This is a genomic window from Pedobacter sp. Bi126 (assembly GCF_918698245.1).
GTDB lineage: Bacteria > Bacteroidota > Bacteroidia > Sphingobacteriales > Sphingobacteriaceae > Pedobacter.
In genome coordinates, this window is the sequence record NZ_CAKKMS010000002.1 from 288,358 (window position 1) to 1,178,549 (window position 890,192).

The 890,192-nt window shown below is 38.4% G+C and carries 725 protein-coding genes, 4 tRNA genes, 2 other RNA genes, 1 pseudogene and 3 riboswitches; of the genes and pseudogenes, 373 read left to right on the top strand and 359 right to left on the bottom strand.

Annotation, left to right across the window (positions count from 1 at the left end; translation table 11 throughout):
- The first annotated feature begins 234 nt into the window (after nucleotides 1–234).
- Together LQ201_RS06410 and LQ201_RS06415 are read left to right on the top strand one after the other, a co-directional pair.
- The gene (locus tag LQ201_RS06410) at nucleotides 235–696 is read left to right on the top strand and encodes a VOC family protein (protein ID WP_230140292.1); all 462 of its coding nucleotides are present in this window, start codon (nucleotides 235–237) and stop codon (nucleotides 694–696) included.
- 66 nt (nucleotides 697–762) lie between these two features.
- Entirely contained in the window at nucleotides 763–1,920 is a 1,158-nt protein-coding gene (locus LQ201_RS06415; RefSeq protein ID WP_230140294.1) for a serine hydrolase, read from the top strand.
- A 9-nt stretch (nucleotides 1,921–1,929) separates the two neighbouring features.
- Here LQ201_RS06415 and LQ201_RS06420 read toward each other — a convergent pair whose 3' ends face one another.
- Nucleotides 1,930–2,154, bottom strand: coding sequence for a DUF3606 domain-containing protein (locus tag LQ201_RS06420; protein ID WP_029280094.1), 225 nt, complete (start codon nucleotides 2,152–2,154; stop codon nucleotides 1,930–1,932).
- A gap of 298 nt (nucleotides 2,155–2,452) precedes the next feature.
- On the opposite strand from LQ201_RS06420, the gene LQ201_RS06425 reads away from it, so the two are divergent.
- The 5 genes from LQ201_RS06425 to LQ201_RS06445 all read left to right on the top strand — a co-directional run bounded on the left by LQ201_RS06425 (nucleotide 2,453) and on the right by LQ201_RS06445 (nucleotide 7,424).
- Nucleotides 2,453–3,661 carry a glycosyltransferase family 87 protein gene (locus LQ201_RS06425; protein ID WP_230140296.1) on the top strand — a complete coding sequence of 403 codons (1,209 nt, stop codon included), beginning with the start codon at nucleotides 2,453–2,455 and terminating at the stop codon, nucleotides 3,659–3,661.
- A gap of 107 nt (nucleotides 3,662–3,768) precedes the next feature.
- A complete protein-coding gene (locus LQ201_RS06430; RefSeq protein WP_215127755.1) occupies nucleotides 3,769–3,942 on the top strand; it encodes a DUF3606 domain-containing protein in 174 nt (57 codons plus the stop codon).
- A 10-nt stretch (nucleotides 3,943–3,952) separates the two neighbouring features.
- Nucleotides 3,953–6,649, top strand: a complete 2,697-nt coding sequence (gene ligD, locus LQ201_RS06435; protein ID WP_230140299.1) for a DNA ligase D — start codon at nucleotides 3,953–3,955, stop codon at nucleotides 6,647–6,649.
- A gap of 48 nt (nucleotides 6,650–6,697) precedes the next feature.
- The gene (locus LQ201_RS06440; protein ID WP_230140301.1) at nucleotides 6,698–6,994 is read left to right on the top strand and encodes a Dabb family protein; all 297 of its coding nucleotides are present in this window, start codon (nucleotides 6,698–6,700) and stop codon (nucleotides 6,992–6,994) included.
- 232 nt (nucleotides 6,995–7,226) lie between these two features.
- Nucleotides 7,227–7,424 carry a hypothetical protein gene (locus LQ201_RS06445; RefSeq protein WP_230140303.1) on the top strand — a complete coding sequence of 66 codons (198 nt, stop codon included), beginning with the start codon at nucleotides 7,227–7,229 and terminating at the stop codon, nucleotides 7,422–7,424.
- 198 nt (nucleotides 7,425–7,622) lie between these two features.
- Here the strand turns inward: LQ201_RS06445 and LQ201_RS06450 are convergent, their stop codons facing one another.
- Nucleotides 7,623–10,025, bottom strand: coding sequence for a TonB-dependent receptor (locus tag LQ201_RS06450; protein WP_230140304.1), 2,403 nt, complete (start codon nucleotides 10,023–10,025; stop codon nucleotides 7,623–7,625).
- Between the two features lie 160 nt (nucleotides 10,026–10,185).
- On the opposite strand from LQ201_RS06450, the gene LQ201_RS06455 reads away from it, so the two are divergent.
- Nucleotides 10,186–11,352: a DUF3095 family protein gene (locus tag LQ201_RS06455; protein ID WP_230146613.1), complete on the top strand. Its 1,167-nt coding sequence runs from the start codon at nucleotides 10,186–10,188 to the stop codon at nucleotides 11,350–11,352.
- Between the two features lie 111 nt (nucleotides 11,353–11,463).
- Nucleotides 11,464–12,609 carry a HAMP domain-containing sensor histidine kinase gene (locus LQ201_RS06460; protein WP_230140308.1) on the top strand — a complete coding sequence of 382 codons (1,146 nt, stop codon included), beginning with the start codon at nucleotides 11,464–11,466 and terminating at the stop codon, nucleotides 12,607–12,609.
- Between the two features lie 231 nt (nucleotides 12,610–12,840).
- Here LQ201_RS06460 and mgrA read toward each other — a convergent pair whose 3' ends face one another.
- Complete coding sequence (gene mgrA / locus LQ201_RS06465; RefSeq protein ID WP_230140310.1) at nucleotides 12,841–13,830, bottom strand: L-glyceraldehyde 3-phosphate reductase; 990 nt, start codon at nucleotides 13,828–13,830, stop codon at nucleotides 12,841–12,843.
- 407 nt (nucleotides 13,831–14,237) lie between these two features.
- Here mgrA and LQ201_RS06470 point away from each other — a divergent pair, with 407 nt between their 5' ends.
- On the top strand, nucleotides 14,238–15,410 hold the full coding sequence (locus LQ201_RS06470) for an aldose epimerase family protein (protein WP_230140312.1): 1,173 nt from the start codon (nucleotides 14,238–14,240) through the stop codon (nucleotides 15,408–15,410).
- A 66-nt stretch (nucleotides 15,411–15,476) separates the two neighbouring features.
- Here LQ201_RS06470 and LQ201_RS06475 read toward each other — a convergent pair whose 3' ends face one another.
- Nucleotides 15,477–16,172, bottom strand: coding sequence for an HAD family phosphatase (locus LQ201_RS06475; RefSeq protein WP_230140321.1), 696 nt, complete (start codon nucleotides 16,170–16,172; stop codon nucleotides 15,477–15,479).
- Nucleotides 16,173–16,363: 191 nt separating this feature from the next.
- Between LQ201_RS06475 and LQ201_RS06480 the strand changes: the two genes are divergently transcribed.
- On the top strand, nucleotides 16,364–16,972 hold the full coding sequence (locus LQ201_RS06480; RefSeq protein ID WP_230140323.1) for a Crp/Fnr family transcriptional regulator: 609 nt from the start codon (nucleotides 16,364–16,366) through the stop codon (nucleotides 16,970–16,972).
- Here the strand turns inward: LQ201_RS06480 and LQ201_RS06485 are convergent.
- Nucleotides 16,969–17,607: a phosphatase PAP2 family protein gene (locus tag LQ201_RS06485; protein WP_230140324.1), complete on the bottom strand. Its 639-nt coding sequence runs from the start codon at nucleotides 17,605–17,607 to the stop codon at nucleotides 16,969–16,971. The genes LQ201_RS06480 and LQ201_RS06485 overlap by 4 nt on opposite strands.
- Before the next feature lie 130 nt (nucleotides 17,608–17,737).
- Between LQ201_RS06485 and LQ201_RS06490 the strand changes: the two genes are divergently transcribed.
- The 3 genes from LQ201_RS06490 to LQ201_RS06500 all read left to right on the top strand — a co-directional run bounded on the left by LQ201_RS06490 (nucleotide 17,738) and on the right by LQ201_RS06500 (nucleotide 20,162).
- On the top strand, nucleotides 17,738–18,781 hold the full coding sequence (locus LQ201_RS06490) for a hypothetical protein (RefSeq protein WP_230140332.1): 1,044 nt from the start codon (nucleotides 17,738–17,740) through the stop codon (nucleotides 18,779–18,781).
- Between the two features lie 15 nt (nucleotides 18,782–18,796).
- Nucleotides 18,797–19,327 (top strand): metalloprotease family protein, encoded by a 531-nt coding sequence (locus LQ201_RS06495; RefSeq protein WP_199564454.1) that lies wholly within the window; start codon nucleotides 18,797–18,799, stop codon nucleotides 19,325–19,327.
- A gap of 334 nt (nucleotides 19,328–19,661) precedes the next feature.
- Nucleotides 19,662–20,162 (top strand): very short patch repair endonuclease, encoded by a 501-nt coding sequence (locus tag LQ201_RS06500; protein WP_230140334.1) that lies wholly within the window; start codon nucleotides 19,662–19,664, stop codon nucleotides 20,160–20,162.
- Nucleotides 20,163–20,167: 5 nt separating this feature from the next.
- On the opposite strand, the gene LQ201_RS06505 is transcribed toward LQ201_RS06500, so the two are convergent.
- On the bottom strand, nucleotides 20,168–20,518 hold the full coding sequence (locus LQ201_RS06505) for a hypothetical protein (protein WP_230140336.1): 351 nt from the start codon (nucleotides 20,516–20,518) through the stop codon (nucleotides 20,168–20,170).
- Between the two features lie 196 nt (nucleotides 20,519–20,714).
- On the opposite strand from LQ201_RS06505, the gene LQ201_RS06510 reads away from it, so the two are divergent.
- Together LQ201_RS06510 and LQ201_RS06515 are read left to right on the top strand one after the other, a co-directional pair.
- Nucleotides 20,715–21,932 (top strand): sterol desaturase family protein, encoded by a 1,218-nt coding sequence (locus LQ201_RS06510; RefSeq protein WP_230140337.1) that lies wholly within the window; start codon nucleotides 20,715–20,717, stop codon nucleotides 21,930–21,932.
- Entirely contained in the window at nucleotides 21,922–22,614 is a 693-nt protein-coding gene (locus LQ201_RS06515; protein WP_230140340.1) for a lysoplasmalogenase, read from the top strand. The genes LQ201_RS06510 and LQ201_RS06515 overlap by 11 nt, the downstream gene beginning before the upstream one ends.
- A 255-nt stretch (nucleotides 22,615–22,869) precedes the next feature.
- Here the strand turns inward: LQ201_RS06515 and pbpC are convergent, their stop codons facing one another.
- The 3 genes from pbpC to LQ201_RS06530 all read right to left on the bottom strand — a co-directional run bounded on the left by pbpC (nucleotide 22,870) and on the right by LQ201_RS06530 (nucleotide 31,811).
- Nucleotides 22,870–25,251 carry a penicillin-binding protein 1C gene (gene pbpC, locus LQ201_RS06520; protein ID WP_230140342.1) on the bottom strand — a complete coding sequence of 794 codons (2,382 nt, stop codon included), beginning with the start codon at nucleotides 25,249–25,251 and terminating at the stop codon, nucleotides 22,870–22,872.
- A gap of 214 nt (nucleotides 25,252–25,465) precedes the next feature.
- Entirely contained in the window at nucleotides 25,466–26,014 is a 549-nt protein-coding gene (locus tag LQ201_RS06525) for a transposase (protein ID WP_230140343.1), read from the bottom strand.
- A gap of 205 nt (nucleotides 26,015–26,219) precedes the next feature.
- The gene (locus LQ201_RS06530) at nucleotides 26,220–31,811 is read right to left on the bottom strand and encodes an alpha-2-macroglobulin (protein WP_230140345.1); all 5,592 of its coding nucleotides are present in this window, start codon (nucleotides 31,809–31,811) and stop codon (nucleotides 26,220–26,222) included.
- Between the two features lie 213 nt (nucleotides 31,812–32,024).
- Here LQ201_RS06530 and LQ201_RS06535 point away from each other — a divergent pair, with 213 nt between their 5' ends.
- Entirely contained in the window at nucleotides 32,025–32,462 is a 438-nt protein-coding gene (locus tag LQ201_RS06535) for a nuclear transport factor 2 family protein (RefSeq protein ID WP_230140349.1), read from the top strand.
- 122 nt (nucleotides 32,463–32,584) lie between these two features.
- Here LQ201_RS06535 and LQ201_RS06540 read toward each other — a convergent pair whose 3' ends face one another.
- Nucleotides 32,585–32,989, bottom strand: coding sequence for a hypothetical protein (locus LQ201_RS06540; RefSeq protein WP_029274671.1), 405 nt, complete (start codon nucleotides 32,987–32,989; stop codon nucleotides 32,585–32,587).
- A gap of 93 nt (nucleotides 32,990–33,082) precedes the next feature.
- Nucleotides 33,083–35,644, bottom strand: a complete 2,562-nt coding sequence (gene topA / locus LQ201_RS06545) for a type I DNA topoisomerase (RefSeq protein ID WP_230140350.1) — start codon at nucleotides 35,642–35,644, stop codon at nucleotides 33,083–33,085.
- Nucleotides 35,645–36,211: 567 nt separating this feature from the next.
- On the opposite strand from topA, the gene LQ201_RS06550 reads away from it, so the two are divergent.
- Nucleotides 36,212–36,724: a glutathione peroxidase gene (locus LQ201_RS06550; RefSeq protein ID WP_131031023.1), complete on the top strand. Its 513-nt coding sequence runs from the start codon at nucleotides 36,212–36,214 to the stop codon at nucleotides 36,722–36,724.
- A gap of 71 nt (nucleotides 36,725–36,795) precedes the next feature.
- Here LQ201_RS06550 and aqpZ read toward each other — a convergent pair whose 3' ends face one another.
- The 3 genes from aqpZ to LQ201_RS06565 all read right to left on the bottom strand — a co-directional run bounded on the left by aqpZ (nucleotide 36,796) and on the right by LQ201_RS06565 (nucleotide 39,183).
- On the bottom strand, nucleotides 36,796–37,503 hold the full coding sequence (gene aqpZ, locus LQ201_RS06555) for an aquaporin Z (RefSeq protein WP_230140352.1): 708 nt from the start codon (nucleotides 37,501–37,503) through the stop codon (nucleotides 36,796–36,798).
- 352 nt (nucleotides 37,504–37,855) lie between these two features.
- A complete protein-coding gene (locus LQ201_RS06560) occupies nucleotides 37,856–38,692 on the bottom strand; it encodes an MBL fold metallo-hydrolase (RefSeq protein WP_230140354.1) in 837 nt (278 codons plus the stop codon).
- 47 nt (nucleotides 38,693–38,739) lie between these two features.
- Nucleotides 38,740–39,183, bottom strand: coding sequence for a MarR family winged helix-turn-helix transcriptional regulator (locus LQ201_RS06565; protein ID WP_131031026.1), 444 nt, complete (start codon nucleotides 39,181–39,183; stop codon nucleotides 38,740–38,742).
- Nucleotides 39,184–39,353: 170 nt separating this feature from the next.
- On the opposite strand from LQ201_RS06565, the gene LQ201_RS06570 reads away from it, so the two are divergent.
- On the top strand, nucleotides 39,354–40,583 hold the full coding sequence (locus LQ201_RS06570) for an MFS transporter (protein ID WP_083505475.1): 1,230 nt from the start codon (nucleotides 39,354–39,356) through the stop codon (nucleotides 40,581–40,583).
- A gap of 439 nt (nucleotides 40,584–41,022) precedes the next feature.
- On the opposite strand, the gene LQ201_RS06575 is transcribed toward LQ201_RS06570, so the two are convergent.
- On the bottom strand, nucleotides 41,023–42,039 hold the full coding sequence (locus LQ201_RS06575) for a LacI family DNA-binding transcriptional regulator (RefSeq protein ID WP_256449156.1): 1,017 nt from the start codon (nucleotides 42,037–42,039) through the stop codon (nucleotides 41,023–41,025).
- Between the two features lie 349 nt (nucleotides 42,040–42,388).
- On the opposite strand from LQ201_RS06575, the gene LQ201_RS06580 reads away from it, so the two are divergent.
- The 5 genes from LQ201_RS06580 (at nucleotide 42,389) to LQ201_RS06600 (ending at nucleotide 47,475) form a co-directional block, all read left to right on the top strand.
- Complete coding sequence (locus LQ201_RS06580) at nucleotides 42,389–44,218, top strand: glycoside hydrolase family 2 protein (RefSeq protein ID WP_230140358.1); 1,830 nt, start codon at nucleotides 42,389–42,391, stop codon at nucleotides 44,216–44,218.
- An 89-nt stretch (nucleotides 44,219–44,307) separates the two neighbouring features.
- Complete coding sequence (locus tag LQ201_RS06585) at nucleotides 44,308–45,132, top strand: SDR family oxidoreductase (protein WP_230140359.1); 825 nt, start codon at nucleotides 44,308–44,310, stop codon at nucleotides 45,130–45,132.
- A gap of 56 nt (nucleotides 45,133–45,188) precedes the next feature.
- Nucleotides 45,189–46,352: a mannonate dehydratase gene (gene uxuA, locus LQ201_RS06590; RefSeq protein WP_230140361.1), complete on the top strand. Its 1,164-nt coding sequence runs from the start codon at nucleotides 45,189–45,191 to the stop codon at nucleotides 46,350–46,352.
- 584 nt (nucleotides 46,353–46,936) lie between these two features.
- Nucleotides 46,937–47,170 carry a hypothetical protein gene (locus tag LQ201_RS06595; protein ID WP_230140363.1) on the top strand — a complete coding sequence of 78 codons (234 nt, stop codon included), beginning with the start codon at nucleotides 46,937–46,939 and terminating at the stop codon, nucleotides 47,168–47,170.
- A 231-nt stretch (nucleotides 47,171–47,401) separates the two neighbouring features.
- Nucleotides 47,402–47,475: transfer RNA gene (locus tag LQ201_RS06600), tRNA-Arg, on the top strand.
- Nucleotides 47,476–47,798: 323 nt separating this feature from the next.
- Here LQ201_RS06600 and LQ201_RS06605 read toward each other — a convergent pair.
- The 5 genes from LQ201_RS06605 to LQ201_RS06625 all read right to left on the bottom strand — a co-directional run bounded on the left by LQ201_RS06605 (nucleotide 47,799) and on the right by LQ201_RS06625 (nucleotide 52,788).
- Nucleotides 47,799–48,440 carry a hypothetical protein gene (locus tag LQ201_RS06605; protein ID WP_230140365.1) on the bottom strand — a complete coding sequence of 214 codons (642 nt, stop codon included), beginning with the start codon at nucleotides 48,438–48,440 and terminating at the stop codon, nucleotides 47,799–47,801.
- The gene (locus LQ201_RS06610; RefSeq protein WP_230140367.1) at nucleotides 48,433–48,936 is read right to left on the bottom strand and encodes a hypothetical protein; all 504 of its coding nucleotides are present in this window, start codon (nucleotides 48,934–48,936) and stop codon (nucleotides 48,433–48,435) included. Before LQ201_RS06610 ends, LQ201_RS06605 begins: the two co-directional genes overlap by 8 nt.
- A 116-nt stretch (nucleotides 48,937–49,052) precedes the next feature.
- On the bottom strand, nucleotides 49,053–49,628 hold the full coding sequence (locus LQ201_RS06615; RefSeq protein WP_230140369.1) for a RusA family crossover junction endodeoxyribonuclease: 576 nt from the start codon (nucleotides 49,626–49,628) through the stop codon (nucleotides 49,053–49,055).
- A 25-nt stretch (nucleotides 49,629–49,653) separates the two neighbouring features.
- Entirely contained in the window at nucleotides 49,654–50,409 is a 756-nt protein-coding gene (locus tag LQ201_RS06620; protein WP_230140372.1) for an abortive infection family protein, read from the bottom strand.
- Between the two features lie 486 nt (nucleotides 50,410–50,895).
- Entirely contained in the window at nucleotides 50,896–52,788 is a 1,893-nt protein-coding gene (locus LQ201_RS06625; RefSeq protein ID WP_230140374.1) for an ATP-binding protein, read from the bottom strand.
- A gap of 361 nt (nucleotides 52,789–53,149) precedes the next feature.
- Between LQ201_RS06625 and LQ201_RS06630 the strand changes: the two genes are divergently transcribed.
- From LQ201_RS06630 to LQ201_RS06640, 3 genes are all read left to right on the top strand, one after another.
- Nucleotides 53,150–53,848 carry a DUF1826 domain-containing protein gene (locus LQ201_RS06630; RefSeq protein WP_230140376.1) on the top strand — a complete coding sequence of 233 codons (699 nt, stop codon included), beginning with the start codon at nucleotides 53,150–53,152 and terminating at the stop codon, nucleotides 53,846–53,848.
- 233 nt (nucleotides 53,849–54,081) lie between these two features.
- Entirely contained in the window at nucleotides 54,082–56,898 is a 2,817-nt protein-coding gene (locus LQ201_RS06635) for a TIM-barrel domain-containing protein (RefSeq protein WP_305800045.1), read from the top strand.
- Between the two features lie 450 nt (nucleotides 56,899–57,348).
- The gene (locus LQ201_RS06640; protein ID WP_230140377.1) at nucleotides 57,349–59,547 is read left to right on the top strand and encodes a beta-glucosidase; all 2,199 of its coding nucleotides are present in this window, start codon (nucleotides 57,349–57,351) and stop codon (nucleotides 59,545–59,547) included.
- A 113-nt stretch (nucleotides 59,548–59,660) separates the two neighbouring features.
- On the opposite strand, the gene LQ201_RS06645 is transcribed toward LQ201_RS06640, so the two are convergent.
- The 3 genes from LQ201_RS06645 to LQ201_RS06655 form a co-directional block, all read right to left on the bottom strand.
- On the bottom strand, nucleotides 59,661–60,239 hold the full coding sequence (locus tag LQ201_RS06645; protein WP_230140379.1) for a hypothetical protein: 579 nt from the start codon (nucleotides 60,237–60,239) through the stop codon (nucleotides 59,661–59,663).
- Between the two features lie 365 nt (nucleotides 60,240–60,604).
- Complete coding sequence (locus LQ201_RS06650) at nucleotides 60,605–61,504, bottom strand: phytanoyl-CoA dioxygenase family protein (RefSeq protein WP_230140381.1); 900 nt, start codon at nucleotides 61,502–61,504, stop codon at nucleotides 60,605–60,607.
- 295 nt (nucleotides 61,505–61,799) lie between these two features.
- Nucleotides 61,800–62,162: a nuclear transport factor 2 family protein gene (locus LQ201_RS06655; protein WP_230032655.1), complete on the bottom strand. Its 363-nt coding sequence runs from the start codon at nucleotides 62,160–62,162 to the stop codon at nucleotides 61,800–61,802.
- A gap of 268 nt (nucleotides 62,163–62,430) precedes the next feature.
- On the opposite strand from LQ201_RS06655, the gene LQ201_RS06660 reads away from it, so the two are divergent.
- The 4 genes from LQ201_RS06660 (at nucleotide 62,431) to LQ201_RS06675 (ending at nucleotide 69,139) form a co-directional block, all read left to right on the top strand.
- Complete coding sequence (locus LQ201_RS06660; RefSeq protein WP_230140383.1) at nucleotides 62,431–62,997, top strand: RNA polymerase sigma factor; 567 nt, start codon at nucleotides 62,431–62,433, stop codon at nucleotides 62,995–62,997.
- A gap of 90 nt (nucleotides 62,998–63,087) precedes the next feature.
- Nucleotides 63,088–64,170 carry a FecR family protein gene (locus LQ201_RS06665; RefSeq protein ID WP_230140385.1) on the top strand — a complete coding sequence of 361 codons (1,083 nt, stop codon included), beginning with the start codon at nucleotides 63,088–63,090 and terminating at the stop codon, nucleotides 64,168–64,170.
- A gap of 154 nt (nucleotides 64,171–64,324) precedes the next feature.
- The gene (locus LQ201_RS06670) at nucleotides 64,325–67,534 is read left to right on the top strand and encodes a TonB-dependent receptor (RefSeq protein WP_230140387.1); all 3,210 of its coding nucleotides are present in this window, start codon (nucleotides 64,325–64,327) and stop codon (nucleotides 67,532–67,534) included.
- A 12-nt stretch (nucleotides 67,535–67,546) separates the two neighbouring features.
- Nucleotides 67,547–69,139 (top strand): RagB/SusD family nutrient uptake outer membrane protein, encoded by a 1,593-nt coding sequence (locus tag LQ201_RS06675; protein ID WP_230140389.1) that lies wholly within the window; start codon nucleotides 67,547–67,549, stop codon nucleotides 69,137–69,139.
- 275 nt (nucleotides 69,140–69,414) lie between these two features.
- On the opposite strand, the gene LQ201_RS06680 is transcribed toward LQ201_RS06675, so the two are convergent.
- A complete protein-coding gene (locus LQ201_RS06680; protein ID WP_230140398.1) occupies nucleotides 69,415–70,104 on the bottom strand; it encodes a phosphonatase-like hydrolase in 690 nt (229 codons plus the stop codon).
- 986 nt (nucleotides 70,105–71,090) lie between these two features.
- Between LQ201_RS06680 and LQ201_RS06685 the strand changes: the two genes are divergently transcribed.
- On the top strand, nucleotides 71,091–71,720 hold the full coding sequence (locus LQ201_RS06685) for a hypothetical protein (RefSeq protein WP_230140400.1): 630 nt from the start codon (nucleotides 71,091–71,093) through the stop codon (nucleotides 71,718–71,720).
- A gap of 2 nt (nucleotides 71,721–71,722) precedes the next feature.
- Here LQ201_RS06685 and LQ201_RS06690 read toward each other — a convergent pair whose 3' ends face one another.
- On the bottom strand, nucleotides 71,723–72,181 hold the full coding sequence (locus LQ201_RS06690) for a MaoC family dehydratase (protein WP_029274701.1): 459 nt from the start codon (nucleotides 72,179–72,181) through the stop codon (nucleotides 71,723–71,725).
- 553 nt (nucleotides 72,182–72,734) lie between these two features.
- On the opposite strand from LQ201_RS06690, the gene LQ201_RS06695 reads away from it, so the two are divergent.
- The 3 genes from LQ201_RS06695 (at nucleotide 72,735) to LQ201_RS06705 (ending at nucleotide 76,298) form a co-directional block, all read left to right on the top strand.
- The gene (locus LQ201_RS06695; RefSeq protein ID WP_230140402.1) at nucleotides 72,735–75,191 is read left to right on the top strand and encodes a TonB-dependent receptor; all 2,457 of its coding nucleotides are present in this window, start codon (nucleotides 72,735–72,737) and stop codon (nucleotides 75,189–75,191) included.
- 323 nt (nucleotides 75,192–75,514) lie between these two features.
- The gene (locus LQ201_RS06700) at nucleotides 75,515–75,955 is read left to right on the top strand and encodes a PaaI family thioesterase (RefSeq protein WP_230140411.1); all 441 of its coding nucleotides are present in this window, start codon (nucleotides 75,515–75,517) and stop codon (nucleotides 75,953–75,955) included.
- Nucleotides 75,956–76,055: 100 nt separating this feature from the next.
- Nucleotides 76,056–76,298, top strand: a complete 243-nt coding sequence (locus LQ201_RS06705) for a hypothetical protein (RefSeq protein ID WP_029274704.1) — start codon at nucleotides 76,056–76,058, stop codon at nucleotides 76,296–76,298.
- Between the two features lie 97 nt (nucleotides 76,299–76,395).
- On the opposite strand, the gene LQ201_RS06710 is transcribed toward LQ201_RS06705, so the two are convergent.
- The 9 genes from LQ201_RS06710 to LQ201_RS06750 form a co-directional block, all read right to left on the bottom strand.
- Complete coding sequence (locus LQ201_RS06710) at nucleotides 76,396–77,667, bottom strand: nucleoside recognition domain-containing protein (RefSeq protein ID WP_230140412.1); 1,272 nt, start codon at nucleotides 77,665–77,667, stop codon at nucleotides 76,396–76,398.
- A 269-nt stretch (nucleotides 77,668–77,936) separates the two neighbouring features.
- Nucleotides 77,937–80,795 (bottom strand): prolyl oligopeptidase family serine peptidase, encoded by a 2,859-nt coding sequence (locus LQ201_RS06715; protein WP_230140414.1) that lies wholly within the window; start codon nucleotides 80,793–80,795, stop codon nucleotides 77,937–77,939.
- Between the two features lie 243 nt (nucleotides 80,796–81,038).
- Nucleotides 81,039–82,832 (bottom strand): membrane protein insertase YidC, encoded by a 1,794-nt coding sequence (gene yidC, locus LQ201_RS06720; RefSeq protein WP_230140416.1) that lies wholly within the window; start codon nucleotides 82,830–82,832, stop codon nucleotides 81,039–81,041.
- A gap of 20 nt (nucleotides 82,833–82,852) precedes the next feature.
- Nucleotides 82,853–84,469, bottom strand: a complete 1,617-nt coding sequence (locus LQ201_RS06725) for a CTP synthase (RefSeq protein WP_029274708.1) — start codon at nucleotides 84,467–84,469, stop codon at nucleotides 82,853–82,855.
- A gap of 161 nt (nucleotides 84,470–84,630) precedes the next feature.
- Complete coding sequence (locus tag LQ201_RS06730; protein WP_230140417.1) at nucleotides 84,631–85,392, bottom strand: GLPGLI family protein; 762 nt, start codon at nucleotides 85,390–85,392, stop codon at nucleotides 84,631–84,633.
- A gap of 6 nt (nucleotides 85,393–85,398) precedes the next feature.
- Nucleotides 85,399–88,176, bottom strand: a complete 2,778-nt coding sequence (locus tag LQ201_RS06735) for an outer membrane beta-barrel protein (RefSeq protein WP_230140419.1) — start codon at nucleotides 88,174–88,176, stop codon at nucleotides 85,399–85,401.
- 226 nt (nucleotides 88,177–88,402) lie between these two features.
- Nucleotides 88,403–88,879, bottom strand: coding sequence for a DinB family protein (locus LQ201_RS06740; protein WP_230140421.1), 477 nt, complete (start codon nucleotides 88,877–88,879; stop codon nucleotides 88,403–88,405).
- A gap of 30 nt (nucleotides 88,880–88,909) precedes the next feature.
- On the bottom strand, nucleotides 88,910–89,452 hold the full coding sequence (locus LQ201_RS06745; RefSeq protein WP_230140423.1) for a hypothetical protein: 543 nt from the start codon (nucleotides 89,450–89,452) through the stop codon (nucleotides 88,910–88,912).
- 59 nt (nucleotides 89,453–89,511) lie between these two features.
- The gene (locus LQ201_RS06750) at nucleotides 89,512–90,006 is read right to left on the bottom strand and encodes a hypothetical protein (RefSeq protein ID WP_230146614.1); all 495 of its coding nucleotides are present in this window, start codon (nucleotides 90,004–90,006) and stop codon (nucleotides 89,512–89,514) included.
- A 180-nt stretch (nucleotides 90,007–90,186) separates the two neighbouring features.
- Here LQ201_RS06750 and LQ201_RS06755 point away from each other — a divergent pair, with 180 nt between their 5' ends.
- The gene (locus tag LQ201_RS06755; RefSeq protein WP_230140428.1) at nucleotides 90,187–91,140 is read left to right on the top strand and encodes a GNAT family N-acetyltransferase; all 954 of its coding nucleotides are present in this window, start codon (nucleotides 90,187–90,189) and stop codon (nucleotides 91,138–91,140) included.
- A gap of 66 nt (nucleotides 91,141–91,206) precedes the next feature.
- On the opposite strand, the gene kdsB is transcribed toward LQ201_RS06755, so the two are convergent.
- The 4 genes from kdsB to trpS all read right to left on the bottom strand — a co-directional run bounded on the left by kdsB (nucleotide 91,207) and on the right by trpS (nucleotide 93,870).
- Nucleotides 91,207–91,962, bottom strand: a complete 756-nt coding sequence (gene kdsB, locus LQ201_RS06760; RefSeq protein WP_230140430.1) for a 3-deoxy-manno-octulosonate cytidylyltransferase — start codon at nucleotides 91,960–91,962, stop codon at nucleotides 91,207–91,209.
- Between the two features lies 1 nt (nucleotide 91,963).
- The gene (locus LQ201_RS06765) at nucleotides 91,964–92,164 is read right to left on the bottom strand and encodes a DUF5808 domain-containing protein (protein WP_230140431.1); all 201 of its coding nucleotides are present in this window, start codon (nucleotides 92,162–92,164) and stop codon (nucleotides 91,964–91,966) included.
- Nucleotides 92,165–92,178: 14 nt separating this feature from the next.
- Complete coding sequence (locus LQ201_RS06770; RefSeq protein ID WP_025144984.1) at nucleotides 92,179–92,793, bottom strand: deoxynucleoside kinase; 615 nt, start codon at nucleotides 92,791–92,793, stop codon at nucleotides 92,179–92,181.
- A 78-nt stretch (nucleotides 92,794–92,871) separates the two neighbouring features.
- The gene (gene trpS / locus LQ201_RS06775; protein WP_230140433.1) at nucleotides 92,872–93,870 is read right to left on the bottom strand and encodes a tryptophan--tRNA ligase; all 999 of its coding nucleotides are present in this window, start codon (nucleotides 93,868–93,870) and stop codon (nucleotides 92,872–92,874) included.
- A 425-nt stretch (nucleotides 93,871–94,295) separates the two neighbouring features.
- Here trpS and LQ201_RS06780 point away from each other — a divergent pair, with 425 nt between their 5' ends.
- The 6 genes from LQ201_RS06780 (at nucleotide 94,296) to LQ201_RS06805 (ending at nucleotide 97,438) form a co-directional block, all read left to right on the top strand.
- Nucleotides 94,296–95,021, top strand: coding sequence for a 1-acyl-sn-glycerol-3-phosphate acyltransferase (locus LQ201_RS06780; protein ID WP_230140435.1), 726 nt, complete (start codon nucleotides 94,296–94,298; stop codon nucleotides 95,019–95,021).
- A 2-nt stretch (nucleotides 95,022–95,023) separates the two neighbouring features.
- On the top strand, nucleotides 95,024–95,314 hold the full coding sequence (gene gatC, locus LQ201_RS06785) for an Asp-tRNA(Asn)/Glu-tRNA(Gln) amidotransferase subunit GatC (RefSeq protein WP_029278731.1): 291 nt from the start codon (nucleotides 95,024–95,026) through the stop codon (nucleotides 95,312–95,314).
- A 113-nt stretch (nucleotides 95,315–95,427) separates the two neighbouring features.
- On the top strand, nucleotides 95,428–96,186 hold the full coding sequence (locus LQ201_RS06790) for an ABC transporter ATP-binding protein (protein ID WP_057934548.1): 759 nt from the start codon (nucleotides 95,428–95,430) through the stop codon (nucleotides 96,184–96,186).
- 72 nt (nucleotides 96,187–96,258) lie between these two features.
- Nucleotides 96,259–96,807: a cob(I)yrinic acid a,c-diamide adenosyltransferase gene (locus LQ201_RS06795; protein ID WP_230140438.1), complete on the top strand. Its 549-nt coding sequence runs from the start codon at nucleotides 96,259–96,261 to the stop codon at nucleotides 96,805–96,807.
- A gap of 85 nt (nucleotides 96,808–96,892) precedes the next feature.
- On the top strand, nucleotides 96,893–97,114 hold the full coding sequence (locus LQ201_RS06800; protein WP_010603503.1) for a DUF2795 domain-containing protein: 222 nt from the start codon (nucleotides 96,893–96,895) through the stop codon (nucleotides 97,112–97,114).
- A 165-nt stretch (nucleotides 97,115–97,279) separates the two neighbouring features.
- Complete coding sequence (locus LQ201_RS06805) at nucleotides 97,280–97,438, top strand: lmo0937 family membrane protein (protein WP_109924584.1); 159 nt, start codon at nucleotides 97,280–97,282, stop codon at nucleotides 97,436–97,438.
- Nucleotides 97,439–97,539: 101 nt separating this feature from the next.
- Here LQ201_RS06805 and LQ201_RS06810 read toward each other — a convergent pair whose 3' ends face one another.
- Together LQ201_RS06810 and queA are read right to left on the bottom strand one after the other, a co-directional pair.
- Nucleotides 97,540–98,205, bottom strand: coding sequence for a 2-C-methyl-D-erythritol 4-phosphate cytidylyltransferase (locus LQ201_RS06810; protein ID WP_230140440.1), 666 nt, complete (start codon nucleotides 98,203–98,205; stop codon nucleotides 97,540–97,542).
- Nucleotides 98,206–98,263: 58 nt separating this feature from the next.
- A complete protein-coding gene (queA, locus tag LQ201_RS06815; protein ID WP_029278727.1) occupies nucleotides 98,264–99,313 on the bottom strand; it encodes a tRNA preQ1(34) S-adenosylmethionine ribosyltransferase-isomerase QueA in 1,050 nt (349 codons plus the stop codon).
- A 200-nt stretch (nucleotides 99,314–99,513) separates the two neighbouring features.
- Here queA and LQ201_RS06820 point away from each other — a divergent pair, with 200 nt between their 5' ends.
- The gene (locus tag LQ201_RS06820) at nucleotides 99,514–100,758 is read left to right on the top strand and encodes an ABC transporter permease (RefSeq protein ID WP_215127580.1); all 1,245 of its coding nucleotides are present in this window, start codon (nucleotides 99,514–99,516) and stop codon (nucleotides 100,756–100,758) included.
- 378 nt (nucleotides 100,759–101,136) lie between these two features.
- Here the strand turns inward: LQ201_RS06820 and LQ201_RS06825 are convergent, their stop codons facing one another.
- Entirely contained in the window at nucleotides 101,137–102,333 is a 1,197-nt protein-coding gene (locus LQ201_RS06825; protein ID WP_209435043.1) for a pyridoxal phosphate-dependent aminotransferase, read from the bottom strand.
- A 113-nt stretch (nucleotides 102,334–102,446) separates the two neighbouring features.
- On the opposite strand from LQ201_RS06825, the gene LQ201_RS06830 reads away from it, so the two are divergent.
- From LQ201_RS06830 to bioA, 3 genes are read left to right on the top strand one after another with little or no spacing between them, the layout of a single operon-like run.
- A complete protein-coding gene (locus LQ201_RS06830; RefSeq protein WP_131031170.1) occupies nucleotides 102,447–103,433 on the top strand; it encodes a cation diffusion facilitator family transporter in 987 nt (328 codons plus the stop codon).
- Complete coding sequence (locus LQ201_RS06835) at nucleotides 103,420–103,872, top strand: NUDIX domain-containing protein (RefSeq protein ID WP_230140442.1); 453 nt, start codon at nucleotides 103,420–103,422, stop codon at nucleotides 103,870–103,872. Before LQ201_RS06830 ends, LQ201_RS06835 begins: the two co-directional genes overlap by 14 nt.
- A gap of 2 nt (nucleotides 103,873–103,874) precedes the next feature.
- Nucleotides 103,875–105,179, top strand: coding sequence for an adenosylmethionine--8-amino-7-oxononanoate transaminase (gene bioA / locus LQ201_RS06840; protein WP_230140444.1), 1,305 nt, complete (start codon nucleotides 103,875–103,877; stop codon nucleotides 105,177–105,179).
- Between the two features lie 473 nt (nucleotides 105,180–105,652).
- On the opposite strand, the gene LQ201_RS06845 is transcribed toward bioA, so the two are convergent.
- The 10 genes from LQ201_RS06845 to LQ201_RS06890 all read right to left on the bottom strand — a co-directional run bounded on the left by LQ201_RS06845 (nucleotide 105,653) and on the right by LQ201_RS06890 (nucleotide 112,973).
- Complete coding sequence (locus tag LQ201_RS06845) at nucleotides 105,653–106,087, bottom strand: SRPBCC domain-containing protein (protein WP_230140452.1); 435 nt, start codon at nucleotides 106,085–106,087, stop codon at nucleotides 105,653–105,655.
- Between the two features lie 2 nt (nucleotides 106,088–106,089).
- Complete coding sequence (locus tag LQ201_RS06850) at nucleotides 106,090–106,407, bottom strand: helix-turn-helix transcriptional regulator (protein WP_029278720.1); 318 nt, start codon at nucleotides 106,405–106,407, stop codon at nucleotides 106,090–106,092.
- Nucleotides 106,408–106,490: 83 nt separating this feature from the next.
- Nucleotides 106,491–106,907, bottom strand: coding sequence for a VOC family protein (locus tag LQ201_RS06855; RefSeq protein WP_230140454.1), 417 nt, complete (start codon nucleotides 106,905–106,907; stop codon nucleotides 106,491–106,493).
- Nucleotides 106,908–107,172: 265 nt separating this feature from the next.
- Nucleotides 107,173–107,508 carry an MmcQ/YjbR family DNA-binding protein gene (locus LQ201_RS06860; protein WP_230140456.1) on the bottom strand — a complete coding sequence of 112 codons (336 nt, stop codon included), beginning with the start codon at nucleotides 107,506–107,508 and terminating at the stop codon, nucleotides 107,173–107,175.
- 16 nt (nucleotides 107,509–107,524) lie between these two features.
- Nucleotides 107,525–108,898, bottom strand: a complete 1,374-nt coding sequence (locus LQ201_RS06865) for an exonuclease domain-containing protein (RefSeq protein WP_230140465.1) — start codon at nucleotides 108,896–108,898, stop codon at nucleotides 107,525–107,527.
- Between the two features lie 126 nt (nucleotides 108,899–109,024).
- Complete coding sequence (locus tag LQ201_RS06870) at nucleotides 109,025–109,651, bottom strand: hypothetical protein (RefSeq protein WP_230140467.1); 627 nt, start codon at nucleotides 109,649–109,651, stop codon at nucleotides 109,025–109,027.
- A gap of 10 nt (nucleotides 109,652–109,661) precedes the next feature.
- Nucleotides 109,662–110,015: a two-component system response regulator gene (locus LQ201_RS06875; protein ID WP_230141996.1), complete on the bottom strand. Its 354-nt coding sequence runs from the start codon at nucleotides 110,013–110,015 to the stop codon at nucleotides 109,662–109,664.
- A 121-nt stretch (nucleotides 110,016–110,136) separates the two neighbouring features.
- The gene (locus tag LQ201_RS06880) at nucleotides 110,137–110,895 is read right to left on the bottom strand and encodes a LytTR family DNA-binding domain-containing protein (protein ID WP_230140469.1); all 759 of its coding nucleotides are present in this window, start codon (nucleotides 110,893–110,895) and stop codon (nucleotides 110,137–110,139) included.
- 163 nt (nucleotides 110,896–111,058) lie between these two features.
- The gene (locus tag LQ201_RS06885) at nucleotides 111,059–112,141 is read right to left on the bottom strand and encodes a sensor histidine kinase (RefSeq protein WP_230140471.1); all 1,083 of its coding nucleotides are present in this window, start codon (nucleotides 112,139–112,141) and stop codon (nucleotides 111,059–111,061) included.
- Between the two features lie 91 nt (nucleotides 112,142–112,232).
- Nucleotides 112,233–112,973, bottom strand: a complete 741-nt coding sequence (locus tag LQ201_RS06890) for a LytTR family DNA-binding domain-containing protein (protein WP_230140473.1) — start codon at nucleotides 112,971–112,973, stop codon at nucleotides 112,233–112,235.
- Nucleotides 112,974–113,261: 288 nt separating this feature from the next.
- Here LQ201_RS06890 and LQ201_RS06895 point away from each other — a divergent pair, with 288 nt between their 5' ends.
- The 4 genes from LQ201_RS06895 to idi all read left to right on the top strand — a co-directional run bounded on the left by LQ201_RS06895 (nucleotide 113,262) and on the right by idi (nucleotide 115,978).
- On the top strand, nucleotides 113,262–113,537 hold the full coding sequence (locus LQ201_RS06895; RefSeq protein WP_230140474.1) for a hypothetical protein: 276 nt from the start codon (nucleotides 113,262–113,264) through the stop codon (nucleotides 113,535–113,537).
- Between the two features lie 175 nt (nucleotides 113,538–113,712).
- The gene (locus LQ201_RS06900; protein WP_230140476.1) at nucleotides 113,713–114,615 is read left to right on the top strand and encodes a MerR family transcriptional regulator; all 903 of its coding nucleotides are present in this window, start codon (nucleotides 113,713–113,715) and stop codon (nucleotides 114,613–114,615) included.
- Entirely contained in the window at nucleotides 114,599–115,435 is an 837-nt protein-coding gene (locus tag LQ201_RS06905) for a phytoene/squalene synthase family protein (protein ID WP_230140478.1), read from the top strand. Before LQ201_RS06900 ends, LQ201_RS06905 begins: the two co-directional genes overlap by 17 nt.
- Entirely contained in the window at nucleotides 115,436–115,978 is a 543-nt protein-coding gene (idi, locus tag LQ201_RS06910; protein WP_230140479.1) for an isopentenyl-diphosphate Delta-isomerase, read from the top strand.
- Between the two features lie 194 nt (nucleotides 115,979–116,172).
- On the opposite strand, the gene LQ201_RS06915 is transcribed toward idi, so the two are convergent.
- From LQ201_RS06915 to LQ201_RS06925, 3 genes are read right to left on the bottom strand one after another with little or no spacing between them, the layout of a single operon-like run.
- Complete coding sequence (locus LQ201_RS06915; RefSeq protein WP_230140481.1) at nucleotides 116,173–116,910, bottom strand: endonuclease; 738 nt, start codon at nucleotides 116,908–116,910, stop codon at nucleotides 116,173–116,175.
- Between the two features lies 1 nt (nucleotide 116,911).
- Complete coding sequence (locus LQ201_RS06920; RefSeq protein ID WP_230140483.1) at nucleotides 116,912–117,115, bottom strand: KTSC domain-containing protein; 204 nt, start codon at nucleotides 117,113–117,115, stop codon at nucleotides 116,912–116,914.
- A gap of 44 nt (nucleotides 117,116–117,159) precedes the next feature.
- Complete coding sequence (locus tag LQ201_RS06925) at nucleotides 117,160–117,540, bottom strand: hypothetical protein (protein WP_230140485.1); 381 nt, start codon at nucleotides 117,538–117,540, stop codon at nucleotides 117,160–117,162.
- A 111-nt stretch (nucleotides 117,541–117,651) separates the two neighbouring features.
- Here LQ201_RS06925 and LQ201_RS06930 point away from each other — a divergent pair, with 111 nt between their 5' ends.
- The 4 genes from LQ201_RS06930 (at nucleotide 117,652) to LQ201_RS06945 (ending at nucleotide 121,620) form a co-directional block, all read left to right on the top strand.
- Nucleotides 117,652–117,840: a hypothetical protein gene (locus tag LQ201_RS06930; RefSeq protein WP_029277933.1), complete on the top strand. Its 189-nt coding sequence runs from the start codon at nucleotides 117,652–117,654 to the stop codon at nucleotides 117,838–117,840.
- Nucleotides 117,841–118,355: 515 nt separating this feature from the next.
- The gene (locus LQ201_RS06935; RefSeq protein WP_230140487.1) at nucleotides 118,356–119,147 is read left to right on the top strand and encodes a HipA family kinase; all 792 of its coding nucleotides are present in this window, start codon (nucleotides 118,356–118,358) and stop codon (nucleotides 119,145–119,147) included.
- On the top strand, nucleotides 119,125–119,508 hold the full coding sequence (locus LQ201_RS06940) for a DUF3037 domain-containing protein (protein ID WP_230140489.1): 384 nt from the start codon (nucleotides 119,125–119,127) through the stop codon (nucleotides 119,506–119,508). Before LQ201_RS06935 ends, LQ201_RS06940 begins: the two co-directional genes overlap by 23 nt.
- A gap of 198 nt (nucleotides 119,509–119,706) precedes the next feature.
- Complete coding sequence (locus LQ201_RS06945; RefSeq protein WP_230140498.1) at nucleotides 119,707–121,620, top strand: AAA domain-containing protein; 1,914 nt, start codon at nucleotides 119,707–119,709, stop codon at nucleotides 121,618–121,620.
- A 54-nt stretch (nucleotides 121,621–121,674) separates the two neighbouring features.
- Here LQ201_RS06945 and topB read toward each other — a convergent pair whose 3' ends face one another.
- The gene (gene topB, locus LQ201_RS06950; protein WP_230140499.1) at nucleotides 121,675–123,528 is read right to left on the bottom strand and encodes a DNA topoisomerase III; all 1,854 of its coding nucleotides are present in this window, start codon (nucleotides 123,526–123,528) and stop codon (nucleotides 121,675–121,677) included.
- 202 nt (nucleotides 123,529–123,730) lie between these two features.
- Between topB and LQ201_RS06955 the strand changes: the two genes are divergently transcribed.
- On the top strand, nucleotides 123,731–124,174 hold the full coding sequence (locus tag LQ201_RS06955) for a hypothetical protein (RefSeq protein WP_230140501.1): 444 nt from the start codon (nucleotides 123,731–123,733) through the stop codon (nucleotides 124,172–124,174).
- Here LQ201_RS06955 and LQ201_RS06960 read toward each other — a convergent pair.
- Nucleotides 124,171–124,956, bottom strand: coding sequence for a murein L,D-transpeptidase catalytic domain family protein (locus tag LQ201_RS06960; RefSeq protein WP_230140503.1), 786 nt, complete (start codon nucleotides 124,954–124,956; stop codon nucleotides 124,171–124,173). The genes LQ201_RS06955 and LQ201_RS06960 overlap by 4 nt on opposite strands.
- Nucleotides 124,957–125,292: 336 nt before the next feature.
- On the opposite strand from LQ201_RS06960, the gene LQ201_RS25660 reads away from it, so the two are divergent.
- On the top strand, nucleotides 125,293–125,415 hold the full coding sequence (locus LQ201_RS25660) for a hypothetical protein (protein ID WP_255512125.1): 123 nt from the start codon (nucleotides 125,293–125,295) through the stop codon (nucleotides 125,413–125,415).
- Here LQ201_RS25660 and LQ201_RS06965 read toward each other — a convergent pair.
- Both LQ201_RS06965 and LQ201_RS06970 read right to left on the bottom strand, forming a co-directional pair.
- Nucleotides 125,399–127,306, bottom strand: coding sequence for a DUF3857 domain-containing transglutaminase family protein (locus LQ201_RS06965; protein WP_230140504.1), 1,908 nt, complete (start codon nucleotides 127,304–127,306; stop codon nucleotides 125,399–125,401). The genes LQ201_RS25660 and LQ201_RS06965 overlap by 17 nt on opposite strands.
- Nucleotides 127,307–129,280 carry a DUF3857 domain-containing protein gene (locus LQ201_RS06970; RefSeq protein WP_230140506.1) on the bottom strand — a complete coding sequence of 658 codons (1,974 nt, stop codon included), beginning with the start codon at nucleotides 129,278–129,280 and terminating at the stop codon, nucleotides 127,307–127,309.
- A 184-nt stretch (nucleotides 129,281–129,464) separates the two neighbouring features.
- On the opposite strand from LQ201_RS06970, the gene LQ201_RS06975 reads away from it, so the two are divergent.
- Nucleotides 129,465–130,418: a 3'-5' exonuclease gene (locus LQ201_RS06975; RefSeq protein ID WP_230140508.1), complete on the top strand. Its 954-nt coding sequence runs from the start codon at nucleotides 129,465–129,467 to the stop codon at nucleotides 130,416–130,418.
- 103 nt (nucleotides 130,419–130,521) lie between these two features.
- Nucleotides 130,522–132,381, top strand: coding sequence for a M1 family metallopeptidase (locus LQ201_RS06980; protein WP_230140509.1), 1,860 nt, complete (start codon nucleotides 130,522–130,524; stop codon nucleotides 132,379–132,381).
- A 249-nt stretch (nucleotides 132,382–132,630) separates the two neighbouring features.
- Here the strand turns inward: LQ201_RS06980 and queG are convergent, their stop codons facing one another.
- On the bottom strand, nucleotides 132,631–133,566 hold the full coding sequence (gene queG, locus LQ201_RS06985; protein ID WP_230141998.1) for a tRNA epoxyqueuosine(34) reductase QueG: 936 nt from the start codon (nucleotides 133,564–133,566) through the stop codon (nucleotides 132,631–132,633).
- A 137-nt stretch (nucleotides 133,567–133,703) separates the two neighbouring features.
- Here queG and LQ201_RS06990 point away from each other — a divergent pair, with 137 nt between their 5' ends.
- Nucleotides 133,704–133,910, top strand: a complete 207-nt coding sequence (locus LQ201_RS06990) for a hypothetical protein (RefSeq protein WP_131031142.1) — start codon at nucleotides 133,704–133,706, stop codon at nucleotides 133,908–133,910.
- 62 nt (nucleotides 133,911–133,972) lie between these two features.
- On the opposite strand, the gene LQ201_RS06995 is transcribed toward LQ201_RS06990, so the two are convergent.
- From LQ201_RS06995 to pdxH, 4 genes are all read right to left on the bottom strand, one after another.
- Nucleotides 133,973–135,481 carry a bifunctional GNAT family N-acetyltransferase/carbon-nitrogen hydrolase family protein gene (locus LQ201_RS06995; protein ID WP_230140511.1) on the bottom strand — a complete coding sequence of 503 codons (1,509 nt, stop codon included), beginning with the start codon at nucleotides 135,479–135,481 and terminating at the stop codon, nucleotides 133,973–133,975.
- A gap of 266 nt (nucleotides 135,482–135,747) precedes the next feature.
- Nucleotides 135,748–136,770: a Holliday junction branch migration DNA helicase RuvB gene (ruvB, locus tag LQ201_RS07000; protein WP_029277907.1), complete on the bottom strand. Its 1,023-nt coding sequence runs from the start codon at nucleotides 136,768–136,770 to the stop codon at nucleotides 135,748–135,750.
- A gap of 31 nt (nucleotides 136,771–136,801) precedes the next feature.
- A complete protein-coding gene (locus LQ201_RS07005; RefSeq protein WP_230140513.1) occupies nucleotides 136,802–137,695 on the bottom strand; it encodes a 3-hydroxyacyl-CoA dehydrogenase family protein in 894 nt (297 codons plus the stop codon).
- 92 nt (nucleotides 137,696–137,787) lie between these two features.
- Nucleotides 137,788–138,438 (bottom strand): pyridoxamine 5'-phosphate oxidase, encoded by a 651-nt coding sequence (pdxH, locus tag LQ201_RS07010; RefSeq protein ID WP_230140514.1) that lies wholly within the window; start codon nucleotides 138,436–138,438, stop codon nucleotides 137,788–137,790.
- A gap of 46 nt (nucleotides 138,439–138,484) precedes the next feature.
- On the opposite strand from pdxH, the gene LQ201_RS07015 reads away from it, so the two are divergent.
- Entirely contained in the window at nucleotides 138,485–139,048 is a 564-nt protein-coding gene (locus LQ201_RS07015; RefSeq protein ID WP_230140516.1) for a YqgE/AlgH family protein, read from the top strand.
- 163 nt (nucleotides 139,049–139,211) lie between these two features.
- On the opposite strand, the gene purE is transcribed toward LQ201_RS07015, so the two are convergent.
- Complete coding sequence (purE, locus tag LQ201_RS07020) at nucleotides 139,212–139,718, bottom strand: 5-(carboxyamino)imidazole ribonucleotide mutase (protein WP_230140524.1); 507 nt, start codon at nucleotides 139,716–139,718, stop codon at nucleotides 139,212–139,214.
- A gap of 82 nt (nucleotides 139,719–139,800) precedes the next feature.
- Nucleotides 139,801–140,940: a 5-(carboxyamino)imidazole ribonucleotide synthase gene (locus LQ201_RS07025; RefSeq protein WP_230140526.1), complete on the bottom strand. Its 1,140-nt coding sequence runs from the start codon at nucleotides 140,938–140,940 to the stop codon at nucleotides 139,801–139,803.
- Nucleotides 140,941–140,994: 54 nt separating this feature from the next.
- On the opposite strand from LQ201_RS07025, the gene LQ201_RS07030 reads away from it, so the two are divergent.
- Nucleotides 140,995–142,185, top strand: coding sequence for an NAD(P)/FAD-dependent oxidoreductase (locus LQ201_RS07030; protein WP_230140528.1), 1,191 nt, complete (start codon nucleotides 140,995–140,997; stop codon nucleotides 142,183–142,185).
- A 248-nt stretch (nucleotides 142,186–142,433) separates the two neighbouring features.
- Here LQ201_RS07030 and LQ201_RS07035 read toward each other — a convergent pair whose 3' ends face one another.
- Nucleotides 142,434–143,150 carry a hypothetical protein gene (locus LQ201_RS07035; protein ID WP_230140530.1) on the bottom strand — a complete coding sequence of 239 codons (717 nt, stop codon included), beginning with the start codon at nucleotides 143,148–143,150 and terminating at the stop codon, nucleotides 142,434–142,436.
- 203 nt (nucleotides 143,151–143,353) lie between these two features.
- On the opposite strand from LQ201_RS07035, the gene LQ201_RS07040 reads away from it, so the two are divergent.
- A complete protein-coding gene (locus tag LQ201_RS07040; protein ID WP_230140532.1) occupies nucleotides 143,354–145,570 on the top strand; it encodes a radical SAM protein in 2,217 nt (738 codons plus the stop codon).
- A 100-nt stretch (nucleotides 145,571–145,670) separates the two neighbouring features.
- On the opposite strand, the gene LQ201_RS07045 is transcribed toward LQ201_RS07040, so the two are convergent.
- The 3 genes from LQ201_RS07045 to LQ201_RS07055 all read right to left on the bottom strand — a co-directional run bounded on the left by LQ201_RS07045 (nucleotide 145,671) and on the right by LQ201_RS07055 (nucleotide 150,210).
- Complete coding sequence (locus tag LQ201_RS07045) at nucleotides 145,671–145,934, bottom strand: hypothetical protein (protein ID WP_230140534.1); 264 nt, start codon at nucleotides 145,932–145,934, stop codon at nucleotides 145,671–145,673.
- Nucleotides 145,935–145,999: 65 nt separating this feature from the next.
- A complete protein-coding gene (locus LQ201_RS07050) occupies nucleotides 146,000–149,227 on the bottom strand; it encodes an amidohydrolase family protein (protein WP_230140541.1) in 3,228 nt (1,075 codons plus the stop codon).
- A gap of 14 nt (nucleotides 149,228–149,241) precedes the next feature.
- Nucleotides 149,242–150,210, bottom strand: a complete 969-nt coding sequence (locus LQ201_RS07055) for a YhcG family protein (RefSeq protein ID WP_230140543.1) — start codon at nucleotides 150,208–150,210, stop codon at nucleotides 149,242–149,244.
- A gap of 115 nt (nucleotides 150,211–150,325) precedes the next feature.
- On the opposite strand from LQ201_RS07055, the gene LQ201_RS07060 reads away from it, so the two are divergent.
- The 9 genes from LQ201_RS07060 (at nucleotide 150,326) to rplT (ending at nucleotide 160,523) form a co-directional block, all read left to right on the top strand.
- A complete protein-coding gene (locus LQ201_RS07060; RefSeq protein WP_230140545.1) occupies nucleotides 150,326–152,218 on the top strand; it encodes an ATP-dependent DNA helicase RecQ in 1,893 nt (630 codons plus the stop codon).
- Between the two features lie 145 nt (nucleotides 152,219–152,363).
- Nucleotides 152,364–153,671, top strand: coding sequence for an MFS transporter (locus LQ201_RS07065; RefSeq protein ID WP_230140547.1), 1,308 nt, complete (start codon nucleotides 152,364–152,366; stop codon nucleotides 153,669–153,671).
- A 22-nt stretch (nucleotides 153,672–153,693) separates the two neighbouring features.
- Nucleotides 153,694–154,431, top strand: coding sequence for a (Fe-S)-binding protein (locus tag LQ201_RS07070; RefSeq protein ID WP_029279118.1), 738 nt, complete (start codon nucleotides 153,694–153,696; stop codon nucleotides 154,429–154,431).
- A gap of 476 nt (nucleotides 154,432–154,907) precedes the next feature.
- A complete protein-coding gene (locus LQ201_RS07075) occupies nucleotides 154,908–155,804 on the top strand; it encodes a hypothetical protein (protein ID WP_230140548.1) in 897 nt (298 codons plus the stop codon).
- A 190-nt stretch (nucleotides 155,805–155,994) separates the two neighbouring features.
- On the top strand, nucleotides 155,995–157,080 hold the full coding sequence (locus LQ201_RS07080; RefSeq protein ID WP_230140550.1) for an acyltransferase: 1,086 nt from the start codon (nucleotides 155,995–155,997) through the stop codon (nucleotides 157,078–157,080).
- Nucleotides 157,081–157,361: 281 nt separating this feature from the next.
- Nucleotides 157,362–159,287 (top strand): threonine--tRNA ligase, encoded by a 1,926-nt coding sequence (thrS, locus tag LQ201_RS07085; protein WP_230140558.1) that lies wholly within the window; start codon nucleotides 157,362–157,364, stop codon nucleotides 159,285–159,287.
- Between the two features lie 16 nt (nucleotides 159,288–159,303).
- The gene (gene infC / locus LQ201_RS07090; protein ID WP_051691975.1) at nucleotides 159,304–159,873 is read left to right on the top strand and encodes a translation initiation factor IF-3; all 570 of its coding nucleotides are present in this window, start codon (nucleotides 159,304–159,306) and stop codon (nucleotides 159,871–159,873) included.
- A gap of 29 nt (nucleotides 159,874–159,902) precedes the next feature.
- A complete protein-coding gene (rpmI, locus tag LQ201_RS07095; protein ID WP_029279105.1) occupies nucleotides 159,903–160,103 on the top strand; it encodes a 50S ribosomal protein L35 in 201 nt (66 codons plus the stop codon).
- A 75-nt stretch (nucleotides 160,104–160,178) separates the two neighbouring features.
- Nucleotides 160,179–160,523, top strand: a complete 345-nt coding sequence (rplT, locus tag LQ201_RS07100) for a 50S ribosomal protein L20 (protein ID WP_025144714.1) — start codon at nucleotides 160,179–160,181, stop codon at nucleotides 160,521–160,523.
- 86 nt (nucleotides 160,524–160,609) lie between these two features.
- On the opposite strand, the gene LQ201_RS07105 is transcribed toward rplT, so the two are convergent.
- The 4 genes from LQ201_RS07105 to LQ201_RS07120 all read right to left on the bottom strand — a co-directional run bounded on the left by LQ201_RS07105 (nucleotide 160,610) and on the right by LQ201_RS07120 (nucleotide 165,372).
- Complete coding sequence (locus LQ201_RS07105; RefSeq protein WP_230140567.1) at nucleotides 160,610–162,223, bottom strand: discoidin domain-containing protein; 1,614 nt, start codon at nucleotides 162,221–162,223, stop codon at nucleotides 160,610–160,612.
- 578 nt (nucleotides 162,224–162,801) lie between these two features.
- The gene (locus LQ201_RS07110; protein WP_230140575.1) at nucleotides 162,802–163,131 is read right to left on the bottom strand and encodes a YegP family protein; all 330 of its coding nucleotides are present in this window, start codon (nucleotides 163,129–163,131) and stop codon (nucleotides 162,802–162,804) included.
- A gap of 122 nt (nucleotides 163,132–163,253) precedes the next feature.
- Nucleotides 163,254–164,705 carry a DUF294 nucleotidyltransferase-like domain-containing protein gene (locus tag LQ201_RS07115; RefSeq protein ID WP_230140578.1) on the bottom strand — a complete coding sequence of 484 codons (1,452 nt, stop codon included), beginning with the start codon at nucleotides 164,703–164,705 and terminating at the stop codon, nucleotides 163,254–163,256.
- The gene (locus LQ201_RS07120) at nucleotides 164,695–165,372 is read right to left on the bottom strand and encodes a 3'-5' exonuclease (protein ID WP_230140580.1); all 678 of its coding nucleotides are present in this window, start codon (nucleotides 165,370–165,372) and stop codon (nucleotides 164,695–164,697) included. The genes LQ201_RS07115 and LQ201_RS07120 overlap by 11 nt, the downstream gene beginning before the upstream one ends.
- Nucleotides 165,373–165,617: 245 nt before the next feature.
- Here LQ201_RS07120 and LQ201_RS07125 point away from each other — a divergent pair, with 245 nt between their 5' ends.
- On the top strand, nucleotides 165,618–166,907 hold the full coding sequence (locus LQ201_RS07125) for a pitrilysin family protein (RefSeq protein WP_230146615.1): 1,290 nt from the start codon (nucleotides 165,618–165,620) through the stop codon (nucleotides 166,905–166,907).
- Between the two features lie 11 nt (nucleotides 166,908–166,918).
- Nucleotides 166,919–168,202: a pitrilysin family protein gene (locus tag LQ201_RS07130; protein WP_230140584.1), complete on the top strand. Its 1,284-nt coding sequence runs from the start codon at nucleotides 166,919–166,921 to the stop codon at nucleotides 168,200–168,202.
- A 157-nt stretch (nucleotides 168,203–168,359) separates the two neighbouring features.
- On the opposite strand, the gene LQ201_RS07135 is transcribed toward LQ201_RS07130, so the two are convergent.
- The 3 genes from LQ201_RS07135 to LQ201_RS07145 are packed head-to-tail and all read right to left on the bottom strand — an operon-like array spanning nucleotide 168,360 to nucleotide 172,229.
- Nucleotides 168,360–169,097, bottom strand: a complete 738-nt coding sequence (locus LQ201_RS07135; RefSeq protein ID WP_230140586.1) for an MIP/aquaporin family protein — start codon at nucleotides 169,095–169,097, stop codon at nucleotides 168,360–168,362.
- A 34-nt stretch (nucleotides 169,098–169,131) separates the two neighbouring features.
- Nucleotides 169,132–170,622, bottom strand: coding sequence for a glycerol kinase GlpK (gene glpK / locus LQ201_RS07140; RefSeq protein ID WP_230140595.1), 1,491 nt, complete (start codon nucleotides 170,620–170,622; stop codon nucleotides 169,132–169,134).
- A gap of 14 nt (nucleotides 170,623–170,636) precedes the next feature.
- Entirely contained in the window at nucleotides 170,637–172,229 is a 1,593-nt protein-coding gene (locus LQ201_RS07145; RefSeq protein WP_230140597.1) for a glycerol-3-phosphate dehydrogenase/oxidase, read from the bottom strand.
- Between the two features lie 158 nt (nucleotides 172,230–172,387).
- Between LQ201_RS07145 and LQ201_RS07150 the strand changes: the two genes are divergently transcribed.
- Both LQ201_RS07150 and LQ201_RS07155 read left to right on the top strand, forming a co-directional pair.
- Nucleotides 172,388–173,152: a DeoR/GlpR family DNA-binding transcription regulator gene (locus LQ201_RS07150; RefSeq protein ID WP_131029794.1), complete on the top strand. Its 765-nt coding sequence runs from the start codon at nucleotides 172,388–172,390 to the stop codon at nucleotides 173,150–173,152.
- 44 nt (nucleotides 173,153–173,196) lie between these two features.
- The gene (locus LQ201_RS07155; RefSeq protein ID WP_215127449.1) at nucleotides 173,197–173,586 is read left to right on the top strand and encodes a response regulator transcription factor; all 390 of its coding nucleotides are present in this window, start codon (nucleotides 173,197–173,199) and stop codon (nucleotides 173,584–173,586) included.
- A 69-nt stretch (nucleotides 173,587–173,655) separates the two neighbouring features.
- On the opposite strand, the gene LQ201_RS07160 is transcribed toward LQ201_RS07155, so the two are convergent.
- A complete protein-coding gene (locus LQ201_RS07160; protein ID WP_230140599.1) occupies nucleotides 173,656–174,333 on the bottom strand; it encodes an acetyltransferase in 678 nt (225 codons plus the stop codon).
- 717 nt (nucleotides 174,334–175,050) lie between these two features.
- Here LQ201_RS07160 and LQ201_RS07165 point away from each other — a divergent pair.
- The 27 genes from LQ201_RS07165 (at nucleotide 175,051) to LQ201_RS07295 (ending at nucleotide 205,071) form a co-directional block, all read left to right on the top strand.
- On the top strand, nucleotides 175,051–175,809 hold the full coding sequence (locus tag LQ201_RS07165; protein ID WP_230140601.1) for a polysaccharide biosynthesis/export family protein: 759 nt from the start codon (nucleotides 175,051–175,053) through the stop codon (nucleotides 175,807–175,809).
- A 22-nt stretch (nucleotides 175,810–175,831) separates the two neighbouring features.
- A complete protein-coding gene (locus LQ201_RS07170) occupies nucleotides 175,832–178,120 on the top strand; it encodes a polysaccharide biosynthesis tyrosine autokinase (RefSeq protein ID WP_230140603.1) in 2,289 nt (762 codons plus the stop codon).
- Between the two features lie 338 nt (nucleotides 178,121–178,458).
- The gene (locus LQ201_RS07175; protein ID WP_230140605.1) at nucleotides 178,459–179,007 is read left to right on the top strand and encodes a UpxY family transcription antiterminator; all 549 of its coding nucleotides are present in this window, start codon (nucleotides 178,459–178,461) and stop codon (nucleotides 179,005–179,007) included.
- Nucleotides 179,000–180,298 (top strand): nucleotide sugar dehydrogenase, encoded by a 1,299-nt coding sequence (locus LQ201_RS07180; protein ID WP_230140606.1) that lies wholly within the window; start codon nucleotides 179,000–179,002, stop codon nucleotides 180,296–180,298. The genes LQ201_RS07175 and LQ201_RS07180 overlap by 8 nt, the downstream gene beginning before the upstream one ends.
- A 4-nt stretch (nucleotides 180,299–180,302) precedes the next feature.
- The gene (locus LQ201_RS07185; protein ID WP_230140608.1) at nucleotides 180,303–181,745 is read left to right on the top strand and encodes a lipopolysaccharide biosynthesis protein; all 1,443 of its coding nucleotides are present in this window, start codon (nucleotides 180,303–180,305) and stop codon (nucleotides 181,743–181,745) included.
- Nucleotides 181,742–182,899, top strand: coding sequence for a DegT/DnrJ/EryC1/StrS aminotransferase family protein (locus LQ201_RS07190; protein WP_230140617.1), 1,158 nt, complete (start codon nucleotides 181,742–181,744; stop codon nucleotides 182,897–182,899). Before LQ201_RS07185 ends, LQ201_RS07190 begins: the two co-directional genes overlap by 4 nt.
- 14 nt (nucleotides 182,900–182,913) lie before the next feature.
- Nucleotides 182,914–183,783, top strand: a complete 870-nt coding sequence (locus tag LQ201_RS07195) for a glycosyltransferase (RefSeq protein ID WP_230140618.1) — start codon at nucleotides 182,914–182,916, stop codon at nucleotides 183,781–183,783.
- Between the two features lie 6 nt (nucleotides 183,784–183,789).
- Entirely contained in the window at nucleotides 183,790–184,884 is a 1,095-nt protein-coding gene (locus LQ201_RS07200; protein ID WP_230140621.1) for a glycosyltransferase family 4 protein, read from the top strand.
- Nucleotides 184,881–186,098: an O-antigen ligase family protein gene (locus LQ201_RS07205; RefSeq protein WP_230146616.1), complete on the top strand. Its 1,218-nt coding sequence runs from the start codon at nucleotides 184,881–184,883 to the stop codon at nucleotides 186,096–186,098. Before LQ201_RS07200 ends, LQ201_RS07205 begins: the two co-directional genes overlap by 4 nt.
- 19 nt (nucleotides 186,099–186,117) lie before the next feature.
- Entirely contained in the window at nucleotides 186,118–187,392 is a 1,275-nt protein-coding gene (locus tag LQ201_RS07210; protein ID WP_230140625.1) for a DegT/DnrJ/EryC1/StrS aminotransferase family protein, read from the top strand.
- Nucleotides 187,389–187,991, top strand: a complete 603-nt coding sequence (locus tag LQ201_RS07215) for a sugar transferase (RefSeq protein WP_230140627.1) — start codon at nucleotides 187,389–187,391, stop codon at nucleotides 187,989–187,991. Before LQ201_RS07210 ends, LQ201_RS07215 begins: the two co-directional genes overlap by 4 nt.
- Before the next feature lie 6 nt (nucleotides 187,992–187,997).
- The gene (locus tag LQ201_RS07220; RefSeq protein ID WP_230140630.1) at nucleotides 187,998–189,098 is read left to right on the top strand and encodes a glycosyltransferase; all 1,101 of its coding nucleotides are present in this window, start codon (nucleotides 187,998–188,000) and stop codon (nucleotides 189,096–189,098) included.
- Nucleotides 189,099–189,118: 20 nt separating this feature from the next.
- Nucleotides 189,119–190,960: an asparagine synthase (glutamine-hydrolyzing) gene (gene asnB, locus LQ201_RS07225; protein ID WP_230140632.1), complete on the top strand. Its 1,842-nt coding sequence runs from the start codon at nucleotides 189,119–189,121 to the stop codon at nucleotides 190,958–190,960.
- 4 nt (nucleotides 190,961–190,964) lie between these two features.
- A complete protein-coding gene (locus tag LQ201_RS07230; RefSeq protein WP_230140640.1) occupies nucleotides 190,965–191,858 on the top strand; it encodes a hypothetical protein in 894 nt (297 codons plus the stop codon).
- Nucleotides 191,859–191,871: 13 nt separating this feature from the next.
- On the top strand, nucleotides 191,872–192,954 hold the full coding sequence (locus tag LQ201_RS07235) for a glycosyltransferase (protein WP_230140642.1): 1,083 nt from the start codon (nucleotides 191,872–191,874) through the stop codon (nucleotides 192,952–192,954).
- Between the two features lie 120 nt (nucleotides 192,955–193,074).
- Nucleotides 193,075–194,166, top strand: a complete 1,092-nt coding sequence (locus LQ201_RS07240; RefSeq protein ID WP_230140644.1) for an NAD-dependent epimerase — start codon at nucleotides 193,075–193,077, stop codon at nucleotides 194,164–194,166.
- Between the two features lie 211 nt (nucleotides 194,167–194,377).
- Nucleotides 194,378–195,778 carry a polysaccharide lyase family 1 protein gene (locus tag LQ201_RS07245; RefSeq protein ID WP_230140646.1) on the top strand — a complete coding sequence of 467 codons (1,401 nt, stop codon included), beginning with the start codon at nucleotides 194,378–194,380 and terminating at the stop codon, nucleotides 195,776–195,778.
- Between the two features lie 78 nt (nucleotides 195,779–195,856).
- Nucleotides 195,857–197,011 carry a glycosyltransferase family 4 protein gene (locus tag LQ201_RS07250; RefSeq protein WP_230140648.1) on the top strand — a complete coding sequence of 385 codons (1,155 nt, stop codon included), beginning with the start codon at nucleotides 195,857–195,859 and terminating at the stop codon, nucleotides 197,009–197,011.
- A gap of 53 nt (nucleotides 197,012–197,064) precedes the next feature.
- Nucleotides 197,065–197,868, top strand: coding sequence for a phytanoyl-CoA dioxygenase family protein (locus LQ201_RS07255; RefSeq protein WP_230140653.1), 804 nt, complete (start codon nucleotides 197,065–197,067; stop codon nucleotides 197,866–197,868).
- Nucleotides 197,869–197,879: 11 nt separating this feature from the next.
- Complete coding sequence (locus tag LQ201_RS07260) at nucleotides 197,880–198,851, top strand: hypothetical protein (protein WP_230140655.1); 972 nt, start codon at nucleotides 197,880–197,882, stop codon at nucleotides 198,849–198,851.
- Nucleotides 198,848–199,336: a GNAT family N-acetyltransferase gene (locus LQ201_RS07265; RefSeq protein WP_230140656.1), complete on the top strand. Its 489-nt coding sequence runs from the start codon at nucleotides 198,848–198,850 to the stop codon at nucleotides 199,334–199,336. Before LQ201_RS07260 ends, LQ201_RS07265 begins: the two co-directional genes overlap by 4 nt.
- A 46-nt stretch (nucleotides 199,337–199,382) precedes the next feature.
- Complete coding sequence (locus tag LQ201_RS07270; protein ID WP_230140658.1) at nucleotides 199,383–200,420, top strand: GNAT family N-acetyltransferase; 1,038 nt, start codon at nucleotides 199,383–199,385, stop codon at nucleotides 200,418–200,420.
- A 30-nt stretch (nucleotides 200,421–200,450) separates the two neighbouring features.
- Nucleotides 200,451–201,509, top strand: coding sequence for a GNAT family N-acetyltransferase (locus tag LQ201_RS07275; protein WP_230140660.1), 1,059 nt, complete (start codon nucleotides 200,451–200,453; stop codon nucleotides 201,507–201,509).
- Between the two features lie 31 nt (nucleotides 201,510–201,540).
- A complete protein-coding gene (locus LQ201_RS07280; protein WP_230140662.1) occupies nucleotides 201,541–203,469 on the top strand; it encodes a nucleoside-diphosphate sugar epimerase/dehydratase in 1,929 nt (642 codons plus the stop codon).
- A 134-nt stretch (nucleotides 203,470–203,603) separates the two neighbouring features.
- Nucleotides 203,604–204,020: a helix-turn-helix domain-containing protein gene (locus LQ201_RS07285; protein ID WP_230140664.1), complete on the top strand. Its 417-nt coding sequence runs from the start codon at nucleotides 203,604–203,606 to the stop codon at nucleotides 204,018–204,020.
- A 152-nt stretch (nucleotides 204,021–204,172) separates the two neighbouring features.
- The gene (locus LQ201_RS07290) at nucleotides 204,173–204,730 is read left to right on the top strand and encodes a hypothetical protein (RefSeq protein ID WP_230140666.1); all 558 of its coding nucleotides are present in this window, start codon (nucleotides 204,173–204,175) and stop codon (nucleotides 204,728–204,730) included.
- Nucleotides 204,731–204,771: 41 nt separating this feature from the next.
- Nucleotides 204,772–205,071 carry a hypothetical protein gene (locus tag LQ201_RS07295; RefSeq protein ID WP_230140675.1) on the top strand — a complete coding sequence of 100 codons (300 nt, stop codon included), beginning with the start codon at nucleotides 204,772–204,774 and terminating at the stop codon, nucleotides 205,069–205,071.
- 424 nt (nucleotides 205,072–205,495) lie between these two features.
- Here LQ201_RS07295 and LQ201_RS07300 read toward each other — a convergent pair whose 3' ends face one another.
- Nucleotides 205,496–206,509 (bottom strand): zinc-binding alcohol dehydrogenase family protein, encoded by a 1,014-nt coding sequence (locus LQ201_RS07300; RefSeq protein WP_230140677.1) that lies wholly within the window; start codon nucleotides 206,507–206,509, stop codon nucleotides 205,496–205,498.
- Between the two features lie 122 nt (nucleotides 206,510–206,631).
- Here LQ201_RS07300 and LQ201_RS07305 point away from each other — a divergent pair, with 122 nt between their 5' ends.
- Nucleotides 206,632–207,471, top strand: a complete 840-nt coding sequence (locus LQ201_RS07305) for an AraC family transcriptional regulator (RefSeq protein WP_230140679.1) — start codon at nucleotides 206,632–206,634, stop codon at nucleotides 207,469–207,471.
- A 131-nt stretch (nucleotides 207,472–207,602) separates the two neighbouring features.
- Nucleotides 207,603–208,517 carry a pentapeptide repeat-containing protein gene (locus LQ201_RS07310; RefSeq protein WP_230140680.1) on the top strand — a complete coding sequence of 305 codons (915 nt, stop codon included), beginning with the start codon at nucleotides 207,603–207,605 and terminating at the stop codon, nucleotides 208,515–208,517.
- A 653-nt stretch (nucleotides 208,518–209,170) separates the two neighbouring features.
- On the opposite strand, the gene LQ201_RS07315 is transcribed toward LQ201_RS07310, so the two are convergent.
- Nucleotides 209,171–209,485 (bottom strand): helix-turn-helix domain-containing protein, encoded by a 315-nt coding sequence (locus LQ201_RS07315; RefSeq protein WP_230140682.1) that lies wholly within the window; start codon nucleotides 209,483–209,485, stop codon nucleotides 209,171–209,173.
- A 124-nt stretch (nucleotides 209,486–209,609) separates the two neighbouring features.
- On the opposite strand from LQ201_RS07315, the gene LQ201_RS07320 reads away from it, so the two are divergent.
- From LQ201_RS07320 to LQ201_RS07340, 5 genes are all read left to right on the top strand, one after another.
- A complete protein-coding gene (locus LQ201_RS07320) occupies nucleotides 209,610–210,479 on the top strand; it encodes an SDR family oxidoreductase (RefSeq protein ID WP_230140684.1) in 870 nt (289 codons plus the stop codon).
- A 111-nt stretch (nucleotides 210,480–210,590) separates the two neighbouring features.
- The gene (locus LQ201_RS07325) at nucleotides 210,591–211,112 is read left to right on the top strand and encodes a Crp/Fnr family transcriptional regulator (RefSeq protein ID WP_230140686.1); all 522 of its coding nucleotides are present in this window, start codon (nucleotides 210,591–210,593) and stop codon (nucleotides 211,110–211,112) included.
- An 82-nt stretch (nucleotides 211,113–211,194) separates the two neighbouring features.
- A complete protein-coding gene (locus LQ201_RS07330) occupies nucleotides 211,195–211,785 on the top strand; it encodes an NAD(P)H-dependent oxidoreductase (protein WP_230140689.1) in 591 nt (196 codons plus the stop codon).
- A gap of 689 nt (nucleotides 211,786–212,474) precedes the next feature.
- The gene (locus LQ201_RS07335) at nucleotides 212,475–213,044 is read left to right on the top strand and encodes a Crp/Fnr family transcriptional regulator (RefSeq protein ID WP_230140690.1); all 570 of its coding nucleotides are present in this window, start codon (nucleotides 212,475–212,477) and stop codon (nucleotides 213,042–213,044) included.
- A gap of 77 nt (nucleotides 213,045–213,121) precedes the next feature.
- A complete protein-coding gene (locus LQ201_RS07340; RefSeq protein ID WP_230140692.1) occupies nucleotides 213,122–213,982 on the top strand; it encodes an SDR family oxidoreductase in 861 nt (286 codons plus the stop codon).
- A gap of 705 nt (nucleotides 213,983–214,687) precedes the next feature.
- Here LQ201_RS07340 and LQ201_RS07345 read toward each other — a convergent pair.
- The 5 genes from LQ201_RS07345 to LQ201_RS07365 form a co-directional block, all read right to left on the bottom strand.
- A tRNA-Ser gene (locus tag LQ201_RS07345) sits at nucleotides 214,688–214,772 on the bottom strand.
- Nucleotides 214,773–214,867: 95 nt separating this feature from the next.
- Nucleotides 214,868–215,857 (bottom strand): YihY/virulence factor BrkB family protein, encoded by a 990-nt coding sequence (locus LQ201_RS07350; RefSeq protein WP_131029826.1) that lies wholly within the window; start codon nucleotides 215,855–215,857, stop codon nucleotides 214,868–214,870.
- Between the two features lie 7 nt (nucleotides 215,858–215,864).
- Nucleotides 215,865–216,272: a thioesterase family protein gene (locus LQ201_RS07355; RefSeq protein ID WP_230140698.1), complete on the bottom strand. Its 408-nt coding sequence runs from the start codon at nucleotides 216,270–216,272 to the stop codon at nucleotides 215,865–215,867.
- On the bottom strand, nucleotides 216,272–217,327 hold the full coding sequence (gene mltG / locus LQ201_RS07360; protein WP_230140701.1) for an endolytic transglycosylase MltG: 1,056 nt from the start codon (nucleotides 217,325–217,327) through the stop codon (nucleotides 216,272–216,274). The genes LQ201_RS07355 and mltG overlap by 1 nt, the downstream gene beginning before the upstream one ends.
- A 19-nt stretch (nucleotides 217,328–217,346) precedes the next feature.
- Nucleotides 217,347–218,117, bottom strand: coding sequence for a PASTA domain-containing protein (locus LQ201_RS07365; RefSeq protein WP_230140703.1), 771 nt, complete (start codon nucleotides 218,115–218,117; stop codon nucleotides 217,347–217,349).
- 188 nt (nucleotides 218,118–218,305) lie between these two features.
- On the opposite strand from LQ201_RS07365, the gene LQ201_RS07370 reads away from it, so the two are divergent.
- The 3 genes from LQ201_RS07370 to LQ201_RS07380 all read left to right on the top strand — a co-directional run bounded on the left by LQ201_RS07370 (nucleotide 218,306) and on the right by LQ201_RS07380 (nucleotide 220,636).
- Nucleotides 218,306–219,292: a D-alanine--D-alanine ligase gene (locus tag LQ201_RS07370; protein ID WP_230140704.1), complete on the top strand. Its 987-nt coding sequence runs from the start codon at nucleotides 218,306–218,308 to the stop codon at nucleotides 219,290–219,292.
- Between the two features lie 218 nt (nucleotides 219,293–219,510).
- Nucleotides 219,511–220,095 (top strand): Crp/Fnr family transcriptional regulator, encoded by a 585-nt coding sequence (locus tag LQ201_RS07375; protein ID WP_230140706.1) that lies wholly within the window; start codon nucleotides 219,511–219,513, stop codon nucleotides 220,093–220,095.
- Between the two features lie 145 nt (nucleotides 220,096–220,240).
- The gene (locus LQ201_RS07380; RefSeq protein WP_230140709.1) at nucleotides 220,241–220,636 is read left to right on the top strand and encodes a DUF983 domain-containing protein; all 396 of its coding nucleotides are present in this window, start codon (nucleotides 220,241–220,243) and stop codon (nucleotides 220,634–220,636) included.
- Between the two features lie 578 nt (nucleotides 220,637–221,214).
- On the opposite strand, the gene LQ201_RS07385 is transcribed toward LQ201_RS07380, so the two are convergent.
- From LQ201_RS07385 to LQ201_RS07410, 6 genes are all read right to left on the bottom strand, one after another.
- Entirely contained in the window at nucleotides 221,215–221,742 is a 528-nt protein-coding gene (locus LQ201_RS07385; protein WP_230140711.1) for a hypothetical protein, read from the bottom strand.
- 524 nt (nucleotides 221,743–222,266) lie between these two features.
- A complete protein-coding gene (locus LQ201_RS07390) occupies nucleotides 222,267–223,028 on the bottom strand; it encodes a copper homeostasis protein CutC (RefSeq protein ID WP_230140713.1) in 762 nt (253 codons plus the stop codon).
- A gap of 23 nt (nucleotides 223,029–223,051) precedes the next feature.
- Nucleotides 223,052–223,930 (bottom strand): YegJ family protein, encoded by an 879-nt coding sequence (locus LQ201_RS07395; protein ID WP_230140714.1) that lies wholly within the window; start codon nucleotides 223,928–223,930, stop codon nucleotides 223,052–223,054.
- 43 nt (nucleotides 223,931–223,973) lie between these two features.
- Nucleotides 223,974–225,008, bottom strand: a complete 1,035-nt coding sequence (locus LQ201_RS07400; RefSeq protein WP_230140716.1) for a N(4)-(beta-N-acetylglucosaminyl)-L-asparaginase — start codon at nucleotides 225,006–225,008, stop codon at nucleotides 223,974–223,976.
- A 147-nt stretch (nucleotides 225,009–225,155) separates the two neighbouring features.
- Nucleotides 225,156–225,959: a nitrilase family protein gene (locus tag LQ201_RS07405; RefSeq protein ID WP_230140720.1), complete on the bottom strand. Its 804-nt coding sequence runs from the start codon at nucleotides 225,957–225,959 to the stop codon at nucleotides 225,156–225,158.
- Nucleotides 225,960–225,979: 20 nt separating this feature from the next.
- Nucleotides 225,980–227,125, bottom strand: coding sequence for a methionine aminotransferase (locus LQ201_RS07410; RefSeq protein ID WP_230140722.1), 1,146 nt, complete (start codon nucleotides 227,123–227,125; stop codon nucleotides 225,980–225,982).
- A 281-nt stretch (nucleotides 227,126–227,406) separates the two neighbouring features.
- On the opposite strand from LQ201_RS07410, the gene LQ201_RS07415 reads away from it, so the two are divergent.
- Both LQ201_RS07415 and LQ201_RS07420 read left to right on the top strand, forming a co-directional pair.
- A complete protein-coding gene (locus tag LQ201_RS07415; protein WP_230140724.1) occupies nucleotides 227,407–228,939 on the top strand; it encodes a DUF2271 domain-containing protein in 1,533 nt (510 codons plus the stop codon).
- Entirely contained in the window at nucleotides 228,905–229,594 is a 690-nt protein-coding gene (locus tag LQ201_RS07420) for a PepSY-associated TM helix domain-containing protein (protein WP_230140727.1), read from the top strand. The genes LQ201_RS07415 and LQ201_RS07420 overlap by 35 nt, the downstream gene beginning before the upstream one ends.
- A gap of 72 nt (nucleotides 229,595–229,666) precedes the next feature.
- Here LQ201_RS07420 and LQ201_RS07425 read toward each other — a convergent pair whose 3' ends face one another.
- Nucleotides 229,667–230,893: a multidrug effflux MFS transporter gene (locus LQ201_RS07425; protein WP_230140729.1), complete on the bottom strand. Its 1,227-nt coding sequence runs from the start codon at nucleotides 230,891–230,893 to the stop codon at nucleotides 229,667–229,669.
- Nucleotides 230,894–231,090: 197 nt separating this feature from the next.
- Here LQ201_RS07425 and LQ201_RS07430 point away from each other — a divergent pair, with 197 nt between their 5' ends.
- Together LQ201_RS07430 and LQ201_RS07435 are read left to right on the top strand one after the other, a co-directional pair.
- Entirely contained in the window at nucleotides 231,091–231,861 is a 771-nt protein-coding gene (locus LQ201_RS07430) for a queuosine precursor transporter (protein WP_230140731.1), read from the top strand.
- A 41-nt stretch (nucleotides 231,862–231,902) separates the two neighbouring features.
- Nucleotides 231,903–232,352, top strand: a complete 450-nt coding sequence (locus LQ201_RS07435) for a hypothetical protein (RefSeq protein ID WP_230140733.1) — start codon at nucleotides 231,903–231,905, stop codon at nucleotides 232,350–232,352.
- A gap of 78 nt (nucleotides 232,353–232,430) precedes the next feature.
- Here the strand turns inward: LQ201_RS07435 and LQ201_RS07440 are convergent, their stop codons facing one another.
- From LQ201_RS07440 to LQ201_RS07450, 3 genes are all read right to left on the bottom strand, one after another.
- Nucleotides 232,431–233,675, bottom strand: a complete 1,245-nt coding sequence (locus tag LQ201_RS07440) for a homoserine dehydrogenase (RefSeq protein ID WP_230140735.1) — start codon at nucleotides 233,673–233,675, stop codon at nucleotides 232,431–232,433.
- Between the two features lie 131 nt (nucleotides 233,676–233,806).
- Nucleotides 233,807–234,904: a homoserine O-acetyltransferase gene (gene metX, locus LQ201_RS07445; protein WP_230140737.1), complete on the bottom strand. Its 1,098-nt coding sequence runs from the start codon at nucleotides 234,902–234,904 to the stop codon at nucleotides 233,807–233,809.
- 38 nt (nucleotides 234,905–234,942) lie between these two features.
- Nucleotides 234,943–236,274: an O-acetylhomoserine aminocarboxypropyltransferase/cysteine synthase family protein gene (locus LQ201_RS07450; RefSeq protein ID WP_230140739.1), complete on the bottom strand. Its 1,332-nt coding sequence runs from the start codon at nucleotides 236,272–236,274 to the stop codon at nucleotides 234,943–234,945.
- A 261-nt stretch (nucleotides 236,275–236,535) separates the two neighbouring features.
- Nucleotides 236,536–236,646, bottom strand: a riboswitch (SAM riboswitch).
- 211 nt (nucleotides 236,647–236,857) lie between these two features.
- Between LQ201_RS07450 and LQ201_RS07455 the strand changes: the two genes are divergently transcribed.
- Nucleotides 236,858–237,871 carry a hypothetical protein gene (locus LQ201_RS07455; protein WP_230140748.1) on the top strand — a complete coding sequence of 338 codons (1,014 nt, stop codon included), beginning with the start codon at nucleotides 236,858–236,860 and terminating at the stop codon, nucleotides 237,869–237,871.
- A 124-nt stretch (nucleotides 237,872–237,995) separates the two neighbouring features.
- Here the strand turns inward: LQ201_RS07455 and LQ201_RS07460 are convergent, their stop codons facing one another.
- Nucleotides 237,996–239,111, bottom strand: coding sequence for a PLP-dependent aspartate aminotransferase family protein (locus LQ201_RS07460; protein WP_230140751.1), 1,116 nt, complete (start codon nucleotides 239,109–239,111; stop codon nucleotides 237,996–237,998).
- Nucleotides 239,112–239,233: 122 nt separating this feature from the next.
- On the opposite strand from LQ201_RS07460, the gene LQ201_RS07465 reads away from it, so the two are divergent.
- The 4 genes from LQ201_RS07465 (at nucleotide 239,234) to LQ201_RS07480 (ending at nucleotide 242,890) form a co-directional block, all read left to right on the top strand.
- Nucleotides 239,234–239,728, top strand: a complete 495-nt coding sequence (locus LQ201_RS07465) for a hypothetical protein (protein WP_055907819.1) — start codon at nucleotides 239,234–239,236, stop codon at nucleotides 239,726–239,728.
- A gap of 438 nt (nucleotides 239,729–240,166) precedes the next feature.
- Nucleotides 240,167–241,360 (top strand): aminofutalosine synthase MqnE, encoded by a 1,194-nt coding sequence (gene mqnE / locus LQ201_RS07470; RefSeq protein WP_230140753.1) that lies wholly within the window; start codon nucleotides 240,167–240,169, stop codon nucleotides 241,358–241,360.
- A 126-nt stretch (nucleotides 241,361–241,486) separates the two neighbouring features.
- Nucleotides 241,487–242,110: a histidine phosphatase family protein gene (locus LQ201_RS07475; protein WP_230140755.1), complete on the top strand. Its 624-nt coding sequence runs from the start codon at nucleotides 241,487–241,489 to the stop codon at nucleotides 242,108–242,110.
- A gap of 39 nt (nucleotides 242,111–242,149) precedes the next feature.
- Nucleotides 242,150–242,890: a menaquinone biosynthetic enzyme MqnA/MqnD family protein gene (locus LQ201_RS07480; protein ID WP_230140756.1), complete on the top strand. Its 741-nt coding sequence runs from the start codon at nucleotides 242,150–242,152 to the stop codon at nucleotides 242,888–242,890.
- Between the two features lie 124 nt (nucleotides 242,891–243,014).
- On the opposite strand, the gene LQ201_RS07485 is transcribed toward LQ201_RS07480, so the two are convergent.
- Complete coding sequence (locus LQ201_RS07485) at nucleotides 243,015–243,329, bottom strand: HPF/RaiA family ribosome-associated protein (protein ID WP_057935301.1); 315 nt, start codon at nucleotides 243,327–243,329, stop codon at nucleotides 243,015–243,017.
- A gap of 581 nt (nucleotides 243,330–243,910) precedes the next feature.
- Here LQ201_RS07485 and mutS point away from each other — a divergent pair.
- From mutS to LQ201_RS07505, 4 genes are all read left to right on the top strand, one after another.
- Nucleotides 243,911–246,523 carry a DNA mismatch repair protein MutS gene (mutS, locus tag LQ201_RS07490; protein ID WP_230146617.1) on the top strand — a complete coding sequence of 871 codons (2,613 nt, stop codon included), beginning with the start codon at nucleotides 243,911–243,913 and terminating at the stop codon, nucleotides 246,521–246,523.
- 86 nt (nucleotides 246,524–246,609) lie between these two features.
- A complete protein-coding gene (locus LQ201_RS07495; protein WP_230140760.1) occupies nucleotides 246,610–247,107 on the top strand; it encodes a C40 family peptidase in 498 nt (165 codons plus the stop codon).
- 123 nt (nucleotides 247,108–247,230) lie between these two features.
- Nucleotides 247,231–247,698: a TlpA disulfide reductase family protein gene (locus LQ201_RS07500; RefSeq protein WP_230140762.1), complete on the top strand. Its 468-nt coding sequence runs from the start codon at nucleotides 247,231–247,233 to the stop codon at nucleotides 247,696–247,698.
- 6 nt (nucleotides 247,699–247,704) lie between these two features.
- Nucleotides 247,705–248,310: a thioredoxin family protein gene (locus LQ201_RS07505; RefSeq protein ID WP_230140764.1), complete on the top strand. Its 606-nt coding sequence runs from the start codon at nucleotides 247,705–247,707 to the stop codon at nucleotides 248,308–248,310.
- An 865-nt stretch (nucleotides 248,311–249,175) separates the two neighbouring features.
- On the opposite strand, the gene LQ201_RS07510 is transcribed toward LQ201_RS07505, so the two are convergent.
- On the bottom strand, nucleotides 249,176–250,363 hold the full coding sequence (locus LQ201_RS07510) for a DUF1624 domain-containing protein (RefSeq protein WP_230140766.1): 1,188 nt from the start codon (nucleotides 250,361–250,363) through the stop codon (nucleotides 249,176–249,178).
- Between the two features lie 288 nt (nucleotides 250,364–250,651).
- Here LQ201_RS07510 and LQ201_RS07515 point away from each other — a divergent pair, with 288 nt between their 5' ends.
- Both LQ201_RS07515 and LQ201_RS07520 read left to right on the top strand, forming a co-directional pair.
- The gene (locus LQ201_RS07515) at nucleotides 250,652–252,076 is read left to right on the top strand and encodes a glycoside hydrolase family 125 protein (protein WP_230140767.1); all 1,425 of its coding nucleotides are present in this window, start codon (nucleotides 250,652–250,654) and stop codon (nucleotides 252,074–252,076) included.
- A 184-nt stretch (nucleotides 252,077–252,260) separates the two neighbouring features.
- Nucleotides 252,261–252,455, top strand: coding sequence for a hypothetical protein (locus tag LQ201_RS07520; RefSeq protein ID WP_230140769.1), 195 nt, complete (start codon nucleotides 252,261–252,263; stop codon nucleotides 252,453–252,455).
- On the opposite strand, the gene LQ201_RS07525 is transcribed toward LQ201_RS07520, so the two are convergent.
- On the bottom strand, nucleotides 252,456–252,809 hold the full coding sequence (locus tag LQ201_RS07525) for a nuclear transport factor 2 family protein (RefSeq protein WP_230140771.1): 354 nt from the start codon (nucleotides 252,807–252,809) through the stop codon (nucleotides 252,456–252,458).
- A gap of 146 nt (nucleotides 252,810–252,955) precedes the next feature.
- Nucleotides 252,956–255,223, bottom strand: a complete 2,268-nt coding sequence (locus LQ201_RS07530; protein ID WP_230140772.1) for a glycoside hydrolase N-terminal domain-containing protein — start codon at nucleotides 255,221–255,223, stop codon at nucleotides 252,956–252,958.
- A gap of 223 nt (nucleotides 255,224–255,446) precedes the next feature.
- Here LQ201_RS07530 and LQ201_RS07535 point away from each other — a divergent pair, with 223 nt between their 5' ends.
- A complete protein-coding gene (locus LQ201_RS07535; protein ID WP_230140781.1) occupies nucleotides 255,447–257,600 on the top strand; it encodes a GH92 family glycosyl hydrolase in 2,154 nt (717 codons plus the stop codon).
- A gap of 616 nt (nucleotides 257,601–258,216) precedes the next feature.
- Here LQ201_RS07535 and LQ201_RS07540 read toward each other — a convergent pair.
- Nucleotides 258,217–258,570, bottom strand: coding sequence for a helix-turn-helix domain-containing protein (locus tag LQ201_RS07540; RefSeq protein ID WP_230140783.1), 354 nt, complete (start codon nucleotides 258,568–258,570; stop codon nucleotides 258,217–258,219).
- A gap of 97 nt (nucleotides 258,571–258,667) precedes the next feature.
- Here LQ201_RS07540 and LQ201_RS07545 point away from each other — a divergent pair, with 97 nt between their 5' ends.
- Nucleotides 258,668–259,558, top strand: coding sequence for a PhzF family phenazine biosynthesis protein (locus LQ201_RS07545; protein WP_230140785.1), 891 nt, complete (start codon nucleotides 258,668–258,670; stop codon nucleotides 259,556–259,558).
- Between the two features lie 117 nt (nucleotides 259,559–259,675).
- On the opposite strand, the gene LQ201_RS07550 is transcribed toward LQ201_RS07545, so the two are convergent.
- The 3 genes from LQ201_RS07550 to LQ201_RS07560 form a co-directional block, all read right to left on the bottom strand.
- Nucleotides 259,676–259,748: transfer RNA gene (locus tag LQ201_RS07550), tRNA-Lys, on the bottom strand.
- A 191-nt stretch (nucleotides 259,749–259,939) separates the two neighbouring features.
- Nucleotides 259,940–260,638 carry an NUDIX domain-containing protein gene (locus LQ201_RS07555; protein WP_131029862.1) on the bottom strand — a complete coding sequence of 233 codons (699 nt, stop codon included), beginning with the start codon at nucleotides 260,636–260,638 and terminating at the stop codon, nucleotides 259,940–259,942.
- Nucleotide 260,639: 1 nt separating this feature from the next.
- Entirely contained in the window at nucleotides 260,640–261,311 is a 672-nt protein-coding gene (locus tag LQ201_RS07560; RefSeq protein WP_230140787.1) for an HAD family phosphatase, read from the bottom strand.
- Between the two features lie 188 nt (nucleotides 261,312–261,499).
- Here LQ201_RS07560 and LQ201_RS07565 point away from each other — a divergent pair, with 188 nt between their 5' ends.
- Complete coding sequence (locus tag LQ201_RS07565) at nucleotides 261,500–262,651, top strand: aldose epimerase family protein (RefSeq protein ID WP_230140789.1); 1,152 nt, start codon at nucleotides 261,500–261,502, stop codon at nucleotides 262,649–262,651.
- A 102-nt stretch (nucleotides 262,652–262,753) separates the two neighbouring features.
- Here LQ201_RS07565 and LQ201_RS07570 read toward each other — a convergent pair whose 3' ends face one another.
- From LQ201_RS07570 to LQ201_RS07590, 5 genes are all read right to left on the bottom strand, one after another.
- A complete protein-coding gene (locus LQ201_RS07570; protein WP_230140791.1) occupies nucleotides 262,754–263,923 on the bottom strand; it encodes an alpha-hydroxy acid oxidase in 1,170 nt (389 codons plus the stop codon).
- A gap of 223 nt (nucleotides 263,924–264,146) precedes the next feature.
- Entirely contained in the window at nucleotides 264,147–264,968 is an 822-nt protein-coding gene (locus tag LQ201_RS07575; protein ID WP_230140793.1) for an amidohydrolase, read from the bottom strand.
- A gap of 10 nt (nucleotides 264,969–264,978) precedes the next feature.
- Nucleotides 264,979–265,308, bottom strand: coding sequence for an L-rhamnose mutarotase (locus LQ201_RS07580; protein WP_230140796.1), 330 nt, complete (start codon nucleotides 265,306–265,308; stop codon nucleotides 264,979–264,981).
- 1 nt (nucleotide 265,309) lies between these two features.
- A complete protein-coding gene (locus LQ201_RS07585; RefSeq protein ID WP_230140798.1) occupies nucleotides 265,310–266,164 on the bottom strand; it encodes a fumarylacetoacetate hydrolase family protein in 855 nt (284 codons plus the stop codon).
- 33 nt (nucleotides 266,165–266,197) lie between these two features.
- A complete protein-coding gene (locus LQ201_RS07590) occupies nucleotides 266,198–266,962 on the bottom strand; it encodes an SDR family NAD(P)-dependent oxidoreductase (protein WP_230140800.1) in 765 nt (254 codons plus the stop codon).
- Between the two features lie 271 nt (nucleotides 266,963–267,233).
- Here LQ201_RS07590 and LQ201_RS07595 point away from each other — a divergent pair, with 271 nt between their 5' ends.
- From LQ201_RS07595 to LQ201_RS07625, 7 genes are all read left to right on the top strand, one after another.
- Nucleotides 267,234–269,969: a hypothetical protein gene (locus tag LQ201_RS07595; protein WP_230140801.1), complete on the top strand. Its 2,736-nt coding sequence runs from the start codon at nucleotides 267,234–267,236 to the stop codon at nucleotides 269,967–269,969.
- 2 nt (nucleotides 269,970–269,971) lie between these two features.
- Nucleotides 269,972–271,522 carry a glycosyl hydrolase family 65 protein gene (locus LQ201_RS07600; RefSeq protein WP_230146618.1) on the top strand — a complete coding sequence of 517 codons (1,551 nt, stop codon included), beginning with the start codon at nucleotides 269,972–269,974 and terminating at the stop codon, nucleotides 271,520–271,522.
- Between the two features lie 173 nt (nucleotides 271,523–271,695).
- The gene (locus LQ201_RS07605; protein WP_230140805.1) at nucleotides 271,696–273,282 is read left to right on the top strand and encodes a glycoside hydrolase family 28 protein; all 1,587 of its coding nucleotides are present in this window, start codon (nucleotides 271,696–271,698) and stop codon (nucleotides 273,280–273,282) included.
- Between the two features lies 1 nt (nucleotide 273,283).
- Nucleotides 273,284–276,100, top strand: a complete 2,817-nt coding sequence (locus tag LQ201_RS07610) for a glycoside hydrolase N-terminal domain-containing protein (protein ID WP_230140809.1) — start codon at nucleotides 273,284–273,286, stop codon at nucleotides 276,098–276,100.
- 197 nt (nucleotides 276,101–276,297) lie between these two features.
- Nucleotides 276,298–279,759, top strand: a complete 3,462-nt coding sequence (locus LQ201_RS07615; RefSeq protein ID WP_230140810.1) for a malectin domain-containing carbohydrate-binding protein — start codon at nucleotides 276,298–276,300, stop codon at nucleotides 279,757–279,759.
- 98 nt (nucleotides 279,760–279,857) lie between these two features.
- On the top strand, nucleotides 279,858–281,426 hold the full coding sequence (locus LQ201_RS07620) for a sodium:solute symporter (protein WP_230140812.1): 1,569 nt from the start codon (nucleotides 279,858–279,860) through the stop codon (nucleotides 281,424–281,426).
- 57 nt (nucleotides 281,427–281,483) lie between these two features.
- A complete protein-coding gene (locus tag LQ201_RS07625; protein ID WP_230140815.1) occupies nucleotides 281,484–282,416 on the top strand; it encodes a dihydrodipicolinate synthase family protein in 933 nt (310 codons plus the stop codon).
- Between the two features lie 274 nt (nucleotides 282,417–282,690).
- On the opposite strand, the gene LQ201_RS07630 is transcribed toward LQ201_RS07625, so the two are convergent.
- Nucleotides 282,691–283,560: an AraC family transcriptional regulator gene (locus LQ201_RS07630; protein WP_230140817.1), complete on the bottom strand. Its 870-nt coding sequence runs from the start codon at nucleotides 283,558–283,560 to the stop codon at nucleotides 282,691–282,693.
- Nucleotides 283,561–283,784: 224 nt separating this feature from the next.
- On the opposite strand from LQ201_RS07630, the gene LQ201_RS07635 reads away from it, so the two are divergent.
- The 24 genes from LQ201_RS07635 to LQ201_RS07750 all read left to right on the top strand — a co-directional run bounded on the left by LQ201_RS07635 (nucleotide 283,785) and on the right by LQ201_RS07750 (nucleotide 329,426).
- On the top strand, nucleotides 283,785–285,419 hold the full coding sequence (locus tag LQ201_RS07635; RefSeq protein ID WP_230140819.1) for a fucose isomerase: 1,635 nt from the start codon (nucleotides 283,785–283,787) through the stop codon (nucleotides 285,417–285,419).
- A gap of 10 nt (nucleotides 285,420–285,429) precedes the next feature.
- A complete protein-coding gene (locus tag LQ201_RS07640; protein ID WP_230140821.1) occupies nucleotides 285,430–286,098 on the top strand; it encodes a DUF3826 domain-containing protein in 669 nt (222 codons plus the stop codon).
- A 506-nt stretch (nucleotides 286,099–286,604) separates the two neighbouring features.
- Nucleotides 286,605–289,742, top strand: a complete 3,138-nt coding sequence (locus tag LQ201_RS07645; protein ID WP_230140823.1) for a TonB-dependent receptor — start codon at nucleotides 286,605–286,607, stop codon at nucleotides 289,740–289,742.
- Between the two features lie 24 nt (nucleotides 289,743–289,766).
- Nucleotides 289,767–291,605: a RagB/SusD family nutrient uptake outer membrane protein gene (locus LQ201_RS07650; protein WP_230140825.1), complete on the top strand. Its 1,839-nt coding sequence runs from the start codon at nucleotides 289,767–289,769 to the stop codon at nucleotides 291,603–291,605.
- A 23-nt stretch (nucleotides 291,606–291,628) separates the two neighbouring features.
- Nucleotides 291,629–292,558, top strand: coding sequence for a hypothetical protein (locus LQ201_RS07655; RefSeq protein ID WP_230140834.1), 930 nt, complete (start codon nucleotides 291,629–291,631; stop codon nucleotides 292,556–292,558).
- Nucleotides 292,559–293,106: 548 nt separating this feature from the next.
- Nucleotides 293,107–296,343 carry a TonB-dependent receptor gene (locus LQ201_RS07660; protein ID WP_230140836.1) on the top strand — a complete coding sequence of 1,079 codons (3,237 nt, stop codon included), beginning with the start codon at nucleotides 293,107–293,109 and terminating at the stop codon, nucleotides 296,341–296,343.
- Between the two features lie 37 nt (nucleotides 296,344–296,380).
- Nucleotides 296,381–298,396 (top strand): RagB/SusD family nutrient uptake outer membrane protein, encoded by a 2,016-nt coding sequence (locus LQ201_RS07665; protein WP_230140837.1) that lies wholly within the window; start codon nucleotides 296,381–296,383, stop codon nucleotides 298,394–298,396.
- 395 nt (nucleotides 298,397–298,791) lie between these two features.
- Entirely contained in the window at nucleotides 298,792–300,447 is a 1,656-nt protein-coding gene (locus LQ201_RS07670) for a polysaccharide lyase family 1 protein (protein WP_230140838.1), read from the top strand.
- Between the two features lies 1 nt (nucleotide 300,448).
- Complete coding sequence (locus tag LQ201_RS07675) at nucleotides 300,449–302,080, top strand: polysaccharide lyase family 1 protein (protein WP_230140840.1); 1,632 nt, start codon at nucleotides 300,449–300,451, stop codon at nucleotides 302,078–302,080.
- A gap of 188 nt (nucleotides 302,081–302,268) precedes the next feature.
- Nucleotides 302,269–305,430: a DUF6298 domain-containing protein gene (locus LQ201_RS07680; RefSeq protein ID WP_230146619.1), complete on the top strand. Its 3,162-nt coding sequence runs from the start codon at nucleotides 302,269–302,271 to the stop codon at nucleotides 305,428–305,430.
- A gap of 1 nt (nucleotide 305,431) precedes the next feature.
- Complete coding sequence (locus LQ201_RS07685; RefSeq protein WP_230140845.1) at nucleotides 305,432–306,832, top strand: glycoside hydrolase family 140 protein; 1,401 nt, start codon at nucleotides 305,432–305,434, stop codon at nucleotides 306,830–306,832.
- Between the two features lie 265 nt (nucleotides 306,833–307,097).
- A complete protein-coding gene (locus LQ201_RS07690; RefSeq protein WP_230140847.1) occupies nucleotides 307,098–308,024 on the top strand; it encodes a glycoside hydrolase family 43 protein in 927 nt (308 codons plus the stop codon).
- A gap of 100 nt (nucleotides 308,025–308,124) precedes the next feature.
- Nucleotides 308,125–309,957: an exo-alpha-sialidase gene (locus LQ201_RS07695; protein WP_230140850.1), complete on the top strand. Its 1,833-nt coding sequence runs from the start codon at nucleotides 308,125–308,127 to the stop codon at nucleotides 309,955–309,957.
- 194 nt (nucleotides 309,958–310,151) lie between these two features.
- Entirely contained in the window at nucleotides 310,152–311,486 is a 1,335-nt protein-coding gene (locus LQ201_RS07700; protein WP_230146621.1) for a sialate O-acetylesterase, read from the top strand.
- The gene (locus LQ201_RS07705) at nucleotides 311,486–314,260 is read left to right on the top strand and encodes a glycoside hydrolase family 2 TIM barrel-domain containing protein (protein ID WP_230140853.1); all 2,775 of its coding nucleotides are present in this window, start codon (nucleotides 311,486–311,488) and stop codon (nucleotides 314,258–314,260) included. The genes LQ201_RS07700 and LQ201_RS07705 overlap by 1 nt, the downstream gene beginning before the upstream one ends.
- A gap of 230 nt (nucleotides 314,261–314,490) precedes the next feature.
- On the top strand, nucleotides 314,491–317,229 hold the full coding sequence (locus tag LQ201_RS07710; protein WP_230140855.1) for an alpha-L-rhamnosidase: 2,739 nt from the start codon (nucleotides 314,491–314,493) through the stop codon (nucleotides 317,227–317,229).
- A gap of 101 nt (nucleotides 317,230–317,330) precedes the next feature.
- Nucleotides 317,331–317,996: a DUF3826 domain-containing protein gene (locus LQ201_RS07715; protein WP_230140858.1), complete on the top strand. Its 666-nt coding sequence runs from the start codon at nucleotides 317,331–317,333 to the stop codon at nucleotides 317,994–317,996.
- Nucleotides 317,997–318,091: 95 nt separating this feature from the next.
- Nucleotides 318,092–319,228: an exo-alpha-sialidase gene (locus LQ201_RS07720; RefSeq protein WP_230140860.1), complete on the top strand. Its 1,137-nt coding sequence runs from the start codon at nucleotides 318,092–318,094 to the stop codon at nucleotides 319,226–319,228.
- 235 nt (nucleotides 319,229–319,463) lie between these two features.
- Nucleotides 319,464–320,756 carry an acetylxylan esterase gene (locus LQ201_RS07725; RefSeq protein WP_230140868.1) on the top strand — a complete coding sequence of 431 codons (1,293 nt, stop codon included), beginning with the start codon at nucleotides 319,464–319,466 and terminating at the stop codon, nucleotides 320,754–320,756.
- Between the two features lie 5 nt (nucleotides 320,757–320,761).
- Entirely contained in the window at nucleotides 320,762–321,691 is a 930-nt protein-coding gene (locus LQ201_RS07730) for a sugar phosphate isomerase/epimerase (RefSeq protein WP_230140870.1), read from the top strand.
- Nucleotides 321,692–321,808: 117 nt separating this feature from the next.
- Nucleotides 321,809–324,277 (top strand): L-rhamnose mutarotase, encoded by a 2,469-nt coding sequence (locus tag LQ201_RS07735; RefSeq protein ID WP_230146622.1) that lies wholly within the window; start codon nucleotides 321,809–321,811, stop codon nucleotides 324,275–324,277.
- 66 nt (nucleotides 324,278–324,343) lie between these two features.
- Complete coding sequence (locus LQ201_RS07740) at nucleotides 324,344–325,429, top strand: Gfo/Idh/MocA family protein (protein ID WP_230140875.1); 1,086 nt, start codon at nucleotides 324,344–324,346, stop codon at nucleotides 325,427–325,429.
- 147 nt (nucleotides 325,430–325,576) lie between these two features.
- Nucleotides 325,577–327,163 (top strand): sodium/solute symporter, encoded by a 1,587-nt coding sequence (locus LQ201_RS07745; RefSeq protein ID WP_230140876.1) that lies wholly within the window; start codon nucleotides 325,577–325,579, stop codon nucleotides 327,161–327,163.
- Between the two features lie 97 nt (nucleotides 327,164–327,260).
- Nucleotides 327,261–329,426 (top strand): amylo-alpha-1,6-glucosidase, encoded by a 2,166-nt coding sequence (locus tag LQ201_RS07750; RefSeq protein ID WP_230140878.1) that lies wholly within the window; start codon nucleotides 327,261–327,263, stop codon nucleotides 329,424–329,426.
- An 837-nt stretch (nucleotides 329,427–330,263) separates the two neighbouring features.
- Here LQ201_RS07750 and LQ201_RS07755 read toward each other — a convergent pair.
- The gene (locus LQ201_RS07755) at nucleotides 330,264–331,037 is read right to left on the bottom strand and encodes an IclR family transcriptional regulator (RefSeq protein WP_230140880.1); all 774 of its coding nucleotides are present in this window, start codon (nucleotides 331,035–331,037) and stop codon (nucleotides 330,264–330,266) included.
- Nucleotides 331,038–331,312: 275 nt separating this feature from the next.
- On the opposite strand from LQ201_RS07755, the gene LQ201_RS07760 reads away from it, so the two are divergent.
- The 17 genes from LQ201_RS07760 (at nucleotide 331,313) to LQ201_RS07840 (ending at nucleotide 358,374) form a co-directional block, all read left to right on the top strand.
- The gene (locus tag LQ201_RS07760) at nucleotides 331,313–334,072 is read left to right on the top strand and encodes a family 78 glycoside hydrolase catalytic domain (protein ID WP_230140888.1); all 2,760 of its coding nucleotides are present in this window, start codon (nucleotides 331,313–331,315) and stop codon (nucleotides 334,070–334,072) included.
- A complete protein-coding gene (locus tag LQ201_RS07765) occupies nucleotides 334,069–335,181 on the top strand; it encodes a glycosylase (protein ID WP_230140891.1) in 1,113 nt (370 codons plus the stop codon). The genes LQ201_RS07760 and LQ201_RS07765 overlap by 4 nt, the downstream gene beginning before the upstream one ends.
- Nucleotide 335,182: 1 nt before the next feature.
- The gene (locus LQ201_RS07770) at nucleotides 335,183–337,744 is read left to right on the top strand and encodes a glycoside hydrolase family 2 TIM barrel-domain containing protein (protein WP_230140902.1); all 2,562 of its coding nucleotides are present in this window, start codon (nucleotides 335,183–335,185) and stop codon (nucleotides 337,742–337,744) included.
- A gap of 146 nt (nucleotides 337,745–337,890) precedes the next feature.
- Nucleotides 337,891–339,051: an ABC transporter substrate-binding protein gene (locus tag LQ201_RS07775; protein WP_230140917.1), complete on the top strand. Its 1,161-nt coding sequence runs from the start codon at nucleotides 337,891–337,893 to the stop codon at nucleotides 339,049–339,051.
- The gene (locus LQ201_RS07780) at nucleotides 339,048–340,199 is read left to right on the top strand and encodes a CaiB/BaiF CoA-transferase family protein (RefSeq protein WP_230140919.1); all 1,152 of its coding nucleotides are present in this window, start codon (nucleotides 339,048–339,050) and stop codon (nucleotides 340,197–340,199) included. The genes LQ201_RS07775 and LQ201_RS07780 overlap by 4 nt, the downstream gene beginning before the upstream one ends.
- A gap of 158 nt (nucleotides 340,200–340,357) precedes the next feature.
- The gene (locus tag LQ201_RS07785; RefSeq protein ID WP_230140921.1) at nucleotides 340,358–341,521 is read left to right on the top strand and encodes a CaiB/BaiF CoA-transferase family protein; all 1,164 of its coding nucleotides are present in this window, start codon (nucleotides 340,358–340,360) and stop codon (nucleotides 341,519–341,521) included.
- Nucleotides 341,514–342,752 (top strand): extracellular solute-binding protein, encoded by a 1,239-nt coding sequence (locus LQ201_RS07790; protein WP_230140923.1) that lies wholly within the window; start codon nucleotides 341,514–341,516, stop codon nucleotides 342,750–342,752. Before LQ201_RS07785 ends, LQ201_RS07790 begins: the two co-directional genes overlap by 8 nt.
- Nucleotides 342,749–343,831 carry a Gfo/Idh/MocA family protein gene (locus LQ201_RS07795; RefSeq protein WP_230140925.1) on the top strand — a complete coding sequence of 361 codons (1,083 nt, stop codon included), beginning with the start codon at nucleotides 342,749–342,751 and terminating at the stop codon, nucleotides 343,829–343,831. Before LQ201_RS07790 ends, LQ201_RS07795 begins: the two co-directional genes overlap by 4 nt.
- Nucleotides 343,832–343,955: 124 nt before the next feature.
- On the top strand, nucleotides 343,956–344,399 hold the full coding sequence (locus LQ201_RS07800) for a MaoC/PaaZ C-terminal domain-containing protein (RefSeq protein ID WP_230140927.1): 444 nt from the start codon (nucleotides 343,956–343,958) through the stop codon (nucleotides 344,397–344,399).
- A gap of 156 nt (nucleotides 344,400–344,555) precedes the next feature.
- Nucleotides 344,556–345,857, top strand: coding sequence for an L-fucose:H+ symporter permease (gene fucP, locus LQ201_RS07805; RefSeq protein ID WP_230140929.1), 1,302 nt, complete (start codon nucleotides 344,556–344,558; stop codon nucleotides 345,855–345,857).
- A gap of 120 nt (nucleotides 345,858–345,977) precedes the next feature.
- Entirely contained in the window at nucleotides 345,978–349,397 is a 3,420-nt protein-coding gene (locus LQ201_RS07810) for a glycosyl hydrolase (protein WP_230140932.1), read from the top strand.
- 25 nt (nucleotides 349,398–349,422) lie between these two features.
- Nucleotides 349,423–350,013 (top strand): hypothetical protein, encoded by a 591-nt coding sequence (locus LQ201_RS07815; protein ID WP_230140934.1) that lies wholly within the window; start codon nucleotides 349,423–349,425, stop codon nucleotides 350,011–350,013.
- A gap of 48 nt (nucleotides 350,014–350,061) precedes the next feature.
- The gene (locus LQ201_RS07820) at nucleotides 350,062–352,125 is read left to right on the top strand and encodes a glycoside hydrolase family 127 protein (RefSeq protein ID WP_230140936.1); all 2,064 of its coding nucleotides are present in this window, start codon (nucleotides 350,062–350,064) and stop codon (nucleotides 352,123–352,125) included.
- A 146-nt stretch (nucleotides 352,126–352,271) separates the two neighbouring features.
- Nucleotides 352,272–353,699 carry a sialate O-acetylesterase gene (locus LQ201_RS07825; RefSeq protein ID WP_230140939.1) on the top strand — a complete coding sequence of 476 codons (1,428 nt, stop codon included), beginning with the start codon at nucleotides 352,272–352,274 and terminating at the stop codon, nucleotides 353,697–353,699.
- A 400-nt stretch (nucleotides 353,700–354,099) separates the two neighbouring features.
- Complete coding sequence (locus LQ201_RS07830; RefSeq protein WP_230140942.1) at nucleotides 354,100–356,352, top strand: DUF5703 domain-containing protein; 2,253 nt, start codon at nucleotides 354,100–354,102, stop codon at nucleotides 356,350–356,352.
- Nucleotides 356,353–356,445: 93 nt separating this feature from the next.
- Complete coding sequence (locus LQ201_RS07835) at nucleotides 356,446–357,234, top strand: SDR family oxidoreductase (protein ID WP_230140945.1); 789 nt, start codon at nucleotides 356,446–356,448, stop codon at nucleotides 357,232–357,234.
- 120 nt (nucleotides 357,235–357,354) lie between these two features.
- Nucleotides 357,355–358,374 carry a zinc-binding alcohol dehydrogenase family protein gene (locus LQ201_RS07840; RefSeq protein ID WP_230140947.1) on the top strand — a complete coding sequence of 340 codons (1,020 nt, stop codon included), beginning with the start codon at nucleotides 357,355–357,357 and terminating at the stop codon, nucleotides 358,372–358,374.
- A gap of 390 nt (nucleotides 358,375–358,764) precedes the next feature.
- Here LQ201_RS07840 and araA read toward each other — a convergent pair whose 3' ends face one another.
- The 5 genes from araA to LQ201_RS07865 all read right to left on the bottom strand — a co-directional run bounded on the left by araA (nucleotide 358,765) and on the right by LQ201_RS07865 (nucleotide 364,674).
- Nucleotides 358,765–360,255 (bottom strand): L-arabinose isomerase, encoded by a 1,491-nt coding sequence (araA, locus tag LQ201_RS07845; RefSeq protein ID WP_230140955.1) that lies wholly within the window; start codon nucleotides 360,253–360,255, stop codon nucleotides 358,765–358,767.
- Between the two features lie 402 nt (nucleotides 360,256–360,657).
- Nucleotides 360,658–361,359 (bottom strand): L-ribulose-5-phosphate 4-epimerase, encoded by a 702-nt coding sequence (locus LQ201_RS07850; protein ID WP_230140964.1) that lies wholly within the window; start codon nucleotides 361,357–361,359, stop codon nucleotides 360,658–360,660.
- Complete coding sequence (locus tag LQ201_RS07855) at nucleotides 361,356–363,056, bottom strand: ribulokinase (RefSeq protein WP_230140966.1); 1,701 nt, start codon at nucleotides 363,054–363,056, stop codon at nucleotides 361,356–361,358. Before LQ201_RS07855 ends, LQ201_RS07850 begins: the two co-directional genes overlap by 4 nt.
- A 149-nt stretch (nucleotides 363,057–363,205) precedes the next feature.
- Nucleotides 363,206–364,078 carry an alpha/beta hydrolase gene (locus tag LQ201_RS07860; RefSeq protein ID WP_230140969.1) on the bottom strand — a complete coding sequence of 291 codons (873 nt, stop codon included), beginning with the start codon at nucleotides 364,076–364,078 and terminating at the stop codon, nucleotides 363,206–363,208.
- Between the two features lie 212 nt (nucleotides 364,079–364,290).
- Nucleotides 364,291–364,674 (bottom strand): helix-turn-helix domain-containing protein, encoded by a 384-nt coding sequence (locus LQ201_RS07865; protein ID WP_230140970.1) that lies wholly within the window; start codon nucleotides 364,672–364,674, stop codon nucleotides 364,291–364,293.
- Nucleotides 364,675–364,756: 82 nt separating this feature from the next.
- On the opposite strand from LQ201_RS07865, the gene LQ201_RS07870 reads away from it, so the two are divergent.
- On the top strand, nucleotides 364,757–365,503 hold the full coding sequence (locus LQ201_RS07870) for an SDR family oxidoreductase (RefSeq protein WP_230140972.1): 747 nt from the start codon (nucleotides 364,757–364,759) through the stop codon (nucleotides 365,501–365,503).
- Nucleotides 365,504–365,631: 128 nt separating this feature from the next.
- Complete coding sequence (locus LQ201_RS07875; protein ID WP_230140980.1) at nucleotides 365,632–365,988, top strand: VOC family protein; 357 nt, start codon at nucleotides 365,632–365,634, stop codon at nucleotides 365,986–365,988.
- A 52-nt stretch (nucleotides 365,989–366,040) separates the two neighbouring features.
- On the opposite strand, the gene LQ201_RS07880 is transcribed toward LQ201_RS07875, so the two are convergent.
- Nucleotides 366,041–366,493 carry a VOC family protein gene (locus LQ201_RS07880; RefSeq protein ID WP_230140982.1) on the bottom strand — a complete coding sequence of 151 codons (453 nt, stop codon included), beginning with the start codon at nucleotides 366,491–366,493 and terminating at the stop codon, nucleotides 366,041–366,043.
- A 205-nt stretch (nucleotides 366,494–366,698) separates the two neighbouring features.
- Here LQ201_RS07880 and LQ201_RS07885 point away from each other — a divergent pair, with 205 nt between their 5' ends.
- Nucleotides 366,699–367,049 carry a cupin domain-containing protein gene (locus LQ201_RS07885; RefSeq protein WP_230140984.1) on the top strand — a complete coding sequence of 117 codons (351 nt, stop codon included), beginning with the start codon at nucleotides 366,699–366,701 and terminating at the stop codon, nucleotides 367,047–367,049.
- Between the two features lie 398 nt (nucleotides 367,050–367,447).
- Here the strand turns inward: LQ201_RS07885 and LQ201_RS07890 are convergent, their stop codons facing one another.
- Nucleotides 367,448–370,339, bottom strand: coding sequence for a TIR domain-containing protein (locus tag LQ201_RS07890; protein ID WP_230140987.1), 2,892 nt, complete (start codon nucleotides 370,337–370,339; stop codon nucleotides 367,448–367,450).
- A 339-nt stretch (nucleotides 370,340–370,678) separates the two neighbouring features.
- Nucleotides 370,679–372,655, bottom strand: a complete 1,977-nt coding sequence (locus tag LQ201_RS07895; protein ID WP_230140989.1) for an HNH endonuclease — start codon at nucleotides 372,653–372,655, stop codon at nucleotides 370,679–370,681.
- A 585-nt stretch (nucleotides 372,656–373,240) separates the two neighbouring features.
- Between LQ201_RS07895 and LQ201_RS07900 the strand changes: the two genes are divergently transcribed.
- The 3 genes from LQ201_RS07900 to LQ201_RS07910 all read left to right on the top strand — a co-directional run bounded on the left by LQ201_RS07900 (nucleotide 373,241) and on the right by LQ201_RS07910 (nucleotide 382,156).
- Nucleotides 373,241–374,827 (top strand): hypothetical protein, encoded by a 1,587-nt coding sequence (locus LQ201_RS07900; RefSeq protein ID WP_230140992.1) that lies wholly within the window; start codon nucleotides 373,241–373,243, stop codon nucleotides 374,825–374,827.
- A complete protein-coding gene (locus LQ201_RS07905) occupies nucleotides 374,817–377,429 on the top strand; it encodes a hypothetical protein (protein WP_230140994.1) in 2,613 nt (870 codons plus the stop codon). Before LQ201_RS07900 ends, LQ201_RS07905 begins: the two co-directional genes overlap by 11 nt.
- 170 nt (nucleotides 377,430–377,599) lie before the next feature.
- The gene (locus tag LQ201_RS07910) at nucleotides 377,600–382,156 is read left to right on the top strand and encodes a DUF3883 domain-containing protein (RefSeq protein WP_230140996.1); all 4,557 of its coding nucleotides are present in this window, start codon (nucleotides 377,600–377,602) and stop codon (nucleotides 382,154–382,156) included.
- Nucleotides 382,157–382,278: 122 nt separating this feature from the next.
- Here LQ201_RS07910 and LQ201_RS07915 read toward each other — a convergent pair whose 3' ends face one another.
- From LQ201_RS07915 to LQ201_RS07940, 6 genes are all read right to left on the bottom strand, one after another.
- Nucleotides 382,279–383,439, bottom strand: coding sequence for a hypothetical protein (locus LQ201_RS07915; protein WP_230140998.1), 1,161 nt, complete (start codon nucleotides 383,437–383,439; stop codon nucleotides 382,279–382,281).
- The gene (locus LQ201_RS07920; RefSeq protein ID WP_230141000.1) at nucleotides 383,436–385,025 is read right to left on the bottom strand and encodes a hypothetical protein; all 1,590 of its coding nucleotides are present in this window, start codon (nucleotides 385,023–385,025) and stop codon (nucleotides 383,436–383,438) included. Before LQ201_RS07920 ends, LQ201_RS07915 begins: the two co-directional genes overlap by 4 nt.
- A gap of 836 nt (nucleotides 385,026–385,861) precedes the next feature.
- Nucleotides 385,862–387,448, bottom strand: a complete 1,587-nt coding sequence (locus LQ201_RS07925; RefSeq protein ID WP_230141008.1) for an ATP-binding protein — start codon at nucleotides 387,446–387,448, stop codon at nucleotides 385,862–385,864.
- Nucleotides 387,449–387,460: 12 nt separating this feature from the next.
- Nucleotides 387,461–387,907, bottom strand: a complete 447-nt coding sequence (locus LQ201_RS07930; RefSeq protein ID WP_230141009.1) for a response regulator — start codon at nucleotides 387,905–387,907, stop codon at nucleotides 387,461–387,463.
- Nucleotides 387,908–387,915: 8 nt separating this feature from the next.
- Entirely contained in the window at nucleotides 387,916–389,166 is a 1,251-nt protein-coding gene (locus LQ201_RS07935) for an ATP-binding protein (RefSeq protein WP_230141011.1), read from the bottom strand.
- Between the two features lie 176 nt (nucleotides 389,167–389,342).
- Complete coding sequence (locus tag LQ201_RS07940; RefSeq protein ID WP_230146623.1) at nucleotides 389,343–389,507, bottom strand: hypothetical protein; 165 nt, start codon at nucleotides 389,505–389,507, stop codon at nucleotides 389,343–389,345.
- Nucleotides 389,508–389,781: 274 nt separating this feature from the next.
- Here LQ201_RS07940 and LQ201_RS07945 point away from each other — a divergent pair, with 274 nt between their 5' ends.
- Genes LQ201_RS07945 through LQ201_RS07960 form a run of 4 tightly spaced genes read left to right on the top strand, consistent with a single transcriptional unit; the run spans nucleotide 389,782 to nucleotide 393,768 of the window.
- Complete coding sequence (locus LQ201_RS07945; protein WP_230141014.1) at nucleotides 389,782–391,098, top strand: gluconate:H+ symporter; 1,317 nt, start codon at nucleotides 389,782–389,784, stop codon at nucleotides 391,096–391,098.
- A gap of 17 nt (nucleotides 391,099–391,115) precedes the next feature.
- The gene (locus LQ201_RS07950) at nucleotides 391,116–391,586 is read left to right on the top strand and encodes a RidA family protein (RefSeq protein ID WP_230141016.1); all 471 of its coding nucleotides are present in this window, start codon (nucleotides 391,116–391,118) and stop codon (nucleotides 391,584–391,586) included.
- Complete coding sequence (locus tag LQ201_RS07955; protein ID WP_230141019.1) at nucleotides 391,586–392,689, top strand: D-TA family PLP-dependent enzyme; 1,104 nt, start codon at nucleotides 391,586–391,588, stop codon at nucleotides 392,687–392,689. The genes LQ201_RS07950 and LQ201_RS07955 overlap by 1 nt, the downstream gene beginning before the upstream one ends.
- A gap of 8 nt (nucleotides 392,690–392,697) precedes the next feature.
- Nucleotides 392,698–393,768, top strand: a complete 1,071-nt coding sequence (locus tag LQ201_RS07960) for a dipeptidase (RefSeq protein ID WP_230141021.1) — start codon at nucleotides 392,698–392,700, stop codon at nucleotides 393,766–393,768.
- A 678-nt stretch (nucleotides 393,769–394,446) separates the two neighbouring features.
- Here the strand turns inward: LQ201_RS07960 and LQ201_RS07965 are convergent.
- On the bottom strand, nucleotides 394,447–395,361 hold the full coding sequence (locus LQ201_RS07965; protein ID WP_230141023.1) for an AraC family transcriptional regulator: 915 nt from the start codon (nucleotides 395,359–395,361) through the stop codon (nucleotides 394,447–394,449).
- A 9-nt stretch (nucleotides 395,362–395,370) separates the two neighbouring features.
- Nucleotides 395,371–396,411, bottom strand: coding sequence for an alpha/beta fold hydrolase (locus LQ201_RS07970; protein ID WP_230146624.1), 1,041 nt, complete (start codon nucleotides 396,409–396,411; stop codon nucleotides 395,371–395,373).
- A gap of 277 nt (nucleotides 396,412–396,688) precedes the next feature.
- On the opposite strand from LQ201_RS07970, the gene LQ201_RS25715 reads away from it, so the two are divergent.
- From LQ201_RS25715 to LQ201_RS07995, 6 genes are all read left to right on the top strand, one after another.
- On the top strand, nucleotides 396,689–396,877 hold the full coding sequence (locus tag LQ201_RS25715) for a helix-turn-helix domain-containing protein (RefSeq protein WP_371823043.1): 189 nt from the start codon (nucleotides 396,689–396,691) through the stop codon (nucleotides 396,875–396,877).
- Entirely contained in the window at nucleotides 396,877–397,344 is a 468-nt protein-coding gene (locus tag LQ201_RS07975; protein ID WP_230141027.1) for a macro domain-containing protein, read from the top strand. The genes LQ201_RS25715 and LQ201_RS07975 overlap by 1 nt, the downstream gene beginning before the upstream one ends.
- Before the next feature lies 1 nt (nucleotide 397,345).
- Entirely contained in the window at nucleotides 397,346–397,681 is a 336-nt protein-coding gene (locus tag LQ201_RS07980; protein ID WP_230141028.1) for a hypothetical protein, read from the top strand.
- A gap of 22 nt (nucleotides 397,682–397,703) precedes the next feature.
- On the top strand, nucleotides 397,704–398,192 hold the full coding sequence (locus LQ201_RS07985) for a DUF695 domain-containing protein (protein WP_230141030.1): 489 nt from the start codon (nucleotides 397,704–397,706) through the stop codon (nucleotides 398,190–398,192).
- A gap of 126 nt (nucleotides 398,193–398,318) precedes the next feature.
- Nucleotides 398,319–399,029, top strand: a complete 711-nt coding sequence (locus LQ201_RS07990) for a hypothetical protein (RefSeq protein ID WP_230141032.1) — start codon at nucleotides 398,319–398,321, stop codon at nucleotides 399,027–399,029.
- A 195-nt stretch (nucleotides 399,030–399,224) separates the two neighbouring features.
- Entirely contained in the window at nucleotides 399,225–399,950 is a 726-nt protein-coding gene (locus LQ201_RS07995) for a hypothetical protein (RefSeq protein WP_230141034.1), read from the top strand.
- A gap of 137 nt (nucleotides 399,951–400,087) precedes the next feature.
- Here the strand turns inward: LQ201_RS07995 and LQ201_RS08000 are convergent, their stop codons facing one another.
- From LQ201_RS08000 to LQ201_RS08010, 3 genes are all read right to left on the bottom strand, one after another.
- Nucleotides 400,088–401,419, bottom strand: a complete 1,332-nt coding sequence (locus LQ201_RS08000; protein ID WP_230141036.1) for a Gfo/Idh/MocA family protein — start codon at nucleotides 401,417–401,419, stop codon at nucleotides 400,088–400,090.
- Between the two features lie 112 nt (nucleotides 401,420–401,531).
- Nucleotides 401,532–403,082 (bottom strand): SusD/RagB family nutrient-binding outer membrane lipoprotein, encoded by a 1,551-nt coding sequence (locus tag LQ201_RS08005; protein ID WP_230141039.1) that lies wholly within the window; start codon nucleotides 403,080–403,082, stop codon nucleotides 401,532–401,534.
- 13 nt (nucleotides 403,083–403,095) lie between these two features.
- Nucleotides 403,096–406,266 (bottom strand): SusC/RagA family TonB-linked outer membrane protein, encoded by a 3,171-nt coding sequence (locus LQ201_RS08010; RefSeq protein WP_230141041.1) that lies wholly within the window; start codon nucleotides 406,264–406,266, stop codon nucleotides 403,096–403,098.
- Between the two features lie 564 nt (nucleotides 406,267–406,830).
- Between LQ201_RS08010 and LQ201_RS08015 the strand changes: the two genes are divergently transcribed.
- From LQ201_RS08015 to LQ201_RS08040, 6 genes are all read left to right on the top strand, one after another.
- Nucleotides 406,831–407,718 carry an AraC family transcriptional regulator gene (locus tag LQ201_RS08015; protein WP_230141043.1) on the top strand — a complete coding sequence of 296 codons (888 nt, stop codon included), beginning with the start codon at nucleotides 406,831–406,833 and terminating at the stop codon, nucleotides 407,716–407,718.
- A 990-nt stretch (nucleotides 407,719–408,708) separates the two neighbouring features.
- Nucleotides 408,709–409,545 carry a fumarylacetoacetate hydrolase family protein gene (locus LQ201_RS08020; protein WP_230141053.1) on the top strand — a complete coding sequence of 279 codons (837 nt, stop codon included), beginning with the start codon at nucleotides 408,709–408,711 and terminating at the stop codon, nucleotides 409,543–409,545.
- Between the two features lie 132 nt (nucleotides 409,546–409,677).
- Nucleotides 409,678–411,393 (top strand): IlvD/Edd family dehydratase, encoded by a 1,716-nt coding sequence (locus LQ201_RS08025; RefSeq protein ID WP_230141055.1) that lies wholly within the window; start codon nucleotides 409,678–409,680, stop codon nucleotides 411,391–411,393.
- 9 nt (nucleotides 411,394–411,402) lie between these two features.
- Nucleotides 411,403–412,722: a gluconate:H+ symporter gene (locus LQ201_RS08030; protein ID WP_230141057.1), complete on the top strand. Its 1,320-nt coding sequence runs from the start codon at nucleotides 411,403–411,405 to the stop codon at nucleotides 412,720–412,722.
- A 343-nt stretch (nucleotides 412,723–413,065) separates the two neighbouring features.
- Nucleotides 413,066–413,800 carry a helix-turn-helix transcriptional regulator gene (locus LQ201_RS08035; protein WP_230141059.1) on the top strand — a complete coding sequence of 245 codons (735 nt, stop codon included), beginning with the start codon at nucleotides 413,066–413,068 and terminating at the stop codon, nucleotides 413,798–413,800.
- Between the two features lie 72 nt (nucleotides 413,801–413,872).
- Nucleotides 413,873–414,406, top strand: coding sequence for a dihydrofolate reductase family protein (locus LQ201_RS08040; protein WP_230141060.1), 534 nt, complete (start codon nucleotides 413,873–413,875; stop codon nucleotides 414,404–414,406).
- A gap of 384 nt (nucleotides 414,407–414,790) precedes the next feature.
- On the opposite strand, the gene LQ201_RS08045 is transcribed toward LQ201_RS08040, so the two are convergent.
- The 4 genes from LQ201_RS08045 to LQ201_RS08060 all read right to left on the bottom strand — a co-directional run bounded on the left by LQ201_RS08045 (nucleotide 414,791) and on the right by LQ201_RS08060 (nucleotide 419,223).
- A complete protein-coding gene (locus tag LQ201_RS08045; protein ID WP_230141062.1) occupies nucleotides 414,791–417,013 on the bottom strand; it encodes a S41 family peptidase in 2,223 nt (740 codons plus the stop codon).
- A gap of 817 nt (nucleotides 417,014–417,830) precedes the next feature.
- On the bottom strand, nucleotides 417,831–418,199 hold the full coding sequence (locus LQ201_RS08050; RefSeq protein WP_230141072.1) for a DoxX family protein: 369 nt from the start codon (nucleotides 418,197–418,199) through the stop codon (nucleotides 417,831–417,833).
- Between the two features lie 14 nt (nucleotides 418,200–418,213).
- Complete coding sequence (locus LQ201_RS08055; RefSeq protein WP_230141074.1) at nucleotides 418,214–418,654, bottom strand: nuclear transport factor 2 family protein; 441 nt, start codon at nucleotides 418,652–418,654, stop codon at nucleotides 418,214–418,216.
- Between the two features lie 68 nt (nucleotides 418,655–418,722).
- Nucleotides 418,723–419,223, bottom strand: a complete 501-nt coding sequence (locus tag LQ201_RS08060) for a hypothetical protein (RefSeq protein ID WP_230146625.1) — start codon at nucleotides 419,221–419,223, stop codon at nucleotides 418,723–418,725.
- 111 nt (nucleotides 419,224–419,334) lie between these two features.
- Here LQ201_RS08060 and LQ201_RS08065 point away from each other — a divergent pair, with 111 nt between their 5' ends.
- The gene (locus tag LQ201_RS08065) at nucleotides 419,335–419,751 is read left to right on the top strand and encodes a helix-turn-helix domain-containing protein (protein WP_230141077.1); all 417 of its coding nucleotides are present in this window, start codon (nucleotides 419,335–419,337) and stop codon (nucleotides 419,749–419,751) included.
- Nucleotides 419,752–420,322: 571 nt separating this feature from the next.
- On the opposite strand, the gene LQ201_RS08070 is transcribed toward LQ201_RS08065, so the two are convergent.
- The gene (locus LQ201_RS08070) at nucleotides 420,323–421,315 is read right to left on the bottom strand and encodes an NADP-dependent oxidoreductase (RefSeq protein WP_230141080.1); all 993 of its coding nucleotides are present in this window, start codon (nucleotides 421,313–421,315) and stop codon (nucleotides 420,323–420,325) included.
- 255 nt (nucleotides 421,316–421,570) lie between these two features.
- On the opposite strand from LQ201_RS08070, the gene LQ201_RS08075 reads away from it, so the two are divergent.
- A complete protein-coding gene (locus tag LQ201_RS08075; protein WP_230141082.1) occupies nucleotides 421,571–421,942 on the top strand; it encodes a hypothetical protein in 372 nt (123 codons plus the stop codon).
- A gap of 144 nt (nucleotides 421,943–422,086) precedes the next feature.
- Here the strand turns inward: LQ201_RS08075 and LQ201_RS08080 are convergent, their stop codons facing one another.
- The 6 genes from LQ201_RS08080 to LQ201_RS08105 form a co-directional block, all read right to left on the bottom strand.
- On the bottom strand, nucleotides 422,087–422,902 hold the full coding sequence (locus tag LQ201_RS08080; protein WP_230141084.1) for an AraC family transcriptional regulator: 816 nt from the start codon (nucleotides 422,900–422,902) through the stop codon (nucleotides 422,087–422,089).
- Nucleotides 422,903–422,961: 59 nt separating this feature from the next.
- A complete protein-coding gene (locus LQ201_RS08085; RefSeq protein WP_230141085.1) occupies nucleotides 422,962–423,966 on the bottom strand; it encodes a hypothetical protein in 1,005 nt (334 codons plus the stop codon).
- A 113-nt stretch (nucleotides 423,967–424,079) separates the two neighbouring features.
- A complete protein-coding gene (locus LQ201_RS08090) occupies nucleotides 424,080–425,054 on the bottom strand; it encodes an NADP-dependent oxidoreductase (protein ID WP_230141087.1) in 975 nt (324 codons plus the stop codon).
- A 503-nt stretch (nucleotides 425,055–425,557) separates the two neighbouring features.
- Nucleotides 425,558–426,394, bottom strand: a complete 837-nt coding sequence (locus LQ201_RS08095) for an alpha/beta hydrolase (RefSeq protein ID WP_230141089.1) — start codon at nucleotides 426,392–426,394, stop codon at nucleotides 425,558–425,560.
- A 679-nt stretch (nucleotides 426,395–427,073) separates the two neighbouring features.
- Nucleotides 427,074–427,637: an Arm DNA-binding domain-containing protein gene (locus tag LQ201_RS08100; protein ID WP_230141093.1), complete on the bottom strand. Its 564-nt coding sequence runs from the start codon at nucleotides 427,635–427,637 to the stop codon at nucleotides 427,074–427,076.
- A gap of 228 nt (nucleotides 427,638–427,865) precedes the next feature.
- Nucleotides 427,866–427,938 (bottom strand) — tRNA-Lys (locus tag LQ201_RS08105).
- 182 nt (nucleotides 427,939–428,120) lie between these two features.
- Here LQ201_RS08105 and LQ201_RS08110 point away from each other — a divergent pair.
- The 3 genes from LQ201_RS08110 to LQ201_RS08120 all read left to right on the top strand — a co-directional run bounded on the left by LQ201_RS08110 (nucleotide 428,121) and on the right by LQ201_RS08120 (nucleotide 431,288).
- Entirely contained in the window at nucleotides 428,121–429,242 is a 1,122-nt protein-coding gene (locus LQ201_RS08110; RefSeq protein ID WP_230141095.1) for a formylglycine-generating enzyme family protein, read from the top strand.
- Nucleotides 429,243–429,346: 104 nt separating this feature from the next.
- Nucleotides 429,347–430,633 (top strand): sugar MFS transporter, encoded by a 1,287-nt coding sequence (locus LQ201_RS08115; RefSeq protein ID WP_230141098.1) that lies wholly within the window; start codon nucleotides 429,347–429,349, stop codon nucleotides 430,631–430,633.
- Between the two features lie 148 nt (nucleotides 430,634–430,781).
- The gene (locus LQ201_RS08120; protein ID WP_230141100.1) at nucleotides 430,782–431,288 is read left to right on the top strand and encodes an HAD-IIIA family hydrolase; all 507 of its coding nucleotides are present in this window, start codon (nucleotides 430,782–430,784) and stop codon (nucleotides 431,286–431,288) included.
- 910 nt (nucleotides 431,289–432,198) lie between these two features.
- On the opposite strand, the gene fsa is transcribed toward LQ201_RS08120, so the two are convergent.
- Together fsa and ffs are read right to left on the bottom strand one after the other, a co-directional pair.
- Complete coding sequence (gene fsa / locus LQ201_RS08125) at nucleotides 432,199–432,858, bottom strand: fructose-6-phosphate aldolase (protein WP_131032427.1); 660 nt, start codon at nucleotides 432,856–432,858, stop codon at nucleotides 432,199–432,201.
- Nucleotides 432,859–432,945: 87 nt separating this feature from the next.
- An RNA gene (gene ffs, locus LQ201_RS08130) (signal recognition particle sRNA small type) lies at nucleotides 432,946–433,045 on the bottom strand.
- Between the two features lie 421 nt (nucleotides 433,046–433,466).
- Here ffs and gltB point away from each other — a divergent pair.
- On the top strand, nucleotides 433,467–437,966 hold the full coding sequence (gltB, locus tag LQ201_RS08135; protein WP_230141102.1) for a glutamate synthase large subunit: 4,500 nt from the start codon (nucleotides 433,467–433,469) through the stop codon (nucleotides 437,964–437,966).
- Nucleotides 437,967–437,969: 3 nt separating this feature from the next.
- Nucleotides 437,970–439,436, top strand: coding sequence for a glutamate synthase subunit beta (locus LQ201_RS08140; RefSeq protein ID WP_230141104.1), 1,467 nt, complete (start codon nucleotides 437,970–437,972; stop codon nucleotides 439,434–439,436).
- Nucleotides 439,437–439,868: 432 nt separating this feature from the next.
- On the opposite strand, the gene LQ201_RS08145 is transcribed toward LQ201_RS08140, so the two are convergent.
- The 4 genes from LQ201_RS08145 to LQ201_RS08160 form a co-directional block, all read right to left on the bottom strand.
- Nucleotides 439,869–441,146, bottom strand: a complete 1,278-nt coding sequence (locus tag LQ201_RS08145; RefSeq protein ID WP_230141106.1) for an OmpA family protein — start codon at nucleotides 441,144–441,146, stop codon at nucleotides 439,869–439,871.
- Between the two features lie 237 nt (nucleotides 441,147–441,383).
- On the bottom strand, nucleotides 441,384–442,046 hold the full coding sequence (locus LQ201_RS08150; RefSeq protein WP_230141108.1) for a YdeI/OmpD-associated family protein: 663 nt from the start codon (nucleotides 442,044–442,046) through the stop codon (nucleotides 441,384–441,386).
- A 73-nt stretch (nucleotides 442,047–442,119) separates the two neighbouring features.
- Complete coding sequence (locus LQ201_RS08155; protein ID WP_230141110.1) at nucleotides 442,120–442,650, bottom strand: RNA methyltransferase; 531 nt, start codon at nucleotides 442,648–442,650, stop codon at nucleotides 442,120–442,122.
- A 63-nt stretch (nucleotides 442,651–442,713) separates the two neighbouring features.
- Nucleotides 442,714–443,880, bottom strand: a complete 1,167-nt coding sequence (locus tag LQ201_RS08160; protein ID WP_230141112.1) for a galactokinase — start codon at nucleotides 443,878–443,880, stop codon at nucleotides 442,714–442,716.
- Between the two features lie 76 nt (nucleotides 443,881–443,956).
- On the opposite strand from LQ201_RS08160, the gene LQ201_RS08165 reads away from it, so the two are divergent.
- Nucleotides 443,957–445,006: an aldose epimerase family protein gene (locus LQ201_RS08165; protein WP_230141114.1), complete on the top strand. Its 1,050-nt coding sequence runs from the start codon at nucleotides 443,957–443,959 to the stop codon at nucleotides 445,004–445,006.
- A 2-nt stretch (nucleotides 445,007–445,008) separates the two neighbouring features.
- A complete protein-coding gene (locus LQ201_RS08170; protein WP_230141116.1) occupies nucleotides 445,009–445,404 on the top strand; it encodes a DUF1398 domain-containing protein in 396 nt (131 codons plus the stop codon).
- Nucleotides 445,405–445,592: 188 nt separating this feature from the next.
- Here LQ201_RS08170 and LQ201_RS08175 read toward each other — a convergent pair whose 3' ends face one another.
- The 4 genes from LQ201_RS08175 to ribD all read right to left on the bottom strand — a co-directional run bounded on the left by LQ201_RS08175 (nucleotide 445,593) and on the right by ribD (nucleotide 449,053).
- Nucleotides 445,593–446,453 carry a nucleoside phosphorylase gene (locus LQ201_RS08175; RefSeq protein WP_230141118.1) on the bottom strand — a complete coding sequence of 287 codons (861 nt, stop codon included), beginning with the start codon at nucleotides 446,451–446,453 and terminating at the stop codon, nucleotides 445,593–445,595.
- A 76-nt stretch (nucleotides 446,454–446,529) separates the two neighbouring features.
- On the bottom strand, nucleotides 446,530–447,144 hold the full coding sequence (locus LQ201_RS08180; protein ID WP_230141119.1) for a YigZ family protein: 615 nt from the start codon (nucleotides 447,142–447,144) through the stop codon (nucleotides 446,530–446,532).
- Entirely contained in the window at nucleotides 447,131–448,000 is an 870-nt protein-coding gene (locus LQ201_RS08185) for a DMT family transporter (RefSeq protein ID WP_230141121.1), read from the bottom strand. The genes LQ201_RS08180 and LQ201_RS08185 overlap by 14 nt, the downstream gene beginning before the upstream one ends.
- The gene (ribD, locus tag LQ201_RS08190; RefSeq protein ID WP_230141128.1) at nucleotides 448,001–449,053 is read right to left on the bottom strand and encodes a bifunctional diaminohydroxyphosphoribosylaminopyrimidine deaminase/5-amino-6-(5-phosphoribosylamino)uracil reductase RibD; all 1,053 of its coding nucleotides are present in this window, start codon (nucleotides 449,051–449,053) and stop codon (nucleotides 448,001–448,003) included.
- Nucleotides 449,054–449,133: 80 nt separating this feature from the next.
- On the opposite strand from ribD, the gene prmC reads away from it, so the two are divergent.
- Nucleotides 449,134–449,994, top strand: a complete 861-nt coding sequence (prmC, locus tag LQ201_RS08195; RefSeq protein ID WP_230141131.1) for a peptide chain release factor N(5)-glutamine methyltransferase — start codon at nucleotides 449,134–449,136, stop codon at nucleotides 449,992–449,994.
- Nucleotides 449,995–450,121: 127 nt separating this feature from the next.
- Here prmC and xerD read toward each other — a convergent pair whose 3' ends face one another.
- Nucleotides 450,122–451,021 (bottom strand): site-specific tyrosine recombinase XerD, encoded by a 900-nt coding sequence (xerD, locus tag LQ201_RS08200; RefSeq protein WP_230141133.1) that lies wholly within the window; start codon nucleotides 451,019–451,021, stop codon nucleotides 450,122–450,124.
- Between the two features lie 49 nt (nucleotides 451,022–451,070).
- On the opposite strand from xerD, the gene aroQ reads away from it, so the two are divergent.
- A complete protein-coding gene (aroQ, locus tag LQ201_RS08205) occupies nucleotides 451,071–451,487 on the top strand; it encodes a type II 3-dehydroquinate dehydratase (protein ID WP_230141135.1) in 417 nt (138 codons plus the stop codon).
- Nucleotides 451,488–451,674: 187 nt separating this feature from the next.
- On the opposite strand, the gene LQ201_RS08210 is transcribed toward aroQ, so the two are convergent.
- Complete coding sequence (locus LQ201_RS08210) at nucleotides 451,675–452,688, bottom strand: glycosyltransferase family 2 protein (RefSeq protein ID WP_230141137.1); 1,014 nt, start codon at nucleotides 452,686–452,688, stop codon at nucleotides 451,675–451,677.
- Nucleotides 452,689–452,693: 5 nt separating this feature from the next.
- Entirely contained in the window at nucleotides 452,694–453,566 is an 873-nt protein-coding gene (locus LQ201_RS08215; RefSeq protein WP_230141139.1) for a lysophospholipid acyltransferase family protein, read from the bottom strand.
- A gap of 39 nt (nucleotides 453,567–453,605) precedes the next feature.
- Here LQ201_RS08215 and LQ201_RS08220 point away from each other — a divergent pair, with 39 nt between their 5' ends.
- From LQ201_RS08220 to bioB, 6 genes are all read left to right on the top strand, one after another.
- Nucleotides 453,606–454,217 (top strand): WbqC family protein, encoded by a 612-nt coding sequence (locus tag LQ201_RS08220; protein WP_230141140.1) that lies wholly within the window; start codon nucleotides 453,606–453,608, stop codon nucleotides 454,215–454,217.
- Between the two features lie 3 nt (nucleotides 454,218–454,220).
- Nucleotides 454,221–455,342 (top strand): magnesium/cobalt transporter CorA, encoded by a 1,122-nt coding sequence (corA, locus tag LQ201_RS08225; protein WP_230141142.1) that lies wholly within the window; start codon nucleotides 454,221–454,223, stop codon nucleotides 455,340–455,342.
- A 52-nt stretch (nucleotides 455,343–455,394) separates the two neighbouring features.
- Nucleotides 455,395–455,637: a type II toxin-antitoxin system ParD family antitoxin gene (locus LQ201_RS08230; RefSeq protein WP_230141144.1), complete on the top strand. Its 243-nt coding sequence runs from the start codon at nucleotides 455,395–455,397 to the stop codon at nucleotides 455,635–455,637.
- Nucleotides 455,637–455,933, top strand: coding sequence for a type II toxin-antitoxin system RelE/ParE family toxin (locus LQ201_RS25720; protein ID WP_371823039.1), 297 nt, complete (start codon nucleotides 455,637–455,639; stop codon nucleotides 455,931–455,933). Before LQ201_RS08230 ends, LQ201_RS25720 begins: the two co-directional genes overlap by 1 nt.
- Nucleotides 455,934–455,984: 51 nt before the next feature.
- Complete coding sequence (mgtE, locus tag LQ201_RS08235; protein WP_230141146.1) at nucleotides 455,985–457,334, top strand: magnesium transporter; 1,350 nt, start codon at nucleotides 455,985–455,987, stop codon at nucleotides 457,332–457,334.
- Nucleotides 457,335–457,445: 111 nt separating this feature from the next.
- A complete protein-coding gene (gene bioB, locus LQ201_RS08240; RefSeq protein WP_230141149.1) occupies nucleotides 457,446–458,447 on the top strand; it encodes a biotin synthase BioB in 1,002 nt (333 codons plus the stop codon).
- 246 nt (nucleotides 458,448–458,693) lie between these two features.
- On the opposite strand, the gene LQ201_RS08245 is transcribed toward bioB, so the two are convergent.
- Both LQ201_RS08245 and LQ201_RS08250 read right to left on the bottom strand, forming a co-directional pair.
- Nucleotides 458,694–459,104 (bottom strand): organic hydroperoxide resistance protein, encoded by a 411-nt coding sequence (locus LQ201_RS08245; RefSeq protein WP_230141155.1) that lies wholly within the window; start codon nucleotides 459,102–459,104, stop codon nucleotides 458,694–458,696.
- 119 nt (nucleotides 459,105–459,223) lie between these two features.
- Nucleotides 459,224–461,383, bottom strand: coding sequence for an FUSC family membrane protein (locus tag LQ201_RS08250; protein WP_230141157.1), 2,160 nt, complete (start codon nucleotides 461,381–461,383; stop codon nucleotides 459,224–459,226).
- 755 nt (nucleotides 461,384–462,138) lie between these two features.
- Between LQ201_RS08250 and LQ201_RS08255 the strand changes: the two genes are divergently transcribed.
- A complete protein-coding gene (locus tag LQ201_RS08255) occupies nucleotides 462,139–463,491 on the top strand; it encodes a PhoH family protein (protein ID WP_230141164.1) in 1,353 nt (450 codons plus the stop codon).
- Between the two features lie 139 nt (nucleotides 463,492–463,630).
- On the opposite strand, the gene LQ201_RS08260 is transcribed toward LQ201_RS08255, so the two are convergent.
- Nucleotides 463,631–464,842, bottom strand: a complete 1,212-nt coding sequence (locus tag LQ201_RS08260; RefSeq protein ID WP_230141166.1) for a TCR/Tet family MFS transporter — start codon at nucleotides 464,840–464,842, stop codon at nucleotides 463,631–463,633.
- A gap of 448 nt (nucleotides 464,843–465,290) precedes the next feature.
- Between LQ201_RS08260 and gyrA the strand changes: the two genes are divergently transcribed.
- From gyrA to LQ201_RS25725, 5 genes are all read left to right on the top strand, one after another.
- Nucleotides 465,291–467,870, top strand: coding sequence for a DNA gyrase subunit A (gyrA, locus tag LQ201_RS08265; protein ID WP_230141169.1), 2,580 nt, complete (start codon nucleotides 465,291–465,293; stop codon nucleotides 467,868–467,870).
- 26 nt (nucleotides 467,871–467,896) lie between these two features.
- Complete coding sequence (locus tag LQ201_RS08270; RefSeq protein ID WP_230141171.1) at nucleotides 467,897–468,985, top strand: tetratricopeptide repeat protein; 1,089 nt, start codon at nucleotides 467,897–467,899, stop codon at nucleotides 468,983–468,985.
- A 99-nt stretch (nucleotides 468,986–469,084) separates the two neighbouring features.
- Nucleotides 469,085–470,230 carry a lipopolysaccharide assembly protein LapB gene (locus LQ201_RS08275; protein ID WP_230141173.1) on the top strand — a complete coding sequence of 382 codons (1,146 nt, stop codon included), beginning with the start codon at nucleotides 469,085–469,087 and terminating at the stop codon, nucleotides 470,228–470,230.
- A 158-nt stretch (nucleotides 470,231–470,388) separates the two neighbouring features.
- Nucleotides 470,389–471,090: an endonuclease V gene (locus tag LQ201_RS08280; protein WP_230141175.1), complete on the top strand. Its 702-nt coding sequence runs from the start codon at nucleotides 470,389–470,391 to the stop codon at nucleotides 471,088–471,090.
- A gap of 62 nt (nucleotides 471,091–471,152) precedes the next feature.
- Nucleotides 471,153–471,308 (top strand): PLD nuclease N-terminal domain-containing protein, encoded by a 156-nt coding sequence (locus LQ201_RS25725; RefSeq protein WP_167343635.1) that lies wholly within the window; start codon nucleotides 471,153–471,155, stop codon nucleotides 471,306–471,308.
- A 7-nt stretch (nucleotides 471,309–471,315) separates the two neighbouring features.
- Here LQ201_RS25725 and LQ201_RS08285 read toward each other — a convergent pair whose 3' ends face one another.
- From LQ201_RS08285 to LQ201_RS08305, 5 genes are all read right to left on the bottom strand, one after another.
- Nucleotides 471,316–471,660 carry a hypothetical protein gene (locus tag LQ201_RS08285; RefSeq protein ID WP_230141178.1) on the bottom strand — a complete coding sequence of 115 codons (345 nt, stop codon included), beginning with the start codon at nucleotides 471,658–471,660 and terminating at the stop codon, nucleotides 471,316–471,318.
- Nucleotides 471,661–472,554 carry an oxygen-dependent coproporphyrinogen oxidase gene (gene hemF, locus LQ201_RS08290; RefSeq protein ID WP_230141180.1) on the bottom strand — a complete coding sequence of 298 codons (894 nt, stop codon included), beginning with the start codon at nucleotides 472,552–472,554 and terminating at the stop codon, nucleotides 471,661–471,663.
- Between the two features lie 113 nt (nucleotides 472,555–472,667).
- A complete protein-coding gene (locus tag LQ201_RS08295; RefSeq protein WP_230141182.1) occupies nucleotides 472,668–473,900 on the bottom strand; it encodes an MFS transporter in 1,233 nt (410 codons plus the stop codon).
- A 102-nt stretch (nucleotides 473,901–474,002) separates the two neighbouring features.
- Nucleotides 474,003–474,224 carry a coproporphyrinogen III oxidase gene (locus tag LQ201_RS08300; RefSeq protein WP_215128697.1) on the bottom strand — a complete coding sequence of 74 codons (222 nt, stop codon included), beginning with the start codon at nucleotides 474,222–474,224 and terminating at the stop codon, nucleotides 474,003–474,005.
- A gap of 127 nt (nucleotides 474,225–474,351) precedes the next feature.
- A complete protein-coding gene (locus LQ201_RS08305) occupies nucleotides 474,352–474,498 on the bottom strand; it encodes a hypothetical protein (protein ID WP_230141184.1) in 147 nt (48 codons plus the stop codon).
- Between the two features lie 112 nt (nucleotides 474,499–474,610).
- Here LQ201_RS08305 and LQ201_RS08310 point away from each other — a divergent pair, with 112 nt between their 5' ends.
- The 3 genes from LQ201_RS08310 (at nucleotide 474,611) to LQ201_RS08320 (ending at nucleotide 477,345) form a co-directional block, all read left to right on the top strand.
- Nucleotides 474,611–475,096: a DUF4442 domain-containing protein gene (locus LQ201_RS08310; RefSeq protein WP_230141186.1), complete on the top strand. Its 486-nt coding sequence runs from the start codon at nucleotides 474,611–474,613 to the stop codon at nucleotides 475,094–475,096.
- Between the two features lie 11 nt (nucleotides 475,097–475,107).
- Entirely contained in the window at nucleotides 475,108–475,737 is a 630-nt protein-coding gene (locus LQ201_RS08315) for a helix-turn-helix domain-containing protein (RefSeq protein WP_230141197.1), read from the top strand.
- Nucleotides 475,738–475,974: 237 nt separating this feature from the next.
- On the top strand, nucleotides 475,975–477,345 hold the full coding sequence (locus LQ201_RS08320; protein WP_230141199.1) for an MATE family efflux transporter: 1,371 nt from the start codon (nucleotides 475,975–475,977) through the stop codon (nucleotides 477,343–477,345).
- 147 nt (nucleotides 477,346–477,492) lie between these two features.
- Here LQ201_RS08320 and LQ201_RS08325 read toward each other — a convergent pair whose 3' ends face one another.
- The 7 genes from LQ201_RS08325 to LQ201_RS08355 all read right to left on the bottom strand — a co-directional run bounded on the left by LQ201_RS08325 (nucleotide 477,493) and on the right by LQ201_RS08355 (nucleotide 483,243).
- On the bottom strand, nucleotides 477,493–478,227 hold the full coding sequence (locus LQ201_RS08325) for a hypothetical protein (RefSeq protein WP_057934679.1): 735 nt from the start codon (nucleotides 478,225–478,227) through the stop codon (nucleotides 477,493–477,495).
- Nucleotides 478,228–478,265: 38 nt separating this feature from the next.
- Complete coding sequence (locus LQ201_RS08330; protein WP_230141201.1) at nucleotides 478,266–478,949, bottom strand: pseudouridine synthase; 684 nt, start codon at nucleotides 478,947–478,949, stop codon at nucleotides 478,266–478,268.
- A gap of 41 nt (nucleotides 478,950–478,990) precedes the next feature.
- Nucleotides 478,991–479,893: a histone deacetylase gene (locus tag LQ201_RS08335; protein ID WP_230141203.1), complete on the bottom strand. Its 903-nt coding sequence runs from the start codon at nucleotides 479,891–479,893 to the stop codon at nucleotides 478,991–478,993.
- Nucleotides 479,893–480,753, bottom strand: coding sequence for a bestrophin family protein (locus LQ201_RS08340; RefSeq protein ID WP_230141205.1), 861 nt, complete (start codon nucleotides 480,751–480,753; stop codon nucleotides 479,893–479,895). The genes LQ201_RS08335 and LQ201_RS08340 overlap by 1 nt, the downstream gene beginning before the upstream one ends.
- Nucleotides 480,754–480,790: 37 nt before the next feature.
- On the bottom strand, nucleotides 480,791–482,080 hold the full coding sequence (gene kynU / locus LQ201_RS08345; protein WP_230141207.1) for a kynureninase: 1,290 nt from the start codon (nucleotides 482,078–482,080) through the stop codon (nucleotides 480,791–480,793).
- Between the two features lie 65 nt (nucleotides 482,081–482,145).
- A complete protein-coding gene (locus tag LQ201_RS08350; RefSeq protein ID WP_230141209.1) occupies nucleotides 482,146–482,751 on the bottom strand; it encodes a DNA-3-methyladenine glycosylase in 606 nt (201 codons plus the stop codon).
- A 12-nt stretch (nucleotides 482,752–482,763) separates the two neighbouring features.
- Nucleotides 482,764–483,243, bottom strand: coding sequence for a GAF domain-containing protein (locus LQ201_RS08355; protein ID WP_230141212.1), 480 nt, complete (start codon nucleotides 483,241–483,243; stop codon nucleotides 482,764–482,766).
- A 131-nt stretch (nucleotides 483,244–483,374) separates the two neighbouring features.
- Here LQ201_RS08355 and LQ201_RS08360 point away from each other — a divergent pair, with 131 nt between their 5' ends.
- Together LQ201_RS08360 and LQ201_RS08365 are read left to right on the top strand one after the other, a co-directional pair.
- Entirely contained in the window at nucleotides 483,375–484,064 is a 690-nt protein-coding gene (locus tag LQ201_RS08360) for a DUF3291 domain-containing protein (RefSeq protein ID WP_230141214.1), read from the top strand.
- 17 nt (nucleotides 484,065–484,081) lie between these two features.
- Nucleotides 484,082–484,333, top strand: a complete 252-nt coding sequence (locus LQ201_RS08365) for a hypothetical protein (protein ID WP_230141216.1) — start codon at nucleotides 484,082–484,084, stop codon at nucleotides 484,331–484,333.
- A gap of 511 nt (nucleotides 484,334–484,844) precedes the next feature.
- Here the strand turns inward: LQ201_RS08365 and LQ201_RS08370 are convergent.
- From LQ201_RS08370 to LQ201_RS08400, 7 genes are all read right to left on the bottom strand, one after another.
- The gene (locus LQ201_RS08370; RefSeq protein ID WP_230146626.1) at nucleotides 484,845–485,210 is read right to left on the bottom strand and encodes a Dabb family protein; all 366 of its coding nucleotides are present in this window, start codon (nucleotides 485,208–485,210) and stop codon (nucleotides 484,845–484,847) included.
- Between the two features lie 64 nt (nucleotides 485,211–485,274).
- Nucleotides 485,275–485,781: a YMGG-like glycine zipper-containing protein gene (locus tag LQ201_RS08375; RefSeq protein WP_230141221.1), complete on the bottom strand. Its 507-nt coding sequence runs from the start codon at nucleotides 485,779–485,781 to the stop codon at nucleotides 485,275–485,277.
- Between the two features lie 128 nt (nucleotides 485,782–485,909).
- Complete coding sequence (locus LQ201_RS08380; protein WP_230141228.1) at nucleotides 485,910–486,635, bottom strand: diphthine--ammonia ligase; 726 nt, start codon at nucleotides 486,633–486,635, stop codon at nucleotides 485,910–485,912.
- On the bottom strand, nucleotides 486,625–487,311 hold the full coding sequence (locus tag LQ201_RS08385) for a Sir2 family NAD-dependent protein deacetylase (protein ID WP_230141230.1): 687 nt from the start codon (nucleotides 487,309–487,311) through the stop codon (nucleotides 486,625–486,627). Before LQ201_RS08385 ends, LQ201_RS08380 begins: the two co-directional genes overlap by 11 nt.
- A 6-nt stretch (nucleotides 487,312–487,317) precedes the next feature.
- A complete protein-coding gene (locus LQ201_RS08390) occupies nucleotides 487,318–488,259 on the bottom strand; it encodes an ABC transporter substrate-binding protein (protein WP_230141232.1) in 942 nt (313 codons plus the stop codon).
- Nucleotides 488,260–488,385: 126 nt separating this feature from the next.
- On the bottom strand, nucleotides 488,386–488,973 hold the full coding sequence (locus LQ201_RS08395) for a DUF6580 family putative transport protein (protein WP_230141234.1): 588 nt from the start codon (nucleotides 488,971–488,973) through the stop codon (nucleotides 488,386–488,388).
- Nucleotides 488,974–489,012: 39 nt separating this feature from the next.
- Nucleotides 489,013–490,881 carry a TonB-dependent siderophore receptor gene (locus LQ201_RS08400; RefSeq protein ID WP_230141237.1) on the bottom strand — a complete coding sequence of 623 codons (1,869 nt, stop codon included), beginning with the start codon at nucleotides 490,879–490,881 and terminating at the stop codon, nucleotides 489,013–489,015.
- 96 nt (nucleotides 490,882–490,977) lie between these two features.
- A riboswitch (cobalamin riboswitch) is annotated at nucleotides 490,978–491,173 on the bottom strand.
- Nucleotides 491,174–491,257: 84 nt separating this feature from the next.
- Here LQ201_RS08400 and LQ201_RS08405 point away from each other — a divergent pair.
- Both LQ201_RS08405 and LQ201_RS08410 read left to right on the top strand, forming a co-directional pair.
- Nucleotides 491,258–492,505 (top strand): serine hydrolase, encoded by a 1,248-nt coding sequence (locus LQ201_RS08405; protein WP_230141239.1) that lies wholly within the window; start codon nucleotides 491,258–491,260, stop codon nucleotides 492,503–492,505.
- 106 nt (nucleotides 492,506–492,611) lie between these two features.
- On the top strand, nucleotides 492,612–494,015 hold the full coding sequence (locus tag LQ201_RS08410) for a sigma-54 dependent transcriptional regulator (RefSeq protein ID WP_230141241.1): 1,404 nt from the start codon (nucleotides 492,612–492,614) through the stop codon (nucleotides 494,013–494,015).
- Between the two features lie 162 nt (nucleotides 494,016–494,177).
- On the opposite strand, the gene LQ201_RS08415 is transcribed toward LQ201_RS08410, so the two are convergent.
- The 5 genes from LQ201_RS08415 to gatB all read right to left on the bottom strand — a co-directional run bounded on the left by LQ201_RS08415 (nucleotide 494,178) and on the right by gatB (nucleotide 500,357).
- The gene (locus LQ201_RS08415) at nucleotides 494,178–495,968 is read right to left on the bottom strand and encodes a chloride channel protein (protein WP_230141243.1); all 1,791 of its coding nucleotides are present in this window, start codon (nucleotides 495,966–495,968) and stop codon (nucleotides 494,178–494,180) included.
- A gap of 74 nt (nucleotides 495,969–496,042) precedes the next feature.
- Nucleotides 496,043–496,765: an RluA family pseudouridine synthase gene (locus tag LQ201_RS08420; protein WP_230141245.1), complete on the bottom strand. Its 723-nt coding sequence runs from the start codon at nucleotides 496,763–496,765 to the stop codon at nucleotides 496,043–496,045.
- A 229-nt stretch (nucleotides 496,766–496,994) separates the two neighbouring features.
- Nucleotides 496,995–497,684, bottom strand: coding sequence for a response regulator transcription factor (locus LQ201_RS08425; protein WP_029274338.1), 690 nt, complete (start codon nucleotides 497,682–497,684; stop codon nucleotides 496,995–496,997).
- 103 nt (nucleotides 497,685–497,787) lie between these two features.
- Entirely contained in the window at nucleotides 497,788–498,900 is a 1,113-nt protein-coding gene (locus LQ201_RS08430) for a TlpA disulfide reductase family protein (protein WP_230141247.1), read from the bottom strand.
- Complete coding sequence (gene gatB, locus LQ201_RS08435) at nucleotides 498,900–500,357, bottom strand: Asp-tRNA(Asn)/Glu-tRNA(Gln) amidotransferase subunit GatB (RefSeq protein WP_230141249.1); 1,458 nt, start codon at nucleotides 500,355–500,357, stop codon at nucleotides 498,900–498,902. The genes LQ201_RS08430 and gatB overlap by 1 nt, the downstream gene beginning before the upstream one ends.
- Nucleotides 500,358–500,498: 141 nt before the next feature.
- On the opposite strand from gatB, the gene LQ201_RS08440 reads away from it, so the two are divergent.
- From LQ201_RS08440 to LQ201_RS08450, 3 genes are all read left to right on the top strand, one after another.
- Entirely contained in the window at nucleotides 500,499–501,101 is a 603-nt protein-coding gene (locus LQ201_RS08440) for a hypothetical protein (RefSeq protein WP_230141250.1), read from the top strand.
- Between the two features lie 110 nt (nucleotides 501,102–501,211).
- Nucleotides 501,212–501,718 carry a hypothetical protein gene (locus tag LQ201_RS08445; RefSeq protein WP_230141253.1) on the top strand — a complete coding sequence of 169 codons (507 nt, stop codon included), beginning with the start codon at nucleotides 501,212–501,214 and terminating at the stop codon, nucleotides 501,716–501,718.
- 125 nt (nucleotides 501,719–501,843) lie between these two features.
- On the top strand, nucleotides 501,844–502,347 hold the full coding sequence (locus LQ201_RS08450) for a hypothetical protein (RefSeq protein ID WP_230141255.1): 504 nt from the start codon (nucleotides 501,844–501,846) through the stop codon (nucleotides 502,345–502,347).
- An 84-nt stretch (nucleotides 502,348–502,431) separates the two neighbouring features.
- Here LQ201_RS08450 and alaS read toward each other — a convergent pair whose 3' ends face one another.
- Nucleotides 502,432–505,050 carry an alanine--tRNA ligase gene (gene alaS / locus LQ201_RS08455; protein ID WP_230141257.1) on the bottom strand — a complete coding sequence of 873 codons (2,619 nt, stop codon included), beginning with the start codon at nucleotides 505,048–505,050 and terminating at the stop codon, nucleotides 502,432–502,434.
- A 116-nt stretch (nucleotides 505,051–505,166) separates the two neighbouring features.
- On the opposite strand from alaS, the gene LQ201_RS08460 reads away from it, so the two are divergent.
- From LQ201_RS08460 to LQ201_RS08485, 6 genes are all read left to right on the top strand, one after another.
- Complete coding sequence (locus LQ201_RS08460; protein ID WP_029274329.1) at nucleotides 505,167–505,502, top strand: MerR family transcriptional regulator; 336 nt, start codon at nucleotides 505,167–505,169, stop codon at nucleotides 505,500–505,502.
- Nucleotides 505,503–505,831: 329 nt separating this feature from the next.
- The gene (locus LQ201_RS08465) at nucleotides 505,832–507,862 is read left to right on the top strand and encodes a helix-hairpin-helix domain-containing protein (RefSeq protein WP_230141259.1); all 2,031 of its coding nucleotides are present in this window, start codon (nucleotides 505,832–505,834) and stop codon (nucleotides 507,860–507,862) included.
- Nucleotides 507,863–507,865: 3 nt separating this feature from the next.
- A complete protein-coding gene (locus LQ201_RS08470) occupies nucleotides 507,866–509,953 on the top strand; it encodes a ComEC/Rec2 family competence protein (RefSeq protein WP_230141260.1) in 2,088 nt (695 codons plus the stop codon).
- A 1-nt stretch (nucleotide 509,954) separates the two neighbouring features.
- Entirely contained in the window at nucleotides 509,955–510,731 is a 777-nt protein-coding gene (locus LQ201_RS08475; RefSeq protein WP_230141262.1) for an enoyl-CoA hydratase/isomerase family protein, read from the top strand.
- A gap of 22 nt (nucleotides 510,732–510,753) precedes the next feature.
- The gene (locus tag LQ201_RS08480; protein ID WP_215128762.1) at nucleotides 510,754–511,401 is read left to right on the top strand and encodes a DUF4412 domain-containing protein; all 648 of its coding nucleotides are present in this window, start codon (nucleotides 510,754–510,756) and stop codon (nucleotides 511,399–511,401) included.
- A 98-nt stretch (nucleotides 511,402–511,499) separates the two neighbouring features.
- Nucleotides 511,500–513,668: a S9 family peptidase gene (locus LQ201_RS08485; protein ID WP_230141263.1), complete on the top strand. Its 2,169-nt coding sequence runs from the start codon at nucleotides 511,500–511,502 to the stop codon at nucleotides 513,666–513,668.
- Nucleotides 513,669–513,701: 33 nt separating this feature from the next.
- On the opposite strand, the gene LQ201_RS08490 is transcribed toward LQ201_RS08485, so the two are convergent.
- Nucleotides 513,702–514,412, bottom strand: coding sequence for a DUF3307 domain-containing protein (locus LQ201_RS08490; RefSeq protein ID WP_230141264.1), 711 nt, complete (start codon nucleotides 514,410–514,412; stop codon nucleotides 513,702–513,704).
- Nucleotides 514,412–515,023, bottom strand: a complete 612-nt coding sequence (locus LQ201_RS08495) for a SatD family protein (protein WP_230141265.1) — start codon at nucleotides 515,021–515,023, stop codon at nucleotides 514,412–514,414. The genes LQ201_RS08490 and LQ201_RS08495 overlap by 1 nt, the downstream gene beginning before the upstream one ends.
- 155 nt (nucleotides 515,024–515,178) lie before the next feature.
- Between LQ201_RS08495 and LQ201_RS08500 the strand changes: the two genes are divergently transcribed.
- The 4 genes from LQ201_RS08500 to pdeM all read left to right on the top strand — a co-directional run bounded on the left by LQ201_RS08500 (nucleotide 515,179) and on the right by pdeM (nucleotide 521,266).
- Nucleotides 515,179–516,207, top strand: a complete 1,029-nt coding sequence (locus LQ201_RS08500; RefSeq protein ID WP_230141266.1) for a ligase-associated DNA damage response exonuclease — start codon at nucleotides 515,179–515,181, stop codon at nucleotides 516,205–516,207.
- Nucleotides 516,208–516,209: 2 nt separating this feature from the next.
- The gene (locus LQ201_RS08505) at nucleotides 516,210–517,799 is read left to right on the top strand and encodes an ATP-dependent DNA ligase (RefSeq protein ID WP_230141267.1); all 1,590 of its coding nucleotides are present in this window, start codon (nucleotides 516,210–516,212) and stop codon (nucleotides 517,797–517,799) included.
- A gap of 279 nt (nucleotides 517,800–518,078) precedes the next feature.
- On the top strand, nucleotides 518,079–520,556 hold the full coding sequence (locus LQ201_RS08510) for a ligase-associated DNA damage response DEXH box helicase (RefSeq protein WP_230141999.1): 2,478 nt from the start codon (nucleotides 518,079–518,081) through the stop codon (nucleotides 520,554–520,556).
- 71 nt (nucleotides 520,557–520,627) lie between these two features.
- Entirely contained in the window at nucleotides 520,628–521,266 is a 639-nt protein-coding gene (gene pdeM, locus LQ201_RS08515; RefSeq protein WP_230141268.1) for a ligase-associated DNA damage response endonuclease PdeM, read from the top strand.
- Here pdeM and trxA read toward each other — a convergent pair.
- The 5 genes from trxA to LQ201_RS08540 all read right to left on the bottom strand — a co-directional run bounded on the left by trxA (nucleotide 521,263) and on the right by LQ201_RS08540 (nucleotide 527,584).
- Entirely contained in the window at nucleotides 521,263–521,559 is a 297-nt protein-coding gene (trxA, locus tag LQ201_RS08520; RefSeq protein ID WP_230141269.1) for a thioredoxin, read from the bottom strand. The two genes, pdeM and trxA, sit on opposite strands and share 4 nt — an antisense overlap.
- Nucleotides 521,560–521,673: 114 nt before the next feature.
- Nucleotides 521,674–522,288: a hypothetical protein gene (locus tag LQ201_RS08525; protein WP_230141270.1), complete on the bottom strand. Its 615-nt coding sequence runs from the start codon at nucleotides 522,286–522,288 to the stop codon at nucleotides 521,674–521,676.
- A 71-nt stretch (nucleotides 522,289–522,359) separates the two neighbouring features.
- Nucleotides 522,360–523,709 (bottom strand): dihydrolipoamide acetyltransferase family protein, encoded by a 1,350-nt coding sequence (locus tag LQ201_RS08530; protein WP_230141272.1) that lies wholly within the window; start codon nucleotides 523,707–523,709, stop codon nucleotides 522,360–522,362.
- Nucleotides 523,710–523,765: 56 nt separating this feature from the next.
- On the bottom strand, nucleotides 523,766–525,010 hold the full coding sequence (locus LQ201_RS08535; RefSeq protein WP_230141273.1) for a competence/damage-inducible protein A: 1,245 nt from the start codon (nucleotides 525,008–525,010) through the stop codon (nucleotides 523,766–523,768).
- Nucleotides 525,011–525,013: 3 nt separating this feature from the next.
- The gene (locus LQ201_RS08540; RefSeq protein ID WP_230141275.1) at nucleotides 525,014–527,584 is read right to left on the bottom strand and encodes a putative LPS assembly protein LptD; all 2,571 of its coding nucleotides are present in this window, start codon (nucleotides 527,582–527,584) and stop codon (nucleotides 525,014–525,016) included.
- Nucleotides 527,585–527,748: 164 nt separating this feature from the next.
- Here LQ201_RS08540 and LQ201_RS08545 point away from each other — a divergent pair, with 164 nt between their 5' ends.
- The 3 genes from LQ201_RS08545 (at nucleotide 527,749) to LQ201_RS08555 (ending at nucleotide 530,523) form a co-directional block, all read left to right on the top strand.
- Nucleotides 527,749–528,612 (top strand): N-acetylmuramoyl-L-alanine amidase, encoded by an 864-nt coding sequence (locus LQ201_RS08545; RefSeq protein WP_230142000.1) that lies wholly within the window; start codon nucleotides 527,749–527,751, stop codon nucleotides 528,610–528,612.
- Nucleotides 528,613–528,624: 12 nt separating this feature from the next.
- Complete coding sequence (locus tag LQ201_RS08550) at nucleotides 528,625–529,401, top strand: N-acetylmuramoyl-L-alanine amidase (protein ID WP_230141276.1); 777 nt, start codon at nucleotides 528,625–528,627, stop codon at nucleotides 529,399–529,401.
- A gap of 168 nt (nucleotides 529,402–529,569) precedes the next feature.
- Complete coding sequence (locus tag LQ201_RS08555) at nucleotides 529,570–530,523, top strand: MlaD family protein (protein ID WP_230141278.1); 954 nt, start codon at nucleotides 529,570–529,572, stop codon at nucleotides 530,521–530,523.
- Nucleotides 530,524–531,220: 697 nt separating this feature from the next.
- Here the strand turns inward: LQ201_RS08555 and LQ201_RS08560 are convergent.
- The 4 genes from LQ201_RS08560 to LQ201_RS08575 all read right to left on the bottom strand — a co-directional run bounded on the left by LQ201_RS08560 (nucleotide 531,221) and on the right by LQ201_RS08575 (nucleotide 534,625).
- Nucleotides 531,221–532,126, bottom strand: a complete 906-nt coding sequence (locus tag LQ201_RS08560) for a ribonuclease Z (protein WP_230141280.1) — start codon at nucleotides 532,124–532,126, stop codon at nucleotides 531,221–531,223.
- A 69-nt stretch (nucleotides 532,127–532,195) separates the two neighbouring features.
- The gene (locus LQ201_RS08565; protein WP_131031946.1) at nucleotides 532,196–532,573 is read right to left on the bottom strand and encodes an STAS domain-containing protein; all 378 of its coding nucleotides are present in this window, start codon (nucleotides 532,571–532,573) and stop codon (nucleotides 532,196–532,198) included.
- 43 nt (nucleotides 532,574–532,616) lie between these two features.
- Nucleotides 532,617–533,561, bottom strand: coding sequence for a phosphoribosylaminoimidazolesuccinocarboxamide synthase (locus tag LQ201_RS08570; protein ID WP_230141282.1), 945 nt, complete (start codon nucleotides 533,559–533,561; stop codon nucleotides 532,617–532,619).
- 104 nt (nucleotides 533,562–533,665) lie between these two features.
- Entirely contained in the window at nucleotides 533,666–534,625 is a 960-nt protein-coding gene (locus tag LQ201_RS08575; protein ID WP_029275135.1) for a PhoH family protein, read from the bottom strand.
- 103 nt (nucleotides 534,626–534,728) lie between these two features.
- Here LQ201_RS08575 and LQ201_RS08580 point away from each other — a divergent pair, with 103 nt between their 5' ends.
- The 3 genes from LQ201_RS08580 to LQ201_RS08590 all read left to right on the top strand — a co-directional run bounded on the left by LQ201_RS08580 (nucleotide 534,729) and on the right by LQ201_RS08590 (nucleotide 536,417).
- Nucleotides 534,729–535,508: an S-adenosyl-l-methionine hydroxide adenosyltransferase family protein gene (locus LQ201_RS08580; protein WP_131031948.1), complete on the top strand. Its 780-nt coding sequence runs from the start codon at nucleotides 534,729–534,731 to the stop codon at nucleotides 535,506–535,508.
- A gap of 184 nt (nucleotides 535,509–535,692) precedes the next feature.
- Nucleotides 535,693–536,217, top strand: a complete 525-nt coding sequence (locus tag LQ201_RS08585; protein ID WP_230141284.1) for a hypothetical protein — start codon at nucleotides 535,693–535,695, stop codon at nucleotides 536,215–536,217.
- 53 nt (nucleotides 536,218–536,270) lie between these two features.
- Nucleotides 536,271–536,417, top strand: a complete 147-nt coding sequence (locus tag LQ201_RS08590; RefSeq protein ID WP_230141286.1) for a hypothetical protein — start codon at nucleotides 536,271–536,273, stop codon at nucleotides 536,415–536,417.
- A gap of 139 nt (nucleotides 536,418–536,556) precedes the next feature.
- On the opposite strand, the gene LQ201_RS08595 is transcribed toward LQ201_RS08590, so the two are convergent.
- The 6 genes from LQ201_RS08595 to rpsO form a co-directional block, all read right to left on the bottom strand.
- On the bottom strand, nucleotides 536,557–537,507 hold the full coding sequence (locus LQ201_RS08595) for a D-2-hydroxyacid dehydrogenase (protein ID WP_230141288.1): 951 nt from the start codon (nucleotides 537,505–537,507) through the stop codon (nucleotides 536,557–536,559).
- Between the two features lie 78 nt (nucleotides 537,508–537,585).
- Nucleotides 537,586–538,659 carry a 3-phosphoserine/phosphohydroxythreonine transaminase gene (gene serC, locus LQ201_RS08600; protein WP_230141290.1) on the bottom strand — a complete coding sequence of 358 codons (1,074 nt, stop codon included), beginning with the start codon at nucleotides 538,657–538,659 and terminating at the stop codon, nucleotides 537,586–537,588.
- 184 nt (nucleotides 538,660–538,843) lie between these two features.
- The gene (locus LQ201_RS08605; RefSeq protein WP_230141292.1) at nucleotides 538,844–541,270 is read right to left on the bottom strand and encodes a TonB-dependent receptor; all 2,427 of its coding nucleotides are present in this window, start codon (nucleotides 541,268–541,270) and stop codon (nucleotides 538,844–538,846) included.
- Between the two features lie 83 nt (nucleotides 541,271–541,353).
- On the bottom strand, nucleotides 541,354–542,025 hold the full coding sequence (rpe, locus tag LQ201_RS08610) for a ribulose-phosphate 3-epimerase (RefSeq protein WP_230141293.1): 672 nt from the start codon (nucleotides 542,023–542,025) through the stop codon (nucleotides 541,354–541,356).
- Nucleotides 542,026–542,321: 296 nt separating this feature from the next.
- Nucleotides 542,322–544,457 (bottom strand): polyribonucleotide nucleotidyltransferase, encoded by a 2,136-nt coding sequence (gene pnp / locus LQ201_RS08615; RefSeq protein WP_029275142.1) that lies wholly within the window; start codon nucleotides 544,455–544,457, stop codon nucleotides 542,322–542,324.
- A gap of 177 nt (nucleotides 544,458–544,634) precedes the next feature.
- Nucleotides 544,635–544,919, bottom strand: a complete 285-nt coding sequence (gene rpsO, locus LQ201_RS08620; protein ID WP_029275143.1) for a 30S ribosomal protein S15 — start codon at nucleotides 544,917–544,919, stop codon at nucleotides 544,635–544,637.
- 651 nt (nucleotides 544,920–545,570) lie between these two features.
- Here rpsO and LQ201_RS08625 point away from each other — a divergent pair.
- Nucleotides 545,571–545,990: a thioesterase family protein gene (locus tag LQ201_RS08625; protein WP_230141295.1), complete on the top strand. Its 420-nt coding sequence runs from the start codon at nucleotides 545,571–545,573 to the stop codon at nucleotides 545,988–545,990.
- A 330-nt stretch (nucleotides 545,991–546,320) separates the two neighbouring features.
- Nucleotides 546,321–547,745, top strand: coding sequence for an MATE family efflux transporter (locus LQ201_RS08630; protein ID WP_230141297.1), 1,425 nt, complete (start codon nucleotides 546,321–546,323; stop codon nucleotides 547,743–547,745).
- A 92-nt stretch (nucleotides 547,746–547,837) separates the two neighbouring features.
- Here LQ201_RS08630 and LQ201_RS08635 read toward each other — a convergent pair whose 3' ends face one another.
- Both LQ201_RS08635 and LQ201_RS08640 read right to left on the bottom strand, forming a co-directional pair.
- Nucleotides 547,838–548,935, bottom strand: a complete 1,098-nt coding sequence (locus LQ201_RS08635; RefSeq protein WP_230141300.1) for a hypothetical protein — start codon at nucleotides 548,933–548,935, stop codon at nucleotides 547,838–547,840.
- Nucleotides 548,935–549,561 carry an ABC transporter ATP-binding protein gene (locus tag LQ201_RS08640; protein ID WP_230141302.1) on the bottom strand — a complete coding sequence of 209 codons (627 nt, stop codon included), beginning with the start codon at nucleotides 549,559–549,561 and terminating at the stop codon, nucleotides 548,935–548,937. Before LQ201_RS08640 ends, LQ201_RS08635 begins: the two co-directional genes overlap by 1 nt.
- Before the next feature lie 260 nt (nucleotides 549,562–549,821).
- Here LQ201_RS08640 and lepA point away from each other — a divergent pair, with 260 nt between their 5' ends.
- Both lepA and LQ201_RS08650 read left to right on the top strand, forming a co-directional pair.
- Nucleotides 549,822–551,609, top strand: a complete 1,788-nt coding sequence (lepA, locus tag LQ201_RS08645; RefSeq protein WP_230141310.1) for a translation elongation factor 4 — start codon at nucleotides 549,822–549,824, stop codon at nucleotides 551,607–551,609.
- A 115-nt stretch (nucleotides 551,610–551,724) separates the two neighbouring features.
- Nucleotides 551,725–552,606, top strand: a complete 882-nt coding sequence (locus tag LQ201_RS08650; protein WP_230141312.1) for a bifunctional 5,10-methylenetetrahydrofolate dehydrogenase/5,10-methenyltetrahydrofolate cyclohydrolase — start codon at nucleotides 551,725–551,727, stop codon at nucleotides 552,604–552,606.
- Nucleotides 552,607–552,794: 188 nt separating this feature from the next.
- On the opposite strand, the gene LQ201_RS08655 is transcribed toward LQ201_RS08650, so the two are convergent.
- Nucleotides 552,795–553,130, bottom strand: a complete 336-nt coding sequence (locus tag LQ201_RS08655) for a Rieske 2Fe-2S domain-containing protein (RefSeq protein WP_230141314.1) — start codon at nucleotides 553,128–553,130, stop codon at nucleotides 552,795–552,797.
- Between the two features lie 107 nt (nucleotides 553,131–553,237).
- On the opposite strand from LQ201_RS08655, the gene LQ201_RS08660 reads away from it, so the two are divergent.
- Genes LQ201_RS08660 through LQ201_RS08675 form a run of 4 tightly spaced genes read left to right on the top strand, consistent with a single transcriptional unit; the run spans nucleotide 553,238 to nucleotide 556,527 of the window.
- Complete coding sequence (locus tag LQ201_RS08660) at nucleotides 553,238–553,861, top strand: 7-carboxy-7-deazaguanine synthase QueE (RefSeq protein WP_057934199.1); 624 nt, start codon at nucleotides 553,238–553,240, stop codon at nucleotides 553,859–553,861.
- 37 nt (nucleotides 553,862–553,898) lie between these two features.
- Nucleotides 553,899–555,785 (top strand): OmpA family protein, encoded by a 1,887-nt coding sequence (locus LQ201_RS08665; RefSeq protein WP_230141317.1) that lies wholly within the window; start codon nucleotides 553,899–553,901, stop codon nucleotides 555,783–555,785.
- 12 nt (nucleotides 555,786–555,797) lie between these two features.
- A complete protein-coding gene (locus LQ201_RS08670; protein WP_230141319.1) occupies nucleotides 555,798–556,088 on the top strand; it encodes a hypothetical protein in 291 nt (96 codons plus the stop codon).
- Between the two features lie 22 nt (nucleotides 556,089–556,110).
- Nucleotides 556,111–556,527: a DUF6526 family protein gene (locus LQ201_RS08675; RefSeq protein WP_230141321.1), complete on the top strand. Its 417-nt coding sequence runs from the start codon at nucleotides 556,111–556,113 to the stop codon at nucleotides 556,525–556,527.
- A gap of 179 nt (nucleotides 556,528–556,706) precedes the next feature.
- On the opposite strand, the gene LQ201_RS08680 is transcribed toward LQ201_RS08675, so the two are convergent.
- The 3 genes from LQ201_RS08680 to recQ all read right to left on the bottom strand — a co-directional run bounded on the left by LQ201_RS08680 (nucleotide 556,707) and on the right by recQ (nucleotide 560,496).
- On the bottom strand, nucleotides 556,707–557,423 hold the full coding sequence (locus LQ201_RS08680; RefSeq protein ID WP_230141323.1) for a YqjF family protein: 717 nt from the start codon (nucleotides 557,421–557,423) through the stop codon (nucleotides 556,707–556,709).
- Nucleotides 557,424–557,425: 2 nt separating this feature from the next.
- Complete coding sequence (gene kdsA, locus LQ201_RS08685) at nucleotides 557,426–558,238, bottom strand: 3-deoxy-8-phosphooctulonate synthase (RefSeq protein WP_029275158.1); 813 nt, start codon at nucleotides 558,236–558,238, stop codon at nucleotides 557,426–557,428.
- A gap of 68 nt (nucleotides 558,239–558,306) precedes the next feature.
- Nucleotides 558,307–560,496, bottom strand: coding sequence for a DNA helicase RecQ (gene recQ / locus LQ201_RS08690; RefSeq protein WP_230141326.1), 2,190 nt, complete (start codon nucleotides 560,494–560,496; stop codon nucleotides 558,307–558,309).
- 91 nt (nucleotides 560,497–560,587) lie between these two features.
- Between recQ and LQ201_RS08695 the strand changes: the two genes are divergently transcribed.
- The gene (locus tag LQ201_RS08695) at nucleotides 560,588–561,556 is read left to right on the top strand and encodes an SIS domain-containing protein (protein ID WP_230141328.1); all 969 of its coding nucleotides are present in this window, start codon (nucleotides 560,588–560,590) and stop codon (nucleotides 561,554–561,556) included.
- Nucleotides 561,557–561,570: 14 nt separating this feature from the next.
- Nucleotides 561,571–562,662 (top strand): mannose-1-phosphate guanylyltransferase, encoded by a 1,092-nt coding sequence (locus LQ201_RS08700; protein ID WP_230141329.1) that lies wholly within the window; start codon nucleotides 561,571–561,573, stop codon nucleotides 562,660–562,662.
- 162 nt (nucleotides 562,663–562,824) lie between these two features.
- Here LQ201_RS08700 and rlmB read toward each other — a convergent pair whose 3' ends face one another.
- A complete protein-coding gene (rlmB, locus tag LQ201_RS08705; protein WP_230141339.1) occupies nucleotides 562,825–563,592 on the bottom strand; it encodes a 23S rRNA (guanosine(2251)-2'-O)-methyltransferase RlmB in 768 nt (255 codons plus the stop codon).
- A gap of 200 nt (nucleotides 563,593–563,792) precedes the next feature.
- On the opposite strand from rlmB, the gene dnaB reads away from it, so the two are divergent.
- On the top strand, nucleotides 563,793–565,355 hold the full coding sequence (gene dnaB, locus LQ201_RS08710; protein ID WP_108198750.1) for a replicative DNA helicase: 1,563 nt from the start codon (nucleotides 563,793–563,795) through the stop codon (nucleotides 565,353–565,355).
- A gap of 513 nt (nucleotides 565,356–565,868) precedes the next feature.
- Here the strand turns inward: dnaB and chrA are convergent.
- Both chrA and LQ201_RS08720 read right to left on the bottom strand, forming a co-directional pair.
- Complete coding sequence (gene chrA, locus LQ201_RS08715; protein ID WP_230141342.1) at nucleotides 565,869–567,086, bottom strand: chromate efflux transporter; 1,218 nt, start codon at nucleotides 567,084–567,086, stop codon at nucleotides 565,869–565,871.
- A 36-nt stretch (nucleotides 567,087–567,122) separates the two neighbouring features.
- Nucleotides 567,123–567,458 (bottom strand): tetratricopeptide repeat protein, encoded by a 336-nt coding sequence (locus LQ201_RS08720; protein ID WP_108198752.1) that lies wholly within the window; start codon nucleotides 567,456–567,458, stop codon nucleotides 567,123–567,125.
- A 131-nt stretch (nucleotides 567,459–567,589) separates the two neighbouring features.
- Here LQ201_RS08720 and LQ201_RS08725 point away from each other — a divergent pair, with 131 nt between their 5' ends.
- The 5 genes from LQ201_RS08725 (at nucleotide 567,590) to LQ201_RS08745 (ending at nucleotide 572,727) form a co-directional block, all read left to right on the top strand.
- On the top strand, nucleotides 567,590–568,327 hold the full coding sequence (locus LQ201_RS08725) for an electron transfer flavoprotein subunit beta/FixA family protein (RefSeq protein WP_230141344.1): 738 nt from the start codon (nucleotides 567,590–567,592) through the stop codon (nucleotides 568,325–568,327).
- Between the two features lie 61 nt (nucleotides 568,328–568,388).
- The gene (locus tag LQ201_RS08730; RefSeq protein ID WP_230141345.1) at nucleotides 568,389–569,357 is read left to right on the top strand and encodes an electron transfer flavoprotein subunit alpha/FixB family protein; all 969 of its coding nucleotides are present in this window, start codon (nucleotides 568,389–568,391) and stop codon (nucleotides 569,355–569,357) included.
- Nucleotides 569,358–569,413: 56 nt separating this feature from the next.
- Nucleotides 569,414–570,028, top strand: coding sequence for a bifunctional nuclease family protein (locus LQ201_RS08735; protein WP_230141347.1), 615 nt, complete (start codon nucleotides 569,414–569,416; stop codon nucleotides 570,026–570,028).
- Between the two features lie 186 nt (nucleotides 570,029–570,214).
- Nucleotides 570,215–571,594 carry a nucleoside permease gene (locus LQ201_RS08740; RefSeq protein ID WP_131031974.1) on the top strand — a complete coding sequence of 460 codons (1,380 nt, stop codon included), beginning with the start codon at nucleotides 570,215–570,217 and terminating at the stop codon, nucleotides 571,592–571,594.
- Between the two features lie 14 nt (nucleotides 571,595–571,608).
- Nucleotides 571,609–572,727 carry a DUF3667 domain-containing protein gene (locus LQ201_RS08745; RefSeq protein ID WP_230141355.1) on the top strand — a complete coding sequence of 373 codons (1,119 nt, stop codon included), beginning with the start codon at nucleotides 571,609–571,611 and terminating at the stop codon, nucleotides 572,725–572,727.
- 198 nt (nucleotides 572,728–572,925) lie between these two features.
- On the opposite strand, the gene LQ201_RS08750 is transcribed toward LQ201_RS08745, so the two are convergent.
- From LQ201_RS08750 to LQ201_RS08785, 8 genes are all read right to left on the bottom strand, one after another.
- Nucleotides 572,926–574,215 carry a citrate synthase gene (locus LQ201_RS08750; RefSeq protein WP_057934373.1) on the bottom strand — a complete coding sequence of 430 codons (1,290 nt, stop codon included), beginning with the start codon at nucleotides 574,213–574,215 and terminating at the stop codon, nucleotides 572,926–572,928.
- A gap of 132 nt (nucleotides 574,216–574,347) precedes the next feature.
- Entirely contained in the window at nucleotides 574,348–574,878 is a 531-nt protein-coding gene (locus LQ201_RS08755; RefSeq protein ID WP_230141357.1) for a DUF3347 domain-containing protein, read from the bottom strand.
- Between the two features lie 95 nt (nucleotides 574,879–574,973).
- Entirely contained in the window at nucleotides 574,974–575,525 is a 552-nt protein-coding gene (locus LQ201_RS08760) for a hypothetical protein (protein ID WP_230141359.1), read from the bottom strand.
- Between the two features lie 148 nt (nucleotides 575,526–575,673).
- A complete protein-coding gene (locus tag LQ201_RS08765; protein WP_230141361.1) occupies nucleotides 575,674–576,291 on the bottom strand; it encodes a hypothetical protein in 618 nt (205 codons plus the stop codon).
- An 18-nt stretch (nucleotides 576,292–576,309) separates the two neighbouring features.
- Nucleotides 576,310–577,239 carry a tRNA (adenosine(37)-N6)-dimethylallyltransferase MiaA gene (gene miaA, locus LQ201_RS08770; protein WP_230141369.1) on the bottom strand — a complete coding sequence of 310 codons (930 nt, stop codon included), beginning with the start codon at nucleotides 577,237–577,239 and terminating at the stop codon, nucleotides 576,310–576,312.
- The gene (locus LQ201_RS08775; RefSeq protein ID WP_230141371.1) at nucleotides 577,239–578,021 is read right to left on the bottom strand and encodes a hypothetical protein; all 783 of its coding nucleotides are present in this window, start codon (nucleotides 578,019–578,021) and stop codon (nucleotides 577,239–577,241) included. The genes miaA and LQ201_RS08775 overlap by 1 nt, the downstream gene beginning before the upstream one ends.
- Before the next feature lie 54 nt (nucleotides 578,022–578,075).
- Nucleotides 578,076–578,438: a hypothetical protein gene (locus tag LQ201_RS08780; RefSeq protein ID WP_230141372.1), complete on the bottom strand. Its 363-nt coding sequence runs from the start codon at nucleotides 578,436–578,438 to the stop codon at nucleotides 578,076–578,078.
- Between the two features lie 52 nt (nucleotides 578,439–578,490).
- A complete protein-coding gene (locus LQ201_RS08785) occupies nucleotides 578,491–579,585 on the bottom strand; it encodes an MBL fold metallo-hydrolase (RefSeq protein WP_230141374.1) in 1,095 nt (364 codons plus the stop codon).
- Between the two features lie 560 nt (nucleotides 579,586–580,145).
- Between LQ201_RS08785 and LQ201_RS08790 the strand changes: the two genes are divergently transcribed.
- Nucleotides 580,146–581,162: a LacI family DNA-binding transcriptional regulator gene (locus tag LQ201_RS08790; RefSeq protein ID WP_029275179.1), complete on the top strand. Its 1,017-nt coding sequence runs from the start codon at nucleotides 580,146–580,148 to the stop codon at nucleotides 581,160–581,162.
- Nucleotides 581,163–581,183: 21 nt separating this feature from the next.
- On the opposite strand, the gene LQ201_RS08795 is transcribed toward LQ201_RS08790, so the two are convergent.
- Nucleotides 581,184–582,119 carry a helix-turn-helix transcriptional regulator gene (locus LQ201_RS08795; RefSeq protein WP_230141376.1) on the bottom strand — a complete coding sequence of 312 codons (936 nt, stop codon included), beginning with the start codon at nucleotides 582,117–582,119 and terminating at the stop codon, nucleotides 581,184–581,186.
- A 297-nt stretch (nucleotides 582,120–582,416) separates the two neighbouring features.
- Between LQ201_RS08795 and LQ201_RS08800 the strand changes: the two genes are divergently transcribed.
- Entirely contained in the window at nucleotides 582,417–584,489 is a 2,073-nt protein-coding gene (locus LQ201_RS08800) for a TonB-dependent siderophore receptor (RefSeq protein ID WP_230141377.1), read from the top strand.
- A 26-nt stretch (nucleotides 584,490–584,515) separates the two neighbouring features.
- Entirely contained in the window at nucleotides 584,516–585,583 is a 1,068-nt protein-coding gene (locus LQ201_RS08805) for an HmuY family protein (RefSeq protein WP_230141379.1), read from the top strand.
- Between the two features lie 197 nt (nucleotides 585,584–585,780).
- Here LQ201_RS08805 and LQ201_RS08810 read toward each other — a convergent pair whose 3' ends face one another.
- The 4 genes from LQ201_RS08810 to LQ201_RS08825 all read right to left on the bottom strand — a co-directional run bounded on the left by LQ201_RS08810 (nucleotide 585,781) and on the right by LQ201_RS08825 (nucleotide 589,432).
- Nucleotides 585,781–585,960 (bottom strand): hypothetical protein, encoded by a 180-nt coding sequence (locus LQ201_RS08810; RefSeq protein ID WP_010602585.1) that lies wholly within the window; start codon nucleotides 585,958–585,960, stop codon nucleotides 585,781–585,783.
- Nucleotides 585,961–586,142: 182 nt separating this feature from the next.
- On the bottom strand, nucleotides 586,143–586,727 hold the full coding sequence (locus LQ201_RS08815; protein ID WP_230141381.1) for a biliverdin-producing heme oxygenase: 585 nt from the start codon (nucleotides 586,725–586,727) through the stop codon (nucleotides 586,143–586,145).
- Nucleotides 586,728–586,797: 70 nt separating this feature from the next.
- Nucleotides 586,798–587,217, bottom strand: a complete 420-nt coding sequence (locus tag LQ201_RS08820) for a response regulator (RefSeq protein ID WP_230141383.1) — start codon at nucleotides 587,215–587,217, stop codon at nucleotides 586,798–586,800.
- 1 nt (nucleotide 587,218) lies between these two features.
- Nucleotides 587,219–589,432, bottom strand: coding sequence for an ATP-binding protein (locus LQ201_RS08825; RefSeq protein ID WP_230141385.1), 2,214 nt, complete (start codon nucleotides 589,430–589,432; stop codon nucleotides 587,219–587,221).
- Nucleotides 589,433–589,576: 144 nt separating this feature from the next.
- Between LQ201_RS08825 and LQ201_RS08830 the strand changes: the two genes are divergently transcribed.
- Nucleotides 589,577–589,945, top strand: a complete 369-nt coding sequence (locus LQ201_RS08830; RefSeq protein WP_029275186.1) for a response regulator transcription factor — start codon at nucleotides 589,577–589,579, stop codon at nucleotides 589,943–589,945.
- A gap of 5 nt (nucleotides 589,946–589,950) precedes the next feature.
- Here LQ201_RS08830 and LQ201_RS08835 read toward each other — a convergent pair whose 3' ends face one another.
- Genes LQ201_RS08835 through LQ201_RS08845 form a run of 3 tightly spaced genes read right to left on the bottom strand, consistent with a single transcriptional unit; the run spans nucleotide 589,951 to nucleotide 591,315 of the window.
- A complete protein-coding gene (locus LQ201_RS08835) occupies nucleotides 589,951–590,757 on the bottom strand; it encodes a mechanosensitive ion channel family protein (protein WP_230141387.1) in 807 nt (268 codons plus the stop codon).
- Nucleotides 590,758–590,781: 24 nt separating this feature from the next.
- Nucleotides 590,782–590,937: a hypothetical protein gene (locus LQ201_RS08840; RefSeq protein ID WP_230141390.1), complete on the bottom strand. Its 156-nt coding sequence runs from the start codon at nucleotides 590,935–590,937 to the stop codon at nucleotides 590,782–590,784.
- Nucleotides 590,938–590,946: 9 nt separating this feature from the next.
- The gene (locus LQ201_RS08845; protein ID WP_215128884.1) at nucleotides 590,947–591,315 is read right to left on the bottom strand and encodes an STAS/SEC14 domain-containing protein; all 369 of its coding nucleotides are present in this window, start codon (nucleotides 591,313–591,315) and stop codon (nucleotides 590,947–590,949) included.
- 140 nt (nucleotides 591,316–591,455) lie between these two features.
- Here LQ201_RS08845 and LQ201_RS08850 point away from each other — a divergent pair, with 140 nt between their 5' ends.
- A complete protein-coding gene (locus tag LQ201_RS08850) occupies nucleotides 591,456–592,574 on the top strand; it encodes an alpha/beta hydrolase (protein ID WP_230141393.1) in 1,119 nt (372 codons plus the stop codon).
- A gap of 173 nt (nucleotides 592,575–592,747) precedes the next feature.
- On the opposite strand, the gene LQ201_RS08855 is transcribed toward LQ201_RS08850, so the two are convergent.
- The gene (locus tag LQ201_RS08855; protein ID WP_230141395.1) at nucleotides 592,748–593,518 is read right to left on the bottom strand and encodes a Ku protein; all 771 of its coding nucleotides are present in this window, start codon (nucleotides 593,516–593,518) and stop codon (nucleotides 592,748–592,750) included.
- Nucleotides 593,519–593,647: 129 nt separating this feature from the next.
- Here LQ201_RS08855 and LQ201_RS08860 point away from each other — a divergent pair, with 129 nt between their 5' ends.
- Nucleotides 593,648–595,918 carry a glycosyltransferase gene (locus LQ201_RS08860; RefSeq protein WP_230141396.1) on the top strand — a complete coding sequence of 757 codons (2,271 nt, stop codon included), beginning with the start codon at nucleotides 593,648–593,650 and terminating at the stop codon, nucleotides 595,916–595,918.
- 351 nt (nucleotides 595,919–596,269) lie between these two features.
- Here the strand turns inward: LQ201_RS08860 and LQ201_RS08865 are convergent, their stop codons facing one another.
- Nucleotides 596,270–597,736: a glycoside hydrolase family 130 protein gene (locus LQ201_RS08865; RefSeq protein WP_230141398.1), complete on the bottom strand. Its 1,467-nt coding sequence runs from the start codon at nucleotides 597,734–597,736 to the stop codon at nucleotides 596,270–596,272.
- A gap of 155 nt (nucleotides 597,737–597,891) precedes the next feature.
- Here LQ201_RS08865 and LQ201_RS08870 point away from each other — a divergent pair, with 155 nt between their 5' ends.
- Nucleotides 597,892–598,983, top strand: coding sequence for a sensor histidine kinase KdpD (locus tag LQ201_RS08870; protein ID WP_230141400.1), 1,092 nt, complete (start codon nucleotides 597,892–597,894; stop codon nucleotides 598,981–598,983).
- Here LQ201_RS08870 and LQ201_RS08875 read toward each other — a convergent pair.
- Complete coding sequence (locus LQ201_RS08875; RefSeq protein WP_230141402.1) at nucleotides 598,969–600,072, bottom strand: metallophosphoesterase; 1,104 nt, start codon at nucleotides 600,070–600,072, stop codon at nucleotides 598,969–598,971. The genes LQ201_RS08870 and LQ201_RS08875 overlap by 15 nt on opposite strands.
- Nucleotides 600,073–600,332: 260 nt before the next feature.
- Here LQ201_RS08875 and LQ201_RS08880 point away from each other — a divergent pair, with 260 nt between their 5' ends.
- Nucleotides 600,333–601,535 carry a DUF763 domain-containing protein gene (locus LQ201_RS08880; RefSeq protein ID WP_230141419.1) on the top strand — a complete coding sequence of 401 codons (1,203 nt, stop codon included), beginning with the start codon at nucleotides 600,333–600,335 and terminating at the stop codon, nucleotides 601,533–601,535.
- A 181-nt stretch (nucleotides 601,536–601,716) separates the two neighbouring features.
- On the opposite strand, the gene LQ201_RS08885 is transcribed toward LQ201_RS08880, so the two are convergent.
- Complete coding sequence (locus LQ201_RS08885; protein WP_230141422.1) at nucleotides 601,717–603,012, bottom strand: DEAD/DEAH box helicase; 1,296 nt, start codon at nucleotides 603,010–603,012, stop codon at nucleotides 601,717–601,719.
- A gap of 348 nt (nucleotides 603,013–603,360) precedes the next feature.
- On the opposite strand from LQ201_RS08885, the gene LQ201_RS08890 reads away from it, so the two are divergent.
- Both LQ201_RS08890 and LQ201_RS08895 read left to right on the top strand, forming a co-directional pair.
- Nucleotides 603,361–603,522 carry a hypothetical protein gene (locus LQ201_RS08890; RefSeq protein ID WP_157280218.1) on the top strand — a complete coding sequence of 54 codons (162 nt, stop codon included), beginning with the start codon at nucleotides 603,361–603,363 and terminating at the stop codon, nucleotides 603,520–603,522.
- A 931-nt stretch (nucleotides 603,523–604,453) separates the two neighbouring features.
- The gene (locus LQ201_RS08895; RefSeq protein ID WP_230141427.1) at nucleotides 604,454–605,476 is read left to right on the top strand and encodes an LD-carboxypeptidase; all 1,023 of its coding nucleotides are present in this window, start codon (nucleotides 604,454–604,456) and stop codon (nucleotides 605,474–605,476) included.
- Nucleotides 605,477–605,640: 164 nt separating this feature from the next.
- On the opposite strand, the gene LQ201_RS08900 is transcribed toward LQ201_RS08895, so the two are convergent.
- Complete coding sequence (locus LQ201_RS08900) at nucleotides 605,641–606,957, bottom strand: nicotinamide mononucleotide adenylyltransferase (RefSeq protein WP_215128917.1); 1,317 nt, start codon at nucleotides 606,955–606,957, stop codon at nucleotides 605,641–605,643.
- 406 nt (nucleotides 606,958–607,363) lie between these two features.
- Nucleotides 607,364–607,798 (bottom strand): Hsp20/alpha crystallin family protein, encoded by a 435-nt coding sequence (locus LQ201_RS08905; protein WP_215128919.1) that lies wholly within the window; start codon nucleotides 607,796–607,798, stop codon nucleotides 607,364–607,366.
- A gap of 76 nt (nucleotides 607,799–607,874) precedes the next feature.
- On the opposite strand from LQ201_RS08905, the gene LQ201_RS08910 reads away from it, so the two are divergent.
- Nucleotides 607,875–608,357: a thioesterase family protein gene (locus tag LQ201_RS08910; RefSeq protein ID WP_230141429.1), complete on the top strand. Its 483-nt coding sequence runs from the start codon at nucleotides 607,875–607,877 to the stop codon at nucleotides 608,355–608,357.
- 150 nt (nucleotides 608,358–608,507) lie between these two features.
- On the opposite strand, the gene LQ201_RS08915 is transcribed toward LQ201_RS08910, so the two are convergent.
- Nucleotides 608,508–609,923 carry an FAD-binding oxidoreductase gene (locus LQ201_RS08915; RefSeq protein ID WP_230141440.1) on the bottom strand — a complete coding sequence of 472 codons (1,416 nt, stop codon included), beginning with the start codon at nucleotides 609,921–609,923 and terminating at the stop codon, nucleotides 608,508–608,510.
- Nucleotide 609,924: 1 nt separating this feature from the next.
- Nucleotides 609,925–610,293, bottom strand: a complete 369-nt coding sequence (folB, locus tag LQ201_RS08920; protein WP_230141442.1) for a dihydroneopterin aldolase — start codon at nucleotides 610,291–610,293, stop codon at nucleotides 609,925–609,927.
- A gap of 113 nt (nucleotides 610,294–610,406) precedes the next feature.
- On the opposite strand from folB, the gene LQ201_RS08925 reads away from it, so the two are divergent.
- The 4 genes from LQ201_RS08925 to LQ201_RS08940 all read left to right on the top strand — a co-directional run bounded on the left by LQ201_RS08925 (nucleotide 610,407) and on the right by LQ201_RS08940 (nucleotide 613,340).
- Nucleotides 610,407–611,597 (top strand): acyl-CoA dehydrogenase family protein, encoded by a 1,191-nt coding sequence (locus LQ201_RS08925; protein WP_230141445.1) that lies wholly within the window; start codon nucleotides 610,407–610,409, stop codon nucleotides 611,595–611,597.
- A 269-nt stretch (nucleotides 611,598–611,866) separates the two neighbouring features.
- The gene (locus tag LQ201_RS08930) at nucleotides 611,867–612,247 is read left to right on the top strand and encodes an SRPBCC domain-containing protein (protein ID WP_230141447.1); all 381 of its coding nucleotides are present in this window, start codon (nucleotides 611,867–611,869) and stop codon (nucleotides 612,245–612,247) included.
- A gap of 19 nt (nucleotides 612,248–612,266) precedes the next feature.
- Nucleotides 612,267–613,082 carry a hypothetical protein gene (locus LQ201_RS08935; RefSeq protein ID WP_230141449.1) on the top strand — a complete coding sequence of 272 codons (816 nt, stop codon included), beginning with the start codon at nucleotides 612,267–612,269 and terminating at the stop codon, nucleotides 613,080–613,082.
- Between the two features lie 45 nt (nucleotides 613,083–613,127).
- Entirely contained in the window at nucleotides 613,128–613,340 is a 213-nt protein-coding gene (locus LQ201_RS08940) for a hypothetical protein (protein ID WP_138821201.1), read from the top strand.
- 64 nt (nucleotides 613,341–613,404) lie between these two features.
- Here the strand turns inward: LQ201_RS08940 and lysA are convergent, their stop codons facing one another.
- Together lysA and LQ201_RS08950 are read right to left on the bottom strand one after the other, a co-directional pair.
- The gene (lysA, locus tag LQ201_RS08945) at nucleotides 613,405–614,574 is read right to left on the bottom strand and encodes a diaminopimelate decarboxylase (RefSeq protein ID WP_230141451.1); all 1,170 of its coding nucleotides are present in this window, start codon (nucleotides 614,572–614,574) and stop codon (nucleotides 613,405–613,407) included.
- 318 nt (nucleotides 614,575–614,892) lie between these two features.
- Nucleotides 614,893–616,206, bottom strand: coding sequence for an aspartate kinase (locus LQ201_RS08950; RefSeq protein ID WP_230141453.1), 1,314 nt, complete (start codon nucleotides 616,204–616,206; stop codon nucleotides 614,893–614,895).
- A gap of 269 nt (nucleotides 616,207–616,475) precedes the next feature.
- Between LQ201_RS08950 and LQ201_RS08955 the strand changes: the two genes are divergently transcribed.
- Nucleotides 616,476–618,212 carry a phospho-sugar mutase gene (locus LQ201_RS08955; RefSeq protein ID WP_230141454.1) on the top strand — a complete coding sequence of 579 codons (1,737 nt, stop codon included), beginning with the start codon at nucleotides 616,476–616,478 and terminating at the stop codon, nucleotides 618,210–618,212.
- 123 nt (nucleotides 618,213–618,335) lie between these two features.
- Here the strand turns inward: LQ201_RS08955 and LQ201_RS08960 are convergent, their stop codons facing one another.
- Nucleotides 618,336–619,067 (bottom strand): hypothetical protein, encoded by a 732-nt coding sequence (locus LQ201_RS08960; protein ID WP_230141456.1) that lies wholly within the window; start codon nucleotides 619,065–619,067, stop codon nucleotides 618,336–618,338.
- Between the two features lie 206 nt (nucleotides 619,068–619,273).
- On the opposite strand from LQ201_RS08960, the gene LQ201_RS08965 reads away from it, so the two are divergent.
- The 11 genes from LQ201_RS08965 to rnpB all read left to right on the top strand — a co-directional run bounded on the left by LQ201_RS08965 (nucleotide 619,274) and on the right by rnpB (nucleotide 626,032).
- Entirely contained in the window at nucleotides 619,274–619,483 is a 210-nt protein-coding gene (locus tag LQ201_RS08965; protein ID WP_230146627.1) for a hypothetical protein, read from the top strand.
- Complete coding sequence (locus LQ201_RS08970) at nucleotides 619,471–619,857, top strand: type II toxin-antitoxin system VapC family toxin (protein ID WP_230141460.1); 387 nt, start codon at nucleotides 619,471–619,473, stop codon at nucleotides 619,855–619,857. The genes LQ201_RS08965 and LQ201_RS08970 overlap by 13 nt, the downstream gene beginning before the upstream one ends.
- A gap of 86 nt (nucleotides 619,858–619,943) precedes the next feature.
- Complete coding sequence (locus LQ201_RS08975; RefSeq protein ID WP_230141463.1) at nucleotides 619,944–620,315, top strand: hypothetical protein; 372 nt, start codon at nucleotides 619,944–619,946, stop codon at nucleotides 620,313–620,315.
- Nucleotides 620,316–620,521: 206 nt separating this feature from the next.
- Nucleotides 620,522–621,292 carry an MbnP family protein gene (locus tag LQ201_RS08980; protein WP_230141465.1) on the top strand — a complete coding sequence of 257 codons (771 nt, stop codon included), beginning with the start codon at nucleotides 620,522–620,524 and terminating at the stop codon, nucleotides 621,290–621,292.
- A 27-nt stretch (nucleotides 621,293–621,319) separates the two neighbouring features.
- On the top strand, nucleotides 621,320–622,330 hold the full coding sequence (locus LQ201_RS08985) for a cytochrome-c peroxidase (RefSeq protein WP_230146628.1): 1,011 nt from the start codon (nucleotides 621,320–621,322) through the stop codon (nucleotides 622,328–622,330).
- A complete protein-coding gene (locus LQ201_RS08990) occupies nucleotides 622,293–623,270 on the top strand; it encodes a transporter (protein ID WP_230141468.1) in 978 nt (325 codons plus the stop codon). The genes LQ201_RS08985 and LQ201_RS08990 overlap by 38 nt, the downstream gene beginning before the upstream one ends.
- Before the next feature lie 10 nt (nucleotides 623,271–623,280).
- The gene (locus LQ201_RS08995) at nucleotides 623,281–623,712 is read left to right on the top strand and encodes a hypothetical protein (RefSeq protein WP_230141470.1); all 432 of its coding nucleotides are present in this window, start codon (nucleotides 623,281–623,283) and stop codon (nucleotides 623,710–623,712) included.
- Nucleotides 623,713–623,820: 108 nt separating this feature from the next.
- Nucleotides 623,821–624,093 carry a YHS domain-containing protein gene (locus LQ201_RS09000; RefSeq protein ID WP_230141472.1) on the top strand — a complete coding sequence of 91 codons (273 nt, stop codon included), beginning with the start codon at nucleotides 623,821–623,823 and terminating at the stop codon, nucleotides 624,091–624,093.
- Nucleotides 624,094–624,226: 133 nt separating this feature from the next.
- Entirely contained in the window at nucleotides 624,227–624,877 is a 651-nt protein-coding gene (locus LQ201_RS09005; RefSeq protein WP_230141475.1) for an SCO family protein, read from the top strand.
- A 169-nt stretch (nucleotides 624,878–625,046) separates the two neighbouring features.
- Complete coding sequence (locus LQ201_RS09010) at nucleotides 625,047–625,469, top strand: cytochrome c (protein ID WP_230141477.1); 423 nt, start codon at nucleotides 625,047–625,049, stop codon at nucleotides 625,467–625,469.
- A 181-nt stretch (nucleotides 625,470–625,650) separates the two neighbouring features.
- An RNA gene (gene rnpB, locus LQ201_RS09015) (RNase P RNA component class A) lies at nucleotides 625,651–626,032 on the top strand.
- Here the strand turns inward: rnpB and LQ201_RS09020 are convergent.
- Nucleotides 626,032–626,910, bottom strand: a complete 879-nt coding sequence (locus LQ201_RS09020) for a polyphosphate kinase 2 family protein (RefSeq protein ID WP_230141479.1) — start codon at nucleotides 626,908–626,910, stop codon at nucleotides 626,032–626,034. The genes rnpB and LQ201_RS09020 overlap by 1 nt on opposite strands.
- A gap of 144 nt (nucleotides 626,911–627,054) precedes the next feature.
- Between LQ201_RS09020 and LQ201_RS09025 the strand changes: the two genes are divergently transcribed.
- The 3 genes from LQ201_RS09025 to blaB3PEDO all read left to right on the top strand — a co-directional run bounded on the left by LQ201_RS09025 (nucleotide 627,055) and on the right by blaB3PEDO (nucleotide 633,740).
- Complete coding sequence (locus LQ201_RS09025) at nucleotides 627,055–629,511, top strand: transglycosylase domain-containing protein (protein ID WP_230141481.1); 2,457 nt, start codon at nucleotides 627,055–627,057, stop codon at nucleotides 629,509–629,511.
- Nucleotides 629,512–629,683: 172 nt separating this feature from the next.
- The gene (locus tag LQ201_RS09030) at nucleotides 629,684–632,857 is read left to right on the top strand and encodes a peptidase MA family metallohydrolase (protein ID WP_230141482.1); all 3,174 of its coding nucleotides are present in this window, start codon (nucleotides 629,684–629,686) and stop codon (nucleotides 632,855–632,857) included.
- Between the two features lie 25 nt (nucleotides 632,858–632,882).
- Complete coding sequence (blaB3PEDO, locus tag LQ201_RS09035; protein ID WP_230141490.1) at nucleotides 632,883–633,740, top strand: PEDO-2 family subclass B3 metallo-beta-lactamase; 858 nt, start codon at nucleotides 632,883–632,885, stop codon at nucleotides 633,738–633,740.
- A gap of 93 nt (nucleotides 633,741–633,833) precedes the next feature.
- Here blaB3PEDO and LQ201_RS09040 read toward each other — a convergent pair whose 3' ends face one another.
- A complete protein-coding gene (locus LQ201_RS09040; RefSeq protein ID WP_029275228.1) occupies nucleotides 633,834–634,184 on the bottom strand; it encodes a GIY-YIG nuclease family protein in 351 nt (116 codons plus the stop codon).
- Nucleotides 634,185–634,317: 133 nt separating this feature from the next.
- Between LQ201_RS09040 and LQ201_RS09045 the strand changes: the two genes are divergently transcribed.
- From LQ201_RS09045 to bioD, 4 genes are all read left to right on the top strand, one after another.
- Nucleotides 634,318–635,094, top strand: coding sequence for a LexA family transcriptional regulator (locus tag LQ201_RS09045; protein WP_230141492.1), 777 nt, complete (start codon nucleotides 634,318–634,320; stop codon nucleotides 635,092–635,094).
- Nucleotides 635,095–635,172: 78 nt separating this feature from the next.
- The gene (locus tag LQ201_RS09050) at nucleotides 635,173–635,625 is read left to right on the top strand and encodes a DUF4890 domain-containing protein (RefSeq protein ID WP_230141494.1); all 453 of its coding nucleotides are present in this window, start codon (nucleotides 635,173–635,175) and stop codon (nucleotides 635,623–635,625) included.
- Between the two features lie 74 nt (nucleotides 635,626–635,699).
- Nucleotides 635,700–636,821, top strand: a complete 1,122-nt coding sequence (locus LQ201_RS09055; RefSeq protein ID WP_230141496.1) for a pyridoxal phosphate-dependent aminotransferase family protein — start codon at nucleotides 635,700–635,702, stop codon at nucleotides 636,819–636,821.
- The gene (gene bioD, locus LQ201_RS09060) at nucleotides 636,822–637,430 is read left to right on the top strand and encodes a dethiobiotin synthase (RefSeq protein ID WP_230141497.1); all 609 of its coding nucleotides are present in this window, start codon (nucleotides 636,822–636,824) and stop codon (nucleotides 637,428–637,430) included. It begins immediately after the preceding gene.
- A gap of 377 nt (nucleotides 637,431–637,807) precedes the next feature.
- Here bioD and LQ201_RS09065 read toward each other — a convergent pair whose 3' ends face one another.
- The 7 genes from LQ201_RS09065 to LQ201_RS09095 all read right to left on the bottom strand — a co-directional run bounded on the left by LQ201_RS09065 (nucleotide 637,808) and on the right by LQ201_RS09095 (nucleotide 649,367).
- Complete coding sequence (locus LQ201_RS09065) at nucleotides 637,808–638,503, bottom strand: GDSL-type esterase/lipase family protein (protein WP_230141499.1); 696 nt, start codon at nucleotides 638,501–638,503, stop codon at nucleotides 637,808–637,810.
- 27 nt (nucleotides 638,504–638,530) lie between these two features.
- Nucleotides 638,531–639,430: a glycerophosphodiester phosphodiesterase family protein gene (locus LQ201_RS09070; RefSeq protein WP_230141501.1), complete on the bottom strand. Its 900-nt coding sequence runs from the start codon at nucleotides 639,428–639,430 to the stop codon at nucleotides 638,531–638,533.
- Between the two features lie 154 nt (nucleotides 639,431–639,584).
- Nucleotides 639,585–640,994, bottom strand: coding sequence for a calcineurin-like phosphoesterase family protein (locus LQ201_RS09075; protein ID WP_230141503.1), 1,410 nt, complete (start codon nucleotides 640,992–640,994; stop codon nucleotides 639,585–639,587).
- Between the two features lie 73 nt (nucleotides 640,995–641,067).
- Nucleotides 641,068–642,657: a DUF5689 domain-containing protein gene (locus LQ201_RS09080; protein WP_230141504.1), complete on the bottom strand. Its 1,590-nt coding sequence runs from the start codon at nucleotides 642,655–642,657 to the stop codon at nucleotides 641,068–641,070.
- Between the two features lie 103 nt (nucleotides 642,658–642,760).
- Nucleotides 642,761–644,332 carry a SusD/RagB family nutrient-binding outer membrane lipoprotein gene (locus tag LQ201_RS09085; protein ID WP_230141506.1) on the bottom strand — a complete coding sequence of 524 codons (1,572 nt, stop codon included), beginning with the start codon at nucleotides 644,330–644,332 and terminating at the stop codon, nucleotides 642,761–642,763.
- Between the two features lie 11 nt (nucleotides 644,333–644,343).
- Nucleotides 644,344–647,499, bottom strand: coding sequence for a SusC/RagA family TonB-linked outer membrane protein (locus tag LQ201_RS09090; RefSeq protein WP_230141509.1), 3,156 nt, complete (start codon nucleotides 647,497–647,499; stop codon nucleotides 644,344–644,346).
- 647 nt (nucleotides 647,500–648,146) lie between these two features.
- Nucleotides 648,147–649,367: a sterol desaturase family protein gene (locus LQ201_RS09095; protein WP_230141511.1), complete on the bottom strand. Its 1,221-nt coding sequence runs from the start codon at nucleotides 649,365–649,367 to the stop codon at nucleotides 648,147–648,149.
- Nucleotides 649,368–649,530: 163 nt separating this feature from the next.
- Between LQ201_RS09095 and LQ201_RS09100 the strand changes: the two genes are divergently transcribed.
- From LQ201_RS09100 to LQ201_RS09120, 5 genes are all read left to right on the top strand, one after another.
- Nucleotides 649,531–650,289 (top strand): ROK family protein, encoded by a 759-nt coding sequence (locus tag LQ201_RS09100; protein WP_230141513.1) that lies wholly within the window; start codon nucleotides 649,531–649,533, stop codon nucleotides 650,287–650,289.
- An 85-nt stretch (nucleotides 650,290–650,374) separates the two neighbouring features.
- Entirely contained in the window at nucleotides 650,375–651,790 is a 1,416-nt protein-coding gene (gndA, locus tag LQ201_RS09105) for an NADP-dependent phosphogluconate dehydrogenase (protein ID WP_230141514.1), read from the top strand.
- Between the two features lie 29 nt (nucleotides 651,791–651,819).
- Nucleotides 651,820–653,334, top strand: a complete 1,515-nt coding sequence (gene zwf, locus LQ201_RS09110; RefSeq protein WP_029275241.1) for a glucose-6-phosphate dehydrogenase — start codon at nucleotides 651,820–651,822, stop codon at nucleotides 653,332–653,334.
- Nucleotides 653,335–653,439: 105 nt separating this feature from the next.
- Complete coding sequence (gene pgl / locus LQ201_RS09115; protein WP_230141516.1) at nucleotides 653,440–654,165, top strand: 6-phosphogluconolactonase; 726 nt, start codon at nucleotides 653,440–653,442, stop codon at nucleotides 654,163–654,165.
- A gap of 9 nt (nucleotides 654,166–654,174) precedes the next feature.
- A complete protein-coding gene (locus LQ201_RS09120) occupies nucleotides 654,175–654,540 on the top strand; it encodes a DUF5655 domain-containing protein (RefSeq protein ID WP_230141518.1) in 366 nt (121 codons plus the stop codon).
- 225 nt (nucleotides 654,541–654,765) lie between these two features.
- On the opposite strand, the gene LQ201_RS09125 is transcribed toward LQ201_RS09120, so the two are convergent.
- The 3 genes from LQ201_RS09125 to LQ201_RS09135 form a co-directional block, all read right to left on the bottom strand.
- Nucleotides 654,766–655,647 (bottom strand): exopolyphosphatase, encoded by an 882-nt coding sequence (locus LQ201_RS09125; RefSeq protein ID WP_230141522.1) that lies wholly within the window; start codon nucleotides 655,645–655,647, stop codon nucleotides 654,766–654,768.
- Nucleotides 655,647–657,707, bottom strand: coding sequence for a polyphosphate kinase 1 (gene ppk1, locus LQ201_RS09130; protein WP_230141524.1), 2,061 nt, complete (start codon nucleotides 657,705–657,707; stop codon nucleotides 655,647–655,649). The genes LQ201_RS09125 and ppk1 overlap by 1 nt, the downstream gene beginning before the upstream one ends.
- Before the next feature lie 100 nt (nucleotides 657,708–657,807).
- Nucleotides 657,808–658,437, bottom strand: a complete 630-nt coding sequence (locus tag LQ201_RS09135; protein ID WP_230141526.1) for a hypothetical protein — start codon at nucleotides 658,435–658,437, stop codon at nucleotides 657,808–657,810.
- Between the two features lie 76 nt (nucleotides 658,438–658,513).
- Here LQ201_RS09135 and LQ201_RS09140 point away from each other — a divergent pair, with 76 nt between their 5' ends.
- From LQ201_RS09140 to LQ201_RS09155, 4 genes are all read left to right on the top strand, one after another.
- Nucleotides 658,514–659,005 (top strand): YajQ family cyclic di-GMP-binding protein, encoded by a 492-nt coding sequence (locus LQ201_RS09140; RefSeq protein WP_029275247.1) that lies wholly within the window; start codon nucleotides 658,514–658,516, stop codon nucleotides 659,003–659,005.
- A 127-nt stretch (nucleotides 659,006–659,132) separates the two neighbouring features.
- Nucleotides 659,133–659,573 carry a GNAT family N-acetyltransferase gene (locus tag LQ201_RS09145; RefSeq protein ID WP_230141528.1) on the top strand — a complete coding sequence of 147 codons (441 nt, stop codon included), beginning with the start codon at nucleotides 659,133–659,135 and terminating at the stop codon, nucleotides 659,571–659,573.
- Between the two features lie 69 nt (nucleotides 659,574–659,642).
- A complete protein-coding gene (locus LQ201_RS09150; RefSeq protein WP_230141538.1) occupies nucleotides 659,643–660,239 on the top strand; it encodes a DUF4142 domain-containing protein in 597 nt (198 codons plus the stop codon).
- Between the two features lie 156 nt (nucleotides 660,240–660,395).
- Complete coding sequence (locus tag LQ201_RS09155) at nucleotides 660,396–662,009, top strand: S8 family peptidase (RefSeq protein WP_230141540.1); 1,614 nt, start codon at nucleotides 660,396–660,398, stop codon at nucleotides 662,007–662,009.
- Nucleotides 662,010–662,153: 144 nt separating this feature from the next.
- Here LQ201_RS09155 and LQ201_RS09160 read toward each other — a convergent pair whose 3' ends face one another.
- The 3 genes from LQ201_RS09160 to LQ201_RS09170 are packed head-to-tail and all read right to left on the bottom strand — an operon-like array spanning nucleotide 662,154 to nucleotide 665,883.
- Nucleotides 662,154–664,277, bottom strand: a complete 2,124-nt coding sequence (locus tag LQ201_RS09160) for a xanthine dehydrogenase family protein molybdopterin-binding subunit (protein ID WP_230141542.1) — start codon at nucleotides 664,275–664,277, stop codon at nucleotides 662,154–662,156.
- A 2-nt stretch (nucleotides 664,278–664,279) separates the two neighbouring features.
- The gene (locus LQ201_RS09165; RefSeq protein WP_230141544.1) at nucleotides 664,280–665,263 is read right to left on the bottom strand and encodes a xanthine dehydrogenase family protein subunit M; all 984 of its coding nucleotides are present in this window, start codon (nucleotides 665,261–665,263) and stop codon (nucleotides 664,280–664,282) included.
- Complete coding sequence (locus tag LQ201_RS09170) at nucleotides 665,260–665,883, bottom strand: (2Fe-2S)-binding protein (RefSeq protein WP_230141553.1); 624 nt, start codon at nucleotides 665,881–665,883, stop codon at nucleotides 665,260–665,262. The genes LQ201_RS09165 and LQ201_RS09170 overlap by 4 nt, the downstream gene beginning before the upstream one ends.
- 173 nt (nucleotides 665,884–666,056) lie before the next feature.
- On the opposite strand from LQ201_RS09170, the gene LQ201_RS09175 reads away from it, so the two are divergent.
- On the top strand, nucleotides 666,057–666,707 hold the full coding sequence (locus LQ201_RS09175; RefSeq protein ID WP_230141555.1) for a YceH family protein: 651 nt from the start codon (nucleotides 666,057–666,059) through the stop codon (nucleotides 666,705–666,707).
- A gap of 423 nt (nucleotides 666,708–667,130) precedes the next feature.
- Here the strand turns inward: LQ201_RS09175 and fabF are convergent, their stop codons facing one another.
- Genes fabF through LQ201_RS09200 form a run of 5 tightly spaced genes read right to left on the bottom strand, consistent with a single transcriptional unit; the run spans nucleotide 667,131 to nucleotide 670,520 of the window.
- On the bottom strand, nucleotides 667,131–668,381 hold the full coding sequence (gene fabF, locus LQ201_RS09180; RefSeq protein ID WP_230141556.1) for a beta-ketoacyl-ACP synthase II: 1,251 nt from the start codon (nucleotides 668,379–668,381) through the stop codon (nucleotides 667,131–667,133).
- An 11-nt stretch (nucleotides 668,382–668,392) separates the two neighbouring features.
- Nucleotides 668,393–668,611 carry a DUF2798 domain-containing protein gene (locus LQ201_RS09185; protein WP_029275254.1) on the bottom strand — a complete coding sequence of 73 codons (219 nt, stop codon included), beginning with the start codon at nucleotides 668,609–668,611 and terminating at the stop codon, nucleotides 668,393–668,395.
- A 13-nt stretch (nucleotides 668,612–668,624) separates the two neighbouring features.
- Nucleotides 668,625–669,395, bottom strand: a complete 771-nt coding sequence (locus tag LQ201_RS09190; RefSeq protein WP_230141560.1) for an SDR family oxidoreductase — start codon at nucleotides 669,393–669,395, stop codon at nucleotides 668,625–668,627.
- Between the two features lie 13 nt (nucleotides 669,396–669,408).
- Nucleotides 669,409–669,894 (bottom strand): PaaI family thioesterase, encoded by a 486-nt coding sequence (locus tag LQ201_RS09195; protein ID WP_230141561.1) that lies wholly within the window; start codon nucleotides 669,892–669,894, stop codon nucleotides 669,409–669,411.
- A 38-nt stretch (nucleotides 669,895–669,932) separates the two neighbouring features.
- Entirely contained in the window at nucleotides 669,933–670,520 is a 588-nt protein-coding gene (locus LQ201_RS09200; RefSeq protein ID WP_230141563.1) for a TetR/AcrR family transcriptional regulator, read from the bottom strand.
- 125 nt (nucleotides 670,521–670,645) lie between these two features.
- Here LQ201_RS09200 and LQ201_RS09205 point away from each other — a divergent pair, with 125 nt between their 5' ends.
- The 3 genes from LQ201_RS09205 (at nucleotide 670,646) to LQ201_RS09215 (ending at nucleotide 673,350) form a co-directional block, all read left to right on the top strand.
- Nucleotides 670,646–671,557, top strand: a complete 912-nt coding sequence (locus LQ201_RS09205; RefSeq protein WP_230141565.1) for an AraC family transcriptional regulator — start codon at nucleotides 670,646–670,648, stop codon at nucleotides 671,555–671,557.
- Nucleotides 671,558–671,639: 82 nt separating this feature from the next.
- The gene (locus LQ201_RS09210) at nucleotides 671,640–672,482 is read left to right on the top strand and encodes an SDR family NAD(P)-dependent oxidoreductase (RefSeq protein ID WP_230141567.1); all 843 of its coding nucleotides are present in this window, start codon (nucleotides 671,640–671,642) and stop codon (nucleotides 672,480–672,482) included.
- A 16-nt stretch (nucleotides 672,483–672,498) separates the two neighbouring features.
- Nucleotides 672,499–673,350, top strand: coding sequence for an SDR family NAD(P)-dependent oxidoreductase (locus LQ201_RS09215; RefSeq protein WP_230141568.1), 852 nt, complete (start codon nucleotides 672,499–672,501; stop codon nucleotides 673,348–673,350).
- Between the two features lie 227 nt (nucleotides 673,351–673,577).
- Here LQ201_RS09215 and arsB read toward each other — a convergent pair whose 3' ends face one another.
- The 6 genes from arsB to LQ201_RS09245 form a co-directional block, all read right to left on the bottom strand.
- The gene (arsB, locus tag LQ201_RS09220; protein WP_230141570.1) at nucleotides 673,578–674,642 is read right to left on the bottom strand and encodes an ACR3 family arsenite efflux transporter; all 1,065 of its coding nucleotides are present in this window, start codon (nucleotides 674,640–674,642) and stop codon (nucleotides 673,578–673,580) included.
- A 1-nt stretch (nucleotide 674,643) separates the two neighbouring features.
- Nucleotides 674,644–675,063 (bottom strand): arsenate reductase ArsC, encoded by a 420-nt coding sequence (locus LQ201_RS09225; RefSeq protein WP_230141572.1) that lies wholly within the window; start codon nucleotides 675,061–675,063, stop codon nucleotides 674,644–674,646.
- Between the two features lie 19 nt (nucleotides 675,064–675,082).
- Nucleotides 675,083–675,649, bottom strand: coding sequence for a DUF6428 family protein (locus LQ201_RS09230; protein WP_230141574.1), 567 nt, complete (start codon nucleotides 675,647–675,649; stop codon nucleotides 675,083–675,085).
- Nucleotides 675,650–675,686: 37 nt separating this feature from the next.
- Nucleotides 675,687–676,016: a helix-turn-helix transcriptional regulator gene (locus tag LQ201_RS09235; protein ID WP_230141576.1), complete on the bottom strand. Its 330-nt coding sequence runs from the start codon at nucleotides 676,014–676,016 to the stop codon at nucleotides 675,687–675,689.
- Between the two features lie 222 nt (nucleotides 676,017–676,238).
- Nucleotides 676,239–677,645, bottom strand: a complete 1,407-nt coding sequence (locus LQ201_RS09240; RefSeq protein WP_230141578.1) for a DUF6794 domain-containing protein — start codon at nucleotides 677,643–677,645, stop codon at nucleotides 676,239–676,241.
- 151 nt (nucleotides 677,646–677,796) lie between these two features.
- Nucleotides 677,797–680,082 carry a GH92 family glycosyl hydrolase gene (locus LQ201_RS09245; protein ID WP_230141580.1) on the bottom strand — a complete coding sequence of 762 codons (2,286 nt, stop codon included), beginning with the start codon at nucleotides 680,080–680,082 and terminating at the stop codon, nucleotides 677,797–677,799.
- Between the two features lie 474 nt (nucleotides 680,083–680,556).
- Between LQ201_RS09245 and mnmA the strand changes: the two genes are divergently transcribed.
- Entirely contained in the window at nucleotides 680,557–681,648 is a 1,092-nt protein-coding gene (gene mnmA, locus LQ201_RS09250) for a tRNA 2-thiouridine(34) synthase MnmA (RefSeq protein ID WP_230141582.1), read from the top strand.
- A gap of 245 nt (nucleotides 681,649–681,893) precedes the next feature.
- On the opposite strand, the gene LQ201_RS09255 is transcribed toward mnmA, so the two are convergent.
- Entirely contained in the window at nucleotides 681,894–682,208 is a 315-nt protein-coding gene (locus tag LQ201_RS09255; protein ID WP_230141584.1) for a hypothetical protein, read from the bottom strand.
- 286 nt (nucleotides 682,209–682,494) lie between these two features.
- Between LQ201_RS09255 and LQ201_RS09260 the strand changes: the two genes are divergently transcribed.
- The gene (locus tag LQ201_RS09260; protein ID WP_230141595.1) at nucleotides 682,495–682,857 is read left to right on the top strand and encodes a response regulator transcription factor; all 363 of its coding nucleotides are present in this window, start codon (nucleotides 682,495–682,497) and stop codon (nucleotides 682,855–682,857) included.
- Between the two features lie 96 nt (nucleotides 682,858–682,953).
- On the opposite strand, the gene LQ201_RS09265 is transcribed toward LQ201_RS09260, so the two are convergent.
- From LQ201_RS09265 to LQ201_RS09325, 13 genes are all read right to left on the bottom strand, one after another.
- Nucleotides 682,954–683,550: an FMN-dependent NADH-azoreductase gene (locus tag LQ201_RS09265; protein ID WP_230141597.1), complete on the bottom strand. Its 597-nt coding sequence runs from the start codon at nucleotides 683,548–683,550 to the stop codon at nucleotides 682,954–682,956.
- Between the two features lie 163 nt (nucleotides 683,551–683,713).
- The gene (locus LQ201_RS09270; RefSeq protein ID WP_230141600.1) at nucleotides 683,714–685,663 is read right to left on the bottom strand and encodes a glycoside hydrolase family 97 protein; all 1,950 of its coding nucleotides are present in this window, start codon (nucleotides 685,661–685,663) and stop codon (nucleotides 683,714–683,716) included.
- Nucleotides 685,664–685,725: 62 nt separating this feature from the next.
- A complete protein-coding gene (locus LQ201_RS09275) occupies nucleotides 685,726–687,378 on the bottom strand; it encodes an FAD-dependent oxidoreductase (RefSeq protein ID WP_230141609.1) in 1,653 nt (550 codons plus the stop codon).
- 1 nt (nucleotide 687,379) lies between these two features.
- Nucleotides 687,380–688,129: an SGNH/GDSL hydrolase family protein gene (locus LQ201_RS09280; protein ID WP_230141612.1), complete on the bottom strand. Its 750-nt coding sequence runs from the start codon at nucleotides 688,127–688,129 to the stop codon at nucleotides 687,380–687,382.
- Between the two features lie 62 nt (nucleotides 688,130–688,191).
- Entirely contained in the window at nucleotides 688,192–689,316 is a 1,125-nt protein-coding gene (locus tag LQ201_RS09285; protein WP_230141614.1) for a glycoside hydrolase family 105 protein, read from the bottom strand.
- A gap of 20 nt (nucleotides 689,317–689,336) precedes the next feature.
- A complete protein-coding gene (locus LQ201_RS09290) occupies nucleotides 689,337–690,911 on the bottom strand; it encodes a glycoside hydrolase family 28 protein (protein WP_230141616.1) in 1,575 nt (524 codons plus the stop codon).
- A 7-nt stretch (nucleotides 690,912–690,918) separates the two neighbouring features.
- The gene (locus LQ201_RS09295) at nucleotides 690,919–692,070 is read right to left on the bottom strand and encodes a glycoside hydrolase family 76 protein (protein WP_230141618.1); all 1,152 of its coding nucleotides are present in this window, start codon (nucleotides 692,068–692,070) and stop codon (nucleotides 690,919–690,921) included.
- A 48-nt stretch (nucleotides 692,071–692,118) separates the two neighbouring features.
- Nucleotides 692,119–693,252 (bottom strand): SusE domain-containing protein, encoded by a 1,134-nt coding sequence (locus LQ201_RS09300; protein ID WP_230141620.1) that lies wholly within the window; start codon nucleotides 693,250–693,252, stop codon nucleotides 692,119–692,121.
- Between the two features lie 19 nt (nucleotides 693,253–693,271).
- Nucleotides 693,272–695,080 carry a RagB/SusD family nutrient uptake outer membrane protein gene (locus LQ201_RS09305; RefSeq protein ID WP_230141622.1) on the bottom strand — a complete coding sequence of 603 codons (1,809 nt, stop codon included), beginning with the start codon at nucleotides 695,078–695,080 and terminating at the stop codon, nucleotides 693,272–693,274.
- 18 nt (nucleotides 695,081–695,098) lie between these two features.
- Entirely contained in the window at nucleotides 695,099–698,404 is a 3,306-nt protein-coding gene (locus LQ201_RS09310) for a TonB-dependent receptor (protein WP_230141631.1), read from the bottom strand.
- A gap of 193 nt (nucleotides 698,405–698,597) precedes the next feature.
- Nucleotides 698,598–699,734, bottom strand: a complete 1,137-nt coding sequence (locus LQ201_RS09315; protein ID WP_230141634.1) for a FecR family protein — start codon at nucleotides 699,732–699,734, stop codon at nucleotides 698,598–698,600.
- A gap of 74 nt (nucleotides 699,735–699,808) precedes the next feature.
- Entirely contained in the window at nucleotides 699,809–700,387 is a 579-nt protein-coding gene (locus LQ201_RS09320; RefSeq protein WP_230141636.1) for an RNA polymerase sigma-70 factor, read from the bottom strand.
- Between the two features lie 113 nt (nucleotides 700,388–700,500).
- Entirely contained in the window at nucleotides 700,501–701,184 is a 684-nt protein-coding gene (locus tag LQ201_RS09325) for a DUF4142 domain-containing protein (RefSeq protein ID WP_230141638.1), read from the bottom strand.
- Between the two features lie 167 nt (nucleotides 701,185–701,351).
- Here LQ201_RS09325 and LQ201_RS09330 point away from each other — a divergent pair, with 167 nt between their 5' ends.
- Entirely contained in the window at nucleotides 701,352–701,663 is a 312-nt protein-coding gene (locus LQ201_RS09330) for a hypothetical protein (protein WP_230141640.1), read from the top strand.
- 51 nt (nucleotides 701,664–701,714) lie between these two features.
- Here the strand turns inward: LQ201_RS09330 and LQ201_RS09335 are convergent, their stop codons facing one another.
- Nucleotides 701,715–702,539, bottom strand: a complete 825-nt coding sequence (locus LQ201_RS09335; protein WP_230141642.1) for an ion transporter — start codon at nucleotides 702,537–702,539, stop codon at nucleotides 701,715–701,717.
- A gap of 34 nt (nucleotides 702,540–702,573) precedes the next feature.
- Nucleotides 702,574–703,425, bottom strand: a complete 852-nt coding sequence (locus LQ201_RS09340) for an SDR family oxidoreductase (protein WP_230141644.1) — start codon at nucleotides 703,423–703,425, stop codon at nucleotides 702,574–702,576.
- A 194-nt stretch (nucleotides 703,426–703,619) separates the two neighbouring features.
- On the opposite strand from LQ201_RS09340, the gene LQ201_RS09345 reads away from it, so the two are divergent.
- From LQ201_RS09345 to LQ201_RS09355, 3 genes are all read left to right on the top strand, one after another.
- Complete coding sequence (locus LQ201_RS09345) at nucleotides 703,620–704,969, top strand: alpha-L-fucosidase (RefSeq protein ID WP_230141646.1); 1,350 nt, start codon at nucleotides 703,620–703,622, stop codon at nucleotides 704,967–704,969.
- Between the two features lie 127 nt (nucleotides 704,970–705,096).
- The gene (locus tag LQ201_RS09350; protein ID WP_230141648.1) at nucleotides 705,097–705,348 is read left to right on the top strand and encodes a hypothetical protein; all 252 of its coding nucleotides are present in this window, start codon (nucleotides 705,097–705,099) and stop codon (nucleotides 705,346–705,348) included.
- A 42-nt stretch (nucleotides 705,349–705,390) separates the two neighbouring features.
- Complete coding sequence (locus LQ201_RS09355; protein WP_230141650.1) at nucleotides 705,391–706,110, top strand: DUF481 domain-containing protein; 720 nt, start codon at nucleotides 705,391–705,393, stop codon at nucleotides 706,108–706,110.
- 568 nt (nucleotides 706,111–706,678) lie between these two features.
- On the opposite strand, the gene cobA is transcribed toward LQ201_RS09355, so the two are convergent.
- Entirely contained in the window at nucleotides 706,679–707,443 is a 765-nt protein-coding gene (gene cobA, locus LQ201_RS09360; protein WP_230141651.1) for a uroporphyrinogen-III C-methyltransferase, read from the bottom strand.
- A gap of 251 nt (nucleotides 707,444–707,694) precedes the next feature.
- Here cobA and nirB point away from each other — a divergent pair, with 251 nt between their 5' ends.
- The 7 genes from nirB to LQ201_RS09395 all read left to right on the top strand — a co-directional run bounded on the left by nirB (nucleotide 707,695) and on the right by LQ201_RS09395 (nucleotide 718,241).
- A complete protein-coding gene (nirB, locus tag LQ201_RS09365; protein ID WP_230141660.1) occupies nucleotides 707,695–710,208 on the top strand; it encodes a nitrite reductase large subunit NirB in 2,514 nt (837 codons plus the stop codon).
- Between the two features lie 37 nt (nucleotides 710,209–710,245).
- Nucleotides 710,246–710,593 (top strand): nitrite reductase small subunit NirD, encoded by a 348-nt coding sequence (gene nirD, locus LQ201_RS09370; protein ID WP_029276048.1) that lies wholly within the window; start codon nucleotides 710,246–710,248, stop codon nucleotides 710,591–710,593.
- Nucleotides 710,594–710,652: 59 nt separating this feature from the next.
- Nucleotides 710,653–711,048, top strand: a complete 396-nt coding sequence (locus tag LQ201_RS09375; protein WP_230141663.1) for a hypothetical protein — start codon at nucleotides 710,653–710,655, stop codon at nucleotides 711,046–711,048.
- 38 nt (nucleotides 711,049–711,086) lie between these two features.
- Nucleotides 711,087–712,454 carry an MFS transporter gene (locus tag LQ201_RS09380; RefSeq protein ID WP_230141665.1) on the top strand — a complete coding sequence of 456 codons (1,368 nt, stop codon included), beginning with the start codon at nucleotides 711,087–711,089 and terminating at the stop codon, nucleotides 712,452–712,454.
- A 42-nt stretch (nucleotides 712,455–712,496) separates the two neighbouring features.
- Nucleotides 712,497–716,048 carry a nitrate reductase gene (locus LQ201_RS09385; protein WP_230141668.1) on the top strand — a complete coding sequence of 1,184 codons (3,552 nt, stop codon included), beginning with the start codon at nucleotides 712,497–712,499 and terminating at the stop codon, nucleotides 716,046–716,048.
- A 204-nt stretch (nucleotides 716,049–716,252) separates the two neighbouring features.
- Nucleotides 716,253–716,756 (top strand): nitrate reductase associated protein, encoded by a 504-nt coding sequence (locus tag LQ201_RS09390; protein WP_230141676.1) that lies wholly within the window; start codon nucleotides 716,253–716,255, stop codon nucleotides 716,754–716,756.
- Between the two features lie 3 nt (nucleotides 716,757–716,759).
- Nucleotides 716,760–718,241 carry a rubredoxin gene (locus tag LQ201_RS09395; protein ID WP_230141678.1) on the top strand — a complete coding sequence of 494 codons (1,482 nt, stop codon included), beginning with the start codon at nucleotides 716,760–716,762 and terminating at the stop codon, nucleotides 718,239–718,241.
- On the opposite strand, the gene LQ201_RS09400 is transcribed toward LQ201_RS09395, so the two are convergent.
- The gene (locus LQ201_RS09400) at nucleotides 718,236–718,820 is read right to left on the bottom strand and encodes a molybdenum cofactor guanylyltransferase (RefSeq protein WP_230141680.1); all 585 of its coding nucleotides are present in this window, start codon (nucleotides 718,818–718,820) and stop codon (nucleotides 718,236–718,238) included. The two genes, LQ201_RS09395 and LQ201_RS09400, sit on opposite strands and share 6 nt — an antisense overlap.
- Nucleotides 718,821–719,087: 267 nt before the next feature.
- Nucleotides 719,088–719,732 carry a Crp/Fnr family transcriptional regulator gene (locus tag LQ201_RS09405; RefSeq protein ID WP_230146629.1) on the bottom strand — a complete coding sequence of 215 codons (645 nt, stop codon included), beginning with the start codon at nucleotides 719,730–719,732 and terminating at the stop codon, nucleotides 719,088–719,090.
- A gap of 237 nt (nucleotides 719,733–719,969) precedes the next feature.
- On the opposite strand from LQ201_RS09405, the gene LQ201_RS09410 reads away from it, so the two are divergent.
- Complete coding sequence (locus LQ201_RS09410; RefSeq protein WP_029276036.1) at nucleotides 719,970–720,170, top strand: hypothetical protein; 201 nt, start codon at nucleotides 719,970–719,972, stop codon at nucleotides 720,168–720,170.
- Nucleotides 720,171–720,230: 60 nt separating this feature from the next.
- On the opposite strand, the gene LQ201_RS09415 is transcribed toward LQ201_RS09410, so the two are convergent.
- From LQ201_RS09415 to LQ201_RS09425, 3 genes are read right to left on the bottom strand one after another with little or no spacing between them, the layout of a single operon-like run.
- The gene (locus tag LQ201_RS09415; RefSeq protein ID WP_230141685.1) at nucleotides 720,231–721,538 is read right to left on the bottom strand and encodes a PepSY domain-containing protein; all 1,308 of its coding nucleotides are present in this window, start codon (nucleotides 721,536–721,538) and stop codon (nucleotides 720,231–720,233) included.
- Nucleotides 721,539–721,574: 36 nt separating this feature from the next.
- Nucleotides 721,575–722,822, bottom strand: a complete 1,248-nt coding sequence (locus tag LQ201_RS09420; RefSeq protein WP_230141688.1) for a DUF4374 domain-containing protein — start codon at nucleotides 722,820–722,822, stop codon at nucleotides 721,575–721,577.
- 30 nt (nucleotides 722,823–722,852) lie between these two features.
- The gene (locus tag LQ201_RS09425; protein WP_230141690.1) at nucleotides 722,853–725,210 is read right to left on the bottom strand and encodes a TonB-dependent receptor; all 2,358 of its coding nucleotides are present in this window, start codon (nucleotides 725,208–725,210) and stop codon (nucleotides 722,853–722,855) included.
- Nucleotides 725,211–725,481: 271 nt separating this feature from the next.
- Between LQ201_RS09425 and LQ201_RS09430 the strand changes: the two genes are divergently transcribed.
- Nucleotides 725,482–726,063, top strand: coding sequence for a DUF4142 domain-containing protein (locus tag LQ201_RS09430; RefSeq protein WP_230141692.1), 582 nt, complete (start codon nucleotides 725,482–725,484; stop codon nucleotides 726,061–726,063).
- Between the two features lie 115 nt (nucleotides 726,064–726,178).
- On the opposite strand, the gene LQ201_RS09435 is transcribed toward LQ201_RS09430, so the two are convergent.
- A complete protein-coding gene (locus LQ201_RS09435; RefSeq protein ID WP_230141695.1) occupies nucleotides 726,179–726,856 on the bottom strand; it encodes a competence protein in 678 nt (225 codons plus the stop codon).
- Between the two features lie 172 nt (nucleotides 726,857–727,028).
- Between LQ201_RS09435 and LQ201_RS09440 the strand changes: the two genes are divergently transcribed.
- The 3 genes from LQ201_RS09440 (at nucleotide 727,029) to LQ201_RS09450 (ending at nucleotide 730,818) form a co-directional block, all read left to right on the top strand.
- Nucleotides 727,029–727,247, top strand: coding sequence for a hypothetical protein (locus LQ201_RS09440; protein WP_029276033.1), 219 nt, complete (start codon nucleotides 727,029–727,031; stop codon nucleotides 727,245–727,247).
- A gap of 285 nt (nucleotides 727,248–727,532) precedes the next feature.
- Nucleotides 727,533–729,620, top strand: coding sequence for a phosphate acetyltransferase (gene pta, locus LQ201_RS09445; protein ID WP_230141702.1), 2,088 nt, complete (start codon nucleotides 727,533–727,535; stop codon nucleotides 729,618–729,620).
- Between the two features lies 1 nt (nucleotide 729,621).
- Nucleotides 729,622–730,818: an acetate/propionate family kinase gene (locus LQ201_RS09450; RefSeq protein ID WP_230141705.1), complete on the top strand. Its 1,197-nt coding sequence runs from the start codon at nucleotides 729,622–729,624 to the stop codon at nucleotides 730,816–730,818.
- Between the two features lie 145 nt (nucleotides 730,819–730,963).
- Here the strand turns inward: LQ201_RS09450 and LQ201_RS09455 are convergent, their stop codons facing one another.
- Entirely contained in the window at nucleotides 730,964–731,347 is a 384-nt protein-coding gene (locus tag LQ201_RS09455) for a VOC family protein (protein WP_230141713.1), read from the bottom strand.
- A 113-nt stretch (nucleotides 731,348–731,460) separates the two neighbouring features.
- Nucleotides 731,461–731,937, bottom strand: a complete 477-nt coding sequence (locus tag LQ201_RS09460; RefSeq protein WP_230141715.1) for a DinB family protein — start codon at nucleotides 731,935–731,937, stop codon at nucleotides 731,461–731,463.
- Between the two features lie 114 nt (nucleotides 731,938–732,051).
- Here LQ201_RS09460 and LQ201_RS09465 point away from each other — a divergent pair, with 114 nt between their 5' ends.
- A complete protein-coding gene (locus LQ201_RS09465) occupies nucleotides 732,052–733,125 on the top strand; it encodes an aminotransferase class V-fold PLP-dependent enzyme (RefSeq protein ID WP_230141717.1) in 1,074 nt (357 codons plus the stop codon).
- Here LQ201_RS09465 and LQ201_RS09470 read toward each other — a convergent pair.
- From LQ201_RS09470 to LQ201_RS09490, 5 genes are read right to left on the bottom strand one after another with little or no spacing between them, the layout of a single operon-like run.
- Entirely contained in the window at nucleotides 733,122–734,096 is a 975-nt protein-coding gene (locus LQ201_RS09470; RefSeq protein ID WP_230141720.1) for an L-histidine N(alpha)-methyltransferase, read from the bottom strand. The two genes, LQ201_RS09465 and LQ201_RS09470, sit on opposite strands and share 4 nt — an antisense overlap.
- Nucleotides 734,097–734,103: 7 nt before the next feature.
- Nucleotides 734,104–735,255 (bottom strand): ergothioneine biosynthesis protein EgtB, encoded by a 1,152-nt coding sequence (egtB, locus tag LQ201_RS09475; protein ID WP_230141722.1) that lies wholly within the window; start codon nucleotides 735,253–735,255, stop codon nucleotides 734,104–734,106.
- Nucleotides 735,255–736,826 (bottom strand): ABC transporter permease/substrate-binding protein, encoded by a 1,572-nt coding sequence (locus LQ201_RS09480; RefSeq protein ID WP_230141723.1) that lies wholly within the window; start codon nucleotides 736,824–736,826, stop codon nucleotides 735,255–735,257. Before LQ201_RS09480 ends, egtB begins: the two co-directional genes overlap by 1 nt.
- On the bottom strand, nucleotides 736,819–737,778 hold the full coding sequence (locus LQ201_RS09485; protein WP_230141725.1) for an ABC transporter ATP-binding protein: 960 nt from the start codon (nucleotides 737,776–737,778) through the stop codon (nucleotides 736,819–736,821). Before LQ201_RS09485 ends, LQ201_RS09480 begins: the two co-directional genes overlap by 8 nt.
- Nucleotides 737,775–739,163 (bottom strand): mercuric reductase, encoded by a 1,389-nt coding sequence (locus LQ201_RS09490; RefSeq protein WP_230146630.1) that lies wholly within the window; start codon nucleotides 739,161–739,163, stop codon nucleotides 737,775–737,777. Before LQ201_RS09490 ends, LQ201_RS09485 begins: the two co-directional genes overlap by 4 nt.
- 197 nt (nucleotides 739,164–739,360) lie before the next feature.
- Here LQ201_RS09490 and LQ201_RS25665 point away from each other — a divergent pair, with 197 nt between their 5' ends.
- Nucleotides 739,361–739,495 carry a hypothetical protein gene (locus LQ201_RS25665; RefSeq protein WP_256449172.1) on the top strand — a complete coding sequence of 45 codons (135 nt, stop codon included), beginning with the start codon at nucleotides 739,361–739,363 and terminating at the stop codon, nucleotides 739,493–739,495.
- Nucleotides 739,496–739,773: 278 nt separating this feature from the next.
- Here the strand turns inward: LQ201_RS25665 and LQ201_RS09495 are convergent, their stop codons facing one another.
- The 9 genes from LQ201_RS09495 to LQ201_RS09535 all read right to left on the bottom strand — a co-directional run bounded on the left by LQ201_RS09495 (nucleotide 739,774) and on the right by LQ201_RS09535 (nucleotide 751,086).
- Nucleotides 739,774–742,335, bottom strand: a complete 2,562-nt coding sequence (locus tag LQ201_RS09495) for a M1 family aminopeptidase (RefSeq protein WP_230141729.1) — start codon at nucleotides 742,333–742,335, stop codon at nucleotides 739,774–739,776.
- An 11-nt stretch (nucleotides 742,336–742,346) separates the two neighbouring features.
- Complete coding sequence (locus LQ201_RS09500; RefSeq protein ID WP_230141731.1) at nucleotides 742,347–743,531, bottom strand: NRAMP family divalent metal transporter; 1,185 nt, start codon at nucleotides 743,529–743,531, stop codon at nucleotides 742,347–742,349.
- Entirely contained in the window at nucleotides 743,528–744,289 is a 762-nt protein-coding gene (locus tag LQ201_RS09505; protein ID WP_230141732.1) for a 5-oxoprolinase subunit PxpA, read from the bottom strand. Before LQ201_RS09505 ends, LQ201_RS09500 begins: the two co-directional genes overlap by 4 nt.
- Entirely contained in the window at nucleotides 744,286–745,284 is a 999-nt protein-coding gene (locus tag LQ201_RS09510) for a biotin-dependent carboxyltransferase family protein (RefSeq protein ID WP_230141734.1), read from the bottom strand. Before LQ201_RS09510 ends, LQ201_RS09505 begins: the two co-directional genes overlap by 4 nt.
- A 2-nt stretch (nucleotides 745,285–745,286) precedes the next feature.
- Nucleotides 745,287–746,027, bottom strand: a complete 741-nt coding sequence (gene pxpB, locus LQ201_RS09515) for a 5-oxoprolinase subunit PxpB (protein WP_230141737.1) — start codon at nucleotides 746,025–746,027, stop codon at nucleotides 745,287–745,289.
- 191 nt (nucleotides 746,028–746,218) lie between these two features.
- Complete coding sequence (locus LQ201_RS09520) at nucleotides 746,219–746,992, bottom strand: GDSL-type esterase/lipase family protein (RefSeq protein WP_230141740.1); 774 nt, start codon at nucleotides 746,990–746,992, stop codon at nucleotides 746,219–746,221.
- Between the two features lie 50 nt (nucleotides 746,993–747,042).
- Entirely contained in the window at nucleotides 747,043–748,326 is a 1,284-nt protein-coding gene (locus LQ201_RS09525) for an ATP-binding protein (protein ID WP_230141742.1), read from the bottom strand.
- Between the two features lie 95 nt (nucleotides 748,327–748,421).
- Nucleotides 748,422–749,315, bottom strand: coding sequence for a FimB/Mfa2 family fimbrial subunit (locus LQ201_RS09530; RefSeq protein WP_230141744.1), 894 nt, complete (start codon nucleotides 749,313–749,315; stop codon nucleotides 748,422–748,424).
- Nucleotides 749,316–749,469: 154 nt separating this feature from the next.
- A complete protein-coding gene (locus tag LQ201_RS09535) occupies nucleotides 749,470–751,086 on the bottom strand; it encodes a Na+/H+ antiporter (RefSeq protein WP_230141746.1) in 1,617 nt (538 codons plus the stop codon).
- Nucleotides 751,087–751,241: 155 nt separating this feature from the next.
- On the opposite strand from LQ201_RS09535, the gene LQ201_RS09540 reads away from it, so the two are divergent.
- The 3 genes from LQ201_RS09540 to LQ201_RS09550 all read left to right on the top strand — a co-directional run bounded on the left by LQ201_RS09540 (nucleotide 751,242) and on the right by LQ201_RS09550 (nucleotide 754,103).
- Nucleotides 751,242–752,828, top strand: coding sequence for a 7TM diverse intracellular signaling domain-containing protein (locus LQ201_RS09540; protein WP_230141749.1), 1,587 nt, complete (start codon nucleotides 751,242–751,244; stop codon nucleotides 752,826–752,828).
- Between the two features lie 551 nt (nucleotides 752,829–753,379).
- Nucleotides 753,380–753,697 carry a hypothetical protein gene (locus LQ201_RS09545; protein ID WP_230141751.1) on the top strand — a complete coding sequence of 106 codons (318 nt, stop codon included), beginning with the start codon at nucleotides 753,380–753,382 and terminating at the stop codon, nucleotides 753,695–753,697.
- A gap of 16 nt (nucleotides 753,698–753,713) precedes the next feature.
- Nucleotides 753,714–754,103, top strand: coding sequence for a response regulator transcription factor (locus LQ201_RS09550; protein WP_230141752.1), 390 nt, complete (start codon nucleotides 753,714–753,716; stop codon nucleotides 754,101–754,103).
- Between the two features lie 10 nt (nucleotides 754,104–754,113).
- On the opposite strand, the gene cysM is transcribed toward LQ201_RS09550, so the two are convergent.
- From cysM to LQ201_RS09570, 4 genes are all read right to left on the bottom strand, one after another.
- Entirely contained in the window at nucleotides 754,114–754,986 is an 873-nt protein-coding gene (gene cysM, locus LQ201_RS09555) for a cysteine synthase CysM (RefSeq protein ID WP_230141760.1), read from the bottom strand.
- 11 nt (nucleotides 754,987–754,997) lie between these two features.
- Complete coding sequence (epsC, locus tag LQ201_RS09560; protein ID WP_230141762.1) at nucleotides 754,998–755,810, bottom strand: serine O-acetyltransferase EpsC; 813 nt, start codon at nucleotides 755,808–755,810, stop codon at nucleotides 754,998–755,000.
- A gap of 222 nt (nucleotides 755,811–756,032) precedes the next feature.
- On the bottom strand, nucleotides 756,033–757,913 hold the full coding sequence (locus LQ201_RS09565) for a heparinase II/III family protein (protein WP_230141765.1): 1,881 nt from the start codon (nucleotides 757,911–757,913) through the stop codon (nucleotides 756,033–756,035).
- A gap of 38 nt (nucleotides 757,914–757,951) precedes the next feature.
- Nucleotides 757,952–760,558, bottom strand: coding sequence for a c-type cytochrome (locus LQ201_RS09570; protein WP_230141766.1), 2,607 nt, complete (start codon nucleotides 760,556–760,558; stop codon nucleotides 757,952–757,954).
- A 428-nt stretch (nucleotides 760,559–760,986) separates the two neighbouring features.
- On the opposite strand from LQ201_RS09570, the gene LQ201_RS09575 reads away from it, so the two are divergent.
- From LQ201_RS09575 to LQ201_RS09590, 4 genes are all read left to right on the top strand, one after another.
- Complete coding sequence (locus LQ201_RS09575; protein ID WP_230141769.1) at nucleotides 760,987–761,157, top strand: hypothetical protein; 171 nt, start codon at nucleotides 760,987–760,989, stop codon at nucleotides 761,155–761,157.
- Nucleotides 761,158–761,492: 335 nt separating this feature from the next.
- On the top strand, nucleotides 761,493–762,578 hold the full coding sequence (locus LQ201_RS09580; RefSeq protein ID WP_230141771.1) for an acyl-CoA desaturase: 1,086 nt from the start codon (nucleotides 761,493–761,495) through the stop codon (nucleotides 762,576–762,578).
- 253 nt (nucleotides 762,579–762,831) lie between these two features.
- Entirely contained in the window at nucleotides 762,832–763,419 is a 588-nt protein-coding gene (locus LQ201_RS09585) for a GDSL-type esterase/lipase family protein (protein ID WP_230141773.1), read from the top strand.
- A gap of 66 nt (nucleotides 763,420–763,485) precedes the next feature.
- Complete coding sequence (locus LQ201_RS09590; protein ID WP_230141775.1) at nucleotides 763,486–764,214, top strand: esterase family protein; 729 nt, start codon at nucleotides 763,486–763,488, stop codon at nucleotides 764,212–764,214.
- Between the two features lie 21 nt (nucleotides 764,215–764,235).
- On the opposite strand, the gene LQ201_RS09595 is transcribed toward LQ201_RS09590, so the two are convergent.
- A complete protein-coding gene (locus tag LQ201_RS09595) occupies nucleotides 764,236–764,760 on the bottom strand; it encodes a hypothetical protein (protein WP_230141784.1) in 525 nt (174 codons plus the stop codon).
- A 211-nt stretch (nucleotides 764,761–764,971) separates the two neighbouring features.
- Between LQ201_RS09595 and LQ201_RS09600 the strand changes: the two genes are divergently transcribed.
- A complete protein-coding gene (locus tag LQ201_RS09600; protein WP_029280385.1) occupies nucleotides 764,972–765,754 on the top strand; it encodes an HAD-IIA family hydrolase in 783 nt (260 codons plus the stop codon).
- A gap of 224 nt (nucleotides 765,755–765,978) precedes the next feature.
- Here LQ201_RS09600 and LQ201_RS09605 read toward each other — a convergent pair whose 3' ends face one another.
- From LQ201_RS09605 to LQ201_RS09655, 11 genes are all read right to left on the bottom strand, one after another.
- Nucleotides 765,979–766,254, bottom strand: coding sequence for a hypothetical protein (locus LQ201_RS09605; protein WP_230141786.1), 276 nt, complete (start codon nucleotides 766,252–766,254; stop codon nucleotides 765,979–765,981).
- 688 nt (nucleotides 766,255–766,942) lie between these two features.
- Nucleotides 766,943–768,445, bottom strand: coding sequence for an alpha-L-fucosidase (locus tag LQ201_RS09610; protein ID WP_230141787.1), 1,503 nt, complete (start codon nucleotides 768,443–768,445; stop codon nucleotides 766,943–766,945).
- A gap of 24 nt (nucleotides 768,446–768,469) precedes the next feature.
- On the bottom strand, nucleotides 768,470–770,059 hold the full coding sequence (locus LQ201_RS09615; protein ID WP_230141789.1) for a beta-N-acetylhexosaminidase: 1,590 nt from the start codon (nucleotides 770,057–770,059) through the stop codon (nucleotides 768,470–768,472).
- The gene (locus LQ201_RS09620; protein ID WP_230141792.1) at nucleotides 770,059–771,456 is read right to left on the bottom strand and encodes an alpha-L-fucosidase; all 1,398 of its coding nucleotides are present in this window, start codon (nucleotides 771,454–771,456) and stop codon (nucleotides 770,059–770,061) included. The genes LQ201_RS09615 and LQ201_RS09620 overlap by 1 nt, the downstream gene beginning before the upstream one ends.
- A gap of 52 nt (nucleotides 771,457–771,508) precedes the next feature.
- Nucleotides 771,509–772,939 (bottom strand): beta/gamma crystallin family protein, encoded by a 1,431-nt coding sequence (locus tag LQ201_RS09625; RefSeq protein WP_230141794.1) that lies wholly within the window; start codon nucleotides 772,937–772,939, stop codon nucleotides 771,509–771,511.
- Between the two features lie 217 nt (nucleotides 772,940–773,156).
- A complete protein-coding gene (locus LQ201_RS09630) occupies nucleotides 773,157–773,471 on the bottom strand; it encodes a hypothetical protein (RefSeq protein WP_230141796.1) in 315 nt (104 codons plus the stop codon).
- Nucleotides 773,472–773,618: 147 nt separating this feature from the next.
- Nucleotides 773,619–775,409, bottom strand: coding sequence for a RagB/SusD family nutrient uptake outer membrane protein (locus LQ201_RS09635; RefSeq protein ID WP_230141798.1), 1,791 nt, complete (start codon nucleotides 775,407–775,409; stop codon nucleotides 773,619–773,621).
- 18 nt (nucleotides 775,410–775,427) lie between these two features.
- Complete coding sequence (locus tag LQ201_RS09640) at nucleotides 775,428–778,553, bottom strand: TonB-dependent receptor (RefSeq protein WP_230141801.1); 3,126 nt, start codon at nucleotides 778,551–778,553, stop codon at nucleotides 775,428–775,430.
- Between the two features lie 15 nt (nucleotides 778,554–778,568).
- A complete protein-coding gene (locus LQ201_RS09645; RefSeq protein WP_230141803.1) occupies nucleotides 778,569–780,317 on the bottom strand; it encodes a RagB/SusD family nutrient uptake outer membrane protein in 1,749 nt (582 codons plus the stop codon).
- 11 nt (nucleotides 780,318–780,328) lie between these two features.
- A complete protein-coding gene (locus tag LQ201_RS09650) occupies nucleotides 780,329–783,163 on the bottom strand; it encodes a SusC/RagA family TonB-linked outer membrane protein (protein ID WP_230141806.1) in 2,835 nt (944 codons plus the stop codon).
- Nucleotides 783,164–783,186: 23 nt separating this feature from the next.
- Nucleotides 783,187–783,654 (bottom strand): CHRD domain-containing protein, encoded by a 468-nt coding sequence (locus LQ201_RS09655; RefSeq protein ID WP_230141809.1) that lies wholly within the window; start codon nucleotides 783,652–783,654, stop codon nucleotides 783,187–783,189.
- A 559-nt stretch (nucleotides 783,655–784,213) separates the two neighbouring features.
- Here LQ201_RS09655 and LQ201_RS09660 point away from each other — a divergent pair.
- On the top strand, nucleotides 784,214–788,200 hold the full coding sequence (locus LQ201_RS09660) for a hybrid sensor histidine kinase/response regulator transcription factor (RefSeq protein ID WP_230141819.1): 3,987 nt from the start codon (nucleotides 784,214–784,216) through the stop codon (nucleotides 788,198–788,200).
- A gap of 229 nt (nucleotides 788,201–788,429) precedes the next feature.
- Here the strand turns inward: LQ201_RS09660 and LQ201_RS09665 are convergent, their stop codons facing one another.
- From LQ201_RS09665 to LQ201_RS09700, 8 genes are all read right to left on the bottom strand, one after another.
- Nucleotides 788,430–790,640, bottom strand: a complete 2,211-nt coding sequence (locus LQ201_RS09665) for an alpha-galactosidase (protein WP_230141827.1) — start codon at nucleotides 790,638–790,640, stop codon at nucleotides 788,430–788,432.
- 45 nt (nucleotides 790,641–790,685) lie between these two features.
- The gene (locus LQ201_RS09670; protein ID WP_230141830.1) at nucleotides 790,686–792,731 is read right to left on the bottom strand and encodes an alpha-galactosidase; all 2,046 of its coding nucleotides are present in this window, start codon (nucleotides 792,729–792,731) and stop codon (nucleotides 790,686–790,688) included.
- Nucleotides 792,732–795,071: a glycoside hydrolase N-terminal domain-containing protein gene (locus LQ201_RS09675; protein WP_230141831.1), complete on the bottom strand. Its 2,340-nt coding sequence runs from the start codon at nucleotides 795,069–795,071 to the stop codon at nucleotides 792,732–792,734.
- A gap of 285 nt (nucleotides 795,072–795,356) precedes the next feature.
- The gene (locus tag LQ201_RS09680) at nucleotides 795,357–796,565 is read right to left on the bottom strand and encodes a DUF4998 domain-containing protein (RefSeq protein ID WP_230141832.1); all 1,209 of its coding nucleotides are present in this window, start codon (nucleotides 796,563–796,565) and stop codon (nucleotides 795,357–795,359) included.
- A 116-nt stretch (nucleotides 796,566–796,681) separates the two neighbouring features.
- Nucleotides 796,682–797,905: a DUF4959 domain-containing protein gene (locus tag LQ201_RS09685; RefSeq protein WP_230141833.1), complete on the bottom strand. Its 1,224-nt coding sequence runs from the start codon at nucleotides 797,903–797,905 to the stop codon at nucleotides 796,682–796,684.
- A 20-nt stretch (nucleotides 797,906–797,925) separates the two neighbouring features.
- Nucleotides 797,926–799,863: a RagB/SusD family nutrient uptake outer membrane protein gene (locus LQ201_RS09690; protein ID WP_230141834.1), complete on the bottom strand. Its 1,938-nt coding sequence runs from the start codon at nucleotides 799,861–799,863 to the stop codon at nucleotides 797,926–797,928.
- Nucleotides 799,864–799,884: 21 nt separating this feature from the next.
- Entirely contained in the window at nucleotides 799,885–803,160 is a 3,276-nt protein-coding gene (locus tag LQ201_RS09695; RefSeq protein WP_230141836.1) for a TonB-dependent receptor, read from the bottom strand.
- Between the two features lie 816 nt (nucleotides 803,161–803,976).
- Nucleotides 803,977–804,999, bottom strand: a complete 1,023-nt coding sequence (locus LQ201_RS09700; RefSeq protein WP_230141843.1) for a GntR family transcriptional regulator — start codon at nucleotides 804,997–804,999, stop codon at nucleotides 803,977–803,979.
- Nucleotides 805,000–805,425: 426 nt separating this feature from the next.
- Here LQ201_RS09700 and LQ201_RS09705 point away from each other — a divergent pair, with 426 nt between their 5' ends.
- Nucleotides 805,426–805,626 (top strand): hypothetical protein, encoded by a 201-nt coding sequence (locus tag LQ201_RS09705; protein ID WP_036670470.1) that lies wholly within the window; start codon nucleotides 805,426–805,428, stop codon nucleotides 805,624–805,626.
- A gap of 192 nt (nucleotides 805,627–805,818) precedes the next feature.
- Here LQ201_RS09705 and LQ201_RS09710 read toward each other — a convergent pair whose 3' ends face one another.
- Complete coding sequence (locus tag LQ201_RS09710) at nucleotides 805,819–807,255, bottom strand: SusD/RagB family nutrient-binding outer membrane lipoprotein (RefSeq protein ID WP_230141845.1); 1,437 nt, start codon at nucleotides 807,253–807,255, stop codon at nucleotides 805,819–805,821.
- Nucleotides 807,256–807,266: 11 nt separating this feature from the next.
- A complete protein-coding gene (locus tag LQ201_RS09715; RefSeq protein WP_230141846.1) occupies nucleotides 807,267–810,434 on the bottom strand; it encodes a SusC/RagA family TonB-linked outer membrane protein in 3,168 nt (1,055 codons plus the stop codon).
- A 327-nt stretch (nucleotides 810,435–810,761) separates the two neighbouring features.
- A riboswitch (SAM riboswitch) is annotated at nucleotides 810,762–810,869 on the bottom strand.
- Between the two features lie 137 nt (nucleotides 810,870–811,006).
- On the opposite strand from LQ201_RS09715, the gene LQ201_RS09720 reads away from it, so the two are divergent.
- A complete protein-coding gene (locus LQ201_RS09720; protein ID WP_230141848.1) occupies nucleotides 811,007–812,278 on the top strand; it encodes a peroxiredoxin in 1,272 nt (423 codons plus the stop codon).
- 727 nt (nucleotides 812,279–813,005) lie between these two features.
- On the opposite strand, the gene LQ201_RS09725 is transcribed toward LQ201_RS09720, so the two are convergent.
- The 12 genes from LQ201_RS09725 to LQ201_RS09780 all read right to left on the bottom strand — a co-directional run bounded on the left by LQ201_RS09725 (nucleotide 813,006) and on the right by LQ201_RS09780 (nucleotide 829,001).
- Nucleotides 813,006–814,682 carry a trypsin-like peptidase domain-containing protein gene (locus tag LQ201_RS09725; protein WP_230141857.1) on the bottom strand — a complete coding sequence of 559 codons (1,677 nt, stop codon included), beginning with the start codon at nucleotides 814,680–814,682 and terminating at the stop codon, nucleotides 813,006–813,008.
- A gap of 3 nt (nucleotides 814,683–814,685) precedes the next feature.
- A complete protein-coding gene (locus LQ201_RS09730; protein WP_230141859.1) occupies nucleotides 814,686–815,273 on the bottom strand; it encodes a TlpA family protein disulfide reductase in 588 nt (195 codons plus the stop codon).
- A 67-nt stretch (nucleotides 815,274–815,340) separates the two neighbouring features.
- Nucleotides 815,341–817,209, bottom strand: coding sequence for a protein-disulfide reductase DsbD N-terminal domain-containing protein (locus tag LQ201_RS09735; protein ID WP_230141862.1), 1,869 nt, complete (start codon nucleotides 817,207–817,209; stop codon nucleotides 815,341–815,343).
- Nucleotides 817,210–817,233: 24 nt separating this feature from the next.
- Complete coding sequence (locus LQ201_RS09740) at nucleotides 817,234–818,367, bottom strand: TlpA disulfide reductase family protein (protein ID WP_230141865.1); 1,134 nt, start codon at nucleotides 818,365–818,367, stop codon at nucleotides 817,234–817,236.
- A gap of 64 nt (nucleotides 818,368–818,431) precedes the next feature.
- On the bottom strand, nucleotides 818,432–819,853 hold the full coding sequence (locus tag LQ201_RS09745; protein WP_230141867.1) for a PKD-like family lipoprotein: 1,422 nt from the start codon (nucleotides 819,851–819,853) through the stop codon (nucleotides 818,432–818,434).
- Between the two features lie 10 nt (nucleotides 819,854–819,863).
- Entirely contained in the window at nucleotides 819,864–820,673 is an 810-nt protein-coding gene (locus LQ201_RS09750; RefSeq protein WP_230141869.1) for a DUF4843 domain-containing protein, read from the bottom strand.
- A 30-nt stretch (nucleotides 820,674–820,703) separates the two neighbouring features.
- Nucleotides 820,704–822,194 carry a RagB/SusD family nutrient uptake outer membrane protein gene (locus tag LQ201_RS09755; RefSeq protein WP_230141877.1) on the bottom strand — a complete coding sequence of 497 codons (1,491 nt, stop codon included), beginning with the start codon at nucleotides 822,192–822,194 and terminating at the stop codon, nucleotides 820,704–820,706.
- Between the two features lie 32 nt (nucleotides 822,195–822,226).
- Nucleotides 822,227–825,559: a SusC/RagA family TonB-linked outer membrane protein gene (locus LQ201_RS09760; protein WP_230141879.1), complete on the bottom strand. Its 3,333-nt coding sequence runs from the start codon at nucleotides 825,557–825,559 to the stop codon at nucleotides 822,227–822,229.
- 276 nt (nucleotides 825,560–825,835) lie between these two features.
- On the bottom strand, nucleotides 825,836–826,954 hold the full coding sequence (locus LQ201_RS09765; RefSeq protein ID WP_230141887.1) for a FecR family protein: 1,119 nt from the start codon (nucleotides 826,952–826,954) through the stop codon (nucleotides 825,836–825,838).
- 145 nt (nucleotides 826,955–827,099) lie between these two features.
- Nucleotides 827,100–827,684, bottom strand: a complete 585-nt coding sequence (locus tag LQ201_RS09770; protein ID WP_230141890.1) for an RNA polymerase sigma factor — start codon at nucleotides 827,682–827,684, stop codon at nucleotides 827,100–827,102.
- 292 nt (nucleotides 827,685–827,976) lie between these two features.
- The gene (locus LQ201_RS09775) at nucleotides 827,977–828,468 is read right to left on the bottom strand and encodes a DUF1772 domain-containing protein (RefSeq protein WP_230141898.1); all 492 of its coding nucleotides are present in this window, start codon (nucleotides 828,466–828,468) and stop codon (nucleotides 827,977–827,979) included.
- Nucleotides 828,469–828,779: 311 nt separating this feature from the next.
- Nucleotides 828,780–829,001, bottom strand: a complete 222-nt coding sequence (locus LQ201_RS09780; protein WP_230141899.1) for a cold-shock protein — start codon at nucleotides 828,999–829,001, stop codon at nucleotides 828,780–828,782.
- A gap of 121 nt (nucleotides 829,002–829,122) precedes the next feature.
- On the opposite strand from LQ201_RS09780, the gene LQ201_RS09785 reads away from it, so the two are divergent.
- Entirely contained in the window at nucleotides 829,123–829,848 is a 726-nt protein-coding gene (locus tag LQ201_RS09785) for a LytTR family DNA-binding domain-containing protein (protein WP_230141901.1), read from the top strand.
- Nucleotides 829,849–829,942: 94 nt separating this feature from the next.
- On the opposite strand, the gene LQ201_RS09790 is transcribed toward LQ201_RS09785, so the two are convergent.
- On the bottom strand, nucleotides 829,943–830,122 hold the full coding sequence (locus tag LQ201_RS09790; RefSeq protein ID WP_230142001.1) for a histone H1: 180 nt from the start codon (nucleotides 830,120–830,122) through the stop codon (nucleotides 829,943–829,945).
- Between the two features lie 340 nt (nucleotides 830,123–830,462).
- On the opposite strand from LQ201_RS09790, the gene LQ201_RS09795 reads away from it, so the two are divergent.
- From LQ201_RS09795 to map, 3 genes are all read left to right on the top strand, one after another.
- Nucleotides 830,463–831,617, top strand: a complete 1,155-nt coding sequence (locus LQ201_RS09795; protein WP_230141903.1) for an AraC family transcriptional regulator — start codon at nucleotides 830,463–830,465, stop codon at nucleotides 831,615–831,617.
- 175 nt (nucleotides 831,618–831,792) lie between these two features.
- Nucleotides 831,793–832,404: a Crp/Fnr family transcriptional regulator gene (locus LQ201_RS09800; RefSeq protein WP_230141906.1), complete on the top strand. Its 612-nt coding sequence runs from the start codon at nucleotides 831,793–831,795 to the stop codon at nucleotides 832,402–832,404.
- 120 nt (nucleotides 832,405–832,524) lie between these two features.
- The gene (gene map / locus LQ201_RS09805) at nucleotides 832,525–833,325 is read left to right on the top strand and encodes a type I methionyl aminopeptidase (RefSeq protein WP_230141908.1); all 801 of its coding nucleotides are present in this window, start codon (nucleotides 832,525–832,527) and stop codon (nucleotides 833,323–833,325) included.
- A 78-nt stretch (nucleotides 833,326–833,403) separates the two neighbouring features.
- Here the strand turns inward: map and LQ201_RS09810 are convergent, their stop codons facing one another.
- Nucleotides 833,404–834,408: a 2-hydroxyacid dehydrogenase gene (locus LQ201_RS09810; RefSeq protein ID WP_230141909.1), complete on the bottom strand. Its 1,005-nt coding sequence runs from the start codon at nucleotides 834,406–834,408 to the stop codon at nucleotides 833,404–833,406.
- A 62-nt stretch (nucleotides 834,409–834,470) separates the two neighbouring features.
- Nucleotides 834,471–837,224: a glycoside hydrolase family 2 TIM barrel-domain containing protein gene (locus tag LQ201_RS09815; RefSeq protein ID WP_230141910.1), complete on the bottom strand. Its 2,754-nt coding sequence runs from the start codon at nucleotides 837,222–837,224 to the stop codon at nucleotides 834,471–834,473.
- 203 nt (nucleotides 837,225–837,427) lie between these two features.
- Between LQ201_RS09815 and LQ201_RS09820 the strand changes: the two genes are divergently transcribed.
- The 3 genes from LQ201_RS09820 to LQ201_RS09830 all read left to right on the top strand — a co-directional run bounded on the left by LQ201_RS09820 (nucleotide 837,428) and on the right by LQ201_RS09830 (nucleotide 840,734).
- Nucleotides 837,428–837,691 carry a hypothetical protein gene (locus tag LQ201_RS09820; protein WP_230141911.1) on the top strand — a complete coding sequence of 88 codons (264 nt, stop codon included), beginning with the start codon at nucleotides 837,428–837,430 and terminating at the stop codon, nucleotides 837,689–837,691.
- 8 nt (nucleotides 837,692–837,699) lie between these two features.
- Nucleotides 837,700–837,891, top strand: coding sequence for an RNA-binding protein (locus LQ201_RS09825; protein WP_230141912.1), 192 nt, complete (start codon nucleotides 837,700–837,702; stop codon nucleotides 837,889–837,891).
- A 134-nt stretch (nucleotides 837,892–838,025) separates the two neighbouring features.
- Entirely contained in the window at nucleotides 838,026–840,734 is a 2,709-nt protein-coding gene (locus tag LQ201_RS09830; RefSeq protein WP_230146631.1) for an outer membrane beta-barrel protein, read from the top strand.
- Between the two features lie 166 nt (nucleotides 840,735–840,900).
- Here LQ201_RS09830 and LQ201_RS09835 read toward each other — a convergent pair whose 3' ends face one another.
- Nucleotides 840,901–842,025: an AI-2E family transporter gene (locus LQ201_RS09835; protein WP_230141915.1), complete on the bottom strand. Its 1,125-nt coding sequence runs from the start codon at nucleotides 842,023–842,025 to the stop codon at nucleotides 840,901–840,903.
- A 714-nt stretch (nucleotides 842,026–842,739) separates the two neighbouring features.
- Here LQ201_RS09835 and mnmE point away from each other — a divergent pair.
- Both mnmE and LQ201_RS09845 read left to right on the top strand, forming a co-directional pair.
- Entirely contained in the window at nucleotides 842,740–844,098 is a 1,359-nt protein-coding gene (gene mnmE / locus LQ201_RS09840; protein ID WP_230141916.1) for a tRNA uridine-5-carboxymethylaminomethyl(34) synthesis GTPase MnmE, read from the top strand.
- Between the two features lie 655 nt (nucleotides 844,099–844,753).
- Nucleotides 844,754–845,248 carry a protease gene (locus LQ201_RS09845; protein ID WP_230141918.1) on the top strand — a complete coding sequence of 165 codons (495 nt, stop codon included), beginning with the start codon at nucleotides 844,754–844,756 and terminating at the stop codon, nucleotides 845,246–845,248.
- A gap of 316 nt (nucleotides 845,249–845,564) precedes the next feature.
- On the opposite strand, the gene LQ201_RS09850 is transcribed toward LQ201_RS09845, so the two are convergent.
- The 5 genes from LQ201_RS09850 to LQ201_RS09870 all read right to left on the bottom strand — a co-directional run bounded on the left by LQ201_RS09850 (nucleotide 845,565) and on the right by LQ201_RS09870 (nucleotide 849,429).
- On the bottom strand, nucleotides 845,565–845,744 hold the full coding sequence (locus LQ201_RS09850) for a histone H1 (protein ID WP_230141920.1): 180 nt from the start codon (nucleotides 845,742–845,744) through the stop codon (nucleotides 845,565–845,567).
- Nucleotides 845,745–845,844: 100 nt separating this feature from the next.
- A complete protein-coding gene (locus LQ201_RS09855) occupies nucleotides 845,845–846,174 on the bottom strand; it encodes a hypothetical protein (protein ID WP_230141922.1) in 330 nt (109 codons plus the stop codon).
- Nucleotides 846,175–846,620: 446 nt separating this feature from the next.
- Complete coding sequence (locus tag LQ201_RS09860; protein ID WP_230141925.1) at nucleotides 846,621–847,556, bottom strand: DUF6268 family outer membrane beta-barrel protein; 936 nt, start codon at nucleotides 847,554–847,556, stop codon at nucleotides 846,621–846,623.
- A gap of 74 nt (nucleotides 847,557–847,630) precedes the next feature.
- Entirely contained in the window at nucleotides 847,631–848,497 is an 867-nt protein-coding gene (locus tag LQ201_RS09865; RefSeq protein WP_230141926.1) for an SDR family NAD(P)-dependent oxidoreductase, read from the bottom strand.
- Between the two features lie 71 nt (nucleotides 848,498–848,568).
- Nucleotides 848,569–849,429 (bottom strand): AraC family transcriptional regulator, encoded by an 861-nt coding sequence (locus tag LQ201_RS09870; RefSeq protein WP_230141929.1) that lies wholly within the window; start codon nucleotides 849,427–849,429, stop codon nucleotides 848,569–848,571.
- A 221-nt stretch (nucleotides 849,430–849,650) separates the two neighbouring features.
- On the opposite strand from LQ201_RS09870, the gene LQ201_RS09875 reads away from it, so the two are divergent.
- The 4 genes from LQ201_RS09875 to LQ201_RS09890 all read left to right on the top strand — a co-directional run bounded on the left by LQ201_RS09875 (nucleotide 849,651) and on the right by LQ201_RS09890 (nucleotide 852,740).
- A complete protein-coding gene (locus LQ201_RS09875; RefSeq protein WP_230146632.1) occupies nucleotides 849,651–849,788 on the top strand; it encodes a hypothetical protein in 138 nt (45 codons plus the stop codon).
- A gap of 70 nt (nucleotides 849,789–849,858) precedes the next feature.
- Complete coding sequence (locus tag LQ201_RS09880; RefSeq protein ID WP_230141930.1) at nucleotides 849,859–850,710, top strand: helix-turn-helix domain-containing protein; 852 nt, start codon at nucleotides 849,859–849,861, stop codon at nucleotides 850,708–850,710.
- Nucleotides 850,711–850,917: 207 nt separating this feature from the next.
- Entirely contained in the window at nucleotides 850,918–851,514 is a 597-nt protein-coding gene (locus LQ201_RS09885) for a short chain dehydrogenase (RefSeq protein ID WP_230141931.1), read from the top strand.
- A gap of 317 nt (nucleotides 851,515–851,831) precedes the next feature.
- Nucleotides 851,832–852,740, top strand: coding sequence for an NAD(P)/FAD-dependent oxidoreductase (locus LQ201_RS09890; RefSeq protein ID WP_230141932.1), 909 nt, complete (start codon nucleotides 851,832–851,834; stop codon nucleotides 852,738–852,740).
- Nucleotides 852,741–853,469: 729 nt separating this feature from the next.
- Here LQ201_RS09890 and LQ201_RS09895 read toward each other — a convergent pair.
- The gene (locus LQ201_RS09895) at nucleotides 853,470–854,255 is read right to left on the bottom strand and encodes a DUF4272 domain-containing protein (RefSeq protein WP_230141936.1); all 786 of its coding nucleotides are present in this window, start codon (nucleotides 854,253–854,255) and stop codon (nucleotides 853,470–853,472) included.
- Between the two features lie 1,254 nt (nucleotides 854,256–855,509).
- On the opposite strand from LQ201_RS09895, the gene LQ201_RS09900 reads away from it, so the two are divergent.
- Nucleotides 855,510–855,773: a hypothetical protein gene (locus tag LQ201_RS09900; protein WP_230146633.1), complete on the top strand. Its 264-nt coding sequence runs from the start codon at nucleotides 855,510–855,512 to the stop codon at nucleotides 855,771–855,773.
- A 258-nt stretch (nucleotides 855,774–856,031) separates the two neighbouring features.
- Here the strand turns inward: LQ201_RS09900 and LQ201_RS09905 are convergent, their stop codons facing one another.
- Nucleotides 856,032–859,364 (bottom strand): MBG domain-containing protein, encoded by a 3,333-nt coding sequence (locus LQ201_RS09905; protein ID WP_230141939.1) that lies wholly within the window; start codon nucleotides 859,362–859,364, stop codon nucleotides 856,032–856,034.
- A 433-nt stretch (nucleotides 859,365–859,797) separates the two neighbouring features.
- Between LQ201_RS09905 and LQ201_RS09910 the strand changes: the two are divergent.
- A pseudogene (locus LQ201_RS09910) lies at nucleotides 859,798–859,956 on the top strand (Y-family DNA polymerase); the annotation flags it as partial.
- Nucleotides 859,957–860,338: 382 nt separating this feature from the next.
- Here the strand turns inward: LQ201_RS09910 and LQ201_RS09915 are convergent.
- The 8 genes from LQ201_RS09915 to LQ201_RS09950 form a co-directional block, all read right to left on the bottom strand.
- Complete coding sequence (locus LQ201_RS09915) at nucleotides 860,339–860,515, bottom strand: hypothetical protein (protein ID WP_230141941.1); 177 nt, start codon at nucleotides 860,513–860,515, stop codon at nucleotides 860,339–860,341.
- Between the two features lie 138 nt (nucleotides 860,516–860,653).
- Nucleotides 860,654–862,273 (bottom strand): DUF5689 domain-containing protein, encoded by a 1,620-nt coding sequence (locus tag LQ201_RS09920; protein ID WP_230141944.1) that lies wholly within the window; start codon nucleotides 862,271–862,273, stop codon nucleotides 860,654–860,656.
- A gap of 24 nt (nucleotides 862,274–862,297) precedes the next feature.
- The gene (locus LQ201_RS09925; RefSeq protein ID WP_230141946.1) at nucleotides 862,298–863,869 is read right to left on the bottom strand and encodes a SusD/RagB family nutrient-binding outer membrane lipoprotein; all 1,572 of its coding nucleotides are present in this window, start codon (nucleotides 863,867–863,869) and stop codon (nucleotides 862,298–862,300) included.
- A gap of 12 nt (nucleotides 863,870–863,881) precedes the next feature.
- A complete protein-coding gene (locus LQ201_RS09930) occupies nucleotides 863,882–867,379 on the bottom strand; it encodes a SusC/RagA family TonB-linked outer membrane protein (protein WP_230141947.1) in 3,498 nt (1,165 codons plus the stop codon).
- A gap of 118 nt (nucleotides 867,380–867,497) precedes the next feature.
- Nucleotides 867,498–868,502, bottom strand: coding sequence for a FecR family protein (locus tag LQ201_RS09935; RefSeq protein WP_230141950.1), 1,005 nt, complete (start codon nucleotides 868,500–868,502; stop codon nucleotides 867,498–867,500).
- Between the two features lie 121 nt (nucleotides 868,503–868,623).
- Nucleotides 868,624–869,190, bottom strand: coding sequence for an RNA polymerase sigma factor (locus tag LQ201_RS09940; RefSeq protein WP_230141952.1), 567 nt, complete (start codon nucleotides 869,188–869,190; stop codon nucleotides 868,624–868,626).
- A gap of 225 nt (nucleotides 869,191–869,415) precedes the next feature.
- A complete protein-coding gene (locus LQ201_RS09945; protein WP_371823042.1) occupies nucleotides 869,416–869,505 on the bottom strand; it encodes a JAB domain-containing protein in 90 nt (29 codons plus the stop codon).
- Nucleotides 869,474–869,872 carry a JAB domain-containing protein gene (locus LQ201_RS09950; RefSeq protein ID WP_230141954.1) on the bottom strand — a complete coding sequence of 133 codons (399 nt, stop codon included), beginning with the start codon at nucleotides 869,870–869,872 and terminating at the stop codon, nucleotides 869,474–869,476. The genes LQ201_RS09945 and LQ201_RS09950 overlap by 32 nt, the downstream gene beginning before the upstream one ends.
- 710 nt (nucleotides 869,873–870,582) lie before the next feature.
- Here LQ201_RS09950 and LQ201_RS09955 point away from each other — a divergent pair.
- The 7 genes from LQ201_RS09955 (at nucleotide 870,583) to LQ201_RS09985 (ending at nucleotide 877,905) form a co-directional block, all read left to right on the top strand.
- On the top strand, nucleotides 870,583–871,380 hold the full coding sequence (locus tag LQ201_RS09955) for an alpha/beta fold hydrolase (protein ID WP_230141956.1): 798 nt from the start codon (nucleotides 870,583–870,585) through the stop codon (nucleotides 871,378–871,380).
- Nucleotides 871,370–872,509, top strand: coding sequence for a PAS domain-containing sensor histidine kinase (locus LQ201_RS09960; RefSeq protein ID WP_230141958.1), 1,140 nt, complete (start codon nucleotides 871,370–871,372; stop codon nucleotides 872,507–872,509). The genes LQ201_RS09955 and LQ201_RS09960 overlap by 11 nt, the downstream gene beginning before the upstream one ends.
- A gap of 468 nt (nucleotides 872,510–872,977) precedes the next feature.
- Entirely contained in the window at nucleotides 872,978–874,504 is a 1,527-nt protein-coding gene (locus LQ201_RS09965; protein WP_230141960.1) for an FKBP-type peptidyl-prolyl cis-trans isomerase, read from the top strand.
- Nucleotides 874,505–874,910: 406 nt separating this feature from the next.
- A complete protein-coding gene (locus LQ201_RS09970) occupies nucleotides 874,911–876,038 on the top strand; it encodes a lactonase family protein (RefSeq protein ID WP_230141961.1) in 1,128 nt (375 codons plus the stop codon).
- A 670-nt stretch (nucleotides 876,039–876,708) separates the two neighbouring features.
- Nucleotides 876,709–876,876: a hypothetical protein gene (locus LQ201_RS09975; RefSeq protein ID WP_230141967.1), complete on the top strand. Its 168-nt coding sequence runs from the start codon at nucleotides 876,709–876,711 to the stop codon at nucleotides 876,874–876,876.
- A gap of 13 nt (nucleotides 876,877–876,889) precedes the next feature.
- The gene (locus LQ201_RS09980) at nucleotides 876,890–877,669 is read left to right on the top strand and encodes a type 1 glutamine amidotransferase domain-containing protein (RefSeq protein ID WP_230141970.1); all 780 of its coding nucleotides are present in this window, start codon (nucleotides 876,890–876,892) and stop codon (nucleotides 877,667–877,669) included.
- A gap of 11 nt (nucleotides 877,670–877,680) precedes the next feature.
- Entirely contained in the window at nucleotides 877,681–877,905 is a 225-nt protein-coding gene (locus LQ201_RS09985; RefSeq protein ID WP_230141971.1) for a hypothetical protein, read from the top strand.
- Between the two features lie 119 nt (nucleotides 877,906–878,024).
- Here the strand turns inward: LQ201_RS09985 and LQ201_RS09990 are convergent, their stop codons facing one another.
- Entirely contained in the window at nucleotides 878,025–878,726 is a 702-nt protein-coding gene (locus LQ201_RS09990; RefSeq protein ID WP_230141972.1) for a hypothetical protein, read from the bottom strand.
- A 932-nt stretch (nucleotides 878,727–879,658) separates the two neighbouring features.
- On the opposite strand from LQ201_RS09990, the gene LQ201_RS09995 reads away from it, so the two are divergent.
- The 4 genes from LQ201_RS09995 to LQ201_RS10010 all read left to right on the top strand — a co-directional run bounded on the left by LQ201_RS09995 (nucleotide 879,659) and on the right by LQ201_RS10010 (nucleotide 882,757).
- Complete coding sequence (locus LQ201_RS09995; protein WP_230146634.1) at nucleotides 879,659–881,008, top strand: phosphatase PAP2 family protein; 1,350 nt, start codon at nucleotides 879,659–879,661, stop codon at nucleotides 881,006–881,008.
- A 29-nt stretch (nucleotides 881,009–881,037) separates the two neighbouring features.
- On the top strand, nucleotides 881,038–881,604 hold the full coding sequence (locus tag LQ201_RS10000; protein WP_230141974.1) for a hypothetical protein: 567 nt from the start codon (nucleotides 881,038–881,040) through the stop codon (nucleotides 881,602–881,604).
- 173 nt (nucleotides 881,605–881,777) lie between these two features.
- Nucleotides 881,778–882,260 (top strand): hypothetical protein, encoded by a 483-nt coding sequence (locus LQ201_RS10005; RefSeq protein WP_230141975.1) that lies wholly within the window; start codon nucleotides 881,778–881,780, stop codon nucleotides 882,258–882,260.
- Between the two features lie 23 nt (nucleotides 882,261–882,283).
- On the top strand, nucleotides 882,284–882,757 hold the full coding sequence (locus LQ201_RS10010) for a hypothetical protein (protein WP_230141976.1): 474 nt from the start codon (nucleotides 882,284–882,286) through the stop codon (nucleotides 882,755–882,757).
- A 19-nt stretch (nucleotides 882,758–882,776) separates the two neighbouring features.
- Here the strand turns inward: LQ201_RS10010 and LQ201_RS10015 are convergent, their stop codons facing one another.
- Both LQ201_RS10015 and argS read right to left on the bottom strand, forming a co-directional pair.
- Complete coding sequence (locus LQ201_RS10015; protein WP_230141978.1) at nucleotides 882,777–883,550, bottom strand: TSUP family transporter; 774 nt, start codon at nucleotides 883,548–883,550, stop codon at nucleotides 882,777–882,779.
- A gap of 60 nt (nucleotides 883,551–883,610) precedes the next feature.
- The gene (argS, locus tag LQ201_RS10020; protein ID WP_230141981.1) at nucleotides 883,611–885,383 is read right to left on the bottom strand and encodes an arginine--tRNA ligase; all 1,773 of its coding nucleotides are present in this window, start codon (nucleotides 885,381–885,383) and stop codon (nucleotides 883,611–883,613) included.
- 283 nt (nucleotides 885,384–885,666) lie between these two features.
- On the opposite strand from argS, the gene LQ201_RS10025 reads away from it, so the two are divergent.
- From LQ201_RS10025 to LQ201_RS10040, 4 genes are all read left to right on the top strand, one after another.
- A complete protein-coding gene (locus LQ201_RS10025) occupies nucleotides 885,667–887,118 on the top strand; it encodes an arginine deiminase family protein (protein ID WP_230141982.1) in 1,452 nt (483 codons plus the stop codon).
- Nucleotides 887,119–887,293: 175 nt separating this feature from the next.
- Nucleotides 887,294–888,211, top strand: a complete 918-nt coding sequence (gene ctlX, locus LQ201_RS10030) for a citrulline utilization hydrolase CtlX (RefSeq protein ID WP_230141984.1) — start codon at nucleotides 887,294–887,296, stop codon at nucleotides 888,209–888,211.
- 64 nt (nucleotides 888,212–888,275) lie between these two features.
- On the top strand, nucleotides 888,276–888,545 hold the full coding sequence (locus tag LQ201_RS10035; protein WP_230141986.1) for a hypothetical protein: 270 nt from the start codon (nucleotides 888,276–888,278) through the stop codon (nucleotides 888,543–888,545).
- Between the two features lie 714 nt (nucleotides 888,546–889,259).
- Nucleotides 889,260–889,838: a PhnA domain-containing protein gene (locus tag LQ201_RS10040; RefSeq protein ID WP_230141988.1), complete on the top strand. Its 579-nt coding sequence runs from the start codon at nucleotides 889,260–889,262 to the stop codon at nucleotides 889,836–889,838.
- Nucleotides 889,839–890,192 lie beyond the last annotated feature (354 nt).

Consider the following 890,192-nt stretch of genomic DNA (forward strand, 5'->3'; position numbering starts at 1 on the left):
CCAGGAGATGAGGATCTCGCTTTGGGCTTTTACGCGCTTTGTCATGCTGAGCGGAGTCGAAGCATCTTCAAACAAAAAATGTCTACTAAGGTATATTATCTGTGTTTATCCTTTTATCTGTGGTTGATAAATCTGCTCAAGAAATACCCGCTCTGTTTTGCTGCCTTAAGCGGAGTCGAAGAATGTATTAAAAAATTTATTAAAATTATTCCTTTATAAGTTTGATATTTAAACATGAAAAAAATCTTCCTGTTTACCACTATTTTATTTTCTATCATTTTTCAAAAAGCCATGGCGCAAAATAAACCCGAAAATGTACCTGCTGTTTTAAATCATATCGCTGTTTATGTAGCTGATCTAAGCGTAGCAACAACTTTTTACGAAAGTGTGTTTAACCTTAAAATCATTCCGGAGCCTTTTAAAGATAACCGCCATACCTGGTTTACTTTAGGGCCAGCCGGACAGTTGCATTTAATCCAGGGAGCAAAAGGAAATGAGGTTTTTGATAAAAACGGGCATTTGTGTTTCAGTGTTCAATCAGTTGATGAATTTGTAAAGAAGCTGAATGCTAAAAATATCAGTTTCGAGGATTGGCCTGGAAAGAAAGGCGGAATTACCTTGCGCGTAGATGGTGTAAAACAAATTTATTTCAAAGATCCTGATGGACATTGGTTAGAAGTAAACGATGCTAAGTAAATTTTTCACTACGTGCAGATTTTGTTCTGCACCATCCCTTATATTTAGGTTTTACCTGCTAACCCTATGAAACTAAAATTCCTGAAGTATTTTTGTATTACCTTTTTAATAATCGGTGTAGTTGAGCAATTAAAAGCTCAAAATGCTAACGCCGAAGCACAATTTAAAGCTGTAATGGAGAAATATAATGCAGTTGGTGCTGCTGTGGCTGTGGTAAAAGAAGGTAAGATTGTTTATACTCACTCTTTTGGACTAAAAGATTTAGAAAATAAAAAGCCTTTAACTGATCAGGATATTTTCAGAATTGCATCTATTTCGAAGTCTTTTTCGGCAACATCCATTATGCAACTGGTAGAGGCCGGTAAAATTTCCTTAGATGATGATTTTGGCGATCTGGTGGGTTTTAAAATCAGGAATCCAAAATTTCCTGATCAGAGAATTACCTTAAAAATGGCTTTATCACATACTTCAAGTTTAAACGATTCTCAGGGGTATCTTAATCTGGATGTAATCAATCCGGATAAAAACCCAAACTGGGCCAAATGTTATAATGAATACGCCCCAGGAAGCAAATTCGATTATTGCAATCTTAATTTTAACCTGATCGGTACCATCATCGAGAAAAAATCAGGTGAGCGTTTCGATAATTATGTAAAAAATCATGTGTTGAAACCCTTAGGACTTTATGCAGGTTATTGTATCGACTCTTTAGATAGCACGCGTTTTGTTAATTTATACGAATATCATGCCGATACGAAGACTTATACACCGTCTCCAACAGCATATGCGCCACGAAGAACAGAAATTGCAAATTACATAATGGGTTATAGTACGCCTGTTTTTTCGCCGACAGGTGGGATGAAAATTTCGGCTACTGATTTAGCTAAATATATGATTATGCACATGAATTATGGCACATCAAATGGTGTTAAGATAATCACTAAAAAGAGCGCGAAAAAGATGCAGACTGCCTTGACCGATGATGAAGGGTATGGCTTGGCCATCAGGACTGCAGATCAGCTTATCCCGGGTGTAAAACTGAAAGGACATACCGGTTCAGCTTATGGTTTATTCAGTACCATGTTTTTTAGTCCGAAAGATAAATTTGGCTTCGTTATCATTACGAATGGTATAAACGCTACCTATACTGATGGCTTCCCTGATTTCAGTAGGGCAGCCATCAACAGCTTGTATCAGGCATTTATTAAATCAAACCTAAATTAATCTTTAAACCTATGAAGGATTAAGAAAGCGTTTATAAGCATTACCAGATTTAATTTTTTCCATTGTCAAATATTCTTTTACAATCGAAAATTCCATACTCTGGATGGCTTTAACCACCGATTTTAGTTTTTCACCTGTAACACCTAATCTGGCTGCCCAGTAATTACGATCTTGCTCATCCGCAATCTCAATAAACTCTTTCCGGGCATTCATCGAATTAATTTGATATTCCATCTTTTTACTGGTTTTTGGTTAGTTAATATGTAATATAAACACCGATAATTCTGATTTGGTTTTGGAGTTTTGCCAATAGATATTCAAATATAGCTACACAAAGGCTTTTTTGTTAATGATTACAAGGCGAAAGCCATTAGTTGCCCTAAACCGATTACGAAACTGGTCTTAAAAATCGATTTAGGTCTATTCTTTTATGGATGTTATTTTAGCTCAAAAAAGAGTAACATTTTCCTTACAAAACATTAGGAATTCTCAGTTAGCATTTTTATTATTGTATTGTAATGTAATTTTTACAATGCCAAATCATTTTCCAACCAACGCTACAAGTTTATCCCATTGCCCAAAATATTATCAGAACAATCGTTTTGTATTATTTCTTTGGGTATTAATTACACTCATTTTTGTAATCGACTCTTGGGCAACGCACAGGTATAATAACTACCTCATTTTTGAGAATACCTTCAGAAATCTTCTTCAACAAAAATCTCTTTATGCATGGTACCCGGCTTATCACGAAGATGCCAATCATTACGGTCCCATTTTTAGTGTTTTAATAGCTCCGTTTGCCTTAATGCATAATTGGATCGGCTTATTGTTTTGGAACCTGTTTAACTGTTTCCTGCTTTTTAAAGCTATTCAAACTTTACCTTTAAGTGAGGATAAAAAGGTGATTATCGGTTATATTGCCATTCCCTGTTTAATCGAATCGATGCTTAACCAGCAGTTTAATGCCGGTGCCGGCGCCTTAATGATATTGAGTTATACGCAAATAAATAAAGGTGGAGGGATATGGTCTGCGCTGTGTATTGTGCTGGGTACATTTATTAAGCTTTATGGTATTGTGGGATTAGTATTTTTCTTTTTTGCTAAGAAAAAACCAGTTTTTGTGTTGTGGTTAATCATGTGGTCTATCGTGATATTCTTATTGCCAATGCTGTTCGCCTCTCCTGATTTTGTTGCGCAAAGTTATATCGATTGGAAAAACTCACTGATCGGGAAAAATATGATTAATGTTTCGGGTGGAGAAGATATTTCGATTATGGGTTTCTTTAGGCAACTATTTAATATTCCTAAAGTATCAAACCTTTTTTTTCTTACACTTGGCACCCTATTGTTTATGTTGCCTTTTCTGTATATTACTTATTTTTCGAAAAGTAAATTCCAGCTCATGATCCTATCTTCAGTATTGTTGTTTCCTGTGCTGTTTAGTACTGGAGCAGAAGATTGTACGTTTATCATTTCAATAACTGGTGTTGGCATTTGGTATGTAAACGAAAATAATAAAGTGCTAAAAAATGTATTGTTGCCAATTTTACTTTTTATCACCTGCAATTTCCCTTTGCTGCTTTTTCCAACTTTTGCAAAAGCGCATCATTTATCATTATCCATCATTAGTTTTCCTTATTTTTTGGTGTGGTTGAGGGTTATCAATATGGCTATAAAGGATAAACTCGTCCATGAAGAAGAAACAGAACCAGAGATGGTAACAGCACTAGTCGATTAACTTTTAAATTTTATTTTTTTAAGGTTTTAATGTCCGTTTGTAAAAATGGCTGTTAAAACCTTTTTTATTATTCGGCTGTTTTATAGCTGTCTAATCAAAAAATAGTTATGGATGATAAACAAAAAAACGGTAGTGCTGATCGGGCTAGGATCAACATTAACGAAGGTTATGAACTAGATTATTGGTCTAACAAATTCGGAGTAAGCAAAGATAAGCTGAAAGCCGTAGTACAAACAGTTGGTACCTCTGCCCGCGCAGTTGAAGATTATTTAAAAAAGTAAAATAGTTATTATGAGTCTGAAAAAGTATGTTGCCAAGCGCGATTTCTCAAAAACCACCGAACCAAAGTCGGGTAAAAGCAGCGATAGGAACAAATTACATTTTGTAATCCAAAAACATGATGCTTCGCGTTTGCACTACGATTTCAGGCTCGAAATGGAAGGCGTTCTAAAAAGCTGGGCAGTACCGAAAGGGCCTTCAACCGATCCTAAGATCAAACGTTTGGCCATGATGGTAGAAGATCATCCATACGATTACAAAGATTTTGAAGGCATTATTCCGCAGGGCGAATATGGTGGCGGAACCGTTATTGTATGGGATGAAGGAACTTACGAGCCGATAGAACCGATTAAAGGCAAAAAAGCGCAGGAAAAACATCTGCTAGGTCAGTTAAAAGATGGTTCTTTAAAAATTAAACTAAACGGAGAAAAGCTTCGTGGAGAGTTTGCCCTTGTTAAAACGCATGGCATGGGCGAAAACGGTTGGCTGTTGATCAAACACAAAGACGATTACGCTTCTACAAAAGACATTACTAAGGAAGATAAATCTGTGCTTTCCGGAAAAACAATCGAAAAGATGGAAAAAACATCCGGTAAGGTCTGGAAAGAAGGAAAGGAGCAGGATTTAAAGACTGAAAAAAAAAGCCCCAAGCAAAAAGAAAAGAAAGAAACCACGCCCGTGGGTGATGACTTAGCGGTAGATGTAAAAAGCATATTAAAGAAAGCACCCAAAACAGCCATTCCGAAAGGGGTGAAACCTATGCTGGCTACCTTGGTTGACGAACCTTTCGACGATCCTGATTGGCAATATGAGGTGAAATGGGATGGTTACCGTGCCCTGGCTTTTGTTAATAAAGGAAAGGTTGATTTGCTTTCCAGAAATAACAAATCCTTTAACGAAAAATTTTATCCCATTTACGATCTGCTTTTGACCTGGAAAGTGAATGCGGTATTTGATGGTGAGATCTTGGTGCTCAATAACAAGGGTGTATCCAATTTTGGTTCCCTGCAGAATTGGAGAAGTGAAGCAGATGGAGAACTTGTTTTTTATGTGTTCGATATCCTCTGGTATGAGGGTAAGAACCTGATGGAGCTATCGCTTTACCAGCGACAAGCAATATTAAATGAAGTGATGCCAACTGATGATGACCGTGTGCGCCTTGGTAAGGTTTTTAAAGCCAGTGGTGTCGATTTTTTCGATGCGGCGAAGAAAATGGGTTTAGAAGGCATTATCGCTAAAAAAACAGATAGTACTTATGCAACAGACAGAAGATCAAAAGAGTGGCTGAAAATTAAGGTGCAGAAACGGCAAGAAGTGATCATCGCGGGTTTTACCAAAAATGCCGATACTTCTAAATCTTTTAGTTCTTTACTGTTGGGTGTTTATGAAAAAGGAAAATTGCAATATGTAGGCAAGGTTGGAACAGGGTTTTCGGATAAATTGCAGAAAACAATGATGGAGCAGTTTAAACCAATTATTATCGATAAAAGCCCTTTTGAAAATATACCTGATGTAAATAAGCCCTCACGCTTCAGGCCAAACCCGCCAAAAGCAAAAGCAACCTGGTTAAAGCCAGAACTGGTATGTGAGGTCGCTTTTACAGAAGTAACTGATGATGGTGTTTTTCGCCACCCGTCTTTTCAGGGTATGCGTGAAGATAAAAAAGCCAAAGAAGTGGTAAGAGAAATAGAAGTACCAACAGAAAAAATTGTTGATGAAACGAATGAAGAAAACCCACACGCACAGGCAATAAAAGCACCAAAAGGTAAAATGCCTAAAACTTTGTTAAACCCGAAAGATGAAACACAGGTAAGGAAAATTAAAGGTCACGAGCTTAAATTTACCAATCTGAGTAAAATTTATTGGCCCGAAGATAAAGTAAGCAAAAGAGATATGTTTAACTACTATTATCAGGTTGCTGAATACATTTTGCCTTACCTGAAAGACCGCCCACAATCGCTTAACCGCTTTCCGGGTGGAATACACGGCCCGAGTTTCTACCAAAAAGATGTTAAAGGGAAAGCACCAGACTGGGCCGAAACTTTTCCTTATGAAACTAGTGAAGGCGAAAAAAAGGAGTACCTCGTTGGAACAGATGAAGCTTCATTACTCTGGATGGCGAGTTTAGGCTGCATAGAAATGAATCCTTGGTTTAGCCGGGTGCAAAGCCCTGATAATCCCGATTACTGTGTAATTGATTTAGATCCAGATAAACATACCTTTGATCAGGTAGTTGAAGCAGCGCTGGAAACAAAAAAAGTATTGGATGCCATAAATGTACCCAGTTATTGTAAAACATCAGGTTCAACCGGCATGCATATTTACATTCCTTTAAATGCCAAATATAGTTATGAGCAAAGCCAGATGTTTGCCAAAATAGTGGTGAACCTCGTGCATGACCAGATACCAGAATATACGTCGCTCGAGCGCATGATAGCAGCCCGAAAAGGAAAAATGTACCTTGATTTTTTACAGAATAGACCAGGGGCAACCATAGCCGGGCCTTATTCTTTACGGCCAAAAATTGGTGCAACGGTATCAATGCCATTGCATTGGGACGAGGTCAGACCAGGTTTAAAAATGAAAGATTTTAATATTTTTAATACCATCGATCGTTTGAAAGTGGAAGGAGATCTGTTTAAAGGCGTACTGGGAAAAGGAATCGATTTAGTTAAGGCTATTGAGAAAGCTAAAAGTGTTTTTGGATAAAGCTTACGATCTTTTACTGCTTTCGTTATATTTGGAAAAAAATAAAAAATGATCGCACACCACGTTTTATTCTGGCTAAAAGCCGATACCACCGATGAGCAGAAAGTTGCTTTCCGCAATGGCTTACAAACATTAGAAAATATTGAAGTTGTTAAAACTTTTCACATTGGCGTACCAGCACCAATTGAGCGTGCTGTTGTAGATACTACTTACACATTTAGCCTCGTGCTGTTATTTGAAGATTTAGCTGCGCATGATGTTTATCAGGTTCATCCATTGCATAAAGCTTTTCTGGATGAATTCAGGGTTTACTTCGAAAAGGTTGTAATTTACGACGCAGCATAAAAGAAATACCTCCGACAAAAATCGGGGGTATTTTTTTGCTGTTTATTTAATAAATCGGGGTATGAATTTTTTGCCAAAATAAATGAAGCCTTGTACATGAAACGGATTTATGACATTATGTGTTGCTTATTAACGCTACAAATCTGTATGTTTGATGCTTATTGAAAAGTAATTTATGGAACTACAAAACCAAAGCGTTTTTGATTACGTAAATACTTCAAACTGCAATCTTATGGAAAAAACAGCTACATTAATTAAAAGAGGATCCCTCAACGTAAATCAGTTGGATAGCATTAAAATTGGTGATTTATTATCTGATGAATATGGTAAATCGGGTAAAGTGTATGAAATCGAAAAAGTAAACCGCCATGGTGAATTTCATTATTACTTTAAATTATTTAAATCAGGTACCATCCTAATTATTCTTTAATTTCTTTCTTGGCTTGACCAATTGATGTGTTGTTTATAAAGATATATCTTGTAAACATTTGCTTTGCATTGCCCATCAGTCACTTGGTTTTGGCGTAAAATACCAACGATGAACGATGTACAAACATTGCCTACTTTATAAAAACAAAAAGCTCCAGATCTGCTGATCTGGAGCTTTTTGTTTAGTCTATTCGTATAATTAGAATTTATAAGATAATGTGGTTACAAATTGGCGTGGAGCAATAGGGTTTACGCTGTAGTTTTCGTGAACGAAATAATTCAGCTCATTGGTAAGGTTCGAAACTTTAGCAAGAAGTGAGAATTTTTTCCAGTTGTATCCGGCAGAAAAATCTAAAGTAGTGAATGCACTTAGTGGAATCAGCCTCAAAGTTGGTGCATTTTTAGCATCGTTCCAGCCTCCATTGCGCTTGCCTGTATAAAATGCGGAGGCACCCAATTTTAAACCTTTTATTGCACCATCCTGGAAAGTGTAAAATAAAGTGGCGTTTGCCGTATTTTTGGTAGTACCTACTAAACGAACATCCTCAATCATGCCAGTAACATCAGCTGTATTGGTATAGCGCATAAAATTATAGCTATAGCCCATTAAAAAGTTAAGCCCTCTAGCAAGATTTCCGTTAATGTCAAGTTCTAACCCATCACTAGTAGTCTGCCCGTTTAGTTGTTTAAACACAGTGCTAGTGGTTCCATCTGGAAGTATAGCTGCCTGCGAAATATTGTCGTTGATGATTTTATAATAAGTTAAATTCGCTGATAACTTACCTCCGAAGAAATCGTTTTTAACACCCGCTTCATATTGGTTTACGGTTGATGGCGGAAGCGCATTACTGTTAATATCCACACCAGTATTAGGAATAAAGTTATTTGCATAACTTACATACATAGACATGGTTTTAAGGGGTTGATATATTAAGCCCAATTTAGGAGAAAAAGCATCATCAAACTTTGTTGCACCCGGCGCTGTTACGCCACTTTCTATGTTTAAAGCTCTTGAACTTGCATTTTTCTGATCTGTATAACGTAAACCTGCCAATACTTTAAATTGGTCAGTTACTCCGATTAAATCCTGAATAAAAGCACCATATCTATAAATTGGGGCAAGTGTTCTTGTTATCGCAAATGCTTCAGGCATTAATCCAGAACCGTAATAAGTAGATTCATCGAAAACATTAACATTTCCATAATTAAAAGTAGTAATGTAAGCACCTTTAGCATCTTTTCCATAAGCGAATGCATTGCTGGTTACTCTCGATTGATCTGCATCTACGCCAAACAAAACAGTATGTTTAATGCTTCCTGTACTAAAACTTCCATTAATATTAATTTGTTGGTTATAAGTATATTCTTTACTTAGTGCTCTCGAAAGATTTCTTGCAGAAATACCAGCTGTATTTGCTTGGATCCGATCCGATCCATAGTAATTACGATTGTAAGCCTGGAAAGATCCAATTGCATTTAATTTCCAGTTCTCGTTAAATTTATGCGTTAAATTGGCTTGGGCGGTACTGGTATTCGTTTTATTGTAAGCCCAAGGGGTATTGATGAATTTATCGCGACCGAAATCTACAATCTGACTATTCACTGATCCTACACCAAAGTCTGGAGTAAAATCACTTTTCAAATAATCTCCCTGCACCAAAACTTCTGTCTGCTCACTTATCTTATATAATAACGATGGGTTGATGTAAAAACGTTTTGATTTTACATAGTCTCTAAAACTCCCAGCATTTTCATAAGTACTAATTGCCCTAAAAGCAAGTTTTTTTGATATCGGTCCATAAAGATCAACCATAGGTTTATACTGATCGTAACTACCGGTTCTCATGCTTACCTCACCACCATTTTCAAATTTAGGTTTTTTCGTAACCATATTCACAACAGCTCCTCCGGTTACACCACCATAAAGTAAAGCAGCACTTCCTTTTAAAACCTCTACCGATTCTAATGTACTCGCCTCAGGACTGCCACCAATAGTTGTTCTTGCGCCATTTTTAAAAATGTTATTACTGCCCAGGCTATACCCCCTTGCAAAGAAATTTTCACCAACAGCGCCACGATTAGCCCCTAAAGCGACACCATTAATGTTTTTCATTACATCACCCAAGCTATTTACCTGTTGATCAGCGATTATTTGTCTTCCAATAACCTGCACAGCCTGTGGAAGATCCATTGGGGAAATAGCAATTTTACCTAAATTAGCTGGTTTTCTATTTGGCGTTTTGTAACCGTTAATGGCTACTTCATCCAATTGAGATGAAGATTCTGCAATGGTGAAATCAGCATTTACAGTTTGACCATCCGCTACAGTAATTGATTTTTCCTGAGCAGAAACACCAATAGCTGATGTTTTGATCGTATAGGTGCCGGGTATTACATTTTTAATCGTGAAATTACCTTTCTCATCAGTTTGGGTAGTTTTACCCGTATTTTTTAAACCAACACTTACATAACTGGCAGGATTGCCATCGCTCGTTTTAATTGTACCCGAAACAGATCCATTTTTACTTTGTGCCATGGTATTTCCTGCCAAAAACAGAAAAAAAGCTATAAAATTTAAAAGAAAAGTAAAATTTTTATTCATCTTTATTTAGATTAATTCTTAGTTGGCGCAAAGGAAGCACTTTTGCAGCGGAATTGCAAAATTATTTTTATTTGTTCTAAATAAGATTAGTTTTTGATTTGCTTTTTTTGAAGTACATAGCTTTTTTGAATGCGTATATTAGGATATGCCAAATCAAATTATGCAAAATAGCGAAGACCATTTCTATTCCAATTTGCCCATTCATAAAATACCATTGTATCAATTGTTGATTCAAAATCTACTATTTGAAAAAGTGGTTGCTAGCTGGTGTGTAATCATCACTGATATTAAGCGTTCAACCGCTGCTGTAAATTCGGGCCTGCATGAAAATGTTAACCTTATTGCTACTGGAAGTATCGTTGCGGTACTCAATATTGCATTTAAAGCAAACATTTCGGTTCCATTTTTCTTCGGTGGCGATGGGGCTTCTTTTATTGTTCCGCCTAGTATTGTAGATGATGTGATGAAAGCGCTGTTGAAATACAAAGATAACACCTTACGGAATTTTAACCTTGATTTAAGGACTGGGATTATGACTGTTGAAGAAATTTACAAACAAGGGCGTACGCTTAACATTTGTAGATTTAGTAGTGCTGAAACATTTTCTATCCCCATTGTTTTAGGCGATGGCCTGGCTTATGCTGAGCAAATTATCAAGGGAGAGAATTACCTGTTAACGGGCCATGATACTGCAAGTAATGAAATCGATTTAAGTGGTATGCAATGCCGCTGGGATAAGATAGAACCACCCGAAAACAGTGATGAGGTGGTTACATTAATCATTATAGCTTCAGAAATAACGCAACAGGCAGCCGTATTCAGCAAAGTGATCCATCATCTTGATCAAATTTACGGAACATCCGAAAAGCGCCAGCCGATTTCAGTTTCTAAGCTGATTTTTAAAACAAGCTTCAACAGTCTGGGGAAAGAAATGAAACACCGAATTGGAAAAATTAAACTTTTTGAACTGATTAAATCGTGGCTCATCAATATTTATGGCCATATCTATTTCCGAACGGAGCGTGGTAAAAAATACCTGAAACAGCTTGTAGAAATGTCGGATACGCTGGTGATAGATGGTAGAATAAATACGGTAATTACCGGAACTGCACAGCAGCGATTAACATTGGAGAAAGCGCTTAATCAGCTCGAAAAAAATAATGAAATTTTATACGGCCTCTATGTTAGCGGCGAATCGATCATGTCTTGTTATGTTAGGGATCTGGAAGATGATCACATTCATTTTGTCGATGGAGCAGATGGGGGATATACTCAGGCTGCAGGAATACTTAAACAGAAAATAAGCGATAAATTAAATGCCAGATGATAAAAGGTTAATAATAACCAAACATTTGTAAAGGTCGACTTGTATCATACTTAGTATGATTTGATTTCACCATACATGTCAGCATCGTCGGGTTTTAATTTTTAATTATAAATGGAAAAATATTCAAGGGTTTTAAATAATAATCAACTTTTAGAGGTTCTTTCCTTATCAAAAGATGCAACAGCCATATACACATCTGAGCATATAATAATCGAAATGGCCAATGATGCCATGATTGCTTTTTGGGGAAAAGACCGCTCTATTATTGGTAAACCTTTAGAAGATGCTGTGCCAGAGTTAAAGGGCCAACCTTTTATCAATATGCTGAAAAATGTGTTGCTAACGGGTATTACAGATAAAGGAGATGCAATTCCGGCTGAAACCCTAAGGGAGGGCAGGTTACAAACAGCTTATTATGCTTACGAATACCGCGCCATTAAGGATGAAGCTGGGATGCCTTATTGTATTCTTCATACCGCAAGCGATGTGACTGATATGGTTAATGCGAAAAAAGCCATTAAAGAGACTGAACTGCAACGGGAAGCACTAGATCAGGAACAGATGCTAATCAGTATAAAGGAAGAGCGGCAAAAGAATGATTTCATCAGTATGGTAAGCCATGAGCTAAAAACGCCTTTAACCTCTATTAGTGCTTATGTTCAATTGATGCAGAGTAGGAGTTTAACAGATCTTTTTGTCGTAAATACTTTAGATAAAGTTCAAAAACAGATCCGGAAAATGAGTGCTATGATCACTTCTTTTTTAAATGTATCACGTTTAGAATCAGGAGAAATTCACTTGAGCCTATCTCATTTTGATCTTGATAAACTGATTTGTGATCTTGTAGAAGATCTCAGGTTAATTCATCCCACTAATCAGATTAATTTTGTAGAGGGGGAACCTAAATTAATATACGCTGACAAAGATAAAATTGGCTCTGTAATTTCAAATTTGATTAGCAACGCTGTAAAATATTCAGATCAGGGCAGTATTGTTTATGTTCAATCAGAAGCCTTGGGAAATGAAGTACATGTTTCGGTAACAGATAACGGCATTGGTATCGAGGCTCATGATTTGGAGAAACTTTTTGATCGGTTTTATCGCGTAGAAAACCAGCAAACTAAAACCATTTCAGGTTTTGGGATTGGTTTATACCTAAGTGCAGAGATTATAAACTTACATCAAGGGAAAATTTGGGCAGAAAGTAATTATGGCGCCGGCTCTACATTTCACTTTTCGCTGCCTGTAAAGCGCTAATTCAAATCAAAGCCCTAATCTTGTATGATTAAACTGCAGTTAAAGTTTTGAATTAGTTAAGAAAAAGTAAATGATTGGATGACAGCTTAAAATAAATCGTCATTTCGACTGAAGCAAAGCTCCGAAGTCAATTCGGAAGAGAAATCTTTGGATTATGTCTTTCGGGTTGCTCAAAGACTTCCCGTCGAAGGATTCCTTTGGAACACTGCGGCGGGAATGACGATCGTTTTTTTAACTTAAAATTTCATCAATCAGTTTTACTTCAGTATCACTAAAAATTATATTATCTAAAGCTTTAATTGAATCCGTAATTTGCTCTGGTTTACTGGCACCTATTAATACTGTGGTAATTCTCTCGTCTTTTAGTATCCACGATAAAGCCATGTGTGCTAATTTTTGACCACGCGATTTGGCAACATCATTTAGTTTGGCAATCACGGCTAATTTCTCGGGCGTAATATTGCTTTCTTTCAGGAAAATACCACTGGTGGCCACTCGCGAATCGGAAGGGATGCCGTGTAAATATTTATCGGTAAGTAAACCTTGTGCTAATGGCGAAAATGGGATACAACCTACACCATTTTGTTGCAAAACATCGAGTAAGCCATCTTCTACCCAACGTTCGAACATCGAATATTTAGGCTGGTGGATTAAACATGGCGTACCGTTATCTTTTAAAATTTTGATAGCTTTTGCAGCTTCTTCTGCCTTATAATTCGAAATACCAACATACAAAGCTTTTCCCTGTTGAACCAAGAGACTTAAGGCGCCCATGGTTTCTTCAAGTGGAGTTTCAGGATCTGGACGGTGGTGATAAAAAATATCGACATAATCCAGTTTCATGCGTTTTAAGCTCTGGTCTAAACTAGAAACCAGGTATTTTTTCGAACCCCAGTCGCCATAAGGACCATCCCACATGGTATATCCGGCTTTGCTAGAAATAATCATTTCATCACGATAGCCCCTAAAATCCTCATGAAGGATTTTTCCGAAAACTTCTTCAGCCGAGCCTGGAGGCGGACCATAATTATTTGCTAAATCGAAATGGGTAATCCCATTGTTAAAGGCGGTGTAGATTAGGTTTTTGCTGTTTTCAAAAACGTTTACATGCCCGAAATTATGCCATAAACCCAACGATATTGCAGGCAATTTTATGCCACTGTTTCCACAACGGCGATATAGCATTTTGTCGTAACGGTCTGTTGAAATGATTTGATTCATATTTGGGATTTGATTGCCGCAATAATAATCAGTTTTACTGGATTTTAATTGATATTAGGTGAATATTATCTTCAAATGAGTAAAAATGCTGAAAGTTCAATTTTGCTGGATAATAACCGTTGCTGAATTCATTCAAGATCTTGCATTTAGTTCATCTTTTAAAAAAGACCCTGAAATAAATCCGATAGTCATTGGCTCAGGAAGACGATAAAATAAATCAAAGATTTTCCAATCGTTCAACATTTTGTTATCACCATTTCTACAAATCGTATCATTGCTGATGTTTAATTAAATTATTATTTAATATATGCATTTTTGATTATTCTAAATCGTTTTATTTGTAATGTTAAGTCATATATTTATATTTAAAAACTTAATTAAAAATTCTAAACCAAGTATTCCAATTTATGAAATTACAATCATTAACGAGCCTCGGTATGCTGGCTGTAATCGGCTTTGCATCTTGCCAGTCCGGATCCAAAAAATCTTCATCAGCTGATCGTTTAAAAGACGATTCAATAGCTGTTGTAAAACTTGTCGCCGATTCTTTTAAAAAGGAAATTGATGGTAAACAAACAGCATTATACACCTTAAAGAATAAGAATAATGCGGAGGCTATTTTTACCAATTATGGTGGTCGCCTGGTGAGTTTACTGGTGCCAAATAAAGATGGTAAGTTAGTTGATGTGGTAGTAGGTTTTAAAAGTATTCATGATTACGAAAAATCAACCGAGCCCTATTTTGGTGCAACTATTGGCCGATATGGCAACCGCATAGCAAAGGGTAAATTTACGCTTGAAGGCAAAACCTATTCGCTATTTACCAATAACGGACAGAATACCCTTCATGGCGGAAAAAAAGGCTATCAATATGTTGTTTGGGATGCTTCTCAGCCAAGTGCCAATACCTTAGTGCTTCATTACTTATCAAAAGATGGCGATGAAAATTTTCCTGGCAATTTAGATGTTAAAGTAACTTATACTTTAACGGATGATAATGAACTGAAAATGGACTACGAGGCTAAAACCGATAAAACCACTATCGTAAATTTAACAAACCACGCATTCTTTAATTTAAATGGTGATGGAAGCGGTGAGATTTTGAACCACGAGGTACAGATTTATGCTGATGAGTACACGCCTGTTGATTCTACCTTGATCCCAACAGGAAAGATTGAAAAGGTTAAGGGAACACCGTTCGATTTTACGAAAGCAACTACCATTGGTGCGCGTATAAACGATAAAAACGAACAGTTAACCTTTGGGAAGGGTTATGATCATAACTACGTGCTGAATAAAACCAAAGCTATGGGCATGTTCCACGCGGCTACGGTTAAAGGAGATAAGTCGGGTATAGTGATGGATATTTATACGCAGGAGCCAGGTTTGCAATTTTATAGCGGCAACTTTATGCAAAGTAAAAATACTTTTAAAACTGGTGCTAAAGATGATTTTAGAACAGCAATTGCATTAGAAACACAGCATTTTCCAGATTCACCAAATCAACCCGCTTTTCCATCAACGGTTTTAAAGCCTGGGCAGGTGTATAAAACAAGCTCGGTATATAAATTTACCAAATAATTGTTTTCAAGATCTCCCAACAATGATAAAATTACAACGGCCTGTAGAAATGCAGGTCGTTGTAATTTAGAAAAGTTCTTGTAAAACCGGATCTGTATAATCTTCTATAAAAGCAATAATGTTGTTGTAAGCTGCAAATTCTTCTTTAGTATGCATGGTTGTTAATACAACACATCTCATCCCGGCATTCTCTGCTGCTTCAACACCTTTTGGTGCATCTTCAAAAACTATGCATTGGCTGGCTTCAACGCCTAAAATTTCTGCCCCTTTGGTAAAAGTTTCCGGATCGGGCTTGCTATTTACCACATCTTCGGCACTTACTATGGCTTTAAAATAAGAACGGATATTTAAATTATCGAGTACAAAATTAATGTTGAAGGGAATAGCAGCAGAGCCAATTGCCATTTGAATGCCTGATTGTTTCGCTTTTTCTAAAAAATCGCCTAAACCTGCTATTAACGTTAAATGTTTTTTATAAGCAGCTTGATATCTATGCTCTTTTTCAATTGAAATCTGATCAATCTGTTCCTGAGAGAAATGACCAATACCAAAAACACGTTCTAACAGATCTTGGTTTTTACCGTACATCTGTTTTTTAACCGCATCGAAGCTAATACTTGCGCCTAAATCTTTTGTAAGTATGTTATGCCAGGCATGATTGTGGAAAGCCATATCGTTAATCATGGTTCCATTAAGATCGAAAAGAAATGCTTTGGGGGTATTATTCGTCATGGTGGCAAAATTATCAGATTTTTTTATCATTAAGTTAAAATATAGTTATCAAAGCGAAAATTTAACGAATAATTTATTCCTCAAAGTGGTGCCAAAAATGGGTAACGCTAAAAATAAATTATCCACAACTGTAATTTTTTGGCTGTTGCACTCGTTTTCATATTTGGAAATCCGGCATTCAAGCAATAGCTTGCATCGTTTTAAAACCCCAGATAAATATTATGACTGCTGCCCATCATGAAAGTGATCCTCTTATTAAGTATTTAAATGAGCTGCAGCCATTAAAGAAAGAAATAATTGAGCAGATAAAAACCGAAACATTCAAAATCTTTGTGCGTAAGAATGAGGTTTTGCCTAACCATAGTGAGATCAGTGGCGATTGTCTATTTTTTATTATTAAAGGCTTAGTGCGGGCTTTTGTAATGGATGAAGGAAAAGATATTACCGCCTGGTTAACAGATGAAAACCACTTTATTGGTAGTATTCGGAATCCGGGAACGCTTATTCCAACTTATCAGGAACAATATCAGGCACTGGAAGATTCAGAACTGCTTATACTCCCATATCGTTTAATTGACGACATATACGCACAGTTTCCTGAAACCAATATTTTGGCTAGAAAATTATTGGCCATACATTATCATATGTCGCAAGAGCGATCTATTTTATCACGAATCCCCTCAGCAGAAATAAGGTACAAACAGTTTAAAATCGGGTATCCTACTATAAAGTCTAGGGTTCCTCTAAAATTTTTAGCCAGTTACCTGGGGATGCGAATCGAAACTTTAAGCAGGATTAGAAAGAAAGAAAAGACAGAAGAAAAGGGTTAATTTGCTTTCTTTTTGAAGTAAAAATAGCAAAGCGGAAAAAGGCAGATTAAGCCTAACAGAAAACCACCAACTGTATCGGTAAACCAATGTGCACCCAGATAAATTCTGGATGGTGCAATGGTGATCATCAAAAATGCTGATAAATAAGTCACTATATTTCTAGTTAACTTCGGTACCCCTTTTAAAGTATTCATCAAAATAATCAAGAAGCCAAAAAAGAGGGTATAAGAAAGTACATGACCACTGGGATAGCTCTGAAAGCGGTTTATTTCCACCAGCCGTACGTAAAATGCGGTAGGACGCGGGCGGTTAATCACATTTTTTATACCCAGAATAACTAATCCAGACAAGAGCACCGTAGAAACGAATAGGCCTTCGCGTTTATATTTTTGCTGGTAAAATATGATTGCTACCACTATTACCGAAAGTAATGAATAGGGGAGTTCTCCAAAAAAACTGATGGCCAACATCAATTTATCTAACCAATCTGCATGATATTGCTGAATGAACAACGAAGTTTTAATGTCAAAATCAAGTATGGGATGCTGTGCAATGAAAAAACTTAAACAGGTAAATGCAGCAATCAGTAAAATAAGGATAAAAATTAGCGTATTTCGTTTTAAAAGAGTAGACATAGGCAGATCGAAAAATCAAAACTATGGATTTTCTGTTAATAGATACAAAATTTTCAATCATTTTAAAGGTGAATCTCTGAAATGCCGAAATTGATAAAAAATATTATCTTTATGGTTTAACGTGATCTCAATGCAAGAAAACCAATCTACAGGGGGTGCTCCTGAAAGCCAATTTAATGAAAGTCTGTGTGTAAACTGCCAGCTAAATGTATATCAACCAGGCCATGCCATTAATCTATGTTCTGATTGCAGGCAAAGCTTAATTAAATTTCCCGTTCCCAGATGGATCAAATTTTTCGCCATTGGGATTATTGCCGTTATGGTAATTAGTTTGATAAGGACGAAACGCTACATTTCTGCAGCTATCCACCTGGGTAAGGCCGAAAATGCCATAGACCAAAAACATTTTGTAACTGCGCAGCAAGAACTGGCCCTGGTGTTAAATAAGTTTCCTGATGATATGGCTGCAAATGGATATATGATGATAGCAAGCGCTTATAATCTTGATTTTGAATCGTATGGTGCGGCATACTCGCGTATTGCTGATAAAAAAACAGATGATGAATCTTTATTGAGCAGGGTAGATGCGGCATCAGCATATATTGATCAGAATTTCCCTAAAGACACCTTAATGTATAAAAGGATAATAGCTGCTGCAAACAATAAAGAAAAATTATTGGCCTTAACAGATAGCACTCAAGAAATTGCTTTGAAAACCCATATTGCAAATTTCTTATACGAACTGAAAGATTATGAACGGGTAGAAAGCATCATAAATAAAGTGTTGGCAGTAGATTCGAATTTTTATCAGGCAGTAAGCTTAATGTCTGCAGTAAAAAGAAATACAGCTAAATATGATGATGCGCTTGCGTATTGCGATCGTTTATTAAGTTTAAACGCAGAAGATGTTTATGCTTTATCTCAGAAAGCAAGGATAGAACTAAAACGGAAACACGATAAAGATGCTGCTATTTATGCAGCAAAGGCAATGGAATTAAGCCCTGATAACAATAGTGCTATTGAAGCAAAAGCAATGGTAGAGCATTTTGCTGGTAAGAAGAAAGAAAGTTTAGCCAGTTTAGCTAAAATTAAAGCTCATGAAGCAGAATCAGGTGATAGCACGATCTCAAAACGGTTAACACTTATTATTAACGGTTCAGAAATTTATAGGTAATTAAAAAATCAAATTATGTTTATTCCAGGTATTTTTATCAGTATAGCTACTTTTCCAGGTGTAATTGTTCATGAGCTTGCCCATCAGTTATTTTGCAGGTTATTTAAAGTTCCGGTTTTTGAAGTTTGTTATTTCAGGGTGGAAAATCCCGTTGGCTATGTGCTTCATGAACCTGCACCAAAGGTTTATCAAACAGTATTTATTTCTGTAGGTCCATTTATTATTAATACATTATTGTGCTTTATCATCGGCTTTTCTGCTTCATTACAGTTTAAATTCGATTCGGCCAATATTTTAGATTATCTATTGATGTATCTGGCCATTTCGATCGGGGCCCATGCTTTTCCAAGCACAGGTGATGCAAGCACCCTATGGAATGCTGTTGTGAAATCTGAAACAAGTTCGTGGTTATCTAAAGCTGTTGTAACGCCAATTGTTGGTTTTATTTATGCAGGAGCATTGGGGTCATTCTTTTGGCTCGATATTATTTATGGCGGTGCTGTAGCTTTAGGCTTGCCTTATTTAATCATTAAGTTTTTAGTATAAGAAAAGCTACAAGACCAAAAATATTCATCAAGGAAATAAAACGATTCATCAAGGAAATACGCCTATCTGTATAATCCGCTATGATATGTTGAAATGATTTTCAATCTTCGAATCAGATAATAAGGATATCTATGCTTACGAGGTTGGCAGGATTAATTTCCTGCCGACTGAAGGAGCACACCGTTCGACAATTTACTCATAAATTATACGTTTTGTATTAACGCTCCAGCCGAAGCCCCCTCCTTTAAATGAGGAGGTGCTTAGGTTGATCAATATCGCCCCTTTCTGTCGCCAATTTTTTAAACAATTTATAGCTATTAATGGTTTCTTTGTTATGGAGCCTAAGCCATATAAAGATGAGGATATTAAAGTCCCCCGCTTTGAAGAAAGTGCCGGTTTTTATACCACTGTACAGCGGAGTAAAAATATGTCTAAAATTAGGGCAAAAAATAGCCTGGCCGAGTTGAAACTACGCAAGGCGCTTTGGGGCAAACATGTTAGGTTTAGAATCCATCCTAAAAATTTTCCTGGCAAACCCGATCTGGTTATCAATAAGTACAGGCTCGCCATATTTGTAGATGGCGATTTTTGGCATGGTTACAAATGGGATGAAAAGAAATCAGCTTTAAAAACAAATTCGGGTTTTTGGATTCCGAAGATTGAACGAAATATGCAGCGCGATAAACATATTAACCAACAGCTGCATGCTAAAGGCTATACCGTAATGCGCTTTTGGGAACACGAGGTACAAGAAAGTTTAACAGCTTGTGTTAATCAGGTTTTACTTTATATCGAGGCGGCTAAAGCGGCAATAATACCGCAGTTTGATGATTAGGCTGTTTATTTTACGGTAATCTGCTTCGGATCGGTAACTAAAATCTGTTTTTTGCCCTTATATTCAGATATAATTCCGGTAACACAGATTTTATTTCCCATAAACATACTCGAAGGTTCTGAAGGGAATTTACGCTCATCTTCTTTATTGATGACTACGGTGATCAGCTCTTTTGGATAGGCACCGCCTAAATTAATTAAAATTAATTTGTCTAAAGCTTTTGCACTATATACCGAATCGCAAATGGTTACATTTTTACCGATATGTTGAGCGGCATCTTTGGCTAATACTAGCGTTTGGCTCTTTGTATAAAATGCCGAAGCAATGAGCAACAACAGGAGAGATAATTTTTTCATAGATGGGATGATTTAAATGAAAAGTTAATAACGCCAAAAGCATTAGTTTAGCCTTTCAAAGGTAAGCTGAATTTCATAAAAATCAATAAATAAGATCAAACAAGCACAAATATTACATGAATTAGATTTTATGTTGAGCCAAAAAATTTCTAAATTGTAGAGTAATATTGCTGGCCAAATATTTCTTCCCATTTATATGAAAGTAGATTACATTGCGTTATCTGTACCCGTGTTTTTTATTCTGATCGGAATAGAATTGGCTTATAATTTTTATAAAAAACTAAATTATTATCGGCTTAATGATAGTATTGCCAATTTAAGTCAGGGTATAGGGCAGCAGCTCACCGGGATATTTATGAAAACCGCATTGTTTTTTGGTTACAAGTATATTTTCGAGCACTGGCGTTTATTTGAATTGCCTAAAACAATATGGGTTTGGATACTGCTATTTATTGGTGTCGATTTTTTCTATTATTGGTTTCATCGGATGAGCCATGAGGTAAATGCTTTATGGGCCGCACATATTGTACATCACCAATCAGAAGAATATAATTTAACCGTGGCTTTGCGGCAAAGCTGGTTTCAGGGCTGGTTTAGCTGGGTATTTTATCTTCCATTGGCATTTGTTGGTTTTGATCCGATTATGTTTTTAACATTAAGTTCTTTCAATACTTTGTATCAGTTTTGGATTCACACCAGAGCCATAAAAAGCATGGGCTTTTTAGAGTATATTTTAAATACGCCTTCACATCATCGGGTACATCATGGCTCTAATCCAAAATATATTGATAAAAACCACGCAGGTACATTGATTATCTGGGACCGCTTTTTTGGTACTTTTCAGAAAGAAGAAGAAGAGGTTTATTATGGTATCACCAAACCTTTGGCCAGCTGGAATCCCGTTTGGGCTAATCTTCATTATTGGGATGACCTGGTTAAAACAGCAAAGCAATCACCTAAATTCAGCGATAAAATTAAAGTTTTTCTAAAACCACCTGGCTGGTTTCCAGCACACTTGGGCGGATTTCAATATGCGCCGGAAATAAATGTAGAAACCTATAAAAAGTATAATCCAGCATATCAGTCAAAGTTAACGGGTTACGTGCTAATCCAGTTTTTAATTGCTTTAACTGCCGGTTCTGCAATACTATTTTCCTATCATAAAATGGAAACCATTGTTTTAGTATCAGGAGCTATTTTTACCATATCCACATTAATTACCTGTGGTGCATTATTAGAACAAAAGGCATGGCAAATTAAGTTCGAGTATTTTAGGCTGCTGTTTGGTGTTTTGCTGGTTTTATTTTTGAAATTTCCGGTCGGATATCAAGTAATTTTTGTGGCTATCCAGTTAATATCCGTAATTTGGTTTTTTAATTTGCAAAAGGCAAATCCCAACCCTGATGAAGACTAAGCTATTTTCATTTATATTTTTCCTTGTATTTGTAATTCAGCTATATGCCGAATATGCCAATAATATTGAGCTCCGAAATTTCTCTAAGCCATTAATTGTGGTGGTACTTTTGATATGGCTTTATCTGAGCACAAACTTGAAAGGGCGTTTCCATAAGAGAATCTTCATCGGATTAATTTTTGCCTGGGCTGGTGATATTTTGCTGATGTTTCAAAGCGGTAAACCAAGTTTTTTTATCTTTGGGTTAATCGCCTTTGTAGCCTGCCATATTTTTTACATCAGGGCATTTACACTCGATCATAGATCGAATCCCAACCACAAAACGCCTTATTTTTTGTGGGCTGTAGGCGCATTTGCTATTTTTTGTTCGGGCTTGTTTTTCTACCTGCAGCCAAAACTAGGCGCAATGCAGTTCCCCGTTTTAATGTATGCCATTATTATCACGGTTATGGCTATTATGGCCGTTAACCGGTATGGGAAAGTGAATATTTTCAGCTTTAAACTCATTTTATATGGTGCGCTGTTTTTCTTATTGTCAGACAGTGTACTGGCCGTAAATAAATTCGCTCAGCCCATTCCACAAAGTGGGGCATTAATTATGGCAACCTACATGATTGCGCAGTATCTGATTGTTTATGGAACAATTTCGCGGCAGCTAGTGGTTACAAGAACCGAAGTATAATAGATTTACGTAAGCCATTTAATCTTTGAAGTTTTAGAAAAGTAGGTTTCTCTAGTAATCGGTTGCAGCAGCCCTGCTCTCGTTCTAATCTTTTTAATGCTGTGCTAAAAGTTAAGTTACTGGAAATTAAAAGATTTCCATTTGATCAGGTTTATAGAACTTTACAATATTGAAACATGCAAAATATAAAACGGTGTTAGTGGTTGACCCCTAAACCCTAAACCCTAAACCCTAAACCCTAAACCCTAAACCTTGCTACCTTCCACCTTTCTTGTCTTTGTCTAAAACCGTAAAAGTTTGCACCAGCCTTTCTCCATTTTCATCAACCAGGGTTAAAGTATGTCTACCAGGCGGTGGACTAATGGCCAATTGATGAAAATTAGTAGTGGTGCTAACATATTCATTATCAATATGCCAATATATTTTAGAGCCTGAATTTCTGTGAGCTGCATTAATCACAATTTTGCCTCTTGTTCCATCTAGCTCTAAAGGAATGTAAACTATTGCATTGTTTTTCGGGTAAATTACCTCCATTACGTTATTTCCACCTGAAAGGTCGCAACCATCTTTAAAAGGAGGGAGGGATTTATAGTCGCTATTCTTTATTTTGTAATAATACTCCATTGCTGGCGGTAAAATAAACCAGCTTTTGTGCTGCATATGGGTAATGCTTTCACATTGGTCGGTAACCCTAAATGTGCCTGTTCTGTCCAAATGAACCAATTTGTGGAAAGGACAAACGACAGTTTTCTCTCCTGCAACCGGCACTAATTCTTCTGTTACATTTGTACAGTACTCTCCGGCTTTATAACCGCTCTGCTTGCATATTTTTATCTTTTTAAGTTTGGTGGCCGGTGTTTCGAACCATTTTCCATTAGGCAGTAACCTAAAAATGTCAAATAGGACTGGAGCAGCTGTTTCAATTCCTACCAGGCCTGGTCTTCCTTCTCCATCGGCATTGCCCACCCAAACACAAACCACATAATTTGGTGTTAAACCAACAGCCCAGGCATCGCGAAAACCGAAACTCGTTCCAGTTTTCCAGGCGACTCTTTGCGATGAGGAAAACTGCTCCCATAAACCTTCATCACCTGGTCGCATTACCTCTTCCATTGCATTAAAAGTAGCCCAGATCGAGCCGTGGTCTAAAAAGGAGGTGCGCTGATAATCTTTTTCATCTTTATTTTCGTTATTGAAATAGCTTGCAGGTTTATAATCTTCAGGGTTATACAAACCTTTATAGGTATTAAAATGGTTTAGGGTACGTACCATGCCCATGTAGGTGTTGGCCAAATCCCACATCGTAACTTCGCTGCCGCCTAAAATTAACGACAAACCATAATGATCTGCTGGTTGGTTAAGTGTTCCAATTCCAAGTTTTTTTAGTTTATCGTAAAAACGTTCGTATTTATATTGTTGCAGCATTTTCACTGCAGGGATGTTTAAGGAGCGGCTCAGCGCTTTATCTGCAGCAATGGCACCATCATAGCCCAGATCATAATTTTGTGGTGAATAGCCCGCTATTTGAGTTGGAATATCGGGGACTAAGGTATGCGGCAATATAAAGCCATCATTCATCATACTGGCATAAAGCAAAGGTTTTAAGGTACTGCCAGGACTTCGCGGTGCTTTAATCATATCCACGTGGCTTTGCAGGTCGGCATTTTCTGGCTGATAAATATTACCCACATAACTTACTACCTGACCGGTTTTGGCATTGAGTACCAGCGCAGAAATATTATTGATGTCGTTTGCCCGGTAACGGTTATTGTACCGTTTTAATATGGCGTTAACCTTTAGCTGGATATTTTCATCCAGCGTAGAGGTAATTCTGGTAGAGGAAATTTTAAGACTTGCTCGTTCTATTTTAAAACGGTTCAACAGATGCGGCGCATTTTGGGGTAGAGGCATAGGCTTACCTGGAACGGGCTCTAGCTTAGCTAAATTAGCCGTTGCCTGATCGATGTATTTTAGTTTAGCCAGCTTATCTAATAAATCGTTTCTTTTTTTAATTAATCTCGCCGAGTTTTTACCCGGATGAACCAAAGAAGGACTATTGGGCAATACAGCCAATGTTGCCATTTCTCCCCATGAAAGGGTTTTGGCATTGCGACCATAATAGCGCCAACTTGCCGCTTCTAAACCTACTACATTACTGCCGAATGGCGCATTGGCAGCGTATAGGCCTATAATTTCCTCTTTTGAATATTTTATTTCTAAGCGAAAAGCTAAAATTACTTCCAATAATTTCTGCCAAATCGTTCGGTCTTGTTTTCGCGATAAACGAATTACCTGCATGCTTAATGTACTACCGCCACTAACCACACTTTTAGCCTTCCAATTCTGACGCATGGCCCTGCTCATGGCCAAAAAATCAATGCCAAAGTGATTATAAAACCGCTTATCTTCGAAAGCAATGATGCAATCTTTAAATTTTACGGGAACACTATCTGCAACAGGGAACCGCCATTGTCCATCGCTGGCAATTGCTGCACTTAATAAATTGCCATTGCTGGCCTCAATTACAAACGATGTAGGCGTTTTAAACAGTTTTGAGGGTAACGAAAAGAAAAAAGCCAAAAACAGTGCAAAGCAAATAACATCGGAAATGAGGAAAGCTTTTGGGATTTTGTTCATTTAATTTTTAAGAATAAATTTCGGTCCGTGGAGACACGGACCGAGGCTCGTTTTTAGCATTTGTGCGTCATGGTTCGTGTCTCCACAGACCAATTCGGGAGTAAAATTTACACTCGTAATTTAAACGAGTGTAAAATGTATTTAATTTTACTCTTGTTTTAGTCTTCATACGCCTTGGTTCGTGTCACCACGAACCAATCGATTAAGCATTTTGTTAAAATTCTAATCTCAAATCTTTTAAGAATGAATAATTAATTTCATTGTTCTCGTAAAAAGAAGCTGATGAGTATAAATAATCTTGAGGTTCTTTGACTAATTGCCAGTGCTCTGTACAGGGATTGTTGTGTAAATAATCTAGTTTTTGATAAGCAACTTCTGGAGAATATAGATGTATTGCCACTGGGTCTCTCTGCCAAAATTCATGATTTTTATTAACCGCATTTGTATAATAATTCATCAGCTCATTTCGATTTAATAATTTTTTGAACTCATGCGCTGTATATTTTAAAAATGAGCCTTGTGCTGTTTCTTTTCCATTTAATTCTTTTATTCGCCAAATTGTGTGAATATGATTAGGCATAATTACAAACGCAAAAACATCGATCTTCTTTAACCTGTTTAGATATTCAAATGAATCTAATATTACTTCTTTAAATTCTGCCTTTTGTAAAAGTTTTTGCCAATTGTTTATGGTTGCCGTCCAAAAATAAATTTGACCTATTTCAATATAATTCTTTCTTTTTTTTTGAAATAAATTATCCATTCTAGTTTAAATTTCGGTCCGTGAGGACACGGACCGAGGCTTCGATTTTATTTTACGCCGTGGTTCTCGTCTTCTTTTTTTAGATCCTAGTGCGATGCTATGACCAGTATTTTATTGTTTAAATTTCGGTCCGTGGAAGACACGGACCGAAGCTTCGATTTTTATTTTACGCCGTGGTTCGTGTCTCCACGAAACACTGAATGTTTTACTTCACCACCTGCACCCACTTGCCCGCCTCAGTAGTCGAAATATCATTATTGTACATTGCTTCACATTGAACGGCTGATAAGTAATATTTACCTAGATAAGAGGCATTAAGTAATACCTTGTAAACTAAACTTTCGCCTTCCCTTACATTAAAATAGGTGAAAACACGGTCATCTCTGATATCCTGATAAGTAAAAGGAGATGAGGCTAAAATGCTCTGATTATCGTTAACGCGGGTATTGATAATTTCCCAACCTGAAGGGAAAATTTGTGTTAGCGCCATTTGTTCATAATATCCCATTCTGCCTGGATTTTTTACGGTTACCTCCGCATAAAAATCTGTTCCCTGTTTTAAGGTAGTCGGATCCAGTACTTTACCATTTAAACGTTTATAGGTCACGTTCATATCCAATACCTCTGGTCGGTTTGGCAAGAAATTGTTCTGACCAGCAATTGGTTGTCCTTCTAAAACCAAACGGACAAACAATACATTATTGCCATTATTGGTAATAGAAGCCGTATTTCCTTTAAAGGTTACAGGCGTACTGTTAATGTATTGATTTGAACTTACGCGGGCCGATTTTCCGTCTAGTACATACTGATATTGCAGTTTATTCGCCGATTGATTTGAGCCACAGAATTTGGCAATAGCCAACAAACTATAAGCGGTTGTTTGTGTGCTGTACCAGGTGTTTTCGCCAAGTTTAGCAGCTAAAGGTTGTAGCAAACTCGCAGCCTTTGCTTTCTGACCGAGTAGGGTTAGGGTTTCTAAAATCATGGCCTCATCGCGTACGTCAGAGCCATAAGTTCCACCCAATTGTTTGTAAGCCTGAATAGATGTATCTAAACCTCTGATCATATTTTGAGCAACATCATTTTGTCCGGCCAGTTTATAAGCAGCTGCCAATCGCCATTTTGCAGCGATTGATAAATATTCAAAGGCTTTTAAACGGTTCATTGCTGCCATTTCAGGTTTTTTAGCTAAGGCAAGCATATACAAACGGTAGGCCTGAGACAAATCTCCTCCATAAAAATTATTACTGTTTGGCGCCCAGTTTGCCGCTTTTGATTTTTGAAAACGTAACAGTTCATCCAAAAGGCCAACAGGAAGGGTATAACCAGCATTTTGTGCTTCAACTAGGAAGTGTCCGGCATAATTGCTTCCCCATTCGTCAGAAGTACCTTCGCCAGGCCAGTACGACAATCCGCCATCTGTAGTTTGGAAACCTTTTAACCTGTTTATACCGGCTTTAATGTTTTTCTCTGTCGTGGCTTTTTGTTGTTCATTCAACGGACTCAATCTATCCAAAAAGAGTTGCGGAAATATACCCGAAGTAGTTTGCTCAATACAGCCATGCGGATATTGGATAAGGTAACTCAATCTTTTACCAAGGTTGATCGCAGGGATAGAAGAAACTTCCAGTGAACCAGAGTTTGTACCCGTCATACCAATTGGTAAATAGTTTACCGCCCATTTGGTATGCGGCTGAACCGTTGCAGACACCACATTGGTTACATATGGGTTTGGATTTCTGATATCCATTTCCACATCGTAAACTGTTTTTTCAGCTCCACTTTGTGCAATCACTTTTACTTTGGCAATGCCTACTGTGTTGGGCGCTTTTACCTCGAAATAGGTCATCTGCTCACCTGTTTGTTTGTAGTAAAGCTGCTGTTTGTTACTTCCCTGAACAATTAAATTATTTGCCTGGAGTTGTACTGATACATTTTTAAGGTTGTTCTCTGTAGTAAAAACGGTTACTGGTAAGGTGAAACTTTCTCCAGGACCGATAACTCTTGGCAAAGTAGCCAAAACCATTAACGGCTTTTTAACCTGAACTGATTTTTCGGTAAAACCATATGCAGCATCCTGTCCGGCAACTACCATAGCTCTTACCGCACCAATATATTGAGGCAATTTAAATTTGTGTGTTTTACTTTCGCTTTTGCCAACAGTAAATGGCCCCATAAATTTAACCACTGCTTTAAAACGGTTGGCTTTTGCTGGATTCAGGTTTTTGTTGATGCTACCATCACCACCAATGCTTAAAATGCGTTCTAAATTCCCTCCCCATGCGCCTAACACATAGTCGAATAAATCCCAGGTTTTTACGCCTAAACCTTCGCGGGCATAAAATGCACCATGTGGATCAGGTGTTTTAAAACGTGTTAAATCTAATAAACCTTCATCTACGAGGGCAATGGTATAGGTCATTGCTTTGCCGTTCTGCTCAGCAACAGTAATGGTGTTTTCGGTTTCAGGCTTGATTTTATCCAACATTTTTATGGTTGGTTTTAGGATGGTTTGCGGATCTTCAACTGAAAGCGGAATAGCACCATACATTCTAATTGGTAAATCGTTAACCGTTTGTGCATGCGGTTGCAATAAAGTAATATTGGCAAAAACATTGGGTGCCATTTCTTTCTCTGCTTTGAACTTAAATTGCGTTTGTCCGGCTTTGGTATCTACCCAAAAGGTTTTTAATACCCGGCTTCCATTTTCTATAGAAATTAATGCTCTTCCGTTTTTACCAGTTGGGATGGTTAAGGTAATATCCTCTCCAACAGTAAATTTTTCCTTATTGGCAGTAAAAGATAACATAGACGCTTCAGTTGGGTTGCTGCCCTGCTCGCGCTGTGCCCAGCCCGGCCAATCTACATAAACAGATTTTCCGGTAACATGTCCACCATTGGCATCACGCACCAAAATTAAATAACGGCCCCATTCTGGTTCATCAACACGTAAATTCCAGCTCCCCTTTCCGTTAGATAAGTTTACCTGATGACTTTCTACCAGTTTATTATACTGGTTTTGGGTAAAGTTGGCGTAGGTATATTGATCGTCCTGTTCCCACCACCAACGCCATTGTGTTTTATATAATTCTACCTGAACGGTTTTGGTACCGCTCAACAGTTTTCCATCGGTATTTACATTTACAATTTCTATTTTATGGTCTTTTCCGGTAACCAACATGCCACTCAAACGGTCGCCTTTTTCTGGTCGGATACCCAAATAACTGCTATATACATGATAAGGAATGCTGAAATTATCAATGCTGAAATTACCTCCTGGTTCGAAAACTTTGGTTGTAAAGTTTGCCCTTAACACGCCAGGAGCGGTATTGTTCTCATTGAGGTTGGTGTTAATCTGAGCTGTACCATTCTGGTTTAAAGTGCCTTCGAAAATAGTTTTAACCTGCGATTCGAAGTTAACCGTTGGGTTATCGAAACTAAAACCCTCAAAACCTTTAAATTTAGTCTCTGTAGTGTTTAAGTTTACATCAACCTTCGCTTTTAAGTTTTGCGCAACAGCACCGAATAGCCATTTGGCCGATAGGGTAGCGGCTGAGGTTCCTGAGCTCAAATATGTTCTGTTGCCAACGTTGAAATCAATCTTCAAACGGTTTGGCATTACGGTTTCGATTTTTAGGGTTTTGGTAAATGTAGCTCCACCTGCTTTAACTTTCGCCATCCAGTTACCAGTTGGCGCTGTGCTTTCAGTAGCGGTTTTAAAGGTGTAGAATCCATTTAAAGGTTTGCCATTGATCAATCTTCTGTATAGCTGACCTTTCGGGTTATAGAACTCCATGGTTACCGGATAATTGGCTGGCAGTTTTTTTAGTTTGTCTTCCAACACGAAAGAAACAAATAAACTGTCACCTGGCCGCCATACGCCGCGCTCGCCGTAAATAAAGCCTTTTAAGCCACTTTGAACTACATCGCCACCTACATCAAAGCGGCTTAACGGAAGTGAGCTTCCGTCGTCTAATTTAAGGTAGCCGCGTTCTGAACCATTTTTAGCGATCAATAAGAAAGGCTGACGTTTTAGGTCAAAACTTGCAAAGCCATCACCATCTGTTTTAGTAGTGAATATGATCTGTTTCTGGTAATCCATCAACTCCAGGTTTACACCACTTAATGGTTTTGCTGTCAATAAATCTGTTGCAACAATAAGCATACTGTTATCGTTACCCCGTTTGGCCACCAAACCAATATTTGAGGCAATTAAGTTTCTGCTGGCCCAGCGCTGGTTAGTGTAAAACGATGGCGTACATGGATTGTCTTTATCATTCCACCTGTAATTTGGCGGGTAATAGTTATTGTAACGCTGCCAAAAGTCATCGTCTTCGTCAATTTTTTCACCATAACCTTCATAATCTCCATATTCGGCTTCTTCATCACCACCATCGGCTTTTTCTTCCCCGGTTTTACAATTGTAAGCATTGTATTCCTGTCTGAAAGCAATGGTAACCCTGTACATGGCACCAGGCTCAGTACGGATCATTTTGTCAAGATCAAGGGTGAAACGGTTCTTTTTATGGAGGTTAAGTGCCTTATCTTCATCTAATCGCACGGTTTTTTGCAGAATAGGTTTTGCTACCCTACGCAACTCGTTACCATCTTTATAACTATTCGTTTGAAAAAACTGTGGTATATTGTTTTCGTAAATTTTGATCACGGTAACATCAACCGCCTTTAAATTAATCGCTTCGAAAGGTAAAACCAGCTTTCCGGAGTTAGGTAAAATGGTACCATTGCCTGCAATGGTAACGGCCGGTAATTTATCCTCGAAAACAAGATTGGCTACTTTACCGTTTGGAAGTGTTTTCGCATTGATGTTTTCTACTCCTGCATTCACACTTAAAGTATAATTGCCTTTAAGTTCTTCGCCAGCATAAACCTTAACCTGACTGGCATCAATGGTATACCTTAAATCGCTCAGATTGCCAAGCGTAATCATACCTGTTAAATCCTGTCCTACACCAATCGGTTCAGAAAATTGCACCAATGCATAATCTTCTTCGCCCTGGATGGCTTTCATATCCAAAATTTCGAACTTGTTTACTGCCGGAACACGGATTTCTACTTCTCCTTTTTGTTCCGCGTCGATGGCATCGCCATCCCAGTCTATTTTTAATGTTTGATCGTTTCCAGTCTTTTTTATACTATCGATAGTGAATTTTGAAGTGTTTTTTGCCGGATCGTGCTGCCATTTGATTTTTAGCTTTTGGTCAAAATCCAATGAAATCGTTTTCTCTATTTTATTGGTTTCTTCTACGTCAGCAGTAGCCACTTCACCGGTTAATTTCATGTAATCCATCGCAGTATTGTTCTGCGAAACCAATCCGTTTTGAGAAAGCATCATCCCTGGGGTAATTACTTTAAACTCAAAGTCGAAATCTTCAAGGCCTTTTTCTGTAGCAGAAACTTCCGAAAGTTTGAATGTAGCTTCGTAGTTTTTGCCAGGTTTGAGGTTTTCATCAGGTCTAAATTCAACCGTCTGCGGATCTATCCAATAGGTTTTGCCCGAGATAGAAGGGGAGAAGTCGAACAGTTCGCGTGAATCTGCTTTGCCCAGATCCTGCATCCCTGTTGCCGCATTGGCTAAATGAACTCTGATAAAACTTTTTTTGGAAATGGTTCCAGAAGTATAGGCTTCGATATATTTTGCATAAGCCTGATTTTCTTCATGATTTTTTTTCTTTCTGTTGAAATAGATAAATACAATTGCCGCTATAGAAACAGCAAGCAATCCGATGAAGATAAATTTCTTTTTAGAGGAAGATTGGTAGGTAGATGGTTGTTCCATGTTTGAAATTCGTTAAGATAAATGGAAATATAATGGTGCGGTAAAAGCAATAGATGTGCCGCAATTTATCCTTTGCGTCCGAAACCCTATATTCCATCCGAAAATAAACTAAAATTCACGTTAAAATAAATTATGTTGAAAATTAACACTTAGGGTTTGTTCCTTTGCATGGTTTTGGATAAGTTTACAACATTAACCCCAATACAACCAGATATGATAAAGAAACTCTTGATTTTTTCAAGCCTGTTAATTACAGCAAATTTTTGTTTTGCACAAAAGACAAATGCAGAAAAAGAAGTTAATGAAGCTGTAAACAAACTTATTGGTCTAATGATTAATCCTGATAGCTTAGGCTTAGACAAGTTGTTACTTAATAATTTAAGTTATGGTCACTCAAGTGGAAAAGTGCAAACTAAACAAGAGTTTATGCATTCATTATTATCAGGCGAATCAGATTTTTTAGATGATATTATTCTGGGTGATCCAAAAACAATTATTCAAGGGAATACTGCTCTAGTGAGACATAAACTAATGGCCCAAACAAATGATAAGGGTGTAAAGGGAAGTGTAAATTTATATATTCTTTTAATCTGGAGTAAAGAAAAGTCGGGCTGGAAATTAATTGGAAGACAGGCTGTTAAGGTGCCTTAGGTTAGTTTGGAGTTTACAGTTTGGAGTTTTCAGTTTTGGATGCAGAACTGGCGATAAGTACTAAGTTAAATACTTAAAACCTATAAAGAGTGACTCCAAACTCACCACCCTAAACTCCCAACTTACTTAATCATCACTCCAGGTCTGTTTACCAGCGGAATCTTGATCATATTGGAATCGATGATGCTTTCGGGCAAGAAAATGAATTTCTTATCATAAATAGTACTACCAATATAATAGCTTAGCCAATATTCGTTAGTTAAGCCGAAAACTTCGGGATCTATGGCTTCCACTCCTGCAAAAGAATTTGCTTCCATGTCGCCTACAAAATGCCTTAAAACAGAAGTTTTTACCTGTTTGCCGTCTTTTTCTCCATAACCTTTAGAGCTGATTAAAACATTGGTTATCGGTTCGTTTTTTAAATTAACGAGATAAACCGTCCAGCTTTTTACTTCAGGTGTTTCGCCCATCAATACAACGGCCATTGCGATATCTTCAACTGTATTTTCTGGTAAATCTGCTTTCAACTGGGTTAACTGTTTAAACTGCTTAATCGGTTAATTGTATAATTTATTTTAGGATGATAGAATCCTACCATCCTAAAATCATTTAATCCTGGCCTATTTTTTCTTCCCTACAGCCTTTTTAGCAGGAGCTTTTTTCTTTGCCGGTGCTTTTTTCTTCGTTTCGAAAGCATTAGGCACCTGCTCTACAATCATTTTCTTAACCACTTCCAAATCAATATCAACCAATTCTTCCGGCGTATATTTTTGTTTGGTGGCCTCGTTATTCCTCAATTTAAGCATCAGTTTGCCAAAACGGATAAACGGTCCCCAACGGCCGTTTTCGATAGATATTTTTTCAGCATCCCAGGTTTTAATGTATCTGTTAGCCTCTTTTTCTACTTTTTTGCCGATTAAGGTATTAATGTCTTCTTGTGTTAAATTGTCGAAATCGTATCCTTTTGCAGGAATATTGATAAAGAGATCGTTCCATTTGATAAACGGACCAAAGCGGCCTTTGCCCTTTGTTACACCTAAACCTTCGTAATAGGCAATAGGTGCATCATCATCCATTTTCTGGCGGATAATTTCAACTGCTCTTTCATAAGTAACCGATAAAGGCTCCTCGTTTTTAGGAAGTGAAATAAAACTTTCGCCCCATTTAACGTATGGTCCAAAACGGCCAACCCCGATCATTACCTCTTTACCTTCAAAATCAGGCAGGGAGAAAGGAAGTTTAAACAATTCTAAAGCATCATCTAAAGTAATGGTTGCAACAGATTGTGTGCGCATTAAGCTGGCATACCGAGGTTTTTCCTCTTCATCAAGCTCTCCAATTTGAACCAATGGTCCAAATTTACCTACTTTAGTGTATACATTTTTACCAGTAGCAGGGTCTAAACCCAATAAGCGCTCTCCTGTGGCACGCTCTGCAGTTTCAAGCGTTGTTTCTACTTCGGTATGAAATGGATTATAGAATGAGTGCAGCATTTTTGTCCACTCTTGTAAACCTTGGGCAATTTCATCAAATTCTTTCTCCACCTTTGCCGTGAAGTTAAAATCGACAATGCCTTTAAAATGTTCTACCAAGAAATCGTTTACTACTTCACCAATATCGGTAGGGAAGAGTTTTGATTTCTCCGCACCGGTAATTTCTGATTTTATTTCTTTTTTTACCTGTCCATCAGCTAAAATGATAGAAGTAAACTTGCGTTGTTTACCATCTCTATCTTCTTTAATCACATAACCACGGTTTTGTACCGTAGAAATGGTTGGTGCATAAGTAGACGGGCGGCCAATGCCCAGTTCTTCTAGTTTTTTAACTAAACTGGCCTCTGTATATCTTGCTGGCGGACGCGAATAACGCTCGGTTGCCTGCATTTCTTTTAAAAACAGTTCCTGTCCCTTGCTTAACGGAGGTAAAATTGCGCCACCTTCTTTTTCTTCGTTTTCTTCATCATCGGTAGATTCCAGATAAACTTTTAAGAAACCATCAAATTTTAATACCTCACCTTCAGCAACTAAATGTTCTTTTCGGGTTGAGGCGGTAATCTGAGCGGTTGTTTTTTCGAATAATGCTTCACTCATTTGTGAAGCAATAGCGCGTTTCCAGATTAAATCGTACAAGCGTTTTTCGGAAATATCGCCGTCTACACTGTGTCTGTCGAAATAAGTAGGGCGGATGGCTTCGTGAGCCTCCTGGGCACCAGCAGATTTTGTTTTATAAACACGGTGTTGGTGGTATTTATCGCCGTAAGCAGATTTAATTTCAGCAGCAGCTGCGTTTAACGCAGTTTCGGACAAGTTTACAGAGTCTGTTCTCATGTAGGTAATCTTACCTGCTTCGTACAGTCTTTGTGCAACCTGCATGGTTCTGGCTACCGAAAATCCTAATTTTCTGGAAGCTTCTTGTTGTAAGGTTGAAGTGGTAAATGGGGCTGCAGGATTACGTTTAGCCGGCCTTGTTTCCAGACTGGTAATATCGAACCTGGCATTTACACAGTCTTGAAGGAATTTTTCAGCATCAGCCTCATTTTCGAAGCGTTGTGGCAATTCTGCTTTTACTATTTCTTTTCCTTTGCCAGTAGCAAACTGGGCAGTAATTTTATAGGCAGCAGCTGCATTAAAGTTTAAAACTTCTCTTTCTCTATCAACAATTAAACGCACAGCAACTGATTGTACGCGACCTGCAGACAATGATGGCTTTACCTTTTTCCATAAAACAGGAGAAAGTTCAAAGCCCACCAAACGATCTAATACACGACGTGCCTGTTGCGCATTTACCAGGTTGTAATCTATTCCCCGCGGACTGTCGATTGCTTTTAAAATTGCTGGTTTGGTAATTTCATGAAAAACGATGCGTTTTGTTTTCTCCACTTTTAGGCCTAAAGTTTCGAATAAGTGCCACGAAATAGCTTCCCCTTCACGGTCCTCATCGGATGCTAGCCATACCATTTCGGCTTCCTTAGCTAGTTTTTTTAACTCGGCGACAATGTTTTTCTTGTCGGCGGGTACCTCGTATGTCTGCGCAAAATTATTTTTGATATCAATGGCCATGTCACCTTTAACTAAATCGCGGATGTGGCCATAGCTAGATTTTACAAGAAAATCTTTACCTAGGTAGCCTTCTATAGTTTTAGCTTTTGCGGGTGACTCGACGATTAATAAATTTTTGGCCATGAAATACGTTTTTGTGCAAATAAAGCTATAATTAAAGCATAAATCAAAACATGAATAGAATTAAATACAATTTTTTTATTAAATGCAGCGGAAATATGTTGGTTTATAGGGCGATTTTTGTAGGGTTTTAATCTTGTTTTGTTTTTGAAAAACACTACCCATGCTATTAGGCTAGGGTTGGTCCCGCCCCCGTTTCTGCCGATGAAAAATCGGCATCTCACTTCGGTCGGGTTTAGGTGGCTTGGCTAATGCTGCTATTTAGGTTTTAACGGCGTTGTGCCAAGCTGAAGGTACAAAATGGCATCAGGCCTTGTTAATTAAACCCGATAAAGCGGAATAGCCCACAGCGTAGCGAGGACTATAAGCGATAGCGGGGCTGTAAACCGCCAAGAACCACTGCCTTCAATTTTCTAATCAGAAAAGACGCTTATTTAAAGGACGAAATACATGCTTTCATTTTCAATCAAAACCTTAAGCTCTTTAATTATTCAAATCGCATAATTTACAACAACGTTACGTTGACACAACCTATTTGTGCCTATATTCGTATATAAAAATAAAACAACGATGATCAGCACAATTCTAATCCTATTAAACTTATTGGTATCTCCACCAAAAAATGTTTACGATTTCAGCTTTAAAACCATTGATGGTAAAGAAATTAAACTATCGAAATTTAAAGGCAAAAAAATCTTAATTGTTAACACCGCTTCTAAATGTGGTTTTACCCCACAGTACGAAGATTTAGAAAAACTTCAAAAGCAATATGGTAAAAAGGTAGTATTAATTGGTTTCCCTGCGGGTAACTTCGGCGGACAGGAGTTTTCTACCAATGCAGAGATTAAAGAATTTTGTACCGGAAAATACAATGTATCTTTTATGTTGGCAGAGAAAAGCAGTGTTAAAGGTGATGATATCAGTCCATTGTTCAAGTATTTAACTTCTCAAACGAATACGGAAGAGCAAGGTGATATTAAATGGAACTTTGAGAAATTCTTGATTAATGAAAAAGGAGAATTGGTACACCGTTTCCGTTCTAAAACAAAACCTACTGACGAAGCGATTGTTAAAAACTTATAAAGCTTAGCGTTTAGGGGTTAGTGTTTAGGCGCTAAACCCTAAACGCTAACCCTTTAACAATTCCATTTAAATTAGTTTTTCTCCAAAACTGTTTTCCAAACCAAGGCACTGAGCGCCGCACCAATAATGGGTGCTACAATAAATAGCCAAACCTGGCTTAAAGCTTCTCCACCAACCAAAAGTGCAGGGCCAATACTTCTTGCCGGATTTACTGATACACCCGTTACCGGAATGCCCACAATATGGATCAGTGTTAAACTTAAGCCAATTGCAAGTCCTGCAAAGCCGCCGTTGATATTTTTAGTAGAGGTTGAGCCGAAAATCACCAATAAGAAAATAAAGGTGAGTACAACTTCGGCAATAAAACCAGCTGCTAAACTGTAATGTTGTGGAGAAAGTGCTGCAAAACCGTTTTGCCCTAATCCATTTACTGTTAAAGAATATTCTGCTTTCCCTGATGCAATTTGTAGTAAAATAAATGCGCCTGCAATGCCGCCTAATACCTGAGCCACAATGTAATAAGCAGCTTCAGAAATTTTCATCCGGCCGGCAATTACCATTCCGATTGAAATTGCCGGATTAATGTGACAGCCTGAAATGTGCCCAATAGCATAAGCCATAGCCGTAACTGATAAGCCAAAGGCAAAAGATATGCCTAATAAGCCTACGCCGGTTGTGCCATTTGCGCCAGCTATAACCGCGCTGCCACAACCCATTAAAACCAATACGAGCGTGCCTAGAAATTCGGCACTGAATTTAGAAAGTTTACTTGTCTCCATATAATTTATTATTTAAAGGTTAGATGTTATCCGGATGATTGTCAATCGAATATAACTAAAAATTTAGAATATAAAATGGAATAAAATGCTTGTGATTTAGCCTGATTGAATTACGGAATTTTAGACAAGAGAAAGGGGCTTAAATCCATAAGCCCCATTTAAACCAAACAAACTATTTATGAAGTTTATATAAAACCCATATTAGAATAAAATGTTTTGACGAAAATTAAATTATTTACAATTTTTGCGGGTAATTATGCTTTTGCATATTCAATTGCCATTTTTTGCTCAAAATAAGTCCTACTGTAACTAAATTGATAGAAAACGGTAAGCTATTTTTGACTTTAATGTGTTAAAATAGGTTGAGTTGTTCTGGCTGGTACAGGCTAGGGTCGAAATTGTAAACTTCGGGTATGTTTTGAGTATTGCTTACGTAATACAACGCTGTTTCCTCATGCCTTGAAGCTACTTTAACAAAAGTATTGCCGGCAACATTTTTAAAGAGATTTTCAACCAGCTCCGGGTCGTTATTATCTTTTGATAAGTGGCTCAATAATAAATGACTCATGTATGGGGCTTTATGGTTGATGAAAAGCTCCAGCGCCTGTGTATTGCTTAAATGACCGTGGCCACTTGTAATCCTCCGCTTCAAAAAATAAGGATATCGGCCATTTTTCAGCATCTCTGCATCGTAATTGGCTTCTAAGAAAGCGGCATGACAGTTTTTGAAATGGGCAATTAAACGATCGCACACCGAGCCAATATCTGTAAAGACACCCACTCTTACCTCGTTGCATTCAACAGTAAAACTATAAGGATCAGCTGCATCATGAAATTTAGAAAAGGCGGAGATCTTTAAGTCGCCAATTTGAATATGTTGTAAATGGCTTAATGAAAAGGTATTGTTTGCATCCAAAACCAGCCGACTGCTTTTTAGGGTAGCTGTGCTAATGTAAACCGGGAGTTTATGTTTTTTAGCAAATACCGCCAGCCCTTTAATGTGGTCGCTATGTTCGTGTGAGATAAAAATGGCCTTTACTTTACTGATTGATAAACCTAAACGGTTCATCCGTGTTTCGACCTCTTTACAGGTTAGACCAACATCAACCAAAATTGCTTCATTATCGTTACCTACATAGTAACAATTGCCATTACTGCCCGAATTTATTGATGTAAAATATAGTGCCATTTTTCAGCCTGCAAGATAAGGCTTATTTGGCGAAGGAAAAAGGAAAACTATACTCTTGCGCCATTGTGTTCTACCAAACGCGAAAGGAGGGGTAGAAAAGCCTGAATCAAGTTGATTTCTTCTGAGGAGAAGATTTTTTCCATGGTTTGTGCCAGCCATTCTTCTTTTATTTTTCTGCTGGCAATAATGTGTTTTTCGCCAAGCTTGGTTAAGCCGATAAAAACCTTTCGTTTATCCTCTTTACTTGGAAATCGTTCCACACATTTGGCGTCGAACAAGCGGTTGATGATCTGTGAAATAGCTTGTTTTGATACCCTTTCCATGTCTGCCAGCTCTGTAGATAACATTTTGCCATGTTGTTCGAGCAGCGACATCGTTAACAGTTCGGCGTTGCTAAAGTCTGAACTTACGTTCTGTTTGCGTAGCTGCCTGGTTAAGCGGGTAACTGTGCTTCTTAGTTTTGCGGCTATATCTTGTGTTTGAGTAGGCATCTTAATGGTAAATAAACTTTACAAATATAAGCTTTTAATTTTGTAGGTAAACTAATGTGAGTCTTTGTTTTGTTTGAATTGTGATTCTGTAATGATAAAACTTTCTGTTTTTGGTTTTTTGATCCGAGTTTAGTTTTGTACTTTTGTAAAGTTACTTTACTATTTTAAACATGAGTATTTTTCGTTCACTAAGGCATTACAATTACAGGTTATTTTTTACAGGTCAGGCTATTTCACTAATCGGCACATGGATGCAGCGTGTAGCCATCAGCTGGTTGGTATATCGTTTAACAGGATCGGCCTTTTTACTTGGACTGATTACTTTTTTGAGTTTAATCCCTTCACTGGTACTCGCACCGTATGCTGGGAGCTATGTGGATAGACATAACAAGTATAAGATATTGGTGATTACCCAGGTGATCCTGATGCTGCAGGCTGGTGCCCTGGCTTTGATGATCTGGTTTAAAGTATATGATATGTTCTGGATTGCAGCACTTTCGCTGGTTCAGGGCCTGGTGAATGCTTTTGATGTTACTGCCCGTCAATCGTTAATGGTAAATTTAATTGATGATAAAGAAGATTTACCAAATGCCATTGCGCTCAATTCTTCCATGTTTAATGCAGCCAGGTTAATCGGCCCGGCACTGGCAGGGGTAATTTTGAGTACTTTGGGTGAAGATATCTGCTTCCTGATCAATTTTGTGAGCTTTATTGCTGTACTGGGCTGTATGGTGATGATGAAGCTTAAACTCACCGCACATCAAAAATCAAAAGAAAATATCTGGATCGACCTGAAAAAAGGTTACGATTATCTTAAATCATCGCCAGATTTGGCATCTATGGTATTAATGATGGCTGCATCGAGTTTATTGGTAATCCCTTTCACTACTTTATTGCCTGTTTTTGCCAAAGATATTTTTAACGGAAATGCCACAACATTTGGCTGGTTTGAAAGTGCAGCAGGATTTGGCGCATTCTTCGGCGCCATTTATATGGCTACATTAAAAGTGAAGCAAAACCTACAGAAAATTGTAATGATGTCGGGTATTTTGCTGGCCATTTCGGTTGTGGCGCTGGCTATATCACCATCGCTTGTTCTGGCTTTAATCTGTACCGGTTTAGCTGCTCTAGGTCTAATGGCTCAAACCTCATCCATCAATACTTATCTGCAGACCCATGCCGATGATGCAATGAGGGGAAGGACTTTAAGTTATTATATCATGGCTTATCAGGGGGTATTGCCAATCGGCAGCTTGCTGATGGGCTATTTGGCGCATCTTTTTGGTACTCAAACTGTAGTTGCTTTTGAAGGTGTTGCGGGCTTGCTGATTGTAGCTGCGTTTGTGTACAATGAAAAGCACAGGAATCAATTGAACAGTAGTGCAATGTCGTTAAATTAATAGGCGCATCTTTTTGGTACCCAAACTGTAGTTGCTTTTGAAGGTGTTGCGGGTTTGTTGATCGTTGCTGCGTTTGTGTACAATGAAAAACACAGGAATCAATTGAACAGTAGTGCAATGTCATTAAATTAATAGGCGCATCTTTTTGGTACCCAAACTGTAGTTGCTTTTGAAGGTGTTGCGGGTTTGTTGATTGTTGCTGCGTTTGTGTACAATGAAAAACACAGGAATCAATTGAACAGTAGTGCAATGTCATTAAATTAATATGCCATCTGGATTTTTTTAATTTGGGTACGAGTGGTCGTCACCCTGTCCCGAAACTTCGGGATCAGGGTCTTAATAGATAAATAAAGATGCTGATCCCGAACATTCGGGACAGCATGACGATCGAGTAGATACAACATTGCGCGCCAAACGCTAAACGCCATGCGCCAAACGCTTACCCATGCACGATCAGCTTACAATCCACCATTAATTTTTGGTAATCATGAAGATCAATTTCTTTGTTGATCAATTGTATCAATAGTTTAATTGCATTTTCACCTACTGATTCGGGGTTTTCTTCAATAGAGGCAATAGGTGGTGAATCGAGATAGCTGATGAAAGAAGTGTTCCCGAATCCTACGTATTCAATTTTGTCAAAGTCAGGGTGGTTTATCGATTTCAGGTATTTCATCGCATCGAACATAATAGGTTCTTTAAAAGCCACGAGCGCAGTAGGCATATTTTCTGGGTTGGCAAATAAGTTCTTAATTGCTGAGATCGTATTTTCTTTATCGAAATCGGTATAAGCAACCAATTCTGATGAAAAAGGAACCTGATTATCATTTAAAGCATTGATGTAGCCATTAAAGCGATCGTGCGTAAAATTAATCATTTTTGGACCGCCCAAATAAGCAATCTTTTTATGCCCCCTGTCTATTAAAAACTTTGTCGCCTGATAACAGCCCTGAAAAGTATTGCCCAAAACTTTATGGCAACTTAGGTTAAAACTCGGGTTTCGGGCATAATACACTACCGGTGTGCCCATGTTTTCGAACTGGTCTAAATGCGAAAAATCCTGTGTGTGTTTTGAAATAGCCACAATTAAACCATCAACCCGGCTCCGCAACAACATATTTGCAGATTGGATTTCTTTTTTCAGGTCATCGTGAGATTGGCTGATGATCACATTATATCCATTTTGTGTGGCAAATTGCTCTACGCCATAAATACTTCTGGTAAAATAGTGATCCAAAAGATTGGGTAAGATAATACCAATAATGTGCGATTTCTTTTCCTTTAAATTAATAGCCGATTTATTGGGTGTAAAATGCAAATCGCGGGCCATTTCCTGGACACGTTGTTTCGTGTACTCGTTTATGGTTGGATAGTTATTAAGGGCTTTTGATACTGTTGATACTGACATTTTTAACTTTTCAGCCAAGAATTTTAGTGTAACAGGGGTATTATTCATTATCTTTTCCAATCTCAGTGCATAGTTAAGAAAAAAACACAATTATTTCAAACGTTTGAAATGTTGTTTCAGTGGATTTTACTGCGTTTTGGCCTATTTTAAAACGTTTAATTTTTTAAGCTTTTCTAAATTCGTGATCACTAGCACAAACTATCCAAATAAACATGATGAAATCATTACCTGCTCCCAGCAAATGCTGTCAAAAACCTAACATAGGCTTTTGGGGCAAATTCTTCGTTATTAATGAAAAACTAAATTTTGCTCAAATTTAGGAGGGTAGTGGAAACACCGTCTGTTAATTAATTGTTAGTTTTGAAACGATCAATTAATTAATATTAAAACTTAAGTTATGCTAAAAACAACCTATAGCGTATTTTTAATCTGCTTTTCGCTCCTTTCATCAATCAGTTACGGTCAGGTTACCGCTATACAAAATATTCAGGGCCGAAAAATCCAGAGCCTTAATGGTAAATGGAATTATATTGTTGATCCTTACGAAAATGGTTATTACGATTATCGTCACGATCCGTTCGATCAGTCGAAAACCGGAACCGGAGGTTATTACGACGATAAAATTCAGAAAGACAAGTCAGAACTGATCGAGTATGATTTCGATCATTCGCCACAAATGAATGTTCCTGGCGATTGGAACTCGCAATCGGAAAAATTAGAACTTTACGAAGGCAATGTTTGGCTGCGCAAAAAGTTTGATGCAAAACCAGAAAAAGGGAAAAAATACTTCGTGTATTTCGGTGCAGTAAATTACGAAGCCCATGTTTACCTAAACGGTAAAAAACTGGGGGTACACAAGGGTGGTTTTACACCTTTCCAGTTCGACGTAACCAACAACTTAAAAGTTGGCGAAAATTCAATTGTGCTTAAAGTTGATAATATCCGTAAACAGGATGAAATTCCAACTGTAAATACCGATTGGTGGAATTATGGGGGCATTACACGTGATGTTTTTTTAGCCGAATTTCCTGAACATTTTATCAGTGATTATAAACTTCAGCTCGTTAAAGGAAACAATAACCTGTTAAATTTTTCGGTAAAACTTGCTGATGCGACTGCTGGACAGGAAATTACGCTTTCTATTCCAGAGCTGAAGCTGGAAAAGAAATACAAAACAGATAGCGAAGGTAAAATAGCAGATGAATTTACCTGGAATAATTTAAGCCTATGGTCGCCAGAAGCACCAAAACTATATGCCGTAAACATTAAAACCGATAAAGAAAATATCAACGATAAAATTGGTTTCAGAACCATTCAGGTTGATGGCGATAGCATCCTGTTAAATGGTAAATCTGTTTTTTTAAGAGGAATCTCACTACATGACGAAAACCCGCTTATAGCTGGTCGTTTACGCTCAGAAGGCGATATGCGCATGATGTTGCAGTGGGCAAAAGATATGAACTGTAACTACGTTCGCCTGGCGCATTACCCGCATAACGAAGAAATGATTCGCCTTGCCGATGAAATGGGACTATTGGTTTGGGCTGAAGTTCCTGTTTACTGGACCATCAGCTGGACAAATCCGGCAACCTATGCCAATGCAAAAAAGCAATTGACTGATTTAATCGTACGTGATAAAAACAGGGCAAGTGTGATTGTTTGGTCTATTGGTAACGAAACCCCGTTAAGTGATGCCCGTTTGAGTTTTATGAGCAATCTGGCAGAAACTGCCCGCTCGTTAGATGATACCCGTTTAGTGGCTGCTGCTTTAGAAGTACACCGCGAAGGAAACAATATCATTTTAAACGATCCCCTGGGCGAAAAAATCGATCTGGTAAGTTTTAATGAATATGCTGGCTGGTACTGGGGAGGTAATCCATCCGAAATTACCAAATACAATTTTGATATAAAATATAAAAAGCCTGTGGTAATTACTGAATTTGGAGGTGATGCTTTGGGCGGTTTCCACGCTGATGAAAATACACGTTGGAGCGAAGAATACCAAGAGGCGTTGTATAAAAATCAGATCGCTATGTTAAGTAAAATTGGCGCTTTGAGAGGCATGACACCATGGATTTTAACCGATTTCAGATCACCAAGAAGACAGCATCCAATTTATCAGAATTTCTGGAACCGTAAAGGCTTGATCAGCGAAACAGGTAAGAAAAAGAAAGCCTTCTTCGTGCTGAAAGATTTTTACGACCAGATGCAGGTCAAATACAAATAAAATATGAACAGCTTACAGAAAACTAGTTTTGATTTTAAAATTATGCTTTTGATAGCGCTGTTAAATAAACTTAAAAAAGAACTAAACAAATGGTAAAAGAAGTAGAAAGCCTGTTTTCGCTGAAAAACAAGGTTGTAGTAGTTACAGGTGCTACAGGTGTTTTGGGCGAGGCTTTTGTAAATGGATTATGCGCAGCTGGTGCTGTAATCGTTGTTATAGGAAGAAATGAAGCGGCTGCCAAACAAAGGGTTGCTGATGTAACAAACGCAGGAGGAAAAGCTATTTATATTATTGCCGATGTATTGGATGAGCAGAATCTGCTTAATGCGAATGAAATCATTATCAAAGAATTTGGTCGCATAGATGCGCTGATTAATGCAGCAGGTGGAAATGTGGCGGAAGCCGTTATTCAGCCCGGAAGTGACATTTTTGATCTTAATATTCCAGCCTTAAAACAAGCATTTGACCTCAATTTATTTGGAACTATTTTGCCTACACAGATTTTCGGTAAAGAAATTGCGAAAAATGGGGGCAGTATTGTGAATATTTCATCAGTTTCTGCTAGCCAGGCCATTACACGCGTATTGGGTTACTCATTGGCCAAAACATCTATTGATTGTTATACCAAATGGATGGCTGTTGAATTAGCTAATCGTTATCAGGATAAAATCAGGATAAATGCCATTGTACCCGGCTTTTTTATTACTAACCAGAACAGGGCATTATTAACCAACGAAGATGGTTCTTTAACCGCAAGAGGGCAGGCCATCATTGCTAAAACGCCCTTTAAACGGTTTGGAGCGCCAGAAGAATTGATTGGCGCTTTAGTATATTTGCTAAGTGATGCCTCTAAATTTGTAAATGGACAGAATGTTACAGTGGATGGGGGATTTACCGCATTTTCTGGCGTTTAGATATCAGTACAATCACATAATCAGTGTAATCTTAAAATCTGTGTAATCACACATATATGAAAAAATTAGAACAAACCTGGCGTTGGTATGGTCCGAACGATCCAGTTAGCCTACAAGATGTTAAACAAGCAGGCGCTACGGGCGTTGTAACTGCACTGCATCATATTCCACATGGTGAAGTTTGGCCATTACATGATATTCAGGAAAGAAAAGCCATTATCGAGGCAGCAGGTTTAACCTGGTCGGTGGTTGAGAGTGTTCCCGTACACGAAGCGATTAAAACGCGTAGGGCAGATGCCGGGCAGTATATCGAAAACTATAAAACCTCTTTGCGTAACCTATCGGCCTGCGGAATTAAGACTGTGTGCTATAACTTTATGCCAGTTTTAGATTGGACCCGTACACAATTGGATCTGGAAATGACCGATGGATCGAAAGCCCTTTATTTTAACTGGATCGATCTGGCCATTTTTGATCTTTATATTTTGAAAAGAGAAGGTGCAGAAGCAGATTATTCACAATCTATTTTAGATAGGGCTGCAGCTAAAAATGCAACTTTAACGGAGCAGGATTTAGTTGATCTTCGTATTAATGTATTAATGGGCATCCCGACCGAAAAAGAAATCGAGCTGGAAACTTTGCGCAATAGCATCAATGAATATAAAGTCATTGGAAGACAGGGCTTAAAAGAAAATTTGAAATTTTTCCTGTTATCTATTGCTGAGGTTTGTACAGAAGAAGGTATTAAAATGACCATTCATCCTGACGATCCTCCTTATGCTATTTTAGGTTTGCCAAGAATTGCGAGTACGCTCGAAGATTTTAATTATATTATTAAAGAAGTAGATCAGGCTTTTAACGGTGTTTGTTTCTGTACAGGCTCTTTAGGTGCCGGAATGGGGAATAATGCTTTAGAGATCTTCAATGCGGTTAAAGAGCGTGTTTACTTTGCACATTTGCGTAACGTTAAAAAAGATGAGGACGGTAGTTTTTACGAAGCAGATCATTTAGGTGGTGATGTGAACATGTACGAAATCATGAAAGCCTTATCAGAAGAAAATGCACTGCGCGATAAATCAATTCCTTTCCGCCCAGATCATGGCCACCAAATGTTGGATGATTTGGCTAAAGTAACTAATCCGGGTTATTCTGCAATTGGCAGATTAAGAGGGTTGGCCGAATTAAGAGGCTTAGAAATAGGCGTTACAGGGAATTACTAATTTGGATCGTCATTGCGAGAAGGAACGACGAAGCAATCTCATTAATTGTCTTTCTTCGTTTTGTCATCCTGAGTGGTAATTTGTTTTATGAAAATCAATTTGAGTGACGTACAATTGTTTTCTTTTTCCATACACCAGGGGCTTGCCTCGGCTCGCCGCCGCCGAAGGGCTCTTTCTTTTTGGCATCAAAAAGAAACAAAAAATGCCGGCTGAAAATTTTTCTTTTGAAGGCAGTTGTACGGCTAGAACAGTGCAGTCCGAAAAATTTGTTAGGCCGGATTTAAGTGGAACGGGGATATGGTGCTGTGGCCCAGCTGGGTGGAAATGTATAGTGTCGCAAATATCTTATCAGTAGGTAATTGCAAAATAACGTTGATGATAACGTAGTGAAAGGATCTTTTAGCGTTAATTTATCACAAATGCGCACAAATAAACATTGTTTTATTTGTGCGCATTTTTTGTAATAGCCGGGCTTGTATTCGCTTATCGCCTAACGCCAACCCTTATTCTTTACAAATACACACCAATTCCCGAAATTTTAACTCACCTTTGCTTGTGGCTTGAAATTTGAGTCTCTTAAAATTATGGAAAACAGCAATAACCCCAAGAAGAAGATCTTAACGCCTTCTGTTGTACATGATGATTTACCTGAGGTTAAGAAGCCTGAGCATTTACGGAAGGTGCCGCTAAATCACGACAGTGGATTGCCAGAAAATCCTGAAAGAAATTATCACCATGAAGAATTAAAGAGTGTAACCGCGGGTCACGACAAAATTCGGCATGCCGATGATGATATTTGGAACGGAGAAGACGCGTAATTTAGATTTGATCATGTTTTTTTGAGTGCTCGCTCTGTACTTTTGATATAGAATAGGGTGAAAAACAACTTTTTTTATGGGGTACAGTCAAATTTATTCCGTCCAAATTTAATTTTAATTGCTTCGTTCTTAAACACTTATTTGAAATAGAAAAAGCAGCTTCTAAATAGTTTAAAATATATTTTTACATATTAAATAGAACTTCTATATTTGCAGCTCATTAAAAAATGAGCCTCGGTAGCTCAGCTGGATAGAGCGTCGGTTTTCTAAACCGAGGGTCAGGGGTTCGAGTCCCTTCCGGGGTACATTTAAAGGTCTTTAGTTATGCTAAAGGCCTTTTTTTATGTCTATCTGATTTCCCTTTATCAAAAATTAAGTATTTCTAATATGATTTTGGCGCACTTTCTTAGCTTATCTAAACCTCGGCTACTTTGTAAATCTGTGTTTTCCTGTATCATAGTGGTATTTATTTAAATATGGCATAAATAGTCTGTGCGATGGCTATATGAGCGTTTATGCCGGAATTTCTTGAAAATGTGTTGAGGGGAGGAGGTTAATTGGTGCTAAAGTTAGATAGATACTCTCTTCCTTACTTCTTTATATCCAGTTCATAGTCTATTTCTCTCTTTTAAGGGGATGGTTTTAGTTTTGGATATCCGTCTTTGGGTTTTAAAGGTGAGCCGCCAACTCCATGCTTTATAAGCAAACACTTTTTATCAAAAGACGCTAAACTGATATTTGTCATTTCCGAGCTTTGTAACTGTAGATTAGCAAGTTCTACCAAGGCGTTAGCAGAAGGGATGCCTTTGAAACGTTGTTCAAAATATAATGAGTTTGTATGAGCCTGAGCAACTTCGAGTATGAGACTATCAAGATGGTTCTTCATTGATTGTTCAGCTTCAACTTTTGAAACTCTCTCAACAAGAGTGGAAGTAGCAGACATTAAAGCACCTTTAATAAAATCTGGAGTAGCAAGGACTTTATAGGCGATATCTACATCAGATCCAATTAGATCAAGGTTCTCGATTTGCTTTTTGTATTCGTCAATCAAGCCATTGAGATCTTGATTAGCAAACTGTATAGAATCAGCCTCGTTTGAAATTGCGTTAATTTCCTTAGCCTTAATCTCTTTTAATATCTTCCGGTTTGAGACTTGTAAGATAGCATTTGACTTCTCTATCGATGACTGAATCTGTTTATATGAATCTACAAATGGTGACCTGCATCCTACCATTAGAAAGATCAGTACAATTAACTTCTTATTATTCATTTGTATGTGATTTTAGTTTTAACCACTCGTTAAAGTACCTGATTACTGTCTCATCAATATTGATTCTGTCCACTCCATCAATATACCATTGTACTCCGTCACTTATTAAATCACTCTTGGCATAATACAGAAAGTAGAACTCCTGAAGTGATTTCTCATAATCAAGTTCAAGGTAAAGATCTCTAAGCTCAGTAAGAACTGTTACTGATTCTAGCGTACCATCAAGGCACATCTGTATAAGGTAATTGACATAATTCCATACAGTTTGGAGTTTATCAGAGAAGTCCAAGCCCAATTCATTAAGTGCTTTTATAGTCAAGATTTGCATTTCAAAGTAATCGAATGGCTCACCCATACCTGCCAAAATAATAAGGTGTTCAGTATCATAGCCATTCATTAGCATTTCAACTGCCCAATCAGACCAAGTTCTGTTAAAGTCACGATCTAATGCTTTATAAGCTAAAACCCTTATTGTAGAACTTGGTAATGGACGCATTCTAGAGATAGTAGTGTTTTACAATAGTTCCTTTAAACATATTGGGAGGAGAAGCCTAAATTAGTATAATAGTTATATAGATACACAATATAATCTTGCTCTATGATATTAAATTCTTATTCCCATTTGGATGTCCCATAAAGCTTTATATCGCCCAACAGACCCGCTCTCTCATCTGTAATTTTCGTTATAGCAATTAGAATACTATTAAGTTTCATCTCGTGTATAAACTTTTTAGATAGAAGAGTAGATACCTGCGAGTCGTCATCAAATGCTATCCCGTTCAATCCATCTAATACACATTTGGCTAGATTATCTACATCAACTTCTTTAAACCTGCGTTCTAATGTTGAGATAGTTATTATAACCTCCACTAAATTTGGTTTTTTTATTTTGTTTTCGTCATTAAAAACACTAGCAGCTACTTTCCTTATCTCCTCAGTAAATGTTTTTATTGATTGGCTATCTTCTTTTTTGGAATACAATCCTGTGACGGGTAATTCCACTCCATCCTCAAACACCTCTACAGCATCAACTGGTTTAAAAGCATCTTGCTTTGTTGGTACTTGGTTTCCACCATAAAGGCCAAATAAAGTATCCACCTTTGGATTTAAGTAAAATGTAACTATTCCGTTTTCGTCCGTAAGTTCCTTTATTTCATTTTCTATTTCAGACCTTCTCTTTTTATTCATATAGCAATAGCATTTTAAATGTTAATTAAAATGGTAAGTCATCATCAATAACACTTGTTATCATTCCAGCCTTACTTACACTTTGTAAAAATAACCCTACCGTTGCAACGCTATTCACAATAAAGTGAGCATAGACAGAATCAGTAATTAAAACTTCATCGTCTGTCTGCCCGTGAAAATTCGTTTTGGTACTTCTCAAGGTTTCAATTGCTTGGCAAATTGTAATCAATGAGTTGCCTATAGTTTTAATTTCTTTAGGCTGCTGTTCATTCATCAACTTAAGTTCTTTTACTACCATTATAGCCAAGTGATATAGAGTCTCCTTTCCGCTTAATTTAGCTTGAATACGAGGTGCCTGTAAGATCGTTTTGATCAAGCTCTCTAAAGTGGAATTGCAGAGGCCAATTGCAACACTGGGATCATCTTCAACTTGTTTAATCGCTTTACAGAAAGTGTCGTATGCGGTATTTGCAACTCCTTTTAATTCATTCTTGAATGTAGGGATTGAGGGAATGTAGTCAGGTGTTTCGACTCCCATATCTATGGCAACTTTAAGAAGAATGTCACCAGGCATATTATGCAAGGTTTGTAATAAGTCTATGTCCTTGCTCGGCTTAAATGCAATCTCAAAGTTCTGCCAGTTCCAATTTTCATCAGTTTGCTGCCACTTTTTTATATAGAAGTTCACTTCCCTGTAAGTTGGATAAACTTCCCATAGGGCATCACTAACTTGTTTAGCGAGCTTCATTTGATATCGAGGTGAGATAACAATTTCGTCCATCCTGAGGTTAATTTGAGGTAACAAAGGTATAAGAATCAACGATGATTGCAAGAGGGACGATCGATCTTATCCATATCCAAGATTTCGTTAGTTGCCTATTCCCAAAGAGGAAGAACCGTAACGTGGATATTAGAAAGGTCTAGTTGTCGATGTTGTGTTTACAAGATCAGGAGTACCGGTGCATTCCCCTATGTACCTTATAAAACAGGAGCATTAACTAGTAGCTGATGCCGCCTCTAACAAACTGCAAGTACAACCTAATCCTACCATTCGCACAATTTCCAATCATTGGGGTTAATAAAACAGGAAAGTGAGTAAAAATGTGCCTTCCAAAAAGTATTACACAATAGCTTAATTAAGCCTAACTAAACTTCAACACTAAGTATGCCAAGCACTAGAGAAAGTAAAATAGTAATAACAACAAAGTAGTGCATTTTAAGAACGCCTCCATTCAAACTAGCTTATTTAGTTAATAAACAAAAGTAATTAAACAGACTCCCTAGGCTTTGATTGTTGTATATAAAGCATTCTATTATGAAGTTCAACTTTGGATGAGCTATCGATTGCTGCTTTTGCACTTTCCATTTTATCAAATTCAATGTAAGCAAAACCTCTAATAAATTTACCTTTAAAATGGCGAGGGATTTTAACTGAAACCACATCCCCAAACTGGGTAAACAGATTACTCAATTCCTCTTCATTTGTGTCGAACGGAATGTTGGAAATATAAATTCTTGCATAATCAGAAGAGTCTAACAATTCTGGTTTCACACTTTCATCGTCCCTATCTTTGGTTTTTGGCGATTTAATGATGCTTTTTACCGAAGTTTTACTTGATGTTTTACTAAGTCCTTTAAACGAAGTCGGAATTACAATTTGAAATTGTTTAAGCTGTTTTTGACTAGTGTGAGATTTCCAAGCTAAGTTTTTAGCCTCCATTCGTTTAACTGTTCTTTTTAAAACACCTATCTGCATTAGCGATTCAATTAGCTGTCTGTACTTATCCGTATCAACAATTCCTACCGCCTCCCAAATCTCGTCAACCGAAAATAACTTCCCATTAGTACCTAAACGTACGACTGTTTTCTGTTCTCTGGTAAGGTTGACTTGATCAAAGTTATCAAGCCATAATTTCTCTTCTTTAGTGAAAATATGTTTTTGAGATAAGAGGACTTTGAATGATTTGTTTTTGGACTCTAATTTTGGCGCTTGAAGATCGTTAGTTTTCATCAAATCAAAAATTCTTCTTATCCCTTCACCTAGCTCTCTCATATATCCAATCTCCCTAAGGGCTTTGGCAATATTCGAGTTTCTTGATTGATGACTTCCATCTAGGCTTTCCAAATCAGATATTTTAACAGCTGATAACAACTCCCCTGGACTTTGAATTTCAAGTCTATCGTTAAAAACATAAACTTCTATCCCACGTCCTTCAATACTATAGTCTCTATGAGCAATAGCATTTATTAAAGCTTCTCGACATGCTAATTCAGGATATATAATCTGTGTTTTAAATAATGCTTGTTTTAGAAATCTTGTTTCGGTTAAATGTGGACGAATGATTTCCCAACTTGACTCAATCAGTTTAACAATATTATCAGTTATCTCTTCATCGAAAATAACATTGAAGTCTTCACCGCTTTTAAGAACATTGTCAGCTACTTTGATAACACGAACTTGGAGCCTAGGGTGCCACTTACTTGGGTTTTTTGCAAAAAGCAACAATGCAGCTCTTTTTAGCTTTAATTCTGTTCCGTTAAACTCAGCAATATCAATGTGTTGTAAAAATTTCTCTGGTGTTACTTTAATCGATAGCTGAGTGGTTATCTGCTGTATTAAATCTATATCGATATCTCCCATATCAGCACGATCAACAAATTGACGATCGTATTCTCTTGACGCAGCTTCTTCTCTCGTAAACAAAATTTCCTCAGCAGAGATTGGGACGGATTCCAAATCTTTCCGCTGAATACATCTACCATCCGAGGTCAGATAAACATATTCATTACCCTTAGGAATAGAAAAATATAGAATCTTCTTACCGTTAAATTCGGTAAAAGTCGCTTTATAATTCGGCAAAGGGGTGTCTTTGTGTACGTTGTTTTTTGGTGCATTGACTAATATATCTAATTTGTCATTTGAATAGCTTAATCCAGTAACAATACCAGTATCTTCAACACCAACTAGTAACTCTCCTCCGTCAGCATTCGCGAAAGCTACCATTGTTCTCGAAATATCATCACATATATCTTTTACAGGACGATTTTCTTTCTTATCTGGAGGGCCTTGTAATGCGCTCTTAAATTCTCTATAGTGACTTTCACCAAGCTCGAGAGCTATTTCTAATCTTTCTTGTAATCTTAAAATTGATACGTCCATAATGCAATTAATTTGTCTCACGAACTCAAAAGATCTTTGTGAGATAGTGTTAAATTTAGTTTGGCTAAAATATAGATTATTTTATATTTCACGATGTCAATCTCATTAAATTAGATGTATTCATCATTTGTCGCGCACCAACCGCAAACTGAGAAAATGTGTGAGAATCGACAGTTACAGAGCAACGGGTTTCGATCTACGTTTTAACACAAACGACTGGCCAGGTGTTGGGAGTATCCCTAACAAGCAAAAATGATACACTGATCAACCATGATTTTTGAAAATAGATTTCATTTTCAATTATCCACTCAGCTATTCCTTACTTTTGCAGGCAATAACGGCTAAATAGCTTAATTAAGAAATGGATAATAGATTTTCTAACAGCAAGCAGGTTGCGGTGGTTTCCACTTTTTCTCATCTTTTAAATACGAATTTTAAGGGAGATATAAACGCTGTTTGCTGGCAGAGAGACCTGGTTGGCGACTTTAAGGAAATTGTATCCAAACTTGAACTGAAAGCAGATCTCACGGAAGTTTCTATGGAAGAGCTCCATGCGCTTAAGCTATCGGAACAAGGTAGTATGGCAAGGGATATTATCTCAAGTGATTTTCAGTTATTGGCAGATTCCGGAGCATCGCCTTCGCTCAATTTAATCAAAAGTTATGAGCGGGATGAGGAACTCGGTTTCATTTCAACAGATGTATATTCATTCCATGTAGACCGTTCTCCCGTCGGTACAGATACTTTTTTATGTACCTATTATGGTGCGGCCAGTGAAATCTTAGCTAATCATCAGGCAGAACAAAAAATCCTGGTCCCTGAAATCCGACAAAAGCTCAAAGAACTACATAACGGTCCGGAATCGGAATTTGAAAACTTTTTGATGGAGCATTATTTTGACCTGCATTACCAGGCCAAAGCTGATGCAAGGCCCATTAATTTGGGATTGGGTCATTTATGGAGGTTGGCAGTAGATTATCCTGATAAACAGGTTTTACCATGCGTGCACCGGGCACCCAACGAAAAAGACGGTGAGTATAGATTGCTGCTGATCTGCTAATCTTAAATTTTTTAATATAAACCTATTAATCGGCTGTTAATCAGGTAGCTTATATCAATTTAATTATCTGTAGAGCAATCTTTCTGCTTAAAAAATACCCCTCAAAAAGTTTCGTAGTTAACATTTCTGCTTACTAATTTAACATTACTGCTCTGTGGTCATGATATGGCATTGTAGTTTTGCATCATAAAAACATACCACCATATTCTAACCAATTAATTCTTTGTTCCGTTATGAAACGATTCTCTTTCTTTATTATATTGTTATTTGCTGCTGGGAGACTGCTTGCCGCTGAAGCTGTTGAGACGCTGGAGAATGGGATGAAGGTCCACCCCAAGGGGGGAGCTGCCAAAACTATTGAAATAAATGTGATCAACAGCCGGATTGTTAGGGTACAGGCTTCACCCGAAAGCACTATTCCCCAGGTTACAAGCCTTTGTGTAGTAGCCGGATTGACTCCGACAGTACCTTTCAAAGTAACAGAGAATGTGGAATTTGCCCAACTCTCTACCCAGGAGCTTACCGTCAAGGTTTCCCTTGTTACAGGTAAGGTTTCATTTACTGATAAATTTGGGAAAGTAGTGCTGCAGGAGGCAAAAAGAAGTTTTAGCCCTATTAATGTCGAAAACGATAAAGGATATACCATGCAACAGGTCTTCTCGGGTACCCCGGGTGAGGCCATTTATGGGCTCGGGCAGCATCAGTCTGACGATTTTAACTATAAACATAAAAGCGAAGACCTCTTCCAGTACAATACGAAGGTGGCTGTGCCATTCATTATGTCTACAAACAACTATGGTGTATTGTGGGATAATTATTCGCAGAGCAAATACGGCGATCCCCGGGATTATAAAGACCTGAATCAGTTCACCCTCTTTAATAAACAAGGCAAAAAAGGTTTTCTTACCGCTACATATAATCAAAAAAATAACGCGCCTATTATCCGTCAGGAGTCGGCAATCGATTATGAAAACCTCACAACTGTGAAGAAATTTCCTGCAGATTTTGATTTTAACAACGGTTCTGTAGTCTGGGAAGGAGAAATTCTTGCCAACCAAACTGATATTTACAAGTTTAGTCTTTATTATGCAGGTTACACCAAAGTATGGCTTGATGGAAAATTGGTAGTACCGGAGCGTTGGAGAACTTCATGGAACCCGAATACTTATCGGTTTCCTTTCTCCTTAACAAAGGGAAAACGCACCAAAATAAGACTGGAGTGGAAACCTGATGGAGGTGTTTCCTATGTTGGTCTTAAAGCACTTTCATCGTCTCCGATAGAAAAAAATGGCAATATATCCTTTTGGTCAGAAATGGGCGATAAGATGGATTATTATTTCGTGGCCGGTAAAAACATGGACGAAGTAATCAGTGGTTACCGCACGCTGACCGGCAAGGCGAGCATTATGCCCAAATGGGCAATGGGTTTTTGGCAGAGCCGCGAGCGTTACAAAACCCAGGATGAGCTATTAAATGTGGTAAGTGAATACCGGAAACGTCAGATTCCGCTTGATAATATCGTGCTTGATTGGAATTATTGGCCCGAAAATGCCTGGGGAAGCCATCAGTTTGACCTGAAACGGTTTCCTGATGCCAAAGGAATGGTAGACTCGGTGCATAAAGAAAATGCAAATATCATGATATCGGTATGGCCAAAATTCTATGCTACAACAGATCATTTTAAACAATTTAAGCAAAAAGGATGGATGTATATGCAGGCGGTGCAGGATAGTGTACGCGATTGGATAGGCCCGGGTTATGTTGGATCTTTCTACGATGCCTATAGCCCCGATGCGCAAAAACTTTTTTGGAAACAGATGAAAGAAAACCTTTACGTAAAAGGATTCGATGCCTGGTGGATGGACGCTTCCGAGCCCAACATTCGCGATTGTACCGATATGGAGTACCGAAAGAAACTATGTGGGCCTACTGCGCTGGGTTCTTCTACAAAATACTTTAATGCATATGCACTGATGAACGCCAACGCTATTTATAATGGGCAGCGTGAAGCAGATAATAACAAACGGGTATTTTTGTTAACGCGATCTGGTTTTGCGGGTTTACAAAGGTATTCTACCGCTACCTGGAGTGGCGATATCGCATCAAGATGGGAAGACCTAAAAGCGCAGATTCCTGCCGGGCTTAATTTTGCGATGTCGGGTATTCCGTTCTGGACAATGGATATTGGTGGCTTCTGCGTGGAGAAACGTTATGGAGATGGCCAGCTTATTTTTGACGAGACAGGCAATGAGAATGCCGACCTGAAAGAATGGCGTGAATTAAATCTACGTTGGTTCCAGTTTGGGGCATTTTGCCCGCTGTTCCGCAGTCATGGCCAGTTTCCTTACCGCGAAATTTATAACCTTGCTCCAGAAGGCCATCCGGTTTACAAAAGCCTGGTTTATTACGATGAACTCCGCTACCGCTTAATGCCTTACATCTATTCGTTGGCAGGAATGGCGTATCATAAAGATTATACCCTGATGAGATCGCTCGCAATGGATTATACTGCTGATAAACAAACCTACGGTGTAAGTGACCAGTTTCTTTTGGGTTCAGGCTTGATGGTTTGCCCTGTTTATAGTTATAAAGCGCGTAGCCGCGAAGTTTATTTTCCGGCAGGAAACCGCTGGTATGATTTCTATACAGGTAAACAAATTGAAGGCGGCCAAAAGTTGAATATAGAAGCACCGCTTGAGCGTATTCCTCTTTTTGTTCCTGCAGGTACTATTTTGCCTGTTGGTGATGTGATGCAATATACTTCAGAAAAGAAAGCTGATGATATTGAGATCAGGGTTTATAAAGGAAAAGATGGCAAGTTCAGTTTATATGAAGACGAGGGCAATAACTATAATTACGAAAAGGGTGCATTTTCAACGATCAATTTTGAGTACAACCATGCTGCTGGTACGCTAACAATCAGCAATCTCGAGGGGGCTTACGAAGGGATGTTAACCAAAAGGATTTTTAGAGTGGTTGCCATCGGTAATTCAACTGCACCGGCTAAAGTTGTTCAATACAACGGTGCTAAAACGGTAGTGAAACTCTGAAGACTTGATTAATAAGCAAATGCGTTTCCATAATTTTTGTTTAAATCCATGTTCAAACCTAGCAGATTAGCAGCATTGGTACCTCATTTTGAGCTGAATTGAGCTAAATTGAGCTAATTAAGACCGCTATTGAGCTAAAATGAGCCGTTAAAGTCGTGGCAGGTAGTATAAGTGCTGGGCCGCTTGTGGCGCCCTGCTTAAGGGCAGCATAACCGTTGGCGGTGGTGCCATTCTGCGAAAGCAAGCTCTGGCTTTACCTTTTAGGTAAAGAAAAGGTAACGCCGGGGTAACCCTGGGGTAACCTTGGGGTTAGCTTGGTAGCAACAAAGGGTAAAGAACAGGTAATGCAGGGGTAATCAAAAACAGCCCTTTCGCTGGCTTTCCAGGTAGGCAGCCAGTAAATCTTTCAGGCAAAAACGATAAAAACTAAACACAAAAGAATATAATTAAATGAAATCGATATTTTTAACTGTAGTAGCAACAGGAGCCTGGTTAATGGTTAATGCACAACAAAAGCTGCCTGTTTACCTTGATATAAATAAACCCATTGAAGAGCGGGTTGAAAATGCACTTTCAGCAATGACCACCGAAGAAAAAGTGTCGCTTTGTTATGCCCAGTCTAAGTTTAGTTCAAAAGGTGTACCACGCTTAGGAATTCCTGAAGTTTGGACCGATGACGGCCCTCACGGCATCCGTGAGGAAGTTTTATGGGATGAATGGGGCGGTGCCGGCTGGACAAACGATTCTTGTACGGCCTTTCCGGCACTTACCTGTCTGTCAGCTTCTTTTAATCCTAAATTATCGCTGCTTTATGGTAAATCAATTGGAGAAGAAGCACGTTACCGCAATAAAACCGTGTTATTAGGCCCTGGAATAAACATTTACCGTACACCATTGAACGGGCGTAATTTTGAATATTTGGGCGAAGACCCTTATCTAAGTTCACGTATGGTGGTGCCTTACATTCAGGGTGTTCAATCCATCGGCGTAGCGGCATGCGTAAAACATTTTGCACTGAATAACCAGGAAGAATGGCGTGGGCACATCAATGTTGATCTGAGTGACCGTGCTTTGTATGAAATTTATTTACCTGCTTTTAAGGCTGCAGTGCAGGAAGGAAAAGCCTGGTCGATTATGGGTGCTTACAATCAATTTAGAGGCGAACATTGTTGCCACAATGACCTGCTTCTGAACAAAATCCTAAAAAAAGACTGGAAATTCGATGGTGTGGTGATTAGTGATTGGGGAGGTGTACATAGCACCGATCAGGCGGTTAACAACGGGCTCGATCTGGAAATGGGTACCTACACCGATGGTTTAACAACAAAGGGAAAGTTTCCTTACTCAGAATACTATCTGGCCAATCCGTTCCTTAAAGGCATTAAAGAGGGGAAATATGATATTGCTTTACTTAATGATAAAGCCCGCCGGATATTACGTTTGATTTTCCGTACCACCATGAGCGCCAACAGGCCCTTTGGCCGTTTCGTTTCTCCCGAACACAGTGAAGCTGCACGTAAAATTGCTCAGGAAGGCATTGTGCTTTTAAAGAATGATAAACAGTTTTTTCCTGTTACAAACGGTAAATTCAAAAAGATTGCTGTTATCGGTGAAAATGCCGATCGCAGTCTGGTCATCGGCGGGGGATCATCATCACTAAAGGTGGCTTATGAAAAATCGCCTTTGGATGGATTGATTGCTAAATATGGGAAAGACCATGTAGTATACAGTCTTGGATATGCTTCGGGGCCATCAATGTACGGACGTGAAGAACCGTCCAAGCTAAATGCTGATTCTTTGATGAATGCGGCGATCGAAGTTGCTAAAGATGCCGACGTTGTATTCTTTATCGGAGGACTGAATAAAAACCACTTTCAGGATTGTGAAGGTGGCGACCGCAAATCGTTAAGTCTTCCTTTTGGCCAGGATAAACTGATTGATGCTTTATTGAAAGCAAATAAAAATACAGCTGTAGTACTGCTTAGTGGTAATGCAGTATCGATGCCTTGGGTAGATAAGGTGCCAGCCATTATTCAGGGATGGTATCTTGGTTCAGAGGCTGGATCTGCATTGGCTGATGTTATTTCAGGGGAAGTAAACCCTTCTGGTAAGCTGCCATTCTCTTTTCCAAAAAAGCTGGAAGATAACGGTGCACATTTTTACGGTAAAATTTCCTATCCTGGAGATAGTATTAACCAATATTACAAGGAAGATATTTTGGTCGGCTACCGTTGGTTTGATACAAAAAAAATAGTACCTCAATACGCCTTCGGATACGGCCTTTCTTATACCAGCTTTAATTTAGGCACTCTTTCTGCAGATAAGTCGACTTATAGTAAAGACGAAATCATCAAGGTCAGATTCACTGTTAAGAACACAGGAGCACGCTATGGGGCTGAGGTTGCTCAGTTGTATGTGAACGATCCTGTTTGCAGTGTTCCGCGGCCGGTAAAAGAGCTGAAAGCCTTTGAAAAAGTATTTCTGCAGCCAGGGGAAATGAAAGTTGTTGAAATGGATGTAAAAGTGGCAGATTTCGCCTTCTATGATGAAAGCAAAAAGGATTGGAACGTTGAACCTGGAGACTTTATCCTGCAGCTTGGAAATTCATCAAATAATATTTCCCAGAAACTGAAGATAACTGTTAAATAGCCGGCAGAGAAGAAGAACGTAAAATAAAACAGTATTATTTGGAGAGAAATGCCCTTGGCAACAAGCCAGGGCATTTCCTTTTAGTTTCAATCTTAATATGCTGCTGTTGTTACTTATCTGAATATTTTTTGGACCGCCAGTTGAACCTTAGCTGCGTCATTTTCGATGGTCTTTTTGATAGACTCGTCAAATGAAGGAGGAAAGTCTGCTGTAACGGAGATCAGCTGTGCATGATTGGCCACAGTAAGTTCAAAGGCATGACTCCCAAACTTAAATTTACTTTTTATTTTGTCTGCCTGTTTTTCAATTGCCTTAGAAAATTCATAGCTGTTGCTAATTTCGTCAAAATGATCCTTTACTGCATGGAAGATCAGGTGTGTTTCTACGTCCAATTCGTTGATGATCACCCTGGCATTCAATAGCTCTTGTGTTGTTTTTCCTTCAGCTCCTTCCTGTAGGTTCTTCAAAGCGGGAAGCAGGTCTTCACTGAAGATGATATCCTTTGGGTCTTTGATGAAAATTGTTGATGGGTTACCATTTTCATCCGATCGCTGTTGAAGGTATATTGTGTCATTGCCGTCCTTAAGTTCTACGCTAGCTGGGGCAATATATTCTGTTTTGATGTCGGTAATGGTGTTTTTGATAAGCTTAACAACATATGCCAACACAGGGTAATCAGTAATATCGTTCATTGTGTCTTTTTTACAAATGTACGGCTTAGTTGAAGTGATCTAAAGCGCCTATGGAAACGAATAGATCGTTTTATTATAAATGGATCATCAAGAGGGAGTTAATTTTTTCTTTACACTGGTCTTCGACTACGCTATCAATGGCAAATTTCTAAAATTGGGCGTCATTTCGACTGGAACACAGTGGAATGGAGAAATCTTTGAACTAGGTTAAAAGATCTCATCCAAAGGAGTTCCTTTGGAACACTAAGGTCGAGATGACGATATCTCCCAACGGGAGTTTGCAATTCCAGTGCAAGACCAATAATTAAATGTCATTTATATTGATTTTATACAATAAATTACCCCTCAAATGACAGCCACTTCGATCAACTTAAAGGCATTAAACTATCAGGAGAAAATATCAGCGGAAAAAACTGCCCTTCCATTTTATGTCCTGCACCAATAGGTTCCACTCCCTTAAGTAAGGCTTCGTCGGTATTCGATTCGGTACCGTCAGTAAATACATTTAAAACGAAAGCACTTCTTGAGCGTGGTGATTTATTTTGGAATGAACCATGAACCATTAATGGGTGGTGAAACGTAGCATATCCCTTTTTAAGTTCGATTGGGATTGGATTAAATTCTGCTTTTTGTTCTTCTGTTAAATACTGCATTAAGCCTTCCATATCCCCAGCTAAATCTGGTTTATCCAGCAAGCCCCAGTTATGGCTTTTAGGTACATAATATAAACAACCGTTTTCGGTAGTTGCATCATCCAATCCAACCCAGCAGGTTAAATGTTGCATGGGTCCGGTGCGTGTCCAATAAGAGTAGTCCTGGTGCCAGGCTACAACTCCTCCATGTTTTGCTGGTTTACAGAACAACTGATCGTGCCAGAAACGTACACCTTTATTACCTAAAATCTGACTGGCCGCCATCGCAAAAGCGGGATTCCATATCACATCATGAAAGCCTTCTGTAATTCGCCAGGCGCCTAAAGCATGAAATAAAACTGAATTAGGATCGGCAGATTCATTGCTGTGAAACTCATGAAACAGCCCATTTAACGGGTGTGCAGGATCTATAATTTCTGCTAATTCTTTGTTCAACCGCTCAACTTGCCATTCGTCCAATAACTTTACATCACTAACGTATCCAAACGTCTTAAAAAAATCAAGTTGCTCGTTGCTAAGCTTATACTGTTCCCATTCAGAAGCTTTGGTGGGCCATTTAAATAGATCGGAAATGAGTTGATGTTTTTTTGAAAGGTCTTGCTGATTGGGCATTGTCATCAATTTTATACGCTTTATGGTTAGAAATTGCTCATTTATTTAAAGGTAATAAAACATTTTTCTTCATAGAACAGGCAAGGCAAATTTGATTCTTTTTTTGCCCGATAAGTGGTGTTTTACGATTTAATGAGCTAATGCGGTGTAACCAATTTCAGATAACAAGTGATAAATATTTAACATTGAGTTAATAATCGGTCATTAGTTTTGCGGTATAAATATTTGGTTAGTATTTATAAGTTTAGGTTAGTTGATTATAAAAGCCCAGATGGATATCGGGGCTTTTTATATTTTACCCCATGCGATAGAAAAACTCGTCGGCTACGATTTTCCCATCTTTAACCTCATAAACACAGATTTCACTCATGGCCATTCTTCCATGGGCTTTATAAGTGGCATCAATGTTCATTACAATAGCAAAATGATTGTCTGCTACAATTGGTTCTGAGCACGAAGAGCTATGTATCTCTTCTACACTTTCTTCCCATTGTATGGTTTTCTTTTTAACAGCATCTTTGCCTTCTGTTAATTCCATTGGCGAGCCTTTTGGCTCTTTGCTTACAACATTGTCACCGTAAAGTTCATCAATGGCTTGTTCGTGTTTGCCTTCACGGCAAAGCTGCACCAGTTTGTCAGCTACTTCCTGTGTATTCATATGCTTATATTTTGTTATGATCTAAGTTATCTAAAAATAAACGCTTTACCTGTTTAAAAGGTTTTATGTTTAGGTTAACTTGAAGTGCGCAGGAGGCTTCATTTCGGAGTTTAACAAAATGTTAATCCTGGCTTGCCCTTAAATTTAAACGGATAATGTAGGTTGCGGCTTAAACATCCCGGGTCTAAATTTTTTTTCTTAATATTGACATAACGTTCAGATCCTTGGTATATCGGCCGGATGTATATACCTGAAAAAACAGCAAACGATGTCGAAAGAGGCATATAGAGATTTATGGACATCATTTATTAACGGCGACGATGGCGCTATGAAACTGTTGTATACGGAATTTGCTGATATGCTTTATTCTTTCGGGCTCAGGTTTACCACAGATACTGAACTGGTAAAGGATGCAATACAAGACCTCTTTGTCGATCTCTTTAAGTACCACCACACACTTGCTGTAGAGGTAAATGTAAAATCCTATCTTTTTACCTCGCTTAAACGGAAGATCTGTCTGGTGCTGAAAAAGAAAGCAGCCGAAATTAACCAGCATTTTGAAATCCCTTTCTTGTTATCTGGTAGCGCGGAAGAGCAGATAATAAACGATGAGCGCCAATCTGAGCTATTGGGAAAACTCAGCAGGCAGCTTGAACTGCTCCCTAGCAGACAAAAAGAAGCACTTTACCTTCGGTTTAATTCAGAACTGGATTATGAAGAGATTTCAGTTATTATGAATGTTTCTTTAGAGACCTGTAGAACTTTGGTATATCGCGGAATAAAGCAGTTACGCGAGCGTATGGTGGTAAGCCATATCTATAAAATACTCGCCTAAGAGCCTTTCTGGTGCCTTTTTGAAAATATTTTCAATTTATCGTCTATAAAATTCCGATTCATCACTCTGTGGTTATTATATAGTAGATACATGGATTCGAAGAACAGATACAGGGCCGAAGATTTACTTTCAGGGCGTATACCCCAGGAGGAAGAGAACCACATTTCCGATAGTGAACGCGAACTGGCAGATGAGATTAAGATAGCCGTTAAAAGTGCAGGGCAGGAAAAACTGGAACCATTGGAAGCGGCTGCGCTTTGGGAGAAAATAGCAGAAAGGACCACACTTAAGACTAAAAGATTCGCACTTAAACCCTATTTACAGATAGCCGCAATGCTGTTGGTTGCGTTTGGAATCGGATTTTGGCAGTACAGCAAAAATACACCCACTCATAGGCTGATGGAATTTGCGGCGCAGAATCTGAATAAAAAAAGTCCTGATCAGATAATAGAACGCTCAAAAGCTAAAACGGGTAAAGTTACCGATATATCCTTGCACGATGATATCATTACTACAAACGATTATAACACAGTGGTGGTTGGCGAAGGCAGGCGTTCTGCCGTTAGTCTTCCTGATGGCACAAAAGTATGGTTAAACTCAGGCTCAAAACTAATCTACCCGATAACCTTTCAAGGCGATACCAGAGAAGTATATCTGGAGGGCGAAGGTTATTTTGATGTTAGCCACGATAAACTACATCCTTTCTTTGTAAGGGCAAAAAATATGGAAATAAAGGTTTTGGGAACAGAATTTTATGTGAGTTCCAATACTAAAAGCGATCAGAATTATGCTGTATTGGTTCAGGGCAGTATCGCCTTTTCTACAGGCAGCTGGTTAAACAGGGTAGAAAAGAAATTGGTGCCCGGACAACAGGTCAGCATTGATGCTAAAAGTAACAACGTTCATATTTCGCAGGTTAAAACTGCCGAATTCGAAGCCTGGAAAGCAGGTTATGTGGATATGCAGAGCGAACCACTTAATGAAATTATACAACGCATAGCCAGATATTACCATATCGAAATTAGCATAGGCGGATTGGACCTTTCGGGAGAGCGATTCTCTGGAAGACTCGACCTGCAGCGCAGCGTGGCTGATGTGATACAAACCTTATGTTTAGGTACACCATATACCTACAATGATAGCGAAAGGAGGTTGGAACTGAAAAAACGCTAACCAACTTGATAAAAAAAGGAGATGCGGCAACATCTCCTTCAAACAATAACCAATTCAAGCTATTATTTAACTCATTAACAAAAATATGAAAAAACTTCATGTATGTGAACCTCATGCACGCTATTTCAGGCTCAAAACTAAAATAATAAGAACTATGAAAGTAACGATGGTTTTATTATGGATAGGAATGATGAGCGCTTATGCCAGTACCAGTGCCCAGGAAAAGATGGATATAGACCTCCTTAAGGGCAATCTGCCACAGTTATTCCAGCAGATCCAGAAGCAGAGCAATTATCAGATTATTTATAAAGACGATTTCATCAAACTCAACCGATACGAAGAACTTAACCTGAAGCTGAACAATAAGACCTTAAAAGAAATCCTCGACCTTGCGCTAAGAGATAGCGGCCTAACTTATGCAATATCAGGCAGGCAGGTAGTTATCCTCTCAAAAGAAAGAAGTGAAAGTATACCTCAGGATAGTTTACTCACCTTACGGGGACGTGTATACGATACCCACGAACCACCAGGGGTATTACCTGGGGTAAGCATCCGGATAAAGGGCTCTACTATTGGAACGAGCACCGATGGAGATGGATATTTTACTATAAAGGCCAAAAAAGGAGATGTTTTGGTCTTTTCGATGGTCAGCTTCTCTAGTTTTGAATACACCGTGGTAAAGGCCGATCGGAGCCTTAACTTATCATTAAAAGAGAATGTTTCTGCCCTTAACGAAGTGGTAGTGGTTGGCCTTAACGAGCAGCAGAAAAAACATATTGCCAGCTCTATTGCTTCATTGAACGTTAAATCGAATATTGAGGGGAAACCCATTACCACGCTCTCACAATCGTTACAGGGCGGGGTTACAGGGATAAATGTAACCCAATCATCTGGTCTTCCTGGAGGAGATGCTGCGGCGATCAAAATCAGGGGAATAAGTACATTAGGCAACTCCGATCCATTGGTGCTTGTAGATGGTATACCGATGGATATGAACCATATCGATCCGGTTACTGTTGAGAGTGTTACGGTGCTTAAAGATGCTGCTGCCGCATCCAGCTATGGTTCTCGTGGCGCAAACGGGGTAATCGTGGTGACTACCAAACGTGGTGTACCCGGAAAAGTATCCTTAGTTTATGACGGTTATTATGGTGTACAGCATGCCTCAGCGCTACCAGCCACGGTTGATGCACCTACTTATATGCGCATGTATAATGAGGCTAGTTACAATAACAATCCCACCAATGCATTACCTTTTACGCAAGAACAGATTGATAATACGCGTAATGGGATGGATCCGGTAGCCAATAACGGAAAGGCTTTTGCCAATACCAATTGGTTGGATATGCTGATAGATGATGCAGCGCCCATTACGAGTAGTTCACTATCGCTCAGTGGAGGAAGTAGTATCGCCCGTTTTGCCCTTACCGGCAATTATACTTACCAGAAAGGCATTATTCCGCTAAGTAATATGAAACGTTTCAATATCCGCGCAAATACCACCATATCGCTAAGTGATAAGTTTCAGGTTAACCTGGATCTGCTTGCCATCAAAAGAGATACCCAGCAGCCCAATAGAATCAGTGCAACCGGCAATACTGGAAACAGGCTTCTGGAGGATATGTACCGTGTACCGCCAACCATTATCCCCAGATTTCCTGAAAAGGATGGAAGGACATTCTATGGCCAATATGTTGATATCGTAAATCCACTGGCTTATGCAGAAGTGGGCGGCAAAAGGGCCGCAGAGTTTGGGCAAACCAGTATTAACCTTCAGCCCAAATGGGAGATGTTCAGAAACTTTAACCTGAAAGGACAGTTTAGTTTTCGCCTGAACAGCGACGTAACACGCGATACCAGAGAGAACTTTAATCACTTCGATTACTTTACAGGCAACCTGCTGCGTACGTGGGCTTTACAACGGGCTACCACCATGGCAAGGACTACTTACTATTATGCTGGTTTAACAGCAGATTACACGCTTGACTGGGGTGACCACAGGCTATTTGCACTTGGTGGCTATTCTCAGGAAGAAACCAACAGTGGTGCGTGGGAGGTATTCTCCATCATGTCGGGTTATGCAAAATTAAATTATGCTTACAAAGACAAGTACTTGCTGGAGGGAACAATCCGTACCGATGGCTCTTCCCGGTTTGGTCCCGGAAATAAGTTTGGTGTATTTCCTTCTGTTGCACTCGGCTGGAACCTCCACAATGAGAACTTCCTTAAAGAAAGCAGTTTGATCAACAATTTCAAGATCCGGGCCTCATACGGTAAGCTTGGTAACGATAACATAGGTTTGTACCGTTATCAAACGCTGATCAACAATTCCAGCGGGGTAGAAACCACCTATGGTAATCCGGATATTACCTGGGAATCAGTAAATATGCTCGATCTTGGTTTGGATGTAGGACTTTTTAAAGACAATAAACTCGAATTGACTTTCGATTATTATAATAAACTCACTAAGGATATTATCCTTAACCCAACCCTTCCTCTGGTTGGTGGTTTCGAATCTGATGTTCCTGTAAATGCAGGCGAGGTAAGGAACAGCGGTTGGGAGTTATCAATGAACTACAACGACAGGCTTGGGCAGGATTTTAATATTTCGTTCAGACCAGGACTATCGTATAATAAAAACGAAGTTCGCAAACTTCAAGGTGGCGATATCATTACCACTACAACAATATCAAGAGTTGGTGGGCCTATTAATGGTATTTTTGGCTACCGTACAAACGGCTTATTGCAGGCGAGTGATTTTGATGCCGCTGGAAAACCCATAATACCAGTCCTGCCCAATTCAAAACCAGGTGATATCCGATATCTGGATATCGACGGAGATAAGGTAATCGGTTTGGGCGATCAAGGGCTTATCGGTAACCCTATACCGGAACTTACCTATTTTGCCAATTTCCGCATTGCCTATAAGAATTTCGATCTGGAAGCGCTCGTACAGGGAACGGGAAAATCAGATGCAGTGCTATACGGTATGTTTGCCTATCCATTCGACTTTAGTGCTGATGGAGGGGTGCCAACAACATATTATGCTGATAATTACTGGACACCACAGCATACAGACGCCCGTTTCCCTAGGCTGAACATTGCACCGGCCAACAACAAGGTATCTTCCGATTTCTGGTTCCAGAACGGGTCTTACCTAAGGGTGAAATACCTTCAGCTTGGCTATAGTTTTCAGGCGCCACTGGTAAAAAAGCTAGGTGTAAATTCCATAAGGGCTTATTTCAATGCCCAGAACCCTTTCACCTTCACTTCTGTTAAGATTACCGATCCGGAGAGCAGGGGATACCAATGGACCTATGGACTGGTAAAACTTTATACTATTGGACTTAGCATTAAATTCTAACCTTTAAAGGACATGAAAAAGATATATTATTTATTCTTCTCTCTTCTGCTGATCATTTTCAGTGGATGTGAAAAATTCCTGACGCACGATAACCCGACAGATGTGGATGATGAAACCTGGTGGAATACCGAAGCAAACATTACTGCCGCACTGAACTCAATCTATGCCGGAATTCCCGACGGATCATCTGGCAGACAATTGATGTTTTTGGATGCACTCAGCGATAATGCTGTAGCCAGACAGAGCCTTCGTGGCGATTACGAATCTTATGTAAAAGGCCTTCAAGGTGCCAATTGGGGTGTGGGAACAGGAATCTGGGATGACGATTACCGCGATATAAGAAGAGCAAACCGCTTTTTGGAAAATATTGATAGGGCTTATATGCCAGTTGAAAAACTAAAAAATCAGTATCTGGCAGAGGCGAGGGCATTAAGAGCTTACTACCATATGGAGCTATCGATGTTTTTTGGCGGAATTACCATCATGAAACAATCGGTAACCCCTGCTGGAAGTTATCTTCCGAGGAGTACTGCAAAAGAAGTATACGATTTTGTGGTTTCTGAACTTACTGAATGCGCAAACAGCGGTGCTCTTCCTAATAAATATATAGATAATGTGGATCTTAAACGTATGTCGGCTGCTACTTGTTGGGGCTTGATATCTAAATTTGCATTATATAACAAGGATTATGAAAGGGCCAAAAATGCGGCCAAAAAGATTATCGATATGGGAGATTACAGCCTGCGTAAAAGTACCACAATAAAAACCAGCTATGCAGACCTGTTCCTTTATACTGGTGAGATTAACAACGAACGTATCTTTTTTAGGGAGATTACCAGTGGAGGTAACCAATGGAATACCTTTGCGCCTCAGGGTACAGGTGGTAAAACTGTGGTATCGCCAACGGCATCGATGGTTAACGCCTATGAAACTAAACAAGGAACAACTTTGGCAGAGCTTGGTCCCGATTCATTGGCTATATACACCAAAGAGCCAAACTATAAAAACAACCGAGATCCTAGACTTATCGCTTCCGTTATCCTGCCCGGTAGTACTTATACTGGCGTGGTGCTGAAACCTTTTGAAGCTGGTCTTGATAAATTGGGAGATCAGAACTCTACGGCAACAGGCTATTGGATAAATAAATACCTCGATCCGAAGGATAAGACAGGTACCAGAACTTTGGATTATATGATTATGCGTTACGCTGAAGTATTGTTAAACTATGTAGAGTGTCTGGTAGAACTTAATGATTATAGTAATCCCGATGTAGTTAAATACCTCAATGAAATCCGAAATAGGGCGGGTATGCCTAATGTTAACACGGCGGTATACAATACTCAGGAAAAACTGCGGGAGTTGGTGAGGAGAGAGCGACGGGTTGAACTGGCTTTTGAAGGTGTGCGTTATTACGATATCCGTAGATGGGAAATATTCGAACAGGTAATGAACGGTCAGGTTTATGGTGCTATAGATCCTGCAACCAATCAACCTGTAAATGTAGAGGTTAGGTCGGCAAAGGCCAACCGGGATATGGTATGGCCAATTCCGCAAAAGGAATTATTGGCTAATCCCCAGATGACCCAGAACCCTAACTATAACTAAGGTTTTGAAATTTAAAAGCGGTTGTATTATAAAGGTGAGATTTTAATCCTGAATGGTTCAGCTTTTTAGAAAAACATTGGGCTGACGGTGACAGGCTGCGAGATATTGTCATCTCGACCGCAGTATTCCAAAGGAATTTCTTTGGAGGGCTTACAACAATGCTAATTTGAAGGCTTCTGGTATTATACCAGAAGCCTTTAATGTTTAATTACAATCGTTTGCCCCGATTTGTATGTTAGCATATACCGTGGCAATTATTTAATCTTTTCAATTATTTAGTTCTGCTTGGTTACCATAGCATAGATTTCCATTAAATTGTTTATTACCGCGTCAGGTTTAGCTTTTTCTAATTGTTTCTGTGTATGTGCGCCTGTGGTAATGCCAATGTTTAAGCCGCAACCTGCATTTTTACCTTCTTCAATATCAATACTTGAATCTCCAACCTTAACAACCGATTTACCATCGGTAAGACCATACTGTCTCATTGCCAATAAAATCATATCAGGTTCAGGCCTATTCTGGCTAACCTCAGAAGCAGTAATAAGTGTATCGAATTGGGTACCTGTTTTCCAGCCCAGTCTGCTCAGTATAGCCTCTGCAGTAACCCTGTCGTAACCTGTATTAAGCACTAAAATTATACCTTCTTTCCGAAGTTTTTCAAAAAGTTCAATCGAACCTGGTTGAGGTAAAATTTCCTCAGTTTCGTATGCCAGTTTCAGTTTGCTGATAAATTCTTCATATATATCGAAAACCATGGCTTCATCAAAAGAACCTTCGTAAGTTTTAAGTACCGATCTGATTGCTTCTTTTTTTTCCTTTCCGGCTGCAACAGCAAGAACCTGATCAAGGGTATATGAAAAACCAGCGGCATTTATTGCATCCATTAGGGTTTTGTAAACTAGGTTGTTTTCGTTCACTGTAGTGCCAGCCATATCGAATACTACCATTTTAATTTCAGGGTACATCTGCTTTATATTAAATTGGATAAATTAATTTTTTGAACTTTATCGTCAAATATACCATCGGCATTTTTACTAAACAAATGTTTAGTGATAGTTAACATTTAAATTAACATTTGTTTACTTTAGCTAAACATTAAAATCATTTTTGCATTATTGTTTTTCGTCATTGAGAAAGGATGGAGCAGGCAGCCAGCATTAAATTAACAGAAAAAGATAAATACGAAAAATAGAATCCTGATTAGTTACGAATTTACGTTGCTCAAAGAAAGTATCCAGAAAAGCCACTTAACTTAAAAGGTTAACGGGGTGTTAATTGTAAAATCGAAATATCAAAATTACGTGGATAGTCTTGTGCATTCGCCAGTACGATTTACATGGATCGTTAAAATGATCTCTGGTTTTTTTAGCTATTGATCATGTGATAATCAGTATGGTTTGTTTTAAATTATCAAGCTTAATATAAAAATGTTGTTCGTTTCTAAAATGATGCACTTCTATTCTTTTTATTCGTCCTGAATATGATTCGTATGTAATATAATCACCCTCCCGAAGCGTTTGAAGCTCAGCACGGCTGGTCCATCTTTCTATTCTCATATTTGTGATAAGCTGGCTCCTATAACAGGACCAACATTAAGGATTGCTGAAAGAGAGCGCCCTTTTTAACAGATTTTCGCCCGTTATTTGTCAGTATAGCTTTTATTTACTCACATAAAACATATGTTACGCATACATTAAAATGGTTTGTTTGGTGCAGTAAAATAGTCATCTAAAAAAAACGTTTTTTGTAATTCGGTAACTCGAATAACTTTATAAAAATCGAAATTCTGTCCACATGTTTTAAATGTAGCTAATCATTAAAACAATATAATTGCTGGCAAGAATATACTTTTCTACAGCACAGCTTAAATAAATGTAAAGTAAATTGTTCGTCAATTGTGAAGTGCAATAAACCGTTAATTCCATAATTTGCATCTGATTAATTATTGGATATGAAAAATAAAATTTTGCCTTTTTTTGGGTTTATTTTATTCATTTGTTTTAGCTGTAACTCAACTAAGAATCTGACGGCTTCTCATGCTATCGGTAAAACTGCTGTTCAAATAAAGGACGGCAACCAGTTAATTGATTCACTTTTAGCCGATCGGTTTAGTTACAACAAAGCACTGATTGATGATGGCTTTAATTCAAAAAAACAGCTTCCAATACCCACAGTAATCATTAATAATACTCCGCTCAAAACCATATCTTTCAATGGCTTAGATTATTTAGTTAAGGGTGATAAAGTTGTTGACATTAAAGGGCTTAAGCTGTCTGCGTCAGCGCTGTCTATAATAACCGAAAAGTTATCAAACTTAGATCAGATTCAGTACAATTGTTGTGAAAAAGCAAACCTGGAATACCAACAGAAAAATCGCGATAAGAATGCCATTAAAACACTTGATCGTCAGTATTTTGCAGCACTGAATACCTTAAAAAATATCATTTCAAGCATAGCCACCGAAGCCAGAAAACGGAATGCATCTGTATCGATAGAAATGTCGCTGGCCAAAATCAAGTTACCCGATATCATTAATCCTGATATGAAAACTAAACGTAATTATGTAGCCAAAATTGAATGATATCAGATGAAGTGGTACAAGAATACAACATCACCCACATATGCTGGTTTCGGTTGGTCTTTAATCACAAGCGTTGCTTGAATCGTAACTTTAGTTATTCCCCTCAAATTGCTAATGCAATTTAATTTTGCTTTTAATTGCACTTCGCTATCCACTAAAACTGCCTGACCAAATTTAAAACGTTCAATACCATAATTGATTTCCATTTTAATATTACGTACATCCGCAATCTGTTTCCATAAATAAGGAATTAAGGATAAGGTTAAATATCCATGTGCTATTGTTGCCTTAAATGGCCCTTCATTTTTAGCTTTTTCCGGATCGGTGTGTATCCATTGGTGATCTAAGGTTGCATCGGCAAATTTATTGATCTGTTCTTGGTCTATGGTATGCCATTGCGAAACACCTAGTTCTTTACCTAGATGTGATTCATACTCTTCGAAATTATTAATCACCAACATATATTCTGTTTATAAGATTAGTACTGTTTAAAACTCCTTTAGGCATAACAATCCTTCAGGTATTATAGTTTTATTCAAGCTTTTGTATTCAATTATAATCATAATAACGGTGTATTTGCAGGATATGGTTGAAAATATTCAAAAGATTTTTCTGTCCATTTTGCATTGATTTATGAACAGCAAGTGCAGGTTGTTTATAATCAGCTAGATAAGTACTATCGCTGTTTACTCAAAATCGATTAAATTTTAAAAAAAAGAATTAACTGGAAACGAAGGATGCTAACCAGGCCGATGGGCTAATAAATGGCGCTGGAAGAGATGTAGTAGGCGATGGAAAATGTAAGAGGAGAGATGTAAAATGGATGATGGATGTCTTGCTAACTATTATTCGGATTCGAAAAAAAAGCGCTTCACTCAATGCTAAGCACTTTTATTTTTTGTTTAAATGTTTTGATTTTAAGGTTGTTAAATATTATCTAAATATTTAATTTGATATATTTAAATTAAAATTTAGATTTGTCTAAAATTATATTTAGACAAATCATTTCTGTTCATGAAACCATTCTTACTATACTGCTTCTGTTTTTTTATATCGCTAAATGCCATCGCGCAAAAAGTTATGGTTAAAGGTTTGGTCACCTCCCAAAATGAACCTGTAGAAAATATCACCATTAAAATTTTAGGATCTAAGGGCTCCACCAAATCAAATGTTTCCGGTACCTATCAATTAGGTGGTATTCCGTCCGGAAATTATGACCTCATTTTTTCGGGCATAGGTTATCAATCCAAAAGAATTAAAGTAACGTTAAAAGGAGATACTGCACTGGTTAACGCTGATCTGTTAAGCTTAGCATCTGATTTAGGCGATGTGGTAATTACCGGGGTTAACCGGGCCACACAGCTGCGTAAAAGCCCTGTACCTATTGCAGTCCTCTCGAAAAAATCAATGGATCAAAATGTGAATACTAACCTGATTGAAGCTATTGTTAAAGGCGTTCCAGGAATTACAGCTGTTACCACAGGGCCAAATGTTTCTAAACCCTTTATTAGGGGTTTGGGGTATAACCGTGTGTTAACTTTGTATGATGGTTTACGGCAGGAGGGCCAGCAGTGGGGCGATGAACATGGTATCGAGGTAGATGAATATGGTATTACCAGGGCCGAAGTTGTAAAAGGTCCGGCCAGTTTAACCTATGGTTCTGATGCCTTGGCAGGTGTAATTAATATGATCCCTTACAGCCCGAATTTTGAAGATGGTAAATTGAAAGGCGATTTTACAGCAAATTACCAAAGTAATAATGGGATGATCGGTTCGTCGCTCGGATTGGCCTACATTAAAAACGATTGGAAATATACGTTTAGGGCGACTGGGAAAACAGCACATAATTACCAAAACAAAATTGATGGATTGGTTTACGGAACAGCTTTTAGAGAATACAATCTATCTGCCAGTGCCAGGGTAGATAAAGCCTGGGGTTCTTCTAAAACTGCCGTTACCTATTACGATAATTTAATGGAAATTCCTGATGGTAGCAGAGATTCTTTATCACTACGATTTACCAGGCAGGTTTTGGATGACGGAGATGACATTAAAAACAGGCCTATTGTGCCTGAAAGTGATTTGAATACCTACTCCATTAATCCCTTACATCAGCACATTCAACATTACCGGTTTTATAACACCAGTCAGTTTAAATTTGGAACGAGTGATTTAAATTTATTAATTGGCGGACAACAAAGTGTAAGGAGAGAATATAATCACCCAACATTGCCAAGTCAGGCCGGGCTTTATGTCGTGCTAAACACTTTTAATTATGATCTTAAATACAACCTGCCAGATTTTGCCGGTATCGAAAGTACCATTGGGGTAAATGGCATGTACCAGGGAAACAGGAGCAAGGCTGCTACCGATTTTCCCATTCCCGATTATGATCTTTTCGATATCGGTGCTTTTTATTTCGCAAAGAAATCGATGGGTAAAATTGATGTTTCCGGAGGAATCAGGATAGACAGAAGAAATATACACTGGAGTGATTTTTATGTAGGTACCGATGCACAAACAGGTTTTGGTAAACAGGTGAGCTCCACTAATGCCACTGGAAAATTGCAATTCCCTTCTTTTGATAAAAACTATTATGGCTTGTCAGGAAGTTTGGGTTTAACCTATAACATTTCTGAAAAACTGCTCATTAAAGCCAATATTGCCAGGGGATATCGTGCACCAAACATTACAGAAATCGGTTCTAATGGATTAGATCCCGGTGCACACATTGTGTATTTGGGCAACAGGACCTTTAAACCAGAATTTAACCTTCAGGAAGATATTGGCATTATCGCTTACTTAAAAGATGCTGAAATAAGTATGGAACTGTTTAATAACAATATCCAGAACTACATCTATCAGTCGCGCTTAACCGATGCCAATGGGAATCCAGTGGTTATAGTTCCTGGAAACCTAACTTATCAGTATCAGCAGTCGAAAGCAAGATTATATGGTGCAGAAATTTCGGTAAATCTACATCCTTCAGCTATAAAATGGTTAAGTTTTAACAATAGTTTGGCTTACGTGGTTGGGTTGAACCAGAATCAGGAACTATTAGATAAACATGGTAGGGAAGCTAAATACCTGCCCTTTATTCCGCCATTGCAGGTGAGAACAGAGATCAAGGCGACCGCTCAAAAGGCTATAGGCATTTTTGATAAGCCTTATATTAAAATTGATGCTGCTTTTTTCGCTGATCAGGATAAATTTTATGCTTTAGATAATACCGAAACTTTTACGCCAGGTTATACCTTAATCAACGGAGGGATAGGATCAACACTGAAAACTAAAAAAGGAAAGACCTTATGTGATGTTTTTCTTCAGGCAGATAATATTTTCAATGTCGCATACCAGTCAAATTTAAATAGATTAAAATATTTCGAATATTATAACCCTTCGGCCAATGGCAGATCGGGAATTTACAATATGGGCAGGAACTTTAGTTTTAAAGTTATTATTCCGATTTAAGTATGGGAAACGGTTGATGGATCATGGTGGTAGTTAATAGCTACAGCCAATAAAATGTCTGCTCATGGAAATAAGAATGATCGTTATGAACTATTGACCAAAGAACCATGGGCTTCCGAAAGAACTATATCAAGGTTATATAACCATGTTTTAGGGTTAAATGTTTCGTTTAGGAAATGGGAGATATTTATATCTTCCATTTTCTTTTGCCATTAAACCTTTTTTCTACCAAGCCTTCCACCTTACGGACTACGGACTACGGACTACGGACTACGGACTATTGACCATGGACTAATAAACTATTTTACCTATTTTTACCCTATATGGAACCCTCTTTAAGCGAACAGCGTTTAACTTTTTTAAGGCAATCAATTGGCAAGGTGATTACCAATTCGCCATCTAACTTCATGAACTGGCTGGCTCCCGTTTTGGTTAAAGCAGAGTACGGCATATTGGTGTGCCAGTATACCATCCGTAAAGAAATGACCAATCCTTACCAAATTTTGCATGGTGGTGTAACAGCAGGCATTATTGATGATTTAATTGGTGCAACTGTTTTTACAATGGGACTGAACGAACGTTATACCACCGTAAATAACTATATCGATTATTTTGCTCCTGCAAGCGAAGGAGATGAAGTGATCGCCGAAACCTCGATAGTGAAAAAGGGGCGCACGATATTAAATCTGCAATGCGAGATATTTTTACCTTCAAAAAAGCGTTTAATAGCTAAAGGCTACTCGAATATGTTAAACATAGGTTAAGCCTTTCCTGGTAGTTTAAGAATTAATTATTAATTCCTTTAAATTAACGAAACATTCTCGTTTATAATTTGTTGTAAATTAACCAAAAATATAATGAGCCATGTTAGAAAATTATTCCACCCTGCAATTCATTGTTAGAGGCAAAATTTTTAAGGGATTTTGCATGCGTATTCAAGATGATTTTCATGAAACTTACGCCGTTGTTTTAGATGGCTACCATTCTTTTTGTATCTGGCTGGATAACAAAACAGAAAAATGGTGTGCTTCGAAAAACGTAGCGATTGATCCTGATGCTATTGATGAAATCATTAACAGGATATCTATCCCACAACAATCTTGCTAATTTATGTTTCCTCAGATAGCTGTAGATTAATATTTTTTGCTTCTTAACTGCACGCCCAGTTCTGTAAAATTTGTTCCCTTCTATCTGTAGTTAAAAACTACGCAAAAAACATATAACTAAGCGCTATGGCTGTACAAACCCCAACTAAATCAGCCAATAACATTGAACCGATGGCATAACGCGTATTTTTTATTCCAACAGAACCAAAGTAAACCGCTACTACATAAAAAGTAGTATCAGAAGCGCCCTGAAAAACACCCGATAATTTACTGGCAAATGAATCTGGTCCGCTGGAAATCATAGTGCTTACCATCATTCCCCGGGCAGCACCACCACTTAAAGGCCTGATCAAAGCTGTGGGCAGCGCATCAACAAATTTGGTGTCGGCTCCAAAAAACACAAACATGTTTTTAATCCCGCTCATGATTACATCAAAAGTTCCACTGGTTCTGAGCATGCTTACCGCGACTAAAATTCCCACTAAATAAGGAATAATTTTCAGCGCAGTTTCAAATCCGCCTTTGGCGCCATCAATAAAAGCATCAAAAACATCAATTTTTTTATATAGTGCACCCAATACAATCAATAAAAAAATCAATAAAATTATTCCACCGCTTAATAAGCCTGAAAATGATTTTATGCTTTCTGCATTTAACTTGCTTACATACCAAACCAGTAAGCCAACCACTGCCGAGATACTTAATACCCAGGTAATGATAACGGGTTGAAGTAGGTTTATCTTTTGTTTAAAGGATACAATGAGCATGGCGGCCATGGTACCAACAAAAGTTACAATCAAACATGGGATGAAAATATCGGTAGGGTCCTGTGCATTTTGAGTTGACCTAATGGCAATTACACTAACGGGAATTAAACATAAACCTGCGGCATGCAAGCATAAAAACATAATCTGCGAATTGCTGGCAACATCCTTATTTGGATTAAGCTCCTGCAAACTTTCCATTGCCTTTATACCAAATGGAGTGGCTGCATTATCTAAACCTAATAAATTGGCCGAGAAATTCATGATCATGTGCCCCATAGACGGGTGTCCTTTTGGGATTTCGGGAAAGAGTTTCGAAAAAAAAGGACCAATAATTCTGGAAAGTAAACGGATACCGCCTGCTTTTTCGGCAATGCTCATTAGCCCCATAAATAAAGCCAGTGTTCCAATTAATTTAATGCAAAGGTCAACCGCAATCCAGCAGGTTTCGATAATGCCATCCAATTTTAAAGGGTTTAAGGGATCGGAAGATTTACCGATTACCATCCAGTTAAAAATATCGCTATCTCCGAAAAAGAAACATTTAATACTTGCTACTACAATAGCCACGATAATAAATGCTGACCAAATTCTGCTTAATGCCATTGGGGGTGTTTAGTTTTGTTTTGAATGGGTTAAAATACCGCTTTTAAACGAAAGTTCATAGAAGAGAGTTTGGAGTAGGGAGTTCGGAGTTTAGAGTTCATGGCGATCACGCTATTTATGGTCGAATAATAGCAATGAATTTATAGTATTTATCCAATGAAAATCCATGATACAAAGCTTTTGATATTGCTTGTATCATGGATTTAGATTCTTAGCTGTTAGCATTGAATGTCGTTTTCTGAATTAAGCACGCTAAACGCCAAACTCAGCTAAGGTTTATCATCTGTTAGTTCAAAACCCCAGGTCTTTCCTTTTTCAGTTGCAGGTACTCCGCTTGTCATCCAAGCTGGCGCTTTCGCACCTTTTAAATAATAATCGAAAAACTGTTGCTCACGGATTTGAATATCCTTACGGTTCTGGCGTTGAACCAGGTTATGCGCTTCACCATTATAGTTTAACATCCAAACTGGTTTACCTAAACGGCGCAGACCGGTAAACATTTCGATACCCTGATACCAAGGCACCGCTCCATCTGCATCATTAGCCATTACCACAACAGGGGTATTTACTTTCGGGAACATAAATAGTGGTGAGTTCTCGATGTATAATTCTGGTTTTTCCCAAAGTGTTGCACCAATACGGCTCTGTGTTTTTTCGTATTGAAACTGACGGTTCATACCAGTTTCCCAACGGATACCACCATAAGCAGAAGTCATGTTGACTACAGGTGCACCGGCCCAAGCGGCAGCATACATGTTATTCTGTGTAATGAGATAGGCTACTTGATAACCACCCCAGCTTTGACCCTGGATGCCGATTTTACTGCCATCTACCCAGCTATTTTTCTTCAGGCTTTCTACTCCAGAGTTGATGAATTCAACTGCAGATTTACCTGGGTGACCAGTTTCATAGCTAATATCTGGCGCAAAAACCAGGTATCCGTTACTCACGAAATAAGAAATATTTAATCGAGATGGAGTAGGTGCGGGCGCTTGATAAGTGTATAAACCATCCGTTAGTTTTTCGTAGAAATACGCAATCATCGGATATTTTTTATTTGGATCGAAATTTTCCGGTTTGTACAGTATACCTTCAGCTTTATAGCCTTTCGGCGTGGTCCACTTAACCAGCTCAGCCGTGCCCCAATTGTAGTTTTTTTGTTGAGGGTTGGTATTGCTTAATTTGGTTTCAGTTTTGAAATCGGTAGTGATATAAACATTTGGCGATTCTACATAATTGGCTTTATCGTAAATGTAAACATCAGCATCTTTAGCTTTTAGCAGGTTTGAATATTTAAACTTAGCCATTACTACCAATTCTGGCGCCTTAGCCGAACCTACGTTGGTACGGTAAAACCCGTTTTCTTTAGTTAAATTGTTAAAACCATCTAACCAAACGGTTTCGTTCACTTTTACAAATTTGCTATCTGCATTGCGCTCAAACCTGTTATCCTGTTGTACTCTTTCGTAACGGAAGGTAATATTGTTTGCTCTTCCAAAACCGGCAGTAATATTTTTTGGTGCCGATTTTCCATCTGGTGAGAACGACCAGATATCGTATTTATCGTAAATTAAAACAGCTTTATCACCTTCGGTCCATGTTGCTAAACCGTAAGGGGAAGGTAAATCCGGTACATCGTTTTCCTCATCAACAAATTTTTCGCTCAGTCCAGCTGTTAATACGCTTACTTTTCCGGTGGTTACACTATAAGTATTCCAGCTACCTGCTTTTCTATCAAAATATAAAACATAGTTTCCGCCAGGAGAAGCCATTGCATAACCGCTTAAATTATCAATGATTTTCTTTTTCTGGCCATTTTTAGTATCAACCAGATAATAATCTTTTGAGGTAGAACCGCTCCATTGCGATTCGATCCTGCGGCCATAGTCTGTAGATGCTAAAACCAGATTCGCATCACCTTCAGCAATCAGATTGGCGTCAGGCAATTTTAAATCCGCTAATGGAATAACTTTTGGATCACTGCTATAAACGTCAATCACCGATAAATAACTTTTTTTACTGTCTCTATCTGCGTTTTTAAGCTGCATAGGCTGCAAGTAATCGTCTTTGTAATTCCAAACATCAACTTTAGCCACCTCGAAATCTACAATAGTAGTGTCTTTTGGTTTTTTGATAGGAGAGATGCCGAAAAATAATTTCTTGCCATCTTTACTAAAGGTTATTTTACCATCGCCATTAACCGACCATTTTGCAGGTAGTCCTGGCATATCAAAATCAACCAGTATCTGCGCAGTATCTAGTGTTAAAGAGTTGTAATAAATGTTGTAATTTTTTATTTCCTGTTTCTCCGGACTTTGCTCGCCCACAAAAGCCACATGTTCGCTTTCCTCATCAAAAGTGAAGTTTTTGAAACTTCCTTTACCTTTAATCAGGCTTTTTAATGTGCCTTTTTCTGTATTTAACAAGAATACACCTTGTGGGGCCGTTTTGTCCTTTTTAGACCCGCTGCAGGCAAAAACCAACTGTTTGCCATCTTTACTGAAATAATAATCGGTAACGAATTTATAAGTTTTATCTGTGCCCGTTAAAAGGTTTTTTACCACTAAATCGGTTCCTTCGTCGGTCTTACCTTTTCCGGCAGGTTCATCATCTGCAAAATCCATTTCACCATCTTTTTTCTCAGCTGGTTTTACCGTTTTCTTTGCTGTATCTGGCTTTTCAGTTAGATAGGCCATTACGCCTGCGCCTTCTTCAGGGAATTTGAAAGATTTTACCCTTGCCACTTTTGTAACGGCACTGGTGCTGAGGTTAACAATGCCCAACGAGTTTTTTGGTAATTCATCTGGCTTTTTCTTTTTAATTTTAGCCTGACGTAAATCCTTATTTAAGGGACGGATATTAAAAGCAGCAAACTTAGAATCATTACTAAACTGTGCGTTCATCCCCCTTGGTATATTAATCTTCGCATTCGTTTTAATATTGGTAAGGTACAATTGTGCATCACCTTCTTGCTGTAAGATGCTGTACATGGCCCATTGACCATTATTTGACAATTGCTTTGTTCCTACTGATTCCCAGGTATCATATACCGAATGATCTAAAGGTTTTTTTTGTGCGTAGGCAAAGCTGACAACGAAAAACAGAATAATAGTTAGTCTCTTTTGCATTTTAAAAGTTAATTAATTTGTTGGTTGAGATTTAATCTTCTAAAATTGGAATTTTTTAGCTTATTAGGAAACTTGTATGCCAAATATTACAATTAAAAGCATTTAGTTGGAAAGTCAGAGGTTACAGAGCACAGGAAGTTTTGGCTGTGTTGGCTAAACGCCATACGCTTATCGCTGAGCCTAAAACAAAAATCCCCGATCACTTTGAAGTAACCGGGGATGTCGTAAAATTTTAAAGTAAGATTACTTTTTAGCTTGTTGTTGCTGACGCATATAATCATCTAAACGTTGTTGGAATTTAGATTTTTTCTTTTTCTCGTCAGCTGGTCTGGCTTTATTTTGCTGAATTAAAGCGTGGATTTTATCATCATCAACCATTTTACGGATTAAGAACTGCTGCCCGAAAGTCATTAAGTTGGCCAAGAAATAATAATAGTTTAATCCGGCAGGATAGCTGTTCAATACACCTAAGAAAATAACCGGCATAATGTAACCGATGTACTTCATTTGGCCTGTAGCACCAGAAACCTGGTTGTTAAAGTAAGTCATAATTAATGTAGAGATCGTCATCAATACACACATTAAACTTAAGTGATCGCCAATGAAAGGGATTTTTACGCCAAATTTGATAAACTCGTCATAAGTAGATAAATCTTTCATCCAAAGGAAACTCTCACCACGTAACTCAAATAAGTTAGGGAAGAAGAAGAAGAAGGCCATTACCAAAGGCAACTGTAATACCATTGGTAAGCATCCACCCAGCGGGTTTACCCCTGCTTTCTTATATAATTTTAAATATTCCTGCTGAACCAATGTTGGATTGTCTTCACCTACTTTAGCTTTTATCTCATCCATCTCTGGTTTCAATACCCTCATTTTAGCCATTGATAGGTACGACTTGTAAGTAAGTGGTGATAAAGCAACTTTTAGTAAAATGGTTAATACCAAAATAATTAATCCGTAGTTCCAGCCAAAGCTGTTCAAGAAGTTAAATACAGGCAATACAATAAAACGGTTAATGTATTTTAAAGGCCAGTAACCCATATCAACCTGTTGCTCTAAATCGTACCCCTGAGCTTTTAAGGCAGCGAATTTATTGGTTCCGAAATAGAATTCCATTTCATAAACCTGACTGGCCGTATGTGCATATGGCAATTGCATATTGGCATCATAAAACTTAACCTGGCCAGGAGCTGTTGGAATTTTAACTTCTAAACTTCCTTTTTCGAACGCTTGTTTCGAGATTAAAGAAGCTGAGAAAAAGTGTTGCTTGAATGAGAACCATTGGATTTTACCTTTCGATAACTCTTCTTTCTCATCTTTAGAAACACTTAGGTGATCTACATCGCCATCTAAATACTTGTAATAAGGGGCAGAATAACGGTGCTCACTTTCGATCGATTTTTCTTGCTGTAATAAAGTAGTCTGCCAGTTTAAGCCAATATTATTGCCTGCAATTACTTGCTGTAAGCCAACTAAATTGATGTTGAAAGCTACTTTGTTACTTGACGCTTTTAAATCGTATACATATTCTACATATGCGTTTGCACCATAATTGGCACGCATGGTAACTGTATTTCCGGTTTTTGTCGGGGTAAAGTATAAATTATTGGTATTAATTACCTTGCCAGCAGCATTCAGGTTTAAACCAAATTTGTTCTGGTTACCATCAAATAAAATCAGTGGTTTTCCGGTAAAGGTTTTCTGATTCTTAACTTCAACAGAGGTAATTTTACCGCCTTTATTGCTTAAAGTGATTAGTAATTTCTCGTTTTCTAGAACAGTATTGGCTTCGGTACCAGTAATTGCGGTACCAAAAGGGCCTTTTAGGGCTAAAGAATCTACAGATGGGTTAGCAATCGCAGCAGTTTTAGTGGTATCTTTTTGTACTGGTGTAACGCCAGCTTTTTTTGCCAATTCTATACTGTCTCTTTCTTTGGCTTTTTTAATTTCCACCTCGTTCGGCTTCAAAAAGTAGAATGATCCTGCCAAAATGATCATAATCAGGAACAGTCCTGTAAAGGTATTTCTATCCATTATTTATGTATGTACTGCTTTTAATTCGTTTTCTTTTTCGCAAACTCCATCGCAGCGGCGACAAATTTAACAAAAAGTGGGTGAGGATTAGCAACTGTTGATTTTAATTCTGGGTGAAACTGCCCACCAACGAAAAACGGATGATTTTTAAGCTCCACAATTTCAACTAAATTGGTTTGCGGATTCATACCTGATGCAATCATTCCTGCATCTTCATATTGCTTTAAATAAGCATTGTTAAATTCGTAACGGTGACGGTGGCGCTCATTGATGTGCGATTTGCCGTAAATAGAAAAAGCTTTTGTTCCCTTTTTAATATCACAAGGATAAGAGCCTAAACGCATTGTTCCACCTTTATTTGTTATTTTTTTCTGCTCTTCCATCATGTTAATTACCGGATTGGCAGCATTTTCCTCAATTTCTGTAGTATGTGCATCTTTCAAACCTAAAACATTACGTCCGAATTCGATAACCGCACATTGCATACCCAGGCAGATTCCGAAGAAAGGAATGTTATTCTCGCGAACATATTTTATGGCATCAATTTTACCTTCAATACCCCGGCTACCAAAACCTGGTGCAACTAAAACACCTTGTAAGTGACCTAATTTATCTTTTACATTATCAGGGAAGATACCTTCAGAGTGTATATATTCTACCTTAACCTTACACTCATTTTTCGAACCTGCGTGTACAAAAGATTCTATAATTGATTTATAAGCATCAGGTAATTCTACATACTTACCGATTAAGCCAATTTTAACCTCTGCCGTAGGATTTTTTAAACGGCCCAGGAAATCTTTCCAGCTTTCCATATCAGGGTCGCTTTTGGTCGGTAATTTTAATTTCGATAAAACAGTTTTATCCAATTGTTCTTTTAACATCAACAATGGCACATCATAAATAGTAGATGCATCCATCGATTCGACTACCGCATTGATGTTAACGTTACAAAATAAAGCAATTTTTTTTCTGATCTCAGGGCTAATGTGGTGCTCGGTTCTGCAAACTAATATATCTGGCTGTATTCCATATTCCAACAAAGCTTTAACCGAGTGTTGAGTCGGCTTGGTTTTTAACTCACCGGCAGCAGCTAAATAAGGTACCAGGGTTAAATGGATCACAATAGCATTGGTACTGCCTTCTTCCCATTTAAACTGACGAACAGCCTCAATAAATGGCAACGATTCGATATCACCCACAGTTCCACCAAGTTCTGTAATTATAATATCATATTCACCACTATCACCTAAAATACGCATGTTGCGTTTAATCTCATCAGTAATGTGGGGTACAACCTGAACTGTTTTGCCCAGATACTCACCTTTACGCTCTTTATTAATTACATTCTGGTAAATACGGCCGGTAGTAATGTTGTTTGCCTGTGATGTTGGAACGTTAAGGAAACGCTCATAATGACCAAGATCCAGATCGGTTTCAGCACCATCTTCGGTAACAAAGCATTCGCCATGTTCGTATGGATTTAAAGTTCCTGGATCGATATTAATGTACGGATCGAATTTTTGAATGGTTACACGGTAGCCACGTGCCTGTAAAAGTTTAGCTAAAGATGCGGAAATGATGCCCTTACCTAAAGAGGAAGTAACACCGCCCGTAACAAAAATATACTTTGTCATGATTGATAATTTGTGGAATTAACCAGGTGTTTTGGACCTGTTTAATTGTTTTTGTACGGGATACAAAGGTACAAAAAATTATCGCTCGATTAGATACTTGCCAGAATATTTTTTCTCCATATTATATCTCTGATAGTGACTGTTTTAGGTAAGGTGATCACCTAAAGTATCAGCGTGTAGAGTTCTTTTTTAATGTCTTCTATCTTTCTGGGGTTCTTTTTATCCTCATAACGGGTATAGAGGTCGATCATTTTTTTGAAATCTTTTTCGGTATCGGTTCTTTTGCCTTTTGCAGGAGGAACAATGTTAAAGATAGGAACGTTTTTAGCTTCAACCTTGGTGGCAAACCAGGTAGTATTATACCGGGGTATGGCCAGGCCTAATATCATTCCAGGTAAGCCTGTAAATCCTTCAGGGCCACCTTTTAACAAAATTTCTTCACTATAGAAAGCCACCACAGTAACCGAATCGTTTATTACTGCTATTGCTTTACGGCATTCGTAGCCTGCAATTTGGCGTACATCGTGCATGATTTTCCAGTTGAGATGGGGGATAGTGTCTTTTAAAATAAAATCTTCGCCGCCTATTGGTTTTCTGATTACTCTTGCTTTTTTGCTAAAGTCCGTATATAATTCATTCGTATTCTCACCAGCAATAAAGAAGAAATTATTGTCGTTCAAGGTCTCTTTCGGTTTAATCTTATAAATGGAGCTACTGTCGTTAAAGCTATAATCCCAATTGGAAGTCCTGTATTTGCTCATTTTATCCCTGGCATCGTCTGATATCCAGGTGTTTGATGCCAATTGCTGCTTTTGATTGATCTTTTTCTCGAAAGTTACTTTAGCGCTTTTGATGAAAACAGTTTGTGCACGCACTATTATAATGGCAAAAAACAAGATTACGGTTAGTCCTAAATTTTTCATCTTCAATTATTTTTTATCTTGTTTAACAAAGTTTCCGGTTAAATTATAGGTGATGCCAATTAACACGTACCTCGGAATAAAGCTATTGGTGTATTCGCTGATGTTATTGCCTCCAACGTAACGGTTATAGCCGATTTTTTCGGCCAGAATATCAGAAATGGATACTTTAAGCTCTAATTCTTGTGATTTGAGCATCTTTTTTGATAAATAGGCATTCCACAAGGCAATATTTATTGGTGTGCTAAATGAAGAATTTGCTGGTTGATACGATAATGATATCGATGTGTTAAATTCTGTATTGTATGGAAGTTCTATATTTCCAGAAATATCATGATTGTGGCTAAAGTTTTTACCATTATTTATCGAACCGATTGACGATCTGCTGTTTGAAAAAGTGACCGATGGATTATACTGAATTTGAACTTTATCACCATAATAGCTAAAACGAGGCCGTATATTAATGCTATTGTTCACATTTTCATTCAGTTTATTGTTTAAGATCGATACTGCGTTCGAGTGATTGAAACTGGCATTTAATCCCGTATTAAAGCCGATTTTGCTAAAACTTTTATTAAAGCTCGCACCCGCGTAAAAATTATTATTACCATTTAAATTGATATAACTGCTGACCGTTTTATTTACATCATCTACTGTTCTGGAGCTTACAACGGCATTCTTGGTAAAGCTATAGCCACCATACACATACGCGTACATTTGCGATTTTTGTTGATAGGTATTAAAATTAAAGCCAAAATTATTGTTGAAAGATGGTTTTAAATTTGGATTACCTCTTATTTCGTAAAGTGGATTGTTAATTTGTCTGATAGGTTGCAACTGATCTAAACTCGGCTGTCGGGTACTGCCATTGTAGTTTAGCGATACGCTGGTATTTTTGCCAAGTTTATAGTTAAAGTTGCTCTGTGGGGCCCAGTTTAAATAGTTTCGGTTAAATTTATTGTCTCGGTCCAGATCATTCAGCTCGAATGTAGTTTCGGTAGCCTCTGCACCACCAGATAGCGTGAACTTCTTTGACCTGTATTGCAACACAATTTTACCGATGTTCGAAAAATTATTGAAATCGAAATTGTTGCTCAGTGAATCGATTCGTTTATTATTTAATGACTTATCGAATACCAGTTTATGGCTATTTGATGTTACCGTTTTAAAGCTGTAGGCTGTTTGTAATGAAAATTGCTTGCCTAAAGGTTCGGTATATGATATTCTGGTACCAAGAGAGCTTTCACTTCCCGAATTATCGTTCAGAAAGTTCTGGTTAACAGTTCTATTGATTGTTCCATTCCCATCGTAGTATTTAGTCACACTTAAACTGGTGCCGAAACTGGTGCTGCTTTTGGTTTCAGGTTGTAAATCAATCGAGAGTGTTCTCCCTTTTTTTACAAACTTTTTGGAGTAGTTTATATTTCCGTTAAACAGGTCGTTGTCGCCATTGCTATCATTAGACTGATCACTATTATTTACAAATACCCCCGCGTCATTTTTAGTTTCGTTCTTGCTGATATACTGGCTGTTGTTTTTGCGTTTGCTACCTGCAAAGGATATTTTTAAGGTAGAAAGCGAATCTAATTTAATATCGACACTGCCTTTTAAGCTCTGTCCGGTGTTTCTGGTTTCGCTGTTTGAGCTGCTTTCGCTAAAGAAATTCGTCCCGTTGGGCAGTAACGACTGGTTTTTCGAAGTTGTTCTGTCCAATATGTTTCTGTCACTGCCTTTATAATTGAGTTTTAGGCCAACTTTGTTTTCGTTCCATTTGTTAGAAAAATGAGCCCCATATCCCGTTACATCAGGTAGTCCGTTTGATGGTGAAAAATCATCTTCGTCACGGCTACCACCATAACTGATCATGACCGTACTGCCGTCATCGCCAACTTCAATCACATCATAATCATTGCCTTTTAGCTTGCTCATGGCAGCACTTGCTTTCGAATCTTGATTGGTATTGGAATTAGAACCAAAAACCGCGGCCTTTAATTTGTTTTTATAAATGCCTGCCATGCCACCTATATTTTTATAATGCTTAAGATCGCTATTGGCATCCAAGGTGCTGAGGTATCCATTTTTGGCGTTTTCCTTGAGTTTGATGTTCATGACCTTCTCTTTGGCATCACCTTCTTTTATGCCAGATAATTCTTCCTCTTTAGTTTTTTTGTCGTAAACCTGAACTTCACTAACTGCGTTGGCTTTCAGGTATTTCTGGGCCAGAAGTGGGTCGTCGCCAAAAAATTCTTCGCCATCAACTAAAAGTGTATTTACATCTTTTCCACCAGCTTTTATGGCGCCATCTTTGTCAACCTCAATTCCAGGTAATCGTCTTAATAAATCCTGTAGATTGGCATGTGGTTTTACCGCAAAACTATCCGCCTGGTAGGTTATGGTATCGCCCTTCATACTAATGGCCTGCTTTTGGGCTTTAATTACCACTTCGTTTAAAAGCGTGGCTTTGCTATCCATCGCGATATTACCCAGGTTAAATTTTGATGAATCAGACAATTGGATGTCTCTTATATAATCGGCCATCCTCGGAAAAGTGACAACCAGGGTATAATTTCCTTTTTTTAAATTCGAAAACTCGAATTCACCGTTAACCTTGGTCCGTGCATCTTTAACTAAAATGGAATCTTTGCTTGATATTAGCAGGATAGAGCTGTTCTGTAATTTTTTTTTTTCAACGGTATCAACCACAACGCCTTTTATACTAGCATGTTGAGCGATGGAAGGAAGAAAAAATAATGAAAAAATGAGCGCTAATAGTAATGGTTTGAGCATGTATTTGATAAAGAAGCGTTAATAAATGGATTGTTTGGTTAAGCGCCTCAAAATACAACTATTTATTTAGTTATTATAAATAAAACTAAATATTTTTTAAAAAAAATATACCACTTGATTTACGGAGAATAATAGCCTTAAAGAAGAGGCTGAGAAGAAGGAAGTGCAAGTTATGCGTTTAATGAAGGCATTTTAGATTGATACGCTTCACCATCAATGATAACATTTATTTTGTTGCCGCTAAAATCAGTTTTTTGATCAGTACAATCTGTCCAAAATGGTAGTAACTGTGCTCAATCACACCTTCTATATTACGCAGATAAGTGCCATATTTTTCATTTACAAATACCTGATCTAATTTTTCTTCCGGCATTTGCGCTACTTCATCGGCGAAGACTGCCGAATTTGCCAAAAATTCTTCCACCAGTTTTTTCCAATCTTTTTGTGATTGTATTAGCGGTAGGTCGAAACTATATTGATCTTTAATTTCCAAAGGACCGCCTTCAAATACATTTAAAATGCCAACCAGGTAATAATTGATATGATAGGTTAAAGCTGCAATAGTATTTAAATCCGCTACCTGATATATAGCCTGTTGCCAGGTAATGTTCAATAATTGATCCTTATAATTGGTATTGGCAATCCAATACCCATTTAGAAAAACTTCCCTTAATCGGTTTGCAATTAATTCAGATCTTTTCATTTCTAAATTCCTGACATTGATTTATATCTATTAACAACAGTTATAATAAATCTTCACCTTCTGTTCTTTTTCGCTCCAGGCAATATAAATATTGTTCTCTTTTCCTAAACGATACTTAAAGCCATTTAATCCCGATTTCTTTAATTCCTCATAAAGAGCTTTATCAGGTGTGTAATTATCGGCTTTATCTTCGGGCATTACTGCAGGTTCGAGAAAATTGTCATCGCTAAAAAAATCATCTGCGATGGTTTTTAAGAAAATAATCTGGTCTTTTTCTTTTGAAAGATCAACATTTGGATCGGTACTGCCCAATAACTCAGTTCCTTTGATTCTGGTATTGTAAATTTCTTTTCCGTCGGCATTTTTGATTGTGAAATTCAATACCATTTCTTCGGGTTTTCTACCAGTAAGTTCGATCTTAAAAGTGTCCAAACGTTTTAAATCAGAAAAAGATTTGGCGAGGCGCTGGTTAACATTTTTAAACTCAATGGCATTGGTTTCCTTTTTGCTGTTCGAATTACAGGCAACTAGCGCTAACAGACAGATAGCAACGAAGAGCGGTATATTTCTCATATTCAAAACTACAAATTTTATGTTTTAGTTCATGTCCATATTTTATGATATCCCCTAATTTAAAAGGAATAGCCAATAGATAACCATAATTGAAAGTCGAAATAACCACCTCGGAGCCTATTATTTAGATTGTTTTGAACATGATAATAATCTCCGTAGCCTAGGCCTGTTAAACCCTCTAAAAGAAAATGTTTTCCCGGAATAAAGGATACGCCAAATGTTCCGCCGTAACGTAAAGAACCCGCACTAAAATCTTTGTTGCGGCCCCAGCTGAAAATGCCGGTTTCATCAACTGAGCGGTGCGAGACAACAGTTTTATCAAGGTTTCCGAAATAAACGCCATAAAAAGCATTGGCTTCTCTTTTTTTAATCGGGCGGATGTATTTCTTTGCACGAAGCAAGAAGCCTTCGTAATGGAGATAATCGAGGTAGCCCAGATTTTTAATTTCGCCAGAGGTGTAAGCGAGCTCCAAACCATAAAGGCCTGAAAAAGTCTTTTCTACGGCTATGGTAGGCCTTTTGGCTACTAAATTCAAAATGTTTGTCTTTATCATTAAACCGGGTTCATCTTGTGCAAAGCTGACATAGGCAGATAAAATGAATATAGATAGGAGCGCTTTCTTTTTCATATAAGGGCGAAAATACTAAAATATTAACCCCAAGCAATTAAAACTGTTGCAGACTACAATTTAGTTTTTATATTTGCGTAACTGATTACGTAATTAATTATTACTATGAATTTTTTCGAAGAAACTGGTAAAGTAGCTATAGGTAGCAGGTTAAGAATGCTAACCGATAAAGTAACCGAAGACGCAGCGCAGATTTATAAGTTGTATAATATTGATATGCAACCTAAGTGGTTTCCTGTGTTTTATGCTTTGGCACAAGACAAGGAAAAAACGATCACCGAACTGGCTAAAGCTATTGGCCATTCTCATCCATCGGTAAGCAAAATTATCAGTGAGATGCTGAAAAAAGGTTATGTTAAAGAAAGTAAAGATAAAACCGACGGACGTAGAAATGTGGTAAGCCTTTCTAAAAAAGGAGTGGAGATTTCAGAAGAAATAAAAGATCAGCTAATTGACGTAAACGCCGCTATTGAAGATATTTCGGCACAGACGCAAAATAAACTTTGGGAGGCAATAGGTGAATGGGAGTTTTTATTGGAGCAAAAGGCTTTATTGAGAAGGGTAGTGGAAAAGAAAAAAGAAAGAGATAGTTTAAAGGTTGAGATTGTAGATTACCAGCCCAAATATCAGGAAATATTCAGGTCGCTAAATGTAGAGTGGATTTCACATTATTTTACCATGGAAGAATCTGATTATAAAGCTTTGGATAATCCGCAGGGTTATATTTTAGATAAAGGAGGTTTTATATTGGTTGCTCTATATGAAGGTGAGCCTTTGGGTGTTTGTGCGCTAATTAAGATGAACGATGGCGAATATGATTTTGAACTGGCCAAAATGGCGGTATCGCCAAAAGCACAAGGAAAAAATGTAGGCTTTCTATTGGCAAATGCGATTATTGATAAGGCAAAATCGTTTGGCGCATCTAAAATTTATTTGGAGAGCAATACCATTTTAAAACCAGCCATAAACCTTTACCATAAACTAGGTTTCCAAAAAGTGGCAGGTAAGCCCACGCCTTACACGCGATGTAATATTCAGATGGAACTGGTGATTAGGTAGGTTAGGGAGAGTTTAGGGAGTACGCTAACCTCTAAACCCTAAACTTATAACCAATGTTTAAAGAATTTACTCTAGTTTCAAAGCCTTAAGTAATTTATTCAGTTTTAATAAGTCTTCTGGTGTATCTATTGCAACCGTTTCTAAGTCAGTTACTTTTGTTTGGATATAAAACCCATTTTCGATCCAGCGAAGTTGTTCTAAGCTTTCGGCAATTTCTAAAGAAGATGGTGGTAATTTGGTAATGGCTTTTAACGATTCTGTGCGGTAACCGTAAATTCCGATGTGCTTGTAAAACTGATGTTTTTCTGCCCATACACCTGGTTCACCATTTCTGATAAAAGGAATTGGGCTACGGCTAAAATACATGGCGCGACCGTTTACATCGATCACTACTTTAGGACTATTGGGATTGTATACACTTTCCTGACTCTGAATCGACTTGATTAATGTTGCTAACTGTACTTTTTCTTCAGTAAAGCAGCTTGCCAGTAATTCAATCTGTGCAGGTTCGATAAAAGGTTCATCGCCCTGGATGTTGATCACAATATCGTATCCAGGTAAAGTTTCAATCACCTCAGCGCATCTATCGGTTCCGCTTTGGTGATGAGTTGAGGTAAAGATAAACTCTCCACCAAACCGTTTTACTTCATCGGCAATCCGTACATCATCTGTGGCAATTACTACTTTCGATAGGCTTTCGGCTTTCGATGCTTGCTCGTAAACCCTTTGGATCATGGTTTTTCCGGCAATATCTACCAGAGGCTTTCCCGGAAAACGGGTAGAGGCATATCGTGCAGGAATAATTCCGATAATTTTAGACATACTATTTATGTAAAGTTCTTAATAAGATAACCGCACCAATAATAACCGCCATAACTACATAAGAAATTGGATGAGCAAAGTTAAATGTCCAGCCCAAAATTTTATTGCGCTTCGGAACCAAAACCCTGGAATCTGATTTATTGAAATAAATAATTCCCCATTTCCAGTTTAATGGATTTTCGTGCTGAAAATCTTTGCCCACCTTATTCGTTCAGATTAAAATAAACCGTTAATCTCGGCCTCAATAGATTGGATTACCGTCCCTAAATCTTCTGGATTATTAGTGAAATCTAATTTATCCTTGTCCAAAATCAATAATTTTCCCAGGTTATAACCCTTAATCCAGGCTTCATATTTTTCGTTCAGCTTAGACAGGTAATCGATACGGATGCCTGCTTCGTACTCACGGCCACGACGCTGGATATTATTAACCAATGTAGGTACCGATGCACGCAGGTAAACCAGTAAATCTGGTGGTTTAATAAAAGAGGTAATGTTATCAAAAATAGCCCTGTAATTATCATGATCTCGGGTGGTCATTAATGCCATATCATGCAGGTTTTCTGCAAAAATATGTGCGTCCTCGTAAATGGTTCTATCTTGGATTACGTTGCGTTTATTTACTTCAATGTCGGTAATTTGCTGAAAACGACTATTTAGGAAATAAATCTGAAGATTAAAGCTCCAGCGTTTCATGTCGCTGTAAAAATCTTCCAGATAAGGGTTATTGTCCACAGCCTCGTATAAAGCTTCCCATCCATAATTCTTGGCTAATAAACCTGTTAAGGTAGTTTTACCGGCACCTATATTTCCTACAATTGCTATGTGCATATTTTCTTGCGTTTTGCGGTGAGCGTTTTGCGTAAGGCGATTTTAGCGCCAACCGCCATCCGCTTACCGCAATATTAATTAAAAACTTTTAAACCCGATTAAACTGCGAACCTCTCTGATGGTTTTTTGCGCGCTTTCGCGGGCCTTCAATGCACCATGTTTAGCCACTTGCCTTAAATATGAATCATTTTTGGCAATATCCAAAATACGCTCACGCATAGGTGCAGTCGTAATAATCATATCTTCTGCCAACTGTTTTTTGAAATCGCCATAACGGATCTGCATTTTGCTATATAACTCTTCAAAATGTGCAAGTGTATCCGCACTCGAAACCACTTTCATTAAATCAAAAAGATTCTGGATAGGCTCAGGTTTTGGTTGGTTTTCTTCCGTTGGGCCACCGTCACTAACTGCTCTCATTACTTTTTTACGGATAGTTTCAGGGTCATCAGATAGGTAAACTGCATTGGCTTCGCCTTCTGATTTACCCATTTTACCTTTACCATCTAAACCAGGTACTTTAACCAGCTTGTCAGTGTAGCTAAAAGCGTAAGGTTCAGGAAAATATTCTGTATTGTATAACCTGTTGAAGCGGTTTCCGAAAGTACGGGCCATTTCCAAATGTTGCTCCTGATCTTTTCCAACAGGTACTTTAGTCGCTTTGTGGATTAAAATATCGGCGGCCATTAATACGGGATAGGTTAATAAACCTGCATTTACGTTATCTGGGTTGGCACGTACTTTATCTTTAAAAGATGTACTACGCTCCAATTCACCCATATAAGCGTTCATATTTAAGTATAGATAAAGCTCCGCAATTTCCGGAACATCACTTTGTATATAAATGGTACTATTTTCTGGATCAATTCCACTAGCCAGATATTCAACCAAAACATGTTTAATATTTCCATGTAAATCGGCTGGAGTAGGATGTGTAGTTAAAGAGTGTAAATCGGCGATAAAAAAGTAGCAATTGTAGTCGTTCTGCATTTGAACGAAGTTTTTAACTGCACCATAATAATTACCCAAATGTAATTTTCCTGTTGAGCGGATACCGCTCACCACTGTTTCTTTCATAATGGCACGAAATTAAAAATAAAATACAAGCAAATCATAAATCGCTTCAATTTTAATGGTAAGATTTTAAAACATTCGTCATCTCGACCGGAGTGCAACGTAGCGGAGAGATCTTTTCCTCGTGCTTAGTCTCGCAACGACCACAGAACAATATAACCATAATTGGAAATGAATTCAGCATTTCACAGGAGGCCTAGTCTTTTTTCCGTTATATCCCTTGCTGCGCTGTGAGGCTTTCAATGAATAAGGTTTATAAACAGCGGTTTTTGCAACCGTGGAGAAGTGCTTTTCCGATCGTTATCTCAACTGTATTGGAGGGATCTTTTGACCGGGTTTCGCCAGTGATTGGTATAATGCAACCATAATCTTAGCCCAATGCAATCAGTTGTTTGAAATATCAAACTATTTTATATTTTTGGTTATCTATGATTTATCTTCTAAGACAAGTACACCGGATATGGTTTCTATTCTGGATACTGTTTTTTTTCGCTCTGTTCTACCCAATATATTACATTACCTCACGTAATGAGAAGTATTATAGTACGCTCAATTTTTTCAGAAAAGCCAACAGTTTTTTGTGCAGTCTATTTTCAGGTGTTTTTTTTCGTTATCAGTATGAAGAAAAGCTAAATCCGAAACAAACTTACATCTATTGCGCAAACCACACCTCTAACCTGGATATTATGATTTTTTGTATCATGGGGCATGGTAAATTCCATTTTATGGGAAAGGACGAATTGTTGAATAATCCCGTATTGGGTATTTTTTTTAAAACCATCGATATTTCTGTAAACCGCGACAGTAAGATTTCGGCTTTTAAAGCATTTAAAAAAGCTGGCGAAAACCTAGAAAAGGGGATGAGTCTGATTATTTTTCCGGAAGGTAAAATAGACGACCATTACCCACCAAAGTTGGGTGAGTTTAAGAATGGTCCGTTCCGCCTGGCTATCGATAAAAATATACCGCTGGTACCTGTGAGTATTACCAATGTTTGGAAAATTAATTGGGATGATGGAGCAAAGTATGGAAGTAAGCCAGGAATTTGCGATATTTACGTCCACAAACCCATTAATACATCAACTTTGGCCGATGTTGATTCTGATGTATTGAAAGAAAAGGTTTACAGATTGATTGATAGCAAGTTAGTATAAATATGAATTTAGACGCAAAAACCATCCATAAAATAGCCGATCTGGCCAGAATTCATATTGATGAAAAGCAGGTGGATACATTGATCCCTGAAATGAACAAAATTTTGTCGTTCATGGAAAAGTTAAATGAACTGGATACTTCAAACGTGAAACCATTGGTTTATATGAACGAATCGGTAAATGTTTGGAGAGAAGATGTGGTTAAGCAGGAAATAGCTACAGCTGATGGTTTGAAAAATGCAGCAAAACATACCGACCAATTTTTTATGGTACCAAAAATTATTGAAAAATAATGGTGTAATCGTCATGCTGATTAATTCGGCAGCTTTAAGATTAACATTTGTGCAGTAATTTTTATCCCTCTTGTAACATCTTACCCTTTACGCTTGTCTAAAAAAGAAAAAACATGGAGAAACCACTCATCACTATAAAAGAAATTGGCCGTAAATATGTTATTGGATCTGAAGTGATTCACGCTTTAAAATCAGTTTCTTTAGATATTAATAAAGGCGAATTCGTAGCATTGATGGGCCCGTCTGGTTCCGGTAAATCAACCCTGATGAATATTTTAGGCTGTTTGGATACACCGTCAAGCGGAACCTATGTTTTAAATGGAACCAATGTGAGTCACATGAGTGATGATGCCCTGGCAGAAGTGCGCAACCAAGAAATCGGTTTCGTGTTTCAAACCTTTAATTTATTGCCGCGTTCAACATCTTTAGACAATGTTGCCTTACCTTTAATTTACGCGGGAACAAGTAAAAAGGATAGAGATGCAAGAGCAGCTAAAGCGTTAGAAAATGTAGGTTTGGGCAATCGTATGGATCACAAGCCAAATGAGCTATCGGGCGGTCAACGTCAACGTGTGGCCGTAGCCAGGGCTTTGATCAATAATCCATCTATTATTTTGGCCGATGAGCCAACGGGTAACTTAGATACCAAAACATCAATTGAAATAATGGGCCTGCTTGAAGAAATCCACAGTAAAGGAAACACCATTATTCTGGTTACGCACGAGGAAGATATTGCGCAGCATGCTCACCGTATTGTACGTATGCGTGATGGTTTGATTGAAAACGATTATTTAAATACAGATATAAAAAATGTATCTCCACGTTTGCAGGCTTTGAAAGATACGGGCAGCGATTGGGAGAAAATTAATTAAGGCGTACTGTATAAGGTTTAAGGCGTAAGGTTTTACCCTAAACCTTCTATCTTCTACCTTCAACCTTTCTAAATGAAAATCTACACTAAAACTGGCGATAAGGGCCAAACATCACTTATTGGTGGTACCCGAGTACCTAAATATCATTTACGTATCGAAACCTATGGAACTGTTGACGAGTTAAATTCGTACATAGGTTTAATTATGTGCCAGGATATTGAGGCGCACGAACAGAAACTATTAAAAGAAATTCAGGATAGGTTATTTACTGTTGGTTCATCGCTCGCGGCAGACCCAGAAGCATCTAAGATGAAGATCCCCGATCTGCACGATACTGATATTACCTTGTTGGAAAATGAGATGGATCTGATGAACGAAAAACTGCCTGCTTTAAAACATTTTGTTTTACCTGGCGGAAATACTGTCGTTTCTTACTGCCATATTGCTAGATGTGTTTGTAGAAGGGCAGAACGACTCACAGTTGAACTTGCAGAAAATAGCTTTGTAGATGAGCGTGTAACAGTTTATTTGAATCGTTTAAGCGATTATTTATTCGTTTTGGCACGAAAACTGACCGTGTATTTTAAGACGGAAGAAAACATTTGGATTCCGCGGGTTTAATAGTGGAAAAATAAGTTTGTTTTGCTCAAAAAATTTAATATACTTTGCGCAATAATAAGAACAAGAATTTAATTGAATTGACGATATGTATTGGACATTAGAATTAGCATCGCACTTGGAAGACGCACCATGGCCTGCAACTAAAGACGAATTAATTGATTATGGTATCCGCTCTGGTGCCCCAGTAGAAGTAATTGAAAACTTACAGGCATTAGAAGATGACGGCGAACCTTATGAAACCATTGAGGAAATTTGGCCAGATTACCCAACTAAAGAAGATTTTTTCTTTAATGAGGACGAATACTAAACATTAGAAACTATAAAAACCTTCCAGCTAAACTGGGAGGTTTTTTTTTGATTTCATTTCCGAGATTATTCGTCATACCAATAAAATAATTACATTTTTTAAACAAAAGTGAAAAGCCGAATGTTAATACATCAATAATTATAACATTGCTAAAAAATTAACACTATGGGAAATTTATTGTATTTAGTCGCAGTAGTATTGGTAATACTATGGGTAATAGGATTTGTATTTCACGGCTTCGGAGACGTTGGCGGTATAATCCACGTTTTATTGGTAATCGCAGTTATTGCAATTCTGCTTAAAGTAATTGGCCGGGCAGCGTAAAAAAATATATCGCACCGATATCCATTGGTTTAGAAGTAGGGAACACTTTGAAATGGATGGATTAAAAAAGGAGTTTCAAAAATGAAACTCCTTTTTATGTTTTAATTTTTTAACAACAATTCGGCAAGCTCAAGATCGATTGGATAAGTGATTTTAATATTCCCTCTTTCTCCTTCAATGATATTAATCTCATAACCGATAGATTCTACCACGCTTGCGTCATCTGTAAAATGAGTATTGAATTCTTGGTTGTAAGCTTCTTTAAGAATGTTAAGGCTAAAAGTTTGCGGCGTTTGTACTAAATAGATCTCATCGCGTTTTAATGCCGTTGTTTTACCGTCTCTAAGCGAGCGTACGCTATCGCTTGATTGTACGGCTGCAATAACGTTTCCCTGTAGCTCAGCTTCATTAAAACAGTTGTCGATAAGAGATTTGGAAACGAGCGGACGAACGGCATCGTGAATGGCAACATAACTTTCTTCTTCGATAGCATGGATTGCATTTTTCACAGAGTGAAAACGCTCCGTGCCGCCATCGATAACCTGGTGTGGTACATGGAAATTAAATTCCTCACATAACCGGGTCCAATAAGCTTGTTGATCTTTGTTTAGAACCAGTAAAATTTTTGGTTGGGTATCACTTTGTGCAAAAGCTTTTATGGTATGCATCAAAACCGGAAGGTTTTTGAGCAGTAGAAATTGTTTTGGGGTTTCCGTTTGCATCCGATTGCCAGAACCGCCTGCTACAATTATAGCGTAGTATTTCATAGTTGAGCGTTTAGGGCGTGGCGTTTAGCGCTAAACCGCCAAACGCCAACCGCAAAACTTATATAATTAGCATGGCATCGCCATAGCTGTAAAATTTATACTTTTCTTTTACCGCAACTTCGTAAGCATTCATTACGTTCTCATATCCGCCAAATGCACTTACCATCATCAATAAAGTAGATTCTGGCGTGTGGAAATTGGTAATCATTGAGTTTGCAATACTGAAATCGTAGGGAGGGAAGATAAACTTACTGGTCCAATCGTTGGCCGATTTTAATGTTCTGTTAGCAGAAACAGCCGATTCGATAGCACGCATTGAAGTAGTACCTACCGCGCAGATTTTTCTTTTTTCCTCTAAAGCTTTGTTTACAATGTTTGCATCTTTTTGCTCGATAATAAATTGCTCAGAGTCCATTTTGTGTTTGGTTAAGTCTTCAACCTCAACAGTTCTGAAAGTTCCTAAACCAACGTGTAACGTTACTTCTGCAAATTCTATACCTTTAAGCTCAAGACGTTTCATCAACTCACGACTAAAGTGTAAACCTGCAGTTGGAGCAGCTACGGCACCTTCGTGCTTAGCAAAAATGGTTTGATAACGTTCTTTATCTTCAGCAGTGGCTTTACGTTTAATATATTTAGGAAGTGGAGTTTCACCTAAAATTTCAACGTTTTTTCTAAATTCTTCGTCAGTACCTTCAAACAGGAAACGGATGGTACGGCCACGTGATGTGGTGTTATCCACAACCTCAGCAACCAATAAATCGTCGTCGCCAAAATATAATTTATTACCTACGCGGATTTTACGTGCCGGATCTACCAAAACATCCCATAAACGTAATTCCTTGTTTAATTCACGTAGTAAGAAAACCTCGATGGTTGCACCGGTTTTCTCTTTATTGCCATATAAACGGGCAGGGAAAACCTTAGTGTTATTTAATATCATTACGTCTTTGTCATCGAAATAACCTAAAACGTCTTTAAAAATTTTATGTTCAATTTTACCGCTGTCTTTGTGTAAAACCATTAGGCGAGCTTCGTCGCGTTGTTCTGCCGGATTGTTGGCTACTAATGATTCTGGTAAGTTGAATTTGAATTGTGATAATTTCATTCTTGATGAATTTTTTGAGGTGCAAAAATACGAATTTAATTTTTCTTTTCCGTATTTTATCAAACGCAATTTATGTATATTATGTTTTAATCAATTTAAATCAAATAATACAGGGCGATTAATGCATTGTAGACATAAAATTAATTAGTTTTGAAGATAAGCTGTAACCTTTTGAAAAGCTTTGCATCTAACCTTTAATTATGATAATCTTTAGGCTAATAGGCGAGAGTTTCCGTTTTGCATTTGATGCATTGCGCCAGAATAAATTACGCACCATGTTATCGCTTTTGGCTATAACAATCGGTATTTTTACCATTATTGCTGTATTTTCTGCAGTAGATACCTTTCGCGGTAAATTGCAGTCCAGTGTAGATAAACTGGGTTCCAATACTATTTATATTCAAAAATGGCCTTGGAGTTTTGGCGATAATTACCCTTGGTGGAAATATATGAACCGCCCTCAGCCTTCATTGCGCGATTTTGAAGCCCTCCGCGAAAGAATTGAAAATGCACAAGGCGTTACATTCGAAATATCGACTAACGATAGGACGATCAAATACAGAAGTAACTCAGTAGAAGGGATTTCGGTATGGGCAGCATCGCATGATTTTAATAAAACCTGGAATTTCGAGCTTCAGGACGGCCGGTATTTTACCGAAAATGAGAGTAAAAACGGCTCACCTGTTTGTATTTTAGGTTCTGATATAGCCGACGGACTTTTTGATGGCGGTGCGCCAGTGGGTAAACAGGTCCAGATTTTAGGAAGAAGATTAACTGTTGTTGGTGTTTTCAAAAAAGAAGGAGAAGATATGTTGGGTACCTCTCTTGATAAAAACGTAAATATTCCGATTGCTTTTGCAAAAGGTGTTTTAGACATCCAAAGTGAGCGTTATGGTCCACAGATCACAGTTCGTGGTAAGGATAATGTGAATTTAGAAGAGGTAGAAAGCGAATTGAAAGGTTTAATGCGCTCCATCCACAGAATCAGACCTGGCCAGGAAGAAGATTTTGCACTAAATAAAACCACCATTATTTCTAACCAGTTAGATTCGATGTTTAAAATGGTAAATATTGCTGGTTGGGTAATTGGTGGGTTTTCGATCCTGGTTGGTGGTTTCAGTATTGCCAATATCATGTTCGTATCGGTTAAGGAACGGACCAATATTATCGGCATCCAAAAATCGTTGGGGGCAAAAAACTATTTTATCCTGCTTCAATTCATATTCGAATCAATTTCGCTTTGTATTTTAGGTGGTTTGCTGGGTTTATTACTGGTCTTTCTGCTCGCCTTGGGCATTGGTGCGGCCACAGATTTTCATATTATACTGGGCTTGAACAATATTGCCTTAGGTATCGGCATATCAATAATCATCGGCACTATCTCTGGTTTTTGGCCAGCATATTCAGCATCAAGATTGGATCCGGTAGAGGCCATTAGAAGTTAATTTGCAGTTAACGGTTTCTGGTTTTCAGTTGCAATGCCCTTAGTTGATAAACCTTATTGCAGTGGAAAACCCACAGCGTAGCGAGGATTTGTAACGGAAAGAAGGACTGGATTCTCCGATGAAATGCTTGCTTTCATTTTCTGAAAAAATAGAAGGCTACATAACTCACTATATCGTCATTTCGAGCGGAGTGAAACGGAGTCGAGAAATCTGTTGCAATAGATCTCTCTCCCGAAATTCGGGACTGGGCTTCAGTCGAGAAGACGAACCTTTTTCTTGAGATAACGGTGATATAAATAAAAAAAAACCATGTTAAACTTAATTAACATGGGTTTTTATGATGATGTTGCTAACTGCAAGCGGTTGACTTCAAACTAACTAAGCTAATTTACCTAAAGCTTCTTTAATTCTTCTTAATGCTTCAACCAAACTCTCGTCAGATGCTGCGTACGATAAACGGATGTAGTTGTTGTTACCAAACGAATCGCCACCAACTGTTGCTACGTGACCAACGTTTAATAAATATAAAGCCAGGTCTGAAGAATCTTTAATTACATTTCCGTCAGCATCTTTTTTACCGAAGAACGAACTGATTTCTGGGAAAAAGTAGAAGGCACCATCAGGAAGATTTGTTTTTACACCAGGGATTTCGTTTAATAAATTGTAAACCAATTCTCTACGGCGTAAAAATGCTTCTTTCATTTCTAAAACACTGGCTAAACCTTGCTCGTAAGCAACAATTCCTGCTCTTTGTGCAATAGAACAGGTTCCTGAAGTAGTTTGTCCCTGTAATTTATCGTTAGCTGCTGCAATTTCTTTATTAGCGGCAATATAACCTAATCTCCAGCCTGTCATGGCGAAAGCCTTAGAGAAACCGTTAACAATGATTACACGGTCTTTAATACTATCGAATTGAGCAATAGACTCATGTTTATCAACAAAGTTAATATGCTCATAAATCTCATCAGATAAGATGTAGATATTAGGGTGTTTTTCGAAAACAGCAACCAGCGCTGCTAATTCTTCTTTGCTGTAAACCGAACCTGTTGGGTTACATGGCGAAGAAAACATAAATAATTTCGATTTCGGCGTAATGGCTGCTTCTAACTGTGCAGGAGTGATTTTGAAATCACTTTCTATGTCGGTATCAATAAAAACAGATTTTCCTTCTGCAAGGGTTACCATTTCTGAATAAGAAACCCAGTAAGGCGTTGGGATGATTACCTCATCATCCGGATCAATCAAAGTTAAAATAACATTCGATAAAGATTGTTTTGCACCTGTTGAAACCACGATCTGAGAAATATCATAATCCAGGTTGTTTTCTGTTTTTAGCTTGTTTACGATGGCCTGGCGCAGGTCCGGATAGCCCGGTACCGGCGAATAACGTGTGTAATTTTCGTCTAATGCCTTTTTAGCTGCGTTTTTTACGTGATCGGGTGTATTGAAATCGGGTTCACCAACGCTTAAACTAATGATGTTAATACCCTTAGACGCTAATTCGCGGCCAAGTTTGGTCATTTTAAGGGTTGCAGATTCAGATAGACTGTTGATTCTTTTGGATAAGGTGCTCATGGTTAATTACTTTGAGCGCAAATATATAAACCAAATATTATTCTGCACTAAAAAAGACATAGTTTTTCTCATTTAATTTATTCGATAAGCGTATTTTTGAAAAAAATATCCTGGTGTCGGTAAAAAAGAAAGCTATAATAATTTCTCTGGTGGTGAGTGTGGTGCTGATGTTGGCCAAGTTTGTTGCGTATTTTATTACGGGATCGAATGCCATCTTAACAGATGCAGCAGAGAGTATTGTAAATGTAATAGCAGGGAGTTTTGCCTTTTATAGCATTTACCTAAGCACACAACCCCGCGACGAAAATCATCCTTATGGACATGGAAAAGTTGAGTTTTTCTCGGCTTTTGTTGAAGGGATATTGATTCTGATTGCAGGAGTTGTTATCATTTTCAAATCTTCGTACAACCTTATTTATCCTCATTTGGTAGGAGAACTATTGACAGGAACGCTGATTATTGGTATCACGGGCTTGATTAATCTGATTGTGGGCCTATACCTCATCAATGTAGGTAAAGATGAACATTCTGTTACATTGCAGGCTGATGGTAAACATTTATTAACTGATACGTACACCAGTGCGGCGATTGTTGTCGGCTTAATCTTAATTCAGCTAACAAATATTATTTGGCTAGATAGCTTGCTTTCTTTTTTGGTAGGCTTTTATATTGTTTATTCTGGTTATAAACTTACCCGTGGTTCGGTGGGTGGATTAATGGATGAAAGTGACTTTACACTTGTTGAAGAAGTGGTAGATGTTTTACAAAAGAACAGGCACAACCCGTGGATTGATGTGCACAACCTGCGTACCCAGCAATATGGTCCTGAATTTCATATCGATTGCCATGTAACATTGCCATATTATTTTGACTTAAATAAAGTTCACCGCGAAATCTCACAGATTGATGAACTGATCAATAAAAACGGCTTCCGCAAAGCAGAACTCTTCATTCATGCAGATCCATGCTTGCCTGAGTGTTGCCATTATTGCCATATGAGTGAATGCCCGGTGAGGGCAGAGGCCTTTAAAAAGGAAATTGTATGGACACCAGAAATAGTAATTAAAAATAAAAAGCATTTCGAAAATGAGCTACTTTAATGTTAGGGTCTATGGATTGTTAATTAACCAAAATAATGAGGTTTTGGTAAGTGATGAGGAAGAATATGGCTTTCGTTTCAGTAAGTTTCCAGGTGGCGGTTTAGAACTTGGCGAAGGATTAATCGATGGATTAAAACGTGAGTTTGTGGAAGAGTGCGATGCTGAAATTGAAGTATTATCTCATTTTTATACTACAGATTTTTTTGAAAAATCATCATTTAACGATAGCCAGGTAATTAGTGTGTATTATATCGTTAAAGAAAAAGCGCCTTTGCACCTGGCCTTTAAAGATGTTATTTACGATTTCGATGGAGAAGGTGAAATTCTTCAGGTTTTCAGGTGGGTGAAAATTGAAGATTTAAATATTGATGATATTACCTTTAAAACAGATAAAACCGTAGGCCAGCTTTTAAAAAATCAATATTCAGTTAAATTATAATCATGATGCCCGATTCGTCCAAACGCCATACTCCAGATTCCCAGCTCAATTTAACTGAACGCGATCAAAAGGTAATCTGGCATCCCTATACCCAAATGAAGAATGCACTGCCCCACATCCCGATTGTTAAGGGAGAAGGGGTGTACGTTTTTGATGAGGGTGGTAAACGGTATATCGATGCGGTTTCATCCTGGTGGGTAAATATTCATGGTCATTCGCACCCTTATATTGCACAAAAAGTAGCAGAACAGCTCAATGTGCTTGAACACGTGATTTTTGCAGGTTTTACGCACGAGCCCGCTGTACTACTTGCAGAAAGGCTTTTGCCCATATTGCCTGGCAAACAGGATAAAGTTTTTTATACCGATAACGGATCAACTGCAGTAGAGGTAGCCTTAAAAATGTGCCTGCAGTACTGGGACAATAAGGCCACACCAAAAACGAAGATTTTAGCCTTTAAAAATGCCTATCATGGCGATACTTTTGGCGCCATGTCTGTTAGCGGCCGCAGTATTTTTACCGATGCTTTTAACAGTCTACTGTTCGATGTCGAATTTATCGATCTACCAAATGAGGGTAATATCTCACATCTCGCATCTCATATCTCGAATCTTAAAGATACCGCTTGTTTTATCTTCGAACCACTCATTCTAGGATCGGGCGGGATGTTAATGTACGAATCTAAATATTTGGATCAACTTTTATCTGCCTGTAAAGACGCCGCAATTTTAACCATTGCTGATGAAGTGATGACGGGTTTCGGTAGAACAGGAACTTACTTCGCTTGCGAGAAATTAACTAACAAGCCTGATATTATTTGTTTAAGCAAAGGTTTAACTGGTGGAACAATGCCATTAGGGGTAACGACCTGTACAAAAGAGATTTTTGAAGCATTCTTAAGCGACGATAAATTAAAAACACTTTACCACGGACACTCTTTTACAGCGAATCCGATTGCTTGTGTGGCTTCTTTAGCGAGTTTGGATATTCTGTTAAAAAGTGAAACACTTCTTAATATTAAGCGGGTAGAGGCCAAACATGCTGTTTTTCTTGAAGAAATTAAAACGCATCCTAAAGTTAAAGCAATTAGGCAAACGGGAACAATTATTGCAATAGAGTGGGAGACTGGCAATGAAACCTCTTATTTAAGTAATCTGCGTAATTTATTGTATGCGTACTTTTTAGAGAAGGGAATTATATTAAGGCCATTAGGCAATATTATCTATATCCTCCCGCCGTATGTAATCAGCGATGAAGATCTCGATTATATTTATGCAGCCATAAAATCGGCTTTAGAAGAGGTATAGGTGCTTTTGTGGTGGCAGGAGGCTACAGCCAGTAATTATAACATAGCTTAAAACGCTTGTCAGTCTGAGCCTAGTCGAAGACCTTTATAAGTTAAAAATCAAAAAAGATTGTCCTTCGACTACGCTACCATTGACGTTATTCTATAAACAACTATTAATCAATATTTTAGTCACCATCGAATTTCCATCCAGCTAGGCCATAGCACGGTATCCCCGTTCTACTTAAATCCGGCCTAACAAATTTTTCGGGCTCCACCGACCCAGCCTACCCACTAGCTTTGAAAGAAAAATTTTCAGCCGGTGTTTTTTGTTTCTTTTTGACAGCAAAAAGAAAGAGCCCCATCGGCGGCGGCGAGCCGAGGCAAGGATGAGCCTCTGGGCAAAAAAAAGATATGCGTCATTCATATTGATTTTTATACAATAAATTATCCCTCAGGATGACAATCTTTTTTGATTCATCGAAGAACTTAATGTTAAGATTTAGGCTCTAAATAATTTTTAAGCGCATCATTAACAAAATAAGTCCAGCCGCCATTGAAACTTGTTTTGGCAAAGTCAGGGCCGTTTTCAGCAAAGCTTTCTATACCACTATGTGTTAATTTCAGCCTTGTTTGCTCGCCTTGCTCAAATAACTCCCAACTTACCACCGAATTGCCTGGATAACCGTCATATCGCCAAGTGTAGGCGAGTTTCCTGCCCTCAACAATTTCGGTTATTTCGCAAAGATGTAAATATTGAGGTCCATCATCGGGGCCACCAGAAAACTCAAACTTAAAGCCTACTTCCGGTTTAAAGTTTTCCAATTGGAAATACCACTGTTTAATTTCATTGTTATCGGTTAAAGCTTTCCAAACTTTTTCGATAGGCGCATTATACACCCGTTCTGCAATAACTGGTTCGTTTTTCATCTTTATTTTGATTTAGTGTCTTTTGATAAGTGTATTTCTAAAGCATCTAATTTGCTTGTCCAAAAAATACGGTATTGTTCTACCCATTTAGATACTTCTGCTAGTTTTTGAAATTGTATGTTACAGTACCGGTCACGGCCTTGTTGGGTAATTTCTACTAAACCACATTCTGTTAAAACTTTAATGTGCTGAGAAATGGCAGGCCTGCTCATGTCGAAATTTTCGGCAATTGCATTTAGATTTAAGGTGTTATGCGCAATCAGATTAATGATTTCTCTTCGGGTAGGATCGGCAATGGCTTGAAATACATCTCTTCTCATAGAATTAATTGCGTAAGTAATTGCTTACAAATATAAGCGTAAGTAATCGCTTACGCAAATTTTAGTTTATTTTTAATGAGGAATTAACCCAAGGGCATTTTATTCATATCCATGTAAAGAATACTCCATCTTTGGCCATCCAGGTCAACAAAACCACAGCCATACATCCAGCCATCTTTGTAGCCTGGCTCGCCATAAAGTGTACCACCGGCAGCTACTACTTTTTGAGCCAGATCATCTACTTCTTCTGGACTTTCTGCGTCAAAGGAGAATAATACTTCGCCGCCATTGCGTTTATCGGCAATACTGGTTCCTGCAAAACCTTCGTACAAAGTTTCTTCAAAAAGCATAATCGCTAAATTACTTTCTCCCACTAAAAAGCACGCGGAATCTTCGCGGGTGCCATACTGAAGATTAAGCGTAAAACCGAGCTGCGAGAAGAATGTTTTTGACTTGTTAATGTCCTTTACCGGAAGGTTTATCCAAAGTGATTTTATCATAACGTTTTATATTTGATGTAAGTAAAGATAGGTAAGCAGCTATAGAGTTGCCCTTGCTAAAAAAGAAAATTAACAGGGCTGTTTGAGACAATTTAGGTTATCGTGATTAGCTTATATTTTCTTTTATTCGTTATATGGTTAAAGCATTGCGGCAATATTGCGTCTTGTAAAGCATAGTACTTTATTAGTCTACGTTTTATAATCTTTTAGGCTTAACTGGTTGGCGAAGTTATTGTGCTAATTATTAACATGTTAGGGATTGTCTTTAAGTTTTGTACTTTTCTGAAAGCTTCTTTGAGGCTACATTGCAATAAGAAAGTGTAAGTGCATCGACAAGCATTTCGTCTGTTAATGCTGTTAGGTCAAAAATTGTCCAGCCTTGTTTGCCCCAGGCTCCGGTAGCCGGCCATATGCTGTTGCGATCAAAATCACAGAAAACAGACTGATCAATTGCCGATAATTTAAATGTTGCCTCCCCTTTCTGAATATTTAGCGTAGCAAAGATCTTTTTATTTACCCGGAAGGAAGTTTTTTCGAAATGTGGCAATTCAATAACTTCATCAAAAGATAGGCAATGAGCTATAAATATTGATGAATCCATGGCGTGTAGTTAAACGTTACAATTTATACAATTTCTGTGGATGTTGTTCTGCGTAATTCAGAATTAAATTTAAGATATAACTGTTGGACTGATAGATAGAAAGATCATTTTTGATTGGCGCCAGACCATCAGTAAGATAGTTCTTATCGGTGAAGTAGCCCATTCCATAAAATTTTCCATTCTCTACAACCAAACAGCTAAACTCATTGTCTTTTCTGCCTTCATCCACCAATGCGAAACTTGGTTGTTGTTTCTGGATATCGGCCAATGCCGTATTTAATTTTTTATTATAAACACTAACAGTTTCTATTCCGCTACATGCGCCAAAACACTGCCCATTTTCATGTGCATAACATTTAGTGGCCGTTTTTTGCAGGTAACAGAGCTTTGCACAAAGCTGGTATTTATCAACCAGTTGGTTTAAGAAATTATAACCTTCCAATAAACTGTTAAAACTCTGGAAGGAGTTGTTGTTTTTTTTATGTTTATCTATCGCTAAGCGCAAATAGCCGTTTTGATCTTCGAAAATATATAAATCATATTTATGCTCATAACGTTTCATTGCCCGGTTGTTTTCAGGCCAAAGGCGTTTTATTTCATTGGCTTCTAAAATGAGCGCCATTAATTCGGTACCACAAATTACATGGTCTACATCATGAATCGTGCGTAAAAAATCCTGGCGTTGCCGGTTAGGTGTATTGCCTGTAAAGTGACTGGTTACGCGTTTCTTAAGGTCTTTAGCTTTTCCAACATAAATAATCTTGCCCTTACTATCTTTAAAATAATATACACCTGGTTGATGAGGTAACCTCAGGATAGAAGCTTTATCTAAGTGCGGCGGTAAAACCTGCTCTTTTGATGTTTTCTTCAGCATTTCCGCAATTATGCCTTCCTGATCGTATTCTAGCAATAAATTGAATAGGATACTGGTCGCATCTGCATCTCCCGCTGCCCGGTGTCGGTTTTGAATCGGGATCTGCAAGGCTGTACAAAGTTTTCCTAAACTATAGGAAGATTTGCCAGGAATTAGTTTTCTGCTCAATCTTACCGTACACAGCTTTTTGCATTGTAAATCATATCCTGCAGCGGCCAAATGATGCTTTAAAAAGGAATAATCGAAGTTTACATTGTGCGCCACAAAAATCTTATCGTTTAATAACTGATAAATCTGTAAAGCTACATCATCAAAGGTTGGGGCATCCGATAACATGTTATCATCAATCCCTGTAAGCGCCGTAATGTAAACGGGTATAGGCTGTTTCGGATTAATTAGGGTAGTGTAAGATTCAACTATTTCATTGCCATCATGGATGTTAATGGCAACCTCGGTAATACCATTTGCTGAGGCATGACCGCCAGTGGTTTCGATATCTACAACTGCGTATAACATTAAATTAATTTGAAATACAAATCTATGCTAAAATAATTAGTATGAAAATAATTTTGATTATTTCTTTAGCATAAAAAAAGCGGTTATGTATTTAACGTAACCGCCCTGGTATTTTGTATGTAAATATTAAAGTTTACTTAACAGCTTGCTTAAATTAGGTTTAATGCCTATAGAAATTGGTACAGTGTTAAAAGCCCTGTTCTGGATTTTACTAAAGCCATACATGTAACTGGCCTCGACAAATAAATTGGCACCTCCAATATTGTATTCAATACCGGCCCCACCTTCGGCAATACCCAAACCATTTGATTTATTATCTTGGGTAACCTGCAGGGTTGTGGTATTCACGCTAGCCTGAGGCGTAAGAATAAAACCGCCACCAGCACCTGCAAAACCATAAAAAGCCCATTTGTTTACAATTTTACGGTACCCTAAAGCAACATTTAGCAAGTAGGTGGTTGCTCGGCCTTTTTGTAAGGTATAGGTATAACCCGCATCTGGCGTTATCTGGTTAAAAGTAAAAGCATGTAAACTTGCTTTAGGATATAAGAACAAACCGCCTTTGCCCAAACCCAGGTTTAAACCTAATGATGTTGAAAATTTTGGCTTAAAATAATCCGTAGTTTCGCCCATTGGGAACGCAAAGCCAATTCCACTCATGGAATAGAGTTTATCTGGTCTGCTTTGTGCTTTTACTTTGATTGATACTGTTGCGCATAACAACAGAAGAGATAGTAGTAATTTTAATTTCATATCTGATTTTTTAATTTTCGGTTAAAGCACTTACTTTTTGGAGCAAATCTGCCATATTAAAGGGTTTTTCTAAATAATCGTCGGGATGGTATTGTTGCGATGTAATATAATTTTCATCGTACCTGGCCGATGCCATAATAATAGGGATGCTCGCTGTTTCAGGATTTAACCTTAACTTTTTAAACACAGCACGCCCATCCATCCCATTTAACATAATGTCTAGAATAATCAGATCGGGACTGAAATCTCTTATTGTTTTAAAAATATGCCGTGGCGATAGTAGTGGATAAACTTTATAATGTTCGGTTTCTAATACATCCTGGAAAACTTCTAATACATCTGGATCATCATCCACGACCAACACTCTTTTCAAAACAGATAAATCAATTAATAATAAAATAGATTATCCTAATACAAAGTTTTTGACTTAATGTTTTGATTATGCCTTAAAAATTGATCCGATGCTGATGTTCGAGTATTAAAGACTACATTATGGTGCCAGGACGGGGTTTTTCCTGAAGCAAATTGTTCTTGATAAAATTTGCAAAAAGCTCTATGTATGTGCCCGAAACAGTAAATGATGTTTCGCCAGAAAGCAGTATTTTATTGCCGAGTACACTTTTGATATGCTGTTTTGCAATAACAACAGAAGGGTTAATCTGGATAAATGCTGAATGCTTTTTTAACATTTTCAAAGTCTTGGTAAAATTAGATTTTGAACTTAGAAAAGCATTTTTTGTAGTTTTAAATTGAATATCTTCCCCCATTTCTTCTATGGCAATCAATTCATTCAGCTCTATTCTTACCAAATCAGCATTTTCTCCTTGTAAGGGGATGTAAAAAAAATGATCGTCGAAAATGGAAAAAGGATGTTGTGCTTTTTTTCCAGTCGGATAGAGGTTGTTTATTGTTTTCGTAAAATGTAAAATAGAATAGGGTTTAAGCAAATAAGCATCCGCATCAACTTTAAAAGCATCAATGGCATACCGTGGGTGCGCCGTAGTGAAAACCAGGTGTTTTGTTTTTTGCCTTAATAGGGTTGCCAGTTCGATTCCGGAAAGTGAAGGCATTTCGACATCCATAAAAATAATATCGACAGGATTAGATACCGATATTTCTGCCAGGGCTTGGAGCGGTTCAGTAAAAGTTTGGATAAGCTTTAAATCAGGCAGTTTCTCCATATATGCTATTAAACTCTCTAGGGAATGAGGGTCGTCATCAATAGCGATACAACTTATTGACATTTTTTATAGGTTTAGTTGATGCAAATTACAATTTCAACCATTAAAATGAAAAAAAAACACATTCGAAACGGATTTTTATGTATTCGGCAAGGAAAATCAGCTTTTCTTTTGAGATTATTGTGTAATTTGAAATTTTAAACTAAAGTTATTAAAGCAGGTTTTCTTATTTGATTTTAATAACCAGCATTACTTTGAAAAACTGGTCTGAATCAGTAAAGTAGCTGAATTCAACATTTTTGCCATAACTGTAAGCTAAGCGCTTCTTTATGTTTTCCAATCCAGAACTTAAGCCTGAGTTATCTTTAATTGCTTTTATTAAGTTTGAAGTTTCTATTATAAGTCGATGATCTTTGATGCTCAAACTCACTTCGGCAGGATGTAATGGCGTAAGCAGTTCGCCATGTTTAAACATGTTTTCTACCAAAGTGGTTAATACTAAAGGAATGATTTTAGTATTACGTATCTCGTCATCATACCAGAAACGGAGCTGTACCTGGTGATCTTTACGGAGCTGGTGCAGGTTGATGAGGTTTTCTACCTGGTTAATCTCCTCATCAAGCAAAATAAATTCTTTATCCTGATTGCTGTCAACCGAATAGCGCATCATCTCTGCAAGAGAATGAATAGCTTCTGCGGCAACCGGAGAAGAATCTTTCGCGTTCTGATAAATAAAATCTAAAGTATTAAATAACAGATGAGGCTGTATCTGTGCCTTTAAAAAGGCATTTTCCGATTTAGCTATCTGGATAATGTTATTTAACCGTTGTTTTTCCAGGTCTTCAATCTTTTTCCGTTCTTCGAGAAAATTAAGGAGAAAATAATAACTGGTAGCGAAGCACATAAAGTATATGGCCCGGTAAATCGGCGCAGCAAAAAAAGCTGCATTAAATATCAGTTTAATAGGACCATTATAATCTGTATAATTAATTACGATATAATCTAAACAAACCGTTAGTATTAAATAAGCACCTAGTTCGAGTAAAGTAAACAGAGGTAATTTCCACCATCTTTCATTAATCTTTTTCAGGGCCGAAGCCAAAACTACATGCGCGTGGAAATAAAATGTAGCGATGTTTAAGCTATAAAAAATAACATAAGTGCTCAGTGTAGAGAATCTGCCAACAAAGATGCCAATGATTATGGCCTCGTAAAATATGAATATGGTCCAACCTAAAATATGAAGTTTTTTGTCAGAAAACCAGGCTGAAATTTTGTGTAATTTGTTTTTTTTAGCGATAAGCGTCATTGGCTAGTTGATTGAGGAACGGCTATATATGCTAAACAATAAAACCATAAGCGTTTAATTGTTTAGATAACGAAAATACTAAAAAATTAGTTTAAGAGCGGTTAGTTTTAATCGTTTTCTCTTTTATGTAATCCTGTATGTTCTCCCGGTAACTATTTCCAATGTTGATGGTTAAATCATTAATCATTTTTAGTGTACCGCCCTCTACTTTCTCAATGTAGTTTTTAGCAATAATAAATGAGCGGTGTGCCTGGGCAAAATTCTGATAGTCTTTTAAAATAATCTTAATCTCTGATAGTGCAATGTATGACACAATGGTTTCGTTTAGGGTGAAAATCCTGACATAGTTTTGCAGGCTTTCTATCGCAACGATATCCGTATACCTTACCTTAATCAAATTGTTCTTCTCATTTTTATTTCTTACAAAGAAATAATCATCCTCTTTTTTAATACCAACATTCGGTAAGCTGGGGCTAAGGGGAAATAATCTGTTTATGGTCTCCGCAAAACGGGCAAAGGTATATGGTTTTAATAAATAAGCGCTTGCATTCATTTCAAAAGCTTCATAGGCATATTTAGAATGCGAAGTGGTAAAAATTAATTTGTCTGTTTTATGCCTAATTGCTTTTGATAATTCTAATCCAGAGATCATAGGCATATCAACATCTATAAAAATAATGTCAACCTGATCTCCTGCGGTAATTTCGTTTAATGCCTGTAATGGATCTGTATACGAGTTTATTAAATGAATGTTTGCGAGATGACTGATATATGATTTTATACCGTTGACGGCGTGAATGTCGTCATCAATTACGATACATGTTAATTTCATTAGGTATGTTTTAAGGTTAAACGAAATTATAGGTTGCTTTTTAAATAAAGAAATTATTTTAGGTCTGCAACGATGTTTAGTTGGTTTTTGTAGTAAATATGATACGTATATGTTTTTTTATGCAAGAAACATGATCAGCGAAAACCGACGATGAAAGGCTTTTATAAAAAGAATAAAACAATTTTATTTAATTACTTGTATAACAATATATTGCATTTTGAATCGTAGTTATTAATAGATATATTTAATAACCCAATAATCATCCCTAATTACCTAAAACAATATCCCATGAAAAATAGAACCCGCACCGCCAATAGATTAAACGTGTCTATTACCAAAAAGGTTATTGAACTGCAGGAGCAAGGTTACGACTGTGATTTTCTGCTACTGGCTAATGGTAGTTTACATTGCATGCAAACCAACTTAAGCTATCCGCTAAGTACGGTTGCTATTAAACAAAGGGAACATGGCTACGATTTCTTTAGCCATTCTTATAAAAATGTGCATACCATCGAAACAGGTAACGGCGAAAGAGGTGTATTGCTTACCGAAAAGGTGTTTTAACCGGTTACTTTATGCCTTTAATCAGTAGTTAAAATTTACTGCGTTTAGCAGGTATTTCATGCGAACTTAATGATTACGATGCATACAATATCAGACGATATATTTAGGGCATTTTAGTAAAAACTTTTTTTTCTTCTTTTTGTTTAAATTTTATTGAATATATTTAAACAAAATAATGACTTATTCTATTTCAGATCTTGAACAGCTTTCGGGCATCCATTCTCATACCATCAGGATCTGGGAGCAGCGGTACAATGCACTGAGTCCGATGCGATCTCAAGGGAATACGCGTTTATATGATGATAAGCAGCTCCGAAGACTATTAAACATCGTAAGCTTAAATAAAAGCGGTTTAAAAATTTCTAAAATCTGCAGCCTTTCTGATGAAGCGATTGATAAATTGCTCGACCAACAGTTCTCATATCCTACTGATGATGAGCAGGCAGATTATGTTTCGCAACTTATTAGGCATGGTTTGGCTTTTGATGAGCACTCATTTAATCATTTAATTGATCAAAGCATTGATCAGTTGGGACTTTCAGATTGCTACCGGAAAATAATGTATCCATTGTTGGTCCGTTTGGGCTTAATGTGGCGAAAAGACGATATTTGCCCTGCACACGAGCATTTTTTATCAAACATTATCCGTCAAAAAATATTTACTCATATCAATAATCTTCCTTTAACAAGGCATGCTGGCGAAAGCTGGCTTCTTTTTTTACCGGAAGACGAGGATCATGATATTGGGCTGCTTTTTGCCAGTTATATGCTGAGGATGCACCATCATCAAGTTATTTTCTTAGGAAGCAAAGTTCCGTTGGATTCAATTAAGCGGATATTTTCCACATTAAATGTAGGCCATGTTTTGCTTTTTATGATAAAGTCAAGATCAGAACCTAGCGCGCAAAAATACGTAGATGAATTGTCTGAAATATGCTCATCCGCTAAGATCCATCTTGCCGGAAATAGTGAGGTAATCAGTAAACTAAACAATATCGAGCACATCAACTGGTTTAAAACGCTCGATGAATTTGAAAAAACAATACAATACCCTGTTTTACATGAAAGAAATTTTTGATCAACTATCTGCCAATTGTAGCCGGCTTACCACTAAGTTGTATAGTACCAGCTTTTCTTATGGTATTTATTTTCTTGGTAAAGAACTGCGTCAACCCATACACTCCATTTATGGCTTTGTACGTTTAGCAGATGAAATTGTAGATAGTTTCCATCAGTATGACAAGAATTTTTTATTAGAAAAATTTAAGAACGATACTTTCGAAGCCATTAGCCTGGGTATTAGTTTAAACCCCATTTTAAATTCATTCCAAAGGGTTGTAAATCAATATCAGATAGATCAGGAGCTGATTGTTCTTTTTCTGAGGAGTATGGAGATGGATCTTTCTACGCAAGAATATACACCAGAACTTTACAACGAATATATTTTAGGCTCCGCAGAAGTGGTGGGTTTGATGTGTTTAAAGGTTTTTACCAATGGCAATATTGCAGATTACGAACAATTGAAACCTTACGCCATGAAATTGGGCTCTGCATTTCAGAAGGTTAATTTTTTGAGGGATGTGAAAGCTGATCATCAAACACTTAGTCGAAATTATTTTCCCAATGTTAATTTAGCCCTATTCTGCGATCGTCAAAAAAAAGAAATCGAAGAAGAAATTGAAGCCGAATTTGCAATGGCCTTAACTGGTATTAAGCAGTTGCCTACAGCATCCAGAAATGGCGTATATTTGTCCTATATCTATTACAAAAAGTTATTTGCTAAGATAAAGCGCTTAAGTGCTGAAAAAGTCATGACTGAAAGGATAAGAATTTCGAACACGCGTAAAGTTGGTTTGATGTTTGGTTCTATTATCCGTAATAAGTTAAATGTAATTTAAATGGAAGAACAAGTTATTCTGGTTGATGAGGAGGATGTGCCAAAAGGACAGATGGATAAAATGGAAGCGCACGAGAAAGGTGTATTGCACCGTGCCTTTTCTGTTTTTATTTTTAATTCTAAACGCGAATTATTACTGCAGCAGAGAGCAATAAGCAAATATCATTCTGCAGGTTTATGGACAAATACCTGTTGCAGTCATCCTCGGATTGGAGAAAGTAATATCCATGCTGCAAAAAGGAGATTGATGGAAGAAATGGGGATGGACTGTGAATTGAACTATCTATTTAAATTTACCTACAAGGCAATATTTGAAGATGGATTAACGGAACACGAGGTTGATCATGTTTTTTTTGGCATGAGTGATGAACTACCGGTTATAAATCCCGATGAAGTAGAAGCCTTTAAGTATATGGATTTGCATACGCTAACACAGGATATTGTGGTTAATCCGAGTGCCTATACGCCGTGGTTAAGAATCTGCTTGGATAAAGTTGTAGCGCACGTATCAACGGCTAAAACAAAAAACGGGCATACAGCCTAAGCCATATACCCGTATCTAAATTAACGCTCTCGAGGACAAATATAGGACTAGTTTAGAAAATTCCTAAAAGATTAACATTTCTTTTACTTTAAGATTATAGTTTGTTGTTTTGATAAAAGATGTGCAATAATTTAAATGCTTAACATTTAGTGGTTTATATTTCTGAGTGGAAATTTTAAGCCGAAAAAATATTTCTAGCTAGCGTATAGTTTTTGGCATTTTTTACAGAAATAAGTTTGCCGGTGTGTTTTTCCGATTTCCTTTTTCTCGATTTTATGTTTAAGTGGGCACTCTTTCTTACTATATACTTCCCAATGCTTACCTAATGTATTTTCCTTTTTCCACTTTAAAAAATCAAAACTATAATTTCTGGCTTCCTTAACCAGTGCCTTTAATTTTGCAGGTGGCAAATTTTCAATTTTGGTTAAGGGATGTATACGGGTACGGTATAAGACCTCGTTTTTAATAATATTACCCACTCCACTAAAAATCTGCTGATCCAGCAATACATCGCAAACCAATGCCTGGGGTTTTTCTTTTAACTTTTTAATAGCTGCATTGCTGTCCCACTCATCAGCCATTACGTCGTTTTCCCAGTGGTAATGTTTTTTAACGTTTCCTTCCAGGAGGTCAACTTTGCAGGTATAAAAGTTTAACTCATCTTTTTTAAAGATGAGTCCCAATTTTAATGGCGCTTTTTTACACTCATTAATTAAATAACTTCCAAATAACATAAAATGAATACGGATTGTGAAATCGTTAAAACAGATCAGGAAATGTTTACCCCAACTCTTAAAATCCTGGATCTTTTCATGAAGCAATCTATCCTTGTCGAAATTTGCATTGCCTGCTACTTCCAGTACCTCCGGTTTACCCAAATGGAGCGCTTTGATTAAATCTTTTAGTATTACTATTGATGGACCTTCGGGCATATCATTCTTCTTCTAGTTTCTGGAATTTAAATTTATCCTTAATGTGACGGTTAAAATATCTTCCTTTCGATCCGGAAGCCTTTAACATCTTGTAAATTTTTTCTGGGACCTCTTTATATTGATAAATCATATCGGTTACAAAGATGATTTTCAATGTTTCTGTAGCTGCATCATAACTAAAATATTTGATTACTGATGATGGCATAATATTAAATTATACCTTAAAAACAGCTACTGTTACAAATGGTTTCAATCGTTTTTGAGTGCTGATTCTTCCCGTTGAGCTTTAATCTTTTCCTTTTTCAGATCGATACGGATAATATTATATAAACTCATATAAACATTTGCTACCCATATTATCGAAAAGAAAGAAATAAGGTAACCACGCCAATCAGGGTAAAGTAAGGTGAATTTGGTAATAAAAAGCAGTATCGCGGTTACATAATGACTGAAGCAATATTCGCATGTAAAAACATAAAAAAACTTTCTTTTTGCCAGTTGATCGCAGTTTTTAGAACGGTTTACACAGAATTCACGTGCTTCTTTGAAAATTTCTTCTTTTGTAACTGTCCATGCGACGCAAGCTACGGGTAAGGCCATAATGAAAAGATAATAGATGTGTGCTTCCATAGTAATTAAATCAGGGTATAAATACAACCTTAAACCATTGAAAATGTTTATTAAGCGATAAACATTTTGATTATATTTATGTTAATTAAAATATATCTAATTATTAGTTTTATGGAAAGATCAGAAATCATATCTCTACTTGAGGTAATCAATCAACAGGTTAGTTCTTCGGTTTTAGGTGGGATGGAAGAAGAATATGAAGAATTAGAAAGCATGGGCCTGATTAAAATTAACCGCGATTCGGTACAATGGTCGTCTGCTATGACGCCTGCAGGAAATGCATATTTAGGACACGATTAGTTGGGTTAGCGTTGATACAGGAAATGGCTAACTTCTCATGATTTGGAAAGCAGTTGGAGTGGTTCTTCGCTTAAAGTAGTCCCGCCCCCGTTTCTGCCCCGATGAAGAATCGTGGCATTTCACTATGGTCGGGTTTAGGTTGATTGTTCCCTGCTCATAGCTTCCTTTTCCTTGCGCTAGCCAAATTACTTAACACTCCTGACTTTAAAATAAATTACTGTTTAAGCCATGTAGCCCTGATGGAAATGGAAATCCCTTTTGGGCCTCGTTGAATTGTTTATATCGGGTTTTAACCAAAAGGATTGGAATGGACAGCAGGACTGAACCCTACCTAATGGCTACTGGCCTTGCGCTTCAAAAAAAATAACTGTTTATTTTTAACGATTGATCAGCAGACTTCCCATCAGGATCTTTACGACTAAACTTTGACCAATTTATTGTTGGAATTCTGCTAAATTTGCAGCAAGTTTAGAATTGTGCCCTAAATAAAATAAAAGGCCATTCTATCTGCAGATATGAACGATTTACAACTTAGAACGGTAAATGTAACCAGATACGTTACGCCTTTGCGCGAGGGTGGCTCTATGCCTGCCATTGCGGAAGCTGATGATAACTTTTTATATGTACTTAAATTTAGAGGGGCAGGACAGGGCACCCGGGCTTTAATTGCCGAACTAATTGGTGGCGAAATAGCCCGCTATTTAGGTTTGCGTGTACCTGAATTGGTTTTTGCCAATTTAGATGAAGCTTTTGGGAGAACAGAACCCGACGAAGAAATACAGGATCTGCTAAAAGCCAGCGTGGGCTTAAATTTGGCACTACACTATTTATCTGGTGCAATAACATTCGACCCGACTGTAACTACTGTTGATGCTAAACTTGCCTCGCAGATTGTATGGCTAGATTGTTTTTTAACCAACATGGACCGTACCTGCAGAAACACCAATATGTTGCTGTGGCATAAGGAGCTCTGGCTAATCGATCATGGTGCTGCATTATATTTTCATCATTCTTGGCAGAATTGGGAAGAGCAGGCTATTAAACCCTTCTTTTTGGTTAAAGACCACGTATTGTTACCGTGGGCTACTGAACTCGAAAGTGTAAATGACGAATTTAGTAAACTACTTAGCCCTGAAAAGATCGAATCTGTTATTAATTTAATTCCTGATGATTGGTTGGAAGGCGAAACGAACTTCGAAAGCAAAGCAGCACACCGTAATGCCTATAGGCATTTCCTTACTACCAGGTTAACCCATTCAACTATATTTTTAAAAGAGGCGCAGCATGCAAGGGAAATTCTTATTTGAGTATGCTGTGATTCGCGTAATGCCAAGGGTAGAACGTGAAGAATTTATTAATGTGGGCATTATTTTGTTTTGTGCCAAGCAAAAATTTCTAAAAAGTGTTTTTTCCCTCGATGAGAAAAAAGTAAAGGCTTTTTCTGCAGAGATAGATTTAGAAGAACTAAAAGAGAACTTATGTGCTTTTGAAAGAATAAGTATGTCTGCAAAAGGATCAGGTCCCATTGGTCAGTATGACCAGGCTTCTCGTTTTAGGTGGCTCACAGCAACCAGAAGTACGGTAGTGCAGTGCTCAAAAGTACACCCTGGTTTTTGCGATGATGCTGAAGAGACTTTGTTAAGGCTGCATAACGAGCTTGTTTTATAGCGCTATGCGCATGGTGCTTGGCGTTAAGCGTTTGATTTACCTTTAAGAACAAATATTTTCAGCTCTTGAATAGTGTATCAAGCTAGCAGTCAGGCAATTAAGTAATTAATCAGTTTGCGATTGGCAGTTTTTAGCTGACAATCATGCAATCTAACAATTAAGCAATACAACAATTTATACAGTTAACCACCCTTTCCCTTGCCAAAAGAATATTTCAAAAAACTCCAGGATCTGCTCGATACCGAACGCAACGAAGATTTACAATCGTATTTAAAACTTACTGAAAATACTTCGGCCGCCGATAGGAGGGCCTTGGGTTTAACCTGGTACCCTATTGCAATCAGGAATACCGAGATAGGCCGTGGCGATTATTTAACTGTAGAGTTGGAACGGACTACCCATCAGGATTTTTCTCATCAGTTCCGTTTTGGTTCGGCGGTGGTATTATTTTCTAATCACGATGCCAAAGAAGACCGGATAGAGGGGATTATAAATCACCAAAGTGGCAGCAGGATGAAAATCAGCTTCCGTGTTGATGAATTACCAGACTGGACCAGAGATGGCAAACTCGGTGTAGACTTACTTTTTGATAATAACAGTTACGACGAAATGCAGGGTGCCCTTAAACAGGCTACGCATTTGGCAGAAAATGAATCGGAAAATAAACTGATCCGTATTTTAACGAAAGGAGAAAAACCTTCATTTCGGGGCGAAGAGAAATTTATCATTCCAAATATGTTAAACGACTCGCAGCAATTAGCGGTGAATAAAATTATTGCAGCCGATCATTTGGCTGTGGTTCATGGTCCACCGGGCACTGGAAAAACGACAACACTTGTGCACGCTATAAAATCGTTGGTTAAACACAGCGATCAAAAAATCCTGGTGGTAGCACCAAGTAATACTGCTGTTGATTTACTTACTGAAAAATTAGCGGCTGAGGGGCTAAAAGTAATCCGTGTAGGGAATCCGGCAAGGGTTTCAGAAAGATTGCTTGCGGCTACGCTTGATCATCAAATGGCCGATCACCCGGAGATGAAAACGATTAAGGCTTTAAAAAAGCAAGCCAGTGAGTATAAAAACATGGCCCATAAATATAAGCGGAGCTTCGGCAAAGCAGAACGGGAGCAACGTAAGGCCTTGTTTGATGAAGCGCATAAAATTGGAAAGGAAGTAGAAAAAACGGAGCAGTACATTATGGATAATCTGTTTACTAAAGCACAGATTATTACCGCTACCCTGGTAGGAGCCAACCATTATACTGTTCGGAATTTAAAGTATAATACCATTGTAATTGATGAGGCTGGCCAGGCTCTGGAACCTGCCTGCTGGATACCGATTTTAAAAGCACAGAAAGTAATATTAGCTGGCGATCATTTTCAGCTTTCTCCAACTATAAAATCAAATGAAGCAGCCAAAAATGGTTTAAGTAATACTTTACTAGAAAAAGCAGTAAATCTTCATCCAGAGTCGGTTGTGTTGTTAAAAGAACAATACAGAATGAACAAAGATATTATGGGTTATTCATCTCAAGTATTTTACAAAAATGAGTTGATAGCGCATCAATCTGTTGCCGATCATTTATTGTTTACCGGCGATCAAGCGATTCAATTTATCGATACTGCAGGCTGTAGTTTTGACGAAAAATTAGATGGAACAAGTACAACCAATCCTGATGAAGCTGCATTTTTGGTCAAACATTTAACGAATTTGGTTGCTAGTTTGACAGATAAAACCTTAACTGATAGTTTTCCGTCTGTTGCCATTGTTTCGCCTTATAAACAGCAGGTTCAGATTTTAAATGCATTGGTTCAGGAAAATGAAATTTTAAATCCATATCGCAATAAAATTGCAGTTAACACCATTGATAGCTTTCAGGGGCAGGAACGTGATGTGGTTTATATTAGCCTTACCAGGAGTAATGGCGACGGAAGCATTGGGTTTTTATCAGATACCAGGAGAATGAATGTTGCCATGACGAGGGCAAGGAAAAAGCTGGTCGTTATTGGCGATAGTGCTACTTTATCGAAATCTAATTTTTATGCTGAATTTATCCAGTATGCTGAGCGATTGAACGCATACCACAGTGCCTGGGAATTTATGGAGCTATAACCATAAAATTGTTGCTTTTTGCAACTGCTTCGCATGATATGACGCAAGTTGATGTTAAGCCTTTTCCAGTTTCTTTTCTTCTGCGAGTTTGGCCGATATACTGGCTCCTGCAATTAACAGTTCGTGCGTAATGGTTTTGGTATATTCTGTGATTTCTGATTTAAAATCTTTTACGGATGAGCCTGAACGTATTTCTTCTAATCTTTTTTCCCACTGTCCGGTAAGTTCAGCCTGCGCTATCTGTTTATCTTTAACCACTTCGTAAACAGCGAGTCCTTTATTGGTAGGTACAAGATTTCGCTTTTCCCTGGTAATATATTCTCTGGTGATTAACGTTTCGATAATGGATGCACGCGTTGCCGGCGTACCTAAACCACTATCTTTCATGGCATAACGTAATTCTTCATCTTCAATCTCCTTGCCGCATGTTTCGAGCGCTTTTAATAACGAAGCCTCGTTGTACATTGGCTTTGGTTTAGTCTGCTTTTCTAAAAGAGATTTTTCTGTTATAGGCAATAGTTCTCCAACAGCAACCTTTGGTAAAGCTGCATTGTCTTCATCTTTTTTATCATCTTCAGGGTCATTAAAAACAGCTCGCCAGCCCGCAGAGCGGATTACCGTTCCATTGGCCACAAAAGTAACTCCTGATTGAATGGTTATTTTGGTTAATTCTTTAAGACATTCCTGGTGAAAAGCCTCAATCATACGACCAATAACCATATCGTATACAGCCTGTTTATCTGCACTTAGTCCATAAGCCTGCTCGCCTGTTGGTAAAACAGCATGGTGATCGGTTACTTTTTTAGCGTTAACACTTCGCTTATTTAAAGTAATGGTTTGCAAAAATTGTGCTTGTTTTCCAAAATCAGCATGATCGGTAAATTTTGCAATCAAATCTGGAACGCCTGCAAAAACGTCATCACCAATGTAGCGCGATCCGGTACGGGGGTAGGAAACCAATTTGCTCTCGTACAGGTTTTGCAAAATATTAAGTGTTTGATCAGCAGTATATCCCTTTTTCTTATTGGCTTCTTGCTGTAAACTACTTAAGTCGTGCAATAACGGAGGTGGTTCTTTTCTTGGCTTTGCTTCTACAGCCGTAATGTTTCCTCCTGCAGGAAAGCCAGAAGCCACATCCTCTACAAGCGCAAATAACTTTTCTACTTCTTCCTTTTCCTTATAATTCGAAGTTGATATAGCCTTAAATGTCTGCTCATCCTTGGTCAGCAAAATACTGATCTGATAATAGGTTTGAGGAACGAAATTTTTAATCTCCAAAAAACGAGCACAGATCATGGCCAGGGTAGGCGTTTGTACCCGCCCCAATGAAAGAACTGTTCTGTTACCTGCCGAAATACTTAGCGCCTGTGTGGCGTTCATTCCCACCAGCCAGTCTGATTCTGAGCGGCAATGAGCCGAATTAAACAGGGTATCGTAATCGGTTCCCGGTTTTAAGTTTCTGAATCCATCTTTTATTGCTTCATCTGTTTGCGAAGAGATCCAAAGGCGTTTGAAAGGTTTTTTGCATTTCAGGTAATAATAAATGTACCTGAAAATTAATTCACCCTCACGCCCCGCATCCGTTGCCACAATAATTTCACTCGCCTCATCAAAAAGTTTTTTTATGGTGTCTAATTGTTTTCGCACTGCCGGATCTTCTACAAAACCATCTTTTGTTTTAATCTTTCTAATGGCAAGTTTAAACTTTTGCGGAAGCATAGGTAAATGTTGCTTCCTCCAGCCAATAAAACCATAATCTTGAGGGGGAGCCAATTGTAACAAATGCCCGAATGCCCAGGTAAAAGAATATCCTTTACCTTCAATGTATCCATCTTTTCTGGTGGTTGCTCCGAAAACTTTAGCAAGTTCACGACCAACAGAGGGCTTTTCTGCAATTACAATCTTCATGAATGGGCTTATCTTTTCAACCCCAAAGATGATTAAAATATTGGCAACCGATTAAAAAAATTACTCACAATGCTAATAACATTCCTTTGGGCAAACAATTATCAGATAACTTTGTCCATCATTAGTGTCAGAATTTTTTATATCGGATTGATTAACAATTTGGTAATATCGTTATCTAACAGCTACAATTGATTTTTAATGAATGGATAAAATTTATGAACTGGCAGGTAATAAAATTAAAGTAGGGCTCGAACCGCAATTAATCCGCGTGTATAGTAATGCTCAACTTTGGGCTTATCTTGATGGAAAAGCAGATTCAAGGTTTGAACTTTTGATAAAAACAATTAAAGCCGATTATGAACAGCATTTCGGTAAAGCACTGGCTATTTCTAACGCTTCGCTTATTGTAGAAATCCTGGTACATGTGTATTGCGATTATCTGGGATTGTCTTTTAACCGCATAGTACGGATAAAATGGATGCAGGCTTTAGTTAAAAAACTGCTCAAACGTGCTGAAGTTGTAGACTGCGGCGAAAAGGAGGTAGACAGTAACCGTTGGGTTTGGGATTTATTGGCCAGCAGCAAATCTATCTTTACCTGGATCTTGCCTAAAAACCTGAACGCCAAAAATATTAAACAATATTAATCCATTTGGGCTGCTAAAATCTGTTCCTGATTTAATACAACACTTGCTGCCAGTGTTTCATTTAAAAATGATGAATTGTATTGTTGTTCTGAATTATTGATAAACAGTACCGTTCGGTCTGAAATGGTATTGATCACCTGATCGGCCAACTTAGCCGGGACAGCAGGACAACCCTGACTTCTGCCCAGTCTGCCTAATTGATCGATGCTTTTTTGACTTACATAACTGGCACCATGAACCACAATAGACCTCTCTCTCGCATTGCTGTTAAAACCTTGGTCCATGCCATCCAGTTTAAGCGAACGGCCATGTTTTCCGTAGTAGACTTCACCGGTTAAATAAAAACCTAAGCTACTCTGGTTCGAATTGATATTGTTGGAAAAATAGGCTGGCTTATCGCCACCACTGTTTTGCCCATGGGCTACCCAAGTATTTAATACTAATTTTTTGCTCGCAAGATCGATAATATACAGGCGTTTTTTAGAACTTTCCTGATCAAAATCGGCAATGGTTAAAACAGATTTGGTATGTAAAAGGCCAGAATGTTTTAAGTTATAAAAACCGGTTAGCGCTTTTTCAAAAACCTGTTCACTTAATCCGGCAGAATCTAAATGAACCTGATGGTAAATATTTGAGATATATTGATTGTATAAGCTATCTGTAGCTATGTGCTTAACAACTTCTTGTTGTGTATGGGGAAGCTCCGCTGCTTTCCAACTTGTTCCGACAATGCTCATACCCATCAAAAAAATCGTAGCAATGTCCAGGATGTATTTCTTCATTCAGTATGGTTTAGTTTGATATTGAGCTATTTATACGGTTGTTTTGCTCAAATGTTGCCCAAATCAATTCTGTAGCGTTTCAAATACAAATGGTTTTACATTTTCGTGACTTAAAACGGAATAATATAGCTTTTAGGAATGTGAAGCAGCAAGCTATATTAGATCTATTGTTCCCGTTGAATTGCAGAGGACGCAGATTTGAGTGGCTTATCATTCCCAATGGAAATGATCCTTTCTAATTAAATTATTATCTGTGTTAATCGCCATAATCTGGGGAGAAACTTAGTAATTTTTCTTTAAATCTATTTTCCTATTTTTGCTGCATAAAAATGTAAAATGCCAAACGAAGAAAATGATTACTCTTTCTGGACCAAATACAAAAGATTTGCTTCAACAGAAATTTTAATGTACCTGATCATGATTATTGGTATTGGCCTCGGGATTATTTTTTTAAGCTAAGTGCTAATTTTAAATAATCTGCAGCATTTACATCATTAATGAATTTCGAAAACTCATTATACTGCGCTGCAGGAAATGTACCATCGTTTAGTATAAATTTCCGGTAATAGGTTAGTTTGTTGCCTACTAAGCTGGCCTTACATACATATTCCCCGAAAGGGCTTTTAAAAGCTTTATCTTGTCCAATAATCAATTCTGTAATTACATTATCTGGCAAGGTATAAACAATGCTATCTTCGTCTGTATATCCGCGGTTAATGTAAACAGGAAGTGTTCTGTTCTTTATTTCAGGAATCGACCGCCTCAGGTTAAAGGCATTGAGCTGTAAAAACATTTTGTTTCCATTAACAGGCGCATAATTTCTGATATTAATGCTTACTTCTTCCGTTAATTTGGGCGATATATCTTTTTTCTGCGCAAAGGAAACTGCTTCGAAATCAATATTGTCAATGTTATAAGCTTCTTTTAGTAGTTTATGCTGTTCGGTTATTGATTTACCGATCAGCGATTCCTGATTTTCGTATTGTGAGCCAGCATAAACGGTATTCATTTTTCCAGATACACTACCATCTAACTGAACAGTTAAGTTGGCTTTACGTATCTGCAAGTTCTCAGCAGTGGTTAGTTTTGGCGTATGCAATAGTTTGCCTCCCTCGGTAGTACAGGCAAGCACCAATCTATCATCCGTAAAATCGCTTAAAAAGCCGAAGGGGATTTTTTGGCTGGTGCATTCTAACCAGGTTGTGTCACCCTTTAAGGGCATACATAGAATAATATGATTGCCTTGTACCATACTGGCATAGTTCGGGTCCATACTTTTCTTTTCAGAACCAGCCGATACTACGCAGTAATAAGAATCAATATTTACTGCACTGAGCAGGCTTTGCATATAATTTACCAAAGCTTTACAATCACCATAGCCTAACCGGTCTACTTCACTGGCAGCAATCGGCTGAAAACCACCAATACCAATCTGTACGCTAATGTACCTTGTTTTGTCTTGTAAATACTGATAAATTTTACGTGCCTTATCTTTGTCTGTTTTTTCGTTTTTTACAAGGTCTTTTACCATTTCAATGGTGGCAGGTGGCAGGACTTTGCGTGCTGCTAACAAATCGTCATAAATCCATTTGCCTAGCTCTTTCCAGTTGGTATAGCTGCCTTTATGGTTGTAATAATAAAACGCTTGAGGGGCAATCTGGATGTTGGTTACATAAGTTTCGTGTGCCGGGCTATAGGGTTCAGTTCTAACCGCCAGGATATTATTTGCCTTCCAAATTGTTTTTTTCTGCTTCTCATCAGTTAGTACTTCTGGTGTTCCGTTATAATTCTGGGTTTTTATTCTTATCTCATCTGTTGGCTTACAAATAAACGTGTAAGTGCTTTTCTCTACTGAAACATCATCTGCTGGTTTCGGGCTCCAATCGGGTATAATCAGATTTTGCTTATTTCTAATTTCATAATTGTAAACCAGGGTGTAAGGATATTGGTTTACCGATGGTAGATAGTGTTTTACGCGGCTATCAACAAATAAGGAGAATCCATCGGCCGCGCTCATATCGGCAAAATCGTTTTGAGAAAACTTGTTGGTGAGCTTGCCAACGCTGTTGTAAACTTCTCCTTTTATCCCTTTAATTGAAATGTTTTTATCGTAATAGAGTACCAAGCGTGCTTCGTCCTCTCCATTTTGGTTAAATACCGTAATGGCCTTTTTTACATTGAGCATTACGTTATCAGGCGAGCGCATATCGATGGTTGTTTCTTCATTCCTGATACAGGCATTGGCCCGGTTGCGCAGGTTAGCGGGAATTAAATCAACATCATAATTGTCTTGCGCAAAGCCAATAACAGAAACTAAAAGCAAGGAAAATACGGTAAATAAGAATCTCATTTAATTTGCCTTTTTTAATAAAAATTCTGTTTTCTGGTTCTGGATGATCTTGCTATAGAATTCCTTTAAGAAAAGATATTCTTCTGGCTGATAAATAGCATTGTTAAACTGTAAAATCTGACTCATTGAAATGGTGTTTCCATCTAAAGCCGTTTGCAATAAATACTTTCCACCAGCATTGGGTAAAGCTATTGCCATATCTTTCGGTTTTTCTATCAATTGGTATTTTTCTGGTAAAAGCACACTGATGATAATGCGCTCGTCAGAAGCTGCACCCAAATCAACTGGGTAGGTGCGTTCGTTTAAATTAAATGGATTTTTCGAAATGGTATTGATAAAAAATGGGCTAAAATAGAACTGATCTTTATTGGTGCCATCGTTTATGGTAAACTCTACTTCGTATTTTTCGATTAAAGAATTTTCCACACTATCCAGGTTCGAAATTTGATGATCCAGTATCTTAATTCTGGTTAAACGTTCATCAAGCTTCTCGACATATTCATCCGGCGAATTGTATCGTAGAATATCTTTACGTTTGTTATATGCCGCGTAACCAATGGTATGGGTAGTTAAGGTGCCAATAATTTTTCCTTCAGTAGTCATTTTTCCCGTTAGGATATAACTGGTAGTTGTTTTCTGGCTGGCCTTTAAATCTATCCAGTAAGATGGTTTCTTTAAATTGATTACCCTGCCCTGGTCGTTAATACACCGAAGTGGTAACAATCCGAAGGGTAGAAGTGGTTCTGTAGCATCCAGTAAATAACTTTTATCGGCAAGATTTACTTTAGCAACCAGGTAATTAAAATCGCTCATTACCGGATAAAGTTTGTTTACAGTTCCATTATCACGGGTAGAAAGGATAACAGCCTCTGCATCTAAACCAGCTGCAGAAAGTGCCGCAATTAGGCTCAGGTTAATATCTGCTACATTGCCCGATCTGTTTTCTAGTACTTTTTTAATGTTATCTTCCGCGTATTTTCCGTAGTAATTATTCCACTTGATCTGTTTTTTGATGTAATTATAAACGGCTTTTGCTTTATCTAAATCAGTAGTACTTCCTTTTGTAATTTCTGGAATGAGGTCTTTAAAAACATCTTTCCTTTTCATCTGATCGCCCAGGGTTTTATATGATGACAGTTCATAATCAACATCTTTCCAAGTTTTAGTATAGGAAGTTTTTGCTCCATTCAAATTCTGTACATCCGAAAGCTCAAAATAAATAGCCGATTTAAAGTTACTGGGCGCGGTCATGTTATCTTCTTCAATAAATGCCGGAATGTTTTTCATCATGTAGTTGATTTTTGAGCAATCGATAGCTACGCCTGAAAGCCTTAAACATTCTTTGCTCAACTCTACTTTTTGATCCGTCAGTTTTTGAAATCCGCGTAAGGAAACATTGTAGTTGTAAATGCCTGGGATGTAAACCAAATATTCGCTAATCACCTTTGGAATGTTGCTTTGAAATTCCCATGTTTTGAAATTAAATAAGTTGGGCGATTTTAACCTATAACTATATTCAATTATAGCGCCTTCTTTGAGGTTTGGAAGCGTAAACTTGGTTAGTCTGGTGTATTTTGACCGGTTTTCAGTGAAAACAGCCTTTCTGTCCATTACGGTTTCTACAAAATTATTATTTACATAATTAAAAGTAGAGGCTTTTAAATCACTGATCGTTTCTTCGCGAGATTCGTCTTTATAGGTCGGAATAACAATATTAGCTTCCTTAAAGCCTTCTTTATTGTAGATTTTGATTTTTACATGGTGCTCAAAAATCAGTTCTAAACTGCCAGTATTATCATCCCGTTGGATAGATGCTGTACCAAACTCTTTTAAAACAATAGCGTTGGCATTACTGTCTAATTTTTTTCTGTCGAATTCGTAATCGTCATAGGTGATTGCACCAAAGTTAAAGTTTTGAGCATGAGTAGTTAATGATAAAAATAGGAGGGATAGTATGGCTAATGTCTTATTCATTTGAGCGTATATAAATTGTCGCAATTTAATCCTACAAACTAACATTCTGAAATAATTTGACAATTAAATTTATAAATTAATAAAGCTGTTTTACAGAACTAATGAAACCTTTTTAGCACTTTTGAAAAAAAAGAATTTGACATTCCGATTCAAATCTAATGTCGCCAATCTCACATCATAAGAAATGAAATTAAATTTAAAGCGCCCTTTAGCATTTTTTGATTTAGAAGCTACTGGAATTAATGTTGGAGCTGACAGAATCGTTGAAATAGCGATTTTAAAAGCCATGCCAGATGGTTCTGAACTGGTTAAAACCTGGCGTGTAAATCCAGAAATGCCGATTCCTTTGCAAACCTCGTTAATACATGGTATTTATGATGAAGACATTGCAAACGAGCCTACCTTTAAAACTTTGGCAGCCGAAATTGCCGAATTCATTGGCGAAAGTGACCTGGCAGGATACAATTCGAATAAATTTGATATCCCGATGCTTTTAGAAGAATTTTTAAGAGCTGAAGTGGATTTTGATATGAACAACCGCAAGTTTGTTGATGTACAGAATATATTCCACCAAATGGAGCAGCGTACTTTAAAAGCAGCTTATAAATTCTATTGTCAGGAAGATTTAATTAATGCACACGCTGCAGAAGCGGATGTTATTGCCACTTACAAGGTTTTACTCGGCCAGTTAGAAATGTACAAGGAAACCGAGTTTGAAAGCAAACAAGGTGTAAAAAGCATTCCCGTTGTAAATGATGTAGATGCATTGCATATTTTTACCAATATTAATAAACCTGTAGATTTTGCTGGCCGTTTGGTTTACAATGATGACAATGAGGTATGCTTTAACTTTGGTAAACATAAAGGTAAAACTACTGCTCAGGTATTTTCGGTAGAGCCTAGCTATTATGCCTGGATGAAGAATGGCGATTTCCCTTTGTACACAAAGAAGAAATTAGATGAGGAGTGGGCAAAATTCAATGCCAAGAAAAATGAAAACAAGGCAGCAAGACCTCAAAATAATACACCAACAAATAAGCCTCAATATCAACAAAAGCCTCAGCCTAAGCAAGAAAAACCGGCACAACCAATTAATACAGATATGTTGGAGCAGTTGAAAATGAAGTTTGGTAAGTAGATTTTGATTAATCGGTTAATTGTGTAAACTTGGTAATCTGTTAACTGGTTATTAAAAGATAACATTACGCTATGCGCAAAGCGCTTTGCCCTAAACTCAAAAAATGAAATCTATAAAAATATTTAGCCTTTTATTGTGTACAACATTTTACGCTAACGCGCAGACTACTTTACCAATAGCGCCTGAATTTCAAAAAACCTATCAAAAGGAAACCAGAAATGCGAATGGGAAACCCGGTAAGAATTATTGGCAAAATACTTCCAAATACGATTTGAATGTAGATTTTAATCCTACTAGCAGGTTATTAAAGGGAAAAGTTCAGGTAATTTATACCAATAACAGTCCTGATACGCTGAAGGAAATCTGGTTTAAAATTTATCCAAATCTGTACAAAAAAGGAACACCAAGAAAATCAAAATTGGCAGAGTCTGACCTGGGTAATGGGGTTGCTATTGAAAAACTGGCAGCAAACGGAAAGTCAATCACTGATTTTAAAATTGATGGAACCAATATGACTGTTAGTGTTCCTGCGGTTGTTCCTGGCAAAACGATTAGCTTTTCTATTGATTATAGCTATACTTTAAATAAGGGATCGCATATGCGTACAGGTCAGGTAGATGAGGGGTCTCATTTCGTGGCTTACTTTTTTCCGCGTATTGCGGTTTATGATGATGTAGACGGATGGAATAAATTCCCTTACACAGGAGCTGAGGAGTTTTATAATGACTTTGACCAATTCAATGCTTCAATTACTGTTCCAGGTGGTTATGGAGTTTGGGCAACCGGCGACCTGAGAAACCCTTCAGAAGTTTTCCAGAAAGATATCGTTTCCAGAATGTTATTTGCCGAAAAAAATGATGCCGTAATTGATGTGATTACCGACAAAGATTTAGCTGATAAAAAAGTAACGCAACCGAATGCTTTTAATACCTTTAAATTCGAGGCTAAAAACGTTACTGATTTTGTATTTGCGCTAAGCGATCATTACCTGTGGAAATCGAGCAGTTTAGTCGTTGATCCTAAAACAAAAAGAAGAACCCGTGTAGATGCTGTTTTTAATCCAAAACATAAAGATTATTACGAAGTGATTGATTTTGCCCGTAAAACGGTTGAAGCCATGAGTTATACTTTTCCTAAATGGCCTTTTCCATACAATCATGAAACGATATTCGATGGTTTAGACCAAATGGAATACCCAATGATGGTGAACGATAACCCGGTTGATAACCGCACAGATGCCATTACCCTAACTGACCATGAAATTTTTCATACGATGTTTCCTTTTTACATGGGCATAAATGAGACAAAATATGGTTGGATGGACGAAGGTTGGGCCACAATAGGTGAGTGGTTGATTTCTCCGATGATTGATTCTACAATTGTTGATGAATACGGCGTACAACCTACGGCTTCCTCATCTGGTGGTAAAGATGATACTCCAATAATGACTTTAACCCCAGATTTAAAAGGATCAGGATCTTTTACCAATTCGTACCCTAAACCAGGTTTGGCTTATTTGTTTGTTAAAGATTACCTTGGAGATGAACTGTTTACCAAAGCTTTGCATACTTATATTAAAAACTGGAATGGTAAACACCCGATGCCACACGATTTCTTTAATAGCATGAATGAGGGAAGCGGTAAAAATTTAAACTGGTTCTGGAAAGCCTGGTTTTTTGAAGATGGCGTTACCGATATGGCTATAAAGGCTGTAGACAAAACATCAAGTGGATATACGATTACCATTGAGAACAAAAGCGTTAAGCCTTTACCAATCGATTTATCTCTGACTTATGACGATGGCTCTGTTGAAAATAACCATAGCACCATTGGTGTTTGGGAAAAAGGGGATAAGCAAGTGAAAGTAACAATCAAAACAAGCAAGAAATTATCAAAAGTGGTGATGGGAAACCCGCATACGCCTGATAAAGTGAAAAGTGACAACAGTTTTTCGTTGAATTAGATGAATACGGAGGATTCAGGTTTTTCTGGGCGATCTGTTTAGTTAAACTTGATCTTGCTAATAAATTTGCCTGATATATAGTTATCGCTCTGAATCGTCATCTCGACTGGAGCGAAGCGGAATGGAGAGATCTTTAAACGGTATTAGGGTCTTCGACTCCGCTCAGACTGACATATTGGTATAGATTTAGTTTCGCTGAGCCTTCGGGTTCTCGACTCCGTTGCGCTTCGCTCGAAATGAAGATAAACATTATTCAGGTTTCAGAAAATCGATATTCCTTTTCAGTCCGGAAAATTTAGTGCGCTTAACTGCCGACCCTTTAAAGACCTTTTTAAAAACATCATCTGTAATTTCAGTCAGGTCTTTTGCGTTCAAATCCAGTAAGCCGTTCTCTGGCTTAAAAGCTTCTTCATTGTGTGCTTTAGAGAAACGGTTCCATGGGCAAACATCCTGACAGATATCACAACCGAACATCCAGTTGTTCATTTTATCTTTAAACTCATTGGGAATTTCATTTTTCAGCTCAATAGTGAGGTAGGAGATGCATTTGGTTCCATCTACAACCTGTGGTGCAATAATGGCATCAGTTGGGCAGGCGTCTAAACAACGTGTACAGCTTCCGCAATAATCAGCTTGATATGGGTGATCGTAATCTAGCTCTAGATCAACAATCAATTCTGCAAGAAAGAAAAAGGAACCATCAGTTTTACTGATCAGGTTAGAATTTTTACCAATCCAGCCAATGCCCGATTTTTTTGCCCAGGCACGATCTAAAACCGGAGCAGAATCTACAAACGCTCTTCCCGAAACTTCGCCAATATTTTCTTCAATAAAATGAGTTAGTTCTTTTAATTTATCTTTTATTACGGTATGGTAATCTTGTCCGTACGCATACTTGGAAATTTTTGGCGCATCAGGATCTGATTGTTTTTCTTCTGTGTAATAGTTTAAGGATAAGGAAATTACTGATTTTGCGTCCTCTACTAAAAGTCTGGGGTCGAGGCGTTTATCGAAATAATTTTCCATATATTTCATTTCACCATGGCGGTTTTGATTCAGCCATTTTTCTAACCTTGGGGCCTCTTCTTCAAGAAATTCAGCTTTTGAAATGCCACAGGCCATAAAACCCAAACGCAGGGCTTCATCTTTGATTAGTTGGCTATATTTTGCTGAATTGTTGTACACCGATCTGCAAAGATAAGGCTTAGGATTTAAAACATTTTCATTAATCACTTGTTCTAAATACAGAAACTAAATTAATTAATTATGGTTCATCCTGATTGAAATCAAACGAGGAAAGGAGGAACTTTAGAGTATTAGCTATGGAAAATATAGATCCACAACATACGGAATCAGGAGCAGCTCCTAAACCGATCGAAAAAGATTACGAAAGTCATAAGGAAGATCCAGGGCCAGCAAAGCCAGCGGTAACGGAGAAAGATGAAAACGGAGCAGGGCAAGCCTTGAAATGGGTGCTACCTCTGGCTGTGATTATTGGTCTGATTATATGGTTTGTGATGAGAAAATAATTAGCTTTAGATTATAATGAAAATGCCGGCTCATTTATTTGACCGGCATTTTTTATGGATTATTATTTCAAAAGTTTAACCTGATAAAGGTCTTTTCTTCTGTCTTTTAGCACTTTTACCGTTCCATAGTGGTGTAGTTCGTCTAGTAAATGTAGGTCAACATCGACTACTAAAACCATCTCCGTATTTGGCGTAGCTTCTGCTTTTATGGCATTGGTTGGGAAAGCGAAATCAGAAGGTGTAAAAACCGCCGATTGCGCGAACTGAATGTCCATGTTGTTAACCTTCGGTAAATTGCCCACGCAGCCTGCAATGGCCACATAGCATTCGTTTTCTATCGCCCGGGCCTGAGCACAATGCCGAACGCGTGTATAGCCATTCTGTGTATCCGTTAAGAAAGGCACAAACAAAATCTGCATGCCCTGATCGGCATAAATGCGGCTTAATTCAGGGAATTCTACATCATAACAGATCAAAATGCCTACTTTACCACAATCAGTATCAAAAACCTGTACTTTATCACCGCCAATCATACCATAATATTTCTGCTCATTTGGTGTAATGTGGATTTTTCTATACTCATCTATTTTACCGGTACGGTGACAAAGGTAAGTGGCATTATAGAGTTTACCATCCTCAATAAGTGGCATACTGCCTGTAATGATGTTAGTATTGTAGCTCAACGAGTACTCGTGCATTCTTTGTACAATCTCTTCCGTTTTTTCGGCGAGTTTGCGCATGGCCTCAATTTCTGGCAAATGATTATAAGGTTGCAGTAAGGGCGTGTTAAATAGTTCAGGAAACATCACGAAATCTGATTTGTAACCACTTAACGCATCAACAAAAAATTCTACCTGCTCATAAAATGCGTCCATATTGGGGAATAAACGCATTTCCCATTGCACCAAACCCAAACGGATGGTCATTGCCGAACGGGCTGAAGCATCAATGCCCTGGTAATAAATGTTATTCCACTCAATTAAGGTGGCATATTCTTTTGATTCTTTATCGCCCGGCAAGTAATTCTTTAATACTTTTCTTACGTGAAAATCATTAGAGATCTGGAAAGTAAGCGTAGGATCGTAAATTTCTTTTGCTTTTACCTTGTCAATATACTGCCTTGGGCTAAGCTGTTCAGCATATTGATGATAACCCGGAATTCTGCCACCTGCAATAATACTTTTTAGGTTTAGGCTTTCACAGAGTTCTTTACGTGCCTCATATAACCTTCTTCCCAAGCGCAAACCACGGAAGTCAGGGTGCACGAAAATTTCGATTCCGTATAGCGTGTCGCCGTTTGGATCGTGTGTTGTAAAAGAATAATCGCCAGTAATCAACTTGTAGGTATGCCGATCGCCATATTCGTCGTACTCTACAATAATGGCTAATGAGCAGGCTACAACCTTATCATCAACAGCGATACAGAGCTGCCCCTCGGGGAAAATATTTAAAAGTTTTGCAATACTTGATTTTGGCCAGATGGAACCGCCCATACTGTCGTAGGCCTGGAGCATCGATTCTTTAAGATCTTCGTAATCTTCGAGCGTTAGTTTACGTAATTCAATATTCATAATGTTTGATTTCTATTTTATGAACACCAAAAGGGCTTAAATGTTCAGATGGATTGTATATTTCTATTAAGATTCCGAAACAAGTTTAGGAGGACGAACAAAAAGATTGCTTCGTTCCTCGCAATGACGGAAATAAGTGTGTCATCTCGACCGCAGTGTTCCTAAGGAGCTCCTTTGGAGGAGAGATCTTTAATACTACGATACCAGATTTCTCCGTTCCGCTTTGCTCCAGTCGAAATGACGACCGACTATGGAGTGTGGCGATATTAAAACAACTTTCCGGTTTGGCCGGGATAATTTTTCTTTAAGTGCTTGTAAGCCGCTTCGGTAACTTCTCTACCCCGTGAAGTACGCATAATATAACCCTCTTGAATCAAAAATGGCTCATAAACCTCCTCAATAGTGCCTTCATCTTCTCCAACAGCTGTTGCAATGGTTTTTAAACCTACCGGACCGCCTTTAAATTTATCGATGATGGTAACCAGGATCCTGTTGTCCATTTCATCCAAGCCATGTTCATCTACATTTAATGCATTGAGGGCATAGCGGGCAATTTCAGTATCGATATTTCCGTTTCCTTTAATCTGCGCAAAATCTCTTGTTCTCCGTAAAAGTGCATTGGCGATACGGGGTGTGCCGCGACTACGGCGGGCAATTTCGTAGGCACCTTCATCACTGATCGGTGTTTTTAATATATCAGAAGAGCGTAGCACAATTGTGGTTAGCAATTTAGCATCGTAGTAAGCCAGGCGGGCATTGATGCCAAAGCGTGCCCTTAACGGAGCAGTCAGCAATCCGGAACGGGTGGTAGCACCTACTAAAGTAAAAGGATTAAGCGATATCTGTACAGAACGGGCATTCGGGCCAGTTTCGAGCATAATATCAATTTTAAAATCCTCCATGGCAGAGTATAGGTATTCTTCTACAAGGGGAGATAAACGATGGATCTCATCAATAAAAAGAATATCGCCTTCATCTAAGCCGGTTAATAAACCAGCTAAATCACCAGGTTTGTCTAATACCGGACCAGAGGTTACCTTAATGCCAGTAGCCATTTCATTGGCAATGATATGAGAAAGTGTGGTTTTGCCTAATCCGGGAGGACCATGCAAAAGAACATGATCTAAAGCCTCACCGCGGAGTTTCGCCGCCTGAACAAAAATCTTTAGATTTTCCATCACTTTTTCCTGCCCAGTAAAATCTTCAAAAGCCTGTGGCCTTAAGACCCTTTCAATATCGCGATCGGTAGGGCTTAGGTTACTTGCTTCAGGATCCAGATTCTCATTCATACAGCAAATATAAAATTAAATGCTAAAAAAATTAGGATTTTTTAAATTTATCAGAAACGACAAGATCTTTTGATCCGGCAGTATACTTATAAAAACCTTCGCCAGTTTTAATACCTTTTTTACCTGCAGCAACCATATTTACTAATAAAGGGCAAGGCGCATATTTAGGATTTCCAAATCCATCGTTCAATACTTTTAATATCGCCAAACAAACATCCAGACCAATAAAATCTGCTAATTGCAAGGGCCCCATCGGGTGCGCCATTCCAAGTTTCATTACCGTATCGATTTCGTAAACACCTGCTACGCCTTCATATAGGGTATAAATGGCCTCGTTAATCATTGGCATTAAAATGCGGTTAGCCACAAAACCCGGATAATCATTTACCTCAACAGGAACTTTCTCCAAACTTTGCGATAGCGACATAATAGTACTGGTTGTTTCATCACTTGTGGCATAACCTCTTATTACTTCTACTAACTTCATTACCGGAACAGGGTTCATAAAGTGCATCCCGATCACCTTATCACCTCTACCGGTTACGGCAGCAATCTGCGTAATGGAAATAGAAGACGTATTAGAAGCCAGAATAGCATGTGCAGGTGCGTACTCATCTAAATCCTTAAAGATCTTCAGTTTTAAGTCCACACTTTCGGTAGCGGCTTCTACAATTAAATCGGAGCTTTGAACGCCATCCTTTGTTGAGGTATATGTGGTGATGTTATTAAGAGTTGCCGCTTTCTGATCTTCTGTTAATGTGCCTTTGGCAAGCTGTCTGTCTAAATTTTTGGTAATGGTTTGTATGGCCCTATCCAATGCAGCTTGATTAATATCAATCAGGTTGACTTGATAATTGAATTGTGCAAAGGTATGAGCGATGCCATTTCCCATCGTGCCGGATCCTATAACTGCGATTTGTTTCATCTTTAAGAGATTAAAAAAAGAGAATTTAATAGTAAACGATTAGTTAAATAGAGATCTTGCCGGATAGCCCGATCTCTATTTATTATATTAGGTTATGGTGCCAATCTTGTTTTAGTCCAGATTCCCTTAACCTTTTCGAAATTTATCCTGTCATGCAGCCTGCTGCTTCTTCCTTGCCAAAACTCTATCCTTGTAGGTTTTACAATATAACCGCCCCAGTGCGCAGGTTTTGCAATACCTTTATCGGTACTTTTAGCCTTTAATTCTTCAAATTTTTCTTCTAAAAATGCCCTATTTGGAATAACCTGGCTCTGTGGAGAGGCTACTGCTCCAATCTGACTGCCAATTGGCCTGGTATTGAAATATTCTTCGGAAGTTTCCTTATCTAGTTTTTCTACCGTTCCTTCGATCCTCACTTGTCTTTCCAATTCAGGCCAGAAAAATACTAAAGCCGCATATGGATTACGTTTAAGCTCTTTTCCTTTGGCACTTAGGTAATTTGTAAAGAATCTAAATCCATCTGTATCAACGCCTTTAAGTAAAACAATACGGGCATCGGGTCTGCCAGCTTTATCGGCTGTAGCCAAAGTCATTACATTGGGTTCGTATATCTGGGCATCAACAGCATGTTGAAACCATTTTTTAAACTGAATAATTGGGTCTTGATCAACGTCAGATTCATCCAGCGAAGCGCTTTTGTAATCTTGGCGCAGGTTTTGTAGAAATTCATTTGTAACTTGCATTTAACAAAAATAGACATCTTTTACGGTGTAACAAATGATTATCATCATGCTGAACAATATAAAACCTAAAACAGGCCGCTTGCTTATCTCAGAGCCATTTATGGCCGATCCTAATTTTAAAAGATCTGTTGTGCTATTAACAGAGCATGGTGATGATGGCACCGTGGGTTATATCCTGAACCAGGTAGGGAATCTGATGTTGAACGATGTGATCCAGGATTTGTGGGATGCAAAAAACTACATTTATTTTGGCGGACCAGTTGCAGCAGATACCTTACATTTCATTCATCGTAGTTATGATAAACTACAGAGTGGTGAGCCTATTGGGAATGGACTGTATTGGGGTGGAAATTTTGAAACACTTAAAATCCTTTTAAATACCAATGCCATAAGCGCTGAGGAAATAAAATTTTTTATGGGCTACTCTGGCTGGGGCCATGGACAGCTCGATCGCGAAATAGAGCAGAATGCCTGGATGGTGAGTGATACCTTTAATCCTGATCTCATTTTTAGTAACGATGACGAAAAACTTTGGCGGGATGTGATCGTAAACTTAGGACCAAAATATGCCCATATCAGTAATTTTCCGGTAGACCCGAGTTTAAATTAGGGAGTTTTTTTGAGAAGTTTTTATAAAGTAGTCGTCATCTCGACTGAAGCACAGCGGAATGGAGAGATCTATAGAGATAGATTTAGCTTCGCTGAGCCTTCGGGTTCTCGGCTGCGTTGCACTCCGCTCGAAATGACGATACCTTGCAGTCAGTCACCGCTACTTAGGACTCAAGACTATCAGCGCTTTCTTCAACCTTTCTTCTCAGTTCATCTTTATAAGCTTGCATTTTAACCGTTAAAGACTCATCAGCTGTAGCTAAAATCTGAGTGGCCAATAAACCTGCATTTTTAGCTGCATTTAAAGCTACTGTAGCTACCGGGATGCCATTTGGCATTTGTAAAATAGATAAAATACTATCCCAGCCATCGATAGAGTTTGATGATTTAACCGGAACACCGATTACTGGCAATGTGGTAATAGAAGCCACCATTCCAGGTAAGTGGGCAGCACCACCAGCACCGGCAATAATCACTTTTAAACCACGGCCTTGCGCTTCTTTAGCATAATTAAACATCCGTTCCGGTGTTCTGTGGGCAGATACAACCGTAATTTCATAGTTTATTCCAAATTCTTTTAATACATCAGCGGCATCTTGCATAACAGGTAAATCTGATTTGCTACCCATGATAATTCCAACTAATACCGAATTTGAATTTCCTTGACTCATATCTATTTTATTTCTTTTTTAACTTCTTTTAAACTTTTTGTATTTCAACCTTTTTAGTTCCTATTCAGGAGGCTAGGAGGGGCTATGCTACTACTTTTAGTGTTTTTTGTACAAAGCGTGCTTTTTCGATGGCTTTTTCTCTATCGATATCTACAATGGTTACATGGCCCATCTTGCGGAAAGGTTTTGTGTATTTCTTGCCATACAAGTGAACAAAAACACCGTCAATCGCCAATATTTTTTCCAGATTTTCATATTTAGCTACACCTTCGAAGCCTTTTTCGCCAAGTAGATTAATCATAATGGCGTTGGTGATACTTGTGGTATCGCCAAGTGGCAAATTATAAATAGAACGTAAATGTTGTTCGAACTGAGAAACATAATTGCCTTCAATAGTTTGGTGACCGCTATTATGCGGACGGGGGGCCACCTCGTTAACCAGTAACTCTCCATCTTTGCAAATAAACATTTCTACCGCTAAAATCCCGGTGATGTTCATTGCTGATGCAATATTTTTTGCAATGTTTTCTGCTTTTTGTTGTAAGCTTTCGGCAAAAGTAGATGGAGAAATTAAAAACTCAACCAAATTGGCCTCTGGATTAAATTCCATTTCTACCATCGGGAAAGTTTTCATATCGCCATTGGCATTACGGGCAACAATTACGGCAACTTCTTTTTCAAAATCGACCAGTTTTTCAATAATACAAGGTGCATCGAAAGCTTTGGCCAGATCGGCTGCACTATTGATTTTCATCACACCTTTGCCATCATAACCATCTTTGCGCAGTTTTAAAATATATGGAAAAGGGATAGCACTGTTCTCCATATCTTCCTTCGTATTTACAATCTGGAAAGGAGAGGTTGGGATATCATTTTCTTTAAAAAACTGTTTTTGTACACCTTTATCTTGAATTAAACGGATCACCCTCGATTGTGGAAAAACCTTTTTGCCTTCTTTTTCAAGCTGCTCAAGGGCGTCGATATTTACTTTTTCAATTTCAATGGTAATGATATCGGCTTTCTTTCCAAAAGCGTAAACGGTGTCAAAATCGGTAATTGAGCCATTTTCGAAGTAATTAGAGATGTGTTTACAAGGGGCATCAGGATCTGGGTCTAAAACTAATGTGGTTACATTGTAATTGATTGCTTGTTGAATGAGCATTCTGCCCAATTGTCCGCCACCTAAAATACCTAATTTTAATTCGCTAATCTGTTTTGCCATGCGCTTGAAAATAATGCTACTTTTGTGCAAAAGTAACCATAATAAATTTTATTGATGAATGCTGATGCAATAATTATTGGTGCAGGTGCCTGCGGATTGATGTGTGCGGTGCAGGCAGGCTATCTGGGTAAAAAAGTGATTGTGCTCGAAAAAAATGAAAAACCCGGTGCCAAAATTTTAATTTCAGGTGGTGGTCGCTGTAATTATACGAATCAATTTGCATCAGCTGAGCAGTTTATATCAGCAAACCCACATTTTATCAAATCTGCTTTCACGCAGTGGACGGTTGACGATACCATTGGCTTTTTTGAAACTTATGGTATAACAGGTAAAGAAAAAACTTTAGGCCAATTATTTCCTGATGATAAAAATGCGAAAGATGTTGTTGAGGTTTTTACATCCATTTGCAAAGATTTCGGGCAAGAAATTAGGTGTAACGCAGATGTAAAGGATATTGAAATATTGCCAGAAGGCTTTAAAGTAAGTTATGAGAAAAATGGTAAAACGGTAGTTTTAACTGCGGACAAGCTAGTGATTACCACCGGAGGTTTACCCATCCCAAAAATGGGTGCTACCGATTTTGCCTTACGCTTTGCGAGAAAACATGACTTAAAAATTATTGAAACGGCTCCTGCTTTGGTTCCATTAACCATTACTGGTAAGGATGAAGAATGGTTTGCGCAGCTTTCGGGAAATTCTGTTTTTTGCGAAGTAAGCAATGATGAGATTTCGTTCGAAGAAAATATCCTTTTTACCCATTGGGGATTAAGCGGGCCTGCCATTTTGCAGATTTCTTCTTTTTGGAGAAGAGGTGAAACAGTTAACCTGAATCTGTTGCCTCATCAGGATATCGTAGCATTATTGGATGAAGAAAGAAAAACGAATGGCAAAACTTTATTGTCGACGCTTTTAAACCGGATTTATACCAGGAAGTTTACCGATGCATTAGGTAAGTTTTTACCTTTAAGCAAACCTGTTGCGGCATTAACAAAATCAGAAATCGATTTAATTGAACAAACCATTCATCACTTTAAGGTTAAACCCGCGGGTGATAAAGGCTATGACAAAGCCGAAGTAATGCGTGGTGGAATCGATACCAACGAAATATCTTCTAAAACTCTGGAATGTAAAAAGATCCCGAACTTGTTTTTTGGTGGCGAATGTTTAGATGTTACAGGTTGGCTGGGCGGCTATAATTTTCAATGGGCATGGGCAAGCGGTTTTGTTATTGCGCAACATATTTAAGATTATAAGCCTGTAAGGTTATACTACCTGCTACTTAAATGTGCTCAGGTGACTAAGGTGGTCAATATTATCCTGAAAATGAGCGGCTGTAATACTTCGGAAGGTGCAGCCCTGCTATCCCTCCAAGTCCTCACTCATGCTTCGCTCCGGGCTTTTCGTTCTATCAGGTTTATTTAACCTAAAACAGCGGTTCTTAGGGGGCAAGCTAAATAAACCTACCAGGTTTCTAAAACCTGATAGGTTTGGATCTACAAATAAACATTTGGCATAATCTCCCATGCCCATGGCTTTTTAAAGGTTTTGAACGTTCTGAGCTGCGAAAAATATAAAACCTCACTTGTTTTTCGGTTTGCAATATCCCTTCGGTGTAGATTACCAACAGTAGTAAATAATTCGCGGGTTTTAAAATCGTAAACCCTTTCGGTCATATCGCCACTGTTCTGGTTAAAATAAAGATTTATCGCACTGGTTAAAAACCAGTCTTTATTCTCAAATTTAAAGGTATAACCCAGTTCCCAGCGCCATTCCGAGCCACCCTGGAAGCGGAGATAGAGTTGTTGATCTTTAATCGCAATCTGTTGTAACGGATCACCCAGTTTACCACCTTCTTCGGAACGTAGAATGAAATCATTATTTTGGGTTGATAAGCTAAAAGCCCCAGTTGATTTATCTTTAAAAAAGATAGCCAATATTCTTGGTTTCTGGGTTTCTTTAATGATATCTGTATTGTTGTCTCCATAAACACGGGTTTCATCAATCGATCTGTTAAACTCAAAAACTACCGCCAGATCGTCTGAGGCATCGTTGTTTAAGTCGCCATAAACATGATCGATAACGGTCCAGTTGGGTGGAGTAATTTGCTCAATGGAAGATCCTTGTGTTTTAATTTTAGGAAATACAAATGCTTTTTGTGCAAAGCTGATTTGCACACTGAGCATCAGGATGTAGAAACAAAAAACTTTCATTTAGGTAGAAAACGTGTTGATGTAGGGTTAAAACGTGTAAATTGGTGTTTTAGTTTAAATTAATTGCATATCCAGGTATATTCGTCATGCTGTCCCGAATTTTCGAGATCAGCAGCTTATAGGCCCTGACCCCGATGTAAAATCGGGACAGGGTAACGACGCTATTAAAAAATCCCGTACTTTTGCAGAAAAAACAATTCCCTTTGAAAACCGAAATATTTGCCATTACGCCGCCATTTACCCAACTGAATACCCCATATCCAGCAACGGCGTATATAAAAGGTTTTCTGAACACTAAAAATATCAGCGCTACACAGGCCGATCTAGGCATTGAGGTGATTTTGGAATTGTTCTCTAAAAAAGGATTGCAAGATCTGTTCAATCACACTGAGCGAAGTTTTTGCATTGATAGTGAAAATCCAAGAAGCGATAATGCTAAACGTATTTTCGCTTTACAAGATGAATATTTAAAAACCATCGATGCGGTAATTGCATTTTTACAAGGCAAAAATCCAACTTTGGCATTGCAGATCTGTAGTGATGATTTTCTGCCCCAAGCTTCGCGTTTTGCAGCTTTAGAAGAGTTGGATTGGGCTTTTGGGGCAATGGGTACGCAAGATAAAGCGAAACATTTGGCTACACTTTTTCTTGAAGACATATCGGATTACATAGTAGAGTGTGTTGATGAAAATTTTGGTTTTAGCCGTTATGCAGAACGTTTAGGCAGAAGTGCTAATTCCTTTGATGAACTGTACGATGCTTTGCATAAAGAACCAACCTACATAGATGAGATCCTGATTTCGGTTTTAAAAGAGAAAATTGAAACTGTTCAGCCTAAATTGTTCCTGATTTCTGTTCCTTTTCCGGGCAATTTGTATAGTGCTTTCCGTTGTGCACAATGGGTCAAGGCCAATTACCCAGAAATCAAAATTTCTATGGGCGGTGGTTTCCCGAATACAGAATTAAGATCATTATCGGATGCAAGGGTTTTTGAATTCTTCGATTACATTACCTTAGATGACGGCGAATTACCAATTGAACTCTTACATCAAAATATTACACATCCTATTCCAGCTGAAGCCCATTTTTATAAAAGGACTTTCCTGCTAGAAAAGGGCAAGGTGGTTTACCGTAACGATGCCTTCAGAAATGATTATAAGCAGGCTGATGTAGGTACGCCAGATTATACAGGGTTATTATTGGATAAATATATTTCGGTAATTGAAATCGTAAACCCCATGCACCGCATGTGGAGTGATGGGCGATGGAACAAACTCACCATGGCCCACGGTTGTTACTGGGGCAAATGTACGTTCTGCGATATTTCACTCGATTATATCAAAGTTTACGAACCGGTTGCCGCCAAATTGATTGTAGATCGGATTGAGGATCTATATGAAAAGACCGGGCAAAATGGCTTTCACTTTGTTGATGAGGCTGCACCACCGGCTTTAATGCGAGAGGTTGCCTTAGAAATCATCAGAAGGAAATTAGCGGTTACTTGGTGGACAAACATCCGTTTTGAAAAAAGCTTTACTCAAGATTTATGTTTATTGTTAAAGGCTTCGGGTTGTATTGCCGTTTCGGGTGGACTGGAAGTTGCCTCAGATCGTTTGTTAAAGCTGATCGATAAAGGCGTAACGGTAGAACAAGTGGCTAAGGTTACCCGTAATTTTACCGAAGCTGGAATCATGGTTCATGCTTATTTGATGTATGGCTACCCCACACAAACAGTACAGGAAACGATCGACAGTTTGGAGATGGTACGCCAGTTGTTTGAAGTTGGGATATTACAATCAGGCTTTTGGCACCAATTTGCCATGACGGCACATAGTCCGGTAGGCATGTACCCGGAAAAATTTGGGGTGGTAAAAGACACTGAAGTGATCGGGACTTTTGCCAATAACGATATCAATTATACCGATAAAACGGGCATCGACCATAATAAATTCAGTTTCGGGTTGAAAAAATCACTTTTCAATTTTATGCATGGCATTTGTTTTGATTATGAACTGCAGGATTGGTTTGATTTTAAAATTCCTAGGACGAAAATCCCTTCAGATTTTATTGAAAAGGCTTTAAATGATGAGGATTATTTTAATACAAAACCTACCGCAAAAGTAGTTTGGATAGGAGGAAAGCCTTCTGCCGAGTATTTTACCAAATCGAAAAAGGGTAATACCTGGGAAATGGCATCATTAACTTTTCACGATAAAAAAGAGACTTTTACTGTGCAAACCAATAAAAAGGAAGGAGTCTGGCTGAACAGTATTTTAAATAAAATCTCGATCTCCAATGAAAAAGTCTTCACTTTTCAGGAGGTTAAAACCGATTTTGAACAAGAAATGGAAAACTTTGAGCTGTTCTGGTATTCTAAACCGATCAATACGCTTAGGGAATACGGTTTGTTGGTTTTGTAAATTTTGCTTAGGCTCATTTCCAACGAACGTAAAATATTTAGACGATTAAATCGTCATTCTATCGCTGCACTCGTTAGAAACGAGCGCAAACATTATTTTACTACATCTTCATTTTAAAATGCGTCAGGAAATAGATGATGCAGATTAATATAATCGAATTTAAGATCAGTAATAACCAAGAAATAATAGATTTCCGGTCTTTCATTACTGCTATAAAAGATGTGATGTAAGCCATTGCAATTAACGCCAGGAATAAGTTTACAGTCTGGATACCCAAAATATAATATCCGTCGTATGAAAAAACGAGTGCACTGAGTGCTAAGAATACAACTGAGGCGGTAGTGTAGCGTTTATTCGGTTTCATGTTGATTTAATTTACCATGTAAAGAGCATTCAATCGCACCCTTTACATGGCTCAAAATTTATAGTTTAATCACAATGCGGAACAGTAAAAGTCCAGGTTTCTGATTCTCCGTTTGGAATAATATAGCCATTTCCTCTGATATTCTCGAACCATAATTTACCTCTAAGTTTTTCTCTGGTTCCTACTTCATTTAAGGTCGCACTATCATAAAGTCTGCCGTTAATCATCACATATTTAATTTTTTCCGAATTGCGGATATCATCTAATGGATTGGCATCCATAATCACCATATCAGCTAGTTTCCCAACTTCTAGTGAACCGATTTCTTTGTTCATCCCTAAATAACTTGCGCCGTTTAACGTTGCGGCCCTGATGGCTTGCATTGGCGTAAAGCCACCCTGAACAAACATCCAAAGTTCCCAATGTGCACCTAAACCCTGGATTTGTCCATGGGCACCAAGATTAATCTTTGTACCACCGTCAGCAATTTGTTTAGCAGCTTTGGCAATGTCGATATGGTTATAGTCGCTGTACTCAGAAGTTGTTCTCCGTCTGGCTCTCGCATCAATAATCGAACGCGGCGTATAGGTCATTAATTTTTCGTTCTCCCAAACATTGGTTCTGTCGTACCAGTAATTTTCGCCCCATTGTCCCCCGTAAGCCACAATTAAAGTAGGTGTATAAGCTACATCGGTATTGTTCCAAAGCGTGGTAACATCTTTATAAACCGGTATAACAGGAATACTATGTTCTATTCCGGTATGCCCATCGGCAACCATATTCATGTTGGTGAAAAAAGTAGAGCCACCTTCAGGTACAACCTCCATATTTAACTGTCGTGCTGCTTCTAAAATCTGTTGACGCTGCTCTCTACGCGGTTGATTATACGACTTTACTGAAAATGCGCCAACTGCCTTTAGCCTGCGCAGATTAGCCAAGGCATCATCTAAGCTATTAATCACCACTTTAAAATCGCCATCAGCACCATATAAAATAGATCCTGTTGAATAAACCCTCGGGCCAACCATTCTGCCTGCTTTAAGCATTTCGCTCTGGCTAAAAACCATTTCGGTATTGCTTGACGGATCGTGCGAAGTGGTTACACCAAAAGCCAGATTGGCCATATAACTCCAATCGCTCTGTGGTGTTATTCCATCAGGACTGGTGCGCAAGTGCGCGTGAACATCAACAATGCCTGGCATAATGGTTTTGCCATTAACATCAATTACTTTGGCGTTGGCCGGAATGCTTACTTCATCTGTTTTTCCTATCGCAGTAATTTTATTTCCATCGGTAATAATGGTACCATTTTCAATAACTTCGTCACCTTTCATCGAGATAATCCTTGCGCCTTTCAACGCCACTATTCCGGTAGGGATATCGGATTTTAAAACCAAATTGATGTCTATAGAAGATGCTTCGGTTTTGGGGGTAGCTCCATCAAAGTTGAAAGCATTATTTACATCAACGGTAAAATATTTAGGACCCAACGTCCAATGCAGACTTTTACTATCGGCGCTCCATTGAATATATGTTCCGCCATCGGTAGTCACTTTTGTAACCGGAATGGCTTTATTGCCTGCTGATGCATCCTGTGCCGTACCAATATTGATCATTGGTGTGATGTAAACGTTAAACAATTCGTTAAATGCCACCCATTTATTATCCGGACTGATAACAAACTGATTTGCATATTGAGAAGTAAAGTGTGTTCTTTCGTTCGCTCCGTTTAAATCGATACTTTTTAATGCTTTTTTGCCATCAGCATAACTCTGGAAATAAATGCGGGTATCGGTATTGTTAAACTGTGGACGGATTCCATTATCTAAAATCAAAGTTTTAGCACCACCATTGGCTGGCATCATAAAAATACCTGTTCCGCGACCATAGTTATAGCCTAAAACATCGTTACCACTTCCTTTTCTAAAAACGATTTTATCGCCTTTTGTTGAGTATTGAGGGGAATAATAAAAACCTTTTTCATCAGTTAGCATAATGGTTTTTCCTGACTTTACATCTGTACGCTTTATTGCGCCACGTAATTCATCGCTCCAGGTGGTATAAACAACATATTTTCCATCGGGACTAAAAGCAGGTTCAAATTCGAAATCCAATCCATTGGTTAACCTTTCTGGTGTTCCTGCTGGTAATTCTTGTTTGTATAAGTATCCTGCAGCATTAAAGACAATTATTTTTCCATCAGGCGAAGTGGTTAATTGTCTTAACATTTTGGCTGAAAATTCATTGCTGAAAACCTGCTGTTCAAAATGTAATGCTTTTTGTACGGTTTGAATCGTATTCGCCTGAAAAGGAATAGTACTGTTGATCAATGTACCAATTTCTGTTTTTCTGATTTTTCCTTTTGCATAGAAAACAATGCTTTTGCTATCTGGAGTCCAGGCAAAATTTGGATAAACGCCAAAAATAGCCCAGGTTTCCTGCTGATCATGAGATAAATCTTCGTTAACCGGCCATTCTTCGCCAGTCTTCAGATTCTGGACATATAAAGTAGATTTTAACCTTACGCGTTTTACAAAAGCTATTAAATTTCCATCCGGAGAAACTTGCGGGCGACAGGCACCACCTTGTTCATTAATCAAAGTGGTTAATTTTCCTGTCGTTAAATCCAGTTGACGGATGGCATAAATAGTCCCGTTAGGATCTTTACTATATTCAAAATTAGGGCCCGGACTTACATCTTCACTAAAGTAAACATATTTGCCATCTGGCGAAACGTTAGGTTCACCTGCATCCTGTTGATCGTTTTTACGTTTGGTTAACTGTACACCGTCGCCACCGTTTATGCTATACATCCACATTTCGCCAGCGCCTAACGATCGGCTTGCGGTAAAGTGTTTTCTGGCCACTAGGTATTCGCTATTTGGCATCCAGGTGGCATTATTCAATAACCTGAAACTCTCTTTGGTAACCTGTTTTTTGCCAGAACCATCACGGTTCATAATCCATATATTATCTCCACCGCTTTTATCGCTGGTGTAAGAAATGTATTTTCCGTTAGGACTAAAACGGGGTTGAACGTCCCAGGCAATGCCACCACTAATTAGTTTTGCAACTCCTCCGCTAATTGGCATCACGTAAATGTCGCCAAGTAAATCAAAGGCAATTTCCTGTCCATCAGCACTTACATCAAGGTTCATCCAGGTGCCTTCATCAGTATTTAAGGTAAAGTTTTTTGTGGTGCCCTGGTATTTTTCGATATCCCATTTTTTCTCTTGGGCGTTTGAACTAAAAAATAATATTGAAAGAGCGGATAGAAAATAGAGATGCTTCATTATATTTTGGATGGTTATTTAAATAATTCGTGTATTTTTCTCTGGAGTAATTTTTTGTCAGGTAACTGGGTTTTATACTCAGCTACCAAAGTAGGAGAAAGGCTTCTGCTTAATGCATATTCTACTACTTCGTTATCTTTATCTTTGCAAAGCAGAATGCCAATACTTGGATTTTCGTTTGATTTTTTAACATCCCTATCTAAAGCTTCTAAATAGAAGTTTAATTGGCCTAAATGTTCGGGCTTGAATTTGTCTACTTTTAATTCAAATGCGACTAAACATTGTAAGCCACGGTGATAAAAAAGCAAATCGATATAAAAATCGCTGTTACCGACCTGTATTTTGTATTCTTCACTGATAAACAAAAAGTCTTTTCCCAGTTCAAGGATGAAACTTCGCATTTCTTGAACTAAACTTTTTTGTAAATCACTTTCGGTGTGAGGTTCTGAGAGATTAAGAAATTCAAATACGTAGCTATCTTTAAAACTGTTTTCTAGGTCGTCGTGTAATTCTCTCAACACCGTTGAGAGTTTTGCGTTGCCAATAATCGATCTTTCAAAAAAGCCAGCCGAGATTTGACGATCGAGTTCTCTAAAAGAATAATTTTCTTTTTTTGATAATTTAAGATAAAATTCACGTGCTTCAGGATTACTGCATCGAGAAAAGATAGCCAAATTGTGCGACCAGCTTATTTCTCTCACCAGTGGTGAGAGTTTTGGATATTCGCAGTAGCTCTCGTAAAACTGTTTCATCCGCCAAAGATTTTTATCCGAAAAACCTTTCAAACCAGGTTCGTTTTTTGATAAAAATTCGGCTAATTGTTTTACAACCGATTGTCCCCATTCGGCTTTTTTAACCTTGTTATGGATATACTCGCCGATATTCCAATACAGATTAATTAGTGTAGAATTTACAGTCTTTAACGCAGCCGTTCGGGCATTTTTAATTAAGCTAATAATATCTGCAAACTGCGTTTCTATCATGTAATCTGTCTTAATGAGCAAAGTTAATAATCTTTTCTAAAGATGATTTTTTGAATTTCTATCAATAATAAGTAGTGATTTTAGATTAAATGTATAGTTTTGATACCGCCGATTTATGACAGCAATAGAGATTTTACAAAAATATTGGGGACATCAAGCTTTTAGGCCTTTACAGGAAGATATTATTTCTTCGGTTCTGGAAGGAAAGGATAGTTTAGCATTATTGCCTACAGGTGGGGGTAAATCGATCTGTTTTCAGGTTCCTGCTTTGGTTAAAGAGGGGATTTGCATTGTAGTTTCGCCTTTAATTGCCTTGATGAAAGATCAGGTAGAGAACCTGAAATCTAAAGGGATTGAAGCCATTGCCATTTATGCTGGCATGGGTAAACGAGAAATCGATATCTTGCTGGATAACTGTATTTACGGAAAAATCAAATTCCTTTATTTATCTCCTGAACGTTTATTGTCTGATTTAGTGCGGGTTCGCATTTCGTACATGAATGTAAATTTAATTGCTGTAGATGAAGCACATTGCATTTCGCAGTGGGGTTATGATTTTCGTCCGCCATACCAAAAGATCGCCAAACTCCGCGAAATCCTTCCTAATGTGCCTGTTTTGGCACTTACCGCGACTGCTACTGAGTTTGTGCGGAAAGATATTGTAGAGAAGCTTGAAATGAAAGACCCACAGGTTTTTGTTAAAAGTTTTGCCAGAGATAACTTAAGCTACGTGGTTTTCGGCCAAGAAGATAAGTATAAAAAACTAATTGATATTTGCCAAAAAGTAAAAGGTACAGGTTTGGTTTATGTACGTAACCGCAGGGAAACCGCCGAGGTTGCTAATTTTATCAATAGGAATCAGATTAAGGCCGATTTTTACCATGCCGGATTAGAGCGTGATGTACGTTTTTTAAAACAAGAAGAATGGAAAAATAACAAAACCCGGATTATGGTGGCTACAAATGCTTTCGGGATGGGAATTGATAAGGCAGATGTTCGTTTTGTGGTGCATTTAGATTTACCAGAAAGTTTAGAAGCCTATTACCAGGAAGCTGGTAGGGCAGGGCGCGACGAAAAACGAAGCTACGCTGTTCTGTTAGCTAATCAATCCGATGTTGTGGGCTTAGAATCCAGGTATTTAGATAGTTTTCCTACTCCAGATGAGATCAGAAAAACCTATCACTACCTCGGTAATTATTTTCAATTGGCATTTGGTGCAGGCGAAGGTTTAACTTTTACTTTTGATGTAGCTGATTTCTGTAAAAGATTTAATATTAGTGTTTTAAAAACAATTTCTGCTTTGAAGTTTTTAGAACACGATGGCTACATCACCTTATCTGAAAGTGTTTTTCTACCATCAAGAATGATGTTTATTGCCAGTCATGAAGACATTTACCGTTTTCAGATTGAAAATAAAGCTTACGATGGCATTATAAAAACCATTCTGCGTTCGCACGGTGGTGCTTTCGACGGTTTTGTTAAGATTAATGAAGCCGATTTAGCCAAGAAAACAGGATTGTCGTATAAAGAAATTATCGCATTGCTTAATAAATTGCAGGCCATCGAGTTACTTACTTATACGCAGCAAACCGATCAGCCGCAATTGCAATACATTAGGCCGAGAGTAGATATGGACCATTTCGATCTCGACGTGAAATACCTCGAACTGAGAAAGGAAATCCTACATAAACAGATTAACGCAGTGGTAGCTTACGCTTCATCAAATTTGTGCAGGAGTATTCAGCTGCTTCATTATTTCGACGAAGATCATGCTGCAAAATGTGGGGTATGCGATGTTTGCCTGGCTGAGAAAAGAGCCGAAAATCAGAGCCAGATGGGAGAGGAAATTGAATTTGAGATTGTTTCTTTACTGCAACAACAACCTTTAAGTCTTGACGATCTGGTTACAAGTATTAAAAATGGTGCCGAAGCTGAAAGGATCGATACCATTAGAGAATTATTAGATGCAGGTAAGATAAAAACTGATGGGAAGAAGTATTATCTTTAGATGTGAGATGTGAGATGTGAGATGTGAGATGTGAGATGTGAGAAAAATGCCAATCAAGTTACCAATAAAATATTAGTTTTGTAATGAACTATTTAATCTGTATAATCAAACAATCAGTATAATCTTCCGCGAAGCGAAAAAACAAATGATAACAAAAAACAATAAGAAAACCATCCGTTCGTGGGCATTCTTCGATTGGGCAAACTCTGCCTATAACTTAGTCATCACTTCTACTATTTTTCCGGCTTATTATACCATTATTACCACCACTAAAGAACATGGTGATAAAGTGGAGTTCTTTGGCCGGACCTTTGTAAATACCTCGCTTTCCAATTATGCCTTGTCGTTTGCTTATTTGATTATGGCTTTTGCTTTGCCAATACTTTCATCCATTGCCGATAGAAGAGGGAATAAAAAGTCATTTATGAAATTCTTTACCTATGTGGGTGGAGCCGCCTGTATCGGTTTATATTTCTTTAAACTGGATACGCTCGAAATGAGCATCATTTTGTTTGCAATAGCTGCAATGGGATATATTGGAGGGGTATTATTCAGCAACTCTTATTTGCCTGAAATTGCAACCGAAGAACATCAGGATCGTGTGAGTGCACAAGGTTTTTCGTATGGTTACATCGGCTCAGTTTTACTTCAACTGATTTGTTTCCTATTTGTGTTAAAGCCAGGATGGTTTGGTATTACAGATCTCTCATTTCCACCAAGGTTATCATTTTTATTAGTTGGTATATGGTGGATCGGTTTCTCTCAGATTCCTTTTTCAGCACTTCCGAACGGAACACCTCAGCACGATAAAGTAAAAACGAATATCCTTAAAGATGGCTTTAGCGAATTATCGAAAGTTTGGGCGCAGGTTAAACAAATGAGGGTTTTAAAAGGATTTTTAGTTTCTTTCTTTTTCTACTCTATGGGTGTACAAACCATTATGCTTGCTGCTGCTGGTTTTGCTGAAAAAACATTAAAATTAGGAACGGCAAAATTGATTGCAGTAATATTGATCATTCAACTTGTTGCCATCCCCGGTGCCATGCTCATGTCGTATTTAGCTAAAAAAATAGGGAATATAAATGTGTTAATTATGGTAGTTGTAGTATGGATAGGCTGTTGTGTTTTTGGTTATTACATCACTGGCGAGTATCAATTTTACTCATTGGCCGCAATTGTAGGCTTAATTATGGGCGGAATCCAATCTTTATCGCGCTCTACCTATTCTAAATATTTACCGGTTGATACAAAAGATAGCACTTCATTCTTCAGCTTTTACGATGTAACGGAGAAATTGGCGATTGTAATTGGCCTTTTCAGTTTTGCTTACATTGAAGATTTAACCGGAAATATTCGCTACTCAATTATCGCTTTGGCATCATTTTTTATTGTTGGATTAGTTCTTTTAGTACTTCTAAGAAAAAACGAACATAAAGAATCGCTAAAATTGTAAGTTTGCAGTCGTTAAGAATATTATGAAAGTAGAATTATTTGTGCCTTGTTTTGTAGATCAGCTCTATCCTGAAACCGCTTTTAATACTTTAAGGTTATTAGAAAAATCGGGGTGTGATGTAACCTACAATTCAAAACAAACCTGTTGTGGGCAACCTGCATACAATGCGGGTTATTGGGATGAGGCTAAAGAAGTGGGTACAAAATTCTTAAACGATTTTACCGAAAATACCTATGTCGTAGCGCCGTCAGCATCGTGTGTAGGCATGGTGAAAGGTGGATTTAACGATCTGTTTACCAATACCATTGTACACAACAAATGCCGGAGTTTGCAATCGAATATATGGGAGCTTTCTGATTTTCTGGTAAACGTAGCCAAAAGAGATTATTTCGGTGCTGAATTGGAAGGAAAAGCCGTTTACCATGATTCGTGCAGCGCATTGCGTGAGTGCAAAATCAAAGATGAACCCCGCCAGTTGCTTTCTAAAGTACACGGTTTAGAAATGATCGAAATGGAAGATACCGATATGTGCTGTGGTTTCGGCGGAACATTTGCGGTTAAATTCGATGCCATTTCATCTGCAATGGCCGAGCAGAAAGTTAATCATGCGCTCGCACAGCAGGCAGATTACATCATTTCGACCGATTTATCTTGCCTTTTACATCTTCAGGGGTATATTGAGAAAAATAATCTTGCGATTAAAACCATGCACATTGCCGATGTATTGTGTAATGGCTGGCTGGAAAGTACAGAATACTAGCCACCAAGCTTTAGCTTTTGTGGAAGTAACGCTGAAGATGATTAAATCTCTAATTTATTTTGGAAAGCAGTTGCAGAAGCCAATGGGATAGAGCAGTCCCGCTCTCGCTTCTGCTCCGATGAAAAATCGGGAGCATCTCGCTTTGATCGGGTTTAGTTGGCGTAAATAGTACTGTTATCAAGAGTAAAATAAACCCGACCGACAGCGTTATCCCGATTTAGGATCAATTTAATTTAAGATAATTTCAATCGGGATTAAGCAAAGGGCGGGACTATCGGTACAGAAGCACTACAGGTACTGCTTTTCTAATAAAGGATTAGGCATTGTAATATTTAAATTACTTTCAGCCTAAATCTATCCTTAAACGATCTAAACGTAATCTTTAACACAATTTAACACGTTTTATATTACAAACTACAATACCTTTGTTAAACCTTTTTAAGGCTTTTGTATCTAACAAACAAAACAAAATCGTAATGAAAAAAATAATCTTCGCTTTACTGGGCGTTTTATCAATTGCATCAATTGCAGATGCGCAGCAGAAAAAAACTTCAGGAGCCATACAATTTGAAAATATTATCGATCCGGCAGCTATGGCCTCGGCGAGCGGTATCCAGCTAACCGATCAGATGAAAGCCAGAATGCCCTCATCAAGCAAAAGCAACTTCGAGTTGTTGTTTACGGCTACAAATGCCAGTTATATGCCAGTTGAAGAAACTGAGGATAGTAATGGAGCAGGTGGTGGCGGTGGCGGCATGGGCCGTATGATGATGCGTTTTGGTGGTGGCGGTGGTAACAGAGAATACTATTATACCTTTGCAGATAAAGGACTTACAGAGGTTTTTGATCTGAACGATACCACATATTACATGCCGAGTAAATTAACTTTATCTACTTCTGGTCCGATTGGCTCAATGAGAATGGGCGGTAGAAATCCTAATGATACCACTGCAGCAAAACCAGCTCCGGCACCAACCATAGAAGTGATTAAAACAGATTCTACTAAACAGATTATCGGTTTTACCTGTCACCAGGCGATTATAAGATCTACAAGGGCGATAAAAATCCTGGATATGGATAAAAACGTAGTAGAAGAAACCAAAATCTGGTACACAAAAGATTTAGGCTTCGACTTTTCTCCGAACCCAAATATGTGGACTGAAGGTGCAGTTTTAGCGATCGAAGGCAGAGGTAACAGCTCAATTGCCAAAAGCATCGAATATAGAAATGTAAGTACAAAAGATGTAACCGCACCTAAAAAAGCAAAATTGATCACTGCTGAAGAGTATAAAACTAAAATGGAGAACATGATGAAACGTTTTAGACAGAACAGACCAGGTGGTGGCCAGGTAAGATCATTTGGTATGAATTAATTCATTCTGCGAGACTTCCGAAGTTTGTGCTTTAGGCCAGCCACAGGCGAACTTCTGAAGTCTTATAATAAAGCCCTGAAGGTATAAGCTTTCAGGGCTTTTTTTGTATCATTTTTGAAAGGGTTGGCTTTAGTTTTTGCATCTAAACTGAGAATAACTATTATTGGAGTTGAATATAACCTAGCCAAAAGTGATTACAGCCGAGAACAAAACAAATTTATTAGCAACCAAGCAGCATTTCGAAATTTTAGATGGATTAAGGGGCGTAGCGGCCATTGTGGTGGTTATTTATCACTTTATGGAAATCGCTATTACCAATTATAACAAGAATTTTCTTTCGCATGGTTTCCTCGCTGTCGATTTCTTTTTCTGTTTATCCGGTTTTGTAATTGCCTATGCTTACGATAGCCGTGCACCACATATGGGGATTACACAGTTCTTTAAATTAAGGCTTATCCGTTTGCACCCGCTGGTGGTTATTGGTTCCGTTTTAGGACTGATTACTTTTCTGATCGACCCATACAGCGATCTTTATGAGGTTTATGGATTCGGGAAAACCTTTCTTTTATTTTTATCCTCAGCTTTTTTAATCCCTTATCCGGCCATGCCCGAGCGTTATACCAACTTATTCTGCTTAAATGCACCAGCCTGGTCGTTATTCTGGGAATATATTGCCAATATCTTTTACATTTTTATACTTTACCGCCTGGGTAAAAAAACACTGCTCGTTTTGGTTGTTATAGGAGCGGTATGCCTTTGTTATGTAGCTGTTCGCGCTACTAACGTAGGTGGCGGCTGGGGAGGGCAGAATTTCTGGGACGGTGGGGCACGCGTGCTGTATTCTTTTACAGCCGGTATGCTGGTTTACCGTTTAAATTGGGTGATCAAAAATAAACTTGGCTTTTTAGGCATGATCGTGCCTTTGCTCGCAGCCTTTTTAGTTCCTTTTAATGATAAATACAATTGGATTACCGAGCCGATACTTGTGCTGTTTTATTTTCCACTTTTAGTGGCACTAGGAGCAGGTACAGTATTAAATCCATCGCTTAAAAAGATCTGTAATCTTTCAGGCGAAATATCATATCCGCTTTATATGGTACATTATCCATTTGTCTGGATATTTTTAACCTATGTAGCCGAAGTTCAGCCACCAGCATCCTTACTTTGGGTGGTGATACCGGTTTCTGTACTGCTTTTAACCGTTTTCGCTTATGTGGTAATGAAATTCGTCGATATTCCATTGCGTAAATATTTGAAGGTTAAATTTTTAAGCTAATCGAGTGTGGTTAGTGGAGACACGAACCATGGCTTCACATAAGATCTTAATTTATTAACGGAATTGATTAGTAAAGGAGATAAACACAAAGAAAGATTCGTCATTGCAAACTGAAGCCATGGTAATTGCGTTGGAGTGAAGCAATCTTTCTAATTTAATCCCACTGGTTTTATGCTTTACCTTGCTTTTTAGCCGAAAAATGCATACATTTGCACAAAATAAAATCACATTGTAAGTGATCTTTAAAACTTTTTTATTTAAAAATTAAATCATAGTTGTAGATGATTAACATTACTTTACCTGACGGTTCTGTCCGTCAGTATGAAAAGGGCACTTCTGCCCACCAAATTGCATTGTCAATTTCTGAGGGTTTAGCCCGTAACGTATTAGCCGCTGAGGTTAATGGCGAAGTTTGGGATTCAACAAGGCCGATCGAATCTGATTCATCAGTAAAATTATTGACCTGGAATGATACTGCCGGAAAATCGACTTTTTGGCATTCATCAGCTCACTTAATGGCTGAGGCTTTAGAAGCACTTTATCCGGGTACTAAATTCGGTATCGGCCCGGCTATCGAAACTGGTTTTTATTATGATGTAGACTTTGGTGACCGTGAATTTTCTTCGGACGATTTCAAGGCCATCGAAACCAAAATGATCGAACTGGCTAAGCAAAAGGAAACTTTTGTACGCGAAAGTGTAAGCAAAGCTGATGCGGTAAAATATTTTACCGAAAAAGGCGATGAGTATAAACTGGATTTAATTGACGGCCTGGAAGATGGTAAAATTACTTTCTATACCCAAGGTTCATTTACCGATTTATGTCGTGGTCCACATATTCCGAATACTGGTTTTGTGAAAGCAGTAAAACTGATGAATGTAGCTGGTGCTTACTGGCGTGGCGACGAAACCAAAAAACAGTTAACCCGTATTTATGGGGTAACTTTTCCTAAGGCGAGCGAGCTTACTGAATATCTTTTAATGATTGAGGAGGCAAAAAAACGCGATCACCGTAAACTAGGGAAAGAACTGGAGCTGTTTGCTTTCTCAGAAAAAGTAGGCATGGGCTTGCCTTTATGGCTGCCTAAAGGAACTGCTTTGCGCGAGCGTTTGGTGAACTTTTTAACTAAAGCACAAGCTAAAGCAGGTTACGAGCAAGTAGTAACACCGCATATCGGACACAAAAATTTATATGTAACCTCAGGTCACTGGGAGAAATACGGTAAAGATTCGTTCCAACCAATTAAAACACCACAAGAAGGAGAGGAGTTTTTCTTAAAACCGATGAACTGCCCTCACCACTGTGAGATTTACAAAACAAAACCACGTTCTTATAAAGATCTTCCGGTTCGTTTTGCCGAGTTTGGTACGGTTTACCGTTACGAACAAAGTGGCGAATTACATGGGTTAACCCGTGTACGTGGCTTTACTCAAGATGATGCACACTTATTCTGCATGCCAGAACAGGTGAAAGAAGAGTTTAAAAAAGTAATCGACTTGGTGCTTTATGTATTTAAATCATTAGGTTTTGATAACTATACTGCTCAAGTTTCATTAAGAGACCCGGAGAACAAATCGAAATATATTGGTTCTGACGAAAATTGGAGACTATCTGAAAATGCCATTATCGAAGCAGCTGCAGAAAAAGGCTTAAATACTGTCGTAGAATATGGCGAAGCCGCCTTCTATGGCCCTAAGCTCGATTTTATGGTGAAAGATGCTTTAGGTAGAAAATGGCAGTTAGGTACTATCCAGGTTGATTATAATCTACCAGAGCGTTTCGAATTGGAATACACCGGTAGCGATAACCAGAAGCACAGACCAGTAATGATTCACCGTGCACCATTTGGTTCATTGGAAAGATTTATTGCTGTTTTGATTGAGCATTGTGCCGGAAACTTCCCGTTATGGTTAAGTCCGGAGCAATTTATTGTTCTTCCTATTTCAGAAAAATATGAAGAATATGCAAAAAAAGTTTTAGATGAACTAAATAATTCCGATATTCGCGGGCTGATTGACTTTCGTGATGAGAAAATCGGTCGCAAAATACGCGATTCGGAAGTTAAAAAGATCCCATACATGCTCATTATCGGTGATAAGGAAATGGCAGAAAGAAAAGTTTCTGTCCGCAAACATGGTGAGGGAGATTTAGGTGAAATGACGTTGGAAGAGTTCAACAATTTATTAAGAAAAGAAATAACAGTTTAAATTAAATAGTACAAATTTGGCATTAGGAAGACCAGGATTTAACAGGGGACCACGTCCACCTTTTAAGAAAAAAGAAGCAGAGCATAACATTAATCAGTATATTAAATCGCCCGAAGTGCGTTTAGCTGGCGATAATGTTGAACCGGGGATTTATCCTTTGGCAAAAGCTTTGGCACTTGCTGATGAACTGGAATTGGATTTGGTAGAAATATCTCCAAATGCCGTACCACCAGTTTGTAGAATTATTGATTACAGTAAATTTGTTTATGAGCAAAAGAAAAAGCAGAAAGAAATTAAAGCTAATGCGAAACAAACTGTAATTAAGGAGATCCGTTTTGGTCCTAATACCAACGATCACGATTTCCAGTTTAAATTGAAGCATGCAGTAAGCTTTTTAGAGAACGGTGAGAAAGTTAGAGCTTATGTGCATTTTAAAGGTAGAGCAATTGTTTACAAAGAGCAGGGAGAAATTTTATTGTTAAAATTCGCTCAGGCTTTAGAAGATGTAGGAAAAGTAGAGTTGTTACCTAAGTTAGAAGGTAAACGTATGTTCCTAACAGTTGCGCCTAAAGTAGCAAAAAAATAAAAATAGGTTTATAAATTAAAAAACAGGTTATGCCAAAAATGAAAACCAATTCCAGTGCTAAAAAGCGTTTTTCGCTTACTGGAACAGGTAAAATCAAAAGAAACAACGCATACAAAAGTCACATCTTAACAAAGATGAGCACTAAACGTAAACGTGCCTTAGGTCAAGCAAGTATCGTATCTGATGCTGATATGGGTAACGTTAAACGTATGCTTTGTATCGGAAAGTAATTTATTAATTCACCAGGTATCAGGCTTTAAGTTTCCGGTTAAACGGAACGCCGCTTGCCAAAAAACAACAACAACATGCCACGTTCGGTAAACGCAGTAGCTTCGAGAAGAAGAAGAAAAAAAATCCTTAATCTAGCCAAAGGCTATTGGGGAGCAAGAAGTAAGGTTTATACTGTTGCTAAAAACACAGTAGAAAAAGGTTTGCAATATGCATACCGTGACCGTAAAGTTAAGAAAAGAGAATTCCGCGGATTATGGATCCAACGTATTAATGCAGGTGCTCGTCAGCACGGTATTTCTTACTCTCAATTAATTGGTAAACTAGCTTCTAAAGAAATCGGTTTAAACCGTAAAGTATTGGCTGATTTAGCAATGAATCACCCAGAAGCTTTCAAAGCTGTAATTGATGCAGTAAAATAGAAATTTTCGCTTAGGCGATAATCATATTTAAAAAGGTCCCGATGTAAATCGGGACCTTTTTTGTTGTTTGGTTTGGTTCTGAAAATCTAATATAATCCCAATTCTGCAAGACTGGCAAACTGTAGACCATCCTGTGCTGAATTTAAAATAACTTTAAAATACTGGAATGTTTTGGCGCTTCCAAAATCAAAGTACTGCGCACCATTTACATTTTGGGCCACATAGTTATTAACTGAAGTAAAGTTTATGCCATCTGTGCTGGTGAGCAGTTCAAAGTTTTTTACAGCCCTGCTCAAACCACTTCTTTGTGTTAAACTTAAACCATTTGCCGTTTTTGAAGCGCCCAAATTGATCACTATAGTATGTGGATAGCTTGTTGCCGAGCTGCTCCATCTCGAATGCCAGTAAGTACTTGCACTATTATCAATCAACCTTGCCGCTCTACCATTTGTAGCACCTTCTCCACTGGTTTCTTCCGAACTAAACGAAGCAATACTCCAGCCTGTTTTGCTTAACTCATTTTTCGTTGAGAAATTTAATACTGGTAAGCCTCCTGAAAAAGTATAAGCATAAATCTGCTCGGTTACGGTTCCATTGTCGTGTACCAGTTTAACTTTTAGTTCATATGGAATACCATCAGCTTTTTCCTGCAAATCCGCAATTGGCATTACAACTCTAAAACTATCTGTACCTATCTTTTTCGATTCCCACGTAATGGCGTTATAATCCTTATTTACACCAGTACCCTCATTGCTTACATTAGGGTCGTTGTAATACAGAATACTGGTTACGTTGCCAGTAGATGTAAATTTTCCAGATACCACTATGGAAGCCAAAGTGCTGGAGTAGCTGGCGTATATTTTATTAATACTGCTGGTTACCGAACCGTAATAGGTGCTAGCGTTATTATTGAAAACCTGATTGGCATTTAAAATAGCCGCGTCTGCAGCGGTTAAAAATGTAGGGCTTTTTCCTAAGGTTCCATTACCGCCCCACATTAATGCCATGCCCAGAGTTGAGTTCTCAGAAACTTTCTGTCTGTTGTGCGGTAAATTTAATCCATGACCAAGTTCATGTACCATACCTCCAAACCAAACACTGAAGCGATTGCCAACGGTAGTGCTTAAGCCCAGATTTGCAATGTCCATTTCTTCATAATCCAGCGCATAACACCATCTGCCGGTACCATAAAACGGACCCCCGCTTGGTGTTCCATTCGAACCGATAGAATACCTTGGAATAATGATCAAGGTATGATCGCTGGTTTTATCTGCCGGGTGCGCAGCAAAATAAGCGTTTACTTCGCTTGCAACTGCACCGCTACCTCCAGAGTATGGGTAACTCGCTTTTGGCAATGTTCCTCTAATGGTTAGGATTTTTACATTTCCTGCGCCATCATCAGCAAGGCCAAATGTTTTATTGCCATAACCATTGCGGTTCATTTCTTGTTTGTACCAATCTTGTGTCCATAATAAAAGATCGCTCAATCTTTTTCTATAACCCGCAAGGGTATCGAGGTCGTTAGGTACAAAATACACAATATTTACATTGCGGCTTTGGGTAATAATGTTGGTTGTAGCCAGTTTTTTGTTAATAGAGAAGGTTTTTTCCTCTTGTTGTAATACTTCGGTCTTTTTACAAGATAGGGCGAACAAGCAGGTACAGAATAGCCCTGTTAAAAGTAAACTGTTTTTTTTCATACGATAATTTTAGGTTTAGGTTGATAATATTTGGAATTGGTTGTTGTTGCTTTTTTATATGCTGCACTCAGCCCCTTTACCTAATCTTGTCGATTTCAATACCAAGATTATACCACCATAATTTGCCAGTCTTGGCCACTGTTCCAAACCTTAAAAAGAGCGTATCGTAAATAGATTTTTACCTTATCTGGATTTAAGTTACAAACAAACTTATACAGTAGGCTGAATTAAAACAGCGCAAACGTTTGTGTGGGATGAAATGTAATAAGCTTGAATGATGTAGTAGAATTGCCGTTTGAGCAGGTTCTAAGGCTATTTGATTAGTTATTAAAATGACCTTAAAATTTATTACGCGCAAACGTTTGATCGGCTTGTATTGAGCAACAGATGCTTGAGTAAGTTTAGGTTTACAGCTGGCAAATATGAGGGATAGCTTTAAGAGTAGATCAGCTGTAGCCAATTACTGTAGATTAATGTAAGTCTTATAGAACAATTTTTAATCTAAGCTGTAGAGGGGGAGTGTATGGAGGGTATGAAAAGCGACCTGATGTGAAATCTCGAGTCGCTTTATGTTTTTTTTAACTTTGGTCATCAGTTTCTGCGTCTGGTGCATTCTTTTTAACCGATTCGATACCATTATCTCTGGCCGAGGTACTTTCGTACATTTCGCTGGAGCCAATAATCTGGCCATTTGTAGCCTTTAAACTGAAATGGTATTTGCCGTTAGACGATGTCTTTTTCTCAAATTTTGAATCATCCTGTGCATTTTTTTTAACAGATTCGATTCCATTCTCGCAGCTTGATTTGGCCGAATAGCCTTCGCTGGTTAAAATGGTTTGGCCATTGCTCGCTTTAAGATTAAACTGAAATTCTCCGTTCGATCTTTTGGTAATTACAAATTTTCCCATGGGTCTGATTTTGGATTATTTACTTTGGTTAGTATTTTACCTTATTAATAAGTAGACGGTATTCCTAAAGTTACTAAAGTTTGATTCAATTACAATGAGCAAACAAGAGAATTAATGATAATTTAACCCAGGCTATTGGTAAACTTCATGCGGATGCCGCTCTGAAAGTTCTGGATAATTTTAAAAATTTCGATCAAGGTTACTTTTTCGATTTTGGTTAAACTATCAATTTCGATAAAGTTATTGGGTGCCGCCAGGTCATTGATAATCAGATTGGCCTGATGTTTCAATCTCAGGCCCATCAAATAATAATAAGACTGCGAAAGTTCGTTAAACTGCTCTTCACTAAAAACACCAAGTTCTCTTAAGGCCTTTAAACGTTCGCCTGTATTTTCTTTTTGGAAAATCCTGTTCTGTAAGGCATAAACCCTTGCCAGATCTACAATAGGAGTCATGGCTGTTTTAATATCGAATACTTCTTTTTTATGGATTTTTTGCGTTCTTATATTCCTAAAATAGGTGAGCGGTGGCTCATAGAGTAAGGCATTTTTGGCCAGGTATACGTAGAATTTTTCGATGGGTTTCTGCAGCTCTTCATCAACAAAAGCACGTAAGCTTTCCATAATGGTTAAATCGCCGTAAATGGCCCTGCAATCAAAAAATGCAGCAAATTTTACGGCAGCTTCGGGTAAAGCTTCTTCTATCCAGTTTTTATAATTGTATTTCCAGTGTGATAGCGAATGCGTCCAGTTTGGGTTAGTGGCCATATAATCGCCATCGCAGTATACAAAACCAACAAAATTTAATTTATCCGAAACCTGGGTAGCCATGTCCAGAAAATAAGAACGTACAGCCGCTCTTTTATCTTCTCCGGTATCTTCATAAATAATGGCATTGTCCTGATCGGTTTTTAAGCTAAGCTCTTTTCTGCCTTCGCTACCCAAAACCATAAATACAAATTTTGCAGGTGGCGGACCAAGTTTAGCAATCACCTCTTCAATAATTTTAAAGGAAATGGTATCGGCAATAGTAGTTACCACCTCATTTACAATTTTCGAATGTACACCTCTAGCCAGTAACTGAGACACAATGCCTGGCACTTTTTGCCATTTTAATTTTAGATCGCTTGTATTTACAGCAGATTTTACTGATTGGATAAAAACCAATGGAGATTCGGCCTGCTCGCTTAAAAGGCGGTTTCTGCTTAAAAAGCCAACGTAATTACCATTGTCGTTTACCAATAAATAGCGCGACTTCTTACTGAACATCATCAATATCGCCTCATATACATAAGCATCTGGAGTTATGGTAACAATATGGGTATCCATAACTTCGTCAATCGGCAAATTTGAATTTAGTTGTTTGGCAATTACATTATCCCTTAAAGTAATATCGGTTACGAAGCCCAGATAAACATCCTGATCATTTTTAATAAAGAGGCAACTGGTTTTCTGTTCTGACATTTTAATTGCAGCTTCAAAAATAGGTGTGCCCGGGCTGCAACTTACTATCTTTTTAAAAGTAATGTCTCCAATACGAGCGGTATAAATTTGATCGGCTAGTTTATCTTCCATTAAAAAATCCCTGTAAAATTCTCTTAAACGAAAAATCTTTTGTCTTTTTCTTTTCCAGGTTAAAAGTATGTTCCTGATGGTAGGCTGAAGTTAAGCTAATTTTACCTGTTTTTAAAAGATGAAAGAAAATCTTTGCCGTGTTTAGTGTATCAGATAAAGCATTGTGCGTATTTTCGGGTGCTTCATTAAATAAAATGGTATAAAATTTATCCAGCTTTAAATGACTGATTACTGTATTGGTGATGTAAGGTGCGCTTGCCTTCATCGTACAAAAAAAAGCCAGGTTTTTAAAAATGTTTTCCTTTCCGATTCGGTATAATTCAACATTCACCATATGATAATCGAGCTCAATAAAATGACCGATAACCAAAGGCTGATATTTTTCGATGTCTTCGGAAAACTGCAACATCACTTTTTCTTTGTTTTCGCCATGTGTATGCAGATATTCAGGGGTAATTTTGTGGATTTTTAATGCAGCATTATCAATAGTGAAATCGGTATTTTTGATATAATGATTTTCCCGCTTAATTTCCTGATAAGATTGATCATAAATAATCCAGGCAATTTGGACAATATGAGGCCAGTTCTTTTCTTTAGAATAAGGCGCCGTCCAATTTTTAGGCAGACCTGAAGTTTCGGTATCAACAACGAGGAAGTATTCTTGCAATTTTAAAGTGGTTAGAAGATTGAACTATTCAAAGGTAATTATTTAACAATATAAACTGTAATTATTCATATATCCTTTAATAAAGACGATTGTTAAATAAAGCGTTTTTTTATTTGTTAAAGTGAAAGATTAACGCTTAATTGGTGTTCAAATTTAATTAAAATATGCGCTCTCTATTATTTAGCTCCTTAGCCTGTTTATTGTGCCTTGGCTCTGCTTTTGCTCAGGAAAAGCTCGGAGAAAACATGCATTTCAAAAAACTTGATAACGGTTTAGAAGTGCTGGTTGTTGTAGACCGGACGGTGCCACTGGTTACCATCGAAATGGCCTGCAGAAATGGTTCTTTTACTGAAACCGATGAATTTAACGGCTTAAGTCATCTTTACGAGCATTTATTCTTTAAGGCGAACAAAGATTATCCCGATTTCGAACGTTTAAATTCGAGAATGAACGATCTGGATATCAATTCGAATGCCACTACGCGGGAAGAAGTGGTAAATTATTTTTTTACGCTTCCTGCTGCTAATTTAAAACCCGGATTAAGCTTGATGAATTCATCCATCCGTTATCCAAAATTCATAAAAGAAGATATGGCTTTGGAAAATGAAGTGGTAAATGCCGAATTTACAAGGCACGAATCTAGTCCGATATTTGCTTTGATAGAGGCCAATTCGCGGCATATGTGGGGAGCAAATTATTCCCGTAAAAATGTAATCGGTAGCCATGAGGTAATTTTATCAGCTACTCCATCAAAAATGGATTCCATTAAAAATAAATATTACTGGCCAAATAATTCAGTTCTGGTAATTGCCGGTGATGTTAAAGTTGATGAAGCTTTTAGTTATGTAAGTTCTGTTTTTGGAAACTGGAAACGATCGCCGGTTGATCCTTTTGTGAAATGGCCAATCCCTGAGTTTAAACCGCTTCAAAAAAACGATTATTATTTTGTAGAATCGAATAAAAGCCCTGTTCCGTTTATGCTTTTTAGCTGGCATGGTCCAGATACCAGAAACGATATTCCGGCCACTTACGCAGCTGATGTTTTTTCTTTCATCGTGAATCAAAACGGTTCTAAAATGAAACAGGCGCTTATTAATTCAGGATTAGCCCAACAGGCTGATGTGAATTATTATACGCAAAAATATACCGGGCCAATTAGTTTGATGGTGAGTCCTAATCCGGCAAAAATAAATGAATGTTACCAGGAGGTGCTGAAGCAAATTTCGCTTTGGGCCAATGAAGATTATTTATCTGATCTGCAGATTGAAAGAGCCAAAAGACTATTATCTATAGAACAGGTAGAAAGGAGAGAGGTTACTTCCGATTATGCACATTTACTTTCCTTCTGGTGGGCTTCAGCATCGATTGATTATTATACCCATTATGAAGAAAATGTAAATAAAGTAACAAGAAAGGATTTACTCGATTATGTACGCAAGTATATTAAAGATAAACCTTATTGCGCTGGCCTGATGATGGATAAAGCAGGTATGAATGAAGTGAAGCCGGAAACATTTTTTAAATCACCCAAATAACCTAACGCTCGATGAAAATATTCATATTTTTTATAAACTTTATCTTAGTTTTTCATATTGCCAACGCACAAACCAAAGCCATTTCATTTGATGTAAACGGTTTAAAGGTGATTTTAAAACCTACCCAGAAAGAAACAGTTAGTATGAGCATGTTTTTTAAAGGTGGTGTAATGAATTATGATGCCGAAAGGGCAGGAATTGAAAATCTGGCTTTGGCATCTGCGGCAACCTGTGGCACTAAAAATTACAGCGTTGTCGATTATCAGGAGTTGGCTGATGAATATGGTATTGATATTTCTGGTTCATCTACAACTGATTATGGTACCATTAGTATGGATTGCATTTCTAAGTATCTTGACCAAGGTTGGAAGCTTTTTTCGGATGCTGTAATTAATCCTGCTTTTGATAAAACAGAGTTTCAAACCACTAAAGAACGGATGATTACGGGTATTTATCATAGTCAATCTGATCCTGAAACAAGGATTGAGCAGTTGAGCATGGAAAGCATGTTTAAAGATTCGCCTTATAGCACTAATCCTTTGGGCACAAGCAAAACTGTTGGAGGTTTTACTGCCGAAATGGTTAGTAATTATTACCATAACGAATTGTTGAATAAGAATAAAATGTTTTTGGTGGTAGCTGGGAACATCACAAAAGAAGAACTTGAAAAGAAAATTCAAGCTTCTTTCAGCGCGCTCAAAGGAAAAGTTTACACGCCACCAGTTTACGATCGTAAAACTTTAACAGGGGAGCATCTGGTAATCGAACAAAGAGATATTGCCACGAATTACATGAGTTGTATTATGAATGCCCCAACCATGACAAATGCTGATTATTATGCTTTTGTATTAACCATTAACGCATTAAGTGGTAGTATGAATTATGAATTGAGAACTAAACTTGGGTTATCGTATGCGCCAGGAGCAACCGTTAAATTACAACAGATTCCATATACCTCTATGTTTGTAAGTACCACTCAACCTAAAAAAGCTTTTAAAGCGATGATTACGGTATACAATAACATTAAAGAAGGAAAGTACGGTGAACGTTATCTTGAGGCATTAAAAAAAGAACATCGGGATAGATACTACAGGCACCAGGAAAGTGCAAGTTCGATTGTGAAAGATTTGGGTGAAGCTGAAGTGCTTGGCGATTATAGTATTACCGAGAATATGGTAGCCAATTTTAACAAGGTAAGCCTGCAGGACATGAAAGATTCTTTCGGAAAATATTTAAAAGGTGCCATTTGGATATACCTAGGCGATGAACAGGTAGGCAGAGCAGCTTTTCAGTAACTCTTCAGGGGCGTCATTTCGAGCGAAGAGCAACGCAGTCGAGAAATCTTTCTATATAGATCTCTCCATTTCGCTGCGCTTCAGTCGAGATGACGTTTTCCTATTTTATTGTACTAGTACTTGCGATGTCTTTAATGTCGTATCGAGAGACAATTCATTACTTACCAATCAATAAAAAGGCCACAGCAGCTAATACCGAGCCGATTATGGGGCCAACAATAGGTACCCAGGCATAACTCCAGTCGCTACTTCCTTTTCCTTTCATTGGGATTAAAAAGTGAATAATCCGCGGGCCCAAATCTCTTGCCGGATTAATAGCATATCCGGTTGTTCCACCTAAAGCCAAACCAATTACCCACACCAAAAACGCTACCGGGATTGCACCCATTGAGCCTAATCCAATAGGGGTAACCGTTTCTTTAGTGCCCATACTCGCATCAGTAAAATAAAAGATTACAAATATTAAAACGAAAGTGCCTATAATTTCTGATACCAAATTAGACGACATATTTCTGATGGCTGGCGCGGTTGCAAAAGGAGCAGCCTTTAAACCTTGGTCATCTGTAGCATCGAAATGATCTTTGTAAATAAGCCAAACCAGGAAAGACCCTGTCATGGCACCAGCCAGTTGTGCAATAATATAAAATGGCACCAATGCCCAGCTGAAGCCTTTTCCGATGGCAAGTCCGAGGGTTACAATTGGATTTAAGTGCGCCCCACTGTACGGGCCGGCAACAACAACCCCTACAAATACGGCAAGTGCCCAGGCGGTTGTAATTACAATCCAACCACTATCGTTGCCTTTAGTACCTTTAAGTACTACGTTAGCCACTACACCATTTCCTAAAAGAATCATTAGTGCAGTACCAATAAATTCTGCGAGATATACATTCATATAATTAAATTCTTATCCGATTAAAATTGTTCAATTAGTCTTCTGCATTTACCCTGGCTGCTTTTATTGCTCTGTTCCAGCCCTTTATTCTTTCCGTATTATCAATTCCTTCCTCAGCAACAAAAGTTCTGTTGATTTTCCATTGCGAGCGGATCTGATCTATACTTTTCCAGAAACCAGTGGCTAATCCGGCCAGGTATGCAGCACCAATAGCAGTAACTTCGGTTACATCGGGTCTGATTACTTTACAGTTTAACAGATCGGCCTGAAACTGCATCAATAAATCGTTAGCTGTAGCACCACCATCTACCCTTAATTCGGCAATATTTACGCCTGCATCTGCTTCCATAGCTTTCAAAACATCCATGGTTTGGTAGGCAATACTTTCTAAGGCTGCCCTTGCAATATGCGATTTGTTTGTACCGCGGGTTAATCCTGTTATGGTACCACGGGCATGTTGGTCCCAGTGTGGAGCACCTAAGCCTGCAAAAGCAGGAACAACATAAACCCCATCGGTATCTTTTACTTTTTTAGCTAATGTTTCTACATCTGCCGATTTAGAAATGAGCCCCATTTCATCGCGAAGCCACTGTACCACCGCACCACCAATAAAAATACTCCCTTCTAAAGCGTAAATTACCTCACCATTAATTTGCCAGGCAATAGTGGTTAATAGATTATTGGCTGATATTTTTGGCTTCGACCCAATATTCATCAGCATAAAACAGCCAGTACCATAAGTGTTTTTTACCATCCCTATTTCGGTGCACATTTGCCCGAACAAAGCAGATTGCTGATCGCCGGCTATCCCTGCAATAGGAATTTTTGCAGCCAATATGCGTCCTGCGGTTTCACCATAAACTTCACTTGATGATTTTACTTCGGGGAGCATCGCTCTTGGTATCGAAAAAAGCTCAAGCAATTCGTCGTCCCAGCTTAAAGTGTGGATGTTGTAAAGCATCGTTCGTGATGCATTACTGACATCGGTTACATGTTTTTCGCCTGCTGTTAATTTCCAGATTAACCAGGTATCTATGGTTCCGAAAGCAAGTTTTCCAGCTTCAGCTTTCTCTCTTGCGCCGACAACATTTTCTAAGATCCACCTGGCCTTAGTAGCCGAGAAATAAGAATCTATGATCAGGCCTGTTTTTTCCTGTATTTTACTGGCCAGTCCTTGTGCTTTAATTTCATCACAATAGGCAGAAGTACGCCTGTCTTGCCAAACAATGGCATTGTAAATTGGTTGTCCGGTTTCTTTATCCCAAACCACAGTGGTTTCGCGCTGATTGGTAATGCCAATAGAATCGATATCGCCTACGGTTAAACCTGCTTTAACGATCACTTCTGTTACAACCGCCAACTGTGTCGACCAAATTTCCATTGGATCGTGCTCTACCCAACCGGCTTTGGGATAAATCTGTGTGAATTCTCGTTGTGCAATGGCAACAATTTCGCCATTGTGATTAAAAATAATTGCTCTCGAACTTGTGGTTCCCTGATCGATAGACAAGATGTATTTACTCATAATTAGGAATTTGGTTAATTGGCTAAAGCCGATTCGGTTATTTTAGGTGTTGAATGATAAATATAACCATCGGCTAATTTATTAAAAGTTTCGATTTGCTTAGTTTCCCAGTTTTTATCAGCAGATAATTCTTTGGCCAGGAGCGAAGCTACTCTAGGTGCCATATCTTTGGCTGCTTGTGCATTAATAAACAGTATTCTTAATCTCCTGCTTAAAATATCCTCTACGGTTTCGGCCATTTCGTTTCGTGCAGACCAAAGCACTTCGGCTTCTGTATAAGGGAATGCAGGATGTAATTTATTGCCGAAACCTGGATCTTGCGCAATTAATGCTTCAATTTTACTGCGATCCGATCCATAGATAGCCAAATGACTATCTGTGGTAGTGGTTAAGCTACCATGTATGCTTAAATTTTGGGTTACGCATGCTTTCGATTCTAAACCAGCATGAGTAATGGCTAAATCAACCGTTTCTTCTGCCATTCGGCGATAGGTGGTCCATTTACCACCAGTAATGGTAATTAATCCCTTTGCAGAAACAATAAGTTTATGGTCTCTGCTAATTTCTTTTGTACTATTTCCATCTCCGTTTGTAGGAGCAGCCAGTGGGCGCAGACCTGAGAATACGCTTAAGATATCTTTTTCCATGGGCTTGCGGTTAAAATAACTCGCCGCTGTACTCATAATAAAATCTACCTCCTCTTTTAATGCCCTGGGTTCTAAACTATGTTCGTTTAAAGGGGTGTCTGTTGTACCCACCAGTAAATGTTCATGCCATGGAACGGCAAATAGAACACGTCCATCAGAGGTTTTTGGTATCATTAACGCCGATTCACTGTTTAAAAAACTTTTGTCTAGCACTACATGTACACCTTGGCTAGGGCGTACCATTTTTTTTGAATTCGGGTTATTCATTTGCAGGATGTCATCCACAAACACGCCTGTTGCATTAATTACTATTTTGCCGATATACTTAGCTGTTATGCCAGTTATAGTGTCTTCTGTTTCAATGCCTGTAACCACATCGCCACTTTTTAACAGGCCGGTTACCTTTGTATAGTTCAATAATGAAGCGCCGTTTTCAACAGCGGTTTGTGCAATGTTTATCGCTAAACGGGCATCATCAAACTTTCCATCGTAATACCTGATGCTTCCTTTTAATCCCTTTTCCTTAATGCCTGGCATTATGGTTAAGGTTTCTTTTTTAGAGAAAAACTTAGATTTGCCGAAGCTATATTTGCCTGCTAACCAATCGTAAAGTGTAAGTCCGGTTAAATATTTTACAACAGAGAACCAATCGTAACAGGGGATCAGAAATTCTTCTTTATTTACCAGGTGCTTTGCGTTTTGTTGCAATAAACCACGTTCTTTTAAGGCATGTTTAACTAAACCGATATCGCCCTGTGCAAGATAGCGAACACCACCATGTACCAGTTTAGTACTCCGGCTGGATGTTCCTTTGGCAAAATCAGATTGTTCTACCAATAAAGTTTTAAAGCCCCGGCTCGCAGCATCCAATGCAGTACCCAAACCTGTGGCACCTCCGCCAATAATAATGAAGTCCCAATTTATGTTTTCTGTTAGGTGATGCGGGTGTAATCTTTCCATTTAGATTTATAAAAATAATAAAACGAAACAATACGCAATTATAAGAAATCATAATCGAAATAATATAATATGTGTGTTAAAAATTTATTAAATATTTATGCAAAATATTTTAAAGAATGTTTTTATTGCTAATTTGCAGCACGCTAATTAAATATATTATGATGAATTTGGCTGAGAGGCACCAGTTTATATTAAGTCGCCTGCAACGTGATCAATACATAAATGTAGTCGATTTATGTAAGGAGTTGAAAGTTTCGTCTGTAACAATAAGAAAGGACTTAAAACTACTTGAAGATAAGAGCCTATTATTTAGGACCCACGGTGGGGCTACTGTAAACAATCCATATACGGTAGACCGTCCGGTTAATGAGAAAGAGAAAATACAATCTACAGAAAAGAACAAAATAGGTATTGCGGCTGCTGCATTGCTAAATGACAATGATTCTATTGTTATTGCATCGGGAACTACAGTGCTTTATTTTGCCAAGAATATTGCGCCAGCAACAAATTTAACCGTTGTAACTTCTGCATTAAATGTAGCGCTCGAATTAATGCGCGAACCTAGTATTGAAGTGATACAATTAGGCGGATTGCTTAGGAAAAGTTCTTCATCGGTAATGGGTGCTTATGCGGAACAGGTTTTGCAGGATTTTTATTTTAATAAGCTATTTCTTGGTGTTGATGGGATTGATCTTGATTTTGGAATAACCACTACAAACGCCATGGAAGCACATTTAAACCGCAAAATGATTGGTGCATCACAAAAAACGATTGTTCTTGCCGATTCTACTAAATTTGGGAAAAGAGGCTTTGGAAAGATATGTGGATTAGAAGAAATTGATCATATTATTACCGATAAAGGAATTTCTGAACAAATTGTTAAACATTTAGAGAGTTTAGGTGTTACTGTTACTATCGTATAGCGCATTCCACGCGAACGGTATAATCCAAACATTATAATTTGAACATGGAAAGAAAACGAATACACATTTTAGAGGATGATCAGGAGATCAGAAACGTTATTGAAATTCTATTAAAAGATGAGGGTTTCGAATTGCAGCTTTCATCATCATTTGCTGAGTTAAAGAAAAATATCCAGGATGCAATGCCTGATCTTTTTTTACTTGATGTAATGTTACCAGATGGAAACGGAGCAGAAATTTGTGAAGATTTAAAAACCGATATTTTTACCAAACACATCCCAATTATCGTAATGTCTGCACAGAATAATAGCGAACAGAAAGCTATTGATGCATTTGCTGATGATTATATCAGTAAACCTTTTGATATTTATGATGTTTTGGAGCGTATTAATGCGCAGCTGAAACGAAGCGCTGAAAATAAAACAAAAGTTTAATTACATTAGACTAGCAAAAAAAAGGGAAGTCAAAAAAATGGCTTCCCTTTTTTATGTATAAAACAATTATTAAGTCTGCTTAACATCCTGAGCTTTGTTAAACATCACAAAACGTTTAGAATCGCCAACACGTTGAGGTACTGTTGCATTTGAAACAATGGCGTAATCTTCAGTATTCTTGTTTATAAAAACGCCTGCGCCAATAATGTTGTGGGTACCAATGGTTATATCTTCTTTGACTGCAGAATTTATGCCTAAAAAAGAGTTGCGGCCAATAGTTACATTACCAGCTAGTATATTACCAGACAATAAAACATTGTTTTCTATCGTAGAGTGATGACCAATCCGCGCGCCGATAAGCATGCAATTATTACCAATGCATACAAAAGGTTGTATGTCGCAGCACTGATCAATGAAAGTATTGTGTCCGAATACCAAATCGGGCCACACATTGGCTTTAGATGAAATATAATTTGCAAAACTATAGCCAGATTCGCTTACCCTGTGGTACACGCTTTCCCTGGCACTGTTTCTACCAATGGCAATATGCATTTTATGGGTTTCTGGAGGAAAATCTTTAATCACCTGGGTGAGACTTAAAATGGGTAATCCTAATAGCATACTTCCTGCAGGTGGTACATACGCATCATCAACACAAAAGGCAACAACATTATAGTCGCTGTCATTCATAAAGGAGTAACAGATAAACTCAGCCATTTTTCCAGTTCCATAAATAATAACTTTCATATTTAATTCTTGTTTTTAGGTTTCTAACGAATTTATGCATAAAACAGGCTTTTAAACCTTTTTAAAGCATACTGTACATATTTTGCTAATTCCTGTTTACAGCTTTCACAGTTGCGCATTTTTTTGCTTTTTGAGCTGCTTTAAAGGGATATTGCTTTTATGTTAATCGTTTTATCTGATTTGATCGCCAATAACATACCGCTATTAAGGAAAGCTCAATCGTGTTAAGCAGAATGTATTTTTTAATAATTAGAAACGTGTTGTAAAACAGCTTGCACAGAAATATGCGAGGTATGGCTTGATCATGGCCTGGCTAGAAAAAAATAATCAGTTGAGCAGTAAATCCACCCTTGGTAATTGGCAGCTTTTCTTTAAAATTTTATAAAAATCATTTTATACCCCTAATAAATTGTAGTATTAAATAGCTTTTTTAAATGTTAAAACATTTTCTGATGTTTTTTGAGCTTTACCGATTAAGATCTCACTAAAAAACAGACTTTTTTGAGCAAAAATATAGGCCGGATATTATACAAGTTACGCGTTGTAAAATTTACAAATGATGTGCAATTTATGAGCACAGTATTTAAAATGCTGTGCATGCTGGTCATATTTTATACAATTTAAATACAACCCCAGTCTACCTATAAAACATTGACGCTTAATTGCATAGCTTAGTTCTCAATAAATCGAAACAAAAAACTAAACATTACTTAAGCTATGAAGAAAGTAATCTTATTTATCGCAATATATACAAGCATTATCACCGGATGCGCTCCCAGAAGAGATCTTGTATACTTTAGTAACCTGGCCAAACAAACCAGCGAAGTTAAGCTTCAAGGTCAGGAAGTTAAAATTCAGCAAAACGACCTTTTAAGCGTAAGCATAAACAGCTTAAATCAGGAGTCGAATGTTTTATTTGCTGTTAATACCAAAAATGCAGGCGCTGAAAACAATTATAAAGTAGAAGGTTACCGGGTAAGTAAGGATGGAATGATTAACCTGCCCGTTGTAGGTAACGTTCGCCTGGAAGGTTTAACCATTGAGCAGGCACAAGCTGCCATATCGAAAGAATTGGATAAATATGTTAAAAAACCGGTAGTTGACGTTCAGTTGGTCAATTTTAAAGTAACAGTAATTGGCGAAGTAAACCGACCATCAACCTTTACTGTACAGGGAGATAATATTAACCTCTTAGAAGCATTAGGAATGGCGGGCGATATGACCGTTTATGGCAAAAGGGAAAATATTTTAGTGATCAGACAACAGGATGGTCAAAGGGTGATGAAAAGACTTAACCTGAACAATCAGGATGTGATGGATTCTCCATTCTTTTACCTGAAACAAAATGATGTGGTATATGTGGAGCCTGATAAATCAAAAGCGATTGAATACAGTCCCAATACACGTATTATGCCAGTGGTAATTGCTTCTATATCAGCAGTTGCAGTATTAATCACAGCTGTTCTTCGTCGATAAACGTCTCTTAAAACATTATATCATGCTTAAACAAAGTACAAATAGTGGCGCAAAAGATTTTGCAGAAACTATGACAAGATTTGCCAGAAACTGGCACTATTTCTTAATCAGTATCATTATTTCTATAGCTGCTGTATATGCTTTTCTATACATTACTCCACCAAAATATAAAGTGAGCAGTACACTTTTAATCTCTGATGATAAAAATGGTGCAGCAATGTCTAATAGTACCGCTTTTAGTGATCTTAATATGTTTCAAACGGTTAAAACGGTTGATAATGAAATTGAGATCTTAAGGTCGAGAGATCTGATTTTTAAAGTATTGAAAAAACTAAATCTAGAAACGGCTTACTTTAAAAAAGAGGGGATTAGAGAAAAAGAGCTTTATGGCAAAACGTCCCCACTTGTAGTTACTGCTATCAGTTTAAAAAATGGTGCTTACGCAAGAAAAATTAACATTTCTTATCTGGATGAAATCTCTTACATCATTCAGGATAGCCTAAAAACAAATATTGTAAAGTATGGCGATACCATTAATACTAAAAACTACGCAATTAAAATAGATAAGGGACCAGCATATAAAACCGAATTTGGTAAAATTAGACTTCAGTTTAAAAACTTATATAAAATGACCGAGGCTTATAACCTGGTTTCATTAAAAATAGTTCCGGTTGTTAAAGATGCCAATACCATTACCATTAGTTTGAACGATGTGGTTCCTCAGCGGGGAATTGATATTCTTAACGATCTGATCGAAACTTACAACATCAATAACGTCAACAATAAAAATACCATTGCCCGTAATACCATTAAATTTATCGATAACCGCCTAAAATACCTGGTTGCAGATCTAACAGGTACTGAAGAGGACGTAGAAAACTACAAGCAACAAAACCGTGTTACCGATGTTAATATGGATGCGCAGATGAATGCTGCACGTTCAGGAGAGTATAATCAGTTGCTGGAAACATCATCAGTGCAGCTGAGGATATTGCGGTCAATCGAAAATTATTTCAGAGGCAAACAAAGTCAATATAACCTTGCTCCAAGTGCAATGGGCTTAAAAGACCCGATTCTGAATTCATTGATTTCAAAATTTAACGATCTTCAATTGGAAAGAAATAGGATGTTACGTACCGCTAATGCAGAAAATCCTTTAGTGCTAAACCTTAATGAGCAGATAGCAACCTTAAAAACCAATATCTTAGAAAACTTATCTAGTATTAAACAAGGTTTCGTTATTGAAAGAAACAACCTGAGCGCCAACTACTCTCAATTCGATAATAAAATTAAATCTGTACCTACTATAGAGCGTGGTTTATTAGAAAGAAGCCGCGAACAAAGTGTAAAATCGGGTTTATATAAATATTTACTGCAAAAAAGAGAGGAAACTGCATTATCACTTTCTGCAACCGTTCCAACTTCACAGGTGGTAGATAAACCGGCTTACAATACTATTCCTAATAGCCCTAAACAACCACTTTTATATCTGTGTGGATTCATTTTTGGTTTTTTTGTTCCAGCTGGAGTAATTTACGCCAAAGGATTTTTCAATAACAAGGTACAGGATGCCAGTACTATTGAGTTAACCGGTGCCAAAATGCTTGGTGAACTTTCTCATAACCTGGATAAAAGCACCATCGTTTTTCAAAAAGACAACCGTTCTACCATATCAGAGTTGTTTAGGTACATCAGAATGAATTTAGGACTGATGTCTAACAATATCGAGAATAAGGTAATGTTGGTTACCTCGAGTATGAAAGGAGAGGGTAAAACATTCTTTAGCGTAAATCTGGCTACTACATTAGGCATGCTTGATAAAAAAGTTGTTGTACTGGAGTTCGATCTAAGAAAACCTGACCTCTTGAATAAAGTTGGTTTAAAGCAAACTAACGGGTTAACCGATTATTTAATTGGCGAGTCTGTATTAGATGATATTATTAAACCTACCAGTGTTTCAGATAATATATGGGTTATTGGATGCGGTCAATCGCCTGAAAATCCTGCCGAAGTAATGATGAGCCCTAAAATGGATTTATTGTTTGATGAACTGAAAGAAAGATTCGATTACATCATTATCGATACTTCGCCGGTTGGCCAGGTGGCTGATGCCTTTAGTTTGGCCGAATATGCCGATGTAAGCATTTACCTGGTGCGGTATAATTATACCAATAAATACCAGCTCGCCATATTGAAAGATATTTGCGAAAACAATAAGCTTAAAAATCCGATGGTTGTTTTTAACGATGCCAAACGGGAGAAAAGCCAGAAATACAGCTACGGTGGTTATGGATATGCCATGGCAAACTAAAGCTACCTTGTTTTAAAAGAGAATACCTTGCCCTTTACCAAATAAACGTCCCCAAACGATTTAATTCTGTTTACAAACAATAAGGCTGCGATGCTTAAACTGCGCATCGATTAAAGTCATTAGCTGTTTGCAAACAACTCTTAATTAGATTACCTATTTGCCCCAAAAAGCAAAATGAGATTTAAAATAAAAATTGTCATGTAAGTGATATAGCGAAGCTGTATCCGGCCGACTAAATAAAGCTTCTTAGCTGAAAAAAACAGATACCTATCATGTAAGTGATATAGCGAAGCTGTATCAAATTGCCTAAAAAATAAATCTATAACCTCATCAAAAAAATGGAATCTACAATTAACATCAAGCCCTCGTTCGCAAAAAAATGGTTTGTGATCTATACACGCCCACGTTGGGAGAAAAAAGTTGACCGTTTGCTGCAAGAGCAAGGTTTCGAATCTTTTTGTCCTGTTCGTCATGTAGAAAATCAATGGGCCGATAGAAAGAAAATAGTTAGCCTTCCGCTTTTTACCGGATATGTATTTGTGAAAATTGATGAGCGTGAAGGTTACAAAATCAGGTATACACTCGGTGTTTTAAACTTTATTAATTACATGGGTAAGCCTGCAGTAGTTCGGGATAGTGAGATTGAAAAGTTGAAACACATTATGGATACCTACAATGATGTAGATGTAGTGAGTTTAACCGGTGTTTCCAAAGGAGACCGTGTTCGGATCAGTAATGGTCTCTTTCATAATCAGGAAGGAGAGGTGATCCAGATTCAAGGTAAGCATGTTTTAATGTCATTCGATCATTTAGATTGTGCTTTAGTTACCAGAGTGCCAATAAGCAACTTAACATTAACCGTAAATACACAACAACATTATGTATAACGCTGAAGATAATCTGAAAATGACGGTAATTGGCCTTGGCTACGTTGGCTTACCGTTGGCAGTAGAATTTGCAAAAAAATACAAGGTATTTGGCTTTGATATTAACCAGAGCAGAATAGCAGAGTTAAAAGCTGGATACGACAATACACTAGAAGTTAATGAATCAGAATTGAATGGGGTGTTAACCTTCGAATGCACAACTTTAAAAGGCCTGTACTGTACCAATGAAATCGAAAAATTACGCAGCTCGTCGGTTTACATTGTTACAGTACCAACGCCTGTTGATAAAAATAACAGGCCAGATTTAACACCTTTAATTAAAGCGAGCTCAGTTGTGGCTAAGGTTTTAAAGAAGGGAGATATAGTGGTTTACGAATCAACTGTATATCCTGGTGTAACTGAAGACGAATGTGTACCCATTTTAGAAAAAGGATCTGGTTTGGTTTTCAATAAAGATTTTTTTGCTGGTTATTCTCCAGAGCGCATTAATCCTGGAGATAAACAACATACTGTTGCCAACATCTTAAAAATCACATCAGGTTCTACTCCCGAAGCTGCAGAAAAAATAGATGCACTGTACCGTTCGGTAATTACTGCCGGAACTTATAAAGCTTCGTCTATTAAAGTAGCGGAAGCAGCAAAAGTTATTGAAAACGCCCAGCGCGATATCAATATTGCTTTTGTAAATGAACTAGCCATGATTTTTAACCAGATCGGTATCGATACTTCAGAGGTCTTAGCGGCAGCTGGAACCAAATGGAATTTCCTGAATTTTAAACCGGGTTTGGTTGGTGGACATTGTATTGGTGTAGATCCATATTATTTGGCTCAAAAAGCACAGGAAGCTGGCTATCACCCTGAAATTATTTTAGCCGGGCGACGTGTAAACGACGGAATGGGTAAATATGTGGCTGATCAGATCATCAAAAAAATGATCGCTAAAAACATCCATATTGTGGGAGCAGAAGTGCTGGTGTTGGGTTTTACCTTTAAAGAAAACTGTCCTGATGTACGCAATACCAAAGTAATTGATATTGTAAGGCGGTTGGAAGAATATAAAGTTAAAGTAACCATTCACGATCCCTGGGCAAATGCCGATCAGGCCAAGCATAACTACGGTATTATTTGCGAAAATGGTTCATCAAAAACCAGAAAATACGATGGGATTATACTGGCAGTAGCGCACGAAGCTTTTAACAATTTAAATATCACGGCATTGCGTAAACCGGAATGTGTGGTGTACGATATAAAAGCAGTATTGCCACAATCATTAGAAACGGTTCGATTGTAAGGCCATGAATTTAACATATAAAGCGCGATCGGGCATTATATGGTCGATTGGACAGCAGTTTAGTGTTAAATTCATAAACCTGTTCGTTACCGTCATATTGGCCCGCTTATTAAGTCCTGCAGAATTTGGCTTAATCGCAATGCTCTCTATTTTTATCGCTGTCGGTAATTCCTTAATGGATAGTGGCTTAACATCGTCACTGATCCGCACAAGGATGGCAGGACAAAAGGATTTTTCTACTATATTTTTTTTTAACCTGTTTGGAAGCATCATTGTATATGGGGTTTTGTTCTTTGCAGCACCGCTAATAGCTGGTTTTTACAGGCAGCCAACACTTACCGATATTGTTCGGGTTTATGGATTAACCTTTTTAATCAATGCCTTTTTTAGTATTCAGAGTACTTTATTAACTAAGGAAATGAAATTTAAACTGCAAACGGTAATTCAAATACCTGCAGTGGTACTAGGCGGCTGTTTAGGTATTTACCTGGCAAAAAATGGTTATGGAACCTGGAGTTTAGTTTGGATGAGTTTATTGAGTGCGAGTGTTTCTACTGTTTTACATTGGTTTTATTCAGACTGGCGACCACGACTGATTTTTAATAAAAAAAGCTTCAGAAAGCACTTTCATTTTGGTTACAAAATGACACTTTCCGGCCTGTTGGACACCATTTATCAAAATTTATACACCGTTATTATAGGTCGCTTTTACGCGGCAGCCCAATTGGGCTTTTATGCCAGGGCAGATAGTTTAAGTCAGTTGCCGATTGGGATTATTTCTACGGCAATTGGTAAAGTAACCTATCCTATGTTTTCGAACATCAGCGATGACGATGTAAAGCTTAAAATGGTTTACCGCAGGTTAATGCAGCAGGTGTTATTCTGGAATGCACCCATCCTGATTTTTTTAGCACTTATTGCTCAACCTTTAATCTCTTTGCTTTTAACCGATAAATGGCTGCCATCTGTACCTTATTTTCAGATTTTATGTATTGCGGGTATTCTATATCCAGTACACGCATATAACCTGAATATTTTAAAAGTTAAAGGGCATAGCGGGCAGTTCTTGAAATTAGAAATTATAAAAAAGGTGCTAAGTGTAATCGGAATTATCTGTGTAATTCCATTTGGCATCATGGGGCTTCTATATTTTCAGCTCTTCTTTACTGTTTTCGCCTATTATATCAATTCAACATATAGTGGCAAATTAATCAATTACCCAATTAAAGAACAGCTTCATGATATATTCCCTATTTTAATGTTATCCAGTCTGTTAGGTGTTGCTTGTTATTGTCTCGATACCTGGTGTTTAACACATTATCACATCAACAATATTTTGCGCATTGCTGGCATAAGCATCATTTATGGCAGTTTTTACCTCGGCATAAGTAGCAGCATCAAACTCGCTGCGCTCCTTGATTTTAAACAATTAATCCTCAAACAATGATACCTGTAACTAAACCCTTTTTGCCAAAACAGGCAGATTTTAAAAGCTATGTAAGTAGCATTTGGGCCAGACAGTGGCTCACGAATAATGGTCCGTTAGTAAATGAATTGGAGTTGAAGTTGCAACAATACTTAGAACTACCTCATTTATTATACGTAACCAATGGTACTATCGCATTACAGCTGGCCATACAGGCATTAGAAGTAAAAGGTGAAATTATTACCACACCGTTTTCTTTTGTTGCTACCACCAGCAGTATTGTTTGGCAAGGTTGCAAACCTGTTTTTGTTGATATAGATGAACATACGCTAAACATAGATCCCAATAAAATTGAAGCGGCCATTACGCCTAATACCTCGGCTATTTTGGCTACACATGTTTTTGGAAATCCTTGTGATATTGAAGCGATAGACCGCATTGCAAAAAAACATGGACTAAAGGTAATTTATGATGCCGCCCATTGTTTTGGCACAAAATATAAAGGTAAATCGATCTTCGCTTATGGCGATGTAAGTACAACCAGCTTCCATGCAACTAAACTGTTTCATACCATTGAAGGTGGGGCTGTTTTTACTCAAAATCCTGATATTTTAAAGAGAATGGCGCTGATGCGTAATTTCGGTTATAGTGGGGTAGATACCTTTTCAGAGATCGGAACCAATGCTAAAAACTCCGAATTTCATGCTGCAATGGGGCTTTGTAACCTAAAACATATTGATCAGATTTTAAGTAAACGCAAAGAGCTGTCACAGCATTACGAAATGCGCCTGAATAAAATTGAAGCGCAGTTTCAGGTTATTCAAGCCGATACGGAATTTAATTACGCATATTATCCCGTAATATTCCGATCGGAAGAAGTTATGCTCGATTGCATGAAACAGTTAGAACTGGTTCAGGTGTATTGTAGGCGGTACTTTTACCCATCGTTATCGGCCTTACCATACATTGCTAAGGTAAATATGCCGATCTGTGATTCTATTTCCAAACGCATTATGTGTTTGCCACTTTACCATACGTTAACCAGTGCCGATCAGGATTTAGTAGTCAGGATTATTTTGAGAACTCAGAATTACCGCAAAAAACAAGTGCTTAAACTCGCCGATTACAACACATTGGTTAATGGCAGTATTGGCATGGCGGTTAACGGCAATTAATAGCAGCTTCTATTATGAAACAAGACGATACAGGTGTAATGGTTAGCATTTTTTGCATCACTTATAACCACAGTAAATTTATTGCGAAAGCACTGGATGGATTTCTGATGCAGAAATGCAATTTTAATACAGAAATTATTATTGGCGACGATTGTTCTACAGATGGAACCACAGAGATTATTGATGAATATGTTGCCAAACATCCTGATAAAATTAAGCGTTTAAAAGCACCAAAGAATATCGGTGCTACCCAAAACGTAATTCGGGTTGCGCTAGAAACAAAAGGTAAATACGTAGCCACATGTGATGGTGATGATTATTGGTTAGACCCATATAAACTGCAGAAGCAGGTAGATTTTTTAGAAAATAACCCTGAATATGTAATGTGCTGCCATTATACACGCGAAATAAATTTTGATGATACTGAGCTGTTTTACATGGATTTTAACCCTGTCCCATTACAGTATAGCTTTAGTGATCTGATTGTAAACAGGCAAGTAGAAACCTGTACTGCATCTATTGTTTACCGCAACATTGAAGCCATTAGAAATCTTTATAAAAACGATTGGTTTTTAAAATGCAATGCCTGTGATAAACTGTTGAAACTCTATTGTACCTGGGTAACGGGTAAAAAAATATATGTTTTACCCGAAGTAATGAGTTGTTACAGGCGTCACCCGGGAGGCATTTGGAGTCCGGTTGCCTATATTCCATTAAAGAAGATGCAACTGAGTGATTTCTGTATCATCATTAAAATCTTCACCTATACCGGCTTACAAAAAGTTAAACTTTTGAACTTTTACCTCAGAAAATACTTCCTCTTTGAAGTGAAATATAAAACCTTTGGAAACGCTTTCCAGACCATTAAAACAATTGTAAATTAATTCGAAATGACTACTAAATTATGCTTCGTAATCAACAGTTTGGAAGGTGGCGGAGCTGAAAGGGTTATTAGTAACCTGGCTAATCATTTTAGTGATAAAAAATGCAGTGTTACAATGATTTGCCTTAATACAGCTCAAGTTAAATATCAGATCAATAAACAGGTTAAAATTATAAATCTTGTAGAAAGAAAAGAAAGTGAAAATCTCTTAAACAGAATTAGATATGCTTACTTAACTTTTTACAGATTACTTTCTCTATTAAAGAAAGAAAAACCAGACTGCACCATTTGTTTTATGACATCGGCGAACGTGTGGGCAGGTTTATGTTGTATGATTTTGGGTTTGCCTTATCTGGTTTCGGAAAGAACGGCCCTAAATAGCACCTTACAACAATACAACAAATTACTGCAGTGGTTTATATTTCATATTTATAGAAAATCAAAAGCCATTGTGCTACCAGCTTTTGGGATGTTTAAAGGATTTAAAAGGATTAAGCAATTCGAAAAACTGAATAATTTTGAAACGATCCACAATCCGATCAATCAGTTTGTAAAACCAAATAAAGATACCGTAAACGATAAAGCATTTATACTTTCCGTTGGAAGATTATGTCGCGAAAAAGGCTTCGATCTGCTTATTGATGCTTATAGCCGCTTGCAGCTATCCGATGTTGATCTTTTAATCTCTGGTGAAGGGCCTGAAAGAGGAAACCTCGAAAAGCAGATTACGGATTTAAGTTTAACAGATAAAGTTAAATTGATCGGCTTTAAATCGAACCTGCAGGATTATTATGCGCAGGCAGAGGTTTTTGTGCTCTCTTCCAGGAATGAGGGCTATCCAAATGTACTGGTAGAAGCGATGGGAATGGGCTGTGCCTGTGTAGCAATGGACTGCGAGTTTGGCCCTTCAGAGATTATCGAACATGGAATTAACGGACTTCTGGTTGCTAAAGAAGATATAGTAGGACTTTCATTGTCTATTGATAAGATACTTAATAACAGTAGTTTAAGAAATAAATTTTCAGCAAAAGCAAAATCGATCAACAAAACAAATTCTATCGAACTCATTTCTGCCAACTGGGAGCAACTCATCATGTCATGATTAAAAAAATAATGTTTCTCTTTTTGTTGTTTGTCTATGTTTATGCAACAACATTCAATATCTTCATGACTGGGGTTTTTAGAATTCCGGCACCAATAGTTTTCCTGGCGCCGTTAATTTATTTCTACCGGACAGAAGAAACAGGGTTTCTATATGGCAAAGAATTATTTATTTTCTTTATTGCCGCCCTGTTTTTTTATCTCATAGGTCAGGCAGATGTTACTGGTTTTTTTGCCTTATTAATTGTTGCTGCGTGCTTTGCCTTGTTGTTCAACTATGTTATCGGTACGAATTTAAAACGGATGAACATCGCAGTCGGATTTTTCTTCGGTGTATTGCTGCTTTCCGGAATCATCATGTTTATCGATCACCAGTACAATATGGCAGCTATCCGTTCGCTTTTGGTGCAGGAAGACGTATTGCAGGCACCAGCAGGTATATCGACCACTATTTTTACTTTCGGCTACCAGATGGCTGCTTTAACGCCATTTTTAGTTATTAATGCTATACTGTTTAAACGAAGCTGGCTAATTAACCTTCTCTTGTTTGGGTTATCGCTCTCTCTTATTTTCTTCGGTATGCAACGGTCGGTTTTGGTCGCTTTTGCAGTTGTAACCGGATTATTTTTTTTAAGCTATTATAAAGCCAAATCCATTTTAATATTCGGTGTGTTTTGCGCCATATTTTTTATCGCGCAAAGTTCAATTGAACAATTTTCTGAGGGGAAAAAACAACAGAATATTTTAAATAAAAGTGCCGAAAATGCGAAAGGTAAAGAAGAGCGCGGCGATTTAATGGGAGAGAACATCCAAATTATAACGGAATATCCTTTTGGGCTATTGTTTTATGGAAAAACCTGGAACGATGTAGTGCAACACAATTTTGTTTATAAAAAAGGGCCTATCGTAATTACATCCCATAATGCCTATTTAATGTTTATTACTTATTTGGGGCCTTTGCTGGGCTTTATTTTACTCATTTTATTATATCGAAAAGTAGGGAAGATCATTTTTTATGCTTTTCTGCACATCAAAGATAAGAAAAATGCGCTCCTGGTCTGTTTGAGTTGTTCTTTTTTGGCAATATCCATCAACTCATTTTTTCATAACGAATGGCTTCTGGCAACGAGCGGACCAACATTGTTCCTATACTTTGCCATTCTACAACTCTCCAAAATCAAAATGGAAGATCCCATTTTGGTTGAATACAATTAACACAATTAAATTGACGAATATGAATATCCCATTCTCTCCGCCCTTTATCGATCAAACTGTGGTTGATCAGGTATTGGAAACCCTTAACGATAAATGGATTACCACAGGGCCAAAAGTAAAAGCCCTTGAATATGAAATTAAATCGATGACTGGAACTGATGAGGTGATCTGTGTAAACTCCTGGACATCGGGTGCCATTTTAATGTTAAAGTGGTTTGGCGTTAAAGCTGGCGACGAAGTAATTGTACCGGCATATACCTATAGTGCCACAGCATTAGCTGTGCTTCATTGCGGTGCAACTCCGGTTATGGTTGATGTGCTTGATGATTTTAATGTAGATCCAGAAAAGGTTCAGGCGGCAATTACCTCAAAAACCAAAGCTATAATTGCAGTAGATATTGCCGGTTGGCCGTGTGATTATACTACTCTAAAAGAATTGATTAACCATATTGATATTAAGAAAAAATTTAAATGTCAGTCGGATAAACAATCCTTGCTTAAAAGGATATTACTGATTTCGGATGCTGCACATTCAATAGGCAGTTTATATTACGATAAACCAGCTGCACAGATGTGCGATGTAACAATATTTTCGTTTCATGCCGTTAAAAATATTACCACAGCCGAAGGAGGCGCGATCTGTTTAAATCTCCCATCTGCATTTGATCCTCAGGAAGAATACAACTACTTAAAAATGTACACGCTTAATGGTCAGAACAAAGATGCGCTTTCTAAATCAAGAGGTGCTGGCTGGCGGTACGACATCCTGTTTCAGGGACTAAAGATCAATATGCCTGATATCTGCGCTGCAATTGGTTTAGCACAGATCAGGAAATATAATCTAGATCTTTTACCTCAGCGTAAGAAAATTGCGCAGCATTACTGTGATGGCTTTCAGCACGAAGATTGGTTTATTGCGCCACCTTTAGTGAGTACGCAACGAGAATCCTGTTACCATCTTTTCCCCTTGAGGGTTAAAGGTTTAACCGAGATACAGCGAGATCAGATCATTGATGACCTGGCATCTTTGGGGATTGCGAGCAATGTGCATTTTATCCCGATGCCAATGCTTACGCTCTTTAAAAACCTGGGTTATAAAATTGAAGATTATCCAATGGCCTATCAGAATTATGCCTGTGAGATCTCTCTACCCATTTATCCGCAATTAACAGATACAGAAGTAGAATTTATCATCACTTCGGTAATCAGCTGTGTGCATATTCAATTAAATAGCCATTCAGAAATTGAAGAAGGTGGCTTTTCAGGACATAAACAAATGGCAGTAGCATCATGAAAATAAATAAGAAAAGAATATTCGATGTGGTTTTTGCAATCCTGTGTTTAGTGTTGTTCAGTCCGCTTTTAATCTTGATTGCCATCCTAATCAAGCTCGACTCAAAAGGTCCTGTTATTTTTAAACAGATCAGGGTTGGACGGAATATGAAAGATTTTCATTTGGCAAAGTTTCGAACCATGTATGTGATACAGGGCAACAATAGTTTACTCACCATCGGGAACAGAGATAACCGAATTACAAGAATAGGCTACTGGTTGCGGAAATACAAGTTAGATGAATTGCCCCAGCTATTGAATGTTTTAAAAGGGCAGATGAGTTTTGTTGGACCAAGACCGGAAGTTAGAAAATACGTGAATCTTTACAATGAAGAACAACGTTACGTTTTATCCGTTAAACCGGGTATTACTGATTGGGCATCGGTTGAGTTCTGCAATGAAAATGAGCTGCTAAAACATGCCGAAGATCCTGAGACTTATTACATCGAAAGGATTATCCCCGCAAAAATTAAACAGAACATGAGGTATATCAAACACAATGATATCCTAACCGATTTCAAAATTATTTGGTTAACGATTAACAGGATTGTCATCAACTAAAATAATATGTGCGCTCCACAAAAAACTATTAAAGAAGAAGTTAAGCTTAAAAAGAAAGTGTTCTTTGTACTCAGCTCATTAACTTCGGGCGGCTCAGAACGAGTGTTCTGGAATTTGGCCCAGGGATTTAACAAAGATAAGTTTGACGTGACCATTGTGATCTTAGATTCGACCGTGAATTGTTTCTCGATGGATCTTGAAGGTGTCCGTTTTATCGATTTAAAAACCAAAAAAGCATCTAAATCTTTTTTTGCGCTTTATAACTTGCTAAAGAAAGAAGAACCTTATGCGGTTTTTTCCACTACCGATCACATCAATATTTTAGTCTCGCTCGTTGGTCGGTTTTTAAAAATTCCGATGCTTATTGCCAGGGCTTCTAATATTCCGCACGAACAAAGATTGTTTGAAGGATTTAAGTCGAGGTTTTACGAGCTTTTTGCCAGCGCAAGTTATCGGGGTTACAAACAGATCGTTTGCCAATCAGAAGAAATGAAGCAATCATTGATTGATACTTACAATGTCAATCAGGAGCTGATCAGGGTAATTGCCAACCCGGTATTGAAAACTAATAAGTTAAAGGAAGCAAAAACACCTGATAAAATTTATAAATTATTAGTTGTGGCCCGTTTTGCACTGGAAAAAGGCTTAGAACGGCTGGTTGATATTATGGCGCATTTGCCCGAAAATTATCATCTCGATTTCGTGGGAACAGGAGCACTAAAAGATCAGATTAACACCAAAATTAAGGACCTGCAGCTCGATCACAGACTTAAAATTTTAGGAGAGATTAAAAACATCCACGAGGTAATGGTGCAGCACGATTTAATGGTGCTGAGTTCTTACACAGAAGGTTTTCCGAATGTGGTTTTAGAAGCGCTTACCGTAGGCCTACCAGTAGTAACCTTCAGAGTGAGCGGCATTCCAGGATTAATTATCGATGGCTTTAACGGTTTTGTTCTAGAACAGGATGATCTGGCAGGCTTTAGGCGGCGAATTATCCAGGCCTGCACTCAGGGCCAATGGAACCCAGCTGAGATTAGGAGAAATGTATATCAGAAATGTGCGCTTGATAAAATCAGCGCTCAATATGAAGAATTAATTAGTTAACAATCTAAAATATTATCACTATGTGTGGAATATACGGCACAACCATACCTTACTCAAACGGAACTATCCGTGAGAAAATGGCAAGAATCAGTTTTCGGGGTCCGGATTATACAGGGGTCCAACGTTACGATCAGGTTATTTTTGCACACAATAGATTGGCCATCATCGATCTTGATGCCCGCTCCAATCAACCCTTTTCGTATAGGCATCTCCATATTGTTTTTAACGGAGAAATATACAACTACAAAGACATTAGAAGAGATCTGGAACAGAAAAACTATCAGTTTAACACCAGTTCCGATACCGAAGTAATATGCGCAGCTTATTTAGAATATGGAGCCGATTGCTTAACCCGCTTTAACGGGATGTTTGCTTTTGTGATTTATGATACCCATAAAAACGAACTGTTTGGTGCCAGAGACCGTTTTGGCAAAAAACCTTTTTATTATGCACACGATCACCGGTCGTTCGAATTTGCAAGTCAACCCTCACAAATCAATATAGACAGGAATCTAAGTGTTAACGAAGAAGCCATTAATCAATATTTAATTTGGGGTTATGTGCCAGAGCCTCAGTCTATTTATGCAGAGGTGAAACAGTTGCCTGCAGCCAACTATTTTAAATACGATCTTAAATCGCATAAGCTTAAAATTACAGAATACTGGACTTTAGATTATGGCTGGAAGAACAAATTTGAGGGAAGTTATGAAGAAGCTAAAGAAGCTTTAGCGCATATTTTGGCCGATGCGGTTAAAATCAGGATGAATGCTGATGTGCCATTGGGTGTGTTTTTATCTGGCGGTATAGATTCATCACTAATTGCAGCTATGGCCACAAAAGAAATCGACCACGTTAAAACATTTTCTATAAAATTTAATGAAAAAGGTTTCGATGAAAGTGCTTATGCCAATCAGGTTGCTAAACACCTTGGCACCGACCATTATACCATTGAGTGTAATTATAATGATGGCATTGACTTAATTGAAAATTTTAACCGTTTTTATGACGAGCCTTTTGCCGATTCGAGTGCTATACCTACCATGTTGCTCAGTAAAAATACCAGGAAGCATGTAACCGTTGCCTTAAGTGGTGATGCTGGCGATGAAGCTTTTTTAGGCTACCATCGCTATAAATGGATTAAACAGGTTAACAGCCTGTTTTATGCGCCACACAGCATTAGAAAAGCATTGGCAGGCTTAATTAGCCAATTGCCGAGCTATCGCCATAAATTAATTGCCATGGGTATTTCCATGGAAGATATAGAAAAACTATATGTAAAAATGTTTGGCAATATGGAAAATTCGTGGGTAAAACAACCCGATCTGGCCAAGTATAACCCATTGATGCATATTTTAACCAATCCATCTAAACCTTTGTTAGAACGGATTTCTGATTTTGATATTAAAACCTATTTAAACGGAGATATCAACACCAAAGTAGATCGTGCTTCAATGGCCTTTTCGCTTGAATCGCGATCTCCTTTAATGGATTACAGAGTGATAGAGTTTTCTAGAAGCCTACCCACAGCATTTAAATACACCAATGGAAACCAGAAACGGATATTAAAAGATTTATTGTTCGATCGTGTTCCTGCACATATGTTCGATAGGCCAAAGGCTGGCTTTACCATGCCGTTCCAGCATTGGTTCAGAAATGAATTAAAAGATTATGTGATGGATAATTTATCAGTCGATAATTTGAAGAACATTCCAGGCATTCATTTGAAAAGAACCCAAGAAATTATCAATGAGCATATGACCGGGAAGTGGAACAGATATCCGCAGATCTGGAAATTGCTGGTACTCTCTCAATGGTTAATTAAAAATAAATCAACCGCAGATAAAGTTTCTTTAGTAGCATAATAAGATGAATGCAACTGTTAACCTCTTTAATAAAATATTCGCAGCTGATAAATGGAACATTGGTTTTATTTATCAAACACCTGAAGAGCTGATCAGCACAAAAAAGCTGAATGCGGGGATAAACTGGCTGCAAGAAGATAGCATCGATTATGCCGCTGATCCTTTTGTGGTGAGTGTAAATAATGCACCAAGGATTTATTACGAAGAACTGGATTTTTGGAAAGGGAAGGGCGAGATTATGATGATTGATGGATTCGACTTCAAAAACAAGAAGAAAGTGCAGGGCATCAAACCAGATGCGATCCATTTATCTTATCCCTATCTGATAGAAGAAAATGGTTGTTTATACTGCATTCCCGAAACGTCAGAAGCGAAAGAAATAGCACTCTATCAGGTTGATCAGGAGAATCCTAGCCAGTTAACCAAAATAAAAGTGCTGGTTAGTGGAAAAGCTTTTGTAGATAGCTCGATTATTTATCATGAAAATAAATATTGGCTTTTTACCAGTGTATCCGGAGATCATCATCACCTGTACATTTATCATTCTAAAACTTTAAACGGTCAGTACACAGGGCATTATCAGAACCCAATTCCAGTAGAAAAAGAATTTTGCAGGGCTGCAGGGAGTTTGTTTAAAGTTGGCAAATCGCTGTACCGCCCAACGCAAAACCCAATTAACCGTTACGGCGGTTCAATTATCATTAACGAAATTGAAATACTGAGCGAAGAAGCGTTTTCAACCATCAATAAATTCGAAATATTACCAGATAAACCTTACAACAAAGGGCTCCATAACATCAGTTTCGCCAACAACATTATAGTAATAGATGGCAAGCGGAAAGTAATGAGTTTGATGATGCCGTTCAAAAAAATTGTTCGAAACCTTAAAAGGAAATAAATCGCCATTCGAAATGACAACACCAGAAAAAAGAATGATTTTTATTTCGTTAACCGATGCCCCCAATGGTGCTGAAAATGTGTTGTTGATGATGGCTACCACTGTTAACGGCGAAATGTACTTTTTAAAGAAACATGCTTTTACAGGGCTTAAAATTTCTGAAGGGGTTTCCAAAAGATACTTATCTAAAAAAACAATTTTTTGGGGTTTTGTAAAACTGATACCAATACTCCGAAAATATAAAAAGGATGATGTGTTAATGAGCACACATCCATATTTAAATGCTTTTTTAGGCTTTTTAAAACGTATAGGTTATCTCAGGTCCAAATTAATTGTACGCGAATGCACTTCTGTTTTTACCCGGTTCACTGGAATTAAAAAACGCATTTATCAAATCATTTACCGCATGGGTTATCCGGCTGTAGATTTAGTAGTTTGCCAAACTACATTAATGAAAATGCAACTGCTTGATCATAATAGCTTTTTATCGAAGCACAAAATATTGGTTCAACCCAATCCCATCGATTTTAATAAAATCATTGCTAAATCTGATCAGCCTTTAATTAATGGCGATGCCAAACTTGATTTTATCTGCTCTGCGGGAAGGTTGATCCCGGAAAAAGGATTTCCGATTTTGATCAAAGCTTTTAAACTGATTAAACAGAAGCACCCTAAACTTAAATTACTCGTACTGGGAGAGGGAAAAGAAAGATCATCATTAATCAATATTATCGAGGAGAATAACTTAAGCGATTCGGTTTTTTTAAAAGGGCAGATAGATAATCCGGCTCCTTATTTTAAACTGGCAAAACTTTGTGTGGTAGCTTCCATAAAGGAAGGTTTTCCGAATGTACTGTTAGAAATGATGTCGGTAAACAGCGCAGTCGTATCTACACTTTGTGCAGGAGGCATCAGCGAAATTCCTGCTATTGCCAAAGTTGAAGTAAACAACGTGGAAGCCCTCGCCAAAGCGATGGGCGAAAAATTGAAACATAACCAAAATCCGGATGCAGAAACGGCGATGCAGTATTTGTACGGCCGTAGACCAGAAATATTTGCTCAATCTATTTTAAACGCATTGCAGCAACATAACTAAATCCAAAATATTAAACTAACCATTACCGCATTTTCTGATGGGATGCTTTGCTGTATCCTAAAAACTAATAATTAAGCCTTCTGTGAGGCCATTCTTAACTGTTTCTCAAACTTAAATTTTATGAAAATTCTAATTACCGGTACAGCCGGATTTATTGGCTTCCATTTGGCAAAACGCTTATTGGAAAGAGGAGACGTTGTTGTGGGCATTGATAACATCAACGATTATTATGATGTAAACCTTAAACATGCCCGCTTGGCTCAAACTGGTATTAACCATACCGATTTGGTTTACGGTATTCCTCAGGTAAGTGATAGATACGAAAATTATACTTTCATAAAGTTGGATATCTGCGATAAAGAAAGTTTAGAAAATTGTTTTAAAACCTATCAGTTCGATGCGGTTTGTAATTTGGCCGCCCAGGCAGGTGTACGGTATAGTTTAACCAATCCGGATGCTTACATAGAAGCCAATATTAAAGGTTTTTTAAATATCCTGGAGTGTAGCCGTCATTTTAAAATTGGCCATTTATTGTACGCCAGCTCTTCAAGTGTTTATGGATTAAATAAAAAAATGCCATTTTCTGCTCATGATAATGTTGATCACCCGGTTTCATTATACGCAGCTTCTAAAAAAAGCAACGAATTAATGGCACATGCTTATAGCCATTTATTTAATCTACCAACCACTGGTTTACGTTTCTTTACAGTTTACGGTCCTTGGGGCCGCCCGGATATGGCTTTGTTCTTGTTTACAAAAGCAATTTTGGAAGGCAAGCCCATCGAAGTTTTTAATAACGGGGAAATGAAAAGAGATTTTACGTATGTGGATGATATTATTGAAGGCATTGTGAGGGTTTTTGATCAACCGGCACAGGCAAATCCAAACTGGAACAACCAAAACCCTGATCCAGCTACATCAGCAGCGCCTTTTGCCGTATTTAATATTGGGCGGGGGGCACCGGTTAACTTATTGGATTTTGTTGAAGAAATTGAAAAAGAGACGGGATTAACCGCACAAAAAATATTTATGCCCATGCAAGATGGCGATGTGGCAGAAACATCAGCAGATATTGATGATTTAAAAAAATTATTAAATTATGAACCATCTGTTTCTGTGCACAAAGGTGTAAAGAATTTTGTGAACTGGTTTACAACTTTTTATCACCCAAATTTACAGTTGGAACCTAAAACAAGTGTTGTTGTAATTTAGTTTGTCATGACTGTGTAAACTAGATGTATAATAAATTTTATAAAACTGAATTATTAAACTGTCATTTTACTATCTGTAAGCAATTGGTTTACAGTATAAGTAATGCCGAATATTAAGCCTATTATTTAATTATCAGCGTTTTAACTGCATTTTATTAAATGTACTCATTTATCGCATATAGCGTTAAGTTGTAAATTTAAAAAAATAAAAAATGCAGAGAAAGACAAAATTGTTTAAAAAAGTGAGTTTAATTGGTTTAATGTTGACGACAATTATCTTCTTTAGTAATTGTAAAAAAAGTGTGAATGCCGATGATAAATTGGCCGACAGTAAAGAATTGTTTTCAAGCGATTCATCATCAGTATTAGCTGCTATTAGTGGTAGTACAGGTAAATTAAGCCTTATAGGAGTAAAGTCTGAAGGAGGTTATGCATATAAAATTTCACAATCCATTTCAGGAGGCGACAATGCTACTTCAAAAGAACAATCAATTTTAAGGTTATTTGAAAACGGAGTAGAACTTGGTCCTGCCCATAGCATACACGATGACATTAGGAATTTAGGTAAAGGAAGGTTTAGCCATTGGGGTACTACAGTAATATTTTCAGCCTCTGACAATACCGACCCAAGAACTAACGGCCGTTCTTATACTTATGTAATGGGTGCTACAAGTGCTCTTTTACCTCCAACAGAAACGGTAACTCCGCCTGCAAATACAACCATAAATGCAGCCTTAGTAGGTTATGCTTTGGTAAATGGTAAAACAACAGGTGGCCAGGGTGGTGTCGAAACTACGGTAACAACCCTTGATCAATTAAAAGCAGCTGTTGGTGATAACATTACACGTACTATTTATGTAAGTGGCACCATTAAAGGCGCTGGTAAGGATATTGTTTATGTAAAATCAAACAAATCTATTATTGGTAGATCTGGAGCTGTTATTGAGGGTGTGAATCTGTTTATTTATACAGTAAGTAACATTATAATTCAGAACATCACTTTTAAAAATTACGTAGAACAGGCAGCAGTACAAATTAAAGAGGCTGCTCACCATGTTTGGGTAGATCATTGCGATTTCTCTACAGATCGTACTCATGGCTGGGAATATTGGGGTAAAGACATTACCATTACTAGGGAATCTGATTATGTAACGGTTTCCTGGAGTAAATTCCATGATACCAACCTATCAGTACTAATTAGTGGCGGTATCGAAGGCCACGAAGCAGATAGAGGTAAATTGCACGTAACTATGCACCACAACATGTGGTATAATGTTACCGAAAGGGAGCCATCAATGAACTATGGCAGTGTACACATGTTTAACAACTATCACCTTAACAACTCAGGTTACTCAATTGGTACAAGAGCAGGTGGTATAGTAAGAACAGATAATGAGTATTTCTCAAATTGTGCTAAACCATTAACTACAAAAGTGGCAAGTGATCCGGAAGGATATTTTAGCGGTATTACCACCAATATTTACGATAAATGTGGTGCAAACAATATAACGACGGCAGTTTCTACCTGGGTTCCAGAGTATGAGTACAAATCATTCCTTAACGATGCGGCGAGTGTGCCTGCAATCGTAACGGCGAATGCTGGTGCCAAGTAGGTAAAGCAAAACCTTCATATTTTTTCTGCAATAAGCCACCTGGATAGGTGGCTTTGCAGTTTAAATTAAAATTTTGACATGATGAATATAACTAGTAAGAAGATTTTTATCGTTTGCGACTCTTCCAGATCCCTGCTCGATTTTAGAGGGAAGCTGATCGAAAAAATGCAGCAACATAACCAGGTTTTTGTGTTTACACCAAAAATTGAACAAGAATCTGTTCGGAGTAAACTGAAAGCACTGAATGTAATTACCTACGAGAGTAAATTAGATGGTAGTAATGTTTCTATCCTATCCGATTTAAGGTTTATCTTTTCGCTATATAAACTCATCAGGCAAATAAAGCCTGATATTTTTTTTCCTTACACCTTTAAACCTGTCATTTACGGCTCTTTTTTAGCTAAAATATGCAAGGTTAAACTAATTGCCCCCATGCTTACTGGCTTGGGTTATAACTTTACCGATAATTCTTCCGGTAATAAACTAATTGTTAAAATAACAAGGTTATTACTAAAACTAAGTCTGAAACCCAATCCACGTTTAAATATTATTTTTCAGAACAAAGACGATTCTCAACGCTTAATCGATCTCAAGATCCTAAATAAAAAACACCAGGTTTATGTAGTTAACGGATCGGGGGTAGATTTAAGTCATTATCACTATTCTAAACCAAGCACCTCGCCCATAACCTTTTTAATGGTATCTCGGCTCATTAATGCAAAAGGCATTAAAGAATATTACGATGCCGCTAAATTAGTTAAGCAACGGTTTCCGCAAGCCGTTTTTAAATTGATTGGACCATACGATCCGAATATTGACGCCATTGCACCCGAGCTGTACCAAAAAATTGCGAGTGGAGATACGATTCAATACATCGGACAGGTTGATGATGTGCGCCCAGATATTGAGCGTTCTTCGGTAATGGTGCACCCTTCTTATTATGGGGAAGGCGTTCCACGCTGTGTGCTCGAAGGAATGGCAATAGGTAGGGCAGTAATTACCTGCGACTCTGTAGGGTGCCGTGAAACCGTTAATAACGACCTTAAGCAGGCCAATGGATTTCTTATCCCGATTAAAGACGCCAGTGCGCTAGCCAATAAAATGGAATATTTTATTAATAACAGTAATGATATTATTGCTTTTGGGAACAAAGGACATGAATTTGCAAAAACAAAATTTGATGTGAATATCGTTAATGCACAACTCTTTAAGATTATGCATTTACAGGCTTAACCAACCTTTTACACATTAATAACTAACCAAATAAATAAACTAAACCTAAAATTGTGAACAATACATTTATTTACAAACGAGCCACTTTAGCCGACTTTAGGGAAGCTATTGATGAGTATGGATGGGTTGTATATGAAAAGGCAATCAATCAGAAATTAATTTCAGAAATAACAACAGGTTTCGAAACTTCTTATCTCTTAAGGAGAGAAATACAGGTTTTAAATGGAATTGAAGAAAATATGGAGGGAACACTACATCATTTGCTTGAGAAAGATAATTTCGCTATTGAGCTTTTGAGTAAATTGTTCTGCCACAGAGAAATCCGTGATTTTTTGGGCGGAAACTACATTCTTAATGGGATAAATGGAGTAATTAACACCAAAAAGAGCAAATCCTATATCCAAAATATCCACCGTGATGTACGTACATTTTCGTCTGAATCTAAGTTTATGATCCAGATGATTATTGTGCTCGATGATTTTACCATATTTAATGGCGCTACGCACTTTTTGTCGGGTTCTCATAAATTAGATATTAAACCTGAAGAAAAACACTTTAAAGCTTTCGCTAAACAAGCTATTGCCAAGAAAGGAAGCATTATATTATTCGATTCTAATATCTGGCATGCAGGGGGGATCAATTTCACTCGCAAACAGCGTAGAGCTTTAACCTTGGGTTTTACCAAACCTTACATTAAACAGCAATTCGATTATCCCAGATTTTTGGGATATGAATTTGGCGAAAAAATAGATAGCGATTTAAGGCAGATTATTGGTTACAATGCAAGGGTACCCGCCAGTTTACAGGAATATTACAGACCAGTAGAGAGCAGAATGTACAAAGCAGACCAAGGGTAGAGGATAAAACAATGGAAACAGAAACGCACTCACCCAAAACAATTGGTGGCTACATCCCGTTGGAATTATCAAAAGGGGAGCTTTATTATCCTGATTTAATTGCACTTAATACAGGCAGAAATGCACTGGAGTATGTGTTAAGGACAAGAAAATACTCCACCATATATCTTCCATACTATACCTGCGAGGTTTTGCTAGAACCGCTACAAAAGCTAAATGTACAGTATCACTTTTATCATATAGACGAAGATTTAGATCCGGTAATAGATTTTGAAATAGGCGAACATTGTTGCTTCCTTTACACCAATTACTTCGGACTTAAAACGGAAACCGTTAAAATGCTAGCTAAAAAAATCAAGAACCTGATTATAGACAATGCCCAGGCATTTTTTTCTAAGCCGGTAAACAATTGCGATACCTTCTACTCATGCCGCAAGTTTTTCGGTGTACCCGATGGTGCCTATCTTAATATCTCTAAAACATTGGGTTTAAATTTAAAACAAGATCAATCAACAGACCGGTTTGCTCACCTGATTAAAAGTATCGATATCAATATTGAAGAAGGGTATGCCGATTATATAGAAAACAACAAGCAGCTGTGCAATAACGAAATCAAAAAGATGTCGGTATTAACAAAAACCATTCTTTCCAGCATCGATTACGATAAGTGTGCCGATATCAGAAGAAAGAACTTTGCTTATCTGGATGAGCACCTGGGAAAGGAAAATATTTTGAGGCTAAATTTTTCTGAAGAGGATGTGCCGATGGTTTACCCACTTCTGGGAGAAAATCCCTCTATTAAACAGCAGCTCATCAATCAAAAAATATTTGTAGCCACCTATTGGCCAAATGTTTATGAATGGGCACATGTTGATAGTTATGAATACTTTTTGGCTAAACATCTTATTTCGTTACCAATTGATCACCGCTACAGCATAGCGGATATGAAAGTCATTGTTAAAGCTTTAAAACCGCTCATATGAACACTCAGATTTACTTAAGGCCATTAGCGTTAAAAGATGCTGACGTGTCGTACAAGTGGAGAAACGATCCTGAAGTGTGGTCGTACACCAAATTTGTGTTAAAAGATCCAATTAGTGCCGAAGTTGAAAAACAATGGCTATTAAATAAACTAAATCTGACCAACGAAAAACGTTTTGCCATCTGTGTAAAAAATACAAATGAATACATTGGCAATATTCAGTTGCTCGATATCGAAAACGATAGTGCAGAATTTCACCTATTTATCGGCGAAAAGAAATACTGGGGGAAGGGCATAGGTTATAACGCCTCTTTAATGTTGTTAAAATATGCCTTTTATAACCTTAACCTTAAATACATTTTCTTAGAAGTACATTCAGATAACCTGGCTGCTTATTCTATTTATAAAAAAGTAGGCTTTCAACCTGTTTCACAGCAGGAAGATTTCATAAAAATGGTAATTAATTCTTCTGTTTTACTTGCTTAAAACTGAACTATTTACTTTAAATCTACCCTAATTTAATAGCTCAAAAATGAGAAAGATTATTACAATTGATGATAAACAAGAATGGTCTGCATATGTAAAGCGTGCTTTGCATTACGATTTTTATCACACCTGGTATTATCACTCTTTAGATAAAAGTGGTTTACCTATACTGTTTGTGTATGAGGAAGGCGAAAATTACATTGCCTTCCCACTTTTGAAGAGAAACATCCCTGGTTCCGATTTTTTTGATTTTACATCGGTTTATGGATATACAGGGCCTATTTCAAACATGGACTTCAATACTTTGAACGATGATTTTATGGAACGCTTTAAAAATACATTCATAGCGTATCTCGAAACTGGTCAAAATGTAACCGTTTTTTCCAGATTGCACCCGTTTTTTAATCAGGAAAGGTTAATGGAGAAGTTTTCTGGCGTATATGCCAATGGAAAAACAGTGGCGATCGATTTAACCACAACCATTGAAAGTCAACGGGCGGGTTATCGAAAAAGCGTAAAAGAAAAAATCAGACGATTGCGAAAGCGCGATTATGAAGTCAGAATTTCTACCGATATTAATGATGCGGGTATATTTTCTGAAATATATACCGAAAATATGATTCGAATAGGCGCAAAAGATCATTACCTTTTTAATAATGCCTATTTCGTTGCACTACTTTCTTCTGATGAATTTGATAGCAAGCTTTTTTTGGTGTATAAAGATGGGATAGCCATATCAGGCGCCATTGTAGTTTGTACCAAAGAAATTATGCAGGTGCACCTTTTGGCTACCAGAACCGCTTACCTGTTCGAATCGCCAGCTAAATTATTAACTGACGAAATTACCGTAATTGGCAGGCAATTGGGTTATAAATATTTTAACCTGGGAGGCGGTGTTAATTTTAAAGAAGACAACCTTTTTGGTTGGAAGATGGGTTTCTCTAATTTATGTTTCGAATTTAATAGTTGGCGGTATATTGCCAATAATGAATTATACAATACACTTTTAAACGAAAGATCCCTTGATCCTTTTTCGACTGTTGATTTTTTTCCACTCTACCGTAGTCCTGTAGTTGCTTCGTAATTAATTATTATTTCTTTTAATAAAATGGATATGCTGATTGAAAATAATGCTACGGGCACTACTTTGCAATTAACTTTAGCGCAAAAAGACGATTGGGTAAAGTATATTAGCTTGGCTGCCGATTATGATTTTTATCATACCTGGCACTACCATGCTATGGCAACCAACGGAAGACCCATTTTATTTGTGTATTGCGAAGCCAATAGTTTTATCGCTATGCCTTTATTGGAACGTGCAATACAGGATACACCATATTACGATCTGCATTGCGTTTACGGATATTCAGGCCCTGTTTCTAACCTGAAATTTACCGATATGAGCGATGTTTTGAAAGGAAATTTTTTAAATGCTTTTTCAGCATTCTTATGTAAAGGCAGCTACGTTTCTGTTTTCTCCAGGCTTCACCCTTTTTTTGATCAAAATATACTGTTACAAAAAACGGATAGCATATATGAAAATGGAAAAACAGTTGCCATTAACTTACAACAAAGTACAGAAGAGCAACGCAAACAGTATAGGCAAACAACAAGAGATAGCATTAAAAAATGTAGAAGGTTTGGTTATGTTGCTGTAGAGGCTACTACTCAGGAAGATATCGCTGCTTTCACAAAACTCTATCAATCTAATATGAACCGTATTAATGCTGCTGATTTTTATCTTTTTACTGAAGAATACTTTACCAAACTTGTTCAGGCTAAAGAATTCGACTGTAAGTTAATCCTGGTTTATGCAAACGATGATTTAGTTTGTGGCAGTATAATTATGTGTACCAAAGGCATTATAGAGGGCCACTTAATTGCCACAAATGTTAATTATCTTAAAAATTCTCCTGCTAAATTTTTGGTCGATGAAATTAGTGAGTTAGGCCGTAAGTGGAAGATGAAATACTACCATTTAGGTGGCGGACTTGGTTATAAAGAAGATTCGCTCTTTGAATGGAAACTGGGTTTTTCAAATATGGTTTTAGATTATTGCAGTTGGCGTTTTATTGCCAATAAAGCTGTTTATAATCAACTAGTAGAAAAATCGGGTAACCAGATACATACAGATGTAGACTTTTTCCCCCTCTATAGAATGATACCTCAATAAATTTTAAACAAATATTTAATGATTCTCAATTATGAAAAATTTCTTCTTTCCAGACAGAGCACACTCAAGGTGGTTAATTTTATTGATTGATCAGATGATCGTTGTATGGACATTATTTATATCCATTGTATTAACCAATACATTAAGCTACACCGACGTTTTTAACTCAGGCAACGCTGTTTATGTGGCACTTTATTGTTCCATCGCTGCAGGTGTTTTCATTTCACTAAGAATACACACCGGTATTATCCGTTATTCCAATACCGAAGATATTTTGAGGGTTTTTCTTGCGGTTTTTGTAACCAGTTTACTCTTTGTTTGTGTAAATAAAATACTTTCGCAACGTTTTCAATTGCTTTGGCATCAAATGGATAAGGCATTGATATTGAACTTTTTTATCTCCTCATCGCTGCTTATTCTCATGCGTATTTTGGTAAAAGGAGTGTTTTTATTTTTCAAAGAACTCAAATCAGAAACCAAAGAGAATATTCTGATTTATGGATCGGAAAAAAAAGCGATCCTCATCAAAAAAGCAATAGAACAGAACGGAGATTCTAACCTGAACATCATTGGCTTTGTTGATGATAACAGAGATCGGGTTGATAAATATCTCGAGCAGAAAAAGGTATACCACTCTTGTTCAGTAGCATTATTAAAAGAAAAACACAATATAAAAAAGATACTTTTTGCAGAAGATGCATTAAATACTTTAAACAAAAAGAAAATTATCGATATCTGTGTTAACGAGGGTATGAAAGTAATTATGGTGCCACCATCAGATAAATGGTTGTATGGCAAGTTGGATTCGCACCAATTACGCGACCTGAAAATTGAAGATCTGCTGGAACGTGAACCGATTAAGCTCAATAAAAAGAATATTCTGAAAGATTTAAGCGGTAAATGTATTTTAGTTACAGGCGCTGCGGGTTCTATCGGATCGGAGATTGTTCGGCAGGCCTTACAGTACAATCCTAAATCTGTAATTCTCTGCGACCAGGCAGAAACACCGCTTCACGATTTAAAACTCGAACTGGAAGATAACTTCCAGGAGGCGAACGTGAAGATATTTATGGCCAATGTGCAGAATTTAAACCGGATCAGAACATTGTTCGAACTCTACAAACCTGAAATTGTTTTCCATGCTGCGGCTTATAAACATGTTCCCATGATGGAAAATAATCCGGCCGAGGCCATTTTAACCAATGTACTGGGCACTAAAAACATGGCCGATATATCAATGGAATTTGGCGTAGAGAAGTTTGTAATGATTTCTACCGATAAAGCCGTTAAGCCTACTAATGTAATGGGGGCATCTAAACGTTTGGCCGAAATTTATATTCAGTCACTAAACAGTCCTGAGATTATTTCAACTGGCGAAATTACCACACAAGCTTCGCGCACCCGCTTTGTAACTACCCGTTTCGGAAATGTTTTGGGCTCAAATGGCTCTGTTATTCCAAGGTTTAAAAGCCAGATAGAAAAAAGAGGCCCTATAACGGTAACCGATCCGGAAATTACCCGCTACTTTATGACAATTCCGGAAGCCGTTCAATTGGTAATGGAAGCTGGAGCAATGGGTAAAGGAGGAGAGATATACCTTTTCGATATGGGTAAGCCAGTTAAGATTGTCGATTTGGCTGTAAATATGATCAAATTAGCGGGCTTAACACCTTATGTGGATGTCGATATCGTGTTTACAGGCTTAAGGCCGGGAGAGAAGCTCTATGAAGAGCTTTTGCTTATTGATGAAGAAATTATACCTACCCATCATCCGAAAATTAAAATATCACAGAAAGTAGCTTACAATTATTTGTACGTTAATCAGATTATTAAAGATCTGATCGTGCTGAATAACGATGGCAACGATTTGAATATGGTGAAGAAAATGAAAGAAATTATACCCGATTACATCAGTAATAATTCAAGATTTGAAGAATTAGACCTGTTGGTAGCCAATTGATTACCGTAAAAATACCCTAATGTAATTATTTTACTTTTGTTCATGAAATAATTATTAAATTGCACTAAATAGTAATAGTCGTCCCAGATTGTTGATAGAATTTAAATGTTTTATTTTAAATTAAATTAACTGCTATGAGTTTAAATGTAGGCCAAGTTCTTGAGCGTGTTGTACGCAGAGATAGAATGGGGATAAGTGAATTATCCCGGAAATTAAATGTAAGTAGAAGAACTATTTACAATTGGTTTGATCAGAAAAGTCTAAACCCTGAAATCATTTGGAAAGTGGGTACCGTAATCGGTCACGATTTTTCTGTTGAGCTACCCGAAACTTTTGCTAAAAACAGTAACTATATCCATGAAGCTTTTGATACACATACAGGGGATCAAACCAAAGGTGATGCGAATTCTGTATACTTCTGGATGAATAAATACATCAAGTTACTTGAAAAATACAACGAAATATTAAGCAATAACAACATAGATAAGGGTGTTTCAGAAACGGTTGCACATCATACTATGCCAAGAAATAACAATCGATCTATTTCTTAAGCCATCGCTGGTATTTTATTTATTTTAAACCCATATCTTCTTAGGGTTTACCATCCCGGTGAACTCTCCCTTTTTTTATAGTATCTCTCTAAATAATTCACCATAAGCACGCTTTATGGTGATGGATTTCTATTCACTAAAATTTCGAAATCATGAAAAAAATTAACGCACTAACTCTACTGTTATCATTGTTTGCTTTTCAAGGCGCCAAAGCACAATCGCAGGTTTATGGTGGTACAGGTATCCGGTATTCTGTTGGTATTGAAACAGGTTTGGCTACTGGCTATTTGGCCAAAAAGTACGAGGCACCGCTTGGCGTTTCCGTTCAGGCAGAATTTCCCATTACCGAAAGCATTTTATATGCCTCGGTAAATACCGGATTCAATAACATTTTTGTATCGGGCAATTATTCCCGCCTGGTAGATGATTTACAGCTTGTACCAGTTAAAGCTGGCTTAAAATATTTCTATAGAAGTAATCTTTATCTGCAGTCGGAGATAGGTTTTTCCTTCCTTTTAAATAAAACAAATTGTGTTGAGGGCAAAAAAGCAGCATTTGTATATGCGCCACAGGCAGGAATGATATTTTATCTGCACAACAATAATTATATCGATGCAGGATTACGCTATGAAAGCAATAGCAAATTCTATCACTGCGACCATACGAACAACTTTGTAGGCTTCAGAATCGCCTGGGGCTTCAGTTTATAAAACGGGTATTCCTTAGTAATCATCTTTAATAAGCTTCATAAATGAAAGCAAGTATACAATACAATACGATGAACGGATTGTGGATCCTTTTTATTGATTGCAAATATGAGGATTCTCCGAAATACATCAGGATGATTACGAAAATTATAATCAAAATGTTATCAGGAACAATCATTCCCGGCAATCGGCGAAGGGTTAGATCTGGCAGGCATTACCTGATCCATGAGCATGTGATAGAATTGCACACAGACGAATGGTTTCCATTGGTGCTGGCAAGCGAGAGCAAAGAGCTTTTGGAAGGGATTAAATCCATCTTTATGGATATGAGCGGGAAAAAATAACCCGCCCAATTTATTTTATCGATCAAAAATACGGGAAGGTTGCTCCGAAAGGAGTAGCCTTTTCTTGTTTCCATGCTATCGTAAGCAATAAAGACAGTAACATAATTTAAAATCGGTCCGAATCAGTCACGATGAGCCTTCCGATGAAAATCCTATCGTGTGGAACGATTAATTAAGTATTTAAACTTGTCTTTCTACAAGCTACCATAAACAGATTCTGAAAATCGGTCGTCTTTCCCGCGCAGGCGGGAATCTTAATGCAACCGACAAGGCCCTGCCAAGGCATTATGATGATTCATAAGCTTTCTTCTCTTCAAAGGCATTCATGAGCACTACATGGTTTCCAATCAATCCATTGTTTTCTAAAAACTGATTTATCAGGATTACAATCCGATATTTACGGTACCGCCTATATCTTTAATTCCTAATATTCGATTACAACCTTACCAATTGTTTTTCCGCTTTCTAATAAGCGATGAGCTTCTTTTAGATTTTGTGCTGTAAATCCTTTCATTGTGGTGTTTAAAGTGGTTTTAAGCGTGCCATTGTCAAAAAGTTCGGCAAGTTTGTTTAAAATATGGTGTTGCTCTTCCATATCGCCAGTTTGATACATCGAACGGGTGTACATCAATTCCCATGAAAAAGTAACACTTTTGTTTTTTAACTTATTCAGCGCAATAGGAGTGGCTGAACCGGTAATGGAAACAATGTGTCCCTGAGGTTTGATCAATTCTACTATGGCATCCCAATAGCTATTTAAATCAACAAAATCTAGTACAAAGTCTACTTCCTGGTAACCTGCTGCATGTATTTCTTCAACCAGGTTTTTATGGTCTACCACCAAATCGGCTCCCATAGCCAGGCACCATTCTTTCGTTTCTGTACGCGAAGCTGTGGTAATTACCTTTAGTCCGCTTATTTTTTTTGCGAGCTGTATGGCAATTGAACCTACACCACCGGCACCTCCAATAATGAGTATACTTTTTCCTTTATCTTTTTGTTCGCTGATGCGGATACGATCGTATAACGATTCCCATGCGGTAAGCGTAGTTAGGGGCATGGCAGCAGCTTCAGCATTGCTGAGTGTACTTGGCTTTAAGCCCACAATACGTTCATCTATCAATTGATATTCTGCATTACTGCCACTTCGTGTAAGGTCGCCTGCATAATAAACCGCATCGCCAGGCTTAAAAAAAGTAACCGCTTCTCCAACAGCTTCTACCGTTCCGGTAGCATCCCAGCCAATCACCTTCGGCGTTTCCAGTACAGTATCTTTAGCACTGTTCTGGCGTATCTTATAATCTACCGGATTTACACTGATTGCATTTATCTTAACCAGTATATCGCGTCCGCTGGGATGTGGAACAGCTGTTTCAAATTCGATAAAACTTTCTTCAGCCGAAATGGGTAGTGAGGTTTTAAATCCTATAGCTTTCATGGTGTCTTTATATTAATATCAATTTTTATGATTTCTGTAAGGCAAATATAAACTGATATTACGTTATAATTCAGTATAAATTAGCTTTTAATTGGTAAATTTGCGCTATGGTTTAATACAAAATGAATAAAGAAACCCTATACGAACCTTTTGAAATCGTTTATAAAAAGCTTGATGAATGTCCGAAAGAAGGGCATAAACATTTATTTTTCGAACTGGTATACATTTTATCAGGTACGGGAAAACAATGTATCAATAACAATAAATTTGATTACTCTGCCGGCCATATGTTTCTCATTACGCCTGAAGATTGCCATTCGTTTGAGATAGAAACCACTACCGAATTTTTCTTTCTCCGTTTTGGGAATGTATATATCCGATCGAAGGATTTTCGTACCGATGATGTACAGCGGATGGAATATATTCTGCAGAATGCCAGTCATCAACCGGGCTGTATCTTAAAAAACTTCTCAGATAAACCTTTTATTCGGTCGCTTATTGATGCAATGATGGCTGAATATGTAAACCGCGATCTGTATAACAAAGAGTTAATTGCGAAAATGGTAGATACGATGATTGTTGTGGTAGCCCGGAATATTGCCAAATACCTGCCTGCTGCCATTAAAGAAGATGCCGAAGAGAAAACCTTGGCCTTACTAAACTATATTCAGGCTAATATTTATAACCCGGAGAAATTAAGGGCCGAAAAATTGAGCAGCCAGTTTGGTATTTCTGAGAATTATTTTGGTAAATATTTCAAGAAACATACCAACGAAACACTTCAGCAATATATTGCCAATTTAAGGATTAAACTGGTTGAGGCACGTTTGCGTTTCAGTAACATGCGGATCAATGAAATTGCATATGAGTTGGGGTTTACGGACGAAAGCCATTTGAATAAATTCTTCAAATCACAAAGGGGATTAAGCCTTAAAGCTTTTAGAAACTCGCTCGTGGCTTAAATACAATTTACTGTTGTTAAAAAGCAACAAAAAGTAGCGTAATTACAACTATAATGATCGGCTGATTTGCTGAATCTGGCTAACAGGCCGGCTACATTTGCAATGTCGAAAGATTAAAAAAGACAGTACGTATGGATGCAAAAATGATCGGCAACAAAATTGCCGGAGCACGAAAAAAAATAAACATGTCTCAGGCCGGACTTGCCGGACATGTATTTGTAAGCCCACAGGCCGTTGGAAAATGGGAGCGGGGAGAATCAATGCCAGATATTATTACCTTAAACCAACTCACCAAGATTCTTGATGTAGACCTCAATTATTTTTCAGAAAACCACTCTTCTGCAAATGCCATCAGTGCGGTTGAAGAGACAATACCAGAGGTAAGCAGTTTAACAGATTTACATCAGCCTCAGCTATTGACCAATTTTAGCGGGAACGATCTGGCCAAAACCGATTTTGCTGGTGTTATTGCGCATAAGCTAAAATTTAACGGGAGTAATTTACGTGGCTCAGATTTCACTGGTGCTGACCTGACTGGGAGTTCGTTTCTGGGTAGTGATGCACGTGAGGCCAATTTTCAAGCTGCAAACCTCACCGATTGCAGCTTGTCGGCTACTGATCTAACAGCCACTAATTTTGATCAGGCCATTTTGGTGCGTACAAAATTCTATGCTTTAGAACTGGCTGGGGCGAAAATCAGTAATACCAAACTCATTGAGGTAAAGCTGAGCAAGACCGATTTAAGGAAAACGGTTTTTGAAAACTGTGTTTTTGAGGGGGTAGACTTTGACTATTCCGATCTGCGTGGACTGCGTTTGGATGGGCAGACTTTTATAGGGGTGCTGTTTCACAACGCAGCACTTAACGAAACTACATTTAAAGGTGCAACCCTTAAAAATGTCTCTTTCCGCTCTACATTCGCCCTGACGAACAAATATTACAAAGCCATTAAAACGATCTGCTTCGAAGGGGCAACGATGGATAAGCTAACCTATGCTTCACTCAAAGGTTTAGGTGCCGATTTATCGAAGGTTAACCTGATGTAATATAGGCATATCTATGCCTCTTAAAAAAGGAGGTGAGCTGATCAGTATAGATGGATCGTCATTGCGAGGCCGATTTTTTATCGGATGAAGCAATTTTATCGCACCAGGAAAGGTTGCTTCCCCGAAAGCCGGGATAGGCTTTTGTTCCTCACCGCATTGGCGCCCCATTTTCTAAGCTGCCAATCATAAACGAATTAACCTTCAGGTATTTCTGGCTCTACCAATTTAATCAGTTTTTCTAACGATTCCTGCCAACTTTGATTTGGAAATCCATAAGAGATAATTTATTATATAATTCTGTTTAGCGTGATGTATTATTGGTAATTCCCATCATTCATTATTGGCTGCATAAAAAAGGTTGGTTAGCTCAGATATCAAGCACACATTAGCCGATAAAATACTTTTTTTGCATCATGGATTGCAGTGGCATCCGCCCAATCTGGGAGATACAGCGGAAAGCCCGGCCGATAGGGATGCCATAAATTTATCTCAAAAAGATCACCTGAAAGTTTTTCAATGCACCTGAAGCAGTCTCGAACCTACAAGGGAAAGGTTTTCTTCCTCCTAGACAATCTCAATAGTAAAAAATCTGATCACTGAAACCGCTGTTGTGCATTTAATCTAAGATTGCTATAGAAGACCCAGCTATCATCTTAAACTTTTTCATTGTTCCATGCCGATATATAGGCTAACAATGGACAAAGGCTTTCTCCATATGCTGTGAGTGCGTACTCTACCCTCGGTGGAAGTTCTTTGTATTCTTTCCTGCTGATCAAGCCATCGGTTTCAAGTTCTCTCAATTGTTCAGTTAATACTTTTCTTGATATAGCGGGTATCCGAACATTAATTTCCCCAAAACGCCTGGCACCTTTGGAAAGCACATGCAAAATAATGACTTTCCAACGTCCTCCGAGCAGTGCTATCGTCTCTATAGCAGGACAGTAAGCATGATTTAAGTTGTTTTCCATTTGTTACGTTAAGGTTACCACTTTTTATTCTGTTAACGACGAGGTAGGGTGGTTTATCGTATCGATTTCAGTTTCTTTGCCTGGACAAAAGTAATTGATTCTTATTTATCTTAAAACAAAAACTATGATTTTAGTAACAGGTGCAACTGGTAATTTAGGCAAGGCCACCATTAATTCTTTATTAAATAAAGGCATATCCAAAGACAATATTGCCGCATTGGTAAGGGACGAATCCAAATCGGCAGATTTTAAGTCAAAAGGCATCCAAGTAAGGATTGGTGACTATCAGGATTTTGACTCTTTGAAAAGTGCCTTCCGGGATGTGGACAAATTACTGTTGATATCATCTTCATCGGAAATAGCTCAAAGGTTTGAACAGCATAAAAACGTAATTAATGCTGCAAAGGAAACTGGGGTTAGTCATATTATCTATACCAGTTTTGATATGAAAGATCTGCGTCAAAGTATAATGGCTGGAGATGTTCAGTACCATGCAGACACCAGTGATTATCTAAAACAGGCAGCCGTACCCTATACTTTGATGGATAATACACTTTATGCTGACCTGATCCCCATTATTTCCGGAAATAATATATTGGATGAAGGTATTTCCATCCCTGCCGGAAAGGGAAAGACACCTTTTTTGCCGATACCAGAAATGGCTGAAGCTATAGCTGTGGTACTGACTACCTCTGGGCATGAGAACAAAGAATATGTGCTCGCTGCAGAGACCGCTTTTTCCTTCGCTGAAATTGCTGATCTAATATCAGAAATCACAGAGACAAGGATAGCTTATAACCAAACTGATATACCGTCATATATCGCCCAGCTTAGGCAGCAGGGGGTTCCTGAAGATGATGCAGCGTATCTGTCAAGGTTCGCTGGCGCGATAGCCAAAGGAGAGTTCGAAACCAACAAAAGTGATGTCGAACAATTACTAGGCAGAAGTCCGATTTCTTTAAAAGATTTTTTAATGAGCATATACGGTAAATAAATCAAAGCAGCTTAGATGCCCAAATATGGTTTCTAGGCTTCTTAAACATAAATTTTGTAATTTGTAACATTTATAAACAAATTAGTAGCAATCCTAAATCAACTGTACACAATGACAAACGAGTGGGACACTTTCAAACATTTTTTTAAACGGCAGGAAGTCCCTGCCAAAACGATTCTTTTACGTGAGGGACAAATTTCCAGGACAATGTTCTTTATTGAAAAAGGCTGTCTTCGGACCTGGGTCAATAATGACGGCAGAGAAATTACTACTCAGTTTTTCTTTGAGGGCGGCAAGATTTCTTCCATTGAAAGTTTCATGGCAAATCAGCCAAGCTTGTATAGCATTGAAAGCATAGAGCCTTGTATCTTACAGACGATTACACAACAAGAATTTCTAAACACTTTGGAAAATTCGCCTCAATTGAAAGAGAAAATGCAGGAGCATTTATTCAAACGCCTTTTGCAATCTCAGAAAACTTTCTATTCCTATCTTAAAAATAACCCCCAGCAACGCTACAAAGAGCTTGCTGAAGAACACCCCCATATTATCCAGCGCATCCCACAACATTATATCGCATCCTATTTAGGCATTACTTCTGTTTCATTAAGTAGGATACGAAACAGACGATAAAATACTGATTTCTTTACAATTGTTATCGTTCAGGTATTTACTACTTCTCAATTTTGCAGTATAAAAATAAGCAAAGCAGAGAATGAAAGTAGTAATAGTATTTAACCATCCCTATGAGGGTAGCTTTGGTAATGCAATTTTAAATGCTGTAACCAGCGGTCTTAAAGATGCAAATCATGAAGTTGACCTGATGCATCTTGATAATGATAGATTTAATCCGGTAATGTCAAAGGCAGATTTAAAGGCCTTTGTGGAACACAAGCCTGTTGACCCACAGGTAATAGCCTATAACGAACGTTTGGAAAAGGCAGACCACCTGATTTTCATTTTCCCGATCTGGTGGGATTTGATGCCTGCAATGACTAAAGGATTCGTTGACAGGGTACTCACCCCCGGAGTTGTCTATGACCATCATCCCAGAGGTTTTGGATTAATACCACTTTTAAAAAATCTTAAAGGTGTAACTGTCATCACTACGATGAACAAGCCCAAAATCATGTATTCCTTAATCATTGGAAATTTAATTAAGAAAGCAATGATAAAAAGTGTCTTCAAAACTATGGGTTACAAAAATCTTAAATGGATAAGCTATAATATGGTAAAAGCAGTCAGTCAGGAAAAAAGAGTGAAATGGATAACAGATATTGAAAACAGGTTTTCAAAATTTAGCTAGATAAAACTTGATATTATGAAATCGAAAAACCGTAGCGCAAGCCAAACTTTATTGATAATAGCTAATAAATATAACTTACCAACTGTCACGATACGGGTATACAATAACAGAAATCACTTACTTTTTCCGGTTACAGATATAGCGCAATCGCAGCCGTAGGTTAATATTATTTAGGCAAGTGTGCTATCAACTCAACTTCCAATTTTGCCTTTGCCATATACAATCTCTGTATCTGCAACCAGGTAGCAGCAGGAAAGTCATTATAATAAAACTTTTTCCTGACATAGTTGAGCTTTTTCATTTCTTCAATATCAGTTGTTACGGCGCCCGAAATATATAGGACATTATCTACTTTTAGAACCTGACAATAACCTGCAATTGTATCTTGTTTTATTTTGTTGTTATTCCAATGCCACTTTTCTTTTTTAATATGTTTCTCTTGCGAAAAAAAAGTAGTAGAAGTGGGAGATGATAATATATTTCATTTTATATGTTTTAGCTTAATTACTGCAAAAACTCTAATCCAAAATAACGAAATATTTTCAAAGAGATTTTGCTTGAAAAGCCCAAACTGTCAATCAGGCGGTGCAGGAAAACCTGCTCTAATGACTTATTCGATTTGACCGGCCCATCTCATTTTTTTACCAAATGGTAATTTACTGCTTTACGCTATACACTATCTTTACATCATGGAAGCGATGATTAATCTTATCCTGCAATTTGGTGACCTGAACAAACAGCAGATCGAATTTTTGCTGAGCAAGGTTGAAATGCTGGAATTCAAAAAACACGAATACCTGTCGGAAGCCGGAAAAATCCCCCGTTATGTGGCCTTTGTGGTGGAAGGTGTGTTCCGCTTTTGTTATTATAACAACAAGAGCGAAGAGATCACCAATTATTTTGTGGACGAAGGCAATTTTGTAGTCGATAACGAAAAGTTCGAATCGCAGATGGCGGCCTCGGAATATGTACAGGCTGTTACCGACTGCAAAGTGCTTGTTTTTAATAAAAAGGATTGGGATGAGATATCCAATACCATTGTGGGATGGGAAATGATGAAGGCAAAGATGGTGAAAAAATGCCTTACGCTGGCCATGGAGCGGCGCAGTCCGCTGATATCAGAAGACGCTACTACGCGTTACCTATCCTTCATTAAAGCTTTCCCGAACCTCATTAACCGCATTCCGCTTTCCTATGTGGCCTCTTACCTGGGCGTTACCCAGCAATCGTTAAGCCGTATACGCCGTAGTATCCATTAAAGGCATTTTTTACCATTTGGTAAATGTTTTTGTGTTACTGTTTTCAATATTTGCATAGTCATTAAATAATAATAAAGATGAGCAAAAAAATTGTACTGATAACTGGAACAAATACTGGTTTTGGCTGGCTTACCGCCCACAGCGTAGCTGCTTTAGGATACAAGGTATACGCCACGATGCGCGATACCCAAGGCCGTAATGCCGATAAAGCGGCTGCACTTGCGGCCGTAGAGAATTTAACCGTTTTAGATGTTACCTTAACTGACGACCAGAGCGTGAAGCAGGCCGTTGACACCATTCTAGCCAAAGAAGGCACTATTGATGTGCTGGTGAACAACGCCGGTTACAGCATGAATGGTGTAGCCGAGAGCTTTACTACGGCCGACGTGCACACTACATTTGATATCAACGTTTATGCCCCCTGGCGACTGATCAAACAGGTGCTGCCCGCCATGCGTAAGCAGGCCGACGGACTGATCATTAATGTGACCAGCGGTTTTGGACGGGTGTCGTTCCCGTTTGCTACCATGTATGCAGCCTCGAAATTTGCACTAGAGGGAATAAGTGAAGGCCTCCACTACGAGGTCAAGCGTTTAGGCATTGATGTGGCTATTGTTGAGCCGGGCGCTTTTCCTACCGAAATGCAGCAAAAGAACAACCCCGCATCTGACCAGGGTGTATTTGAAGGGTACGGCGACATTGCCGATATTCCCAACAAAATGGTAGCCACACTGGGCGGAGAGATGCAAGCGAAGAACCCTAACCCGCAGGACGTTGCTGACGCCATCGTAAAACTGATCGGTACTCCGAAAGGCACCCGGCCATTACGTACGGTCGTCGACCCCATCACAGGCCAGTATATTGAAGCCGCTAATCAGGCTGTAGCCGAACAGTTTGCCAAAGGATTGACGGTCTTCGGAATGGGTGATTTATTGTAAGCAGAATTGAATTAATAGCGGCGGCAGTGGTGTAATGCTACTGCCGTTTTTGTTTGTAGTTATGACAATGATGAATTTCTTGAACCAGCAATCAACAAAGTCGATGAGCTTTTCAAAAAGTATTGAATAAGATTAATCAGTAGTTATCCATAAAATTTATTACATTTTAATCTTGTTGTAGTTGATGCGGCCGCTTGTTTTTTACTTCAACTTCAAGGCGTGTGGTTGTAAACATCCGCTTCAGGATATCTCTTACTTTAGAAGACAAAAGGAATTCCGTAGGACTGTCGACTATTTTATGCTCAATTATCAGTAGCATTTCGCCTGGTAAAAATTTATATACCTGTTTTTCATTGTGTTTTGTGACTTATACGCGGTAAAAATCAGAATCATTATCAATTTCCAGCACTTGCCCTAACTTGATAAGATAATTTCCAGCCTTAAGGTCTTTAGTTGTAATCTATTTTTGAATCTTCAGTCATGGTTATAATTCTTAGTTACTACCATTGTAGGCTTTATAAGCTTTTCCGCACTAAGAAGAGATCTTCTTTTTTGTTTTTGCAGAGAGGAAGGGAATCGAACCCAATCTTCCATTATGCTTTAAAGCCTGCTTTTATGTCTCTCGACATTAAAATAGCCATGAATTAGCCATTTTTTTTGGACATAAAAAAAATGGGCCTTAATAAGACCCATTTTTCTTTTCGGCGGAAAGCGAGGGATTCGAACCCCCGGACCTGTTACAGTCAACAGTTTTCAAGACTGCCGCATTCGACCACTCTGCCAGCTTTCCGGAGGCAAAAGTACGAACTCCGGTTAAATCTGCAAACTATGAATGCTTTTTTTTTATATAAACTTGATAATTACTTAACACAGAGGGAGAAAAAATTATTTCTTCTGTATATTTTCTTCAATTGGCTCCGATTTTTTGAACAAATTAAAGGTAGGTCGGATAATCTTCACACTTCTTTTGCTTACATCAACGCTGGCATTGAGCTCAAAACCAATCAATAAAATCAAGGAATTGAGATAAAGCCAGATCATGACTACGATTAATGTTCCGATAGAACCATATACTTTGTTGTATGAAGCAAAATGGTTAATGTAGAAAGAAAAACCCCAAATAGTAAGGAAAGCTAAAATGGTAGCCAACCAAGAACCCGCACTAAAGAAACGCCATTTTTTAGAATGTGCTGGCCCGTATCGATATAAGATAGATACCGTTAGAAAATATAAAATAGCCAGTAGTGCCCATTGGGTAAACTGTACGGCAAAGGCCAGGAAACTACCTTTGATGTGGAGTTCGTTTGTGATCTTATTCAGTAAAACTTCTCCCAGCGTCATGGCGCTGATGCAGATGATAATGGAAAAACAAATAATCGTAGTTAATACCAGTGCAATTAAGCGTTGTTTTAACCAGCCCCTTGTTTCGATAATCAATGATGATTTATTAAAAGCCTTCATTAAGTTTTTAACCCCATTGGTGGCAAAAAATATGGCCGATAAAAAACCGAAAGATAATAAGCCCCTGTTCTGGTTTTTTATGATGTCTTTCAATGTGGTTTCAAAGGCATCAAAAGCATTGTGCGGCAATACAAGCTGTATTAAGTTTAACAGTTGATCCTGGAAGCCTTTAATTGGAATAAAAGGAATTAACGTAAATAAGAAGATAATGCCTGGGAAGATAGCCAGCATGAAACTATAAGCTAATGATGATGATTTGTTTACCAAAGCATCTTTGCCAATTTCACGAAAGAAAAATGTAGCTACAGTATAAAGGGGAAGTGGGCTAAAACCAGGCAAAACACATCCCTTCGTCCATTCGATAAATCTAGAATAGAGTTTAAGATGTAATAATTGCCTATGTAACCATTCCATTGTATTGTTAATTAAAAAACACCGATAGTTTTTGCATAAAATTTTCAGGTGGATTTGTCGGTTTATTTTTCTTCATATCAACAAAAACCAGTGTAGTTGTCCCAATATTTATGAGCTCTTCTTTTTCGTTATACAACTCGTATTCAAAAAAGATCCTGATGCCCGGTAAGGTTTTGACGATTGTTTTTACCGTAATTTCCTGGTCGTAAAGTGCAGGTTTAATGTATTTGCACTTTAATTCCAAAACAGGCATCATAATTCCATCAGCTTCCATCGAGCTATAGCTCATGCCCAAACTGCGCAACATTTCTACCCGGCCTACTTCGTAGTACTGTGCATAATTGCCGTAATACATATAACCCATCTGATCGGTTTCGCCATAGCGGACCCTGATTTTTGTGCTGTGGCTATACATTATTTAAAAATGTTTCTTTTGTTTAAAGCTTCACGATATTTCTTTGCATTGATTTCGTGCTGTGCTTTATTTTCAGCAAAGTTATGGTAGCCGGAAAAATCTTCTTTGGCACACATGTAAATATAATTGTTGTTGTCGCGGTTTAGTACAGCATCAATTGCATTAATACTTGGCATCATAATGGGGCCTGGAGGTAAACCAGCATATTTATAAGTGTTATAAAGCGACTGCACCTGTAGTAATCTCCCGGTTACCCTTTTTACTGTAAAATCATTGTTTGCAAAAATCACCGTTGGATCAGCCTGTAACAATATGCCTTTGTTTAAACGGTTTAAGTACAAGCCTGCTATAATGGGCATTTCTTTGTCGTAAAGGGCCTCTGCATCCACTATAGAAGCCAGGGTATATACCTGTACCGGAGTCAGGTTTAAACTTGCTGCTTTTTGCTTGCGGTCGGCTGTCCAGAATTTATCATATTCCTTATGCATGCGCTCAAAGAAATCAACCGGCGAAATATTCCAGTACATCTCGTAAGTATTCGGGATAAACATAGCATACACATTATCCTGGTTAAAACCATATTTGCTAATCAGCGCCGTAGAATCTAAAACATTGATAAAGCTTAACGAATCGGCTTCCAGATTGCTGGCCAGATATGCAGCGAAGTTTTCTTTCTTGCGGATATTATGGAATTTCAATTTAACCGGATCTTGATTTCCAGCTTTAATTAAGTTAATTAAACTGCGGTTGGTCATTCCTTTGGTTAAACGGTAACGTCCGGGTTTAACGCTCGTAGCTAAATTCATTTTTCCGGCAGCTGCAGTAAAAGAAGAGACACTTTTTACCAGATCTTTCTTTTTAATTTCTGCGATCAGATCATCGTAGCTGCTTCCGGTTTTGATATATAGATATTTTTGATTTTCGGTAACGTTGGGGGCAAAGTAAAGCCTGTAAATATTTAACGCAAAGTAACCAGCAATTAAAATAACAACAAGTGCAATCACTATTGCCACTTTTTTGCCTATACTCATGTTCTTTTTTTCTACTTCAGTCATCTGTAAATATGATACGTGTTTATTGTTGTTTGTTAGATAGGGTAATGTTAATCTTTGTGCCTATAGCCACTTTGGTTAACGAATCAACCAGCATAGGATCTTGTTTAATAATAATGGCAGCAGCACTATCGGTAATAGGGCCATCGTAAATAATAGTACCTAAACTCAGGTTCGAACCTCTCAGGCTAAATTTCGCTTCATCCATCGTTAATCCCATGAGTTGTGGAATATCTACTTCTTCGTTTCCACGTCCATCGCCCAATACCAGGTTAATCCTGGAGCCAACAGGCACAACCTGTCCGACTGCTATTGGCTGACCTCCAAAAGAAGCTTCCAAAACCACATCGCGGCTTACATCTGGCTTATAGGTTGTATCGCCGAGTTTTAATCTCGAGCTTTCAATTATAGCCTGTGCTTCTCTTAAGGTCTTAAACGCTATATCAGGGAATTTTGTATTCGGTGTTTTACCTGCGTTAATGGTTAAGTATATGGTACGGTTATCTTTTACAAAAGTATTGGGATCAGGATCCTGATCAATTACAATTCCTGCAGGTTGATCCATAATAAAAACAGAATCTACTTCATATTTTAATCCGGCATCTTCGAGTTTCTTAACTGCCTGTTCAAAAGATAAGCCTTTTACCATGGGTACATTTAAGCCCTGTCCGTGTTTGGTATAATATCTTAAACTAAAAAAAGCAACCAGTAGAAGCACAACAACAGTTATTATTGCAGCTAAAATATTGTTTCTAAACGATTTGGTTTTTAAATAATCTATAAATTTAGACATGAATCTTAATTTGGGTTATGCGTACAAGCTCAAATGTAACTATTTTAATGATTGATTGAATTATAGAATCCATTTCCTCATTCAATCATTCAATAAATTCTCTCCTTCATTGTTACTAAAGCACAAAGATATTTATATTTTTGAGGATATATTTATATTCAATTTCTATTTATAAAAGGATTTTTAACATGAAGAAAACGATAGCATTGTTAACAGGCGGTACCACAGGCGAATGGGTTGTTTCGGTGAAAAGCGCAGCCACTATTGCTCAAAATATCGACCCCGATTTATACGATGTGTATAAGATTATGCTGAACGAAAAGGGCTGGTTTTATGAGCCTGCTGATTCTGTTAAAATTGAAATTGATAAAAATGATTTTTCCTTAACGCTTGAAGGAAGAAAAATTAAGTTCGACGGCGTTTTTATTGCTATTCATGGTTCGCCTGGCGAGGATGGGAAATTACAGGGCTATTTTGATATGTTAGGTATCCGATACACGGCCTGCGATGCACTAACTTCGTCAATTACGATGAATAAAGGTTATACCAAAGCGGTTGTAGAAGGCATTGATAACCTGTACACCGCAAAATCTGTTCAGATATTTAAAGGTGGCAACTATAATTTAAATCAAATTAAGCAAGATCTAAGATTGCCTTATTTTGTTAAACCAAATAGTGGGGGCAGTAGCATTGGTATGAGTAAGGTAAAACATGCCGATGACTTGGAAAGTGCTTTAGAAAAGGCTTTTAAAGAAGATGATCAGATTTTAATTGAGGAGTTTGTTAGTGGTAGAGAGTTTTCGATAGGCATTTTTGGCGCTGAAGGAAAAATTATTGTTTTGCCAACCACAGAAGTGATTCCGGCAAATGAATTTTTTGATTTCGAAGCCAAATACACGCCAGGTGCAACTGAAGAAATTACACCAGGAAGAATGAATGAAGAAGAGGTAAGTCGCGTACAACAGGTGGTAAAGGATGTATATAAGAAATTAAATTGCAGGGGAGTGGTACGTGTTGATTATTTCCTGGAAGAAGGAACTGGTAAATTTTATTTTATCGAAATCAATACCATTCCTGGGCAAACAGCAACCAGTTTTATCCCACAACAGGTAGCGGCAATGGGTATTACACTGAAAGAGTTTTACACCCGTTTAATGAAGGAGACTTTAGGGTAGTCTTCGTCAATTTTGTCATTCTGAATGCAATGAAGAATCTGTAAGATATTAAAGATGCTTTTATGATCTATTGACTTTGTTAACGAGGTAACTTTAGGTTAGGTGTTTTATTGGCTAGGATTCTTCACTTCGTTCAGAATGACAAGTGACATATAATTATATCGAAAATAATCTTTAAGATCTTTACAGACCTCCTTAAGTACTTATTGGCCTAGGTTATGATGAACTTCCAAAAACTGATTGATAAAGGTTTAAAACTCAAAAGCTACCCGGAAGATTCGGTTGTTTACGAGCCCGGTATGCATCCACGCTATGTGTATTTTATCAAATCAGGTGAGGTAAGAATGGTTACCGTTAGCGATGAAGGAAAGGAATTTATTCAAGGGGTTTTTAAAACAGGGCAGTATTTTGGCGAACCTGCATTATTGATCGACCGGCCTTATTTAGCTTTTACCATCACCAATAAAGATTCGCAGATTATTGCTGTAAATAAAGAAGATTTCTTTGATTTGATCAAAAACGAACCCGATTTTAGCATGGACCTGATCCGTACGTTAAGTAACCGCCTTTTTTATAAATCGATGATGCTGGAAGAATTGGCGAGCGAAAAAGCAGAGCATCGATTGTTAACGATTATCAATTACCTTCTCGACGATATTGCTGTGGGTGAAAATTTAAAGGTAACGCGGCAAGAATTAGCCGATATGACTGGTTTAAGGGTAGAAACAGTTATTCGTGGTACTAAAATACTAGCCGAAAAAAGCCTGATCAAAACCATTAAAGGGAAAATAGTAAAGGTTTAGAATTATTAAGAAAGCATTAATGAGCAAGGTGCAGTGACCAATGAACAAATGACCAATGAACTAACAAACCAATCGTCAAACATGATGTAGATCATAATTAGTATTTAATTTTGGACTTATCTTTGTGGTGTTAAATTAGAAGACTATGGCTGAGTTATCCAAATTTCAAGCTTTTGTACAGTGTAAATGCCCACGTTGCCGCAAAGGAGATATCTTTACGGGGAGCGCTTATTCTTTCAGGTTACAAAAAACGAATATTAACTGTCCGCATTGCAACTTAAAGTTTGAGCGCGAGCCGGGATTTTTCTATGTAGCGATGTTTGTAAGTTATGCCATGAACGTTGCAGAAATCATTACCATTGGTGTAGCATCGTATGTTTTAGGTTTGCCTTTAATTTATGAAAACCTGTGGTATTATGTAGGTTTAATTTTAACGGGTGTTTTATTGTTATCTCCAATTAATTACCGCTATTCGAGAGTTATTTTGCTTCATTACCTTACGCCAGGTTTGCATTATGTTCCTGGAAGTGGAGATAAATAAGCTATAGAGAAAAGGCGGTGGTATCATAAAAGTAATTTTTCTTCAGGTTGTCTTATGTTGAGCTTCCCGATGAATTGGGCAAGTAATCGAAACACGCTGCCAAGGCTATTTAATCTAGTCTTTCAACTGGCTACCATTGACAGATTCCAAAAAGGCCGTCATTGCGAGGAGGAACGACGAAGCAATCTTTCATGCTAGTGATCCTGCCATTAAGATTGCTTCGTCGGCTGAAAGAGCCTTGTCGCAATGACGATAGCCCGAGGTTATTCATTCTCTTAAAACCATCTCAATTATATTAATTCTTTTGCAATAAATTATCCTACCATTAACAGGTTCCAAAAGAACGGTCGTCATCTCGATTGTAGCACAGCGAAATAGAGAGATCTTTGTACCAAGTTATTGAAATAAAATTTAAAAGATTTCTCCTCCGAAGGAGTTCCTTTGGAACACTGCGGTCGAAATGACGATACTTCAAACCATTCACCTACTTTATCCGTCTGTCATTTATATTGATTCTTTTGCAACAAACTATCCTTCAGGATGATAATCAATATTATGATAAAGCTTCTTTTTTTAAGCTACTTCTTCATTGGATGCTGAACATATTCAGACAGTCTCACAACCTTTCCGTTTTTCAATTTAATATCATTAAATAAAGCTACTGTATCGGTTTTACCTTCTTTCGTTGTAGAAACCTGGTTGTACCACAGGCTTACCCATTCTTCGCTTTTATCTTTATTAACAACCGATTCCATGTCTTGCATGTCGATTTTAAAGCCTTTCATTTTGTCGAATTCGCCCTGTAATTCTTTCATGAGCTGGGTTTTTGTCCCTTTAAATTTGTAACCATCCAGATCTAAGGCCACACTGTCGGCAAGCACCTTGCTCATACTGGCTGTATCTAAACTTTCGAATGTTTTAATAAGGGTCATTGCGGTTACGGCATTTTTTGTATCTGGGTTCATTTCCCAGTTTTGCACCTGCTTAATCGTATACGGATACTTGGTGCTATCTGCTGCTACTACCGTATCGGTAGTTTTAGCTTCCTTATTTTCACATGCTGCAAAAAGTAAGGTAGCCATAATCAGGGATGATAATTTTTTCATGATAATTAGTTTATTGGTTTGATTAAATATAAACTAATTACTTGAATATTAATGGAATGTATACAGTTTTTGTTCCTGGGTTTACGTACTGAAATACGAACAACTAGATAAAATGGATAATAAAATGTAAACGCAGTTCAAAGTATTGAATGGTACATAAGTATTTTACGATTAGGTTTTTTTAGAAAATGAGTGTTCAGTAATGCTTCGGGAACAGCAGTCCCGTTATTCGCTATAGCTCCGATAAAGGATCGGAGGCTGCCGCTTTTACCGGGTTTATGGAACAGAGGCTTGTATAAAGCCACTTGCAGTCTCCGTTATAAATAAAGACGCTATTAAGTTTAAAAATTGGGCGTCATTGCGAGGAGGAACGACGAAGCAATCTTATCGCAGCAAGAAAGATTGCTTCATCCGATGAAAAATCGGCTTCGCAATGACGATACCTCGCAGCCTGTAATTTCAGGTATTTCGCTACTGATATGAAATCAGTACAGCTTGTGCTTTAAATAGACGATGGTTTGAAATTAATGATTTATAAAACTATTTATACCATCTACCAAAGCCCTTACTTTTATTTCGGAAGTGAGTTCGTATCGATATTCGTCCTCAATACTGCCCATTTTGGTTTCCGTATTTCTGTATTCCATTTTACTTGGCACAAATTCCTTTGCTGAAGCATGAAATTGCGTGGCACCTGTTTGATTAATCAGGTTTTTGATATTGTTTTCATTTATACCTGCACCAGGCATGATGGTAATCCGGCCATTGGCATTTTCTACAAGCTGTGCCAGTTTTTCTGCCCCCAGAATTGCAGAAGAAGCACCTCCAGAGGTAAGTACCCTTTTTATTTTGAGTGCGATTAAATCTTCCAATGCCTGATCCATATCGTTGCTCATATCAAATGCCCTGTGGAAAGCTACCTCCATAGGTTTGGCCAACTCAATCAATTCAGCGCATCTTTCTTTATCGATAGTGCCATCTGCTTTAAGTATTCCGGTAACTATACCTTCACAATTTAATGATCTGCAGATTTTTATATCTTCTTTCATTAACTCAAATTCAATTTCGGAATATAGAAAATCGCCTCCGCGCGGACGGATAATTGGCCAAACTTCGATGGATAGGTTTTTCTTAGCCAGGGCAATTTGAGCATAACTTGGTGTGGTACCACCTTCTGCCAGGTTATCACAAAGCTCCACTCTTTTTGCTCCACCATTTTGCGCAGCCAATGCCGATTGATAGGAATTAGCACATACTTCTAAGCAACCAATTGCCACTTCACTCATGATATTAGATTTATTAATTTAAATTATTCCTGTGGCCCTGCTGGCCCTAAAACCACCCATCCCTTTGGCGATTTGTAGGTGTTAAGTAACTGCACTGATTTTCCGCCATCCGGATACCAGCATACCTCTGTAATTACCCAGTGGGTTTCGTCAACTTTTTTACGTTCCGGAAAAGCATTTTGGATCGTGGAAAAATCAGGAAAACCATGTTCTTCTATATTGTTGATAAAAGATAGTTTAAGCACCTCGGCTGTTTCGTTGATGATATCCTGATCAATCTCCATTTTCATCACAGAAAGTAAGGATTTAGCTTCTTCAAAAAAATCTTTACAGGCTATGGCAGCATCAATATCTTTATTGTTGTAGGCTTTTTCAATAGCCAGAATCGCACCTTCCGGTGTTTCGAGATTGGCTTTAAAATGATCAACGCCCTCATCAATATATAAACCTATGCTATTGTCAAATGCTGCTTTCTCTTTTTCTGCAACGCCATCCCTAATGGCCCGTACGGTATAACCGCCAATTAACCTCCCGTTTTCAATAATCATCCAATCAGAGATTAAATCGCGCTTTATGCCGATTTTTTGATTAAATTTTACGGAACGAATATTTACCGGTTCGTTTCCAACGGTACCAAATAAGTTTCCTTCATCGTCAAAATTTGGGTCTGTTAACCAAATATGTTCGCCTTCATCACCATCGGTAATGAGCACTTTAATAGAAAAATAGTTTTGGTAAGGTTGTTTGTTTTTTAAACTTTCTTCGAAATAGCAAAGGGTTAAATTGGCTTTTTCGATCGCCCAGTTCATGCGTTCATCTTCGCTCGGCACATAAACCATATCTGGCTCACCCTCGCGCTCGGCAACATTTTTCTTTCCGAAAATTTTAGATAATAATCCCATTTACCGTTTCATTTTTGTTAATCGTTTGGGAAAATTCAACATATTAATAATAGCTTTTGCCTTTGATTAAAAGATCTTGTTTTTCTGCATTGCAAACGGCATAGCTAAAACCTTTCTGGATGGCATAAGCACCATACTCGCCTTTTTTGTTGATCGCTAAAAACCCTACCTGTATGTTTTTGGCAGTTTCAGGTTTCTTTTTAATGATACGCATTACCGCTTCTTTACAGGCGGCTTCGGGAGCATAGCCCTGACGCATTAATTCTACCACCAAGAAAGATCCAACGTTTCTGACCACCTCTTCACCTACACCTGTTGAAGTTGCACCACCAACTTCATTGTCTACGTAAAGGCCGGCGCCTATAATCGGACTATCACCAATTCTTCCATGTAATTTATAGGCCATGCCACTGGTTGTACAGGCACCAGAAATGTTTCCTTTAGCATCAATGGCGAGCATGCCAATGGTATCATGATTATATTGGTTTCCCGGAAGTTTTTGCGGGGCAGCTTTCTGGTAGAGCTTATTTTCGATGTTCATTACAGGCGCATATTTCGCCGTTTTTAACCATTCTTTCCAGGCTTTTTCGCTGGCAGGAGTAAGTAAGTTTTCTTTTTTAAAACCCTGTTCCAAGGCAAACTGCAAAGCACCATCGCCAGCCAACATTACGTGCGGCGTTTTTTCCATCACTTTACGCGCAACCGAGATAGGGTGTTTAATATGTTCGAGTGCTAAAACGGCGCCACAGTTACCGAGTTCATCCATAATACAGGCATCGAGGGTAACATGTCCATCGCGATCTGGCAAACCACCATAGCCAACAGATTGGTTGTTCTCATCAGCCTCGGGTACCCAAACGCCTTGCTCTACAGCATCTAAGGCACGTCCACCGGTTGATAATACCTTCCATGCATCAGCATTAGCCGCAATTCCAAAATCCCAGGTAGAAATTACAATCGGGAAATTTTCTGCTTTTGTTTCTTTATGCGGAATTACATTAGCAATACTACTTTTATCAATGGCCAGCAATCCAGCCGACAGGGCAGATGCTTTTATAAATTTGCGGCGGTTAAACATGTGTGTGGTTATTGTTTGTGATGGTTAATTGTTTAAATCGTTTAGATGTATCGATCACTATTTGTCAATTGCTACATTGTTGTGACTGCTAAATTGTTGAACCGATCGCTCCAGTTTGATTATTGTATTGGAATATTTATTCTTGATTTAACTAATGGTAAACCGATCTGCATCCTTTAAAAATGGAAATTGCCTTCTAATTTTAACCAGTTCTTCGTAATTGATACTGAATGTATATAAATCTTCGTCTTCCGGCTTATAATAAACGGTATTACCATAAGGATCTAAGCACATGGATAATCCACTGTGGTAAATCTGATTTCCATCATGCCCAACGCGGTTTACGGCAATAACATAACTTTGGTTTTCTATTGCCCTGGCCGGAATTAATGCTTTCCAATGTGCCGATCGTTTATCAGGCCAGTTGGCAACTAAGAGTAAGATATCGTATTCCTGATCTACATTGCGTAACCAAACCGGAAAACGCAAATCGTAACAAATGGCTAATCTGATTTTCCATCCTTTAAGTTCGACAATAAGTTTTTCTTTACCCGGACTAAAGTGGTGATCTTCATCACCCATGCCAAACAAATGGCGCTTATCGTAATGCTGGTTTTTGCCATCTGGTTCCATCCAGATCAAGCGGTTAAAATATTGATTGTTTTCTTTTATAATGATGCTTCCTGTAACTACGCAGTTGTACTGATATGCCATTTTTTGCATCCACTGCATTGTTTTCCCACCCATTTCTTCGGCTAAGGCTTCAGAATTCATGCTAAAACCTGTGTTAAACATTTCGGGTAAAATAATAATATCGGTTTTCTCCCTTACACCCATCGATAATCTAAGTGCCAGATTCAAAAGGTTTTTCTCAATGTTTTCCCAAAAAAGATAGGCCTGAAAGACAGTTACTTTCAGATTTTCTATTTGAGTGTACACAGGTGTTTCCATTGTATATAGGTTTAGTCTGGTTAAACGTTTTTTAATTTCTCTGCCGCTAAGGCAAGTGTTGCGTTTTCTTTAGCGAAGCAAAACCTGATAATTTTATGATCGGTTGCTTTTTGGTAAAATGCAGAAACCGGAATGGTGGCCACGCCAAATTCCTTGATCAGCCTCATGCTAAAATCGGTGTCTTTTTCATCGCTGATACCGCTGTAGCTTGCGCATTGAAAATACGAACCGTTGCAAGGTAAAAGCTTAAAACGGCTTTCAGCTAAAAGACTTTTGAAATAATCTCTTTTTTGTTGAAAGAATGTACCTATTTCAGTATAATTTTTTGGTTCTTTAATATAATCGGCAATAGCTTGCTGCATGGGACTATTAACGCTGAAAACATTAAATTGGTGTACCTTCCTAAATTCTTTGGTTAGTTTCTCTGGTGCCAAACAGTAACCCAGTTTCCAGCCAGTAGCATGTAAGAGCTTACCAAAGGAGGCTACAATAAAACTTCTTTGCTTTAATTCAGGATAAAGCATTACACTTTGGTGTTTTTGTTCATCGTAAATTAGATGTTCATAAACTTCGTCACTCAAGATTAAAATATCGGTTCCTGTAATCAGTTTAATAAGCGATTTCATATCATCTGAAGATAAAATACTACCCGTTGGGTTTTGTGGTGTATTTAAGATGATCATTCTGGTTTTGGCCGTAAACAATTTCTTAACCATATCCCAGTCAATGGCATAACTCGGCGGGGCAAGCTCGTAGGTTTTAACCAGGCCTCCTAAAAGTTTAATGGTAGGTGCATAACTATCATAGGCTGGCTCGAAAATGATAACTTCATCACCCGCATTGATAATGGCGGCCAATGCTGTAAAAATAGCTTGCGTTCCACCTGCTGTAACCGTAATTTCCGTTTCAGGATTATATTTTATGTTATATAGTTTTTCTACTTTTTCTGCTATGGTTTCTTTTAAAAAAGTAGAACCAGGCATCGGAGCATATTGATTATAACCATCTTGCATGGCTTTGTTTACCAATTCAACTAGTTTTGGATCGCAGGCATAGTCAGGAAATCCCTGAGAAAGATTAATGGCATTGTGTTCTGCGGCAAGTTTACTCATCACCGAAAAAATGGTGGTACTTACGCCAGGAAGTTTAGATTGTATATTAAGCATCTTATAAGCGAAAATAGGAAAAAAAAGCTTAAAGCGTAAAACCCCATGCCAAAAGCCCCGCTACTTGATTGTGCGATTGCAATTCTGCGTAAAGAGAAAATTTTAAGAATCATTAAACCCTAGTGTTAAATTAACGTCAATAACCAGCGTATTAAACAGACGGTTGTCGATGAATTTTAGTCCCGAAATTTTGTATTATTTCAAATATATTTCTGCTTATTTAAAATTAATCCAGATAAACCCCTTTCTTTGCATCTTAAAATCTCAATTATTCATTAAATATGAAGTTTAAACACTTAACCGCTGCCTTTTTACTGCTAATAAGTGCATCTGCATTTGTTAGCCCGAAAAAAGCTTTAAGAACTTTTGTTTCCAACTACGAAAATGTATTGGGCACATCGTTAGAATTAAAATTTAAAACAACCGATCAGGCCGATGCAGATGTAGCCGAAGCGCGTGCATTAAACGAAATAGATAGGTTAGATGATATTTTAAGTGCTTATAAACCTGACAGCGAGTTTAGTAAATGGATGAACAATGGTAAACAAACCACCAAAGTTTCGGCAGATTTGTTTGAAGTTTTAAAACAGTTTGAAAATTATAAAGTATTAACCAATGGCGCGCTTGACGCATCAGCTAAAGTAATAGGTGATGTTTGGAAAAAAGCAGCTGCCGAGGATCGTTTACCATCGGCTGAAGCATTGGCGCATGCAGTTACTTTGGTTAAACAAAAACACTACATTTTAAACGAGCAGAAAAAAACGGTTACCCGTTTAGATGATGCACCATTGGCATTAAATTCTTTTGCAAAAAGTTATATCATTAATAAAGCTGCGGAGAAAGCGCTTCAAAGCCCAGGAATTGAAAACGTGGTTGTGAATATTGGTGGCGATATGGTAATTAAAGGAAATCAGCCAGAAGCTATCGAAATAGCAAACCCTAAAGCTGATGCCGAGAACGATGCCGCACTAACAACAATTAAAGTATCTAATATGGCCGTGGCAACCAGTGGTAATTACCGCAAGGGTTTTAATGTAAATGGAAAATGGTATTCGCATATTGTTGATCCACGTACTGGAAAGCCAGCTTCAGAAATAATCAGTGCAACGGTTATTGGCCCTGATGCGAGTGAAGCAGGTGCTTTGGCTACTTCTTTTAATGTGCTTTCTATTGCTGAGATTGAGGCATTGACTGCGACTAGGAATGACATCGCCTACTTGTTAATCACTAAAGATGGCAAAGAAATTAGAAGCAAAGAATGGGCTAATTACGAGCTTGCTTTAAATAAGCCGGCTATTGTTTTAGATAAAGCAAGTAAAGCGGATAAACTTTGGAATACTAAATATGAATTAGTAGTAAACTTAGAAATTGCCAATATAGAATCTACAGATGGTAAACGTGTTCGTCGTCCGTTTGTGGCAATATGGATCGAAGATGCAGCTAAAACACCTGTACGTAATCTGGCTATTTGGTATAACAAACCACGTTGGTTGCCAGATTTAAAATCGTGGAGCCGTGCCAATGGCGATGAGTTTAAAAAAGGAGCAGAAGGAAAATTGAGTTCAACAAGCTCTGCAACACGCGGACCAGGTAAATACAGCTTATCATGGGATGGAAAAGACGATACTGGTAAATTGGTAAAAGCAGGAACTTACACCGTTTTTATTGAAGTAGCCCGTGAACATGGAACTTATCAGGTGATTGCAAAAGAAATGAAATTTACCGGCTCAGCAAAAAAAATAGAATTAACGCCAAATACAGAACTAACATCAGCATCTCTTGACTACAGAAAAATCGGAACCGCAAAAAAATAAGATAACGGTTGCACCTAGCGGCCTGGGCAAAAAACAGGTTAAAAAAGATAACGGAAAAGGTAAGGGTAAAAAGCGTTTAGCCGGTTTATCACGCTGGTTGCATATTTATTTATCGATGGTGAGTTTTACGATTCTGCTATTCTTTGCTGTATCGGGTTTAACCTTAAATCACGCTGATTGGTTTACTTCCGGTAAGGAAGTGGTTACTAAAGATTCTGGATCAGTAAGTTTAAAATGGGTAAACCAACCAGATACCAATAAGATCAACAAGTTACAAATTGTTGAGTTTTTTAGAGGTAAACATGAGGTTAAAGGCGCATTGAGCGATTTTAGAATCGATGATAGAGAACTGAGCTTAACCTTTAACGGCCCAGGCTACCTGGCCGATTCCTTTATAGACCGTGAAACCGGAAAATATGAATTAACCACTACCAGATTTGGTGCTGTGGCTGTGATTAACGACTTGCACAAAGGAAGAGATTCTGGTAAGGCCTGGTCGTGGATTATCGACATTTCTGCCGTGCTGATGACGTTGGTATCTATTTCAGGAATTATCTTAATCTGTTTTATTAAAAAGAAACGATTAAGCGGCTTCATCATCGCGGCAGTAGGTACAGTTATTTGCTATTTGATTTACAAGTTATTTGTACCATAAGTTAACCACAAAGACACTAAGGCCATTGAGATTATCTCTTTGTGTTCTTGGTGTCTTTGTGGTATAATGATATTAATGCGCTGCAACAGCCGCATCAGGCGATGCCTCCACTTCAGTGGTGATAAACCTTCTACCGATTAACAAACAGCCTAAAGCAATAAATGCAGCTGCTGTCATTACCAAAGGCATAGGCACAACCGAGTGTTCGCTAAATAAACTTACCATTACCGAGGCCAGCGCGCCTAATCCCATTTGTAAGGCACCCATTAAGGCCGATGCACTACCTGCATTCTTGGTAAATGGAGCGAGCGACAAGGCAGCTGCATTTGGGTTAATTAAACCTAAGCAGGCCAAAAATAAGGCGATAAAGCCGATGGTAGAATATAAATTTAACCAGTTATTTAAGGCGAAAACCAAAAAGATTAAACTAAAAATACATTGTGCAATAAGTGCGTAGGTTACAATATTTTTGCTGGTAAACCATTTTAGTATCAAGCTGTTCACTTGGCTCGATCCAATAAATGATACGGAAAGCAGTGCAAAGATCCAGCCGTAGCCTGTTTTACTTACCTCATATATTTTCATAAATACCTGCGGCGACGAAGATACATAGGCGAATAATCCCGAAAAAGTAATCGAGCTGATCAGCGCATAGGTGTAAAATTGAGGCTCTTTTAAAACGGTAAAGAAATTGGTTAAAATAGGCTTTGGTTTTAAAGAGTAATTCGGATCGGGTTTATAACTCTCCGGTAGCTTGAAAATTGAAGCCAGGAGCATTAAAACGGCCATCAATCCTAAAAATACAAACACATATTTCCAGCCCAGGGCAGAAATTAAGTAGCCGCCCGCGGTTGGGGCAAGCATAGGCGAAACCGCGATCACCAACATTAAGGAAGCAAATACTTTCGGGCTTTCTTCCACCGAAAAAAGATCCCGTACCATGGCAACAGACGCTACAGCAGTGGCACAACTTCCAATGGCCTGCACAAAACGTAAAACAATTAATTGGTTAACATCAGTTACAGCCAAACAAAGAAAAGAGGCAAGGATATAAAGCGCTAGGCCAAAATATAACGGTTTCTTTCTCCCAAATTTATCTAAGAGTGGACCATACAATAACTGACCGGCAGAAATCCCGATAAAAAAGCTTGATAATGATAGGGCTACAGTTGATTCATTACTTCTTAGATCTTTTGCAATATCAACAAAACCAGGTAGGTACATATCAATAGAGAAGGGACCAAGTGCCGCCAACGAACCTAAAATAAGTATGAGATAGAAGTGTTGTTTTTTAGCCATGAAGATTACCAGATTTTGTTATCGCAAAGATTGGGAGATTTAATTTGTTAACCTATTTTTACCGTCGAACGATTGTAAAAATCATATTTTATTATTGAACGATTAAAGCGGGTGGCTGCGTAATCTTTGTGTTATCTCAGTTAAAAATACGATGATTGTTATACTAAATCTGCTATTTATTTCTAGATTTATAGTCTATGACTTTTAAGACAAAAGAAAGCCGTTTACTGCTCATTCTGGGTAGCTTTTTTGTAGCAAACGCTATATTATCAGAGTTTATTGGAGTTAAATTGTTCAGTGTTGAAGAAACGCTGGGCTTTAAAAAGTTCGATATAAATTTATTGGGTGTTCCGCATCTGTCCTTTGTAATGTCGGCAGGAGTATTAACCTGGCCGATTATTTTCATCATGACGGATATTATAAATGAATATTTTGGTGTTAAACAAGTTCGGTTCTTGTCTATTCTTACCGCCATATTAATTGCATTTGCCTTTCTGGTGGTTTGGGGATCGATGCATTTAACTGCCGCTGATTTCTGGGTGCATCAAAATATAAACGGAGAAGACCTCAATATGAATAATGCATTTGCAGGGATATTCGGGCAAGGGATGTGGATCATTGTAGGTTCGATCACGGCCTTTATTATCGGGCAAATGGTTGATGTATTGATCTTCCATAAGATAAAAAAAATAACAGGAGAGCGGGCACTTTGGTTACGCGCTACAGGTTCTACTTTAGTCTCTCAGTTTATTGATAGTTTTGTGGTGATTTTTATTGCATTTTATATAAATCCTCAATACCATTATAGCTGGCAACAAGTTTTTGCCATTGGCTTAGTAGGATATACCTATAAATTTATTGTGGCTATTTTAATGACCCCGATTTTATATATCGTACATGCCATAATTGATGGTTACTTAGGGAAAGACCTCGCACACAAGCTGATCAAAATGGCTGGCAGGGGATAAATATTTAAAACAAATAATAACCAAATTAATACATCCCATTTATGAGAAACATTTTAATGCTATTGGCAGTATTTTCATTATTTTCTTGTGTTAACAAAGATGCAGGCAAAAAAGGTTCAGACCTTGATATTCAGGGTACCTGGCAATTATTATCGGCTACAACCATCGAAAATGGAACTAGCCAAACAACGGATTATTCCGGCAAGCTGAAAATGATCAAGATGTTTAACGATACACATTTTGCATTTTTAAAACATAGCCTTAATCCTAAAGATACCAGCAGTTTTGATGCTGGTGGAGGAAGTTATGTATTGGATAAAGATGATTATACCGAGCATTTAGAATACTATAAAAACAAAGACTGGGAAGGCAAAACTTTTAAGTTTAAACTCGCTATCCATAAAGATACTTTGATTCAGAAAGGCATTGAGAAGGTAGAAAAAGCAGGGGTAGACCGGGTGATTATCGAAAAATACATTAAGGTAAAGTAATTAACGCAAAAGGTCGGACTCGCTCCGACCTTTGTGCTTAACAACAAAACAAATAAAAAAATTAACCTTAAAAATAAATTATAGGCTTGCCAATTCCTGGGCAAATACATTTTCACTCAATTGCTCCTGTTTGTATATCTGTCTGCCTGTGTAAGCCACAAAAACAGATTCATCCAAAAGCAAGTCGCGGTTCTTAATTAAACTTTCTAGCTTAACTGTTCCAACCACATATTTATAGCTGTTTGCAGCATAACGTTCGCTGATGTTGTCAAATTCCAACAGTGTAATCAGATCTTCATCTGCATAACGCAGGTAAATCTCCAATAAAATTTCTCCCGTATGTTTTACACCATTTTCTGAGTGGTATTTTTTGTACTCGTAACGGTAATCGTAACGCAAGGCCGCAATATCAGAAAGTACAGCAGCACCCGTAGGGTGGCCTCCAGCACCTTTACCATAGAAAAACTGTTTATCAGCAAAAGCCGCCTGAACTGCAACTGCATTGTATTCATTTTCTACGTTGTAAAGGAAATCATCTTTAGCTACCAGTTTTGGCAGTACATAAGTTACAATATCTTTTGTATTCACTTTACGTGCCGTAGGAACCAATTTAATTTTAAAGTTTTTCTCACGCGCATATTTAATGTCGTGCTTAGAAAGGTTCTGTATGCCAATGTTTAAAATGGCATCTGGATTTACAAATAAACCATATGCGTGTGCTGTAGCAATAGCCAGTTTATATTTTGGATCGTAGCCTCCCACATCCAAAATCGGGTCGGTTTCTGCGAAACCTAAATCTTGTGCTTCTTTTAAAGCCGAGTCGTAACTTTGGTTCTCATTAAATATTTTCGACAAAATGTAATTAGATGAGCCATTAAAAATTCCACTCAAAGCATGGAATAATTCATTGTCGTAATACTCTTCCAGGTTACGGATAATTGGAATACTGCCGCAAACGGCTCCTTCGTACAATAAAGAAGTACCATGTTCTTGTTGTAAATCTACCAGCTCTTTTAAGTGCGTGGCGATCATTTTTTTATTGGCAGATACTACATTTTTACCGTTTTTTAATGCAGTGGTTACAATTTCGTAAGCAGCATCAGCATCATTAATTAATTCTACAATTGTATTGATCTCTGTATTGTTCAGTATTTCGTTGCGATCAGTGGTAAACAGATCTTTATTAAGGGTACGCTTCTTTCTTGGGTCTTTTATTGCAATTTTAATGATCTCCAGATTCAGGTTCTGGCTTTGGATAATATCCAATAAACCTTGTCCTACAACACCGAAACCAAATAAACCGATTTTTAAATTCTTACTCATTTTTTTTAAGTGATTACACAGATAAATGGATTACACCGATATAGCTGTTCTTATTTTGTGATTTATTTTAAATTTTATTATGGTATCCGGTTTTTCACCTTCAACCTTTACACCCTCTACCTTCTACCTTTCTAAGCGGTATGCTGTAGTTTGATTATTTTTTTATTCCGGCTTTCCTTGATGAAGTTTCCAATTACCTTAGTCAAGGCATCTGTTTCGATTAAAAATCCATCGTGACCATAATCTGAGTGTAAGGCACTAAATTCCGCGCCTAGGATATGATCGGCCAGGTATTTTTGCTCCGATAAAGGAAACAAAACGTCATTTTCTATCCCGATTACCAAAGTATTTGCCGTAATTAATTTTAGTGCATCAGAAATGCTTTTGCGGTTACGGCCAACATTGTGGCTGTCCATGGCTTTGGTTAAATAATAATAACTGTAAGCGTTAAAGCGATTAATCAGTTTTTCTCCCTGATAGTTCTGATAAGAAGAGGATCTGAAATTGTCGGTTTTATCGTTTACGCTTTCTACCTGTGTACTGCCGTAAGCACTATAGGTTCTATAACTTAAAAGTGCAATGCTACGGGCTGTTTTTAAACCTTTGCTGCCACCGTTGGGCTGGTTGGCATAAAAAGTTCTATCGGTAGTAATGGCCAAACGCTGACTTTCGTTAAATGCAATTCCCCATGGAGAATGTGTTGCATTAGTGGCAATCAGGATCAGGTTTTCGATTTTATTCGGCTCCGAAATGCTCCACTCAACAGCCTGTTGTCCGCCTAAAGAACCTCCAATTAATAATTTAATATAATCAATGCCTAAATGCGAAGCCAATAATTGGTGTGCTGATACTAAATCGCGGATGGTAAACTGTGGAAACGAAAGGTAATAAGGTAAGCCTGTTACGGGGTTAGTACTTAATGGGTTTGTGCTACCGTAATGCGAGCCTAAAACATTAGCGCAAACGATATAATGCTCTTCAGGATTGAACAAAGCATTTTCACCGAACAAACCTTCCCACCATTCAAAAACATCAGCATTGGCGGTAAGTGCATGACAAACCCAAATCACATTATCTTTATTTGCATTTAATTTGCCATAAGTTTGATAAGCAACTTGCAGGTTACGGATCTTTTTTCCGCTCTCTAATTTAAACTGTTTGTTATAACTATATGTTGATGCAAAATTCCCTGAAGTAGATTTTACATTATCGTTTTTACTGTTATGCATTTTGTAATGTTGTTGTTGTTAAAAAGCCCCTAAGGGGTTTAGGCTTGTAAATTCTCTGCCGGAACTGTAGCATTAATGGTTGCAAATGCCTGTTCGAAATCGGCTTTGATATCATCAATATGCTCAATGCCTACTGAAACCCTCAGCGCGTTCGGTTTAACACCGGCAGCTAATTGTTCTGTTTCGCTCAATTGCTGGTGTGTTGTGGCAGAAGGCTGAATGATCAGCGTTTTTGCATCACCCACATTGGCCAGGTGCGATACCAGTTTTAAGTTATCAATTACCTGTGTTGCGTTTTCTTTGCTTCCAGCCAATTCGAAAGATAAAACCGCACCAAAACCATTGCTTAAATATTTTTTAGCCAGGTTGTTATATTTACTGCTGGCTAAGCCAGGGTACTGAACTTCTTTAACTAATGGATGGTTTTCTAACCAGGTTGCTAATTCTAGAGCATTATCTACATGGCGTTGAACGCGGAGTGATAAAGTTTCCAATCCTTGTAATAATAGAAAAGAATTGAAAGGCGATAGGGCAGGTCCCAGATCTCTTAATCCTTCTACACGGGCACGGATAATAAACTGGATATTGCCAAATGGTCCGCCGATACCAAAAACATCGCTGAAAACCAAACCATGATAACCTTCTGAAGGCTCAGAGAATTGAGGGAATTTCCCATTGCCCCAGTTGTAATTTCCACCGTCAACGATAACGCCCCCAATACTTGTGCCATGGCCACCGATCCATTTCGTTGCAGATTCTACAACAATGTTAGCGCCATGCTCCAATGGTTTAAACAAATAACCCCCAGCGCCAAAAGTATTGTCGACCACTAAAGGTAGATCGTATTTTTTTGCAATTGCGGCAATTTTTTCGAAATCAGGCACACTAAATGCAGGATTACCGATGGTTTCCAAAAAGATTGCTTTGGTTTTATCGGTAATTTTGCTTTCAAATTCTTCAGGTACATCTGGATTGGCAAAATCGACATGAATACCCAAGCGCTTAAAAGCTACTTTGAATTGATTATAGGTTCCTCCGTAAATGTGAGATGAAGAAACGATGCTATCACCAGCCTCCAATATGTTATTTAACGCTATAAATTGAGCGGCTTGCCCCGATGCGACTGCCAAAGCAGCTACACCACCTTCTAAAGCGGCAATACGTTTTTCGAAAACATCGTTGGTAGGATTCATGATCCTGGTGTAGATATTGCCAAACTCTTTTAATGCAAATAAGTTAGCCCCATGTTCGGCATTTTTAAATCCATAAGAAGTGGTTTGGTAAATGGGAACAGCCCTTGAGCCTGTTGTTGGATCTATTTCCTGACCAGCGTGTAATTGTAAAGTTTCAAATTTATATGATGTTGACATAATTTCTATTTTTTAGTTGATGTGATTAGATAACAGAATTAGGATCATCCTAAAACCTAGCAGGGCGTATCCCGGTTTCCCGGGACCTTCCAATTTGAAAGAAACAAAAAAGGAAGATTTTTAAATTACTGTATGCAACAGCACATACAAGTAAACGCACGCATATCACAACTAATAAAAAAAATAGAAGTTTGTTCTACCTTTTTAAGGTTTGCACTGGGCTCGCTTAGCGATTGAAGATTTAATGTTTTCATCAGTTCTAATTTATATCTCCAAATAACACCATGTTATCCGGTCAGGAATTGGCACCTTCTCTTTCTGAGGGTTGCCAGTGGGTCATCGAGCCAGTCTCTCGCCACTTCTTTATAAATCAACCCGTGAAGATTGACTTTTATTTAGCTATCTGCCAAATAATATTCCAAATGTCTGAATTTAATTTTAATCCACAAAATAAAATTTTGAAATTACATTAACTCGCTGAAAATGAATTGCGTATTTTTATGATGCAATGACAATCTGAAACTTTAATACTGAATTAACGCTTAAAATTCTAAGTTTGTGGTACCTATCTAAATTAATTATGATGAAAAATACAAAATCCCTATGTTTAGGCCTGTTGTTTACTATCGCAGGTTTAAATAATGTAAACGCTCAATTTGGAGGCTTAAAAGATAAATTATTAAAAGTGGGCACTGCCCAGGGCGCGAAAGCTTTAGGCGTAGACAAATTTTTAAAACAACCTGCTGCTATTACCACTAATTTTGAAGACGTAAATAGAGAGGGCGAAAAGCTGCCTGATTTTATTAATTCATTAAATTTAAAAGCCCAGCCCTTGTATTTACTGCCTAAAAATCCAGATGGTGGTTTTGTGCTTTGCGAGGGGCTTTATGAAATGACCAATAAAAGTTATTGTCTAAAAGCCGGAACTTTCGCCCCATCAAAGGGTGATGGTTACATGTTTGCACCCGTTTTAGGCCCTAAAGAAGAAATTGTGGTTGCTATACTGAAAAGCGCTGAGAAACATCCTGATGTAGATCAACACGATATTCAGGCATTATTATGGACTATTATTGCAAGAACAAAATTTGCTGATTTTAATGGACAGGTTAAAGTAACTGCCATTAAATTGTTAACGCCAAAACAACTTACACAATTAGAAGGTGGTGCTTTAGGTGTTTTGCCTTTCGATGTAATGGAGAAGGCTAAAGACCAGCTGCCGTCAGGGGTGAGAGCTGTTTTTGAAGCAGAAAATAATATCCGTCAACTGGTGTCGTCTGGAAATTATACTTATGCCGATATGGAAAAATATGCAATTATAGCGGGTATGGCGCCACCAAGAAGCGATGTGCCAAGTGGTATCTGGACCAAACACCCTGATGGTTATTATGTGCGTTATTTTCCTTCTGGTTATTCGATTACAAAGGTACAGGTTTATGTACCTAAAGAATTATTAGCCGGTGGTACAAAATTAATATATGATGCTGCTGGTGACATTGCCTGCCCGGCTAATACAGGTTCGCAACGTCTGGCACAAACAAATGAGCCATTAGAAGCAAATTATTCACTTAAATTGACTACGATTTGTAATCCGAAATAGATTTCAAAACAAATATTCGTCATTGCGAGAAGGAACGACGAAGCAATCTTAAAGCGCACGATAGTAGCGATCGTTGTAAGATTGCTTCGTCGGCTGAAAAAGCCTTCTCGCAATGACGATTTTTTTAACCCAGTGCCTGCGCCAAATCGGCTATAATATCGTCTACATGCTCTAAGCCTACAGAAATACGGAGTAAATTTTTTGGTGTTTTACTATCGGGGCCTTCTACCGAATAACGATGTTCGATTAAACTCTCTACACCTCCTAAACTGGTCGCTTGTGCAAATAACTGAACCTTATTTGCCACTTTGTGAGCCGCTTCAACATCTCCCTTAACCAGGAACGACATCATTCCACCAAAATCTTTCATTTGTTTCTTTGCAATTTCGTGCTGAGGGTGACTTTCCAAACCCGGATAAAAAACAGCTTCAACATTCTGATGTTTGTTTAAATAGTCGGCTATGATTTTTCCATTTTCACAGTGGCCTTTCATGCGATAAGCCAGTGTTTTAATGCTTCTGGTTAACAGAAAACAATCAAAGGGAGAAGGCACCGCTCCACCCGTTTGCTGAATGTTTTTGATTTTCTCCCACAACTCATCTTTTTTCGCCGTTACCAGAATTCCGCCAAGTACATCGCTATGGCCACCCAGGTATTTGGTACTGCTATGCATCACAATATCAGCACCCAGTAAAATCGGGTTTTGTAAAATAGGCGAAGCAAAGGTGCTGTCGCAGGCCATTGTAATGTTTTTAGCTTTAGCTATTTTGGCAATTTGTTCGATATCGGTAATCTTTAATAATGGATTAGATGGGGTTTCGGTCCAGATCAATTTGGTGTTAGGTTTGATGCTCGATTTTATCAGATTTAAATCAGTCTGATCAATAAAATCAAATTCCAAACTATCGTTAAAAATCGTAAGAAGCTGTTTTTTAATACCCCAATACATATCATCAGGCGCAATAATGTGGCTGCCAGGTTTCAAAGCCTGAAACAAAACCATACCACAGGTATTGCCCGAAGAAAAAGCAGCAGCATCTTCGCCATATTCTAATTTGGCTACAGTGTTTTCTAAAGCAGACCGGTTTGGATTGCTTACCCTGCTATACATATGCCCTCCGGGATAACCTCCATCTTCGTCGCGAAAAAAAGTTGTCGATAGATTAATAGGTAGGGTAACATCGCCGGTAATGCTTTTTACAAGATTAGAAGCGTGAATAGCAAGGGTTTCGGGTTTCATGATAATTGATTTTGATCGAAGTGATATGGTGATGCAATTTAATAATTTGGCGCTAATTTAAGGTTCGTAATGGTTTTGGCAAGATTTATGTAACAAGTTTGACGAAATTAAATTAAACAAAAATGAAAAGATTATTTATAGCTATCGCAATAGCATGTTCTACTTTAGTAATGTTACAAAGTTGTAATACTGCAAAAAGAGTAACTGCAGGTGTAACAGGTAGCAGAGGTACAGTTGTGCGCGAATGGGTAGTGAGTAATGTAGCTTTAGAAGGATTACCTGATGGCGCTGTTCAAGGTTTATTTGGAGAGAAATCTTACAAATGTTTTCAGGGAAGTACATGGAACTTAACCAATAGCGGTAATGGTTCTTACACGTTACCAGCATCAAGTGCTTGTGGTTCGGTAATGCAGACTATTTTCTGGTCGGCAGCACCTAAAGATCAAACCTTTCAGTTTAAGAAAATATTTGAAGGGGATAAAGCTAAAAACGTAACAGAAGGTTACCGTTTAGTATTAACTGATCTTTCCAGCACACAAATGATCTTGAAATCGCCGATTGAATTTGGTGGTAAAACTGCAAACATCGTTTTAACGTTTGTACCTGCAGCAAGATAGTTAGCTAAAAAATATCAACCTGTGAAAAACATATAAAGCACTTCTGAAAAGAGGTGCTTTTTTTGTTTGCCATCTTTTAGGATTGCCACGGAAACACGGATTTACACGGAGTTTCTTAGACTCTTTTATAGTAGGTTTTAACCACAGATAACACAGATATAAATTAGAATCAGGTTTTGTCTTACATATCTGGCCGTCAAGCGGGGTAACATCAGTTTATACGGAAGTTTGACAGTTATTTTTCCGTGACTTCCGTGTTTCTGTGGCTAATATTAACGCCTACAGCTAAGCTCACTTAAAAAAGCAATCAATATCTGTATTTATCTGTGTTCATTTGTGGTTAATAATCAAGGACAACATTCAAAAATCGCGGTTTGTTACAAGAAAATGATTTTCAAATCGCCTCATTATTGTATTTTTGTTCAAAATAAATCAGGAATGAACACAACTGAGCAAGTTGAAAAAATATTAGCTGATACCAATTTATCAACTGAATTACAAAACATAGCACACAAAGTCCTTCATGGAGAACGTATTACCTTTGATGAAGGCGTTTATTTGTACGAACATGCAGAACTGGGTTACCTTGGTGTTCTGGCAAATTTTATCCGCGAACAAAAACACGGTGATAAAACTTATTTCAACCGGAACTTCCATTTAGAACCTACCAATCTATGCGTTTACGACTGCAAATTTTGCTCGTACTCCCGTTTAATTAAACAAAAAGAAGAAGGCTGGGCCTTAACGATGGAGCAGATGCTCGATATCGTTAAAAAATATGATGGCGAACCTGTAACAGAAGTGCATATTGTAGGTGGGGTACTTCCTCAATACGATGTGGCCTTTTATTCTGCTTTATTTACCGCTATTAAACAGCACCGCCCTGATTTGCACGTGAAGGCATTAACGCCTGTGGAGTACCATTATATCTTTAAGAAAGCCAAAATCGACTACGCAACGGGTATGCGTTTGATGAAAGAGGCCGGACTAGAATCAATACCAGGTGGAGGGGCAGAGATTTTTCACCCTGAAATCAGAGAGCAGATTGCTAAAGATAAATGTACTGGTCAGCAATGGCTTGATATTCACGAAGAATGGCACAAACTTGGTATGCGTAGTAATGCGACCATGCTTTATGGTCATATCGAAAAATATTGGCACCGGGTAGATCATATGGAGAAATTACGTGAATTGCAGGATCGCACAGGTGGTTTTCAGACTTTTATTCCGCTAAAATTCAGAAATCAACATAATCAGATGAGCAATGTGCCTGAAACTTCAGTGATTGAAGACTTAAGGAATTATGCCATCGCCCGTATTTACATGGACAATTTCGATCATATTAAAGCCTATTGGGCAATGATCAGTCGTGAAACAGCTCAGTTATCCTTAAATTATGGTGTTGATGATATAGACGGAACCTTGGATGATACCACAAAAATATATTCAATGGCCGGAGCCGAAGAGCAAACACCCGCAATGAGCACCAAAGAGCTGGTGAATCTGATTAAACAAGTGGGCAGAAAAGCAATAGAACGCGATACTTTATATAATGTGGTTACCGATTTCGAGCACGTCGTTTTCGAAGAAGAAAAGAAACCTCAATATTATAAGCTACCCGTTGTTAATTAATAATCGAATGAAAGAATGAGAGATTGAGTGAATGTGATAGGCAACTCGGTATTTGATCATTCAAAACTCAATCATTCAATAATTAAACAATCAATAACTCAATCATTCAAAATTCAATCATTATTGATGAAGGAAATATACATTATACGCCACGGCGAAACGGAACTTAACAGACAAGGCATAGTACAGGGCAGAGGTATAAATTCTGACTTAAATGATTTAGGTAGGGCGCAGGCAGAAGCTTTTTACCAAACCTATAAAAATGTACCTTTTGATAAGATTTATACTTCGGATTTAAAACGTACCTGGCAAACCGTCCAGAAGTTTATTGATTTGGGATTACCCTGGGAAAAACTTTCGGGCTTAGACGAATTGGCCTGGGGCGTTTGGGAAGGAAAACCGAATACAGAAGATGCACGTGATGCATTCCGTGAGATGCTGCAGAGCTGGCAGGATGGTGATTATACAGCACATTTCGAGGGTGGCGAGAGCGTTCAGGATGTTTACGAACGCTTAAAACAGCCGATGGAAGTTTTGATGAGCAGACCTGAAGAAAAAACAGTTTTACTTTGCATGCATGGTAGAGCGATGCGCGTTTTCTTGTGTTTATTGTTAGGCAAACCGCTGAGCGAAATGACTGAGTTTCCACATCAAAATACGGTGCTTTACAAAATGGGATTCGAAGATGGAAAATTTACGGTTCTTGAGTTTAACAGTGCCCTTCATTTAGACGGTTTAGTAATTGAATAATTCGCTTAACGCCAAACGTGAAGCGCAAAACATAACACCTTGAATAAGATTAAAATATCGGCCGTTGCCTATACCAATACCAAAGCTTTTATATACGGATTAGAACATTCGGACATTATAAATAAAATTGATTTAAGTTTAGATATTCCTTCAGATTGCGCAGCTAAAGTAATTAACGGTCAGGTTGATATCGGTTTAATGCCTGTAGCAGCTATTCCCTTGGTTCCAAATGCCAATATTGTTGCCGATTATTGTATTGGAAGTGATGGTAGTGTAAATTCTGTATTCATTTTTAGTGAAGTTCCTGCCCATGAAATTAAAACGGTAAGACTGGATACCCACTCGCGCACCTCAAACAATTTAGCCAAAGTATTGCTTAAGTTCCATTGGAAAAAAGAAGTGGAGTTTACTACAGATCCTGCTGCAAAAACCGATGCTTTTGTTTTAATAGGCGATAGAACCTTTGGAAAAAAAGAAGACTTTGCCTACGCTTATGATATGGGTGAGGAGTGGAAAAACTTTACCGGATTACCCTTTATGTATGCTGCCTGGGTAGCAAATAAAGAAGTCTCACAAGAATTTAAGGCTGAATTTAATGCCGCTTTAAAATTTGGTTTAGCGCATAGAAAAGAAGTTTTACAGGAATTACCTGAAGTGCCGAATTTCGACCTGGAAGATTACCTGTACCACAAACTTCAATTTGATGTTACCGATGATAGAAAGAAAGCTTTAAATCTGTTTTTGGGATATATTGAAGAACTGAAAAAAGTAAGTATATAAATTAAATCGTCATTCCCAACCTGATTGGGAATCTTAATGCATTGCTACGACTGCTTTAAGATTAGCTTCGCTGAGCACTGCGTGGTTCCCGCCTACGCGGGAATGACGCCCACGCTAAATAAATTCAATGCGCTTTCATCTTTCCAGCCACTTTTTCGAGTGTACTTTTTAATTTTGTTAAAGCACCTGTAATAGCCAAATCGTAGGTATTACCCATATTGGTAACGGCTATAGGGTCTTTTCCAGTTATTCTGGCCTCTAATAAACATCTTTTGTCATCTAAGCCATCTTTACTGCCGTTTTCATCAGATAGATGAACTTCTAAGCGCGTAATTAGATCGCTGTATCTGCTCAAACCTTCATTTAACTGTGTCTGGATTTTTTCGTCGTATTCTTGGTGTATGGTTAAATTTTTGTCGGTATTCAATTGGATCGTCATAATTAAAAATATTAGTTATTAATTTATATTAATGTAACACACAACTGTGAGAAACGTTTTTGAATAATGGTTAATTGTTGAAACTGTTTAAATCGGTTAACTGTTGAAGAAAGAAAACTATGATGCAAAGGGTTAAAACAGACCGTTGTAACTAAATCTGTTAGGAGCGAACACGAGTGTAACGATTAAAGCGGATAACAGGACCTGCACAACCCGAAATGCACAGAACCCTTGTTTAATTGTATAAAACGGTTAACTGTTGAAGAAAGAAAACTATGATGCAAAGGGTTAAAACAGACCATGGTACCTAAACCTGATTGACGCGGTAGCTCCCGATTGAAAAGAGGGACTACAAGCAAAAAGCAGGGCCACAGCCCCCCCCCAAACGTACAGAACCCTTAATTTTCAAATGGTGGGGAATCGTTTAAATTGTATAAACTGGTTAACTGGCATACCTTCCAAATAGCAGATTTAAATTTTTAAGCGGTTAAACAAACTAACAATCTTTTAACTTTTCAACAAAACAGCTGTAAAATGCTTATTCGTGTTATCTTTATGGCTTTTGTAAATTAATTTCAGTTTTGGCTAAAGACACGAATAAAGAAACCCCGTTAATGCAGCAGTACAACGCAATTAAAGCGAAGTATCCGGGCGCACTTTTACTATTTAGGGTTGGCGATTTTTATGAAACCTTTGGCGAAGATGCCATTAAAACGGCACAGATATTAGGCATCGTATTAACCAGAAGAGGTACCGGACCCAATGGCGGTGCTTTAGAACTGGCTGGTTTTCCGCATCACTCGTTAGATAATTATTTATCCAAACTGGTGCGGGCAGGACAACGGGTAGCCATTTGCGATCAGCTGGAAGACCCTAAAACCACAAAAACCATTGTTAAACGTGGTGTAACAGAATTGGTTACGCCTGGAGTAGCTTACGGTGATAATATTGTAAACCAAAAATCGAACAATTTCCTGGCCTGTGTTTTCTTTGATAAGACACAACTGGGCGTTTCATTTTTAGATATATCGACAGGTGAATTCTTAATTGCGCAGGGCAACAGCGATTATATTGACAAACTTTTGCAAGGCTTTAAGCCAACAGAAGTTATTTTTCAGAAATCGAAACGACAGGCATTTACAGAGCACTTCGGCGACCGTTTTTACACTTTTGGTTTAGACGAATGGCCTTTTACCACTGATTTTGGGAACGAAACCTTGATGAAACACTTTGAAGTTTCTTCGTTAAAAGGTTTTGGTGTTGAGCGTTTGCAGAGCGGAATTGTTGCTGCTGGTGTAATTCTACACTATTTGGGCGAAACTGAGCATCGTAATTTACAGCACATCAGCTCGATCGGCCGCATTGAGGAAGACCGTTACATGTGGTTAGACCGTTTCACCATCCGTAACCTCGAATTGGTGAATTCGCCTAATGACAATGCCGTAACCTTGTTCGATATTCTGGATCATACTTGTACGCCAATGGGTGCACGTTTGTTGCAAAAGTGGATCATTATGCCATTAAAAGAATTGAAACCAATCCAGGAACGACTTGGAATGGTGGAGTATTTTGTAAAACATGAAGAATTACAAGGCGAATTTTTAAATAACATTAAACAGATTGGTGATTTAGAAAGACTCATTTCTAAAGTAGGCCTTCAACGCGTTGGTCCGAGAGAATTGGTTGCTTTAAAACGTGCGCTTTACCATATTGAGGCGGTTAAAAAACTGGCTGCCGATTCTAAAAACCCTTTCCTGATTAAAATTGCAGATCAGTTAAATCCGTGTTTGACCATTAGGGAGAGAATTGAAAGGGAATTACAGCCCGAACCACCAGCTTTGCTGATTAAAGGAAATGTAATTGCAGACGGAATTGATGAAGATTTAGACCGCTTGCGTAAAATTGCTTTTGGTGGTAAAGATTATCTGGTTCAGATACAAAAACGTGAAGCAGAAGCAACGGGTATCCCATCGTTAAAAATTGCCTTTAATAATGTTTTCGGCTATTATTTAGAAGTTACCCATACCCATAAAGATAAAGTACCAGCGGGCTGGATCCGTAAACAAACACTGGTAAATGCAGAACGTTACATTACACCGGAGCTTAAAGAATACGAAGATCAGATTTTGGGGGCGGAAGAGAAGATACAGGCTATCGAAATCCGTTTGTACAACGAACTGATGTACGAAACAGCCAGTTACATCAAACCGATCCAACTCGATTCGTTTTTAATTGCACAGCTTGATTGTTTATTGTGTTTCGCACAGTTAGCGGCTAAAAACCATTATAACAAGCCAAAAGTTACCGAGAATAAAGTGCTTGATATTAAAGGTGGCCGTCACCCGGTAATTGAAAAACAACTGCCTGTTGGAGAAGAATACATTACCAATGATGTATATCTCGACACGGAAAGTCAGCAGATTATTATGATTACCGGCCCCAACATGGCGGGTAAGTCGGCCATTTTAAGGCAAACGGCACTGATTGTACTGATGGCGCAAATGGGTTCTTTTGTTCCCGCTAAAGATGCTGAAGTTGGTATTGTAGATAAGATTTTTACCCGGGTAGGTGCATCTGATAATATTTCTTCAGGAGAAAGTACGTTTATGGTCGAAATGAATGAAACGGCCAGTATCCTGAACAACATTTCGGACGACAGTTTAATCTTACTCGATGAGATTGGGCGCGGAACAAGTACCTACGATGGTATTTCAATCGCCTGGGCCATAGCCGAGTTTTTGCATCAGCATCCAACTGCCAGACCAAAAACCTTATTTGCTACGCATTACCATGAGTTAAATGAATTGGCCAATACCATGCCGCGCATTAAAAACTTTAATGTATCGGTAAAAGAAATGACCAATAAGGTAATCTTTTTGCGGAAACTAGTTCCCGGTGGTAGCGAACATAGTTTTGGTATACACGTTGCGAAAATGGCCGGTATGCCAACAAAACTAATTGGCCGTGCGAATGAGATATTGAAAAAACTGGAAATAGATCGTACAGAAGGGCAAAGTATAAAAGACAGCATTAAAAAAGTGCAGAACCAGGCTTATCAGCTACAGATGTTTGCCATCGATGATCCTGTTCTGGTTAAAATCCGCGATACATTGAATAATTTGGATGTAAACGCATTAACACCTGTTGAAGCTTTATTGAAACTGGACGAAATACAACGATTAATCAAGAATTAGGACATTAACCACAGATAAAAAGGATGAACACAGATGTTGGTATTGTAAATATCTAAATGAATGTGTAGTCAAAGGAATTAAAAGTTATGATAAAAACTAAATATGCTTTTTCTTTAATTTTGGTTCTCTCTATCCTTATAACTTCATGCGGTACCCGTAAGTATACTGTTAAAAGTGATACAAAGGCTTCGAAAGCCGCAGATGCAATGGCAAATTTACAAAGCAAACCGCTTTATCGTTTCATTACCGACTGGACAGGTGTAAAATATCGTTTTGGAGGTTTAGATAAAGGCGGTATCGATTGTTCTGGTTTTGCTTTTTTATTGGAGAAAGAAATTTATGGGGTTACACTTCCGCGTATTTCACGCGAGCAAGCCAATGTGGTGAAGCGTAAAAATATCGATAATTTAAAGGAAGGAGATCTGGTATTTTTCTCTTTTGGCGGCAACGATGTAGATCATGTAGGGGTATACCTCAACAATGGTTTTTTTGTGCACGCAAGCACTACCAGAGGCGTAATTGTTGATGATTTAACACTTCCAGCTTATCAACGTGTATTGGTTAAATTGGGATCGGTGAATTAGTTTCTTACTGTCATTCTGAACGCAGTGAAGAATCTTTAATTTAAAGTGAAGAAAAGATTCTTCGCTTTGCTCAGGATGACAAACAATGATAAAACAATCCCCATTAAATTTCGTTATTCATTTATGCGTATATTTTTCATAATCTGCTTATCTTTAATTACTTATTGTGCTACAGCACAGGTAACATTGCTCAAACTGGATGAGTTGGATAAACGCATTGCCAATGGAAAAGATACAACTTATGTAATCAATTTCTGGGCTACCTGGTGTTTACCATGTGTGGCTGAGTTGCCGAATTTCGAGAAATTACGTTTAGCCAATTTAAAAAAGCCCGTTAAGGTGCTTTTAGTGAGTTTAGATTTCAAGTCAAAACTACAAAAGGAAGTGATTCCATTTGTGTTGAACAATAAAATTAATGCTGAGGTATTTCTTTTAAACGAGCCCGATCAGCAAGCGTATATTGAACGGGTAGACAAAAAATGGTCGGGTGCTATTCCTGCTACATTATTTGTAAACAAGAAAGCAAGACGCTTTTACGAAAAAGAATTTACAGAAACTGAACTGAAAAATACTTTGTTAAACTTTAAATAGATCGTTATGAAAAGATTGATTTTAATGGCTTTTATGCTGATTTCAGGAGTCGCATTTGCCCAGACTGAAGGTTATAAAGTGGGCGATGTAGTAAAAGATTTCTCGCTGAAAAACGTAAATAACAAAATGGTTGCCTTGGCCGATTACAAGGATGCAAAGGGCTATATTGTAATTTTCACCTGTAATACCTGCCCAGTGGCAAAAGCTTATCAGGAGCGTATCTCGGCCTTAAATGCAACTTATGCCGCAAAAGGTTATCCTGTTGTGGCCATTAATCCAAACGATGCTGGAGCCGTTCCAGATGAAAGTTTCCAAAAAATGCAAGCGCTGGCTTCAGAGAAGAAATTCAATTTCCCTTATCTGTTAGATCCTGACCATGTGGTAACCAAACAGTTTGGCGCTACCAGAACACCCCATGTGTTTGTGCTGAACAAAACCGGTAAAGGAAATGTGGTTGAGTACATTGGTGCCATAGATAACGATCCTGAAGAAGCAAACAGTACAAAAGTGGAGTATGTTAAAAATGCAGTTAACGAATTATCTATCGGTAAAAAGCCTGCAATTGCATCAACTAAAGCTGTTGGCTGTGGAATAAAATGGAAAAAAGGCTAAACAAAAAGGTTGTATCAAATATAGATTTGTTATCCTGAGAGACCAGTTTTTCAGCAAAAAACAAAGTTGTGAGGTTACAGGTAAGAAAATCGTCATCTCGACCGCAGTGGAGAGATCTTTTAACATAGTCCAAAGATCACTCCTTCCAAGGAATCGAAGTGCAAGCGCTTTAAGATTCTCGCGTATGCCTATCGTGTGGACACATCTTCTGTTAACTCTATATATGTTTTTTTAGTACATTTCATCGAGATGGTCATCATGCCGTCCCGAATGTCCGGGATCAGCATCTTTCCAGCTATAAAGGGGCATTTATTTCGAAAAAACATTAAACTAAGCAAACATAGTCTTTTCCGCTCTTTGCCGCGGGGCATGGTACTTTGGAGCGCCAAAGTACCCAAAGCGCTTTGTCAATCCGGCAATGTGGCTCCTCACCCCCCAAGCTCATCAAAAAACAGCGGCACTTCGTTTTGTGTTTCAATATTCTTAAAACTTTAAATTAGCTTTATAAACACAAAACCACTGCGTTTTAGGTTTGGTAGTGCTATTTTGTTCTATTCTGCACCTGTTTTTTGATTTCCTGCCACTTGGGATTGACAGACGTTCTTCTGTAAAACCTGTGTATTATTAAAGAAGGCCAGCATAACGTCGAAAAACCCACACATATAAAGATGTGTCCACACTATAGCCCTGCGCGGGAAAGACGACCACGCTGTTACGACTGTCATTGATAACCTGTTGAAAGGCCATTACAATATGCTTTGAGGTGTTTCGACGACTTGTCCCGATTTTCATCGGGAGGCGCTCCGTAGGAGTACTTTGTAGAACACGATAGCATCTGAGGTGAATTCGCCTTTATGATATACTCTTAAACATACCTTAACCACCATTGCTGGTGTGTTTCCTTATATCGTTTAAACCACCTGCAAGGAAGATACAAAGCGGCTACTACACAAAACCAGATTAGATATACTATTGGCAAATTAAACCCAAACGTTGCAGGCCTAAACCAAAATGGTACCTGCACAATTTCTTTGGTAGTATGTCCTGTGGCAAAAAACACCACAATTAAAAGGGTGTGCAATAGATAAAAGTGCAGTACATAATAGAAGAAGGGGACAGCACCATATACAGAAGCTATTCTGGTAAACCGGTTGCTCAGGTTTTCAGTAAAAGCCAGAAATAGCATGGCCGGACCTAAAGTCATCGCGATATACTGTAAAGATGGCGGATATTTGTTTACATTAAAAAAAGCAAGTAGGTTCTTAAAGAAATCGTGATGTTCTTTCCGCGGAACGGGATCGCCATATATATTGATCAATCTCAAAGAGATAAACACAAAGATAGTGAGCAAACCTACAATTAATAAATTGCGTTGCCGGCGATCGGCAGCATAATCTTTTTTATACCAGGCGCCAACGCCATAACCCACAAACATTACACCCGTCCATGGGAGGATGGCATAAAATACACCAACCAAATGATTGGCAGAAAGCGGCACAACGGTTCCTGATGCCGTGAAAAATATTTTTAAGATCAAATCGCCATTTGAATCTGTCGGAGCAGGGAATAAATTGAAGAGATTATGCCCAAAAACCAGTATCAGGCCCGTTATCAGCACAGTTTTATAAGAAATGCGGCTGGCCAATCCAAGGAATATCATACTGCTTCCTATAGCCCAGATCACCTGAAGAATAATAAAATTATAGGTTGGATTAAAGGTTAACCCGAATGTGATGACAACAATTTCGATCAGTATTAACCATAAACCCCGTTTTAATAAAAATGAACTCGCCTGAGCAGCTGTTTTGTTCTGTGCCGATAAATAAGCAGATAATCCTGATAAGAAAACAAAGGTTGGCGCACAGAAATGCGTAATCCAACGGGTAAAAAATAACATTCCTGTAGTGGTATCCGGATTTAGCGGATCGCCGGTCATGGCACCAATATGAAAGAAATCTCTGGTATGGTCCAGCGCCATAATGATCATCACTAATCCGCGGAGTATATCAATAGATAAAATGCGTTTAGATAGAGTACTGTTATCAGCATTCATAGGAATAGGTTTGGTTATTTAAATATAGGCATTCAAAATTATTTTTACCGGCATAATTATTACCTTTAGGTCCGTCAAAGATGTGATCTGAATCTATTTCTGTATGATGCATAAGAAAATCGATTTAGGAATAGTTTAATTGACTATAATGATTTTGATGTTCGAAAAATTATCATAATATTTGTTAAGCGCTAACCGAATAATATCTTACCATTATTACTTATCATAATCGATAATGTATAGATTTCGTTTAGTAGAAATTAAAACAAAATATCATAACACATCATAATGAAAAGAAGAACATTTATACAAAACACAGGCTTGTTAGGGGCAGGAGTTGTCGCATCGAAATTTTCTTTTGCCGCTAATCTTGCACCAGAATTTCCTGTGGTACGTGTAGCTGCCGCAAAACGACACTTTCAAAGTAAAGCTGTAGATGCCGCAATTAAAACTTTCCAGGCAAACGTTAAAAACCCCGAATTGGCCTGGCTGTTCGAAAACTGTTTCCCCAATACTTTAGATACTACGGTTTATCATTCAGAAAAAGATGGCAGACCGGATACTTATGTAATTACCGGTGATATTGATGCGATGTGGTTGCGCGATAGTTCAGCACAGGTTTGGCCATATCTTCAGTTCGTAAACGAAGATGAAGCACTTAAAAAATTGATAGCTGGCGTAATTATCCACCAAACAAAATGTGTTTTAAAAGATCCTTATGCAAATGCTTTTTATGGCGATGCCACAAAGGTAGGTGAATGGAAAACCGATAAAACGGCCATGCAGCCTGGTGTACACGAGCGTAAATGGGAAATAGATTCTTTATGTTATCCAATCCGCCTGGCTTACCATTACTGGAAAAAAACAGGCGATAAAACACCTTTTGATACCAATTGGAAAAAAGGAATTGAAGCTACTTTACAAACATTTAAAGAACAACAGCGAAAAACGGATAAAGGACCATATCATTTTCAACGCGAAACTACCCAACCTACCGATTCATTACCGATGGCGGGTTATGGTTTTCCGGTAAATCCGGTTGGATTAATCTGTTCGGCATTCCGTCCGAGTGATGATGCTACCATTTTCCCATTCCTGGTTCCTTCTAACTTTTTTGCGGTATCGAGCTTAAAGCAGGCAGCAGAAATGATTAAAGCTTTACAGCACGACCAGGCTTTGGAAAGCGGTTTGTTAAACCTGGCTGATGAAGTGAGTGCAGCGCTACAAAGACACGCTATCGTTAATCATCCAAAATATGGCAAAATTTACGCCTTTGAGGTAGATGGTTTTGGAAGTTCGTATCTGATGGACGATTCTAATGTGCCAAGCTTGTTGGGCTTACCTTATTTAGGTGCAATGAAAATTGAAGATCCGATCTATCAAAACACAAGAAAATTCGCTCTTTCTAAAGACAATCCATATTTCTTTAAAGGTACAGCTGCCGAGGGAATTGGTGGGCCACACGCTGGTCAGGATATGATCTGGCCAATGAGTATCACCATGCGTGCCTTAACCTCAAAAGATGATGCCGAGATTAAAGCCTGTATTGAAATGTTACGCAAAACACACGCTGGTAAAGGTTTTATGCATGAGTCTTTCAATAAAGATAACCCTGCAAACTTTACAAGGGCTTGGTTTGCCTGGTCTAACACTTTGTTTGGTGAGTTACTTTGGAGAACCTATCATGAAAAACCAGCTTTATTAAAAGCTTAATATAAACGACCGTATTGATTGTTGTTAATGACTGATTTTGACATCAGTTCTATTCCCAATCAATACGGTTTTGTTTTATCTTTCCATACGTTGTATCAGAAATTGCCAATGTCCATAGTAGAACAATAAGGTATCTTCAACAGTTTTAAAAAAAAATGTTCACGTTGTACTTAACTTTAACAGAATGACAATAATAAATGATCATTTGCCTACTTCTACACTTTTAGAAATTAAGGTAGGAGAGGTTATAACAGATGGAAAGGGCCAATCTGGTACCGTTAAAAGTATTGAAATCAGTGAAACGGATGAGTTTTTAATGTTTCTTTTTCAATTGGAAAAACATCACATTATAGTGAAGAAGCTCAAACAGGTGTGCTAATTATAAAATTGGCCTCGGATCGAATATCACCTGGAATGATTTAATCTTTTCGTCTTCCAGTTTGTACCAGCCGCTTGAAAAGATTGTTTTTTCTCCCATATTGATATCGTACCAAAGACAAACTTCTTCCTGATCTACAAAAACTTTTTTAACATCGTATTTGAATTTCATTTTCTTCATGTCTTCAATATAAACATCGGCGCCATTTCTTTCACCCATAACACCTTTAAAAGTCATATCGTCATGCAGTTGTGCTCTGGCCGTTTCAAAGTTTTCGGTGTTTAAGGCATTGATAAAGTCAAGTACAACAACTTTAGCATTATGTTCGGTTAATAGTTTATCGGATGTGCTCATAAAAAAAATATTTACTATTAAACGAAAATTAGAAGAGAAATGTTTGGAAGTGAATAATTGAATGAGTGAATGACGGAAGGGTTAAACAGGTTACTCCAACATTCAATCATTCAAAACTCAATCATTCAATAATTCTCTCATTTGCTTTAGCCTTCAAAACTATATACTTTCCCCACCTGTGTTTTAAAACTGTATTTAAAGTCATTTCCGGATTTTTCTTCATTGGTGCCTTTAAGCTTAGGTTTTAACGCATTAGGAGATCTCACCATACAATCTTCGCCTGATAACGATTTGACCGACAGCTTTATAACTTTACCATCTTTCCATTGCAGATCGGTAATTTCGAAGTTACCTCTTGCTCTTAAACCCTGAACACTTCCTGTTGACCACTGATCGGGCAGGGCAGGTAAAAATTGCAATTCACCAGCCTGGCTTTGTAAAAGCATTTCTGAAACGCCGGCAGTGTAACCAAAATTTCCATCAATCTGGAAGGGCGGATGTGCACAGAAAAGATTCGAATAAATCCCGCCACCTTTGTTGTAATCGGTACCTGAGCCACCTACTGGCGTAATGAAGTTCTGTAATATTTTGTATGCATGATTTCCATCCTGTAGTCTGGCCCAAAAGTTGATTTTCCAGGCCATAGACCATCCTGTCGATTCGTCGCCACGGGCCGTTAAAGTTACCCTTGCAGCTTTGGCCAGTTCTGGTGTTTTAATGGTGCTGATTTCTCTCCCTGGATACAGGCCAAAAAGATGAGAAATGTGTCTATGTTGATCTTTTGGATCATCACGGTCGGTTTCCCATTCCTGTAATTGGCCCCATTTGCCAATTTTTGGTTTTAATAAATGTGCTTTAAGGTCTGCAATGTGTTTTTTGTAATCACTATCAATGCCTAAAATTTCGGCAGCTTCTATATAATTGGTGAATAAATCGTACACAATTTGCTGATCGTGGGTTACGCCATCTTCAGTTGGCCCATGTTCTGGCGACCAGCCCAATGGCGATACCAAAGTACCATCTGGTCTTCTTTTCAAGTGGTCATCCCAAAACTCCGATATTTCTTTGATAATCGGGTAAGCAAAATTCTTTAGATAATCCTTGTCTTTTGTAAAAGCGTAATGCTCCCACAGTGCTTGTGCATACCACGCGCTACCGGGCGTGTTCCATAAAAAACTCATTCCGCCAAAAATATTATTTTCTGTTTTTACGGTCCAGCCGCGGGTATTCGGATATTGTTTGCGTGTGGCTATAGCACTCACTTCCCGCATGCTGTTAATATAATCCAGGTATGGGAGCTGACATTCAGAAAGATTGGTCGGCTCAGCCAGCCAATAATTCATCTGGATATTGATGTTAGAATGATAATCGCTGCCCCAAGGTGGAGTATTGCTTTCGTTCCAAAGACCTTGCAGGTTGGCCGGTAAACCGCCCTGTCTTGATGAACTGATCAAAAGGTATCTTCCGTATTGAAAAATTAATGCTTCTAAGGCTGGATCAGGAGTCTTTTTATAATTGATTAGCCTTTGATAAGTTGGTAAACTGTTGTTTTTAATGTCATGCTCACCTAAATTAATAGCCAGACGGTTAAATAATTGCTGGTAATCCTGAACGTGTGCTTTTAAAAGACTTGAGTATGATTTTGTAGCTGCTTGTTTTAGAATACGGTCTATCTTGGAAGCAGGTTCTTCGCCTTTCCAATTCTGACTACGTTTGTTGCTATAATTAGTAGCAGCGGTAAAGAGGATGGTTATGGCATCGGCATTTTCGATTTTTAATCCTTCTCCGTCATCATTTTTAACTGAATGGCTGCTGCCGTTTTCGATTTTAATCAAAGCATTTGCCTGATAAGGCATTCCATTTGATAATTTGCCTACAAATCGGATGGTATTTCCACGAACAGCTATGACACCCTGATGTGCGTTTTTAAGCCTAACCGTTCCTGAGTATGATTTTTTTTGATCAGAAGTTAACCTTAAAACCATTACTTTATCCGGAAAGCTGCAGAAATATTCACGTTTATAACTGGTTCCATTTTGAGTGTAACTGATGGAGTGAACTGCATCAGCTAGATTTAATTTCCGTGTATAATTGCTGAAATTTTGTTCTTTATTGTCGAAATCAATAAATATATCTCCAAAAGCCTGGTACATACCGCGATCATTTTCATCTCCGGTCCAGAGTGTATTATCATTAAACTGAATATGTTCCTGATTTACATCACCGAAAATCATACCACCAATGCGACCGTTACCAATGGGGTAGGCTTCGGTCATCCAGGTCTTTGCAGGTTTATCGTCCCAAAGCAATAAAGATGGTTTTTCTTTCTGTTGAGCGAAAACTGGCGTGAAAAAACTAAAGGCTAAAAATGAGAGTAGCGTGCAGAGAATAGCTTGCTTGCAATTAAAAAACATGTAGGTTATTTGATTAGTGTGTAATCAAATATATAGATAATCAAACGATTGTGCTGCCCGCTAAGTAGATGAATACATGTCGATTATTGGCATACTATTCAGTTATTTAAGCATCCGATAATTGGCACAACAAAATTTTACTTGGTAACTATTATGATATTTTAGATCGGATTTTAATAGATTTTATATATTTGAAGCAACACACTAAAACGTTTTATGTAAAATGAAATCGCTAACCAAATTGCTAACCTTAATCTTGTTTTTGAACCTTGCGAGCATATATACCGCTCAAAGTCAATCGAAAACATCTTTTACCAAGTATGTAAACACTTTTATCGGTACAGCACCCTTAACCGACCCTAAAATTTTAGGTTATGAGCTGCCGCAGGGTTGGCGATCGTGGGCGGGTTTAACTTTTCCAGGTAGCTCATTGCCTAATGCAATGGTACAGTTAAGTCCGATTACCGAATTTGGATCTGGAGCAGGCTACGAATATGAAGATGATACTATTTATGGCTTTGCACACACCAATAAAGGGCACTGGAACCTGTGCAATATTCCAATTCTACCATTATCTAATGCTAACGGTAGGTTTGGATCTAAATTTTCGCACAAAAATGAAAGTTCGGCACCAGGTTTTTACCAGGTTTATCTTGAAGACCATAAGGTAAATGTAAAACTTACTTCAACTTTGAGGTGTGGATTTCATCAATATGACTATAAGAATCCTACTAACAGACAGATTCTTTTCGACATGGGAAAGGCCAATAGCAGGGTTTCTACATGGAACATTGAGCAAGTTGGTACTTCTGCTGTACAGGGCTTCCAAGGTGGCGAAAATGTATATTTCTATGCAACGGTAAATGCCAAGATCGAAAAACTTGACCAGACAGATGTAGGTAAACGCTCAGGCTATGCGATTATACACTTGGCAGATGGCAGTACAGCACCTGTGGAACTTAAAATCGGCTTATCGTTTGTAAGTACGGCTAATGCCAAAGAAAACCTGGAACAAGAAATTGGTAACAAGACTTTTCCGGAGATCCGTAATGAAGCTACAGCAAAATGGGAAACGCTTTTATCTACCATACAAGTAAAAGGTGGTACCGAAAAACAGAAGCAAATGTTATATTCTTGTTTGTACCGGTCTTTTTTATGGCCAGCTTTACGGAGTGATATAAACGGGGAGTTTAAAGATGCTAAGCATAACGTAGTAAAAGGTAATTTCAACTATTATACCGAACCTTCTCTTTGGGATACTTATCGCAACAAGGATGTACTGCTGGGTTTAATTACGCCTAAGGTTACCCTGGATGTAATTAAATCGATGAAAGAGGTTGGCGATAAAACCGGTTTCATTCCGACGTTTTTTCATGGCGACCATGGTGCATCTTCTATTGCTGGCGCTTATTTGAGGGGAATAGATGATTTCGATATCAAGGGTACTTATCAAATTTTATTACGAAATGCCAATGTAGATGGTGGTGCCCGTCCATTTGTGAAAGAATATATAGAGAAGGGTTATATCTCGGATCCCGATGTTAAAAATCCACATGTAGAAACCAAAGCCAAGGCAGGCGTTTCTAAAACACTGGAGTACGCTTACGATGATTACTCGCTGGCCCAGATCGCTAAAAAACTGGGCGATAGCAGCAATTACCGCACCTTGATGGCGAGATCGAAAAACTATAAAAATATGTTCGATCCGGGTACACGTTTTATGAGGGGCAGATTAGAGAATGGCGATTGGATCAAACCTTTTAATCCACAATACCCTTATTACGAATATATGTATAGGGAAGCCAACGCCTGGCAGGTTTCATTTTATGCGCCTCATGATATGACAGGTTTAATCGAACTGTATGGGGGTGCAAAAGGCTTCGAATCTAAATTAGATTCCCTGTTCACTGTGCCTTGGAACCCGAAATATATCGCACGAAATGTAGAAACCATGATTGGTCAATACTGCCAGGGAAATCAGCCCGATCATGAAGCGCCTTTTGCTTATACGTTTATCGGGAAACCAGAGAAATCGCAAAAAATAATCGACAAAATTTTAAATGAGCTGTATGGTATAGGGAGCGATGGTTTGGCGCTTTCGGGAATGGATGATGCCGGTGAAATGTCTGCCTGGTATGTATTCAGTTCTTTAGGTTTGTATCCATTCTCCGCAACAGATGCCGAATATTTGGTTACTGCCCCACTTTTTGATGAGGTTAAATGGAAAACCAGTACAGGGAAATTGTTAACGATAACTAAACCTGGGAAGGGAAGGGGTATCACCAATATTAAAGTTAACGGGAAAGCAAATAACGGATATTTCATCTCCCACGATCTGTTTAAAAACGGCGGTAAGGTAGAAATTGGTACTAAATAAGTTCAAAACTTAATTCCACGTTTGTAAAAAAACAAGATTCCGTTTGCCCGTTAATTTGATGATCCATTCCAAACAGCCATAATTTTAGTATATTAGGATAACCAAAAGAGATGTATCCCAAATCAATCCATCTGATTAAAAACCCCAAAAAAAATATTCTAAAGTCCACCTTTATGCCACCTTTACCCCACGTTTAGGCCACCTTCCGGCTAGGCCTGCTGGGTACTTGCTTGCATAATGCTTCGCACTTGCTTTGGTTGAGTTATGGTCCTGGTGTAGATCAGGTAGATCAAAGATTTACGTCACTTTAGGTCAGGGTGTTAACAATCGCTAAATAAAAGGTAAAGAGAAAGTCGTCCTAAGGTATCGTTGGTCTATACTTGTGTCGGAGCAGCCTGGGCAAAGGGGCAATAAACGGCTTTGGGATTATTCAAATTATTGAGGTATTTGATGATCCTCCCGTCATTATCCCGAATACTTCTGTATTCGGTTTTATCAGTTGCCTGCTGTATCTATTAACCCGATCGCGAGCAGCATTGTTTTTTACAATGTAATGTATTAAAGGCTAGCCCTTTCTTAATATCGAATTGGGACTGCGGTATAATGCTTTTGAATGCTACTTTATTTTTTCTCGGTGGTTTAATCCCCAATCAACCAATGTTTCGGTGACCGGGAAAACACTTAGCCCATATTCTGTCATTGCATAATTCACGGTAATAGGCCTGGTTTCCATAACCGTTCGGGTAACGAGGAGGTTTATTTCAAGTTCCCTCAACTCTTTGGAAAGCATTTTTGCAGATATACCCTCAACCTCACGCTGGATCTTCTTAAATGTGTTTTTTTCATCCATATGATTGTTAAGATATCGCATAATCCGTAGCTTCCACTTGCCGCCAAGTATTTCCAGGCTATCCCGGATAGCCGCCAGCTCCTGCTCGCAGGTCGCTTCCCGTTTGATTGGTGTTTCCATATTTGATAGTTAACAGAAGGTAACCAGTAACCATTAGTTAACCGATAACAAACTTAAAGTTTTGTGTGTTAATTTTGAAATCATAACAATGAAAACAATGAAAAAGAAAGTTGACTATTACGTATTGGATGTTTTTACGGATCAAAAATTTAAGGGAAATCAGTTGTCTGTAGTTTATACTGAAGAACAATTGGAATTGGAACAATATTATGACATCGCCAGGGAGTTTGGATATTCAGAAACTTCTTTTGTAAATTATTCGGCAGCTGAAAAAGTGTTTAGCGTAAGGTCATTTACGCCAGCGAATTTTGAGATTACCGGAGCTGGACATAATCTTTTGGGTGCAGTATGCTTGGCTATCTTAAAAAAATGGGATATTTTCCGCGAACAAAATGGACAGACTTGGGTGTTAATGGCGGGTGAAAAGATCCCCCTTAAGATCACTGAGAAGGATGGAATTCCTTACGTTGGCATGAAACAGAGGCCTGCTGAAATCATGGTAACGGTACCTGCCAGCGTAATTGCCGAAGCCATTGGACTAAGTGCTGAAGATCTTACCCTCAACGATTGGAATATCAATATTGTAAAAACAGAAGTGGGACACCTGATGGTTCCCATAAAGAATTCGGAATTCTTAAGCAAAGCAGTATTAAATAAAAGCCTTTTGAAAGAAGCTTCCTCCAAATTCGGATTTGAAGGTTGCTATCTTTTTACTACTGAACATGGCAAAAGTGAATTTCTTGCAGAAACACGTTTTTTTAACCCCAGTATTGGTATTGATGAAGATCCTGCTACCGGAACTGCAGCGGGGCCTATAACCGGTTACCTTGAGAATCTTGGATATGTAGAAAGAAACCAAAGTTATCGCATCTTACAAGGAGCTCATGTTAGGAGGCCCTCTGTTATTGAGACAGAAGTAGTGGACGATGGAATTTGGATAAGCGGATCTTCTATAATCGTAATGGAAGGCGTAATGTATATAGACTGATTCGGAACCGGGGAGTTTTTCGGCACTGATTTTCCTCTAAGTTTTATAGATTACAAATTTTCGGAAAAAAAATAAGAATAAAAACAAAAAAACCTCACATTTCTGTGAGGTTTTCTGTGATCCCGCTGGGATTCGAACCCAGGACCACTACATTAAAAGTGTAATGCTCTACCAGCTGAGCTACGGAATCATTTCCTTTTGTTTAAGGAGGTGCAAATATAGGGATTTATCCTTTTCTTGCAAACATTTTTTGAAAATGTTTTTATTGTTTTTTAGTTCATGTAAAATTGGCGCTTCTAACTGGTTGATTTTAAATTTTGTAAGCCCAAAAACAATTGTAAAATTTATTTTTAAATAGGTAACATTTTTTCAAATCATTGCCTATTCACTCGCTTTTGGGATAAAATTGAGAAAAGACTGAAACTGTGCCTTGTGTTTGTTTTTATCCAGTTTAAAATAAAAGGCCCCACGGCGCGAACTAGATTTGTCCTTGTCGGCTTGTTTAATTAACAATCCGCTGGCTGTAATCTTACGGATAAAGTTTCGGTTATCTATCGGCGAATCGTAAACCTGCTCATATAAAGCTTGCAATTGCGGTATGGTAAACCGTTTTGGTAAAAGCTCAAATAAAATAGGATGGAGGGCTGCCTGATAACGGATTTTATCCATAGCGGCCTTAACCATCATATCGTGGTCGAAAATTAATTCGGGAACTTCTTTTAGCTTAAACCACTCGGCATGGTACTGGTCATTGATCTGTTTACTGTATTTATTAATATCGATCAGCGCAAAGTAAACTACCGAAACCGTACGTTCGATAGGATCCCGATCAGGACTACCATAAGCATGAAGTTGCTCCAGGTAAACATCGTGTAATCCTGTTAATTCCAATAAAATCCTTTTGGCGGCACCATCAAGATCTTCATGTTCACCGATAAAACCACCCATTAAACTCCATTTATCTTTTACAGGTTCTATTGCTCTTTTTATTACCAAAAGCTTTAGCTGATCGCCGTCATAACCAAAAATAATGCAGTCTACTGCAACAAGAACAGGTTTTTGATTTAAATATTTTCCCATGTTAAAATAGCGTATTTAATTTAGCATCGTTATAATCTGTAATATAACCCAAGATATTCGGATAACCTTCAAATTCCTCGATAGTATGTGTTGTGGTTAATACAATACAAGGCATACCTGCATTTAAAGCCGATTCTACACCCTTTGGTGCGTCTTCGAAAACCAGGCAATCTTCCGGTGCAATATTTAATGCTGCCGCTGCCTTTAAAAAAGTTTCGGGATCTGGTTTGCTCGTTTTTACATCATCCGCACTCACAATTGCATCCAAATAACGACGGATATTCAATCCATCTACCACAAAATCTATATTAAAAGGTATCGCAGCAGATCCGATCGCCATTGGAATGTTAGCCTCTTTTGTGCGTTCCAAAAAATCATCCAGTCCTTCAATCAGCGCTAAATGCGGCATGTAACCTTCCTGATACCGTTTTTCTTTATCAATAGAAAGGCGTTCTATTTCTTCGGCGTTAAATTTATCTTTTCCGAAAACGCGTTCTAAAACTTCGTGGTTTTTACCATACATTTCCTTTTTTACGTTTTCGTAATCAAGTTTGGCGCCTAAATCTTCTGTCATGATGCTATACCAGGCCAAGGTATGGTATTCCATATCGTTAATCATAGTGCCGTTCAAATCAAAAAGAAAAGCTTTTGGCTTGAAATTTAAATTATGCATATGGCTGCTAAATTATGTGATTTTTTTTACTGTTGAGAATCCTCACCGATATTATGAAAAAATAAGTATAATCGTTACTTTAACGTTAATAATTTTTTACTACATTAGCCTTAACCAAAAATAAATCAATATGAAGCCGTTTCTGATTTTGTGCGCAATTGCAGGTCTGCTTCCTCAAATTTTAATCCATGAAAAAAATATTTCTTAAGGCTTTGCCCTTCGCTACATTGTGTTTAGCTGTAGCTTTTACTTCTTGTAACCAAAAATCAGATAAAGGGACACAAACAACTGAGCAAACTGATTCGTCAAAATACACCACTACCATTGATGGGAAAAGTGTGAAACTTTATACTTTAAAAAATAAACAGGGTGCTTCAGTTTCCATTACCAATTACGGAGGTAGGGTAGTATCGCTTTTAGTTCCAGATAAAAACAACAAGTTAACCGATGTAGTTTTAGGCTATGATAGTGTGGGGTCTTATCGCAAAAAAGGTGAGCCATTTTTTGGTGCCTTAATTGGCAGATACGGAAACCGTATTGGGAAAGGTAAATTTACCCTGGATGGGAAAGAATATGCTTTACAGCTTAACGATGGTGTTAATACCTTACATGGTGGTACGGATGGCTTTTTTTCGAAAGTTTGGGATGCTAAACAATTAGATGGACAAAAATTAGAGTTGAGTTATGTTTCAAATGATGGCGAAGCAGGTTATCCAGGAAAATTAGATGTGAAGGTAACTTATACCTTAACTGATGATAATGCTTTACAGATTGATTATTTAGCTACTACTGATAAAACTACTGTTGTAAATTTAACCAATCATGCTTATTTCAATCTAAATGGTGAGGGAAACAATACGATTTTGGACCATGAACTAACTATTGATGCTAATGCCTACACACCAGTGGATTCTACCCTTATTCCAACAGGTAAATTGCAGCCTGTAGCTGGAACAGCATTTGATTTTAACAAAGCGAAAACCATTGGAAAATCGATCGAAGAAAATGATCAGCAGTTAAAGTTCGGCAAAGGTTACGATCATAATTTTGTATTAACTCACCATGATGGCAAAACGGCTATTGCAACCGTTAAAAGTCCGGTTACAGGAATAACAATGGAAGTTTATACGGTTGAGCCAGGCCTACAGTTTTATAGCGGCAATTTCTTAACAGGAGCCGATAAAGACGGTAAAGGTGGTAAATCATATCCTCACCGTTCAGCTTTCTGCTTAGAAACACAACATTTTCCTGATGCACCAAATCATGCAAATTTTGCATCAACAGTGCTTAAACCAGGTGGAACGTATAAAACAAGTACTACTTATAAGTTTTTGAAATAACAATACTTAAGAAAATTGACTAAGATCATTGGTCAATTTTCATGCAAAAAAGCAAGACTTCAAGTCTTGCTTTTTTCGTTTATTTTATCTGCAAATTCCGCTTTAAGGGTTTAACAACCGATCAGGAAATTGGGTAATTTTCTCAATGGTTAATTGTTGCATGATCTGGTATAAGTGAGTTTTGAACATATTGATGGTATGATCGCCTCCTTCATTACCTAAAGCGCCAACTCCATACATAAAAGGCCGGCCCATAAAGTTGAATTCTGATCCAACGGCATGTGCTCTTGCTAAATCAACACCTGAACGGATACCACCATCTAACATGATCTTCAATTTTGATTTGTATAGTGGATTGTTCGCCAATTTGATCAGCGAATTGATTGAGGATTCGCCTGCATCAATTTGTCTGCCGCCATGATTGGAAACAATCACACCATCGGCACCAATTTTGATAGCAGCCTGCATATCTTCATCAGTCGCGATTCCCTTTAGTACTAAAGGTCCTTTCCAAAGATCACGGATGGCAGAAACCTTTTCAATATCAACCTTACCGGTAAATGTTTTGTTCATGAACTGCCCAAGTTGCGACATGTCCATTCCTTTTTCCATGTAAGGCTTTAAGGTAGCAAACGATGGAATTCCATGTTGTAGGGTTTTAATTCCCCACAGCGGACGGGCAAAAGCCTGTAAGATATTATTGATTGACATTTTTGGTGGAATGGATAAACCACTCTTGATTTCTTTATATCGTAAACCAAATGCAGGCACATCTACCAGAACAACTAATACCGGGCATTCAACGGCCTTTAAGCGATTTAAGATATCATCCCTCAGGCTATTCTCCGTAGGATGGTACAATTGAAACCATGCTTTTCCTTCAGACACTTCGGCAATTCGTTCGATACTACTGGTGGATACGGTGCTTAATGTATAAGGAATATCGGCTTTAGCGGCAGCCTTAGCTAAAATTTCGGGTGCATTAGGCCACATCAAACCTTGCAAACCAATCGGAGATACTCCAAATGGAGCACTGTAACGACGGCCAAATAATTCAACCGACATGTCGATGTCTCCACCAACACGTAAGTAATTCGGTTTAAGGTAAATATTATCGAAGTCGTTTTCGTTTCGCGATAAATTAAGTCCCTCATTACAACCACCCTCCAGGTAGTCAAAAGCAAATTTAGGAATCCTTGATTTTGCCTTTTTTCTTAAGTCAGCTACAGAAGGAAATTGAGGATTGTAAGGGAATGTAATCTTTTTACTCATATTTAATATTGTATTGGTCAGATCTATTTCAAAAAGCGAAAACTAATATTTTAAATTATATTTTCCATCCTGCTCTATCTGCTATTTTGTAATTATCGTTTTTATGTTGGAATTTGTTTGCGCTCGTTTCCAAACGAGTGCATAAATAGGAAAACGATTATATCGTTCTAAACGATAAAATATTCAACGCTCGTTGGAAACGAGCGTTACCGTGTATATAAAACTATACCTTGTAAAACGCCTTTGCATTATCAGTAAAAATTAATTTCCTTTCAGCTACAGAGAATTGCTCAGCATACTTAGCAACTAAATTAAACCAACCCTCGTACGGTCTGCTGAGCAGCATTACCGGCCAATCGCTACCATACATTACCCTTTCAGGACCAAAATGCCCGAATACCACATCAAAGCAATTAAAAAGCTCTTTTTCTGTCCAGTTTTTCCAGTCCGCTTCAGTAAGTAAACCGGATACCTTGCAAAGTACATTTGGATTTGAAGCCAATACTTTAATATTTTCAGACCAAGATTTTATCTCCTGACTTTTAACATCCGGTTTGCCACAATGATCCAATACAAATGGTTGATCGGGGATTTGATCAACCATTTGTATGATAGCTGCTAATTGATCGTGATAGCACAATAAATCGTAAGTGTAATTGTATTTTTTTAAAAGATTAACGCCAGCAATAAACTTTCTATTCAGGATAAAATCGGCATTTTCGGCTTGTAAAATATGCCGCCAGCCCTTAATCTTCTTGAAATTACTCCAGTAAGTTAAACGTTCGTCTAAATTCGGATCGAGTAAATCTACCCATCCAACAATCCCTTTTACAATATCATTTTGCGCTGCCAGCGATAACAAAAACTGGTTTTCCTCTTCCGATTGGCTGGCTTGCACAGCTATACATCCCGTGATTTGAAGATCGCTATAAACCGCTGTAAGATCTTTCGGAGAAAAATCATTGCGGATGGCCGTCATTTCTTCATTTATCCAGCTATCTCTAACCGGATCGAAATTCCAAAAATGTACATGAGTATCAATCATAAAAATGCATTTAAAGTTTAAAAATCTGATCCATTAAGATCCATTTTTCTCCAGGTTTAGAACCTGGTAGTGACTGCTGGAATTTCCACATCAAATTTTCCCATTCCTGCACTTTTGGATTGGCTAAATCGGCTTTCGATTTTTCATCGAAAGAAAAGCTTTCATTCACTTCCATAATCATAAACAGCCTGTTTCCTAACAAATAGATCTCCAGATCATCAATGCCAGAAGAAGTAATACTCTCTTTAATTTCGGGCCAAACCGATTGATGATACTGCTTATACTCTTCTATTAGCTTTTCATCATTTACAAGATCGAGTGTTAAACAGTATCTTTTCATATTAGCTTCCACTGTAGGCTTTAACAGTTTGCTTGCTCGAGCCTAAGCCATCAATACCCAGTTCTACCACATCGCCAGCTTTTAAATACCAAGGTTCAGGTTTTTGACCTAAGCCTACGCCAGCAGGTGTTCCAGTCGTAATTACATCTCCTGGTAAAAGCGTCATAAACTGACTGATGTAAGCAATCATAAACGGGACATTAAAAATCAGATTTGAGGTATTACCATCCTGTAAGGTTTTTCCGTTTACTGTTAACCAAAGGCGAAGATTGTGCACATCAGCTATTTCATCCTGAGTAGCAATAAATGGTCCGATAGGTGCGAAGGTATCACAGCTTTTTCCTTTTACCCATTGTCCGTTTCTTTCGATCTGGAACTCGCGCTCACTATAATCGTTGTGTAAAACATAACCAGCAATGTGGTCTAAAGCATTTTCTTCGGCAACATAACTCGCTTTTTTACCAATCACAATCGCTAATTCAACTTCCCAGTCGGTTTTTTTACTGTTTTTTGGAATGATCAGATCATCGTTAGGTCCAACAATTGCTGAGGTAGCTTTGAAAAACAAAATTGGCTCTGATGGGATAGGAGCGTTGGTTTCTGCAGCGTGGTCTTTATAGTTTAAGCCCACGCAGATAATTTTTGAAGGACGGGCCAAAGCAGGACCAAGGCGCACACCTTTATCAACCTGAGGTAAATCAGCAGATTGAATAGCAGCCTTTAATTGCGCTAAACCATCACCACCAAAAAATTCTTCATTATAATCTTTAACCAATGCAGAAACATCGAAATAATTATCGTTTATAATTACCCCAGGTTTTTCAGCTCCGGCTTCGCCAAATCGTATTAATTTCATTATAAAATGCTTTATTGTGTTTGAAAATATTTGTTAATTGTTTAAGGTAGTAAATCCACCGTCAATTGGGTAATCGCAGCCTGTAATAAATGAGGCTTCATCGCTACACAGGTATAAAGCCAAGGCGCCAACTTCTTCTGGTTTGGCCATTCTGCCGATAGGTTGTGTTTTAGAAAGTTTTTCGAACATTTCAGGGATGTTATCCGGATAATTTTTCTGTAAAAAGCCGTCAACAAATGGCGTATGAACCCTTGCTGGCGAAATTGAATTACACCTGATGTTTTCGCCAATATAATCTTTCGCTACACTCATGGTAATTGCTTTTACCGCACCTTTAGCCGCACTATAAACAAAACGATCTGGAAGACCAATTAGCGCAGCAATTGAGGCCATATTGATAATTACACCTCCGCCAGCTAAACGGATCTGTGGAATGGCTGCATGCAAACAGTTATAAACGCCTTTCACATTTACGCGCATTACACGGTCAAAATCAGCTTCTTCTGTAGTGTCAGCCTTTCCGATATGTGCAATACCTGCGTTGTTGATCAGGATATTGATATTTCCGATCTGCTTAAAAACCTCATGAACCGCATTATGGTCTGAAACATCACAGCCATAACTGAATGCTGATCCACCATTTGTTTTAATTTCGTCTAAAGTATCCTGGGCGTGTTCTGTTCCCAGTTCGATGATGTGCACCTCAGCACCCTGTTTAGCTAAAATGGTTGCAATAGCTTTTCCTATGCCGCTTCCCCCGCCTGTAACTACGGCTTTTTTGTTTTTTAGTGAAAACATGTATATGGTTATAAAATTATAATTGATTAGAATACGAATACAAATAAAATAAATATTCTTGATTAAAAATTTTATCTTCTTGCCTAAATATTAACAGATATTGTCATATGTCATTCTGTATATTCTAATAGCCTTACCTTGCATAAATTTTACAAAGCCATTCGGTATTATTACTTATATTTGAAGAATATCTTTATATTTAAATATAGTATTAACCAAATATCACATAAAAAACCTGTTAAAATAGGTTTTGTTATTAGAGCCAATTTGAATGAGAAATTTTCTGATTTTTATTTCCTGTTATTTTTTAGCTGTACCATTTTCTAACGCTGCTGAGCGCGTGCAAAAAACAATTGTAATTTCTACAGAAAATCATGTTCGGGTGCGTTTTGGTGCAGAAAAGTTATCAAAAGCCTTAGTTAAGTTAAATTATTCGACCAAAATCGAACAAAAGGATAGACTTGCTTCAAATAACAATGTTATTGCGATTGGTGTGTTTTCTGATAAACTTTTTGTCAATAACCTTCCAGCAGCGATTAAAAATAAGATTTCAACGACCAAAAAAGAGGGCTTTCATATTTATACCGGGAAAAACGGGGTGCTTTATGTAATCGGCAATGATGCATCCGGTGCTTTATATGGCTGTATAGAACTGGCAGATCAAATCAAGAGTAGCGGTAAATTACCTACGCAGCTGGCACTTTCCGATCAACCTGAAATGGTGCTGAGAGGTACCTGTATCGGTCTACAGAAACCAGATTACCTGCCCGGACATGATGTTTACGAATATCCTTACACCCCTGAAACTTTCCCTTGGCTTTATGATAAAACTCTATGGATTAAGTACCTGGATATGATGGTCGAAAACCGCTATAATTCGCTTTATTTATGGAACGGACATCCTTTTTCGTCGCTGCTGCGCTTAAAAGATTATCCTTATGCAGTAGAGGTTGATGATGCTACTTTAAAAAAGAATGAAGAAATCTTCCAGTTTTTAACGAAAGAAGCTGATAAACGTGGCATTTGGGTGATCCAGATGTTTTACAATATTATTATTCCTAAACCATTTGCCGATAAACATGGCCTGAAAACACAAGATCGGAACCGCCCGATTATTCCTTTAATTGCCGATTATACCCGAAAATCGATTTCGTCTTTTGTAGAGAAGTACCCAAACGTTGGTTTAATGGTGGCTTTAGGTGAAGCAATGGAGGGCGTTGGTCAGGATGATATTGATTGGTTCACCAAAACAATTATCCCCGGAGTAAAAGATGGATTAAAAGCCGCTGGGATAAAGGAAGAACCTCCGATTGTATTGCGTGCACATGATACCGACGCACCAAGCGTGATGAAAGCCGCTTTACCGTTATATAAAAATCTATATACCGAAAATAAGTTTAATGGTGAGGCTTTAACTACTTATACCCCTCGTGGGGCATGGGCCGATTTAAACAGGAAATTAGCCGCTATTGGAACGATCAATATCTCTAACGTGCATATTTTAGCTAATCTAGAGCCCTTTCGCTACGGATCGGCAGACTTTATCCAGAAATCAGTTCAGGCGATGAACAAGATTTATGGTGCAAAAGGCTTGCATTTATATCCTCAAGCGAGTTATTGGGATTGGCCATATTCGGCTGATGAGGTAAAAGGAAGGTTATTGGAAGTAGAGCGCGATTGGATCTGGTACAAGGAATGGGCAAGATATTCGTGGAATTCGCAAAGGGATCGTAGTGAAGAAATTAAGTATTGGGGAAATGAGCTGGCCAATAAATATGGTGCTAATTTAACTGGAGGTAAAGCCATTCTGAATGCCTATGAAGAATCGGGTGAGATATCACCCAAACTTTTGCGCAGGTATGGAATTACCGATGGCAACCGACAAACGTTAACCTTGGGCATGCTGATGACCCAGCTCATTAATCCGTTCCGTTATGGGTTGTTTACCTTAATGTACGAATCGGAAGCCCCAGAAGGCGAAATGATTATCGAATACGCCGAAAAAGAGTGGAAGAAACAAGGCCATATTGGTGAAACCCCAATTCAGGTGGCACGCGAAGTGGTTGAACATGGCAAAAAAGCCATTCAATCTATTAATGAGGCTGCACCTAGTATAACGAAAGATACCGCAGAATTTAAGCGACTTAGAAATGATATCTACTGTTATGATGAAATGGCTAATTTTTATGCTGAAAAAGTTAAGGCAGCCCTGTGGATACTGCGATATAAAAATTCGAATCAGGTAGCTGATTTAGAACAGGCATTGCCTTTTCTCCAAAAAAGCGTAGATCATTATGCTAAACTGGTTAAATTGACAGAACACAGTTACCTGTACGCCAATAGCATGCAAACCAAACAACGTAAAATCCCGATGCGTGGTGTGGATAAAACCTTTATCCATTGGAAAGAGATGTTACCTGTTTTTACCAAAGAACTTAATCATTTTAAAAGAAGTATCGATTCTCTGAAATCAATAAAACAAGGAACGGTAACTGCAATTGTGCCTTACAAAAGTGCTGATGTTAAAGTCTTAAACGAAACAGAAAGTTATGTGATAGCCAAAGATGCACCGCTTTTTTCAGATACTGCAATTAAGATTAAAGAAGTTGCAGCGCAATTAGTGGGTTTAAAGGGGATTAAACTTGCAAAAGAAAAGCAGATTAAAATTGGAACCGAAATTAAATTCAGCACCAAAGCACCTGTAAAGTTGCTGATAGGCTTTTTTAATCAGAAAGATCCGCAATATCTTGCCCCTCCACAACTGGAAACAGATGCGAGTGCCAATAACTATGGTCAGTCTGAAATCAAGATATCGAATGCATTGGTTCCTTATGGTTTTCCACCGGTAAATGTTCATGCTTATTCTTTCCCTGCAGGAACACATACTTTAAATTTAGGTAAAGGGGCCTGTCTGGTTTTAGGGTTTATAGATGACAAACAGGAACTGCGGATTTTTAATGCAGGTTTGGATGGTAGAGGAAAAGATATCGATTGGTTATTTGAATAATGATGAATACAAGAAATTTAATTGCAACAGCAGCATTGTCGGTACTGACAATTACAGGCTTTGCACAGCAGAAATCAATTCTGGGGACCGAAAAGCTGAAGAAATATGTTACTTATTTCAATTCTATCGACACCGAGGCGGTTAAAAACCATGTGCCCAATGCCGAGGCCTTTACATGGTTAGCTGAACAGGCACCTTTATTCGAATGCCCCGATTCGGTATTGGAACAAAACTATTATTACCGCTGGTGGACTTACCGCAAACACCTGGTTAAAACGCCTGAAGGATTCATTTTTACCGAATTTATCGAGCCAGTTAAACATGCGGGGAAATATAATTCCATTAGCTGCGCATTAGGTCACCATATTTACGAGGGCAGATGGTTAAAGGATAATAGCTATTTAAAAGATTACATCAAATTCTGGCTTTACCATGCCGATGTTGGCCAAACGAAACAACGTTTCCATCAATTTAGCAGCTGGGTTGATGATGCCGTTTATCAGAATTATCTGGTACAGCCTGATCAGGGATTTTTGAAGGAAATTTTGCCTGCATTGGATAAAGATTATGGCAAATGGGAAGCTGAAAGACAACTTAAAAACGGCCTCTTCTGGCAACATGATGTTAAGGATGGCATGGAAGAATCGATCAGTGGTTCGCGAAAAGACCAGAACCAGCGACCAACCATAAACAGTTATATGTATGGTAATGCCATGGCTTTGGATAAAATTGCGGTTTTGTTGGGTGAAAAAACCTTGGCCGACAAATACAAAAACAAAGCAATTGTGCTTAAAAAATTGGTTCAGGATAGTTTGTGGAATGCTGCTTCCTCGTTTTTCGAAACAAGAAAAGCCAAAGGAGGTTCATCGGATGTTAGAGAAGCTATCGGTTTTACACCATGGGATTTCAATTTACCTGATGATCAATCGAAATATGCAAAGGCCTGGGATCAGTTATTGGATACTGCAGGATTTAAAGCGCCCTGGGGTTTAACAACTGCCGAAAGAAGAAACCCAACCTTTAGAACAAGAGGTACCGGACATAGCTGCGAATGGGATGGAGCACTTTGGCCTTTTGCCAGTTCGCAAACTTTGAAAGGATTGGCAAATCTGCTCACGAATTATAAAAAACATGGTAAAATGAACGCCAAAGTCTTCTATCAGGAGTTACACCAGTACGCTGCTTCTCATGTCAAAAATGGAAAACCTTACATCGGTGAGTATCAGGATGAGAAAACAGGAGAATGGTTAAAGGGTGATAATCCAAGGAGTAGTTTCTATAACCATTCCACCTTTAATGATCTAATCATCAATGATCTGGTTGGCATAAAGCCACGTCAGGATAATGTGCTCGAAATTTCGCCATTAATCCCTAAAAATCAGTGGGATTGGTTCATGTTAGATCAAGTTTCGTATCACCATAAAACGTTGACTATTCTGTGGGATAAAACTGGGAAAAAATATAATAAGGGCATAGGATTAGTGGTATTTGTAGATGGTAAAGAGATTTATAAAGGGAAGGATTTAAAGCCTTTAAAAGTGCAGATGAATTAACGATAAAATCGTAATGCTATTTTGCACTCGTTCGGAAACGAGCGCAAGCATGACTAAATAGATCGTCATTGCGAGGCACGAAGCAATCCTAAAGCGTTAGTGATTATGCCTAGCGATAGTAGTAAGATTGCTTCGTGCCTCGCAATGACGAAAAAACAATAAAATATAACCAAATGAAACATTCCATCAATATTATTAAGGCTTTAATTTTTATCCTTGCTTTTGGCATCGGCTTAACTGCGAAAGCCCAGTCTTATTACAACGTAATTAAATACGGCGCAAAAAACGACAGCAGTAAACTGGCTACAACAGCAATCAGAAATGCGATAGAAGCGGCATCAAAAGCGGGTGGCGGAACCGTTTATTTTCCTGCTGGTAAGTATTTAACAGGCGCGATCCATTTAAAAAGTAACATTACCATACTGATTGATGCCGGTGCCGAATTGCATTTCAGCGATAATTTTGATGATTATTTACCCATGGTGAAAAGCCGTTACGAAGGTGTGGACGTAACCAGTTTTTCGCCTTTGTTTTATGCCTATAAAGTGGAAAATATCTCGATTATTGGTAGGGGGGTAATTGATGGGCATGGAAAAAAATGGTGGGATTTTGTAGAAGGTTATAAGGAAGGGCAAGCACGTTCTAAATGGCAAACTACTTTTGATGGCTTAAACAAGGATATTATTTTGCCAGATGATCCTAAGCAGATGAAACGCGGTTTTCTTCGTCCACCGTTTATACAACCGATGTTCTGTAAAAATGTGCTGATCGATGGGATAACCATCCGCAATTCGCCTTTTTGGACCATCAATCCAGAATTTTGCGAAAACGTTAAGGTTCATGCTGTTACCATCAACAATCCCCATTCGCCGAATACTGACGGCATTAATCCTGAATCTTGTAAAAATGTGCACATTTCAGATTGCCACATCAGTGTGGGCGATGATTGCATCACCATCAAATCTGGCAAAGATGCGCCTGGACGAAAAATGGCTGTTCCTGCAGAAAATTATGTGATTACAAATTGTACTATGTTATCAGGTCATGGTGGAGTAGTTATCGGCAGTGAAATGTCGGGCGATGTACGTAAGATAGCCATCTCGAACTGTGTCTTCGATGGAACAGATAGGGGGATCCGCATTAAAACAGCCCGTGGCAGGGGCGGTGTTGTTGAAGAAATTAGGGTGAGCAACATCATCATGAAAAACATTAAAGATCAGGCGATTGTACTCGATATGCAATACGCCAAAACAAATGTAGAACCCGTTTCCGAACGTACACCGATTTTTAGGAATATCCATTTCAGCAATATCACCGGTCAGGTTAACCAGGCAGGTTATTTAAATGGTTTAGAAGAAATGCCTATCGATAATATTACCTTCAATGATATTAATATGGATGCCAAAACTGGTTTTTCTATTCAAAATTCCAGTAATATTGAGTTTCATAACGTAACGGTAAATACCGAATTAGGTGCATCGATAAAGGCATTAAAGGTGAATAATTTAATTGTTGATGGTTTAAAAAGTATTAAACCTCATGCCAATGCGGCTGTAATTGATATCACCAATGTATCTGATCTGTTCCTGTATAATGCTTTTCCGGTTAAAGAAACTGTTACCTATTTGAAATTAAACGGGGCCGAAACTAAAAATATATTCCTAGGAAACAATAATTTTAGACGAGTGAAAGAGGCCGTTAAAAAAGAAAAAGAAGTAAGCAGTAACATCGAAATTATTTCAGGCGATAAAGGACAATAATATGAGGTTTAAACTTTTATTAAGTACATCATTTTTAATATTGGCGGCTCATTTTGGTAGCTTTGCACAAGAAAACAACCATACTTTATGGTACAATAAGGCGGCAGAAAAGTGGACGGATGCCTTGCCCATCGGAAACGGTAGATTGGGGGCCATGATTTTCGCCGGAGCGGCTGTAGATCATATCCAGTTCAATGAAGAAACCGTTTGGACAGGCAAACCAAGGGATTACAACCGAAAGGGAGCTTCCCAATACCTGCCTGAGATCAGGAAATTACTTTTTGAAGGAAAACAGGCAGCAGCAGAAGCTTTAGCCCAAGAACATTTTATGGGCTTGCAAAGTACATCGGGTGACAGAAAAACTTGGGTAAATGAAATGAAAGCTGGCAAGGGCATTCAGGGCAATCCTGCACTCGCAAATTTTGATGATCAGCTTTGGAAAACGATTAAAGTGCCTTCGTACGAAGGTTGGGAAACTGTAGGCTTAGCCAATTTAGACGGTGCCGTTTGGTTCAGAACCACTTTTGATGTGCCCGAAAACTGGGCTGGAAAAGATCTTGTACTCGATCTTAATCGCATCCGTGATCAGGATTTTACTTATATAAACGGTCAATTGGTTGGCAATACTGATAATACGGATCCAAGAAAATATACTATTCCTGCAAAACTGATTAAAAAGGGTAAAAATGTAATTGCAATTCAGGTACTCAACTACTTTGATAAAGGCGGACTGGCTGGCTATAAAGATACTTCAAAAAAAATTGGCATTTATCCGATTGGAAGCAGTGTAGAGCAGGGCATCTCATTAGTTAAAGCGTGGAAATATAAAATTCAGGATGAAGATCCACCGGCCGTTCCACAATACCAGGGCAGTTATCAGCCTTTTGGTGATTTGAATCTATATTTCAAACAGACCAAATCGATTGTATCTAATTACAAAAGATCCTTAGATATCAGCACAGCCGTTGCAAAAACAACTTATACTTTAAATGGTGTAAACTATGTTCGTGAATATTTTGCCAGCCAGCCGAATCAAGCTATTGTAATCCATTTAACTGCAAATAAAAAGGCATCTATCAGTTTCGATGCTCAACTTTCTAGCGCGCACCGAAAATCTTCCGTAAAAGCTTTAGGGAATAATGTGATTTCTTTATCTGTTCAGGTAAAAGATGGTGCAATTAAGGGAGAAAGCCGATTAACGGCTTTAATCAAAAACGGCTCTGTGAAGGCGATGAATGGCAAAATTAGTATCAATCAGGCAGATGAAGTAACACTTTATTTAACAGCTGGAACCAATTTTATCAATGCGCAGGATGTTTCTGGGAATCCGATAGCTGCTAACATTAAGGCAATCAATAGTTTAAAAGGTAAAACTTACGCCGAAATAAAACAGAAGCACATTAAAGAATATCAAAGCTATTACAGCACTTTTAGTGTCGATTTTGGCCGATCGGCTAATGAAAACCTTCCCACAGACGAAAGACTAGCAAAATTTGCATCGGCTAACGATCCTGCTTTTGCTGCTTTATATATGCAGTATGGAAGATATTTGTTGATTTCCAGTTCTAGGCCGGGTACTCAGCCAGCCAACCTGCAAGGGATTTGGAACGATTTGCTTACTCCACCATGGGGAAGCAAGTACACCACCAATATTAACCTCGAAATGAACTACTGGCCAACTGAAATCCTTAATTTATCAGCCTTAAATGAGCCGCTTTTCAACAAAATCAAAGGACTGGCGAAAACCGGAGCTGAAACGGCAAAAGCATATTACAATGCCCGTGGTTGGGTTTTACACCACAATACCGATTTATGGAACGGTACAGCACCAATTAATGCCTCCAATCATGGTATTTGGGTGAGTGGGGGCGGTTGGTTAAGTGATCATTTATGGGCGCATTATCAATTTAGTAAAGACCGTAAGTTTCTGGAAAGTGAAGCCTATCCTTTAATGAAACAAGCTGCTTTATTTTATGAAGATTTTTTAGTGAAAGACCCAAAAACTGGCTGGCTAATTAGTACGCCATCCAACTCACCAGAAAATGGTGGTTTAGTGGCTGGTCCAACAATGGACCAACAGATTATCAGATCGCTTTTCAGAAATTGTATAACAGCAGCCGAAACGCTAAATGTAGATGCCGAATTTAGAAAATCGCTAGCTGAAAAAGTTAAACAGCTGGCACCAAATCAGATAGGCAAATACGGACAGTTGCAAGAATGGTTAACCGATGTAGATGATACCGCAAGTAAACATCGCCATGTTTCTCATTTGTGGGGTGTGTATCCAGGAAATGATATTACCTGGGATGGTAACGAGAAGATGATGCAGGCGGCAAAACAATCTTTGTTGTACCGCGGAGATGACGCTACAGGTTGGAGTTTGGCCTGGAAGATCAATTTCTGGGCGAGGTTTAAAGATGGCGATCATGCCATGAAACTGGTGAAAATGTTAATGAAACCAGCCAATAATGGCGCAGGTTCTTATGTGAATCTTTTTGATGCACATCCTCCTTTCCAGATAGATGGAAACTTTGGTGGTGCAGCCGGAATTGCCGAAATGATTGTGCAAAGTCACCAGGGTTATTTAGATGTTTTACCCGCATTGCCAACGGCAATTCCAAACGGAGAAATTAAAGGACTTCTGGCCCGAGGAGGTTTCGAACTGGATTTAATCTGGGATAAAGGTGCACTAACCTCCCTTACTGTAAAATCTAAAACAGGAGGGAACTGTAAAATCCGTTACAAAAACCATAACGCAACGTTCGAAACTAAAGCTGGTGAAAGCCATAAACTGAATGGAGATCTGAAAGCGCGATGAATCAACTTACAAAATCTAAAAGGACTGAGCGGGAGAAGATTTCGTCAGATTTAGGCTGGATTGACACCCGCCAGATTTACCTGTACACATCCCTGCGAAATTTTCCTAAGAGGTTCGTGTGGACACGTACCTTGGTTAGGTGCCTTGGTTCGTGTCCACACGAACCAAAAAGAATTCAATTTAAACAGTTGTGTTTATTGCTGTTATGCTTTATAAATTTTTATGGAGGGGGTTCACTTTATGCACAAAACCAAACCAGGAAAGATATATTATTAAATTCCAATTGGCTCAGCATTGCGGATGAAAAAAACAGCAATACTTTTGACGGTTTTCAGTTAACCAACTACAAAACCTTAAACTGGAAAAAAGTAAATGTTCCGCACAACTGGGATCAGTACGAAGGGTATCAACGTAAACTTCATGGCAATAAACATGGCTATGCCTGGTACCGTAGAACATTTAAAACCAACGAAAATAACGGAAAACGGTTTTTTCTATATTTCGAAGGCGTGGGTTCGTATGCAACAGTTTGGTTAAACGGTAAAAAAATGGGGTACCACGCTGGTGGGAGGACAACTTTCACTTTGGATGTTACTTCAGCCATCAAATTAAATAACCAGGAAAATGTGCTGGCGGTAAGAGCAGATCACCCTGCAAATATCCAGGATTTACCTTGGGTTGACGGCGGTTGTTCTACAGAACGCGGTTTTTCAGAAGGTTCGCAGCCGATGGGCATTTTCCGTCCGGTTCATTTGATTGTAACCAATGAAGTTCGGGTAGAACCTTTTGGTATCCACATCTGGAACGACAATAAAATCTCAGAAAAGGCGGCCATTCTGAATCTGAGTACTATAGTTAAAAATTATAGTTTAAAGCCTAAAAATATAAGCGTTGTAAACAGATTGCTGGATCGGAACGGAAAACAGATCAAAGAACTGAAAAAATCTGTTGTTGTTCCTGTCGGAAAAGAAATTCAGATCGATCAGCAGACCGACAAGATCATCAATCCAAAACTTTGGTCGTTGGAAAATCCATATCTCTATACTTTACAAACCACTATCATAGAAAATGGAAAGGTTGTAGATGAACTGAAAACGCCTTACGGAATCAGATGGATCAGCTGGCCCATTGGCGAACAAGTGAACCAGAAACAGTTTTTATTAAATGGAAAACCTGTTTTTATTAACGGGATTGCCGAATATGAACATTTAATCGGGCAGAGCCATGCTTTTAGCAACGAACAGATCAGTTCAAGAGTACGACAAATTAAAGCTGCAGGTTTTAATGCTTTCCGCGATGCACATCAACCACATAACTTATTGTATTCTGATTATTGGGATAAAGAAGGCATTTTATGCTGGACCCAAATGGCTGCTCATATCTGGTATGATACCCCTGAATTTCGGAAGAATTTTAAATCACTTTTAACAGACTGGGTAAAAGAGCGCAGAAACAGCCCGGCAGGCGTTTTATGGGGTTTGGAAAACGAGAGCACTTTGCCTGAAGATTTCGCAAAAGAATGTACAGAACTGATTAGAAAACTCGATCCGACAGCTTCATCACAAAGAAAAGTAACCACTTGTAACGGTGGAAAAGGAACGGATTGGGATGTTCCCCAAAACTGGACCGGTACCTATGGTGGTAATCCGTTAACTTATGGAGAAGATCTCCAGCGGCAGGTTTTGGTTGGCGAATATGGCGCCTGGAGAACAATTGATCTTCACACGCCTGATGCCAATGGAAAAGGTTACACCGAAAACAAAATGACCGATTTAATGGAAACCAAGGTGCGCTTGGCCGAATCGGTAAAAGATAAAACGGCTGGTCATTTTTTCTGGTTGTATAGCTCACATGATAATCCGGGCAGGGTGCAAGGGGGAGAAGGATTAAGAGATCTGGATCGGGTAGGCCCGGTAAATTACAAGGGCATGTTTACGCCCTGGGAAGAACCTACTGATGTATTTTATATGTTCAGGGCAAATTATGCGCCAAAACAAACTGAACCTATGGTGTATATTGTTTCGCATACCTGGCCTAACCGCTGGAACAAACCGGGTATAAAAGACAGTATTGTGGTTTATTCCAACTGCGATGAAGTAGAGCTTTTTAATGATGTAAACGGCAAATCTTTAGGCAGAAGAAAACGCGGTACAATCGGCACACATTTCCAATGGAACAAGCCTGATATCCAGTATAATGTATTGTATGCCATGGGGTATGTAAATGGAAAAGCAGTCGCCAAAGATAAAATCGTGCTGCAGAATTTACCCCAAAGTCCAAATTTTAATGCTTTAATAAGTGATAAACAGTTAACCGTTCCGGCGCAGGGATATAAATATGTGTACCGCGTAAATTGTGGTGGGGGTGATTATATTGATACTAATGGCAATAAATGGTCTGCCGATCGAAATTTAAGTGCTCCTGATCACTTTGGCTCAACCTCATGGACCTCGGATTTTACCGGTGTTCCAACATTTTTTGCTAGTCAGCGCCGTACTTTTCAACCTATAGAGGGGACTAAGGATTGGAAGCTTTTTCAAACTTTTAGATATGGCAGAGATCGGTTGAAATATCATTTTCCGCTTCCGGACGGTGAATATCAGGTTGAACTATATTTTATAGAACCTTGGCTGGGTATTGGCGGAGGTTTTGATGCCAAAGCCATGCGTTTATTTGATGTGGCATTTAATGGAATAACGGTAATTAAAGATTTAGATATCTGGAAAGAAGCAGGATGTAATACCTTGTTAAAGAAAACAATCAAAACGACTATTAAAGGTGGCTTTTTGGACATTAATTTCCCAGAAGTAAAAGTTGCGCAGGCTGTAATTTCGGCCATTGCCATTTCAGGTCTAAATCAAAACATCCAAGCTGCATCATCAAGTAAATCACTTTCGACCAAAATTAAAAATGCAGCACTGTGCGATTGGTTGGATATTGGAGAAGAACAGTTTAAAGGTGAAAATTCAACTTTTACTGATCTGCCATCGAATTTATACGGCGCCGAGTGGTTAAAAGCATCACGCGGACAGGAAAGTATCGAATTTACCGCAACTGATACTGTAGATACGTTTGTGGCACTGAATATCAATAGTAGCGTGCCTCAGGGATTCGAAGGTACCAAAACTTCACTAACCAATAGTAAGGATGAGATATTTGGTCTTTATCGGAAAAGACTTATTCCGAATGAGCGCATAATTTTTGACAGTAGAACTGCAACCGTTTTTGTATTACCAGTTACCCATTTACAGCCCGCTTACGATTTAAAAACCACGACTACATATAAAGCTACTGATGGTGTTTTAGAAGGCAAGGAGGTTGTGAAAGCAATTTTAATGGATAAACAACGCGTAATTTTTAATGCAGCCAACCAAGGGAGTTTAACCTGGCAGTTATCAGTTGGCGTTGCCGATACCTATTCCTTAACTCTAAAATACCATAACCCCTCAGCGCAGCTTTTGAAAGGTAAACTCGAGTTTTTATCGGCAGATGGAACATTAATGAAAACAGAAATGGTTGAATTTGCACCAACTAAAACCGGAAAATGGAATTACCTCAGTACCAATACCGGGAGTATGATTAATGCTGGGACTTATAAACTCAAATTGATTGCTACAGAAGCTAAAGGACTAGCAGTTGATGCTTTAGATGTTCAATAAGATAAGATGGTACAATATGTGGCCAAAATCTTATATTAATACTGATATTTAGACATGCATATTTGTTTTAACCAAATTAATAAACGAGCCAACAAATAATGAAAGGACTTCCTGTAGTCGATCTTGCAATAATCTTCATTTATCTTGTTGGAATGATATTAGTTGGGGTTTATTTTTCGAGGAAAAATAAAAACTCCGAGCAATTTACAAAAGCTTCGGGCCTGATCCCCGGATGGGCGATAGGTTTATCAATTTATGCAACATTTTTAAGTAGCAATACCTTTTTAGGGGTGCCCGGAAAGGCCTTCGGGAGCAATTGGAATGCATTTGTATTTAGCATTTCGATGCCGTTGGCCGCTTGGATCGCTTCAAAATATTTTGTTCCTTTTTACCGGAGTACCGGAGAAATATCAGCCTATACCCATTTAGAAAAACGTTTTGGTGCATGGGCAAGGGTATATGCGGTGGTATGTTTCTTGTTAACGCAACTGGCCAGAATGGGATCGATATTTTTTGGGATTGCCTTAAGCTTGCAAGCATTAACTGGCTATTCCATGCAGATAATTATGATCGTAATGGGCATTTGTATCATTGTTTATACCGTTTTAGGAGGAATTGAAGCGGTAATATGGACAGAAGTGGTACAAGCGGTAGTGAAAACTTTTGGTGCCTTACTCATTCTGTATTTAATCATTTCGAATATGCCGGGAGGAGTTTCGAAGATTGTAGAGATCGGACAATCGGCCAATAAATTTAGTTTGGGTAGTTTTAAGCTAGATTTTGTAGGCTCATCGTTTTGGGTCGTTCTGCTTTATGGTTTTTTTATCAACCTGAATAACTTCGGAATGGACCAAAACTATATACAGCGTTACCATACGGCATCCTCTAGCAAAGCAGCTTCGAAATCGATCTGGCTGTGTGTTTGGTTGTATATTCCCGCATCACTGCTCTTTTTTATTATAGGATCTTGCTTGTATGCCTATTATGAAATCAATCCAGATCTGGTGCAGTCGATTAAACACCAGGTGGCTATAGAGCGTTTGCCTTTGCATGCTTCGGCAGCAGAGGTGTTGAAGGTACAAAACGCATTACAGCCATCAGATTATGGCGACAAAATTATGCCACATTTTATGGTGACTAAAATCCCCATCGGTTTGGTTGGCTTAATTGTTTCGGCCATCTTATCTGCGGCAATGAGTACCATAAGTTCTGGAATGAATGCTTCGGCAACCGTGTTTTCTGTAGATATTTACAAAAGGTATTTTAAGCCTGATGTAACCGAAAAGCAGAATTTATCACTGTTACACTTAGCCACTATTGGCTTTGGTTTATTGGGTATGATTGCTGGTATTGCCATGATTGGCGTAAAAAGTATTTTAGATGTTTGGTGGGAATTATCAGGAATTTTTGCGGCAGGAATGTTAGGGCTCTTCCTGTTGGGGATCATCAGTAGGCAAACTAAAAACCATGAAGCCATAACAGCAACAATAATCGGCATTGCCGTAATTATATGGATGACATTTTCTTCACTTCTTCCTCCAGAATATGAAGTTTTTAGAAATCCTTTGCATAAAAACATGATTATCGTAATCGGTACTTTAACCATTTTTTTAGCAGGACTTTTCCTGACAAAAATTAAAAATAGAAAAACTAAAACAGCCCATTAAAAACCATTCTGGTTTTATCAGGCAATTAAATAGAACAATTTACCATATCAGAATATAATGGAAAACTCACAAAAAGGGTTCATCCCGGTAATGCTCACGCCTTTTTTAAGCAATGGGAACATCGATTACCCAGCCCTTACGCAGCTCACTGAGATTTATTTACAGGCCGGATCATCAGGCTTATTTGCCAATTGTCTGTCGAGCGAAATGTTTGAATTGACTGGTAAAGAACGAATTCAGGCCATAAAACATGTGATTAAAGTTGTTAATGGCGCTGTGCCAGTGGTAGCCACCGGAACTTTTGGTGGCGCGATTTCAGAACAGGCCGATTTTGTAAAAGAAGTGAGCGATACAGGAGTAGAAGCGGTGATTGCGATTACCAGTTTACTTGCAGAAGAAAATGAAACTGATGAGGTTTTTAACGAAAGAGTATTCAATCTTTTAGAACAGACAGATAAAATTCCGTTGGGATTTTACGAATGCCCTGTGCCTTATAAAAGAGTATTGAAACCGCAACAATTGGCCGATTTTGTGTCAACAGGAAGAGTGATTTACCATAAAGATACCTGCCTGGATCTTGGTCAGATTAAAGAAAAACTAAAACTGACTGAAGGCAGGGCTTTTGGGTTGTATGATGCCTATATCGTGCATGCGGTAGAATCATTAAAAGCTGGAGCTTCGGGATTATCTTGTATTCAAGGTAATTATTTCCCTGAATTGATTGTTTGGCTTTGCGACCATTATAATGATGAAGCTTTTAAAGATGAAGTACAAGTGGTACAACAGTTTTTAATCGATAACATGGACGTAATGCATAACGTTTATCCAGTGGTATCCAAGTATTTCCTACAAAAGCGAGGGCTTAATATCTCGACTTTTACCCGCAGAAATGTGGGTTCGTTTACGCCAAGCGTAGTTAAAGAAGTAGAAACACTGTTTGATGATTATACTTTGCTTCGCAACAATTTAAATATAAAGGTTTTTATATAGTGGCGCAGTCGTCATCCTGATGGGCAATTTATTGAATAAAATCAATATAAATGACGCGATCTTAAGGATGAATAACTTCGATATATCGTCATTGCGAGAAGGCTTTTTCAGCCGACGAAGCAATCTTACAACGATCGCTATTAGCGTGTGCATTAAGATTGCTTCGTTCCTCGCAATGACGAATTTCTGTCTGAATCTATCATTGGTAACTTGTTTCAGGATCTATTTTGCTAGACCTTATAGGTTTTAAAAACCTATAAGGTCTGAATTATACTTAACTCAAATACTTCCTTTTATAGTCCAAAGGCGTCATCCCTGTAACCTTTTTAAAGTGCCTGTAGAAATTAGACACATTATTAAAACCGCAATCAAAACAGATCATCTCGGTAGGAAGCTTGTTTTCAATTAAAAAACGGCAGGCGTGACTCACCCTGATTTCAATCAGGAAATCATAAAAGGTCTTTTTCGTCATCAGTTTAAAATACCTGCAGAAAGAAGTTACGCTTAAATTACTTAATGAAGCCACTTCTTCCAATGTAATATCCTTTTTATAATTGCTCAGGGTATAATTACATATTTTATTGATCCGGAGCGTTTCAGACTCGTTGCTTTGATAAAATGTATTTTTGCTCGTTACAATTGTCGAAAATTCATCCGTCTCGGCCAATGTTTTTAAGATAGACAAGAGGATAATGATCCGATCCAAATTGGTTGCATCAACTGCAGCCCGCATTAAATCAACCAGTTTATCTTTAGCTTTCCCTTTAATTACCATTCCGCTTTTTGCTTTTTCGAATAATTTAGGGATCAGGTAAGCTTCAGGTAAAGTAAGCATGTATTTACCCAAACAATCGGGCAAGAAATGAATCACCATGGCTTCGGTTGTAAGATCGGGGTTATTCTGGAAGTATTCATCTTTACAGCGCCAGGTATGAGGCAGATTTTCGCCTAAAAGCACCATCTCATCTGGCACAAAATTACTGATGTTATCGCCAATAAAACGAACGCCTTCTCCTTTGATTACATAATGCAGTTCTAGCTCGGGATGATAATGCCAGATATTCCCAAAATCGGGTTTGATATCATGACGGATACTAAAGGAACTTTGTAAGGTAATTGGAACTTTATGAAAATGAGGTTTCATATAACTAATAAATATTTGGTTAGGGCTGTAATACAATATTCTAAAAATTATACCACAGCGGTCTAAAGTTAACGAGTTTAATGATAACATCCTATATTAATTTGATAAAAACCATCAGAAAATAGTGTTTTTCATTGTTGAGTTTTGTATATAGCCGTAAAGGCATAATCCAAATATAAGCTGACAAATTGTATTTATATAAATTATTTGTTCATTAATAAATTATGAGACAAAGTAAACAAGGAGAAATTCTACTGGTTTCAAGTGGCGATTTAAGGCTTTCAGCAAATCAAAATTGTTGGGCTGCTCAAGTCGAAATGGAGCGAAAATTAACTTTAGCCATCGAACAATTCGGCTGGAAAGTTAAACGTGCCCATTCATACAATTCAACAAAAAAACACGGCTTTATCGATTCACAAAGAATGGGTATGGATATCTTTAGAAATATTGATCCCAACCAACCTATAATTGTTGCAGAAAGTGTTTGGCAATACTCACATCATGTACTTGCAGGGCTTACCACACATCGTGGCCCGATACTAACCGTAGCCAACTGGAGCGGACAATGGCCTGGTTTGGTAGGCATGTTAAATCTGAACGGTTGCTTAACCAAAGCGGCAATTCCATATAGTACTCTATGGAGTGAAAATTTTACGGATGATTTTTTTACAGATGGCCTGCAAGAATGGCTCACAACCGGCAAGGTCAGTTACGATCAAAGTCATGTAAAAAGTTTTGCTTTAAGTAAGATCCCCTTAAGCGACGACAAGAAAGGAAGAACTTTTGCCAAAAGCTTAAAAGAGCGAAAAGTGATCATGGGTGTGTTTGACGAAGGCTGTATGGGTATGTACAATGCTATCATTCCCGACGAACTGCTGCACAAAACCGGTTTCTTTAAAGAGCGTCTAAGTCAATCGGCGCTATATGCAGGTATGCTGCAGGTTACCAATAGCGAAGCAGAGGCTGTTTTAGAATGGCTTTTGCAAAAAGGAATGACCTTTAACTGGGGAACTGAAGAGGAGACGCAATTAACTAAAAACCAAACCCTTGAGCAGTGCAAAATGTATATCTCCGCCCTGAGGATTGCTGATCATTTTAGCTGCGATACCATTGGAATCCAGTATCAGCAAGGATTGAAAGACTTAACTGTAGCCAGCGATTTAGTAGAGGGTTTATTAAATAACGAAGACCGTCCGCCGGCATTTTCTGTAGATGGTAAAGAACTTTACCCAAAACGTGCTTTACCACATTTTAACGAGGTAGACGAATGTGCTGGTTTAGATGCCCTGGTAACCTACAATCTTTGGAAAGAATTAGGAATGACTGGAGAAAACACGCTTCACGACATCCGTTGGGGCGAATATTACAAAAATGATGATGTAGACGGTTTTGTTTGGCTGTTTTTAATCTCTGGAGCAGCACCACCTGCACATTTTATTGGTGGTTATGCCGGAGCAAGCAGCGATAGGCAGCCAGCTATGTATTTCCGTTTAGGTGGTGGATCGTTAAAAGGCATCAGTAAACCGGGTTTCATTGTTTGGAGCCGGGTTTATGTAATGGATAACGAATTACATTGCGATTTGGGGGTTGGAGAAGTAGTAGCTTTGCCTGAGGCTGAAACCAAAAGACGTTGGGACGGAACAACACCCGAATGGCCAATTATGCATGCCATTTTAAAAGGCGTGAGCCGCGATCAGTTAATGGCCAGACATAAAGCCAACCACATTCAGGTAGTTTATACCAATTATGAAGCCGGTGCACACGAAGCTTGCCGCATTAAAGCAGCTGCAATGGATGAACTTGGCTTAAAAGTGCATTTTTGCGGAGATGTGAACCTAAAAAAAATAAATACAATTTAAATATAAAGACATGAAATCATCAATTTTAGCCTTATTGTTAACCCTCTCGAGCATTACAGCAATTTTTGCTCAGAACAATCCTGTGAACGATAAAGAAGCCTATGTGAAAATGATTACCGAGCGTTCGGCTAAAATTGTTACCAATCTTGGAATTACAGATGCGAAGAAAACGGAAAAAGTGATGGTAATCATCAGAGATCAATATAGCAATTTAAACGACATCTATGCCGCACGCGACATTCGTGTTAAAGCAATTAAAGAAAAAAACAAAGACAATAAAGTAGAACGCGATTCGGCCCTCGCTAAAGATAGCCGTGTGGTTGAAGCTTCATTAGCTAAACTGCATAAAAAATACATCAGCAAACTTTCTGCGCAATTAACCAATGAACAGGTTGACCTGGTTAAAAACGGCATGACCTATAATGTATTGCCAATTACCTATAAAGCCTACCAGGAAGAGATTTTAACATTGACGGATGAGCAGAAAAAACAAATTTTAGTTTGGCTTACCGAAGCACGTGAACATGCGATGGATGCAGAATCGTCAGATAAAAAACATGCATGGTTTGGTAAATATAAAGGCAGAATAAATAATTACTTATCAGCTGCCGGATACGATTTAAAGAAAGAGGGAATAGAGTGGGAGAAGCGCAGAAAAGCAAAAGCGCAAACAAACTAGCATGGCTTATGGAGCGTATTTAAACGCTTCATTATTTTTTATTTAAGAATATTTCATTTATATATGAATTTATACTTATATTGTATTGTGGATAAAATCACTAAATAGCTTATAGCGAGAAGGTTATTTTGTACTGATAAAATTGTATAATAACCGACGCTATTTAGCTAAAAAAATGGGTTTTACTTCATTAATTTAAAGGTATAATATACTTTCTAACCAATAATTATTTAATCCAAAAACAGAAATATGAGCCATCACAAAGACAATTAGTGTTAGACAGATAATTTAAAATAACGCGATCTAATTCTTTTGCCTAACTAGCAAGCTGTAAAAAGCAAAACAAACAAACAAACAACAAACACATCCTTAACCGGAAACACTAATATAAACTGTATAAGGCAATTGCCATTACAGCTTATGTATGCTAAATGAAATTGATCAAGCGCAAGGCCTGATTGATGTCGTATTAGCTGTATTAGTAAAAAACTAACCAAATAACAAATATGAACTCAAAACTTTTACGAAAAACCTCATGGGTTTTAGTGCTCATGCTATTTGCATTTACCACTGTTTTTGCGCAACAAAAGCAGATCACTGGTAAAGTGGTAGATAAAAAAGACGGGCAACCCATTCCCGGTGTTACTGTCGGGATACGCGGCAAAACCAATAATGTAAGTACCAATGATAAAGGAGAATTTGCACTGATTGCTGATCCGGCAACAGATGCATTGGTTTTTTCTTATGTTGGCTTTATCAGGCAAACTATTCCTTTGGCTGGAAAAACCAGTTTAACGGTAAATTTTGTAGAAGATAGTCAGAGTTTAGATCAGGATGCTGTTGTGGTTATCGGTTACGGAACAAAGAAACGCAGTGAGATTTTAGGTTCGGTAGCCAATATCAGGGCTGAAGAAATTCAGGACTTACCAGTCCCAAATATTGCCGCCGCACTTCGGAACAAAATTGCAGGTGTAGGCGTTAATTCTGTTTCAGGCAAACCAGGCTCCTCGGTTACCATTAATATCAGAGGAGTAACAAGATCGGAGTCATCTGCTTCACTTGGAGCCACAACAGAACCATTATACGTAATTGACGGGATTACGGTTACGCGTGACGATTTTGATAATTTAGATTTAACTATGGTTGAAGACATCTCTTTCCTCAAAGACGCTTCAGCCGCTATTTATGGCGCATCAGGCGCAAAGGGAGTAGTTTTAATTACCACTAAAAAAGGAAAAAGAGGAAAACCGCAAATCAGCTATACTGGTTTTTTAGGATTTTCAGACAATGCAGCAAATGTAGATATGCTCTCTGCATACGAGCATGCGCAACTGTTAAATGATGGTTACCGTATTGCAAATTCGCCGACTTCGTCTATGTTTTCCGCCGCAGATTTAGAACAGCTAAAAAATAGCAATATTAAAGGTTGGTTTGACGAGTTATGGAAGGTTTCGAAGGTAAACAGGCATAACATGAATGTTTCTGGCGGTTCTGAAGCGATCACCTTTTTCGCCGGTGGAAATTATTATGATGAATCAGGCAACTATGGTGGTATCAACTACAGTAAGTATGCTTTCAGATCGGGCATGAATGCTAAAATTATGGATGGCTTAACAGCCACCGTTACCTTAAGCGCAGATTTTTCGAAAAAGACTAGTGATACCTATAAAAATGGAGGAGAAAACGATCAGGCATTTTTCCAACAGCTGATTACAACGCCTAAATGGGTGCCGATTCAGATCGATGGCAAACCAATTAATTACAATAGCAATACGAATCCGCTTGCTGTTGTAAATTCAGGAAATAATATCTTTGATAAATCTCAAGGACTGGCGCTAAATGCTTCTGTTGATTATAAACCAAAATTTATACCTGGTTTAACTGGGCGTGTTCAATTTGGTAAAAATAACCGAAGCGGCACAAGTGGCCAATACGTGCCACCATACACCGTTTATAATTTCAAAACAACCGGGCAAAACAATTTACTTTACACCAACGAGGTTGTAAGTACAATTACAGCAGTAGGTGCTGCAAATACGCAGCTCTCTTCAGGCACGAACTCATCTTCAAGCTATCAGGCTATTGCATCACTCAGTTACGACAGGACATTTGGAAAACATAGCCTGAATGTGTTAGCTGCTTTCGATCAGTCAGAAGGCGTAAATGAGCAATTGAACGTATACTGGCGAAACCAGGTGTTACCAGGTATTGACGAGTATTGGGGTTTCGATCGCTCAACTTTCACATTACAAAACAAAAGCATTTTCGAATCGGTTCAGCGTTCTTACATCGGCAGGTTAAATTACGATTATGGCAAAAAATATTTTATTGAGGCGATTGCCCGTATGGATGCATCTTCAAATTTTGCGCCAGGCAACCGATGGGGTTTATTTCCAAGTGTGGGTTTAGGATGGGCGATAAGTGAAGAAGATTTCTTTAAAGACAACATCAAATTTGTAGATCGCTTAAAAGTGAGAGCCAATTATGGTTTGGTGGGGGAAAGCAGGATTAATGCGCGGTTGTGGCAATCGAGGTATACCGTTGATCCGGCAGGATACCTGTATAATGAAACATTAACTGGTGGACTTAATCCAGAGATCATGCCCAATCCTGACATTTCATGGGAAAAAGCCCGTACTTTCAACTTAGGTTTAGACGCCTCTTTCTTGAAAAACAAAATCAATTTTACCTACGAATTTTACCATAGGTATTCTTACGATATCTTTGATAAAGGGAACAATGAAAATTTCCCAATGTACGCCGGCTTTGAGGCACCACTGCTAAATTACCAGCAACGTACTAACTGGGGGCATGAATTTTCGATTGGTTACAAAGCAAAAATTGATAAAAACTGGGGTGTAAATACCGATATTTTGTTTGGTTTTGCCAATAGCCGGATAGATCAGATGTTTTATAATGAATTTCAGTTGTGGGACATCACCTATCCTGATTTAAAATACCAGTTCGGAACGGACCCCAATAAATATAACAGCGGCAACTATGGTTTGATTTCCAAAGGAATGCTGAGAACGCAAGCGGATGTAGATGCACTTCTCAATCAATACCCAACATATACCATTAATAACAGGGTGCCACAAGTTGGCTGGCTGTATTATGAAGATACTAATGGCGACGGAAAAATTACCGAAAAAGACCAGGTTCCGATGTTCGAGTCTACCAATTCTTTTGGTATTGGCTTTAATGTGGCTATTTCTTACAAAACGTTAAGCTTAAGTACAAACTTCGTAACCAGGTTCGGCGGAAAAGTATTTTTCGATAGCAAGTCTAAAGCACCTGCAAGTGCAACGGTTAATGTTCCGGCATATTGGCGCGATCACTGGACACCAGAAACCCCAAATGCAGCGTTCCCAAGGTTTGATGATGCAGGTATAGCAGCCGGTTGGAATTCGACTTTTTGGGCCAGAAGCGGCACAATGATCAGGATAAATAACATGACCTTAACCTATAAAATGCCAAAGAGCTTGCTTAGCAGAATCGGTATAGCTGATTCACGATTAGTTTTAACAGGAAACAACCTATGGACTATCGTAAATCCGCTTAAATACAAAGATCCTTACTCTTCTACAATTTATGACTACCCAACTTTGAGGACAATTTCCTTAGGCTTGAATGTAAGTTTATAATGGTTATTACTTAAAATCTGAACAATGAAATTTAAATATAAAAACACTTTAGCAATAGGTATTTTAGCCGTGCTAATGGCATCTTTTTCGGGATGTAAGAAAGATTTCTTCGATGTAAAAGACAGGAATGGGATCGACTCGAGGATATGGGACAATGAGGGAGCCATACAGTTTCTTTTAAATGACACCTATGATGTTGTTATGCCGGATTTCCCTTACGAATTTGCCGCAAACAATGTAATATATGCAAGTGATGAAGACCGTTTTTCTTCATCAGAGAGCATTATGCGCAAAGCAATTGGCGTAAATGGTACACTAACATCTAATGATGTGAAATTTATTGCTACGAAATACCAGGGCACTAAAGGCGATAACAGGTATTTCGACATTGCACGCTGTAATGTTGCCATAAAGGAGATTCCGGGAGGCAACCTGGCACAAGATTCGAAAAATAAACTGCGTGGACAATTTTTTGCATTGAGGGCTTTATCATACTTTGAATTAACACGTTTATATGGTGGTGTTCCATTGGTACTTACTCCACAAAACCCTGATAATGTAGAGTTGAGTGGAAGAGCGAGCGCAGCAGCATGTTTTAAATCTATTGTGAGCGATTTGGATTCTGCAATGATTCTATTGAACAATGTAACCTGGAATGATGGAAATGAGCGTGGTAAATTTACCCGGAAAGCAGCGGCCGCACTAAAAGGACGGGTATTGTTATACTGGGCAAGTCCACAGTTTAATCCTTTAAATGACCCAGCACACCCCTTCGATCAAAGCAGGTGGACTACTGCATATCAAGCCTGTAAAGAAGCTTATGATATATGCAAAGCTTCAGGTAACAGTTTATTACCGAACTATGGAGATATTTTTTTAAAGGAAGGAACCAGTAACACGGAGGCTATAATTGTGCGTTCTTATTCTAATAAAGTCGAAAAAAGAGGTCAGAATATAGAAGCCAAAGCAAGGCCCACAGAAGAGGGTGGTGGTGCATCGGCATTTATTCCGACCCTAAATCTTGTTAATACCTACACCATGAAGGATGGTGTTCCCGTTGGGCAGGGCAGCTCGTTCACTTACGATCCGGTTCTGTTTTGGGTAAACCGCGATCCAAGGTTGGATGCAACGATAGCCTACAATGGAAGCAGCTGGAAATTAAGCGGTGCAAGCAGCAGGAGACAATGGAATTATGTTTCGAACATTACTGAACCATCGCCACAGGGCTTTTATATGAAACGATTTTGCGACCCCGAACTCGCAAAAGGCGCCGTGGCTTATGCCAACGATTTTGGAGGAAATGGTTTAGACTGGATAGAGCTACGTTATGCTGAAGTAATTATGAACCTGGCAGAATGTGCCAATGAAATCGGTAACCTTACAGAAGCACAAAATTTAGTAAAAGAAATTCGGATCCGCGCTGGAATTCAGGCCGGAACTAAAAATTATGGACTGGATCTGGCTTCATCTAAATTGCTAATGCGCGATTTAATATTGAAAGAGAGAATGGTAGAATTTGCCTTTGAAGGAAAACGTGCCTTCGATTTAAGGCGTACCAGGAATTACCATCTTTTACAAGGCTCAATGCAAACCATACAGTGGGAAACAAAATCTACGGCACTAAAGACTGAACTTGAAGTAGTTACAGCGAATGGAACAAGGTTTAGAGAAGGCGTTAATATCAATGATAAAACATCATTTGAAAAATATTTTAAAACATCCATAATAAATCAGGGTGTTACCGGCTTCAGTATACCAGACACCTATTATTTCTATGCATTGCCATCAACATTTATGAACTCCAGCCCATTATTAGAACAAACAATTGGCTGGGATGGCGGCACTTTTGATCCTTTGAAATAATTCTTAATTAAACAGATAAAATCATGAAAAGAATTTTAAAATATTTAGGCGTTATAGCTATGGGAGCAGTGGTGTTTTCTTCATGTAAAAAGGAAGGAGAAAATATATTCAATATGTTTGATGATGTAACTGTAACCTATCATTCAACAAGCCCGTATGCGGTAACCGATTATAAAGAAGTAAATGCAGGTGATAGCGTGTATCTGGATTACACTATAAGTTCTGCAAAGGAAGATATGTATGCTGTCTGTATTTTCGAAACATCAGCGGCGATACCTTCTAAAATAATACTTAACGATAATCAAAGAAGAAATTATTCGGGAGTTGTAAAACTGAAAATGAATACACGCGTTGGCAAAACATCCTATCGCATTTGGGCTTTAGATAAAGCAGGTGTCTATTTGGGAGATGGTTATAAAACGGTTACAATAGAAGTAAGGTCAGATTATAAGTACTGGTCTTCAAGAGAATTGTATATTCCTGATACATTAGGAAAAGTGAAGAACTGTTATATGTCACTTTCAACCGGAGAGCTATTCAATTACAGTAACGGTGCGGCCAGTTCAGATAAAATAGATCTGGGATTGTATAGGTCGCCGGTAACCGGAACACCAAATTCATATTTTTACAATGTTTATGCTTTAAATTCGAGCCCGATTCCTTTTACTCCATACGACATTAGTACGTGGACCAAGAAGGCAACGTTGTTTGCCGCACCAAAAACCGCACAGTCTGCAGCCTTTTTAAATCTTCGCACAGGCGATCAGATTATTACGGCAGGTAAAAGTGCAAAGCCCACACTTAAAGGTATATCTACCGGGCTAATTGCAGGAAGTTTGTTTTATTTTTTAACTGCTGAAGGAAAATATGGCGCTTTTTATGTGAACTCTGTTTCGAGTAACAACGCTTCGGGGGGGGTATTCTTAAATGTTGATGTAAAAATTCAGAATTAATATTATCATTTGTGGGAGCTCAATAATATGAGCCTTAATTTATCCAAAACGAGGCAAAATTTTGTCTCGTTTTTTTTTGTTTATTTTTATTTAAGAATGTTACATTTATATATGAATATATTTCTATATCTTAGATCATCAAATTCAAATCAAGAGAAGAACGATATAGATTTGATTTAGTTACGTTAATATCCTATAGTATGTAGCCAAAATCATATAGTAAATAGCCAATTATTGATTGCAATTTTGAAATATAATATACTTTCTAACCAGAATAAATATCAAGATCAAAGTAAAAAATGAGCCAATACACCCCATATTATCATCGATTTTTTTTATTAGGAACCTTGGTTGATTCTTTTATTATAAAATAATTTTTTACGTCTATTTCGCTGCTCTCTTAATACGCTCCATTTATAAAAGTTAAAACGATACTATAATTGCTCAGTGGATTAAAGATTAGAAACTTTTGATCATTGAAGAGATAACAACACTAAAAGCAGGCGGTAAATTGTCTAAATAGAATTAAAAACTAACCAAATAATAAGATGAACTTAAAATTTTTACGCAAAATTTCTTTGTCCTTGCTATTTATGCTACTGGCAAGCACAATCCTTTTTGCACAAGAGCGAAAGATTACGGGTAAAGTTGTCGATCAGGCTGATGGGCAGGGAATCCCAGGGGTAAACGTAAGTTTAAAAGGTGTTCCCAGCAATGTGAGTACCAATTCTGACGGTGTTTACACTATTCAGGTAAAATCTGATGCAGATGTGCTTGTATTCTCATTTATAGGATATGTAAGGCAACAGGTAACAGTAGGTAAACAAACCAATATTGTTGTACGTTTAGTTCCTGAAAATAAAAGCCTCGAAGATGTGGTTGTTGTTGGTTATGGCACGCAAAAGAGAAGTCATTTAACAGGTGCTGTTGTAGATATAAAGGCAACTGAAGTGGAAGACTTACCTGCAAGTAATATAGGTGCTGCACTGGCGGGAAAAATATTGGGTGTTGGGGTGAGCGGAGGTATTTCAAGACCTGGTTCTACAGCAAAGTTGACCATCAGAAACCCAAACACTATTTTCTCGAAAGATGGCGGTTCTACCGACCCGCTATATGTAATAGATGACGTAATTCAGATCAATCCTCAAAACGGACAACCTGATGCTACGCTCTTTAATAACCTTGATCCTTCTGAAATAGAAAGTTTATCTTTCCTAAAAGATGCGTCTGCAGCTATTTATGGTACAAGGGCAGGTAATGGAGTAGTATTAGTAAAAACTAAACGTGGCAAAATCGGACCTCCACGTATCAGTTATAGCGGCTCGTATGCCTTTAATGATGAAGCTTACCGAACTAAAATGATGAGTGCCTATCAGTTTGGGATGTATTATAACATTATGAACGGGCCCAATGGAGCTAATGTAAATCCAACAGGTGCTTCAGCAGCTGATAGTTTTTTTAGTCAGGACGAATTAGAGCATTTTAAAAACATTAATTATGATTGGTTAGAAGATGCATGGAAATCATCCTATAACATGAAACACACTTTAAGTATCTCGGGAGGTACAGACCGTGCAACCTATTTTGGTGATGTTGCTTATTACAAGCAAGATGGAAACCTTTCGAGCCTTGATTTTAAACGTTGGAATTTTAGATCAGGAGCCGATATTAAGGTGGCAACCAATCTCAAGGTTGGTTTGCAGGTTTCGGGAAACAATAGTGAGCTCATTAAAACCTTTAATAAAATTGGTAGTGAGTTAGACGACAATGATTATCGTAACCTCATTCTTGCGCCTCGTTACGTGCCGATGTACATTAATGGATACCCTGTAAAACTACCAGGAACCACTAATGATTTTTCTACCTATCATTTCTACGAAATCGAGAAATTAGGCAATCTGGCGAACACCAGAAATACCAACTTTACGATAAATTTAAATGCTCAATATGATATTCCGTTTGTTAAAGGTCTAAGTGCAAGAGCTGCATATTCTAGAAATATGGGTAGCAGCAACGGATCACAGATCGGAACAAAATATAATGTTTATACCTTTAAAAAATTAGGTACTAATGAACATATTTACGACGGGGCGACATTACCAACAGCTCTTGTTGCTTCTAATGGTAATCGATTATACTATTCCAATACGACACAAAGTTCAACTCAATCAAACTTTGTGCTAACCTACAACAGGTCGTTCGGAAAACATACGATAGGTGCTTTAGCTACGGTAGAAAGATCTGAGCAAGCCTTTAATAATGAGGTTGTATTTAAAGCAGATCCGATCCAACAAACAAATGGCCAGTTTAACTCGGCAACCGGCGCGATAGATGGAAGTACTACAAAATCAGAAGGAGGATCACTATCATATGTTGCAAGAGCAAACTATAGCTACGCAGATAAGTACCTTGCAGAATTTATGTTTAGAAGCGATGCTTCTACCAAATTTGCACCGGGTAACTATTGGGGTAATTTCTATTCAGGCTCATTGGGCTGGGTAATTTCAGAAGAAGATTTTTTTAAAGTACCTGGTATTGACTTCTTAAAACTAAGATACTCGATAGGTTTATTAGGGAACGACCAAACTAAGGCTTGGTTATGGAGACAGCGTTATACCTTCCAGGATGGTAAAGGAGCAGTATTTGGTGGAGATGGAAATGCAACAGCAGGTTATAAAATGGAAGCATCTCCAAACCCTGATGCAACCTGGAGCGACGAACTTAAAAATAACGTAGGTATTGATGCTAAATTTTTAAAAAACCGACTTACATTATCTTTGGATGGTTATTATAATCATGCAACAAATATTTTAACAGAAGTAACATCTAATATTCCAATCACGATTGGTGGTTCAGTAGCCTCACAAAATTATGCTACAGCAGATTACTTTGGCTACGAACTGGGAATTGGCTGGAACGATAAAATCGGAAAGGATTTTAGTTATGGCGTAGATTTCAGGTTTGCTTGGTCAGATAATAAAGTAATCAAAGCAGATTACAACGCAAATGATGTTCTATATCCTTGGAATCCACGCAATGGAACTTCATCTGATGTGGGCAAATGGGGTTACGATTATTTAGGCATGTTTAAAGATCAACAAGAAATCGATGCTTATGTAAGTCAGTACAAAATTACCTCCGTAAATCCAGGTGCTGCCGGTAGCGGATCAGCAGTGTTGGCCAAAGATTTAAAACCAGGCATGCTCTATTATAGAGATGTTAGAGGACCTTTACAACCTGATGGATCTTTTGCGGCCCCAGACGGTATAATTGACTTTAATGATCAGGTACAGTTATCAAAAAAAGCCACTAATCATTATGGCTACGGAACAACATTAAAAGCAAATTATAAAGGAATAGGAATAGAGGCGGTAATTTCAGGTTCCTTTGGTGGATGGTCGGAAATCGATGCCCGTAAAAAAATGAACAATTCTATTTCACGTACTTTTGCAAGTGTGCCTGAGATCTGGGGCGATATTTATGATCCCATCCTAAACCCAACAGGTACTATGCCAAACCCAAATTGGGAAGCAACAAGTTTAAGTCCAACATCAAATTTCTGGAAAGTTTCTTCTTTTAGAATGCGTTTGGCAAGCATACAGTTAAATTATTCCCTTCCTAAGCGCTGGCTCGAACAAGTTAAAGTAAGTAATGTGCGTGTTTACGCAAGCGCGTTAAACCCTTATAATTTCTATAACCCATATTCTTATAGGGATAGTGATACAGCATACGACGTTTTTCCGAATCTGAAAACTTTTTCTTTTGGATTAAACGTAACTTTTTAACAAATAAAAAATAGTTGTACTATTAGATTTTAGAGACATGAAAAAGATTAATAAAATATATGTTTTGGTTTCGCTGGTTATATTAATGGCGAGCTGCAAAGACAGTTTTTTAGAAGAGAAAAAAGATTATGCAGGCTTTAATGAGCAGGTTTTTCAAGAAGCCCCACTGGCTCAGGGCTATGTAGATTATGTTTACGGGTTGTTTTTACCAGCAAACAATGGTACGCCTAATGTGCAGGTGCAGAGTGCTACAGATAACGGCGCTTACAGTTCGGCATTTACACAAACTACCGATGAGCTGGCAGGTGAAACAGATTGGAATAAAGAGTGGGCCCAAATTTCATATGTAAATACAAATGCATTAAAATACTTTGGACAACGTTTGCCAAATAGTGTAGCCAATAATACCTGGACACGTATGAAAGAGATCAACCTTTTTCTACAGGAAATCGATAAACATGGTTTAACAACAGATATAACCAATAAGTTTAAAGGACAGATGTACTTTTGGAGAGCCTGGCAATATTTCGAACTGGTAAAGTTATATGGCGGGGTACCGCTGGTTTTAACGCCTCAAGATCCCATTGTTTCTTCCGGACCTGCGAATGAGATACAAAGAAGCTCATCTTCTGCCTGTATAGAACAGATTGTTAAAGATCTGGATATGGCCATCTCCCTTCTGCCCGGAAAATGGACAGGAGTAGATAATGGTAGAATTACATCGGGAGCTGCTGCTGCACTAAAAGGCAGGGTACTCTTAACATGGGCAAGCCCGCTTTTTAACCGCACTGATGACAGGGCACGTTGGGATAGAGCCTACCAGGCAAATTTAGCAGCCAAAACTTTATTAGAAGCTAATGGCTTTGGCTTATATAAAGTAGGAGGAACAGCAAATGGAGTGGCATGGGGAAATATGTTTATAGCTGATAACAGTATCGAATCTGTATTCGCTTTTGGCTTTAATGCGTTAACAACCGGAAATCCACAAAAAAACAATGGTTGGGAGCAGGCTACACGTTCACGTGAAATTAATGGCGCCGGATCAATATCGCCAACCAAGCAGATTGTGGATGCCTTTCCAATGAGAGATGGCAAGCCGATTACCGCCTCATCATCAACATATCCTTATTCTGACGCTAAATTCTACAAAAATAGAGATCCTAGGTTTTATAAAACATTTGTATATAATGGAGCCATCTGGCCGTATTCGGGTGCAACTAATTATAAGCAATGGACATATGTTTGGAAAAAAACGGCAACAGCTGGCTATAATGGCACTACTGAAACAAAAGGAGCCAATGCTAGCGGTATATATTTATGTAAAGCAAATAATCCAAACGCAAACAATACAATTGGTAACTTTAGCAATAGTCCGACCGATTATATGGAAATAAGATTTGCAGAAGTTGTACTAAATCTTGCTGAATCAGCTATTGGTGCAGATAAACTTAGCGAAGGTTTTGAAGGCATTAAATCTATTAGAGATAGGGCAGGTATTTTAGCCGGTACTGATGGATCTTATGGTTTGGGTGTTGGTTTAAGCCGCGACCAATTATTTGCAGCTGCTTTAAACGAAAGAAAAGTGGAATTCGCCTATGAAAGCAAACGCTTCTGGGATCTAAGAAGATGGATGCTTTTTGAATCTGGCCCTACCGCCACAAGGTTAGGTTTTACACCTTTAAATGGTACGCGTAGAACAGGGTTTTATATTGGAGTTAAAACACTTGCAGGTGCTGATTATGTTGGTGCAAATGATCCTTTGTTAAAACCGGCCTCAGGGACGGCTCCACTTATCGATAGAGATCCTGCAACTTATCCTGCCGGAATTACCACCTACGATCAATACGTAGATTACCTTTACGATAACTATTTCAAGATCAGTGTAAGAGACGATCTTGATAAGACAAGTCCGGCTAACTGGAAATTTACATGGTATCCACAATATTATTTCTTCGGCATCAATCAAACGGTATTGTCAGCAAGTCCATATCTACAACAAACAACAGGTTGGGATAGCATGAATGGTGCTGGTACCTTCGATCCATTAAAGTAATTACAGAAGATCTTCGGGGCGGTTTGCTCACTGCCCTGGTTTTTTTATATTTGGTTTGGAAAAAGGGGACATTAATTTGTCTCCTTTTTTTTTATTTAAGAATGTTACATTTATATATGAATTTTATTCCTATCTTGTAACATGGCTGCGAGAATGAATTTAATTTGTTACAGGCATTTTTGCCAATTGATAAGATGGTACAATAGCTAGCCAAAATTATACATTAAACAGCTGCTTTTTGCATGCAAATTTGAAAGATAATATACTTTCTAACCAAAATTACTTACAAGGATAGACAAAGAAATGAGCCACGATTTTCAATATCAGCGATTAGATTTTTTTCTGCTAGTCAAAAATATTTCGTAATTTCTTTCTCTTCCCAACGAACAACACAAATGAAAAAGAACATTTTAAATCTGTTGCTAACAACAGCATTAATACTCTCCGCAAATTATACGTTTGCCCAATATCCAAACATTCCTGCCGATATTAAAAAATCATCTGATTCGATGATGAAAGAAGCCTATCACCAATCTGATATTGCCTGGGAGAAAGCAAAGCCTATTATTGCAAAAGAGGCCGCTCAGGGCAAGCCATATATTCCTTGGGCGGGTAGACCGACTGATTTGCCACAATCAGATTTATTGGCTTTTCCAGGTGCAGAAGGTGGAGGCGCTTATAGTTTTGGTGGCCATGGCGGTAGGGTTATTGTAGTTAAAAACCTAAACGATAAGGGACCTGGTTCTTTGCGTGATGCCTGTGAACAAGGTGGTGCAAGGATTGTGGTTTTCAATGTTTCAGGGATTATCAGATTAAAAACCCCGCTTATTATCCGTGCACCTTATATCACTATTGCTGGCCAAACCGCACCTGGTGATGGTGTTTGCGTGGCCGGCGAGTCGGTTTGGTTAAATACACATGATGTAATTATACGTTTTATGCGTTTTAGAAGGGGAGAAACCTTTGTTGGCCGTCGCGATGATGCCATTGGAGGTAATCCAGTAGGTAACATTATGATCGATCACGTTTCGGCGAGCTGGGGATTGGATGAAAACATGTCGATGTACCGCCACATGTACAATGATAGTACTGGCAAAGCAGAAGAGAAATTGGGGACGGTAAATATTACGATACAAAACTCTATTTTCTCAGAGGCACTAGATTATTGGAACCATGCTTTCGGTAGCACCTTAGGTGGAGAAAACTGTGCCTTTGTACGTAACCTTTGGGCAGATAATGGTGCCCGTAACCCATCAATTGGCTGGAACGGAATTTTTAATTTTGCTAACAATGTGGTTTTTAACTGGAACAACCGCTCAACTGATGGCGGCGATTATACCGCACAATATAACATCATTAATAACTTTTATAAACCAGGTCCGGTTACCGAACTGAAAGATCCGATTAGTTACCGCATTTTAAAACCAGAATCTGGACGCAGTAAATTACCCTATGTTGTTTTTGGCAGGGCTTATGTAGCTGGAAATATAATTGACGGTAATGAAAAAGTAACCAAAAATAACTGGGATGGAGGGGTTCAATTGGAAGATAAAAAAGGAAATTTAATGTCTTTCGATGAAGCAAGTAAATATTTCGCAGCGATGAAAGCTAAGAGTCCGTTTCCAATGCCTAAGATCAGTATTATCCCTACTTTAAAAGCTAAAGAATATGTATTGGCAAATGCCGGTGCAACTTTACCGAAAAGAGATCCGGTTGATACCCGTGTAGTTAAACAGGTTGCCACAGGTAAAATCGAAGTACATCCTGATGCTAAACCATCTGCTTTTCAGTTTGAACACCGCAGGTTACCAGGCGATTCTTACAAGCAAGGCATCATTACAGAAGTTTCTCAGGTTGGAGGTTACCCAGAATATAGAGGCACACCATATAAAGACAGTGATGATGATGGTATGCCAGATGCTTACGAGCTTAAAAATGGTTTAAACCCTAAGGATGCAGCTGATGCTGCTAAAACTACAAAAAGTGGTTATGCAAACATCGAAGTATATTTAAATAGTGTTGTTCCGGTTTCAATTGTTAAGCCCAACTAATATGCGTACCTGGAAATTAATTTTTAGCATAATAGCGCTGTTTGGTATTGGAAATGTAGCTTTTGCACAATATCCGGTAATCCCAGAGGCAATGGAAAAGAAAGCCGATTCGCTTTTAAAAAGCATTGAAGAAAAATCTGAACTGCAATTTTTAAAAGTAAAACATATTGTAGATGAAGAGGCAAAACAGGGTAAACCTTATATTCCATGGGCAGCAAAACCAGGTGATTTACCACAAGCTAAAACAGTGGCCTTTCCGGGCGCTGAAGGTGGTGGTGCTTATTCTTTTGGCGGCCGTGGTGGAAAAGTTTACGTAGTAACCAGTCTTGAAGATTCGGGCAGCGGAACTTTACGTGAGGCCTGCGAGCAAGGCGGTGCGCGAATCATTGTTTTTAACGTTTCGGGGATTATCAAATTAAAAACACCACTGATTATCCGTGCACCTTATATTACCATTGCCGGTCAAAGTGCACCTGGCGATGGGATCTGCGTGGCTGGCGAATCAGTTTGGATCAATACCCATGATGTAGTGATCCGCTATATGCGTTTCCGTCGGGGAGCAACAGATGTTACCCGTAGAGATGACGCCATCGGCGGAAATCCTGTTGGAAACATCATCATCGATCACGTTTCGGCAAGTTGGGGATTAGATGAGAATATGTCGATTTACCGCCATGTTTACGATCCAAAAGACGGTTCTAAACCTATAAAACTACCCACTGTAAACGTTACCATCCAGAATTCGATCTTTTCAGAGGCTTTAGATACCTATAACCATGCCTTCGGAAGTACAATTGGCGGTTTGAACAGTACTTTTATGCGTAATCTTTGGGCATCAAATATCAGCCGGAATCCTTCTGTTGGCATGTATGGCGATTTTGGTTTTGCCAATAATGTGATTTTTAACTGGTGGAACAGAAGTGCCGATGGTGGCGATAATGCTTCATTTTATAGTTTTATTAACAATTATTATAAACCAGGACCCATTACTCCGACAGGAGAACCGATTTCTTATCGTATCTTAAAACCTGAATCGGGCAGAGATAAAAAGTTTGCCAACGAATTTGGTAAAGCTTATGTAACCGGTAATATTATAGAAGGAAACGAAAAGGTAACCAAAAATAATTGGGATGGTGGTGTTCAACCTGAAAGCAAAAGAGATAAACAAAAGTTGTTAGATTCGATGAAAGTGGATAAACCTTTGCCAATGGCTAAAATTTCCATCATCGATACCAAAAAAGCTTATGATTATGTTCTGGCCAATGCCGGTGCATCTCTTCCTGTTAGAGACGCTGTTGATCAACGCATCATCAGGCAGGTAAGCACTGGTAAAATTGATCATGTTGAGGATGGGAAACTTCCAGCTCAACAAAGTTATGTAAAACGCCGTTTGCCTGCTGATTCATACAAAAAAGGCATTATTTCCGACATTGCACAAGTTGGGGGGTATCCTGAATATAAAGGAAAACCTTATGTAGATACAGATCATGATGGAATACCGGATGCCTGGGAAACAAAAAACGGACTAAACCCAAAAGATGCTAAGGATGCCTCAAAAATTTCGAAATCAGGTTATGCCAATATCGAAGTTTATTTGAATAGTTTGGTAGATATCAATAAAGTGAGACCGTAGAAAGATTAAAGAAAAAAGACTAAAGCTGAAAGGCTGATAATCTTAAGAAGAATCGTCATCTCGACTGAAGCGAAGCGGAATGGAGAGATCTATCCAAATAGATTTCTCGACTGCGTTTGCACTCTGCTCGAAATGACGATCAAGAGAGAAAGAAATCCTCAATGCCTTTGTGGTTAAAAAAATAAAATATGCCAAAAACTAACCATATATTAAAAGCTATGCAACTAAAAACCTTACCGTTTTTGGTAATGGCGCTTTTGGCGACTAACTTTTCATTTGCCCAAAAAACAAAGCCGGTAGAGCCACCAAAACCTATCTTTAAAGGGAAGGATGGCAAGATGGCTTATACACCGGATGCAGATGGAAACCGGATTCCCGATTTTTCCTATGCTGGTTACATGGCAGGAGAAAAAGCCATTCCTAATGCAACAATTAAGGTAGTTGTTCCTGTTTCAAAGGGCGATGCCACCTTAAGGATTCAATCAGCCATTAATTATGTTTCGAAATTACCCCTAGGTAAAGATGGATTACGTGGCGCCGTTTTATTAGAAAAAGGAACTTACGAAGTTGCCGGAACATTAAGGTTGTCAGCTTCTGGAGTAGTGCTCCGAGGAAGTGGAATGGGCGAAAACGGTACAAAGATTTTTGCTACGGGTTTAGACCGGATTGGCGTAATCAGGATTATAGGTCATAAAAATAGGATAGAAGAACAGGCAATCGCAGTTACCGATACTTATGTGCCCGTTAATGCAAATAAAATTACACTGTCTAATGCCAATGGATTTAAAATAGGTGATCAGATCATCATTAACAGACCTTCAACTAAAGAGTGGATCGAGATTCTCAAAACGGTCGAGTTTGGTGGTGGAGAAAGTGCTTTGGGATGGAAACCAGGGACAAGAGATATTCATTGGGATAGAAAAATTATCGCCATTAATGGCAATACAATAACTTTCGATGCGCCAATTACAACAGCTTTAGATGCTAAATATGGTGGCGCAACGGTTTCGAAATATAAATGGGATGGAAGAATTGCACAATCTGGCGTTGAAAACCTGAAAATCGAATCAGATTATCATAAAGAAAATATTAAAGACGAATACCACCGTTGGACAGCTATCTGTTTAGAAAACGTACAAGATGCCTGGGTTCGTCAGGTGGTTTTTGAGCATTTTGCAGGTTCTGCAGTAAATGTTTTGGAAACTTCAAAAAGGATTACTGTTGAAGATTGTAAATCGTTAGCTCCAATTTCCGAAATCGGTGGCGAGCGCCGTTTTACTTTTTTAACAACTGGTCAGCAAACACTTTTCCAAAGGTTGTACTCAGAATATGGTTATCATGATTTTACTGTTGGCTTTTGCGCGCCAGGCCCCAATGTTTTTGTACAGTGCCAGTCTTATTTGCCTTTCAGTTTTAGTGGTGCAATTGACAGTTGGGCATCGGGCGTTTTATTCGATATCGTAAATATCGATGGGCAAGCATTAAGTTATTTAAACCGCGGACAGGATGGACAAGGTGCTGGTTGGAGTGCTGCAAATAGTGTATTCTGGCAATGTAGTGCTGCAAGGGTTGATAATTTTCAGCCGCCTACAGCTCAAAACTGGGCTTTTGGAACCTGGGCGCAATTCGCCGGAAACGGTTATTGGGATATGTCGAACGAACAGATCCAGCCACGAAGTTTATATTATGCGCAACTAAAAGATAGATTGGGAAATGAGGCGGATAGCAGGAACTTTGTGCTACCTGTTGAAACAGAAGCATCAAGCAGTCCGCCTGTAGATGTGGCATTAAAACTAACCAAATTGGCCTACAAACCTGCTTTAACCGTTGCAGAATATATTGATGCAGCACCTGACAGGAATAAAATCCCGACAGATGCCGGTTCGGCAAAAAATATTGATAAGATCGGCTTAGATAAAGTTATCCAAACTCCACTTGCAGGCGCAATGAGCATCAAAAATGGCTGGTTGGTCCGTGGCAGTGAAATCCTTCTGGGAGATCGTCAGGATGTGCCATGGTGGAACGGAAGCGCCCGTCCGTATGGATTAAAAAATGCTAAGTTTCACATCACACGTTTCGTTCCTGGTCGTTCCGGTAATGGCTTAACAGATGATCTGGATTCGATGACCGATGCCATGAAAAACGGTCAGGTTAAAGTGCTAGATCATAATTATGGCCTTTGGTACGACAGAAGAAGAGATGACCATGAGCGCATCCGTCGTATGGATGGCGAGGTTTGGGCACCTTTTTATGAACTGCCTTTTGCTCGTAGCGGACAGGATAAAGCCTGGGATGGTTTGAGCAAATATGATATTACCAAATACAACCTTTGGTATTGGGATAGGTTAAAGCAATTTGCTAATCTGGCTGATCAAAAAGGCCTGGTTTTAATTCACGAAAACTATTTTCAACACAACATTATCGAGGCCGGGGCGCATTATGCCGATTTTCCCTGGCGTACTGCAAACAATATCAACAACACGGGTTTCCCCGAACCTGTACCGTATGCTGGCGACAAACGCATTTTTATGGCTGAGCAGTTTTACGATATCAGCAACGAACACCGCAAGGCAATCCATAAAGCTTACATCAGAAAATGTTTAGCGAATTTTGATGGAAACACAGGCGTTATCCAGTTAATTGGTGCCGAATTTACCGGTCCGCTGCACTTTGTTCAGTTCTGGATCGATACCATTAACGAATGGGAAAAAGAAACAGGTAAACATCCGATTATCGGCTTAAGTGTAACAAAAGATGTGCAGGATGCCATTTTAGGAGATCCAAACCGTGCTGGTGTTGTCGATCTGATCGACATTAGGTACTGGCATTACCAGGCCGATGGAACGGCTTACGCACCACAAGGTGGCTTAAGTTTGGCGCCACGTCAGCATGCACGTTTGTTAAAACCTAAAAAAACATCTTTCGAAGAAGTTTATCACGCCGTTTCAGAATATAAGAATAAGTTCCCAGAAAAGGCTGTGATGTATTCGGGCGATAGCTTTGACAGTTTCGGTTGGGCAATTTTAATGGGAGGAGGTTCGCTCTCCAACGTCAATGGAATTGATGATTCAATTTTAACTGCGGCATCTTCGATGAAACCTTTTTTACCTGCAGATAAATCTGCAAAACAATATGGTTTAGAAAACCCTGGCAAAGCTTATATTTTGTATAACGCTTCTGCAAATGCCATCAATCTCGATTTGAGGAAAATATCTGGAAAATTCAACGTAAAAGTGCTGAACACGAGAACGGGGAAGCTGCTTAAAGAAGAGAAAATTAATGCTGGCGCTATTGCTAAGTTAGAGAAGGTTGGATCAGGAGACGAAGTTATCATCATCAATAAAATTTAACATGAACATTAAATCTAAAATATTTCTGCTTGTTGTGGTTTCTTGCTTAGCTTTTGGCTGTAAGAAAAAACCACACTTTGGCGATAAAAGTCTCTTGGTTTCAGAGAATGGAAGATATTTAACCACTGGTGATGGCAAACCATTCTTCTGGCTTGGCGATACGGGCTGGTTGTTGTTTGGTAGGTTAACAAGAGAAGAAGCAAATACTTACCTCGAAGACCGCAAACAAAAAGGTTTCAATGTCATCCAGGTAATGTTATTACATGATGTTCCATCTAGAAATGTGTATCTGGATTCCTCAGTTGTTCATGCCGATGTTTCAAAGCCGATGCTTACACCGGGCAATAATCCAAAAGATTCTTTGGCTTATGATTATTGGGATCATGTAGATTATATCGTTGATCAGGCAGCAGAAAAAGGCCTTTACATGGCACTAGTGCCTGTTTGGGGTACAAATGTTAAAGCTGGAAAAGTTAAAAAGGAACAGGCAAAAGCTTATTCTGAGTTTTTGGCGAAACGTTATAAAGAGAAATGGAATATCATCTGGCTCAATGGTGGCGATATTAAAGGCAGCGATAAAAAAGAAGTTTGGAATACCATTGGCGAAACTTTAAGGGCAAATGATCCCAATCACCTTATTACTTTCCACCCGAGGGGAAGAACTGCCTCATCGCAATGGTTTCAGAATGCAAAATGGTGCGATTTTGATATGGTTCAATCTGGTCACCGCCGATATGATCAGGATACCTCTAAAAATGAGAAATTACATTATGGAGAAGATAACTGGAAATACATTGAAGCCGATTATAAACTGAAACCAACGAAGCCGACAATTGATGGTGAGCCTTCTTATGAGGATATTCCACAAGGTTTGCACGATACGCTCCAACCACGCTGGACAGATAGTGATGTAAGAAGATACGGTTACTGGTCGGTTTTTGCAGGTGCCTTTGGCTATACCTATGGTCATAATTCGGTGATGCAGATGTATAAAAAAACAGATTTAAAACCTGCTTATGGCCCTAAAGACCAATGGATAACGGCTATAAATGCACCAGGCGCTAAACAGATGCAGTATTTGAAAGATTTAATGTTATCTCATTCTTATTTCGATCGTGTGCCTGATCAGACTTTGGTAGCTGGAAAGAACGGCGAAAAATACGAACGGGTTATAGCCACAAGAGGCGAAGAATTTGCGATGTTGTACAACTATACAGGAAGAAATTTCAGTGTACAAATGGGTAAAATTGATGGTGACGAAGTAAAAGCATCATGGTTTGATCCAAGAACAGGGAAAATGATCCCAATTGGAGAATTTGAAAATAAAGGAATAAAAGAGTTTAACCCACCAGGTGAGCCTGCAAATGGCAACGATTGGGTATTGGTGTTGGAAGAGATATAGAAGAGTAGCGATAGGCATAAGGCGTTGATTCTGTGCAAGATCGTCATTGCGAGAAGGAACGACGAAGCAATCTTTTTTGTTCGCCATCCTCGCGCAAAATCGTCATTTCGACTGGAGTGCAACGGAATGGAGAAATCTATCGCGACAGTTAAAAAAATGTCATCCTGAGCGTAGTCGAAGGACAATCTTTTTAACAAATTACAGAAAAGGTCTTCGACTACGCTCAGACTGACAATTGCAAAAAAGAAATAATTAAAGAAAAACAGTGTTTAAACCCAATTCCATATTATCATTTCGCATAGCCATTATTGGCCTGCTTTTGTGCGGATTAAGTTCCTGTTCAAAACAAGCCTATTTATTTACCTCCTTCCACGAGCCAGCCAACGAAGGCTTGAGGTTTTTGTACAGTTATGATGCTTACCATTGGACAGATTTAAATAAAACCTTCTTGAAACCTGAAGTGGGAACACAGAAAGTTTTACGCGATCCGTCAATCGTTCAAGGCCCGGATGGAACCTTTCATTTGGTTTGGACCTGCAGCTGGAAAGGAGATAAAGGTTTCGGCTACGCAAGTTCTAAAGACCTGATCAACTGGAGTGTGCAAAAGTTTCTTCCAGTAATGGAAAGTGAGCCAAAAACCGTAAATGTGTGGGCACCGGAAATTTTTTATGATAATGAGAAAAAAGAATATGTAATCATCTGGGCATCAACCATACCGTTCCGCTTTGCTAAAGGAATAGAGGAAGAAGAAAATAACCACCGGATGTATAGTATTACAACCAAAGATTTTGAGACTTTCTCAAAACCAAAATTGTTTCTCGATCCAGGTTTTAGTGTAATTGATGCGGTTATTGTGAAACGGGCAACCAAGGATTATGTGCTGGTTTTAAAGGATAATACCCGGCCGAACAGGAATTTGAAAGTTGCTTTTGCCAAGGATGTTTTAGGCCCTTATGAAAATGTTTCTGAAACTTTTAGTCCGAAATTAACGGAGGGACCAACGGTTGTTAAAGTTGGAAAGGATTGGCTGATTTATTTCGATGCCTACGGACAAAAGATTTATTCAGCTTATAGAACAGCCGATTTTAAGTCTTTTAAAGATGTAACTGCGGAGATTTCAATCCCCGAAGGACATAAACATGGAACAATTATAAAAGTGAAAAGAAGAGTTATTAAGGATTTATTGAAATAGTAACCACCAAGACACAAAGAAAAAAACGTCATTACGAGAAGGAACGACGAACGAATACAAGACTTCGTGCCTTAGTGTCTTGGTGGTAAAAAATATAAACATGAAAATATTTAAAATACTTTGTTTAAGCCTACTATTTGCATTTGCGATACAAAACTCGCAGGCGCAGGATACAGTGCGTTATACGGGTAAAACCTTAGTTAACGCAGATTATCATCATGGCCAACTTTCGCCGGTAATGGGCGTACACAGTATCCAAACTTTCAGGGCAAACAGGGAACATCCAGAACTGGCCGAAAACTTTGGCTGGACCTACAACCATGCGCCGATGTTGGCTTATTGGAATAACAAATTTTACATCGAATATTTGAGCGATAAAGTTGGAGAAAGTATCCCGCCAGGACAAACATTATTACAGTCCTCAAAAGATGGCTACACCTGGACTAAGCCAGATGTTGTTTTTCCGATTTACAGGATTCCTGATGGAACCACAAAAGAGGGTAGAACTGATGTAGCAAAAGATTTAGATGCCGTGATGCATCAACGCATGGGTTTTTATGTTTCTACTAAAAACGTATTCCTTGTTTTGGGTTTTTACGCCATCAGTTTTGACGCGAAAGACGATCCGAACGACGGCCATGGAATTGGCAGGGCAGTAAGAGAAATTCAGCCAGATGGAAAATACGGGCCAATTTATTTCATCCATTACAATCCAGGTTATTCGGAGAAAAACACCAAATATCCATTGTATACCAGAAGTAAAAGTAAAGCTTTTATTGAGGCTTGTAACGAGTTATTAGCTAATAAATTAATGACACAGCAATGGAATGAAGAGGCAGATAGAAAAGACCCTTTAATTACTTTACAAAAACAGTATAAGGCATTCAGTTATTACCACTTGCCTGATGGAAGAGTAGTTGGTTTATGGAAAAATGCTTTAACAGCAATCAGCAATGATAACGGTAAAAGCTGGCCTGAAAACGCGTCGCGTGCACCAGGTTTTGTAAACAGTAATGCCAAAATATGGGGACAAAAAACTGCTGATGGTAACTACGCAACGGTTTATAATCCATCTGAGTACAGGTGGCCTTTAGCCATTTCAACAAGCAAAAACGGACTCGATTATCCCAATCTTTTGCTGGTGCATGGTGAAATTACGCCAATGCGTTACGGAGGTAATTACAAATCTTACGGTCCGCAGTATGTTCGCGGTATTGAAGAAGGGAACGGAAAACCTGCCGATGGAAAATTATGGTTAACCTACAGCATGAATAAAGAAGATATCTGGGTTTCTTCAGTTCCGGTACCCGTTAATGATAAGGCTACACAACACGTAAATGATGATTTCGGTAAAATACCAGCTGATAAAGCGCTCGAAATGTGGAACATATACAGTCCGCTTTGGGCGCCTGTTAAAGTCGATAACGGTGCTTTGGTTTTAAAAGATAAAGATCCCTTCGACTATGCGAAAGCCGAAAGATTGTTTCCTGCATCCAGAAAAATTATTGCTTCGTTTTCGGTTACGCCAAAGCAAAATGATTTTGGTTTGTTGGAAATCGAATTGCAGGATGCAAAAGGAATGGCAACTGTACGCCTGACATTTGATACTGCAGGAACTTTAAGCGCAAAAGCTGGTGCACGGTATAAAAATTTCATGAAATATGAGGCAGGGAAAAGTTATGATATCAAGTTGAAATTAGATGCGTTTACCCGATTTTACACCATCACTGTTAATGGGAAAGATGCATTAACAAGTTTGGCTTTTCAGCCAGTTGCCGATGTTTCCAGAATTGTTTTCCGCACCGGCGATGTTCGCCGTTTTCCTGATGTAGATACACCTGCCGATCAAACCTATGATTTGAAAAATGCAGGGGAATCAGAGAAAAAAGAAGCTGTTTATTCGATTAAATACTTAAAAACGGAGGGATTTTGAGGCAGTTGGCAGTTTTCAGTTCGAGATTTTCAGTTTTTACCTCGTTGCGTGCTAAAGCGTTCGTCATTCCGATCGCCTCATCGTCATTGCGAGGAGGCACGACGTGGCAATCTTTCTTACTCGTAGCCATTCTTGCTTTGTTCTCCTTCTCCGCTAATGCAAAAATTCTTTTGCCTCAGATCTTATCGAGCAATATGGTTTTACAACGGGATAAACCCATCAATATCTGGGGTTTTGCTTCAGTTGGCGAAAAGGTAGAAGTAACGTTTGCAGGTCAGAGAAAAGAAGCTGTTACCGATAAAGAAGGAAAATGGCTAGTTGTTTTAGCGCCGCTTAAAACATCATCAAAGCCGCAAACGATGTCTATCACTGGCTCAAATAAAATTATATTAACCAATATTCTAGTTGGCGAAGTTTGGGTGTGTTCAGGTCAATCCAATATGGAGTACGCCATGCGCAAACTGGCTAAAATTCCGAAACCGAAAAATGAAAAGTTGGGTTTCCCTGCTGATGAGGTTGCGAAAGCAAAGAACAATCAGATCAGGATTTTTCTGGTGAACCGTAAAACATTAAACAAACCCGATTCGATCCACAAAAGCTGGTCTGTAGCCCAAGATTCCGCTTTACGTGCTTTCTCGGCCGTAGGTTATTTCTTTGCGAAAGAAATTCAGGAAAAATTAGGTATTCCCGTAGGCATGATCTCTTCGGCCATTCCAGGCAGCGCCATTGAACCGTGGATAGCAGAAAATGCGTTTGCGCAGGAAGATTACTTCAAAAACCAAAAAGTGGGTAATGATCCGGGTAAATTTTATCCGACAATGATCGAACCTTTAACGCAGTTTAAAATCCGCGGCTTTCTTTGGTATCAGGGCGAAACCAATTGTTTTCTGAATGAGAAAATCAGCTACGCCTATAAAATGAAAGTATTGATCAATAGCTGGCGAAAAGCGTGGAAGGAAAACGATCTGCCCTTTTATTATGTTCAGATTGCACCTTTCAATTATTCTAAAACCAAAGGCAAAGTACCTGTTGATGAAAATACCGAACCTGAATTCTGGGAAGCACAGACTCAGCTGTTGAGATTACCGAATACAGGTATGGTTTCTACCAATGATTTAACTGATTCGAACGAAGATCTGCATCCAACATACAAATGGGAGGTGGGCAGAAGATTGGCGCTTTGGGCTTTAGCAAACACTTACAATCAAAAAAATGATTTTTCAGGTCCGGTTTATAAAAGTGTATCGTTTAAAAACGGAAAAGCTTTGCTTGACTTTGATTATTTAAAATCGAATGTATCAAATCTACTGAATGGCTTTACCATAGCTGGAAAAGACGGAAAGTTTATCGATGCAGGCGCTTTTGTTAAAGACGGAAAAGTTATTGTTTCAGCAAAAGAAATTACCGAACCAGTTGCCGTTCGCTATAACTGGACAGAAAATCCATCAGGAAATTTTTACAGTAATGCTTTACCTGCATTGCCTTTTAGAACCGATAATCCCTTAACTAAAACTTTTAAAACCAATTAATGAAACGCAGATTTATACTTTTCTTGTGTTTAACAACCATGTTTTGCTCCCTAAAAGCACAGCAAACGGAGAAATTATACCTATCAGGAACAGGAAACGACAATACCGTTAACTGGGATTTCTTCTGTACGGCTGGTGCAAATTCGGGCAAATGGACCACCATTCCCGTGCCATCAAACTGGGAATTGCAAGGTTTTGGAAAATATAACTACGGTTTCAACAAAGAGGAAAACAAAGGCAAAGAACAAGGACTTTATCAGTATAAATTTAAGGTTCCTACAAATTGGAAAAACAGAAAAATCAATATTGTTTTCGAGGGATCGATGACGGATACCGAGGTTAAAATCAACGGAAAATCTGCAGGAGAAATACATCAGGGTTCGTTTTATGTGTTTAAATATGATATTTCTAAATTGGCAAAATTTGATAGCGATAATTTACTTGAAGTAAAAGTATCTAAACATTCAGCTAATCAATCAGTTAATGAAGCCGAACGGAAAGCAGATTTCTGGATTTTTGGAGGTATTTTCAGACCAGTTTACCTTGAATCTTTGCCTTTAACACATATCGATCGAATTCAGATTGATGCCAAAGCTAACGGAAATTTCGATGCCAAACTTGCTTACACAGGTGATGCCGATAAAGTTGAAGTAGAAGTTTTTACGAAAGATGGTAAACGTTTTGGAGATCGATTTACCACTTCAATAAAGAAAGGAACACAAAGTATAACGCTTAGCCATCAGTTTTCCAATCCGCAATTGTGGTCGACAGAATTTCCAAATCTATACACTGCAACATTCACTTTAGTTAAAAATGGCAAAGAAATCCAACAGCTTTGTAAAAAGATAGGTTTCAGAACGGTAGAAGTAAAAGAACGTGATGGTGTATATGTAAATGGGGTGAAAATGAAATTTAAAGGTGTAAACCGTCACTCTTTTTATCCATCCTCAGGCAGAACAACAAGTAAAAAAATCAGCATTGCTGATGTGCTGTTAATGAAAGAAATGAACATGAATGCCGTTCGGATGTCGCATTATCCACCAGACGGACATTTCTTAGACGTTTGTGATTCGCTCGGTTTATTCGTAATGGATGAATTAGCGGGCTGGCACGGCACTTATGATACGCCTACGGGAACAAAATTGATGAAAGAAATGATGTTGAATGATGAAAACCATCCATCAATCATCTTTTGGGCAAATGGAAATGAAGGCGGACATAACCGCGAACTTGATCATCTTTTTGCAGAAGAAGATATTCAAAAACGTCCGTTAATCCACCCTTGGGAAGTTTTTGGAGGTTTCGAAACTACTCATTACCGCGAATTTAACTACGGGATTGGAAATTACGATCATGGTCATAACATTTTAATGCCTACTGAATTTCTGCATGGCATGTGGGATGGCGGTCATGGTGCGGGCATTGAAGATTACTGGAATGCCATGTGGAACAATCCACTTTCGGCTGGTGGTTTCCTTTGGGATTTTGCCGATCAGGCTGTAGTGCGTACCGATAAAAATGGAGAATTAGATACGGATGGAAACCATGGCCCTGACGGGATTGTTGGACCTTACCACGAAAAAGAAGGTAGTTTTTTTACCATTAAAGAAGTCTGGAGCCCTGTTTTTGTAGAGAAAAGAGAAATGACAGCTGGTTTTGATGGTTCGTTCTTGCTAGAAAACCGCTATGCATTTACCAATCTCAATCAGTGTACTTTCAACTGGAAATTAAAGAAATTAAAAGCAGGAACTGATGCAGCATTCAAATCTGGAAAAGCAGATGTACCAAATATCAAACCTTTCGAAAAAGGAAAATTACAAGTTAATCTTGCAAGCGACTGGAAAAGCTTTGATGCATTTTATCTCACCGCTAATGCACCAGACGGTAAGGAATTATTCACCTGGAGTTTTCCGATAACGCTGCCTAGAGATGATGCAGAGAAAATTGTTGTACAAACAGGTCCTTCAAAGGTAAATCTTAAAGAGGATGCGAAAGTTTATCAGGTTTCTGCCAACGGCATCAATTTAACATTCGATAAAACAACAGGTTTGCTGCAACAGGTTCAGAATGCCAAAGGTGTAGTTCCGTTTTCAAATGGCCCCATTTTACAGGAGGGTGTAAATAATTTTAAAAACTTCACTCAAAAAATAGATGGTGAAAATTTAGTGATTTCATCAAAATTTGATAAAAAAGAAAGTTGGAATACTTTAGAATGGACGATTTATCCATCAGGCTGGTTAAAAATGGAAGTGAAATATTTTCCATCAGATTACTTTACCACTTTCGTAGGACTGAACTTCTCTTATCCTGAATCAGAAATTAAAGCAGTTGAATATAAGGGAAACGGACCATACCGCGTTTGGAAAAACCGAATGAAAGGCACCCAATTTGGCATCTGGAAAAAAGATTATAATAATTCAGCAACTGGTGAAGCACCTTGGCAATACCCTGAATTTAAAGGTTATTATTCAAACATGTATTGGTGTGAGTTTATTGGTAAAAAACAATCTTTTAAAGTGATTACAGATAGGGAAGATGTGTTTTTAAGGTTGTTTACACCGAAAAAATCAAAAGATACAGAATATGATAACATGAGTCCGACATTTCCTAATGGTGATATTTCATTTATGAACGCAATTTCGGCAATTGGCACAAAAACACAAAAACCAGAAACTACAGGGCCCATGGGAATGAAGAATATTTATTACGATTTTGATAAAGCCCCAAGTAGGGCACTAAATATGACCCTATATTTTGATTTTTCAGGTAGATAGGTTTAACCGCAAAGAACGCTAAGTTTTTCGCAAAGCAAAAGAATAGCCCGCAGATAACGCGGATTTACACAGATGAGAAAATTATTGGTCTGCGTAAATCTTCGAAATCAGCGGAGCAAATAAATGTTTAACAGCAAAGCAAAGAAGAAACAATAATTAAAAAAAGTAAAAAATCAGTGTAATCAATTAATCAGTGCAATCCAACAATCTGTGTAATCATATACGAAGTAATGAACATTAGAATCTACATAGCGATCATCAGCATTTGGTTCCTATCCTTTTCAAAAGTGATAGCAGAGGTGTCGTTGCAAAATACCACCTGCGAAATGCTCGAGAATCCTTTGGGTATTGATGTTTTGAAACCCCGGTTGGCCTGGCATATCATCTCAAATGAAAGAAATGTAATGCAAACGGCTTACCAGATTTTGGTGTCTTCTTCGCCAGAGAAATTAAATGCTAATGATGGGGATTTATGGGATTCAGGAAAGATTAACTCACCAGAATCTATTCATATAGCTTACAACGGAAAAGTGCTTAAAAGCCGGATGAAAGTCTATTGGAAAGTTAAAGTGTGGACTAATGTTGGGCAAAGCGAATGGTCTGCTAACAACTATTTTTCAATGGGTTTGCTGTACTACAAAGATTGGCCGAAAGGCTGGATTGGTTTCGACAGGGCATTCGCCTGGGATAACATTAAAACTGATTCGCGTTTATCAGCCAGGTATTTCAGAAAAGAGTTTCAGAGCACGAAAGAAATCAAGTCTGCTACGGCATCAATCGTTGGTTTAGGTTTGTATGAACTCTACATCAACGGCAAAAAAGTGGGGAATGATGTTTTATCACCATCGCCTACAGATTATACCAAAAATGTAAAATATAATACATACGATGTAACCAGTTACCTTAAGAATGGTAAAAATGCAGTTGGCACGGTACTCGGAAATGGCCGTTTCTTCGCGATGCGCCAAAATGAAAAACCTTATAAAATTAAAACATTTGGTTTTCCGAAAATGCTAATGAACATCAACATCGTTTACAGCGATGGAACAACAGCAAATATTGATACCGACGATAGCTGGAAAGGCACAACGGATGGACCGATCAGAACCAATAACGAATACGATGGGGAAGAATACGATGCTACAAAAGAAGCTCCAGGCTGGAATAAGGTAGGTTTTGACGATAGCAAATGGGCAAAAGCAGAATTTGTACAAGAACCAGCAGGAACCATTGAAGCCCAGATGAATGAAAACATGAAAGTGATGAATACAATAAAGCCTGTTTCAATTACTAAACTTTCTGGTGGCCGGTATATTTTGGATATGGGTCAAAACATGGTCGGTTGGCTGCAGATCAAGGTAAAAGGCATAAAGGGCAAACAAATCAAAATGCGTTTTGCAGAATCACTTCAAAATAGTGGCGAACTTTTTACAGCTAATCTTCGCAATGCGAAATGTACCGATTTATACGTTTTAAAAGGGGGCGAATTAGAAACCTGGGAGCCTACCTTTGCTTACCGCGGATTTAGATACGTAGAGCTTTCGGGATATACTTACCAACCATCAGTGAATGATTTTCTAGGCAAAATGATTTATGATAACATTAAAACGGTCGGAACCTTCGAAACTTCAGATGCTTTAACCAATCAGATCTTCAAAAATGCCTGGTGGGGAATTGCCGGAAGTTATAAGGGGATTCCGGTTGATTGCCCTCAACGCAACGAGCGGATGCCTTGGCTTGGCGATAGGGGCGCTGTAGCTTACGGAGAAAGTTTTCTTTTTGATAACGGACGCTTTTATACCAAATGGTTGCAGGATATAAGAAACTCGCAGAAAGAAGACGGCGCCATTCCTGATGTTGCACCTGCTTTCTGGAGGTATTACAGCGATAACATGACCTGGCCGGGTGCAATGCTTTTGGTGACCGAAATGTTATACAAACAAACCAGCGATGTTTCAGCCGTTCGGGATAATTATCCGGCGATGAAAAAGTGGTTGGCCTACATGCAAGATCGCTACATGAAAGATTACATTTTGACCAAAGATAGTTATGGCGATTGGTGTATGCCACCCATTACCATCGAGTTTGGTCGGGGTAAAAGTGCAGACAAGAAATATCCTTCCGAATTAATCTCAACGGCATATTATTATCATTTCACGCAGTTGATGATACAATTCGCTAAGGTAAGCGGTAACGATGAAGATGTAAAAACATATGAGCTTTTAGGGAACAAAGTCAAAGATGCTTTTAATCAAAAATATTATAACGATAAAGGTTATTATGCTTCTAATGCCTTAACGGATAACATCATTCCACTTTATTTCGGAATGGTTCCACAAAATAAAATAGATCAGGTTTTTAAGAATGTCACTTATACTGTTGAAGTGACAAATAAAGGCCATTTAAGTAATGGTCTGGTCGGAATCCAATGGTTAATGCGCTGTTTAAACGATTATGGCCGACCAGATTTAGCTTATACAGTTGCAACACAGAAAACCTACCCAAGTTGGGGTTACATGGTTGATAATGGTGCAACAACTATTTGGGAATTATGGAATGGCAATACGGCTGATCCGAAAATGAATTCACAGAACCACGTGATGATGCTAGGCGATCTGCTGATCTGGTATTACGAAAACCTGGCAGGTATAAAATCTGAAGAGGCTGCTTTTAAAAAGATTATCATGAAACCTGAAATGATCAATGGTTTAAACTCGGTAAATGCCAGTTACAATTCGGTTTACGGGTTAATCAAAAGCAGTTATAGCAAAACCGCTAACGAGTTTAACTGGAACATTACCATCCCAGCAAATACAACGGCGTTGATTTATATTCCTGCAAATAATAAAAATGAAGTTTCAGAAAAAAATAAGTCAATAAAGGATTTAAAATTTGTAAAAATGGAGCATAATAGCGCTGTTTATGAACTTGGTTCTGGCGATTATGCTTTTGTGGTGGAGCGGAAATAAAATAATGGTTCGTGGTGACACGTACCATGGCGAGAAAAGATTACTGTATATAAGCCTCGGTTTGTGCCTTCACGAACCGAAACAATAATTAAAACACAATTATGAGAAAGTTTTTTAAACCATTTATGCTGATAACCTTACTGATCGCCTCAGTAAATGCATTCAGCCAAACCAAAGATATTGCTGTACCAGAAGAAATCCTGGCAAAGGCAAAAGAATGGACTTTTGCATTAAATTTAACCGACGCAGCAAAAAAATCTGCTGTCGAAAATGTAATTGCGGTTCATTTAACCACCATTAGAGATTGGCATAACGACCACCCATCATCAACTGTTCCTGACGGAATAAACCCGGCTACCGGCAATAAACTAAGTGATTTAGATAAACAGATTATTGCCGATTCTGCTATGCCGTCAACCGTTCATCAATCGCTTATGGATGGATTGAAGAAGAATTTAACACCAGAGCAGGTAGAAATCATTTTAGACAAATACACTATTGGAAAAGTTGATTTCACGATGAAAGGTTACAAAGCAATTGTTCCTGATTTAACTGCCGATGAGGAAGCAAAGATTTTGGCTTTTTTGAAACAAGCCCGAGAACAAGCTGTCGATTACAAAAACATGAAACAGATTTCGGCCATTTTCGAGATTTACAAAACGAAATCAGAGCAGATGTTAAATAATAACGGTCGCAGTTGGAGAGCACTTTACAGTGCTTACACTAAAAAAATAAAAGAAGAGAAAGCAGCCAAACAAAAGCAGTAGGCAGTTCGCCGTTTGAAGTTTTCAGTTTTGAATGTAAAAATCAAATCGGTGAAATCCAATGATCTGTGTAATCACCTCGAAGAGAAAAAAGAATTATGATATCAAAAAATATATATATCGCCATCAATCTAATTTTTGCGTCCACCATTTGTGCCAACGCCCAGGTAGAAAAATGGCAATCGGGAATCGTAAAGCAAGAATTTCTTTACGATAAAGCACCATTCCCATCGTGTCACTCTGCAACAATCGCAGAAACGCCAACGGGTTTGGTGGCCTCATTTTTTGGAGGAACAAAAGAACGGAATCCTGATGTAGAAATCTACATCAGTCGCTTTGTAGATGGCAAATGGTTAGCGCCGTTTTCGGTTGCAAATGGTATCCAGCCTGATGGTAAAAGATTACCTACATGGAATCCGGTTTTATATCAGGTTTCCGGTGGAGATTTACTGTTGTTTTATAAAATCGGTCCAAAACCATCAGAATGGTGGGGCATGATGAGAACCTCAAAAGATGGCGGTAAAACCTGGTCGGATGCTACAAAATTGCCCGATGGTTATATCGGCCCTGTAAAAAACAAACCAGTTTTGCTAAGCAATGGAAATCTTTTTGCACCATCAAGCAAAGAAGGCGACGGCTGGAAAATCCACTTCGAGGTAACCAAGGATAACGGTAAAACCTGGAGAACCGTAGGACCATTGCCTGAAAATGGAATTAAAGCCATTCAACCAAGCATTTTGCAACATGGAAATGGGAAATTGCAGCTATTGGCCAGAACAGCAAATCGTGCCATTGTAGAATCCTGGTCTGAAGATAACGGCGAAACCTGGTCGGCATTAACCAAAACTTCATTACCCAATAACAACTCCGGTACAGATGCGGTAACCATGAAAGATGGTCGCCATGTATTGGTTTACAACCATGTTTTGCCACCAGGAGATTTAGCCAAAGGACCGCGTACCCCATTAAATGTTTCTGTTTCAAAAGACGGAAAAAAATGGTCGGCCGCATTAATTTTAGAAGATTCACCCATCAGCCAGTATTCTTATCCTGCGGTGATTCAAACTTCTGATGGCATGTTACATTTCATTTACACCTGGAGAAGAGAAAAAATTAAACATGTTGTGGTCGATCCTTCAAAGTTGAAATTAAAGAAAATCAAAAATGGCATTTGGCCGAAATTAAAAGGTTATACAGCTCCGGTAATTACTGAAACTAAAAATGAGGAGGGTTAAGATGATAAATTTAACTAGACACGCCATTTCGATATTTTGGCAATCGTCATTGCGAGGAGACACGCACTGTAGCCGAGAAATCTTAAGTAAGGGAACTCGTCCCCCTTTGGAGGGGGCAGGGGGAGGAATTTTGAGAAGTGGGTATTTACTAGCCATTTTTTTATTTGCATTTAATAATCTCTCCGCCCAAATCCAAAACAGCGATAACCTCTATAAAAAGCCGCTTGCAGAAGTTTTGAAAGAGATCCAAGCACGCTTCAGGGTACAGATCAAATATTCAGAACCACAGGTAAAAGATAAATGGGTGAACTATGCAGAATGGCGCTTTCGTGCAAACGTTGATGAAACGCTTGCAAACGTGCTTGCCCCTTTGGATATGAAAGTAAACAAAGAGAAACCTGGTGTTTACAAGTTGAAAGAATACGAATATTACCGTTGGGAGGTTCAAGATGGATGGGCCTATCTGGATAGTTTGGCAACAAAATACCACGACCAGGCCAGTTGGGAAAAACGTAAGGCACAAATAAAGCCCGAATTATACCAAGCCTTATTGTTATCGCCATTGCCTGCCAAACCAAATTCGAAACCGATTATCACGGCGAAAAGAATTTTTGACGGGTATTCGGTAGAAAACATTGCACTGGAGATTTTACCTGGGGTTTGGATTAACGGTTCACTATATAAACCGTTAAATTTTAAAGGGAAAATCCCATTGGTTTTAAGTCCTGACGGACACTGGGAAAAACAACGTTTTAGACCTGATTGCCAGATCCGCTGTGCAATGATTGCCAGAATGGGTGCTATGGCTTTTAGCTACGACTTATTTGCCTGGGGCGAATCGATGCTCCAGTTTAAATACGAAGATCACCGCAAAAGCTTGGCACAAACCGTTCAGGCTTTGGGCGGAATCAGGATTTTAGACTACTTCAGTGCGCTAAAAGAAACCGATACAGCCAGAATTGGCATCAGTGGAGGTTCGGGTGCAGGAAGTCACTCCATTTTAATGACTGCCATGGATGACAGGATTAAACTAAGTGCTCCTGTAGTGGCGATGTCGTCTTACTTTTATGGTGGCTGCCCTTGTGAAAGCGGAATGCCAATCCATCAATGTGGCGGCGGAACTGATAATGTAGAACTGGCTGCAATGGCAGCACCTCGGCCCCAATTATTGGTGTCAGATGGTAGCGACTGGACGGCCCACACACCCGAACACGATTTTCCTTATCTACAAAAAATGTACAGTTATTATGGTGTGAAAGATAAGGTCGAGAATGTTCACCTTCCTAATGAAAAACATGACTTCGGCATTAATAAGCGCATTGCACTTTACGATTTCCTAATCAAAAACTTCAAACTAAATGGTACTGCAGTTAAAGATAAAGCTGGTAAATACAATGAAAGTAAAGTAACCATCGAAAAGGAAAATGCCCTTTATGTTTTTGGTGATAAAGGTGAAAAACTCCCTAAAAATGCAGTAACGGGATTTGAAAATCTGGAAAAATTATTCCCGTTAAGCACAAGTAAATAGTGGATATGGAGCATCAAAACAGAAGGTCTTTTATTGGTCATGTAGCGCTGCTAACAGGCGCTTTAATGATCCCAAATCAATTGCTTTTGGCAGTGGAGAAAAAGAACAATTATAAAGTTGCCGTGATTGATTTAATGATTTTAAAACGTCAGAAAATCAGCGCTTTGCCACTCGCAAAAGAAATCGGTGCTGACGGATTGGAAATTGACATGGGCGGCCTGGGTGATCGCGTAACATTTGATAACAAATTAGCCGATCCAAAAATCAGGCAGGAGTATCTGGATAAAGCAAAAGAGCTGAACCTCGAAATCTGCTCGCTGGCGATGACCGGATTTTATGCGCAATCATTTGCCAAGCGACCAACTTATCAGAAAATGATCCAGGATTGTTTGGATACTGCCAAAGCAATGCATATTAAAGTAGTTTTTCTGCCTTTGGGCATTCAAGGTGATTTGGTTAAAAACCCTGAACTGCGCGAACCTATTGTTGAACGGTTAAAAGTTGCTGGAAAGATGGCCGCCAAAGCGGGAATTACAATTGGAATTGAAAGTGCTTTAGATGCAAAAGGAGAATTACAATTGTTAAAAGATATTGATTGCAAGCATGTTAAAAGTTATTTCAATTTCTCTAATGCCATTAAGAATGGAAGAGATTTACACCAAGAGCTGAGAATTTTAGGCAGGAAGAACATCGTTCAAATCCATGCCACTAATGAAGATGGTGTTTGGTTACAGAACGATCCAAAGATCGACCTCAATAAAGTAAAAGAAACACTTGATGATATGGGTTGGAAAGGATGGCTGGTTGTAGAAAGAAGTCGGGATGCCAAACAGCCCACCAATGTAAAATATAATTTCAGCGCTAATACCAGCTACCTGAAATCTGTGTTTCAAAGTGAGGGTCCGTCATTGCGAGGCACGAAGCAATCTCAATAGCAAAATTATAAAATGGTTTTAACTACAATAATCCAAACAATACAGCTGCCTTGGTTCGTGTCTCCACGAACCAAACAAACTAAACCATTTTTTAGTCTGCTGTTTTTTTTATCATTATTGTGTTTTAAAGTTAATGCAGCAGATATTTACGTATCCATAAATGGCAATGATACTAATGTAGGAACCAAGGAAAAGCCTTTGGCCACACTACATTCTGCCATCAGAAAAGCCCGCGAATTGAGGCGCTTAAATGATATTTCAGTTAAAGGGGGCATCCAGATCATAATCGGCAAGGGTTTTTATCAATTGCACGAAGCCGTAGTTCTTCGCCCTGAAGACTCTGGCACAAAAGATAGTCCGACAACGATTACTTGCGCACCTAACGAAAAAGTTATTTTGAGTGGAGGCATTCAAATAAAAAACTGGAAAAAGTTAAATCACACCATTGCTGGTCTGCCAAAAGAATCTATCGGGAAAGTTTGGGTAGCTGATATTCCAAATTTAGATGGGAGCGACCTGCAGTTCAGGCAGCTATGGGTAAATGGCAGTAAGGGCACACGTGCAAAAAATTATAATGGAGAAGAAATGGGGAGGATTTTATCATGGGATAGCGAAAAGCAAACCTGTAAAATTCCACTTCAAAAAAACATCAGTTTAGCCAATATCAAAGGAATGGAAATGCAGATCCATCAATGGTGGGCCATTGCAAATCTTCGGGTAAAGTCAGTTAAAATTATAGGTAATGCTGCAGAACTTTCTTTTATGCAGCCCGAAAGCAGAATCCAATCCGAGCATCCATGGCCAGCACCATGGATTTCAGACAAAACAGGGAATTCTGCTTTTTACCTTACAAATGCCATTCAATTCTTGAACGAACCTGGAGAATGGTTTGAAGATTTACAGCACCACAAGCTTTATTATTGGCCAAAAGCATCAGAAGATATGCTAAATGCTGAAGTGATTGCTCCGGCTTTAGAAAACTTGGTTAAAATAGAGGGAACAATTGATCAACCGGTTTCTTATGTAAATTTCAAGGGCATTTCTTTTCAGCACTCCACTTGGCTGAGGCCTTCAAAACAAGGTCATGTTCCTCATCAGGCGGGCATGTACATGCTTGATGCCTATAAACTTGAAAAAGCAGGGACACCAGACAAACCTACATTAGAAAATCAGGCCTGGGTTGGCCGTCCGGCTGCTGCAGTCGAAGTGAGTTATACCAATCACACTGCTTTCGAATCTTGCCAGTTCGAGCACCTGGCATCAACAGGTTTGGATTATAAAAAAGGAACTGCAGATAGTGCAATCAGTGGCAACTTATTTAAGGATATTGGTGGTTCAGCCATTCTAATCGGAACTTTCTCTGATGAAGCGACCGAAGTACATTTGCCTTACAATCCCACAGATGAAAGAGAAATTTCGACGAACAATAAAATCGAGAACAACCTGATTACCGATGTAACCAACGAAGATTGGGGCGCCGTGGGCATAGGCGCAGGATATGTTCGGGGCATTAAAATTCTGCATAACGAAATCAATGATGTGTCTTATTCTGGCATCAGCATGGGCTGGGGATGGACAAAAACCAAAAACGCGATGGAAAACAATACCATCGGCGGCAATAAGATCCATCACTACGGAAAACATATGTATGATGTGGCTGGAATTTACACACTATCTGCTCAGCCCGGATCATCCATTACCAACAATGTAGTCGATAGTATTTACAAAGCGCCGTATGCGCATCTGCCTGATCATTGGTTTTATCTTTACACAGATGAAGGTTCTTCGTATTTTACCATCAAAAACAACTGGACGCCAACTGAAAAGTACCTTCAAAATGCCAACGGCCCAGACAATTTATGGGAAAGCAACGGACCAAAAGTTGCCGATCATATCAAACAAAATGCAGGCTTAGAAAAGCCTTTTCAATATTTATTAAAAGAAAAAGTCAATTATTCAAAAAGAGGCACCAATCAGGCTGTAGATCAATCTGTTGTATTTGAACTGGTTTTTAAAACGGGTAATCTGCCAGGTAACAATGCCTTAAAAACTTTTGCTAAAGAAAATAACCTCTTGCCAGGTTCAATCTATAAATGGGGAAATCGATTGGTAATTTATACTTCAAGTTTAAAAGTAGAGAGCTTGCAACAAACTCTAAAACGCTTAAATGCGATAGAAATCAAATTGTACGACAATCTGTTTTACGACTTTAACAGAGAAAAGAATTGTGGCGATAAACCAGTAGCAGAGTGGGATAACATCATTTTATCAGCCAATTTGGTGAAGGATGAAAAACTCCAGAAAGAATACCTGGCTTACCATAAAACACAGTTTGAAAAATGGCCGGAGATATCAAAAGGATTCTGTAAGGCCGAGTTTCAACGGTTAGCCATCTTTAAAAACGATAGACAGTTAATGCTGATCATTAGTATTCCTAAAGGAAAAAGTTTAGATGAATTGAATCCAAAAACTACTGAGAACAATCCAAAAGTAGACGAATGGAATGCCATCATGAAAAAATACCAGGAAGGAATTGAAGGAACAAAACCAGAAGAGGTTTGGGTTTTCTTTAAACCGATAGAATAGAAGACTTATTGTCCCCTTTGGAGGGGGCAGGGGGAGGAAAACGATAACGCTTATAAAAATAATATCATGTTAAGATTAGGGATTTTAGGTTTAGGAGAGGGCAGAAGCACCATTTCTGCATCATTGGCAAGCAAAAAGTTTAAGCTTATCCAGATTTGCGATGCCAATAAAAAGCTTTGCGAAGAACGGGCTTTAGAATTTGATTTTCAAAACTGGACAACCAATTACGAGGATATGTTAACCAGCGACAAAATCGATATGATTGCGATTTACACACCAGATCATCTGCATTTTGAGCACATTAAACTGGCGCTCGAACACGGAAAGCATGTAGTGTGTACCAAACCATTTATCGATGATTTAGCTCAGGCCAATGAGCTGTTGGAGTTAGCAAAAAAATCAAGAAAAAAGATTTTCGTAGGGCAAAGCTCTCGTTTTTTTGAGCCCGCCATGCGCCAGAAGAAAGATTTTGATGCAGGTTTAATCGGAGAACTGATCACTATCGAAAGTCATTACCATGCCGATCATCGCTGGTTTCTAGAAAAAGGCTGGTCGTTAAAACAATCATTTAAGTGGCTGTATGGCGGTTTAAGTCATCCTGTTGATTTTATCCGTTGGTATTTGCCAGATATCGAAGAAGTTATGGGCTATGGCATGTTAAGTAGCAACGGCTTAAAAGCCGGACTAAAAAATCAGGATACCATGCACTTTATTTTTAAAGCAAAAGATGGCAGAATTGCGAGGGTTAGCGGTGCTTATACTGGCCCAACACAGCCCGCAAGTCGCGATAGTGGCATGAGTTGTGTTCTTCGCGGAACGGAAGGTGCAAGCCAGGCCGATTACCACGAACTACGGTATTCTGTTACAACCAAAACCGGCGAAGAAAAGATTATCACCTGGGGCGATTCTACTTTAAAGCACTATTTCCGTTTTGAAGGACAAAGCCATCACGCCGGAGAATACCAGAATTACCTGGAATATTTTGCCGATAGCATCAACAATAATTTTACCGCATACCCTGATTTAAAAGAAGGTATCGGAACCGTTGCACTGTTACAAGCGATGGATCAATCTCTAGCAACAGGTTTGCCAGTAAAAGTTGATGAAATTTTGAAAGCAAATCACATTACAAGGGAATCGATAGGATTGTAATTGTTTGCCACGGAGACACAGAAAACACGGAACATAATGCGCCGTGGTTCGTGTCTCCACGAACCACTCGTGACAAATCATGAAGATCTGTGTCCATCTGTGGCTAAAAACTATCAAATAATACAACCGAACTAACCAAATAAACCAATGGGAAACATTGTAGAACGTTTAACCAATTTAGATTACATCATTGTCATCGCATACCTCGTTATCCTGATCATCATTGGTTATCGGGCCAGTTTTTCTAAAAAGAAAAACGACGATGAGACCTTATTTTTGGCCAATAAATCCTTAAACTGGAGCAGCATCGGTTTCAATATGTGGGGTACCAATGTTGGTCCGTCGATGTTATTGGCTTTTGCAAGTATTGGCTATAGTACCGGTATCGTAGCGGTTAATTTCGATTGGTATGCCTTTATCTTTTTATTCTTACTGGCCATTGTTTTCGCACCTAAATACCTTGCCGCCAAGGTAAGTACCATGCCCGAGTTTATGGGCAACCGTTATGGCGATTCCACTCAAAATATCCTCGCCTGGTATGCGCTGGTTAAGATTTTAATCTCCTGGTTATCGCTCGGTTTGTTTGCCGGGGGCTTTTTGGTCCGCCAGATTTTGGGCATACCCATGTGGCAATCGGTTACCGTATTGGTCGCTTTTGCGGGACTGTTTACCTTTTTCGGTGGTTTAAAAGCCATTGCTAAAGTAAATGTTTTCCAAATGATTTTATTGATTGCCGTTTCATTATCGCTCATGCTTTTGGGACTGAATAAAGTTGGTGGACTTTCTGCTTTATATCAAAAAACACCACATCATTTCTGGAATTTAATCCAACCCGCCAGCGATCCAAAATATCCATGGTATGCCATTTTATTGGGTTATCCGGTTGCAGCTGTGGCCTTTTTCTGTACCGATCAATCGATGGTTCAATCTGTTCTGGGTGCTAAGAACTTAAAACAAGGGCAATTGGGCGTGAGTTTTATTGGCTGGCTAAAAATCCTTTCCTTACCATTATTTATTGGAACAGGAATCCTTTGTTATGTGTTATTTCCTGGCTTAAAAGATCCGAACGAAGCTTATATGACCATGGTAACCAATTTATTCCCGCCTGGTATGAACGGCCTGGTAATCGTTGTGCTGATTGCGGTTTTAGTAGGTACAATTGGTTCCTCTTTAAATTCATTAAGCACCGTTTTTACGATGGATATCTACGTGAAGAAAATCAACCCACAGGCGAGTAATAAACAGATCATCCGCATCGGCCGATGGGCAGTTGTTGCAGGATGTATTTTTGCGGTTGTAGTGGTTTTGGCCATCGATAACATTAAAGGATTGAATCTATTTGATGTTTTTCAATCGGTTTTGGGCTTTATTGCGCCGCCCCTGTCGGTCGTGTTTTTACTTACCGTTTTCTGGAAAAGAACCACAAGAAAAGCCGTTAATTTTACACTTTCCATCGGCTCAATTTTAAGCTTGGGCGTTGGTGTAACTTATCTCTGGATTTTGCCATCAGATAAATATATCTGGCCACATTACCTGATGTTATCATTTTTCATTTTCGCAGGATTAATGATCATCGCGATTTTGATTTCTTTACTGGATAGATCACCAAGTATTTACACGGTTAATGAAGAACACCAAGCCAATATAGAAAAACCAGCAAGAACAGTTTGGATTTCGTGGATTGCGCTTGCAATCGTAATGGTTGCACTTTATATATTTTTTAACGGGCATTAAAATTAGAAGGATCGTCATTCCCAACTTGATTGGGAATCGTAAAGCATTTGCCCATTAAGATTCCCGCCTGCGCGGGAATGACGACTGAATTATAATTATGAAAAACTTAAAAAAACTTATCCTTATTGCCATTTTCACCTGCTCGGCAGCACAGCTTTTCGCGCAAAAAGCCTCGTGGATCTGGTATCCCGGTGATTTAGATATCTACATGAGCAATGTAATGCAGAACCGCAGAACCGAAAGAGGGTCTTTTTTTCCTGTCTTCTGGAAAATGGATAGCCACTATGTTTTGGTTGATTTTCACAAAGAATTTAATCTTGCTCAATCTGAAGAGGTTAAATTATTTGTAGAAGGTACTTACAATGTTAAAATCGATGGTCAGGCCATTACAGGTTTTCCAAAAAGCATTCAAATTCCGGCAGGAAAACATAAATTGAGTTTGAAGGTTTACAACCAGGCACATGTTCCGGCGATTTTTGTTCAGGGCAAAACGGTAGTTTCTGATGAAACCTGGCTCACTACTTTCGAGGATAAAGAATGGATCGATGCGAGTGGAAAAACCTCTGATAAATCAGGAACTACCTTTGTTTCAGCAGGCTCATGGATTTTAACCGATCCAACTCAATTACCATCACAGTTTAAATTGCCTGTTGTTGCGCAATCAGCTGTTAAAACAGAAAAAGTAAACAATGGTGCAGTTTCTGATTTCGGCAAAGAAACCTTTGGTTTTATAAAAGTACATGGTTTGAAGGGAAAGGGAAGGCTGAGTATCTATTACGGAGAATCGAAAGAAGAGGCCTTATCAACCGATAAATGTGAAACCTTAGATTATCTTGACATTGACCGTTCTCAGAAAAAAGATTCGATTATGCCACTTTCAAAGGCCTTCAGATATGTAAATTATCAATCTGAAGGTTCAGTATCAGCCGATTCTGTTTCCATGTTGTACGAATATGCTCCAGTAACTGAAAGAGGAAGTTTTAGATCTTCGGACACTGAGCTAAACAAAATCTATGATGTAGCCAAATACACCTTTCACTTAAACACCCGCGAATTCTTTATCGATGGGATAAAACGCGATCGCTGGGTGTGGAGCGGCGATGCTTATCAAAGTTATTTGATGAACTATTACTCGTTTTTTGATGCACCAACTGTAAAACGGACTTTATTGGCTCAGCGTGGAAAAGATCCTGTAACGGCGCACATCAATACCATTATGGATTACTCTTTTTATTGGTTTTTAGGGATTTATGATTACTATAAATTTACCGGCGACCAGAAGTTCGTACAGGATATTTACCCGCGGATGCAGTCGCTAATGACTTATATCGATGGAAGAAAGAATAAAAACGGCCTGTTAGAGTGGATGCCTGGTGACTGGATTTTTATCGATTGGGCAGATAAACTGAGTAAAGATGGTGAAGTAAGTTTCGAACAGTTGTTATATGCCAGGAGTTTAGAAACAATGGCTTTATGTGCCAAATTAGCCAATGACACAGATGGCATTGCCAAATACGACAAACAGGCTAAAGAACTGAAAAACAAGATTTTTGAACTTTATTGGAATGAGCAAAAAAGTGCTTTAGTGCATAGCCGGATTGACGATAAACAAACGGATAATGTAACCCGTTATGCCAACATGTTCGGGATTTTCTTTGATTATTTTAGCCCGGAGCAAAAGCTAGCCGTTAAGAAAAATGTACTCTTAAACGATAAAATAGCCAAAATTACCACACCTTATATGCGTTTTTACGAGCTCGAAGCATTATGTGCCATGGGCGAACAACCTTATGTATTAAAGGAAATGAAAAATTATTGGGGTGGCATGTTAAAACTGGGTGCAACTTCTTTTTGGGAGGAATACAACCCGGATAAAAAGGGAACCGAACACTTGGCGATGTACGGCCGCCCGTTTGGAAAAAGCCTTTGCCACGCCTGGGGTGCAAGTCCGATTTATTTATTGGGAAAATATTATTTAGGTGTACAACCTACAACACCTGGTTATGAAACGTACACCATTGAACCTAATTTAGGTGGTTTGGAATGGATGGAAGGTAAAGTCCCAACAGCAAATGGTGATATTTCAGTGTTTTGTAGTAAAAAAGAAATCAAAGTTTCTTCTCCAACAGGTGCAGGTAAACTAAAGGTAAAAAGCAAAACCAAACCTGTTGTAAAAGGTGCTGAAGTTAAAGAATTATCGAAGGGGATTTATGAAGTAACAATCGAAAAAGGTAAGGATTATAACGTGAAGTATTCTGGTTAGTTTGGGCTAACGCTCGTTTCTAACGAGCGTTGAATAGCTTTTCGTTTACAAACGATAAAATCGTAAAGTTATTTATGCACTCGTTGGGAAACGAGCGCAAGCCATGCTGTACTGGGGGTGGTCAATATCATTTAGAAAAGCGGGGTTCGGTGCTTTTAGGTTATGAAAGCCCTGCTCTCCCTCCAAGTCCTCACTCATTCTTCGCTCCGGGCTTTCCGTTCTATCAGGTTTATTTAACCAAACTCAGTTGTTCTTGGCTACACATCAACCTGTCTATAGCTTATTGCCATAGATACCGCATTGGGGATTGCAAGGGTTCTGGGCTAACGCTCGTTTCTAACGAGCGTTGAATAGCTTTTCATTTACAAACGATAAAATCGTTTATCTATTTACGCACTCGTTGGGAAACGAGCGCAAGCCATGCTGTACTGGGGGTGGTCAATATCATTTAGAAAAGCGGGGTTCGGTGCTTTTAGGTTATGAAAGCCCTGCTCTCCCTCCAAGTCCTCACTCATTCTTCGCTCCGGGCTTTCCGTTCTATCAGGTTTATTTAACCAAACTCAGTTGTTCTTGGCTACACATCAACCTGTCTATAGCTTATTGCCATAGATACCGCATTGGGGATTGCAAGGGTTCTGGGCTAACGCTCGTTTCTAACGAGCGTTGAATAGCTCGTCGTTTACAAACGATAAAATCGTAAAGTTATTTATGCACTTGTTGAGAAACGAGCGCAAGCAATTAAGAGAAATGTCATAATAGAGGGTAGTTTACGCTCATATCAGTTAGCAGTTATATCAGCGATTAGAAAGTCAAAGCCCCCTTTTTGGAGGTTGGGGGTTAAACCCCAATCCGCTGTTCTATTTTTTTAACACATTTATAGGCCTCGGCAAGGATCACATCATTTTCAATCGCTTGATCTACATTTATCGCATTTAACATCGAAATGGTTAAACAGGCGATAATTCCATTATTGCCATTAATACCAATTGGTACCGAAAGATCGGTTACACCAGAAACAGAATCACTATTTTTGAAATAAGAGCCTGTTTGCTGAATATCTTCCAATGAAGTCAAAAAATCTTCTTGCTGGGCTTTAGCATATTTCTTAAAAATGGAATTGTTTTTTAATGTTGTGCTACGCTCAGCCTCAGGCATGTAAGCCAATAAAACCTTACCCGATGCGGTTAGTGGCAAAGGAAACAAATTTCCCTCTTCAATAGAAAGCGCAATCGGCCCAGGACTTTTCGCATGAATAATCACCATTACCTGGTTCATGTACAAAATACTCAAGTGGCAAGATTGACGGATACTGTTTGCCAGTTCCTCTAATGGAAACTGGGCAGCTTTACGCAGCTCATCAATAGGCGAGTGCCGGTGTGAGAGGTAAAAAAGCTTTAACGACAGCCTATACTTACCAGAAACTTCATCACGTAAAATATAACCACGACTTTCCAGACTCATCAACATCCTGTAAATTTCGTTTGGCGTTTTCTCAATACCAATAGCAATTTCAGTTTGAGACAATGGGATAGATTGTGCTGATAAATACTCCAATATATCAAGTCCTTTATCCAAAGCAGGGGCTTGGTACTTCGATTCTTTTTCGTTCATGCGGGTTTAAATTTGGCTGTATCGTATTTTTTACAATTTCAAACATACAAAATGCTTTCTTATTTATCCAAGAGAAGATTTTGTATAATTTAAATACGAATATATGTTTTCATATTTAAAAAAAACATTTATATTTGAATTAGAGATAGTATTTTAAAGTTACGGAATTTAAAAGGCTTAATTCTATAGAATTGAGAATTTATTTCTGAAAAAATTTATCACTGATGACCATTTATAAACCTAACCAAAACATCCGAAACGGTGTGCAATAGTGAATGAGCAAACTTGTAATATTTTCTTGGCTTTATCTGTTAAGCATTCCGCTTTTTGCGCAAGATATTAAGGTTGCTCAATTGAATTGTGCGTATCGTAATAATCCTATTGGCATTGATGTTCTTTCGCCGGCTTTGAGCTGGAAACTGCAATCTGCTAAACACAATATCATGCAAACAAGCTATCAAATCGTAGTTTCTAGCAGTTTAAGCAATTTAAATAAAAATATTGGGGATGTTTGGGATACTCAAAAAGTAAACTCAGGCCAATCATTACAGATTAAATATCAAGGTAAAAAGTTATTATCAAGTAAAACCTATTATTGGAAAGTCCGTGTTTGGGATAATTTCGGGCATGAATCTGGCTGGAGCGCTTCGGCCTTTTGGCAAATGGGATTGCTCAACACAGCCGATTGGAAAGGCGCAAAATGGATTGCCTACGAAAAGCTGGCGGATTCTAACGTAAATAGCCTGCCAACGGATGGTAAAAAAGACAAATACATAGGCAATAACATCTTGCCAATGTTCCGCAAAGGTTTTACGGTAACGAAGACAATTAAAAAAGCTACAGCTTTTATTTCTGGTTTAGGCCATTTTGAAATGAGTTTAAACGGAGCGAAAGTTGGCGATGACTTTTTAGCACCCGGCTGGACGAAGTATGATAAAGAGGTCTTGTACCTGACTTATGATTTAACTAAACTGCTTAAGAGAGGTGAAAATGCAATAGGAGTGATGCTGGGCAATGGTTTTTATTATATTCCTCCTGTTAAAGAAAGGTATAGAAAATTAAAGGTAGCCTATGGTTATCCGAAAATGATCTGCAGGTTGTTGATCGAATATACAGATGGAACTTCAGCGAATATCATCAGTAACCAAAGTTGGAAAACCGCACCATCGCCCATAACTTTTTCAAGCATTTATGGCGGTGAAGATTACAATGGCAACCTCGAGCAAAAAGGATGGAATTTAGCAGGTTTTAACGATAACAAATGGAAATCATCGTTATTGGTTGATGGTCCGAAGCTAAATGCACAGAAAGAAGAACCTGTAAAGATTTTCGAAAATTTTTCACCTCAAAATATTAATCCGGTTGCCAATGGCGAATGGGTTTATGATATGGGCCAGAACGCTTCTGCAATTATCGAATTGAAAGTACGGGGTAAAAAAGGCGATACGATCCGCATTACTCCAGCCGAATTATTAAAAGCTGATGGTTCGGCAACACAAAAAAATATCGGCAGCCCATCTTACTTTACCTACATTTTAAAAGGAGATGGTTTGGAAACCTGGCGTCCTAAATTCTTTTATACAGGCTTTCGCTACCTGCAGGTTAAAGGAGCTGTTCCAAGCGGTAAGGCAAATCAATCTGGCAAATCAGTCATAGAAGATTTAAAAGCCTTGCACATCCGAAATGCTGCTGAGCAGGTAGGTAAGTTTTCATCGTCTAACGAATTGTTCAATAAAACTTTCAGCCTGATCGATTGGGCGGTTAAAAGCAACATGGTGAGTGTTTTTACTGATTGTCCGCATCGTGAAAAATTGGGCTGGTTAGAGGAATTGCATTTAATGGGCAGTTCTGTAAGATATAATTACAATGCTGCACCTTTGTTTAAAAAAGCCTTGCAAGACATGAAGAACTCGCAACTGGCCAGTGGTTTAATTCCTGAAATTGCACCGGAATACGTAAAATTTGAATGGGGCGGCGATATGTTCCGCGATTCGCCTGAATGGGGCAGCAGTGGGATTTTAATGCCATGGTATTTGTACCAGTGGTATGGCGATAAACAGGCTATGGTTGATTATTACCCGATGATGCAGCGTTACATCGCTTATTTGGGTACCAAAGCAAATAACCACATTTTATCACAAGGTTTAGGCGATTGGTATGATCTGGGGCCAAAGCCTCCCGGCGTTTCTCAGTTAACGCCAATGGGCGTTACGGGTACAGCCATTTATTATTATGATTTAAAAATCTTAGAAAAAACGGCTACGCTACTAGGCAAAAAGGCTGATGCAATAGTCTATGCGAAACTTGCCATTGAAGTGAAAAATGCATTTAACCATAAATTCTTTGATCCAAAAAGCAAACAATATGCAACGGGATCTCAAACTGCAAATGCAATGGCGGTTTATATGGAACTGGTTGAAGAAAAGCATAAAAACGCAGTAATCGCGAATTTGGTTAAAGATATCAGAGATCGTAAAAACAGTTTAACAGCAGGCGATATAGGTTATCGTTATGTGTTGCGCGTTTTAGAAGATGCCGGTAAATCGGACGTGATTTTTGATATGAACAGCCGTTCGGATGTACCTGGTTATGGCATGCAACTGGCCAAAGGCGCAACGGCTTTAACCGAATCGTGGGCCGCTTTGCCAACCGTATCCAACAATCATTTTATGCTGGGGCACTTAATGGAATGGCTGTACAGTGGTGTTGGCGGCATCCGTCAGGCAGAAAATTCCATTGCTTTTAACCATATTAAAATTGAACCAGAAGTAGTTGGCGATTTAACCTCGGCTGATGTGCGTTACAATTCACCTTATGGTAAAATTTCTTGCAAATGGGAAAAAACAGACCAAACTTTTACACTGGAGGTGAATATCCCGGTAAATACAAAAGCAACAATTTATTTTCCGGTTTTGCCGAAATATGAAATCTCCGAAGAAAACAATTCGACATTTACGGATGCAGGAATAGCAGACGGGAAAGCTAAGGTTGTTATAGGATCAGGTTATTATAAGTTTAATTTAAAGTACAAATGAAAAAGATAATCCTCGCATTTTTCCTTTTTGTAAGTGCATTAAAATTGAATGCGCAAACCATTAATCCTGTTTCAGCCGAAACCATGGAAAAGATTTATCAGGAAGTAAAAACGCCTTATAAATATGGCTTGGTAATGGTTCCTGAAGATAAAGACCACAAAATGGATTGCCCAACAGTTTTCCGCAAGGGAAAGTTTTGGTACATGACCTATCTTATTTTTAGTGGTCGTGGTTACGAAACCTGGCTGGCAAAAAGTAAAGATTTATTGCACTGGGAAAATCAGGGCAAATTGATGTCGTTTGGCGATGCTGGCCATTGGGACGATAACCAAAAGGCAGGTTATAATGCCTTATTGGATACCAAATGGGGCGGAAGTTATACGGCAAATCAGTTCGATGGTAAATATTGGATGTCGTATTTCGGTGGTAAAGAAAAAGGTTACGAAGTAGAGCCTTTATCCATCGGGATAGCTTATACCACAAAAGATCCATCAATAGTTCAGGAATGGAATAGGCTCGATAAACCTGTTCTGGCTTCGGGTGATGCAGATGTACGTTGGTGGGAAAACCGGAACAAATTATTTAAAAGTACAGTAATTGAAGATAAACAGAAGTTGACAGGACATCGTTTTGTAATGTACTATAATGCTGTAGGCGATTCTTTGGCAAACAATAAAAAAACACGCTGGTACGAACGGATCGGTATGGCGGTTTCTGATGACATGGTCCATTGGCAGCGGTTCAATAAAAATCCTGTTGTTCATCACCCTGTGGGCATTACTGGAGATGCTGTAATCCAGAACATTAATGGAACCTGGGTAATGTTTTACTTCGGTGCTTTCTGGCAAGATCGAAAAGATTCATTTAACCGCTTTGCCGCCTCAAATGACCTGGTAAACTGGACCGATTGGACAGGCAATAACTTAATAGAATCGTCAGAGAAATACGATGAATTATACGCGCATAAATCTTTCGTACTGAAATATAAAGGCACGGTGTACCATTTTTATTGTGCAGTAAATAAACTAGATCAGCGCGGCATTGCTGTGGCTACATCGAAAGATTTGGGTAAGAGTAAAGTGAATTTTGTAAGCGAAACAAAGAAATAACATGAGAAGGCTACCTAATTTTAAAGTTGTAATTTTTCTGACATTCGGTTTGTGGGCATCCCGTCATTGCGAGGCACGAAGCAATCCTAATGCGAAAGAACAGCCAACCCATAGTAGTAAGATTGTTTCGTGCCTCGCAATGACGACCAATCGAGATAAGATTAGGCCAGAACCCCGCACCAGAACCAGCTTTAACAAAGATTGGAAATTCTTTTTAGGGGACGAAGCAAATGCAAAATCTCCAGCATACAACGATCTTAAATGGAGAAAACTCACTTTACCGCATGATTGGAGTATTGAAGGCAAATTCGACGAGAAAAATCCTGCAAAACCTGAAGGTGGTGGTTTGCCTACAGGTATAGGCTGGTACAGAAAACAATTTACAGCTCCTGCCAATTTTAAGGATAGATTAATCACCATCGAATTCGACGGCGTGTATAAAAACAGTGAAGTTTGGATCAATGGTCAATACTTGGGCAAAAGGCCTTACGGCTACAGCTCTTTTTCTTACGAGATTAGCAGATTCTTAAAAGCTGGGAAAAATATCATTGCAGTTAAAGTTGATAATTCAGCACAGCCTGATTCTCGCTGGTATTCAGGTTCAGGGATTTACAGAAATGTATGGCTTACATCTGCAGCAAAGGTTTCAGTAAAACGTAATGGCACTTTTGTAAAAACCTTTGTAATCAGCGGCGATAAAGGCCAAAGTAATGAAAGCAGAAAATTAAAACCTGGTGAAAGTATCGCGTCAGTAAATGCGGAAATCGAGATTGAAAATAAATTCAAAACAAAAGGTATTTATAAAATTATAACGACCATTTTGGATGATAAAAATATCCAATTGCAAAAAAAGGAATGGCCGCTCAATACCAGCGAAAATTCTACAACAATGTCGATTAATGGTCTTGGAATAGCTAATCCTAAACTGTGGTCAGTTGATCATCCGACCATGTACAAGTTGGTGGTAGAAATTGCACAAGCTGATGGGAAGATTATTGATCAGTATGTAACACCTTTTGGGGTGCGTGAATTCAATTTCGATGCAGCTAAAGGCTTTTCATTAAACGGAAAACCTATGAAAATTTTAGGCGTTTGTTTGCATCACGATTTAGGTGCCTTGGGTGCTGCTGTGAATGTGAGGGCAATGGAACGCCAACTGGAAATTATGAAAGCAATGGGGGTGAACGCTATCCGTACAGCGCATAATCCACCTGCTCCTGAATTTTTAGATTTATGCGATAAAATGGGCTTCCTGGTTATGGATGAGGCTTTCGATATGTGGGTGAAAAAGAAAACCAAAAACGATTACCACCTCAATTTTCCAGCCTGGCACAAAAGAGATCTGGAAGAAATGATCAAACGCGATCGTAATCACCCGTCGATTATCCTTTGGAGCATCGGCAACGAAATCCGCGAGCAGTTTGACAGTACAGGCATCGCGATTACAAAAGAATTGGTTGGCATCGTTAAAAACTTAGATAAAACCCGGCCCGTAATCTCAGCTTTAACAGAAACCAAAGCCGAAAAAAACTTCATCTATCAGGCCAATGCATTAGATGTTTATGGACTAAACTATAACCATAAACTGTATAAAGATTTTCCTAAAAATTATCCTGGAGTGAAGTTTTTGGCTACAGAAACCACTTCGGCTTTAGAAACCAGGGGTTTTTACGATACAGCCGATACCATCCGTCGCTGGCCAAAAGATGGAAAAACGAAATTTACAGAGGGAAATAACGAGTGGTCGGCATCGGCTTACGACAATGTTTCAGCTTATTGGGGTTCTACACACGAAGAAACCTGGGCAGCAGCAAAAAAATATGATCATGTTTCAGGTTTATTTGTTTGGACAGGTTTCGATTACCTGGGGGAGCCTTTACCTTATCCTTGGCCAGCAAGAAGCTCATACTTTGGAATTGTTGATTTGGCAGGTTTCCCCAAAGATTCCTATTACATGTACCAGAGCGAGTGGACAAATAAACCTGTGTTACACCTTCTGCCGCATTGGAACTGGAAACAAGGAAAATCGGTAGAAGTTTGGGCGTATTACAACAATGCTGATGAAGTAGAATTGTACCTGAACGGGAAATCGTTAGGAAAAAAATCAAAGCAGGGTGATGATTTACATGTGTTTTGGAATGTACCTTTTGAACCAGGAACTTTAAAGGCAGTATCCCGTAAAAGTGGCAAAGAGGTTTTAGTACGTGAAGTTAAGACCGCAGGAGATCCGGCAAAGATTGAATTAATCGCAGACAGGAAAAATATTAAAGCTGATGGTAAGGATTTATCGTTTGTAACCATTCGCGTTTTGGACGCTGCTGGTAACGTAGTGCCAAATGCAGATAATCTGGTTGATTTTCAGGTTGAAGGTGTTGGGTTTATTGCAGGTGTTGATAATGGGTTTCAGGCAAGTTTAGAGCCTTTTAAAGCCAATTACCGTAAAGCTTTCCATGGTTTATGTTTGGCCGTTCTTCAATCAACAGAAAAAACCGGAACCATAAAATTAACAGCTTCATCAGCTGGTTTAGTTTCCTCGTCAATCACAATTAACACTGGGAAATAATGAGGAAATCCAAATTTTTAACCACAAAGACACGAAGAACACAAAGCTTTTTAAAGATTATTTCTTGGTGTACTTTGTGCCTTGGTGGTTCCCTTTTCTTTGATAGAAGGAATAGCGCATGATAAGAAATAATTAAAATAAGATAAGTGGAAAAGACGATAAATTTAAAAGGAATAACCTGGAACCATAGCCGTGGGCTTTTGCCAATGGTGGCTACGGCACAACGATTTTCCGAATTGCAACCAAATGTAAATATCACCTGGGAGAAAAGAAGTTTGCAGCAATTTGCCGATTTTTCAATCCAGGAATTGGCAGAACGGTTTGATCTGCTGGTGATCGATCATCCCTGGGCAGGTTTTGCCGCCAAAACAAAATCAATAGTGCCTTTGGATCTTTATCTTTCTCAAGAATATTTGAAAGATCAGGAAGAAAATTCGGTAGGTCAATCTTATGAAAGTTATTTCTATGATGAACACTTATGGGCTTTACCGATAGATGCGGCAACTCCTGTAGCAGCTTCAAGACCAGATTTATTAGTTCAAAAGGATTTGCAATTGCCTAAATCTTTTGAAGATCTATTGGCACTTGCCGATAAAGGTTTAGTTGCCTTTGCAGGTATTCCGATTGATGTATTAATGAATTTTTATACCCTTTGCTGCTCTTTAGGGGAAGATCCTTGTCAAGGTGATGAGCAGGTGGTTTCTAAGGAAATTGGTGTTCGGGCATTGCAAATGTACCGGGAACTGGCTTCCAAAATAGATAAAGCAAACTTCGGTCGAAACCCGATCCAGGTATATGAGGCGATGACTTTAACGGATGAAATAGCATATTGCCCGTTTGCATATGGCTACTCGAACTATTCGCGTAACGGTTATGCACGCAAAACCCTGCATTTCCACGATATGATTGCTTTAGATGGTAAAACCAATCTGAGAAGCACATTGGGTGGAACAGGTTTAGCCATTTCTGCCAAATGCGAACAATTGGAAATTGCGGCTAAATATGCAGAATTCGTAGGTTCACCGGCTTGTCAGTCTACTTTGTTTTTTGAGAGTGGTGGTCAGCCAGGGCATTTAGCGGCATGGAAAAATGAAGAAGTCAACCGCCAGAGCCAACATTATTTCCTGAATACTTTACCGGCCTTACAAAGAGCTTTTCTCCGTCCACGTTACCATGGTTCGATGTATTTTCAAGACCATGCAGGCGATGTGGTGCGCGATTATTTAATGAATGGAGGCGATGAAATCCAGGTTTTATCGGCTATGAACAAATTATATCAGCAATCTAAAAGCTTAGTGTTATCATGAACAGACCGCTTGAAGGACTTTTGGTTTTAGAGTTTTGCCAATTTTTGGCAGGACCATCGGCTGGCTTGAAACTGGCCGATTTGGGTGCCCGTGTGATTAAAATCGAACGACCAAAAACAGGCGATGCTTGCAGGTCTTTATCCATTAAGAATCTTTTTGTCGATGAAGACAGCCTACTTTTTCACACCATCAACCGGAATAAAGAAAGTTATACCGCCGATTTAAAAAATCCGGAAGATTTAGAACGACTTAAAAGATTAATCAGCAAGGCGGATGTGATGACACATAATTTTAGACCAGGAGTAATGGAAAAAATTGGTCTGGATTATGAAAACGTTCAAAAAGTCAATCCAAAAATTGTTTACGGAATGGTAACCGGCTATGGGAGTGAAGGCCCTTGGAAAAACAAGCCAGGTCAGGATTTATTGGTACAATCCGTTTCTGGATTAACATTTTTATCGGGTGTTGATGTAGACGGACCAGTTCCTTTCGGACTTTCCGTTTCGGATATTATGTGCGGAAACCATTTGGCACAAGGTATTATGGCCGCTTTAATCAAAAGGGCAAAAACCAATAAAAGTGTTTTGGTTGAGGTGAGCTTGCTCGAATCCATTTTAGATGTACAGTTTGAAGTATTAACCACTTACTTAAACGATGGTGGTAAATTGCCCGATAGAAGCGGAGCAAAAGGCAGTGCACACGCTTATTTAAGCGCTCCTTACGGCATGTACCAAACCAACGATGGTTATATCGCCATGGCCATGGGCAACCTGCCAAATATCTGTACGATCATCAATTGCGATATTACCGATCTGTATGTGGAGGCAGGTTCAGCATTCGAAAACCGCGATAAATTAATTGTCCGCCTCGCCGAAACCTTTAAAAAAGAAGATACAAAACATTGGGTTGATCTTTTGGAAGGCCATGGTATTTGGTGTGCAGAAGTATTAAATTATCAAACGGCTACAGCATTGAATACCTATAAAAGCCTACAGATAGAACAGGAATTGGATTTAGATGAAGGTAAAAAAATAAAGACAACAGTAAGCCCGATTAGATTGGATAATGAAAAGTTATTTGCCAGTAAAGCAGCACCAAAACTTGGTTTTGATACAGCTGAGATTAATAAAGAGTTTGAATTAAGTTAATAAAATTGGTCGTCATTCCCGCGCAGGCGGGAATCTTAAAGCGCATTGCATTACGATTCCCAATCGACTCGATAGCTATCGGGTTGGGAATGACGACCCATAAAAGATTGTTTCGTGCCTCGCAATAACGTAGTACGAAATTAAAAATAAACAAAATTATGCTACCGCTTGAAGATTATTTAGTTATCGATTTCAGCCAGTTCCTATCGGGGCCATCAGCAAGCTTGCGCCTGGCCGATATGGGTGCGCGTGTAATCAAAATTGAGCGTTTGGGTGTAGGCGATATTTGCCGTACGCTTTATACCTCAAATCTGATTATGAACGGCGAATCATCTGTTTTTCATGCCATCAACCGGAATAAAGAAAGCTTTGAAGTTGATTTAAAACGCGAAGAAGATTGTGAAATGGTACGCGAACTGCTTAAAAAAGCAGATGTAATGATCCATAATTTCCGACCAGGGGTAATGGAGCGTTTAGGTTTCGATTATCAATCCGTTACCGCTTTAAATCCAACCCTAATTTATGGCGAAATTTCAGGCTATGGCAACAACACGGAATGGAAAAACAAACCCGGACAGGATTTACTTTTACAATCGGTTACCGGCCTAACCGCTTTAACCGGAAATGCCGGTAGTGGCCCTGTAGCCATGGGTTTATCCATTGTAGATATGTTGGCAGGCGCCCACTTGGCGCAGGGAATCCTGGCCTGTTTGTATAGAAAAGCGCTAAAAAACGTAGGTGGTTTTGTGCAGATCAGCATGATGGAATCCGCTTACGATTTCCAGTTTGAAACCATCACCACTTTTATGAATGATGGCGGATCTTTGCCCCAACGTTCTAAAAAGAACAATGCAAATGCATATTTAGGCGCTCCTTATGGGATTTATCAAACAGAAAACGGATATTTAGCCCTGGCGATGGGTTCAATTCCACAGTTGGGAAATTTACTTGGCTGCGAGAAATTGGAAGAATATGTGGAAGTGAGCGAAGCATTCGATAAACGTGATGAGATTAAGGCCATTTTGGCCGATCATCTTTTATCGGCGACTACCGAAAAATGGCTTTCCATTTTAGAACCTGCCGATATTTGGTGTGCCGATGTATTAAACTGGAATGCTTTAATGGCCCATGAGGGTTTTAAGGTGTTGAAGATGGTTCAGGAAGTGGAAATGATTGATGGGTATAAATATGAAACCACCAGATGCCCGATCCGCATTGATGGCGAATTATTGACTTCAGCAATTGGTTCGCCAAAATTAGGACAGGATAATGAAAAAATTATCAAAGAATTTATAACACAGCATAGCACTACAAATGCATAACCAAGTAGAAACTTTCAGGATAGCCGTTCGTAAATTTGCGCCATTTGAAGCTGCCATGCAGAAATTCTGGGAACAATATTGTACAAGTTCGGGCTGTACACTAAAGTTGGATATGGTGGTAATGGACCTGCACGAACTTTACGACAGCACCATCACTCAAAAAGGTTTGGCAAAAGGCGATTTTGATCTAGCGCACATCAGTACCGATTGGGTTTTAGAAGGCTATTCAGACAATGATTTCGAAGTATTAAATCCCTACATCAACAAAAACAAACCCGACGATTTCCCGAGGGGATGGAGCAAATCGCTTTTAGGGCTGCAGCGCTTCGGCTGGGAAGTGGTTGGCTTGCCATTTCATGATGGACCAGAATGTTTTATCTATAGAAGAGACTTATTCGAAAGTGAAACCGAAAAGGCTCAATATTTTGCTCAATTCGGCAAAACCTTAGCAATACCCAAAACCTGGGAAGATTTTCATCAGATTGCCCGTTTTTTTAACCGTCCTGAACAAAATTTATATGGCAGTATTTTCGCCTGTTATCCCGATGGCCACAATACCGTTTTTGATTTTGCTTTGCAATTATGGACGAGGGGCGGAACACTGGTCGATAAAAATGGTTTTATCCAGATTAATACCCAGGCAGCCGTTGATGGTTTAAACTTTTACCGTAAAATTGTTAACGATAGAACTGCTGTTCATCCAAAATCTGCAGCATTCGAATCTGTAGCTGCCGGAATAGCCTTTTCGCAAGGTGAAGCCGCCATGATGATCAATTGGTTCGGTTTTGCGGCCATGTGCGAAGTAGATTCGGACTCTAAAGTAAAAGGAAAAATTGATGTTGAACGATTGCCATGCGCTCCAGGTAAAAACTCAGCTTCGCTAAATGTTTATTGGCTTTACACCATTGCAAAGGGCAGTAAAAATAAAGACATCGCCTACGATTTTCTGCGCTTTGCACTGGCTGCAGAACAGGATAAACAGCTCACGTTAGCAGGAGGGATCGGCTGCAGGATTTCGACCTGGAAAGATGAAGAGATCAACCAGGTTATTCCTTATTATCATAAACTGGAACAGTTGCACGAGGTGGCCAATATGTTGCCACAGAAACAAAATTGGGCTGCTATTGCCGCCATTATCGACCAAATGGTTCTACAGGCCATCAATACGGATGATGCTACCGAAGCGCTTATCCAGCGTGCACAGAACCAGATTAATGAAATTGACAAATGAGTATTGATATCAAATATAAACCCGAACTCCCACAGACCAAACAGCCCATCATTATTATTGGTGCCGGGGGAATAGTGGCAGATGCGCATCTGCCAGCGTATAAAATGGCTGGTTTTGAAGTACATGGCATTGTAAACCGTACAAAAGAGCGGGCACAGAAATTGGCTGATGCTTTTGGAATTCCAAACGTATACAATTCAGTGGCCGAAGCCGTAAAATTGGCACCAACCAATGCAGTTTACGATTTAACCATCATGCCTGAGCAATACATCGAAACATTAAAGCAGTTACCTGATGGAAGTGCGGTGTTAATTCAAAAACCCATGGGCGATGATTTTACACAGGCAAAAGAAATCCTCGAACTCTGCAGAACCAAGAATTTAAAAGCGGCTATAAACTTTCAGTTGCGTTTTGCGCCATTTGTAAGTGCAGCAAAATACATCATCGATAAAGGTTTAATCGGCCAATTATACGATATGGAAGTCCGCGTAACGATTAAAACGCCATGGGAGATTTTTCCGCATGTAATTATTCATCCACGTTTAGAAATTCAATACCACAGCATTCATTATGTTGATTTGATCCGTTCATTTTTGGGTAATCCTGAGAGTATTTTAGCAAAAACATTAAAACATCCGGCGAAAAGTTTGTCATCATCTCGTTCTACGATTTTATTCGATTATGGAGATACGATGCATGCAGTAATTAACACCAATCACGACCACGATTTCGGACCAAATCACCAGGAAAGTTATATTAAATGGGAGGGAACCAAAGGCGCAATAGTAGCTAAAATTGGCCTATTGATGGATTATCCCCATGGTGTACCTGATGTTTTTGAATACTGTATTGTAGAAGATGGAAAATCACCAGAATGGCAAACCGTTAAATTGGAGGGCTCTTGGTTTCCAGAGGCTTTTATTGGTACAATGGCCAATTTAATGCGTTATAATGAAGGTTCAAGCGATGTTTTATATACCAGTGTCGAGGATGTAATCCAAACCATGGCCGTGGTAGAAAGTGCCTACCAATCGAGTGATGTTGGTGGGGTAAAGATTAAAGAACAATTAAAAGGGTAAATTATTAATAAAATCGTCATTGCGAGGAGGCACGACAAAGCAATCTTTTTAAAAAGAAAGATTGCTTCGCCTCGATGAAAAAATCTAAGGCTCACAATGACGGAAACAGTATAAAAAGAGCAAAATGTATTTCAAATCAACATTTTTTGAAGATTATCAATTACAGGATAAACGTGTAACGCTAGGTCGTACCATAACAGAAACCGATTTTGTAGTTCATGCTGGCCATACAGGCGATTTTTTTCCGCACCATATGGATGCCGAATGGTGCGCAACACAACCGTTCAAACAACGAATAGCTCACGGAACCATGATTTTTAGCATTGGGATCGGTTTAACAGCTTCAGAAATCAATCCAGAAGCCATGAGCAAAGGATATGATAAATTGCGGTTCGTAAAACCTGTTTTTATTGGCGACACCATTCACTCCGAAATAACTATTTCTGAAAAAGGGGAAAGCAAAAGGCCAGAATATGGCACCGTAACCGAACATGTAGAAATCATCAACCAACACGGAGAAGTTGTTCTAGTCTGCGACCATCTTTTGGTGGTGAAAAAGGTTCATTAGTTCAATGGTCAGTAGTTCATTGGTATGGGCGCGTATAGCGACAGTTTACCAGACATGATTACAGCACCAATGAACCGCTGGCTAATGAACCAGTGACAAATAAACTAATCAACTATCGAACCAAACAAATGAACCAATAACCTAACCAATGAACCAATGACTAATGAACCAAAAACCACACAGCCAGAAATTGTAACTGAGGGCGATCCGTCATCAGGAAAGAAGTATTTATTACCTTTTATACTCGTAATCAGCTTGTTTTTCCTTTGGGGAATGGCACATAACCTCGATTCAATCCTAATTCCGCACCTAAAGAAAGCATGTAACCTCAATAACAGACAATCTACATTGATTGATACATCTGTTTTCTTTGCTTATTTTTTAATGGCTATTCCTGCCGGAATGATTTTGAAAAAGTGGGGCTATAAAGCAACCATGATCTCAGGTTTACTAGCTTTTGCTTTCGGTGCGTTTTTATTTGTGCCAGCTGCCAATAACCTGTCGTACATTACATTTTTGATTGCACTTTTTATTATCGGTTGTGGTTTAACCATGCTCGAAACTTCTGCTAATCCTTATGCTGCTGTATTGGGCGATCCTGCAAAAGCGACAAGCAGATTAAACCTTGCTGCATCTTTCAACGGACTGGCTGCTATGGTGGCACCCATGATTGGCGGATTGTTTATTCTTTCAGGCAAATCGCACAGCAAAGAAGAATTGGCAGCCATGACGGAGGCAGGTAGAAACAATTATTTCTTAGAAGAGGCAGCATCAGTTAAAACACCATACATTTCCCTTGGCATTGTTTTATTGATAATAGCCGCTGTATTTTACTTTATTCACCTTCCTGAAATTAAAACCAAAAGTATTGATGGTGAGGCTAAGGGAAGTTTTTTTGGCGCATTACGTCACAAACATTTAAAGTGGGCGGTTGTTGCTCAGTTCTTTTATGTTGGTGCGCAGGTTTGTGTAACCAGTTTTTTTATTAGAATGGCCCAACAAGGCGGAGGATTTGATGAAAAAACAGCCGCATCTTACTTAGCTATTTATGGCTTTTTATTTACGGTAGGCCGTTTCGCAGGAACTGCGATTTTACAGTTTGTATCATCGAATAAACTGCTCGCTATTTATGCGGTAATCTCTATTTTATTGTGCTTAGTTGCCATTTTAGGTAAAGGTTCGTATGTGGTTTATGCATTAGGTGCTGTCGGATTCTTTATGTCAATTATGTTTCCAACCATTTTTGCCCTGGGAATTGATGGCATAGGTGATGATACAAAACCAGGCTCTTCATGGTTGATCATGTCGATTGTGGGTGGCGCAATTTTACCATTCGGCATGGGTAGTTTAATCGATATGTATGGCGACAATATCCAAATTGGTTATAGTATCCCTTTGGTTTGTTTTGTTTTCGTCCTTTATTTCGGCTTGAGAGGTTATAAAATCGCACGCAAATAAAATTTAACGTCATCCGATAGCTATCGGATGCGAGGAGGAACGAGGTGGTAATCTATTCTTAAATAAAGATTGTTTCGCGGGTTGAAATCCACCTTTGATATTTATAAGAAAATAAAAAAAATGAAATTTAGGTTTAGCAAGATTTTAATATTCATGCTGTTGTTATGCTTTGGCTTTTCAACAAGCCTTTTTGCGCAACAGAACGAAAGTGCAAAACCTTGGGTATTTTGGTATTGGGTTAAAGGTGCGGTTTCAAAAGCTGGCATCACAGCCGATCTGGAAGCCATGAAATCAAACGGCATCGCGGGTGCTTATTTAATGAGCATCCAGGGCCCTGATAAAATGCCTGTTTATTCGCCGCCTGCCATACAACTCACACCCGAATGGTGGAAAATGGTTGAGTTTGCCATGAGTGAGGCGAAACGCTTGGATCTGAAATTAGGCATGCATGTGAGCGATGGTTTCGCCCTGGCAGGTGGCCCATGGATAACCCCTGAATTATCGATGCAGAAAGTAGTTTGGTCTAAAATAAATATCAGTAATTCAGCTACAAAGATCAATTTACCTCAACCAGAATCAAAAGAAAATTATTATAAAGATATTGCCGTTTACGCTTACCCTTCACCAATTGGTGAAGGCATTTCAACAAGAACCGTTATCCCCAAAATTAAGGCAAGCAATGGTGCTGATGCTACCGGTTTAGTGCAACCAGGGAATAAGAAAAACTTTGGTTCAAATGAACCATGTTATATCCAATACGAATTTGAAAAACCTTTCACCTGCAGAACGATAACCATTAAAGTAAGTGGAAATAACTATCAGGCACAACGTTTGGCTATCGAGGTAAGTGATGATGGGAAAAATTTCCGATCAATAGGTAGATTGGAAGCGCCCCGTCATGGCTGGCAGGATACCGATGAAGATGTTACCCATTCTATTGTACCTACCACCGCTAACTTTTTCAGGTTTATTTATGATAAAAAGGGATCCGAACCAGGCTCAGAGGATTTAGATGCAGCCAAATGGAAGCCATCATTAAAGCTCGTAAACCTCGAATTATCTTCAGAAGCACAGCTCAATCAGTTCGAAGGCAAAAATGGTTCAGTTTGGCGGATCAGTAAGAGAAGCACAGCCGCAGAAATTAGCAAAAACCTGTGTGTGCCCTTGAATAAGATCATTAACCTAACGGATAAGTTAACTCCAGATGGAACCTTAAACTGGAAAGCGCCAAAAGGAAATTGGACAATCTTAAGAATTGGCCATACTTCTACAGGACATACCAATGCAACTGGTGGCGGCGGAAAAGGATTGGAATGCGACAAATTTAATCCTGAAGCGGTAAAACTACAATTTACCAATTGGTATGGCGAAGCTTTAAAACATGGCGGACCAGAAATAGCCAAAAAAGTATTAAGCATTTTCCATGTAGACAGTTGGGAATGTGGCAGCCAGAATTGGTCGCCAGTATTTAAAGCGGAGTTTTTAAAGCGTAGAGGTTACGATTTAACACCTTATTTACCCATCATCACCGGATTACCTGTAGAGAATATATCTGTGTCCGAAAATTTCCTTTACGATGTTAGAAAAACGATTTCGGAATTGGTTGTAGATCAGTTTTATAAAACGCTTGCAAAACTGGCAAAGGATCAGGGCGTAGCTTTTACGGCAGAAAGTATTGCACCAACGATGATGAGTGACGGATTGATGCATTACAAAACGGTTGACATCCCCATGGGCGAATTTTGGTTAAATAGCCCTACGCATGACAAACCAAATGATATGTTGGATGCCATTTCAGGGGCACATATTTATGGTAAAAATATCATCCAGGCCGAGGCTTTTACAACAGTTAGAATGGACTGGAACGAAAGTCCAGCGAATATGAAAACCTTACAGGATCGTAATTATGCTTTAGGGATCAATAAACTGGTGTATCACGTTTTTACACACAACCCCTGGACAGACCGGAAACCTGGAATGACCTTAGATGGTGTTGGCCTATATTTCCAACGCGATCAAACCTGGTGGAAAGCTGGTAAAGCATGGATAGATTATGCAGAAAGAACCCAAAACTTGTTACAGCAAGGGAAACCTGTTGTAGATATTGCCGTTTTTACCGGTGAAGAATTACCACGCCGTTCTGTTTTACCAGATAGGCTGGTCGAAGCCTTGCCAGGTATTTTTGGTGCAGATGTAGTAGAAGCTGAAAAGAAACGCCTCGCAAATGTTGGTGAACTTTTAAGGCAAATGCCAGCCGGTGTAACACATTCAGCAAATATGGCCGATCCTGAAAATTGGGTAAACCCTTTACGTGGATATGCTTATGATAGTTTTAATCCCGATGTGTTAAGTACAGCAACGGTTAAAGATGGCAATGTTGTTTTCGAGAGTGGGGCAACTTATAAAATTTTGGTAATACCGGGTAACATGAAAATGAACCCGAATTATCAGTATATGAGTTATAGAACTGTAAAAAAAATATTTGAGTTAATTATAGCGGGAGCTAATGTGATTGTAGCAGACAAACCTTTGTATCAAAATGGTTTACAACAAGTTAGTAAATCTGCATTTAGTGCTGCAGTGGATGAAATTTGGAAAAATAATTTTCATGAGATAAATAATAATCATCATCCTGTTCTAATGAAAGTAATGGATAAAGGCAATCTGTTTAAAGCTCCTTTTAATGCCAATAATTTTAAACTTGTAGGAATTGAACCAGATCTTTATGTAACGGAAGCTAATCCGAACAGTAAGCCAATTGGTTATGCAAAAAAAGTTGCTTACAATCATAGGAAAACTGATAAAAAAGATATCTATTTTATTTCTAATCAAGAGGCTAAAGAAAGAAATTTTTGGTTTTCATTTCGTGTAACCAATAAAATGCCACAAGTTTATGATGCTGTTGCCGATAAGTTAACTGACATTAATAATTGGTCTAGTGAAGGGGGGCGAACAGGTTTTACTTATAAAATCGCTCCTAATCAAAGTTTGTTTTTTCTCTTCGAAAAGGAAACTACTAAAACTCAATTTAACAGTGGCAACAACTGGTCTAACTTCAAAACCATCCAGGATATTTCTAAAACTTGGCAAGCTCAATTTGATCCCACTTATGGAGGTCCATCAAAACCCATAATCTTTAACGATTTAACCGATTGGACATTAAACGCAGATAATTCGGTTAAATATTATTCAGGAACTGCAGTTTATACCAAAACCTTCAATTTTAACGAAAATACAAAGGGTAAAACATGGATTGATTTAGGCGAATTTTCGAGTATTGCCGAAGTAAAAATTAATGGAATAAACTGCGGCACTTTATGGACTGCTCCGCACCGTTTAGAAATCAGTAAAGCCATTAAAAAAGGCGAGAACCAAATTACCATCGAAGTGACAAATACTTGGGCTAACCGTTTAATTGGGGATAGCAAATTGCCAGAAAATAAAAGAATTACCAAAACGACTGCACCTTTCCGATTGGAAGGTAAAGCTTTAAATCCTGCGGGATTATTAGGGCCGGTAGTGATACAAGTGGAAGAGTAAATGAGCATTTAATATTTCAAAATATATGAAAAAAATAATTGTATTAATTCTGGCATTTACCCAAACTATTGTTTACGCTCAACAAAAGAAGGTAAAGGATAATTTTAATGTCCAGATCAGGTTGGAGAAGGGCGATCTAAATAAAGATGGGTTGATCGACAAAACCGTAATTATGATGGATACGATCGATACAGCCGTTCCATTAAGGTTACAAATATTTTTATTACAGCCAAATAAGAAATTTAAAATGGTTTTCTCTTCAACTGATGTAATTGAACCCCAATATGTAAACGGTGTACATACTAAAAATCAAATCCCTTATTTTTTTATTGAAAATGGATTTCTATTAATGAACACTGAAAAAAATGATGTTCGCTTTGAGTATAAATTCATCTACAAAAATGGAGTTTTTCAATTGATTAAAGTCTCTAGCATAGTTTATGATGGGCGAAATGCGACAACAGAGACTACATTTAATCTTTTAACAGGAGTGAGAACAGAAACTACAACGTTATTGGGTTCCGAAAAAATCTTAAAGAAAAATACAAAGAAAATAACGATCAGGCCATTACCTACACTTCAGAATCTAAGGACTTTTGGCAATAAATTAGATTAATAACAATAAAAACAGAAACATTTTCAGGTTAAAAATTAAAAAAAAATAATGAAAAAGCTACCCCATATAACCAAAAATTTTGTCTTGCAGACTTTACGACTTCTGGTAATTGTTTGTGTAACGCTTTTTCTGACGTTAAGCGCTAAAGCACAAGACAAAGCTTTGGTTAATACGTCAAATTCGCCTTACGCGAAATTGCACAGTATCAATATGTCGGATGTAACCTGGACAAAAGGATTTTGGGCCGATCGGTTTAAAGTAGCTACCGAAACCATGGTACCTAACATGTGGGCCATTTATAACGATCCGAAGATCAGTCATGCTTTTGAAAATTTCAAAATTGCAGCAGGTTTAGATACGGGCTTGCATGCTGGTCCATCTTTCCATGATGGCGATTATTACAAAACGTTGGAGGCTGTAGCTGTTTTATACGCTTCAACCAAAAACCCAAAACTGAACGAAATGATGGATAAAGCCATTGTGGTAATCGGTAAATCACAACGCGATGATGGCTACATCTATACCAAAGCAATGATTGAGCAGCGCAAAACAGGCGCTAAAAACCAGTTTCAAGATCGGTTAAGCTTCGAATCGTACAATATTGGCCATTTAATGACGGCTGGCTGCATTCATTACCGTGCAACCGGAAAAACTACTTTGCTCAACATTGCTAAAAAAGCGACAGATTACCTGTACAATTTCTATAAATCTGCTTCACCGACATTGGCACGAAACGCCATTTGTCCTTCACATTACATGGGCGTGGTAGAAATGTACCGCACCACAAAAGATCCCCGGTATTTAGAACTGGCCCAACATTTAATCGCCATCAAAGGTAAAATTGATGACGGCACAGATGATAACCAGGATCGCATTCCTTTTTTACAGCAAACCAAAGCCATGGGCCACGCCGTTCGTGCCAACTACCTGTACGCAGGAGTAGCGGATTTATATGCCGAAACAGGTAAAGATTCGCTTTTAAAAACATTGAATTTAATGTGGGATGATGTCAATCAGCACAAAATGTACATCACGGGTGGCTGTGGCTCGCTTTACGATGGAACTTCGCCAGATGGCACTTCCTATAATCCGGCCGATGTGCAGAAAATCCACCAGGCTTTTGGTCGCGATTTTCAATTACCCAATTTTACCGCACATAACGAAACCTGTGCCAACATTGGTAACGTACTTTGGAACTGGCGCATGTTGCAGATTACAGGCGATGCAAAATATGCTGATGTAATGGAACTGGCCTTACACAATAGCGTTCTGTCTGGAATTAGTTTGGATGGAAAAAACTTTTTATACACCAATCCTTTGGCGCAATCTGATGATTTACCTTTTAAACAACGTTGGTCGAAAGATAGGGTACCTTATATCACATTATCCAATTGCTGCCCCCCAAACGTAGTCAGAACGATTGCAGAAGTTAGCGATTATGCCTACAGTACTTCAGATAAAGGCCTATGGTTTAATTTATATGGTGGCAATAACCTAAATACTACATTAACGAATGGTCAGAAAATTTCTTTATCTCAAGAAACCAATTATCCCTGGGATGGGAAAATCAAAATCAGCATTAAAGAAATAGGGACTAAAGTTTATTCCTTATTTTTGAGAATCCCGTCGTGGACACATAATGCACAGATCACAATCAATGGGAAAACTGAAAATCTTAAAGCCATTTCCGGAACTTATGCAGAAATCAGCCGCGTTTGGAAAAAGAGTGATGTAATAGAATTAAATCTCCCTATGGATGCCACTTTGATTGAAGCTAATCCTTTGGTCGAAGAAAACAGGAACCAGGTAGCTGTTAAACGCGGACCAATTGTTTACTGCCTGGAATCGACAGATTTATCTGGTAAAAGTATTTTTAATGCTATTATTCCGGCTTCAACCAAATTTGAGGTCAAACCCATTAATATCGATGGTGCTGCGATGATGAGTTTAGTAGGAAATGCAAAAATGGTAGTGCCAAACAACTGGGAAAATGTGTTGTACAGGCCGATTGAAGATAAAAACACAACAACAGAAATTAAACTGGTGCCATACTTTGCCTGGGGAAACCGCGGTCATTCAGAAATGTCGGTATGGCTGCCGGTGAGTAGATAATATGCGGTCGTCATTTCGAGCGGAGTGCAGCGCAGTCGAGAAATCTAACTAAATAGATCTCTCCACTTCGCGTTGCTCCGGTCGAGATGACGACTCTTTTACAAGATTCTATCAATTGATTGGATCAAATATTTAATGTTAAAAAAATGAAACTAAAACTCTTCATATTCTTAAACCTCACTTGTTGCCTCATTGCATCAGCCACCGTAAAACCTGCATCGATTTTTACCGATCACATGGTGTTACAACAACAAAGCAATGTTGCCATATGGGGCTGGGCCAAACCCGCTACCAGGGTAAAAATCAATACCTCCTGGAACAAACAGCAATACACCGTTATTACTGATCAGGCAGGTAAATGGAAAATAAAAGTTGCGACTCCATCAGCCGGTGGTCCATACAATATTGAATTAAATGATGGTGAAAAACTTGTCCTGACCGATATTCTAATTGGTGAAGTTTGGTTCTGTGGTGGCCAATCAAACATGGAAATGCCCATGAAAGGTTTTAAAAGTCAGCCGATAATTGGTTCCAATGAGGCCATTCTAAAATCTACCAATAAAAACATCAGGCTTTATACTGTTCCGCGTTCTTCCATCACCGAACGACAAGAAAACAGCAAAGCTTCGCAATGGAAATTAGCTGCCCCAGAAACCGTTGCCAATTTTAGCGCAACCGCTTACTACTTTGGTTCCTTATTAAGCGAAATGTTAAATGTTCCTATCGGGATCATCAACGATAGTTATGGTGGTTCTACAATTGAGGCCTGGATGTCGCCCGAGGATTTAAAAGCATTCCCCGAGGTTAAAATCCCCTCAAAAACCGACAGTATAAAAGAAGTAAGCAGAACGCCCACAACTTTATACAATGGCATGCTTTATCCTGTAATCGGATATGGCATAAAAGGCGCCATCTGGTATCAGGGCGAATCGAATTATGAACGTCCAGACCGCTACGAAGACTTATTCCCGGCGATGGTTTCTTCCTGGAGAAAAAATTGGGATAATGGTGATTTTCCTTTCTATTACGCGCAAATCGCGCCCTACAATTATGCCCAATTGCCGCCTTATCATGTTGGTGAGAAATTTAACTCGGCCTTTTTACGCGATGCACAACGTAAATCCCTTACTAAAATTCCAAATTCGGGGATGGCAGTTTTAATGGATATCGGCGAGGAAAAATCCATCCATCCCGCAAACAAAAAACAGGGTGGAACCCGTTTGGCTTACCTGGCCTTGTCTCAAACTTATGGTATAAAAGGTTTTGGTGCATTAAGTCCGAATTATGAATCATTTAATGTCGAAAAGAATACCGCTGTAATCAAGTTTCAAAATGTACCAAACGGGTTAACTGCTTTTGGTAAAGAACTTTCTTTATTCGAAATTGCAGGCGCCGATAAAAAATTTTATCCAGCAAAAGCAAGCATAAAAGGAAGTAGCATAACGGTTTCGGCTCCCGAAGTTAAAGCACCTATAGCTGTTCGCTACGCCTTCAAAGATTTTGTAACCGGCGATTTATTTGGGAACGATGGTTTGCCCGTTTCTTCATTCCGTACTGATGATTGGGAGAATTAGTAATATTAAAATGAATTTAACCACGAAGACACTAAAAGTACAAAGTATCTTATTTAGGAACTTAAATGCCCTGAAATGCCTTATATGGTTTAAATTTTTGAACCACGCCTCAGGTGTTCTCAGCTGTCTTAGGTGGTTCAATACCACAGGCCAAAAAACATTAACCACGAAGACACAAAGCACACCAAGTATTTCATTTGGGAACTTAAATGTTCTTATATGGTCAAAATTTTTGAACCATGCCTCAGGAGTTCTCAGGTGCCTTAGATGGTCAAATACCATATGCAAAAAACCATTAACCACAAAGACACCAAGCACACTAAGTATTCCCTTTAGAATCTTAAATGCTCTTATATGTCTTATATGGTCAAAAAGAACCAACCTTTTCTTGGTGTGCTCCGTGTCTTTCTGCTTCCTCACCTCAAATGCTTTTTCGCAAGAAAAAACCCCCAATAACGTGGTTTGGAATACCCAAAGCCTCAATTCATCAGCATCCATGCCCGTAGGTGGCGGCGATATCGGCCTTAACCTCTGGGTAGAAAATGGCAATGTTTACCTCTATCTATCCAAAAGCGGCACCTTCGATGAGAATAATACCTTACTCAAGCTTGGTCGTGTAAAACTCAAATTATCCCCAAACCCTTTCGAGGGGAAATCATTTGAACAAGAACTGATCTTAAAAGATGGTTATGCCCAGATTTCAGGTTCAAACGGTAAATTAAATATAAAAATAAATGTTTGGGTAGATGTTTTTAATCCGGTTATTCATTTAGACATTAAATCAAGCCAAAATACCACAACAGAAGCCAGTTACGAAAGCTGGCGCTTTGAAGACCGCATTACAAAAGGCAAAGAGAACAACCAAAATTCGTATAAATGGGCACCTCAGGGCATTGTAAAAACCCTTAAAGATGAAATTGCTTTTAAAAACAATACCATTCAATTTTACCATCAAAATAAACCTGAAACGGTATTTGATATTACAGTAAAACAGCAAGGCCTTGATGATAGAAAGGCCGAGTTGTTCAATCCGCTAAAAAAACTGATTTTTGGTGGCTCTATGCAGGGAGATAACCTAATTCCGGCAGGGAATGATGAAGGTATTTATTTAAGTACACCTTTTAAAGCCTGGATATTGAAAAGTAAAAAACCTTCGCGTTCAAACCACATTACCATTGCTTTATATACAGTTAAAACTGAATCAGTTTCTGATTGGGAAAAACAGTTAACTTCATTAAAAATCAATAACAGTCATAAATCCAGTATAAAATGGTGGAATGATTACTTTGAAAAGAGTTTCATTTATATCAATTCGAAAGATGAATCAGCCAATCAGTCGGCTAAAAATTATCAGTTATTCAGGTATATGTTGGGTTGCAATGCCTTTGGCAAATACCCCACAAAATTTAATGGCGGTTTATTTACCTTCGATCCACAACTTACTGATACCGCGCTGAAATACACACCCGATTTCAGGAATTGGGGAGGAGGTACCCACACCGCACAAAACCAACGTTTAGTCTATTGGCCGATGTTAAAAAGCGGTGATTTTGAAATGATGAAGCCTCAATTCGATTTCTATCTGAATTTGTTGAAAAATGCTGAAATCAGAACGCAGTCTGCCTGGGGACATAATGGCGCCAGTTTTACAGAGCAATTGGAAAATTTTGGATTACCAAACCCAGCAGAATACGGCTGGAAACGTCCTGCCGATTTTAACAAAGGCATGGAATACAATGCCTGGTTAGAACACCAGTGGGATACAGTTTTGGAATTCTGCATGATGATTTTGGAAACAGAAAGGTATAATGGCAATAACATCGAAAAGTATCTTCCATTGATTGAAAGTTCACTTAGCTTTTTCAAAGCGCACTACACTTATTTAGCCAAACAGCGCGGAGCAAAAGCTTTAGATGCCGATGGACATTTGGTTTTGTACCCTGGCTCTGGTGCTGAAACCTATAAAATGGCCTATAACTCCACCTCAACCATTGCTGCGCTAAAAACCGTTTTAGAACGACTTCTGGAGCGTCCCAATTTATCCGAAAAGCAAAAGTTGGAATGGACGGCCATGCTAAAAACCATTCCACCCATCAGTTTTAGAACATTTGACGGTCATACCACAATTGCTCCGGCAAAACTTTGGGAGCGCATTAACAATACCGAAAGTCCGCAGTTGTATCCCGTTTATCCCTGGGGCATTTATGGAATTGGTAAACCTGGTTTAGACACCGCCATCAATACTTTTAAATACGATACAGATGTGCTGAAATTCCGCAGTTTTGTAGGCTGGAAACAGGACAATATTTTTGCTGCCAGATTAGGTTTAACTGAAGATGCTGCAAAATTAACCACCGCAAAGTTAAAAGACTCGGGAAGGAGATTCCCGGCATTCTGGGGACCTGGCTTCGACTGGACACCAGACCATAATTGGGGCGGCTCTGGTATGATCGGTTTACAGGAAATGCTGATGCAGGTAGACGGAAAAAAGATTTATCTTTACCCTGCATGGCCTAAAGAGTGGGATGTACATTTCAAGCTCTATGCGCCTTACCAAACCACCGTTGAAGGGCAGTTAAAGAATGGAAAATTAATAGATTTAAAAGTATCGCCTGAATCAAGGAGATCGGATATAATTAATATGATTAACTAATCGGTATCGTCATCCTGAACTTGTTTCAGGATCTAATCAGTATTAAAGACCCTGAAATGAATTCAGGGGGACGCTACAAAAAAAATAAAAAACATGGATTTACAATTAAAAGAAAAAGTTATTATCATTACCGGTGCTGCTAAAGGCATTGGAAGAAGCATTGCGGAAGTATTTGCTAAAGAAAATGCAATTGCCGTAATCGTAGGTAGAAAAGCAGCAGATAACCAAAAAGTAGTTGATGAAATTATTGCTCAAGGCAAACAAGCGGAACAATTTGTTGCAGAACTTTCCAATCCGGATGATTGCGAAAAAGTAGTTAAAGAAATTGTCGCTAAATTTGGAAGGATTGATGGTTTAGTGAATAACGCCGGCGTTAACGATGGGGTGGGTTTAGAAAGTGGAAATTATAAAGACTTTATGGCTTCATTACATAAAAATGTAGTGCATTATTATTTGATGGCACACCATGCCTTGCCAGAATTAATTAAAAGCAAAGGTGCAATTGTAAACATCACTTCAAAAACGGCTGAAACGGGGCAAGGAAATACTTCAGCCTATGCTGCCGCAAATGGTGGTAGAAATGCATTAACCCGCGAGTGGGCTGTTGAATTACTAAAATACGGCATCCGAGTAAATGCAGTAGTGGTTGCCGAATGCTGGACACCTGCTTACGAAACCTGGATAGAGACTTTGGATAATGCGGAAGAAAAACTAAAAGAAATCACTTCAAAAATTCCATTGGAAAACAGAATGACAACTGCAGAAGAAATTGCAAACATGACAGCCTTTTTAATGTCTAACAAATCAAGCCATACCACCGGACAGATTATCCATGTTGATGGCGGTTATGTTCATTTAGACAGAGCTTTGGCGAACGCTTAATCCACCGACGTCATTTCGAGCGGAGTGCAACGCAGCCGAGAAATCTATCTAAGCAGATCTCTCCATTCCACTGCGCTTCAGTCGAGATGACGATTTTTCTTATTCAATCATTAAATTACAATGAAAACCCTTACCTGTACTACACCTGGAACTTTCGAATATTCAGAAACAGAAAAACCTGAGCTTAAAAAAGACCATGCCATTATAAAAATTAAAAGAATCGGTATCTGCGGGACCGATTTACATGCCTTTGAAGGTACCCAACCTTTCTTTAATTACCCAAGAGTTTTAGGTCACGAGTTATCAGGCGAATTGGTTGAAGCCGATGGAGTCGATAACTTCAAAATAGGAGAGGCTGTTACTTTTATCCCATATTTTAATTGTGGCGAATGCATTGCCTGCCGAACGAACAAACCAAACTGCTGTGTTAAAATGCAGGTTTGTGGTGTACATGTTGATGGTGGTATGCGCGAATATTTGCAGGTTCCATCGAGGACACTTTTACATGGCGAGGGATTGAGTTATGATGAGCTCGCTTTAGTTGAACCTTTAGCTATAGGCGCGCACGGTGTTCGCAGGGCAGCTGTTCAGCCTGGAGAATTTGTCCTGGTTATTGGTGCCGGGCCAATTGGTTTAGGCACAATGGAATTCGCCAGAATTGCCGGGGCCAACGTAATCGCCTTAGATATTAATGAAGACCGCCTGGCTTTCTGTAAAGATAAATTAAAGGTAGCGCATGTAGTTAATGCGCTTTCGCCTGATGTTGCGCAACAATTGAGCGATATAACCAATGGTGATATGCCAACGGTTGTAATCGATGCAACGGGGAATCAGAAGGCCATTAACAACGCCATAAACTATATGGCACATGGCGCAAGGTTCGTTTTAATAGGGCTGCAAAAAGGAGATTTAATTTTTAACCACCCTGAGTTTCACAAGCGCGAATCGACATTAATGAGCAGCAGAAATGCCACCATTGAAGATTTTGAGCATGTAATCAAATCAATGAAAGCTGGTTTGGTTAATCCTACCAACTATATTACGCATCAGGTTAAATTTGAGGAAGTAAAAGATGAGTTTGAAAACTGGTTAGATCCAAAGAACGGGGTGATTAAAGCAATGGTTAGTGTAGGATTGTAGGTGGTATTTAAGTTACGCGTCCTCCTAAACTTGTTTCAGGATCTATCCTGCTTAGCGTTCCTAAAAAGATCCTGAACTAAATCTACTCAATTATCGTCATTGCGAGAAGGCTTTTTAAGCCGACGAAGCAATCTTACTCGCAGGAATAGCTATATATAAAAAGATTGCTTCGTCATTCCTCCTCGCAATGACGATTTTTTTATTGGAACCTCTCAATCGCACTTGTTTCAGGATCTATCCCGCTAGGCGCTCCTAAAAAGATCCTGAAACAAGTTCAGGAGGACGATCACGGGATGCGTTTACAGGAGGTGAAAATCACAAAATGAAAATCACATAAAAAAGCCGATAACCATAAGATTATCGGCTTTTATTGTACAGTGCTTTATTAAATTATTTATAAAAAACCTCATTCCAATGCAATTCATTTCTGAATTGATTGATTTTGGTATCGGCACCAATATTTACATATTCTAAGCCGGCAATATTCGCAAAATCCAATAAATGCTCGGTAGTTAAATTCTGACTATAAGCGGTATGGTGGGCACCACCAGCATAAATCCATGCTGCACAACCTGTTTTCATATCAGGCAATGGTTTCCAGAGTACACGGGCTACCGGTAAGTTTGGTAAATCATGTTCAGCTTCAACAGCTTTTACTTCGTTCACCAATAAACGGAAACGGTTGCCCATATCGATTAAAGATGCATTTAAAGCATCGCCACCAGCAACGTTAAAAACCAAACGCGCAGGATCTGCTTTGCCGCCAATACCTAATGGGTGAACCTCTAAACTCGCTTTACCACTTGCCAATGAAGCATCAACCTCGAGCATGTGCGAGCCTAAAACCATCGAGTTTGCCGGATCGAAATGATAGGTATAATCTTCCATAAATGCGTTTCCACCAGCTAAACCAGCACCCATTACTTTACAGGCACGTACCAATGCAGCCGTTTTCCAATCACCTTCACCCGCGAAACCGTAACCATCGGACATTAAACGTTGTGCTGCAATTCCTGGTAGCTGGATCATACCATGTAGATCTTCAAAAGTATCTGAGAAACCTTTAAAACCTCCATCTTCCAGGAATTTTCTTAAACCCAGTTCAATTTTAGCTGCTTCATAAACAGACGAATGCCTTGCACCGCCTACTTTTAAATCAGCAGTCATCTCGTAAGTCGATTCGTATTCTTTTAATAACGCCTGAATTGACTCCTCACTTATTCCATTAATTACCGCTACTAAATCACCTATACCATAGGTATTTACCGCGAAACCAAATTTCATTTCAGCTTCTACCTTATCGCCATCGGTAACCGCAACATAACGCATATTATCGCCAAAACGCGCAAATTTAGCACCTTGCCAATCGTGCCATCCGGCAGCAGCCCTGCACCAGGTATCAATCTGTTTAGCTACTTCTTCATCCTGCCAGTGCCCAACAACTACTTTACGGTCTTTGCGCATGCGTGATACCATAAAACCAAATTCACGGTCGCCATGCGCACTTTGATTCAGGTTCATGAAATCCATATCAATGGTATTCCATGGAATATCGCGGTTAAACTGCGTATGTAAGTGCAATAATGGTTTCTGCAAAACATTTAAGCCCCTGATCCACATTTTAGCAGGAGAGAAGGTATGCATCCAGGTAATTACGCCGATACAGTTCTCATCAATATTGGCTTGTTGCAAGGTTTCGAAAATCTCCTCTGTAGTTTTCACAATCGGCTTGTACACTACCGAAACAGAAATACTTCCGTTCTGGTTTAACGAATCGGCCACTTGTTGAGCGTGCTCCGCTACTTGTTTTAAGGTTTCTTCACCGTACAAATGTTGCGTACCCGTAATAAACCAAACTTGTAATTTTTTTAAATCAATCATTACTATTTATGTTATTTTTAATTTATTCAATGCCATGGTCTGTGTCCTCACAGACCATTATGTATCTCTTTTTTAAAGCGTACCACTCTTCATCGGTCTGTATCTTCACGGAACATTATCCCTAGTCTTTTTTTTGAAAAGCAAGGTTCCGTATTTCATCGGTTAGGGTAGTCCTGCTTTCCGTTTTATTCACCCACCTGCGGTTGCGTTCATGCTCACTCCAATCAGGTTTAAGTTACTTAGGTAAACCTTACAATGTTAAACCCGACCGTAGCGAGATGCCGATTTTTTCAATCGGCAGAAGCGGGGGCGGGGCTTTCGTTCCCCAAGCACCACTGCAATTGCTTTCCAAAACCCTTAATTCAATTTATGCAACCAAACTCAAAACTCCCAACTCTAAACTCACTTCTGTCCATAATAGGCACCATCACCATGTTTACGCTCGTAATGTTTCTCTATCAACGAATCTTTCAGCTTCGGTGCCTGCGGATTGATCTGTTCGGTTAACAAAGCCATTTGCGCTACAGTTTCTAAAACCGCACTGTTATAAACGGCTTTCTCGGCTGTTTTTCCCCAGGTAAAAGGAGCGTGGTTGCCCACCAAAATCATCTCAACTTCTTTATAACTTAGGCCTAAACTTTCAAAATGATTCATGATCTGAAACCCTGTTTCGTACTCATAATTTCCTTTGATCATTTCATCAGCCATTGGTGGGGCACATGGAATATCTACTGTTAAATGGTCGGCATGGGTAGTTCCGAAAATTGGAATTGCCCTTTGCGCCTGCGCCCAAGCCGTGCCATAAGTAGAATGGGTATGTACAATCCCGCCAATTTCTGCCCAGTGTTTATATAAAACCGCATGGGTTTTGGTATCTGATGAGGGACGTAAACTTCCTTCAACAGTATTTCCGTCAAAGTCTACAATCACCATTTTCTCCGGCGACAAATCTTCGTAAGGTACACCGCTTGGTTTAATGGCAAAAACACCTTTCGATCTGTCTGCAGCACTCACATTACCGAAGGTAAAAAGTACCAGTCCCAATTTGGGCAACTGCATGTTGGCCTGGTAAGCCTGCTCTTTTATATCTTGATAGTTGCTCATGATAAGTAAGGTTTTACATCTTTTTTATTGTATTTTTCCAGGTACCTACCTAATCCCAGATATTGTTGGTAATGCTGGCGGTAAAGTTTTTGTTTCTTAATATTCGGCTTGTATTCTTTCTCAAAGCCTGTTCCCATGGCCGCCATTGCTGCTTCGATATTTGGATAAATACCAGCTGCTACAGCAGCGAACATTGCTGCACCTAATGCACAGGTATGCTCAAAACGATGGATTCTAATGGGCATTTCCAATACATCTGCCATCATTTGCATAATATAGGCTGATTTTTTTGCTACACCGCCAATACCGATAATTCCTTTTACCGGAACACCCTGTTCTTTAAAGCGGTCTACAATAGCTTTCGCACCAAAACAGGTTGCTGCAGCTAAGGCACGGAAAAACCGTGGTGCATCGGTTCCTAAACCTAAACCCGTTATGGCACCTTTAAGTTCCTGATTTGCATCTGGCGTTCTACGGCCGTTCAACCAGTCTATTGCGAGTTCTGCATAATCTCCGTCTGGTAAAGCTGCAGCTTCGTTACTTAACTTAGCAATTATTTTCCCTTCAAGCTCCGCCTTTAATGCAGTAGCTGTAGCTTCATCAATTACATCAGATTCAGTAAGTAAATGGTTTAATGGCCAGCTGATTAAATTCTTGAACCAGGCATAAACATCTCCGAAAGCAGATTGACCGGCCTCTAAACCTGCCATACCCGGAATTACCGAGCCATTAACCTGTCCACAGATCCCGTTGATCAATTTTCCATGTAAATCCTGATTGGGTGCAACCAAAATATCGCAGGTACTCGTACCCATTACTTTACTCAGGTAGTAAGGTTCAATCTGTCCGCCAACCGCACCCATGTGCGCATCAAATGCGCCAACACCAACTACTACATCTGTACTTAAGCCCAGTTTAGTTGCCCATTCTTCACTCAATGTTCCCGCAGAAATATCAGAAGTATAGGTATCGGTGAATAATTTATCTCTAAAACCTGCTAAAAGCGGATCAAGACTACTAAAGAAATCTTCAGGAGGTAAACCGTTAAACTCTTCTGCCCAAAGTGCTTTATGCCCGGCGGCACAACGGCTACGTTTCATTGTTGTAATGTCGTTACCGCCACAAAGCAAAAACGGAACCCAGTCGCAATGTTCTACCCATGACGCAGCACCTTTTTTAATAGTCGAATCGACCCTTAATATGTGTAATAATTTAGACCAGAACCATTCTGATGAATAAATGCCACCTACATATTTGAGGTAATTGGTGCTAAATTTAGTAGCATGTTCATTAATTTCTGCGGCTTCTTTAACTGAGGTATGGTCTTTCCAAAGCACAAACATGGCATTTGGATTTTCTTCAAAACCTTTGGTCAGGGCAAGGGGCGTACCTGTCGCATCAACAGCCACCGGACTTGATCCCGTTGTATCAACCGAAATTCCCTTAACCAGGTGTGCAATATCGGCACCACCTGCTTTTGTTAAACAATCTTTTATAGTGTGTGTTAAACCTTCAATATAATCTAACGGATGCTGGCGGAACTGATTAACAGCCGGTTTACAATATAAACCTTTCTGCCATCTTGGGTAAAGAAAAACAGACGATGCTATTTCCTTTCCGTTTGCGGTATCGACTAGAACTGACCGGACAGAATCTGTCCCGTAATCCACTCCAATTACATAGTTTGCTGTGCTCATAACAATAAATAAATGTCTAATTAACGTTTATTTTTTTGAATTAAAAAATTTTATTGCTTTTTTAATCAAAAACCTTCATTTTAACGTTTTAGTAGCATGAATTTGTATATCATTATTTGTATCCACTAGTGTTGGATATTTTTTAAACCCTATTCTTTTTTCACTACCGGGTATAGGAATTTAAAAGAATTGGACACCGCCTGGTGCATTATCGTTGCATGGTTCTCCTGTGGCAAAAAATCAAAATATACTTTTACATTTTTGTTTTTGAACCCTTTTATTTTTTCGGTCAATAAATTTGCATCCACTTCCATTACCCTGGGTATTTCGGTTGGCGTAAGGCCTTCTTTACCTACACCAATGTAAACATCAGTTTGTTGCTTAAACATATTTTCCTTTATTTCGGAATCCTGATTTAACAACGAGCCATTATCCCACCATAAACTCGGACTAATAATAATGTATTTATTAAAAAGCGTAGGTTTTTTAATCAGGATTTCTGTAGCCAGCAAGCCGCCTAAAGATTGACCAATAAGGGTTTTGTTCTCGTTCGTTTTGTATTTCGACTGAATATAGGGTTGAAGCTCTTTTTCAATGAACGAAATAAATTGATCAGAATGGCCTGTTGTAGGATATTTTTTCTTGTCGCCCTCGATGGAGGTAGGGAAAGTAAAATCCCGTTTCCGATCTACAGTAGCAATGCCCACCACAATTGATTTAGGCACCTGATTTACCCATTCGAAACTGTTAAACTGTACTAGCCCTACAATATGGATGAAATCTTCATCTGCAGAACCATCGAGTAAATAAATTATCGGATATTTTGTGGTATCGTTTTGTGTATAACCTTCGGGAAGGTAAATGTTCAGGATTCTTTTCTCGGCCAGTTCTTTTGATTGGATTTCGTCTATTCGCCCCAAAACAAAGGGTTTACTTTTGTCGCTTTCATTTGGCCTGTTTTTTTGTCCAAAAACTACTGCTGTAAAAAAAGTTAAAAGAAGAATTAGAAATGTTTTGTTCATATGGTGCTTATAGGATGTTTGGTGCATTAAGCTGTGCTTAATTTATCTGCCGTTTTTTTGGAAAAATACAATTTTCATTTGGCCCGATAAAATTGGTCTCAATAAGATGATTTTCTCTTGGTCAATTTAGCTAAGACAAAGATAGATTTGCTTAGTCCCGTTCTTTTAAGATCATGAAACTTTGCACCGATAAAAATTGTTAGCCATTTAACCTAATCAGCAGCTCCCTTCAAGCGTTGCCTGTGGCTTTTGCCCCACCTGATCATTTCCAGAATGATACCACCAAAAGACTGGCAGTATTCAGTAGAAGTATATTCAATACTTACAGGAGTATCGTCTATCACTGTTCTTTTGATCAGCTGGTTTGCCGTCATTTCCTTTAATTCCTTACTTAGCATCCGCGTGGTAATTCCCGGAATGCTTCTTTCAATATCCCGGAATCTTTTATTGCCGTTACAGATGGAATTGATGATCGGCAGTTTCCATTTGCCCCCGAGCACATAGAGCGTATCCTGTAAAGCCTGCACCTCTTCTTTTTGGTTGCGCGGATTGGACAGCACCTCTGTCGCAATCTGGATTGTTTTTTCTGTTTCCATAACTGGTATACTCTGTTATACTGACTACAAAAGTATACCAATACAGCCGTATTTTTGGAGGTATAAAATTTATTTTTTTATCATGAACAATTTAACAGGAAAAAAAGCGCTGATAACCGGCGGAAATAGCGGCATCGGTTATGCCACGGCAAAAGAATTAAAAGCATTGGGTGCAGAGGTGATTATTACCGGAAGGAGAAAAGATGCCGTTGAAAAGGCTGCTTCAGACCTTGGCGCGATAGGATTGGTGGCAGATCAGAGCCAGATCACCGCAATTGAAGGGTTGGCGAGTGAGGTAGGAACAATCTTTGGTAAAATCGACATCCTGTTTATTAATGCGGGTGTAGTGGAGCAGAGCAGCATTGCGGATGCCACTGAAAAAAGTTTTGATAACATTTTTGGTGTTAATTTTAAAGGCGCTTATTTTACCTTGAGCAAATTTATCCCATTGCTGAATGATGGTGGTTCTGTGGTATTCCTTTCTTCGAATACGGCACATATGGACGGGGCAAACAGCTCAATTTACGCTTCAAGCAAAGCAGCACTGAACTCGGTGATGCGTATTGCAGCTGTAGAGCTTGCACCGCGCCAGATCCGGGTGAACAGTGTGAGTCCAGGCCCTATTGCTACAGAAATTATGAACAAAATAGGACTGAGCGAAGAACAATTAGCAGGCATTAACCAGTGGTTGATCGGCCGTATTCCGCTCGGCAAAATCGGAAAATCTGAGGATGTGGCCAAAATGGTTACCTTCTTTTGTGGTGATGACGCCACTTATATTACAGGGGCAGAAATCGTAATGGACGGGGGCATGAGCCTGAAAGCCTAAGACGGGATGGTTAAAGGTACAGGCGAAGGCTGTCTGTACCAGTGACTAGGAAAGCATCTTGAAACCAAAACAATATTTTTGGGAGGCAAGCCCATTTTAGGTATTTTTGCTTATCAAGCAAAAAAATTATGAGCAATACGCCGCAGAAGTTAAAGCACCAGCAGGTACAGTACCTTGAATTTCTTTCACGCGACCTTGAAAAGGTCAAAGCATTTTATACAGCGGCCTTTGGATGGGTTTTTACCGATTACGGGCCTGAATATACCGCTTTTGAAGGGGATTTTGTAGATGGAGGTTTTACCATCGGAGCGCCATTGAAAGGAAGCATCCTGGTTGTACTTTATTCGCAGGATTTAGAAGGGACAAGAACAAATGTGATTAATGCAGGTGGTGTGATTTCAAAAGAAATCTTCGCTTTCCCGGGCGGGCGTAGATTCCAGTTCCTTGATCCGGATGGATATGAACTTGCCGTGTGGTCGCTGTAAGGATGGACCCGATGCGCTTTCCTTTTAAAGAGGCCATGGGTTATCAATTTCGTCATTTTTTGTGAAGCTCCTGCGCAAGCCCGATTAAGAGACCTTCTGATCCCCTGATGTAGCAAAGTTTGTAAACGTCTTCATATTCAACAACTTCACCAACCAGTATGGCACCATGTTTTTCCAGCCTTGGCAACAACTCGTCGATATCTGAAACCGTAAACATTACACGCAGGTAGCCGAGGGAATTAACCGGTGCTTCGCGGTGGTCTGAAATGGTAAGCGGACTAAGAAACTGTGAAATTTCAAGGCGGCTATGGCCGTCGGGGGTAACCATCATAGCCACTTCCACGTGCTGGTTACCCAGCCCCGTAACCTTACCTGCCCATTCTCCCTCGATTGTTGCCCGGCCTTCAAGTTTCAGTCCGATTTCGCTGAAAAAAGAGATTGCATGGTCAAGCGATGCCACAACAATGCCCATGTTATCCATTCTGATCAATTGGTTCTGTTCCATAAGAATTTGCTTATAATTTAAAATTAAGGAATTTCACAAAGTTAACCGATGCTTTATAGAATAAATTGTATAAATCGGAACAGAAAGTATGATATTCATTATGGGCGCCAGGGGTCCCACCACCTTTCAGTCAGCGATGACTCGGGTACTAAAGATGTAATCACCTATTAATATGGTTTGAATTAGAAAATATGTAATTTTAAAAATGATCAGGACCATACCTCAGCTTATTGTGATTGATATTGAGCAGGAAACCGCCGGCGTAAGCAGCTACAAAAATATTCCGCTTTCGCTCTTTAATGACCATGTTGTAAGAGTTGGAGTAATGACAGAGCCCTTTTACTGGCACTACCATCCAAATAGTGATGAAACCTTTATGGGCATTGAAGGTACTTTATTAATTGATCTTGAGAACCGTACGGTTGAGTTGAAACCGGGACAGCTGTTCACCATTCCTGCAATGGTTAAGCACCGTACCAGACCGCTTGATGGACGTTCGGTGAACCTTACCTTCGAACTTGCTGAAATGGAAACGGTGAGATGCGATGCAGGTTGATCATTGTATTTTGGTTTATGCCAGCCTGATAAACATAGTAGCAAATAAAAGGCAACTTCCGATGATGAAGATGGTCCGCTACATTTTAACCTTACTTCAATCAATGAAGCGGAAGCATCTAGACGAGTGGGTAAAGATCCTTTAAGGTACAGTAAAAAGTCCGACGGAACCCAGTTCTCTGAAGCAGCTGCATTGGTCAGAACAATGGCGATGTTGAAGTTGGAACTTTGGGACAAGGCTGCTTTCCGCGTTAAAGATAATAAAGCGTATCTTGTGGCTAGGGCTATACCGAGTGCAAAGATCTTACTTAGCAGTAAACCCTAGGTTTGTTTTAAATAAAGCACAATGGATATTGGCTATTAATAGCCAATATCCATTGTGCGACAAAAATTTGCTAGTTAAATGTCGAATATATAATCCGCTTCTAGGTTAATGGTGATCCGTATAAAGTCATCATTATCGGATAGCCCGTACAATTGACCGATTAACTTCATAAGATCAACGAAATAACTTTCTTCACGAGTGAAATCGACGTAAACGACATCCTGAAGAAAAGGGGTAAAGGATTCGGCCTGTGTACCTTCTATCAATACAGGGATAACGGTATTCCCATGCACGGACTTTCGTCTTAGCCTTGTATTAATCAACAGTTGTTCTTGCTTGACCACAGAATCCAGTGTTGTAAACTCGTATTTTTTTGAAAGTAGCTTAGATCCAACGGGAATAACAAAATCGCTGGACATAATCTCATCGACATATTGGGAAATACTTGAACCTGGGAGATTGTTCCAACGGTCGAGTAGCACGTTGACTCCTGCACTTTTCAAATCCTTAGCAAAGCGCAGAACCCATGCTTCATGTTCCTTATTACCCCATGCATAACAGATAAAGCACTTCGGGGAGTTAATATTATTTTCGGTTTTAAGCAGGCTTTTTAATTTGATTAGAGAGGTTTCAAACAAAGTCCGCCTATCCGCAATACGTTTTTGATCATCTACCTTTTCATCAAATTCTTGTAACGTTAGGTTTTCTAATGCATTTTTTAATGAAATTTCCGTACCGCATTCATGACAAAATGTAGATTTTTTATCCTTGTTTACCCGGTCGATCACAACGGGTCTTTGGATTTGCTCTTGGCATTTTTGACAGACTACCGGCAGGTAACGTTTTATGGTAATGTTCCTTCGGATCAGAAACCTTTCAAATAGACTCTGAAAGAGCTGTTTAGTATGGGAAGGGATATCGTCAATGTGATAAAGCGTAAACTCAACTTCTGCCTCTTTATCATTGCGTTGGATAAAACCACAGACTTCGTTATCGGCGATCTGGTATTCAGCCTGGTTCTGCCACTGGTTATGTCTGATAAATGTATTGGTATATCCCAGAAGTACCACAAGTGAGGGATAGACATTTTCAATTGCCCCTCTTACAATATAGGAAGCACCTTCAATAACAGATTCTTGTGGCTTACTCGGCTTTTTCTCGTTAATAAGAGAGGGGAATACGAAAAAGTTTGATCCATTAAAGTTTTCCCTGAAACAGATTGCTTTTTTGAGGAAAAGCGAAACAGTGGCATCGATAATAATTTTTCGTTCGGTTACAGAGAGCGCGTCAAGTTCAGGAAAGGCATATTTGTCGTCCAACAGTCTGTTTTCTTCCAATACGCCTAGTCCTTTCGGATTTTTGCGGGCTTCCAAAATGACAGAAGATGCCAGGTTGATGATCAGGTCTGGAAAAAGCAGTATAAAATCTTCCCTTCGTGAATTTTGAATTACAGAAACATAACCATGGTTTTCCAGGTGCCTCACTGCTGATACAAATTCATCCTGCTCAAACATCATTTCTGGTTTCGCTTTAAGGATGGCCCTTTCCAAATCCTCGTATGTGACTAGAACAGATTGCTGGCTAGTATTTTCTTTAAGGGCCAAAATGTACTCTTTGATTATCTTAAACGTCACGGTGGTAATGGTCATCGAAAAACTGTTCCATGGGATAAGTGACCTAATCTTGGTCATCAGATCATCAAGACCTTCGTTGGTACTCGCACTGGTGGGAAGGTAGCCGCCTGTAAAGCCCTTGTTTTTCGCAAAGTCAGAAAGTTCTGATTGGGTCAGCGTCGAGGTACCGCGGTCAACACGTGAGCCGACCAGTATCGCCGGACATTGACTTTCCCTATTCATCTGAAGTTGATTAAGCCAAAAAATGGCACTTGATAAAGGATTTTCTCTAATTGTAGGGTCAAACAGGATCAGCGCGAGATCGACTTTGTCCAAAAAGAGCGAATGGACCAATCGATAGTCCGGCTGCCCGGCAAGGTCCCAAAGCACAGCTTCGCACTCGGTTCCGTCTGTACGCGTTAGCGCAAGATCATCTACGACCCAAAACTGTTGCCCATGAGTAGATTCATGTTCCTTAAAATGTCCCTGTGAAATCCGCCAGCCAAGTCCTGTTTTTCCCACTCCGGAATCGCCTACCAAAACGATTTTCGCGGTTGTATAACGTACCTGTTTAACCCTTTTTTTGTTAAGTAAAAGTTGATTAAGGTCTATTTTCCAAATCCTCAGCGCAGTATCTTTGTGTGACCTGGTCACTAGATATTCTCCATCAAAAGAGAACTCAATATTTACAGGTATTATGTCGGCGGAAGTTTCCTTTATGGTTAATATGCATTGCCATTCTTCAGTCTCCCAAAATTTTACCGTTCCATCGAGTGATTTAGAGATTAAAAAACGTCCATCTGGACTAAAGGTCATGCCGTTTATTATATTGGTGTGGGCATGGATTTCAATCTCAACGTTATCCGAAAGGGCTTCATGGTTGATCAATATTTTGTCATCGCTAGCAATCGCGAAATGATTCTTGGAACGCGATAAACTAAACTGCGAATCCCGGATATGGTCATATATAAACCTTTCAACCTCTCCTCTTTCTTTAAGGTTATAATGAACGATTTCGTTTTGGTGGGATGCGATAGACAGTATGTTTTTATCGGGGGCAAGGGCAAGACTTATTATTATGCCATTACATTCGGTTAAAATTCTTCCTACATTTTTACTTTCTAAATCCCACAATCTCACTGTCCTGTCGGCCGAGCCGCTGATAAGGGTTTTGTTGTCCGGAAGATATAGTAATTCATTGATCCAGGATTTGTGACCAGTAAGATGTTCAATGACATGGCCGCTTGCTAGTTCAATAATTACAATAATTTTGCCATCGGCAATGGCGAGAAACTGATCATCTTTTGACCACTCGAGCGTTTTTACCCGATCTCTTCCTGAATATAAGCGCACTGGTCTTTCTAAGCCTATTCGAAAAATCCAAACGTCTTTTCCTGAGATGTAGGCAATACTATAGCCTTTGTTAGCATATTTTGCGCAAGAGATGAGTTCGTTTTCGGTATCTAATACACTAATAGCCTTAAACCAGGATTTACATCTGATCCAACTGCTAAAAAATCATAGTTGATGGTCTTATTTTTTTTTGTTGTGTTTTTTTTGGCGAGAGTCTTCTTGGTATTCATTATTGCAATATCTATCTTTTTTTTAAACCCAGTACTTTGTTAAATTAATTGCTGCCAGTTGCAGTGTCTTGGTGAAAATATCAGTGTCCCAAAACAATCTAATGTTTGTTTAAGTCAATACCTTATCGGATATATAGAGATCAATTTCATGTAAAGTCCCGTTCAGCAAAAAACGTAAATGTTTGGAGGAACGTTCGATGATCTTTAGGTCACCAAAATCAAATGTTTTATGGCAATTTGGGCACAGTATAATGATGTTTTTCAGGCTCTCCTCACCATTGAACTTTTTAGCGGTAATATGGGCAGCCTCAATATAAAAAGAGCCATCTTTCTTGATGATCTGGCTCGGGCAAATCTGGCACTGATAACCCCTTAATTTCTTGATGAGCAGGATTATATATGCGTTCCTGCTATAAGCACTGTGCTTGAATTCGATTTTTTTGGCTTTATTTTCTTCAATATTGGCTAAAGCAACCCTGATATCAGCGTCACTCATGTCGATTACTAATTTTGATATTGACTCCTGTTCTTGCAACTCTTGGGAGCTTTCGATTCGCAGTTCGAGCGTTTCATAAACCTTTCCACCCAATTGTGGTTCAATAGCTATGGGTGGTTCAACACTGATTCTGCGTTGTTTTTCGGTTCTATGGTCGTCCCATGTGTTTACGACAAGTTCTCCTTGATCTCCAATTTCTATGTGTCCGTTGGCCAATTTCTCCCTTAACACAGCCTCTATTTGGGGGATATTCTTAGGATGAAGGGCCAGTTTTTTCTTGAATTCTTCAAATGGCAGGTTCTCAGAAGCCTTCATGCTTGACCAGGTAAAGCTGACAGATGGTACAGTTTCATAATCTTCCCAGTCTGATGGATATTCTTTACCATTTAAACCCCAATAGCCACCTTTGAATTCCTGAAACCGGTCATTTTTTCTCGATTCAAGATTGCTGTTCAGTGTTGTGATATCTGTGTCCCGAAAGGGTTGAATGTAATCAGCCAACTCCAGTTTATGGACGGGTGTTTGTTTGCTCCCCAGATATTCAATTACCATTTCCTGGATAGTACCGCCCTTGACTTTTCCGGTCTCTTCCCATTCTTTTAGACCAAAGCAACTGGTTTTGCCAAAATGGATAAAAAGTGGGTGTTTCATTGCCGACTGTAAAGAGGCAACGGTATAGTTCATACCTGGATATTGTTCTACAGCTTTTTTATAGATATCCTCTACCGGGTGACCTAATCTTTCTATTGGCATAGCCCGTAATGCATCTTCAACGTATTCCCATACCTGCATTTTTTTTGTTCTCGGGAAGATGACATTTCCTGAAATAAACCTGTTCGGCCCAAGCTCATGTGCCATCAGTTTTTCGCAGATTTGAATAACCCTATCTTGATAAGGGCTTAAATTTCCAATACTGAATTCGAAAAAAAAATCATTAAAGCTGATCTCGGTCCTTTTGGTTACGACTTTGCTGTTTTCCCTGATAAAATCGATGCATTCTTGGAATTTAAAGCGCTCGCTTAGTTCATTTTTAATAAGGTAAAGATTATTCCACCTCTTATTGCCAGGATAGGATTCTTCACCGATTAATTTATGGCTTTCTTTGAGTAAAAGAGCGGCGATTTTAGTAATAAAGATACCCGTAAATCTTGTGGCTGCCTGGCCGTTGATTATATGTATTTCGTCTGCGTTGTATTCCAAAAAGTCTGCTCGGGGGTTAGGTTCAAATTCATCATTGAGGTGAAGCAACCGTGTAAAGGCGAAATGGGAATTGAAATCCTGAAGGTTTATCTCGCGTAATTGTCGAAAACGTTCTCTATCACGCCCGAATTTGTCCTGGAGCTGTTTTAAGGTCATTAATATATTGCCCTCAAAATAGTTAAAATGATTTTCGTAAAGGACCGAACGGAACTCCTTTTTTATAGTTTCCTTGGTAATCAGGATATCCAGGAATCGGAATAGCGAGATTTTTCCGTCAGTTGAAGTCTCAAAAAGGGACTCAATGTGAAAGGGAGATAATTTAAGGTTTAGCTCTCTCCGGTTGAAGTCTTCTGCAAGTGATCTAGAAGGCATTGTTTCATTGGTTTTCATTGAGGTCGTTTTTTATCGTAGAGTGCACCGTGTTTCAGATCCAGGTTAGTCAGCCATTAACTCTGCGTTCTCCTAATTTATGGGCTCAGATGTATTTATCAATATAGTGTTTGCGAGTTCCTTATTGGCCGATAGTATTATCTTAAATAGTTTCGGGTATCAGGTCAATGGTTGATTTGGCTTTTCGCCTGCCAGAGGCTGGCTCAAGAGAGGATTTATTAGTCATATTAAGAGAAATGTTTAGATAGACCAAAATACGTTTTTATTTGCATCTGCAAGTACTCCCGGTTCTTCTTCGGTCAAAATTGTCGGTATTTTTTATTCTTGGATTGATCATAATGATTTATGTCAACATGATTGGCCATGATAATCTGCTAATGTCTAGGTAATATTACACTGGCAACGCTTTTTTTTCTATTTTAGGTTCAAAATAACGCTCATGATCAATATCAAATTTATCCCGGCCCCAACCCATGAAATTCTTCTCTTTTATCGCAGATACTGTCAAATGGTTGGAATGCAAATCAATTCAAAATCATCAGGTTTCACATGTAAGGCAAGCTTTAATCCTAATAGAAAAGACATATGAAACTCAATAAAGGTTCTGCATTGGCGCCGTTTTGGGGAAGGCCGGTAAACCTGATCACAGGCCTGGATCCACTCGGACTTCAGACTACATCTGAGGCGCTATATACCTGGTTATTACCGGGAGTGACCAACCTGACTAACAGGGCAAGGTATTATGGTTTTTATTGCTGGCTGATTGATCTTTATCACAAAAGGGAAAAGACAGGTAACTCATTCCATCAACGTGCTTTTATGCGAAGGGCAGAGCTGCTGGTTGCCATCATTATGCAGGATAATTATCCAGAGGTTCAACAGATCACAGGCAGCACTTTTGCTTCCGGGATGATCGAGTCTAATGAAGAAGGATTCTATGATCTTAAACTTGGGGCTGATCAGGACAAATCTGATTCGACCTACTGGAAATTTCACACAGGTGCCTTTGGGCAGTATTATTTTGGAGCAATGCGTGCGCTTGGTTTGGTTCAGAGGGCCAGTAATGCAGAAGGAGACACAATCTTTCGGCTGACAGAAAGGGAGGAGGGGACTTGTGGACAGCAATATGCGTGGTGTTTTGATATCGAACTTGACGATGCCTTTAGGAATCTATTTTATGAATCGGTAAAGAACGGAAGGTTATATAAAAAAGATATTGATGTTTTTATCCGTTTTCTGGCCATCTCTACGGTTGACAGTGATACGCTAGAATGGGGTGCCTATAGGACTGCTTTTCTTGGCCCCGATGATCCCTTTGGTGAAAATGAAGAGCTGGGCTACCATAGAAGGGATACGATTCTTTCCCTGATCCAATTAGCTAGGCAGCAAGAGGGCAAATTCGATCCGGCCTTGCTTTTATCTGCATGTTATGCTGGTAAGCTTTCTGAGGACGAGACAGCAATGGGATGGTATTGTTACCAGATCAATGAATATTGGCAGTTTGCTTGTGGACTTATCTTTTGGTCTATTTTACAGGACCTGGCCAATCGCTCCGTTGAACAGTATTTATCGTTCTATATCAAGGATATGTCCGATGATATTGCTGCTGAGATTTGTAAATTGTTGGATATTGGATATTCTGAAGCTGTATTATTGCAGGATATCCTGGATTTGATAGACGGCGAAGGATTGAGCGAAAACGGCTTGCTTTTTAGCTTCCCAGCAAAGGAGGGGACATCGACGGTATTGGCGGCAAGGGATGCTTTTCTGTCACTGATGGTTACCTTGAAGCACAACCGGAATGAACTTGATGAGCTGTACAATTTTATACAGGTGCGTAAATTGATCCGGGATGGGGATTTTCATCAGGGACTCAGCTACCTGTTGCGGTTTTCTGGAAAATCTTTAGCTGCTTTTATTGAACTTTTTCTGAACAACAAGATCATCAACCGCCATCAGTTTGTTGCACTGAGGAAAATGGGGAACGGACAACAGTCCACCCAGAAGTTCATTATAGATGAGGGATATATTAGGCTCGTGGAAATCTATCCCCCAAACTTTACTTCCCCGAGATTTACCGCAATCAGAAATATATTGGCTGATATGCAGGTGATTGACGCAAACAATGAATTAACCCAATTGTCTCATCAATTTTTTGGCGATGATCAATAAAGAAAGTGTGTTGGACCTTATTGGTTCGGGACGGTACCATTCCTGTATATTAACTACCTTTAGTTTTGACTTTTATTTTTTTGAGTCCAAGGTGCTAAGGACATTGCGCTCAGCCAGCATACGTAATATAAATGTACTCATCGATGGCAGGTATTATACAGATTTACTCGAACAGACACGTGATATCAACTTATCCCTGAACAGTGGTTATTCTTTACACCCTATTTTCGGCAAGGGGATATTTCATCCAAAGATTTGGATGCTAATGGGGGATAAAGAGGGGCTACTGTTAGTGGGGTCGGGAAACTTGACCAGTTCTGGGAACGGGAATAATGAAGAACTTTGGTCGGCTTTTCATTATGCTGCTGACCATCCTCAAAATGGTTCGCTGTTTGCCAGTGCATGGGAATATCTCAGCGGCATTGTGGCAGGGGAACGTGGAATCCTGAAAGAAAAATCGTTGGACTGGGTTAATCGTTATGCCTCATGGGTAGCTGGCCTGAATGGGGATAGACATGGAATGCTTTTACCGACAAGTTTAAATTATCAAGCAGCATTGCTGGTTAACCGACAAGACCGATCAATCTGGCAACAGCTTTTAACTATTCTTTCTGGACAAGAGATTTCCGAAATCCTGGCCTGCTCTCCGTATTATGACCAGCGCGGCTGTGTTGTCAGTGCATTGGGAGAGGAATTCCCCCGAGCAGCGATCCGGGTAGTGATTGATGAGAAAGGGGCTGTACCAGCAAAACTAAAAGCTACTAAAAATATAAGTTTTTACCATTGGAAAGATGTGAATGGTAATATTACCGGCAAAAGCGAGCGTGAGAAAAAACGGTTGCATGCCAAGTTATTGATATTCCGTGCAAAAACGGGAGGTGAATATGTCCTTATGGGGAGTGCGAACCTTACGCCGGAGGGAATGGGCCTTGATATCGGTGGCAGGACGAATCAGGAAGCCTCGATTATCCTGTTCGCTGAAAATGGCGGGATTGCAAAAGAAATCGGGATTTTTCCAAAAGCCAGCATGGCGGTGCCACTTGCGGCTTTTAAAACAGGACCTAGGGAACCGATATCAGAAATGCTGATCCATAAGGCTCATCCTATCAAGTTATCTTCGGCTGAGCTAAGTCATGGAACGCTTGAGGTATTTTTAAAGGGTGCGGAGGAAGGTCAGGAGCTTGTAATAGGTTTTTTGGACGCCGAACATGAACCGGTTTTTTCTACAGCGGGAGAGGTTTCTGGGGATAGGGTTATTACATCAAACCTGCCGCAGGTATTTTTTAAATTTATCCAGCTTTGTAACCAAGATAACGAACCTTTATCCAATAAAGTGCTTTTGAGCGATACCACCTTGCTCTCTAAAGGGAATCCAAATCCGATACACAAACGTATCGAACAAATATATGACCAGATGCAGGGTGGCGATTTCAGCAGGGTGTTCGATTTATTAAACTATGCGATGAATGAAGAGGCTGAAATGCCTATTAAAATAGCCAATGCAGCAAGGAATGATAAACCGGTACTTGAAAAGAACAATATCAAAGAGCGTTATGAATTGAGCTCTTATACCATAGTTCAGGCCGATAAGGCGGCTCAGCAGTTACTTTTAAATTCAAGCTCATTGCGCATACTGGAATTCCTGAAATTCTCAAAACCTAAGGGTGAAGCGGATTCGGATATCGATGTCAGTGAACAACTGGGGCCGGAACCCGATGGAGGAGATGTGACTGAATTGCCGCGGAAGATACGGCCTTGGTCGGCAATCGAACGTGAAAGGAGAAAATTGATCAGGTATCTGGATAAAGTTTCTGGCCAGTTATTCGTCCTACTTGAGGCCAGGAGAAATGGCGAAGACTGTCTAATGTCCATTCAGGATTTTAGCAGGTACCTGATTGCCCTTGAACTGTTGCAGGACTACGGTGGAAAGGTTGAAGATTTTTCAGGCAATGAAAGCGATGGTTTATTTGAATACCTGCCACTGGATAGCAAGAATAAAGTAAACAGTGTAAAGAATTATCTCATCGAAATTGTCGGACAATTTATCCTGTTGCTCGAGGCGGGAACCAAGCAGTACGACAATGCGGTCTTAGCTAAAAAATATGATGCGTTGAGGGAGGAGGCAATGATCGGGGGACTCGCATTGCTCATCAACACCTACTGGATTGGTAATAATTGGCATTATGGTGATGTTATGATACTCAATACTTTAAGGCTGCTTATTCCGAAGGACTTATATGAGTTGGAGGAGATACCTGGAGAAATTCTAACTAAACTTGATGTCAAGCTGTCCAGGATAGTAAAACCCGTATTAAAGCAACGTGAGCACTTGCTGCATTTTATGAAAACGCTATTCCCGGCACATCAACAGACAATGAAAAATGTGGTTAAGGGCAATCATCAAAGCCAGGCACAAAGGGGGAATGTGATTTACAGATCGCCTTTTGGATATTGTTATGTTGCAGGGGTAAGTAAAGAAAACTATAGGCTGGTAAGGCCGGGTTTCAAATGGGATGCGATACAAAAAGACCTTATCGGTTATTGCACCGGGAATGAATATCCTTTGCTACCTATTAAGACGCTTTTTATAGTGGAAAGTTAAATGGCCAGGAATAGCTGACTATCAATTTTGCTGTTGACATGAATCATTATTTTGATTATGGCATAGCGTTTTTGCTTCCAAATCTAGCTACATTAGAAATCAACGGTAACGCCCAATCAATATTACCAGGGCATACTCTGAATTAAATAATTATCGCTTAATATAAATTAATGACTCAAAATTTCAAACAAGAAATCCTTGACCTGATCGAGGTCTCCAGGAATACTTATGCCGGAATGCCTTTAAGGATTACCGCAGATTATGATAATGAAAAAGGCCTGATAAGCGCATATAACGGTAGGCAAATTTTAGAAATGCTCCAGAATGCGGATGATGCTGGTGCCAATAAGGTTCAGATCAAATTGGATATTGAAAAGACCGAACTGACCATATCAAATTCAGGAGAACCCTTTAACAAAGGTGGCGTTCAGTCGCTGATGCTTGCAGGGGCAAGCAAAAAAACAAAAAAGAGCTATATCGGAAACAAGGGACTGGGCTTCCGATCGGTACTCAACTGGTCGGACCTTGTAGAAATCGATACCAATGGCTGTGTTTTGAGCTTTTCCCAGGAAATCGCGAAAGAAGCATACCAAGCCTTGCCATTAACCGACAAGCAGTGGCAGGAACTCCGTACCGGTTGGAAATACCGCGATACCACAATTCCGTTTGCTATACTGGCCATACCAGATGTCAAGGATTCGAAAGCCACCGACCATACTTGGGCAACATCGATAAAGATTACCTACGGCAAATACTTTGAAAAAGACATTATAAAACAGATGGAACTGATCGGTGAAGAATGTCTATTGTTTTTGAACCATATAGAAGAGCTAAGTATCTTAGGTCTTGAATCGGGCGACCGGGTATTCAAAAAAGACAAACTGGAGAACGACCGTTCAGATCAGATCACCGTAAACGGCAAGCAATGGGAGGTGTACAAGGTTGAGGGGATGTATGAGGATGGCAAGGATAAAGGAGATCAGTACGAAGATGAATATTACTCGATCAAAGTGGCGGTCAACGAAAAACTCTCTGACGATATCGGTACATTATTCTCTTTCTTCCCTACGTTGGTGTCTTTTCCATTGCCTTGCGTGGTTCATGCCACTTTTGAGCTAGACCCATCTAGGAACGCAATTGTAAAAAGCGACAAAAATGTGTTCTTGCTTGATGAACTTAAAAAACTATTGATCTCAATCACTGAGGACATGGCAGCAGGTAAACACAAATGGAATGCATACCGACTGCTCACGCCTTTGAATGAAAACTCGGATAACCCGCAGGTAAAAACCTTCTATCAGGAGCTTAAATCAGCCAGAGATGCTGCACAAATCTTCCCAACAATTGGAGGAGGAATGCGCCTATTAAATCAAATCCGTTATTACGGGAATGATTTTACCCAATTTATACAAGGGCTAGAAACAGAATACTTTGATGAGCTATTGTGGCCATTTGATGAACGTGTGTCGTCCATACAGTTCAATGGCAAAAGGTATTCAGATTTCGAGCTTATGCAGCGTGTCAATCTGGTCAGCCCAGCTCTAAACATTGTCAACCGGGCATTGATGATCAAATTCTTAAGCAGTTACGAGTTCAATAACCATAAGCAGCAATATACGCTTTTGGTAGATAAGGACGGGAATATCATACCTGTTGGCCATACCTGTTATACACCGATATTGGCCGATGGTGCAGAGTATGAATTGCCCAGCTTTTTGGAAATCGCTTTTATGAACACCAAACTCTATCTGGAGTTAACGGAATTATTTACAAAAAGAGAACTGCCGGCCTCATCAAGGGAGCTGCAGATCGAGATCAAGGAAGTAGTTAACGTGCAGCCGTATGATTCCAATCTGGTGACTGAAAGGATAATCAACCGGGCAAATGCGCTTATACTAAATAAATCCAATGAAGAAAAAAAGGCTGTAGTTTTTGAAATGGTACGGGCATTATGGTCTAATTTTAGCACCTCCCCCAAAAGTGGAAGGTATGGAGGCCCTGTGCCACTTGTGAACTTAAGCCTTGGGGTAAATTTATCTAATACCTTACTATATTCCCTAAGTTATCCGAAAGGGAAATTGATTGCCGATATCTATGGCGAGACATTGCAGGATTACCAGTATGTAGCACCCTTATCATTTTACTCGCTTAAGACCGCGCCGGAAGCTGGGCAGCACGATATTTTGGTGCAGGACTTTTTCAGGTGGCTGGGTGTGAATGATCTAAGCATTATTGAATCCCGAGACACCGTAGTCTCATCTGATCACGATTACTACCGATATGTAGACAAGAATCATGCTGGATTTGTGTGGGGTAGCAAGCTCCAGATCATTGACAGCGAAATCATGAACTTCGACAATATCCAACGTAAGATGAGCTTAGAACAGCTTATCCTATGGGCAATCAAGTGTGAACGCGTACAACAGGCACTTAAATCGAGTGCTAGTGATGTCCTCATCACTAAAAACAATAAAGCCGAACGCTATCGTGAACTTCGAAGCTATATCCATCATCAGTTCCTTTACTCCGGAAAGATCAAAAACTACATAATAGAAAATTATGGTATCCCCAGCGTAAACAGGAACATGATCGACTATAAGAGTGAGCTTTTTACTACCTACGGTATCAGTAAACCAGATATTGATAGTACCTTGCTAAAACTCGGCGCTGTTGAAACCTTTGAGCAACTCAGCGCCGAGCGGGTATTTGAACTGCTATCGCTTTCCAAGAATGATGATCCTGAAGGCAGGTATACGCAGCGTCTTTATAAACTTGCGCTTAAATGGTATGATGATTTTCATGGTGAGCTACCAGGAAGGCCCTATATTGCATATTTTGCAAAGAAAGGAGATGAACAGGGCTATGGTTTGGGTAAGGTTTATTATTCTGATAACCAGGCATTGCCCAAGCATATTCTTAAGGATTTTGCTATACTGGACCTACCTAAGCGATCAGGGGAAGACAAGGTTGCGAAATTATTCCAGATCAGTAATTTCAAAGATATTTCCCTGTCAATCATCCCCGGAAGTATTTCGAGACACCCTCATGAACAAAAATTTCAGGCTTATTGGCTACAGATCAGGGATATGGTACTCGCATACAGGATAGAAAAACTTAATGCATCGGGCGAGAGAAGGGCAGCGGCCAGTCAGATCAAACAGTTTAAGATCAATCTGGTTTCTGCAGGCAGCTTCGATTTCGATGGCCAAAGGATGGAGATGCAAGAAAATAACATGATCAATATTGGCAATCAATTCTACCTGCAGGTGGGCGGCACTACAGGAGATTTGGGCCAATTGAAGAAAAGTCCCGAGTTCTGCGATGCTTTTGCTGAAAGCCTGTGTATATTATTTAAGGTTACCGAACAAAAGAATGATTTTAGAAGACTCTTTAAAAACGATATTGCGGACTCCCGTCACCTCATTACCCAAGATTTGGGCAACGGTACATGGGCAGATGCAAAGGTACTGTTAGGGGTATCTGATCTGGAGCAGCTTTTTTGGAAAAGGATATTCTCTTTAAAGGGAATTGACGTGGAAGGGGCCATGCTTGAAGAAGGGATTACAGATGAGGCTTTGATTGATATTTTCGGTGGGGGTAGCTTTGGTTATTTGCCCGGTCTAATGGACAACCTTTCCGCGCAGAAGACATTTGAGTTTTTAAAAGCCCTATGTACACGGTTGGAGCTTAATTTGAAAGTGTTGATTCAGGACCTGGATATTGGGGACGGGTTTAGGACGATTCATCTGGATAGAATTGAGGTTTTATTAAAGGACCTAAAACAGGATGTCAAAAAATCGCTCTGGAAAAAGCTTTCGAAAGGTACGCTCGAGGAAAAAATGCTTTATAAACATTGGTTTAAGCAATACCAGTATTTGAGGGAGAAATTAGTGCCCCTTGTTTCTGCCTATGACTATTCATTTGAGCTGCCGTATCGATCGGAAGTGCTAAAGTGTATTTTTAATGTTTTTTCAATTGATAACCTGGAAGGCTTGCATGATATCGACCCTGATAACCTGTACCCAGATTTATACAATGACCTCCAAGGCATTTCACTCTCGGATGAGCTACAGAGCTTGTTTTATTTTGCAGATATGGCACAAGAGATTCAAAATAGGGCGCCAAATAGAGATAGTGGCCCAGAGGATATTCTTCTGGATGCCGATCCTTCAGACTACCATTTGGAAATTCTGAATGGTTCGGACTTTTCTGCAGGAACATTTCTCGGCGACAGTGGAACTGAAGCAAAGAGAGCTTGGGTCGCCGATCCCGGTATAGATAATGCCAAACGGAATGCTGGTAAACGGTCGGAGGAAGCAGTTTTCAACCACCTCGTGAAGATATATGGAAAGGAAAACGTTGACTGGCGTTCAGGATATTCGCATGTTTTAGATAGGGATGACAGCATTCATTATGATATTGAGTACCGCAATGAGGAAGCGGTATGGAAGATGCTTGAAGTTAAAACTTTAAATATCAATACCTTTATAATAACTAGAAAAGAGGTTGAAAAAGGTTGCAAGCATTGGAAGGATTATGAACTTGCATTGGTAAGCCATGGCAAGATCAGTATTATAAAAGACTTTTTTAAAGATGCCGATCCTAGCCAATTTGATGGGAATAACAGTTATCTGGTAACGCCAAGAGACTATTATGTAACAATTAATCGAAAACAAAGCGAGGCGAAATCTACTGCTTTCAATGAGGTTCAGGATAAAGAAGATTAATTATCGAACAACCAAAAGCCGCACCTAGTGCGGCTTTTGGTTTTGTATTGTAGTAATGATTTACTTTATAACGAATTTAGCTTTCAGATGGTTAAAAAAGCCATATTAATACTGGCAACATACTAGTTTATTTTTATTTGGGACCGGTTTATATTTTGCTTGATTTTTTCAGACTCCGTTTTCTGTTTGAACTTTTCCGATTCCAGTTTTTGCTTGATTTTTTCCGATTCCAGTTTTTGCATGGCGTTACCATTATCCAATAGCAATTGTAGCCGTTCAAGATTTACCAGACTATTTTTATTGAGCTCTATAGCCTTACGTTGACTCTGAATAGCTTCAGTGAGATTTCCCAGATTCTGATCGGCAATAGATTTGTATTCCCATAGCTGAGCCTTGTCAGAGAAATCAGGATTCAATAACTGTTCGCTTGCGATCTGTTTTGCCTCATCGAACTGCCCCATGGACAGTTTGAAGTCGATCACATGGTAAATAGAGGACCTACCGTTCCTTTTCATCTGTACTTTGGCAACACTATCGATTTTTTTGAACATAGCTATAGTCAAAGGGTCTTTAGGATTTTTTGCAGCCTTAAAGCCTTCCTTTACTGCTGCGATGCGGTTCTGCAGGGTTGGATAAATGTTGAATTTTTCTTCTGCCTCATTCCGCGGCCGGTATGTTGCGGGGTCAAGTGTGAGAATTCCCTCAATAGCGTCCTGTTCTGTTGCCCCAGGAAAGCGACTGATGACGAATCCTGTAAAGAAGTCAGCCCGCCGTTCCCGCTTTCTCCGAATATTGCTATCCGCTCCAAATGCTGATGGAAGGGTATGCCCCATGAAATGATGACCGATCTCATGAGCAATGATGCAGCGCACTGCCCAGCGGACCTTTGTGTCCGATCCTTTGATCTTGTCCAAAAATGCCTGATTGTAATAGATCACCTCCCTAGAAGTCTGATCGAGGGTACTGGCCGCATTGCAGGTGGCCTCACATTGCCTGAATGTATAGCTCAACGGAAAGCTGTTAATAGCATCTTTTTTCAAGGTCGCAATAATCCCGTCGAATTCCGTGAATGGGTTGATGCTAATCAACGGATCAATTGCTATCTTACCTACAAGCGCCGGACTGCATCTTTTTTGAAGCTCCTGATAGGTATTGCTGCAATTGAATGAACAGACCATCGGTTCCTGTTTTTTTTGCACAGACCAGACTAGCTGAGCCATTGCGTCTGAAACAAGGCTTGATGCGAGAGCCGTTGTTCCAATAAAGACGATTAGTTTTTTCATTTTGCGCTTAGGTTATAGGTGAAGGCCCCAAAGAAACCGAATCGGCTGAAGGATGCTGTTGGAATCGCTTCTGGTGCACCGGCTTTATCGATCACCTGTCCGTCTTGATATTTATCTGTTATCAGTGTAGCCTTGGTCAACGTTGCACCTGCACTTAAGATGAAACGTTTGCTGGTTCCAAAGATCAGTGAGGCACCTGCATGGTAGTTGATCCGCTCCAGGTCACGGGTTGAAAGGCCAAAGGCGCCTGCTAGTTTGACATCACTGGCCGTGCGTCTGTAGATGTGCATTAATGCACCGACAGAAGGGAAGATCGCATTCTTCGAATCGTTTTTCACGATTTTTTGCTGGGTGGTATTGCCCTCAATGGGATCATAACGATATGTCTGGTCCTTGAAGTCATTTCCGCCATAGTTGATAAAGAGCCCAGTGCTGAAATCGATTTTCAGACCGCCTTTTGGACGTACCTTATAGATATAGCTTCTCATAAGCTGTGAGCAGGCAACGGCTTCTTTTGCTTTTATGTTTACGGTGATGACCGTTAGGTCGTCCTCGATAGGCTGAGGGTCTACTATGTAGGTCCAGTTACCTTCGTTGAAATATTTAAAATCATTAATCACATCGAATCTTGCGGTTGCATTGAAAGCCTCCATGTCGCTGTTGAGCTTGGGAATATCTGTTTTGTTATAGTTTTCCATGTTATCCTTATACAGTTGGGAAAGTTTGGAATCATCCCTTTGATCTTTAAGTGTTTTCAAGATGACTTTTGCAGTATCCGTAACTTTTTTTTCCTTTTCAATCAGACCAATAAGTTCAATGATGAGCGCATTGGCCTTTGTCACATTTTTACCAAGCTGGTCGCGTTTACTGAGTGCGAACGCAATAGTGAGCTCTTTGTATGGGATTCTCACATTAGTCTCGATGATTTTGTCGAAATACCGCTCCAACACTCCTGGTATAATAACATAATCAGGTGCGTCCAGTAGTAATCTGTCCTCAGGTGCCATGGTCGAGTTCGTGAAAGCATTTTTCGTTTCCTCAAATACTCTGCTGCGAATTTCTGTGAAAGGCCTATCGCAGTCATTCTGGAGGTCCTTCAATATCATCTGATAACGGAGGATGTTTTTGACCTCTTTATAGGTATTACCAAATTCGGTCAGCCTATTCTCGTTTTCAATCAAAGTATCTGCGGTATTAAAATAAAGATCGTTGAGATTGGAAAGTTTCTTGGTAACTGATGCCGGCAATTTAGCATCGGCGATCTGAGTGGCGGTGAAAAGTTTAAAGTCATCAGGGGTAAACCCGGCTGATTCCGCACTTGCCCCTGGGAGTTTAGCTTTACTGAATAATTCGAACAGGGCAGGTGCAGTTTCATTATAACTGGTTTGGGTAACAATATTGTCGATGGTATAGAGTTTTTTGTTGATGTTACTGATCTTAAGTCCCAGTCTTGAGCCAGTTTTGATCTTTAAAGTGTTGATCTGACTGGTATCTTTTTTGAAATCGATCAGTTTGTATTCTACACTTTGGGCCGCGGCAGAAAATACGGCAAGGCACAGTGTGCCCAATAAGATTAGGTGTTTCATGAATTGGAGATAATTTAAGATGATTGGTTTGGTCTATTAAATTTATTCTTAATGGTCGTGGTAATCAATACTGAGTATTGGGTATTTTACCTATTGTCGGTTTTGTAGGTTTCAGTAGTATGTTTGCAGGGTTTTTGTAAGGTTTGGCAAGACGGTTTGTACTCCTGTAATGGGGAATAAGCCGTTCTCTAGGTTCCAGGAGTTGACACTGAATTTGAGGTGTAATCTGGGCATTTCTATGTTTAATAGCGGCGCCATGAGGAGTCCTTTATGTGACTGGAATCACTTTTTAACTTCTGAACAACTAAACAATTGAGAGCCTCAAGGTCTATCGAGAGATAGGAGGCGATGATTCGCTGTGTCGTTTGTTGAGTAATTTCAGGGTGGCTGTGCTGTAGGCTGTCATAACACTCCATCGGAGTTTTGGAGCGCAGGAATATTGAGCGTTCTTCGCTCATCATGAAGTATTTTTCCATCATCACGCGGCCAATATGATTGCCTTTGCGGAAGTCGGCATAATAGCGCTGGAGTTGCAGGTAGGAAATGGACTTTAGGGGGCAGTCCTGGATTACTTCGATGTATTCGTAAGAAAGTTTTTGAGATAAACAAATCCAGATGCGATATGAAGCCGTGTCTTCAGCGCTCTATACAGCGATCAATAATGCCACTATTGCTGTAGTCAACTCTTAAAAAAAAGGACCAGAACCGAATTACATCAGCAGCTAACGGCCCAGGAATAGGGCGGAGCGTTGGAAAAATTCCTAGAATATTCCAGGGAAGAAATACCTCTAAAAACCAGCTTGTTTAAGACTACTATCTTTCATGATATCGTAATTTTATACAAGGGGCAGCATAAACCAAAATGTACTTCCTTTACCCACTACACTGTCTACACCAATTTTTCCATTGTGCTTTTTAATAATCTCTGCACAGATATATAACCCAAGCCCTAAACCGTTATAATTAGTTTCTCTGTCTTCTGCTCTAAAATAACGATCGAAAAGGTAAGGCATTTTTTCTTTTGCAATTCCTGCGCCCTGGTCAATAACCGAAACCTTAGCCATAACACCCTGCTTTTCAATTGAGATTGTGATGTGCTTTGAGTTTGATGCATATTTAATGGCATTATTTACAAAATTGACAATGATCTGTTCAATTCTAACGGGGTCTGCACTAACTTTTAAACTTAAATCGCCTATGGTAATAAGGTTATATTCTGCCTGTACACGTATATCTTGACATGATTCAGTAATTACATCAGCCAATAGAAATTGCTGTTGGTTAATGTGAAGCTGACCATTATTTGCCATGCTGGCATTTAATAAATCATCTATTAAAACATTTACTTTTTCCATGCTTTTATTAGCCTGTACTATTAATTTAGCCAACATTGGTGATGCTGATTTATCTTTTAAACGATCTAAAAGTTGTAGTGATGCTTTTAAGGAGGTAATTGGTGTTTTTAGTTCATGGCTGGCGATGTTAATAAAGTCATCTTTTTGTTGTTGTAAAATTCGCAGCTCTTCTATGTCGGTTGCGGTACCAATCCATAAATGCATCTCGCCACTTTCATCTATAATTGGCATTAAACGGACCAAATGCCACCTGTACAATCCATCAGCACCTTTGCCTCTGGTTTGAAACTCACCACCTTTTTTTGTCTTTAGTACTGCGCTAAATGAAACGATACTATTTTGAAGATCATCCGGATGGATTACGAAATTAAAACCTGCTAATTGTGTTTGTTTATTGTTTAAACCGGTATAATCGTACCAACGCTGATTATAAAAGATAACTTTTCCCTTTATTGTATTAGTCCAGGCAATCTGGGGAATGGTTTCAATCATGTTGCGAAACCTATATTCACTTTCGGCCAAGGCTTTGGTTCTATTGGTTACCCGTTCTTCCAGTTCGAGATTTAATTTAGAAAGTTCGAGGTTAATTGCTTTAACTTTGGCTTTTTGTTGAATTAATAATCCATTAGACTTTAATAATTCTTGTTGCTGAATTTTTAAATTACCATCAATTATATTTTTTTCATTTCTTATCGCCGTATCACTCAGTGCTCTATTAATTTTAGTAGATACTGTAAATAACTTAGTTTTAGAAACGTAGTCAGTAACACCATCCTTAATTAGTTCTACCGCATTTTCTTCGCCAATAATGCCAGAAACAATTATAAAAGGAATGTGCATATTTTTGTTCTGCTTAATTCTAAAAGCAGTTACTGCATCAAAAGATGGAAGTGAATAATCTGATAAAATTAGATCCGGATTAAAATTAACTAAGGCATGCTCAAAACTTACACGTGTTTGAACAATTTCAGTAATAAAATCCAATCCCGCTTTCTTTAGTTCACGTTTCAGTAAATCGGCATCACTTTGATTATCTTCAACAATAAGAATTTTAAGCTTAGTTAACATTTTAAGCAACTGTTAATTTGGTGATTGACTTGTTACCATCCAGTATAAGCCAATTTCTTTAATGGCCTTAAAAAAATTATCACTATCCACAGGCTTAACAATGTAACTGTTTACACCTAGTGAAAAGCATTTTTCAATATCAGGCCCTTCATTAGAAGAAGTGAGCATTACTATTGGAATTGACTTTGTTTCCGGGTCAGATTTAAGCTTTTCCAGTACCTGTATTCCTGATATCTTTGGCATTTTAAGATCCAATAGTATTAATTTTGGAAACTCTTTTGGTTTGCGGTTTTCAAAATCACCCCTACAATAAATAAAATCTAATGCAGCTGCACCATCTTTAACATGATAAAGTTTGTTGGTAGAACCACTTTTATTTAATGCCCTTATGGTTAATGCGGCATCATCTATACTGTCTTCTACAAATAAAATTTCAACGTTATCGTAATCGTAATCCATATTTTTATTTAATTGGTGGTATGATTTAAACTGAAGTAAAAACAACTGCCTATATTTAGTGTTGATTCTGCCCAAACGGTACCATTATGTTTGTTGATAATCTTTTGAACAATAGCTAAGCCTATTCCGGTACCTTCAAATTCTTCTTGAGAATGTAACCGCTGAAAAACACCAAAAAGCTTATCATAATATTGCATATCAAATCCAGCCCCCTCGTCTTTTACATAATAAACATTCAGCTTATCTTTTGTGTAGGAGTCTATAGTTATTGTTGTGTTTTTTTTATGGCTAGCGTATTTAATGGCATTAGAAATAAGGTTAACCCAAACTTGTTTAATTAATGATTTATCTCCTTTGGCAGCCGGTAAGGCAGCAATTTTAAAATCAGGAATATTTCCATCACCTTCAAATAATAGCTCTTCCCTTACGGTAGCAACTAGCTCAACCATATCTATATCGGCAAAAGCCACAGATTTTCTTCCCAGTTTTGAAAAAGCAAGCAGGTCGTCAATCAATTCGCCCATTTTTTTGGAGTTGTTCATTACCGATTGGAGAATTTTTATGCCATCGGCATCAAATTTATCACCATAATCTTCGGCTATTATTTTAGTGTAACCATTAATTGCCCTAATTGGTGCACGTAAATCATGAGATACAGAGTAGGAGAAAGATTCCAGTTCTTTATTAACCGCTTCTAATTGGGCAGTACGTTCAATTACCTTTTGCTCCAATTCATCATTAAGCTTACGGATATTATCTTGTGCAACTTTAAGCGCGCTATTAGCAATAAGTAACTCGTTTGCCCGTTTCTCTTTTTCTCTGTTCTGAAATGCCAATTCCTTATTGGCAATATTTAATTCTTCTGCTCTTTTGCCCTTTTCTTCGTTTTGAAAGGCAAGCTCTTTGTTTGCAATAATTAACTCACTGGCTCTTTTTTCTTTCTCCTCATTTTGAAAGATAAGTTCTTTGTTGGCAATAATCAGTTCAGCTGCTCTATGCGCTCTCTCCTCATTTTGAAAGGCAAGTTCTTTATTGGCAATAATCAGTTCAGCTGCTCGATTTTCTTTCTCTTCATTCTGAAAAATAAGTTCTTTGTTGGCTATGATCAATTCAGCAGCACGATTTTCTTTCTCTTCATTCCGAAAATCAAGTTCCTTATTGGCGATAACTAATTCGGCGGCAAGTGTTTCGTTTTCATTAAACTGAGAAGCACCTTCTTTATTTGCAATAATCAATTTGGCAGAATCTTCCTTTTTCATATACTTAAATGCATTATTTTAAATAGAATTAAGTATAAGCTTACTTTTTATAAGATTGAGTAATACCCGGTAGCAAGTTGCTAAAGCTAAGGTATTAAAAGCAGCAAAGCCCGATTTATAATTTTATTTTTAAAAATAGGTATAAGTGAATGGTATGAATTAGTGTTTTTATATATTTAACCAGCTGTTTTCTCTTTTACTACCCGCAAAATAACCGAATGGTGCAGCAGTAAAAACATAATTAGTCCATATACCGCAGGTAGTATTATTATAGCACTGTTGCCTATTACGCTTAATGCGATATAGATGGCAAGCATGTTATTATGAATGCCTGTCTCCATGCCAATAGCTATTATCGGATCAGAAAATCTGAGTGAATTAAATCTAATGTTTTATCGAAGGCGAAAATAAAATTTTAAACTTACCTTAGTGTTATTTTGATTGCACTGATGATGAAATACTCCTCTTTATTTACCTTGATTAAATCAGCGAAGTTGTTTTGCCTGATGGCTTTACAATTTATGGTCATGAATGGTTTTAGTCAGTTGGTGGGAACAGGAATTATTCCGAGGCACAAAAGCCTGGTTAATGGTTGATGAAATTATCGTAAATTAAATGACTATACTCATTGTTTTTATTTGCATTGCCTTATTAATCGTACTGATTTCTGTATTTAAGATTAATGCTTTTTTAGCCTTTTTAGCGGTATCTTTTATTGCGGGCCTGGCTTTAGGCTTGCCACCTTCAAAAATCCCATCGAGTATCGAAAAAGGCATGGGCGATGTTTTAGGCTCCTTAGCCATTATCATTACGGCAGGGGCAATGCTTGGTAAACTGGTGGCCGAAAGTGGTGCAGCGCAAAAAATCGCCCAGGTAAGCATGAGCATTTTCGGTGAAAAATATATTCAATGGGCTATGGTTTTAACCGGCTTTTTAATTGGCATTCCCCTGTATTACGGTATAGGTTTTGTGCTGATGGTTCCCTTAATATTCTCCGTGGTTTACCGTTATAAATTGCCTGCCTTGTATATTGGCTTACCCATGTTAGCCGCCTTATCCGTAACACATGGATTCTTGCCTCCGCATCCTTCTCCAGCGGCATTAGTGATTCAATTCCAGGCCGATATGGGTTTGACACTATTTTATGGTTTAGCTGTTGCCATTCCTGCAATCATATTAGGTGGTCCCATCTTCGCCCGTACGCTCAAAGCCATTCCTGCAAATCCATTGGCTTCTTTCAGCCCAAAAGAATTAACTGAAGAACAACTCCCGGGTGGATTTAAAAGCTTTTTTACGGCTTTACTTCCTGTATTGTTACTTGCAGTTGCTTCCTTCGTTCCCATGCTTTTAAAGCCAGATGCTGTGATACTGCCCTACATTTTATTTGCCGGAAATCCATCTGTTGTGATGCTTATTGTATTGATTGTTGCCACATGGTTATTGGGCATAACACAGGGAAAAAAAATTACGGAGATCATGCATATTTATGGAGATGCCATTAAAGATATCGCCTTAATTCTTTTGATCATTGCGGGTTCAGGAGCTTTAAAGCAGGTTTTAACAGAGAGCGGTGTAAGCAATCAAATCGCAGCTTATTTGCAACATGTTAAAGCTGAACCATTGTTTCTGGCCTGGATGATTGCCGCAATCATCCGGTTTTGTGTGGGTTCGGCAACAGTTGCCGGTTTAACCACGGCGGGCATCATTGTTCCTTTAATGGAGCATACGCACACCAATCCCAACCTGATGGTTTTAGCGGTTGGTGCAGGGAGTTTAATGTTTTCTCATGTTAACGACGCCGGATTCTGGATGTTTAAAGAATATTTCGGTTTAACTTTGAATGATACCTTCAAATCCTGGGCATTAATGGAATCTATTGTTGGCATTGCAGGCCTTTTGGGTGTACTTTTGCTTAAAATAATCATCGCATAAAATAACAAATACATCATATGGAAAATTTAACTCCCGACGAACGCTTCGAACAACTGAAACTTAATTTACCGCCCGCACCTGCGCCACTTGGCGTTTACAAACCTTGTTTAGTTGATGGAAAATACCTTTACCTAAGCGGCCATGGCCCGGTTCAGGATGATAAATCATTAATCATTGGACGGATCGGTGCTGATTTATCTCAGGAAGAAGGTAAGACTGCTGCTTTGCAGGTGGGCTTAACCATGCTTTCTACTATAAAAACAAACATCGGTAGTTTAAACAAAGTTAAACGGGTAATTAAGGTTTTAGGCATGGTAAATTGTACGCCTGAGTTTGAAAAGCATCCTTATATCATTAACGGTTGCAGTGAGCTTTTTGCAAAAGTTTGGGGCGAGGAAAATGGCATTGGGGTAAGAAGCGCCGTTGGCTTTGGCTCTTTGCCAGATAATATTCCGGTAGAAATTGAAGCATTGTTCGAACTTTTTTAATGATGCAGCAAGACTGGTACATAATCCCGAATGAGGAGACGCTGGAAACACCTGCGCTTGTTTTTTACGAAACAAGAATCCGAGAAAACATTGGCATACTGAAAGGCATGATTAAGGATGTCGGCAGACTTCGGCCGCATGTTAAAACGCATAAATGTTTGGAAATTACCCACATGCTAATCGATGCGGGAATCAATAAATTCAAATGCGCCACCATCGCCGAAGCTGAAATGCTTGGCCTAGCTAAGGCCAAAGACGTTTTATTGGCTTACCAGCCGGTTGGCGAAAACATTAACCGTTTCTTTAAACTCATAGATCAATATTCAGGCACCAGTTTCAGCTGTTTGCTCGATAATATTGAAACCGCAAGCGCAATCTCTGATATGGCGGTTTCGAAAAATAAAGTTATTGAGATATATATCGATTTAAACGTAGGGATGAATAGGACAGGAATTTTGCCTGAACTAGCTTTTGGTTTAGTTAAAGCATTACTTAACCTTCCTCACATTATTATCAAAGGCTTACATGCTTATGATGGCCACATTCATGATTCATCCATTGATGTTCGCTCCCAAAAAGCAGAACCTATTATTGCTCAGCTTCATCATTTAAAAGAAACTTTAGGGATTGAGCATTTAGCAGTTATCGCCGGTGGAACACCAACTTTTCCGGTATATGCCAAACATACAGATTTTGACTGCAGCCCCGGCACTTTTATTTTATGGGACAAAGGTTATCAGGATGCTTTTGCCGAACAGCAATTTAATACGGCTGCACTCGTGATCAGCCGCATCGTATCTAAACCTACAGAAGATTTAATCTGTACCGATTTGGGGCATAAAGCCGTTGCTGCCGAAAAGGACTTGAAAAACCGGGTATTCTTCCTGAATGCGCCGCAGTTCGACGTTCAAAGTCAGAGCGAAGAACATTTGGTTTTAAAAGCAGAAAATCCCGGAAACTATAAGGTGGGCGACATGCTTTACGGCTTGCCTTATCACATTTGCCCCACAGTTGCCCTGTATGAAAAAGCGCTTTGTGTGGGAGATAATCAATCACTAAAATACTGGGATATCATCTCCAGGAAAAGAAAAATCACCATTTAATCATAACCATGTTTATCATAGATGCCCATTTAGATTTAAGTATGAATGCCCTGGAGTGGAATCGCGATCTCACCAAAAATATCGCCGATATCAATAAAAGGGAGGTTGGCTTAACAGATAAGCCCGATCGCAGTAACGGAACAGTTTCACTCCCCGAATTGCGTAAGGGTAATATTGGTTTGGTTGTGGCTACGCAGATAGCCCGTTATGTTGCGCCTGATAATCACTTACCGGGCTGGCATTCGCCTGAACAAGCCTGGGCGCAAACGCAGGGGCAGCTGGCTTGGTATAAAGCGATGGAAAATGCCGGTGAAATGTTCCAGGTGAACAATCTGGAAAGCCTCGAGCAACACCTCGAATTATGGAGTGATGGACGTGTTAACGATAAAAAGCCTGTGGGTTATATTTTGAGTTTAGAAGGGGCTGATTCTCTTATAACGGTTGGCCATTTAGAAAAAGCCTGGCAAAATGGCCTGAGGGCCGTTGGTCCGGCGCATTACGGACCCGGACGTTATGCGCAGGGTACCAATGCAACAGGCAAAATGACTGCGATTGGTCGCGAATTATTGAAAGAAATGGAACGGTTAAATGTGATTCTCGATGCCACACACCTTTGCGATGACAGTTTTTGGGATGCATTGAGCCGCTTCGGTGGCCCTGTCTGGGCTTCGCATAACAACTGCCGGAGCCTGGTGAACCATAACCGCCAGTACAGTGATGAGCAGATAAAAGAACTGATCAAAAGAGACGCCGTAATTGGTGGCGCGCTGGATGCCTGGATGATGGTTCCGGGTTGGCAGCGGGGGATCTCCAAACCTGAAGCAATGAACTGTAACCTGGAGGTGATGATCGACCATATAGACCATATTTGCCAGCTGGCCGGAAATACCAAACATGTCGGAATCGGTTCTGATTTAGATGGTGCTTTTGGAAAAGAGCAATGTCCTTACGACCTGGAAACCATTGCAGACTTACAAAAAATACCGGCTTTATTTAAGAAAAGGGGCTATACCGATGCTGATGTGGAGGACATGATGCATGGCAACTGGCTACGTTTTTTAAGAAAAGCCTGGGCATAGATACAAAAAAATAAGGGATAAATTATAAAAGATGTCACCCTGAACGTTAATTAATTGTTTAAAATCAACATGAGTGACTTACAATTGTTTTCTCTTATCCTACGGCGCAGTCTTGCCTCGGCTCACCGCCGCCGAAGGGCTCTTTCTTTTTGGCATCAAAAAGAAGCAAAAAATGCCGGCTGAAAATTTTTCTTTCGAAGCTAGCAGGTAGGCTTGGGCAGTGCAGCCCGAAAAATTTGTTAGGCCGGATTTAAGTAGAACGGGGATACCGTGCCATGGCCTAGCTGGATGGAAATGCTAAAGCAATTAAATGTTGATTAATATTGATTTGCAAAATAAGGTCAATGATAGCTTGTCGAAGGACTTGGTTAAATACACTTTAAGGTGTTTCGACGACCTGTCCCGATTCATCGGGAAGTTCAACATCACAGCATCTGGGCTGAAATCGCCTTTAGGATACAACCTCTTTCTGTGAACCCTTTAGCACAAACCCGAAACATTTGATACAAGATTCAGCGTTGCTTGCGGGATTCAAAGCTGAGATGCATGGCTAAAATACTCGTTAAAGTAGTCATTATCAATTAACCTTTTCCATCCAATCGAGTATGAGATTAATAGAATAAATACGATGAGTCCTTATCAGCCTTAAGGATAACGGTACACTTTATCCGAATATGCTTAATTGAAAGAACGTCTGAAATCCAAGGGCGACATACTGGTTTTGAGCTTAAATAGTTTACTAAAGGATGGGGGATGTTCAAATCCCAATTCATAGGCGATCTCGCTGATCGAAGCCTGACTTGTCGATAATTGTTCCTTTGCTTTTTCGATCAGGTGATTATGAATGTGCTGTTGTGCATTTTGCCCGGTAAGTGATCGCAGCATATCACTTAAATAACTGGCACTGACGTTTAATTGCGCAGAAAGAAATTGAACAGTTGGAAGTCCTTGCTTTTGTGCCTGTGGCGACTGGAAGTAGGCGAGTAAAGTGTCTTCTACTCTTTGAAGCAAATCGTTGCTTACCGCCTTCCGGGTGATAAATTGCCGGCTATAGAACCGATTCGCATAATTCAGCAGCAATTCGATCTGAGAAATCACAACATCCTGGCTGAAATTATCAATTCTGCCTTTTAACTCTTCTTCGATACTTTCGAACACGGCGATAATCGTGGTTTTTTCTTTCTCTGATAGGTGCAACGCTTCATTGATCGAATAGGAAAAAAATCCATACGTCTTAATTTTTTTGGCGAGTTCGTAACCCTGTAAAAAATCGGGGTGGAAAAGTAAAGTATAACCAGATTGATCGCTTAATGGCGCGTGGCCTCCTGTGATTTGATTCGGTGAAACAAAAAACATTCCCCCTTCGTCAAAATCGTAGTAATGCTGTCCATATCTGAACTTTCCCTGGAAGTTCATCTTGTAAGAGATCTTGTAAAAACTTAAGATGTGCGGACTGGGAAGCTTTTCCAGGGGAATGGCGCCTTCGGCATTATTTATTAAACTTACCAATGGGTGCATAGGCGCCGGCATGTCCAGCGCCTTGTGCAACCTTGATAAAGAATTGAATCTGTGGTTAGACATTTCTTCCTTCATATTGTCTGTTTACGATTTGCTTTCAATACTGCCTAACGCACCTTGTACGCCGTTAAGGCTTTTCTTTGCTTGTTCCCAACTTGGATCGGTTGGATCGAATGCACTTCGAATGTACGCAAGAATACTTTCACATACAAAAGCAACACGCTCCGGATTTTCATCACTTGTTTCGCGGGCATCATATCCTGATATGCCACCAAAAATGTGTTCAGCGCCAAACACAGTCAGCAGGTCCTTCGGGCCAGGACTTTGATAATAAGCATCCGCACGCCAATCGTCAACATCAGAGAACATGAGGTTTTTGTCCTGGTCTCCATTTACAATAAGTGCTGGCAAAGTCATGGTGCTGAAATTGCCGGCCGCCAATACAGGATAGTGCTGTCTGGCGGCTCCGTTAAATCCTTCGGGTCCACCAGAAGCACCAATTAGCACCCGGGCTTTTAATCTTGGTTCTGCGGCATTCACTATTTTACCTGTTGCCGGGTCGGTTACTTCCATGCCAGCCAGCATGGCTAAGGTCTGGCCGCCCATCGAATGGCCGATAGCAGCAACTTTTGCTTTATCGACTCTTCCGGTTAAGCCAGGTACTGTGGCAATAATTTCGTCCAGGTGATCCATGATAAATTTCATATCCGCTGGCCGCGAACTCCAAAACAAGGGTGCTTCCGGAAGGGATGAGGAAAGTCCGAGCACTTTGGAATTTTGATGAGTAGGTTGAATGATAACAAAGCCTTCTGCGGAAAAAAAATCTGCCATGGGGCCATATCCTTTGTACGAAGAAAGAAAGTTAGAGGGGCCATGTCCATGCGAAAGAAGAATAACCGGCAGGTTGTTTCCGCTCGCGGGAGCAGAAACTTTTATTTCCAGGTCTACGTGACGGCCCGCAACTGGTAACACAACCGGACTAAAGCTGATAATAGGTGTTTTTGACTGTTTCATTTTATTTTGATTTTGATACAGGCAAAGTTCATCAGCATTCAGCTCTCCGGCGTAGCCAAAACGGGGCATTGCATAGCCAAACTCAGGAAAAGGTACCCATCGCTTGATCAAGGAGTTAGCGGATAGTAAAGCGCGTCACAACGCTTAAAAAATACGTGACACATTCTTCTAAAAAATTGTATCACGTTTCGTTATCGCGTCGGGATTTGCACCTAGCGTTAAAATCAGTGTTTGAATAGAATTTGAAGCTTTTTTGTAGTTCTACTCATTGAATTACTCACTAATTTTTTAATACGTTTTAGCTGCAATTGCGGCATCTAAATTTACGTGAAATAACTACTTTTGGCAAAAAAAACTAATATGTCATTTTTAATTTTTACGAATTTTTATTAATTATCGTACTAGTCCAGATAAGTTTTCCTATGAGCACAACTTAAACCGTTCTCAGTATGGTAAATATGAGGCAGGTAATACCAATATCACAATTGGCACATTGATCAACATCTTAAATTGTTTTGGCGTGAGTTTGAGCGACTTTTTTAATGAGGACTATGATGGAATTGAACAATCAAAATAATGGAGATAAATTATTTAAAAGGTGACGCTACTAATCCCACATCTAGTGGTAACAAGATAATTGTACACGTCTGCAATGATATCGGCGGGTGGGGAAAAGGTTTTGTGATGGCAATCTCAAAACGCTGGAAAGAACCAGAGCAGAGATATCGGGAGTGGTTCAAATCAAAGACTGGTTTCTCCCTTGGCGAGGTCCAGTTCGTGAAAGTTGAAAATGATCTATGGATTGCGAACCCGATTGGCCAACATAAAATTAACAAAGACGAAATGGGAAATGCACCAATTCGTTATGAGGCAATATTATCCGGTCTGGAAAAAGTTGCCGAGTTTGCAGCTGAAAATGATGCAACGGTGCATATGCCTAGGATTGGATGTGGTCTGGCTGGTGGTACATGGGATAAAATCGACCCATTGATCAAATCAGCTTTGACTGAAAAAAATATTGAAGTAACAGTTTACGACTTTTAGCATGTGGACACCGATTTCATTAGCTGAATTAGAAGAATGGATCGCAAGGGGAGAATCGAAACTCGAAGGTGAGCCGTTGAACTTTTGGAACCTGATTAAAATTGCACCCCAGAAATGGCAGGAAACCGAATATGGAGACGAGGGCGGGGGATTTTGGGTTGTAGCAATCTTCGGTAATACAGTAGTTTATTACAACGACATTGAGGAAGGCTTTAACGTCTCAACATACCAGACTTACGGACATATTAGTGAATATTGGTGTGAGCAGAGCGAACTTGATTGCATGGTTAAACTGCTTTACAGGAGGATCAAGGAGGAAAAGCAAAAGACCCCGTAACTAACAATAAAAACCTAATACGTTGAGTTTTTTAAACAAGTTTTTTGGAAACAAACCTCCTGTGGTTGACTGGGAGATGGTAAAATATTCGGATCAGATATATCCGAAACATTCTTTTACCCTCTTAAAGCTAACCATGCAAAATGGCAAGCTAGGCACTGGCTGGGTTGATAAATCATATAGAAAGTACGAGTTCAAAGAATTTTGCCCTTATCATATCGGGATAAGCATTGATCTCACTGATAAAGTTGCCGAGAATAATCCCGACTTGGATATGGGCACAATTGAGGATTTCTTTTCAGATGAATTGAAGAGGATATGCATTTGCCACTTTGTTTCCAGGCTGGTATCAGATAAAGGAATGGAAATCCAATGTTATTCAGAAGAGAATGAACCTATCGAGCAATTTTTAAGAAAAGTTAGTCTGGCAGAAAACAGATTGGTATCTTTCACTTACGAAATTAATTACGATCCAAAATGGCAGCGAGTAAATCGGTTGTTAAGTTTATAATGGATTATATTATGTTTCGCCGAATTAAATATCCTTATTTTCACACTAATGCGAAACAAAGTAACATGCCTTTTATTTGTGAATGAATGAAGTTAATTTTCCGACCATAACCGTGAACAGAAAAAAATGAGAATAGAAATTTTGATAATACTTTTTACTTTAAACATTCTAGGACATAAGGGCGAGATTAAATTTGAGAATCCAAATTTCGAAAGAATAGTATTAACCAAATATCCAGAAATTGACTTAAACAGTAACGGAAGGATTGAGGCAAATGAAGCTGATCAAATAAAAACGCTTGACCTAATGGGACAAAATCTTGTAAATGTTAATGACGTAAAATATTTCAAGAACTTAGAACAACTATTAATAACAAATAATAAAATTAGTGGATTGAAACTTGATAGTTTAAAGTTCCTGACAGACATCTATTGTGCTAAAAATGCTTTAAATGTATTTGAAATTTCAAATATGCCAGCTCTAAAACAAATTAGTTGTGGCTTAAATCAGCTAACTAACGTGAATATAAAAAATTGTCCAAATTTAGAGTCATTGAATATGATGGACAACCAACTTAATAAAATCGACCTAAGTCAATTTTATAGGCTTAAGTACTTGGTATTAGACAACAATAAATTGAAGACTCTTGAATTATCGAATAACCCCGAATTAATTCAAATAACAGTTAATGGAAATGGTATTAAAGTAATTGATATTACAAAAAACCAAAACCTTAAAATGAATATAATTTATGTTGACGAAGGTGTAAACATTGTTGGTACTGAAAGCCAAATGAAAAATTATAAGAAAGTTCCAACAATTATTCAAAGTCAGTAAATCCCCCTTTGTCCGTAGAGTTAAGCGCAGCGTCTCTACAGATATAAGAATAAAATTGAACTTATAAACTCAAATAAAAGCGTATCACAGACTCTTTTCTATTTACTATTCCGTAGATCCCTGCGGAAACTCTACGGACAGACATGAAATAGAATTGAAGGAGGAAATTATAAATTTAAGTATGCAAAATTTATTATGAATTTGGAAGATAACCTATTACCCGACTGGATAAAACGACAAGCATCAATGGGCCCAAATGTGGAAGTTGATGGCAATCGAACTCAAGAAAACTCCTTTTGGTACTATCTTACACTTTGTTGTCCGCTTATTTTCGATAGTTATGCTATAATGCTACATCCGTTTTGGATCGACGCAGATCAAAAAAAACTTGCAGACAGTGATGCAAGTCATGACGCTATAAACGCTAATAAAAGCCTGCAGCCCATTTCATGGTCTTCCTTTTTCGATCTATTCGGTGAAAAGTTTGATATCTCGACCGCTAATGAAATTCAGGACAAAATTAGAATGGGGCTCTTACCAAATTGGCCTGTGTACATTGGCTTACCCGAAGAAGGAGATTGTGGTGATGAGCAATTAGATTTTGTGCTCCAGAAGATAAAGCAGAAGTATGGCAACGAAATAGTTAACTACTATTACTGCCTTCTCAAAACTACAAGTTGGAATGAAGAGAAATTGTTTAAATCAAAGTTATCAGATAGTGAAACAATAAGGTCAAAAGATGAGATCAGGAATAATCCTACGGCAATATTTCCTGACAACAAAAGTTGGTGTATCGTAACGGATTACGACTTACAATTTACTTTTATAGGCGGATCTGCCAAGTTAATCGAAGAAATTACAGATAACGAAAACTTTGGTATCTATAATCTCTTGCCAGTATTTAAGGAAAAAAATATTTGATAATAGCTTCTCAACGATTTGGCAATCCTAAAGTAAAAGCCCTGCAATCGTGCGATTGCAAGGCTTTATATATTTTGATAGTCTTTGATGTGATCCCGGAGGGAAATGTACACATCTGATCTGTTTAAACTGTAGCGTTAAACTTTGGGTAAGCTGTAGCCACTGTGATACTGGGCCAACAGATATTTATCGTTGACCTTCTGGTCTGTAAACTGATGTTTGGCATGGTCCCATGATAATTTTTGTCCGCTTCTGAAGGCAAGATTTCCCATTTGGGCAACGGTAGCTACATGCGCAGCATCCTGTATAGAACAATTCAGTTCTTCTTTTTTTCTGGATCTGACCACACTAAAGAAATTGACCATATGATTGTCCAGTCCATTATCTGAGGATTTAACAAAGGGCTTGCTCACTTTATTGCCGCTTACCTTTTCTTCAATAACTTCCCAGCCTTGCCTGTTGAGGATCAGCGTGCCATTGTTACCGATATAGGCAATCCCATGGTTGCGGTTATAAGACCCGTTATCGATGCCCATAGCAGAATCCCATACCATGTTAAACTTGTCAAACTCGTATAGGGTAGTGAGCGTATCAGGCGTTTCTTCATACAGATCGGGATAGGCGAAGCGGCCACCTAATGCAGATATGGTTTTTGGTACAGGTGAATTCATACCCAGCAAGCCATAATCCAGTAAATGCACGCCCCAGTCGGTCATTAAGCCACCGGCGTAATCCCAGAACCAGCGGAAATTGAAATGATATCTGCTGGCATTGAATGCTCTTTTATTCGCCGGCCCAAGCCACATGGCATAATCAACGCCTGCAGGGGGTAGGGTATCAGGCACTATGGGAGCAGGTTTCATCCAGCCCTGGTAACACCATACTTTTACCGTTCTGATATTTCCCAACTGGCCGCTCTTTACAAAATCGACAGCATCTTTAAAATGTTGCTGACTGCGCTGCCATTGACCTGCCTGCACAACTTTATTGTATTTTTCCTGTGCTTTAACCATGGTACTGCATTCTACAATAGAGTTGCCGACCGGCTTTTCGACATATACATCTTTACCTGCCTGTACTGCATGGATCATCATCAGGGCATGCCAGTGATCTGGTGTGCCGATAATTACGGCATCGACATCTTTATTATCGAGCAGCGCACGGTAATCTTTATATCTTTTTACTTTTGCGGCGTCAACATTCATCGACTTTAATTCGGCCATCCTTTCATCAAGCACATTGGCATCACTGTCGCACAGGGCGATCAGGTTTACGCCCGGTACTTTGAGGGCCGCTTTGAGGTCGGACCATCCCATGCCTTTGATTCCTATTACACCAATATTGATCTGGTCGTTTGCGCCAATAGTCTTACTGAAAAGGGCATAGGCAGGATTGTCTAAAGCAGAAAGCAGAGCAGTGGTTCCTACTGCAGTTGCAGCGTAGTTAAGGAAATTTCTACGGTTTAACATTTAATTTAGGTTAGATTTATACTGAAAGTAAATTACAAAATAATTAGTGGAGCATACAGGATATGGGTAAAATTAATAAGAATGTTACCCATATCTGTCGCGGGCATTTTTTCTATTTATCCCAAAAAACGCGTGTGTCCATATTATCTGGCCCACCATTGTCTGCAACCGCTGCCTGGTAATTCGTTGCATTTGCAGAAAGCTCAAGCGTTGGATAAACAAAGCGGCGAACAAAACCACCGGTTATATTTTGTCCTGCGATGGTATTGGGCGATAAAGCTGGAAAACCGCTCCTCCTGAAGTTAGCAAATGCCTCGGTACCATTGCCCCAGGAAGCCACCCAATATTGCGTATTAATAAGCTTGAGTGCATTTGCCGTTGTATAAGCATTAACAGAATAATTAATAAATGCATTTTGCGTAGCTAAAGGAATAATGGCTGCCGCGTTATAGGTTGTCCATTGGTCCATTGCCGCACGGATACCATTAGCGTAATAAACATCAGGTGTACTACCACCCGGTATCCAGCCTCTAAAAGCGGCCTCTGCCAGCAGGAATTGCGTTTGGGCATGAGTGATAAAAAACTGCGGAGCGGTTAAACTACCGAAAATACTATAATTAACCTGCGAATAATTAAAACCCGAGCCGTTGGCACCTCTAAATCCAGGAGCAGTTGATAAAGTAGCACTGCTATATCCTACAGGAAGTCCGAACTGATTTGCAGATATGGTATCCGGTACGCTTATAGGTGCTGCTAAAGGGTTTGCGTATTTGCCGGATATAAACTTCAATCGCGGATCGCCACTGTTTTTGAGTTGGTCTACAAAGGGAGCCGCTAAATAATAAGTATTCGCGATCGCAGTAATCGTCTGGCTCACGGGATTAACGTAAGTGGTATTATATTTCAGATAACAGTTGTCGGCATTTGATGTCATTACACCACCCATTACGGCAGCTTGCACAATAGCCTGCGCTTTTCCCGGATCTAGTTTACTATACCTCATGCCCAATCGAAGTAATAAGGAATAACCCAATCTTTTCCATTGGGCGATATTGCCACCGTAAAACACATCAGCCTTTACAATATCCTTTGCCGGATCTAAAGCTGCCGTTGCCTCAGTAACTTCTTTAATCAGGTCGGTGTAAATCGCTGCCTGATTATCGTATTTAGGGGTAAGCACATTCGATAAATAGGCTTGTCCGGCTTCACTATAGGGTACGTTTCCGTAACTGTCTACCAGCATCATAAATTGGTAGGCTTTCCAGATTCTGGCTTCGTTATATAAATTTGTTCTTGCTGCATTGCCTTTGAGCTGGCTTAAGATCTGGACCAGTAATTGAACAGGGCCTGAAGAGCTTGTTGCGCCACTATTTGTTCCTGTATATTCTGCATTCCAATTTTGCGAAGTATAGGTTTGATTCAGCTGATTAAAATTAAATGCCGAGGTGATTCCCGAAAACGGATTTACAAATTGTTGTACAATTGTTGGCTCAGTTTCCATCGTCGCTCCATGTGTTCCAAATTGCGCACTCGTAAACAAGAATGCCGCATCGAGTTCTGTTGGATTATTTGGATTAATATTCAATTTATCAAACCCTTTATTGCAACTGGAAATTACTGGAATCCAGATTGCGATGGCTATAATTCTGATTAAACTTTTCATATTGTATATAGAGTTAGAATTTTACGTTTAAGTTAAATCCGTAAGTACGTGTTGTTGGCAGTGATGCCTGCTCATAACCGGTTAGGTTATCTCCGCTTGAGGCTATTGCTTCGGGATCAATGTTGGGCGTGTATTTTTTGATGATCAATACATTGCGACATACCGCAGAAAGCACTAAGCCTTTCACATATTTTTTATTGATAAATTTAGACAGGTCGTACCCCAACGAAAGGCTTCTTAATTTAACAAAGCTCGAGCTGTAAATAAATGGATCCAGGATATTCGTCGAACGATAATTTGCGTAAAAATCTTCTGCATTTACAGCGGTGGTGTTTGGCAATCCGTCAGTAGCGTTTACGCCAGGAAAAATTACGCCACCCACACGGCCAGGTAAAGACTCTTTTGATAAACCTTCTCTTAATAAATTTAAACTTGTGCTCGATAGTACTTTACCACCTGCTTTATAATCAATATGGGCAATAAAGGTAAAGCCTTTGTAATTGAACGTATTTAGCCAGCCTCCTGTTGCTTTAGGAAGACCACTACCGAAATTTACCGGTTTATCACTTGCTACGGGTTTGCCTCCCGATAATACGATATTTCCGGAAGCATCGCGCTTGTAAGTTGAACCTACAATTTGGTTAAGGGGTAAACCTACCACGTGAACAATAGACCCAAAAAACTCAGGACTGCCCACTACAAGTTGCGATTGGTTATTAGCTAACGACAGCACTTTGGAAGAGTTGAAAGCAGAATTAAAAGTCGTTTTCCAGGTAAAGTTCTTGTTTTGGATAGGTATTAATTCCAGGTTAAATTCTAATCCTTTATTGTCTAAACCACCTAAGTTAACCAGCGTGGTGCTGTATCCGCTTGCTGCAGACAGGCTTATTGGAACGGCTTGATTAGTCGTCTTTTTATCGTAAGCAGCTACGTCCAGGTTTACTCTGTTGTTGAACATGCGTAACTCGATACCGATTTCTTTTTCATTTACGCCAAATGGCTTAATCTGGGTATTTGGTGAAGCTGTCCCGTTTATACTTCCTAAGGGAAGCCCGTTGAATGAATTTTGAGCAAGCGCAAATGTTAATGCATTGTAGGGGGCAACCCCCTGGGCGCTTCCCGTTTCTGCAACAGCAACTCTGATCTTTCCAAAATTTAACCATTTTGTTTTTGGAAGTAATTCCGAAAAAACGAAGCTTCCGCTAATTGAAGGATAGAAATAATGATCTATATCTCTGGCCAGTACCGAATACCAGTCTGTACGGCCGGTAAGATTGAGGTACAATAAATTTTTGTAGGACAATTCTGCAGTACCATACAAGGAATTTACGGTTTGTTTAGTCTGGTTGTAACTCGAATTTGCCGTAACACCGTTTCCAATCGTATATAAACCTCTGATGTAAAAGTTGGTTACCGCTTCACTAAATGTCGAAGTGATTAAGGGAAAGTTATTACCACCTACCGTTGCATTAAATGAAAAATCTTTCCACTTATGCCCACCGCCCAGCAAAAAGTCAAAATTATTTTGGCGTGTATTTGCTGTATTTATCCCAAAGCTACCGTTATACAGCCCTGCTGGTGCTGCTGATACTGCCAGTGTACCCGTCGGCGTGTTTGATTCATAGGTAGATTGCAAAAGGTCCATATTTGCCCTGCCCTGAAAATATAGCCAATCGAAAAACTGATAACGTACCACCGCAGTACCCAACAAATGATCTTTTGTTTGTCGTTGAAACTGGTGCGCTAATATCCAGTAGGGGTTGGTAACGGTAGCGAACCTCGAGGTAGGTGTTTCATTTCCGTTGGCATCTGTTGCAGCTGCCTCGAGTACATCAAAAGAAATGGAGTTAGCCAACCGGTAAATTGATGTAGGAATTGCATTTCCCTGTACACCTACAAGTGGCGGATTGTTATTAAATTGATGATCATAGTTAACGTAAAATTGTGCAGATAATTTATCGGTAAGTTTATAGTTAATGCCAACGTTAAAAATCTTTTTATGATAATCGTTGTTTGGTATGATGCCCTGAGCGTCTTGATTAGAAAGAGACACCCGAAAACTTCCTTTATCGTTACCGCCAGAAAGTGCAACGGTATTGCTCCATGATGGTGCAAGTCTAAAGAATGTACTGATCCGGTCTCTAACAGGCGCATAAGGACGCTGAACACCGTCGAATTGATACGTTGGTACATTATCAAATGGCACACCAAAACTCCAGGCCCCAGAACTCTGCGCAGTTCCTTGTGATGAGGGACGGATATTATTTTCACCTTGCCCGTACTCATATTGAAAATCTGTATAATCCAGCGCTTGGTTTATTGTAAAATTAGAGTTGAACTCAATACCTAATCCACTATTTTTGGATCCCGACTTTGTTGTAATAATGATTGCACCGTTAACGGCACGCGAGCCATACAAGGCTGCAGCGGTAGATCCTTTTAGCACAGTCATCGATTCGATGTCGTCCTGATTGATGCCTTGCAGATTATCTCCCTGGTCGACATTTTGTGTATAACCATTACTACTGCTTGCACCCTGCGACATTGGCAAGCCATTGATTACGATCAGCGGCGAATTGTCTGCGGTGAAAGAAGATTGTCCACGCAAACGGATCTTTGTACTTCCGCCTGGCCCTGCGGCGGGTGGAGAAACGTCCAATCCGGAGATTTGGCCCTCAAGCGCATTGGCAAGGTTAGTGGTGCGGTTAGTTTGTAATGCCTCTACATCGGCTTTTTGAGCCGAGTAGCCCAGGCTTTTGGCCTCCCGCTTTATACCGAGGGCAGTTACGATAACCTCATTCAAAGCATTCGTAACCGTTAGCATAGTAACATTGACAACGGTTTTTGTATTTACTGTTATTTCTACGGGCTTAAAGCCAATGGATGTGAACACCAACACCGCATTGGTATTTGCAACATTTATCGTATAACTGCCAGACGAATTGGTGATCGTAGCATTCCGCGTTCCCTTTTCAGCAACGCTAACGCCGGGTAAACCAACACCCTGTTCATCAGTAACTTTACCTGTAATTCCTATCGGCGCTAATTTTAACTTTTTGATTGTTAAAGATTTGCTAAATATTACGGTTGTTAGTCCACCAACTGATGCGCTTGCAGACTCGAAAAGCATGAATACCGTTAACACAGTACAAATAAATACTGGTGGAAGTAATTTTTTTTTCATAATTGTTGTTTGGTTAGAATTGTTTTTTTGTAATAAACCGCAGAAGGGGCGGTGCTGTCAGTTCGGAGCATACGCAGCGTTTAGCGCTTAAGTATGGTGGTTGAATGTGAAGTAAATCTATCTCATAATGATTATATTGGTTTGCTGGTTAATCAATCCCTGTTCTATTTAGCTAAGGCAAATACGTTTAGGCTAAATGGTTTATTTGAAGAAAGCAGCTGCGAAGAATAGCAGCATCCATTTTTCCTTTTATATTTGGTTTCGAAACAGTTATGTTACACAAGCAAATAAAGACAACTTTAATGAAAAGCAATTTCAGTATTACAGCAAAAAATTGTAACATATTAACATAGCTATTCCTTTGTGGTAGGAGTTGCTGTCTGATAAAACATATAAAATATGTCTGTTTATCAATTACTTACAATTTTTATTCAACATGAAGCCAATCTGTTCCGCAAATCATAAAACCTGGCGTTGTTAATATAACTACCATTAATAGGTAATAGATATGCATTATATCGTACATAATTTATAAATTCATGCTATAGTTAACCAATTATAAACATGAAGGCTACTTTAAAAAAGGCTACTCCAAACCCGGAGCATTCCTTTAATATCCATAAGGATATAGGGCATGCGATATTAAGTGCATGGCACTATCATCCCGAATGCGAATTATTGGTAGTTAAAAGAACCTACGGTACCTGCCTGATAGGCGATCATGTTGGTCCTTTTAAAAATGGTGATGTATTTTTATTTGGATCAAACCTGCCACATACTTTCCGGTGTGAACAAAAATATCTGGAGAGCGATACCGAAAAAGTTGGAGAAACAATTGTGATTCTTTTTCAAAACAACATCTGGGGTGATGCATTTTTAAATCTTCCTGAAATTAGTCCGATTGTTAAACTGCTGAACACAAGTAAGCTGGGTTTGCGTTTAAAAGGCGTAACCAGACGAAAGGTTGGCAAAATAGCGGAGGAAATGCTCAACGAATCGCCTGCCCGTAAGTTGATCAATTTATTGTCTGCTCTAGAAATAATAGCTGCATCGAAAGAATATGAAATTATATCATCCAACGGCTTTAACCCGGAAGTGAATAGCATCGATCAAAGCCGCATTAACACCATATTCGAATACACGTTTAATAATTACCACAAAAAAGTAGGGTTGGAAGATGTGGCTGCATTAATTAACATGGGAAAACACTCTTTTTGCAGGTACTTTAAATCCAAAACGAAGAAAACATATATCCAGTTTTTAATGGAAGTGAGAATTGGAAATGCATGCAGATTGCTATTAGAAGAAGAATTTAATATGACTGAGGTAGGCTATGCCTGTGGCTACAACAATATTTCTCACTTCTATCATCAATTTAAAGCGCTTACTAAAAAAAATCCAATGGACTACAGATACAATTATCTTAAAACCGAAGAGAGAAAATTTGCCTAGTAACCTCAGTTTGATTATTAATCTTCCTTTAAAGGTCTGCTACAGACATTTTTCGTTCATGGCCGTCCATTGACAGACTCCAATAGAAAAATCGTCATTGCGAGGAACGAAGCAATCTTAATGCGCACGCTAGTAGCGATCGTTGTAAGATTGCTTCGTCGGCTGAAAAAGCCTTCTCGCAATGACGATTCCTCACAGCCTACAGCTCGTTAAAAATTCTCCTGTCCATTCATATTGTTTTATACTATAAATTACCCCCAGGGTGACGGGTTAATTAATTGTTAGAATCAACATGAATGACAAATTTTTTAGAGTTATAAGCTTTGAGAGGAATCGTCATTCCCAACTTGATTGGGAACCACGGAGTGCTCATGAATGCCTATAAATAAAAGGAAAAACTTATGAATAATCGTAATGCAAGCGCTTTAAGATTCCCGCCTGCGCGAGAATGACGGCCGTACTGAGAGATTCTGTCAATGGTAGCTTATTTTACTGCGTAGCTTTCCCCTTTGCTACAGGTCAGGGTTCATTTAGCAGTAAAGATGCTGACCAGTTAGTAGTTACAAGACAATTGAAAAGACAATTTCTACTTTGCAAAATAAATCCGATAGCTATCCGATCAACATGATCGCGGTGGTTTCAGGGATTTAAAATTAGTCAGTGTAAATAAGTGTAAATAAATATTAGTCGAACTGAGGTTTACCAGGTTTTGACTTGCTTTTAAATGGGGTATTTCGTTTAAGATCTTGCCAGGTGATTTGCCTGATGTAAGCTCAAATCAAAAAGTATCTTAATTAATAATGATCAAATCCTGATCAAATTAGGCAACGCAAACCAGTAATTTTAGTATTGAAGCATTTTATTGTATTATATTAACATTATGCTATAAATGTGCGTTAAAACGACTTATTTGGCTTTAGATTTTACCGCCTGGATGCTTAAATAAAGTTCGAACTTAATTTTCGATCCAAAAAACTAAACCAAATAATTATGAGAATTTATAACACTTCTAGCGGGATTATTATACACCACAATAACCAATATTTTTTAACAGAAGAAAAAAGCTGGGATAGGTTCGTAAACAGGAGCAACCTCTTTAAATTGATCAGTAGCGAGCTGCAACATCTCCAACCTAACGAAGATTTACAAGCGCTTACCCATTCAGCTGTTTTAACGCCTATAGGCAGCCAGGAAGTATGGGCATCTGGCGTAACTTATTTTCGTAGCAGGGAAGCCAGAATAGAGGAATCAAAAGAAGCAAAAGGAGGGGATTTTTATGCCAGGGTATATGATGCAGACCGGCCAGAACTTTTTTTTAAGTCGCCGCCTTATCGCACAGTAGGTTCCGGAGGAAACATACGGATCAGGGCAGATTCTAAATGGAACGTGCCTGAACCGGAATTGACCTTATTTATCTGCTCAGAAGGCACTATTGAAGGTTATACAATAGGTAATGATGTATCTTCGAGAGATATCGAGGGCGAAAATCCGCTTTACCTCCCGCAGGCCAAATCATACAATGGTGCTAGCGCTTTAGGTCCTTGCCTTTTAGTTACAGATGGACCAATAGATCCGGATACCAATATCAGCATCGAAATAACCAGAGATTCTGAGGTCCTTTTTAAGGAGCAAATATCCATTAATCAAATGAAACGTAAGCACAAGGACCTAGTGGCCTACTTGTTTCGGGAGTTAGATTTCCCTCATGGAACCTATTTAATGACAGGTACAGGAATAATCCCCACTGATGATTTTACTTTACGCAGCGGAGATATTGTAAAAATAACCATTTCAGCGATTGGTTCGCTTATCAATATCGTAGCATGATAAACATTGGCAAACAAATTATAGGTTTTGAAACCGCTGCCGAAGCAAGCGAGACGATTTTTCGATAAACAGGTTAACCGGCGAAAATCTAAATAAGGAAGTAAAAATATAGCAACATAGTATATTCTAGATATGAAATCATATAGAAGTTCGACCTGGTTTGGGAAAAAAGATAAAATGGGCCTCATCTATCGCAGTTGGATGAAAAACCAGGGCATGCCCGAAGACATGTTTGACGGCAGACCGGTAATAGGCATTTGTAATACGTGGTCTGAACTTACACCCTGCAATGCCCACCTGCGCGATATTGCCGAAAGTGTTCGTCGCGGGGTATTGGAGGCTGGCGGCTTTCCGCTGGAATTTCCCATCATGTCATTAGGTGAAACGCTCATGAAACCTACCGCCATGTTGTTCCGTAATCTCGCCAGTATGGATGCAGAGGAATCGATAAGAGGCAACCCTATTGATGGTGTAGTACTACTTACGGGCTGCGATAAAACTACGCCTTCTACGCTAATGGGAGCGGCAAGTGTAGATCTGCCAACCATTGTGGTTCCTGGCGGACCAATGTTAAACGGAAAATATCACGGACACGACATCGGCTCAGGAACAAGTGTATGGAAGCTGACAGAGGAATTAAAGAAAGGCGAAATTACTTATGATGAATATGCAGAAGTAGAAAGTTGCATGTCCCGTAGTCCGGGCCACTGTATGACAATGGGAACGGCTTCTACTATGGCTTGCATGGTAGAAGCGTTGGGCATGAGCCTTTCCGGCGGTGCAGCTATACCTGCCGTTGATTCCCGGCGGAAAAGGCTTGCTCAGCTATCCGGAAGGAGAATAGTTGAAATGGTTAAAGAAGACCTGAAAATTTCTAAAATACTAACACGCAATGCTTTTGAAAATGCAATTAAGGTAAATGCTGCAGTAGGAGGTTCCTCAAACTTTATTATTCACCTTACCGCTATTGCAGGGCGTATGGGTGTAGCGCTAAACTTAGACGATTTTGATGATATTGGCAGTAAAATGCCGCTTCTGGTAAATCTTATGCCTTCAGGGAAATTTTTGATGGAGGATTTTTACTATGCTGGTGGTGTACCCGCTGTTTTAAAACAAATGCAATCTGTTTTAAAAATGGATACCCTAACGGTAAGCGGGAAAACGCATGCCGAAAACATTGCTGTTACAGGAATAAATTACAATAAGGAAGTTATCTATGAATTTGAGCAGCCAATTATTCAGGAAGCCGGAATTACGGTACTAAAAGGTAATCTTGCAGTTAACGGAGCGGTTATAAAGCCATCGGCAGCTACGCCCAGTTTGATGCAGCACCGAGGTAGGGCAGTAGTGTTTGAAGACATTGAAGATTACCATGCGAGAGTAGATGATCCCGATTTGGATATCGATGAAACTTGTGTAATGGTCTTGAAAACGGTTGGTCCGGTCGGCTATCCGGGTATGCCTGAGGTAGGTAACATGACTTTGCCGAAAAAGCTACTTGACAAAGGCGTAACAGATATGGTAAGGATATCGGATGGCAGGATGAGCGGTACGGCATATGGTACAGTTATACTGCATGTATCGCCAGAGTCTGCTATTGGTGGAAATTTAGCGCTGGTAGAAAACGGCGACATGATTGAGTTGGATGTAGCCAATAAACGTATCCACCTTGAAGTGAGTGATGAAGTGTTAGCCCTGAGGCGAAGCAATTGGGTACCGTCAATTCCTGCTGCAACACGTGGTTATGTAAACTTATATGTCAACCATGTTCAGCAGGCAGATAAAGGTGCTGATCTGGACTTTTTAGTAGGCGGTTCAGGTTCAACAGTAACCAGAGACTCTCATTAAAGTAGGAACATGGATGTACTGATTCTTTTTGGCTGCATAGTTTTACTTGTATTATTAATTGCATGGGCGAAGGTTAATACCTTTCTTGCATTTTTAATCGTATCTGTAGGGGCAGCCTTATTGTTAGGTATGCCTGTCGCCAGTATTCCGCAAACTATTAATAAAGGATTAGGAGATACATTGGGATCACTGGCAATTATCATCGTTTTGGGCGCCATGCTCGGAAAACTCGTCGCTTCCAGTGGTGCCGCTCAAAAAATAGCCACGGTATTAAAAAAGACATTCGGCGCTAAATACGTCACCTGGGCCATGTCTTTAACAGGCTTTATAGTGGGCATTCCATTATTTTATAATGTTGGGTTTGTATTGCTTATTCCAATTATTTTTTCGGTAGCCTACAACTATAAGTTACCTCTGGTATATGTAGGCTTGCCTATGCTTGCATCGCTGTCCGTAATGCATGGTTTTTTGCCACCTCATCCATCGCCCATGGCTTTAGTTACTCAATTTCATGCAGATTTGGTTAAAACCTTTATTTATGGTTTAATCGTGGCCATACCCGCTATAATTATTGCAGGTCCTCTTTTCGCAAGAATATTAATAAATATGCAATCTAGCCCAACAGTTACCCTGCAAGCCGATGAACTGCCCGATAATGAATTGCCAGGGATAACAAATAGTGTGATTTCTGCATTGTTACCTGTACTTATAATTTTTGGTACCACGTTGATAACCAGGATATGTAGCGATAATATGGCTGTCGTAAATCTCGCCAGCTTTATCGGTGATCCAACAATCGCCATGATATTAACCATTTGTATTGCAACATTTACACTTGGGATCAGGTCAGGTAAAAAGCTGATTGACATTATGGTAATTTTTGTTGATGCGACAAAAGATATAGCGATGATCCTTTTAATCATCGGTAGCGCAGGTATTTTGAAACAGGTATTTGTAGAAACAGGGGTGAGCAACAGCCTTGCCGCAATATTGAAAGGATTAACCCTGCCACCTTTATTATTGGCCTGGTTAATAACGGCCGTGCTAAGGCTTTGCCTGGGTTCGGCTACCATAGCTGGCCTCACCGCTGCTGGTATCGTTTATCCGCTTGTTGGGCCTCATGGTGCCGATCCAAATTTAATGGTGCTCGCGGTTGGATCAGGGAGCCTATTTTGTTCTCACGTAAATGACTCCTCTTTCTGGCTATTCAAAGAGTATTTAGGATTATCTATAAAACAAACATTTTTGTCCTGGTCGCTGATGGAAACGCTGGTATCGGTTATCGGACTTATCGGAATACTGATCATGAACCAGGTACTGTTTAAATAGGTAATCGTCAGCCAAGATAATAACGTAATCGAGCATGAAGAAAATGGTTGGTTTATTTATCACGCTGGCAAGTTTTACAGTGTCAGCACAGCAATCGAATTTTGAGTAGGATGCACGGCAATTGGGGTGCTTGATAAATATCAAACAGTTCCCAAACCATACAGTTCACAAGTTCGATAAACCATTTAAAATCAATAAATAAGCCTGATAATTTTTTTCATATATTAGCAATATAAAGCCAGCAATCTATGGCTCCAATACAAACTTATGCTTCATTGGGGATTGTTTATGGCTGGTATAAGAAAGTTAGCGATCATTGTAACAAACGACACTGCAGAAGCCAATGAATTACAACAAAGTAAAACCTTGCAAAGAATTAGAGCCTTTTATTCATTTTTATTGGGAACTTAAAGGAAACGAGCAAGAAAGACAGTTGGAACGAGTTTTTCCGGATGGCTGTGCTGGTATAATAATGAATTTGGGAGACACTTGTTTGACTGATAACGGCTCAGTTTTAATAGAGTTTGGGAAAACTTACGTAGTTGGTGCAATGACTTCATATAAAGACAGCTTTATTGAAACCGATACACATTTAATAGGTGCGTGCCTAAAACCTGCAACTTTTGCAAATTTCTATAAATATGATTCACAAAATGAGTTGATTAATGACACTGTTGAATTTGAAAAATCCAATTCATTTAATGTTGATAGAACATTTGTCAATCCATTCAATTATTTTGACCATTTCTTTTTAGAGAGAATGAAAAGTAAAAACAATCCGCTACAATCAGTTATAATCGATATACACTCAACAAACGGGCAAATGAGCATTTCCGAGATATCAAAACGAAATTTTACTACGATAAGACAGTTGGAGCGAAATTTTAAAAAGTTGATTGGACTATCACCAAAAGAATATTCAAATATTATTCGTTTTCAGAATGCTTTAAATTTAATCAAAAATTCAAATCAAAACCGGAGCTTATTAGATATTGCATTTGAATGTGGTTATTATGATCACGCTCACCTTAGCAATGAAATTAAACAAAAAACTGGACTTTCACCTTCACTACTTTAATTTGTCGCATTTTTACAAAGTACAAATGGTTATCGAAAAGTAATTTTGTAGAAACATTTAAATTCAAAAAAAATGCGAAAAATATCACTTTTCATTGCAACAAGTTTAGACGGCTACATTGCAAAACCTAATGACGACCTTAGTTTCTTAAAACTCGTTGAAAAGGAAGGCGAAGACTATGGTTATGCAGAATTTACAAACACAATTGACACATTAATTGTTGGCAGAAAGACCTATGATTATGTACTTAAAGAAATCGGACCATCTCATTACGATAACGGACAACGAGATGTTTATGTCATAACAACAACTGAAAGACCTCAAGTTGGCAGAACAATATTCTATACAGGAGAAATAGCCCAATTAGTCGAACGACTAAAGTCTGAAAAAGGAAAAAACATTTATTGTGACGGTGGTGCAGAAGTGATAAATGAACTATTGAAGTACGAATTGATAGATGAGCTTATAATTTCGGTTATACCTGTTTTATTAGGCAGTGGGACACAGCTTTTTAAAGAGGGAAGACCTGAACAAGTACTTGAATTTATCGCAGTAAAAGCATTTGAAACAGGATTGGTACAACTGCATTACAACCGGAAAAAATAAACAACGAAATCAGCTGTTCGAGATGCTCTGTCTCCAAAGCACTGCTTTGAGTAAAGGCATCGGGATAAACTTCTCATCCCGCCGGGATTGGCTCAGCCCCACAAAATCCCGAACATTGCCCTGAGTCTTTTACAAATCGAACCCCGGCCGGTGCTTCTGTTCGAATCCCAACGGGAATAAAACAAAAAAACCTCACATTTCTGTGAGGTTTTCTGTGAACTTCACTGACATATTCTCGAACCACTTTTTGTCAGATTTAAAACGTATAATTAATTGGCGGGTAAATTAGAAGGGGGACAATGAGAATTTACTAGCAGCGTTTTTTGTGATTTCACTACTAGGGTAAAATTATTTAAATCAATATGTTGACTGGATAAACAAGATTTATTTAAGTATCTCTAATGCCTTTTCGAGGTACTCATCTCTACCTGCACTTACTCCAGAGATGGTTTGGTTTACGAACACATCTGGTTGTATACCAAGACTAAACATTTGTCCTCCATCATGCAGTTTTACCTTCATCCCTGTAAATCGTATGCTATAGTTTCCTGGCAAGGTAAAAGGGTTTACATTACCATTGGCACCTGCTGTGGGTTGGCCTACAATAGTGGCCAGTTTATAGTGTTTGATGAAACCCATGTAGCTTTCGGCGTAACTTATTGCGCCGCCTCCGGTGAGGAAGATTACTTTGGCCGAGATATGCGGGGTTTTAGGTTTCATTTCCCAACCCAAGCCTGTGTAACTAACATTTTCATAGTCTGGAGCGATAATTTTAGGCACAAACATCCATTTATCGTTGTCCTCTTTAGTTAATAGATGGGAGATTAAATCGTGATTACCTCGTGGATAACCTCTTAAGTCACAAATAATAGCTTTGGCAGTATTGATTTCGGGCATCATAGCAGTAATATCCTTCATCTCGGTGTTTCCAATATTGATGTAATATACACCGTCCTCTAGCTTTTTAATCTTAGGTTGTTCGGGTGTTTTTCTATAGTCAGTTCGAGTAAAACGGAATTCTTGTTCCTTCCCATCACGAGTTACCTTTAATAGCAATTCCGTGTCTTTGTAACCTTCTAGAAATTGCCTGGTTGCATTACTGTTTTTCCACTGATCTGATCCTGAAATTTCGCTTTTAATACTACTAAAATGCTCAAGAGCTGGTATGCCATTGATTGAGGTGATGATATCGCCCACTTTTAAGGGAAGCGAGTCGACTTTGCTAATTAACAGCTTACCCTCAACGTAGGCAATATCTGCCTGAATAGAGAAATAGTTTTGCTCTCCGAAAGATACGCTTACGTGTCCATCCTTTAATTTCTCTGTCATTACCCGCAATACCTTCCCAAATTCTTGACTAGTTTTAGCTTGATAAGCTGCATTTAGCGCTAAAGTAAGTTCTTTTTCCCACTCCAGTTTAATCTCCTCTTTATAAGGGAAAAAGTGTTGGAATACATTCCAAGCAATATTTATCGAAGTTAATCGCACATATACATCGCTTGCATTAAATAACTCGGGAGTTGTCTCGCCTATTCTTTTTTGCAGTGCTTTTAACTGAGTGGGATTAGCTGCAGGATATGTTTCTTGATCACTACCTAAGAGCACCTGGGGAATAATGCATTTAAGTCCGTTACCTATGTCTTTTGAAAAGTATGCGCCAAATTCAGGGTTTTCATCAAAAATACATTTGACCAACTGATCAGTGGAATTGTCAGAGATAAGCAATGCTTGTTGCCCGTCAACATTAGCATCCTTTACGTTAACATAGTTATAGCCTGCAGACTTTGTATACCATCCAAGGGTATCGGCTTGTTCAAAAGAGCTGTTTTGTAAAGGTATTTTCTTCCAAATACCGTTGTCTTCTATTTCCAGTATAAAGTTATCAATCCAAATTTTTCCTTCACCAAGTAGAAAAGCACCAAAAAACAAGTTACTAGCATCAATATCAATTGTTCCGGTTATTTCGTATGCTTTCCATTCCTTGGATTTTATAGGCCTGTCATCCATATTATTGAAGAAGCCATAATTCTTTCCTTCACGATCAACCCTGACCCAAAACTGGCCTTGGCCATTTGTTAAATCAGTCCTCATCCAACCTTTTAACCTAAATTTTTTCCCTCTATAGGCTTCGACATTAATATTACTAGTTGCTCCTCCGAATTCAGCCCCATTTGGATCTTTAATCTTGATTTTTCGATTCGTTCTCGCACTTTTATACAAGCCACCATTATTACCTAAGCCATAATGTTGCCAGGTAATTTCTTTCATGCCTACTTTGTTTGAAGGGGTGATTGACTTTACATCAAACGCCTTCGTATAGTTATCCTGAACAATCTGCACTGAAGGTGCAATAGGATTGAATAAGCCTTTAAGTTTTTCGGTGAGCTCTTTTTGGTTACCTGCATTCTCCACTTCTTTACTTCCATAGTAAATAAATTTTTCCCAGTTGAGGCTAGCTGCTTCATCAGAAGGGTGGAAATATCTAACATACCCACAAAGTTTGGTAAAAGTTTCAAGGTTGGAAACTTTTTGTCTTTGCGGAATTCCTTGAGCATTTGCTGTTAAAATAGAGATTAAACAAAACAGGGTTAAGAGCGGTTTCTTCATGGATGAATTGATTTAGGTTTATAGTAAAACTAAAGTAATCATAAAATCCAGTCCCTGATCATGGGTTTTATTAGATTAACAACTTTTAACATTGATTATGGCTATGAATGCGAAAATTATTATCCCCATCAGGTTGGCCTTACCGACATCGAATCTAAAATCTTCGTTTAATTAGTTTTTAAGCAACATTGTAAGTACCTTAAAAAACAAAAAACCATCTTTACGTTAAATAAAGATGGTTTTGTATTTCTGTAATCCCGCTGGGATTGGCTCAGCCCCGCAAAATCCCAAACTCGGCCCTGAACCTTTTATAAATCGAACCCATGCCGGCGCTTCTGTCCGAATCCCATTAGGACTAAAACAAAAAAACCTCACATTTCTGTGAGGTTTTCTGTGATCCCGCTGGGATAATGACTTATTAATCCAAACGGTACTAAATGAGCAAGTTGTGAAAATTATATCATCATCGTTTCAATGTGGGCACCAAATTGGGCACCAGTTATTTTGATATGAATTGACTAGTTTTGAAAGAACAATTTGTTATTTAATGCAATATACTGATTATTTTATTGTTAAAATTTATTTAAAAACAATATCAATAATAATAAGTTAGTTAGCCCATTAAGGATATGGTGAACAAGATACACCCCGCTATATAATTGGTTAGATAAAGGAACCCTCAGAGAGAAACTAAGTTGATCTAAATTGGTTCATGTTTTTACAAAACAAAATCTCCACAACTAACGACCTCACTCATATTAGCAAACTATTCACTGCCTATTGTTGATCTGTTATTTCGTGCCGTATCCATTATGAATTAAGCTACCTCTGTATTTGGTGTGCCAAGGAATAGGGCAGGGTCACGCAAAAAGGCTGTAATCCAAACCAGTGCCAATGGAATTCCTGGGTTTAGCATGGAACCGTCATGAGACAACTCTGTTGCCATGGCTCCTGCAAAATAGCAGCATAACAATATAAAACCGATGCGCATTGATCTGTTGAAAGCGAATAGTACTACAAATGCCATCTCCATCAGACCCAATACGGTTGCCGAGTTGGGCAGGTTGAATTTAACCAGTCCTTCCACCGACCAGGGCAAATGGAGCGCCTTCATTAGTCCGCTTGTGAAGACCATTATCACTACCAGGGTTGTGAGTGAAATCGTGATGATTTTTTTTATTTTCATGTTTTTTAACGCATTTAGTTATTGAATGGTCTTGCCTCCACGATTATGAAATGGCCAGTACGTTTCTTTATCAGCCATTTGCCATTTTGAAACACATATTTGTCATCATATCTTACACTGTAATCGGTAATGTTATCCTTTCCTTCAGCTTCCCTTACCATTTTAATCTGGGTAAATGAAATACCTGTTGCGGTGTCACCATCGATATTTACCGTGTGTTGGCCATTTAATGTGAAGTAGGTCTTAACCAGGGAGGCATGTCCGGTAAATTCCTTTTCTAGGTTTTCCGTTCCCGAGACGTTTGCCACGAGGTTTCCGCCCATGTAAACCTGATATATGGCATCAGTGGTAAATATCTCCATTTGTTCCGAAATTTTCTTTTCATCTCCCAAAGAGGCATACGCGTCTATAAGGCTTCTTAATTCTTCTTTGATTGTCAAATGTTCAAGTGTCATGATTTTTTATTTAAGTATTTGAAATGTTATCCTATATGTTATTTAATTAAAAGCAATGTCTAGGTTAGCTAGTAATCAGCTGCCAAAAATGATGGATCCAGATTGTAGATATCGAATAATTGGAACGTTGCCAGCTCTTTATTTTCGAAGCCCATATGCTTGTCCAATATGGAATGGTCAGTATCAATGGGTACCAGTTGCAGTCCCTTGTTTAATGCGGTCTTTATGACAAGTCCGATAGCCATACTTGTAATCCTATCGGTCCAATCCTGTAGGGTCTGCTCATTTTCTGCCAAATTGTTGTATTTATCCAGGAATTCCAATCTGAGCTGCGCTGGTATGGTTTGATATTCCTTAGATTTCATCGCGTAATCTATAAGATCCCCTCCATTAAAGTCTGTTCTTTTGAGCACCAGCAACTGGGAAGAGGCGAACACGGTTTTCTCCATTTTAAGCCCTATTAGTTCGTTGCGTTCTATGCTGGTCATCGTGAATGGCCAAGAACCAGATGAAGGCATAACTGGAAAGATATCCAATATTAATGAATCTATAGTTTGATCTAGTTTCATATGATGGTGATTTACTAATCTCATTTTTTTATTTGTTTTTCTGTTCAGCAAAATTAATGTATATTTGCTTACAATTTATTAGTGGTTACTTAAAGGTTAGTAGGTTATCGTATGGAGGATATTGAAACAAAGAAACTGATACCCGGAGAAGGTAAGGGGTTTACCGAAGAATGTACAAAGGTTTTGCTTGCGGTGAGCGATGCACTTTATGTAATCGGTGGAAAATGGAAGCTGATGATCATTATCGCCATGGCCCGTGGCAATAGTAGGTTTACCGAACTCCAGAAGCAGGTTACCGGCATTTCGGCCAGGGTTCTTTCCAGTGAACTGAAAGATCTGGAAGCCAATGGATTTATCATCAAAAGAGTAACAGCTGGATATCCTGTTACCATCGAGTACGAGCTTTTACCCTATAGCCAAACACTGGAAGAACTTGTTGAGGCAATGACCAGATGGGGCATGCAACACAGGGAGAAAATCAAGAAAGAAAGATCTATCAACAATTCATTACAAGATACATCGGTATAATATCCAAATCTCTGAATGATTATCTTTACCACAGATTAGCAATTATTATATCGTTTCATAGTATCCAAGAATTTATTCCTATCTAACAGGTATTTCTGTTATTTAACATTAGTAAAACTTGCATTTCTATTGAATTTGACAATAGCACACCAACATACACAGATTATAAACTATAACATGTTAGCTAGTAATGTACTGGTAAAGCAAGTTAGGATTTGCACAGGTTTTGCACAGCATCGGTACTAAAAGGGGATAGAACTAAAATCGTCCTTTATTCGCACTATGCAACGATTAGAAATAAAACAAAAATGCCCTTCAAGATATCGTGAAGGGCATTGGCTCACGATCCAATGTACTTTTCAAGAAATCCACTTGATGACCTTATCAAAAATTGCAAGATTTGATGCATATTCTTTAGAATAAGATATAGATTTATAATGCTTTAAGGTTGTTTCAAATTACATCGTAAATTTCATCCTTTTGCGAATAAAATTTGATGAATTGCAGCAGTAAAAGCCCCTCCGCGAGATATTTTTATTGGGATATTATCAAGCATACCACTGCTGTAAAACTAAGGAATCAATATGATTTTTCCAACTGCGTTTTTAGTCTGGATAATTCCATGCGCTTTTGCCATCTCCCCAAGGGGCAATAATTCAGAGATATGCGTTTTAATCTCACCAGCAGACAATAAACGAGCTATATTCTCCATATCTTGCAAATAATTCGGGTTTGGCTTTACACTTACCCTGCTAACCGTTATATTCCTTTCCGATTTAGCCTTATCGATAAAATGCTGATCTGGATAGACCACGATACTCGATAATATCCCTCCATCTTTGAGGGTTTTCAATGATCTGGCCAAATGGGTATCTTCTGTACTGCTTACCTCAACTTCAACCCAGACCGCATCATGCACAATATCAGCATCATTTATGATCTCTTCTACTGCTTGGGTTTGGTAGTCGAAAAATTCGTCCGCGCCCAGGCCAAGAACAAAATCCCTGTTAGCACCAGAAGCAACAGCAATCACATATGCACCGAAATGCTTGGCTAATTGTACTGCATAATGTCCAACGCCACCAGAGGCACCATATATAATCACTTTGTCTCCTTTTTTCACCTTGGCGAAATTTACCACAGATGCCCATGCTGTCAAGGCTGCCATGGTTGCGCCCGCCGCTTCTTCAAAGCTTACGTTAGCTGGCTTGATCACCATTTCGGATTCAGGCGCAGCCACAAATTCAGCGTAGGCATTTGCCTGTCCGATAAAGTTGAAGTTTCCAAAAACCTCATCACCAACCTTGAATTTTGTAACCTCTTTACCTGTTTCTACGACAATCCCTGCCACGTCCCACCCAAGGATAATATTCTTTTCATCCCCTTTACGGGCATAGATAATATCTAATGCCGCCTGGTTTCTACGCACAAACGCATCAACAGGATTAATGCTTACTGCCTTTACCTGAACCAAAATTTCTGTATCCGTGATTGATGGGACTGGAACTTCTGAGAGAACCAGGTTTTCAGGTCCACCAATTTCTTTTAATGTTATTGCTTTCATTATTATGATATTTTTATCAAAGGTAATTCCGATTTCAAATGTCTGTTTTGTTTAAAATGTCAATTTAACTTTGCTGAAAGTGTCATTTTTTCCTTCGGTATACATTAATTTATAGGCCATGACATTTTAAACAACTAAGAATTGACATTTTAAACAAAACATTTTACCTAGTTGGGCTTTAACTTTGACCATATATCTAAGGCTGTTGAAAGTACGGTCCCGATGTAATTAACGAATTTTTAAAATATACTTGCAATGTCAGAACATTCAACTTTGCGGCTTACGATGTCCGCCACTTTGGATCCCAATGAATGGGAAAAACTTGAACAACTAATGGCCGAAGCAAAAATCTTTGTGCCAACGGAAGGACCTGGGGTACTTATCCATGAGGGTCATTACGATCCTGAGACACACAATGTTTTGTTTTTGGAATCATACGCCGACGAACATGCACTGCTCAAACATGCCGAAGTCTTTGGACAGATAATGAACAAATACAAAGTGGACTGGAAAATAAAGAGAATAGATTTACTTGGAAATTACTCACCCGAGATTTTTGCGATGTTGAAAGGAATGGCCAATGGTGCGGAAGTCAACCTTTATAACCATGTATTTAAAAATAAATAGTTATTGCTGAAATGCATTCAATAGCTGCATTCCAAGGGAAAAAAAACATAGCTCAATAATTTACGGAAGCTCATTTTACAGACTATGTAAAATGAGCTATGGTTTTAACACTTCGATTTTAACAACTTGACCTTCGCGAATTAGCTAAGTAAGTTTTCCTAGAATTTCAGAAGGAGGATATCCAAAATGTTTCTTAAATGCAAAGGAAAAATGCGAAAGGTTCTCAAAACCCGTTTCCAGATAAATTTCTGTTGCCTTCTTCTCTTTCTTCGACAGTTGAAAATGCGCCAGTTCCAAACGCTTTATGGTCAGCCAACGCTGGGGTGTAATCTTGAAGGCCTTTTTAAAATCTCTGATAAAAGTGGAAAGACTACGTCCGGTTAGGTAAGCAAATTTTTCAAGTGGCATATTGAACTTAAAATGTTTCTCCATAAAATCAACCAGATTGATCTTTCCCGGTTCCGAGAAATCGGACAGCACACTATCGATATCTGGCTCGATAGATCTAAGGATAGATATTGCCTCATATAGCTTGAGCTCGGCAATTTTTTCCGGAAGAGGCTGTTCAAGGTTAAGATATGGAATTACCGAAGCAAAGAAACTCTCCAGTAATGGCTGTTTATTCAAGATCCTTACCGAACTATCGGGAGGCGCCGTCAGGTTGGGTCTTTCATTGGCATAGAATGCTTTCAGTTTATCGACGGTAAGACCAAAAACTACAGCTTGGTAGGGCAGGTTGTTCATTGGTTGTTTGATCACTGTCGAAATCTGGTTTCTTGGAAAAAGCAGCATGCTATCCGCTCCGAAGATATAAGTACGCTCTGCCTGTATGACCTTCATCTCACCAGAAATGATCAGTACAAAGGAGTGAAACTCAAAGCTGAGATCATCTTTGAAAATGCCTTCTTCCGTAACGGTCCATACAAGGTCGGTAAATCTGCTGTAGTTTCGTTTCGCCATTGCTAATCAATTCATATAACCTAGAAAATATGGATTATGTTAATAGTTCCGTACAATGCCTATCTGGCTTCCGATAATATTTCTTGGAGTTTCTTTGCTTGTGCATCCATTGCCTGCGGACCATTTCCAGTCAACAACTTGAACTTTGGATCGTACACTACCTGGATTGCAAGTGGATTAAATTTGGTTTCAACTTGGTAGTCTCCATTTCTGAGTGCGTCTTCAACAATAAATTCCAACCTGGTTTTCCTACCGGGTATTTTTGGATAAGCCATTCTCACTGCAATCATTTCAGCGAGCTTCGAAGATACGGTTATTTTGGCACCTTTGAAATTATGGTTAACCGTAGTAGATATCTTTCCATTAACTGAAACCCTGTATTTTGTTGATGTCAATGCCACCGGCGCATGGCAGATCAATGAAATTAAAGCTCCGTTTTCGCGGAGGATATTAAGAAGTTCCCCCAGATAAGGATTCTCATAAAAGTCTACCATAGGTCCATGCCCACCGGGCAAATGGACAAAGTCAAAGTCTTTCAGTTTTAAGGTATTTTCTGGATCACGATCTTTTTCCAATAGTTGATTGATAGAAAAGAACTTGTTTTCCAGTAACTTACCCATGCTTTTCAAAAGTTCTGGATAAAGAACCTTTACCTCTTTGTCTGTGTTAGGCAACAAGTCGGAGATCGGGATTTTGCCCAGATACTTATAAGCAGTGCTCAATTCTCCATCTCTTCTTGCCACCAGTTTCGTCCTTTTCTTGCGAAAGTTATCAGCATTAAAATTGAATAGCTGATCGACCATCATACTTCCCATCTCAGCGCCCATTTTATCCATCGCATGGAGACTTAGTGACAGCCCATTGATGTCCAACTGTGGGGCCATACCGTCCGGGGTAGCAAATACAAATTCATGGGTATCGGCAAAAGTTTGTAATACCCTTGCCAATTCGATGAGGAAAAATCCGGTCGATAGTCCGATATGACTTTTTGGCTCGGCAAGGGGCAATATTCTTGCTGAAGAAATTATGATGAGCGCTTTGCGTCTTTTATGATGGATAGTCATTTATTATAATTATGGTATCGTAAAAATCTTATTCTAAGTCCAAAAGCGCAGTTAAAAATTAGGAAAAAACAGGCTTAGGAATGGAAAAGGCACAGTCCATCTACACGGTAAAACTATAGCTTGATTACTATCTTGCCCTTAGTGGAATGCGTTTCTATCTGCTGGTGCGCCTTGTAAGTATCTTCGATAGTGAATGTTTGTGAGATGTAGGATTTTATCGCTCCAGATTCCAATAGTGACCTGATGGCCTCTATGTCCCCGACATGGTCCTTCGTATCGGTGACATTCATCCTGGTAACGGTCACATCTTTCTCTTTTTTGGCATTTTCAATAAATTCAGCACTTGGATATACCATCACACTCAAAAGTGTTCCCCCTGGCTTTATTGCTAACAATGAACGGGCTATATGCGATTCGTCATTTTTCCACACTGCATCATGTACCATATCTGCATCTTTCACCAATTCCTCAAAATTTTGCGTTGAATAATCTACAAACTCATCGGCACCCAACCCGAGTACAAATTCTCTATTTGCCTCTGATGCAACCCCTATCACATATGCCCCAAAATACTTAGCGATCTGCACCGCATAGTGTCCAACACCGCCCGATGCCCCTGTAACGACAATTTTATCACCTTTTTTGATCTTGCCATAACCTACAAGTGAAACATAGGCTGTTTGTGCAGCCATTGTTGCGCCAGCAGCCTCTTCAAAACTTATGTTTGAAGGTTTCATTGCAAGGTCTACTTCAGGGGCACTCACATATTCTGCATACCCAGCGCCCAATCCAAGGAAATTGATCATTCCAAAAACTTCGTCCCCCTTTTTAAAATTGACAACATTTTGTCCAACTTCGGTAATGACACCAGCGATATCCCAGCCCAATATAATGTAAGGGGCCGCTGGCGTATTCAAACTTACCAGACTCCACCAATCTTTTACCTCATGAACATGTGCTTCCACAGGATTAACACTAAACGCCTTAACTTGCACCATTACTTCATTATCTCCGATTGAAGGTAGAGGAACCTCTTCCACGTAAAGGTTTTCTGCCGCACCAAACTCTTTTAAAACAACTGCTTTCATATTTTCTGTCATACTTAGGAAGCAAAGTTATTTGATAACGCTAAACCTAGTTTTGCTGAAAATGTCAATTTTAGTTTGTTCAAACTGTCAAAACCTTGTGGCGAACGCTTGGTTACGAACCAAAAAAACAAAAAGATTAGCTATCATAAAACAAGCATTTAAGAAAGGATAGGGCTAAATATCCTCCACTGATACCATTATCAATCCTCCTTATACCGGCTTCCATTCTCAAATCAGGGTGGACTTTTCATCGAGTATAAAACAAAGAAGACCTGCAACTTGCGTTGTAGGTCTTGCTCCAGAGGCTTTTTGCTTCTCCATAAAGCTAATTGATGACCTTAAGAGAGTTGGCCATATAGAAGAGAGAGATTCGACTAACACAATAAATTATATACAAAAATTAAGACATTAACAATTAACTAAAGATTTGTCATACCAATTGCCCACTCTCTTTTATACCCAATATCCAAACTGTGAATGTAAAATAACTTGATGCCAATTGGCTATTTAAGATTTTGCGTAAAGAATGATTCCAATCTGTCAAACGGAATCATATCCAGTTTATCATACAGGTCAACGTGAACACCATTTGGAATAATCATCAACTCTTTAGGTTCAGCGGCTGCCTTATAAATATCTTCACTGAAATAACGTGAATGTGCATTTTCTCCTGCGATCAAAAGCATAGGTCTTGGAGAGATTTCCTTCACGTACGTCAATATTGGCATATTCATAAATGACAACGGGTTTGTGATCAACCAAGCTCCGTTTGAATTCACTGAATTCGGATGAAAACCGCGAGACGTTCTATAATAGTCAAAATATTCTTTTACAAATTGGGGTTCATCACCTTTTAGAGTTTCTGGCAGGTTTCTTGGACCATCTGCAGGTTTTCCATTTTCTGCATCTTTCCAACGTTGCAGGCTCAAACCCTCTAACGTTTTTGTACGTTGTTCAGGAGTTACAGAATCGTTGTATCCTTTCGAAATTACTCTTGTCATATCGTACATACTTGTCGTTGCAACGGCTTTTACCCTTTTGTCGACAGCAGTCGCATTCAGGGCAAAACCTCCAAAACCGCAAATCCCGATGATTCCGATTTTATCCCTGTCCACATTTTTTTGTAGTCCCAAAAAATCTATCGCTGCACTGAAATCTTCGGTATTGATCTCCGGGGAGGCAACATTTCTGGGTTCGCCACCACTTTCGCCTGTATAGGAAGGGTCAAATGCAATTACCACAAAACCACGTTCTGCCATCTGGTTGGCATACAATCCAGAAGATTGCTGCTTCACCGCACCAAAAGGTCCGCTTACTGCCAATGAAGCCAATTTTTTCATTTCCTGCATTTTTTGGAATATACAGATCTCCGGATAAAGTAATACCGTAACGGTTTTTAAAAGTTACTTTTTCACGGGTTACTTTATCGCTCAATTTAAAAGTATAATGTGCTGCTTGCTCTGTTGTATTCATTTTTTTTGAATTTTTAGTTAATGATTGCTGTTTCTTCTGTGCTGATAACTGCCCTAAGGACAATAACGACACAGTGATAATTAATGTTAGTTTTTTCATTTTTGATTATTTACCTGATCAAATTCTTCATCTGTTACCGGTTGTGTATTTCAATGAAAGTGACCCCTCTGTTTCGGACCAAACTGGCCACCAATTTGATTACCGGATGATGCGCATTTAAGTTCCTTTCCCTCTGAACAAATATACATTTCGGATTCAAATCCATTTTCCTCAGAGCATTTCGGCTCAATCCATCCTACTGCAAGATTTATCCTCAATTCACCCCGGCTTAAAGTCCAAAATCCATTCGCAGGTAATTAAACGCGCAAAAAAACGCCATAAATCCTCCAAAACAGCGAAGCGACCGTAGTCCATCCCGAATTGCAGATATGCTCCCAGGAGCCTTTATTTTATGCAGAATTTGGAAGATTATTCCTAAAAGCCAATCGAAGAAAAGGCTGATCGAAAGATCAGAACGGCCAGCTTGCCCCGGAACAGGTGGTCACTTTAAAGCGTAATGGGGTGACAGTTTAAATGCGGAACGGGTGGCCATTTTTGCCGAAATGCCCAATCTGTAACCTTAAATTCAAATTTTAAAAACTCAACAATCTTCTTTTGAGTGGCTTTCCATTGTTTTAATGTCTCTTTTGATCGTATTTCCTTCTCTACCAACTCGCTGAAATCTTTAATATGGATTTCAGTTAATTCTAATAATGAAGGTGTTTTATGTTCTTTTAACTCATTCTTTCTGCCTTCAATAGGAACGTTTTGGTAAATGTTTTTTAGCATTAATGGGCTAACAGAATCATACTGGGTTTTTAATACATTAAAATTAACTTCGAGTGAGCTTTCAATGTGGTTAAGGGCTGAATTAATTTTCTTAGAATCAGTTGACCTCATTACTTTTTTCATTTCAACGTTCCAGTCCTCAACATGTACTTTTTGGGATGTTGAAAATTCAGCATCATTTCCATCAATAGAAATCCTGCAAATAATAGGAGCAAGGCCCTTTGAATCGGCTTTTGATTTACGGTGCCAGAATAGGATTTTTAGGGTTTGGTTACTTTTCATTTCTCAATCTTTTAGTAAAACATTTTATTTGTTTTCAGATTGTTTTTCAGCACTTTAAATCAATTTGATCTGGTATGACTGGTGCCCAAATTTACCGATTACAATTGGGCACCAGTTAGGGCACCAGTTTGTATGGTTTAAGATGGTTCGAAATGACTTATTATTTTTTCAGAATCGCGGTTTAAAATATCTTTTAAACAGAAAAGGCGCAATTTCTTGCGCCTTTCGTGATCCCGCTGGGATTCGAACCCAGGACCACTACATTAAAAGTGTAATGCTCTACCAGCTGAGCTACGGAATCTACTTTACTTAAAACGTTATCCGTTTCCTTTAAAGTGGTGCAAATATAGGGTTATGAAGCATTTCCTGCAAATAAAAAATTGCCAAATGCGTTAGTGTATTGATTTATAGGCGAATTAATTATTTAGCTTCTCTTTTTTAAACTTAATTGATATTTTTATCGCTCCAAATTTAATATCAATCATGCATAGATTTCTTTCTGCTTTGTTTTTTTTGCCGCTGCTCTTTATACTTTCTTGTCAATCTAACCAGGCTAAAGAAGAAGAACGAGCTAAACACAAGCAAGATTCTTTAGCCTCATGCGAAAAAAATATGCCGAGCCGTTTTGGTGCGGTGAAAGATGCCTCAAGTTTTGCTTCCAACAATAAAGTAAGCCATGAAGGCATGGTTTTAATTCCAGCAGGCGAGTTCGCCATGGGCGCTTCTGATAAAGAGGGTAGAGATGACGAATACCCGCAACATCGGGTCAAAGTCTCTCCTTTCTGGATTGATGCTACTGAAGTAACCAATGCCAGTTTTAAAAAGTTTGTTGATGCTACCGGGTATCTTACTACGGCCGAGCGTAAACCAGATTGGGAAGAAATGAAAAAACAGCTTCCGGTAGGTACGCCAAAACCACCCGACAGTGTTTTTGTTGCCGCCTCTTTGGTTTTCTACCAGCCTAAAAGTGTTACTTCATTAAATGATGCCTCGCAATGGTGGCGTTGGGTTAAAGGCGCCAATTGGAAACATCCTCATGGGCCTGGCAGCGATATTAAAGGAAAAGAAAACTTTCCGGTGGTACATGTATCCTGGGATGATGCCATGGCCTATTGTAAATGGTCGGGTAAACGTTTACCAACAGAGGCAGAGTGGGAGTATGCCGCAAGAGGTGCTTTGAAAAATGAAAAATACCCATGGGGGAACGAAGATATAGAAAAAGGTAAAGTAAAAGCCAATACCTGGCAGGGGAGCTTCCCAGTTAAAAACACCAATTGGGATGGTTTTAATGGTTTAGCTGCAGTGAAAAAATTTAAGCCGAATGGTTATGGACTTTATGATATGGCGGGCAACGTATGGGAGTGGTGCAGCGATTGGTACCGGCCTGATTATTATAGCAAGCTTTCAGCGTTGAGCACCAATCCTAAAGGTCCTTCAGACAGTTACGATCCTATGGAGCCGACTATACCTAAAAGAGTGGTAAGGGGTGGTTCTTTTATGTGCAACGCCTCTTATTGCAAAGGTTACCGGGTAACATCGAGAATGAAAACTTCTGTTGATACAGGCTTAGAGCATACCGGTTTTAGGTGCGTGAGCACTAACTAAAGCCCTTTTCTGTTAAAGTTTAAATTACGCAAACGTTTGATCCTTATTTTATTAAATATTATTGTTTAGTTTGGTCCAAACAAATTAAACCGAACCAAAACTTTATGCAACCAACAACTAAATCAGGTCAAACGCAAGGGCCAAAACCGCTTATTATCATTTGTGCCCTATTCTTTATTTTTGGCTTTGTAACCTGGGCAAACGGAACATTAATTCCTTTCTTTAAATTATCTTTCGGATTATCAAACTTACAGGCATTCTTCGTAACCTTTGCATCGTATATGGCTTACTTCTTTTTAGCGCTGCCATCATCGTGGATACTTAAAAAAGTTGGCTTTAAAAATGGAATTGTTTTAGGCTTGGTTATTTTAGGCCTTGGTTCTTTGATATTTATACCTGCGGCACAAACCAGAACGTTTGGTTTGTTTTTAACTGGGATTTTTGTTCAGGGTGCAGCATTAGCTTTGTTGCAAACCGCATCAAACCCGTATTTAACCATTATCGGCCCTATTGAAAGTGCTGCAAAACGGATCAGTATTGCAGGCATCTGTAATAAATTTGCCGGAATGATTGTGCCTTTGATTATGGGCAGTCTGTTTTTGAAAAATGCCTCAGAGGTGGAGAAACAGATCAAAGCGGCTACCGGCGCTGTGCACGAGCAGTTATTGAACGATGTTTTAGGCCGTGTAAATATGCCTTATATTGTTTTGGCAATCGTTTTCTGTCTTTTTGCGGTTTTTATTAAATTCACCGACCTTCCAGAAGTTGAAGTAGAAGAAGATGTGATCGATGAAAGCAAAGGAGAAGTGGTAAAACATACCAGTATTTTTCAATTCCCACACTTGTTCCTGGGTGCACTTTGTATTTTTGTATATGTAGGTGCAGAGGTTATGGCTGGCGATATTATCGGCATTTACGGCCGAGAATTAGGTATTAGCGCAGAGATTAGCGGAAAGTTAACCTCTATTACGCTTTTCAGTATGTTAATCGGTTATATTATTGGTATCGTTACCATTCCAAAATACATCTCCCAGCAAAAAGCCCTTAGAATCTGTGCTATTTTAGGCATCATATTTACCATTTTATCTTTTGCAATTTCCAGCTGGTTTGCCGTAATTTTTGTAGCCCTATTGGGTTTAGCCAATTCATTAATGTGGCCGGCAATTTTCCCGCTGGGCATTAGCCACTTGGGTAAATTTACCAAAATAGGTTCGGCGATTATGATTATGGGTATTGCAGGCGGTGCTTTAATGCCATTATTATATGCTTTCTTAAATGAAAAATTACATGTTAACTTTCAACTGGCCTATCTTTTAACTGTGTTACCATGTTACTTATACATTCTGTATTTTGCGATAAAAGGTCATAAAGTAGGATTAAATTTAAAATAACCAAAACCAAATAAATTTTATGATTAAGCCCGGTCTTTAATTAGATTGGGCTTTCTTTTGTCCTTAATTTTCAGTTATTTTGACGAATTATAAACGAGGCCTGAATCTCAAATCTCCAATCACAATACTCATATCTCAAATCACAATAATGAATAAAGCTATTTTTCTCGACCGTGATGGTGTACTCAATCACGAAATATATGATTACATCTGCCGTGTTGAAGATTTTAAAATCCTGGATTACCAGATTCCAGTATTAAAAAAACTATTTGATGAAGGTTATCTTTTAATTGTAATTACCAATCAGGGCGGTATTGCTTTAAAACGTTATACCGAGCAAGAGCTGGCCATTATGCACCAAATGCTCCAAAATGCTTTTATAGCTCAGGGAGCCGATATTGCAGGTTTTTATTATTGTCCGCATCATCCAACTGTCGGTGGCGAATGCAAGTGCAGAAAACCTGCTTCGGGAATGATTTTAGATGCAATTGATATGTACAATATCGACCCGGCACAATCTATTATGATCGGCGATAAGCCAAGAGATGTTGAAGCTGCAAATGGGGCAGGAGTAAAGGGCATTCTAATCGAACCTGATGAGCAGATTAGTTATGAGAAAATAAAGGAAGTCCTTAGTCGGGAGTCTTTAGTCTAGGCGCGACTTACGAAGTTTAGGAGGGAAGGAGCGGTGAGTAACTTCGTAAGTCAGAAGCTTCAGAATTATATTACGATTTTCCCTGCCCATACTTACGAAATCCTTCTGTGCTTGTGCCCTTTAAGATTTCGTAAGATGTCTATAAATATCATTTGGGCGTTTTAACACGCTGTACACTGTATCTTTTTGGCTGTCCTTCGGTAACGCCAGGGGCAATATTATTAAGTTAAGCAATGCGGCTGTCAGTCTGAGCGTAGTCGAAGACTTCTTGAGATAGATAAAACGCAAATAAATGCCCTTCGACTACGCTCTCCGTAGGAGTCCTTTGGACAGGGTGACATCTTTTTGCGGTTTATCCTTAACTCAATGACATTATCCTTCAAAAATGCCAGTCCAAAAGGACGCCGCTTCCATCGTTAACGCATTACAAAGCAATGACTTACGGAGTTTACAGAGGAAATTGCACGGGAAAACTTCGTAAGTCAGAAGCCTGCGGATTTCTATTTCGTTTTGTACTTACGAAATCCTTCCGCGCCTTGCCCTTTGAGATTTCGTAAGATGCCCCGGCCACCTAGACCTGATTGAAATGGCATTCCGGTATTCGATTAATTTATCATTATTGAAAAGTTACCGGAATATAATGGAAAGCAGGACTGCAGAAACTGATCGGCACTGTTTCTGCTCTCCAAAAAAAATTGCAATGACTTACGAAGTTTACAGAGGAAATTGCACGGGAAAGTTTCTTCAGTCAGAAGCCTGCAGATTTCTACTAATCTTTGATATACTTACGAAATCCTTCCACGCGCTGCCCATTGAGATTTCGTAAGATGCCATAAAACAAAAAATCCTAAGTCTTAAACCGGAAATCCGACTCAAGACTTAGGACTAAAGACTTTCGACTTTATAATTCTTATTTCCCAGCAGCTTTAGCGTGGTCAGCTAAAAATGTAGCTAAACCGCTATCTGTTAGTGGGTGTTTTAATAAACCAGCAATAGCAGCCAATGGTGCAGTAATTACATCAGCACCTAATTTAGCACAGTTAACGATGTGTAATGGTCCGCGGATTGATGCAGCTAAAATCTGAGTTTCGTAACCGTAGTTATCAAAAATAGTTCTGATATCTTCAATTAAAACCAAACCATCGCTAGAAATATCATCTAAACGGCCTAAGAACGGAGAAACATAAGTAGCTCCGGCTTTAGCAGCTAATAATGCCTGTCCGGCAGAAAAAATTAAAGTACAGTTGGTTTTAATTCCTTTTGACGAGAAATATTTAATGGCTTTAACACCATCTTTAATCATTGGTACTTTTACTACAATTTTCGGGTTTAAAGCGGCTAAAGCTTCACCTTCTTTAACAATCTCATCGAAAGTAGTAGCAATAACTTCTGCACTTACGTTATCATCAACAATATCGCAGATCGCTTTATAATGGTTAATTACATTTTGTTCGCCAGTAATACCTTCTTTCGCCATTAAGCTAGGGTTGGTGGTTACGCCATCTAAAATGCCAAGATCTTGCGCTTCTTTGATTTGATCAAGATTTGCTGTGTCAATAAAAAATTTCATGTTTATAAATTCTTAAATATTTGAGTTTCTATGATTGAACCCTGAAGAATTTAGTTCCCCCTTCAGGGGATTAAGGGAAAAGAAAAAAAAGGGCAAGCACCTTCTATCGCACCGCTACAACCTTCTACCCTTGCTGTGTTCCCACCCTGGGGGAGTTCAAAGGGAGCTGGTCGTAAAAGACTTGCCCGCCACAAAGGTAGAAAAAGATGTTGTTTCACAAAATGCATTTTTCTAATTTTTTAGTCATTTACGCTATGTAGCTGATTAGTAAATTAATAAAATTAAAATGTGTATTTTTAAACAAGCAAAATAAATAGCGAAACAAGAGGCTATCATATTGTATATTCATTTGTAAATGATTTTTTTATATATAAATACGCAATTAAAACGTTTTAGCCTTATTTTTTACAGAAAAACAGGAATTATTGTACAATATTATCATTATAAATGTTGCAATTATAAAGCTTAATTATTATCAATATTTTAATTTTAAAGCATTAAATTACTTAAGGACTAAAATTATTCAAAAAATCGTGTCAACTCTGTAATTTAAGATTTGTTTTTCGTATCTTAGTGTTTCCTATACACTAACAACTAACGAGCAAAGAATGGAACCAAACAGTGGATTGTACGATGCGCAATTTGAACACGATGCCTGCGGTATTGGGTTCGTTGCGCATGTGAAAGGGCGAAAATCGCATCAAATCATCTCTGATGCACTTACTATTTTAGAGAATCTAGATCATAGAGGGGCATGTGGAGCAGAACCAAATACAGGCGATGGTGCAGGTATTATGATTCAGATTCCTCACGAATTTTTTTACGACGAATGTTTAAAAGCTGGCTTTAGCCTACCAGAAACCAATAATTATGGTGTAGGTATGTTATTTATGCCAAAAGATATCAGATCGAGAGAAGAGTGCAGAGAATTGATTTACCGTGCCGCCGAAAAATTAGGCCTGGAAATTTTAGGCTTTAGAAAAGTTGATGTTGATACAACAGATATTGGCAATATGGCCCTTTCTGTTGAACCAGAAATTGAGCAGGTATTTATTGCCCGTCCTTATGCAGTAGCACCAGGGGCAGATTTCGAGCGTAAACTTTATATTTTTAAAAATTACCTGATTAAACTGATCGTAAACACCGTTCATGGTGGTAAAGATTTTTATATTGTTTCGCTTTCTGCACAAACCATTATATATAAAGGTCAGCTTACTTCTTTACAGGTACGTACATATTTTACCGATCTAACCGATAAGCGCATGGTTTCTGCTTTAGGTTTAGTTCACTCACGTTTTGCAACCAATACTTTCCCTTCATGGAGGTTGGCCCAGCCGTTCCGCTTTATTGCACATAATGGTGAAATCAATACTTTACAGGGAAATTTAAACTGGTTTAGAGCGGGCGTTAAGTCTTTTGCTTCTGCTTACTTTACGCCGGAAGAATTAGATATGTTACTACCTGTAATTGATGAAACGAATTCAGATTCAGGCTGTTTAGATAATGTTATTGAACTGTTGCTTCACTCTGGAAGAACCCTGCCTCATGTATTAATGATGTTGGTGCCGGAAGCCTGGGATGGTAACGAAGATATGGATCCTGTTAAAAGGGCATTTTACGAATTCCATGCTACTTTAATGGAGCCATGGGACGGACCTGCAGCCATTGCTTTTACCGATGGTAAATTAATCGGTGCTACTTTAGACCGTAATGGTCTTCGTCCTTCCCGTTATGCCATTACTTCTGATGACCGCGTAATTATGGGTTCTGAGGCCGGCGCATTAGCCATCGACCAAAGTACCGTAATTGAAAAAGGCCGTTTAACGCCAGGCAAAATGTTTGTGGTGGATATGGAGCAGGGTAGGATTATCAGCGATAACGAAATTAAAGAAGAAGTTTGTGGTAAAAGCCCTTATGCCGATTGGATTAATCAATACCAGATCCGTTTAGAGGAATTACCTGAGCCACGTGTAATGTTCACAGGCTTATCTACAGAATCTATTTTTAAATATCAACAGGTTTTTGGTTACAGCAGGGAAGATGTAGATCTTTTGCTTAAACCAATGGCCATTGAAGGTAAAGAACCAATCGGTTCGATGGGTACCGATACACCACTGGCTATTTTATCAAAACGTCCTCAGCATTTATCTTCTTATTTTAAGCAGTTATTTGCTCAGGTAACCAATCCGCCAATTGATCCGATCAGGGAGAAAGTGGTAATGAGTTTGGCCAGTTTTATGGGTAGCATGGGTAACTTATTGGAAGAAACTCCAAAACAAGCGCACTGTGTAGCCATTAAACACCCAATCTTGACCAATCAGGAATTAGAGAAGTTAAGAAGTATTGATACAGGTGTTTTCCAGGCGAAAACTTTACAGACTTATTTCAGGGCCGATGGTAAGCCGGGTGCTATGGCAAAAGCCTTAGACCGTTTATGCCGGTATGCGGTTGACGCGGTTGAAGATGGTTTCCAGGTAATTGTACTAACCGATAGGGCTATTGACTCTGAGCATGCTGCAATGCCTTCTTTATTGGCAGTTTCTGCTGTACACCATCACTTGATCCGCAAAGGATACCGTGGTGCTGTAGGTATTGTGATAGAGGCCGGCGATATTTGGGAAGTACATCATTTCGCCACCTTACTAGGCTTTGGTGTTACGGCGATTAACCCTTACCTGGCTTTAGAAACCATTAACGAGTTTAAAGCAGAATCGGGTTTATCAACAGAGCAGCTTACCAAAAACTATATCTACGCGGTAAATAGCGGTTTACTTAAAATTTTCTCTAAAATGGGAATCTCAACCTTACAATCATACCAGGGTGCGCAGATTTTCGAGATTTTAGGTTTAAATAAACAAGTAGTGAATACTTATTTCACCGGTGCAGTTTCACGTATTGGTGGTTTAGGGCTTGATGAAATTGCAAAAGAAACGTTAATTAAACATCACCGCAGTTTTGGTCCGTTAACAGAAACCGAAAACCTGTTACCAGCAGGTGGAACTTATAAATTCCGCCGTAAAGGTGAAGCGCATTTGTTTAACCCGCAAACCATTCACTTGTTGCAAAACGCAACCCGTAAAAACGATTACAATATTTTCAAACAGTACTCTAAACTGGTGAATGAGCAAACACAACAAGCTTATACCATCCGTGGATTGTTCGAATTTAATTATAGCCGCCCATCGGTGCCTTTAAATGAGGTAGAATCTACTGAAGCAATTTTAAAAAGATTTGCAACAGGGGCAATGTCCTTCGGTTCAATTTCTCATGAGGCGCACTCTACTTTAGCCATTGCCATGAACCGTATCGGTGGAAAGAGCAATACCGGAGAGGGTGGTGAAGATGAAATGCGCTATACTAAATTGCCAAATGGCGATAGCATGCGTTCGGCAATTAAACAGGTTGCCTCTGCACGTTTTGGTGTAACCAGTTACTATTTAACCAATGCTGATGAGTTACAGATTAAAATGGCTCAGGGTGCTAAACCAGGAGAAGGTGGTCAATTACCAGGACACAAAGTAGATGACTGGATTGCAAAAGTTCGTCACTCTACACCAGGCGTTGGTTTAATTTCACCTCCACCTCACCACGATATTTATTCGATCGAAGATTTAGCACAGTTAATTTTTGATCTGAAAAATGCTAACCGTGCAGCAAGGATCAATGTGAAACTGGTTTCGAAAGCTGGCGTAGGTACTATTGCAGCGGGTGTTGCTAAAGCACATGCTGATGTGATTCTGGTATCTGGTTTTGATGGTGGAACGGGAGCATCTCCTTTAACTTCAATCCAACATGCTGGTTTACCATGGGAGTTAGGTTTAGCAGAAGCACACCAAACTTTGGTAAAAAACAAATTGCGTAACCGTATCGTGCTACAAACAGATGGTCAGCTTAAAACGGGTAGAGATATCGCTATCGCTGCATTATTAGGTGCCGAAGAATGGGGTGTTGCAACAGCAGCCTTGGTTACTTCGGGATGTATTATGATGCGTAAATGCCATTTAAATACTTGTCCGGTTGGCGTGGCAACACAAGATCCGGAATTAAGAAAATTATTTACCGGTGATGCTGATCATGTAGTGAACTTATTTTATTTCCTTGCGGAAGAGTTACGTGAGATTATGGCTGAATTAGGTTTCAGAACCATCCACGAAATGATCGGTCAGGCTGATATTTTAAAAGTACGCGAATTGCCTGCTGAAGACTGGAAATTGAAACACCTTGATTTATCAGCTATATTGTATAAAGCTGAAGAAAATGGTTTGCCTTTATTTAATACCGAAGGTCAGGATCATGGTTTAGATCATGTTTTAGATCATAAATTAATTGCCGCTGCACAACCTGCCATTGACCATAACGAACCTGTTTTTGCCAGTTTCGATGTAAAAAATACTGACCGTGCATTGGGTACCATGTTATCAAATGAAATTTCGAAAGTTCATTTAGGTGCTGGTTTACCTCCAGATACGATCAACTTTAAATTTGTTGGTTCGGCCGGACAGAGTTTCGGTGCTTTCAATACCCGTGGTGTAACCTTATCATTAGAAGGTGAAGCAAACGATTACGTGGGTAAAGGATTATCGGGCGCAAGATTGGCCATTTATCCTTTCTCAAACTCAACTTTTATCCCTGAGCAAAATATCATTATCGGTAACGTAGCCCTTTATGGTGCAACTTCTGGTGAGTTATTTGCCCGTGGTAAAGCAGGTGAGCGTTTCGCCGTACGTAACTCTGGTGCAACAGCTGTTGTTGAAGGAGTGGGCGATCACGGTTGTGAATACATGACAGGTGGTGAAGTGCTTATTCTTGGTGATACCGGAAGCAATTTCGCTGCTGGTATGAGTGGTGGTGTGGCCTGGATTTATGATGCCAACGGAACTTTTGCACGCAAATGCAATAAAGAAATGGTTGATCTTGATCCATTACAAGCTGAAGATGAAGAACGTATTTTAGCTTTACTTAAAACGCATATCCGCTTAACGGATAGTAGAGTAGCGGAGTTTATCTTAAGCGACTGGAAAACTCAATCTGCTCATTTCGTAAAAGTATTCCCTAAAGAATACAAAGCAGTTTTAAGCAAACGTAATCAACAAGTAAAAACACACTAGGCCATGGGAAAAGTAACAGGATTTCAAGAATACGATAGAGTTGCACCCACCAGAGAAGAGGCTGCAACACGTGTAAAACACTATGGGGAATTTTTAAATGAATTACCCTCAAAAGAATTAAATAATCAAGCTGCCCGTTGTATGGATTGCGGCGTGCCTTTCTGCCAATCAGGCTGCCCATTGGGTAACGTAATACCAGAATTTAACGACGCTGTTTATCAAGGTAAATGGGAATTAGCTGCAAATATTTTATTAAGCACCAATAATTTCCCTGAGTTTACAGGTAGAATTTGCCCTGCACCATGCGAATCTGCATGTGTATTAGGCATTAACCGCCCGCCGGTTTCTATCGAGGAAATTGAAAAACACATCATCGAAATTGCTTTCGAAAAAGGATTTATCAAAGCAAAAGCACCATTAATCAGAACTGGTAAAAAAGTTGCTGTAATTGGTTCAGGTCCTGCGGGCTTAGCTGCTGCCGCTCAGTTAAATAAAGTTGGACATGAAGTTACCGTTTTCGAACGTGATGATGCTCCAGGTGGTTTATTGAGGTACGGTATTCCTGATTTTAAACTACAGAAAAATGTAGTAGATCGCCGTATCGATTTAATGAAGGAAGAAGGCATCATTTTTAAATGTAATGCCAATGTAGGCGAAAATGTTGAAATAGGTACTTTGTTACGCGATTTCAGCGCGATTGTATTGGCTGGTGGTTCAACTATTCCACGCGATTTACCAATTGACGGCCGTTCTGCCAAAGGGGTTCACTTTGCAATGGATTTCTTGAAACAACAAAATAAACGTGTAGCGAGCAGAGCCGTTGAAGCGGAAGATATTATGGCTACCGGTAAAAATGTAATCGTAATTGGTGGTGGCGATACCGGATCTGACTGTATTGGTACTTCAAACCGTCATGGTGCGAAATCGGTTACGCAATTCGAGATTATGCCGATGCCACCACAGGCACGTAACGAGCATATGCCTTGGCCAAATTACCCAATGTTGCTAAAAAACACCTCTTCTCACGAAGAAGGTGCACAAAGGGCCTGGTCGGTAAATACTAAAAACTTTATTGCTGATGAAAAAGGAAACCTTAAAGCATTAAAAGTAGTTGATGTAGAATGGGAAATTGATGCAAACGGACGTCCGGTTACTTTTAAAGAAGTGGCTGGTACCGAAAGAGATCTTCCATGCGAACTGGTGCTTTTGGCAATGGGCTTCTTACATCCTCAAAAAGAAGGTTTAATTGAGAAATTAGGTGTGGAATTGGATAACCGTGGAAACGTAAAAGCATCTGAACACACTTACCAAACCAATATTGCTAAGATTTTTGCCGCAGGTGATGTTCGCCGGGGACAATCATTAGTAGTTTGGGCCATTTCAGAAGGTAGAGAGGCTGCCCGTAAGGTAGACGAATACTTAATGGGAACAACTAAACTGGCATCGAAAGACGCAGTTGCATACGCATAGTAGGTTTTAAATTCTATATTTTTAGGGGTCGTGGTGCAAACCACGACCTTTTTTGTTTTTATGCGGTCAGCCATACTGACCTTGTTTCATAACGAGCTTTTGTATAAAGGGTATGAGCATCTTTTACCAGACAGCCGGTTAAAACAATATGATAAACTGTTCATTGTGGATTCTTTGATCATCACACTTTTTCAACGGATACCGCTTAGCCCAGCCGGCAAGATAAACGGCGAAACAAGAGTGAGATCAAGAACGGGAGTGCCTTGGAAATAGATTTTAAAACATAAACAAATTAGTTAGCTAATAAGTCTATTTATTTCTAAATCAATTTCAACCAGACAATAGTGAAATAAATTCAGCATGAAGCAACGTATATAGAAAAAGCTCCTCAGAAATTAATCTGAGGAGCTTTCTGTTAACCTTTATTTACCATTAATATAAAGTAAACTCTACACGACGGTTTTGTTGACGGCCAGCTGCAGTTTTGTTTGTTGCAATTGGTTGGTCAGGTCCGTAACCTGTAGCTTCAATTCTTGATGCATTTGCACCTTGCGATACTAAATAAGCTTTTACCGATTCTGCTCTGTCTTTAGATAAACGTAAGTTTAATTCTCTACCGCCGGTATTATCAGTATGACCAGCTAATTTTAAGCTGAAGTTTTTCTCAACCAATAAACCAGCAACACGGTTTAAAGTAGCAAATGATTTAGAACGGATAGTTGATTTACCTAAATCGAACTCTAAGTTAGAAATCGCATCTTTAACAACTTTACGGTCAGCTTCAGTAATTACTTTAGTTTCTTTAATTACTTCACGTTGAACTTTGATCGGACAACCAGAACCATCAACAACAGTACCTGATGCGGTACCTGGACATTTATCGAATTTGTTTGCTACACCATCATTATCATCATCACCTAAATCTTTAGCATACTGCTCTCTATCGCGTTGTGCATTTTGCTCTGCGGTTGATAATGCTCTTCTTAATTCAGCACTTTCCTCAGCACTTTCTTTACGTAAGTTTGCTAACGAACTGTAATTTTGCAACTGAGGTTTGTCTTTACTACCTAATGCAAACTCTACACCAGCGTGTGCATAAGCGAATCTGCTTTTCGGTAAAGATTCTGGAGATTTAATAAAATTAACATCATAACCTAAATCAATATTGATTCCTTTTGCAACACCTAGTTTAACACCGGCACCTACTGGGATAAACCAGCCTTCTCTGTTATTGCTTTCGCTTACTACAGCACCACTCGTACTGTAATCAGACGACATATAACCAGCACCACCTTTTAAATAGGGGATTAAAACTGCATTTTCTTGATTAATGTTGATATTGGCAACGTTAAAAACAGCGGTTAATGCGCCAGACCATTCAACGCTTTGTTGAAAATCAGTAGTTCCGTTTGTCGATTTGATATCGCCTCTTAAAAAATCAGCCTGCAACCCTAAAGATGGTAAAATTTGCTTTCTAACATTTACGCCGTAACCGATACTTTTAAATTCTTTTGCGGTAACACTTCCCGAACCGAAAATAGTATTAGGAGAAAGTATGCCTCCATGTACACCTACGCTCCAGGTACGAAAAGATTTTTCTCCAAACCTAGAACCTGTTGTAGTGGTAGTTGGCGTTTCCTGTGCAAATAATTGTGATGATAAACCTAATAAAGCAATCAACATTGTTGATTTAGTAATTCTTGTATTCATGTTTTTCTATTTTGTAAATATTAGTCTCTTAACAGTTTTTACATCATACTGTTTTGCATGGACTAAGAAAAAACCCTGCCAAAAGCATTATTTTTCTTACAAATAGCATGTTATCAGAAGATTAGGAGGGTAAATAAATTTCGCAAAAATGTTACTACGTAACTGAAATCATGTTTATTTTTGTATAGTATTCTATACAAAAAATTAAAAAGAACCTTTAATGTAGTAGTTTAAATTCTACTTGTCTGACGGATTTTTCTTATTGTTCAGTAACATCTCCAGCGTTTTTTCGAGCCTGTTTGTACGCGTCTTTTCCTGTTTCGCAGATAAAAGCCAAAGTACGTATTCTTTCCGGTGGGAGTAAGCGAGCTGGTTAAAGTAATCTAATGCTTTAGGATGACTTTCTAAAAGGCTTTTTAAATCTTCTGGGAGTGTAACGGTTTTATTCACTGGATCTATATATCCGCCAAATTCATTGGTCTTAATATGATCATTTCTCAAGCCTGATGGCTTTACCTCAGTGATGAATTTTAAACGCAGGGCAGTCCATGTTTCATTTACTGCAACTGAAGCACAGGGTGTTAAACCAAACTTTTTAAGCTCTTCCCAGCTTTTCATCAGATCAAGATCAGATTTGATTTTTGAAGATTTTTTGGGATAGAACACCCAAAAAATAGTTTTTGCATCAATATGGCAAATATTACTTTCAATTTGCTGGTTAAGTTGATCTGTGCTTGTGGTAAAAATGATTAATACATTAAAATAAACTTCTTCAGTATATTTTATAGCAATATATGGATCGACCTCGCCAAAAATGGTAACCGCATCCTGGGGTGCATTTATTACCCTAACCGTGTAGTTAGGTTTAACCTGAAGTTTTTTTAATAATAAATTTTCCATTTTATAAGTCTGATCAACACTGTGTTCTTTGCGCCCTTTCTCTGTGTGCTTTGTGGTTAAAAAAATAGATGAATTACAGTCTCAATTTAGCGAAGAAATCCCAAAAAACAATACCGGCAGAGATTACGATGTTAAAGGAATGTTTGGTTCCAAATTGAGGAATTTCGATACATTCATCAATTTTTGCCATCACTTCTTCGCTCACACCATCAACCTCGTTTCCAAAAATCAGTGCATATTTTTTGCCCTGATCGGGCTGGAAAGTGTTCAGCATGATACTGTTTTCGGCTTGTTCTATTGCAATGATCTCATAACCTAAGGCCCTTAAGGCATCAACTGCCTGTAAGGTATCGGTATAATGAATCCAATCTACAGATTGCGTAGCGCCTAGCGCTGTTTTCTCAATTTCGCGGTGTGGCGGTTGAGCCGTTATGCCACAAAGGATAACTTTTTCCAATGCAAATCCATCGGCTGTGCGGAATATCGAACCTACATTGTGCATGCTGCGCACATTATCCAACACCACCACAACAGGTAATTTTTCCTGCGCTTTAAACGCTACAATATCCGGACGATTAAGCTCGTCTAATTTTAATTTTCTCATTATTTTAATTGATTACACAGATTGAGGGATTACATCGATTGGATATAATTTCGGAAACTGTGCTTATTCATAGGTATCTGTTGTTAAATGTGGGCCATTGCCAATTTCGCTAATATAAATTGCGGCAGGGTAGCCAATCTTGTCTACGTAATAATCGGTTAAATGTTTGGCAAAGTCTTCTTCAAAGCCTTTCTCTAACAAAGCTATTGCGCATCCACCAAATCCGGCACCGGTCATTCGGGCACCAATAACTTGCTCATAGTCTATGCAAAAATCTACAACTGTATCCAATTCTTTTCCGCTTACTTCATATAATGTTTTTAATGACTCGTGCGAGGCATACATCAAGCGGCCAAATTCTTCCAGGTTTCCGCCGTTTAAGGCTTTAGCCGCTAAATGAACCCGATCATTTTCTTTAACCACATGTGTTGCACGGTTTAAAATAGTTTCATCTGTTATTAAATGGCTGTGTAATGCAAATTTCTCGGCAGTTAATTCGCAAAGATAATGAAGTGTTATTTCCTGGTTCAGCAATTTCACTGCGGTTTGGCATTCTGCTACACGTTCGTTGTATTTCGAATCTGCTAATTCTCTTGGTTTATTGGTATTGATGATGGCCAAAACATATTTGCCCAGGTCAACATCAACCATTTTGTATTTTAAAGTCTCACAGTCTAAAACAATCGCTTTGTTTTTTTCGCCAAAAGCAACTGCAAACTGATCCATAATACCAGAATTTAAGCCTATAAAATCATTTTCAACACGCTTGGCGATTTTAACCAGTTCCAGTTGATCATAACCAAGATTAAAATAAGTATTTAAAGCATAAGCAGTGGCAATTTCTATAGAAGCTGAAGAGGAGAGCCCTGATCCGATCGGAATATTTCCATAAAACAGAAAATCTACGCCATTAATTTCTTTTCCATCCTTAATAAATTCGTTGATCACACCTATAGGGTAATTGGCCCATAAGCTGCCATCTTTATCGTTTGTGGTATTACTTGTTACCTCAGTTTGAACTTCAAAGTTTAAGCTTTTAAACCTGAATTTATGATCATTATTTGAGGCAATGGCTACCCAGGTTCCCAGGGTAATGGCACAGGGCATAACCAAACCGCCATTATAATCGATGTGTTCGCCGATCAGGTTAACACGCCCGGGAGTAAAATAAACGGCATCAGCTTTTTTATGGTATTGCTCGGCAAATTTTTCCTCAAGGTTAATGTTCATTTGGCTAAAATATATTTATAAAAAGCATTAATAATAGTATGTTTGTTTAGGAAACAAAAGCCCTAAGTTACAATTTATGAGCGTTCAGCAAATACCTACCGGAAAAATTATTGATGGCGAAGAAGTTATCACAATCGAACTAACCAACAGTAAAGGCACTTATGTGAAAATATTCAATTATGGTGCGATTATTAACAAATTTGTAGTTAAAAACGCTAAAGGCGAAAAGCAGGATATCGTTCTTGGTTTCGACACTTTTGATGAATATCTTGATCCGGCTTATCTGGCAAATGGTGCCTATTTGGGCGCTGTAGTTGGCCGCTACGCAAACCGCATTAAAAATGGCAGGTTCACCATAGACGAAGAAACGTACCAATTGGCACAAAATGCAGGTACCGATACCTTACATGGCGGTATTGTGGGATTTGATAAAAAAGTTTGGGATGTCATTGAGCTAAGTGATGGACCACAATCGTCGGTTACGTTACAATATGAAAGTGTAGATGGCGAAGAAAATTTTCCAGGAAACCTGATCGTTGATTTAACTTTCGAGCTTACCGAAAATGATGAGTTGATTTTAAGCTATGAAGCGGAGACCGACAAAGCTACTGCAATTAATTTAACACACCATGGCTATTTTAATCTGGCTCCTGACGGCGGCAATATTAAACACCATAAACAGCAGATTTTTGCTTCGAATTACCTTGAGCAGGACAGCAACTATTCTGTAACGGGCAAATTGATTCCTGTTGAAGGTACACCTTTAGATTTTACCAAATCTAAAGAAATAGGGCAGGATTGGGATGAGGAAGAAGGGTATGACCAAACTTTCGTTCTGGATAAAATCTACGGCGATTTATCGTTAGCAAGTAAAACAATTGAAGAAGAAAGTGGTTTAGTTTTAAGCGTATATACCACGGAGCCGGTAGCGCATCTGTATACTGCAAAATATTTAGATGTTAAAAATGGCAAAGGTGGAAAAGATTATGGAAGTTACGGGGCATTTTGTGTAGAAACGCAACATCATCCAAATGCAGTTAATATTCCAGCGTTCCCGAGTACTATTTTGAGGCCAGAGGATCTGTATACACAAACAACGATTTACAAAGTTTCACTAATCAAATAATTATGTTCACCATCGAAGACATCCGGGCAGCAGAATCAAAAATTAAAACTGGTGCAGATTTCCCTCAGTTTATTAAAGAAATTAAGGAAATGGGTGTTAAGCGAAACGATGTATATGTATCCAACGGCCTGTCAATTTATTTCGATGATGAAGATAATGTACAGCAGATCAGTCCTGATGAATATCCGACTTTGACTATAAATGATGAACCCTCTGCTGGTAAGTTAAGCCATGCTTTGAAAGTACATCAGCAAGGAGAAACCGACTATATTACCTTTTGCAAGCAAGCCGCAGATGCAGGCGTAGAGAAATGGGTAACCGACCTCGAAGAAATGACATGTACTTATTTAGATGCTGAAGGCAATGAACTCGTAAAAGAAACAATACCTACAGTATAAAATATTAAGAAAAAAGGCCCGAAATTTCGGGCCTTTTTGTTCTTTTCGTGGTGTCAGATGTTGCCATCTGACACTTCTAGTTTTTTGCATGGATGCATGTTTAGAGGTTTGTGTGTGCGTTAGGCTTGTTTTTTACCATCTGAGACATCTTAGAACACTTAAGTTAATTAGTGATGACTCCGCCATAACTAAATCCTTTCAAGCACCATTTTTATCGCTTGCGCTACAATTTTATTTGGTTCTTTGCTAAATTCAAAGTTTACACGACTGGCTAAAATGGCATTTACTGAAATTGCGTTGTGACCTAAAACTTTGGCTAATGCATAAATCCCTGCGGTTTCCATTTCCAGATTGGTAATGCGGTGCTGATTGCTTTTAAAACTGTTAATCAAGCCAATAAAATCGGGAACCGCGTTTTTAGCACGTACAATTCTACCCTGTGGAGCATAAAAGCCAGGCGCTGTAATGGTTATGCCTTTCGCCATATCTTTTCCAATCGTATTCAATAATGTTTCACTCGCTGCCGTTAAATAAGGATTGATATTTTTAAGATGCCCAAAGTGTGTTTTGATATCATCCATTAAAATCTGTTCATCACCAGATAATTTTTGAAGGTAATAATTCATTAAGGCATCCATCCCTAGGCCGTAAGAAGAAGCTAAAATTGTTCCCATCGGAATATCCGGTTGAACAGCGCCAGAGGTACCTACTCTGATAATATTTAATGAAGTAAGCTCTTTTTTAATTTCACGGGTTTCAAAATCAACATTAACCAGGGCATCCAACTCATTAAAAACAATATCAATGTTATCCGTGCCAATGCCTGTTGAGAGTACAGTAATGCGCTTTTTGCCCAAATACCCAGTATGGGTGATAAATTCGCGTTTACCTTTTTTAAATTCTATTTTGTCGAAATATTTGCTTACCTCGCCAACGCGGTCGGGATCGCCAACGGTAATTACAGTATCAGCAATATCACCAGGTAAAAGGTTTAGGTGGTATATGCTGCCATCAGGATTGATGATTAAGTCGCTTTCGGATATTTTCATATTTGGTTTATTTTGCCCGCTGATTTCAATGATTCACGTAAATTTTATCTATGTTCACTATTTTAATATGTGGTTATTAAACGGTTTGCAGGTATTTTAACTTAACACCTTCAATTTTATCAAATTTACTTAAAACCTGATTGAGTTGTGCTTTTCTGACTTCAAATTTCAATATACAATTGGTATCAAACTGTTGCGCCAAAATCTGTAAGTTCTCCTCTTTGCTCAACTTCATTACATCGTTCATCTGAAGGTAATCGAAATGCGCTTCGTAAACATCATTCACGGTTTTACTGATAACCGAAGCTGCTTTAATTGCCTCAACACTAGCCGTTTTGTATGCATTAATTAAACCTGGAACACCCAGCAAGGTTCCACCGAAATAACGTACAACAACGATTAGAATATTAGTCAGGTCTTCCGATAATAAACAGTTCAGGATTGGCCTGCCTGCGGTGCCCGAAGGTTCGCCATCATCATTCATTCGATAAACAGATCGATCTGGTGTTAAACGATATGCATAACAAAAATGATTGGCCTTAACATGTTCTGCGCGAAGTTTGGTGATAACCGGCTTTAATTCTACTTCACTACGGATAGGATAGGCGTATGCAATAAATTTGCTCCCTTTATCTCGAAAGATACCCTCTGAGGCACTTTCGATGGTTTTATAAGAATCATCGAACAGCATTTTGCGATAGTGTAATGAAAATAATAGCAGCAATAGCGAAGATGATGCCTGCGTAATTTAACTTGCTCAGCTTTTCTTTAAAAGCAATAACACCAATTAAGGTACCTACTATGATTACGCCTAAATTCATCGCTGCAAAAACGGTAGATGGATTTTCTGCCAGCGCTTTATGGGCTTTCATGTAAAAAAGGATATTCCCAAAATTGAAGAAGCCTAAAATAAATCCACAAAGCACATTTACCAGTTGTATTTTTATTTTGCCAGCCACTACCATCGAAATTACAATAAGCAATGAAACCATAAATGCCAGGCAAAAAACAGTAAAAAGCGAGGTGGTATAGGGCAATTCTTTATATAATGCGATTTGTTTAAAAAGTACGTCGATTACCCCAAAACCGACGAAAACCATAATGGGGTAGAGCAGGCTTCCTTTATTGCCTTCTTCCTGATCAGATTTTCGAAGAAAAGTTAAGAAAATAGCCACAAAACCAATCACCAGGCTGATAATTTTCAGGTTATTAAAATCTTCTTTAAAGATAAAATAAGCCGCCAGTATTGGGATAAATAGCGATAAACGTTGTGCTATATCTGTTTTAACAATGCCAAGGTTCTTTACCGATGCTGCAAGGAATAAAAATATCGACGGCAATAGAATTGCCAGGGCAATATAAATAGGCCATGGTGCGGTAGGGGTGATCAGTTTAACATCGGGCTTAAAAAAAAGAAAACATAAGCTTAATGCAGTAAAATAATTAATAGTAACGGCTTGAATAATACTGATTTGGTACCGTTTTGCCAGCTTTAATAAAACGGCTACGGTGACACTACAGCAAATGCTTAAAATAATGTAAATCATTTATTTGATGTCGTTTAGATAGATAGAGAGTTTGTCATTTCCGATTTGTACTGTTTCCTGCAGATTTCCATTAATGTTTGGAGATGAAGCCCCATCACTCCAGCTGGCAGATGAAGTAAAAATACGTGCTTCATCCCATAGGTTGGTATTTAAAAATTGACTTAAAATATTGGCGCCGCCTTCAATAATTACCGATTGTATATCCATCAGGTAAAGTTGAAAGGCGATTTTTTGCGCTAAATAAAAGTGCATATCTTCCATCTGGATATAATGGATATTTTCAATTACATCAGTTTTAACCTCATTAAAGATGATGGTTTTGGCTGCTGTATTGAAGATATGGTTCGTTATTGGCACCTGAAGACTCTTGTCGATTACCAAACGGATAGGGTTTTTGCCAGGCCATTCACGAGAAGTTAACTGCGGATTATCCATAATGGCGGTTTGTTTGCCGATCAGGATTGCATCTTCTTCGCTACGCCATTGATGCGCCAAACGTTTGGCCAAAGTTCCACTGATCCATTTCTGGTGACCATCCTTCGTTGCAAAATAACCATTTGCGGTTTCGGCCCATTTTAAAATGATGTAGGGTCTTTGCTTTTCTATCCTGGTAAAAAATCTTCTATTGAAATAGCGGCATTTATCATCCAAAATCCCACTCACCACTTCAATTCCTGCATTTCTGAGTTTTTCGATGCCTTTACCATCAACACCTGAAAAAGGGTCTCTATTGCCAATCACCACTTTCTTTAGCTGATGTTTTACTAATAAATCAGCACAGGGAGGCGTTTTGCCAAAATGCGCACAGGGCTCTAGATTAACGTAAGCAGTACCCTGTTTCAAGAGCGTTTCAGCCTCATCGCCGTATTTATCAAAAACAGCTTTAACGGCATTAGGTTCGGCGTGCGATTTTCCATATTCCTGATGATATCCTTCTCCGATAATTTTTCCGTCTAAAACGATAACACAGCCAACCATTGGGTTCGGACTAACATTCCCTAAAGCTAAGGCTGCTAGGTCAAGACAGCGTTTTATATAAAATTCATCGCTCATTAGGGCAAAAGTAGTAAAAAAAGAGTCATGGCCTTATCAAAAGAGAGTCGTTATCATCCCAATTAAGTAATTTTGTAAATATGAAGATAGGAGAACTAGCGACGCATTACGAACTCGAACTTGAGCCTTTATACGATAGTAATGAAGCAAAAGCATTATTTGGTATTGCTGCCGAGCAAGTTTTGGCTTTATCTTCAGCTAAATTGATCATGCAAAAAGATATCGATATCAGCTTTATCAATATGCAGAAACTTTTGAGCATCCTTAACGATTTGCAGATCGGAAAACCGATTCAACATATTTTGGAAGAAGCCCATTTTTACGGTGCTGTGTTTAAAGTTAATGAACAGGTGCTTATTCCGAGGCCAGAAACAGAAGAACTGGTAGATTGGATCATTTCAGATAACAGTTCGCAATTTTTAGTTAATACTAACCATAAAATGAGTATTCTTGATATTGGAACCGGCTCTGGATGCATTCCCATCACACTTAAAAAACATTTGTCAAAAGCTGAAGTATCAACACTGGATGTTTCTGCTAATGCCATCGCTGTAGCCAAAGAAAATGCTGAACAGATCAATGTGAGGATCAAATTTATTGAAGCAGACATTTTGACTTTCAAATCTGAAGAAAAATTTGATATCATCGTAAGTAATCCACCCTATATCAGAGATTTAGAGAAAGCGGATATGCATAATAACGTGTTGGTGTACGAACCACATTTAGCATTATTTGTTCGTGACGAAAACCCCTTAATATTTTATAAAGCTATTGCTGATTTTGCAAGAACAAACTTAAAACCCAACGGGCAACTTTATTTCGAAATTAACGAATATTTAGGCAACGAAACGATTGAAATGCTAGCAGATAAAGGCTTTATTAATATTGAGTTAAGACAAGATATGCAAGGTAAAGACAGGATGGTGAGGGCAGGGATTTAAGCTATTTGAGGTCAGAGGCAGGAAGTTAGAAGATTTGTTGCTGAGGACTAAAATCCCTCGGCGTTCGTCCTCCTGAACTTGTTTCAGGATCTATAATTAAAGGCGCTTTAGTCTTTCTGCTCTTCAATTAAGCCCTCGGATGAAACTGTGTAATTACCTCTCTTAAATAATCTCTATCAATGTGCGTATAAATTTCTGTAGTGGTAATACTCGAATGGCCAAGCATTTCTTGTACGGCACGCAAATCGGCACCACCTTCAATTAAATGTGTGGCGAAAGAATGCCTTAACGTATGTGGACTGATTGTTTTCTTTAGTCCGGTAGATATAGCCAGGCTCTTAATCAGGTTAAAAATCGAAATACGCGAAAGTTTAGCGCCAAAACGGTTTAAAAAGATGAAATCTTCATGCCCCTTTTTAATATTAGCATGCACACGTACTTCGTTAATGTAAATATCGAGCAGTTTTAAGGCTACGCTTCCGATGGGCACTAAACGTTCTTTATTTCCTTTTCCAATTACTTTTATAAATTCGATCTGTGGGAACAGATTTGAGATCCTTAATTCGGTTAATTCAGTTACACGCAAGCCGCAGCCATATAACACTTCCATAATGGCTTTATTGCGCATGCCCTCAGGCTTTGAAGCATCTATGGCAGAAATAAGTTCGTTAATCTCGTAAATGTTCAATGTATCGGGTAATTTTCTGCTGAGTTTTGGCGCCTCAAGCAATGCCGTAGGATCATTTGAAATTATATCTTCGAGCATTAAATAAGCGAAGAAAGCTTTTAATCCTGATATTACCCTAGCCTGTGTACTGGCTTGCATACCCAGTTCATTTAACCAAGAGATAAAGGATTTTAGATCAATTATGGTAATGTCAGTTAGTTTACGCTCTTCGTTTAAAGATTGAAAATACTGGATCAATTTATCAATATCGCTCAGATAGGCATCAACAGAATTACCAGATAACGACCGCTCTAACTTTAAATACGATTTAAATCCTTTAATATATGATGGCCAAAGCATGCTTTTATTTGAGATTTTTTATAACATTGCAACGTTACAACATTATATTATGAAAATACAAATTATTAACGGCCCAAACTTAAACTTATTAGGTGTACGCGAGCCATCTATATATGGGAGCACCAGTATTGAAGATTATATTAAAGAATTAAAAACGGTTTATCCGGATATAGAAATTGAATACTATCAGAGTAATGTTGAGGGCGAAATCATTAATAAATTGCATGAAGTTGGTTTTAGTTATGATGGGGTAGTGCTTAATGCAGGAGGTTACACCCATACTTCCGTGGCCATTGCTGATGCGATTGCAGCTATTAAAACCCCTGTGGTTGAGGTACATATATCTAATATTTATGCGCGGGAAGAATACCGTCATGTTTCTTTAACCGGTAAAAACTGTCAAGGTGTTTTAACTGGCTTTGGTATGAATGGTTATCGTTTAGCTATTGAAAGTTTGCTGATTTAATCTATTCTGATATTAATTCTGTCAGATGGCAACATCTGACAGCACGCCAAATCAAAAGAAATCCGCGGTCGTCATTTCGAGCGAAGTGCAACGCAGTCGAGAAATCTATAATGGCTAATTAAAAAGATTTCTCCATTCCGCTACCGATGAAAAATCGGTGAGCTTCAGTCGAAATGACGCAAGGTTCTTACTTCAAGTTCGAAAAATATTTAATTTTCTTAATAAAAAACGCCCAAACAACGCTGTTGTTATATACTCCAGCATGTTGACTATATGCTTTTTGAACAGCCTTCCGCTTTTTGTTCGTTTTTGAAAGCGATTTAAGAAAATGCCAATGACCTTTAGTTACGGCCATTGTAAATTTAGGTTTTCCGGTTAGCAAAAAGTGCCACCACGCAATAAAATCAATAAACATCCTGATCGTAATTCGGAAAATGGCATCACTGGCAGGAAGGTTTTTCTGCATAATGATGAGGTTGTTTCTGAAATTGAGATAAGTTTTAAAAGGATTCTCCGTTTGCAAAGTTCCACCGCCTACATGGTAAACTTCGGCGTCCGGACAGTACATTATTTTATAATTCAGGTTCTTTAAACGCCAGCACAGATCTATCTCCTCCATATGAGCAAAAAGATCAGCATCTAAACCGCCCGCTTCCTGCCAGCATTTGCTTTTAATAAAAAATGCAGCTCCACTGGCCCAAAAAACTTCCGTTTTATCATTGTACTGACCATTATCTAGCTCATAGACATTAAATAGCCTGCCTCGGCAGAAAGGGAAAGAATAGATATCAAGATACCCCCCAGCAGCGCCTGCATATTCAAACTGTTCTTTATTTAGCTGCCATTTAATTTTAGGCTGTGCTGCCGCAATCTGTGTATCGCTTTCCATTAAATCAATTACCGGCTTTATCCAATTGGGAGTTACCTCTACATCCGAATTGAGTAGGATAAAATAATCAGCCTCAACACGTTCTAAAACCTTGTTATAGCCTGCAGCAAAACCGTAATTCTGGTCGTTCTGGATTATTTTAACGCTGGGAAAATTTTCTTGTAAAAACAAAACTGAATCATCGGTGGAAGCATTATCGCCCACAACAATTTGCAGATTATCATATTCAGAAAGCAAAATTCCAGGTAAAAACTGCTGTAAATATGCTTTTCCATTCCAGTTTAAAATTACAACGGCTACTGATGGGTTCATTCTTCTTATTCGGGTTTAAATTTCCAGCGTTTATGGCTCCAAAGCCAATATTGAGGCTGTTCTTTGATAATATTTTCTAAAAACTTAAAGTGCAGATCAGTAATCCCGAATTCGTGCATTCGTTCCGGGTCGAGGCACATGGGCAAAACTTCTATATGGTAATAGCCTTTTTTAACTACGCTAACTTTAAAATAGTATATTGGTCTTTTAGTAGATTTTGCAATTTTTTCTACACCTAAAAGTGCGGCAGTGGGCTGGTGAAGAAAATCTACATAATATTTGGTTTCCTCTCTGGTTGGCGATTGGTCACTTGCAAAACATAAAAGTGTGGGTTCGTTTTTATAAGCGGCTATCCCACGCAAAGTTTGCCGCATGGCGATAAAAACATTCCCATATTTTGTTCTCGCACAATCAAACCACTTTCCAAAAACCTTATTGCCAATGGGTTTATAAATTACCATCGTTTTGGCAGAGATATTTAAACCTAAGGCTAACGTGCCCAATTCCCAGTTACCATAATGGCCTGTACAAGCCAGCACACTTTCTCCAGCCTTAAAATGAGTTTCTACTTGTTCCAAACCAGTAAATTTTACCCGTTTTAAAGTTTCAGCTCTTGAAATACTGGCCATTTTAATAATTTCGAAAATAAGTTCAGCCAAATAGAGGAAGAATTTTTTCTCAATAGCCTTAATTTCAGCTAAAGGTTTTTCGGGAAAAGAGTGGGTTAAATTCTGCCTGACAACTTTTTTTCTATAGCCTATTACGTAATAAAGCAGATAATATAGTAATCTTGCAAAAAAAAAGAGCAAAGATAAAGGCAGCAGCGATAACAGGTATAAAAAAAATACGCCAACGTGCGCAATCCCTCTTTTAATCATTATTTTTAAAACGTTTCAACTACAAACATAAATTTTCAAATGCAGAATACAGCTATACTTCCATTATTTTATCTTCCACCAGTAGGCTATTTTAGTTTATTACAAAAGCTAGAGGTAGATTTTTTAATCGAAAAACATGAACATTTAGCGAAGCAAACTTACCGCAACAGGGCCAGTATTTATTCTCCAAACGGAAAACTCGATATTACCGTTCCTGTGGTTAAAGGTTCAAAAACACACACGCAAATGAAAGATGTGCGGATTAGTTATGACTTTAAATGGCAACGTTTACATTGGTTGAGCTTAGAAAGTTGCTATAGAAGTTCAGCCTATTTTGAGTTTTATGAAGATGAGCTTTCACGGTTTTATAATCAAAAATTTGAATTTCTTTTCGATTATAACCTCGAATTGGTAGAATGGCTCTCCAAAAAGTTAAAGCTCAATAAAAGCTTCGAAGTTACTACCGAATATTTTGATAATATTGCTCCTGAGCTGGATTTTCGTACCATTATGAATCCTAAAAAGGAGGACGATATTGTAAAAAACAAGCCATATTATCAGGTTTTTGAAGATAGACATCAATTTTTGCCCAACTTAAGTATTGTTGATTTGTTGTTTAACCAGGGCCCGCAAGCCCGGCTATATTTATAAAGTATGGGAAAAAACAAGCCGCGTAACCGCCATAAGCACTATAAAGTTCCAACCCCAGGTACCAGCCCGGGTTTATACACTATTGATGAAGACGCATTAAAGCCAGTTATTGTACTTCATATTTATAACGATAAAAGTTATAAAAAAGTGGAATTGGAGAATATCAATAATATTGATAAACTGATTGAAAATAAAGATTTCTGCTATTGGTTTGACATTAAAGGATTAGCAGATCCCAATATATTCGAAACACTTTATTCAAAGTTGGGTATCAGCAGGCTTGTATTAGAAGATATTACCAGTTCTTACCAGCGCCCCAAGCTGGATGAATATGATAATGATAAGTACATTTTTGCAGTGAGCAGGCATCTGTTTTTAAATGAGGAGAATGTTTTAAATAATGATCAGGTTTCTTTTATCCTGTCAGAACGTACCTTGATTACCTTTCAGGAAACTTATGCCGATTGTTTTGAGCCCGTAAGAAAACGTTTGGAAATAGGGAAGGGAAACATTCGTATAGGTGGCATTAGCTACCTGATGTATGCCATTATGGATGTGATAGTGGATAATTATTTTTCCTTGTTAAATTTCTGGGGCGAAGAGCTGGATGCTATTGAAGACCGTTTATATGATCATCCTGACCGGAGAATCATGTACGATACACAGGCGATTAAAAGGTCGTTGATCATGATCCGAAAAGTAGCCTGGCCGGAGCGGGATAAACTGAATGATATTATCCGTACCGATAGTCCATTAATATCAGATCTCACTAAAACCTACATGAAGGATGCCTACGATCATTGTATCCAGATCATTGATTTTATCGAGTCATTAAAAGAGATCGCTTCAGCCAATATTGATATGAATTTATCCATTATCAGCAACCGGATGAACGAAATCATGAAGGTTTTGACCATCATTTCGTCCATATTTATTCCATTAACCTTTATTGCAGGGATTTACGGGATGAACTTTAGTAGGGAAGACCCTGCAACCGGAAAGATATTAGAAGACAATATGCCTGAATTATACGCCGAACATGGTTATTTGTACACCTGGATTGTAATGGCTGTGATTGCGATTTTGCAGGTAATTTACTTTTGGCGTAAAGGTTGGTTTAAATAGTATTTTGTATCTATACCAATTATTGGTATATTTAAGGTAAATACATATAGTTATGGGACGAAATACATCAATACTGCTAGGCGATCATTTCGATAATTTTATCAGCGAAAAAATCGCCTCCGGGAAATTTAGTTCTGCCAGTGAGGTAATTAGAACAAGTTTAAGGCTGTTAGAGGAAGAAGAGAAGCAAATCGAATTGCTGCGTGAAGCGCTAAAAATAGGAGAGGAAAGTGGGTTCGTAAAAAAATTCGACCCTGCAAAGCATTTACAGGAGTTGCACCGCAAGCATTTATAATGGTTACCTACCGTATTAGTGAACTTGCGCAGATAGATCTGGAAGATATTTGGTTATATACATTTAAGAATTGGTCTAAAGATCAAGCAGATAGATATTACGGTTTATTACTTAGTGAATGTGAATATCTATCAAACCATTTTGAACATGGTAAGATAATGGATCACATATTAAAGGGGTATAGGTGTTCGGCGGTTAAATCGCATTTAATATTCTATAAGCTGGGAATGGATGGCTTAGTGGAAATAATCAGAATATTACATCAAATGACTAACATTAAAAGTCACTTATTGTAAAAATCAATTTTTAATATTTGTAGCTTTAGGGCGTTTTTGGTTAGGTTATAGATGCAGTCATTCGAAATAGATAAAAGCGACGTACTCAAGGTTAAAAATGCAATTTTAGCTGGTGATGAAACTTTAAAAGTAGTTTTAGAGGAGTATCATGCCTCAGAAATCGCGATTTTGTTTGAGCGTTTAGATAAATCTGAGCAGCGGCACATTATCAACCTGCTTCCCGCAGAAATAGCTTCTGAGATTATTTCTGAGATGGATGAAGAATCCCATCCGGAAGATTTACTTTTTGAGCTCCATCCCGATAAACGTACGGAGATTGTTGAAGAACTGGATTACGATGATGCGACCGACATCATTTCGCAACTGGAGGATCATGAGCAGAAAGAGATTTTAGAAGACCTTACCGAAGATCACGCCACAGAAATCCGGAATCTTTTAACTTACGACGAAAAAACTGCGGGTGGTTTGATGAATACGGAGCTGATCTGTGTAAACATCAACCTTACTAAAAAAGATGCAATTGACGAGATCATCCGGCAGAGTGAAGAAATGGAGGAGTTTTACACCATTTATGTGGTGGATGATGAGGAGATTTTTAAAGGTATTGTTTCTTTAAAAGACATTATTAAAGCAAAACACAATGCCAAAATAACTGAATTGGTTAAAATAGACGCAGTTTATGTGCACCCCGATACCGATCAGGAAGAAGTGGCGAACCTAATTTCTCAATATAACTTAACCAGTATTCCAGTAATAGATGATCACCAGAAATTACTCGGTAGGGTAACATTCGATGATGTGATCGATGTAATGGAGGCTGAAAGTACCGAAGATATCTTGAAAATCTCGGGGGTATCAGAAGATGAAGAATTGAGCGGTAACTGGGTAGAAGCGGTAAAATCGCGTTTGCCATGGTTAATTATCAACCTTGGTACAGCATTTTTAGCTTCATCTGTAGTACGTTATTTCGATCCAACCATTAAGTTAATTCCTTCCTTAGCGGCCTACATGACCATTATTGCTGGGATGGGTGGAAATGCAGCTACCCAGGCACTTGCCGTAACCGTAAGGCGTATTTCACTTTATGACTTGACTGATAAACAGGCCTATCGTACGGTTTTAAAAGAATTTACCGTAGGTTTAATAAATGGTGCATCCAATGGATTAATCGTATTTATTTTTGCTTACTTTTTTGATGGAAACCCAATGCTTGGATTGGTTATCTTCCTGGCTATGACGGGCAACCTGATAATTGCAGGCATTACTGGCGCTGGTATTCCGTTAATTTTAAAACGGGTTGGTATCGATCCCGCCATTGCATCATCTATAATTATTACTACTTTTACCGACGTTTTTGGTTTCCTATTAATTTTAGGATTGGCCAGCAAACTTTTACTATAATCAGGATTTACTTGATTTTAGGATTTCAAGATTTAAAGCTTGCAAAACTAAATTGAGCGCCTGTTAATTTAACTTAGACTACAAACTTTAAATCTATAAAATCTGATCCCGATGCAAAAAACAAGACACGATTGGACAAAAGAAGAAATATACGAAATTTATAACAAACCATTTTTAGATCTGGTTTACGAAGCCGCAAGCATCCATAGAGAAAATAAAGATTACAATGAAGTTCAGGTAAGTTCATTAATCTCGATCAAAACTGGAGGTTGTGCTGAAGACTGTTCATATTGCCCACAGGCAGCCCGCTACCATACCGAATTAGAAGTTCAGCCATTGATGCAGGTTAGCCAGGTGGTTAGCGCCGCAGTTAAGGCAAAAGAGGGGGGCGCATCACGTTTGTGTATGGGAGCAGCATGGCGCGAAGTACGCGATAACCGCGATTTTGACCGTGTGATTGAAATGGTGAAAGCCGTGAACGATATGGATATGGAAGTTTGCTGTACTTTAGGCATGCTTACCGAAAACCAGGCACAACGTTTAGCTGATGCGGGTTTATATGCATATAACCATAATATTGATACTTCTGAAGATGATTACAAACGTATTATCTCGACCAGAACTTACGATGATCGCTTAAATACCATAAAAAATGTTCGTAAAGCCAAATTAACGGTATGTAGTGGTGGTATTATCGGTTTAGGTGAAACGGTAGAAGACCGTGTTTCAATGTTGCAGACTTTATCGAACATGGAAAAACATCCTGAATCAGTTCCCGTTAATGCTTTAGTACCCGTAAAAGGTACTCCTTTGGAAAATCAGCCACGTGTTCCAATCTGGGATATGGTGAGGATGATTGCTACGGCACGAATCGTAATGCCAAACTCTGTGGTGCGTTTATCAGCTGGTAGAAACGAAATGAGCACCTTAGAACAGGCTTTTTGCTTTATGGCTGGTGCAAGTTCTATTTTTGCAGGCGATAAATTATTAACTACGCCAAATCCTGCATTTGTTGATGATATGGCCATGTTTGAATTGCTGGGACTAAAAACCCGCGACGCCTTTAAAAATGGCAGACCAGCAAATACAAGAATTGAACAGGAAGCGGTTTAATCAAAAAATATAAACTGATATCTTTGTGTCAGTTGTTTCCAACAGACACAAAGATAGATTTCAACTCATAAATACTGTAAATGAAAAAGTCCCGACTAAAATCGGGACTTTTTGTTTTAGGGTAATTTCGGTGTTGGATGTGGTGGTGTCAGATATCCGTGGTGTCGGTTGTTTCCAACTGACACTAAGTTCAATCTTATTTTGTAATTCTGCTTAAACAGTCAGATGGTAACATCTGACTTCACTTTACACAGCCGTTACCCTTACCTCAATATTTCCTCTGGTTGCTTTAGAATACGGACATGCCCTATGCGCTTTATCAGCGAGGGCCTGTGCTTCTTCATGCGAAATCCCTGGAATGTGTACATCAAGGTCTGCAGAGAGCGCAAATGCATTACCATCTTTATTAAATGAAACCAATACTTTCACATTTGCTTCACTTATATCAACACCTTCTCGCTCCGCTACACCACCTAAGGCTCCCAAATAACATGGCCCCCAGGCAGCAGCAAATAATTCTTCTGGGTTTGTGGCACCTCCTTGCCCGCCAAGCTCTTTTGGCTTTCTTAAATCGAAATCTAAAATTCCATCGCTCGATTTGATATGTCCGTCTCGTCCTCCAGTAGCTGTAACTTCAGCCGTATATAGCTTTTCCATAATGTTTTCTTAATATGGATACTTAACAATTTTTAATAGCCTTTGTTTTTAATACAAGGTATTTGATAATTTAAATCTTGAACCAATGCAGCATGATTACTTGCGTAATAAAATTCGATTTAAATCTTGATTTTCACTGATAGCTTATAAATATCGTAAGCTACCTTCTGGATAAGGTCGAATTGCTCAGGAACCAAATCTTCTCCTTTTTTAATAGCTAAACCGTTATCATTTAGTCTGATTAGCGGTACATTCTCAATTGTGCTGGCGCCTTTCTCCAGATTTTCAATAGACGTATCCAATAAATAATTGGTATTGTTGGCAATAGGCTTCAAGGAATCGAAACTTTCGAAGGTAAATTGATGTTCCTTATTGTAGAGCGAAAGTGTTGCAACATAAGAAGACAATAAATGGCTGAGCGCTGTAAACTGATGTACCTCTTTAATAAACAACTGTTTGCTTTTTGGTTCAGAAAACATTCTTTGAAACAGAGAGGCCAAGTTCGCCGTACTTACATAAACTTCTTTCCGGGCCAGTTTATATTCCGTTCTATTGTAATTTTTCTCAAAATACAATTTAATCACCTGTCCATAATAAGCCTTATTAGCCCTTAAAATATCGAGCATGGCCTCTTTGAGTTTTTCATGCTCCCAAGTCGGGAATAAAGAATAACTGGCCAATAGCGCAATACCAGAGCCTATAAAAGTATCATAAATCCTTTCACGCGCCAACGCTATCGATCCCATACCCAGAAAATCGAATAGGATTAAGATATATGGCGTCATAAAAAGTACACTCACTACGTAATTTTTCCTTTGGAAACTGTAACAGCCAATCATGCAGATTAATAGGATCACAAATAAAGTATTCCGATCGTGGATATAAGTAATCACCCCCATACCAATAAACGCCCCAATCGTGGTACCGATTAAACGCTGATAATTACGTTCTTTGGTTAAACTAAATCCCGGTTTCGAAATTACCAGAATGGTAAGGAGAATCCAGTAGCTATGTGAGAAATTGAGAATCTGAGCCACGATAAAACCCAAAAGCATCACCACAGTAACCCGTAACGAATGCCTGAAAGTAGAAGAAGTATAGGTCAAATTCTCTGTAAATAGTTTAAAATCGAATTTTTGCCTGGTAATAAATTTCTCTGTATCTACCTCAGCTTGTCTAATATCTTTGCTGTTTCTGATTTTAAAATAACTGAAAATAGTTTTAACCCTTGATAGTATATTTTCGATGTTCACCTCAATATTTTTCAGAGCGATTATGCCTAAGGTATTGTATTCCTGATTTTGATTGTTCTTTTCCAGGTCGTTGATTTTGATCTTTAACCTTTCAATCTCAATCAATAAACGTTTTGAAACAACGGGCATTCCACCACTTTTTAAGGCAAAAGCAATATCATCAAGGGCGTAAGAGATCCGCTTAATGGCCATTTCATAATCTGATAATATACCTGCTTTATCAAACTGATCGTGCAAATGCTGGTAATTATAATAGGTAGACATTACCTGCTCGAACAGATCGACCATATCTACAAATACCAATAACAAAAATCTGCCCTCAGGAGTAGAATCCCTTACAATTTCGCGGGTTCTAAAAAGCAATTCTCTTACCGCATCCTGTTTTTCATGAACAGAAACCTGAAGCTGCAACAGATCTGAATAGGTTTTATCGTAATTGTTATTTTGATGATAGAACTTGGCTTTTTCGCGTAGAAACTCTGCAACTTCCAGGATAGAATCACTTAACGATTGCTGCACCAAACGGAAGGGGCGTAAGCGGTACACAAAATAACTTAAGCCAGTATACCAAAGGCTGCCTATCAGGATCATAACCGCATGTAGCAATACTTCTTGCCATGGGCGTACGTCGTCAATGCTTAATACCATAATCAGTAAAACCGCGGTACCAACCGATGCAGCTCTAATACCGTAGATGTAAAACATCGAAAATACAAAACTGGATACAGCCAATAAAAAGCCGATAAAATAATGGTTCTTATTGGTTAACCCCGTTATGATAGAGAAGGTAAAGATGAGCGCAGTAGTAATCAGCATTGCATTTCTTCGGTGCACCATTGGCCCCGGACTATCTACCACACTTACACATAAAGCGCCTAGCGATAAAGTCATACCGTACTTTAACATGCCAAACTGGGCAAGAATTAAAGAGGGGAGCAGTACACCAATGGTGATGCGGAGACCGTCGGCAAAATACGTACTCAATAAAAAGTCTTGTATATTTCTAATGGGTTGCCTAATCTGCATGATACAAAAATAACATAATAGCGAAGTTTTTTGTTGCGATTAAAATAAGTTTTTTGCTTTTTATAAACTTTTAAGCAGAAAATAGGTAATATCTTGACTAACAAAATATTATGAATTGTTTATAAGTGTGATTTTAGAAATGTTGATAACCTAATCGAAAATCCACAAAAAGCGCTCAAAACGATATTTTTAACAATACTAAGCTGTTGATAACCAGCAATTTTAAGTGGATAACTTTGTTTATAAAAACACTCATTTTTCTCTTGACAAACGCGTGTTTTCCAACTAAATTAGATCATATCAAATACGAAGTACTTTGAATTCTGATAAAACAATCCAAAAGAGATAAAGAACCGAAAGGGGAATTGTTTCGGAGTGTTTACAGGGAAAACGATTAATTTCAGAAAGGGTTAAACCGAGTAAGGATATATATAACCATCGCAAGATTGGATCATAAGAAAATCGCACAGGCCCAAACAGAGATTATTGAAAACTAGGAAGTTTACGGACGGAGGAGTTGGAAATAAATTTTCACGAATCGCAAAAGTTGCAAAACCTAACGATAACGGAAAAATCAAAGTAACAAGAATTAGATGCTTTAAAATGCGACTACGGTTGTTTTTAGAGTTAAAACGGGGAACTGAATCGAAAGAAGAAGAACCCCGTTTTTATTTTGCCTTAAATTTTGATCTTTCGATCAAAAAAAGAATAGCGAATCTTTCCGCATATTATCCCTAAAATATTAAATTTACCAAATGGCCAAAAAAGGTAAATCAATCTCCAATCCATCAAAAAAGATATTCGTTTTAGATACCTCGGTTATTTTGTACGACCATGATGCGATAAATAACTTCCACGAGCACGATGTAGCTATTCCCATTCAGGTTTTAGAAGAGCTCGATAATTTTAAAAGCGGTAACGATACCCGGAATTTTGAGGCCAGAAGTTTTATCCGCCTTATTGATGAAACTTCAAAACAAAAACTCATCAGCGATTGGATTTCGTTAAAAAGCCCTGATTCAGGAAAATTTAAGGTGGTTTTAAATGAAAAGCCTTTAACTATAAACGCAGAAGAAGTGTATGGAAAAGGCAAAACAGACCATAAGATTTTAAATGCTGCATTAAGTTTAAAAGAAGAATATCCCGATAAGAAAGTAGTACTGGTATCGAAAGACATCTGCCTGAGGTTAAAAGCAAAAGCTCTGGATTTAAATGCAGAAGATTACGAAACGGGTAAAATTAAAAATGTAGATGAGCTTTACGCCGGAAAGACCGAAATAGCCAACTTTCCGGTGGAAATTATAGATGAAGTAAAAAAACAACTTTTTATTGATGCTAATGAGGTAGAACTGCCACCTAAAAATGGCAATCACTTTTATATTTTAAGGAATAAGAGAAAAACAGCAAATGTATTTTATAACAACAGTTTAAAAACAATTTCAGCAGTTTCTACTGATCCTATATTTAAAATCAAACCTAAAAATATTGAACAGGCATTTGCCATTCATGCGCTTTTGGATCCTGAAATTAAGCTGGTGAGCATACAAGGGAATGCCGGAACAGGCAAAACACTATTGGCTTTAGCAAGCGCTTTAGAACAGCGTAAAAACTTTAGACAGATTTATGTTACCCGGCCAATCGTTTCCCTGAGCAATAAAGACATCGGTTTCTTGCCAGGCGATGCAAAATCGAAAACTGATCCTTTTATGGCGCCAATCTGGGATAATCTGCGGTTTATTAAAGAGCAGTTTATCGGCGATGATAAAATGTCGGAAAAGATTGATGAACTGATTTTAACCGAAAAAATAGCGATTGCGCCATTGGCTTTTATCCGGGGAAGAACGCTCACCAAAATTTTCTTTATTATTGATGAGGCACAGAATTTAACACCCCATGAAGTGAAAACGATAATTTCGAGGGCGGGCGAATATACCAAAATAGTTTTTACCGGCGATATTTACCAGATTGATACACCATACCTAGATTCTGAAAGTAATGGTCTGTCTTATTTAATCGAAAACGCTAAAAACCACCCGCTGTATGCCCATATTACCTTACATAAAGGCGAGAGGAGTGAGTTGGCAAATTTGGCTAATGAGTTGCTTTAAGCTTTTCTTCCCCGTTCATCTAGCAGAAAAGAACTACAATAGTTACGTCACCCTAAACTTGTTTCAGGGTCTTCATTCAAACAGGGCAGGTTTTTAGGCTGCGTCTACTTTAGTGAACGATGACCGCGCTTAAGACTTACTAATGGTATTTCTTCAAGCTCCTTAAACAGATAAACAATCCGATTAAAGTTAACGCCGCGCTCAATATAAACGGTGCGCCCGGAAAATAAACCGGAGCCTTGCCTTCGATAAAATAAGCAAATATATGTGTCATTACCCAAGGGGCAAATATGGCCGCTAAACTTTGTAAACCTGTTAAAACGCCCTGCATTTCGCCTTGTGCATTCGAAGGCACCTGATTCGAGATTAAGCCCTGCATGGCCGGTCCGCAGATTCCGGCTAAACCATAAGGAAGCATAAAAGCAAACATCATCCAGCCCTTGCTTGCAAAAGCAAAAGCGATGAAGCCTATGATGTATAAAATGAGACCAAAGTAAACCGCTTTCTTTTCTCCGATTTTGGGAAGGATCACCCTTATTAAACCACCTTGAACAAGGCCCACAACCAAACCCACAAAACCTAATGAATAGCCTACCCATGCAGCATCCCATTTAAATTTCTCCATGGTATAAAATGTCCAGTTGGATTGAACTGCGTGACTGGCAAAATATAGTAAGAATAAGGTAGCCATTAAGCCCAATAATGCAGGGTATTTGCCAATGCTTAACAACGAGCCGATTGGATTTGCCCTTTTCCAGTCAAAAGCCCTCCGTTTTTCAACAGGTAAAGATTCTGGCAGTATAAAATAACCGTAAAGCCAGTTAATTAAAGATAAACCTGCAGCAATCATGAAAGGGACCCGCGTACCAAAATGGCTAAAAGCGCCACCTAAAACCGGACCTAAGATAAATCCAACACCAAATGCTGCACCAACCAGGCCAAAATTTTGCGCTCTTTTTTCTGGAGGCGAAACATCAGCGATATATGCCTGTGCGGTTGTAAAACTTGCACCTGTTATTCCTGCAATAATCCTTCCTACAAATAACCAAACAATAGAAGGGGCGAAAGCTAAAAAGATGTAATCGATACCTAAACCAAACAAAGAGCTTAATAACACGGGCCTTCGTCCGTACCGATCGCTCATTGCTCCGATAATTGGCGAAAATATAAATTGTACTGATGCATATGCAAGGGTGAGCCAGCCGCCATATTCTGCAGCTAAACCGAAGCCACCGCCAGTGAAATCCTGAATAAGTTTTGGTAAAACCGGAATGATCAGCCCAAAACCTGTAAAATCGATCAGGAGGGTAACCATAATAAAACTCATTGCAGATTTCTTTCCGTTTGCCATTATATGTAATTTGAAACGCAAAAGTATCAGAATTAGTTAAGATTGTAAATTTTAGTTCTCTACAAACTCAATTACAAACCTCGTATGTTTTTGAAACCTGCGAGGTTTAGATCCAAATATGAAATACTGTCCTTTGTTTATAAACCTGATATAGCGAATAGCCCACAATGAGGTACGAATGAGGACTTGTAGCGATAGCAGGACTGCAGACCGCCACTGAAACAGAACCTCACATTTACAAAAAAAACTCACAACCCATTTTTTTTGTAAATGCTGTAAAACTCGTTAAACTGGCCCTCAATAAATTAAAATCCCATCGGGAGTAAAAAACCTATAACAAAGGTCAAAACTTTTCCACAATGCCTTAATTCGGCTAAATTTTGTTAAATTCGCAAGGTTATAGTAATACCCTTTTTAATATCGTTTTAACTAGCGAGAATAATAATTTATGGCAGAAGATTTAGAAAATCAGCAGAACGACAAAATCATTCAAATTAACATAGAAGAGCAGATGAAATCGGCCTACATTGATTACTCAATGTCGGTAATCGTATCGAGGGCTTTGCCTGATGTACGTGATGGATTGAAACCGGTACACCGCCGTGTTTTATATGGTATGCTCGATCTTGGTGTAACCAGTAATAAACCACATAAAAAATCTGCCCGTATTGTAGGGGAGGTTTTAGGTAAGTATCACCCACATGGTGATGCATCTGTATACTTTACTATGGTTCGTATGGCTCAGGATTGGAGCTTACGTTATCCAATGGTTGATGGACAAGGAAACTTTGGTCACATTGATGGTGACTCTCCGGCTGCAATGCGTTATACCGAGGCACGTTTTTCGAAAATAGCCGAAGAAATGCTTGCCGATATCAATAAAGATACTGTAGATTTTCAGTTAAACTTTGATGATACCTTACAAGAACCAACCGTTTTACCTGCAAAAATCCCGAACTTATTGGTTAACGGATCTTCTGGTATTGCGGTAGGTATGGCCACCAATATGGCACCTCACAACTTAACCGAAGTAATTGATGGTGTGGTAAGCTATATCGATAATAGAGATATTACGATCGAGGAATTGATGAAGTTTGTAAAAGCTCCAGATTTCCCTACCGGTGGTATTATTTATGGTTATACGGGGGTAAAAGAAGCTTTCGAAACAGGTCGTGGCCGTATTGTAATGCGTGCAAAAGCCGAAATCGAGAACATTAAAGACCGCGAGGTAATTATTGTTACCGAAATTCCTTACCAGGTTAACAAAGCACAGATGATTGAGCGTACTGCTGAATTGGTTGGCGAGAAAAAACTTGAAGGTATTTCGAACATTAAAGACGAATCGAACAAAGATGGTATCCGCATCGTTTACGAAATTAAACGTGATGCAAATGCTTCTATTGTTTTAAACAACTTATATAAGTATACCGCATTACAAACTTCTTTCAGTGTAAATAACATTGCATTGGTAAAAGGCCGTCCACAAATGTTAAATCTTAAAGATTTAATTGTGCATTTTGTGGATCACCGCCATGATGTAATTGTTCGCCGTACCCGTTACGAATTGGCAGAAGCCGAAAAACGTGCACACATTTTAGAAGGTTATTTAATTGCTTTAGATCATTTAGATGAGGTAATTAAATTAATCCGTGCTTCCGAAACCCCTGAAGATGCCCGTTTAGGCTTGATGGAAAAATTCGGACTTAGCGATCTTCAGGCACGTGCGATTTTGGATATGACGCTTCGTCGTTTAACAGGACTAGAGCGCGATAAGATCAAAGAAGAGTATGCAGAGTTAATGAAAACCATCGAGCATTTAAAATCTATCTTAGCAGATGAAGGTTTGCGTATGCAGATCATCAAAGATGAGTTAGCAGAAATCCGTCAGAAATTTGGTGATGAACGTAGAACAACTATCGTTCACTCAGCCGAAGATATGAGCATGGAAGATTTCATCGATGATGAAGAAGTGGTAATCACCATCTCTCACGAAGGTTACGTAAAACGTACGCCGGCAACCGAATTTAGAGCACAGGGTAGAGGCGGAAAAGGATCTAAAGGCAGCAACTCACGAAATGAAGATTTTATTGAACACATGCTTGTGGCCACAAACCACAATTATATGCTGTTCTTTACCGAAGCCGGAAGGTGTTTCTGGTTGAGGGTTTACGAAATTCCAGAAGGTTCACGAACCAGTAAAGGAAGAGCGATCCAGAATATTATCAATATCCCGAAAGAGGAAAAAATTAAAGCCTACATTAAGGTTAAAAACCTGAAAGATCAGGAATACTTAGAGAACAATTTCATCATTATGTGTACTAAAAAAGGTACCATTAAGAAAACTTCTCTTGAAGCCTATTCACGTCCACGTGTAAATGGTATTAATGCCATCAATATTAATGATGGTGATGTATTACTGGAAGCTTGTTTAACTAACGGACAAAGCGAAATTGTAATGGCATTGCGTTCTGGTAGAGCGATCCGTTTCAACGAAAGTACGGTTCGTCCGATGGGTAGAACAGCTACCGGCGTACGCGGTGTTAGGCTTGCACACGATCAGGATGAAGTTGTTGGCATGATTGCTGTTAACAATCCTGAAGTTACAGTGTTAGTAGTGTCAGAAAAAGGATACGGTAAACGCACAGATATTGAAGATTACCGTGTAACTAACCGTGGTGGTAAAGGGGTAAAAACAATTAATGTTACTGAAAAAACTGGACAATTAGTTTCAATAAAAGACGTTACAGATAGCGAAGATTTGATGATCATTAACCGTTCAGGTATTGTAATCAGAATTCCGGTATCAGCATTAAGGGTAATGGGCCGTGCCACACAAGGGGTTCGTTTGATATCATTAAAAGGTGATGACGAAATTGCGTCGGTTACTAAAATTGATCACGAAGAAGATGAAGAAGAAACAGTAGATTTAACAGATGTTGTAGTTACTGACGGTGAAGAAGTGGAAGCAGATACTACTCCCGAGGCTGATGATACTGAAGAAGAAGGCGAAGCGGAAGAAGAAAATTAACTAAAAATAAGATTAGAATAAAAATTATGAAAAGAGTATTTCTAAGTATAGTTCTAGCAGGTGCGGTAAGCTCTGCATTTGCTCAGAAAAGTGAAGTAACCGCGGCAAAAAACGACTGGGGTTTATTCCAGCTAACTTCTTCAAGTGCATCAACGCCATTGGCAAAAAAGCTTGAAGCGTTAGCAAAAGGCTTGGCCCATACCGACAAAGCAATTGCTGATGAAAAATCTAAAGTAATGCCTGAAGCATGGTCGTACCGCGCTTTATTCGCTTCTTCTGCAGCTATTCTGGATTCAACAAGCACTGCAAATGCCGATGCAAACCTAAAAATTGCTCAGGATGCAGTTGTTGAAGCCAAGAAATTGGATACAAAAGGAAGTGAAAAAGATAATATTAATTTAGCTGAAACCAATATTAGCAACGCAGTTAGAAATGGTGGTGTAATTGCATACAATAAGAAAGATTACAAAACTGCGTATCAAAAATTCGTGGCAGCAACAGTAATCAATCCAAACGACACCGCTATGTATCTGAATGCGGGTATTGCGGCCAGACTTAGTGAGGATTATCCAAACATGATTAGCCAATTCAAAAAAGTAATCTCTTTGAATTCTCCACAGTCTAAAGATTTATATTCTGAGATTATCTCAACCACATTAGCAAAACAAAAAGATACAACAGCTGCTTTGGCTGTTATTAAAGAAGCTTCTGCTAAATTTCCTGAAAATACCGACTGGATTAAAACCGAAACCCAGATTTATATTGATAGGGGTGATGCTGCCAAATCTGAGCAAATGCTGGTTGCTTTAGCTGCAAAAGAACCTAACAACCCTAACTATCAGGTTCTTTTGGGCAACATCTATTTCAGTCAGGCTTTAAAATTACAAGCCGATAGAAATAAAATCGATCCTAAAAAAGTGAAAGAGTTTAACGAAGTAACAGGTAAAATGAATGCGCTGTTAGATAAATCTCTTCCTTTTTATAAAAAAGCACTTGAGGTTGATGCCAAAAATCAAGGTGCATTAGAGACCTTGAAAACGATCTATGCTTTTAGAAATGATACTAAAAATTACGAAGATATCAAGAAACGTTTAGACGCATTGCCTAAACAATAATTTATTGACCGATCCAAAAAAAGAGCTCTGAAATTTCGGGGCTCTTTTTTTTATGTTTATTTTTATGGTTTATTACGGTTTTACCACATTATTTATATTATGCAGAATTGCCTTAAAATATCATTAACCGCTTTAATTTTCGTTTCTTTTAATGCTGTAGCGCAAAAAAGTCAAATTCTTATCGCCAGAAATGCTGTCGGTAAACTACAAGCTTCAATTGCCAATAAAGAAGATGAAAAAAAACAGTTATCGATTATTACAGAAGGCTTAAAATCAATAGAATCAGCTGAGAAAGATAACAAAACTAAAAACTGGAGTGAAACCTGGTCTATTAAATCCTATCTTACTTCTTTCGCTTCAATAATTGATACAGATCCCAATAATGCGAATAAATTTTATGATTCAGCTGTTGAAGCTGTAGCCAAAGCCAAATCTTTAGATCGTTATGATGATAATGGCGGCCTTATTAAAGCCTCTAATCATAATATCCTCATCAAAAAACAGGAAAAAGGTAATGAAGCTTTTTTTAATAACGATTTTAAAGAAGCATTTGCTGATTTGAAAGAAGTATGTGATAATTTCCCTGCAGATACCACATTGGCGTTAAATACAGCAATTTGCGCATTAAATATCCAGTCTTACGACGAATCTTTAACCTATTTTAAACGTGCAAAAGAAAACGGAATCAGAAATCCATCGGTTTTTCAGAAAATGGCGCAGATGTATGTGGTGAAATCAGAAAATGAAACCGCTATCAAAACTTTGGAGGATGGACTTGTGCTTAATCCGTTCAATCGCTTTTTAACAAATGATTATATCAATCTATTACTTGATACCGAGAATTATAGTAAAGCTCAGGGATTAATCGAAAACAATTTAAAAGTAGAAAAAGGGAACAAGCTACTTTATTTTCTTTACGGTTATCTGCAACAGGTTGCTGGAAATAACGCCACCGCAATTTTGGCTTATGATAAAGCTTTGTCTACAGATCAAAATTATTTTGATGCATTATACCAACTCAGTTTGGCTTACATCAATACAGCCAATGAAACCCTGAGCAAAAATGATGCTGATAAAACAGAAAAATATAAAGGCCTGATCAATCGTGCACAGTTTGCTTTGCAGCGCGCAAATGAAATTAACCCGAACGATAAAAAAACAGTACAGTTGCTGATCGATATCTACACTAAAAAGGGAGTAACGAACAAAGTACAAGAGCTTAACCGTAAACTTCAAGAACTATAATTTTATTAAGTAATTTATAAGAATAGGGTAGTATTAGGAGAACAAACTTAACATAATATTAATTATAAGACATAATATAAAAATGACTTATATGATAACGATTAATTAATATAATACAATAATAAAACAATAATCATTAAGCGTTTGTAATAATAACCATGTACGATCACTACAGCTTCGAAGATGCTACCGCTTACCAAATTGAATTAGCCAAACAGTTAAATTTTCAGTCACTCAACAAAATTGAAACTATTGCTGGCGCAGATATTTCATTTAATAAAAACAGTACAACCATGTACGCAGGAATTGCAATCTTAACTTATCCTGAAATGGTTTTAAAATCATTTGCATTAGAAACTTACGAAACCAGTTTTCCTTATAAAGCAGGGTTTTTAGGCTTTAAAGAAGTTCCGGCATTATTGAAAGTTTGGGAACTGATACCCAATAAACCGGATGTTGTAGTGCTTGATGGAAACGGAATTTTGCATCCACGCCGTATGGGTGTTGCTTCGCATTTTGGAATTCTCGCTAACCAAACCACAATTGGCTGTGCTAAGAGTCTTTTACATGGACAAAATCACCAGCCTCAAAATGTCAAATTTAGTACTGCAGAAATTAAAAATAATGCTGGCGAAATGCTTGGTTTTGCATTGAGAACAAAGCGCAATTGCGCACCTGTCTACGTTTCTGCCGGTCACTTAATTACGCAAGAAGAAAGTTTAAATACAATTAAAAAATCTGTTGGAAATTATCGTATCCCCGAACCAACACGCCTGGCTCATAACCTGGTAAACGATTTCAGGCTTGGCAAACTAGAAGCTGGCTTTCATGAGGTGGCGCCATCTTTAACATTGTTTTAAAATGACTATATTTACGTATGAACGCTTATTTTATAATTCTCGCTATTGTTGTAATGCTTATCATGTTGATAAACATTTACGTTATTTTAGACATTTCGAAATTTCCATACAATAAAAGACGACAAAAGTGGATGTGGACCAATGTTGTATTGTTCTTGCCTCTTTTTGGGTCTTTAATTTATTTTTTGGTTGGTAAAAAAATACTTGGCGAAAATTAACCCCGAATTAATTCAAACTACAATTCTCCAAATCACCGTTCCAATTTTCTTTTTCATTGGTTAAAATTTCTAGAGAATCTATTTTACAGTTCGTAACATCCAAACAATAAGTTAATTCATTTTTCAGGTTCGGAGCAGTTAGTTTTACTTCAGCACTGAGTAAACCGTTTTCAAATTTTTCTTCTTGAAATTCCTTTAGGTAGACAAAATTTATGTAAAGACCTGTACCGGTTATTTTAGTCGTGTCGATCCTTATAAAATCTAAGTGCCCAGACAAATAGCCGAATTTCTCTAAATTATCTTTTATTATTGTTTTAAGTAGCAGGAGCTCAAATTCTTTTAATTCGGTCATTTAGATCCAGTTAATTCCTTTTTTAAGCAGTTGTACCGTTTTGTATTCTTCAGAATTAATTTCCGGCTGAACATTATAGCCCCAGTTAGCCTGTGGTGGTAAACTCATTAAAATAGATTCTATCCGTCCGTTGGTTTCCAAGCCGAATTTTGTTCCAGAGTCGTAAACTAAATTAAACTCTACATAACGACTACGGCGCTGATATTGCCATTGTTTCTGGGCTTCGGTATATTCTTTATCGCGGTTACGATCAATCAGTTCAGTATAAATTGGCAAAAATGTTTCACCAATATTAATAGAGAAATCTAAGATCTGCTCCCATGATAAATTCGTGTTTTCAGGCTTTAGTCTATCATAAAAAATACCGCCAATACCACGGGTTTCTTCACGGTGTTTAATGAAGAAATAATCATCGGCATGTGCTTTAAATTTGGGATAAAACTCAGCGCTGAAGTCTTCGCAAGCCTGTTTTAATTTATGATGAAAAAAACGGGCATCGTTTTCGAACACGTAATGTGGTGTTAAATCTATACCACCGCCAAACCATCGCGTTTCTTCATTGAGTTCAAAGTAACGGATATTCATATGGATAATCGGAACCAGCGGATGATTTGGGTGAATCACAATTGAAACACCTGTGGCAAAAAAATCATCTTCGGTTACATTAAAGGCTTTTTTTACGGCTTCGGGCAATTTACCGTGTACCGCAGAGAAATTTACGCCACCTTTTTCGATAATTGCACCATTTTGCATAATCCGGGTACGTCCGCCTCCCCCACCGTTTCGCTCCCAGCGTTCTTCTTCAAATTTTCCTTTGCCATCGGCAATCTCTAATCCCCTGCAAATTTCATCCTGTATTTGCTTATACCGTTCTGCTACTTCTTCTTTAAACATGATGATTTTTTTCTATTTCCATACAAATTTAAAGGTATTCAAGCAGCTATATTGATTTATGTTTAGATAGTACATTTTATTGACATTGTTTTTAGTCAGAAGCCAGGAGATTATTACTCTTCTAAATAATCCAAATCTTTGTTGAAACTTTCTTTTAATTGGCTCAAACCAAACATCGCAATCAGGGTTAATATTCCCATTACTAAATATCCGGCAGTAATTAATCCGTATTTATGGGTTAAAAATTCGAATAAGAATGTAATAGGAATTAATGCGCCCCTTACAAAATTAGGTGCAGTTGTAGTTACAGTAGCCCTTATGTTTGTGCCGAACTGCTCTGATGCAATGGTAACAAATGTGGCCCAATAACCTACAGAGAAGCCCATAAATAGACAGATCCAGATGAAATTGCTACCCGTTAAGCCGAAACTGGTTAAATAAACAACCACACTCGCAACAGAAAGCAAGTGGAAAATAAAGACTGTTTTTTTTCTCGACTTTAATACCTGAGAGAGTAAACCTGTAACCACATCGCCTATTGCAATTCCAAAATAGGTAAACATAATGCCGGTACCAGCTTTTAGTGGTTCTGTCGCACCTAAAGCTTTACCAAATTCTGGCGCTAAGGTAACCAGGATTCCCACTACAAACCATAACGGAATACCGATTAAGATACAATAGAGATATTTCGAAAAACGTTTCCAGTTGTTAAACAGCATTAAGATATTTCCTTTTGATACTTCTGTTTGGTTAGCGGCGTGTTTAAACATGCCCGATTCGAAAGTGCCAACACGTAATAAAAGCAGTACCAAGCCCATTCCGCCGCCTACAAAGTAGGAGGTTTGCCAGGTAAATTCGGCAGCTACAGTTGCCGCAACAGCAGCACCTAATAAACCCACTGCACCAACAATCATGGTTCCATACCCGCGTTTTTCTTTATCCATGGTTTCAGCAACCAAAGTAATCCCTGCACCAAGCTCTCCAGCTAAACCTATACCGGCAATAAACCTGATGATGGCATAACTGTTAACCGATGTAACAAAACCATTGGCAATATTGGCCAATGAATATAAAAGGATTGAACCAAAAAGAACTTTGATCCTTCCCAGTTTATCGCCCAGTATGCCCCATAAAATTCCGCCTAAAAGTAGACCGAACATTTGAGAATTGATGATCAAAAAGCCATCAGATTGCATATTTACCTGAGAAACACCAATTTCAGTTAAACTTTGAACACGAACAACAGAGAATAAAACAAGATCGTAAATGTCTACGAAGTAACCCAGAGCAGCTACAATAACTAAGAAAATTACATTGCGGTTGTTTGCTTTTGCTTGAAGATCCATTTAATTATTTGGTTTAAACGCTGAAAGTACGCAATAACACAAATATTTAAAATAGATTTTTAAAATAAAAGCCACTCTTGTTTTAGAGTGGCTTTTATTTTCCTACATCGGAGGATTTTTTTTTGTAGTATCAGGTGGCATTTTAGTCGTGTCAGGCATTTTTTTAGAGGTTGTGTCTGGCATCTTTTTAGTCGTATCCATCATTTTTGTAGAATCCGTCGCAGTACTGTCTGAAGAACCAGCCATATTTTTAGACGAATTGCATGCTGATGTGGCTATCATAAGAGAACCCGCAAAAGCAAGACTTAAGATTATTTTTTTCATAGTTTTTATTGTTATCTATCAACCTAACAACCTTATAATCATTTGGTTTTATTTTTTTTTATTTCTTATTGCTTATTTTTCACCCATCGCATTGATTATTAATGTATTGTGAAACAAAATAAATGCATTATTCAGGGTGGATCTTTAACTTATTCAGCAATTCTGGCGATATGTTTTCAGCATATACACCATAACCATTTACCAAAACCCTTTTTAAATTTCCCGCATATGATGAAATGGTATAAACAACCAAGCTATCAGCCGGGTCGGTCATTCCTTCGAAACGGTATTACTTATTTCAAATTCTTCAGGCTTCAGGAATAATATTACTAAAACAAGATCTTCAAAACTTTAAAAGGTGATAAAACTTTCTGATATTAGTGAATATGATTATTTCTCAAAACACCCTGAAATGGGTAATGCGTTTTTACCCACCCCTATTTTTTCAACGCATTTGGGTTCAGAAATTTGAAAATGAATTTAGAAGCTGTACGGTTAAGCTGAGCAAGAGTTTTTTGAATAAAAATTATAACGGTTCTATTTTTGGTGGTACTATTTATGCAGCTACAGATCCGTTTTATGCTTTATTGTTCGATCAGTTAATGCAGCGCAGAGGCTTTAAAGTCCGTGTTTGGCTAAAAAGTGCTTCTATACAATATTTAAAGCCTGGTCGTTCTACATTATACTTTACCATAACTGTAACTAACGAGATGTTGAACGAAGCAGAGCACGCACTAAAAACCGTTGGAAAGTTTGTAAAAGCCTACCCGATGGAAATTACCAATAAGGATGGCGAGCTGTGCGCTACCGTGATGAATGAAGTATATATCCGAAACCTGCATCAGGGCGAAACCCCTAGAGTTGCTTACTAATTTTTTAGATTATGCCGAGTATTAAGAGTTTAATTTTGCAGGGCGAAGGCGTTATGCTCGATTTTAAGAAAACCATTACCAATACCGAGAAAATTGCCAAGAGTCTGGTTGCTTTTGCCAATAACAAAGGGGGGAAACTATTGATTGGTGTTGCTGATGATGGATCTATTAAAGGGGTAAAATCAGAAGAAGAAGAAAAGTACATGATTTTAACTGCAGCGCATCAGTTCTGCAAACCGGCAATTGAGCCTTACTTCGAAGAAATTTATGTTGATGATAAATTGGTATTGGTAGTTAATATCCCTGAAAGTGATACGAAGCCACATTATGCACTCGATGATCAAAAAAAATGGTGGGCTTATATCCGTATAGATGATAAAAGCGTTCTAGCCAGTCGCATTATTCTTGAAGTGTTGAAACAGGAATATAAAAACAATGGTGTACTCATTTCCTATTCTGAAAATGAAAAAAAGCTGCTCGAATACTTGGAAGAGAACGAAAAGATTACGCTGAAAGAGTTTAGTAAATTGTTGCGCAGTTCTTACCGCAAGGCACAAAAAGTTTTGGTTAATTTAATTTTAACCAATGTAATCAAATCGCATACTTCAGAAAAAGAAGAATATTTTACGGCGGTGAGATAAGGTGCTTTTTCTCGATGGTCGTCATCCTGAACTTGTTTCAGGATCTATTTTACGCGGGTTTTAATTATGTAAAAACTAACAAGAAAGATGCTGACCACGTAGTAGCTGCAAGGCAATTGAAAACACTAAACCTACTTGTAAAATAAATTAAGCATGACGATCGCCTTTTTAAAATCGAACATTAACTTTTCTACACACCTACTTTTTGAGCTTTAAATACGCGACCTTTGTAACCCTATGTTTTCTAAAATTTACACCAAATATAAAGCCTATTACAAAGAAAATCTTCGTCTGGCACTGCCAATTGTAGGTTCTCAGGTTGGTCATACTTTGGTACACATGGCCGATAGTATTATTGTAGGTCATTTTACTGATACCATTCAATTGGCGGCTGTTTCGTTAGTGAACAGTATATTTATGCTTATCCTGGTAATTGGTTTGGGTATTTCGTATGGTTTAACGCCGCTTATCGCACAGGAAAACGGCCGTCAGAATTATGATGAATGTGGAAAGCTTTTATCAAACAGTTTAATTATTAATATCTGCGTGGGTATATTTTTATATATACTGGTTCAATTGGGGATTTTGTTTGTGATCGACCACCTCGAGCAAACACCCGAAGTAGTGCGTTATGCAAAACCTTATCTGAACCTTTTATCTGTTTCAATTATACCTTTACTGATTTTCCAGACTTTTAAACAGTTTGCTGAAGGTTTAGGATTTACCAAACAGGCCATGTTTGTTTCTATCTGGGGAAATGCGATCAACATCATTTTAGGAATCATTTTCGTAAAAGGCATGTTCGGTATTAAATCGATGGGTGTTAGTGGTGTGGGTTTAAGTACTTTAATCGACAGGATTTTAATGGCTACCGTAATGTGTTTTTATGTATTGCGTTCTCAGCATTTCAAAAAATACCTGATCAGTTTTAAAGCCACGTTTTTTGATAAAATAAGGGCGATTAAGATTGCTAAAATCGGGATGCCAGTTGCCATGCAATATTCATTCGAAATCAGTGCTTTTAGCGGCGCTGCAGTGCTTATCGGCACAATTGGAGCGGTAGAGCAGGCTGCGCATCAAATTGCAATTAGTTTAGCCGCCATGACCTATATGATTGCCAGCGGCGTAGCTTCGGCAGCTACTATTAAAACGGGAAATAACTTTGGTAAGAAAAATTTCGACGATTTACGTAAATCTGCCATAGCCAGCTACCATGTTATTTTGTTGTTTATGTCTGTTACCGCAGTGATTTTTGTTTTGGCCAATAACATCATGCCCTTCATTTATACGGAAGATGCTGCTGTTATTCCTATTGCAGCCCAATTATTGATTATCGCTGGCTTTTTTCAGCTGTTTGATGGCACACAGGTGGTTGGCCTAGGTGTTTTACGTGGTATTGGCGATGTTAATATTCCAACTTTTATTACCTTTTTAGCCTATTGGGTAGTTGGTATTCCAATTGGTTATGTTTTAGGATTTCATTTTAACTTAGGTGTTAATGGCATCTGGTATGGATTAACCCTGGGTTTATTAACGGCTTCTATTCTGTTGTTTCTAAGGTTTCAAAATAAAACTAAGGCTTTGAAGGTGGAGCAGATGCATCCTTAGATAAATTCGTCATTTCGACCGCAGTGGAGAAATCTATCGAACGGAATTTCTTATGGATAGATTTCTCCATTTCGCTTCGTTCCAGTCGAAATGACGCGACTAAGTAATAAAACGAGAAATTTGAAGATTATTTAATGACAGCAGGAATTACTTCCCCCCAACATTAACCACAACACCAATAGTGAAGATAGAATTGCCCGCAGACATATATTTACGGTTTTTTAAGCCAATATTACTACTGGTGGTATATTGTAGCTGAAAAGTTTTGCTGAGCGCCATACGCGTAAAGAAAACCGGTTCAAAGAAAATATTATCTTCTTTCGGCTGCACAATACCGTTTAAAAAGAACCTATCCATTTTAATATGGCTAATCCTTAATGCTGTACCGTAGTTAATTGGGAAATCTGTTCCGAATAGACGCAGGTTATTTTTCTTTTTAGAACTATAATTAACCTGTAAGAAGGTTTTGCGGTAATCAACTTCCTGCAATTCGCTACTAATAAGGATGTCGTTTTTATAATCGCGGAAGGTAATATCACTCCAACCTTTCCCTACACCTGCATAAACCTCAATAATCCGGTTGTTATCCGGGCCAAAAGTATCAAAGTATCCTCCTCCAATTTCAATAAGTTTATGCCCGAAATCTTTGCTTTTTCTTTCACTATTCATTCTCGAACCGCTAAAAAGTACACCAATGTGATCAGAAACGGCATAAGCACCATTAACACTGGCATTGCCTTTTAATGAGATGTGCGCGCCGCCACTAAATTCACCCTGTTTACTTAACATGGGGGTATTTGGTACGTTTGGCATATAAACTGAAGAACAACTGGCTGCGAAAAGCGCTAAAACTGGAAGTGTAAAACGTAAGTATTTAATCATAGATGTTATATAAACAGATTTTGATGGCAAAAATTGTGCTAAGGTTCCATTTTCATAAAATCCATCACTCTTTTAAACTCATCGTGTAAACCGGCTTTTAAATGGATTTTTTCTTTTGTAATGGGATGAGTGAATGCTAACTCCGAGGCATGGAGCAACATGGTTGTCATATCCCATTGCGCTTTAAAGAATTTGTTTTGTTTGTTGCAACCATGTGTCCTATCGCCAATAATTGGATGTAGGATGTGGCTAAAGTGTCTTCTCAATTGATGCATCCTCCCGGTTTTGGGTGTAGCTTCTACCAATGAATACCGTGAGGTTGGATGTTTACCGAAAGCTACGGCTACCTCTGCCCTTTGCAGTGTTATAAACGAAGTGAAAGCATCCTGCATCGTTCCGTTTTCTTTGGCTAATGGATAGTCAATATCCATTGCATCAGGTGTGAAACCACGCAAAATAGCCAAGTATTTTTTATCGGTTTCTGCATTCATAAATTGTTGATGCATAGCAATTTCAGATGCTTTGTCGAAAGCAAATAATAAGATTCCGCTTGTCTTCCTGTCTAGCCTATGTACAGGACTAACATGCTGGCCTACCTGATCTCTGAGTAACTGAAGTGCGAACTCCATGGCATCTCTTGCAATGGAAGATTGATGCACCAACAACCCGTGGGGTTTGTTAATTGCAATTAGATTTTCGTCCTGATAAATAATCTCCAACATATGGCCGCGAAGATAAGGATATTATGGTTTTCTGGATGAGCTTATCCAAATAAATCAAAAGCCAGGCGGTAGGTGTTGCAGTGCGCATCTACAATATCTCTGATATCGATGGAGTAACCGCCACCCATACTCACCTGCACCGCCAATTTTTTATCTTTACAGGCCTGCAGCACCATTCTGTCGCGTTCTTTACATGCGGCCTTGCTTAATGCCAGTTTGCCGAGTTTGTCGGTAGAAAGCACATCAACCCCCGATAAATAAAATACAAAATCAGGTTTGGCCCTTTCGAATGCCTTTTTTAAATTGGCATTTAATGTTGACAGATATTCTTCATCCTGCACACCATCAGCTAAAGGAACATCCAGACTTGATATTTCTTTTCTAAAAGGAAAATTTTTATCACCATGCATCGAAAAAGTGAACACTCTTGGCTCCTTTTGAAAAATTTCTGCCGTGCCATTTCCCTGATGTACATCTAAATCGATAATTAAGATCCGCTTAGCTAAATTTTTATTTAACAAGTAATTAGCTGCAACAGCCTGATCGTTCAATAAACAAAAACCTTCGCCCCAATTGCTGCCTGCATGATGGGTGCCACCTGCTACATTAAAGGCAATTCCGTTACTCATTGCAAAATGGGCTGCATCGATTGTACCTTGAGTAATTCGCAGCTCGCGTTCTAATAGCTGCGCGTTTAATGGGAAACCTATTCTTCTTTGGTCTTTCGCTGAAAGTGTTAAATCTCTAAGCTGTTCCCAATATGTTTTTTCGTGAGTCAGGAGTATAATATCTTCCGAAACTGGTTCTGGGCTAAATAAATTCTGCTGTGCTATAGTCCCTTCATGCAAAAGTTGTTCGGGTATCAACTCATATTTCAGCATCGGAAAACGATGCCCTTCGGGTAAAGGATGCGCGTAAAGGGGATGCCAGGCAATCTTAATCATCAGCCTAAAATTTCCTCCACGTGTTTTTCAATGTTCGTGCAGATCTGATCCACAGGAAGATCATTCGCATCTTCTCCAAATGGGTTTTCTATTTCTTCAGCTATCAACTCCAAACTCGCTAATACATAGAGGATAAAGGGAACAATTGGCACCACAAAATAACCTAAACTGAATACCCACCCAAAAGGTAAAGTAATTACGTAAATAAAGATAAACTTCTTGATAAAAGCGCTGTAAGAATATGGGATCGGTGTGTTTTTAATACGCTCGCAAGCACCACAGATATCGGTAAATTGATTAAAATCGCCAGAAAGGACAATAAATTGTTCCTGCGAAATAGCGCCTTTTTCGAGTAGTTCGTATAACCTGTTAATTAAGCTTCCTGCAATCTGGTTTGGCACGTGTTTACCTTCTTCAACCTCTATTAAAAGACTATTTTTGCCAAAATACATTCTTTCACGTAAATGTTCTTTCAAGGCAAAAGCATATTTGGGAATACCGTATTCAAAAAAACGGACATCTTCCTCTGTCAATTTAAGTGCTTTAATTTTCAAGGCCAGGTTGCGGCTCACGTTGGTTAAAGATCCTAGAAGCTTTCTTCCTTCCCACCACCTGTCGTACGCTGTATTTGTTCTGAAAACCAGCAGCATGGACAAAACAAAGCCCAATAAGCTGTGCATCATGCCTATATTGGTCACATAGCTGCTTTTAGAAAGTTGAAAAAAATTGAGCTCGGCAAATGCAACCAGACCCGAAAAAACAGCTACTGCAAGCATTAATGGCCACAATTTTCTGAAAGTATCACTTTTGTGGATGTGAAAAATGAAAGTACTCCAGTCTTTAGGGTTGTAATTGATCATTTTCTTGCTTTTTTATTTGATGAGCCTTTGCTCTTCTTTATCGTAAAACCGCTTTACTTACTTTTAAAAGTGCTTGTCCGGCCAAATAAACATCTTCGAAAGAGTTATAAAGAGGGACTGCGCTTAAGCGGATCACATCAGGTTCGCGCCAATCGCCAAGTATGTGGTTAGCCATTAAGCCATCAAAAATCTGTTTACCATTACGTTGCGCGATAATGGATAGTTGCGCCCCTCTGTCTTTAGCTACTTTAGGTGTAATGATTTTATATTGCATTATACCTAGTTCCTTATTTACTTCATTTATAATAAATTCAAGATATGCAGTTAAACTAATACTTTTATTTCTTAACGGTTCAATGAAACCTGCTTCTTCAAAAATCTGAAGCGAAGCGTGGTATAAAGCCATTGGCATTACTTGTGTGCAGCTTACCTGCCAGCCGTCTGCCCCAGCTTCTGGAATAAAGCCTTTTTCCATTTTAAAACGTTTGCTTTCCTGATAACCCCACCATCCTGCAAAGCGGTTCAATTCGGTATTGCTGAAATGTTTTTCATGAACAAAGATTCCGCTTATTCCCCCCGGACCTGAATTTTGATATTTGTATGAGCACCAGCAAGCAAAATCTACACCCCAGTCGTGAAGCTTTACTGGAACGTTGCCTGCTGCATGGGCCAGGTCCCAGCCTACGATTGCACCGATTTCATGCCCCGTTTTCGTAATGGTTTCCATATCGTACCATTGACCGGTGTAATAGTTTATTCCACCAAATAAAACCAAAGCAATCTCATCTGCATTTTCTTTGATTTTAGCTAAGATATCTTCAGTATGGAGTATTTCTTCGCCTTCATTAGGAAAAACCTCTATAATCGCTTCTTTTGGGTCGAAACCATGAAATCTTACCTGGCTTTCTATTGCGTATTGATCAGATGGAAATGCGCCGCCTTCCATGATGATCTTAAATCGTTTACCTTTAGGCTGATAAAAGCTAACCATTAATAAATGGAGGTTTACAGTTAAGGTATTCATCGGACAAACTTCCGATGGTAATGCGCCAACAATCGGGGCCATTAACTTTTTGAGAGCCTTGTGGTAGAACATCCAGGGTTCGTTTCCATCAAACCAGCCCTCTACTGCATAGTTGGCCCAGTTGTTAAGCTGGCCTTTTAAAACTTCGCTGGAAACTTTAGGTTGAAGCCCTAATGAGTTGCCACACAGGTAAATAAAATCTTTCCCTTTGTGGTTTGGAAATAAGAACTGAGACCTGAAATCATGCAGCTGATCGGCTTGGTCTTGTGTTTGCGCAAATAATAAGTTGTTTTCAAAATTCATTGCCTCAATAATACAAAAAAAGCAGATATTGTTTCCAAACCTGCATTTCAATTTATGTTATTTTATCAAACCTTGTTTGGCTTGCTCACATATTTATTGCCTTTAACAAAGAACCGCCATGGTAATAAAGCATGCTCTTTTGCGTATGCAATGCCTACGCGAGGTGTGGCGGCAATATCTTCATCTAAGTAGCGGATAGCATGATCCTCGATCCAGATCTCATCTCCGGTTAGATTTTTGGCGTTAAAAGTTTTATCTATTCCCAGTGCTTTTGCGGCAGAGCCTGGGCCAGCCGAAATAGCACCCTTTGTATGCGGCATATTTCTACGCTGCTCAATAATGTCGATCCCAACCAAAGGTTCTATCCCCCTGATTAAAACAGCATGCGGGTCGTTTTCTTTCGAACTTACAATATTGAAGAGGTTGTGCATGCCATAACAAAGATATACATAGGCAATGCCTCCATTGCTATACATCGTTTCTGTTCGGTTGGTTCTGCGGCCGCCGTAAGCATGCGAAGCTTTATCCTTTACACCAAAATAAGCTTCGGTTTCGACGATGATGCCTGCGGTGATTTCGTCGTCAATTTTGGTATAGAGTATTTTGCCTAACAGATCTTTAGCCAGGCTAACCACGTCTTCATTTAGATAATATTCTTCTTTTAGTTTCAATATCTTAATTAACTATCTGTTTAATATAATTGATATAACTTGCTCTAAATAAGTTTTATCTGTTTCATCAAATTTATTTAACACTTCGCTGTCTACATCTAAAACGCCTATCACTTCACCATTAACAATTAATGGCAAGACAATTTCTGATTTAGAAGCAGATGCACAGGCAATGTGACCAGGAAATTCTTCAACATCTGGAACGATAATGGTTTCTGCCTGTTGCCAAGAGGCCCCACATACTCCTTTTCCTTTTTTAATCCGCGTACAGGCTACCGGCCCTTGAAATGGGCCCAATACCAGTTCACCTTGCTTTACCAGATAGAAACCTACCCAAAACCAGTTAAACTGTTCTTTAAGTGCTGCTGCAACATTCGCCAAGTTTGCGATGAAATCGGTTTCACCGTAAAGTAAAGCTTCTATCTGAGGGATAATCGATTGATATTGCTCTTCCTTTGATGTATTTCTGGTGATGGTTAAATCTTCTGCCATTTTTTTTATTTCTATAATCAAAGTTAATTATGATTTGTGAGATGTAAGGCAATAGTGAATTTTAATGACGAAAATTTGAATGACAACCTATCCTTAAAATCCTTAGTTTTGGCATCAATAACCGTGAGTTTATGATTGTAGCCTTAACCATTACCAAATTCCGTGGCCTTACCGTTCCTTTTGCATTTGTAGGGATGGCTATTTTACGGTTACCATTGTGGTTAAATAAAAGATGCAGGTTCTGGAAGTTAATGGGGAGCGGAAAAGATGCTCAGGTAGATTTAGCTCCTGATTATAAACATTGGGCCGTGCTTACCACCTGGGATAACCGGAGCGATTGTGATGTTTTTTATCGTAATTCTTTTGTGCTGAAATGGTTTGGTTTCTTTGGGATTGAAAGTTTTACCATCTTATTAAACCCTTTATCCAGTCATGGCTTATGGTCAGCAGTAGAGCCATTTAAGACTGATAAAATAGGCAATACCCATACAGGTAAGATTGCCGTAATTACAAGGGCGGCGATTAAATTTAATAAGTTAAAAGAATTTAGGCAGAATATTAAAAGAGCAGCTGATGCTATGCGAACTGCCCCAGGTTTTATCTTGTCGGCAGGTATTGGCGAAAATCCATTTTTCGATCAGGCTACCTTTTCGATCTGGGCCGATGCGGATAGTATGAAAAACTATGCTTATAAATCTTTTGATCATTCGGATGTAATTAAACTTACCAGGGAGCGCGAATGGTACAAGGAAGAGTTGTTTGCCCGGTTCTCGATTATAGATAGCTGGGGCACGCTTAATGGCGTATCTGTTGAATTATAAATAAAAATATAAAATAAATGAGAGTAGTAGCAGAACTTCCGCATCCGGAATGTAAGATTACCATTTTTTCGATGAATCAAAAATACATTGTAAAGTTTGAGCAGGGTACCTTTGAGCAAAGTTATAAACTTGCAGAGCTTGACCTGAGTGGAGGTGGTGTTAACGATGTGTTTGAAATTATTGATGAAGAATTTATCCAAGCCGTAGTGGCGCGATTCAAGCTAATGCGTTCTGATTTTACCGCTGCATATAACAGGCATCAGTATTAATAACTTAACCTATGTAAGTTGCTGATTACTAGTTAATTTAATAGTTTATCGAAATTATATTTTGATTTTAAAGCCACTATTCACTACTAGCAACGTACTTAATATCAGTTTTTATTTAAGTGATTTAAGATAACTTACTGATATACTTGTTGTTAAATTTATAAACAAAATATAATTCTGAGTACTTATTTTACCAAATAAATGGGAGGTTTGAACTTTATTCATCATATAATGAACAATATCTATTGTTTTGTAACCCTAAAATAAATTCATGGTGACAAACCTCTTTCTAGGCTACTTAACTTAAAATAGATTTCTCGGCTGCGCTCGAAATGACGGATCATGGGATTGATCCTTTCGTAAATGAATCTTTAATAAAAATGCGCATAAATGAAATAATATATTCATCTGTGCGCACTTATTGCTTAAGGGTGGAAAAATCCTGAAACATGTTCAGGATGACGAGTTATGGAACGTTCCGTGTATTCCGTGTTTCAGTGGCTAAAACTTATTAAGAAATCACTGTATCGTGTACCACCACCCGGTACCAGTTATTAGAGAATTTTTCTACAGCATCTAAATGTACTTTATCTTCCTGGTAGGCATTATGGTCTGCAATGTTGGCAAAGGTAATGGTTAACGAATAGGTAAAGGAGTTATCGGTAACAGGACGCACAGGCGTACCTGCTGCTAAGCCGTAACTTAATGTTTTAATATATTTTATAGGTTTTAAACTTTCGAAGAAGTTAGTGAAATCTGCGATCTCGGTTTTGGTTAGTTGAGGTTTTAACCAGAACATTACGAAGTGTTGGATCTGTCCTTTATCTACGGTTTGGGTTTCTATCATGGTTCTTTTTTCGTTAAATATATAAATCATTTTTTTTTTGCACAAAAAAAGCCCCGATGTAAATCGGGACTTTAAATATCTTTAAAAACCTTTTTTAGTTTTTAGGCTGTACACGGCCAGATTTTCTGTCTTCACCTCTACCGATTAAATAACCACCACCAGCTCCAACTAATCCACCAATAATGGCACCTCTTCCTTTTTTCTTATCAATTAAAGCACCACCAACCGCTCCGGCCGCACCACCAATAACTGCCCCTTTGGCTGCATCGCTCCAACCTTTTTTCTTAGCTGTTGGTTGCGCGCCACCATAAGCACCGCTAGAACTACCACTAGAAGTACCGCCTGAGCTAGCATATGATCTAGATGAGCTTGCTCTTCTTGCTGCAGCTAATTCTGCCTGGTGTTTAGCTTCTTTTTCCTGCTCCGCTTTTGCAACCTCGGCTTTTTTAAAGCTATCTAACCTTAAACTATCTTTAACTGCCTTAATAGCCAGTTGTTTTTCAGCTTGTTGTTGTTTTAATGCCGCTTCTTCTTTTGCCTTGTTATTACAAGCAAATAAAACTGAAGAACTTAATGCGATTACTACCAATATCTTTTTCATAACTCTTAATTTAATATGACGCTTGTTTAGCTACCTAACCTCGCTAAACAGGTTTCAATGGATTGTGTGATTTAGTTAATTACCAATACTAAAGAAAAAATGATGCCAAAATGTTTTAATTGGATAAATTATTCTAATAAATCTATATACCAGAAGCCAGAAAGCGCTGTGGTTGAACAAGGTGAATCCTCATTAGCAGTTGTTTTACTTGGTGCGTTATAAGTTCTGAATACCTTCTCTCCAGTAGTGAAAGTGATTTTATTCCTGAAAATTGGTCCTTCAAATGCGAAGGTATGAAACTCTCCGTTTTCGCCGCAGGGATCAATATTTGCAGGTAATTGATCAATTAAATCATGACTAATTACTTTTCCACAGAAATTTTCGAGAATTTGCTGCGTACAAACAATGATGGTTTTATAGTTCAGGTTTAGGAATTCTTCAATTAAATGTTGTGTATCTTTTTTCCAAAGCGGAAAAATAGCCTTAAGCCCAATTTCTGCTAATTTATTTTCACGATAATTACGTAAGTCCTCTAAAAAAATATCACCAAAAATAGAATGGGTAATACCCTCCTCCTTAAATTTAGAAAGATGATGCTTCATAGTACTGTCGTAGGTTTCCATATCGGGCATTTCGCCCAAACGGATCTGATACAGTGGGATACCAATGCTTTCGGCCTGTTTAATCAGTAAAGCTTCTCTAACGCCATGCATCGAAACACGGTTGTATTTTTCGGTAACTGTAGTAATCAGGTAACGAATTTCGATAGTAGGATCTTGTAAGGCATAGTGTAAGGCCAATGTACTGTCTTTACCACCGCTCCAATTAAAAATGCAAAGCTTTTTATCTGGCATTGGCTAATATTTCTTTTAATTCCGTAATGCCTTCTACAGCGTTTTTCTCAATGTTGATCACGTTTTTATAACGTTTTACATCGGGCGTTCTTGGATCGATAATGTATTTGTCGACAAAGGAAGGCACAAAATCGATTAAGCCTGCCGCCGGATAAACGGCCAATGAAGTTCCGATCAGTACAAACAAGTCTGCCTGTTTGCAAAGTTTAGCGGCTACCTCTATCATGGGTACAGCTTCGCCAAACCAAACTACATGCGGCCGAAGTTGAGAGCCCAGCTCACAAAGCTCGCCCATTTTGATTTCCGAACCAACGATTGGATAAGTTAAATCAGCTTTTCTATCTGATTGAGACTTGGTAATAACGCCATGAAGATGGGTAACTTTGGTAGAACCTGCTCTTTCATGTAAGTCATCAATGTTTTGGGTAATAATTTCAACGTCGAAGTCTTTTTCCAGCTCGGCAAGCACCTGATGAGCCAGATTTGGTTTAGCGGCTAAAACCTGTCTTCTCCTTTCATTATAAAACTCTTGCACCAATTCGGGATTTCTTTCCCAGGCCTCGGGGGTAGCTACATCATAAACATTATAGCCCTCCCATAATCCATCAGAATCCCTAAATGTTTTTAACCCACTTTCGGCACTGACCCCTGCTCCTGTTAAAACAACTAATTTCATATGTGATTACACAGATTTAAATGATTTCACCGATTGACTGTGGTTGATGAATTTTTTGGCTATGTTTTCGTCTGCCTTAAATATTTCCGGATGGAACATACAGGCTAAAGCTTCTATACCTTCAACCAGCGTACCTACGCTCGGTTGGGTGAACATATCAAAATCGGCAATATAAACCTGATGATTTTTTACTGCCTCAAGGTCTGTCCAGCCTGATTTTGACGTTAACAGCTCTATTTCTTCCATGCTTCGTTTCATATCAAAACCACATGGTGCGATAACCAAAACCTCTGGGTTATATTTCAGGATTTTATCCCACTGGGTTACAATAGAGTCGCCACCAGGATTAGATAACATATCAACGCCACCGGCTGCTGCAATCTGAAAAGGAATCCAGTGTCCGCAATTGTATATCGGTTCGATCCATTCCATTAGCATAATCCTTTTTAACGGTGCACGGTTTGCCCTAAGCTCATCTAAAATATGATCCGTTTTCTTTTGCAGCCCTGCCAGATAGTTTAACGCTACCTCTTCCTTCCCTAAAGCCCTGGCAATGGTAATGGCGCAATCGAAAACATCCTGTAAGTTATTTGGCGATAAAGGTACCAGCGTTGGCTGTTTGCTAAGCTTCATTACTGCTGTTTCGGTACAAACAGTATCGATGTTGCACACCTCACAAATATCTTGTGTGAAAACCACATCGGGTGCGATGCTTTCCAACAGTGCATCATCTACCCAATATAAACTTTTGCCCTGTGCTTTTGATGCCGAAAAAATCCGGTCTATTTCGATACTCGAATAGTTTTTGCCTTCTAATATGCAACGTACAACTTTTGGTTGATCTGCGGCCTCTTTAGGGCATTCGAATGTTACGCCATGCAGGTATTCTTGCAGGCCCATATCGTAAATCATTTTAGTGGCAGCAGGTAAAAAGGAAACAACTTTCATTAGGATGTAAAAGGTAAAATGGAATTGATGTTCTAAGTTAAAAAAAAATCCTCTTTTGAATCGAATCAAAAGAGGATTTCTATCTTGTTTTTACTTGAGTGGTGTTATACCAAACAATGGATCTTTCTACAACTCTTGTGTTTGCAGTTTTAATACCGGATATTTTGCTTTTAAGATTTCAAAAGCGCCAAAAAGCAAAGCACCATAGATTATTGTTCCTTCTAAGAATCTGATCTCGAATGGAATGGCTTTTATTAAGCAATCTATAAAACCATTTAAGTTTTGCGTATACAATGGGTTTTTATACCATGAACCGATATCACTTACAATCCAATGGATGAATACAATTACGATTGTAGATAGGAATAAGCTGGCAATATTTACCTTCTTTAATAAGAAACGACCTGCTAAAACCATTAATGCAATTGCAAGGTATGTCCAAAGTTCTTGAACTAAAAACATATCTACATACTGTTTATAGATGGTTGTATAAAGTACTAAATCGCTTAAAAACAAACTCAATAGCGGAAAAGCGAATGCTTTAAGGTGATCTTTAAAATATGCTCCTCCAAATAAAGCTACTGCTCCTATTGATGAAAAATTAGCAAACTTTAATTCATCTGAGTTGAATGTTACCAGCAAACGTAAAGCCGTTATTGCCAATATCATTAACAGCAAAATTAAAGTGCGTGGATTAAATTTTAAATGAGACATGCTATTTCTGGTTAATATTTAAACAAAGTTAAATTTTTATTAGCGGATATTAAAACTTACACCTGTATTAAAGTTGAAGCCCAAACTATTGTAACCAATAATTTCGCTGTATCTTTCGTTCAGGATGTTTTTTGCATCAAAAAATATCTTTACGCGTTTTTTTGCCAATGCATATTCGGCATAAGCATTTAACAATTTATAAGCAGGTAGATTGTCGACTGTATACGTGTTAAAATTACCATCGGTACGTTTACCGAAATAACGGTAATTTGCACTTACATATAAATTGCTCGTAGCCTGTGCACCTGCAGTAATGCCAAATGTATGTTTTGGTCTGCGGAAAAGATAGTTGGCAACGGCATTATCAACAAAGTTGAACTCATTGCCTTCAACATAAGCGTAATAGCCATTAATGTTAAACGCACTGAATTTAACTGCTGGTTCAATTTCGAAACCTTTGGTTTTCTGACTTACCTGGTTAATATATCCGTTAGGGTAAGCATAAATAATGGCGTCAGTTAAATCGCGTTTGTAACCTGCTAAACGTAAGCTAAATTTGTCGCCAGCAAAGCTAAAATTAACACCAGCTTCGTAATTCTTCGATTTTTCCGGCTTTAAATCCAAATTAGCACCAAACTGACCAAAAAGCATGTTTAAGGTAGGAACTTTAAATGCTGTTGAAACAGTTCCAAATAATTTTATCTCTTTAATGACATTGATGCTTGGGGTAATTGAGTAGGTATAGTTTTCGCCATATTGTTCGTGTTTATTGTAACGCCCGCCTACTTCAAGGTTAAACACACTTAAATCGTGTAAGAATAATGATCCGTAAGCGGCAAAAATGTTGGTTTCCGGTTTATTTGTTGCTGATGATAATTTCATCACACGGTTATCGATACCCACCAATAAATCGAGTTTGTTACCCAATTTTTGGTTGTAGAATAAATCCAATAGTGATACCCTTCCTTCGTTAATGCTTGGGTACTGGCTATGCGCATCGTTTCTGGTACTTTCGAAACTATAGTTTAACGTTACTTTACCGGTTGCAAATTCGTATTTGGCATTGGTACCTGCAGCAAAGTTTTTTAGGATAGAATAATTGTTTGCATCGGTAAAAGCGCCACCATCAAACTTGTAATTACCATAATAGTACCGTACAAATGGATTTACAGAGAAATGATTATCCAGTTTGATTCCGAAATTCGCATTTAAGGCATCAGTTTTAAAGCCGTCTTTATCAAATATGGCTGTACTTCCCACTGGTGTTGCCGCTTCTGAAATTCCATCGGTTTTGGTGTGGGTATAGTTAATATTATAAGAAAAACCTTCAACACCACCGTTTAAACCAATGGTTCCTTTGTAAGTTTCGTAACTGCCTGCACTGGCCACACCATAAATGGTATTGTCTTTTGGGCCACCTTTTTTAGTGATGATATTGATTACTCCTGCAACGGCATCAGAACCATAAATGGTAGACTGACCGCCTCTTAAAATTTCGATATGATCGATCTGATCGATAGAAATCAACCTTAAATCGAATGCACCTCCGTTTCCTGATGGATCGTTTTGCACAATACCATCAATTAAAACCACGGCATAAGCACTTCCTGCACCTCTAAAAAATACCGATTTGTTTAATCCCGGATTGCTGCTTGAACCTGCTACAATAATCCCTGCCTGCTCGCTAATAAGTTCTGGCAATGATTTCCCGTTACTGCGCTCCAATACTTCACGACTGATGATCGTAACCACTTTACCTGTCTGTGATTGTTTCTGGTCATTTTTTGTTGCAGAAATTACAACATCTTTGAGCTGCAAACTGTCTTGAGTTTGAGCATTAGCCACCTGGCTAATCATTAACTGCGCTAGCCCTAAACCGGCTACAGTTAGCATTCTTTTTTTGTTCATTTGATTGTGGTTTTGCCCACAGCCAACAGATAGAAAAGGAAATGAAAATACGAAAAACGTTAAGTATCTCAATCCTAGCTTCAATCCCCGAAAGCTATGAAATTAAACGCTAAAGGCAGGTCTTCTGACTTACTCCCGGGTTTCAGGCCTTCCCATCCCGACAAGTCGGAACAGTGGCAGATTGATTGGAAATCCGTTATAGAGCTTACAGCTGCGGGACAGTTACAGATTTACACTGTATTCCCTTTTAATTCCGGGTGTAAAGCCGGAAACCAAAAGCGCTGCAAAAGTAACAAAATTAAACAACATGTAAAATGCATGATGGAAAATGGTGGTTTTAATAGAAAAAGCTAAATTAGGAATCAAATTTTTATCCATGAAAAGAATATTAATTATTACATTTTCATTAATAAGCCTATCTGTTATGGCGCAAAAAACCGATACTGTTTTTTTGAAGAAACTGATGGAATCTAGGCCTGAGCTTTTTTCTGCTGTACTTCATCATCCTGATCAAAATCAGATCCAGATTCTCTATACCCAGGTTAACCGTGATGCGAAGAATAAACCCACTTTTAAAACCTCTAGCTACAATTTAGACCCCCACCATTATTTTTATCCTGCCAGTACAGTTAAACTAGCCGCTGTAATTTTTGCCCTGGAAAAAGTAAACCGCTTAAAAAACACAGGCTTAACGGCTAAGAGCACCATGATTACTGATAGTGCCTATAGAGGGCAAACAAAGGTTTTAACAGATACAAGTGCTAAAAATGGGCTTCCATCAATAGAACATTACGTTAAAAAGATTTTGCTTACCAGTGATAATGATGCTTTTAACCGTTTATTCGAGTTTATTGGTCGTGCCGAAATTAATGAAAAACTGAAAGCTAACGGCCTACACGATAGCCGCATTTTAAACCGCCTGGCTATTGGCGATGCAGGAGAATCGGCAAAACATACCAATCCCATCAAATTTTACAATGGCGAACAATTGGTGTATGATCAACCTGCACAGTATGATTCAAAAGAATATGAATTAAAATTAAGCAATTTGGTAATGGGTACTGGATACATGGATAGTACCGACAAGCTGGTAAAAAAACCTTTCAGTTTAGCGGGGAAAAACGCTTTTGCCATTAACGATCAACAGAAATTGATGCAGAAACTGATTTTTCCTGAGGCTTTTCCGGTTAAAGAACGGTTTAACCTTACTAAAGAGGATTATAAACTCATTTATACTTATATGAGTAAGTATCCATCCGAAAGCGATTTTCCTAAATACGATCCGAAAGAATTTTGGCCAACCTATGCCAAGATGTTGTATTATGGAAGAGAACAGGTAACACCAGATCCAAATATCCGCATCTTCAATAAATATGGCGATAGCTATGGCTACATCATTGATAACGCTTATTTCGTCGATTTTAAAAATGGAATTGAATATTTCCTAACCGCGGTTGTTCATAGTAATGAGGATGGCATATTTAACGATAATAAATACGAGTATGATGCAGTTTGTTTCCCTTTCATGAAAAATCTGGGCAGAACCATTTACGAATTGGAACTAAAAAGAGCTAAAAAACATAAGCCCGATTTAAGTAAGTTTAAAATGGATTACACTTATTAAAACCTTTCTCATCTTTTAAGGTTTATTGCGTATTAATTGTATAAAAAACTATACATTAATTAAAAAATAATATATTCGCATTTCAAAATTAAAGGATACATCTCTAATGGCTAAACTATTAATAATTGATGATGAGCGTGCGATAAGGAGTACCTTACGCGAAATTCTGGAGTACGAAAATTACGATGTTGAAGATATCGATAACGGTATTGATGGCCTCGAAATGATCAAAAAAGGAAATTTCGACCTGGTACTTTGCGATATCAAGATGAATAAGATGGATGGTATGGAAGTGCTGGAACAGGCACAGATCATTAAACCCGATTTACCATTCATTATGATATCTGGTCATGGAACAGTTGAAACTGCCATTGAAGCCAGTAAAAAAGGAGCTTTTGATTTTATTTCGAAACCACCTGACTTAAACAGGTTATTAATTACGGTCCGCAATGGTTTAGACCGTGGAACTTTAGTTACCGAAACCAAGGTTTTAAAACGTAAAGCAAGTAAAACCCGAGAGATTTTAGGCGAATCGGAAAGTATTTCTAAAATTAAGGAAACCATAGAACGTGTGGCTCCTACTGAAGCCCGTGTATTAATTACGGGTGCAAATGGTAGTGGTAAAGAATTGGTAGCGCGTTGGTTACATGAAAAATCGAACCGTGCCGACAGCCCTCTAATTGAGGTCAATTGTGCTGCTATCCCATCAGAACTGATTGAAAGTGAGTTGTTTGGCCACGAGAAAGGTTCATTTACCTCTGCTGTTAAACAACGTATTGGTAAATTTGAACTGGCTAATGGTGGTACGCTATTTTTGGATGAGATTGGCGATATGAGCCTTTCTGCCCAGGCAAAAGTTTTACGTGCCTTACAAGAGCATAAAATTTCGCGTGTAGGTGGCGAAAAGGAAATTGAAGTAAATGTTCGTGTTTTAGCGGCAACCAATAAAGATTTAATGAAAGAAATCGAAGATGGTAACTTCCGTATGGATTTATACCACCGGTTAAATGTAATCAATATCCATGTTCCGCATTTAACGGAGCGTACAGATGATATTCCGGTTATTGCGCAAAACTTTTTGGAAAATATTTGCAGCGATTATGGAATGCCTGTGAAGAAAATAAATGAAGCAGGTATGGCTGCTTTAAAGGCTTTACCGTGGACAGGTAACGTACGTGAATTACATAACATGATTGAGCGATTGATTATTTTGAGTGATAAGGTAATTACAGAAAATGATGTACGTGCATTCGCTAATCCAGGCGGCGGTACAAACATTGGTGCCGCAACCAGTGCACAGATTGCCGGTGCTGGCGGTTCGAGTCTGGCTTTTTCTTTCGATTCGTTCAATAACTTTCAGGATTATAAAGATCACGCAGAGCGCGAATTTATCAAATTCAAATTGGAGAAAAACAACTGGAATGTCTCAAAAACGGCCGATGAGATCGATATCCAAAGAAGTCATTTGTATAGTAAAATTGAGAAATTCGGCTTAAAAAGAGCTGAGTAACCCCCAGCCCCTAAAGGGAGATCGACTATACTTTTTGTTATAATTTAAAGTTGAAATGAGCAGATTATCTTAATCATTTCAACTTTTTTTATTAAAGATAATTATGTTGAACTAAATGATGTACGGATGGGAGTTTGAAGTCCCCTCAAGGGGATTTAGGAGTTAGCCCATGTAATCATTCTGCCTCATCAGCAACGCCCGGTATTTATTAAAAATAGCGGTTTTAGAAACGAAACCCAAATATTGGTTCTGCGCAGTTAATACGGGTAAAATCCATACATTATCTTGCTCCATCTTCTCTAATACCATTTTCAGATCATCATTTTCAGTGATGGCGTTCGGTGCAGGTTGTACCAAATAAGAAGCTAGCAAATTTTCCTTATCAGGGTGACTAATCATTTCGTTAAATAGCTCTTCTATATAAATGATGCCCTTAAAATCGCCCAGTTCGTCTGTTACAGCGCAAATGTTTTTATGGGATTGCATAATCTCGTTCATCTTGACTGAAATCAGATCATTCATATATAATTGAGGATAAGTTTTCTCGATCAAGTACTTTAGTTTCATCTGGTTTAAAACCGTTGTATCCTTATCCTCATGAGATAATAACTCACCCTTATCGGCAAGTGCTTTAGTATAAATAGAATGTTTTTGCGAGCTGCGGTTAATGGCATAAGAAATGGCAGTGGTAATCATTAACGGTACCATTAAGATATATCCACCAGTGATTTCGGCAATCAGGAAGATCCCAGTTAAGGGAGCGTGCATAATAGAGCCTAAAGCAGCCGCCATACCGGCCACAATAAAATTAGATACGTTTAATTGCGCCAAACCAGATAGATTTACTACATAGGCAAAGATAAACCCGATTAAACCGCCCATAATTAAACTGGGTGCAAACGTACCACCATTTCCACCAGCGCCCAAGGTAACCAAAGTCGCTATCGATTTCATGAAAATAGTTACTACTGTAAACAACACCACTAAAGCCGGAATGGTATTGTAATCGGCGAAAATACTATTATTGATTACTGTTTGGTAATCGCCTTTTAGTAAGCCCTTTATTGTGATATAACCTTCGCCGTAAAGCGTTGGGAATAGAAATACCAAAGCCCCAAGCATTAAACCACCTACAATAACTTTGGTATAAGGATGTTTTATTTTATAGAATAAGCCTTTTACAGCGTAATTGGCTTTTGTAAAATAAATGGAGAATAAGCCGATGAAACAAGCCAGTACCACATAATAAAACAATGCGTTCACCTTCCATCCTTCTGTAACCAAAAAGAAAAGTTGCTGTGTGTAGAATAATCTTGCTACTACTGCTGCTGTTGCAGCCGATAATAAAAGCGGGATAAACGCAGGAATGGTAAACTCTGGTAATAAAATTTCGATGGCGAAGACAATCCCAGCTACTGGGCTATTAAATGCTCCTGCAATACCTGCTGCTGCGCCACAGGCCACTAACATGGTAATTTCGCGATAAGATAAACCAAGTAAACGGCCAAGATTTGAGCCTATTGCAGACCCACTTGTAACAATTGGTGCTTCCAAACCTGTTGAACCACCAAAACCTACCGTAACGGCTGCGGTAATAATCTGCGAATAAATATTGTGTGCTTCTACCTTGCTCGATTTTTTCGAAATGGCATAAAGCAATGGGGTTAAACCCGTCTCGAATTTAGTTTTACGGATAAAATACTTGATGTATAGAACTGTTAAGAAAATACCGATCATCGGAAAAACAAAATACAGATAGTATTTATATTTCCAGTGCCAATCTGATTGAAGAAATTCTTCGATATGATGTGTTAGACTCTTTAGAACCGCGGCGGCTAATCCTGCTAAAACCCCAACAATTACAGCGAGGATAATTAAGAAATTACGGTTTGATATTTTAGATTTTCGGTACCGATTAACTTGATCAAGGTAATTTACAAATCTGATATACATCCTATTGTTTTTTAATAGAGGGCGAATGCCCAAAAGTAACAAAAACAACTGAGAAGCCAATTTAAAGACTTCCTTTATGCATCAAATTTATCCAATAACTTAATTAAGGTTGCGAAATCTTTTGGGTATGGTGCATCGATCACAATATCTTTGTCGTCTAATCCTTTAAAAACCAGATGCTTGGCGTGTAATGCGAAACGTTTCATAATGGGTTGCTCCTCTTCGCCTTTGGTTAATTTATAACCTCTCTTAATTGACGAAAGAAAAACAGGCTTCCCTTTGTACATATCATCGCCAACAATGGCGGCCCTTTGTGTTGCTAAATGAATACGGATCTGGTGCATACGGCCAGTTATTGGCTTGCACTCAACCAATGTATAATGTTTGTAGTATTTTAACGAATCGAAAATGGTTTCTGCTCTTTTGCCTTCTGCCCTATCAATGGTTACATTTTTATTGCCATCATTCAAGATCGGAAGATCAACGGTTAACTGGTCGAAAATGACATGCCCATCTACTACAGCATGATAGGTTTTATTCACCTTTCTTCTTTCAAACTGCATAGAAGCATGACGGTAACCTTCAGGATTTTTTGCGATAATTAAAGCGCCGGAAGTTTCTTTATCCAAACGGTGACAAACCTGTGCATCATCGCTATACTGTTTGGCCAGGCGTAACACATTGGTTTCTCCAGATCCACCACGTTCATCGAGCGAGGCTAAAAATGGAGGTTTATTGATAACAATAAAATCGTTGTCTTCGAAAAGAATAAGGTCTTTAAAATTTGGAAACTTCAAACTGTGCTGTAATTAATGAAGCGCAAAAATACGATTTTATTTTTATTGCTTGAGGAATTAACCACAGATAAAAAGGATGAACACAGATAAAGCGATAAAGAAAACGATAATTATTTACAAGGACGTCATCCTGAACTTGTTTCAGGATCTATTAACCATGCATAAAAAAACACAGATTAATCATCAGAAAAAATCTGTGCTAATCTGTGTCTATCTATGGTAAAGCTATTTAAGAAAGCTCAAACTTATAACCTACTCCTTTTACGGTTGATACATAAGTTTCGCCTAATTTTTCTCTTAGTTTGCGGATGTGAACATCAATAGTTCTATTGGTTACTACTACCGAATCCTCCCAGATATTTTTAAGGATCGATTCGCGGGTATAAACTTTTCCTGGTTTTGATGCCAACAAGTATAAAAGCTCAAATTCTTTTTTCGCCAATACCACTTTGTTACCGCCTTGAAAAACCAAATAAGCTTCACGATCGATTACTAAATCGCCAATTTCCAATTTGTTCTCAGATACTTCTTCTGTTCCTGTATTTCGTCTTAAAATCGCATTAATGCGGCTAACTAAAGCACGTGGTTTAATCGGTTTTGCAATATAATCATCAGCACCCACATTAAAACCTGCTATTTCTGAATACTCTTCACTTCTGGCGGTTAAAAAAACCATAAATGTATTCTTGAATTCGGGTATTGCACGCATTAAACGGCAAGCCTCAATTCCATCCATTTTAGGCATCATAATATCCAGAATAATCAAATCCGGATGTACCTTTTTCGCAACAGTAATTCCTTCTTGGCCATTGGTAGCTGTGAAAACCTGATAACCCTCTTTCTTAAGGTTATATTCAATAAGTTCCAGAATATCTGGTTCATCATCAACAATTAATATTTTCTGACCTGCGTTGTTCATAGTTAAATATTTGTTACGAAAGTAGTGTCTATGATGCAATATTTAGTTAAGCCTAAGTTAAGAAATTGTTAATTACTTAAATTAGTTTAACATGGATTTTGTTTTAAAGTAACGTTTTAGCTAAAAACGTCTCTAATTCGTCGCCACGCAGGTTTTTAGCGATTATTTTTCCAGAAGGATCAACTAAGTAAGAAGTTGGTATAGCCTGTACCTGGTATTTTTTTACCGTTGCACCATTAAAATCCTTTAATTCGGAAACGTGTGTCCAGGTTAATCCATCTGCTTTCACTGCACCTAACCATGCTGCCTTGTCGGTATCCAGCGAAATACCTATGATATCGAAGTTCTTATTTTTATATTTATTATAAACCTTAACCACGTTCGGATTTTCCTGGCGGCAAGGCTGGCACCATGATGCCCAAAAATCAATCAGTACGTATTTTCCTTTATAGTCTGATAAACTTACAGGTTTATCGTCAGCTGTATTAATGGTGAATGCCGGAGCAACCTGCCCTACCTGAACCGCTTTTAAAAGTGCCATCTGTTTGACAAAAGTATCAACTGTGGCATTGCCTTTAATTTCTTCTTTCACCTCATCCGCAAATTGTACCAGTTCTGCTTCAAATTCCTGCGGACTCAAAGTATTCATGGCATAAAAACTGGCAAGCGTACCTTTATTATCTTTAGCAAATTTTATAATCTGCGTGTTTAATTGATTGATATACGATTCGTACTGAGGTTTCATTGCTTCTAGCACAGCTGCCCTGTTTTGAGGTTGTGTTGCTACTTTTGCCTCGAAATCGGCCTGTAGTTTTTCTACCTGTTTGGCAAAATTGTTTCTAATCGTATTTAGTTCTGATAATTTTTCTACCTCATTTGCCCCTGAAATTTTATATGCCATTGTTTTATCAGCCAAATCAGCTTCTAATTTAATGTCATCGCCATTTTTTGCAATTAACATAAACTCATGGTTACCTACAGATACCCTAAAGAAATCAACCGATGGGGTTTTGCGGATGAATTTAAATTCACCTTTTTCTGATAGATTGGTAGAATCGATTGCAACCATATTGCTATTTTGCATCCCGTATAAAAATACTTTCTTCTCCGTGCCTGGGTTTTGGAAAGTTCCGTCAATCGTAAAGCTATCTTTTGGTTTACATGCAGTGAAGGCAATCGCGATCAGCATAATCAGGCTCAATTGTTTTAATTTCATTATTTCAGTTTTTCAAGTATTAATTCATTTAATTTTTTAGCATCGGCTTTTCCTTTGGCTAATTTCATTACATCACCAACAAACAAACCTAAAACGCCCTTTTTGCCTTTCTTGTACGCTTCTACCTGTTGCGGATATTTATTTAACACTTCATCAATAAAACTACTTAATTCGTCTCCGTTTTCAGAGATCAGTAAGTTTAATGACTGTGCCAAATCATTAACTTTTGCATTTTCTTCCAGCTCAACAGCTGGTAATAATTGTTGAATGGCAATTTGCTGTGTGATTTTTTTATCATCAACCAGATTGATAGCTTCTGCCAGTTGTTCCGGATTGACTTTAAAATCAGAGATCGTAATTCCTTTTTCATTTAAAACAGCTCTAATAGGGCCAATTAACCAATTAATTAAGCTTTTTTTATTGTGAACGGATGATTGTGCCTTGTTAAAGTAGTTCAACAGGTCTAAATCTTCGGCAAAAAGAGCTGCATCAGCTTTACTGATCCCAAAGTCAGTAACCATCTGCTGAGAAATTTCATTTGGTAAAGCCGGCATTAAAGATTTAATCTCTGCTAACCAATCATCAGAAATATAAATGGGTTGCAGATCAGGATCTGAAAAATAACGATAATCATTTGCCTCCTCTTTAGTGCGCATCGGTGATGTAGTGCCTTTATCAGCATCAAAATTCAATGTGCTCTGAATAATTCTTCCTCCATTGCTAATCACTTCTACCTGACGGCCAAATTCGAAATCCATTGCTCTACGTACGTTACGCATCGAGTTTAGGTTTTTTACTTCGCAACGTGTTCCAAATTCGGTAGTGCCCTGTGGACGTATAGAAATATTGGCATCGCAACGCAAACTACCTTCTTCCATATTGCCATCGCTTACATTTAAATGCCTCACCAGTTTCCTGATTTCGCTTAATAAAACAGATGCTTCTTCCGAACTGCGGATATCGGGTTCAGTTACAATCTCGATTAAAGGTACACCCGCACGGTTCAAATCAACCAGCGAATAGTTATCATCCTGATCATGGATACTTTTTCCGGCATCTTCTTCCAGGTGAATGCGATTGATTCCGATTTTCTTCGTAGGGCCATCAGCCAGTTGCAATTCCAGAAAACCATTTACACAGATGGGTTGATTATCCTGCGTAATCTGATAACCTTTTGGCAAGTCGGCATAGAAATAATTTTTCCTATCAAAATGGTTGGTCTGGTTAATGGTACAGTTTAAAGCCAGACCGATACGGATGGCTTTTGCTACTACCTCTTTATTTAACTTCGGTAGGGCTCCAGGCAATGCCAGCGAAACCGTAGATATATTTTGATTGGGTAAAGCCCCGAAAGATGCACTGTCAGCAGAAAATATTTTAGTGTTGGTGTTTAACTGAACGTGGATTTCTAGTCCTGAAACGAGTTCGTAATTGTTTTCGGATGTTCCTAAACTCATATTAAAATGATCCCTTTAAATGTATTATGGAGGCAAATATAGTTAAAGAATGTTAAATGAAATTGCTTTAATTAAACTACCGTGCTCAGCTATTGTCTATCTCAGCAAACACATAAAAGAAACCTTTAATTTAAAAACATTATGAAAAAGTTAGTTTTATTTGCTGCAGTTCTGATGGTTTCATTATTCAGCATAAACAATGCAAAAGCGCAGGTTAGCTTAAATATCAATATCGGCTCTCAACCAGTTTGGGGCCCGACAGGATACAATCATGTAGATTATTATTATTTTCCTGATATAGATGCCTATTATAATGTACCGTCTGCACAATACATTTACTCAAATGGCGGACGTTGGGTTTGGGTAAGCAGTTTGCCTGCCCGATACAGGAACTTTGATTTATACCGCGCCTATAAAGTCGTAATCAATGAGCCAAAACCGTATTTAAGAAACAGTATCTATGTAACCAAATACAGTAAATATAAAAATTATGGTGGTCGCCAAGGTATTATAAGAGATAGTCGTGAAACCAAATATTATATAGTAAAAGGACATCCAAACTATAATGGGAACAAAACTGTAGTGATTAATAATAACCGCCCTGTACGTAGGGAGAAAACTGTTGTAAGGGTAAATCAAAATTCAAGGTCTGCACGCAACAATGAACACAAAACCAATAACAGAGGAGGGAATGACCGTCCTGAAAGAAATAACAGTCAAGGCCATGGTAATGAGCGCCATTAATATTAATATTTAGTTGTAAATAAAGGAGCTTCGAAAGAGGCTCCTTTATTTGTTTACCTACTTTTGGCACGTGGTTTGGCTATAAATAGAAAACACTAAATGAATTGATTATGAAAAGATTATTTTTAGTTGCTGTAGCGATAATGGTTTCATTGTTCAGCATCCCCGCGAAAGCACAGTTAAATGTGAATGTTAACATTGGTTCGCAACCACTTTGGGGACCAACAGGCTATGACCATGTAGATTATTACTATCTCCCTGACGTAGAAAGTTATTATTATGTTCCACAAAAACAGTTTGTTTACTTAAATGGAAACGATTGGGTTTTTGCAAATTCTTTACCTGCAAGATATGGTAATTACAATTTATACAACGGTTATAAAGTTGTGATCAATTCGCCCAAGCCCTATTTGAATTTCAGGAATGATAAGGTAAAGTATGCAAAATATAAAGGTAATAAAGGCCAGCTGGTAATAAGAGATAGCCGCGATAGCAAATATTATGTTGTAAAGGGACATCCTCATGGTATGCCTCCAGGACAGGCTAAAAAGATTTATGGAAAACAGAATAATGGAAATAAGGGAAAGGGCCATGGAAATGGTAAAGGAAAACACTAATCTATAACCTCTACTGCTTTATTAAGGAGTTTCGAAAGAGACTCCTTTTTTTATATATCTGTTACAATAGAAGTTTTGGCACAGCGTTTGAATTATTGAAATACACACAAATAAAATGGATTATTATGAAAAAGTTATTTATCATCTCCGCGATTTTAGGTATCGTGGCTTTAACATCTAATCAATCTAACGCTCAGGTAAGTATTAATGTAAATATTGGCGCTCAACCTACCTGGGTTCCTGCTGGTTATCAAAGCGTTGATTATTACTACCTTCCTGAAGTTCAATCTTACTATTACGTTCCGCAAAGACAATTTGTTTATTTAAGCGGGAACAGATGGACCAGATCTAGGTATTTGCCTGCAAGATATAGGGGTTATAATTTGCACCATGGCAGAAAAGTGGTGGTTTATGGCAATACTCCATTTCGTAGTTACAACACGCACAGGGTAAGATATTCAAATCATGATAATTATTACCGTTCATCTTACGGTGGTGGAAACAGGGTACGTTATAGTTCGCCAAGAAATAATTACAGATCTTATCGTGGAGATAACAGATATCATGATAGAAATGTAAATTCAAGCTTATTCTCTAGAGGACACAGAGAAAAACATGGAAGACATTAAAATAAAAAAGAGGCTTTAGGGCCTCTTTTTTATTTTACATAGCGTCACCCTGAATTTATTTCAGGGTCTATTTTATTATTTCAATCAATGATGAGGAATAAAACTTTCTGCTTTTTCCAAAACAACTTTTAATCCCGATGGGTTTTTACCACCTGCGGTAGCATAAAACGGTTGTCCACCACCGCCACCTTGGATTTCTTTACCCAGCTCACGAACAATATTAGAAGCATTTAATCCTTTTTTCACCAGGTGATCAGAAAGCATTACGGTTATTCCCGGTTTGCCATCAATTTCCGTAGTAAAAACTAGAAACAGGTTATCAACCATATCTTTCAAAGAGAAAGCCAGGTTTTTAACTGCGTCAGCACTCTGCAGATCAATGTGTTTAGCAATCAGGTTAATACCGTTAATTCCTCTTACATGATGAACAATTTCATGTTTTAGGGTATTTACACGTTCTATTGTCGACTTTTCAATTTCCTTTTTCAGTTTTGCATTTTCATCCAATAAGGCTTGAACGGATGCCGATAGATCTTTACTTCCGTTCAATAATGCTTTTAAATGACCAAGTTCTTTTCTTTGGTCCAAGAAATATTGTTCAGCTTTATCAGCAGTGATAGCCTCGATACGGCGAACCCCAGCTGCTACAGCACTTTCAGAAACAATTTTGAATGAACCGATCTGCCCTGTTGCTTTTACGTGTGTACCACCGCAAAGTTCTTTAGAGAAATGGTCGTCAAAAGTAATCATGCGAACAAAATCGCCGTATTTTTCGCCAAATAAAGCCGTTACACCACTTTCAATGGCATCTTGATAGGGAACGTTGCGTTGCTCCTTTAACTTAATGTTCTGGCGGATTTTCTGATTCACAATTACCTCAATCTGTGCTAATTCCTCGTCAGTAACCTTAGCGAAGTGAGAAAAATCGAAACGTAAGTAGTCTGCATTCACCAACGAACCTTTCTGGTTAACATGTTTACCTAAAACTTGTTTTAAGGCCGCATGCAGTAAGTGTGTGGCAGAGTGATTATCTTCAGTTAAAACACGTTTATCTTCATCTACAACAGCCCAAAATTTACCTTCTAAATTATCTGGCAAAATATCGGTAAAATGAACGGTTAAGCCATTTTCTTTTTTAGTATCGGTAATGTCTACCCAAAACTGGCGACTGTGGTCTTCTAAACGGCCGGTATCTCCTACCTGACCACCACTTTCGGCGTAGAAAGGTGTTTGGCGAAGCACAATTTGATATTGCTCTTTACCCTTAGCCTTTACTTTACGGTATTTTAAAATTTCTGTTTCGATTTCTAAATCATCATAGCCTACAAATTCGCTTTGTTCTTCAGTGTTTACGACAATCCAATCGCCTGTATCAATGGCTGTTGCGGCACGACTATCGTCTTTTTGCTTTTTCAAAGCCTGTTCGTATCCAACTAGATCAACGCTCCAACCCTTTTCTCGGGCCATTAATTCCGTTAAATCGATCGGAAAACCAAATGTATCTGATAATTCGAAAGCGAAATTACCCTCTACTACATCATTTGATGCCTGATATTTTTCGAAACGTTGAATTCCTGTTGATAAAGTTCTCAAGAAAGAAACTTCTTCTTCCAGCACTACTTTCTGAACGAAATCCTGTTGCGAAATCAGTTCATCAAATACACCTTTAAATTGCTCAGCCAATAAAGGAACCAATTGATTTAGGAAAGGCTCTTTAAAGTTTAAGAAAGTATAAGCATAACGTACTGCACGGCGTAAAATCCTGCGGATTACATAACCTGCTTTATTATTAGAAGGTAACTGGCCATCGGCAATAACAAAGGAAATGGCACGGATGTGATCGGCCATAACACGCATGGCGATATCGGTTTTCTCGTCAGCACCATATTTAATACCAGATTTTTCTGCAATAAACTGAATCATCGGCTGGAAAACATCGGTATCGTAGTTAGAGGTTTTTTCCTGTAAAACACGTACCAAACGCTCAAAGCCCATTCCTGTATCAACGTGTTTAGCTGGCAAACTTTGCAATGAACCATTTTTTAAACGGTTAAACTGCATAAATACATTATTCCAGATCTCGATAACCTGGGGATGATCCGCATTTACTAAAGTAGCACCATCAACTAAAGCTTTTTCTTCATCAGTACGGCAATCTACATGGATTTCAGAACATGGCCCGCATGGCCCAGTATCGCCCATTTCCCAGAAGTTGTCTTTTTTATTTCCAGGTAAAATGTGGCTTTCATCAACATATTGTTTCCAAAGATCGTAAGCTTCCTGATCTTTTTCCAGACCTTCTTTTTTATCGCCTTCAAAGTAGGTGACATATAATTTTTCTTTCGGGATTTTGTAAACTTCTGTCAATAGTTCCCAACTCCAGGCAATGGCTTCTTTTTTGAAATAATCGCCAAAACTCCAGTTACCCAACATTTCGAACATGGTGTGGTGGTAAGTATCAATACCTACTTCTTCAAGATCGTTATGTTTGCCCGAAACACGTAAACAACGTTGTGTGTCAGCAACACGAGAATATTTTATGGCTGCCTCTCCTAAAAACAGATCCTTAAACTGGTTCATACCCGCATTTGTAAACATTAAAGTGGGGTCGTTTTTAACCACAATCGGTGCGGAAGGAACAACATGATGTTGTTTCGATTCAAAAAAACTAAGGAATGCCTGTCTAATCTCTTTTGCTGTCATTTCAATATTATTGGAGGGAACAAAATTAAAATTTTATTGCGTTATTAAGGAAAAATCGAGCTACATTTGAATACTTTAATTAATCGATATAAGACACTCATAATCAAGCACAAAATATGCCGTATAAAGAAAGAGACATTAATAAAATGTATTATACCATGGGCGAAGTGACTGAAATGTTTAATGTTAACGCATCACAGATCCGTTTTTACGAGAAGGAATTCGATATCCTACAGCCCAAGAAAAATAAAAAAGGCAACCGTCTTTTTACTCCAGAAGACATCGAAAACCTAAAGATCATCTTCAATCTTGTTGATGAGAAAGGATTTACATTAAAAGGTGCCAAAGACTATTTAAAGAATAACAAAACAGGTGTTAGAGAGAATCAAAAGATTATCGATTCGTTAGAAAAACTGAAAGGCTTTTTGGTAAATCTGGCAGAAGAACTGTAGAAACTTTTTTCCCTTTATAATTGTCGACTTTCTTTGTATTACTCTTCTGTAATTTGAAAAATACATTTTTTGTAGTTTTTTTTTAATTATTTTCCTATATTAGCAAAACCAAAACATCAATCACCCCTATTTTTTTTAACTGGTATAACCCCTGCTTATGAAAATATGGTATGTATTGTTGCTTGTCTTTTTCCCCTATTTTTTATTTTCCCAAAACCATCTGGGTAGTCATTTATCTGCAAAAGTTAATCATTTCTTTCTGCGAGAAATTCCTTTTGGAATTACATTGCTATTTAACCTTTATGATATATTTCTAAATGGAGGTGGCTATGCGGTTTAAGTACTTAGTCGTTGCATTTGTAATGATTGGATTCACGGCGAATGCTCAAATCAATGCTGGGGAAACAGATACACGAGATATTTTGGAGAGTATGGCCGAAAACCTCCCCGATGATTACGATATGACCGAGCTGATTGATGTATTGGAAAAATATCGTAAACATCCAATTAATCTGAACCGTACTTCAGTTGAAGAATTAAAGACCTTGGTTTTCCTATCTCCCTTGCAGATCGCTAATTTCTTTACACATCTAAAGGAAAATGGTCAGCTTACAGATGTGCTGGAATTACAAAGTATTAACGGTTTTGATATTAAAACCGTGCATAACCTCCTCCCATTTGTAACATTGACCAATATCGCTGAATACCAGCAGCTCAATTTTAAAAGCATTATACGTACTGGTGAAAATGATTTGATGATGCGCTTTGCACAGACCTTACAAGAACAAAGAGGTTATACAGATTTACCCGGGAACCGATATTTAGGTTCTGCGGAAAGATTTCAAATGCGCTACAGATATCATTATAGTTCAATTCTATCAGCAGCCATTACCTTAGACAAAGATGCTGGTGAAAAATTTATAGGTAAACCTTTCGATTTTTATTCTGGCAATATCGCTCTATTTAAATTGGGTAAGCTAAAAAAACTGGTGGTTGGCGATTATACATTGCAATTTGGGCAGGGCTTAACATTATGGTCGGGTTTTTCTTTTGGCAAAGGCCCTGATGTAACCAGTGTAGCTAAAAAAGATTTAGGTTTAAGACCTTATAACTCTACGAATGAGTATTCTTTTTTCAGAGGAGGCGCTGCAACGATTAACTTATTTAAAAATGTAGACATTACTGCTTTTGTTTCGTTCCGAAATCTAGATGCTAGCCAAAAACTAGATTCAGCAGAAAATTTAGTTCAGTCCACCATTAATCAAACTGGTTTACATAGAACCCCTACTGAGATTAAGAATAAAGGCGTTTTAGCGCAAAGCGTATTTGGTACCACAGTTCAATATACCAAAAACGAATTTGCTGTTGGTGCAATTGCTTATCATACTCATTATAAGAACCGTTTTGTTACGCAAACAGCAGCTTACGATCGATATAGTTTCACAGGTACAGTATTAACCAATCTGGGGTTATTTTACAATTATACTTATAAAAATATGTACCTCTATGGCGAGGCAGCCAAAGGCTTAGGTGGTGGTATTGCCTATATTAACGGTATCCTCATTAGTTTGTCTCCAACCGTTTCTGCAGCCTTAACTTATCGCGATTATGCTAAAGATTATCATAGTTTCTTTAATCAGGCAGTATCCGAATCAAGCGAAGCGGTAAATGAAAAAGGATTGTATGCAGGCTTAAATATTAATCCCAATAAACATTGGGCCTTTTCTTTCTATGGCGATTATTTTCGGTTCCCGTGGTTAAAATACCGTGTTGATGAACCATCAAAAGGTTATGAGATTTTAACCCAGGCCGTTTATACACCTAGCAAAACCTTTAAAGTTTTAGTCCGATTTAAAACAGAATATAAACAACAAAATACGGATTTGGATGTGCCTGTTAACTTTTTAGACCATGTAAAAAGAGAAGGTTATCGGGCAGAGGCAAGCTGGCAATTGAATAATAATTGGCGCTTCCAAAACAGGCTAGAGATTTCTCAATATAAAAAAGGTAGTGCCAATAGAGAATTTGGTTATCTCGTTTATCAGGATGTAGACTATTCCCCAATGTTCGCTAAGCTGACAGGAAATGTAAGATTTGCCTATTTCAATACCCCAAGTTATAACAGCAGAATTTATGCCTATGAAGATGATGTTTTGTACAGTTTTGCTTTTGGAATGTATAATGGAAGAGGTTTTAGGACTTATTTTAACCTGAAATACAGTATAGTCAAGAAGCTAAATGTTTGGGTTCGATATGGGTTGTTTGTTTATAAGGACGTAGAAACAGTAGGTACTTACCTGGATGAAATTAAAGGCAATAAAAAATCGGAAGTTAAAGTTCAGGTACGCTATCAATTTTAAACAATGTTTAAGTCCGAATATGTTTTTGTCAGGATCCTGTTTCCTTTTCTTTTAGGTATCTGTATTTTTTATTTTTTTCCAAAAAGCATAGGAGTTCAATGGTGGGCCTCAGTCCTGCTTGTTGTTTTACTGTGCATTTTATTGTTGAATATTACTTATAAAAGATTAAATGTGTACCGTTACAAGGGTACTGTTGGTATTTTAATTTTTATACTTTTCTTCAGCCTTGGCGGTTTACTTTGCCTGAACCATAACGAAAGTTTAAACCAAAATTACTTTGCAAAAACGCAGTGCAGCTATTTAAAAGTTTGGGTAAACAATGAACCTCAGCAAAGTAGCAACATCGTACGTTTTAAAGCAAAGGTAGTATCGGGATATCAAAAAGACAAACAGATCAGATTGTCGGGGCAGATGCTTCTTGCCATAAAATTAGATAGTTTAAAACCTATTAAATTAAAGTATGGTGACGAAATCATAATCCCAGCTACATATGCCGAAATAGAACCTTCATATAATCCTGCAGAATTTGATTTTAAAGCCTGGTTAGGCAGTCAGAATATTTATCATCAGGCTTTTATAGATCAGGATCATATCGCTAGCAACAAAAATAACATTGGTAATCCCATTATAAAGATGGCTTTAAACTTAAGAGAAAAGCAGGTAGCAAAATACCGAAGCCTGATTAAAAGTGATGAAGCTTTTGCAGTGGCCTCTACCCTTATTTTAGGTTACCGTGCTGATTTAAGCAAAGAAACTCTATCGGCCTATTCCAAAACCGGAACCATTCATGCTTTATCTGTATCAGGAGCACATGTAGCCATTATTTATGTCGTTTTAGATTTTTTGTTCCTCTTCTTGAACAAGAATCGGGCGCTAAGGATTCTGAAACTGTTGTTAATCTGTACTTTGATTTGGGGATATGCTTTGTTAACAGGATTATCACCTTCTGTGGTTCGCTCGGCTATAATGATCAGCATTTTAATTACGGCTAAAGTTTTATCGAAGCAAACCAACAGTTATAATATTTTGGCATTTTCGGCATTTTGTCAGCTTGTTTATAATCCGTTTTTAATTTTAGATGTTGGGTTTCAGCTTTCCTATCTGGCCGTATTTGGACTAATTTATCTTCAGCCTAAAATTTATAACCTTCTGTATACTGAACGTGTTTGGCTAGATAAGTTATGGAATTTCACAGCTATGTCTTTAGCCGCACAAGTGGTTACGTTTCCGTTAAGCATTTATTATTTTCATCAATTCCCACTTTACTTTCTTTTTGCGAATCTTTTTATCACAATCCCATTGGCGTTAATGATGTATTTAGGAATTGCAGTATTAATTCCGGCATTCGAGTTTTTAGCGGCGATTTTCGAATGGGTAATAAATTTTACAAATGCCGTATTAAATTGGATTGCCAATTTACCATATGCTAGCTTTTCATCAATATGGATTAATTTGCCTGAATTTGCATTGTTGAGCCTATCGCTCGGGTTATTTATTTATGCCTTGGCGAAATTAAACAAACAACTTTTGTTCTCTTCTTTAATACTATTTGTTTGCTATCAACTTTTGATTGTACACGATGATCTAAACGCCTTTCATCAAAGGAAAATTATTTTCTTTTCTCTGAGAAAAAACTATGCTACTGCTTTTATTAATGGAAAGGAAGCTGTTTTGGTTTCAGATTTAAGTGCTGAAGATAAAAATTATAATTTTTCTATTGTGCCGGCACTAACGCAATTGCAGGTAAACAAAATACGTTTTATTAGTTTTAACAAAGATACCGTTTTAGGGCAGTTCGTATTAAAGAACAATCAAATTGCCTTTTTTAATTATAAGATGCTGTTGATCGATGAAAACCTGAATGGTAAAAATATAAACGGAAATGCTGCTTTTTCAAGTATCTGGTTAAGTGGAAATACTAAATTTAATTTAGCCAAAATGAACCTTGATATAAAATATAAAACTGCAATAATCGATGCTACCAATAAAGATTATAAAATTCAGATCTTAAGGAAGTATATGGATAATAATGATATAGATGTACATGTTTTAAAGAAAAATAAAGCATATTTGGTGCAACTAACCCAATAACATGGAAAATCTGGTTTTATATCAGGTTGCTGAAAGAATAGCAACGATAACTATCAATAGACCCGAAAAAAGGAATGCGCTAAACCCTAAACTTATTGCTGAATTAACTTCTGCATTTATAAAAGCATCTGAAGATGACCTTGTAAAAGTGGTCATATTGAATGCAAATGGCGATACTTTTAGTGCTGGTGCCGATTTAGCCTATCTTCAGCAATTGCAGCACAATACATTTGAAGAAAATGTGGCTGATTCCAATCATTTAAAAAAACTCTTTACAACCATTTATTATTTACCAAAAGTCGTTATTGCACAGGTAGAAGGTCATGCCATTGCCGGCGGCTGTGGTTTGGCCACGATATGTGATATTGTTTTTGCTACCCCTGAAAGTAATTTTGGGTATACTGAAGTGAAAATTGGTTTTGTACCAGCTATTGTTTCTTGTTTTTTAAAACAAAAGGTAAGCGAATCCATCGTAAAAGAAATTTTACTGACTGGAAAAATCTTTTCTGCTGAGCAGGCATTGAAATATAATTTGATAAATTTTGTAACAAATTCATCCGATATTCATCAAATAGTAAGAGAATTTGCATTAAGTTTGTGCAGCGGGAGTTCTGGTAATTCGTTAATGGTTACTAAACAATTGATTACGCAAACAACCAATCCCCTATTGGAAAAATGCTTGGAAACTGCGGTACAGATAAATGCCCGTATAAGAGAGAGTGAAGATTTTAAAAAAGGAATCTCTTCATTTTTAAACAAAGAAAAAATAAATTGGTAAAAAACTAAACTGAAATAAAAACATGTTCAAATCAATCAAAACTAGTGTTATAGCTTTAATCTTAGTAAGTACTGCTATAATTGCTCATGCACAAAAGAAAATTGCTGAAGGTACTTTGGTATTTGCAGTAACTGCTAACGGTACAACAACCGATGTTAAAACTAAATTTAATGGGAACTTAACCAAAATAGAAATTGAAAATGGCCCTGCAATGGTTAACATCATTTCAAATACAGCAGATAAAACCGGATTATTATTAATTGATGTTCCTGTAGCTCAAAAACAGTTTGCAGTAAAGGTGAGCAAAGCAGAAACAGAGGCACAAGAAGCTTTATTGCCAAAATATTCTGATTATAAAGCAACTGGTGAAAAACAGACAATTGCTGGATTTAGTGCTGAAAAATATACCTACAAAGATGACAAAGGTGGAGCGCATGAATTATGGGCAACAAAAGATGTTGATATTGCTTCAATTACCAATGGTGGTTTCTTTAAAGGTTTAGGTGCACTTCCTGTAAAATACTCGGCAGTAATTAATGGCGTAAATTCAGATCTGGTTCTAAAATCTCTTTCTGAAGCTAAAGTAGGTGCGATTAGCACTGAGATTCCTACGGGTTACGATATAGTAACGATGGAAGAATTGAAAGCCATGCAAGGTGGTGGTGAATAATTAATCAATTCCAGATAATTTACAGCTTTTTAACTGCAGGCTTTTTATTTAAATTAGCCCGAAAGTTGAAAGGCTTTTTTTATGTCCAAAAACTATATATGATTAAAAAATTTTTATTAAGATTATCAATTGCTTGTATAGCATTATGCACGCTAATTGATGCCAAAGCTCAAAATATCAATTGGGCAAAAGACGGCAACTCCTATTATCAGAATATTAGTGGCGAAATCGTTTCAATAACACTTCCTAAAAATGATCGTAAAACCGTTATATCAAGGGGATTATTAACGCCAGCCGGAAAAAATGATGCTATTACAGTAAGAAGTTTCCAGTTATCAGATGATGGTTCGAAAGCACTAATCTACACCAATAGTAAAAAAGTTTGGCGTTACGATACACGTGGAGATTATTGGTTGGCCGATTTAACTTCCAATAAAATCACTCAAATTGGAAAAGATAGACCAGCTTCATCACTAATGTTTGCTAAGTTATCGCCCGATGGCAGTAAGGTTGCTTATGTAAGCAAACATAACCTATATGTAGAAAACATTGATGGAACTGGTGCAAAAGCCTTAACCACAGATGGTACTGACCGAATGATTAACGGTACTTTCGATTGGGTTTATGAGGAAGAATTTGATTGCCGCGATGGTTTTAGATGGAGTCCGGATGGCAAATCTATTGCTTATTGGCAGCTTGATGCAACGAAGATCAAAAATTTCTTAATGATCAATAATACAGATTCCATTTATCCGTATACCATTCCTGTAGAATATCCAAAGGTGGGTGAAAATCCGTCGGCCTGTAAAGTTGGTGTGGTTGATATTGCAACTGCCAAAACTAACTGGTTAAACGTTCCTGGAGACAATATTCAGCACTATATTCCACGCATGCAGTGGGTACCTAACAGTAATGACATTATTTTACAACAGCTTAACCGCGAGCAGAACGAAAGTATCGTATTCGTTTGTAATGCAGGTACAGGATCGGCAAAAGCAGTTTATACCGAAAAAGCTAAAGCCTGGATTGATGCACAGGATGAGTGGAAATGGCTAAATGATAATAAAGAGTTTACCATTGTATCTGAAAAGGATGGTTGGAACCACCTGTATAGAATCAGTTTGGATGGAAAAAAAGAAACATTGGTTACGAAAGGCAATTATGATGTGATTGATGTAAAATTGATCGATGTAAAAAATAACATGGTCTATTTTCTGGCATCACCAATAAATGCCACTCAGAAATATCTTTTTAAAACCAAATTGGATGGAAAAGGAAAATTAGAACAGGTTACACCTTCGGTTTTACCAGGAACACACAATTACGATATTTCTCCAAATGCTGCTTTTGCGCGCCATTCATATAACAGTTCGCTTGTTGAACCAATTACAGAGTGGATGAACTTTACTACAGGGAATCCATTTACAATGGATGGGAGCATTACTACACAATTAGCCAAACAGGCGGCGACTAAAAACAAAGTTGAGTTTTTTAAAGTAACTACTGAAGATGGTATTGAAATGGACGGTTGGATGAAAAAACCTGATAATTTTAATCCAGATAAGAAATACCCGGTAGTATTTTATGTTTATGGTGAGCCTGCTTCGGCTACAGCATTAGATACTTATGGTGCAGGGAGAAACCGTTTATATGCCGGTGATATGGCCAAAGATGGTTATATCTATATTTCAATGGATAATAGAGGTGCCCCTCTTCCAAAAGGCAGTACATGGCGCAAAAGTATTTATAAAAACATTGGTGTAATCAATATCCGCGACCAGGCGATGGCCGCTAAAAAATTATTGGCTACTAATGCTTTTATGGATAAAGACCGTGTTGCCGTTTGGGGCTGGAGCGGAGGTGGTTCTTCTACGTTAAACCTGATGTTCCAATATCCTGAAATTTATAAAACAGGTATTGCAATTGCAGCGGTTGGTAATCAATTAACCTACGATAATGTTTATCAGGAGCGTTATATGGGCACTCCTTTCCCAAGTAAAGAGGCCTATATTAAGGGTTCTCCAATTACTTATGCTAAAAACTTAAAAGGCAATTTATTGTATATCCACGGTACAGGCGACGATAATGTACATTATCAGAATGCCGAAATGCTGATTAATGAGTTAATTAAAAACGGAAAGGTTTTTCAATTGATGAGTTATCCAAACCGCACCCACAGTATCTCTGAGGGCGAAGGAACTGGCAAACATTTATCCTTAACTTACACTAAGTTTTTAAAAGAAAACTGCCCTCCGGGAGCAAGATAGAAAAATTAAAAAGCAGCTTTCGGGCTGCTTTTTTTATGCAATAAACATTTGAATAAGCATAGCCGTTACAATGGCTATGCCAAAGCTTAACAAAGTTCCAATCAATACGTATTCAGTTAATTTAAGGTCGTGTGCTTCTTTCAAATCGCCAAACCGAAATATAGATTTGGCTGCAAGTAAAAAGCCAACAGCTTCGAAATGATTGGTTAAGATAAACAAGAAGATCAGCACTCTTTCCAGTATTCCGATATACTTACCTGCATTTTGTAATGACTGCGGGCTGTCTGGTTGGTTATCTGGAAGCCATTTGGCAATAATTACCCGCATTACAATAGATGTAGGCATTGTTAGAAATAAAGCTCCTGCAATTAAAACCCAGGTTTTGGTTTCATTAAAAAAACTGATGTTTAAACTTCCCTTATAAAAAAAGTGCCACACCACTACTATCGAAGTAAAATGTAACACCTGATCAACAAAAAACAGTATCCGTGCATTTTTTTTGGTCTGAAAAATCGCTTTTAAAGCGTCAATCACAAAATGAAGTACTCCTATTGACAGTGCTACCTTCCAAACGCCAAAGTTTAAGAAAATAAGAAATATCAAAGCGATGTGGATGGCCACATGCAAATAGAGCTTTATTGATCTTAATTTTTTCCTTTCTTTATCTTTTACCCAGGCATTTGGTTGTAAAAAGAAATCTCCAATTAAATGGACAAGGATAAGCTTGATTAAATAGATATCCATTATTTTAAAATCATTTGGTTCAATTTTTTACGGTAAAGCCTGTCCATTTCCATAATTTCTGTATAATGTGCACGCTTTAAAGCTTCGCTTACTGATGATTGCGTTCGGCCCGAAATAGCCGCCAGTTCGCTTTGTAACAGGTTATTGTTCTCTAAGGCAAGTTTTACCATTTCGGCAGCTACAACTCCCCAGCTATCCATTGATATTAGCGAAAGCTTTATTAAGACATTAATTTCATCATCAAAATCAGCTGAATCAGTTTTAATGGCTAAATTAACCTTAGCCTGTTTTAAACTGTCAAATGCCGCTCCTGAATTTACAAAAGCATCTCCGCTGGATTCTGAAAGTTTTTTCCGCTTGTTTTTGATATTTCCAATTCCAATGCCCATCCTTACATCTGCAGGTTTATTTACCCTGATAGATGCTTTTAAATAAGCAGCAGCCCTGATGGCATTTTCTGGCTCAACTTCTACCTGAAAACTATCCCCCCGGTAAATCTCCCACTTATTATTCTGATCGGAAACTACTTTTAAAGCAGTTTTCAAGCTTAATAACCAGCTATCTTTAATCTTTCTTGAGCCTACAATATCACCCGTTATAATGCAAATCATACTACAATATCGAACTTATTATTCATATTTCAAAACTAATATCGGGTAATTAGCCGATATTTCCATTTATCGGGTAATTAGCCGATATTTTAAATTATCGGGTATTTAGCCGATATTGATCTAAAACTAATCAATAAATTTATTGTTTAGTAGCTATGGCATTAATAGAATTTACCAAAAGAGGAATTTACTGTAAGCAGGGCGATTTTTATATAGACCCTTGGTGGCCTGTAGATTATGCGGTTACAACGCATGGACATAGCGATCATGTGCGTTTTGGAAATAAATACTATCTCTGCCATACCTTAACCAAGCCCATTATCAAACGCAGGATCAGCGAAGATTTGAACGTAGAAACATTGGAATATGGAGAAAGCATTATCCGCAATGGAGTGAATATTTCATTTTTTCCTGCCGGACATATTATCGGATCTGCGCAGGTACGTTTAGCTTATAAAGGTGAAATTTGTGTAATCTCTGGTGATTATAAAATTGAAGATGATGGCATTACCACACCCTTCGAGCCTATTAAGTGCCATTCTTTTGTTTCTGAGAGTACTTTTGGTTTACCTATTTACAAATGGCAAAAACAGGAAGTTGTTTTTAATGGCATCAAGAGTTGGGTAAGCGATAATATTTTACAGCAAAAAACAAGTGTATTAATTGCCTATAGTTTGGGTAAAGCACAACGTTTAATTAAAAATTTGGCTGGTGATACTCCTATTTATGTGCATAACAGTATTGCTAATCTGAATGAAGTGATTATTGACGCAGGTGTAAAACTTCCAAAAACCATCAGAATTACTCCTGAAACCACTAAAGATGAATTGCAGAAAGGTATTGTAATTGTGCCACCAGCCATGAGGGATAGCCGCTGGATCAAAAATTTAGCTCAGCCCGTAACAGGTATTTGTTCTGGTTGGATGCAGGTGCGGGCACATCGCCGGTGGCAAAGTGCCGATGCAGGCTTTGCGCTGAGTGATCATGCTGATTGGCCCGGCTTAATGGAAGCTATTACTGCAACCGGAGCGGAAAAAGTATATGTTACGCATGGTTTTACGGCTGCCTTTAGTCGGTTTTTAAATGATGCAGGCATAGAAGCTGCTGAAGTATTAACAAAATTTGGGCAAGAAGATGATGAAGAAAATAAAGTAGATCTGGTTGATCAAAACGAAAATAAATAACGATGAAACGTTTTGCCCAATTGATCCAACAGCTTGAACTGAGCAATAAAACCAACGATAAAATCGCGGCATTGGTTAATTACTTTAACCATGCTGATGATAAAGACAAGGTGTGGGTTATCGCATTGTTTACAGGTAAAAAACCTAAAAGACCAATTAAATCAGCCCTGCTTAAATACTGGGCCATAAACATTACTGAAACGCCAGAATGGTTATTTGCCGAAAGTTATGCCAATGTTGGCGATTTAAGCGAAACCATCGCTTTGTTGTTGCCACCCGCCGAAAACACCTCAGATTTTCAATTGCATAAATGGGTTGAAGATTTGCACGATCTGGAAGGTAAAGATGATGAAACTAAAAAAGAATTTATTTTAAATGCATGGAATAAACTCGAAACACAGGAACGTTTTATTTTTAACAAATTGATTTCTGGAAATTTCAGGATTGGGGTTTCCAATAAAATGCTGGTGAATGCGCTGGCTAAACAAAGCAGTTTAGATAGCGCCCAGATTATGCATAGCATAATGGGGAAATGGAATCCTTATGAAATTACTTTTCACGAACTGATAAATGGTATCCACGTGAATACCGATAATTCCTGGCCTTACCCCTTTTGCCTCGCCTATGCCTTAGAGCAAGAACCAGAGAAATTGGGTGATATTTCAGAATGGCAGGCTGAATGGAAATGGGATGGTATCCGTGGGCAGATTGTAAAACGGAATGGAGAACTCTTTATTTGGAGCCGAGGCGAAGAATTGGTTACAGAACAGTTCCCCGAATTGCATTTTATGATTGATGTTTTACCTGATGGTGTGGTTTTAGATGGCGAAATACTGGCTGTGCAAGATAAACAGGTTTTATCATTTAGTACGCTGCAACAACGTTTAAACCGCAAAACGATTAGTAAAAAACAATTGGAAGATGCACCCATTGGCTTTTTTGTTTATGATATTTTAGAATATGAAGCCAAGGATTTTAGAGAAGAACCTCTAAGTATAAGACGAAAAACACTCGAAGGATTGATTGGTGGTTTAGCAGAAAGTCCGGTGATGATTTCTCCTGTAATCAATTGCCATTCGTGGGAAGATTTAGCCAAATTAAGACAAACATCCCGATCGATTAACAGCGAGGGAATTATGTTAAAGAAGTTAAGCTCTCATTATCATAGTGGACGAAAAAGGGGCGATTGGTGGAAATGGAAAATCAATCCGTATACGGTTGATGCGGTAATGATTTATGCGCAAAAAGGAAGTGGTAGAAGGACTAATTTCTTTACCGATTATACCTTTGCAGTTCGTGATGGAGAAAATTTAGTCACGATTGCAAAAGCCTATTCGGGTTTAACAGACAAAGAAATTAAAGAAGTGAATGCCTTTGTAACCCGTAATGCAATTGAGAAATTTGGCCCAGTACGTACCGTAAAACCTGAACTGGTTTTCGAAATTGCATTTGAGGGAATTGCTGAAAGTAAACGGCATAAAGCAGGTTTAGCGTTGCGTTTTCCACGTATATTGCGGTGGCGAAAAGATAAAAAAGCCGATGAAATTAATACTTTGGAAGATTTGAGGCAGCTATTGCAATCGACTTTGTAATGAGATTCCATGGTCTGTGTCCCCACAGACCATGGCGATCATAATTCGAAAATTTCGGTCTGTGAGGACACAGACAGAGGAAATAGGTTTAGCTTAAGGGTTTGCCTCACTATTTTAAACCCGACAGCAGCGATACCCTTTTTTGTTATGGATAAATTAACATTTAACGGTAATTACAAAAAAGGTAAAGCGAATGGCAGCACTGCTCTAACCGAAGCATTACTGTTATTTGCTTTTCAAAAAAAATTAGAAAATCATCAAAAGCAGCGATATTTAAGCATGGACCAAACCAAAACCAAAGGTTATAAAAAGATAAAAGCCTGGCTAAAGGCCAATAAGCGCAAGCCTTTCCAGTTTCAGGAAGATGCCTGGCAGTATTATCTGGATGGTTACAGCGGTTTGGTAAATGCGCCTACAGGTTTCGGGAAAACATTTTCTTTATTTTTAGCCGTAGTAATTGAGGCCTTAAATGCAACTGAAACCAATAATAAAAAAGCGAAAGACCGTTTACAGTTAATCTGGATTACGCCACTCCGCTCCTTGGCCAAAGATATTGCAAGGGCCATGCGCGAAACTTTATTGGAGTTGGAATTGGATTGGCACGTAGGTGTGCGTAATGGTGATACTTCTCAGGCAGAGAAATTGCAGCAGAAAAAATCGATGCCCGAAATTTTGTTGATTACGCCAGAAAGCCTGCACTTGTTACTGGCGCAAAAAGGCGCTTCAACTTTGTTCAAAAATCTTAAATGTATTGTTGCTGATGAATGGCATGAGCTTTTGGGTAGCAAACGAGGTGTGTTGGTAGAGCTGGCCGTATCGCGCATTAAGGGTTTACAAAAGTTAGAGAAAAACCAGTTTTTAAGAATTTGGGGAATTTCTGCCACTATTGGTAATATTGAAGAGGCACTAGATGTACTCGAACCCAATATGGAGGCCAAACGGATTATTGTTAAAGCCGATTTAGAAAAGAAAATCCTCATCAAATCAATTTTACCTGATGATATTGAAACATTGCCTTGGGCCGGACATTTGGGTTTAAAGCTAGCCTACAAGCTTTTACCGATCATTGAAAAAAGTAAAACCACTTTAATTTTTATCAATACCCGCGGGCAATCGGAAATGTGGTATCAGCATTTGTTGAATATCGAACCCGAACTGGCGGGGCGGATTGCCATACACCATGGATCGATAGATTTTGAACTTCGTAACTGGATTGAAGATGCCTTACATACAGGACAGCTGAAAGCTGTTATTGCCACCTCATCGTTAGATTTGGGGGTAGATTTCAAACCTGTTGATACCGTTGTCCAGGTAGGCTCGCCAAAGGGTGTTGCCAGGTTTTTGCAAAGGGCGGGCCGCTCGGGCCACTCCCCTCACGAAACTTCTAAAATATATTTTTTACCTACACATGCATTGGAACTGGTAGAAGCAGCAGCAATTAAAGAAGCAGCCAAAACAAACAATATAGAGAGCCGTGAGCCCTTTATTATGGTATTTGATACCTTGGTTCAATATTTGGTTACACTGGCCATAGGCGACGGATTTGATGATAAAATCATTTACGAAGAGATTAAGAATACCCATGCTTTTAAGCTTATCCTTCCTGAAGAATGGACCTGGGTAATGCAATTTATTACCTCAGGTGGAGATAGTTTAAGTGCCTACACCGAATTTAAGAAAGTGGTTAAGGACGAAGATGGGCTTTGGAGAGTAAAGAGCAGACAATTAGCCATGCGACACCGCTTGCATATTGGAACAATTGTAAGTGATGCCATGTTAAAAGTTAAATTCCTCTCTGGTGGTTACATCGGTATGGTTGAAGAATATTTTGTTACCCGTTTAAAAGCTGGCGATAATTTCCGTTTGGCTGGCAGGGTGTTAGAATTTATTCAGGTGAAAGATATGACTGTTGTGGTGAGGGTAAGTAAACAAAAAAATGCGATCTCTCCGAGCTGGAATGGAGGCCGCTTACCTCTTTCTTCCAATTTGGGATCGGTTTTACGGAAAAAATACAATGAAGCATTGGATAAAACACATCAGGATGAAGAATTAGATGCCGTGTATCCGCTGTTTCTATTGCAGGAAAAACGTTCCCATGTACCCAAAAATGATGAATTACTGATCGAACTCATTAATAACAAAGAAGGTTTTCATCTCTTTGCCTATCCATTTGAAGGGCGTTTGGTACATGAGGTTTTAGCGGCCCTGGTTGCCTATCGTTTAAGTAAATTGTTGCCCATCAGTTTTTCTATTGCCATGAACGATTATGGCTTTGAACTTTTGAGTGAAACAGAAATTCCTATGGACGAATCGATTGCCTACGAGGTTTTTTCGCCTTTAAATTTAACTGAAGATATTACGTTGAGTATCAATTCTACTGAAATGGCAAGACGGAAATTTAGGGATATTGCCTGCATTTCAGGACTCGTTTTTCAGGGCTACCCTGGTAAATATGTAGCCAATAAGCACCTCCAGTCATCTGCTGGTTTGTTTTTTAATGTTTTTAGCGATTATGACAAACATAATTTACTTTTGCGACAGGCATACGACGAAGTTTTTTACCAACAACTGGAAGAGCCAAGGTTGGCGGCAGCATTGGATCGAATCCAGCATGGAGCAATTGTAATCACGAATCCTAAAAGTTTTACACCGCTGTCCTTCCCGATTAAGGTAGATAGCCTGCGTGAAAATATGAGCTCAGAAGAATTGGAGCAACGGATTATACGGATGAAAGCGGAATCAGAGAAAATTAAATAAATGTATCTTCTTGGATCTGTCGGAATTTAAAAGATGCTTTGACAGGTTCAGGATGACATAAAGCGAAATAAATGAACATTACAAGCCAGGGCGAAGAAGTGATTTTAGATAAAGAAAGGGCTTTGTTTTTACCTAAACATCAGCTTTTAGCCATAAGCGATCTGCATCTGGGTAAATCCGCGCACTTCCGTCAGGCCGGTTTGCAAGTACCTTCTACCATTGCCCAAACAGATCTTCAACGCTTAAGTTTGTTGATCAAACAATACAATCCTACAACATTGCTAATTAATGGGGATATGTTTCATCATGGTTTAAATACCGATATTGATGAATTTTCAGTATGGAGAAAACAATACCAAGAGCTTAATTTTCTATTGGTAAAGGGGAACCACGATAGGCTTTCAGATGCCAATTATGCTGCAATGAATATCGAAATACATGAACCCAGTTTTTGCCAGGGGCCGTTTTGCTTTATTCACGATGCCCCAAATGGTATGGAAGAAGAATTATACCCCATCAGTGGCCATATCCATCCAGGTGTAACCATTGTGGGCAAAGCCAAACAAAGATTAAAATTTCCATGCTTCTATTTTGGTAAAGACTACGCCGTTTTGCCCGCTTTTAGTTTATTTACCGGACTTTATACGGTCTATCCGAAAGCAAACGAACGTATTTTTGCAGTAACGCCTAAAAGTGTAGTAGAAGTTTAGGCGTGAGCATCAATTACTTGTTTCAACTGCGATGCCTGTAAAACACCACTTTGTCTCCAAACCTGTTTTCCGTTTTTAAAGAGAATTAAAGTAGGTACACCTTGAATATTAAAAGAAGTAGCAGCTGGTTGATTTTTATCGATATCTACTTTAATGATAGAAACAGCATCGCCAACCTGAGATTTTAACTGCTCTAAAATCGGCTTCATCATTTTACAAGGACCGCACCACTCGGCAAAAAAATCAACAAGAACAGGTTTATCACCGTTAATTAAATCTGAAAACTTAGCCATGATATTTGTGTTTATTTAGAAACAACGATGAAACACTTTGGTTTTAAATGAAAGAAGTCAAGTTTTAAAAACTTGACTTCTTAGTATATTTTCGCCATGACGATTAGCGATTATTTAAGCACTTATCGGCAATTCTGCAGCTAAGGCAGCAATCCAACTTTCAAATAAAGCTTTTTCAATTTTGATTACTTCAGCTGCATGATTTCCCCAATCATCAGAAAAACTAACCAGTTGGTTCATCATTTCTTCTAAGTGGCCTTCTTCTTCTAAAATAATCGATTTTACGTTTACTTTGCTTTTAGCTTCATCTAAAACCGCTTGATAAATTGGATACAGTTCATCGGCACGTACTTCAATCGTGTAGGTAACAAATAAATAGGCAGCGAATTTTAGATCGTAACCGGAAAGATTAAATACAGCTTTTAAATAACGACAAACCGCAATATCCAAAGCATGCAAATAGTATTTTGTATGATTTGGAGATAACAACTCGGCATTGGTGTAAGTTTTACAAAGCGTCTCGTCAATCTTCGAAATCTGCTTTTTTAAATAATAAGCATGACGATGCTCTTCTGCAGCGTGTTTAAGAATAATCAGGTTTACATTTTCTTTATGCTCTGAAGCTGAAATCTTCTTTGCACCTGCATTTTCCATATAAGATAACGTATTTAACCATTTGGCATGCAGCACGTTATCCGAAACTATTGATTTTAAATTTGAAGCTAACATTCTTGATTGTTAAACTGTAAATTGTTTAATTGTTGACCTTACATCAACTGAAAAAGTTAATTGTAAACTGACTAAATTTCTCTGTTCAGGTCCCAGCTTTCTAAATAATCTGCTACTCTACGTACAAACATACCGCCTAATGATCCATCTACAACCCTGTGGTCGTAAGATAAAGACAAGAACATCATGTGTCTGATCGCAATTACATCACCATGTTCGGTTTCTAAAACAGCTGGTTTCTTTTTAATGGCACCTACGGCTAAAATAGCCACCTGAGGCTGGTTAATAATTGGTGTACCCATTACATTGCCGAAGCTACCTACATTGGTTAAAGTAAAGGTGCCGCCTTGCGTTTCATCAGGTTTTAATTTAGAGTTTCTCGCTCTTGCAGCTAAATCATTAACTGCTTTTGTTAAGCCAACCAAATTTAACTGATCGGCATTTCTAATTACAGGAACGATTAGGTTTCCACTTGGTAAAGCGGCAGCCATACCAATATTGATATCACGTTTTTTGATAATCTGCGTGCCGTTAACCGAAACATTGATCATCGGGAAATCTTTTATGGCTTTAGCAACTGCCTCTACAAATATTGGTGTAAAGGTTATCTTTTCATTTTCACGCTTTTCGAAGCTGTTTTTTACTTTATTGCGCCATAAAACCATATTGGTTACGTCGGCTTCAACAAACGAAGTTACATGCGGTGAAGTTGTTTTGCTCATTACCATATGATCGGCAATCAGTTTACGCATTCTATCCATCTCTATAATTTCGTCGCCACCACTAACACTGGTTGTTGATGTTTTATTTACAACTGGTGCTGAACTTGTTTTATTTTCAACCGTTTGGTTTGTTGGAGGAATAGGCGCTGTTATACTAACTGTCTTAGTTAAGATTGGCCCTGCACCATTTTTATTGGCAATATAATCTAATAGATCATCTTTATTTAACCGTCCATCAGCACCGGAGCCTTTAATCGCATCAAGCTCGGCTAACGAAATATTTTCTTGCGCAGCAATACTTTTAACCAGAGGCGAATAAAAGCGGTCAGACGAACTGAAATCAGTTGCTACAGTAGTATTCTCTGATGGCAGTTGTGCAATTCCAGGAATAGTTTCAATTTTTTCTTCAGCTATTGGCTTTTCTGTCACTGGAGTTTCTGTTATAGCGGTTTCTCCACCTTCAGTTTCAATAATGGCAATTACATCGCCCACCTGGGCAACTTCATCTGCAGCAAATAACTGTTTTACCAATTTACCGGCAACCGGAGAAGGAACTTCAGAGTCTACCTTATCAGTAGCGATTTCCAGAATGGTATCATCTAAATCAATAGAATCACCTGGTTGTTTTACCCATTTAATCACCGTTGCTTCCGCAACACTTTCACCCATTTTTGGTAACAATAGTTCGTATTGAGCCATATTAAATTACAGTATTTTATATTGGTAATGCTACAAAAATACAGTTTTTATTCTTTCTAAACTGTTTCTTTAAGGAGATTTAATAACATAGCCAATGCCGATGCTGCAGAACGTTCGATGTTTTGAATGCGTTTGTTACTGAAATTAAACAACTTAGCTACAGTTTTGTGTTTTGAAGAAATTGCAATCCATACCGTGCCAACTGGTTTGTCTTCTGTTCCACCATCTGGACCGGCAATGCCACTAACCGCAATAGCATAATCTGTTTTGAAATGTTTAATTGCACCTTCAGCCATTTCTGCAACGGTTTGTTCACTCACGGCGCCAAAGGTATTTAAAGTACTTTCTTTTACGCCAAGAATAGATTCTTTAAGTTCGTAGGCATAGGCTACTGCCCCGCCCCAATAAACCGAAGAAGAACCTGGGTGCTGCGTAATCAGGTGTGCTATGTATCCTCCGGTACAGCTTTCTGCTGTAGATAAAGTTAAACCCTTGCTCTTCATGAGATTCAGGATCGCTTTTTCCAAGGGAATATCTTCATCTGTTACGACAAACTTATTTACTTTTGAAATGATCTGTTTGGCGTAAAGCTCAACTTCTTTAAGTAGCGCTGTTTCGTTATCGCCTTTGGCCGATAAGCGCAAACGTACTTGTCCTAATTTTGGCAGATAAGCCAATTTGATGTGTGCTGGCAAGCTGTCTTCAATTTCCTCGATCTCTTTGGCTAGGAATGATTCGCCTATATTTGCCGTAAGAATAGTTTTATGTACAATAAACGGCAGCTTAAATCTGCTCGTAATTCTCGGTAGAATTTCGTCATCCATCAGGTACATCATTTCGTAAGGCACACCTGGCATCGATACAAAAATGGTGTCATTTTGTTCAAACCACATGCAAGGCGCAGTACCATTTTTGTTTACAATAACCTCACAACCATCAGGAACATCAGCTTGTTGAATATTGATATCCAATAAAGGGCGTTTGTATTTTTCGAAAATCTGACGAACCATTTCCAATGCTCCGGGATCATTGCGAAAGCCCATATTGAAATACTTTGCCAAGGTTTTCTTGGTAATATCATCTTTGGTCGGGCCTAACCCACCAGTAATTAAAACAATATCTGCACGTTTTTCTGCAAGTCCGAGGGCTTCAATAATATGTTGTTCATCATCAGAAACTGAAGTAATCTGCTTAACGGAAACACCAATTAAATTTAACTGTTTAGCCATCCAGGCAGAATTGGTATCAACGATTTGGCCAATGAGAATCTCATCACCTATGGTAATAATTTCGGCTAGCATAATTTATTGGTATGTGCTGTAAAAACCTTGTCTTTTGCTCAATTTCAAATCCTGTAGTATTGATGCCTTAACTTTTATGGTAACAGAATAACTTTTGTAAGCACCGTATGGAACCCAGTTTACACTCATATCCCAGCAATGTAAATCGCGGTAAATAGCTAAATTCATTGGGGTTAAGCCATTGTTCTTAAAATCGTAACCTGAGTTAAAAGTAACTTTCCACTTTGGTGTTAAGTTAACATCTCCATTAAAGTTTAGTGTATTCGAAATTGTATTGTTGTTTCCGTCATTCGAATATTGAAAACTGTAAGAGAAAGAGAAATTCCAGGGAATGTTAAAATCAACAAAAGCATTTGGATCACGACTTATAGCGGCCAATTGTTCTGACTGTATATCGGTTAATCCTTTTTTATTGGCTGCTTCACCTAATTTATCATTAGCCTCGTTCTTACGCTTTAATGCCTCTGGATTTAAACTATAATCGAATGAGAAACCAAAGTTAGTTAAACGGGGTAAAAATTTACCTTTTTGAAAAAATAAACGATCCTCTCTTATTTTAGTGATCTGGCCGTTTACCGTTGTGTCTTTTAAAGCATATGGATCTAATGTTCCATTATAATTTATCCCCAATTTATCGGTAAACTGCGACCGGCCACTAAAACCAATAGTTGATAACTTATAAGAAGGGGCTAGGAAATTATATGAACCACTAAAACTCAAACCTTGAATAATCGGGATCTTTTTTGAGCCTGTTCCGGTCGTATCGTTTTTATTCCTCACCTTCAGTTCCACGGTATTGTCCAAACCGAAACCAATGGAAGCATTAGGGCCGCCAAAAGAGCCCGGCTGTGCCATACCATCAAAAATGGAATATTTTAAAGGTTGCCCACTGGTATAAATTTGATTACCATGCTGATCAATTGCAGGTCTAAAAGGCCCTGCTCCTGCTTTTGTGAAATCCGGAGAATAAGAGAAGGAAACATTTGGAGTCATTACATGCCTCAACGCCTGGATTTTGCCTGCTGGATTAAAATCTCTTCTTCCATAAATTTTAGTCGACATGCTGGTTGATAGGCTATAGCTGCCCGCTCTTTTAAACCCACTGAGGGTATCTTCTCTAAAAGTATAAGTATTATCGGCAAACTGGGTATATCTTCTATTTACACTCTGGAAATTCCAAACCTCATTGTAGGTGCCACCCAAACTAAAGTTTAAATATTTTAAGGCAGTAAAAGACATGTTTACCGGAATACTATGCGAAAATCCACTTCTTAATCGTTTTAAACCATCATTTTGAAACAATAAACTATCAAAAGTATCAATTCTGTTGGTTCCCTGTAGGCTGTAGCCAACCGTTATTTTTTCATACCATTTTTGTTCGCCGACTGCGTCTTTAGGTCGAAATGGGTTAAATGTAGGTACGTTGAATGTCATTTCTGGCAATCTTAACGATATCGCTCTTGTACTTAAAGTCTGATCACTTGATGCGGCCAAAGAGAAGTTCATCCCGTTCGAATAAGCCTTCGCATAACTGATACTACTACTTGTTGAGTTGGTTGCGATAGTGTTAATGTCGTAAGTAGTACCTGCTGCAGTATTTTTATAGTATCCTCTTTTTCCTGTCGATACCAATCTCACGCTGGCACTAAATGTGGTACCTGGATTGGCGTTGGCATTTTGACTATGGCTCCAATTGATACTAAAGTTTTTGGTCGGGTTTTTAAAAGCTTCAGTGCCTTCTAAACCATCTTTAAAACTAGAGTAAGCTAAGTTAATGTTACCGTTGTATTTATATCTTTTGGTGTAATTACTCAGTAAACTTGTTTCATAAGAGCCATTGGTATAAATAGATCCTAAAAGTTTGGCATCCCAGTAATCGTTCAATCCGAGGTAATAGCCACCGTTTTGCAAGAAAAAGCCCCTGGTTGCATCCTCGCCCGGTGTGGGAAGGATCACACCCGATGTTCGTTTGTTAGGTTTTGGAAAAAAAGCAAAAGGTAGCCCCAGAAAAGTGGGGATATCTTCGATAATCATGTAAACCGGCCCGGTAATAATCTGTTTCTCTGTTACCACTCCTTTAGAAATCATTAATCCAAAATGCGGGTGTGGAAGATTACAGGTACTATACATTACATTTTTAATGTGCAGCTCATCATCTATCTGCTTTTTACTCTGCCCACCAGAGAAGAAACCTCCCTCTTGTTCAGAAAAAACACCATATACTTTGGCCCGGGTTGTTTCTGAATTGTAAAAAATAGAATCGGCTATGGCTGTTCCATCGGCACCCGATTTAAAGATTGGTTTTCCGGTATATCTACCAGTTTTCGGATCTTTAATACCTCGTGCAAATATGGAATTTTGCTTTTTATCGTATTTGATATAAGCCGCATCTAGCTCAAAATCACCATATACCACCCTTGCGTTACCGTATAAATACACAATGCTTTTATCGGCACTCATTTTTACCGAATCCTCTGCTTTGTATTCTACTTTCTGGTCGATACTGCTGTTATTTTTACCTGTCTTTTTAGTCGTATCCTTTTTGGTTGTGTCTTGCTGGATGATTTGTTGCAATGAAAAATGAGAAAATGCGTTAGCTTTACCAACAACAAGTGTTAATAAAATGACAGATATTAGTAAAATAGAGCTCTTAAGAAGTTTCAAATTCGTATTTGAATGTTATTTTTGCACAAATGTTTAATCAAAAACGTTCAAAATTAGTGAAAAATATACCATTGATGTATCTTAAATCCATTTTAACAATTATTATTTATTTAGTGTTATCAAATTCAATTGATAATCAGGTGTTTGCGCAAGAATATAAAATTAAAACAATTGTGATCGATGCCGGTCATGGTGGTAAAGATGGTGCAACCCACGGTGTGTATTCGAAGGAAAAAGATGTGGCGCTTAAAACGGCATTGAACCTTGGCCGCGCGCTTCAAGATAGTTTGAAAGATATCAAAGTTATTTATACCCGCGAGTCGGATGTATTTATTCCTTTATATGAGCGTATCAACATTGCAAATAATGCAAAGGCCGATTTATTTATTTCTATCCACTTAAATGATATGCCAGTTAGGGTATCGAGAGTGGTAGATTATTATAAAAAAGTAAGGGGCAGAAAAGTACCTGTTTATAGAACCGTTACTTCTAAAAGCACTTCAACGAGGGGAACAGAAACCTTCGTGTCGGGAACTCGCCGTTTAGGTGAGCAGGATGAGGTGATCAAACGAGAAAATGCATCGATGTTTTTGGAAGAAAATTATCAGAAAAACTATGAGGGATTTATTGCGAATACCCCTGAAAGTGACATCATGTTATCTTTAATGAAACAAACCAATAGAGATAGGAGTTTAAAGTTTGCTTCAATGCTTCAACAAGAATATGTTAATGCAGGCCGAATAAACAGAGGCGTTCAAGAGAAAAGCCTTGCGGTATTGGCCCGTGCAGCTATGCCTGCTGTGTTAACTGAAATTGGTTTTGTGAGTAATCCAGATGAAGAAGATTATATGAATTCTCCTGAAGGACAAAATGAAATTGTAAGTGGAATTATTAAAGCAATTAAAAATTATAAACATATAGCTGAAACATCATTTTAATATCCCTCCTGCATGAAGATTAAACTTCTGGTTACAATACTTTTATTTTCATTACTAGTTGCTGAAAAAGCACCTGCTCAGGGTTATAAGATCAAAACAATTGTTATTGATCCTGGTCATGGTGGCAGAAAACCCGGAGCCTCTGGTAATTTTTCGAAAGAAAAAGATGTTGCGTTGAAGGTTGCATTAAAATTGGGTGCCTTATTAAAGGAGGAAATGCCGGATATTAAAATAATTTTCACACGTAAAACAGATATAGATGTTGATTTATACAGACGGGCAGAAATAGCGAACGAAGCTAATGCAGATCTTTTTATATCGGTACACTGTAATTCGATGCCACCAGGTAATAAGCATATCAAAGGAGTAGAAACATTGGTTGCTGGATCGCACCGGTTAAAAGAACAGGATGCTGCCATACGTGAGAACGCCGATATTAAATTGGAAAAGAATTACAAAAGTAAATACGACGGGTATGATCCAAGTAACCCGAGTAGTTTCATTCTTTTATCGCTTTTAAAAAATGCCTTTCGGGACAAAAGCATTAATTTTGCTAAATTAATACAAAACAGTTATATCAAGCGGGATAAGCGATTAAGCCGTGGTGTTAAAGAACAGGGCGTTTTGGTATTGCAGCGCTGTGGTATGCCGGCCGTTTTAACAGAAGTAGGTTTTATCTCGAATACAGAGGAAGAAAAATATATTAATTCCCAAAATGGACAGAATGAAATTGCCAATTCTATTTTGGAAGCAATAAAAACATACAAAAAAAATATTGAGGTTAAATAAGTGGCATTATAAATGATGTTTATTTTACCTTTGGAAAAAATATAAAACAGATACCAAACAAATAGTGCAGCCTTTGTGTATTTATAGGGTTTAGCACAAGAATTAATTACGCTCTAACAAGTGAAGAAAAGATACCTTCAGCGCTTGTAGCCATTAAATAAAACACTCATGAAGATTAAGAACGAAACCAAAGTAGGTATTTTAGCTGCATTTGCCATTGCTTTATTAATAATTGGATATAATTTTTTAAAAGGAAATTCAATTTTCTCAAATGAAACTACATTATATGCAAAATATACAAGGGTTGATGGTTTAAGTGTTTCAAAACCTATCCTGATTAATGGTTATCAGATTGGCCGGGTGGCCAAATTGGAGTTACAGCCAGACGGTAGTATTATTGCAACCTTAAGTGTAAACAGCAAATATGAAATTCCCGAAAATAGTATTGCCCGCTTAGAAGGTACAGATCTTTTAGGCAGTAAGGCCATTGTAATGTCGTTAGGTAATTCAAAAAAGATGGCCGAAGATGGTTACACCTTAAACGCTAATGTAGAAAAGGGCTTAATGGAACAGGTACAACCGGTTCAAAAGAAAGCGGAATTAATTATCAGTAAAATGGATTCTATTCTGAGTAGTGTGAACTCTATTCTGAACCCTAACTTCCAGAAAAACGTTGATAAAAGCTTTAACAGTATTGCTGGTACATTGGCTTCGTTAGAAAACACATCGAAAAAAGTTGATGGTTTAGTAGGTTCAGAAAGCGCACGTATTGAAGCGATTTTTAAAAATGTTGAAGGGATAACGGCCAACCTTAATAATAATAATCAAAAAATCAGCGATATCTTAACTAACATTAATACCGTTACCGATAAGTTTGCAGCAGCTAACTTTAAACAAACTTTAGATAATGCAAACAATGCTATTGCTGATTTACAAAGTGTAATTTCAGGAATTAAAGATGGAAAAGGCAGTTTAGGATTATTGTTAAACGATGATAAAATGTATCAGAATTTAAATAATGCTTCAAAAAATCTTGATGAATTAATGATCGATTTGAAAGCTAATCCTAAACGTTATGTACACTTCTCGGTATTTGGAGGTGGCAACAAAAAAGACAAGTAATTAATTTTTATAAAATCGAAAGCCTTACAGTTTTAAATTGTAAGGCTTTTTTTATGGTCATAGTTCTAATATGCCTATTTTTTTTGCCACGGAAGCACAAAAGGCACGGAAATTTGAATGGCTTATTCTTTTGTCATCCTGAATGCAATGAAAGATCTTTAAATGAGGTAAAATGGGTGGAATTAATTCTGCGATAATCTGCGTTATCAGTGGGAAAATTTCTGCTGGGGTTCCCGCAGATTTAGAAGATAGACGCAGATTCTATTTAACATTTGCTTTGCACCCAACGCTGCGAATCTTTGTGTATTCCTCTGTGTGTTCTGCGGTAAAAATGAAAAATGTAAGGCCGATAATGGAATTAGATCCGCGGTGATTTGCATAATCCGCGGGAAAAACTTCTGCTATAGGTTCCGCAGATTTAAGAAGATAGACGCATGTATTTAACATTTTCTTTGCGCCAACGCTGCAAATCTTTGTGTATTCCTCTGTGTACTCTTCGGTAAAAATGAAAAATGTAAGCCCGATAATGGAATTAGATCCGCGGTGATTTGCGTAATCCGCGGGAAAAACTTCTGCTACAGGTTCCTACAGATTTAAGAGGATAGACGCAGATTGTATTTAACTTTTTCTTTGCCCCCAACGCTGCGATTCTTTGCGTATTCCAATGCGTGTTCGGCGGTAAAAAAGATAAAAATCCCTAAAGATGAAAAGTTCTCCCCTCTACAGCCAGCTCCGTATTTTCAAAAACAGATTGTGCTTCTTCTAAAAGCATTTGTAAAGTTTTGTAGCGCGAAGAAAAATGGCCGATAAGTAATTTCTTTACACCATTGATTTTGGCCACTTCTGCTGCCTGTAAAGCGGTTGTGTGATGTGTTTCTTTAGCCCTATCCAATAAATCGTGCATAAAGGTAGCTTCGTGGTATAAGGTATCACAACCTTTTATGGTAGCAAAGTAACGCTCATCAAACAAGGTATCAGAGCAATAGGCGTAACATCTTGGTGCATCTGCCTCGGTGGTATAATCTTCACTGCGTAAAATATCGCCATTTGGCAGTTCTACATCAATTCCTTTTTTTAAGGCCGTATAATATGCCATAGGCACTTCATCAGTCTTATCTTTAATGAGTTTCCGTTGTCGTTTCTTCTGCTGAAAAACAAAGCCCGTTGTAGGGATACGGTGATTTAAAACAATAGTTTTAACTGTTAAATCACTATTCTCGAATATCTGTCTAGACTCATCGGCTTCAATCGGAAAAAACTCAATCGGATATCTCAATACGGTATCAGAATATTTGAACTGAATCTCTAAAATTTCCAATAAAGCTTTGGGGCCAAATATCTGCATGGGTTTTATCCTGCCGTTTAAATGCAAACTGGAAAGCAAGCCTATTAAACCGAAATAATGATCGCCATGTAAGTGGCTGATAAAGATATAATCGATGCGGGCGGCTTTAAGGTTGTACTTGGTCAATTGTTGTTGTGTGCCTTCACCACAATCGATGAGGTAATATTTTTCATTACAATTTAAAAGCTGTGCCGATGGGTTCCTGTTAAATACAGGAGTTGCAGAACTGCTTCCTAAAATTGTAACTTCAAATTTCATCATGATAAGATATAAAAAGCCTCGTAGATTTTTAGAAACTACGAGGCCGGAATGTTATTTAAATATTTGTTATTTAGCGCCTCTAAATTCTTTCTCCAACTCATCCATGAAGATAAAATCGGTTGCTTCCTCTATTGTATTAACAAACGTTACAGATTGGAATATGTTTGATAATTCGATAATCGATGCCAATTCATCATTAATTCCGGTTACAATAAATAACCCACCTGCCGATTTGCAAAGCCTATCACCAACCAATAAGCAGCTTAAGTCCTGCGCATCGCTACACTCTGTAACATGACTTAAATCAACAATTATATTTTGAAATCCCTCTGCGTTGAGCAAATAGAACTCTGATTTCAACCCCGGAGCATTATCGTTTGTAAACTTAGGCTCTTCTAACTTTAAGGTTACATATTTATCGTGTTTATCTACTGAAAATTTCATCTCTCTAATCTTTATTTTACTAATGTATAAATTTCTTTCGAATTTAAAGTGTTTCTAAAGCCTTTAAAACATTGGTTTCAATGCGGCTAGAAATTGCATCAGCATCAGCTTTTATAAAGGTCTCTCCTACAATTTGTTCGTAAAGTTCGATGTAACGTTCTGAAATTGAATTTACAATTTCAGGTGTCATTTCTGGCACAACCTGTCCATCTTTTCCCTGAAAACCATTTTCGATTAACCATTTCCTTACAAATTCTTTTGAAAGTTGCTTTTGTGGCTCATCATTATTCTGGCGGTCCTGATATCCTTCTGCATAAAAATAGCGTGAAGAATCTGGCGTGTGTATTTCGTCGATCAAATAAATTACGCCATCAGCAGTGCCGAACTCGTATTTCGTATCCACTAAAATCAACCCGCTTTTTGCAGCAATCTCAGTTCCGCGTTGGTATAGTGCGTAAGTATATTCTTCTAATTTTTCGTAGTCTGTTATAGAAACAATGCCTTTTGCTAAAATATCTTCTTTTGAAATGTCTTCATCATGCCCTACTGAAGCTTTTGTGGTTGGAGTAATAATGGGCTGAGGTAGTTTATCGTTTTCTTTTAATCCATCAGGTAGAGAAACACCACACACCGAACGTTTTCCTGCGCTATATTCGCGCCATGCATGACCGGCCAAATAACCTCTAATTACCATTTCAACCTTAAAAGGCTCACAGATACGGCCAATCGTAACCATTGGATCTGGCACATCTAAAACCCAGTTAGGAACGATATCCTGAGTAGCTGCTAAAAATTTAGCTGCAATTTGATTTAATACCTGTCCTTTAAATGGAATAGCTTCAGGTAATACTACATCAAAAGCAGAGATACGGTCTGATACCACCATCACCATAAACTGGTCAGCTATAGTGTATACATCGCGAACTTTACCTTTGTAAAAATTACTTTGATTTGGAAAATTGAAATGAGTTTCTTTTAGTGCTTTCATGAGGGGATAAAAATAGGAAAAAAGTTGGGAAGTCAGAAAGTCTTTAGTCCATAGTCCATAGTCGATTTAGACTCAAGACTATAGACTACCGACTCAGGACTCAACTATTGAATATCGCCGTAAGCTTTCAGGATATCTTTCACCAATTTATGCCTTACCACATCTTCACCGCTTAAGTAAATAATATCGATACCTTTAATATCTTCTAAAATCCTTAAGCCGTTAAATAAACCAGACATCTGTTTTTTAGGCAAATCGATCTGTGTAACATCGCCAGTGACAATAAATTTAGCTGTTGGCCCCATACGGGTTAAAAACATTTTTAACTGCATATCGGTGGCGTTTTGCGCCTCATCTAAAATCACAAAACAGTTATCTAAAGTACGTCCGCGCATAAATGCCAGTGGCGCAATTTCTATCGTACGGTTTTCGATGTAGAATTTCAATTTCTCTGCAGGAATCATGTCATCCAAGGCATCGTAAAGTGGACGTAAATATGGATCGATTTTTTCCTTTAAATCGCCAGGTAAGAAACCAAGGTTCTCCCCTGCTTCGACCGCCGGGCGGGTTAAAATAATCCGTTTAATTTCTTTATTTTTTAATGCCCTAACAGCCAAAGCAACGGCGGTATATGTTTTTCCTGTTCCGGCGGGGCCAATGGCAAATAGGATGTCATTTTTAGCAATGCTGCTTACCATTTTGCGTTGATTAGCGGTTCTTGCCTTAACCAAAAGGCCGTTTGTGCCAAAAACAATTACCTCTCCACCGCCTCCGGTAGGTTGTTCTACATCTTTTTTTACTACACCGGCTGCTTTTGCACCCAGTATAGATTCTACGTCGTTATTGGTAAGTGAGCTATATTTCTCGAGGTGTGCAATAAGCTGGTTAAACTTATCCTCGAAAGCCTTAAGTTCCTGTTCATCACCGAGAACCTTAACATCACTACCTCTCGCTACCAGTTTCAACTTCGCGAAAGCACCTTTAATCATTTCGTAATTCTCGTTATTCGGCCCCCAAAAGTGAGCAGGATTTACGGTATCCAGAGTTAATTTTAATTCGTTCAAACTGTAGTATTTTAAAAAGTTATCGGGGTATATTAATTAAAATTTGAATATTTGCAGACGCTTAGGCCCGTACACAAGAATAAGCAATAATAATGAATTTTTAATGGGGATAATTACTTTAACAACAGATTTAGGTTCAAAAGATTTTTACCAGAGTGCCCTTAAAGGTAGTCTGTTGAGTCTTATGCCTAATGTTAATTTAGTTGATATTACCCACGAGGTTCCATCGTTCAATATTTCGTACGCAGCCTTTGTGCTAAAAAACGCTTATCCTTACTTCCCGAAGAATACGGTGCACTTAATCGGTATCGATTCTGTATACAGTGAAAATACCAAATATATTGCTGTAAAGCACCGTGATCACTTTTTTGTAGGAGCTGATAATGGTATTTTCTCTCTTCTTTTTGATGATGTTCCAGAGGATGTGGTAGAACTGAACATTATGCAGGATCTGAAATATCTACATTTTCCCCTGGTTGATATTTTTGTTAAGGCGGCCACGCATTTGGCCAAAGGTGGCAAACTGAAAGACATCGGTTTACCTGTAGCAGAGATTGAACAGAAGATGCTTTTACATCCTGTGATAGAACGAGATGTGATCCGTGGTAGTGTGGTATATATCGATACTTTTTGCAATGTAATCACCAATATTACTAAAGATCTTTTCACCAAAATACAGAAGAACAGGGACTTTACTTTGTACTTTAGAAAAAGCGAAACCATTACGCAATTGAGCTGGCATTACAATGAAGTACAGGAAGGTGAAAAACTTTGCCTGTTCGGGATTAGTAACCACTTGGAAATTGCGATTAATAAAGGTAAAGCAAGTGGTTTATTAGGTTTGCATTTAGGTGATATTGTACGGGTGGAGTTTCATCCTTAAAAAAGTTCAGTGGTTCATTGGCTCAATGGTTCATTTGGCATGGTGCCTTAACAAACTAATTGCAAACTATTTTTTTGCGCTAGCAATGATGAAACAGAATAACCACTTTGCTAACCAATGAACTAATGGCTAATGAACCAATAAACCAGCCAAAACAACTTTCACCTTTTCACGTTTATATCGCATGAAGAAATATTTTTATCTGTTCTCTTTTTTAATGCTGAACCTGCATGCCTTTGCACTGCAAGATACCACTGCCTATGCTGCTCAGCGTACTAAAGTAAATTCGTTACTTGTAGAAAGAAGTAGCAAGTTTGGTCAGTATGATGAAAGTTTAAATCAACGAACTGGAATATTCGGATGGCAAACCAAACGTGATATTAAAAATTCCAATGAAATTCTTCGCCAGGTAGTTTTAACCGACAACAATATTTTCAAAGAGCTGAAAGTATTAATGGATTATAAAGATTTGCAGAACCAGCAGAAAATCGCTGTGGCGGATAATTCTCAGGAGCGCATAGAAGGTTATATGCAAACCATTAAAAAACTACAGGATCAGAATGCGCAGCTCAAAGAAGATTTAGAGAAAAAGAATAAAGGAGGTTTATCAACCTACATCATCGCCTTTTTAATTCTAGTAATGGCAGGTGGATTTTATTTCTTCAGTAAAAAACTTCAGGGGTATAAAACTGCTAAAATTAGCTCTTAAAAGTACAATTGGATATTAGCAGCTTTGTAACCAGAAAAAGCAATAAACAAATTATGAAAAAAGGACTGTTTAAAATCTTGGTGAAGATAAATAAGGTGCTTTTACCAAGTTTGTATAAAAAAGATCCGAATAAGCTGACTACTTTTCAGAAGGCGATTTTGGGTTACCGCTATTGGGTGCTAACGAATGCGTTAGATTAAAAATGTAAAGACCAATCAATCGATCGGTCTTTACACTAAATTCGTCATGCTGATCCGATAGCTATCGGATTTATTTCAGCATCTACCTAGAGTGGAAGCCACTAATCCTGAAATTTCGGGACAGGGTGACGACATTATTTTATTTCTTAAAATGCTCAATAATCAACGTTGCCAGCTCCGTACCAATACGTTCTTGTGCTTCGTTGGTTGATGCACCAATATGTGGTGTTAAAGAGATTTTTGGGTGGGTTAAAATTTCTGCCAATGGTGTAGGCTCGTTATCGAAAACATCCAAACCAGCGAAAGAAACTTTACCAGAATTTAATGCTTCAATTAAAGCTGGCTCATCAATTGTTCCACCGCGTGAACAGTTTACAATACCTACCCCGTCTTTCATTTTAGCAAACTCTTCTGCACCTAAAATAGGTTTATCTGCAAATGGAGTGTGTAAACTAAAGAAATCACTGCCTGTAATTACCTCGTCTAAAGAAACCGTTTTAATTGGAATACTTACTGATTTTCCGCCTTGGAATTCTAAAGTGATTTCAGATTCTGAAGGATATAAATCGTAAGCCAAAACATTCATACCTAAGCCTAAAGCCACTTTTGCAGTAGCGCGACCGATACGACCGAAACCGATAATGCCGATGGTTTTACCGCTTAATTCAGTTCCTTTAGCATAAGCTTTTTTCAAGTTATTGAATTGAGTAGAACCTTCTACAGGCATTTTACGGTTAGCATCCTGTAAAAACCTGATACCTGTAAATAAGTGAGAAAATACCAATTCAGCAACTGATAATGAAGATGCAGCTGGCGTGTTTACCACGTTAACACCTTGGCTACGTGCGTATTCAACATCGATATTATCCATGCCCACTCCACCTCTACCAATTAATTTGATATTGGGTACAGCATCAATTAATTCTTTTCTAACTTTTGTTGCACTACGTACAGTAATGGCATCATAGTTTTTTAATGCTTCAGCTAATTTATCCTGAGGAACGGTTTCAGTATCAACCTGGAAACCTGCTTTTTCTAATAATTCTTTTCCGATCGGATCAATCCCATCGTTTGCTAATATTTTAATCATTGTTATATATGATTGCACAGATTTAATTGATTACACCGATTAAATAATTGCAGTAATCATCTGTGGTTAAAATTTAAATTAATTTGCTTTTGCTTGTTGTTCTTCAAATACCTGCATGGCATCTACCAAGGCATGTACACTTGTAATTGGCAATGCATTATACATCGATGCACGGAAACCACCAACGCTTCTGTGCCCTTTAATACCCACAATACCTTGCTCTTCAGCGTATTTCAAGAATGGTTTTTCCAATTCTGGGCTTTCCATTACGAAACAGATGTTCATTCTAGAACGGTCTTCAACTGCACAAGTTCCTTTAAATAATGGATTACGGTCGATTTCTCTGTAAAGTGCCTCAGCTTTTTGTTTGTTTTCTTTTTCAATCTCAGCAACACCACCTTTCGATTTTAACCAACGCAGATTTAATAAAGCTACATAGATTGAGAAAACCGGAGGTGTATTGTACATCGAATCGTTATCAATATGCGATTGATAGTTCAACATAGATGGAATTTTACGGTCGATTTTGCCTAAAATTTCATTCTTAACAATAGCGATGGTTAAACCAGCAGGGCCTACATTTTTTTGAGCTCCGGCATAAATTAAATCGAATTTAGAAACATCGATTACACGGCTCATAATATCAGAAGACATATCGCAAACAACCGGAATGTTTGTTTTAGGTACTTCGAAAAGCTCAGTTCCGTAAATGGTATTGTTTGAAGTATAGTGGAAATAAGCACTATCAGCAGGAATTTCAAAATCCTTTGGAATGAAAGTATAGTTCGCATCTTTAGATGAGGCAACTACATTCACATTACCGATAAATTTAGCTTCTTTTAATGCTTTGGTTGCCCAAACACCAGTGTCTAAATAACTTGCTGTTTGTCCATCGCCCAATAAATTCATCGGAACCATTGCAAACTGTAAACTTGCACCACCTTGTAAAAATAAAACGGAATAACCCGACGGCACTTTTAATAATTCCTTTACCAACTTATCAGCTTCAGCAACAACTGCCTCAAATTCGGTTGTTCTGTGCGAAATTTCTAAAATTGATAATCCATCGTTAAAATCTAAAACAGCCTGAGCTGCTTGTTTAAACACTTCTTGAGGTAAAATACAAGGGCCTGCGCCAAAATTATGCTTCATCTTATTATATAATGTTTTATGGGCGTAAATGTAAAATTTTTAAAGCAGTTATGCCCATAAAATCGTATCATAAAAAATTAAATTTTGTTAAAAATTTTAACAAAAATGAGCGTTTTGTTGCAGTTTTTGCAAAGAATTCGTTATTCAGATAGACGAAAAGATTAACGCCGATAGATTTAGTAGTTTATGGCTTATTCTTCAACTTCACAATCAATTTCAGGTTAAACTGCCTGCCTGTTAAATAATTTGGAATGGCATATTGCACATTATCTACATCCTTAAGCCATAGGTAGGAAACTGTATTGTCGATATTCAGCATATTAAAAACTTCAAAGAACAAAATAACCGAACTGAAATTTTTGTCCAAAAATTTAGGTTTGTGCAAAGCAGCATCATCAAGGAAATCTTTAGAGAAACCGATATCTACCCGCTTGTATGATGGGATAAAAAATTGATCTAAATACCGTGGTGTTTGTGATGGACCAATCGGTAGCCTTGAGCCATAAAGCGCGTTTAAGTGTACTTTATAAGTTGGACTATTTAATAATTTATCCTGGAAAAATATAGAGAAATTCAAACGCTGATCAGTTGGCCTTTTTAGATAACCAGGATAAATTGTAGTTCCATTCTGAATATAACTATCTCCGATAATATCTTCATTGGCATGCATAACCGACATTCTGAAATAAGAAACCAGGTCTTTAACAAATTCGCCGCCTATACTAAAATCGGCCCCATAAGCATAACCGCGCGAGACTTCATTCGCCAGGTATTTAATTCTCAGGTTATCTATTTTATACGGAATTAATCGGTCAGAATATTTAAAATAGGCCTCAGAAGTAAACTTTAGCCGTGTTCCAAAAGCATCAAAAGCGTATTCATAACCTAGAGAAGTGTTATAAGAACTCTGTGCCTTTTGATCAATATTTAATACTCCTGAAAAATCACGAATGGTCCTGTATGAGGGTGGCTGCTTATAAACACCAGCAGAAAACCTTAAAATTTTATTGTTTGAATTGGGCCTATAAGCAATCAACATCCTCGGACTGATTAATAGCTGTTTGCTTAATGAACTATATGTGGCGCGTGCTCCTAATTGTAACTCTGCAGAATTGGAAAGCGAATAGCTATCCTGAATATAAGTACTGTAGTTTTTAATATCGATATTGTTCTGTATGTTGATTACATTTTGTAACGTGATATTTTTCGAATTGTTTGGCAATATAAACCCGGCAGAATCGGTATAATTATACTCGTTCAATTGGTCGTTATATTTCGAATTGTCGAATTTTATCCCCCAGGAAAAAACATGATTATTAAAATTCTGATCTACTTTTATTTCAGAAGCGAAAATCTGGGTATTTAAACTATTTCTTCCATAATTATAATAACTGCCGATGCCTCTATTTTTATTGATCATCCCAAAATTTTCACCTGAAAAGTTATTATCCACCTCATCAAAAATATAGCTGCCATTAATATCGAAACGCTCTCTCTCAACCGTACTAAAATAACTGTTAATAAACTTGATGACCAGGTTTGGTTTGGGCGAATAAGTAGCAGTAGCGGCGCTTCCAAAAGTTTGGTAATCGTCTATTTCTTGTCCTGTATAATCCACATTCAGCCTTAATGTAGTGCTCAACGTCCCGAATTGGGTTTCTCTATTGGTGGGCACCAATTTAAACTGACCGAGGTTAAAGCTCCCCAAAAAACTGATATTGAATTTTGATGAAAAATCATATTGATACAGCAATTGAGCATCGGCAAAATTTGGACTATAACTCCCCTTTTCATCTTGTTTAATCAGTACACTAGAGTTGTTTTTATAGCGTAAACCAGCCAAAAGGAAGCTGTTTTTGAATATCTTTTTGGTTGTTAATGAGGTGTTTAAAAGGCTGGTACTAAAAATAGTTTGATTACTGTCTGGTTTATCGTATCTAATATCTAAAATTGAAGATAGTTTCTCGCCATATTTTGCTTCAAAGCCACCCGCAGAGAATTTTGCTTTACTCACCAAATCTGAATTGATAAAACTTAGTCCCTCCTGTTGCCCATTGCGGATTAATACTGGCCGGTTAATTTCCACATCATTGATGTAAATCAGATTTTCGTCGAAGTTACCTCCTCTAACGCTATATTGGGCACTTAATTCGTTGTTTGTAGATACACCTGGCAGGGTTTTGAGCATGGTTTCAAAATTACCAGAAACCAATGGCATTGAAGAAACATCGGCAATATTAATAGTAGTGGTGTTACTTAACTGGTTCTGTTTGTTGGTTATATTAACCTGCTCTAATTCATTGATATTGGCAATTAAATTTATCTGTTTGATAATCCGAGCTCCCGAGCGCTCACTAAATTTTACGGTTTGTGGCTGATAGCCCAAAAGCGAATATTTAATGCTAAACGTTTTTGATTTTGAATAAATGGTATATACGCCAAATTCATCCGTAACTGTTGATTGTGCCTGCCCTAAAACGATTACCGTAACCTGTGCCAAGGGTAACTTTTCATCGCTATAAACTATCCCTGAAACCCTAACTAAAGGCTGTGCCACAGCAAAACCGCAACCAGCAATTAAAAGGAGAAGGATTAGCCGAAATTTGAGCATTTTTAGTATCAAGACAAAAGTATCAGGGATTAAGACTGTATGCGCCTTATCCTAAACAATTTAGCAATAAAACATTTAACAATTTAAATATTTATCGCGCTAGTTGTCAAGCTTTTCATTTTAGAAATGGTTTCCGTTGGATTATCTGTTGCGAAAATTGCATTTCCGGCCACAAAGGCATTGGCACCTGCAGATACTAATGTAGCAATATTCTGCAAACCAACACCACCATCGATTTCAATTATTAAGTCTTCATTTACACCTTGAATCAAGGCCTTTAAATCCTGTATTTTCTTGTAGGTATTATGGATAAAAGCTTGTCCACCGAAACCGGGATTAACCGACATAATAAGCACCAGATCAAGATCTTCAATTACATCCTGCAACAAGGTTACCGGAGTATGCGGGTTTAAAGCCACACCAGCCTTGCAGCCTGATGCTTTGATTAACTGAATGGTTCTATGCAGGTGTGTGCAGGCTTCGTAGTGTACCGTGATTCTATCTGCTCCTGCTTTGGCAAAATCCTGAACATATTTATCCGGTTCAACAATCATTAAATGTACATCTAAAGGTTTGGTCGCATGTTTTTTTACAGCAGCCATGATGGGGAAACCAAAAGAAATATTTGGAACGAAAACACCATCCATCACATCAACGTGGAACCAATCGGCCTCGCTGTGGTTAATCATTTCAATATCGCGTTGTAAATTGCCGAAATCGGCAGAAAGTATGGATGGGGCAATGATGTATTTCATTTAATTTTTCTTAATTATTTAAGTCCAAATTTTGCTTTCGTTATTATATGCATTATAAATGAACGGCCGTCACCCTGAATTCATCTCAGGGTCTTAATACCAGAAAGATGCTGAAATAAATTCAGCATGACGAAATCGCTAGACCTTGCATAAACCAATTATCTTAGCTTAGATAGTGGCAATGCAAGTTACAAAATCATTTCAAACTTAATTTATATCTCAACAAAAAACCCTTCCAGTTAAAACTGAAAGGGTTGCTATATCTCCCGACTTCGGACTTCCGACCCCGGACTTTTTTACGCTTGTGGCGCTGCTGGTTTTTCTGGTCTTGGCAATAAAACTTTGCGAGAAAGTTTCATTTTACCTTGTTTATCGATGTCTAATAATTTAACCTCGATTTTATCACCTTCTTTTAATACACCATCCATGGTTTCTAAACGTTCCCATGAAATTTCAGAGATGTGCAATAAACCGTCTTTACCTGGCATCACCTCAACAAATGCACCGAATGGCATAATTGATTTTACTTTACCTTGGTAAACTTCACCGATTTCTGGCTTAGCTACGATATTACGGATACGGGTAACCGCTGCATCGATAGCTGCTTTGTTATCTGCAAATACTTCTACAATACCTTTGCCATCAACTTCTTCGATAGAGATTGAAGCACCGGTTTCGCGTTGCATTTCCTGGATAATTTTACCTCCAGGGCCGATAATTGCACCGATAAATTCTTTATCAATAGTTAAAGAAACAATACGTGGTGCGTGTGGTTTATAATCTTCGTTAGGTGAGCTGATGGTTTTCTTCATCTCGTTTAAGATGTGTAAACGACCTTCTTTAGCCTGTAACAAAGCTTTTGTTAAAACTTCGTAAGATAAACCATTGATTTTTAAGTCCATTTGACAAGCAACAATACCGTGTTCAGTACCAGTTACTTTAAAGTCCATATCACCTAAGTGATCTTCATCACCTAAAATATCAGAAAGGATTGCATATTTACCGGTTTTCTCATCGGTAATTAAACCCATTGCGATACCTGAAACTGGAGATTTGATCTTAATACCTGCATCCATTAATGCTAATGTACCAGCACAAACAGTTGCCATTGATGACGAACCATTAGATTCTAAGATATCAGAAACAATACGGATGGTATAAGGATTTGCTTCACCTTGAGGCAATACTTTTTTCAATGAACGTTGTGCTAAAGCACCGTGACCAATTTCGCGACGGCCAGCGCCTCTGTTTGGTCTAACCTCTCCGGTTGAGAAACCAGGGAAATTATAGTGCAATAAGAATTTGTTGTAACCATTAAAGAAAGCGCCATCAATCATTTGCTCATCATCTTTACTACCTAAAGTAACTGAAGTTAATGATTGTGTTTCGCCACGTGTAAATACAGCCGAACCGTGAGCAGCAGGTAAATAACCAACTTCACTCCAGATAGGACGAATTTCTGTAGTCTTACGCCCATCTAAACGGATACCTTCATCTAACAATAAGTTTCTGATTGCATCGTACTGAACATCATGATAATAATGTTTAGCCATTGCTTTAGTTAAATCTGCAGTATCTTCCGGCATTGCCTCGAAGAATTCGTTAATGATCGCAGTGAAACCTTCTTTACGGACATCTTTATTGCCACCAGCTTTTGCTACAGCATAAACTTTATCGTAAGTATCAGCATAAACCTTAGCTTTTAAATCAGCATCATGGTCTTCGTGGCTGTATTCGCGTTTAACGGTTTTGCCAGTAGCCTCAGTTAATTCAACCTGAATAGCGCATTGAACTTTAATTGCATCGTGTGCAAATTTTAAAGCCTCAACCATTTCGTCTTCCTGAATTTCATCACACTCACCTTCAACCATGCCTATATCGTTAGCCGAACCAGCTACCATAAACTCTAAAGTTGCACGCTCTAATTGGCTGGCTAATGGATTGATTACCAATTTACCATCAATTTTAGCAACACGTACTTCAGAAATCGGACCGTTGAAAGGAATATCAGATACTGATAATGCAGCTGATGCTGCTAAACCTGCCAAACAATCTGGCATAATATCTTTATCTGCAGAAATTAAAGAAATCATCACCTGTGTATCAGAGTGATAATCACTTGGGAACATTGGGCGTAAAGCTCTGTCAACCAAACGAGAGATTAAAACCTCGTAATCAGATAATCTTGCCTCACGACGTAAAAAGCCTCCTGGAATACGGCCTGTAGCCGCATATTTTTCCTGATAATCAACCGATAATGGTAAAAAATCAGTACCTGGTTTAGCACCAACAGTTGATACTACAGTTGCTAACAACATGGTATCGCCCATTTTTACTACAACCGAACCATCAGCTTGTTTAGCCAATTTACCAGTTTCAATTTCTACAATTCTGCCATCGCCCAAATCGAACGATTTTTTTATTACATTCATTTAAATAGAATTATGGTGTGTTTTCCTCTTTCTACACACCGTTGTTTATATATGTATTTGTTTTTGCAAACGAAGATAGGATTAAAAAAGCCTATCTATAATAAAACCCGTTAAAAAAATTAACAGGGAATTAAAAAGCCATTCCCTAAAGAATGGCTTTTATTGATAAACTTGCGCTTATTTTTGTTTGATGATATCACGAAGCGATAAAGCTTTGATGATAGCACGATAGCGCTCAATATCTTTTTTGTATAGGTAAGCCAAAATACCGCGGCGTTTACCTACCAATTTTTGAAGTGACAACTGAGTAGAGAAATCTTTACGATTTTTCTTTAAGTGTTCTGTTAAGTGCGCAATACGGTATGTAAATAACGCTACTTGACCTTCTGCAGAACCAGTGTTGGTTTCTACTTTGCCGTGTTCTTTAAAGATTACAGCTTTTTTCTCTGGACTTAAATACATTCTTGAATAATATTAAAGCAATAAAAAATTAATTAATTGTGGCGCAAAGCTAAAGTTATTTTTGCTTAAAAGCAAGAGGTGTTTTTTATTAACTTGAATTAGATAAGTCTGTCGAAAAGTCGTCATCTCGACTGAAGCGTAGTGAAATGGAGAGATCTATCTTGACAGATTTCTCGACTGCGTTGCACTCCGCTCGAAATGACGACTTGAGACTTATAATCTCTGATATTTAATGCTTTTGACTAAAACACTAATCTCACTATATGACGATCGCACCAGGAAAGATTAAAATTAAATTATCAGAATAAAGATTAAACCGTTACTTCTTTATCAAAAGACTTAAAGCAATTATATGGCTGGCTTATGGATAAATAATACCCTTCCCTTGTGGCGATTTAAGGGGGCTGGCCCTCAGTCATTGTAACCGAGATATGGTTAAGCAAAACACCAAAGAAGTGCTGCTCTGGAGTATGCTTTAAATAAACATTTCACGCTCTTCTGCTATTGCTTCGCGTGGAATTTTAAATATCATATAAAGTAAGCTTTCCCATTTCATATCATAAATATGGAAAAAGATGACATATATTTACATCAAGACGTCTTTACATCATATATCAAAAGCTATTTATACTTTTGCAAAAACATTTACCCTTGGAAAAGAATCAATACAGCATTTTCGAAAGTGAATTACGTGTCCGCCCGGATGATATAGATATGTTTAACCATGTGCATAATAGTAAATACCTTGATTATGTACTGGCAGCTCGTTATGAGCAAATGGAAAAATTCTACGGTATGCCTTGGGAACATTTTACCAAACAGGGTCTGGGCTGGGTTGTAAGCCATGTTGATATTAATTTTAAACGGCCATTGTTGATGAATGACTTAATGCTGATCAGAACTGGAATCTTAACCATGAATGATAAAGGCTGCTCTGTTCAATTCGAAATCGTTAATCAAAAAACTGGCAAAGTAGCTTCAGATGGCATTTTTGATTACGTATTGATTGATTTAACTACTGGTCGTGGAACAAAGGTCTCAGAAGAAATGATTAAAGCCTACAGTATATAGCAGGTGATTACACCGATTTAAGGGATTATAGATCCCTGAGTTCCGTGTCTCCGTGAAAAAAACACTCGTAAATCCAACCTGAATGGTCTGTGAGACATAGATCATAGATCAACAATAAAAAACTAATCACTTCGATAAAAATTAGTCATCTAAATTTGACAATTCGAAATTTTATCTATCTTTGTTGCATCAAAAAGACCAGAGCCATGATAGTATCTGCAATCCGTTTGAGGTTCTAAATAACCGAGGATTCCCTCCCTTACAATTTTTAGATATGTACGCTTAAAGGCGTATCATTGGTTTATACATTACACTTTACTTTATTATTATATGTCACAGTCAACAAAGACACAGGGCAAACTTTCGTCTTTTTTCGATATCCTCGTTCAATCTTTAAAAGGTCATGAGGTTGATTTAACTTCAATTAGCATTAAACGCGCAATTATTTTATTGGCCATTCCGATGATGCTGGAAATGGCTATGGAGTCGGTTTTTGCCTTAGTCGATCTATATTTTGTTGGCCACTTAGAAAATAGTAGCCATGCTATACAAACCGTTGGTTTAACAGAATCGGTGTTAACCATTATTTACTCATTGGCCATTGGGTTGAGTATGGCTGCAACCGCGGTGGTTGCCAGGAGAATTGGCGAGAAAAATCCAGAAGCGGCATCAAAAGCCGGTATGCAGACGATTGTAATTGCGGTTTTCGTTAACATTATAATCAGTATCCTCGGGTTAATTTACGCCAGAGATATTCTATTGCTGATGGGTGCTTCAACTGAAACAGCTGATCAAGGCGTTCCATTTGTTCGGATTATGATGGGTGGAAGTATCATTATTGTACTCTTATTCTTAATCAATGGGATTTTTCGTGGTGCGGGTAATGCAGCAATCGCAATGCGGAGTTTGTGGATCGCCAATATTGCGAACATCATCCTCTGCCCTATTTTTATTAATGGGTTTGGGCCAGTACCGGCATTTGGTTTAACAGGTGCTGCAATTGCCACAACAATTGGTCGTGGTTTGGGCGTTACTTATCAGGTTTACAATTTGTTTAGTGGTAAAAATATATTAAAAATACGCATTAGTCACTTCTTGCCTGATTTTACCCAGATTAAAGCTATCGTTAAGATTGCTGCTCCGGCTATTTTCCAATTCGTAATTGCAAGTTGTAGCTGGGTATTTTTAGCAGAACTTGTTGCCACAACTGGTGGTGATACTGGGTCGGCAGGTTACCAAACAGCACTGCGACTGATGATGTTTTTTATGTTACCCGCCTGGGGACTAAGCAATGCAGCCGCTACTTTGGTTGGTCAGAATTTGGGCGCAGGCCATATAGATCGCGCTGAAAAATCAGTATTCCAGACCCTGAAATACATTATTATTTTCATGGCCATAGTAAGTGTACTGTTCTTAACCTGCGGGCATTTGTTCGCGGCATTTTTTACATCAGATGAAAATGTGATTGCCGTTGCAAGCGAAGCTTTAAAAATTCTAAGCATTGGTTTTGTGATTTATGGAGCTGCTATGGTATTCAGCAGTGCATTTAATGGTGCTGGCGATACCTGGACGCCTACCAAAATTAATGTTTTTGCCTTTTGGTTGTTCCAGATTCCTTTTGCTTACTTTTTAGCCAAATTTTTAGAAATGGGCCCAACTGGTGTTTTTATTGCCATCCCAACAGCCGAAGCAGGTATTGCGATAGCAGCCTATATCTTGTTTAAAAAGGGGAACTGGAAAAAAACGATGGTTTAGGTTAACCTGAAAACAGAATTTAACCCCAGGTCAATGATGAGCACAAATGAATTTATATTTGTATGTTCTCTGGGCATCTGTGGTTAAAATTCTTATTCTTCTATCCCCTTCAGATCGACTTTATTAAACATAAGCAAGTAGTATAAAATACAACTGACTAACAACACTAAACTGAACAAAAGATAATATTGCGCGAGGATTAACCACATGGCAATAAAAAAGAAAAACAGCAACCATTTGAGGTAATTGTCCATATTTAACCGAACGATATACACTAACGCCAATAGGAAAAATAGCCCGGATAAACTAAACAGAAGCCCATTGGCTATAGCATAGAGGTTAAAGTGAGCGGCTGAAATCAAAAATATCCATTCGGGGATTAATATGATGGCGAAAATTAATAACCAATTGAATATTCTTTTATAGGTTGATAGCTGTAGACTCTTGCTGAAATTCATGTATTCAGTTTCAAACTTTAGCAAAGTAAAAACCAAAACTGCATGGCACAAAACAGACGCCAATAAAGCAACTAATAATATACGTATATCGTAGCCAACATCGGCAAACATCCACAGCATTGCTTTAAAGAAAACAAATGACAATAGCTTACACATCAATAACATTAAGGGTTGTTCTTTGAGTAAATGGAATAACGGCCAGCTGAAGAATGGTTTTTTAAATTTTATTCCAAAACGAACCGGTTCCCTTTCATTAATTAAAAAACTTAATGTTACCGATTGATAAGTTAGCCACGATAAGCCAAAAATTAAAGCCGAAAAAACAATCAGGATGCAAATGGCACTAATAAAAAGACTGTAATTGATGCTTAAACCGATGAGCAGAAAAACATAAATAATAACCGGTATGAGAATGGTAAAATATAATCTTAGCCACAATTTTAGCTGCATATTTTTTTTCAGAGCAGCTGTTTCTTTAATAAAATTATACTTGGTTGATGCTAATTTTTGTTTAATAAAGAAATGAACTTTTGTAGCGTATAAAAACCATGAAACAAATACAATAGCAATTCCAACAGGCGATGAAATACCTGCTAATAACAAGGCTTTTTGGTAGCCAATTAATTGCGAAGGCTCTACCACACCGAATAAAATATAAATGCCTACCAGAAAAAATCCTGCGTGTTGCTGGTAAAATTCTTTGGCTAAGCTATTGATCAGTAACTTCAGCATTATAGTTGAATGATTTGTTTGTCAACGATCTGAAATACGGTATCCAATTTTAGTTTATCTGTACTAACTTCCTGGTGCGATGATAAAAGAAAACTCCTTCCCTGTACTGCTTTTTCCTTGATCAATTGATACAATTTATCTGCCGAAGCCACATCAATGGTAATCAACGGTTCGTCTAAAATATACAAATCAGGGTTGCCAATAAATGCACAGATCAAAGAAAGCTTTTTGAGCATCCCACTCGAATAACCACCAATTTTATTGTCAAGAAAGGCTGCCATTTCGAAATAAGCTGCAAGGTCTTCGGCTTGTTTACCCTCTACTTTTCTTGTTTCAACATAAAAATTGATCAGTTCCTGCCCTGTTACAAATAATGGGTACTGTGGTTCGGCTTCGGCAAAACTAATTTTCGAACGGAATTTTATGGGTTCATTTTTAAGGTTTATTTCATTAAGTGTTACTTCACCTTTGAATGGAATCTGTCCTGATATAATCCGAAATAAGGTCGATTTACCGGTTCCGTTCCCTCCTTTTAACCAATGGATTCCGTTATCGATTTTCCATTCGCCAAAGTTTAATACTTCATGGCTGCCATATTTTTTATTGATGTTGGTTAAGCTGAGCAAGATGTTTGATTTTAGTTTTGTTTTAGATTTCGTTATGCCTGATTTGTTACTTGCTAAGGCACCTTGCCGGAAAAGTAACAAAAGCAAACCATCTCTGATAAAATAAACCTGATTGGAACGTACACAGAGTGCAACGGAGTAAAGTAGAAAGCAGGATTGCAGCAACAGAAAAGTCACTGTATTTGCTTTTCAAATCAATTGCTTGAAGTAGATATTTTCTAGATTAAAAATTACCTTAAAAAGCATATCTTTGCGCAAAGATGAAGCATATACGTAATTTTTGCATTATTGCACATATTGACCACGGTAAAAGTACTTTGGCTGATAGGTTATTAGAATATACCGAGACGATTTCAAAGCGTGAGGCGCAGGCACAATTGCTCGATAACATGGATTTAGAGCGTGAGAGAGGCATAACAATTAAAAGTCATGCCATACAAATGAACTATAAAGTTGGTGATATTGAATATAATTTCAACCTGATTGATACACCTGGACACGTAGATTTTTCTTACGAAGTTTCACGTTCCATTGCTGCCTGCGAGGGTGCATTGCTTATCGTTGATGCTTCGCAAGGTATTCAGGCACAGACCATTTCTAACTTATATTTAGCACTTGAACACGACCTTGAAATTATTCCGATTTTAAATAAAATGGATTTACCTGGGGCAATGCCTGAGGAAGTAAAAGACCAGATTATTGATTTAATCGGATGTAAACGAGAAGATATTATTCCTGCATCGGGTAAAACTGGTATGGGTATTCCTGATATTATCCAGGCCATTGTTGACCGTGTTCCTGCTCCGGTTGGTGATCCGGAAGCACCTTTGCAAGCTTTGATTTTCGACTCTGTTTTTAACTCATTCAGGGGAATTATTGCTTATTATAAAGTAGTAAACGGCGAAATTAAAAAAGGCGACAAAGTAAAGTTCATTAATACTGGCAAAGAATACCTGGCTGATGAGGTTGGGATTCTGAAACTGGATATGTCACCACGTAATGTGGTAAAAACCGGAGATGTGGGATACATTATTTCCGGTATTAAAGAAGCCAGAGAGGTAAAAGTGGGTGATACAATTACGACTACTGCAAGACCATCTTTAGATTCGATTCAAGGTTTTGAAGAGGTTAAACCAATGGTTTTTGCAGGTATTTATCCTGTTGATACGGATGAGTTTGAAGAACTTCGCGAAGCCATGCACAAGTTGCAACTCAATGATGCATCTATTGTTTTCGAACCGGAAAGCTCTGCGGCATTAGGCTTTGGTTTCCGTTGTGGATTCCTTGGTATGTTGCACATGGAGATTATCCAGGAGCGTTTGGAGCGTGAATTCGACATGACGGTTATCACAACCGTTCCCAACGTATCTTACATTGCCCACACTACTAAAGGGGATGAAATTTTTGTAAATAACCCATCTGATTTGCCCGACCCAAGTAAATTGGATTCAGTTGAAGAACCATTTATTAAAGCAAACATCATTACCAAAGCTGATTTTGTTGGTCCTGTAATGTCACTTTGTATTCAGAAAAGAGGAACAATTGTAAATCAATCGTATTTAACATCTGATCGTGTTGAGCTGGTTTTTGAAATGCCAATGGGCGAAATTGTATTTGATTTTTATGATAAATTGAAAACGATCTCAAAAGGCTACGCATCTTTCGACTATCATCAGATTGGTTATCGTAAATCCGATTTGGTTCGTTTAGATATGTTAATAAATGATGAGCCGGTTGATGCATTATCATCTTTAATCCATAGAAGCAATGCTTACGATTTTGGAAAGAAAATCTGTGAGAAATTAAGAGAGTTAATCCCTCGTCAACAATTCGAGATTAAAATACAAGCTTCTATCGGTGCTAAAGTTATTGCCCGCGAAACACTGAGTGCTTTACGTAAAGATGTAACGGCTAAATGTTACGGTGGTGATATTTCCCGTAAACGCAAGTTATTGGAAAAGCAGAAAAAAGGTAAAAAACGTATGCGTCAGGTTGGAAACGTAGAAATTCCACAAAGTGCATTTATGGCGGTTTTGAAATTAGATTAATATAGTATCAAGATACCAGTATTAGGTATTAAGATAAAAATATAGTTAAAGCACAGTGATGATTGAGTTGACCATTGGTCTTGATACTTGATTCTCACTACTCGATACTTTTAGAATGAAATTATTAGACGGTAAATACGTATCAGAAAAAGTTAAAGTTCAAATTGCAGAAGAAGCTGCCGAATTTTTAAATAAAAGTGGTCGCAAGCCACATCTAGTTGCTATTTTAGTTGGTAACGATGGAGGAAGCGAAACCTATGTGGCCAGTAAGATGAAAAACTGCGAAAAAGTTGGTTTTAAATCGTCACTGCATAGATATGATAATTCAGTAACTGAAGCTGAATTATTGGCGAAAATTGAAGAAATTAACCAGGATGATGATGTAGACGGATTAATTGTTCAATTGCCTTTGCCAAAACATATTGATCCGGAGAAAGTTACCGAAAAGATCGATCACCGTAAAGATGTGGATGGTTTCCACCCGGTAAATTTGGGTAGAATGATGCGCAACCTGCCTTGCTTTATCCCGGCTACACCTTATGGTATTTTATTGATGCTGCAGGAATATAATATCGATACTACCGGAATGCACTGTGTGGTTGTTGGTCGTAGTAACATTGTAGGTAGCCCAATGAGTATTTTAATGGCCCGCAATGCCAACCCTGGTAATTGTACGGTAACACTTACCCATTCTCGTACTAAAGATTTAGAAGAACAGGTTCTTCAAGCTGATATTGTGATTGCCGCTATTGGTAAAAAGAATTTTGTTACTGCCGATATGGTTAAACCTGGTGCCATTATTATCGATGTAGGTATTAACCGCGAAACTTCTGCTGAAACCAAATCCGGTTTTAAGCTATATGGTGATGTAGATTTCGAAAACGTAGCCCCCAAAGCTTCTTACATTACGCCTGTTCCTGGTGGTGTGGGTTTAATGACTATTGTTGGTTTATTAAAAAATACATTGGCATCAGCTAGAAAAGAGATATATTCTTAAGCCTAAAGGTGAAAGCTTAAAGACTAAAGAAGGAAAAGCGGTTCAAGAAGATTGAATCGCTTTTTTGTTAATTGAAAAGCGGTTAGCCAATACCCAGCTTACAATAGGCAATTTGCTTTACCAATGAACTAATGACTAATGAACCAATTTAATACATCTGTGTTCATCCTTTTATCTGTGGTTAAAAATCAACTCCAAAGTTTACTCCACCAGCTTTCTTCAAAACCGATATAGAGGCCATCCTCGCGCAACTCAGTTGGATAGATATTGATATAATCACCTTGCCCCTCTGCTCCCCTTCCCGTGGTTAAACTGTATTCGTACCGATGGATCGGACAAACCAGATGCCCGTTTTTACACCAGCCGCCACTAAAATGCCCCCCAGCATGCGGACAATGCGATTGGGTTGCGGTAATTTTCTCTTCATTGTTAATCAAACAAATCTGTTTTCCCGCAACTTCTATTGTTTTAATTGTATCAGGACGGGGAATTTGATTATTATTTAGCGCCTTAAACCACTTCATCCAGCTAAAATACAGCAAATAAATATCAGTCTTATTTCATCTTTACATTAAATTTCAAAAGAGGAACAGCATCACCATATTTTTTTAGGATATTTGCATCCTCAAAAATGAAACAAGACATACCAGAAGACGGCACATTACTTCCTTTAATGGAAGAATTTTATACCATACAGGGCGAAGGATTTAATACTGGTAAAGCAGCTTATTTTATCCGTTTAGGGGGCTGCGATGTAGGCTGCCATTGGTGCGATGTGAAAGAAAGCTGGGATGCCGAAATGCATCCACTTACGGCTTCTGATGTAATTGTTGAAAACGCCGATAAGTTTCCGGGTAAGGCTGTTGTAATTACCGGTGGCGAGCCCTTGATTTATAACCTCGATTATTTAACCAACAAACTAAAAGAAAGAGGCATTCTTACCTTTATCGAAACATCTGGTGCCTATCCACTTTCTGGAAATTGGGACTGGATCTGTTTATCACCAAAGAAATTTAAAGCACCAAGACCGGATATTACACCTTTTGCGCACGAATTAAAAGTGATCGTTTTTAATAAAAGTGATTTTAAATGGGCTGAAGAATACGCGGCTATGGTGTCTCCCACCTGTAAATTATATCTACAGCCAGAATGGTCTAAATCAAAAGAAATTACACCATTGATTATTGATTATGTAATGGCAAACCCAAAATGGGAAATTTCTTTGCAAACGCACAAATTTTTAAATATTCCTTAAAAACAATACATTAGCTTTATAACCAAATGTTAATGTAATGAAATTTCGCTTAGTCCTCTTCTTTAGCATACTGAGTATTTATTGTTTTGGGCAAAGTTCCCCGAATAAAAAAGCACAGGTTTTTTTTGAAAAATCCGGTCCATTTATTGATAAATTAGATTATGCTGCTGCCGAACAGATATTAAAAAGTGCTGTTGAAGCTGATCCGTTATTTCAGAATGCCTACATAGTGCTTGCTGGCGTTTATAAAGCACAAAAAAAGTATACTGAAGCCAAAGGTGCTTACGAAAAAGCCATATTGATCAATAAAACTGTAGCTCCGGCTGTAATTTATGGCTTGGCTGAAACCGAATTCGCAACTCAAGATTATTTAAAGTCGAAACAGCATTTTAGTGAATTTTTGATATTAGATTCTTCATCTGATAGAGCAAGAAGAGCAAAGAAATATCTTTTAGATTGTGATTTTGCTGCCATAGCAATCAAGAAACCCGTAAAATATAGTCCAACAAATTTAGGTGAAGGTGTAAATACAACAGATGCTGAGTACTTTCCTGCTATAACAGCTGATGGTGAAACTTTGGTTTTTACGCGTCAGCTAAATGGTAATGAAGATTTCTGGACATCACAGCTTAAAAGCAGTAAATGGGATGCTGCTACTCCTTTATCCAGTAAAATAAATACTACCCGATACAATGAAGGGGCCCAAACCATTTCACCTGATGGGAAGTACCTTTTTTTTACGGGATGCAACCGACCAGATGGCCTAGGCAGGTGTGATATTTATGTTTCACACCGTGAAGGAAAAGATTGGGGCGAGCCTTATAATGTTGGGAAACCCGTTAATTCAGAATATTGGGAATCACAACCGGCAATCAGTCCTGATGGAAGAACCTTGTATTTTATAAGCAACAGACCCGGTGGATCTGGAGGTTATGATATCTGGAAAAGCAGCATTACCGATGAAGCCAAATGGGGACCGGCCATTAACATTGGACCTGATATCAACACGGCTTATGATGAAAATACACCGTTTTTGCATGCTGATGGAAGAACTTTGTATTTTTCTTCTGATGGTTGGCCAGGTTTTGGAAACAAAGATATTTATTATAGCAGAATGGATAATGATGGCAAGTGGCAAAAGCCAATTAATATCGGTTATCCAATCAATTCTTTCGAAGATGAAAGTGGCTTGGTCGTAAGTGCCGATGGAAATTTCGGCTTGTTTTCTTCAAATTTAAAAGGAGGTTTTGGCTTACAGGATATTTATAGTTTTGGAATTCCTGAAGTAGCTAAACCGCTGAAGGTTTCTTATGTGAAAGGAATTGTAAGGGACCGGGATACTAAAAAAACGATAGAAAGTAATGTTCAGGTGGTTGATCTGAAAAGCAATAAAACTGTTTTCGACGATTATACTGATCCAGAAACTGGTCAGTTTTTAGCGGTAATGCCTGTTGGGAGCAATTATTTGTTCAATGTAAATGCCGAAGGCTATATGTTTTACTCCGAAAACTTTGAGCTCAAGGCAGGAGATATCTATAAACCTTACCAGATTGAGGTTTACATCGAAAAAATAAAGCAAGGTGGAAATGTAACCTTAAGAAACATTTTCTTCGATACCAATAAGTTTAATCTTTTGCCCGCCTCTATCCGTGAACTGGATCTACTTATCGATTTTTTGCAAGAAAACGAAAACGTACAGATTGAGATTCAAGGTCATACCGATAATGTTGGCGATGATAAGTTGAATGAAAAGTTGTCTTTTAACCGTGCCAATGCAGTTTACGAGTACCTGATCAAAAATAGTATTGATGCCAAAAGGCTTACCTTTAAGGGCTTTGGAGCAAGTAAACCGATCGCTGATAATAAAACTGAATCAGGTAGGAAAAACAATCGTAGAACATCGTTTGTAATTACTAAAATATAATTGGCAGATTTTATGGAAATAGAAATTGATGACTACGATGTAGAAATTATTATGTTAGCGCAATACAAGCACCTCAATGTTATACTGGAAAGCTGCTATTGTACTGGATGTAAAAAGGTGTCTACCATCACGAATTATAAACCTTATTTAAATAAATTGAATGATATTATTTTAAAAGGCTTTTGTCTTAAATGTGGTGGGCCGGTAAATCGCTATATCGAAACTGGAGAAAATATTCAGAGCGCAGCGGTTGCGATGCACATTAAAAATGTGCTTCAAATTTCAAGGAATAAAAAGAAGTAATACAACTTAATCAAAAATAAAAATGTCTCAGCATTACGGAAACCATAAGAGATTTTATCCACCTTTTCATTTTTTCACAATACCATTAGCGGTTTTAGGATTAGGTTTTGCCATTTATTGTTGCATAGCCATACCTACTATAATTACGGGCTTGCTTGTGCTTGCATTTTTCCTGATTGGCATTATAGCTGTAATGGCACGGATGTTTGCACTTAAGGCACAGGACAGAGCTGCTAGGGCTGAAGAAAAATTACGTTATTATATCCTTGCGGGTAAAGCACTTCCGAGTGAGCTGAGAATGGGGCAAATTATGGCTTTGCGTTTTGCTGGTGATGAAGAATATTTAGCTTTGGTTGATAAAACCGTGGTTGATAAGTTATCTCCTGATGAGATCAAAAAAGCCATTAAAAATTGGCGCGGAGATTACCATAGGATATAATGGTAAATTTGTTGTTCTGAACTTAGTCAAGAAAGCACAGGACTGGAAAGGCTCAATAAAAGATCGTCATCTCGACTGAAGTGCAATCCCGAACTTGGGAGAGAGATCTTTCAGCAAAATTATTAATTGAATTAAAAAGATCTCTCCACTGCGGTCGAGATGACGATTTAGCTTGGCAATTAAAATTGCTTCCCTTTTAGTACCCTTATTTCAGATCCTTCAGCCAAGAATACAGAATCAGGCTTAGCATCGTTTAAAAAAGAAAAATCATTTCCGTAGTTAATTCCAAAATCGGCATTAATTTTATAATCTTTTACAGGATAAGCTTGCCAACGTGGATGTTCTACACCATATTCTGATGTTTTATTGGTGCTGATTTTAGTATAACCCCAATAATGTTCTGTAATAAATTCTTCTTCGCTACCAATCTGTATTTCTTCTGCCTTTGAAGAAGCTATAACCGAAAAATTATGCCAGGTTCGGTTCTTCCAGTGATAATCTACCTCAAGCTGATGTTTTTGTTCAATCCAAACATGTTTCATCGGAAATGTTTGGTAATTCTCCTTATAAATGGTGTTGGCTACAAAGGTGATGGCAGGCTTTGGTACAAATTCTTTAATAAATACCACTCCTCTTTTCCACGTATCTCCATCCTTAAATTTAACATAAAACCTTAAATTAACCTCTTCAAAATCAGTGTGAAATGGAATATTAAAGCCTCGAAGTTTAACATCAATAAACATAAAGCCAACTAAACTCACATAATATTTCCCTTGCCAATCATCTAATTCGCAGTGTGGAGGGAGGTATTTCGAAAGTATTTCTTTATCTACGGCATACTGTGCCAAAGCCAGTTTACGCCATTCGGCAGTGAGAAATACTTTCGGGCTAGTCAAAATTAAAGTATAGCTTGTCTGATTCGGATCAGTTTGGTTAAAGTTTCTTCCAACAAGTCTAAATGTAACATATTGGCACCATCCGATTTTGCATTTGCAGGATCAGGGTGTGTTTCAATAAATAAACCATCTGCTCCTACTGCAATTGCTGCTTTCGCGATAGTCGAAATCAATTCTGGCTTACCGCCGGTAACACCACTACTTTGATTGGGTTGTTGTAATGAATGTGTGCAATCCATCACTACCGGAACGCCAAAACCCTGCATTTCGGGTAAACCACGGTAATCAACAATCAGATCCTGATAACCAAAAGTATTACCTCTATCTGTTAAAATGACTTTGTTGTTTCCTGCTTCTTTTACCTTCTCAACTGCAAATTTCATAGAACCTGCAGAAAGGAACTGACCTTTTTTAACGTTTACTACTTTTCCGGTTTCGGCTGCAGCAATTAATAAATCAGTTTGACGACATAAAAATGCAGGGATCTGCAATACATCTACATAAGCAGCTGCCATTGCGGCCTCGCCACTTTCATGGATATCGGTAACTGTTGGCACACCAAATTCTCTACCAATCCTTTCTAAAATGCGCAAAGCTTTTTCATCGCCAATGCCTGTAAAAGAACTTCCTTTGCTTCTATTTGCTTTTCGGTACGAACCTTTAAAAATATATGGAATCTGAAGTTTATCAGTAATTGTAATAATCTTTTCGGCAATTCTCATGGCAATATCCTCGCCTTCAATAGCGCACGGACCAGCCATTAAAAAGAAATTTCCCGAATCTGTATTTTTTAATTTATCTAAATAGTTAAGCATAGTTGAGATGTGGGATGTGAGACATAAGATCTGAGTTTATCTCAAATCTAGCATCTCACATCTAATTTTTAATTTCCTAATTCTGACATGAATTTAATCCGCATCAATTGAATTTCTTCGCGGGTATAATCGGTTTCGCCTAACTCGTTAAGTGCTTCATCGATAGAATCGCTTTCAGCCGCTCTGAAATAGTCAAATACTTCACCCTGTCTATCATCATCAATTACTTCATCAATGAAATAATTCAGGTTAAGTTTAGTACCAGAGTTTACAATCGATTCTACTTCTTTCAGAATTTCTTCGTAAGTGATGCCTTTCGAATCGGCAATATCTTCCAAACCAATCTGTCTGTCGATATTTTGAATGATCGAAACCTTCATCTGCGATTTATTGGCCTGAGTTTTAATAATCAAATCGATTGGACGTTCGATATCGTTATCCTCGACATATTTTTTGATCAATTCGATAAAAGGTGTCCCGAATTTCATTGCTTTACCCGAACCTACACCAGAAATCTGGCGAAGCTCTTCCGTCGTAATCGGGTAATGTGTACACATTTCCTCTAAAGAGGGATCCTGGAAAACTACGAATGGCGGAACACTTTTCTGCTTCGCAATTTTTTTACGTAGTTCTTTAAGCAATGATAAAAGATGGGTATCTAAAGCACCTGTACCTTGTTTTACATCATCGTCATCGTCATCAGCACCATTCTCTATTGGTTCGTTTAGTATGAATTTAAGGCTATAAGGGTTGATAATAAAATCTCTTCCCTGTTTGGTTAACTTTAATAAACCGTAATTGTCAATGTCTTTAAAAAGGTAATTATTTAAAACAGCCTGGCGGATAATCGATTTCCACATCAGCTCGCCTTCTTCTTTACCGATTCCAAATTCAGGAATCTTGCTGTGTTCGTAAGCAATGGTTTGAGCGGTTTCTAAACCTAAAAATACATTTAACAAATGTGCGTCGTCAAATTTTTCGCCTGATTTTTCGATAAATTTTAAAACGGTCAACAACTGACTTTCTGCATCAAATTGCTTTTTAGGCTTTTTACAGTTATCACACATGCAGTTACAGCCCGTTTCGTTAAAGTTTTCACCGAAATAATGAAGGATCTGCTTACGTCGGCATACGCCAGATTCAGCATAATCGATCACTTCTTTTAATATCTGCGTGCCAATTTCACGTTCCGAAACTGGTTTATCTTTCATAAATTTAGCCAGCTTGTCTACGTCTTTTTGAGCGTAGAAAGCAATACATACGCCTTCGCCACCATCACGCCCGGCCCTGCCAGTTTCCTGGTAATAACCCTCCATACTTTTAGGCACGTCATGGTGAATCACAAAGCGAACATCTGGTTTATCGATCCCCATACCAAAGGCAATGGTTGCAACAATAACCTCAGCATCTTCCATCAAAAATTTATCCTGCGTTTCGGCCCTAACCTTTGGGTCTAACCCCGCATGATACGGCAGGGCACTGATTCCGTTTAGATTTAATGCTTCTGCCACTTCTTCAACCTTTTTACGGCTAAGGCAGTAAATAATCCCAGATTTGCCCGGATTAGATTTGATATATTTAATAATTTCTTTGGTAATGTCTCTTTTAGGGCGGATTTCGTAAAATAAGTTGGGCCTGTTAAATGACGATTTAAACAATGTTGCTTCCGTCATTCCAAGATTCTTCATAATATCCTGCTGTACTTTTGGCGTAGCAGTTGCTGTTAATGCAATAATTGGAATATTATTTCCTAATCCGGCAATAACCTGTTTAATCTTACGGTATTCTGGCCTGAAATCGTGTCCCCATTCAGAGATACAATGTGCTTCATCCACGGCAACGAAAGAGATTTTAATCAGATTTAAAAATTCAATATTATCCTGCTTCGCCAGAGACTCTGGCGCAACATACAATAACTTAGTCTGACCACTTAAAAGATCAGATTTAACTTGAGTAATTTCAGATTTATTTAGGGATGAATTAAGAAAGTGAGCAATACTGTCATTTCCACCAAAAGCCCTTAATTGGTCAACCTGGTTTTTCATCAATGCAATTAGTGGAGAGATTACAATTGCTGTTCCCTCGCTCATTAAAGCAGGTAACTGATAGCAAATAGACTTCCCTCCGCCTGTTGGCATAATAACAAATGTGTTATTGCCTTCTAAAATATTTGTAATGATCGACTCCTGATCACCTTTGAAATTGTCAAACCCGAAGAAATTTTGTAGGTTATCAAATAACGACTTTTTCACGTCCATTTTGTGTAATAAAATATGCGATGCTATTTTTGTATCCAAAATAACATAATTTTACAAGAATTTCAAGTATTAACAGACAATTATTTTCTCTTTGAAAAGTAAAAAATCAATAATCCAATCCGCTGTAAGCACATTAGAGCTTGAGGCAGCAGCAATACTAAATGTTGCAAAGAATATTAACAGCGATTTTGAAAAAGTCGTATCAAGCATTTTACATGGCAAAGGGCGGGTAATTGTCACGGGTATAGGAAAGAGTGCAATCATTGCACAAAAAATGGTCGCAACTTTTAATTCAACAGGTACCCCTGCTATTTTTATGCATGCCGCAGATGCTATTCATGGCGATCTGGGGATGATCCAGGTAGACGATATTGTAATCTGCCTCTCTAAAAGTGGAAACACACCAGAAATAAAAGTGCTTACCCCCTTGTTAAAAACATCTGGCAATCTGCTCATCGGGATGGTTGGTGAATTGAATTCTTTTTTAGCCGAACAGGCCGATCTGATTTTGAACACTTCTTTCGAAAAAGAAGCCTGTCCGCATAATTTGGCACCCACTACCAGTACAACGGCGCAGTTGGCATTGGGCGATGCCCTAGCTATTTGTTTATTGGAGTGCAGAGATTTTAATGAATCCGACTTTGCGAAATATCATCCAGGCGGATCATTAGGTAAAAAACTCTATTTAAAAGCCCGGGATTTGGCTTTGTCTAATGAGAAACCTTCCATACATCCATCCGCATCGGTTAAAGATGTGTTAATAGAAATTAGTAAAAACCGTTTGGGTGCAGTTGTTGTTGTTGATAGCGATGATAAAGTACTTGGCATTATTACCGATGGCGATATAAGACGGATGTTAGAAAATAACAATTCTATTGCAAACTTAAAAGCCGAAGATATCATGGGTAGAACACCAAAGAGCATACAATTTGATGCTTTAGCAGTTGATGCCTTAGCTATTATTAAGCAAAACAATATAACGCAGTTGTTAGTTCTAGAACAAAATACTTACTTTGGCATTATCCACTTACACGATCTTCTAAATGAAGGTATCGTGTAATTTTAATTTATAAGATGAATAAAAACTATTATGCATTGATTATGGCCGGTGGCGTCGGAAGTCGCTTTTGGCCAGTAAGCAGAACAGAATACCCAAAACAGTTTATCGATTTTTTCGGTGTAGGAAAAACTTTGATACAGAGCACCTATGATCGATTTTTAAAAATTTGTCTTCCTGAAAATATTTTTATTGTTACTAACGAAATTTATTCGGATTTAGTAAAAGAGCAGTTACCTCAGCTTAGCGCAAATCAGATCTTAGCCGAACCATTGTTAAGAAATACAGCACCTTGTGTTGCTTATGGAAGTTTAAAAATAGCCGAATTAAATCCCGATGCCACCATCGTTGTTGCCCCTTCTGATCATACCATTGCCAATATTGATGGTTTTATACAGTCTATTGAGCAATCATTGGATGCGGCTTCGAAAAACGATTGTTTAATCACATTAGGGATTAAACCAAACCGTCCAGATACCGGCTATGGTTATATTCAACATACTGATTACGTGCTTAATACGGATACCGACCTGCATAAGGTTAAAACATTTACTGAAAAGCCAAACTTAGAATTAGCAAAATCATTTATACAAAGCGGCGATTTCTTATGGAATGCCGGGATATTTATCTGGTCGGCTAAAGCGATTTTAAGTGCTTTCGAAAAACATCTGCCAGATATGTATGAAATATTTAATATCGGCAGGTCTGAATTGAATACTGAAGGAGAAAAGGCCTTTATCAATAATGCTTATTTCCAGTGCACCAATATTTCAATAGATTTTGGGATTATGGAAAAAGCAGAAAATGTTTACGTGCTTCCATCTGATTTCGGCTGGTCTGATTTAGGAACCTGGGCCTCTATTTATGAGATGGCAGAGAAAGATTATGTGGGTAATGCCGTTATCCCTTCACAACAGGTACTGATGTTTGATTCATCAAACTGTATGGTAAATGTTCCAGAAGATAAATTGGTTATCCTACAGGGGCTGCACGATTACATTGTAGTGGAAAATAATAATATGCTGATGATCTGCCCAAGAAATGAAGAGCAAAAGGTTAAAGAATTTGTGGCTGAAGTTAAATCGAGATTTGGAAATAAATTCATTTAATAGATACATGAAATGTAAAATGGATGATGTAGCATAGTTTTCATCATCCATTTTATATTTTCCGTCTTACCCCTTGTGTAAGATCCTGAAACAAGTTCAGGAAGACGCCACCATGGGACGTACTAATTGTTATTCATTTTCTCTTCCTCTTTATATCTGGCTTTAGATCGTTCGCTGTCTAACCGCCTCATATAATATTACGCCAGCAGCTACTGAAACATTTAACGATTCGATTTTTCCGGCCATGGGTATTTTAGCCAGGTGATCGGCTACCCTTAAAAGATCATTAGAAATTCCTTCGTCTTCAGATCCCATTACAATTGCCGTAGGCATAGTATAATCTGGTGCGTAAATAAAGTCACTGGTTTTTTCGGTGCAGGCTACAATTTGCAAACCACTTTCTTGTAGAAATAAACAGGTTTTATGTAGGTTAGCATGGCGACAAATCGGAATGCTGAATAAGGCGCCAGCAGAGGTTTTAATGGCATCAGCATTGATTTGTGCTGCATTTTTTAAGGGAACAACAATAGCATGAACACCTACGCAGGCGGCCGTACGGGCAATAGCCCCCATATTGCGAACATCGGTCACGCTATCTAAAACCAAAATTAATGGCACCTCACCTCTTTCGAAAACGGTTGGTATAATGTCTTCAATATTTTGATAAGTAATCGGCGAAATAACCGCAATTACCCCTTGATGGTTTTTTTGCGACATCCGGTTCAGTTTTTCAATAGGAACCGAGTTTAGAGGAATCAAAGTATCTTTTAAAAGGGCTTTTAATTCTAAAAAAAGATCGCCGCCCAGACTGCGCTGCTGATAAATGGTCTCAATGTCTCTTCCTGCTTTAACGGCCTCTATTACGGCTCTGATGCCGAATACAAACTCATTATTCTCTTTTGCGCGTTGCGGTCTTCTAAAATTATCCATGTTTTGAAATTGTTAGGCAAAAGTATTCAAATAAAATGTTTTAGGCCTAAACAATGTGCGCCTTATTAACATTTAATTGTTTAAAAATTTATACGGCATCATAAATCCAATAAAATTTAATCTGATTATGCTTCAATTTGTTAACAAACAGCTAGTAACTAATTCGAACAACCGCATCAAAATTTCATTACTTTTGTGGAATGAGTATCGATAACGAACAAGGCGGAAAGAACAGTATGACTGCTAGAAAAAGCAGGTTAAGTAATACGATAAGTTCACAGGGGAAAATTCCCCCTCAGGCATTAGATCTTGAGGAAGCAGTTCTTGGCGCATTAATGCTCGAAAAAGATGCACTTTCTGCTGTAATTGATGTTTTGAAACCAGAGGTTTTTTATAATATTGCGCACCAGAAAATTTTTGAAGCGATTCATATTCTATTTCAAAAATCGCGACCAGTTGATATTTTAACAGTAACAGCAGAACTGCGAACATTAGGCTCTTTAGAAATGGTTGGTGGCGCCTACTACATTACCAACTTAACCAATAGAGTTGCCTCAGCAGCGAATATAGAGTTTCACGCCCGTATTATTTCTCAGAAATATATTCAGCGTGAACTGATCAGAATCTCAACCGAAATCATTACAAATGCCTATGAAGATACCACTGATATTTTCGATCTCTTAGATCAGGCAGAAAAAGGACTTTTCGAAATTGCCCAGAATAACCTGCGTAGAGATACACAGAAAATGGACGATATCATTAAACAATCGTTAGCCACACTTGAAGAGCTTCGTACCAAAACTGATGGTTTAACTGGTGTGCCAACTGGTTTTACCGGACTAGATAGAATAACTGGTGGTTGGCAAAAGCAGGATTTAGTAATTATTGCTGCACGTCCGGCGATGGGAAAAACGGCTTTCGTACTAACCTGTGCAAGAAATGCCACTGTCGATTTTGCAAAGCCAACGGTAGTATTCTCGCTAGAGATGTCGTCAGTTCAGCTGGTTAATCGTTTGATTTCAGGAGAAGCAGAGATTGAACAGGAAAAAATCAGGAAAGGAAATTTACAGGAATGGGAATGGCAGCAGTTACACAGTAAAATTGGCCGTTTAACCGAAGCCCCCCTATTAATTGATGATACACCTGCACTAAATATTTTTGAATTCAGGGCAAAATGCAGAAGATTAAAATCACAATACGATATTCAATTGGTAATTGTCGATTACTTGCAGTTAATGCATGGTAAAGGCGAAGGAAAAGGCGGTGGTAACCGTGAGCAGGAAATTGGTAGTATTTCGAGAGCGCTAAAATCAGTTGCAAAAGAACTTGATGTTCCGGTGCTCGCACTATCGCAGTTAAGTCGTGCGGTAGAGAGTAGACCAGGTTTACAGGGAAAACGCCCAATGTTATCCGATTTACGTGAGTCGGGTTCAATTGAGCAGGATGCAGATATGGTATTGTTCTTGTACCGTCCTGAATACTATGGTATTACCGAGGATGAACAAGGAAGATCGCAAGCGGGTATTGGTGAGGTTATCATTGCAAAACACCGTAACGGTGAAACCGGAATTGTACCACTTAAATTCGTGGGTAAATTTGTGAAGTTTACGGATTTGGAAGAAGACTTTAATGCGCCGCCAAGTTCATTTGCGGCTGATCCTTCAGCTGGAATGTACCCATCACAGGATTTTGAAAAACAAAGCAATGTGATTATCCGTCCTTCAAAAATGGACGATTATAATGATGATGATCCACCGTTTTAGGAAATCCCACACGACCTAAAATGCTCCAAAATCTTCATGTGATACATATGATTTTTGTGAGATAATTATTCCTCTTGAGGCGGCGGACTTCAATAGAATGATCGTCATTGCGAGGAACGAAGCAATCTTAATGCGCAGGCTAGTAGCGATCGTTGTAAGATTGCTTCGTCGGCTGAAAAAGCCTTCTCACAATGACGATAATCTGAGAAGATTTAATCTTTTAAACTCACCTGTCATTAATACAAAAGAGAGTCTCTGCTTCATTTGGAACTGAAAATTATACACTCGCACGGAAAACTGACGTAGTAGCAGGAAACCAGCCAGTCTAAACCCGATAGAACGAATGCTCCCGATCCTTCATCGGAGCAGCAGTGATAGCGGGACTACATTACCCTACAGCGTGCCATAATTGCTTTCCAATTATATCTAGGCCTTTAACAGTCGCTATCAATAGGCTAAAAACTTACTATTAATGCGTTTCTAAACCAAATGGTCATCTGTTATTCTAATTTACTAAAATAAATATCCAATTAATATACCTGCCAATACAATAACAGGTGGACTAACTTTAGTAAAATTTAACAACAAAAATGTAGCGACCATAATCCCTAAAAATATCCAGTTAAAGCCCATTGGTATTAAGAGTAGCACAAAAGCGGCGATAATAAATCCAACGCTAACCGCATTGATTCCTGAAAGGCTATGACGGATCCGTGAGATCTTTTTCAGATCGTCCCAAAACGGTACAATAAATAAAACGAGGATTAGTCCGGGTAAGTTGATGCCGATCACCCCAATCAATCCTCCTAAAATTTGGCCCCATAACCCGTAACCAAAATTCTTCATGCTTAATGCGCCTAAGTAGCTCGTAAAAGAAAATGTTGGACCAGGTAAGGCCTGCTGTAATGCAAAACCTGATAAAAATCCAGATGAAGGCAAATAATGTTTCATCTCTACAAACTCGGTAAACATCAAAGGAACAAGCACTTGTCCGCCTCCAAAAACCAATATTCCGTTACGGTAAAAGTTTTCGAGCAAACGAATCGGTAAACTAAAGGGCGATGTTCTGTTTATAATTGCACCTACCAAGGCAAATAAAAGTAAAGCACCTAGAAAGTAGACCAGTTTTTTAGGATTGATATTTGAAAAAAGTTTAACCCTTAACTCTGCTTCCTCTTTTGGGGTTTCGATGGCTGAAGAGATCATTCCGCCTATCAATATCGACAATGGAAACACATAAGCATTTCTTAAAACTAATGTAGCAATAACCGAGGCAATGGCAAGGAATATAGAAACCTGAGAGGATAAAACCTTTTTACCAAGTTTCCATGCACCATAAGCCACAATACCCAATGCAATTGGCTGGATATATTCTAAAATATCGTTAAATTTTTGTTTTTGATCTAGTAAAGCATAACTAATTGCAGCAAAGGTCATTATGGTTGCTGTAGGTAAAATCCAGATCAGGAAAGTAATAATGGCCAGTTTAAGTTTTCCAACTTTCCAGGCTATCCCAACCAGGGTTTGGGTGGATGCGGGTCCGGGGAGTACCTGTGCCAGTGCATTTAACTCTAAAAGTTCTTCTTCAGAGATAAACTTAGTGCTCTGAACAAAGTATTTAAGCAACAAAGCAAGGTGTGCTTGTGCGCCTCCAAAAGAAGTAAATGTAAAAAAGATTACGTTTCTAATAAATAACCACTGTTTTTTTGCAGCTATAGGATTTGTTTGCATTAGCTCAGAACTGAAAATTGATAACTGTTAACTGAACTAGTCGTCTTCATAATCTAATCCGGCAGCTGTATTATATGCGCCCTGTAGTTCAGAAAAAGCGTGCATGTCTCTTTTGTTGCGTGCTACTTGCATTCCCTTCTGATAAATGGCTATTGCTTTCTCTTTTTGATCATCTTTTTCAAGCAATTTCCCCAAATGGTAATAAGTGCCAACATAATCGGGGTGTTTATCGGTTAACTGAAGGTAAAAAGAATAAGCTTTTTCCTTATCATTTTGTGCGTTATACTCTGTGGCTAAGGCATATAGTATGAACGGATCGTTAGGATCGCTTTCTAAAAATTCCAATAACTTACTTAAACGGGTTGATGACATTTTATTTCCTTGCTTTTTTAATTAAATTTGCAGAAAGACCTTATATAATAAACATATAACATATGAAATTATCATGAGCTAAAAATTTCGGCTTGCGATAGCTTCATAGCAATAAAAACCACTATTAACATATGAAAATATTAGTTTGTATCAGTAATGTGCCAGACACAACGACAAAAATAACTTTTACTAATGATAATACCGAATTCAATACGTCAGGAGTGCAATATATTGTTAATCCATACGATGAAATCGCTTTATCAAGGGCAATTGAGCTAACCGAAGGTGGTAAAGGAACGGTAACGGTTATTAATGTAGGCGAAGCAGGCAACGATCCAACCATTAGAAAAGCGCTTGCAATTGGTGCAGATGATGCAGTTAGAGTTAATGCGGCACCGAGAGATGCCTATTTTGTGGCAAAACAGATTGCGGAATATGCAAAAGATAAAGATTTCAATATTATTCTAACCGGCCGTGAATCTATCGATTATAACGGTAATCAGGTTGCTGCTATGGTTGGCGAATTTTTAGACATTCCATCTGTATCAATTATAAAAAAATTAGATGTTGATGGTGATACAGCAACGATTGAAAGAGAAATTGAGGGCGGTAAAGAAGTGCTAACCGTTTCAGGTAAATTTATTGCAAGTTGTGCTGAAGGCGTAGCAGAGCCAAAAATCCCGAATATGCGTGGTATCATGAGTGCCAGAACAAAACCATTGGCTGTAGTAGATGCAGTTGCTATCGAAGAGGTAACCAAGGTTACAAAATATGAAACCCCTGCTCCTCGCGGAACGGTTAAGTTAATTCCTGCCGACCAAACGGAATCGTTAATTGGCTTACTTCATAGTGAAGCTAAAGTAATCTAGTTTTAAGTCATAATAAATCAAATCGTTTACACCATCCTGTTAAGGATAAAGAAATAAATATATGTCAGTATTAGTATATGTAGAACAAGCTGAGGGGAAATTTAAGAAATCTGTATTTGAAGCCGTATCTTATGCCAAAGCCATTGCCGATCAACAATCAACTAATTTAACCGCAATTTCTATTGGCGATGTAGCCGACAGCGAATTAAAGGAATTAGGTAAATACGGTGCATCAAAAGTACTAAACGTAAGTGCCGATCAGTTAAAAACCTTTGTAAATCAAGCCTATGCAAGTGTTATCGCTGCAGCAGCAGAAAAAGAAGGTGCTGATATTGTAGTTTTATCTAACTCTTTCTCTGGCAAAGGTTTAGCACCCCGTATTGCAGTAAAACTTAAAGCAGGTTTAGCTGATGGTGCAGTAGAATTACCGAGTACTGATGGTAAATTTTCGGTTAAGAAAACGGCTTTCTCAGGTAAAGCATTTGCGATTACCGAATTAACATCGGCCAATAAAGTAATTGCTTTAAATCCGAATGCTTTTGGCGTTAAAGAGAACGCTACAGATGCGGCAATAGCGGCCTTTACTGCTGATGTTAAACAATCAGACTTAGGAACTGTTATTAAAGAGATTGTTAGGGCAACTGATAAAGTTTCATTACCTGATGCAGAATTGGTAGTTTCGGCTGGACGAGGTTTAAAAGGGCCAGAAAACTGGGGAATGATCGAAGAATTGGCTGGTTTGTTGGGTGCTGCTACAGCATGCTCTAAACCGGTATCGGATGCAGACTGGAGACCACATTCAGAGCACGTTGGTCAAACTGGTATTGCCATTAGTCCTAACCTTTATATTGCTATCGGTATTTCTGGTGCTATCCAACATTTGGCTGGTGTTAGTTCATCAAAAGTGATTGTAGTAATCAACAAAGATCCGGAAGCGCCTTTCTTCAAAGTGGCTGATTATGGTATTGTTGGCGATGCTTTTGAAGTTGTACCAAAGTTAATTGAAGCATTAAAAGCACATAAAGCATAAAAATAAACCTTTAAACCTCGCAGGTTTTAAATGCCTGTGAGGTTTGGAAAACAAATATGAAAAAAGTTAAATTAGATATTGTAGGTTTATCTTACAGCCAGACGCAATCTGGTGCTTATGCCCTTGTTTTAGGAGAAGTAAATGGACGCCGCCGCTTACCGATAATTATTGGTGCATTTGAAGCACAGGCCATTGCGATAGAAATTGAGAAAATGACTCCTAGTAGGCCATTAACACATGATTTATTTAAATCAATGGCTGACACTTTTCATATCAATATCCAGGAAATTATCATCTACAATCTGGTTGATGGTGTTTTTTACGCAAAGTTGATCTGCAGTGATGGTAAAAACACACATGAAGTTGATGCCAGAACATCTGATGCCATTGCTTTGGCCGTTCGCTTTAACGCCATGATTTATACCTACGAATTTATTTTGGCTTCTGCCGGAATCGTAATAGAAGGGAATGATTTTCTTTTTCTCGAAAATATGGATTCTATTGCAAAAGAGCCCGAAGCGGATAGCTTGCCTACCTCAACTACCCAACAAGGTTTTGGTGATTTAACATTAGAAGAACTTCAACAAAAATTACAGGAAGCCATTGCCGAAGAAGCCTATGAAAAGGCCGCAAGATTAAGAGATGAATTGAATAAACGCGGAACATCATAGTATTGTATCATAAAAAATGTTTCTACGTTCAAAAAATGTCTAAATTTTTTCTCAAATTCCCTCTATAAAAAGCTAAATTCTAAAATGAGCCAAATTGTTTAAAATAATTTAGGTTCATTTTGAATTATCATTCAAAATAGTTCTATATTCAGCTTTTACTTTCAATAATCAAACTAAACTATTATTATGAACGTTAAGTTTCGCTTAACTATAATGAGTTTCATGCAATTCTTTGTATGGGCTGCCTGGTTAATTACGATTGCAAATTATTGGTTCGGAACCAAACAATGGGACGGTGCAGATTTTGGAGTAATTTTCTCTACAATGGGCATTGCATCGCTATTTATGCCAACCATAACAGGCATTCTTGCAGATAAATGGATCAATGCAGAAAAGTTATATGCTATTTTACATATCCTGTACGCAGCCACCATGTTCTATCTGCCTCAAGTAGAAGATCCGCACACTTTCTTTTGGGTAATATTGGTGTCTATGTGTTTTTATATGCCAACCATTGCATTAAGTAACTCAATTAGCTACACAACATTAAAAAACGGCAACTTCGATGTGGTAAAAAACTTTCCCCCCATCCGTGTTTGGGGAACAGTTGGTTTTATTGCCGCCATGTGGCTTACCAATTTAACCGGGAATAAAGCAAGTGCAAATCAATTTTACATTGCTGGTATAAGTGCTTTATTTTTAGGTATATACTCTTTCACTTTACCTGCCTGTAAACCTTTAAATTTAATTAGTGAGAAAAAAACATTCGCACAGAAACTGGGCTTAGAATCATTCAAGCTGTTTGCTGATTATAAAATGGCATTGTTTTTCATCTTCTCTATGTTTTTAGGGGCTGCACTGCAATTAACCAATGCTTATGGCGATGTTTTTCTGGATGAATTTAAATTATTCCCTGTATTTGCCGAATCTTTTGTAATCCGCTATTCCACGATCATTTTATCCATCTCTCAAATATCAGAAACACTATTTATTCTTGCTATTCCATTCTTTTTGAAAAGATTTGGGATTAAATGGGTAATTGCAATTGCCATGTTTGCCTGGGTACTACGTTTCGGGTTATTTGCCTTTGGCGATCCTTCTACCAATTTATGGATGATCATTACCTCTTGTATTGTATACGGCATGGCATTCGATTTCTTTAATATTTCCGGTTCACTGTTCGTAGAAACATCAACCACACCAAAAACACGTTCATCTGCTCAAGGTTTATTTATGATGATGACTAACGGTTTTGGAGCTGTGTTTGGAAGTTTAGTGTCAGGTTGGATGATCAATAAATATTTTACTACCTATTATAGCAGCATTGATTCATTATCTAAATATGTAAAGAGCGAAGCAGACAATAAACATCTCCTTCAATTTTTGAAAAATAAAGGAATCAGTGTATTAGAAAATGGAAATTTAAGCAGGGCATTAGATGTGAAAGACTGGCACAACATCTGGTTATCTTTCACCATTTATGTGCTGGTTATTGCCATAGTTTTTGTAGTCATATTTAAACACAAACATACACGAGCAGAAGTAGAAGCCATTAACCATTTATAATTTCGATTTATCCCATGTCAGCTGGTAAATATAGAAAAGAACACAATTGCTTAAACTGTGGCGCTCATGTTGAGAAACATTATTGTAGCGATTGCGGTCAACCAAATTTAGAGTTAAAAGAAAGTTTCTGGGCTTTTATTAGTCATAGCATAGCCCATTATTTTCACTTCGACAATAAATTCTTTCAAACCCTCTCTCCTCTTTTAACAAAGCCCGGGCAGGTTACACTCGATTATTTAGCTGGTAAAAGAGCAAGGTATATTAATCCGGTGAGTATGTACATCTTCGTATCCATCGTATATTTTTTGGTTGTGTATTCGCCAAAACATGTAAAAAAAGATACTCATGACTCAACTAAAACCGAAAAACGAAGAGATGAAAGTGTTACCGACAGTGTAAATAAGGCGCTAAAGCTTTCAGGAATACCTAAAAACATTGCAAATAAGGCAACAACATCGATCAATAAAGCAATCAAGAAAAAAGAATTTATCAAACTTGGTTTTGCTGATCAGGAAAAGGAACTGAACAGGCTTAGAACTGAAAATGCTAAACTAGCGTCTGATTCTATTGCCGACATGATCGAAGATTATAACGATATCCATATCGAAAGAAACGATAGCACTTATGCTGCCTACTTAGGAAGGCAAAAGAAATTGCCACCCGCGGAGCAAGACAATTGGTATGAGCGGATGATCAAAAAAAGGGCAATTAATATCGGAGAAAAATCGGAAGTAATTCAAGAAACGCTAGAGCATAACCGACCAAAACAATACTTTTTGTTAATGCCTTTATTGGCACTTTTTATTATGTGGAATTTCAGGAAAAATCATATTTATTATTTAAATCACCTGATTTTTGCCATCCATGGAATGACTGCATATTTTATTGTGCAAATTTTTACTGATCCAATAATTAAGCATGTTTTTGATAAGAAAGGCATTATTACCACTATTATTGAACTAGGTGTTATAGTTTGGATCTGTTGGTATATGTACAGCGCTTTAAAAGTATTTTATCAAAGAAAACCTTGGAGTATAGTTTTTAAAATGTTCTGTATTTTTGTGATGTATTGGATAGCATTTAGTGTATCTGAAGTGATCATGGTAAACCTGATCTATTACGTAGCTACTTAAATTATGTCATAATTTCGACCGCGCATCGTTAAAAAAGTGCCGTCATCTCGACTGGAACGCAGTGAATGGAGAGATCTATCTCTGCAGATCTCTCGACTACGCTACACTTCGCTCGAGATGACGGTTAGTGGATAAAAGCAACGTCCATAAAAAAAACCACCCGATATTATCGGGTGGTTTTTTTTATGCTTAATGAAATTATTTTCTATCCTTAAGCTCAACAAATTCTCTATCTGTTTCACCTACATAAATCTGGCGAGGGCGACCTATCGGCTCTTTATTCTCGTGCATTTCTTTCCATTGTGCAATCCATCCTGGTAAACGGCCTAAAGCAAATAGAACGGTAAACATTTCAGATGGGAAGCCTAATGCGCGGTAAATAATACCTGAATAGAAATCTACATTTGGATATAACTTACGGTCAATGAAGTATTGATCAGTTAAAGCCGCTTCTTCTAATTTCTTAGCAATTTCTAAAATCGGATCATCAATACCTAGGTTTTCCAGAATATCATCACAAGCTTTTTTAATGATTTTAGCTCTTGGATCGAAGTTTTTGTAAACCCTATGTCCAAAGCCCATCATACGGAATGGATCGTTTTTGTCTTTCGCTTTTGCGATCCACTTCTCTGTATCACCTCCGTCGGCTTTAATCAACTCAAGCATATCGATCACAGCCTGGTTAGCACCACCATGTAGTGGGCCCCAAAGTGCAGCAATACCAGCAGCAATGGAAGCATATAAATTACAATCAGATGAACCTACGATACGAACGGTAGATGCGGAACAGTTTTGCTCGTGATCTGCATGCAGAATAAGCAATTTATTCATCGCATTAACCACAATCGGATTTACATCATAATCCTCTGTACGTTGTCCAAACGTCATCCAAAGGAAATTGGTTACATAATCATATTTATTTTTTGGATAAATAAGCGGATGACCTAATGATTTTTTATAAACGAAAGAAACAATGGTTGGGAATTTAGCCAAAAGTTTGATGATGGTTAAATCTTGTTCTTCTGCGGTTTGATTTGGTTTTAAACACTCAGGATAGAATGTAGACAATGAGAAGATCAGGGAACCTAATTGACCCATTGGATGAGATCTTGATGGGTAGCCATCAAAAAATTTCTTCATGTCCTCATGGATCAAAGTATGCTTGCTTATGTCAGCCTGTAGATCTTCAAGTTGTTTTTGTGTTGGCAGATCTCCATAAATGATCAGATAAATAACCTCTAAAAAACTCGATTTTGCGGCAAGCTCTTCGATTGAATAACCTCTATATTTTAAAATGCCTTTTTCACCATCTAAAAAAGTGATTTTACTCTTGGTAGAACCAGTATTTTTAAAACCAGTATCTAAAGTAACAAAACCTGTTAGATCTCTTAATTTTGAAATATCAATGGCCTTTTCATCTTCTGTTCCTGTAATTACTGGCAATTCTACTGTCTTACCATCAACTTTGATCTCTGCAATATCTGACATATTATTGTATTGTGTTTATAGCTTCTAAATTATATAAAATTAATATACATGCATAACAAATCTGTTAAATTAATATGAATAATTAGTCAAAATGACGTAACAATCGTGCTTAATTAAACAGGATCTGAAATCTTATTTTGCTTTGATTTCTTCGGCAACTCTTCCACACTCCAGCATTTCTTTGCCGTAATAAGGGTTTTTAATTTCCTTTTCGGTTGATAACCAGTCACCTCCATCTCCTTTATTCGCCATAGGGCAATGCTGAACATAAATTGTGCCTTTTTCTATTTCCGCATTTTTTAATAACGCAATTATATCTGCGCTTAAAACCGTGAAATCTTTTCTTTGCGAAACAAGATTATTGCTTGCCGCGATTTTGCCAGCAACAGCAGCAGTTGGCTCACAACCTTTATAAGCAGCTAAACTACTTTGTAACTGTGCTGCAGATTTTTGTGCATTAGCTGAATCTGATTTTACCAATGCATTTTTTAAATCTACATATTGGTTAAAGATTTCAGATTTCTGCCTGTCTTTTATAGAAACCTCATTTCTAACCGATGCTGAATCTGTTTTTGTTGAATCTTTAGTTTCTGTAGATTTTTTTTCTGCCTGGTTACAGGCCATTAAAGCGGTAAGTATTACTAATCCGAATATTCTTTTCATTGTATTTGGTTTTCGGCTCAAAATAGCAATTAAAATGGTAAATAAATAAAAAAGTCCCGATTTTCATCGGGACTTTAAATTAAATGATGTTCTAATTATAATTTGAAATTATATCCTAATCTCAGGTTAAATTGACCGGTTTTCATGAAATAGAGATCAGAAGCGCTATTGTTTACATAACCTTCGTATTTTATGCCCAGATCTAAACCATTTTTCCATTCGTAACCTAAACCACCTGTATAAATAAAGTTCATGTTAGCGCCATCTTTTATGGCCAAACCTGAACCTAACTCAGTACTTAAATACATTCTCTCGATCGGAAACACTCTAACGCCTCCTAATAAAGGGATAAATTCGAATTTTAGCGGGCTTCCCTTCCATTTTAATCTGGTATAACCACCCGAAGCAGTAAGGGCCACATAGGGGCTTAAATCATACTGAAGTCTTACATCTGCACCATAACCATAATCCATTTCAGACTTGTCTGGAAATAATCCACCGTTTACGCCTACGCCAATTTTAAAAGCCATGCCGCTTCCTGACGTCATTGGTTCAGAAGAACCCATCGTTTGTGCTTTTAGATTTGATGTGGTTAAAATTGCAAGGGCCGTTAATGTCGTTGCAAAAAGTTTAGTAACTGTTTTCATTTTAGATATTTTAAGTTATTAATTAAGGGTTTAGTTTATATACGTTAAAATACCAAAGGTGGATTTTCAAATTTTCATTTTTTTCAGAATGTTATGAAATAAAAAAGCCCCCTAAAAAAGGAGGCTTTCAATATTATCTGTGGTTAGCTTATAGGTTAAATCCGTATGCTAAACGTAGGCCAACATAACCGGTACTGTTACCATCTTTAGCTAAGCCTTCGTATTTCACACCTAAGTCTAATCCGTTACTCCATGCATAACCCAGAGCTGGTGAATACACAAATGATGTTCCGCTACCTTCGTTCGTACCGAAACCAGCACCAAGCTCTGCTAAACCATAAATACCAGAACCTGAATCATTAAAGAAATATTTAACACCAGCTTTTACAGGAATGTATCCAAAATCTGGAACATCTACGCCAGTATTGCCAATTTCTTTACCTAAGAAACGGGTATAACCAGCAGTAACAGGAATCGATAATTGTTTATCGATATCAAATTGATAACGTAAATCTGCACCAAGCGCCACGCTATATGCATCGCTTGTTGGTATACCGCCAAAAATTCCTATTCCTAATTTTTGAGAAGATTGCGCGTTAGCATTTGTAGTAAAGAATAAAGCCACGACAGCTGCTGAAGTAGCAATGATTTTAGTAATTGTTTTCATTTTAAGATATTGTTTTTGAGTTAAACTAATATGTTGCAATAAATACAAAGGTTGTGCCAAAAGGGCTTTTTTAATGCCATTTAGCCCTAAATCCAACATTCAAATGACCAATAAAAGTTAATTTTCGCTAAGTGAAACTTTTTCAATTACCAACTGTTGTAATAGGTTTGTAGGTGCTGATGCATCGAGCCAAATAACCTCAACATTGTCTTTTTCCATTTTCCTAAAAAAGGTGTTTTGCCGTTTTGCATATTGGCAAATGGCGATACCAAGTTTTAGTTTCAGTTCATCAAAAGTGAATAAGCCATCCAGGTAATTAACAATGAATTTATATTCTAACCCATAGAATACCAACATTTCTTTACTAATACCTTCTTTAAGCAATTGTACTACTTCCTCAATTAAGCCTGCCTTAAATCTTTGATCGAGCCTTGCCAGGATTTTGGCACGTGTTGTTTCGACTTCATTCTTTAATCCAAAAATAATAGGTTTGAGCGCAGGCCGATCGATTACTTCTAGTTGATTGTGTTGGAGGTAATGGGATATTTCCAATGCCCTGATCAATCTCTTTTTTGAGGATAAGTCAACATGATCAATATTCTTGCAATTATCACTTTGTAATTTTAAAATCAACTCTTCTTTTGATAATAAATTTAGTAGATCTCTTAATTCTTGATTTATGGGAATAGCAGTAAAAGTTTGATTTTGCAAAAGGCTATGGATATACATTCCTGTTCCGCCACAGAGAATGGGTATTTTGTTTTTTTCTGTTATAGATGCAAATGCCTTATAGAAATCGTTTTTAAAGGCATCTACATGATAACGTTCACCAGGTTCTAAAATATCGATTAAATGATAAGGAATTGTTTTACCATTAATTTGATATTCCTGCAAATCTTTACCAGTACCAATATCCATCCGTTTAAATATCTGACGGCTATCGGCACTAATAATTTCGCCATTTAACGCATCAGCAACACTTACAGCAAGTTTCGTTTTGCCCGATGCCGTTGCCCCCAAAATGATGATGAGATTATGCTGATCCATTAAAATTTGAGGATAAACTTTAAACTTCCTGTATTAAATACTTCCTGTGCCAAAACCTGATTATTCTTTTTAAGCTGACGATTTAGATTTTTATCAAGAACATAAGTCTGTGGCTCCAAAATTGCCGTTTGCTTAAAACCTAATTTAATATAGGCTTCTCCTGCCGACCAGTCGCGATCTGCATAAGTCATCAGGTCATTAGGTTTATACGTTTCTGCGAAAAAAGCAATCAACTTGCTAAGCCCTCCAGTAATAGAATAGCCAGCTTTAACGGCAAACCTGATCAATTCTGCTGATTTATAATTTTCGGTATGGTTCATTTTACGTAGTGCCGAAAAAGTAGCAACCGCTACAAGCGCCTCTTTTTCGAATAACCCAATTTTATAACGGCTACTTACTGAGCCCTGCAAGTGATTTTCAATTAAAAAAGAATCAGCCACGGGTTTAGTAATTTTGAATACTTTGGTTTTTCTACCGTGAATACGGATATTTTTTCCAAGCAAAGATTTAATTCTCGCTAAAACCTGATCCGATTTTGATTGCCAAAGATCTTCCCAAAGATGAATGAGTTTAATGCCTTCCTGCTGATATTTTTCCTGTAGCCCAATGAGATGTTGTGGGGTAAATTTATTGTTTAAACTTACCAGATGAATGATCAATTGAGGATCAATCTGTAATAATCGAAATTCATGTTCTATAAAAAAAAGGCACCAAATTTTGTTATTATCAAGTGCTAAGCTTAATTGATGATGCCAGTTAACGTCAGAAGTTAAATTATTCAATCAGTAGAAGGTTTTTTAGAAAAATTATCTACCGCAAATTTAACCATCAGATTGTTAAATCCATTCTTTTTCTTTAAAGTTAGTATGGATAATTTCTACCAGCGTTTCTACTTCTTTTAATTTAGAATCATCAAGTGCTGAAATTTTAAAACCTGCTTTATTTTTACCAAAATCGCTTAAATTATGATTTGTAGTAGAAAATTCATCTGTATTGATTTTAACTTCTACGGCATCCCCATTGATATAAACGCCAGAAAAAAATCGTTCGGTCACTTTTTCACCGTTTAATTCAATGTTTTTTTCACTATAAAGATCATACCCGTTTTCCGAATTTTCGTGTACCGTATATCCACGGGTGGCATAGGGCTGTATTCCGGCTCTAATGGTCTGGAAAATTTCAACAAGATCAGTTTTCATAATTGTATTTGATTTTAGAATTAAACACCATAGTACAATTATTGTTTAGTTTTTATTCTTCAAGCCACCAGTTTTCCGTCGGTAAATATTCATTTAAAATTATTGTTTCACCCAATTTTGGGGTAACCAAAGGAAACTGCTTTGCGGCTGCAGCTAAAACCACTCTTTTAACAGGCTCGTTCCAGGGGTGCATGGCTAAGCTAAATTTACCCCAATGCACCGGCATTAAAACTTTTGCTTTTAAATCGATAGCGGCCTGTACTGTTTCCTCGGGAAACATATGGATGTACGGCCAATAGGCATTGTACTGTCCACATTCGAGCAAGGCTAAATCAAAAGGGCCAAACTCCTCACCTATTTTGGCGAAGTGTGTATCATAGCCAGAATCGCCTCCCAAAAATAATTGGTAGTTTTCAGTTTTCAATACAAAGGCCGACCAAAGGGTTTGATTTCTTTTAAATTTTCTTCCGGTAAAATGTCTTGCCGGAACCGCTGTTAACTTCAGGCTATTAAATAATGTTAACGATTCGTTCCAGCACAATTCATTGATCTTATCAGCTTTAATCCCCCATTTTTCTAAGTGTTCTCCTACTCCCAACGAAGTAACTATGGTTTTAACTTGTGGTGCAATTTTTAAAATACTATTGTAATCGAGATGATCGTAATGATCGTGTGTGATGAGCAGGATATCGATATTCTTAAATTCTTCAGCTTTTACAACATCTGTACCTAAAAAAGCCTTACTCCCAATAAATGAAAATGGAGATGGGGTTTTGCTAAAAACTGGATCAACAAGAATTCTTAAACCCTCTACTTTGATGAGGTAAGATGAATGTCCAAACCAGATAATTTCAGGAGCAACGCTTTTAGGACTTCCATTTAGGTTAGGTGTAATAAAAGTAAGTGCTTGATTCGGAGCTTTATTGGGATGTTTTTCGAAAAAAAATGCCTTTAAAACCTTAAAAAAGCTAACGCCTTCGGGCTGCATTAATGTTATCGACTGATTTTGCAATGCACCATCACGATAGTTAGCCAAATGGTGGATTTTTTCCAATCGTAATCCCTTGGGTAAACGGCCAAAAACAGGAAGGTTCGTTATAATGAAGAGCGCGATTAAGATGAAAAGTAAAATGTATACAGCTATCATTTTTAAAATAATAAAACCAAAGTAGGAATATGATTTTAAAAAAGAAGGCTGAGTGAAATATATGACGAATGGATTACTTCTTAAGGATTTAAGTAGCAATGCCAGAACTGACTGCGCTATTAAAAACTTTAAAATAATTAGAATAAGGCACTACCTTATTTATAACATGCGTAAATTTTATACCTTTGAATAAGGGTTAAACATATAGCTTAGATAACTTTTGTGCCTGCTTGCAGGAAAATAACCCAATTTGGCGGGAAGTGGTACGAACACTTCTCGTCTTTTTTGTTTAAATACCCCTCCAAATTGAGGGGTACTATTGTTAATCGTTGGGATGTAATTTATAACTGTATATCAATTTTGTTTTTTAAGGGACTAAAATTGCTTTCTATTTATAATTTTTCTATTATTATTTTTCAGAACGTATGGTCTTTAGCTTTTCCGAAAGTATTGATATTTATATAGCAGAGGAAAGAAATGAGAAAAAAAAACAGCGCAAACGTTTGATTAATTTTGTATTATTACATATTGAAGAAATTTAATGTAGTTTAGCACTCAGAATGCAGTCGAAACCAACAACCATCAAAGAAATAGCCAGAATCTTAAACATTTCTCCATCCAGTGTTTCCAGGGGATTGCACGATCATCCGAGCATTGGAGCGGTAACCAGAGAGAAAATTAAGCAGTTGGCAAAGTCTCTAAACTATGAGCCTAATAATGCGGCAATTCTTTTTCAAAAAGGAAAAACATATACTATTGGCGTAATTTTACCTGAGCTATCTGAACACTTTTTCTCTATTGCTATTTCTGCAATTGAAGATGAAGCCATTAAGAAAAACTATACGGTTATTTTTGCGCAGTCGCACGATAATTATGATCAGGAAGTAAAGCTCGTTGAAAAAATGAAAAATCAACGGGTAGATGGTTTATTGGTATCCATCAGTAAAGACACTTCAAAGTTTGATCATTTCGAAAAACTCAATTCATTCAATATACCTGTCGTATTTTTTGACCGGATACCTCCTTTTAAAAACGTGCATTATGTGGCGTGTAGCTTAGAAAGTGCAACAATTAAAGCAGTGAACTATCTTTTGAAAAAAGGGCATAGAAGTATTGGGATGATTAATGGGCCAAGTACCTTGTACGCAAGTGAGGAACGTAAAGATGGCTATATGCAGGCGATTACTTTTAACCGCTTAAAATTTGATCCATCGTTAGTGGTGAACTGTGATTTAACTGAGGAAGGTACCATCGATGCTGCCAATCAATTTTTGAATCATAAGCGTAAACCTACAGCAATTGTGGCCTTTAACGATTATGTAGCACTTTTCCTGATTAAATATTTCAAAAAACTGAATGTAATTAATGATTTCGACATAGTGAGTTATGCAAATCTGCCTATTATCAGCTACTTGGATAATTCGCCGGTAGCTTCAGTTGAGCAATACCCCTATTTACAAGGACAAAAAGCAGCTAATATTTTGTTAGATCTTATTCATAGTCCTAATTCTGAGAACCAAGCCTACTACAACACCATTGTAGAGTCTGATTTGATTGTAAACGAGGTAAAAGAATAAACAAACGTTTGCGCTAAATTTCTAGCTTTTGTTTAAACTTCCAGGTAAAACATTAAACTGTTTTTTAAAAGCAGTGATAAAATGTTGTGCATTTTTATAACCTACAAGAAAGGCAACTTCATTCACCGTTTTCTTTTCCTTGGATAGAAAATAGTGCGCTTTTTCCATCCTGATTTTATATAAATAGCCAAACACTGTATGTCCGGTAAGTTCTTTAAATCCTCTTTTAAGTTTATAGTCATTAATCCCAGCCTTACGCGAAAGTTCCATTAATGAATTAGGCCTTTGCAGATCATGCTCTACCAATTGTTTGGCCAACAGAATCTTTTCTATATCCTCCTTTTTTAAAACGTGTGTTTGTTTCTCTGGTTTTTGATTAACATAAGCAATAATCAACTCAAAGATCCTGGCTTCAAGGAACAGACGTTTTACCCTACCCTCGTGTTTAGGATAAATTATCTGCTGCAATATCGACCCGATTTCCGGACTGATCGACTTTTGGGTTCCGGTTTTAAGATCGCTACCAAGTTCTCCTCCTGTTACCTGCTTAAAATAATCTTCTGTGAGCTGTATATAAAGGCATCTGGTTTTCTCTGTGATATTAAATTTGATCGAATTAACGCCAACTGCATTAAAATCCTGCTCGTTTTTAGCTAATGATAATAAATTATCGTGCTGATGATTAAAATAATAGTTAATCGTACCGCTCAGACAAAATAAAAAGCCAATATGTTGCTGAGAAGATTCAAAGCAAAAATTCTCTTCCTGATTCGGATGGATCTCAATAATGCCAATGTGGATCCCCCTAAACCACATTTCCTTTATTTGGTACTTTACATCGTTCTCATCTAATGTTATAACTGCCTCATCTATGTCGTTTATGCTTTCAAAATTATCAGGATAGGCATTCTTGTAAATGATATTTCCTTTAGGATAGCTTGAGAGTTTAATTGTCATCTGTATAAAAGTTATTAATTTATTGCTCATTGTTTTCAATGGCATTTTTCACTTGCATTTATTTTCTCAATGGTGTTCAAGAGAACGCTTCGCTTAGTTAATGAGCTTGCAAAAGCTCGTTTTTTTTTAAAAGGTGCTGAAGCGATCATGATATTTCATCCCGTTGTGTGATTTGAAAAATCATGATGGCTCCATATTCACTTAATCCGTTTGGCGGTATTAATTATCCGTTTAGCGTTATCTGTTTTTTCTGATTATCTACAAATTTGCATAATTATTTATAATTAGTCTAAATAAATGAAGATATATTTATCAATTGCTTTATCACTTTGTGGATTTGTTACTGTGGCTCAAGAAATTAAAGTTGATACTACAAAGGCAAATGATTTAAAAGATGTAGTGGTTACAGGGCAATACGGGCCGCAAACCCTGAAGAACTCCGTATACAATGTAAAAACAATAAGTGCAGATCGGATTAAGCTAAGAGCTGCCACCAATGTGCAGCAGATTTTAAATACCGAACTCGGTTTCCGTTTTAGCAACGATTTAACTTTAGGTACAACAGACGTTTCTTTAATGGGAATGACTGGCCGGAATATTAAAATTTTATTGGATGGTGTACCGATGGTAGACCGATCTGATGCCCGCGAAAGTTTAAACCAAATCGATATTAACACCATTGAAAGGATAGAAATTGTAGAAGGTCCGATGTCTGTTGTTTATGGCACCGATGCGCTGGCAGGAGTAATTAATATTATAACCAAAAATCCCGGAAAGCAATTGTTAAGCGTTAATGCACGTGTACAGGAAGAAAGCGCAGGAAAAGAATATAACCTACTCAATGGTGCAGGCCAGCATAATCAGAATTTAAGTATTAGTTGGCAGCAAAAAGGCTGGAGTGTTTTGCTTTGTGCATCGCATAACGATTTCGGTGGCTGGAATATGGCTCCTAAAACAGCATTTTTAGAAGAGTTTAACAACTATAAAAATCAATGGAAACCTAAGGAGCAATGGCTTGGTAATACTAAAATTGGGTACAGAAATCAAAACTTTAGTATATGGTATCGCCTAGACGGGCTAAACGAGGATATTGATTCTCGTTTTGGAATAAATCCATCGAGTTTCGAAGGGAAGCTGTCTACCTATACCACCAAACGTTATACGCAACAATTGCAGTCTGAATGGAGGATAAACAATAAATTACAGATAACGGCCATAGGAGGATATACCGATTTACAACGATCAACCCACACCGTTATCCATAATTTTACAAACAACACGGAACGATTAAGTGACGATAAGGGCGAACAGGATATAGCAAAATTCAACTCAGCTATTTTTAGGGCCACTGCAATTTACACCTTAAATAAATCAGTTTCATTTCAGCCAGGTATCGAATACAATAGAGATGCTGCTAGCGGGCAAAGGATTAACGGTGCGCCTGTAATTAATGATTATGCCGCCTTTATTTCTGCCGAAATTAAACTTGCTAGTGGAATAAGTGTAAGACCAGGATTGAGGTTTATTAAAAACTCCATTTACGATGCCCCTCCTGTAATTCCATCATTAAATACAAAATTTACTTTAACCAAAGATTTAGATCTTCGATTGGCTTACGCTAAAGGTTTTCGTTCTCCGGCACTGAGGGAACTATATTACGATTTTGTAGATGCGAGTCATAATATTTTGGGTAACCCCAATTTAAAAGCCGAAGAATCGAACAGTTTTAATGGCTCTTTGGCCTGGGCAGGCATACATCAAAAAGATCTGCAGTTCCGTTCTACGCTATCGGGTTTCTATAATTTGTTTAAAAACAGGATTAATTTTGCCCAGTCACCAACAGATAACTCCATAACCTCGCTATTTAATGTAGATAAGTATAAAACAACAGGTGCTACGTTAGACAATACATTGATTTATAAAGATATTCGGGCTACACTTGGCGTATCGTATATCGGCCGATATAATGATTTAAGCGTGAGCAATCCAGACTTGGAGACTCCTGAATTTGCATGGGCTACTGAAGTAAACTCCAATATAACTTATACGCTTCCGAAAATTAATGGGAGTATCAGCCTCTTTTATAAATATACGGGGAGCTTACCAAACTATAAACTTACAGCCGAAAACGATCCCAACTCAGTAAAACTGACGAAAATTGGCGATTTCCATACCGCAGATTTAATGCTGAACAAAAATCTATTTAAATCTTTAACCATTAATGCAGGTATTAAAAACCTATTTAATGTTACACAATTGAGCAACACTTCAACTGCAACTGGTGGAGCACATAGCACAGGTGGCGATGTTCCATATAGTTATGGCCGATCGTATGTGCTTGGGCTGACCTATAACTGGAATAAACTATAACAATAAACAACATTAATTATAATAACATGAATAAACTGAACTCATTAATCGCTATCGCGTTTTTAGCTGCAACACTTACGGCCTGTAAAAAGAATACAGAAGAGCCTATTTTTGTTGCTCCACCATCTAATGGAAGTACTTTAACACTTAACGGATTAATAGGTGCTGAAGCTGGAAGTGCTGCAGGAAATAGTGTTTATGTAGATTTCAGTACTGATAAACAAACTTCGATAGAACGGGATAGCTGGGATTTAGGCTTTTATTCTGGAACTGATTTTAAAGTAATCTTAAATTCGAGCAATGGAGCTTCTGCTTTAGTAATCAATAAAACAGATTTAAATACCGTGACAATCGCCGATTTTGATCCTAATGCATTAAAAGTTGGTCAAGGCCTGGGTAATTTTTCAATAGTTGATGATGGCAGGGAAGCTAATATCTTAAATAAAACTGCTATTGCAGCTATCTCTTCAACTGATGCTGAAAATAAGGTATATATCATCAATAGAAAAGGTGGTGCAGCAACCGTGCTTGCTAACGAAGAACTTTATAAAATCAGGATAATCAGAAAAGGTGCAACTGGCTACACTTTACAATATGCTAAAGTAACCGAAACTACATTTAAAACATTAGATGTGATTAAAAATGCTGAAGCCAATTTCCAATTCGCCTCCTTAGTTAAAGGAACAACTGTTACTGCCGAGCCTGCAAAAGCAAACTGGGATATTGTTTGGGGTTACAGTATGTATTGGACAAGCACGGTCCCATACGCCTTTTCAGACATGGTTTTCATTAACAATATAGCTGGGGCATCTGCGGCTTCTGTTGCGGTTACCGATACAAAAAATTATATAACATTTTCAGAATCTGACATTGCAAGTATAACTTTTTTAACTAATAGGGATGTGATTGGATCAAAATGGAGGACCTCGCCTAATTCACAAGGTGTAGGAGGTGCTGTTGAATCAAAAGTTTTTTATGTGATTAAAGATGGCTCCGGAAATGTGTACAAATTAAAATTTGTAAGCTATATTTCCGCAGATGGTGGTACACGCGGTAAACCAGTAATTGAATATAAATTGGTAAAAAAGGGATAATTTAAGCTAAGGCTTACTAAAAAAATATGTTTTGTTAGTTGGATATAGGCTCTCCGCGATGGGGAGCCTTATCTTTTTATAGGTGGCCAGACTTACGAAGTCTATAGGCCACTTGCAGATAGACTTCGTAAGTCTACCCAAAACGCAAAAAGGGCCCTGGCATACCAGAACCCTTTTTGTTTCTTACTCGCGAAATATTATTTTCCAGAGTTTTTCTTGTCAGTTACTTCTGCACGGATTTCTTGTGCTAAAACTTTAAGATCTTGCATTGCTTTACGCACACGAGTACCAGCAGCTGCATTGCCAGCATTATAAAATTTTTCTACATCTGCTTCAATAGCAGCAACAGCAGCTTTAACTTTTGAGAATTTTTCCATCGCTAATTGATGTTTTTAAGGTTTAAAAAATTTATTTTTTCAATAATACATATTTACCTTGAATTAACAACAGAAAGCAAATATTTATTTGAAAGAAGTTTTGCACATTTACACAATCAAAAAAATGCCCTGGCACTATTATAGAGGTATTTTTTTGGATTTTGAGATCAAAATCTGGCAACTTAATTCAGTTGTTTCGATAAGTTGATCAGGTTATTGAAGGTTAAATTGGCGCTATTTATACAGCGTTTATAATCTGCCTCAGCAACCGTCTGGTTTATTACAGAGACAAATATTTTCCATTTCGTACTCAGCTCATCGCCATAAACACCATAATAATTTAGGCCTCCTTCCTGGTCTTTAAAATTTGGATTGGCTAAAATATGCCTTTTAATTACGTTTCCGCCCAATGTAGCCCCTTCTAGCACATACAACGCACCTAAAACTTCGGCAGTATTTTTTTCTGGAACAAACAATTCAAAATCTAAACCTGGCAATGTTAAACTATCTATATTCCAATATTTTAAATCTTCTTCTAAAGCAGTGAGTTTCAATCTGCTTTTCATTTCCAATTGTTCGGCAATAGCTGCATCCAGCATATTCGCGAGCGTATTCTCTAATTTTTGGTGAATAATATAATTAATGGTTAACAGCTTTTTATACTGATCAATGCTTAAAGAATTGTTCATAATCTCGTTCACAAACATTAAGGATTCTAATGTTCTATGGTTTTCTGCTGTTTCAGCTCTCAATAAATTGGCAATCATATATGGATTTTAATTATTAAAAGAAAAGATCCGGTTAATACCCGAATCTCTCCATATGGTTTTATAAAATTTAATTTAACCTCAAATGTTGGTTAAACCAAAAATCGTGTACAGAATGTACACATTTAAGCAAGCTCTCGTAACCATCAGGTTTGGTAAGATAGGCGTTGGCACCAAACTCAATTGATGCTTTTACATCATCAGGATTATCAGATGTAGAGAACAAGATTACAGGTATCGTTTTGAGATAAGGAATATCCCGTATAAATTTTAACAGATCTAGTCCCGATAAGCCGGGCAAATTCAAATCAAGCAAAATTAATTTTGGTTTGGTTTTACTTTCAGCAAAATGCTGAAGTTTTTGTAATGCCTCTGTCCCATCTTCAATTATAGTTAAATTAAGTGTATCCTTAACCTCTTGTACAGCACTTTGCATAAAAAATGCATAGTCTATATCATCCTCAACATAAAATATATCTGGTGTTTTCATCTTATCTGTTTTTAAAAGCTACAAAAAAGGTAGATCCTACATTTAACTTACTCTCAAACCAAACCCTGCCATTGTGTTTTTCTACAACCCTTTTTACAATTGCTAGTCCCACTCCTGTTCCTTCTATTTCCTTAACATTATCCATGCGCTTAAAAAGCTCAAAAACCCTATCGTAATAACGGTTGTCGATTCCTATTCCATTATCTTTAACAGCGTAGATAGTCTCCCCTCCATCAATATACGCAGAAACCTCTACCTTCGGTTTGTCCACCATGGCAGAGTATTTTACCGCGTTACCAATCAAGTTTGTGAAAACCTGCGCTATCATGGTCTTATCTCCTTTTATATTTGGGAGTTCCCCCAAAACTAATTCGGTACGGTCTGCTTTAAAGGCCGACCACACTTCGCTTCTTATTTCTTTTAACAGCGATGCTACATCAACTGTTTCAAAATTTATTTCAGAACGGCCAACTCTTGCTAAATTTAGGATCTCTTTAATTAAGAAATTCATTTTATCAGCGCCTATTAAAATTCTACTCAACATTTTTTGGCCATTTTCATCAATGCTCTTATTTTTAAGCATAAGCTCAGCGTAAGTTTTTATCGAAGTTAATGGTGTTCTTAAATCGTGCGAAATCGTATAGCTAAAAGTATCTAATTCTTCGTAAGCGGCCTGTAGCTTTTCGTTAAGTAGCCTAATTTCGTTCGCCTTTTTATTGATGTCGGTAATTATAATTTCTCGGATCCTTAAAACCGAGGCAATTTCCTCAGCCATCCATTTTTCAGATGTATTATTTACAACCTGCGACCAAATTTCGAAAGATTTACGGGGAGATAGGCTCAATAAGCCATTTTCTGAAGGAACTACAGCTTTTTCAGGATTTCCAGCCCAATTTACAGTGGCAATGATTTCGGGTTTAAACCAGATGATCATTTCACCCATTTCTTTATTTAGCATACATGAAAGAATTCCAGCGGATATTGACTTGTATTTTTTAGCTGGAGAATGGATTTCAGGCAATCGATGGGTATAATATATCGATTCATCATTGGTTGTTTTTAACCATTCAACAAGTTCTTTTATTTCCTCTTCTGATGGTACATTTCCGATAGTTTTAAGCTCATTTTCGAAAATAATGGCCACTCCCGAAGCTTTGGTTGCATCTAAAATGGTTCTTTTATGGGAAGTTACGGCCTCAATTAAATATTTATCACGGTTTAAATGTTCTAAAAGAACATTCGCGGTACTTTTAAATTGTTCAATAATGGCTGCATCTTCTTCTTCCTGGCGGTATTCTAAAGCTGAAGAAAGAATCTGCCCGATTAATTTAGCGCCTTCTCTGGCTTTATAGTCTATAAACTTAGGACTATAGTTATGGCAGGCAATTAACCCCCATAATTCGCCATGAGCGATTAAGGATATGCTAAAACTCGAATGAACACCCATATTCTTCAGATATTGAATATGTATGGGCGATACGGCGCGTAAGCCACCATTGGTTAAATCGAGTGCCTCGTTTTCTTTAAAAGTTAGAATTGGCGAGTCAGTCATGTTTACATTGGCAATTAACCTGGTCAGATTGAGTTTATAAAGCACCCGAGCCTGTTTAGGAATATCAGATGCGGGGTAATGCAATCCAAAAAATGGTTCTAAATCTGGTTCTTTTTCTTCAGCTACAACTTCGCCATGACCATCCTCTAAAAATTTATAGATCATAATCCGATCGTAATTGATCAGTTTTTTTACCTCTTGAGCAGCACCTTTTAACAGCGCTGAAATGCTTTTCCCCTGAAGCATAGAGGAGGCAGAACGACCTATAGAACTTTGAATATCGAATTGTAAGGTTACCGGCTCAAATTCCAAAAGCCAATCACTTTCTGATGAAGAAATAATCAGATAAAAAGAAAGGCCATTAATTTCAACAGGATAGGGACTAATTGCATCAAAGCTTTTACGGATGATACCTAATTTAAGTAATTCTTCGATATTAAATGCTGGATCTTGTTGTTTGATAAATTGGTTTAAGACCGAAAGTTGTTTGTTTAATAGGCTCTTAGCTTCTTCCGCTAAAAAAACTTCTACATTTTCGCTAATATAGGTAATGGATAGGCTGTTCTTATCAACCGCTAATAGAAAGCCATGCGATTGAATTTTACCAGGAATATGAATGGGTTCTTTATCGCAATTGCTTAGGTCTACAGAAAATTTAGTCATATGTATTTTGATGTTGCGGCGTATTTAATTTCACGAATTAACAAATATTAAGCCTCTTTTTAGAATGTCTCTATTTTGCTAAATTCGGTTTTGAGATTTATTTTTTATTATATATTTGTTTGAAATTTAAAATCCATCTCAACCTTGGCAAAGAAGAATATTTTGGTTATCGAAGATAATCATGCAATCCTTGATGTTATAACCCTTATTTTAGAAAGCGAAGCTTTTAACGTTGAAGGACTAAACAAAGGTGCTGATTTTATTAACCATGTTCAGAAATTCAATCCAGATGTAATAATCATGGATATTATGCTCCCTGACACTGACGGAAGGCTGCTTTTAAAAGAACTTAAAGATACCGCAGCTACACAGCATATTCCCGTTTTAATGATTTCTGCCCGTTATAATGCTAACAATTATACTTTAGATGGAATAGAAGCAGATGACTTTATGGCCAAACCATTTAATATCGACGAATTGATGGATAAGATTTATGCATTATTAAGAAAGTAATTTTTTTATTCGGGCATACCAGGTAATTTTATTCCTCCCAGTTTTAAGTTTTTCATCAGCACTTCCAGAAAAGAAAGTTTAGTATCAGTAAAACCGTGTGCTTTAACCCAAACATTTAAACTTACTTTAAATCCACTATCTTCTAAAGCAGACACACCAATTCTTCTTTCTGGTGTTTTGAGACAATCTTTAAATTCATCGACAGTTTTATTGAAAACAGTTACGATCTGTTCATAATCGATACCATAGCTAAACTTCATTTCAATGTCCAACCTCCTGCTGCCTTCTCTGCTGATATTGATAATCACTTCATTTGATAATTTGCCATTTGGAATAACTACGGTTCTGTTATCGAATGTTTTAACAATAGTATAAAATATCTGGATAGATGTTACCGTCCCTTCCTGACTTTGTGCAATAATATTATCGCCCACAACGAAAGGTTTCAACAGTAAAATCAATACACCACTGGCAAAATTTTGCAGTGTACCGGATAAAGCCAGGCCTGCCGCAACTCCAATACCACCAATAAGTACCGTTAAAAAAGTAAGCTGAATGCCAATAATCTGCATTACGGTAAGTACCAATAAAACCCTTAAGGTAATGAGTATTAAACTGGTTAAAAATGGACGCAGTGACGGATTTATATCTTTACGGTGCATACCACCCTGCATCCATTTCCCTAGTAGCTTAATTAGCCATAAGCCTAAAATAAGCAGCACTATACCTAAAATTACCGATGGTCCTTTATCAATTATCCAATCGTAGGCTTTATTATAAAAATGCTCGATGTTATTGGCATCAATCTTCATAAACAAGGATTTTGCTTCTAATTATTAAGGTTTTTTATGTTTAACGGGCGCATCTTTAGTTACATTTACTTTCTTGGCATCTTTGGCTGATGTTACTTTATCATCAGCACCTTTAGCTTTTGCATTTTTCGGTGCGGTAGCCTTGCTACTTTCTGCCGGTGTTTTAGAATTTTTCATCATTTTTAATCGTTAGTCTTCAGCATTCAGCCAGGCCTTAGCTTCTTCTATCTCTTCTGGTTTAAAACCTTTTGATTTACCTGGCGTAGCCACCGTGAAAACATCAGTAAACCACTCTACTCCTTTTTCGGCGCTTACCACGGCTATTTTTTTCCATTTGGTAAAATTTTTCAAACCTGCTTTAACATCTTGTACCCAGGCACCAGCTGTAAAATTTTTCACATCAGTTTCTAAAACGAGCAGATACCTGATTTCCTTAAATCGCTCAGCGGTTCTTTTCAAACCGGCTAATAAAACATTCTTTACATCATCGCTTGTCACTTCTCCGGTAGCCCTTACGCCAAAAATATGATCTGGTAGTCCTGTTATTTCTGTTAGCATAATTATTTCATTTATTTAAGAACACACTAATTCATCAAGATGTTTGCCATTTAAATAAATTCTGAAAAGTTGAGTGCCAACAAAAACACTATCCTATTGATACTGTTATACAAACAACTTTTATAAAATAAAACAATCCTATGAAAACTAACTGGTTAAAACCTGCTTCATTTATTTGTGCTGTGGCTGTTTGTATTGCTGCTTGTACAGGCGGAACAAAAACGACTACAATTACAAATTCGACCATAACCGACTCTTCAGTAACTGCAGCATTAAAACCTGCAGGGCCTGCTCCTGAATGGGGAAAAACAATAAAACCAGAAATGCAGGCTGTAATAGAAAAATTAAATAGTTATGGAGATAAGCCTTTAGAAACTTTAAGTGCTGCCGATGCACGTAAAAATCATACACCAACTGATGCGGTAATGGATTTGGCAAAACAAAACAATATTACCATACCAACTACTAAGGTAGATACTATAGGGAAAGATATTGATGTTAGCGGAGGCAAAATCCATCTGCGTATTTATACGCCAAAAGCAGGCAACGGACCTTATCCGTTAATTGTTTATTACCATGGCGGTGGTTTCGTTATTGCCAATTTAGATGTTTATAATGCATCTGCACAGGCATTAGCAGAGCAGGTTGGTGCAGTTGTGGTTTCTGTTGCTTACCGCTTAGCACCCGAAAACAAGTTCCCTACTGCGCATAACGATGCTTTTACAGCTTATGAATGGGCTGTTAAAAATGCAGTAAATTTAAAAGCCGATCCGGCTAAGATTGCAATTGTTGGTGAAAGTGCGGGTGGAAATTTAGCAGCAAATGTATCTATTATGGCGAGGGACAAACACATTATGCTTCCTGTGCACCAGGTTTTGATTTATCCCATTGCTCAGGCAGATATGAACACCGAATCTTATAAAATGTATGAAAAAGCAAAACCGCTAAACAAAGCAATGATGGGGTGGTTTACAGAGAAATATCTGACTACAATGATTGAAGCACAGGACCCTAAAATATCATTGGTTAATGCCAATTTAAATGGGCTTCCATCAACAACTATTATTACAGCCGAAATAGATCCCTTACATGATGATGGTGTAATACTCGCTGATAAATTGAAAGCCGCTGGGATAAAAGTTGACAGTAAAAATTATGAGGGTGTAACACATGAATTTTTTGGTATGGCGCTGCTTGTACCAGAAGCGAAGGCTGCTCAGGCTTATGCCGCACATCAATTGAAGGCTGCCTTTAAATAAGCGTTTTAACCACAGATGAGCACAGGTAAACACGGATCTTGATATCTGTGTCCATCCTTCATATCTGTGGTTAAATTATTTTTAGAATTTGCCTAACTACTACATTGCCTCAAGCCCAAATGCATTTCTGATTGTAGTGCAACCCTAAACCCTTTACGCTAACCGATACCTAACTATGCGCCTTTCTTTGAGCCCAAACTCTGCATCAATTGATCATACAGGTCATCGCTTGTCGCTTTTTGTGGTTTCATCTTTTTAACCGTTGCGCGTTTGCCTTTAGACTTTGCTTTAATAATCTTCAAGAGTTCGCTACTGTAATCATCTTTAAAGGCGCTCAAGTCGAATTTAGAACTGTATTGTTTAATCAAGGCCAAGCCCACATCCATTTCTTTTTTGGTGATGGTAATATCATCAACCTTGTTAATTTCTGATAAACTCCTTATTTCCTGCTCAAACCTGATTTTAGTAATCACAATTACATGTTCCATGGGATGGATAACACAAAGATTTTCTGTATTCCGTAGTACAAATCTGGCCACTCCAGCCTTACCTGATTTTTCTAAGGCCTTTAGCAATAATCCATAAGCTTTTTTACCCTGCTTTTCAGGCTCGGTATAATAAGAAGTTTCATAATAAATAGGATTAATATCTTTTATATCAACAAAATTCTCTAATTCAATAATTTTAGTTTTTTCAGGCGCAGCCTCTTCAAAATCGTGCTTATCTAAAACAATGTATCTGTCTTTTAAGAAATAGCCTCTAACAATCTTCTCATAAGGCACTTCTTTATGGGTATTTTCATTCACCCTTAAAAATTTAATCTTTGCATGATCGCGTTCATCAAGCATATCTAAATCGATATTACTATTCTGGACAGCAGAAAACAACTTAATTGGAATGTTTACCAAACCAAATCCAATAGAACCTTTCCATATTGATCTCATAGTTAAATATTTACTTACTAACAAGCGTCTAAATCAGATTGTTTTGGCTTTATTAAGCGTAAATTGAGGAAATCACAAACTATTTAGATAATACAATGTTATTTAAGTATCAAACCTATTTGAATACATATGAAAATCGCCTACATTTCAACCTATCCTCCTCGTGAATGCGGTTTAGCTACATTTAATCAAAATTTGGTTAATGCCTTAAGTTTAAATCCTGCTTATAATTCACACAAAAGCTTTGTTGTTGCATTAAATGAATCGGATGATGTTAATGAACACGATTACCCAAGAGAAGTGAAATTCGTCATCCGTCAGCAAAATCAAAAAGATTATATTGATGCTGCAGATTTCATTAATAACAGTGATGTAGATAGTTGTATTATTGAACATGAATTCGGTATATATGGTGGCAACAGCGGCGTATTCTTATTGTCCCTAATCAATAGATTAAAAAAGCCATTCATTACCATTTTGCATACGGTTTTAAAAGAACCGAACTTCATGCAACAGACCATTATTAAAGAGATTGCAGTTAAATCTTCTAAAATAGTGGTGATGAGCAAAAAAGCAGTCATGTTTTTGACCAGTATTTACCAAATTCCAAAAGATTCAATTAAGTTAATAGAGCATGGTGTTCCAGACCTAGAACCTATACCCAATAACAAAATTGCACAAAGTGAGCTTTTTACCAATCGAAAAGTGCTTTTTACATTTGGCTTAATTAGCAGAAATAAAGGCTTAGAAACCGTAATTAAAGCTTTACCAGAAATTGTCGCTCAACATCCGGATGTTTTATATGTGATTCTGGGCAATACCCATCCTGGCGTAGTAAAACATAATGGCGAAGAATATCGCGATAGTTTGAAAGCGTTGGCAAAAGATTTAGGCGTAGAAAACAATATAACTTTTGTTAATAAATTTGTTTCTGAAGAAGAATTGCACCAGTATTTAACGGCCTGTTCTTTATACATCACGCCTTATTTGAACGAAGCACAGATTACCAGTGGTACTTTATCATATGCCATTGGTGCCGGTGCAGCGGTAGTTTCTACCCCATATTGGCATGCACAAGAACTTTTAGCTGACAATAGAGGCAAATTATTTGATTTTAAAAATAATGCGCAACTGGCAACCATTGTAAACGAACTTTTAAGCGATAAAGATAAATACCAGAAACTGAAGCAAAATGCCTACGAATATGGATTGAACCTTCGTTGGCCAGCCATTGGAAATGTTTATCTTAACGTATTAAATGAAGCTTTGGCTGTAGGAAAAAAGCCAGAAAGAGTTACCCCTCCTATTATTGATGTAGAAGGTATGCCGGCACTTAATTTAAACCATATTTCATTGCTTACAGATGATACCGGAATCATTCAACACGCCCGTTTTGGTATTCCAAATTTGAAGGAAGGCTATTGCATTGATGATAATGCCAGAGCGCTGATTATGGCATTAATGGCTGTTGAGCGGGATAAAAACCCTAAAGCTTTAAAATTCATGCCTGTTTATCTCAGCTTTATTCAGTATATGCAAACCGATGACGGGAATTTTAGGAATTTCTTAAGTTTTAACCGTAGTTATTTAGATGAAATAGGCTCAGAAGATTCATTTGGTCGTACCATCTGGTCATTGGGTTATTTAGTTTGCAGTGCACCCAACAATTCTTATCGTGAATTTGGTAGGGAATTATTGTTCCATGCTATTCCACATTTTAAAGAATTAAAATATCTCCGTGGAAAAGCCAATACCATTATTGGTCTATCCTATTATCTGTGTGCACACCCTGGTGATGAGTTGATCACAAAAGAAATCAATATGTTGGCCAATTCGTTAACGGCATCATATCAAGACAATAAAGATGGCGATTGGCATTGGTTTGAAGATATTCTTACCTACGATAATGCAATCCTTCCTTTGGCTTTGCTTCATCATTACGAAGCTACGGGGAATGCAACATCCTATAAAATTGCGTTGGAGAGTATTGAGTTTTTGAATAGTTTCTCTTTCGAAAATGGATATCTAAATCCGGTTGGAAATGCAGGATGGATGAAAAAACATGGCAAAAACCCTATCTATGACCAACAGGCTATAGAAACGATGGCAATGGTTTTACTCTATGCTAAAACATTCGAGGTAACCAAAGATGACAAATATTTAAATTTAATGCATATCAGTTATGAGTGGTTTTTAGGAAGAAACAGCCTGCATATTCCTTTATACGATTTTGAAACACATGGATGTGCAGATGGACTACAGTTTAACAGTGTAAACAGGAATCAAGGTGCTGAGAGTACATTGGCCTATTTCATCTCCCATTTGGCTATATTAAAAGCGGCAGAAGCGGAATATGAAACACTGTCGTCTCCCCTGATGGAGGCAGATAAATGTAGCTAAAGATTAATCTGTCTTGGAAATATAAAAAGGCTGATTCACTTCTGAATCAGCCTTTTTATATTAATCGTCATTTGCGAGAAGGAACGACGAAGCAATCTTATTTTAGGAGAATAATATCTTCATTTCGACTGAAGCTTACCGATTTAAGTATTTGTTTTTATTTACGAATGGTATGCTTGCTTGTTTTACAGGTTTCATCGGTAGCGTATGCAGAACCCGAAGGCGCTGCGAAGCAAAATCTTTAAACTTTTCGGTAACCTAGTCCAAAGATCTCTCCACTCCGCCTTGCTTCGGTCGAGATGACGATTTTTCTACTGGGGTCTGTCAATCGTAGCTGTTGAAAGATCCGTTTTAATTATTCTCCAGTAATTTAGTCAGCAACAACTCCAGATTTACGGTTGCAAATGAAGAACTATAATCAGATAAACCATAAGGAATAATTAATTCGCCATTACTGATAATCGATCCACAGGAATATACCACATTGGGCACATAACCTTCACGTTCATCATTATTGGGAATAATCAATGGTTCTTTTAAATGGCCTATTTCTATACTTGGGTTTTCAAGATCCAATAAACTTGCCCCAATGCAGTACCGCCGCATTGGCCCCACCCCATGTGTAATGATAAGCCATCCTTTTTCCGTTTCTATCGGAGAACCACAATTGCCAATCTGTACCAGCTCCCAATCATACCGTGGTTGTTTTAAGAGAACCGGGTTTTCCCAAACATTAACTTTATCAGAAAACATCAGGTAGTTATTCCAGCCATCTATCCGGCTCATCATGACGTATTTCCCTCTAATTTTTCGTGGGAATAATGCCAGGTTCTTATTTTGTGCCCCATCTCCATAAAGTGGAATCACTTTGAACTCGTAAAAATCTTCCGTTTGTACTAGTTTAGGAATAATTAATGACCCATCAAATGCAGTATAAGTGGCATAATATAATACTTTACCATCGTCTTTAATAAATTTAACAAAGCGGGCGTCTTCAATCCCCTTACGTTCAAATTCTGAAATAGGAAAAATTACACGATCAGAAATATCGGTATCTTTTGAAAAAGTTATGGTATGATAAGTATCTGATAACCAAAGTATTTTATCATATTCGATTAAACGTGTTGGATTTTCTTTATGTAAACTTTTAGAATCTTTAATGATATTACTCAAACTGGTATATTCAAATTTATCATCCAGTTTTGATTCAATTTCTTCTAATACGGAAGGATCAATCTGCGCGTAGGCTGCTTTTTTTAAGAATAGTTTTTTTACGTAAATGGCATTCTTCACCACCTCAGCCTCATCAACATAATTTCCAACAGGTAAAACCTGGATATTATTGTCTTTATCAATTAAAGCTCGGCGGAAAACAATAGAAGAAATGTGACCTTCTCCGACAGCCCTAAAACTGATAATTACCCGTTTTTCGCCTTCTACAAGATCGGTTTGATCGGGATCGTCTACAATACTGGGATTGAAAAAAGCGGCAGATTCTATTGAATATTCATGTGTAAAGTAAGCACCGATCAGCAATCTGGTGTATTCATCAATATCTTCGAATTCGGTACCTAAGACCGCAAACTGTTTTTTTAATTTTTTACAGTGCCTGGTCAGGATTTTGGTAATATTCCGGTGTCTTTTAGAATATTCCTGTAAGATAGGCGATATCAACGAAAAAACTTTTTCATCAGAAAACTCTAAAACCTTCCTGATTACTTCTAATGCTCTCTCCTCTCCGTTAAAAAAAAAACGGGCAATAACTCTTTTAGTATCCGGGTTAACCTTAACAGGTTTACGTTCTATGTATAATCTCATTATTTATGCTGTTTTGTAGTAATTTAAAGCCTTCGTCACCATTTCTTCCAACTTTATATTAACGAAATTTACGACTTAATTGTTTATATTATCTACAGTATTTGCACATAATTTTTACCTTTAGTTATTCACCCTTAATGGTAATTAAACATTAAATGCATTACGAAAAAGCAGATAACATGATTCCATCAGATGAAACCTTGCGTTTAGGAAAATTAAGATACTACGAGATTTTAAGTACACCTGCAGAAAGTGCTTTTGATCAGATTGCACAATTGGCTGCTGAAATATTTGATGTTCCGAACGCAGGTATCACTTTTCAGACGGATGGGGAGATTTTTATGAAAGCTCAAGTGGGATCATCAATCGGGTTACCTATAAAAAGTGAAGCATTTACTTTTTTTGCCTCTACTCCAATCAGCTCGCCTGAAGGTTATCATATCGGCCTGATTTACGTTGCTGATACTAAATTTAAAACAGCCGAAGAACAACAGCTAAAAATGCTGAAGCATTTAGCGGGTATGGTAATGGAGAAACTGGAGTCTAGAATTGCAGCTAGAAAAGCTTTCAGGGCCTACGATGATCGTTTACATGTGCTTATTCATGATCTTAAAAACCCGATGACGACCATTTCACTTCAATCTGAATTGCTGGGACGAATTCCTGGGATTGATGACAAAGCAGCATTAATTGCCGGTAAGATTAATGCGCAATCGAAAAGAATGATTGATAATCTGAACGATATTTTAAGCGTTGCACGGAAAGAAGCGCACTCATTTAAGCCCCAAAAAACGAAAGTTGACCTTAAAGAAGTGCTCGACGAAGTAAAGTTTAATATGGATTTAACACTTAAACAGAAAAAACAAACCCTTTTGATCGATATTGAAGTTCCGGTAGAAATCTTTGGCGATGCGGATAAACTCAAGCTAGTTTTTAGTGAATTACTGGACAATGCCATTAAGTTTTCTCCAAAAGGAAAGGAAATTAAAATATCACATCAAACTGCAGAAAATGAAGTAACCATTGCAATAAAAGATAACGGTGTGGGTTTAATAGAAGAAGATCTTGATAAAATTTTCTTAAAATTCGCAACATTAACGGCTCTGGCTACAGATCATGAAAACACTTATGGTTTGGGGCTAATCACTGCAAATGCCTTAGTAGATATACATAAGGGAAAGTTGTGGGTAGAAAGCGAAGGGAAAGATTTAGGTACAACTTTTTACGTAACGCTACCCATTAAATAAATTTAAATCTAATAAATCACTGAGTTTCATTTCTTCAAGCAAAATTCTTTCAGGAATAGCATTTCTATGGTACGACCATTTTATTAATCTTATAAAGCCATTTTCGATTTCTATACCAGTCATGTCGCCATCACTAAAACAACAACATCCGCTATTAAAGTAACCCGGTTTATATTTGCCAAAACGTGGCGTTTTATCTCCTTTTTTTATCAGTTTATAAAGTTCTGCATTTAAAACAGCAAGATCATCAGCATTCTTTTCTTTTTTTGCTTTTTTAAGTTTTAAATAAATCCGTTCCAGGTGTGTTAATGATGCGAAAACTGGCTGATGTGTATGTCCGGTAATTAAAGCCAGGTTCTTTTTTGTAGCAACCCAGCTGTACATGAGTGCGTTATGCGCTGTTTTAAGTTGGTTGCTGTAGGCTGGTGTATTCGGGTTAATTTGAAGGTATGATTGCAGTGGTGCCCATATTGTACTCACAAACCATTTGCTAAACCGGTTTCCGTCACTCTGTAAATCGCCCTGATGGCCGTGGGTTAAGAAAATATCAAGCTTACTTTCCCCCACTGTCATCCGTAATATTGCACCTTCGTAAATATGGATTTTAGTTCCGTAAATTCTATTGAGGTTAAATCCCGCTAAAGGATCATTATCCCAGTACAAATCATGGTTACCAAATATTTTAGTGAAATGGTTTTTTGAAATAAAAGCTTTTTCGGCTTCGAAAGTAGCCTTATTGTGTTTAATTACAGATTCTAGCAAATTCTCCCAAAGTTCTTCGCTATCGCCCAAATTAATATAATGAAAATCTTGTTGGTTATAGTATTCGAGCGCCTTTAAATAATTCTTTTCAGCTAAAGTAAAATCATCGGCATAATCACGTGCGCCCTTATGCTGGTCAGATAAAACGATAAATTTATCAGTATTGGTAACATCAAAAATAAGTCCACGCTTACCGGGTGTTGTGTTGATGGTTTTGTACAATTTATTTAAAGCCGCATGGATACGTTTACGGTTGGGCCTTGACCCAAACTTATTCGACATGCGAATAATCCAGGCACTAAGTAAACGTTGTAAGAATTTCCGCATGTATAAAATGAGCCTTCGCTATTGAATAGTTTCTCAAAATAACAAAAAATATCACCAATCGTTTTTTCTGAAAAGCAATAGTTGTAATTCTTAGGTTAGGTTCAGCCTTGCTTTCCGTTTTATGCCGATGAAAAATCGGCATGCTCACTCCAATTAAGTTTAGTTTACACCGGTTAATCGCTTTTATTAAAGTCAGGTCCTTTCTATCGCCAATAAAATAAAGTCTTTTTTTAAATAATATTTTACTAATTTTGTTAGTATTGAAAAGATCAGGAAGCGCAGATTTACCCCTACATTATGGCCATGTACCACCATGGCTGGCGCAGCGTATGGCAACACTTGGCCTGGCTATAACGGAAGCGATATTATTAGAATGTGGTAAAGCAGAAGTAATACGCCGCTTAAGCAATCCTTTTTGGTTTCAGAGTTTAGGTGCTGTAATGGGTATGGACTGGCATTCGTCTGGAATTACGACATCAGTAATGGGCGCTTTAAAGAAATCGATTAATCCCTTATCGAAAGAGTTGGGCATTTACATTTGCGGAGGCAAAGGAAAACACAGCAGAGAAACGCCAAATGAACTTTTAAAAATTGCCGACAAAACGGGTTTAAATGGGACGGCGTTGGTTCGGGCAAGTAAACTCAGTGCAAAAGTAGACAATACAGCCATTCAAGACGGTTTTCAATTGTATCTTCATAGTTTTATTTTAAGCAGCGAAGGCGATTGGGCAGTGGTGCAACAAGGCATGAGCGATAGTAGCTCGACAGCAAGAAGATACCACTGGCATTCTGAAAACCTAAAATCTTTTGTCGAAGAACCACATACCGGCATCTGTGGTATTAATCAAGGCAAGATCTTAAATCTAACGGCTAATGATGCTGATCAAACGAGGCAGAGTATGATGAGCATTACAACTGAATCACCAGTGAGAATGCTTAATGAAATACAAAAACTGGTCTTGCCCGATCATCATGACGTAAAATCAAAAGATGTAGATTTAAAACGTTTAGGAAGTATTCTATGGCTTGCACAGGAAAAGCAGCCAAGAGATTTTGAGGAACTATTATTACTCGAAGGCATGGGGCCAAGAACCTTACAATCGATGGCTTTAGTGAGTGAGGTGATTTATGGTACACCTTCCCGATTTAGCGACCCTGCCCGTTATTCTTTTGCACATGGCGGTAAAGATGGACATCCCTTCCCTGTTCCGGTAAATGTTTATGATGAGACCATAAGTGTTTTTCAGAAAGCCATTGAAAAAGCGAAGATTGGAAATACAGATAAACAGCAAGCCATTAAATCATTGCATCAAATTGCACGAAATGCAGAAAAAGACTTTGTTCCTAATATGGATTTTGAAAAGGTAATTCAAAAAGAACGTGCCGAAAGCTGGAAATATGGCGGCAGAACAGTTTTTGGGAAAGAAAAGCCACCAAAGAACGAGCAGTTGAAGTTATTTTAAATCGGATTTGTTTTGCCACGGAAATATGGCACGCACGGATCTATTTCCAGATTACAGAATGATGTAGCTTATAGGTGCAACCTGAAAATAAATCTCAGGTTGGAGAATGCACATTTTCTTTTAAGTTGCACCTATACGGCTTTTATTAGCAGATCTGATATAACAAGGCTAGCATATGTTATTAAGATAATCCTTTCTTATTCTTATAGGTCATTTTGGCTTTTGTGCCTGCACTATAATTGTAATTTTTTAAGTTACTGGCCTTTTTTTCGTGAAAAGCTGCACCACGGTCAGCATCCTCATCTTCTTCAGTTTTCTTTTTCTTTGGTTTAGCGGCTGCATCAACTACTTTCAAATCTTCCGGTAATTCCATTACCTCCAGTTTTTGCCCAATGGCCTGTTCAATTTTTTTCACCTCAATCAATTCGATATCAGTAGAAAAAGTAATTGCGACAACATCTTCATCACCATGTTTAACAATGCGCTGAATTAACGTTTCTTTCTGCTCTGGCAATTCAAAATGCAGGATAAAAGGAATTCCCTCAATATTAAGTTCGCCTAAATTCTCATTGGCAACAATTAAAACTCTTGCATCAGGGTTATCTTTAAAGTCTTCAATATCGTCATAACCTTTATCATCAAAAAACAGCGAGCGATAGATACTGATCTCGCCTTCTTTATGCTGATTAAAGTTTTTATAAACTGTTTGTGCGGTTAAACGTGTATTTACAAAAACCACAACTTTATCAAAAACCTCGGTATCGTTTAATAATAAGGTTAACAGGTTAAGCTTTGTTCTGAAATTAGGCACCTGATAAAGCATCTGCTGATAAACTTCTGCCTGCTTTTCGCCTATTTCATCTACCTCGATGGTTGTGGTAGAATCTTTCATGAAAGGAGAAATCATCAGATTTAATTTCTCATGTATTACTTCGGTAAACACCACATGTTGAGATTTATAGGCACTGTTTGCCAATTCTACAACGGGTAACTGCAGGCCTTTTTTAACAATAAGCTCTGCATTATCTACAATAAACAACTGTATTTTATTAGTATTTAGTGCTAGTTTTAAATATAAAGCACGAGCCCGATCGGGTACAGCAACAATAATATCGCAACCATCCGTTATTTCGTTCATCTGTGTATCAACAGCGCCACGGCTATCAATTCCCAAAATCCTGAAGGTATTGTTGCGGTTCAATAATTTAAATTGTTTCAGAACATGGTCAACATGTTCTGCATCAGGTACTAAAATTAAAGCCCTTGGTGCTTCCTCAAACGCGTATTTCAACTTCATTAAAGTAGCTAAAACATAAGTTGTTGTTTTTCCCGAACCCTCTGGTCCCACCGCTATAACATCTTGTCCACCTAAAATGCGCGACATTGTTCTGGCTTGGATTTCTTTTGGCGTTAAAAATCCTGCATCAGTCATGGCCGCTACAAGTGGTTTGCTAAGTTTTAATTTATCTAAAGACACAATTACTATTTTAATGTTTGAACTGCAAATATCCTTAAAATAATTAGCTTTTCTGAAATTGAATTTAATCGCTTGGAAATGAATGTTGCAAGTTCTTGCCTACTACAGTTCTACTGCCCACTATTAGCTGAAGAAAACAAGGCCTGTTTCTATTCAGTTTATTTAATTCAGGGCAGTACCTCCAATAAAACCGTGGCTCTTATAAAAATTATTTTACTGAAAATGAAACAGTTGTAATATTTCCTAAAATAAAAACTACTAAATCTATAGATATTATATACTTATTTCTATATTTGCTCAACATTAATCATTAACAAAAATATGTTGAACAATTAAAACACTAAAATCATGTCGATTTATTTTCAATACCCAGCTATAGATGAATATCCGAAACTGATTTATCCGTTACAAAAAGAAACAGATGAACCAGTGCTTGCAAAGGATGAAGATAGTTTAAATAAAGAACAGATTTTAGAACTAAGAGATTATTTGGCATTAAAGCAATTATAAAACAGGGCCAGTTGACCGATTGGAAGGTTGGAGTTTCATAAACTCTCTACAATGGTTCGAATCCATTACTAGGCCGCAAAGTGTATCTCATAGCACTTTACCCTGATTCTGCTCAATCAGGCAAGATTTGGTTATCTTATATTTGTTTTGTTGTTAGCAAAGGCTATCCGCGATGGGTAGCCTTTACCTCTTTACGTAAATGCTGTCATCCTGAGGGTTAATTAATTGTTTAAAATCAATATGAGTGACGTACAATTATTTTTTCTTGGCCTACGGCGCAGCCTTGCCTCGGCTCGCCGCCGCCGAAGGGCTCTTTCTTTTTGGCATCAAAAAGAAACAAAAAATGCCGGCTGAAAATTTTTCTTTCTAAGCGAGTACGTTGGCTTGGACAGTGCAGCCCGAAAAATTTGTTAGGCCGGATTTAAGTAGAACGGGGATACCGTGCTATGGCCTAGCTGGATGGAAATGTGAAAGAAATTAAAATGTTGATTAATAGCAACTTGTAGAATAACGTCAATGGTAGCAGCGAAGGTTCTTGATCAAATATCCTGTCTTTTTGATTATTTAGAAGCGCAGTTTCAGTGCTCATCGTACAGTTCTGCTCCTGTTGTGCACTCCAATCTTTTTGGAAAGCTTTCGAAAATACAATATAACGAATCCAAAAAGTATTTCCGTTTCCATCAGGGCTATTTAGCAGATATGGTAATTTAAAATTTAATTCGTAGTCGAATATGATATGATTTATTTTTTTTAAAAAATCTCAAAACTTTTTATTTCATTCTGGGTTATTTATATAATTCACATTATACTAATCTTTTACAGATTAATTTGTTTGGTTTAAAAAAGGGATTTATGGATATAAATCCCTTTTCTTTTATGCGAATATTTTAAATCCTATATTAGCCCAATCAACATCACATCCATATTTTAGATGAACAGAAAACATTTCCTTTCTTCATTTATTGCGACTGCAACTGTACTTCCAGCATTTAAAACACTCGCCAATACCGTTGAAAATGAAAGTTCATCATTTAAGATCCCTCCTTATTTAAAACCAGGCGATACCATCGGGATTACGAGTCCTGCGGGATATATTACACAAGAACAGATCCAGCCTTCAATTTTACAGATGCAAAGCTGGGGTTTTACGGTAAAAGTTGGTGATACCATTGGCAAACGCGATTTTACCTACGGCGGAACAGATGAGGAGAGACTAGCTGATTTTCAGCAAATGCTAGATGATCCAGCAATTAAAGCGATTATGTGCGCCCGTGGTGGTTATGGTTTTGTACGGATAATCGATAAACTCGATTTCTCTTTGTTCAAAAGAAATCCAAAATGGATTATTGGCTTTAGTGATATCACCGTTTTGCATTGCCATTTGGCCAGAAATTATGGTATTGCCTCTATCCATTCCAAAATGTGCAATAGTTTTCCTGATGACTGGAGTAAAGCCGAACCTATGCAGATTGAAACGATTTTATCTATTAAAAACGCTTTAATTGGTGAGCAAATGGGTTATACTGCTCCTATCAATATGAATAACAAACAAGGAAAAGTTGATGGCATTTTAGTGGGCGGAAACCTGAGTATTATCGAAACTTTGGCAGGTAGCTGTTCGGATTTAGACACAAAAGGTAAAATCCTTTTTATTGAAGATACTGGCGAATACCTTTATCGTATTGATAGAATGTTGTGGAATCTAAAACGCAGCGGCAAACTTAAAAACCTTAAGGGATTAATTGTTGGGGGCTTTAAAGTTAAACCTGATGATGTCGGCGAAGAATTCGGCAAAACCATTTATGATATTGTTTTGGAAAAAATAAAGGAATACAATTACCCTATAGCTTTCGATTTCCCCGTGGGGCACCAACGAAATAATTTTGCTTTAAAATGTGGTGTAAACCATACCTTAATCGTAAACGAAACCGGATCAACGCTTATAAGTATTTAATTTTTAATATTTTAAGAGAAATAATTTTAAGAAAATTGCAAGCTTACACTGCTTTAAAACTTAGACCTGCTTAAAATATCTCAAGTGGTTCAATCGATAAAATATTACGCTTGCTTGCCGATAACTTATCAATCACCTATGGCACCTGGGATCATCTTAGACGGTTACACAGTCTTCACTTCATCCTCACTATAATCCTTAATATCAGTAATATATCCATTTATCAAAAGGAAATCGAATAAAGGTTTTGCTTCTGGCGTAACTGGCATATTTTCCGTTGTAATTACCTGATTGGTCTTTTTATCCAGGAAAGGATAAGCAAATAACCGCACATTGGTGTTAAACATATCGTTCACATAGCTCAATAACTGACCTGAATAATTTTCTCCGGTAAAATTTTTAGAATTGAATACAAATTTTAAGTTGTTGATGTTTGTTGCCAAGCCAACACTTTTAGGTTTGCACCTTGCCAAATATTTCGCCAGGCGGTTGTGGCGGGTAAAGTTAGATACGATTACGATGTTACCCGTATCGCACATTTCCTGTGCTCTTTTAGCCACTGTTTCCAAATCGATATCATCAGGAGTCTCTTGTCCATCCGTTAAAACGTTGGTTAACAAAACCTCTATCATTACCGCTAGGTTCCCTTCCTCCACCTTGTTTGTACGTTTAAACTGATCGGTAGCTTTATTAAACAGATTAAAGTTAGGCAGTGATTTCTGACCATATTTGGTCCTTAAAATCATAATATCCTTTTTATACAAAAGATCTTTGGCCTGACGGGGATGTGCATCGGCATCGAAAATTGCTGCTGCCGAGAAATCCTTCATAATCATATACAGATTAAGCAGGATATTATCTACACCTGGAAAAGCTGGCCCTTTTACCGAAATCAAGTCGATTTCTACAGATCCGATGGTTAAGTTATCAGCTAAAGATTCTACCATCAATTTTGGATCCTGATAGTGGTAAAATGCAGCATAAAGCAGGTTAACACCAATTATCCCTAAAACACGCTGTTGCATGTTTACATCTGTATCCAGCAAACGTACGTGGAAAAATATTTCATTTGGTAAACCACCTGGCTCGCTTTGGAAACGAATACCAACCCAGCCATGAGGCTCGTTGGTGCGTTTATAATTCAGGGTAGTAACGGTATCAGCGAAGGCAAAAAACGTACGGCTTTCGTATTTTTCGCCAGATAAACGCTCATTAAGTAAACCGAATTCGTGATCGAGCATCTGCAAGAGGCGATTCTGACTTACATAACGGCCATTGGTTTCTGCTCCATAAATAGCGTCGCTAAAAGTCATGTCGTAAGCCGACATCGTTTTGGCAACTGTTCCAGATGCTGCGCCAGCATTAAAAAAGTTTCTCGAAACTTCCTGTCCTGCTCCTATCTCGGCAAAGGTGCCGTAAATTCTCGGGTCAAGGTTTATTTTAAGTGCTTTACGCTTTGTATCCAGAATTTCTCTCTCCATGCCGCAAAAGTACGAAAAATGAGATTAAGGTGATTTTAAGAATGTAACTTAAAATCAATCTAAATACCTAAGCGGCGGCAAGGCCTTAAGTCAACGTCATTTCGATCCGATTAGCTATCGGATGAAGCGCAGTCCCGAATTTTCGTGAGAGAAATCTAATATCTTTATTCAACTAAACAGATTTCTCCTCCAAAGGAGTTCCTTTGGAACACTACGGTCGAAATGACGACCACACTAAAAAATAAGGTTAATGCCATCCAGCATTAACCTTATAAAACCTAAACTTAAACTATTATGAAACCTGCATCAGTATCAATCACAATCCCTCAAACTCAGCTGATGCAAGATTCATAACCTTTGAAAAAACTAAACTATTATGAAAAATCCTCTCTCGAGAATATCTTTATTACGATACTACAATTTCTTTATGTTGTAATTTAGCATCGTCTTTTTTGCTGATATTGATCGATAAAATACCGTCTTTGTATTCAGCAGTAATATTATCACCATCGGCACTATCAGGTAAATTAAATGATCTAGCAAATGAGCTATAATCAAATTCTTTACGTGTAAAATCTTTAGCTACCTGGGTTTCGTCTTTTTTAACTTCTGCCCAAACAGAAAGCGTGTCTTTTTTTAAATTGATCTGAAAATCTTCTTTCTTTAAACCTGGAGCAGCCAACTCAATTACATACGCAGTTTCATTTTCGTAAATATTCACATTTGGTGATTTATCAACCATTTTGTTTTTAGTTACTGCATCACTAAACAATGAATCAAAAACATTGTTAAAGTAAGGAGCTGTGTTACGGGTTCTGTTGTTAAAATTTACTAGTGTCATATCGCTTATTCTTTATTTTTTTAATTTTTAAATTGATAATACACCATATTCAACTTACATACCAAAGCAAAAATTTATGATATTCAAGACATTTTGGCAAAATAAATTCAAATCAAAAGACAAATTGGCAGAAATAAAGGATTTTTCAGACAAATTCAACTACAAAACCAATATCCATTTGCGCTTTATTGATTTCGATATGATGGGTCATGTAAACAATTCAATTTACTTTACCTATTTAGAAATTGCCAGAACAAAGTATTGGGAAGAAATTATAAAATGGGATTGGAAGAAAACCGGGATCGTAATCGCCCATGCTGAACTGGATTACATTTTACCTATCGTAATGAACGATAAAATCGCTATCCATGTAAAAACATCGAGGATCGGCACTACAAGTTTCGACCTGGAATACCAGATCGTTAAGATAAAAGGAGCAGAAGAGATCATCTGCAGTAAAGGAAAAACGGTTTGCATTGCGGTTGATTACGCCACAAGCAGACCAACTGCTATCCCAGAAGAGGAAAAGCAAAAAATGCTGGGTTTTGAACAGCTGTAAAAAAACGCAGATCGTCATCTCGACTGAAGCGCAGCGGAATGGAGAGATCTAAATTAAAAGTACTCCTGAAAGAGATTTTGCTTCGCAGAGCCTTCGGGTTCTAGACTGCGTTGCACTCCGCTCGAAATGACGATAATTTTTTAGCGTTTCCTAATAACTAGAACCATCAGGCATAATTTTGCCAGGATTTAATATCCCATTTGGATCGAAAACTTTTTTAATACCCCGCATTAAATTAAGATGAATTTCAGAATACTTGATCGGCATAAATTCCTTTTGCACCAAACCAATTCCATGTTCACCAGATAACGTGCCACCTAAAGCAGTTGTTAATTCGAATATTTCGGCAATACCAAATTTGAGTTTGTTTTTCCAGTCTTCATCGCTCATTCCAGCTTTAATGATATTTACGTGCAGATTTCCATCACCGGCATGACCATAACAAACACTTTCGAAACCGTATTTAGCGCCAATTTCTTTGATACCATTGATTAATTTAGGTAAAGCCGCACGCGGAACAACGGTATCTTCTTCTTTGTATACGGAATTGGATTTTACTGATTCGGCCATCGTTCTTCTCATCCTCCATAGTTCTTCTTTTTGAGAAGCAGTATCTGCAAACAAAACTTCCGTACAGTGATGCGCTTCTAAAACAACATTGGTTTTCTCGCAGTTTTTAAAGATATCATCCAAATCATCTCCATCAAACTCAATCATCAATAACGCAGCAACATCATCTTTTAAATCGAACTTAATATCATCAAATTTAATTACCCATTCCACCCCTTTCCGCTCCATAAACTCTAAAGCCGATGGCGTTACCCCTGCCCTAAAAATTGCAGAAACCGCTGCGCATGCATCTTCATTCGTGCTAAATGAGCCCATCATTAAAACCGATTGACTAGGTTTAGGCAATAATTTGGTAACGATTTTAGTTACCACTGCCAAGGTACCTTCCGAACCGATCATCAGCTGGGTTAAATTATAACCTGATGCATATTTCAAAGTATTTGCACCTGTCCAAATGATATCACCGTTAGGCAAAACCACTTCGAGATTGAGAATGTATTCACGTATCGTTCCATACTTCACTACTCTTGGTCCACCAGAACCATGAGCTACATTCCCACCAATAAAACAAGATCCTTTACTACTTGGATCAACTGGGTACAGAAGTCCTTTTTCAGCAACAGCATTGATGAATTCTTCGGTAATTACGCCCGGTTCAACAGTTGCCTGTAAGTTTTCGGTATCAATATCTAAGATAGCTTTAAATTTTTCCATTGATAAAGAAACACCACCATAAATAGGCAGAGCGGCGCCGCTTAAACCAGTACCACCACCACGTGGCGTTACCGGAACATGATGCGCATTACAGATTTTAAGTAAAGCGGAGACTTCTTCTGGAGAAGTTGGTTTCACCACAATTTCAGGCTGATAGCGTAAGTCTTCCGTTTCATCGTGACTGTAATTATCTAAACTTTCTACATCAGTAAAAACTTTATCTACTCCTATTGCAGCCTTAATTTCTGCTAAAATTTCGGGATTGATCTTCGTAAAATTCATTTTATTTTGCTGATATATAAGATAATTTAACAAAAGAATGCCCAATTTGACCAGGCATAGGTGGATTTAGTTTTTTCATACTCACGTTAACCATTTCAACAAAAGGATACAATTCGATAACTTTCGAAATGATATTCTTCAAAACCGTTTCTAAAAGCTTTTGTGTATGCTTCATTTCTTCCATGATGATGTGATTCAGGTCTTCATAATTAACCGTCTGTGCCAGTTCATCATCAAAACCCTGCGGCGTAAATTCTGTTACTAAATCTACAACAAAATGATTTCCAATAAGTTGCTCCTCTGGATAATAACCATGTAGGGCAAAGCATTTAACATCTTTTAAGGCTACGGTTTGTTTAAAATGGCTCATGTATGTTCTGTAAGCTGCAAAATTAAATTTTTATTCATGAATATAATGCCCATTGCCGTAAATTGTTACCTTTGAAATGAACGCGATTTCTTAACCAGATAACACGAAATTACATGAGCAAATCAGCAAAAAAGGACCTTTACGAGGCACCAGACTATTATTTATTGGACGAATTGTTAACCGATGAGCATAAATTAATTCGTGCAACGGCCAGAGATTGGGTAAAAAAAGAAGTAAGTCCGATTATTGAAGATTATGCGCAAAAAGCAGAATTTCCAAAACACCTCATTAAAGGTTTGGCTGATATTGGTGCTTTCGGACCAACTATCCCTGTTGAATATGGTGGTGCTGGTTTAGATTATACCGCTTATGGGATTTTGATGCAGGAAATTGAACGCGGTGATTCTGGTATCCGTTCTACAGCTTCTGTGCAGGGTTCGTTGGTGATGTACCCTATTTATGCTTATGGTACTGAAGAACAACGTAAAAAATACCTACCAAAACTGGCGAGTGGCGAAATGATGGGCTGTTTTGGATTAACAGAACCTGATCACGGCTCTAACCCGGGCGGAATGGTAACCAACATCAAAGACGCAGGGAGCCACTACGTTTTAAACGGTGCCAAAATGTGGATCAGTAATGCACCTTTTGCAGACATTGCTGTGGTTTGGGCGAAAGACGAATCTGGAAAAATAAGAGGATTAGTTGTGGAACGCGGAATGGAAGGATTTTCTACCCCTGAAACACATAACAAATGGAGTTTACGTGCTTCAGCTACAGGCGAACTTGTTTTTGATAATGTAAAAGTGCCAAAAGAGAATATTTTTCCCGAAATCAGCGGATTAAAAGGTCCATTGGGTTGTTTAAACCAAGCTCGTTATGGCATTGCATGGGGCGCTTTGGGTGCAGCAATGGACTGTTATGATACCGCTTTGCGTTACTCAAAAGAGCGTGTACAATTTGGAAAACCTATTGGTGGTTTCCAATTACAGCAAAAGAAACTGGCAGAAATGGTAACCGAAATTACCAAGGGCCAGCTGTTGGTTTGGCGTTTGGGCGTATTAAAAAGTGAAAACAGGGCTTCTGCAGAACAAATATCGATGGCCAAGAGAAACAGTGTAGAAATTGCACTGGACATAGCCCGTAATGCCCGCCAAATGCTTGGCGGAATGGGAATTACCGGAGAATACTCCATTATGCGCCACATGATGAACTTAGAATCGGTAGTAACTTACGAAGGTACACACGATATACATTTACTGATCACCGGAATGGATGTAACCGGATTAAACGCATTTAAATAGATTCCTATATGTTTCAAAAGAACGTTCTCAAAATTTTCTTTCTGTTTGCGCTTATTGCTTTATTTTTAGATTCATCAGCACAGCGCAAAAATTTTTCGACATCTAAAACCGAGCCTACATGGCTTCGGAAAGTAGTAACGGTAAATAAAAACCTATCCAAAAACATTTATGGAATATGGCTTTAATACAATATTTATCTAAAAATTTCCACAACAATCATATTCCAAATAATACTTCTAATTTTGAGGCTCAACATAGAATAGAAGAAAATGAAAGATTTTAAAAAATATACCTATATACCTGCCCCACCTGAAGAAGTTTATTTAGCCCTTACGAAAGAAACCAGCATTAAACTATGGACTGGTGCTGAAGTAGAGTTTGAAGAATTGCCAGAAACAGAATTTTCTTTCTGGGATGGAGATATTACGGGCAAAAACATTGAATTTGTTTACGGTAAACAGATTGTTCAACAATGGTATTTTGGAGAAGAAAACGAACCTTCTATCGTAACCATAAAACTTCACGAAGATAAAAAAGGAACTTCACTGGAATTTAAACAAACCAATATCCCTGATGAAGATTATAAAGATTTTACCGAAGGTATTCAAGAATATTTCCTGGGAGGTTTGGTAGATTTCTTTGACGAATAAATCAACTTAACTTAAAAAAATGAAAACTAAAATTAATGCTCTCTTTTCTTTTTTGCTTGTGGTTACTTTAACCAGCTCTTGCAGAACGTACCTTACACCTGCCTTGCCAGGAAATAATATGGGCTATCTGCCTCGTCCGATGGAAGCCGACAGTGTTAAATCTTTAACACATGCATCAGCAAGTTTTGCCGGGGCCTCTTCTCCAGGAAATGGTAGCGTCTCATTTGAATTGGGTATGTTGAATATTAACCGTGCCCATACGTTTAAAGGATTTAACATTGCATACGGTGTTTTTGGTTATTTAGGGAGCGCAGAAAATACCTACCAAGATGATGCTAATAATGCCAAAGCAGATTACCCACCTTCTTTTAACAAAAAAATGTATGGCTTTGGCTTGAGAACTTCTATAGGCTTCCATAGCACGTCTGCTAATGGAAATACAGATTTTAGATTTATAAATTGGGAAAACGCTTTAAGTACCGAAAGTGGAGCGTATGCTGATTTTAGAGAAGAAGTTTATAATGGTAAAGTTTACAATTATGCAGGTGTTTCAAATAGGAAAAGATTTTGGACCACTGGTTTATCGACAGAAGTGATCTTTAGAGGAATGCGTAATCATGACATTAAACACGCTTTTAGGCTTTTCATTGGCGGAACACCAGGACTAGCTAACAGTTTTAAGTACGGAGATTTCGCAGACATTGATAAAATAATTAAAAGTTCCGGAGCATGGAATCTTAGCTACTTTTTAAATGTAAAAAAAATCACACTTTCATTTGAAATAGCCGAAAATATAAATTTAGCAAGTAAGATTTCTTTAGGTTATAAGTTCTAATAAAACTTATCGCAGCTATTACTGTTCTGATATAAATATAATATTATGAACAGAACATTAGGAATTATATTAATCGTTGTGGGTATTGCTATGCTCATCTGGACTGGCTTCTCTTACACTAAAAAAGAAAAAATTGTTGATGCAGGTCCCATTCAAATATCTGCCGATAAAGAAAAATCCGTCAATTGGCCTCCTTATGCAGGTGGCATTATTCTGGTGGCTGGTGTGATTGTATTCGTAGCGTCGAAGAAAAAATAATTGATTTGTCATTCTGAGCCTGTCGAAGAACTTTGAAGCATTTCGACAGGCTGAATGTGACAATTTATATCTCTGAACTATAAACCGATCTTATCGCATCCCTTAAGTTATACTTCGAAGCCATCACCTCTCCATAGGCACCAGCACTACGGATGGCAAAAATATCGCCCCTGAACGATTCAGGTTGCTCTACTTCTTTACCAAAACAATCGGTACTTTCACAGATTGGGCCTACAATATCGTATTTAACGACTTCGGACTTCGAACCCGTTACTCCAGACTGACTAAGATTTTCGATTTTGTGATAGGCTTGATATAAGGCTGGGCGCATCAATTCAGTCATACCGGCATCTAAAACCACGAAATTTTTCTTCTTTCCGTTTTTGATGTAAAGTACACGGGTAATCAATGAAGCCGATTGACCAACCAATGCCCTACCCAATTCAAAATGTACTTCCTGGCCAGGTTTAACAGTCAAAAATTCATTGAAAATCTTAAAATAAGATTCAAAGTCAGGAATCTGATTATCGGGATTGTAATAATCGATGCCTAAGCCGCCACCAACATTTAATACTTTTAGGTTAAAACCTTTATCTTCAAACCAGGCTGCAAATTCGTTTACACGCACACAAAGGTTTTTGTACACATCCAAATTGGTAATCTGCGAACCAATATGAAAATGGATACCGATAAATTTCAGGTTTGGAGATGCTTTTAAAGTTTCCGCGCACTCTGGCAAATCCCAGGAGTTGATCCCAAATTTATTTTCGTCTAAACCAGTGGTAATGTTGTGGTGTGTATGTGCATCCACATTAGGATTGATGCGGATAGCCACCTGAGCTGTTTTACCTTTTTTACCGGCAAGTTCATTCAGCACCTCTAATTCCTGGATAGATTCTACATTAAAGCAGAAAATGTCAAGATCAAGGGCTTCGTTGATTTCTTTATCCGATTTACCTACTCCGGCAAAAACGATTTTTTTGTGATCAAAACCTACTTCAACTGCTCTTCTCACCTCTCCTGCACTCACGCAATCTGCACCGAAACCAATTTCTTTAATCTGGTTTAACAGCACAGAATTAAAATTTGCCTTTAGTGCATAGTGAATGTGAAATTGGTACGGAGCCGCTGCATCTGCACAGGTGCGCAAGGTTTTTTGCAACAGATCGGTATCATAGTAGTAAAAAGGCGTTTCTATATTGTTAAACTTTGATATATCTTTATCGGCGAACATGTTCAAATTCCTTATTATAATTTTAATTTTATTCTTTGGGCTAATTTATTTGGGTAACTACCTGGATTTAAAGCATGGAAGAATTACCCAGAAACAATACAACGGAAAAGTCCGGTTTTTTATCGTGTTACTCTTCATTGTACTGTTCCTCTTATTTATCAAAAAATGAAGATAGCAGCCGCCATATTTATTATTCTCATTCTTTCTGCAGGATTGTATAACTCTTACAAAAAACATAAAAACGGGTTACTACCGGCAAGTTTCTTGGCTTTTCACTTCCTTATAGGCTTTCTAGTGGCGGTAGGTGCTTTTTTCCTCTTATTCGAATAGTCTATTGTGCAGGCTTCTTAAAGCTTCGGTTTTATACTCACTTAATATTAAAAGCGAAACGTTGTAGTTGCTTCCACCGTAAGAAATCATACGGATCGGAATGTGTTTTAAACCTTCTAAAACCCTGCTGGCGAAACCATGCTTCTCCGAACCGAAATCGCCCACTACACATACAATGCTGTGGTTGGTATCTACCTCTACCGTTCCGAAACTTTCCAATTCTTCGATAATCTGCGGCAAATGAGCTGTTTCATCAATTGTTAACGATACGGCAACCTCAGAAGTAGTAATCATATCGATAGGTGTTTTATACCGTTCAAAAACTTCAAAAACCCTGCGTAAGAAACCATAAGCCAACAACATACGGCTCGACTGGATACGGATTGCCGTGATGCCATCTTTGGCTGCTATTGATTTAATTTTTCCTTTTTCGCTATCGTGGGTAATCAAAGTACCTGCAGCTGAAGGTTCCATCGTGTTTAACAAACGAACCGGAATTTTATATTTCTGTGCTGGGAAAACTGATTGAGGGTGCAAAATCTTTGCGCCAAAATAAGCCAACTCAGCTGCTTCATCAAAAGATAACTGTGCAATTGGTTTAGTGCCTTTAACAATACGTGGATCGTTGTTGTGCATGCCGTCAATATCCGTCCAGATTTGAACTTCTTCCGCCATAATTGCTGCACCTAATAATGATGCAGTATAATCACTACCACCGCGACGTAGATTATCTACCTCGCCAAAACTGTTGCGGCAGATGTATCCTTGCGTAATGAACAGTTTATTGTCTTTATGCTGCTCCAAAAGGGGCATTAAATGTTTCGTTGTAAAAGGAATATCAGGCTCATTATCTTCATCCGTTTTCATGAAATCTAAAGCCGGCAATAATACCGAGGGTACGCCGATAGACTTTAAATAAATATGGTATAAAGTTGTAGATAACAATTCTCCTTGAGCCAACACTACTTTCTCCTCAATAGGAGTAAAAATATCGTTCGCTAAGCCAGCTAAGAAACCAAAGTGATAATCGATCACTTCATTTCCCTGCTCTTGAAACTCGGAAGCAGGCAACAATTCAACAACAAAAGCTTTATATTTCTGGTATAAATTCTCGACGCACTCGCTTCCCTTCTTCTTATCTCCAGCTAAAAAATAATTTGCAATTTCCACTAAACTATTTGTAGTACCAGACACGGCTGATAATACTACAATCTGCTCTTCATTTGGATTAACGATATCCAACAACTTCGTCATGCGCTCAGGACTACCTACTGAAGTACCCCCAAATTTTAATATTTTCATTTAATGCTTATTGTTTTTAACGGTAATGAAGCTATCATAATTTATTTATTTACTTTTGGCTATGGAAAATTATGATGGTTTCACTTTTTAATACCAGAATATGTAATTTTCTTTATTATTGTATCGGGGCGTGAAATTAAACAAAAGCAGCTTAAAATCAACACCCTCAACAAAATAAAATTTGGACGGGCTGAAATAAATGCGTTTCAACCAAACATCATTCAATAAAATTTGTTCAACACCAGATATTAAATTTAAAAAACAGCTCAATGCAGGCAATTGACCAATCAACACAAGCCACAATTAATCAGTGGTTAAGTGGAAATTATGATGAAAATACCAAGGCAGAAATACAGGCCCTTGTGGATAAAGATGCAACTACCGAATTAACAGATGCATTTTATAGAAGTTTAGAATTTGGAACTGGTGGCCTACGTGGTATTATGGGTGCAGGTTCTAACCGGATCAACAAATACACTATTGGAACGGCTACGCAAGGATTGGCCAATTATTTAAACAACAAGTACCCTCACGAAAAAATCAAGGTTGCCATTGCACACGATAGTCGCAATAACTCTGATTATTTCGCTAAAATTACAGCAGATGTTTTTTCCGCAAACGGGATCCATGTTTATTTCTTCTCTGCATTAAGACCAACTCCAGAACTTTCTTTTGCTGTGCGCCATTTTGGTTGCAAAAGCGGTGTAATGCTAACGGCCTCGCATAATCCTAAAGAATATAACGGTTATAAGGCCTATGGTGCAGATGGTGGTCAATTTACTTCTCCTGATGATAAATTGGTGATCGATGAAGTAAATAAAATTAAAAGTATCGACGAAGTTAAATTCGACCGTGTTGAGGCGAATATCGAACTCATTGGAGAAGATGTAGACGAACTGTATTTAGACGGAATCACTGCACTTTCTATTTCTCCTGAAGCGATAAAAAGACAGCACGATTTAAAAATTGTATATTCTCCTATCCACGGAACTGGAATTACCCTGGTACCAAAAGCTTTGGCTCAGTTTGGTTTTACAAATGTAACCCTGGTTGAAGAACAAAGCACACCAGATGGAAATTTCCCAACAGTAGTGTATCCTAACCCAGAGGAAAAAGACGCATTGACTTTAGCAATGAACAAAGCAAAGGAAATTGATGCTGATTTAGTTTTGGCTACCGATCCTGATGCTGACCGCGTAGGTATTGCGGTAAAAGACAACAATGGCGAATGGGTATTGCTTAACGGTAACCAAACGGGCAGTTTATTAATCAATTACCTGTTATCAGCCTGGCAAGACAGCGGCAAATTAGATGGCAATCAGTTTATTGTGAAAACCATTGTAACCTCTAACCTGATCGAAGAAATTGCCAAAAAGAAAAATGTAACTTACTACAACACCTTAACCGGGTTTAAATACATCGGTCAGTTAATGACGGAATTAGAAGGTAAAAAATACTTTATCGGTGGTGGTGAAGAAAGTTATGGCTATTTAATCGGCGATTTAGTACGTGATAAAGATGCTGTAGTTTCTGCGGCTTTTATCTCTGAAATGACCGCTTATTATAAAGATAAAGGTGCAAGTTTATACAATGCATTGCTAGATATGTATGTAGAATATGGCCTTTACAAAGAAGATCTGGTTTCGATAACCAAAAAAGGCAAATCAGGTGCTGAAGAAATTAAAGCCATGATGGTTAAATTCAGGGAAAACCCTCCCGCAACATTGGGCGATTCGAAAGTTTCAGTACTTAAAGATTACGAATTAAGTCAGGAAACTGATTTGGCAACCGGAAAAGTAACTAAACTGGATTATCCTACTTCTGATGTTTTACAGTTTATTACCGAAGATGGCAGTATTGTTTCAGCCCGCCCGAGTGGAACGGAACCGAAAATTAAATTCTACTGCAGCGTAAATGCACCTTTAGCAGATAGAAAAGATTTTGACAAGGTTAATGCACAACTTGGAGAAAAAATCAAAGCGGTAATGACTGATTTGCAGGCTTAATTTTAACCACAGATAATAAGGATTAACACAGATGAATAGCTTTCATCTGTGTTTTTTTGTTTTTAACCATATTAGTGTTTAGCCAAGCCTGTCAGCTGTTCAGGCGGGGAAATTTGTGAATGATTAATCAATCAGTTGCTGTACATTTTTCTTAGAAATATAAATAATAGCAGCCTCACTTTTCTCAGCAGATAAGTATTTACCAGTTTTTTTATCATGAATGCCTCTTCCGGCTGAAACATAGAGTTTACCTGATTTATCTACATGCACATTATTGATCTGGTTCTCAAACGGAACCTTCAATATTTCTGAAAATCCGTTTTTAAAAACCTCAATATCACTTTTTAATACATAGCTCGACATAGAACTTCCAACTATGGGCTCTAAATTCTCTTTGAGTTTAACTTTCACTTGATCATCCAGGTAAACAGTGGCAAATTCCTGGAATCGTTGTTCTGAAATATTAAATTTGCTGCACCAATCCCACGTAAAACCTTTATCTAGACTAAAGTATTGGCTAAAAGTGGCCAACTGCAAATTTTCTTTAGTCCGTAAACTGTTTGACTGCAATGCGAAAATAGTATCCTTAACAGCGAGAAAACCATATATAGGCTGATGATTTACTTTGGTTTTTTGCCAGGTCTTGCCTTTATCCGTAGTTTGATAAATTTCTGTTAGGGTTGATACCATTAAAGTGTCATCAATACTGCCATAAACGGCATGGGCTTCTCTCCCATTTGCAATTTCAATTCTTGTCCAATTTGGATTGTTAAAAGTAGGTGGTACCTCTGGTACCTCTTTTTTGGCACATGAGGATAATACCATCATCAATGCGATAGTTTTAAATAATTTCATAGGTTTCATTTTTTGTGTAATGCAAGATAAATAAAAATCTGATTAACTAAAAACACAGGTGAAATTATAGGATTTAGTTGCTGAAGACGAGCGAATAATAAATTTTCTGTATCCTTTGTGATTCTGTGGCAAAAACAAAACATCAGATGCAAAATTCATCAATAAAAATAGATTGCGTATATTTACATATATTAAAGAATGGACTTATGACTGAGATAATTTTAAAAGATAATGTAGAACAAAGTAAAATTGACGCGTTGTTAGCTTTTCTAAAATCATCGGACATTGATGTTGAATTAAGAACCGTATCGCCAAAGAAATCAACTAAAACAATGAAATTTTCTTTATCTAAAGGCATTTGGAGTGACTATAATATTAACTCAACGGAACTTAGAGATAAAGCTTGGAAAAGGTAATGGTTTTATGTGATACAAACATTTTTATCGAAATTTACAAGGGCAATGATTTAATCATTGAAGCCTTTGAAAAAATTGGCCAAGATAATGTTGCTATTTCTGATGTTACTTGCGCAGAATTACTTTATGGAGCAAGAAATAAAAGAGAATTGAATCTAATCAGAAAAGATATAGATAAATTAATTGTTCTACCAATTTCTTCACCAATATCTAATCAAGCAGTAAGGCTGGTTGAGCAGTTTTCTTTGTCACATAACCTTAATCTTCCCGATGCTTTAATTGCATCTACATCGATATTTCATGATCTGGAACTTTACACATTAAATCTTAAGGATTTTAAATTTCTGGAAAATTTCAAACTGTACAAAGCTTAAACCTGCCCCTAAAAGTAAGAAATTGTGTCTTTCTTATTTTTTCTTTGCTGCAACCAATTTCTTTAATACTTTTGCAGCGCAATACCATGTTCAAAAAAATCTTAATATATCTTATCATTACATGTACCGTTTCTAACGGCGCCATGCAATTGGTAATCTATTCTGGTTATAAAATGAACAAAGAATACATTACAAGTGTATTTTGTATCAATAAAGAACATCCAGAATTACATTGTGATGGACAGTGCTTCCTGGCTAAAAAACTAAAAGAGCTTGAGGGTAAAAACAAACAGGCTCAGGAAAACTTGAAAAGAGTTGTAGAGGCCGAACCCAGATTTCAGACTATTGCATTGAATCACACTCTTCCTTATTTCATCATCACTTCAGAAAATCTTTATATCGAAAAACCGGTTAAGGATCTTTCCATTTCTATTTTTCATCCACCGAAAGCAGTTTAAGTCTTTTTTTATGGTTTTTTATGCGAAAGCTTATGCTATTGCAAAGTATGGCTATCTGTCATTTTGAGCGAAGCGAAGAATCTCATTTATAACAACCACAAGGCCTGCCATTTTCTGTAATGTCAATTTCTGCTTAAGTGCCAGAGATTCTTCATTGCATTCAGAATGACAGCAAATTAATTTTTACTTATCTAATTTTTCTTAAAATGAAATTATCACAATACTTTCTGGCATTGTTATGCCCTATTATATTATTATCTTCTTGTAAAAAAAATACCGACGAAGTTGCCGCAGATACCAAATCTACTTTTTCTATTGAATTCGAAAATCAGGTAAACGGAAGTCCCTTGGTTTTAAACACTACAACTTACAAAAATGCCAAAGGCGAAGATTTTAAGATCAATGTATTTAAATACTATGTAAGTAACATCAAATTAAGCAAAGCTGACGGAACCACTTATCTCATTCCTGAAAGTTATTTCTTAATCGATGCTTCGAAAGCAGAATCGACAAATATTACGCTAAAAGATGTACCAACGGGTGATTATATCAAAATAGAATACACCATTGGTGTAGATTATGCCCGTAATTTTGCCGGTGCACAAACTGGTGCGCTAGATCCGATCAACGGCATGTTCTGGACCTGGAACAGCGGTTACATATTCGTTAAACTAGAGGGAACTTCACCGCAATCAACAGCAACCGGAAATGCAATTACCTTTCACATTGGTGGAGTTACCGATCCAAACAATACCATTAGAACTTTTACCACGGAGATTAATGCGGCAAATCCACTTCGAATTAGAACCGATGGCAAACCGAATATGCACTTTATTGTAAATGCAGCTGCATTATTTACAGGTAAAACCGATGTGAGTTTTGCTACTTTGAATATGACAATGGGTGGAGCAAATTCTGTAATTGTAGCCAACAACTATGCAAATGGCTTATTTCGTTTAGATCACATCCATAATTAAATGTTAAGGAAAATAACCGTCTTCGTAATGCTTTTTTTAAGCATTGCGTTGATGTATGCCTGTAGCAAAAATGAAGATGAAGTAACGCCTGAGGAAAAGAAAATTACCTTTTCGGTTCCGGCCAACTTCCCTGCTCCGGTATACAGTTTCGAAGACAATAAATTAAGCAATGCAGGTTTTGCGCTTGGTAAGAAATTATTTTACGAAGCCCGCTTATCTGCAGATAAAAGTGTTTCATGCGGAAGCTGTCATCAGCAATTTGCTGCTTTTACACAACTTGATCATAAAGTAAGTCATGGTGTAAATAATTGCCAGGGAAAACGGAATACGCCTCCACTTTTTAATCTGGCCTGGCAAAAAGCGTTCTTTTGGGATGGCGGTGTAAAAAACATCGAAACGTCGCCACTAAACGCCATTACCGATGCATGCGAAATGGGTACTGATATACAAACAATCGTTGCGTTCCTGAAAAAAACGGCTCCATATCCCGATTTATTTAAACAGGCCTTTGGTTCAACAGAAATCAATTCGCAACTGATTTTAAAGTCGATTACACAATTTACGGCAGTACTGGTTTCAGGAAATTCGAAATACGATAAAGTAATGCGCAAAGAGAATGCTGTTTCCTTTACCTCTGCAGAATTGGCGGGTTACAATCTGTTCAAAGAAAAATGTACATCCTGCCATGCAGAACCATTTTTTACTGATTTTTCTTACAGAAGTAACGGATTAGATCTGGTAAGTATCGATGAAGGGCGTTCACACATTACGGGGGTAGCTTCAGATTTAGGAAAGTTCCGTGTGCCTACCTTACGCAATATCGAATATACGAGTCCATATATGCACGATGGTCGCTTTTATAGCTTAGATGAGGTCTTGGAACATTATAACTCTGGCGTAAAAGCCTCAGCAAATCTCGACGTTCAACTAAAAAATGGCATCCCTTTAAATACCACAGAAAAAGAGCAGATCAAGGCCTTTTTAAAAACATTAACAGACAATGAATTTATCAAAAACACACTATACAGCGAGTCGTAAATTATTGATTTTAATTTTCGTACTCATGAGCAGTCAGGTTTTCGCCTGCGATATCTGCGGTTGTTTTATGGGCATCACCCCCTACTACAACCGCAATAGCATCAGCGTTTTATACCGTTACCGTTCGTTTAGCGGCTATGAAGGGCAATCGCATTCATTATTCCCGAATGGAGGAAATTTCTTTATCCCAGCGCGAAGTCAAGATTCACCAATAACCAATCATGCTGGCAATGCAAATGATTATGAACTTTACCGTTCTTTAGAGGTTAGAGGTAAATATTTTATCAACAGTAAACTGGAAATCAATGCCATTTTACCTTATGTTTCCAATAGCGAGCGTTATAATGGATATACCTCCTCTATTTCGAGCGTGGGCGATATTAATTTGTATGCAGGTTACCATCTCGTGCAAAAGCTTGAAGATAATTTTAAACAACAGTTGATTGCCGGGGCCGGTATAAAATTGCCAACAGGTAAAAACGATTTTAAAAACACAGCTGGCATCCGTTATTCCTCATTGATGCAAGCCGGAACAGGAAGTACCGATGGTTTTGTATACCTAAACTACATGGTAGGCTTAGGAAAATTTGGGGCAAGCCTAAATACCTCTTACAAGGTTAATGGAACCAACAGCCGCGATGAAGGTATTGCTAATAGCACGACCAGTTTCCTTAATATTTTTTATACCCAAAGAGTTGGCAAAGATATTCAGGTTATGCCATCAGCACAGTTTTTTTATGAATATTCTGGCGGAGAAAAATACCAAGGACAAAAAACCGGCGAACACGTCATGAATAACCTGATGGGCGGTGCGGGTATAGATGTTTTTTATAAAAATGTAGCACTAAACGCTGGAGTACAAAAAAACATTTGGGAAGCTGAAACCGATCACCCAATGAGTGCCGGAAAGGTTTATATTGGAATTACTTATAATTTTTAAATCACAGCATATGAACAGATTAAACATTTTGTTGTTAAGCATAGCAACAGCATTTCTTTTTTCCTGTAAAACGGAACCTGATTCGAAAGCGATACGCCAGGAAGTACTTAACATCCACGATAAATTAATGATTGATGGGGAAAAAGTAGTAAAGAACAAAATGAAATTAGATAAACTATTGGTTTCAGATCAGATTAACCTTGCTCAGGATTCGGTACTACAAAAACAAAAAATAAGCGATTTAATTATACGGTTAAATGCAGCTGATGAAAAAATGATGGATTGGATGCACTTCTTTAAAGACGATTTTAAAGGAAAAACCGAACAGGAAGATCTTGATTATTATAAATCCGAAATGGTGAAAATTAGAGCTGTGGAAGATGGTTATATCAAGGTTACCAGAGAATCAGATTCGTTGATAAACGGATATCAAGTTAAATAAAACAGTCAGGAAGTCAGATGTCAGGAGTCCGAAGATGCAGAGCTTAACAATTTAAGTATCTAAACCTCGGTCTTCGAACATCCGGCCCTCGACATTAAACAATTCAAAATGAAAAAATTAAATTTCGCAATAATCCTAATTGGATTAATAACCTTGTCATTAAAATCAAATGCGACACCAATAATCAACGGATCAAAAACAAGGCCTATCGATTCTGCAAAGAAAGCAATGGTAGATCCGGTTTGTAAAATGAAAGTAAAAGCTCAGACAGCTAAAACTGCGGTTTATAATAAGGTTACCTATAGTTTCTGTTCCGAAAACTGTAAGCAAAAATTTGTGGCCGAACCAGCAAAGTATATAAAAAATAAGTCGAGAGACTAATATTCGTCAACCTGTCCCGATTTTTCGTATCGGGATCAGGATCTTGATTCTGGGTAGTAGATGCTGAAATAAATTCAGCATGACGATAACCCAAACAAATTACCTTGTATATTTACACTTTTAATATAAAATCATGAATAAAATTACTGCTTACATCGCAACCTGCCTGCTAGTTGTTTCCATATTTACCGCTTGTAAACAAGAAAGAAAACTTCCCTTTTATGGCGAACGTCATGCCGAAACCGTTAGAGATGCAGCAGGTATAGAGAAAATTGATACCGTTTACCAAACTATTCCAAACTGGTCTTTCTTAAACCAGGATAGCATAGTAACAACGAACAAGGCAACAGATGGTAAAATCTACATTGCTGATTTTTTCTTTACTTCTTGTACCACCATCTGTCCCACCATGCACCGCAACTTAATGTCGGTTTACAATGAATTTAAAACCAATCCAGATGTGATGTTTGTATCACATACCATTGATTTTAAATACGACAGACCAAATGTTTTGAAAAAATATGCTCAAAAACTAGGTGTAGACGGACCAAAATGGCAGTTTCTTTATGGAAGTAAAGACAGCGTATATACCCTGGCAGAAAAGAACTATTTAGTGGCTGTTGGCGAAGATAGTACCGCTAAAGATGGGTATATACATCAAGGATATTTGGTTTTAATCGATAAAGACAGACGGATCCGCGGTGCTTATGATGGTACTAAAAAAGAGCAGGTAGAACAATTGAAAAATGATATTCCGGTTTTATTGGCCGAGTACAAAAAATAAAAATTATTAGTCACGGAGACACGGATCTATACGGAATAAAAAGAATTTGTCTCCATGATTTGCTCTATAGCCAAACTAGTTTTACCACAGATATATAGGATAAAGACAGATAAATAACTAAATCTGTGTTTATCTTTCCTTATCTGTGGTTAATATTAACAAAACATCAATGCGCAAGTACATCATCAACTCCATCTTTTCCCTTTTCATTATAGGCATCATTGTATCTTGCCAAAATCAGGAAACAATCGATCTGCAGAACTACATGTCGAACGGAAAAGATATTTATAAAACCAAGTGCCAGAATTGTCACGGCGAAAATGGCGAAGGATTGGGTGAGCTTGCACCTCCATTAACCGATTCGGTATTTTTAAAAACAAACAAATACCGTTTAGCTTGTTTTATCAAAAACGGTGCGAATGAATCTTTGATCGTCCACGGAAAAGAATACAAAGAAAAAATGCCTGCTTTCCCTGAACTGGCTGATATTGATGTAGCGCAGGTAATGGTTTATGTCACCAATTCGTTTGGCAATAAGCAGGGTTTTGTGCCTTACTCGGAGGTTTCAAAAGATTTGCAGAATTGTAAATAGGCAGATTCTAATTATTTTCTATTTCGGCAATTTTTCATTTTACTGCGTACATCACCCTGAATTTATTTCAGGATCTTAAATATTAATACAGATGCTGAAATAAATTCAGCATGACGATAGCCAGAGATAAATCTTCGTGTTCTTTGTGCCTTTGTGGTCAAAAAACCCCATCTTTGCGCAAAATGCAGGTTGTTCTATCGCTGTCTCGGGTAAAATCGAGAGAGAGGAAAGTCCGGGCAACGCAGGGCATCTCGCTTTCTAACGGAAAGGGGTTCAGGAATGAAAACCTGAATTACGGATTAGTGCAACAGAAAATATACCGCTCTGGCTTATGTCGGAGTAAGGGTGAAAACGTGCGGTAAGAGCGCACGAGCATTACAGGCAACTGTAGTGGTTTGTAAACCCCGAGAGTTGAAAGACCAAATAGGCTAACGTATGTAGGGCTGCCCGTCCGATGTTAGTGGGTAGGTCGTTAGAGATAAACGGCAACGTTTATAGTGGATAAATGATAGGAATCCTGAGCAATCAGGAAACAGAACCCGGCTTATAGACCTGCATTTTTTTATTCACTTAATAAAATACTTTTTGTTTCGTCGAGTTTGGCCACTTCTGCTTCGCCCAAAACAAGAAACTTCAGATCCAGACTTTTTAATTTGTCTTCAATAATTTCACTTATTGCCAATCGGGCAAACCATTTTTTATCGGCAGGTATGATATGCCAAGGCGATTCTACTGTGCTTGTTTCGTTAATCGCGTCCTGATAGGCTTCCATATACTTATCCCATAACGCCCTTTCTTTAATATCGCCCGAAGAGAATTTCCAATTTTTAATAGGATCATCAATACGTTCTAAAAAGCGTTGTTTTTGTTCATCTCTGCTCACATTTAAAAAAAACTTTAAAATTACCGTTCCATTGGCCGTTAAATGCTCTTCAAAATTTCTGATACTCTTATAACGCTGCTGCCAAAAGCTTTTATTGATCTTTTTTACATCGTTAAAACCTGGGATGTTTTCGCTCAAAACATATTCGGGATGCACCTTACAAACCAAAACGTTTTCATAATGCGAACGGTTATGAATACCTATCCTGCCACGTTCTGGCAAAGCTTTATAATGTCTCCACAAAAAATCATGCTCATATTCTTCTGACGTTGGCACTTTAAAAGTATAAACCTGGCATCCCTGTGGATTTAGTCCGCTCATTACATGTTCGATTGCACTGTCTTTCCCTGCGGCATCCATTGCCTGAAAAATAATCAGAACGGAATGTTTTCCCGATGCATATAGTTTCTCCTGTAGATGATTAAGTTCTATTTTCGAATTCACCAATGCATCTTTAGCTTTTTCTTTATTATAACCGCCAATAAAATCAGTTTTGTGGTTTTTTAAAGAAAATTTCTTATCGCCTTGTACAATTAATCCTTTAAATTCGTTTTTCATAATCATGTATTGGTTTTAGATAAATCGATGCATCAATAATTTAAATATAGAACTAAAAAATAAGTAAATTAAATACGTTAATTTGCATATAGAGTTTTTTATATTTAACGCCACAGCTTTTACCTAAAGATCATCTTATCCAATATGTTTAAAGAGATAAAAAACAAGTACTTACGTTATTCTACAATATTTTTATTTTTTATAATAATTTTCTTTTCTGCCCTTCAATTAAACTTTTTGTGGCTATTTGGCTACTCACCAAGTATTCGAGATATTAAAGCGCCTACCCTTCGTGTAGGTTCGGAACTTTACACTGCCGATGGAAAACTGATTGGCAGATACTTTAAAGAAAACAGAACGCCTGTAAATTATAATGAAATTGCGCCAAGCGTAGTGCAGGCTTTGGTCGCTACCGAAGATGTTCGTTTCTACAAACATTGGGGTATCGATGTGCAAGCAGTTGGCCGTGCAGTTGTTGGTTTAGGAAAAGATGGCGGGGCCAGTACCATTACCCAACAATTGGCAAAAAACCTTTACCGTACGCGTTATAATAAATCGCAGGGATTATTGATCAAAATACCTTTGGTAAGAACTTTAATTGTAAAATTAAAGGAATGGATGACGGCTGTAAAGCTTGAAGCCAATTACTCTAAAAATGATATCATCACCATGTACCTGAATACCGTTTCTTTCGGTAACAATACTTATGGGATAAAAACAGCCAGCCGGATTTACTTTGATAAGGAAGCAAAAGATTTAGCCACTACAGATGCAGCCATGCTTGTGGGTATGCTAAAGGGCACAACATTATATAATCCAACCAAAAACCCGGCAAAAGCATTAGAAAGAAGAAATGTGGTGCTTGCACAAATGAACAAGTACAAGTACCTAAGCAAAGATAGTTTGACAGAATTATCAAAGGAGCCGATTAAACTAAAAGAAGGCAAAATGCAGGATGGCAGCGATGGTGACTCCTATTTAAGGGCTGCTGTGGCAAAATACTTGGAAAAATGGTGTACTGATAATGGTTACGACCTTTATGAAGATGGATTAAAAATTTACACTACTATAGATTCTAAACTTCAAAAATATGCTGAGGAAGCAGTTGCCGATCAGATGAGGATTTTGCAGCGCAGGTTCTATAATGTTTGGGGCAACGAAGATCCTTGGTACGATTCTGAAAAACAAAAGGTTAATTATCCCGATCGGGCGATGAAAAACTTGCCGATTTACGCACTTTTACAAAAGAAATTCCCTAACAATCCAGATTCTGTTACCGCTTATTTTAATAAAAAGAAGAGGATGCAGATCTTCACTTACAAAGGCGATCGTGATACTTCATTCTCTACTTTGGATTCTATCCGTTATTATGGTAAAATCATGAATACCGGAATGATGACCATGGAACCCGCAAGTGGTAAAATTAAAGTTTGGGTTGGTGGTATTGACCATAAATTTTTCAAATACGATCACGTTAATCAATCTAAACGCCAGGCAGGTTCTACTTTTAAACCTTTTGCTTATTTAACGGCATTAGAACAAGGCATGAGTCCATGTGATAAATTTACAGATAAACCTGTTAAAATTGCTTATCAGGACAAAGGTGAAACGAAATATTGGGAGCCAAAAAACGCTGATTACAGTGTTTCGTACCGCGAAATGAGTTTAAGGTGGGCAATGGCGAAATCAGTAAATACCATTACCGCTCAGGTAACCGAAAAGGTGGGCTGGGATAATGTTGTAAAATATGCGCACGAGTGCGGAATTGATAGCCATCTGGAATCTGTTCCGTCTGTAAGTTTGGGTTCAAACGATGTTACCGTTTATGAAATGGTAAAGGCTTATGCCACCTTCATGAATAAAGGCATCAAAACTGATCCCATTTTAGTTGAGAAAATTACCGATCAGGATAACAATGTAATTGATGAGTTTAAACCTAAAACAAAAAGGGTTTTAACAGAAGAAATTGCCTGGTTAATGACTTATATGTTCCGTGGCGGCATGGAAGAGCCGGAAGGTACATCGCAGGCATTATGGGAATGGCCGGATCTATTTAGAAAGAACAATCAAATTGGCGGTAAAACAGGTACATCTTCTGATTATGTAGACGCCTGGTATATGGGTTTAACCAAAGATCTGGTAACTGGTGTTTGGGTAGGTTGTGATGAAAGAACAGCACACTTTAAAAACGGCGAACAAGGAGAAGGCTCAAGAACGGCACTACCCATTTTCGCTAAGTTTATGGAGAAAGTTTACCTCGATCCAAAATCCGGATATACCTATGGTCCATTCCCTAAAGCAACAGTTGATATTACGAGAACCTACAACTGCCCCAGCCCACGGATTATAAGAGATACCACATCAACCGATAGCTTAGCAGTAGATTCAACAGATTTTACTGTTCCTGAAACACCAGAAACGGTTATTCCTGTAACCATTGAACCTGAAGTAAAAAAAGAAGAAAAGAAAGTTGAACCTGTTCAAACTCCTCCAGCAGCTACTGTTCCTTTAACCAGAAAGGAAGAAAGAGAACTGAGAAGAAAACAACGTCAGGAAGAAAAAGAAAAGAAAAAGACCGAGAATGAGAACAATCAACCTTAGTTTTTATTGCGATAAATAACCAGATACCTCAACTATCTGCGCTTTTGACTAGAAAAAAATCTAAAAAGTGTTAAAATTTTAATACTGTTTTAAACAATTGCTATTTTTATTTCCCAAATCTCGTACAATTTCATTTTCGCAAATTATTGAACTTCATTAAAAAACCACACATATGAAAATAGGCTCTACTTTATTAAAGCGATATTCTTCTTTATTGCTTCTGCTTATTCTTTCTTTTTCTGTTAAGGCCCAATATTTCGGACAAAACAAGGTAAGGTATAAAAAACTCGACTTTAAAGTTTTGCAAACACCCCATTTTGAGATTTATTATTATATCAAAAACGAGAAACTTTTAAAACGGTTTTCGCAAGACGCCGAAACCTGGTACAAAATGCATCAGGAAGTTTTTAGAGATACTTTTTTAAAGAAAAATCCTATTATTCTGTATAATAACCATCCTGATTTCCAGCAAACAACAGCCCTTAACGGAGAAATTGGAATTGGTACAGGTGGCGTTACAGAGGCACTAAAAAACAGGGTGATTATGCCTGTTATGGAGCTAAATAGCCAAACAAGACACGTTTTAGGTCATGAGCTAGTTCATGCTTTTCAATACCACCTTTTGCTCGAAAAAGATTCGATTAGCTTAGAAAATGTTGGGCAAACACCATTATGGATGGTTGAAGGTATGGCTGAATACTTGTCAATCGGAAAAAAGGATGCATTTACTTCCATGTGGATGCGCGATGCCATGTTGAACCGTGATATCCCTTCATTGAAAGATTTAACCAACTCTAATAAATATTTCCCTTACCGTTATGGCCAGGCATTTTGGACTTATATAGGTTCTCAGTATGGCGATACCACCATCGTTCCGTTGTTTAAGAATACTGCAAAATATGGTTATGAAAATGCCATCAGGTATACTTTTGGCTATGATGACAAAACACTGTCGGGTTTATGGAAAAATTCTATCGATGCGCATTATAAACCAATGTTAAAAGCAGATAGTTCGCAGATCAAAATTACGGGTACAAAAATCATCGATAATAAAAACGCAGGCAATATGAACGTTGCCCCTGCCCTTAGTCCAGATGGAAAATATTTGGCTTTCATGTCAGAAAAAGACCTTTTTGGCATTGATTTATTTCTTGCAGATGCCAAAACCGGCAGAATTATCAGGAAGCTGAGCAGTCAGATTTCTAACGGCCATATTGATGATTTCAACTTTATAGAGTCAGCTGGAGCATGGTCGCCTGATAGTAAACAGTTTGCCTTCAGTATATTCAGCCATGGTAAAAACCAGATGATGATTATCAATGTTTCAAACGGAACTACGGTTTCTCAAACAGCTATGGATCAGGTGCAACAATTTGGTAATTTAACCTGGTCGCCAAATGGAAAAGATGTGGCTTTTTCGGGCATGGTTGAAGGACAAAGCGATATCTTCTCTTACAATTTAGACACCAAAACAATTACTCAAATTACTAACGATGTATATTCTGATTATGCACCCAGTTACTCTCCAGATGGTAAAAAATTGGTGTTTTCATCAGATAGAGCGGCAATTCAGGCGAATGTAGTTAATGCAGTATTGCCTATAAACCTAGCTGTTTACGATATCGCTTCTAAAACGGTGAGCAATTTAAATGTTTTTCCAGGAGCAAATAACCTAAATGCACAGTTCTCTTCAAACAGTCAAAATATCTATTTCCTTTCTAACAGAGATGGATTTAGGAATTTATATAAATACAATTTCGCAGATAATACAGTAGATCAGCTAACTGATTATTTTACAGGAATTAGCGGGATTACCGAGTTTTCGCCTGCAATTTCAGTGTCTACAACTGATGATATTGTATACAGCTATTATCGCTACCAACGTTATACTTTGTATAATGCGAAGTTAAGCAGCTTTAAACCGAAACGAATTGGTAATCAGGAAGAAAATTTTGATGCTGCTATCCTTCCTCCGATGGAAAACATCGGTGTAAACATCATCAATTCTAATTTAAATAATTTTGATCGTTTCGAAAAAACCATAGCCGATTCGATGAAAACGGTACCATACAAACCGAAATTCAGGTTAGATTATTTAGCAAATAGTGGCGTTGGTGTTTCTACCAGCCGTTTCGGAACCGGTGTTTCAGGTGGCATTGTGGGTATGTTTAGCGATATATTAGGCACTAATCAAATCATAGCAAATCTATCCGTAAATGGAGAAATTTACGATTTTGGTGGACTAGTAGGTTACATTAATCAAAAAAGCAGAATAAACTGGGGTGCAGCTGTTTCCCATATCCCTTATGTATCAGGGTTTAGGTCTTACGGATACGAAAATATCCCTACAGGTGATAACCAAACTGTTAATGCCTTAGCAGACAGAACAGATATTATTAGAACTTTCGAAGATCAGATCCAGGTTTTTGGGGCTTATCCATTCAGTAAAATACATAGGTTTGAATTGGGTGGTGCATTTTCGCATTATAGTTATAGAGTTGATCGATATAGCAATTATTACAATTCGGCGGGTTACTACATTGGTTCAGACAAAAGCAGGATTTCTAACGACGTTGCTTCTCAAGACTACGGTATTCCATTTAATTCTTTTACACTTTATCAGTTAAACGCTGGCTTTATTGGTGATAACTCTATTTTTGGCCTTACTGGTCCGCTTGATGGTTTTAGATACCGTGTAAGTGGAGAAAAGTATTTTGGCTCTTATAATTTTGCTGGTGTAACTGCCGATCTTCGTAAATATTGGAGAGCTAAGCCAGTAACCTTTGCCGTAAGAAGTTATAACACCTTAAGGATTGGGAAAGATGCAGACAGGCTTTATCCAATGTATCTGGGTTATCCTTATTTAATTAGAGGTTACGAATCAAACTCAATTTACAAAAGTACATCGGCTCAATCGTCAGAATCTTTCGACATTAACCAGTTAACAGGAAGTAAAATAGCCGTTTTTAACTTCGAAGTACGCTTACCTTTTACAGGGCCTAAAAAGTTAGCTGCAATACCTTCTAAATTTTTATTCTCTGATCTGAATTTATTCTTTGATGCAGGATTGGCCTGGACAAATGACACTAAGGTAAAGTTTAAAGGTGAGCCAACTTACACGACAGAACCTGTGTTAGATAACAATGGTGTTCCTGCTAAAGATGATAAAGGAAATCCAGTTACCTATCAATCTACTACAGAACGTGTGCCGGCAATGAGCATTGGTATATCGTTACGGGTTAACGTTTTTGGCTATTTTGTATTGGAACCTTATTATGCTATTCCTTTCCAAAGGAAAGATGTTAAAACTGGAGTGTTTGGTTTAACATTCGCTCCAGGATGGTAGAAGGAAATTAATTGCGAAATTACATATGAAAAAAATATTTTTAATGGTTTTATTGTCTTGCGGTCTGTTGGGTTTTGCTCAAACAGTAACAGAGCCAGCTAATAATCCAAAAGAATGGTCTCAAGCTACAGCGCCATTTAGAATTGCAGGTAATTTGTATTATGTTGGCACTTATGATTTGGCTTCTTATTTAATTGTAACAGAAAAAGGAAATATATTAATAAATACAGGTTTAGCTAATTCGCTTTCAATAATAAAAGAAAATATAAAAGCTTTGGGATTTGATTATAAATCAATCAAAATTTTGCTATTAACCCAGGCCCACTTTGATCATTTGGGCGCAATGGCTGAGATTAAAAAAGAAACCGGTGCAAAACTTTATGTAGATGAGAAAGATGCGGAGGCTCTTGAAACCGGCGGAAAATTGGATTATGAGCTTGGGAAATATGGCATAAGTTTCAAACCTGTAAAACCTGATTTCCTATTGAAGAATAATGATAAAATTAAGTTGGGCAGCACTACTTTAACAATGCTTCATCATCCTGGGCATACTAAAGGATCGTGTAGTTTTATATTTGATACAAAAGATAAAAATTCTAGCTACAAAGTTTTGATTGCCAATATGCCATCCATAATTGTTGACAGAAAATTCTCAGAAATAGCATCGTATAAAGATATCCAAAAAGATTATACTGAAACTTTTAAAGCAATGAAAAAGCTTGACTTTGATCTTTGGGTTGCCTCTCACGCAAGTCAATTTGATCTCCATGATAAACGTAAATCAGGAGACTCTTATAATCCAAAAGTCTTTATGGATAAAAGTAAATTTTTCAAGAATCTTCAAGATCTGGAAAATGTTTTCCTCGAAAAAATAAAAAATTAACCTTTTCCTAACTTGTTAAAAGCGATTAAAATATAAATAATCGCTTTTTTTATGGAGATAGTTTAATTTCTTTTAGTTTAATAAAAGTAACAATTAAGACAGACTCGTAAATGATAGTTTTACCTGATTGCTTATATTCCGATGTAAAAGAATATTTTCGAAATCGAGCCCTATAGTTAAATCAATCCAATCTGGATTACAAGATCTTACCAAACGTTCTTTTTGCATGCGTGTAAACCGACTAATTGATTTAAAACGCAGCAAAGCCTGTGCTTCTGTTTTAAATTCTTCAAAATAAACCAGACGGGTTAATTGCTGCCCGTTATCAAAAAATAAGTTTGGCATCTGTTTATAGAAATCCAGTGTCTTCATTAAATCAGAGCTCATGCCCACGTGCATACTTGTACGATTTCTGTCGGTAACGATATAAACAAACTTTTTCATGATCTTATGTTTAAAACTTAAAACTAAACTATTTAGTATACCCTCTTGCAATTCAAAATAATATTACTAACTTTATGAGCATAAAATTACTAACTATTTTAGTAATTCCAAATTTATTTTAAAATTTATTTTTATGTCAAATATTTCAAATAATTTAAAGTACCTCAGGAAGAAAAAAGGCCATACACAGCAAAATTTCGCTGATATAATGGAAATCAAGAGATCGCTCATCGGGGCTTACGAGGAAGACCGGGCGGAACCTAAATATGATTTGCTAAAAAAAATAGCCGAATACTTTGATCTTACCATCGATGAATTCATCAATGAGAAAATATCTGACAGCTGGAAACCGAAGCCAAAAAGCCAGGGATCTAACCTAAGGGTACTAAGTATTTCTGTTGATCAGAACGATCGCGAAAACATCGAATTGGTTCCGGTTAAAGCAAGCGCTGGTTATTTGAACGGTTTTTCTGATCCTCAATATATTAGCGACCTACCGAAATTTCAACTTCCCTTAGCTGCATTAAGACAAGGCACCTTTAGGGCTTTTGAAATTATGGGCGATAGTATGTTACCTGTTCAACCAAGCAGTGTGATTATTGGCGAATATCTGGATAACTGGAATGAAGTAAAAACTGGTGAAACCTATATCGTAATTAGTAAAAACGAAGGTGTAGTATATAAAAGAGCAGGTAACCGTTTCAGAGAGAATAAAGATTTAAAGCTGATATCGGATAATAAGGTATATGATGCCTATACAATTGCTGCCGACGACATTCTGGAAATCTGGAAAGCTAAGGCATATATATCTACCTCATTACCAGAACCTGCACCAGATCCAACAATGGAAACCTTAACACAGATGATGGCGCAAATGCAGAAGTCAATCTCTCAGTTAAATAAAAATTAACATTTTTTAACAAGGCCCAATTAAACCGTTTGCATTTTTATGTATCTATTGATTTAACGAACACATAAAAAACAAAACATGAAAAAGGCAATTTTAACAATAGCAATTGCAGTAATGGGATTAACCGCTGCATTTGCTCAAGACACTACAAAGAGAGTAAGACGGGCAATGCCTAAAATGACTGCCGAGCAAAGGGCAGAAAAGGTAACCGCCAGATTAGAGAAACAGCTAAGCTTAACCGCTGATCAAAAAACCAAAATTTACGCCATTGAATTGGAAAACGCAAAGAAAATGGAGGCTTGGAGATCTGCTGATCAAGGCGATATGAAAGGCAAAATGAAAGAACGTAAAGCCGCTTTTGATGAGCAAAAAGCTAAAATAGATGGCATTTTAACTGCTGAACAAAAAACCAAAATGGATGCTTTCCGTGCCGAAGCCAAAGAAAAAGGGGAGAAAATGAGAAAAGGAATGGGTGGAAGAGGTAAAAAAGACAAAGCACCTGTAGTTTCTAATCCTCCTGCACAAGGATAAATAGCTCAAACATTAATTAATTATATTTTTGAAAGCGTTCCGATTATTCGGGGCGCTTTTTTTACTTTTGATCGATGAGCAAAATTGAACAGTTTCTTAACGGCAAACTTCAGGAACGAAAAGATAACCTTTCGATCAGGAATTTATCGACGAACACCCCTCCTTTTGATTTTTGTTCTAATGATTATTTAGGTTTTGCCAGATCTAGTGAACTAAAAAAACTGATCGACGATACCATAGCCACACTCCCTAATTACCTGAATGGAGCTGGAGGTTCGCGACTGTTAAGCGGAAATACCGCACTTACCGAAGAAACAGAACAGTTTATTGCCGATTTTCACCTGGCTGAAAGTGGATTGATCTTTAATTCTGGTTATGATGCCAATGTAGGGCTCTTATCAAGCATCCCGCAGCGCGGCGATACCATTATTACTGACGAATTGATCCACGCCAGCATTATAGATGGCTGCAGGTTAAGCCACGCTACGCGTTATAAATTCCTTCATAACGATATAAACGATCTTGAAACCAAACTGAAATTGGCAAAAGGAAACGTATTTGTAGTCGTTGAAAGCGTTTATTCTATGGATGGAGATATTGCACCATTAATAGAAGTATCTAACCTTTGTGAGCGCTACCAGGCCAACCTGATTGTAGATGAAGCTCATGCTACGGGAGTTTTTGGTGCAAGTGGCAGCGGATTGATCAACCAGCTTAATCTGACCAGTAAAGTATTTGCACGAATTGTAACCTTTGGAAAAGCCTTGGGCGTACACGGAGCCATTATTTTAGCAAGTAAAAACTTACGACATTACCTTATTAATTTTGCAAGATCGTTCATTTACACCACAGCTGCTCCCATTCATAATATAGTTGCGGTTAGATCGGCATACCAACACTTAAATAAGATTAATCATCAGTTGATTCATCAAAAAATTGCATTGTTTAGAAAAATGTTAAAGGAGCAAAATATTAATGCACTTGATAGCGAAAGTGCTATTCAAGGTATTTTGTTTTCATCAAATGAAGCGACCAAATTAGCCGCTACGGCGCTGCAAAGCAAAGGTTTTGATGTACGGGCAATATTAAGCCCAACAGTAGCTTTGGGCAAAGAAAGGCTCAGAATCTGTCTTCACAACTTTAATACCGACGAAGAAATTATTTCGTTGGTTAACAATCTTAAAGAATTGAATTAAATGGCTAAATATTTTATCACAGGCATTGGAACAGGCATCGGAAAAACATTAATCAGTGCCATTTTAACCGAAAAACTAAAAGCCGATTATTGGAAACCGATCCAATCGGGAGATTTAGATACCAGCGATAGCATAACGTTAGGTAGTTTAATAAGCAATAATCAAACGGTTATCCAGCCGGAAAGCTACAGATTAACACGACCCCTATCACCGCATTTATCAGCAAGATTAGATGGCATGGACATTGATCTGAAAAAAATCAATATGCCTTTAACGGAGAACAATTTGATTATTGAAGGCGCTGGGGGTTTAATGGTACCCTTAAACGAAAAAGAGCTGATTATCGACCTGATTAAAAAGTTGAATGTTGAAGTGATACTGGTTTCACAAAATTATTTAGGCAGCATTAACCACACACTTTTATCTGTCAATCTGCTTAAGCAATATGAAATTCCGATTAAAGGCATTATTTTTAATGGCGATGAGAATGTGGAAACGGAAAGATATATCCAGCAATATACCAAAATAAAAAAGCTGGGCAATGTACCTAGCTTCAGCGATATCGATAAAGAAAAAGTGAAAGCAGCTGGACAAAACCTTTTTATTTAGTAAAGCCCATAAGCCAATTATAGTCTGTTTTTTTTGGAAAGCAGTTGCCGTACTGCTTTTAAAGTTCGTCCTGTTTTTTGCTTGTAGTCCCAATTTGAAGAAAATCGGCAGCTACCGCGTCAACCAGGTTTAGAGATGTAAAGTCTGTGCAACTATTAATGGTTTAATAGCATAATGCAGAATTTTATTTATTTCTTGAATCTCCACCTCAAATAGTAGTATTGTCACTGCCACCTAAACCCGATCAAAGCGGGATGCTCCCGATTTTTCCATCGGAGCAGAAGCGAGAGCGGGATTGCTGTTAACTAATGCCTCCATCTCTGCTTTCCAAACACATGGTCATCCAACAAGGCAGCAAACAACTATCGCTATAAAAGTTATCGCTCAGTTAAATAACCAGATTTTTTAAGAAAATCGGCCCAAACCTGGTATCCGGCTGGAATAAGGTGTAAACCATCTTTGGTAAGTTCTGCCCTTAAATGTTTGTCCTGATCGGTAAAATTTGGATATAAGTCAATAACTGTTACATTTTTAGCCGTAAATTTTCTGATTTCATCATTTAACCAAAGAATATGTTCGTCTTTGCCATAATGGTTTTTAAATTTTTCGAAAGCACTGTTCACTGGCAAAAGCGTATTGAAATAGATGTGTGTTTTCTTAGAACCTTTTCTGATTCTGGCAATCATTGTTTTATAATTTCTTAAGATCACACTATCTGGAATATTCCGGGAGATATCGTTTATACCAATCAGGATAAAAACCTTTGTCGGTTTGCCATCAATTACATCTTGTAAACGTTCTAAAACACCAAAAGTAATATCGCCTGAAATTCCCCGGTTTTTTGCCTGAGGCAGATCTAAAAGTTTAGCCCAATCCGTGCCAGCAGTAATGCTGTTACCCAAAAAGACAAAATCTGTCTTAGATGTTGGATCGGCTTTAAACTTCGCTACCTGCTCAACATATTTCCCAGGGCGATGGGTACTGTCCCATTTTACTACCTGAGCCGTAGCTGCTGTAAAACTCAACGTAAATACAACAACGGTTACCAATAACTTATTAAAAAGTGCTTTCATATTATACTTTTATAAAGGCCTAAAATACTATTTTGCCTGAACTAAAATATCCGGATAATCAGAAATAATACCATCCACATTTAAGGCTTTTAATTTCTGAATATCGGCTAAGGTATTGGCAGTCCAAGGGATTATTTTTACACCATCTGCATGTGCTTTTTTAACCAGTTCTTCGTTTACCATTTGCCAAACCGGGCTTAAAATAAAGGGTTTATAACCTAAATCGGCAATATTTTCTTCATATGTTTTTTTATTGGCAACCAAAAAAGAGGTTTTCATTTTAGGATACTTTTCGTGAATAATCTGGATCGTCCTTTTATCAAAAGATTGGATTACTACAAAATCAGCGATTTTTTTCTTCAAAATCACATCCATTAAAAGTTTAACAAACTCTTCGGGTTTAGGGTTGGTAATCCCATCTTCTTTTTCGTTACATTTGGTTTCGATGTTATAAAAAAACTGCTTGCGCTTATTTGCCTTAATATCGTGCTGAACAGCATCAATAAGTTCTGAAAGTAAGGGAAGGTATGTTTTTTCTTTTTTCTGCTGAGGAAATTGCTCATAATACTTGGTACCTAGATCAAACTGTTTAATTTCAGCGTAATTCATTCCAAAAATCGGATATTTTTTGGCATCTGTTATCGGAATATCTTTCCCTTCTGGTGTAAGCATAAATGCCGGACTTAGATAGTCATCGTGCGTTACTACTACTTTACGATCTTTAGAGATATGGGTATCCATTTCTAAAGTGGTAATTCCTTCTATTTTCATGGCATTTAACATCGCTAAAATGGTGTTTTCGGGCATAAGTCCTCTTCCGCCACGATGTGCTTCTGCGCTAAATACCGGAAATTTAACTTCCTGGCTAAATGATTTAACCGCAAACGCAGATAAGAAAATAAAAATTACTGTTGTATTAAGTTTCATATTTAGAAGGGATTTTATAGTGGCGTCAGGTGTTACCATCTGACGCTGTTAATCTATAATTAGTTTAGTTTATGAAATTATAATCTGTCAGATGGTAACATCTGACAGCACAAGATATGGTAACATCCGACAGCACGGAACAGGCATAAGGATGTTAAGCATTAATTTCCGCCTCAAATTTTTCTCCGAAGCGGTCGGTGGCCACAACCTTTACTTTTTTAACCGATGGTTCGAAATGTGCTAAAAACAAATGATCTGTTGATCTTGGCTCTACAAACGGCCTTGGATTTGGAAGCTTATCGCCTTTATACAGCTTTACTGCCAGTGGATCATAACCATCTTGTTGAGCTAATACACCCATTGCTTTTCCATCCAGAAAATATTCTACCTTCCATTCAGGATCATAATTCCAAACGTTGGCAATTAACCTTTTCTGATTGGTTAAGGTATCTACATAAATATCAAGTTGTTCTTTCCTATCTCTTCCGGTAGATTTGTAATACCATTTCAGATTGGTTCCATCTACCTCGTAAACGCCGTAGCCACGAGGTGTACCATCTTCACAAATGGGACCTGTCCACCAGCCACCACAAACGGTACCATGGTTATGTTCGTAAATGCCGTTTTTGATTACATTTTTATTAAAATGGGTATGACCCGACATGATATGAACGTTTTCGAAATCTTTTAATACGGCATAAAAATCATTGTTATTTTTAACTGCATTATGTACCGGAATATGAAGGCAGATAATCAGTAATGCATCTTTAGGCACCAGTTGCAGATCTTTGGCCAGCCATTCCAACTGCGTTGGTGTAATATATCCGTCGTAAGTTCTTTCTACCCCTAAATAACGTACATCATCTAAAACTACGTAATGCGCCTTACCCCTGTTAAAAGAATAATATGTTGGGCCGTAATGTGCTTGAAAAGTCCGGTCAGAGGTATCATCACCTCCTTGCCTGTAATCCTGATCATGATTTCCTAATGCCTGAAAAAATGGAATCCCGATTTTGGCAATCGCCTCATCATATGCAGGAAAAAGATCAAAATTATCCCAAACTAAATCGCCTACGCCGATGCCATGAACAGGAGTTTTCCCCATTGTTTTTACAACTTCTCTTGTATCAGGAACTGAAGTTTCCATCATTTGCTGAACATCCTTTTTATTCTTCACCTGAGGATCTGCCCAAATAATAAAATTATGTCTGTTATCATTTTGTTTTAGCGGTTTAAGATCAAAGTTTAATTTACCAGCTGTGTCTGGTTTATAATAATGGCGGGCAATACTGCTTTCTGTTTTAAACTCATAACCCGAAGGTGTGCTGATCCAAACAAAACGGGCAAGCTCGTGGAGTTGGATCTGATAATTACCCATTTTATCGGTCTGTACCACGCTGTAGCCATCTGAAATCACTACTCCTGAAACAGATTTACCTTTGCTGGTTACCGTTCCGCTCACCAATCCATCAACAGCGAATAAGGAAGATGGAAAGGATTTTAAACTAACAAATAAGGTTGTGGTTAATAAAGTTGATTTTTGTATAAATGATCTTCTATTCATTTTTGCTGAGTACCTATTTTAACTAACAAAGGATAGCATGCTACTATTCTTTGTTATATTCATTTATTTTTAATTAATTTTTTAAAACAGTAACGCCTGCTCCGGTTTGCAAATCAGAAATAGTAGCAGTTGTAGACATTACAATATTAGTGAGTAATCTACCTTTTTCCCATCTTCCTGTACTTGTTATATATACACCGCCAAGTTGGATAAAACCACCTCCACTTGTGCCGGTCTGCTCAACTTGAAAACCTAAGCGGTTGGTGTTGCTGCCAGCGGCAAAGAAGTTTTGCTGTAAGCGAGAAGAAGGATTTATTGTAGTGTAATAATCTGTATTTGTAATTCTATAACCAAGTTCTGGTGGGCCTGCAGCATATACATTTCCAGAATTTGGATTTCCTCCGCCATACATAATCACATCTACCGGCATCGTACTTGCATTAACTGTGGTACCTTCAAAAAGAGCTATACCTGCTACATTACCGCTATTTGCTAATAAATTCGTGTTTTTAGTTCCAAAGTTTGCACCATCATTATTTGCGTAATCTACTGCGGCCACCCAGTTTGCTGATGAAATATTTGTTGAGCCAAAACCCCATATCAATTTACTGTAACCACCAACATAAATAAAATCACCTTTTTTAGCAGTACCAGATGTAATGTTAATTTTATAGGTACGTACGCCACCAGTTGCCCATCCATTTGCAGGAGCCGGATTTGCAGAACCTGCATTATTAGTAGTAACCAAAGAGTATGGAGTAACTGAAAAGTCGATATCTTTTGTTACCAATAATTGTACATATTCATATGCTCCCTTTTGAGTTCCGCTAGTTACAGCTTCACTACCTCCCGGATTGGTTAAGTAGCCAGAAATAATTATAGGAGAAGGCTTTACTAACGGCAATGCAAATATATCATTCGCATTACGCACCCATAAAGAAAGCTGGGGCTGGTTGTTTTGTGTTTTAAAATATGCAACTCCAGTAAAATTTGCAGCAGAAGGTAATTGATTACCAGAAAAATTGGCTGTAGCTTCGGTATGTAGTTTTGCTTTACCAAAACCGTCGTTAATGGTTTTATCGCCAGAAAAAGTATCGCCCTGTACCGGCTCGGGTTCTACTACGGCATTACTTACGGTAACCAATGTGTTTTCGTACACTAAAGGTTGAGCAATTAAATTAGCAATATTTACAATTGGCACTTTAATGTTTTTACCAGAAGCAATTTTGTTAACTGCGGTGCTATTTACACCTTCAATTTGAAGCACACCATCTACACGCTTTAAAATTCCACCTTCTACTTTAATGTGCACCGAATCGCCTACTGTATATTTAGCTGCATCTGCACCAATATTTATGGCTATTCCTCGTACCGAGTCAATACCATTACCAACAATTCTTGAGTTTTGAACAACTAATAAATTTTTTGGTGTATTCCCCGCCACAAAATCAGATATTACTACTCCTTTTATAGAGTTGGCACCTTTCATAACAGTTGTATTAAGTACCAAATCGGTTTCCTTATAAGATTTCTTTAAATCAAAATTAGAGATAAAAGGACTTATTGTACCTAACACAAATTCATCTTTTTGTTTATCACATCCTACGATTAATATACATGCAATAACAGCGAAAGCATTTATATATTTTAATGTATTTTTCATCTGTATATAATTTGTTTTTTAATGGTGATGAAGCTATCATGATTTATTCATGTCACTATGTGCTTTTGAAAATCATGATGGTTTCATATTAATTTAACTTAAATTAAGGTTTTTGCCACCAAACTTGTGTACTGATTGCATCGGCACCTTGCGACGCTACCGCATTTTTATAATTGGTAGGATTTGCTGATTGAGTAACCACTGGATAAAATAACCGGGCTGGCATTATCCCATTGTTAAGCAAACCTAAACCTTTTGGCAAAATTGGGTATGCACTACGACGGTATTCGAACCATTGCTGAAAATCTACCAAAAACAATGCATAATATTTTTGTTGATGGATTAACAACATTTTACTCATTGTGTTAGGCGATGCGCTGTTTAATGGTAATGCATTATTCCATTCAATATCAGCCGCATTAACATAAGCTGTTACTGCTGGATCGGTTGCACCGCCAGCCATTACTGTAGGTAACCAATAATTTATCGCATCTGCAATTCCTTTGTAATAATAAGTTTGGGCACTTCCACTTATCCATCCTTTGGCGGCTGCTTCTGCTAAAATAAAATCTACTTCGGCAGCATTCATAATTATACCTGTATAAGGATCGGTTTGAAGAGATAAAACGGCATTATCACTTGCCGAATAAAAACTAGATTGTTTTGCAGGCTCGTTACCTGGTACATAACCACTTGGCACACCTGCATATCCATTAGTACCCGGCCTAATACGGAAACGATTAATACCACTTGTGCCGTAAGATTGAAGTATGCGGGGGTCATTCCATACTACCAGATTATTTATAAAAAACTCACCAAGTGCAGGCACGTAAAAATCATTAACGCGTACATTTGCCATAAAGGGCGATGTAAGTAATGCATTGCTTACATTTGAACCTGTCCATTGTAATTTAGCTGTATGCTGATTATTGACCATGATTGGATAATTAGCAGAATTAACATCAACGATATCCTTTATTTTAGCAATAACAGTTGGTGAAACTTCGGCTTTGCCCGATACGCGAAGCAATAATCTTAAATACAATGAATTACCTAATCTCCGCCATTTACTTACATCTCCGTAAAAAACCGGATCGCTGGTAACAACAATTGGTGTTCCATCTTTCAATAAATTATTAGCTTGTTCAAGTTTCTCGAACATTCCTAAATAAATATCTTTTTGCTTATCAAAAACCGGTTGGTAATTACCTTCTTTTCCTTTATTAGCTTCAGTAAAAGGTACATCGCCATAAGTATCTGTAAGTAAAGAATATATCCAGGATTGCAGGATAAGAGAAATACCTTGATATGATTTATTTAATTTTTCTGGTTTACTCGCAATATCCTGAATATCAACAACATTGGTTAAATTTAAATACCAATTGTTCCATGTGTTATCAGCAGCGCTTCGTCTAATATCATATCTAAACGTTTTTCCTTCGGCATCGCCTAAATCAACAGTAACCTGCATTAACTCGTTATTAAAGTTACGGTTACGCAACATATTGGTCGACATTAGGTTTACTAATGTCGGCGCTAATAGCTGATCGGCATTTACTTCTGTTTTTCCAAGCGGATCGGTATTAACTTCATTAAAATCTTTTGTGCAAGAGGGTGTTGATAAACTCAATCCTGCCAAGATGATATATATAATAATGTTTTTATTCTTTTTCATAACTATAATTTTTATAAACCGACAACTAAGCGCACTCCATAATTTCTTGTAGAAGGGAGTTGACCGGTTTCAAACCCTTGTTGAATATCTGAGCCAGCTAAAGTTCCAAACTCTGGATCGAATGCAGGCCAAGGTGACCAAATGAACAGATTACGACCGTAAGCACCTACTGTTAGTTTACTAAAGCCAATTCTGCTCAGGAATTTTTTATTAAAAGCATAAGTAATATTTGCTTCTCTAAATTTTAAATAATCTGTACTAAAAATACTTCCTTCTGCCTGGTTGTAATATAAAGAATTGTAATATCCCTCTATGTCTGTAGCAATAATATCGTTTTTACGATAGGTACCTCCACCGTTATCTACAACTCCATCACCAATTATACCATTATATCTACCAGGTAAAGTAATTGTTGACTTACCCAATGAAGCCATACGGGCAAAAGTAAACGAGTGACCAACAGCACCTAATTGTGCATCGAATAAAACACTCATACTTACTTGTTGATAGGTCACACCAGTACCAAAACTAAACCTAAACTTAGGTAAAGTATTACCTAAATATTTTACTTCTGCAGTTGGTTTAGCATAGCCTGTTACTGAATCAAAAATTATTTGACCATCAGGCGAGCGTAAAAAGCCAGTTCCATACAAATCTCCCATACTGCCGCCAACTGCCGCAACCACTTGCCCCGAGTTGCCAAAACCACCTGTACGCAAAATCACCGAGCTATCTGCTAATTCTTTAATTTCGTTACGGTTAGCGCTAAATGTACCATTCAATGTCCATGTAAATTTCTTAGTTTTTAATGGCGTAGCATTAACTGACATTTCTAAACCTTTGTTATTTACCCTACCAACATTAAAAATACCAATATCATAACCCGATGATTTATCGAGTACACGACTAAGTATTTGATTTTTTGTATTACCACTATAAACGGCAACATCAAAATTTAACCTGTTTTTAAATAATTTCAAATCCAATCCCAATTCAATGGTTGTCGTCATTAATGGTTTTAAATCTGGATTAGGTAAAATCCTTGGGTTCGTCATTGCATTACCTGGGTAAACACCATTGGCAGCTATTAAGTAGTTGTAAGCAGTACGATAAGGAGTTGTGCTACCACTTCCTACTTGTGCATAAGATGCCCTTAACTTTGCAAAACTTATTGCTTTTGGCATTTTCCAAAAATCTGACGCTACAAAAGCTAAACTTGCCGATGGATAAGAAAAACCAACATTATCTTTTCTTGTTAAAGTAGCCAATGTACTGTTCCAATCCTGACGGATAGTTAAATCTAAAAATAAATAGTTTTTGTAAGCCAGTGATGTCATGGCATAAAGACTGTTAATTCTATAACGGGCGGTATCTGGCACATAAACTAATTTGTTAATGTTATTGGTTAAGCTATAATACCCTGGTATTTTTAAACCATCTGCACGGGTTTCTAACTTACTATATTCGTTACGCATTTGGCTACCACCAACACTCGCTGATAAATTAAAATCTTTTGTAAGTTTTTTATCGTACTTCAACATAAAATCGGCATTAATTTCATACGATTTAATATCAGCTACGCGATATGATCCCTGTGCAAACATACCGCCTGACGAAGTATCCCAAGGGCGCATGGTTTCGCGTATATCTTTATTATAATCTCCAGATGCACGCACCATTAAACTCAATTCATCAGTAAATTTATAGGTAGCTTGTATATTTCCTAACCAGCCGTTACGTTTTTGTCCATTTAAATACTGTTCTGAAATAGCATAAGGGCCTTCTGGAAAAGAGGTTGTTAAATTTGAAAACTGTTGTAGTTCTTTACCTGGAGCCCAATAATCCCGGTACCAATCTGGATTAATGTTAGGCTGTGCAAACATAAACCAATACATTAACGATTGATTGCCATAACCCGTGGCAGGCAAATTATCACTGTTCCTGTTACTATATTGTACTTTTAAATTTAAGCTTAATCTTTTGGTAATATTCGTATTCGCGTTTAGCGAAACATTTGTTCTTTCCATGCCGGTATTCGGTACAATCCACTCATTATTACCGTGGCTTGCCGAAAAACGAAGACCTACATTTTTAAGTGTTCCATCTAAACTAACCGAATTGGTAGATTCGAAACCTGTGGTAAAAAAACCATCAACAGGGTCTCCATAGCCTACCCATGGTGTTTTGGTTAAGCCTTTTGCCTTAGTTGCAGGATCATATTGGAAAAACATATATCCATCAGCGAAAGCGGGGCCATAAGTTGAACTTGTATTACCTGTACCAAATTGATAACTTGTTGTACCATCTGTACCAGCTCCAAATTCATTTTGTCTGGCAGGACCACGATTAACATCCTCCCAAGAGCTATTGGAAGTAAAAGAAATTCCTAACTTCTTTTTATTTTTATTAGCTGATTTAGTGGTAATCATAACCGCTCCATTGGCGCCCCGTTGCCCATAAAGTGCAGAAGCTGCCGGACCTTTTAACACCGTTACACTCTCTATATCATCAGGATTTAAATCATTAATACCACTACCAAAATCTACCGGCATAATATCACCCGATGTACCATAAACTCCCCCTCCGGTAGCTGCCGAACGTTTAGAACTACTGCTGGCTACTACACCATCAATAACAATTAGCGCTTCATTATCTCCGGTTAAATTGTTTTCGCCACGCAAAATGATTTTGTTTGAACCAGCAGGGCCACTATTTCTTACTAAATTTAAACCAGCTACTTTACCAGATAAAGCATCTGTCCAGTTACTTGAAACCGCGTTTGTAAGTTGTGTGCTATCAACCTTTGTTACGGCATAACCCAATGCTTTCTCTTCGCGTTTTATTCCCAGCGCCGTAACCACTACTTCACTTAACTGGCTGGTAGATGAGGCCAGTCTTATCGTTGCATTGTTTTCGCTATTATTAAACGTTTTCCGCAAGGTTGCATAGCCCACCATATTATAAAGAACAGTAGTTCCTTTAGCAATAGTGATGGTATAATTTCCCTTCTCATTTGTTACCCCCAAAAACTTCTTATTGTTATCCGTTATCGTTGTTCCAATTAATATTTGCCCATCCTGATCATCTAACACCGTACCTTTAATTACAATATTTGGTGCCGGAGTTTGTGCAAAACTTTCATTAATACAAATTAATTGTATCAGCATAACACAAACGAAAAAACTAAAGCGTTTTAGTCTACCCTTAAAAAAAGTTCGATTTTCCTTTTGGTGATTATCAGGACTGCTTTGCTTTACATGCAGAACGCATTGATGCCACGAAATCTGTTGAGTAAAATTTTTGATCATAATTATTATAGTATATCCGGTTAGTAATAGGGTTCATATCTGCGATTTATTTTGTCCGGATTTGCGGGCAAAATAAGCCTGTTTATGTTAAAAATATATTAAGCAAACATTAACCTATTGAAAAGCAACCTAAACAGATTGCGATTTATTTAGTTTCACTTACTATATATTTCGTTAATTAAAATTAGCAAAACAAATCGAAACTAAAAACAATAAAATAAATTAGCAGGAAATATTTTTTAATTGAATGTTTAAGCAGACAGAAATATCGATGATCGTAAGAAGAATGGGATAAACAAGTTATACCTAAACATAGCAAAAAATGGCTCTACTAATAGAATATAGAGAAAAAATAAGGTACCAATGAATTAACTCATCAACACAAATGCATTACGTAATAATTTTATTACAAGGCAGGGTAATAGGAAAATAAATAGAGCAACAAAACGAAACATCGCGTTGTAACATTTATATATCAACCTAAACCGAAAGATAAAGAAACATAGCTAACCTACCTTTGCATACTCAAATACATGCTTCATGTAAAGTTTGCGTAAAGAGAATGTCCGTTCAAGTGCAATTAAGATAATCACCGGAAATATTAAAAAACCGAGCAGGTTAAAAGTGTAGAAAAAATAGCCAAAAATTAATATGAACCTGAAACATTCGAGGTAATAGATCCATTTACGTTGTTCCAAAAGCGCACCGATATTGATTAAAGTAAGCAAGATAAAGACAAGTATTGCAGCTTTATTTAATGGTGTTAAAAAACTGTAAAATAAGGTCGTCCCGGTAAGCATTGCAACTACTGTTATCAACTGTATATTTAAATAGGTTTTAAACTTAGGTTTAGCAACACGTTGTATTTTATTCTGAAAGTAACGCTCTTCTAAAATGGGTCGGATGTTTTGATCCATCAACGCCGGACTCCCGAATATGGCATTCCATTTAGCCTTAAATCCATTTGCACGCTTGTATGCCTCTCCTATTTCTAAATAGTAGTGAAAATGCTGCCAAAGGAAACTATAACTTTTAATAGGATGTGTTAAACCATATTTAGGTGCCTCTTCTTCGGCCTGAAAAGTACCGAATAGTTTATCCCAGAATACAAAAACATCGCCATAGTTTTTATCCAGGTATTTTTCATCAGAAGCATGATGAACGCCATGCAAAGAAGGCGTGATGAATATATGTTCCAGCCAGCCCAGCTTACCGATTAATTGTGTATGCGTAAAAAATGAATAGGCTCCATGAGCCAAAAGTATGGTAATAATCATATTGGGATGAAAACCAATTAATGGTAATATACACCAAAACACATTGCGGAAAATGGCTTGAATGGTCGTAATCCGCGCAGCAGCGGATAAATTAAACTCTTCGCTCTGGTGATGAACGATATGTGCAGCCCACAAAAAATTAATTTCATGGCCTAGCCTATGGTACCAGTACCAAACAAGATCTGTCGACAAAAGCAATAATATCCATACATACCATTTTGTAGAAATATTAAAAATTGCATAATTTAAATACACCCAATCGTACACCTGATAAAAACTCGCCGCAATAAATAAGTTCAATAACCTTTCGGCAATACCTACGCTAAAATTTGCAACCGTACTTTCATATTTAAATATTTTCGCCTTTTTTTGGTACTGAGCGATCCTAAACTCAATAAATACAAAAATAAAAAATGCTGGAATAGCAAATGCAAGGTAGTTTACCGTCATAACTTTTGTGGTCGTTTTTAGTTTAACGGAACAAACTTAAATATATTCTATTAAATACATAGATTTTATAGAATATATTATTACACCTAAATTACTCCGATCTTCATTTAATGTTTGTTGTTTTAATTTATTTGTAGAACTTCGAAATTATAAATACACAATTATGGCTACAGATAAAAAAGCTGAAAACAACAATATATTATCTATTGATATAGGCGGTACAAGCATTAAAACGGTTCTTTTGGATGAAAGCGGAAACATGCTTACCGAATATCTAAAAAGCAAAACCCCGCCCGAAGCTACTCCAAAGGATATTGTTTCTGGAATTATAGAGTTGATCAAGCCTTTTCCTGTTAGCTATAACCGCGTATCGATCGGTTTTCCAGGATATGTTAAAAACGGAATTGTTAAAACCGCCCCTAACCTGGCAAAAAACAAATGGACAGATGTTGATCTCGCGCAGCGTGTTGCTAACGAGTTAGGTAAATCGGTACGTTTGGTAAATGATGCCGATCAACAAGGCTTAGGTGTGGTTGAGGGCAAAGGCTTTGAAATTGTTTTCACAGTAGGTACGGGTTTTGGAACAGCTTTATTATTCGATGGAGAATTACTACCGCATTTAGAACTCGCCCATTTCCCCATCAGCAAGGAAGAAGACTATGACGATTATATCGGAAATAAGGCTTTCGAAAAAATTGGATCTGAACGCTGGAATAAAAGGCTCAAAAAAGTAATCGAAATCTACAAAACGGTTTTCAATTATGATACCTTATATATTGGTGGTGGCAATTCTAAACAAATAGACTTTAAACTCGAAAGCAATATCAAAATTGTAACCAACAGAGACGGGATTAAAGGTGGTGCTAAACTCTGGAAACTGGCCGACAAGTACAACATCTTTACTGTTGAGCCTAAAAAATAATAATCTTTATTACAATCTTTTAACAACAATAGCTGCAATATTAATTTGTAAATCCTAATTTTGGGTGCATTAGAAAAAATAAAAAATGGCAAATAACGATTCGAAAAAATATAAATTGGGAATGATCGGTTTAGGCACAATGGGCCGGAACTTATTATTAAACATGGCTGACAAAGGCTTCTCTGTAACAGGTTACGATAAAGACAGAAAAATGATCTCGAAACTTGAAGAAGAAGGCAAGAAACACAACTTAGAAGGATTTGACGATATTGAAAGCTTTATTTCTAGCTTACAAACACCACGTACATTAATCTTATTAGTACCAGCCGGACCAATTGTAGATAGCGTTATTGCAGAACTAAAACCACTTTTAAGCAAGGGCGATATTATTATCGATAGTGGCAACTCACATTTTACCGATACCAACCGCCGTGTTGACGAACTGGAGAAAGATGGTTTACATTTCTTCGGAATGGGTATTTCTGGTGGCGAAGAAGGCGCACGTTTTGGTCCGAGTATGATGCCGGGTGGCGATAAACAAGCTTATAACGTAGTTAAAGATGTTTTTGATGCCGTAGCTGCAAAAGTTGGAACCGATCCATGCGTTACTTACATTGGCCCAGGTGCTTCCGGCCACTTTGTTAAGATGGTACATAATGGAATCGAATATGCCATCATGGAGCTTATAGCTGAGGTTTATGGCATTCTTAAAAATGGCTTAGGCTATTCAAACGATGATATATATAAGGTATTCAAAAAATGGAACGAAGGCAGGTTACAATCTTTCTTATTAGAGATTACTGCCGAAATTTTTGTTTTTAAAGATGCTGAAACTCAAAACGATCTTTTAGATCAGATCAAAGATGAAGCACGTTCAAAAGGTACCGGAAAATGGACTTCGGAGGTTTCAATGGAACTTCAGTTACCCGTACCAACCATTAATGAAGCTGTTTCTAACCGTGATTTATCTAAATTCAAAAAACTAAGGGTTTCTTTAGAAGAGGCTTTTGGCAAAAAAGACACCAAAATTGCTGTTACTATTGAGGAACTGGAAGATGCATTTTACTTCTCTATGATCAGTGCTTATGCACAGGGTATGCATTTACTGGTTCAGGCTTCAAAAGAATACCAATACGATTTACAGTTACAGGAAATTGCTAAAATCTGGCGCGGTGGCTGTATCATCAGGGCTAAATTTTTAGAAGATATTTATCAGGCATACGATAAAAACAACGCTTTAGAGCATTTATTTGGCGATGCCGGTATCCAGAACATTATCAAAGGTACTTTAGCCGGTACACGCAAAACAATTAGTGCATGTATCAATTCTGGTTTGGGTATCCCCGCATTTGCGTCTACCTTAACCTATTTCGATACCATTACCACAGCCAGGATGCCTTCTAACTTAATCCAGGCACAAAGAGATTTCTTTGGAGCACACACCTTCGAGCGTATCGATAAAGATGGTGTTTTCCATGCTGATTGGAATAAATTATCATAACCTATTAGACTTACGAACAAGAACATAAAATGAAAACCAAAACCGCATTAAACCCTACCATTTTTGTAATATTTGGTGGAACAGGTGATTTAAACAAAAGAAAATTAGCACCTGCCCTATATAATTTATTTATTGAGGGTTACATGCCAGATAAATTTGCCATTATTGGTACAGGTAGAACCGAATTTACCGACGATAGCTACAAAGCTGCTTTAGAAGATGCTGTAAACCAGTTTTCGCGCAGCGGAAAAGTAAAAAAAGATAAATGGGACGATTTTGCAAAGACGATGAACTACTGTCCTACCGATTTTGCCCAGCCAAAAACTTTCGAAAACCTAAAAGGAGCTGTAGAAAAATACCAAAAAGAATTTGGAGCCGGAACACAGGTAATTTTCTATCTGGCAGTTGCACCTAATTTCTTCCCGATTATTGCTGAATGTTTGCAAAAATATAAACTAACGCAAGATGAAGACAATAGCCGTATCGTTATCGAAAAACCTTTCGGCCATGATTTAGAATCAGCAAAAGAGCTGAACACATTATTGAGCACCATTTTTACCGAAAAGCAGATCTATCGCATCGATCATTATTTGGGTAAAGAAACCGTACAAAACATGATGGCTTTCCGTTTTGCCAATGCATTGTTCGAGCCGTTATGGAACAGGTCTTATATCGATCACGTTCAAATTTCGGTAACCGAGCAGTTAGGCGTGGGCGATCGTGGAGGTTATTATGAAGGTTCTGGTGCTTTAAGAGATATGATTCAGAATCACCTGTTGCAATTGCTTTGTTTGGTTGGAATGGAAGCGCCAATTAATTTTGATGCCGATGAAATCAGGAACCGTAAGGTGGAGGTTTTAAGAGCAATGCGTCCTTTTTCTGCTGAAGATATCCGTTTCCATACTGTTCGGGGTCAATATAGTAAAGGTTGGGTTGAAGGTAAGGAAGTGCCTGGATACCGTCAGGAAAAAGGTGTTGATGCACATTCTAATACTGAAACTTTTGCTGCTGTTAAATTCCATATCGATAACTGGAGATGGCAAGGTATTCCTTTCTATTTAAGAACTGGAAAACGTTTGAACCAAACTTCATCTTTAATTACCATTCAATTTAGAGATGTTCCGCATCAGATTTTCTCATCAGGTGTAACCGAAAACTGGCAGCAAAACAGGTTAGTAATCAGCATACAGCCAGAAATGAGTATCCGTATGCAGGTACAGGCCAAAAGACCTGGATTGGATATGGTATTGAATCCTGTTGATATGGTTTTCGATTATAAAGGAACTTACGAGGGTGATACCCCTGAGGCTTACGAAACCTTATTATTAGATGCCATGATGGGCGATCAAACCTTGTTTATGCGTGGCGATCAGGTGGAAGCAGCATGGGAACTTGTTATGCCGATTTTAAATACTTGGGAAAGCAAAAAATCAATCAACTTCCCTAATTACCCTGCCGATAGCTGGGGACCAGAAGAAGCTGAAGCACTTATTGCAAGAGATGGTTTCCACTGGTTTAACTTGCCATTGAAGAATAAGGAATAAATTTTTACTCAGGTCGTCACCCTGAATTTATTTCAGGGTCTTGTTCGAGATAGATCCTGATCCCAAATATTCGGGACAGCATGACGGCTCTTATTAGTTACAAAAATGAATCTACTCATATACAAAACATTAGAAGAACTGAATCAGGATCTGGCAGATTATGTAATTAAAATTGCAGAAATGTCTATCGAAGAAAACGACCGCTTTAATTTCGTATTAACTGGCGGCAGTTCTCCTAAAGCACTTTATCATCTTCTGGCAACAGAAGGTCAGCACAGACTTGATTGGGAAAAAGTATACTTCTTCTTTGGCGATGAGCGCAACGTTCCTGCCAATGATGATAACTACAACGGACTAATGGCCAAGAAAACCATTTTAGATCCACTAGGCATTAAAGAAGATCATATTTTTTACGTTGATACCACTTTGGCTCCAGAAAAGGCCGCTATCGAATATAAAAAAGCAATCGACAAGCATTTTAATGGTGAAGATCTGATTTTCGATTTAATCCTTTTGGGTATGGGCGATGATGCACATACGGCTTCGATTTTCCCGCATACTACTTTGGTCAAAGATGAAGAAGTAAATGTGGCTTCGGTTTATGTAGAGAAATTAGATACTTATCGCATCAGTTTTACAGCACCGTTAATCAACAAAGCCGATAATGTAGCATTTTTGGTTTTTGGAGAGAATAAAGCCGAAGCGCTGAAACATGTTATAGGCGATACCGAAAAAAATGTCGATTTATATCCTTCCCAATTAATTGATCCGATTGATGGAAAATTAACCTGGTTTACCGATGAGGCTGCAACAAAATTATTAGAAGATTAAAAAATTATGATGTCTGAAGAAAAACATTTATCAGACTTTTTAAACGGAAAAACGGAATATACCTTAGGGTTATTCCGTTTTTTTGTTGAGCAATTGACCGGATTAGGAGAGATAAATCTCAACCCTACAAAATCCATGATTGCGATCGAATCAAAAAACAGTTTTGCATATATTACGCAATTGGGGAAAAATTTTATTCATGTGGTTATTCCTTTCAATCAACCTTATGAAAACAATCTTTGCTTCACTAAGATTGCGCAGGTGCCAGGAACGGATCAATTTAACCACCATTTGAGGATTTATTTCGAAGAAGATGTTAATGATGAGGTGAAAGGTTTTTTAAAAATGGCTATGAAACAAAATACGTCATCCTGAACTTGTTCCAGAGTCTATAATGTGCTGCGGTAATTTTCAAGGTATAGGTGCTGTTGGATGTTACCATCCGACAGTTTAATAAAAATAAATTTTAGTGTCAGATGGAAACATCTGACACCACACCAAAATCGATTAAACTAGGTGCGTCACCCTGAACTTGTTTCAATGTAGCAACTCCATTGATAGATTTCTCCGCTTCGGTCGAAATGACGACCAGTCACATCTTTAATCCAATTTCTCTTCAATCAACAGCTTAATAATCCCATCGGCCATTCCCACTTTAGGTACGTAAATCTGTTTTATACCAGTCCACTTCATTAAGGTTAGGTAAATTTCGCATGCTGGAATAATTACGTCTGCACGATCGGGATTTAAGCCCAGCGTATTAATTCTTTCTTTCAATGAATAACTGGTTAATTTATTATACATCGAATTTAGCTTCTGCAACGATAAAGGCGCGTTTTCCTTCTCATCCGACATGCGGAACAATTTATTGATGTTACCACCGGTGCCAATACCTGCCAAATGTTTATAGGCTTTTGTATGCTCTTTTACCCAATCTTTCATTTCATCCCAGGTTTCTTCCTTGTCCTGGTTATCGAGCATCCTGATTGTACCAATATTGAAGGATCTTGATGCTTCCGGAGCACCTTTTACAAAAACTGACAGTTCGGTACTACCTCCACCCACATCAATATATAAGTAATTTTTATTTTCGTCTAACTCTTCTTCAATATGGTTAGCATAAATAATATTTGCTTCCCGCTGCCCCTCAATAATCTCTAAAGTAACGTCTGCTTCCTTTTTAATCAGCTTAACAATATCTTCTCCATTACGGGCCTCACGCATGGCAGATGTTGCACAGGCTAAATATTCCGAAACATGATAAACATCCATCAGATTTTTAAAAGCAGTCATGGTTTTTACCAGATCTGCAGATTTTTTTTCCGAAATATGTTGATCTAAGAATGCGTCATCTCCCAACCGGAGCGGCACACGTATAAGGGTGTTCTTTTTATACTTATATTTTCCGTCTTGTTTGCTAATATCAGCAATGAGTAACCTCACCGCATTCGAACCGATATCTATAGCTGCGTATCTTAACATTATGATTGATGCTTGGTTTTTAAATAGTTGTAGATGTCTACCTGCGCCCTTATCTTTTTACTTAATCTGTTTTTATGGTATTTATTATTGTTCAAAGCATTGATCTGCCTCGATTTGGTATTGTCCTGCAATTGCAGATCGATAATATCCTGTATCTCCTGTTTCACATCATGATCTAAAACCGGGAATCCTACCTCTACACGGTGTTCGAAATTCCTGCTCATTAAATCTGCAGATGATAAATACATATCGTTTTTACCGTTATTACCAAAAATATAAACCCTGGCATGTTCCAAAAACTTATCGATAATACTGATGGCGGTAATATTTTCACTAAAACCCTTTACTCCAGGTACCAGACAGCAGATGCCACGGATAATCAGCTGAACTTTAACCCCGGCATTGCTCGCATCGTAAAGTTTGGCAATAATCCCTTCATCTGCTAAACTATTTACCTTTAACATGATGTAGGCGAGTTTGCCCTGTTTAGCATTCCTGATTTCACGGTTAATAAAATTGACCAATTTCGAACGGCTCTCCAACGGCGAAACAATCAGGTGTTTAAATCCCTTCGTTACGGTACGTTTGCTCAAAGCATCAAAAAGTTTTACCAGATCGTTGGTAATCTCTTTCTTTGCGGTAAAAATACTATGGTCGCAATATAAACCTGCGGTTTTCTCGTTAAAGTTTCCTGTTGCTAAGTTTGCGTAGTAAACCGGCTTGTCTTTTTCAATCCGTTTAACCAAACAAATTTTGGAGTGTACTTTGTAGTCGGTTAAACCATAATTTACCTTAACACCCTCCTCCATTAAGCGGCTAGTCCAGTAAATATTAGCCTGTTCATCAAAACGGGCTTTAAGTTCTAATAAAACGGAAACTGCTTTACCATTTTTAGCAGCGTTGATTAATGCATTGATTACTTTTGAGTTTTCGGCTAATCGGTATAAAGTAATCTGTATTTCGGTTACTTTCGGATCAATTGCAGCTTCACGCAAGAACAAAATAATATAGTCATACGATTGGTAGGGTAAATTCACCAAATAATCGCGCTGGGCAACTTTATTAAACATACTTTGGGTTCTGTGCAAGTCGTGAACCTTCAGTGGCACATTCGGCGCATATTCCAATTCTTTTTTACCTACATTCGGGAAGGCAATAAAATCGCCAAACTTATGGTAACGGTTACCCGGAATTAAACTTTCGGCCTCAAGCTTAAGTTTATTCACCAGTACAGTAAGCATATTTAAAGGCATCGCCGAATCATAAAGCAAACGCATTGGTTTCCCTTTTTTACGTTTTTCTAAACTGCTTTTTAAATCTTCGATAAATTTATCATTAATGTTTTTATCAATATCTAATTCGGCATCCCGTGTGAGCTGGATCGAATAAGCCTCTAAATTATCGTAAGTAAAAACATAAAATATATCGTCTAAACAATACCTGATAATGTCTTCGGCAAGAATAATAAATTTTAGATCGTTTGTTTCAGGCAGTACCAAAAACCGCGGCAAATTAGGCGGAATTTCAATGAGTGCATATTTCTCTTTAATTTTTGTATCCTTTTTCGAAAGTTTAACAAAAAAGTAAAGGTACCGGTCTTTCAGTTCTGGAAAAGGTTTATCCATATCCAGCATAATGGGAACCAGATTGGATAAAATCTTATCCCTGAAATGATTTTTAACAAATTCACCTCTACTTACATTCAGTTGGGTATCATTTAAGATAAAAATCCTGTTTTGAGCAAGTTCGTTTATTAGGGTAGCCTGAAAAAGCTGGTCGAATTTTCTTTCTTGTTTTACAACGATGTTTTTAATCTCATTCAGAATTTTCTTTGGATTAAACCCCAAAAGCGCTTTAGCCTTATCATTAAGATTGGTTAGCCGGGTCATGGTGGCCACTCGCACACGGTAAAATTCCTCTAAATTTGAAGAAAATATAGATAGAAATTTAATCCGTTCAATCAGCGGAACCGTTTCATCGGCAGCTTCTTGCAATACACGTTCGTTAAAGTAAAGCCAACTGATTTCGCGGTTTAAAAAAGGGATCTTCTTATTGCTCATTTAAAAAAATAAAAAATCCCTGCCAAAACAGGGATGCTCAAAACTGCACATTAATTTGTTAAATTGATGTTAATTCATTTACACGTTAACGTTAACAAATTTATTTTTTAGTAGGTGTTTTCGTCTCTTTATTAACCGATGTAGCAGTTTTAGCAACCGTTTTTTTAACAACAGGAGATGCTTTTGCAGAAGTAGCGGCCGGCGTTGTTACTTTTTTAACTGCTGTAGCAGCTTTTGCTGGTGCTTTACCTGCGGTACTTGCCGCTTTTTTGGCAACTGTTGTAGCATCTTTTACTGCTTCTTTTGCTTTTATAACTGGTTTTGCCAATACCTTTTCTGCCTTTTCTTCTGTTTCTATTGCAGCAACCTTAATGCTTTGTACTACTGGTTTAGCCTTTGCAACGGCTTTTTTAACCACTTTCTGAGCAGTTTTTTCAGATTTACTTACAGCTTTGGCAACTGGTTTCTTCGCTGCTTTTGCTTTCTCTTTTGATGCATGTAACAAATCATCAATTTTCTGTCCCACATCTGCCTTTACGATGGTGAACTTCTTAGTTAATTTTTTAGCCACACGCTTACTCGCTTTCCCTACCTCCGTACTAATTTCCGATACATCATGACCTAAACTTTTGATCACATCCAAGAACTTATCCGTAATCGACTGCTCCAACTGTTTCTTCACTTCTTTTTTTGTGATCTTTTTTTGAGACTTCGGTTTAGTGGTTTTCATATTATTTTTCGTTTTTTTGTGAGGATGGATTAATTTCTATTAAATCTACTTATTTTTTTACTTTAAAGCTAAAACCATGCCTTCTTTTGATATTGTAAGTAAAGTTGATGCGCAAACATTGGACAACGCAATTAACAATGCTAAAAAAGAAATCCTTAACCGATTCGACTTTAACGGATCGAAAAGCACCATCGATCTCGATAAAAAAACAAACGTAGTAACCATTGTTACTGAAGATGATATGCGATTAAAAGCAATCGAAGGTTCCATTATCTCGCGGATGATGAAGCAGAATTTAGATCCGAAAAGTTTAGATTTTGGCGATGAGCATCAGGCCTCCGGCAACATGATCAGAAAAGAAATCAGTATTAAAGAAGGATTAGATAAGGAAGCAGCAAAAAAGGTTGTGGCAAAGATCAAAGCCAGTGGATTAAAAGTTCAGCCTGCCATTATGGACGATCAGGTTAGAGTAACCGCAAAAAAAATCGATGATCTGCAAGCTGTGATGAATCTTTGTAGAAATGAAGATTTTGGCCAGCCATTGCAGTTTATTAATATGCGCAATTAGAAAACTTAACTGTTTAAACTGGTTAATCGGTTAACTGTGGAAAGGCTTAGAAAACTTAGCTAATTCTTTAAGTGGATTTTGAAAGAATTCACTCATTTAATCATTCAAAATTCAATCATTAATCAAAATGGAAATCAGCGAAAACGGTTTTATATTTTCCGATAAAAAAGAGCTTTTAGATCTCGAAGCCGTACATCATTATTTGAGTGTAGAATCTTATTGGGCAAAAGGCATCCCTTTTGATACCGTAAAACGTTCTATTGAAAACTCGCTTTGTTTTGGCATTTACAAAGGACCAGAACAGGTAGGTTTTGCCCGTTGGGTAACCGATAAGGCCACCTTTGCATGGCTTTGCGATGTGTACGTTAAAGAAAGTTACCGTGGTTTGGGCTTATCAAAAAAACTGATGTCGTTTATGGTCTTCCACCCTGATTTACAGGGATTAAGAACTTATCGGCTCGGTACCTTAGATGCACACGGATTGTACAAACAATTTGGTTTCGAACCAATTGAAAATCCGGAGCGTTTAATGGCTATTGTTGTTAAAAATCCATACGGAGCGGAATAATCGACATTCAGCAGCTAAAACCTTTTTTCAACTCTCTTGTTTTTCATACACATCAAAATTAGAGAAAACATGAAAAAGATATTTTTATTATCCACTGCTTTTGCCCTGGTGCTTTCATTTCAGGCTTGTCAAACTGCAGATAAGAAATCGGCAACCACAAAAGACAGTGTTGCTGGCGATACCAACATGGTAAATGGCAACCATGCTACAGGAGCCGAAAGTACAGAATCGGGTGTTGATGAAGCGGGTGCAACTTTTTTAAGAAAAGCAGCAATTGGAGGTATCATGGAAGTTGAAGCCGCTAAGATTGCGCAAAAAAATGCTAAAAGTGCTGAGGTGAAAGATTTCGCCGCTAAAATGTTGACTGATCACACAAAAGCCAATACAGAGCTGAAAGCTTTGGCTTTAAACAAAAAAGTAATCACCCCAGATGCATTGCCGGCAGAAGATCAGATTCATTTGGATGAAATGAAGAAAATGACAGGTACGGCTTTTGATAAACATTATATGGCTATGATGGTTACCGATCATGAAAAAACTGTAGCCTTATTTAAACAGGGCACGCAAAACCGCGATCAGGCAATTAAAAGCTGGGCTGGCAATACTTTAAGTATAATTGAATCTCATGATGAAATGGCTAAAAAAATCGTTATCAACATGAAATAAACAGCGGCGAATTTTGCTTTAAAGATCAAAATCCTGAAAAATGAATTTCAGGATTTTTTTCGTTACCAAAATATGTGAAAAACATCATTTTTAATACAATTTCTTCCAATAAAAAAATTAAAATTAACTTTCGCCGTTTAATACAAAAATACATAAATGAATAAGAGTAGAATTTTCAGCGCGCTGTTAAGTGTTGCGCTTGTGAGTGCGGTACCAACTTTGGCCAATGCGCAAAAAGCAAATTGGCAAAATCTTGATCTTAAAAGTGATAGTACATTCGGAATCAGTACCGAAAAAGCATATAAAGAACTTTTAAAAGGTAAAAAATCTGTTAAAGTTATCGTAGCAGTTAATGATGGCGGCGTAGAAGCTACGCACGAAGACTTAAAACGAATTATGTGGGTAAACACCAAAGAGATAGCCGGCAATGGCAAGGATGATGATAAGAATGGTTATATCGACGATATAAATGGCTGGAACTTTATTGGCGGCCCTAAAGAATCTGTAAACTTCGAAACCTTAGAATTAACCCGTTTGGTTCGTCGCGATCAGGCCCGTTTTGCCAATACTACAGATGCAAATGTAGCAGAAAAAGATAAAAAAGATTTCGAAATTTTTAAAGCTGAAAGAGCCGATTTAGAAAAACAATTGGCAGAAGCCAGGGAAAATCTGGCAGGTATTACCGGTTTTAAAACAGCTTTAGACGCTGTAGTGAAGAAAATCGGTAAAGAAAACCCAACCGTAGAAGATTTTAAAAACTTCAAACCATCTACAGAGGTTGAAGGCAGGATCCAAAATGTACTGAGCCAGCAATTAGAAAAAGGCAGCTTCAAAGATTTTTACGAAGATCAAATTGTAGAAGGACTGGATTACTATACGCGCCAGGTCAATTATAACTTAAACCTCGATTACGATCCACGCTCAATAGTTGGCGATGATCCAAACAACGTTAAGGAGAAATTTTATGGCAATAACGACGTTGCAGGTCCTGATGCGATGCACGGCACACACGTAGCCGGTATCATTGCGGCTGATAGAACCAACAAACTTGGTATTTTAGGTGTAGCGGATAACGTTGCCATTATGGGTGTCCGTTGTACACCAAATGGTGATGAAAGGGATAAAGATGTTGCCAATGCTATTCGTTACGCTGTTGATAACGGTGCAAAAGTAATCAACATGAGTTTTGGCAAGGCTTATAGCTGGAACAAAGCCATCGTTAATGAGGCTATGAAATATGCGGTATCTAAAGATGTATTGATCGTTCAGGCAGCGGGTAACGAAAACAAAAATATCGATGTAGAAAATAATTTCCCTAACCACAAAGATTTAGATGAGAAGACTATTGCATCGTGGATTACCGTTGGTGCTTCAGGCCCTAAAGATGATGAAACATTAAAAGCCAGTTTTTCTAATTTCGGCAAAACCCAGGTAGATGTTTTTGCTCCAGGCGTTCAGATTTATTCTACTGTACCGGGTTCTAAATACAAAAATTTAGACGGAACCAGTATGGCCTCTCCTGTTGTAGCTGGCTTAGCAGGATTAATCCGTTCTTATTATCCAAAATTAACTGCAGCACAGGTAAAAGAAATCATCGTTAAATCAGTTACCAAAGTTAACCATAACGTAGAATACGCTAAAGGTGAAGAACCAGGCGCAGAAAAAATTTCTGTCCCATTCTCTGATCTTTGTATCAGTGGCGGAATTGTTAATACTTACAATGCATTAAAGTTAGCGGCAACTTACTCGGGTAAAGCGGTTGCGAAATAATTTTTCTGTTTGTCACTCTGAGGGAAAACGAAGAATCTTCATAAAAAATGCGTCCTGATATAAAATCGGAACGCATTTTTTGTTTAGAATATTTAGAGAAGTCAAGTTTTTAAAACTTGACTTCTCTGGATTTGAACGGAATAATTATGCCAATATCTTATCGGGCGTAATCGGCAATGTTCTGATCCTTTTTCCTGTAGCATTAAAAACAGCATTGGCTACAGCGGCAGAAAAACCGATCAATGCAATTTCTCCCATTCCTTTTGCACCCATTGGATTAATATAAGGATCGGGTTTATTGATAAAATTAACATCAATTTCTGGTACATCGGCATTTACCGGAACATGGTAATCGGCAAAATTATTATTGATATATCTTCCATAACGGTGGTCGATAATAGATTCTTCGGTTAAAGCCATGCCAATACCGCCAACAGCACCACCAAGCATCTGGCTTCGGGCCGTTTTTGGACTTACAATGGTACCGGAATCGCCTACAGAAACGATTTTACTCACTTTTACTACGCCTGTAAGCGCATGAACCTTTACCTGTACAAAGTGAATCGAGAATGAATACATAGAGTAATTATCCCTTTCCTTCCCCCCCTGGCTTTCTTTGGTTACTTCTATTTGCGGAAGATTATTCTTATTTAAAACATCAACAAAATTAGCCGTTGCATCCATATTAGAATTTGCAGCCAGTTCCGCAATCGCAGATTTTAATGCCACACAAACATCATTCACTGCCGAACCTACTGTAGATAATGTAGCTGAACCGCCCTGACTAGGCGCGGGCGGCAAAGAAGAATCACCCAATTCGAATGTAATTTTATTTACAGGGATCTTCATCAGTTTATTGGCGATTAAAGTCATGCCAGTTCCTGTTCCCGGGCCAATATCGCTGGTTGCACTTTGTAAAAGCAGCGATCCATCAGCCTTTAAAACGCCCTTCACACTGGCTTTACCTCTATTAGCATTAAAAACGCCAACACTTACACCATAACCTATTTGCCATGGCCCTTCAATCAAACTGCCAGGCTTATTTTTCCGGTTGCTCCACCCTATTTTTTCTGCCCCGATTTTATAAGCTTCTTTTATATTTTTGCTCGAAAAGGGTTTGTTTTTTTGCTGATCGGTTTCAGGATCGTTTTTGATTCTGAAATCCAATGGGTCCATATCCAAAGCATGTGCCATTTCATCAATAGCACTTTCAAGGGCAAAAGCTCCTGTAGCCTCCCCCGGACCACGCATCCATATTGGAACGCTAAGATCTACCGGAACAATGGCATAAGCCGTATTTACGTTATCGCATTGGTACATAAACTTCGCCATATTAACCACGCCTTCGGTAAAGTTCTCATAAGTAGAGGTTTCACCATAAGCCCTGTGCGTAATCCCGGTTAATTTACCATCTTTATTTGCGCCCAAACCAATGGTTTGTATCGCTGCCGGCCGATTACCGACCATGGTAAACATTTGCATCCTGGTAATCACTACTTTTACAGGTTTACCAATATGTTTAGAAGCCATTACCGTTGCAATTTCCAACGGCCAGGTACGTAAAGCCATACCAAAACCACCCCCAACAAACTCCGAATTTACCTGAATATTCTCCATCGGAATTTTAAAAACATTTGCAATGGTGCCCTGGGTAGCTTTTACACCTTGTGTTTTGGCATAAACGGTAAGCTGGTTATTTGGCCTCCAATCGGCGATAATTCCGTGCAGTTCCATCGGGTTATGCGTTTCGATAGGCAGAAAATATCTTTCCTCGAGCTTCACCTCTGCTGTTTTATAAGCGTTTTCTATACCGCGTTTATAGTCGGCCTGGCCTTGAAGTTTCTTTGCTTTAGGATCTTTTAAAGCTTTTTCAAAATCAGTGTTAAAATCTTCTCTAGAGTAAGTTGCCTTAACCAATGAAGCCGCATGAGTTGCTCTTTCGAAGGTATTGGCTACAACAATTGCGATTGGCTGTCCATTGTAGAAAATTTTGTCGGTATAAAAAATCTTCATCTGTGGACCACCTTCCTGCTCGTAAGCAGCGGCCGATGGCTTATTTAAATGCGAAATCACAGCAATTACACCTGGTGCTTTTTCAGCCGCCTTGGTATCGAGCGCTGTAATTTTTCCTTTGGTAATGGTACTGGTTACCAAAACACCATAGGTTAAACCTGGTAATTCATATTCCGCAAAGTATTTAGCTTGTCCCGTAACTTTTAAAATTCCATCTACGCGGTCGTTGTCGTCTTTTAAAATTTTCTTTTCCATAACTAAGCTTTAGATTTTGCAAGATTCAACGCCTCGATTATTGTATTGGGTGCCAGTTTAAGTTTAAAGTCATTTCCTCCAAAACCTTTTGCATCCTTCATGGCCAGTTGGGCAGCCTGTTCAAAATTCGATAAGGTGGCTTCTTTTCCTTTTAAGAAATTTTCGGATGCCGTTAAACGCCAGGGTTTATGCGCTACTCCACCCATTGCCAAACGAATATCCATAATTTTATTATTGCTGAGCTCAAATGCTGCGGCTACAGAAACGAGAGCAAAAGCATAAGAAGCCCGATCCCTAACTTTAAGATAATGATAGTTTTTGGCAAGATTATTCACCGGAATTTCCAAACGGATAATCATTTCGTCAGCTTTTAAGTTATTGTCTAACTGTGGAGTATCTCCTGCCAGGCGATGAAAATCTTTAAATAACATCTTACGTTCTCCTTTGGCATTGGCCACCACCACTTCAGCATCTAGAGCGATTAATGCTACACACATATCACTTGGATGAACAGCAATACATTTTTCTGAAGCCCCGAATATGGCATGCATGCGGTTAAAACCTTCCATGGCACCACAGCCTGTACCTGGCTGGCGTTTATTACAAGGCATTTCGGTATCGTAAAAATAACCACAACGTGTACGCTGCATCATATTACCACCAACAGTAGCTACGTTTCTCAGCTGGGCAGATGCGCCCGCCTGTAAAGCCCAGGAAAGTAACGGTAGTTTCTCTTTAATCAGCGCATTGTCTGCAACTGCCGAATTAGAAGCCAAAGCACCAATATGGATTTTATTTCCAATCTGCTCGATCTGTTTTAGCGGAACATGATTGATATCGATGAGTTTTTCTGGTGCCGTAACACCTCTTTTCATTAAATCGATCAGGTTTGTTCCACCTGCCAAAAATTTGGCATTTTTATCTTTTACCAATAAAGCAATTGCTGATTTTGCCGTGGTTGTTCTTAAGTATTGAAAATTGATCATACCGTTTCACCTCCTTCCTTAACTTCAATAATCGCATCAACTATATTAGGATAAGCACCACATCTACAGATATTTCCACTCATATATTCACTTATGTCTGCTCTCGAACCGGTATGCCCTTCGCGTACACAGGCCACGGCCGACATAATCTGTCCTGGCGTACAATAACCACATTGAAAACCATCATGCTTGATAAATGCAGCCTGCATGGGATGCAAAGTTTCGCCGTTGGCCAATCCTTCAATCGTGGTAATTTTCTTTCCCTCATTCATCACAGCTAAACTGAGGCATGAATTTACCCTTTGTCCATCAACATGAACGGTGCATGCGCCACACTGGCCATGGTCGCATCCTTTTTTAGTCCCTGTTAGGTGTAATTCTTCACGCAAATAATCCAAAAGCGTTACCCTGGGCTCAACCGTAGTTTGATATGCTTTATTATTTACCGTAAGTTTTAATGGGATTTTCTCGAAAAGTTGAGCGAAACGTTCATCGGCATTGCTTTCTGCTGCTTTAACCGCAACGCCAGGCGTTAGTGCAATGGCTGTAATTACCGAACTTTTTTTGAGGAAATCGCGCCTGCTATCACCCTGATTTGGTTTCTGATCGGAAGATTTCATAATTGGATATTTAGATATTGGATGTAGTCCTAAGTTCGTAATTCTAAAGCACAGAATGTAGCAATTCGGAAATTTAGAATTATTCTATCGTTAATATTTTTACATAACTCACTAGAAATAAATCATTAACAAAATAATTTTCAAAATGTTCAACCAATTTATACTTTTATAAAATGGACAATGTAAAACCACTACCCGATTTATCAGCAGAAGAACAACGCGTTTTAGGCGCATTAATAGAAAAAAGCCGCACAACACCCGATTATTACCCAATGACTCTGAATAGTTTAACAGCTGCATGTAATCAAAAAAGCTCAAGAAATCCGGTGGTAAATTACGATGAGGAAACCATAACTTTAACACTAAACCAACTTAAAATAAAAGGTTTAATTTCCACTGCTACAGGAGGATCAAGCCGTGCAACTAAATATAAACATAATCTAGCTATTGTTTATCCTTTAGTACCTTCGGAGCTGGCCATTATTTGTTTATTGCTTTTACGCGGACCACTAACACCTGGTGAAATCAATAGCAATTCGGGAAGATTATATGAATTTGAAAGTATAGAAGAAGTTTTAGAACAACTTCAGAAATTATCAGATGAAGAACCTGCATTTGTAAAACAACTGGCAAAAAAAGCTGGACAAAAAGAGGCCCGTTTTGTTCATCTTTTAGGCGAACAGGCCGAAACCACTTCAGAACCTGAAACCGAAACGATAAACACACCACAATTTGATCCTACTGAACTGGAAAACAGAATTGAGAAATTAGAACTGGAAATTGAAGAATTGAAAGAACTGGTTAATTTATTAATGGATAAGTAATGGGTTCATTTGTTCATTAGGCATTGGTTCATTGGTTTCTAACCCATCGCATAACCAACTCGATTTGTCAGTCTGAGCGTAGTCGAAGACCGTTATTTTACATTTTCCGTGCTTCTGTGGCAGAAAATTATTAGATCTTAGCGAGACGCTAAGACCAGTTGAGGTTTGCTGAACATCGGCATAACCAACGCGATTTGTCAGTCTGAGCGTAGTCGAAGACCCGTCTATACATTTTTCCGTGCTTCTGTGTCTCCGTGGCAAAAAATTATTAGGTCTTAGCGAGATGATAAGACCAATATAGTGTTGGGAATGACGCACTGATCACAACCATACTAAAACAAAAAAAGTGCTTGGCTATTAACCAAACACCTTAAAAATCAATAATCAACCCGGTAGCTATCAGATTGAAAATAACAAAATCAATTAAGCCTCATACTTTTTAAAAATAGTACTCGCTGTGTGACCACCAAAACCAAAAGTGTTATTTAAAACATAATTGATCTCCTTTTTAATACTTTCTCCCAACACAAAATTCAATCCTTTTGGAATGTTTTCGTCCAGATTTTTGGTATTAATAGTAGGTGGCACCACATTATCTCTGATCGATAAAACGCTGATTACACTTTCTACCGCTCCGGCAGCACCAAGTAAATGACCCGTCATCGATTTAGTTGCACCAATTATAACTGGCAAACCATTAAACACAGTATTAATCGCCTGTAATTCACTTAAATCGCCCAATCCGGTTGAAGTGGCGTGTGCATTAATATAATCGATTTTATCTGCACTAATTCCAGCATCTTTTAAAGCTTTCGTCATACCCAAAGCGGCACCAATCCCATCAGGAGGAGTTCCGGTTAGGTGATATGCATCAGCGGCCATTCCACCACCAATAATCTCCGCATAAATGTGGGCGCCACGTGCCAAAGCATGATCCAGATCTTCTAAAACCAATGCACCTGCACCTTCGCTCATTACAAAACCATCTCTGTCGGCATCAAATGGTTTAGAAGCCCCTTGTGGATTCTCGTTATTTTTAGATAAAGCCTGAGCGGCATTAAAGCCACCTACAGATGAATTGGTTAACGCAGCTTCAGAACCACCGGCAATCATTACACTTGCTTTTCCTAAACGAATGGTATCAAAAGCATTGATAATGGCAGTATTAGATGATGCACAAGCAGATACGGTACAATAATTTGGTCCACGCAATTTATGACGGATGGAAATTGCTCCTGCAGCAATATCGACAATCATCTTTGGAATGAAATAAGGATTAAATCTTGGTGTCCCATCACCTGCATGAAATTCTTCCAACTGCGCTTCAAAAGTACCGATTCCACCATTTCCGGTTGCCCAGATTACACCAACTTCAGCCAATTGATCATCGGTCATTGCAGTAAAATCTAGCCCTGCATCCTTTATCGCCTGATCGCTCGATCCGATTGCATATTGGGTAAAAAGGTCATACTTTTTAATTTCTTTTTTCTCCAGGTATTCTTCAGGATTAAAATCCTTTACCTCGCCCGCAAAACGGGTTTTGAATTTACTGGCATCAAATTTTGTAATGGGACCGATGCCGCTTTTTCCGGCCAATATCTGTTGCCAGAATTGCTCAACGGTATTACCAAGTGGCGTTATAGCACCTAAACCTGTTACTACTACTCTTTTCATTTTAATAATTTTTAGTCAATATTCTTGAATAAATAATCGACCAACGATTGTACCCTTGGAGCAATAATTAATATAGCAGGAATGGCTACGATATAAGAAATGCCCCATGATTTCAACCAAACTGTGATAAAGGTCGATGTAAATCCAAGATTTACACTTATTGCTGCGAAAGTAACTATTCCTGTAGTGAAAACCGCCATAATAGATGCAAAAGCTACCTTCTTTTTCATTCCGGTTATCTGATTAATTTTGAACAGAATCGATCCAGGCTTTTCTATTTGCATTCATCACATTTAAAGCATCAACCGGCGATTGTCTGAATAACTTATAAATCTTTGCGGTATCGCCTACCCTGATTTCAAACTCATCATTGGCTAAAGCCGCCAACAGATCATCGGCAACAACCGAAGGTTTAATACCATTATGGCCACCTATTTCCTTCGAAAATTCTGTATCCACCAATGGCGGCATCAATTCGAAAACCTTAACAGCAGTTTCTTCTAAACTTAACCTTAACGAAGTACTGTAAGAATGTAATGCTGCTTTACTGGCCGCATAAGTTGGCAAAGTAACTCCAGGAACATAAGCCACAATAGATGAAACGTTTACGATAGCTGATTCGCGCTGTGCTTTTAAAACAGGCAACAATTTTTGATTGATCCTAATAATTGATAAATAATTGGTCAGCATTTCATCTTCTGCATTGGCAAAAGCATCCTGATTGGGGTCATCTAAATTGTACAGGATTGCTCTTCCTGCATTATTAATCACGATATTCAATTGAGGGAAATCGACTTTGATACGGGCTACCAATTGATCTACATCCTCAGCCTTGCTTACATCAGAAAGAATGGTGGTTACATTTTGTAATGATGCAGCAGCTGCATCCAGTCGCTCCTGATTTCTACCAGTAATAATTACATGATTATCTAAAGCAGTTAACTGTTTTGCAATTTCTAAACCGATACCAGCTGTTCCGCCGATCAATAAAACGGTATTTTGTGAAGTTTTCATTATATGTTTTTTTTTAAAATTTTAAGATTAAACAAGTGCTCACCGCGTGAGCATAAACGCTATTATTTTCATCAACTAATTGCGCTTCTACCAGGGCGGTACGTCCACCAAGGTTGATCACCTTCCCTACGGTTTTTAGTTTCCCGGTTTGGATGGTAACGGCTTTCAGGAAATTTACCTTCAGCTCTAAAGTGGTATATCCTTTTCCGGCAGGTAAAAGTGAATGGACCGAACAGCCCATGGCCGAATCTAAAATAGCAGTGATTACCCCGCCATGCACAGTGCCAATTGGGTTGTAATGAAACTCCTGAGGTGTAAATTCAAAAACCACATTGCCCTTTTCGATCAGACTTACACTAAAATCCAAGGTATGCAACAATGGCGGCAGCGGAAATTTATGATCGCTCATGGCCTGCAGATAATCAACACCATCCATCTGCATAGCTTCCTTCGCTCCTTTCATTGGGTCTTCCCAAGTTATTGTTCTGGTCCTTTTCATAATAAAATACCAATCGGTATATTTTAGTTTAAAAATTTTTAGCTGAGGCTATTGATATATTTTTTTAACGAATCCATAATTAAATTCCAATGTGCAGGTTTTGCAGTCAACCTCGAAATCATGATGCCACCTTCTATTATAGCAATAATTGTTAATGCAACCTGCTCTGGATTGTGATCTGCATTGATTTCTTTGGCAGAAATACCTGATTCAATCAGTTTAGCAATTTTATTTTTCCAGCCTAAAACTGCTTTCAAAACTTTTTCCCGCAATTCGGGATGGGTATCATCAGCGTCAACTGCAGTATTTAAAACAGGGCAACCTCCTTCTGATACTGAACCATCGATAAATTTTTGGTAAATATTGATGTACACCAAAAGCTTATCCTTTATGCTGACCTGTTTGTTCATGTCAGCATCTATCCTCGATGAAACATTTTTCAGGTTATAATCAAAAGCCGCCAGCGCTACTTCATCCTTATTGGCGAAGTTACCGTAAATACTGCCTTTGGTTAAACCCGTGGCAGCAGTAATATCATTTAAAGAAGTGCCTGCATAACCCTTCATATTAAAAATAGGTGCCGTTTTCTCTACAATGAAATTTCTTGTTTTTTCTGCCTTGGTCATGTTCTTTTAAATTGACGATGCAAATATATACCAATCGGTATATTTAATGCAAATATTTTTATCATCGAAATCTCCTTTTAATTACAACAATTTATTTTAGGTTTGAATTTTGTAACTTTGATTTTATGAACAAGCCAGAAACCATTGAAGATTTTTACCAGAACAAATTTAGTTTCTTACCAGACAACCTACGGAACGGTGTAGGGCATTTTAACGTTTTCAAGTTAGAAGATTGTTTGAGGGATGATCATAAGCCAATGAGTTATAACCGAAGGGATTATTACAAAATCTGCCTTACCCGCGGACATAACGTTTACCACTATGCTGACAAAAGCATTGAGATTAATGGCACCGCTTTAATCTTCTTCAATCCACTTGTACCTTATACCTGGGAGCTGGCCAGTGGTAAACAAAGTGAGGTAACAGGTTATTTCTGTATTTTTACGGAAGCTTTTTTTACCGAAAAGATCCGCGGAAACATTGGTGATTTACCCATGTTCGTACCTGGCGGGAAACCAGCGTATATTTTAAATGAAAAACAAGATGCTCAAATAGAAAGCATTTTCGATAAAATGTTCGAGGAAATCAATACAGATTATATCTATAAATACGACCTGCTCAGAAACTATATTACTGAGATTACACACTTTGCACTAAAAACACAGCCATCTGAAACGCTATTTAAACATACCGATGCCAATACAAGGATCACTTCTGTTTTTACAGAGTTATTAGAGCGTCAATTCCCCATCGAAACAACTACGCAAAGGCTTACCATGCGCTCAGCCAAAGATTATGCTTCGCAACTTTCGGTACATGTAAACCACTTAAACCGTGCAATTAAAGAAACCACTGGCAAAACCACCACACATTATATTACCGAGCGTTTATTAAGTGAAGCTAAAGCTTTACTCAAGCATACCGACTGGAATATATCAGAAATAGGTTATTGCCTTGGTTTTGAAGAGCCTACCCATTTTAATAACTTTTTTAAAAAACTAACTAACCACACCCCTACTTCTTACCGAATTGTTTGAATTTCGTAATCATAAGTTTGATTAACGTAATAAAGCGAATTCATTTGCACTGTAATTTTGTCTTAACAAAAAGGAAAAAACTATGGGCAAGAAAAAAGTTTGGTTTATTACCGGAGCTTCAAAGGGCTTAGGATTAAGTTTGGTTCATCAGTTGCTAAATGCTGGCCAATATGTTGCGGCCACATCAAGAAATGTCAGTGAACTTAAAAAAGCAGTAAATAATGATAGCGGAAAATTCCTTCCTCTAGCCGTTAACCTGGCCGATGAGCAAAGCGTCGAGGATGCGATAAAGACGACTATTACAAAATTCGAAAGAATCGATGTGGTCATCAATAATGCAGGTTATGGAATTGGAGGCAGTATAGAAGAGCTTAGCGATGCAGAAACACGCAACAGTTTTGATGTTAACGTTTTCGGAACACTGAATGTCATCAGAAAAGCTTCACCTTATTTAAGGGCACAACGAGCCGGACATATCATCAACATTGCATCAATTGCAGGTATTGCAGGCGCAACAGGCTGGGCAGTATATGCAGCGGCAAAATCGGCTGTGATTGCATTGTCAGAAGTATCGGCAGAAGACCTAAAAGAATTTGGCATAAAAGTTACTGTTGTGGCTCCTGGCGCATTCAGAACCAGTTTTTTAACGACTGATTCGCTGATTTTGGCTGCCAATCCAATTGCAGAATACGAAGAAGTGCGGGCAATACACAGCAAATACCTAAAAATGGACGGTCAGCAGATTGGCGACCCCGAGAAAGCTGCCGCTGCAATGATCTCATTGGCAAGTATGCCTAATCCACCCCTTCATTTACTTTTAGGAAACGACGCTTTTCAAAGAGCAAACAACAAGTTAGAATCACTACAAAAGGAATTTAGAGACTGGAAAGCCATTACAATTTCAACAGATTTCGACGAAAATTAATTCAAACAAAAACATTATGGAAAATCAAAAAGTATGGTTTGTAACAGGCGCATCAAAAGGCCTGGGACTTATATTAGTAAAAACATTATTAAGCAATGGTCTTAGCGTTGCTGCAACTTCAAGAAACCTGAATGATTTAATTAACGCAGTTGGTGAACACCAAAACTTTTTACCACTAGCTGTTGATTTGATCGACGAAAGCAGTGTAGAAGCAGCAATTAGCCAAACGATCAGCAAATTCGGTCAGGTAAATGTGGTGGTAAACAATGCAGGCTATGGCATGCTTGGTGCTTTAGAAGAATTGAGCGACAAAGAATCACGTCAAAATTTCGATGTGAACGTTTTTGGTTCGTTAAACGTCATCAGAAAAGTACTTCCTCAATTGCGAAAACAACAATCAGGTCACATTTTTAATATTTCTTCAATCGGTGGCTTTTCAGGTAACTTCCCTGGTTTCGGAATATATTGCGCTACAAAATTTGCAGTGGTTGGTTTTACCGAATCGTTAGCGGCTGAAGTAAAATCGATGGGAATCAAAGCAACGATTGTAGAGCCGGGTTATTTCAGAACAGCATTCCTAACTGAAGGATCATTAGCGGTACCGAATAAACCAATTGATGCCTACAAAGAGGTACGCGACTCGCAAGCGGCACACCAAAACGACATCAATAATCAACAACCAGGCGATCCGGCCAAAGCAGTTGAGGTGATTATTGAAGCTTCGAAAAGTGAAAATCCACCACTTCATTTATTCTTAGGCCCTGATGCCTATCAGGTAGCTGATGCAAAAATTGCAGATGTACAAAGGGATATGGCCAATTGGAAATTTCTGGCAACTGCTACTAATTTCGATGAGGTTGGCGCATAGTAACTAGGGCAATCGTCATTTCGAGTTTTATTTATAACACAAAGCTCAATATAAATGACAGAAGGTTTTTAGCAGGGTTTATTGCTGCGAGAAATCGTCATTGCGAGAAGGCTTTTCAGCCGACGAAGCAATCCTACAACAATCGCTAGTAGCGTGAGCTTTAAGATTGCTTCGTGCCTCGCAATGACGATTTTTCTATAAAAATCTGTCAATAGTAAAGGTTGATCTTATGTTCTAAAATATCTCCTTCTAAACCATTGCGCCAAGTTAACCAATGCAATTAATGCGGGCACCTCAACCAACGGACCGATTACACCGGCAAATGCTTGCCCTGAATGAATACCAAATACACCTATAGCCACAGCGATAGCCAATTCGAAGTTATTACCAGTTGCCGTAAACGCAATAGCGGTACTTTTGCCATAATCCGCACCGAAATACCTGCCTGCAAAAAAACTGATCACAAACATGATCACGAAATAAATCATTAAGGGCAAAGCAATTCGCAGTACATCAAACGGAATCTGCACAATCAATTCTCCTTTCAGACTAAACATCACTACGATGGTAAATAATAAGGCAACTAAGGTTATGGGAGAAATCATCGGTACAAAAGCGGAATAAAACCATTCTTCGCCTTTCCACTTGATCAGTACTTTTTGACTTAAAATACCGAGCACAAACGGAATCCCAAGATAAATCCCTACACTCTTTGCAATTTCTGCAATGGAAATTGATACAGAAAGGCCTTTTAAACCAAAAACGGGTGGTAAAACCGTAATAAAAAAATATGCAAATACACTGTAAAGCAATACCTGAAAAATACTGTTCAGGGCAATTAAGCCCGCGGCATACTCTCGGTTTCCATCAGCAAGCTCATTCCATACCACCACCATGGCAATACACCTGGCCAGGCCGATCATAATTAAGCCAACCATGTATTCGGGATAGTCGTGTAAAAATGCAATGGCCAGAAAAAACATCAGAATCGGGCCAATTATCCAGTTTAAAAAGAGCGAAGCGCTCAATATTTTTACATTTTTAAATAATCTGCCTAAATTCTGGTATTTAACTTTTGCCAAAGGTGGATACATCATCAGGATCAATCCGATAGCCAAAGGGATGTTTGTACTCCCGCTCGAAAATGAATTGATCAAGACCGCTGATGAAGGGAATAAAAAGCCTAAGCCCACCCCCAATAACATGGCTAAAAAAATCCACAGCGTTAAATAACGATCTAAAAAACCGAGGTTTTTTCTTTGAGCTGCCGGGGCACAAATATCTGCTGACATATTAGCGTTTTAGGTTTTTGTTTACAAAATCTTCCATGTAAACCTTCACCAGATCTCTTGTCTTTCTAAACTCGGCCATGATTTCTTCATCGGTACCTACGGCTTTTGCAGGATCGGGAAAGTTATGGTGCAGTTTTATAGCCTGCGTTGGGAAATATGGACAGCTTTCTTTTGCGTGATCGCAAACGGTAATCACATAATTGAATGGAACATCAAAGTACTCCTCGATATTGTTAGAGGTTTGTCCTGAAATATCAATTCCATCTTCGGCCATTACTTTTATTGCCCTTGGGTTAACGCCATGAACTTCGATACCAGCACTGTATATTTTGGCTTTGTTTTGAGCAAAATGTTTCAAATAACCTTCTGCCAGTTGACTTCTGCAACTATTTCCGGTGCATAACACCAATACATTTTTCATTACTATAAATTTTGAATCATTAACAACATCCACTTCCTGGAGAACAACTATTTTGATTAGCTACTAGATTAACCAGTTCGACTTTTTGCTTTATCGGCTGAGCAGGCGCACAACATTCTTCGCCGGCTTCGGTGGTACCACAGCTTCCGCCACGATTAATTGCTTTACATTGGGTAGCATCAGGTGTAAGATCCAAAACCAGGTTCTCCCCATCAATTTTAAATTCACCTGGAAACATCTGCCTTGTATCGAACGCCGAATTGCCAAATTCAATTTTCACAATTCCATTGGGGTTCAACGGCAGTTTACTTTCTACCAGATTGATAATGGATAGTGCTTTTTTCACTTGCATCGCCCTACCCGTTTCTTGTTCGGTAGGTTCCCATAACTGTACAATAATTTCAGTCCAGGCGTTCATCACACCTCCACAGTCTACCGAAACAATCGGTGCCTGTTTAATTTCGGTGATGTGATAATTGGCTTTTACCCATTTACCTGGGGAATATTGAAACTGTAATACCAATTCTGGATATTGCTGAAGCTCAGCCTTAAAGCTGCTCCATTCTGTAGAAGATGTATTGATCATAATATTGCAATTTAACGATTGATTTAAGTAAAAAATTTTAACAGCAGTTCTGCCCGCCTTTATATGAGGCAAAGAAATTGCCCAGCTGTGTTTGTAATAACTTCCAGGTTTTAGGTTCTATACAATAGCAAATACTCACCCCCTCGATAGTGCCTTGTATAATACCTGCATTTTTAAGTTCTTTTAAATGCTGAGAAATGGTCGCCTGAGCTAAGCCGAGTTCTTCAACCAAATCGCCACAGATACAGGTATTCGATTTAAGGATGCGCTGAAGAATCGCAATCCGTGCAGGATGTGCCATCGCTTTTAATAAAGCTGCCATCTGGTTCTGTTCTTCGGTGAAGATTTCTGTTTTGGTAAGTCCCATAGTTTTATATCGCAATATTACGATAGATAATTAAGATATCAAAATTTATTTTAATTTTCTGTTTTCATCAGAAACAGATTATCTACAGAATTGGATAGTTTATTAGCCTTTTTGATTTTAAAAGAACCAATCGACACGAAAACACTTATTTGTGGAGATTTGATATTGCAGGGAGTTTGTTGATTTTACTTTAGTCATATTTCGCGACTGCATTATTTATCATTATTTCTTTAAGGGATGCTTTAATTCAAATTTGGTCCCTGCTTCCTGATTTCCGTTAAGCCAGCCGTAATATTCATCTAAAATGATACTGGATATTCCATCTGGTTCAGAAAACCCCCTTTGCGCAAAGTAACTTTGTAACCTGGAACCTCCCCATAGTCCCCAATTATTTCTGATCCACATACCCAATCCATGATGTAAGCTCAATACGTCGCTTCTTTCTTTAAAGTTTTTAATCGTCTCCCTGTCAATTGGTTTTAAAGTTTTATTTAACTGTAGAAAGCAATCGTTAAGATTAACGGGGATATAAACATGATTAATAGAATCTAATGTTAACCGCCTGGCACGTTCCTTCTTTTGCTCTTCTTTCTCTACCAAAAGTTCCTGTTTAGCTAGAGAATCAACAGGGTTTCTGAAACCGCCCAAAAAGAATTTGAAATATTGTTTTTCTGTTTTTTCAGACAAAAAACTGGCATCGAAAGTATTGGCCGTCATTATTGCCCTAATTTTATTTTCATCAATTTCTTTGGCACAGCTTAATGTGTCGATTTCAAAATTACCGCTTCTTGTAAGGTAGCCCGCTAAAACGATCCGATGTATTTTATAATTATAAAAGTCGCTGGTGTTTATCCCCACATACTTTAACCCAGTCTTATTTTCTATCTCAACTGCAAGTTTTTTATTGGTTTTCTTGATAACAAAATCTGGAATGTATTTATAGGCATATTCGAAAAAATCGGTTTTTGGCATCTCGCGTTTAAGGTTTTTGAGCTTCCCATAAACTGATCCGAACGGAACTTTTTTTATAATCTCACGCTTTCTAAGATCGTATAGCGTTACCATCTTCTTTGTATCTACACAGTAAACAACATCATTATAATTAAGCACATACTGCTCGTTTAAAAACTTCTCTTCATCGCTTGTACCTTCTTTAAATACGACAAGCTCTGGCTTACTTTTTTGATAATCGATTACCATAGGCGAATTATCGTAAAACAGATTACATTTCTCTACATCAGAATTACAGCTTGAAAATTCCTTTGTACTATAAGTTTCTTCCCTTTTTCCATCCTTGTAGATAATAACATTCTTAAAACCATCATCACGATTAGTCGCGTTTGCCAGATAAGCTATCGTGGAGCCATCATTCGAAATGGTTAAGAAATACCGGTCAAAAGTATATACATCAAATGAACGGTTGATTTCGTACATTACTTTATCGGCCTTGTATACTATAGATCTGCCTCTGGTTGTTGGAAATTCATCATCGTATGAATAAGATTTAACCGAAAATTTTCCGTTGGAAGAAAAAACTTCTGTGATTGGAACACGAGAGGTTGAGAACTGGCTAAAAGTAGGAGTGCCTAGTAGTAGAAGAAATGCGAATGTGAGCGTTATTTTTGTCATACTATTAAAATAAATAAAAATAGTTAATTGGTTAGATTATAGATGTTAAAAGACCTTAAATTCCACAGGTATTAAACATAGTTTTCATTTAAAATAAAAAACCGTTAACTAAAATTAATCAACGGTTTAATTTGTACAGGGATGAGAAAAATTATTTCTTAGGTTTTGCACTCATGTAAAAAGTAAGCTTTCCACCGTTGGTGATATCGGCATGTTTGATTTTATGATCGGTAATTTCTTTGCCGTTCAATAAAACTTTCTCTACGTAAACATTTTTATCGCTTTGTTTAATGGCCTCAACAGTAAAGGTTTTACCGTTTTCCAAATTAATTACTGCGTTGTTAACCAGTGGACTGCCTAATGAATATACATCAGAACCTGGTGCTACCGGATAAAAACCTAACGAAGAGAACATATACCAGGCACTCATCTGCCCGCAGTCGTCATTTCCACCCAAACCATCAGCAGTAGGTTTGTACTGCATGTTTAAGATGTGACGGATCTGCGCCTGAGTTTTCCATGGCTGATCGGTCCAGTTGTAAAGGTAAGCGATATGGTGTGCAGGTTCGTTACCATGTACATATCCACCAATAATACCTTCGCGGGTAATGTCTTCTGTATGCGCAAAAAACTCGTCAGGTAAATGCATGGTAAACAAAGTATCTAAACGGGTTGCAAATTTCTTTTTACCGCCCATCATTTCAATCAGCGAAGCCGGATCCTGCGGAACAAAGAAACTGTAGTTCCAGCTGTTTCCTTCAATAAAACCTTGTCCTTCGGTATCTTTTGGATCGAATTGCTTTTTAAAAGAGCCATCCGCCAATTTAGGGCGCATAAAACCAGAAGCACTATCGTAGTTGTTTTTCCAGTTATTAGAACGTTTGATAAATTCGTCGTAAACATCCATGCGGTTTAATTTCTTAGCCAGTTGCGCAATCGACCAGTCATCGTAAGAATACTCTAAGTTATTGGAAACTGAAATGCCTGATTTTTCTGCAGGGATATAACCTTTATCCATATAATAGCCAATTCCTTCATAATCGCGGTGTTTAGCTGTTGCAATGCAGGCATCCAATGCTTTGTTCGCATCGCCATTGTAGGTACCTTTTATAATCGCATCAGAGATTACAGAAACACTGTGGTAACCACTCATGCACCAGTTATCATTGGCATAATGCGACCAGATCGGCAACATGTGCAAACTACTCTGATCGTAATGCGCCATCATCGATTTCACCATATCATTACTGCGGCCTGGCTGCATGATATTAAAGAATGGATGTAAGGCCCTGTAAGTATCCCAAAGCGAGAATGTGGTGTAATTGGTAAAGCCTTCGGCTTTATGTACCCCTTGATCTAAACCTTTATACTCGCCATTAATATCGGTATAGGTTGTTGGATTGATAAAAGCATGATATAAAGCGGTGTAAAAATTGATTTTATTATCGTTAGAAGTAGTTACCTGTATTTTATTCAATTCTTTATTCCAGGTAGCCTGCGCCTGAGCCTTCACCTTTTCGAAGTCCCAACCCGAAATTTCTGCACGCATATTTTGCAAAGCATTTTCCTGGCTAACCGGCGATAAAGCAAATTTAATTTTAATCTTCTCTCCTTCCTGGGTATCGAAATCGAAGAACATTTTCAGTTTTTTACCAGCAATTTCAGGAAAGTTCTGTTCCTGGTTAAACTTGCCCCAAAAGCCTCTATAAGCCTGTTTAGCATCGTAACTTTTACGTCCGTAGCTTTTAAAAGGTTTAGAAAAGCTCATGGCAAAGTAAACGGTTCTGGTTCTGGCCCATCCGTTGGTTTGGCGGTAACCGGTAATCAGGGTATCGTTCACTACGCGAACGTAAGTCCACACGGTTTTTTCTTCATAATTGTAAATACCGGCCATCAGATCCAAAATAATGTGCGATTGATCTGATTTAGGAAAAGTATATTGGTGCATCCCTACCCTTGTTGTTGAGGTTAATTCGGCGGTAATGTTATCATCATCTAATTTTACTTTGTAATAACCTGCCTCTGCAACTTCATTGGTATGCGAAAATGCCGAACGGTAACCACTTTTCGGATCTGATGCAGTACCAGGATTCAATTGTAATTTACCTTGTGTAGGCATAATGAGAAAATCACCCAAATCGGAGTGACCAGTGCCGCTAAAATGGGTATGACTAAAGCCGGTAATGGTTTTATCCTCATATTTATAACCCGCACAGTATTTATAAACATCGCCATTGTATTTTCCATTTACTTCGTACGATAAAGTATCCGTTTCGGGACTTAACTGTACCGAACCAAATGGGACTGTTGCGCCAGGATAGGTATGCCCCATTTTAGATGTACCAATAATGGGCTTAACATACTGCACAAGATTCTGCTGCGCCGATGTAAGCAGGGCTGATAGCAAAAGACAAGGCAGGATAATTTTTTTAATCATATCTTTTTAAAATTTAGCTTGTTTCGTTGAAAATTCTAAGGTATTAATTTATCTTCAAATATGCATAAATCAGAACACTAAAACGTTTAAGTAAAACAAAAAATACATTTTATAAGCTTGAAGATACAATTTATTGTAATTCGAACCTTGCGGGTTTTAAAAACCTGCGAGATTATGCGTGCTTTTGTAGTTGCCACTGGCCACAGACTTTATGATGTAAACCTGATAGAGCGGAAAGCCCGGAGGTGAGGTATCCGATTCATCGGGCAGGACTTGAAGGGATAGCAGGACTGCTGACAGCCACTAATACCGGACCAGCCATTTTCAGAATAAAATATTAATGACCACCTGAGTCACTTTAGCCCACCTAAGTGATAAGCAGAAGCAATTTAACAACCGCTTTTTACAAGTAACTGACTTGCTTTAAATAATTTCAGCTAAATAAACCTTATTTTTGCATCCAATATTTTTAAGATGAGTAAACACGGTAGAATTCTGGTTGCCATGAGTGGCGGGGTTGATAGTTCGGTAGCGGCTGTAATGTTGCATGAGCAGGGTTATGAGGTTATTGGCTTAACCATGAAGACCTGGGATTATGCTACTTCTGGTGGAAGCAGTAAGGAAACTGGCTGTTGCTCATTAGATAGTATCAATGATGCCCGTACACTTGCCGTAAACTATGGTTTTCCCCATTATATCCTTGATATCAGGGATGAATTTGGTGATTATGTGATCGATAATTTTGTTGATGAATACCTTGCCGGAAGAACTCCAAATCCATGTGTTTTGTGCAATACGCATATTAAATGGGAAGCACTGTTAAAACGTGCCAATAAACTCGATTGCGAATTTATCGCAACAGGGCATTATGCCAATATCCGCCAGCAAGACAGCGGCCGTTATGTAATTTCAAAAGGAAAAGACGAAAATAAAGATCAATCTTATGTGCTGTGGGGCGTTTCGCAAGAAAACCTTTCGCGTACCAAATTCCCTTTGGGCAGTTTCGCAAAATCTGAAATCAGACAGATGGCTTTGGATATGGGACAGGAAGAACTGGCAAAAAAATCGGAGAGTTACGAAATCTGTTTTGTTCCGGATAACGATTACAGGGCTTTCCTAAAACATAAAGTAGAAGATTTAGAAGACAGAGTAGCCGGCGGAAATTTCATTTTAAGTAATGGGATGGTTGTTGGGCAACATAAAGGTTATCCTTTTTACACCATTGGTCAACGTAAAGGTTTAGGCGTTGCCTTTGGCGAGCCTATGTTTGTAACGCAGATCCTCCCAGAAAGCAATACTGTAGTTTTGGGTAAAGCTGATGAGCTTGAACGCCGTGAAGCCATGGTACGCAATATTAACCTGATAAAATATGCAAGCATTGAAGAACCAATGAATGATGTGATTACTAAAATCCGTTACAAAGATGCGGGTATGCTAAGTACAATTGTTGAGGAAAAAGATAAAATGCGTGTGGTGTTCGATCATAATGTTTCAGCAATTGCACCAGGACAATCGGCGGTATTTTACGAAGGAAATGATTTATTAGGCGGAGGATTTTTAGTTTAACGTCCCCTACCTTCTAATAAAAAAACGAGTTGCCAATAGTAACTCGTTTTTTTATTAGATTATCAGGGTATAACAAGGCGATTCGTCATGCTGATCCGATAGCTATCGGATTTAGTTCAGCATCTTTCATACCATCTACTTATTTTTAACATCTATACTTCTATTCATCATAACAGTAAATTTATCTAATTAAGATTCCCACTTACACGACGACCGCGATAAAATACACGATAGAAGTCTTTTTTTTATTCACTCCCTTTAAAAACATTAATAGAAGCTGTTTTCCAGTGGATATAACCTAAATTACCACAGGTTTGGGCTACAAAGTTTTCTACATCCTCTGGCACATCGTTAACAACACGCCATCTTATTTTATATTTTGGATTATAACTTATATATACCACTAAATCATCACTACGTTGCCCAATGGCTTGTAAATGTTGTAAATGAATATCCTGCAGATCTGCAGCAGCAATCCTCAGTCTTTCATTCATAATTTTACCTAATGAAAGATCTGGTCTAAAATCTGTTTCGAATATGGCTAAAACGGTAACGGTCATAGAAAAAATAAATATATCAGCAAACAAACCAAGCTAGAAGCTTTTTGTTTAAAATCATCAATTAAATACATCGGATTATCTTTATGATGTATCCTGTCTCTTCAAAAGCAAATCTATACTAAAAAAATTAGTATCAAAATTTATTTTTATATTTTTTTTAGTCAGCACAAAAATTATAGAAACGCATGACACGGCGTACTAAAAGGTTAATAACTCCAGTATTGTGCATAACTATCTTAAACATCTGATAGCTAGACTAGTTATCTATATAATAAAAATAGAGCTTATGAAAAAGTGCATCTATGTAGTGGAAGACAATCCGAGTATCAGAGAAATCATCGAATTTTTGTTAATCGAAGAACTTTACGAGGTAAAGACCTGCCCTAACACCAACGATTTTTGGTTTCAAATGAGTAAACACCGGCCAGATATGGTAATTCTTGACATTATGTTACCAGATGGAAACGGGTTGGACATCTGCAATACCCTAAAGCGAAATATTAAAACACATGATATTCCGGTCATGATGATGTCGGCTAATAACCACTTGAACACAGTTAAGGCCAAATGTGATGCTGAAGATTTCATCAACAAACCATTCGATCTGAATGATTTTGCAAGTAGGGTTGAGAAATATTTAGTAGCATAATTTTTTAGTCCAAAGTCATTAGCCCCCAGCCCTTAGTCGATTTGAACAATCAACCAATTTGCCAAAGAACTAATGACCAATGAACTAATAAACCACTTAAATGGCTATACTTTCGATTGCTTTATCCAAAGCCACATCCTTTAAATCTGGGATGCTTAGGCCTTCTGCGCGATATGCGGTAATATCAGTCATACCCATAAAACCAAGAACCGATCTTAGATAAGATTCTGTAAAATCATAAGGTTTCATCGGTCCTTCTGAATACACACCTCCGGAAGAAATCGCCAGATATACTTTTTTGTTTTTTACCAAACCTTCGGGGCCTTTTTCTGAGTAGCTAAAGGTTTGACCGGCACGTGCAATATGATCGATCCATGCTTTTAAAGTAGAAGGAATACCGAAATTATACAACGGCGCACCGATTACAATCACATCAGCATCTTTTAGTTCGGCAATGGCCTCATTTGAATGTTTTATTGCTTCCGAAAATTCTGCCGTGTGATTTTCTTGCGGTGTAAAAAAAGAATTGATGTGTACCTCTTCCAAATGTGGAAATGGGGTATTGGTAAGATCATGTGTAGTTAAAGTGCTTCCGGGGTTTGCACCCTGTAATTTTTCTACGATGGCATTTCCCAATTTAATACTGAAAGATGCTTCACCCCTTGGGCTTGATATAAGATGTAATATTTTCATTTTTTTGCCTTTTTTATGTCTGGCAAAATTATAGATACGAAGTATCAAAAAGCTATTACTATACCAGAGGATAGTGCTATCCTTTGGTATAGTTGCTACTTCATCTCAATAAAAAAGGAGCTTATTTAACTGATAAGCTCCTTCAACAAAAACATTAATTTTGTTATTTAACCTGCTCTATTACAGCAACAAAACCACCATCTTTTACCATATTGATACCGATCGTTTCTCCTGCTTTAATTGGTTTTACGATGCGTTTAAAATCCATTGCCTGAAAATCGGCATTGATGCCATCTTTGATCAGGGTGATCTGGTAATTTGCATTTGGTTTCAAAAAACCGGTTTCAACTTTCAAGTCGTGTTTTTGATCGTTGCCCATAGCACCAATAAACCATTTGTCGCCTTTACGTTTAGCTGTAACGATATATTCGCCAACGCTTGCATCCAGGATTTTGGTTTCATCCCAGGTTACGGGAACGCTGGTTATAAACGAAGTGGTTTCGGGCTCTCTTAAATAGTTAAAAGGATTATCGGCCAGCATTTGAAAACCACTTTCAAAAACAATATACATAGCCAGCTGATGCGCCCTGGTACCAATGCTCATGGTATTTACCCAACTAGGTTTATAATCCTCTTTATGTGCCGAACGCATGGCCCCAGGCGTGTAATCCATCGGCCCCACTGCATTACGCAAAAATGGAAGGAATAAGTTGTTGTTTGGCGTGGCCAAACCGCCTCCAATATTTTGTTCCATACCTATAACGCCTTCATAAGAGAGCACATTGGGATATGCTACTTCCAAACCAGCTGGTTTAAATGCACCATGAAAATCGACCAATATATGGTGTTTAGCCGCCTCTTTAGCTACACGGGTATAGTAATTTACCATCCATTGATCGCTTCTATCCATGAAATCGATTTTCACCCCTGCAATTCCCCATTTTTCCAGGGTTTCGAAAATGTTAAAGTTATTTTCGACTGCCAGCCAGGTAAACCAAAGTACAATTTTTACATTTTTCTGTTTGCCATAAGCAATTAGCTCTTGCAGGTTAATCGTTGGATTAGGTTCAAAAGGGTTAAGTGTTGTTTTTGCCCATCCTTCGTCCATAATGATGTAAGGAATGCCAAACTTTGAAGCGAAATCGATATAATATTTATAAGTATCCTGGTTATAGCCAGATTTAAAATCCACGCCATATACATAGGCATTATGCCACCACTCCCAGGTTACCTGGCCAGGTTTTATCCATTTGGTATCTTGTAACTGGTTAGGTGTACTTAACTTATAAACCATTTCGTTAGCAGCCAATTGTGTATCCTTATCGGTAATAACTAAAAAACGCCATGGAAATGATCTTTTGCCAGCTGTTTTAGCAATATAACCGGCTTCTTTTAAAATTTTCTGACTTCTGTCTCCATCTTCTCCAAAAGCCAATGGTACCTTTGGAAAAATAGCATCAACAGTTTTATCATCTGTTGCTTTTATAAACAAACAAGGATAATCGTATAGATCTGCTTCTGATAAAAGTGCTTTATATTTTCCTGTGTTAAACAAGATTGGTAATACACTCATCTTCTCTTTATTCACTTTTTCCAACTCGTTTTGGCGGTATAAAATCTCATATGAAGTTTTAAAACCACCTGTTTCTAAATAAGCTGCTTTAACCGGATCGTTAAAATTAAGATGCACATCCTCGCTGTTTACAATGATCGAATCTTTTTTATTGGTAATAAACCGGTAAGCTATCCCATCGTTATAAGCTCGAAATTCTACACTAAAATCGCCTTTAAAATCTAACCTTAACAAGTTATAATGGTTAATCACTGTGGCATTTTTAAGCGGCACAACAGGATTTGAACTGGTGTTTATGGATGAAAATGTTTTTTTGATCAATTTTGCATGCTCACCAAGCTTTGCCTGAGCCAGATTTAACTGCAAATAGGAATCGGCTAATAAAGGATCACCATTAAATGTAACCGTGTAGCCAATTTTTTCTTTAATGGCTACCGATATTTTGATCCGCTTATCTGGAGATAGGAGCTCTATAGGGGCACTAAAGAGTTTTATTGTAAAAACCAGCATTAAGGCGGCAAGCGACAGATATTTTTTCATTTTAAAGTTTGTTTGTTTAATAAAAATTTTTGGTTCTTACATTTTAAGGTTAATAAATCGTTTTAGTTTGCTAAAGTTAAACACTGCTTTTGATTTAACAACAAGTTTTTTAATTCATTATAGTTTACATCCTGAATGTTGATTTTATGATCGATAGCCAAAGATGCAGCAGTGGCAGCTGATTCCCCCAGGATCATAAATACAGGCTCCATGCGTACAGATCCGTACGCAATATGAGATGATGACAAACAAACGGGAACCAATAAATTTTTGCATTCGGTTTTCTTAGGCACGATGGCCTGATAGGAGATACTGTAAGGTCTTGGTGCTTTAACCCCGACATCACCTTCATTTTGCACATAACCTTCAGGCGTAACATAACGTTGCACATTATGAGAATCTAAAGCATAAGACCCCATCCCTATCGGATTTGGCACTTCTTTTTTGCCAAGAACTTCATGCTCGGTCATTACGAAATCTCCTATCATTCTCCTCGCCTCCCGTACATAAAGCTGATATGGCCAGTTTCCGTTATCCTTAAATTCATCTTTCGCCAAACCCCATTTTTTAACCTGCTGCTGAATTTTTTCTGGCATCCTCGGATCGTTGGCCATAAAGTACATTAATCCTTTTTGATAATTTTCGTGAGCTTTGATAATTTCTTTCCGTTTTGTGTAATCTGCTTCAGGATAGGCATAATTCATTCCGATAAAATCGGTACTAAACGGTCCATGGTTATTAGTATCTGTTTTATGGTTCGGAATAGGATCATATTTATTAAAAAGTTCATCCCAACCGGCATTAAACACCCTTAACAACAATTCGTAATCCATGGCATTGTAGCGGTCTGGTTTTGGAAACGCTATTTTGTTTTCGGCTTTATTGGTCAGGCACATCCTATAGCAATAGGCCTGAAGTTTATGGTCTGCCGTTCCGTTCGGTCCAGGTTGATCAGTAGAAATACCTGTCAACAGGCCGCTTTTTTTATCTCCTGGAATTTTATACGGATCGATATTATTTTTAAAATAATGCGCATGCTGAAAAACCAAGGCCTGTACCCCATTCCACTGTTCGTTATAGGTATGGTTTGCTTCTCTGCCCACATGGTAGCTTACTTTAGCAGCAGCCATTAAATCGCCTTCATAAGTAGCATCGATATACATTTTTGCACTAAAAATTTTGCCAGATAAGGTTTTGATACTGATAATCTTCCCATCTTTCATCTTTACGCCCTGTTTTCGCTCCAACCATTCATCACGGTAAATTTTTAATTTATTCTCTTTGACAAAATCTTCCATAACCTGTTCTGCAACATGAGGTTCAAAAATCCACATGGTTCGGTCCGTTCCATCAATAGCAGGTGTACCTTGTCCTTTGTTACCGTACTGCTCTTTTTTCTGCCATTTCCAGGCACTAGCTTGCTGGTAATGCTGATAAACCTTTTGATAAAATTTTCTGGCGAGGCCACCAATTACGGACTTGTCTCCCGTATCGGTAAAGCCCAATCCTGAAGATGATAAACCACCTAAATGCCTGTCGGGTGAAACTACAATAACGCTTTTACCCATTTTTGTGGCTTGTACGGCTGCCATTATACCGGCTGATGTTCCGCCGTAAACAATAATATCTGCCTTATACAACTGGCCAAGTACCGTTAACCGTGTTAGGAGGAGCATTATTACACACATCGAGGTTTTCTTAATTGAGACTTCCATATTATGGTGCAGTTAAAAGTTTAATTAAATAAGCAGGGTAACTATCTTTATCTATTGTTCCATCGCCTTTGGTAATGCTATCTCCAAAACAAACAATATTTGTTTTTGGCAACCGATGGTCAATTATATAATCGTAAACAGTGACTGCAATAAACCGGTAACCATTGGCTGTAGGGTGTATGCCATCTGTTTTATTGCTGTTGGCTATATTTTGAATCAACGAATCTTTATCCGTTCCGATTTTGCCTATCGCTGAAAACTGATGCCCAAGATCGAGAAAGTGTGTCTTTTGTTGTTCAGCAATTTTTCTGATTACATTGTTTATCTGCATTCTTCGACCTGCTACACCTTCGGGTTGGTAAAACTGAGCTGGGTGGCGGGTAAGCAAATGCACTTCGTAAACGGGCAGTATTGTCATTAACAATACTTTACACCCCTTTGATTTTATGTTTTTTACCAGGGTATCCAAATTACGTTCATATTCATCAATAGGAATATGTTTAACGCTATTCATATCATTGGTGCCCACCATCAAAATAGTCAGTTTAGGATGTAGACGTAAACAATCTTCTTCTACCCTGTTTAAAAGATCGGCGGTATTGTTACCTCCTACGCCTGCATTTATAACTAAATATGCCGATTCTTGTTCTTCTGCAGTATAATTTATAGCGTAAGTAGGTGCTGCTCTAAAGAGGGATGTTGAGAGCAAGGCTATGCTGCCTTTTATCACCTGTCTTCTATTAATTTTCATAAAACACTTATTTCTATATTTGCACTCATAATAAAGTTTTTATCGCAATCTCTTCTGTTAAATTATTTGATTAACAAAGCAAAACTACACCATAAAACCGGGGCCTGGCCATGCATATCTCCGGTAATTCTCTGCCTATCTAAATAATATTGCCTGCTGTTTTCCTTATTTGTACCCTGACAAACTTCTCTCACATCCCCATCAGTATTGATGTACTTAGTTAACGCAATCCAGGCTTTGCGTGCCAATGGACCAAATTCTTCTTCATTCAGCCAGCCGTTTTTTACTCCGGTAATAAAGGCAAAGGTAAACATGGCGCTTCCGGAAGTTTCGGGCCAGCTAGCCTGATCATCAACCAACTGTAACCACATTCCTTCTTTGGTTTGATACCGTTTTAAACTTGCCATCATGTTTTGGTAAGCCTTTAATATCTTCGGCCGGTCGGCATTATCTTTGGGCAAAGCACTAAGCAATTCGGTCATTCCTGCCGCCATCCAGCCGTTTCCTCTTCCCCAAAAAAATGGTACATCCGGTGCATGGTAAAACAATCCGTTAGGGCGCTGTATAGAATCGAGGTAAACGGTCATCTGATGCGCTGCACGATCAATATATTTCCGATCGCCTGTTGCGCGATAAGCCTGCGCCTGAATGTTGGTAACCATATACATATCATCAATCCACATCCGGGTTTGCCAAGTTAAACCTTTATCCAAAAGCACTTTATAAGCTTGCTTTGCTTTTGAAGGCATTGTCCACTGCTGATCTGCAAACCATTTTCCCATATCCAAATAAACAGGGTTTTTAAATTGCATGTAAAGTTCTAAAGGAAGGGTTCCAAAAATATTCGGATCAACATGATCTGGCCTGGGCTGAAGATTTTTTTTCTCATACAACAAAGGCCGAAAACGCTGCTCCAGCAAATCTGACAGTAATTTATTACGGGTAAAAGATGCAAACTTTAGTGCACCATACCAGGCACAAACTTCGGAATAGGTAATCGAGCTTGGTGGGGTCGAAAAACCAAAATTAGTGTGTGGTGTTTCCAGGTAATGTTTACTTAATTTATTTCCTATTTCTAATGGAGAAGTACCATTTGGCCAATTTTTAAAATATTTGTTTTGGGCAAAAGTTTGCGTACAAATTGAAACAGTAACAGTGATTAGAAATATTAGATTAATATTTTTCATTGGTTTAAATTCGTTATGTATTACCGGGCTGATACTTTGATGTCATCAGCAAAAGCAATATCTGTCATTTTTAATTCTTTTAAATTCTGCGCAGGTGAACCCAGAACTGGCATTTGTATGTTTGTGAACGTTAGGCGACTGAAACTATTCACTTCACTTACTCCTTTAATTTTACCCGGAGATTTACCTGCATCTCTAACCAGAATATTTTTAACCATAATGTTCGAAATTGGCGCACTTCCTTTCTTATCGCCATTTTGCATAAAAAATATGGCCCAGGTGCGGTGGTCATCATTTTGATAACTTAATCTCTCGATATCAATGCCATCAAAAACTACGTTTTTAACAAAAGCAGTTCCCCATTTGTGGTGTATTCCAATGCCAACGGCAGCATCGTAAACCACACAATTTTTAAATTTAATGTTCGTTTGTGGCTGCATCACCCCTTGCCCTATTTTAAATCCGTAACAGTAAGTCCAGGAGATGCAATCATCAAAAACAATATTCTTTTGTGCTTTAGGCTTGCCGGGCCATTTTCTGCATAAATCTGTATTCTGATCCCAGGTTTTGGTAGAGAAAGGATCATCAAGCGCAATGCCGATGGCATGTTTAACCAACACATTTTCTGATTCGATTACATCTACACCATCATTTTCGCCCATGTCGAATCTATTAAACAACTTAAAGTTTTGGAGCAGCACGTTTTTAGAACGGGTTGGGATAATTGCCCAGGCACCAGAATTGCGGATGATCAATCCATCAAGTTCAAAATTCTCGGCACCCATAATGGCAAGAATATGGTTCCCGATATTCTGTTGTTCTGTGGCGTACTTCCCATTTCCATCAAGGGTTCCGTTTCCAAACAATCTGATATTTTTGGCGCCCATACTGGTAAAAAACCACCAGGTAATGTTTCTTTTCTGAGATTCTTTTCTAGCATTTATGGTATAATCTTCGGTTTTATCAGAAAAAAGCAGTACTGCGCCTGCTTCCAGATAAATGGCTGTATTGCTCTTAAGTTCGATATTAGCTACCTTATATACTCCCACAGGAATGTAAACTGTTCCATTTTTATATCGAGAAGCATCATTTATTGCGTTTTGTAAAGCTTTGGTGCTTATCGTTTTCCCTATCGAATCGGCTTTATAAACCTGATCCATTACGTTAAAAATACCCTTCCCTACGGGTTTAGGTCTATTTTTTATTTCTGCATCGGCTGTAATAACCAGTTCTTTATTGTTATTGATTTTTACGATGAGGTAACTACCTTTTCTGATTGAAAACACAAGTTGTTTGCCTTTGCTTGTTGCTGCAATGTTTAATTTTTTTGGACTAATATTAAAATTTACCACATCCTCATTTAGCAAAGCCACAGTTATAAACAGGCGCTCTTCTTTCATTACAAAATGTGCATAATCGTACTTATTGTTATAGCTTACGACTGGTATATTAACCGCAGCTGATGACAGTGTGTATATCATCGATTTCGTATAAATTGATGGCAAAGGATAGGTTGATAACGCATTTGATTTAATGCTGCCTGCAACAAGTGCAAACAACATTAAAAGCATTACATTTAATTTCGATTTATTCAAGATATTTTTATTTAAGAATTCCTGCTCTTTTCAATTCATCAAGGGTTTCGAAAAGCATTACCCCACTTAATTGCACCGAACAATCGCCAACTTTGGTATTTGGTTTAGTGGCCCAATCTGAACCAAAAATATTCTCAGGCGTTCTTATTGCTTTCGTATATAGGCTTTGTCCATTTTGCTTCAGGTATTTCAGGTATAACTCTTTAGTATAATCATCAACCACGTTTTTTAAAAGTAGTTGTGCCATATAACGGATATAGATACCCTTAAATAATCCGCCATCTCCAGAATTTTCACCTTTTAAAATACCATTTGGAGAAAATTTGACAGCATCATTCATTACATAATTGGCATTGCGCACAGCATCGTCCAAATAGCTTTGCTCCTTTGTAATAAGGTATAATTCTAAACCGGCACCAAGCCAGGTGCCTTGATTGTAAGTATAAAGGGCACCCTCACTGGTGTTCCCGTAGGCATCCCAAACCACTCCACGGGCAGGTTCAACTACGTAAGTTTTCATCCAGTTGTAAATCTTTTTTGCCCAAATCAGATCATCGGCTTTTTTATCTAACTGGTACATTCTTGCTGCAATTATTGCCGCTGGAGCATTGGAACAGGCGTTTTTAGAATCAGGAGATCCCGATGCCCACATAATGCCCCCATTTTTAACAGTAGTCCATCCTACCTTAATCCAACCCCAAAGTTGATCTGCAGCCTGCTTATATTCGATATCACCAGTTTCATCATACGCTCTTAAACAGGCTAATGCCCACCATTCCATGTCATCGTAAAAAGTATTTTTAAAGGTATTGCCATTTTTAACATAACATCCATTTAGTAAAGCTTTCATTTTGGTGAGGTACCTGGCATCTTTGGTTCTTTTATAGGCGTCGATATGTACATCTAAAGCATGTGCATTCCACCAATAATTAAATCCAAGGTGTCCATCATTGTTTTGGTTATAATAATTTTGGGTATTGTTGTAAAATTGAACATCAAGTGCAACTTGTGCATCGTCGGCCGCTTTTCCCCAATTAACCACTACCGGCGGTGCGACAGGCTCAGGTGGTGTTACCGAAATTTTATCTTTTTTACAGGCAAAAAAGCACATTGCAATGAGGAGCGCACCAAGTATTTTGTATTTTGAAAATAATTTCATGGTATAAAAAGTTATAACGGTTAACCGTATGGAAAACCGTCGTTAATTTTATTTAAAAGTTACTTTGTGTGTATAATCTGCGGTTGATTGCAACCTAAATTCTATATCGGTTTTTTGTGCTTCTGCTGCAAATTTGTAGGTATAATCGTACTGAGAATTATCAACTTCTTTAAGCAGGAAATAACTCGCCGGACTAGTAGATGTCGCCCTCACATTATCATTAACAGCAGATCCCCAGTTCTTTATGGTAATATTGCCAGCAGCATCTTTTTCGGTCACCCTAAATTTGTAACGTTCATCTTTACCCCAGGGTTCTACTTTCCAGGCAATGGGTACGTCAACTCCTTTCCAAATCCCTGCTGCATCGTAGATTAAAGTGGTCTGAATTTTATTATAACCCGAAAACCACAAACCTACGGATTGGATTTCTGTAAAGGTTGCTGTTGATTTATTAAAATCTAAATTAATACGGTAAGTGGTTTTGGTAGTAGCCGGACTACTTACTTCAGTACCCTGTTTAATTATACCTGCATCAATTACAAAGTTTAGGGGCGTTCCAGTCGTTTTATCAACCATTTTATATGTTCCTGCATTAAGGGAAGTATAAAGTTCGAATACACCATCTGAAAGTTTCTTGAAAGATTGAGCCTTGAGTAAGTCAGCGCCTCCCTCAGTTGCTGAACCCGTTATAAAAACGGCTGCAGGGTTTTCTGCAAAGCCAGCCGGACGCTTAAGCTCGAGTATCCCGGAGCCAGAAGTTGCTGTAATAACACCATTTGAAGCGATAACCTGCCATTTCACCTTACCACTGCCGAGTTCGGTGATACCAGCCGCAGCAGCAATTTTGTTCATTTCCTTATGAGATAGCGACAATTTATTGTCGGTACCCACTTTTGCCGGAATCCCAGCGTAAGCGGGTTTTGAAAAATCGCCGTTTTCTTTATCAAAAACAACCTTATAAAATGGCAGGGTATAATTCCCCGTAGTTGCAGGGTTCCACTCAAACGTAACTACTGCATTGCTTGATGGACTTAGATTTACCAAAGTATTATTTGATGGGGCACTAAGTGTTGGCTGGGATATGGTTGTGGTTACATTATCTATATGATCCTTTTTACAAGAGAATAAGAATAACAGGCAAAGCATGCCCACAGCATATTTATTTTTAAATATTCTTTTCATAACTTTCTTTTAGAAGCTGTTACCAGCCGGGGTTACCTACAAGGTTTTTATCTTTGTTTAACTCTGACTGAGTGATGTTCCACAGGTAGTTTTTCTTTAAGAAAACCCTATTCTCGAACACTACCCTCTTTTGAAAATCGGCTGAAGTGGTCGCATTGATATCCATTCCATAAAAAGGCCCGCCATCGGTCTGATCGGCTATTTTCCATCTACGGGTATCGAAATATCTAAAACTCTCGAATGCAAGTTCTACCCTTCTTTCTTTACGTATGGCTTCGCGCCAGGCGGCCTGATTTGTAGGTTCGGGTACCTGATTAGCCGCAGAACCATATTGCGGAATTCCTGCACGCTCCCTGATCAGGTTAATGTACTTTTTAATATCGGCGTTTCCTGGTGCATATTCGTTCAGTGCCTCTGCATAATTGAGGTAAATTTCACCCAATCTGAAAATGATTTCTGCCCTGTCTGCAATTTGATCGGGCCCTACTTTACTGTTTGGATTAACCATTTTACGAACAACATAACCTGTTCTAGACCAGTTTCGACCCGTGTATTGCCCACTATTTCCACCTTTATACAGTTGAATCGTTATTGGAGAAGATCCGGTTCCACTGTTGTTGTTACTGGCGTTATTGATCCATTTGCTCAGATTGAAAGTAATGTTCACATAAAAACGCGGTTCCCTGTTCACATACATATTTGAGGTGCCTGTTGCATAATAGTTGTTCGCAGTGGAAGTAGTTCCAAGTTCGGTATAACCTGAGGCAGGATCATCTATCGATCTTCCGTTAGCTGTAAAAAATGCATCAACGGCTTGTTGTGTAGCGCCCCACGATGACCAACCGCCAAGAATATAGGGCGAACCGTTTTTATCAATGGAATACAGTTTATCATCCACCAAACGGCACAGGATAACTTCCGAATTCCAATCTTTAAGCCAAAGATTTTTAAGCGATTCATAAGGCTTTATATTCCCATTTGCATCCAGCTCTTTGTACAAGCTATAATCGGGCATATCTATCAACTCTTTAGCTGCATCGGCAGCTCTTTTCCATTTGTTTACATCAATTGTTTGATTGATTAGCACCTTTCCATCTAGATTTTTAAAACCAGCATAATCAGTATTTCCATTGTACAAAGGACTTGCCGCATACAGCAATGTGCGCGATTTAACAGCAAGCGCCATTCCTTTTTTCCACCTTCCAAACTCGCGGGTATTGCCTTGAGAAGCTGGTAAATCAGCAATAGCCTTATCCAGTTCAGAAACAATAAAATTAACACATTCATCGTAGCTATTTCTTGGAAAACTAAAATCATCTATAGAAGCGTCTGGTGGAATAGGCAGATCTGGCAATATGATTACAGGCCCGTATTGAGCTATAAGACAAGCATAAAAATACGCTCTCAATGCCCTTGCTTCTGCGACATATTGTTTGATTAACTGTGGTTCGATTTCGGGATTCTCTGGCACACGTTGCATAAAATAAGACGCCCTGCGGATCCCCTGATAATAATAGCCCCAATAATTATAATCGCCACGGTTTTTATCCCAATTACCTAAATTCATCGAATAGGTTGGGTAATCGTTATAGGTTACATCAGCCTCATCAGATAAACCTTCCCATGGAGTCCCTAGATTCCAATCGCTATTTGACCGGATATAGGTATAAACTCCGGCCAGATATTTTTCCGATTCGATTTTCTTTTTGAAAACATCGTCAATGGTCTGTTTGTCATCAGGTACCTGATCGAGGAACTTTTTACAGGCAGTTAAAGAGCAGATCAACACTAAAATGAGCGCTGCTTTAAAAAAAATATTTCTTTTCATATCCTAAGGATTTTAAAATTAAAAAGTAGCACTTACACCTAAACTGTAAGTTTTAATATTGGGATAGGAAGTTCCTGAACTTCGAGCTCCGGAACCTGTACCCCCTCCTAACTCTGGATCCCAGTATTTAAATGGGCTTATGGTGAAGAGGTTGTAGCCTATGAAATAAAGTCTGAGCCTTTGCAAACCCATAAATGCAATCGTTTCCTTTTTAAAGGTATAGCCGAAATCAAGGGTTTTAAGTCTTAGAAAACGTCCATTGATTAAAAAATGACTATTTGTATTATAGTTTTGGTTGATATCGGCACCGTACGAAAGACGCGGATAAAAAGCATCTTGCCTTGGGTTTTGGGGAGTCCATCGATCTAAAACATTGGCATATAAACTTCCTTTCGCCGATCCGTTTCTAAAAGGCATAAACTCATTAGCGAAATAGAAATCAACTGATGCTGTCCCCTGAAAAAATGCACCTAATGAAAAACCTTTATAGCCAAATGTTCCACCAAAACCATATAAAATCTGCGGTACCTGATCTTTACCAATGAAAGTTATATCATCGGCGTTGATGATACCATCCCCACTTAAATCTCTAAATTTCAAATCTCCCGCTTGCACTACGCCAGTTGTTCGGGCTATGGCAGGATTATCTATTTCTGCTTGTGTATAAAATCCATCAGCAATATACCCGCTTCTTGTAAAAACAGACTGTCCTCTCGATTCCTGCCATGGAAAGGCCGGAGCAGGAGAATCATCTTCGATCACTTTATTTTTATTATAGGTGAATGTACCTTGCAGAGACATTGAAAAAGCACCGAAATTTTTATCAAAATTTCCAGTAAAATCAATTCCTTTTGCTTCTGTTTTACCTAGATTGCCCAGCAGGTTATTTCTAACGCCCACAAAATCAGGAACGCCTTTTCGTATCGTAAAAATATTCTCCCGTTTTCGGCTAAATACATCAAACTGCAAGCTCAATGCATTGTTCCAGGTTTTAAGCTCTAAGCCCAGGTTTAAATCTTTTTCAGTTTCCCAGGTGGCATCAACAGGATAATCGGCAATATCTATCCCTTGAAGCACATTATCTCCTCTAACCTGACCATATTGATACGCACCGGCGGTATTACCCACAGTTCCGATATAAGAAAAACGCCTTCCGCCAATGTTACTACTACCTACCGTTCCATACGAAGCTCTTAATTTTATTAACTGGAAAATCTGGTTAGCATTACCATAAAACTTTTCGTTAGAAACTACCCATCCAACAGCATAAGAAGGAAAGAAACCATAACGTTTATCAGGTGCAAAATTTTCGGCTCCGTTATAGCCAAAAGTAACTTCGGCTAAATAACGGTCATCATAAGAATAAGTGGCACGCCCAACTCCACCTAAACTCCGGTAAGGGATAGAGCCTATTAAATCTCCAGCTGTTGCACTTACCTTATCACTTTGGTAGTACAAGGCAAGTCCGCCCAACTTATGTTTTCCAAAAGTACGGGCATAGTTTATAGCGCCTTCTAAATAAAACTGGCGACTCCCTCCGTTTGATCTTGAAAAGGAAAGATAATCCTGACCAGGGTTAATGCTGCTGTAAACCAGGTTACCGGCAGCATCTCTCGATGTAGCGTAGTAAGTTGTCGGCTTTTTTTCCCTGGCAAGCGTATTAGTATTGGTGGCATCAAATGAGTATAGTAAATGCGACGACAAGCCCTTAACTAGGCTGCCCAAATCTTGCGTAACCCTGATATCAGACATGATCTGGTTTTCATAAGTTGTAGAATAGCCCCTGTTGGTAAGCAATCCGTAAGAACTATATAAACCACCGCCTGTAGATAAAAAGGGCTCTCTATTATCCGGATACATTACCGGATACAAAATTGGATATGTTCTTAGCGAATTCGCAAAAATATCACTAGTACCAGTGCCAGGATAATTTCCATTAGATATCCAGCCTTTAATCCCTAAATCAATCGTGGTACTTTTCGTTGCTTTTAAGGTTAGAGCTGAACTGAAATTCACCCTCGAATATTTAATAGAAGAGTTATATTGCTGTAATCCATCGGTTTTAAACAAACCTGTTTCATCATAATAACCTGCAGAAACATAATAGGTAGATTTTTCGCCACCACCTCTGATGCTTAAGTTTGCTTTGCGGTTGTGGCCAAAATCATTAAAAATTTCGTTAAACCAGTTCACATTTGGATATAAATAGGGATCTGCCTGTGTAAACGTTTTATTGATGAGGTCTTCAGAATAAATGGGATTTCCACCCCTGGTGGTATTGGCTTCGTTAGCCATTTGCATATAGGTTACACCATCTGCTGTTTCTGGTACGCGTGTAAACTGGGTAAGCCCCTGGTAGTAATCTAAATTAATATCGGTGCGTCCGGCTTTACCTCTTTTAGTGGTGATTAAAATTACACCGTTTGCACCTCTAACGCCATAAACTGAAGTAGAAGACGCATCTTTCAAAATAGAAAAGCTCTCTATATCATTTGGATCGATGTTACTAAAAGCCCTTTCTACCCCATCGACCAAAATTAAAGGTGTGTTATTGCCCGTTGTGATTACGCCCCTGATCCATAAATCGGCCCCATCCCTGCCAGGCTCGCCGCTTCTTTGAATACCTACCAAACCTGAAACACGGCCTGCCAAAACAGTAGAAATATTAGCTACAGGCTGTTTTAACGATTCTACATCTAAAGTGGCCTGGGCACCCAAGGTTTCAATCTTTCTCTGTTTTTGCCCGAACGCCACAACCACAACCTCATTTAAAGAATTGTTTACAGGCTTTAAGATAATGGTTAAATTTGTTCTTTTCTCGATCGGCACTTCCTGTGGATCGTAACCGATAAAACTGATGAGCAAGGTTGCATCTTCCGGTACTTTAATGGTAAATTCTCCATTCGGATTGGTTGCAACAGTTAATGTTCCGCCTTTAATTTTTACAGTTGCACCGGGAATGGCCTGGTTGGTTTCATCAAGTACCCTACCTTTTATGATAATTTCATCTTTCTGGGCAGATGGATTTGTCTTTCTTTTACGCAATACGATTGTTTTCTGTTCGATTACATAAGTAAAGGGCTGTCCTTCGAAACATTTCTCCAAAACACTTAAAAAAGGTTCGTTTATGGCCGTTAAGGTAATGGGATTGGCCGATTTAATCAGGGCATCTTCGTAATAAAAATTGTAATTGCTCTGCAAACGCAAGGCCTTTAAAACTTTATCGATAGATGCATTATTTACGCTTAAATTGATGTTTTGAGCATGGGTACTGGCATTGAGCTGTACCACAAAAGCAAACATAAAAATCAATATAAATTTCATGCGGATGAGAAATTTAAATGACATGAGGGGTTGCCCACAGCATGTAGTTGTGTTAAAAAATTTATACATTTGGTTAGTAAGTTAAATGTAACTTGTGTCGAAATAGGTTTATTTGATTTGCATTTTGGCTTGTCCAATCGACCTGAAGTGGCTCAAAACACTTCGGGTCATTTTTAAGCCGGATGGGTAGCTGTTATTTCATAACAATGATCCTCCTTCCTACAATTTTAAATTTTACCGAGCCGGTTAGTTCCATTGTTTTCAGTACATCGGTAACTTTTCCAAATTTGGAAATCGTTCCGCTATAATATTGTTTTCTAAAATCCCCCTCATAATCCACCTCAACATCGTACCACCTCGAAATCTGGTGCATGATTGTATGTAAATCGTTATGATTGAATAAGAAAAGGCCGTTTTTCCAGGCGATACTTTCAGTCGCATCTGTCAGTATGCTCAGTTCTAAAGTCCTAGACTGGTTAGCGTTGACTACCTGATCACCCGGTCTCATCATTTTGCTTTCAGTACCTTTACTTACCAATACCTTTCCTTCTAATAAAGTGGTTTTGGTTTCTGTTTCATCGGGATAAGCATTGATATTGAAATGCGTACCCAATACCTGCACATCTTGTGTTTGGGTATGTACTATAAAAGGCATTTCCTTATTTTTAGCGACTTCGAAATAAGCTTCGCCAGCCAGTTCTACGTTTCTTTTGTTCCCACTAAACACCACAGGGTATTTTAAAGATGATGAGGCATTTAACCAAACATTTGATCCATCGGGCAAAATAACTTTGTATTGGCTGCCGCGAGGGGTTTCTATCGTATTAAAGGCATTTAAATTAGCCGCAATTCCTTTAACATCAAGCGCCTCGTAAACCAGTTCTCCTTTCGCGGTTTTTTTAATGCGGATCCCGGCAAGGCTATCTAAAAGCAAAGTTGATGTATTTTTATCAAGCATAACCTTACGGCCATCGGCCAGGGTTAAAATGGCTTTATCGGTACCTGGCAAAATCTCTTCCACCGGGTTCGCTACTTTAGCAGTCAACTCATTCTTTGAACGAATTGTAAAATAAATCGCAATGGATGCCAAAACGACCAACACTGCTGCTGCAGCAATTGTCTTTTTAAATAACGAAAATACTTTGGGTTGCTTCTCTTTAGGCAGGTTGGCTGCTATTGCAGCTAAATCAGCTGTTATTTCATGTTCTGTTAGCGGCGAAGCATTAACATGATAGTCCAGGTAGGAATTTTCTACCAAAGCTTTTTCTTCTTCGGTACATTCTCCAGCAAGGTATCTTTTTAATAAATCTTTAATTTGGTCGTTTTGCATGGTTTAACAGCATTAATTTCTTATGCTCATTAAACTATAGACGGGCAACTAAACCTTATAGGGTAGAAAAATAATTATTTTTCGAATAAAAAAATCAAAACGAATAAAACACCCAATCTCGGACGCATAATTTTAAGGGCATTTTGAATCTGTTTCCGTACCGTTTGTTCTGAAATACCCAGTTCGACAGCTATTTCTTTGTGGCTTAAATGTTCTTTTCTGCTCAATTCGAAAACCTGACGCATTTTTTCGGGCAAGGCGGCAATTTCTTGTTCGATAAACTGCATCAATTGTTTATGCCTGATTAAATGATCGGTTAAATCATTTGTGCCCTGTGTGTAGTTTTCAAGATAGGCTGCATATCCCAAAGATACATTTTGATGTGCAATATGATCTAAAATCCTGTTTCTGAGCGCTGTATATAAGTATGCTGATGGAACCGTTTTTATGATAATTTCTTGTCGTTTTACCCAAAGTGTAGTAAATAAATCCTGCACTAAATCTCTCGACAACTCTCTATCACCTACCTTTTTGTAGGCATGAGTAAATAATAACCTGCTGTACTTACCATAAATCTCTGTATATGCGGCATGATCATCCTGTTGTAAACGGGCGAACAGTTCTACATCTGCATCATGGCTTATTGAGGACATATATTTGGTTAGGACTAAACAAATATATTAAATATTTAAAATTATCAAATTAATATAAATCGATTTAGAAGAATATAAAAGCAAGTTTAACCCCACTAAATAACTTAAAGCTATTATTTAGCCAGGGCTTGAATATGTTTTAAATGTTTTTTCAATACAGGTAAATATTTATTGGCATATGCCTTAACATCATTATCGGTAGATTTCGATGCTTTCTCAAATAGTGCAACTGCATTTTGATGATCAACAACCATCATCTCTACATAAGCTTTATCAAATGAAGCCCCGTTTAAATTATTTAATTTTTCAATCGCATTGGTCACCTCAGCTTCAGTAGCACCATTAGCGTTTTTTTTCGCTAGTCCGGTATTACCTGCCTCGCCTTCCGCATTTTTGGTTCGCGAGGTGTCTTTCATGTTTTCAGGTGATGAATCTACCCTGCCATCTGGTCGTAGTTCACCTTTTGGCCTACTCATTGGCAAATTTACTTTCTTAAGTTTCGCCAACGATCTCAATTCTTCATTGGCCTTAGTGTGATCATCAACCATCATCTGGCCAAATGCCTTTATCTTTTGATCTGTTGCTTTCTCTGCCGCAAGTTTCCCGGTCGATACCTCTTTCATTCCGGCAATAGCCGCCTGTTGCAAAAATTGCGCGGTGGTTAAACTATCTTGTTGATTAATGTATTCAAATGATCTTGCATAATGCCAGTCAGCTTTTGCAACCGCATTAAATGAAGTAGCTGAAATAATCATTCCCACTACTGCTATTTTCCTGGTATTGAAATGGTTTTTCATGGTTAAGTAATTAAGGTAATGCATAAATAAAACCCCGTTAACATTTAAAAAGTTTGAGCAAATCATATCCATCTGTTAAAAACTTTACAACATCAGTGGTTTAAGATTTTAAATTTTCTATAAACTTAATCTGATCTATATCTGTTCTACTATAAAAGACTTTTACTATGGAAAATCTAGAAAACAATCAACCAGAAGAAGAAATTCAGAATATCGAACAGTTCCAGATCAACCGTTCGGAAGGAAATGCAGCCGATGGTCACCTCACTCCTGAGCCGTCCGAAGACAATGAATATACAGATGATGAAGTGCAATATGCTGATGGCGAAGGCACACAATTAAATGAAGAAATTGAAGGTCCGGAAGACGAAGAAGATGAGGATGACGAAACAGAAACGGATGACTATAACGAATCGGATATAGAAGAGCTGGATAAAGATCCGAATGCATACGATGATGAAGACAGCGAAATGTTATAAGCCAATTTATTCCGTTATAAAAGATGCCAGGTTAACCATTATCTGGCATTTTTATTTATACAAAGAAGAGCCACAATATTTGCAAAACAAGGCATCGTTATCATGCCCTTCCCTACTACAACTCGGACAAGATTCGGGTAATTCTTTTTTCTGTCTGGCCGCAACAGCAATATCGTGGGTAATGATCCCGGTGGGCACAGCAATAATGGCATAACCGATCAACATCACTACAGAGGCAACAAATTTACCCAGTGGCGTAATGGGCGAAATATCGCCATAACCAACGGTTGTGATGGTTACAATGGCCCAATAAATACTTTCGGGAATATTCGAAAATCCATTTTCGCGCTTTTCTACCAAATACATAATAGAACCAAGAATTATGGTGATGGTTAAAACGGTTAACAGGAATATGCTGATTTTCCTCACACTGTTTTTCAGTGCCTGGGTTAAAAAATTAATCTCCGTTAAAAAATGGCCGAGTTTGAATATCCTGAAAACACGAAGTAGCCTTAGTGCCCTAAAAACCAGTAAAGATTGTGCACCAATAAAAAAGATACTCAGGTAAGAAGGTAACAATGCAATCAGATCGATAATCCCTAATGGACTGAACACATAACTGATCGGTTTTCTGATACTCACCAATCTCAAAATGTATTCGACTGTGAAAAGTGCAGCGAAAATCCATTCCATAATATTAAACAGTTTGCCGTATTGCTTATGGATACCAATAACGCTATCGAGCATGACCACAATGATACTCGAAAATATGGCAATCAATAAACCAACATCAAATGCTTTACCTGCAGGTGTATTCGATTCGTAAATAACTTCATGAAGCTTGAAACGCCAATCTTTAGGTGGATCTGATGCCATGGAAATGGTTTAAATATGATTAAAGGTAAAGAAATTAACCGTTTACCACTTCTCCACCATTTACATGGATTACCTGTCCGGTAATAAATGAAGCATCGTCTGATGCCAGGAAGACATAGGATGGCCCAAGTTCTGAGGGTTGACCAGCCCTTTCCATGGCTGTTTCAGATCCAAATGACTTAATCTTTTCTTCATCAAAAGTAGATACAATGAGTGGTGTCCACACAGGTCCCGGTGCCACAGCGTTTACCCGAATACCTGCTTTGGCTAAATTAGTTGCCAGTGAACGTGTAAAAGAAGTTATTGCGCCTTTTGTTGAAGAGTAATCGATCAGATTTGGCGAAGAACGATAAGCCGTTACCGAGGTGGTATTGATAATGGTATCACCTGCCTGAAAATATTCCAATACCTCGTGCGCAAAGTAAAAATAGCCAAATATGTTAGTACGGAAGGTATCTTCCAACTGTTTATCATCGATTTTTTTGGGATCTTTCTGCGGAACCTGCATGCCCGCATTATTGACCAAAATATTGATCTTTCCAAACTCTTTAACTGTTGTTTCTACTGCTTTTCTACAAAATGAAGGATTTTTGACATCTCCTTTAATCAACAAACAATTTTTGCCTTCAGCTTCAACCATTTTTTGAGTTTCTATCGCATCAACGTCTTCGTCCAGATAAACTATAGCAACGTTGGCACCTTCCCTTGCAAAATGAACGGCTACCGAACGACCAATGCCACTATCTCCACCGGTAATTAGGGCAACCTTATCATCCAGTTTCCCTGCTCCCTTATAGTTTGCTTTAATTACTTCAGGTTTTGGATCCATCTTTGCCTCTATTCCTGGTTGTTTGTTTTGTTTGGCAGGTGTTTTTTGAGTTTTCATCGTTTCTTTTGTCAAATTAAGTTCCACAATACTGCCAATTAAACAAGAATGGCATCTTCAAAGTTTTAAGAAATTCAACCATCTCCGTTAAAACTTAAACCAATTTAACTTAATATTTTGCTCATATTCCATCATTTTGAAAGGATATACCTCAGTAAATTAGACCTTTAAATGCTAACCAAAAGAAACCGAAAATGAGAAAAACAATTTTATCAGCTTTGTTCATAGTGGGCTTAACCTTGCCTGGCTTTGCTCAAAAACGATTAGGCAATGAAACCGCTGCCCAAAAAACCAAAAGAATGGAATGGTGGACCGATGCACGCTTCGGCATGTTTATCCACTGGGGCCTCTATGCATTACCAGCCCGTCATGAGTGGGTAAGAAATTATGAGCACATTACCAACGAAAACTATCAGAAATACTTCGATCAGTTTAATCCTGATTTATTTAACCCTAAAAAATGGGCCAGAGAAGCTAAAGAAGCAGGCATGAAATATGCCGTTTTAACCACCAAACACCATGAAGGTTTTACTTTATTTGATAGTAAATTTACTGATTATAAGGCCACCAAAACACAAGCCAAAAGAGATTTGGTTAAAGAATTTGTTGAGGCTTTCCGTGCCGAGGGTATAAAAGTAGGCTTTTATTATTCGCTGATTGATTGGCACCACCCCGATTTTCCTGTTGATAGGTACCATCCTTTGAGGCCTGATAAAGATCATGAAGATCAATATGCAGTATTAAATAAAAACAGGGATATAGCAAAATACCGCAAGTACCTGTACGATCAGGTAACCGAGCTACTTACTAAGTACGGCAAAATCGACATTCTTTGGGCAGATTTCTCTTACCCTGGTAAAAACGGTAAAGGTCGTGATGATTGGGGTTCGATAGCACTACTTAAGCAGATTAGAAAACTGCAGCCACAAATTATTGTTGATAACCGCCTGGATCTTAATGACTATGAAGATGGTACGGATTTCGAAACACCAGAACAGGTTAGTCCGAAGGAATTGGAAAAATACCGCGGTAAAGTTTGGGAAACCTGCCAAACCTTTTCAGGCTCATGGGGATATCACCGTGATGAAAACACCTGGAAAAGCAACAGGAAATTATTAGATCTATTGATTACTTCAGTAGCCAATGGAGGAAATTTATTGTTAAATGTTGGGCCTACTGCGCGTGGTGAGTTTGATAACAGAGCAAACATTGCTTTAGATAGCCTAGGCCTTTGGATGCACGCCAATTCGAAATCTATTTACCATTGTACTTTTGCTCCAACCGAATTTAAAGCACCCGAAGGCGTAAAACTCACTTACAATAACGACACCAAAAAACTGTATGTGCATTTGTTCGAATATCCTAATACAGGCTACATTACACTGGATGGATATAAAGACAAGGCAAAATATGCGCAGTTTTTACATGACAACTCTGAAATACAGATTGATACTGAAAAATCGACCGGGAATACCTTGGTATTAAAACTACCAAAGAAAAAACCCGACTTCGAAATCCCGGTAATCGAATTGACCTTAAATTAATCTACCCATATTAATTATCAGCCTGCAAGTTAAACCTTGCAGGCTTTTTTTGTAGAATAATGATGAGTGTTCAAAGCCGAATAAAACATATTCCGATTCTCATTTGTATAAAACTTAAACAAGAGAAATGAGAATAAAAGGCAGCTTTATTTACACCCTTAAAACGGGCGAAAATGCGTTAATCTTGCTGACAGAAAATAAAATTGATCAGGAGAAACTTTACCATTATTTAACGGTAGATGCTTATCGGTTTAAAAAAGAGATTGTGCAAGAAGAGCCGGGGATCGAACTGATCTCTGCAGGTTATAAAAACGAAAAGGACGAATTAACCTGGAACCATGAATATATTCCTGTACCCAAATGGTACGATCAGAATTAAATCAGCCTAAACATATTAGGGACTGCCGATGTTAAAATACCTATGAAGCTTTTTGTGCCATTCTTTTTACTGTGCTCTTGTTATGCGAAATCCTTTGCTCAATATACCGATAGCACCAATTACCATATATTGCTCACTTCAACAGGATCAATTAACCGAACGAATGAAGAACGTGCCTATTTGTTGAATAATGCACTCAATTTTGGCCTTAAAAAGAAAAGTTTCGTATTAAATTCTACTTCTGCCTGGCTTTACGGCAAACAGAACAACAATTTAACCAATAACGATTTTTCTACCGCGTTAAATTTTAACCTGTATAAAACCTTTCCTCATTTTTATTATTGGGGTTTGGTGAATTATAATACCAGTTATTCCTTAAAATTAAAAAATCAGTTGCTTGCTGGTGGTGGAATTGCCTATAGCATATTAGATAAAGAAAATGCATACATAAACATCAGCAATGGGGTACTTTTCGACCAAAGCAGTTTAATTGTGGGTGATAGTTACCATACTTATAGAAATTCGTTACGGTTACAATATCATTTTATAATCAAAAACCTGATTACTATTGATGGAAATCATTTTTTGCAGAATTCCTTCTCTAGAAAAGGTGATTACATTATCCGTTCATCAGCAAGCCTTGGCTTAAAACTTCGCAAATGGATCAGTTTAACTACAGCATTAAACTACAACAAACTGAACATTACCAGTAGCGAAAACCTAAACCTTACTTATGGGTTAACGCTTGATAAATATTTTTAGACAATTCTGGAGTCCGAAATTTGATCTCAATATCATAGTCCAAAGATCTCTCCACTCCGCGGCTCTTCGGTCGGGATGACGATCTTTCTATGGGTTCTTTCAATAGAGGAATATTATAATTCTTTTTTTCTGGAAAGCAGAAGCAGCAGCATTTGGGTTTATACAGTCCTGCTCTGCGTTCTTTCCGATGAAGGATCGGAACCACTGCGATCAGGTTTAAGTGGAACAGTCAGCAGAACGATTAATGGTTGAAGTGAGCAGGAACAATTTTTTTTTCGGAATTATACTAATTTAACCCTCAATAGCAGTAAAAGCCTTCCGATTTTAAACCTGATTGACGCGGAAATCCTTTTTTGTCACCTGAGCGAGCTTGTACTGAGCGCAGTTGAGGTGAGGGGCAAAAAAAGATTGAAGCAAAAAGCAGGACGAACATTAAAAACAGCTGCAACAATTGCTTTCCAAACAAAACCAAGAGTGTATTATAATTCTTTTTTTTATAAGTCGGAGGACTATTTAAATGGAGTCAATTAACAAATTAAACCAATACCCATTGAACTAATGAACCTATCTATGCAGACAACAACTCTCCCTGATTTAAGTTCGCATAAGCTTTAGCTTGCACCACATTACCTATAATAATAATAGCAGGATAAGTTAAGCCCGCTTGTTCAGCAGATTCCTGTAAATTTTGCACTGAACATACCACTTGTTTTTGATTGGGCAAGGTAGCATGCTGAATAACAGCCGCAGGCATATCACCTAAGCCCGCATCACAATAAGCTTTAGAGATTTCGCCAACTTTTTTCATACCCATATATATAACAACTGTTGCCGAACTTTTCATGGCACACTTTAAATCGTTGGTTAAACTTCCGTCCTTTTTGGTTCCGGTAAGGATCCAAACACTTTCACTAATGCCACGGTGTGTTAAAGGAACATCAATAAAGCCTGCGCCCTGCATACTACTTATACCTGGAATGTAATGACATTTGATGCCCCTGGCCTCCGCATAAATCAATTCTTCGAAGCCTCTGCCAAAAATAAAGGGATCTCCACCCTTCAAACGCACCACTACTTGATAATTTTGGGCATTTTCGACAATTAATTCATTTATTTTCTCTTGCGGTGTGTATTTTCCATAAGGTTGCTTGCCAACATAGATCATTTTGCAATTTTTCGGCGCAATTTCTAGCAATTTCTCATTACTTAAGTTATCATACAGAATAACTTCTGCTCTTTTTAACACATTAAAAGCTTTCATAGTGATCAATTCAGGATCACCAGGACCTCCACCCATTATAAAAAGTCCAAAATCGTTAGTTTTTTGATTCATAATTTTAATGATTTAACTATTTAAACATAAAAGTGATGAAAATTTATTAAAAAATTAAATTTTTTATGATAAAAATCACACAACAACAACTTTTAATTGAATTTTAACCTATATTTGAATATCAAAAATCATATAAATATTAAAAAGTGAATTTTTGAATCGATTATTATCAACAAAAAACAATAAAACAAATAATTCGAAACAAAAAACAACCAACAGAAACCAACAAACACAAAATACCTTTAAGATTTATGAAAGAACCACAAATAATCGTAATAGGAAATGGAATGGTGGGATATAAATTCTGCGAAAAGCTAAGATCAAAAACCTCTTCTTTTAATCTTATCGTTTTTGGCGAAGAACCCCGCAGGGCTTATGACCGTGTTCATCTAAGTGAATATTTTAACGGAAAAACTGCTGATGATCTTTCTCTTTCTACTGAAAACTGGTATCAAGAGCAAAATATTACCCTTTTCTTAAATAATCCAATCGTTAAAATAGATCGCGGACTTCAAAAAGTTTACACCGCCAGTGGCCTTGATTATCATTACGATATTCTTGTTTTTGCAACTGGCTCAGGCGCTTTCGTTCCCAATATCCCTGGTATCGAGAAAGAAGGTGTTTTTGTTTACCGTACCATTGAAGATCTTGACCTGATTAGCGGTTATGCCAAAAAGGCCAAAACAGCTTCGGTTATCGGTGGTGGTTTACTGGGATTGGAAGCTGCTAAAGCATTAATAGATCTGGGCATCGAAAAAACGAGCATTATCGAATTTGCACCGCGCTTAATGCCAAGACAAATTGATGCTGCAGGTAGCGATATGCTTAAATCTAAACTCGCAGATCTTGGTTTACAGATCCACTTAAATAAAAACACAACAAGTATTGAAGGCGATGGCCGTATTACCGCATTAAAGTTTAGCGATGATACTGCTTTAGATGTAGATATGCTGGTCATCTCTGCTGGTATAAAACCACGTGATGAACTGGCAAAGGCATGCGGTATCGAGGTTGGTCCACGCGGTGGAATTGTTGTGGACCAAAAAATGCAGACCAATGATCCGGCTATTTTTGCCATTGGTGAATGCGCTTTGTACGATGGAATGATTTATGGCTTAATTGCTCCTGGTTATGAAATGGCTGAAGTGTTGGCTGCAAACCTTTGCGAAGGTGAAAAAACCTTTACAGGGTTTGATATGAGTACTAAACTGAAACTGATCGGTATCGATGTGGCCAGTTTTGGTGATAATTTTATTACCGAACCCGATTGCCGTACCATCATCTTCGAAAACAAACACAAAGGCGTTTATAAAAGAATAAATGTTAGTAATGACGGGCAATACCTTTTAGGAGGTATATTAATTGGAGATGCAACAGCTTACAACCTGCTGTTGCAGACCTCTAATAACCGGATTGTATTACCAGAAAACCCTGAAGAACTGATTCTGGGTGCACGTGGCGGAAGCGAACCTGCCGGCGGAGCCGGAATTACAGGTTTACCAGACGGTGCATTGATCTGTAGCTGCGAGGGCGTGAGCAAAGGTGATATCTGCGCTGCAGTTGCCGATGGCTCTTGCGAAAACATTGATGACTTAAAAAAATGCACCAAAGCAGGCACAGGCTGTGGTGGATGCTTGCCAATGGTTAAAGACTTGATGACTTATACCTTAAAATCACAAGGTAAGTATATCAAAAATGTAATTTGCGAACACTTTAACTATAGCCGACAAGAACTTTTTGACCTTATTCATATTCACGAACTAAAAAGTTATGATGAAGTATTGGATGCTTTAGGTAAAAATGACGGTTGCGAGGTATGTAAACCATTAGTGTCATCGCTCCTCGCCAGTCTTTGGAACGAAATGATCCTTAAAAAAGGAAATGATGTAGCCCAAGATAGCAACGACCGTTTTCTGGCCAACATTCAAAAAGGCGGCTCATACTCAGTGGTACCAAGGGTTCCGGGTGGCGAAATCACACCCGATAAATTGATAGTAATTGGCGAAGTAGCTAAAAAATATAACCTCTACACCAAAATTACCGGAGGTCAGCGTATTGATATGTTCGGTGCACACCTTAACGATCTTCCTGTTATCTGGGAGGAATTAATTGCAGCAGGTTTTGAAAGCGGACATGCTTACGGAAAAGGCTTAAGAACAGTTAAAAGCTGTGTAGGTAGTACCTGGTGCAGATTCGGCTTGCATGACAGTGTAAGTTTCGCTATCCGGATCGAAGAAAGATACAGGGGTATCCGTGCACCGCACAAGTTTAAATCAGCTGTAAGTGGCTGTATCAGAGAATGTGCAGAAGCACAGAGCAAAGACTTCGGCATTATTGCTACCGAAAAAGGCTGGAACTTATATGTATGTGGTAATGGAGGTAGCAAACCTCAACATGCCCTTTTACTGGCAACAGACTTAGATAGTGAAACCTGTATTAAATACATTGATAGATTTTTGATGTTTTACATCCGCACTGCCGATCCACTTACCAGAACAGCAACCTGGCTGAACAAAATGGAAGGTGGAATAGATTACCTGCGGAATGTAATCATTAACGATAGTTTAGGAATGGCCGCCCAATGGGAAAATGAAATTGAAAACTTAATTGCCTCTTACAAATGCGAATGGAAAGAAGCTGTAGAAAATCCTGCGATCAGAAAACGCTTCTCTCATTTTGTAAATGCACCAGAAGACAAAGATCCAACTATAGAATTTGTTGAGATGCGCGGACAAAAAAGAACCGTCGAATGGAAAACAGTTTAATAAATAATCTTTACAAACCTTATAAAACCCAAAAATTATGAATGAACAATCAAATTGGCTAGCAGCCTGCCGAGTCGAGGATGCCATTGAGAACGGTGGCGTTTGCGTAAAACACGGTGAAGATCAGATTGCACTTTTCTATTTCACCAGAAGAAATGAGTGGTACGCCACACAAAATGAATGCCCGCATAAAAAACAGATGGCATTAAGCCGTGGAATGATTGGATCTACTACCGATGAACCTAAGGTAGCTTGCCCTTTCCACAAAAAAACATTCTCATTGAGCACTGGCGAATGTTTAAGCGGCGATGAATGCGCAATAAAAACCTATCCTGTAAAGATAGAAAACGGAACTGTTTATATTGGTACAACACCAAAATCTTAACCTGACCCAGTAAGATTTAAACTTTTCTGATTAAAAAATTTAACCCAAACCAAACCGACATGAAGATTTCTAATTATGTAGCCGCAACAGGCTGCCTTGCACTTACCTTGTTCTTTTTTTCAGCCAAATCGCAAACTAAAGCCGTTTTATTCGATGGTACTATCGTTGCCGGATATGTTGATCATGGTGCTTTTATAAACTGTACAGGCCCGGGCATCAAATTCAGCAAAAAACCTTATACCGTTTTATTGGGATTGTTACCCAGCTTAAGAATCAAAGAAGATAAAGTTGCCGCCGGAGCGCCAAAAAATGCAGTCCTCACTCCTAGCCTTGGTTTTGGCTTAACAACGGTATTTCGCCATGTAGCCTTACAAGTACCGCTATACTATAACCCTAAAACCGCAGTTAAAAATGGCGAATGGAACGTTGGCGTAGGCTTAGGCTATAAATTTTAAAAGAACCCATTTATTTATTTACGCTTAAACAGATCGTTATGACACTAAACTCCATTACTAAACCGCTAGATAAATTAAATATATTTTCGTTCAAAGGTGTTCAGATGAAAACCTTTCACATCACCTGGCTAACTTTCTTCTTTTGTTTTTTCGCCTGGTTCGGCATGGCCCCCCTAATGAAAATTGCAAGAGAGCAATTACACCTTACCAAAGATCAGGTGGGCAACATTCAGATTGCTTCAGTATCAGCTACTATTATTGCCCGTTTACTGATCGGACGGCTTATTGATAAATTTGGCCCCAAACTCATTTACACCTGGCTTTTGGTACTGTGTGCCATTCCGGTACTGTTAATCGGAACCAGCCATTCTTATACTTCATTTTTGCTTTTCCGCTTGGCCATTGGCGTAATCGGCGCTTCATTTGTAATTACCCAATTCCACACCTCCATTATGTTTGCTCCGAACATTAAAGGAACTGCAAATGCAACAGCAGGTGGCTTCGGCAATGCAGGTGGTGGTGCTGCCAATTTATTTATGCCATTAATCGCATCTGGCATTACCGCTCTGGGCTTTTGTAGCACCGAAGACAGCTGGCGTTACGCTATGATTTTTCCCGGTGTAATGCTTTTAGTATGTGCATTTTTATATCACCGTTATACTTTAGATACCCCACAGGGAGATTTTAAGGATTTAAAAGACGAAACCATAAAAAGCACCAAAAACACATTTTTAATCGCCGCAAAAGATTACCGCACTTGGATTTTAACCATTGCCTACGCTGCCTGTTTTGGTGTAGAAATAACGGTTGATAACTTCGCACCGATCTTTTTTACTGATTCATTCGGCGCAACAATCGCCATAGCCGGAATGGTTGCAGGTATTTTTGGCTGGATCAATGTTTTTGCCAGACCATTGGGTGGAATTGTTGCTGATAAAATCGGTAAAACCTGGGGATTTGATGGCAAAACACTTTTACTTGCACTATTGCTTCTGATAGAAGGAATCGGCCTGATCTGGTTCGCAAAATCGGGCAATATTGGAATGGCTATTTTTATGATGTTCGTTTTCGGTCTAAGCTTAAAAATGGCCAACGGAGCAACCTATAGCCTTGTTCCTTTCATTAATCCACTTGCAGTTGGTAGTGTAGCAGGTATTGTAGGTGCTGGCGGAAATATCGGCGCTATGCTTATTGCATTTATGTTTAAAGCCAAAGCTGGTCATGCGACTAAAAATGTAATCGAAAACGGGCATTCTATTCAAAAAGACCTGATCGATTATACCAGTGCATTTACCTTTCTAGGCTTTATCATTCTCGGAATTGGCATTGCTGTATTTATTTTCAGAACCATTATGGCACAGAAAAGCGCAGTAATAGAAGATCTTGTACTTACACCAAGCAAGTAGTCATACCAAAAGTAAAAATCTACCTACAATACCGTTGATCATTTGAAAGAAGAAAAGAATATATCGCTAAATAATACAACAACATGCTGCTACTGCGGAGTGGGCTGTGGTATTGTGGTAAATAAAGATATCCATGAGCGGATAACAGTTGAAGGAGATAAAAACCACCCTGTAAATAAAGGCATGTTGTGCAGTAAAGGCATGAATCTGCATTACACCGCGAATGACAAAAGCGACAGACTGCTTTACCCCGAAATGCGTTACAACAAAAACATGCCCCTCCAAAGGGTAAGCTGGGATACCGCACTAGAAAGAACAGCAGCCGTTTTCAAAGCACTGATTAAAAAACATGGACCCGATAGTGTGGCTTTTTATGCAAGCGGACAGTGTTTAACGGAAGAATATTATGTAGTAAACAAATTGATTAAAGGTTTTATCGGTAGCAATAATATCGATACCAACAGCCGCTTATGTATGAGCAGTGCGGTTGTTGGTTATAAAATGAGCTTAGGTGAAGATACTGTGCCCATTAGTTACGATGATATTGAAATTGCCGATTGCATTTTTGTTGCGGGCGCAAATCCAGCATGGTGCCATCCTATCCTTTGGCGCCGTGTTGAAGCCGCAAAGCATAAAAATCCAGACCTAAAGATCATTGTAAGCGACCCTCGAAAAACGCAGACCTGCTCGCTTGCCAATGTTCATCTGCAACTCAATCCAGGCACTGATATTACCCTTCACCACGCCATCGGCCGATGTTTAATTGAAGATGGAAAAATCGACGCTGATTTTATCATCAACAGTACCAATGGTTATGAAAAATACCATGCTACCGTTTTCCAAACCTCACTGGCCGAAGCAGCAGTTATTTGTGGAATAAAAGAAAGTGATATCCGCCTGGCTGCATCGTACATCGGCAATGCAAAAGGTTTCATCAGCATGTGGACGATGGGACTTAACCAAAGTGTGGTGGGCACTAATAAAAACCTTTCGTTAATCAACCTAAACCTGATTACCGGCCATATTGGCAAACCTGGAAGCGGACCTTTTTCACTCACCGGACAACCAAATGCCATGGGCGGACGAGAAGTTGGTGGTTTAAGCAATTTATTGCCGGCACATCGCGTTTTAGCCAACGAAAGTCACCGCAATGAGGTCGAAAAATTTTGGCAGATCCCATTGGGCACCATACAATCTAAACCGGGCTTAACTGCAACCGAAATGTTTGATGAACTGAATACAGGAAAGCTCAAAGCGGTTTGGATTTTATGCACCAATCCATTGATTAGTCTACCTGATGTTCGTGTAGCCGAAGAAGGATTAAAAAAAGCGAAATTTGTAGTTGTTCAAGACATTAGCAATAAAGTAGAAACCTTAAAATACGCTGATGTGGTTTTACCTGCAGCTGCCTGGGTAGAAAAAGAGGGCACCATGACCAATGCAGGCCGCTATATTTCTTATCTCAGTAAAGTAACCGAAGCACCTGGAGAAGCCTTACCAGATTCGGAAATTATCTGCCGGTTTGCAAAAAAAATGGGCTATCACGGTTTCGATTTCAAAAGTGCTTCCGAAATATACAACGAGCATGCAGCCCTTACGGAAGGAACCAACATTGATATCAGCGGACTTAATTATGAGATTTTAAGGGAAAAAAGAGCCGTTCAATGGCCTTATCCGAAGCAAGAAAAGGCCTTCGGAACAGCCAGGTTATTTACCGATCACCAGTTTTACACACCAGATAAAAAAGCTAATATTTTATCATTTGATGACCAAAACCAATCCGAAGCTTTAACACCGGAACATCCATTGATTTTAACCACCGGAAGGATCAGAGATCAATGGCATACCCGAAGCAAAACAGGCAAGGTAAATAAATTGAACCAGCATATCAGCGAATCTTTTTTAGAGATCAACCCAATTGATGCCGAGATTCGGCATATTAAAGACAATGATATTATCGAAATTTCCAGTTTACGTGGAAATGTTCGTGTAAAAGCAAAATTTTCGGAAGATATTAAATCCGGAGTGGTTTTCATGCCCATGCACTGGGGAAAAATCTTAAAAAGTGACCTAAACCGGGTGAACAACCTCACCAATAACCTGGTTGACCCACTAAGCAAAGAACCCGATTTTAAATTTAGCGCTGTAGAAGTAAAATTATATCAAAAAGCCCGGCAAAAGATCATTGTTATTGGAGCTGGCGCTGGTGCCTGTGGTTTTGTTAAAAGTTACAGGGCTTTAAATACCGAAGATGAAATTGAGATCTTTAGCAAAGAGAATTTCCCTTTTTACAACAGGGTACTTCTCCCCGATTATATTATTGGCACTTTACCCTGGCATAACCTCATTAAAATGAGCGATAGTGAGGAAACCGATTACAGAATTAAACTGCACCGGGGACTAGGTATCGAAAAAATCAACAAGGAAAATAAAACTGTTATCGATAGTAATGGAGAAACCCACCATTACGACGTTCTGCTCCTGGCTACTGGAAGCAGGGCTTTTGTGCTTAAAGATATCCCAAAACTAAACGGCATATTTACCATGCGCAGCCGCAATGATGCTGACAGTTTTAAAAAACATGTGGATACCACAAATGGAAAAGTAGTAATTGTTGGCGGCGGTTTATTGGGAATCGAATTGGCCACATCTTTGGCCGAAACGGGATCAAAAGTGACGATTATCCAACGGATATCGAGATTAATGGGTCGCCAGTTGGATGCATTAGGCAGTCAGTTATTACATGAAGAACTGACCAGCAAAGGCATTGAGATTTTTTATAATGATGAAGTAGACCGGATTATCGGAGAAAAAAATATTTCAGGCATCCGTTTAAAAAGTGGTTTATTGATCGATTGCGAATCTTTAGTAATTGCCATAGGTACTGTTCCGAATACTGAACTGATTAAAGAAGCAGGCATAGAGTGTAAAAGAGGTGTTGTGGTTGATGAATACCTGAGAACCACCGAAAAAGACATTTATGCCATTGGTGAAATTGCCGAATTTAAAGGCCAGATGTACGGCATTACCGCAGCAGCAGAACAACAGGCAGAAATAGTGGCACGATTTCTTTGCGGAGATATTGCTAAATTTTACCAGGGCAGCCTGCTCATGAATATCCTTAAAATGCACAGTTTAGAACTCTGTTCATTAGGTTTGGCCGAAATACCGAACAACGACCCTACTTATGAGGAAATTGTTTTTATTGATAAAGCCAAACGTTACTATAAAAAATGTATTGTACACAACGATAAATTGGTTGGGGCGATATTAATCGGCGATAAAAGTGAGTTTTTGGAGTTCCGCAACCTAATCGAAAATAAAATGGAGTTGAGCGAAAAGCGGCTTCAATTATTAAGAAGTGGTAAAACAACCGAACCTATTATAGGCAAAACCGTATGCAGCTGCAACAATGTTGGCGAAGGTAACCTGATCAACAAAATTAAAGATGGCTGTAAAGATCATTTGCAGCTTTGCCAGTTAACTGGCGCCGGAATGGGTTGTGGCAGTTGCAGACCCGAGGTAAAAGCCATATTAGATTCTTTTGTAAATGTATTAAAAACGGAAGCTAAGCAGGTTTTAGTAGAGAAATGATAGATTTTCGTGATTCTTCATAAGCTTGTATCATAGTACGAATTGTCATCCTGTCCAAAGGAATCCTGCGGAGAGCTTGTCGAAGGACCTTACTTAAATACACTTTGATGCGTTTCGACAAGCTCAACATGACAGAATAAGAAGAGTAAGTTCTCTATCTTTAATGTAAGGTTCAGAGTATAATATTTAAAATTAAAGAAAGTGATGAAAGTAAAAATAGGTCCTTCAGAATTTAAAAACCTAAAAGGGATTGAATATTTTAAGTTCGAAGAAGATTTTATTGAAGAAAATGTGCGCTGTATCCCGATGATCGTGCGTTTTAAAATGGATGCCGCAGGAATAAAACTAAAATTGGCTGAATGGAGCAAATTTCATCCATCGGAACGGATCCAACTGGCATTACTACCCGTTTCAACTCAGGAACAAACAGATAAGTACCATCAATTTCTGATTGGCCTGATTACCAAATATACTGGAAATCAAGCCACCACGCTAGCTATCGACCCGCTACCCGATTGGGGAAACCTACATCAAATCCCTACGATGCTAAAAGAAAAGGCGACAGAATTAGCTTTGCAGCTTTCCTTAAACCAATGGCGAAAACTCACTAATATCCAAAGGTTTGCGCTTTTAAAATTATGCAGACCAGGACACGAAAACAAAAACTTCCCAAAGGCAGTAGTAGAATTTGGACTTTTAAATAGCTAAGCCATGTATCAAACCATCATCATCAACTTTCCAGGCGGCATCATATCACCGGGCAATTTGTATAATATCCTGGTTGCGGCAACAAAAGCGCGGATCCAATATGTTCGTTTTGGCCTACGCCAGCAGTTATTGATTGATACTACAACCTACAATATTACCATATTTACGTGTGAAATGGATAAACTTGGAATCGATTATGAAGTAGACACCAATAATTTCCCGAATATTATCAGTTCTTATCCTGCTGAAGAGATTTTTATCCGCAAAACCTGGCTTACCGAAGGTGTATATAAGGATGTTTTAGACGATATCGACTTTAGACCTTCCGTTAAAGTCAATATCTGTGATAGCGACCAAAGTTTTACCCCCATGTTAACGGGTAATATCAACTGGATTGCCTCTTCACAATCCGAACATTATTGGCATTTGATCATCCGGTTTCCAAAAACCAATGTAACTTATGAATGGAATCAGCTTTGTTACACCAACCATATTGCACAGGTTACCAAAGCGTTGGAGGGTATTATCAAAAACAATCAGTCACAGTTTGTAGATAATCAACAAGCCAATGGCGAAGCGCTCTTTGCACTTTTGGATCAGGACAATTTCATTCTTAAACCTGCTGAAAATACCGTATCCCTATCATCATTTAACCTACCTTATTACGAGGGCTTAAACCGATATAACAATAAATATTGGTTGGGTATCTACAGGCGTGATGAATTGTTCAGCATTCCATTCTTAAAGAAACTCTGCCAGCTTTGTTTAGATACCAAACTCGGTCAGTTGTGCTGTACCTCCTGGAAAACCATCATTATAAAAGGAATTGATGAAAAAGACAAAAACCTTTGGAATGGCTTGCTCGAAGAATTTGAGATCAATATGCGGCATGCGGCCAACGAACTTAACTTTCAGGTGGAAGACAATTGTAACGAAGGCTTAGCATTAAAAAATTTCCTTGTTAAACATTTAAGCATTGATGATACCAGGACGTTTGGAATCTGCTTTGGCATTAAAACACGCAAAAAAAGTGAGGTTTTCAGTAGTATCCTCATCCAAAAACGCCACTTGATTAATATATTGGGTTTAAAACTACTCCCCGTTTACGATATCCTTTGTGCTAAGGATTTTAACCCTAACGAGCGTACCGGCGAAATTTTCAGCAGGAGTAATCCTAGTTTTTTATTACCAGAACAAGTAAGGCGTTCGATATTTAAGTTTTACAAATACCGTTTAAATGCGATAAAAACCGGTAATCAAAAACAGAGCTTTCAAACTGAAGAAGCGATAAAAAAAGATGGCGAGTTTTTATACCAGTGTAACAATTGTTTAACGGTGTACAACGAGCGCATTGGCGAAATTGAAAACAACATTAACCCAGGTACGGCATTTAAAGATTTACCGGAAGATTATTGTTGCATGCTTTGTGAAGGAGAGAAAGACAATTTTACCAAGATTGATCAATCGGCGTTGCAATTGTTATAAGCCATTTATTTCTGCATGGGAGTTAAAATTACTGAAATAACGATAATCCTGGTCCTCAATGGCAATTTCACAAACTCGCAAATTACTTAAAACGTATTTCATGCTGTGTTTGGCCAAACCATTGGTTTGAAGCAGATGTACAATTTTTTTCAAACCCTCAAATTTATAAATCCCACATAAAGGTTCTTGCTGACCATCTTTGGTGAAAATATAAGCCTCGAAAGAATCATCAGCTTTAAGTGAATGGATTAGCTTTTCCAACAACCTGATTTCCATCAGCAACATATCGCAGGCCAATAGGAACAGATCTTCCTCTGGATTTGATAAGTGCGCAGAAAGCACCCCCAATAATGGTCCTTTGATATCAAGTAAAGAATGATCAACTATCAGGCATTCATTCCCAAAATACCCTGCATAGGTTTCTTGCTGCGATGGATTAACTGAAAACTTTACAGAGAGATTAAGCGAACTCAACTTATCGCAGGCTGCCTGTGCCCATAATCTATCTTGATGATTGAGCAAACCTTTGTCAGTGCCCATCCGTAAGCTCTGCCCGCCACATAAAACGATTCCTAACATATAATATCTACAATTAAAAAACTATTATCAGTTAAGTCGAGCGAATAGATGTCTTAAAAAGACACATCGCCATCAATGACAGATTCAAAAGAAAGGTCGTCATTGCGAGGAGGAACGACGAAGCAATCTTTCATGCTAGTGATTCTTGCCATAAAGATTGCTTCGTCGGCTGAAAAAGCCTTCTCGCAATGACGATGATCTGAGGAGATTTAATCTTTTAAATTCTCCTATCATTTATATTTTATACAATAAACTATCCATAATGGATTATTTACTGCCCAAATCTGTTAGTCCGGCCCCGTTTAAAATACCAATTTGCTTTCCTTTCACTATTATTAACTTTTCAGCTAACAGCTCGTTCATGGTCCTAAAAACGGTTTCGTAAGTGGCACCGGTAAAAGCAGCCAGATCCTGACGGCTTAGTGCTAAATTTAAAAATCCTTCGGCATCTAATCCAAATTGATCTCTCAATCCTAAAATAGCCACAGCAAGCCTTCCTTTAACCGACATTAAAGCTAAATTACGCATTTTCTTTTCTGAAGCGTGTAATTCATCGGCATAAAACATCAACAAACCATAGGCAAATTCCTGGTTTACTTTTATGGTAGTTTTAAAAAAATCGATATCTACAAAACAAAGTTTAGTGGTTTCTAACGCAGTTGCCGATATGGGATAAGTAGAAATACTGCTGCTGATTCCCCTATGTCCAATTATGGCTCCATCGTTTGCAAAACGTAAAATCAGTTCTTTGTCGCCCCATTGTTTATGCACTTTTACATTACCCGAAGTAACAAAATAAACACCACTAACCGGATCGCCCTCTTTGATAATTACTTCCCCTTTTTTAGCGATAAAATTTCGTTTATGGCTCTCGATAGCAGGATGCCACTCTTTTAATGTGAGTTGGCACATAAAACAGGTTTTAAGATCGCAGTTATTATTTTTCTTCATATTTTATTGGGGATGTTGGGTAAAAATAGCAAATCATTGCTCAATTATTGGGTATCGTAAGCAAATTCGATGATTCTTCACTATTGTTGAAAATTTTATAAGAATAAAACTCATTGAAAGAGAACACTTAGCATTTTTTACAGGCATCCTTACCACAAAGAAGTTTAAAGATATGCCATCAAATCATAATTTTGTGTTATGGCAAATACAAACGTTAGAAAATCAATTCAGAATAAGATCGAATCATTGGGTAAGGAAATCGAAAGCTTACAGGCAGAACTAAAAAGATGGGAAAAAATTGCAGCCGATTATGAAACCAACTCGGAAAGCATTGATTTGATTTTATCGATACAATTACCTGAAAAACCAGAACCAAAAACTAAAAAGGTAAAATTGTAAGACATTAAAACAAGAAAACCCGGACAATGTCTGGGTTTTCAATTAATCATATCCTGAATATTAATCCTGTTCTATAACTTCTTCCACTTTTTTTACCGGAATTTTAACTCTCGGCTTAAAATCAGTAGGCTTATTATCACCTTCGGTTAAAACGGGCGATTTCTTTACAGCTTTCTTTTTGAATTTCCTACCATACCAGATCAGAAAGCCGGTTATAGGTAAACTTGCCCCTATTAGTGATGCTAAAAAAGCCATTACTTTACCTGGGAAACCCAAAATACTCCCCACATGGATATCGTAATTCATTTTGCGAAGTTTACCGCCAAAACCAGCTTCTTCGTAAGCAATAGCATAAACACCTTCGCGTTTAAATTCTTTTAAAGTATGCTGATCGAAGGTATAGCCCTGGTTATTGTAAAACTGACCTGTATTAGGATAAACCGTAATATTAATCGTGGCTTTTGCTTTTGAAGTATCGGGAAAATTATAGAAAAAACCCTGTGATTTTGGATGACGGCGAATTACTTTTTGCCAGACCAGATCCATCGCTTTTTGAGGTGTGTAAAATTTCCCAACGGCTAATGAATCTGATTCCAGGCGTTGGAAATCGCCTAATTTATCACCTCCAGAGGTTACCCAATACAAACCTTCGCTGTACCATTTAATGCCATAAACCATTCCTGTCAAGGCAATAAAAAGCAAAAAGATTAAAGAATAAAAGCCAAGTACATTGTGTAAATCGAGGTTTATCCTTTTAAATGAGGCTCCCCATTTAATTTTGAAACTCTTATCGCGGGTTGATTTGTTCCATTTTTTAGGATACCACCAGATTAATCCCGTAATTAACAAAACCACAAATATCATGGTTCCGTAGTTTACAATCGGTCTTCCGATGGCATAAGGCAACCACAAGAAACGGTGACCGTTGAGGATAAACCTAAAAAAATCGACCTCTCCTTTTTTATGTACCACTTTGCTGATTACCTCTCCTGTATAAGGATTAATTTTTAAACTGGTTCCTCCTCCGCGCCGTCCTTCATCCTTTTTTCCCCTTAAATTTAAACTTATCGCCCTTCCCTGTTGATATTGTGCATACGAAGGAATCTTTTCAGGGTAAAGCTTAAACGCAATGGCACTCAGTTGCGATGGTGTAATCACAGGCTTATCCTGCTTTTCAATTTTGGTTTCAGGTTCCAATAAACCTGTAATTTCTTCATTAAAAACCCAGATACAGCCTGTTATACAAACAATGAGAACAATGACACCCGATATTAGGCCAAGCCAGAGGTGAAGCCATTTATTGATCCTGTTAAATAACGAATCTTTATTTTTTTTCTTTGCCAGAGTAGTTTTATTTACCGTTGCCATTGTTCTGTTTTTAGTTTTTGAGATAATAATTTGTTGTTATTTCAAATGCTGAACGGCAGTGATTACCCCACCTTCTACTTTTAAGCCTCTTGTAGCTGTTGCTGTAGCTGCATCAATTTTATACACATAGCTTGTACCATCACTTAAATTGAAGCCCAGGTAAGCCAGTTTTCCATCTTTTGGCGTATAGTTATTTGTAGTGATGCTAGAGATAGCGGTTTCGGCGGGAAGCCCCGTAACTTTTTTGAAGGTTTTATCAACTACATTTAATACACCTATAGTCTTACCTACTGTATAAGCGCCTTTGTTGGCTTTTAATATCGCATTTACAATGAAATTATTACCACCGATATAAATCCAATTGGTAATTACATAACCACCAGATACAGATTCAAAATCTAGAAAATAAGTTAAATCGAACGCTGTTGTGCCTGCTTTGATTTTGGTAATTGCTGAAGGTTTGGTAGAGGTTATTTTCGAATCTGTAAGCACATCAGTAGTTTCAGTATTATCGTCAACAGCCACTGAGCTCGAAAATGCATAAACATCTCCATTTTCTACTACGCCCAATCCATCAGTAAAATATCTTCCGATAAAACTTGTACGGTCATCTTCAATTACTTTCTCTAATTTCATTTCCGGATAAGAATAAACGGCTATCCAGGCTGTGTTAGGGTATTTTGTCCAGAACCTGCTGCCGTTGATACAGAAAAACGGCGCATACACTTTATTTCCTACCTGTTTAATCCAGCTAAAATGCGCGATTTCTCCGTTGTTTGCAGGAGCTGTGGCATCTAATGTTCCTTCTCCAGAGATTAAAAGGCTATTGGTATTTACTTTATACCAGCTTGCTGTTGGAGCGGTTAAATTTCTTGGGATTTTAATCAATAACAGATCGTCGTTAACTGGCGCAAAAGCCTGAACGGTTTCAGTCTGAAAATTAGAAACCTTATTTAGTTTGCCTGCTAAAATATTGTAGGTAGTTACCGCACCCGGATTTCCCTGACCGTAAAGCATACTGAAAAACTTATTGTTATGCGTAACATAATAGCGATAAGTTCCATCTTGTTCTACTCCGTTTCCAGCGGTAGAGATTGTGCCTTTATCCAGATCACTGGCAGTAAGCAAATAATCGGCAACACCTGTAGAAGCCACTGGTGTAACGGCGAGGATAAAGTTTCCTGGATTTTCCGGAACACTTTCGCTCTCTTCTTTTTTTGAACACGAGGTAAGTACAGCAGCGAAAGCTAAAGCGATAAACGCTTTGGTAAAGTTTGTTTTCATATTACTTTTTTTATGTATTAATTATTGATTTTAATTGATGAAATACCTCAGGTTTAGGTAGAACGCCCTACCTGGTTTTTGAAGACTAAAATTATCGAAGAGGTCGGCATTGGTGATATTTTTGGCTTCCAATCCAATATTATAGCGGCCTTGTTTTAAGCTGTACACGAAGTTTAAATCATGATTGAACTGCTGTGGAATCACTTTTTTATCGCCAGCTGCGCCCTGACTTGGCCAGTACAGCCAAAAAGCATGCACATATAACAAGTTATAACCAATAGATAAATTATTGCCTTTACGGCCCAGATCTTTTAATGCAACCGAAACATCTCCATTGCCATATAGGTATGGAATATTGGGCATCTGATCCAGGTACACATTGCTTACATTGGTGAATTTTTCGCCCGTACTTGGATTAACTTCGTATTTCTGAAGATTTTTAAGGTTCTGATAGGTAATTGTGGTACCAACACTTAACCAGTTTTTATACGAATACCTGATTTCGGCATCACCACCTATTGTTCTTACCCCGTCGCGGTTATCGGCAACGAGTTTTGATTGATTTTGATTCAATCTGTTATAGATAAAATTGGTCGCATTGCGGTAAATACCATTGACCGTAAAAGAGAAATTATGTTCCCGGTCAATAGCGAAACTGTAACCAAGGCCCAAATTAAAATTGTCGCTTTTTTCGGGCTTTAAACTTGGGTTGGCATCCTGGTTTTCTACATCACCAAAAATCTCCTGAGCCTCAGGCATACGGTTGGTAAGCTCGTAGGAAGCTTTTAACTGCGTGTTCCGGTTAATAAAATAAGTAGCTGCAGCGCCATAACCTAACCTATCGGTACTATTTTTACCAGCAGTGCTGCCGCTTCCGTTAACATTGCCCTGATTGATATATTTCCCGAAAACTGTTGCGCTCCATCGGTCTTGTACATCGAAATTATAACCTAACCCCAGAACATTTTTATTGGTTTTCTTTGGCCTTTCGTAATCTGCATTGGCAGGATTTAATTCATCGCTACCTTTTCGGTTAAAAGTGGTAAATACATTGCTTACCGCGACCGATTGATTGTCGTCTATTTTGTAATTCAACATGGTTGTTGCCAAGCCATTGTTGTTTTTGTATTTGTACAAACTCCTGGAGCGTTCGCCATTCGTTCCATTCGGTTTACTGTTTCCGTACCAGTCGTACCTAACATTTAAAGTATCAATATTCTGTTCGTTACCTAAATTGTAGTTGGCATTAATGGTTACATCTAAACCTTTGATCAGGTTTTCTTTCTTATATTTTAAGGTGGGCATCAATATGTTACCCCTACGGTGCCAGCCTCCGAAAACCGAAACCATCCTGGCACCGGTTTGTATTTCTTTATAATTCTGACCAACTGTAATCCCAAACAAAAGTTTATCCGCATAACTTTTATCCACCACACCCACATTTGCGATTAAAGTTTCATTGTGATATTTATCGTTAAACCTCTTCAAAGATGCAATTGGTGCATAAGCTCCGGTGTAAATATCAGAGGCCTCTACATTTACCCTATAATCATTGTCCGAATAATTCTGAAAGGCATTTAATTGAAAAGTTAGCCCATTTGCTGAGGTAGCCGCTGCATTGATTACACTTCTATGCGTATTAAATGATCCGAATGAGTAAGAAACGTCAACATAATTGCGGTAACGATCGCCAGTTACAATATTGATGGCGCCGCCTAAGGCATCAGCGCCCAGCCACATTGGTACCACACCTTTATATACTTCGATCCTATCTGCAATGTTGATGGGAATATTGTTGATCTGGAAAGATGATCCAAAATTATCCATCGGGATACCATCAATAAAATACCTCACATGATTACCCGAAAAACCATTTAAAGAAAGGTTAAAGTTTGAGCCAACCCCTCCCGATTCCCTTACCCTAATGCCCGCTACCCGATCTAAAGCACCAGAAATATCAAGCGTAGTATTGTAAAGTTTTTTGGCATCAACTGAAGTTACATTAAAAGCCTGCCGGTTAATTTCCTGATTGGCCGTTCTCCCAATTACATTAACGGTTTCCATTTGCTCGGTAGATTCTGACAAGCTAAAATTGAAACCACCTGACTGACCATCAGCTACACTGATCTCTTTTTTTTGTGTTTTAAAACCAACTGCAGATACCTGTATGGTGTACTTACCCAGAGGAATATTGGAGAGTTTAAAATTCCCACTTTGGTCTGTTAATGTACCATAATTGGTTTTGTGGATTTTAATGGTAGCCCCGGGAAGCGGATTACCATCATTGGATTTGATTTGCCCCGAGATACTCAACAGTTGGTTTTGGGCAGAAGTAAAAATTACACAGGCACATAGCATGCCCAATAGCAAAATTTTCTTAATTTGCATGGCTTTTAATGGAGATTAAAGGTGAGCCGGATTTCCGGTTTAGCCACATGGGTCTGAACCGTGTGGCATTTTTGTTTTCGGCAAATATAACCGCTATTTAGATCAAGTCCAAATAAGAATTATTAAATCATAACCCTTCTCCGTCACTCCTGCTAAAAAAACCGGCTTACTCAGTTGAGCATCTGACATTTACCCTACCCGATTATTTTAAAAGCTTAAAACCGTTTTAGTTTAAAACATGTTTATGTAGATACAACAAAAAACAAAGCATATGAAAAAGTTAATTTATGTATTCGCCATTTCTGTATTAGCATTTCAGGCCTGCAATGGAGGAAACAAGGATGCCAAAGAAAGTGCCGATAGTTTAAACATGGCTAAAGACAGTTCAACCAATGCAGTTGCCACCGGAGGAATTGCAGTAGATGAAGCTGACGCGAAATTTACTACACAGGCAGCGGTTGGCGGTATGGCTGAAGTAGAACTTGGAAAACTGGCCCTCGAAAAAAGCAGCAATTCACAGGTTAAAGAATTTGCAACCATGATGGTAAAAGACCACGGCATGGCAAACACCGAATTAATGGCCATTGCGAAACAAAAAAACATTACACTGCCTAGTACTGTAGATGATGAGCACAAGAAAAAAATGGATGACCTAAGTAAAAAAACAGGTGCAGATTTTGATAAAGCTTATGTTGATGCAATGGTGAGTGGACATAAATCTACCTTAAAATTAATGGAAGATGAATCAAGAGATGGAAAAGACGCAGATCTTAAATCTTTTGCAACGAAAACAGCACCAATTGTTCAAAGCCATTTGGTAATGATCAATAAAATTAACGACAGTATGAAATAATGCGGTTTAGCGTATTAAATTTCTTAGGTAAAGGGATTTAATACGCTACTTTCCCTTACTTATGCGCGCTCCTAATTTTATCATTAATTGCTGAATTTATTTTTCGAAGTTATACTTAAAGCTCTGGCGGGGTATGCCAATTGATAAAGGTTTTCCTACTTAACATTTTCAGGTAAGGATAATTTCCATTTAATTGGTTACGCTGTTTTAGCTCATATAAAAAATGCCCACCTAAGTCTACAATTATTTTTGCTGTAGCTAAATACCATACACTATGTGGCTGTTTCCAACAAAAAGAATATAGGTTTGAGGTGAGTTTAATACCTTGAAGTTCGGGATGGTAAAAATTAAGTATTTTTGGATTGGGCAGCCCCTGCATTACCTCCGATTTCCTGACCATCGAAAGGTGATCGGAATGGCAAAACTCGTAATCCTTTAGCCTTGGGTCATCTACATCAGGCAAGTGTTTTAATATTTTAAATCCCTTAAATTTTTTGCCATTCAATACCCATATTAAATTTGGATAAAACGCCTCTCTGCTATTAAGCTCGGCCAATGTGATCGGAGAATTTTGAAACTCAATGGTATAACCGGATGGAGTAAATACATCAGCACGGTGAATATCAGCATTGGCTGCATCATAAAAAGCAACTTCTCTAAATGACGGCGGGAAGGCCAATTTCCAATCTCGGTGCCAAGCGGTCTCCTTTCGGCAATATTCTTTTTTAAGTGATGAAATATCCTGAATCATATCTGAACGGAGGATATCCTTTTTCATTTCACTATTGTTCATTCTCTTTCAATGTGATTAGAACACTAAAACAATTAATTAGGGAAAACAAATTTAAACTAAAATTTTTAGTACATACAAAATTTAAAAATAATTATGACTGAGCATTAGCCAGATACCACCTGTTAAAAAAAAATATTTCAATCAGCTCAAAATAGAATGATAACTTTGCAGTATGACCATTCAAGAAATACAGCAGCTAGAAGATTTTTTTACCCAGGCAGGAAAGCAAGAGGTCCCAATTTATCTTAATCAGGCTACTGTAATTACCGATTATGCCCATTTTCTAGAAAGTCATTTTATGCCTTTAAAGCTTAATCCTGATGCAAAAGTGAACCTACCACTTATACACAGGCTGAAAATGTTAAAGTTATTGATTGAATCAAATGCATAAAAACGATTTAATTTAGCTGTTACAGCTCAACCATTGATAAGAAGGGGCCAATTTGAATCGCAATACAAATAAGCAATAAATTACTTCTCCGGATGATATTCTATATTTGTCATACAGCTACTTCCTGCCTTTGCTATTTATGTTTACGACTGTCAGAATAGCTGACTCCGGTTTTCTAATCATTCTAATCATGCAATTAAAAACTTAACCTCTTTTAGTTTTTAAAATAGATATTTCCAACTATATTGGCCGTGATTGGTTATTCCTATACATTGACCCTTATTTATGACTAAAAATATATTTATTGCTTCGGCCGAACCCTATACCGGAAAATCAGTAATTGCTTTCGGAATGATCAATATGTTATTGGCTAAAACACAAAAAGTAGGTTACTTTAAACCCATTATTGCGCAAGACGATCAGAATAAAAAAGATGAACATGTAGAAGCCATGTTGGATTATTTCTCACTCCCTGTTAAATATGAGGATGCTTTTGCCTTTACCCGCCAAGAAATGCTGCATCAAGCAGAAGATAGTGGAGCAATTATTAATACCATTATCAGTAAATATAAAAAGCTAGAAGACAACTATGATTTCACAGTAATCGAAGGCAGCGACTTTTTAGGCGAAGGCATGGCATTTGAGTTCGAATCGAATGCCTTAATGGCCAAAAACTTAGGTGCACCAGTTTTAATAGTGGTATCGGGAAAGAACAAAACTGCAAGTCAGCTTTTTAAATCGGCCATCAACATTTACCGTAACTTCCTGTTGCGAGATGTGCAGGTATTAGGCGTAGTGGCCAACATGGTGAACCCAGAGGAGGCAGACCGTATTAAACAGGCTTTAACCAATCAATTGCCAGCCGAATTACTTATCGCCGTTATTCCCACTGAAACAGGCCTGCAAAGTCCAACCATGAAAGAAATTACATTGGCACTGGGTGGTGAGGTCCTTTTTGGATCTGAATTATTGGATAACCAGGTTGATAATTTTGTGACCGGTGCCATGATGCTGCCCAATTTTTTAAGGCATATAAAAGATAACCTGCTTATCGTTACTCCCGGCGATCGTGGCGATATCATTATTGGTGCACTTCAGGCCAACTTATCAGCCAACTACCCAAAAATTGCGGGCATTGTTTTAACCGCAGGCAGTTTACCGGATGAGCCCATTATTAAATTGGTTGAAGGTTTACAAACCATTATTCCAATAATAGCGGTTAAAAAGGGAACGTTCGAAACCACTACAACCATTGGCGGTATCCACTCCAAAATCACAATCGAAAACAAGAAGAAAATTGCAGTCGCGATAGAGCTTTTCGAAAAATATGTCGACATTAAAGCGCTTGATGATAAAATTATCACTTTCAGCTATCAGGGAATTACACCACATATGTTTCAATATCAACTGGTTAAATGGGCTAAACGCGATAAAAAACATATTGTTTTACCAGAAGGAAATGACGAACGCATTTTAAAAGCAGTGGAGAAACTCATTACCCAGGACATTGTAGACATCACGCTCTTGGGCGATCCAGCCGAAATTACCAACACGATTAAAAGACTTGGATTAAATCTGGATCCCAATGCTATAAAAATACATAATCCTGGCCAATCGGCTCATTATAACGATTATGTAGATACCTTGCACGAACTACGTAAAGCCAAGAATGTAAACCTCGAAATGGCCAGGGATATGATGACCGATGTTTCTTATTTCGGAACCATGATGGTTTACAAGGGTGATGCCGATGGGATGGTTTCGGGTGCGGTTCATACCACGCAGCACACCATCAGGCCTGCTTTACAGTTTGTTAAAACCAAGCCAGGCGTATCGGTGGTTTCATCCATTTTCTTTATGTGCCTGCCAGAAAGGGTGGCCATATTTGGAGATTGTGCGGTTAACCCCAATCCTACTGCCCAACAGCTGGCAGAAATAGCAATTTCTTCAGCAGAAAGCAGTGCCAAATTCGGCATTGAGCCACGCATTGCCATGTTATCTTATTCTTCTGGCACATCAGGAGAAGGTGAAGATGTAGAACGCGTGAGAGAAGCCACTGCCATAGTTAAAGTAAGGCATCCGGAATTAAAAATTGAAGGTCCGATACAATATGATGCTGCTGTAGACCCCTTGGTAGGCAAACAAAAATTACCAGGCTCTGAGGTAGCAGGTAGAGCAAGTGTATTAATCTTCCCCGATTTAAATACCGGAAACAACACCTATAAAGCGGTACAGCGCGAAACCGGTGCACTGGCTATTGGCCCAATGTTACAGGGCTTAAATAAACCAATAAACGATTTAAGCCGTGGTTGTACGGTAGATGATATTTTTAATACCGTTGTAATTACAGCGATCCAATGCCAAGATATTTAATATGAACATTTTAGTAATCAACTCCGGAAGCAGTTCCTTAAAATACCAACTTTTTAACATGCCAGAAAAAGCTCCGGTTTGCAGCGGTCTGGTAGAGCGTATTGGCATTGAAGGCTCATTTGTTAAACACACAGTTTATCACAACAACGAAAAGCATAGCATAGAACAATCAGGTTTTATTGCTAACCACGGCGAAGGCTTAAAACAGGTTTTAGCTTTACTCACTGAGGGAGAATACGCGGTAATAGCCAGCCCTGATGATATTGCAGCCGTTGGCCATAGAGTAGTGCATGGAGGTGAGCACTTTACAGGTGCAACCCTTATTACAGACGAGGTAAAACATCAGATCAAAAAGCTGTTTTCTCTTGCGCCGCTGCATAATCCGGTTAATTATAAATGTATTGAAGTAGCCGAACAGACTTTTGTAAACGCGAAACAAATTGCCGTTTTCGACACAGCATTTCATCAAACCATACCAGAACAGGCTTATCGTTATGCCATTCCAGAATGGTATTACAAAGAACATGGCATCCGGGTATATGGATTTCATGGCACCAGCCATAAATATGTAAGTGAGCAGGCCATTAAATGGTTAAATAAAGTTGATACAAAAATTATCAGCATCCACTTGGGCAACGGCTGCAGTATTACGGCCATTAGAAATGGTAAATCGATAGATACCAGTATGGGATTTGGCCCATTAAGCGGTTTAATGATGGGCACACGCTCTGGAGACATCGATCCATCGGTTATTTTTCATTTAATGGAGCATTCTGGATATACTTTAGAGCAGTTGAGCACCCTGGTTAACAAACAATCGGGACTGTTAGGTGTAGGTGGTTCGAGCGATATGCGCGACATTAGAAAAATGGTAAGCGAAGGCAATGTAGCTGCAATTTTGGCGCTAAAACTTTATGCTTATAGGATCAAGAAATTTATTGGAGCTTATGCAGCTATTTTAAACGGTATAGATGCGATTGTATTTACCGCTGGTGTAGGCGAAAACGACAGTAACATGCGTGAGTCTGTATGTTCGGAGCTGAATTATTTGGGTATTGAATTAGATCCAGCTCAAAATACAGCCTATAATGGAGAATTGAAAGAAATTAACAAGGCAAGCGCCAAAGTAAAAATCCTGGTTATTCCAACCAACGAAGAATATGAAATTGCTCACCAATGTTTTGAGCTTATAGGTTAATAGTAAGATTATCTTTGGATGGTAAGCCACCAGCCATGGAATTTCACTTTTAGTGATAAAAACTTTTGAAGTTTGGCTGGGAAAAGACTTCCGAAGTTTGCGCCAATGGCAATGCTCATGGCCAACTTCGGAAGTCCAGTCAGGCCTAATCGGTTTCCAAAATAGACAAAATATTGCCGGCAGGATCTCTAAACCAGGCAATGTTTGGCCCTCCGTTTCCTCGGGAAATGCCTTTACTGTCCGTTTTGAGATACTCTTCATTATAAATCTCGAACTTTATTCCTTTAGCAATAAGTTCGTCGGCCGCTTGATCTATATTTCCGACAGGAAAATTAAGTACCGTAAAAGTTGCCGGAACATGATTTGGTTTTGGATAAAGTAATACATTTGCTGATCCGGGAATAACCAGTTCAATTACGCCCATCGGGTTATCTTTCACTTCGATACCCAATACGCCTTGATAAAAATCTTTTGCTTTCTGTATATCGTCTACAGAAAATGAGCTGAATGCTTTTGAGTTTTGTAACATAATCTTTTTTTTATTCAATTTTCACGAGAACGAACAGTTAAATTTAACGGATTAAAACAATAGTAAAAGGCTGCATAAGCGGCAAAGTACGGGCCTAAACAAGACAACTTCCTTTAGCTTTTCCAGGCACCCAATAAACGCCTGATAACTACAATTTCGGCAACGTGGTAGGCATTATGATCGGCAATCTGTAGGGCTTCGCGTAATACACTTTGTCCATCGCCATGCGGGATTGGCACATATAAATCTGAAGAATCTAACAAAGCAATAAATTCTTTCAGATCGGCATCAATCTGTTTTAGTGTATTGTTCCAGGCATGTTCATCTTTAGGCGCCAGTTCTTTAGGCCAGTATTCGTCTGGCCATTTAGGCGATCGATGCGATCCATCTTTACTGAATTCGAGCATATCCCACTGAGCGATTCTAATGTGTTCGACCAATTGCCAAATGCTGTAAGGTAAGTTGTAAGGCTTTTCGCCCAATAGATTAAAAGGCAAATTGGCAACAGCATCTTTAAACCCTACATGCGCTCCACCCCCATTTAATAATATTTTAAGTTCCGTAACCAGTATTGATGTTTGATTTTCCATATAACATTAGCAGATTGTATAAATCTAACAAACGTGATTCTCATAGGTTTGTATAAAAATCAATTTCGGTGGCAGCATCTATTTTTTTAACGCACAATTCTTTTAAATTTGGGCATGAACCTATCTTTTCCGATCCTCACCGCATATACCTATCTCAACACCGCTAATTCTGGCATTTTATCTACCAATCTGGCAGAATGGAGAACTAAACATGATCAAGACTTTATAACCGGAGGAAGTATTTTCAGAACGGAAAGCCTGCCCATCATTACCGACCTCAGAAATAACATTGCTAAACTTTTCAGCTCAAAATCCGAGAACACCTATCTTGTTCAGAATTTTTCAGTAGGTTTTAATACTTTATTGAGTGGGTTGAACAAAAACCATCGTTTTCTATTGTTGGAAGAGGAATATCCATCTGTGAGTTATCCTGTAATCAGTATGGGTTTTGAGTACCATAGCATAGCCATTGATGAAAAGCTAGAAGAAAAGATCATCATTGCCATTGAAAAATTTAAGCCTACTGTGCTGGCATTTAGCATGGTACAATACATTAGCGGATTAAGGATGGATGATGAATTTATCCAGAAATTAAAAGTTACATATCCTGATCTTTTGTTGATCGGTGACGGCACTCAATTTTTAGGTACAACAAATTTTAACTTTGAAAAGTCAGGCCTGGATGCTTTGATTGGAAGTGGCTATAAGTGGCTTTTAGCCGGATACGGAAACGGTTATGCATTTCTTTCCGATCGGATGAAAGATGCGATTTACAGCAAAAACAAACTGGCCGAATTGCCTAAAGCACCTTTCTTAAAAGGTAAAGACCACCTATCTATGTGTTTCGAACCAGGCCATTTAGACACTTTAAATTTCGGCACATTAAACGAAAGCTTAAATGAACTTGGCTCAATTGGTTTCGATTGGATTGAAAAAACTGCACAGGCAATTTCCAACAAAGCCAGGCTAGCATTAAATTCAAGGGGATTAATTCCAGATTGGACATTGGAGCGAAAACATCAATCTACCATCATGAGTATGCCATTGGATCCAAAAACAGTTGACAAAATCGCTGCAGCCAAAATCCTTTGCTCACCACGAGGGGCAGGCACAAGGATTTCATTTCACTTTTATAATACAGAAGAGGATTTAAATCAACTGTTACAGGTTCTGGATAATCGTAACTAGTCTACCTTCCAGATGGCATCTACAAAATACTGATGTTGATCGAAGAAACGTTGAAGCGGTTTAAATCCGGTTTTTTCTGCAAGCTGATCGATATCATTAAGCGAATACTTTTGTGATATTTCCATAAAAATATGCTCATTTTCTGCAAAATGAATGGCATTTTGACCAATATTCACAATCTGTTTCTTTAAACTGATGAGGTAACTTTTACAGGCACCAGATGCCGGATCGTAACAAGCATAATGCTCAAAATTGTTCAGGTCGAAATTGCCCTCTAATTCTTTATTGATCCGTTGAAGCAGATTGAGGTTAAATGACCGGGTAATTCCGCCTTTATCATTATAGGCAGAAAGAATCTGCTGGGGATTTTTTTTTAGGTCAAATCCAATGATCAACAAATCCTTAGGAGAAAGCAGTTTTTTTAATGACGAGCAGAATTTTCCGGCATCGGCTATGCTCATGTTTCCGATATTTGCCCCCATAAAAAGCACTACTTTTCTGCGGCCAGATTGTTCTGTAGCACTTTTGAGCATATTAAAATAATCACCATTTAAACCTTTCATGTTTAACCCGGGAAGTTTTTTAGGCAAACTTTCTTCCAGATCTGAAATTACATGCGCGGAAATATCAATCGGGAAGTAACTAAATTCCAACTGATTATGCAACAATGATTTGAGCAGGTGAATGGATTTTGTGGCATCGCCAGCACCCAGTTCGATTAAATCAAAAGCGCTCCCATCGGCTGATATTGCCTGAGAAATCTGGTTGGCCTGATATTGCAGAATTTCCATTTCTGCTTTGGTTAAATAATATTCCTCCATTTCCATAATCTGCTGAAAAATGCGGTCTCCGCTAGCATCGTAAAAATACTTAGAGCGCATAAATTTTGGCTCGGAGTGTAAGCCAGCCAAGGTTTCTTGGAGGAACTGTGTTTTGTTGTCTGTTGCTGTTTCGATAGTGGTGGTGGTCATATCTATACTATTTTACTAATCGGATGCCTGTATATTGCCACCTTAAATGTGGGTGGAAGAAATTTCTATAAGTAATACGTGAATGATTTTCAGGCGTGGCAATTGATGCACCGCGAAGCACTTTCTGGTTAACCATAAACTTTCCGTTGTACTCGCCAATGGCGCCCGGTGCTTTACTAAAACCGGGATAAGGCAAATAGGCACTTTCGGTCCACTCCCATCGTTCGCCCCAATTAAAGTGTTTGGCTGCTATTTCCCACTCAAATTCAGTGGGTAAACGCATGCCTTTCCAGCTTGCAAAAGCATAAGCCTCGTAATAGCTGATATGGCTTACCGGTGCGGTTAAATCGATAGGTAAAAGACCAGCTAAAGTATAATTAAACCATTTTCCGTTAATTAAATGCCAGTACATGGGTGCACTAATGTTGTTGTTTTTCACCCAATCCCATCCTTCAGCATGCCAGAAATTAAAATTTTCATAACCGCCTGCACCAATGAATTCGATAAATCCTGCATTGTTGACCAATGTTTTACTGATTGAAAAATCGTGCAGGTAAACTTTATGCCTGTTTAATTCATTATCAAAGCTGAAATCCTTTCCATCATAACCGATCTCATAAATTCCTTCTGAAATTTTGATAAAGCCAGGTTCTATTTCACTTACGGTTAAAACTTCTTTTTGGTTTTTCGAATAAGTTGGAAAAAGCGGGTTGTTTCCTAAAATGTATTTAATATCGGTTAGTAAAAGTTCCTGGTGCTGCTGCTCGTGGTTAAAACCCAAAATCAACAGCTCTTTTACTTCATCTGTTGGTGTCGTCGCCAGGAATTTCACCATGGCTTCATCTACATAAGCCCTGTACTGGTAAATTTCATTTACGCTCGGTCTACTTAAATTACCACGATCTGTCCGGATTACCCGATTACCAACCGTTTCATAATAACTGTTAAAAACGAAATTATATTCATCGTTATATACCTGATAATTAGCAGAAAACGGCTTTAATATAAAGGTTTCGAAGAACCAGGTGGTATGTCCCAAATGCCATTTTGGAGGACTAACATCCACAATTGGTTGTACCACATAATCTTCTGTTTGCAGCGGTTCGCAAATTTGTTCTGAGTATTTCCTGATCTGCAAGTATTCTTCTACCAGTGTCATTAATTTTTATCTAAATAGTTTTTAAGATCTGTGATGGTATTAACATTCAGATCTTTTGATTGTTTTTGCCGCATCATTAAAGCATAAGAATTATTGAAACCTATAGGTTTAAGCCATTTGATCTTAAACTTTTTTTCAAATTCTGTGGAGACATAATCATAAGTTTTGTCTTTATCATGCGCCATTTCCTTAGCAATTTTTGGATCGGGCTGAAGCAAAACCAACAGGCCTGTTCCTGTATATTCTGGATAAAAATCGATCTGATCATTCATCAGTGCATCAAAACAGATTTTTGTTCCACCAAGTCCTGTTTTGGTAGATACCTCATAATCTGTATTTCCTCTAATCAGCATGCTGTACATTTCGGCCAGAATATATTGTTCCCCAAAAATCTTGGATCCTATCCTCACTACACCCTTATGTCCGTTTTTTGGTGCTCTATACAAACCGATACTGATAAGGAAATCTTTTGCTACGCGTTCTGGTGTTTGATGCAAATAATCTGTTCTGTAATTAAGATCGGTCATAACCGAATCCGTAATTTCACCAGCAAGTAGATTCAAAGTTTCTGCTAATTGGGGAAATTGCTTCAATGCTTCATCCCGAACAATTGGCGCAGCATAGTAGGGTGGAAAAATACTTTTATCGTCTTTTAAAATCTTTAGATCAAAGGCTTTCAAACGGCCATCAGTAGAGTAACCGCTAATTACATCCAATTCTTTTGAAAAAGCGGCCTTGTACATAACCGCATCGCTGATTACAATGGTATGAATTTTTAAGCCGTAGGTAGATTTCAATCCAAGATCACCGTCTTGCCTACCCATAAATTCAGGGGTAAATCCAGCGGTTAAGGTAGAACCATAAGCCGACGGAAGTGCATAAAAACCACCTAAAATTAAAATCACAACTGGCAAAATGTACAATGCTTTTCTCAGCTTTTTAAAATTCATTTTCTGAACGAGAGAAAGCAAGGCATCGAGAATAATGGCCAATAAGGCAGCAGGAATAGCTCCAGCTAAAATCATGTTGGTATTGTTGAGCGAAATGCCTCCAAAAATAAACTCTCCTAATCCACCCGCTGCAATAAAAGAGGCCAATGTGGCTACGCCTACATTAATTACCGTTGCAGTACGGATACCTGCCAAAATAACGGGCATAGCTAAAGGTAATTCTACTTTTAACAGTATCTGGCTCTTGCTCATCCCCATTGCCCTGGCGGCTTCTTTCACATGCTGATCGATGCCAATAATGCCTGTATAGGTATTGCGGATAATCGGTAACAAGGCATAAATAAGCAGCGCCACAATTGCAGGTTTTGCACCAATTCCTAAAATGGGGATCATAAATCCCAATAAGGCAATGCTCGGAACCGTTTGCAATACGCCGGCAATTCCTAAAACTGTCCCTGATAGTTTTCTTTTTCTGGCAATCAATACACCAAGTGGTAAGCCAATGGCGATGGCAAAAAGTAAGGAAATAAACGTTAATCCAACATGCTGCAGGGTTTGGGAAAACAATTTATCAGATTGCTCATGCATAAACTGCCATAAAGTTTGCTGATGCTCATTCATGCGCCTGCGCGTTTTGAAATTGGTTAAATCCTTTGGTTAACTGTTCGAAATTAACGGCTTTGCTTTCTTTATCGGCACCAGAAACAAGAAGTTCGCTCCGATCAGAACTCCGCAACAACTCCATCGCATCCCATACATTCAAATCAGCAGATAGGCTTCTCCCATCTTGTAGTGCCCCTTTAGGTAAATAAGTCCAAATATCCTGTATTTTAACTACTTTAAATTCGAGGGCTAACCTTTGTCCGGCTAAAAATTTCCTTGCAAAATCATTTACCGGTTGATAAAGCAATTCTTTGGGTGTTCCGATCTGGATGATTTTCCCCTTATCCATTAAACAAATGCGATCTGCCAATTCAAAAGCTTCCTGAACATCATGTGTAACCATTACAATGGTTTTCCTTTTTAGTTCTTCTAATCCCTTAAATTCTTTTTGGATACTGGTTCGGGTAACGTTATCTAAAGCGCCGAAAGGTTCGTCCATTAACAATACAGAAGGGTCTGTAACCAAAGCACGGGCAAGGCCTACACGCTGCTGTTGTCCACCACTCAACTCATGTGGAAACATAGATAAACTATTTTCAGGAAGATGGAGTTTTTTGATCAGCTCCTGCGTTCGGACTTTAATTTTTTCTTTATCCCATTTTAAAAGTTTCGGTACAACTGCAATATTCTCAGCGACGGTATAGTGTGGAAAAAGCCCAATATTCTGCATCACATAACCAATTCCCGTTCGTAAAACATCAGGATCTTGATTGGTTATATTTTCGTCATTGATAAAAACCTGGCCTGCATCGGGTTCAATTAACCGGTTGATCATTTTTAGCGTGGTGGTTTTACCACAGCCACTTGTGCCCAACAATACCAGCGTTTCCTTTTCTTCTACCTTAAAAGAGATTTTATTTACCGCTTGGGTATCTCCAAATTTCTTACTTATCTCTTTTAATTGGATCATAATTCGCTATCGATTTTCATAAATAGATTATTTAACGATTCGGAATAAGTAGGATGTGCAAATACACAATATCTGATCCTATCGTAAGTAATCCCACCTTCCATCGCCATTTGAAGAACAGACATGATTTCTCCACCTTCTGAGGCCAGGATAGCAGCTCCCAGTATCTTTTTGCTATCTGCATCTACAATTGCTTTCATCAGCCCTAAAGTTTCGTTTGTTTCAATACCGCGCGCAACATTCGACATGGGCAGAACGGCAACTTTATAATTCAATTTCTTTTCTTTTGCTTCTTTTTCAGAAATACCTATCCGCCCAAGTTGAGGGTCGGTAAACATGCAATATGGCACCGGCCGATCTTGAATAGAGTAATTTGTGCCCTCCATGAGGTTCCGATAAATAATGGTATAATCGTTATAAGCAATATGTGTAAATGAAGGGCCACCTTTTACATCACCGAGTGCATAAATCCCTTTTATATTGGTTTCGAGTTTTTCATTAACAAGAATATGCCCTTTGTCATCCAATTTTACGCCACATTTTCCAAGATCTAAACCTGCAGTCTGAGCAGTACGGCCTGCAGCTACCAATACGTGACTCGCTGGTATTTCTTTTTTGATTTTCCCAGATTCCAGCGTAATGCTAATCTGTTTTTTATCCTGCGCTATCTTCTTGATTTTAACATCAGTGATCAGTTCGATGTTTTCGTCGGTTAAAATTTCAGTAAGTGCTGATGAGATATCCTGATCTTCTCTCGCTAATATGCCTGATGATTTTTCCAAAACGGTTACTTTACTGCCAAATCGATTAAACATTTGTCCAAACTCAAGCCCGATGTAATTTCCGCCAATAACCACTAGGTGTTCGGGAACAGTTTTAAGATCTAAAATTGTTGTCGATGTAAGATAGTTAATTTCACCTAATCCTTCAATATCCGGTATGGTAGTTTTTGCACCAGTATTGATAAAAATCCATTCGGCAGTTACTTTTTCTTCACCGCCATCGTTGAGTGCAATGGACAGTTCTTTTTCACTATTAAATCTGGCTGTTCCAAATATAAGCTCAAGTCCCTTAGTGTTTTTAAGGCCTTTTTCAGATGACGACCTGAACTCGTTTACTATATCGTCCTTCCGTTGCTTTATCTTTTTAAAATCAATTTTGATCGCTCCAACTTCTACGCCCAGTTCAGTTGCTCTTTTGGCTTGATACACTGCCCTTGCAGAAGCGATCATTGCTTTTGTTGGTGTACAACCATCATTAATACATGTGCCGCCAACATATCTTTTTTCTATAATCGCTGTTTTTTTACCTGCTTCGGCAAGCCTTTTGGCCAAAGGCGTTCCGGCCTGCCCTGCACCTATAATTATTGCATCGTAGTGTTTCATCGCTTTCCAGATTAATAGAATTTGTTTTGTTCTGAAAGACATAACCTAAATACTAGCCCAATGTTTGGTCTATATTAATTTATACTATGCCCAATTGAGACATTACAAGTTCGAATAAAAAAGTTACAAACTATATTCTAAAATCGACGTTAGATAATTGTAGACATTTAATTGACAAACATAAACCGCAGCCTGATATGCAACCTCAAACAACAGAAAATACGAACCTTACCGTTTTTATCCAGGATGATTCTTCAATTGAAGATAAAAGAGATATTTTATTAAACAGTTTGTTAGACGATCTGAACAGTCAAACAGAAGCTTTTAATTAATAAGTAATAAGACTTCAAATCTTGATCGCTAAACTCAGGTGATCTCACATTTCTCAGGTGGTAAAAAATGAGCAGATTCAATTTGAACATTAAGAAATTAAGCGCATTAAGAACTTAAGTTTAAGTCCTTAGCAATAAATATGTTTTATAAATAAACATAAAAAAAAGAAAAGGGCAAACAAATTCATGTTTACCCCTTTCAATCTAAATTAACGCTCTCGCGACAAAAGTATAAATTCTTCTTAGACCTGTATGTAACAAATTTATTTACATTAAAGTTAATGTAAAATGATCTGTGAACGGCGAAGATTATCTGTAGTCTGCAAAATTTTATCCTTTAGTTTCGGATTGTAAGCAGGATGTGTTTTTAAGAAATCCTGTACCACTGCATTTGCTTCTTTTTTGTTATAACCCGAAAATGTAGCCGCCAACCACGATTGTGGAAAAAATATATCTCCTGTTTTCTGTATTTCTTCCAACAAATCTAAACTTTCTTTCAGATAGCGAATAGAACTTGTTTGCCTGATGGGATGGTGCAGGTAAGATAAAGCTGTAGTTACCCAGGCCTCTTTCTGTCGGTTTTTCCGGTCTTTTAAGCCGTTAAAAAAATTATCTCTTTCCTTAACATCTAAAGATAATGCGGGCATTAAATAAATAAGCCGGTTTTTACGATCTTCATTTTTGGTCCGTGCCAATTGATCTTTTAAGATGGTATTTGCAGTATCTGTTTTAAGGGCTAGCGTTAATGCTAATGCGCTATAATCATCTTCTAACAATTTAACTCCATTTGGTGCGGTTTGCTTGAGCCAGATATTATACATGCGTTTTCCTGCATCCGCACTCAGGTATACATTTTGATAAGCATTGAACAGAATCTTTTTGTTATTTTGTGTTTGCTGTTGCTCCATTGCATTCCATATTGTTTTCTCCATACTTTCATACATCGCATTCCGTGCTTCAGCAGTAAGAAATGTCCAGTAAATATTGGTTAGGTATCCCGTAATCAGCCTGAGGTTCATCTCGTTTTTCTCGACCGACAATCCTTGTAAAAACACAGCCAGAAGTTCTTTAGGCTTAGTGCTTTTTCCCGAAAGCATATTTTCGTAAGCATTGATATAGGCCGATGCCCGTTCTAACGGGTCAACAAGATCATAAAGATTTGCCATCATCTCTTTGTCTATCGGGAAAAGGCCATAGCCCGCACCGTTTGCATTAAATAAAATATACAGTGGTTTTGGAAGACCTTTTGCTTCAATTAAATCGGTCTTAGCAAGCTTAGCATCTACAACTAAAATCTTACTCGCTGTTGGGTAAACCAGCTTAACTGTAAAAGATTGCGGCCATACCCGTGGCTGCCCCATCTCACTACTTTGATTTAAGCTTAAATCGCTTATTTTATCTCCATTGTATTTAATATCGTAACTAAAAACCGGTCTGCCAGGTTCGTTTACCCAAACTTTGTTCCAACTCTGGAGATCACTTTTACTATATTTACTTAAAATGGCAATCAAATCATTCCATGTAGCGTTGCTGTAACTGTACTTTTTTAGATACTCCCTTATACCCTGTTGAAAATTCTGTTTTCCCATCAATAATTCCAATTGACGCATCATGATCGGTGCTTTATGGTAAATAATATTTCCATACATCGACCCAGCCTCTTGTAAGTTATCCAGTTGCTGGCGAATGGGATTGGCGCCCAGTGTTCTATCTACTCCGTAAGCTGCCGGATAATGGTCTTGCAAAAACTTAAGGTCGAAAGTACTTTTGCCCATTAATTTTTCGGTTACCTTATCGGCCATAAAATTGGCAAAAACTTCTTTCATCCAAACATCATTAAACCATTTCATCGTTACCAGATCGCCAAACCACATGTGTGCGGTTTCATGCGAAATCAGGTTAGAACGCGAAATGAACTGATCTTTGGTTGCACCTTGATCTAAAAACAATGCTGATGCTTTATACTGTACCTCCCCAGGATGTTCCATACCGCCAAACTGGAAATCTGGAATACTAACAAAACCCACTTTTTGAAAAGGATATTTTATAGCTGTCCAGTCTTCCAAAAAATCGAGCGCATCACGATGTGCTACAAAAACAGAATCTACACTGAGCTTAATTTTGGCTGAATCAGTTTCGCGGTGCAAAAATTCCATTTTATTATTTTTCATTTCCCTATTTATCAGGGTGTATTTACCCGCAGTGAAGGAAAATAAATAAGTGGGTAGTTTATCCGAATTATTGAAATGATAGGTAGTAGAATTTCCTTGAGCAAACGAATATTTTTTAATGGCATTAGCCATTACCTGCCAATCAGTTGGAACGGTTAATGAAAGTAAAAATTTAGATTTTAAATCGGGTTGATCAAAGCACGGGAATACCGTTCTGGCATGATCAGGAACAAAAAGTGCATACAAAAAGTCTTTGTTTCGGTTTAATGATTCGTTGCCCGCAATAAACCCAATCTCGATATGGTTATCGCCTACTTTTAAATACTCCTGTTTTACTAAGATATGTTCGGCTTTAAAATCAATCGGTATCGTTTTGCCATTAACCGATACTCGCTTTATATGATCTGCACTCTGCTTAAAGTCAACCTGCAGATAAATTAACCTATTTAACTTAAAATCAATATTTTCAGTTGATTGAATTGGCGCTGTTTGTTCTGCTGGAATGATAAAGTGAAGCTTATATTGAATATTACTTATGGCTGCACTTCTGGAACTTGCCAATGCAAGAGAAACTCCAGGTTCAACGGCTACGGGATTAGTAACCTGTTGCGCAAAACCGGTAGCACTTAATAGGAAGAAAAAGCAAAAATATTTGGCAATCGTATTCATTGTATAAAGATTTATTCTCCTTTTATCATTTGTATAATGGTACCATAACTCATCCAAACCATGGTTAATACCACAGCTAAACCTGTTAAGGTTAACCAAAACGGTTGTTTGTAATTTGCAATAATTTTGGTTTTATAAGCGGCAATAAGCATAATACCTAGTGCAATGGGTAAAATAAAACCATTAATGGCACCTACTGTAAGCAGTATTTTAACGGGTTTACCGATGAGGATAAATATAATGCAGGAGATGGTTATAAAGGCTATGATAATCTCTCTGTTAAACTTTAATATCAGTGGGTGAAAACTCTTAATAAATGAAATGGAAGTATATGCTGAGCCCACAACAGAAGAAATCCCTGCAGCCCATATTACCACACCAAAAATCTTATAACCGATTTCGCCGCTGGCCAATTTAAAAACTGAAGCAGCTGGATTCGATGGGTCTAAGGTAAAACCTTTGCTTACCACCCCTAAAGCTGCAATAAACAACAATAAGCGCATAATAGACGCCAAACCAATGGCACTTAATGCACCTTTATTTACGGCACCTAAATTATGGATCCCCGTTTGCCTGGCATCCAATAAACGATGAGCGCCCGAAAAGGTGATATAACCACCCACTGTCCCACCAACTATGGTTAATACTGCCGTAAAACTAAACTGCGTAGGATTTACAGCCCTTAATGCGGCTTCTGCCAATGGTGGCGAACTGGTGTAGGCAATAATTAAGGCGAGTACAATTTTAATCAGCCCCATGGTTTTGGCAAAAACATCCATTGCCTTGCCGGCTTCTTTGTATATAAAGATACCTATTGCCATAATTGCGCTTATTACAGCACCCTGCCCTACACTAATGCCGAATAATACATTGAGTCCTAAGCCAGCGCCAGCAATATTACCAATATTAAAAGCCAAACCACCTAAAAAAACCAGGAAAGAAATAAAGTAGCCCAAACCTGGAAATACCTTATTGGCTATATCTTGAGCAGGTTTATCGGCAACAGCAATAATCCGCCAGATGTTTAACTGTGCAATGGCATCTAATATGATGGATAGTAATATAACAAATGCAAAACTTGCGCCTAATTGCTGGGTAAAAACTGCGGTTTGTGTTAAAAATCCAGGGCCAATGGCTGATGAAGCCATTAAAAAAGCCGCCCCTAAAAGTACACTCCAATTGTATTTTGGCTTCATATTGTTGGGGCTTTAATAGCTATGCCTTCTTTTTTTAACCTTTCGGCTATTAATTTAGCAAAAGCAACAGCGTGTTCACCATCGCCATGCAAACAAACCGTTTCGGCTTTAACCGCAATGCGATTTCCATTTATGCTATTTACTTCCTGATTTAAAGCAAATCCCAATGCCTGACTGATGGCATCTTCTTCATTGGTAATTAAAGCATTGTCTGCTGACCGAGGCGTAAGTAAACCATCATCCTGATAACTGCGATCGGCAAAAACTTCTGATGCGGTTACAATCCCCTTTTTTTCAGCTTCATCAATCATCTTACTTCCTGCCAAAGCATATAAGATCAGACCAGGGTCGAAATCGTAAACGGCCTGAACAATGGCTCTTGCCAAAGCTGTATCCTTTGCAGCCATATTATACAATGCGCCATGTGCTTTAACATGATGCAATTTACTACCTGTAGCTTTGACAAAACCGCTTAATGCACCCATTTGATATAAAGTAAGCTGATAGGCCTCATTCGGGCTAATCTTCATTTCTCTACGACCAAAGCCCTGCAGATCGGGCAAACCAGGGTGCGCACCAATGGCCACTCCTTTTTTTAAGGCTAAAGCTACAGTTTGCTGCATTACAGTTGGATCGCCGGCATGGAAACCGCAGGCAATATTTGCCGATGAAATATAATCCATCAGTTTTTCATCATTGGGCATGGTATAATTCCCAAATGCTTCTCCCATGTCGCAATTAAGATCGATCATTTTCATGTTTTAATATATTTAAGGCCTATTGCCATGGTAATCAACGATAAATCGTGTTCACGTTCAAGGTAAAGTGCTTCTGCCTCATCTCTCGAAATTTCGGAAAAATGAATAGTATCGCCAGGTTTTAACTGGGCACATAAAGGTAAATCGACCGCTGCAACGTGGGCGATACGCGGATAGCCACCTGTTGTTTGACAGTCGGCCATGAGTATCACCAAATCGCCACTTCCGGTTACCTGAATAACGCCAGGTGTTACTGCCGTACTAAGCAATTCTTTTTTAACTTTCCTCACCAATGGCTTTCCCGACAAATGATAACCCATACGATTACTCCTTTTATCAATAGTATAAGAATTGGTTAAAAATGAAATAATGGATGTTGCGTCAAACCAGCTGATTTCATTGGCAAGTACAACTCTAATGGTTTGTCTGTTCTCTGGCAGTAAGCTTTCGCGCGAAATGCGCCAATTTGGATAGGTTAACGATCTTTCAATCAAATGATTCAATATTTCATCTGATACTTCGCTAAGTAAAGTACCGCTAACCAAAACATCTGCCTTTTGCAATGCTCTCCCCTTAAAGCCCCCAAAAGCAGCAGTAAGATAGGTGCTTTTACTTTCCATTACATCAGGTACATCCCATCCACCAGCAATAGCCAAATAGCTACGCACCCCAATCGCATTATGGATCAGCTTTATAACTGAACCTGCCGGAAAAAACAATGGCTTTTCTGCAGGCATTATTTCATTATTGCAAACTAACGTTGCACCATCACCAGAATAAGAAATTAGAACAGGTGTTTCAGCTTTAAATGAAGCATCGGCATAGGTAAACTCAATGGTAGCATTATGATCATCGTTACCAACAGCTTTATTCGCTAACCGGTGGGCCAGCTCATCCATTGCGCCCGAAACAGGTACAGCTTGCGAAAGGTATCGGTATCGTCCCATATCCTGAATGGTGCTTAATAAACCTGGCTTAATGATGCTGATCTTCATACTCATATTTCAGCATAAGCATTAAACTCCTTTATACCAATGGCTTTAAAAGTAACCATATCGCCTCCCTTTAAAAGTGATGGTTGTAAGCGGTTTACATCAAACATTTTTAATGGAGTTCTTCCAATAATCTGCCACCCGCCGGGTGTTTCCATAGGATAAATACCGGTCTGATTGCCTGCAATACCCACAGATCCGGTGGGTATTTTAGCATTGGGAACCTCTTTTCTAGGGGTGGATAATCTGGGATCCATTCCGCCCATATAGGCGAAACCCGGCACAAAGCCGATCATGAAAACAGTATATTGCCCGGCAGTATGTATATCTATTACCTCAGTTTCGCTAAGCTTGTTTGTGCGGGCTACCGTTGAGAGATCCTGTCCGAAATCGCCCCCATAATATACAGGAATAATCAATTTATCAGGTATTGTGCTAGATTTTTCTCTTTTTATCTGTACAATTTTATTTAAATGTGCTGATATTTTTTCGAAACAAACCTGCCCCGGAAGATCTGATAACATCACAATTAAGGGATCAAAAAAAACAGTTAATGTAGTATAAGCCTGGACTGTGGTTATTAAACCAGAAAAAGGGTTTTGCAGCAGCAATTGGTTAAAATCGGTGATCAGGGCCAGCAAATCGTGATCGATTGTCGTTCCGAATCCTACAGTAACCGATTTTTCACTCAACCCGTAAATTTTTATGGGAATATTTGTTCCACAATACCCTAGCTGCTCGTTCATAGAAAAACAGTAAGATTTAACAATGATTGATCTTCATAAACTGGGCTTAACAACTAAACTGCTGCTATAAAAATGATTATATAATATTAAAATCACAAGTTTTGTGAATAATCATAGTTAATTATGCGCAAAAAACCATATAGAAGGTATTTTCAAATAGTAATCCATTAAAATGAATCACCAGGCAAGGCTTAAAAATTCTTTTTCACTATCCGTTTAATCGCTTTGCCCCAAAATTCGCCTAAAGATGCGGCGCCTAATTTATTTGGATGCAGGTAAAAAGTACCAGCCTGCCCTTTCTCAGGAATCAACTCGGTAAGGTGGTGTTTTTTAAAATAACCGAATGCTTTTTTATCTCCTACAAAAACATGTTTTGGATTAGTTAAACCATAATTTACCACAAGACTATCAATTTTTGGAATATAAGCCTGTAACCTCAACAAGCCCTCTTCCATATATTTTGAGCTATTATAGGTGTTTGTGCTATACCAGATAGGATGATGCAACACCACAATGGCCGTAGGAAAATCGGCCAATAGCTTATCCACAATAGTTTTTACATTTTCAATATATTGATCAGGCGAAACCGGAGCTCCACGCGGTCCTTTTATAGCGCTATCGTTGGTACCAAGCTTTAACGAAAAAACCAGTAATGCTTCTTTATTGGTGAATGCGTTGGCTGCTTCTTCAACTTTGTTAAAAGTACGGCCAGCACTGGGTAAAAAATCAAGAGTGGTATAACCGCTATGGCCTTGATTGCTGAATTTAACTTCGTTTATTCCTTTTTGCTTAAGCAAATAAGCTACGGCTATAGCAGGCGGAGCATCAGCAGCATTGGCAATCTGGACGCCTTGCGTGATACTATTACCGATAAAAACAATATTGAGATTACGCTTTTTATGTTGTGCAGATAATAGTGTGATGTTAATTAGTAAAATGCCAATCAATAATAGGTATCTTTTCATCTAAAGCTGTTTTTATCGGCAACAAATTACTAAAATTACTTATTATAAATCTAATTTTTCGCTGGTTCAAGGCCTTTTATCGATTTCAATAGCTCATCTTGCTCTTCGGCTTCCAATTCGATCATGCCATTGAACATTTCAAAAATCTCATCACGCAAGTTAGCGCGCATTAAAAGATCAATCAAGCGTACAAAAGTTTTCTTCTGATCGGTATTTAAACTACTAAACAATTTAGGTTCTACTTCATATAATCCCTTAATTAAATTAACCAGCGCTGGCTTCCTTAATTCTTTTTCTCTTTCGGTAGCATAAACGGGAAATATATCATCTTGCTCGTAACTTTCAATCAGGCGGTTCGCATATTCTTTTAAAAAAGGTTTACGTTTACTTTTAAGATATTCTGTTAACGCTTTAATTAGAAACCGGTACTCCGCCGAAGATTTAGCGGCTCCAAATATGGCCACCTGTCCTTCATTTTCAAAACTCTTAAAATCGAAATCACGAAAAAAATCACTATCGATATAAACACTGTGGAAATAATCGTCGCTCTTTTTATTTAGGGTGGTGTAATCTTTATAAATTTCTTCACCACCTGCCAAAAAATAGTATTTAGACAGTTCTTTATGCAGGTTTTCTTTCCAATGAACGTATTTAATCTTAAAAGTAACGGCTGTATCGGGGTAAAAAAGATTAAACTCTTCTAAAGTTTTAACATTGCTACTAAAATCCAATGTTTTGCCATTTACAATGACCGAATAATTTTTATCCCTGTTCAATTCAATAAACCAACAGAATTCGTTTATCAGAAAAGGAAGTACCGTTTCTTCTACATCTTGCTGACTGATCCTTAGATTAGTAAATGAAACCGTGGTTCCAGTCTCACCAGAACTGCTTGGAGCGGTGGTAAAATCGTGACTATAGCTGTTTAAACCACCGGTACTAATGTGTATTTCGCCATAACGAAACCCTTGTTCTGATTGGTAAGTGGTGTGCCAAACGGCATCATGTGCAAAAGTAAAAAAAGTAAGCCTCCCTACTCCATTACGGCCATGCATTTTTGAGGTATGCTTCGGCGCTACAATCTGAATGGATTTTTCAGATTCGAAGAAAGGATCGAATTTTTGTTGTAAGCGATCAAAATTAATACCATAACCGTTATCAGCAATAGTTAACTGCTCTAAAAGGCCAAGTGAATTTGCTTCGTAATCTACCCGTATGGTGTTCGCATTGGCATCAAAACCATTCCAAATGTACTCCGCAATAGCCTGCCTTTCATTATAATTTTTAAGAACCTTTTGTATTCCCTTTGAAGTAATATTAACCTTTACCGACATACTTACTAAATTAATTAGCAAATATATGATTATATTTCAATCATTGCAGTTGTTTAACATCCCATTTATACACATGCAAAATCCAATAAGTCGCATTAAAATGTTACGAGTGTAGTATCGGCCAGCCATTTATCATTAATTACAAAGCTAAACCCAACTTTACCAATAGGTTCCAATAATTTGCCCTTTACTACTGTCCTTTTATTTTTATAAACAGGTACAGAAAGCGATCGCCTTTTTCCACCTCCGCTTACTTCAATTTCTAAAGGCTTATCTGTGCGGAGAATATAAATACTAATAGGACCTTTTGTGTTATTTACGATATAACCGAAATCATTTTCAATACTGCCAAATGACGTTTTTGCAGCAAATAGATAACCTGTTGCTTCGTTATTTACATCAACTTCATAATTCGCCACATCCTCTACAATTACTTCCAATTTACCTACAATCCTATCCATGTTTAAATTAATAGTCTGGTTGGCATTTATAGTATTCATAATGGTTGCCACAAATGTATCATCTGTTTTATACAATTTTTCGGATGGGGACTGATTGGGCTGCCAATATTGCATGTTTCCATCATTAAAGGGCAAAATAACGGTATTGGTAGCACCTTGATAAAACTGATTGATTCCAAATAACGACCGTGAACCGATGGCTACAAAATTATAGGTATTGAGCGGGAGATCTAAACTAAGCTCACCAAAATTAGGATCGGTAGCAAGTTGGGTAATCCGGGTATACTCTTGTCCGGTAAAAGATTGATAGACTACAATGGTTAATTGCTTAATCAGATTCTTAAGCGGCACATTTGCCTCAGTGCCCAATGCTCCAAGGTCATCATTAGCTCCCTTAACCATAAATTTCACGGTTTGTTTTTTACCGCTATCTTCTGGATGCTCGTTGATATTTTTCTTACAAGAAGCCATTGTCAGGCCCAAGAACATCAATAAAATGATTCTTTTTAAAAAGTAGTTTATTTTCATAGCTTTATTTCATCAGGTGAACGACCTCCGAAATTACAGCTATGTAGTGTAAACATGTATGTATAACGCCGCACAATGTGGATACATCACTCCATTATTATTATACATTTAATTGCATAAACTGAGAAATTGTATAGTAAAAGAAGTCTGATGATTATATATCCCGATGACTAAAATGCCTGCGAAGTTTTTCTTCTTCCAGATCAAGCAGCTCTAATTGTTCTCTAATCAGCTCATCATTAATCTGCTCTTTTTTATTTAGTCCTTTCAACAAAATACGCTGTTCAGCCATAATATCTTCAAGTGCAATGCGATAGTCGTGATAAAAGCCGTCAGACCTTGAAATGTTTTCTTCTTTTTCCCAATCTCTCAATAATTCCATTTCTGCCTCAATGCGAATTTTTATCGATCTGATCATATCGTTATGCAATAAGGCATCGTGATACTTTTCATCCAGGATTTTAAGTGACAACATGGATAATTTCTTTCTCACCATTTGTTTTTGTTGCTCGAAAGGAACGGTATAATCGGGATCGGGCATATCTACCCATTTTATCAATGCGGGTAAGGTTAAACCTTGCAAAACTAAAGTAACCAATATTACACTAAAAGTGATAAACAAGATTAAGTTACGCTGAGGGAAAGCTTCGCCTGATTTTAATGCTACCGGAATAGAAAGCGCTGCAGCCAAAGAAACCACTCCTCTCATTCCTGCCCAGCCAAAAAGCAAGGGTGCCTTCATGCTTGGATTGGGATCGGCAGTGGTAATATAACGACTAATGAATCGCGTAAAGTATAAAGCACCATAGGTACTGGCCAACCTCGTAACAATTAAAACTGCGCAAATAATGGCACTGTAACGGATGGCTGGTAAAAGCCCATCGTTGCCCAAACCACGAATAATTACTGGAAATTCTAAACCAATTAACAAGAAAACAAAGCCATTCAGCACAAAAGCTACCGCTTCCCAAACATTTATCCCCTGCAACCTGCTTCGGTGGGTAAGAATCTGGTCTCTGCGGGCCGAAAGAAACAAACCGCCACTCACTACAGCCAATACACCAGAAAAGCCAAACTCCTCTGCGGTTATATACATTACATATGGCGTTAAAAAAGTAAGGATAATATCAATATTTGTAGTGGTTGGCAACCATCTGTGCAAAGCGTAAAAAACTAAGGCTACTGCAATTCCGACCAAAATTCCCATTACAATAACAATTACAAAATTACCAGCAGCCTTACTAAACACGAAACTTCCGGTCATTACTGCGGCTAAAGCAAAGCGGAACACCACTAAACTGGACGCATCGTTTAATAAACTTTCGCCTTCCAATATTGTAGTGAGCCTTTTAGGCACTTTAACATTTTTAAGTATGGCTGATGCTGATACCGCATCTGGCGGAGAAATAATACCACCCAACAAAAAACCCAGGGCCCATGTAAAACCCGGAATCAGGCTTTGAGAAATTAGCGCAACAATACTTGAGGTAAGAATAACAATTGGAAAAGCAAAACTGCTGATTACCCTACGCCACTTCCAGAAATCTTTCCATGAAGTATTCCAAGCAGCTTCATACAACAATGGAGGTAAAAAGATTACAAAAATGAGTTCTGGTTCGATCTCGATATTACGAAGTACGGGTAAAAAACTTAAGGCTAAACCTGCAATTACCAATAAAATAGGATATGCTACACGGATTTTTTGTGCGAGCATTACCACAAACAGAATAATTGCAAGCAAGAAAGCGTATTGTATAATCAGCTGGTGCATATAATTTGGGGCTTGGTCTAAAATACAAATTTGAAGCGAATGCCAAACCATTAACATGATGTTCTTTTTTCAGATAAAATTTGGAATTTCTATTATAAAGCTATAATTTCTCCCCTGTAATAAGTCATCCCAGCTTTTTTACATTGGTTTAATTAATGAAGACCATTTTTATTCTTATTGCTTTTTTGATAGAAAGCAGTCTTTGCATAGCTCAACCGGTGATCCCGGTGGAGAAACAAACTTTTGTTAACATTGGCAAAGCAGGATACTTTTGGCAGGACACGCTCGAAACAACATCTGTTGAAGAGGTAGCGCAATTTAAGCCAAAACGTTTTTCAAAAGGTAAATCAGCAATTTTTAACGGTGGCACCAGCGGTAAAGTATGGTGGATGAAGCTCCGTTTTAACAATAATAATCAAACCACTCCTTATCTGTTTATCGATTATGCAAACATCGATTCTATTACGGTATTTTATCACGATGAACGCGGGATGATAAACCAGATAAGCGCTGGCATGTTCAGCCTGAAACAAAATGATAACATTCTGGGTACCGGCTATGTATTCCCCTTAAAACAGGTAAAAACACCAATTGGCGAAGTGTACGTAAGGATGCGGGCGATGAATACTTTACTTGTACCCGTTAAACTTGTTACCGAATCGGTATTAAACCATGCTTTATTTAAAGCACATAGCGTGCAACCTATTTATATGGGTATTGCATTGATGATTCTCATTTTTCATGTTTTTATGTTCGTTGTTACACGGAGTAAACTCTTTGCGCTATATATAGCAAGGATCATTTTGCTTTATTTCATTGTAATGGTCTGTTATCTGCAAGGTTATAGCTTATTGCTTGGCCCTTCGATAGCCAGGTTTATTTTAGTGCACGCCCACTTTTTTATTGCGGCTGGTTACATTGCTACGATTTTGTTTAACAGTTATTTTTTAAAACTTAAACGCCAACTTCCGCAACTCAATAAATTCTTCAAAGTATTAATGTTTGGATGGGGTTTAATCCTAATCTGCTCTTTATGGGATGCCAGAAGCATCACCAATTTACTTACACATCTTTTATTTTTATTAACCTCATTACTTTTTCTGTTCAGTAGCGTTAAAGTGATTATCATCCGCGGCTATGCTAAAAAAAATCCTCTTATCTGGTGTTACGTACTGGGATGGATCCCCGTTGCCTTAGCTTCTATTTACCTTGTTTTTTGTTTATCTGAATTAATACCCTTTCAATCTTACAGTTATAATTTACTCACTTTAGCGGGAATAATTGAAGGAATACTCATCAGCCTCGGTCTTTATGGCCAACGATTAAGGTTATTGACGCGACATAATGCGCATTTTCGGAGGCAACGTATTATGCTTCAAGAACAGGTGGAGGGTTACCGTAAACAGCTCGATGCAAAAACAGAAAAACCTGTTGAACATTTTTCTTTAAAAGCACTTATTGAACTTGCACACGCCAGAGACCCTTCATTTATGAAACGGTTTAGTGAGGCTGAATCTACCTTTATCGAAAGATTACTTCAGATTTCGCCACAACTACTACCGGCTGAATTAACGCTTTGTGCTTACATCATGTTAAATTTTGATACTAAAGAAATTGCCCGAACCTGCAAACTTAGTGTACGTGCTGTAGAAAGCCGCAAATATAGAATTCGTAAAAAACTGGGGATAGATGGCGAAATGAATATGCATGCCTGGATGTTAGATCTCACCAAATCGTCCTAAATAATATACGAAAATAACTTACTTTTTCTTCGCCTTTATTTCAAAACTAAACTAGCACAAACCAGTTAACATACTTTATTACAACAACTTGAATACCTGTGCGTAGAAATGCGTATTGCGAAGATCCACATGCCGCACCCTCTTTGCATATAGCTGTATAGAGTACAAGCGGTGCGATACCGTTTTTTTAACAATCAGGCTTAATGCATTTTGTCTGTATTGTACTCATATTTTAACCATGTCGACAGAAACGGTCTTTTCCGGGATGATTTGTTACACGCCTGGCGGCATGGTTTATTTAAAACGCTAATTCATCAAAAACTATATATAATGAACCGAATACCAATTACATTTTATTTTACTACCTGAAATCCAAATATTTAAAGTTTGTGCGTATTAATGCGTAGACAAAAATTTTGATAATCTTTAAACGCTCTATTTCTTTGTCCCTGTTCCCTTAACGAAAACTTTTAAAAATAAAATGCTGTGCCGCAGGAGGTTTAGACAGGGGACGGTTTAGTCTTCCGCACAAACAGCATCTGGAACCAACCATGAAACCGAATAACACCCCTACTAAAATTATCGAGAGCATCCAAGAATTTTACAACGGCCGAGATCCTGAAGAAATTTATAATGCATTAGCAATTGACAAAAACTGTTTTGAAAGCTGGATTAGAGATTTTGGGGGCATAGCCAATGAGCTTTTGGAGCTACGAGATGAAAACGATAGCCTAAGAACGATGTTTACCAATTTAAGCCTGGTAAACCAGAGCCTGCGCAATTCTCTTGATAGCCTCACCAGAACAGACTCGAAAATATTTGAGTTATTGCTTAAAAAGCGAGGTACTGGTAATCTTAGCTTTCCTTAATTCATAAACCAAAGAAATGTTCTCTTTATCCCAACCGAAAATATTAATTATTGAAGATCACCCTGCAACACTTGATGCCATAAGGATGATCTTCGAATTTGAAGGATACATTACGATGAATCTTTCCAGTACGATGGATTTACATGCCAAAGTAGCTTCGTTCCAACCTGATGTTATTGTAATAGATATCTTGCTTGGTCTGACCGATGGAAGGGCAATATGTACAGAACTAAAACTATCCATTCATGGATCCATTCCTATCCTGCTCATGTCATCAAGAAATGGCATACATGACAGTGTTTACTACAAAACGCATTGGGATGATTACATAGAAAAACCATTTGACATGGAAATCATTATTCAAAGGGTTGGTATGCTTTTATCAAAAAAAGCCCAACAAGATTAGTGATTTATGCTCAACCAAAAAGATCGCTGCTCAGGTAGCGGTCTCCCCGATCACAGGCGATAAAAACAATGGTTCCTTTATCTAGTTCACCAGCAAGTTTCAAAGCAGCTGCGCAGGCACCACCAGAGCTCATGCCTGCAAACAAACCTTCTTCTTTAGCCATTCTTCTCGACATTAAGGTTGCTTCTTCCTGCGCAATATCCATTACCCGATCTACCCGTAGCGGATCGAATATTTTTGGTAAATATTCTTCAGGCCAACGCCTGATACCTGGAATAGAAGAACCCTCAGTAGGTTGACAGCCTACAATCTGAATATTATGATCTTTTTCCTTAAAAAATCGGGAGCAGCCCATAATGGTCCCCGTTGTTCCCATAGAACTTACAAAATGCGTAATCTGCCCTTCTGTATCTCTCCATATTTCGGGTCCGGTTGTTTTATAATGGGCCATGTAATTATCAGGGTTTGCAAATTGATTTAATAAAAAATATCCCTTTGAAACGCCTTTTTCTTCTGCATAATCCCTGCATTCTTCTATACTTTCTAATAAGGTTACTTTTGCACCAAAGGCCTCCATCGTTACCTTACGTTCGCGCGTAGAATTGGCTGGCATAACCAGTTCAATTTCCAAGTTATATAAACTTGCAATCATAGCCAATGCAATTCCGGTGTTACCACTTGTGGCCTCTACCAGTTTAGTTCCAGGAGTTATATCGCCACGTTCTATCGCACTTCTGATCATATTAAGCGACGCTCTATCTTTAACACTCCCCCCAGGATTGTTTCCTTCTAATTTGGCAAATACCCTTACCGCCGGGTTAATATTCAGCTTTTGAAGTTCAGCCATTGGCGTATTTCCAATCAGATCGATTATTCCTGCCATATTTTAATATATTAATTGGTTTCTTTATGGTTTCTAATGGTAATTATTGGAGAATGATAAGCCGTAGAAAAAGCTGGGATACTTTCAGTAAGCCATACGTTCCCCCCGATAATGCTATCGTGCCCAATGGTGGTTTCACCGCCCAGTATGGTTGCCCCAGAATAGATTACTACCCTATCTTCTACTGTTGGGTGGCGTTTGCTGCCCGCTAATGTTTTTTTAACACTCAAAGCGCCAAGTGTTACCCCTTGATAAAGTTTCACATAACGGCCTATTGTACTGGTTTCGCCAATAACAATCCCAGTTCCATGATCGATATGGAAGTATTCGCCAATACTGGCTGCCGGATGGATATCAATGCCGGTTTTAGAATGGGCATATTCGGTAAGAATTCTCGGAACCAGTGGTATACCGAAATTATAAAGCATATGGGCAATTCTGTAGAAACAAATGGCATAAAAACCGGGATAAGTTCTGATTACCTCAAACCTGCTCTGTGCAGCCGGATCGCCTTCATAAATGGCTACTATATCGGTGTTCAATACACGGTAAAGTTCTGGCAGTTCTTCAAAAAACTGACCTGCTGCATTTTTACATTCGCTATTTTTAAGCTTACAACTCGCCGATATGATATCATAAAGTTCAAGCTCCAAAACAGCAACATATTCCTTTACATCTATAATTGTTGAAAATACTTTAGGAGAATTTTCAGGAAAAAGCACTTGAATTAGCTTTTCTGCCCAAAGGGATATTACTTCATTGGGTGGAATATTTGGTTGTTCAAGAGGGTTCTTAATAATTTGTTCAAAAAAATGGTCTTCCATAACTGGTGGTAATACCTGCCCGATCTGCTCATCGACTAGGTATATAGATTTAATCGCTAAATGTAAGTTTTGTTTTTTTAAACCAAAACAACTGATGCATTTTTATGATAAAAATTGCTCGGTAATAACAATAAAATTCAGGAGTATAGCTTTTAGAAAGAATTATCAATAAAATCAAGCCTTAGGAGGTAAAGCTGAAAACACAATAGCAACCAAGCTTATTTATTTTTTAGGCCAGCTGGCTATCGGTTTAGCAGAAAATTTCTTTTGTGATGGTTTTGCGGCATCTAGAAAAACTGATATGGCTTGTTCGCTATCAGCTTTGAGCCTTACTTCGAATCCTATAATAGAAGTCCCCGGATTTTTAGCATCATAATCGGTTCCCGGATCTGTTGACCAGGTTTTCATTTTAATTTCGCTTTTGGTATCTACAAAGAGATAACATTTTTTGTTTTTATAACTTAATTCGACGGTATGCTTATCAATAATGTGTACCGTAGCAGGTGTAACCATCGACCACCGAAGGGTTACATCGTTGTTTCCTACGGTTATTTCATCGCGGATCTGCACCGTTTTTTTATTGATCAAAGCCACTCCTCTAATTGATTTTTTTAGTTTATCAGCATATAAGCTGCTCAGATCGGCAACAGCATTCATAAACAGGCTGTTATCAGCGCTACTGATGAAAGCAGCATTGCCCTTAACAAGCTGAAAAGTACTATCAATTGAAAGGGTATTGTGTGCGAGATTATTGTAGCGGAATATTTTCCAGCGCTCTGCATTTTGTTTACTGTCCCACAGGTTAATGCCCTTCGATTCGAGCGATTCGTATTCCTGCATTCCAAAATCCATAGCCCAACGCAGCCCTTGCGATTCCACGATGAAAGCGCCTACATCCATATGACCATGGCTAACACCGGGTGAGCCACCTTTAAAGCCCACGTAAGTAGCCAGCGGATCTGTCCATGAACTCCGCATCAAAGCAACGGGGTTAGGGCCATTTCCGATCCAAAAGTGTGCAGTTTTAGGCTGAATGTTATTAAGCGATAGTTTTGCTCCCCACAACATTGCCGATGGCAGTAACCTATTCTCTAATGGCATTTGCTCATCGAGCTGTTTTTTAGTTACCCAAAGCAAACCAGGATCATTCAGTTTCGATGCAAACCAAAAAAGTGCGGGATTAAATTCTGCCACCGCCCTGCTATCCGAATAATTAAAAGGTTTGCCCGAAGGAGCTGTCATATTAACCAGATAATCAGCTGTTTTAAGGAAACCTGGCTGAGCACTTAAATTAAAATCATGATGAAAAACCCCATCCAAAGCACTGATTAACATCACATTAAAAGAAGTGCCGTATTCCCAATATCCATAACCTTCCGGATAAGCACCATCGGGAGCATATTGTTGCATGGGTAGGATTACACTTTTTATTGCCCGGTTAATCAGTTTAGCAGACAAGGCCGGATGCTCTTCAAAAGTAGCTATTGCACCAAACGAGATGCCCGCATTACAAACCTGATTCCAGTTATTGGTAACATTTAACCAGTTATTGTATTTATTATTTGTTGAAGGCTGTATTCCCTTTTCGAGAATGGCAAGGGCAACTATACTTCTGGTTGATTGGGGTAAATCCTGATATAACCAATCATATCCTATTGATAAAGCCATTGTCATTTCACCAACATCAAGAAAATGACTTGGATTCCAATCTTTAAAACCAGAAACTGCCAACATTTCTTTTTCTGCTCTGGCTACATACTTTTTATCATGGTTAAGCCTAAAAGCATAAGAGAGGTAATAAATCCTTTTAAGTGCCTCTCTAGATACATCAAGCAAACGTTTACCGATCATCACCCGCTCTAATACGGGTTTATTTAAAACATGATCTGCTTCTGATAGTATGGCTTGGTGGATTTGTTTAAACTTCGCATCGCGCTTTACATTTTTTAAGATCTGTTCTTCAAGCTCATGGCTTATCAATAACCTTGGATGCGAAGGCATCTTAAAAGTCGAATCAATTTCCTTGTTCTGCCCTACTGCAAACGTTGAGCAAAACAAGGTTATGATGGTACATATAATTGTGATAAGCTTATTTTTTTTCATGGGCTATGGATCACCATTCTCAAATTTTATATGAGGAACTATTTCTTTTGTTCAGATAAAAAAGAAACTAACGAAGCCAGTTCTTCATATGACAATGAATTGGCCAAACCTTCTGGCATCATCGAAGTTTCCATTTCTTTCCTCGACAGGATATCGCCGGCCTTAATGGTAAAAACCTCTCCCGCAATATTACGAACCACCACTTTGGCAGCTGTTTCTTCTGTAATGAAGCCCATATAGGTACGGTCGCCCTTGGCAGTAATCATTACCGAAGCAAATCCCTGAGAAATGGAAGCATTAGGTTTTAATATCGATTCTGCAATCTGCTCACGGTTCATAATAGAGCCAATCTGTCCCATAAAAGGACCTTTCATTTTCTCACTTTTACTTAAACTATGGCAGGCTACACAACCCTGACTATTGAAAATATTTTTTCCTTTCAACGGATTGCCCTGTAACTTATTGATAGCCAACAGTACATCTTCGATAGATGATTTGCCCACCTGGCCTTTTTTATTTTTGATTTTATCCAGATCAATTTTTGGTTCTTCCGCTGCCGCTACTTTTTCTTCTTCGGCAAATTCAGGGATATCCATCCTTTGACGCGCATTTAAATCAACAAAAAATTGTTTTCCCTGTGCTCCGGCTTTCGTAGCCTCTTCTTTCAGGAATTTTTCGATAATAGGAGAACCTTCCCATGAAACTGCTTTAAAATATGGGCCATGTGAATCGGGACGTGTACCCCACCACCAAGAAGCATCGTAGACAGTTTCTTTTTTATACAAACGGCCCAAGGTAACCAGGATCTGCTGTTTTAATTTTTCATCTGTCGATTGTTTGTAGTTTTCGATCAGCCCGTTAACCGCTTTTTCGGTATGTATATAACGTAATGCCCAAAGCGCAAGGGTAGAATTTTCAGTTTTAACTGCAGCAAGCAAAGCATCTACCGCCTGAAGATCAACTAAAGCCCTCACAGCTAAGTGAGGCAAAATAATGGCTGAATTTGGTGTTGCATGAGGACCTTCAGTACCTTTGGCAGGTGCTGTAAATGAAGCAGGCACCTTTGTTTGTAAAAGCACATTGGCAACTTCTGCCCTGCCCAAACGGTTTAAACCAATTATCGAAGCAGCCTGAACACGAAGAGAAGGATCCTTTAAACCTTCTAAGAATGGCTCAACTGGTACTTTGTCTATATTGGCTTTACGATCTGCAAGTGCTTTTAAGGCAAATTCCTTAACTGCTTTATCTTTAGTAAATTCAACTAAAGTTGCAATACCGTTTTCTTTGGTGAGTTGTGCATAGGTATAAATACCGGCTATACGGATATCAAGCGCTAAACTTTGATCGGAAGCCACTTTTAAGGCCGTTGCAATAGCTTGTTTATTGTTGCGCAAAACCAATTCCTGCGAAGCGGTTAAACGGCCTACTGCACTATTCGATTTAAGCAGTTCGGTTAGTTTTTTAATTGAAGCTTTTTTAACATCAGGAAAAGCTTTGTATGTCCAGTTGTTTGGCACTGCACGAACAATATAGCCTTTATTAGGGCTGCCAGAATAACCAGCGCCATCCCAAGCCGATAGATAAAGTCTTCCTGAACCGTCTACATCAAGGTCGGTAATCTGAGGAAGTTTAATAAACTCTTCATCTTTCTGCGTAAAGGTTGGCCCATCAGTGGTAACTCTATGAATATAAAGCATGCTTCTGCCCCAATCGGCCATCATTGGTACATGGTTATATTGTTCAGGCCAGTTTGGTTCATCCATAAATAATGCACCGGTACCCGATCCTCCACCTAAATCTGCAAGTGCAGGAATAATTTCATCGGTAAAATTCTGAAATAACACAGGGTAACCATATTCTCCAGATTGTATGTGGTGCGAGAAACGAACGTTCCATCCACCGCCATCATTGGTATTTTCTCTGGTAAAAACGTTCATGTAAGGATCGATAGCAACATCATAAACATTACGTGTACCATGTGTATATACTTCCATTTCAGTTCCATCAGGACGAACACGCATAATTCCACCACCTAACATGGTTAGTTTTTTACCTGAACGATCTACCGCATCATGGAATCCAAAATCTCCAACGGAAATGTAAATCCATCCATCAATTCCCATTCTGATTCCGTTAGTAGCATGGTCGGTACCACGTTCACGGATATATTTCGCATTACTGATATGCTCTATAAGCGGTTTTTCAGGTCCATCGGCTTTTCCATCGCCATCTTTATCTTCGAAAACAACTAAATTCATGCCCGTAGCCTGTTTTGTTTCTTTAGAAAAAGTGGTATGTAATACATAAACCTGGCTGCCTTGAACAATAATACCGCGTGGATTATCCACTTCGGCAAAATCTACATGTTCGTCCATTTTGCCATCGTTATCCTTATCTATCAATTTAAGAATATGGCCTTTACCCGGATCTTTACCTAAAGAGCCGATCATATCAACACCAACGTATACTTCTCCGGTTGGTGCTACGGCTAAACAGGCTGGACTGGGTGTGACATCTGGCCCAGCGAAATTGGTTATCGTTAATTCGGGGGGTGATACGCGTTGTATTTTTGGTTCGCTAAAGAAGTTTCTTAATCCAAAAAAAACTAGTGTAAAAGAAATTAAGCTTAAAGAAAATTTAATCATTTGTGTGTGTTATTGGTTTCTTGGTGGTTGTGCCGTGTAAACTTACAAAAAAATATAAATTCTCTTGTGCCACAATTTTGTGCATTTCAAGTTAATTCTTAACCATTTGACACTTTTACTTACTGGCCGCTAAACTTATTTACTTCATTTTAAAGTAAAACAACTTCACAGACGTTATCCTGATAAAGATCGGCATTAATTAAAGCAACAATTCAGACTAATTACTATGGACAACTAAATAAGCTTTAAACTGCTATAATTATGCATAACTACAAGTAAAACACAAATTAAATGAAGAAAAAACACCTTATAAATAAGATAAAAAACCGATTTCACCAGAATCAGGTAAATTATTTCGTAAAATACTTGCTCCAAAGGAGATATTTTATTATATTTACTAAATCCAACATTCATTAAATCAGTACGTTATGAAAAATATTCTTTATTTCTTCCTGACTGCCCTGATCTCCTCCATTGCGCTGTTAATTACCAGGGATTCATTTGAACCCGAATTGGTTTATAGCACAGTGGTATTAATATGGAGTTTTTACATTTGGTACCATATTTATGCTGCTAGTAAGAGGAACTACAGTGAGTAGTCTGTATCTTAATTAAATTGAATTCTCCGATTGAATATAGTCTGGAGCTAAAATATTAGTGTCCAATATTTTATCCTTACTTTTTGCTTTCACCTCATTATTAATTTGTTGATACAACCATTGTCTGTAAATTAATTTACTTTCTTGTTAAGAAAGTTGTAATTATTTAAGATGATTGCCAGATGCTTCACGGTTAATTTATTATCTTCGCCGAAAACTAAAACACAGTAGTTTACGTTTATAACAAAGCTTGGCCAATTGGCCAGGTTATACATAAAGCTTAATGAACTTGGAGTTATCGACCTCGTACATGGGGTAGATTAGCGCACAGGATCATGAAATCAAAAGCAAAATTCCCATGTTTAGCAGGGAATACATTTTACTCGGAAGTTCGCCGCAGAGTAAACAACGACTTTAAAGAAAACAATAGAAGTATCAATGCCAATGTGCTGATGTGGTTTAAAGCCTTTCTTTTCCTTACTATATTTCTGGCACTTTACTTTTGCATACTCCTTTTAAACGTGCAGAGCACTATACTTTTGGGACTTACCGTTTTACTTGGTGCAACTTGTGCATTTATTGGTTTTAATATCTGCCACGATGCCATTCACGGTTCGTTTTCGAGTTCTAAACGCATCAATTCTTTTTTCAGTTTTCTTTTTAATATGGTTGGCGCCAATCCGTATGTGTGGAACATTACCCACAATGTGGTACACCATACCTATACCAATATACCGGGCCATGACGAAGATATAGAAGTGGCACCAGGCCTTATACGCATCTGTACAGAAGATGAATTAAAACCACACCAGCGTTTCCAGCAATGGTATGCTTTCCCTTTATACAGCCTGGCTTCGCTTTCCTGGGTGTTTCGTAAAGATTATAAAAAGTTTTTTCAAAAAAGTGTAGGTGCCTGCCAGAACAAGCATCCGAAGGTTGAATACTTTAACCTCTTTTTCTATAAGTTTCTGTACTATTTTATTTTTATTGGTTTACCGATACTGGTTATGCCGCTTGCCTGGTGGCAGATTGCAATAGGTTTTGTGGTGTTACATATGGCTCAGGGCTTAACTATGGGATTGGTTTTCCAACTTGCTCATGTGGTAGAAGGAACCACTTTCCCAATAACCAATGCAGAAGGCAATATGGAAGAAGCCTGGGCCGAGCACCAAATGCGTACTACAGCTAATTTTGCAACTCAATCGCCTATATCAGCATTTTTTCTTGGTGGATTGAACCGACAGATAGAACACCATCTTTTCCCTAAAATATGTCATGTGCATTATGGACGGATCTCCACAATTGTAAAACAAACTGCGTTAGAATTTGGATTGCCTTACCATGAAAACACTACCTTCTTATCGGCACTTCGCTCCCACTACCGCATCCTAAAAAAAATGGGGCAACCGGAAACAATTTAGCAGCTATTAAGTTAAGGGCGATAATTCAAACTTAATATTCTTGTTGCCTTAATGGTAAAACTCTTAAATCCCATTTATTTCATCATTAAGAAGTTTAGGGCATTAAGTTTTGAGCGCCTGTAAAATTGAGCGATGCGCATGAACAAATGACCAATTAACTAATGACTAATGAACCAATAAACCAACACCTAATAACATAAACTTAACATACAATACATTCCTTCAACAGGCAGATCTTTTTATCTTTAACCATATGTACTGGTACGAAGAAGAAGTTAAACAATTGGAAAGGGCACATCGCTTAGATCGGGAGCATCCTGGTATTATTTTCTATGGCAGTTCATCTATCCGATTATGGAATAGTCTCGAAGATGATTTTGATGACATGAAAGTAACCAATTTAGGCTTTGGCGGCTCTACGTTAGCAGCATGTGTATGGTTTTTTGAGCGGATTATGATGGACTACAGACCAAAGGCGCTTGTGGTATATGCAGGCGATAACGATCTTGGCGATGGCAGAAACCCTGAGGAGATATTTATCTTTTTCCAGCAGCTCATGGTTAAAGTTAACCAACGGTTTGGCATATTGCCCTGTTATTTTATATCGCTAAAACCCAGTCTCACCCGCTGGCAAATGGCCGATCAGTTTAGATATACCAATAACCTTATCGAAAGCGAAATCATTAAACTCAATAGCAATTGGAAATTTATTGATGTATTTAAGAAAATGCTCAACAAAGAAGGCAACCCAGACCCTGCACTTTACGATCACGATGGATTGCATCTGAGTGAAGAAGGTTATCGTTTATGGGCAGCTACTGTTAAAGAGAAATTAGGTTAATCATTACGCTTAATTAATATCCCGATAACATACATGCCTTAATTTTCCGCAAAAGAATTGAAGTCAATGAACAGGGAATATCATAGATGGTTCAGCAGTAATCTTCAACGGGATATGGAACTATTGGTTTTCGGCCATGCCGGAAGAGCAGTTATCTTTTTCCCCACCCGTATGGCCAGGTTTTACGATTACGAAAACTGGGGAATTATAGCTTCATTAAGTACACAGATTGAAAATGGTGAACTCCAAATTTTCTGCGTGGATAGTATAGATGGAGAAAGCTTTTATAACGATGAGGTATTTCCATCTGTACGCATAGACCGGCATTTACAATATGAAAAATATCTCCTCGAAGAAGTATTATCGCTTATCTATCAGAAAAATGATGGCGATTACATAGAAACAGCAGGCTGTAGTATGGGCGCTTACCATGCGATAAACCTGGCCATGAAATATCCCTGGTTATTTAAAAAAGCCGTCGGTATAAGTGGTAGATATGACCTTACAGACAATATCGGCGATTTTAGAGACCTATTGAATGGGTTTCACGACGAAAAGGTTTATTTTAATATGCCAGCACAGTATATTGCTAACCTAAACGATGATCGATTGCTGTCGGCAGTTAGAAATATGGAAATTATTCTTGCTGTGGGCGAAACTGATCCGTTTTTGAGTGGAAATCAACATCTAAGCAGCCTGTTATGGGAGAAAGGTATCCCCAATCAGTTTCATACCTGGGAAAGCAACGCGCACCGCCCCCATTACTGGCGAAAAATGGCGCCTATGTACATTTAATTATTACATAAGCGCCTCATCTTATTTTACTGCTAAATTAAAATATTGTTTAATGTGGATGGTATCTAAAGGTATTTTAGATTTTTCGGCTGCTACAACAATATGAGCATCCAGCAACCATCTTTCGCCTGAATTATTAGCGTTAGTCAATTTAATTCCTTTAACTGTACCCGCAATTGGAGTTAAGTTGAAATAATCACATGAAGGGCAAGAAAACAGATGTTTTACCTTTCCAGCCAGAATATCAGCATCCGTTAATAAAAATTTATCACCTTGCATAGGCGCCTGAATATATACCCGTGTGGTGCTGAAGCTATTACTCCTCGTGGCCAGAAAAATCCGGTATTGGCCAGTGGTAAGTGCCATCTGCTGATCGGCCATTGCTGCATAATTTACATACTCAAACAGGCAGCTTCCTTCTGTACAAGGCGTTAGATTCTGTGCATCAATAGTAAAATCCATTGGGTTATCCGTTTTCTTTTTGCATGCACTCAGGATGGTTAATATCATCAACAAGCCGGCGGTTAATTTAAAAGCGTTTTTCATAATTTAATTTTCTATGAATACGGTAGAAATTGAGGATATGCTACAATTCGAACATTATTTTTTTATTAAATAAATAAACAAGAAAAAAATACTATTTAAACACAAAGGGATTAATTTAGGCAAAAAACTGACTGTTCAAAAGACTTTATTTAACATTGGTTGAACAAGAAAATATTAAGTTTGCACGTAAACAGATTAAATCTACAAAAACATGAAACAAGGATTATTAATAGATATGGATGGGGTGATTTATAGCGGGGAAGAATTGATATTTGGTGCTGATAAATTCATTAAAAACTTAATTGATGAAGATATTCCTTTTGCATTTATGACCAACAATAGCCAGAGAACAGCTTTGGAGGTGGTACGTAAACTTAAAGGATTAGGTATAAAGGTAGAAGAAAGCCATGTATACACCAGTGCGATGGCTACAGGTAAATTCCTTTCCGACCAAAGCCCAAATGGTACCGCTTATGTATTGGGAGAAGGTGGTTTATTAAGCAGTTTACACGATCATGGTATTACTTTGGTAAACACCGATCCAGAATTTGTGGTACTGGGAGAAGGTAGAAACTTTACGCTCGAAATGGTGCAGCGTGCTGTTGATATGATTCTTGCAGGCGCTAAATTTATCACGACCAACAGAGATCCATCGCCAAAAAAACCAGGATGGAATAATTTAGGCATTGCCGCAACCACGGCCATGATTGAGGAAGCAACCGGCAGAAAAGCGTTTGTTACAGGCAAACCAAGTCCGGTGATGATGCGCTCGGCACGTAAATTTTTAGGATTAGAAACCAGCGAAACTACAGTTATTGGCGATACCATGGAAACGGATATACAAGGAGGTGTACAAATGGGCTATAAAACCATTCTGGTACTTTCGGGCATCTCAAGCAAAGATACTTTAGGGCATTATGCTTTTAAACCCGATATGATTGCAAGCTCCGTTGATGAGATTAAGTTTCCTTTGGCCTGGTGGGAAGGTAAGTAATTTGATTTTCGAACTTAAACGTGCCGCCAGATGTTACCATCTGGCAGTGAGAACCATTTAGAAACTGGAATAAAGGATCAAACAAAGTGTCAGATAGAAATATCTGACACCATATGATCTGTCTCCTTTTCAGACATGAAAGCGACTAATGAACAAGGGAACTAATAAGCCAAGTCTAGTTATAATAGCGACCTCCTTTTCATATTTTTCTTAGCGCAGCTGCGTTACTTTATTCTATAAACTGTAAATAAGGGAGCTGAGTTGAGATATATAGGCTTAAAAAAACTCAACCGATAATCAGTTGTAAATACAACAGGTGCACCCTCAAGCTGAGCAGCCGTACCAATAGGTTTAAACAATTTTAATGAAGCCGAATCATTTACAATATGCTCATGCACTTGGGCTTCAGATCTTTTATCATCAGTAAATTTATTCGCTTTGGTTAAAAGCCCAACTGCCGGTATAACCATTAAAAGCGCTACGCAAGAAATCAGTCTCATATCATTATGCTTAAATTATCCTATTATTGGTTAGGGTCTTTTAACAAAGATGAACCGATGTTATTAGTAAGATAGTTAGCTAGCGTTATGAAATTGTTAAAGTTACGATGCAGTTTTAATTCAATATTAAATCTATCAGGCCAATGGCGCATTTTATGTTACTGCACTCGCGTTTTATATTACCGCACCCGCGATTTATATTACCGTACCCGCGATTTATATTATTGCACCTGTGATTTATATTACCGCACCCGCGATTTATATTATTGCACCTGTGATTTATATTACCGCACCCGCGACTTACATTATTGCACCTGTGATTTATATTAAGATATGGGGCTTAAGGATTGTTTGATTTGATAATTATGATATGGATGTATTACCATTAGGTTAAAATTAAGATTGCGTAGAAACATCCATCGCTACGCAATCATTAACTAACCAAATAAATGTATTTACCAGGCGCAACATCAGATAACCAGTCTAATGCACGATTAGTATAGAAGGTAAAATTCGGGCACTAATCAACCTATTCATTACCATGTCGTTTACATTTAAATCTTAAATCAAAACCGGTTATAGACTTTCGGCTAATGCCTCCATTTATCGTGAAGCTCGGTTTGATCGCTAACAACAGCATAGTTTGCTTAAACCTTTGGAGTAAAAATTTAACGAGAGGCCAATCTGACTACATTTTTGCATCCATTAACTTTGCTGCTTTTGCTTTTGGCGCCACCAGTTTCATTTTAATTACAAATGCTTTGTTGGGTTGAAAATCTTTTGGCAATATTACATCGTAATAGGTATTTTTATCCAAATCCAAACCAAGGTCTGCTTGTTTTAAGGCTAAATTCTTACTGTTCACTAAAAGTGCAGCTGTACCTGGAACCTGTTTGGCATTTTTAGGCACCGCAATGCGCACAATACCATTTACGGGTTGGTTAAAAACAGTTAAATAAAGATTATCATCTTTTTGAGTAAAGTAGCCTAATTTAGAAGGACTTAATGCAGCGTGGCGCACCCCATATACCGCCTCGGCATTTATTTTTATCCATTCGCCAATTTCCTTTGCAATTTTATCCTCTTCGGGATGCATATTTCCATTGCCATCGGGCCCAAAGTTTAGTACAAAATTGCCATTCATTGATACCGAACGCATCAGCATATCCAATAAATCGTCGGTGGTTTTGGTATAAATCCCCGACCAATCTTTCATATATCCCCAACCGTTTGGCGGGATAGTCATTACCGCATCCCAATCGTTACCGTTTAACCACTCAAATTCTACAGGCAACTTACGCTCCCAGCCTTGTTCGTAATCTCCTAAAATATTACCATTCGAATCGAAATGTCTTGAGCCATGTTCATCGTTACGGAAACGCGAGCCGATAATTAATCCAGGATGTTTTTCCCGGAGTTCTTTTTCTAAATTGTAGGTAAATTCGTAAGCACTTTTCCACGAGGCATCCCAGGTACCATCAAACCAGAAACCTTTAATTTTCGGATAGTTATCCAATTGCTCTAAAAGCTGGTTTCGGGTATAAGCTAAAAATTTACCGAATTTTTCTTTCTCTTCGTCTGTTTTTGGAGCTTTCCCCATATAATTTGGGTTATTCCATTCTAAAATCGAGAAATAGAGATATACATCAATACCTTCGGCGGTATAAGCATCTACAATCTGTTTTACAATATCTTTTTTATACGGCGATGCAGAAACATTATAATCAGAATATTTGGTTGGCCAAAGTGCAAAGCCATCATGATGTTTGGTGGTAAAAATCACATATTTCGCGCCCATATCCTTAGCTTGTTTAGCCCAGCGTTTGGCATCGAAGTTTTTCGGGTTAAACTGTTTGTACAGATTATCGTAAGTTTTGGCCCAATCTTTTGGTGCTGTAGGCCCGCCCCAAGAGCGGATCCATTCTGATGCTGCTGCACCTCCCCTTGCACTTACCCCATTCCATTCGTTACCCGCGATAGAATAAATTCCCCAATGGATAAACTGCCCTAAACCATAACTGCGAAAGGCTTCCATGTCAGCATCGGTACGGTGTGGCGGTGTTAGGGTTCCGTATTTAACTTCAACTTCTTTTGTAGGTTTGCTCTTCGGCCCTGTCCACTGCGCATCTGCAGGGTGTTCTACAACTATAACAGCAAGGGTAACCAAGGCAAACTTTAATATATTCTTCATATTCAAATTTTATTCGTGTGCGTGTTAATCTTTATAATTTAATGGCTTCTTTCTCTTAACCGGTATTTCTGGGTTTTGTACAGGTTTTGAGGGATGATAATAATAAAGTCCTGCTTTGCCATAAAGCGCCAGATGTTGGATTAGATTATTACTGAAGGTTTTAAAATCTTTGTGATTTTGCGGCGTCCATGCAGCTTCTGCCAGGGCAGCAATCCGCGGAAAAAGTAAATAATCTAAACGGTTGTCATTATCTACTGTTTCTGTCCAAAGGTTCGCCTGAATACCTAAAATAAGTTGCTTTTCTTTTTTATTTTCGGTAAAAGACTGCGCATCGAACTGGTATACCTGCTCAATCGGACTATATAATTTATTCCATTTTCTACCATATTGATGGGTACTATCCTGAACAAAATCGAAATACAATGGCAAGCGTGGGCATAAAACTGTTTGATAACCTTTGCTTAAAGCAGTGCGAAGCTGAGCAGGTTTTTCCTGACGCCACCAAAACATAATGGTTTTCTCTTTGGGTAGGTCGGCTTCGGCCATTTCATCCCAAAAAATAGCCCTGGCATTTAATTGGTAGAGCGAATCGGCCATACGTTTCATAAAATAGTGTTCTACCGCAGCATCGTCCTTAAGCTTTTCGCGTTCGCGGAGTTTTAAAATATCTAGATTGCTTTTCCATTTTTCATTTCCGTAACTCACTTCATCTCCCCCTAAATGAATTAATCCGGCAGGGAAAAGCACATTGGTTTCTTTTAGAATATCGGTTAAATAACCGTAAGTTTTTTCCAGGCCAGGATTAAAGGTAAACTCCGGATGCCCTACTGAACCGCCTCCTGAGTATTCTGGATAGGCTTTATTGGCCGCAGTAGCATGTCCGGGCATATCAATTTCCGGTATAACTTTAATGTAGCGCTTGGCAGCGTAGGCCACAATTTCCCTAATATCGGCATGTGTATAAAACTGTGCTGGCAAATTGGGGTTAAAATAATCACCAATGCCGCCAATAAGGGCCAAATTTGGATATTTTTTGATTTCCAACCGCCAGGCAGGTTCATCGGTTAAATGCCAGTGAAAGGTATTCAGTTTATAAAAGGCCATCCAGTTTAAAATGGATTTTACTTTTTGTTTGCCAAAAAAATGACGCGATTCGTCGAGCATAAAGCCGCGCCAGCCATAAGCCGGTGCGTCACTTATTTCTGCAGCAGGAAGCAGGCTGTTTTTATTGGTTAGCGCCAATTGCAACAGTGAAACCACTCCATAAAAAATGCCATTGGGATGTGTACCAGAAACGATAATCTGGCCAGGTTTGATACTGATCTGATAAGCACATGAATCTGCATGTTTCTTTCCTGCTTTTAACACCAGCATAATATTTGCCGATTTTCCTTTCTGTTGAATGGTAATTCCTTTTTGGCTTAATAATTCGTTCTGAAAATAATAGGCTATTGTTTTTAATTGTTCATTATTGTAACCAATACTACTGTAATTGTTAAGGGCAAAGTAGCCACTACCTTTTACAAATTGCGCTGGCATAGGAATAATTCCTGGTTGCTGCGCAAATGCAGTTGAGTAAATAATTAGTATAGATAAAATATATAGTAATCTCATTAATTGGCTGTTATTTTTAATACATAAACTGGAATTTGATTTCCTTTGTTATAATCGCTTGGCAAATCAAGGCTAAGCCCCTCATTATTTACTGTCCATTTAATTTTTTTATTGTTTCCCAAGAGTTCAATATTTTTAACAGACAGTATGCTTTTGTTTATCTGCTTTAACAGTACATCTGGCTTTTGCCAGCTTCTTAAAAAAGCGTATACAGCCTTATCTTTTGCGGTATAGTAAACATCTGGTGTTAAAGATTTTGGTGTACCATCAAAAACGGCATCTTTAATGGCGTTTTTGCTTTCTTCGATGGAAATATTGTCGGTCTTTTCACTCCTATTTTCTTTTATAGCTAACCATGGATGGCTGGCGTAAATGGCCTCATGATTAATATCCATCCATTTACCTATTGCTTTTAATCGGGCAGTTGCCCAATCCGGAAATGCACCATCGCCTTTAGGGCCAACATTTAACAGCAGGTTGCCACCATTAGCTACTACTTCTACCAAGTGCCGTACCAGCATTTCTGGCGATTTCCAAAGGCTATCGTGTTTGTTGTAACCCCAGTTTTGGCCAATAGTTAAACAAGACTCCCATGCTTTTTTAGATGATGGTGACAAAGACTGTTCTGAAATTGAAAAATCGCCATAACCATTCCCGATTCTATTGTTAACCAAGCAGTTTGGCTGTAATTTATTAACTAACGCTTTAAGTTCTGCGCTCTCTGTTTTACTGATAAGTTCAGGCGTATCGAACCAAAGTGCGCCAATTGGGCCATAGTTACTTAAAAGTTCCGTGATCTGTGGTTTAACCTTTCGTTCGAAATAGCGGTTAAAAACCTTTGCGTCTTCATTCGGATAATCCCAGGTGTTGCTTCTGCCAGCTTTTACAGGCCAATTGGTTGGCACATCCGGATCTTGCCAATCTCTCCCTAAGGAATAATAAAGGCAAAGTGTGATTTTGTATTTTTTGCAGGCTTTTGCCAGCGCTGCAATTGGATCGCGCTTAAAAGGGCTTCTTTTTACGATATTATAATCGCTGCTGGCTGAGTTGTACATGGCAAATCCATCATGATGTTTGGCCGTAAAAACGATATACTTCATCCCTGTTTCTTTTGTTTGTTTAACCCAGGCATCTGCATCGAACTTTATGGGATTAAATTGATCCGCAATGGTTCCGTACTCTTGTACCGGAATACGTTCGTAAAGCATAAAATGCTCTCCTCCTTTAACCTTATGGCCTTTCCAATCGCCAGCAGTTTGGGCATACAAGCCCCAATGTAAAAACATGCCGAATTTTTCTGTCCTAAACTGTTCTAATGCATTATTTTGTACTGTTTGCCCAACCAATAGCTGGACAAACAGTACAAATAACAGACTTAAAAAAAGCGGTTTTCTCATTTTTGATTTGGTTTGAAACATTAAAGATAAGCCTGTTTATAACAAATAATAATTAAAGGGCAATCACTTTTATGGATGATGCCTTATCGTTAAAAGTAGAAACGTAAGTACTTGACGAAGTTAATTCAATGCTACTTCCTGTAAAGTTATCTCCATCATACATAATTACTTTAACACCAAGACCTAAATTAACAGATGATACATCGTTATTGCTAATACCGCGGCTTATTAAATCGGCGGTGGTATACTGGCCAACAGGTAATGATACGCCATAGCCACCATAACTGGAATTCTGGTGAAATTTAGCAGAACCATTTGCACCGATTTGTGGCACACCATTTAAAAATGAGAATGAATAAGTTTTGCTCACATTACCGCCATTTTTCAATAGCAATTTCAACCTGATGTTGTAAGCTTCGTTATTTTTATAATAAAGCTCGCTAAAGGGAATAGTTGCCGAAATTGTATTTCCAGTACCTGGGTTCGATCTCCATGCCACAGCATTATAATCAGCATCGCTACCACCCAAATCTGGGTCCATGTAAATCAGGATATCATTTACTTCTTTATTACTTGTAAATGAACCTGTAACATTGAAAGCCTGTGTTGTTGCATTGTAGGCAAACTGCGCATTAATCGTGGTGGTGGCTGCTTCGTAAGGTATTTCTGTAGGCAAAGGATTCTGGAACACTTCGTTACGGTTTAAAATGGCGGCATCAACCTCGGTTAAGAATGTTGGTTGACCTTTGCTGAAAGTTACATTTCCTGATCCCATTAAAGAAGTACCTAAGATCGGTTGTTCTGAAGCATATTTAGCATGATCGTGTGGCAAATTTAAGCCATGTCCCAGCTCGTGCAGCATACCACCAAGTAAATTTGATGTTGCATTAGGGATTTTATCAACTGCCATGTTCGAATTGTCAGTAGCGAAGCAATTTTTACCGTAGCCGTAAAAAGGCTGATCAAAACTACCATCGGTACGCTGGGGTAATAAGATCAGCGTATGGCTTGAATTTGAAAACTCTGAAGCGTGTGTGGCTTTGTAGGCCGCAATTTCGTTCAGGATTTTAGTTGCAGAAATACTGGCATCGTAAGGATAGGCCGATTGTGCAAACTGTGCTGGTATTTCGATAAAACGCACCAATCCGGTTGAATCGATTTTGGGCAATCCCATGTATTTGTCATAGCCATACCTTAACATTTCGGTATGGAACCAGCCCTGAAAATGAACCAATAAGGAGGTTAAGCGGGTTTTGTAATCAGCAAGCGCCGGATTATCGGTAGGCACAAACATTACAATATTCAGGTTTTTGGTATTGGTAACAAAACTCGGCGGAGTGGTTCCAGAGCTTAGTGCCAATGTAGTTGGTTTTGTGCCAAGTGTTTCTGGTTCTGAAAGAGGTGCTTTTTTACAGGCAGTCATTAAAAGACCGCTTGAAATCATCAAAAGCAGTGCAAAGCAAAGTTGTTTTTTGTTTTTCATTGTTTAATGGTTAAAGGTTTATGGTTAATTGATTTTTATTGGTTTATTAGCCCACTTGTCATTAGTTCATTAGTTGATGCTCCATTGCCCAATCCGTCATTGCGAGGCCAGATAAGCGGGAGCCGAAGCAATCTTTATTGGTTAATTAACTTCAAACTACTCCTTTCGACTCCGAGGGCTTTTATCAGTAATTGACTCTGAACTGCCGACTCAAGACTCAAAAAGTAACTTTCAACACACGCCCCATATCCCCACCACTTTTTTGTAATCCTTCGGGTACCGAAATCCTCAGTCCTTTATGATCCTGTTTCCACTCGAGTTTTTCATTTGTTTCTTCTAACAATACCTCTTTCACTAAAAACTGATCATTAGAAAGTGAAATAATAATCAGTTCTCCATATTCGGTTTCGTTTAAAAAAACCTGTAGTTCATCATCCTTCCCCGAATAAAACATAATGGGCTCAAGTGTTCTGATATCAATTGAGTTTTTGAGTTTAGCTAAAACCGGGCTTTCTTGTTGATCGGTAGGCATAAGTAGATGTTTAAGATGATCGTATTGATATTGTAACGGTGTATAGAAGGTTTAAGGTTTTTACCCGACCATGATGTTGCCTACCTTGTTTTGGCAGGCAACTGGTCTGGGACTAACTCAACTAAAAAAAATTGTTTAAGCTTATGATTACCAACCTGGGTTTTGCATTAATGTTGCCGATTTATCAATCTCTGTTTGAGGAATTGGTGCGAGATAAGCGCGCTGTTGCCAATTAACCGATAATGCCAGCTTTGTTCTATCGTAAGTAAAAGCTCCATTAGCTTCCTTTGAGATGTATGTCTGCATAATATTCTTGCTTTCGGTTAGCTCTGCTGTTCTCCACCTGCGGGTATCGTACCAGAAATGCCCCTCTGAGAAAAACTCGGCAACAGATTCTTTTTGCAACAATGTTCTAAATGCAGCTTGCGATATGCCTGCAACAATGCCATAACGGTTATCCGTTCCTGCGGTGATCCCGGCGCGTTTTCTGATTTTGACAAGCCATGAAACAGCCTGTTCTGTTTGACCCAATTCGTTTAATGCCTCTGCATAGCCCATATACATTTCTGCCAGGCGGATCACCGGCAAACATCTTTCAATATTGGCTGAAGTACCGGTAGAATCGTTAGCCATTTTCCTCGAATAGTATCCCGTTTTGGTATAATAAGCTTGTATCCCATCAGCAGCCAGTGCATTTGTGGCCTTGTTAAAATAGATATCAACCGGAACCAATGTAGTACCCGAACCACTTTTCCATAAAGGCGCCTGGTTGTAAATGATAGAGAAATAAAAACGTGGATCACGGTTAATATAAGGATTATTGGGATTGTAGCCCGAAGCAGGATCATCAATGGCCTTTCCCTCTTTAGTTCCAAAATTTTCTACCGCAGATTCGGTCGGGTTACAAAAGGTATAAGTGGTAGATTGTCTGCTTCTTGGAAAACGGTAAGATTCAAAATTTGTTCCGCCCAAAAAGCTCACTGCGCCCGAAGAAACCACGAAAGGTGTAATTACTTCGGTATTTTTTCTGCCTTTGATAAACATTTTCCAAAAACCATGGCCAGGACGGGTTATATTATCTTCTACCAATGCATAATCAGGCAGATCAACCACTGCTTTCAATGCATCAGCTGCTTTCTGCCAAAGTATTGCATTATAAGTTGCCGAATAGGTAATATAAGGCAATAAGGAAGCATCTGTACTATGCGATTTACCATTAAAAAGCGGACTCGCTGCTGTAAGTAAAATCCTGGCCTTAAGGGCCAATGCAGCACCTCTCGTCGCATGTCCGTATTCTGCGGCTTCTTGCGCCAATGCATTAGGCAAACCTTTTGCTGCTTCATCAAGTTCTGCAACAGCATAATCAACACATTCTTTGTAGGTATTGCGTTTGGATATTAAAATTTCATCTGCATTGAGTGGAACATCGGGCATTAACTGTACACCGCCATAAAAGCGGATCAAACCGATATAAAAGAATGCCCTAAGGTAACGCGCTTCAGCAATCAACCTATTCTTACGAACAGCTGAAATCGGCGTTTTACCTATATTCTGCAAAAACAGCGATGCCTGTCTGATTTTTTTATAATAAGTTGTCCAGTAATTGTTCAGCGAGTAATTGCTAGCGGTATAGGTACCCTGAATTACCCCAGTTTGTGGTGTACTATAGTAACTTAGTGCCAAACTTGTCTGTTCATCAAAACAGGCCCAATCGTTACCATTGGGACTGGTAATATAACCCGCCCGCTGCAAAACAATGTCTTGTCCGGTATAGGCATACATATCATTTACAAAGCCGATGGTAAGCGCGCTATCTGCAAAAACCTTTTCCTCTGTTAAAGTTTCTGTTTTCCTATCCAAAAAACTAGATTTTTTACATGCAGCCAGACTAAAAAGTGCTACTGCAATGATATTGATGATATAAAATTTCTTTCTCATTTCTTTATCTTTTTTGAATTATAGCCCAAACTGGATCCCAAAATTGAATATGCTCTGTTGCGGGTATTCGTTTACATCGCCAAGGTTTGTGGTGCTGGCCGTTCCGGTTACCGATTCTGGATCTATAAACACAGGCAACGCCGTGTAAAGCAAGCCAAGATTGTAACCATTGGCATATACTCTGATGTTGTTCATGTGGAGTTTTTTAGCAAACGAAGTGGGTAAACGGTAACCTATTTCTACGTTTTTCCACCGGATGTAATCACCACGTTTTGTCCAGTAAGTAGAAAACACGCCACTTTGCGAACCACTGCCTGCCAATACAGGGAATGTAGCTTCCTGACGGGTAACGGGTGTCCAACGGCCCAGGTTATAAGGAATAGATTGATTTTCGGGACGGCTATAACCGATTACACCACGGTTGATATTGATGAAATATTTAAATGAACTTTGGAATAAGGTGCTGAAATCGAAGTTTTTGTAAGAGAAGCCAAAACTTAAACCCGCAATATACTCGGGCTGATTGGTTCCGACATAACCTAAATCGTATTGATCGATAATACCATCGCCATTTAAATCAACCAGTTTAACACCACCGAGCGATAAATTGCTTAAAGGGGTGGCGGTGATCAATTTCGGACTGTTATATAAATCAGCCAGTGATTGGTAGAGCCCTGCATCCTGGTAAGCAAACAGGGCACCAACAGGTTTTCCGGTTAAACCTAACCAAGGGTAGCGCACGGCACCTTCATCACGGAAAATTACTTTGTTTTCTGAATGACTGATCTGCGTATTAACAAAATACGATAGTTTGTTAGCGAAAAGATTGTCTTTATAGGTTAACTCTACTTCATACCCTTTGTTATCAACAATGCCCAGGTTTACGAAAGGCAGCGAGGCGCCAAATGCAGTAGCAACTGATGCACGCTGCGTTAAAATATCTTCACGGCGTTTTTTGTAAAAATCAACATTTAAACCCAATCGGCCTTTAAACATCCTAAGCTCAAGCCCAATATTGGCATCACGCTGGGTTTCCCAGGTAATTTCGGTATTGGCCAAAGTGGGTTCAATTAAACCACCATAGGTTGTATTACCTGTTTCTCCAAAAATATAGCCTTTACCACTTCCACCAACATAGGTTTTCTCGTAAGAATATACAGATGATCCGATACCATCGTTACCCACCATACCATAAGATCCCCTGATTTTTAAATTATCGATAAAATTGATATTGTTTTTAAAAAAAGGTTCTTCACTGATGTTGTAAGCCACACTTAGCGCTGGGAAAAACTGGTACTTTTTGCTCGACTGAAATTTATCCGATCCATTGTATGCACCTTTAAAATCGAGCAGGTATTTCTGTTTGTAGTTATAGCTGAAAGATGTAACAATCCCCCTTACATTGTAGGGATCATAAGCAATAGCACTCGTTTCTTCAGTTTTTGTAGTTTGGTTAAGCAACACAAAAGCATTTATATTATGGCTGGCAAAACTTCTGTTGTATTTTAATGAGGCCTGTAAATTGGTTAAACGGTTCGATCCGGTATAACCGCCGCTCCTTGTTAACTTACCCAAACGGTAGAGGTTGTTTACAACTGGCAGGTAACTGCTGGTATTGGCATCATAGTAATAAGTAGGTATTTCGGAGGAGCTTCTTTTTAAAGAGCGGTTGAAACTATAATCGCTGGCATACGATAACAATGCGTTTGCGGTAAGTCCTTCCGTAATGAAATTCAATTTTTGATCTACCTGTGTTACAAACCCAAGGTTATTGGTGTAATCGCGGCTATAACCCGACCATCTTAAATTGGCTATTGGGTTTATTTTTGTCGACCCGCTGGTAGAACCACCGTAAGTGCCGTTTGCATTGTAAGCGGGAAAGCCAAAAGCCGATAATTGCCCGTTCCATAAATATTGCAGGGTTGGTGCACCACCGTTCCCGGGCGAATCATTTGGTGAATTGGTTACCCCGAATCTTCCTGATAAATCGAAACGGATATGCAAATTTTTATTGGGATCTAAATCTACATTTGAGCGGAAATTGTAACGGTCGAACTGATAATCGCCATTATAACCTTCATCTTTGGTAAAATCTTTGTACATCCCACCCTGACTGAAATAACCAAGCGAAACAAAGTATTTCGTTTTTTGAGTACCACCGCTGATGTCAAAGTTACTACGGTTTTGTATGCTGTAATCTTTTGTCAGTTCATCCCACCAATCTACAAATGGATAATTGTAAGGGTCATCCTGCAGGCGGTAATGCTCGAGGTTATTCCCGCCAAAAAATTTAGGGTATTGCGTGGCCGGATCCATGTACTGCTCGGTGGTGTACTCGTTCAGCATTTTTAAGGTGGTATAACCGTTGTTGGTTTTAAAATTCACAGCCGATCGGGTTAAACCGGTTTCCTGTCTAAAGGTTAACTGTGGCTTGCCTGATTCTCCCCTGCGCGTACGCACCACCACAACACCATTGGCACCACGCACGCCATAAACGGCTGTTGTAGAAGCATCTTTTAAGATGGTTAAACTTTCGATCTCATTCTGATCGAGCATATTGATCTGATCAGCAGTTACCTCAATATCATCCACAATAATTAAAGGAGTGGTTGTTCCCTGGTAGGTGCTGATCCCGCGGATCTGAAAAGCTGCACCATCTTTACCTGGCTGACCGCTTCTTTGCTGGGAGAAAAACCCTGGTAAACGACCTGCCAATGAGTTTTGAATGCTCGCTGTAGGACTTTGTCTTATTTCTTTACCCGAAATAGAACTCACCGCCCCAGTATTGGTAATTTTTTTCGCTTTTTCGCCGAAACCCAATACAACCACTTCTTCCAGCCCTTTGGCGTCTTCCTCGAGGGTAACATTTATACTGGTTCTGCTGCCTGTGCCGATTTCTCTGGTTAAATAACCTATTGATTTAATGATCAGTACGCCACTGGAACCTTTAAGGCGCAAGGTAAATTTACCATCCTGACCGGAAGTGGTACCATTGGCCGTGGCTTCTTTTTCGTAAATGCTGGCACCGGGTATCGGGCCGCGGTTATCGGAAATTACACCCGAAACCGTTTTTCCTACCTGCCCATACACGGTTTGTACCAAAAGGGCTGATAGTAATATAATATATGTTAAAAATCTTTTCATCATGTTGTTGATTAGCTACCAGTTTGGATTTTGAACCATGTTGCCGTTAGATGCCATTTCTTTGAATGGTATTGGGTAGAGGTACATTTTAGCTGCCTCGAACTTGGTAGGTGCTGCCGTTACAATAGAATAACTTACCGTGGTACCATTTAGCGTTCCCTTAATCCCGTGTAACGTTCCGTTTAAAACATTTTCGGCAATTTTCCAGCGGCGGATATCCCAGAAACGCTGTTCTTCGAAAGCCATTTCTACCCTGCGCTCGTGGCGGATCCTATCGCGCATCTGTTGTTGGGTTAAACCCGTTGGTAAAGCCGGCATATTTACCCTTGCCCTAATGGCGTTGATACTTTTATATACATCGGCATCCGGCCCTACAGCTTCATTTTGAGCCTCAGCAAAGTTGAGGAGGATTTCAGCATACCTGAAAATCGGGAAATTATGGTTCTGCGCAGTGTAGGCACTTTCACTGGTGGTACCTGTCATAAATTTACGCAGGTAGTAACCTGTTCTGGTTTCATCCGATACGGCATTACCATATCCTTTAGGTCTGTCTTTACCTCCATCGTAAGTTTGAACATTACGGTTAAGCCAAAATAAGCCATCAAATGAAACCGTTCCGGCCAATCGTGGATCGCGGTTGTAGTATGGTGCAGCAAGTGTATAACCGGAGCTACTTTCCTGGATGGTTTTACCGGTAAAAGTTTCAAACTCATCAACCAGTTCCTGAGTGGGGTTAGTTAGGCCCTGTCCCTGCCGGGTATAACCCACGGGTTCATTGTTCTGCTCTATATCGGTAGTGGTAGCCCTTAAATAAGGCAATATGATTTCGGCATTATATCTTGAAGAAAACACATTTAAAAATTTATTCACCCCAGCCACGTAATTACTTAAGGAAGCAGATGGCGCCAGTGCACTCATATTCGTGGTGCTGTAATGTGCCGTTGCTGTTGAGGTTGATAAGGCATAAACAAATTTGCCCGCAGCAACACTATCCATCACTGCTTTGGCAGCCAATGCGGCCGCCGTCCACTTTGAGACGTCATTACCCGCATTATTTAAAGGGCTTGCTGCATACAATAGTAACCTCGATTTTAATGCCATGGCGGCACCGCGTGTAAAACGTCCGAAATAGATGGTGGTATAACCACTTGTTGCATTTGGACCCAACAGATCGGGCATAACAGCATCAAGTTCGCTATTGATGTAGTTTACACAGTCCTGATAGCTATTGCGCGGAAGGTTTATCTGATCGTTCAGCTCGAAAATTTTATTACCGATTAATGGAACACCACCCCAGCGTTTAACCAGTTCGAAATAAAACATGGCCCTTAATGCCCGTGCCTCTGCTTTAAAGCGTTTTTTAAATCCTGTGGTTTTAATGGGCACCTGATCGATGTTCGCCAGAAAAATATTTACTTTTCTGATGCCCGCATAATTGGCATCCCAGGTATTATCGGGCAAAGCCACCTGGTTAAAGGCGCCATTTGAATAGAACTGCACCTGTGCGGAGGTTGAAGATGGAATAGCATCATCAGTACCGGCATCGAGCATATTGGAAGATATCCGATTAAAACCATTTGGCAGGCTCGAATAGGTGTTATTGAGGAAAGCTTCGGCATAAACGCCAAGTGAATCAGTTGGATCGAATACCAGGTCTTTATTGGCATTTTCTAAAGGCCCATCCTCAATCATTTTTTTACACCCGCTGGCAAGTAACATGGCAAACAGGGCATATATTAGGGTAATTTTATTAATATTCTTCATCTTGGATACGCTTATAGTTTAAGTGATAAACCACCATTGATAATACGGTAGTTGGCAAAGCCAGACAAACCTGTTTCGGGATCGAAATAATCGAGTTTGCTCCAGGTTAAGAGGTTGTAACCGTTAACAAAAAACCGCAGCTTGCTGATTTTTGCCCTCGCCAATAATTTAACCGGCACGGTGTAACCTATTTCTACATTTTTAAGGCGGATATAATCGGCCCTTCTGTACCAAAAGCTCGAAGTTTGGGTATTGTAGGTGTTGTTACCGAGGGTTAAACGTGGCAGGGTTGCGTTTACCGGGTTTTGCGGTGTCCAGCGGTTTTCAGTGGTATAATCGAGCACATAACCGTAACCGTTGTTAAAGGCGAGCATTGATGATGGGCTGTAGTAGATCTCTCTTGGTAACCTGCCTTCAATCAAAGCATTAAAATCAAAACCTTTATAGACAAAACCAAAGTTTAAACCAAAAATGAAAAGCGGACGGGTATTAAGCGCTTTGGTATCTAAAAAGTTAATTACGCCATCGTTATTTAAGTCTTTGTATTTGATGTCGCCCGGACTTGGCGTGTAACCAGGGATATTTGCAGTTTTGCTGATATCCTCGCCTACCTGATAAAAACCGATGGCCTCGTAACCAAAAGTGGTACCAGGTTGGCCAGCACGGTACATCCACGGGTAAGGATAATTACCTTCCTGTAAACTGATCACCTTGTTTTTGGCGTAAGTAAAATTGCCTTTAACAAAGTATGAAAAATCTTTGCTCTGATCGGCAAACTGAACGCTTGCTTCTAGCCCATTGTACCTGGTGCTACCGCCGTTAACGGTTGGGTAACTTTGCCCGATAATGCCCGAAGCATAACCATTTGCAGGGGTAATCAGCTCGTCGGTATATTTATTATTGTAATAGTTAACCTCTACATTTAAACGGTTTTTTAAAAATTGCGCTTCAATTCCGGCATCAACTTTTAAAGCTTTCTCCCAGGTAATGTTGGGGTTTTTCAAAGCATTTTCTAAACTGCCCGAAACTGCTGTAGCTGTAGCGCCGAAGTTATAACCGGTTGATCCGATAGCATAATTCTGTAAATAAGTATAATAGTTTCCAGGATCAGCCCAGGCGGTTTCACCTATACTTCCGCGTATTTTTAAGAAATTAACCACTTTACTGTTAAACCAATCTTCTTTAGAAAGCACCCATCCCAAACCTGCCGAGGGTAAAAAGCCCCATCTTTTGCCTGGTGCATAACGGTTGTATCCGCTGTAAACCATCGAAATTTCGGCAAGGTATTTTTGATCGAAATCGTAATTGGCACTAATGCCCGCATTCTGGTAAATTTGGTTTAGCTGAGTATAAGAATCAATCAGGTTGGTTAAGTTATAAGTACCCAGCACGTTCAATGTGCTTTTGCCAAAGGTTTTATCATAACCCAACAAACCATTAACAAAAGTCTGTTTGTTCTGCGTGCCTAAGGTTGGTGCGCCACTATTGGCAATAATGGTACCATCGCTGCCCACTTTTGTATAGTTGGTACCCGTACTGGTGGTGACAGGATAATAAATGGCAAAAGTTTTATTACGAGAAATGGTTTGCAGGTAATAATTATTGATTGATAACAAACCCTTGGCCCACAATCCTTTTGTAATGTCATCCAGCTTAAATTTTAAACTTACATCGGCATTTAAAGAACGTTCGTTAAAACTATTATACCCCGAAGCAATGGTACTGGCCAAAATGTTGTTGCTGTACTGACTGCTGCCACCATAAGTGCCATCCGGATTTTTTTCAGGGTAACCAAGTGGCGAAGTTTGAAAAATGCTGTTCATGATATTTGAACCCAGGTTGCCAGGTTCGTTACTATTTTCTATCGATGCAAAAATGTTCAGCCCTAATTGGATGTTATCGTTAAAATCGATCTGGGCATTGGTCCTTAAGTTGTAGCGCTTGTAGTAATTGGTGGTTTCGTAGCTATTATCGGGACCGGAAATAAAGTTTCCATCCTGACTGAAATGCTCCACAGAGGTATAATAGCGATAGTTTTTGCCATTTCCTGCCGCATTGATGGTGTAACGTTGTTGTGCAGCGTTCTTTTTATAAATACTGTTGTACCAGTCGTTATTGGGTTGTAAAAAGGGATTATTGGTGCCGTTTTTATAAGCGGTGATTACATCAGCCGGATAGGTTGGCGTGGCCCCGGGAAAAGTATTCTTTTGTGCTTCGTTATATAGCTCGGCATAACTACCACCTGTAATAAAATTTGGTCTTTTAAACTGGTTCAGCACGCCATACTGTGCCGAAAAGTTCAGTTCGAAGGGTTTTTCCAGCGATTTATCTTTGGTGGTGATGTAAACAATACCGCCCGACGATCTTAAACCATACATATTGGCCGAAACCGCATCTTTTAATACAGTAATGCTTTTGATATCGTCTAAATTGAAACTCGTAAACGAACGCACAACGCCATCTACCACAATTAAGGGCGATTGACCACGAAGCGTAAACGAAGAAACATCGAACAGTGGCCCTGTGCGGCCCGAACTTCTGTTGCTGTATAAACCTGGGATTCTTCCAGATACGGCATTGGTAAGGTCGGAAACCGGAGTGGTATTTACATCTTCGTTATAAATGGTGGTGGTACCGGCAACATTACGGAGTTTTGATATGGTTTTAAACCATTGGTCTACATGCCTATCCTGTAAAGGTAATTTTGCCATCACAGAATCTTTCACCAACGAGTCGCCCGTTTTTTGGGCGTAAAGCATGTTATTGCCCAATGCAAAAAGCAAACAGCTTATACAAAGTGTTCTAAAACCCACTACCCGATTTTGAAAAGTAATTATTTTAATCATTTTGTTTGGTTTAGGTTTCCTATTTAATTAAGCTGTCCACGCACCAGCCCATTAGGTTGCTGAGCAGAAGAAATCTGCAGATATATTTTTTCGCTCTGCAGTTTTGTGGCCATTGCCGCATCAACCCCTACCGATCCTGAAGCTTCACGATTGGTATTAAACGCAGGTGTTTTTAAATCGATAAAAACTGCACCCGATGTGGTTTCAGTACCGAGATAGATTTTGGCACTTCCAGGGGTATCATTGTTTTCGAGTGCCTTGTCGAAATAGATGTCGTAATGCACTTCCATATTATCCATCAAGTATACCATCGCGACGGCATGGTCTGTTCTCCCGCTAATGGCTGGCAAAACTTTTGAGGCCGATAGGTCTACCTTCCATTGTTTCTTAATAAAAATTTCAGAGGTGTAGGTATCTTTTTTGCAGGCGCTAAAAAACAGCAGCGCAAGCGCAGGCATCAGGCAATGCCTTTTCAGTGTAAATAGGTTCATAAAAATTTAGTTGTTGATTGTTTAAGGACGTTGATTTAGTTGATCATCCATTTTTGTTGATTCATGTGTACGAACAAGAACTGCCTATACAGGTCCCTAAATTTTAAAAGCACAGCTTTTGGTGAAAGTAGTTTTTGTTTCATGGTTGGTTTGGTTAATATTTACTGCCAGCTTTGTGATGGATTGATATCAGATTTGCCTGCAGCGTTGGTTGTTAGTCAAATTTGGTTAAGCCAATGGCAGAAATGGTTAATCTCTGCTGATGATTGCTCTTTTATCACCTTGCATTCGCTTTACCAAAATTAGTTGGGCATAAAATGAAAAAGGTAGAAAATTGTAAATGAAAGGGTAGAAAAACTGTAATCCTTTAATATTTTGATATGTTCGCGCTATATTTAAGGGAAATACATCAGGAGCTATTTTACTATTAGCTATAGGATGGCCAAAAAACTAGCTTAATTTTATGAATCTGCGTTTAAACGCTTTATGGTTTTTGTCAATGCTTTTTATCTGCACCTCTTTGTGTGCCCAGAAAAATATTGTTTTTAACCACCTCAGGATGGAAAATGGCCTGTCGCAAAATTCGGTGATGGCCATTGCGCAAGACAAAAACCAGTTTATTTGGATGGGTACCAAACATGGATTAAACCGCTATGATGGCTATCGTTTTAAAATTTACAATAATAATGCCGATAACGTCAACAGTATTTCGGATAATGTGATTAATACCCTATTGAGTGATACCAAAGGAAGATTATGGGTAGGTACAGAGACCGGGCTGAATATTTACAATGAAAAAACCGATCATTTTTATCGCATCAATAAACGGAGTTCTGCAAATTCCTTTAGCTGCGATTCAGTAGAATGTTTATATGAAGATCCTCAAAAAAACATCTGGGTAGGCACCTATAATGGGCTCAACCTGGTTATAGATGCTGAAAAGCAGATTTTTAAGAAATTCCTCTTTGATAAGCCCGATTATAAGTCTGGGCTCAACTGTGTTTTCTCGATTTTCAAAGACGAAAAGCAAAACCTTTGGGTAGGTACTTATAATGGCTTAGTGCGTATTTACCTGATTAAGGGCAAATATCACTTTGAGATTTTCAGACACAATCCCAATAACAAGAACAGCATCAGTTCTAATGCCGTAAAAAGTATTGTGATCGATAAACAAAAGCGGCTTTGGTTAGGCACCTACAACGGCTTAAACCTATTCGATTACGAACATAAAACCTTTAAACGATACCAAACCAGTGCTATAGATCAAAATTCGATTGTAAATAATGACATTAGAAAACTAACCTGCGACAAAGCGGGTAATATTTGGATCGGTACACAGGAAGGATTAAGTATCCTCGATCCAAATACGCGAAAATTTAGTAATTACCGTTACGACCCGGAGCAAGCGACCGGATTGAGCCAGAATTCTATCCACAGTATTTTTCAAGATCTTAACGGTTCAATGTATGTTGGTACTTTTTATAAAGGGGTAAACATAGTTTATCCGTCTGCTACGCCATTTACTGTATTCCGGAATTCGAAAAAACAACAGGGCTTGAGCAGCGATATTGTAAGTACCATTGTTGAAGATCAATACCAAAACCTGTGGATTGGAACAGAAGGCGGTGGTTTAAATTACATAAACAGAAGCAACAATACCTTTACCTATTATAAATCTGAACCTAATAAGCCCAACGGACTCAACTCCAACTTAATTAAAACCTTATGCCTCGATAAAACCGGGCAATTATTGGTGGGTACGCACCGCGGGGGCCTTTATGTGTTTAATCCAACTACCCATAATTTCAGGAAAATAACTAATGTAAAGGATGTAAAAAATATGCCCAGCAGTTCTGAAGTGATCGCGATAATGGAAGATAGTAATGGAATGGTTTGGGTAGGTTCCAGAGATGGTTTATCTACCCTGAACAAAACCAATGGAATTTATGCCAGCACCACGGTTAAAAGCATTGTAGAAAAAAGCTTAAAGAACCAATATATCGAGGTAATTTTTGAGGATCGAGCCAAAAACCTCTGGATCGGCACCAGGGCAGGATTATATGCCTACAACCCTGCATCAAAAAGAATTACAGCTTATTATCTGAATAAAGCCAAAGGTTTAAAGTCAGAATATATCAATTGTATCATGCAGTTGAAAAATGGAAATATCTGTATCGGAACAGCTTTGGGTGGATTGAGCATTTTCGACAATAAAAGCAGAAAATTCAAAAACTACAGCGAAAAGGATGGCTTGCCAAACGGTAATGTATTGGGAATAATTGAGGATGACGAAAATAACATGTGGATCAGTACAGATAAAGGACTATCCAAATTGGTTTCTAAAACGGGAAAATTCATTAATTACACTAAAAGCGACGGGCTTGCAGGCAACGATTTTAATATCCGATCGTTTTTTAAAGATAGTAAAGGCGAATTATTTTTTGGCGGTTATGATGGTTTAACAGCCTTTTATCCCAGCCAGATTGATATTAATAAGAATGTTGCACCAATCACCTTTACCGAACTCAAACTGTTCGATCAACCCGTAGCGGTAAATGCACCAGATGGATTGTTAAAAGAAGATATCAAAAGCACCAAACAAATTACGTTTAAACACGACAACAACAATTTCAGCATTGGTTTCGCTTTACTAAACTACATTAAACCAGAAAAAAACACTTACCGTTATATCCTCAAAGGTCATAGTAAAAATTGGGTAAAAACCGATGTACCGATTGTTACCTTTACCGATCTTCCTGCCGGCAATTATACCTTTATGGTTACAGGAAATAATAATGATGGTAATCCCAGTGGTAAAGTTGCAACGCTTAAAATAACGGTGCTTCCACCCTTTTGGGCTACCTGGTGGGCCTATCTTATTTATTTGGCTTTCTTTTCGGGCTTACTGTTTTTAATTGTACGTTATCTTTTTGTACGTGCCCTGCTTAAACGTACGGAAGACATTCAGAAAATGAAACTGAATTTCTTCACCTATGTGGCCCACGAAATCAGAACACCACTTACCTTAATTCTTGGCCCCTTAGAAAATCTTTCCAGGCAATATCAAACCGATACAGAGTTAAATCGTCAGATTATTCCTATAAAAAATAATGCCAACAGGCTAATGCGGCTTATTACCGAGTTAATGGATTTTAGAAAAGCTGAAACCGGGCACCTTACCCTGCATGTTACAGAAGATAATATTGTCGATTTTATTAACGAAATTTTCATCTCCTTCTCTCATCTCGCCCAAACAAATGATATACAGTACGAGTTTGTACACGAGCAGGAAAACATCAGTCTATTTTTTGATAAACGGCAGCTCGAAAAAGTATTGTTCAACCTGTTATCTAATGCCTTTAAATTCTGCAATAAAGGTGGCAAAATATCTGTTTCTCTCTTGGAAATGGAGAATGAAGTAGCGATTAGCATTTCAGATAATGGATTGGGCATACCTGCAGAAAGTTTAAAGAATCTTTTCAGCGATTATTTCCAGGTAGATGAGCAACATTCAAATCAAATCGGTTCGGGAATAGGTTTGGCACTTTCTAAAGCAATTGTAGAAGAACATAAAGGGCATATTACCGTAGAAAGCACACCTGCTGAAAATAATGAACGTGGTTTCACAAATTTCACCGTAAGGTTAAAGAAAGGAAAATCACATTTTAAAACGGCTCTTTTTGATGGCGTAAAAGATTATTCAAGCTTTCCTGATATCTACACGCAACAAGCAGAACAAGAGGTAACAATTTTAAAATCCGAAAAAGAAACTGATATTTCAACCGAAACCATATTGGTGGTGGAAGATAATAGCGAAATCAGGCTACTAATTGCATCACTGGTTGGCAAACATTACCAGGTAGCGGAAAGTGAAAATGGATTAATGGGTTGGGAAACGGCTGTTGAAACACTGCCCGATCTGATTATCTGCGACATTATGATGCCGATAATGGATGGTATAGAACTTTGCCGCAAACTTAAGCAAGACGAACGGACCAGCCACATCCCTGTTATTATCCTTACAGCCCGCTCTTCTCATATCCACCAGGTTAGTGGTTTAGAAACAGGCGCCGATGCTTACATTACCAAACCTTTTAGTCCTGAATTGCTTTTACTTAACGTTCGTAATTTACTGATGTCGAGACAGGTAATGCGTCAAAAATTCCTGAAACACATCCATTTACAGCCGAAAGAACTCACCATAAATGCCATTGATGAAGCTTTTATGCTAAAACTCTTAAAATACATTGATGAACATATCGCCGATGAAGATTTTGGGGTATCTGAACTCGCTTCAATGGTTGGGATGAGCAGGCCTATTTTGTATAAAAAAATCAGAAAACTCACTAACCTCTCCGTAAATGATTTCGTTAAATCGATCCGTTTAAAGAAAGCGATGGAGCTGTTTAAACAAAATAGGTTTACCATTTATGAAGTGGCTTATCAGGTTGGCTTTAACGATCCAAAATATTTTAGCAGGGAGTTTAAAAAACAATTTGGAAAAAGTCCGCGGGCGTTTATGAATGGTAATGAAGAAGAGGATTAGTTTGGTAAAGAGTCCTTAGTCTGTAGTCCAAAGTCTTCAGTCGATCACCCTCGGTTCGTCATCCTGAATTTATTTCAGAATCTTAATAACAAGATAGATTGCGATGATTTGAGACAGCATTACGATCGCATAAGACAAAAGAGTTAAAAACAAAAGTGGAGAAACCTTTAAAAGATTTCTCCTCCAAAGGAGTTCCTTTGGAATATTATGGTCGAAATGACGAATTCTATTACTTTGCTTCTTCTAATTTAAGCACCACACTGGTTCTGGTAGTATTAAGAATAGGATTAAAGCCCACTTTCATCAAGAAATCACCTGTATAAGTTTTAGTAGCATCTATCGATGATTTTGTACCTGGATAAAGGTTGATTTCTTTAATGCGGTACTTCTTTGTTGCATCTAAACCGTTCAATTTAATTGGATACTTACTATTTTCACCATAACGGAAGTTTACCAGGTAATTGAAAATAACACCTTCGTTTTTTTGCGCATTCACATACAACATGGATGCTACGCTACCCGTACGTGGATTAGTCAAACGGTATTGTTCACCTTGCCAGATCGTTTGTTTTACATCGTTATAGTTCTTAATCGCCTCCTGACAGAACTGAAGCTCTTTTTCAGGTAATTTACTCACTACAATATCAAAGCCCAATTTGCCCATCATGGCTACATCGGTACGGAATTTTATTGGCTGTTTTCCCCAATCGGTTACATGGTTGGAACTGCTGATGGCCGGATAAAAATAAGAGTATTCCCATTGCATAAATATGCGCTCTAATGGGTCGGTATTATCACTAGGCCAAAACTCTGTAAAATACTGTAAGGCAGCATAATCTACCCTACCACCTCCACCAGAGCATAACATCATGGGCACCGTTGGATATTTTGCACGGATTCTTTGCAATACACTATACAATCCCCTTACATAATCGATGTAAAAATGAGATTGATTTTTTAAATGAGCGGAGTATGCATTGTAAATTACAGCATTACAATCCCATTTAATGTAAGCCAGTTTAGGATTTTTGGTAAACAGACCATCTACCACACCGAAAACAAAATCCTGTACTTTTGGGTTACTCAGATCGAGTTCTAATTGGTTTCTGAAATAGTACTCAGGTCTGTTTGGCTGTTTTACCACCCAATCTGGATGTTTTTCATAAAGTTCGCTTTTAGGGTTAACCATTTCGGGCTCTATCCAAATTCCGAATCTGGTTCCTACATTATCGGCCTCTTTTACCAAAGATGCTATTCCGTTTGGCAATTTCTTCTTGTTCTCCTGCCAATCGCCAAGCCCGGCATGGTCATCGTTACGTGGATATTTGTTCCCGAACCAACCATCATCAAGTAAAAAGAAATCGACACCCAGTTTTTTGGTATCTTTTAATAAATCGGCCAATTTTTGCTCATTGAAATCGAAATAAGTGGCCTCCCAGTTATTCAAGAGGGTTAACCTACTGCCTTTACCATCTAATATTTTATAATTACGCGCCCAATCTTGCAGTTTTCTGCTGGCATCGCCTTTTCCCTGGTCAGAAAAAGTGTACAAAAAAGCAGGGGTTGTAAAAACCTCACCTGGTTTTAAACTATAGGGCGAAGCATAATTGTTCATTCCGGCAATAATGCGGAGGTTATCCTGGTAATCCAGTTCAAGATCGATCTTAAAATTACCACTCCATTCCATTGCACCATACAAAACATTGCCTTCATTTTCTTCAGCAGGTTTATCTAACGAAATCATAAAAACAGAAGGTTGAAACAAATTTGCCCTCGTACCCAGTTTGCTATCCAAAGTTTTAATACCATGGGTAATTTCACTTTGCTCTGGCTGCATTTCTTTGGCCCAATCGCCATGATACTGATTTAACCAGAAACGTGGTGATTTTAAGTGCAGATTGGCCGATGCATATTTATGTAATACCACTGTACCTTTCTCATTATGTTTAATCTCTGTCCATTGTTCTATTACATCTTGTTTATAAAAAGACTTATAAAACATGGTGACTTCAAAATTGTAAACCGGGTCTTTCAACCTGATTTTAAGTAGGCTCACATTATCATCAATAGCCGTTACGGCATGATCAACGTATTTCAGATCGAGTGAGTTATTGCCATCGGCATGGGTAACGCTAATGGCTGGTTCTACAAGATTTCTCGATCCTGAAGGTGTATACACCGAATTTAGCTGACCGGTATAATCTTCAGTTTGTTTATATTGAGCAGTAACTTGGGCGTATTCTTGCTTATTTGCCAGTTTTTTTCCAAAAAAGATAGTGTTTACATCTTTCTTTACATCGGCCTGTAATACCATGGCATTATGCGCGGTTTCAATAGGAATAACGGTTTGGGCGTTAATATTGCCAACGGTAAAGAGTGAAATGGTAATGGCCAATGCCCCACGCTTGATGTAACCGGTAATTTGATCTGACTTGTTCATTTGTGTTTTCAATGTTAATCGGGTAATGTTTATAGGTAGTTGATTTTATTTATTGTTTATTATGATTTTGAAGATGATGGCATCTTTTGGGCCCACACTTAAAGCTTGGTTATTTTTGAAGTTTTCAGTTTTTTGAGTGATCAAATTCTGACAGCGGTACACTTCATCGATTTTTAAACCGATTCTCGAAAAGTCAAGTATAAAAGATCTTGATTCATCGCTATAATTAAATAACGTGAGATATTTCACATTTCCAACCTGTTTTACAAAAAGTTGCGAAGCCGATTTGCCCCTATTCCCTTCTACCGGAAGAAATGCCTTTCCATCTTTTAATACGTTTAAGATTTCGGTATTGTTCAATAAACGCTGTGCTGTATTGCTCCATTTGCCCTGTCGGGAAAAATCATCGCCGGTAATGCAGGATCCCGTAACAATCGCTGATAAAAACCTGGCCGTATTTTCCTGTTCAGATTGATCGGAAAATACCACGTGATCGGCATCAATATAGTCGTAAAGATAAGTTTGCCACCAGCCGTTGCTTAAACTATTTAAAGTGTACTCGGTATCTTTTATTGTTTTAAACGCATCGCAGGCAATGCGGCGTACATGTACATAACGACCAGATGCCAAACTTGGCGATATGGCTGCGTAAATCAACATTTTATTATCCAACTGTTTTAATAAAAATTCCATGCCCGCTTTATATGCTTGCATCCCCGTAGTAACCTTCGGATCGTAAAAATGATTGGATTCTATTGCAGCGTGACCTAAAAAGTCGATTTTAATCATTTCAAAACCGCATTCTTTAAACTTTTTAATCACTGTAGCAATACGTTGCTGCGTACCTGGATGCGTTGGATCGAGCGCCCTTGCGCCATCTATATCATGGTAGCCTGAACCGATTTTGGTCCACATCTCGCCAAATGTACAATCGCTTCCTTCCGCCTTGCGGGTACCGCCACCAGCGAATCCCCAATCTACAAAGGGTGCCCAGTAAATGCCTGGTTTTAATCCTTTCGATTTAGCATAATCAGCAAAGGCTTTTAGTTTAGAGTAGTCGCCGGTTAAGCCCCCTTTTAGCAGGTTATCCCAATAAGAATCGAGATCGATATACGCTACACCATCGCTTCTAAAGGTTTTTAGGCTATCAGCAAAAAAATCGACAACCTGATTGGCTTTTTCGAGTGTTATTTTCTCTTGCATTACACCCCAACTGTTCCATCCCACCGGAGTTCTGGCTTTCCATTTGAAAACAATAGGCGGCTCTGCTATCCGGTTGGCTCGTGCATAGGTCTCCATACCCGAACGCCAATCGGCAAAAGCACCAAAAAATACTTTTGACGAGCTGATGGTATTTCCTTTTAAATAACCATGTTCAATTTTATCGCGGGTAATGCTTTCTTCGGTATAACCACAAATGGCCTGTATATTTATTTTTTTATCAGCATTCATGCCCGTAATGATGCCTGTTTTCCAGTTGCTATGTTCTATCGAGCCAATTACAAAACCTTTTCTGGACTGATCGTGATACAAAGCCGTAACCTCCGCGCTTGGATTACTTGTGTTGGCCTTTAATGGAACGGCATTGTAAGAAATAAAGGTATCGTTATCAAAAGGAACAAATAAACTGGTTGGTACTTGTGAAGCTTCCTGATCGATTAAATTTCCATTTATAGGCACCATATGGTTGATGGATAGATCAGTGCCTAGCAAAGTAAGGCTGATCATAAAATAATTCTTACCTGCATAGGTATAAAAAACCTGTTGCATAGTTGGTAAACCATGCTGCTTTAACAAGAAAACATGTTTAAAACCCTTTCCAAAACCATCCATTATAACTGTTTTGGTGTAGCTAATCTGCGAGTAATTTTTAGAACTGATTATCTTTTTCTGATGTGCTGCCTGCGAAAAACCATTTAATAATAGTTGCACCGCTCCATCTGATACCCGAAAAGTGCCGGTTTTAAGGTTGTAGTCTATTTTTCCTGCCCGACCATAATTGATTATAATCGCTGACGCTGACCGTTCAGAAAATAACAGGATCAGTAAAATCAAGAATAGCTTATGCCTGGATAAAAATTTAAGAACCATTTATTTACTTAATTTGCTCGACATTATTTCGGTTAATTTTCCATTCATTTTTAGCTTTACCTTTTGAGGTACGGCCGAGGCAATTCTGTAATTTGTAATTTTACCATCTTTCCAATCCATATCAACTGTAAAATTACCCCTTGCCTTTAATCCTTTAATTTCACCAAAAGCTTTCCAGGCATCAGGAATAGCAGGGAGCAGTTCGATAAAACCATCATGACTTTGGATCAGCATTTCGGCAATAGCTGCAGATGCACCAAAATTCCCATCAATCTGAAACGGTGGTCCGGCTGATAACATATTTGGATAAACGCCTCCGCCGGCTCCATAATTAATATCGGTTCTCAAAGTAGGTTTTAAAATCTCTCTAAACAGTTTAAAAGCCCTGTTACCATCCTGCAATCTTGCCCAAAATAACTGTTTATAAGCAATTGACCAACTTGGTCCATCATCCCCCCTTACTTCTAGTGTTTTCTTTGCAGCCTCTGCCAATGCCGGAGTAGCTGTTGGCGTAATTAATCCGGCAGGATAAACCCCATATAAATGCGAGATGTGCCGGTGCTGCGGATCGGTTTCTTTATAATCTTCCAACCATTCCTGTATCCGGCCATCTTTGCTGATTAAACCCACTGGTGGAATAGATTTTAATTTTTCTTGTAACGAAGCACTAAAGGCGGCGTCAGTTTTAAGCAGTTTGGCTGCAGTAATTACATGATTAAAAAGCTCCCTCACAATCTGATTATCGATAGTTGGCCCCATTGAAATGCTTGCTGTTTTTCCGTTGGGCAGGTAAAAAGTATTCTCTGGCGATACTGATGGCGAAGTAACCAGCCAACCTGTTTTTGGATCTTTAACCAAAGCACTTTGATAAAATGCAGCTGATCCTTTTAAGATCGGGTAAATGCTTTTCAGGTATTTTAAATCACGGCTATAGGCAAAATGATCCCATAGATTGCTGCATAACCAACCCGAACCTGCATTTGATGCACCCCATGAGGCACTTTCGCCAGGCTCGGTAAAGCCCCAAACGTTCGTAATTACGTGGGCAATCCATCCATCGGCATTGTAATATGCTTTCGCTGTTCTTGCACCTGGCCCAGTTAAATTTCTTACCAATTCGGCCAGTGGAAGATTTAACTCTGAAAGGTTGGCCGGCTCAATAGCCCAGTGGTTCATCTGTACGTTTACATCTAAATGATAATCGCCGTTCCATGGCGTGTTGATCTGGTTTGCCCATAAACCCTGAAGATTTGGTGGCAAAAGTCCAACCCTTGTACTGCTAATGCTTAAATACCGACCGAACTGAAAAAACAAGGCGCTAAGCGAAACATCATTTTTGTAATCTTTATAGAAACGATCTAACCTCACGTCTGTTGGCAGTTTAGCGGCTTCGCCTTCTCCTAAATTAATTTTCAACCTGTTAAAGAGTTTAGCAAAATTTGCGCTATGATTTGCAAGTTCTAAACTATAAGCTTTCTTTTGAGCCGCTTGCAAAGCCTGTTTTACCCTGGATTCAAAATCCGCATGCTTAAAATCGGTTTCTGCCGCAACGTAAATAATCAGTTCAGTTGCATTTTTTATTTTAAGAATGTTCCCTTCGTTTGTTAGCGTACCATCTTTAAGTTTTGTACTTACGCGGCTCAGGTATTTCATTCCCTTACCATCAGTACCGTTATCCAGCTGGCCAAACATCAGCAGTTCATTACCTTCGCTAGCTAATGTTGCTTTTTCTGATCTGCTGATCGAAATATTACAATTGAGTTTATTAGGTTGATCGGCTGTGAGGCGGATGATATTTACATCATCATCAAAACTGCAGAAATATTCTCTTTTGTATTTTACCCCATTGAGCGTAAATTCGGTTGTGGCCACCGCTTTATCCAGCGATAATGTTCTTTTGTAAACTTCGGGTTTTACATCTTTAACGCCAGAAAATTCATAATCGAGCTGCAAATTACCCAATGTTTGGTATTTGCCCCAATTCGCTCCACCCGATCCCTGCCCTTTGCAAACAAAATCGCGGTTAACCAATTCCTGTGCTTCATCGTTTTTACCTTCCAATATCAGCTGCCTAATTTTGGGTAAACTTTTATACGCTTCGTAATTATTGGCATCTTGTTTCCCACCACTCCATAAAGTGATATCATTCAGCACTATATTCTCCCTGTTAATGCCCCCATCTGGTGTCATGCCCAATTTACCATTACCTAAAGGAAGGGTTTCCTCCCAAATTTTGGCAGGTTTATCGTACCACATCGTTAAAGGCTTTTGCTGGGCAGCGGTATATTCACCTATGAAAAACGAGAATAGTGAAAAAATAATCAAATACTTCTTATACATAGTTTCATTTGTGTGTTGTTATACTCGTAATTAAAAAAGGTTTTAACCACAGATGTACACAGATAAACACGGATTTTATATCTATGTGCTCCTTTTCATCTGTGGTTAAAATGGATCCAGTCACCGGGATCGTCATTTCGACTGGAGTGCAACGAAGTCGAGAAATCTATCTATATAGATCTCTCTATTCCGCTGCGCTCCAGTCGAGATGACGGCCCTTTTGTTTGAATACTTCATTCGAGATGTCGAAATTCAATTATTAATGAATTGAATTATATAAAAAGATTACTGTTTATTCCAGAACCTGATTTCGCTCATATTACTATAATTCCCATCACCAGTGGTTACATGTTTAATCCTGATGCGAATATAACGAATCGGTTTTCCTGCATTATCCAGTTCTGCGGTTATTGCATTTTTGCCATCATCGCTTCTGGTTACATCTTTTAAAAGTGTCCATCCCTTACTTATTGCTTCAGCTGGCCAACCATTATTACTGGCTGATAAAGTAGTTGTGGCATTGGTTAAATCGGCTGTTCCCCAAACCTCAAAACGATCCGGATTATTGCAACAATCTCTTCCGGTTTCTTCAATACGCGATAAATTGGTATACACCTTACCTAAATCGAATGTGATTACATGAGGCATTCCGCTATTACCCGCACTATGAAAGATATTTGGATAACCTTGTGGCCCTACGCTTCCATCCCAAAGTTTACTGATGCTGGTACCCGATTCGTAAGTTGGCGCATCGCCTGGCAAACGCACTTCGCTAAAAAGCGAGCGATCGCAAAGTACATAATTATAAACCCTTGGAAAAACAGAATAGGCGCCTGCGTCAAAAATATCCAATGAATTTCTTTGCGGAATATAAGAAGAAAGGTACTGTATTTCAGTCCCCGTTTTATAGCTGGGAAGAACAATAGAATTGTCTTTAGGTAAAAGCGTAAGTTCTGAGGCGTTTCCCGAGGCATTGGTATATTTAATAACCGTACCCGTATTTATAGTATCGGGTGCATTAAAATTAAGTTTAACAGATCCGTCAGCATTTACAACATAAGGTTCAGCAGCATTGTAAGCCCTGTTCAGCAAGCCATTTTTGTAAATTGGCCCGAATACTTTTACATTGTTTACTTCTTTTGGAATTGATCTGTTCCCATTTTTATCATAAGAGTAAATCGTAAAAGAATAAACAAATTCCTGAAGGTTCGGTATCGTCGCAAAAACACTATCTGTTTTGCTATTGATTGCTATTACCTGAGAATCTACTTTATTATTATAGTAAATCACGTACTTTACAATACTCGGGTCGGAACTTGATTTCCATTTTAACTGTGCACGAAGATTTCCCGGCCTGCTAAGCACTTCTTTAGGACTACCCGTATAGATAATTTCATGTCCATCAAAAAAGTCCCTGAAATCTGTTTGCTGTTTTTTGCAGCCCATTGTAATAGCCAATGTAAAAAGGCCGACTAAAATTATAAGATTTTTCATCCGTATATAATTATTTTTCTGGTGATGAAGCCGTTACGGTTTATCGATCTCTTTGCGTGAATAAATCGTAACAGTTTCATTTTTTTAAAATTTGATATCAGATTCAATTAGTACTATTATTGTGCGGTGCCATAAGGTGTAAATTCCATCAGGTGAGCTGCGGCTTCGTTGCCCCACACCGTTTGTACGGCTATCCGGAGATATTTCACTGGCGGGGCTGCTATAGGTACTTTAAAGCTGACGCCGTTTCTAACAAAATCGTTATCTGATGAATTGATTGCGGTAGGAAGATTACCCGATGGCGGATCTGGAAAGCGGAAATTACCAAGATTTACCCAATTCCCGATAATCGTACCTTCAGCAGCTGTTACAGGAAGCTGAACATCAGTCGGCGTAGATGAGTTCGTCCCCCAAAGTGCAAATTGCTTAGGATTTGCAAATTTGTAGGTATACTGGTCTCCTGTTCTTTCGTAGAGCACAAAACGGCTTAACTTATAGGTTTTTCCAATACTAAAACTACAAGAATATGGAAGTGAAACGCCGTATCTCGTATGCCAGCCATTTCCATCCTGTTTCCCATCCCATAAATATGGTAGCGTCCAGCCAAAGTCAATCGGGCTGTCTGTGTTCAGGTTTAATGCGCTGAATTTTGATTTGTCAACCGCTTCTTCGGCCAGCGGGATTATTGCTTTCTGAAGCGTGTCTGAAATATTGCCCCATCTGTCAGTAACGTACACCCCAAACCGACGTTCTGTTGATGAAAAACCAGTAACCGAATAATCGATTTTTGGATCTTTAGTAAAACGCTGATCCTCGATTTCCAGGGATTTGGTATTGTTATTATAACTCAACACCACAATACCGATCTGTTTTTTTAGTGGATTCTCCGCTTTAATATTCACCCCACCAAAATCAGCAGAAAGATCTAATGATGGACGCACAACTGAATAAACCGGAGTTAAGGGATTAACCGTAACGGTAACAGGATCAGACATTACGTTTGCCCTCGAAACGGTGTAAAGGGTTACCTGGTATGCTTTTGCTTTTGCAAATCCTTCAACCACTACCGTATCCTGGTAATAGGATGATTTTGTCTCCCGGCCTACATTGTCATTTATCTTGTACTTGGCAAGCACATAAAGAATATTCTGTGAATTGGGAAGGTTATAGGTGATGTTTGCACCTCCGTTAAAATTGTCGACCTTAATATTGCTTACGGGTAATGGTTTAGTTGTATCTTCAGAAATAACGGCGTTAAAACCATTATTTTTCTTGCATGCCACTATGCCAATAATGATCAGCATGATCAAACAACGAAAACTATATTTTTTTATATTCATGATCAAATCTTCTTTAAATATTACCAAAATGGATTTTGAACTAAATTGGGGTTAACCGCCAGATTATCAGACTTAATAGGCCATAAATAATCTTTTGTATTAAACACCGGAACAAAAAGATTACGCGGACGATAGTAGTTCACCGCCTGATCGTCGAAAATGCTCCATCCCTGCATCGGTTTGGCCATTACCGTCTGTAGTTCTTTCCATCGGCGTAAATCCCATCCCGGCATACATTCAAAAGCAAGTTCAATCCTTCTTTCCTGATGAATGATTTGACGAAGACCTGCCTGCGTGCTATATTTTAAAGGGCTTGTAGAAAGCTGAGCCGTCCACGATTCTGCAACTGTCGGAATTTTTGCTCTTTTTCTTACCTCGTCTATATAAGGCAATACTTCAGAATAGTTTTTTCCCTGCTCATTCAAAGCCTCTGCATAAAGCAGATAAAGATCTGAAAGCCTCATTAATGGAAAATGAAAATCTTCGTAAGACAAACGATCATTATAAACGGTTAGATAATTGACCAGTTTTTTTGGCCAATAGCCTGAAATGTTGGTGTGACTTCCATCTTTCGGACCTGCAAAACTCGTAGTACCACGTGCCTGTACATAATTTGCATTTGCCGGATCGCCCAGTTGACCGTTGCCATACCAAACACCGCCATCAAATCCAATAGATGCGTAAAATCTTGGTTCACGTTTAAAATGTGCTTTAACAGTTTCATAACCATTATGCACATAGTATTGATCTTCGGTTCCTGCAGTTTTTAAAGTGTAGCGGTCTCTGTAATCCCAGGTTTTATCCTCATCAATAGGTAGCCCGTTATTGGTATAAAACAACTCCTGCTGTGCAATGGGAACAGCGAAGAAACCCTGAGCGCTACCTATATTCAGGGCAGCGGCAGCATTAAGACGAGGGATACATCTTTCCTGTTTTCCAAATCCGAAAACCGGAGCCATGCCCCATATCAATTCTGTGTTCTGCTCCCATTTATCGGTAATTGCTGTCTGAAACGAAAGTACATTAATCAGTTCCTGGGGTAGATTAGCGGGCATATTTGCTGTCGGAGTAAAGGTGTGTAACTTCAGTCCGGCTGCCAAACATGCCTTTAATGCCTCATCGCAGGCCTGGGCAGCACGGTCCCATTTCCGTTGATCTTTTTGTGGGTTAAACAGCTGTTGCCCATCTTTATTACTAAGCCCGGCGTAATCAGCGTTGCCATTAAATAATGGGCTCGCAGCAGTTACCAAAATCTGAGCTTTAACGGCGCGTGTAACAAGTGAAGTCACCCTGCCAAGTTCCTGTGTCTGATTTTGGATTTGGGTCGGCAAATCCGGCGTAGCCTCATCTAATAACTGAACCATATAATTTACTACTGAATCTACAGGTTTTCTTTTCACCCTTGTAGCCTCTATCGAACTGTTAATCGGCAGGTTAACATTGGTGATTGGAATAGGTCCATACATCCTGAACAGGTAAAAGTGATAATAGGCTTTTAGGAATTTCACCTCCGCAATCCATCTCTTTTTTTCTGTATCGCCAAGATCTATCGGCTTGTCGATATTTTCCAGCATCGTATTACAGCGTCTGATGGCGTTGAACATTGCCTGCCCTCCCTCATTTCCATCCCAGTAATTTAATCCAGGGTTGTTGCTGGTCTGCGTACCCCTCATCATGTTAAAGCCAACGGCATTAATACCCTGCGTATCGTTCAATTCATTCTGCCCCGGGAAAACAATTTCACCCGAAGTAGAAAATCCCCCGTCCATCCATGGCTCCTGCAACCGCTGTAATGTACTATAACAGGTGAAGAGATAATTTTCAGCCTCGTTACGGTTTCTGAACGCATAATCTATTGTACCTACATTGTCTGGGGTAACGTTCAGGTACTTTTTGCATGATGCCATGGACAATACCATAACAACAGCATATAAAATTTTTGAATATAATGGTTTCATACCCTAATTCTTTGTTTTAAACTATAAACTAACATTTATGCCCAGGTTGTAAACTTTCTGCAATGGGTAAGAAAATCCATTGCCACCTATTTCCGGATCCCACATTTTAAATGGGCTCCAGGTTACCAGGTTAAGTCCGCTGAAATAAACCCTCAGGTTTCTGAGTTTAATCTTACTTGCCAGCGTTCGGGGTAAGGTGTAACCTACTTCCAATGATTTCATTCGGAGGAAACTGCCATCACGTAACCACCACGAACTATTCTGGCGGTTATTTTCAATCACCGCACCGTTTATGCCAAGCCTTGGATACAATGCATACAGATTCTGATTATCTTCAGACCAATGGTCATCTGCGAACTGTTGGATCACTTGGGTATTACCTGGTAACCATGCATCGGGGCTTTTAATAAACGGACTTGTTCTTGCCGGATCAATTACAAAAGATACACCTGCCTGTCCCTGGAAAAACATATTAAGATCGAAGTTCTTGAAACCGGTTGAGATGCCAAATCCATATACAATTGTGGGTACGGTAGGGTTTCCGAACCATGTTTGATCTTTACCGTCAATTACGCCATCATTGTTTAAATCGCGATATTTGATATCGCCACCCATTGGTGCGACGCCATTGGTACTGAATATCTGTTTAGGGGAGTTTCTGGCTTCACTGTCGTCTACAAATAAACGTTCTGCGATGTAGCCAAAATTTCTGTTCAGGGCAACACCATTGTGCAGACGGTACTTATCACTGAAATCAGGTTCCTCGTATTGTGTATATTTGTTTTTGGCCAAAGTAAAATTGGCTAAAGCTGATACCCATAAATCGTTACTGAAATTATGTTTTCCGTCAAGCGAGAATTCGATACCCTGCGATTCTACCTTTCCTATGTTAGCGGAGATCTGTGATTCCAATCCCGTTGTACTCGGAATATCTTTTCTATCCTGAAGGATGTCTGACTTAAAGTTTTTATAAACCTCTGTGGTAAATCTTATGTTTTTGAGGAGCGTTAATTCCAATCCCAGATTGATCTGCCTCGATACCTCCCAGGTAACATCCCTGTTTTCATAATTGTTGATCGTAACCCCGTTATGTGAGTAACCAAGGTTAGTTCCGAATGAAGCCGGATTTCCGCCGTTCAGGTTAACGTCTGATAAGTAAAAAAATCGTCTGTCACTGATCGCATCATTACCAACCAAACCGTAGCTACCCCTGATTTTCATGCGGCTGATCACATTGGAAAGATTTCCATAGAATTTTTCTCCAGATACGATCCACGAAGCACCAACAGTTGGGAAGAAACCAAACCGATGGTTTTCTGAGAAACGTTCCGAGCCATTGTAACCAAAGTTGAACTCTAAGAAATATTTACTCTTATACGCGTAAGTAGCACGTCCTGAAAGGCCGAGATTCCGGAAGGGTAAAGAATTAAATAATGTAGTGGCGTTTGCGTTGAGCAATTGCTGTTGTGTACCGATCAAGGCAGCACTTACATTGTGGTTTTCATTAATATCTGCTGAATAATCGAGTACACCCTGTAGATACAGAAAGGTATTAAGCGTACTCTGCCCTGCGTAGTAGTTTAGGTATTCCCTGGCCTGATCAGGCTTGTTATTGATCCAGTTTAGTGTATATTGGTTAGATGCCTTGTCGTACGACTGAACATTATAAAAATAAGGTGCATAGGCTAACTCTGATTCGAATCTGGCGTATCTGTTGGTACTGAAGATTCCTTTAAAGTTTAGGCCTTTTGTAAGGAAATCCAGTTTTTGGTTAAGCTCAAGTTGTGCGAGCATCCTCGATTCTGAAAATCGTCTGTTTCCTCTTAACAATGCAGCGTATGGGTTAATGTTTTTTACATCTGTAGAAGAAGTAGGCGGTGTGCTTCCATCGGGCAGCACTGTAGCTTCGGTATTGTTACCAAAAAGAATGTGCTGAACACGTGCATTGGCTTTGTCTGGTTCGTAATAGGCCGGAAAATCGACCGGGCTTGTGTGTGTAGCTATATTATATAGATCTGTTGCAAACGACGGGTCATTCGTCATAGGGCCTACATATTCATTAAAGTTACCCGATAAACGTACAATCAGTTCGGTAGTATTGGTTAGATCAATATTTACATTCGATCGTAACTGATAGTTTTTAAAACGAACGTTATTGTTATTGTTGTTTCTGATATCTGTTTTCAAGATTCCATTATCATTCGAAAAAGATCCGGCTACATAATACCTGGCTACTCCACCACCACCGGAGATATTCAGGTTAGCCCTTTGTGTTGATGTATTTTTTTTAAATAACATATCCATCCAGTTTACCGCAGGATAAACGTAAGGATTACTACCAGGGGCACCAGCCAATGAAGCCTGTGTGTTTAATATTTTGTTCGGAGTGTATGGTGCTCCCGGCGAATTTCTTGTACTCAGCGCTTCGTTGTAAAGCTTCATATAGGTAACCGGATCTGCAATTTGCAGCGGGCTAATCGGTGAAGATGTGGAGCCCTCCATGCGAACGCTAATCTGTGCTTTCCCGGCTTTCCCCTCTTTAGTTTTAACAAGGATTACACCGTTTCCACCTCTGGCACCATATAACGCCGTTGCACTTGCATCTTTTAAAACTGAAAAACTTTCAATATCATCCACTTGGAGGCGCGCCAGATCAGAAGAGGTCATTTCCACATTATCTATCAAAATCAATGGGTCTCTTCTATAACCAAAGGTAGTTACTCCCCGAATAAAGAAATTAGCATTGTCCTGGCCGGGTTGTCCACTCGGCTGAAATGCAACAACACCTGCTATTCTACCAGCAAATGCGGTGGTAAGGTTACTGGCAGGCACTTTTAAATCACCGGGCCGTACAGATGTTACCGCACCAACGATGGCTTCTTTTCGTTGTTTCTGCCCCAATGCTGTAATCACAACCTCGTCTGCCTGTACCGCATTTTCTGCAAGTTTAACGTTAAGTATGGTCGTGTTTGCAGTAACTGTTATTCTTTTTTCTACGTAACCCACAAACGAGAAACGGAGTTCGACACCAATGTTCACATCGAGAATAAACCTCCCATTGTTATCCGTTTGGGTACCGGCCTTAGTACCAGTAACAGTGGCCACAACAACGCCCGGAATGGCCATTCCTGCCGAATCGGTAACCTTACCGGTAATGGTTTTCTTTCCCGTTTGAGAAAAGCCTGTGGCGGGCATAAAAATCAGGAAAAACACAAGAATCGAACCGGTCAATACCATTGCATTTCTTAACCTGTTGGGCACCGATAAGTGCCCACAAAACAAAAATAATTGCTTCATTTGCTAATTAGCTTTTAAATGAGTGAATTAAAACTATTTAAGATAGATGTGAACAAACAGCAGTATTAATGCCCTTTAAGATTTTGTAAATCTGATGGTCGCCATTTAGCGATCATAAAAGAAGGAAATTGCTTCCCGGTAAAGTAATTTGTAAAATTTCTCATATTGTCTGGTTATTTGGTTAACGAAAATGTAATCTGGACTGGATTAACTTTTACAACAGTTCATTTAATTGTTTCGCATCTCTAACATGAAACTAAGCACTGAAACGCAATCAAATTGTTATTTTATCCTATCCTATCCTATCCTACTATTTTCGAATACAATTATAAACAAAAAAACTAATATTCCAACTTTCTAGAGATAAATCGTTTAAGAATAATGAAAAGGATTAAACCAGCATATCAACAGCATGGAAAAAGGATTTCTGCCAAATGTAAATTTAGGCTGATTCTTAATCTTTGGAAATGAACGGTTCTATCCTTTGGCGGTTTTCAGCCCCGCTCTCCGTTACTCCCGACGTAAAGTCGGGGACCACTGCGATCGTATTTAGTATAAAGTTTGGTGCTTTTGGCAACATACCGGGAGCAGACCTTTCGATTATAAACCTGACAGCAGCGGCAGCCTCCGATTTTTTCTATCGGAGCTAAAGTGGATGGCAGGGCTACAAAGGCTAAGAACTACAGCACGCTCGTTTTCAAAAAAAATAGCTCTTGATGTAAATTTAGATAGCTTCTAAGATTTTGAACAAGAAATTGCTTGAGTAAGAATATGAACTGTGTGAAATAGAGATTAGCTGTCGTGATGAAGTTTGCACTAAAGTGAATTCCTTCTCATCAGTTTATTCTCCATAATGTGTTTAATGGGTTTCAAACTGAGTACAAATTCAGCGGCCAGGCGGCCCATATGCGCAAAATCGATAGAAAATGTAGTAATCCCGTCAAATATGATCTCTTTCACATTATCATCATTATGCGAAAGAATACCTAAATCTTTACCCACCTTTAAGCCTTTTACCTTGGCATCTTTTAACATTTCCCAAAGTTCGAGGTTGTGGATGGTAAAATAAACCTTATCGGGTGCAATACTGCCAGATTCATAACTGTTTTTAATTACACCATTAATCTTAAACTCTTTTATGAAACGCTTAAATGAAACCAAAACTTCATTGGGCTCTGCAGACGATGGTTTAAAAAAGAAAACAAACTCTGAAAATTCTTTTATCCGGGGTGCCAGTTGCAAAAACGCATTATAAGAAGCTTTCTCAAATTCCTGAACGATGTAAGAATACTCGCCTTTCAATGCTACGTACCGGTCTACCATCAGGAGTTTTTCTTTGGGTAACTGTTCTAGTATTTCTTTGGCTTCGTTGCTTTCTATTGGTGCAATAACATACAAACCATACTGGCCTTTATTGCTGTTGATGATAGATTCGAAAACACTTAAATTATTGTGGTGGAAATATACGTCAACCTGAATATTTTCACCTAAATGGTCGCGGAAGTTCTGGTAAAAAGTTTCCTGAAAGGTATCGAATGCATAAATTAATAAACAAACCTTAAGGTGTTGTTCAGTATCATCAGTAGCTACAAAATAACCCCTTCTGTTTTTCGATTCTAAAATCCCCCTGCTGATCAGTTCTTTATATGCTTTGCCAATGGTTTCTTTGGCAAAACCTGTTTCCCTCATCATTTCGTTAACTGAAGGCAGAATATCTCCCTTAGCAATCAGTTTATGGTTTAGGCCATTAATGATTCCCTGAACAAGTTGTTCGTGTTTCGATAAAGAATTTATGATACTCAAATTCTTGATTTCAATGAACAGCTTTTCTTTATTCATGCAACTCCATTTAGTTTATAATCGATTTAGTTTAAGGTAATTTTGCTCGAAATATATAAATTTAATAGTGAAAATATTTAATTTTTTTATCGCTATACCAGCTGTTGATCGATCGTATTTAAGAAAATTCTTCATCGCGAGGCAAGCCGGCCACGCAATTACTTGCTTAAAAAGCAATCATTTGCACCTTAAAAACGAGCAAAATGCTTTTTTCATTGTAATGCCAAATTTTACATCCTGCAATATTAAATCCAGTTAATTACAGTGCATAAATAGATGATAATATCCTGTCGCACAACAACAAAAAAATGTTAAATGAGCAGAATAAAAATGCTCCATGAAACAACAATATGTAACAACCGGTATAGGAAATTGTCTAAAACTTTTAACGAGCTCAGAATGTTAATTAATAAAATAAGAAAGAACATGGGAATTTTAAAAACAGCAATTATTGGCGCTGCAGTTTATGCCGGCGTAAAATATATCACGAAGAAAGATCCAATTACCGGACAATCGATAGTTGATGAGTTATTGGATAAGGCTCCAGGATGGGTAGATAAAGCAAAAGGATATACCGAAGATCTGAAAAACAGGGCAAGTAATGCCGCCGAAGACTTAGCCAGATGAATACCTGGAAGAAAGCAGGAACTCCAATACACGAGATACCTTTTTCTTTAAAATTACAAACAAAAGCGTCCCGATTTAAATCGGGACGCTTTTGTTTGCAGTTTAAGATAATAACATATGATACCGCACTAAGGTGCTAACAGTTGATAATACTAAGAGTGTCAGATGGTAACATCTGATACCACTATCGGATTAAAATGCATCAAACCAAAGTTTGGTGGTTAATAAATCTGCACCCTGGCTGCTCACCGCATTTTTATAATTCTGTCCGTTTAACGATTGTTCAGAACCTGGATAAATAAAACGTACCGGAATTTTGCCATTCAACACGGTATTAACAGATGCAGTTAATTGGGGATAATCTAACCTTCTCTGCTCTGCCCAGGCTTCTAAACCCTGACCAAATAAAGCAATCCATTTTTGTTCACCGATTGATTTTTTATAATTACCTGCATCATATTGTACTGAAGCCTGATTAATATAATCATCAACAGCACTTCCACCAATACTGTATTGATCAAATGATGCCCTGATGGCCTGTTTATACAGATCAGCTGCATTTTCGGCAGTAAAACCTCTTGCAGCGGCTTCTGCCCTATCAAAAAGCAGTTCGGCATAGCTAAAAATCACAGCAGGTGCTTTTGGTGCTAAAAAATAAGTTCCTGGTCTGGAAGAATTTGCCAAACCTATTGCACTGGCTTCTGAATTTGTTGAGCCATTCGGAATGCCTACATACGTTTGAGGTGTAGCATTATCAGTTTTGCTTGCATAAACTGGCAACCTAGGATCATTTAGTGCAAAAAGTTTATCCACGATGGTTTTGCTGATCCGGTAATCATTCCTGGTTTCGAACGAGGCTGCTACCGGATTTTGCTGAGGTGAATCACTGTAGAACAGTTGTGCATTCTCCGATTTGCTATTAATATAAGTACCACCTTCTGCAAGTATTTCATCAATTACCTGTTTAGCTTTAGCTGGCTCTTTATCTGCAATGCGTAATGCGATACGGAGGCGTAAAGAATTGGCAAACTTTTTCCATAAAGCAATATTGCCGCTATAAATCACATCTCCACCTATAACTTTTCCTGAAGCTGGATCTAAAGCTGCCTGTGCAGTCTTTAAATCGTTAAGAATACCGTAGTAAACATCCTTTTGTTTATCGTAAACTGGTGTAACAAACTGTTTGATTTTTCCAGCCTGTGCGTACGGTATATCCCCATAAGCATCGGTAAGTAACAAAAAAACCCACGATCTCAGTACCAGGGCTACACCTTTATAATTTGGATTGCCCTGTGCATCGCCTAATTCGATAATTTTATTAAAGCCAGCAATACTTTGCGCATAACCAGTAGACCATAAAGAAGTAAAACTACTGTTCGAAAAGATATAACGATCTTCTTCGGTATATTGAACTTTAGCCCAGTGTTGTGCAAAAAGCAGACTCGAGTTCATGTTATTGGTTACCCCCCAATACGTATCAGCTGTAGTTTTAGTGGTACCAGTAAGTAAATAATCGGGTTGCGGAATTTCCGGAGCATTCGGATTAATGTTTACCTCATCAAGTTCTTTATTACAAGATGAAAATGCAATTGCCAGAATAGCCAGTATATATAGTTTTTTATTTTTCATGATGGTAAGATTTAAAATTTAACATTCAGGTTTATACCGTAACTGCGTGTGCTTGGATTAGAAAGACTTTCTAAACCCTGACCGTTACCCGTATTAAAAGCTACTTCTGGATCGATATCTACTGTGTTGCGGTGGATAATCCATAGGTTACGGCCAACAAGTGATACTGAAACGCCTTGTAAACTTAATGGGCGAAGCCATTTTGACGGCAGGTTATAACTTAATTTAACCTCGCGGAGTTTTACATATGAAGCATCGAAAATATTTGCTTCATCGATATTTCTGAATGATTTATAATATTGTTGCGCAGGCAATACTCTTTCATTGCGTTTACCATCGGCAGTTACGCCATCAAAAACAATCCCATCATCATAAACCGTAACTCCCGCCGGGGCTGTTCCGTTTATCCTTACCGTACCATTTTCCTTCTTATTATCCGGATAATAATATGAGATTCCGCCGTATTCTGCTGCTCTTCCCGGAAGCGTAGAGGCTAAAACCCCGGTATAAGTTCCTGTAGCATAAGTTCCGTTATAAATAGAGCCACCAATACTGGCATCAACCAAAACGCCTAAACTGATGCCTTTATAAGTGAAAGTATTGTAAACGCCGCCAATCCAATCTGGTGTATATTTTCCCAATACCTGTTTTGTTGGATTTGTAGTTGGTGCACCTGTAGCGTTTACAATGATATTTCCATTGCCATCTCTTAAAAAAGCGGTTCCGAACAATGATCCATAAGGTTGTCCAACGGTAGCAATAACCTGCGCCGAATTGGTAGCCACAATATAATTCGTTAATAATTTCTCCGCATCAAGTTCAATTACCCTACTTCTATTAGCAGCAAAATTGAAATCAATATCCCAGGTAAAAGTTTTTTTAATTGGTGTAATGCCCAACTGTGCTTCAATACCTTTGTTGTTTATTTTTCCGGCATTAAGCAGTTTTGAACTAAATCCGGTACTTTGACTTACATCGGCAGCTAAAATCTGATTGTAACTATTGGTGTTATATGCACTTAAATCGAAACGTAACCTTTTGTTAAAGAAAACAGCCTCAACGCCCAGTTCTGTTGAAGTGGTAGTTTCTGGTTTAAGGTTAGGATTAAGGTCGATATTACTTGTGGTAAGCTGAGGGTTTGCGCTAAACGGTGCACTAAATGCATAAGTATTGATCAAGCGATAAGGATCTGCATCTTTACCTACTTTAGACCAACCTCCACGTATTTTCAAATAATTAAGGGCTTCACTTTTAATGTCGAATGCTTCTGTTGCTACAAAACTTCCGTTAAATGATGGATAAAAATACGATCTGTTTTGCGCTGGTAAGGTAGATGACCAATCGTTACGGGCCGTGATGTTGGCAAAAAGGTAATTCCTGAAACCAATCTGTCCAGAGGCATAAACACTGTAAGATTTTAACCGCGATAAATTATTTGATGAAATTAAAGGATCGCGGGAGTTTTTAAGGGTATACAGTCCGGCAATGGCCAATTTAGGCGCACTTTGATCGTTCTGCTCGATATATTGCCTGCGGATGTTCCCACCACCTAACAATTCGAGACTAAAATCGTCATTCAACTGTTTGTTAAAGTTTAATGTCGCATCTGTATTATTTTCACTTACTGTAAAGGCACTCTCAGTATAAGAGCCGAAAGGCGTTCCATTGGTGCCATATGCAATCCTAACTTTACGTCTATCGTTGTAATAATCGGTCCCTGATCTGAAATTGAAATCAAGTCCATCAATAATCTTATAATTCAGGGCTAAACTTCCAATAATGCGGCTACGGTTTTGCGATACGGTATTTTCGTAAGCTACCCAATAAGGATTGCTGTAATAGCTATTGTTCCAGTTAAACGTTTTTCCATTTTCATCCAAATAATCTTTCAATTGGTTAATATCAACCTGACGGCCGAACCAGGTAAACTGCAACATGGTACTGGTAGATCTCGAACCACCCGTTCCAGGTAAATTATCTGAATTAAGCTTACTATAGTTTGCATTTGCGGTTAAACTTAATTTGGGTGTTACTTTTACTGTGGTATTCAGCACAAACGAATTTTTGCCCTGTCCGGAGTTTGGTACTATCCCCACCTGTTTCAGGTTATTGTATGATAAGCGGAAGTCGTATTTTTCGCCTGCATCTGCAATGGATACTCCATTGTTTAATGAATATCCGGTTTGGAAGAAATCGCGCACATTATCAGGATGCGCCACAAATGGAACGGCTATTCCCTTCGAATAAAATTGTGGGATTAATCTGCCATCCAATTTAGGGCCCCAGCTTTCATCTACGCCATCGTTAATGCCTTTACCTGCACCATCTACATAACTAAATTTGCCCTCCGATCCCTGACCGAAGGCATTTTGATACACGGGTAGCGTAAGCAAGGTTTCTAAAACCGCGTTTGAATTGATGGCAATGCCTAATCCTTTTTTCGATTTACCTGTTTTGGTTTTAATGAGGATGACACCTGCCGCAGCCCTCGAACCGTATAATGCAGCGGCATTTGGTCCTTTTAACACACTTATCGATTCTATATCTTCTGGATTAATGTCTGAAATGGTATTGGCATAATCTCTTGCCCCAGCCGAATTTAACTGAGAATTATCTACCGGTATCCCATCAACCACAAATAATGGCTGGTTATTTCCGGCAATAGATGTTTCTCCCCTGATGACCACACGCGAGGAACCCATGCTCCCCTGGCTATTGGTTACCCTTATACCTGCTATTTTTCCGGCCAGTGCATTTACCAGGTTGGATTCTTTAGCTTCGGCCAAATCCTGTCCTTTTAATTCCTGAACAGCATAACCAAGCGATTTCTTCTGCCTCGAAATACCCAATGCAGTAACCACTACTTCATCAAGCGCATTATCGCTTGACTGAAGAATGATCGAAATGGGGCCGGCGTTTTTATTGATCTGTATTTCCTGGCTCTTAAAACCGATATAAGAAAATACCAATGTACCCTTATCTGGTGCATGAATAGAAAAAGCTCCTTTTGCATCAGAAATGGTGGCTTGTTTGGTTTCTTTTATTAAAATGGAAACACCAGGGAGTGTTTCACCATCTGCCGACTTTACCGTTCCGGTAACCGCGGCATTTTGAGCGGAAAGCTTTTGCACAATAAAGAGCAGAAAGATAAACGCTATTGACTTTAAAATTTTAAACATAAGTGTGTAGTTAATAATCAATTAAAAGGGATAATAATTTTGGGCAAAACAATTTTACCACGGCTAAAAGTGTATTTGTTTTTAAAGAGAAAAAGGAATGGTTAGCCTAAAAAAGCCTGTTAAAATGGAGCAATTTTAACAGACTCCACGCATTCGGAAGCATGCGTTAAGGTTTACATTAATAGATTTCAGCTCGTCTGTCTTTTTCATTTGAATGATTTTATTTAATGCATAATTTAATTTCAAGAACGCATTCAGGGCAAAAAAAAAGCACCCCTTAAATCAGAAGTGCTCCATATAGTTCTTATAAGGATAACGCAAACAACTGACTTAACTACCCCAGATTCATCTGGGATGGAATTAGCACCATTTCTAAAAATTTAGATGGTTGCTAAGGCTTCACAGGGCCATTCCCTCCGCCTTTCTTGATAAGTATTTTAAAATAACTGGGGCAAAGGTATAATTAATTCCATTTATCCTATAGTTTTTATAGATTTTTGTTGAAAAATTTTTTCTTTGCCAATTACATCCATATATTTGTCTACTAGTTTAGTCGACAAATACACATCCCAATGAAACTAAAATCCATTTTAACAGCCGTATTGGCTATATCAATAACTTTCACCTATGCTCAGGACCATATTGCATTAGCAAATAATCAAGCAGCAAAGCTTAAAGAGAAAAAACAAAATGTTTTTGTTGCCCTCGGCATCTGGCGTGGAATAGCTAAGGTTAAGGAAGGATTAGAAATCCCCTTTAACTTCGAAATCAGCGAAAAAAGCGGTCAGCAGAAATTATACTTCCGCAATGCTGAAGAAAGTTTCGAAGGTGGCCTTGTAAAACAAACAGCTGATTCGCTTTTCGTAAAACTGGATCAATTTGATAACGAACTCGCATTTGCAATAGATGGTGATCAATTAACAGGCACATTAAGGAAACAGGATAAAGCCGGCAAACCTTTAACCATTGTTGCTGAACGAAAAAATTACCGTTTTAAAACAACAGATAAACCTGCAAAGGCAGACTATTCTGGCAGTTATGATGTAGTTTTTAAATCGCCAAATGGTAAGGAAGAGAAAACAGTAGGTTTATTTAAGCAAACTGGTAACAAACTTACTGGCACTTTTCTCCGTGTAACAGGCGATTCACGTTATCTGGAAGGTGTAGTAGAAGGAAATGAATTTCAACTTTCGAGCTTTATTGGCTCCTCTCCTTCCTATTACAAAGGAACTTTCCAAGCAGATGGCTCATTAACCGGCGAAATTTTAGGCGCAAGGGGAAGCCAGCCTTTTACCGGAACTAAAAATAAAGATGCTGCACTGCCCGATCCTTACAAACTTACCTACCTGAAAAAAGGCTACAAAACGCTTGATTTTAGCTTTCCTGATGTAAACGGTAAAAAGATTTCGTTAAAGGATGAAAAATATAAAAACAAGGTGGTGATTTTAACCATAACCGGAAGCTGGTGCCCAAATTGTGTTGATGAAGCTACTTTTATTGCGCCCTGGTATAAAGAAAACAAGAAACGTGGTGTAGAAATTATTGCTTTGCATTATGAACGCTCAACCGAACCTGAATATGCAAAAAAGGTGATGACGCGTTTCCGCGAACGTTTTGGAATAGATTACGACCAGGTTATTGCAGGTACTGCCGATAAGCAGGTCGTATCAGAATCGTTGCCTGCACTCGATTCTTTTTTATCGTTTCCAACCACAATAATCATCGATAAACAGGGCAATGTAGCGCAGATCCATACGGGTTTTAATGGCCCCGCAACCGGTAAATTTTATGATGAATTTGTGAAAGAATTTAATACAGAGATTGATACCTTGCTGAAGAAATAATTTGTCTTATCGATCCTTCTTAACGAAATCGTCACCCTGATCTGTACCGAAGTGGAAAGCTACGAAGTAAACCAAGCCTTAAGCGAGCTCACCGAAGGTAATTCATTTCAGGGTCTTGTATGGCAGTAATCCTAAAGTAGTGGTCGGTGAGACACCACCTACTAGAAAGAATAATTATGCATAACGTATTGTTTTTTGGAAAGCAGGTGCAGCGCGCTTCGGTTTAGGCAGTCCTTCTTTCCGCTTCTATCTTTTTGTGAATTAATTGCATAAACGATATAGTCTTGCAACAAAAAGAATAGCCGCTACAATAAGGTTTATTTTACCGGGGGCTGTGTAGTAAACAAAGCCGAAAGCGAGCTTACCAAAGTTAATTCATCACAGGGCCGGGGTGTTTAGATAAATTCAGGTAATTACGTATGCATCAGCTTCCTTGCAGAAAAAAAGTGCTTAGCCCCGGGCGTAGCGGCATCCCCGAAGCGCAGCGTAAGGATACAGCAAAGCAAGGGAACAAACTTTAATATTAGCACAGGCAAACCGCTCCAAAGAATTATGCATAACGTACCGTTTTTTAGAAAGCAGGCGCAACGCTCTTCGGTTAGGCAGTCCTTATCGGTAGCTGTCTCACCGACCGAAATATATTTGGTAATAAATCCTAAGTATTGGTCGGTGAAACACCGACCAATAGAAATTCCGTGACTTCTGTGTTTCCGTGGCGAAAACCATGCTACTGAATAGTCTTCAAAACAAAATCTATTATCGTTTTCTTCGGCACCACAACAGTAGTAGTTCGGCTAAACCTGGCGATATTAATCCCATAAAAATTACCCTCCCAATCGAAAACAGGAGAACCGCATGCATTGATCTTAACGGCCGCATCGTGAGTAAAAATGGCATTAAAACCATCTCTTCGCTCCGACTTTCCACCTTCAAATTTCTCTGCCGGGTGATTAAATACCGACTGACCCCGCCCCTCTAGTTTTAATGTTTTACTCATTTTACCCGAAGCATTTTCCCATTCAAAAGAAACCTCATCATCTGCCCAATATTTCATTATTTCTGGGGCAAATTCACTCGCTTTTTTTATCAGTTTACCATTCATGCTGATCAGTTCATCGCCAACTTTTATGCCTGCTTTTTCTGCCGGACTGCCTTCTTTGATTAACGAAAACTGAACGGGACTGGAATTATAAACCACCATTGCGCCTAAATAAGGCTGACTATTAATTTTCGGCAAATTAAATAGCTTACTGCCCAAAACACTGAGCATCACCTTGCCAGCAGGATCAATGCTATAAAGAAGTTTACCCATCTCTATTCTAACGCTGTCGCTATCAGAAATATTTAAATCAATTCCCCCGTTTATCCGTTGATCAAGTTCAAATAAAACCAGGTCGTTCTCCTGATCTTTTCCTATTAACTTAATTGGCACCGCAACTCCATTAATATCACCTTTTGCTTGTTCGCCAACCATCGTGTTTTTACTGAGTAGAAGTTGTTTTTTAGCTCCATTTGCTGTGTTAACATTCAATAAAGCGGCGTAAATATCCTGGTTTTTTCCTTTTATCATACTTTTGATGGAAAAGCAGCTGTTTTTAAGCGTTGGCATATTAAAATCAGGGTGTAAAGCCTTCTGTTTGCTTTCTTTCTGTAATAGCAAAGACAAGGGATCTGTTTTCACACTATCCCTCTTTTCAGGGAAAACGGTATAAAGTTTTTCGCTGTTTAAAGCCGTCCAATAACGGCGGTAAAGGTCAACAGGAATTTCGAAATTCATTTCTTCCGAAACATCAATGGCACTGTGCAATCCGATTACGCGGCCATAATAATCAAATAAAGGGCCACCAGAATCACCTGGTTCCATTTTGCAGGTGGAGCGGATAAAACCATATTCATTTTTCACTTCTGCAATATTTCCCAACCTTAAGGTTGGCAGCATTTGATTTAAGGTTTCGGGATAAGAAATGCTGATACAAGGTTCGTTTTTAAGCAAACTTGCCGAATAACCCATCTCAGCAAATGGATAGGTGCCTTTATCAGTAATTTTCATCATGCCCACATCTGGAATGCCTGGCGTCTCTTTATTTTCTATTTTACCAAGTGCCAGCGCGATGCATTCGCGGCCATCAGGAAAAAAAACCTTATAATTTTTACCGGGCAAAATGGTGTGTGCAGCGGTTAGGATATAACCATCGGCACTAACCACCACCCCACTAAACTGAGCACTGGTTCTTTGGTTTTGCTGTACATCGAAACCCCACATCCGTACACTTGCAGGGTACGCCTTTTTAACTGCTTCGGCAATGGTTTTCTGAAATTTGGCAACCTGTTTTTTCTGGGCCACAGCATTTAAGCTGAGAAGCATAACTATCGTTACTACTATTCCCTTTATAGCGTTATTCATTTGTTATTTATGATTTTTTGCCAATGTAATCCGCTCAGAAATTTCCTGGAGCGCAGCGGCATCGGTTCCGGTGAAGCCGGTTAGTTTAAATACAATGTTGCCTGCTTTATCGATAATAAATTTTGCAGGGATGGCACTTACGCCGTAAGCTTCAACCGCAGCATTACGTCCAGTCCCATCTTTCAAGTCCATTAGCACCTGAAAATTAAAACCCGATTGTGCGATGTATTTTTTTACATCTTCAACTGGTGTTTTGGTGGTTTCCCAGGTATGTATAAATAAGAACTTTACAGAAGGATCATTTTTATAGGTATTAACGGCAAGCTGCATCGCATGAAAAGATTTTTTGCAAGGCACACACCATGTCGACCAAAAATCGAGCACAACTACTTTCCCTTTTAGATCCTTTAGCGATACTGCATTTCCATCGAGATCTTTTAAAGTAAAATTGGCTGCAGGTAAACCGATCATTTCTGATAAAAGCTTATTGTGCAAGGAATCAGCTTTGTTTACAGCAGTTTGTGCCGATACAGAAATACATGTAAACAGGCACAAAGAAGCCAAAAGGCAAAGCCTTAAAAAAAGTTTCATATTTTAAGTTAAAAGGTTAAAAAACCGGCAAGGCCATTTTACCGGCCATGCCGATCGCATAGATAGCTTAAATAAGGATCTCCAATATTTTTTCTTTCGGTGGGTAACACTTGGTTTCATCACACACCTGATAGTACAGACCACATTTAATTTTAGTGCCTGCTTTTGCCTTGCTGTAATCGACCATTATCCTAAAGTTTGCCTTTCCTTCAAAAATAAACATGCCCTCGTTGCCCGGATAAGGAATAGCTGCTGTTGTTTTCCATTCTTTATCGGCCACTGCACCTTCAGGAAGTTCCAATCTGGTTTCGGTAACCACAAATGGATTATCTTTAGATACATAGGCATAAATATGCCAGCCTTTTAAAATTTTGGCTTCGATAAGCAAACTGTCTTTTTTATTGTCATTACCAGGAATAAACCTTGCAGAAACCGCAACCGGATCGGCCGTGGTAGGCTCATCATTAACAATCGCTTTTGGCAACTGGTAACTTTGCTGTTGACCAGTAGGAAAGCTTTTTCCATAGGTATTGACCATGAATTTAAAGCCACCAGATTCAGTATAAAATAGATTATTAAGGTTTAGATTGAGCCAATTTCTCCATTCAGCTGCTTTGTTGAATTTTTGAGTAGTGTAACGTTCGAGCAAACGTTGCGCCATCGCTACCTCTTTGTTGGCCTCCAATAAAGTTACACATTTATCTAAAAGCGCCACTTTACGGTTAGAAATACCTAGCTTTTGTGCATCACGGTCTAACTGAAGGGTATACACGCCAGAAGGATAGAAATATTCATAATTTTGACGGTAATACTTGTGATAGAGACTGATATTAGTACCATAAATAGCAAATAAACTATCTCCAGCATAACTTTTTACATAGTCCTCAAAAGATTGGGTATCGTTGGTTACCGGCATTTTCAAAAACATTTCGTTGCCATGGCCAATATCTTCACCTTTTGCTTTTTTATCTTTTAATTCCTGTTGCATTTTCAGCATACGCAGGTTCCCTTCACGACGTGATACAATGGCCTGATTATAAAGATCTTTGCTTAACCGATAAATCAGTTCATCTATGCCACTACGGGTTTCGATCTGTACTTTTTTAACAATAGCCGGAAGATGATCGAATTTTTTGATGTAACAGATCGTGTTTACAAAAACATCTTTGGCCTCATCTGTCATATAATCAGGAGAGCCTGCAAAACCCCACATAAAATAATTTCCTTGGCGACCTAATGCCACTGCTTCGGCATTTTTAAGACAAACGCCACCTGAAATAGATTCAGCATCTGGCGAATCGTTAAACCCTTCGCCATGCGAAACCATGCCGATTAGATAAGGTTCTTTGGAAGAAAAGCCTTGCTTTACCACCTGCCACCTATCCATTTGTTTGGGTGTACCAACTCCTTGATGTCCGTTAAAAAAAGAACCAGGCGTCGGTTTTTTCACCATAGTTAATTTTACAGCATTTGGGGTATTAAAAATGGGATGATCGGTTCTGATGTTCAAGGCTTCGTCATCCAGACACTGGCAGTACCAGTCGAACTTTAAACCTAAAGGTAAACCCACATTGGGTGCCATGGCGTGCATTAAAACCATTGGGCGACTAAATTTTGCGGGCATGTTAACAGGGCCGGCATCCATTAAGGTTACATCTACCTCATCAGACATTTCTACCTTATAATCAGCCACATCTATTACTTTAACCTCGGTAAAGCGCTGTTCCAAAAAGGTTTTAAAATCTGCCATTCTGGTTTTGTATATTTTTTCGACAACAGCTGGTGTAGTTGAATAATAAACTACATTTTTCGGCATTGGTTTATCGGGATTATATCCAACATACAAAACCTTCAATACAATTTTCTCCCGATATTTCGCAGTTCCAAAAGTGAGCAGCGAAACCAGCATCAGGCATGCCGTTAGCATCTTTTTCATCATCTATATTTTATCAACCAATAACTAATTGAATATTTCAGCAAGCTTTTTGTTCAAAGGTTCACCACGCAAGCCATTACCGATAATTTTACCCTGCGCATCTACCAGAAAACTTGCAGGTACTGCGCGTACACCATATAAACGGCCTACTTCATTGTTCCATCCTTTCAGGTCAGAAACATGAATCCAGTCTAAACCATCTTTTTCAATCGCTTCTAACCAGCGTTCTTTTACATTATCCAATGAAACCGAAATAATTTCGAAGCCTTTATCTTTATAGGTTTGATATTGTTTTACCAGGTTCGGATTTTCGGCCCTGCAGGGACCGCACCAGCTTGCCCAAAACTCAACCAGTACCACTTTTCCTTTTAAACTGGCTAACGAAACTGGCTTGCCTACCACATTGTTCTGTGTAAAAAGCGGCGCAACATTTCCAACAGCAGTAATGCCACTTGCGGCAATACGCTGAGCGAGTTCTTTTCCCATATCGGTTTCACGGTACGCTTTGTTCAAGGCAATAAAAAGCGGTTCAACTTTGGCTACATCAACCTTACTTCCGGCAGCTTCTGAAAGTGCTACCAAAGCGAAATATGAATTTGGGTGTTCTTTAGCAAATTGAAATTGTTTATCGGTTCTGTTCTGGATGTTTTTTCTGAAGCGCAGGTCTACTGCTTTCATGTAAGCGGTATCTTTTTGCTGCTCGGCTGTGCCACGGTTAAAATCTATATTAACGGCTTTGGTAAGTGCCATAATGGTACCACCAATAGCTTTGTTATAGGCATCATATTCCTGGTAAACTTTCGAACCACTAAAAACAGCGTTTTCCAAAGAATCCTTTGAAGTGATCGTTACCTGTTCCTTACCAAAATAAAAGTAAATAACATCTCCGGTATAAACTGCCTTACCTTTACCGCCACCAGTATGATCGAGTGCCATACGGGCGTAGGCATTACCAGAAATATGTCCGGCAAACTTGAAACTTCCGTTAACAAGCGCTACTGAATCTTCGTGACTTACACCATTGTCCATGTAATCGATATAGGCTTTCGCTGGTGCTCCCAATGTGCCTATTTTACCTGTTAAACTAAAATTCGGCGCTTGTGCCCAGCTTAAAACTGGTAACAAAATGGCTAATACTGCTAATTTTATGATCTTCATTTGTATGTTTCTTTATGTTTAAATAAGTTCCACGCTCAGATTTAAGCCCAAGCGTGGAACAGCATTATTTTCTGATCGCGATATCAACCGGAGCGCCGGGAATTCCTTCGATCTTTTTAATGAGTACACCATTCATTCCTGTAGCTATATTTAGAAATGAAACGGTTTCTTCTGTTCCTACCATCAATGTTTCTTCGTCTTCAGTAAGTTTTAGCATCGTAATCGATTTACCACTAAAGCTAGTAACAAGCTCCCTAAGCTCTTCATTTACAGGATTATAACGATACACTTTACTGCCATTGGCAATATAGATTACCCCATTTTTAGCACCACTCCATTTTGTATTTTCGTTAATTAACTCCTGGCGTACAAAAAGACGCTTATGTTGAGGGGTAAAGGTAAACGGCCCGTTAAACTGAACATTGAACTTTAATTCATAAATCTTTCCATCGGTTCCCTTACTATAGGCAAAACAATCTGCGTTATTAAGTTGCTCCAAATGAATAAGATCCATACCTACATTTAATGGATCGAAAGCATTTGTTGTGGTAACCGAGTATTGAGTACCAAAATAAACAGGCGCTCCATAAAGATTGATCCTGACAAATTGCTTTCTGTTTTTGTCGAAGCCAATAAAATAGGTAGCCGATTGCGTAAAGCTCATTACAAAAGACGGGGCCAATTCGTAATCACCATCAGCAGGTAAGCCGAACATTCCATAAGTAGCAGCCTGATCCCATGTGCTCGTTGTTCCACCATAAAACTTACCATTTACAACGCCCATCATTACCCCTTGAGGATGCGAGATCAGTGAACCAACCTCAAGATTATCCGGTTGCGTAAAGAAGTTATCCTTAAGTGTATTTGGGTATTTTGGATCTTCCTGCATGGTATTGGGCTCCAACCTGATTCCGCCATTTTTGGTAATAATCCAATACCCCAACATTGTGCCGCCCGTAAATGCGTTCCTAAGCAGAAATAAATTTGTAGGGTTTGCAGGCAAATCTTTCCCCTGCATTGCCCTGTATAAACGGGCCTTTACACTGCCGTCTGGTTTTACAAATGAAAACTGTGTTATTCCATTTTCAATACTCAATACCGTTGTACCGCTGGCAAATTCGGTTCCACCGTCTATGTAAAACTTATGGAAATATTTCATTCCATTTGCTTTGTTGAAGACTGTAAGACGGGCAGCGTATCTTTTAGCCTGCAAACCGAATATGATCCTTAAAGCTGGTCCGGTATAAAGAACGTCATTCCCTTCCATTACACTGATTTTCCATTGAAGTTCTACATTGGCCGCATCCACACCTTCAATTTTTGGTTTGATGATCAAACTATCACCTACACTTGCAGTGTAAACAGAATCGAGGTTGGCCAGTTTAGGCTCAATAGGCATATCGATATCATAATTGCCAAGGTCTTTATGACATGCGGCAAGAGAAACCACACCAATTATTAACAAGATTAATTTTTTAATATCCATGTTTTTACATTTAAATAACCTCATTGCCGTTTTCATCTATAAAATAGTATTTGCCATTTTGCGTGTTTTTTCTCAACAACGTTTTCTTGGCCGGATTTTTTTTATTGTAGAAATAATAACTATTCGAATTACCAGCAGTTACCTCTTCAATTACATAACCTTTTGCTTCATTTTTAGTTACCCAATTAAATGGATTATTTAGCATAGTGGTTAATAATCCTACATAATAGAGGTTTTTTGGTGCGTCCAGTCCGTCGGTAGTAAGGGAGGTTTGCCCGGTTACCAGAATAAACAACTCGTGTTTGGTTCTCGAATAAGGAGGAAGTGGCCAGCTATCCCACCAGCTTGGTTTTTCCAATTTGGAAGAGAATACGACTTTTGCCCTGATCAGATAAGGATTTTCAATGCCCAGATCTGGTGTACCTGTTAATTTGATCAAAATGGAAACTGATCTGTTTTCAAGTTCCTTATCCTTATTATAAATCACCACAGGAATGTATCCCAATCCTTTATTAGGAAGGATTGAATATTGAGTTTTCAAAGCTTCGTAATGAATTCCTGGAGTGGCCGTAGAAGAATCAGCATCTACCCGTGCACTAAATTTTCGCTCTACATCTGTTCTGATTCCGGATAAACGTACCGGTAGCCATACGGTATCCTGGGCCAGTGTAGGATTATAGGCAAAGGTTCTTACTATACTGTCTTTATCTCCATTATAAATGTCGAAATAGACATTAGCACTGTGATCAAAACGCATTTCTTCTGCTTTCTTGCATGAAACAAGGCAGATAATTGCGAATATTAATATATATATTTTCATAATTTGCTATTAATAGAATTTCAAATTGTTTTATCTGCCACCATAAACAATCTCATCGTTAGGAAGAGGAAGTACGAAAATGTTATCGGAAGCAGGAATGGTTACACCGGTTTGCCCTACTATACCTCTGTTAAGCCGCTTATACATATAGAATAACTGGCCTTCGGCTAACCATTCTTTACGGGCATCTTTAAGCAGTTCTTTTAATAAATCTTCTTCGTTGTTTATGGTCAAAGGATCACCTATTTGCCTCGCTTCACGAACCTGCGTAAGGTAATTGACCGCTGTTGTGGGATTACTTGCATATGAACACTCGGCAGCGATGTAATACATCTCACTAAGCCTGATTGCAGGAGCCATGAGGTAATGTAAATTTGCGCCCGTTTCAGCACTTAAGGGGTTTCTACGGTATTTAACGATATCGTAAGACCTTGACGATTGGCTGGAAGTAGCGGATAACCAGTATTTATAACGGGAATCACTTGCTCCGGCTGTTGCCTTCTCATAAATATAATCTGCGGCATCCTCAATCAAGTAAAAACCCCTGGTACCACTTTGAAACCAATTGTCTTTTATTTCTTTTGCAGCACCTGGAATGTACCATCCAAAAACGAGTTCCTTATAAAGAATACGATCTTTTTTCGAATCTTCGAATGCCTCAAAATCACTTTTTGCTGTCCATGGGAATTTTTTCGAGTCAATAACCTCCTTAGCATTAAGCAAGGCCTTAACCTTATCATTTTTATAAAGGTAAACCCGGGCAAGCGTTCCACATACTGCATAATAATTTAAACGATGCCTTCTGTTCTGCAAGAAAAGACTTGGATTTCTCTCTTCTGTATTTTTCAGTGTATCGGTAACTAAGGGATAATTCACGATATAACTGGCACTCCGAATCGGATCTGCAATCAATAATTGTTTCGACTCTTCTAAATCTTTGATGATCAAATCAAGGGTTTCTGATACGTTAGCAACAGGCGTAATCTCCTTTGTGTATTTATTAGCATATGGAATTCCCTTTGCAGTTGGGTTTCTTAAATAAGAAGGTGCAAAAAGACGCAAGAGGTCGAAATGCAAGTATGCTCTTAAGGCAAGTGCTTCGCCTTTGACAATGGAATAATTGGCACCGCTAAAAATGTTCCTTTTTGCATCTACGTTTTCGAGGATCAGGTTACAGTTTACAATGGCATTGTATAACCCCGCCCATATTTTATCCTTACGCTTGATAAACTCGCCATGCTTATAATTGTACAATGAAGTCTGTCTATAATCCTGTCCGTCATCACGCATCGAAAAATTTTGCGCCAGCACCTCTGTTGTGCCAAATGTAAGTTCTTTGCCGTACAGATCTGATTCTGTACTGCGGTTATACACGCCGTTTATGGCTTCCATAAAGCCATTTTCTGTACTGAATAAAATTGGAGCAGCAATTTCTGATTCCGGCTCAACTTCCAGCCATTTCTTGCAGGAACTCAATAACCCTGTTACGAAGATGAGGCCTATTAACAATCTAATTTTCATGTTTTTATATTTTAAATCTGTTCATTAATAGCTTAAAAAGCTGCTCTGACAGAAAAGGTTAAACTCCTGGTAAACGGATAATTAATGCCTCTTTCTTCTTTTACTGATGACCAGCGCACTACGTCATTGGCCGTTATCTGAAACATGAGACTCGACATCGATAATTTAGATGCGAGTTTTTTATTCATATCATAAGAAAGGTTTACTGATTGAAGGTTGATCAGATTATCAGGCTGTATAAATCTCGAGCTTACATCCGTCTCGCCATTATCTGCTATATTTTTATAAAATGAGAGGTCGCCAGACTGCTTCCACTTTTCTTCGAATACACGTTTATCAACATTATATCTTGGATCAGCATTTTCAACACGCTCTACCAGTGTCAGGTTATATTTGTCGCCACCGAAAAAAGTTTGAAACTGTACATACAAGCTAAATCTTTTGTAGTTAACCGTTCCACCAAAGTAGCCGCTCACTTTAGGATTAGGATCGCCAATTACAACATAATCTCTCTTATCATAATCATACGTAAGTGTACCATCTCTTTTGAGGTATAATTCACGCCCGTTTTCCGGATCTATGCCTAACGAACGTACACCATAAATGGCATTAAAAGGTTGTCCTTCGCTAAACCTAAGTAAGGGAATGCCCCTGTAACCACCATCTCCTGGTTTTACAGACTGCAGCTCGTCTGCCCTATCATTGTATTTTTTTAATGCGTTAGAGATTCTCACCACTTTGTTTTTGTTGGAAACCATACTTGCATTCAGGTTTACCGACCAGTCTTTGCTTCTTACTGCATCTATGGTTAGCCCCAGCTCAGCGCCTTTGTTCTCCATATCGCCAAGGTTTTCTTTATAAGATAAAAATCCTGTTGACGGCGGCAATGTAATATCGGCCAGAATATCTTTGGTAAACTTCTTATATATTCTCGGCGTAATCATTACACGGTCTTTAAACAGTCCGATATCGATACCAATATCCGTCATCCTCGTTTTTTGCCACCCAAGGTTATCATTTCCATAACTGTTTACTCCGGCACCAATACCAGATGAATACCAGTTTCCTGTATTATATTTATAAATGGTTTTTGATAAATAAGGATCGAACTCAACCGAACCGGTGAGACCCGTTGAGGCTTTTATTCTAAGCTGGCTAATTACAGGATTACCCTGCAGAAATTCCTCCTGATGTACATTCCATCCTAATCCGAACGACCAAAAAGGAGCCAGTTTATTGTTCACTCCGAATTTAGAAGAACCATCAATACGAACGGTTCCATCCATAAGGTAGCGGTTTTTATACGAGTAGTTCATCGTAAAAAAAGAGCCAAAAAGCCTTGCTTTTTCGAGCCTGCTTTGCGGTTTTCCATCTTCAGCATAACCCTTGGCAAAGCCTATACTGGTAAAACGATCATTAGCAAATCCAATAGCCGTAAATTCTTTTTGATCGCGCAGCTCTGTACGGGCATTTACACCCACTAAAGCGTTAAAATAACTACCGCCTATCTGCTTTAGCCAGGTTAACCTGATATTACTATCCCAATAGGTTTCTTTCATTTCCCTGTTCGTATATTCGCCCTTTTCATCTATTTTATCTGTTGTGTACAGGTAATATTTATTTGCCAGTGGCGAGGTGAATATGTCATCAGAATTCGATTTGCTGGTTAAACTCATTTGCGCCCTTAACCGAAGGTTGTTCGCAACCTCTACATCAGCAGAAAGGTTATCAATAATTTCGGTGTATTTCGATTTATTGAAACTGCTTAAGCCAGCATCGAACAGCGGGTTAAAAACATATTCTCTCGATCGGTCTTGTTTTTCATATACATCAGAAATCCTCATTGTCATGCCATTGGCATCTTGCAACGGGTAATAAGGATTCATCCTTACATAATTAGAAAAATCGCCATATGGAGATTCGGTAGCGCCTACTTGTGTTATGGATAATTCATTTCTGAACTGAATTTTCTTCACATTATACTGGAAACTCATTCCTCCTGAATATTGGTCCCTTTCCGACCCTTTCATTGCTCCTGGCCTGGTTTGGTAACGAAGATTTACATTGTACCGAAATGCTTGTGAACCACCATCCAGATTTACGGCATGCTTATGCCCTATGGTATTACGCAGGGGTTGCGATAGCCAATAACTGTTAACGCCACCAACAACATTGGCTTTTTTATGGTAATAGATTTCATCAAGCTGATCTTGAGATACCTGTTGTTTCGAAGAATTATATAATCCTGCCAAAACTTCATAATCTAGTTTTTCAGCTGCATTTAAAACCTGATAATCAGTTAGATCCGCAGCGGTAAGATTCAATTCGTAGTTGTATTCTATTCTTAGTTTTCCTTCTAAAGGTGTTTTAGTCGTAATCACAATTACACCATTTGCCGCGCGTGAACCATAAATTGCCGTTGCAGCCGCATCTTTTAATGAGGTAACCGATGCAATTCTATTAACATCCAGATCAAATACTTTCTCTACGCTTACTTCATACCCGTCAAGCATAAAAACAGGCGTGTTCGCTCTGCCTTGAATATCATCCCTTCTCAGCACCTGCCCATCGCCACTTGGCAATGCAGAAGCTCCCCTAACATTGATAGAAGGAATTCTGTTTGGATTAGAGCCTGCAAGATTATTATCTATCAGTTTAAATGAAGGATCGAATGTTCCGATACTTTGAAGCAAACTCTGTGGGTTTACCCTTCTCAGCTGATCTCCGGATATCGTAATCGCGTTACCGGTATAGTTATCTTTTTTTATCGTTTGATAACCCGTTACCACTACATCGTTCATTTGAGTCATCTTAGAGACAAGCTTAACGTTTAACGTTTTAGTACCTGTAACCTTGGTTTCAAACAAGTCGTAGCCCACATAACTAAAAACCAAAATGTTTCCTTCGTCAACATTTATTTTGAATTCGCCTTTTTCGTTGGTAATGCCTACACTTGCACCATTTTTAATGGAAATATTAACGCCCGGAATGGTTTCTCCTGTAGCTTTATCAGCAACAACACCTTTTACTTCAATTTTGGCGTTAACAACTGCCGTTGGCGCCGGTAAATCTGCCTTACCGTTAATTACGACGGTCTTATTAACAATGTTAAAACTGAGGTTCTGATCTTTTAAAGCGGCATTCAATGCATCAGTTAACGAAGCTTTCATTAATTCTATTGTTATTTCGGGCTTATCTTGCAACAACTGACCTTTATAAAAGAAAAAATAGCCTGTTTGCTTTTTGATCTCCTTAAAAACCTGTTTAAGCGAAGTTTTTCTTCGAGAGAGCGTTACAGTTTGCGAAAAGGTGGCTGCCGAAACATGTAAGGCACCAACCAATAGTAAAATCGTAGTCAATTTCATGACCAATAAAAATTTAATCTTTACCCTCCGGATGTCGCACACGGGGTTGTAAAGGGTAGTTAATTTCATACCTTTGTAATGAATGAGGTTAAAAAATAGCAGCTGGGTTTCGAAGCAAGCTGCTTGTCCAAATTTCTACCGGAAGCGTTATCGCGCTTTCGGTTTTTTTTTAAAGGTAGGATGCTAAATTTCTGGTAGTTTTTTCATCATAAAGTTTAGTTAGTTCGTGAATTGGTTGGTTGATTTCTCGGCTGTTTAAAGAAAAGCCACTCTTGTTTAATTTCTAGTTACGGTAAGCACCTTGCCTTTCGCATCAATATGTACGTGATTAAGTTCTAATATTTTAAATACCTCTGCCAGGTTGCTATTTCTTGGGATTTCGCCTACATATTTTTCAGTTGAAATTTTGCCCTCGTAAACGACATCTACATCATACCAACGCGAAATTTGTCGCATAATGCTTTGGAGATCATCATTATCAAAAGAGAAAATATTATTCTTCCAGGCCATTTCTTTATCAATATCAATTTCCTGATCGACAATTAATTTAGCCGTGTTTATATTTAGTTTCGATTGTTCTCCTGGGCGCAGGTTTACGCTACCAGAGGCATTGCTCACTTTTACAGCACCTTCTAAAAGCGTGGTTTTAACAGCGGCTTCATCATTATAGGCATTAATATTAAAATGAGTACCCAAAACTTCTACCGTCTGTCCCTCTGTTTTTACCCTAAAAGGGCGGGTATGGTCTTTTGAAACCTCAAAGTAGGCTTCTCCATTAAGTTCTACTACCCTTTCGTTTTTAGCAAAGGCATAAGGGTATTTTAAGATCGTGGCTGCATTAAGCCAAACTTTTGTACCATCGGGCAGGCTTACCTGGTACTGTCCGCCGCGGGGCGTGCTAATCGTATTGGAGCCTGTAACTGATGCATTTGGGATTTCTTTAATGATGTATTCGAGCTGGCCGTTTTTTGCCTTACGGATTTCGATACCATTTTGGCTCGCAATCTGACCATTTTTAGCATCATCCAAATTTACCACCGTTCCATCGGCCAGTGTTAACATAGCTTTATTTCCACCTGGAAGAATATCTCTTAATTCGGTTTTAGCTGTTAATGGTAAAGTATTGCGACCGGCCATAAAATAGAGTCCTACGCTAAAGCATAAAATAATACTGGCAGCTATCGCTATGCGCTTAACCGTGACCAATTTTACAGATCTTCTTCCCGGCCTTAACCGGTTCCATACTTCTTCTTTACTGGTTTCAATGAGCAAGTGGTCAGGAGCCTCTTTTTCGAAAGGCAACTGAAGGTACCATGCTTCTACAATAGCAATTTCTTCTGGCGTACAATGGCCTGCACGGTATTTATCTAAAAGCTTTTTTGCATTTTTCTCCATTAAAAAGAAATCTAGTTTGGTTGATTATTATATATACGGCGAAGCTATAGCCTTGGGGGTATCGAAAAATTATTTTTTTTTATAATAATTTCATTCAACACACATTTAAAAGAAAAAAAATGAATTTAAATTACAACCATAGTGGCTAACTATAGGTTTTTAACAAGAAAAGAACATAAACTGCCACCCCCAGCCGAGTTTTAAGAATTCGCAGTGCTTTTTTTACCTGCGTTTTAACAGTTAACTCAGAAAGCCCTAATTCGACCGCTATTTCTTTATGCGATTTATTCTCTTTACGGCTTAAAATAAATATTTCGCGCATTTTTGGCGGCAAAGCATCAATTTCTTGCTCAATTAATAGCGCCATCTGCTTTTCGCGCACCATATAGTCAGTTAACACATGATCCTGATCTATATAATCCTGTAAAGAATCAACGTATTTGCTTTCTACTTTTTGATGCGCAAACACATCCAGTACACGGTTACGCACTGCTGTATATAGATATGCTGATAAATTACCATCAGGAGCTACCTGTAAACGTTTAACCCAAAGCGATTCGAACAACTGGTGTAATACATCCTTTGCTTCTTCATCGTCATTTAAGCGTTTATTGGCATGGATAAAAAGCAGGCCATAAAAGCGGTTGTAAATTTCGGTAAAGGCCAATTCATCACCTTGAGTTAACAAGACTGCCAATTCGCTATCAGAATATGAACCGTAAACACGCATAGAGATAACACAAAGATAATATAAATACAATCGGTTTCATTGGCTTGTATCGAGTCTTATCTTACTTATCTCTTGATATTTGTAAATTTTTATATAAATCGGTGTACGTTTATGCCATAAAAAGAGAAACAGCACAATTTCTAAAGCCTTTGTCACTATAAAAAGACCAAAATAAACAGGATGTGATGATTATATCGTTTCGATTGATGAGATTCTAACAGAAGCGTTTAACTAAAGATGCGCACAGATTTTACATCTGTTTCTAAAGCTATAAAAATTGATATACAGACCCTTAAACATTACGACTTAATATTGCTGCATACGCTACCAGTACAATACAGATAAATGAGGCGATGGTTCTGATCCGATGGAATAAATTCCAGCTGGGCTCAAATTTTTCTCGCAATGCAGTGAGGTCTGTAGCACCAAGTCTACTTAGGTCTGCTCCATCCAAAAGGTTATTGAGCGGTACATTACCAATTATGGTAACCAGAAAAACACCGCCAAAATATAATAATGTTGCCGCCAAAAGCAGGTAAAATACAGTAGCTTGCTCTCTAAAAAACCAAACACTTATGGGTAATATGACTAGCGTACCCATAAAAGAAATAAAAAACAACGGATTTAAAATAGCCCGGTTGATTGATTGCATTGCTTGTAAAAAAGAAGCATCAGAAAGACGTGCAAGGCCCGGAATAACCGAACAGGAGTACGCATAAAAAAGACCACCAATAAGTGCAGTAGAAACTGTACTCAACAAAAGAACCAAGGTTTTGAAATTCATAAACAATTGCTTTAAATATATCCTTACCCTAAGGAGTATGACGAATTTAAGCAAAAACGTTAGCTGAAAAAAAATAATTCCTATCTAAAAAAGAGCGCTAATTTAGATAGGAAAGAGAGATAATCTAGATATGAAAAGTTAATAGGTAGATGTTAAATAAAAAATTTTAATGTTTATTGCTCCCAAACAAACGCCGTCTAGATTAAAATTTCTACATTTTCATTGATTGTAAACGAAGATCGTATTTTGCCTTTATCTTAAGCATTAAGTTATATAGATCGGTCTGTTTTCGTTACAGATCGGTACAAATGTTAATCAAAACCCATATTTAGAACTACAATATTAGTAGCTTGGCATCCTACCTGCCCTTGTTCTAAATTAAAGCGGACTTTGGTTCCTACAACTAAAGAACGACGGTAAATCCCTATCAATTTCTGGTTATCTGCATAAACCATTTCCTTTCCATTATCGGGTGCAACAAATCCGAAACCTCGTATCGGATTATACCATTTAATCACTCCTGTATACATCATAACGCATTTTTTACCTTAAATTAGCCAACTGAAAGAAAATTTACTACGAAACAGGATAAAGCGTTCTATTTTCGGTATGAAAAGGTGTAATTTCGTTATGTATACAAAGGAAAATTAACAAATGATTAAGTGTATAGCCATTGATGACCAACAAAATTCGATTTCGGGGCTTGAAAAATATATAGCAGATACTCCGAATATGAAGCTTGTGGCGAGTTACACCGATCCGGTGGTGGCCTTGAACGAGCTTAAAAAGATTGACCAGGTAGATGTGATATTTATGGACATTCAAATGCCACAGATTTCGGGCATCGAACTTTCTAAAGCAATCCGCTCCAAAACCAGGAAACTGATATTTACCACCTCTCATGAAGAATATGCCTTTGAAGCATTCGAAGCAGAAGCAGATGCATATTTACTTAAACCTTATGGCTATGCTAAATTTGCCTTAACGGTAAACCGTGTTTTTGAGGAAGAAATAGAAAATATAGGGCAGGAAACTTATTTCTTGGTCAAAAATAAATCAGAAGACCACAAAGCGGTTTTAGTGCGCTATGCAGATATAATTGCTTTTGAAAGTTTCCATAATTATATAAAAATACATACAAAAGAGAAGATAATTATTGCTTATTTAAGTTTGAAAGATGTTAAAGAACAACTGAACCTTAAAAAGGGCTTCATCCAACTGCATAGGGGGTATATTATTTCCATCAATCATATTTTACATGTTGAGGGAACAAGAGTAACACTTTCTAACCATACCAGCTTTACTGTTGGCGACCTTTACTACAATGATTTCCGTGATTTCTTCACCGATAAACTTATTACCAGTAAACGGAATAAATAACGGTTAAGGATAGATAAAAGGCAATGGCCTTGACTAGCATATAAAAAGAAAGCCCACGTAAAACGCGGGCTTTCTTTTTAAAAGCGAAAACAAATTATTTAGCGCTATTTTTTTTATCAGTTACTTCAGCTCTAATTTCTTGGGCTAAAACTTTTAGGTCTTGCATTGCTTTACGTACACGCGTACCTGCTGCTGCATTACCACCATCATAAAATTTAGTTGCGTCTGCTTCAACAGAAGAGATTAGATCTTGCAGTTTTTTAAATTTGTCCATAATTTTTCTTTTATCGGGATGGTAAACATCCATTAATTAAATATATTCCTTTCCGCTCACAATAAACGGGCCGCAAAACTATTGTTTTTTATAAATTAAACAAACGTTTATGCCAAATCATTATTGCGGAATAGTATTGAAACAATGGCAACAGCGGCAATATTAGCCTGTTTTTTGCCAAAATACTTCATTCTTAGTATTTTGTACATTAAACATTTACAACAACATAATTTACAATGAAGGTAACTTAATTTAACAATTATGTTTTATCTTGGTTGGAAATATGCAGTCGTTGAACCTTATAATTAGTACCAGTTGCCTATTCTTACTTTTATTCGCTATGCATCTTTTTTTCGCAAAAAAAGGGAATAAGCTGCTTAACGTTCTACTTTCGGTTATATTTTTTGCCCGGTTTGGGCAGATTTTAACTTCGCTGCTCTTTAAATCGGGCCAACCTAATGCTTTAGCCTTTTTTCATCAAACTTTTACCCCGCTTTATTATGCTGCCCCAGCCTGCTTTTACCTTTATATCACCGGCTTTCTTCAAGATCGTAAAAGTTTACAAAAAATAGAATGGCTTCATTTTGTACCAGCTTTGTTGGCTATTATCCACGTTATCCCCTGGCATTTCTCTACAACGCTCAATTGGGATTTGATAGGAAACCAATTGGCTGAAAATGGTTACTTCTCACTAAAAGCAAAAAGTGGCCTGTTTCCGCCATATTTCCATTACTTATTTAGGCCAATACTGGTATTTGGTTATTTGTGCCTTACCTGGATTGCAGTACTCCGTTTAAAAAACAAACCACAACAGCTACTTGAAGGTGAAGGCAGAAAATGGATCATCTTTTTTCTCCGGATTGCGACCTTTTTCCAGTTGTTTAGTTTAGTGCCCATTATATTAAGAAGCTTACACATCCCATATGTTAATGCCTCTTTTATTGTGCTCAATTGTTTGGCCCTATTAGTCATTTTATTATATGCACTTCACAAGCCTTATATTTTTTATGGCTACTTGCTGGTAGCTGTTGATTGGACTAAAAAAGCTGCAACCAAGAAAACTGAAACTGATTCCTCATTAGCTCCTTTATTGGAAGAAGATCCAAAACATGCACTTAAAGCTGTCAAAAAAATCAATCTTTTAGATGCGCAACTGTCTGACTATGCCCTTGCCATGAAAGAAATAATGGAAGCAGAACGACTTTACCTGGTGCATGATTTTCAGATTATCGATCTGGCGGCAAAACTTAACCTTCCGATCCATCATTGCTCTTTCGTAATTAACAAACATATTGGCAAAAATTTCCGCGACTGGATAAACAGTTACCGGGTAAATCATTTCCTAACACAGTATCCGCTCCAATCGGATAAAATAACTATAGAAGCTATTGCTACTGAAGCTGGCTTTAAAAGTCTGGCTACATTTTATAATGCATTTAAAAAAGAAACGGGCTTAATGCCAACCACCTATTTTGCACAGGAATTAAGCCGTTAACCTGTTATTTCCTCTTTTTTTACTCTAACGATCGTATCGTTAGAGGCCACAACCACGCTTTATTTCGCTTAATATTGAAATGCCAGATACCTTTGGTTTCTGATCAGCATATGAGTATGGTATTTCAAATGAGTATGCTTTAATCCATTTCTCAGAAATCTAACAAGCCTTAACTATGCTTTATTCAACATCGTTTTTACGCCCCCTTTTCGATTATATGGAGCAATTCTATCCTTTATCTGAAGCCTTTAAGGCCGAACATGAAAAATCTTGTAAGCTCATCCATGTTAAAAAGAACAAACACATCCTTTCACCAATAGACAGTAATACTTCGCTCTATTTTTTGGTACACGGACTCGTTCGTGGCTTCATACGCGATGGCAAAAAAGATATCAGCACCTGGTTTAGCTGTGGAAATGAATTAATTGGCGCCATACGTCACCCCGATCAGCAACCCGATCATTCGATAGAATATCTTCAGGCCCTGGAAGAATGTCAGCTCATCTGCATTCCTTATACCCTAATCGATTCGATGTATGCAAACTATCCAGAGGCCAACCTAATCGGCAGAAAGCTATTGGCGCTTCATTATTATGCAGCATCAGAAAGATCAATCCTGGCCAGGATACCAAAAGCAATAAGCAGGTACCGCAAACTCCAGGAAAGCGATTTGGATATCAACAGGATACCGCAGCGTTATCTGGCCAGCTACCTTGGTATGCGCTTAGAAACCCTGAGTAGAATCAGAAATAAAATTTCAACATCCGATTACCGGTTGTGCTCTTAATTTAGCAAAAAACAATCAATCATTCTAACATGCAGTCATTCGGTTACGCAAACATTCAAGCCTTTTAGCTACTAGCCTTTCTACTTTTTCCTTTCCGCTTCTTTTGCTAAATTTGCGGCAATGATTTTATATAAAACCAACGAAGAAGTAGAACTGATGCAGATCAGTGCCCTACTGGTGAGCGATACCCTTGCAGAAGTAGCTAAAATATTAAAGCCAGGCATTACAACCCTCGAGATTGATAGAATAGCCAACGAATTTATACTTGATAATGGCGCCGTACCTTCCTTTTACAACTATAATGGTTTTCCTTTCCATATTATTACCTCGGTAAACGATGTGGTTGTACATGGCTTTCCGACTAAAGATGAGCTGAAAGATGGCGATATTATCTCAGTAGATGTGGGTACCATAAAAAACGGTTTTCACGGCGATCATGCTTATACTTTTATCGTCGGCGAAGTATCGCCAGCAGTACTAAACCTGGTAAAAACAACTAAAGAATCACTTTTTCTTGGAATTAAAGAAGCTGTTGTGGGCAAACGCATTGGCGATATTGGTGCAGCTATCCAAAGCCATAACGAAAAGCAGGGCTATGGCGTAGTAAGAGATCTGGTAGGCCATGGCTTAGGGAAAGATATGCACGAAGACCCACAGGTACCAAATTATGGTCGTAAAGGCAATGGTTTACTCTTAAGAGAAAACCTGGTACTGGCCATAGAACCTATGATAAATATGGGTAAAAAAGACGTTTTTCTAGATGATGATGGCTGGACGATCAGAACTGCTGATGGAAGTCCATCTGTACATTTTGAGCATGATGTATGTGTGAAAAAAGGGGAAGCACTTATTCTTTCTAATTATGCCCCTATTGAGGCTGCTGAAAAGCAGAACAGCAACCTTAATACCTCTTATTACTAAATAGCAATACAATGGGTGCATGGAGATTTTGAAGAAATCAGCTTTTCAAAAACTCCTTGCGTTTATTCCTTTACCTTCTTACACCAATATTGCATCTGAAACTATCTCCCCAGCATTATCGTCTAACAATATTTTAACTGTTTTTAGGGTAGACTCCGCAATTTCTGTTAAGGCCTCTTGTGTAAAAAAAGCCTGATGCCCGGTAAGCAAAACATTCGGAAAACTAATTAGCCGCTGAATATCATCGTCACCAATAATACTTGCTGAAAGATCTTTAAAAAAGAGTTGTTCTTCCTGTTCGTATACATCAATTCCCAGCGCCGCAAGTTGACCTGTTTTTAGCGCTTCAATCACGTCTCGTGTGTTAATCAACCCGCCTCTGCTTGTATTGATTAGCATAACACCTTTTTTCATCGTCAATAAGCTATTTGATCCAATCAGGTAATGGTTTTCTGGTGTAAGCGGGCAATGCAGCGAAATAATATCGGCTTCTTTTATTACTTCATGAAAAGGCAAATATTTTACTCCTGCATCTTGCAATGCTGTATTCACAAAAGGATCCGAAGCCAGTACAGTACAGCCAAAACCAAGCATAATTTTACAGAAAGCAGCGCCAATTTTCCCTGTGCCGATTACGCCTACTGTTTTGCCAAAAAGATTGAAACCCATTAAACCTGAAAGCGAAAAATTCTGTTCGCGTACGCGGTTGTAGGCCTTATGGGTTTTACGGTTTAGGGTAAGCAACATGGCTACTGCATGTTCTGCAACAGCTTGTGGCGAATAAGCCGGAACGCGGCAAACACGGATCCCGTATTGTTTGGCCGCATTCAGATCCACATTGTTAAAGCCTGCACAACGCAAAGCAATAATATTCACCCCTTTTTGCGCCAATATGGCTATAACATCAGCCGTTAGTTTATCGTTCACAAATACACAAACAGCATCAGTACCTACTTTTATCGCGTCAGCAATATGAGGCCCCAGATGAGTTTCCCAAAATTCTAATTCAAAATCATAATGTTTATTACAGCTTTCAAAAAATTCACGGTCGTAAGGCTTCGCAGAAAAAAACACAATCTTCATATCGTTAAAAATACGGATTAAATAGGATTTGCCGTGCTGTTTTAACCCAGAGATCAAAACGCTTATTTTCCAAAATCAAATAATAGCGTCCCCTTAAAAGTTTTTCCGTCTGTTTTGTTTTTTTGGCTTTGAGGTCCCAATAATAAAGCCGACTGAAACTTGGTACCGATGGCACTTATCCCTTTTAAGAAACCGATACTCCCTTCCGGGAAGGCAGGCTCTACATTGTTGTTGCTTAATGCCGCAGCTTCACGTGCAGGCCTTAACATTTGCAGATAAGTGTCCTGATCGGGTATATAAACCGTAAATGGGGCTTCCTTATTTTCTACAGTCACCCAGTTCACTTCGGCATGATAGCCTTTAAACTCAGGGTAGCCCCAGGTTTCGCCGGTAATCGAATTATTGTAATCCTTATGCCAAACCCCGAACTGCTGCCCTTTTAACCTGTTTTTCCAAACCCGGTACGGGCCACGGCCAAGGTATTTCATTCCGGTAATTTTATCCTCAGGATAATTAAAGCTAATACCCATAAAATCAGCATCGCCCTGCTGGTTAAATTGATATTCGAGTTTTACCAGCTTTCCGGTTTCAAATGTCCACTTCGCCTGCAAATTACCAGCACCCTGATAATCAGACTCAACGATGTACTTTGCGCCTTCTGCTTTATGACTAAAATTTTTCAATTCGGTATTTACACCAGCCAACACCGGACCTTTTGACAAAGAAATAATGGTATTCCCCTTAACAACTTTCTCCAGATAACCTGTTGCCTTTTCAAAATAGTAGCTAACACCATCCTGTTTAATCAGGAGCGATTGGTTAGTTTCTTCGGCTTTTACTCCTGAACTGGACAGTGTAGTTTCTTGCTTCTCTGCAATCAAGCGGGCAGTTTTTATCGGCCAGCTCCAGGTAAATATTTCCTTCTTATCAGCCCCATAAGCAGTTAGATATAAAGCATCACTTTGTGCCCACGATTTTGGCAAAGCCAGATCAAGCGTACCTTTTGCACCGGGTTTAAGCTTATAAACCGTTGCTCCACTGGCTTTTACAATAGCTTTTGTTCCTGCAGCGTTAGCCGATGGGAAACTAAGCAATTTCCATTTAAAAGTACATTGATCAAGATTGGTAAAATTGAAACGGTTCTCGATCGCAATTTTACCGTTAAAATCACTGTCAATTTTTGCCAGATCGACAAAAACCGGAGACCATATCTCTTTTATGGTGTAAAAACTGGCTTCCTTTTCGCGATGTGGGCCAATAATTCCATCAGGTGCATGGTTTCCATCACCATCATAAATACCATTTTTATCTGTACGGATCACGTTTTCATCAACCAAAGCCCAAATAAAACCGCCGGCACCATGCGGGTGAATCAACATTTGATTCCAGAAATCATCTAAAGCAGCACCAGCACCACCATCATAAAGCGCATGCATAAATTCAGTCGGAAAGAAAACCTCCTGCCCTGAAGTAGTGGCCTTAACCATATAATTATAATCTGGGTAATGTTTGGTATCGGTTCCGTTAAACTTCTCCCATGGGTGAATTACGGTACGTTTCTGCGGATCGTATAAAGCATAATCATTATCAAGATCAGTATTAAAGCCCCCCTCGTTGCCATTGGCCCAAAAAATAATAGATGGATGATTTACATCCCTGATTACAAGTTCTTTTACTAACCTGTGCCCAACTGTGTTATCGTATTTTGCCTGCCAGCCCGTTAATTCATTAATCACATACAGTCCTAAGGAGTCGCAGATATCCAAAAACTCTGCATCGGGTGGATAATGCGACATGCGAACGGCATTCATATTCATTTCTTTCATTAACCTCACATCCATTAAATGTACCTCGCGACTTAATGTACGTCCGCTTTCTGGCCAAAAGCTATGGCGATTAACACCTTTTAAAATCATTTTCGAACCATTAACATAAAAACCATCGCCATTGCGCAGTTCAAGCGTACGAAAACCGAACTTTTGTTTTACCTGATGAATAATTTTCTGTTTATTTTTGATCCGAACCACCACCTGATATAAATTGGGGAATTCGCTACTCCATAATAAAGGGTTTGAGAAAGTAGCCTTCAGGGTCTGCATACCATTCACTAAATTCGCTTTTACAGCAAATGCTTTTCCCACATTTTCGCCAGTTAGTTTTTTCACCTGGGCTTCAAGAATATCATCAGCAGCCAAATTTTGGCCATAAACATCAAGCTGAAAGGTTCCATCGGCCTTAGCATTAACCGCAACTCTTTCTATAAATTTGTTTGGTACAGTTTCGAGGTAAACCGGCCGGAAAATACCACCAAAAATCCAAAAATCGCTCGTTCTTTCTGCTTTATTAATCGACGCATTTGCCGATACTTTATCAACCGTAACTTCCAGTAAGTTCTTCTGTCCGGGTTTTAACAGTGTGGTAATATCATATTTAAACCGATAAAATCCGCCCTGGTGCAGGTCTCCGGCCAGCTTTCCGTTAATACTAACCTTAGTATCGGTCATAGCGCCTTCAAAAACCAGGAAAACTTTTTTTCCCGTGATTTTACCTACCGGAAACTCATAACGATAAATGCCCTGTTCGCTGGCTTTAACTTTATCGTGCCCATAGTTGTAAGTTCCAAAGCCCTGTAATTCCCAGTTAGATGGCACAGGTATTTTAGTCCATATGCCGCTTTTACGACCGGCAGTACAATAAAAATCCCATTGTTTGGTATGGTCTTTATCCGTTCCGGAAAGATAGGTTTTAGTAGTTTCCTGCGAAAAGCCCGCGAAAGAAATCAATAGCAACAATAAAGATATTAATCTTTTGATCATGATATATTTGGTATAAACATTAAAACAGCGTCAGCTTTCAACCAAAAATAATGGTTTTGAATTTATTAAACCGAACGTTTACAAGATAATGGAATTTGTGCTTAAATTAGACTGGATAACCAGCATTTTACATCTTTAATCTTTCAGGGTTTTAAAAACATTAAAAATTTAATAATTTTACTAAGCAGTCTAACTGATCCACTATGAAAAACAACAAGCTATCCGAACTTAGCCTAACCGAATTAAACAAACAGAAAAAACAATTGAGCGGCCTGTTAATTGGAAGTGCTATTTTGATGTTGTTTCTGTTTGGTGCACTTTTATATCTGATTGTTAAAAAACAAAACTTTGTGCTCCTTTCCGTTATTCCAGGCTGTATGCTCGCTTGGTTACCCGTTGCAATTAAATTAAGTCAATTAAATGCTGAAATAAAATTACGGGGTTCAGAAACAAACTCAGGTCTGTAAAAACTAAAATGGAAACAACAAATTTAAAAGATGGCGACTACTGCGCTGTGGTTAAAGGAACGCATACCGGTAAATCTGGTAGGGTAAGCGACATAAATACCAGTAAAACGGGCCACATAACCATTACTGTAGAACAAGATAATACTGTAAGGTTTAAAACCCTTGCCCGGAATGTAGTACTCAAAGCGCATACAAAATAAAATACCTGATGAGTTGGTAGTTCAATCTTAAATACCAGCTCTTACCAACTTACGTCTGCTATTCGGCCTGATACCCAAGGGAAAGGCAGCAAAAAGCCATCACCTCAATAGCTAAAATAGCCAAAATCAGTAACATGTTGATTACGCTGAACAGGGTTAACGCGCTGCTCCGTACTTTTATGCCACACACAAATAAATTCATGAGGGCTTTTACTAAATCGATTTTGCTACTCCTGCTCTTTGCAGGTATTTTCACAAACACTAACGCACAAAATTATGCCGTAAAGGGTATAGTGTTAGATACTGCAGGCTTACCACTACCCGGTGCGGTAGTCAGGATTAAATTCGGTGCCGACAGTATAGGCACCTCTGCCAATAATGATGGTACATTTGCGTTGGACAAAATTAAATCTAAACAGTTTACCTTATCAGCAGCTTTTATCGGCTTCGATACATTTATTAAACAGTATCAGATCGAAAAGGGTAGTATTTTAAACATCACCGATATCAGGCTTAAACCATCATCGAACACACTTGAGGGCGTAGTGATCTCGGGTGTTCCTCCTGTTAAAGTAACCGAAGATACCGTGAGTTTTAGTGCCAAAGCCTTTCCGGTTAGAGATGGAGATGCTGTTGACGAAGTGCTGAAAAAACTGCCCGGTATTAAGGTAGATAAGGATGGGAATGTAACCAGTCAGGGTTCGCCTGTAACCAAAATACGAGTTAACGGCAAAGATTTCTTCGGAACTGATGTAGCCACAGCCATTAAAAATCTTCCTGCCGATATTATCAAAAACCTTCAGTTTATCGACGATTATGGCGATCAGGCCAAACTTACAGGCATTAAAACGGGCGAGCCGGAAAAGGTGCTGAACCTGACTATTGAAGAAGATAAAAAGAAAGGTTATTTTGCCAGGGCCTCTGCAGGTTTGGGCAACGCCGATCGTTATAATACCAATATACGGGGAAATAGCATGAAGGGTGAACAGCAGATCTCATTCGATGGCACTTCGGCCAATGCCAATATGCGTGGTGGCGGCGGCGATGGCATTACAACCAGAAATGTTGCCGGACTTAACTATAAAAATGAGTTTAACACCAAACTCTCGGCAGATGCCGGATATAATTTTAACAACAATAAAAACAACACCATTAGTTCTACCTATACACAAAGTGTTTTACAAGATGCGGGGCAAAATCCGCTGAGCAGACTTGAAGATGCCCGCAACAACGGTAAGAGCGATAACTATAGCCATTGGTTTGGGGGTAATTTAGAGTATAAAATAGATACCATGAATTACCTTAAAATTTCCCCGAACTTTTCTTATAATACCAATAGTGGCAATAATACAGGTAGCTCACTTATTACTCAAGACACTTTATTCACCAGAAGGGAAAGTAATAATTTCAGTAGTTCGAATAACCTGAATGCCCGTACCAACATATTTTACAACCATAAATTTTCGAAGAAAGGCCGGAACCTGACTTCCTGGGGTAACATTAATTACACCAATGGCGAAAATTTTGGCGATGTGTACAACAAATACATCAACATTCATGCTAACGTAGCCGATTCGGTATTACAAAATCAGTTGAACAACCAAAATAGCCGAAATTTAGGACTTAACATTGGCGCATCGTACATGGAGCCACTTTGGAAAAAAACCTTTTTAGAAGTAAACTACAGCTGGAACCGATCATCAACAAATAATTCGAGAGATGCTTATGATGTGGCTAATGGTAATCAGGTATTTAATCCAAACCTTAGCAATATTTACGATTATCAGTTTATCACCAATAAAGTGGGACTGAATTACCGTTATATCAGCGAAAAGCTGAACTATACACTGGGCATAAATGCACAGCCGGCCTTACTCCAGGGACAGAATTTAAGTAATAATATTGAAACCGTTAACCGTACTTTTAACCTCATTCCATCTGGTCGGTTCTCGTATAAATTTTCTAACCAGCAATCGCTGGACGTAAATTATTGGGGCAGAAATAACCAACCTGGATTCTTACAACTGCAACCTATATCCGACAATTCGAACCTGCAGAATGTGGTTACGGGTAACCCGAATTTAAAACCCGAATTTATCCACAGTATCAATGCCCATTACAAACAAGCCGATTGGAGTGCAGGAAAAGTGATCATAGCTAATTTCAAGTACGAACGCACTAACGATAGGATTGTAACCACTAAAGAGCGTGTACCAGGTACTGTAAACCAGCTTACCAGTTACATTAATACAGATGGGTACTATACTTTACAAGGCGATTACGATATTAGTAAACCGCTCTCGCCAGAGCGGAAGTTTACCATTGGTTATTCTGGTTCGGGACAGTTGAACAACAACATTAGTTTTACCGATAATAGCCGAATAGAAGCACGCAATATCGCCTGGCGCCAGGAACTCGAATTTAGGGTAGACCTGAAAGATATTGTTAATTTTGAGGTAGAAACCTCTTATTCGCAAAACCTGACCAAATATTCGAATGAGACGTTTACCGACCGCCAATCTAACCGTTTTGAGTGTGGCATAGAGGGCCGGAATTATTTCTTTAAAGACCTTACCCTGGGCTACAATTTCACGAAACAGATTAACTCTGGTTTTGATAATGGTGCGGTGCGTAATCCAACACTGCTTCGTTTATCAATGGAATATAAGTTTATGAAGAATGATATGGCTGCTATCCGTGTAGAAGGATTCGATCTTTTTGATCAAAACTCAGGGATATCAAGAGATGTATTCGATAACGTAATTGTAGATAAGCAAGTTAACCGATTAGGAAGGTATTTCATGTTATCACTCATTTATAGAGTACGTAAATTTGGAGGTTAAGATTAGCTTACATTTTTTTACGAGGAAGAGAGATAGATCTCATCTGCGCTTATCTTCTTAAATCTGCGGGAAAACTATACTAATTGGCTTCCCGTAGATTACGCTGATTGCCGCAGAACCAATTACATTCTCCATTATACATTTCCCATCCTCCATCCTTATCAGCCTAGCCCTTTTCTATCCCCGTTTTAGTAGCCACTGGCTTTTTCTTCCTAAAGTTGGGAAAAGTCATCGGACTTTTAGCCGGGCGTTCATCTCCTAGTAATACCCCCCATTGTTTGAATGATTCTGTGCGATCGAAGACAATTTTGAGTACAGCCACAATAGGCAGTGCGAGGAACATTCCCGAAACCCCGGCTATACTGCCACCGATAAATACCCCGAGGATGGCAAATAAGGCATTAATTTTCACTTTAGAGCCTACTATGCGCGGCATGAGTATGTTGTTATCTAAAAATTGAACGAATGCTATTACGCCTAAAACGGTAATTACCGGCCATAATTCTTGAGATGAAGTGAGCGTAAGCAGCACCCCTATCAAGTTACCAATTAAGGCCCCCACATAAGGGATCAGGTTTAAGATGGCAAAGATTACCCCGATTAATAAGGCATGTTTTATACCGATTAACATCAATATTCCGCCCAATAAAATAGTCATGTAGGTGATCTGGATTAACAGTCCGATTAAGTAGCTTTTAATGATCGACTCGGTTTCATAAATCGCTTCTTTCACTTTTGGATGATCTTCTGTTTTAAACCACATGAAGATAAAGCGCAATAAAATGTCTTTATAAAAAAGCATCAGGTAAATATAAATGGGTAACAAACCGATAAATACAAAAACGCCACTTAAGGTAACGGCAGCACCACCTGCAAGTGAGGTCCCCATGTTCATCAGATCGTCGCTTTTAGTTTGTATGAAGGCTTTTTGCTCTTTATCGTCGTAATGGGTAATGCGACTGATCCAATCGCTTAATGAATTGATATGCTGTGTTACGTTCGCTTTTATCTGTGGAAAATCTTTAACCAAAATGCCAATCTGGTTCGAAAAAAACCAAATAATCAAAGCTACAAACAGTGCCACTAATAAAATGGATAAGATAATGGCTAACGATTCGGGTATTTTTTTTCTTTTTAAAAAGCGATACACCGGTAGCAACATAATGCTGATAAAAAAAGCCATCAACATCGGCATAATAATATCTCTTCCGATTACCATAACGGCAACAATGGCCATCAGACCCAATAATTCTATCGATCGTTTAACGGTCAGGGGTAAATTGTTCGTCATAAAAGCTTATTCTGATTTGAGGTTTAAACACAATCGGAGTGAAAATGTTTTAAGATAAGCTTTAATATTGAAAAGCGGAACGAGTTTATAGTCCGGGGTCGGCAGTCTGGAGTTATTAACAGATTAACCAGTTCGGAGTTAGGTGCTTGTAGTTAGGATTAAACTAATCTATTTCCTTCGATAAGTCACCCTGAGGGATAATTTATTGTATAAAAATCAATATGAATGACGCATATCTTTTTTTTGCCCAGAGGCTCATCCTTGCCTCGGCTCGCCGCCGCCGATGCGGCTCTTTCTTTTTGCTGTCAAAAAGACCAGCGCAGCTAGCTTGAATGCCTTTGAAAAACATAAAGGTGTATGAAAAAACAAAAAACACCGGCTGAAAATTTTTCTTTCAAAGCTAGTGGGTAGGCTGGGTCGGTGGAGCCCGAAAAATTTGTTAGGCCGGATTTAAGTAGAACGGAGATACCGTGCTATGGCCTAGCTGGATGGAAATTCGACGGCGGCTAAAATATTGATTAATAGTTGTTTATAGAATAACGTCAATGGTAGCGTAGTCGAAGGACTATTAGTTTATTTGGCGTTGAGCGTTTGGCGTTTAGCTTCAATTAACCGATTTCTACAATTAACCGATTAACCAATGCTTAAAAAAATTACTTCCCTTACACGATATACCCACAGATTAGCCTTATTTTTGCAGCTTTAATACCCAACATGAATAATCAAGATACCATTATTGCTTTATCTACTCCTTCAGGTTCTGGCGCCATTGGCGTAATCCGTTTATCTGGTCCGGAGGCTATTTCACTTACCAATACCGTATTTGCAGGAAAAGATTTAGAAAAGCAGGCTTCGCATACTTTACATTTTGGACTGGTTAAAGATGGCGATCATATTGTTGATGAAGTGGTAGCGGGTTTATTTGTTGCCCCAAAATCGTATACTAAAGAAAATGTGGTAGAAATTTCCTGCCATGGTTCTAATTATATTATCCAACAGATTATTAACCTGTTAGTTAGTAAAGGAGCCCGTGCTGCCAAACCTGGCGAGTTTACCTTACGTGCCTTTTTAAACGGTGCTTTCGATCTAAGTCAGGCCGAAGCAGTAGCCGATTTAATTGCCTCCAATTCGAAGGCTTCGCATGATGTGGCCATGCAACAGATGCGTGGCGGCTTTGCCAACGAATTAAAAGGTTTACGCGAACAATTGATCCATTTTGCCTCGATGATTGAGCTTGAGCTCGATTTTGCTGAAGAAGATGTAGAGTTTGCCAACCGTGAGCAGCTAAAAAATCTTGTAAACAAAATCAACTACGTTCTGCAACGCTTGATCTCCTCTTTCGAGATGGGAAATGTGATTAAAAATGGGGTTCCAATTGTTATTGCAGGCAAGCCTAATGTGGGTAAATCTACCCTATTAAATGCCCTCCTGAACGAAGAACGCGCTATAGTTTCGGATATTGCCGGAACCACACGCGATACCATTGAAGATGAACTCACCATTGGCGGTATTGTTTTCCGTTTTATCGATACAGCCGGAATCCGCGATACAGCCGATATTATTGAAGCTTTAGGCGTAGAACGTACCTTAGAAAAAATGAAACAGGCCAAACTAATTATTTATATGGCCGATGCTGCTCAAAGTATTTCAGAAATTGAAGAGCAGATTCGGGGGTTAGCGCAATTGGCCATCCCCTATTTAATTTTAGTCAATAAAGCCGACCTCATGGCTGATGCACAACGTAAAGCTTTCGAAGCGTTAGATGTTGTTTTTATTTCTGCTAAAGAGAAACAAGGTATCGATGAATTAAAAACCACTTTATTAGAGCAGGTTAACTTGCATCACATTAATACCAGCGAAACCCTAGTAACGAATATCCGCCATGTAGAAGCTTTAAAACAAACCGAACATGCACTGCAAAGGGTTTTGGCTAATGTAGACAATCCGGTAACCTCCGATTTCTTAGCGATGGATATTAAACAGGCGCTACATTACCTTGGTGAAATTACAGGTACAGTTACTACCGATGATTTGCTGGAGAATATATTTACGAAGTTTTGTATCGGCAAATAATCCCCAAAAACAACCACTAATTTCGACAACTAAAGACAATCAACATATTGGTCATCAATAAGTTATATCAATACGCTTCCCACAATTCCTTGGAGGTTTACCACTATTTTTCGCATTTTGTTGCTCATTTGTTGCTCGAGCGCCTGAAATTTTTCCCAAAAAAATCATGGGTGAAATGATGTCGCTTATCGACACTTAACGACACTAAAAAACATTAAACAACGCTAATAAGCCACTATTTGAGGGGAAATTACCACTGATGTTCTGGGGTCTAAAAGTCCGGTCGACCTGCAGCAGATGCAGCAAAAAAGGATGAAATGAGTAGCAATATAACAGTTGAGCGAATCTGCGAACACTGCGGTAAGACATTCTTGGCAAAAACCACGGTCACAAAGTACTGCAGCCTGAATTGCAACAGGCGGCACTACAAACAAAAAATCCGTAATGTGAAGATTTCTGCCAGCAATGAACAGACGCTTAGTATCCGTACAAAAGCGATCATAAAGGGCCGCGGCTTTCTTTTGCCTGACTATTAAACAAAGGCAGCTGTATCCCATGAAGGAGGAAAAATATTTAATCCCACTGGAAATCTTCCAGTTAAAAATCATCTGTAGCATTTACTCAGCGTCTATCGTTTGTGTTTAAAATACCATGTATGCTAAAACTTAAATTTATTATTCCGGCAGTATTGATCGTACTTGCAGGCTGCAGTCCAAAGGTGCGGAATGCGTCTTCTAACAAGCCCTCAAAAAACCAGGGGGATTCACTTTACCTGGTCCTTGGTATAAAGGATATTATAAAGACAGGAGAAAGGGTCACCTTAAAATTTACGGTACATAATAACCAGTCCACAGAAAAATCATTTTGCAAATGGCACACGCCCTTTGAACCTTTGATGAGCAAATACCTTGATATAAAAGATGACAATGGAAACGAGGTTCCCTATAAAGGCCCTATGGCAAAGCGGATCATGCCCCCTCCCGCAGACAGCTACCTTGCTGTTAAATCAAAAGAGGTACTATCATCAGAAGTTGACCTGTTAAAAGCTTATCAGCTGGAAGCCGAAAAAAAATACACCGTTTCTTATAACTCCAGCGGCATGAGCGGGATAAAAAGCACCAACACAGTTACCTTTAGGTACACCAACTAACCTTATACCTTGTAATTCCGGGGGGCGCAAGTTTTAACTAATGGTCAACTTATCCGATCGTTGAAATACCGATTATTCCGCAACAGGGATAGCAGCGGATACCGGCCCGTGCTTATGGCTTGTAGGCGTATGAGCGGGTAGCCCGGCGGTTGCCCAGACAAAATAAAAGTTGACATCAAAATTAAATCAATCTGGCATCACCAGAAAACATATACAGTTGCCTAGGTCTCCCGGCATATATGATGAAGGAAATATTATGCAAACAAAAAGCCACTGATCTATACCAGTGGCTTTATTTCCCAAAATAGTCTCCTGTTTATTTTGCGCTGTTCTTTTTCTCTGTAACCTCAGCCCTGATCTCCTGTGCAAGACTTTTAAGGTCCTGCATTGCTTTACGTACACGTGTACCGGCTGCAGCATTTCCACCATCATAAAATTTCGTCACATCAGCCTCAACTGAAGCGATTACTTCTTGTACCTGTTTGAATTTGTCCATAACTGTTTTTTAAAGGCCAAAGGGCCCGGATATAACTATTTTGTCCTAGGAACGTGTCCAGCCCCAAAACTAAACATTTAAGTGGGAAAGCAAAAAAGAACTATTCAAAACCGATATTCCCCACATCACTGCTTACCCCTATCGCGTTTGCCCGCCAAAGGATAAAGCCCAGCCTGCCGCAGCATTCGGCAACAAAATATTCGATGTCTGCGGGAACGTCATTTACAATACGGTAGCGGATCTTGTATTTAGGATTATAGCTGAGATAAACAACTAGGTCATCATCGGCAAATCCCCTGCCGGACAAGGGCCTGAAGTGAACCTCCTGCAATTCTTTCGCGGTCCGGCTCAATCGGTCGTTCATCACTTTCGCCAATGCTTTTTCAGGTTTAAAATCTGTCTCTAAAATTGCTAATACCGTAACAGTCATAGCACAAAAATATACCGAAAAACCAGACAACAAAACCTTAAGCGCTAAGCTACTGAAAATGAGCAAAATAATTTACAAGGCTTTAGCAAATGCGAGCAAAATCGCAAAAATAGCGTCGCAGAAGACTTTTATTGCTAACTTAAAGCTGCAGAACATATATTTTCCCAGTGTCTATTTTACTTTTTCACACACGATCTTTCCTCCCCGTTTAAAATAAGAAAGTGAGCTGACCTGGCCAGCCTGATCTCCATTGAAGGTTACCTTCCGTTGCTCTTTGCCATTATCCAATATCCGCTTTTTGGTAAGCTATTTTCTTGAAAATAGCGATATCAAGTTTCTATTTTGCTAGTAATCCAACAGAAATTAACGTATGGATGTCGTTTTGCTATTGAGAACCAAAGCATTAGCTAGGATCAGAGGATCGACATCGCCCAGATAGGCACATGTTAAAACCGGTAATTGATACCTACTCCTACAGAAATGCCTGTGTTATTAAGTTCAGCCAACGGCATCCGCTCATCAAGGCTGTCAAAAGGGGCCAACTCTACTTTCTGGTTTTTATCGTACAGCCCAAGTTTTTGAACATAGTTACAACCTGCATTAAAGTCTATCGAAAAGTTACGTGCTGGCATGTAATTGTAAAATAAGGAAATTTTAGATTGCTGGGTCTGAAAATATGGAGAGTTCCTTTCCTCAGTTAAACGGTATGTGCCACCCCCAATTCCAAGATTATTGTTGACACCTACGGCATTTTTAGCTGACAGATTGTATTTCAATCTTTGAGAGATAGGCAAAGACCCCGATAGGTTAAGTTTACTGTTAATCTGCCAGTCTATGCCTACTAAAGGCAACAGCAAACTGCCGAAAAACTGTTTTGAATAGACTGCTCCAATGGAATAGGAAAATTTTTCCGATACCTTTACCTTAAATGCAGCAGCGCCGGTGTAGATCATATCCTCTCCTGAAATATCTTTCATGTCGGATGAAAGCGTTGGAATGAAAGATACAGACAGTGAATACCTGTTCGAAAAAGATTTCTGGTAGGTAAGCGGTATTGAAAACGAATGAAAAGCAGACGCTCCAAGGTCTGTCGTACTGCCTGATACAAATAAACCCGTATAACTTATGCCGGTGAGAAAAAAATCAAGTTTTCCATCATTCAGTTTACTGTAGAGTGGAAATATGAGATGGGCGTTTGCCTGTTGCACCTGTATATCTTCATCGTTAACCTTGAAGGGCGAATAAACATAATCGGCTTTAAAATAGCCCAGTTGAAGGGTTGGCGTTTGAGCGGGCTGGTTTACGGGCTTTTCCTGCGCCCGAACATTTAACTTAAAAAGGACTGAAACAATAACTGCTATTATTGATGCTTTGATTTTCATTTTTAATTGATTTTTTATACCTCCTGATCTGTGAGGCCTGGTTAATTTTTGGACAGCTGGATAGATTCCGGTTATCAGATTCGGTCTAATTCTTCCTGAATTGCCTTTCTGGTAATATTGTTGATTATTTTTTCGGGAAGAAGAGACATTAGGAAGGTCTGGATGGCATGTGGCCAATACGGTTCAATACTATTTCTGCCACAGCCTACAATTGAAAGTACGTGCCTGGCATATGTTGCAGCACTTGGGCGCAAAAATGTAATGAGTTTCATGTTACTTCCGGAATTAACACTGCCCGTTATCAACGAAATCACTTCTGTATTCTGCAGTTCACGGGAAAGAGAAATGGAAAAAGCATTATTATATGCTTTTGTAGCTGCATAAACCGCTAAATAAGGCGGTGGAAAGAGTCCTGCATATGATGAAACATTTAAGATAAGCGACTTGCTAATACTCAACTGAGGTAACAGATTACGGGTAAGTTGTGAAGGGAACGATGTATTGAGCGTTATGGTTCTATGAATTTCTTCAGCCTTGAATTCTCCAAATCTTCCGATAGGCCCAATACCTACATTATTCACGAGTATATTGATAGGTAAGTGCTTAATCTGTCCAATATCCATCGGGCTTTCCTTCATCCCATCATATACCAGGCAGACCACTTTACATCTGCTGTTAGCAGCAACTATTTCTTTCTCTACCCCATGCAACTTAGCTGCATCACGGCCATGTAGCACTATATTAAATCCTTTTTCTGCGAGCGCTATGGCAATGGCCTTGCCAATGCCATCAGATGAACCGGTCACCAAGGCAAAAGCATCATTTTTAAGGTATTTTTTAAGGGTTGAGCCCCTAACATAAGGGTAGATAAAACGGATAAGGCTATAAAAAAGCCGCGCAGAGCATAACACTCCGATAATAAAAACAATATGATTTCCCATTTTCTAATTTTTGACCAAAGTTAGCGTTGGGCACTATAGCAGGAAATGGATAAATGGTGGCAGCTATTGGATTATTTACGGTAAGCTAACCTGAATTGAGAAGGAGACCGCCCTTCTGCATTGGAAAAATAGCGGGTAAAATATGCATGATCAGCAAAACCCAAGAGATACGCTATTTCTTTTACCGTCTTATCGGTGGCATACAATAGGCGTTTAGCTTCCGTCATTGTAGCCTGTTGTACCCAAAAACCTACCGGAAAGCCAGTAGTCTGTTTTACTGCCTCGTTTAAATAGGCAGGACTAATATTCAGATCTATCGCATAGTCTGATGTACTTTTGTGTGTTTTGAACTGCCGCAAAAGTAACCGTTTAAAATCCCTAGTTAAAATCTGGGTACGGAGCACTGCGGCCTCTTCATTTTCTAACGGCTGGTAAGCGGATGCGAAAACGCCTACACAGGCACCTATCAGTGAATGCAGAACCTTCGGAATAAAGTTCAATCCTTGCCTGTTTTCATTAATAGAGAGCATTAACCCAATGCACTTATCCAGCGCAATGTTTTCGGGATCGGGCAATGCTAACGGAATACACTGAAAATAATGTTTATCGAAAATTGCCCTATAATCATCATCAATAAAACTGGTATCTACGGTAATCAGCCAGGCTTCTGTGTTATCACATACCGATACACCGTAATGAACCTGCCCTGGCAATACACATAATACAACACTTCCAATCAGTTCAACATCGTTGAAGTCAACTACAATTTTACTAATACCCTTTTTTTGAAAAATAAACAGGTAATGGTCATCTCTCCGGTGCGCGGGTTTGGTATAGGGCACCGTGTTGTCTTTCCCTCCGATAAATTTATTGATACTTATTACCTGATCGGTGATATCTTTTAAGGAATGTGTCGAGATATGATCCATCATAAGTACCCTATTAAAATTATTGCCCAATTATAGCTTAAATATCTTTATTTTGATAATTAAGGTTTTCAATCCTTTGATTTAGCAAATGCTTGTCAACGGATTTTTTGATAAAACAAGTTTTCGAAAGACGGAACTGATGCCACCGCCTTCGTTAACCTTTCGGGTATAGCGCTCGCCAGGCAGGTTGATCACATCGGCCTAATGTATTTATCAGCTCTGACATGCTTTATTCACATCCACAGATAGATCTTCAGAGATCGATTTTTTTAGGCAAACCTGTGACGATGGATGAGTTTTTAGAAGCTACCGCTCAAATTAAAGTAATGGTTGGCCTCCGTAAAATCACCTTTATCATTTAATAGCAGCAGAAAAATTTGTTCTATCTTTACAGGGAGGATCGTCCTCCAAAATATCGCCGACAGCACTTGAATGAATGAAATTAGCATAAGACAAATTAAAGAGCCTGATTTTTCAGCGGGTTTTAGTATTCGAAATGTCGGCACTTTACTCTCTGACAAAGATTTAGTGCAGGAACTTCACAGGCACAGTTTCTTTTTTGCTTTGTTTTTAGAGAAAGGGCATGGGGAACATCACATTGATTTTACCAATTACCCTGTTAATGACTATTCTGTTTTCTTTATGCGACCGGGCCAGGTTCATCAGCTCACGCTAAAACAAGGCTGCAAGGGCTATTTGGTCCAATTTAACCATGACTTTTACGCACCAAAAGGCGCGCCAGTCAATTTCGTTCTGCGAAAAGTAAGCAATAAGAATCACTGCCCGCTTTCAGTTGAGAAATTTGGCAAATTGTTATCGCAATTGTCTCTCATTGATGAAGAATATAGCCAAAAACAAGATCACTACAAAGAAGTAATCAAAGCAGGCTTGGAGATTCTATTTATTGAACTGGCAAGACAGAGCAGGGAACCAAAAGAAATTACAAATGAGGGCAACATGTATTCCCAAAATCAATTGGAAGAACTACTGGAACTATTACAAAACCATATTGTCACGCATAAACAAGTGATACAATATGCCGAAATGATGCACCTTACTACTTTTCAGCTCAATAAAATAACCAAAGAGACTGTTGGTAAGACCTGCTCACAGCTCATTAACGAGCAAATTGTACTCGAAGCTAAAAGGCACCTTCTGGCAACCGGCAATCAAGTCAATCAAATCGCTTTCGATTTAGGTTTTGAAGATCCCTCCTACTTTGCCCGCTTTTTTAAAAAGCATTCAAATTATTCCCCTGAAGCATTTAGAAAGAACTGTAAATAAATCCTGTTCAGTCTAAATTTTAATTCATAATTGGCGAAACTGCGGCTCCTCTGCAAAAAAAAGCAAAAGGTTACGATTTGGTACGAAGAAAATTGTTTGGATTTTAACGCCAAAACTTTAAAAATGTCCTGCAAGACTAGGTATTCGTCCTATTACATACCTATCATCATAGAGTAATTTTGTTAAGAATTAAAAACAAGATAAAATATGAAAATAGTAATTGTAGGTGCATCGGGCACCATGGGGCAGCATTTAGCTGATGTACTGGAAAAGGAAAATCACGAAATAATAAGAGCCAGTCGTTCTTCACAGAATATAAAGGTCGATACGACATCTATAGAATCCATAGAAGAAATGTTTGCGAAAATAGGCGCTTTTGATGCCTTGATTTCTACAGCAGGGGAAACTTTTGTTGGTCCTTGGAAGAATTTGAATAACCAGACCTTCAGAAAAGGAATTGAAGGAAAAATGATGGGACAGATTAATTTAGTATTAATTGGTCAGCAATACATCAATCCAAAAGGTTCATTTACACTTATCACAGGAGCATTAACCAACGAACCGCAAGTTAATTTTGCCAATGCTTCAGCGGCAAACGGAGCCGTAGAAGGTTTTGTAAGGGCAGCTGCAATTGAATTGCCAAACGGCATCCGGATCAATGCAGTGAGCCCAACAGTCATTGAAAACTCGCCCCAATATTTCCCTTACTTCCCGGGAGAGATTCCAACAACGATGAAGCAATTGGAATTTGGCTTTAAGAAAAGTCTGTTTGGTGCCGTAACAGGACATATCATTAAACCATAAATAGCCGGCATGAATACTAAGAGTAAAATTATCCAATCTATCAAAATTTGGGTAGTAATCTACCCCTCGATAACACTATTTTATGTATTATTTGGCACGTACTTGTCTGGAATTCCTTTGTATTTAAGAACGCTGATCTTAACACTGATATTAGTGCCCTGGATGGTATTTGTGGGATTACCACTTGTACATCTTTTGCTGAAAAACATGACTAAGAGTGACAAATCCTGACCAAAGAATTTTTAATAAGCAAAGAGAGGTTGTTACAACGGCATTTGCATTGCCATTATGTTTAACCATTTATAGAAAACAAAGGAATGACCAACAAGAAACAATTTGATGTAATCATCATAGGAGGCAGTTACGCAGGGCTTGCTACAGCCATGGCATTGGGCAGAGCACTGAGAAATGTGCTTATCATTGATGATGGAAAGCCCTGTAACAGACAAACACCATATTCACATAATTTTTTAACGCAGGATGGGAGCACACCAAAAGAAATCTCAACACTTGCAAAACAACAGGTATTAGCATACAATACCATTACTTTTTTTGAGGGTCTTGTTGTTAAAGGTGTAAAAACGGAGAGTGGTTTTGAAGTACAAACCGAATTGGGCCGCGAATTTGCATCAACCAAGATAGTTTTTGCCACAGGAATTAAAGATATAATGCCCGAAATAGTTGGATTTTCTGAATGTTGGGGCATTTCCATTTTACATTGTCCCTACTGTCATGGTTTCGAGGTAAAAAATGAAATTACCGGCATTTTGGGTAATAGTGAATTTGGATTTGAGTTTTCAAAACTTATTTCCAACTGGACAAAAGACCTGACACTTTTCACAAACGGAAAGCCAACGCTGAGTGACGACCAAAAGGCAGGCCTTAAAAAGAATTCTATAGAAATATTAGAAAAAGAAATTAAAGAATTTGAACACCTAAATGGACGACTTGAAAACATCATTTTTAAGGACGGTTCAAAGCAAACAGTCAAAGCCATGTACACCAGACTCGCCTTTAAACAAACCTGTACTGTTGCAGAACAATTAGGCTGTGACTTAACCGAAGACGGATATATAAAAGTTGATGCATTTCAAAAAACAACTGCAACAGATGTGTTTGCCTGTGGCGACAATACAACGCGAATGCGGGCGGTTGCAAATGCAGTCGCGGCGGGAACATTAACGGGCATGACAATAAATAAAGAATTGGTTGATTTGCATTTTTAAAATACATGTTTTCTTGCTGGTTTAATTTTGACATTGCGTATTTAGGGAAGTCACGCTAGTAGTGCCCGGTTATCGACTTGATAAAAACTACGCTTAAGAAATTAAAATCCGATTACAAAGCAAAATAAATAATCTTCATTATTACCATAATTGGCTGATGTGGCGGACTGGAGCCAGTTAAAATTTTAGTGATAATGTAAAATGACAATTTGTGTTTTTCCATTTGCAGAAATTGTGACTGAAATATATTATTTTCTGCAAATAAGCAAAACTGTTGAAATACCTTTTAAAATCCAGTTCGATGTAATAGATGAAAATGATTTTGATGAAGATGGGAAATAATGGAAAAGATCTTGATACCCCATCAGAACATTATTATTAATTATTTTTCCCTATCTTTAAATAAGAATTTGCGTTAAAAAAATAGAGGTGAGCATTTGGCGCCTTAATGCAAAAAAAATAGACATAAAACACCTATATACAGAAACTTAAATCGACAGGTTCGACTTCCTTTCTGGAGTCGAACCTGTCACTCTCGCTCAAGCTTCAAATAAGTTGCAATCAAGCCGTTTCAAATTTATCGCTCAAATTATTTCAAAATTTTCAAATCTGCGATACGTTTCGAATCCTCAATAAAAAGGTTCGTTAATTGTCTCGTCGGGAGCTCTAATCTAGAAAAACATTCTAAGTTTAACAGTTCCAAGGCTTTTTTAAGGAAGTAAAAAAGATTTAGGTATCAGTTGTGACACCATCCCAATCCTGATCCATCAACCTGATAATCCAGTTGAGCGCATAGTGTCTTTCATAAACTACACTTTTATCAAGGTTTCCCGGAACCGGCTCATTATTTACCCTGGAATTAACACATGCCCAGTCTAAACGTAATATCAGATCGGCCTGATCAAGAATCTCGGCCTTGCTCCTAAGTTTTGCCTGCTCCCTGAATTCTTTTTTGCTCCGCGAGAACAAATGCTTTACATCACTCCCTACATCACAGCGTTTATCCGGGTATACCAACGTATCGATATAACCCAGTGCCCAGAGCATAACATGATAACCCTCCGCCCTCCAGTTGGCATCTGTTAGCTGCTGTGAACTGGGATTTTCATTAAGTGCAAATTCTTTTTCAGCAGCAGTGAGCTTTTCCATCACCTTATACTTTTTTTCAACCTCGGCAAGCATTTTTTTGTCAGCTTTTTCACTTTTTAGCTCCAGATAGCACAATGCTATCGCCCTGTCGACGATTTCATCACTGGTCCTAACAGCAACCTGGTCCGCCGGATCTAGGAACATTGCATTGGGATTGGTATAAATGGGTACTGCATGAAATCTGCAGACCGCCTCCGATCTTTTCCGCCTTTCAATCTGCTCTTTGGTAGCCTGAATATTCTCTACCGGCACAGACATCGCTTTAACAGCCTCAATAGTTAAGGGTTTATTGTTGGGCCTATCCCCACCGCAGCCAAAAAGCGTGAGAAATAAACAGATTGCAGTTACTGTTATGGATCGTTTCATTTTGGGTATTTCTGGTTATCCAATGCATTAGCCTCAAGACTCGACTCTTTGGGCTGATCATTTTTTTCGTCAACGGCCAACAAAATACAAATATATCATATATAATCCTATGGCGAGGTTATCCGCGATAGCTTCCGACTATCTCATATTTTACAGCGTTCCCAGATCATCCCTTTCACTTCATCCATCACTCAAAGCGCCGCGAAAAAGCCCCTCCCGCAAAACGATCAGGGCTTTAGACAGCTAAGCCAAACCAAAAAATCGACTGATTTTTTCAAGCAGGGTTAGCAGATCCAACAGAAACTCAAGGTAAATCTCCCCGTCTGATAAAAAGTCGGTCAGCCGCTTTTCTTCGATATCCTCAAAAGACGTATCCACCCAGATTGTCCCATGCATATCTAATCGCAGGCCCTCGACATACTCCTCCAGCTCGACATACGAATCATCTGACGAATTCTATTTCGTCTACTTAGATGAAGATAGGAATGATCCACTTGTGTACTCATTTGATGGGGACAGGTTATATGAAATTGGTTTAACTGATTTTAACTCACTTATTCATTCAACGGAAAAAAAATCTTAGTAGCTTTATCTATCAACTGTATTTCTGCCAAATGAAACGCAGTAATAGACCTATCTTTAATGAATCAATATTCTCTACTTTCTTATCCAAACACCGATTCTAATCTATCTAAAAACGTTCAAAATTTTTATTCCTTTATTTCTAATCGAAATTTGTCAGGAGCTATTTTTTTATTGAACAAGGAATTGATGTAACAACGAATAGCAATCAAGCCATTCTAAATGCGGCTTTAGTGAGTGACTTGAAGCAACTAATTTATTAGTAAAGCATGGAGCCAATCTCTATACTCAAAATGAAAAAATCATACTTTTCGCTGCAAAATTTGGTGATCCACTTTTTATCCGAGATTTAAATGCTAAATATGAATTCTCTCAGATAAGTAAAAACAAAACGCTTGTAGTAGCTTGCTCAAGAGGCATTAGAACTTCTTCTTTATACCTTATTGATTCCGGAGCAGAAGTTAATGCCTATAATTCATTGTGCTTACAAATAGCTTTACGTAATCATCATTTCTATTTAGCAACTGACTTACAAATGATCTTGGAGCTAACAAAAGAGTGAATTTTGGTTTTCTTTTATTGTTTAAAGAAGGAGTAGAGCAACAAGTGACGCATAAATATTCAAAAAAGATGCTGTTTGATGATATAAGTTTTCTTGATTCCTTAAGAATCATGTGGACACCAATTTCATTAATCGAATTAGAAGAATGGATCTCAAGGGGAGAATCAAAACTCGAAGGTGAGCCATTGAACTTTTGGAACCTGATTAAAATTGTGCCCCAGAAATGGCAGGAAAAAGAATATGGAAAGGAGGCCGGAGGATTTTGGGTGGTCGCAATCTTCGGTAATGCGGTAGTTTTCTATAATGATATCGAAGATGGGTTTAATATTTCGCCATATGCAGCTTATGGACAGATTAGCGAATATGCATTGTGAACAAGCCAAACTTGATTGGATCATAGAACGACTTTACAATTCATTAAAACAAAATGCTCAACTACCAATGCGCACAAGTGACTTGACAAGCAAAATGTTTGCATATCGATACCTTAAAGATATCGATTACCTGAGCCTGCTTACGAATGTCGATGCGCACCGTTGGTGTGGAATGGATTTACGGAAAAGATTTTTAGAAAATATCCAGCCGTTGCTTAACACATTGCTCACCTTCAGCAGTTCCGTCTATCCTTTGACCTACCTGATGATCACCACCCAGCCCGAAGCAGCCTTTGTCCCATTGCCTGTAAGTATTGTATAGAAGTAGGTACCCACCGGCAGATCGGTCCCGTTATAAGTGCCGTCCCATGGTTTCTGATAACCAACAGAGGAAAATAACCTGGTTCCGCCCCGGTTAAAAACCTCAACCCGGCAATTTGGATACAGGCCGATATTTTGGATATTCCACTGATCATTCACCCCATCCCCATTTGGAGAAAAAGCCGTTGGAGCCTCAACTGCTATACTTCCTGGAATCACCGTCAATATTCCATGTACGTAATCAATCTGGTAATTAAGGGAAGCGGCCCCCGCAATCGAAATAACATAATCACCAGGTACAGAGGCCGGCCCCGCGTTAGTGCTTGCCACCGGCATTCCGATCAGATCCACCGATCCCTCCTGATTGACAAAGCCGCTGTATAGCAGGGTGAGTTCCGGATTGGCCTGCCCATATCTCCTCACCTTATCCTCGGCCGTTATCCTAAGCTTTGCCTTCTCAACATCAACATCGCCAGGAATAAAGTCCATCGCATAATTTCCGGCACCAAGGCTTCCCTGAACTGAAACGGGAATTGCTGCCTTGCTGTATTTGCCAACAGGATCTTTTGGGCGCATACCGGCAGTGATGTCCAGCTCAACGGTTTCGATACGGTCACCGTTTTTCAGCCCTGTGGCGATAAAATTTTTTGTGGATAAGGAATTAGGAAGAGATTTTCCATAAACTTTCTGTATTGCGGCCGGTGTTAGGGTAAGCGGGGCCGGCAGGACATGGCCAATAAGTCCGGCGAGGGATGCTGCACCGGCTCCCGGTGAAACACCACTGATCTGACCCTGGTAGTCACCTACATCAGCGAAAGCCCCCAGACGGATATACAATACTCTTTTTCCCTCCTGCCCAACCGCAACATCCAGTTCGCTTGAAAAGGCTGTATTATCCTCGCTGATCTCATAACCTTCAGGTGCAACCAGGCGGACAGCTGATGAGAGCCTTTTTCCGGAAAGGCTGAATACCGCTGCAGCCGAGGGTGTGCCATAAACCGTACCCAGTACCGGAATATTCCCTTCAAGTGTTAGCGATGGTGCAGCGGGGCTTACATTAATTTTAAAAACGACTGCATCCCCTTCACATCCGTCTCCCGTGGCAGTTAAGGGAACAGCCCTCAGGGTTGCTGTTATCGGGAGCGGTCCACTGTTCAGCGGTAAAAAGGACGCAATATCGCCAGTGCCGCTGGCAGCCAACCCTATATCGGGTCTGTCATTTGTCCATGCAACACGGCCATAACTGCCGTTGAAGGCAATGACGCTGGTAGGCCTGCCCTCGACTGCCTCTATATCTGCTATCCTATCCAATCGCGGCATTGCCATCACCGTTGCACTAACTGCTACCCGCTGGGTTTCAGCCCTGGCAGATTCTATTAGCACCTCACCGAGGATTTCACCTGCTGGAGCATCGGCTGCCGACCTTAAATAAACCTCCGCATCCCTGATCAGGCCATTCTGGTGTTCAAATAAAATGTTTTTCCCAAAACCAGAAAAAGGGTTCCCGGAAAGTTCAAAACCGGGAGGTGCCTTTAACGAAAGTGGAGCAAAAAGATTTTCGCCACCGAGGGTAAAATGCAATAAATTGGGTGACAGTGATGCACTTCCCTGACAGGAAAGGACGCTACCGCTTACGGCCGAAACCGTAATTACCGGAAGCTCATAGACAGTTCCATCCGGGATGGAAAGTGATGAAGAAGCACCACCATCGCTGAGCGCACTGACCTCGCCTTTAAATGTTCCCGCTGTATTATCTGCCCTGAGCCTGATATAAATGGTAACCGGCAAGGTTAAATCAGCGGCAGGCAGTGTGAGCTTGTCACTAAAATCAGTATTGTCCCTGCTAACTTCAAACCCTATCGGCGCGTAAACCGTTACATCGGTGCTAATGCCACTCGCCAAAACACTCACCGTGGTTGCTTCCGAAGGAGTTCCCTTTTGCGTATGCAGTGCTATCGGGTTCCCGCTGACAACCAGACTTCCCGCACCCGATGGATTGACCGTAATCTTAAAATTTACAATACCGGTATTGCAGGTGAGCCCGCCCAAAATAAAATTTCCGTGGGCACTGGACCAAACACCTGCACCCGCACTCGACACCAGTTCATTGGTAACGGTATTGATTACGGAAACGTCTCCGCTGGAGGTGTTGACCACATATAGCCAGTTGCCATCGGCGCTTACGCGGGAGCCATTCGGATAGCTTCCCACCTGCACGCGCTTGACCAGTGAAAAATCGTTAGTATCATATATTTCCACACGGTCCAGCGCAAAAATCGATGCATAGATACGGCTGCCGTCCGGACTGATAGAAAGACCGGAAACTGTTGCTGTGAGTATGGAACTGATTACCGTACCCGTTGCGATATCGACAACGTTGATTCCTCTTGAAAAACCGACATAAAGCCTTTTTCCGTCAGGGCTGCAGACCAGATGATTGGGTTTCCTACTGACCCCGTCTGTAAAAGTCCGGTAAACAACGTTATCCGCTGTATTGATAAGGGAAACGGAATTGCCATCCCCATTGGAAACGAAGAGCGTAGCACCATCGGTACTGAGTGCCATATACGCCGGCCCTGCCCCCACCTGTATGGTAGCGATAAGTGACCGGGTTAAGGTATTGACCACATAAACCGCGTTGGAGTTATTGCTCACCAGGTAGACCCGGCTCCCGTCTGCATTTAAAATCATCCTCGTGGGCTGTCCCGGAAGGGGTATTCTGGTTTCCCTTGCAAAACTTGCAGCCACCTTGAGGCTGAGTACAGGGGACCTCGAGTTGAGGTAATAAAGGATTTCCCCATCCGGGCTGAACAGTACATCCATAGGCTCATTTCCCAGTCCGACAAGAAATGTAGTTTTATTGGTTGCCAGGTTAATAAGTGCGAAACTGTTACTGACCGCTCCGGTGACAAAGGCCTGACCAGATGAAAAGGGTATGGCTTTTATCGAGGCAGTTACTGGGCTGCTGCCATTATTGACCGCTGCAAAGGAAGGTATCGGGCCAAACCCACTTGCCGGAAGTCCCACAGCGGGGTTATCGTTCACCCAGTAATAGTTATTCCCGGCAAGATCGACTGCCTTTGTAGGAGCGCCGTTTGCAACGATCTGATCGGGAACAGACGGGATAGTTCCCCTGATCGCCGCGGTAAGTTTCACTGTCTTTGTCTGTGCCCTGGCTGAAGATGCAGTGACCGTTCCCTCGATCATCCCTGCAGGGGCCTCGGCAGATGAGCGGACATACAATATGATTTCATTTACCTTCCCTCCCATAGCCTCGACGGTTAGACTGCCTGAATAAGCTGTTTTAAGATTTCTTGAAATCTCAAAGCCCGGGGATACCGAGAGCATGATCCCTGAACGGAGATTATTCCCGGAAAGATTTAGCCTTAGAACAGCGGGTGACTGTGAAACACTTCCTTGACAGGCAAAAATGTCATGATAGGATTTGTACAATTCAATAGTCTGCCCAAAGGCACCTGTAGTGAGAAAAACAGTCAGTAGAAATAAAAAGAATGTCTTTAAAGGTTTCATAACAGATGAGAGCTGAAAATTCCCTGCAAAGATAAACTAATTTATCAAAGGCTACCCCCCCAACTTAGGTATGAAGAGATTTACCGACTGGTTTCTAAAAAGGCAGACGGGGTTAAGTACAGGAGGATTGGGTGGAATTTGAATTGAAATTTAAAGCAACAACGATGGCTGTGTTATCGCTCGTCGCAACGAAGTGAAAGCTTACGGCATTGCCATGGGTGCACCATTCTTTAAGATCAGAGAAGAAATTAAAAAACATAACATCGCTGTGTTTAGTAGCCACTATACCGTATATGGCGATATCAGCTCAAGAGTAATGACCAATCTTTAAAGCCTTAAACACAAGCCGAATTGCTCCTGAAAATTCAGCTCAACAAGATGATTTTAAAAATCAAAAAGGTCATGTAAAATGCGCAAACATCAACTTCCAGGTTCGCATTCATTGCTAATATTTCAAAGAAGGAGGTGCTTATTTTTTCTGAAAATGAAAAAGGACTAACGGCGAGGAACCCGAGCCAGTAATTAAAATGAAATAAAGTATTTTACCGTTAGTGTTCTTGGGTAAGCATATCAGTAAGCGGTGGTTTACCCAGCTCGTTGGCTTCAACTGTCAGCATCGTTCGGTTCCAAATGGCAGATACCGCACCTCTGTTTCACCAGCCATGTACCTGCCTTGGTTAGCCGCTTTACGGTAAACCGATAGTGTTATCTTTTTATGGGAATCGACCAGCGTAAAAACAGTTGATCGTTAGGCCACTTTTTGACCATAACATAAAGCCGAGCTTAGCGGCATAAGTGCCGAGTGGCGCTTGTTCCTTGGCATAAGCATAGTTTTTAGGATCATGTCCTGCTTCCAAAGCAGGAAAGAATTCCAGTACGTTTGTTTCCATGTTTTCAAAATTGATTGTTCAAAATTGGCCAGGAAAAAACAGGGTATATCCAATATTGGAGAGATTGGTTAATTGTATGGGAATAAAAATACCCAAACATTAAATGAATGCCTGGGTATTTTATGTTATTGATCAATATTATTTGATTCTGGTAGGTGGAATAGTATCTCGGCTTAATTCTTCACCGGCAGCACCATAGTTGACCACAATGTTATCATCTTCTATGGTAGCCATCGTCGCAACCGGAGCAACCTTCGATAAAATAATATATTTCATGCTTCTGGCTTTAACCCATTTGCCCAATGTTACGCTGTAAACCCCGCCAGCTTTATAATACCAGCCCAAATCTGCTACGCTATTATTATGATAATTAAATTTGAGTGTATTGGTTCCCTGTAAGTAATAGGGCTGATATCCCTTGGTTTGATCAGAACTATCCACCTCTAAAGGATCATAAACATCATAAAAATCGGTATTGGCAATTAAATAACCTTGGGCAGGCGGACCTGGTGTAAACAAACTTCCTCCGTTATGTACAAATACCACATCCATTGGTCTGGTGGTTGATGTAACGGTTGTACCCTTAAATGCGGCAATACCGTAGGCATTACCGCTATTGGCCAGTAATGTACTTGTAATCGACCCGAAGCCATCACCTGCGGTGGTGGAATAGTTAATTGCCCTGATATATTGCGCGGCAGGAATTGGGGTTGAGCCAGAACTATTGATCATTTTACCTGTTCCGCCCACATAAAAATAACCTCCTTTTTTCACCGAGCCGCTGGTTAGGTTAAACTTATAGGTACGTAGCCCGCCAGTGGCCCAACCATTGGCAGGAAAACCTGTTGGTGTTGAGGCACCGGCATTATTTGTAGTTACCACCGAAAATGGCGTAGCTGCGAAATTAATATCTCTTGTCGCAATAAACTGAATGTAATTATTGTTTGCATTAGTTCCTTTGGGATCAGGAATCCACCCTGAGATAATGAAGTCAGGGATTTCCGGCGTTGAACTTAAGGTGATTACATCTTTTATTGTTCTCATATGGTGCTCTGGAACCAGAGTTCCCGTGCTATTCACTTTATTGATGATAATACCATAATAGTTCGCCGAAAATTGGAGCACATTGTTTGCAAATGTTGCATTGGCGTCTGTATGTAAAGTAATATCGCCAAAACCATCGTTTAACTTTTTATCGCCCGATAGTATATCGGTAGGTGTTGGAAGCGGATCAAAACCACCCTTTACAATTGCCAATAAAGTACTTTCGTATCGATCAGGATTAGCAAGAATAAAACTACTGGGCACCCTGTTTTTGGCAATTGTGCAGTTTGAAGCTACTTTTTTAACAGCCGATGGACTTAGGTTAGTGATTTGTAAGTTACCGTTTACGCGTTTTAATACGCCACCTTCTACCTTTATCTGGACAGAATCGCCGGGAACATATTTAGCCGCTTCGGTACCTAAAGGGATTTGAATACCACGCAATTCATTTAACCGGATACGGTCCTGAACAATAAGAACACCTTCGGGCAGGTTTTTACCAGCGTGGTCTGAAATAACGACTGCGGCAATACTATTGGCGCCAAACATGTTGTCTGTACTTAAAGTCACATCCTCACCTTTATAAAGGTTTCTCAAATCGAAAAGCGGAATATAATTACTGACCACACCTCCCGGATAATTCGATTTTTTACAGCCAGTCCATATAAAAGGAACGGTAAATAAAAGAATGCTATATAATAATATCTTTTTCATTTTAATAATTTTAGTAATTCCGGATCAAGGTTTTTGCCACCAAACGTTAGTTGATATTACATCTGGCCCCTGCGCGGCAACGGCAGCCTGGTAATTTGTCGGGTTTGCAGATTGAACATATACCGGGTAGGTCATCCTTGCGGGCATTACACCGCCGTTTCTTAAACCAGGACCTTTTGGCAGCACCGGGTGTCCTGTGCGGCGATACTCGAACCATTGTTGCATGTCTACCAGAAATAACGCATAATATTTCTGTACGTGAATCTGTTCGAGCTTATCTTCAGTTGATCCTGTATTCAACCAGTCAATATCTGCATCATTCACATACTTTGTAAATACGGGGCTGGTAATTGAGGTAGGGAAATTGGGCACCCAATAGTTTATCGCTGCAGTCATACCACCGTAGTAATAGTTTTCTGCTGATCCGCCGATATAACCTTTTAATGCTGCCTCGGCTAAAATAAACTGCACCTCAGCGTAATTCATCAGGATTCCGGTTTGTGCTGACTGTTGCAAAGATCTGGCACCAATTGCTACACTTGAGCTGGTTTGATCATAAGAATAAAAATAGGCCTGTTTAACCACGCCTGCACCAATAGCATAACCACTTGGCACCCCCACAAAGCCGCCGGGCCCCTGCGAGATACCCAATCGGTTGATACCGTTATTTGCATAACCATTGGCAGTGTTGATATCTATACGCGGATCATTCCAATTCGCCAACCGCTCAATGAAAAAACTTCCAATGGCTGGCGATCTAAAATCCTGTACCCTTACGCCATTTACATATGGATTAACGAAGGGGTCTGTTCCGGTTAAACCGGTCCATTTTAAAGTGGCCGATTCTGTATTATTGGTCATGATAGGGTATTTTGCAGGATTGGCATCTACAATCTCTTTAATTTTTGCGATTACCTGCGCAGCCACTTCTGCTTTACCCGAAACCCTTAATAACAACCTTAAATATAGGGAATTGCAGAATTTACGCCATTTAGCAATATCGCCTTTAAAGATTGGATCGCTTGAAGCTGTAATGGCCGTTCCTTCTGTTAATAAAGCATTTGCCTCTTCCAGTTTTTTAAACATATCCAGGTAAATGGCCTGCTGCTGATCAAAGGCGGGTTCTAAAACGCCGCCAGTACCTTGATTGGACTGGAAATAAGGTATATCGCCATAAGTATCAGATAACATGGAGTAGATCCAGGACTGGCACACCAAAGAAATGCCCTGGTACGATTTATTTTCCATACCGGGTTTTCCGGCCAGTTTATAAATGTCTTTAAAATTGGTTAACTGTATGTACCAGGCATTCCACAAATAATCTGAATAGGTATTCCTGTATTCATATCTGAAAACAGTACCATCTCCATCGCTAATACTTACCGTTACCTGCATAAGCTCATTGTTAAAGTTACGGTTACGGATCATCCCAGGGGTAAGGGTATTGACCAAAGCCGGAGCCAATAATTTATCCGGTGTGGAAGTCAGGATATTGATTGGATCAATATTAACCTCCTGAAAATTTTTATCGCAAGCTGAAAGCGCCGTCATCGACATGCCTAAAACTGCAATAACTTTATATAGATTCTTTTTCATTTTTTTAAAAGATTATATGCCTATTGATAAATTGAAACCATAAGTTCTGGTTGAAGGAAACTGACCGATTTCGAAACCGGTAACAATGTCAGAACCGCTAAGTGTACCAAATTCCGGATCGAACATTGGCCATGGCGACCAGATGAACAGGTTACGTCCGTACACACCAAAAGTTGCAGATGAAAGACCTAATTTTCTCAAGAATTTAGGGTTAAACCTATAATTTAAAGAAGCTTCCCTGAATTTGATAAAATCAGTACTGAATGTACTTCCTTCAGCATTATCGGCCCCCATCTGCGAACGGTAATATTCGTCAATATCATAAGCGATAGTCGTGTTTGGTACGTAAGAGCCATCAGCCAGTTGCACCACACCATTACCAATAATACCGTTATATCTACCAGGTAAAGTGCTGGTTAATTTACCTTGCTCGACCATTTTGTAGTTTAACAAAGAGTGCGCAACTGCACCTACCTGAGCATCGAACAATACACTTAAACTCAAACTTTTATAGGCAAAGGTACTTCCGATACTGAATTTATATTTAGGCATGGTATTTCCTAAGTAAACTACATCATTGGTAATTTTTGCAAAGCCGGTTGTTGCATCGTAAACCACGTTTCCCTGCGGATCGCGTACATAACCCCTACCGTATAAATCGCCCATACTACCACCAACCTTCGCTACAATCTGGCCGCCCGCTACCGGACCGGTACGCAGGATGATCGAACTATCAGACAATGCTTTAATGACGTTGGAGTTGGAAGCAAAAGTGGCATTCATAGTCCACTTAAAACCACCTTTTGTAGTAATTGGTGTTCCGTTTAAAGCGACCTCAACACCCGTATTATTTACCTGTCCGGCATTGATCAGGGCCTGGTTAAAACCCGAGGAGCGGTCTACAATCCTGGTTAAAATCTGGTTTTTGGTATTTCCTGCATAAACTGCAACATCAAAGCCTAATCTGCCTTTGAATAAACTTACCTCTGTACCTACCTCATAGGTGGTCGTTTTTAAAGGCTTTAAATTTTCGTTCGGTAAAATAACCGGGTTTACCAATGAACTGTCTGGATAAGTTCCATTAGCGGCTAAAGAATACGTATACGCCGTACGGTAAGGGGTGGTACCCCCACTGCCTACCTGTGAAACCGAAGCTCTTAATTTGGCGAAACTAATTACCTTAGGTAGTTTAAAGAATTCTGAAAGTACAAAACTGGTACTGATTGCCGGGTAGAAGAACCCCACATTATCTGTTCTGGTGGCTGTAGCCAATACACTGCTCCAATCTTTACGGCCGGTAAGTTCTACATACCAGTAATTTTTATAATTGGTCGATAAAACCCCATAAAAACTATTGATCCTGTATCTGCTCGTATCGGGAATAGAAATTAACGGGTATAAATTGTTGGTTAGTTCATATACATTCGGAATGACAAGACCATCGGCACGCAGATCCGATTTATTGTATTTGTTTCTTAACTCGCTACCGCCCACAGTGGCATTGACCGTAAAATCTTTACTGATCTTTTTTTCATATCTTAACAAGAAGTCGATATTGGTTTCTTGTGCCTTAATGTGCTGTTGACGTACAGAACCCTGTGGCAAGCGGCTTCCGGCATCATACGGACGCTCCTGAGCACGTCTTTCTTCAGAATAATCGATACTCGATCTAACTAACAAGCTCAATTCTTTATTGAACTGGTAGCTGGCCTGAACATTTGCTGTAAGGTTGTTACGGCCTGTTCTGTTTATAAATTCATTGACTACTGCATATGGGTTTTCGGGAAATGAACTAAAAGGATATTTGATCGATAAATTTTCTTTACCATTTGCCCAATAATTCTTGATCCAATCGATACTGGCATTCGGCTGCCAGAAAATGAACCAGTACATTAAAGATTGGTTACCATAACCTGCGCCAGGTAAGTTATCGCTAAAACGGTTGCCATAATTGATTTTGGTTGTTATTTTTAACTTCGAGCTTACATCTGTATTGGTTGATAAGGTAATCGTTGTACGCTCAATACCGGTTTTAGGCACAATCCAGGTATTGTTCTGGTTCGTAACCGAAAAACGGGAGGTAGTATTTTTATAACGGCCATCCAAACTTAAAGAATTGGTCAGGTTTTCGCCTGTGCTAAAAAAGTCTCTGATTTCGTTTTTATATGGTACCCATGGTGTTCTGGTTTTACCTGTAGTTTGCGTAACCGGATCGTATTGGAAGAACATCTGACCATCGAAACGCGGTCCGTAAGCCGAGCTGGTTCCGCTTGTACTTGCACCATCGGCAGTTGTACCGTAAGCGTAATAAGGAGCCCCGTCTAAACCCTGGCCATATTCATATTGTAAATCAGGCCAACGGTTTACTTCTTCAAAAGATCCGTTAGAAGTAAATTTGATACCTACTTTTTTACGTTTCGAATTGCCCGATTTGGTGGTGATGATAACTGCTCCGTTTGCACCACGCTGTCCATACAAAGCAGCAGCTCCAGGGCCTTTTAACACGGTTACACTTTCAATGTCTTCCGGGTTGATATCGTTGATCGAACTCCCGTAATCGGCAGGCATATTATCGCTACCGGTACCGTACACACCGTCCGAACTGTTTGCAGTTCTTCTGCCTCCGCTGTTGTTAATGACTACTCCATCTAATACAATCAAAGCCTCATTATCTCCGGTAAGGTTATTCTCACCCCTCAAAATAATTTTATTTGAACCTGCCGGACCGCTGTTCGATCTGATCAGGTTCAAACCCGCAACCTTGCCCGAAAGCGCATCTGTCCAGTTGGTCGATACCGCATCGGTTAACTGTGTACTATCGATTTTGGTTACGGCATAACCCAGTGCTTTTTCCTGTCTTTTAATACCTAAAGCGGTTACCACTACTTCATTTAGTGAATGATCAGCCGCTTTTAACTGAAAATTAACCTTGGTTGTAGCGCCATTGGTTACTTTTACCTGTTGTTTACGTGCTACTTCATAAGAAATGAACCTCGCCTCGATGGTATAGGTACCAGCAGCCACATTCAGGTTAAACTCGCCATTATTATTGGTTTGGCCCAACAGATTTAATTCTACTACTTTAATCGTTGCAGCTGGTACCGGATCGTTGTTTTCATCAACCACCATACCTGTTAATTTCCCTGAAACCATATTTTTTGGGGTAATAACAATACTGCCATTCGCATTGATATTATAATTAAAAGGCAATCCTTTTAATAACAGGTCCATTACCTCATTTACAGGACGTAAACCACGTGCAACGTAAACCTTTTTCTGATCGTTTAACAGGGTATTATTATAAGCAATCGTATTTCCGCTAAGCTTTTCTACATTTTCAAAAGCTTTTTTTAATGTTATTCCGTCTGCTTCGAATAAGATCTTCTTATCCGATTGTGCATTTGCATTATTGCTGATCGAGAGCATACCAACAACAATGAATGTCATCAATATGGTCAGTTTTGAGTGATACTGATGGATGTTTTTCATCCACCCGGTATTAATTTTCATATCTTTACTAAGTTTTACTTTTTCAAATGAGTTTAAACAGTTTTTCCGGGTCCGGAATGTGTTCAGCATTTCGGACTATTTTATTTTTGTAACCTTATACCATATCTACTTTCATAATTTATTGTTCATAAATAATTACCTTGTTTTCATAGATTTTATATTTTGCACCAGACAGCCTGGCAATTACTTCCATAACCTGATTTACAGTACTTTTATTAAATTTTGCGGTAAGTTTCATTGCTTTTAAGGTTTCGCTTTTAATTACGACCTCAACATCATATTCCCTGGCAACCATTTCGGCGATCTCGCTTAACGGTTTACCGTAAAAAAACAGTTTGTATTCCCGCCAGCTGTCAAAATCAGTAGCGTTTACAACAGCTTTGGTGGACGCCCCACTTTCTTTTGTGATGTTTAGCTGCTCGTTTGGCAAAAGAAATTTAACAGGTTCTGCTTTGCCGTTATTTTTTACAATAACCCCCACTTTACCGGTTTGAACGGTTATGCTGATTGCTTTGGCAGACTGGTAAGCATTAATATTGAATGAAGTACCCAAAACAGTTGTGCTTACTTTCCCGGTGTAAACCACAAATGGCTGTTTATTGCGATGCTGCACGTCGAAAAAAGCCTCGCCCTCGAGATAAACTATTCTTTTGCTTGCATTAAAGTTTTGGGCATAGCGGATTTTACTATCGCCATTCAGGTAAATATTTGATCCATCGGGCATGGTTATCAGTCTTTTCTGCCCTTTCGGATTATAAATCTCCTGGTAAGTAATAGCAACAACTGGTTTTGCACGGTTAACGTTAAAGTAGATGACCGGCAACATTAAAATGACGATTGCAGCTGCAATGCTGATGTACCTCCGGTAGTTGATTTTTTTGATTTCTGCAGTTTGCACAGCTGTATTTTTTGCCAGGTGCTGCTGAATGGATGCCCAGCTTTTCTGCTGGTCTGCAGGCTTGTTCAGAAACTGATCTGCTGCTTCGAAGGCCTGTAACGTTTCCCTGAAAAGCTGCTGGTTCTGCTGACTGCTTTCCACCCAGATCAGTAAATCGGTAAGGTCTTCGCTTCGGATCGTTTTCTTGCTGTAATCTTCTATTAATTTATAGTAATGTTGGTCCATTATTCCTGCTGTTCTATGGGTAAGACAGGATAAACGGAGAAGATACGTAGCTAAAAAAGTTAAGTTATGATTAATAAAATGTTAACAAGCCGGATGATGTATACCGAATTAAAACCGGCATTTAAATGGCCGACCGATCGGTTGCCAGCTGCCTGAAGCTTTTTACCGCCTGGTACAACAGTGTTTCTACAGTTCTCACAGAGATACCCAATATCTCTGAAATCATATTTTTTCCCAGCAGGTCGATCCGGCTCATGAGCAGCACCTCGCGCTGACGTTCGGGCAGCAAATTAATTAAGCCGATAATTTCGGTATACGATTCGCGGCTGGCCAGCAAATCATGTGGATTTAAATAAATATCGGGATAACTCAAACTATCCTCGTGATCGCTTAAACTTAACGTGTTTAATTTTACGCGTTGTATTTCATTATACGAAAGATTTTTGGCTGAAGCAAAAAGATATTTTTTAATCGATTTAATCTGCAGGTCATTCCGCTTGTCCCACAATTTCATAAACAAATCTGCAATAAGTTCTTCGGCCTTACTAAAATCCCGTATGTAGATGGATGTGAACTTACATAAGGCCGGATAATACCTATTGAACAAAGTTTCAAGAGCAAGGCTATCGTCATTAACTAACAAAGACATTAAATCTTCGTCACTCTTGCTTACATATATGTCCTTCATGCGAACGCAAAATTAGACAATCAAGGTTACGGCAACATTAAGAAAACTTTGCGTTTAGGTTAGCGATGTATTAATTTGGTTGAATCCAAATTCAAAACATATTTTTGCAGCTTATTCAGTCTTGATACCAAAGGTAAATAACTTCTCCTAATACCGTCAAATTCGTTAGTACTGCTACTATCGATTTAAGTAGGCACAGTGTTACCTACAACCTCCTGTCAATTCCTACATCATTCTCTCATCTAAAAAACTATAAAACCCATATCTTGAAACGATCAGGTGGTCATGCACACTGATCCCTAAGATATCCCCCACCGGACTTCAGTTTTCTGGTCAATGCCAGATCAGCATCACTCGGAGATAACTCGCCACTTGGATGGTTATGTGCCAATATAATTGCACTCGCACAGGCCTTCAGTGCAACCGCAAAAATCACCTTAGGATCAGCAACCGTTCCCAAAAAACCGCCTTGTGAAATATTCACCACACCCAATGCCTTACCCCTCCTGTTGAGCAAAATCACTTTAAACTCTTCCACAAGCTCCAACCTTCCATTATCCCAACGACCTCTCAAAACCTCATAAGCTCCCCTGGAAGAGGTAACCTGTGGCAACTCTGCCATTTTCAATGCCGGACGGTAACTGATCTCAATCTCTGCTACTTTAAAACTTAAATTTTCCATAATTTTTCTGATTTAATTATGGAACCCAGCAAGGTTCAGCTTCTGCCAAAGCAAAAGGAGGAACGGAATAAATGGGTAAGCGGGCAAAGGCTAGGTGTGTTTATGCCGGAAATTCCTTTGCGTGCCAGAAATGAACCTTAAATTGGTCAGAATTAAATAAGAAAAGCACCTATCTTAAAAAAAGTTAAAATTTCTTTACTGTGAAATGGATTGCATGTGTAAAGCCTCTATGGAGGCAACAGCAGATTCAATAATATCATCTTCAAAAATATTTGAAGCTGTTCCTATAATTTTACACCACTAATATTCGCTATTGAGAAACAGCACTCTCATGTACCTTCAACGCTACCGCAAAACCACATTAGAATAAGCGACAGCTCGCAAAAAGTCACCTTCTCAAATATTCACTCATCAAATATCAGGTCCTAAATGGTTTAAGATTCAGCAAGTTATCAACACACGGGCGAGATAACCACCGACGTTATTTTAGTTTTTGCATTGCTACTTTTTATTTATAAAAAAACTGATTTACAGATAGATGTATTTTCTGTATCGGCAAATAATCCAGCAAAATAACCGCTAATTTCGATAATTTAACCAATTTTTTTGATGGTGAATCGCCTTACACTGCCATTTTCTATTTAATATTCCCTGTATATACCGTTGCATATCCAGCTTGAAAAATTATTATCTTTACAGACAATCGAAATATGAACGTAATTGAAAGAAACAATGTAATTGTCAAAGGAGCTGGCGCTAATGTGATGATATTCGCACACGGTTTTGGCTGTGATCAGAACATGTGGCGTTTTGTTTATCCTGCTTTCGAGCCTGAATACAAGATTGTATTATTTGACCATGTTGGCGCTGGCAGCTCAGATCTTTCGGCTTATTCCTACAAGAAATACGATAATCTTGATGGTTATGCCCATGATATTATAGAAATTGCAAACACGCTGAAAGTCAAAGATATGGTTTTTGTGGGGCATTCGGTCAGTGCAATCATGGGCCTTATTGCAGCGGATATCGCCCCTGAACTGTTCAAAAGCATTATTCTGGTTAGTCCTTCCCCATCTTATATCAATGATGAGGGATATATCGGTGGCTTCAACAGATCTGAGATTGACGAGTTACTCGAATCATTAGAAAATAACCACCTTGGCTGGTCCATGGCCATGGCTCCGGTTATTATGGGCAATCCCGATAGAAAGGAGCTTGGAGGTGAATTATCCAATAGCTTCTGTAAAACAGATCCCGAAATTGCCAAACATTTTGCCCGTACTACTTTTCTAACCGATAAGCGTGATATACTTCAACAGGCCAAGATACCTTCACTGATTCTTCAATGCAGCAATGACATAATCGCACCTGTGGAAATTGGCCATTATATGCATGAGCGTATGCCAGACAGTAAACTTGTCATCATGAATGCTACAGGTCATTGCCCAAACTTAAGTGCTCCAGAAGAAACCATTGCTGCCATCACTAGCTATCTCCATGGATTATAAGCTGTTCCCTGATTTGTCTCCACTGGCAAAAGATTTTGAAGATTTTTTTGAGACCTCGCTATGTGGTTTTGTGATCACGGACGGAGAAGGGAAAATTGTCAGCGTAAATAGGCGCACAGCAGAATGGCTAAACAGCACTCCAGATCAATTTCTCGGCAAACGTTTTTCTGATCTCCTGGCTGTTGGTGGTAGGATTTATTTTGAGACACACCTTTGGCCTTTACTGCGTATGCAAGGGTATTTTGATGAGGTAGCTGTTGAACTTGCCAATTCAGGTAATGGAAAAATGCCTATCTACATCAACGGTTATGAAAGAAAAGGAGACAATAACCAACCTCTTTTCATGCGCTTTACCTTATTTAAGGCATCAGACCGAAGGTTGTATGAAGAAAATCTCCAGATTGCTAGACAGCTCGCCGAAGCCAAGTTAAACATCGAACAGAAAAACGCCCAGATCAGAGAACAGTTTATTGCGGTATTGGGACATGATCTGCGTAACCCCTTGGGTGGAATTATGAGCGCAGCTCAGCTGCTTGCAAGAACAGGAGTTAACGAGCGCGAAGAAAGACTTGTCAATATCATACAGTCAGGTTCTAAAAGGATGCATGAGATGATCAACAACATCATGGACTTTGCCCGCGGTCGTTTAGGTGGAGGCATTCCCGTAAACCCTGTAGTAGTTGATCTTGAAAAACTGCTTAACCAGATAAGTGATGAATTAAAGGTAGTGTGGCCAGATAGACAGATTGAGTCCAATTTTGAAATCAGTGAACCCATAGAATGTGATCCCGCGCGAATCTCCCAATTAATATCCAATTTGCTCGCTAATGCAATTACACATGGATCAACCGAAACGCCTGTATTCTTCAAAGCGCTGGTAAACGAAACCTTCTGGGAGATTTCTGTTACCAATAATGGCAATCCAATCCCTAAGGAGGCAATGGCTGGGGTTTTCCATCCATTCCATAGAGAAGATGCACAGTCAAGTCAGAATGGTCTTGGATTGGGATTGTATATTGCCTCTGAGATAGCAAAGGCACATAATGGAACTTTGACCGTGACTTCAGACGACCACCAAACCTGTTTTACATTCCGTGTTCCCGTTGCAATCCAGATCCTACCCAAATAATCGCTTAGGTTGTTCTAGTTCCGTTGGAAACCATTGATATTTCAGAAATATGTATTTTATATGGATGGGCTTTATAGAAAAGTCTGTTAACGGAGTAGAATGCGCAACAGTAAAAGCCAAGCCGGTTAAAAAAATCAACGGGACTGTTTGCCCGACTAAGCCTATGCTTTACCATATAAATAAGAACCGTTTAACAAGCATTTTACGGGCTTCGGTACATTACTATAATACGCTTATAAAACTTTCAGTAAATCATTAAAATTCCGGTAACATATCCGTATTTAGCTGGCATATTTTTCTGATGAAAATTGCCTATATTGTTCATACTTAAGAGCCCCTCATCTGCCTCGATTAACTCAGAATAAAATAAAAAAAGGAATAAACATCCATAAATCAACTACAACAAACACAATCAGGTAAAGGGATCAAAACCCTTTCGCCGATACCTTAGTATAAATCTAAAACGCGATGAAAACAGAACTTTTACTGTATCTAGGAAAATGGACATTGCTATTGACGTTGTTCACGCTCAGCACTCAAGCTCAGCAACCACGGAAAACAGGTGTTCAAAAAAAACAGCCTGTAAGCAATACACCAGCAAAAAAGTTAGATATATATGTCGGTGGTGCCACCTATAATGAAAAAACACGTAAGCACACCGCGCTATATTGGAAAAACGGAGTGTCTGTGCCGTTAACCGATGGCCAAACGGATGCTGAAGTTAGGGCCATGGCTGTAGTTGGCAATAATGTGTATGCCGCAGGAACGGTTCACGGTCAGGCTGTATATTGGAAAAACGGACAAATGATCTCTCTTACCAATACTCCCGGGAATTATGGCCGCTCTTCTGGAATGACGGTATCGGGCAATGATGTATACGTTGCAGGCTATGAACGTGATTACCGGAGACAGATATATGATATTGCCAGATATTGGAAAAATGGCGAGCCGGTAGAGCTGCCTACCGGGAATTATCATGGGGGAGCTATAGGCGTAGCGGTCGCCCACGATGATGTCTACGCGGTAGGTGCAGGAGATCCGATGGGCACAAATAATGGACCTAAAGCTGCCTATTGGAAAAATGGACAGCGAACCGAGGCGCGCAATAGCGCATTTTACAGGATACTCGGTATCAGCATTATTGGCCCCGACATTTATATCATGGGAACATCCTCCAAGCAACAGGCCACCTATTGGAAAAATGGACAGCATGTAGAACTTACCAATGCTAAAGATCCATATACGGATTATGCAGCGGCTACTGCTGTGGCAGTGGAGGGTAACGACATCTATATTGCGGGTAACGAGGGAGGCCGGGCAACCTATTGGAAAAACGGGCAACCCTTCATACTCGGAGAAGTTCGCCAGGATTCTCCTTTCTGTACAATAGCGGTATCAAACGGTGATGTATATGTTGCAGGGGGGTACGCTTTTTGGAAAAACAGTGAGAAAGTTGAACTTGCAAAAGGACAGGACGACTGGGCAATAGCCAACTGCGTCGTATTGGTAAAACAAGGTATGGCAAGTTCCACAATACCAAAAACATTAAAGGCATCTACTCCCGCAGTAGAAAAAACTGTATATACCCCACCTTCTCCTCCCGCTCCCCCCACGCCACAGGAGCAGGCTAACAAATTTCTGGCCGACAATAAGAAAAAACCTGGTGTGATTACCACCGCAAGCGGTTTGCAGTATGAAGTACAGAAAGTAGGTACAGGCCAAAAACCGGAACGGGCAGACCAGATAAAATTCAATTTCCGGAGAACAACCATTATCGGTAACCAGATTCAAGACTCCAGTGAAAGTACCAGAACCAATACCATGTTTATTAAAGATGCACTTCCAGGACTTGCCGAAGGCGCCTTACTAATGAATGTGGGAAGTAAATATAAACTTACCTTTCCATACAACCTGGGCTTTGGCTCATTTAAAACCAATGCCCCTGCTGGTTCAATTCTTATTTTTGAAGTGGAATTATTGGAAATAATCAAGTAATACTATGGCAGTGGATAACCATTTAATTTGGCCTCTTTTCTACTAACTGATTAAATAATGATAGAAAATATCTTTAGGTGTCTGATGTTGTACCGATATCAGCAGAGAATGTCTGGAAATAAAAGCGAAGTGTTTTTTACGCTAGAATGAAAATTCTGTTCGGCGCGGGAACCCCGGCATTTGCAAAATAACAACGATATCTGTCTCCATGACTAGTCCTAAAGTAATTGATGCTGAATTATATTAAATGACTTCCGGCAATCCATCACTCGGAATCAGTGAAAGCTTTAGGGGAATGGTGATACTATAAATATTGATTTGACCGATCTTACAGGTGGAAAAAAGGAACGCCTATCACACTATTTAAAACACAATTCATGCTGGAATCTACTTCAGAATAGTAATTTTGGCAACAGTTAATTTGACCATGCGTAAATATTTTTTAATTCTATACCTTATTTTTTGCTGCTTTAGCTCGAAAGGACAGCAAACAGTTCTTTTCATCGGATCCTATAACCTGGACAAAACGCTTCCGGGAATCTACGTTTACAGCTTTGAAAACACTACTGGTAAACTGTCGAAAATGACCGACTATTCAGGTGTACTTAATCCCTCCTTTCTAACGCTGTCCAACGATGGGAAATACCTTTTTGCATGCACAGATTCCAGGGCAGGAGAAAAAGGAAGCGTCAGCAGTTTTAAATTCAACAGACAGCTCACACTAATCAGCCAGCAACCCACGGGAGCCGCAAATCCAGTTCATGTAGCGCTTGATAAAACAGAGCGCTGGTTGCTCAGCGGCAGCTATACCGGAGGTGGTGTAGCTGCGTTTCCTATAAGAAAGAATGGCGAGATCGACAAATCGGCTCAAATCTTCCTCTTCCAGGATAGTAGCGTAAAGCCACAGCAAAAATCCGCGCATATTCACTCGGTCAACTTTTCTCCTGATGGGCAAGTTATTTACCTGCCCGATTTAGGTGCGGACAAAATCCGGGATTTCCATTTTGATGAGTCGAAAAAAATGCCGTTAAGCCAGGAGTCATTTACACGAACCGTTCCCGGAAGTGGTCCTCGACACATGGCCTTTCATCCAGGAGGAAAATTTGCTTATTGTTTGTCGGAACTTTCAGGTGCAGTCACAGTTTATTCCTTAAATGGTAGCCGACTGGACTCCATTCAAGAGATCGACTTACATAGAAAATTGCATCAATTTTACAGTAGTGCAGATATCCATCTCTCTCCAGATGGTCTGTTTTTATATGCATCCAATAGAGGCGAAGAAAATAACATCGCGATATTTCGGGTAAATAATAAATCCGGAAAGCTAACACCAGTTGGCTACCAACCAACGGAAGGGGATCATCCAAGGAATTTCGCAATTGATCCCTCCGGAAAGTTTCTGCTGGTTGCTAATGAATATTCTGGGAATATTACTGTATTCCGGCGTGATACCAGAACTGGATTGTTGACAAAAACCTCAAACGAGATTTTGATAAAGGGCCCATCGTGCTTAATCATGAAATCTTATTATTAAGGCCTATTTTCGGCATTAATAAAAAAACAAACTCTTCCCCTGCTAAGCTCCTCGTATCCCTCCACCAAACCCCCTCTACCATCTAAACTACCCAACCGTCGTCAAGCTCCCCAACCTCCCTAAAGCTTATCTTACAGCCTTGCCCCGCCCTATCAAAACACAGCATCGGATTTTCGTGATCCATCCACGGCCCGAGCAGGTGATATTTTAAAAAAACTACATTGATCAAATCACCTTTGATGTTTAATTTGTTAAAAAGCAACCGGAAAACTACCAATATTGAATACAGCAAATGTGAAATCAGTCCCGTCAAAATTTAATCGAATGATCATGATTATTGGGAGAAGACTTAAGTGCATGTTTCGGAAAGACCAATCAGCTAGCAAGATACTCGATACGCAATGTCATTAAGTTAGGCAGAATTGTGTGAGTCTGAGCCAGCCCGTACTAAGCTAATCGAAGTAAAGGCCTTTTAATTGTCGAAAACAGAAAACGTTTGTCCATCAATACGCACAGGATGACAATGTCTTTTTTGTTTCCTCTAAACTTAATTACATTGGGCTGTATCCGCCCATGACTCCGAGATGCGCTTACGTCCATATATATACATAATTTTTCGAACCATTTTAGTGCCAACTTTGTTATCATCTAAACATAAAAAAAGAATATCATGAAAGACCCTAAAGAAAAAAATGAGCACGAACAAGAAGGGCGTGAGGATGCGGCCCGGGAGCAATCATCCGGTAACGAAAACAGCGCGAGCGAAAACACCAATTGGAACGAACACCAACAAGTTGACGAGGAAGGCAATGAAGTTGGTCCAGATGATATCAAATAAAAAATAAAAAGATATGAAAAAGATTCTAATGGTATTGACCTCCCACAGTTCGATGGAAAATACAGAAAGCAAAACCGGCGTGTGGCTGGGTGAATTCACTGATCCCTATTACGAATTCATTGACGCAGGTTATACAGTTACTTTGGCAAGCCCCAAAGGCGGCAGGCCGCCGGTTGACCCGATGAGCGAACTGACCGAACACCTTACCGGCTCCAACCGCAGATTTCAGGATGATGAGCAGGCAAAGGCTGACTTTAGCCAGACCACTGTTCTGGATCAGATCACGCATACTGACTTCGATGCCGTATTTTATCCCGGTGGACATGGACCGATATGGGATTTGGCGGTAGATAATAACAGCGGCCTTCTGATACTGGATTTCCTCGATGCAGGAAAACCTGTTGCAGCAGTTTGCCATGGTCCTGCAGCACTCATCAGCGCGGAAAGACAAAGACCGGGCCTACTTAAAGGAAAGGTTCTCTCCGCTTTCAGCAATGCAGAAGAAACGTTGGTAGGCCGTAGCGGAAATGTTCCCTATGAGCTTCAAACACGTTTGAAAGAACTTGGAGCTGAAGTTAAAACAGCCTTACTGCCCTTCCTTTCCCATGTAGAAACAGACGGATTGTTTATCACAGGGCAAAATCCACTTTCTGCGGGGCCCACTGCGAAAGCCCTCATTGAATTCTTAGCATCTGAGCCATTGCAGAACAACGGTCACAACGATGAGGGACAGCAATGGCAGGAAAGTGCGGAAAAATACCTGGATGAAAAACCCGGTGATCTCAAACCTTAATCGCAAATCATATGACACAGGAGAACAAACAGATCAACCCAGGCGAAGATGAAAACCGCAAGAACATGGGTTTACCTGAAAAAGACGAAACAGCCACCGGTATAAACCAAAACACATCGCTACCTTCGGATGGTCCGGTTGGTCAAAATGAAGGTTCTGAGGCTACAGACCTTACGGCTACCCTCGAAAATGACGATCCTAAAGACATCCGCGAAGATGCGGAGACGGGAAGTTAACAGGTGAAGCAAAACATATCAGCGCTCATGATGTATTCAATAGATTGGTAAAGGTATTGGCCGCTGCCGGCAATCGCCGTATTTGCAAGTCAGTTATGGTAGGATTTATATACCAATTATCAATCTTCTTTAGTTACTTTAACATCAGTAAAGTGGCCCAATGTGCCCGGGCCTATCCATAACCCAATATTTCCCCGAAGATCTTTACCTTGTTTTAAGTCATTTACAATCAAAGTAGGCTGAGCAGCACCGTTAACATACAGCCTGGCAGTTTCATCCTTTACTACAATTTTTATTTTGATCCACTCCGCAGGCAAAATATCTACATACGCTTCATACTGCCCTGGTGTTTCCTTTCTTAATTTTTCCCAGGGATATCCCGGAATAGAAATATACTGGCTAGCGTGGTTTCTGCGCAATTGATCATTTGTCCGACCATTGGTAGGACGTAAATAAAAAACCTCCATTTTAGAAGCGTCTAAAGCCGCCCTGAACGCAATACCTACAAAGCCACGGGCTGTTTCTCCGGCGCTTGCAAGCGTTTGCCCACTAATTGTAGCTTCAATTACGCCGTTATTAAATTCAATATCCTTCAAAATTGCAAGTGTATTGTCTCCATTGGCCTCCCCTTTTATTTGCAGGGCTAGGGCATTTTTACCTTTATAGATAGATTTTTCGACAGTTACCTGAAACGGAACTACATCAGATGGCTTTATTGATCTGTGCTGTGCTTTAGATTTCAAACTAAACACTACGCTTAACACCAAAATAAATAACAGCTTTTTAGTCATATGGAAAATAGTCTCAGTATTCTGATCCATCTAAAATAAGAAAAAATAATGTGCCCAAACCAATAAAAGCTGATATATCCGCTGCGATGACCAACTAAAGAAATGGCTGTAGCTGAAGGAACCTGACTGATACGGTTATATTTTTTTGAATACACTACCATAATTTTGGTTTTTTGTTTAAATCCATGTTCAAACCTAGCGGCTTAGCAGCATTGGTGTCCTATTTTGAGCTCAAATGAGCTAAATTGAGCTAATTAAGACCGTTTTTGAGTAAAATGAGCCGTTACAGTTGTAGGCGGCTTTGCAAGGGATCCAGGCAGTTATGGCGGCCAAATATCATTAAGTTAAACTCACCGGCGCGAAAAACAATTTAACCACAGATAGAAAGGATGCACACAGATATAAAAATCTGTGTTTATCTGTGTGCATCTGTGGTTAAAAAAACTTTAACATGATGACATTGGGTGGCTGCCTGCTTAAGGGCAGCATAACAGTAGGCGGTGGCGCCATTCTGCGAAAACAGGCGCTGGCTTTACCTTTTAGGTAGAGAAAAGGTAACCCTGGGGTAAGGTTGGGGTTAACCTAGTAGCAACAAAGGGTAAAGAACAGGTAAAGCAGGGGTAATCAAAAACGGCCCTTTCCGGTGGCTCTCCGGTTACTGGGGCTGTTAAAACAATATGCTGAAGCGGCTAAAATCGGTTAGAAAATATGATATGTATGGGATTATCCTAAATGAATCATCCCTCCTGTGGAACTTTGTACTGATCTAACAACGCAATTTGATACTTGTGTTTTTCATATTTTAGGCCATTTCAGTAAGTAGACATGCCCACTAGCAATCCATATAAAAGCCACTCATTAATCAAAAGCGTAATAAAAAAATTTTATCTTTAATAATCAGATAAATTAAGATGCAATCAAGAAACTTTCACCTAACAAAGGCGGGAACTATTTTTTGGATTATGTTCCTCAATATCCTTTTTATTTTCCAAAACCTGCACGCACAAAATATCGAGGTATTGGACTCGGTTATCATTAAAAATAACTTCTGGAATTCCAAACCGACGAGGATTGCTGCGGTACCAGCACTTTTGCTTGCAGGAAGTGCGGCCACATGGGGAATCAGGAAAGATGTACGTAGTTTCAGGAACCGATACCTTCCTACCTTCCGGTACCACTATGATGATTACCTGCAATACGCACCGGTAGCCACTGTTTTCGGACTAAATGCGGTTGGAGTAAAAGGAAAAAATAAGATGGGCAGAGCTCTGGTGTCCTACGCTTTTTCCGCAGTGATCATGGCCTCTGTTGTAAACACAGTTAAATATACCGCTAAGGTTGAGCGTCCTGATGGAAGCTCAAGAAATTCTTTTCCTTCCGGTCATACAGCCAATTCTTTTATGAACGCCACATTTTTGCATAAAGAATATGGACAATACCGCTCCCCGCTCTATAGCGTAGGCGCGTACACAGCTGCTACTGCAACAGCGGTAGGCAGAGAGCTGAACAACCGCCACTGGATTTCTGATGTTCTTGCGGGTGCAGGAATTGGTATTCTTTCGACCGAACTTGGTTATATTGTGGCAGATAAGATTTTTAAAGATAAGGGAGAACATATAAAATTAACCAACAATCCGGTACCTGTACATCTTAAACCCAGTTTTATGGAATTGAAATTAGGCTATGCCCGGGCCATCAGTAAAGACCTGACAGCAAAATCTGAAGATCTTTTTGCCAGAGGAGGGTTTAACTTCGGTTTAGAAGGGGCATGGTTTTTTAGCCGCAATTTCGGGATTGGTGGGGAGTTTGCTTTTACAAGTTTTCCTATAAACGATAACAACCTAAAATTTAATGATGTAGACATACCTACGGTTAGCGACGGCCATTTTACCCAGCCTATGGGAATCCGTTACATCCATGCCGGACCTTATTTTAGCATCCCACTTGCCCGGAACTGGTTTATAACAGGAAAATTTGGTGCTGGTACTGCTGTTGGTGCCAAGGGAGAAATTATCCTGAATTTAAAGGAAGATTTCCAGGAGGTTTTTGGATCAAAAGAATTGCCTTATTACCGCTACAAACCTGAAAGTTCATTCAGCTGGTCGGCAGGTGCAGGAATCCAGAAGCAGATCAAAAGAAATGTGGGCATTAAAGCCTATGTTAACTATTTTAATTCAGACAACGACTTTAAACTTGATATTATAGACCAGATCAATACAGATGGCAGCTATGCTTTTAAAGATTACGGATCGGAAAAAGTTAAATTTGACAACCTGATATTGGGTATCGGGCTTACCGCCTACCTCTGGTAAAGTATAAGTAACCTCATTAATCTATCTCCATGGAAACCTTTACCCACATTAAAACTGTTCTAGGCATTATCTTAGGGCTGAGTATAACACACTCATTAAAGGGCGTAGTAAAAATTATTGAGCACCCTGACCGGTTCAAAGTATACACCGTTCATCTCCTGTGGGCTTTTTACATGTTTTTGAGTACAGTATATTTCTGGTGGTTTGAAGTTCATTTAACTGAGATAAAACATTGGGATTTTTTGATTTATCTCTTTTTAGTGATCTATGTAATCACTTATTATACCCTGGCGGCTTTACTTTTTCCCGAAGACATGAAAGACTATAAAGATTTCAGGTCCTATTTCTTATCCCGGAAGAAATGGTTTTTCTATATCCTGGCAATACTATTTTTGTTTGATGCTTTCGATACTTATCTTAAAGGTCCGGGTTACCACATGGAGATGTTAAAGGTGTACCCCATCAGGGAAATTATCCACATTACCGCCTGTCTGATTGCGGCAAGAACAGACAATAAATGGGTGCAAATGATTACTGTATCCGCATTTATTGTTTTTCAGATCTACTGGATCTTAAATTATTACATGAACGGTTAACCTGGATTTTCATCCTGTTTAAGGGGGTACAAACTGCAATAAGAAGTCTCAACATAATTGCACCTTAGTCGCAAAGGATGGGAAATGTCTTCATAAATGTTTTTTACAACTTAAAGTATCAATTAATCTCCTACTTTTATATTTTAAATATTTTCGCTCCACGTTAAAAAACAATGATAAAATATATCACTTTTAGCTTTGCCATTTCTGTTATATCATGGATAGTTGGCATGGTTGTGAATGCAGGGTTAATCAAGACACCATTTTATAAACAATACCTCACCAAGCTTAATTTCATTACTGATGAAAACCTGAATAGGTATATCGGGATAGGAATATTCAAATGGATTATTATTCATTCACTGTTTAAATATTTCAATCCCAAACTGTCCCTTAAAAAAAAGATAATAATATCAGAATTACCCGACCTGCGCAATGAAATGACAATTGCCGAAATCAGCCACCTCATCGGATTTGTTTTTGTGATGGGTTTTGTTTTGGTAAAAGTAGGTCAAGGCTACTATTTATTTGCCCTGGTCATGCTAATCGTGAATATACTGATGAACCTTTACCCCACATTGTTACAACAGCAGAACAAAAGAAGAATCGATAAGTACCGTAAAATACTGACGGTAAGAGGCCAACTAAATAATTGATAACTTTAACTTATTTCTTACAAATGAAACTTATCTGTTCCTTGATAATTGCCGTATATATTGGTGGATTTTTAAATCCGCTACAAGCTCAGACTACTTCTTTAAAATTAGCAGACGGTTATTATTTAACCGCAAATGATGGGATTAAAGTCTATGATAAATATCAAAAAGTCTTTTTTTATCTCGACAAAACATCTCTAATCCCCATCAGGCATGTAAAGTCTACCGAAGTAAACAGGGTTGACAACTTAGCAAAGGTGAGATATGAATTGTCTTCATCATTGGATGCTTTTGGAACCTCGGCGTTGGCTAACTTTTCTCCTAATTTCGATAGGACAACCAACATTGCATTGGTGATCAATGGCGAGCCATTATTTGTAGCTGGTTTATTAAACAAAATAACTTCAGGCAGGATGTCATTTTCATCAGGAAAGTTAACCAAAACAGAGGTTGAAAAAATGAAATCTGAGATTGACAAGGCTATAGCAAAGAAGTAGAATAAATAGCTAAAAACATTTATAAGACATACGCTTTCAGAATATCATAAGCAAAGCGTAGAATTGTTCCGAAAACAACGATCAGAAAAAATACACGGACAAATTTATTTCCTTTAAGCAAGGCGAGTTTTGTACCGAAAAAAGCACCGGTTAAGTTAAACAGTGCCATTGGTATGGCGTATTGGAACAGGATATGCCCCGTGGAGCTGAAATAAATTATTGCTGCCAGATTAGTGGCCATGTTCACGATTTTGGCATGGGCACTGGCTCCAATAAAATCGAAACCCAGTACAGCAATAAAAACCAAAATCAGAAAAGAGCCTGTTCCTGGACCGATCAAACCATCATAAAAACCAATTAATACCCCAAACAAAGCAGCCATTAAAACCTGTTGCTTAAGTGAATGGTCTTTCTCCTGGTGGATACCAAATTGTTTATTAAAGTAGGTGTAAAGTGCAACTAAAATAAGCACAACGAGGATTACAGGCTTGATGACAGAATTATCTATCCTGCTTACCAAAAACGCGCCCAGCAATGCCGCTAAAAACGCAGTAAGCACACAGGCAGCAAGCACTTTGTAATTAAAACGAACCTGTTTCGAATATTTGAAAGCAGCCAGCGTTGTACCCGCCATTGATGGGATTTTGGTAGTACCTAAAAGCGTGGCTACAGGATAATGGGGCAAAATAAGTAAAATGGCGGGAGTTTGTAATAAACCGCCGCCACCTACAATAGCATCTATAAAACCAGCAGCAAAAGCCACCAGGCAAAGTAAAATCAGTTCGTTAACCACTAATTAAATTTTTAAATCAATTCTTCCGAATTCATTACCGCTGGCCTCAGCCAACAGCATCTACATCCGCTCTGGCGAAGTAATGCCTAAAATCAACATTCCGGAATGAATGATATCGGCCGTTTTTTTACTCAGATTTAAACGGAACTGCTTAACTTCACCTTCTTCTGTTTTTACAATTGGCGGTACCTCGTGGTAAAACTTGTTGAACAGCTTAGCCAGTTCGTATAAATAGTTGGCCAAACTTGCCGGGCTGTAGGCCTTAGCGGCAATAGCAATCTCTGCAGGATATTTTGCCAATTGCAGAATCATTTCCAATTCTACATCCGATATTCCTGAAAATTGCTCACTGCCAACTGCAAACTGATAATCAGACTTGCTCAACAGCGATTTAATCCGCGCGTGTGTGTATTGGATAAATGGACCCGTATTCCCTTGAAAATCAATACTTTCAGCAGGATTAAACAACAAACGTTTCTTAGGTTCTACTTTTAGAAGGAAATATTTTAAAGCGCCTAAACCTATATTTTTATACAGTTCTTCTTTATCTGCTTCACTAAAATCGTTGGTTTTACCCAATTCTTCTGTTTTTTCGCGAGCGGTAGTTACCATGCTCTCAATCAACTCGTCGGCATCTACAACAGTTCCCTCGCGGCTTTTCATCTTACCGTTTGGCAGATCGACCATTCCATACGATAAATGGTATAAACCTTTTGCCCAGCTTTTGCCCAGCTTTTCTAAAATCAAGAATAACACTTTGAAATGGTAATCCTGCTCATTTCCTACCACATAAATCGACTCATCCATATTGAAATCATCGTGTTTCATTTCGGCAGTACCTAAATCCTGTGTAATGTAAACCGAAGTTCCATCAGCACGTAAAACCAATTTCTGGTCTAAACCATCGGCAGTTAAATCGATCCATACCGAACCATCTTCCTTTTTAAAGAAAACACCTTTGGCCAAACCTTCATCAACCGTACCTTTTCCTAACAGGTAAGTATTGCTTTCGTAATAGAATTTATCAAAATCTACGCCGAGGTTTTTATACGTTACGTTAAAACCAGCGTAAACCCACTCGTTCATGGTTTTCCAAAGCGAAACTACCTCCTCATCCCCTTGCTCCCATTTCAAAAGCATTTGTTGCGCTTCTTTAATTAATGGTGCATTTTTCTTGGCTTCTTCTTCTGTTTGTCCCTCAGCTTTTAAAGCATCAATTTCTTTTTTATACTCTTTATCAAAAATTACGTAGTATTTTCCAACCAAATGATCGCCCTTTAAGCCAGTACTTTCGGGTGTTTCGCCATTACCCCACTTTTGCCAGGCCAGCATCGATTTACAGATATGGATCCCACGGTCGTTAACCAGGTTTACTTTCACCACATCGTAACCGTAAGCTTTAAGCAGCTCAGAAACCGAGTAACCCAACAGGTTATTACGCACGTGCCCCAGGTGAAGCGGTTTATTGGTATTTGGCGACGAATATTCTACCATTACCTTTTTACCGTTCGATGCATACACGCCAAAATCAGGCGATAAAATTTCTTCGTTAAATTGTTTTAAGAAATAACTTTCGGCAATGCTTAAGTTCAAAAAGCCTTTAACCACATTAAATTTAGTAATATCGGTTACGTTGGCAACCAAATATTCCCCAATCTCAGCGGCAGTTTGTTCAGGCGATTTCTTCGAGATTTTGGTAATCGGAAAAACAACAATTGTTGCCTGTCCTTCAAATTCTTTACGTGTTTCTTGTATGTTGATTACACTTTCGGCTACTTCTTCCTTATAAAGTTCAAAAATGGCTTTCTGTGTTTCGGCAATAATAAAATTCATGTGCCAAAAATATGTAAAAAAGGTGGAAGGTGAAAGGTTTAAGGCGGAAGGTTTTCGAGCTTTTAAAGGGTTTGGAAAGCTAAGTAGTGCCAGTCGGTTCCGATAGTCCTTCTTTCCGCTATAGTCCCGATTGAAGGAATCGGGAGCTGTCGCTTCAATAAGGTTTAAGGGAGTTGGTTCTGTGCAATAAATAAACCTATCTCCGTATTGGTCTATCTCAAATCTATCATCTCAATTCTCATATCTGAATTTTTCTAATAGATTTGCAATAACTAACTTTTTTATGAGCGAGCAGAACCCCAATTTTAAAGTGAGCGTAAACACCGAAATCGGCAGATTGCGTAAATTATTAATACATAGTCCTGATAGTGGATTAGGCAAAGTAGTACCCTCTAAGGCACAAGATTGGCTTTTCGAAGATATTGTACATTTAGATACCATCCGTAAAGGCGAATACGATTATTATATTAAATTGTTGATGTATTTTCTTGATCCTGACAAGATTAAAGGAAAACTGGCAGAAATAGATTCGGAAGCATCCAACCGTAATTTTTACAAACCCAACCACCCCGATTTTCACAATTCTCAATCGGTAATTGAGATTCAGAACCTGTTAAGCGAAATGCTGGAGAACGAATCCATCCGTAAAAAACTGGTTGCTGCTGTTTGTGCGATTGAAGGTTGCACTTATAAAGTTCAATTAGAATTAACGGATACCGATCCAAAACAATTGGCAGAGATTTTTATCTCCGGAACATTGGCCAACGATATGATGATTTTTGCGCCCATCCCCAATTTAATTTTTACCAGGGATGTGGGTACAACGATTAACAACCATATCCTGTTAAACAAACCGGCAAAAAAAGCCCGTGTGCGCGAAACACTTTTAATGCGTTATATTTTCTTCAACCATCCTTTATTTGAGGGCTACCGCAATAATATCCTCGAAATTCCGGATGTGACCATGCACTTTTTACGCCCAGGCGATGAACCTGCTTTCAGCACCACTTTAGAAGGTGGCGACGTGATGATGGTGAGTCCTAACCACGTATTGATCGGTTGTAGCGAAAGAACTTCTGAACATGGTGCCAACGAAGCGATTAAATTATTGTTCGATCAGGATGTGGTAGAAAAAGTTACGGTGGTAAAAATACCGAGCAAACGTGATTATATGCACCTGGACACGGTTTTTACACAGGTTAAACGCAATACCTGGGTAATTTTGAATTCGATTGCCCATTCGCCGAAATATAATCCTTACGAGCCGATCAACTTTTTAAAAGAACCCGAAAAATTGGAGGCTACCACAGCTATTCAGTTTACAAAAGCCAATCCACAAGAGCCGAAACATTTCGAACATGTAGAAGCTTTATTAAATGACATTAGCCAGAACGATTTAAAAAGTACCGAACCTACCCAAATCATCTACAGCGGAAATAATCAGTTCCCTTACGATTCGCGTGAGCAATGGACTGACTCTTGTAACCTTTTAGCCATTAAAGAAGGCGTTGTTCTAGGGTACGATAGAAACGATAAAACCGTTGAAGCCTTTAAAGCTGCCGGTTTTAATGTGGTAGATGTGAAAGATTTGATCCAGGATTTAGAAAGTGGCAAAGTAAATGCCGAAACCATAACCGATACTTTGATTTTAATGCCTTCGGCAGAATTATCACGTGCACGTGGTGGCTTCCATTGTATGAGTTTGCCGATACTTAGGGATAATTTGGTTCAATAGTTCATTAGCCATTGGTTCATTTGTTGTGGTGCAGATAATAAATAGCAATAACTTTATAATGAACCAGTGAACGAATGAACCAATTAACACAATATCTGGTTTGGAGCTTGGCGTTTAGGGCCAGCTAACCGATTAACCTTGACTATAAACAAATGACTATTGAACTACTGAACTAATGAACCAAACGACCAACCATATCCTCATGATCCGCCCAGTTGATTTTAAATTCAATGAGCAAACGGCCGGAAATAACAAATTTCAAATTGCATCTACTGAAACCAATGTACAAACAGAAGCCTTAAAAGAATTCGATGCCTTTGTTGATTTATTAAGAAAAAATAATGTTGATGTAACGGTTGTAGACGATACTTTACAGCCTGAAACACCTGATTCAATTTTCCCGAATAATTGGGTCTCTTTTCACGAAGATGGTTCAGTATATCTTTATCCAATGTTTTCTGAAAATCGCAGGTTAGAGCGCAGAAAAGAAATTCTGGATGGCTTGAAAGAAAATTTCGAAGTTAACCACATCAGCGATTTAAGCTTTTACGAACAACAACATGCGTTTCTAGAAGGCACTGGAAGCATGGTATTAGACCGTACCAACAAAATTGCTTATGCCTGCTTAAGTGTGCGCACCGATGAAGAAGTGCTGAACAATTTCTGTATGCTTACCGGATATGAAGCAGTGGCCTTTCAAGCGGTAGACGGATCAAATTTCCCGATTTACCATACCAATGTAATGATGTGCATTAGCGATCGTTTTGCTGTTATCTGCCTAGATTCGATTAGAGATCCGGAAGAGAAATTAAATGTAACCATCAGCTTAAAAGGCAGTGGAAAAGAAATTATCGAAATCAGTCTGGAACAGATGAATAAATTTGCAGGTAATATGTTGCAGGTTACCAATGCAGAAAACGAAAGTTTATTGGTGATGTCGGAACAGGCCTTTTTATCATTAACTGCTGAGCAGATTGCAGCATTAGAAGAATATAGCAGAATTATTTATGCTCCACTTTACACGATCGAAAAAAATGGCGGCGGCAGTGCAAGATGCATGCTGGCTGAGATACATTTGCCAGTTAAGCAATAACATATTGCATATCTATTTTAATGGAATCAGATTTAACAGAAAAGAATTGCATTTAGCAACATTTATGAGTAAAATTTCAGAATATTGTTATTCTGCTGGTTGGATGCAGAATTTAGAATATGCCCTATGGAATGCGGTAATAAATGGTGAAAGGAAATATGGACAATCCTACATCACCGAAGATGACATCTCCACATTGGTTAAGCTTTCAACAGATGCAAATGCTTGGATAATATTTGATAACGAAAAAGAGGAAACGGCTTTGAGTTTAAAAGAATGGACAGAAAAGTTTAAAAACGATCTGGAGAAAAACAAAGAAATTATAAAAGATTGATAAAAACTAGTGTTCGGTAAGCCGCCAACCATGTGGTTATCTACCCTCGCCATGGTTCGTGTCTCCACGAACCACTTTTATTTTTGCCACGGAAGTTCGGAGCACACGGAAAACCCATCTGACAGATGCACTCGCTATTCAACCTTAAATAGCACTCCTCTAGCTACATAAACCTGATCGGAATGAACACGAGTGCAACGATTAAAATGAAGAGCAGGACTGCTTGAACCGACAAAAACAGGAACCTGCTTTCCAAATGATCAGGGACATTCCGTTTCTATCAAACCAAAATTTAAAAGATTTCTCCTCCAAAGGACTTCCTTTGAAACACTGCGTTCGAAATGACGATCCGCTTGATTCCGATAGTTTTATTACTTTCCTCGCCATGGTTCGTGTCTCCACGAACCATTTTTATTTTGCCACAGAAGCTCGGAGCACACGGAAAATCTATCGCGTAAGCACACTCGCTATTAACCCCTCAATAGCACCACCACCCCTAGCTACATAAACCTGATCGGAATGAACACGAGTGCAACGATTAAAGTGAAGAGCAGGACTAACCCCAACCTATAAAAACTGGAACCTGCTTTCCAAATGATCAGCAAACTGGCGCGCTCTAATGCCGACGAAATGACAATCTACATTTACTTCTTCCCTTTTACAATCATCTATTCCGATTAGTTTTATTACTTTCGCCAAAAATCCAGTATCAAGATGTCTTTAGCACAAGAATTACAGACCCGTTCGGGCAATAAATGCGAATTATGCACCGCTGAAACCAATTTATCGGTATACGAAGTGCCGCCAACCAGCAATGCCAATAGCGATAACAGTATTTTTGTTTGTAAAACCTGCTTAGATCAGATTGAAAAAACGGAACAGCTTGCACCAAACCATTGGAAAATATTAACAGAAACCATGTGGTCGGAATTTGCCCCGGTACAGGTTGTTGCCTGGAGAATGTTGAGCAGATTAAGAAATGAAGGCTGGGCAGCAGATAGTCTGGATATTTTATACCTTGAAGATGAAACTTTGGACTGGGCTAAAAAAACCGGCGACCACGAGCAAGACGGAACAGTAGAATTTCATCAGGACAGCAACGGCACGCGTTTATTTGAAGGCGATACCGTGGTTTTGGTTAAAACTTTAGATGTTAAAGGCTCAACTTTGAGCGCTAAACTGGGTACTGTAGTTAAAAACATCAGATTGGTGCATGACAATATCGAACAGATTGAAGGTAAGGTTGAAGGACAAACTATTGTAATTTTAACCAAATACCTCCGTAAAGGATAACAAGTTATTTGATGATCGATTAGACTACTCGCTATTAAACCTTAAATAGCAGCACCGTCCTTGCCAACTAAACCTGATCGGAACGAACACGAGTGCAACGAGTAAAATGGAGAGCAGGAATAACTCAAACCTATAATGATAGGAACTTGCTTTCCAAAATATCTATTAAATATTATTCTCCTCGCCGTGGTTCGTGTCTCCACGAACCATTATATTTTTGCCACGGAGGCTCGGAGCACGCGGAAAATCCATCTGACAGATGCATTAGCTATCAATCCCCAAATAACAGCACGGTCCTTGCCAACTTAAACCTGATCGGAACGAACACGAGTGCAACGAGTAAAGTGGAGAGCA

What these genes read in the sequence shown, in the direction of transcription:
- aroQ (WP_230141135.1), top strand. Translation starts at nt 451,071, where the DNA reads ATGAAAATACAAATTATTAACGGCCCAAACTTAAACTTATTAGGTGTA.
- bioD (WP_230141497.1), top strand. Translation starts at nt 636,822, where the DNA reads ATGGCTAAATATTTTATCACAGGCATTGGAACAGGCATCGGAAAAACA.
- LQ201_RS09755 (WP_230141877.1), bottom strand. Translation starts at nt 822,194, where the DNA reads ATGAAAATTAGATTGTTAATAGGCCTCATCTTCGTAACAGGGTTATTG.
- LQ201_RS09905 (WP_230141939.1), bottom strand. Translation starts at nt 859,364, where the DNA reads ATGGGAGGGAAGGTAAATGAAATCATATTGTATGTCCGCTCATCTGCC.
- LQ201_RS09535 (WP_230141746.1), bottom strand. Translation starts at nt 751,086, where the DNA reads ATGCACCAGCTGATTATACAATACGCTTTCTTGCTTGCAATTATTCTG.
- LQ201_RS07035 (WP_230140530.1), bottom strand. Translation starts at nt 143,150, where the DNA reads ATGAAAGTTTTTTGTTTCTACATCCTGATGCTCAGTGTGCAAATCAGC.
- LQ201_RS07755 (WP_230140880.1), bottom strand. Translation starts at nt 331,037, where the DNA reads ATGAACGAAAAAGAATCGAAGTACCAAGCCCCTGCTTTGGATAAAGGA.
- LQ201_RS09085 (WP_230141506.1), bottom strand. Translation starts at nt 644,332, where the DNA reads ATGAAAAAGAATAAAAACATTATTATATATATCATCTTGGCAGGATTG.
- LQ201_RS08790 (WP_029275179.1), top strand. Translation starts at nt 580,146, where the DNA reads ATGCAGTCGAAACCAACAACCATCAAAGAAATAGCCAGAATCTTAAAC.
- LQ201_RS06630 (WP_230140376.1), top strand. Translation starts at nt 53,150, where the DNA reads ATGGATAATAGATTTTCTAACAGCAAGCAGGTTGCGGTGGTTTCCACT.
- LQ201_RS06930 (WP_029277933.1), top strand. Translation starts at nt 117,652, where the DNA reads ATGGAAAGATCAGAAATCATATCTCTACTTGAGGTAATCAATCAACAG.
- LQ201_RS07450 (WP_230140739.1), bottom strand. Translation starts at nt 236,274, where the DNA reads ATGTCAACATCATATAAATTTGAAACTTTACAATTACACGCTGGTCAG.
- LQ201_RS07545 (WP_230140785.1), top strand. Translation starts at nt 258,668, where the DNA reads ATGAAAAAGAAAGTTGACTATTACGTATTGGATGTTTTTACGGATCAA.
- LQ201_RS07625 (WP_230140815.1), top strand. Translation starts at nt 281,484, where the DNA reads ATGGAAAACTCACAAAAAGGGTTCATCCCGGTAATGCTCACGCCTTTT.
- mnmA (WP_230141582.1), top strand. Translation starts at nt 680,557, where the DNA reads ATGAGTAAACACGGTAGAATTCTGGTTGCCATGAGTGGCGGGGTTGAT.
- trpS (WP_230140433.1), bottom strand. Translation starts at nt 93,870, where the DNA reads ATGAAAGAAACAGTGGTGAGCGGTATCCGCTCAACAGGAAAATTACAT.
- LQ201_RS07240 (WP_230140644.1), top strand. Translation starts at nt 193,075, where the DNA reads ATGAAAATTCTAATTACCGGTACAGCCGGATTTATTGGCTTCCATTTG.
- LQ201_RS07875 (WP_230140980.1), top strand. Translation starts at nt 365,632, where the DNA reads ATGAGCAATACGCCGCAGAAGTTAAAGCACCAGCAGGTACAGTACCTT.
- LQ201_RS06490 (WP_230140332.1), top strand. Translation starts at nt 17,738, where the DNA reads ATGCAAGAAAACCAATCTACAGGGGGTGCTCCTGAAAGCCAATTTAAT.
- LQ201_RS06710 (WP_230140412.1), bottom strand. Translation starts at nt 77,667, where the DNA reads ATGGCATTAAGCAGAATTTGGTCAGCATTTATTATCGTGGCTATTGTA.
- LQ201_RS10040 (WP_230141988.1), top strand. Translation starts at nt 889,260, where the DNA reads ATGTCTTTAGCACAAGAATTACAGACCCGTTCGGGCAATAAATGCGAA.
- LQ201_RS08490 (WP_230141264.1), bottom strand. Translation starts at nt 514,412, where the DNA reads ATGGATATCTATTTAATCAAGCTTATCCTTGTCCATTTAATTGGAGAT.
- metX (WP_230140737.1), bottom strand. Translation starts at nt 234,904, where the DNA reads ATGCATAACAGTAAAAACGATAATGTAAAATCTACTTCAGGGAATTTT.
- purE (WP_230140524.1), bottom strand. Translation starts at nt 139,718, where the DNA reads ATGAGTCAAGGAAATTCAAATTCGGTATTAGTTGGAATTATCATGGGT.
- gltB (WP_230141102.1), top strand. Translation starts at nt 433,467, where the DNA reads ATGGAACCAAACAGTGGATTGTACGATGCGCAATTTGAACACGATGCC.
- LQ201_RS06725 (WP_029274708.1), bottom strand. Translation starts at nt 84,469, where the DNA reads ATGACAAAGTATATTTTTGTTACGGGCGGTGTTACTTCCTCTTTAGGT.
- pnp (WP_029275142.1), bottom strand. Translation starts at nt 544,457, where the DNA reads ATGAATGTAATAAAAAAATCGTTCGATTTGGGCGATGGCAGAATTGTA.
- LQ201_RS08480 (WP_215128762.1), top strand. Translation starts at nt 510,754, where the DNA reads ATGTTCAAATCAATCAAAACTAGTGTTATAGCTTTAATCTTAGTAAGT.
- LQ201_RS07975 (WP_230141027.1), top strand. Translation starts at nt 396,877, where the DNA reads ATGGAGATAAATTATTTAAAAGGTGACGCTACTAATCCCACATCTAGT.
- LQ201_RS07495 (WP_230140760.1), top strand. Translation starts at nt 246,610, where the DNA reads ATGATAAAAACTAAATATGCTTTTTCTTTAATTTTGGTTCTCTCTATC.
- LQ201_RS09920 (WP_230141944.1), bottom strand. Translation starts at nt 862,273, where the DNA reads ATGAAAAAGATATTATTATATAGCATTCTTTTATTTACCGTTCCTTTT.
- LQ201_RS09630 (WP_230141796.1), bottom strand. Translation starts at nt 773,471, where the DNA reads ATGCCTACCGATCAACAAGAAAGCCCGGTTTTAGCTAAACTCAAAAAC.
- LQ201_RS07440 (WP_230140735.1), bottom strand. Translation starts at nt 233,675, where the DNA reads ATGAGTAAGAATTTAAAAATCGGTTTATTTGGTTTCGGTGTTGTAGGA.
- LQ201_RS07125 (WP_230146615.1), top strand. Translation starts at nt 165,618, where the DNA reads ATGCATTTCAAAAAACTTGATAACGGTTTAGAAGTGCTGGTTGTTGTA.
- LQ201_RS09465 (WP_230141717.1), top strand. Translation starts at nt 732,052, where the DNA reads ATGAACCTATCTTTTCCGATCCTCACCGCATATACCTATCTCAACACC.
- LQ201_RS09320 (WP_230141636.1), bottom strand. Translation starts at nt 700,387, where the DNA reads ATGTCCTCAATAAGCCATGATGCAGATGTAGAACTGTTCGCCCGTTTA.
- ctlX (WP_230141984.1), top strand. Translation starts at nt 887,294, where the DNA reads ATGAACCAAACGACCAACCATATCCTCATGATCCGCCCAGTTGATTTT.
- asnB (WP_230140632.1), top strand. Translation starts at nt 189,119, where the DNA reads ATGTGTGGAATATACGGCACAACCATACCTTACTCAAACGGAACTATC.
- LQ201_RS09500 (WP_230141731.1), bottom strand. Translation starts at nt 743,531, where the DNA reads ATGAAGCCAAAATACAATTGGAGTGTACTTTTAGGGGCGGCTTTTTTA.
- LQ201_RS07300 (WP_230140677.1), bottom strand. Translation starts at nt 206,509, where the DNA reads ATGAAAGCTATAGGATTTAAAACCTCACTACCCATTTCGGCTGAAGAA.
- LQ201_RS06790 (WP_057934548.1), top strand. Translation starts at nt 95,428, where the DNA reads ATGGAGAAACCACTCATCACTATAAAAGAAATTGGCCGTAAATATGTT.
- LQ201_RS06820 (WP_215127580.1), top strand. Translation starts at nt 99,514, where the DNA reads ATGATAATCTTTAGGCTAATAGGCGAGAGTTTCCGTTTTGCATTTGAT.
- alaS (WP_230141257.1), bottom strand. Translation starts at nt 505,050, where the DNA reads ATGACAGCAAAAGAGATTAGACAGGCATTCCTTAGTTTTTTTGAATCG.
- LQ201_RS08755 (WP_230141357.1), bottom strand. Translation starts at nt 574,878, where the DNA reads ATGAAAAGAATATTCGGATTAGTAATACTTACCGCTTTAATGGCCTGT.
- recQ (WP_230141326.1), bottom strand. Translation starts at nt 560,496, where the DNA reads ATGGACGTGAAAAAGTCGTTATTTGATAACCTACAAAATTTCTTCGGG.
- ligD (WP_230140299.1), top strand. Translation starts at nt 3,953, where the DNA reads ATGAGTCTGAAAAAGTATGTTGCCAAGCGCGATTTCTCAAAAACCACC.
- LQ201_RS07385 (WP_230140711.1), bottom strand. Translation starts at nt 221,742, where the DNA reads ATGAAAAAATTATCATCCCTGATTATGGCTACCTTACTTTTTGCAGCA.
- LQ201_RS09855 (WP_230141922.1), bottom strand. Translation starts at nt 846,174, where the DNA reads ATGACTGTTACGGTATTAGCAATTTTAGAGACAGATTTTAAACCTGAA.
- LQ201_RS09080 (WP_230141504.1), bottom strand. Translation starts at nt 642,657, where the DNA reads ATGAAAAATACATTAAAATATATAAATGCTTTCGCTGTTATTGCATGT.
- LQ201_RS06595 (WP_230140363.1), top strand. Translation starts at nt 46,937, where the DNA reads ATGGAAAACAGCAATAACCCCAAGAAGAAGATCTTAACGCCTTCTGTT.
- LQ201_RS08955 (WP_230141454.1), top strand. Translation starts at nt 616,476, where the DNA reads ATGCAGGCAATTGACCAATCAACACAAGCCACAATTAATCAGTGGTTA.
- LQ201_RS09030 (WP_230141482.1), top strand. Translation starts at nt 629,684, where the DNA reads ATGAAAATAGGCTCTACTTTATTAAAGCGATATTCTTCTTTATTGCTT.
- LQ201_RS08725 (WP_230141344.1), top strand. Translation starts at nt 567,590, where the DNA reads ATGAAAATATTAGTTTGTATCAGTAATGTGCCAGACACAACGACAAAA.
- LQ201_RS06650 (WP_230140381.1), bottom strand. Translation starts at nt 61,504, where the DNA reads ATGCCCAATCAGCAAGACCTTTCAAAAAAACATCAACTCATTTCCGAT.
- LQ201_RS08820 (WP_230141383.1), bottom strand. Translation starts at nt 587,217, where the DNA reads ATGAAAACACCAGATATATTTTATGTTGAGGATGATATAGACTATGCA.
- LQ201_RS08675 (WP_230141321.1), top strand. Translation starts at nt 556,111, where the DNA reads ATGTCTCAGCATTACGGAAACCATAAGAGATTTTATCCACCTTTTCAT.
- LQ201_RS07535 (WP_230140781.1), top strand. Translation starts at nt 255,447, where the DNA reads ATGAAATCGCTAACCAAATTGCTAACCTTAATCTTGTTTTTGAACCTT.
- LQ201_RS09650 (WP_230141806.1), bottom strand. Translation starts at nt 783,163, where the DNA reads ATGATTAAAATAATTACTTTTCAAAATCGGGTAGTGGGTTTTAGAACA.
- LQ201_RS06510 (WP_230140337.1), top strand. Translation starts at nt 20,715, where the DNA reads ATGAAAGTAGATTACATTGCGTTATCTGTACCCGTGTTTTTTATTCTG.
- LQ201_RS08025 (WP_230141055.1), top strand. Translation starts at nt 409,678, where the DNA reads ATGAAATCATATAGAAGTTCGACCTGGTTTGGGAAAAAAGATAAAATG.
- LQ201_RS07200 (WP_230140621.1), top strand. Translation starts at nt 183,790, where the DNA reads ATGACTACTAAATTATGCTTCGTAATCAACAGTTTGGAAGGTGGCGGA.
- LQ201_RS06740 (WP_230140421.1), bottom strand. Translation starts at nt 88,879, where the DNA reads ATGAAAAGATCTGAATTAATTGCAAACCGATTAAGGGAAGTTTTTCTA.
- LQ201_RS09765 (WP_230141887.1), bottom strand. Translation starts at nt 826,954, where the DNA reads ATGGAGAAAAATGCAAAAAAGCTTTTAGATAAATACCGTGCAGGCCAT.
- LQ201_RS08210 (WP_230141137.1), bottom strand. Translation starts at nt 452,688, where the DNA reads ATGAACCCATCAGTAGCCGTTGTAATTTTAAACTGGAATGGAAAAGCA.
- LQ201_RS08855 (WP_230141395.1), bottom strand. Translation starts at nt 593,518, where the DNA reads ATGAGATCAATATGGAAAGGTTCTATTGGATTTGGTTTGGTAAACATT.
- LQ201_RS07215 (WP_230140627.1), top strand. Translation starts at nt 187,389, where the DNA reads ATGAAAATAAATAAGAAAAGAATATTCGATGTGGTTTTTGCAATCCTG.
- LQ201_RS07065 (WP_230140547.1), top strand. Translation starts at nt 152,364, where the DNA reads ATGATAACAAAAAACAATAAGAAAACCATCCGTTCGTGGGCATTCTTC.
- zwf (WP_029275241.1), top strand. Translation starts at nt 651,820, where the DNA reads ATGAAAACCAAAACCGCATTAAACCCTACCATTTTTGTAATATTTGGT.
- LQ201_RS09330 (WP_230141640.1), top strand. Translation starts at nt 701,352, where the DNA reads ATGGAAAATCTAGAAAACAATCAACCAGAAGAAGAAATTCAGAATATC.
- LQ201_RS09490 (WP_230146630.1), bottom strand. Translation starts at nt 739,163, where the DNA reads ATGAAACACTACGATGCAATAATTATAGGTGCAGGGCAGGCCGGAACG.
- LQ201_RS09040 (WP_029275228.1), bottom strand. Translation starts at nt 634,184, where the DNA reads ATGAAAAAGTTTGTTTATATCGTTACCGACAGAAATCGTACAAGTATG.
- LQ201_RS09610 (WP_230141787.1), bottom strand. Translation starts at nt 768,445, where the DNA reads ATGAAGAATATATTAAAGTTTGCCTTGGTTACCCTTGCTGTTATAGTT.
- LQ201_RS08860 (WP_230141396.1), top strand. Translation starts at nt 593,648, where the DNA reads ATGAAAATCGCCTACATTTCAACCTATCCTCCTCGTGAATGCGGTTTA.
- pdeM (WP_230141268.1), top strand. Translation starts at nt 520,628, where the DNA reads ATGAACATTACAAGCCAGGGCGAAGAAGTGATTTTAGATAAAGAAAGG.
- LQ201_RS09255 (WP_230141584.1), bottom strand. Translation starts at nt 682,208, where the DNA reads ATGACCGTTACCGTTTTAGCCATATTCGAAACAGATTTTAGACCAGAT.
- LQ201_RS09870 (WP_230141929.1), bottom strand. Translation starts at nt 849,429, where the DNA reads ATGATGGATCATATCTCGACACATTCCTTAAAAGATATCACCGATCAG.
- LQ201_RS08940 (WP_138821201.1), top strand. Translation starts at nt 613,128, where the DNA reads ATGAACAGAACATTAGGAATTATATTAATCGTTGTGGGTATTGCTATG.
- pbpC (WP_230140342.1), bottom strand. Translation starts at nt 25,251, where the DNA reads ATGAACAAAATCCCAAAAGCTTTCCTCATTTCCGATGTTATTTGCTTT.
- LQ201_RS10000 (WP_230141974.1), top strand. Translation starts at nt 881,038, where the DNA reads ATGGAAACCTTTACCCACATTAAAACTGTTCTAGGCATTATCTTAGGG.
- LQ201_RS09155 (WP_230141540.1), top strand. Translation starts at nt 660,396, where the DNA reads ATGAATAAGAGTAGAATTTTCAGCGCGCTGTTAAGTGTTGCGCTTGTG.
- LQ201_RS09725 (WP_230141857.1), bottom strand. Translation starts at nt 814,682, where the DNA reads ATGAATAACGCTATAAAGGGAATAGTAGTAACGATAGTTATGCTTCTC.
- LQ201_RS07705 (WP_230140853.1), top strand. Translation starts at nt 311,486, where the DNA reads ATGAAACGCAGATTTATACTTTTCTTGTGTTTAACAACCATGTTTTGC.
- LQ201_RS07560 (WP_230140787.1), bottom strand. Translation starts at nt 261,311, where the DNA reads ATGCATAATTTAAATTTCAAGCCAAAAGCTTTTCTTTTTGATTTGAAC.
- LQ201_RS08560 (WP_230141280.1), bottom strand. Translation starts at nt 532,126, where the DNA reads ATGAAATTTGAAGTTACAATTTTAGGAAGCAGTTCTGCAACTCCTGTA.
- LQ201_RS07105 (WP_230140567.1), bottom strand. Translation starts at nt 162,223, where the DNA reads ATGAAAAAAAACAGTTTACTTTTAACAGGGCTATTCTGTACCTGCTTG.
- LQ201_RS06895 (WP_230140474.1), top strand. Translation starts at nt 113,262, where the DNA reads ATGAAAAATAGAACCCGCACCGCCAATAGATTAAACGTGTCTATTACC.
- LQ201_RS08985 (WP_230146628.1), top strand. Translation starts at nt 621,320, where the DNA reads ATGCTTTTTTTAAGCATTGCGTTGATGTATGCCTGTAGCAAAAATGAA.
- LQ201_RS09400 (WP_230141680.1), bottom strand. Translation starts at nt 718,820, where the DNA reads ATGTTAGGAATCGTTTTATGTGGCGGGCAGAGCTTACGGATGGGCACT.
- LQ201_RS08145 (WP_230141106.1), bottom strand. Translation starts at nt 441,146, where the DNA reads ATGAATACAAGAATTACTAAATCAACAATGTTGATTGCTTTATTAGGT.
- pdxH (WP_230140514.1), bottom strand. Translation starts at nt 138,438, where the DNA reads ATGCAAGTTACAAATGAATTTCTACAAAACCTGCGCCAAGATTACAAA.
- LQ201_RS09980 (WP_230141970.1), top strand. Translation starts at nt 876,890, where the DNA reads ATGAAAAAGATTCTAATGGTATTGACCTCCCACAGTTCGATGGAAAAT.
- LQ201_RS07990 (WP_230141032.1), top strand. Translation starts at nt 398,319, where the DNA reads ATGAGAATAGAAATTTTGATAATACTTTTTACTTTAAACATTCTAGGA.
- LQ201_RS06955 (WP_230140501.1), top strand. Translation starts at nt 123,731, where the DNA reads ATGGATAAAATTTATGAACTGGCAGGTAATAAAATTAAAGTAGGGCTC.
- LQ201_RS07680 (WP_230146619.1), top strand. Translation starts at nt 302,269, where the DNA reads ATGCCAAAAACTAACCATATATTAAAAGCTATGCAACTAAAAACCTTA.
- LQ201_RS07155 (WP_215127449.1), top strand. Translation starts at nt 173,197, where the DNA reads ATGGAAAGAAAACGAATACACATTTTAGAGGATGATCAGGAGATCAGA.
- LQ201_RS07230 (WP_230140640.1), top strand. Translation starts at nt 190,965, where the DNA reads ATGAATGCAACTGTTAACCTCTTTAATAAAATATTCGCAGCTGATAAA.
- LQ201_RS06460 (WP_230140308.1), top strand. Translation starts at nt 11,464, where the DNA reads ATGGAAAAATATTCAAGGGTTTTAAATAATAATCAACTTTTAGAGGTT.
- LQ201_RS09770 (WP_230141890.1), bottom strand. Translation starts at nt 827,684, where the DNA reads ATGCGTGTTTACGGTTCATATTCTGATAGCGAATTGGCAGTCTTGTTA.
- LQ201_RS06440 (WP_230140301.1), top strand. Translation starts at nt 6,698, where the DNA reads ATGATCGCACACCACGTTTTATTCTGGCTAAAAGCCGATACCACCGAT.
- LQ201_RS09820 (WP_230141911.1), top strand. Translation starts at nt 837,428, where the DNA reads ATGAAAAACAACAAGCTATCCGAACTTAGCCTAACCGAATTAAACAAA.
- LQ201_RS08565 (WP_131031946.1), bottom strand. Translation starts at nt 532,573, where the DNA reads ATGAAATTTTCAGTAGATAAACACGATAAATATGTAACCTTAAAGTTA.
- LQ201_RS07315 (WP_230140682.1), bottom strand. Translation starts at nt 209,485, where the DNA reads ATGGAAAACAACTTAAATCATGCTTACTGTCCTGCTATAGAGACGATA.
- LQ201_RS08510 (WP_230141999.1), top strand. Translation starts at nt 518,079, where the DNA reads ATGGACCAAACCAAAACCAAAGGTTATAAAAAGATAAAAGCCTGGCTA.
- LQ201_RS08180 (WP_230141119.1), bottom strand. Translation starts at nt 447,144, where the DNA reads ATGCTGTTCGATGATTCTTATAAAACCATCGAAAGTGCCTCAGAGGGT.
- LQ201_RS09265 (WP_230141597.1), bottom strand. Translation starts at nt 683,550, where the DNA reads ATGAAAATATTACATCTTATATCAAGCCCAAGGGGTGAAGCATCTTTC.
- LQ201_RS06495 (WP_199564454.1), top strand. Translation starts at nt 18,797, where the DNA reads ATGTTTATTCCAGGTATTTTTATCAGTATAGCTACTTTTCCAGGTGTA.
- LQ201_RS07620 (WP_230140812.1), top strand. Translation starts at nt 279,858, where the DNA reads ATGAAAGGACTTCCTGTAGTCGATCTTGCAATAATCTTCATTTATCTT.
- LQ201_RS07145 (WP_230140597.1), bottom strand. Translation starts at nt 172,229, where the DNA reads ATGGAAAGATTACACCCGCATCACCTAACAGAAAACATAAATTGGGAC.
- LQ201_RS08815 (WP_230141381.1), bottom strand. Translation starts at nt 586,727, where the DNA reads ATGATTGCCAATTTATTGAGAGCTGAAACAGCAGAAAACCATAGAACA.
- LQ201_RS09455 (WP_230141713.1), bottom strand. Translation starts at nt 731,347, where the DNA reads ATGTTACAAAACTCAAAAGCATTCAGCTCATTTTCTGTAGACGATATA.
- LQ201_RS09050 (WP_230141494.1), top strand. Translation starts at nt 635,173, where the DNA reads ATGAAAAAGGCAATTTTAACAATAGCAATTGCAGTAATGGGATTAACC.
- LQ201_RS07955 (WP_230141019.1), top strand. Translation starts at nt 391,586, where the DNA reads ATGATGCAGCAAGACTGGTACATAATCCCGAATGAGGAGACGCTGGAA.
- ruvB (WP_029277907.1), bottom strand. Translation starts at nt 136,770, where the DNA reads ATGAATGAGAATCTGGATCCTGAAGCAAGTAACCTAAGCCCTACCGAT.
- LQ201_RS08295 (WP_230141182.1), bottom strand. Translation starts at nt 473,900, where the DNA reads ATGGATCTTCAAGCAAAAGCAAACAACCGCAATGTAATTTTCTTAGTT.
- LQ201_RS09995 (WP_230146634.1), top strand. Translation starts at nt 879,659, where the DNA reads ATGTTCCTCAATATCCTTTTTATTTTCCAAAACCTGCACGCACAAAAT.
- LQ201_RS07055 (WP_230140543.1), bottom strand. Translation starts at nt 150,210, where the DNA reads ATGATAGAAACGCAGTTTGCAGATATTATTAGCTTAATTAAAAATGCC.
- LQ201_RS09215 (WP_230141568.1), top strand. Translation starts at nt 672,499, where the DNA reads ATGGAAAATCAAAAAGTATGGTTTGTAACAGGCGCATCAAAAGGCCTG.
- LQ201_RS07815 (WP_230140934.1), top strand. Translation starts at nt 349,423, where the DNA reads ATGAAAAAAATAATTGTATTAATTCTGGCATTTACCCAAACTATTGTT.
- LQ201_RS09615 (WP_230141789.1), bottom strand. Translation starts at nt 770,059, where the DNA reads ATGAGATTACTATATATTTTATCTATACTAATTATTTACTCAACTGCA.
- LQ201_RS09880 (WP_230141930.1), top strand. Translation starts at nt 849,859, where the DNA reads ATGAATGAAATTAGCATAAGACAAATTAAAGAGCCTGATTTTTCAGCG.
- LQ201_RS08810 (WP_010602585.1), bottom strand. Translation starts at nt 585,960, where the DNA reads ATGGAAAAATTCTCAAAAGTTAAAGCTGCTGTTGCTGCTATTGAAGCA.
- LQ201_RS07060 (WP_230140545.1), top strand. Translation starts at nt 150,326, where the DNA reads ATGACAGCAATAGAGATTTTACAAAAATATTGGGGACATCAAGCTTTT.
- LQ201_RS08390 (WP_230141232.1), bottom strand. Translation starts at nt 488,259, where the DNA reads ATGAAAGTTGTTTCCTTTTTACCTGCTGCCACTAAAATGATTTACGAT.
- LQ201_RS07195 (WP_230140618.1), top strand. Translation starts at nt 182,914, where the DNA reads ATGAAACAAGACGATACAGGTGTAATGGTTAGCATTTTTTGCATCACT.
- LQ201_RS06585 (WP_230140359.1), top strand. Translation starts at nt 44,308, where the DNA reads ATGGTAAAAGAAGTAGAAAGCCTGTTTTCGCTGAAAAACAAGGTTGTA.
- LQ201_RS08090 (WP_230141087.1), bottom strand. Translation starts at nt 425,054, where the DNA reads ATGAAAGCAGTTGTTTTAAAAGAGTTTGGTGCGGCAGAAAACCTTTAC.
- LQ201_RS08990 (WP_230141468.1), top strand. Translation starts at nt 622,293, where the DNA reads ATGAATTTATCAAAAACACACTATACAGCGAGTCGTAAATTATTGATT.
- LQ201_RS07175 (WP_230140605.1), top strand. Translation starts at nt 178,459, where the DNA reads ATGGAATCTACAATTAACATCAAGCCCTCGTTCGCAAAAAAATGGTTT.
- LQ201_RS09530 (WP_230141744.1), bottom strand. Translation starts at nt 749,315, where the DNA reads ATGAAAATAAACTACTTTTTAAAAAGAATCATTTTATTGATGTTCTTG.
- LQ201_RS07870 (WP_230140972.1), top strand. Translation starts at nt 364,757, where the DNA reads ATGAACAATTTAACAGGAAAAAAAGCGCTGATAACCGGCGGAAATAGC.
- LQ201_RS07790 (WP_230140923.1), top strand. Translation starts at nt 341,514, where the DNA reads ATGCATAACCAAGTAGAAACTTTCAGGATAGCCGTTCGTAAATTTGCG.
- LQ201_RS10010 (WP_230141976.1), top strand. Translation starts at nt 882,284, where the DNA reads ATGAAACTTATCTGTTCCTTGATAATTGCCGTATATATTGGTGGATTT.
- LQ201_RS09165 (WP_230141544.1), bottom strand. Translation starts at nt 665,263, where the DNA reads ATGATCAATTTTCAATACTTAAGAACAACCACGGCAAAATCAGCAATT.
- LQ201_RS08110 (WP_230141095.1), top strand. Translation starts at nt 428,121, where the DNA reads ATGCATAGATTTCTTTCTGCTTTGTTTTTTTTGCCGCTGCTCTTTATA.
- LQ201_RS09950 (WP_230141954.1), bottom strand. Translation starts at nt 869,872, where the DNA reads ATGGAAAATTTAAGTTTTAAAGTAGCAGAGATTGAGATCAGTTACCGT.
- LQ201_RS08415 (WP_230141243.1), bottom strand. Translation starts at nt 495,968, where the DNA reads ATGTATATCAGATTTGTAAATTACCTTGATCAAGTTAATCGGTACCGA.
- LQ201_RS06450 (WP_230140304.1), bottom strand. Translation starts at nt 10,025, where the DNA reads ATGAATAAAAATTTTACTTTTCTTTTAAATTTTATAGCTTTTTTTCTG.
- LQ201_RS07290 (WP_230140666.1), top strand. Translation starts at nt 204,173, where the DNA reads ATGAAAAAAATTAACGCACTAACTCTACTGTTATCATTGTTTGCTTTT.
- LQ201_RS08730 (WP_230141345.1), top strand. Translation starts at nt 568,389, where the DNA reads ATGTCAGTATTAGTATATGTAGAACAAGCTGAGGGGAAATTTAAGAAA.
- rpe (WP_230141293.1), bottom strand. Translation starts at nt 542,025, where the DNA reads ATGAAATACATCATTGCCCCATCCATACTTTCTGCCGATTTCGGCAAT.
- LQ201_RS07700 (WP_230146621.1), top strand. Translation starts at nt 310,152, where the DNA reads ATGGTTTTACAACGGGATAAACCCATCAATATCTGGGGTTTTGCTTCA.
- LQ201_RS09325 (WP_230141638.1), bottom strand. Translation starts at nt 701,184, where the DNA reads ATGAAAAACCATTTCAATACCAGGAAAATAGCAGTAGTGGGAATGATT.
- LQ201_RS07320 (WP_230140684.1), top strand. Translation starts at nt 209,610, where the DNA reads ATGATTTTAGTAACAGGTGCAACTGGTAATTTAGGCAAGGCCACCATT.
- LQ201_RS09425 (WP_230141690.1), bottom strand. Translation starts at nt 725,210, where the DNA reads ATGCAAATTAAGAAAATTTTGCTATTGGGCATGCTATGTGCCTGTGTA.
- LQ201_RS07760 (WP_230140888.1), top strand. Translation starts at nt 331,313, where the DNA reads ATGAGCAAACTTGTAATATTTTCTTGGCTTTATCTGTTAAGCATTCCG.
- LQ201_RS10035 (WP_230141986.1), top strand. Translation starts at nt 888,276, where the DNA reads ATGAGTAAAATTTCAGAATATTGTTATTCTGCTGGTTGGATGCAGAAT.
- LQ201_RS06455 (WP_230146613.1), top strand. Translation starts at nt 10,186, where the DNA reads ATGCAAAATAGCGAAGACCATTTCTATTCCAATTTGCCCATTCATAAA.
- idi (WP_230140479.1), top strand. Translation starts at nt 115,436, where the DNA reads ATGGAAGAACAAGTTATTCTGGTTGATGAGGAGGATGTGCCAAAAGGA.
- LQ201_RS06865 (WP_230140465.1), bottom strand. Translation starts at nt 108,898, where the DNA reads ATGTTATACGCAGTTGTAGATATCGAAACCACTGGCGGTCATGCCTCA.
- LQ201_RS09775 (WP_230141898.1), bottom strand. Translation starts at nt 828,468, where the DNA reads ATGAATTTCAAAACCTTGGTTCTTTTGTTGAGTACAGTTTCTACTGCA.
- LQ201_RS09160 (WP_230141542.1), bottom strand. Translation starts at nt 664,277, where the DNA reads ATGGAAAAGAAAATTTTAAAAGACGACAACGACCGCGTAGATGGAATT.
- LQ201_RS09205 (WP_230141565.1), top strand. Translation starts at nt 670,646, where the DNA reads ATGAACAAGCCAGAAACCATTGAAGATTTTTACCAGAACAAATTTAGT.
- LQ201_RS08055 (WP_230141074.1), bottom strand. Translation starts at nt 418,654, where the DNA reads ATGACACTTGAACATTTGACAATCAAAGAAGAATTAAGAAGCCTTATA.
- LQ201_RS07510 (WP_230140766.1), bottom strand. Translation starts at nt 250,363, where the DNA reads ATGAATGCTGATAACAGTACTCTATCTAAACGCATTTTATCTATTGAT.
- LQ201_RS06570 (WP_083505475.1), top strand. Translation starts at nt 39,354, where the DNA reads ATGAGTATTTTTCGTTCACTAAGGCATTACAATTACAGGTTATTTTTT.
- LQ201_RS09310 (WP_230141631.1), bottom strand. Translation starts at nt 698,404, where the DNA reads ATGAAATTTATATTGATTTTTATGTTTGCTTTTGTGGTACAGCTCAAT.
- LQ201_RS09600 (WP_029280385.1), top strand. Translation starts at nt 764,972, where the DNA reads ATGAAACAAGGATTATTAATAGATATGGATGGGGTGATTTATAGCGGG.
- LQ201_RS06505 (WP_230140336.1), bottom strand. Translation starts at nt 20,518, where the DNA reads ATGAAAAAATTATCTCTCCTGTTGTTGCTCATTGCTTCGGCATTTTAT.
- LQ201_RS08385 (WP_230141230.1), bottom strand. Translation starts at nt 487,311, where the DNA reads ATGAAATTAGTTGTTTTAACAGGAGCAGGGGTCAGTGCCGAAAGTGGG.
- LQ201_RS09485 (WP_230141725.1), bottom strand. Translation starts at nt 737,778, where the DNA reads ATGATCCAATTAAAAGAGATAAGTAAGAAATTTGGAGATACCCAAGCG.
- LQ201_RS07015 (WP_230140516.1), top strand. Translation starts at nt 138,485, where the DNA reads ATGCTGAACAATATAAAACCTAAAACAGGCCGCTTGCTTATCTCAGAG.
- LQ201_RS09510 (WP_230141734.1), bottom strand. Translation starts at nt 745,284, where the DNA reads ATGAAGATCAGCATCATTAAGCCAGGTTTATTAAGCACCATTCAGGAT.
- LQ201_RS07795 (WP_230140925.1), top strand. Translation starts at nt 342,749, where the DNA reads ATGAGTATTGATATCAAATATAAACCCGAACTCCCACAGACCAAACAG.
- LQ201_RS08245 (WP_230141155.1), bottom strand. Translation starts at nt 459,104, where the DNA reads ATGGAAAAGCTATATACGGCTGAAGTTACAGCTACTGGAGGACGAGAC.
- LQ201_RS09200 (WP_230141563.1), bottom strand. Translation starts at nt 670,520, where the DNA reads ATGACCAAGGCAGAAAAAACAAGAAATTTCATTGTAGAGAAAACGGCA.
- mgrA (WP_230140310.1), bottom strand. Translation starts at nt 13,830, where the DNA reads ATGAATCAAATCATTTCAACAGACCGTTACGACAAAATGCTATATCGC.
- LQ201_RS08370 (WP_230146626.1), bottom strand. Translation starts at nt 485,210, where the DNA reads ATGATTTATATATTTAACGAAAAAAGAACCATGATAGAAACCCAAACC.
- LQ201_RS07005 (WP_230140513.1), bottom strand. Translation starts at nt 137,695, where the DNA reads ATGAAACAAATCGCAGTTATAGGATCCGGCACGATGGGAAATGGCATC.
- LQ201_RS09960 (WP_230141958.1), top strand. Translation starts at nt 871,370, where the DNA reads ATGGATTATAAGCTGTTCCCTGATTTGTCTCCACTGGCAAAAGATTTT.
- LQ201_RS07575 (WP_230140793.1), bottom strand. Translation starts at nt 264,968, where the DNA reads ATGATTGATACTCATGTACATTTTTGGAATTTCGATCCGGTTAGAGAT.
- LQ201_RS09885 (WP_230141931.1), top strand. Translation starts at nt 850,918, where the DNA reads ATGAAAATAGTAATTGTAGGTGCATCGGGCACCATGGGGCAGCATTTA.
- LQ201_RS09955 (WP_230141956.1), top strand. Translation starts at nt 870,583, where the DNA reads ATGAACGTAATTGAAAGAAACAATGTAATTGTCAAAGGAGCTGGCGCT.
- LQ201_RS08595 (WP_230141288.1), bottom strand. Translation starts at nt 537,507, where the DNA reads ATGATTAAAATATTAGCAAACGATGGGATTGATCCGATCGGAAAAGAA.
- LQ201_RS25725 (WP_167343635.1), top strand. Translation starts at nt 471,153, where the DNA reads ATGTTGATAAACATTTACGTTATTTTAGACATTTCGAAATTTCCATAC.
- mqnE (WP_230140753.1), top strand. Translation starts at nt 240,167, where the DNA reads ATGAACACAACTGAGCAAGTTGAAAAAATATTAGCTGATACCAATTTA.
- LQ201_RS08335 (WP_230141203.1), bottom strand. Translation starts at nt 479,893, where the DNA reads ATGATTAAGATTGCCTGGCATCCCCTTTACGCGCATCCTTTACCCGAA.
- LQ201_RS07945 (WP_230141014.1), top strand. Translation starts at nt 389,782, where the DNA reads ATGACTATACTCATTGTTTTTATTTGCATTGCCTTATTAATCGTACTG.
- LQ201_RS09345 (WP_230141646.1), top strand. Translation starts at nt 703,620, where the DNA reads ATGAGAAAAACAATTTTATCAGCTTTGTTCATAGTGGGCTTAACCTTG.
- LQ201_RS08010 (WP_230141041.1), bottom strand. Translation starts at nt 406,266, where the DNA reads ATGAAAAAAAAATTACTTCCACCAGTATTTATTTGTACTGTGTTAACG.
- LQ201_RS09415 (WP_230141685.1), bottom strand. Translation starts at nt 721,538, where the DNA reads ATGGCAACGGTAAATAAAACTACTCTGGCAAAGAAAAAAAATAAAGAT.
- LQ201_RS07675 (WP_230140840.1), top strand. Translation starts at nt 300,449, where the DNA reads ATGCGTACCTGGAAATTAATTTTTAGCATAATAGCGCTGTTTGGTATT.
- thrS (WP_230140558.1), top strand. Translation starts at nt 157,362, where the DNA reads ATGATTAACATTACTTTACCTGACGGTTCTGTCCGTCAGTATGAAAAG.
- LQ201_RS09690 (WP_230141834.1), bottom strand. Translation starts at nt 799,863, where the DNA reads ATGAAACCATTATATTCAAAAATTTTATATGCTGTTGTTATGGTATTG.
- LQ201_RS08305 (WP_230141184.1), bottom strand. Translation starts at nt 474,498, where the DNA reads ATGACCGACCCGGCTGATAGCTTGGTTGTTTATACCATTTCATCATAT.
- LQ201_RS07630 (WP_230140817.1), bottom strand. Translation starts at nt 283,560, where the DNA reads ATGAAACCTCATTTTCATAAAGTTCCAATTACCTTACAAAGTTCCTTT.
- LQ201_RS09810 (WP_230141909.1), bottom strand. Translation starts at nt 834,408, where the DNA reads ATGAAGATTGTGTTTTTTTCTGCGAAGCCTTACGACCGTGAATTTTTT.
- LQ201_RS07645 (WP_230140823.1), top strand. Translation starts at nt 286,605, where the DNA reads ATGAACTCAAAACTTTTACGAAAAACCTCATGGGTTTTAGTGCTCATG.
- LQ201_RS06425 (WP_230140296.1), top strand. Translation starts at nt 2,453, where the DNA reads ATGCCAAATCATTTTCCAACCAACGCTACAAGTTTATCCCATTGCCCA.
- LQ201_RS07920 (WP_230141000.1), bottom strand. Translation starts at nt 385,025, where the DNA reads ATGAAACACCTAATCTTATTGGGCACACTGTGCCTTGCCGTATTTTCT.
- LQ201_RS06940 (WP_230140489.1), top strand. Translation starts at nt 119,125, where the DNA reads ATGCAAGGGAAATTCTTATTTGAGTATGCTGTGATTCGCGTAATGCCA.
- xerD (WP_230141133.1), bottom strand. Translation starts at nt 451,021, where the DNA reads ATGCTTTGGCCATCATATATTAAAGGATTTAAATCGTATTTAAAGTTA.
- LQ201_RS07915 (WP_230140998.1), bottom strand. Translation starts at nt 383,439, where the DNA reads ATGAAAAAACTAATCGTCTTTATTGGAACAACGGCTCTCGCATCAAGC.
- LQ201_RS08115 (WP_230141098.1), top strand. Translation starts at nt 429,347, where the DNA reads ATGCAACCAACAACTAAATCAGGTCAAACGCAAGGGCCAAAACCGCTT.
- LQ201_RS08900 (WP_215128917.1), bottom strand. Translation starts at nt 606,957, where the DNA reads ATGGAGAGAGAAATTCTGGATACAAAGCGTAAAGCACTTAAAATAAAC.
- LQ201_RS06500 (WP_230140334.1), top strand. Translation starts at nt 19,662, where the DNA reads ATGGAGCCTAAGCCATATAAAGATGAGGATATTAAAGTCCCCCGCTTT.
- LQ201_RS06960 (WP_230140503.1), bottom strand. Translation starts at nt 124,956, where the DNA reads ATGAAGAAATACATCCTGGACATTGCTACGATTTTTTTGATGGGTATG.
- LQ201_RS08740 (WP_131031974.1), top strand. Translation starts at nt 570,215, where the DNA reads ATGAACGTTAAGTTTCGCTTAACTATAATGAGTTTCATGCAATTCTTT.
- LQ201_RS08865 (WP_230141398.1), bottom strand. Translation starts at nt 597,736, where the DNA reads ATGAGATTATACATAGAACGTAAACCTGTTAAGGTTAACCCGGATACT.
- LQ201_RS10005 (WP_230141975.1), top strand. Translation starts at nt 881,778, where the DNA reads ATGATAAAATATATCACTTTTAGCTTTGCCATTTCTGTTATATCATGG.
- LQ201_RS09440 (WP_029276033.1), top strand. Translation starts at nt 727,029, where the DNA reads ATGACCATTCAAGAAATACAGCAGCTAGAAGATTTTTTTACCCAGGCA.
- cysM (WP_230141760.1), bottom strand. Translation starts at nt 754,986, where the DNA reads ATGGCAGGAATAATCGATCTGATTGGAAATACGCCAATGGCTGAACTT.
- LQ201_RS08975 (WP_230141463.1), top strand. Translation starts at nt 619,944, where the DNA reads ATGTTCAAAAAAATCTTAATATATCTTATCATTACATGTACCGTTTCT.
- LQ201_RS08380 (WP_230141228.1), bottom strand. Translation starts at nt 486,635, where the DNA reads ATGCCAGATAAAAAGCTTTGCATTTTTAATTGGAGCGGTGGTAAAGAC.
- LQ201_RS07880 (WP_230140982.1), bottom strand. Translation starts at nt 366,493, where the DNA reads ATGGAACAGAACCAATTGATCAGAATGGATAACATGGGCATTGTTGTG.
- LQ201_RS09640 (WP_230141801.1), bottom strand. Translation starts at nt 778,553, where the DNA reads ATGAAAAGATTTTTAACATATATTATATTACTATCAGCCCTTTTGGTA.
- LQ201_RS07365 (WP_230140703.1), bottom strand. Translation starts at nt 218,117, where the DNA reads ATGTCTAAATTTATAGATTATTTAAAAACCAAATCGTTTAGAAACAAT.
- LQ201_RS06420 (WP_029280094.1), bottom strand. Translation starts at nt 2,154, where the DNA reads ATGGAATATCAAATTAATTCGATGAATGCCCGGAAAGAGTTTATTGAG.
- LQ201_RS08170 (WP_230141116.1), top strand. Translation starts at nt 445,009, where the DNA reads ATGTTCACCATCGAAGACATCCGGGCAGCAGAATCAAAAATTAAAACT.
- LQ201_RS09715 (WP_230141846.1), bottom strand. Translation starts at nt 810,434, where the DNA reads ATGTTTAAAATTTTAAAGTCAATAGCGTTTATCTTTCTGCTCTTTATT.
- LQ201_RS09125 (WP_230141522.1), bottom strand. Translation starts at nt 655,647, where the DNA reads ATGTTAAGATACGCAGCTATAGATATCGGTTCGAATGCGGTGAGGTTA.
- LQ201_RS07570 (WP_230140791.1), bottom strand. Translation starts at nt 263,923, where the DNA reads ATGAGTAAAAAGATTACATTCCCTTACAATCCTCAATTTCCTTCTGTA.
- LQ201_RS07425 (WP_230140729.1), bottom strand. Translation starts at nt 230,893, where the DNA reads ATGGCTAAAAAACAACACTTCTATCTCATACTTATTTTAGGTTCGTTG.
- LQ201_RS09355 (WP_230141650.1), top strand. Translation starts at nt 705,391, where the DNA reads ATGAAGCTTTTTGTGCCATTCTTTTTACTGTGCTCTTGTTATGCGAAA.
- LQ201_RS08800 (WP_230141377.1), top strand. Translation starts at nt 582,417, where the DNA reads ATGAAGATATATTTATCAATTGCTTTATCACTTTGTGGATTTGTTACT.
- LQ201_RS09430 (WP_230141692.1), top strand. Translation starts at nt 725,482, where the DNA reads ATGAAAAAGTTAATTTATGTATTCGCCATTTCTGTATTAGCATTTCAG.
- araA (WP_230140955.1), bottom strand. Translation starts at nt 360,255, where the DNA reads ATGATTGATTTAAAAAAATTACAAGTTTGGTTTATTACGGGTACGCAA.
- LQ201_RS06640 (WP_230140377.1), top strand. Translation starts at nt 57,349, where the DNA reads ATGAAATCGATATTTTTAACTGTAGTAGCAACAGGAGCCTGGTTAATG.
- LQ201_RS06770 (WP_025144984.1), bottom strand. Translation starts at nt 92,793, where the DNA reads ATGCACATAGCAATTGTAGGAAATATAGGTGCCGGTAAAACTACCTTA.
- LQ201_RS09900 (WP_230146633.1), top strand. Translation starts at nt 855,510, where the DNA reads ATGTGGACACCAATTTCATTAATCGAATTAGAAGAATGGATCTCAAGG.
- LQ201_RS09965 (WP_230141960.1), top strand. Translation starts at nt 872,978, where the DNA reads ATGAAAACAGAACTTTTACTGTATCTAGGAAAATGGACATTGCTATTG.
- glpK (WP_230140595.1), bottom strand. Translation starts at nt 170,622, where the DNA reads ATGAGTAAATACATCTTGTCTATCGATCAGGGAACCACAAGTTCGAGA.
- LQ201_RS06445 (WP_230140303.1), top strand. Translation starts at nt 7,227, where the DNA reads ATGGAAAAAACAGCTACATTAATTAAAAGAGGATCCCTCAACGTAAAT.
- LQ201_RS06530 (WP_230140345.1), bottom strand. Translation starts at nt 31,811, where the DNA reads ATGGAACAACCATCTACCTACCAATCTTCCTCTAAAAAGAAATTTATC.
- LQ201_RS06515 (WP_230140340.1), top strand. Translation starts at nt 21,922, where the DNA reads ATGAAGACTAAGCTATTTTCATTTATATTTTTCCTTGTATTTGTAATT.
- LQ201_RS09140 (WP_029275247.1), top strand. Translation starts at nt 658,514, where the DNA reads ATGCCTTCTTTTGATATTGTAAGTAAAGTTGATGCGCAAACATTGGAC.
- LQ201_RS07515 (WP_230140767.1), top strand. Translation starts at nt 250,652, where the DNA reads ATGAAAAGAAGAACATTTATACAAAACACAGGCTTGTTAGGGGCAGGA.
- LQ201_RS08840 (WP_230141390.1), bottom strand. Translation starts at nt 590,937, where the DNA reads ATGATGAAAAATTCTAAAACACCGGCAGAAAGTAGCAAGGCTACCGCA.
- mnmE (WP_230141916.1), top strand. Translation starts at nt 842,740, where the DNA reads ATGAATAATCAAGATACCATTATTGCTTTATCTACTCCTTCAGGTTCT.
- LQ201_RS09390 (WP_230141676.1), top strand. Translation starts at nt 716,253, where the DNA reads ATGAAAGTAAAAATAGGTCCTTCAGAATTTAAAAACCTAAAAGGGATT.
- map (WP_230141908.1), top strand. Translation starts at nt 832,525, where the DNA reads ATGATTTTATATAAAACCAACGAAGAAGTAGAACTGATGCAGATCAGT.
- LQ201_RS25665 (WP_256449172.1), top strand. Translation starts at nt 739,361, where the DNA reads ATGCAACCTCAAACAACAGAAAATACGAACCTTACCGTTTTTATCCAG.
- LQ201_RS07220 (WP_230140630.1), top strand. Translation starts at nt 187,998, where the DNA reads ATGTGCGCTCCACAAAAAACTATTAAAGAAGAAGTTAAGCTTAAAAAG.
- LQ201_RS07415 (WP_230140724.1), top strand. Translation starts at nt 227,407, where the DNA reads ATGAAGTTTAAACACTTAACCGCTGCCTTTTTACTGCTAATAAGTGCA.
- LQ201_RS08655 (WP_230141314.1), bottom strand. Translation starts at nt 553,130, where the DNA reads ATGAAGTGGTTTAAGGCGCTAAATAATAATCAAATTCCCCGTCCTGAT.
- LQ201_RS07025 (WP_230140526.1), bottom strand. Translation starts at nt 140,940, where the DNA reads ATGGCAAAACAGATTAGCGAATTAAAATTAGGTATTTTAGGTGGCGGA.
- LQ201_RS09780 (WP_230141899.1), bottom strand. Translation starts at nt 829,001, where the DNA reads ATGATGTATACAGGAGTGATTAAATGGTATAATCCGATACGAGGTTTC.
- LQ201_RS06655 (WP_230032655.1), bottom strand. Translation starts at nt 62,162, where the DNA reads ATGAATACACAGGAAGTAGCTGACAAACTGGTGCAGCTTTGCCGTGAA.
- LQ201_RS07825 (WP_230140939.1), top strand. Translation starts at nt 352,272, where the DNA reads ATGAAACTAAAACTCTTCATATTCTTAAACCTCACTTGTTGCCTCATT.
- LQ201_RS08530 (WP_230141272.1), bottom strand. Translation starts at nt 523,709, where the DNA reads ATGGCTCAATACGAACTATTGTTACCAAAAATGGGTGAAAGTGTTGCG.
- LQ201_RS08505 (WP_230141267.1), top strand. Translation starts at nt 516,210, where the DNA reads ATGAAACGTTTTGCCCAATTGATCCAACAGCTTGAACTGAGCAATAAA.
- LQ201_RS09680 (WP_230141832.1), bottom strand. Translation starts at nt 796,565, where the DNA reads ATGAAAAATCTTATAATTTTAGTCGGCCTTTTTACATTGGCTATTACA.
- LQ201_RS09940 (WP_230141952.1), bottom strand. Translation starts at nt 869,190, where the DNA reads ATGAAGGACATATATGTAAGCAAGAGTGACGAAGATTTAATGTCTTTG.
- LQ201_RS09695 (WP_230141836.1), bottom strand. Translation starts at nt 803,160, where the DNA reads ATGAAGCAATTATTTTTGTTTTGTGGGCACTTATCGGTGCCCAACAGG.
- LQ201_RS07435 (WP_230140733.1), top strand. Translation starts at nt 231,903, where the DNA reads ATGAGAAACATTTTAATGCTATTGGCAGTATTTTCATTATTTTCTTGT.
- rpsO (WP_029275143.1), bottom strand. Translation starts at nt 544,919, where the DNA reads ATGTATTTAAGTCCAGAGAAAAAAGCTGTAATCTTTAAAGAACACGGC.
- arsB (WP_230141570.1), bottom strand. Translation starts at nt 674,642, where the DNA reads ATGTCAGCAGATATTTGTGCCCCGGCAGCTCAAAGAAAAAACCTCGGT.
- LQ201_RS09460 (WP_230141715.1), bottom strand. Translation starts at nt 731,937, where the DNA reads ATGGAAAATCAAACATCAATACTGGTTACGGAACTTAAAATATTATTA.
- LQ201_RS08400 (WP_230141237.1), bottom strand. Translation starts at nt 490,881, where the DNA reads ATGAACAAAAAAAGAATGCTAACTGTAGCCGGTTTAGGGCTAGCGCAG.
- LQ201_RS07765 (WP_230140891.1), top strand. Translation starts at nt 334,069, where the DNA reads ATGAAAAAGATAATCCTCGCATTTTTCCTTTTTGTAAGTGCATTAAAA.
- LQ201_RS09270 (WP_230141600.1), bottom strand. Translation starts at nt 685,663, where the DNA reads ATGAAAAAATATCTGTCGCTTGCCGCCTTAATGCTGGTTTTTACAATA.
- LQ201_RS07370 (WP_230140704.1), top strand. Translation starts at nt 218,306, where the DNA reads ATGAAGAAAACGATAGCATTGTTAACAGGCGGTACCACAGGCGAATGG.
- LQ201_RS09935 (WP_230141950.1), bottom strand. Translation starts at nt 868,502, where the DNA reads ATGGACCAACATTACTATAAATTAATAGAAGATTACAGCAAGAAAACG.
- LQ201_RS09225 (WP_230141572.1), bottom strand. Translation starts at nt 675,063, where the DNA reads ATGAAAAATGTATTGGTGTTATGCACCGGAAATAGTTGCAGAAGTCAA.
- LQ201_RS06730 (WP_230140417.1), bottom strand. Translation starts at nt 85,392, where the DNA reads ATGAAAAATTTAGGACTAACCGTAATCTTGTTTTTTGCCATTATAATA.
- LQ201_RS09435 (WP_230141695.1), bottom strand. Translation starts at nt 726,856, where the DNA reads ATGAACAATAGTGAAATGAAAAAGGATATCCTCCGTTCAGATATGATT.
- LQ201_RS06705 (WP_029274704.1), top strand. Translation starts at nt 76,056, where the DNA reads ATGTTAGAAAATTATTCCACCCTGCAATTCATTGTTAGAGGCAAAATT.
- LQ201_RS07455 (WP_230140748.1), top strand. Translation starts at nt 236,858, where the DNA reads ATGAAAAATACAAAATCCCTATGTTTAGGCCTGTTGTTTACTATCGCA.
- LQ201_RS07130 (WP_230140584.1), top strand. Translation starts at nt 166,919, where the DNA reads ATGAAAATATTCATATTTTTTATAAACTTTATCTTAGTTTTTCATATT.
- LQ201_RS07390 (WP_230140713.1), bottom strand. Translation starts at nt 223,028, where the DNA reads ATGAGTGAAGTGGCAATTGGTTGCTTAGAAGTATGTGCTAATTCCTAT.
- LQ201_RS07245 (WP_230140646.1), top strand. Translation starts at nt 194,378, where the DNA reads ATGCAGAGAAAGACAAAATTGTTTAAAAAAGTGAGTTTAATTGGTTTA.
- LQ201_RS07745 (WP_230140876.1), top strand. Translation starts at nt 325,577, where the DNA reads ATGGGAAACATTGTAGAACGTTTAACCAATTTAGATTACATCATTGTC.
- LQ201_RS06995 (WP_230140511.1), bottom strand. Translation starts at nt 135,481, where the DNA reads ATGAATATTGAATTACGTAAACTAACGCTCGAAGATTACGAAGATCTT.
- LQ201_RS08925 (WP_230141445.1), top strand. Translation starts at nt 610,407, where the DNA reads ATGAGCAAATCAGCAAAAAAGGACCTTTACGAGGCACCAGACTATTAT.
- LQ201_RS09315 (WP_230141634.1), bottom strand. Translation starts at nt 699,734, where the DNA reads ATGCAAAACGACCAAATTAAAGATTTATTAAAAAGATACCTTGCTGGA.
- LQ201_RS08460 (WP_029274329.1), top strand. Translation starts at nt 505,167, where the DNA reads ATGCCGTATAAAGAAAGAGACATTAATAAAATGTATTATACCATGGGC.
- LQ201_RS09120 (WP_230141518.1), top strand. Translation starts at nt 654,175, where the DNA reads ATGTCTGAAGAAAAACATTTATCAGACTTTTTAAACGGAAAAACGGAA.
- LQ201_RS07260 (WP_230140655.1), top strand. Translation starts at nt 197,880, where the DNA reads ATGGAAACAGAAACGCACTCACCCAAAACAATTGGTGGCTACATCCCG.
- LQ201_RS06485 (WP_230140324.1), bottom strand. Translation starts at nt 17,607, where the DNA reads ATGTCTACTCTTTTAAAACGAAATACGCTAATTTTTATCCTTATTTTA.
- LQ201_RS07950 (WP_230141016.1), top strand. Translation starts at nt 391,116, where the DNA reads ATGGAAAATTTAACTCCCGACGAACGCTTCGAACAACTGAAACTTAAT.
- LQ201_RS06805 (WP_109924584.1), top strand. Translation starts at nt 97,280, where the DNA reads ATGGGAAATTTATTGTATTTAGTCGCAGTAGTATTGGTAATACTATGG.
- LQ201_RS07555 (WP_131029862.1), bottom strand. Translation starts at nt 260,638, where the DNA reads ATGGGAAAATATTTAAATCAAAAACCTGTTCTTGTTGCAGTAGACTGC.
- LQ201_RS09340 (WP_230141644.1), bottom strand. Translation starts at nt 703,425, where the DNA reads ATGAAAACTCAAAAAACACCTGCCAAACAAAACAAACAACCAGGAATA.
- LQ201_RS07565 (WP_230140789.1), top strand. Translation starts at nt 261,500, where the DNA reads ATGAAAAAAATATTTCTTAAGGCTTTGCCCTTCGCTACATTGTGTTTA.
- LQ201_RS09825 (WP_230141912.1), top strand. Translation starts at nt 837,700, where the DNA reads ATGGAAACAACAAATTTAAAAGATGGCGACTACTGCGCTGTGGTTAAA.
- LQ201_RS08965 (WP_230146627.1), top strand. Translation starts at nt 619,274, where the DNA reads ATGACTGAGATAATTTTAAAAGATAATGTAGAACAAAGTAAAATTGAC.
- LQ201_RS09815 (WP_230141910.1), bottom strand. Translation starts at nt 837,224, where the DNA reads ATGATCAAAAGATTAATATCTTTATTGTTGCTATTGATTTCTTTCGCG.
- LQ201_RS09100 (WP_230141513.1), top strand. Translation starts at nt 649,531, where the DNA reads ATGGCTACAGATAAAAAAGCTGAAAACAACAATATATTATCTATTGAT.
- LQ201_RS09020 (WP_230141479.1), bottom strand. Translation starts at nt 626,910, where the DNA reads ATGAAAAACGAATTTAAAGGATTAATTGTACAAGGCGATAAGAAATTT.
- LQ201_RS09620 (WP_230141792.1), bottom strand. Translation starts at nt 771,456, where the DNA reads ATGAGAAAACCGCTTTTTTTAAGTCTGTTATTTGTACTGTTTGTCCAG.
- LQ201_RS07430 (WP_230140731.1), top strand. Translation starts at nt 231,091, where the DNA reads ATGACTTTTAAGACAAAAGAAAGCCGTTTACTGCTCATTCTGGGTAGC.
- LQ201_RS09280 (WP_230141612.1), bottom strand. Translation starts at nt 688,129, where the DNA reads ATGAAAATTAATAGAAGACAGGTGATAAAAGGCAGCATAGCCTTGCTC.
- LQ201_RS06905 (WP_230140478.1), top strand. Translation starts at nt 114,599, where the DNA reads ATGAAAGAAATTTTTGATCAACTATCTGCCAATTGTAGCCGGCTTACC.
- LQ201_RS09795 (WP_230141903.1), top strand. Translation starts at nt 830,463, where the DNA reads ATGCATCTTTTTTTCGCAAAAAAAGGGAATAAGCTGCTTAACGTTCTA.
- LQ201_RS08895 (WP_230141427.1), top strand. Translation starts at nt 604,454, where the DNA reads ATGAACAGAAAACATTTCCTTTCTTCATTTATTGCGACTGCAACTGTA.
- LQ201_RS06525 (WP_230140343.1), bottom strand. Translation starts at nt 26,014, where the DNA reads ATGGATAATTTATTTCAAAAAAAAAGAAAGAATTATATTGAAATAGGT.
- LQ201_RS06825 (WP_209435043.1), bottom strand. Translation starts at nt 102,333, where the DNA reads ATGAGCACCTTATCCAAAAGAATCAACAGTCTATCTGAATCTGCAACC.
- LQ201_RS08310 (WP_230141186.1), top strand. Translation starts at nt 474,611, where the DNA reads ATGATTATTTCTCAAAACACCCTGAAATGGGTAATGCGTTTTTACCCA.
- rplT (WP_025144714.1), top strand. Translation starts at nt 160,179, where the DNA reads ATGCCACGTTCGGTAAACGCAGTAGCTTCGAGAAGAAGAAGAAAAAAA.
- LQ201_RS07640 (WP_230140821.1), top strand. Translation starts at nt 285,430, where the DNA reads ATGAAATCATCAATTTTAGCCTTATTGTTAACCCTCTCGAGCATTACA.
- LQ201_RS08780 (WP_230141372.1), bottom strand. Translation starts at nt 578,438, where the DNA reads ATGAAAACTGATCTTGTTGAAATTTTCCAGACCATTAGAGCCGGAATA.
- LQ201_RS07500 (WP_230140762.1), top strand. Translation starts at nt 247,231, where the DNA reads ATGCGTATATTTTTCATAATCTGCTTATCTTTAATTACTTATTGTGCT.
- LQ201_RS07265 (WP_230140656.1), top strand. Translation starts at nt 198,848, where the DNA reads ATGAACACTCAGATTTACTTAAGGCCATTAGCGTTAAAAGATGCTGAC.
- LQ201_RS06610 (WP_230140367.1), bottom strand. Translation starts at nt 48,936, where the DNA reads ATGCGTCCATTACCAAGTTCTACAATAAGGGTTTTAGCTTATAAAGCA.
- gndA (WP_230141514.1), top strand. Translation starts at nt 650,375, where the DNA reads ATGGCAAATAACGATTCGAAAAAATATAAATTGGGAATGATCGGTTTA.
- LQ201_RS06755 (WP_230140428.1), top strand. Translation starts at nt 90,187, where the DNA reads ATGAATTTTTTCGAAGAAACTGGTAAAGTAGCTATAGGTAGCAGGTTA.
- LQ201_RS06430 (WP_215127755.1), top strand. Translation starts at nt 3,769, where the DNA reads ATGGATGATAAACAAAAAAACGGTAGTGCTGATCGGGCTAGGATCAAC.
- LQ201_RS06715 (WP_230140414.1), bottom strand. Translation starts at nt 80,795, where the DNA reads ATGCAAAAGAGACTAACTATTATTCTGTTTTTCGTTGTCAGCTTTGCC.
- LQ201_RS09305 (WP_230141622.1), bottom strand. Translation starts at nt 695,080, where the DNA reads ATGAAAAGAAATATTTTTTTTAAAGCAGCGCTCATTTTAGTGTTGATC.
- LQ201_RS06745 (WP_230140423.1), bottom strand. Translation starts at nt 89,452, where the DNA reads ATGAGAAATATACCGCTCTTCGTTGCTATCTGTCTGTTAGCGCTAGTT.
- LQ201_RS07600 (WP_230146618.1), top strand. Translation starts at nt 269,972, where the DNA reads ATGAATACAAGAAATTTAATTGCAACAGCAGCATTGTCGGTACTGACA.
- LQ201_RS07595 (WP_230140801.1), top strand. Translation starts at nt 267,234, where the DNA reads ATGAGAAATTTTCTGATTTTTATTTCCTGTTATTTTTTAGCTGTACCA.
- LQ201_RS06560 (WP_230140354.1), bottom strand. Translation starts at nt 38,692, where the DNA reads ATGGCACTATATTTTACATCAATAAATTCGGGCAGTAATGGCAATTGT.
- LQ201_RS09925 (WP_230141946.1), bottom strand. Translation starts at nt 863,869, where the DNA reads ATGAAAAAGAATCTATATAAAGTTATTGCAGTTTTAGGCATGTCGATG.
- LQ201_RS07800 (WP_230140927.1), top strand. Translation starts at nt 343,956, where the DNA reads ATGTATTTCAAATCAACATTTTTTGAAGATTATCAATTACAGGATAAA.
- LQ201_RS07580 (WP_230140796.1), bottom strand. Translation starts at nt 265,308, where the DNA reads ATGAAAAGATACTGTTTAACACTCGATCTTGTAAATGATGAAAAGCTA.
- LQ201_RS08995 (WP_230141470.1), top strand. Translation starts at nt 623,281, where the DNA reads ATGAACAGATTAAACATTTTGTTGTTAAGCATAGCAACAGCATTTCTT.
- LQ201_RS06900 (WP_230140476.1), top strand. Translation starts at nt 113,713, where the DNA reads ATGACTTATTCTATTTCAGATCTTGAACAGCTTTCGGGCATCCATTCT.
- pta (WP_230141702.1), top strand. Translation starts at nt 727,533, where the DNA reads ATGACTAAAAATATATTTATTGCTTCGGCCGAACCCTATACCGGAAAA.
- LQ201_RS06925 (WP_230140485.1), bottom strand. Translation starts at nt 117,540, where the DNA reads ATGGAAGCACACATCTATTATCTTTTCATTATGGCCTTACCCGTAGCT.
- LQ201_RS08410 (WP_230141241.1), top strand. Translation starts at nt 492,612, where the DNA reads ATGGCTAAACTATTAATAATTGATGATGAGCGTGCGATAAGGAGTACC.
- LQ201_RS06605 (WP_230140365.1), bottom strand. Translation starts at nt 48,440, where the DNA reads ATGAATAATAAGAAGTTAATTGTACTGATCTTTCTAATGGTAGGATGC.
- pxpB (WP_230141737.1), bottom strand. Translation starts at nt 746,027, where the DNA reads ATGAACGAGCAGCTAGGGTATTGTGGAACAAATATTCCCATAAAAATT.
- LQ201_RS07405 (WP_230140720.1), bottom strand. Translation starts at nt 225,959, where the DNA reads ATGGAAACACCTGTGTACACTCAAATAGAAAATCTGAAAGTAACTGTC.
- LQ201_RS07660 (WP_230140836.1), top strand. Translation starts at nt 293,107, where the DNA reads ATGAACTTAAAATTTTTACGCAAAATTTCTTTGTCCTTGCTATTTATG.
- LQ201_RS08360 (WP_230141214.1), top strand. Translation starts at nt 483,375, where the DNA reads ATGATTGTAGCCTTAACCATTACCAAATTCCGTGGCCTTACCGTTCCT.
- LQ201_RS08950 (WP_230141453.1), bottom strand. Translation starts at nt 616,206, where the DNA reads ATGAAAATATTAAAATTTGGGGGTACTTCAGTAGGTAGTCCTGAGCGC.
- LQ201_RS09990 (WP_230141972.1), bottom strand. Translation starts at nt 878,726, where the DNA reads ATGGATCAGAATACTGAGACTATTTTCCATATGACTAAAAAGCTGTTA.
- LQ201_RS08890 (WP_157280218.1), top strand. Translation starts at nt 603,361, where the DNA reads ATGTCGATTTATTTTCAATACCCAGCTATAGATGAATATCCGAAACTG.
- LQ201_RS06550 (WP_131031023.1), top strand. Translation starts at nt 36,212, where the DNA reads ATGATCAGCACAATTCTAATCCTATTAAACTTATTGGTATCTCCACCA.
- LQ201_RS09150 (WP_230141538.1), top strand. Translation starts at nt 659,643, where the DNA reads ATGAAAAAGATATTTTTATTATCCACTGCTTTTGCCCTGGTGCTTTCA.
- LQ201_RS07980 (WP_230141028.1), top strand. Translation starts at nt 397,346, where the DNA reads ATGTGGACACCGATTTCATTAGCTGAATTAGAAGAATGGATCGCAAGG.
- LQ201_RS09295 (WP_230141618.1), bottom strand. Translation starts at nt 692,070, where the DNA reads ATGAAATTATTTTCAAAATACAAAATACTTGGTGCGCTCCTCATTGCA.
- LQ201_RS09670 (WP_230141830.1), bottom strand. Translation starts at nt 792,731, where the DNA reads ATGGTTCTTAAATTTTTATCCAGGCATAAGCTATTCTTGATTTTACTG.
- LQ201_RS08375 (WP_230141221.1), bottom strand. Translation starts at nt 485,781, where the DNA reads ATGAAAAAGATATTGGTAGTAATCGCATTAAGTTCTTCAGTTTTATTT.
- LQ201_RS09000 (WP_230141472.1), top strand. Translation starts at nt 623,821, where the DNA reads ATGAAAAAATTAAATTTCGCAATAATCCTAATTGGATTAATAACCTTG.
- LQ201_RS09480 (WP_230141723.1), bottom strand. Translation starts at nt 736,826, where the DNA reads ATGAATGAGCATCAGCAAACTTTATGGCAGTTTATGCATGAGCAATCT.
- LQ201_RS08160 (WP_230141112.1), bottom strand. Translation starts at nt 443,880, where the DNA reads ATGAACATTAACCTTGAGGAAAAATTTGCCGAGCAATACCATAAAAAA.
- LQ201_RS08445 (WP_230141253.1), top strand. Translation starts at nt 501,212, where the DNA reads ATGAAAAGATTATTTTTAGTTGCTGTAGCGATAATGGTTTCATTGTTC.
- LQ201_RS07835 (WP_230140945.1), top strand. Translation starts at nt 356,446, where the DNA reads ATGGATTTACAATTAAAAGAAAAAGTTATTATCATTACCGGTGCTGCT.
- LQ201_RS07605 (WP_230140805.1), top strand. Translation starts at nt 271,696, where the DNA reads ATGAAACATTCCATCAATATTATTAAGGCTTTAATTTTTATCCTTGCT.
- LQ201_RS06615 (WP_230140369.1), bottom strand. Translation starts at nt 49,628, where the DNA reads ATGAATAAAAAGAGAAGGTCTGAAATAGAAAATGAAATAAAGGAACTT.
- LQ201_RS09495 (WP_230141729.1), bottom strand. Translation starts at nt 742,335, where the DNA reads ATGAATACGATTGCCAAATATTTTTGCTTTTTCTTCCTATTAAGTGCT.
- gatC (WP_029278731.1), top strand. Translation starts at nt 95,024, where the DNA reads ATGAATTTAGACGCAAAAACCATCCATAAAATAGCCGATCTGGCCAGA.
- LQ201_RS08365 (WP_230141216.1), top strand. Translation starts at nt 484,082, where the DNA reads ATGAGAGTAGTAGCAGAACTTCCGCATCCGGAATGTAAGATTACCATT.
- kdsB (WP_230140430.1), bottom strand. Translation starts at nt 91,962, where the DNA reads ATGTCTAAAATTATCGGAATTATTCCTGCACGATATGCCTCTACCCGT.
- LQ201_RS09275 (WP_230141609.1), bottom strand. Translation starts at nt 687,378, where the DNA reads ATGGAAGTCTCAATTAAGAAAACCTCGATGTGTGTAATAATGCTCCTC.
- LQ201_RS09260 (WP_230141595.1), top strand. Translation starts at nt 682,495, where the DNA reads ATGAAAAAGTGCATCTATGTAGTGGAAGACAATCCGAGTATCAGAGAA.
- corA (WP_230141142.1), top strand. Translation starts at nt 454,221, where the DNA reads ATGGGAAAAAACAAGCCGCGTAACCGCCATAAGCACTATAAAGTTCCA.
- LQ201_RS07780 (WP_230140919.1), top strand. Translation starts at nt 339,048, where the DNA reads ATGAACAGACCGCTTGAAGGACTTTTGGTTTTAGAGTTTTGCCAATTT.
- LQ201_RS09635 (WP_230141798.1), bottom strand. Translation starts at nt 775,409, where the DNA reads ATGAGAAAGAAATTTTATATCATCAATATCATTGCAGTAGCACTTTTT.
- LQ201_RS09700 (WP_230141843.1), bottom strand. Translation starts at nt 804,999, where the DNA reads ATGAATAAAGAAAAGCTGTTCATTGAAATCAAGAATTTGAGTATCATA.
- LQ201_RS07410 (WP_230140722.1), bottom strand. Translation starts at nt 227,125, where the DNA reads ATGCTTAATATACAATCTAAACTTCCTGGCGTAAGTACCACCATTTTT.
- prmC (WP_230141131.1), top strand. Translation starts at nt 449,134, where the DNA reads ATGAAGATAGGAGAACTAGCGACGCATTACGAACTCGAACTTGAGCCT.
- LQ201_RS09865 (WP_230141926.1), bottom strand. Translation starts at nt 848,497, where the DNA reads ATGGGAAATCATATTGTTTTTATTATCGGAGTGTTATGCTCTGCGCGG.
- LQ201_RS09380 (WP_230141665.1), top strand. Translation starts at nt 711,087, where the DNA reads ATGACACTAAACTCCATTACTAAACCGCTAGATAAATTAAATATATTT.
- LQ201_RS08635 (WP_230141300.1), bottom strand. Translation starts at nt 548,935, where the DNA reads ATGCTGAAGTTACTGATCAATAGCTTAGCCAAAGAATTTTACCAGCAA.
- LQ201_RS08545 (WP_230142000.1), top strand. Translation starts at nt 527,749, where the DNA reads ATGTATCTTAAATCCATTTTAACAATTATTATTTATTTAGTGTTATCA.
- LQ201_RS08430 (WP_230141247.1), bottom strand. Translation starts at nt 498,900, where the DNA reads ATGAAATTAAAACAATTGAGCCTGATTATGCTGATCGCGATTGCCTTC.
- LQ201_RS09565 (WP_230141765.1), bottom strand. Translation starts at nt 757,913, where the DNA reads ATGAAAAAAAATAAGCTTATCACAATTATATGTACCATCATAACCTTG.
- LQ201_RS09135 (WP_230141526.1), bottom strand. Translation starts at nt 658,437, where the DNA reads ATGAAAACCACTAAACCGAAGTCTCAAAAAAAGATCACAAAAAAAGAA.
- LQ201_RS06870 (WP_230140467.1), bottom strand. Translation starts at nt 109,651, where the DNA reads ATGAAATTAAAATTACTACTATCTCTTCTGTTGTTATGCGCAACAGTA.
- LQ201_RS07380 (WP_230140709.1), top strand. Translation starts at nt 220,241, where the DNA reads ATGGCTGAGTTATCCAAATTTCAAGCTTTTGTACAGTGTAAATGCCCA.
- LQ201_RS06980 (WP_230140509.1), top strand. Translation starts at nt 130,522, where the DNA reads ATGAAATCTATAAAAATATTTAGCCTTTTATTGTGTACAACATTTTAC.
- fucP (WP_230140929.1), top strand. Translation starts at nt 344,556, where the DNA reads ATGACTAATGAACCAAAAACCACACAGCCAGAAATTGTAACTGAGGGC.
- LQ201_RS09375 (WP_230141663.1), top strand. Translation starts at nt 710,653, where the DNA reads ATGAAGATTTCTAATTATGTAGCCGCAACAGGCTGCCTTGCACTTACC.
- LQ201_RS09705 (WP_036670470.1), top strand. Translation starts at nt 805,426, where the DNA reads ATGGGAATTTTAAAAACAGCAATTATTGGCGCTGCAGTTTATGCCGGC.
- LQ201_RS07210 (WP_230140625.1), top strand. Translation starts at nt 186,118, where the DNA reads ATGAATATCCCATTCTCTCCGCCCTTTATCGATCAAACTGTGGTTGAT.
- LQ201_RS09975 (WP_230141967.1), top strand. Translation starts at nt 876,709, where the DNA reads ATGAAAGACCCTAAAGAAAAAAATGAGCACGAACAAGAAGGGCGTGAG.
- kdsA (WP_029275158.1), bottom strand. Translation starts at nt 558,238, where the DNA reads ATGCTTAACTATTTAGATAAATTAAAAAATACAGATTCGGGAAATTTC.
- LQ201_RS09845 (WP_230141918.1), top strand. Translation starts at nt 844,754, where the DNA reads ATGCTAAAACTTAAATTTATTATTCCGGCAGTATTGATCGTACTTGCA.
- LQ201_RS08405 (WP_230141239.1), top strand. Translation starts at nt 491,258, where the DNA reads ATGAAAAGAATATTAATTATTACATTTTCATTAATAAGCCTATCTGTT.
- LQ201_RS08760 (WP_230141359.1), bottom strand. Translation starts at nt 575,525, where the DNA reads ATGAAAACAGTTACTAAACTTTTTGCAACGACATTAACGGCCCTTGCA.
- LQ201_RS07610 (WP_230140809.1), top strand. Translation starts at nt 273,284, where the DNA reads ATGAGGTTTAAACTTTTATTAAGTACATCATTTTTAATATTGGCGGCT.
- LQ201_RS09625 (WP_230141794.1), bottom strand. Translation starts at nt 772,939, where the DNA reads ATGAAAAACAAAAAACAACTTTGCTTTGCACTGCTTTTGATGATTTCA.
- LQ201_RS06625 (WP_230140374.1), bottom strand. Translation starts at nt 52,788, where the DNA reads ATGGACGTATCAATTTTAAGATTACAAGAAAGATTAGAAATAGCTCTC.
- LQ201_RS07180 (WP_230140606.1), top strand. Translation starts at nt 179,000, where the DNA reads ATGTATAACGCTGAAGATAATCTGAAAATGACGGTAATTGGCCTTGGC.
- chrA (WP_230141342.1), bottom strand. Translation starts at nt 567,086, where the DNA reads ATGCAAACAAATCCTATAGCTGCAAAAAAACAGTGGTTATTTATTAGA.
- LQ201_RS09710 (WP_230141845.1), bottom strand. Translation starts at nt 807,255, where the DNA reads ATGAAAAATAAAAAACTATATATACTGGCTATTCTGGCAATTGCATTT.
- LQ201_RS06965 (WP_230140504.1), bottom strand. Translation starts at nt 127,306, where the DNA reads ATGAGATTCTTATTTACCGTATTTTCCTTGCTTTTAGTTTCTGTTATT.
- LQ201_RS07910 (WP_230140996.1), top strand. Translation starts at nt 377,600, where the DNA reads ATGACTCAAAATTTCAAACAAGAAATCCTTGACCTGATCGAGGTCTCC.
- nirB (WP_230141660.1), top strand. Translation starts at nt 707,695, where the DNA reads ATGAAAGAACCACAAATAATCGTAATAGGAAATGGAATGGTGGGATAT.
- LQ201_RS07485 (WP_057935301.1), bottom strand. Translation starts at nt 243,329, where the DNA reads ATGACGATCCAATTGAATACCGACAAAAATTTAACCATACACCAAGAA.
- LQ201_RS09875 (WP_230146632.1), top strand. Translation starts at nt 849,651, where the DNA reads ATGCTTTATTCACATCCACAGATAGATCTTCAGAGATCGATTTTTTTA.
- LQ201_RS09540 (WP_230141749.1), top strand. Translation starts at nt 751,242, where the DNA reads ATGAAGACCATTTTTATTCTTATTGCTTTTTTGATAGAAAGCAGTCTT.
- LQ201_RS07740 (WP_230140875.1), top strand. Translation starts at nt 324,344, where the DNA reads ATGTTAAGATTAGGGATTTTAGGTTTAGGAGAGGGCAGAAGCACCATT.
- aqpZ (WP_230140352.1), bottom strand. Translation starts at nt 37,503, where the DNA reads ATGGAGACAAGTAAACTTTCTAAATTCAGTGCCGAATTTCTAGGCACG.
- LQ201_RS09985 (WP_230141971.1), top strand. Translation starts at nt 877,681, where the DNA reads ATGACACAGGAGAACAAACAGATCAACCCAGGCGAAGATGAAAACCGC.
- lysA (WP_230141451.1), bottom strand. Translation starts at nt 614,574, where the DNA reads ATGTTCGCCGATAAAGATATATCAAAGTTTAACAATATAGAAACGCCT.
- serC (WP_230141290.1), bottom strand. Translation starts at nt 538,659, where the DNA reads ATGAAGCATAATTTTGGCGCAGGCCCTTGTATTTTACCTCAAGAAGTG.
- LQ201_RS09170 (WP_230141553.1), bottom strand. Translation starts at nt 665,883, where the DNA reads ATGAAATCTTCCGATCAGAAACCAAATCAGGGTGATAGCAGGCGCGAT.
- egtB (WP_230141722.1), bottom strand. Translation starts at nt 735,255, where the DNA reads ATGACACTGGTAGAAGAATACTTGCAGATCAGGAAATACTCAGAACAA.
- LQ201_RS07270 (WP_230140658.1), top strand. Translation starts at nt 199,383, where the DNA reads ATGAGAAAGATTATTACAATTGATGATAAACAAGAATGGTCTGCATAT.
- LQ201_RS06685 (WP_230140400.1), top strand. Translation starts at nt 71,091, where the DNA reads ATGAAAAATAAAATTTTGCCTTTTTTTGGGTTTATTTTATTCATTTGT.
- LQ201_RS09675 (WP_230141831.1), bottom strand. Translation starts at nt 795,071, where the DNA reads ATGTATAAGAAGTATTTGATTATTTTTTCACTATTCTCGTTTTTCATA.
- gatB (WP_230141249.1), bottom strand. Translation starts at nt 500,357, where the DNA reads ATGAGTTTAGGAACATCCGAAAACAATTACGAACTCGTTTCAGGACTA.
- LQ201_RS06565 (WP_131031026.1), bottom strand. Translation starts at nt 39,183, where the DNA reads ATGCCTACTCAAACACAAGATATAGCCGCAAAACTAAGAAGCACAGTT.
- LQ201_RS09745 (WP_230141867.1), bottom strand. Translation starts at nt 819,853, where the DNA reads ATGGATATTAAAAAATTAATCTTGTTAATAATTGGTGTGGTTTCTCTT.
- LQ201_RS08035 (WP_230141059.1), top strand. Translation starts at nt 413,066, where the DNA reads ATGAATTACAACAAAGTAAAACCTTGCAAAGAATTAGAGCCTTTTATT.
- LQ201_RS09660 (WP_230141819.1), top strand. Translation starts at nt 784,214, where the DNA reads ATGGAAAATGGCCTGTCGCAAAATTCGGTGATGGCCATTGCGCAAGAC.
- LQ201_RS07995 (WP_230141034.1), top strand. Translation starts at nt 399,225, where the DNA reads ATGAATTTGGAAGATAACCTATTACCCGACTGGATAAAACGACAAGCA.
- fabF (WP_230141556.1), bottom strand. Translation starts at nt 668,381, where the DNA reads ATGAAAAGAGTAGTAGTAACAGGTTTAGGTGCTATAACGCCACTTGGT.
- LQ201_RS07635 (WP_230140819.1), top strand. Translation starts at nt 283,785, where the DNA reads ATGAGACAAAGTAAACAAGGAGAAATTCTACTGGTTTCAAGTGGCGAT.
- LQ201_RS07395 (WP_230140714.1), bottom strand. Translation starts at nt 223,930, where the DNA reads ATGGGATTATTATCTAAAATTTTCGGAAAGAAAAATGTTGCCGAGCGC.
- gyrA (WP_230141169.1), top strand. Translation starts at nt 465,291, where the DNA reads ATGGCAGAAGATTTAGAAAATCAGCAGAACGACAAAATCATTCAAATT.
- LQ201_RS07160 (WP_230140599.1), bottom strand. Translation starts at nt 174,333, where the DNA reads ATGAAAGTTATTATTTATGGAACTGGAAAAATGGCTGAGTTTATCTGT.
- mgtE (WP_230141146.1), top strand. Translation starts at nt 455,985, where the DNA reads ATGCAGTCATTCGAAATAGATAAAAGCGACGTACTCAAGGTTAAAAAT.
- LQ201_RS08140 (WP_230141104.1), top strand. Translation starts at nt 437,970, where the DNA reads ATGGGAAAAGTAACAGGATTTCAAGAATACGATAGAGTTGCACCCACC.
- LQ201_RS08845 (WP_215128884.1), bottom strand. Translation starts at nt 591,315, where the DNA reads ATGCTAACAGAAATAACAGGACTACCAGATCATATTTTTGGCGTAAGG.
- LQ201_RS08175 (WP_230141118.1), bottom strand. Translation starts at nt 446,453, where the DNA reads ATGAAAATATCCGAAAGCGACTTAATCATCAATCCTGATGGCAGCATA.
- LQ201_RS08070 (WP_230141080.1), bottom strand. Translation starts at nt 421,315, where the DNA reads ATGAAAGCAATAACATTAAAAGAAATTGGTGGACCTGAAAACCTGGTT.
- LQ201_RS09890 (WP_230141932.1), top strand. Translation starts at nt 851,832, where the DNA reads ATGACCAACAAGAAACAATTTGATGTAATCATCATAGGAGGCAGTTAC.
- LQ201_RS07965 (WP_230141023.1), bottom strand. Translation starts at nt 395,361, where the DNA reads ATGAAGGAAGAAATGTCTAACCACAGATTCAATTCTTTATCAAGGTTG.
- cobA (WP_230141651.1), bottom strand. Translation starts at nt 707,443, where the DNA reads ATGAATCAAAAAACTAACGATTTTGGACTTTTTATAATGGGTGGAGGT.
- LQ201_RS08570 (WP_230141282.1), bottom strand. Translation starts at nt 533,561, where the DNA reads ATGAAAGCACTAAAAGAAACTCATTTCAATTTTCCAAATCAAAGTAAT.
- bioA (WP_230140444.1), top strand. Translation starts at nt 103,875, where the DNA reads ATGATGCCCGATTCGTCCAAACGCCATACTCCAGATTCCCAGCTCAAT.
- LQ201_RS08795 (WP_230141376.1), bottom strand. Translation starts at nt 582,119, where the DNA reads ATGACAATTAAACTCTCAAGCTATCCTAAAGGAAATATCATTTACAAG.
- LQ201_RS07940 (WP_230146623.1), bottom strand. Translation starts at nt 389,507, where the DNA reads ATGGAGACAGGCATTCATAATAACATGCTTGCCATCTATATCGCATTA.
- LQ201_RS09665 (WP_230141827.1), bottom strand. Translation starts at nt 790,640, where the DNA reads ATGAACAAGTCAGATCAAATTACCGGTTACATCAAGCGTGGGGCATTG.
- LQ201_RS08910 (WP_230141429.1), top strand. Translation starts at nt 607,875, where the DNA reads ATGATATTCAAGACATTTTGGCAAAATAAATTCAAATCAAAAGACAAA.
- LQ201_RS08470 (WP_230141260.1), top strand. Translation starts at nt 507,866, where the DNA reads ATGTTTAAGTCCGAATATGTTTTTGTCAGGATCCTGTTTCCTTTTCTT.
- argS (WP_230141981.1), bottom strand. Translation starts at nt 885,383, where the DNA reads ATGAATTTTATTATTGCCGAAACACAGAAAGCCATTTTTGAACTTTAT.
- LQ201_RS08320 (WP_230141199.1), top strand. Translation starts at nt 475,975, where the DNA reads ATGTTTTCTAAAATTTACACCAAATATAAAGCCTATTACAAAGAAAAT.
- LQ201_RS09800 (WP_230141906.1), top strand. Translation starts at nt 831,793, where the DNA reads ATGCTTTATTCAACATCGTTTTTACGCCCCCTTTTCGATTATATGGAG.
- LQ201_RS08425 (WP_029274338.1), bottom strand. Translation starts at nt 497,684, where the DNA reads ATGAACAACGCAGGTCAGAAAATATTAATTGTTGATGATGAACCAGAT.
- LQ201_RS07375 (WP_230140706.1), top strand. Translation starts at nt 219,511, where the DNA reads ATGATGAACTTCCAAAAACTGATTGATAAAGGTTTAAAACTCAAAAGC.
- LQ201_RS08085 (WP_230141085.1), bottom strand. Translation starts at nt 423,966, where the DNA reads ATGACTATCCATCATAAAAGACGCAAAGCGCTCATCATAATTTCTTCA.
- LQ201_RS07075 (WP_230140548.1), top strand. Translation starts at nt 154,908, where the DNA reads ATGAAAAAAATAATCTTCGCTTTACTGGGCGTTTTATCAATTGCATCA.
- LQ201_RS08475 (WP_230141262.1), top strand. Translation starts at nt 509,955, where the DNA reads ATGGAAAATCTGGTTTTATATCAGGTTGCTGAAAGAATAGCAACGATA.
- blaB3PEDO (WP_230141490.1), top strand. Translation starts at nt 632,883, where the DNA reads ATGAAAAAAATATTTTTAATGGTTTTATTGTCTTGCGGTCTGTTGGGT.
- kynU (WP_230141207.1), bottom strand. Translation starts at nt 482,080, where the DNA reads ATGAATTTTGAAAACAACTTATTATTTGCGCAAACACAAGACCAAGCC.
- LQ201_RS08185 (WP_230141121.1), bottom strand. Translation starts at nt 448,000, where the DNA reads ATGATTTACATTATTTTAAGCATTTGCTGTAGTGTCACCGTAGCCGTT.
- LQ201_RS08485 (WP_230141263.1), top strand. Translation starts at nt 511,500, where the DNA reads ATGATTAAAAAATTTTTATTAAGATTATCAATTGCTTGTATAGCATTA.
- LQ201_RS06845 (WP_230140452.1), bottom strand. Translation starts at nt 106,087, where the DNA reads ATGAAAAACGAACCAGTTATTGCAGAACGGGTGTATAATGCGCCTATC.
- mltG (WP_230140701.1), bottom strand. Translation starts at nt 217,327, where the DNA reads ATGACTGAAGTAGAAAAAAAGAACATGAGTATAGGCAAAAAAGTGGCA.
- LQ201_RS09145 (WP_230141528.1), top strand. Translation starts at nt 659,133, where the DNA reads ATGGAAATCAGCGAAAACGGTTTTATATTTTCCGATAAAAAAGAGCTT.
- LQ201_RS07695 (WP_230140850.1), top strand. Translation starts at nt 308,125, where the DNA reads ATGAAAATATTTAAAATACTTTGTTTAAGCCTACTATTTGCATTTGCG.
- LQ201_RS06635 (WP_305800045.1), top strand. Translation starts at nt 54,082, where the DNA reads ATGAAACGATTCTCTTTCTTTATTATATTGTTATTTGCTGCTGGGAGA.
- LQ201_RS07720 (WP_230140860.1), top strand. Translation starts at nt 318,092, where the DNA reads ATGATATCAAAAAATATATATATCGCCATCAATCTAATTTTTGCGTCC.
- LQ201_RS06835 (WP_230140442.1), top strand. Translation starts at nt 103,420, where the DNA reads ATGAGCTACTTTAATGTTAGGGTCTATGGATTGTTAATTAACCAAAAT.
- LQ201_RS08020 (WP_230141053.1), top strand. Translation starts at nt 408,709, where the DNA reads ATGAGAATTTATAACACTTCTAGCGGGATTATTATACACCACAATAAC.
- LQ201_RS08165 (WP_230141114.1), top strand. Translation starts at nt 443,957, where the DNA reads ATGAGCGTTCAGCAAATACCTACCGGAAAAATTATTGATGGCGAAGAA.
- LQ201_RS08735 (WP_230141347.1), top strand. Translation starts at nt 569,414, where the DNA reads ATGAAAAAAGTTAAATTAGATATTGTAGGTTTATCTTACAGCCAGACG.
- LQ201_RS08650 (WP_230141312.1), top strand. Translation starts at nt 551,725, where the DNA reads ATGAAATTATTAGACGGTAAATACGTATCAGAAAAAGTTAAAGTTCAA.
- dnaB (WP_108198750.1), top strand. Translation starts at nt 563,793, where the DNA reads ATGAGTATCGATAACGAACAAGGCGGAAAGAACAGTATGACTGCTAGA.
- LQ201_RS08440 (WP_230141250.1), top strand. Translation starts at nt 500,499, where the DNA reads ATGAAAAAGTTAGTTTTATTTGCTGCAGTTCTGATGGTTTCATTATTC.
- LQ201_RS09830 (WP_230146631.1), top strand. Translation starts at nt 838,026, where the DNA reads ATGTTGATTACGCTGAACAGGGTTAACGCGCTGCTCCGTACTTTTATG.
- LQ201_RS07460 (WP_230140751.1), bottom strand. Translation starts at nt 239,111, where the DNA reads ATGAAACCCGAAACCCTTGCTATTCACGCTTCTAATCTTGTAAAAAGC.
- LQ201_RS06670 (WP_230140387.1), top strand. Translation starts at nt 64,325, where the DNA reads ATGAAAGTAACGATGGTTTTATTATGGATAGGAATGATGAGCGCTTAT.
- LQ201_RS07930 (WP_230141009.1), bottom strand. Translation starts at nt 387,907, where the DNA reads ATGGATTACGATTACGATAACGTTGAAATTTTATTTGTAGAAGACAGT.
- LQ201_RS08585 (WP_230141284.1), top strand. Translation starts at nt 535,693, where the DNA reads ATGAAGAAATATTTTTATCTGTTCTCTTTTTTAATGCTGAACCTGCAT.
- LQ201_RS09450 (WP_230141705.1), top strand. Translation starts at nt 729,622, where the DNA reads ATGAACATTTTAGTAATCAACTCCGGAAGCAGTTCCTTAAAATACCAA.
- LQ201_RS09175 (WP_230141555.1), top strand. Translation starts at nt 666,057, where the DNA reads ATGGACAATGTAAAACCACTACCCGATTTATCAGCAGAAGAACAACGC.
- LQ201_RS07205 (WP_230146616.1), top strand. Translation starts at nt 184,881, where the DNA reads ATGATTAAAAAAATAATGTTTCTCTTTTTGTTGTTTGTCTATGTTTAT.
- LQ201_RS09575 (WP_230141769.1), top strand. Translation starts at nt 760,987, where the DNA reads ATGAAAAATATTCTTTATTTCTTCCTGACTGCCCTGATCTCCTCCATT.
- LQ201_RS08665 (WP_230141317.1), top strand. Translation starts at nt 553,899, where the DNA reads ATGAAATTTCGCTTAGTCCTCTTCTTTAGCATACTGAGTATTTATTGT.
- LQ201_RS06990 (WP_131031142.1), top strand. Translation starts at nt 133,704, where the DNA reads ATGGAAAATATAGATCCACAACATACGGAATCAGGAGCAGCTCCTAAA.
- LQ201_RS09585 (WP_230141773.1), top strand. Translation starts at nt 762,832, where the DNA reads ATGTACTGGTACGAAGAAGAAGTTAAACAATTGGAAAGGGCACATCGC.
- LQ201_RS08050 (WP_230141072.1), bottom strand. Translation starts at nt 418,199, where the DNA reads ATGAAAATAAAAAAAATCATCACGATTTCACTCACAACCCTGGTAGTG.
- LQ201_RS07855 (WP_230140966.1), bottom strand. Translation starts at nt 363,056, where the DNA reads ATGAGCACAGCAAACTATGTAATTGGAGTGGATTACGGGACAGATTCT.
- LQ201_RS08825 (WP_230141385.1), bottom strand. Translation starts at nt 589,432, where the DNA reads ATGACTAAATTTTCTGTAGACCTAAGCAATTGCGATAAAGAACCCATT.
- LQ201_RS07905 (WP_230140994.1), top strand. Translation starts at nt 374,817, where the DNA reads ATGATCAATAAAGAAAGTGTGTTGGACCTTATTGGTTCGGGACGGTAC.
- uxuA (WP_230140361.1), top strand. Translation starts at nt 45,189, where the DNA reads ATGAAAAAATTAGAACAAACCTGGCGTTGGTATGGTCCGAACGATCCA.
- LQ201_RS08005 (WP_230141039.1), bottom strand. Translation starts at nt 403,082, where the DNA reads ATGAAAAGTTTAATCAGAATTATAGCCATCGCAATCTGGATTCCAGTA.
- LQ201_RS08255 (WP_230141164.1), top strand. Translation starts at nt 462,139, where the DNA reads ATGGCCAAAAAAGGTAAATCAATCTCCAATCCATCAAAAAAGATATTC.
- LQ201_RS09045 (WP_230141492.1), top strand. Translation starts at nt 634,318, where the DNA reads ATGTCAAATATTTCAAATAATTTAAAGTACCTCAGGAAGAAAAAAGGC.
- LQ201_RS09285 (WP_230141614.1), bottom strand. Translation starts at nt 689,316, where the DNA reads ATGAAAAATATTAATCTAATATTTCTAATCACTGTTACTGTTTCAATT.
- LQ201_RS08765 (WP_230141361.1), bottom strand. Translation starts at nt 576,291, where the DNA reads ATGTTGGATTTAGGGCTAAATGGCATTAAAAAAGCCCTTTTGGCACAA.
- LQ201_RS07150 (WP_131029794.1), top strand. Translation starts at nt 172,388, where the DNA reads ATGATGAATTTGGCTGAGAGGCACCAGTTTATATTAAGTCGCCTGCAA.
- LQ201_RS07665 (WP_230140837.1), top strand. Translation starts at nt 296,381, where the DNA reads ATGAAAAAGATTAATAAAATATATGTTTTGGTTTCGCTGGTTATATTA.
- LQ201_RS06695 (WP_230140402.1), top strand. Translation starts at nt 72,735, where the DNA reads ATGAAACCATTCTTACTATACTGCTTCTGTTTTTTTATATCGCTAAAT.
- topB (WP_230140499.1), bottom strand. Translation starts at nt 123,528, where the DNA reads ATGAAGATTGTAATTGCAGAAAAGCCCTCTGTTGGTCGTGAACTTGCT.
- LQ201_RS09095 (WP_230141511.1), bottom strand. Translation starts at nt 649,367, where the DNA reads ATGACGGTAAACTACCTTGCATTTGCTATTCCAGCATTTTTTATTTTT.
- LQ201_RS08340 (WP_230141205.1), bottom strand. Translation starts at nt 480,753, where the DNA reads ATGATCAATTACAACCCTAAAGACTGGAGTACTTTCATTTTTCACATC.
- LQ201_RS08495 (WP_230141265.1), bottom strand. Translation starts at nt 515,023, where the DNA reads ATGATTTGCATTATAACGGGTGATATTGTAGGCTCAAGAAAGATTAAA.
- LQ201_RS07295 (WP_230140675.1), top strand. Translation starts at nt 204,772, where the DNA reads ATGAAAGCAAGTATACAATACAATACGATGAACGGATTGTGGATCCTT.
- LQ201_RS09595 (WP_230141784.1), bottom strand. Translation starts at nt 764,760, where the DNA reads ATGAAAAACGCTTTTAAATTAACCGCCGGCTTGTTGATGATATTAACC.
- LQ201_RS08870 (WP_230141400.1), top strand. Translation starts at nt 597,892, where the DNA reads ATGCATTACGAAAAAGCAGATAACATGATTCCATCAGATGAAACCTTG.
- LQ201_RS06880 (WP_230140469.1), bottom strand. Translation starts at nt 110,895, where the DNA reads ATGTCAATAAGTTGTATCGCTATTGATGACGACCCTCATTCCCTAGAG.
- LQ201_RS08260 (WP_230141166.1), bottom strand. Translation starts at nt 464,842, where the DNA reads ATGGCAAACGGAAAGAAATCTGCAATGAGTTTTATTATGGTTACCCTC.
- LQ201_RS08395 (WP_230141234.1), bottom strand. Translation starts at nt 488,973, where the DNA reads ATGTCTCATTTAAAATTTAATCCACGCACTTTAATTTTGCTGTTAATG.
- LQ201_RS06975 (WP_230140508.1), top strand. Translation starts at nt 129,465, where the DNA reads ATGAAATTAAATTTAAAGCGCCCTTTAGCATTTTTTGATTTAGAAGCT.
- LQ201_RS08905 (WP_215128919.1), bottom strand. Translation starts at nt 607,798, where the DNA reads ATGACACTAGTAAATTTTAACAACAGAACCCGTAACACAGCTCCTTAC.
- LQ201_RS09735 (WP_230141862.1), bottom strand. Translation starts at nt 817,209, where the DNA reads ATGAAAAAGATGCTAACGGCATGCCTGATGCTGGTTTCGCTGCTCACT.
- LQ201_RS07045 (WP_230140534.1), bottom strand. Translation starts at nt 145,934, where the DNA reads ATGAAACCGAATAAACGCTACACTACCGCCTCAGTTGTATTCTTAGCA.
- LQ201_RS06750 (WP_230146614.1), bottom strand. Translation starts at nt 90,006, where the DNA reads ATGATAAAGACAAACATTTTGAATTTAGTAGCCAAAAGGCCTACCATA.
- LQ201_RS09915 (WP_230141941.1), bottom strand. Translation starts at nt 860,515, where the DNA reads ATGGAAACAAACGTACTGGAATTCTTTCCTGCTTTGGAAGCAGGACAT.
- LQ201_RS06970 (WP_230140506.1), bottom strand. Translation starts at nt 129,280, where the DNA reads ATGAATAAGACATTAGCCATACTATCCCTCCTATTTTTATCATTAACT.
- LQ201_RS09930 (WP_230141947.1), bottom strand. Translation starts at nt 867,379, where the DNA reads ATGAAAATTAATACCGGGTGGATGAAAAACATCCATCAGTATCACTCA.
- rpmI (WP_029279105.1), top strand. Translation starts at nt 159,903, where the DNA reads ATGCCAAAAATGAAAACCAATTCCAGTGCTAAAAAGCGTTTTTCGCTT.
- LQ201_RS07540 (WP_230140783.1), bottom strand. Translation starts at nt 258,570, where the DNA reads ATGGAAACACCAATCAAACGGGAAGCGACCTGCGAGCAGGAGCTGGCG.
- LQ201_RS08535 (WP_230141273.1), bottom strand. Translation starts at nt 525,010, where the DNA reads ATGCTAGCCGAAATTATTACCATAGGTGATGAGATTCTCATTGGCCAA.
- LQ201_RS07650 (WP_230140825.1), top strand. Translation starts at nt 289,767, where the DNA reads ATGAAATTTAAATATAAAAACACTTTAGCAATAGGTATTTTAGCCGTG.
- LQ201_RS07310 (WP_230140680.1), top strand. Translation starts at nt 207,603, where the DNA reads ATGGATGCAAAAATGATCGGCAACAAAATTGCCGGAGCACGAAAAAAA.
- LQ201_RS08060 (WP_230146625.1), bottom strand. Translation starts at nt 419,223, where the DNA reads ATGAAACTAGATCAAACTATAGATTCATTAATATTGGATATCTTTCCA.
- LQ201_RS09545 (WP_230141751.1), top strand. Translation starts at nt 753,380, where the DNA reads ATGAAACCGAATAACACCCCTACTAAAATTATCGAGAGCATCCAAGAA.
- LQ201_RS09230 (WP_230141574.1), bottom strand. Translation starts at nt 675,649, where the DNA reads ATGATCAATACATCTTCTACAGAATGGAGCAGCTTTAAGGCTGAGCTT.
- LQ201_RS07530 (WP_230140772.1), bottom strand. Translation starts at nt 255,223, where the DNA reads ATGTTTTTTAATTGCAAGCAAGCTATTCTCTGCACGCTACTCTCATTT.
- yidC (WP_230140416.1), bottom strand. Translation starts at nt 82,832, where the DNA reads ATGGATAGAAATACCTTTACAGGACTGTTCCTGATTATGATCATTTTG.
- LQ201_RS09245 (WP_230141580.1), bottom strand. Translation starts at nt 680,082, where the DNA reads ATGATTAAAAAAATTATCCTGCCTTGTCTTTTGCTATCAGCCCTGCTT.
- LQ201_RS08355 (WP_230141212.1), bottom strand. Translation starts at nt 483,243, where the DNA reads ATGGCAGAAGATTTAACCATCACCAGAAATACATCAAAGGAAGAGCAA.
- LQ201_RS08000 (WP_230141036.1), bottom strand. Translation starts at nt 401,419, where the DNA reads ATGTTAAACCGTAGAAATTTCCTTAACTACGCTGCAACTGCAGTAGGA.
- LQ201_RS08015 (WP_230141043.1), top strand. Translation starts at nt 406,831, where the DNA reads ATGAAGGCTACTTTAAAAAAGGCTACTCCAAACCCGGAGCATTCCTTT.
- trxA (WP_230141269.1), bottom strand. Translation starts at nt 521,559, where the DNA reads ATGGCTAAGTTTTCAGATTTAATTAACGGTGATAAACCTGTTCTTGTT.
- LQ201_RS07335 (WP_230140690.1), top strand. Translation starts at nt 212,475, where the DNA reads ATGGAAGCGATGATTAATCTTATCCTGCAATTTGGTGACCTGAACAAA.
- LQ201_RS09580 (WP_230141771.1), top strand. Translation starts at nt 761,493, where the DNA reads ATGAAATCAAAAGCAAAATTCCCATGTTTAGCAGGGAATACATTTTAC.
- LQ201_RS07185 (WP_230140608.1), top strand. Translation starts at nt 180,303, where the DNA reads ATGAATTTAACATATAAAGCGCGATCGGGCATTATATGGTCGATTGGA.
- LQ201_RS07865 (WP_230140970.1), bottom strand. Translation starts at nt 364,674, where the DNA reads ATGGAAACAGAAAAAACAATCCAGATTGCGACAGAGGTGCTGTCCAAT.
- LQ201_RS08250 (WP_230141157.1), bottom strand. Translation starts at nt 461,383, where the DNA reads ATGCAGATTAGGCAACCCATTAGAAATATACAAGACTTTTTATTGAGT.
- LQ201_RS07135 (WP_230140586.1), bottom strand. Translation starts at nt 169,097, where the DNA reads ATGAATGTATATCTCGCAGAATTTATTGGTACTGCACTAATGATTCTT.
- nirD (WP_029276048.1), top strand. Translation starts at nt 710,246, where the DNA reads ATGAATGAACAATCAAATTGGCTAGCAGCCTGCCGAGTCGAGGATGCC.
- LQ201_RS08100 (WP_230141093.1), bottom strand. Translation starts at nt 427,637, where the DNA reads ATGAAAAGTAACCAAACCCTAAAAATCCTATTCTGGCACCGTAAATCA.
- LQ201_RS07670 (WP_230140838.1), top strand. Translation starts at nt 298,792, where the DNA reads ATGAAAAAGAACATTTTAAATCTGTTGCTAACAACAGCATTAATACTC.
- pgl (WP_230141516.1), top strand. Translation starts at nt 653,440, where the DNA reads ATGAATCTACTCATATACAAAACATTAGAAGAACTGAATCAGGATCTG.
- LQ201_RS06890 (WP_230140473.1), bottom strand. Translation starts at nt 112,973, where the DNA reads ATGAAATTAACATGTATCGTAATTGATGACGACATTCACGCCGTCAAC.
- LQ201_RS07710 (WP_230140855.1), top strand. Translation starts at nt 314,491, where the DNA reads ATGAACATTAGAATCTACATAGCGATCATCAGCATTTGGTTCCTATCC.
- LQ201_RS09740 (WP_230141865.1), bottom strand. Translation starts at nt 818,367, where the DNA reads ATGAAGATCATAAAATTAGCAGTATTAGCCATTTTGTTACCAGTTTTA.
- LQ201_RS06665 (WP_230140385.1), top strand. Translation starts at nt 63,088, where the DNA reads ATGGATTCGAAGAACAGATACAGGGCCGAAGATTTACTTTCAGGGCGT.
- LQ201_RS08275 (WP_230141173.1), top strand. Translation starts at nt 469,085, where the DNA reads ATGCAGAATTGCCTTAAAATATCATTAACCGCTTTAATTTTCGTTTCT.
- LQ201_RS08930 (WP_230141447.1), top strand. Translation starts at nt 611,867, where the DNA reads ATGAAAGATTTTAAAAAATATACCTATATACCTGCCCCACCTGAAGAA.
- LQ201_RS09075 (WP_230141503.1), bottom strand. Translation starts at nt 640,994, where the DNA reads ATGAATAGAAGATCATTTATACAAAAATCAACTTTATTAACCACAACC.
- LQ201_RS06780 (WP_230140435.1), top strand. Translation starts at nt 94,296, where the DNA reads ATGATTTATCTTCTAAGACAAGTACACCGGATATGGTTTCTATTCTGG.
- LQ201_RS09405 (WP_230146629.1), bottom strand. Translation starts at nt 719,732, where the DNA reads ATGTGCCAACTCACATTAAAAGAGTGGCATCCTGCTATCGAGAGCCAT.
- LQ201_RS07110 (WP_230140575.1), bottom strand. Translation starts at nt 163,131, where the DNA reads ATGGGAAAATTTGTAATTACCAAAAGATCGAACGGAGAATTTCAGTTT.
- LQ201_RS07325 (WP_230140686.1), top strand. Translation starts at nt 210,591, where the DNA reads ATGACAAACGAGTGGGACACTTTCAAACATTTTTTTAAACGGCAGGAA.
- LQ201_RS07850 (WP_230140964.1), bottom strand. Translation starts at nt 361,359, where the DNA reads ATGAGCAACTATCAAGATATAAAAGAGCAGGCTTACCAGGCCAACATG.
- LQ201_RS08915 (WP_230141440.1), bottom strand. Translation starts at nt 609,923, where the DNA reads ATGAATTTTACGAAGATCAATCCCGAAATTTTAGCAGAAATTAAGGCT.
- LQ201_RS10025 (WP_230141982.1), top strand. Translation starts at nt 885,667, where the DNA reads ATGAGCGAGCAGAACCCCAATTTTAAAGTGAGCGTAAACACCGAAATC.
- LQ201_RS07305 (WP_230140679.1), top strand. Translation starts at nt 206,632, where the DNA reads ATGAATAAAGAAACCCTATACGAACCTTTTGAAATCGTTTATAAAAAG.
- fsa (WP_131032427.1), bottom strand. Translation starts at nt 432,858, where the DNA reads ATGAAATTTTTTATTGACACAGCAAATCTTGATCAAATCAAAGAAGCG.
- LQ201_RS07785 (WP_230140921.1), top strand. Translation starts at nt 340,358, where the DNA reads ATGCTACCGCTTGAAGATTATTTAGTTATCGATTTCAGCCAGTTCCTA.
- LQ201_RS07900 (WP_230140992.1), top strand. Translation starts at nt 373,241, where the DNA reads ATGAAACTCAATAAAGGTTCTGCATTGGCGCCGTTTTGGGGAAGGCCG.
- LQ201_RS07280 (WP_230140662.1), top strand. Translation starts at nt 201,541, where the DNA reads ATGAAAAATTTCTTCTTTCCAGACAGAGCACACTCAAGGTGGTTAATT.
- LQ201_RS08150 (WP_230141108.1), bottom strand. Translation starts at nt 442,046, where the DNA reads ATGGAAAATTTATTATTAAAAAAACTTCAGGTTAAACCTAACTACACG.
- LQ201_RS06580 (WP_230140358.1), top strand. Translation starts at nt 42,389, where the DNA reads ATGCTAAAAACAACCTATAGCGTATTTTTAATCTGCTTTTCGCTCCTT.
- LQ201_RS07860 (WP_230140969.1), bottom strand. Translation starts at nt 364,078, where the DNA reads ATGAACAAAACATTTCTAATTCTTCTTTTAACTTTTTTTACAGCAGTA.
- LQ201_RS08580 (WP_131031948.1), top strand. Translation starts at nt 534,729, where the DNA reads ATGGGGATAATTACTTTAACAACAGATTTAGGTTCAAAAGATTTTTAC.
- LQ201_RS08935 (WP_230141449.1), top strand. Translation starts at nt 612,267, where the DNA reads ATGAAAACTAAAATTAATGCTCTCTTTTCTTTTTTGCTTGTGGTTACT.
- LQ201_RS06535 (WP_230140349.1), top strand. Translation starts at nt 32,025, where the DNA reads ATGATAAAGAAACTCTTGATTTTTTCAAGCCTGTTAATTACAGCAAAT.
- LQ201_RS07505 (WP_230140764.1), top strand. Translation starts at nt 247,705, where the DNA reads ATGAAAAGATTGATTTTAATGGCTTTTATGCTGATTTCAGGAGTCGCA.
- queA (WP_029278727.1), bottom strand. Translation starts at nt 99,313, where the DNA reads ATGAAATTATCACAATTCAAATTCAACTTACCAGAATCATTAGTAGCC.
- LQ201_RS07070 (WP_029279118.1), top strand. Translation starts at nt 153,694, where the DNA reads ATGAAAGTAGAATTATTTGTGCCTTGTTTTGTAGATCAGCTCTATCCT.
- LQ201_RS09605 (WP_230141786.1), bottom strand. Translation starts at nt 766,254, where the DNA reads ATGAGACTGATTTCTTGCGTAGCGCTTTTAATGGTTATACCGGCAGTT.
- LQ201_RS08285 (WP_230141178.1), bottom strand. Translation starts at nt 471,660, where the DNA reads ATGACCGAATTAAAAGAATTTGAGCTCCTGCTACTTAAAACAATAATA.
- LQ201_RS08630 (WP_230141297.1), top strand. Translation starts at nt 546,321, where the DNA reads ATGTCACAGTCAACAAAGACACAGGGCAAACTTTCGTCTTTTTTCGAT.
- LQ201_RS07030 (WP_230140528.1), top strand. Translation starts at nt 140,995, where the DNA reads ATGAATGCTGATGCAATAATTATTGGTGCAGGTGCCTGCGGATTGATG.
- rlmB (WP_230141339.1), bottom strand. Translation starts at nt 563,592, where the DNA reads ATGGATAATTTTAGAAGACCGCAACGCGCAAAAGAGAATAATGAGTTT.
- LQ201_RS09010 (WP_230141477.1), top strand. Translation starts at nt 625,047, where the DNA reads ATGCGCAAGTACATCATCAACTCCATCTTTTCCCTTTTCATTATAGGC.
- LQ201_RS07935 (WP_230141011.1), bottom strand. Translation starts at nt 389,166, where the DNA reads ATGAAAAAGGAAGATTCTGCCAAATTGATTATTGCAAATAAAGAAGGT.
- LQ201_RS09065 (WP_230141499.1), bottom strand. Translation starts at nt 638,503, where the DNA reads ATGAAAGCACTTTTTAATAAGTTATTGGTAACCGTTGTTGTATTTACG.
- ppk1 (WP_230141524.1), bottom strand. Translation starts at nt 657,707, where the DNA reads ATGAGCAATAAGAAGATCCCTTTTTTAAACCGCGAAATCAGTTGGCTT.
- LQ201_RS06860 (WP_230140456.1), bottom strand. Translation starts at nt 107,508, where the DNA reads ATGGATTCATCAATATTTATAGCTCATTGCCTATCTTTTGATGAAGTT.
- LQ201_RS09860 (WP_230141925.1), bottom strand. Translation starts at nt 847,556, where the DNA reads ATGAAAATCAAAGCATCAATAATAGCAGTTATTGTTTCAGTCCTTTTT.
- LQ201_RS08700 (WP_230141329.1), top strand. Translation starts at nt 561,571, where the DNA reads ATGAATAAAAACTATTATGCATTGATTATGGCCGGTGGCGTCGGAAGT.
- LQ201_RS07165 (WP_230140601.1), top strand. Translation starts at nt 175,051, where the DNA reads ATGAAGAAAGTAATCTTATTTATCGCAATATATACAAGCATTATCACC.
- lepA (WP_230141310.1), top strand. Translation starts at nt 549,822, where the DNA reads ATGAAGCATATACGTAATTTTTGCATTATTGCACATATTGACCACGGT.
- LQ201_RS09210 (WP_230141567.1), top strand. Translation starts at nt 671,640, where the DNA reads ATGGGCAAGAAAAAAGTTTGGTTTATTACCGGAGCTTCAAAGGGCTTA.
- LQ201_RS08220 (WP_230141140.1), top strand. Translation starts at nt 453,606, where the DNA reads ATGCAGAATACAGCTATACTTCCATTATTTTATCTTCCACCAGTAGGC.
- LQ201_RS09790 (WP_230142001.1), bottom strand. Translation starts at nt 830,122, where the DNA reads ATGGACAAATTTAAAAAACTGCAAGATCTAATCTCTTCTGTTGAAGCA.
- LQ201_RS08960 (WP_230141456.1), bottom strand. Translation starts at nt 619,067, where the DNA reads ATGAAATTATTTAAAACTATCGCATTGATGATGGTATTATCCTCATGT.
- LQ201_RS07840 (WP_230140947.1), top strand. Translation starts at nt 357,355, where the DNA reads ATGAAAACCCTTACCTGTACTACACCTGGAACTTTCGAATATTCAGAA.
- LQ201_RS09470 (WP_230141720.1), bottom strand. Translation starts at nt 734,096, where the DNA reads ATGACCACCACCACTATCGAAACAGCAACAGACAACAAAACACAGTTC.
- LQ201_RS06575 (WP_256449156.1), bottom strand. Translation starts at nt 42,039, where the DNA reads ATGAATAATACCCCTGTTACACTAAAATTCTTGGCTGAAAAGTTAAAA.
- LQ201_RS08065 (WP_230141077.1), top strand. Translation starts at nt 419,335, where the DNA reads ATGGAGGATATTGAAACAAAGAAACTGATACCCGGAGAAGGTAAGGGG.
- LQ201_RS06410 (WP_230140292.1), top strand. Translation starts at nt 235, where the DNA reads ATGAAAAAAATCTTCCTGTTTACCACTATTTTATTTTCTATCATTTTT.
- LQ201_RS07050 (WP_230140541.1), bottom strand. Translation starts at nt 149,227, where the DNA reads ATGAAGCATCTCTATTTTCTATCCGCTCTTTCAATATTATTTTTTAGT.
- LQ201_RS08080 (WP_230141084.1), bottom strand. Translation starts at nt 422,902, where the DNA reads ATGGCGAAACGAAACTACAGCAGATTTACCGACCTTGTATGGACCGTT.
- LQ201_RS06680 (WP_230140398.1), bottom strand. Translation starts at nt 70,104, where the DNA reads ATGTACCCTGAAATTAAAATGGTAGTATTCGATATGGCTGGCACTACA.
- LQ201_RS08465 (WP_230141259.1), top strand. Translation starts at nt 505,832, where the DNA reads ATGCGGTTTAAGTACTTAGTCGTTGCATTTGTAATGATTGGATTCACG.
- LQ201_RS07885 (WP_230140984.1), top strand. Translation starts at nt 366,699, where the DNA reads ATGATCAGGACCATACCTCAGCTTATTGTGATTGATATTGAGCAGGAA.
- LQ201_RS08660 (WP_057934199.1), top strand. Translation starts at nt 553,238, where the DNA reads ATGAAACAAGACATACCAGAAGACGGCACATTACTTCCTTTAATGGAA.
- LQ201_RS08300 (WP_215128697.1), bottom strand. Translation starts at nt 474,224, where the DNA reads ATGAAAAAAATAATCTTAAGTCTTGCTTTTGCGGGTTCTCTTATGATA.
- LQ201_RS06645 (WP_230140379.1), bottom strand. Translation starts at nt 60,239, where the DNA reads ATGAACGATATTACTGATTACCCTGTGTTGGCATATGTTGTTAAGCTT.
- LQ201_RS08120 (WP_230141100.1), top strand. Translation starts at nt 430,782, where the DNA reads ATGAATAAAGCTATTTTTCTCGACCGTGATGGTGTACTCAATCACGAA.
- miaA (WP_230141369.1), bottom strand. Translation starts at nt 577,239, where the DNA reads ATGGATCAGCATAATCTCATCATCATTTTGGGGGCAACGGCATCGGGC.
- LQ201_RS06415 (WP_230140294.1), top strand. Translation starts at nt 763, where the DNA reads ATGAAACTAAAATTCCTGAAGTATTTTTGTATTACCTTTTTAATAATC.
- LQ201_RS09070 (WP_230141501.1), bottom strand. Translation starts at nt 639,430, where the DNA reads ATGAAACTTAATACAACAGTAATTTTTATTTTCTTATCTGCGTTTGCG.
- LQ201_RS07685 (WP_230140845.1), top strand. Translation starts at nt 305,432, where the DNA reads ATGAACATTAAATCTAAAATATTTCTGCTTGTTGTGGTTTCTTGCTTA.
- LQ201_RS09025 (WP_230141481.1), top strand. Translation starts at nt 627,055, where the DNA reads ATGTTTAAAGAGATAAAAAACAAGTACTTACGTTATTCTACAATATTT.
- LQ201_RS08805 (WP_230141379.1), top strand. Translation starts at nt 584,516, where the DNA reads ATGAATAAACTGAACTCATTAATCGCTATCGCGTTTTTAGCTGCAACA.
- hemF (WP_230141180.1), bottom strand. Translation starts at nt 472,554, where the DNA reads ATGTTTAAAGAAGAAGTAGCAGAACGGTATAAGCAAATACAGGATGAA.
- LQ201_RS07170 (WP_230140603.1), top strand. Translation starts at nt 175,832, where the DNA reads ATGCTTAAACAAAGTACAAATAGTGGCGCAAAAGATTTTGCAGAAACT.
- LQ201_RS08850 (WP_230141393.1), top strand. Translation starts at nt 591,456, where the DNA reads ATGAAAACTAACTGGTTAAAACCTGCTTCATTTATTTGTGCTGTGGCT.
- LQ201_RS07475 (WP_230140755.1), top strand. Translation starts at nt 241,487, where the DNA reads ATGAAGGAAATATACATTATACGCCACGGCGAAACGGAACTTAACAGA.
- LQ201_RS09300 (WP_230141620.1), bottom strand. Translation starts at nt 693,252, where the DNA reads ATGAAAAGAATATTTAAAAATAAATATGCTGTGGGCATGCTTTGCCTG.
- LQ201_RS07585 (WP_230140798.1), bottom strand. Translation starts at nt 266,164, where the DNA reads ATGAAATTAATACGATTTGGCGAAGCCGGAGCTGAAAAACCTGGGGTA.
- LQ201_RS07770 (WP_230140902.1), top strand. Translation starts at nt 335,183, where the DNA reads ATGAGAAGGCTACCTAATTTTAAAGTTGTAATTTTTCTGACATTCGGT.
- LQ201_RS07750 (WP_230140878.1), top strand. Translation starts at nt 327,261, where the DNA reads ATGAAAAACTTAAAAAAACTTATCCTTATTGCCATTTTCACCTGCTCG.
- LQ201_RS09750 (WP_230141869.1), bottom strand. Translation starts at nt 820,673, where the DNA reads ATGAAAATATATATATTAATATTCGCAATTATCTGCCTTGTTTCATGC.
- LQ201_RS08280 (WP_230141175.1), top strand. Translation starts at nt 470,389, where the DNA reads ATGTACGATCACTACAGCTTCGAAGATGCTACCGCTTACCAAATTGAA.
- LQ201_RS08030 (WP_230141057.1), top strand. Translation starts at nt 411,403, where the DNA reads ATGGATGTACTGATTCTTTTTGGCTGCATAGTTTTACTTGTATTATTA.
- LQ201_RS09235 (WP_230141576.1), bottom strand. Translation starts at nt 676,016, where the DNA reads ATGGGACTTACCAAAACAGAAATCTTCACCGAAGAACAGAACCAGATG.
- LQ201_RS09835 (WP_230141915.1), bottom strand. Translation starts at nt 842,025, where the DNA reads ATGACGAACAATTTACCCCTGACCGTTAAACGATCGATAGAATTATTG.
- LQ201_RS07520 (WP_230140769.1), top strand. Translation starts at nt 252,261, where the DNA reads ATGACAATAATAAATGATCATTTGCCTACTTCTACACTTTTAGAAATT.
- LQ201_RS06920 (WP_230140483.1), bottom strand. Translation starts at nt 117,115, where the DNA reads ATGCCATCATCAGTAATCAAATATTTTAGTTATGATGCAGCTACAGAA.
- LQ201_RS06675 (WP_230140389.1), top strand. Translation starts at nt 67,547, where the DNA reads ATGAAAAAGATATATTATTTATTCTTCTCTCTTCTGCTGATCATTTTC.
- LQ201_RS06795 (WP_230140438.1), top strand. Translation starts at nt 96,259, where the DNA reads ATGAAAATCTACACTAAAACTGGCGATAAGGGCCAAACATCACTTATT.
- LQ201_RS09520 (WP_230141740.1), bottom strand. Translation starts at nt 746,992, where the DNA reads ATGAAAAGATACCTATTATTGATTGGCATTTTACTAATTAACATCACA.
- LQ201_RS08500 (WP_230141266.1), top strand. Translation starts at nt 515,179, where the DNA reads ATGGCATTAATAGAATTTACCAAAAGAGGAATTTACTGTAAGCAGGGC.
- LQ201_RS09895 (WP_230141936.1), bottom strand. Translation starts at nt 854,255, where the DNA reads ATGAAACGATCCATAACAGTAACTGCAATCTGTTTATTTCTCACGCTT.
- LQ201_RS07655 (WP_230140834.1), top strand. Translation starts at nt 291,629, where the DNA reads ATGAAAAGAATTTTAAAATATTTAGGCGTTATAGCTATGGGAGCAGTG.
- LQ201_RS09395 (WP_230141678.1), top strand. Translation starts at nt 716,760, where the DNA reads ATGTATCAAACCATCATCATCAACTTTCCAGGCGGCATCATATCACCG.
- LQ201_RS08590 (WP_230141286.1), top strand. Translation starts at nt 536,271, where the DNA reads ATGAAAAAAGGACTGTTTAAAATCTTGGTGAAGATAAATAAGGTGCTT.
- LQ201_RS09655 (WP_230141809.1), bottom strand. Translation starts at nt 783,654, where the DNA reads ATGAACCTATTTACACTGAAAAGGCATTGCCTGATGCCTGCGCTTGCG.
- LQ201_RS08270 (WP_230141171.1), top strand. Translation starts at nt 467,897, where the DNA reads ATGAAAAGAGTATTTCTAAGTATAGTTCTAGCAGGTGCGGTAAGCTCT.
- LQ201_RS09090 (WP_230141509.1), bottom strand. Translation starts at nt 647,499, where the DNA reads ATGCTGATACAATTAATTTGTATTAATGAAAGTTTTGCACAAACTCCG.
- LQ201_RS07715 (WP_230140858.1), top strand. Translation starts at nt 317,331, where the DNA reads ATGAGAAAGTTTTTTAAACCATTTATGCTGATAACCTTACTGATCGCC.
- LQ201_RS08605 (WP_230141292.1), bottom strand. Translation starts at nt 541,270, where the DNA reads ATGCTCAAATTTCGGCTAATCCTTCTCCTTTTAATTGCTGGTTGCGGT.
- LQ201_RS06885 (WP_230140471.1), bottom strand. Translation starts at nt 112,141, where the DNA reads ATGACGCTTATCGCTAAAAAAAACAAATTACACAAAATTTCAGCCTGG.
- ribD (WP_230141128.1), bottom strand. Translation starts at nt 449,053, where the DNA reads ATGAGCGATGAATTTTATATAAAACGCTGTCTTGACCTAGCAGCCTTA.
- LQ201_RS07465 (WP_055907819.1), top strand. Translation starts at nt 239,234, where the DNA reads ATGAAAAGATTATTTATAGCTATCGCAATAGCATGTTCTACTTTAGTA.
- LQ201_RS09190 (WP_230141560.1), bottom strand. Translation starts at nt 669,395, where the DNA reads ATGAAAACTTCACAAAATACCGTTTTATTGATCGGCGGAACAGCTGGT.
- LQ201_RS09505 (WP_230141732.1), bottom strand. Translation starts at nt 744,289, where the DNA reads ATGAAAATGATCGATCTTAATTGCGACATGGGAGAAGCATTTGGGAAT.
- folB (WP_230141442.1), bottom strand. Translation starts at nt 610,293, where the DNA reads ATGAGCCATTTTAAACAAACCGTAGCCTTAAAAGATGTTAAATGCTTT.
- LQ201_RS08315 (WP_230141197.1), top strand. Translation starts at nt 475,108, where the DNA reads ATGCCGAGTATTAAGAGTTTAATTTTGCAGGGCGAAGGCGTTATGCTC.
- LQ201_RS08555 (WP_230141278.1), top strand. Translation starts at nt 529,570, where the DNA reads ATGAAGATTAAGAACGAAACCAAAGTAGGTATTTTAGCTGCATTTGCC.
- LQ201_RS07355 (WP_230140698.1), bottom strand. Translation starts at nt 216,272, where the DNA reads ATGTATAGCCACAGCACAAAAATCAGGGTCCGCTATGGCGAAACCGAT.
- LQ201_RS06735 (WP_230140419.1), bottom strand. Translation starts at nt 88,176, where the DNA reads ATGCTCAAACCATTACTATTAGCGCTCATTTTTTCATTATTTTTTCTT.
- LQ201_RS06700 (WP_230140411.1), top strand. Translation starts at nt 75,515, where the DNA reads ATGGAACCCTCTTTAAGCGAACAGCGTTTAACTTTTTTAAGGCAATCA.
- LQ201_RS07925 (WP_230141008.1), bottom strand. Translation starts at nt 387,448, where the DNA reads ATGTTAACTAAGCTTAAAATTCTTATTGTTGAAGATAATCAAAGTGAT.
- LQ201_RS07250 (WP_230140648.1), top strand. Translation starts at nt 195,857, where the DNA reads ATGATGAATATAACTAGTAAGAAGATTTTTATCGTTTGCGACTCTTCC.
- LQ201_RS09185 (WP_029275254.1), bottom strand. Translation starts at nt 668,611, where the DNA reads ATGAAAAAGAAGGTAGCTTTTGCATCTATTATGGCGGTTTTCACTACA.
- LQ201_RS06470 (WP_230140312.1), top strand. Translation starts at nt 14,238, where the DNA reads ATGAAATTACAATCATTAACGAGCCTCGGTATGCTGGCTGTAATCGGC.
- LQ201_RS08670 (WP_230141319.1), top strand. Translation starts at nt 555,798, where the DNA reads ATGGAAATAGAAATTGATGACTACGATGTAGAAATTATTATGTTAGCG.
- LQ201_RS06620 (WP_230140372.1), bottom strand. Translation starts at nt 50,409, where the DNA reads ATGGACGAAATTGTTATCTCACCTCGATATCAAATGAAGCTCGCTAAA.
- LQ201_RS06810 (WP_230140440.1), bottom strand. Translation starts at nt 98,205, where the DNA reads ATGAAATACTACGCTATAATTGTAGCAGGCGGTTCTGGCAATCGGATG.
- LQ201_RS09720 (WP_230141848.1), top strand. Translation starts at nt 811,007, where the DNA reads ATGAAACTAAAATCCATTTTAACAGCCGTATTGGCTATATCAATAACT.
- LQ201_RS07590 (WP_230140800.1), bottom strand. Translation starts at nt 266,962, where the DNA reads ATGTTTTCACTAAAAAACAAAAAAGCCGTAGTTACAGGCGGGGGAAGC.
- LQ201_RS06915 (WP_230140481.1), bottom strand. Translation starts at nt 116,910, where the DNA reads ATGCCCGAAGGTCCATCAATAGTAATACTAAAAGATTTAATCAAAGCG.
- LQ201_RS06480 (WP_230140323.1), top strand. Translation starts at nt 16,364, where the DNA reads ATGACTGCTGCCCATCATGAAAGTGATCCTCTTATTAAGTATTTAAAT.
- LQ201_RS07235 (WP_230140642.1), top strand. Translation starts at nt 191,872, where the DNA reads ATGACAACACCAGAAAAAAGAATGATTTTTATTTCGTTAACCGATGCC.
- LQ201_RS08095 (WP_230141089.1), bottom strand. Translation starts at nt 426,394, where the DNA reads ATGAAAAAATTGGCTTCATTGGCAGTAAGCGGACCTTTTGGTGCGGTG.
- LQ201_RS09570 (WP_230141766.1), bottom strand. Translation starts at nt 760,558, where the DNA reads ATGATTAAATTTTCTTTAAGCTTAATTTCTTTTACACTAGTTTTTTTT.
- LQ201_RS07895 (WP_230140989.1), bottom strand. Translation starts at nt 372,655, where the DNA reads ATGAAAACCAATGAAACAATGCCTTCTAGATCACTTGCAGAAGACTTC.
- LQ201_RS07960 (WP_230141021.1), top strand. Translation starts at nt 392,698, where the DNA reads ATGTTTATCATAGATGCCCATTTAGATTTAAGTATGAATGCCCTGGAG.
- LQ201_RS07275 (WP_230140660.1), top strand. Translation starts at nt 200,451, where the DNA reads ATGCTGATTGAAAATAATGCTACGGGCACTACTTTGCAATTAACTTTA.
- LQ201_RS09785 (WP_230141901.1), top strand. Translation starts at nt 829,123, where the DNA reads ATGATTAAGTGTATAGCCATTGATGACCAACAAAATTCGATTTCGGGG.
- LQ201_RS09335 (WP_230141642.1), bottom strand. Translation starts at nt 702,539, where the DNA reads ATGGCATCAGATCCACCTAAAGATTGGCGTTTCAAGCTTCATGAAGTT.
- LQ201_RS09005 (WP_230141475.1), top strand. Translation starts at nt 624,227, where the DNA reads ATGAATAAAATTACTGCTTACATCGCAACCTGCCTGCTAGTTGTTTCC.
- LQ201_RS09645 (WP_230141803.1), bottom strand. Translation starts at nt 780,317, where the DNA reads ATGAAGAATATTAATAAAATTACCCTAATATATGCCCTGTTTGCCATG.
- LQ201_RS09590 (WP_230141775.1), top strand. Translation starts at nt 763,486, where the DNA reads ATGAACAGGGAATATCATAGATGGTTCAGCAGTAATCTTCAACGGGAT.
- LQ201_RS25660 (WP_255512125.1), top strand. Translation starts at nt 125,293, where the DNA reads ATGCCAAACGAAGAAAATGATTACTCTTTCTGGACCAAATACAAAAGA.
- LQ201_RS08155 (WP_230141110.1), bottom strand. Translation starts at nt 442,650, where the DNA reads ATGAGAAAATTAAAATTAGACGAGCTTAATCGTCCGGATATTGTAGCG.
- LQ201_RS08325 (WP_057934679.1), bottom strand. Translation starts at nt 478,227, where the DNA reads ATGATTAAATACTTACGTTTTACACTTCCAGTTTTAGCGCTTTTCGCA.
- LQ201_RS08550 (WP_230141276.1), top strand. Translation starts at nt 528,625, where the DNA reads ATGAAGATTAAACTTCTGGTTACAATACTTTTATTTTCATTACTAGTT.
- LQ201_RS07330 (WP_230140689.1), top strand. Translation starts at nt 211,195, where the DNA reads ATGAAAGTAGTAATAGTATTTAACCATCCCTATGAGGGTAGCTTTGGT.
- LQ201_RS06475 (WP_230140321.1), bottom strand. Translation starts at nt 16,172, where the DNA reads ATGATAAAAAAATCTGATAATTTTGCCACCATGACGAATAATACCCCC.
- LQ201_RS08745 (WP_230141355.1), top strand. Translation starts at nt 571,609, where the DNA reads ATGTCAGCTGGTAAATATAGAAAAGAACACAATTGCTTAAACTGTGGC.
- topA (WP_230140350.1), bottom strand. Translation starts at nt 35,644, where the DNA reads ATGGCCAAAAATTTATTAATCGTCGAGTCACCCGCAAAAGCTAAAACT.
- LQ201_RS09850 (WP_230141920.1), bottom strand. Translation starts at nt 845,744, where the DNA reads ATGGACAAATTCAAACAGGTACAAGAAGTAATCGCTTCAGTTGAGGCT.
- LQ201_RS09730 (WP_230141859.1), bottom strand. Translation starts at nt 815,273, where the DNA reads ATGAAACTTTTTTTAAGGCTTTGCCTTTTGGCTTCTTTGTGCCTGTTT.
- LQ201_RS06800 (WP_010603503.1), top strand. Translation starts at nt 96,893, where the DNA reads ATGTATTGGACATTAGAATTAGCATCGCACTTGGAAGACGCACCATGG.
- LQ201_RS07340 (WP_230140692.1), top strand. Translation starts at nt 213,122, where the DNA reads ATGAGCAAAAAAATTGTACTGATAACTGGAACAAATACTGGTTTTGGC.
- LQ201_RS07820 (WP_230140936.1), top strand. Translation starts at nt 350,062, where the DNA reads ATGAAAAAGCTACCCCATATAACCAAAAATTTTGTCTTGCAGACTTTA.
- LQ201_RS08875 (WP_230141402.1), bottom strand. Translation starts at nt 600,072, where the DNA reads ATGCGGAAATTCTTACAACGTTTACTTAGTGCCTGGATTATTCGCATG.
- LQ201_RS25720 (WP_371823039.1), top strand. Translation starts at nt 455,637, where the DNA reads ATGGTTACCTACCGTATTAGTGAACTTGCGCAGATAGATCTGGAAGAT.
- LQ201_RS08330 (WP_230141201.1), bottom strand. Translation starts at nt 478,949, where the DNA reads ATGTTGGAGATTATTTATCAGGACGAAAATCTAATTGCAATTAACAAA.
- LQ201_RS08450 (WP_230141255.1), top strand. Translation starts at nt 501,844, where the DNA reads ATGAAAAAGTTATTTATCATCTCCGCGATTTTAGGTATCGTGGCTTTA.
- LQ201_RS09760 (WP_230141879.1), bottom strand. Translation starts at nt 825,559, where the DNA reads ATGAAATTGACTACGATTTTACTATTGGTTGGTGCCTTACATGTTTCG.
- LQ201_RS09350 (WP_230141648.1), top strand. Translation starts at nt 705,097, where the DNA reads ATGAGAATAAAAGGCAGCTTTATTTACACCCTTAAAACGGGCGAAAAT.
- LQ201_RS08835 (WP_230141387.1), bottom strand. Translation starts at nt 590,757, where the DNA reads ATGAAGATTGATGCCAATAACATCGAGCATTTTTATAATAAAGCCTAC.
- LQ201_RS06660 (WP_230140383.1), top strand. Translation starts at nt 62,431, where the DNA reads ATGTCGAAAGAGGCATATAGAGATTTATGGACATCATTTATTAACGGC.
- LQ201_RS07190 (WP_230140617.1), top strand. Translation starts at nt 181,742, where the DNA reads ATGATACCTGTAACTAAACCCTTTTTGCCAAAACAGGCAGATTTTAAA.
- LQ201_RS08045 (WP_230141062.1), bottom strand. Translation starts at nt 417,013, where the DNA reads ATGAAGAAACCGCTCTTAACCCTGTTTTGTTTAATCTCTATTTTAACA.
- LQ201_RS07730 (WP_230140870.1), top strand. Translation starts at nt 320,762, where the DNA reads ATGGAGCATCAAAACAGAAGGTCTTTTATTGGTCATGTAGCGCTGCTA.
- LQ201_RS08980 (WP_230141465.1), top strand. Translation starts at nt 620,522, where the DNA reads ATGAAATTATCACAATACTTTCTGGCATTGTTATGCCCTATTATATTA.
- LQ201_RS09525 (WP_230141742.1), bottom strand. Translation starts at nt 748,326, where the DNA reads ATGTCGGTAAAGGTTAATATTACTTCAAAGGGAATACAAAAGGTTCTT.
- epsC (WP_230141762.1), bottom strand. Translation starts at nt 755,810, where the DNA reads ATGGAAGACCATTTTTTTGAACAAATTATTAAGAACCCTCTTGAACAA.
- LQ201_RS09195 (WP_230141561.1), bottom strand. Translation starts at nt 669,894, where the DNA reads ATGAAAAGGACCAGAACAATAACTTGGGAAGACCCAATGAAAGGAGCG.
- LQ201_RS09550 (WP_230141752.1), top strand. Translation starts at nt 753,714, where the DNA reads ATGTTCTCTTTATCCCAACCGAAAATATTAATTATTGAAGATCACCCT.
- LQ201_RS07400 (WP_230140716.1), bottom strand. Translation starts at nt 225,008, where the DNA reads ATGTTTAACCGCCGCAAATTTATAAAAGCATCTGCCCTGTCGGCTGGA.
- LQ201_RS06935 (WP_230140487.1), top strand. Translation starts at nt 118,356, where the DNA reads ATGAACGATTTACAACTTAGAACGGTAAATGTAACCAGATACGTTACG.
- LQ201_RS06855 (WP_230140454.1), bottom strand. Translation starts at nt 106,907, where the DNA reads ATGATAAAATCACTTTGGATAAACCTTCCGGTAAAGGACATTAACAAG.
- LQ201_RS09685 (WP_230141833.1), bottom strand. Translation starts at nt 797,905, where the DNA reads ATGAATATAAAAAAATATAGTTTTCGTTGTTTGATCATGCTGATCATT.
- LQ201_RS09240 (WP_230141578.1), bottom strand. Translation starts at nt 677,645, where the DNA reads ATGACAAAAATAACGCTCACATTCGCATTTCTTCTACTACTAGGCACT.
- LQ201_RS09410 (WP_029276036.1), top strand. Translation starts at nt 719,970, where the DNA reads ATGGCAAATACAAACGTTAGAAAATCAATTCAGAATAAGATCGAATCA.
- LQ201_RS07350 (WP_131029826.1), bottom strand. Translation starts at nt 215,857, where the DNA reads ATGGAATGGTTACATAGGCAATTATTACATCTTAAACTCTATTCTAGA.
- LQ201_RS08785 (WP_230141374.1), bottom strand. Translation starts at nt 579,585, where the DNA reads ATGATAGCTGTATACATTTTACTTTTCATCTTAATCGCGCTCTTCATT.
- LQ201_RS07810 (WP_230140932.1), top strand. Translation starts at nt 345,978, where the DNA reads ATGAAATTTAGGTTTAGCAAGATTTTAATATTCATGCTGTTGTTATGC.
- LQ201_RS08230 (WP_230141144.1), top strand. Translation starts at nt 455,395, where the DNA reads ATGGGACGAAATACATCAATACTGCTAGGCGATCATTTCGATAATTTT.
- LQ201_RS09420 (WP_230141688.1), bottom strand. Translation starts at nt 722,822, where the DNA reads ATGAAAACAAACTTTACCAAAGCGTTTATCGCTTTAGCTTTCGCTGCT.
- LQ201_RS06690 (WP_029274701.1), bottom strand. Translation starts at nt 72,181, where the DNA reads ATGTTGGTGATTAATAATTTCGAAGAGTATGAATCACATCTAGGTAAA.
- LQ201_RS08750 (WP_057934373.1), bottom strand. Translation starts at nt 574,215, where the DNA reads ATGTCAGATATTGCAGAGATCAAAGTTGATGGTAAGACAGTAGAATTG.
- LQ201_RS07525 (WP_230140771.1), bottom strand. Translation starts at nt 252,809, where the DNA reads ATGAGCACATCCGATAAACTATTAACCGAACATAATGCTAAAGTTGTT.
- LQ201_RS06850 (WP_029278720.1), bottom strand. Translation starts at nt 106,407, where the DNA reads ATGAGAAGAGATGTATTTCAAGCCATTGCCGATCCTACCCGAAGAGAA.
- bioB (WP_230141149.1), top strand. Translation starts at nt 457,446, where the DNA reads ATGCAAAAAACAAGACACGATTGGACAAAAGAAGAAATATACGAAATT.
- LQ201_RS09055 (WP_230141496.1), top strand. Translation starts at nt 635,700, where the DNA reads ATGAGCAAAATTGAACAGTTTCTTAACGGCAAACTTCAGGAACGAAAA.
- LQ201_RS08040 (WP_230141060.1), top strand. Translation starts at nt 413,873, where the DNA reads ATGCGAAAAATATCACTTTTCATTGCAACAAGTTTAGACGGCTACATT.
- LQ201_RS07115 (WP_230140578.1), bottom strand. Translation starts at nt 164,705, where the DNA reads ATGGAAGATAAACTAGCCGATCAAATTTATACCGCTCGTATTGGAGAC.
- LQ201_RS08525 (WP_230141270.1), bottom strand. Translation starts at nt 522,288, where the DNA reads ATGTTAGCTTCAAATTTAAAATCAATAGTTTCGGATAACGTGCTGCAT.
- LQ201_RS08075 (WP_230141082.1), top strand. Translation starts at nt 421,571, where the DNA reads ATGTCAGAACATTCAACTTTGCGGCTTACGATGTCCGCCACTTTGGAT.
- LQ201_RS07285 (WP_230140664.1), top strand. Translation starts at nt 203,604, where the DNA reads ATGAGTTTAAATGTAGGCCAAGTTCTTGAGCGTGTTGTACGCAGAGAT.
- LQ201_RS08215 (WP_230141139.1), bottom strand. Translation starts at nt 453,566, where the DNA reads ATGATTAAAAGAGGGATTGCGCACGTTGGCGTATTTTTTTTATACCTG.
- LQ201_RS08720 (WP_108198752.1), bottom strand. Translation starts at nt 567,458, where the DNA reads ATGTCATCAACCCGTTTAAGTAAGTTATTGGAATTTTTAGAAAGCGAT.